At 64.4% G+C, this 910,070-nt stretch carries 811 protein-coding genes, 13 tRNA genes, 1 other RNA gene, 1 pseudogene and 2 riboswitches (2 of these 828 running past the window's edge); of the genes and pseudogenes, 376 read left to right on the plus strand and 450 right to left on the minus strand.

Annotated features, from left to right (window positions below; all coding sequences use genetic code 11):
* The 6 genes from CLU87_RS07465 to CLU87_RS07490 form a co-directional block, all read left to right on the plus strand.
* Positions 1–826: the 3' portion of an acyl-CoA dehydrogenase family protein gene (locus CLU87_RS07465; RefSeq protein WP_099730027.1), read on the plus strand. The gene continues 323 nt to the left of window position 1, outside the view; 826 of the gene's 1,149 nt are visible here — the last part of the coding sequence; the start codon falls outside the window, past its left edge; the stop codon is at positions 824–826.
* A 21-nt stretch (positions 827–847) separates the two neighbouring features.
* The gene (locus tag CLU87_RS07470; protein WP_099730028.1) at positions 848–1,849 is read left to right on the plus strand and encodes an NAD(P)-dependent oxidoreductase; all 1,002 of its coding nucleotides are present in this window, start codon (positions 848–850) and stop codon (positions 1,847–1,849) included.
* 145 nt (positions 1,850–1,994) lie between these two features.
* Complete coding sequence (locus CLU87_RS07475; RefSeq protein ID WP_099730029.1) at positions 1,995–2,954, plus strand: ABC transporter substrate-binding protein; 960 nt, start codon at positions 1,995–1,997, stop codon at positions 2,952–2,954.
* A gap of 209 nt (positions 2,955–3,163) precedes the next feature.
* Positions 3,164–4,372 carry an MFS transporter gene (locus CLU87_RS07480; protein WP_233193734.1) on the plus strand — a complete coding sequence of 403 codons (1,209 nt, stop codon included), beginning with the start codon at positions 3,164–3,166 and terminating at the stop codon, positions 4,370–4,372.
* A 155-nt stretch (positions 4,373–4,527) separates the two neighbouring features.
* Positions 4,528–5,574: a methionine ABC transporter ATP-binding protein gene (locus CLU87_RS07485; RefSeq protein WP_056744393.1), complete on the plus strand. Its 1,047-nt coding sequence runs from the start codon at positions 4,528–4,530 to the stop codon at positions 5,572–5,574.
* 15 nt (positions 5,575–5,589) lie between these two features.
* Positions 5,590–6,255 carry a methionine ABC transporter permease gene (locus tag CLU87_RS07490; protein WP_056067588.1) on the plus strand — a complete coding sequence of 222 codons (666 nt, stop codon included), beginning with the start codon at positions 5,590–5,592 and terminating at the stop codon, positions 6,253–6,255.
* Between the two features lie 158 nt (positions 6,256–6,413).
* On the opposite strand, the gene CLU87_RS07495 is transcribed toward CLU87_RS07490, so the two are convergent.
* The 4 genes from CLU87_RS07495 to CLU87_RS07510 all read right to left on the minus strand — a co-directional run bounded on the left by CLU87_RS07495 (position 6,414) and on the right by CLU87_RS07510 (position 10,813).
* Entirely contained in the window at positions 6,414–7,193 is a 780-nt protein-coding gene (locus CLU87_RS07495; RefSeq protein ID WP_199170805.1) for an N-acetyltransferase, read from the minus strand.
* Between the two features lie 86 nt (positions 7,194–7,279).
* Complete coding sequence (locus tag CLU87_RS07500) at positions 7,280–8,314, minus strand: tripartite tricarboxylate transporter substrate binding protein (protein WP_099730031.1); 1,035 nt, start codon at positions 8,312–8,314, stop codon at positions 7,280–7,282.
* 64 nt (positions 8,315–8,378) lie between these two features.
* Complete coding sequence (locus tag CLU87_RS07505) at positions 8,379–9,683, minus strand: glycerate kinase (RefSeq protein ID WP_099730032.1); 1,305 nt, start codon at positions 9,681–9,683, stop codon at positions 8,379–8,381.
* A gap of 41 nt (positions 9,684–9,724) precedes the next feature.
* Positions 9,725–10,813, minus strand: coding sequence for a tartrate dehydrogenase (locus CLU87_RS07510; RefSeq protein ID WP_099730033.1), 1,089 nt, complete (start codon positions 10,811–10,813; stop codon positions 9,725–9,727).
* Between the two features lie 168 nt (positions 10,814–10,981).
* Between CLU87_RS07510 and CLU87_RS07515 the strand changes: the two genes are divergently transcribed.
* Complete coding sequence (locus tag CLU87_RS07515; RefSeq protein ID WP_099730034.1) at positions 10,982–11,956, plus strand: LysR substrate-binding domain-containing protein; 975 nt, start codon at positions 10,982–10,984, stop codon at positions 11,954–11,956.
* Between the two features lie 111 nt (positions 11,957–12,067).
* On the plus strand, positions 12,068–12,655 hold the full coding sequence (locus CLU87_RS07520) for a DUF1566 domain-containing protein (RefSeq protein ID WP_099730035.1): 588 nt from the start codon (positions 12,068–12,070) through the stop codon (positions 12,653–12,655).
* Between the two features lie 55 nt (positions 12,656–12,710).
* Here the strand turns inward: CLU87_RS07520 and CLU87_RS07525 are convergent, their stop codons facing one another.
* Positions 12,711–13,112, minus strand: a complete 402-nt coding sequence (locus CLU87_RS07525; RefSeq protein ID WP_099730036.1) for a carboxymuconolactone decarboxylase family protein — start codon at positions 13,110–13,112, stop codon at positions 12,711–12,713.
* Complete coding sequence (locus CLU87_RS07530) at positions 13,039–13,518, minus strand: MerR family transcriptional regulator (protein WP_099732086.1); 480 nt, start codon at positions 13,516–13,518, stop codon at positions 13,039–13,041. The genes CLU87_RS07525 and CLU87_RS07530 overlap by 74 nt, the downstream gene beginning before the upstream one ends.
* Positions 13,519–13,809: 291 nt before the next feature.
* On the opposite strand from CLU87_RS07530, the gene CLU87_RS07535 reads away from it, so the two are divergent.
* Positions 13,810–14,949: a zinc-binding dehydrogenase gene (locus CLU87_RS07535; protein WP_099730037.1), complete on the plus strand. Its 1,140-nt coding sequence runs from the start codon at positions 13,810–13,812 to the stop codon at positions 14,947–14,949.
* Positions 14,950–15,164: 215 nt separating this feature from the next.
* On the opposite strand, the gene CLU87_RS07540 is transcribed toward CLU87_RS07535, so the two are convergent.
* Positions 15,165–15,458 carry a DUF4148 domain-containing protein gene (locus tag CLU87_RS07540; RefSeq protein ID WP_056746958.1) on the minus strand — a complete coding sequence of 98 codons (294 nt, stop codon included), beginning with the start codon at positions 15,456–15,458 and terminating at the stop codon, positions 15,165–15,167.
* Between the two features lie 284 nt (positions 15,459–15,742).
* Between CLU87_RS07540 and CLU87_RS07545 the strand changes: the two genes are divergently transcribed.
* The 4 genes from CLU87_RS07545 to CLU87_RS07565 all read left to right on the plus strand — a co-directional run bounded on the left by CLU87_RS07545 (position 15,743) and on the right by CLU87_RS07565 (position 21,141).
* Complete coding sequence (locus tag CLU87_RS07545) at positions 15,743–16,051, plus strand: hypothetical protein (protein WP_056067613.1); 309 nt, start codon at positions 15,743–15,745, stop codon at positions 16,049–16,051.
* 337 nt (positions 16,052–16,388) lie between these two features.
* Positions 16,389–17,477 carry a DUF6817 domain-containing protein gene (locus CLU87_RS07550; RefSeq protein ID WP_099730038.1) on the plus strand — a complete coding sequence of 363 codons (1,089 nt, stop codon included), beginning with the start codon at positions 16,389–16,391 and terminating at the stop codon, positions 17,475–17,477.
* A 234-nt stretch (positions 17,478–17,711) separates the two neighbouring features.
* The gene (locus CLU87_RS07560; RefSeq protein WP_056067616.1) at positions 17,712–18,548 is read left to right on the plus strand and encodes a MetQ/NlpA family ABC transporter substrate-binding protein; all 837 of its coding nucleotides are present in this window, start codon (positions 17,712–17,714) and stop codon (positions 18,546–18,548) included.
* A gap of 286 nt (positions 18,549–18,834) precedes the next feature.
* The gene (locus tag CLU87_RS07565) at positions 18,835–21,141 is read left to right on the plus strand and encodes a bifunctional diguanylate cyclase/phosphodiesterase (RefSeq protein WP_099730039.1); all 2,307 of its coding nucleotides are present in this window, start codon (positions 18,835–18,837) and stop codon (positions 21,139–21,141) included.
* 189 nt (positions 21,142–21,330) lie between these two features.
* Here CLU87_RS07565 and CLU87_RS07570 read toward each other — a convergent pair whose 3' ends face one another.
* Positions 21,331–21,975 (minus strand): FMN-dependent NADH-azoreductase, encoded by a 645-nt coding sequence (locus tag CLU87_RS07570; RefSeq protein WP_099730040.1) that lies wholly within the window; start codon positions 21,973–21,975, stop codon positions 21,331–21,333.
* A gap of 132 nt (positions 21,976–22,107) precedes the next feature.
* On the opposite strand from CLU87_RS07570, the gene CLU87_RS07575 reads away from it, so the two are divergent.
* Together CLU87_RS07575 and CLU87_RS07580 are read left to right on the plus strand one after the other, a co-directional pair.
* A complete protein-coding gene (locus CLU87_RS07575; protein WP_056746686.1) occupies positions 22,108–23,055 on the plus strand; it encodes a LysR family transcriptional regulator in 948 nt (315 codons plus the stop codon).
* A 163-nt stretch (positions 23,056–23,218) separates the two neighbouring features.
* Positions 23,219–24,088, plus strand: a complete 870-nt coding sequence (locus tag CLU87_RS07580; RefSeq protein WP_056746683.1) for an HDOD domain-containing protein — start codon at positions 23,219–23,221, stop codon at positions 24,086–24,088.
* A gap of 103 nt (positions 24,089–24,191) precedes the next feature.
* Here CLU87_RS07580 and CLU87_RS07585 read toward each other — a convergent pair whose 3' ends face one another.
* The 4 genes from CLU87_RS07585 to CLU87_RS07600 all read right to left on the minus strand — a co-directional run bounded on the left by CLU87_RS07585 (position 24,192) and on the right by CLU87_RS07600 (position 28,622).
* Entirely contained in the window at positions 24,192–25,277 is a 1,086-nt protein-coding gene (locus CLU87_RS07585; protein WP_099730041.1) for an ankyrin repeat domain-containing protein, read from the minus strand.
* Positions 25,274–25,888 carry an RNA polymerase sigma factor gene (locus tag CLU87_RS07590; RefSeq protein WP_143227257.1) on the minus strand — a complete coding sequence of 205 codons (615 nt, stop codon included), beginning with the start codon at positions 25,886–25,888 and terminating at the stop codon, positions 25,274–25,276. The genes CLU87_RS07585 and CLU87_RS07590 overlap by 4 nt, the downstream gene beginning before the upstream one ends.
* 22 nt (positions 25,889–25,910) lie before the next feature.
* Positions 25,911–26,819: a hypothetical protein gene (locus CLU87_RS07595; protein WP_099730042.1), complete on the minus strand. Its 909-nt coding sequence runs from the start codon at positions 26,817–26,819 to the stop codon at positions 25,911–25,913.
* Between the two features lie 141 nt (positions 26,820–26,960).
* The gene (locus CLU87_RS07600; RefSeq protein WP_099730043.1) at positions 26,961–28,622 is read right to left on the minus strand and encodes a methyl-accepting chemotaxis protein; all 1,662 of its coding nucleotides are present in this window, start codon (positions 28,620–28,622) and stop codon (positions 26,961–26,963) included.
* A gap of 289 nt (positions 28,623–28,911) precedes the next feature.
* Here CLU87_RS07600 and CLU87_RS07605 point away from each other — a divergent pair, with 289 nt between their 5' ends.
* From CLU87_RS07605 to CLU87_RS07630, 6 genes are all read left to right on the plus strand, one after another.
* Entirely contained in the window at positions 28,912–29,496 is a 585-nt protein-coding gene (locus tag CLU87_RS07605) for an alpha/beta hydrolase (protein ID WP_099732088.1), read from the plus strand.
* A 231-nt stretch (positions 29,497–29,727) separates the two neighbouring features.
* Positions 29,728–30,732, plus strand: a complete 1,005-nt coding sequence (locus CLU87_RS07610; RefSeq protein ID WP_099732089.1) for a sulfate ABC transporter substrate-binding protein — start codon at positions 29,728–29,730, stop codon at positions 30,730–30,732.
* Between the two features lie 37 nt (positions 30,733–30,769).
* On the plus strand, positions 30,770–31,639 hold the full coding sequence (gene cysT / locus CLU87_RS07615; protein ID WP_056067629.1) for a sulfate ABC transporter permease subunit CysT: 870 nt from the start codon (positions 30,770–30,772) through the stop codon (positions 31,637–31,639).
* Positions 31,636–32,538: a sulfate ABC transporter permease subunit CysW gene (gene cysW / locus CLU87_RS07620; protein WP_056746212.1), complete on the plus strand. Its 903-nt coding sequence runs from the start codon at positions 31,636–31,638 to the stop codon at positions 32,536–32,538. The genes cysT and cysW overlap by 4 nt, the downstream gene beginning before the upstream one ends.
* Positions 32,539–32,551: 13 nt before the next feature.
* The gene (locus CLU87_RS07625) at positions 32,552–33,676 is read left to right on the plus strand and encodes a sulfate/molybdate ABC transporter ATP-binding protein (protein ID WP_099730044.1); all 1,125 of its coding nucleotides are present in this window, start codon (positions 32,552–32,554) and stop codon (positions 33,674–33,676) included.
* 56 nt (positions 33,677–33,732) lie between these two features.
* Entirely contained in the window at positions 33,733–34,269 is a 537-nt protein-coding gene (locus tag CLU87_RS07630; protein ID WP_099732090.1) for a disulfide bond formation protein B, read from the plus strand.
* A 134-nt stretch (positions 34,270–34,403) separates the two neighbouring features.
* On the opposite strand, the gene CLU87_RS07635 is transcribed toward CLU87_RS07630, so the two are convergent.
* The 3 genes from CLU87_RS07635 to CLU87_RS07645 form a co-directional block, all read right to left on the minus strand.
* Positions 34,404–34,622, minus strand: coding sequence for a hypothetical protein (locus CLU87_RS07635; RefSeq protein ID WP_099730045.1), 219 nt, complete (start codon positions 34,620–34,622; stop codon positions 34,404–34,406).
* A gap of 186 nt (positions 34,623–34,808) precedes the next feature.
* Positions 34,809–35,480, minus strand: a complete 672-nt coding sequence (locus CLU87_RS07640; protein ID WP_099730046.1) for a glutathione S-transferase — start codon at positions 35,478–35,480, stop codon at positions 34,809–34,811.
* Positions 35,477–36,478, minus strand: a complete 1,002-nt coding sequence (locus tag CLU87_RS07645; RefSeq protein WP_099730047.1) for a rhodanese-related sulfurtransferase — start codon at positions 36,476–36,478, stop codon at positions 35,477–35,479. The genes CLU87_RS07640 and CLU87_RS07645 overlap by 4 nt, the downstream gene beginning before the upstream one ends.
* A gap of 91 nt (positions 36,479–36,569) precedes the next feature.
* On the opposite strand from CLU87_RS07645, the gene CLU87_RS07650 reads away from it, so the two are divergent.
* Positions 36,570–38,210, plus strand: a complete 1,641-nt coding sequence (locus CLU87_RS07650) for an HD family phosphohydrolase (RefSeq protein ID WP_099730048.1) — start codon at positions 36,570–36,572, stop codon at positions 38,208–38,210.
* Positions 38,211–38,499: 289 nt separating this feature from the next.
* Here CLU87_RS07650 and CLU87_RS07655 read toward each other — a convergent pair whose 3' ends face one another.
* The 3 genes from CLU87_RS07655 to CLU87_RS07665 form a co-directional block, all read right to left on the minus strand.
* On the minus strand, positions 38,500–39,546 hold the full coding sequence (locus tag CLU87_RS07655) for a porin (protein ID WP_099730049.1): 1,047 nt from the start codon (positions 39,544–39,546) through the stop codon (positions 38,500–38,502).
* Positions 39,547–39,708: 162 nt separating this feature from the next.
* Positions 39,709–40,695 (minus strand): tripartite tricarboxylate transporter substrate binding protein, encoded by a 987-nt coding sequence (locus tag CLU87_RS07660; protein ID WP_099730050.1) that lies wholly within the window; start codon positions 40,693–40,695, stop codon positions 39,709–39,711.
* Between the two features lie 74 nt (positions 40,696–40,769).
* Positions 40,770–41,765, minus strand: a complete 996-nt coding sequence (locus CLU87_RS07665) for a tripartite tricarboxylate transporter substrate binding protein (RefSeq protein WP_099730051.1) — start codon at positions 41,763–41,765, stop codon at positions 40,770–40,772.
* Positions 41,766–41,876: 111 nt separating this feature from the next.
* Here CLU87_RS07665 and CLU87_RS07670 point away from each other — a divergent pair, with 111 nt between their 5' ends.
* The gene (locus tag CLU87_RS07670) at positions 41,877–42,653 is read left to right on the plus strand and encodes an IclR family transcriptional regulator (protein ID WP_099730052.1); all 777 of its coding nucleotides are present in this window, start codon (positions 41,877–41,879) and stop codon (positions 42,651–42,653) included.
* Between the two features lie 68 nt (positions 42,654–42,721).
* On the opposite strand, the gene CLU87_RS07675 is transcribed toward CLU87_RS07670, so the two are convergent.
* From CLU87_RS07675 to CLU87_RS07705, 7 genes are read right to left on the minus strand one after another with little or no spacing between them, the layout of a single operon-like run.
* A complete protein-coding gene (locus CLU87_RS07675; protein WP_099730053.1) occupies positions 42,722–43,951 on the minus strand; it encodes an acetyl-CoA acetyltransferase in 1,230 nt (409 codons plus the stop codon).
* 32 nt (positions 43,952–43,983) lie between these two features.
* Complete coding sequence (locus CLU87_RS07680; RefSeq protein ID WP_099730054.1) at positions 43,984–45,459, minus strand: carotenoid oxygenase family protein; 1,476 nt, start codon at positions 45,457–45,459, stop codon at positions 43,984–43,986.
* 21 nt (positions 45,460–45,480) lie between these two features.
* Positions 45,481–46,440, minus strand: coding sequence for a nitronate monooxygenase family protein (locus CLU87_RS07685; protein ID WP_099732091.1), 960 nt, complete (start codon positions 46,438–46,440; stop codon positions 45,481–45,483).
* A complete protein-coding gene (locus CLU87_RS07690; RefSeq protein WP_233193735.1) occupies positions 46,440–47,417 on the minus strand; it encodes a tripartite tricarboxylate transporter substrate binding protein in 978 nt (325 codons plus the stop codon). The genes CLU87_RS07685 and CLU87_RS07690 overlap by 1 nt, the downstream gene beginning before the upstream one ends.
* Positions 47,418–47,441: 24 nt before the next feature.
* Positions 47,442–48,143, minus strand: a complete 702-nt coding sequence (locus tag CLU87_RS07695) for an alpha/beta fold hydrolase (protein WP_099730055.1) — start codon at positions 48,141–48,143, stop codon at positions 47,442–47,444.
* Entirely contained in the window at positions 48,140–49,897 is a 1,758-nt protein-coding gene (locus CLU87_RS07700) for a class I adenylate-forming enzyme family protein (protein ID WP_099730056.1), read from the minus strand. The genes CLU87_RS07695 and CLU87_RS07700 overlap by 4 nt, the downstream gene beginning before the upstream one ends.
* 4 nt (positions 49,898–49,901) lie before the next feature.
* On the minus strand, positions 49,902–51,344 hold the full coding sequence (locus CLU87_RS07705) for a carotenoid oxygenase family protein (protein WP_099732093.1): 1,443 nt from the start codon (positions 51,342–51,344) through the stop codon (positions 49,902–49,904).
* A 106-nt stretch (positions 51,345–51,450) separates the two neighbouring features.
* Here CLU87_RS07705 and CLU87_RS07710 point away from each other — a divergent pair, with 106 nt between their 5' ends.
* The 3 genes from CLU87_RS07710 (at position 51,451) to CLU87_RS07720 (ending at position 54,134) form a co-directional block, all read left to right on the plus strand.
* The gene (locus tag CLU87_RS07710) at positions 51,451–52,251 is read left to right on the plus strand and encodes an IclR family transcriptional regulator (RefSeq protein WP_099730057.1); all 801 of its coding nucleotides are present in this window, start codon (positions 51,451–51,453) and stop codon (positions 52,249–52,251) included.
* A gap of 450 nt (positions 52,252–52,701) precedes the next feature.
* The gene (locus tag CLU87_RS07715; protein WP_099730058.1) at positions 52,702–53,112 is read left to right on the plus strand and encodes a limonene-1,2-epoxide hydrolase family protein; all 411 of its coding nucleotides are present in this window, start codon (positions 52,702–52,704) and stop codon (positions 53,110–53,112) included.
* A 71-nt stretch (positions 53,113–53,183) separates the two neighbouring features.
* On the plus strand, positions 53,184–54,134 hold the full coding sequence (locus CLU87_RS07720; protein WP_099730059.1) for an SDR family NAD(P)-dependent oxidoreductase: 951 nt from the start codon (positions 53,184–53,186) through the stop codon (positions 54,132–54,134).
* Positions 54,135–54,219: 85 nt separating this feature from the next.
* On the opposite strand, the gene CLU87_RS07725 is transcribed toward CLU87_RS07720, so the two are convergent.
* A complete protein-coding gene (locus tag CLU87_RS07725; RefSeq protein ID WP_099730060.1) occupies positions 54,220–55,107 on the minus strand; it encodes a LysR family transcriptional regulator in 888 nt (295 codons plus the stop codon).
* Positions 55,108–55,220: 113 nt separating this feature from the next.
* Between CLU87_RS07725 and bla the strand changes: the two genes are divergently transcribed.
* The gene (gene bla, locus CLU87_RS07730) at positions 55,221–56,135 is read left to right on the plus strand and encodes a class A beta-lactamase (RefSeq protein ID WP_099730061.1); all 915 of its coding nucleotides are present in this window, start codon (positions 55,221–55,223) and stop codon (positions 56,133–56,135) included.
* Here the strand turns inward: bla and argA are convergent.
* The 4 genes from argA to CLU87_RS07750 form a co-directional block, all read right to left on the minus strand.
* Positions 56,132–57,478: an amino-acid N-acetyltransferase gene (argA, locus tag CLU87_RS07735; protein ID WP_015014347.1), complete on the minus strand. Its 1,347-nt coding sequence runs from the start codon at positions 57,476–57,478 to the stop codon at positions 56,132–56,134. The genes bla and argA overlap by 4 nt on opposite strands.
* 86 nt (positions 57,479–57,564) lie before the next feature.
* Positions 57,565–58,062 (minus strand): hypothetical protein, encoded by a 498-nt coding sequence (locus CLU87_RS07740; protein WP_099730062.1) that lies wholly within the window; start codon positions 58,060–58,062, stop codon positions 57,565–57,567.
* Positions 58,063–58,090: 28 nt separating this feature from the next.
* The gene (locus tag CLU87_RS07745) at positions 58,091–60,103 is read right to left on the minus strand and encodes an AAA family ATPase (protein WP_099732094.1); all 2,013 of its coding nucleotides are present in this window, start codon (positions 60,101–60,103) and stop codon (positions 58,091–58,093) included.
* 100 nt (positions 60,104–60,203) lie between these two features.
* Positions 60,204–60,449 (minus strand): hypothetical protein, encoded by a 246-nt coding sequence (locus CLU87_RS07750; RefSeq protein ID WP_015014345.1) that lies wholly within the window; start codon positions 60,447–60,449, stop codon positions 60,204–60,206.
* 359 nt (positions 60,450–60,808) lie between these two features.
* Between CLU87_RS07750 and hrpA the strand changes: the two genes are divergently transcribed.
* A complete protein-coding gene (gene hrpA, locus CLU87_RS07755; protein ID WP_369804296.1) occupies positions 60,809–64,948 on the plus strand; it encodes an ATP-dependent RNA helicase HrpA in 4,140 nt (1,379 codons plus the stop codon).
* 153 nt (positions 64,949–65,101) lie between these two features.
* A complete protein-coding gene (locus tag CLU87_RS07760; protein ID WP_099730064.1) occupies positions 65,102–66,787 on the plus strand; it encodes a long-chain fatty acid--CoA ligase in 1,686 nt (561 codons plus the stop codon).
* Between the two features lie 85 nt (positions 66,788–66,872).
* Here CLU87_RS07760 and CLU87_RS07765 read toward each other — a convergent pair whose 3' ends face one another.
* Positions 66,873–67,247 carry a PilZ domain-containing protein gene (locus CLU87_RS07765; protein WP_056067655.1) on the minus strand — a complete coding sequence of 125 codons (375 nt, stop codon included), beginning with the start codon at positions 67,245–67,247 and terminating at the stop codon, positions 66,873–66,875.
* Positions 67,248–67,342: 95 nt separating this feature from the next.
* Between CLU87_RS07765 and CLU87_RS23615 the strand changes: the two genes are divergently transcribed.
* The 4 genes from CLU87_RS23615 to CLU87_RS07785 all read left to right on the plus strand — a co-directional run bounded on the left by CLU87_RS23615 (position 67,343) and on the right by CLU87_RS07785 (position 72,491).
* Positions 67,343–70,333: an EAL domain-containing protein gene (locus CLU87_RS23615; RefSeq protein WP_099730065.1), complete on the plus strand. Its 2,991-nt coding sequence runs from the start codon at positions 67,343–67,345 to the stop codon at positions 70,331–70,333.
* A gap of 203 nt (positions 70,334–70,536) precedes the next feature.
* On the plus strand, positions 70,537–71,028 hold the full coding sequence (locus tag CLU87_RS07775) for a hypothetical protein (RefSeq protein WP_056067657.1): 492 nt from the start codon (positions 70,537–70,539) through the stop codon (positions 71,026–71,028).
* Positions 71,029–71,150: 122 nt separating this feature from the next.
* Complete coding sequence (locus tag CLU87_RS07780; protein WP_099730066.1) at positions 71,151–71,930, plus strand: 2OG-Fe dioxygenase family protein; 780 nt, start codon at positions 71,151–71,153, stop codon at positions 71,928–71,930.
* A gap of 123 nt (positions 71,931–72,053) precedes the next feature.
* Positions 72,054–72,491 (plus strand): universal stress protein, encoded by a 438-nt coding sequence (locus CLU87_RS07785; protein ID WP_099730067.1) that lies wholly within the window; start codon positions 72,054–72,056, stop codon positions 72,489–72,491.
* A 191-nt stretch (positions 72,492–72,682) separates the two neighbouring features.
* Here CLU87_RS07785 and CLU87_RS07790 read toward each other — a convergent pair whose 3' ends face one another.
* From CLU87_RS07790 to CLU87_RS07805, 4 genes are all read right to left on the minus strand, one after another.
* On the minus strand, positions 72,683–73,666 hold the full coding sequence (locus CLU87_RS07790) for a tripartite tricarboxylate transporter substrate binding protein (protein WP_056746179.1): 984 nt from the start codon (positions 73,664–73,666) through the stop codon (positions 72,683–72,685).
* A gap of 188 nt (positions 73,667–73,854) precedes the next feature.
* Entirely contained in the window at positions 73,855–75,039 is a 1,185-nt protein-coding gene (gene bktB, locus CLU87_RS07795) for a beta-ketothiolase BktB (RefSeq protein ID WP_056746178.1), read from the minus strand.
* A gap of 91 nt (positions 75,040–75,130) precedes the next feature.
* Entirely contained in the window at positions 75,131–75,892 is a 762-nt protein-coding gene (locus CLU87_RS07800; protein WP_056746176.1) for an SDR family NAD(P)-dependent oxidoreductase, read from the minus strand.
* 39 nt (positions 75,893–75,931) lie between these two features.
* The gene (locus CLU87_RS07805) at positions 75,932–76,447 is read right to left on the minus strand and encodes a MarR family winged helix-turn-helix transcriptional regulator (RefSeq protein WP_099730068.1); all 516 of its coding nucleotides are present in this window, start codon (positions 76,445–76,447) and stop codon (positions 75,932–75,934) included.
* Between the two features lie 75 nt (positions 76,448–76,522).
* Here CLU87_RS07805 and CLU87_RS07810 point away from each other — a divergent pair, with 75 nt between their 5' ends.
* Positions 76,523–77,428 (plus strand): EamA family transporter, encoded by a 906-nt coding sequence (locus CLU87_RS07810; protein ID WP_099730069.1) that lies wholly within the window; start codon positions 76,523–76,525, stop codon positions 77,426–77,428.
* A 72-nt stretch (positions 77,429–77,500) separates the two neighbouring features.
* Here the strand turns inward: CLU87_RS07810 and CLU87_RS07815 are convergent, their stop codons facing one another.
* Both CLU87_RS07815 and CLU87_RS07820 read right to left on the minus strand, forming a co-directional pair.
* Positions 77,501–78,163: an RluA family pseudouridine synthase gene (locus tag CLU87_RS07815; protein ID WP_099730070.1), complete on the minus strand. Its 663-nt coding sequence runs from the start codon at positions 78,161–78,163 to the stop codon at positions 77,501–77,503.
* The gene (locus CLU87_RS07820) at positions 78,150–80,351 is read right to left on the minus strand and encodes an ATP-binding protein (RefSeq protein ID WP_099730071.1); all 2,202 of its coding nucleotides are present in this window, start codon (positions 80,349–80,351) and stop codon (positions 78,150–78,152) included. Before CLU87_RS07820 ends, CLU87_RS07815 begins: the two co-directional genes overlap by 14 nt.
* 249 nt (positions 80,352–80,600) lie before the next feature.
* Here CLU87_RS07820 and CLU87_RS07825 point away from each other — a divergent pair, with 249 nt between their 5' ends.
* The gene (locus CLU87_RS07825; protein WP_056067837.1) at positions 80,601–81,257 is read left to right on the plus strand and encodes an NAD(P)H-dependent oxidoreductase; all 657 of its coding nucleotides are present in this window, start codon (positions 80,601–80,603) and stop codon (positions 81,255–81,257) included.
* A gap of 63 nt (positions 81,258–81,320) precedes the next feature.
* Here CLU87_RS07825 and CLU87_RS07830 read toward each other — a convergent pair whose 3' ends face one another.
* The 10 genes from CLU87_RS07830 to CLU87_RS07875 form a co-directional block, all read right to left on the minus strand.
* Positions 81,321–82,691 carry an MFS transporter gene (locus tag CLU87_RS07830; RefSeq protein WP_255409859.1) on the minus strand — a complete coding sequence of 457 codons (1,371 nt, stop codon included), beginning with the start codon at positions 82,689–82,691 and terminating at the stop codon, positions 81,321–81,323.
* Entirely contained in the window at positions 82,681–83,961 is a 1,281-nt protein-coding gene (locus CLU87_RS07835) for an acyltransferase family protein (protein WP_099730072.1), read from the minus strand. Before CLU87_RS07835 ends, CLU87_RS07830 begins: the two co-directional genes overlap by 11 nt.
* 78 nt (positions 83,962–84,039) lie before the next feature.
* On the minus strand, positions 84,040–85,083 hold the full coding sequence (locus CLU87_RS07840; protein WP_099730073.1) for a MerR family transcriptional regulator: 1,044 nt from the start codon (positions 85,081–85,083) through the stop codon (positions 84,040–84,042).
* 4 nt (positions 85,084–85,087) lie between these two features.
* Positions 85,088–85,495 (minus strand): FKBP-type peptidyl-prolyl cis-trans isomerase, encoded by a 408-nt coding sequence (locus tag CLU87_RS07845; protein WP_056067685.1) that lies wholly within the window; start codon positions 85,493–85,495, stop codon positions 85,088–85,090.
* A gap of 169 nt (positions 85,496–85,664) precedes the next feature.
* Positions 85,665–88,553: an aminomethyl-transferring glycine dehydrogenase gene (gcvP, locus tag CLU87_RS07850; protein ID WP_099730074.1), complete on the minus strand. Its 2,889-nt coding sequence runs from the start codon at positions 88,551–88,553 to the stop codon at positions 85,665–85,667.
* A gap of 114 nt (positions 88,554–88,667) precedes the next feature.
* Entirely contained in the window at positions 88,668–89,042 is a 375-nt protein-coding gene (gcvH, locus tag CLU87_RS07855; RefSeq protein ID WP_099730075.1) for a glycine cleavage system protein GcvH, read from the minus strand.
* Positions 89,043–89,129: 87 nt separating this feature from the next.
* Positions 89,130–90,272 carry a glycine cleavage system aminomethyltransferase GcvT gene (gene gcvT / locus CLU87_RS07860; RefSeq protein WP_099730076.1) on the minus strand — a complete coding sequence of 381 codons (1,143 nt, stop codon included), beginning with the start codon at positions 90,270–90,272 and terminating at the stop codon, positions 89,130–89,132.
* A 49-nt stretch (positions 90,273–90,321) separates the two neighbouring features.
* Positions 90,322–90,448: riboswitch (glycine riboswitch) on the minus strand.
* A 13-nt stretch (positions 90,449–90,461) separates the two neighbouring features.
* Positions 90,462–90,567, minus strand: a riboswitch (glycine riboswitch).
* 5 nt (positions 90,568–90,572) lie between these two features.
* A complete protein-coding gene (locus CLU87_RS07865) occupies positions 90,573–91,850 on the minus strand; it encodes a TRAP transporter large permease (protein WP_056067693.1) in 1,278 nt (425 codons plus the stop codon).
* Positions 91,847–92,341, minus strand: coding sequence for a TRAP transporter small permease (locus CLU87_RS07870; RefSeq protein ID WP_099730077.1), 495 nt, complete (start codon positions 92,339–92,341; stop codon positions 91,847–91,849). Before CLU87_RS07870 ends, CLU87_RS07865 begins: the two co-directional genes overlap by 4 nt.
* 125 nt (positions 92,342–92,466) lie before the next feature.
* The gene (locus CLU87_RS07875) at positions 92,467–93,438 is read right to left on the minus strand and encodes a TRAP transporter substrate-binding protein (protein WP_056067699.1); all 972 of its coding nucleotides are present in this window, start codon (positions 93,436–93,438) and stop codon (positions 92,467–92,469) included.
* Between the two features lie 447 nt (positions 93,439–93,885).
* Here CLU87_RS07875 and CLU87_RS07880 point away from each other — a divergent pair, with 447 nt between their 5' ends.
* The 10 genes from CLU87_RS07880 (at position 93,886) to CLU87_RS07925 (ending at position 106,630) form a co-directional block, all read left to right on the plus strand.
* Positions 93,886–94,344, plus strand: a complete 459-nt coding sequence (locus CLU87_RS07880; protein ID WP_056067700.1) for an Lrp/AsnC family transcriptional regulator — start codon at positions 93,886–93,888, stop codon at positions 94,342–94,344.
* Between the two features lie 253 nt (positions 94,345–94,597).
* A complete protein-coding gene (locus CLU87_RS07885; protein WP_056067702.1) occupies positions 94,598–95,509 on the plus strand; it encodes a LysR family transcriptional regulator in 912 nt (303 codons plus the stop codon).
* Positions 95,510–95,814: 305 nt separating this feature from the next.
* A complete protein-coding gene (locus CLU87_RS07890; RefSeq protein ID WP_056746675.1) occupies positions 95,815–96,609 on the plus strand; it encodes a putative hydro-lyase in 795 nt (264 codons plus the stop codon).
* 25 nt (positions 96,610–96,634) lie between these two features.
* Positions 96,635–97,600, plus strand: coding sequence for a TRAP transporter substrate-binding protein (locus CLU87_RS07895; protein ID WP_099730078.1), 966 nt, complete (start codon positions 96,635–96,637; stop codon positions 97,598–97,600).
* 111 nt (positions 97,601–97,711) lie between these two features.
* On the plus strand, positions 97,712–98,221 hold the full coding sequence (locus CLU87_RS07900) for a TRAP transporter small permease (RefSeq protein WP_056746149.1): 510 nt from the start codon (positions 97,712–97,714) through the stop codon (positions 98,219–98,221).
* Between the two features lie 21 nt (positions 98,222–98,242).
* Positions 98,243–99,541 (plus strand): TRAP transporter large permease, encoded by a 1,299-nt coding sequence (locus CLU87_RS07905; protein ID WP_199170807.1) that lies wholly within the window; start codon positions 98,243–98,245, stop codon positions 99,539–99,541.
* Between the two features lie 42 nt (positions 99,542–99,583).
* Positions 99,584–100,549, plus strand: coding sequence for a TRAP transporter substrate-binding protein (locus tag CLU87_RS07910; RefSeq protein WP_099730080.1), 966 nt, complete (start codon positions 99,584–99,586; stop codon positions 100,547–100,549).
* A 31-nt stretch (positions 100,550–100,580) separates the two neighbouring features.
* Entirely contained in the window at positions 100,581–101,129 is a 549-nt protein-coding gene (locus tag CLU87_RS07915; protein ID WP_099730081.1) for a hypothetical protein, read from the plus strand.
* A 48-nt stretch (positions 101,130–101,177) separates the two neighbouring features.
* The gene (locus CLU87_RS07920) at positions 101,178–104,831 is read left to right on the plus strand and encodes a hydantoinase B/oxoprolinase family protein (protein WP_199170808.1); all 3,654 of its coding nucleotides are present in this window, start codon (positions 101,178–101,180) and stop codon (positions 104,829–104,831) included.
* Positions 104,832–104,956: 125 nt separating this feature from the next.
* Positions 104,957–106,630, plus strand: coding sequence for a methyl-accepting chemotaxis protein (locus tag CLU87_RS07925; RefSeq protein ID WP_099730082.1), 1,674 nt, complete (start codon positions 104,957–104,959; stop codon positions 106,628–106,630).
* Positions 106,631–106,723: 93 nt separating this feature from the next.
* On the opposite strand, the gene CLU87_RS07930 is transcribed toward CLU87_RS07925, so the two are convergent.
* The gene (locus tag CLU87_RS07930; RefSeq protein WP_099730083.1) at positions 106,724–108,424 is read right to left on the minus strand and encodes an electron transfer flavoprotein-ubiquinone oxidoreductase; all 1,701 of its coding nucleotides are present in this window, start codon (positions 108,422–108,424) and stop codon (positions 106,724–106,726) included.
* 139 nt (positions 108,425–108,563) lie between these two features.
* Between CLU87_RS07930 and CLU87_RS07935 the strand changes: the two genes are divergently transcribed.
* The 3 genes from CLU87_RS07935 (at position 108,564) to CLU87_RS07945 (ending at position 113,365) form a co-directional block, all read left to right on the plus strand.
* A complete protein-coding gene (locus CLU87_RS07935) occupies positions 108,564–109,346 on the plus strand; it encodes an SDR family oxidoreductase (RefSeq protein ID WP_099730084.1) in 783 nt (260 codons plus the stop codon).
* Positions 109,347–109,366: 20 nt separating this feature from the next.
* A complete protein-coding gene (locus tag CLU87_RS07940) occupies positions 109,367–109,792 on the plus strand; it encodes a thioesterase family protein (RefSeq protein ID WP_056067722.1) in 426 nt (141 codons plus the stop codon).
* A 411-nt stretch (positions 109,793–110,203) separates the two neighbouring features.
* Positions 110,204–113,365 carry an EAL domain-containing protein gene (locus CLU87_RS07945; RefSeq protein WP_099730085.1) on the plus strand — a complete coding sequence of 1,054 codons (3,162 nt, stop codon included), beginning with the start codon at positions 110,204–110,206 and terminating at the stop codon, positions 113,363–113,365.
* 71 nt (positions 113,366–113,436) lie between these two features.
* Here CLU87_RS07945 and CLU87_RS07950 read toward each other — a convergent pair whose 3' ends face one another.
* From CLU87_RS07950 to CLU87_RS07960, 3 genes are read right to left on the minus strand one after another with little or no spacing between them, the layout of a single operon-like run.
* Positions 113,437–114,150, minus strand: a complete 714-nt coding sequence (locus CLU87_RS07950; RefSeq protein WP_099730086.1) for a hypothetical protein — start codon at positions 114,148–114,150, stop codon at positions 113,437–113,439.
* Positions 114,151–114,158: 8 nt separating this feature from the next.
* The gene (locus CLU87_RS07955; RefSeq protein WP_015014330.1) at positions 114,159–114,740 is read right to left on the minus strand and encodes a peroxidase-related enzyme; all 582 of its coding nucleotides are present in this window, start codon (positions 114,738–114,740) and stop codon (positions 114,159–114,161) included.
* Positions 114,741–114,786: 46 nt separating this feature from the next.
* Positions 114,787–115,632: an IclR family transcriptional regulator gene (locus CLU87_RS07960; protein WP_099730087.1), complete on the minus strand. Its 846-nt coding sequence runs from the start codon at positions 115,630–115,632 to the stop codon at positions 114,787–114,789.
* Positions 115,633–115,766: 134 nt separating this feature from the next.
* Between CLU87_RS07960 and CLU87_RS07965 the strand changes: the two genes are divergently transcribed.
* The 11 genes from CLU87_RS07965 (at position 115,767) to pcaC (ending at position 127,471) form a co-directional block, all read left to right on the plus strand.
* Positions 115,767–116,774 carry a tripartite tricarboxylate transporter substrate binding protein gene (locus CLU87_RS07965; RefSeq protein ID WP_099730088.1) on the plus strand — a complete coding sequence of 336 codons (1,008 nt, stop codon included), beginning with the start codon at positions 115,767–115,769 and terminating at the stop codon, positions 116,772–116,774.
* Between the two features lie 40 nt (positions 116,775–116,814).
* Positions 116,815–117,735: an amidohydrolase gene (locus tag CLU87_RS07970; RefSeq protein ID WP_099730089.1), complete on the plus strand. Its 921-nt coding sequence runs from the start codon at positions 116,815–116,817 to the stop codon at positions 117,733–117,735.
* Between the two features lie 12 nt (positions 117,736–117,747).
* Entirely contained in the window at positions 117,748–118,767 is a 1,020-nt protein-coding gene (locus CLU87_RS07975) for a tripartite tricarboxylate transporter substrate binding protein (protein WP_099730090.1), read from the plus strand.
* A gap of 55 nt (positions 118,768–118,822) precedes the next feature.
* On the plus strand, positions 118,823–119,509 hold the full coding sequence (locus CLU87_RS07980; RefSeq protein WP_099730091.1) for a methyltransferase: 687 nt from the start codon (positions 118,823–118,825) through the stop codon (positions 119,507–119,509).
* Positions 119,506–120,456: an NAD(P)-dependent oxidoreductase gene (locus CLU87_RS07985; protein ID WP_199170809.1), complete on the plus strand. Its 951-nt coding sequence runs from the start codon at positions 119,506–119,508 to the stop codon at positions 120,454–120,456. The genes CLU87_RS07980 and CLU87_RS07985 overlap by 4 nt, the downstream gene beginning before the upstream one ends.
* Before the next feature lie 63 nt (positions 120,457–120,519).
* Positions 120,520–121,527, plus strand: coding sequence for a tripartite tricarboxylate transporter substrate binding protein (locus CLU87_RS07990; protein ID WP_099730092.1), 1,008 nt, complete (start codon positions 120,520–120,522; stop codon positions 121,525–121,527).
* Positions 121,528–121,715: 188 nt separating this feature from the next.
* Positions 121,716–122,672: a tripartite tricarboxylate transporter substrate binding protein gene (locus CLU87_RS07995; protein ID WP_099730093.1), complete on the plus strand. Its 957-nt coding sequence runs from the start codon at positions 121,716–121,718 to the stop codon at positions 122,670–122,672.
* A gap of 3 nt (positions 122,673–122,675) precedes the next feature.
* Positions 122,676–123,584, plus strand: a complete 909-nt coding sequence (locus CLU87_RS08000) for an amidohydrolase (protein WP_099730094.1) — start codon at positions 122,676–122,678, stop codon at positions 123,582–123,584.
* A gap of 21 nt (positions 123,585–123,605) precedes the next feature.
* Positions 123,606–124,523, plus strand: a complete 918-nt coding sequence (locus CLU87_RS08005) for an SMP-30/gluconolactonase/LRE family protein (RefSeq protein WP_099730095.1) — start codon at positions 123,606–123,608, stop codon at positions 124,521–124,523.
* 175 nt (positions 124,524–124,698) lie between these two features.
* Entirely contained in the window at positions 124,699–126,900 is a 2,202-nt protein-coding gene (gene katG, locus CLU87_RS08010) for a catalase/peroxidase HPI (protein ID WP_099730096.1), read from the plus strand.
* A 184-nt stretch (positions 126,901–127,084) separates the two neighbouring features.
* Positions 127,085–127,471, plus strand: coding sequence for a 4-carboxymuconolactone decarboxylase (gene pcaC / locus CLU87_RS08015; RefSeq protein WP_082522567.1), 387 nt, complete (start codon positions 127,085–127,087; stop codon positions 127,469–127,471).
* 38 nt (positions 127,472–127,509) lie between these two features.
* On the opposite strand, the gene CLU87_RS08020 is transcribed toward pcaC, so the two are convergent.
* On the minus strand, positions 127,510–128,055 hold the full coding sequence (locus CLU87_RS08020) for a PAS and helix-turn-helix domain-containing protein (RefSeq protein ID WP_056067748.1): 546 nt from the start codon (positions 128,053–128,055) through the stop codon (positions 127,510–127,512).
* A 75-nt stretch (positions 128,056–128,130) separates the two neighbouring features.
* On the opposite strand from CLU87_RS08020, the gene CLU87_RS08025 reads away from it, so the two are divergent.
* A complete protein-coding gene (locus CLU87_RS08025; RefSeq protein ID WP_056067750.1) occupies positions 128,131–128,838 on the plus strand; it encodes a CoA transferase subunit A in 708 nt (235 codons plus the stop codon).
* Positions 128,839–128,881: 43 nt separating this feature from the next.
* Positions 128,882–129,523, plus strand: coding sequence for a CoA transferase subunit B (locus CLU87_RS08030; protein ID WP_056746107.1), 642 nt, complete (start codon positions 128,882–128,884; stop codon positions 129,521–129,523).
* A 126-nt stretch (positions 129,524–129,649) separates the two neighbouring features.
* Here CLU87_RS08030 and CLU87_RS08035 read toward each other — a convergent pair whose 3' ends face one another.
* Complete coding sequence (locus CLU87_RS08035) at positions 129,650–129,946, minus strand: hypothetical protein (RefSeq protein WP_056062211.1); 297 nt, start codon at positions 129,944–129,946, stop codon at positions 129,650–129,652.
* 89 nt (positions 129,947–130,035) lie between these two features.
* Positions 130,036–130,323, minus strand: coding sequence for a hypothetical protein (locus CLU87_RS08040; protein WP_056746105.1), 288 nt, complete (start codon positions 130,321–130,323; stop codon positions 130,036–130,038).
* A gap of 530 nt (positions 130,324–130,853) precedes the next feature.
* Between CLU87_RS08040 and CLU87_RS08045 the strand changes: the two genes are divergently transcribed.
* From CLU87_RS08045 to CLU87_RS08060, 4 genes are all read left to right on the plus strand, one after another.
* Positions 130,854–132,164, plus strand: coding sequence for an HD-GYP domain-containing protein (locus CLU87_RS08045; RefSeq protein ID WP_099730097.1), 1,311 nt, complete (start codon positions 130,854–130,856; stop codon positions 132,162–132,164).
* 231 nt (positions 132,165–132,395) lie between these two features.
* Positions 132,396–133,334: a translesion DNA synthesis-associated protein ImuA gene (imuA, locus tag CLU87_RS08050; protein WP_099730098.1), complete on the plus strand. Its 939-nt coding sequence runs from the start codon at positions 132,396–132,398 to the stop codon at positions 133,332–133,334.
* Entirely contained in the window at positions 133,297–134,898 is a 1,602-nt protein-coding gene (locus tag CLU87_RS08055) for a hypothetical protein (RefSeq protein WP_099730099.1), read from the plus strand. The genes imuA and CLU87_RS08055 overlap by 38 nt, the downstream gene beginning before the upstream one ends.
* A gap of 19 nt (positions 134,899–134,917) precedes the next feature.
* On the plus strand, positions 134,918–138,181 hold the full coding sequence (locus CLU87_RS08060) for an error-prone DNA polymerase (RefSeq protein ID WP_099730100.1): 3,264 nt from the start codon (positions 134,918–134,920) through the stop codon (positions 138,179–138,181).
* 72 nt (positions 138,182–138,253) lie between these two features.
* Here the strand turns inward: CLU87_RS08060 and CLU87_RS08065 are convergent, their stop codons facing one another.
* Together CLU87_RS08065 and CLU87_RS08070 are read right to left on the minus strand one after the other, a co-directional pair.
* Positions 138,254–138,823 (minus strand): YdeI family protein, encoded by a 570-nt coding sequence (locus CLU87_RS08065; RefSeq protein ID WP_099730101.1) that lies wholly within the window; start codon positions 138,821–138,823, stop codon positions 138,254–138,256.
* A 157-nt stretch (positions 138,824–138,980) separates the two neighbouring features.
* Complete coding sequence (locus tag CLU87_RS08070; RefSeq protein ID WP_233193736.1) at positions 138,981–140,390, minus strand: lytic murein transglycosylase; 1,410 nt, start codon at positions 140,388–140,390, stop codon at positions 138,981–138,983.
* Positions 140,391–140,563: 173 nt separating this feature from the next.
* Here CLU87_RS08070 and sbcB point away from each other — a divergent pair, with 173 nt between their 5' ends.
* The 3 genes from sbcB to CLU87_RS08085 all read left to right on the plus strand — a co-directional run bounded on the left by sbcB (position 140,564) and on the right by CLU87_RS08085 (position 144,776).
* A complete protein-coding gene (gene sbcB, locus CLU87_RS08075; RefSeq protein ID WP_099730103.1) occupies positions 140,564–142,012 on the plus strand; it encodes an exodeoxyribonuclease I in 1,449 nt (482 codons plus the stop codon).
* A 149-nt stretch (positions 142,013–142,161) separates the two neighbouring features.
* On the plus strand, positions 142,162–143,409 hold the full coding sequence (locus CLU87_RS08080; protein ID WP_056746087.1) for a cystathionine gamma-synthase family protein: 1,248 nt from the start codon (positions 142,162–142,164) through the stop codon (positions 143,407–143,409).
* A 38-nt stretch (positions 143,410–143,447) separates the two neighbouring features.
* Positions 143,448–144,776 (plus strand): protein kinase, encoded by a 1,329-nt coding sequence (locus CLU87_RS08085; RefSeq protein ID WP_099730104.1) that lies wholly within the window; start codon positions 143,448–143,450, stop codon positions 144,774–144,776.
* A gap of 63 nt (positions 144,777–144,839) precedes the next feature.
* Here CLU87_RS08085 and CLU87_RS08090 read toward each other — a convergent pair whose 3' ends face one another.
* Positions 144,840–146,069, minus strand: a complete 1,230-nt coding sequence (locus tag CLU87_RS08090) for a nucleoside recognition domain-containing protein (RefSeq protein WP_099730105.1) — start codon at positions 146,067–146,069, stop codon at positions 144,840–144,842.
* A gap of 277 nt (positions 146,070–146,346) precedes the next feature.
* Here CLU87_RS08090 and CLU87_RS08095 point away from each other — a divergent pair, with 277 nt between their 5' ends.
* From CLU87_RS08095 to CLU87_RS08140, 10 genes are all read left to right on the plus strand, one after another.
* Complete coding sequence (locus tag CLU87_RS08095) at positions 146,347–147,060, plus strand: YebC/PmpR family DNA-binding transcriptional regulator (protein WP_056062254.1); 714 nt, start codon at positions 146,347–146,349, stop codon at positions 147,058–147,060.
* Between the two features lie 84 nt (positions 147,061–147,144).
* Positions 147,145–147,441: a DnaJ domain-containing protein gene (locus tag CLU87_RS08100; RefSeq protein ID WP_099730106.1), complete on the plus strand. Its 297-nt coding sequence runs from the start codon at positions 147,145–147,147 to the stop codon at positions 147,439–147,441.
* A complete protein-coding gene (locus CLU87_RS08105; RefSeq protein ID WP_056746082.1) occupies positions 147,438–148,013 on the plus strand; it encodes a hypothetical protein in 576 nt (191 codons plus the stop codon). Before CLU87_RS08100 ends, CLU87_RS08105 begins: the two co-directional genes overlap by 4 nt.
* Before the next feature lie 5 nt (positions 148,014–148,018).
* The gene (locus CLU87_RS08110; protein WP_099732098.1) at positions 148,019–148,780 is read left to right on the plus strand and encodes a hypothetical protein; all 762 of its coding nucleotides are present in this window, start codon (positions 148,019–148,021) and stop codon (positions 148,778–148,780) included.
* A gap of 166 nt (positions 148,781–148,946) precedes the next feature.
* Positions 148,947–150,239, plus strand: coding sequence for a hypothetical protein (locus CLU87_RS08115; RefSeq protein ID WP_099730107.1), 1,293 nt, complete (start codon positions 148,947–148,949; stop codon positions 150,237–150,239).
* A gap of 220 nt (positions 150,240–150,459) precedes the next feature.
* Positions 150,460–151,686 (plus strand): GGDEF domain-containing protein, encoded by a 1,227-nt coding sequence (locus CLU87_RS08120; RefSeq protein WP_233193737.1) that lies wholly within the window; start codon positions 150,460–150,462, stop codon positions 151,684–151,686.
* Positions 151,687–151,850: 164 nt separating this feature from the next.
* Complete coding sequence (locus CLU87_RS08125) at positions 151,851–152,489, plus strand: DUF1569 domain-containing protein (protein WP_225581306.1); 639 nt, start codon at positions 151,851–151,853, stop codon at positions 152,487–152,489.
* Positions 152,490–152,717: 228 nt separating this feature from the next.
* Positions 152,718–153,788: an HlyD family secretion protein gene (locus tag CLU87_RS08130; protein WP_099730110.1), complete on the plus strand. Its 1,071-nt coding sequence runs from the start codon at positions 152,718–152,720 to the stop codon at positions 153,786–153,788.
* Positions 153,752–156,556 carry a ribosome-associated ATPase/putative transporter RbbA gene (rbbA, locus tag CLU87_RS08135; RefSeq protein WP_099730111.1) on the plus strand — a complete coding sequence of 935 codons (2,805 nt, stop codon included), beginning with the start codon at positions 153,752–153,754 and terminating at the stop codon, positions 156,554–156,556. Before CLU87_RS08130 ends, rbbA begins: the two co-directional genes overlap by 37 nt.
* A 1-nt stretch (position 156,557) precedes the next feature.
* Positions 156,558–157,691, plus strand: a complete 1,134-nt coding sequence (locus tag CLU87_RS08140; protein WP_056746071.1) for an ABC transporter permease — start codon at positions 156,558–156,560, stop codon at positions 157,689–157,691.
* 65 nt (positions 157,692–157,756) lie between these two features.
* Here the strand turns inward: CLU87_RS08140 and CLU87_RS08145 are convergent, their stop codons facing one another.
* Complete coding sequence (locus CLU87_RS08145) at positions 157,757–159,031, minus strand: amidohydrolase family protein (RefSeq protein WP_099730112.1); 1,275 nt, start codon at positions 159,029–159,031, stop codon at positions 157,757–157,759.
* A 71-nt stretch (positions 159,032–159,102) separates the two neighbouring features.
* Between CLU87_RS08145 and CLU87_RS08150 the strand changes: the two genes are divergently transcribed.
* Complete coding sequence (locus CLU87_RS08150; RefSeq protein WP_056746067.1) at positions 159,103–159,462, plus strand: VOC family protein; 360 nt, start codon at positions 159,103–159,105, stop codon at positions 159,460–159,462.
* Between the two features lie 34 nt (positions 159,463–159,496).
* On the opposite strand, the gene CLU87_RS08155 is transcribed toward CLU87_RS08150, so the two are convergent.
* From CLU87_RS08155 to CLU87_RS08200, 10 genes are all read right to left on the minus strand, one after another.
* The gene (locus tag CLU87_RS08155) at positions 159,497–160,420 is read right to left on the minus strand and encodes an ABC transporter permease (protein WP_056746065.1); all 924 of its coding nucleotides are present in this window, start codon (positions 160,418–160,420) and stop codon (positions 159,497–159,499) included.
* 114 nt (positions 160,421–160,534) lie between these two features.
* Positions 160,535–161,596, minus strand: a complete 1,062-nt coding sequence (locus CLU87_RS08160) for an ABC transporter permease (RefSeq protein WP_056746064.1) — start codon at positions 161,594–161,596, stop codon at positions 160,535–160,537.
* A gap of 25 nt (positions 161,597–161,621) precedes the next feature.
* Positions 161,622–163,178: an ABC transporter ATP-binding protein gene (locus CLU87_RS08165; RefSeq protein WP_056746062.1), complete on the minus strand. Its 1,557-nt coding sequence runs from the start codon at positions 163,176–163,178 to the stop codon at positions 161,622–161,624.
* Positions 163,179–164,144 carry a 5'-methylthioadenosine/S-adenosylhomocysteine nucleosidase gene (locus CLU87_RS08170; protein ID WP_099730113.1) on the minus strand — a complete coding sequence of 322 codons (966 nt, stop codon included), beginning with the start codon at positions 164,142–164,144 and terminating at the stop codon, positions 163,179–163,181.
* A gap of 122 nt (positions 164,145–164,266) precedes the next feature.
* On the minus strand, positions 164,267–165,277 hold the full coding sequence (locus CLU87_RS08175) for a BMP family protein (RefSeq protein ID WP_056746059.1): 1,011 nt from the start codon (positions 165,275–165,277) through the stop codon (positions 164,267–164,269).
* 300 nt (positions 165,278–165,577) lie between these two features.
* Complete coding sequence (gene upp / locus CLU87_RS08180; protein ID WP_056062295.1) at positions 165,578–166,207, minus strand: uracil phosphoribosyltransferase; 630 nt, start codon at positions 166,205–166,207, stop codon at positions 165,578–165,580.
* Between the two features lie 83 nt (positions 166,208–166,290).
* Positions 166,291–167,265: a threo-3-hydroxy-L-aspartate ammonia-lyase gene (locus CLU87_RS08185; protein ID WP_099730114.1), complete on the minus strand. Its 975-nt coding sequence runs from the start codon at positions 167,263–167,265 to the stop codon at positions 166,291–166,293.
* A 196-nt stretch (positions 167,266–167,461) separates the two neighbouring features.
* Complete coding sequence (locus CLU87_RS08190; RefSeq protein ID WP_056746054.1) at positions 167,462–168,304, minus strand: enoyl-CoA hydratase-related protein; 843 nt, start codon at positions 168,302–168,304, stop codon at positions 167,462–167,464.
* Between the two features lie 170 nt (positions 168,305–168,474).
* A complete protein-coding gene (locus CLU87_RS08195; RefSeq protein WP_099730115.1) occupies positions 168,475–169,287 on the minus strand; it encodes a hypothetical protein in 813 nt (270 codons plus the stop codon).
* A gap of 183 nt (positions 169,288–169,470) precedes the next feature.
* On the minus strand, positions 169,471–171,009 hold the full coding sequence (locus CLU87_RS08200) for a helicase HerA-like domain-containing protein (protein WP_099730116.1): 1,539 nt from the start codon (positions 171,007–171,009) through the stop codon (positions 169,471–169,473).
* A 79-nt stretch (positions 171,010–171,088) separates the two neighbouring features.
* Between CLU87_RS08200 and CLU87_RS08205 the strand changes: the two genes are divergently transcribed.
* The 7 genes from CLU87_RS08205 to rng all read left to right on the plus strand — a co-directional run bounded on the left by CLU87_RS08205 (position 171,089) and on the right by rng (position 178,181).
* Positions 171,089–171,808 carry a YebC/PmpR family DNA-binding transcriptional regulator gene (locus CLU87_RS08205; protein ID WP_015014275.1) on the plus strand — a complete coding sequence of 240 codons (720 nt, stop codon included), beginning with the start codon at positions 171,089–171,091 and terminating at the stop codon, positions 171,806–171,808.
* Between the two features lie 114 nt (positions 171,809–171,922).
* Positions 171,923–173,203 carry a phosphoribosylamine--glycine ligase gene (gene purD, locus CLU87_RS08210; protein ID WP_099730117.1) on the plus strand — a complete coding sequence of 427 codons (1,281 nt, stop codon included), beginning with the start codon at positions 171,923–171,925 and terminating at the stop codon, positions 173,201–173,203.
* Positions 173,203–174,192, plus strand: a complete 990-nt coding sequence (gene hemF, locus CLU87_RS08215) for an oxygen-dependent coproporphyrinogen oxidase (RefSeq protein ID WP_099730118.1) — start codon at positions 173,203–173,205, stop codon at positions 174,190–174,192. The genes purD and hemF overlap by 1 nt, the downstream gene beginning before the upstream one ends.
* 184 nt (positions 174,193–174,376) lie before the next feature.
* The gene (gene rsfS / locus CLU87_RS08220) at positions 174,377–175,240 is read left to right on the plus strand and encodes a ribosome silencing factor (RefSeq protein WP_056746041.1); all 864 of its coding nucleotides are present in this window, start codon (positions 174,377–174,379) and stop codon (positions 175,238–175,240) included.
* A 73-nt stretch (positions 175,241–175,313) separates the two neighbouring features.
* Entirely contained in the window at positions 175,314–175,781 is a 468-nt protein-coding gene (gene rlmH / locus CLU87_RS08225) for a 23S rRNA (pseudouridine(1915)-N(3))-methyltransferase RlmH (RefSeq protein WP_007858784.1), read from the plus strand.
* Between the two features lie 264 nt (positions 175,782–176,045).
* Entirely contained in the window at positions 176,046–176,660 is a 615-nt protein-coding gene (locus CLU87_RS08230) for a nucleoside triphosphate pyrophosphatase (RefSeq protein ID WP_056746040.1), read from the plus strand.
* 30 nt (positions 176,661–176,690) lie between these two features.
* The gene (gene rng / locus CLU87_RS08235) at positions 176,691–178,181 is read left to right on the plus strand and encodes a ribonuclease G (RefSeq protein WP_056062322.1); all 1,491 of its coding nucleotides are present in this window, start codon (positions 176,691–176,693) and stop codon (positions 178,179–178,181) included.
* A gap of 186 nt (positions 178,182–178,367) precedes the next feature.
* Here the strand turns inward: rng and CLU87_RS08240 are convergent, their stop codons facing one another.
* Positions 178,368–178,976, minus strand: coding sequence for a glutathione S-transferase family protein (locus tag CLU87_RS08240; protein ID WP_099730119.1), 609 nt, complete (start codon positions 178,974–178,976; stop codon positions 178,368–178,370).
* A 94-nt stretch (positions 178,977–179,070) separates the two neighbouring features.
* On the opposite strand from CLU87_RS08240, the gene CLU87_RS08245 reads away from it, so the two are divergent.
* The gene (locus CLU87_RS08245) at positions 179,071–180,036 is read left to right on the plus strand and encodes a YafY family protein (RefSeq protein WP_099730120.1); all 966 of its coding nucleotides are present in this window, start codon (positions 179,071–179,073) and stop codon (positions 180,034–180,036) included.
* A gap of 7 nt (positions 180,037–180,043) precedes the next feature.
* On the opposite strand, the gene CLU87_RS08250 is transcribed toward CLU87_RS08245, so the two are convergent.
* The 6 genes from CLU87_RS08250 to kdpF form a co-directional block, all read right to left on the minus strand.
* A complete protein-coding gene (locus tag CLU87_RS08250) occupies positions 180,044–180,766 on the minus strand; it encodes a response regulator (RefSeq protein ID WP_099730121.1) in 723 nt (240 codons plus the stop codon).
* A 28-nt stretch (positions 180,767–180,794) separates the two neighbouring features.
* Positions 180,795–183,512: a DUF4118 domain-containing protein gene (locus tag CLU87_RS08255; RefSeq protein WP_099730122.1), complete on the minus strand. Its 2,718-nt coding sequence runs from the start codon at positions 183,510–183,512 to the stop codon at positions 180,795–180,797.
* 67 nt (positions 183,513–183,579) lie between these two features.
* The gene (kdpC, locus tag CLU87_RS08260; protein WP_099730123.1) at positions 183,580–184,197 is read right to left on the minus strand and encodes a potassium-transporting ATPase subunit KdpC; all 618 of its coding nucleotides are present in this window, start codon (positions 184,195–184,197) and stop codon (positions 183,580–183,582) included.
* Positions 184,198–184,249: 52 nt separating this feature from the next.
* Positions 184,250–186,316 (minus strand): potassium-transporting ATPase subunit KdpB, encoded by a 2,067-nt coding sequence (gene kdpB / locus CLU87_RS08265; protein ID WP_099730124.1) that lies wholly within the window; start codon positions 186,314–186,316, stop codon positions 184,250–184,252.
* A 20-nt stretch (positions 186,317–186,336) separates the two neighbouring features.
* On the minus strand, positions 186,337–188,130 hold the full coding sequence (kdpA, locus tag CLU87_RS08270; protein ID WP_099730125.1) for a potassium-transporting ATPase subunit KdpA: 1,794 nt from the start codon (positions 188,128–188,130) through the stop codon (positions 186,337–186,339).
* A complete protein-coding gene (kdpF, locus tag CLU87_RS08275; RefSeq protein ID WP_056062349.1) occupies positions 188,127–188,222 on the minus strand; it encodes a K(+)-transporting ATPase subunit F in 96 nt (31 codons plus the stop codon). Before kdpF ends, kdpA begins: the two co-directional genes overlap by 4 nt.
* A gap of 492 nt (positions 188,223–188,714) precedes the next feature.
* Here kdpF and CLU87_RS08280 point away from each other — a divergent pair, with 492 nt between their 5' ends.
* Positions 188,715–189,617, plus strand: a complete 903-nt coding sequence (locus CLU87_RS08280) for a DMT family transporter (protein ID WP_099730126.1) — start codon at positions 188,715–188,717, stop codon at positions 189,615–189,617.
* Positions 189,618–189,639: 22 nt separating this feature from the next.
* On the opposite strand, the gene CLU87_RS08285 is transcribed toward CLU87_RS08280, so the two are convergent.
* From CLU87_RS08285 to lptF, 5 genes are all read right to left on the minus strand, one after another.
* Entirely contained in the window at positions 189,640–190,806 is a 1,167-nt protein-coding gene (locus CLU87_RS08285; protein WP_099730127.1) for a pyridoxal phosphate-dependent aminotransferase, read from the minus strand.
* A 67-nt stretch (positions 190,807–190,873) separates the two neighbouring features.
* Positions 190,874–191,815 carry a CysB family HTH-type transcriptional regulator gene (locus CLU87_RS08290; protein ID WP_056062356.1) on the minus strand — a complete coding sequence of 314 codons (942 nt, stop codon included), beginning with the start codon at positions 191,813–191,815 and terminating at the stop codon, positions 190,874–190,876.
* Positions 191,816–191,887: 72 nt separating this feature from the next.
* Positions 191,888–192,259 (minus strand): sirohydrochlorin chelatase, encoded by a 372-nt coding sequence (locus CLU87_RS08295; RefSeq protein WP_099730128.1) that lies wholly within the window; start codon positions 192,257–192,259, stop codon positions 191,888–191,890.
* Between the two features lie 22 nt (positions 192,260–192,281).
* Positions 192,282–193,391 (minus strand): LPS export ABC transporter permease LptG, encoded by a 1,110-nt coding sequence (gene lptG / locus CLU87_RS08300; protein ID WP_099730129.1) that lies wholly within the window; start codon positions 193,389–193,391, stop codon positions 192,282–192,284.
* Positions 193,388–194,494, minus strand: coding sequence for an LPS export ABC transporter permease LptF (lptF, locus tag CLU87_RS08305; RefSeq protein ID WP_099732099.1), 1,107 nt, complete (start codon positions 194,492–194,494; stop codon positions 193,388–193,390). The genes lptG and lptF overlap by 4 nt, the downstream gene beginning before the upstream one ends.
* A 23-nt stretch (positions 194,495–194,517) precedes the next feature.
* Here lptF and CLU87_RS08310 point away from each other — a divergent pair, with 23 nt between their 5' ends.
* The 4 genes from CLU87_RS08310 (at position 194,518) to CLU87_RS08325 (ending at position 198,367) form a co-directional block, all read left to right on the plus strand.
* A complete protein-coding gene (locus CLU87_RS08310; RefSeq protein WP_099730130.1) occupies positions 194,518–196,074 on the plus strand; it encodes a leucyl aminopeptidase in 1,557 nt (518 codons plus the stop codon).
* A 6-nt stretch (positions 196,075–196,080) separates the two neighbouring features.
* Positions 196,081–196,515, plus strand: coding sequence for a DNA polymerase III subunit chi (locus CLU87_RS08315; RefSeq protein WP_099730131.1), 435 nt, complete (start codon positions 196,081–196,083; stop codon positions 196,513–196,515).
* A 392-nt stretch (positions 196,516–196,907) separates the two neighbouring features.
* Positions 196,908–197,108, plus strand: a complete 201-nt coding sequence (locus CLU87_RS23470; protein WP_056064963.1) for a hypothetical protein — start codon at positions 196,908–196,910, stop codon at positions 197,106–197,108.
* Between the two features lie 131 nt (positions 197,109–197,239).
* Positions 197,240–198,367, plus strand: coding sequence for a branched-chain amino acid ABC transporter substrate-binding protein (locus CLU87_RS08325; RefSeq protein ID WP_056062370.1), 1,128 nt, complete (start codon positions 197,240–197,242; stop codon positions 198,365–198,367).
* 129 nt (positions 198,368–198,496) lie between these two features.
* On the opposite strand, the gene CLU87_RS08330 is transcribed toward CLU87_RS08325, so the two are convergent.
* From CLU87_RS08330 to lexA, 3 genes are all read right to left on the minus strand, one after another.
* Positions 198,497–199,504, minus strand: a complete 1,008-nt coding sequence (locus CLU87_RS08330; protein ID WP_056746014.1) for a D-2-hydroxyacid dehydrogenase family protein — start codon at positions 199,502–199,504, stop codon at positions 198,497–198,499.
* 313 nt (positions 199,505–199,817) lie between these two features.
* Positions 199,818–200,003 (minus strand): hypothetical protein, encoded by a 186-nt coding sequence (locus tag CLU87_RS23475; RefSeq protein ID WP_056062375.1) that lies wholly within the window; start codon positions 200,001–200,003, stop codon positions 199,818–199,820.
* A 566-nt stretch (positions 200,004–200,569) separates the two neighbouring features.
* Positions 200,570–201,244, minus strand: coding sequence for a transcriptional repressor LexA (gene lexA / locus CLU87_RS08340; protein ID WP_056062380.1), 675 nt, complete (start codon positions 201,242–201,244; stop codon positions 200,570–200,572).
* An 83-nt stretch (positions 201,245–201,327) separates the two neighbouring features.
* Here lexA and CLU87_RS08345 point away from each other — a divergent pair, with 83 nt between their 5' ends.
* The 3 genes from CLU87_RS08345 to CLU87_RS08355 are packed head-to-tail and all read left to right on the plus strand — an operon-like array spanning position 201,328 to position 203,238.
* Positions 201,328–202,287 (plus strand): asparaginase, encoded by a 960-nt coding sequence (locus CLU87_RS08345; RefSeq protein WP_099730133.1) that lies wholly within the window; start codon positions 201,328–201,330, stop codon positions 202,285–202,287.
* 19 nt (positions 202,288–202,306) lie between these two features.
* Positions 202,307–202,726, plus strand: coding sequence for a hypothetical protein (locus tag CLU87_RS08350; protein ID WP_099730134.1), 420 nt, complete (start codon positions 202,307–202,309; stop codon positions 202,724–202,726).
* Positions 202,727–202,767: 41 nt separating this feature from the next.
* The gene (locus CLU87_RS08355; protein ID WP_099730135.1) at positions 202,768–203,238 is read left to right on the plus strand and encodes a DUF6152 family protein; all 471 of its coding nucleotides are present in this window, start codon (positions 202,768–202,770) and stop codon (positions 203,236–203,238) included.
* Positions 203,239–203,392: 154 nt separating this feature from the next.
* Here CLU87_RS08355 and adk read toward each other — a convergent pair whose 3' ends face one another.
* From adk to CLU87_RS08385, 6 genes are all read right to left on the minus strand, one after another.
* A complete protein-coding gene (gene adk / locus CLU87_RS08360) occupies positions 203,393–204,049 on the minus strand; it encodes an adenylate kinase (RefSeq protein WP_056062394.1) in 657 nt (218 codons plus the stop codon).
* A gap of 257 nt (positions 204,050–204,306) precedes the next feature.
* Positions 204,307–205,137 (minus strand): 3-deoxy-manno-octulosonate cytidylyltransferase, encoded by an 831-nt coding sequence (gene kdsB, locus CLU87_RS08365; RefSeq protein ID WP_099730136.1) that lies wholly within the window; start codon positions 205,135–205,137, stop codon positions 204,307–204,309.
* Positions 205,134–205,316 (minus strand): Trm112 family protein, encoded by a 183-nt coding sequence (locus CLU87_RS08370; protein WP_056062396.1) that lies wholly within the window; start codon positions 205,314–205,316, stop codon positions 205,134–205,136. The genes kdsB and CLU87_RS08370 overlap by 4 nt, the downstream gene beginning before the upstream one ends.
* 28 nt (positions 205,317–205,344) lie before the next feature.
* A complete protein-coding gene (gene lpxK / locus CLU87_RS08375; RefSeq protein WP_099730137.1) occupies positions 205,345–206,445 on the minus strand; it encodes a tetraacyldisaccharide 4'-kinase in 1,101 nt (366 codons plus the stop codon).
* 5 nt (positions 206,446–206,450) lie between these two features.
* Positions 206,451–206,885, minus strand: a complete 435-nt coding sequence (locus CLU87_RS08380; protein WP_056062402.1) for a biopolymer transporter ExbD — start codon at positions 206,883–206,885, stop codon at positions 206,451–206,453.
* 5 nt (positions 206,886–206,890) lie between these two features.
* Positions 206,891–207,538 (minus strand): MotA/TolQ/ExbB proton channel family protein, encoded by a 648-nt coding sequence (locus CLU87_RS08385; RefSeq protein ID WP_056062406.1) that lies wholly within the window; start codon positions 207,536–207,538, stop codon positions 206,891–206,893.
* Positions 207,539–207,890: 352 nt separating this feature from the next.
* Between CLU87_RS08385 and xseA the strand changes: the two genes are divergently transcribed.
* The gene (xseA, locus tag CLU87_RS08390; protein WP_099730138.1) at positions 207,891–209,216 is read left to right on the plus strand and encodes an exodeoxyribonuclease VII large subunit; all 1,326 of its coding nucleotides are present in this window, start codon (positions 207,891–207,893) and stop codon (positions 209,214–209,216) included.
* A 209-nt stretch (positions 209,217–209,425) separates the two neighbouring features.
* Complete coding sequence (locus CLU87_RS08395; protein WP_056062412.1) at positions 209,426–210,007, plus strand: superoxide dismutase; 582 nt, start codon at positions 209,426–209,428, stop codon at positions 210,005–210,007.
* 167 nt (positions 210,008–210,174) lie between these two features.
* On the opposite strand, the gene CLU87_RS08400 is transcribed toward CLU87_RS08395, so the two are convergent.
* Both CLU87_RS08400 and CLU87_RS08405 read right to left on the minus strand, forming a co-directional pair.
* Positions 210,175–210,714, minus strand: a complete 540-nt coding sequence (locus tag CLU87_RS08400) for a DUF192 domain-containing protein (protein ID WP_099730139.1) — start codon at positions 210,712–210,714, stop codon at positions 210,175–210,177.
* A gap of 194 nt (positions 210,715–210,908) precedes the next feature.
* Positions 210,909–211,112 carry a hypothetical protein gene (locus CLU87_RS08405; RefSeq protein WP_056644838.1) on the minus strand — a complete coding sequence of 68 codons (204 nt, stop codon included), beginning with the start codon at positions 211,110–211,112 and terminating at the stop codon, positions 210,909–210,911.
* Positions 211,113–211,337: 225 nt separating this feature from the next.
* On the opposite strand from CLU87_RS08405, the gene icd reads away from it, so the two are divergent.
* A complete protein-coding gene (gene icd, locus CLU87_RS08410) occupies positions 211,338–212,597 on the plus strand; it encodes an NADP-dependent isocitrate dehydrogenase (protein WP_015014237.1) in 1,260 nt (419 codons plus the stop codon).
* A gap of 92 nt (positions 212,598–212,689) precedes the next feature.
* Here the strand turns inward: icd and CLU87_RS08415 are convergent, their stop codons facing one another.
* Positions 212,690–213,601, minus strand: coding sequence for a LysR family transcriptional regulator (locus tag CLU87_RS08415; RefSeq protein WP_099730140.1), 912 nt, complete (start codon positions 213,599–213,601; stop codon positions 212,690–212,692).
* A 106-nt stretch (positions 213,602–213,707) separates the two neighbouring features.
* On the opposite strand from CLU87_RS08415, the gene gstA reads away from it, so the two are divergent.
* From gstA to CLU87_RS08460, 9 genes are all read left to right on the plus strand, one after another.
* Positions 213,708–214,328 (plus strand): glutathione transferase GstA, encoded by a 621-nt coding sequence (gene gstA, locus CLU87_RS08420; RefSeq protein ID WP_233193738.1) that lies wholly within the window; start codon positions 213,708–213,710, stop codon positions 214,326–214,328.
* An 11-nt stretch (positions 214,329–214,339) separates the two neighbouring features.
* Entirely contained in the window at positions 214,340–214,558 is a 219-nt protein-coding gene (locus tag CLU87_RS08425; RefSeq protein WP_056062421.1) for a 4-oxalocrotonate tautomerase family protein, read from the plus strand.
* The gene (locus tag CLU87_RS08430) at positions 214,555–214,935 is read left to right on the plus strand and encodes a nuclear transport factor 2 family protein (RefSeq protein ID WP_056062424.1); all 381 of its coding nucleotides are present in this window, start codon (positions 214,555–214,557) and stop codon (positions 214,933–214,935) included. The genes CLU87_RS08425 and CLU87_RS08430 overlap by 4 nt, the downstream gene beginning before the upstream one ends.
* A gap of 160 nt (positions 214,936–215,095) precedes the next feature.
* Positions 215,096–216,037, plus strand: a complete 942-nt coding sequence (locus CLU87_RS08435; RefSeq protein WP_099730141.1) for an MBL fold metallo-hydrolase — start codon at positions 215,096–215,098, stop codon at positions 216,035–216,037.
* A gap of 2 nt (positions 216,038–216,039) precedes the next feature.
* A complete protein-coding gene (locus CLU87_RS08440) occupies positions 216,040–217,026 on the plus strand; it encodes a catalase family peroxidase (RefSeq protein ID WP_099730142.1) in 987 nt (328 codons plus the stop codon).
* Positions 217,023–217,703: a DsbA family protein gene (locus tag CLU87_RS08445; protein ID WP_099730143.1), complete on the plus strand. Its 681-nt coding sequence runs from the start codon at positions 217,023–217,025 to the stop codon at positions 217,701–217,703. Before CLU87_RS08440 ends, CLU87_RS08445 begins: the two co-directional genes overlap by 4 nt.
* A 273-nt stretch (positions 217,704–217,976) precedes the next feature.
* The gene (locus CLU87_RS08450) at positions 217,977–219,827 is read left to right on the plus strand and encodes a PAS domain S-box protein (RefSeq protein ID WP_056062435.1); all 1,851 of its coding nucleotides are present in this window, start codon (positions 217,977–217,979) and stop codon (positions 219,825–219,827) included.
* Complete coding sequence (locus tag CLU87_RS08455; protein WP_056062437.1) at positions 219,824–220,234, plus strand: response regulator; 411 nt, start codon at positions 219,824–219,826, stop codon at positions 220,232–220,234. Before CLU87_RS08450 ends, CLU87_RS08455 begins: the two co-directional genes overlap by 4 nt.
* Before the next feature lie 18 nt (positions 220,235–220,252).
* Positions 220,253–223,885: an EAL domain-containing protein gene (locus CLU87_RS08460; RefSeq protein WP_099730144.1), complete on the plus strand. Its 3,633-nt coding sequence runs from the start codon at positions 220,253–220,255 to the stop codon at positions 223,883–223,885.
* Between the two features lie 58 nt (positions 223,886–223,943).
* Here CLU87_RS08460 and CLU87_RS08465 read toward each other — a convergent pair whose 3' ends face one another.
* The 6 genes from CLU87_RS08465 to CLU87_RS08490 form a co-directional block, all read right to left on the minus strand.
* Positions 223,944–225,362, minus strand: a complete 1,419-nt coding sequence (locus CLU87_RS08465) for an ABC transporter ATP-binding protein (protein WP_099730145.1) — start codon at positions 225,360–225,362, stop codon at positions 223,944–223,946.
* Positions 225,359–226,201 carry an ABC transporter permease gene (locus CLU87_RS08470; RefSeq protein WP_099730146.1) on the minus strand — a complete coding sequence of 281 codons (843 nt, stop codon included), beginning with the start codon at positions 226,199–226,201 and terminating at the stop codon, positions 225,359–225,361. Before CLU87_RS08470 ends, CLU87_RS08465 begins: the two co-directional genes overlap by 4 nt.
* Positions 226,198–227,166, minus strand: a complete 969-nt coding sequence (locus CLU87_RS08475) for an ABC transporter permease (RefSeq protein ID WP_099730147.1) — start codon at positions 227,164–227,166, stop codon at positions 226,198–226,200. The genes CLU87_RS08470 and CLU87_RS08475 overlap by 4 nt, the downstream gene beginning before the upstream one ends.
* A complete protein-coding gene (locus CLU87_RS08480; protein WP_369804299.1) occupies positions 227,163–228,776 on the minus strand; it encodes an ABC transporter substrate-binding protein in 1,614 nt (537 codons plus the stop codon). Before CLU87_RS08480 ends, CLU87_RS08475 begins: the two co-directional genes overlap by 4 nt.
* A gap of 18 nt (positions 228,777–228,794) precedes the next feature.
* Positions 228,795–230,906 carry a TonB-dependent siderophore receptor gene (locus CLU87_RS08485; protein ID WP_099730149.1) on the minus strand — a complete coding sequence of 704 codons (2,112 nt, stop codon included), beginning with the start codon at positions 230,904–230,906 and terminating at the stop codon, positions 228,795–228,797.
* Between the two features lie 248 nt (positions 230,907–231,154).
* On the minus strand, positions 231,155–231,544 hold the full coding sequence (locus tag CLU87_RS08490; RefSeq protein WP_099730150.1) for a hypothetical protein: 390 nt from the start codon (positions 231,542–231,544) through the stop codon (positions 231,155–231,157).
* A 339-nt stretch (positions 231,545–231,883) separates the two neighbouring features.
* Here CLU87_RS08490 and CLU87_RS08495 point away from each other — a divergent pair, with 339 nt between their 5' ends.
* The 3 genes from CLU87_RS08495 (at position 231,884) to CLU87_RS08500 (ending at position 233,104) form a co-directional block, all read left to right on the plus strand.
* Positions 231,884–232,108: a hypothetical protein gene (locus CLU87_RS08495; RefSeq protein WP_158236073.1), complete on the plus strand. Its 225-nt coding sequence runs from the start codon at positions 231,884–231,886 to the stop codon at positions 232,106–232,108.
* Between the two features lie 79 nt (positions 232,109–232,187).
* Positions 232,188–232,484 carry a hypothetical protein gene (locus CLU87_RS23135; protein WP_101390014.1) on the plus strand — a complete coding sequence of 99 codons (297 nt, stop codon included), beginning with the start codon at positions 232,188–232,190 and terminating at the stop codon, positions 232,482–232,484.
* Complete coding sequence (locus tag CLU87_RS08500) at positions 232,481–233,104, plus strand: Shedu immune nuclease family protein (protein WP_099730152.1); 624 nt, start codon at positions 232,481–232,483, stop codon at positions 233,102–233,104. Before CLU87_RS23135 ends, CLU87_RS08500 begins: the two co-directional genes overlap by 4 nt.
* A gap of 183 nt (positions 233,105–233,287) precedes the next feature.
* Here the strand turns inward: CLU87_RS08500 and mmsB are convergent, their stop codons facing one another.
* The 6 genes from mmsB to CLU87_RS08530 form a co-directional block, all read right to left on the minus strand.
* A complete protein-coding gene (mmsB, locus tag CLU87_RS08505; RefSeq protein WP_255409873.1) occupies positions 233,288–234,214 on the minus strand; it encodes a 3-hydroxyisobutyrate dehydrogenase in 927 nt (308 codons plus the stop codon).
* 76 nt (positions 234,215–234,290) lie between these two features.
* On the minus strand, positions 234,291–234,692 hold the full coding sequence (locus tag CLU87_RS08510; RefSeq protein WP_099730154.1) for a DUF488 domain-containing protein: 402 nt from the start codon (positions 234,690–234,692) through the stop codon (positions 234,291–234,293).
* A 63-nt stretch (positions 234,693–234,755) separates the two neighbouring features.
* The gene (locus CLU87_RS08515) at positions 234,756–235,220 is read right to left on the minus strand and encodes a TfoX/Sxy family protein (RefSeq protein ID WP_099730155.1); all 465 of its coding nucleotides are present in this window, start codon (positions 235,218–235,220) and stop codon (positions 234,756–234,758) included.
* Positions 235,221–235,292: 72 nt separating this feature from the next.
* Positions 235,293–236,459, minus strand: coding sequence for an acyl-CoA dehydrogenase family protein (locus tag CLU87_RS08520; protein WP_099730156.1), 1,167 nt, complete (start codon positions 236,457–236,459; stop codon positions 235,293–235,295).
* Positions 236,460–236,504: 45 nt separating this feature from the next.
* Positions 236,505–236,885 carry a lysozyme inhibitor LprI family protein gene (locus CLU87_RS08525; RefSeq protein WP_199170810.1) on the minus strand — a complete coding sequence of 127 codons (381 nt, stop codon included), beginning with the start codon at positions 236,883–236,885 and terminating at the stop codon, positions 236,505–236,507.
* A 198-nt stretch (positions 236,886–237,083) separates the two neighbouring features.
* Positions 237,084–238,607, minus strand: a complete 1,524-nt coding sequence (locus tag CLU87_RS08530; protein ID WP_099730158.1) for a CoA-acylating methylmalonate-semialdehyde dehydrogenase — start codon at positions 238,605–238,607, stop codon at positions 237,084–237,086.
* Between the two features lie 193 nt (positions 238,608–238,800).
* Between CLU87_RS08530 and CLU87_RS08535 the strand changes: the two genes are divergently transcribed.
* A complete protein-coding gene (locus tag CLU87_RS08535) occupies positions 238,801–239,703 on the plus strand; it encodes a LysR family transcriptional regulator (RefSeq protein WP_099730159.1) in 903 nt (300 codons plus the stop codon).
* A 168-nt stretch (positions 239,704–239,871) separates the two neighbouring features.
* Here CLU87_RS08535 and CLU87_RS08540 read toward each other — a convergent pair whose 3' ends face one another.
* From CLU87_RS08540 to CLU87_RS08555, 4 genes are all read right to left on the minus strand, one after another.
* Complete coding sequence (locus CLU87_RS08540) at positions 239,872–241,140, minus strand: SEL1-like repeat protein (RefSeq protein ID WP_099730160.1); 1,269 nt, start codon at positions 241,138–241,140, stop codon at positions 239,872–239,874.
* Between the two features lie 35 nt (positions 241,141–241,175).
* Positions 241,176–242,888, minus strand: a complete 1,713-nt coding sequence (locus CLU87_RS08545; protein WP_099730161.1) for a DUF4384 domain-containing protein — start codon at positions 242,886–242,888, stop codon at positions 241,176–241,178.
* Positions 242,889–243,003: 115 nt separating this feature from the next.
* Entirely contained in the window at positions 243,004–243,432 is a 429-nt protein-coding gene (locus CLU87_RS08550) for a hypothetical protein (protein WP_099730162.1), read from the minus strand.
* A gap of 151 nt (positions 243,433–243,583) precedes the next feature.
* The gene (locus tag CLU87_RS08555) at positions 243,584–244,057 is read right to left on the minus strand and encodes a hypothetical protein (RefSeq protein ID WP_056062488.1); all 474 of its coding nucleotides are present in this window, start codon (positions 244,055–244,057) and stop codon (positions 243,584–243,586) included.
* A gap of 474 nt (positions 244,058–244,531) precedes the next feature.
* Between CLU87_RS08555 and CLU87_RS08560 the strand changes: the two genes are divergently transcribed.
* The 3 genes from CLU87_RS08560 (at position 244,532) to CLU87_RS08570 (ending at position 247,048) form a co-directional block, all read left to right on the plus strand.
* Positions 244,532–245,350, plus strand: coding sequence for a response regulator transcription factor (locus tag CLU87_RS08560; RefSeq protein WP_099730163.1), 819 nt, complete (start codon positions 244,532–244,534; stop codon positions 245,348–245,350).
* A gap of 114 nt (positions 245,351–245,464) precedes the next feature.
* Complete coding sequence (locus tag CLU87_RS08565) at positions 245,465–246,280, plus strand: sensor histidine kinase (protein ID WP_143227260.1); 816 nt, start codon at positions 245,465–245,467, stop codon at positions 246,278–246,280.
* 186 nt (positions 246,281–246,466) lie between these two features.
* Positions 246,467–247,048 carry an EF-hand domain-containing protein gene (locus tag CLU87_RS08570; RefSeq protein WP_099730165.1) on the plus strand — a complete coding sequence of 194 codons (582 nt, stop codon included), beginning with the start codon at positions 246,467–246,469 and terminating at the stop codon, positions 247,046–247,048.
* A gap of 73 nt (positions 247,049–247,121) precedes the next feature.
* On the opposite strand, the gene CLU87_RS08575 is transcribed toward CLU87_RS08570, so the two are convergent.
* The 7 genes from CLU87_RS08575 to CLU87_RS08605 form a co-directional block, all read right to left on the minus strand.
* Positions 247,122–248,801: a cell wall metabolism sensor histidine kinase WalK gene (locus tag CLU87_RS08575; protein ID WP_099730166.1), complete on the minus strand. Its 1,680-nt coding sequence runs from the start codon at positions 248,799–248,801 to the stop codon at positions 247,122–247,124.
* Positions 248,802–249,062: 261 nt separating this feature from the next.
* The gene (locus CLU87_RS08580) at positions 249,063–249,221 is read right to left on the minus strand and encodes a DUF3309 family protein (RefSeq protein ID WP_007856361.1); all 159 of its coding nucleotides are present in this window, start codon (positions 249,219–249,221) and stop codon (positions 249,063–249,065) included.
* A gap of 214 nt (positions 249,222–249,435) precedes the next feature.
* Entirely contained in the window at positions 249,436–250,404 is a 969-nt protein-coding gene (locus CLU87_RS08585) for an IS1595 family transposase (protein WP_099729449.1), read from the minus strand.
* A 128-nt stretch (positions 250,405–250,532) separates the two neighbouring features.
* Positions 250,533–252,176: a DHA2 family efflux MFS transporter permease subunit gene (locus CLU87_RS08590; RefSeq protein ID WP_099730167.1), complete on the minus strand. Its 1,644-nt coding sequence runs from the start codon at positions 252,174–252,176 to the stop codon at positions 250,533–250,535.
* A 16-nt stretch (positions 252,177–252,192) separates the two neighbouring features.
* Complete coding sequence (locus tag CLU87_RS08595) at positions 252,193–253,518, minus strand: HlyD family efflux transporter periplasmic adaptor subunit (protein ID WP_099730168.1); 1,326 nt, start codon at positions 253,516–253,518, stop codon at positions 252,193–252,195.
* 83 nt (positions 253,519–253,601) lie between these two features.
* Positions 253,602–255,080 carry an efflux transporter outer membrane subunit gene (locus CLU87_RS08600; protein WP_099730169.1) on the minus strand — a complete coding sequence of 493 codons (1,479 nt, stop codon included), beginning with the start codon at positions 255,078–255,080 and terminating at the stop codon, positions 253,602–253,604.
* A 34-nt stretch (positions 255,081–255,114) separates the two neighbouring features.
* Positions 255,115–255,648, minus strand: a complete 534-nt coding sequence (locus CLU87_RS08605) for a MarR family winged helix-turn-helix transcriptional regulator (protein ID WP_099730170.1) — start codon at positions 255,646–255,648, stop codon at positions 255,115–255,117.
* A gap of 329 nt (positions 255,649–255,977) precedes the next feature.
* Between CLU87_RS08605 and CLU87_RS08610 the strand changes: the two genes are divergently transcribed.
* The gene (locus CLU87_RS08610) at positions 255,978–256,943 is read left to right on the plus strand and encodes a ketopantoate reductase family protein (RefSeq protein ID WP_099730171.1); all 966 of its coding nucleotides are present in this window, start codon (positions 255,978–255,980) and stop codon (positions 256,941–256,943) included.
* A 12-nt stretch (positions 256,944–256,955) separates the two neighbouring features.
* On the opposite strand, the gene metE is transcribed toward CLU87_RS08610, so the two are convergent.
* Entirely contained in the window at positions 256,956–259,334 is a 2,379-nt protein-coding gene (gene metE, locus CLU87_RS08615; RefSeq protein WP_099730172.1) for a 5-methyltetrahydropteroyltriglutamate--homocysteine S-methyltransferase, read from the minus strand.
* Positions 259,335–259,442: 108 nt separating this feature from the next.
* On the opposite strand from metE, the gene CLU87_RS08620 reads away from it, so the two are divergent.
* Positions 259,443–260,381, plus strand: coding sequence for a LysR family transcriptional regulator (locus CLU87_RS08620; RefSeq protein WP_099730173.1), 939 nt, complete (start codon positions 259,443–259,445; stop codon positions 260,379–260,381).
* A 1-nt stretch (position 260,382) separates the two neighbouring features.
* On the opposite strand, the gene CLU87_RS08625 is transcribed toward CLU87_RS08620, so the two are convergent.
* A complete protein-coding gene (locus tag CLU87_RS08625; RefSeq protein WP_099730174.1) occupies positions 260,383–260,790 on the minus strand; it encodes a nuclear transport factor 2 family protein in 408 nt (135 codons plus the stop codon).
* Positions 260,791–260,887: 97 nt separating this feature from the next.
* On the opposite strand from CLU87_RS08625, the gene CLU87_RS08630 reads away from it, so the two are divergent.
* Together CLU87_RS08630 and CLU87_RS08635 are read left to right on the plus strand one after the other, a co-directional pair.
* Positions 260,888–261,754 (plus strand): LysR family transcriptional regulator, encoded by an 867-nt coding sequence (locus CLU87_RS08630; protein ID WP_099730175.1) that lies wholly within the window; start codon positions 260,888–260,890, stop codon positions 261,752–261,754.
* A 110-nt stretch (positions 261,755–261,864) separates the two neighbouring features.
* A complete protein-coding gene (locus CLU87_RS08635; RefSeq protein WP_099730176.1) occupies positions 261,865–263,172 on the plus strand; it encodes a M20/M25/M40 family metallo-hydrolase in 1,308 nt (435 codons plus the stop codon).
* Positions 263,173–263,237: 65 nt separating this feature from the next.
* Here the strand turns inward: CLU87_RS08635 and CLU87_RS08640 are convergent, their stop codons facing one another.
* From CLU87_RS08640 to CLU87_RS08655, 4 genes are all read right to left on the minus strand, one after another.
* On the minus strand, positions 263,238–264,206 hold the full coding sequence (locus tag CLU87_RS08640) for a 2-hydroxyacid dehydrogenase (protein WP_099730177.1): 969 nt from the start codon (positions 264,204–264,206) through the stop codon (positions 263,238–263,240).
* 65 nt (positions 264,207–264,271) lie between these two features.
* Positions 264,272–264,736 (minus strand): nuclear transport factor 2 family protein, encoded by a 465-nt coding sequence (locus tag CLU87_RS08645; protein WP_056062526.1) that lies wholly within the window; start codon positions 264,734–264,736, stop codon positions 264,272–264,274.
* Positions 264,737–264,889: 153 nt separating this feature from the next.
* Complete coding sequence (kdgD, locus tag CLU87_RS08650) at positions 264,890–265,801, minus strand: 5-dehydro-4-deoxyglucarate dehydratase (protein WP_056745084.1); 912 nt, start codon at positions 265,799–265,801, stop codon at positions 264,890–264,892.
* A gap of 49 nt (positions 265,802–265,850) precedes the next feature.
* On the minus strand, positions 265,851–266,822 hold the full coding sequence (locus CLU87_RS08655) for a tripartite tricarboxylate transporter substrate binding protein (RefSeq protein WP_056062533.1): 972 nt from the start codon (positions 266,820–266,822) through the stop codon (positions 265,851–265,853).
* Positions 266,823–267,204: 382 nt separating this feature from the next.
* Between CLU87_RS08655 and CLU87_RS08660 the strand changes: the two genes are divergently transcribed.
* A complete protein-coding gene (locus CLU87_RS08660) occupies positions 267,205–268,302 on the plus strand; it encodes a beta-propeller fold lactonase family protein (protein WP_099730178.1) in 1,098 nt (365 codons plus the stop codon).
* Between the two features lie 101 nt (positions 268,303–268,403).
* Entirely contained in the window at positions 268,404–269,396 is a 993-nt protein-coding gene (locus CLU87_RS08665; RefSeq protein WP_056644750.1) for a tripartite tricarboxylate transporter substrate binding protein, read from the plus strand.
* A gap of 69 nt (positions 269,397–269,465) precedes the next feature.
* Here CLU87_RS08665 and CLU87_RS08670 read toward each other — a convergent pair whose 3' ends face one another.
* Entirely contained in the window at positions 269,466–269,789 is a 324-nt protein-coding gene (locus CLU87_RS08670) for a helix-turn-helix transcriptional regulator (protein WP_099730179.1), read from the minus strand.
* 229 nt (positions 269,790–270,018) lie between these two features.
* On the opposite strand from CLU87_RS08670, the gene CLU87_RS08675 reads away from it, so the two are divergent.
* Positions 270,019–272,055, plus strand: a complete 2,037-nt coding sequence (locus CLU87_RS08675) for a tetratricopeptide repeat protein (RefSeq protein ID WP_099730180.1) — start codon at positions 270,019–270,021, stop codon at positions 272,053–272,055.
* A 34-nt stretch (positions 272,056–272,089) separates the two neighbouring features.
* Here the strand turns inward: CLU87_RS08675 and CLU87_RS08680 are convergent, their stop codons facing one another.
* The 11 genes from CLU87_RS08680 to CLU87_RS08730 all read right to left on the minus strand — a co-directional run bounded on the left by CLU87_RS08680 (position 272,090) and on the right by CLU87_RS08730 (position 283,848).
* Positions 272,090–272,416, minus strand: coding sequence for an EthD family reductase (locus CLU87_RS08680; RefSeq protein ID WP_056745076.1), 327 nt, complete (start codon positions 272,414–272,416; stop codon positions 272,090–272,092).
* Between the two features lie 114 nt (positions 272,417–272,530).
* On the minus strand, positions 272,531–274,378 hold the full coding sequence (locus CLU87_RS08685) for an ABC transporter ATP-binding protein (RefSeq protein ID WP_056745074.1): 1,848 nt from the start codon (positions 274,376–274,378) through the stop codon (positions 272,531–272,533).
* A 77-nt stretch (positions 274,379–274,455) separates the two neighbouring features.
* On the minus strand, positions 274,456–274,923 hold the full coding sequence (locus CLU87_RS08690) for a CopD family protein (protein WP_099732100.1): 468 nt from the start codon (positions 274,921–274,923) through the stop codon (positions 274,456–274,458).
* 135 nt (positions 274,924–275,058) lie between these two features.
* Positions 275,059–275,298: a hypothetical protein gene (locus CLU87_RS08695; protein ID WP_233193740.1), complete on the minus strand. Its 240-nt coding sequence runs from the start codon at positions 275,296–275,298 to the stop codon at positions 275,059–275,061.
* Between the two features lie 102 nt (positions 275,299–275,400).
* Positions 275,401–276,768: a bifunctional diguanylate cyclase/phosphodiesterase gene (locus CLU87_RS08700; protein ID WP_099730181.1), complete on the minus strand. Its 1,368-nt coding sequence runs from the start codon at positions 276,766–276,768 to the stop codon at positions 275,401–275,403.
* 105 nt (positions 276,769–276,873) lie between these two features.
* Positions 276,874–277,740 (minus strand): oxaloacetate decarboxylase, encoded by an 867-nt coding sequence (locus tag CLU87_RS08705; RefSeq protein ID WP_099730182.1) that lies wholly within the window; start codon positions 277,738–277,740, stop codon positions 276,874–276,876.
* A gap of 80 nt (positions 277,741–277,820) precedes the next feature.
* A complete protein-coding gene (prpF, locus tag CLU87_RS08710; protein WP_099730183.1) occupies positions 277,821–279,008 on the minus strand; it encodes a 2-methylaconitate cis-trans isomerase PrpF in 1,188 nt (395 codons plus the stop codon).
* 52 nt (positions 279,009–279,060) lie between these two features.
* A complete protein-coding gene (locus tag CLU87_RS08715; RefSeq protein WP_099730184.1) occupies positions 279,061–279,615 on the minus strand; it encodes a hypothetical protein in 555 nt (184 codons plus the stop codon).
* On the minus strand, positions 279,596–282,265 hold the full coding sequence (gene acnD / locus CLU87_RS08720) for a Fe/S-dependent 2-methylisocitrate dehydratase AcnD (RefSeq protein WP_099730185.1): 2,670 nt from the start codon (positions 282,263–282,265) through the stop codon (positions 279,596–279,598). Before acnD ends, CLU87_RS08715 begins: the two co-directional genes overlap by 20 nt.
* A 33-nt stretch (positions 282,266–282,298) precedes the next feature.
* Positions 282,299–283,456, minus strand: a complete 1,158-nt coding sequence (gene prpC / locus CLU87_RS08725; RefSeq protein WP_099730186.1) for a 2-methylcitrate synthase — start codon at positions 283,454–283,456, stop codon at positions 282,299–282,301.
* Complete coding sequence (locus CLU87_RS08730; protein ID WP_099730187.1) at positions 283,453–283,848, minus strand: acyl-CoA thioesterase; 396 nt, start codon at positions 283,846–283,848, stop codon at positions 283,453–283,455. The genes prpC and CLU87_RS08730 overlap by 4 nt, the downstream gene beginning before the upstream one ends.
* Before the next feature lie 134 nt (positions 283,849–283,982).
* Between CLU87_RS08730 and CLU87_RS08735 the strand changes: the two genes are divergently transcribed.
* The 8 genes from CLU87_RS08735 to CLU87_RS08770 all read left to right on the plus strand — a co-directional run bounded on the left by CLU87_RS08735 (position 283,983) and on the right by CLU87_RS08770 (position 300,092).
* A complete protein-coding gene (locus tag CLU87_RS08735; RefSeq protein WP_099730188.1) occupies positions 283,983–285,434 on the plus strand; it encodes a short-chain fatty acyl-CoA regulator family protein in 1,452 nt (483 codons plus the stop codon).
* A 271-nt stretch (positions 285,435–285,705) separates the two neighbouring features.
* Complete coding sequence (locus tag CLU87_RS08740; RefSeq protein ID WP_099730189.1) at positions 285,706–288,801, plus strand: EAL domain-containing protein; 3,096 nt, start codon at positions 285,706–285,708, stop codon at positions 288,799–288,801.
* Between the two features lie 140 nt (positions 288,802–288,941).
* The gene (locus CLU87_RS08745; protein ID WP_099730190.1) at positions 288,942–290,006 is read left to right on the plus strand and encodes a diguanylate cyclase; all 1,065 of its coding nucleotides are present in this window, start codon (positions 288,942–288,944) and stop codon (positions 290,004–290,006) included.
* Positions 290,007–290,267: 261 nt separating this feature from the next.
* Complete coding sequence (gene smc, locus CLU87_RS08750) at positions 290,268–293,792, plus strand: chromosome segregation protein SMC (RefSeq protein WP_099730191.1); 3,525 nt, start codon at positions 290,268–290,270, stop codon at positions 293,790–293,792.
* A 16-nt stretch (positions 293,793–293,808) separates the two neighbouring features.
* On the plus strand, positions 293,809–294,924 hold the full coding sequence (locus CLU87_RS08755; protein WP_099730192.1) for a cell division protein FtsZ: 1,116 nt from the start codon (positions 293,809–293,811) through the stop codon (positions 294,922–294,924).
* Between the two features lie 14 nt (positions 294,925–294,938).
* Entirely contained in the window at positions 294,939–297,026 is a 2,088-nt protein-coding gene (gene ligA / locus CLU87_RS08760; protein ID WP_099730193.1) for an NAD-dependent DNA ligase LigA, read from the plus strand.
* A 118-nt stretch (positions 297,027–297,144) separates the two neighbouring features.
* On the plus strand, positions 297,145–299,439 hold the full coding sequence (locus tag CLU87_RS08765) for a penicillin-binding protein 1A (protein WP_099730194.1): 2,295 nt from the start codon (positions 297,145–297,147) through the stop codon (positions 299,437–299,439).
* Positions 299,440–299,684: 245 nt separating this feature from the next.
* Positions 299,685–300,092, plus strand: coding sequence for a hypothetical protein (locus tag CLU87_RS08770; protein WP_056062595.1), 408 nt, complete (start codon positions 299,685–299,687; stop codon positions 300,090–300,092).
* 55 nt (positions 300,093–300,147) lie between these two features.
* Here the strand turns inward: CLU87_RS08770 and CLU87_RS08775 are convergent, their stop codons facing one another.
* The 3 genes from CLU87_RS08775 to CLU87_RS08785 all read right to left on the minus strand — a co-directional run bounded on the left by CLU87_RS08775 (position 300,148) and on the right by CLU87_RS08785 (position 301,754).
* Positions 300,148–300,381 (minus strand): DUF1737 domain-containing protein, encoded by a 234-nt coding sequence (locus CLU87_RS08775; protein WP_099730195.1) that lies wholly within the window; start codon positions 300,379–300,381, stop codon positions 300,148–300,150.
* Between the two features lie 8 nt (positions 300,382–300,389).
* On the minus strand, positions 300,390–300,941 hold the full coding sequence (locus CLU87_RS08780) for an NUDIX hydrolase (protein WP_099730196.1): 552 nt from the start codon (positions 300,939–300,941) through the stop codon (positions 300,390–300,392).
* Positions 300,942–301,058: 117 nt separating this feature from the next.
* Positions 301,059–301,754, minus strand: coding sequence for a fumarylacetoacetate hydrolase family protein (locus CLU87_RS08785; RefSeq protein ID WP_099730197.1), 696 nt, complete (start codon positions 301,752–301,754; stop codon positions 301,059–301,061).
* A 122-nt stretch (positions 301,755–301,876) separates the two neighbouring features.
* Between CLU87_RS08785 and CLU87_RS08790 the strand changes: the two genes are divergently transcribed.
* The 3 genes from CLU87_RS08790 (at position 301,877) to CLU87_RS08800 (ending at position 304,014) form a co-directional block, all read left to right on the plus strand.
* A complete protein-coding gene (locus tag CLU87_RS08790) occupies positions 301,877–302,332 on the plus strand; it encodes a MarR family winged helix-turn-helix transcriptional regulator (RefSeq protein ID WP_043566498.1) in 456 nt (151 codons plus the stop codon).
* Positions 302,333–302,443: 111 nt separating this feature from the next.
* On the plus strand, positions 302,444–303,112 hold the full coding sequence (maiA, locus tag CLU87_RS08795) for a maleylacetoacetate isomerase (RefSeq protein WP_056062603.1): 669 nt from the start codon (positions 302,444–302,446) through the stop codon (positions 303,110–303,112).
* Entirely contained in the window at positions 303,109–304,014 is a 906-nt protein-coding gene (locus tag CLU87_RS08800; RefSeq protein WP_099730198.1) for a polyphenol oxidase family protein, read from the plus strand. The genes maiA and CLU87_RS08800 overlap by 4 nt, the downstream gene beginning before the upstream one ends.
* Here the strand turns inward: CLU87_RS08800 and CLU87_RS08805 are convergent.
* Positions 303,934–304,275 (minus strand): hypothetical protein, encoded by a 342-nt coding sequence (locus tag CLU87_RS08805; RefSeq protein WP_099732101.1) that lies wholly within the window; start codon positions 304,273–304,275, stop codon positions 303,934–303,936. The genes CLU87_RS08800 and CLU87_RS08805 overlap by 81 nt on opposite strands.
* Positions 304,276–304,398: 123 nt before the next feature.
* On the opposite strand from CLU87_RS08805, the gene CLU87_RS08810 reads away from it, so the two are divergent.
* The 5 genes from CLU87_RS08810 to phbB all read left to right on the plus strand — a co-directional run bounded on the left by CLU87_RS08810 (position 304,399) and on the right by phbB (position 310,815).
* Positions 304,399–306,099, plus strand: coding sequence for an alpha/beta hydrolase (locus CLU87_RS08810; RefSeq protein ID WP_099730199.1), 1,701 nt, complete (start codon positions 304,399–304,401; stop codon positions 306,097–306,099).
* 70 nt (positions 306,100–306,169) lie between these two features.
* On the plus strand, positions 306,170–307,348 hold the full coding sequence (locus CLU87_RS08815; RefSeq protein WP_099730200.1) for an acetyl-CoA C-acetyltransferase: 1,179 nt from the start codon (positions 306,170–306,172) through the stop codon (positions 307,346–307,348).
* Positions 307,349–307,666: 318 nt separating this feature from the next.
* Positions 307,667–308,965 (plus strand): methyl-accepting chemotaxis protein, encoded by a 1,299-nt coding sequence (locus CLU87_RS08820; RefSeq protein WP_304529009.1) that lies wholly within the window; start codon positions 307,667–307,669, stop codon positions 308,963–308,965.
* A gap of 81 nt (positions 308,966–309,046) precedes the next feature.
* The gene (locus tag CLU87_RS08825) at positions 309,047–309,829 is read left to right on the plus strand and encodes an EAL domain-containing protein (RefSeq protein ID WP_056062613.1); all 783 of its coding nucleotides are present in this window, start codon (positions 309,047–309,049) and stop codon (positions 309,827–309,829) included.
* Between the two features lie 248 nt (positions 309,830–310,077).
* Entirely contained in the window at positions 310,078–310,815 is a 738-nt protein-coding gene (gene phbB / locus CLU87_RS08830) for an acetoacetyl-CoA reductase (RefSeq protein WP_056062618.1), read from the plus strand.
* 476 nt (positions 310,816–311,291) lie between these two features.
* On the opposite strand, the gene CLU87_RS08835 is transcribed toward phbB, so the two are convergent.
* The 6 genes from CLU87_RS08835 to dapC all read right to left on the minus strand — a co-directional run bounded on the left by CLU87_RS08835 (position 311,292) and on the right by dapC (position 319,032).
* On the minus strand, positions 311,292–313,331 hold the full coding sequence (locus tag CLU87_RS08835; protein ID WP_099730202.1) for an ABC-F family ATP-binding cassette domain-containing protein: 2,040 nt from the start codon (positions 313,329–313,331) through the stop codon (positions 311,292–311,294).
* 115 nt (positions 313,332–313,446) lie between these two features.
* Entirely contained in the window at positions 313,447–314,388 is a 942-nt protein-coding gene (gene prmB / locus CLU87_RS08840) for a 50S ribosomal protein L3 N(5)-glutamine methyltransferase (protein WP_099730203.1), read from the minus strand.
* The gene (dapE, locus tag CLU87_RS08845) at positions 314,385–315,578 is read right to left on the minus strand and encodes a succinyl-diaminopimelate desuccinylase (protein ID WP_099730204.1); all 1,194 of its coding nucleotides are present in this window, start codon (positions 315,576–315,578) and stop codon (positions 314,385–314,387) included. The genes prmB and dapE overlap by 4 nt, the downstream gene beginning before the upstream one ends.
* 163 nt (positions 315,579–315,741) lie before the next feature.
* Positions 315,742–316,905 carry a PilT/PilU family type 4a pilus ATPase gene (locus CLU87_RS08850; RefSeq protein WP_056062628.1) on the minus strand — a complete coding sequence of 388 codons (1,164 nt, stop codon included), beginning with the start codon at positions 316,903–316,905 and terminating at the stop codon, positions 315,742–315,744.
* Between the two features lie 71 nt (positions 316,906–316,976).
* Positions 316,977–317,810, minus strand: a complete 834-nt coding sequence (dapD, locus tag CLU87_RS08855) for a 2,3,4,5-tetrahydropyridine-2,6-dicarboxylate N-succinyltransferase (RefSeq protein WP_056062639.1) — start codon at positions 317,808–317,810, stop codon at positions 316,977–316,979.
* Between the two features lie 16 nt (positions 317,811–317,826).
* The gene (dapC, locus tag CLU87_RS08860; RefSeq protein ID WP_056062643.1) at positions 317,827–319,032 is read right to left on the minus strand and encodes a succinyldiaminopimelate transaminase; all 1,206 of its coding nucleotides are present in this window, start codon (positions 319,030–319,032) and stop codon (positions 317,827–317,829) included.
* Positions 319,033–319,213: 181 nt separating this feature from the next.
* On the opposite strand from dapC, the gene CLU87_RS08865 reads away from it, so the two are divergent.
* A complete protein-coding gene (locus tag CLU87_RS08865; protein WP_099730205.1) occupies positions 319,214–320,701 on the plus strand; it encodes a methyl-accepting chemotaxis protein in 1,488 nt (495 codons plus the stop codon).
* 43 nt (positions 320,702–320,744) lie between these two features.
* Here CLU87_RS08865 and rsxB read toward each other — a convergent pair whose 3' ends face one another.
* The 3 genes from rsxB to CLU87_RS08880 form a co-directional block, all read right to left on the minus strand.
* On the minus strand, positions 320,745–321,452 hold the full coding sequence (gene rsxB, locus CLU87_RS08870) for an electron transport complex subunit RsxB (protein WP_099730206.1): 708 nt from the start codon (positions 321,450–321,452) through the stop codon (positions 320,745–320,747).
* Positions 321,449–323,062: a polyhydroxyalkanoate depolymerase gene (locus tag CLU87_RS08875; RefSeq protein ID WP_099730207.1), complete on the minus strand. Its 1,614-nt coding sequence runs from the start codon at positions 323,060–323,062 to the stop codon at positions 321,449–321,451. The genes rsxB and CLU87_RS08875 overlap by 4 nt, the downstream gene beginning before the upstream one ends.
* A gap of 205 nt (positions 323,063–323,267) precedes the next feature.
* On the minus strand, positions 323,268–324,356 hold the full coding sequence (locus CLU87_RS08880; RefSeq protein ID WP_099730208.1) for a GTP pyrophosphokinase family protein: 1,089 nt from the start codon (positions 324,354–324,356) through the stop codon (positions 323,268–323,270).
* 214 nt (positions 324,357–324,570) lie between these two features.
* Between CLU87_RS08880 and CLU87_RS23620 the strand changes: the two genes are divergently transcribed.
* Positions 324,571–327,405 (plus strand): EAL domain-containing protein, encoded by a 2,835-nt coding sequence (locus tag CLU87_RS23620; RefSeq protein ID WP_099730209.1) that lies wholly within the window; start codon positions 324,571–324,573, stop codon positions 327,403–327,405.
* Here the strand turns inward: CLU87_RS23620 and dusA are convergent.
* Both dusA and CLU87_RS08895 read right to left on the minus strand, forming a co-directional pair.
* The gene (gene dusA / locus CLU87_RS08890; protein ID WP_233193741.1) at positions 327,398–328,402 is read right to left on the minus strand and encodes a tRNA dihydrouridine(20/20a) synthase DusA; all 1,005 of its coding nucleotides are present in this window, start codon (positions 328,400–328,402) and stop codon (positions 327,398–327,400) included. The genes CLU87_RS23620 and dusA overlap by 8 nt on opposite strands.
* A gap of 284 nt (positions 328,403–328,686) precedes the next feature.
* A complete protein-coding gene (locus CLU87_RS08895; protein ID WP_099730211.1) occupies positions 328,687–329,856 on the minus strand; it encodes an alkane 1-monooxygenase in 1,170 nt (389 codons plus the stop codon).
* 322 nt (positions 329,857–330,178) lie between these two features.
* Here CLU87_RS08895 and CLU87_RS08900 point away from each other — a divergent pair, with 322 nt between their 5' ends.
* Positions 330,179–330,766 (plus strand): lysophospholipid acyltransferase family protein, encoded by a 588-nt coding sequence (locus tag CLU87_RS08900; RefSeq protein ID WP_099730212.1) that lies wholly within the window; start codon positions 330,179–330,181, stop codon positions 330,764–330,766.
* Between the two features lie 225 nt (positions 330,767–330,991).
* Here the strand turns inward: CLU87_RS08900 and CLU87_RS08905 are convergent, their stop codons facing one another.
* Positions 330,992–331,441: an Lrp/AsnC family transcriptional regulator gene (locus CLU87_RS08905; protein ID WP_099730213.1), complete on the minus strand. Its 450-nt coding sequence runs from the start codon at positions 331,439–331,441 to the stop codon at positions 330,992–330,994.
* 168 nt (positions 331,442–331,609) lie between these two features.
* Between CLU87_RS08905 and CLU87_RS08910 the strand changes: the two genes are divergently transcribed.
* Positions 331,610–332,731: a saccharopine dehydrogenase family protein gene (locus tag CLU87_RS08910; protein ID WP_099730214.1), complete on the plus strand. Its 1,122-nt coding sequence runs from the start codon at positions 331,610–331,612 to the stop codon at positions 332,729–332,731.
* Between the two features lie 15 nt (positions 332,732–332,746).
* Here CLU87_RS08910 and CLU87_RS08915 read toward each other — a convergent pair whose 3' ends face one another.
* The gene (locus CLU87_RS08915) at positions 332,747–334,594 is read right to left on the minus strand and encodes a long-chain fatty acid--CoA ligase (RefSeq protein ID WP_099732102.1); all 1,848 of its coding nucleotides are present in this window, start codon (positions 334,592–334,594) and stop codon (positions 332,747–332,749) included.
* A 411-nt stretch (positions 334,595–335,005) separates the two neighbouring features.
* Here CLU87_RS08915 and CLU87_RS08920 point away from each other — a divergent pair, with 411 nt between their 5' ends.
* Complete coding sequence (locus tag CLU87_RS08920; RefSeq protein WP_099730215.1) at positions 335,006–336,169, plus strand: diguanylate cyclase; 1,164 nt, start codon at positions 335,006–335,008, stop codon at positions 336,167–336,169.
* Between the two features lie 51 nt (positions 336,170–336,220).
* Here the strand turns inward: CLU87_RS08920 and CLU87_RS08925 are convergent, their stop codons facing one another.
* Complete coding sequence (locus CLU87_RS08925) at positions 336,221–336,856, minus strand: GntR family transcriptional regulator (RefSeq protein ID WP_099730216.1); 636 nt, start codon at positions 336,854–336,856, stop codon at positions 336,221–336,223.
* A 143-nt stretch (positions 336,857–336,999) separates the two neighbouring features.
* Between CLU87_RS08925 and scpA the strand changes: the two genes are divergently transcribed.
* The 8 genes from scpA to bioB all read left to right on the plus strand — a co-directional run bounded on the left by scpA (position 337,000) and on the right by bioB (position 346,692).
* Positions 337,000–339,168: a methylmalonyl-CoA mutase gene (gene scpA / locus CLU87_RS08930; protein WP_099730217.1), complete on the plus strand. Its 2,169-nt coding sequence runs from the start codon at positions 337,000–337,002 to the stop codon at positions 339,166–339,168.
* Positions 339,165–340,193: a methylmalonyl Co-A mutase-associated GTPase MeaB gene (gene meaB, locus CLU87_RS08935; RefSeq protein WP_099730218.1), complete on the plus strand. Its 1,029-nt coding sequence runs from the start codon at positions 339,165–339,167 to the stop codon at positions 340,191–340,193. Before scpA ends, meaB begins: the two co-directional genes overlap by 4 nt.
* A gap of 35 nt (positions 340,194–340,228) precedes the next feature.
* Positions 340,229–341,761, plus strand: a complete 1,533-nt coding sequence (locus CLU87_RS08940) for an acyl-CoA carboxylase subunit beta (protein WP_056062687.1) — start codon at positions 340,229–340,231, stop codon at positions 341,759–341,761.
* A 21-nt stretch (positions 341,762–341,782) separates the two neighbouring features.
* On the plus strand, positions 341,783–343,831 hold the full coding sequence (locus CLU87_RS08945) for an acetyl/propionyl/methylcrotonyl-CoA carboxylase subunit alpha (protein WP_099730219.1): 2,049 nt from the start codon (positions 341,783–341,785) through the stop codon (positions 343,829–343,831).
* Between the two features lie 110 nt (positions 343,832–343,941).
* On the plus strand, positions 343,942–344,412 hold the full coding sequence (locus CLU87_RS08950; protein WP_099730220.1) for a VOC family protein: 471 nt from the start codon (positions 343,942–343,944) through the stop codon (positions 344,410–344,412).
* Between the two features lie 33 nt (positions 344,413–344,445).
* Positions 344,446–344,814, plus strand: a complete 369-nt coding sequence (locus CLU87_RS08955; protein ID WP_099730221.1) for a hypothetical protein — start codon at positions 344,446–344,448, stop codon at positions 344,812–344,814.
* A gap of 90 nt (positions 344,815–344,904) precedes the next feature.
* Positions 344,905–345,294 carry a phosphopantetheine adenylyltransferase gene (locus tag CLU87_RS08960; protein ID WP_099730222.1) on the plus strand — a complete coding sequence of 130 codons (390 nt, stop codon included), beginning with the start codon at positions 344,905–344,907 and terminating at the stop codon, positions 345,292–345,294.
* Positions 345,295–345,648: 354 nt separating this feature from the next.
* The gene (gene bioB / locus CLU87_RS08965; protein WP_099730223.1) at positions 345,649–346,692 is read left to right on the plus strand and encodes a biotin synthase BioB; all 1,044 of its coding nucleotides are present in this window, start codon (positions 345,649–345,651) and stop codon (positions 346,690–346,692) included.
* Positions 346,693–346,793: 101 nt separating this feature from the next.
* Here the strand turns inward: bioB and CLU87_RS08970 are convergent, their stop codons facing one another.
* The 4 genes from CLU87_RS08970 to CLU87_RS08985 form a co-directional block, all read right to left on the minus strand.
* On the minus strand, positions 346,794–347,984 hold the full coding sequence (locus CLU87_RS08970; protein ID WP_056062707.1) for a two-component system response regulator: 1,191 nt from the start codon (positions 347,982–347,984) through the stop codon (positions 346,794–346,796).
* A complete protein-coding gene (locus tag CLU87_RS08975; RefSeq protein ID WP_099730224.1) occupies positions 347,977–351,063 on the minus strand; it encodes a response regulator in 3,087 nt (1,028 codons plus the stop codon). Before CLU87_RS08975 ends, CLU87_RS08970 begins: the two co-directional genes overlap by 8 nt.
* A gap of 27 nt (positions 351,064–351,090) precedes the next feature.
* Positions 351,091–351,627, minus strand: coding sequence for a molybdopterin-dependent oxidoreductase (locus CLU87_RS08980; RefSeq protein ID WP_099730225.1), 537 nt, complete (start codon positions 351,625–351,627; stop codon positions 351,091–351,093).
* 183 nt (positions 351,628–351,810) lie between these two features.
* Complete coding sequence (locus CLU87_RS08985) at positions 351,811–352,263, minus strand: HAD domain-containing protein (protein ID WP_099730226.1); 453 nt, start codon at positions 352,261–352,263, stop codon at positions 351,811–351,813.
* A gap of 113 nt (positions 352,264–352,376) precedes the next feature.
* Between CLU87_RS08985 and CLU87_RS08990 the strand changes: the two genes are divergently transcribed.
* Positions 352,377–352,679 carry a helix-turn-helix domain-containing protein gene (locus tag CLU87_RS08990; RefSeq protein WP_082836262.1) on the plus strand — a complete coding sequence of 101 codons (303 nt, stop codon included), beginning with the start codon at positions 352,377–352,379 and terminating at the stop codon, positions 352,677–352,679.
* Here CLU87_RS08990 and CLU87_RS08995 read toward each other — a convergent pair.
* Positions 352,676–353,116 carry a hypothetical protein gene (locus CLU87_RS08995; protein ID WP_063459123.1) on the minus strand — a complete coding sequence of 147 codons (441 nt, stop codon included), beginning with the start codon at positions 353,114–353,116 and terminating at the stop codon, positions 352,676–352,678. The genes CLU87_RS08990 and CLU87_RS08995 overlap by 4 nt on opposite strands.
* A 177-nt stretch (positions 353,117–353,293) precedes the next feature.
* Between CLU87_RS08995 and CLU87_RS09000 the strand changes: the two genes are divergently transcribed.
* The 7 genes from CLU87_RS09000 to CLU87_RS09025 all read left to right on the plus strand — a co-directional run bounded on the left by CLU87_RS09000 (position 353,294) and on the right by CLU87_RS09025 (position 356,729).
* Positions 353,294–353,731 carry a helix-turn-helix domain-containing protein gene (locus CLU87_RS09000; RefSeq protein WP_099730227.1) on the plus strand — a complete coding sequence of 146 codons (438 nt, stop codon included), beginning with the start codon at positions 353,294–353,296 and terminating at the stop codon, positions 353,729–353,731.
* Between the two features lie 188 nt (positions 353,732–353,919).
* On the plus strand, positions 353,920–354,081 hold the full coding sequence (locus tag CLU87_RS23495) for a hypothetical protein (protein WP_233193742.1): 162 nt from the start codon (positions 353,920–353,922) through the stop codon (positions 354,079–354,081).
* Positions 354,082–354,100: 19 nt separating this feature from the next.
* Positions 354,101–354,349 carry an MbcA/ParS/Xre antitoxin family protein gene (locus CLU87_RS09005; RefSeq protein WP_099730228.1) on the plus strand — a complete coding sequence of 83 codons (249 nt, stop codon included), beginning with the start codon at positions 354,101–354,103 and terminating at the stop codon, positions 354,347–354,349.
* 92 nt (positions 354,350–354,441) lie between these two features.
* The gene (locus CLU87_RS09010) at positions 354,442–355,032 is read left to right on the plus strand and encodes an HAD domain-containing protein (RefSeq protein ID WP_099730229.1); all 591 of its coding nucleotides are present in this window, start codon (positions 354,442–354,444) and stop codon (positions 355,030–355,032) included.
* 165 nt (positions 355,033–355,197) lie between these two features.
* Positions 355,198–355,650 (plus strand): PaaI family thioesterase, encoded by a 453-nt coding sequence (locus tag CLU87_RS09015; RefSeq protein WP_099730230.1) that lies wholly within the window; start codon positions 355,198–355,200, stop codon positions 355,648–355,650.
* Between the two features lie 233 nt (positions 355,651–355,883).
* A complete protein-coding gene (locus tag CLU87_RS23670) occupies positions 355,884–356,207 on the plus strand; it encodes a heavy-metal-associated domain-containing protein (protein ID WP_099730231.1) in 324 nt (107 codons plus the stop codon).
* Between the two features lie 18 nt (positions 356,208–356,225).
* Positions 356,226–356,729: a hypothetical protein gene (locus tag CLU87_RS09025; RefSeq protein ID WP_015012969.1), complete on the plus strand. Its 504-nt coding sequence runs from the start codon at positions 356,226–356,228 to the stop codon at positions 356,727–356,729.
* 75 nt (positions 356,730–356,804) lie between these two features.
* Here the strand turns inward: CLU87_RS09025 and CLU87_RS09030 are convergent, their stop codons facing one another.
* The 11 genes from CLU87_RS09030 to CLU87_RS23145 all read right to left on the minus strand — a co-directional run bounded on the left by CLU87_RS09030 (position 356,805) and on the right by CLU87_RS23145 (position 369,561).
* Positions 356,805–357,734, minus strand: a complete 930-nt coding sequence (locus tag CLU87_RS09030; protein ID WP_099730232.1) for a sensor domain-containing diguanylate cyclase — start codon at positions 357,732–357,734, stop codon at positions 356,805–356,807.
* Positions 357,735–357,755: 21 nt separating this feature from the next.
* Positions 357,756–358,700 (minus strand): alpha/beta fold hydrolase, encoded by a 945-nt coding sequence (locus CLU87_RS09035; RefSeq protein WP_233193743.1) that lies wholly within the window; start codon positions 358,698–358,700, stop codon positions 357,756–357,758.
* Positions 358,701–358,708: 8 nt separating this feature from the next.
* Positions 358,709–361,855 carry an efflux RND transporter permease subunit gene (locus tag CLU87_RS09040; protein ID WP_099730234.1) on the minus strand — a complete coding sequence of 1,049 codons (3,147 nt, stop codon included), beginning with the start codon at positions 361,853–361,855 and terminating at the stop codon, positions 358,709–358,711.
* Complete coding sequence (locus CLU87_RS09045; RefSeq protein WP_099730235.1) at positions 361,852–363,369, minus strand: efflux RND transporter periplasmic adaptor subunit; 1,518 nt, start codon at positions 363,367–363,369, stop codon at positions 361,852–361,854. The genes CLU87_RS09040 and CLU87_RS09045 overlap by 4 nt, the downstream gene beginning before the upstream one ends.
* A 12-nt stretch (positions 363,370–363,381) precedes the next feature.
* Entirely contained in the window at positions 363,382–364,707 is a 1,326-nt protein-coding gene (locus tag CLU87_RS09050; RefSeq protein ID WP_099730236.1) for a TolC family protein, read from the minus strand.
* Positions 364,708–364,782: 75 nt separating this feature from the next.
* Complete coding sequence (locus CLU87_RS09055; RefSeq protein ID WP_099732103.1) at positions 364,783–365,238, minus strand: hypothetical protein; 456 nt, start codon at positions 365,236–365,238, stop codon at positions 364,783–364,785.
* Between the two features lie 69 nt (positions 365,239–365,307).
* The gene (locus tag CLU87_RS09060) at positions 365,308–367,566 is read right to left on the minus strand and encodes a heavy metal translocating P-type ATPase (protein ID WP_233193744.1); all 2,259 of its coding nucleotides are present in this window, start codon (positions 367,564–367,566) and stop codon (positions 365,308–365,310) included.
* A 145-nt stretch (positions 367,567–367,711) separates the two neighbouring features.
* A complete protein-coding gene (locus tag CLU87_RS09065; RefSeq protein WP_055402945.1) occupies positions 367,712–367,903 on the minus strand; it encodes a DUF2933 domain-containing protein in 192 nt (63 codons plus the stop codon).
* Positions 367,904–368,167: 264 nt separating this feature from the next.
* Positions 368,168–368,584: a DUF305 domain-containing protein gene (locus tag CLU87_RS09070; RefSeq protein ID WP_063459418.1), complete on the minus strand. Its 417-nt coding sequence runs from the start codon at positions 368,582–368,584 to the stop codon at positions 368,168–368,170.
* Positions 368,585–368,604: 20 nt separating this feature from the next.
* Positions 368,605–368,946, minus strand: a complete 342-nt coding sequence (locus CLU87_RS23500; RefSeq protein ID WP_055401394.1) for a four-helix bundle copper-binding protein — start codon at positions 368,944–368,946, stop codon at positions 368,605–368,607.
* Positions 368,947–369,288: 342 nt separating this feature from the next.
* A complete protein-coding gene (locus CLU87_RS23145) occupies positions 369,289–369,561 on the minus strand; it encodes a hypothetical protein (protein ID WP_143227263.1) in 273 nt (90 codons plus the stop codon).
* A 371-nt stretch (positions 369,562–369,932) separates the two neighbouring features.
* Between CLU87_RS23145 and CLU87_RS09080 the strand changes: the two genes are divergently transcribed.
* Positions 369,933–370,304, plus strand: a complete 372-nt coding sequence (locus tag CLU87_RS09080; RefSeq protein ID WP_082836304.1) for a hypothetical protein — start codon at positions 369,933–369,935, stop codon at positions 370,302–370,304.
* 90 nt (positions 370,305–370,394) lie between these two features.
* Positions 370,395–370,922, plus strand: a complete 528-nt coding sequence (locus CLU87_RS09085) for a DUF4148 domain-containing protein (RefSeq protein WP_069103139.1) — start codon at positions 370,395–370,397, stop codon at positions 370,920–370,922.
* Positions 370,923–371,054: 132 nt separating this feature from the next.
* Here the strand turns inward: CLU87_RS09085 and CLU87_RS09090 are convergent, their stop codons facing one another.
* From CLU87_RS09090 to CLU87_RS09105, 4 genes are all read right to left on the minus strand, one after another.
* Positions 371,055–371,363 carry a flagellar hook-basal body complex protein FliE gene (locus CLU87_RS09090; RefSeq protein WP_015012981.1) on the minus strand — a complete coding sequence of 103 codons (309 nt, stop codon included), beginning with the start codon at positions 371,361–371,363 and terminating at the stop codon, positions 371,055–371,057.
* A 241-nt stretch (positions 371,364–371,604) separates the two neighbouring features.
* Complete coding sequence (locus CLU87_RS09095; protein WP_099730238.1) at positions 371,605–372,867, minus strand: type II restriction endonuclease; 1,263 nt, start codon at positions 372,865–372,867, stop codon at positions 371,605–371,607.
* The gene (locus CLU87_RS09100; RefSeq protein ID WP_099730239.1) at positions 372,860–374,266 is read right to left on the minus strand and encodes a heavy metal sensor histidine kinase; all 1,407 of its coding nucleotides are present in this window, start codon (positions 374,264–374,266) and stop codon (positions 372,860–372,862) included. Before CLU87_RS09100 ends, CLU87_RS09095 begins: the two co-directional genes overlap by 8 nt.
* Positions 374,263–374,949, minus strand: a complete 687-nt coding sequence (locus CLU87_RS09105) for a heavy metal response regulator transcription factor (RefSeq protein WP_099730240.1) — start codon at positions 374,947–374,949, stop codon at positions 374,263–374,265. The genes CLU87_RS09100 and CLU87_RS09105 overlap by 4 nt, the downstream gene beginning before the upstream one ends.
* A gap of 459 nt (positions 374,950–375,408) precedes the next feature.
* On the opposite strand from CLU87_RS09105, the gene CLU87_RS09115 reads away from it, so the two are divergent.
* The 5 genes from CLU87_RS09115 (at position 375,409) to CLU87_RS09135 (ending at position 379,561) form a co-directional block, all read left to right on the plus strand.
* Positions 375,409–376,842, plus strand: a complete 1,434-nt coding sequence (locus tag CLU87_RS09115) for a TolC family protein (RefSeq protein ID WP_099730241.1) — start codon at positions 375,409–375,411, stop codon at positions 376,840–376,842.
* Between the two features lie 18 nt (positions 376,843–376,860).
* On the plus strand, positions 376,861–378,273 hold the full coding sequence (locus CLU87_RS09120) for a multicopper oxidase family protein (protein ID WP_069103144.1): 1,413 nt from the start codon (positions 376,861–376,863) through the stop codon (positions 378,271–378,273).
* 35 nt (positions 378,274–378,308) lie between these two features.
* Positions 378,309–378,812 carry a plastocyanin/azurin family copper-binding protein gene (locus tag CLU87_RS09125; RefSeq protein ID WP_069103145.1) on the plus strand — a complete coding sequence of 168 codons (504 nt, stop codon included), beginning with the start codon at positions 378,309–378,311 and terminating at the stop codon, positions 378,810–378,812.
* Positions 378,813–378,850: 38 nt separating this feature from the next.
* Positions 378,851–379,192, plus strand: coding sequence for a copper-binding protein (locus CLU87_RS09130; RefSeq protein WP_099730242.1), 342 nt, complete (start codon positions 378,851–378,853; stop codon positions 379,190–379,192).
* A gap of 75 nt (positions 379,193–379,267) precedes the next feature.
* Positions 379,268–379,561 (plus strand): hypothetical protein, encoded by a 294-nt coding sequence (locus CLU87_RS09135; RefSeq protein ID WP_055396768.1) that lies wholly within the window; start codon positions 379,268–379,270, stop codon positions 379,559–379,561.
* Between the two features lie 595 nt (positions 379,562–380,156).
* Here CLU87_RS09135 and arsH read toward each other — a convergent pair.
* The 8 genes from arsH to CLU87_RS09175 all read right to left on the minus strand — a co-directional run bounded on the left by arsH (position 380,157) and on the right by CLU87_RS09175 (position 388,257).
* Positions 380,157–380,870, minus strand: a complete 714-nt coding sequence (gene arsH / locus CLU87_RS09140) for an arsenical resistance protein ArsH (protein WP_055396770.1) — start codon at positions 380,868–380,870, stop codon at positions 380,157–380,159.
* Positions 380,845–381,891: an ACR3 family arsenite efflux transporter gene (gene arsB, locus CLU87_RS09145; protein ID WP_197506379.1), complete on the minus strand. Its 1,047-nt coding sequence runs from the start codon at positions 381,889–381,891 to the stop codon at positions 380,845–380,847. The genes arsH and arsB overlap by 26 nt, the downstream gene beginning before the upstream one ends.
* A gap of 8 nt (positions 381,892–381,899) precedes the next feature.
* Positions 381,900–382,406 carry an arsenate reductase ArsC gene (locus CLU87_RS09150; RefSeq protein ID WP_063459417.1) on the minus strand — a complete coding sequence of 169 codons (507 nt, stop codon included), beginning with the start codon at positions 382,404–382,406 and terminating at the stop codon, positions 381,900–381,902.
* Between the two features lie 89 nt (positions 382,407–382,495).
* Positions 382,496–382,819 carry a helix-turn-helix transcriptional regulator gene (locus CLU87_RS09155; protein ID WP_063459325.1) on the minus strand — a complete coding sequence of 108 codons (324 nt, stop codon included), beginning with the start codon at positions 382,817–382,819 and terminating at the stop codon, positions 382,496–382,498.
* 224 nt (positions 382,820–383,043) lie between these two features.
* On the minus strand, positions 383,044–383,478 hold the full coding sequence (locus CLU87_RS09160) for a MarR family winged helix-turn-helix transcriptional regulator (protein ID WP_024815622.1): 435 nt from the start codon (positions 383,476–383,478) through the stop codon (positions 383,044–383,046).
* Between the two features lie 142 nt (positions 383,479–383,620).
* Positions 383,621–386,017, minus strand: coding sequence for a heavy metal translocating P-type ATPase (locus CLU87_RS09165; RefSeq protein WP_255409874.1), 2,397 nt, complete (start codon positions 386,015–386,017; stop codon positions 383,621–383,623).
* 219 nt (positions 386,018–386,236) lie between these two features.
* The gene (locus CLU87_RS09170; RefSeq protein ID WP_082836287.1) at positions 386,237–387,574 is read right to left on the minus strand and encodes a heavy metal sensor histidine kinase; all 1,338 of its coding nucleotides are present in this window, start codon (positions 387,572–387,574) and stop codon (positions 386,237–386,239) included.
* Positions 387,571–388,257 (minus strand): heavy metal response regulator transcription factor, encoded by a 687-nt coding sequence (locus CLU87_RS09175; RefSeq protein ID WP_069103148.1) that lies wholly within the window; start codon positions 388,255–388,257, stop codon positions 387,571–387,573. Before CLU87_RS09175 ends, CLU87_RS09170 begins: the two co-directional genes overlap by 4 nt.
* Before the next feature lie 156 nt (positions 388,258–388,413).
* Here CLU87_RS09175 and CLU87_RS09180 point away from each other — a divergent pair, with 156 nt between their 5' ends.
* The 8 genes from CLU87_RS09180 to CLU87_RS09215 all read left to right on the plus strand — a co-directional run bounded on the left by CLU87_RS09180 (position 388,414) and on the right by CLU87_RS09215 (position 396,998).
* On the plus strand, positions 388,414–388,752 hold the full coding sequence (locus CLU87_RS09180; protein ID WP_069103149.1) for a DUF4148 domain-containing protein: 339 nt from the start codon (positions 388,414–388,416) through the stop codon (positions 388,750–388,752).
* Between the two features lie 74 nt (positions 388,753–388,826).
* The gene (gene czcI, locus CLU87_RS23675) at positions 388,827–389,186 is read left to right on the plus strand and encodes a cation efflux protein, CzcI family (protein ID WP_099730243.1); all 360 of its coding nucleotides are present in this window, start codon (positions 388,827–388,829) and stop codon (positions 389,184–389,186) included.
* A 157-nt stretch (positions 389,187–389,343) separates the two neighbouring features.
* Complete coding sequence (locus CLU87_RS09190) at positions 389,344–390,699, plus strand: TolC family protein (RefSeq protein ID WP_099730244.1); 1,356 nt, start codon at positions 389,344–389,346, stop codon at positions 390,697–390,699.
* A gap of 2 nt (positions 390,700–390,701) precedes the next feature.
* Complete coding sequence (locus CLU87_RS09195) at positions 390,702–392,312, plus strand: efflux RND transporter periplasmic adaptor subunit (RefSeq protein ID WP_099730245.1); 1,611 nt, start codon at positions 390,702–390,704, stop codon at positions 392,310–392,312.
* 15 nt (positions 392,313–392,327) lie between these two features.
* Positions 392,328–395,516: a CusA/CzcA family heavy metal efflux RND transporter gene (locus tag CLU87_RS09200; RefSeq protein WP_099730246.1), complete on the plus strand. Its 3,189-nt coding sequence runs from the start codon at positions 392,328–392,330 to the stop codon at positions 395,514–395,516.
* 63 nt (positions 395,517–395,579) lie between these two features.
* Positions 395,580–395,960: a hypothetical protein gene (locus CLU87_RS09205; RefSeq protein ID WP_056744980.1), complete on the plus strand. Its 381-nt coding sequence runs from the start codon at positions 395,580–395,582 to the stop codon at positions 395,958–395,960.
* Positions 395,961–396,000: 40 nt separating this feature from the next.
* Entirely contained in the window at positions 396,001–396,441 is a 441-nt protein-coding gene (locus CLU87_RS23255) for a hypothetical protein (protein ID WP_158236074.1), read from the plus strand.
* A complete protein-coding gene (locus CLU87_RS09215; protein ID WP_055401673.1) occupies positions 396,438–396,998 on the plus strand; it encodes a hypothetical protein in 561 nt (186 codons plus the stop codon). The genes CLU87_RS23255 and CLU87_RS09215 overlap by 4 nt, the downstream gene beginning before the upstream one ends.
* Before the next feature lie 32 nt (positions 396,999–397,030).
* Here the strand turns inward: CLU87_RS09215 and CLU87_RS09220 are convergent, their stop codons facing one another.
* The gene (locus tag CLU87_RS09220; RefSeq protein WP_099730248.1) at positions 397,031–398,083 is read right to left on the minus strand and encodes a DMT family transporter; all 1,053 of its coding nucleotides are present in this window, start codon (positions 398,081–398,083) and stop codon (positions 397,031–397,033) included.
* A gap of 68 nt (positions 398,084–398,151) precedes the next feature.
* Between CLU87_RS09220 and CLU87_RS09225 the strand changes: the two genes are divergently transcribed.
* Complete coding sequence (locus CLU87_RS09225) at positions 398,152–399,603, plus strand: Shedu immune nuclease family protein (protein WP_099730249.1); 1,452 nt, start codon at positions 398,152–398,154, stop codon at positions 399,601–399,603.
* A 23-nt stretch (positions 399,604–399,626) separates the two neighbouring features.
* Here CLU87_RS09225 and CLU87_RS09230 read toward each other — a convergent pair whose 3' ends face one another.
* On the minus strand, positions 399,627–400,823 hold the full coding sequence (locus tag CLU87_RS09230) for a tyrosine-type recombinase/integrase (protein WP_099730250.1): 1,197 nt from the start codon (positions 400,821–400,823) through the stop codon (positions 399,627–399,629).
* Between the two features lie 90 nt (positions 400,824–400,913).
* On the opposite strand from CLU87_RS09230, the gene CLU87_RS09235 reads away from it, so the two are divergent.
* Entirely contained in the window at positions 400,914–401,912 is a 999-nt protein-coding gene (locus CLU87_RS09235) for a DNA-binding protein (RefSeq protein WP_099730251.1), read from the plus strand.
* A 72-nt stretch (positions 401,913–401,984) separates the two neighbouring features.
* Positions 401,985–403,532 carry a hypothetical protein gene (locus CLU87_RS09240; protein ID WP_143227265.1) on the plus strand — a complete coding sequence of 516 codons (1,548 nt, stop codon included), beginning with the start codon at positions 401,985–401,987 and terminating at the stop codon, positions 403,530–403,532.
* Between the two features lie 157 nt (positions 403,533–403,689).
* On the opposite strand, the gene CLU87_RS09245 is transcribed toward CLU87_RS09240, so the two are convergent.
* The 6 genes from CLU87_RS09245 to CLU87_RS09270 form a co-directional block, all read right to left on the minus strand.
* Positions 403,690–405,780, minus strand: a complete 2,091-nt coding sequence (locus CLU87_RS09245) for a S8/S53 family peptidase (RefSeq protein WP_158236075.1) — start codon at positions 405,778–405,780, stop codon at positions 403,690–403,692.
* A 595-nt stretch (positions 405,781–406,375) separates the two neighbouring features.
* Positions 406,376–409,333: a Tn3 family transposase gene (locus CLU87_RS09250; protein ID WP_099730254.1), complete on the minus strand. Its 2,958-nt coding sequence runs from the start codon at positions 409,331–409,333 to the stop codon at positions 406,376–406,378.
* Between the two features lie 203 nt (positions 409,334–409,536).
* Positions 409,537–409,902 (minus strand): carboxymuconolactone decarboxylase family protein, encoded by a 366-nt coding sequence (locus CLU87_RS09255; RefSeq protein ID WP_015014125.1) that lies wholly within the window; start codon positions 409,900–409,902, stop codon positions 409,537–409,539.
* Between the two features lie 65 nt (positions 409,903–409,967).
* A complete protein-coding gene (locus CLU87_RS09260; protein WP_015014124.1) occupies positions 409,968–410,159 on the minus strand; it encodes a DUF2892 domain-containing protein in 192 nt (63 codons plus the stop codon).
* 85 nt (positions 410,160–410,244) lie between these two features.
* Positions 410,245–410,625: a rhodanese-like domain-containing protein gene (locus CLU87_RS09265; protein ID WP_099730255.1), complete on the minus strand. Its 381-nt coding sequence runs from the start codon at positions 410,623–410,625 to the stop codon at positions 410,245–410,247.
* Between the two features lie 47 nt (positions 410,626–410,672).
* Positions 410,673–411,533, minus strand: coding sequence for an MBL fold metallo-hydrolase (locus CLU87_RS09270; protein WP_099730256.1), 861 nt, complete (start codon positions 411,531–411,533; stop codon positions 410,673–410,675).
* A gap of 100 nt (positions 411,534–411,633) precedes the next feature.
* On the opposite strand from CLU87_RS09270, the gene CLU87_RS09275 reads away from it, so the two are divergent.
* The 10 genes from CLU87_RS09275 (at position 411,634) to CLU87_RS09320 (ending at position 420,753) form a co-directional block, all read left to right on the plus strand.
* Positions 411,634–411,969: a helix-turn-helix transcriptional regulator gene (locus tag CLU87_RS09275; RefSeq protein WP_056062726.1), complete on the plus strand. Its 336-nt coding sequence runs from the start codon at positions 411,634–411,636 to the stop codon at positions 411,967–411,969.
* Complete coding sequence (locus tag CLU87_RS09280) at positions 411,963–412,394, plus strand: YeeE/YedE family protein (RefSeq protein WP_056644586.1); 432 nt, start codon at positions 411,963–411,965, stop codon at positions 412,392–412,394. Before CLU87_RS09275 ends, CLU87_RS09280 begins: the two co-directional genes overlap by 7 nt.
* 32 nt (positions 412,395–412,426) lie before the next feature.
* On the plus strand, positions 412,427–412,876 hold the full coding sequence (locus CLU87_RS09285; RefSeq protein WP_099730257.1) for a YeeE/YedE family protein: 450 nt from the start codon (positions 412,427–412,429) through the stop codon (positions 412,874–412,876).
* Position 412,877: 1 nt separating this feature from the next.
* The gene (locus tag CLU87_RS09290; protein WP_099730258.1) at positions 412,878–413,234 is read left to right on the plus strand and encodes a TIGR01244 family sulfur transferase; all 357 of its coding nucleotides are present in this window, start codon (positions 412,878–412,880) and stop codon (positions 413,232–413,234) included.
* Positions 413,235–413,250: 16 nt separating this feature from the next.
* Positions 413,251–414,987 carry a SulP family inorganic anion transporter gene (locus CLU87_RS09295; protein WP_099730259.1) on the plus strand — a complete coding sequence of 579 codons (1,737 nt, stop codon included), beginning with the start codon at positions 413,251–413,253 and terminating at the stop codon, positions 414,985–414,987.
* 364 nt (positions 414,988–415,351) lie between these two features.
* Entirely contained in the window at positions 415,352–416,683 is a 1,332-nt protein-coding gene (locus CLU87_RS09300) for a glycosyltransferase (protein ID WP_369804301.1), read from the plus strand.
* Positions 416,680–417,717 (plus strand): polymer-forming cytoskeletal protein, encoded by a 1,038-nt coding sequence (locus tag CLU87_RS09305; RefSeq protein ID WP_099730260.1) that lies wholly within the window; start codon positions 416,680–416,682, stop codon positions 417,715–417,717. Before CLU87_RS09300 ends, CLU87_RS09305 begins: the two co-directional genes overlap by 4 nt.
* A gap of 86 nt (positions 417,718–417,803) precedes the next feature.
* Complete coding sequence (locus tag CLU87_RS09310; protein ID WP_099730261.1) at positions 417,804–418,640, plus strand: hypothetical protein; 837 nt, start codon at positions 417,804–417,806, stop codon at positions 418,638–418,640.
* Between the two features lie 230 nt (positions 418,641–418,870).
* On the plus strand, positions 418,871–419,944 hold the full coding sequence (locus tag CLU87_RS09315) for a hypothetical protein (RefSeq protein ID WP_233193745.1): 1,074 nt from the start codon (positions 418,871–418,873) through the stop codon (positions 419,942–419,944).
* Positions 419,941–420,753, plus strand: a complete 813-nt coding sequence (locus CLU87_RS09320) for a Crp/Fnr family transcriptional regulator (RefSeq protein ID WP_233193746.1) — start codon at positions 419,941–419,943, stop codon at positions 420,751–420,753. Before CLU87_RS09315 ends, CLU87_RS09320 begins: the two co-directional genes overlap by 4 nt.
* Before the next feature lie 20 nt (positions 420,754–420,773).
* Here CLU87_RS09320 and CLU87_RS09325 read toward each other — a convergent pair whose 3' ends face one another.
* Both CLU87_RS09325 and CLU87_RS09330 read right to left on the minus strand, forming a co-directional pair.
* Positions 420,774–421,592, minus strand: coding sequence for a YaiO family outer membrane beta-barrel protein (locus tag CLU87_RS09325; RefSeq protein WP_099730262.1), 819 nt, complete (start codon positions 421,590–421,592; stop codon positions 420,774–420,776).
* Positions 421,589–422,608 (minus strand): hypothetical protein, encoded by a 1,020-nt coding sequence (locus tag CLU87_RS09330; protein WP_233193747.1) that lies wholly within the window; start codon positions 422,606–422,608, stop codon positions 421,589–421,591. Before CLU87_RS09330 ends, CLU87_RS09325 begins: the two co-directional genes overlap by 4 nt.
* A 219-nt stretch (positions 422,609–422,827) precedes the next feature.
* Between CLU87_RS09330 and glmM the strand changes: the two genes are divergently transcribed.
* On the plus strand, positions 422,828–424,213 hold the full coding sequence (gene glmM, locus CLU87_RS09335) for a phosphoglucosamine mutase (protein ID WP_233193748.1): 1,386 nt from the start codon (positions 422,828–422,830) through the stop codon (positions 424,211–424,213).
* A 51-nt stretch (positions 424,214–424,264) separates the two neighbouring features.
* Here the strand turns inward: glmM and wecB are convergent, their stop codons facing one another.
* Positions 424,265–425,434 carry a non-hydrolyzing UDP-N-acetylglucosamine 2-epimerase gene (wecB, locus tag CLU87_RS09340; RefSeq protein WP_099730264.1) on the minus strand — a complete coding sequence of 390 codons (1,170 nt, stop codon included), beginning with the start codon at positions 425,432–425,434 and terminating at the stop codon, positions 424,265–424,267.
* Positions 425,435–425,720: 286 nt separating this feature from the next.
* Between wecB and CLU87_RS09345 the strand changes: the two genes are divergently transcribed.
* Positions 425,721–426,518 carry an SDR family NAD(P)-dependent oxidoreductase gene (locus tag CLU87_RS09345; RefSeq protein ID WP_056062757.1) on the plus strand — a complete coding sequence of 266 codons (798 nt, stop codon included), beginning with the start codon at positions 425,721–425,723 and terminating at the stop codon, positions 426,516–426,518.
* A 75-nt stretch (positions 426,519–426,593) separates the two neighbouring features.
* Here the strand turns inward: CLU87_RS09345 and CLU87_RS09350 are convergent, their stop codons facing one another.
* Genes CLU87_RS09350 through CLU87_RS09365 form a run of 4 tightly spaced genes read right to left on the minus strand, consistent with a single transcriptional unit; the run spans position 426,594 to position 430,269 of the window.
* Complete coding sequence (locus tag CLU87_RS09350) at positions 426,594–427,970, minus strand: MATE family efflux transporter (protein ID WP_099732107.1); 1,377 nt, start codon at positions 427,968–427,970, stop codon at positions 426,594–426,596.
* A gap of 31 nt (positions 427,971–428,001) precedes the next feature.
* Positions 428,002–428,505: a MaoC family dehydratase gene (locus CLU87_RS09355; protein WP_099730265.1), complete on the minus strand. Its 504-nt coding sequence runs from the start codon at positions 428,503–428,505 to the stop codon at positions 428,002–428,004.
* A gap of 32 nt (positions 428,506–428,537) precedes the next feature.
* Positions 428,538–429,800, minus strand: a complete 1,263-nt coding sequence (locus CLU87_RS09360; protein ID WP_099730266.1) for an MFS transporter — start codon at positions 429,798–429,800, stop codon at positions 428,538–428,540.
* Positions 429,790–430,269 carry a MarR family winged helix-turn-helix transcriptional regulator gene (locus tag CLU87_RS09365; protein WP_099730267.1) on the minus strand — a complete coding sequence of 160 codons (480 nt, stop codon included), beginning with the start codon at positions 430,267–430,269 and terminating at the stop codon, positions 429,790–429,792. The genes CLU87_RS09360 and CLU87_RS09365 overlap by 11 nt, the downstream gene beginning before the upstream one ends.
* Before the next feature lie 73 nt (positions 430,270–430,342).
* On the opposite strand from CLU87_RS09365, the gene CLU87_RS09370 reads away from it, so the two are divergent.
* Both CLU87_RS09370 and gloA read left to right on the plus strand, forming a co-directional pair.
* Positions 430,343–430,894: a PaaI family thioesterase gene (locus CLU87_RS09370; protein ID WP_099730268.1), complete on the plus strand. Its 552-nt coding sequence runs from the start codon at positions 430,343–430,345 to the stop codon at positions 430,892–430,894.
* Complete coding sequence (gloA, locus tag CLU87_RS09375; RefSeq protein WP_056062770.1) at positions 430,891–431,304, plus strand: lactoylglutathione lyase; 414 nt, start codon at positions 430,891–430,893, stop codon at positions 431,302–431,304. The genes CLU87_RS09370 and gloA overlap by 4 nt, the downstream gene beginning before the upstream one ends.
* Before the next feature lie 111 nt (positions 431,305–431,415).
* On the opposite strand, the gene CLU87_RS09380 is transcribed toward gloA, so the two are convergent.
* A complete protein-coding gene (locus CLU87_RS09380; protein WP_099730269.1) occupies positions 431,416–431,940 on the minus strand; it encodes an OmpA family protein in 525 nt (174 codons plus the stop codon).
* A gap of 107 nt (positions 431,941–432,047) precedes the next feature.
* Here CLU87_RS09380 and CLU87_RS09385 point away from each other — a divergent pair, with 107 nt between their 5' ends.
* Positions 432,048–432,641: a gamma-glutamylcyclotransferase gene (locus CLU87_RS09385; RefSeq protein ID WP_099730270.1), complete on the plus strand. Its 594-nt coding sequence runs from the start codon at positions 432,048–432,050 to the stop codon at positions 432,639–432,641.
* A 99-nt stretch (positions 432,642–432,740) separates the two neighbouring features.
* Positions 432,741–433,265 (plus strand): superoxide dismutase family protein, encoded by a 525-nt coding sequence (locus tag CLU87_RS09390; RefSeq protein ID WP_056062780.1) that lies wholly within the window; start codon positions 432,741–432,743, stop codon positions 433,263–433,265.
* Between the two features lie 23 nt (positions 433,266–433,288).
* On the opposite strand, the gene CLU87_RS09395 is transcribed toward CLU87_RS09390, so the two are convergent.
* Together CLU87_RS09395 and CLU87_RS09400 are read right to left on the minus strand one after the other, a co-directional pair.
* A complete protein-coding gene (locus tag CLU87_RS09395; protein WP_099730271.1) occupies positions 433,289–433,852 on the minus strand; it encodes an NTP transferase domain-containing protein in 564 nt (187 codons plus the stop codon).
* An 87-nt stretch (positions 433,853–433,939) separates the two neighbouring features.
* Positions 433,940–434,839: a LysR family transcriptional regulator gene (locus CLU87_RS09400; protein WP_099730272.1), complete on the minus strand. Its 900-nt coding sequence runs from the start codon at positions 434,837–434,839 to the stop codon at positions 433,940–433,942.
* A gap of 119 nt (positions 434,840–434,958) precedes the next feature.
* Between CLU87_RS09400 and CLU87_RS09405 the strand changes: the two genes are divergently transcribed.
* The 5 genes from CLU87_RS09405 to CLU87_RS09425 all read left to right on the plus strand — a co-directional run bounded on the left by CLU87_RS09405 (position 434,959) and on the right by CLU87_RS09425 (position 438,945).
* The gene (locus CLU87_RS09405; RefSeq protein WP_099730273.1) at positions 434,959–436,194 is read left to right on the plus strand and encodes an alpha-hydroxy acid oxidase; all 1,236 of its coding nucleotides are present in this window, start codon (positions 434,959–434,961) and stop codon (positions 436,192–436,194) included.
* 449 nt (positions 436,195–436,643) lie between these two features.
* On the plus strand, positions 436,644–437,057 hold the full coding sequence (locus CLU87_RS09410) for a hypothetical protein (RefSeq protein ID WP_056062786.1): 414 nt from the start codon (positions 436,644–436,646) through the stop codon (positions 437,055–437,057).
* Between the two features lie 2 nt (positions 437,058–437,059).
* A complete protein-coding gene (locus tag CLU87_RS09415; protein ID WP_369804302.1) occupies positions 437,060–437,299 on the plus strand; it encodes a hypothetical protein in 240 nt (79 codons plus the stop codon).
* Between the two features lie 273 nt (positions 437,300–437,572).
* Complete coding sequence (locus CLU87_RS09420) at positions 437,573–437,881, plus strand: hypothetical protein (RefSeq protein WP_099730276.1); 309 nt, start codon at positions 437,573–437,575, stop codon at positions 437,879–437,881.
* 545 nt (positions 437,882–438,426) lie between these two features.
* Positions 438,427–438,945 carry a hypothetical protein gene (locus tag CLU87_RS09425; RefSeq protein ID WP_099730277.1) on the plus strand — a complete coding sequence of 173 codons (519 nt, stop codon included), beginning with the start codon at positions 438,427–438,429 and terminating at the stop codon, positions 438,943–438,945.
* A 373-nt stretch (positions 438,946–439,318) separates the two neighbouring features.
* Here the strand turns inward: CLU87_RS09425 and CLU87_RS09430 are convergent, their stop codons facing one another.
* The 3 genes from CLU87_RS09430 to CLU87_RS09440 all read right to left on the minus strand — a co-directional run bounded on the left by CLU87_RS09430 (position 439,319) and on the right by CLU87_RS09440 (position 442,797).
* On the minus strand, positions 439,319–441,511 hold the full coding sequence (locus CLU87_RS09430; protein ID WP_369804303.1) for a molybdopterin cofactor-binding domain-containing protein: 2,193 nt from the start codon (positions 441,509–441,511) through the stop codon (positions 439,319–439,321).
* Between the two features lie 105 nt (positions 441,512–441,616).
* Positions 441,617–442,078 carry a (2Fe-2S)-binding protein gene (locus tag CLU87_RS09435; RefSeq protein ID WP_056744839.1) on the minus strand — a complete coding sequence of 154 codons (462 nt, stop codon included), beginning with the start codon at positions 442,076–442,078 and terminating at the stop codon, positions 441,617–441,619.
* A gap of 146 nt (positions 442,079–442,224) precedes the next feature.
* On the minus strand, positions 442,225–442,797 hold the full coding sequence (locus CLU87_RS09440) for a TetR/AcrR family transcriptional regulator (protein WP_056744837.1): 573 nt from the start codon (positions 442,795–442,797) through the stop codon (positions 442,225–442,227).
* A gap of 103 nt (positions 442,798–442,900) precedes the next feature.
* Here CLU87_RS09440 and pdxH point away from each other — a divergent pair, with 103 nt between their 5' ends.
* Positions 442,901–443,542: a pyridoxamine 5'-phosphate oxidase gene (gene pdxH / locus CLU87_RS09445; RefSeq protein ID WP_056744835.1), complete on the plus strand. Its 642-nt coding sequence runs from the start codon at positions 442,901–442,903 to the stop codon at positions 443,540–443,542.
* A 27-nt stretch (positions 443,543–443,569) separates the two neighbouring features.
* Here the strand turns inward: pdxH and CLU87_RS09450 are convergent, their stop codons facing one another.
* The 5 genes from CLU87_RS09450 to CLU87_RS09470 form a co-directional block, all read right to left on the minus strand.
* Positions 443,570–444,526: an AEC family transporter gene (locus CLU87_RS09450; RefSeq protein WP_056744833.1), complete on the minus strand. Its 957-nt coding sequence runs from the start codon at positions 444,524–444,526 to the stop codon at positions 443,570–443,572.
* 149 nt (positions 444,527–444,675) lie between these two features.
* Complete coding sequence (locus CLU87_RS09455) at positions 444,676–445,383, minus strand: HAD family hydrolase (RefSeq protein WP_056744831.1); 708 nt, start codon at positions 445,381–445,383, stop codon at positions 444,676–444,678.
* A gap of 59 nt (positions 445,384–445,442) precedes the next feature.
* On the minus strand, positions 445,443–446,528 hold the full coding sequence (locus CLU87_RS09460) for an ABC transporter ATP-binding protein (protein ID WP_099730279.1): 1,086 nt from the start codon (positions 446,526–446,528) through the stop codon (positions 445,443–445,445).
* Between the two features lie 177 nt (positions 446,529–446,705).
* Entirely contained in the window at positions 446,706–448,103 is a 1,398-nt protein-coding gene (locus tag CLU87_RS09465) for an ATP-binding protein (protein WP_099730280.1), read from the minus strand.
* Positions 448,100–448,825, minus strand: coding sequence for a response regulator transcription factor (locus tag CLU87_RS09470; RefSeq protein ID WP_056744825.1), 726 nt, complete (start codon positions 448,823–448,825; stop codon positions 448,100–448,102). The genes CLU87_RS09465 and CLU87_RS09470 overlap by 4 nt, the downstream gene beginning before the upstream one ends.
* 200 nt (positions 448,826–449,025) lie before the next feature.
* Here CLU87_RS09470 and CLU87_RS09475 point away from each other — a divergent pair, with 200 nt between their 5' ends.
* Positions 449,026–449,361 (plus strand): DUF2845 domain-containing protein, encoded by a 336-nt coding sequence (locus tag CLU87_RS09475; RefSeq protein WP_233193749.1) that lies wholly within the window; start codon positions 449,026–449,028, stop codon positions 449,359–449,361.
* Between the two features lie 48 nt (positions 449,362–449,409).
* Here the strand turns inward: CLU87_RS09475 and CLU87_RS09480 are convergent, their stop codons facing one another.
* Positions 449,410–450,162 carry a TOBE domain-containing protein gene (locus CLU87_RS09480; protein WP_099730281.1) on the minus strand — a complete coding sequence of 251 codons (753 nt, stop codon included), beginning with the start codon at positions 450,160–450,162 and terminating at the stop codon, positions 449,410–449,412.
* A 95-nt stretch (positions 450,163–450,257) separates the two neighbouring features.
* On the opposite strand from CLU87_RS09480, the gene modA reads away from it, so the two are divergent.
* The 3 genes from modA to modC are packed head-to-tail and all read left to right on the plus strand — an operon-like array spanning position 450,258 to position 452,833.
* Entirely contained in the window at positions 450,258–451,025 is a 768-nt protein-coding gene (modA, locus tag CLU87_RS09485) for a molybdate ABC transporter substrate-binding protein (RefSeq protein WP_199170811.1), read from the plus strand.
* Positions 451,026–451,064: 39 nt separating this feature from the next.
* Positions 451,065–451,748, plus strand: a complete 684-nt coding sequence (modB, locus tag CLU87_RS09490; protein ID WP_099730282.1) for a molybdate ABC transporter permease subunit — start codon at positions 451,065–451,067, stop codon at positions 451,746–451,748.
* Positions 451,745–452,833 (plus strand): molybdenum ABC transporter ATP-binding protein, encoded by a 1,089-nt coding sequence (gene modC / locus CLU87_RS09495; protein ID WP_099730283.1) that lies wholly within the window; start codon positions 451,745–451,747, stop codon positions 452,831–452,833. The genes modB and modC overlap by 4 nt, the downstream gene beginning before the upstream one ends.
* Before the next feature lie 63 nt (positions 452,834–452,896).
* Here the strand turns inward: modC and CLU87_RS09500 are convergent, their stop codons facing one another.
* From CLU87_RS09500 to CLU87_RS09610, 23 genes are all read right to left on the minus strand, one after another.
* Positions 452,897–454,519: a sensor domain-containing diguanylate cyclase gene (locus tag CLU87_RS09500; protein WP_099730284.1), complete on the minus strand. Its 1,623-nt coding sequence runs from the start codon at positions 454,517–454,519 to the stop codon at positions 452,897–452,899.
* A 300-nt stretch (positions 454,520–454,819) separates the two neighbouring features.
* Positions 454,820–456,931: a TonB-dependent receptor domain-containing protein gene (locus CLU87_RS09505; protein WP_056065007.1), complete on the minus strand. Its 2,112-nt coding sequence runs from the start codon at positions 456,929–456,931 to the stop codon at positions 454,820–454,822.
* A 479-nt stretch (positions 456,932–457,410) separates the two neighbouring features.
* On the minus strand, positions 457,411–457,872 hold the full coding sequence (locus tag CLU87_RS09510) for a hypothetical protein (protein WP_233193750.1): 462 nt from the start codon (positions 457,870–457,872) through the stop codon (positions 457,411–457,413).
* 66 nt (positions 457,873–457,938) lie between these two features.
* Positions 457,939–458,568 (minus strand): DUF3299 domain-containing protein, encoded by a 630-nt coding sequence (locus CLU87_RS09515; protein ID WP_099730285.1) that lies wholly within the window; start codon positions 458,566–458,568, stop codon positions 457,939–457,941.
* Between the two features lie 41 nt (positions 458,569–458,609).
* The gene (locus CLU87_RS09520; protein ID WP_099730286.1) at positions 458,610–458,861 is read right to left on the minus strand and encodes a hypothetical protein; all 252 of its coding nucleotides are present in this window, start codon (positions 458,859–458,861) and stop codon (positions 458,610–458,612) included.
* Between the two features lie 60 nt (positions 458,862–458,921).
* The gene (locus CLU87_RS09525) at positions 458,922–460,160 is read right to left on the minus strand and encodes an FtsX-like permease family protein (protein WP_099730287.1); all 1,239 of its coding nucleotides are present in this window, start codon (positions 460,158–460,160) and stop codon (positions 458,922–458,924) included.
* Positions 460,157–460,840: an ABC transporter ATP-binding protein gene (locus CLU87_RS09530; protein WP_099730288.1), complete on the minus strand. Its 684-nt coding sequence runs from the start codon at positions 460,838–460,840 to the stop codon at positions 460,157–460,159. The genes CLU87_RS09525 and CLU87_RS09530 overlap by 4 nt, the downstream gene beginning before the upstream one ends.
* Entirely contained in the window at positions 460,837–461,262 is a 426-nt protein-coding gene (locus CLU87_RS09535; RefSeq protein ID WP_099730289.1) for a transcriptional repressor, read from the minus strand. The genes CLU87_RS09530 and CLU87_RS09535 overlap by 4 nt, the downstream gene beginning before the upstream one ends.
* Before the next feature lie 210 nt (positions 461,263–461,472).
* Positions 461,473–462,015, minus strand: coding sequence for a peptide-methionine (S)-S-oxide reductase MsrA (msrA, locus tag CLU87_RS09540; protein ID WP_099730290.1), 543 nt, complete (start codon positions 462,013–462,015; stop codon positions 461,473–461,475).
* A gap of 106 nt (positions 462,016–462,121) precedes the next feature.
* Entirely contained in the window at positions 462,122–462,985 is an 864-nt protein-coding gene (locus CLU87_RS09545) for an oxaloacetate decarboxylase (RefSeq protein WP_099730291.1), read from the minus strand.
* A gap of 4 nt (positions 462,986–462,989) precedes the next feature.
* Positions 462,990–464,402, minus strand: a complete 1,413-nt coding sequence (locus tag CLU87_RS09550; RefSeq protein WP_099730292.1) for an FAD-dependent oxidoreductase — start codon at positions 464,400–464,402, stop codon at positions 462,990–462,992.
* A gap of 8 nt (positions 464,403–464,410) precedes the next feature.
* Complete coding sequence (locus CLU87_RS09555; RefSeq protein WP_099730293.1) at positions 464,411–465,046, minus strand: cysteine hydrolase family protein; 636 nt, start codon at positions 465,044–465,046, stop codon at positions 464,411–464,413.
* Positions 465,043–467,127, minus strand: a complete 2,085-nt coding sequence (locus CLU87_RS09560) for a hydantoinase/oxoprolinase family protein (RefSeq protein WP_099730294.1) — start codon at positions 467,125–467,127, stop codon at positions 465,043–465,045. Before CLU87_RS09560 ends, CLU87_RS09555 begins: the two co-directional genes overlap by 4 nt.
* Positions 467,124–468,833 (minus strand): hydantoinase B/oxoprolinase family protein, encoded by a 1,710-nt coding sequence (locus CLU87_RS09565; RefSeq protein ID WP_199170812.1) that lies wholly within the window; start codon positions 468,831–468,833, stop codon positions 467,124–467,126. Before CLU87_RS09565 ends, CLU87_RS09560 begins: the two co-directional genes overlap by 4 nt.
* Positions 468,826–469,344: a 3-isopropylmalate dehydratase gene (locus tag CLU87_RS09570; RefSeq protein ID WP_099730295.1), complete on the minus strand. Its 519-nt coding sequence runs from the start codon at positions 469,342–469,344 to the stop codon at positions 468,826–468,828. Before CLU87_RS09570 ends, CLU87_RS09565 begins: the two co-directional genes overlap by 8 nt.
* 139 nt (positions 469,345–469,483) lie before the next feature.
* Entirely contained in the window at positions 469,484–470,773 is a 1,290-nt protein-coding gene (locus CLU87_RS09575; RefSeq protein WP_099730296.1) for a 3-isopropylmalate dehydratase large subunit, read from the minus strand.
* Positions 470,770–471,684, minus strand: coding sequence for a tripartite tricarboxylate transporter substrate binding protein (locus tag CLU87_RS09580; protein ID WP_099732111.1), 915 nt, complete (start codon positions 471,682–471,684; stop codon positions 470,770–470,772). The genes CLU87_RS09575 and CLU87_RS09580 overlap by 4 nt, the downstream gene beginning before the upstream one ends.
* Positions 471,685–471,816: 132 nt before the next feature.
* Positions 471,817–472,554: an ABC transporter ATP-binding protein gene (locus CLU87_RS09585; RefSeq protein WP_056744789.1), complete on the minus strand. Its 738-nt coding sequence runs from the start codon at positions 472,552–472,554 to the stop codon at positions 471,817–471,819.
* A complete protein-coding gene (locus CLU87_RS09590) occupies positions 472,551–473,312 on the minus strand; it encodes an ABC transporter ATP-binding protein (RefSeq protein ID WP_056744787.1) in 762 nt (253 codons plus the stop codon). The genes CLU87_RS09585 and CLU87_RS09590 overlap by 4 nt, the downstream gene beginning before the upstream one ends.
* The gene (locus tag CLU87_RS09595) at positions 473,302–474,273 is read right to left on the minus strand and encodes a branched-chain amino acid ABC transporter permease (protein ID WP_099730297.1); all 972 of its coding nucleotides are present in this window, start codon (positions 474,271–474,273) and stop codon (positions 473,302–473,304) included. Before CLU87_RS09595 ends, CLU87_RS09590 begins: the two co-directional genes overlap by 11 nt.
* Positions 474,270–475,142: a branched-chain amino acid ABC transporter permease gene (locus CLU87_RS09600; protein ID WP_056062878.1), complete on the minus strand. Its 873-nt coding sequence runs from the start codon at positions 475,140–475,142 to the stop codon at positions 474,270–474,272. Before CLU87_RS09600 ends, CLU87_RS09595 begins: the two co-directional genes overlap by 4 nt.
* Before the next feature lie 96 nt (positions 475,143–475,238).
* The gene (locus CLU87_RS09605; protein WP_099730298.1) at positions 475,239–476,441 is read right to left on the minus strand and encodes an ABC transporter substrate-binding protein; all 1,203 of its coding nucleotides are present in this window, start codon (positions 476,439–476,441) and stop codon (positions 475,239–475,241) included.
* Between the two features lie 47 nt (positions 476,442–476,488).
* Positions 476,489–477,301: a GntR family transcriptional regulator gene (locus CLU87_RS09610; RefSeq protein WP_199170813.1), complete on the minus strand. Its 813-nt coding sequence runs from the start codon at positions 477,299–477,301 to the stop codon at positions 476,489–476,491.
* Positions 477,302–477,542: 241 nt separating this feature from the next.
* Here CLU87_RS09610 and CLU87_RS09615 point away from each other — a divergent pair, with 241 nt between their 5' ends.
* The 6 genes from CLU87_RS09615 to CLU87_RS09640 all read left to right on the plus strand — a co-directional run bounded on the left by CLU87_RS09615 (position 477,543) and on the right by CLU87_RS09640 (position 485,253).
* The gene (locus CLU87_RS09615) at positions 477,543–478,289 is read left to right on the plus strand and encodes a TetR/AcrR family transcriptional regulator (protein WP_099730299.1); all 747 of its coding nucleotides are present in this window, start codon (positions 477,543–477,545) and stop codon (positions 478,287–478,289) included.
* 2 nt (positions 478,290–478,291) lie between these two features.
* Positions 478,292–479,461, plus strand: coding sequence for an efflux RND transporter periplasmic adaptor subunit (locus tag CLU87_RS09620; RefSeq protein WP_099730300.1), 1,170 nt, complete (start codon positions 478,292–478,294; stop codon positions 479,459–479,461).
* A gap of 14 nt (positions 479,462–479,475) precedes the next feature.
* Complete coding sequence (locus CLU87_RS09625; RefSeq protein WP_099730301.1) at positions 479,476–482,658, plus strand: efflux RND transporter permease subunit; 3,183 nt, start codon at positions 479,476–479,478, stop codon at positions 482,656–482,658.
* A gap of 41 nt (positions 482,659–482,699) precedes the next feature.
* The gene (locus tag CLU87_RS09630) at positions 482,700–483,413 is read left to right on the plus strand and encodes a protein-L-isoaspartate O-methyltransferase (protein WP_099730302.1); all 714 of its coding nucleotides are present in this window, start codon (positions 482,700–482,702) and stop codon (positions 483,411–483,413) included.
* Between the two features lie 33 nt (positions 483,414–483,446).
* Positions 483,447–483,800 (plus strand): rhodanese-like domain-containing protein, encoded by a 354-nt coding sequence (locus tag CLU87_RS09635; protein ID WP_055401749.1) that lies wholly within the window; start codon positions 483,447–483,449, stop codon positions 483,798–483,800.
* 118 nt (positions 483,801–483,918) lie between these two features.
* On the plus strand, positions 483,919–485,253 hold the full coding sequence (locus CLU87_RS09640; RefSeq protein WP_099730303.1) for a TolC family outer membrane protein: 1,335 nt from the start codon (positions 483,919–483,921) through the stop codon (positions 485,251–485,253).
* 52 nt (positions 485,254–485,305) lie between these two features.
* Here CLU87_RS09640 and CLU87_RS09645 read toward each other — a convergent pair whose 3' ends face one another.
* The 3 genes from CLU87_RS09645 to CLU87_RS09655 are packed head-to-tail and all read right to left on the minus strand — an operon-like array spanning position 485,306 to position 488,864.
* Complete coding sequence (locus tag CLU87_RS09645) at positions 485,306–486,679, minus strand: 3-deoxy-D-manno-octulosonic acid transferase (protein WP_099730304.1); 1,374 nt, start codon at positions 486,677–486,679, stop codon at positions 485,306–485,308.
* Positions 486,676–487,455: a carbon-nitrogen hydrolase family protein gene (locus tag CLU87_RS09650; RefSeq protein WP_099730305.1), complete on the minus strand. Its 780-nt coding sequence runs from the start codon at positions 487,453–487,455 to the stop codon at positions 486,676–486,678. Before CLU87_RS09650 ends, CLU87_RS09645 begins: the two co-directional genes overlap by 4 nt.
* Before the next feature lie 20 nt (positions 487,456–487,475).
* Entirely contained in the window at positions 487,476–488,864 is a 1,389-nt protein-coding gene (locus CLU87_RS09655) for a phosphomannomutase/phosphoglucomutase (RefSeq protein WP_099730306.1), read from the minus strand.
* Positions 488,865–489,027: 163 nt separating this feature from the next.
* Here CLU87_RS09655 and CLU87_RS09660 point away from each other — a divergent pair, with 163 nt between their 5' ends.
* From CLU87_RS09660 to CLU87_RS09680, 5 genes are all read left to right on the plus strand, one after another.
* Positions 489,028–490,629 (plus strand): DNA-3-methyladenine glycosylase 2 family protein, encoded by a 1,602-nt coding sequence (locus CLU87_RS09660; RefSeq protein ID WP_225581181.1) that lies wholly within the window; start codon positions 489,028–489,030, stop codon positions 490,627–490,629.
* An 80-nt stretch (positions 490,630–490,709) separates the two neighbouring features.
* Positions 490,710–491,261: a methylated-DNA--[protein]-cysteine S-methyltransferase gene (locus tag CLU87_RS09665; protein ID WP_099730308.1), complete on the plus strand. Its 552-nt coding sequence runs from the start codon at positions 490,710–490,712 to the stop codon at positions 491,259–491,261.
* Positions 491,258–492,184 carry a DMT family transporter gene (locus tag CLU87_RS09670; protein ID WP_099730309.1) on the plus strand — a complete coding sequence of 309 codons (927 nt, stop codon included), beginning with the start codon at positions 491,258–491,260 and terminating at the stop codon, positions 492,182–492,184. The genes CLU87_RS09665 and CLU87_RS09670 overlap by 4 nt, the downstream gene beginning before the upstream one ends.
* Positions 492,185–492,341: 157 nt before the next feature.
* Positions 492,342–496,163 carry an EAL domain-containing protein gene (locus CLU87_RS09675; RefSeq protein ID WP_099730310.1) on the plus strand — a complete coding sequence of 1,274 codons (3,822 nt, stop codon included), beginning with the start codon at positions 492,342–492,344 and terminating at the stop codon, positions 496,161–496,163.
* 93 nt (positions 496,164–496,256) lie between these two features.
* Positions 496,257–496,703, plus strand: a complete 447-nt coding sequence (locus tag CLU87_RS09680) for a GNAT family N-acetyltransferase (protein ID WP_099730311.1) — start codon at positions 496,257–496,259, stop codon at positions 496,701–496,703.
* A gap of 25 nt (positions 496,704–496,728) precedes the next feature.
* Here the strand turns inward: CLU87_RS09680 and CLU87_RS09685 are convergent, their stop codons facing one another.
* The gene (locus CLU87_RS09685; protein WP_099730312.1) at positions 496,729–498,630 is read right to left on the minus strand and encodes a propionate--CoA ligase; all 1,902 of its coding nucleotides are present in this window, start codon (positions 498,628–498,630) and stop codon (positions 496,729–496,731) included.
* Between the two features lie 186 nt (positions 498,631–498,816).
* Between CLU87_RS09685 and chrA the strand changes: the two genes are divergently transcribed.
* On the plus strand, positions 498,817–500,169 hold the full coding sequence (gene chrA, locus CLU87_RS09690) for a chromate efflux transporter (protein ID WP_099730313.1): 1,353 nt from the start codon (positions 498,817–498,819) through the stop codon (positions 500,167–500,169).
* Positions 500,170–500,254: 85 nt separating this feature from the next.
* On the opposite strand, the gene CLU87_RS09695 is transcribed toward chrA, so the two are convergent.
* The 4 genes from CLU87_RS09695 to CLU87_RS09710 form a co-directional block, all read right to left on the minus strand.
* Complete coding sequence (locus tag CLU87_RS09695; protein ID WP_099730314.1) at positions 500,255–500,857, minus strand: isochorismatase family protein; 603 nt, start codon at positions 500,855–500,857, stop codon at positions 500,255–500,257.
* Between the two features lie 88 nt (positions 500,858–500,945).
* A complete protein-coding gene (locus CLU87_RS09700) occupies positions 500,946–501,860 on the minus strand; it encodes a ribose-phosphate diphosphokinase (protein ID WP_099730315.1) in 915 nt (304 codons plus the stop codon).
* Positions 501,861–501,862: 2 nt separating this feature from the next.
* Positions 501,863–503,392, minus strand: coding sequence for a thymidine phosphorylase family protein (locus CLU87_RS09705; RefSeq protein ID WP_099732113.1), 1,530 nt, complete (start codon positions 503,390–503,392; stop codon positions 501,863–501,865).
* A gap of 222 nt (positions 503,393–503,614) precedes the next feature.
* Positions 503,615–504,787, minus strand: a complete 1,173-nt coding sequence (locus CLU87_RS09710) for a PQQ-dependent sugar dehydrogenase (protein WP_099732114.1) — start codon at positions 504,785–504,787, stop codon at positions 503,615–503,617.
* A 195-nt stretch (positions 504,788–504,982) separates the two neighbouring features.
* Between CLU87_RS09710 and CLU87_RS09715 the strand changes: the two genes are divergently transcribed.
* Complete coding sequence (locus CLU87_RS09715; protein ID WP_099730316.1) at positions 504,983–505,570, plus strand: C40 family peptidase; 588 nt, start codon at positions 504,983–504,985, stop codon at positions 505,568–505,570.
* A 44-nt stretch (positions 505,571–505,614) separates the two neighbouring features.
* Here CLU87_RS09715 and CLU87_RS09720 read toward each other — a convergent pair whose 3' ends face one another.
* The gene (locus tag CLU87_RS09720) at positions 505,615–506,055 is read right to left on the minus strand and encodes a hypothetical protein (RefSeq protein WP_233193751.1); all 441 of its coding nucleotides are present in this window, start codon (positions 506,053–506,055) and stop codon (positions 505,615–505,617) included.
* A 169-nt stretch (positions 506,056–506,224) separates the two neighbouring features.
* Between CLU87_RS09720 and CLU87_RS09725 the strand changes: the two genes are divergently transcribed.
* The 3 genes from CLU87_RS09725 (at position 506,225) to CLU87_RS09735 (ending at position 507,878) form a co-directional block, all read left to right on the plus strand.
* The gene (locus tag CLU87_RS09725) at positions 506,225–506,932 is read left to right on the plus strand and encodes an adenylate/guanylate cyclase domain-containing protein (RefSeq protein ID WP_099730317.1); all 708 of its coding nucleotides are present in this window, start codon (positions 506,225–506,227) and stop codon (positions 506,930–506,932) included.
* A gap of 83 nt (positions 506,933–507,015) precedes the next feature.
* Positions 507,016–507,267: a GlsB/YeaQ/YmgE family stress response membrane protein gene (locus CLU87_RS09730; RefSeq protein ID WP_056062936.1), complete on the plus strand. Its 252-nt coding sequence runs from the start codon at positions 507,016–507,018 to the stop codon at positions 507,265–507,267.
* Between the two features lie 95 nt (positions 507,268–507,362).
* Positions 507,363–507,878 (plus strand): hypothetical protein, encoded by a 516-nt coding sequence (locus tag CLU87_RS09735; protein WP_056065019.1) that lies wholly within the window; start codon positions 507,363–507,365, stop codon positions 507,876–507,878.
* Between the two features lie 80 nt (positions 507,879–507,958).
* Here the strand turns inward: CLU87_RS09735 and CLU87_RS09740 are convergent, their stop codons facing one another.
* The 3 genes from CLU87_RS09740 to CLU87_RS09750 all read right to left on the minus strand — a co-directional run bounded on the left by CLU87_RS09740 (position 507,959) and on the right by CLU87_RS09750 (position 511,413).
* Positions 507,959–509,638 carry a DUF6351 family protein gene (locus CLU87_RS09740; protein WP_099730318.1) on the minus strand — a complete coding sequence of 560 codons (1,680 nt, stop codon included), beginning with the start codon at positions 509,636–509,638 and terminating at the stop codon, positions 507,959–507,961.
* 189 nt (positions 509,639–509,827) lie between these two features.
* Positions 509,828–510,865: a tripartite tricarboxylate transporter substrate binding protein gene (locus CLU87_RS09745; protein ID WP_199170814.1), complete on the minus strand. Its 1,038-nt coding sequence runs from the start codon at positions 510,863–510,865 to the stop codon at positions 509,828–509,830.
* Between the two features lie 71 nt (positions 510,866–510,936).
* Positions 510,937–511,413 carry a DUF3237 domain-containing protein gene (locus tag CLU87_RS09750; protein ID WP_056744740.1) on the minus strand — a complete coding sequence of 159 codons (477 nt, stop codon included), beginning with the start codon at positions 511,411–511,413 and terminating at the stop codon, positions 510,937–510,939.
* 162 nt (positions 511,414–511,575) lie between these two features.
* Here CLU87_RS09750 and CLU87_RS09755 point away from each other — a divergent pair, with 162 nt between their 5' ends.
* The 5 genes from CLU87_RS09755 (at position 511,576) to alkB (ending at position 518,119) form a co-directional block, all read left to right on the plus strand.
* Positions 511,576–512,448, plus strand: coding sequence for a LuxR family transcriptional regulator (locus CLU87_RS09755; RefSeq protein WP_233193752.1), 873 nt, complete (start codon positions 511,576–511,578; stop codon positions 512,446–512,448).
* A 38-nt stretch (positions 512,449–512,486) separates the two neighbouring features.
* Positions 512,487–515,297, plus strand: coding sequence for a DEAD/DEAH box helicase (locus tag CLU87_RS09760; RefSeq protein WP_099730320.1), 2,811 nt, complete (start codon positions 512,487–512,489; stop codon positions 515,295–515,297).
* 227 nt (positions 515,298–515,524) lie between these two features.
* Entirely contained in the window at positions 515,525–516,658 is a 1,134-nt protein-coding gene (gene ada / locus CLU87_RS09765; RefSeq protein WP_199170815.1) for a bifunctional DNA-binding transcriptional regulator/O6-methylguanine-DNA methyltransferase Ada, read from the plus strand.
* Positions 516,655–517,410: a 2OG-Fe(II) oxygenase gene (locus CLU87_RS09770; RefSeq protein ID WP_099730322.1), complete on the plus strand. Its 756-nt coding sequence runs from the start codon at positions 516,655–516,657 to the stop codon at positions 517,408–517,410. The genes ada and CLU87_RS09770 overlap by 4 nt, the downstream gene beginning before the upstream one ends.
* A 55-nt stretch (positions 517,411–517,465) precedes the next feature.
* The gene (gene alkB, locus CLU87_RS09775; RefSeq protein WP_099732117.1) at positions 517,466–518,119 is read left to right on the plus strand and encodes a DNA oxidative demethylase AlkB; all 654 of its coding nucleotides are present in this window, start codon (positions 517,466–517,468) and stop codon (positions 518,117–518,119) included.
* Positions 518,120–518,144: 25 nt separating this feature from the next.
* Here the strand turns inward: alkB and CLU87_RS09780 are convergent, their stop codons facing one another.
* On the minus strand, positions 518,145–519,257 hold the full coding sequence (locus tag CLU87_RS09780) for a DUF3592 domain-containing protein (protein WP_099730324.1): 1,113 nt from the start codon (positions 519,255–519,257) through the stop codon (positions 518,145–518,147).
* 199 nt (positions 519,258–519,456) lie between these two features.
* Entirely contained in the window at positions 519,457–520,425 is a 969-nt protein-coding gene (locus CLU87_RS09785) for an IS1595 family transposase (protein WP_099729449.1), read from the minus strand.
* Positions 520,426–520,646: 221 nt separating this feature from the next.
* On the opposite strand from CLU87_RS09785, the gene CLU87_RS09790 reads away from it, so the two are divergent.
* Complete coding sequence (locus CLU87_RS09790) at positions 520,647–521,168, plus strand: EVE domain-containing protein (protein ID WP_099730325.1); 522 nt, start codon at positions 520,647–520,649, stop codon at positions 521,166–521,168.
* A 40-nt stretch (positions 521,169–521,208) separates the two neighbouring features.
* Here CLU87_RS09790 and CLU87_RS09795 read toward each other — a convergent pair whose 3' ends face one another.
* Positions 521,209–524,013, minus strand: a complete 2,805-nt coding sequence (locus CLU87_RS09795) for a PAS domain S-box protein (protein ID WP_099730326.1) — start codon at positions 524,011–524,013, stop codon at positions 521,209–521,211.
* 152 nt (positions 524,014–524,165) lie between these two features.
* On the opposite strand from CLU87_RS09795, the gene CLU87_RS09800 reads away from it, so the two are divergent.
* A complete protein-coding gene (locus tag CLU87_RS09800; protein WP_099730328.1) occupies positions 524,166–524,669 on the plus strand; it encodes a flavodoxin family protein in 504 nt (167 codons plus the stop codon).
* A 9-nt stretch (positions 524,670–524,678) separates the two neighbouring features.
* Here the strand turns inward: CLU87_RS09800 and CLU87_RS09805 are convergent, their stop codons facing one another.
* The 3 genes from CLU87_RS09805 to CLU87_RS23505 form a co-directional block, all read right to left on the minus strand.
* Positions 524,679–525,644 carry a class I SAM-dependent methyltransferase gene (locus CLU87_RS09805; protein ID WP_099730329.1) on the minus strand — a complete coding sequence of 322 codons (966 nt, stop codon included), beginning with the start codon at positions 525,642–525,644 and terminating at the stop codon, positions 524,679–524,681.
* 158 nt (positions 525,645–525,802) lie between these two features.
* Complete coding sequence (locus tag CLU87_RS09810; protein WP_233193753.1) at positions 525,803–526,615, minus strand: GlxA family transcriptional regulator; 813 nt, start codon at positions 526,613–526,615, stop codon at positions 525,803–525,805.
* A 21-nt stretch (positions 526,616–526,636) separates the two neighbouring features.
* On the minus strand, positions 526,637–526,900 hold the full coding sequence (locus CLU87_RS23505; RefSeq protein WP_233193754.1) for a hypothetical protein: 264 nt from the start codon (positions 526,898–526,900) through the stop codon (positions 526,637–526,639).
* A gap of 138 nt (positions 526,901–527,038) precedes the next feature.
* Here CLU87_RS23505 and CLU87_RS09815 point away from each other — a divergent pair, with 138 nt between their 5' ends.
* Positions 527,039–529,411, plus strand: coding sequence for a penicillin acylase family protein (locus CLU87_RS09815; RefSeq protein ID WP_099730330.1), 2,373 nt, complete (start codon positions 527,039–527,041; stop codon positions 529,409–529,411).
* A gap of 24 nt (positions 529,412–529,435) precedes the next feature.
* Here CLU87_RS09815 and CLU87_RS09820 read toward each other — a convergent pair whose 3' ends face one another.
* The gene (locus tag CLU87_RS09820; RefSeq protein WP_369804340.1) at positions 529,436–530,032 is read right to left on the minus strand and encodes an NUDIX domain-containing protein; all 597 of its coding nucleotides are present in this window, start codon (positions 530,030–530,032) and stop codon (positions 529,436–529,438) included.
* Positions 530,033–530,236: 204 nt separating this feature from the next.
* Here CLU87_RS09820 and CLU87_RS09825 point away from each other — a divergent pair, with 204 nt between their 5' ends.
* Positions 530,237–530,998 (plus strand): DeoR/GlpR family DNA-binding transcription regulator, encoded by a 762-nt coding sequence (locus tag CLU87_RS09825; RefSeq protein WP_099730331.1) that lies wholly within the window; start codon positions 530,237–530,239, stop codon positions 530,996–530,998.
* 8 nt (positions 530,999–531,006) lie between these two features.
* Here the strand turns inward: CLU87_RS09825 and CLU87_RS09830 are convergent, their stop codons facing one another.
* A complete protein-coding gene (locus tag CLU87_RS09830; RefSeq protein WP_099730333.1) occupies positions 531,007–531,912 on the minus strand; it encodes a LysR family transcriptional regulator in 906 nt (301 codons plus the stop codon).
* Positions 531,913–532,093: 181 nt separating this feature from the next.
* On the opposite strand from CLU87_RS09830, the gene CLU87_RS09835 reads away from it, so the two are divergent.
* Positions 532,094–533,059 carry a DMT family transporter gene (locus tag CLU87_RS09835; RefSeq protein WP_233193755.1) on the plus strand — a complete coding sequence of 322 codons (966 nt, stop codon included), beginning with the start codon at positions 532,094–532,096 and terminating at the stop codon, positions 533,057–533,059.
* 114 nt (positions 533,060–533,173) lie between these two features.
* Here CLU87_RS09835 and CLU87_RS09840 read toward each other — a convergent pair whose 3' ends face one another.
* The 5 genes from CLU87_RS09840 to aceE form a co-directional block, all read right to left on the minus strand.
* Positions 533,174–534,595: an aspartate kinase gene (locus CLU87_RS09840; RefSeq protein ID WP_099730334.1), complete on the minus strand. Its 1,422-nt coding sequence runs from the start codon at positions 534,593–534,595 to the stop codon at positions 533,174–533,176.
* Positions 534,596–534,855: 260 nt separating this feature from the next.
* The gene (locus CLU87_RS09845; RefSeq protein ID WP_099730336.1) at positions 534,856–536,274 is read right to left on the minus strand and encodes a hypothetical protein; all 1,419 of its coding nucleotides are present in this window, start codon (positions 536,272–536,274) and stop codon (positions 534,856–534,858) included.
* A 184-nt stretch (positions 536,275–536,458) separates the two neighbouring features.
* Positions 536,459–538,309, minus strand: coding sequence for a dihydrolipoyl dehydrogenase (gene lpdA, locus CLU87_RS09850; protein WP_099730338.1), 1,851 nt, complete (start codon positions 538,307–538,309; stop codon positions 536,459–536,461).
* A 19-nt stretch (positions 538,310–538,328) separates the two neighbouring features.
* Positions 538,329–540,014, minus strand: coding sequence for a dihydrolipoyllysine-residue acetyltransferase (aceF, locus tag CLU87_RS09855; protein WP_099730340.1), 1,686 nt, complete (start codon positions 540,012–540,014; stop codon positions 538,329–538,331).
* 19 nt (positions 540,015–540,033) lie between these two features.
* Positions 540,034–542,754, minus strand: coding sequence for a pyruvate dehydrogenase (acetyl-transferring), homodimeric type (aceE, locus tag CLU87_RS09860; protein WP_099730341.1), 2,721 nt, complete (start codon positions 542,752–542,754; stop codon positions 540,034–540,036).
* A gap of 167 nt (positions 542,755–542,921) precedes the next feature.
* Here aceE and CLU87_RS09865 point away from each other — a divergent pair, with 167 nt between their 5' ends.
* The 5 genes from CLU87_RS09865 to CLU87_RS09885 all read left to right on the plus strand — a co-directional run bounded on the left by CLU87_RS09865 (position 542,922) and on the right by CLU87_RS09885 (position 549,865).
* A complete protein-coding gene (locus CLU87_RS09865; protein WP_056062995.1) occupies positions 542,922–545,483 on the plus strand; it encodes a PAS domain S-box protein in 2,562 nt (853 codons plus the stop codon).
* Positions 545,480–546,106, plus strand: a complete 627-nt coding sequence (locus CLU87_RS09870; protein ID WP_007848524.1) for a response regulator transcription factor — start codon at positions 545,480–545,482, stop codon at positions 546,104–546,106. The genes CLU87_RS09865 and CLU87_RS09870 overlap by 4 nt, the downstream gene beginning before the upstream one ends.
* Before the next feature lie 73 nt (positions 546,107–546,179).
* Positions 546,180–547,034: a bifunctional methylenetetrahydrofolate dehydrogenase/methenyltetrahydrofolate cyclohydrolase FolD gene (folD, locus tag CLU87_RS09875; RefSeq protein WP_099730342.1), complete on the plus strand. Its 855-nt coding sequence runs from the start codon at positions 546,180–546,182 to the stop codon at positions 547,032–547,034.
* Positions 547,035–547,103: 69 nt separating this feature from the next.
* Positions 547,104–549,149, plus strand: a complete 2,046-nt coding sequence (locus CLU87_RS09880; protein WP_099730343.1) for a M3 family metallopeptidase — start codon at positions 547,104–547,106, stop codon at positions 549,147–549,149.
* A gap of 59 nt (positions 549,150–549,208) precedes the next feature.
* The gene (locus CLU87_RS09885) at positions 549,209–549,865 is read left to right on the plus strand and encodes a glutaredoxin family protein (RefSeq protein ID WP_099730344.1); all 657 of its coding nucleotides are present in this window, start codon (positions 549,209–549,211) and stop codon (positions 549,863–549,865) included.
* Positions 549,866–549,998: 133 nt separating this feature from the next.
* Here CLU87_RS09885 and rpiA read toward each other — a convergent pair whose 3' ends face one another.
* A complete protein-coding gene (gene rpiA, locus CLU87_RS09890) occupies positions 549,999–550,688 on the minus strand; it encodes a ribose-5-phosphate isomerase RpiA (protein WP_099730345.1) in 690 nt (229 codons plus the stop codon).
* Between the two features lie 36 nt (positions 550,689–550,724).
* Here rpiA and CLU87_RS09895 point away from each other — a divergent pair, with 36 nt between their 5' ends.
* Positions 550,725–551,777, plus strand: coding sequence for a quinone-dependent dihydroorotate dehydrogenase (locus tag CLU87_RS09895; RefSeq protein ID WP_099730346.1), 1,053 nt, complete (start codon positions 550,725–550,727; stop codon positions 551,775–551,777).
* Between the two features lie 129 nt (positions 551,778–551,906).
* Here the strand turns inward: CLU87_RS09895 and CLU87_RS09900 are convergent, their stop codons facing one another.
* From CLU87_RS09900 to uvrB, 16 genes are all read right to left on the minus strand, one after another.
* Positions 551,907–552,194, minus strand: a complete 288-nt coding sequence (locus CLU87_RS09900; protein WP_099732118.1) for a hypothetical protein — start codon at positions 552,192–552,194, stop codon at positions 551,907–551,909.
* A gap of 50 nt (positions 552,195–552,244) precedes the next feature.
* Positions 552,245–552,640, minus strand: coding sequence for a phage holin family protein (locus CLU87_RS09905; RefSeq protein ID WP_099730347.1), 396 nt, complete (start codon positions 552,638–552,640; stop codon positions 552,245–552,247).
* A 45-nt stretch (positions 552,641–552,685) separates the two neighbouring features.
* The gene (locus CLU87_RS09910) at positions 552,686–552,988 is read right to left on the minus strand and encodes a DUF883 family protein (RefSeq protein ID WP_008904788.1); all 303 of its coding nucleotides are present in this window, start codon (positions 552,986–552,988) and stop codon (positions 552,686–552,688) included.
* A 144-nt stretch (positions 552,989–553,132) separates the two neighbouring features.
* Positions 553,133–554,230, minus strand: coding sequence for an NAD(P)/FAD-dependent oxidoreductase (locus CLU87_RS09915; protein ID WP_099730348.1), 1,098 nt, complete (start codon positions 554,228–554,230; stop codon positions 553,133–553,135).
* A 35-nt stretch (positions 554,231–554,265) separates the two neighbouring features.
* Entirely contained in the window at positions 554,266–555,303 is a 1,038-nt protein-coding gene (locus CLU87_RS09920) for a histone deacetylase family protein (RefSeq protein WP_099730349.1), read from the minus strand.
* Between the two features lie 155 nt (positions 555,304–555,458).
* Positions 555,459–555,533 (minus strand) — tRNA-Val (locus CLU87_RS09925).
* 51 nt (positions 555,534–555,584) lie between these two features.
* Positions 555,585–555,659, minus strand: a tRNA-Val gene (locus tag CLU87_RS09930).
* A gap of 37 nt (positions 555,660–555,696) precedes the next feature.
* Entirely contained in the window at positions 555,697–556,410 is a 714-nt protein-coding gene (gene dnaQ / locus CLU87_RS09935; RefSeq protein WP_056063030.1) for a DNA polymerase III subunit epsilon, read from the minus strand.
* On the minus strand, positions 556,410–556,748 hold the full coding sequence (gene fdx / locus CLU87_RS09940; protein ID WP_056744679.1) for an ISC system 2Fe-2S type ferredoxin: 339 nt from the start codon (positions 556,746–556,748) through the stop codon (positions 556,410–556,412). Before fdx ends, dnaQ begins: the two co-directional genes overlap by 1 nt.
* Positions 556,749–556,790: 42 nt before the next feature.
* On the minus strand, positions 556,791–558,662 hold the full coding sequence (hscA, locus tag CLU87_RS09945) for a Fe-S protein assembly chaperone HscA (RefSeq protein WP_099730350.1): 1,872 nt from the start codon (positions 558,660–558,662) through the stop codon (positions 556,791–556,793).
* 80 nt (positions 558,663–558,742) lie between these two features.
* On the minus strand, positions 558,743–559,261 hold the full coding sequence (gene hscB, locus CLU87_RS09950) for a Fe-S protein assembly co-chaperone HscB (protein WP_099730351.1): 519 nt from the start codon (positions 559,259–559,261) through the stop codon (positions 558,743–558,745).
* An 85-nt stretch (positions 559,262–559,346) separates the two neighbouring features.
* Positions 559,347–559,670, minus strand: a complete 324-nt coding sequence (gene iscA / locus CLU87_RS09955) for an iron-sulfur cluster assembly protein IscA (RefSeq protein WP_056063043.1) — start codon at positions 559,668–559,670, stop codon at positions 559,347–559,349.
* 25 nt (positions 559,671–559,695) lie between these two features.
* Positions 559,696–560,097, minus strand: a complete 402-nt coding sequence (gene iscU, locus CLU87_RS09960; RefSeq protein WP_056063045.1) for a Fe-S cluster assembly scaffold IscU — start codon at positions 560,095–560,097, stop codon at positions 559,696–559,698.
* Positions 560,098–560,136: 39 nt separating this feature from the next.
* Positions 560,137–561,357, minus strand: coding sequence for an IscS subfamily cysteine desulfurase (locus CLU87_RS09965; RefSeq protein ID WP_056063047.1), 1,221 nt, complete (start codon positions 561,355–561,357; stop codon positions 560,137–560,139).
* A gap of 115 nt (positions 561,358–561,472) precedes the next feature.
* Positions 561,473–562,009: a Fe-S cluster assembly transcriptional regulator IscR gene (gene iscR / locus CLU87_RS09970; protein ID WP_015013980.1), complete on the minus strand. Its 537-nt coding sequence runs from the start codon at positions 562,007–562,009 to the stop codon at positions 561,473–561,475.
* A gap of 251 nt (positions 562,010–562,260) precedes the next feature.
* Positions 562,261–564,351 (minus strand): excinuclease ABC subunit UvrB, encoded by a 2,091-nt coding sequence (gene uvrB / locus CLU87_RS09975; RefSeq protein WP_099730352.1) that lies wholly within the window; start codon positions 564,349–564,351, stop codon positions 562,261–562,263.
* Between the two features lie 105 nt (positions 564,352–564,456).
* Between uvrB and CLU87_RS09980 the strand changes: the two genes are divergently transcribed.
* Positions 564,457–565,653: an amino acid aminotransferase gene (locus tag CLU87_RS09980; protein ID WP_056744665.1), complete on the plus strand. Its 1,197-nt coding sequence runs from the start codon at positions 564,457–564,459 to the stop codon at positions 565,651–565,653.
* Between the two features lie 34 nt (positions 565,654–565,687).
* A complete protein-coding gene (locus tag CLU87_RS09985) occupies positions 565,688–566,260 on the plus strand; it encodes a nucleotidyltransferase family protein (RefSeq protein WP_233193756.1) in 573 nt (190 codons plus the stop codon).
* A gap of 50 nt (positions 566,261–566,310) precedes the next feature.
* Here CLU87_RS09985 and CLU87_RS09990 read toward each other — a convergent pair whose 3' ends face one another.
* Together CLU87_RS09990 and ygiD are read right to left on the minus strand one after the other, a co-directional pair.
* Entirely contained in the window at positions 566,311–567,279 is a 969-nt protein-coding gene (locus CLU87_RS09990) for an IS1595 family transposase (RefSeq protein ID WP_099729449.1), read from the minus strand.
* A 179-nt stretch (positions 567,280–567,458) separates the two neighbouring features.
* Positions 567,459–568,364 carry a 4,5-DOPA dioxygenase extradiol gene (gene ygiD, locus CLU87_RS09995; protein ID WP_099730354.1) on the minus strand — a complete coding sequence of 302 codons (906 nt, stop codon included), beginning with the start codon at positions 568,362–568,364 and terminating at the stop codon, positions 567,459–567,461.
* Between the two features lie 139 nt (positions 568,365–568,503).
* Here ygiD and CLU87_RS10000 point away from each other — a divergent pair, with 139 nt between their 5' ends.
* The 4 genes from CLU87_RS10000 to CLU87_RS10015 all read left to right on the plus strand — a co-directional run bounded on the left by CLU87_RS10000 (position 568,504) and on the right by CLU87_RS10015 (position 573,531).
* A complete protein-coding gene (locus tag CLU87_RS10000) occupies positions 568,504–569,394 on the plus strand; it encodes a CoA transferase (protein WP_099730355.1) in 891 nt (296 codons plus the stop codon).
* 16 nt (positions 569,395–569,410) lie between these two features.
* On the plus strand, positions 569,411–570,115 hold the full coding sequence (locus CLU87_RS10005; protein ID WP_099730356.1) for a cold shock and DUF1294 domain-containing protein: 705 nt from the start codon (positions 569,411–569,413) through the stop codon (positions 570,113–570,115).
* A 200-nt stretch (positions 570,116–570,315) separates the two neighbouring features.
* Positions 570,316–570,777, plus strand: coding sequence for a hypothetical protein (locus CLU87_RS10010; RefSeq protein ID WP_056065035.1), 462 nt, complete (start codon positions 570,316–570,318; stop codon positions 570,775–570,777).
* 321 nt (positions 570,778–571,098) lie between these two features.
* Complete coding sequence (locus CLU87_RS10015) at positions 571,099–573,531, plus strand: EAL domain-containing protein (RefSeq protein ID WP_233193757.1); 2,433 nt, start codon at positions 571,099–571,101, stop codon at positions 573,529–573,531.
* Between the two features lie 188 nt (positions 573,532–573,719).
* On the opposite strand, the gene CLU87_RS10020 is transcribed toward CLU87_RS10015, so the two are convergent.
* Complete coding sequence (locus CLU87_RS10020) at positions 573,720–576,134, minus strand: YgiQ family radical SAM protein (RefSeq protein ID WP_099730358.1); 2,415 nt, start codon at positions 576,132–576,134, stop codon at positions 573,720–573,722.
* Positions 576,135–576,325: 191 nt separating this feature from the next.
* Here CLU87_RS10020 and CLU87_RS10025 point away from each other — a divergent pair, with 191 nt between their 5' ends.
* Together CLU87_RS10025 and CLU87_RS10030 are read left to right on the plus strand one after the other, a co-directional pair.
* The gene (locus CLU87_RS10025) at positions 576,326–577,288 is read left to right on the plus strand and encodes a bifunctional helix-turn-helix transcriptional regulator/GNAT family N-acetyltransferase (protein ID WP_099730359.1); all 963 of its coding nucleotides are present in this window, start codon (positions 576,326–576,328) and stop codon (positions 577,286–577,288) included.
* A gap of 63 nt (positions 577,289–577,351) precedes the next feature.
* Positions 577,352–577,897 (plus strand): GNAT family N-acetyltransferase, encoded by a 546-nt coding sequence (locus CLU87_RS10030; protein ID WP_099730360.1) that lies wholly within the window; start codon positions 577,352–577,354, stop codon positions 577,895–577,897.
* A gap of 41 nt (positions 577,898–577,938) precedes the next feature.
* On the opposite strand, the gene CLU87_RS10035 is transcribed toward CLU87_RS10030, so the two are convergent.
* The gene (locus CLU87_RS10035) at positions 577,939–578,139 is read right to left on the minus strand and encodes a hypothetical protein (protein ID WP_099730361.1); all 201 of its coding nucleotides are present in this window, start codon (positions 578,137–578,139) and stop codon (positions 577,939–577,941) included.
* Positions 578,140–578,366: 227 nt separating this feature from the next.
* Between CLU87_RS10035 and CLU87_RS10040 the strand changes: the two genes are divergently transcribed.
* The 3 genes from CLU87_RS10040 to CLU87_RS10050 all read left to right on the plus strand — a co-directional run bounded on the left by CLU87_RS10040 (position 578,367) and on the right by CLU87_RS10050 (position 580,846).
* Complete coding sequence (locus CLU87_RS10040; protein ID WP_099730362.1) at positions 578,367–578,960, plus strand: YigZ family protein; 594 nt, start codon at positions 578,367–578,369, stop codon at positions 578,958–578,960.
* Between the two features lie 154 nt (positions 578,961–579,114).
* Positions 579,115–580,530: a dihydrolipoyl dehydrogenase gene (locus tag CLU87_RS10045; protein WP_099730363.1), complete on the plus strand. Its 1,416-nt coding sequence runs from the start codon at positions 579,115–579,117 to the stop codon at positions 580,528–580,530.
* Positions 580,531–580,630: 100 nt separating this feature from the next.
* On the plus strand, positions 580,631–580,846 hold the full coding sequence (locus tag CLU87_RS10050; RefSeq protein ID WP_056744641.1) for a YjfB family protein: 216 nt from the start codon (positions 580,631–580,633) through the stop codon (positions 580,844–580,846).
* Positions 580,847–580,874: 28 nt separating this feature from the next.
* Here CLU87_RS10050 and CLU87_RS10055 read toward each other — a convergent pair whose 3' ends face one another.
* Genes CLU87_RS10055 through CLU87_RS10070 form a run of 4 tightly spaced genes read right to left on the minus strand, consistent with a single transcriptional unit; the run spans position 580,875 to position 586,040 of the window.
* Positions 580,875–582,020, minus strand: coding sequence for an FAD-binding oxidoreductase (locus CLU87_RS10055; RefSeq protein ID WP_099730364.1), 1,146 nt, complete (start codon positions 582,018–582,020; stop codon positions 580,875–580,877).
* 13 nt (positions 582,021–582,033) lie between these two features.
* Positions 582,034–583,596, minus strand: coding sequence for an amidase (locus CLU87_RS10060; RefSeq protein WP_099730365.1), 1,563 nt, complete (start codon positions 583,594–583,596; stop codon positions 582,034–582,036).
* Between the two features lie 34 nt (positions 583,597–583,630).
* Entirely contained in the window at positions 583,631–584,617 is a 987-nt protein-coding gene (locus CLU87_RS10065) for a tripartite tricarboxylate transporter substrate binding protein (RefSeq protein ID WP_099730366.1), read from the minus strand.
* A gap of 58 nt (positions 584,618–584,675) precedes the next feature.
* Positions 584,676–586,040 carry a D-serine ammonia-lyase gene (locus tag CLU87_RS10070; protein ID WP_099730367.1) on the minus strand — a complete coding sequence of 455 codons (1,365 nt, stop codon included), beginning with the start codon at positions 586,038–586,040 and terminating at the stop codon, positions 584,676–584,678.
* Positions 586,041–586,133: 93 nt separating this feature from the next.
* Here CLU87_RS10070 and CLU87_RS10075 point away from each other — a divergent pair, with 93 nt between their 5' ends.
* The 3 genes from CLU87_RS10075 (at position 586,134) to CLU87_RS10085 (ending at position 588,887) form a co-directional block, all read left to right on the plus strand.
* Positions 586,134–587,093, plus strand: a complete 960-nt coding sequence (locus CLU87_RS10075) for a LysR substrate-binding domain-containing protein (RefSeq protein WP_099730368.1) — start codon at positions 586,134–586,136, stop codon at positions 587,091–587,093.
* A 70-nt stretch (positions 587,094–587,163) separates the two neighbouring features.
* On the plus strand, positions 587,164–587,466 hold the full coding sequence (locus CLU87_RS10080) for a helix-turn-helix transcriptional regulator (RefSeq protein WP_099730369.1): 303 nt from the start codon (positions 587,164–587,166) through the stop codon (positions 587,464–587,466).
* 44 nt (positions 587,467–587,510) lie between these two features.
* Positions 587,511–588,887 (plus strand): type II toxin-antitoxin system HipA family toxin, encoded by a 1,377-nt coding sequence (locus CLU87_RS10085; protein ID WP_099730370.1) that lies wholly within the window; start codon positions 587,511–587,513, stop codon positions 588,885–588,887.
* 137 nt (positions 588,888–589,024) lie between these two features.
* Here CLU87_RS10085 and CLU87_RS10090 read toward each other — a convergent pair whose 3' ends face one another.
* Positions 589,025–589,732: a VIT family protein gene (locus tag CLU87_RS10090; protein WP_099730371.1), complete on the minus strand. Its 708-nt coding sequence runs from the start codon at positions 589,730–589,732 to the stop codon at positions 589,025–589,027.
* A gap of 237 nt (positions 589,733–589,969) precedes the next feature.
* On the opposite strand from CLU87_RS10090, the gene CLU87_RS10095 reads away from it, so the two are divergent.
* Entirely contained in the window at positions 589,970–590,254 is a 285-nt protein-coding gene (locus CLU87_RS10095; protein WP_099730372.1) for a DUF6150 family protein, read from the plus strand.
* Positions 590,255–590,330: 76 nt separating this feature from the next.
* Here CLU87_RS10095 and CLU87_RS10100 read toward each other — a convergent pair whose 3' ends face one another.
* Positions 590,331–591,176: a fumarylacetoacetate hydrolase family protein gene (locus CLU87_RS10100; RefSeq protein ID WP_056744619.1), complete on the minus strand. Its 846-nt coding sequence runs from the start codon at positions 591,174–591,176 to the stop codon at positions 590,331–590,333.
* A gap of 256 nt (positions 591,177–591,432) precedes the next feature.
* Here CLU87_RS10100 and CLU87_RS10105 point away from each other — a divergent pair, with 256 nt between their 5' ends.
* The 3 genes from CLU87_RS10105 (at position 591,433) to CLU87_RS10115 (ending at position 593,674) form a co-directional block, all read left to right on the plus strand.
* Positions 591,433–592,029 carry a chromate transporter gene (locus tag CLU87_RS10105; protein WP_099732119.1) on the plus strand — a complete coding sequence of 199 codons (597 nt, stop codon included), beginning with the start codon at positions 591,433–591,435 and terminating at the stop codon, positions 592,027–592,029.
* Complete coding sequence (locus CLU87_RS10110; RefSeq protein ID WP_199170816.1) at positions 592,026–592,640, plus strand: chromate transporter; 615 nt, start codon at positions 592,026–592,028, stop codon at positions 592,638–592,640. Before CLU87_RS10105 ends, CLU87_RS10110 begins: the two co-directional genes overlap by 4 nt.
* 77 nt (positions 592,641–592,717) lie before the next feature.
* Entirely contained in the window at positions 592,718–593,674 is a 957-nt protein-coding gene (locus tag CLU87_RS10115; protein WP_099730373.1) for an aldo/keto reductase, read from the plus strand.
* Positions 593,675–593,764: 90 nt separating this feature from the next.
* On the opposite strand, the gene CLU87_RS10120 is transcribed toward CLU87_RS10115, so the two are convergent.
* The 4 genes from CLU87_RS10120 to CLU87_RS10135 form a co-directional block, all read right to left on the minus strand.
* Entirely contained in the window at positions 593,765–594,931 is a 1,167-nt protein-coding gene (locus CLU87_RS10120; protein ID WP_056063128.1) for an ABC transporter substrate-binding protein, read from the minus strand.
* A 187-nt stretch (positions 594,932–595,118) separates the two neighbouring features.
* A complete protein-coding gene (locus CLU87_RS10125; protein ID WP_099730374.1) occupies positions 595,119–595,844 on the minus strand; it encodes an NAD-dependent deacylase in 726 nt (241 codons plus the stop codon).
* 34 nt (positions 595,845–595,878) lie between these two features.
* The gene (rlmB, locus tag CLU87_RS10130; protein ID WP_094290709.1) at positions 595,879–596,625 is read right to left on the minus strand and encodes a 23S rRNA (guanosine(2251)-2'-O)-methyltransferase RlmB; all 747 of its coding nucleotides are present in this window, start codon (positions 596,623–596,625) and stop codon (positions 595,879–595,881) included.
* 117 nt (positions 596,626–596,742) lie between these two features.
* Complete coding sequence (locus CLU87_RS10135; protein WP_099730375.1) at positions 596,743–597,444, minus strand: ABC transporter ATP-binding protein; 702 nt, start codon at positions 597,442–597,444, stop codon at positions 596,743–596,745.
* A gap of 15 nt (positions 597,445–597,459) precedes the next feature.
* On the opposite strand from CLU87_RS10135, the gene CLU87_RS10140 reads away from it, so the two are divergent.
* Positions 597,460–598,140 carry an arylesterase gene (locus CLU87_RS10140; RefSeq protein ID WP_099730376.1) on the plus strand — a complete coding sequence of 227 codons (681 nt, stop codon included), beginning with the start codon at positions 597,460–597,462 and terminating at the stop codon, positions 598,138–598,140.
* Between the two features lie 181 nt (positions 598,141–598,321).
* Here CLU87_RS10140 and CLU87_RS10145 read toward each other — a convergent pair whose 3' ends face one another.
* The 4 genes from CLU87_RS10145 to CLU87_RS10160 form a co-directional block, all read right to left on the minus strand.
* Entirely contained in the window at positions 598,322–598,501 is a 180-nt protein-coding gene (locus CLU87_RS10145; RefSeq protein ID WP_082564946.1) for a hypothetical protein, read from the minus strand.
* A 47-nt stretch (positions 598,502–598,548) separates the two neighbouring features.
* Positions 598,549–599,418 (minus strand): DUF2189 domain-containing protein, encoded by an 870-nt coding sequence (locus CLU87_RS10150; protein ID WP_233193758.1) that lies wholly within the window; start codon positions 599,416–599,418, stop codon positions 598,549–598,551.
* A gap of 104 nt (positions 599,419–599,522) precedes the next feature.
* Positions 599,523–600,761, minus strand: a complete 1,239-nt coding sequence (locus CLU87_RS10155; protein ID WP_099730377.1) for a PLP-dependent transferase — start codon at positions 600,759–600,761, stop codon at positions 599,523–599,525.
* Between the two features lie 100 nt (positions 600,762–600,861).
* Positions 600,862–601,353, minus strand: coding sequence for a BON domain-containing protein (locus CLU87_RS10160; protein WP_056063145.1), 492 nt, complete (start codon positions 601,351–601,353; stop codon positions 600,862–600,864).
* Between the two features lie 145 nt (positions 601,354–601,498).
* Here CLU87_RS10160 and CLU87_RS10165 point away from each other — a divergent pair, with 145 nt between their 5' ends.
* The 4 genes from CLU87_RS10165 to CLU87_RS10180 all read left to right on the plus strand — a co-directional run bounded on the left by CLU87_RS10165 (position 601,499) and on the right by CLU87_RS10180 (position 605,790).
* The gene (locus CLU87_RS10165) at positions 601,499–603,190 is read left to right on the plus strand and encodes a SulP family inorganic anion transporter (RefSeq protein WP_099730378.1); all 1,692 of its coding nucleotides are present in this window, start codon (positions 601,499–601,501) and stop codon (positions 603,188–603,190) included.
* A gap of 91 nt (positions 603,191–603,281) precedes the next feature.
* Positions 603,282–604,055, plus strand: coding sequence for a GGDEF domain-containing protein (locus tag CLU87_RS10170; RefSeq protein ID WP_043566426.1), 774 nt, complete (start codon positions 603,282–603,284; stop codon positions 604,053–604,055).
* A 10-nt stretch (positions 604,056–604,065) separates the two neighbouring features.
* Positions 604,066–604,920, plus strand: a complete 855-nt coding sequence (locus tag CLU87_RS10175; protein ID WP_056065043.1) for a MinD/ParA family protein — start codon at positions 604,066–604,068, stop codon at positions 604,918–604,920.
* Between the two features lie 87 nt (positions 604,921–605,007).
* On the plus strand, positions 605,008–605,790 hold the full coding sequence (locus CLU87_RS10180; RefSeq protein WP_099732121.1) for a sulfurtransferase: 783 nt from the start codon (positions 605,008–605,010) through the stop codon (positions 605,788–605,790).
* 63 nt (positions 605,791–605,853) lie between these two features.
* Here the strand turns inward: CLU87_RS10180 and CLU87_RS10185 are convergent, their stop codons facing one another.
* The 5 genes from CLU87_RS10185 to CLU87_RS10205 all read right to left on the minus strand — a co-directional run bounded on the left by CLU87_RS10185 (position 605,854) and on the right by CLU87_RS10205 (position 609,064).
* On the minus strand, positions 605,854–606,747 hold the full coding sequence (locus tag CLU87_RS10185; RefSeq protein ID WP_099730379.1) for a pirin family protein: 894 nt from the start codon (positions 606,745–606,747) through the stop codon (positions 605,854–605,856).
* Positions 606,744–607,151 (minus strand): OsmC family protein, encoded by a 408-nt coding sequence (locus CLU87_RS10190; RefSeq protein ID WP_099730380.1) that lies wholly within the window; start codon positions 607,149–607,151, stop codon positions 606,744–606,746. Before CLU87_RS10190 ends, CLU87_RS10185 begins: the two co-directional genes overlap by 4 nt.
* Before the next feature lie 59 nt (positions 607,152–607,210).
* Positions 607,211–607,765 (minus strand): flavodoxin family protein, encoded by a 555-nt coding sequence (locus CLU87_RS10195; protein ID WP_099730381.1) that lies wholly within the window; start codon positions 607,763–607,765, stop codon positions 607,211–607,213.
* 143 nt (positions 607,766–607,908) lie between these two features.
* On the minus strand, positions 607,909–608,322 hold the full coding sequence (locus CLU87_RS10200) for a DoxX family protein (protein WP_056744599.1): 414 nt from the start codon (positions 608,320–608,322) through the stop codon (positions 607,909–607,911).
* A 40-nt stretch (positions 608,323–608,362) separates the two neighbouring features.
* Positions 608,363–609,064 carry a pirin family protein gene (locus CLU87_RS10205; RefSeq protein WP_056744597.1) on the minus strand — a complete coding sequence of 234 codons (702 nt, stop codon included), beginning with the start codon at positions 609,062–609,064 and terminating at the stop codon, positions 608,363–608,365.
* Between the two features lie 104 nt (positions 609,065–609,168).
* On the opposite strand from CLU87_RS10205, the gene CLU87_RS10210 reads away from it, so the two are divergent.
* The 5 genes from CLU87_RS10210 to CLU87_RS10230 all read left to right on the plus strand — a co-directional run bounded on the left by CLU87_RS10210 (position 609,169) and on the right by CLU87_RS10230 (position 614,219).
* Entirely contained in the window at positions 609,169–610,107 is a 939-nt protein-coding gene (locus tag CLU87_RS10210) for a LysR family transcriptional regulator (protein ID WP_056063168.1), read from the plus strand.
* A 97-nt stretch (positions 610,108–610,204) separates the two neighbouring features.
* Entirely contained in the window at positions 610,205–611,347 is a 1,143-nt protein-coding gene (locus CLU87_RS10215) for an NAD(P)/FAD-dependent oxidoreductase (RefSeq protein WP_143227267.1), read from the plus strand.
* On the plus strand, positions 611,344–612,357 hold the full coding sequence (gluQRS, locus tag CLU87_RS10220) for a tRNA glutamyl-Q(34) synthetase GluQRS (RefSeq protein WP_233193759.1): 1,014 nt from the start codon (positions 611,344–611,346) through the stop codon (positions 612,355–612,357). The genes CLU87_RS10215 and gluQRS overlap by 4 nt, the downstream gene beginning before the upstream one ends.
* On the plus strand, positions 612,354–613,124 hold the full coding sequence (trmB, locus tag CLU87_RS10225; protein WP_099730383.1) for a tRNA (guanosine(46)-N7)-methyltransferase TrmB: 771 nt from the start codon (positions 612,354–612,356) through the stop codon (positions 613,122–613,124). The genes gluQRS and trmB overlap by 4 nt, the downstream gene beginning before the upstream one ends.
* Before the next feature lie 39 nt (positions 613,125–613,163).
* Entirely contained in the window at positions 613,164–614,219 is a 1,056-nt protein-coding gene (locus CLU87_RS10230; RefSeq protein ID WP_056063179.1) for a GGDEF domain-containing protein, read from the plus strand.
* 104 nt (positions 614,220–614,323) lie between these two features.
* On the opposite strand, the gene CLU87_RS10235 is transcribed toward CLU87_RS10230, so the two are convergent.
* Together CLU87_RS10235 and alaS are read right to left on the minus strand one after the other, a co-directional pair.
* Complete coding sequence (locus CLU87_RS10235) at positions 614,324–617,305, minus strand: HD domain-containing phosphohydrolase (RefSeq protein ID WP_099730384.1); 2,982 nt, start codon at positions 617,303–617,305, stop codon at positions 614,324–614,326.
* A gap of 100 nt (positions 617,306–617,405) precedes the next feature.
* A complete protein-coding gene (gene alaS / locus CLU87_RS10240) occupies positions 617,406–620,033 on the minus strand; it encodes an alanine--tRNA ligase (RefSeq protein ID WP_099730385.1) in 2,628 nt (875 codons plus the stop codon).
* Positions 620,034–620,288: 255 nt separating this feature from the next.
* Between alaS and CLU87_RS10245 the strand changes: the two genes are divergently transcribed.
* The 9 genes from CLU87_RS10245 (at position 620,289) to CLU87_RS10285 (ending at position 628,881) form a co-directional block, all read left to right on the plus strand.
* On the plus strand, positions 620,289–621,206 hold the full coding sequence (locus CLU87_RS10245; protein WP_055398099.1) for a dihydrodipicolinate synthase family protein: 918 nt from the start codon (positions 620,289–620,291) through the stop codon (positions 621,204–621,206).
* 37 nt (positions 621,207–621,243) lie between these two features.
* Positions 621,244–622,179 carry a 4-hydroxyproline epimerase gene (locus CLU87_RS10250; RefSeq protein WP_099730386.1) on the plus strand — a complete coding sequence of 312 codons (936 nt, stop codon included), beginning with the start codon at positions 621,244–621,246 and terminating at the stop codon, positions 622,177–622,179.
* A gap of 25 nt (positions 622,180–622,204) precedes the next feature.
* A complete protein-coding gene (locus tag CLU87_RS10255) occupies positions 622,205–623,320 on the plus strand; it encodes an FAD-binding oxidoreductase (protein ID WP_099730387.1) in 1,116 nt (371 codons plus the stop codon).
* Positions 623,321–623,343: 23 nt separating this feature from the next.
* Complete coding sequence (locus CLU87_RS10260; RefSeq protein WP_199170891.1) at positions 623,344–623,604, plus strand: 2Fe-2S iron-sulfur cluster-binding protein; 261 nt, start codon at positions 623,344–623,346, stop codon at positions 623,602–623,604.
* On the plus strand, positions 623,601–624,968 hold the full coding sequence (locus CLU87_RS10265; protein WP_233193761.1) for an FAD/NAD(P)-binding oxidoreductase: 1,368 nt from the start codon (positions 623,601–623,603) through the stop codon (positions 624,966–624,968). The genes CLU87_RS10260 and CLU87_RS10265 overlap by 4 nt, the downstream gene beginning before the upstream one ends.
* A 149-nt stretch (positions 624,969–625,117) precedes the next feature.
* Positions 625,118–625,753: a TRAP transporter small permease gene (locus tag CLU87_RS10270; protein ID WP_099730389.1), complete on the plus strand. Its 636-nt coding sequence runs from the start codon at positions 625,118–625,120 to the stop codon at positions 625,751–625,753.
* A 37-nt stretch (positions 625,754–625,790) separates the two neighbouring features.
* Positions 625,791–627,056 (plus strand): TRAP transporter large permease, encoded by a 1,266-nt coding sequence (locus tag CLU87_RS10275; protein ID WP_099730390.1) that lies wholly within the window; start codon positions 625,791–625,793, stop codon positions 627,054–627,056.
* A gap of 57 nt (positions 627,057–627,113) precedes the next feature.
* A complete protein-coding gene (locus tag CLU87_RS10280) occupies positions 627,114–628,139 on the plus strand; it encodes a TRAP transporter substrate-binding protein (protein ID WP_099730391.1) in 1,026 nt (341 codons plus the stop codon).
* Between the two features lie 67 nt (positions 628,140–628,206).
* On the plus strand, positions 628,207–628,881 hold the full coding sequence (locus CLU87_RS10285; RefSeq protein WP_099730392.1) for a GntR family transcriptional regulator: 675 nt from the start codon (positions 628,207–628,209) through the stop codon (positions 628,879–628,881).
* 274 nt (positions 628,882–629,155) lie between these two features.
* Here the strand turns inward: CLU87_RS10285 and CLU87_RS10290 are convergent, their stop codons facing one another.
* Positions 629,156–630,592, minus strand: a complete 1,437-nt coding sequence (locus CLU87_RS10290; RefSeq protein WP_099732124.1) for a PLP-dependent aminotransferase family protein — start codon at positions 630,590–630,592, stop codon at positions 629,156–629,158.
* A 202-nt stretch (positions 630,593–630,794) separates the two neighbouring features.
* Between CLU87_RS10290 and gabT the strand changes: the two genes are divergently transcribed.
* From gabT to CLU87_RS23600, 15 genes are all read left to right on the plus strand, one after another.
* Positions 630,795–632,087 (plus strand): 4-aminobutyrate--2-oxoglutarate transaminase, encoded by a 1,293-nt coding sequence (gene gabT / locus CLU87_RS10295; RefSeq protein WP_099730393.1) that lies wholly within the window; start codon positions 630,795–630,797, stop codon positions 632,085–632,087.
* 30 nt (positions 632,088–632,117) lie between these two features.
* Positions 632,118–633,218, plus strand: a complete 1,101-nt coding sequence (locus tag CLU87_RS10300) for an ABC transporter ATP-binding protein (RefSeq protein WP_099732125.1) — start codon at positions 632,118–632,120, stop codon at positions 633,216–633,218.
* Positions 633,219–633,338: 120 nt separating this feature from the next.
* Positions 633,339–634,373 carry an ABC transporter substrate-binding protein gene (locus CLU87_RS10305; protein WP_099730394.1) on the plus strand — a complete coding sequence of 345 codons (1,035 nt, stop codon included), beginning with the start codon at positions 633,339–633,341 and terminating at the stop codon, positions 634,371–634,373.
* A gap of 45 nt (positions 634,374–634,418) precedes the next feature.
* A complete protein-coding gene (locus CLU87_RS10310; protein ID WP_099730395.1) occupies positions 634,419–635,681 on the plus strand; it encodes an ABC transporter permease in 1,263 nt (420 codons plus the stop codon).
* Positions 635,682–635,712: 31 nt separating this feature from the next.
* Complete coding sequence (locus CLU87_RS10315) at positions 635,713–636,531, plus strand: ABC transporter permease (protein ID WP_099730396.1); 819 nt, start codon at positions 635,713–635,715, stop codon at positions 636,529–636,531.
* Positions 636,532–636,725: 194 nt separating this feature from the next.
* On the plus strand, positions 636,726–638,222 hold the full coding sequence (locus CLU87_RS10320; RefSeq protein WP_099730397.1) for an NAD-dependent succinate-semialdehyde dehydrogenase: 1,497 nt from the start codon (positions 636,726–636,728) through the stop codon (positions 638,220–638,222).
* A 113-nt stretch (positions 638,223–638,335) separates the two neighbouring features.
* Positions 638,336–638,409, plus strand: a tRNA-Gly gene (locus CLU87_RS10325).
* A gap of 240 nt (positions 638,410–638,649) precedes the next feature.
* Positions 638,650–639,684: an integrase arm-type DNA-binding domain-containing protein gene (locus tag CLU87_RS10330; RefSeq protein ID WP_233193762.1), complete on the plus strand. Its 1,035-nt coding sequence runs from the start codon at positions 638,650–638,652 to the stop codon at positions 639,682–639,684.
* A 260-nt stretch (positions 639,685–639,944) separates the two neighbouring features.
* Positions 639,945–642,332 (plus strand): spermidine synthase, encoded by a 2,388-nt coding sequence (locus CLU87_RS10335; protein ID WP_099730398.1) that lies wholly within the window; start codon positions 639,945–639,947, stop codon positions 642,330–642,332.
* 385 nt (positions 642,333–642,717) lie between these two features.
* On the plus strand, positions 642,718–643,089 hold the full coding sequence (locus CLU87_RS10340) for a hypothetical protein (protein ID WP_099730399.1): 372 nt from the start codon (positions 642,718–642,720) through the stop codon (positions 643,087–643,089).
* A 167-nt stretch (positions 643,090–643,256) separates the two neighbouring features.
* On the plus strand, positions 643,257–643,499 hold the full coding sequence (locus tag CLU87_RS10345) for an AlpA family transcriptional regulator (RefSeq protein WP_233193763.1): 243 nt from the start codon (positions 643,257–643,259) through the stop codon (positions 643,497–643,499).
* 9 nt (positions 643,500–643,508) lie between these two features.
* Entirely contained in the window at positions 643,509–643,787 is a 279-nt protein-coding gene (locus CLU87_RS10350; protein ID WP_143227268.1) for a hypothetical protein, read from the plus strand.
* A complete protein-coding gene (locus CLU87_RS23510) occupies positions 643,784–644,125 on the plus strand; it encodes a hypothetical protein (protein ID WP_233193764.1) in 342 nt (113 codons plus the stop codon). The genes CLU87_RS10350 and CLU87_RS23510 overlap by 4 nt, the downstream gene beginning before the upstream one ends.
* Before the next feature lie 244 nt (positions 644,126–644,369).
* Positions 644,370–645,119, plus strand: a complete 750-nt coding sequence (locus CLU87_RS23595) for a DUF3987 domain-containing protein (protein ID WP_233194289.1) — start codon at positions 644,370–644,372, stop codon at positions 645,117–645,119.
* Positions 645,029–645,766, plus strand: coding sequence for a DUF3987 domain-containing protein (locus CLU87_RS23600; RefSeq protein ID WP_233194302.1), 738 nt, complete (start codon positions 645,029–645,031; stop codon positions 645,764–645,766). The genes CLU87_RS23595 and CLU87_RS23600 overlap by 91 nt, the downstream gene beginning before the upstream one ends.
* Here the strand turns inward: CLU87_RS23600 and CLU87_RS23520 are convergent.
* The 3 genes and pseudogenes from CLU87_RS23520 to CLU87_RS10375 form a co-directional block, all read right to left on the minus strand.
* Positions 645,727–645,837 (minus strand): annotated as a pseudogene (locus CLU87_RS23520) (Cache 3/Cache 2 fusion domain-containing protein); the annotation flags it as partial. The gene CLU87_RS23600 and the pseudogene CLU87_RS23520 sit on opposite strands and share 40 nt — an antisense overlap.
* Before the next feature lie 10 nt (positions 645,838–645,847).
* Entirely contained in the window at positions 645,848–646,258 is a 411-nt protein-coding gene (locus tag CLU87_RS10370; RefSeq protein WP_233193765.1) for a Cache 3/Cache 2 fusion domain-containing protein, read from the minus strand.
* Between the two features lie 184 nt (positions 646,259–646,442).
* Positions 646,443–647,360, minus strand: coding sequence for a pseudouridine synthase (locus tag CLU87_RS10375; RefSeq protein ID WP_099730402.1), 918 nt, complete (start codon positions 647,358–647,360; stop codon positions 646,443–646,445).
* 196 nt (positions 647,361–647,556) lie between these two features.
* Between CLU87_RS10375 and CLU87_RS10380 the strand changes: the two genes are divergently transcribed.
* The gene (locus CLU87_RS10380; protein WP_099730403.1) at positions 647,557–649,725 is read left to right on the plus strand and encodes an AsmA family protein; all 2,169 of its coding nucleotides are present in this window, start codon (positions 647,557–647,559) and stop codon (positions 649,723–649,725) included.
* A gap of 110 nt (positions 649,726–649,835) precedes the next feature.
* Here the strand turns inward: CLU87_RS10380 and clpA are convergent, their stop codons facing one another.
* The 3 genes from clpA to dnaE form a co-directional block, all read right to left on the minus strand.
* Positions 649,836–652,184, minus strand: a complete 2,349-nt coding sequence (gene clpA / locus CLU87_RS10385) for an ATP-dependent Clp protease ATP-binding subunit ClpA (protein ID WP_099730404.1) — start codon at positions 652,182–652,184, stop codon at positions 649,836–649,838.
* 57 nt (positions 652,185–652,241) lie between these two features.
* A complete protein-coding gene (clpS, locus tag CLU87_RS10390) occupies positions 652,242–652,610 on the minus strand; it encodes an ATP-dependent Clp protease adapter ClpS (protein WP_015013909.1) in 369 nt (122 codons plus the stop codon).
* A 97-nt stretch (positions 652,611–652,707) separates the two neighbouring features.
* Positions 652,708–656,241, minus strand: a complete 3,534-nt coding sequence (gene dnaE, locus CLU87_RS10395) for a DNA polymerase III subunit alpha (RefSeq protein WP_099730405.1) — start codon at positions 656,239–656,241, stop codon at positions 652,708–652,710.
* Positions 656,242–656,449: 208 nt separating this feature from the next.
* Here dnaE and CLU87_RS10400 point away from each other — a divergent pair, with 208 nt between their 5' ends.
* A complete protein-coding gene (locus tag CLU87_RS10400; RefSeq protein ID WP_099730406.1) occupies positions 656,450–657,247 on the plus strand; it encodes an outer membrane protein assembly factor BamD in 798 nt (265 codons plus the stop codon).
* Here the strand turns inward: CLU87_RS10400 and CLU87_RS10405 are convergent.
* Both CLU87_RS10405 and CLU87_RS10410 read right to left on the minus strand, forming a co-directional pair.
* Positions 657,216–659,282, minus strand: coding sequence for an ATP-dependent DNA helicase (locus CLU87_RS10405; protein ID WP_099730407.1), 2,067 nt, complete (start codon positions 659,280–659,282; stop codon positions 657,216–657,218). The two genes, CLU87_RS10400 and CLU87_RS10405, sit on opposite strands and share 32 nt — an antisense overlap.
* On the minus strand, positions 659,282–659,485 hold the full coding sequence (locus CLU87_RS10410) for a YdcH family protein (protein ID WP_099730408.1): 204 nt from the start codon (positions 659,483–659,485) through the stop codon (positions 659,282–659,284). The genes CLU87_RS10405 and CLU87_RS10410 overlap by 1 nt, the downstream gene beginning before the upstream one ends.
* Before the next feature lie 107 nt (positions 659,486–659,592).
* Between CLU87_RS10410 and CLU87_RS10415 the strand changes: the two genes are divergently transcribed.
* Positions 659,593–660,399: a PP2C family serine/threonine-protein phosphatase gene (locus tag CLU87_RS10415; RefSeq protein ID WP_015013904.1), complete on the plus strand. Its 807-nt coding sequence runs from the start codon at positions 659,593–659,595 to the stop codon at positions 660,397–660,399.
* Between the two features lie 152 nt (positions 660,400–660,551).
* On the opposite strand, the gene CLU87_RS10420 is transcribed toward CLU87_RS10415, so the two are convergent.
* From CLU87_RS10420 to CLU87_RS10440, 5 genes are all read right to left on the minus strand, one after another.
* Entirely contained in the window at positions 660,552–661,250 is a 699-nt protein-coding gene (locus CLU87_RS10420) for a hypothetical protein (RefSeq protein ID WP_099730409.1), read from the minus strand.
* Complete coding sequence (gene zapE / locus CLU87_RS10425) at positions 661,247–662,344, minus strand: cell division protein ZapE (RefSeq protein ID WP_099730410.1); 1,098 nt, start codon at positions 662,342–662,344, stop codon at positions 661,247–661,249. The genes CLU87_RS10420 and zapE overlap by 4 nt, the downstream gene beginning before the upstream one ends.
* Before the next feature lie 81 nt (positions 662,345–662,425).
* Positions 662,426–663,853 carry a dihydrolipoyl dehydrogenase gene (gene lpdA, locus CLU87_RS10430; RefSeq protein WP_099730411.1) on the minus strand — a complete coding sequence of 476 codons (1,428 nt, stop codon included), beginning with the start codon at positions 663,851–663,853 and terminating at the stop codon, positions 662,426–662,428.
* 90 nt (positions 663,854–663,943) lie between these two features.
* Entirely contained in the window at positions 663,944–665,209 is a 1,266-nt protein-coding gene (odhB, locus tag CLU87_RS10435; protein WP_099730412.1) for a 2-oxoglutarate dehydrogenase complex dihydrolipoyllysine-residue succinyltransferase, read from the minus strand.
* Positions 665,210–665,260: 51 nt separating this feature from the next.
* Positions 665,261–668,140, minus strand: a complete 2,880-nt coding sequence (locus tag CLU87_RS10440) for a 2-oxoglutarate dehydrogenase E1 component (protein ID WP_056063390.1) — start codon at positions 668,138–668,140, stop codon at positions 665,261–665,263.
* Positions 668,141–668,383: 243 nt separating this feature from the next.
* On the opposite strand from CLU87_RS10440, the gene CLU87_RS10445 reads away from it, so the two are divergent.
* Both CLU87_RS10445 and CLU87_RS23150 read left to right on the plus strand, forming a co-directional pair.
* Positions 668,384–669,448, plus strand: a complete 1,065-nt coding sequence (locus CLU87_RS10445) for an AI-2E family transporter (RefSeq protein WP_099730413.1) — start codon at positions 668,384–668,386, stop codon at positions 669,446–669,448.
* Positions 669,449–669,825: 377 nt separating this feature from the next.
* On the plus strand, positions 669,826–670,596 hold the full coding sequence (locus tag CLU87_RS23150; protein ID WP_143227270.1) for a hypothetical protein: 771 nt from the start codon (positions 669,826–669,828) through the stop codon (positions 670,594–670,596).
* A 170-nt stretch (positions 670,597–670,766) separates the two neighbouring features.
* On the opposite strand, the gene CLU87_RS10455 is transcribed toward CLU87_RS23150, so the two are convergent.
* On the minus strand, positions 670,767–672,812 hold the full coding sequence (locus CLU87_RS10455) for a P-loop ATPase, Sll1717 family (RefSeq protein ID WP_099730415.1): 2,046 nt from the start codon (positions 672,810–672,812) through the stop codon (positions 670,767–670,769).
* Positions 672,813–673,031: 219 nt separating this feature from the next.
* On the opposite strand from CLU87_RS10455, the gene CLU87_RS10460 reads away from it, so the two are divergent.
* The 3 genes from CLU87_RS10460 (at position 673,032) to CLU87_RS10470 (ending at position 676,637) form a co-directional block, all read left to right on the plus strand.
* Positions 673,032–673,928 (plus strand): hypothetical protein, encoded by an 897-nt coding sequence (locus tag CLU87_RS10460; protein ID WP_099730416.1) that lies wholly within the window; start codon positions 673,032–673,034, stop codon positions 673,926–673,928.
* 104 nt (positions 673,929–674,032) lie between these two features.
* Positions 674,033–675,361, plus strand: a complete 1,329-nt coding sequence (locus CLU87_RS10465; protein ID WP_143227271.1) for a replication initiation factor — start codon at positions 674,033–674,035, stop codon at positions 675,359–675,361.
* Positions 675,362–675,575: 214 nt separating this feature from the next.
* The gene (locus tag CLU87_RS10470; RefSeq protein ID WP_099730418.1) at positions 675,576–676,637 is read left to right on the plus strand and encodes a site-specific integrase; all 1,062 of its coding nucleotides are present in this window, start codon (positions 675,576–675,578) and stop codon (positions 676,635–676,637) included.
* 27 nt (positions 676,638–676,664) lie between these two features.
* On the opposite strand, the gene CLU87_RS10475 is transcribed toward CLU87_RS10470, so the two are convergent.
* From CLU87_RS10475 to tolB, 5 genes are all read right to left on the minus strand, one after another.
* Positions 676,665–676,740, minus strand: a tRNA-Lys gene (locus tag CLU87_RS10475).
* A gap of 42 nt (positions 676,741–676,782) precedes the next feature.
* Positions 676,783–677,610: a ThiF family adenylyltransferase gene (locus CLU87_RS10480; protein WP_233194288.1), complete on the minus strand. Its 828-nt coding sequence runs from the start codon at positions 677,608–677,610 to the stop codon at positions 676,783–676,785.
* Complete coding sequence (ybgF, locus tag CLU87_RS10485) at positions 677,610–678,401, minus strand: tol-pal system protein YbgF (protein ID WP_099730419.1); 792 nt, start codon at positions 678,399–678,401, stop codon at positions 677,610–677,612. Before ybgF ends, CLU87_RS10480 begins: the two co-directional genes overlap by 1 nt.
* A complete protein-coding gene (pal, locus tag CLU87_RS10490; protein WP_099730420.1) occupies positions 678,401–678,943 on the minus strand; it encodes a peptidoglycan-associated lipoprotein Pal in 543 nt (180 codons plus the stop codon). Before pal ends, ybgF begins: the two co-directional genes overlap by 1 nt.
* 44 nt (positions 678,944–678,987) lie before the next feature.
* Positions 678,988–680,307, minus strand: coding sequence for a Tol-Pal system beta propeller repeat protein TolB (gene tolB / locus CLU87_RS10495; RefSeq protein ID WP_099730421.1), 1,320 nt, complete (start codon positions 680,305–680,307; stop codon positions 678,988–678,990).
* Between the two features lie 140 nt (positions 680,308–680,447).
* Here tolB and msbA point away from each other — a divergent pair, with 140 nt between their 5' ends.
* The gene (msbA, locus tag CLU87_RS10500; protein ID WP_099730422.1) at positions 680,448–682,250 is read left to right on the plus strand and encodes a lipid A export permease/ATP-binding protein MsbA; all 1,803 of its coding nucleotides are present in this window, start codon (positions 680,448–680,450) and stop codon (positions 682,248–682,250) included.
* Between the two features lie 91 nt (positions 682,251–682,341).
* Here the strand turns inward: msbA and CLU87_RS10505 are convergent, their stop codons facing one another.
* The 6 genes from CLU87_RS10505 to mltG form a co-directional block, all read right to left on the minus strand.
* A complete protein-coding gene (locus CLU87_RS10505; protein ID WP_099730423.1) occupies positions 682,342–683,016 on the minus strand; it encodes an ankyrin repeat domain-containing protein in 675 nt (224 codons plus the stop codon).
* Positions 683,013–683,819: a TatD family hydrolase gene (locus CLU87_RS10510; protein WP_056744435.1), complete on the minus strand. Its 807-nt coding sequence runs from the start codon at positions 683,817–683,819 to the stop codon at positions 683,013–683,015. The genes CLU87_RS10505 and CLU87_RS10510 overlap by 4 nt, the downstream gene beginning before the upstream one ends.
* A gap of 63 nt (positions 683,820–683,882) precedes the next feature.
* Positions 683,883–684,242, minus strand: a complete 360-nt coding sequence (locus tag CLU87_RS10515; protein ID WP_015013859.1) for a PilZ domain-containing protein — start codon at positions 684,240–684,242, stop codon at positions 683,883–683,885.
* Positions 684,243–684,257: 15 nt separating this feature from the next.
* Positions 684,258–685,265 (minus strand): DNA polymerase III subunit delta', encoded by a 1,008-nt coding sequence (locus tag CLU87_RS10520; RefSeq protein WP_099730424.1) that lies wholly within the window; start codon positions 685,263–685,265, stop codon positions 684,258–684,260.
* Positions 685,262–685,939: a dTMP kinase gene (tmk, locus tag CLU87_RS10525; RefSeq protein WP_099730425.1), complete on the minus strand. Its 678-nt coding sequence runs from the start codon at positions 685,937–685,939 to the stop codon at positions 685,262–685,264. Before tmk ends, CLU87_RS10520 begins: the two co-directional genes overlap by 4 nt.
* A 24-nt stretch (positions 685,940–685,963) precedes the next feature.
* Positions 685,964–686,950, minus strand: a complete 987-nt coding sequence (mltG, locus tag CLU87_RS10530) for an endolytic transglycosylase MltG (protein WP_304529003.1) — start codon at positions 686,948–686,950, stop codon at positions 685,964–685,966.
* Positions 686,951–686,995: 45 nt separating this feature from the next.
* Between mltG and CLU87_RS10535 the strand changes: the two genes are divergently transcribed.
* Complete coding sequence (locus CLU87_RS10535; RefSeq protein ID WP_056744427.1) at positions 686,996–687,913, plus strand: folate-binding protein YgfZ; 918 nt, start codon at positions 686,996–686,998, stop codon at positions 687,911–687,913.
* Positions 687,914–687,976: 63 nt separating this feature from the next.
* Here the strand turns inward: CLU87_RS10535 and CLU87_RS10540 are convergent, their stop codons facing one another.
* From CLU87_RS10540 to CLU87_RS10550, 3 genes are all read right to left on the minus strand, one after another.
* The gene (locus CLU87_RS10540; protein ID WP_056744425.1) at positions 687,977–688,834 is read right to left on the minus strand and encodes a YbgC/FadM family acyl-CoA thioesterase; all 858 of its coding nucleotides are present in this window, start codon (positions 688,832–688,834) and stop codon (positions 687,977–687,979) included.
* An 8-nt stretch (positions 688,835–688,842) separates the two neighbouring features.
* A complete protein-coding gene (locus CLU87_RS10545) occupies positions 688,843–689,763 on the minus strand; it encodes an alpha/beta hydrolase (protein ID WP_199737540.1) in 921 nt (306 codons plus the stop codon).
* 103 nt (positions 689,764–689,866) lie between these two features.
* Complete coding sequence (locus tag CLU87_RS10550; protein WP_099730427.1) at positions 689,867–690,739, minus strand: 2-keto-4-pentenoate hydratase; 873 nt, start codon at positions 690,737–690,739, stop codon at positions 689,867–689,869.
* A 96-nt stretch (positions 690,740–690,835) separates the two neighbouring features.
* On the opposite strand from CLU87_RS10550, the gene CLU87_RS10555 reads away from it, so the two are divergent.
* Positions 690,836–691,972 (plus strand): iron-containing alcohol dehydrogenase, encoded by a 1,137-nt coding sequence (locus CLU87_RS10555; protein ID WP_099730428.1) that lies wholly within the window; start codon positions 690,836–690,838, stop codon positions 691,970–691,972.
* A 267-nt stretch (positions 691,973–692,239) separates the two neighbouring features.
* Entirely contained in the window at positions 692,240–695,062 is a 2,823-nt protein-coding gene (locus tag CLU87_RS10560) for an EAL domain-containing protein (RefSeq protein WP_099730429.1), read from the plus strand.
* A gap of 331 nt (positions 695,063–695,393) precedes the next feature.
* On the opposite strand, the gene CLU87_RS10570 is transcribed toward CLU87_RS10560, so the two are convergent.
* The 3 genes from CLU87_RS10570 to CLU87_RS10580 form a co-directional block, all read right to left on the minus strand.
* Positions 695,394–696,566 carry a patatin-like phospholipase family protein gene (locus tag CLU87_RS10570; RefSeq protein ID WP_056745124.1) on the minus strand — a complete coding sequence of 391 codons (1,173 nt, stop codon included), beginning with the start codon at positions 696,564–696,566 and terminating at the stop codon, positions 695,394–695,396.
* Positions 696,567–696,665: 99 nt separating this feature from the next.
* On the minus strand, positions 696,666–697,496 hold the full coding sequence (locus tag CLU87_RS10575) for an HDOD domain-containing protein (RefSeq protein WP_056063447.1): 831 nt from the start codon (positions 697,494–697,496) through the stop codon (positions 696,666–696,668).
* Between the two features lie 87 nt (positions 697,497–697,583).
* Entirely contained in the window at positions 697,584–699,953 is a 2,370-nt protein-coding gene (locus CLU87_RS10580; RefSeq protein WP_099730430.1) for a Tex family protein, read from the minus strand.
* A 277-nt stretch (positions 699,954–700,230) separates the two neighbouring features.
* Here CLU87_RS10580 and CLU87_RS10585 point away from each other — a divergent pair, with 277 nt between their 5' ends.
* The 3 genes from CLU87_RS10585 (at position 700,231) to CLU87_RS10595 (ending at position 702,302) form a co-directional block, all read left to right on the plus strand.
* Entirely contained in the window at positions 700,231–700,524 is a 294-nt protein-coding gene (locus CLU87_RS10585) for a DUF4148 domain-containing protein (RefSeq protein WP_056746958.1), read from the plus strand.
* 241 nt (positions 700,525–700,765) lie between these two features.
* The gene (locus tag CLU87_RS10590; protein ID WP_056063453.1) at positions 700,766–701,170 is read left to right on the plus strand and encodes a hypothetical protein; all 405 of its coding nucleotides are present in this window, start codon (positions 700,766–700,768) and stop codon (positions 701,168–701,170) included.
* Positions 701,171–701,216: 46 nt separating this feature from the next.
* Positions 701,217–702,302, plus strand: coding sequence for a DUF72 domain-containing protein (locus CLU87_RS10595; protein WP_099730431.1), 1,086 nt, complete (start codon positions 701,217–701,219; stop codon positions 702,300–702,302).
* A gap of 18 nt (positions 702,303–702,320) precedes the next feature.
* On the opposite strand, the gene CLU87_RS10600 is transcribed toward CLU87_RS10595, so the two are convergent.
* Positions 702,321–703,346, minus strand: coding sequence for a diguanylate cyclase (locus CLU87_RS10600; protein ID WP_099730432.1), 1,026 nt, complete (start codon positions 703,344–703,346; stop codon positions 702,321–702,323).
* A gap of 317 nt (positions 703,347–703,663) precedes the next feature.
* Here CLU87_RS10600 and CLU87_RS10605 point away from each other — a divergent pair, with 317 nt between their 5' ends.
* On the plus strand, positions 703,664–704,575 hold the full coding sequence (locus CLU87_RS10605; RefSeq protein WP_233193766.1) for a sensor domain-containing diguanylate cyclase: 912 nt from the start codon (positions 703,664–703,666) through the stop codon (positions 704,573–704,575).
* Positions 704,576–704,727: 152 nt separating this feature from the next.
* On the plus strand, positions 704,728–705,402 hold the full coding sequence (locus CLU87_RS10610) for a BON domain-containing protein (RefSeq protein ID WP_099730434.1): 675 nt from the start codon (positions 704,728–704,730) through the stop codon (positions 705,400–705,402).
* 80 nt (positions 705,403–705,482) lie between these two features.
* On the opposite strand, the gene CLU87_RS10615 is transcribed toward CLU87_RS10610, so the two are convergent.
* From CLU87_RS10615 to CLU87_RS10640, 6 genes are all read right to left on the minus strand, one after another.
* Positions 705,483–706,187 carry a Crp/Fnr family transcriptional regulator gene (locus tag CLU87_RS10615; RefSeq protein ID WP_099730435.1) on the minus strand — a complete coding sequence of 235 codons (705 nt, stop codon included), beginning with the start codon at positions 706,185–706,187 and terminating at the stop codon, positions 705,483–705,485.
* A 212-nt stretch (positions 706,188–706,399) separates the two neighbouring features.
* Complete coding sequence (locus CLU87_RS10620; RefSeq protein ID WP_099732129.1) at positions 706,400–707,074, minus strand: Crp/Fnr family transcriptional regulator; 675 nt, start codon at positions 707,072–707,074, stop codon at positions 706,400–706,402.
* A gap of 226 nt (positions 707,075–707,300) precedes the next feature.
* On the minus strand, positions 707,301–715,916 hold the full coding sequence (locus CLU87_RS10625; RefSeq protein WP_099732130.1) for a GH36-type glycosyl hydrolase domain-containing protein: 8,616 nt from the start codon (positions 715,914–715,916) through the stop codon (positions 707,301–707,303).
* A 59-nt stretch (positions 715,917–715,975) separates the two neighbouring features.
* Entirely contained in the window at positions 715,976–716,218 is a 243-nt protein-coding gene (locus CLU87_RS10630) for a hypothetical protein (protein WP_056746242.1), read from the minus strand.
* Between the two features lie 384 nt (positions 716,219–716,602).
* The gene (locus tag CLU87_RS10635; RefSeq protein ID WP_056746244.1) at positions 716,603–717,052 is read right to left on the minus strand and encodes a type II 3-dehydroquinate dehydratase; all 450 of its coding nucleotides are present in this window, start codon (positions 717,050–717,052) and stop codon (positions 716,603–716,605) included.
* 129 nt (positions 717,053–717,181) lie between these two features.
* Positions 717,182–718,135 carry a TRAP transporter substrate-binding protein gene (locus CLU87_RS10640; RefSeq protein WP_099732131.1) on the minus strand — a complete coding sequence of 318 codons (954 nt, stop codon included), beginning with the start codon at positions 718,133–718,135 and terminating at the stop codon, positions 717,182–717,184.
* A gap of 243 nt (positions 718,136–718,378) precedes the next feature.
* Between CLU87_RS10640 and CLU87_RS10645 the strand changes: the two genes are divergently transcribed.
* Entirely contained in the window at positions 718,379–719,161 is a 783-nt protein-coding gene (locus CLU87_RS10645) for an IclR family transcriptional regulator (protein WP_099730436.1), read from the plus strand.
* Between the two features lie 6 nt (positions 719,162–719,167).
* Here the strand turns inward: CLU87_RS10645 and CLU87_RS10650 are convergent, their stop codons facing one another.
* The 19 genes from CLU87_RS10650 to CLU87_RS10740 form a co-directional block, all read right to left on the minus strand.
* A complete protein-coding gene (locus CLU87_RS10650; RefSeq protein WP_099730437.1) occupies positions 719,168–719,758 on the minus strand; it encodes a methylated-DNA--[protein]-cysteine S-methyltransferase in 591 nt (196 codons plus the stop codon).
* 50 nt (positions 719,759–719,808) lie between these two features.
* Positions 719,809–720,714 (minus strand): SDR family oxidoreductase, encoded by a 906-nt coding sequence (locus CLU87_RS10655; protein WP_099730438.1) that lies wholly within the window; start codon positions 720,712–720,714, stop codon positions 719,809–719,811.
* 148 nt (positions 720,715–720,862) lie between these two features.
* A complete protein-coding gene (locus tag CLU87_RS10660; protein ID WP_099730439.1) occupies positions 720,863–721,798 on the minus strand; it encodes a glutathione S-transferase family protein in 936 nt (311 codons plus the stop codon).
* 30 nt (positions 721,799–721,828) lie between these two features.
* Entirely contained in the window at positions 721,829–723,505 is a 1,677-nt protein-coding gene (locus CLU87_RS10665; RefSeq protein ID WP_199170817.1) for an isovaleryl-CoA dehydrogenase, read from the minus strand.
* A gap of 53 nt (positions 723,506–723,558) precedes the next feature.
* The gene (locus tag CLU87_RS10670; RefSeq protein WP_099730440.1) at positions 723,559–724,011 is read right to left on the minus strand and encodes a GNAT family N-acetyltransferase; all 453 of its coding nucleotides are present in this window, start codon (positions 724,009–724,011) and stop codon (positions 723,559–723,561) included.
* Positions 724,011–725,027 carry an NADP-dependent oxidoreductase gene (locus CLU87_RS10675; protein ID WP_099732133.1) on the minus strand — a complete coding sequence of 339 codons (1,017 nt, stop codon included), beginning with the start codon at positions 725,025–725,027 and terminating at the stop codon, positions 724,011–724,013. The genes CLU87_RS10670 and CLU87_RS10675 overlap by 1 nt, the downstream gene beginning before the upstream one ends.
* Positions 725,028–725,141: 114 nt before the next feature.
* A complete protein-coding gene (locus CLU87_RS10680; RefSeq protein ID WP_056063497.1) occupies positions 725,142–725,573 on the minus strand; it encodes a PaaI family thioesterase in 432 nt (143 codons plus the stop codon).
* 154 nt (positions 725,574–725,727) lie between these two features.
* On the minus strand, positions 725,728–726,519 hold the full coding sequence (locus CLU87_RS10685; protein ID WP_099730441.1) for an SDR family oxidoreductase: 792 nt from the start codon (positions 726,517–726,519) through the stop codon (positions 725,728–725,730).
* A gap of 183 nt (positions 726,520–726,702) precedes the next feature.
* Positions 726,703–726,912 (minus strand): hypothetical protein, encoded by a 210-nt coding sequence (locus tag CLU87_RS10690; RefSeq protein ID WP_099730442.1) that lies wholly within the window; start codon positions 726,910–726,912, stop codon positions 726,703–726,705.
* The gene (locus CLU87_RS10695; RefSeq protein WP_099730443.1) at positions 726,912–728,780 is read right to left on the minus strand and encodes an acyl-CoA dehydrogenase; all 1,869 of its coding nucleotides are present in this window, start codon (positions 728,778–728,780) and stop codon (positions 726,912–726,914) included. The genes CLU87_RS10690 and CLU87_RS10695 overlap by 1 nt, the downstream gene beginning before the upstream one ends.
* A gap of 115 nt (positions 728,781–728,895) precedes the next feature.
* A complete protein-coding gene (locus CLU87_RS10700) occupies positions 728,896–729,396 on the minus strand; it encodes a PaaI family thioesterase (RefSeq protein WP_225581328.1) in 501 nt (166 codons plus the stop codon).
* A 3-nt stretch (positions 729,397–729,399) separates the two neighbouring features.
* Positions 729,400–730,575: an acetyl-CoA C-acyltransferase gene (locus tag CLU87_RS10705; protein WP_056063507.1), complete on the minus strand. Its 1,176-nt coding sequence runs from the start codon at positions 730,573–730,575 to the stop codon at positions 729,400–729,402.
* 40 nt (positions 730,576–730,615) lie between these two features.
* Positions 730,616–732,715, minus strand: a complete 2,100-nt coding sequence (locus tag CLU87_RS10710; protein ID WP_055394024.1) for a 3-hydroxyacyl-CoA dehydrogenase NAD-binding domain-containing protein — start codon at positions 732,713–732,715, stop codon at positions 730,616–730,618.
* Positions 732,716–732,905: 190 nt separating this feature from the next.
* The gene (locus CLU87_RS10715) at positions 732,906–733,601 is read right to left on the minus strand and encodes an ABC transporter ATP-binding protein (RefSeq protein ID WP_056063513.1); all 696 of its coding nucleotides are present in this window, start codon (positions 733,599–733,601) and stop codon (positions 732,906–732,908) included.
* A gap of 1 nt (position 733,602) precedes the next feature.
* Positions 733,603–734,388 (minus strand): ABC transporter ATP-binding protein, encoded by a 786-nt coding sequence (locus tag CLU87_RS10720; protein WP_015014388.1) that lies wholly within the window; start codon positions 734,386–734,388, stop codon positions 733,603–733,605.
* 2 nt (positions 734,389–734,390) lie between these two features.
* Positions 734,391–735,713, minus strand: a complete 1,323-nt coding sequence (locus tag CLU87_RS10725; protein WP_056746259.1) for a branched-chain amino acid ABC transporter permease — start codon at positions 735,711–735,713, stop codon at positions 734,391–734,393.
* A 4-nt stretch (positions 735,714–735,717) separates the two neighbouring features.
* Positions 735,718–736,671, minus strand: coding sequence for a branched-chain amino acid ABC transporter permease (locus tag CLU87_RS10730; protein WP_056063520.1), 954 nt, complete (start codon positions 736,669–736,671; stop codon positions 735,718–735,720).
* Between the two features lie 84 nt (positions 736,672–736,755).
* On the minus strand, positions 736,756–737,988 hold the full coding sequence (locus tag CLU87_RS10735) for a branched-chain amino acid ABC transporter substrate-binding protein (RefSeq protein ID WP_056063523.1): 1,233 nt from the start codon (positions 737,986–737,988) through the stop codon (positions 736,756–736,758).
* A 187-nt stretch (positions 737,989–738,175) separates the two neighbouring features.
* Positions 738,176–739,819, minus strand: coding sequence for a 3-(methylthio)propionyl-CoA ligase (locus CLU87_RS10740; RefSeq protein ID WP_099730444.1), 1,644 nt, complete (start codon positions 739,817–739,819; stop codon positions 738,176–738,178).
* Between the two features lie 288 nt (positions 739,820–740,107).
* Here CLU87_RS10740 and CLU87_RS10745 point away from each other — a divergent pair, with 288 nt between their 5' ends.
* On the plus strand, positions 740,108–740,794 hold the full coding sequence (locus tag CLU87_RS10745; RefSeq protein ID WP_056063530.1) for a Crp/Fnr family transcriptional regulator: 687 nt from the start codon (positions 740,108–740,110) through the stop codon (positions 740,792–740,794).
* Positions 740,795–740,840: 46 nt separating this feature from the next.
* On the opposite strand, the gene CLU87_RS10750 is transcribed toward CLU87_RS10745, so the two are convergent.
* Positions 740,841–742,574 carry a carboxylesterase/lipase family protein gene (locus CLU87_RS10750; RefSeq protein ID WP_099730445.1) on the minus strand — a complete coding sequence of 578 codons (1,734 nt, stop codon included), beginning with the start codon at positions 742,572–742,574 and terminating at the stop codon, positions 740,841–740,843.
* A gap of 185 nt (positions 742,575–742,759) precedes the next feature.
* Here CLU87_RS10750 and CLU87_RS10755 point away from each other — a divergent pair, with 185 nt between their 5' ends.
* The 6 genes from CLU87_RS10755 (at position 742,760) to CLU87_RS10780 (ending at position 747,490) form a co-directional block, all read left to right on the plus strand.
* Positions 742,760–743,827, plus strand: a complete 1,068-nt coding sequence (locus tag CLU87_RS10755) for an AraC family transcriptional regulator (RefSeq protein WP_099730446.1) — start codon at positions 742,760–742,762, stop codon at positions 743,825–743,827.
* 79 nt (positions 743,828–743,906) lie between these two features.
* Positions 743,907–745,388, plus strand: coding sequence for a YdiU family protein (locus tag CLU87_RS10760; protein WP_099730447.1), 1,482 nt, complete (start codon positions 743,907–743,909; stop codon positions 745,386–745,388).
* On the plus strand, positions 745,385–745,798 hold the full coding sequence (msrB, locus tag CLU87_RS10765; protein ID WP_056063540.1) for a peptide-methionine (R)-S-oxide reductase MsrB: 414 nt from the start codon (positions 745,385–745,387) through the stop codon (positions 745,796–745,798). The genes CLU87_RS10760 and msrB overlap by 4 nt, the downstream gene beginning before the upstream one ends.
* A gap of 24 nt (positions 745,799–745,822) precedes the next feature.
* On the plus strand, positions 745,823–746,362 hold the full coding sequence (locus CLU87_RS10770; protein WP_056063543.1) for a septation protein A: 540 nt from the start codon (positions 745,823–745,825) through the stop codon (positions 746,360–746,362).
* A gap of 15 nt (positions 746,363–746,377) precedes the next feature.
* Positions 746,378–746,638 carry a BolA family transcriptional regulator gene (locus CLU87_RS10775; protein ID WP_056746271.1) on the plus strand — a complete coding sequence of 87 codons (261 nt, stop codon included), beginning with the start codon at positions 746,378–746,380 and terminating at the stop codon, positions 746,636–746,638.
* 66 nt (positions 746,639–746,704) lie between these two features.
* Positions 746,705–747,490 carry a peptidylprolyl isomerase gene (locus CLU87_RS10780; RefSeq protein WP_056063551.1) on the plus strand — a complete coding sequence of 262 codons (786 nt, stop codon included), beginning with the start codon at positions 746,705–746,707 and terminating at the stop codon, positions 747,488–747,490.
* A 93-nt stretch (positions 747,491–747,583) separates the two neighbouring features.
* Here the strand turns inward: CLU87_RS10780 and CLU87_RS10785 are convergent, their stop codons facing one another.
* The 4 genes from CLU87_RS10785 to CLU87_RS10800 form a co-directional block, all read right to left on the minus strand.
* On the minus strand, positions 747,584–748,603 hold the full coding sequence (locus CLU87_RS10785) for a DUF1624 domain-containing protein (RefSeq protein ID WP_099730448.1): 1,020 nt from the start codon (positions 748,601–748,603) through the stop codon (positions 747,584–747,586).
* 22 nt (positions 748,604–748,625) lie between these two features.
* Positions 748,626–748,702: transfer RNA gene (locus tag CLU87_RS10790), tRNA-Pro, on the minus strand.
* A gap of 188 nt (positions 748,703–748,890) precedes the next feature.
* Positions 748,891–749,142 (minus strand): translation initiation factor IF-1, encoded by a 252-nt coding sequence (gene infA, locus CLU87_RS10795; protein ID WP_015014402.1) that lies wholly within the window; start codon positions 749,140–749,142, stop codon positions 748,891–748,893.
* A gap of 302 nt (positions 749,143–749,444) precedes the next feature.
* Positions 749,445–750,617, minus strand: coding sequence for an HPP family protein (locus CLU87_RS10800; RefSeq protein ID WP_233193767.1), 1,173 nt, complete (start codon positions 750,615–750,617; stop codon positions 749,445–749,447).
* A gap of 543 nt (positions 750,618–751,160) precedes the next feature.
* On the opposite strand from CLU87_RS10800, the gene CLU87_RS10805 reads away from it, so the two are divergent.
* The 6 genes from CLU87_RS10805 (at position 751,161) to asd (ending at position 756,900) form a co-directional block, all read left to right on the plus strand.
* Positions 751,161–752,348, plus strand: a complete 1,188-nt coding sequence (locus CLU87_RS10805; RefSeq protein ID WP_099730449.1) for an ABC transporter substrate-binding protein — start codon at positions 751,161–751,163, stop codon at positions 752,346–752,348.
* 210 nt (positions 752,349–752,558) lie between these two features.
* Positions 752,559–753,422: a branched-chain amino acid ABC transporter permease gene (locus tag CLU87_RS10810; protein WP_099730450.1), complete on the plus strand. Its 864-nt coding sequence runs from the start codon at positions 752,559–752,561 to the stop codon at positions 753,420–753,422.
* 82 nt (positions 753,423–753,504) lie between these two features.
* On the plus strand, positions 753,505–754,503 hold the full coding sequence (locus CLU87_RS10815; RefSeq protein ID WP_056063564.1) for a branched-chain amino acid ABC transporter permease: 999 nt from the start codon (positions 753,505–753,507) through the stop codon (positions 754,501–754,503).
* Positions 754,496–755,269: an ABC transporter ATP-binding protein gene (locus CLU87_RS10820; RefSeq protein WP_056063566.1), complete on the plus strand. Its 774-nt coding sequence runs from the start codon at positions 754,496–754,498 to the stop codon at positions 755,267–755,269. Before CLU87_RS10815 ends, CLU87_RS10820 begins: the two co-directional genes overlap by 8 nt.
* Before the next feature lies 1 nt (position 755,270).
* Complete coding sequence (locus CLU87_RS10825) at positions 755,271–755,984, plus strand: ABC transporter ATP-binding protein (RefSeq protein WP_099730451.1); 714 nt, start codon at positions 755,271–755,273, stop codon at positions 755,982–755,984.
* Positions 755,985–756,048: 64 nt separating this feature from the next.
* Positions 756,049–756,900 carry an archaetidylserine decarboxylase gene (gene asd / locus CLU87_RS10830; protein ID WP_099730452.1) on the plus strand — a complete coding sequence of 284 codons (852 nt, stop codon included), beginning with the start codon at positions 756,049–756,051 and terminating at the stop codon, positions 756,898–756,900.
* Positions 756,901–756,937: 37 nt separating this feature from the next.
* Here the strand turns inward: asd and CLU87_RS10835 are convergent, their stop codons facing one another.
* The 20 genes from CLU87_RS10835 to CLU87_RS10930 all read right to left on the minus strand — a co-directional run bounded on the left by CLU87_RS10835 (position 756,938) and on the right by CLU87_RS10930 (position 775,687).
* Positions 756,938–757,147: a hypothetical protein gene (locus CLU87_RS10835; RefSeq protein WP_056063577.1), complete on the minus strand. Its 210-nt coding sequence runs from the start codon at positions 757,145–757,147 to the stop codon at positions 756,938–756,940.
* A gap of 118 nt (positions 757,148–757,265) precedes the next feature.
* Entirely contained in the window at positions 757,266–758,081 is an 816-nt protein-coding gene (gene hutG, locus CLU87_RS10840) for an N-formylglutamate deformylase (RefSeq protein WP_099730453.1), read from the minus strand.
* A gap of 34 nt (positions 758,082–758,115) precedes the next feature.
* A complete protein-coding gene (locus tag CLU87_RS10845; protein WP_099730454.1) occupies positions 758,116–759,498 on the minus strand; it encodes a formimidoylglutamate deiminase in 1,383 nt (460 codons plus the stop codon).
* A complete protein-coding gene (hutI, locus tag CLU87_RS10850; RefSeq protein WP_099730455.1) occupies positions 759,495–760,781 on the minus strand; it encodes an imidazolonepropionase in 1,287 nt (428 codons plus the stop codon). The genes CLU87_RS10845 and hutI overlap by 4 nt, the downstream gene beginning before the upstream one ends.
* A gap of 72 nt (positions 760,782–760,853) precedes the next feature.
* Complete coding sequence (locus CLU87_RS10855) at positions 760,854–761,483, minus strand: HutD family protein (RefSeq protein WP_099730456.1); 630 nt, start codon at positions 761,481–761,483, stop codon at positions 760,854–760,856.
* Positions 761,480–762,373: a phytanoyl-CoA dioxygenase family protein gene (locus tag CLU87_RS10860; protein WP_099730457.1), complete on the minus strand. Its 894-nt coding sequence runs from the start codon at positions 762,371–762,373 to the stop codon at positions 761,480–761,482. Before CLU87_RS10860 ends, CLU87_RS10855 begins: the two co-directional genes overlap by 4 nt.
* 56 nt (positions 762,374–762,429) lie before the next feature.
* Positions 762,430–763,224 carry an amino acid ABC transporter ATP-binding protein gene (locus tag CLU87_RS10865; protein WP_005794442.1) on the minus strand — a complete coding sequence of 265 codons (795 nt, stop codon included), beginning with the start codon at positions 763,222–763,224 and terminating at the stop codon, positions 762,430–762,432.
* Positions 763,221–763,889, minus strand: a complete 669-nt coding sequence (locus CLU87_RS10870) for an amino acid ABC transporter permease (protein WP_010465675.1) — start codon at positions 763,887–763,889, stop codon at positions 763,221–763,223. Before CLU87_RS10870 ends, CLU87_RS10865 begins: the two co-directional genes overlap by 4 nt.
* A gap of 29 nt (positions 763,890–763,918) precedes the next feature.
* Positions 763,919–764,668, minus strand: a complete 750-nt coding sequence (locus CLU87_RS10875) for a glutamine ABC transporter substrate-binding protein (RefSeq protein WP_010465677.1) — start codon at positions 764,666–764,668, stop codon at positions 763,919–763,921.
* Between the two features lie 31 nt (positions 764,669–764,699).
* Positions 764,700–765,446, minus strand: a complete 747-nt coding sequence (locus CLU87_RS10880; protein ID WP_233193768.1) for an IclR family transcriptional regulator — start codon at positions 765,444–765,446, stop codon at positions 764,700–764,702.
* 105 nt (positions 765,447–765,551) lie between these two features.
* Positions 765,552–767,276 carry a urocanate hydratase gene (hutU, locus tag CLU87_RS10885; RefSeq protein ID WP_056746312.1) on the minus strand — a complete coding sequence of 575 codons (1,725 nt, stop codon included), beginning with the start codon at positions 767,274–767,276 and terminating at the stop codon, positions 765,552–765,554.
* Between the two features lie 40 nt (positions 767,277–767,316).
* The gene (gene hutH / locus CLU87_RS10890) at positions 767,317–768,855 is read right to left on the minus strand and encodes a histidine ammonia-lyase (RefSeq protein ID WP_099730459.1); all 1,539 of its coding nucleotides are present in this window, start codon (positions 768,853–768,855) and stop codon (positions 767,317–767,319) included.
* A gap of 63 nt (positions 768,856–768,918) precedes the next feature.
* A complete protein-coding gene (hutC, locus tag CLU87_RS10895) occupies positions 768,919–769,731 on the minus strand; it encodes a histidine utilization repressor (RefSeq protein WP_056063609.1) in 813 nt (270 codons plus the stop codon).
* Between the two features lie 30 nt (positions 769,732–769,761).
* Positions 769,762–770,541 carry an ABC transporter ATP-binding protein gene (locus CLU87_RS10900; RefSeq protein ID WP_056063613.1) on the minus strand — a complete coding sequence of 260 codons (780 nt, stop codon included), beginning with the start codon at positions 770,539–770,541 and terminating at the stop codon, positions 769,762–769,764.
* Complete coding sequence (locus tag CLU87_RS10905) at positions 770,538–771,398, minus strand: ABC transporter permease (protein ID WP_056746321.1); 861 nt, start codon at positions 771,396–771,398, stop codon at positions 770,538–770,540. The genes CLU87_RS10900 and CLU87_RS10905 overlap by 4 nt, the downstream gene beginning before the upstream one ends.
* Positions 771,399–771,420: 22 nt before the next feature.
* Positions 771,421–772,386, minus strand: coding sequence for an ABC transporter substrate-binding protein (locus tag CLU87_RS10910; RefSeq protein WP_099732135.1), 966 nt, complete (start codon positions 772,384–772,386; stop codon positions 771,421–771,423).
* A 406-nt stretch (positions 772,387–772,792) separates the two neighbouring features.
* Positions 772,793–774,175, minus strand: coding sequence for a HAMP domain-containing sensor histidine kinase (locus tag CLU87_RS10915; RefSeq protein ID WP_099730460.1), 1,383 nt, complete (start codon positions 774,173–774,175; stop codon positions 772,793–772,795).
* A complete protein-coding gene (locus CLU87_RS10920; RefSeq protein ID WP_099730461.1) occupies positions 774,172–774,858 on the minus strand; it encodes a response regulator transcription factor in 687 nt (228 codons plus the stop codon). Before CLU87_RS10920 ends, CLU87_RS10915 begins: the two co-directional genes overlap by 4 nt.
* Before the next feature lie 17 nt (positions 774,859–774,875).
* Entirely contained in the window at positions 774,876–775,202 is a 327-nt protein-coding gene (locus CLU87_RS10925; RefSeq protein WP_056065068.1) for a hypothetical protein, read from the minus strand.
* 17 nt (positions 775,203–775,219) lie between these two features.
* Positions 775,220–775,687, minus strand: a complete 468-nt coding sequence (locus tag CLU87_RS10930) for a Spy/CpxP family protein refolding chaperone (protein ID WP_099730462.1) — start codon at positions 775,685–775,687, stop codon at positions 775,220–775,222.
* A 30-nt stretch (positions 775,688–775,717) separates the two neighbouring features.
* Between CLU87_RS10930 and CLU87_RS23155 the strand changes: the two genes are divergently transcribed.
* The gene (locus CLU87_RS23155) at positions 775,718–776,086 is read left to right on the plus strand and encodes a hypothetical protein (protein ID WP_143227272.1); all 369 of its coding nucleotides are present in this window, start codon (positions 775,718–775,720) and stop codon (positions 776,084–776,086) included.
* Between the two features lie 909 nt (positions 776,087–776,995).
* Here CLU87_RS23155 and CLU87_RS10935 read toward each other — a convergent pair.
* From CLU87_RS10935 to ompA, 6 genes are all read right to left on the minus strand, one after another.
* The gene (locus tag CLU87_RS10935) at positions 776,996–777,604 is read right to left on the minus strand and encodes a hypothetical protein (protein ID WP_099730463.1); all 609 of its coding nucleotides are present in this window, start codon (positions 777,602–777,604) and stop codon (positions 776,996–776,998) included.
* A 339-nt stretch (positions 777,605–777,943) separates the two neighbouring features.
* Complete coding sequence (locus tag CLU87_RS10940) at positions 777,944–779,188, minus strand: site-specific integrase (protein ID WP_099730464.1); 1,245 nt, start codon at positions 779,186–779,188, stop codon at positions 777,944–777,946.
* A 221-nt stretch (positions 779,189–779,409) separates the two neighbouring features.
* Positions 779,410–779,796: a transfer-messenger RNA gene (gene ssrA, locus CLU87_RS10945) on the minus strand.
* 13 nt (positions 779,797–779,809) lie between these two features.
* Positions 779,810–780,484, minus strand: coding sequence for an HAD family hydrolase (locus tag CLU87_RS10950; RefSeq protein WP_099730465.1), 675 nt, complete (start codon positions 780,482–780,484; stop codon positions 779,810–779,812).
* A gap of 1 nt (position 780,485) precedes the next feature.
* Positions 780,486–781,196 (minus strand): bifunctional 2-polyprenyl-6-hydroxyphenol methylase/3-demethylubiquinol 3-O-methyltransferase UbiG, encoded by a 711-nt coding sequence (gene ubiG / locus CLU87_RS10955; RefSeq protein WP_099730466.1) that lies wholly within the window; start codon positions 781,194–781,196, stop codon positions 780,486–780,488.
* A gap of 90 nt (positions 781,197–781,286) precedes the next feature.
* On the minus strand, positions 781,287–781,931 hold the full coding sequence (gene ompA, locus CLU87_RS10960) for an outer membrane protein OmpA (RefSeq protein ID WP_015014428.1): 645 nt from the start codon (positions 781,929–781,931) through the stop codon (positions 781,287–781,289).
* A gap of 223 nt (positions 781,932–782,154) precedes the next feature.
* On the opposite strand from ompA, the gene gyrA reads away from it, so the two are divergent.
* From gyrA to mnhG, 16 genes are all read left to right on the plus strand, one after another.
* On the plus strand, positions 782,155–784,818 hold the full coding sequence (gene gyrA / locus CLU87_RS10965; RefSeq protein WP_056063635.1) for a DNA gyrase subunit A: 2,664 nt from the start codon (positions 782,155–782,157) through the stop codon (positions 784,816–784,818).
* Positions 784,819–784,913: 95 nt separating this feature from the next.
* On the plus strand, positions 784,914–786,023 hold the full coding sequence (gene serC / locus CLU87_RS10970; protein ID WP_099730467.1) for a 3-phosphoserine/phosphohydroxythreonine transaminase: 1,110 nt from the start codon (positions 784,914–784,916) through the stop codon (positions 786,021–786,023).
* Positions 786,024–786,088: 65 nt separating this feature from the next.
* Positions 786,089–787,186 carry a prephenate dehydratase gene (gene pheA / locus CLU87_RS10975; RefSeq protein ID WP_056746355.1) on the plus strand — a complete coding sequence of 366 codons (1,098 nt, stop codon included), beginning with the start codon at positions 786,089–786,091 and terminating at the stop codon, positions 787,184–787,186.
* A 12-nt stretch (positions 787,187–787,198) separates the two neighbouring features.
* Entirely contained in the window at positions 787,199–788,071 is an 873-nt protein-coding gene (locus CLU87_RS10980; protein ID WP_099730468.1) for a prephenate dehydrogenase, read from the plus strand.
* A gap of 136 nt (positions 788,072–788,207) precedes the next feature.
* The gene (locus tag CLU87_RS10985; protein WP_099730469.1) at positions 788,208–790,238 is read left to right on the plus strand and encodes a bifunctional 3-phosphoshikimate 1-carboxyvinyltransferase/cytidylate kinase; all 2,031 of its coding nucleotides are present in this window, start codon (positions 788,208–788,210) and stop codon (positions 790,236–790,238) included.
* 196 nt (positions 790,239–790,434) lie between these two features.
* On the plus strand, positions 790,435–792,120 hold the full coding sequence (gene rpsA / locus CLU87_RS10990; protein ID WP_056063647.1) for a 30S ribosomal protein S1: 1,686 nt from the start codon (positions 790,435–790,437) through the stop codon (positions 792,118–792,120).
* A gap of 85 nt (positions 792,121–792,205) precedes the next feature.
* Positions 792,206–792,538 (plus strand): integration host factor subunit beta, encoded by a 333-nt coding sequence (locus CLU87_RS10995; RefSeq protein WP_056065071.1) that lies wholly within the window; start codon positions 792,206–792,208, stop codon positions 792,536–792,538.
* 132 nt (positions 792,539–792,670) lie between these two features.
* Positions 792,671–793,000, plus strand: coding sequence for a lipopolysaccharide assembly LapA domain-containing protein (locus CLU87_RS11000; protein ID WP_056063651.1), 330 nt, complete (start codon positions 792,671–792,673; stop codon positions 792,998–793,000).
* Positions 792,990–794,147, plus strand: coding sequence for a lipopolysaccharide assembly protein LapB (gene lapB, locus CLU87_RS11005; protein WP_099730470.1), 1,158 nt, complete (start codon positions 792,990–792,992; stop codon positions 794,145–794,147). The genes CLU87_RS11000 and lapB overlap by 11 nt, the downstream gene beginning before the upstream one ends.
* A gap of 37 nt (positions 794,148–794,184) precedes the next feature.
* Positions 794,185–794,640, plus strand: a complete 456-nt coding sequence (locus tag CLU87_RS11010) for a helix-hairpin-helix domain-containing protein (protein ID WP_099730471.1) — start codon at positions 794,185–794,187, stop codon at positions 794,638–794,640.
* Positions 794,641–794,982: 342 nt separating this feature from the next.
* Entirely contained in the window at positions 794,983–797,928 is a 2,946-nt protein-coding gene (locus tag CLU87_RS11015; protein WP_099730472.1) for a monovalent cation/H+ antiporter subunit A, read from the plus strand.
* Positions 797,919–798,284, plus strand: a complete 366-nt coding sequence (locus tag CLU87_RS11020; protein ID WP_015014440.1) for a Na+/H+ antiporter subunit C — start codon at positions 797,919–797,921, stop codon at positions 798,282–798,284. Before CLU87_RS11015 ends, CLU87_RS11020 begins: the two co-directional genes overlap by 10 nt.
* Complete coding sequence (locus tag CLU87_RS11025; RefSeq protein WP_099730473.1) at positions 798,281–800,014, plus strand: monovalent cation/H+ antiporter subunit D; 1,734 nt, start codon at positions 798,281–798,283, stop codon at positions 800,012–800,014. The genes CLU87_RS11020 and CLU87_RS11025 overlap by 4 nt, the downstream gene beginning before the upstream one ends.
* A 56-nt stretch (positions 800,015–800,070) precedes the next feature.
* On the plus strand, positions 800,071–800,562 hold the full coding sequence (locus CLU87_RS11030; protein ID WP_099732136.1) for a Na+/H+ antiporter subunit E: 492 nt from the start codon (positions 800,071–800,073) through the stop codon (positions 800,560–800,562).
* The gene (locus CLU87_RS11035; protein WP_099730474.1) at positions 800,559–800,837 is read left to right on the plus strand and encodes a K+/H+ antiporter subunit F; all 279 of its coding nucleotides are present in this window, start codon (positions 800,559–800,561) and stop codon (positions 800,835–800,837) included. Before CLU87_RS11030 ends, CLU87_RS11035 begins: the two co-directional genes overlap by 4 nt.
* The gene (gene mnhG / locus CLU87_RS11040) at positions 800,834–801,232 is read left to right on the plus strand and encodes a monovalent cation/H(+) antiporter subunit G (protein WP_099730475.1); all 399 of its coding nucleotides are present in this window, start codon (positions 800,834–800,836) and stop codon (positions 801,230–801,232) included. Before CLU87_RS11035 ends, mnhG begins: the two co-directional genes overlap by 4 nt.
* Positions 801,233–801,297: 65 nt before the next feature.
* Here the strand turns inward: mnhG and CLU87_RS11045 are convergent, their stop codons facing one another.
* On the minus strand, positions 801,298–804,948 hold the full coding sequence (locus CLU87_RS11045) for a hydantoinase B/oxoprolinase family protein (protein ID WP_099730476.1): 3,651 nt from the start codon (positions 804,946–804,948) through the stop codon (positions 801,298–801,300).
* A 92-nt stretch (positions 804,949–805,040) separates the two neighbouring features.
* Positions 805,041–805,577 carry a winged helix DNA-binding protein gene (locus tag CLU87_RS11050; RefSeq protein WP_099730477.1) on the minus strand — a complete coding sequence of 179 codons (537 nt, stop codon included), beginning with the start codon at positions 805,575–805,577 and terminating at the stop codon, positions 805,041–805,043.
* A gap of 187 nt (positions 805,578–805,764) precedes the next feature.
* Here CLU87_RS11050 and CLU87_RS11055 point away from each other — a divergent pair, with 187 nt between their 5' ends.
* From CLU87_RS11055 to CLU87_RS11075, 5 genes are all read left to right on the plus strand, one after another.
* The gene (locus CLU87_RS11055) at positions 805,765–806,748 is read left to right on the plus strand and encodes a TRAP transporter substrate-binding protein (protein WP_060986440.1); all 984 of its coding nucleotides are present in this window, start codon (positions 805,765–805,767) and stop codon (positions 806,746–806,748) included.
* Positions 806,749–806,766: 18 nt separating this feature from the next.
* On the plus strand, positions 806,767–807,276 hold the full coding sequence (locus CLU87_RS11060) for a TRAP transporter small permease (protein WP_056746372.1): 510 nt from the start codon (positions 806,767–806,769) through the stop codon (positions 807,274–807,276).
* A 20-nt stretch (positions 807,277–807,296) separates the two neighbouring features.
* Positions 807,297–808,601, plus strand: coding sequence for a TRAP transporter large permease (locus CLU87_RS11065; RefSeq protein ID WP_099730478.1), 1,305 nt, complete (start codon positions 807,297–807,299; stop codon positions 808,599–808,601).
* Positions 808,602–808,723: 122 nt separating this feature from the next.
* Positions 808,724–809,107 carry a fluoride efflux transporter CrcB gene (gene crcB / locus CLU87_RS11070; RefSeq protein WP_099730479.1) on the plus strand — a complete coding sequence of 128 codons (384 nt, stop codon included), beginning with the start codon at positions 808,724–808,726 and terminating at the stop codon, positions 809,105–809,107.
* Positions 809,108–809,226: 119 nt separating this feature from the next.
* Positions 809,227–810,090 carry a TIGR00730 family Rossman fold protein gene (locus CLU87_RS11075; RefSeq protein ID WP_099730480.1) on the plus strand — a complete coding sequence of 288 codons (864 nt, stop codon included), beginning with the start codon at positions 809,227–809,229 and terminating at the stop codon, positions 810,088–810,090.
* 57 nt (positions 810,091–810,147) lie between these two features.
* Here the strand turns inward: CLU87_RS11075 and CLU87_RS11080 are convergent, their stop codons facing one another.
* The 9 genes from CLU87_RS11080 to CLU87_RS11120 form a co-directional block, all read right to left on the minus strand.
* Positions 810,148–811,122, minus strand: a complete 975-nt coding sequence (locus CLU87_RS11080; RefSeq protein WP_099730481.1) for a FecR domain-containing protein — start codon at positions 811,120–811,122, stop codon at positions 810,148–810,150.
* Positions 811,123–811,169: 47 nt separating this feature from the next.
* Positions 811,170–812,507, minus strand: a complete 1,338-nt coding sequence (locus tag CLU87_RS11085) for a surface lipoprotein assembly modifier (RefSeq protein ID WP_099730482.1) — start codon at positions 812,505–812,507, stop codon at positions 811,170–811,172.
* Between the two features lie 68 nt (positions 812,508–812,575).
* The gene (locus CLU87_RS11090) at positions 812,576–813,748 is read right to left on the minus strand and encodes an MFS transporter (protein ID WP_099730483.1); all 1,173 of its coding nucleotides are present in this window, start codon (positions 813,746–813,748) and stop codon (positions 812,576–812,578) included.
* Complete coding sequence (gene rmuC / locus CLU87_RS11095; protein WP_099730484.1) at positions 813,745–815,292, minus strand: DNA recombination protein RmuC; 1,548 nt, start codon at positions 815,290–815,292, stop codon at positions 813,745–813,747. Before rmuC ends, CLU87_RS11090 begins: the two co-directional genes overlap by 4 nt.
* Positions 815,293–815,367: 75 nt before the next feature.
* Positions 815,368–816,351 (minus strand): D-glycerate dehydrogenase, encoded by a 984-nt coding sequence (locus CLU87_RS11100; RefSeq protein ID WP_099730485.1) that lies wholly within the window; start codon positions 816,349–816,351, stop codon positions 815,368–815,370.
* Between the two features lie 17 nt (positions 816,352–816,368).
* Positions 816,369–817,781, minus strand: a complete 1,413-nt coding sequence (locus tag CLU87_RS11105) for a sodium:proton antiporter (RefSeq protein WP_099730486.1) — start codon at positions 817,779–817,781, stop codon at positions 816,369–816,371.
* 66 nt (positions 817,782–817,847) lie between these two features.
* Positions 817,848–819,068: a nicotinate phosphoribosyltransferase gene (gene pncB, locus CLU87_RS11110; RefSeq protein ID WP_099730487.1), complete on the minus strand. Its 1,221-nt coding sequence runs from the start codon at positions 819,066–819,068 to the stop codon at positions 817,848–817,850.
* Positions 819,069–819,320: 252 nt separating this feature from the next.
* Positions 819,321–819,803 (minus strand): thioesterase family protein, encoded by a 483-nt coding sequence (locus CLU87_RS11115; protein WP_099730488.1) that lies wholly within the window; start codon positions 819,801–819,803, stop codon positions 819,321–819,323.
* Complete coding sequence (locus CLU87_RS11120; RefSeq protein WP_099730489.1) at positions 819,800–820,732, minus strand: histone deacetylase; 933 nt, start codon at positions 820,730–820,732, stop codon at positions 819,800–819,802. The genes CLU87_RS11115 and CLU87_RS11120 overlap by 4 nt, the downstream gene beginning before the upstream one ends.
* Before the next feature lie 199 nt (positions 820,733–820,931).
* Here CLU87_RS11120 and CLU87_RS11125 point away from each other — a divergent pair, with 199 nt between their 5' ends.
* From CLU87_RS11125 to CLU87_RS11135, 3 genes are all read left to right on the plus strand, one after another.
* Complete coding sequence (locus CLU87_RS11125; protein WP_056063715.1) at positions 820,932–821,480, plus strand: phasin family protein; 549 nt, start codon at positions 820,932–820,934, stop codon at positions 821,478–821,480.
* Between the two features lie 382 nt (positions 821,481–821,862).
* Positions 821,863–822,915: an extracellular solute-binding protein gene (locus CLU87_RS11130; protein WP_099730490.1), complete on the plus strand. Its 1,053-nt coding sequence runs from the start codon at positions 821,863–821,865 to the stop codon at positions 822,913–822,915.
* Positions 822,916–823,034: 119 nt separating this feature from the next.
* A complete protein-coding gene (locus CLU87_RS11135) occupies positions 823,035–823,793 on the plus strand; it encodes a 3-hydroxyacyl-CoA dehydrogenase (protein WP_015014461.1) in 759 nt (252 codons plus the stop codon).
* A 229-nt stretch (positions 823,794–824,022) separates the two neighbouring features.
* On the opposite strand, the gene CLU87_RS11140 is transcribed toward CLU87_RS11135, so the two are convergent.
* The 12 genes from CLU87_RS11140 to folC form a co-directional block, all read right to left on the minus strand.
* Positions 824,023–826,905 (minus strand): EAL domain-containing protein, encoded by a 2,883-nt coding sequence (locus CLU87_RS11140; protein ID WP_099730491.1) that lies wholly within the window; start codon positions 826,903–826,905, stop codon positions 824,023–824,025.
* Positions 826,906–827,115: 210 nt separating this feature from the next.
* Positions 827,116–827,192: transfer RNA gene (locus CLU87_RS11145), tRNA-Asp, on the minus strand.
* Between the two features lie 53 nt (positions 827,193–827,245).
* Positions 827,246–827,321: transfer RNA gene (locus CLU87_RS11150), tRNA-Glu, on the minus strand.
* 37 nt (positions 827,322–827,358) lie between these two features.
* Positions 827,359–827,434, minus strand: a tRNA-Ala gene (locus CLU87_RS11155).
* A 64-nt stretch (positions 827,435–827,498) separates the two neighbouring features.
* Positions 827,499–827,575 (minus strand) — tRNA-Asp (locus tag CLU87_RS11160).
* A gap of 53 nt (positions 827,576–827,628) precedes the next feature.
* Positions 827,629–827,704, minus strand: a tRNA-Glu gene (locus tag CLU87_RS11165).
* A gap of 32 nt (positions 827,705–827,736) precedes the next feature.
* Positions 827,737–827,812 (minus strand) — tRNA-Ala (locus tag CLU87_RS11170).
* A 65-nt stretch (positions 827,813–827,877) separates the two neighbouring features.
* Complete coding sequence (gltX, locus tag CLU87_RS11175) at positions 827,878–829,299, minus strand: glutamate--tRNA ligase (protein ID WP_099730492.1); 1,422 nt, start codon at positions 829,297–829,299, stop codon at positions 827,878–827,880.
* Positions 829,300–829,443: 144 nt separating this feature from the next.
* A complete protein-coding gene (purF, locus tag CLU87_RS11180; RefSeq protein ID WP_056746391.1) occupies positions 829,444–830,949 on the minus strand; it encodes an amidophosphoribosyltransferase in 1,506 nt (501 codons plus the stop codon).
* A 78-nt stretch (positions 830,950–831,027) separates the two neighbouring features.
* Positions 831,028–831,516 (minus strand): CvpA family protein, encoded by a 489-nt coding sequence (locus CLU87_RS11185; protein ID WP_056746393.1) that lies wholly within the window; start codon positions 831,514–831,516, stop codon positions 831,028–831,030.
* A gap of 25 nt (positions 831,517–831,541) precedes the next feature.
* Positions 831,542–832,372 carry an SPOR domain-containing protein gene (locus CLU87_RS11190; protein ID WP_099730493.1) on the minus strand — a complete coding sequence of 277 codons (831 nt, stop codon included), beginning with the start codon at positions 832,370–832,372 and terminating at the stop codon, positions 831,542–831,544.
* Positions 832,373–832,394: 22 nt separating this feature from the next.
* Positions 832,395–833,720: a bifunctional tetrahydrofolate synthase/dihydrofolate synthase gene (gene folC / locus CLU87_RS11195; RefSeq protein ID WP_099730494.1), complete on the minus strand. Its 1,326-nt coding sequence runs from the start codon at positions 833,718–833,720 to the stop codon at positions 832,395–832,397.
* 61 nt (positions 833,721–833,781) lie between these two features.
* Here folC and CLU87_RS11200 point away from each other — a divergent pair, with 61 nt between their 5' ends.
* The 4 genes from CLU87_RS11200 to argG all read left to right on the plus strand — a co-directional run bounded on the left by CLU87_RS11200 (position 833,782) and on the right by argG (position 836,866).
* Positions 833,782–834,159 carry an ArsC family reductase gene (locus CLU87_RS11200; protein WP_099732137.1) on the plus strand — a complete coding sequence of 126 codons (378 nt, stop codon included), beginning with the start codon at positions 833,782–833,784 and terminating at the stop codon, positions 834,157–834,159.
* A gap of 140 nt (positions 834,160–834,299) precedes the next feature.
* On the plus strand, positions 834,300–834,962 hold the full coding sequence (locus CLU87_RS11205) for a glycine zipper 2TM domain-containing protein (protein WP_056063736.1): 663 nt from the start codon (positions 834,300–834,302) through the stop codon (positions 834,960–834,962).
* A 163-nt stretch (positions 834,963–835,125) separates the two neighbouring features.
* The gene (locus CLU87_RS11210; RefSeq protein ID WP_015014470.1) at positions 835,126–835,443 is read left to right on the plus strand and encodes a pyrimidine/purine nucleoside phosphorylase; all 318 of its coding nucleotides are present in this window, start codon (positions 835,126–835,128) and stop codon (positions 835,441–835,443) included.
* Between the two features lie 85 nt (positions 835,444–835,528).
* Entirely contained in the window at positions 835,529–836,866 is a 1,338-nt protein-coding gene (argG, locus tag CLU87_RS11215; protein WP_056063739.1) for an argininosuccinate synthase, read from the plus strand.
* A gap of 220 nt (positions 836,867–837,086) precedes the next feature.
* Here argG and murB read toward each other — a convergent pair whose 3' ends face one another.
* Complete coding sequence (gene murB / locus CLU87_RS11220; RefSeq protein ID WP_099730495.1) at positions 837,087–838,160, minus strand: UDP-N-acetylmuramate dehydrogenase; 1,074 nt, start codon at positions 838,158–838,160, stop codon at positions 837,087–837,089.
* Positions 838,161–838,245: 85 nt separating this feature from the next.
* Here murB and CLU87_RS11225 point away from each other — a divergent pair, with 85 nt between their 5' ends.
* From CLU87_RS11225 to CLU87_RS11235, 3 genes are all read left to right on the plus strand, one after another.
* Complete coding sequence (locus tag CLU87_RS11225) at positions 838,246–838,731, plus strand: YajQ family cyclic di-GMP-binding protein (protein ID WP_056063745.1); 486 nt, start codon at positions 838,246–838,248, stop codon at positions 838,729–838,731.
* 97 nt (positions 838,732–838,828) lie between these two features.
* Positions 838,829–839,434, plus strand: coding sequence for a TIGR02281 family clan AA aspartic protease (locus CLU87_RS11230; protein WP_099730496.1), 606 nt, complete (start codon positions 838,829–838,831; stop codon positions 839,432–839,434).
* Positions 839,435–839,450: 16 nt separating this feature from the next.
* On the plus strand, positions 839,451–840,470 hold the full coding sequence (locus CLU87_RS11235) for an HD-GYP domain-containing protein (RefSeq protein ID WP_056063748.1): 1,020 nt from the start codon (positions 839,451–839,453) through the stop codon (positions 840,468–840,470).
* Between the two features lie 35 nt (positions 840,471–840,505).
* On the opposite strand, the gene plsY is transcribed toward CLU87_RS11235, so the two are convergent.
* The 3 genes from plsY to CLU87_RS11250 form a co-directional block, all read right to left on the minus strand.
* Positions 840,506–841,198 carry a glycerol-3-phosphate 1-O-acyltransferase PlsY gene (gene plsY, locus CLU87_RS11240; protein ID WP_099730497.1) on the minus strand — a complete coding sequence of 231 codons (693 nt, stop codon included), beginning with the start codon at positions 841,196–841,198 and terminating at the stop codon, positions 840,506–840,508.
* A 57-nt stretch (positions 841,199–841,255) separates the two neighbouring features.
* Positions 841,256–841,747 carry an aminoacyl-tRNA deacylase gene (locus tag CLU87_RS11245; protein WP_056063754.1) on the minus strand — a complete coding sequence of 164 codons (492 nt, stop codon included), beginning with the start codon at positions 841,745–841,747 and terminating at the stop codon, positions 841,256–841,258.
* A gap of 71 nt (positions 841,748–841,818) precedes the next feature.
* On the minus strand, positions 841,819–842,778 hold the full coding sequence (locus tag CLU87_RS11250) for a LysR family transcriptional regulator (RefSeq protein ID WP_099730498.1): 960 nt from the start codon (positions 842,776–842,778) through the stop codon (positions 841,819–841,821).
* 177 nt (positions 842,779–842,955) lie between these two features.
* Between CLU87_RS11250 and CLU87_RS11255 the strand changes: the two genes are divergently transcribed.
* Positions 842,956–843,954, plus strand: coding sequence for a tripartite tricarboxylate transporter substrate binding protein (locus tag CLU87_RS11255; protein WP_099730499.1), 999 nt, complete (start codon positions 842,956–842,958; stop codon positions 843,952–843,954).
* Between the two features lie 25 nt (positions 843,955–843,979).
* Positions 843,980–845,404, plus strand: coding sequence for a M20 family metallopeptidase (locus tag CLU87_RS11260; RefSeq protein WP_099730500.1), 1,425 nt, complete (start codon positions 843,980–843,982; stop codon positions 845,402–845,404).
* Positions 845,405–845,496: 92 nt separating this feature from the next.
* Here CLU87_RS11260 and CLU87_RS11265 read toward each other — a convergent pair whose 3' ends face one another.
* Positions 845,497–846,558, minus strand: a complete 1,062-nt coding sequence (locus tag CLU87_RS11265; protein ID WP_056063766.1) for an aldo/keto reductase — start codon at positions 846,556–846,558, stop codon at positions 845,497–845,499.
* A 157-nt stretch (positions 846,559–846,715) separates the two neighbouring features.
* Here CLU87_RS11265 and CLU87_RS11270 point away from each other — a divergent pair, with 157 nt between their 5' ends.
* From CLU87_RS11270 to CLU87_RS11300, 7 genes are all read left to right on the plus strand, one after another.
* Positions 846,716–847,624 carry an alpha/beta fold hydrolase gene (locus tag CLU87_RS11270; protein ID WP_099730501.1) on the plus strand — a complete coding sequence of 303 codons (909 nt, stop codon included), beginning with the start codon at positions 846,716–846,718 and terminating at the stop codon, positions 847,622–847,624.
* Between the two features lie 201 nt (positions 847,625–847,825).
* A protein-coding gene (gene prfB / locus CLU87_RS11275; RefSeq protein ID WP_099730502.1) for a peptide chain release factor 2 occupies positions 847,826–848,930 on the plus strand; the annotation gives its coding sequence in 2 pieces (ribosomal slippage) (positions 847,826–847,906 and positions 847,908–848,930; 1,104 coding nt in all).
* 9 nt (positions 848,931–848,939) lie between these two features.
* On the plus strand, positions 848,940–849,614 hold the full coding sequence (locus CLU87_RS11280) for an HAD family phosphatase (RefSeq protein WP_099730503.1): 675 nt from the start codon (positions 848,940–848,942) through the stop codon (positions 849,612–849,614).
* Entirely contained in the window at positions 849,598–852,354 is a 2,757-nt protein-coding gene (gene pepN, locus CLU87_RS11285; RefSeq protein ID WP_099730504.1) for an aminopeptidase N, read from the plus strand. The genes CLU87_RS11280 and pepN overlap by 17 nt, the downstream gene beginning before the upstream one ends.
* A gap of 23 nt (positions 852,355–852,377) precedes the next feature.
* Positions 852,378–853,385 carry a class 1 fructose-bisphosphatase gene (locus CLU87_RS11290; RefSeq protein WP_056063775.1) on the plus strand — a complete coding sequence of 336 codons (1,008 nt, stop codon included), beginning with the start codon at positions 852,378–852,380 and terminating at the stop codon, positions 853,383–853,385.
* An 11-nt stretch (positions 853,386–853,396) separates the two neighbouring features.
* A tRNA-Thr gene (locus tag CLU87_RS11295) sits at positions 853,397–853,472 on the plus strand.
* A 358-nt stretch (positions 853,473–853,830) separates the two neighbouring features.
* The gene (locus CLU87_RS11300) at positions 853,831–854,037 is read left to right on the plus strand and encodes a hypothetical protein (RefSeq protein ID WP_233193769.1); all 207 of its coding nucleotides are present in this window, start codon (positions 853,831–853,833) and stop codon (positions 854,035–854,037) included.
* Between the two features lie 81 nt (positions 854,038–854,118).
* On the opposite strand, the gene CLU87_RS11305 is transcribed toward CLU87_RS11300, so the two are convergent.
* From CLU87_RS11305 to CLU87_RS11360, 12 genes are all read right to left on the minus strand, one after another.
* Complete coding sequence (locus CLU87_RS11305) at positions 854,119–854,430, minus strand: single-stranded DNA-binding protein (protein ID WP_056065085.1); 312 nt, start codon at positions 854,428–854,430, stop codon at positions 854,119–854,121.
* A 236-nt stretch (positions 854,431–854,666) separates the two neighbouring features.
* A tRNA-Pro gene (locus tag CLU87_RS11310) sits at positions 854,667–854,743 on the minus strand.
* Between the two features lie 30 nt (positions 854,744–854,773).
* Positions 854,774–855,208 (minus strand): MerR family transcriptional regulator, encoded by a 435-nt coding sequence (locus tag CLU87_RS11315; RefSeq protein ID WP_099730505.1) that lies wholly within the window; start codon positions 855,206–855,208, stop codon positions 854,774–854,776.
* Positions 855,209–855,305: 97 nt separating this feature from the next.
* Positions 855,306–855,632, minus strand: a complete 327-nt coding sequence (locus CLU87_RS11320) for an integration host factor subunit alpha (RefSeq protein WP_056063789.1) — start codon at positions 855,630–855,632, stop codon at positions 855,306–855,308.
* Between the two features lie 25 nt (positions 855,633–855,657).
* Complete coding sequence (pheT, locus tag CLU87_RS11325; protein ID WP_099730506.1) at positions 855,658–858,105, minus strand: phenylalanine--tRNA ligase subunit beta; 2,448 nt, start codon at positions 858,103–858,105, stop codon at positions 855,658–855,660.
* A gap of 72 nt (positions 858,106–858,177) precedes the next feature.
* On the minus strand, positions 858,178–859,230 hold the full coding sequence (pheS, locus tag CLU87_RS11330; protein ID WP_056063795.1) for a phenylalanine--tRNA ligase subunit alpha: 1,053 nt from the start codon (positions 859,228–859,230) through the stop codon (positions 858,178–858,180).
* 101 nt (positions 859,231–859,331) lie between these two features.
* Positions 859,332–859,691, minus strand: a complete 360-nt coding sequence (gene rplT / locus CLU87_RS11335; protein WP_005795139.1) for a 50S ribosomal protein L20 — start codon at positions 859,689–859,691, stop codon at positions 859,332–859,334.
* 26 nt (positions 859,692–859,717) lie between these two features.
* Positions 859,718–859,921: a 50S ribosomal protein L35 gene (gene rpmI, locus CLU87_RS11340; RefSeq protein ID WP_008904041.1), complete on the minus strand. Its 204-nt coding sequence runs from the start codon at positions 859,919–859,921 to the stop codon at positions 859,718–859,720.
* A gap of 183 nt (positions 859,922–860,104) precedes the next feature.
* Positions 860,105–860,713 carry a translation initiation factor IF-3 gene (gene infC / locus CLU87_RS11345; protein WP_082522461.1) on the minus strand — a complete coding sequence of 203 codons (609 nt, stop codon included), beginning with the start codon at positions 860,711–860,713 and terminating at the stop codon, positions 860,105–860,107.
* A gap of 81 nt (positions 860,714–860,794) precedes the next feature.
* Positions 860,795–862,714 carry a threonine--tRNA ligase gene (thrS, locus tag CLU87_RS11350; RefSeq protein ID WP_099730507.1) on the minus strand — a complete coding sequence of 640 codons (1,920 nt, stop codon included), beginning with the start codon at positions 862,712–862,714 and terminating at the stop codon, positions 860,795–860,797.
* A gap of 316 nt (positions 862,715–863,030) precedes the next feature.
* Complete coding sequence (gene aceA, locus CLU87_RS11355; RefSeq protein ID WP_055402695.1) at positions 863,031–864,362, minus strand: isocitrate lyase; 1,332 nt, start codon at positions 864,360–864,362, stop codon at positions 863,031–863,033.
* 252 nt (positions 864,363–864,614) lie between these two features.
* Positions 864,615–865,037, minus strand: a complete 423-nt coding sequence (locus CLU87_RS11360; RefSeq protein WP_099730508.1) for a gamma-glutamylcyclotransferase — start codon at positions 865,035–865,037, stop codon at positions 864,615–864,617.
* Between the two features lie 39 nt (positions 865,038–865,076).
* Between CLU87_RS11360 and CLU87_RS11365 the strand changes: the two genes are divergently transcribed.
* On the plus strand, positions 865,077–866,042 hold the full coding sequence (locus CLU87_RS11365; protein ID WP_199170818.1) for a DMT family transporter: 966 nt from the start codon (positions 865,077–865,079) through the stop codon (positions 866,040–866,042).
* Between the two features lie 67 nt (positions 866,043–866,109).
* On the opposite strand, the gene rraA is transcribed toward CLU87_RS11365, so the two are convergent.
* Positions 866,110–866,631, minus strand: a complete 522-nt coding sequence (gene rraA / locus CLU87_RS11370) for a ribonuclease E activity regulator RraA (protein WP_056063808.1) — start codon at positions 866,629–866,631, stop codon at positions 866,110–866,112.
* A 434-nt stretch (positions 866,632–867,065) separates the two neighbouring features.
* On the opposite strand from rraA, the gene CLU87_RS11375 reads away from it, so the two are divergent.
* The 9 genes from CLU87_RS11375 to hemP all read left to right on the plus strand — a co-directional run bounded on the left by CLU87_RS11375 (position 867,066) and on the right by hemP (position 874,774).
* Positions 867,066–867,386, plus strand: a complete 321-nt coding sequence (locus tag CLU87_RS11375) for an SWIB/MDM2 domain-containing protein (protein ID WP_015014555.1) — start codon at positions 867,066–867,068, stop codon at positions 867,384–867,386.
* A 270-nt stretch (positions 867,387–867,656) separates the two neighbouring features.
* The gene (locus tag CLU87_RS11380; protein ID WP_099730509.1) at positions 867,657–869,879 is read left to right on the plus strand and encodes a TonB-dependent siderophore receptor; all 2,223 of its coding nucleotides are present in this window, start codon (positions 867,657–867,659) and stop codon (positions 869,877–869,879) included.
* A 66-nt stretch (positions 869,880–869,945) separates the two neighbouring features.
* Positions 869,946–870,638, plus strand: a complete 693-nt coding sequence (locus CLU87_RS11385; RefSeq protein ID WP_099730510.1) for a Fe2+-dependent dioxygenase — start codon at positions 869,946–869,948, stop codon at positions 870,636–870,638.
* Positions 870,639–870,753: 115 nt separating this feature from the next.
* Positions 870,754–871,896, plus strand: a complete 1,143-nt coding sequence (locus CLU87_RS11390) for an alpha-hydroxy acid oxidase (protein ID WP_099730511.1) — start codon at positions 870,754–870,756, stop codon at positions 871,894–871,896.
* A 136-nt stretch (positions 871,897–872,032) separates the two neighbouring features.
* Entirely contained in the window at positions 872,033–872,305 is a 273-nt protein-coding gene (locus CLU87_RS11395; RefSeq protein WP_056063825.1) for a bacterioferritin-associated ferredoxin, read from the plus strand.
* Between the two features lie 103 nt (positions 872,306–872,408).
* Positions 872,409–873,098, plus strand: a complete 690-nt coding sequence (locus tag CLU87_RS11400) for an energy transducer TonB (protein WP_056063828.1) — start codon at positions 872,409–872,411, stop codon at positions 873,096–873,098.
* A 25-nt stretch (positions 873,099–873,123) separates the two neighbouring features.
* Positions 873,124–873,840: a MotA/TolQ/ExbB proton channel family protein gene (locus tag CLU87_RS11405; protein ID WP_056063831.1), complete on the plus strand. Its 717-nt coding sequence runs from the start codon at positions 873,124–873,126 to the stop codon at positions 873,838–873,840.
* Positions 873,841–873,843: 3 nt separating this feature from the next.
* Positions 873,844–874,257 carry a biopolymer transporter ExbD gene (locus tag CLU87_RS11410; RefSeq protein ID WP_015014562.1) on the plus strand — a complete coding sequence of 138 codons (414 nt, stop codon included), beginning with the start codon at positions 873,844–873,846 and terminating at the stop codon, positions 874,255–874,257.
* 292 nt (positions 874,258–874,549) lie between these two features.
* Positions 874,550–874,774 (plus strand): hemin uptake protein HemP, encoded by a 225-nt coding sequence (gene hemP / locus CLU87_RS11415; RefSeq protein WP_056065088.1) that lies wholly within the window; start codon positions 874,550–874,552, stop codon positions 874,772–874,774.
* Between the two features lie 249 nt (positions 874,775–875,023).
* On the opposite strand, the gene CLU87_RS11420 is transcribed toward hemP, so the two are convergent.
* Complete coding sequence (locus CLU87_RS11420; protein ID WP_015014564.1) at positions 875,024–875,431, minus strand: heme-binding protein; 408 nt, start codon at positions 875,429–875,431, stop codon at positions 875,024–875,026.
* Between the two features lie 222 nt (positions 875,432–875,653).
* Here CLU87_RS11420 and CLU87_RS11425 point away from each other — a divergent pair, with 222 nt between their 5' ends.
* Positions 875,654–876,349 carry a Bax inhibitor-1/YccA family protein gene (locus CLU87_RS11425; protein ID WP_015014565.1) on the plus strand — a complete coding sequence of 232 codons (696 nt, stop codon included), beginning with the start codon at positions 875,654–875,656 and terminating at the stop codon, positions 876,347–876,349.
* Between the two features lie 113 nt (positions 876,350–876,462).
* Positions 876,463–876,837 (plus strand): hypothetical protein, encoded by a 375-nt coding sequence (locus tag CLU87_RS11430; RefSeq protein ID WP_056063836.1) that lies wholly within the window; start codon positions 876,463–876,465, stop codon positions 876,835–876,837.
* A gap of 78 nt (positions 876,838–876,915) precedes the next feature.
* Here the strand turns inward: CLU87_RS11430 and rlmD are convergent, their stop codons facing one another.
* From rlmD to CLU87_RS11445, 3 genes are all read right to left on the minus strand, one after another.
* On the minus strand, positions 876,916–878,379 hold the full coding sequence (gene rlmD / locus CLU87_RS11435) for a 23S rRNA (uracil(1939)-C(5))-methyltransferase RlmD (RefSeq protein ID WP_099730512.1): 1,464 nt from the start codon (positions 878,377–878,379) through the stop codon (positions 876,916–876,918).
* 58 nt (positions 878,380–878,437) lie between these two features.
* Entirely contained in the window at positions 878,438–878,734 is a 297-nt protein-coding gene (locus tag CLU87_RS11440) for a hypothetical protein (protein ID WP_099730513.1), read from the minus strand.
* A gap of 92 nt (positions 878,735–878,826) precedes the next feature.
* On the minus strand, positions 878,827–879,300 hold the full coding sequence (locus tag CLU87_RS11445) for an Lrp/AsnC ligand binding domain-containing protein (RefSeq protein ID WP_015014569.1): 474 nt from the start codon (positions 879,298–879,300) through the stop codon (positions 878,827–878,829).
* Between the two features lie 139 nt (positions 879,301–879,439).
* On the opposite strand from CLU87_RS11445, the gene putA reads away from it, so the two are divergent.
* Positions 879,440–883,186 carry a trifunctional transcriptional regulator/proline dehydrogenase/L-glutamate gamma-semialdehyde dehydrogenase gene (gene putA / locus CLU87_RS11450; RefSeq protein ID WP_099730514.1) on the plus strand — a complete coding sequence of 1,249 codons (3,747 nt, stop codon included), beginning with the start codon at positions 879,440–879,442 and terminating at the stop codon, positions 883,184–883,186.
* Between the two features lie 100 nt (positions 883,187–883,286).
* Here the strand turns inward: putA and CLU87_RS11455 are convergent, their stop codons facing one another.
* The 6 genes from CLU87_RS11455 to guaB all read right to left on the minus strand — a co-directional run bounded on the left by CLU87_RS11455 (position 883,287) and on the right by guaB (position 889,018).
* Positions 883,287–884,357, minus strand: coding sequence for a DUF6352 family protein (locus tag CLU87_RS11455; RefSeq protein ID WP_099730515.1), 1,071 nt, complete (start codon positions 884,355–884,357; stop codon positions 883,287–883,289).
* Between the two features lie 105 nt (positions 884,358–884,462).
* On the minus strand, positions 884,463–885,050 hold the full coding sequence (locus CLU87_RS11460) for a 2'-5' RNA ligase family protein (RefSeq protein ID WP_099730516.1): 588 nt from the start codon (positions 885,048–885,050) through the stop codon (positions 884,463–884,465).
* Positions 885,051–885,128: 78 nt separating this feature from the next.
* Positions 885,129–886,745, minus strand: a complete 1,617-nt coding sequence (guaA, locus tag CLU87_RS11465; RefSeq protein WP_099730517.1) for a glutamine-hydrolyzing GMP synthase — start codon at positions 886,743–886,745, stop codon at positions 885,129–885,131.
* A gap of 12 nt (positions 886,746–886,757) precedes the next feature.
* The gene (locus tag CLU87_RS11470) at positions 886,758–887,192 is read right to left on the minus strand and encodes a type II toxin-antitoxin system VapC family toxin (protein WP_099730518.1); all 435 of its coding nucleotides are present in this window, start codon (positions 887,190–887,192) and stop codon (positions 886,758–886,760) included.
* Complete coding sequence (locus CLU87_RS11475) at positions 887,189–887,446, minus strand: type II toxin-antitoxin system Phd/YefM family antitoxin (RefSeq protein WP_099730519.1); 258 nt, start codon at positions 887,444–887,446, stop codon at positions 887,189–887,191. The genes CLU87_RS11470 and CLU87_RS11475 overlap by 4 nt, the downstream gene beginning before the upstream one ends.
* A 96-nt stretch (positions 887,447–887,542) precedes the next feature.
* Positions 887,543–889,018, minus strand: a complete 1,476-nt coding sequence (guaB, locus tag CLU87_RS11480) for an IMP dehydrogenase (RefSeq protein WP_055398151.1) — start codon at positions 889,016–889,018, stop codon at positions 887,543–887,545.
* Between the two features lie 108 nt (positions 889,019–889,126).
* Between guaB and CLU87_RS11485 the strand changes: the two genes are divergently transcribed.
* A complete protein-coding gene (locus CLU87_RS11485; RefSeq protein ID WP_099730520.1) occupies positions 889,127–889,657 on the plus strand; it encodes a DUF4124 domain-containing protein in 531 nt (176 codons plus the stop codon).
* A gap of 42 nt (positions 889,658–889,699) precedes the next feature.
* Here the strand turns inward: CLU87_RS11485 and CLU87_RS11490 are convergent, their stop codons facing one another.
* Together CLU87_RS11490 and CLU87_RS11495 are read right to left on the minus strand one after the other, a co-directional pair.
* Complete coding sequence (locus CLU87_RS11490; protein WP_099730521.1) at positions 889,700–890,065, minus strand: RnfH family protein; 366 nt, start codon at positions 890,063–890,065, stop codon at positions 889,700–889,702.
* The gene (locus CLU87_RS11495; RefSeq protein ID WP_056746485.1) at positions 890,058–890,498 is read right to left on the minus strand and encodes a type II toxin-antitoxin system RatA family toxin; all 441 of its coding nucleotides are present in this window, start codon (positions 890,496–890,498) and stop codon (positions 890,058–890,060) included. Before CLU87_RS11495 ends, CLU87_RS11490 begins: the two co-directional genes overlap by 8 nt.
* A 130-nt stretch (positions 890,499–890,628) precedes the next feature.
* On the opposite strand from CLU87_RS11495, the gene smpB reads away from it, so the two are divergent.
* The 4 genes from smpB (at position 890,629) to CLU87_RS11515 (ending at position 893,218) form a co-directional block, all read left to right on the plus strand.
* Positions 890,629–891,102, plus strand: coding sequence for an SsrA-binding protein SmpB (gene smpB, locus CLU87_RS11500; RefSeq protein WP_056746487.1), 474 nt, complete (start codon positions 890,629–890,631; stop codon positions 891,100–891,102).
* Positions 891,103–891,322: 220 nt separating this feature from the next.
* Positions 891,323–891,694: a hypothetical protein gene (locus tag CLU87_RS11505; protein WP_099732139.1), complete on the plus strand. Its 372-nt coding sequence runs from the start codon at positions 891,323–891,325 to the stop codon at positions 891,692–891,694.
* 33 nt (positions 891,695–891,727) lie between these two features.
* A complete protein-coding gene (locus CLU87_RS11510) occupies positions 891,728–892,285 on the plus strand; it encodes an RNA polymerase sigma factor (RefSeq protein WP_099730522.1) in 558 nt (185 codons plus the stop codon).
* Between the two features lie 24 nt (positions 892,286–892,309).
* Positions 892,310–893,218, plus strand: coding sequence for an anti-sigma factor (locus CLU87_RS11515; RefSeq protein WP_099730523.1), 909 nt, complete (start codon positions 892,310–892,312; stop codon positions 893,216–893,218).
* Between the two features lie 55 nt (positions 893,219–893,273).
* Here CLU87_RS11515 and CLU87_RS11520 read toward each other — a convergent pair whose 3' ends face one another.
* The 12 genes from CLU87_RS11520 to CLU87_RS11575 form a co-directional block, all read right to left on the minus strand.
* Entirely contained in the window at positions 893,274–894,368 is a 1,095-nt protein-coding gene (locus CLU87_RS11520; protein WP_099730524.1) for an enoyl-CoA hydratase/isomerase family protein, read from the minus strand.
* On the minus strand, positions 894,365–895,240 hold the full coding sequence (locus CLU87_RS11525; protein WP_099730525.1) for a DMT family transporter: 876 nt from the start codon (positions 895,238–895,240) through the stop codon (positions 894,365–894,367). The genes CLU87_RS11520 and CLU87_RS11525 overlap by 4 nt, the downstream gene beginning before the upstream one ends.
* 70 nt (positions 895,241–895,310) lie before the next feature.
* A complete protein-coding gene (gene typA, locus CLU87_RS11530) occupies positions 895,311–897,134 on the minus strand; it encodes a translational GTPase TypA (protein ID WP_056063883.1) in 1,824 nt (607 codons plus the stop codon).
* A complete protein-coding gene (truB, locus tag CLU87_RS11535; RefSeq protein WP_099730526.1) occupies positions 897,131–898,132 on the minus strand; it encodes a tRNA pseudouridine(55) synthase TruB in 1,002 nt (333 codons plus the stop codon). The genes typA and truB overlap by 4 nt, the downstream gene beginning before the upstream one ends.
* A gap of 3 nt (positions 898,133–898,135) precedes the next feature.
* Positions 898,136–898,507, minus strand: coding sequence for a 30S ribosome-binding factor RbfA (rbfA, locus tag CLU87_RS11540; protein WP_008904004.1), 372 nt, complete (start codon positions 898,505–898,507; stop codon positions 898,136–898,138).
* 18 nt (positions 898,508–898,525) lie between these two features.
* Entirely contained in the window at positions 898,526–901,399 is a 2,874-nt protein-coding gene (infB, locus tag CLU87_RS11545; protein WP_099730527.1) for a translation initiation factor IF-2, read from the minus strand.
* A 24-nt stretch (positions 901,400–901,423) separates the two neighbouring features.
* Positions 901,424–902,908, minus strand: a complete 1,485-nt coding sequence (gene nusA / locus CLU87_RS11550; protein WP_056063891.1) for a transcription termination factor NusA — start codon at positions 902,906–902,908, stop codon at positions 901,424–901,426.
* Positions 902,909–902,988: 80 nt separating this feature from the next.
* Entirely contained in the window at positions 902,989–903,585 is a 597-nt protein-coding gene (rimP, locus tag CLU87_RS11555) for a ribosome maturation factor RimP (protein WP_056063893.1), read from the minus strand.
* A 376-nt stretch (positions 903,586–903,961) separates the two neighbouring features.
* Positions 903,962–907,390, minus strand: coding sequence for an SNF2-related protein (locus CLU87_RS11560; RefSeq protein ID WP_369804311.1), 3,429 nt, complete (start codon positions 907,388–907,390; stop codon positions 903,962–903,964).
* A 123-nt stretch (positions 907,391–907,513) separates the two neighbouring features.
* The gene (locus CLU87_RS11565) at positions 907,514–907,915 is read right to left on the minus strand and encodes a thioredoxin family protein (RefSeq protein ID WP_099730528.1); all 402 of its coding nucleotides are present in this window, start codon (positions 907,913–907,915) and stop codon (positions 907,514–907,516) included.
* Positions 907,916–907,974: 59 nt separating this feature from the next.
* Positions 907,975–909,255: a cytochrome c gene (locus CLU87_RS11570; protein WP_099730529.1), complete on the minus strand. Its 1,281-nt coding sequence runs from the start codon at positions 909,253–909,255 to the stop codon at positions 907,975–907,977.
* A gap of 14 nt (positions 909,256–909,269) precedes the next feature.
* Positions 909,270–910,070, minus strand: partial view of a c-type cytochrome gene (locus CLU87_RS11575; RefSeq protein ID WP_099730530.1) — the 3' portion only. Its footprint extends 12 nt past the window's final position; only the last 801 of its 813 coding nucleotides appear in the window; its start codon lies beyond the right edge, outside the window; it ends in the stop codon at positions 909,270–909,272.

Below are 910,070 nucleotides of genomic sequence, written 5' to 3' on the forward strand. Positions count from 1 at the left end.
CGAGTCGCACAACGAGGTGTCGCTCATCAATGCGTTGCGCGTGGAGCCCGAGCTGGGCTCGCCCGCACGCGGCGGCCTGCCTGCCACAGTGGCGCGGCACACGGTCGAGGGCTGGCGCATCAGCGGGCACAAGGTGTATTCGACCGGCGCGCCCATCCTGCGCTGGTATGTGGTGTGGGCCCGCACCGATGAAGAGGTGCCACGCGTGGGCTCGTTCCTGGTGCGGGCCGGTTCGCCCGGCATCCGCATCGACGCCACCTGGGACCACCTGGGCCTGCGCGCCAGTGGCAGCCACGATGTGATCCTGCAGGACGTGCTGACCCCCCACGACCACGCGCTCGATGTGCGCCTGCCGCAGGACTGGGCCCGTGGCGAGCCCGCCATGCTGGCCGAGATGACGGTGATGCTGGGCGCGCTGTACACCGGCGTGGCCCGCGCAGCGCGCGACTGGGTGGTGCGCTTTCTGCGCGAGCGCACGCCCGCCAACCTGGGTGCACCCCTGTCCAGCCTGCCGCGCGCCCAGGAGGCCGTGGGCCGCATCGAGGCCCTGCTGCTCACCAATGACCGGCTGATCGCCAGCGTGGCGCATGACCTGGACACCGGCACCCTGGTGCCTGCGGTGGACAGCGGCCTGGTGAAAACCATGGCCACGCAGAACGCCATCGACGTGGTGCAGGCGGCGCTGCAGCTGTCCAGCAACCACGGCCTGGCACGCAAAAACCCGCTGGAGCGCCACCTGCGCGATGTGCTGTGTGGCCGTGTGCACACCCCGCAGGAGGACAGCGCCCACATTGCCGCAGGCCGCCGCGCACTGGGCCTGGGCTGAGACGATGAGATCGGATACGCCATGAATGCCGTGCTGGCCCCCCGCCCCCTGGCGGTGTTGAACCAGACCGGTGCCGGGGCCGATGCCCTGGTGGCCGCAGCGGGCTTGCCCGTGGCCCTGGCCGACGATGCCGCTGTGCCTGCGTGGGAGCGCGCCGCTGATGCGGATGTGCTGTTCACCGGCCCGCGCAATGGCTGGCGCAATGCGCCCGCGGAGCCTCCGGCGGGCTGGCCGGGGCGCCTGCAGTGGGTGCATGTGGCGTCGGCGGGCATCGACTTCTTTCCGCCGTGGTTGCTGCAGGTGCCGCTGGTGACATGTTCACGCGGTGTGGCGGCTGTGCCCATTGCCGAATATGTGATCACTGCGCTGCTCGCGCACCAGCGCGACTGGGACACACTGCGCGTGCAAGGGGCCGACCCATGGCGTGAGACCTTTGCGCGGGTGGACCAGCACCTGCCCGGCACCCTGCAGGGCCGCACGCTGGGCATTGCGGGCTATGGCGCCATTGGCCGCGCGGTGGCCGTGCGTGCACAGGCGCTGGGCATGCAGGTGGTGGCGCTGCGGCGTGGGGGTGCGCCGGTGGATGGAGGGGGTGAAGGGGATGAAGGCGTGCAGGCGGTGGGCTCCATCGAGCAGCTGCTGGCGGCGTCTGACCACCTGGTGCTGGCCCTGCCCATCACCGCGCAGACCTACCACCTCATCAACGCGGCCACGCTGGCCCATGCGCGGCCGGGGCTGCACCTGGTGAACATTGCGCGCGGCGCCCTGGTGGACCAGCGGGCCCTGCTGCAGGCGCTGGATGCGGGCCGCCTGTCGGGCGCCACGCTGGATGTGACCGACCCCGAGCCTTTGCCCGACGGCCACCCTCTGTACCACCACCCGCGTGTGCGCATCACGCCACACGTGTCGTGGGCCGCACAAGGGGCTGCGGAGGTGACGGCGCGCAAGTTTGTGGACAACCTGCAGCGCTTTGTGGCCGGGCTGCCGCTGCACGACGTGGTGGACAGGGAGCGCGGTTACTGAGCGCCGCAGGCCAGCGGGCCACCCCACCCACACCCCGCGCGCGCATGCGAAAACCGCATATGGATGCTTGCAAGCCTTCGTTGGCGCCGCGTGGGGTGGGTGATGCAATGAATGCCGAATCAACCTTGCCTTCATTGACCACACCATGCTGCGCCGCCAATTCCACCATCTGCTGACCGCCTCGGTCGCTGCCAGTTCATTCCTGTCGCCCGTCCTCACCCATGCCCAAACCTCGTCGCGCGTGCTGCTGCGTGCGGGCGACCAGAAGGGTGGGCTGCAGGCGCTGCTGGACGCAGCGGGTGAGCTCAAGAACCTGCCCTACGACATCAAGTGGAGCGAGTTCCCGGCGGCTGCGCCACTGGCCGAGGCGCTCAACGCCAACGCGGTGGACTTTGGCCCCATTGGCGATGCGCCACTGCTTTTTACGCTGGCGGCGGGCAGCCGGGTCAAGGCGTTTGCGGCCAGCCGCTCAGATGCCTACGGCACGGCCGTGCTGGTGGCGCCCCACTCGCCGCTCAAGACGGCGGCCGACCTCAAGGGCAAGAGCATTGCCACCAACCGGGGCTCCATCGGCCATCTGGTCACCCTCAAGGCGCTGGAGTCGGCAGGCATCAAGGCCGACGATGTGCAGCTGCGCTTCATCCCGCCGCCAGACGCCAAGCTGGCGCTGACGCAGGGCTCGGTCGATGCCTGGGCCACCTGGGAGCCCTACACCGCGCTGGCCGAGACCAGCGGCCATGCGCGCGTGCTGGTCAGCGGCCGGGGCCTGTGGTCGGGCCTGAGCTTTCTGGCGGCCACCGATGCGGCCCTGGCAGAAAAGCGTGCTGCGCTGGCGGACTTCAAGGAGCGCGTGGCGCGTGCGCAGGTGTGGTCGTACCAGAACGCCAAGCCGTTTGGCCAGTCGCTGGCGCGCATCGTGGGCATTCCGGCCGATGCGGCGCAGCTGCAGTTTGAGCGCCGCGCCACCCGCTGGCAGGACATCGACGCCCAGGTGCTGGCCGACCAGCAGAAGACGGCTGACTTCTACCTGGCGGCAGGCCTCATCAAGCAGCGGCTGGATGTGCGGGGCACGTTCGACACCAGCTTCAATGTGGGCAAGGGCTGAGGACGGCTGCTCCCGACCGTTCGCCGTTCGCCGTTTGCAGCTCGTCCGTACCAGTGGGCGTTGGGCGGGTTGATGCGCTGGATGTGGTTCTGCAAGCTTCAACGGAACGCGCTGGTGTGTCCAACGCGCCCCTCCCTGACCTTGAGCCACCGGGGTGCATGCCGCCCCGCGCCAGCAACCTTGCGCTGGCCGCACCACAATCGGGTCATATGACCTCTTCTTCGACGATGCTGCGGGTGATCAGCCTGGCAGCCTTTTGCAGCATGGCTTCCATGCGTGTCTGCGACCCGATGCTGGTGTCCCTGGCACGCGAGTTTTCTGTCACCACGGGCGATGCGTCGGCCGTCATCGCGGCGTTTGCCGTGTCTTACGGCGTGCTGCAGTTGTTCTATGGCCCCCTGGGCGACCGGCTGGGCAAGGTGCGGGTGGTGATTGGCGCCACCTTTGCCTGTGCGCTCTTCAGCGGCGTGACGGCGCTGGCGCCCACGCTGCCGGTGCTGGTGGCGGCGCGGGCTGCCATGGGGGCGTCGGCGGCAGGCATCATCCCGCTGTCGATGGCATGGATTGGCGACAACGTGCCGTACGAGCAGCGGCAGGAGACCCTGGCGCAGCTGATGGTGGCCACGGTGTCGGGGATGATGGCCGGGCAGTGGTTTGGCGGCTTTGCGGTCGAGGCGCTGGGCTGGCGGGCTGCGTTTGTGGTGCTGTCGCTGCTGTTTTTGACCGCCGCGAGCCTGCTGTGGCGGCAAGCCCGCGCCATGGCGGCCAGCACCCCGGCACCTGCGGCTGGCGGTGCGGTGCCGCCCGCTTTTTCGCTGTCGGCTTATTTGGCCAACACGGCCGCGCTGCTGCGCATGTCCCGGGTGCGCTGGGTGCTGACCGTGGTGGCGGTGGAGGGCGCCCTGGCCTTTGGCACGCTGGCTTTTGTGCCCGCACGCATGGTGGACGGGTTTGGGCTGTCGGCCTCGGCGGCCGGCGGGGTGATGGTGCTGTATGGCGTGGGCGGGCTTATCTACAGCCTGCTGGCGCGCCGCTGGCTGGCGCTGCTGGGTGAGCGGGGCCTGGCGCTGATGGGCGCCTCGCTGATTGCTGCCGGGCTGTTGCTGCTGGCCTGGGGGCCGGTGGCGGCCTGGGGGGTGCTGGGCTGCTTCTTTGCCGGGGTGGGGTTTTACATGCTGCACAACACGCTGCAGGTGCAGGCCACGCAGATGGCGCCCGAGGCCCGGGGCACGGCGGTCACGCTGTTTGCGTGCCTGCTGTTCCTGGGGCAATCACTGGGTGTGCTGCTGGTGGCGGCCAGTGTCGACCGGGGCTGGATCGCGCCCGTGTTCTCGGTGGCGGCACTGGGGGTGCTGGTGCTGGGCGCGCTGGTGTCGCGCAAGGTGAATGGCCGGGTGGCGGTGCCCGCGGGAGCGTAGTCTGGAGTCGGCCAGCCCGTGCAAATAACTTTGATGTCTTATTACTTTATTTTTTGATAGTTTGATTCTTTATGGCGCAATAGTACATTCCCTGATCTTTGTGTCTTTTGGGGCCGAACCCGCGCCGCCCGGCGTGTGGCGGCCCTTTGTGTTTCATGATCGAACTACGGGGTATCACCCAAACCTACCAGGGCTCACAAGGCCCGGTCGAGGCGCTCAAGGGCATCGACCTCACCATCCAGCCGGGCGAAGTGTTCGGCATCATCGGCAAGAGCGGCGCGGGCAAAAGCTCGCTGGTGCGGGTGATCAACCTGCTCAACCGGCCCACCACGGGCCAGGTCATCGTGGGCGGGCAGGACCTGACCCAGCTGAACGACGCGCAGCTGCGCGAGGCGCGCCGCGAGATCGGCATGGTGTTCCAGCACTTCAACCTGCTGTCGTCGCGCACCGTGTTTGACAACGCCGCGCTGCCGCTGGAGCTGGCGGGCATGGACAAGGCCGCCATCCGCGAGCGTGTGAACCCGCTGCTGGAGCTGGTGGGCCTGTCGGCCCTGGCCGACCGCTATCCGGCGCAGATCAGCGGCGGGCAAAAGCAGCGTGTGGGCATTGCGCGTGCGCTGGCCAGCCGCCCCAAGGTGCTGCTGAGCGACGAAGCCACCTCGGCGCTGGACCCGGAGACCACGCGCTCCATCCTCGACCTGCTGCGCCAGGTGAACCGCGAGCTGGGCCTGACGGTGGTGCTGATCACCCACCAGATGCAGGTCATCAAGCAGGTGGCCGACCGCGTGGCCGTGATCGAGGCCGGCCGCATCGTGGAGCAGGGCCGGGTGCTGGACGTGTTCACCCGCCCGCAGCAGGCCATCACCAAGAGCCTGATCGACGAGATCCTGCCGCAAGAGCTGCCCGCCAGCGTGCTGGACCATGTGCGCAAGCTGGCAGGCCAGCTGAGCGCAGGACGAACCGGCCAGCTGCTGCGCCTGTCGTACGCCGGGGACAGCGCTTACCAGCCCATCCTGTCGCAGCTGATCCGCCAGTTTGGCGTGGACATGAGCATCCTGCACGGGCAAGTGGATGAGATCCAGGACGAGACCTTTGGCTCGCTGGCCGTGTACGCCAGTGGCGAGGCCGAGAGCGTGCGCGGCGCCGTGGCGCACCTGCGCGCGGGCGGGGTCGAGGTGGAAGAAGTGGCCGTGGCCGGTTAAGAGGGAGCACACATCATGTTCAACAACTTCACGCCAGCCATGCTGGATCTGTTTGCTTCGTCGCTGTGGGAGACGCTCATCATGGTCGGCATCTCCGGCCTGGTGGGCGGCTTGCTGGGGGTGCCTCTGGGCGTGTTCCTGCGCCTGACCGATGATGGCGGGGTGCTGGAGAACGGCCCCGTCAACAAGCTGGTGGGCTGGCTGGTCAACGCCGTGCGGTCCACGCCCTTCATCATCCTGCTGGTGGCCATCATCCCGTTCACGCGGCTCATCACCGGCTCGTCCATCGGCACGGCCGCCGCCGTGGTGCCACTGACCATTGCCGCTGCCCCGTTTGTGGCCCGCCTGGTCGAGGCCGCGCTGCGCGAGGTGGACCACGGCCTGGTCGAAGCCGCGCAGGCCATGGGCGCCACCACCAGCCAGATCGTGTGGAAGGTGCTGCTGCCCGAGGCGCTGCCCGGCATCGTGGCGGGCCTGACCATCACGTTTGTGAGCCTGACCGGCTACTCGGCCATGGCCGGTGCCATTGGCGGCGGCGGCCTGGGCGACCTGGGCATCCGCTACGGCTACCAGCGCTTTCTGCCCGAGATCATGCTGGCCGTGGTGCTGGTGCTGATTTTCTTTGTGCAAGCCGTGCAAAGCCTGGGCGACTGGGCGGTGCGCAAGCTCAGCCACCGTTGAGCGGTGAATGGTTTGCTATTGAATCAATAGCTGCTGGCGCATGATCCACTAGCGCTTGCGGCCTGTTTTGCTTCAAACCCACGCGTGGAGGCACTGCGTGGGCCTCTGCGTTGGTCCTGGCTCTCTCGCCTCCTGTGGGAGAGGTGCAGAAGCCAATCTCAGCCCGGCACCCGGTAGTGGTAGCCGTAGGCCGTCTTGAAGCCCATCGATTCATACAGCCGCAGCGCAGGCGTGTTCTGCGCCCGCACCTGCAGGTAGGCGCTGGTTGCACCGGCCTCCATGCCCCAGTGCAGCAGCGCCTGCACCAGCGCGCGCCCGCGTCCGCCGCCCCGGTGTTCAGGCGCCACGGCCAGGTCATACAGGCCCACCGCACCGCGCTCCAGCACCGCCAGGCCATAGCCCACGGCGTGGCCCTGGGCGTCGTGTTGCAGCGCATAGCCCACCGGGTGGGAGATGGCATCCAGGATGCCGCGGTGCAGGTTGCGGTGGTGCGGCGCCACGCCGTTGGCCGCCGCAAAACCTTCCAGCCACGCGGGCGATGGCGAGGTGCTGACCACGGTGCTGCCGTCGGGCCGGGGCACCGCGCCCAGCGCCAGCGGCCGGTGCAGGACCAGCGAGGGGTCAAAGTGCTGGTAGCCCGCGTCCGCCAGCTCCTGGTCGGCCTCGGCCGGGGCCAGGGGGGAGATGCGGAACACGGCGGGCAAACCATGCCGCGCATACAGCGCCACCGCCGCCTCGCGCACGCCGTCAAACGGCGCGCCGGGCACCAGCGCGTTGACCGAGTTGGCGCGCTTGGTGTAGCCGCCTGACAGCCGGAACACCCAGCCCCGGTGAAACACCGTCTGGTGCGCAGGCCAGGCGTTGAAGGCGCGCTCTTCCAGCGCGCGGACGAGGGCAGCGGGTGCGGTGTTGGCAATGGGGGCGGCGGTGTCGGTCATCGTTGGTTTATACCAACCCACCTTGACCATTCACCTCGCCAGCCACCCTGTGCGACAACTCTGTGCAACTGCTCTTGGCCACTCGGTCAGTCGGTGGTGATCTTGTTGTCGGCCACCAGCTTGGCAAAACGTGCGGTGTCGGCCGCAATCTGCTCGGCCATCTGCGCAGGGGTGTTGCCGATGGGTTCGGCGCCAATGTCCTGCATGCGCTTTTGAAAGTCCGGCGACTGGATGACCTTGACCATTTCGGTGTTCAGCCGCGCCACCACGTCGGCGGGCGTGCGGGCGGGGGCCAGCACACCAAACCAGGTGCCGATGTCAAAGCCCGCAAAGCCGCTTTCTTGCAGTGTGGGCACATCGGGCAGGGTGGACGAGCGCTTGGCCGTGGTCACCGCCAGGGCGCGCAGCTTGCCCGCCTTGATGTGCGGCAGCACGGGGGTGACGGTGTCGAACGACATCGACACCTGCCCGCCCAGCAGGTCGGTGGTGAGCGGGCCGCTGCCCTTGTAGGGCACATGCAGCAGGGGTTGGCCGATAGAGGTGGCGAACTGCGTGCCGATCAGGTGCTGCGCCGTGCCCGCGCCGTTAGATCCGTACGAGAACTTGTTGGGCGTGGCCTTGATCAGCGCCACCAGTTCCTTCACGTCCTTGGCGGGCGTGGTCGCACTCACAGCCAGCACGTTGGGCACCAGCGCCACGGTGGTGATGGGTGCAAAACTCTTTTGAAAGTCGTAGTTGAGCTTTTTGTACACGCTGGTGGCAATGGTGTGGTGCACCGCGCCCATCAGCAGCGTGTAGCCGTCGGCAGGGGCCTTGGCTACGTAGTCGGCCCCGATGGTGGCGCCTGCGCCGCCCCGGTTTTCCACGATCACAGGCTGGCCCAGGGCTGTGCTGAGCTTTTCGCCCAGCGCGCGTGCCAGCACATCAGTGGTGCCGCCGGCCGCAAAGGGCACAACGATGGTGACGGGCTTGGCGGGCCAGGCCTGTGCGTGCGCCGGTGCGCTGGGCAGGGCACAGGCAGCACTAGCCAGGGCGGCCAGCGCCAGCAGGTGGTGCCGGCGGGTGGAGGGCGTTGTGGGCGGCGTTGATGGTGGGTGGTGCGGGGTTGCAATGCGTGTCATGGTTGTCTCCGTTGGGTTGTGGTTCTTGTGGGGGCAGGGCCGGTGGGGACGCGGGTGCGTGGCGTCAGCCCGTGGCTGCGATCAGGATCGCGCGGAAGTCGTTGACGTTGGTGCCCGTGGGCCCGGTGACCACGGCGTCGCCCAGCGCGCCAAAAAAGGAGTGGGCGTCGTGTGCGTCAAGCGCGGCGGTGGCGTGTTGGCCCAGTGCTGAGGCGCGCTCCAGTGTGTCGGGCGTGGCAATGGCGCCAGCCACGGGCTCCAGGCCATCGATTCCATCGGTGTCTCCGGCCAATGCATACACGCCGGGCAAGCCCTTGAGCGACAGGGCCAGGGACAGCAGGCATTCCACATTGCGCCCGCCGCGCCCCGGGGTTGGCATGGCTTGCCCTGGTGCCGGTGCGCGCAAGGTGACAGTGCTTTCACCGCCACTCAGCAGCACGCGGTGCCGTGGTGACGGGGTCTTGGCGGCGTAGCGGGCGACACCGGCCAGCAAGGTGCCCATGTCGCGGGCTTCGCCCTCCAGCGCGTCGCCGAGCAGCGTGGGCTCGATGCCCGCCTGACGCGCCACCTGGGCGGCTGCCTGCAGGGCCAGGTCGGGTGTAGCAATGACGTGGGTGGTGATGGGGCCCAGCCGGGTGTCGCCGGGCTTGATGCTTTCGCTGGCGGCAGTGTCCAGTGCGGCCAGTACGGCGGGTGGCAGCGCAATGCGGTAGCGCTGCAAGATGGCCAGCGCCTGTGCGCGGGTGGTCGGGTCGGCCACGGTGGGGCCCGAGGCCACGTCCAGCGGGTCGTCGCCCGGCACGTCGGACATCACCAGATTGACCACGCGGGCGGAGCTGCAGGCCAGGGCCAGCCGCCCGCCCTTGATGGCCGAGAGGTGGCGCCGCACACAGTTCATCTCGCCAATGCTGGCGCCGCTGCGCAGCAGGGCCTGGTTGAGCGCCTGCTTGTCGGCCAGCGTGACCCCCGGCAATGGCAAGGGCAGCAGTGCCGAGCCGCCGCCCGACCACAGGCCAATCACCAGGTCGTCTGCTGTGAGGCCCGCCACTGCGGCCAGCATGTGCTGCGCGGCGGCCAGGCCTGCTGCATCGGGCACGGGGTGGGAAGCCTCCAGCACGCGGATGTGCTGGCAGGCGGCAGCATGCCCGTAGCGAGTGACCACCACGCCAGACAGCGGCGTGGGCCAGTGGGCCTCCAGCACCTGCGCCATCTGCGCCGATGCCTTGCCCGCGCCGATCACCACCGTGCGGCCCCGGGGTGGCGCAGGCAGGTGCGGTGGCAGACATATCGCGGGCTGCGCGGACGCGATGGCGGCATCGAACATGCTGCGCAGCCAGTGGCGGGCCTGGGTGTCGATGTGCGTGCTCATCGGGTCGTGGGGCAGGGCGCAGTGCGTTAGGGCCACGCAGCTCAGGCGGCCTTTTGCAAATGCGTGCTGCCGATCAGCGCGCACACGGCGTCGGTCACCTGCGCCGTGGTGGCCGTGCCGCCCAGGTCGCGGGTGTGCAGGGCGGCGTTGGCGGTGACCTGTTCGATGGCCTGCATCACGGCGCGGGCAGCGTCCACCTCGCCCAGGTGCTCCAGCAGCATCACCACCGACCAAAAGGTGCCGATGGGGTTGGCCAGGCCCTTGCCCATGATGTCGAATGCCGAGCCGTGGATGGGCTCGAACATGCTGGGGTATCGGCGCTCGGGGTCGATGTTGCCGGTGGGCGCAATGCCCAGGCTGCCCGCCAGCGCGGCTGCCAGGTCGCTGAGGATGTCGGCGTGCAGGTTGGTGGCCACGATGGTGTCGAGCGTGGCGGGGCGGTTGACCATGCGGGCCGTGGCAGCGTCCACCAGCTCCTTGTCCCATTTCACGTCGGGGAACTCGGTGGCCACCTGCGCGGCAATCTCGTCCCACATCACCATGGCATGGCGCTGGGCGTTGCTCTTGGTGATGACGGTGAGCAGCTTGCGGGGGCGGGATTGGGCCAGGCGGAAGGCGTAGCGCAGGATGCGTTCCACCCCCACGCGGGTCATGATGGACACGTCGGTCGCCGCCTCGATGGGATGGCCCTGGTGCACGCGGCCGCCCACGCCCGAGTATTCGCCCTCGGAGTTTTCGCGCACGATGACCCAGTCCAGGTCCTTGGGCGTGCAGCGCTTCAGGGGCGCATCAATGCCCGGGAGGATGCGCGTGGGCCGCACGTTGGCGTACTGGTCAAAGCCCTGGCAGATCTTCAGGCGCAGGCCCCACAACGTGATGTGGTCGGGGATGTCCGGGTCACCCGCCGAGCCGAACAGGATGGCGTCCTTGCCGCGCAGGGCATTCAATCCGTCGGCCGGCATCATCACACCATGGGCGCGGTACCAGTCGCCGCCCCAGCCGAAGTTTTCGAACTGGAACTGCAGGCCCGTGTGGCGGGCGGCCAGGGCTTCGAGCACGCGCTGGCCGGCGGGAATCACTTCCTTGCCGATGCCGTCTCCGGGGATGGTGGCGATTTGGTAGGTTTTCATGAAGGTCTTTGGTCTTGGTGTGTGAAAGCGTCGGGAAAGGCCTGTGGGGATGTCGTGCCGCGAAAAAGCGGGTGGAACAAAAACAGTGAGAGCGACTGTAGGCATCCGCTCGTTGTAAAAACGGCGCTCAAGTGAATCCATCGTTAACCTGCAGTTGATAATGCGGCGATGAGCTCTACCATCCAGCCCGCAGAACTGGGCTTCTTCTCGGCACTGGCGGCCAGCCCCAGCCTGAGCGCCGCCGGGCGCGAAATGGGTGTCTCCACCGCCGCCGTGAGCAAACACCTGGCGCAGATGGAAAAGCGCCTGGGTGTGGTGCTCATCAACCGCACCACCCGGCGCATGAGCCTTACGCCCGAGGGCGAGCTGCTGCTGGAGCACGCGCGCCGCATCCTGCGCGAGATCGATGCGCTGGACGAACTCATCGTGCAGTCCAAGGCCAGCCCCACGGGCCTGCTGCGCGTGAATGCCACGCTGGGTTTTGGCCGCATGCACATTGCGCCCGTGATCTCGGACTTTGTGCGCCAGTACCCCGAGGTGGATGTGCAGCTGCAGCTGTCGGTGCACCCGCCACCGATCACCGACGATGCCTACGACGTGTGCGTGCGTTTTGGCGAGCCGCCCGACGGCCGCGTGATTGCCCGCCGCATCGCACCCAACCGGCGCGTGCTCTGCGCCGCACCCGCCTACCTGGAGCAGCATGGCAGGCCCCGCGTGCCGCGCGACCTGATGGAGCACCAGTGCATCGGCATCCGCCAGGGCGACGAGGCCTACGGCCTGTGGCGCCTGACCACCGGGCGTGGCAGCAAGGCGCACACCGAGTCGATCAAGATCACCGGCAACCTCACCACCAACGACGGCGAAATCGCCGTGCTGTGGGCGCTGCAGGGCCACGGCATCGTGATGCGCGCCGAGTGGGACGTGAACCGCCATCTGGCCCAGGGCCTGCTGGAGCCCGTGCTGCCGCAGTACCACACGCCCGCGGCCGACATCTATGCGGTGTACCCCCAGCGGCACCAGTTCTCCACGCGGGTGCAGGCGTTTGTGGGGTTCCTGGCCGAGGCATTGGCCGCGTCAGGCACGCTGGCAGGAGTGGGCGTGGGTGGCCGCATGGACAAGCGGAGGGCCGTGCGGGTTTCTTGATCTGGTGGGTGGCGCGCAGGCCGTTGCCGGGTTAGGGTGTCGCCAAGGCATTCTGTGATGCCTCTATGCCCCCCGGACCCGTACCTGGCTTTCATTGCCCCTGCTTTGCCCATGAAAACATTGTTGCCGCTCATCCCCCCGCTGTTGGTTGCCCTGTTTGCCGGGCCCGCGCAGTCCGCCGATTCGCAGGTGCCCGCCGATTGGTCCCTGTCCGCCGATGGTGCTTATGTGTTGGACCAGCGTGCCGGCCTGGCCTGGCCACGCTGTGTGGAGGGCATGCAATGGACGGGCAAAACCTGCACGGGCCAGCCCCTGCTGCTGGACCGTGCTGAGGCCACGGCCCTGGCCTCTGACCGCTGGAAGGCCGAGGGTGTGGGCTGGCGCCTGCCCCGTGCGACAGAGCTGCAGCGGCTGGTGGACAAGGCGCTGTCGCCCCCGGGCCTCAACCCCCTGCTGTTCCCGGCGGCGCCGGGCCAGTGGCACTGGACGTCCACCGCCAACGTGAGCGCGCCCAGCGTCAACCAGTACACCTACGGCAACATCGCCCAAAGCCGGGCGGGTGATGGTGCGCGGCAGGCGGCCATGATCAACGGCTGGGCGGTGAACCTGTCCACCGGCGAGGCGCGCGGCGATGCGGCGCGGGCCAGCAAGCTGCCGGTGCGGCTGGTGCGGCCGATGCCGGTGGGGGCCGCCAAATAGGCGATCGCCCCGATGCAGCCGCATCCGGCAGGACAGGGCGGGGCGGCAGGGCGCTTCAAGCGGCCTGTGGTTGTGCGTCGGCCGCTGCAAACACCTCGCGTGCCGCGGCCAGTCCGTTGAGCGCGGCCGGAAAGCCTGCGTACACCGCCATTTGCATCAGCACCTCCACGACCTCTTCGCGGGTGACTCCCACATTCAGCGCCGCCTGCAAATGCACCTTGAGCTGTGGCGTGGCGTTGCCCAGCGCGGTCAGTGCGGCGATGACTGCAATCTCGCGGCTGCGCAGATCGAGTCCGGGGCGCGAATAGATGTCGCCAAACGGAAACTCGATCAGGTAGCGCGCAAAGTCGGGGGCGATGTCGGCCAGGCTGGCGACGACACGCTCACCCGCGTGGCCGTCGATTTCGCGCAGCTTGGCGAGGCCCTGGAGATAGCGGGGTTGGGTTTGGGGGGACATGGGAGCTTCCTTGGTGGGTGGACGACGGGGCGGACCGAAGGGAAGCTTCCAGGCCCTGGTAGTACGCGATCTTGGCTTGCAGCGCCTGTGCGGCTTGCTGCATCGTGGTGATCGTTGCCAGCACCCGCGCCAGGTGCTGTTCCAGCAACTGGCGCCGCTCGGGGGCAGTGGCGTTCCCTTCGCTGCGCAGCCGCGCAAAGGCCTGCATCTGCCCGATGGGCATCTGGGTCTCGCGCAGGCGCAGCAGGAATCCGATCCATTCCATGTCCGACGCCGCATAGCGGCGCTGGCCTCCGGGTGCACGGGTTACTGGCGCAATCAACCCGGCGCGCTCGTAGTAGCGCAGGGTGTGTGCGGTCAGGCCTGTGCGTTTGGCGACTTCGGCAATGGTGAGGAGGGATGCCATGGGAACGATTCTGAAAGTTGGAGTGCACTCTAAGTCAAGCGCCACGTGGATGACTGGGGACGGGGCGTGTGAGAGCATGGGGTAGCCCCGTGGCTGGAGCCTCTTTTTGGCATCGTTCTTCCCGGCGCATGGTGGCCTGCCGCCGTGAACCGAGGGGACAGCGTGGTGGCGCAGCTTGGTCAAGAATGCGAGTTGGTGGTGCTGCGGCGCCGTGGAGTGCAGCACCGTTTCACCACACTGCGCGGTCCAGCGCATAGGCCCTTTGTCCCATCTTTTACCTGCGAGTCCTCCATGAACCCCTCCATCCCTACCACCGCGCTGCAGTTGCGCTCGCTTGTGCAAGCCGATGGCACCTTGCAGATCAGCCTGGAGCCGACCCCCGTGCCCACACCAGGGCCCGACGAAGTGCTGATCCAGGTGCAGGCCACGCCCATCAATCCGTCGGACATCGGCCTGCTGCTGGGCCCCGCCGACTTGTCCACCGTGCAGGTCACCGGCACGGCCGAGCGGCCGGTGGCCACGGCCCGCATCCCTGAGCGCGCCATGCCGGGCATGGCGGCACGTCTGGGCCAGAGCATGCCGGTGGGCAACGAGGGCGCGGGCCTGGTGGTGGCGGCAGGCAGCTCGCCAGCAGCGCAGGCGCTGCTGGGCCGCACGGTGGCGGTGATTGGCGGCGCCATGTATTCGCAATACCGCGCCATGCCTGCGTCGCAGTGCCTGCCGCTGCCGCCAGGGACCACGGCGGCTGAGGGTGCATCGTGCTTCGTCAACCCGCTGACGGCGCTGAGCATGGTGGAGACCATGAAGCGCGAAGGTCACACCGCGCTGGTGCACACCGCGGCAGCCAGCAACCTGGGCCAGATGTTGCTCAAGATTTGCCAGAAAGACGGTGTCGGCCTGGTCAACATCGTGCGCAAGCCCGAGCAGGCGGCGCTGCTGCGCGAGCTGGGCGCCCAGTATGTGTGTGACAGCAGCGCGCCCAATTTCATGGCCGAGCTCACCGATGCGCTGGCCGCCACGGGCGCCACCATCGCGTTTGATGCCACGGGCGGCGGCACGCTGGCCGGGCAGATCCTGCAGTGCATGGAGGCCGCCATCAACCGCAAAGCTAAGGAATACAGCCGTTACGGCTCGGCAGTGCACAAGCAGGTGTACCTGTACGGCCACCTGGACACGCGCCCGACCGAAGTGCACCGCACCTTTGGCATGGCCTGGGGCATGGGTGGATGGCTGCTGTTTCCGTTTCTGCAGAAGATTGGCGAAGAGGCCACCCAGGCGTTGCGCCAGCGGGTGGCGGCTGAGCTAAAGACCACGTTCGCCAGCCACTACGCGCGCACCGTGTCGCTGGCGGGGGCGCTGAGCGCCGAGTCCATCGCGTTCTACGGCCCGCGCAACACCGGCGCCAAGGTGTTGATCGACCCGTCGCTGTAAGCGGCGTTGCGGGCGCGCGCCTGGTGCCCTTGGGGGGCGCGGCTACACGGCAGGCACCAACAAAAAGGGCTCCCAAAAGGAGCCCTTTTTGCCTGCCCGCCCCTGCGGTTCAGTTAACACTTCCCATGGCAGCAGCACCCGCACCGCGCGAAGTGCCACAACCCTGGGAAGTCCCGCAACTGCTTCAAACCAATCTCAGCAGTTGGTCTGCCAAATTACATGGCGCTGAATTCGCCCGAAGGGATCTGGCCGGTGCGCACGGCTTCGGCAGCCTGTGCGCGCACGGCAGCGCGGTCAGCGGTGGATTGGTAGGTCACCACACGCGAGCCTGCGGGTTCCATGTTGTGGGTCTTGGCTTCCACTACAGCTTCGGCTTGCACTTCAGCGCGGGTGCGGTTGGTGTCGAACTTCAGGGCAAATTGCGAGCCATCGGCTTCGTCTGCATGGGCGCCAAAAGCGGCGAAAGCGGCAACAGCGGCAACGGAGAGGAAACGGGCGGTCTTGTTCATGATGAAAATCCTTAAAAAACTTAAAAAAGCGTCTCAAAAAAGCCGGGTCAAAAACCATTCCTGAACCGGGTTCGGTGAGTCGCCTTGCGGGTTCGGCTCATCGATGGGATGAACTGTACGCCGATGGTGTTCAGGGAAAAACCACTCAGTCGCAAACTAACTGTTCCAGTATTGAGAACAATCTTTCCATCCTCCCGCGCTCCGTGTGGGATCTTTCGGCGCTCGAGTTTTGTTGGAAAAAACTGTATATTCATACAGTATCAAACCACAGGAGAAGCAGCGCCATGCAAGTCATCGAATCCACTTACGCCGTCACCCTGCGCGACTACCCCGAGGAACTCCCGGCCAAGGAGCGCATTGCCGCAGAAACCCGGTACGCCAGGGCCCTGGAAAAGCAGCTTGGCGGCCCCGAACAGGTGGCGGCTGCCCTGGACACCATGCAGAGCCTGGAGGAGTCGCCCCCTGAGGTGGTGTCTCCTGGCGATCTCACCCTGCTCAAGGCCTGGGGCAAGGCCAGCGTGGCAGCCCGGCAGGCCGGGTTCCGGGATCTGGGAGAAGGCGAGGGCGCGTACTTTGAGGTGCGGCTGGTCTGAGAGGCTGAGAGTCCTTTATCCATGCCCGCCTTGCACGCCGATACGCCCCGGCGCATCGTTGCCAATGCTCGCCATAGCCTGAGCTATGGCTGTGCTTTGCGCCTAGATCCGAGGCGTATTCGCGCGCCTTTCGGGCCCGGCTAAAAAACTTTCAGCCTCTGAGCCTGAAAGCCCGCAGCACGCAATCGGGCTGACCGAGCCGCCGTGCAGGCGCGTGTTGGGTGTGAGGGCAGGGTGTAAGGGCAGGGTCGCCGCGGTGCTTGCGCAACCGCCGTGTGGGCAGATACTGTGTGTACATTGCATTACCCGCACCCTCAACGCCGGAGACACAACCCCCATGACCCTGCCGCTTCACCCCCTGGACCCTGACCTGTTTGCCCGCGCGTTGCCGCTGCTGGACGACGAGTGGCTGACCCGTGACCCCGAACTGGCGCCCGTGTTGCCCACGGTGCTCGCGCGCAATGTGGGGCAGGACTGGCACAAGGCGGGCACGTTTCGCCACCACCTGGTGGGCGTGACGCGCACGCTGACGGTGTGGCAGCAGCCGCGTGACGTGCGCCTGCTGGGCCTGCTGCACAGTGTGTATGGCAATGCGTTTGTGGACCTGGTGAAGTTCGACCCTGCCAAGGAGCGTGCCCGGGTGCGCGAGATTGCGGGCGAGTCGGCCGAGCACCTGGTCTACCTGTTCTGCACCCAGTCGCGCACGCAGTTTGTGCAAAAGGTGCTGGCCCATGCGCTGGAAGCAGACGGCAGCCTGGTGCTGCAAAAAGACGGGCAGGACCATGTGCTCACGCCCTACGAGGTGGCGGCCTTCATCATCGTGAGCATGGCCGACACCATCGAGCAGTGGTTCAGCTGGCAGGACGACATCTTTTCGCGCTTTCCTGATGTGCAGCACCGCAGCCAGAAGGCGCACTGGGCTGCATCGCTCTGGCCCGGACCCATGCGGCCGTCGGGGCGCATGGTGCACCAGATCAATGGCCTGGCCAAGGCGCTGCAGCACCCGGGGCTGAAGGGCGTGCTGCCCATGCCACCCGTGTTTGCACACTGCTCGCAGCACCTGTCTGCCGCCAACGAGGCGGCGGCCACGTCGCTGTACTGGTCTGTCATCCAGCAAGACCAGCCGCTGGTGGACCTGGACGTGGCCACCGGCGTGCTGGAAAGCGCTGTGCGCCACAATCCCTGGGTGGGCGAGCCACAGATGGTGCTGGCCCAGCTGTATCTGTCCGCTGGCCGCAAGGACGACGCCAAGGCCGCTGCCGAGAGCGCTCTGCACCTGTTCAGCGCTTGGGGCAATGCGTGGGACAAGCGCGTGCAGTGGGACGCCTGGGTGGCCTGGACGCGCATCCTGCTGCAGGGCGCGACGGTGGAGGGCACCTGGCCCGAGCGGCTGGACAAGCTGAACAACGTGGCACTGCGTGGGTGACTTGGAACATCCCCCTGAGTGGCTGCGCCACTTCCCCCTTCTCTCGAATCGCTGCGCGATTCGGGAAGGGGGACGCAGCCCTCGCTGCGGGGCGGCCCTTGCTCGGCTGCCCTCGCCGGGCGCGCGCCAGTTTCATGAGGTGGGGGTGGGGGGCACGGGCCTTGTCTTCTTATTCGAATGGGTTGTAATGAAATGAAAACTTAGTTGTTCCAGTTTTATCGGGGAAACCCTAGGATGCGAACCATCTCTCAACGAAAGGTTTTCCCTGTGAACAACAACAAGCGCCTTCTCCTGCAATCCGCCCTGGCCCTGGCCGCTGCTGCCGCTTTCTCGTCCGGCGCCATGGCTCAGGACAAGCCCATCAAGGTGGGCGTGACCGGCGGTCCCCACGCCCAGATCTTCGAGCAGGTGAAGAAGGTTGCCGAGAAGGACGGCCTCAAGATCCAGATCGTCGAGTTCAGCGACTACGTGCAGCCCAACGCCGCGCTGGCTGCGGGCGACCTGGACGCCAACAGCTACCAGCACAAGCCTTACCTCGATGCGCAAGTGGCCGACCGTGGCTACAAGCTGGTGTCGGTGGGCTACACCGTCAACTTCCCCATCGGCCTGTATTCCAAGAAGGTCAAGAAACTGGAAGACCTGAAGGAAGGCGCCAAGTTCGGCATTCCCAACGACCCCACCAACGGCGGCCGCGTGCTGCTGGTGCTGCAGGACAAGGGCCTGATCAAGCTGCGTGACGGCGCGGGCCTCAAGGCCACGCCGCTGGACGTGGTGAGCAACCCCAAGAAGCTCAAGTTTGTTGAACTGGACGCCGCCCAGCTGCCCCGTTCGCTGGACGATCTGGACGCCTCGGCCATCAACACCAACTTTGCGCTGTCGGCCGGCCTGAACCCTGGCAAGGACGCCATTGCACAAGAAAACGCCAAGAGCCCCTACGTCAACCTGATCGCCGTGCGTGAAGCCGACAAGGACAAGCCCTGGGTGGCCAAGCTGGTGAAGGCTTACCACTCGGAAGAGGTCAAGAAGTTCATCCAGACCGAATTCAAGGGCTCGGTGCTGCCAGGCTTCTGAAGCTGATCGCAAATGCGCCCTGCGATGAAGGGCGCTGTGGCTCTGCGGACTGGTTGCCGCTTCGCCCTCTCTCTCGCAAGGGGAGAGGGGGCGGAAAGAGCGACTGCAACAGCAGTTAAAAATCCAAGTATTTCTGGCGTTATGCGCTTTCCCGTAAAGCGCAAATAGCTATCTAAATGATAGCGTTTCGCCAACACCATTCCCCTGCGTTGCGCTGGGAAAACTGTGGTGTCGCGCTTGCATACACAATGAGAGGGTAACGTCCAGTAACACCATCCCCTCCACCATGCCCTTCGCGGAACGAATCCTCACAGCGGTCTGGTTGAGTGCGACCACGCTGTTGTTCGTTGCGTCACTGTGGGCACCGGCACCGGGCGTGCGGCTGTTTCTGGACAACGCCTCCTGGACGCTGGCGTTTGGGCTCTCTGCCTTCTGGGCCTGGCGTGGCTGGCGGCTGGCGCCGCCCACCGACCGCGCGCTGCACACCGGCCTGCTGATCTTTGCGGTGCTGGTGGCTCTGGGGCAAATGGTGTGGAACGTGCAGGTGGCGCTGGGCTGGAACCCGTTCCCCGCGCCCGCCGACCTGCTGTTTCTGGCGGGTGGGCCGCTGTGGGCTGCCACCGTCATCCGCGCCACTTTTGCGCGCCTGTCGCGCGACCGGGCCTACCCTGCGGCCCTGGACTTTGGCGGCACGGTGCTGGCGCTGCTGGCGTTCACGCTGGTGATCTACCTGCCCTCGGGCGAGGTGGACTCGCTGGCCGTGGGCACGGTGCTGGTGCTGTACCCGGCTGGGTTTCTCGCTGCGGCGGGCGTCACGGCGCTGGCTGTTCCGACGGTGGGGGTGCGCATCGACCGTTCCCATGCGCTGGTGCTGCTGGGCCTGCTGGGCTTTGGCCTGAGCTGGATGCAGTGGAACCTCATGGTCATCAGCAACACGGTGCAGCCGGGCATCTGGTTCAACGCCAGCTTCAGTGTGTCGGCGCTGGTGCTGGGCTGGGGCGCACGCTGGCTGCGGTTTGAGATGTCGGCAGATGCGGCCTACCGCCGCCAGTGCGACCAGGTCATGAACTACGTGCCACTGCTGTCCATGACGCTGGCGGCCATCACCCTGGTGCTGCTGTTTGTGGCGCCCGATGGCAGGGCAGGCATGCAGGCGCTGATCCTGGTGTGCTGCCTGCTGGTGCTGCTGCTGGCTGCACTGCGCCAGACCATTGTGGTGAGCCTGCTCAACCGCCTGCGCACGGCCGAGGCCGCCGTGCTGCGCAACGAGGAGCAGCTGTACCGCGTGGCGCACTTTGATGCGCTCACCGGCCTGCCCAATCGACGCTACTTTGAAGACGCGCTGGAGCGTGCCGTGGCCGAGGCCGCCCGCGACACACACAGCACCAACCGCCGCGTGGCGCTGATGCTGATCGACCTGGATCACTTCAAGAGCGTGAACGAAACCTATGGCCACCGCGTGGGCGACGCGCTGCTGAGCGAGGTGGCGCAGCGAATCACCCAGCTGCTGGCGGGGCGGGGCCTGGTGTCGCGGCTGGCCAATGACCAGTTCACGGTGATGCTGCTGCGCCCGGCGTCGCGCACCGAGCTGGCGCAACTGGCGGCCTCGCTGGTGGAAGGGCTGGCGCGGCCGTGGGAGCTGTCGGAGGTGGGCGCGCAGTACATGGGGGCCAGCCTGGGCATCAGCCTGTACCCGGACGACTCGGCCAACAGCGTGGAGTTGGTGCGCCACGCGCATTCGGCCCTGCACGCCACCAAGAGTGCAGGCCGGGGCTCGTACCGCTTCTACATCGAGGAGTTCACGCAGATCACGCGCGGGCGACTGGAGCTGCGCCGGCGCCTGCACAACGCGCTGCAGGCGGGCGAGTTCTCGCTGGTCTACCAGCCCCAGCTCAATCAGCAGCGCCAGACCGTGGGTGCCGAGGCGCTGCTGCGCTGGTCGGTGGATGGCAAGGCGGTGCCGCCCGACGAGTTCATCCCGCTGGCCGAGGAGAGCGGGCTCATCGTGCCCATCGGGCTGTGGGTGTTCGAGACCGCCTGCCGCCAGATGGCACAGTGGCGTGCCGAGGGCTGGCAGGTGCCCGTGGTGTCGGTCAATGTCTCCACCATCCAGCTGCGTGAGCCGGGTTTTACCCAGACCCTGCTGGGCGTGACCCAGCGCGCCGGGGTGGCGCCCGCCGGCCTGGTGCTGGAGATCACCGAGTCGCAGTTGCTGGACGAGTCCCTGTACGCCATCGCGCTCGATCTGAAGAACGCGGGTTTTGCGCTGTCGATCGACGACTTTGGCACCGGCCACTCGTCGCTCATCAAGCTCAAGCGCCTGCCGGTGAGCGAGCTGAAGATCGACAAGGTGTTTGTGCGCGACATCGTGGTGGACGTGAACGACCGCGAGATCTGCGCCACCGTCAACGCCCTGGCCCGCACGCTGGGGCTGGAGGTGGTGGCCGAAGGCGTGGAGACCGAGGAACAGCTGCAGTTGTTGATCCGCATGGGCTGCGAGCGTTTTCAGGGCTGGCTGTTTGCCCCGGCCCTGGCGCCCGGGCCACTGGCCGAGCAATGGCTGCAGCGGCAGGCGCCGCCCGCTGCGCAGTGACTGCTGGCACGGTGTGGCGTGGGGGCGGCATGGTCCGTGTGTGGCATATCAAAAATGATAGCTGCTCAGGCATGTTCCACTAGCGCATCCGGCCGTTTTTCCCTGATAAAAGCCAAAACCCGGCACAGGGCCGGGTTTTGGGGGGGGCTTGCAGGGCTTGTGCCCTGCGCGCCGTTGTTGCCGCTGGGCTTAGGCGGCCTGCGACACGCGACCCTGGTTGGCGGCCACGCTGGTGTGTGTGGAAATTTCCACGTTGGCCGAGGCCAGTGCGGCCGCCTTGGCGTCTGGGCCCATGGCCACGCCTTCGGCACGCACAAAGCGCACGTCGGTGATGCCGAAGAAGCCAAACACCACCTTCAGGTAGCTCTCCTGGTGCTCCATGGCCTGACCGCCTTCGCTGGTCGAGTACACGCCGCCACGGGTGGAGGCCACGATCACCGTCTTGCCACCGGCCAGACCCACGGGGCCCTTCTCGGTGTACTTGAAGGTGCGGCCCGCTTGCGCCAGGCGGTCGATCCAGGCCTTGAGCTGGCTGGGGATGGAGAAGTTGTACAGCGGCGCGCCAATCACGATCACGTCGGAGGCCAGGAACTGGCTCACCAGGGCTTCGGACAGTGCGTTTTCAGCGCGCTCTGCCTCGGTGGCAGCGGCCTGGCCGGTGCGGAACCCCAGCGACTGGGCCGACAGGTGCGAAGGCGCTTGCTGGGCCAGGTCCAGGTATTGCACGGTGGTGCCAGGGTGGGCGGCTTGCCAGGCGGTCACGGTGCGGGCAGTCAGTTGGCGGGACACGGATTGATCACCGGTGATGGCAGAGTCGACGTGAAGCAGTTGCATGAGGGAACTCCTGGGGTTCTGTGGATCGGAGCCACAGCGTGTGGCCATGGGATGAATTGTGGGGATGGATCAATTTGTTGATAAGGTAGTGAACTTGCGATAGATTGTTCTATCCATAGGACGATGAAGCCCATGCAAGATCTCAACGACATGCTGTATTTCGCCGAAGTGGTGGAGCGCGGTGGCTTTGCCGCTGCGGGCCGCGCGCTCGGCATTCCCAAATCGCGCCTGTCGCGCCGGGTGTCCGACCTGGAAACGCAGCTGGGCGTGCGCCTGCTGCAGCGCACCACCCGCAAGCTCTCGCTGACCGAAGTGGGCGAAGCCTATTTGCGCCACTGTCAGGCCATGCGCGAATCGGCCCAGGCGGCGGCCGACACGGTGGCCCAGGTGCAGACCGTGCCGCGCGGCACCATCCGCGTGAGCTGCCCTGTCACGCTGGCGCAGACCGTGGTGGCCGAGCTGATCCCCCGGTTCCTGGCCAGTTGCCCCGAGGTGCGCATCGACATGCTGGTGAGCAACCGCGCGGTCAACCTGGTGGAAGAGGGCATCGACGTGGCGCTGCGCGTGCGTCCCTCGGTGGACGACAGCGGCAGCATGGTCGTCAAGCGGCTGGACCACACCACGCAGATCCTGGTGGCCAGCCCCGAGCTGCTGATCCGCCAGGGCACGCCCCAAACGCTGGACGACCTGGCCAAGCTCGACAGCATTGCCATGTCGGCCCCCGATGGCCGATCGACCTGGAACCTGATTGGACCGGGCGGCGTGCACCAGGTGGTGCAGCACACGCCGCGCTATGTGGCCGACGACCTGCTCACGCTCAAATACGCGGCCGTGGCCGGCACGGGGGTGTGCTGGATGCCCGACTACATGTGCCAGGAAGAAATGCGCGAGCGCAAGCTGGTGCGGGTGCTGCCCGACTGGGCGCCGGCGCCCGCCATCGTGCATGCCGTGTTCCCCTCCCGCCGGGGGCTGTCGCCCGCGGTGCGGCGTTTTCTGGACTACCTGGGCGAGGCCATGCCCGGCCGCAGCAGCCTGAGCACACGGCAGGCCCTGCAGGGGCTCGACGGGGCCAATATCTGAGAACCTTTTCAAAGCACAGGTTCTGAGGCGCTGGGCGCAAAGCCTGCGCTTGTGCACGGGTTCGGTGGCAAAGCGCTTTTTGGCGCCACAATGCAACGAATTGCAACTGTGCGGGCTGCGCCCGTCCGTGTGGTCGGCACACGCGGCGGCCCGGGGACTTTTTGTGACCGCTCCACACCCCATCGACCAAGACATCCGGCAAGCCCGCGTGCACCCTGCCGTGCGCGCCATCGTGATCCCGCCGTGCCCCGAATCGTTGCTGCGCCTGCAGCAGATCGTGGCGGCGCCCGAGCTGGACTCGACCGCGCTGGAGCAACTGGCGTCCTCCGACGTAGCCCTGGCCGCCGCCGTGATGCGGCTGGCCAACAGCCCGCTGTACGGCCTGGCCCAGCCGGTGCAGACCGTGGGCATGGCGCTGACGGTACTGGGGCTGCAGCCGGCCGTGGAGCTGCTGTCTGCCTTCATCACGCGCAACGCGCTGCAGGTGCGCTCGCCGCTGCTGGAGCATTTCTGGGAAAGCTCGCAGCGCCGCGCCATTGCGTGCGAGCACATCGGCCACCAGCTCTACAGCCTGGACCCAGGGCTGGGCTACAGCTTCGGGCTGTTCTGCCATGTGGGCATGCCGGTGCTGGTGAAGGCGGTGCGGGGCTACGCGGGCACCGTGACCGAGGCCCTGGCGCGCAAGGACCGCACCTTTACCCAGACCGAGAACGCGAGCCACCGCACCGACCATGCGGTGATGGGCGCCATCGTGGCGCGCACCTGGCACCTGCCGGGCGACGTGGCCCAGGCCATCTGGCTGCACCACGACTTTGCCTGCCTGAACGACGAGCAGTTTGATCCCACCGTGCGGCACCTGGTGGCGCTGGGGTTGCTGGCCGAGTTTCTGGTCAACCAGCACGACGGCCTGGCCCCCACGCGCGAGTGGACCCAACACGGCCAGGCCTGCATGGACCACCTGCATGTGACGCAGGACGAGCTGGACCACTGGATCGACGCGCTGCACCCCGCGTTTGAGGCAGTGCGGTTCTGATGATTCCGACGAGCAACTGACTCGCCCTTATCGCCGAGCGGGGCAGCTACGCCCGCCCCCTGCGGACATCACGCGGGCTCTGCGAGACCTGCCGGTGCGCTTTTCAGCGGGCCGCTTCCAGCAGCTCTGCCAGGCGCGTGTGCCCCCGCTGTGCCGCGAGCTGTGCCGCATTCAGACCTTCGCGGTCCACCAGCGCCGGGTTGGCGCGCAAGGCCAGCAGCCGCTGCACGGTGGCGGTGTGGCCGTTCATGGCCGCCAGCATCAGGGCGGTTTTTCCTCCGGGGTCGCGGGCATCCACTGGTGTGCCCTGTTGCACGAGGGCTTCGATCTGCTGGGGTTGGCCCGTGCGGGCGGCCTCCCAGATGGTGACGGGCAAGGCCGCGCCCAGATTTTTTGACATGGTAGGGGCTGCAGCCGCCGTCTGGTGGTCGCGCGCTGCAGAGTCCGCCAGCGGGGCGCGGGTGGCTGGTGCAGCTGCTGCGGCGGGGGCAGCCGGAGCGGTTTCTTGAAGGACTGGTGCAGGGGAGACTGATGCGCGTTCGCGCCTTTCGGCACCAGATTCGGCAGGGGAGGCTGCGGTCGAGGGCGGGGGGGGCGACGCTGGGAAACCGGAGAGGGCCCCGGCTGCGCGAGGTGCTGACAGGGCTTCCTGCTCAGTGGAAGGCGACACAGGAGCCGGCTTGGCTACGGGCTGGGCGGGTGCTGGTGTCTGCGCAGGCGCGGGGGGGGCTACCGTGGCGGGCTTGGGGGGCATGGTGTCGGCCGACGGGCCGGTGCTGTTCCGCGTACTTTTCTGCGTGCTTTCCGGCGCAGGCGGAGTGCTCGATGGGGGCTCTGCCGGTGGCGGGAGCGTCGGTGTGGCTGCAGGGGCAGGGACCGTGGGAGCCTGCGCAGGCGACTCGGTCCGGCGGTGGCTGAAAGCGGTGTCCCGCTCTTCGGGCGTGCCGCGCTCAAACTGCAGCATCAGCAAGCCAGTCAGCCCCACCACGGCCAAGGTGGCCAGGGCAGAAATCTTCCAGCGGGCCTGGTTGGCGGCAGGGGCTGCTACCGGGGTGGCCGATGCCGCAGCCGCTGCCACCATCTGTGCATGCGCACGCACGGCACCGCGCACATGCGCGCCGGGGCGGGCGCCCTCCTGTTCGCTGGCCTCGTGGTAGCGCCGGACCAGTTCGTCATCCTGCCGGGTCATACAAACTCCTTGAGGTGCTGGCGCAGGCTGGCCCGCGCGTAGCGCAGGCGGCTTTTGGCGGTTTCAAAGTTAACGCCGGTGGCCTTGGCAATCTCCTGCACGCTCAGGTCTCCTTCGGCTTGCAACAAAAAGGCCTCGCGCTGCTCTGGCGGCAACTGCTCTACGGCGGCGATGAGCGCGGCGGCCTGCTCGCGCGACTGCAATTGGCGCACGGGCCCGAAGCCCGAGTCCGCTACCAGGGTGTCTGCCAGGCTGCGCGCATCGTCGTCGCTGGCATCCAGGCTGGCGTGGTGTTTGGCGGTGCGCAGGTGGTCCACCAGCCGGTTATGCGCCAGGGTGAACAGCCAGGTGCGGAACTTGGCCTTCACCTCATAACGGGCGGCATTGCGCGCCACCGCAAACCACACGTCCTGCAGCAGGTCGTCGGCCACCGCCTGCACTTTCACGCTGCGAAACACAAACCGCCACACGGCCAGCTCGTGCCGGGCGTAGAGCCGGTCAAACGCGGCCATGTCGCCCTTGGCGTAGCGCAGCATCAGCGCTTCGTCGGCGTCGTGGGCATCGTCAAAGGGTGGGGCGGCAGGCACCCGGGCATTATGCGAAACCCTCATGCACTCACGGGCCGGCCCAGGCCTACCGTGGGTCGGGTACGTACGACAGGTTGTCCGACTGCGGAAACGCGCGCGGCACATGGGGCACGTGGGGGCGGGCGATGGGCTCGCGGATCACGCCGCTGGCGATCAGGTTCTCGCGGCTGTCGTAGCGGATGCTGATGATTTCATTGGGCTGCTCTTGCAGGCGCGTGAAGCTGGTGTGGGTGACAACCGAGGTCTCGCGCTGGCCGTGCGCCGTGCCTAGCTTGGCCGATGGCATGGGAACGGCCTTGGCCACACTGTCGGCAGATTGCGAGCGGGCAGAGGACTCTGCCTCGGCCGATGGGGCTGGGGCAGCAGGCGCACCGGCAGCCCCAGCGGCTGCGGGCGATGCGGGGTCCTCCCGCAGGCGCCCGAGGCCCAGGCCGTTGTCGCGGCGCTGGCTGTAGGGCTCGGGGGTGATGGCCGGGGCAGGCTGGGGCATCGGTGGCTGTTCGCGGAACAGGGCGACGCCAATCACGCCCACATGCGCAGGGCGACCCGTGCGGGCGGCGTACGAGTTGGCGATGTGCGAAAACTCGAAGGCCGCCACCTGGCTGTCGCTCTTGCGCCAGCCGGTGATCTGGTAACGCTCGTAGGGCGAGAACACATAGCCGCGCTGGTCCCACGCAGCGGTTTCGCCGCTGAGCACATTCACACCGTCCACCGACGGCACGGCCAGCACCCGCTCGCCCAGCCGGTTGCGCACCGTGATGGCATACCGCGCCCCGGGCCGCCCGGCCACCCAGTATTCGCCCCGGGCGTAGTGCACCGGGAGCGTGGCGCCGGTGTCGCGGTCCACGATGGTCACGTCGGCGAGGCGGCCAATGGCTTGGGCAGGCAGGTGGGCCAGGCCCAGCAGTGCTGTCAGGGCGGCGAGGGCGGGCAGGGTGAGTGAACGGGGTTTCATGGCAGCTCCATCAAAAAAAGTGGTGGTGCTGGGTGAAACGAACGGGGCGGGGCAATGGGGTTGAGGGGTACCGAAAAATTCAAGAATTTTTTCAGCACCTCATGGCACCCACCCTGGCGACCTGCTGTCCGCAATGCTGTCTCAGTGTGCGAGGCGTCGCACGCCGGGGACGGGCAGGGCATTGCCACGATGTACTGGCGTGGCACGCGGTGCATCGAGTCCCATGCCTGCTGAAGCACTGCCGCCGACCTGGAACACGGCCACCAGCTCCGCCAGCCGCTGGGCTTGCTGGCGCAGGTTTTCGGCGGCGGTGGTGCTTTCGCTCACCAAGGCGCCGTTTTGCTGGGTCATCTGGTCCAGCTGGGTCACGGCCACGTTGACCTGCGAGATGCCGTCGCTCTGCTCGGCGGCGGCGGTGCTGATCTCGCCGATGATGCCGTTCACGCGCTGCACGCCTTGCACGATCTCGTTCATGGTCTCGCCCGCGTTGGCCACGAGCTGGGTGCCCGAGTCCACCTTGTCGACGCTGGACTGTATCAACGCCTTGATCTCCTTGGCTGCCTCGGCACTGCGCTGGGCCAGGCTGCGCACCTCGGTGGCCACCACGGCAAAGCCACGCCCCTGTTCGCCCGCTCGGGCGGCCTCCACAGCGGCATTTAGCGCCAGGATGTTGGTCTGGAACGCAATGCCGTCGATCACGCCGATGATGTCGGCGATTTTCTGGCTGCTGTGGTGGATGTCCTGCATGGTGCTTACCACCTGCTGCATCACTTCGCCGCCCTTGGTGGCTGTGCTGGCAGCGGTGGTGGCCAGGGCGTTGGCCTGGCGGGCCGAGTCGGCACTTTGACGCACGGTGGCGGTCAGCTCTTCCATGCTGGCGGCGGTTTGCTCCAGACTGCTGGCGGCTTGTTCGGTGCGGTGGCCCAGGTTCTGGTTGCCGCTGCTGATGTCGTCGCTGGTGGTGCGCAGCTGCGCAATGTTGTCGCGCACGGCCGAGACCAGTTCATGAAAACGCTGCTGCATGTCGCGCACGGCCACCATCACGCTGCCGGTGTCGCCCGCCTTCACTTGCACTGGGGTGGTGAGGTTGCCCTGCTGGATGGCTTGCACCACCGCGCGCACGTCGCTGGGCTCGGCGCCCAGCTCGCGGCCAATGCTGCGTGATACCAGCACCGTCACCGCCACACTGATCAGCACCGCCAACAGCGTGATGGACAGCATCACGCCGGTGAACTGGCTCGCGTCCTGGTTGGCCGTCTGGCTGTTCTTGATGATGCGCGCCTCTTCGTAGTCGATGAGCTTGTTGGCCGCTGCCAGCCATTGCTCGTACTGGGGCTTGGCCTCGGTCCAGAGCATGGCTTCAGCGCCTGCGCGGTCGCCGGACTGCATCAGCGCGACCACCTTGCTGGTGGTGGCTACCGTACGCGCTTCAATGTCTTTGAGCGACTGCACCATAGGGGCCACTTCGGGCGGAATCTCCTTGGCGGTTTTCAGCACGCTGTCCAGCTGCGTGGCGGACTGGGCGTAGAAGTCCGCCAGCCGTGCGATGGATTCGACTTCCTTCTTGCGTGCGTCGTCGTTGGGGGCCAGCACCACGTCGCGCACCGCGATGGAGCGGTCGTGCGCCGAGCCCCGGAAGTTGATGGCAGCGCGCTGGATGACCGCGTTCTGCGTGGCATTGGCGGTCAGAGCGCCGTCGATGCCCCGTGCAATGAGCACGCTGTAGACCGACATGCCGAGCAGGGCCACGATGACCAAACCGAAGCCCGCCATCAGGCGCTGGCTGATTTTCCACGTGTGCATTGAAAGGTGCCTCTTGAAGTGAAGATGACTAAGGAAGAACCGACCTGGGACAAGCCGCCAATGCAAACCCAACCAGCGGCCGTCGTGCGGAACGGCGCCAGGTGACTTGTTTGCAATTCGTTACATTGTACGCGTCGGTTTGAAATTAAACCGGTTGGTTTAATTTATTCACTCAATAGTCGTTGCTTGAAAGAGGCAAGCAGAAGTCGCTTTTTTAGATGATTTGGAGATTAAATAACAAGAATTAAGTCGTTTGGGTTTTAAAGGCTGGCTCGCAGAATCCCTGCCTGTGACCACCACCACCTCCATCATCATCGTCCCCGGCTGGCGCGATTCGGGCCCCGGCCACTGGCAGAGCCTGTGGGCCGAGCGCCTCCCCCACGCGCGCCGCGTGGTGCAGGACGACTGGATCACGCCCACGCGTTCAGCCTGGGTGAGTCAGTTGGAGAAGACGGTACTGGCCGCAACGCACCCTGTAGTGATCGTGGCACACAGCCTGGGCTGTATTGCCACCACCCACATCGGGCCAGAGGCTGCAGCCAAGGTGTGCGGCGCCTTGCTGGTGGCTCCTGCCGACCCCGAGCGCCGCGCCATCCTGAGCGACTTTGCCCCCGTGCCTTACGCGGCGTTGCCTTACCGCAGCATCGTGGTGGCCAGCAGCAATGACCCGTTTTGTCCCATCCGCCTGGCGGGCGCCTATGCCAGGGCCTGGGGCAGCGAGTTTGTGCGCATGCAGAACGCGGGGCACATCAATATTGACTCGGGCCATGGCGAATGGCCGCTGGGCTGGGCGTTGCTGCAGTCTCTCGAGGGCGACCACAGCACCATCCAGCCAGCGGCAGGGTACTCGCAGGTTTCTCCGGCCGCCGCCTGATTGCTATCTAATTGATAGCTTTCTGAGCATGTGTTACTAGCGCTCGGTGCCTGCAGGACCCGAAATGTCAGGCCCGGGCAGCTAGTGTGCGGTTTGGGGCCATGGCACCGGCACGCCCTTCGAGATGCCTATATGCCAATTCTCGATTAATTAACAAGAATATATTCTTTTGAGTTTTAAGGGGTGGTCCGCACAATGCGGAATCTCCAGCATTTTTTGGGCGACTTCACCATGACTTCTTTGAAACTCAAGACCCTCCTGGCCTCTCTGGCCCTGGCCGCGAGCGGCCTGGCTGCCGCTCAGAATTCGCTGCTCAATGTGTCGTATGACGTGGCCCGCGAGTTCTACAAGGACTACAACGTGGCCTTCGCCGCGCACTACAAGAAGACCACCGGCCAGGACGTGAAGATCGACCAGTCGCACGCCGGCTCCAGCGCCCAGGCCCGTGCCGTGAACGACGGCCTGGCTGCTGACGTGGTCACCATGAACACCACCACCGACGTACAGTTTCTGGCGGACAACGGCGTGGTTGCCAAGGACTGGGCCAAGAAGTTCCCACACGACGCATCGCCCACCACCTCGACCATGCTGTTCCTGGTGCGCAACGGCAACCCCAAGAACATCAAAGACTGGGACGACCTCATCAAGCCCGGCGTGCAGGTGATCGTGGTCAACCCCAAGACCGGCGGCAACGGCCGCTATGCCTACCTGGCCGCCTGGGGCGCCGTGCGTGAAAAGGGTGGCACCGAGGCGCAGGCCGCCGAGTTTGTCGGCAAGCTGTACAAGAACGTGCCTATCCTGGCCAAGGGCGGCCGCGATGCCACGGCCACCTTCCTGCAGCGCAACCAGGGCGATGTGCTGATCACCTTTGAATCCGAGGTGGTCTCCATCGACCGCGAGTTCGGCGCGGGCAAGGTCGATGCCATCTACCCCTCGGTGAGCGTGGTGGCTGAAAACCCCGTGGCCGTGGTGGAACGCACCGTGGCCAAGAAGGGCACGGCCCAGCTGGCCAAGGCCTACCTGGACTACCTGTACTCGGAAGAAGCGCAAGAGATCGCAGCCAAGCACGCCATCCGCCCCCGTTCTGAGACCGTGCTCAAGAAGTACGCCGACACCTTCAAGCCGCTCAAGCAGTTCACGGTGGCCAAGTACTTCGGCTCGCTGACCGAAGCGCAGAAGGTGCACTTCAATGACGGTGGCCAGTTCGACAAGCTGTACACGCCCGGCGCCAAGTAAATAGGCCCAGCGCTTTTCCCGACTCACCACTGCATCTATGACCACTGCGACCGCTGTGGCCGCAGCCCCGGCCGGACGGCGCGCGCCCAAGCGCGTGCTGCCCGGCTTCGGGCTGTCACTGGGCTACACCCTTTTCTACTTGAGCATCATCGTGCTGATCCCGCTGTCGGCACTGATCTTCAAGACCTTCACGCTCACCTGGGACCAGTTCTGGGCGGCCATCAGTGCGCCGCGCGTGCTGGCGTCGTACCGGCTGACCTTTGGCGCATCGTTCATCGCGGCGCTGGTCAACCTGGTGTTTGGCCTGCTAATCGCCTGGGTGCTGGTGCGCTACAAGTTTCCGGGCAAGAAGATTGTGGATGCGCTGGTGGACCTGCCGTTTGCGCTGCCCACGGCCGTGGCAGGCATCTCGCTCACAGCCTTGCTGGCGGGCAATGGCTGGGTCGGCAGCATTCTGGAGCCTATGGGCATCCAGCTTGCGTTCAAGCCCGCAGGTATCGTGATTGCACTGATCTTTATTGGCCTGCCGTTTGTGGTGCGTACCGTACAACCAGTGCTGGAAGACGCCGAGAAGGAACTGGAAGAGGCCGCCACCTGTCTGGGCGCCACACGCCTGCAGACCTTCACCAAGGTCATCCTGCCCTCCATCACGCCCGCGCTGCTCACCGGCTTTGCCATGGCGTTTGCGCGGGCCGTGGGTGAATACGGCTCGGTGATCTTCATCGCGGGCAATATGCCCATGGTGTCCGAGATCACGCCGCTCATCATCATCGGCAAGTTGGAGCAGTACGACTACGCAGGCGCCACCGCCGTGGCCGTGGTGATGCTGGTCATCTCCTTCATCCTGCTGCTCATCATCAACGCGCTGCAAGCCTGGCAGCGCCGCCACGCGGGGGCACCAGCATGAGCGGCAACAACTCCCGAACCATTCGCCGCGCCCAGGCGGGCACGACAGAAGCGCCCTGGGTCCGCTACACGCTGATCGCCATCGCCTTGGCTTTCATGCTGCTGTTCCTGGTGTTGCCACTGGCCGCCGTGTTTGCAGAGGCGCTGCGCAAGGGCTTTGGCGCCTACCTGGAGGGCCTGCGCGAGCCCGATGCCTGGTCGGCCATCAAGCTCACGCTGATCACTGCGCTGATTGCCGTGCCGCTGAACCTCGTGTTCGGCGTGGCAGCCGCGTGGTGCATTGCCAAGTACGAGTTCAAGGGCAAGGCCTTCTTGACCACGCTGGTGGACCTGCCGTTCTCGGTGTCGCCCGTGGTGGCGGGCCTGATCTATGTGCTGATGTTTGGCGCGCAAGGCTGGTTTGGTCCGTGGCTGCAGGCGCATGACATCAAGATCATCTTTGCCGTGCCCGGCATCGTGCTGGCCACCGTGTTTGTGACCTTTCCGTTCATCGCCCGCGAGCTCATCCCACTGATGCAGGCACAGGGCAATGACGAGGAGCAGGCCGCCATCGTGCTGGGCGCGAGCGGCTGGCAGACCTTCTGGTACGTGACCTTGCCCAACATCAAGTGGGGCCTGCTGTACGGCGTGATCTTGTGCAACGCGCGGGCCATGGGCGAGTTTGGTGCCGTGTCGGTGGTGTCGGGCCACATCCGTGGGCAGACCAACACGATCCCGCTGCACGTCGAAATTCTCTATAACGAGTACCAGTCCGTGGCTGCGTTTGCTGCTGCATCGTTGCTGGCTTTGCTGGCGCTGGTCACCCTGGTCATCAAGACCATTGCCGAGCACCGCAACGAACAGGCCCTGAAGGCCGCCGCCGAATTGCCGCCCGAGCGCCCCGCGCCCGCTGGCGTGTGAAGGAAAACAGAACATGAGCATTGAAATCCGTAACGTCAGCAAGCAGTTCGGCGACTTCCAGGCGCTGCGCGATGTGAGCCTGGACATCCAGTCCGGCGAACTCATTGCGCTGCTCGGCCCCTCGGGCTGCGGCAAGACCACGCTGTTGCGCATCATTGCCGGGCTGGAGACGGCCGATGTGGGCACCATCCATTTCAGCGGCGAGGACACCACCGACGTGCATGTGCGCGAGCGCAACGTGGGCTTCGTGTTCCAGCACTACGCGCTGTTCCGCCACATGACGGTGTTCGAGAACGTGGCTTTTGGCCTGCGCGTGAAGCCCCGCAGCGAGCGCCCCAGCGAAGCACAGATCAAGAAAAAGGTCATGGACCTGCTCAAGCTGGTGCAGCTGGACTGGCTGGCCGAGCGCTACCCCTCGCAGCTGTCGGGCGGCCAGCGCCAACGCATTGCGCTGGCTCGTGCGCTGGCGGTGGAGCCCAAGGTGCTGCTGCTCGACGAACCCTTCGGCGCGCTGGACGCCAAGGTGCGCAAGGAGCTGCGTCGCTGGCTGCGCCGCCTGCACGACGAGTTGCACGTGACCAGCATCTTCGTGACCCACGACCAGGAAGAAGCCCTGGAAGTCGCGGACCGCGTGGTGGTGATCAACCAGGGCAAGATCGAGCAAAGCGGCTCGCCCCAGCAGGTGTGGGACCAGCCTGCCAGCCCGTTTGTGTACGGCTTTTTGGGCGACGTGAACCTGTTCCACGGCCGCGCCCATGAAGGCCTGGTGCACCTGGACGGCATGCAGCTCGACTCGCCCGAGCACCAGGCGGCGCAGAACGCCAAGGCCTTTGCCTATGTGCGTCCGCACGACCTAGACGTGGAGCGCTACTCCCCCGGCGCGGGCCTGGACGCCGAAGGCCGTCCCCGTGGCATCGTGGCCCAGCTGAGCCGCGCCATTGTGGTGGGCCCCATTGCGCGCCTGGAACTTATTCCGACCGACGATCACAAACCAGCGGACAATGCGTCCCCAGAATCCCTGATCGAAGCGCAGATCCCTGCGCAGCAGTTCAAGGACATGGGTTTCAAGGAGGGTGAGACGCTGGTGGTGACACCACGCCGCGCCCGCGTTTTTCTGGATCACGCCGCCGGTATCTGAGTTGCTTCTCCTTCGAGGCCTCTCTGGGTAACCTGCGGTTTCGAGGGACAAGAATGATGGTGTTGAACTGGATTGATCAGGCCCCGCGTCGCGTGCTGGCGCTGATCAGCGTGGCCTGTGTGGCGATGCTGGCGTTTGGCATGTACCTGCAGCATGTGGTGGGCCTGGAGCCTTGCCCCATGTGCATCGTGCAGCGCTACGCGCTGATTGGTGTTGCTGTATTCACGGCCCTGGCGAGTGCGCGAGGCAATCGGGGCTGGTGGATGAGCTGGGCGGTGCTGGCCGTGATCACTGCCGGGTTTGGCGCCTTTGTGGCGGCTCGCCAGAGCTGGCTGCAGTGGTACCCGCCGGAGATCGCTACCTGCGGCCGTGACTTCTACGGCATGATCGAAAACTACCCCATCAGCCGCGCCATCCCCATGATCTTCCGGGGCTCGGGCGATTGCACTGCGATCGACTGGACCTTCCTGGGTGGCTCGATCGCCAACTGGTCGTTCATCTGCTTCGTGGGGTTTGGCTTGGTGCTGCTGGCTGTGCTGTTGCGGGCGCTGAAGGGTGGCAACAAGCGAGGCTCTGGTTATTCGATGGCTTGATGCTTGTGAGGCATGGGCTTGCATGAAAAAGGCGCTCCAGGGAGCGCCTTTTTCGTTATGGGAAGGGCTGCCAGCGCCGGTGTTCCTGCTCCGAGCGCAGTCCCACCTGGTCGCATGAAAGCGCACAAGGTTGGCTATCTAAGCACCATGTCCCCTGCGTCCAGCGAAGGAGGACGCAAAAGGTCTTCGTTGATGCCCATGGTCTGACTGGCGCGTTCTACGGCCTGCCACAGTGGCGCAGGCATTTGCAATATCTCTTCCGGCGACGCGGAGCGCGCGATCCATGCACTGATTTGCAGGTGCTGCTCGTGGGTGAGCAGGTCCAGGTTCAACATTTCATCGATGATTTTCATGCAGGGGCTACAGGGTCGATGGGGTGGCTTGGAGGTGGCTCTGCGCGGTAAAGCCCTGAGGAGGCTGTGCTTTGCATGAAGCGAAGAGGGGTTGCTCCGTGACAACCTCTAGCGTCACGGAGCATGGTGTTTTGTAGAAGAGATGGTACCCAAAGCACCGATCTCAAGCGGTCCAGTGCGACAGCTTCAGCCTGGCATACCGGTGCCATGCGGGAACGGTACGCCTTGTGTACCGTCAACCCATGGGGGCAGTTTGGGCATCACCTGGCCAAACAGCGGACTGGCCTGCCATTGCGCCAGCCAGGCCTGCAGGCGGGGCCACGGCTGTGCGGTCCACCAGTCGGCATCAATGCCTGCAAACTGCCGCACAAAAGGCGCAATCGCCATGTCGGCCAGGGCCGCATGGGTGCCGAACAGGTAAGGCTGATGTGGTGAGAGACGGGCCTCCAGCGCACCCAACCAGGCCACGGCTTGGGCGTGTTCCGCGTCCATGTCAGCGTCCGGGTATCTGCTGGGGTACTTGCACCGGTCCAGCGCCTGCTTGAACGGGCCATCGCATTCGGCTATCAGCGCGAGCATGTCCTCCAGGCTGCCATGGCAGGGGGTGAGCCAGCCTTCAGGGTCGTGGTGTCGCAGCGCCCACAGCATGATGTCCAGGCTCTGCTCCAGCACCTGGCTGCTGGGCAACACCAGCACGGGCACCGTGCCCTTGGGCGATGCCTGCAGCAACCCCTGAGGCTTGCTTTTGAGCACCACCTCGCGCAGTTCGCAAACCTGGCCGCTCACGGCCAGGGCCAGGCGGGCGCGCATGGCATAGGGGCAGCGGCGGAACGAGTACAGGACGGGCAGCGCGGTCATGTTGTGCCATCCATGCCATCGTCCTCCGCGTGCTTGGCCACAGCGCGTGTGGGGCTGCAGGGTTGCTGCGCGCCGATGTGCTCTTGCCCACGCTGCCGGGCCAGCTGCATCTGCCGCTCGCGCTCGGCCAGGGCGCGTTCCTGCTCGGGTGTGCGGGTGCCGTGGCAATACGGGCAGCTCACACCGGGCACGTAGTGTGGCGACTGCAGTTCGGCTTCGCCCAGCGGCATGCGGCAGGATCGGCACAGCTGGTGGTGGCCCGGCGCGAGGCCATGGCCTACGGACACGCGTTCGTCGAACACAAAGCAGTCGCCGTGCCAGCGGCTGGATTCTTCGGGCACGGTTTCCAGGTACTTGAGGATGCCGCCTTCCAGGTGGTACACCTCGTCAAAGCCTTGCGACTTGAGGAACGCGGTGGACTTTTCGCAGCGGATGCCGCCCGTGCAGAACATGGCCACGCGGGGCTTGCCAGCCAATACGCCGCCAGGCTGCGATTGCTGTGCCACCCAGGCCGGAAACTCTGCAAAGGTCCGCGTGTGCGGGTTGATGGCGCGCTCAAACGTGCCAATGCCCACCTCGTAGTCATTGCGCGTGTCCACCACCACCACGCCCGGGTCGTCGATGAGGGCGTTCCAGTCTTCGGGCTTCACATAGGTGCCGGCGTTGCGCGCGGGGTTCAGGCCTGGCACGCCCAGGGTGACGATCTCGCGCTTGAGGCGCACGCGCATGCGGTAGAAGGGCATGCGCTCGGCCAGCGCCTCCTTGTGCTGCAGGGCGGCAAAGCGCGCATCGCTGCGCAGCCAGGCCAACACCGCATGCACGCCCTGTGGTTCGCCCGCAATGGTGCCGTTGACGCCCTCGGGCGCCAGCAACAGCATGCCGCGCACGCCGTTCGCGTCGCACAGGGACTGCAGGGGCTCGCGCAGGGCGGCAAAGTCTGGCAGGTCCACGAACTGATAAAGCGCGGCGGTGAGATAGCGGGGTGTGACCGAGTCCACGAAAAAGGCGTTTTTGAAACAGGAAGGGGGATGATAGCTGTCACCTTTCGTTACGATGCGGGGTTACCAACGCTGCTTGCAAGGTGGTCGCATGAGCAAGGAATCCACTCTCAATCTGTTCCGTCGGCTGGAGCAGCTCAATGGCATCGGCGCTGCGCTCTCGCGCGAGCGGGACATCGACCGGCTGCTGGAGAACATCCTGGAGGCCGCCAAGACCATCACCGGAGCCGACGGCGGCACGCTCTACAGCGTGACGGAAGACCAGTCGGCGCTCAAGTTCGAGATATTGCGCACCGACTCGCTGGGCATCAACCTGGGGGGCACCACGGGCAAACCCATCGACCTGCCGCTGTTACCGTTGCGCACGGCCGACGGCGGGCCCAATGATTCGCTGGTGGCGGCCCACGCGGCCATCCACGACCGCACGGTGAACATTGCCGACGCCTACAGCGCGGCAGGGTTTGATTTTTCGGGCACGCGCGCGTTTGACCAGCGCACGGGCTACCGGTCGCAGTCGTTCCTCACAGTGCCGATGAAGAACCACGACCTCGAACTTATCGGCGTGCTGCAGCTCATCAATGCGCGCGACCCGGACACGGGCGAGGTCATCACCTTCTCGCAAGCCGACCAGAGCCTCGCCGAGTCGCTGGCCTCGCAGGCGGCCATTGCGTTGACCAACCGGCTGCTCATCACGCAGCTCGAACGCCTGTTCGAGTCGTTCGTGAACCTCATCAACCTGGCCATCGACGAAAAATCGCCCTATACCGGCGGCCACTGCCAGCGCGTGCCCGCGCTCACCATGATGCTGGCCGAGGCCGTGGATGCCACGCGCGAAGGGCCGTTGGCCGCGTTCAAGATGAGCGACCGCGACCGCTACGAGCTCAAGATGGCGGGCCTGCTGCACGACTGCGGCAAGATCACCACGCCTGTGCACGTGGTGGACAAGGCCACCAAGCTGCAGACCATCTACGACCGTATCGGCCTGGTGGACACGCGGTTTGAAGTGCTCAAGCGCGATGCCGAACTGGCCGCGCTGCGCCGCCAGCTGGCGCTGCGTCCGGTGGTGGACGCGCGGGCTGAAGGCCAGGAGCTGCAGGCCCTGCAGCACGAGATCCATGCGCTGGAGGAAGACCGCGAGTTTCTGCGCCGCAGCAACACCGGCACCGAGGCCATGCGCCCCGAAGACCAGCAGCGCGTGCGCGACATCGCCGCCATGCGCCACTGGCGCAACCCGCAGGGTGTGCAAACGAGCTTTTTGACGGGGGAGGAGGTGGAGAACCTCACCATCCGGTCCGGAACGTTGAACCAGGCCGAGCGCGACACCATCAACTACCACATCGTTGCCACCATCAAGATGCTGGAGACGCTGCCCTGGCCGCGCCACCTCCAAAACGTGCCCGAATACGCTGGGGGCCACCACGAACGCATGGACGGCAAGGGCTATCCGCGTGGCCTCACGCGCCAGCAGATGTCGCTGCAGGCCCGCATGATGGGCATTGCCGACATCTTTGAGGCGTTGACGGCCGCAGACAGGCCCTACAAGAGTGGCATGACCCTGTCGCAGGCGCTGGCCATCATGTGCAGGATGCGAGACAACGGGCATATCGACCCCGACCTGTTCGAGGTGTTTGTGCGGGAGCGGGTTTACCTGCGATATGGCGAACAGTTTCTGGATGCGGGGCAGGTGGATATCGTGGATATCAAAGCATTTGGATTTGATGTTGCCACTTGAGGGCGTAAAACTAAGCTGGACTGGGTTGCAATGGGGCATGCTGGGCATTTCTTCAACTGCCTAGTGCGACAAAGGCACCAATCATCTTTAAGCGCTGGTAAGTTACCTGACGTCACATCGCCGCCATCGGAGCGCATCAGCTTCTGCAAAGAAAAAAGCCCCTGACGCGGACGCCGGGGCAAAACCTTGGAACCATGTTTGCATTCGCGCGCAAGACTTTCGGATGTCCGTGACCTCCACCACGGGTCACGGATGTTGCGGGCTCTGCTGTTGATGTGTTTGGCGTGAATCAGAAGCTGTGGCGAATTCCCAAGTCGTAACCCGTGGAACTGCGGTTGGCAGCGGTTGTCGCCCCATTCAATGCAATCGAGGCGCCATTTTTGTTGCTCACATGCGCAGCCGTTGCATACAGTGCGGTGCGTTTGGACAGGTTGTGCACGTAGCCGAGGGACAGCTTGTTACTCTTGGCGTCAGGCAGGCGAGCGGTGCCCTTGTAGGTGGAATAAGAAGCCCTGATTTCACCGACGCCCACAGGCGCACTCAGACCTGCCAATACACCCTTGCCGGTGGGGCCTGCCGAAACTTTGTCCTGGTCTACGATGCCAAAAAGCTTCACGACCTTGAGGTCGTAGCTTGCGCCTACATTGGTTGTCTTGATGTCACCGCTTGCCAGCTGGGTCACCGAGGTGGCCACCGCGATGTTCAGCGGCCCATTGGCGTACCCGACGCGTACGCTTGAGCCAGTCCCATCGCTGGAGGTAGCGGTACCACTGTTATTCTCACCACGGTAGTGCTGGAGTTGGCCATACCAACCGCCCAGGCCGGAAGGCAGGAAGTAGCTGATGCTGTTGGAGGCCCGCACATTGGTGCGCCCTCCAATGTTGTTGGCGATCTGACTTGCGCCCACGCCGTTGTAGGTGAAGGGGTCGAACCAGACATAGTTCCAGAAATGTGGTGTGTAGTCACGACCCAGACGGACCTCTCCGAAGGCTCCATTCAGACTGACGGTTGATCGTCGGTTGAATGTCAAGCCGCCAGCCGTTGTCAGCCCGCTGGTCTGGTTGTTGGTGTTGGTGGCTTGACCAAGTCCATCGTCGTTGCTGAAGCCCGCTTCCAGCCAAAAACCAGCGGCCAGACCTCCGCCAAGATCTTCCGTGCCGCGGAATCCCAGTCGGGTGGTGGTATTGCCCGAGTTTGTCAGTTGCTGCTTGTTGCTCACGGAGCCATGGCCTACCGCTAGCGTGGCGTCTACGACACCGAACAAGGTGACGGAGGACTGGGCGAACGCGCTGTAAGAAGCGGCGATGGCTGCCAAAGTGATCAAACTCTTTTTCATTTCATGGGTCTCCAGTTAAAAAAGTAAGCGAGGTGGAAAGATGGGCGTAGCCATGCCAACGGCGTACACCGTTCTTCTTTGAGAGCACAGGGGGAAAGCGAGAAAGCCTGTGGGCCAACGCTGTGGTCGGCTCACTTGGGGCGCGCAGAGGAACTGCGGTGCTCAGTCGAGCCGAGCACCCGCTCGACGAACCAGGCCGGTCCAAAGGGCATGGTCGCTCTGAACCTGGCTGGCGAATTCAGCGGTGGGCATGCCTCCCGGCTCATAGCCCATTTCACTCAATTTGGCAGACACGACCGGATCACGTACCGCTGCAGAGATGGCCATAGCGAGTTGCTGCACGGTTTGCGATGGGGTTTTGGCGGGGGCGAAGACACCGCCCCAGCCCACTGCTTCAAAACCGGTGTAGCCGAGTTCTGCCATCGTGGGAACTTGGGGGGTGAGGCGGGAGCGGCGTTGGCCTGTGACTGCAATGATCTTGACCTTGCCGGAGGCCAGATGCGGCTGCAGAGTGACGTAGTCCGAGAACATCATCGCGATCTCGCCAGTCATCAGCGCCAGCACAGCCGGGGCGCCACCTTTGTAGGGAACGTGAGTCAGATTGACTCCACTGGCTTCCGTCAGCCGGAACCCGTAGAGATGCGGTGTGGATCCATTGCCGAACGAAGCGAACTCCAGCGGTGTTGCGGCACGCTTGGCCTGATCAACGAATTCAGCAAGCGTGGTGCCAGGCACCCGTGCGGTACTCACAGCCAGCCAAAGGGGTGCACTGACCAGAGTGGTCACTGGCACAAGATCCCGCAGAGGGTCGTACGGCAATTTGGACAGCAGGGCACTGCTTTGCAGCAGCAAGGGGATATTGACCAGTAGCGTGTGGCCATCCGGTGCGGCCTTGGCCACCAAGTCGTTGCCGATCACGGTGCTGGCACCGGGCTTGTTGTCTACCACCATGGGCTGGCGCAAGCTTTCAGCCATCTTCGTCGTCACAAGACGTGTCACGGAGTCCGTGCCGCCGCCCGCAGGAAAGGGTACGACCCAGCGTATGCCGCGGGTTGGATAGTCTTGTGCCGAGGTTTGGGTAAAAGCCATCAGGCCCGCAGCCACTAAAAGAGCAGTGCGCACCCAGCGAGGGGAGAAAAGATGGGTCATTGTTTTGTCGTGTTGTGAAGTGCAGGGGCTAGAGGAAGGGCATACCCGTCGTAGGGGGTCCCACCCTCGGGTGTTCAGTCCAGCTTGACGCCCGCTTTGCGGATCATTTGCCCCCAGCGCGCCTGATCAGTACGTACCTGGGCTGCGAACTGGGCTTGCGGCTTGCCGCCAGGCACATAGCCCAGCTCGCGTGCCTTGGCCTGAAAGTCCGGCTGCAGCACGATCTTCTGGACTTCGCTTTCAAGGCGCTTGACCACTGCCGGCGGCGTTTTGCCCGGCAGAAACAGACCGCCCCAAACGTCGGCCTCGAATCCGGGATAGCCGAGTTCAGCCAGGGTTGGTACTTGGGGGGTCAGCGCGGACCGGGCTGAGCCTGTGACCGCCAGCAACCGGACTTTGCCGGACTCCAGTTGGGGTTTGAGCGTGACGTAGTCCAGAAACACGGCGGTGATTTCGCCGGCGAGCAAGGCAAGCATGGCTGGAGAGCTGCCCTTGTACGGGACATGCGTCATCGTCAGTCCGTTGGCTTCGCTCAGTGCGTGGCCCAAGAGGTGTCCTGATGAACCTGGGCCGATCGATGCATAGTTGTACTCACTGGGGCGGGCCTTGGCTGCGGCCACATATTCTTTCAGGCTGCGGGCTGGAGTACCGGTGGCATTCACGGCAAACCACAAGGGCGAAGTCACTAGGTCTGTTACTGGGATCAGATCGACTTGAGGGTCGTAAGGCAACTTGCTGTAGAGGCTGGGCGTTTGCACCAGCAGCGGCACGTTGAGCAGGATGGTGTAGCCGTCGGGAGCAGACTTTGCGACGAAGTCACTTGCAATGATGCTGCTGGCACCCGGCTTGTTTTCCACGATCACGGGCTGGGCGACAGAGTCCGCAAGTTTTTTAGCCAGCAGTCTTCCTAGCACATCACCCCCGCCGCCGGGTGAAAAAGGCACCACGATTTTGATTGTCCTGTTGGGGTAGTCGCCTGTCTGCGCCCCTGCATGGCCGGTCATTGCAAACAGCATTCCGCATCCTAGGGCGAGGGACGGTATCAATTTGCCCACATATTTTTTCAACATCTTTTGTCTCCAGTTGGTTCTGTGTTTCAGGGTCTGCGCCCTCTATCTCGATACCAATTAAAAGATATAAAATCTCACTACTCAATCAATATCATTAAATTTTCTCAATACATGAGAGTTGAATCCAAGATTGCCGGTGCGCAGAGCGCTTCCAAAGTGCTTTCTCTTCTGAGGCAGGTGGGGATCCACCACCCGCAGGGAATTCGTCTGACCCAGTTGATAGAGGCGACCGGGCAGGACCGCTCTACCGCGCATCGTCTTTTGGCCTGTTTGATCGAGGAGGGTTTTGTGGAGCGGGCCCACCCGACCAAGCTCTATCGCTTGGGACTGGAGGCCATGCAACTGGGGCTTGTGTCTGCGGGGATGGCACCGGTGGTAGAGCGTTTCCGGCCTGTGATGCAACGTGTGGCGCGGCAGACCGGTGACACGGTCTTTTTGATCGTGCGCAGCGGAGATCACTCGCTGTGCTTGCACCGCGAAGAAGGAACCTACCCCGTCAAGGCCTTTGTCATCGAGCCTGGCTCGCGCCGCCTGCTGGGTGTGAGCTCGGTAGGCTTGGGTATCCTCGCCCGATTGGACGATGCGGAGGTGGCAGACATCTACGGTCGGCATGCTAGCGAGTACCTTTCGTGGGGGGTGACGCTCGATAAGCTCGGGGGATTCCTTCGGGAAGCGCGCAAGACGGGATTTGTCGAGATGCGCGACCTGAAGACCGAGGAGACCGCCGGGGTGGGGTGCGCATTTCGCCTCTCCAGCAACAGCTTTGCAGGCATCAGCATCGCAGCCATCAACTCCCGCATGCCTGTGCAGAGGCGACGTGAGTTGGGGGCGCAGTTGAAGGAGGAGCTGCATCCCTTTGAATGGAGCTCTGCCAAAGCGCAGTCTTAACAAGCACAGCTGACATTCACACAGCACCAATCGCAGGTAGCGCGGTGCGGTGTGGCCCCCACAGGGGGCTAACGCTCCACGACGAAGCTCACCACGGTGCCGAATGAGCCGCCAATGTTGAGCGTTTGTATGCGTCGGGCGCCCTCAATCTGGCAGTCCTTCGCCTGCCCTGTGACCTGCCGCGCCGCGTCGAGCAGCATGCGGCTGCCAGTGGCGCCTACGGGGTGACCGCAACCGATCAATCCGCCGCTCATGTTGATGGGGCAGCTTCCACCCGGCGCTATGACTCCCTCTTCCACCGCCCGCCAGCTTTCACCCGGGGCGGTGAGACCGAAGTGATCTATTGCCACGTACTCGGTGGTCGTGAAGCAGTCATGGGTCTCAATACCATCCAGGGCGCCCACACCAGGTACGTTGGCGCGACGCCAGGCGTCTTCCAAAGTCTGTCGGAGGTGGGGGAATACGTAGGGCATTTCCTGGCTGCGTTGAAACTTGTCGAGCAATCGCAGGCCTGCGTTGCGGTGGCCCCAGCCACTGATGCGCGCAAGGCCGTCCAGCGTCTGTCCCGTGCGTTGCGCGTGGGCTTGTGCAAACCGGGGTGATGCCAGAACCACAGCGCAGGCCCCATCGGTGATCTGCCCACAATCCTGGCGGCGGGTGCCGGGTTCGATCAGGGGATTGGCCTGGTCGTCGTCGGTGAAGCTCAGTGCGTCAAATTGCCACTTGCGCGTTTGCGCCAGCGGATTACGCCGGGCGTTGCTGTAGTTGATTTCGGCGATGCGGTTGAGGTGGCGGCGATCCAGGCCGTAGCGGCGCTCGTACTCCTGCGCCACCCGTCCAAAGGCCGCTGGCCACATGAACGTGCATTCAATTCCCTCATGCCCTTGCCAGCCTGCGGCGTTCTGGTTGATGGAGGACGCGTTGCCCGGCAGATTTTTTTGCTCCTCGGCGCCCAGCACCAGCACGCAGTCGTAGCGGCCTGCTTCGATTTCGGCCATGGCCGCCAGGATGGCCAGGGATGATGAGGCGCAGGCTCCTTCGTGGCGCATGGCGGGTACACCCCACAGCTCAGGGACTACCTGCGCCACCATGGCGCCCAGATGGGCCTGCTGGCGCTGCAATTCACCAAACGCGTTGCCGACGTGGATGCTTTCAATCGCGCTGGCGTCGAGGCCCGCCGCGCTGATAGCACCCAGCGTGGCCTCGCGCATCATGTCCGAAATGTCCAGTCCCTGACGCGACCAAGCGGTGGCGAAGTCGGTCTGGTAGCCGCCGAGAATGTAGGTGGGTTGATTCATGGGTGTGTCTCCTTCAAGGGGCGCTTGGGCTGTCAGGCCAGGCCAGGCCAGTCGGTTTGGATCTCGCTGGCGTCTGCCCAGCATGAATGGGTGCCGCTGCTGATGCGATGCGGCAGCTTGATGCGGGCCACGGGGCCCGCCGCCAGATCGCGTGCGTCGAGCACAAGGCACTCCGACTGATCGGTATTCATGTCGCTCACGAACGTGACGACGTAGCCATCGTCCTCGCTTTGCGCGTCATGGCAAGGCGCCATTGGGGATTCGCTGCCAAAGCGGCCTTCGCCAAACAAGTACTGCTGCGATGCACCGGTGGTACGGTCGTAGCGCATGACCCCATCAAACAGGAAGGAGCCTGGGTGGGCGAGCATGTTGTAAGAGTAGCGGTACGGCTTGCCCCAGTACTGCGTGTTGATCATGCCGAACTCGAGGTAACGCTCATCAAGTCGCCGCTCAGATACCTTGCCTGTGCTCAGATTGAGTCGCCATTCGTAGAGGGTAGGGCCATAGCGTTCCGGACCCAGCGTATTGCCCGAGTTGTCATAGCCTGCCTTGGGCATGGGTGTTTTCTGGTGGAAGCCGTGCAGTACCAGCTCGTCACCTTCTTCCCAGGCATTGAGCCAGTGCAGTACATAGGTGGGGCTGGCCTCGAACCAACGCACGCCCGTCTGCGGCGCGTGGCGGCGCGGCAGCACCGCAAAGCGCGCTGGCTGGTCCTCGCGGTAGATGAGCTTGTGCTTGTTCTGTGCCAGCAAGGCTTCGTCCCAGTGCAACTGGAAATCGTTGAGGATGGCAAAGTTCTCGGTGAACACCATGTCATGCGGCAGGCGTGGGCCAGGCAGAGGCACTGGAACGTAGTGCACCAGGCGGTTGTTTTTATCCACCTCGCCGTAGTGCATGTAGGGCGCCTCTTTGCTGTAGTTGAAGAACAGCAAGTCACCCGTGCGGGGGCAGACCTTGGGGTGGGCTGAGATGCCGTTGTGCGGCATGACCTGAGCGGCCCACGCGTCCACGCCCAGGGGCTGCAGCGTACGCGCATCGAACCGGTAGGGTTCGCCGCATTGGTAGAACGTGGTGAGGGCGCTGCCCGCATGCACGATAACATCGGTGGCCGAGGTGTCCTTCAAGCCGCCGCGCGCGCCCCAGCCTGGACGCTGCGCCACCGAGGGCCGGTCGATCAGACCGGCGTACAGCGCCTGACCGGCTGCCTGCTCCTCCATGAAGCCCTTGGTGCGCAGAAAGCGGTTGCGGTACTCGCACCGCCCGTTCTGAAAGCTCAGCTGGTGCAGCATGCCGTCTCCATCGAAGACATGGTAGGTGCCCAGTGGCTGGTGCACTGGGTTCTGCGTGTTGCGCAGGTACACCCCGTTCAGGCGCTTGGGAATCTCTCCGATCACCTCAGGGTCGGTCACGGTGTACTCCGTGTAGTTGGGCTGGAAGGCCCCCGTCATGTAGGGATGGTTTCCCGGCACCAGAGTCGGTTTCACCTGGTCAAAAATTTCGGTATGCATATCGTCTCCGTTGTTGGTTGATCAGGCCGCGAGGGCGGCAAATCGTTGGCGTGCGGTTTGGTATTCCTGTGCGAGCCGGTGGACCACGTCCTCTACCCGCTCCACTGCCTTGACTGCGCCCAGGCCCTGGCCTGCGGCCCACACATCGACCCACTTGCGCGCTGCAATGGGCTTGCTGCTGTCATACTGGCGCGCGGGTGCGGCCGGCATGTTGTCGGGGTCGATGCCCAGCGCACGCAGCGACGGTTTGAGCCAGCTGGCCGGTGTCCCGGTGATGCCGGGGCTCACGATGAGGTCGTCGGCGTTGCTGTCCACCAGCATCTGCTTGTAGGCTGGGTCGGCCATGCTTTCTTCGGTGGGGATAAAGCGCGTTCCCATGTAGACCAGGTCGGCGCCGCTGGCGATGGCTCCCGCCACGCCCCAGCCATCGCTGATGCCGCCGCCCACGATCACAGTGCCATCAAAGAACTCGCGCACCGCGCTGACGAAAGCAAAGGGCGACAGGTGCCCCGTGTGGCCCCCGGCCCCCGCGCATACGCAGGCCAGACCGTCGGCGCCTGCGGCGACGGCCTTGCGCGCCAGTTGGAGGTTGATCACATCGGCCACCACCATGCCGCCGTAGCCGTGTACCACCTCCACCACGGGCTTGGGGCTGCCCAGCGCCGTCACCACGATGGGTGGCTGGTAGCGTGCAATCAGCTCCAGGTCTTCCGCCAGCCGTGTGTTGGAAGAGTGGGTGACCAGATTGGCGCACCAGGGGCCAATAGTCGACGCCGGCTGCTCGTCACGCAACCGTGCCAGACCCTCGGAGATCTGCTTCATCCAGTCATCGAGTTTCGCGATAGGCCGCGCGTTGGGCGTAGGAAAGGCGCCAACGATGCCCGCCTTGCAGGCGGCCAGCACCAACTCGGGGCCCGACACCAGAAACATGGGTGCGGCGACCACGGGCAGGCGCAGTGCCCTGGGCCATTCATGGGACATCATTCGCTGGCCTTGAAGCCGGAGATGCTGACCGCCTCGGACCAGCGCCGGGCGTCGGCCTGTACGAACTGGTTGAATTCGTCCGGTGTCATCGGCAACGATTCAAAGTCGAGCGCACGCCACTTTTCGCGCAGTTCGGCGCTACGTAAGACCTTGCCCAACTCGGCGTTCAAGCGCTGTATGGTCGCATCGGGCGTGCCAGCAGGGGCAGAGATGCCTGACCAGATGTAGATTTCCAGGTCTGGAAAACCTTGTTCCTTGAAAGTGGGAACGGTTGGCATCAGGGGGGAGCGCAGGGGGCTGGTCACCGCCAGCACTTTCACTTTGCCCGACTCCACATGGGGCTTGACGGCCAGCAGCGGCAAAAACGCCGCGTTGACTTGGCCTCCCACCAAGTTTTGCACCGCCGGTGGCGTTCCGTTGAAAGGAACGTGCACAAGTTGCAAACCGGTACGCTGGTTGAGGATCACCCCTGCGAAGTGTGACGAGTTGCCTGCCGTGAAAGACGCATAAGACACGGGGTCGGTTTGCCGCCTTGCCCAAGTCAGGAACTCCTTGACATTATTTGCTGGAACGTTGGCATGGACTGCCAAGACCATGGATGCCCCGACAAATCCCGTCACCGATTTGAAGCTGCGTTGCGCGTCATAGGGCAACTTGCTGAACGTGAAGGGGTTAATGGCTAGCATGCTGGTGTTGGTCAGCAGCAAGGTGTAGCCATCGGCCGGTGCATTCATCACGGTCTGGGCGGCAATGATTCCTGAGCCGCCAGGTTTGTTGTCTACCAGCATGGGCTGCCCGGTGTTCTTCTTGAACTCTTCGGCGACCTGGCGCAGTGCGCTGTCGAGTGTGTTGCCCGCCGCGAAGGGCACGACGACGCGCACAGGGCGCGAGGGAAAGGCCTGGGCCTGAACAGCAGGCACTAAGGCGCATGCGGCCAGGGCCAGTGGCCATTGCATGAAGCTGCGTTTTTTCACTTTTTGTCTCCTTGTTATAGGGGGTCAGTTCAGCCAGTCGCGCAGGGTTGCCACGACGGCGCCGGGCTGCTCGAGAGGCAGCATGTGGCCTGCGTTATTCACAAGGCGCATTTGGGCACCTGGCACGGTGGCAACCAGTGCTTCGGAAAGGGCTGGCGGGGTGATGCGGTCCTGGTTACCGCAGAGCACTCGCACGGGCAGTTGCAGCCCTCCCAGGGCGGCCCGGTGGTCGCTGCGGGCCATGATGGCGCGCGTCTGCCGTGTAGCGGCCTGGGGGCCTACGTCGCGCATCATCTGGCACAAGGATTCGTGCAGCGCGGGGGCGGCATTGGGCGCAAGACCACGGCGCGCAATGCCTTGCAACATGCCCTCAAAGTCCTGTGTGAACGCTGCGATGGCCTTCTCCCGCCCCGCAACACCCTCGGGGGATTCGGGCATGCAGGAGGTGGACAGCAACGCGGCGGCCCGCCAAGTGCGCCGGGGCTGTGCGAGCATTTCAATGGCGACATAGCCCCCGAGCGAAAAACCGGCCAGCACACACGGCACGCTGGCGGGCACATCGGCGAGCAGAGCCCAGGCGTCGTCGGCCATGTCGGCGATGTGGCTCTGGGTGCTCACATCGGCAATGCGCACGTCCGCCAGGGCGCACAGGTCTGAAGCCACCTCGGCCCAGAGGCGGGCGTCGTTGAGCATGCCAGGGATCAGCAGGAGAACGGGTGCCGTCATGCCGTGCGCCCCTGGGCAGCCGCCGCCTGGGTGTTGGCGATCAGCTGATCGCGCAGCACGCGTTTGAGGACCTTGCCTACGGGGTTGCGCGGCAGTACATCTAGTACCGCTATTCGCTCGGGCAGCTTGAAGGCGGCCACTTGCTCGACACGGCGCAGGTGCTCCACCAGTTCCGCCAGCTCGATGGTCTGGCCCGGCTGCTGCGGCACGACCACCGCGCACACGCGTTCACCCAGCACATCGTCGGGCCAGCCGATGACAGCGGCTTCGCGCACTTTGGAGAAGGACAGAAGAAGGCTCTCAACCTCCTCCGAGGAGATGTTCATGCCCCCGCGCACCACGATATCTTTGTGCCGACCTGCGAACAGATAAAACTCGTTGCGCTCGCCCGCGATCTCGAACAAGTCGCCCGTGCGATAGAAACCCTGCGCATCGAAAGCCCGGGTGGTGAGCTCGGGTGCGCGGTAGTAGCCGCTGAAGATGGTCGGGCCTTTGAAACGCAGTTCGCCCACCTGGCCGGGCTCGGTGATGTCGGTTTCGTCGTCGAGATTCACCAGGCGTGTCTGTATCTTGCGTGCGTTGGAGAGCGACCAGGAGTAGCCCGGCACGCCCACGCGTGGGAAGTAGCGCGCACGCTGGCGGCGATCAGGAACGTCCTGCGGGGTGGAGGACAGCGCCGCCCCTTCGTTGGAGCCGAAATAGTTGACGACCTCAATGCCGAACTGGGTGTGACATTGCTCCACCAGCCATTCCGCCAGGGGCCCGCCGCCCGAGCCCAGCCGGTGCAGTCGGCTGAGGTCGACCCCTTCGAGCTTCTCGGGAGACTTGAGCAACATGCTCAGAACGGCAGGCGCTGCCACGGTGTAGTCCATGGGATCGCGGCGCAACTGTTCTATGAAGACCTCGATGTCGAACGGGTGGTGGTGGTGCAGTGTTCCGCCCACCATGAGCCAAGCCACGAGGCTGGTGGAAACGCCGGCCATGTTGACAAACGGGAACGGGATCAGAAGCTGCGCCCCAGGCTGCAGTTGTCCGGCTTCAATGACTGACTGGCCGACGATCATCCATTCGTTGTGGTTGCGTGGCACGCCCTTGGGCTGGGCCTCCGTGCCGGATGTCCAGCAGATTGTCACCACATCATGTGCGCTGACGCTGATGGCCTGCATGTGGGCGTGCAGCTGCGCCGCGTCCCAGGCGGGTGTCGCCGCCAGTTCGGGCAACAGGGCCGAAATGTCATGAGTCTCTTCTGCGGCGGTCGCATCGCCCAGCGCCCACACTTGCTTCAGTGCAGGTCGCTGTGCGCGCAGCGAAGACCATTGCGCCGCCTGGGCGTAGTGCCCCACCCGGGCCGTGGTGATCGCCAGGCGAGCGCCGGTCATGTCCAGCACATGCAGCAGTTCGTGGGCGCGGTACTGCACCGGTACGGGGGAGACCACGATGCCACTGATCGCGCAGGCCAGATAGATGGCATGCATCTCCACGCAGTTGGGTAGCTGCATCACCAGCACGTCATCCTTGCGCAAACCCTGTCGGTGCAGGAAGGCAGCGTATTGGCCCACCTGCATTTGCAGTTGCCACCAGGTCCACCGCTGGGGTGGCTCGCCGGTGATGGCCTGTCGGTTGGGTGCATCGACCACGGCCAGCGCCTGCGGAATGCGCTGCACGGTGTCCAGGAACAGATCGCCGAGGGTGCGATCACCCCACCAGCCTTGGCGCACATATTCGTCTATGCGCTCTTTGGGAACTAGAATCATGGGGTCACTTCCAACGGTCAAGGGTTTGCTGACTGACAAAGGTGGCGTGAAAACCGTGCGGAACGCGGCGTGGCAGCAGGACACGGGCCACCGGCCCTTCGGCCATGCGTGCACCCTTGCAGTCAAACACCTGGATTTCCGACCGTTCGTCGATCGGATTCCATACATAGGTCACGAGATAGCCATCGTCTTCGCTCTGGGCGTTGTCACGCACTGCAAAGCCGGGTTCGTTGTAGAAGAACTGCGGCCCGGCGCTGAACGCAACGTAGCCCCCGGTGCGCAGGTCGTACTTCACCAACCCCGGGAAGCGCGGCTCCTCGCGACCGCCTTGTGGGAACAGCACGTGGTACGAGTAGGCGTTTTTGCGGCCCTGGTAGAGGCTGTTGATGACTGGGAACTCGGTGTTCAGTACGTCGTCGATCACGCGTTCGCTGGTTTGGCCTGTCGTGAGGTTGAAGCGCCATTCATACAGCCAGAAGTCACGCTGGCGCAAATGGATGGTCTGTTCCAAGCGTTGTGCATCGGGCTGGCCATCCGGGCCGGGGTGCAGGCGGTAGGGCGTGCCCAGCATCACCACCTCGTCGCCGTCTTCCCAGGCGTTGACTACATGCAGCATGTACGCTGGTTTGGCCGTGAACCAGCGGATCTCGCTGGTCTGGCCATAGCGGGGCACCACGGCGAACCGCGTGGGCTGGTCGGCGTGAAAGCGCAGCTTGTAGCGTCCTTTGGCCAAGGCCTCGGCATCGGGCTTGAGCGGGAAGTCGTGCAGGATGGTGTAGTGCTCGGTCACCGCCATGTCATGCGGTAGCGTGGGGCCGTGCAGGGGGATCTCGATCTTGTGCTTGAGCTGACGGTCAGGGCCGATGACGCCATAGGTCATGTAGGGCGGCTTCAGGTCGTAGTCGAAAAACATCAACTCGCCGGTATGCTCATCGGGGCGTGAATGTGCTGACAGGCGATTGATAGCTCCGCCATAGTCGGCCGTGCCCAGGGTTTCCAAGGTCTCTGCATCCAGCGCGTAAGGCATGCCGGAGCGGTACCACATGCTGATCAGGCGGCCCGCGTGGTATTTCACATCGGTGTTCGATGTGTTCTTTAGTGGCTCATCCTTGCGATCTGCCCGCCACGGCTCTTTGAGGCCTTTCCACAGCGTGTGGCCTGCGGCTTGCTCTTCGCTAAGTCCTGAGGTCTTTATCCACCGGTTGCGATAGCTCGCCTGGCCTTGCTGAAAGCGTACGGCGTGCAGCATGCCGTCGCCATCGTAGGCGTGGTAACGCCAGTCGGGGGCAAAGTAGGGATTGGGGCCGTTGCGCACATAAAGGCCGTTGAGGTCGTCGGGTAACTTGCCGATGACCTCCATGTTCTCGAATATGTCTTCCGATGGAATCGGCCCGTTGTTGCCACGGAGCGCAGGGATCTCGTGCTCCGGCAGATCGTGTAGCTGCATCGTCTTGTCTCCTGTGTTCATGAATCTCTTGAACATCGGAGAGGAACGTAAAAAGTTCTGATTTCCAGTGGTGCAGGTGTTTCGATATATTGATTAGCATTGCGATATGTCAAACACAAACGAGATCCAGCGGCGTACGCCCCACGACTTGGCTGAATATGAGGGCGACCGCCAGTTCGCCACCACCTTGGCGCGGGGCATGCAGTTGTTGCGTTGTTTCACACCCGAAGAGCCGGTGCAGGGCAATCGTGAGTTGTCACGCCGCCTGCAATTGCCAGCAGCCACAGTGTCGCGATTGACCTATACGTTGATGGCTTTGGGTTACCTAGCGCAGGATGAGCACAAGGGAAAATACCGGTTGGGATCTGCCGTCCTGTCCTTGGGCTACCCATTGCTTGAGCTGTTCACCATCCGTCGCCGCGCGCGCCCCTTGATGATGGAACTATCGCAGTCTGTAGGGGGCTCAGTCTCGATAGGAATTCGCGACCGGGTCAGCGTTGTGTATATCGAAGCCCTCAGTTCGCACAACAAGCGTATCTACCCTCTGGATGTCGGTACCAACCATTCTTTGGCTGGTACTGCTATCGGGCGCGCTTATCTGATGGCGTGCTCCCCAGTAGAAAGAGAGTCCGTGTTGAACCAGCTGCGACTCAAAGCTCCACAAGAGTGGGAGCGCCACTCTGTTGAGTTGCTGCGCAACATCAGCGAGTACCCACGGCTGGGTTGCTGTGTATCAGTGGGCGAGGTGCACTCTGATGTGCAGGCGGTGGCGGTTCCTCTGGGCCGCATTGACCGAGGCGAACCTGCCGCATTGAATTGTTCTTTCCAGGGGCGTGCACTCAACCGTGATTGGCTTGTTCGCGAGATCGCACCCCAACTGCAGACGCTGGCCCGCCAGCTCATGTAAGGCACATTTTCGAAAACCTGTGGCGCCAGGGCGTCAGCGCGCATGCATTTTTCAGCGAATGCTCTGAGGCGGTTGTTACCCAGTGAACATCACCCCAAGAACCTGTCGACGCCGCAGGCGTTGCAGTGGAATCTTTCAGGCGATCTTCGATTCGGCTTGTCTCGGTATGCGCCGTGGTAACTCACAGTCCAAGAATCGCCTCTTCAAAGGTTTTTGGGTCTCAAATTCCCATCCTGCAAGATAATTTGCAAATAATTCTTCATGGATGGGATTTAACTCGGTAGATTGGCATATCTACAGCGAGCTTGCAGCGCCTGCGATGGTGCTCAAGGTCGCATGGATCAAGCAACGAGTGCGACCCGTTGTGACTGCAGTCTTGCGCAGTGTGACTGCGCATCGGACAGTCATCGCGCAACACGTCGCACTCCGCCTTCAACCGAGGACCCCCCAATGAACGAAACGATAAGCGACGAACAAAAAATTTCCATCTTCAAGGAAATGGCACGTGCTTGGCACGATCAGGAATGGCGCACTTGTGCCGATCTGTTTGCGGTAGACGGCGTGCTGCACTCTGTCATGCTCGACCCGGTGGTGGGTCGCGAGACCATCTATAACCGCATCTCCAAACTGGGCGGCGCGCACAAGGAGGTGACATTGCACATTCACCGCATCGGTTCTATCGACGGTGCTCTGGTGGTGGAGCGCACCGATGAAATTGTGCTGAATGGGGTCAAGGGTGAGTGCCCTGTGGTGGGCGTTCTGGAATTCGCGGGTGACAAGATTGCGCTTTGGCGCGATTACTACGATCGCGCCCAACTGGAACGCGCTGCTGGCCATACCACGGCTCCCCGACATTCCTGAGCGCAGTTATTTGTCTTCCGCAGAGGCCGCACTGCTGCTGCCTTGTTCCCCCCATCACACTGGTCGACGCCATGGCTACCAACGCGAAAGTTCCCCTGAAAAAACTCATCGGCTTTTACTGCCGCTTTACTCCCAGCTACAGCCAGATCGGCTACTACGCCCGCAGCCTTTTTTGGCGCCGTTTGCAAGGTCAATTCACGGGCCAGACCTGGCTGGTTGTCGGCGGATCTGAAGGCATCGGCGGCTCGGCCGCACGTTCGGCTATCGCCGGAGGTGCCACCGTTATCAATGTGGCCCGCAATGCCAAGAAGCTTGCGGCATTTGCTGATTCCACGACCCATCCAAGCAAAGTGATACCGGAGGTTGCGGATTTTTCGTTGCGCCAAGATGTGTGGACTTTGCTGGACCGGCTGGAGGCGCGTGGCGTCAAGATCGATGTTCTGATCAATAACGTGGGCATTCAAAAGCGCGATCAGATAATTACCAGCGAGGGGTTGGAGACCTCGTTTGCGACCAACATCCTCAGTCACTACCTGTTCACCCGTGAGCTACTGAACCGTGGGATGCTCAGCGATGACGCCACGGTGATCGAGGTGTCCTCTGGTGGCATGTACAACCACATGCTGGTGACCAAAGACCTGAACATCACAGGCGAGGGCTACTTGGGGGTGCGTGCTTACGGGCTATCGAAAAGGGCCCAAGTGGTCATGACCCAGTATTGGCGCCAGAAATTCGCGCGTTCGAAGCGCCGGTTCTATGTTGTTCACCCAGGATGGGTAGACACCGCCGCCGTGGGGCGTTCGATGCCCCGCTTTCGCGCAACGCTCAAGTCGGTGCTGCGCAAAGATCACCAGGGTGCCGACACGATCGTATGGCTGGCAGAAATGCGCCCTCCACAGGGATCCGATGAGTCGATCTGGTTTGATCGCCGAGAGCGTACGGCGCATATCTTTGCGCATACACCCAAGACCACGGACACTCCAGAGACTCTGATCCGGTACCTGGAGTCCTATTGCACGTAGCCCCCGCTGGAGGGCACTCTCCCTGGGAGCCTGTCCGACTGGAGTGCAAACACATCTACTGAATCGATGCGCTGCGTGTTTTTAGTCATGGCCCGGCAAAGTCCGACAGGCTTCCAGCGCTGACCTGTGACATCAGCCAGTCCCGGAACGCTGCCATGGCCCCCGTGGTGGTGCGCGATTGCAAGCGGGTCAGCCAGTAGGCGCCCCGGTGCAGCTCTTGCGCAAAGGGCTGCGCCAGGCGGCCCTGCTGCAGTTCGCGCGCGAACATCTTCACTGGCAACAGCGCCATGCCCGCGCCCTGCGCCGCCGCCTCGGCCAGCGTTAGGGAAGAGTCGAACACCGCGCCGCGCACCACGGGGCAGGGCGCACCCGCAGCCTCGAACCAGGCCGTCCATTCGTCGGTGCGGTAGCTGCGCAGCAAGGGCTGGCGCGCCAGGTCGGCCACCGTGCGCAGGCCATGGGCCAAGCCGGGCGAGCACATCACGGACATTGGCGCATCCATGATGCGGTCGGCCTGCGTGCCGTGCCAGGCACCGTCGCCAAAGCGGATGGCGTAGTCCAGCCCTTCGCCTGCCATGTCCACCCGGTTGTTGTGCGTGAGCAGGCGCAGGTCCACAAAGGGGCAGGTCTGCTGAAAGTCGCGCAGCCGGGGCAGCAGCCAGCCCACCGCGAAGGTGCCCACGGCGCCCACGGTCAGCACCTCGCGCGGGCGGGTGTCGCCCAGCTTCTCCAGTGCGCGCTGCAGGTTGCCAAACGATTCCACCACCACCGGCAGCAGGGCCTGGCCTTCGTCCGTCAGCGCCAGGCCGCGTGGCAGGCGGCGAAACAGCGGTTTGCCCAGCCGGTCCTCCAGCTTGCGGATGTGCTGGCTCACGGCGGTCTGGGTCACGTGCAGCTCCTGGGCGGCGCGCGTGAGGTTCAGGTGGCGGGCCGAGGCCTCGAAGGCTCGCAGAGCATTGAGTGGCAGGTGCATGGCGCCAAAAGGTCAAAGTTTTTCTTGGGGCTTTTGGCAATTATTGTCGATGGTGCTGGGGGCTGAACCTCCGTATCGTTCGAGCCTTGTTCCCCACTACGCTTTCAATCGATATGCAAAGAAGACAGTTTTCCTTGGGTTTCATGGCCGCCACGGCCATGCCTTTATGGGGTTGTGCAGCTGCCAGCAACCCAGACCGCCGCGAGCAGACCGCCAGCGCATGGAACGATGCCCTCGCCAGCATCGAACGCGCCGCCCAGGGCCGTCTGGGGGTGGCCATGCTGGACACCGGGTCGGGCCTGGCGCTGGGCTGGCGGCAGGACGAGCGTTTTGCCATGGCCAGCACCTTCAAGCTGGTGTTGGCCGGCTGGATGCTGGCTCTGGTGGACCAGGGCAAGGAGCGGCTGGATGCGCGCGTGCATTACCCGGCCACCGACGTGGTGGCGTACTCGCCCGTCAGCGGCCCGCGCGCGGGCGATGGTGGCGGCCTGACGGTGGGTGAGCTGTGCTCTGCCACCGTCAGCCTGAGCGACAACACCGCTGCCAATGTGCTGCTGGCCCGCCATGGCGGGCCGGCCGGGTTCACCGCGTTCGTGCGTTCGCTGGGTGACGAGGTCACGCGGCTGGACCGCACCGAGCCCACGCTGAATGAGGCTGCCGTGGGCGACCCGCGTGACACCACCACGCCGCTGGCCATGCTGCAGACCATGCAGAAACTGGTGCTGGGCAACGCGCTCAGCCCCATGTCCCGGGCCTGGCTGCAGCGCTGGCTGGTGGAGACCAGCACGGGCGATAAGCGCCTGCGCGCCGGTGTGCCGGGCTGGAAGGTGGGCGACAAGACGGGCACGGCGGGCGACAGCGGCACGGCCAACGACATTGGCGTGTTGTGGCCGCAGGACGGCGGCGCGCCGGTGCTGGTGACCTGCTACCTCACGCGCTCCAAGGCGTCGCCGGAGCAGCGGGATGCGGCGATTGCGCAGGTGGCGCGCGCCGTGGCGGCCGCGCGCGAGACTTTCACCCGCTCTTAGAGCTTCTTGACCAGCACCTGGCTCTTGCGGTCCCAGTTGTACTTGCGCTTGCGGGCGTCGGGCAGCCAGTCCGGGTCCACGGGGGAGAAGCCGCGCTTGATGAACCAGTGCATGGTGCGGGTGGTCAGCACAAAGATGCTGTCCAGCCCCAGCAGGCGCGCGCGCTGCTCGATGCGCTTGAGCAGCTTTTCGCCGTCGCCCGTGCCCTGGCTTTGCGGCGATACCGTCACCGCAGCCATCTCGGCCGTCTTGGCTTCGGGGTAGGGGTAGAGCGCCGCGCAGCCAAAAATCACGCCGTCGTGTTCGATGATGGTGTAGGTGGCGATGTCGCGCTCGATCTCGGTGCGGTCGCGCTTGACCAGCGTGCCGTCCTTCTCGAAGGGCTCGATCAACTGCAGGATGCCGCCCACGTCGTCAATCGTGGCCTCGCGCAGCTCTTCGAGCTTTTCGTCGATGACCATGGTGCCGATGCCGTCGTGCACATAGACCTCCAGCAGCAGCGAGCCGTCCACCGCAAACGGCAGGATGTGGCTGCGCTCCACGCCGGCCTTGCAGGCCTTCACACAGTGCTGAAGGTAAAAGCCCGTGTCGGTGGGCTGCTGCGCCGGGGGCAACTGGGCCAGCAGCGCCTGCGCGGCGGCCAGCGGCAGCTCGGTGTCGATGGGGTTGTCGTCGCTCTCGGGCTCGGTGGGCGACATGCGGATGCCCTGCACCTCGGTCAAAAAGATGAGTTTGTCGGCCCGCAGCTCGATGGCCACGCTCGTGGCCACTTCTTCCATGCTCAGGTTGAAGGCCTCCCCCGTGGGCGAAAAGCCAAACGGCGACAGCAGCACCAGCGCGCCCATGTCCAGCGTGCGCTGGATGCCGGCCACGTCCACCTTGCGCACCAGGCCCGAGTGCTGAAAATCCACCCCATCCACAATGCCCACGGGCCGCGCCGTGAGAAAGTTGCCCGAGATCACCCGCACCGTGGCGCCCGCCATCGGCGTGTTGGGCAGGCCCTGGCTGAACGCTGCCTCGATCTCGTAGCGCAACTGCCCGGCGGCCTCCTGCGCGCAGTCGAGCGCCACAGAGTCAGTGATGCGGATGCCATGCGAATACTTGGCCGCATGCCCCTTGGCCGCCAGCTGCTCGTTCACCTGCGGGCGAAAACCGTGCACCAGCACGATCTTCACGCCCATGGCCTGGATCAGTGCCAGGTCTTGCGCAATGCTGTGCAGCTTGCCGGCCGCAATCGCCTCACCCGTCAGCCCGATCACAAACGTCTGGTTGCGGAACTTGTGGATGTAGGGCGCCACCGAGCGGAACCAGGGGACGAAGGTGAAATTGAAGACGGCGGACATGGAGAAAGGTGTTTGGGGCAGTGGTGGTAATGCGCGAGGAGCGAATGATAAGTGTCCTTAGCGACCGGGTGCTGGGATTTGCACGCTCAGCCAGGGTGACCGACGAACAGCGCTGCGATGCGGCTGCGCCAGCGTTCGGCATCTTCCCGCCGGTCAAACCCGCCCAGCTGCATGGGACGCTCGCCACGCACTGTCAGGCGCAGCACATGGTAGGGGCCGTCTTCTGAGGTGCGTTCCACCACCTCTGGTGGTGCAAAGCGATCAAACCCAATGTGCACGGTGCGGCCCACCAGAGGCCAGCGCGAGGTGCGCCGCACCTGGCGCCTGGCTGGGTCGAAATGTAGGGTCAGCACCCGCCCCAGAGCAATCGCCAGAAACAGCGCACCCATGGCGCAGGCCGCCACCACACACGCGGCGGCCAACAGCAGGTGCAGCCACGGGGTCCGGGCCGTGGCGTGCATCACAAAGGGAACAGGAATCAGGAACATGCCCAGCGCAATGGCGCCCACAAAGAGGCGCATCGGCACCGAGATGTGCTCGGCGTAGTGCAGCCCGTCACCGGACTCGGAAAACCCGCTGGCCATGTCGATCCTTGGTCCTTCGTGCCGGGTGTTACGCCAGCTGGGGTGCAGCGGACGCCGCCCCGCGCGCACGAAACGCGCTGAGTTTGGCACCAAAAGGCTCCAGCACCAGGCCTTCTTCGGGCAGGGTGCCTGCGGCATCTGAGGGGGGCGCCAGCGCAATGCGGCAGCCCTGGAGCAGCGCCACCATCTCCGCGGGGGCGATGGTGCCGTGTTCCAGCAAGGCGTCCACCGTGCGCCCCAGTGCCTCGTGGTGCGTGGTCAGCAGCGCCTGGGCGCGCTGGTATTGCTGCTGCATCAGCGCCTCGATGGCCTCGTTGCTCGGGCCGATGTCGGTGTTGACGTGGTTGTCCATCTCCACGGTGACATCGGTGCGGGCCAGCCGCACGCCAAAGCCATGGTGGCGGATGTATCGCGCCGCCTCGGCCGTCACCTGCTTGAAGTCCTGCTCGGCCCCGGTGGTGCAGGCCATTTCGCCAAACACCAGTTCCTCCGCCACGCGGCCTGCCAAGCCTACGCACATCATGTCCAGCGCGTTCTGGCGCGTGGTGGCCTTGAGGCTGGAGAAGCTGTTGTACCCGCCCTCGAACGAGGCGATGTTGATCTTCACCTCTTGGGGAGCATGCCCAAACAACACGCAGTAGGCCAATCCGTGGCCCGCCTCATGCACCGCCAGCAGGGCCCGAAAGTCTGCATTGGCCCGCTGCTTGAGCCGGTTCAGCTCCAGCGTCACCGCAAACGCAGCCTGCACCGTGCCCGCAGGCCCCTGGCCCGACACCAGCAGGTGGCGCTTGTCGGGCGCCAGGTGAATGGCGAACTCCTGGTCCGTTGAGAGCTGCTCCTGCACCACCCACAACGCGGCGTTGACCAGATTGGCGCTCAGGATCGCGTGCACTGAGGAGAACAATGGCCGCGTGCCCTGCGCAGGGAACACGGCGTTGGCATACAGCTCGCTCAGCACATCCTGCCCGATGGCAAATCGCACGCCACACTGCGCGGCAATATCGTCCACATAGCGTGTGCACAGGTTATGGATGAGGCGCTCATACGTTGCCTTGCTGAACGACGGGTAGACCACATGTTCATTGCCCAGCCGCGCGATCTGCTCGGGCTTGAAGCGCTCGCCCAGCGCCTTCTTCACATCGATGAGCGACAGCTTGCGGGTCAGGCGGTGAAAGATGTCGGCATCGGTGTCGCAGTCTTCCACGCGCTGTGCGGTCTCGTGGTACATCTCGTCGAGGTTGCCGCATACAAACACCAGCAGCTTGCTGTAGTCGGTCTCCCACGCATGGCTGGACTGCTGAAAGCTGGCAAACAGCGCCTGCACCTTGGCGGGCGGCCACTGCATGATGGCGGACAGCGGCTCCTGCAGCTTCAGCATGCGCTTGAGTTCTTGCGCATCCCAGGCGTCCAGCTGAAAGCGGTAGGGTTTCTTGCCTGCGCGATCGTCGTCGCCATCTTCGGCGCGCTCAGCCTCGTAGTGCGCATCGGCCAGCTTGCGCTCGATGTTGGACAGCGCGCTCAACGCGGGTGGCAGGCGCCCGTCGGACAGCAGCGTCCACACGTCCTGGTAGCGCTCCACCTTCACGTCGGCGCCCTTGGTGTCCACCGTGCGAAACCGCTGGAACTCGTCCAGCACCAGGATGCCCGGCGTGCCTTCGTGAATGCCCGAGTCGCCCAGCATGCCCGAGATGGACGAGCTGCGGTAGCTCGCGCCGTGGCTGAAGCCGTCCATCTGCACTTCCACAAACCGGTCGTAAAAACCCAGCAGCTGGGCCAGCCGCCGCGTGAGCTGCGTCTTGCCTGTGCCGGTCAGGCCCCACAGGCAGACGATGACCGGCCGGGTGATGAGCTGCGGCAGCACGTACCAGGCGCGGATGGCATTGATCACGCGGTCGATCACATCGTCGATGCCGAGCAGATCGGCTTTCAGTTGCAACGCCGCGTGGGCCAAAGCCTGCTGGCGCTGGGCCAGCTCTGCGCTGCTGGCAACCGGTGTGAGGGGCGCGGTGGCCTGGGCACGCACAGGGTGCGCTGAGTGCATCGGGGATGGATGCGCTGCCAGCGTTGGCGCGCCGGCCAGCGCCGGATGCGGAGTGGGATGCCGCTGGTGTGGCGGCAGTGGGTTGTTGAAGGGACTCATGTCAATCGTTCAAGAAAGGGTTCTGGATCGCCTTGCGCAGGGCGACGTTGTCCGCGCGGCGCTGGGCCCCACGGGTTCGGATGTGCTTGCCAGCCGCGCTGGACAGGCTGCGTTGGGCCAGCGCTGCGGCCACAGGGTTTCGGGGCGGGCCCGAGGCTTCGAGCTTCAGCACCAGGGGCTGCTTCATGCGACGCAGCTTCTTGATTTCACCCTGGGCGAAGGCCCGAGACAGTTTTTTGGCACTCATGGTGTGCGCGTACTCCACAAACAAAAAACCCCGGCGATGGAGCCAGGGCTTGCGGAGCGCGTGAAAGAGTGCGCGGGTGCATTTGCCATGGCTGAACTGCGTGTGCACAGTCCAGCCGGGGCGGTGGACTGTGGTCAGACGGGTGCGGCGTAAAGGGCAGACATGTCGGGGACCTCCAGGGGGTCGTTCGGGCCGTGCGCCGAGGGTGGCGCTGAACAGGGGCTTGCGAAGAATGGGCGCGATTTTGGCGGCGCTGGCGGGCTTTGGCAACGAAAAGCGCTGAAAACGCGGCGAAATGTCGTACCAAAAGCACAGATGCAGCGCAGGGGGCAGGGTGCTGCTATCGATAATGCGGGCCTATGTCCTCTTCTGATCCGCATTTGCCTGCGTTGTCCCGCGTTCCTGCTCCAGCACCCGTATCTGCACCCGCCGCGCCGCCAGCGCCGCTGCGCATCACGTTCCCCGAGTCGTTGCCGGTGTCGGGCAAGCGCGACGAGATCATGGAGGCCATCACCAAGCACCAGGTGATCATCGTGTGCGGTGAAACGGGGTCGGGCAAGACCACCCAGCTGCCAAAGATTGCGCTGGCGCTGGGCCGTGGCAAGTGCAATGCCAAGCCGGGACAGAAAGGGCAGCTGATTGGCCACACCCAGCCACGCCGCATTGCGGCCAGCAGCGTGGCCAAGCGCATTGCCGAAGAGCTGAACACGCCGCTGGGCGACGTGGTGGGCTTCAAGGTGCGCTTCCAGGACCGTCTCTCGCGCGATGCGTCCGTCAAGCTCATGACTGACGGCATCTTGCTGGCCGAGACGCAGACCGACCCGCTGCTCAAGGCCTACGACACCATCATCATCGACGAGGCGCACGAGCGCAGCCTCAACATCGACTTTCTGCTGGGCTACATCCGCCAGATCCTGCCGCGCCGGCCGGACCTGAAGGTCATCGTCACCTCGGCCACGATTGATGCGGACCGGTTTGCCAAACACTTTGAAAGCGCCAAGGGTCCGGCTCCGGTCATCATGGTGTCGGGCCGCACGTTTCCGGTGGAGCAGCGCTACCGCCCGTTTGAAGAGAGCCGCGACTACGGTCTGAACGAGGCCATTGCCGATGGCGTGGACGAGCTGTGGCAGGGGAATGCGGCGGGTGACATCCTGGTCTTTTTGCCCGGTGAACGCGAGATCCGCGAGGCTGCCGACCACCTGCGCAAGCACCTGTCGCACCAGCCCGTGATGCGCAATGCCGAGGTGCTGCCGCTGTTCGCGCGCCTCAGTCAGGCCGAGCAGGACCGCATCTTTGACGGCCACACGGGCCGCCGCATCGTGCTGGCGACCAACGTGGCCGAGACCTCGCTCACGGTGCCGGGTATCCGCTACGTGATCGACGCAGGCACAGCGCGCGTCAAGCGCTATTCATTCCGCAGCAAGGTGGAGCAGCTGCTGGTGGAGCCCATCAGCCAGGCCGCCGCCAACCAGCGCGCGGGCCGCTGCGGGCGCGTGGCCAACGGCATCTGCATCCGCCTGTACGACGAGGCGGACTTCAACAGCCGCCCGCGCTTTACCGACCCCGAAATTTTGCGCAGCTCGCTGGCGGGCGTCATCCTGCGCATGAAGTCGCTGCACCTGGGCGATGTCACGCAGTTCCCGTTCATCGAGGCGCCTTCGGGCCGCGCGATTGCCGACGGTTACCAGCTGCTGGCCGAACTGGGCGCGGTGGACGACGCCAACGAACTCACGCCCATGGGCGTGGAGCTGTCGCGTCTGCCGCTGGACCCGCGCGTGGGCCGCATGATCATCGAGGCGCGCGACCGCAAGGCGCTGGACGAGGTGCTCATCATCGCCAGCGCACTGAGCGTGCAGGACGTGCGCGACCGCCCCATGGAGGCACAACAGCAGGCCGACCAGGCGCACGCCAAGTTCGACGACGACAAGAGCGAGTTCAGCGGGTATCTGAAGCTGTGGAAGTGGATCAACGAGGCCCGGGGCGGGGCGCCCAGCCTGCCATCGGCCCGCGCGCAAAAGGCCATGGCCGCGCAGAAGGCGCCTTCGCAGGCGTATCTGCCGGTGGCGCAGCGCAGCGGCGGGGGCAGCCCAGCGGCAGCGCCTCCTGCACCTGCACCCGCAGGTGCCCCTGTGGCACCAGCTGCCACTCACAAGCTCAGCAACCGCCAGTACGAGCAGCTGCTGCGCCAGAACTTCATCAGCATCCGCCGCCTGCGCGAGTGGCGCGACATCCATACCCAGCTGCTCACGGTGGTGACCGAGCACAAGTGGCAGATCAACACGCAACCCGCCAGCTACGAGCAGCTGCACCTGTCCATGCTGGCCGGGCTGCTGGGCAACGTAGGCTGCAAGAGCGACGAGGAAGACTGGTACCTGGGCGCGCGTGGCATCAAGTTCTACAAGCACCCCGGCGCGCACCTGAACAAAAAGCCCGGCCGCTGGATCATCGCGTCGGAACTGGTCGAGACCACGCGCCTGTTTGGCCGGGGCATCGCCGCCATCGAGCCGCAGTGGCTGGAGCAGATTGGCGGCCATTTGCTCAAAAAGCAGCTGCTGGACCCGCACTGGGAGAAGAAGTCCGCCGAGGTGGTGGCGCTGGAGCGCGCCACGCTCTACGGCATCGTGGTCTACAACAACCGCCGCGTGAACTTTGGCAAGGTGGACCCGCACGCTGCGCGCGAGGTGTTCATCCGCGAAGCCCTGGTGGGTGGCAACTGGGAGACGCGCCTGCCCTTCCTGGCCGCCAACCAGAAGATGATCGCCAAGGTGGAAGAGCTGGAGCACAAATCCCGCCGGCAGGACGTGCTGGTGGACGACGAACTCATCTACGCCTTCTACGACCAGCAACTGCCGCCCGAGGTGTGCAGCGGCCATGGTTTTGAGGCCTGGTACCGCGAAGAAAGCAAAAAGCAACCCGACCTGCTCAAGCTCACCCGCGAGGAGCTGATGCGCCACGAGGCCGCCGGCATCACCACCAACGCCTTTCCCAAGACGGTGCGCCTGGGCGGTGTGGACTGCGCTGCAAGCTATCTGCACGAGCCCGGCGATGCGCGTGACGGCATCACCGTGACCATCCCGCTCTTTGTGCTCAACCAGGTGAGCGACGAGCGCTGCGAGTGGCTGGTGCCCGGCATGCTCAAGGACAAGATCCAGGCCCTGCTCAAAAGTCTGCCGCAGCGCCCGCGCAGCCGCTTTGTGCCGCTGCCCGACAGCGCCACGCGCCTGGCCGAGCTGCTGGGCGCACCCGAGCGCTTTGGCATCGGCGGCCTGACCGAGGTGCTGCTCAAGCAGGTGCGCGACGAAACCTCGCTCGACGTGAAGCGCGCCGACTTCAAGCTCGACATGCTCAGCCCCCATTTGTTCATGAACTTCCGCGTGGTGGACGAGCACGGCCGCCAGCTGGGGCATGGCCGCAACCTGGGCGCACTCAAGGCCGAGTGGGGCGCCAAGGCGCGGGGCGCGTTCCAGGCGCTGGCGGGGCTCAAATTGGGCAGTACAGCCGCCGATGCAGCGGATTTGAAGCAAAAAGCGCCGCAGGCGCTAGAGAATCATGCCCGGGGTGCTATCAAATCAGGAGTTAACGGGCCAGGCCCAGCGGCCAAGCCAGGCGGCACGACGCTTTCCGCACCCGCTGCACCATCGACCCCTGCAGGCCAGCGCTACACCACCTGGACATTCGGCGAGCTGCCCGAACTCATGGAGATCAGGAAGGCCGGCCAGACGCTGATCGGCTTTCCGGCCCTGATCGACGGTGGCGACGCCGTGACCATCGAAGTCTTCGACGAACCCGAGGTGGCCGCCGCCAAGCACCGCGCGGGCCTGCGCCGCCTGTTTGCGCTGCAGATCAAGGACGCCCTCAAGTACCTCGAAAAGAACATCCCCGATCTGCAGAAGATGGCTGTGGCCTATATGCCGCTCGGCACGCAGGAAGAGCTGCGCACCCAGATCATCGACGTGGCGCTGGACCGTGCCTTTTTGCTCGACCCGCTGCCCACCGACGAATACGCCTTCAAGCGCCGCGTGGAAGAGGGCCGGGGCCGCCTCACGCTGATCGCCAACGAGGTCGCCCGCCTGGCCGCCACCATCCTCACCGAATATGCAGCCGCCGCCCGCAAGATCAAAGACACGAAGAACGCGCCCGACGCGACAGCGGACGCCATGCAGCAGCTACAACGCCTGGTCCCCAAGAACTTCATTGCCGTGGCCCCCTGGGCGCAACTGGCGCACTACGCCCGCTACCTCAAGGCCATCACCCTGCGCCTGGACAAATACCGCGCCGACCCCGCCCGCGACGCCGCCAAGCTGGCCGAGCTGCGCCCGCAAGAGCAGCGCTACTGGCGCCTGGTCGCCGAGCGCAAGGGCGCGGTGGATGCCCGCATGCAAGAGCTGCGTTGGCTGCTGGAGGAACTGCGCGTGAGCTTCTTTGCGCAGGAGCTGCGCACGCCCCAGCCGGTCAGCGTGAAGCGGCTGGACAAGCTGTGGGCGCAGATTCAGAGCTGAGATGGGGAGGGGCATGCCTGCGTGAACAGCGCGCATGGAACCCGACCTTCGGCAGGGTGCCATGCGTCACATGGGTGACGATCATGGGGGCATTCCCCTTGCTTGGTAGAGGTGGGCCATCTAGGCTGCGGGAAACAAGGAGACTGTTTGCCCATGCGCCCTCACTACCAGTTCTGGCCCCGTCGTTTGCCAAAGTCCATCACGCTGCCTGCCACCTCGCTGTGGGACAACCTGGCCACCAATGCACGCCGCTACCCCGACAAGGCGGCGTTGGTGTTTTTTGGAAGCACGACGAGCTACCGCCAGTTGATGGAGAGCGCTGAGCGCCTGGCCGCCAGGCTGGCGCAACTGGGCGTGCAGCGGGGCGACCGCGTGGTGCTGTGCATGCAGAACTGCCCGCAGCTGGTAATGGCCCACTTTGCCATCCTGCGCGCTAATGCGGTGGTGGTGCCGGTCAACCCCATGAACCGGGCTGAGGAGCTCAAGCACTACATCACCGACCCCGACACCAAGGTGGCGATCACCACCGGTGACCTGGCCACCGAGATGGCCAAGGCCAGCAATGCGTTGGTTCCTGGTGAGCGCCTGGCGCACCTGGTGGTCACACAGTTTTCGGATGCGTTTGACGTGGCCGTGACCGGCATGGATGCGCCGCCCGAGACGTGGATGGACTGGCTGGGCACGCGCCACCCCTTGCCGGCGCTGGAGGGCGGGCAAGCCCACGCCTGGGTAGATGCCCTGGCTTGTACTGATGCGCCCCCCGCTTTGTTGGTAGGCCCAGCCGACCTGGCGCTGCTGCCCTACACCAGCGGCACCACAGGCCTTCCCAAAGGTTGCATGCACCTGCACAAAAGCATCATGCACAACACGGTGGCCGCCAGCCTGTGGGGCAATGGGTCTGCCGACAATGTGACGCTGGCGGTGGTCCCCATGTTCCATATCACCGGCATGGTGAGCGTGATGCACACGTCGATCTACTGCGGCGCCACGCTGGTCATCATGCCCCGCTGGGACCGCGACCTGGCCGGGCGCTTGATATCGCGCTACCAGGTCACCACCTGGACCAATATTCCCACCATGGTCATCGACCTGCTGGGCAGCCCGAACTTTGCTAGCTATGACCTCTCCAGCCTGGCCTATATCGGTGGTGGGGGGGCGGCCATGCCGCAGGCCGTGGCGCAGCGCCTTCTGGAGCAATATGGCCTGCGGTATGCCGAGGGCTATGGCCTGACCGAAACGGCGGCGCCGTCGCACGCTAACCCGCCGGACCACCCCAAGCAGCAGTGCCTGGGCATTCCGTTCATGAGCACCGATGCGCGGGTGATCGACCCCGACACGCTGCAGGAACTGCCAGTAGGCGAACAGGGCGAGATCATCATCCATGGCCCCGAGGTGTTCGAGGGTTACTGGAAGCGGCCCGATGCCACGGCGTCGGCCTTCATTGAGTTCGAGGGCAAGCGGTTCTTCCGTTCGGGCGACTTGGGGCGCATGGACGAGGACGGTTACTTCTTTTTGACCGACCGGCTCAAACGCATGATCAATGCCAGCGGCTTCAAGGTGTGGCCGGCCGAGGTCGAGGCGTTGATGTTCCGCCACCCTGCGATTCAGGAGGCCTGCATCATCGCGGCCAAGGACAGCTACCGGGGCGAGACAGTCAAGGCGGTGGTGGTGCTGCGCGCTACCCACAAGGACACGACCGAGCAGCAGATCATCGACTGGTGCCGCGAGAACATGGCCGTCTACAAAGTGCCGCGCATCGTGCAGTTTGTGCCGGCGTTGCCCAAGAGCGGCAGCGGCAAGGTGATGTGGCGCGCGCTGCAGGAGCAGGAAGCGCAGTGACGGGTCGGCACCCGCCGATTTGACAAACGCGCCAAGAAGAAAAGAGGTGCCCCTGCGGCGGCGGTGACGAGCCCTGCGGCGGCCGTCAGTGCGCCGCCCCAGCCATGGTCAGTTCGCCCAGGTCCCGCTCCAGCAGGGCAGGGTCGCCCAGTTGCAGCTCGATCAGACGGCGCAGGTGGGTGACGCTGTCCAGGTCAATGCCTTTGCACAGCAGCCCGGTGTGCAGGCCTTGCACGTGGGCCACCTCGGTGGACATGGCGATGTGGTTGCCCGTGTCGGCCAGGGGGATGGTCAGTTGGCACAACGTGCCTTGCCCCAGCGTGGCCTGCGCGGGCACCATGATCAACGCGCCTTTGAGCGACAAATCCAGCACATGCACGCTGAACGCATCGGTGGCTGTGGTCAGCAGGGCCGGTGCATCAAAACCAACGCGGACGAAGTGGCGGCGTTCATGGGGCATCGCTGTCTCCTGGGCGGGGCGGGGGGGTGGGCACATGCTACCCCAACCGGCACGCGGCAGTTAATTTTTGGAGGTTTTTGCAAGCATTCGTTAACATGGTTTCTCCATCACCTGGGGGGTCCGGTGTGAAACCTGGCGTGAACTGGCTGGTGCGGCGCTGTGCCGCGTGGCTCAAAGGCATTGTGTGGGCGGCCGTATTGACGGCCAGCGCCAGCATTGCTGCGGCGCCCCGCGAGCTGCGTGTGGGCGTGTACTCGAACGAACCCAAGGTGTTTGTGGATGCCGACGGCAAGGCCGCAGGCATTTTTGTGGATCTGCTGCAATTGGTGGCTGCGCGCGAGCAGTGGACCATCAAATATGTGCCCTGCAGCTGGCAGGACTGCCTGGATGCGCTGCGCGAGGGCCGGCTCGACCTGATGCCCGATGTGGCTCGCTCGCCCGAGCGCGAGATCCTGTACGACTTTCACCGCCTGCCAGTGCTGCACAGCTGGTCGCAGATCTACCGGACATCAGGCGCGCCCATCTACTCGTTGTTTGACCTGCAGGGCAAGCGGGTCGCGGTGCTCAAGGGCTCCGTGCAGCGGTCCACATTCCTGAATATGGTGGACAGCTTTGGCATCCAGGTGACTTTGGTGGATGCGCCCAGCCTGATAGATGCGTTTGCCATGGTGCAGCGGGGGGAGGCCGATGCGGTCATCTCCAACCATCTGTTCGGCAATTTCCATTCGGCCCGCTATGGCGTGGTGGACACGGGCATTGTGTTCCAGCCCGCTACGCTATTCTTTGCGACCGGCCCCGGCCGCAATGCAGATGTGTTGGCGGCCATTGACCGATCCGTCGAGAACTGGCGCAGTGGCGCCGACCCGGCCTATGCCCAGGTAATGCGCCACTGGGGCGGGCAAGACCCTGGCGTGCAGATTTCCCCCTGGGTGTGGCGGGGGCTTGCGGGCTTGGTGGCGTTCAGCTTGCTGGCTGCGTTGATGGTTGCGATCTTGCGTCGCCAGGTCCAAGAGCGTACGCGCCACTTGCGGGACAGCGAGCAAAAGCTCGCCACCATTTTGGACAGTGTTGGCGCGTTCATCTACATCAAGGGCAAGGACTACCGTTACCAGTACGCCAACCACCACACGCTGCATTACTTTGGCAGGCCGGCGTACGAGGTATTGGGCCATGACGATGCGGCGTTTTTCGACGCAGCCACGGCGCAACGGCTGAGGGCCAATGACCGCCGGGTGCTGGAGGACGGCGAGACGCTGGAGGCGGAGGAGGTGAACACGCCCGCCGCCACGGGCGAGACACGCGCGTTTTTGTCGATCAAGATTCCGCTGCGCCACGCGGATGGCAGCATTTATGCGCTGTGTGGCATCTCGACCGACATCACCGAGCGCAGCAAGGCCGAAGAATCGCTGCAGATTGCTGCCACGGTATTTGAGTCGTTCGAGGGCATGATCGTGACGGGGCCCGACCAGAGGATTCTCAAAGCCAACCAGGCCTACGCGCGGCTGACCGGCTACACGGTGGACGAGCTGGTGGGCCAGACGCCGCGCCTGCTGCACTCGGGCCGCCAGGACACGTCTTTTTATGCGGCCATGAAGAACACCTTGCACTCCAGCGGCATGTGGCAGGGCGAGGTATGGAACCGGCGCAAGGACGGCACCGAATATCCGGCCTGGATCACCATCACCACCGTGCGTTCGCCACGCGGCGAGATCACCCATTACGTGGGCACGCAGACGGACATCTCCAGCCGCAAGGCTGCTGAAGAAGAAATCCGCCTGCTGGCCTTCTACGACCCGCTCACGGGCCTGCCCAACCGTCGGTTGATGAATGACCGCCTGCAACACAGCCTGGCCGCCAGCGCACGCTCAGGCGCGGGCGGTGCGTTGCTGTTTGTGGATCTGGACAACTTCAAGGACCTGAACGACACCCAGGGCCACGAGCTGGGCGACCAGCTGTTGCGCCAGGTCGCCGCGCGTCTGGGGGGATGTGTGCGCATGGGCGATACCGTCGCGCGCCTGGGTGGAGACGAATTTGTGGTGCTGCTGGAGGGGCTCAGCGCGCAGGCGCACGAAGCGGCCGCCCAGGCCGAAACAGTGGGGCGCACGGTGCTGCAGGCTCTCAGCCAGAGCTACCAGCTCGACGGTCATTCACACCACAGTTCTTGCAGCATAGGCATTGCGCTGTATGTCGATGCACGTGGCTCGGTGGACGAATTGCTCAAGCACGGCGACATGGCCATGTACCAGGCCAAGGGCGCAGGCCGCAACACCTTGCGGTTCTTTGACCCGCGCACCCAGGCCAACGTGACCGCGCGCACGCTGCTGGAGGCGGGCTTGCGCGACGGGCTGCGCGAGGGGCAATTCTTGCTGCACTATCAGGCACAGATTCACCAGCAGCGAGGCATTGTGGGCGCCGAGGCGTTGGTGCGCTGGCAGCATCCGCAGCGCGGGCTGGTGTCGCCCGCCGAGTTCATTCCAGTGGCCGAAGCCTCGGGCCTCATCGTGCCGCTGGGCGTGTGGATTCTGCGCACGGCCTGCCTGCAACTGGTGGAGTGGGCACGCGACCCGCAGACTGCCCACTGGACCTTGGCCGTGAATGTGAGCGCACGGCAGTTCCGCCACAGCCACTTTGTGGACGAAGTGCTGGGCGTGCTGGAAGAAACCGGCGCCAACCCGCACCGGCTGAAGCTGGAGTTGACCGAGACCCTGCTGCTGGACGATGTGGAGGACACCATCCAGCGCATGGACACCCTGCGTGCGTCGGGCCTGGGCTTCTCGCTGGACGACTTTGGCACGGGTTATTCGAGCCTGAGCTACCTCAAGCGCTTGCCACTGGACCAGCTCAAGATCGACCAAAGCTTTGTGCGCGACCTGCTCACCGACGCCAATGACGCCAGCATTGCCCGCACCATCGTGACCCTGGCCCAGAGCCTGGACCTGGGGGTGATTGCCGAGGGGGTCGAAACCCAGGAGCAACGCGACATGCTGGCCGGGCTCGGCTGCCACACCTGGCAGGGCTACCTGTTCGGGCGCCCCGGGCCGGCGGAGGCACTGCAGCAGGCCGCTGCCAGTGCAACGGCGTCGTGATGCCGGTGGCGTATATCGGGCTTAGGCGCCGGCAGCCAAGGCCTCGCGGTACCTCATCTCGCGCCAACAACTGTCGCCATTGGCTGACATTTTGTAGCGTCCGAAAGGTGTAAGGTACAGGAAGCCTTGTGACTCACACAGGGTCGCCCTCCCTGTGCACACGCTGTTTGCGTGCACGGTGTGGCAGTCAGCAGGAGCTTTCCATGAAAAACACCATGTTTCCCACGATCCGTCTTCTTGTTTCGGGTGCGGCTGCGGCCGCGCTCCTGGGCCTGGCGGGCGGCGCGCATGCGCAGGCCTACGTCAATGCCACCGTGGGGGGCGAACTGGCACCCGGCGTGTATGGCCGCATCAACATTGGCAATGCACCGCCGCCACCGCTGATTTACGCAGAGCCTGTCATCATCCAGCGCCCTGCTGTGGTGGTGCCGCGTGCGCCCATTTACCTGTATGTGCCGCCCGGCCATGCCAAGAACTGGGGCAAACACTGCGCTCGCTACAACGCCTGCAGCCAGCCGGTGTACTTTGTGCAGGAGCCGCCCCCACGCCGTGGCAACCCGTACCAGGGTCCGCGCGGGCGCGATGACCATCGCTGGGATGACGACCGTGGACGCGGCGGCAAACACGACCGTGACCATGACCGCGGGCATGGCAAGGGTGAAGGCCGTGGCAAGGGCCATGGCAACCGGGACTGAGCGGCTTGCGACCACGGGGGCTGGCCGGTTGCGTGGATCCGGATGCGGCCCCCACACTGCACCCACCCTGTTTGCGCCATCGCAGAACCTGTGGTGGCGGCTGCGGTTAAGCTCGGGCCTCTATGGCCCAAGTCTCCTTTTCTCCCCCTTTCACTACACCGGCTGACGTCGCCAGCCAGCTGCAAAGCAGCGGCTTTGCTGTGCTCAGCCCTGAGGCCGTTGCTGAGTGGGTTGGCTGTGACCTGTCGGCGCTGCTGGCCCTCAACAGCGACTGGGCAGCCTTGCCGCCCGATGAATTCCTGAAGGACGGTGGCCGCTACCGCCGCCGTCGCCACGCCTGCTTTGTGCTGCAGGAGGGCCGGATGGAGCAGGTGCCGCACCGCGCCCACTGGCAGCCCGTGGAGTACAACGCCCTGCACGGCGGCATGGAGCGCTGGTTTGCCCCCATGGAGCCCGCGACCGTAGCGCAGCCCGTGTGGCAGCAATTGCTGGCCGCGCTGGCGGGCGTGTCGGACGCCGTGTTTGCCGGGCCGCAGGCACCGGTGCCCTGGTTTGTGGAGGCGCACCAGTTCCGCATCGACACCACCGACGGCATTGGCCGCCCCACACCTGAAGGTGCCCACCGCGATGGCGTGGATCTGGTTGCCGTGTTTCTGGTGGGGCGCGAAGGCGTCAAGGGCGGTGAGACGCGGGTGTTTGAGGCCAACGGCCCTGCCGGACAACGCTTTACGCTGACGCAGCCCTGGTCTTTGCTGCTGCTTGACGACGCGCGCATGATCCACGAGTCCACGCCCATCCAGCCGCTCAAGGAAGGAGGCTACCGCGACACCCTGGTGGTGACCTGCCGGCGGGGGAACTTCCAGGGCGCGGACGTGGTGGGACTGGCGCCGTCTGGGGTCTGAACACTGCGGCAGAAGTGCATCCGATTTGATGCGAATCAAGATGCGGGGTATGGTGGCGGTTCACACTGTCGCCCATGGTCAGGCCACAAGCCTGGTCCCACCCCTCATTCAAGGAGTAGCACCATGTTCAAACACATTCTGGTTCCTGTCGACGGTTCCAAGACCTCGATGCTGGCCGTGTCCAAGGCCGCAGGCCTGGCCAAGACCTTTGGCAGCGCCGTCACGGCGGTGTATGTGATCGACCCGTATCCTTTCACCGGCGTGGGCGCCGACTTTGCTTACGGCCAGGCGCAATACATCAGCGCCGCCACAGCCGAGGCCAATGCCGCGCTGGACGCCACCAAGAAGGCCATGGCCGATGCGGGTGTGCAGGTCACCACCGTGGTGGGCGAGGGGCATGCGGTGCACGACGGCATCCTGCGCGCGCTGGAGAGCACGGGCGCCGACCTCATCGTGATGGGCTCGCATGGCCGCCGTGGCCTGGAAAAGCTGGTGCTGGGCAGCGTCACGCAGCGTGTGCTGGGTGTGGTGCACATCCCCGTGCTGGTGGTGCGGGACTGAACACGCTCCCCCATGAAGAACGGCTCCGAAAGGAGCCGTTTTTTATTTCAGTTCTCGATGATGTCGCGCATCACCCGCTGTCCGTTGTTCGTGGACCAGGCGCTCTCCAGGCCAGTGCACCCGTGGGGCTGGCTCTGCCAGTCCACCGGGTGCGTCCCCCTCAGGGGGAAGGCGCAAAGTGCCTCAGGGGGTCACTCAATCTTCGCGCCCGAGGCTTCCACAATGCCCTTCCACTTGGCGTAGTCGGTCTTGAGCAGGGTGTTGAACTGAGCGGACGACATAGCCTCCGGCTCGGCACCCTGGGCGTGGATGGCGGCCTTCATCTCGGGGGTGGCCAGCAGCTTGTTGATTTCTGCGTTGACGACGTTCACCACGGTGGCCGGTGTGCCTGCGGGCGCAAACACGCCGTACCAGGTGCTCACGTCAAAGTCCTTGAAGCCCGACTCGGACACGGTGGGTACTTCGGGCATGGACGAGCTGCGCTTGGCCGATGTCACGGCCAGCGGGCGCAGCTTGCCCGACTTGATCTGGGCCATGGCCGATGGCACCGAGGACATGAGCAGGTCCACGTTGCCCGACAGCGCATCCATCAGCGCAGGGTTGGAGCCCTTGTAAGGGATGTGGCTGAGCTTGATGCCCGCAGCCTTTTCAAACAGGTCGCCTGCCAGATGGATCGAGGTGCCGTTGCCGGGCGACCCGTAGGTGATGGTGCCGGGTGCGGCCTTGGCGGCAGCCACCACGTCGGCCAGCGTCTTGAACTTGGAGTTCGCGCTGGTGGCAATGACCACGGGCGTGTAGGCCACATGGGCCACGGCGGTCAGGTCCTTGGTGGGGTCCCAGGGCAGGTTTTTGTACAGCCAGGGGCCGATCACCAGGTTGTCTTTCTGGCCCATGACCAGGTCATAGCCCGTGGGCGCAGCCTTGACGGCCTCGCCAATGCCGATGGTGCCGCCTGCGCCGGCGCGGTTGTCGGCCACCACGGTCCACTTGGCGCTTTCGGTGAGCTTGGTGGCCACCAGGCGCGACAGGATGTCGGTGCCGCCGCCGGGCGGGAAGGGCACGATCAGGCGGATGGGCTTGGCGGGGTATGCCGCAGCGGGCGCAGGCGCCTGGGCGTGGGCCGTGGTGCCCAGCGCGAAGGCGAGGGCGGTGAAGGAAAGCAGGGTGCGCATCATGGTGAGAGGTGTCTCCGTCGGTTCAGTGGTGTGCGGGTCGCCGCCAGGCCGCTGGGTGCGGCTGCGGTGGCCCGGCTGATCTGGGGCAGCGAGCGACAATGATCGCTGATCGACTGTGGCGCTCGCATTGCCAATAGCAGGTGGCAGCATCGCGGGTGGCGATGGCAGTGTGCGCACCCGCGTGCAGGTCAGAGGCGCTCAAAAATAGCCGCAATGCCCTGGCCGCCGCCAATGCACATCGTCACCAGCGCATAGCGGCCCTGGATGCGTTGCAGCTCATGGATGGCCTTGACGGTGATGAGCGCACCGGTGGCGCCGATGGGGTGACCCAGCGAGATGCCCGAGCCGTTGGGGTTGACCTTGGCCGGGTCCAGGCCCAGGTCCTTGGTCACGGCACAGGCCTGGGCGGCGAAGGCCTCGTTGGCTTCGATCACATCCAGATCGGCCACGGTGAGCCCGGCCTTCTTCAGCGCCAGCTGCGTGGCGGGCACGGGGCCGATGCCCATGTACTTGGGGTCCACGCCCGCGTGGGCGTAGGCCACCAGGCGGGCCAGGGGCTTGGCGCCACGGGCCTTGGCAGCACCGGCTTCCATCAGCACCACAGCGGCGGCGGCGTCGTTGATGCCCGAGGCGTTGCCAGCCGTCACCGTGCCGTTTTCCTTGATGAAAACGGGCTTGAGCTTGGCCAGGTCGTCCATCGTGGCGCCGGGGCGGAAGTGCTCGTCGGTGGCGTACAACACGTCGCCCTTCTTGCTCTTCAGGGTGACGGGCACGATTTGGTCCTTGAACACACCGGCCTGCGTGGCGCGCTCGGCGCGGTTGTGGCTCTCGACCGCTAGCTTGTCCTGATCTTCGCGGCTGATGCCCCACTTGGCGGCGATGTTTTCGGCCGTCACACCCATGTGGATGTTGTGGAAGGGGTCGTGCAGCGCGCCGATCATCATGTCCACCATCTTGGTGTCGCCCATGCGGGCGCCCCAGCGCATGTTCAGGCTGGCAAAGGGCACGCGGCTCATGTTCTCGGCACCGGCGCCGATGGCCACGTCGGTGTCCCCTAGCAGGATGGACTGGCTGGCGTTCACGATGGCCTGCAGGCCCGACCCGCACAGGCGGTTGACGTTGTAGGCGGGCGTGCCTTCGCCGCAGCCGCCGTGGATGGCTGCCACGCGTGACAGGTACATGTCCTTGGGCTCGGTGTTGACCACATGGCCGAACACCACGTGGCCCACGTCCTTGCCTTCCACGTTGGCGCGGGCAAGCGATTCGCGCACGACGAGTGCGCCCAGTTCGGTGGGGGGCACGTCCTTGAGGCTGCCACCAAAGGTGCCAATGGCGGTGCGCACTGCGCTGACGACGACGACTTCACGGGTCATGGGGAGGTCCTTTCAGAGAAATTCAGGTCAAAGCGGCTGCAAGCGCTAGTGAATCATGCGGTTGCAGCTATCAAAGTAGGAGTAAATGGGCTCACGCCTCGCGCACATCGGCCACCGGGTTGGTGCCGAAGTCTGCGCGCTCCAGCCAGGCGAGCACGCGGGTGGCGGCGTCGGCAGGCGATGTGAGCTGGCCACCCGTCTTGAGGTTGGCGAAATTCTGGCGGTCCGGGAAGGCGGCCGGGTCGGCGCCGCGCAGCTGGACCTGCATGTCGGTGTCGATCACACCGGGAGCCAGTGAGCATACCTTGGCCCCATGGGGCTTGATGGCCTCGTCCAGCGCCACGCAGCGGGTGAAATGGTCCATGCCCGCCTTGGCGGCGCAGTACGCGGCCTGCGAGGCCATGGCCCGGCGGCCGAGGCCCGAGGAGATGTTGAGCACCTTGCGTGGCACCGTCCAGGTGTCTGTCGCGCCCAGGAAAGCAGCAGTGAGCTGCATGGGCGCCTCCAGCCCCACGCGCAGGGCGGTGGCCAGGTCTTCCGCGTCGCTGGCCGACAGCGGGGCGATGCGCGGGATCATGCCCGCATTGTTGATGAGGGTAGCGCTGGCAAACGCCTGCGGGCCCTGGGCCTGCAGCCAGGCTTGCAGCTTGTGGGCCGCCTGCTCGCCCTGCGACAGGTCTTGCTGCCACTGTTCGATGGCGACGCCTGCGGCCCGGGCCTCGGCGGTCAGGTCATCGTTGGCGCTGCGGGCGATGCAGATCAGGGTATTGCCGCTGCGCAAGAGCTGCTGGGCCATGGCAAGGCCCATGCCGCGCGATGCGCCGGTAAGGATGTAGAGGTGGTTTTGAGGCATCCCGCCATGTTACTGCGCAGTACACAGCGCCGGGTGTCTTCACTGGCCTCTGCGTGACTCCAAAGCGGACAGCAGCATGGCCAGCCGTGCATCCAGCTCGGCCAGATCGGCCGCCTTGAGGTCGGAAAGGATGCGGTGTTCGTTGGCCACATGGGCTTCCACGGCGCGGTCGATCAGCTCCAGCCCCTGGGGCGTGAGCTGCACCAGCGAGCTGCGGGCATCGGCTGGGTTGGGCAGGCGCTCAATCCAGCCCTGGGCTTCGAGCTTGGCCATGCGGTGCGTCATGGTGCCCGATGTGACCATGAGCGTGGAGAACAGCGTGGTCGGCGCCAGGCAGTAGGGCGCGCCACTGCGGCGCAGCGTGGCCAGCATGTCGAACTCCCAGCGGCTCAGGCCGAATTCGGCAAAGGTTTCATCCAGCCGCCGCTCCAGCAGCGCGGCGCAGCGCTTGATGCGCCCGATGGGGCCCATGGGGCTAGCGTCCAGGTCGGGGCGCTCTCGCTTCCACTGGGCCAGGATGGCGTCGACGGCGTCGGGTTGGCGTGGGGTGGCCATGGGCTTGTGGTGGTTGATTTGTCTTGAATTCGAGATTGTATGGTAGAGTTTTTGTCTTGATTTGAAGATAAATATATGGCTGCTTCACGTGCTTCTGCAAGTTCCTCAACCTGGCTGGATGCGCTCACCACAGCGCTCGGACCGGTCATCTGGGGCTCGACCTACATCGTCACCACCGAGCTGCTGCCGCCCGACCGGCCCTTCACCGCTGCACTGCTGCGCACCTTGCCCGCGGGCTTGCTGCTGGTGCTGTGGTGCCGCCGCTGGCCAGCCTGGGGCGACTGGGTGGGGTGGCGGCGCCTGATGGTGCTGGCGGCGCTGAACATTGGCGTGTTCCAGGCGCTGCTGTTTGTGGCGGCCTACCGGTTGCCCGGTGGCGTGGCTGCGGTGGTGGGCGCCGTGGGCCCGCTGGTGGTGATGGGCCTGACCTGGGCGCTGGACCACCGGCGCCCGCCCGCACTGGCGCTGGCGGCCGGGGCGCTGGGTGTGCTGGGCATGGCGGCGCTGCTGCTGTCACCCGGTGCGCGCTGGGACATGGTGGGCGTGGCTGCCGCGCTGGTGGGCACGCTGTGCATGGCGGCAGGCACGTTCTGGTCGCGGCGCTGGCGGTCTGACTTGCCGGTGCTGGCGTTTACCGGCTGGCAGTTGTTGGCAGGCGGCGTGATGCTGGCGCCGGTGGCCTGGGCGGTGGACCCGCCTTTGCCTGCACTCACCCCCACCCACATCGCGGGCTATCTGTACCTCAGCCTGGCGGGCGCGCTGGTGGCCTATGCGCTGTGGTTCCGTGGCATTGCGCGCCTGCCGTCGGTGGCGGTGTCGTCGCTGGGGCTGCTGAGCCCGGTGACGGCGGTGCTGCTGGGCTGGGCGCTGCTGGGGCAGGCCATGACAGGGGTATCGCTGGTGGGCATGCTGGTGGTCTTGGCGAGCATCCTGGCCGTGCAGTGGGCCATGTCGCGCGCCATGCCGCCGGGCGGGCGCTGATCAGCAACTACTTTTTGCTATTGAATAGATAGCGGTTGGTGCATGTTCCACTAGCGCTGTCGGGCCATTTGGCTAGAAATCGGCCGCCCACTCCAGCGCTACCTGCTCACCGGTGGTGGGGTGCGCAAAGGCCAGGTGACTGGCATGCAGTAGCAGGCGCGGGGCTTGTGCCTGCGTGGCGGCATCGGCATACAGTCCGTCGCCCAGGATGGCGTGGCCGATGGCGGCCAGGTGCACGCGCAACTGGTGGGTGCGGCCGGTGATCGGCTCCAGCTCGATGCGCGTGGTCTGAGCCGTAGCGTCTTGCGCCAGTGCACGCCAGCGGGTCAGGCTGGGTTTGCCCACAGCGTGGTCGATGACGCGCAGCGGGCGGCGCTCCCAGTCGGCGGCAATGGGCAGGTCGATCTCGCTCCAGTCACCGCCCGCTGTGCCCAGCAGCCCTTGCACCACCGCTTGGTAGCGCTTGTGCACCTGGCGCTCGGCAAACGCGTGGCCCAGGCGCCGCTGTGCGTCGATGTGGCGCGCCATGAGCACCAGGCCCGAGGTCGCCTGGTCCAGCCGGTGCACGATGAGCGCGCCGGGCCAGCGCTGCTGCGCGCGGGCGCTCAGGCAGTCTTGCTTGTCGGGGCCCCGGCCGGGCACACACAGCAGCCCGGAGGGTTTGCACAGCACCAGCAGGTCGTCGTCTTCGTACAGCACCTGTACGCCATCTGCCACGGGTTCAGGCGGGGTCATGGCCCACGATCAGCCGCTGCACGGTGGCGCAAAGTTCTTCCACGTCATTGGGTTTGTGGATCAGGGCTTGCGCGCCTTCGGCGAGTGCGGCCTGTTCGATCTCGGCCGTGACGTAACCCGAGGCCAGGGCCACGGGCAGGTCGGGGCGGATGAGGCGGGCCTCGCGCACCAGGTCCACGCCACAGAAGCCGGGCATGTTGTAGTCGGTGACCAGCAGGTCATAGGCCTGCGGTGCTGCCCGCAGCGCAGCCGTGGCCTCGTGCGGGTCGGTATAGCCGCTCACCTCGTAGCCCCGGCGGCGCAGCAGGCGCTGCACCAGGAAGACCAGGGCCTGGTCGTCGTCCACGTACATCACATGGTGCTTCTTGCCAGGCGCACCGCCGGGTGGTTCGGTAGGCTCCGGTGCAGACGTTGCGGCGGCCAGTGGCACGGCCTGCGCGGCGGGGCTGGGCTGCGCACCAGCAGTCGCACCGGTGGCAACCGGAAAGTACAGCGTGAACCGGCTGCCCTGGCCCGGCGCGCTTTGCACATCCACGCCGCCTTCGTGTGTGCGCATAACGCCATGCACCACCGCGAGGCCCAGGCCCGTGCCCTGGCCCACGGGCTTGGTGGTGAAGAAGGGCTCGAAGATGCGCTCCAGCGTGGCAGCGTCCATGCCGGGGCCGGTGTCGCGCACTGTCAGGGCCACGTAGTCGATGGGCGCGAGGCCCAGGCGCTCGGTCAGGCGCTGGTCAGGCTGCACGGTGGCGGCCTCCACATGGATGCTGCCGCGCTCGGTACCAATGGCATGGACGGCGTTGGTGCACAGGTTGAGCAGGGCCTGCTCGACCTGCGTGGCATCGGCCAACACGGGCGGCAGGCCCGCCTGCAGTTGCATGTGCAGCTCGATGGCCGGAGGCAAGGTCACGCGCAGCAGGCGCTCGGTGTCGTGCACCACCTCGGCCAGCGAGACGGCCGAGCGCTGCGGGGGCTCGTTGCGGCTGAAGGTGAGGATCTGGCGCACCAGGTCGCGCGCGCGGCGGCCGGCCTTGTCGATCTCCAGCAGGCTCTCCAGCACGGGCGAGCCTGCTGCGCAGTCGGCCTTGGCCAGCTCCACATTGCCCAGAATGGCGCCCAGGATGTTGTTGAAGTCGTGCGCGATGCCCCCGGCCATGGTGCCCACGGCCTGCATCTTGTGCGACTCGCGCAGCTGGGCCTCCAGCTCGTTGCGGTGTGCCTCGGCCTTCTTGCGGCCGGTGAGGTCGCGGGCGAACACGGTGGTGGTTTCCCCGTCGGCATGGCGCTCGAACGACACGCTCACCTCCACGGCCAGCTCCTTGCCGCTGGCGGTGAGGGCCGTCATCTCGCCCAGCAGGGCCTGCGTGGTGAGCTGGGCAAATGCCAGCGCCTGCGCCGCGTCGGGCAAAAAACGGTCGAGCGTGCTGCCCAGCGCGTCGCTGGCACTGCACTGGAACAGCGCCGCCGCCGTGGGGTTGAAGACGGTGATGCGCTGGTGCTGGTCCACGCAGATGATGGCGTCCAGCGCGGAGTTGATGACGGCCTCCAGCCGCTTTTCGCTGGCGCGGATCTGCTCATTGCGCTGCTGCAGGGTCTCGGCACTGTGCTGCAAGGCCTGGCGCTCGGCCAGCAGCGGGCCCTGGTCGATCACCGCGCACAAAAACTGCGACAGCGGCGGGCCGCTGGTCTGCGGTGCATCGATGTGGGCAATGTGCAGGTCGCCGGTGATACGCGTGGCATTGCTGATGGTGAACACCACCTCCTTGACCTCGCTGTGCCCCAGGTCGTGCGCCTGGGCAAAGGCTTCGCGCACGCGCGCGGCGTCTTGCGGGCACACAAAAGGCATCAGCGCGGTCAGGGGCCGGTCGCGCTCGGTGGGCTGGAAAGAGCGGTGCGCCATGGAGTTGGCCTGCACCACCATGTCGTGGTCGTCCACCACCATGAGGGCCAGCGGCACGCTGGCAAACAGGGTCTCAAAGCGTTCGTACGCACTCTCGGCCACGGCCTGGCTGTAGCGCAGCACCTTGTTCTGGTTTTCCAGCTCGGCCTGGTAGGCGCGTAGCTCGGCCACCAGGCCCTCTGCCGAAGCGCCGGGCGTGCGGGAGTGGGGGACAGGCGGGCGAGGCATGTGCTCTGCGGCTGCTGGCTGGCGGCCTGCAGGGTCCAGAAAAGACAGGTCGGGTTCACTCATGAAGGGGCGCGGTCAGCCGGGTGCGTGCCCGGGCGCTCGCCCAGGCTTTCTCAAGTGTACGCCTGCCCATCTGGCACCACGCAATGGCGGCTGCACCATCAGAGCGCGGTTGCAAAGCGCTTGTGGGTTGATTGTTGATGAATTGCGAACAATCCGTTTCTTTGGCAGGGCTTACCGAACCACCGTGGGGTGCCTACAGTTCCACCATCGATACATCCCTTGATCCACAACTTCTTTCAGGACGCTGCCATGACCACAGACACCACTCTCGCCCAACCCCTGCTGAACAAGCTGCAATGGCGCTACGCCGCCAAGAAGATGAACCCCGCCAAGAAGGTGCCGCAAGAGAAGGTGGAGCGCATTCTTGAAGCCGCCCGCCTGGCGCCCACCTCCAGCGGCCTGCAGCCGTTCGAGATCATCGTGGTGACCGACCCCGCCGTGCGCGCCAAGATCCAGCCCATCGCCTGGAACCAGGCCCAGATCACCGATGGCTCGCACCTGCTGGTCTTTGCGGCCTGGGACAACTACACGGCCGACCGCATCAACATGATGTTCGACCTGACCAATGACCAGCGTGGCTTCAAGAACGAAGGCTGGGAAAACTACCGCCAGATGCTGCTCAGCAGCTACCCCCAGCGCGACGCCGAAGTGAACTTCCAGCACGCAGCCCGCCAGGCCTACATCGGCATGAGTGCAGCCCTGATCGCTGCGGCGTTTGAAGAAGTGGACTCGACGCCCATGGAAGGCTTCGACCCCAACGCGCTGGATGAAATCCTGGGCCTGCGTGCGCGCGGCCTGCGCAGCGTCGCCATCTTGCCGCTGGGCTACCGCGCCGACGAAGGCGACTGGCTGGTGAACCTGAAGAAGGTGCGCCGCCCCCGCGAGCAGTTCGTGACCGAAGTCTGAGGATATCCTCCTCAGGCACAAAAAAGGCTGGACAGTGGTCCAGCGTTTTTTGCGTGGGGAGCTTCAGCGTGTAGCGGGCGCTGCATCCGTCACGCGGCGCATGGGTGTGAGCACAAAAGCCAGTGCCGCCAGCACCACCAGCGTTCCGCCGCTGGCCGCGAACAGCTGGGTGAGCGTGATGCTCTTCATCACCCAGCCCGTCACGGCGGCAGAGATTGGCGCAAGGCCCATGAAGATGAACATGAACAGGCTCATCGCGCGGCCCAGCAGGGCGGGGGGGACCCGGTGCTGGATCCATGTGAACACGCTCACCTGCATGAAGCCGCCGAGCAGTCCGATAACCAGCATCAGCACCGCGCCTTGCCACACGGCGGTGATCAGGCCCAGTGGCATGAACAGCGCGCCAATGATGGCGTCGAACGCCAGGATGGTCATGCCCAGGCTGCCAAACCGCAGCCGGGGCACCATGCCCGACACCACCATGCCCAGCAGCGTTCCCGCGCCGTGGGCGCCCACGATGATGCCGAAGGCGGCGGCACCGAGCTGGGGGCTACTGCTAGCCAGCACCGGAATGGCGATATGGATGGGACCCATGATGAACAGTGCAATGGCGCTCCAGTACAAAAAGCAGGTGCGCAGCTCGCTGTCGCGCCAGAAGTGACCGAGGCCCTGCGCCACCGAAGCGAGCACCGCCTGTGGCGCGGCCGTGGGGGCAGAAAGGTCCGCAAGGCCCGCACGCGTCTGCACCTTGGACAGCGTCCAGGCCGACACGGCGAAGCTCAGCGCATCCAGCGCGAAGGCGATGCCGATGCCAGTGGCGTTGGCGTGTGCTGGCGCATCCGCGGCGGCTTGGGCTGCGCCACCGGCGCCAAACAGTGCAATCAACAGCCCCGCGAGCAAGGGCCCCAGGAACATCGTCAGCTGCCGCAGGCCCAGGCTGATGCCGTTGGCGGCCTGCAGCTGGGGGCGTGCCACCACCGACGGCATCATGGCCGTGCCCGCCGGAATGCTGAAGGCCGTGGCGAGCCCAATGCCCAGCGACAGCGCGTACACCATCCACAACGACAGCGTGCCCGCAAACACCAGCCCCGCCAGGGCCGCCAGCAGCACCAGGTTGACGTATTTGGTGATCATCAGCACCTGCTTGGGCGAATGGCGGTCTACCAGCGCGCCGCCGATGAGGATGAACAATGCGCGCGGCACGCTGATGAGGGCCAGCACGGTGCCCAGCACCAGCGTGTCGCCGGTCATCTGCAGCACCAGCCAGGGCAGTGCGATCAGCGTGAACTGGTCGCCCAGCATGGACAGGGCAGAGCCGCCAATCATCCATCGGAAGTTGGGGTCCTGCAGCAGCGCGGCGCGCGGGTCTGCGGGTGGGATTGCAGGGCCTGCGCCGGGTGGGTGGGCAGGACGGGGTGAGGTGTCAGGTCGCATGAACGAGGTCTCCCAAAGAATGACGGGTGTGCGTGCGCCCCGTGAGCAAGCGGCCCACAGCGGTAAAACGCACGCAAAGGTGGTAACTGGCCAGGCACAGGGCGGTCGTGGCCAGCACATTGATCAGCATCTTGGCCGGGGCTGGAACGGGCAGGCTGTACAGCAGCGCACCCAGGCCCATCGTGAGTGGCAGGTGCACCAGGTACACCCAGTACGAGCTGTCGGCCAGGTAGGCCAGCCAGGCGCGGGGCTGGCCGACGTGGCGCAGAAACAGCCCGATCAGCGCAAAGCTCCAGAGCCACGACGCGCTGTTGTAGGCCAGCGCCATCCAGAACTGCAGGTGGCGCGTGGCCGATACGGGCGCGGCCAGCAGATCGGTAAACGCCCCGGTGACCAGCACCAGCACAAAGGCCGATGCCTCGGGCTGAGCCAGCACTTCCGAGAGCAGTGCAGTGACCAGAAAACCCACCAGCCCCAAGCCGGCCAGCGCAGGCCAGTGCCGTTCGTAGCGCGCCATGAGCGCCTTGCGGTGCACGTGCAGGCACAGGCCAAAGCCGTAGAACAGCCCGTTGTGTATCCATTCCGCCAGCGGTGGCAGGAAGGACCCGCTGGGCGTCACGATGCCGTGGTCGTAGCCCGCGCCAATCCACGCCAGGGGCAGCGTGAGCATCAGCAGGCCCGCAGGTGTGCCGCCGAGCCAGAGGGCACCGCGTTGCAGGGCCTGCTGCAGCCCTGCGGGCAATGCGCGTACCGCCCTCCATGCCACGGGCGTCAGCAGCGCCAGCCACAGCAGCATCCACAAGAACCACAGGTGCATGGTGGCTGGGCCCTGGGGCACGTTGGGGCCTCGGGGCAGCAGGCTGCGGTCTACACCCCAGGTGCCATAGGCCATGCGGTGCAGGAACATCAGCCCGAGCAGCGCACAGGCCACGAACAGCGGCGGCCAGAACAGCGCAAAAGGCAGACCGAGACGGCGCAGGCGGTTGCGCACCATGCCAGCCAGCCCCTGGCGTTGGACCAGCGCCGCTACAAAGAACCCGGCGAGGATGAAAAACAAGGGCATGCGAAAGGCATGGATCACCGCCACCAGCAGGTCTGCCAGGGGGCTGGACCGGTCGTCGTGCCAGGGCAGAGGCGATGGCCGGCTCATGTAGAGCACCGAGACATGCAGCACGATGCCCAGCCACATCATGGTGGCGCGCAGGTTGTCCAGGGCGTGCAACCGCCGGGTGGGGGCGGCGGGGCTGGAAGAGGGTGTCGATCCATTCATGGGGACCGACTGTGGGGCCTCACGTGGCGTGAGGGTCAAGCACTTTCCAGTGGTTTTTTTGCAGACGGTGTGAGTGTCTCAGCGGCGCGCAGCGACTGTCGCAGCCAGGGCGGGAGAGGGTGTGGCCAGCGCGAGCGCCGCCTGCAGGTAGGCGCGCACGGGCGCGCTCAGCGGCGAGCCCGCCTGCAGCAGCGGCTCGTTGGCCGACGCTGTGAGCAGCTTTTGGCGCAATTGCGCATCGCCGCGGGTCAGCTGGTCGAACAGCGTGTTCCAGCGCAGGGCCGCGGCCCCTGCGTCGGTGTGGTTCGTGGGGATTTGGCGGTCCAGCAACTGTTGCACGTCACGTTCCAGTGCCGCCCACGCGATGTGCGGCACATGGCCCAGCGTGCGCAGGTCGTCGCGGGTCAGGTACTTCTCCAGCAGCGCCAGCCGCAGCTTGATGGCGGTTTCCACGTATTCGATCATGTCGCCGGGCGGCGCGTGGTTGCGCCCCTGCGCGCTGGGCTCGGTGCGAAACATGTGACCCCAGCGGTCCAGCAGGTCCAGGTCGCCCCCCATCCAGTGCAGCATCAGTGCCATCCAGCGGTAGGCCAGTGCCTGCACCTCGGGCGCATCGGGAGATAGCTGGCGGTCCATGGCGCTGCGCACCAGGTCTTTGACAACGAGCCAGTCGGCCTCGATCAGGCTCCAGTTGGTGAAGATCTGCTTGAGTTCGGTGGTGCTGAAGTATTTACCGTAGGTGGTCATCAGCGCCAGCGCCTCGAGCCAGTTGCCCATGTCGGGCTCAGCACCCGCCATGAGGCCGTCGCGCAGCATGGTCAGGCGCCCGCGCAGTTCTGTGGCTTGGGTGATCTGCTGGTCCAGCGCCCGGATCTGCTGGCCGATGATGCGCTGGGGTGCCACCCCTTCGCCCGCCAGCAGCTCGGCAATGTCGCTGAGCGCCAGGCCCATCTGGCGCATGGTCTGGATGCCATGCAGCCGCTGCACGTCGGCCTGGCTGTACAGGCGATACCCCGCGTCCGACCGGCCCGAGGGCTTGAGCAGCCCGACCTCGTCATAGTGGTGCAATGTGCGCACCGTGAGGCCGGTGCGCCGCGCGAGGTCACCGACCTTCAGCAGCATGGGGTCAGCGGCCCACGGAGATCAGCTCGATCTCGAAATTCAGCGTGGCGTTAGGGGGAATGACGCCACCCGCACCCCGGGCACCGTAGGCAATGCCGGGGGGGCAAGTCAGCTTGGCCTTGCCGCCCGGCTTCATGCGCTGCACGCCTTCGGTCCAGCAAGGGATCACGCCATTGAGTGGGAACGAGGTGGGTTCGCCGCGTTTGTAGGAGCTGTCGAACTCCTTGCCGTCGAGGAACGTGCCCTTGTAATGCACCTTGACCGTGTCGGTGGCCTTGGGCGATTCGCCCGTGCCGTCTTTGAGCGATTCATAGACCAGGCCGCTGGCCGTGGTGACGGGTTTGGAGGTCTGGGCCATGGCGGCGGGAGCCATCACGGCGGTGGCGAGCAGAAGGCACAAGAGGTTTCGCAAAGGAGGCTCCTAAAAGGGTGAATCACAACGCAGCCCGCGATCTTATGCGTGTTCCTGCACCTGCCTGTACGGGCCCCCAACGAAAAAAGCCCTGGGCGAGCGGGCTCCAGGGCTTGCAAGAGCAATGGCTGTGGCGGCAGACGATGCAGCCGTGGCCTTCGCTGCAGGGTCAGGCGTAGTCGCTCACCGGGATGCAGCTGCAGCTCAGGTTGCGGTCACCCCACACGTTGTCCACGCGGCCCACTGGCGACCAGTATTTGTTGCTGCGCAGCGCAGCCACGGGGTAGGCAGCTGCCTCGCGGGTGTAGGGGCGGTTCCAATCGCCGCTCAGCAGGCTTTCTGCGGTGTGCGGGGCGTTCTTGAGCGGGTTGTTGTCCTGCGGCAGCTTGCCTGCTTCGATCTCGCGGATCTCTTCGCGGATGGCGATCATCGCGTCGATGAAGCGGTCCAGCTCTGACAGGGTCTCGCTCTCGGTAGGTTCCACCATCAGCGTGTTGGGCACCGGGAAGCTCAGCGTGGGCGCGTGGAAGCCGTAGTCAATCAGGCGCTTGGCCACGTCTTCGGCCATCACGCCGCTGGTGTCCTTCAGGCTGCGCAGGTCCAGGATGCACTCGTGTGCCACATGGCCGTTCTCGCTCGCGTACAGCGTGGGGTAGTGATCCTTGAGGCGCGCGCTGATGTAGTTGGCGCTCAGGATGGCGGTCTCGGTAGCGGCCTGCAGGCCTTCGGCGCCCATCATGCGGATGTACATCCAGCTGATGGGCAGCACGGCTGCGTTGCCCAGCGGCGCGGCACTGACGGCACCCACGCCACCAGGCACGCCCGCCGTGGCATGGCCCGGCAGGAAGGGCACCAGGTCCTGCACCACGCACACGGGGCCCACGCCGGGGCCGCCACCGCCGTGGGGAATGCAGAAGGTCTTGTGCAGGTTCAGGTGGCTCACGTCACCGCCGAACTCGCCGGGGGCCGCAACGCCCACCAGGGCGTTCATGTTGGCACCGTCCACGTACACGCGGCCGCCGTGGCTGTGCACCAGGGCGCACAGCTCTTTGACGCTGGTCTCGAACACGCCGTGCGTGCTGGGGTAGGTGATCATCACAGCGGCCAGGTTGGCGCTGTGCTGTTCGCACTTGGCTTTCAGGTCCACCAGGTCCACGTTGCCGTTGGCATCGCAGGCGGTCACCACCACTTGCATGCCCACCATCTGGGCACTGGCGGGGTTGGTACCGTGGGCACTGCTGGGGATCAGGCAGATATTGCGGTGGCCTTCGCCACGCGATTCGTGGTAGCCCTTGATGGCCAGCAGGCCGGCGTATTCGCCTTGCGAGCCTGCGTTGGGTTGCAGGCTGATGCCTGCATAGCCCGTGGCCTGGCACAGCCAGGCGCGCAGTTGCTCGTCCAGCTGCTTGTAGCCCTGTTGCTGGTCAGCGGGGGCGAAGGGGTGCACGTTGGCAAACTCGGGCCAGGTGATGGGGATCATCTCGCTGGTGGCGTTGAGCTTCATGGTGCACGAGCCCAGCGGGATCATGCTGCGGTCCAGTGCCAGGTCCTTGTCGGACAGCTGGCGGATGTAGCGCAGCATGCCGGTTTCGGAATGGTGGGTGTTGAAGACGGGGTGTGCGAGGTAGCTGCTGGTGCGGCGCAGCTCGGTGGGGATCAGCGGCTCCACGCCCTTTTCAAACGCATCGAAGGTGGGCAGCGCCTGGCCGTCCTTGGCGAAGATCTTCCAAAGCAGCTCGATGTCGGCGCGCGTGGTGGTCTCGTCCAGCGAGATGCACAGGTACTCTTCAAAGTAAATCCGCAGGTTGGCGCCCAGGCTGATTGCCTTGGTTGCTATGGATTGTGTAGCGCCCTGGGTGTGCAGGCTCACGGTGTCGAACGTGGCCTGTGCACGCACAGGCGCACCCAGCTGCTGCAGCCCTTGCGTGAGGATGGCGGTGTAGCTGGCCACACGCTGTGCGATGCGCTTGAGTCCTTCGGGGCCGTGGTACACGGCATACATGCTGGCGATCACGGCGGGCAGCACCTGGGCCGTACAGATGTTGGATGTGGCCTTTTCGCGGCGGATGTGCTGTTCGCGGGTTTGCAACGCCAGCCGGTAGGCAGGTTTGCCATGCACGTCCACGCTCACACCCACCAGGCGGCCGGGAAGGCTGCGCTTGTATTCGTCGCGGCAGGCCATGTAGGCGGCGTGGGGGCCACCGGCGCCCATGGGCATGCCAAAACGCTGGGTGGTGCCCACCACGATGTCGGCACCTTGTTCACCGGGCGGGGTGATGAGCGTCAGCGCCAGCAGGTCGGCCGCCACGATGAAGGCGGCCTGCTTGGCATGCGTTTTTTCCACGTCAGCGCGCAGGTCGTCAATGCGGCCGCTGGTGGCGGGGTACTGGGCCAGCACGGCAAAGTAATCGCCGTCCAGCAGGGTGTTCCATTCCTCGGCCGAATTGGCCAGGCGCACTTCCAGGCCCAGGGGCTTGGCGCGGGTCTGGATGACTTCGATGGTTTGCGGGTGCGCGTCGCCTGCAACCACAAACACGTTGCTCTTGCTCTTGACCGAGCGCTTCGCCAGCGTCATGGCTTCGGCGGCGGCGGTGGCTTCGTCCAGCATGGATGCGTTGGCAATCGGCATGCCCGTCAGGTCGCACACCATGGTCTGGAAGTTGACCAGGGCCTCCATGCGGCCTTGGGAGATTTCGGCCTGGTAGGGCGTGTAGGCGGTGTACCAGGCGGGGTTCTCCAGAATGTTGCGCAGGATGACGCCGGGCGTGTGCGTGCCGTAGTAGCCCTGGCCGATGAAGCTCTTGAGCAGCTGGTTCTTGCCCGCGATGGCCTTGAGTTCTGCCAATGCGGCCGCTTCGGTGAGCGGCGCAGGCAGGTCCATGCCCCGGCTGCGTGCAATGGAGCGCGGCACGATGGATTCGATGAGTGCCCGGCGCGAGGCCTCGCCGATCACCGACAGCATGTGCGCTTCGTCGGCCGCGTCTATGCCGATGTGGCGGGGCAGGAATTCGGTGGCGTTTTCAAGCGCGCCAAGGGGGGTGGCGGATTGCATCAGCATGGGGCAGTCTCGTAGGTCGCAGCGGGTTGGGGGCGTTGCCGGGGAGAGGGCTCGCACCCAGCAGGGCGGCGTGCCGGGCATGGCCCGGCGCCATGCCCTGTCAGTCGGCAGGGATCAGGCGTTCTTGGCGAACTCGGTGTATGTGGCTTCGTCCAGCAAAGCGTCGAGCTGGCTCACGTCGGCCAGCTTGACCTTGAAGAACCAGCCAGCGCCCAGCGGGTCGCTGTTGGCCAGCGACGGGTCGGCGCGCAGGGCTTCGTTCACTTCCACCACTTCGCCGGTGACGGGCATGTACACATCGGCGGCGGCCTTCACGGATTCGACGACGCCGGCCACTTCGCCCTGGGCAAAGCTCTTGCCCACTTCGGGCAGGTCCACAAACACCACGTCGCCCAGCGCATCTTGCGCGTGGACGGTGATACCCACCACCGAGGCGTTGGCATCAGCGGCGTTGATCCACTCGTGGTCTTTGGAGAATTTGATCGTCATGGGAAGCTCCTCAAGCAAAGGAAAAAAGTAAAGGAATCTGCAATGTAAGCGGGTGCGGGCGCAGTCCGGTCGATGCGCCTGGCGAAATCAGCCGCGGTAGTAGTTGGCGGCAACAAACGGCATGGCGCGCACTTCCATGGGCACCACCTTGCCGCGCACGATGGCGTTGACGCGGGTGCCGATGGCTGCAAAGGCGGGCGTGACGTACCCCATCGCCACGGGTTCGTTCACGGTGGGCCCCAGCAGGCCGCTGGTGACCTCGCCAATCTTTTGGCCGTCCGTGCTTTGCAGTTCGGTGTGTTCGCGCACTGGCACACGCTCCAGCGCCACCAGGCCCACGCGCTTGGCGGAAAGGCTGGCAGGGTTGTCGATTTGCGCCAGCACCTTGTCGGCGCCCGGGAAGCCGCCCGCACGCGCGCCGCCGGTGCGGCGGACCTTCTGGATCGCCCAGTTCAGTGCGGCCTCGGATGGCGTGGTGCTGGTGTCGATGTCATTGCCATACAGGCACAAGCCAGCCTCCAGGCGCAGCGAGTTGCGAGCGCCCAGGCCGATGGGCTTGACCTCAGGCTGGGCCAGCAAGGCGCGGGCGAGTGTTTCGGCCTGCGCTGCGGGCACGGAGATTTCAAAACCGTCCTCGCCGGTGTAGCCGCTGCGGGTCACAAAGCAGTCGCAACCAGCAATGTTGAATGCTCCACCGGTCATGAACACCAGCTTCTCCACGCCGGGCGCGAGGCGGGTGAGGGCGACGGCGGCCTGTGGGCCCTGCAGCGCCAGCAGGGCGTGGTCGGGCATGGGCACCACCTTGCAGCGCTGGCCAATGCGGGTTTGGATATGGGCAATGTCGCCGACCTTGCAGGCGCCGTTGACGATGACAAACAGGGTGGGTTCGCCATCCACCACGCCCTGGTTGAAGAACATCAGGTCGTCGATGATGGTCCCCTCATCGGTGAGCAGCAGGCCGTAGCGCTGTTTGCCCACTGGTAGGTCGATCACGTCCACGGGCACCAGGGTTTCAAACGCCGCAGCAGCGTCGGCGCCGACAAGCTTGAGCTGGCCCATGTGCGACACGTCAAACAGGCCGGCTGCGGTGCGGGTGTGCACATGCTCGGCCATCAGGCCTGCGGGGTACTGCACGGGCATGGAGTAGCCGGCGAACGGCACCATGCGGGCGCCCAGCTCGATGTGCAGGGCGTTCAGGGGCGTGGTGAGCAGGGGGGCGGTGGCTGACATGGCGGAACTCCGGGGCAAATGAGGGCCGCAGCCACAAGGTGGCTACGGGATTTGCCCTGCTGTCCGCTTTACCTGAGAGATTCACCGCAGCGCCCTGGCTGGCCGTGCGGTTTGCTCCTTCGGTGGATGGCCTCAACACGCGGTGCGGTGGGCCATCTCTCTCCAGCAAGGGAACGCCCGCATCGCTGCGGGCGGTTGTCAGTCCTTTTGCCTGAGCGTTCGGCGGGTGCCTGCGCCTTCGGCGGTGCTGCGCGTCCTGAGGACAAGACGGAGCACTCTCTCCTGACCCGACGATTCTAACTACTTTGCGTAGACCAGATCCCGAAGTGCCAGCGAGATCGATGGCACATAGGTGATGATCATCAGGCACACCAGAATCACTCCGACAAAGGGAAGCAGGTGCTTGATGATCCGGTCCAGCGAGATTCTGGCCACCGTGCAGGCTGCGAACAGGTTCACTCCAAAAGGCGGCGTGATCATTCCAAGTGCCAGGTTCACCACCATGATGAGACCGAAGTGCACAGGATCAATACCGAAGTGCATGGCCACGGGCGCCAAGATGGGGGCCAGCACAATGATTGCCGCGCTGGTCTCGATAAACATGCCAATCACGAACAGCGCAGCGTTCACGCCCAGCAGGAAGAGGGCGGGGGACTGCAGCACCGCCTCTAGCCAGCGGCCAATCGCGTCTGGCACGCCAGCCCGCGTGATGAGGAACGCAAACAACCCCGCGTTGGCAATGATGAACATGATCACTGCCGATGAGATGGCCGACTTGCGCAGGATGGCGAACAGGTCCTTGAGCTTGATCTCGCGGTAGATGACGATGCCGACAACCAGTGCGTAGAACACGGCGACGGCAGATGCCTCGGTGGGGGTGAACACACCGCCATAAATGCCGCCGAGGATGATCACGGGCATCAGCAATGCCCAGCCCGCCTGCAGCGTAGCTTTGCCAAAGGGCATGCGCCCATCGCCGTCGTTTTTGCCCCAGCCCTTGTACTTGCAGTACAGCCAGACAAACAGCATCAGAGCACCGCTGATCAGCAGCCCGGGGCCGAAGCCCGCGATGAACAGCTCACCAATCGACACCTCGGCACTCACGCCGTACAGGATCATCGGGATGGAAGGCGGGATGATCACGCCCAGCTCGGCACTGGTGGCCTGTAGAGCAGCGGCGTAACTCGTGGGGTAGCCGTGCTTGATGAGCGCAGGAATCAGGATGGCGCCAATCGCAAACGTGGTGGCGACCGACGAGCCCGACACGGCCGCAAAGATCATGCAGGTCAGCACACAGGTCATGGGCAGGCCGCCCTGCACGCCGCCGACGATGCTCTTGGCAAACTCCACCAGACGGCGCGAGATGCCGCCAGTTTCCATCAGGTTGCCCGCGAGGATGAAGAAGGGGATGGCTGCCAAAGGAAACTTGTTGATGGCTCCGAACATCTCCTTGACGGAGATGAGCATGTTCGCATTGGAGGCCTGGATGCCCAGGATGGAAGCCAAACCGATGGACACAGCCACTGAGACGGTGAGTGCAAAGCACAGCACCATCGTTGAAATCATGACCAAACTCATTGAGCAGTCTCCAGTTCCATACGCAGGGGATCAATGAGGTTGCCGATGATGCCGACCACACAAAAAAGGCCACCCACAGGCATGGCGAGGTAAGCCCAGAACATGGACACGGATTCCAGCCCGGCCATGCTTTGCACGCCGCCCCGGCGTGCATAGTCCCAGCCGTACCAGATGATGATGCCGATGAGGACCAGGGCTGCCAGTGCGACCACCCAGTCCAGCATCCGTTTGATGCGCGGCGGACTCCAGCGGTACAGCACGTCCACACTCACCATCGCGCCCTGGCGAAACGCGGCCGGAATGGCCAGGAACACCATCCAGATCAGGCTGAAGCGGATGAGCACTTCGGTCCATTCAGCAGGCTGCTCCAGCACAAAGCGGGTCACGATCTGGAACATGCCCAGGGCCGAAGCCAGGGTCAGCATGGCGCAAGCGCCCAGCATGGCGATGAAGGTGGTCCATCGCTCAAAGGTAAGAAAAGCGTTTTTCATGGGGCGGTGCCAACCATGGGTAGGTGGGAGGTGATCAGAACCATCGATCGTTCAAGAATAAAAACGCCCGATAGCGCAATGGCTACGGGCGTTATCAGCTACAAAGGTAATAGCAATGAACAGGATTATTTGACGTCGCGGATCTTGTCGATGGCAGCCTTGCCGAACTGCTTTTCAAACTCGGCGTTGACGGGGGCCAGTGCCGCCACAAACTTGGCCTTGTCCACGTTGTCGATCACGGTCATGCCCTTGGCGCGGAGGTCGGCCACGCCCTTGGCGTCGTCTTCGTCCACGCGTGCACGGTTGGCCTTGGTGCCTTCTTTAGCGGCATCGATGAAGGCCTGCTTGTCGGCCGCCGAGAGCTTGTCGAAAGCTGCCTTGTTCATCACGAAGATGCAGGGCGAGTACACGTGGCCGGTGAGCGTCAGGTGCTTTTGCACCTGATCGAACTTGGCCGAGATGATGACGGACAGCGGGTTCTCCTGACCGTCCACCGTGCCTTGTTGCAGCGCCGTGAACACTTCAGGGAAGGCCATGGGCGTGGTGATGATGCCGAAGCCCTTATAGGCTGCGATGTGCACTGGGTTTTCCATCGTGCGCATCTTCAGGCCCTTCAGATCACCGGGCTCCTTCACGTCGCGCTTGCTGTTGGTCATGTGGCGGAAGCCGTTCTCTGCCCAGGCCAGCGCCTTGAAGCCCTTGGCATCGAACTTGGACAGCAGGTCTTGACCGATGGGGCCATCCAGCACGGCGCGGGCATGCGCCTTGTCGCGGAACAGGAAGGGCACATCCAGGATCTTGGTCTCAGGCACAAAGTTGGGCACTGGGCCTGTAGAACTGAACGCCAGCTCTTGTGTCCCCAGCTGCACCGCTTCAATCGACTCTCGCTCGCCACCCAGTGCACCGTTGTAGAAGGTCTGTACCTTGTAACGGCCCCCTGTGCGTTTTTCGACCTCTTTGGCAAACGTGTCGATGGCTACACCCTGGTGGGAGTTCTGGGCCGTCGAGATGCTGATGCGCATAGTGGTCTGCGCAGCAGCGGTGGCCACAAAGCCGAGCGCAAGGCTCAGTCCAACGACGAGTTTGGTCAATTGCATGGTGTCTCCTGTTGATGTTGTGGCAGGGGAACGGGGCACTTGGGCTCCTTGCAGAGCCACCCCTGGCCTCAGTCAAATTATGGCGGTGCAGCATGGCCGCAGGCATCCGGGTTTGTGCTGGTAAGCGTGCTTATCAACTGGTCAACCCCGCGTTTGCAGTTGCATTGGCGACACCTCTTTGGAATGGGGCGCCGAGGTTCGTACACAGGACGCATGCCGCCGACGGATGCAAGCGGCTATTCAATCTGGGGAGGCATCTGGAATGCCAAGGGCCCCGTGCTGGCGGTAACCAGCCGGGGCCTTGTCAATTTGTGCGCTCCGGTAAGAGCGCCTTGATGGAAGAAGTATGCGCCGGGTGTTGCAGATGAATTTGCTGAATTTGGTGCATTCTGCTGGATATGCAGAATAAATTTCTGTATTTCGTCGGTTTACTGAATAATAAGGTCGATGGATCGACTGGATAGAAAAATTCTCGCTGTCTTGCAGGCCAACGCTCGCGCCAGCCTGCAAGAGATAGGGCAGGCCGTGGGCTTGAGCCCGTCGCCCTGCTGGGGGCGCATCAAAAAGATGGAAGAGGCCGGTGTCATCCAGGGCTACACGGTGCGCATCAACCCCCAGTCGCTGGACCTGGCCGACACGGTGCTGGTGCAGGTCACGCTCGACAGCCACTCCGACAACACGCTCGAAAAGTTTGGCGAGACACTGGCCAGCATTCCCGAAGTGATCGAGGCGCACCTGGTCTCCGGTGACTACGACTACCTGCTGCGCATCGTCGTCAAGGACACCCGCGATTACGAGCGCCTGCTGCGCGAGAAGCTCTACAAGATCAAAGGCATACGGCACAGCCGCTCCAGCTTTGTGCTGCGGACGTTGAAGAAGGCTGACCTGCCCTTGTTCACCGGGTAGGCCGGTGGTGTGGCGTGGCAAGACGCCACAGGTTCCTTGCAGAAAACTGGCAACGCACTTTTAGCAAGCGCCCCAACTGCGAGCAGTTCTGCGTTGTGTCCTTGAAATGCGACGGCACAATGGCTTTTACAGCGCGGTGTTTGCCGGAAAAAGGCATGTGGATTCCGACACCGTGCACCATCACAGTGCGCCCGTCTGGGCAGTGCGCAAAGCCGTTGGTACACAGGCACACCCAGCCCTTCCGAAAAACACCATGAACCTGCGTTTTGTCGAAGCCTTTTACTGGGTGGCCTCTCTCAAGAGCGTGACACGCGCCGCCGAGAAGCTTTTCCTGACCCAGTCCGCGATGTCCAGCCGCATCTCCGCACTCGAAGAGGAGCTGGGCGTGCTGTTGCTGGACCGGCGTGACAAGCACTTCAAGCTCACGGTGGCCGGTGCCCGGTTCCTGGTGTACGCCAAGCGCATGCTGGAGCTACAGCGCCAGCTCAAGACCGAGATGGGATCAGGCGGCCCTTTGGAAGTATCGATTCGTCTGGGCGCCATCGAATCGGTACTGCACTCGTGGCTCATTCCGTGGGTGGAACAGCTGCGCAAGGACAACCCGTTGCTGGAGCTAGAGCTGACGGTCGAGACCACCCCCGTGTTGCTCGACCAGATCCGCCGCGGCACGCTGGATGCCGTTTTCGCAGCCCTGCCGGCGGCCGCGGATGGCATCCGCAGCCAGGCGGTGACGCCCATGGAGATGGTGTTTGTGGGCAACAGCAAAACGCACCGCAAGCGCCGCTATGCGCTGGAAGACTTTGCAGGCGCTGACATCCTGACGTTTCAGCGTGGCTCGCAGCCGCACGTGTCCCTTCTCGATACGCTGCGCCAGGCCCAGGTAGAGCCGCGTTGCGTGCACACCATCTCGTCGATTTCTGCGATGGTGCAGCTGGTGCAGGGCGGCTTTGGTGTGGCCACTTTGCCGCGCCTGGCAGTGCAGCGCCTGCTGGCGTTTCCAGACCTGCGTGCACTGGCTTGCGACACCGCACTGCGGCCGCTGCCCATCCATGTGAGCTACCGCGAAGACCCCTCGTCACCCGCCATGGAGGCCGTGGTGCGGTCGGCGCTGGACTTCATTGAGCAGCAACAGCCCGCGCCAGCCCGCCGCCCTCGCAAGGGCTGAGCCTTTCGTCAAAAAGCTTCGGTGCACCCTGTCGGGTGTGCGCAGCGCATGCCATTTTTTCCTGCAATCCAGGGATTCGTTGGCGCCAGGGTTTACCCGTAAATTTTCTCTCAGGGTTTTCCCTTGGCACCAAGATGGTTCGCCTCTCCCCAATGGAGTGCATGGAAAAAATCGATGACGTGATAGAAATTTTTTGAATTTGCCAGGGTCGTTCACCCCCCAACACAATCTGCCCAACGTCATGCAATTGACATTTCTCAATGCAAGGAAAAACGGTGGACTTCGTTCAAGAAAATTCGCTCGCGGTGTTTGGTTCCGAAGGTGCCAGCAACCCGATCCATGTCCGTGACACCATCCGCAAGGGCCTGTGGACATCGCATACCAGTGGTCTCGCGGATGGCCATGTCCAGGGCAACGTGGTCATCCTCCCCGAGGTGCTTGCCAGTGACTTCCTCCGGTTCTGTCAACGCAACCCCAAGCCTTGCCCTGTGCTGGCGGTCAGCGAGCCCGGACAGTTCACCTTGCCTTCATTGGGCAAAGATATCGACATCCGCAGCGATGTGCCGCTATATCGCATCTGGCGTCACGGTGAAATGTCGGAAGAGGTGGCGGACATCGCCAGCCTCTGGCGGCCAGACCTGGTCACTTTCATCCTTGGCTGCTCGTTCTCATTCGAATCCGCATTGATCGAGGCAGGCATCCGCCTGCGCCATGTCGAGGAAGGCAAGAACGTGGCGATGTTCCGCACCAATGTGCAAACCGAGCCCGCTGGCCCCTTCGGTGGCCCCATGGTGGTGACGATGCGTCCCATGCCTGCAGCAGATGTGATTCGGGCTGTGCAGGTCACCTCGCGGTTTCCCAATGTGCATGGCGCGCCTGTGCATATCGGTGACCCGGCACTCATCGGCATCGCCGATCTGGCCCATCCCGACTACGGGGATGCCGTGGCGCTGATGCCCGGTGAGATCCCTGTTTTCTGGGCCTGTGGCGTGACACCGCAATCGGCCATCCTCAATGCCCAGCCGGCCTTCTGCATCACCCACGCCCCGGGTTGCATGCTGGTCACCGATCTTCTTAACCACCAACTCGCCAGCTTCTAAGCGGCTTACCCCCAGGAGTCTCCCCATGAAAAAATTTGCACTGTGTATGACGGCTGTCCTCAGCGTGTGTGCGGCCCAGGCCCAGGTCAAGTGGGACCTGCCCACCGGCTACGGTGCTAACAGCTTCCAGACGCAAAACGTGCAGCAGTTCGCCGATGAAGTGGACAAGCTCACTGGCGGCAAGCTCAAGATCACCTTGCACCCCGGTGGTTCGCTGTACAAAGCCAACGAGATCAAGCGCGCGGTGCAGACCGGGCAGGTGCCTTCGGCAGAGTTCATCCTGTCGGGCGCCACCAACGAGAACCCGCTGTTTGGCGTGGACTCCATCCCCTTCCTGGCGACCACCTATGCAGAGTCCAAGCGCCTGTACCTGGCCGCCAAGCCCGCGCAAGAGAAGCTGCTCGCCGCCCAGGGCGTGAAGGTACTGTTCTCGGTGCCATGGCCCGGCCAGTCGCTGTATTCGCTCAAGCCGGTGAGCACGCCCGCAGACTTTGCGGGCACCAAGATGCGCGCCTACAACCCTGCCACCACGCGCATTGCCCAGCTGCTCAAGGCGCAGCCCGTGACGATCCAGCTGTCGGAGCTGGGCCAGGCCCTGGCGACCAACACGGTGCAGAACTTTCTGACATCGAGCGCCAGCGGAGTGGAGTCCAAGCTGTATGAGCAGGTCAAGTACTTCTACCCCGTCAGCGCATGGCTGCCGCGCAATGCCACGGTGGTGAACCAGAAGGCCTTTGACGCCCTCGACAAGCCCCTGCAGGATGCCGTGCTCAAAGCCGCAGCTGCCGCCGAAGAACGCGGCTGGGCCACCAGCGAGCGTGTGGATAAGGAATTCATCAAGGAACTGTCTGCCAAAGGCATGACAGTAGCCGAGCCGAGCGACAGCATCAAGAAGGAGCTGGCGAGCATCGGCGAATCCATGACCGCCGACTGGGTGAAGTCGGCCGGGGCAGAGGGGCAGGCCATCATCGACGCCTACCGCAAGAAGTAGTCACGTCTGAACGTGTCTGAGGGCCCCCACGGGGCCGGGTAGCGCACCGCGCGCTACCCCCGCAATCTCGTTACCGATCCCCCTCTTTTTCAAGCGTTACAGGAGTACGCCATGGACAAACTCGTCCGAAATTTCTACAGGCTGCTGATGCTGCTGTCCGGCCTGTCGATGCTGGCCGCGTTCGGCGCAGTCACGCTGGGCGTTTTTGCCCGCGAAGTCATCCATCTCAATATTGACGGACTCGACGCATACGCGGGCTACGCCATTGCCGCCGCCTTGTTCTTTGCGCTGCCCAGCACGCTGCAAAACGGCGATCACATCCGTGTGACGCTCATCCTGGACAGGCTGCCCTCCCGCTGGCGCAGTGCCTTCGAGTGGTTCTGCCTGGTCAGTGCGCTGGTGTTGTCCGTGTACATCGCCTGCTATGCCGTGCGATCGGTATGGATCTCCTACGTCACCCACGACATCTCGCCGGCAGCCGACGCGTCGCCGCTGTGGATTCCTCAGATCAGCATGGCCATGGGCTGTATTGGTTTTGCGCTGGCGTTTGCCCATGCGCTGGTGCTGCGCTTCCAGGGTGTGGCGTTCATGGCTGTGTCCGAAGCAGCCCGTTCCGAATAACCCGATCCAGGAGAACTCATCATGGACGTCATCATTGCTTTGGGTCTGATCGTGGTGCTGTTCGCAGTGCTCGGATCGGGCCTGTGGATCGGCCTGTCACTGCTGGCAGTGGCCTTGGTTGGCATGGAGTTTTTTACCAACCGCCCGGTGGGCGACAGCATGATGCTGACCATCTGGGGGTCTACCTCCAGCTGGACGCTGACGGCTCTGCCGCTGTTTTTGTGGATGGGCGAGATCCTTTTCCGCAGCAAGCTGTCGAGCAGCATGTTCAAGGGCCTGGCGCCCTGGCTGGAGCGCCTACCAGGCCGCCTTTTGCATGTGAATGTGGTGGGCTGCACCATCTTTGCCGCGATCTCGGGCTCATCGGCTGCTACCTGCGCCACCATCGGCAAGATCACGTTGCCTGAACTCAAGCAGCGCGGCTATCCCGAAGATATCTCCGTGGGCACGCTGGCTGGTGCGGGCACCCTGGGTCTGTTGATTCCGCCGTCGATCATCATGATCGTCTATGGCGTGGCGGCCAACGTTTCGATCTCCAAGCTGTTCCTGGCAGGGGTGATTCCGGGGCTGATGCTGGCTGCGCTGTTCATGGGCTACATCGTCGTGTGGGCTCTGTTCAACAAAGACAAGGTGCCTGCGCCTGACGCGCGCCTCAGCTTTGTGCAAAAGCTGTATGCCTCCCGCCACCTGATCCCTGTGGTGTCGCTCATCATCGTGGTGCTGGGCGCCATATACAGCGGTATCGCCACCGCCACCGAAGCTGCGGCGCTGGGTGTGGCCGGGTCGTTGATCCTGGCCAAGATCGAGGGGTCGTTGAATTGGGAGCGCTTCAAGGAAGGGCTGGTCGCCGCATGCCGCGTGTACTGCATGATCGGCCTCATCCTGGCGGGTGCCGCGTTCCTTACGCTGGCCATGGGCTTCATTGGCCTGCCGCGGCACCTGGCCGAGTTCATCGGCGCGCTGCACCTGTCGCCCTTTGCGCTGATGCTGCTGCTCATCGTGTTCTTCATTGTGCTGGGCTGCTTCCTGGACGGCATCTCCATGGTGGTGCTGACCATCGCTGTGTTGCTGCCCACGGTGGAGGCCGCAGGCTTTGACCTGGTGTGGTTCGGCATCTTCATCGTGCTGGTGGTCGAGATGGCGCAGATCACGCCGCCTGTGGGCTTCAACCTCTTCGTGTTGCAGGGCATGACGCGGCGCGAAGTGACCTGGATTGCACGCACGGCGCTGCCTCTGTTCGCTCTGATGATCGTGGCCGTCGTGATGACGTACTTCGTGCCCGATGTCGTGCTCTGGCTACCACGCCAGATGCAAGGCTGACCCCCAGCCCCCACGCCTGAAACGTCCGCGCAGGAGTTCTCCATGAAAACTTTGGTGTTGTTGGCCGCGCTCGCCGTGGCCCCGGTGCTGCACGCCCAGACCCAGTGGAAGCTGGCTACTGGCTACCGCGCGGAGTCGTTTCATACCCGCAACCTCATGCAGTTTGCGCAGGATGTAGAGCGTGCCTCGGCAGGTGCGCTGCGCATCGAGGTCCATGCCAACAACGCCTTGTTCAAGCTGAACGAGATCCCCCAGGCCGTGCAGGAGGGCAAGGCCCAGGCGGGAGAGACCATCATGACCAACCTGGTGCGGGACATCCCCATCGCCGGGGCGGATGCTGTGCCGTTCGTGGTGCGCAGTTATGCGGACGCGCGGCGCATGTGGGATGTACAGCGGCCGTTGATCGAGTCGCACATGGCCAGCAAGGGGCTCAAAGCGTTGTACGCCGTGCCCTGGCCGCCGCAGGGGCTGTTCTCGATCAACCCCGTGCGCTCGTCCGCCGACTTCAAGGGCACGCGCATGCGCACCTACAACCCCGGCACTGTGCGCATTGCCGAACTGCTGGGCGCCACGCCCGTGGATGTGCCCATGGTGGAAGTCAATCAGGCCCTGTCGGCCGGCAAGCTCGATTCCATGATCACCTCGGCCCTCACCGGGGTCGAGAACCAGGTCTGGGGACAGATCAAGCAGTACTACGGTATCAACGCCTGGTTTCCCAAGAACATCGTTTTTGTGAATCAGCAGGCTTTTGACGCACTGCCTGCACCCACACGCCAGGCGGTCACCAAGGCTGCCGCCGAGGCAGAGACGCGCGGCTGGGCCATGAGCGCTGCAGTGGCCGAAGAGTCGGTGGCCGAGCTGCAACGCAAGGGCATCAAGGTGGATCGTGCGCCGGCGGATTTTGATGCCGAGCTCAAACGCTTGGGCGAGCGGTTCTCCCGCGAATGGGTGCGCTCGGTGGGCAGTGAGGCCAACCAGATCTTCATCCCGTACTACACGCAGCGCTGACCTTTCCTGCACGCCTTTCAGGAGAAGCAACATGCACACGCCCTCGGACACCATCGAGATGTACCTGCGCGCCAAGGACCTCAATCGCCCGCACCTCATCGCGCAAGCCTTTGCCGGTGGCGCGCTGCTGCAGATGGAAATGCGCCAGGGCGACGGGCAGGCCCCGGCATGCACCCTGGGCCGCGAGGCCATTGCCGAGACCCTGGTGCGCAACTTTGGCCGTGCTTATGAAAACGCCTACACCTTTTGCCTGACCGATCCCCCGGCACCGGCCTGCACAGACTTTCACTGCCTGTGGCTGTCTGCCATGACGGCCAAGGACAACCGCGCCGTGTGTGTGGCAGGCGGCCAGTACCACTGGCGATTTGCTCCCGGCAACCGCCTGGCGCAAGAGCTGCGCATCGTGATCGACACCATGCAGACGCTGCCACCCGCCGACATCTTGCCCGTGATGGCCTGGGCTGCCGCGCTGGCGGGCCCCTGGTGCCCCGTGGAGCGGGTTCTGGCCACCGCACCCCCCATTCCTGCCGTGTGGCAGGTCATGCAAAGGCTGGCCCCCGCCAACCTTGCCATCGCCTAGCCACAAAGCCACCACCTCTTTCCATTTTTTATCTCGGAGCCACTACACATGACCACCATGACACCCCAATCGCACACCCCACGCTGGCAGTTCTGGATCGACCGGGGCGGCACTTTCACCGACATTGTGGCCAAGCGGCCCGACGGCTCGCTCACCACGCACAAGCTGCTGTCCGAAAACCCCGAGCAATACAAAGATGCCGCCGTGGCGGGCATTCGCCACCTGCTGGGTTTGAAGCCCGGCGAGCCCGTCACCCCCGCGCTGGTGGAATGCGTGAAGATGGGCACTACGGTGGCCACCAACGCATTGCTGGAGCGCAAGGGCGAGCCCACGCTGCTCGTCACCACACGCGGCTTTCGCGATGCGCTGCGCATTGCCTACCAGAACCGCCCACGCCTGTTTGACCGCCACATCCAGCTGCCCGAGCTGCTTTACACCGAAGTGATCGAGGCCCGCGAACGCATGGGTGCCCATGGCGACGTGTTGCAGAACCTTGACGAAGCCACCCTGCGGGGTGACCTGCTGGCGGCGTACGGGCGCGGGCTGCGCAGCGTGGCCATTGTGTTCATGCACGGCTACCGCTACACGCAGCACGAGCAGGCAGCAAAGCGTATTGCCAAGGAGGTGGGCTTCACGCAGATCAGCGCCTCGCACGAAACCAGCCCCATGATGAAGTTCGTGAGCCGGGGCGACACCACGGTGGTGGATGCCTACCTGTCTCCCATCCTGCGCCGCTACGTGGAGCAGGTGGCCAGCGAGATGCCGGGCGTCAAGCTGTTCTTCATGCAGTCCTCCGGTGGTCTTACCGATGCAGGCACCTTCCAGGGCAAGGACGCGATCCTCTCCGGCCCCGCAGGCGGCATTGTGGGCATGGCGCGCACGGCGGGCCTGGCCGGGCACGAGAAGGTCATTGGTTTTGACATGGGCGGAACGTCCACCGATGTGAGCCACTACGCCGGTGCGTTCGAGCGCGAGTTTGAGACCCACGTGGCCGGTGTGCGCATGCGCGCCCCCATGATGAGCATCCACACGGTGGCGGCTGGCGGTGGCTCGGTGCTGGCCTACGACGGTGCCCGTTTTCGCGTCGGCCCTGAGAGCGCAGGCGCCAATCCAGGCCCGGTGAGCTACCGCCGCGGCGGCCCGCTGGCTGTGACCGATGCCAATGTGATGGTCGGCAAGGTGCAGCCCCGTTACTTCCCCAGTGTGTTCGGCCCCGCAGCCAACGAAACGCTGGACGCCGATGCGGTGCGCGCGCGATTTGAAGAAATTGCTGCCCAGACCCAGCGCAGGCCCGAAGAAGTGGCCGAAGGCTTCATCCAGATTGCCGTGCAGCAGATGGCGAACGCCATCAAGAAGATCAGCGTGGCACGCGGCTACGACGTGACGCGCTACACCCTGCAGTGTTTTGGTGGCGCCGGTGGGCAGCATGCCTGCCTGGTGGCGGATGCGCTGGGCATGTCGCGCGTATTTGTACACCCGTTGGCTGGGGTGCTCAGCGCCTATGGCATGGGCCTGGCCGACCAGACCGTGATCCGCGAGCAGGCGGTGGAGATGCCGCTGGCGGCTGAATCCCTGCCACTGATCGCTGAGCGCCTGGATACGCTGGGTTCTGCCGCGCAGGCCGAGCTGGAGCGCCAACAGGTCAGTGCGAACCCGGCGCAGGTACGCCACAACGTGCATGTGCGCTACGAGGGCACCGACTCGGCCCTGGTGGTGCCTTTTGGCGACATGGCCAGCATCCAGACGGCCTTTGAGGCCGCTTACCGCCAGCGTTTTGCGTTCCTCATGGCGGGCAAGGGCCTGGTGGTGGAGGCTGTGTCGGTCGAAGCCATGATTGCAGGCGACGCTCCCGCCGAGCCGCGCCTGCCCGTGCACCCGCACCGTAAGCACCCGCAGCGCGAGATGGTGAAGATGTACTCGGGCGGCGCATGGCACGACGCTGCCTTGGTAGTGCGCGAGGACCTGCACCCCGGCGACGTGATCCCCGGCCCGGCCATCATTGCTGAGAAGAACACCACCACCGTGGTGGAGCCCGGCTGGTCTGCGCGCCTGACCGACCTGGACCACCTGGTGCTGGACCGCGTGACGGCCCGCAAGGTGCAGTACGCCGCGGGCACCACGGTGGACCCGGTGCTGCTGGAGGTGTTCAACAACCTGTTCATGAACATTGCCGAGCAGATGGGGCTGCAGCTGCAGAACACGGCGTATTCGGTCAACATCAAGGAGCGCCTGGACTTCAGCTGTGCGCTGTTCGATGCAGCCGGCAACCTGATTGCCAACGCGCCCCACATGCCCGTGCACCTGGGCAGCATGGGCGAGAGCATCAAGACTGTGATCCGCGAGAACGCGGGCAAGATGCACCCGGGCGATGTGTACATGCTCAACGACCCGTACCACGGTGGCACCCACTTGCCCGATGTGACAGTGATCACGCCGGTGTATGTGGCCGAGGGAAACGAGCCCACGTTTTATGTGGGAAGCCGGGGCCACCATGCGGACATTGGCGGCACCACTCCGGGGTCCATGCCACCGTTCTCCACGCGCATTGATGAAGAAGGTGTGCAGATCAACAATGTGAAGCTGGTGGACCGGGGCATCTTTCTGGAAGAGGAGGTGCGCACCCTGCTAGCCACGGGCGGCGGCACCACGCCATACCCCAGCCGCAACCCGCAGCAAAACCTGGCCGACCTGCGCGCACAGATCGCGGCGAACGAGAAGGGCGTGCAAGAGCTGTCGAAGATGGTGGACCAGTTTGGCCTGGATGTCGTGCAGGCCTACATGCGCCATGTGCAGGACAACGCCGAAGAATCCGTGCGCCGTGTGATCACGCAGCTCAAGGACGGCAGTTTCACCCTGCCGCTCGACAACGGCGCGCAGATCAGCGTGTCGGTCAAGGTCAATGTGGCCGAGCGCAGTGCGGTCATCGACTTTGCAGGCACCAGCCCGCAGCAGATGAACAACTTCAACGCCCCGCGTGCTGTGTGCATGGCGGCGGTGCTGTATGTGTTCCGCACGCTGGTGGATGATGACATTCCGCTCAATGCCGGGTGCCTCAAGCCCCTGCAGGTGATCATTCCGCAAGGCTCCATGCTCAACCCCAATCCGCCGGCCTCGGTGGTGGCGGGCAATGTGGAGACCTCCACCTGCATCACGAACGCGCTGTTTGGCGCATTGGGCGTGATGGCGGGCAGCCAGCCCACCATGAACAACTTCACCTTTGGCAATGCGCAGTACCAGTACTACGAAACCATTGCTGGCGGCAGCGGTGCTGGCGCGGTGCTGGACGCCTCGGGCCAGGTCGTGCGTGGCTTTGACGGCACCAGCGTGGTCCAGACCCACATGACCAACTCGCGCCTGACCGACCCCGAGGTGCTGGAGTTCCGCTTCCCGGTGGTCCTCGACAGCTATGAGATCCAGCGCGGGTCTGGCGGCGCGGGCCGCTGGGCGGGCGGCGATGGTGGCGTGCGGCGCGTGCGTTTTCTGGAGGCGATGACGGCCAGCATCCTGTCCAACGGGCGCTTGAACCCTGCGTTTGGCATGGCTGGCGGCCAGCCCGGCAGGCCTGGCGCCAACCGCGTTCTGCGCGTCAACGGCCAGGTGGAGGAACTGGGCCACATCGGTGCGGCGCTGATGGAGCCCGGCGATGTGTTTGAGATCGCAACCCCAGGCGGTGGCGGCTTTGGTGAATGCGTCACGTCATGACGCGATAGGCAACTGCCCCCTGTGGGGCATGTGCTGTGCGCATCGAACCTGCGGGGTCGCAATGGGCACAGCGCCTGCCGCTTCAGGCCCCCGCACGGTGTGGGAAACGAACCAGGAGAACGCTCATGAACTATTTGCCAGCCACTTCCGGGGCGCCTGGTGGCGCTGCTTTCCGTGCCGTACCTGCAGAGGCGGAGTGGAGCCGCGCCGCGTCAGATAAGGCCACCCAGGGCGCATCACCTGCGCGGCGCAGCCGCACGCTGAGCGTGGGGCAAAAGCTGGCGGCCAGCTTTGGCATCCTGGGCTTTGCGGTGGCGCTGCTGGGGGCCACCACCTGGCTGACAGGCCAGGACACGAGCCGCCAGGCCACATTGTTGACCACGGAGCAACTGCCCATCGAACGCACCGTGCGCGACTGGAAAACCCAGTCGGTCTATATCGGCCAGATTGCGTTGCGCGCCACGCTCTCGTCCGACGTGTTCCCCCTGGTGGCCGAAATGCGCAACCAGATCGCCGCCGAAGACGCAATGCGCAAGCGCATCGACGAGGCATTGGCGCAGGTGTCTTCCAGCGAGAGCGCCAGGCCCCTGTGGGCGCAGGCCCAGGCCGAACGCCAGAAATATGCAGTGCTGCGGGACGCGCTGGTGCAAAACGCCCTGGAAGCCAAGATCATCAGCCAGAAAGAGCTGCAGGAACACGCAGCCGCGTTGACCCAATACCTGCGGTCCATCGACCAGTTGCTCGCAGCTTCCGAGCAGTCATCCCTGAAGGCGGGCGACAGCATGATTGCCGATGCATCCCGTGCGCAATGGATCAGTGCCGTGGCGGTGCTGGTGGTGGTGGCGCTGTCGGCGCTGTTTGGCTGGTTGCTGCGACGCTCCATCGTGCTGCCGCTGCGCCAGGCGTCCGAGGCGGCCGCTGTGGTGGCGCGTGGCGACCTCACGGTGCGCATGCAAACCCAGCGCACCGACGAGATCGGCCAGTTGCTCACCGCGCTGGACAAGATGGTCGAGTCGCTGCACTACGTGGTGACCGAGGTGCGCGACTCGGGCGAATCCATCCATGTCGCCAGCTCCGAAGTGGCGGCGGGCAACACGGACTTGAGCATGCGCACAGAACATGCGGCCAGCAACCTGCAGCAGACCGCGGCCAGCATTGCCCAGCTGGCGCAGATGGTGGCGGCCAATGCCGACAGCACGCGTCAGGCCAATGCCCTGGCGCTCAATGCCACCGAGGTGGCCAGCAAGGGGGGCGAAGTGGTCCACCAGGTGGTCAAGACCATGGAGGAGATCAACGCCAGCAGCAAGAAGATCGCCGACATCGTGGGCATCATCGACGGCATTGCGTTCCAGACGAACATCCTGGCACTGAACGCCGCCGTGGAGGCGGCCCGTGCGGGCGAGCAGGGGCGCGGCTTTGCCGTGGTGGCCAGCGAGGTGCGCGGCCTCGCAGGGCGCAGTGCCAACGCGGCGCGCGAGATCAAGGCGCTGATCTCCACCAGCGTGGACAAGGTGAGTGACGGCGCCCGACTGGTGGTCACCGCAGGCTCCACGATGGGCGACATCGTGCAGAGCGTGGAGCGTGTGACCACGCTGATGGCCGAGATCAACGAGGCCAGCAGCGAGCAGAGCACACAGATCGGCCAGGTGAGCCAGGCAGTGGACCAGCTCGACCACATGACGCAGCAAAACGCCGCGTTGGTGGAGCAGGGCGCCGCAGCAGCCCAGAGCCTCAAGGACCAGGCCAACCGGCTGGCGGGTGCGATGGGACAGTTTCAGCTCATGCGCGCCGCCGCGTGACGGGCGTTGCGCTGTAGATCGGGCTGATCTCCATAAAAAAGGGCCTGCAGTGCAGGCCCTTCAAGCGCAAGGTGCTATGAATTTTGACGGTGCTTACATGCCCGCGTAGTTCGGGCCACCGCCGCCTTCCGGCGTGACCCACACGATGTTCTGCGTGGGGTCCTTGATGTCGCAGGTCTTGCAGTGCACGCAGTTCTGCGCATTGATCTGCAGGCGCTGGGCATCACCGCCCTTGGTCGTGTCGGGCACAAACTCGTACACGCCAGCCGGGCAATAGCGCGCCTCGGGGCCCGCGTACTTGGCCAGGTTGATGTTGACCGGCACGCTCGGGTCCTTGAGCGTGAGGTGGGCGGGCTGGTTCTCTTCGTGGTTCGTGTTGCTGATGAACACGCTGGAGAGGCGGTCGAAGGTCAGCTTGCCATCGGGCTTGGGGTAGACGATGGGCTTGCACTCGGCAGCGGGCTTCAGGTACGCGTGGTCGGGCTTGTCGCGGTGCAGCGTCCAGGGGATGTGGCCGCGCAGCACGAACTGCTCGAAACCGTTCATCAGCGTGGCCGTCGTCAGGCCGTACTTGAACCAGTTCTTGAAGTTGCGGTCCTTGTTCAGCTCGGTGTGCAGCCAGCTCTTTTCGAAGGCTTCGGGGTAGGCGGTCAGCTCGTCGTGCTGGCGGCCTGCCACCACGGCGTCGTAGGCGGCTTCGGCGGCCAGCATGCCGGTCTTGATGGCGGCGTGGCTGCCCTTGATGCGACCGACGTTCAGGTAGCCCGCATTGCAGCCCACCAGGGCGCCGCCTGGGAACACGGTCTTGGGCAGGGCGTTGATGCCGCTGGCGTTGATGGCACGTGCGCCGTAGGACAAGCGCTTGGCCGTGATCTCGCCCTTCTCGTTTTCGAAGTAGTAGCGGACGTTGGGGTGCGTCTTCCAGCGCTGGAACTCCTCGAACGGGCTCAGGTAGGGGTTGGCATAACCCAGCCCCGTGACGAAGCCCAGTGCCACCTTGTTGCCCTCCAGGTGGTACAGGAAGGCGCCGCCGTAGGTGTCGTTCTCCATGGGCCAGCCGGCGGTGTGCATCACAAAGCCGGGCTGGTGCTTCTTGGGGTCGATCTCCCACAGTTCCTTCACGCCAATACCGAAGCTCTGCGGGTCGCGGTCCTTGTCGAGGTGGAACTTGGCAATCAGCTGCTTGCCCAGGTGGCCGCGTGCGCCTTCGGCAAAAACGGTGTACTTGCCCAGCAGTTCCATGCCGAGTTGGAAGTTCTCGGTGGGCTCGCCATCCTTGCCAACGCCCATGTTGCCGGTGGCCACGCCCTTGACGGAGCCGTTGTCGTTGTAGAGCACTTCAGCCGCAGTGAAGCCGGGGAAGATCTCCACGCCCAGGGCTTCGGCCTGTTCGCCCAGCCATTTGGTCAGGTTGCCCAGGCTGATGATGTAGTTGCCGTGGTTGTGGGCAAACGGCGGCAGGAACATGTTGGGCACGCGAAAGCCCGACTTTTCGCTCAGGAAAATGTAAGCGTCGTCGGTGACGGGCTGGTTCAGGGGCGCGCCGCGCTTTTTCCAGTCGGGGATCAGCTCGGTGAGGGCCTTGGGGTCCATGATGGCACCCGACAGGATGTGCGCACCGGGTTCAGAGCCTTTTTCGAGCACCACCACCGAGACGTCCTGACCTTTTTCGGCCGCCAGTTGCTTCAGGCGGATCGCAGTGGCAAGGCCGCCAGGGCCGCCGCCAACGACCACCACGTCGTATTCCATGGATTCGCGGGGGCCGTATTGGGCGAGGATTTCTTCGTTGGTCATGGGCTTCTCGTCGGGCGTTTGATAATGGATTATTTTCTACAGAGCGCCGACCGCGCCCTGTCTGTCTGGCGACTGATTGTATTCACGGAATATAGACAATCGAACGACCGTTCTATTTTGATCAGTAGGGAGACTCTAAATGGCATACAGCATCGACTTGTCCGGCCGCGTGGCCTTCATCACGGGCGCCTCCAGCGGCCTGGGCGCGCAGTTTGCCCGCACCCTGGCCAGCGCTGGCGCAGGCGTCGTGCTGGCCAGCCGCCGGGTGGAAAAACTCAAGGAGCTGCGCGCGCGCATCGAAGGCGAGGGCGGTGACGCCCATGTGATCGAGCTGGACGTGACCGACCACGACTCCATCAAGTCCGCCGTGGCCCATGCCGAGACCGAAATGGGCTCCATCGACATCCTGGTGAACAACTCGGGCGTGAGCACCACCCAGCGCATCCAGGACGTGACGCCCGAGGACTATGACTTCATCTTCGATACCAACGTGAAGGGCGCCTTCTTTGTGGCGCAAGAGGTGGGCAAGCGCATGCTGGCCCGCTCCCGCGGTGCAGCGCCGGGCAGCTTCACCGGCGGTCGCATCATCAATATCGCGTCGATGGCGGGCCTCAAGGTGCTGCCGCAGATCGGCGCCTATTGCATGAGCAAGGCCGCCGTGGTGCAGATGACCCGGGCGATGGCACTGGAGTGGGGCCGGTTCGGCATCAACGTGAACGCCATTTGCCCCGGCTACATCGACACGGAAATCAACCACCACCACTGGCAGACCGAGCAGGGCAAAAAGCTCATGGACATGCTGCCGCGCAAGCGCGTGGGCCAGCCGCAGGACCTGGATGCGCTGCTGGTGATGCTGGCCAGCGACCAGAGCCATTTTGTGAATGGCGCGGTGATCGCAGCCGACGACGGCTTCGCGGTCTGATCCCTGGGGCACGAGCGGGTATGAAGATCGAAATCCCTGAGGTCAAGAAGCTGGTCTTTGAGATGCGGTTCCCGGTGCGCTGGGGCGACATGGATGCGATGGGCCATGTCAACAACACCGTGTACTTCCGGTACCTGGAAACCGCGCGCATTGAGTGGATGGTGTCGGTGGGCTGCAACCCCGACCCGCGCGGACAGGGGCCCGTCATCGTCAATGCGTTCTGCAATTTCTACAAGCAGCTCGAATACCCGGCCGACGTGTTGCTCAAGCTCTACGTGAGCGACCCGGGCCGCACCACGTTCGAGACCTGGGGCACGATGGAGCGCGTGGACCAGCCGGGCGTGATATGCGCAGCGGGCGGAGCTACGACGATCTGGGTGGACTTTCCGCAGCAGAAGGCGGCGCCGCTGCCCGACTGGATGCGGACGCTGGTGACGGCCAGCTGACCGTCCGTCCCGTCACTTGAGCCCTGTGGCGGGGGCTGGTGGCTCATTTTTTGGGCTATTCGGCCGGTAGCGCATGTGATACATGCCTTGATTGCTATTAAAAAGATAGTATTTGGGCGATTTGCACCAGTGGTTTGACGGCACGGTGGAAGGCAAGCCTCTGCCCGCACCCAGCACCCGTGCCACTTCTTCCATCTGCTGGTGGCCCTGCGGTAGCCCGTGAATACGGCCCCACCGGCGCCGAGGCGCGGAGCACTGTGCCCATACCGCCGACCCCATACCGCGCCTTCTCATTCAACCTCCGGTTCTTTTTGTTACCTGTTAGGATGACTTCGGCAACGATAGAAGAAAACGAATAGAGCCGGGGAGGGGATTTCCAACCGCACCGACGTGCTGCTTAGTGCTTTCTGAATGAATTCAACCATCCCAGCAAGCGCGGCTGCCAGCAGCATCAACAAGGTGACCAATCTGGTCATCGCGTCGGTTCTCTTCATGTTTGGCCTGTACGCCTTTGACGAATGGGGGCAGGTCAGGGACCGTGAAGAGGAGCACATGCAGTCCAACCTGGTGCTGCTCACGCGGACGCTGGACACCTTCTTTCTTTCCAAGCGCGCGGGCATGCTCAGCCTGGCTGAGACCATTGCGATCTCACCCGGGGGGATCGACAACCTGGCCCAGGTGCAGCAGTTGTTGGTGGATTACCTCAAATACCGCCCCGAAGTCAGCCAGACCTACGTGAGCGACATGAACGGCCAATTGCTGGCCTCGTCGCACACGCCCAGCCTGCAGGGCCTCCCCAGTCTGGCTGCTCAACCCAGCTTTCAGGACTTTGCGCGCGATGCCCGGGACCTGCGCGATATCTACCTGGGGCGGCCGCAGCGCGATGCGCTGGACAAGGACTGGGTTTTCACCCTGCGCTATGTGCTGCGGGATCAAAATGGCCAGGCGCAGGCCGTGTTGACCGATGTATTCCCTGTGGATTTTCTGGAGTCGCTCTGGAAAGACGCGCCGCTGGTGCAGCAGCTCACCGTGGGCGTGCTGCGTGACGATGGCTATCTGATGACCCGGTTTCCGGTGCCCGCCGCAGTCACCAAGGACGAGGTATACGGCACGCGCCGTGCCGGGGCGTTGATCCGGTATCTCACGCAACAACAGTTTCCGGTGCAAGGGCGGGTGGAAGGGCCCAACGCGCTGCTCAACGGCCAGAACTTCGTGAACCTGTTTCACCGGCTCGACAAGCTTCCGGTGACGGTGTTTGTGGGCCAGTCCGAGCGCCGGTTCTGGCAGGTATGGGCCCGCAGCATCGACACTCCACTGGCGCTGACGGCCCTGCTGCTGACGTTCATCAAGTTTGTGTCGCTGCGCCTGGCGCGCCGCGAGAGCGAAAGTGCGCAGCAAAGGCTGGTGGTGGAACAAGTGCTGCGCGACAGTGAAACCGAGCAGCGGTCGCTCATCGACAACCTGATGACGGGCCTGGTGATCCACGATGCGACGGGTGCGGTGGTGCGGTGCAACGCCGAGGCCAGCAACCTCCTGGGGCTGAGCTTTGAGCAGATGACCGGCAAGCAGCTGATTGACCCGGCCTGGTCCTTCCTGAACGAGGAAGGCCAGACCATGCCGGTGTCTGACTACCCCGCCTCGCGCGTGGTTGCCACCCGCGAACCAGTCAACGGCATCGTGGTGGGCATTGTTCGCTCCAAAGACGCCGACATCTGCTGGGTGCTGTGCCGTGCCGACCCCTGGTTCACGCCGGTGGGAGCGCTCGACAAGATCGTGGTCACCTTTGTCGATATCACCATGCGGCGCAAGCTGACGTCGCAGCTGCAGGACCGCGAACTCAAGTTCCAGGCGCTGTTTGACAACAGCATGGACGCCGTGTTGCTGACCTCACCCGACGGCACCGTGCTGGCCGTGAACCAGGCGGCTTGCCGACTGTTTGACCTGAGCGAGGCACAAATCATCGCCCGGGGGCGCACGGGGCTGGCCGACCCTGCCGACCCCCGGTTGCAGGAGCTGCTGGTACAGCGCCAGCAGAGGGGGCAGGCGGCCGGCCTGCTGACCATGGTCCGGGGCGATGGCAGCCACTTCACCGCCGAGATCAGCTCCAGCATCTATGGGGACAGTGAAGGGCGCCAATACAGCAGCATGATCGTTCGCGACATCACGGAGCGCCTGCGCAGCCAGGCCGAGCTGGAGGCTGCCAATGCGCAGATGCGCCGCATCAACGAGCAGCTGGCCGAGGTGGCGCACTTTGACATGCTGACGCACCTGCCCAACCGCGTTCTGCTCGCCGACCGGCTTCAGCAGGCCATGGCGCACTGTGTGCGTCGCAACAAGTCGCTGGCGGTGGCGTTTCTGGATCTGGATGGCTTCAAGGACATCAACGACCGGTATGGCCATGCGGCGGGCGACGAGTTTCTGGTGGCGATTGCCAAGCGTCTGCGGTCTGCGCTGCGCGATGGCGACACGCTGGCGCGCATTGGTGGGGACGAGTTTGTGGCCGTCATGACCGACCTGACAGCCGAGCAGGACTGCGAGCCCCTGCTGTTGCGGCTGTTGCAGGTAGCGGCCGAGCCGTTGCTGGTAAGCGGGCAATCCCTGCAGGTGTCTGCCAGCATTGGCGTCACCATCTACCCGCAGGATGGTTCCAGTTCGGAGCAGCTCATCCGCCATGCCGACCAGGCCATGTACCTGGCCAAGCAGGCGGGCAAGAATCGGTTCCACCTGTTTGATGTGGCCAGCGATGCAGCCATCCGGATCAAGCGCGAAAGCCTGGAGCAGATTGCCACCGCCATCGCGCAGCGGGAGCTGGTGCTGTACTACCAGCCCCAGGTCAACATGCAGACGGGTGAGGTGGTGGGGATGGAGGCGCTGGTCCGCTGGTTGCATCCGCAGCGGGGCCTGCTGGCCCCGAGCCAGTTCCTGCCGGTGATTGAAGACCACGACATGGCGATTGCGATTGGCGAGCGGGTGCTGGACATGGCCCTGTCGCAAATGGCGCAGTGGCTGGCGGTGGGGCTGCGCATGCCGGTCAGCGTCAACGTGTTCTCCAAGCAGCTCCAGCAAGAGGACTTTGTGCACAAGCTGCGCCTGGCACTGGCCGTGCATCCCTCGGTGCCTTCGTCGGCGCTGGAGCTGGAGATTGTGGAGACCAGCGCGTTGCAGGACATGGCCCAGGTGTCTGGCCTGATGCACGCATGCGCCGAACTGGGCGTGCGGTTTGCTCTGGACGATTTTGGGACCGGTTATTCGTCGCTGACCTACCTGAAAAAGCTGCCTGCAGAGCTGCTCAAGATCGACCAGAGCTTTGTGCGCGACATGCTCGAAGACCGCGACGACCTGGCCATTGTGCAGGGTGTGGTGGGCCTGTCCAAAGCGTTCAACCGCAAGGTGATTGCCGAAGGTGTGGAGACCGTGGACCACGGCCGCACGCTGCTGGCCATGGGCTGTGTGCTGGGCCAGGGCTATGGCATTGCGCGGCCCATGCCCGCGCAGCAGGTACCGGGCTGGCTGGACCAGTGGCGGGCGCAGCAGCCCTGGGTGCGCGAGACCGATGCAGACTTGCCGGACTGAGGTCCTGAGGTCCTGAGGTCCTGAGGAGCATCGCGCGGGTATCGGTCCGTTGAGTCGCAGTGGGACGACCTTTATCGTGGGGGCAGGGCAACACATTGCGCCAGAGGCATGCCCTGTGCCTCTGAGGCGCCCAGCAGCAAAAGGCGCTGCAGCTCTGGCAAATACCGGATGGCTGTCTGCGGTGCGCTGTAGCCGTTGCTGTTGTTCAGGCGTTCTTGCAGGCGCAGCACAAGACGGCTGGGCAGGTGTTCGATGCTGAGGGTGCGCACGCCCGTGTAGAAGGTGGTGTCTATGGTGCCTTCGGTGCCGAAAAAGCCGCCACCCACGCGCGCCGCGCGGCGCCGGCCCTCGAAGGTCGTGGTGATGCGCAGTTTGTCGTCACGGCTGGTACAGCTCCCCTCGAAGGCCGCAGCGCACTCCATGGGCAGCGGATTCTGTTGCACCAGCACTGCCTGCACGGATGGGGTGTGCAGCAGTGCGGGGGGCACGGGCTCCAGGCGTACGCAATCGGCGGTGGGTACGACCTGCCACGCCGTAGCGCCCGGCGAGTCAGGGATTTGCAGGCGCGAGCCTGCAACACCCGCACCGAGGTAGTAAGTGGGCGCCGCCCCCGTGCTGGACTCTTCGCGGAAGAGCGAGGCGGACCGCAACGGCGACAGCGCGCCAGCGGGCACGGTCACAGTCAAAGGGTGAAGGGGCAGCGTGCCCTCCGGTGGCCCAAACCCTGCGGCCTGTACCGCAGGGGCGGCCAGCACCCAAAGCCAGATCGTTCGTGCGGAGCGCATGGTTTGGATCAGGCCGCAGGCTTGGCCTTGGGCACACGGCCCATCAGATAGAACTCTGGGTTGGGCTGCATGCCCGCAAAGCTGGCCATGCGGTTGGACAGGCCAAAGAATGCCGTGATGGCGGCGATGTCCCAGATGTCCTCGTCATCGAAACCATGGGGGTGCAGGGCCTCGAAATCCGTGTCGTCGATCTCGTGGGCGTTCTGGCACACCTTCATGGCGAAGTCGAGCATGGCCCGCTCCCGGGGGCTGATGTCCGCCTTGCGGTAGTTCACCGCCACCTGGTCGGCGATGAGCGGCTTCTTTTCGTAGATGCGCAGGATCGCGCCATGCGCCACCACGCAATACAGGCACTGATTGGCCGCGCTGGTGGTGGTGACAATCATCTCGCGCTCGCCCTTGGTCAGGCTGCCTTCTTCCTTGAGCATGAGCGCGTCGTGGTACGCAAAGAATGCACGCCATTCCGCTGGTCGGCGGGCAAACGCGAGGAATACGTTGGGGATGAATCCCGCCTTCTCCTGCACTTCAAGAATCCGCGCGCGGATGTCCTCGGGCAGGGTGTTCAGGTCAGGGAAGGGGTAGCGGCTCACGGCAGTCTCCTCGGTTTTTGTGTGGGGTGGATAACGGATGCAAGTATCAGGGATGCCATTGCGTCGCCCGCACGGGGGCATGGGCCGGCGCGGCCGAACTCCCTGCCAGTGCGTAGGACAACTGTGTCGCTGCAGCGACCACGGTGTGTGCCAGCGCTTCGAGCTTTTCGGCGGGCAAACGCGAGGCCGGGCCTGAGATGCACACCGAGCCCATGAGCCGCCAGTGCATGCCAAACACCGGCGCCGACACGGTGGCCACGCCCTGTTCCCGTTCACCAATGGACCAGTGGTAGCCCTTCTTGCGGATCTCTTCATAGGCTTTGCCCGGCTCGCCTGAAAACGCCAGGATCACGCGGCCCGGTGAGCCCTTGTCCAGTGGCAGACCTTCGCCCATGCGGGCGTGGTGGCGCAGCGCCTGCGGGCCTTCCACGCGCACAAGGCAGGTGCGCACATTGCCTTCACGCACGTAAAACGCAGCGCTTTCGCCGGTGGCAAGGGTCAGTTCACGCAGTGCGGGCTCCAGCACGTTCTGCACGTCAAAGCCTGCCTGGTAGCGCGCACCCAGCCAGCCTGCTGCCGGACCCAGGCGCCAGTCGCCATCTTCGCGCTGCACCATGAACCCGGATTGCGCCAGCGTGCGGGCCAGGCGCAGCACGGTGGTCTTGTGAAGGCTGCAGCGGCGGCTCAGCTCTGCCAGAGACAGGCTGGATTCGCCCAGTGCAAAGGCCTCCAGCACCTGCAGTGCACGTGTCACAGCGATCACGCCGCCGCTGTCCTTGGCCGTCGCGTTGGCTTGCGCATCTGCGCTCTCATCGGCCACCGGGGTGGTGGCGACCGGTGTGGTGGCCTTGCGCGAGGCAGGGCGCACAGGCGAGGAGGGTGGGTTGCTCATGGCGCAATTCGTTTCATTGTGTGCAACTGCATTGTATGGGTTGAAACGCGTGCGTACATTCGCACACCACGGCGCCAGGCCCGAACAGGCCCATGCAGACCGGCGTGACGAACCACCATAACGGAGACAAATCCATGACCGCTTTTTCATCGCTTTCACGTTCCTTGAGTGCGCGCCTGTGCGCCGCTTTCCTGGGCCTTGCGGCCGTGGCCGTGCCCCACGGCGCTGTGCAGGCTCAGACGGCTTACCCCGCCAAGGCCATCCGCCTGATTGTTCCGTTCCCCCCCGGCGGTGGCACCGACATGATCGCCCGCGCCGTGGCGCAGAAGATGGCCGACCAGAACAAGTGGAGCGTGATCGTGGACAACCGCCCCGGCGCCGGTGGCAACCTGGGGGTGGATGCTGTGGCCAAGGCCGACCCGGACGGCTACACGCTGGTGATGGGGCAGACCAGCAACCTCGCCATTAACCCCACGCTGTACAAGAAGCTGCCCTACGACCCGCTCAAGGACCTGGCGCCGGTGGCGCTGGTGTCGTCCTCGCCCATCGTGATGGCGGTGCCGGTCAACTCGCGTTTCAAGACCTTTGCCGACGTGGTGGCTGCCTCCAAGGGCAAGCCTGATGCCCTGACGCTGGGCTATTCGGGCAACGGCACCGTGGCCCATCTGGCCGGGGAGCTGGCCGAGAACGCTGCCGGCATTCAGCTGCGCCATATTCCCTACAAGGGCGCGGCCCAGGCCATGACGGACCTGATGGGCGGGCAGATTGATCTGTACATGTCGTCCGTACCCACGCTGCTGGGCCATGTGCGCAATGGCAAGCTCAAGGTCATTGCCATCACCTCGGCCCAGCGCTCCGCGCAACTGCCCGATGTGCCCACGCTGGCGGAGTCCGGGTTCAAGGGCTTTGAGGCCGTGACCTGGTTCGGTGTGCTGGCCCCAGCCGGTACGCCGGCGGCCATCGTGGCGCAGCTCAACAAGGCCATCAACCAGGCCCTCAAGCAACCGGACGTGGCGGACAAGCTGCGCTCCGAAGGCGGCGACATCCTCGGGGGCACGTCCGAGCAGTTTGCGGCACTGCTGCGCACCGAAGTGCCCCGCTGGTCCAAGATCGTGAAGGACTCTGGCGCCAGCCTGGACTGATCGAGCCGCCACGTTCATCCCCCGCTGACTGCCCGTCGCCATGACCCGCGATCGCCTTGTCACGCCCGTACCGTTCTCGCTGGGAACGACGGCGCCCCGTACCGCACTGCCTGCGGCGGCGTGCGACTGCCACGTGCATGTGTACGACCAGCGCTTTCCTGCTGCGCCCGGCGCCAGGCTGTTGCCGCCCGATGCGTTGGCCAGCGACTACCGCGCGCTGCAGCGGCGCCTGGGCACCGAGCGCACCGTGCTGGTCACGCCATCCACCTACGGTTCGGACAACCGCTGCATGCTGCAGGGCCTGGCCGCGTTGGGTACGCAGGCCCGGGGCGTGGCCGTGATCGATGGCAGCGAGAGCGATGCCCAGCTGCAGGCCCTGCACGACGCGGGCGTGCGCGGCGTGCGGCTGAACCTGTCGCTGGGCGTCACCGGTTCTGTGGATGCCATCCTGCCGCTGGCCCGGCGCATTGCCCCCTGGGGCTGGCACCTGCAGCTGCTGATGGCGCCCGATGTGCTGGCTAGCTTGGGCGATGTATTGCGCAGTGTGTCCGTGCCCTTGGTGTTTGACCACCTGGGGCGCATCGCACCCGAGCAAGCCGGGAAGCACCCAGCCCACGCACTGCTGCTGCAGCTGATGGGCGAGGGCAGGGCCTGGGTCAAGCTCTCGGGCGGCTACATCGTCAGTGCCACCCATGCGGTGGACGACCCGGCGCTCGATGCACTGGCCGTCAGCTACCTGCGTGCCGCACCAGAGCGCGTGCTGTGGGGCAGCGACTGGCCCCACGCCACCGCCAGCGCTGGCCTGCACCCCGTGCCGGACGACGCATTGCAAATCGACACCCTGGCGCGCTGGTGCGATCAGGCCGGTGCGGATGCCCTGCGCCGCGTGCTGGTCACCAACCCTGCCGCGCTTTACGGCTTCCCGCCGGTCTCGACTTCTTCATCCCCCACCCCTGTCTGAGGGCCTTGCACCATGACCTCTTTGGTATCTCCCCTTTCCACGCACGGCGCGCAGCGCCGCCACCTGTTGACCACCCTGGCCCTTGCGGGCGCTGGTGTGGGGACGGGGCTGCCCGCCTGGGCGCAAAACGATTGGCCTGCGGGCAAGCTCATCACCTGGGTGGTGCCTTACCCCGCCGGTGGCAGCACCGATGTGCTGGGCCGCAACATTGCCCTCAAGCTGGGCGCGGCCCTGTCCACCAACGTCATCGTGGACAACAAGGCCGGGGCCACGGGCACCATTGGCGCGGCCTACGTGGCCAAGGCCGCGCCGGACGGGCTCACGCTGCTGGGCACCTCCATCGGCCCGCAGGCTATTGCACCACACCTGATGGCCAAGCTGCCCTACGACCACATCACGGCGTTCGAGCCCGTGATCACCGTGGGCACCATTCCGCACATCCTGGTGGTGGGCGCCAACCAGCCGTTCAAGACGGTGGCCGACCTGCTGGCCGCCGCCAAGGCCCAGCCCGGCAAGCTGGCGTTTGCCTCGGGCGGCAACGGCACCATTTTGCAAATGCAGGGCGAGCTACTGCAGCAGCAAACCGGCGCGCGCTTCATCCATGTGCCCTACAAGGGCGACACCCCCGCGCTGCAAGACACTTTGGCCGAGCAGGTGCAGTTCATGTTTGCCCCCGCAGCCGCCGCGCTGCCGCATGTGCAATCGGGCAAGTTGCGCGCCCTGGCCGTCACGTCTGCCCAGCGCCTCAAGGCCCTGCCTGCCGTGCCCACCATGGGCGAGGCGGGGCTCAAAGACTTTGTGGTGGAGCAGTGGCAGGCCGTGTTTGCGCCCGCCAAGACGCCCGCCGCCGTCGTGCAGCGCCTGAACCGCGAGATTGCCGCCACGCTGAAAGACCCCGCCCTCATTGCCCTGGCCGACAAGCTGGGCGTGACGCTGGTGGGCGGCACGCCCCAGCAGCTGGGCGACCTGCAGAAGGCCGACTCTGCCAAGTGGGCCAAGGTCATCAAAGAAGGCGGCATCAAAGCCGACTGACCACCGCAGTTCTCTTACTTCCTTTCTTCATTCCATCGTTCAACCGGACCATCCCATGAGCCAACTCCCTGAAATCATCCGCACCATTGACCGCGTGAGCGGCGACGTTGTTGCCCTGGCCGCTACCTACCAAGCCGCCATCCTGGCCGACGTGGCAGGCCGCCGCGGCACCATGCATGGCCGCGTGGCGCCCGTGCACCAGTCCATGAAGGTGGCAGGCCCTGCCTTCACCGTGGAAGTGCGCCCCGGCGACAACCTCATGATCCACGCCGCCATCGCCCTGGCCCAGCCGGGTGACGTGCTGGTGATTGATGGCAAGGGCGACCAGACGGCGGCGCTGATGGGCACGCTGATGCTCAGCGCCTGCAAGAAGCGCGGCCTGGCGGGTGTGATCGTGGACGCCGCCATCCGCGACAAGCTGGAAATTCTGGAGCTGGACTTCCCCGTGTTCAGCGCGGGCTTCAACCCAGCAGGGCCCACCAAGTACGTGCCCGGCCGCATCAACCACCCCATCAGCGCCGGTGGCGCGGTGGTGAACCCGGGTGACCTGGTGGTGGGCGACGCCGATGGCGTGGTCGTCATCGAGCGCGAAAAAGCCCCCGCCATGCTGGCCCTGGCCGACAAGAAGGTGGCCGACGAAGCCGCCCGCATCGAAGCCATCGCCCGTGGCGACACCGCATCGAAATGGCTGCCCGCCGCCCTGCGCGCCGCAGGCGTTTTGAAGGAAGGGGAATCGCTGTGAGCAACGCTACCCAACCCGTCATCATCGTGACCGGCGCCGACCTGGCGCAACAAGCCCTCGACCTGCTCACAGGCTACGAGATCGTCTACGCAGGCAAGACGCCGACGGAAGACGACATGGTGGCCCTGTGCGGTGCGCACAACCCCGTGGCCATCATCGTGCGCTACGGCAAGGTGGGCGCTTCGGTGATGGACGCGGCCCCCGCGCTCAAGGTCATCTCCAAGCACGGCAGCGGTACCGACACCATCGACAAGGTGGCCGCCAAGGCCCGTGGCATTGAGGTGGTGGCCGCCGTGGGCGCCAACGCCGCCGCCGTGGCCGAGCAGGCCCTGGCTCTGCTGATGGCCTGCGCCAAATCGGTGGTGCAACTCGATGCGCGCATGCACGCTGGCCACTGGGACAAGGCCACGCACAAGAGCCTGGAACTGGGTGGCCGCACGGTGGGCCTGGTGGGCCTGGGTGCCATCGGCCTGCGTTTTGCCAAGATGGCCGACGCCCTGGGCATGCGCGTGATCGGCTTCGATCCGTTTGCCAAGAACCTGCCCGCCTATGTGCAGGCGGTGGACCTGGAGACGATCTGGCGCGAATCCGATGCCGTGTCTTTGCACTGCCCGCTGACCGACGAAAACCGCAACCTGCTGAACGCCGCCACGCTGGCGCAATGCAAGCGCGGCGTGATCGTGGTGAACACGGCACGTGGTGGCCTGATCGACGAGGCTGCGCTGCTGGCCGCCGTGCGCTCGGGCCAGGTGATGGCGGCGGGGCTCGACAGCTTTGCGGTGGAGCCGATGACGGCGGGCCACCCCTTCCAGGGCGAGAAGCACTTCATCCTCAGCCCCCACATCGGTGGTGTGACGAGCGATGCCTACGTGAACATGGGCGTGGGCGCCGCCCAGAACCTGCTGGCCGTGCTGGCACGTGCACCGCATGCAGTAGCCGTCGCCTGAGCGCCGGCCTGCCCCAAGAACATGGCCGGGCAGGGTGCCCGGCCGCACAGGAGACAACAGACCATGGCACGCAATTTCAAGAAAAATAGGCCTCTTGCGCTAGTCAATCATGCGCTGGCAGCTATTGTTTTAGTAGCGTCTGGCGCCGCCTGCGCGCAAACGGGCGCAGCAGCCTATCCGACCAAGCCCGTGAAGCTGGTGGTGGGCTTTGCCGCCGGTGGCCCCACCGACGTGGTGGCGCGTGCGTTTGCCGACCACGCCAGCAAGGCGCTGGGCCAGCCCTTCATCATCGACAACAAGCCCGGCGCGGGCACCATCATTGCCGCCCAGGCCGTGGCCAGCGCCCCGGCCGATGGATACACGCTGCTGTTCGGTGCCACCAACCACACCATGATTCCGGCGCTGTACCAGGGCCGCGTCAAGTTTGATGCGGTGAAGTCCTTTCGCCCCCTGTGCACGGTGGCGGGCAGCCCCACGGTGCTGGTGGTTGCGTCCGGCCTGCCGGTGAAGACGCTTGCCGACTACCAGGCCAAGGCCCGCGCCGAGCCCGGCCGCGTGACGGCAGGCACGGCCGGGGTGGGCAGCTCAGGCCACTTCGCCACCGAGATGTTTGCCCGTGCCCAGGGCCTGCAGCTCAACCACGTGCCCTACAAGGGCGCCGCGCCCGTGGTGACGGACCTGATGGGCGGGCAACTCGACAGCTCCTTCGCCACCCTGGGCTCGGTGCTGCCGCAGATCAAGAGCGGCAAGCTGCGCGCGCTGGCGGTGGGCGCGCCCCAGCGCTCGGCCCTGGTGCCCGAGGTGCCCACGTTTGCCCAAGCGGGTGGTGGTAACTACGCTGCCGACGTGTGGTACGGCGTGCTGGCCCCTGTGGGCTTGCCCGAGCCCATCGCCCAGGCGCTGGAGCGCACGGCCGCCGACTTTGCCAAGAGCGAATCGGCCGCCGAAAAGCTGCGCGGCCTGGGGATGGATGCCGAATCGGTGTGTGGCAATGCCTTTGCGACCCGTGTGGCCCGCGAAGCTGCGACGTATAGCCAGATTGCCAAGGCGCTCGATCTCAAAGCAGATTGACTCGGACAACCCCCTGAGGCGCGTTGCGCCTTCCCCCTTCTCTCGCTTTGCGAAGCAAAGCGGGAAGGGGGACGCAGCCGGTGCTGCGGGGCGGCCCTAGCACGGCTGCCCGCGCATGCACCGTGCGACGTGAAACACCGCTACCGCCTTCCTTCTCTTGTTGATTAATGCTACCCAAGGAGACCCCCATGTTCCGCTTCCTCAAACCCCTGATCGCCGCCTGCGCCCTGGCCGCAGGTGTGGCCCACGCCGCCTTCCCCGAGCGGCCCATCACCATCGTCGTGCCCTACGCCCCCGGTGGCGCGGCCGATGCCGTGGCCCGTGTGGTGGCCACCCGCCTGGGCGCCAAGCTCGGCGGCAGCGTGATCGTGGACAACAAGGCCGGTGCCAGCGGCACCATTGGCGCCAGCTTTGTGGCCAAGGCCCCGGCAGACGGCTACACCATGCTGTACGACGCCACGCCGTACTCCATCAACCCGCATCTTTTCCCCAAGATGCCGTATGCCGCCAACGCACTGCAGCCGCTGTCGCTGGTGCTGCTGGCGCCCAACGTGCTCATCGTGAAGGCCGATGCACCCTACAAAAACGTGGGCGAGCTGATTGCCAAGGCCAAGGCCCAGCCAGGCAAGATCAACTTTGCCTCAGGCGGCAGCGGCACGGTGCAGCGCCTGGCGGCGGAGCTGATGGCCCAGAAGCTGGGCCTTGACATGGTGCATGTGCCCTACAAGAGCGGCGGCCCTGCCATCACCGACGTGATGGCCGGCCAGGTGGACTTCATGTTCGGCACCGTGGCCGCCACTTACCCGCATGTGGCGGGCGGCAAGCTGCGTGCGCTGGCCGTGTCGGCGCCTGAGCGTTCCAAGCGCCTGCCCGATGTGCCCACGGTGGCCGAGGCGGCCATCCCCGGCTATGAGGCCTATGAGTGGAACGGCGTGTTCCTGCCTGCGGGCGTGCCAGCCGAGGTGGCCACCAAACTGCAGCAGGCCCTGCAAGAGGTGCTGAAAGAAGACGAAGTGAAGCAGCGCCTCGCCGACCTGGGCGCCCAGCCCATCGGTTCGACGCCCGCAGACTTTGCCGCCTTCCTGAAGAAGGAAGACGCGAAGTGGGGCGAGGTCGTGAAGAAGGGCAATATCAAACTCGACTGACCCATGCCTTTGCCAGCGCTGACCACGCCCGCGCCGCATTCCGTGGGCCTGAACCGCCCGCAGCGCCAGCTGCCGCCCGGTGCGTGCGACAGCCACATGCACATCTTTGACCCGCGCTTTGCGCCGTCAGCCCATTGGCCGCGCACTCCGCCAGTGGCGCCCGTGGCGGTGTACCGGCAACTGCAGGCGCTCCTGGGCACCACGCGCACGGTGGTGGTCACGCCATCGACTTACGGCACCGACAACGCCTGCACGCTGGATGCGCTGGACCAGTTGGGCGACGCCGCACGCGGTGTGGCCGTGGTGGGCGACGGCTTGGGTGCCGACGAACTGGCCCATCTGGCCGCACGTCGCGTGCGCGGGCTGCGGGTCAATTTCGTCTCGCCCCAATCGTGGGGCACCACCACGCCCGCCATGCTGGCCACGCTGGCGCGCAAGGTGGCCGAGCACCCGGCGTGCGCGGGCTGGCACATCCAGATCTTTGCGCAGCCGGAGCAGCTCATCGCCCTAGCGCCGCAGTTGCACACCCTGCCTGTGCCCGTGGTCATCGACCACCTGGGCCGCATCGATCCCGCCGAAGGCCCGGCCGCCGAGGCCTACGGCGTGGTGCGCGGCCTGCTCGATGGTGGCAACACCTGGGTCAAGCTCTCGGGCGCCTACATGCGCTCGACCGTGCATGGCCCCAGCTACGCCGACACCCTGCCGCTGGGCCAGGCCCTGGTGCAGGCCGCGCCCGAGCGCCTCGTGTGGGGCAGCGACTGGCCACACACCACGGAGGCGGCTGGCACTGTGAACGATGCCGACTTGATGGATCTGCTGCAGGCCTGGGCTGGCAGCGACGCGGCCATGGACCGCATCCTGGTCGACAACCCGGCACGGCTGTATGGTTTCGATGCCGTTCCCGCCGCCTGAACGAATTGGAAAGACCCCACCATGTTTTTGCTTCAAGCCCCTGAAGTCCGAGACCTCGATGTCTTCACCGCCATGCCCGAGCCCTTTCGTCGCCGCGAGCGCAGCGACTGGGCCGACGCCAACCGGGGCGGCACCATCACCGATTCGTTTCTGGAGGGCCCGGTGTTCGACGACGCAGGCAACCTATACGTCAGCGACATCCCCTGGGGCCGGGTCTTTCGCATCAACCCGCAGGGCGACTGGGCGCTGGTGGCCGAGTACGACGGCGAGCCCAACGGTCTCAAGTTCTTGAAGCCCGGCATGCTGCTCATCACCGATTACAAGAACGGCCTGATGCAGCTCGACGTGACCACGGGTGCCGTCACACCGTACCTTCAGCGCCGCAACAGCGAGCGCTTCAAGGGCGTGAACGACCTGATCTTTGACGCCGAAGGCAACCTCTACTTCACCGACCAGGGTCAAAGCGGCCTGCACGACCCGAGTGGTCGCCTGTACCGCCTGCGGCCCAATGGCCAGCTCGACTTGCTGCTGCACAACGTGCCCAGCCCCAACGGCGTGGCCTTGTCGCCCGACGGCCGCGTGCTGTATCTGGCCGTGACGCGCGGCAACTGTGTGTGGCGCGTGCCGCTGCTGCCCGATGGCAGCGTGGCCAAGGTCAGCCAATTCTTCACCTCGTATGGCCCCAGCGGCCCCGACGGCCTGGCTGTTGACGCTGAAGGCCACCTGCTGGTGGCCAACCCGGGCCTGGGCTATGTGTGGGTGCTCAACCACCGGGCCGAGCCCGTGCAGGTGCTGCGCGGCGCACCGGGCAGCTCCACCACCAACCTGGCGTTTGGCGGGGCAGGGCGTACCACGGTGTATGTCACCGACTCTACCCATGGGCGCATCCTGAGGGCTGACATGGGGGCACCTGGACTGCCGCTGGCGCACTTACGTTAAAGCGGCCTCCTGTTTGATGAATCCATGGGGCGCAGTGAAATCAATGGAGTGAAGGTGTTTTATTGAAATTGGCTATTGATGAGATTCAATCGATTCAATTTACCTGTCATGGTTTGCTTCCTACCATCTGTCCTGTCGATACGTTTTGCCGACGCGCTTTCACAGGAGATGACCCATGACGACAGAAGCCAAGTGCCCCTTTGACCACACCAAGGCCGCGCCCACGGCCCCCCGCAATGCCGACTGGTGGCCCAACCAGCTCAATCTCCGCCCCCTGAACCAGAACTCGCCGCTCACCGACCCGATGGGTGACGGCTTCAACTACGCCGAGGAGTTCAAGAGTCTGGACCTGGCCGCCGTGAAGGCCGATTTGCGGGCCCTGATGACCGACTCGCAGGATTGGTGGCCTGCAGACTTTGGCCACTATGGGCCGCTGTTTGTGCGCATGGCGTGGCACAGCGCGGGCACCTATCGCCTGGCCGATGGCCGGGGTGGCGCAGGGGCAGGGCAGCAGCGTTTTGCACCCCTCAACAGCTGGCCCGACAACGCCAACCTGGACAAGGCGCGCCGCCTGCTGTGGCCCGTCAAGCAGAAATATGGCCGCAAGATCTCGTGGGCCGACCTGATGATCCTGACCGGCAATGTGGCACTCGAATCCATGGGCTTCAAGACCTTTGGCTTTGCCGGTGGCCGCCCTGACGTGTGGGAACCCGATGAAAACGTGTACTGGGGCGCTGAATCCACCTGGCTGGGCAGCGACAAGCGCTACAGCGGTGAGCGCGACCTGGCCAACCCGCTGGCTGCTGTGCAGATGGGCCTGATCTATGTGAACCCCGAAGGCCCGAACGGCAACCCCGACCCCATCGCCGCCGCGCGCGACATCCGCGACACCTTTGCGCGCATGGCGATGGATGACGAAGAGACCGTGGCATTGATTGCTGGCGGCCACACCTTTGGCAAGACCCACGGTGCTGGCGATGCCGCGCTGGTGGGCAAGGAGCCCGAAGGTGCAGGCATCGAGGACCAGGGCCTGGGCTGGAAGAGCGGCCATGGCTCTGGCAAAGGCGGTGACACCATCACCAGCGGCCTGGAAGTCACTTGGACCACCACGCCCACGCAGTGGAGCAACAACTTCTTCGAAAACCTGTTCGGCTACGAGTGGGAGCTGACCAAGAGCCCGGCAGGCGCCCACCAATGGACGGCCAAGGGGGCTGCAGCGACGATCCCGCACGCACACGACCCGTCGAAAAAGCTGGTGCCCACCATGCTCACCACCGACCTGTCGCTGCGCTTTGACCCGGTCTACGAAAAGATCTCGCGCCGCTTTTTGGCACACCCCGAGCAGTTTGCCGATGCATTTGCGCGTGCCTGGTTCAAGCTCACGCACCGTGACATGGGGCCGCGTGCCCGCTATCTGGGGCCGGAGGTGCCCGCCGAAGTGCTGGTGTGGCAAGACCCTGTGCCTGCCGTGGACCATGCGCTGGTGAACGCGCAGGACATCGCTGCGCTCAAGGCCAAGGCGTTGGCATCGGGCTTGTCGATTTCGGACCTGGTATCCACGGCCTGGGCCTCTGCCTCCACGTTCCGGGGCGGCGACAAGCGGGGCGGCGCCAACGGCGCGCGCATCCGTCTGGCTCCTCAGAAGGATTGGGAAGTGAACCAGCCTGTGCAACTGGCCAAGGTCCTGGGCCAGCTCGAAGCCATCCAGCGCGACTTCAATGCGGCGCAGACGGGCGGCAAGAAGATCTCGCTGGCGGACCTGATCGTGCTGGCCGGTGGCGCTGCCGTGGAGGCTGCCGCAAAGCAGGCAGGGCAGGACGTGACCGTTCCCTTCACGCCTGGCCGCACGGATGCCTCGCAAGAGCAGACCGATGTGCCGTCGTTCGAGGTGATGGAGCCTGTGGCCGATGGCTTTCGCAACTACGTGCGCCCTGGCCTGGAAGGCGCCGTGGCCGAGCTGCTGGTGGACCGCGCCAACCAGCTCACGCTGACGGCGCCCGAGATGACGGTGCTGGTGGGTGGACTGCGCGTGCTGGGTGCCAACGTGGGGCAGGCCACCCATGGTGTCTTCACGCAGCGCGTTGGTACCTTGAGCAATGACTTCTTCGTGAACCTGCTCGACATGCGCACCCAATGGCAGAAGTCGGCGGGTGCAGCGGGTGTGCTGGAAGGTGTGGACCGCAGCACAGGTGCCAGAAAATGGACCGGCACGGTGGCCGACCTGGTGTTTGGCTCCAACTCGGTGTTGCGTGCGCTGGCCGAGGTCTATGCCAGCAGCGATGCGCAGGCAGTGTTTGTGCAGGACTTCGTCAAGGCTTGGACCAAGGTGATGAACCTGGACCGGTTTGACCTGGCCGCAGGCGGTGCCAGCGCCTGACCATGAGGGTCTCTGCTCCGTGCCGTCGAAGGACGGCGTGGGGTGAGCCGAGCATGCTTTGACCCACCCCGGTGCGTGCACTGCACGCGCCGGGCTTTTTCTTCTGTGGTTTTCATGACGGCGACGCTGCGTGTGCTCGCTACCATCGGGCCTTGATGTTTCCAACCCTTCAAGGAGAGCCCGCGTGACACCAACCCCGACCAAAGACTACGAAAAAGGCCTGGCCACCCGCCGCGAGGTCATGGGTGACGATTTTGTGGACCGTGCGCTGGGCAACGCCACCTCTTTCACGCAGCCCATTCAGGAATACATCACGCGCAACGCGTGGGGCGATGTCTGGCAGCGGCCAGGGCTGGACCGCAAGACCCGCAGTCTCATCACGGTTTCCATGTTGATCGCGCTGGGCAAGCAGCATGAACTCAAGGGCCATGTGCGTGGCGCGCTGAACAATGGCGCTACTGCGGAGGAGTTGCAGGAGGTGCTGCTGCACGCCAGTGTCTACTGCGGCCTGCCGACGGCGGTAGAGGCGTTTCGCACCGCCGCTGAAGTCATCGACGGCCCGGCCAAGTAGGCAATAAAGGGCGGTAGTGCTGTCCTTCGAGGGCAGGTTCAGCCACCTGCCAGCAGCTTGTGCACCAGGTCGGCGGCGGTGGAGGCGTTGTACTTGCGCATGAGGCGCGCGCGGTAAATTTCTACCGTGCGGTGGCTGATCTCCAGTGCCCGACCGATCTCCTTGGAGGTCAGGCCTTCCAGCAGGCGGGCGGCTACCTCGCGCTCACGGCCCGTCAGCTCCGCCTTCACGGCGCGCTGCGAACTCAGATCTTCGAAGCTCCAGATGCCGGACTCATGCGGGGCATCGCGGTTGAGTGCGCGACCAGACACGTGGCACCAGAACACTTCGCCATTGGCGCGCTTCATGATGCGGTTGTCCGCATAGTGGCCCTTGGCGTTCAGGATGGGCTCCATGTGCGCCCCAAGCCGCTCATATTCGTCGGCGCTGGGATAGAGTATCTGGAACGACTGGCCGATCAGCACTTCGCGCGAGGCGCCGAACATTTCGCAGACATGGCGGTTGCAGTCCACCATGGTGCGGTTGCGCGAGAGCACCAGCCCCACAGGGGCCATGTCGAAAGCCAGTCGGTAATCAACGTCCATAGTGCTAATCTTTACGGAAAACTACTTATTTAAGTACGTAGTATCGTAGCGCATCCCATTCATAAGGAGATCGTGGTGAACAAGTTATTCCCCTCCGCAGCCGAGGCCCTGAAGGGCGTGGTTGCAGATGGCCAACTCATGGCTGTTGGCGGCTTTGGACTGTGTGGCATTCCTGAAGCCTTGATCGACGCGCTGCGCGATTCAGGCGTGAAGAACCTGACCGTGATCTCCAACAATGCGGGCGTGGACGGCTTTGGCCTGGGCAAGCTGCTCGAGACCCGGCAGATCAAGAAAATGATCTCGTCGTATGTGGGCGAGAACAAGGAGTTCGAGCGCCAGTACCTCGCTGGCGAGCTGGAGCTGGAGTTCACCCCCCAGGGCACCCTGGCCGAAAAGCTGCGTGCGGGCGGTGCGGGCATCCCGGCCTTTTTCACCAAGACCGGCGTGGGCACCATCGTGGCCGAGGGCAAGGAACTGCGCGAGTTCGATGGCGAAACCTATGTGATGGAGCGTTCGCTGGTGCCCGATGTGTCGCTGGTCAAGGCCTGGCGTGCCGACAAGTCGGGCAATCTGCAGTTCCGCCTCACGGCGCGCAACTTCAACCCCGCTGCGGCCACTGCCGGCAAGATCACCATTGTGGAGGTGGAAGAGGTGGTGGAAACCGGCGCCATTGCGCCCGACCAGATCCATCTGCCTGGCATCTATGTGCACCGCATCGTGCACAACGCCACGCCCGAGAAGCGCATTGAAAAGCGCACCATCACCGAAAAAGCGGGCGTCTGAGCCGCTGCCGCACAACCGTACAGAACAAGCTGGAGAAGTATCTATGTCGTGGAGTCAAGACCAAATGGCGGCCCGTGCCGCCCATGAACTCGAAGACGGCTTTTATGTGAACCTGGGCATTGGCATCCCTACGCTGGTGGCCAACTTTGTGCCTGCCGACAAAGAGGTGTGGCTGCAGTCCGAAAACGGCATGCTGGGCATCGGCCCGTTTCCCACCGAAGATGAAGTGGATGCCGACCTGATTAACGCCGGCAAGCAGACCGTGACCACCATCAAGGGCTCGTCCATCTTTGGCAGCGACCAGTCGTTTGCCATGATCCGTGGCGGCAAGATCAACCTGTCGATCTTGGGCGCCATGCAGGTCAGCGAAAAGGGCGACCTGGCCAACTGGATGATCCCCGGCAAGATGGTCAAGGGCATGGGTGGCGCGATGGACCTGGTGGCTGGCGTCAAGCGCGTGATCGTGCTCATGGAGCATGTGGCGCGCAAGAAGGATGGCACCGAAGACCTGAAGATCCTGCCCCAGTGCACTCTGCCCCTCACGGGCGTGGGTGTGGTGGATCGCATCATCACCGACCTGGCCGTCATGGACGTGACGCCCCAGGGCCTGAAGGTGGTGGAGCTGGCTCCCGGCGTGACTTTTGAGGCCCTGCAGGCCAAGACCGGCGTCAAGCTGATCCCATAAGCATTTGAGCCACCCCTGCAGTGGAGTGGCATCACAAAAAAGGCCGGGGCCCCTCACAGGGTCCCGGCCTTTTGCATTGGCACTTTTCACAAAGCCCTCATGCGGTCCGCATGGGGCCTTTGGCAATTACATCGCGTTGCCGATTTCGCCAGAAGAGATCTGGCCCGTGCGCAGGGCTTCAGCAGCCTGGGCACGCACAGCAGCACGGTCAGCCGTGGACTTGTAGGTCACCACACGCGAACCAGCGGGTTCGATGGAGCGGGTCTGGGCCACGGTAGCAGCTTCGGCAGCCACTTCAGCGCGGGTGCGGTTGGTTTCGAACTTGGTGGCGAACTGCGAAGCATCTGCCTCATCAGCGTGGGCACCAAAAGCGGCAAAAGCGGCGACAGCAGCAACGGACAGGAAACGGACAGACTTGTTCATGGTGAAACTCCGGAAAATTCTAAAAAGAGGACTTGGGTACTGAGAGATACGGCGCAACCAGGGCGGCAGATTCAGCCGCCCCTGGTGAATCAGCCGCGCTCACCCGAAGAAATCTGGCCGGTACGCACTGCTTCAGCAGCCTGGGCACGCACGGCAGCGCGGTCGGCCGTGGACTTGTAGGTCACCACACGCGAACCAGCGGGCTCGATCGAGCGGGTCTGGGCCACGGTAGCAGCTTCGGCAGCCACTTCAGCACGGGTGCGGTTGGTTTCAAACTTGGTGGCGAACTGCGAAGCATCGGCTTCGTCAGCCTGGGCACCAAAAGAAGCGAAAGCGGCGACAGCGGCGATAGACAGGAAACGTGCGGTGTTGTTCATGATGGAAATCCTTGAAGTTAAAGAAGCGGCTCAAAAAACCGGGACAAAGCGCCAAAAACAAAGAAAGCTGCCTGGGACCGGGTTCGGTGAGTCGCCTTGCGGGTTCGGCTCATCGATGGGATGAACTGTACGCCGGTGGGGTGCAGAGAAAAACCACCGGGTCGCGAACTAACTGTTCCAGTATTGTGAACAATCAACGCGGAACTTTTCAGGGTTTACCCAAGCCTGACTGTCCGGGATCACCAAAAAGCAGGCTATCGGCGACATTGTTGAATGAAAACCCTGACGCCTATTTGGGACAATGACATTGGGGTGACAGGGGCTTTGTCACCCCGGCGAGCCCGGGCGGGTCCAGGTCTTGGTCATGGGAATCCGGACGTGTGATCTCTGCCATGCGGCAAAAAACGAGCACGGGTAGCATCGCCTGCTGCTTGATGTGCATCAAGATTGCATGTCTGTATCGCGTCACGCGAGTCAGTGCCCCGCAAGAGAACCCCCTATAGTGCGAAGTAACGATTTGTGTTGCTTGCATGACCGATATTCTTCTTTCAGCGGATGCCGAGGACGCTGACAGTCCCCATTACTTGCGTGCGCTGACCGACATGGCCGACCGGCGTACGGTGGTCACAGATGCTGCTATCTACACCGACAACGGCATCAAGCTGGTGGAGAAGGGCGCGCGCATCGACAGCCGCCTGTACGACCGCCTGGTGCAGCACAAGCTGCGCGAACCCATTGACCGCCATCTGTCCATCGAAAACCCGGTGGACGTGCCATCACTGCTGGCCCTGGGCCAGACGCTGATCGAGCAGGAAACCCTGCCCGCCATGCTGGCCGAGGCCCTGGGCTCAGGTGCCCGGTTGCTGGCGCCCCTGCGGTCCCTGCCGTTGCCTTCTGCCATGGCCTGCAAGCTCACCGTGATGCGTGACCAGCGGCCCACGCTGTTCCAGCACAGTCTGGTGATGACCACCGTGGCGGTATTTCTGGCGCTCAAAAGCGGGCTGAGCGAACGCGATTGCAGCACGGTGGCGGCAGCTGCGCTGCTGCATGACCTGGGGGTGCTGCACATGGACCCGGCCTGGGACGACCCGGACCACAAGGTGGTGGGGGTAGGGCGCAAGCATCTGGTGGCCCATCCCATCTCGGCCATGCTCATGATCCGCGACACGCAGGCCTATCCACGTGCTGCCGAAGTGGCCGTGCTGGAGCACCATGAGCGCATGGACGGCAGCGGCTATCCGCGCGCCTTGCTGGGGGCGGACATCACACCCATGGGCCGCATCCTGCTACTGGCCGAAGTGGTGGCCGCCTTCTACGAGAAATACGACGACATGCCCGCGCAGCGGCTGTCGCTGGTGCTGCGGCTCAATCACCGCAAGTTTCCTTCGGCACTGGTGGCGTTCATCCTGCCGCTGCTGCAGGAGGAAGTGGCCCGTGAATCGGCCTTGATGCCCCTGGGTAACGATGCGCCCCGTCAGATCGAATTGCTGGCCGAAGCCTTTGCCTATTGGGACCAACTCAAGGCGGCCTTGCCTCCAGACACGGCGGCCAAGTCTCCTGCGGGCACTGCCTTTGCGTTTACCGATTCCCGCCTCATGGCGTTGCAAAAAGCCCTGATCGAAGCGGGCTCGCACCCCCAGCATCAGGGCGAGCTGCTGGCGCAATTGCAAGGCGACGCCATTGGCATGGCCGAGGTCGCCCTGGTGGGGCGCGAGGCCCTGTGGCAACTGCAAAGCATCCTGAACGCCAGTCACCGCCGCTGGCCCCAGCTCTCGGACCGTGCCACGCCCGCCGATGCGGCGGTGGCGGACTGGTGCGACTGGGCGATGCGGACGCTGTAAGCAGATTTTCGGATTGACCCCGCCAAGGCCCCGGCCTTGGCGTCGTCGCGCGCCTGGATTGGCGTGGCGGGGGAGGCCTTCGCATTGGCAAAAATAGTGTGAACAAGCCCTGGCCTGCGTCGGCCTCCTCATACCGATGTCCTTGGTGGGTCTTCGCTTCCAGGTTCACCCATTCGGCAAAATACTGGTTATATTTACAGTATTCGTGTTGCCTCAACTTCTCCCACCACCATGCCTGCGCCACGCCCCTCTTTGCGGGTTGCGTCCGATTTGCCCATCCCCGTGCCTGGGGTGTGGCATGCCGACGCGCTGGGGGCCAGCGCGCAGCGCGTATTGCCTTCGGGCCATGCCGCGCTGGATGCCCAGCTGCCGGGTGGCGGCTGGCCAGTGGGGGCCCTGAGCGAAGTGCTGCAGCCCCTGGCGGGCTTGCACGAATGGCAACTGGTGCTGCCCGCACTGGTGCAGGCCACGGCCCGGCAGAGCGGGGCCGTGGTGCTGGTGGCGCCGCCGTTCGAGCCTTTTGGCCCGGCCCTGCAGTCGCAGGGGTTGCGGGCAGAGCGGGTGTGTGTGGTGCATGCCGACTCCCCCATGGTCGCCTTGTGGGCGGCCGAGCAGGCGCTGCGCTGCCAGGGCGTGGTGGCCGTCATGGCCTGGCTGCCCCAGGCGCAGCCTGCCGCCTTGCGGCGGTTGCAATTGGCGGCGGCCCAGCAGCAACAATTGTTGTGGGTGTTTCGTCCGGTCGACGCCCCAGGGCCCGCATCACAGGTGTCTCAGGCGTCGCCGGCCCAATTGCGGCTGCAGGTGCAGGGGCTGGCTTTGCCAGGGGATGCCGCAGCAGCCCCCGGCATGCAGGTGCGGATCCTCAAGCGCCGAGGGCCTCCGCTGGCGCAGGCGCTCCAACTGCCGGGCTGCCACCCTCAACTGGCGCAGGTGCTGGTGGTACAGGCCGAGCGGCGCCGCGCTGCGCAAGAGGCTGCCATTGCCCAGGTGGCGGGGCGCCAGGCCGCGGCCGCCCGTGTGGCCGGGGTCTTGGCGGGTTCGCTGGCGCGCCATGTGTCCCCAGTCCAGCCCCCAGTCCAGCCCGTATGCGAGCCAGGAGGCCGACCCGGAGGCCGGCCAGAAGGGAGCAGGCATGCACTGGATCGCCCTGCCATTGCCCTGGTGCGATGAGGTCGCCGCCTTGGCGGGTACAGGCACGGATAGAAATACCGGAGTGCTGAGCGCCGCCGCCGGCTGGTGGGCCTTGCGCTTCACGCCGCGTGTGGCGCTGGCCGATGGCGAGGCGGTGTTGCTGGAGGTGTCCACCACCGAACGCCTGTGGGGCGGGCGCGATGCGCTGCAGGCACTGGTGCTGCAAGCCTGGGCTGATGCGTCGGCCCGATGCGAAGGGGAGTGCGTTGCCCTTCCACCCGTCCGCAGCGCTGAAGAGCCTGCCCATTCCTTTGGATCGACCACAGCCCCGGTGCCCCATGCACCGACTGTGTGGGGCACAGGCCCCACCGCCCTGGTCGCTCAGGCCAGACTGCGCATGGCATTGGCAGGGCGCATCTGCCCGCCGCAGGGCAGTGCAGAGAACCTGCCTTTGCACACGCTGACAGCACTGCGCCCCCATGTGGCCAGCCTGGAGCGCATGGGGTGCCGCACCTGGGGGGCGCTGCGGGCCTTGCCGCGTGCGGGCGTGGCGCGGCGTCTGGGGGCGGGCGTGCTGCAAGTGCTGGACCAGGCCCTGGGTGATGCCCCCGAGGCCCATGCCTGGCTGCAACTGCCCGAGCAGTTTGTGTTGACCACCGAGCTGCCCGCCTTGGCCGCGTCGGCCGACGCACTGTTGTGGAGCGCCAGCCGCAGCCTGACGGCCCTGCAGGCCTGGCTGCAGGCGCGCCAGCAGGGCGTGCTGGCGCTGGAGCTGGCCTGGCGCCACGACCTGCGGCGCCTGGATGGCGTGGCGCTGCCCCCCACCCAGGCGCTGCAGGTGCGCACCGCCCAGACCACCCACGACCTGGTGCACCTGCGGCGCCTGCTGGCCGAAAACCTGGCGCGCACCACGCTGGCCGCGCCGGTCAACCAGATCACGCTGCGGCTGCTCGAATCGGCACCGTTGCCGCACCGCAGTGCCAGCCTGCTGCCCCCGGGGGAGGTGGGCGGGCGTGACCCCACAAGCCATGGCAGCACCGACCCGGCCGGTACCCCCGGCGAGGCCCTGCACCAACTGCTGGAGCGCCTGTCGGCCCGCCTGGGGGCCGACCACGTGGTGGCCCCGGTGCTGCTGGCCGACCATCGGCCCGAACGCATGCAGCAATGGCGACCGGCTGCTGAAGTGCTGGGCATGCCCTCGGCTGCGACGCGCAATGCAGCCACGCGGACACCCACCGGTCCTGTGTCCGCGCGTGCGGACGGTGCTTCGCCGGGCATCGGCCCAGATGCCCCCTTGCTGCCCACCTGGCTGCTGAACCCGCCCCGGCAGCTGGCCGTGCAGGGCAACCGCCCCTGCCACCACGGCCTGTTGCGCTTGCTGGCCGGGCCCCACCGGTTGGAGGCGGGCTGGTGGTCTGCCACCGACGATGCGGTGGACCCAGCACGCCCCTGCGCAGACCTGGCCTTGCGCGACTACTTTGTGGCCCACAACGATGTGGCGGGACTGGTGTGGGTGTTTCGCGAGCGCCTGGCGCCTGCGCTGGACGGCACGCCAACGGTGGCTCGCCCACACCGCTGGTTCTTGCACGGAATCTTTGGGTGAGCGGGCAGGGTGGTTGTCCATGGGTTTGACGCACCGACATCCTCTACAGGCCACTGCGGTGCCAGGCCCCGCAGCGGGCGCGGGCGAGCTGCCGGGCTATGCCGAGCTGCATTGCCTGTCCAACTTCAGCTTTCAGCGGGGGGCATCGCACCCGCAAGAGCTGGTCACGCGCGCTGCCCAACTCGGCTACCAGGCGCTGGCGCTGACGGACGAATGCTCCGTGGCCGGCGTGGTGCGTGCCTGGGGAGCGGCCAAGGAATGTGGCCTGCACCTCATCGTGGGCAGCGAGTTTTTGTGGGGTGACCTGCGGCTGGTGGCACTGGCACGCGATGCCGAGGGCTGGGGCAACCTGTGCGAGTTCATCACCGCCGCCCGAGCTGCTGCGCCCAAGGGGCAATATCGCGTGGGTGCGGACAGCCCCTGGCACTTGCTGCAGGGGTGCGAGCTGCTGCTGGCACCATGCCGTCAGCGCTTTGATGCTTCTGATTTTGTAGCAATCAGCGCATGTATCACTAGCGCTACCAGCCAATTTGGCTCTCAAAAGGCTCCGCAGGTGTGGCTGGCGGTCGAATTGCACCAGGCCGCCGACGACAGCCTGTGGCTGGCCACGCTGCAGCGCCTGGGCGCTGCACTGCAGCTGCCGCTGGTGGCGGCGGGCGACGTGCACATGCACGCCCGCTCGCGCAAGCCGCTGCAGGATGTGATCACCGCCGTGAAGCGCGGCTGCACCGTGGCCGAGTGCGGCTTTGCGCTGCAGCCCAACGCCGAGCGCCACCTGCGCCAGCGCGTGCGGCTGGCGGGCATCTATCCGCCCGAGTTGCTGGCGGCCACGCTCACCGTGGCCGGGCGCTGCACTTTCAGCCTGAGTGAGATCCAGTACCGCTACCCGCTGGAGACCGTGCCCGAGGGCATGACACCTGCCCAGGCACTGGCCTGGCTGGTAGAGCTGGGGGTGCGAAGCCATTACCCGCTGGGCGCGCCCGAGGGCGTGCAGGCGCAGATCCGCAAAGAGCTCGATCTGATCGCGCACTGCGGGTATGAGATGTATTTCCTGACCGTGCATGACATCGTGCGGTTTGCGCGCAGCGTGGGCATCCTGTGCCAGGGCCGGGGCTCGGCGGCGAACTCGGTGGTCTGCTACGTGCTGGGCATCACGGCCGTGGCCCCCGAGCAGTCCCACCTGCTGTTCGAGCGCTTCATCAGCAAGGAGCGCAGCGAGCCGCCCGACATCGACGTGGACTTCGAACACGACCGGCGCGAAGAGGTCATCCAGTACATCTACGACAAATACGGCCGCGACCGCGCCGCCATCGCCGCCGTGGTCACCTGCTACCGCACGCGCAGCGCCCTGCGCGACGTAGGCAAGGCCCTGGGCGTGGCGCCCGCCCTGGTCGATGCGTTTGCCAAAGACCACCACTGGTTTGACGAAACCTTTGCCACCGACCGCCTGCAGGAGCTGGCCCAGGCGGTGGGCGTGTCGCTGCACCGGCATACCGCCCGGCTGTGGCTGGAGCTGGCTGCCGACCTGAAGGACTTTCCGCGCCACCTGAGCCAGCATGTGGGCGGCTTTGTGCTGACCCAGGGCAAGCTCACACGGCTGGTGCCGGTGGAGCCCGCCAGCATGAAGGACCGCTCCGTCATCCAGTGGGACAAGGACGACCTGGATGACATGGGCCTGCTCAAGGTCGATGTGCTGGCCCTGGGCATGCTCAGCGCGCTGCGCCGCTGCCTCAACCTGCGCGCAGCCCTGCGCGGCGAGCGCTGGGGCCTCAAAGACATCCCGCGCGAAGACCCTGCCACCTACGACATGATCTGCGCCGCCGACACCGTGGGCGTGTTCCAGATCGAAAGCCGCGCGCAGATGAGCATGCTGCCCCGCCTGCAGCCGCGCGAGTTCTACGACCTGGTGGTCGAGGTCGCCATCGTGCGCCCCGGCCCCATCCAGGGGGGCATGGTGCACCCCTACCTGCAGGCGCGCGAGCGCCGGCGCAAGGGCGAGCCTCTGCAACTCGAAAAGCCGGAGCTGGAGGACGCCCTGGCGCGCACGCTGGGCGTGCCCATCTTCCAGGAGCAGGTGATGCAGATCGCCATGATCGCGGCGGGCTTCACCCCCGGCATGGCCGACGACCTGCGCCGTTCCATGGCCGCCTGGAAGCGCAAGGGGGGCGTGCATCGCTTTGAAGAGCCTCTCAAACAAGGCATGAAAGACAGGGACTACCCCGCCGAATTTGCCGACCGCATCTTCCAGCAGATGCTGGGCTTTGGCGAATACGGCTTTCCTGAAAGCCACGCCCACAGCTTTGCGCTGCTGGCCTATGCCAGCAGCTGGCTCAAGTGCCACGAGCCCGCGTGCTTTTTGGCGGCGCTGCTCAACTCGTTGCCCATGGGCTTTTACAGCGCTTCGCAACTGGTGCAGGACGCCCGCCGCCACGGCGTGCGCGTGCTGCCCATCGACGTGACCGTGAGCGACATCGACTGCACGCTGGAGGGCAACCCCGAGCCGCTGCGCCCCGCACGCGGCCTGGGCGCACCGCCGCTGCCCCAGCCAGCCGTGCGCCTGGGCCTTCGAATGGTCAGCAGCCTGCACACAGACGCCGCCAAACGCCTGCTGCACGCCCGCGCCACAGGCCCCGCCTTTGCCACCACCGAAGACCTGGCCCTGCGTGCCCAACTGAGCCAGCAAGACCTGCAGGCCCTGGCAGCCGCCGATGCCCTGGCCAGCCTGTCGGGCCACCGGCGCCAGCAGATGTGGGACGCCGCCGCCCAGCACAGCGCGCCGCCCCTGTGGCGCGACGTGCCCGTGCACGAGGCCCCGCTGCAACTGCCCGAGGCGCCCGAGGGCGAAGAAATCCTGTTCGACTACGCCGCCACCGGCCTCACGTTACGTCGCCACCCCCTGGCCCTGCTGCGCCCCCGCCTGGCCCGCTGGCGCCTGCAAACCGCCCTGCAACTGCACAGCGCCGCCCACGGCCGCAAGGTGCGCGCCTGCGGCATCGTCACCGTGCGCCAGCGCCCTGGCACCGCCAAGGGCACCATGTTCGTCACGCTGGAAGACGAAACCGGCCCCGTCAACGTCATCGTCTGGCCCGCCCTGGTCGATGTGTGGCGCAATGCGCTGCTGCGGTCACAGCTGCTGGCGGTGGAAGGGGTGTGGCAATGCAGCGCCGGCCCACCCGGCAGCACTGCGGTGGTGCGCCACCTGGTGGCCCAGCGCTTCAAGGACCTGACGCCCCTACTGGGCCGCATGGGGCAGGCGCTGCAGGGGAGCCGGGATTTTCATTAAGCGCGTGCAGATGAGCTCCAGCCCGTTTCTCCGGGCGCCTGCTTGCCATTCCTGGGAGATGGCCAACGGCTCCTAGGGGTGGAGCCTTTCGCCATTGCTCAGCATCTGAACAAATTCAGCGATTTTTCGTGCGCGTGTCTCGGCCTTCTTGACGCTTTGAATGCGAAACAAGATGGCAAACCTGTTTTTGCTATTGAGCGTTGCAAAAAACGCCTGGGCTTGGGGGTTGGCATCCAGGGCCCGTTGCAAGTCGTCGGGGACTGTAGACGTGCGCGCTGACGCGTAAGCCGCATCCCATCGTCCGTCCTGCTGGGCCCGTTCGATGGCGGCCAGGCCAGCTGGCCGCATTTTGCGGGCACTGATGAGCGCCTCGGCTTTTTCCCTGTTGATCTTGGACCAGATGCTCTTGGGGGTTCTGGGGGTAAAGCGTTGAAGCCAATAGTGCTGGTCTTCCGACTGCTTTTGGCCGTCAATCCAACCGTGGCAAAGAGCACTCTCCAGTGCTTGTGAGTAGGTGACGGTGGGCTGCTCGGCAGACTTCTTGGCCACGCGCAGCCACACGCCGGGCGAGGTACTGCCATGGCCCTCCAGCCAGGCATCCCACTCCGATTGCGTCGCGAAGGTCAGTTTGGGATCAGTCATGGTGCGTTGACAAAAATCCTAACGGATGAAAAGCATTTCCCCATACCCAGTGGCTGCAGCGCATGGCACCCCTGGGCTACCTTGGTGAGGGCGACTCCTCATCAGCACACCCGCTTAGTGAACAGGGCAGCGCATCTGTGTTCCGGTCTGCCAGTCTTCAGGGCGCCTGCAGCTTTTGCAGCAGTTCCAGCGTCGGATAACCGTCGGCCACTGTGCCCAGGCTGCGCTGGTAGCCGCGCAGGCCTGCGCGGGTGGCGGGGCCCATCACGCCGTCGGGGGTGCCTGCGGCAAAGCCTTTGCGGTTCAGGGCTTCTTGTAGGGCTTGCAGTTGTGCGCGCGACAGCGGCTCGATGTCGCGGGGCCATGGGGCGGCCACCGGCCCCCCGCCGTCGATCCGCCGCGCCAGCAGCGCCACGCCCAGCGCGTAGTTGACCGAGTTGTTGTAGCGCAGGATGGTGCGAAAGTTGTTGCCCACCAGAAACGCCGGGCCCCGTGCACCCGCAGGGGTAACGATGGAGGCCCCGGCCATATCGGGCAGCGGCGCCCCGTCGATGGACCGCAGCCCTTCGGACTCCCACTGGGCCATTGTCTGGCGCACGGCGGGGTCGGCGCGGGCGTGGTCGAACGTGGGGGGCAACTGCACTTCGGCCCCCCAAGGCTCGCCAGATTTCCAACCCGACCGGGCAAGGAAATGTGCGGTGGAAGCCGTCACATCCGGCACGCTGCCCCAGATGTCGCGGTGCCCGTCGCCGTCGGCATCCACAGCGTAGGCCAGGAACACCGAGGGCAGGAACTGGGTGTGCCCCATGGCCCCGGCCCACGATCCGATCATGCGGTCGGCGGCGATGTCGCCCTGGTCGATGATGCGCAGCGCTGCCAGCAGCTCGGTCTGCGCCCAGGCGCGGCGGCGGCCTTCATACGCCAGGGTGGCCAGTGCATCCACCGTGCGGAAGGTGCCAAAGTTGCTGCCGTAGTTGCTCTCCATGCCCCAGATGGCGGTGATGACGCTGGCCGGCACGCCGTAGCGGGCGGCTGCCGCTTGAAGCGCGGCGCCATGCGCCGCCAATTGCGCTTGGCCCTGGGCGATGCGCTGGGGGGAGACGGCGCTGTCGAGGTACGCCCATGGGGTGCGGGTGAACTCGGGCTGGGCGCGGTCCAGCTCGACCACGCGGGGCTGCCACTGCGCCTTGCCCAGCACGTCGCGCACAGTGGCGGGGCGAATGCCGGCCTCCAGCGCCTGGGCCGAAAAGCTGCTCAGCCATTGGGCAAAGCCGGCCGTGTGGTCGGCATCGGGGCTGGCCTGTGGCGGTGTGGCGGCTGTGGTGGGTGAAGCTGTGGGCGGTGTGGCCGCAGCCACAGGTTTTGCTGCGGGTGTGGGGCTGGGGGCTGACGCGCAGCCCGCGAGGGCGAGGGCAGCTGCCAGGGCCACTCCGGCAACGCCTGTGGGGGCGTGGGAAGCGGCGACGGGCAGGGCGGGGGCGCGCCCCAGGGAGCAAGGGGAAGCAATGAAACTGGGCATGCGCCATTGTCCCGCGTGCCAGCCCGCGTACAGGGGGCGAATGTGCATCAGTCCGTACGGTGAATATATTTACTATGTTTTTGATAGCTGCTTGCGCATGTTCCACTAGCGCTTGCGGTCAAAAACACTGAAAAATGCGGTTACAGTGGCACCTTGATCGCCTTGCGCCCCGCCCGCCGTGCGCGAGCCACCGCCTGCAGCCCCCTGTTAGCCTACCGACCATGGCGCCCCACACCTTCCTCTGGCACGACTACGAAACCTTTGGCGCCAACACGCGCCGCGACCGGCCTGCGCAGTTCGCGGCCATCCGCACCGATGCCGAGCTGAATGAAATCGGCGAGCCGCTGATGCTGTATTGCCAGCCCGCCAACGACTATCTGCCCGACCCGGTGTCGTGCCTCATCACCGGCATCACGCCCCAGCAGTGCCTGGAGCAGGGTGTGCCCGAGCACCAGTTTGCCGCGCGCATCGAGTCCGAGTTTGCGCAGCCCGGCACGATTGGCGTGGGCTACAACACCGTCCGGTTTGACGACGAGATCACGCGCTTCATGTTCTGGCGCAACCTCATCGACCCCTATGCGCGCGAGTGGCAAAACCAGTGCGGCCGCTGGGACCTGCTGGACGTGGTGCGCATGACCTATGCGCTGCGGCCCGACGGCATCACCTGGCCCAAGAAGGAAGACGGCGTGACGCCCAGCTTCAAGCTGGAGCACTTGTCCAAGGCCAACGGCCTGCAGCACGATGCCGCGCACGATGCGCTGTCGGACGTACGCGCCACCATTGCACTGGCACGGCTGATTCGCCAGCACAACACCAAGCTGTTTGACTTTGCGCTGAGCCTGCACAAGAAGGACCGCGTGGCCGCCGAGCTGCGCCTGCCCGCCACCACGGCCACGGCGCGGGCTTTTTTGCATGTCTCGGGCATGTTCCCCACCGAGCGCGGCTGCCTGGCTGTGATGTGGCCGCTGGCCAGCCACCCCACCAACAAGAACGAGCTGATCGCCTGGGACCTGGCCCACGACCCACGCGAGCTGGCCACGCTGAATGTGGAGGACATCCGCCTGCGCATGTTCAGCAAGGCCGACGCGCTGCCCGAGGGCGTCACGCGCCTGCCCATCAAGACCATCCACCTGAACAAGTCTCCCATGGTGGTGGGTAATGTGAACACGCTCACGCCCGCGCTGGCGCAGCGCTGGGGCATCGACCTGGCCCAGGCCGCACAGCACGCCGAGGTGGCGCGCGCGCTGCCCGACATGAGCGGCATCTGGCCGGCGGTGTTTGCCCGCCCGCAAGAGCCGGCACCGGATGTGGACCAGGACCTGTACGGCGGTTTTGTGGGCAACAACGACCGGCGCCTGTTGAACGACCTGCGCACCCTGAGCGGCGACCGACTGGCCAAGGCGCGTGCGAACTTTGATGACCCGCGCCTGGCCGAACTGCTGTGGCGCTACCGGGCGCGCAACTTTCCGCAGACGCTGTCGCCCGAGGAGCAGGAACGCTGGGAGGCGCACCGCGCCGCCTGCCTGTTCGACGGGCAGGGCGGGGCGCGCACGGTAGAACAGTTGTTCACCGAAATCGACGAACTCTCGGAGACCGCCGACGACGAGCGGACGCAGGACATTCTGGGCGCCTTGTACGATTACGCTGAACACATCGCACCGGAGCGATGACTCCCCCTGAGGCGCTGCGCGCCTTCCCCCGGAGGGGGACGCACCCGGTGGCCTGGCAAAGCCAGTTCCACGGGTGCACTGGCATCAGGGCGCGCCAGTAGTGATCGCCCCGTCTTGTAAGTAGCCACGCAGAAACAGCGCAGATTTTTATGACGACACCGCAGAACCACAGTTTCACCACCCAGATCGTGCATGCCGATCGCCTGGGCGGCGCCGAGCACGGGGCCATCCACAAGCCCATCCACACCTCGGTGCAGTACGGCTACGAGAAGGTCGAGGACCTGATCGCCGTCTTCCAGGGCACCGCCAAGGGCGGCTTCAACTACGCGCGTCAGGGCACGCCCACCACGGCGGCGCTGGAGGCCAAGATCACGCAGATGGAGCGCGGGCACGGCTCCATCGTGTTCTCCACCGGCATGGCGGGCATCTGCGCGGTGTTCCTCACCCTGCTCAAGGCGGGCGACCATCTGGTGGCCAGTCAGTTCGTGTTTGGCAACACCAACAGCGTGTTCGGCACGTTGGCCGACCTGGGTATTGAAGTGACCACGGTGGACGTGACCGACGCGGCCAACGTGGCTGCCGCGCTGCGCCCCAACACCCGCATGGTGTTTGTCGAAACCATTGCCAACCCCGGCACGCAGATCCCCGACCTGGAAGGCATCGGCGCTCTGTGCAAGGCGCATGGCGCGCTCTACGTGGTGGACAACACGGTGGCATCGCCCTACCTGTTCCGCGCGGCCACGGTGGGCGCGGGGCTGGTGGTCAACTCGCTCACCAAGAGCATTGGCGGGCAGGGCGACGCGCTGGGCGGCGCCATCACCGACACGGGCCTGTACGACTGGTCGGGCTACCCCAACATCTTTGCGGCCTACCGCAAGGGCGACGCGAAGGGCTGGGGCCTGCAGCAGCTGCGCAAAAAAGGCCTGCGCGACATGGGCGGCACGCTGTCGTCCCACGCTGCCCACCAGCTGGCGCTGGGCGCGGAGACTTTGTCGCTGCGCATGGACCGCACCAGTGCCACCGCCCTGGCGCTGGCGCAGCGGCTGGAGGCGCACCCGGCCGTCTCGCGCGTGCTGTACCCCATGCTGCCCTCGCACCCGCAGCACGCCTTTGCGCGCAAGCACCTCAAGGCGGGCTCGTGGCTGCTGTCGTTCGAGCTGCGCAACCCCGACCAGTGCCTGGCCGTGTGCAACCGCCTGCAGCTGCCCATCAAGGCCACGGGGCTGGCCGACACGCGCACGCTGATCATCCCGGTGGCGCACACCATCTTCTGGGAGGCCGGCCCCGCCGTGCGCGCCACCATGGGCATTGCCGACAGCATGATCCGCCTGTCGGTGGGTCTGGAAGAGGCGGAAGACCTGCTGGCCGACTTTGAGCAGGCGCTGGCCGGAGCCTGACCCCACCTGAACTGCCCACCCTGACCGGGAGCCCCGCCATGGCCACTGCCACCTCTGCACCGCCCGCCAACATCGGCAAGTACCGCATCGAGCGTGAACTGGGGCGGGGCGCCAGTGGCATCGTGTACCTGGGGCTCGATGGCTTCCGGGGCCGCAAGGTGGCCATCAAGCAGACCCACGCGCACCTGCTGAAGGTGCCCGAGCAGGCGGAGCGCTACCGCAAGCTGCTGCGCAACGAGGCCGCGCTGTCGGGCCGCCTGCGCCACCCCAACATCGTGCGCCTGCTGGATGCGGACGAAGAAGCGCTGCCGCCCTATCTGGTGCTCGAATACGTGGACGGCCAGCCGCTGTCCGACTTCGCAACGCCCGACACCTTGCTGCCCGTGCCCCAGGTGCTGGACATTGCCTTCAAGTGCTGCAACGCGCTCGAATACGCCTACCGCGAGGGCCTGGTGCACCGCGACATCAAGCCCGCCAACCTGATGCTGGCGCGCGGCGGCGATGTGAAGCTGACCGACTTTGGCGCCGCCCTGTCGTTGCGCAGCGATGCCACGCAGCTGTCCGGCCTGGTGGGGTCGCCGTCGTACATGTCGCCCGAACAGGTGCGCGAGCAGGACCTCACCCACCACAGCGACATGTTTTCGCTGGCCGTGGTGGTGTACGAGCTGCTCACCGGCCGCCGCCCGTTTGATGGCGACACCGACTTCGCGACGCTCTACAAGATCAGCAACGAGACGCTCACCCGGCCCAGCCTGCTGCGGGCGTCGTTGCCTGCGCATGTGGACGAGGTGTTGCTGCGTGCGCTGGCCAAGCAGCCCGTCGACCGCTTTGCCACCTGGGCCGACTTTGCCCAAGCACTGCTGGCCGCGCACCGGGGCCTGCCCCGCCAGAAGTCGCAAGACACCGAGGCCGAGCGCTTTGCACGCCTGCGTGCGCTGCCGTTTTTTGCCGACTTTCACGACGTGGCGCTGTGGGAGCTGATGCGCCTGGGCAGCTGGCGCCGGCTGGAGCAGGGCACGGTGCTGATGCGCGAGAACACGCCCGGCGACTCGTTCTGCATCCTCATCGAAGGCCAGGTGGCCGTCAGTCGCCAGGGCTGGAACCTCAGCACCCTGGGCCCCGGCGTAACGTTGGGCGAGATGGCCTACCTGCGCCCCGACAACCGCATCCGCACCGCCACCGCCGTGGCCGAGACCGAGGTGCTGGTGCTCAAGGTTCGCAACCCTGCGCTGCGCGAGGCGTCGGAGGATTTGCAGTCGCGCTTTGACAAGGCCTTCATCAAGCTGCTGGTCGGGCGGCTGATTGCCACCAACGAGCAGCTGGCTGAGTGGGAACTGGTGGCTGCGCCAGGGCCCGCTGGCGGTTGATACCCTGATTGCTACTTAATTGATAGCTGCCATGGCATATTGCACTAGCGCTACCAGCAAAAACTATCCAAAAAACCGGTAGCACACCACAATGGCGGCCACCACGCCCGCCAGCTCGGCCAGCAAGGCGCAGCCCACGGCGTGCCGGGCGCGCTGAATGCCCACGGCTCCAAAGTACACGGCCAGCACGTAGAACGTGGTTTCGGTGCTGCCCTGGATGGTGGCGGCGGCCAGGGCGGCGAAGCTGTCTACGCCCTGGGTCTGCATGGTCTCGATGAGCATGGCGCGCGCCGCGCTGCCTGAGAACGGCTTGACCAGGGCGGTGGGCAGCGCGTCCACAAACCGGGCGTCGGCGCCCAGCGTGGTCACGCACCAGCGGATGCCATCCAGCACATAGCCCAGCGCGCCCGAGGCCCGGAACACGCCCACGGCGCACAGCATGGCCACCAGATAGGGCAGCAGACCCTTGGCCACGTCAAAGCCTTCGCGCGCCCCCTCGATGAAAGCCTCGTACACCGGCACCTTGCGCCACGCGCCCAGCGCCACAAACAGCACGACCAGCGCAAACAGCGTGAGGTTGCCCAGCAGCGACGACAGGGATGCCAGTGCGGCGGCACTCAGCGTGGTCAGCAGCGCCATGAACCCGCCCAGCACCAGCGCCACGGGCAGCAGGTAGGCCAGCACCACGGGGCTCCACAGCGGCAGGCGCTGCACCACGGCCACGCTCAGCAGCCCCACCAGGGTGGAGGCAGACGTGGCCAGCAGGATGGGCAGGAAGACCAGCGTCGGGTCGGGCGCACCCTGCTGCATGCGGTACATGAAGATGGTGACCGGCAGCAGCGTGAGCGAGGAGGCGTTGAGCACCAGGAACAGGATCTGCGCGTTGGTGGCGGTGTCGGGCTCGGGGTTCAGCTCCTGCAGGGCCTTCATGGCCTTCAGGCCCATGGGCGTGGCCGCGTTGTCCAGCCCGAGGGCGTTGGCGGCAAAGTTCAGCGTCATCAGGCCCAGGGCAGGGTGGCCCCGGGGCACACCCGGCATCAGGCGCAGGAACAGCGGGGCCAGCCACCGGGCCAGGGCATCGACCAGGCCCGCCCTCTCTGCAATCCGCAAAAAGCCCAGCCACAGCGTGAGGGTGCCAAACAGCAGCACCATCACCTCGACCGACAGTTTGGCCATGGCAAACAGCGCTTCGACCATGGCCGCAAAAATCTGGGCGTTGCCCCCCACCAGCCATTGGGCCAGGGCCGCGATGGCCGCCGTGAGGAAAAAGCCCAGCCAAAGGGTGTTGAGCATCAGTGCACCGGGCAGGGGTCAAAGGAAGGAGCTTTGCGCATGTCGCCGAGGTTAACTGCACCGCTGCGTGCGGCTGATAAAGAGCGTGGCGGAAGGGCAACGAAAGTGTCCATGGTGGTCAGTGGTACCCTATAGGGTTCGGTCTGAAGTTGCACTCCCATCCTCTGGGGGCTGTTCGGGAGGCGTTTTTTCTCCCGGCGGCTCCTGCATGGCTGCAGCAACTCCCACACACGGCGCCCCAGCGCGCCGCATTCACATCAAGGAAAAGAGATCCATCATGGGCGCGCAGTGGAAAGCAAAAGGCAAGGCACAGGTGGCCGACGCCAAGGGCAAGCTGTTTGGCAAGCTGGTCAAGGAAATCACCGTGGCTGCACGCGGCGGTGCCGACCCGGCCAGCAATGCCCGCCTGCGCCTGGTGGTGGAGCAGGCTCGCAAGGCCTCCATGCCCAAGGACACGCTGGAGCGTGCCATCAAGAAGGGCTCGGGCACCGGCGCGGACGCGGTGAACTACGAACGCGTGATCTACGAAGGTTTTGCCCCCCATCAGGTGGCCGTGATGGTTGAATGCCTGACCGACAACGTGAACCGCACGGCCCCCGAGATGCGCGTGCTGTTCCGCAAGGGCCAGCTGGGCACCTCGGGCTCGGTGGCCTGGGACTTCAACCATGTCGGCATGATCGAAGCCGAGCCCGCCACCCCCGACGCTGACCCCGAACTGGCCGCCATCGAGGCCGGTGCACAGGACTTTGAAGCGGGCGACGAAGAGGGCACCACCACCTTCTGGACCGACCCCACCGACCTTGACCTTGTCAGCCGCGCGCTGCCCGCCCACGGCTTCACGGTGCTGTCCGCCAAGTTGGGGTACAAGCCCAAGAACCCGGTGAACCCCGCCAACCTCACGGCTGAGCAGCTGGAGGAGGTTGAGAACTTCCTGGCGGCCATCGATTCGAACGACGACGTGCAAAACGTGTTTGTGAGCCTGGGTGGTTGATGTGCGCGCGCAGGCGCCGACACAGGTGCTGAAGAGGGTGCCCTGGATGGCGCCCCTGGCTTTGACGGACGGACTGACTGTTTCATGACTGCTGACCACTACGCAGCCCTTGGGCTGGCGGCCAACGCGTCGCTGGCGGACATCAAGAAGGCTTTTCGCCAGAAGGCCTCGTTCTACCACCCCGACCGCAACACGGCGCCTGACGCCGCACAGCGCTTTGCCGAGGTGCAAAAGGCCTATGAGGTGCTGTCTGACGACGACGCCCGCCAGGCCTATGACGACAACCGCCGCCGCAACCTGCTGGACGACCCGCTGCAGACCGCCCAGGAGATCTGGCAGGCCTACAGCGCACGCATTCTTTCTCATTCTTCCGCCCTGTGAAACTTTCTCCCTATTTTTATGACCTGCGCTCGGCCTACCAGGCCGAGCTGGACGACCTGGTGTCCGACTCCGAGGGCAACGACGTTCTGCGCAAGCGCCTGGCCGAAAAGCGCAACGAGATGGCGTTTTTGGTGCAGATGATGGAACTGGCCCCCGAAATGGTGGCCGTGGTCTTTCACCGGGGCTTTCGCTTTACCAAACCGGCTGCACTGGAGCATCTGTTGGGCTTGCCGGTGAACGAGCTGCCCGACTGGCACAGCCTGACCCATGCCGTAGCGTTGGAGCCCTGGGCAATGAGTCTGGCCCAGACCGTGTTGCGCGAACCCCAGGGCGCACGTTTTCTGACGGTAGCCGCCGGCCTGGAATACCTGCAACAGCACGCGCGCCTGGCTCCGGCCGCAGCGTCGCATGGCGACAGCGATGCCGAGGACGATGGTGAAGATGCCGCCGAACACGACGATGACTACAGCGCCCTGAGTGCCGACGACGCGGTGGACCCGCAAAACAGCCGTACGCGCGAAGAGTCCAGCGCCAACTGGCTGGCCGATGTGGGCTTTGAGCGCAAGGAATGACGACCATGAGCAGCAGCAACCAACACCTGGCCCTGATCACCAAGACCACCAGCCTCATCGCGGCCGGTGACATCGTGGGCGCCGAGTCGGCGCTGGCCGAACTGGCCGACAGCGATGGCGACGGCGCGCTGATGGTGGTGCTGGACCAGCTGGCGCCCAAGGACATCCTGGCCGTGATGCGCGAGTACGACGACTCCAAGGCGTCCGTGGTCAACATGCTGGTCACGCCCGAGCAGTTTGCGCGCGCGATGGTGCTGGAAAAGCAGTACAAGGACCTCACCCACACCCACCTGCGCAACATGGTCAACGCGGTGGTGTTCCGTGACGATGCCGACCCGGTGGAGTTCCTCACCGCGATTGGCGACCTGGAGGGTGGTGCCGAGGCCCTGGCCAACTACTTTGCCGAAAAGTGGGGCCGCATCGAGGCCTTTGCCCGTACCGGCACCTTTGACGCCACCGAAGACTACGGCGTCACACTGAGCGACGACGAGCTGCTGGCCTCGGGCTATGTGCAGCCGCGCATCGACCTCGATGAAGTGGCCGACCGCGACTGGATGCAGATGGCCTGGCTGCTGCGCTATGAGTGCCGAGACCTGTTCATCGAGATGCTGCTGGTGCTGCGTGCCAAGGCCCGCGCGTTTGACCAGGGACTGGAAGACGGCGAAGAGACGTCCGAAGAAGACGATGGCAAGTTCGAGACCAGCGAAACCGACCGCGGCAAGGCCACGCCTGCCGCACGTGCTTCCGACGAAGAGTCTGCAATTTAGTGAACAACCCCCTGAGGCGCTTTGCGCCTTCCCCCTTCTATCGGGCTGTGCCATTCGGGAAGGGGGACACCGCCAGCGCGGCGGGGCGGCCCTTGCGCGGCGGTCCTGGTATGGGCCGCGCCAGTTTCATAGCCCATGAGCAGCGCGAAGCGCGATAGATTCAGACATGACCGTGCCTACCACGCCTTCCTCAATTTCTGCACCAGTCGCTACTGCCAATGCCCTGCAACTGCACGACGCGCGCCCTTTCTTTGAAAAGGCGCTGGTCTACGGCGTGCAGCACGGCCTGATTGACGCGGACCGGCTGGCGGCCATCAATGCCGACGCGCCCAAAGGCATGGTGCAGATCGCGCGTTACTTTGGCAGCGAGTTTCTGCGCCCGGAGCTCGAGAAGGCGCGGGACCGCATGGTCAACCTGATCAGCCTGTACCTGCTGGAGACCACGGCCGGTGATCTGGCCAAGGCGGCGGTGTCGCTGCGCGACAACTCCTTTTTGTCGCGCTCCAAAGGCGGCTCGGACATGCTCAAGCGCCTGATCGCCATGCCGGAGAGCAGCAACTTCGGCATGGGCGGCTATGCGGATGCCGAAACCCCACTGCTGGCTGCCTGGTCGCTGCGCAGCCATGCCGACTACCGCGCGGAGCTGGCCCGCCGCAGCCACATCGCCCAGGCCATCGCCGCCGCCGAGTGGCTGGCCGCGCAGTACGACCTGGACGCCGACGAGCTGGAAACCGCCGGGGCCGACGCCGAGGCCGTGATCCGCACAGGGCTGCTGATGCAGGCGCTGAACCCCAAGGCCATGGCGGCGAGTGAGTGGCCCAGCGCCCCGGTGTTTGAAAAGCTGGTGACTGCACTGCGCAAAAAGAAGGCACCCCTGCCGACGGCGCTGCGCCTGCCCGCCGGCGTGCCGGCAGAGCTGCGTGACGTGCTGCAAGCCCAATGCGCCACCGTGCTGGCCGACCTGCCCAAGCTGCTGCAATCCGCTGCGCCGCTGCGCACCCTGCTGCGCCCCATGGGCGCCTTCAGGGCAAGCTACTTCCTGCTGGACGACCCTCTGGCCGAAGTGGACAGCTTTCACCGCAGCCTGGATGTGCTGGAGGACGACGATGAGCCTCCACAGCCTGCCAGCAAGACATGGACCAAGGCGACCGGGGGCAACGACGATGAGCACTCGCTGCTCACGCTGTTTCTGTGCCTGGCCGCCGGTGCGCCCAAGAAGACGCTGCTCACCGAAAAAACCGCCGCCAGCCTGGTGCGCAAGATCCGCAAGTCTGGCCTGCAGCCCGAGCTGGCGTCTGACTTCATCCGCAGCCACGCGGCTGCCGCCTTCCAGCAGGACTACCTGGCTCTCTGGTCTGGTTTTTTGCAAGACGCGCAGGCTACGCTGACCAGCGACCGCGACTACCAGATGCACGATGCGCTGGCGCTGCTGCGGCGCGAATGCCACGTGGTGGGTTGACAGGTGCTCCCAACCGCCACGCGAGGAGGTGCGGCCGGAGGGACCCCTGCAGCTGGCTCAAGGACTGCATTGCTGCCCGCAGACTGTCGCGTGGCGGTCAATGCTCTCGGTTACCATTGTTCACGTTGATGAGGGGCCCCATCTGCCTGGCTTGCCATAGCTGCCACGCATGCAAGATGAAGTTGCCTGGCCAGTCCCGATTGCTCCGTCCCTTCCCACAGTGCACAGTCCCACCCTCGTTATCGTAGCGGCCATCCTTGCAGCGCTGGTTACCACTGTGCTGTCTGCCGTGTGGTTCTTCAACAGGAACATCCCAGGGCTGCGCTTGTGGGCGCTAGCACTGTTTTGCACCACCGTGTTTTGCGCCAACCTGATGTTGCGCGACCATGTCCCGCAGTTGCCTTCGGTATTGCTGGCGCAGGGCTCTATTGCGTTGACGGCCTACCTGTGCCTGCTGGGTGCGCGTGAATACATGGGACGAGCGCCGCTGCGGCATGGCATGGCTGCGGTTGCCATGGTGCTGCTGCTGGTAACGGTGGCGTATTTCACCGTGGTGCAGCCCCATCTGGGGGTGCGTTTTGTGCTGTCGGGGCTGGTGCCGGGCACGTGCTTTCTGTTTGCTGCGCACACCATGGCCAAAGGTGGCTTTCGCAAGGTTCCGGCCCGGTATCTGTTTGCGGGCACGGTGGGTGTGCATGGCGTGTTTTTGCTGGTGCGGCCCTTGTTGTTCAAGCTGGCCGCACCGGCCGATGCGTCGCAACCCGAAACGGGCATGGTGGCTGCGCTGTCGCAGTTTGTGGTGCTGGAGTCCACCATGGCGCTGGTGCTGGTGGCGTTTGGCGCGTTGATGCTGACCAATGAGTTCATCACCAACGAACTGCGCCACCTCGCCGAGGTGGACCCGCTGACCAATGTGTTCAACCGCCGCGCGTTTCTGACCTTGTTGGACAAGGCCATCAGCAACGCCCAGCGCACGCAGACGACGTTGCCCGTGCTGGTGATGGACCTGGACCATTTCAAGAAGGTCAACGACAGCTGGGGCCACCGCGCGGGCGATGATGTGCTGCGCCATTTTGTGATGTTGGCCCAGCGCTGCCTGCGCAAGGAAGACGTGATGGGCCGCCTGGGGGGTGAGGAGTTCGCGATCTTCTTGCCCAATGCAGGGGCCGGTGGCGCCATTGCGGTGGCCGAGCGCCTGCGCGCCATGGTGGAGGCCCACCCTGTGGTGACCGAGCAGCGCAGCATTGCGCTCACGGTGAGTGTTGGTGTCACCCTGTGCGCGGGCAGCGAGTCGGCGGGTACGGCCTTGCAGCGTGCGGACGAGGCCATGTACCTGGCCAAGGAGCGGGGGCGCAACCGGGTGGAGATGACGGTGGCCCCAGCAGCGCCCTTGGTCCCCGTTACGGCAACCCCCGCGCCGGCCGCACCAACCACCCTGGCGGCCTAGGCGCAGCGGAGCGCCGGGAAGGCGCCCAGGCCTTGCAGCCCTGCGCCATGGCGGGCTGTGTCGGCTGCCCGACCCTGGCGATGGCCGCAGGGGGCACAAGGCAGGCGCTGCCCGGCACAATCAAAGCTTTCACACCACCCCCGGTGATGCGGGCAGACAACCCCATGGCAGTTCCACCCCCTTCTGGCGCACCCAAAGCCGCTACCCCCGCAGCCATCCACCCCTCGCCCCCTGCACCGCCTGCAGCGCCCGACCGGAGGGCGTTTCTGGCCATCGGCACGGGGGTGGCGCTCGCAGCGGCTGGTGCTGTCGGGTATTTTCTGCACCAGCCGGACAACGACAGGCAGCTGGTATTTGCCACCCTGCACGATGCGATGCGCGAGGCCGAGCGGCTGAACGCAGCTTCCGTCCACGCGCTGGAACCCGCCACGGCCTGGACCTGGGCACAGACGCTGGTGCATTGCGCACAGAGCATTGAATACTCGCTGCAGGGTTTTCCGTTGCCCAAATCTGCGCTGTTCCAGAACACCCTGGGGGCTGCAGCTTTCAAGGTGTTTACCCTGCGGGGACGCATGAGCCACAACCTGGCAGAGCCTATCCCGGGCGCCCCCGCGCTGGATGCGCAGGCCACGGATACATCGGCCGCTATGGCCCGCCTGCGCCAGGCGGTGCAGGACTTTGCCATCCACACGGGGGCGCTGCAGCCTCACTTTGCCTATGGTGCACTGAGCCGGTCGCAGTACGAGCAAGCGCATGCCATGCACCTGGCCAACCACCTGTCGGCCTTTGACGGGCGCGGGTAGGGCAGTCTCCGGCAACCGACGCACCGCCTCTCAGAACCCGCAGCGGCAAGCTTGTGTCGCAGGCGGAAGCCCCACGCAATTGCAGCCAAATTGATGCAAGTCAAGCGAGGCGGCTGGCCACAAGCAGCCCATGAAGGCGCTGCGCTTACGATGCATTTTGAGGTGAGGCGCCTTTGCTGACGTGACTGGAAATGCGCTCCTGCCTCCGCATCAAAAGGGATCAGAGCCATGGGCAGCAAGTGGAAAATTTATGCGGCCGCCGCAGCGCTGTTGTTGCTGGGCACCGTGCTGGTCGTGCGGTGGGCGCCCTGGCAGCCCAAGGGGCCCGGCCCTGGGTTTGTGAGTGGCAATGGCCGCATCGAGGCCACCGAGATTGCCGTGGCCACCAAGCTGGCGGGGCGTGTGCTCGATGTTTTGGTGGCCGAGGGCGATTTTGTGAAGGCGGGGCAGCCCCTGGCCCGCATGCAGATCGACGGCCTGCAGGCCCAGCGCGAAGAGGCCGTGGCCCGGCTGCAGCAGGCGCAACTGGCCATCAGCAGTGCCCAGGTGCAGGTGGCCCAGCGCGAGAGCGACTACCAGGCCGCCTTGGCCGTGGTGGCCCAGCGCGAGAGCGACCTCGACACCGCCCGCCGCCGCCTGCCGCGCTCTGAGCAGCTAGCGCGCGAAGGCTTTTTCTCCAGCCAGTTGCTCGACGATGATCGCGCCAAGGTGCGCAGCCAGCAGGCCGCTGTGACGGCTGCCAAGGCCCAGGCCAAGGCCGCACAGGCGGGCATTGGCGCGTCGCGCACCCAGGTGACCAGTGCCGAGGCCAATGTGCGTGCGCTGGAGGCCACGCTGGCGCGGATCGATGTGGAGCTGGCCGACAGTGAACTCAAGGCCCCGCGCGACGGCCGCGTGCAGTTTCGCGTGGTGCAGCCCGGCGAGGTGGTGGGCGCGGGCGCACGGGTGCTGCAGCTGGTGGACCTGAGCGACGCGTACATGACCTTCTTTTTGCCCGAGACCGTGGCGGGCCGGGTAGCACTGGGCAGCGAGGTGCGCATCGTGCTCGATGCTGCGCCGGGCTTTGTGATTCCTGCAGAAGTCTCGTTTGTCGCCAGCACCGCGCAGTTCACCCCCAAGACGGTGGAGACCGCCAGCGAGCGCCAGAAGCTCATGTTCCGCGTGCGCGCGCAGATTGACAAGGCGCTGCTGCTGCGCCACCAGGAGCAGGTCAAGACCGGTCTGCCTGGCGTGGCCTGGCTGCGGGTGGACCCCGCCGTGGAATGGCCCGCCAACCTCGCCATCAAGGCCGACCAGTGAATCTCCCCGGCGGCGTTGCACCCGTGGCGCGCCTGCGTGGCGTGGGCCAGCGCTACGGTCGTACGGTGGCGCTCGCAGACATCGATTTGGAAGTGGCCGGGGGTCGCATGGTGGGCCTGATCGGGCCGGATGGCGTGGGCAAGTCCAGCCTGCTCGCGCTGGTGGCGGGCGCTCGTGCAGTGCAGCAGGGCACGGTAGAAGTGTTGGGCGGCGACATGTCCCAAAGCCGCCACCGCAGCCGGGTGTGCCCCCGCATCGCCTACATGCCTCAAGGGCTGGGCAAGAACCTGTATCCCACGCTGTCGGTGGAAGAGAACCTGCAGTTCTTTGGCCGCCTGTTCGGGCACGACGCGGCCGAGCGTCGCCGGCGCATCGATGAACTCACGCGCAGCACCGGTCTGCATCCATTCCTGGCGCGGCCTGCGGGCAAGCTCTCGGGCGGCATGAAGCAAAAGCTGGCCCTGTGCTGCGCGCTCATCCACGACCCCGACCTGCTCATCCTGGACGAGCCCACCACCGGCGTTGACCCTTTGGCGCGCGCGCAGTTCTGGGATTTGATCGGCCGCATCCGCGCCGCGCGGCCAGGCATGAGCGTCATCGTGGCCACGGCCTACATGGAAGAGGCCCAGCGTTTTGAATGGCTGGTGGCGATGGACGAGGGGCGCATCCTGGCCACGGGTACGCCTGCCGAGCTGATGGCCCGCACCGGGCACGATGTGCTGGAGCAGGCCTTTGTGGCACTGCTGCCCGAGGCCAAGCGCCGGGGCCACCAGGCGGTGCAGATTCCGCCGCTGGACCGGTCGCAGGCCCATGATGCCGCCAATGTGGCCATCGAGGCGCGCGACCTGACCATGCGGTTTGGCGACTTTGTGGCGGTGGACCACGTGAGCTTTCGCATCCAGCGGGGCGAGATCTTTGGCTTTTTGGGCAGCAATGGCTGCGGCAAGTCCACCACCATGAAGATGCTTACCGGCCTGCTGCCCGCCAGCGACGGGCAGGCCTGGCTGTTTGGCCAACCGGTGGACCCCAAGGACATGGCCACGCGGCGGCGGGTGGGCTACATGTCGCAGGCGTTTTCGCTGTACAGCGAGCTGTCGGTGGAGCAGAACCTGGTGCTGCATGCCCGACTGTTCCACGTGCCCGAGGCCGAGGTGCCCACGCGCGTGACGGCCATGCTGGAGCGCTTTGACCTGCAGGCCGCTCGCAGCGCACTGCCCATGAAGCTGCCCCTGGGCATGCGCCAGCGCCTGTCGCTGGCCGTGGCCATGGTGCACCAGCCCGAGCTGCTGATCCTGGACGAGCCCACCTCGGGCGTGGACCCGATGGCACGCGACAACTTCTGGCGCCTGATGGTGGAGCTGGCGCGGCGCGACAAGGTCACCATTTTCATCTCCACCCACTTCATGAACGAGGCCGAGCGCTGCGACCGCATCTCGCTGATGCACGCAGGGCGCGTGCTGGAAAGCGCTGCGCCGCAGGACATCGTGGCCAAGCGCGGCGCCGCCACGCTGGAAGAAGCCTTCATCGGCTATCTGGAGGATGCTGCGGGCACGGCCCAGGCTCCTGTGTCCGCGGCGGCTTCGGGCCCCACTGCGCTATCGCCGGTGTCTGCGCCCAACACTCCCACCTGGCCCACCCGCCTGCGCCAAAGCCTGGCCCGCATCCACAGCACCCAGTGGCGCGAAGCGCTGGAGCTGCGCCGCGACCCGGTGCGTGGCGCCATGGCACTCCTGGGCTCGCTGATTTTGATGTTCGTGATGGGTTACGGCATCAGCATGGACGTGGAGAACCTGCGCTTTGCCGTGCTGGACCGCGACCAGACCGCGCTGAGCCGCGCCTACACGCTGAACCTGGCGGGCTCGCGCTACTTCACCGAGCAGCCGCCGATTGCCACCTACGCAGAGCTGGATGCACGCATGCGCTCCGCCGAGATATCGCTGGCGCTGGAGATCCCGCCCGGCTTTGCCCGCGACGTGGCACGCGGCCAGCCGGTTCAGATCGGCGCGTGGGTGGACGGCGCCATGCCCCAGCGCGCCGAAACCGTCATCGGCTACGCCCAGGGCCTGCACCAGCAGTGGCTGGTGGAGCAAAGCCGCAGCCACACTGGCTTGGTGCCCCGGGGCCTGCTGGAGGTGGAGCCGCGCTACCGCTACAACCCCGACGTACGCAGCCTGCCGTCCATGGTGCCCGCCGTGATTCCGCTGCTGTTGCTCATGCTGCCCGCCATGCTCACGGCCCTGGCGGTGGTGCGCGAGAAAGAGCTGGGCTCCATCATCAACCTGTATGTCACGCCCACCACGCGCACCGAATTCATGCTGGGCAAACAGCTGCCCTATGTGCTGCTGGCGCTGTTTAATTTTGGCCTGATGTGCCTGGCGGCGGTGATGGTGTTTGGGGTGCCCATCACCGGCAGCTTTGCCACGCTGACGCTGGGCGCAGTGCTGTTCAGCCTGTGCTCCACGGGCATGGGGTTGCTGGCCTCCACCGTTACGCGCAGCCAGATTGCAGCCATGTTCTTCGCCATGGTGGGCACGCTCATCCCGGCGGTGCAGTTCGCCGGGCTCATCAACCCCGTGTCGTCCATGACCGGCTTTGCGCGCTGGGTGGGCGAGGCCTACCCGGCCAGCCACATGTTCACCATCAGCCGGGGCGTGTTCAACAAGGCGCTGGGCCTGCAGGATCTGCAGGCCGAGTTCTGGCCCATGCTGGTGGCGGTGCCTGTCATCGTTGGCACCGCCATCCTGTTGCTACGCAAGCAGGAGACCTGACATGGCGCTGCGTGGCCGCTGGTCCAATATCTTTCGGTTAGGCATCAAGGAGCTGTGGAGCCTGTGGCGCGACCCGGCCATGCTGTTCCTCATCGTCTACACCACCACGCTTGCGGTGTATTCGGCGGGCATGGCGCAGCCTGAGACGCTGCGCCACGTGCCCATTGCCATCGTGGACGAGGACGACTCGGCCTTGTCCCAGCGCATCGCCACCGCGTTCTACGCGCCCCAGTTCACCCGCCCCGCCATGATCAGCATGCGCGAGGTGGACCCGGGCCTGGACGCCGGCCGCTTCACGCTGGTGCTGCACATCCCCGCGCATTTCCAGCGCGATGTGCTGGCGGGCCGGGTGCCGCAGGTGCAGCTCAACATCGACGCCACGCGCATGGGGCAGGCGTTTGCGGCCAATGGGGCGGTGCAGCAGATCGTGCAGCTGGAGGTGGCCGAGTTCGTGCAGCGCGACCGCACCGTGGCCGCGCAACCCATCGAACTGACGGTGCGCTCGCGCTTCAACCCGGCGCTGAACCCCGCGTGGTTCGGCTCGCTGATGGAGCTGATCAACATCGTGACCATGCTCTCCATCATCCTCACCGGCGCCGCGCTGATCCGCGAACGCGAGCATGGCACGGTGGAGCATTTGCTGGTGATGCCCGTCACTCCCGGCGAGATCATGCTGGCCAAGGTCTGGGCCATGGCGCTGGTGGTGCTGGTGGCTACCTGGGTGTCGCTCACGGCGGTGATCCGCTGGGCGATTGGTGTGCCCATCGAGGGCTCGGTACCGCTGTTTCTGCTGGGAGCCACGCTGCATCTGTTTGCCACCACGTCCATGGGCATCTTCATGGCCACGGTGGCGCGCAGCATGCCGCAGTTTGGGCTGCTGATGGTGCTGGTGATGATGCCGCTGCAGATGCTGTCGGGCGGCGTCACCCCGCGCGAGAGCATGCCGCTGTGGGTGCAGTACGGCATGGCGCTGGCGCCCACCACGCACTTCACCGAGCTGGCCCAGGCCATCCTCTACCGGGGTGCGGGCTGGGCGGTGGTGTGGCCGTCGCTGGTGTGGCTGCTGGGGATTGGGGCGGTGCTGTTCAGCCTGGCGCTGGCGCGGTTTCGCAGGACGATTGCGCGCATGGCCTGAATGTCAGGATGACTTTGTGCTATTGAATATATAGCTGCAAAGGCATGTTCCACTAGCGCTTGAGGCTAGTTGGACGCAAAATCAACGCTGCCGGGCCGCCCAGGAAGGTGCAGCTGCGCCACGGGCGCCGGGCTGCTGGCCACCCGCTGGCCACGCCGCCACACACCCAGGCGCGTGGCCCGCAGGCGGATGGCGTCCACCGGGTTGCGCGCATGCAGTAGCACCAAGTCGGCATGGCAGCCGGGGGCGATACCGTAGCCCTCCAGCCCCAGCAGCTTGGCGGGATTCACCGTCACCGCATCAAAACACTGCCGCATGGCGGCCTGGCTGGTCATCTGGCCCACATGAAGGCCCATGTGCGCGGCCTCCAGCATGTCGGCGCTGCCGCCGCTGTACCAGGGGTCGAGCACGCAGTCGTGGCCAAAAGCCACCGTCAGGCCCGCAGCCATCAGCTCGGGCACGCGGGTCATGCCACGGCGCTTGGGGTAGGTGTCGTGGCGGCCTTGCAGCGTGATGTTGATGAGCGGGTTGGCCACCACGCCCAGGTCGGCCTCGGCCATCAGCGCCATCAGCTTGCTCACGTAGTAGTTGTCCATGCTGTGCATGGAGGTGAGGTGCGAGCCCGTCACGCGGCCCTGCAGGCCCAGGCGCTGGGTTTCGTACGCCAAGGTTTCCACGTGGCGCGAATGCGGGTCATCGCTCTCGTCGCAGTGCATGTCCACGCGTTTGCCGCGTTCGGCCGCCAGTTCGCAAAGGATCTTCACGCTCTCGGCCCCTTGGGCCATGGTGCGCTCGAAGTGCGGAATGCCGCCCACCACGTCCACACCCATGTCCAGCGCGCGTTTCAGGTTGGCCAGCCCTCCGGGCGCGCGCAGCACGCCGTCTTGTGGGAAGGCCACCAGTTGCAAATCCAGGTACGGCGCCACGCGCTGCTTTACCTCCAGCAGCGCCTGCACCGGCAGCAGGCTGGGGTGGCTGGTGTCCACATGGCTGCGGATGGCCAGCAGCCCGCGCGCCACGGCCATGTCGCAGTACTGCAGCGCGCGCTGCACGATGGCGTCGTGGGTCAGCGTGGGCTTGAGTTCGCCCCACAGCGCAATGCCTTCGAGCAGGGTGCCGCTCTCGTTCACGCGCGGCTGGCCGTAGCTCAGGGTCGAATCCATGTGGAAATGCGCGTCCACAAACGGCGGGCTCACCAGCAGGCCACCCGCATCTACCGTTTCATGCGCAGGGGCTTGCAGGCTTTCGGTCACTTCGGTGATGCGGCCGCCTTGCACGGCGATGGACATGTTCTGGCGGCCGTCGGGCAGGCTGGCATGGGTGATGAGCAGGTCGAGCATGGTGGGGAAGTGTAGATATTCGTCGGGACGTGCAGGCACACTGCGGGGTCTCAAGAAGAAAGGGTCATCCGATGAACGCACATGAAAAGCTGAACTACGTCGAATTTGCCGCGCGCGATGTGCCCGCCACCAAGTCGTTCTTTGAAAAGGCCTTTGCATGGACCTTTGTGGACTATGGGCCGGAGTACACGGCCTTCTCGGGTCAGGGGTTGGACGGCGGCTTCTTCCGCGCCAGCCTGTGTTCCACCCCAGCCACTGGCGGCGCCTTGCTGGTGTTCTACAGCGCAGACCTCGAAGCTACCTTGGCCAAGGTGGAGGCGGCGGGTGGCCATGTGGTCAAGCCGGTGTTCGACTTTCCGGGAGGACGGCGCTTTCATTTCACAGAGCCCAGCGGCAACGAGTTTGCGGTGTGGTCCGACCAGAGGGTGTGAATGAATCGGGCGTGGTGGGCTCATTCGCATCTTCTCACCGCTCCCCCTTGCGGTAAGGCTTCATCAGCGCCTGTGGATACGCCGCCTTGCGTGCCACCAGCACCAGCGCCAGGATGGACAGCAGGTACGGCAGCATCAAATACACCTGGTAGGGCAGCCACGCATCGCCCGCCTGCTGCAGCCGCAGCTGCAGCGCGTCGAAGAACGCAAACAGCAGCGCACCCAGCAGCGCCTTGCCAGGCCGCCACGAGGCAAACACCACCAGCGCCACGCAGATCCAGCCGCGCCCGTTGATCATGTTGAAGAAAAACGCGTTGAACGCCGACAGGGTGAGGAAGCTGCCCGCCACGCCCATCAGCGCCGAACCGGCCACGATGGCGCCGGTGCGCATGGCCGCCACCGAGATGCCCTGGCCCTCGGCCGCCTGCGGGTTCTCTCCCACCATGCGCACCGCCAGGCCCAGGGGGGTGCGCATCAGCACCCAGGCCAAAAGCGGCACCAGCAGCAGGGCCAGCAGCGTGAGTGGGGTTTGTGCCGACAGGATGGGAATGCCCAGCCACTCCATCGGTGCAAAGGGCTCGATGGTGGGTGGCGTGTTCACCTTGGGGAAACTCACCCGGTAGCCGTAGTAGCTGAGCGCCGTGGCCAGCAGCGTGATGCCCAGCCCGGACACATGCTGCGACAGCGCCAGCCCCACGGTGAGCCATGCGTGCAGCAATCCAAACACTGCGCCGGTGAGCGCAGCCACCAGCACCCCGGCCCACAGTCCATGGCCCGTGTACACCGCGAGCCAGCCGGTGAAGGCGCCTGCGACCATGATCCCTTCAATGCCCAGGTTGAGCACCCCGGCGCGTTCGCACAGCAAAACCCCCAGCGTGCCCAGAATGAGCGGGGTGGCGACCCGCAGGGTGGCAATCCAGAACGCGGGGTTGGCGAGGATGTCGAGCAGTTCGGTCATGCGGCTGCTCCGTGGAAATTTGCTTTCATTTCGATAGCATTCGGCGCATGATTCACTAGCGCTTGAGGCCTATTGGGCTTGAAATTGTGGTGTGTTTGGGTTGTCATGGCTGCTTCACTTCCACCGCACGCGGTACTGCGTCAGCAGCCCGGCCACCAGCACCGCAATCAGCGAAGTCGCCACGATCACATCCGCAATGTAGGTGGGCACGCCCACCGCGCGGCTCATGCTGTCAGCCCCTACCAGCACGCCCGCCACAAAGGTGCCCGCCGCAATCACGCCCAGCGGGTGCAGTCCGGCCAGCATGGCGATCACGATGCCGCTGTAGCCGTAGCCGGGCGACATGTCGAGCGTCACATAGCCAGTGCGACCGGCCACTTCGATGGCGCCAGCCAGACCTGCGAGCCCGCCGGAGAGCAGGGCGACCAGCACCACCGTGCGGGTGATAGGCACGCCCGCAAAGGCAGCAGCGCGTGCATTGGCCCCCGCAGCACGAATGTCAAACCCCGGCACCGTGCGTGCCAGCAGCGCCCACAGCATCACGGCCAGCGACACGGCCCACAGCAGGCCCGTGTGCAGCCGCGTCTGAGGCACCAGCTTGGAGAGTTCCAGATCGCCCTGTAATGCCACGCTCTGCGGCCATCCCATGGAGAGCGGGTCTTTCATCGGCCCATCGAGCAGGGCAGAGACGAGCAGCAGCATGATGAAGTTGAGCAGCAGTGTGGTGACCACCTCATCCACGCCCAGCCGCGCCTTCATCAGCGCCGGGCCCAGCAGCAGCGCCGCGCCTGCCAGCGCGGCCGCCAGCATCATCAGCGGAAAGAGCACATAGGGCGACCACTCCAGCCCCGTGCCCCCATGCATGCCGCCCACGGCCACGGCGGCCAGCGCCCCGGCGTAAAGCTGCCCCTCGGCCCCAATGTTGAACAGCCGCGCGCGGAAGGCCACGGCCGCTGCCAGCCCGGTCAGGATCAGTGGCGTGGCGCGGGTGAGGGTTTCTGTCAGTGCAAACACCGAGCCGAACGCGCCCTGCAGCAGCAGCGCATAGGTCTGCCCCACGGGCGCACCAGCCCATAGCACCAGCAAAGCGCTGACGATCAGTGTGAACACCACGGCACCCACCGGTGCCAGCACGTAGGCGGCGGGGGAGGTGTGGTTGCGTTTTTCAAGTCTCATGCTGGGTTGTTCTTGTAGTTGTCGCTCAATGGGCAGCGCCCGCCATGGCCAGGCCGATGGCTTCGCGTGTCCAGTCTTCGGCGCGTCGCGCCTCGCTCAGTTGTCCGTCGTGCATGACGGCCACACGGTCACCCAGCGCCAGCACTTCGTCCAGATCGTCCGAGATCAGCAGCACGGCCGCTCCCGCATCGCGCGCGTTGATGAGTTGCTGCTGCACAAACATCACCGCACCAATGTCCAACCCCCAGGTGGGCTGGTGGGCCACGATGAGCTGGGGTGCAGGCGCGGTGTAGCCCGCTGCGTCCTTCGGCGGCATCAGCGCCCGGCCCAGGATGAGCTTTTGCATGTTGCCGCCCGACAGCGACCGGGCGGGGGTGTCCGGCCCGCCGCCGCGCACGTCAAAGGTCTCGGCCACGCGCTGTGCATGCTGGCGCGCAGCGCGGCGTTTGACCCAGAAGGCTCGGAACCACGGGTGCGCAAACCAGGGGCCGCGCAGGCGTTCGGCCACCGCGTTCTCCCACACGGGCAGGTCGCCCACCACGCCCACGGCGTGGCGGTCTTCGGGGATGCGGGCCACGCCCTGGCTTACTAGCCAGGCAGGCCGCGCTTGCAACGGTGCGCCGCGCAGCGTGACCTGGCCGGTGGAGGCGTTGCGCACGCCGCACAAGACATCGGCCAGCGCCACCTGGCCGTTGCCGCTCACGCCCGCAATCGCCACGATCTCGCCTGCGCGCAAGCTGAGGGACACACCGTTCAGCCGGTCGCGCCCCGTGGGGCCGGTGCTGACGTTGGTCAGGGTGCAGATGGGCTCGCCCACATTCTTGGCGGGGCGGCGCTCTGCCGCCTCAATCGCATGGCCCACCATCCATTGCGCGAGCAGCCCCTGGGTGGTGCCCTGCGCAGGCGCCTCGGCCACCAGCTTGCCCTGGCGCAGCACGGCCACGCGGTGCGATACGCGCAGCACCTCGCCCAGCTTGTGGCTGATGAAGATGATGGACAGGCCCTGCGCCACCATCTGCGCCAGGGTGTCGAACAGCGCCTCGCTCTCCTGCGGGGTGAGCACGGCGGTGGGCTCGTCCAGGATGAGGATGCGGGCGCCCCGGTACAGTGCCTTGAGGATTTCGACGCGCTGGCGCTCGCCCACCGAGAGGCTGCCGACCTTTGCATCGGGGTTCACTGGCAGGCCGAACTGCTGCGACACCGCCAGCAGCTTGGCGCGGGCATCGCTGCGGCGCGAGAAGGGCTGCCACAGCGGCTCGCTGCCCAGCAGCACGTTGTCCAGCACCGTGAGGTTGTCGGCCAGCGTGAAGTGCTGGTGCACCATGCCAATGCCCGCCGCCAGCGCTGCACGCGGCTGGCCGGGCGCCAGGGGCTGGCCAAAGACTTCGATGCTGCCTTCGTCGGCCACGTAGTGCCCGAACAGGATGGACATCAGCGTGGACTTGCCTGCGCCGTTTTCGCCCAGCAGCGCCAGCACTTCGCCGCGTGCCAGAGTCAGGTTGATGCTGTCGTTGGCGACGAGCTTGCCAAAACGCTTGGTGATGCCCGACAGTTTCAGGACGGGGGCGTTGGTGGAGGCCATCTACTTCCACGCCGCCAGAAACGCCCGCAACACCTTGGCCGAGTTGGCGGCCGCCAGGCCCATGAAGGTGCCCATTTCGTTCTCGCCATCACCACCACCGGCGAGATCGCTCAGCGACCGGAAGGCGATGTAGGGCACGCCGTTGCTGTGCGCGACCATGGCGGTGGCGGCGGTTTCCATGTCGAGCACGTTGGCCTCGAAGGTCTTGAAGGCGTATTCGCGGAAGGCCTTGTTGTCCACAAAGGCTTGGCCCGATACGCCGTTGCCGCCCACCACCAGTTGTGGGCGCTGCTTGAGGCAGGTGGCGGCCAGGCAGTGCTCCAGGCCCACGTTCTGCAGGCTGCGGGCGGTGGCCAGCATCTTGGGGTCGGCTTCGAACCAGAACTTCTTGCTGAGCTGGGGGTTTGCAGCCGATCGCACCTCCACCGGGCGCGGGTGCATCATGCCGAAGGCGGGCATCGTCAGCTCGCTTTTCATCCACGCGGGGGCGCTGTACTGGCCGGGCTGCTCTTCACGCGCCATCAGCCATTCCATGTACTGGCCCCACTGTGCGGGCACTGTCACGTCGCCAATGTGCAGGCTAGGGTTCACGCCGCCCGCAATGCCGCTGAAGACCACGTGGCTCACGTGGAAGCGGTCCAGCACCAGCTGGGTGTTCATGGCCGCGTTGGTCATGCTGATGCCCGACAGGAACACCACCACGGGTTTGCCCTCCAGCGTGCCGGTGGTGAACTCCACGCCGTTGATGCTGTGCTTGGCAGGCTGCTGCACCTGGGGCAGCAGCACGGTCAGCTCGGGCGCAAAGGCGGAGATGACGGCGATGCGGGGCGTGTCGTTCAGCCGCACGGCTGTTTTGCCAGGTGAGGTGGCGGCACAGCCCGCGACCACGGCGGCCAGAGCCAGGGCGCCCAGCAGGCGGGTGCACCGCGTTGTCAGAGTCGGCTTGGTGGTGTGGTGCGAAAACATGGTGGGTGAGCCTTGTCGGGGTGCAATAGCGATGAGCATCAAAACAAACAGGCCACCGCTTTGCTGGGGTGGCCTGTGCACAGAAGTTGAGGACGCAGGCACGGCGCCCGCTGCACCGGTGCTTACTTGGCCGTGGACTTGGGCTGGCTGTCGTCCACCTTCACGGTGAACTTGCCGGCCAGGATGTCGGCCTCCTTGGCCTTGACCTTGGCGACGATGTCGGCCTGCACCTTCTTCTCGAATGTGCCCAGGGGCGCGAGTTCGGAGCCCTTGTGTTTCATCATCGAGTACGGGCCGTAGTCCTCGGCGGTGAACTTGCCGTCCTTGACCAGTTTGAGCGCGCGCTCGATGCTGGGCTCCATGTGCCACAGGGCCGATGCCACCACGGTGTCGGGGTACTGCTCTTGTGTGTTGATCACGTTGCCGATGGCGAGCTTGCCTTTTTCCTTGGCCGCGTCGCTCACGCCAAAGCGCTCGGCGTAGAGCACGTCGGCGCCCTTGTCGATCATGGCGAAGGTGGCTTCCTTGGCCTTGGGTGGGTCAAACCAGCTGTTGATGAAGGTAATGGTGAACTCGACCTTGGGGTTGGTCTCCTTGGCGCCCGCCATGAAGGCGTGCATCAGGCGGTTGACTTCGGGGATGGGGAATCCGCCCACCATGCCGATCTTGTTGGTCTTGGTCATGCCGCCAGCCACCATGCCGCTGAGGTACGCGGGCTCCTGGATGTAGTTGTCGAACACGCTGAAGTTGGGCGCCTGCGGCTTGCCGGAGGAGCCGAGCAGGAACGAAGTCTTGGGGAAGTCCTTGGCCACCTTGCGGGCGGCGGCTTCTACCGCAAAGGCCTCGCCCACGATGAGCTGGTTGCCGCCGGTGGCGTACTCGCGCATCACGCGCTCGTAGTCGGCGTTGCTCACGTTTTCGCTGGCCTTGTATTCGATCTCGCCACGTGCCTCGGCGGCCTTGAGGGCCTTGTGGATGCGGCTGACCCATTGCTGTTCAAAAGGCACCGTGTAGATCGCCGCGACCTTGATCTTGGACTGTGCGAAGGCCAAAGAGGGCGCCATCGCCATGGCGGCCGAGAGGGCCATGGAGGTGCAGAGCAGGCGTCCGGTGAAGATGCGGCGAGTGGTCATGGTGGGGTTCCTTCAGACAAGCAAACAAGGAGGTTGGGGGTGCTGTTACCAAGCAAGGAGCGCGCCAGTCGGTGGCTGTGTAACTGCAAACCAGCGGCAAGTCTGCCAGAGGAAAGCCACCAGTTGGTAAAAAAATGGTGCATGCGTGCAGCGCATCCGGAAACCAGGCTGGGGCACCCCACCAGAGTAGGGCTCCCAATGGGCTGTTACGCAACGCAGGGAGGCCCGGTGATGAAAAAAAAGCCACCGCTGGGCGGCAGGCCCTGCGGTGGCTGGTGCACGGGCGCTGCCGTTGTGCGCTTATTTGGTGCCAAAAATGCGGTCACCCGCATCGCCCAGGCCCGGCAGGATATAGCCGTGGTCGTTCAGCTCGCGGTCGATGGCGGCGGTGAAGATGGGCACGTCGGGGTGGGCCTTCTGCAGCGTGGCCACACCTTCAGGGGCGGCCAGCAGGCAGACGAACTTGATGGAGCGGGGGTTGAGCTTCTTGAGGCGGTCCACACAGGCCGCGGCTGAGTTGCCGGTGGCAAGCATCGGGTCCACCACGATGATGTCGCGCTCGTCCATCTCGGACGGCATCTTGAAGTAGTACTCCACGGGCTGCAGCGTGGCTGGGTCGCGGTACAGGCCGATGTGGCCGACGCGGGCGCCGGGCACCACGTTGAGCATGCCGTCCAGAAAGCCGTTGCCCGCGCGCAGGATGGAGACCAGCACCAGCTTCTTGCCATCGATCATCTTGCCGGTCATGGTCTCCAGCGGGGTTTCGATCTGCACATCCTGCAGCGGCATGTCGCGGGTCACTTCGTACGCCATCAGCGTGGACAGCTCGCCCAGCAGGCGGCGAAAGCTGTTGGTGCTGGCGTCTTTCTTGCGCATCAGCGTGAGCTTGTGCTGGACGAGGGGGTGGGTGATGACGGTGACGTTGCTCATGGGGAACCTGAAAGGAGAAGGGCAGGGGCCTTTGCGCTGATGATCAGGCACGCTCTGCCGCGCGGTGAGTGAAAAAGTGGGGGCTAGTCTGCCAGAAACCGTGCCAGGCGCGACAAATCGACGTTGCCGCCGCTGATGAGAATGCCGACGCGCGCGCCGTGGATGTCCACGTTGCCATGCTGGGCCCCGGCGAATGCCAGGGCGCCCGTGGGTTCGACCACGATCTTCATGCGTTCGGCAAAAAAGCGCAGGGACTCGACCAGCTGCTCGTCGGTGGCGGTGACCATGTCGTCGGCCAGGCGCTGGATGATGGGGAAGGTGAGCTGGCCCAGCGCCTGGGTTTGTGCGCCGTCGGCAATGGTGTGGGGCGTGGGGATCTGCACCACATGCCCGGCCTTGACCGACTGCTGGCCGTCGTTGCCCGCTGCGGGCTCCACCCCTACCACCCGGCATTGCGGCGCCAGGGCCTCGGCGGCCAGCAGGCTGCCCGCGAGCAGGCCGCCACCACCGACGCAGACGAAGAGGTAGTCCAGGTCGGGCACTTCTTCAAAAAGCTCCTTGGCCGCCGTGCCCTGGCCCGCGATCACATGGGGGTGGTCGAACGGGGGGACCAGCGTCATGCCGCGCTCCAGCGCCAGGCGGCGGCTGATGGCCTCGCGGTCTTCGGTGTAGCGGTTGTAGGTGACGACCTGGGCGCCATAGTCGCGCGTGGCGGCCATCTTGGAGGCGGGGGCGTCCTCGGGCATGACGATGGCGGCAGGCATGTCCAGCAGCCGGGCCGACAGTGCAATGGCCTGCGCGTGGTTGCCCGCCGAGAAGGCGAGCACACCGCATTCGCGCTGCTCGTCGGTGAACTGGGCCAGGGTATTGAACGCGCCCCGGAACTTGAAGGCGCCGGTGCGCTGCAGGTTCTCGCACTTGAAGAACAGCTGCGCGCCCAGCCGCTCGTCGGCGGTGCTGGAGCGCAGCACGGGCGTGCGGTGCGCCATGCCCTTGAGCCGGTGCGCGGCAGCGGCCACATCGTCGTAGGTGGGTGGGGTCAGGCTGGGCAGCGTCATGGTGGCGGCATCCTTGTGGGCAGGGCTGGAAGACGGCCAAACCCCTTAAGGCCTGATGATAGCCCTTTGCCTCGCCATTTCAAGCAAAAGGGCTTGCAAGCGCTAGTGCTGCATGCCTGGGCAGCTATACATTTTGATGTGGCACATGCCCGTGCGCGCACCGCAATCCGGGCCGCATGGCGCGGCCCGGCGGCGCTCAGCCCAGCTCGCTGAACCGTTGCAATGGTGTGAGCGCCGGGAACTCGCCCGCGCGTTTTTGCTTCATGGCCGTGACCGATTCGCGCACATGCTGGTTGCTCCAGATGGCGCCCTGCAGCCAGCCCATCTGGCGCAGGCTGTCTTCCACGCTGTGGTCGCGCGCGTAGTTCACGGCCTGCTTGGTGCCCCAGATGGCCACCGGGGGTTTGGACGCGATCTCCTTGGCGCACTGCAGCGCGGCAGCCAGCATGGCCTCTTGCGTGTCGAACACCTCGTTGACCAGGCCATAGTCCAGGGCCTTGGCGGCGCTCAGGCGCCGGCCGGTGTAGGCCAGTTCTTTGACCACACCCAGCGGAATGAGCTTGGGCAGGCGCTGCAGCGTGCCCACGTCGGCCACCATGCCGATGTTGATCTCCTGGATGCAGAAGAACGCATCCTGCGTGGCGTAGCGGATGCAGCCTGCGGTGACCATGTCCACCGCGCCGCCGATGCAGCCGCCGTGGATGGCCATGATCACCGGGATGCGCAGGTTGTCGATGCGGGTGAAGGTGGCCTGCATGTCAGTCAGCAGGTCGAAGATGGCAGCCCGGCCCTCGGGGCTCTGGTCGTCCATCGTGATGGCGCCGCCAAAGGTCTCCAGCGCCATCCCGGCGCTGAAATGTTTGCCGGTGCTGCTGATGACCAGCGCCCGCGCCTCGCCCGCCTGGTGCAGCTGGGCCAGCACCGTGTCCAGCTCGCGCCAGAAGGTGGGATGCATGGTGTTCATGGCCTCGGGTTTGTTCAGAACCAGATGGGCGACGTGGTCAGTGATGCTGAGGGAAAAGCAGGTGAGGGTGTTCATGGGGTGCCACTGTAGACCGGTGGGCGCAGGCCTGGTCGTCGCCTGGGTGACTGGGAATGATTTCGGGCCATTTTGGCTGCATGCGCTAGTGCATCATGCCTGGGTAGCTATCAAAAAGAGAGTGATTGGGGCTGGCGTTGTGCCGCCAGTGGGGCCGGTGGACCAGGCGCTCAGTCCCCGCCACCACCACAACCGCCGCCGTCGCCCCCGCCATCCCCGCCGCCGTCACTGCCGGCATCCGAACTCTCGGCGCCGCCAAAGTCGCCCGAGCTGCCGCTGTAGCTGCCGTCCGAAAAACTGGTGCCGCAGTAGCTGTCGCCGCCGCTGCCGCCCGCATCGCTCTTGCGGGCAATGTCGGAGCAGTCGGGCACGTAGCTGAAGCCTCCGGTAATCGCGAACTTGGCGTCCAGTGCAAACAGCAGGGGCAGGCGACTGGGCGCCTTGGGGTCGATGGATTCTTCCTTGCACACCCAGTACCAGCAGCGGCGCAGGCCGTCGTTGTGGCGCGCCTTGTGGCCCAGCGCCTCGGCGGGTGTGTGGTGCAAAAAGAAACCCAGCGCGTTCTGGCACCACAGTTTGTACGCCTGCGTGTGCAGGATGAATTCGTGCCACAGCGCATCGACCGCCTTGGAGGGCATGGCCACAAACTGCTGGTTGCTGCGCAGGCAGGCCATGAAGAACTGGCGCAGGCCGCGTTCCACCAGTTCACAGTCGCGGGTGCTCAGGTGGGGGTAGGTTTCGCGCAGCTTGCGCTGCAGAAAGCGGGGCAGGGGAGCCTCGCGGATGTAGCGCTGGCGCACTGCGTTGGTCCACTGGATCACCAGCGCCGTGATGATGACGGTGGCAATGAAGTACAGGACCCAGGGCCAGCGCAGGCGCCAGGCGCCTGCAAAGATGCCGAGGATGGCTGCCACCCACACCCCAATGGCCAGCAGCATGACCTTGCCGCCCCAGCGCAGCAGAACGTTTTCAATGCGTGTCATCGTCCCTCCTTCTTTTTGTTGTTGTGTATGGCGATTTCACGGCGGCCATGTGACTGATTTGTGACGAATCGCGGGGTGTCGTCAAAAGGTCACAGGCGCCATGTTGTGCGCTTTCACAGGGAGGCGAGCCAATGGCGGGAGGGGCGCCGCTGGTCTATGACGCCGGGCGCCGTCCCAACGGCGTCAGCGGCGCTTGCTGCCGCCGCCAAAGATACCGCCGAGCACGCCCCGCAAAATCTCCTTGCCGATCGTGGTGCCCATGGTGCGCACGGCGGACTTGGCCATGGTCTGCGCCAGGCCGTCGCGTTTGCCGCCTCGCGGGCCGGTGCTGCCAAACAGCACATCGTTCAGCCCACCCAGCAGGCCGCCGCCTTCTTCGGTGGGCGTACCGGTGGCCACCTTGCCGTTGCCCCCGCCCGCTGCGTTGCCCGCCTGCCCGCCGGCTTCGGTGGCGCGGCCCTTGAGTTTTTCGTAGGCCGACTCGCGGTCCACCGCCTTTTCATACACACCCGCGACCAGAGAACTGGCCATCAGGGCCTGGCGCTGCTGCGGGGTGATGGGGCCCAACTGGCTGCCGGGAGGCAATACAAACACGCGCTCGGTCACACTGGGGCGGCCCTTGGCGTCCAGAAAGCTCACCAGCGCCTCGCCCACGGCCAGCTCGGTGATGGCGGTTTCAATGTCCAGCCCCGGCTTTTGCCGCATGGTGGTGGCCGTGGCCTTCACGGCTTTCTGGTCACGCGGGGTGAAGGCGCGCAGCGCGTGCTGCACGCGGTTGCCCAGCTGGGCCAGCACGCTGTCGGGTATGTCGAGCGGATTCTGGGTGACGAAATACACACCCACGCCCTTGGACCGCACCAGTCGCACCACCAGCTCGATGCGCTCGATGAGCACTTTGGGCGCCTCGTTGAACAGCAGGTGGGCCTCGTCGAAGAAGAACACCAGTTTGGGCTGCTCGGGGTCGCCGATCTCAGGCAGCTGCTCGAACAGCTCGGACAGCATCCACAAGAGGAAGGTGGCATACAGGCGCGGCGAGTTCATGAGCTTGTCGGCCGCCAGGATGTTCACCACGCCATGGCCGTCCACGGTCTGCATGAAGTCCTGGATGTTGAGCATGGGCTCGCCGAAGAACTGCGTGCCGCCTTGCTGCTCGATCTGCAGCAGGCCGCGCTGGATGGCGCCCACGCTGGCGGCACTCACGTTGCCGTACTCGGTGGTGAAGTCCTTGGCGTTGTCGCCCACATATTGCAGCATGGCGCGCAGGTCCTTCAGGTCCAGCAGCAGCATGCCGTTGTCGTCTGCGATCTTGAACACCAGGTTGAGTACGCCCAGCTGGGTCTCGTTCAGGTTGAGCATGCGGCCCAGCAGCAGCGGGCCCATGTCCGACACCGTGGCGCGCACCGGGTGGCCCTGTTCGCCAAACACATCCCACAGCGTGGTGGGGCAGGCCAGCGGCGTGGGCAGGTCCAGGCCCCGCTCCTTGAGTACGCCGGCCAGCTTGTCGCCAATCTTGCCGGGCTGGCTGGCGCCCGTGAGGTCGCCCTTCACGTCGGCCATGAATACTGGCACACCGATGCGGGAGAAGTTTTCCGCCAGGGTCTGCAGGGTGACGGTCTTGCCCGTGCCGGTGGCGCCGGTGATGAGCCCGTGGCGGTTGGCCAGGCCGGGAAGCAGGTGGCATTCAATCGTGTCGTGCTTGGCAATCAGCAGGGGTTCGGCCATTTCGGGTTTCCTCGGGGGTACGGGTTCGGCAAAAAGTAAAATCCACCGACTAGATTAAATCAATACAAAAGGACTTCTCGTGGCAGGACACAGTAAATGGGCGAATATCCAGCACCGCAAAGGGCGCCAGGATGAAAAACGCGGCAAGATCTGGACCCGCATCATTCGTGAAATCACTGTGGCCGCCCGCGCCGGTGGCGGTGACCTGTCAGCCAACCCCCGCCTGCGCCTGGCGGTGGACAAGGCCAAGGCGGCCAACATGCCCGCCGACCGCATCAAGTACAACATCGACAAGGCCACGGGCAACGCCGAAGGCCTGACCTACGAAGAAATCCGCTACGAAGGCTACGGCATTGGTGGCGCCGCCATCATGATCGACACCATGACCGACAACCGCGTGCGCACCGTTGCCGAAGTGCGCCACGCGTTCAGCAAACACGGTGGCAACATGGGCACCGAAGGCTCGGTGGTGTTCCAGTTCAAGCACTGCGGCCAGCTGATTTTTGCCCCCGGCACCAGCGAAGACAAGGTGATGGAAGTGGCGCTGGAGGCGGGCGCTGAAGACGTGGTGACCGACGAAGACGGCGCGGTGGAGGTGCTGACCGCCCCAGCCGACTTTGAAGCGGTGAAGAACGCGCTGGAGGCCGCAGGCCTGACGGCCGAAGTGGCGGGCGTGACCATGCGGCCTGAAAACACCATCGAACTGACCGGCGAAGACGCCGCCAAGATGCAGAAGCTGCTGGATGTGCTGGAAGACCTGGACGACACCCAGGAGGTCTATCACAACGCGGCGCTGTGACTCTGCGCCAGTGGGGCACCGCTTTTTTCTTGCCCTGACTTGTTTTCCGACTGATATTTCCCCGAGTCCCGCCCAACAGCGCAGCGCTGTGGGCAGGGTTCACCAAAGGTTCCTATGAAAGTACTTGTGATTGGTGGCGGCGGCCGTGAACACGCGATGGCGTGGAAACTGAGCCAGTCCCCCAAGGTGACCAAGGTGTTTGTGGCACCCGGCAACGGTGGCACGGCCCTGAACCCCAAGCTCGAAAACGTGGCGATCTCCGATGTGCGCGAACTGCGCGCGTGGGCCCAGGCCGAAAAGATCGCGCTGACGGTGGTGGGCCCCGAGGCTCCACTGGCCGCTGGTGTGGTCGATGAGTTCCGCGCCAACGGCCTGCGCATCTTCGGCCCCACCAAGGCGGCTGCCCAGCTCGAAAGCTCCAAGGCCTTCTCTAAGGCCTTCATGCGCCGCCATGGCATCCCCACGGCCGACTACGACACCTTTACCGACCCGGCAGCCGCCCACGCGTTTGTGGACCGGCTGGGTGCACCCATCGTCATCAAGGCCGACGGCCTGGCAGCGGGCAAGGGCGTGGTCGTGGCCATGACGCTGCAGGAGGCTCACGACGCCGTGGACTTCATGCTGGTGGACAACAAATACGGTGTGACGCACAACGAAGGCGGCGCGCGCGTGGTGATCGAGGAATTCCTCGAAGGCGAGGAAGCCAGTTTCATCGTGCTGTGCGACGGCAAGAACGTGTTGGCCCTGGCCACCAGCCAGGACCACAAGCGCCTCAAAGACGGCGACGAAGGCCCCAACACCGGCGGCATGGGTGCGTATTCGCCCGCCCCCGTGGTCACGGCCGACGTGCACGCCCGCGCCATGCGCGAGATCATCCTGCCCACCATCCGTGGCATGGAAAAGGACGGCATTCCTTACACCGGCTTTTTGTATGCGGGCCTGATGATCGACGCCAAGGGCCAGCCCAAGACGCTCGAATTCAACTGCCGCATGGGCGACCCCGAGACGCAGCCCATCCTGATGCGCCTGAAAAGCGATTTCAGCGACGTGATGGCCGCTGCCGCTGACGGCAAGCTCGACCAGATGGAACTGCAATGGGACCGCCGCACCGCACTGGGCGTGGTCATGGCCGCCCATGGCTACCCGGAGAACCCACGCAAGGGTGACCCCATCACCGGCTTGCCGGCCGAGGCGGACGATGCCGTGGTGTTCCACGCGGGCACGCAGCTCAAGGACGGCGTGGTCAGCGTGACGGGTGGCCGTGTGCTGTGCGTCACCGTGCTGGCCGACAGCGTCAAGCAGGCGCAGCAGCGTGCGTATGACGTGGCACGCGGCATCCAGTTTGATGGCGCGCAGTACCGCCGCGACATTGGCTTCCGTGCCCTGAAAAACTGATGGCAGACGCTCAGACCTTGAACTCCTCCGACACGGTGACCCGCGTGCGCGGCTACTTGGTGGGCCTTCAGGCCCGCATCACCGATGCGCTGGAAGCCGTGGAAGCCGCTGAAGGCGAGGGCGGCGCACGCTTTCTGGCCGATGCCTGGAGCAAGCCGCCCGGCGAGCCGCTGCAGGGTGACGGCATCACCAAGATCATGGAAGGCGGCCGCGTGTTCGAGCGCGCGGGTTGCGGCTTCAGCCACGTACGCGGCCCGCAGCTGCCACCTTCGGCCACGCAGCACCGGCCCGAGCTGGCGGGTGCGCCGTTCGAGGCCATGGGCGTGTCGCTGGTGTTCCACCCGCGCAACCCGTATGTGCCCACGGTGCACATGAACGTGCGCATGATCGCCGCCGGCCACCCCGGTCAGGCGCCCACCTGCTGGTTTGGCGGCGGCATGGACCTCACGCCTTACTACGGGTTTGAAGAGGATGCGGTGCACTTTCACCGCACCTGCCGCGATGCGCTCAGCGCCTTTGGCGACGACAAGTACCCCCGCTTCAAGCAATGGTGCGACGAGTACTTTTATCTCAAGCATCGCAGCGAGCAGCGCGGCGTGGGCGGCGTGTTCTATGACGATTTCTCGGAGCTGGGCTTTGAACAAAGCCTGGCGATGACGCAGTCGGTGGGCGATGCCTTTCTGGGCGCCTACCTGCCCATCGTCGAGAAACGTCGGGGCATGCCCTACGGCGAGCGCGAACGCGACTTCCAGCTGTATCGCCGGGGCCGCTATGTCGAGTTCAACCTGGTGTGGGATCGGGGTACACACTTTGGCCTGCAGTCGGGCGGGCGAACCGAGTCCATTTTGCTGTCCATGCCGCCGCTCGTGTCTTGGTCTTACCAGCGCTCTGACGCAGCCGATTCGGCCGAAGCCGACCTCACGCAGCGCTTTTTGGTGCGGCGCGACTGGCTGACTGAAGGCCTTGGCGCAGCGCAGTCAATGGCCTGAAAAACACAAAAGCTATAATTTCAATAGCTGCCAGCGCTTTTCACATGAGCGCAAGAGGTCAAAATCACCTCATATTGCTGCAGCGCCCCAGCACAACACCCGCGCAACACTCAAGGCCCAGCCCGCTGGCTGCGCGATGCGTTGCACGCTATATTGATTCCATTCCCTCTCTATTCACCGCCTGATGACCACCTCCACCAAATCGGAAACCGCTGCCAAAAAAGACGTCACCAAACTCCAGCGCGCCATTGTTGATGGCCTGGAAGACGTCAAGGCGCAAGACATCCAGGTCTTCAACACCGAGCATCTCTCGCCGCTGTTTGAACGGGTGATCGTGGCATCGGGCACCTCCAACCGCCAGACCAAGGCCCTGGCCGCCAGCGTACGCGACGCGGTCAAGGAAGCTGGGTTCTCCAAGCCCCGCATCGAAGGCGAAGACAACGGCGAATGGATCATCGTGGACTGCGGCGCGGCTGTGGCGCACATCATGCAACCGGCCATCCGCCAGTACTACCGCCTGGAAGAGCTGTGGGGCGACACCCCCGTGCGCCTGAAGCTCGGCGCAGCCAAGCCGGTGTCCAGCGCGGCCACGGAGTTGGCCGAGAAGAAGTCGGCCCAGAAGGCGGCCAAGTCTGACGCCAAGGCGGCAGGCAAGGCGCCCGCCAAGAAGGCGGCGGCCCCCACCGTAGCCGCCCGTTCGGGCAAGGCCACCGTCAAGGCGGTCGCCAAGACCGCTGCGAAGACTGCTGCCAAAACAGCCCCCAAGCCCGCTGCAAAAACTGCGGCCAAGGCTGCACCTGCCAAATCGGCTGCCAAGACAAGCACCGCCAAGCCAGCCAGCAAGACCACTGGCGCAGTTGCCACCAAGAAGCCCGCAGCCACCAAGACCCCTGTCAAGACGGTGGTGGTCAAGCCCGGTGGCGCCAAGAAGCCTGCGGCCAAGAAGTCGCCAGCTGCCAAGTCCCCTGCGCGCGCAGCTGCCAAGCCAGCCTCCGCATCGGGCTCCAAGCCCGCGGCCAAGAAGGCACCTGCTCGCAGCAAGGGCTGATCCGTTTCAGCTGCCGCGCGCTCCATCGCTTGCGCGCGGCAGCGGTGACTCCCTCACGCATCCAGGTTGATCCATGAAGCTGCTGATAGTGGCGGTCGGTCAGCGGGTGCCCGACTGGGCGCAGACCGCGTACGACGATTACGCCAAACGTTTTCCACCTGAACTCAAGGTCGAGCTCAAGGCCGTCAAGACCGAGCCGCGCGGCTCCAAGACGCTGGAGACGCTCTACGCCGCCGAGCGCGAGCGCATCGAAGCCGCCATTCCGCGTGGCACGCGCGTGGTGGCACTGGACGAGCGCGGTACCAACCTCACCACCAAGGCCCTGGCCGAACGGCTCAAGGGCTGGCAACTGGGCGGTGACGATGTGGCATTGGTGATCGGTGGCCCCGACGGGCTGGACCCGGCCTTTCGCCAGGCCGCGCACGAACGCATTCGCCTGTCCGACCTGACTTTGCCGCACGCCATGGTGCGGGTGTTGCTCATCGAGCAGCTGTACCGCGCCTGGTCGGTGAATGCCGGGCATCCTTACCATCGTGAATGAAGCAGACCCTTTGCGATGATGGTCTGTGCTACTCCTGTTTTCATAGCTGCTGGCGCTTGATGAATAAGCGTATGGGATGTCCTGCATCACTCCCCGCGGTCTGTGATAGCGCGGCCTCGGGCAGTCCGCTGCGTTGCTTTTCTTGCCAATAGCCCGGCTATTGGCTGCAAAAAGACGCCTTGCGGCCTATCCCGATCCGCACTACCACCGACTTGCGAGGGTGATGCAGGACATCCCTAGCCGATTTTTATTCACAATCCGTTCATGCCCGACTTCATCTACCTCGCCTCCCAGAGCCCGCGCCGCCGCCAGTTGCTGGAACAGTTGGGCGTGCGCCACGAACTGCTGCTGCCCAACGTGGATGGCGACGAGCCCGAGGATGCCGAGGCCATCGAGGTGGTGCTGCCTGGCGAAGCGCCCACAGCGTACGTGGAGCGCGTGACGGCGCTCAAGCTCGACGCGGCCGTGGCCCGGCGTGCACGGCGCCAGTTACCGGATGCGCCCATCCTGTGTTCCGATACCACCGTGGCCCTGGGCCGCACCATCTACGGCAAGCCAGACGATGCCGCCCATGCGACGCGCATGCTCACCGAGCTGGCAGGGCACGAGCACCGCGTGCTGACCGCCGTGGCTCTGCAGGTAGGTACCAAACGGCTGACGGCCCTGTCGGTATCGCGCGTCACTTTCGCGCCCATGGCACCTGCGCAGATCGAGGCGTATGTGGCTACGGGCGAGCCGCTGGGCAAGGCAGGCGCCTACGGCATCCAGGGCCGGGCGGCGGCTTATGTGGAGCACCTGGCGGGCAGCTATTCGGGCATCATGGGGCTGCCGATGTACGAGACCGCGCAGCTGCTGCGCGCAGCGGGTTTTGCGATCTGAGCGACGCCAACCAAAGACAACAACAACGCCATGCAACAAGACATCCTGATCAATTGGTCCCCCCAGGAAACCCGGGTGGCCGTGGTGGAGCACGGCGCCGTGCAGGAGCTGCACATCGAGCGCACGCTGGAGCGCGGTCTGGTCGGCAATGTCTATCTGGGCAAGGTCTCGCGCGTGCTACCAGGCATGCAGTCGGCCTTTATCGACATCGGGTTGGAGCGTGCCGCCTTCTTGCACGTGGCCGATGTGTGGCAGCGCCAGCCTGATGGCGAGCCGCCCGCATTTGCCCGCAAGAACGAGCCGCAGGTACCGATCGAAAAGCAGGTGTTCGAGGGGCAGGCGCTGATGGTGCAGGTCATCAAGGACCCGATTGGCACCAAGGGTGCGCGGTTGTCCACGCAGATCAGCATTGCCGGTCGCCTGCTGGTGTTTTTGCCGCAGGACGACCATGTGGGCGTGTCACAGAAGATCCCTCCCGCCGAGCGCGATGCGCTGCGCGCGCGGCTGCAGGCGCTGGTGGGCGACAAATCCACGGGCGGTGGCGGCGGCTTCATCCTGCGCACCAACGGCGAAGATTCCACCGATGCCGAGCTGGCCGAAGACATCGCCTACCTGCGCAAGACCTGGGCGCGCATCAAGGAGGCATCGCTCAAGCTGCCCGCCATGTCGCTGTTGCACCAGGATCTGGACCTGCTGCAGCGCGTGCTGCGCGATCTGGTGGGCGACCACACGCAGACCATCCGCCTGGATTCGATGGAGCAGTTCCAGCGCCTGCGCGCGTTCGGGCAGGAGTTCATGCCCGCGGCGGCCGGCAAGCTGCAGCACTACAAGGGCGAGCGGCCCATTTTTGACCTGTACTCCATCGATGAGGAAGTGGCCAAGGCGCTGGGCCGCCGCGTCGATTTGAAATCGGGCGGCTACCTCATCGTGGACCAGACCGAGGCGCTGACCACCATTGACGTGAACACCGGCGGCTACGTGGGTGCTCGCAATTTTGACGATACCATCTTCAAGACCAACCTGGAGGCCGCACAGGCCATTGCGCGTCAGCTGCGCCTGCGCAATCTGGGCGGCATCATCATCGTGGACTTCATCGACATGGTGCGGGACGACCACCAGCAGGCCGTGCTGTCGGAGTTCAAAAAGCAACTGGCCCGCGACAGGGTCAAGACCATGTCATCTGGCACCTTCTCGCAACTGGGTCTGGTGGAGATGACGCGCAAGCGCACCCGCGAATCACTGGCACACATGCTGTGCGAGCCCTGCGAGGTGTGTCAGGGCAAGGGCAGCGTCAAAACTGCGCGCAGCGTGTGCTACGACATCCTGCGCGAGATCCTGCGCGAAGCCCGCCAATTCAACCCGCGCGAGTTCCGCGTGGTGGCGTCCGCGCGGGTGGTGGAGCTGTTCCTGGACGAAGAAAGCCAGCACCTGGCCGGCCTCTCGGACTTCATCAAAAAACCCATCTCGCTGCAGGCCGAAAGCGCAATGGGGCAGGAGCAGTACGACATCGTGCTGCTGTAGCAGCAGCGTTGATCAACTGCGCGTTCAGAGGCTGAGAGTTTTTTAGCCGAGCCCGAAAGGCGCGCGAAAACGCCTCGGATCGAGGCGCAAAGCACAGCCATAGCTCGGGCTATGGCGAGCATTTGCAACGAAGAGCCGGGGCTTTTTGGCGTGCAAGACGGGCGTGGATAAAAGACTCTCAGGCTCTCAGGCCTCGAGTTGCATCGCAGGGCGCGCCTGCACCCGCGCCAGCCACGCCTGCACATGCGGGTGTGCATTGACGGGGGCACCCAGGTACACGCTGTAGCCCAGCACCGAGCCCACCACCAGATCCACCAGCGAATAGTCCGCGCCCAGCATCCAGGGCTGGGCGGCCAGGCGGGCATCCAGCAGGGTGAGCAGGTCGTTTAGCCCCGCTGTGGCTGCCTGTGCATGGGCAGGGCTGCGCAGCGCCTCTTCGCCCTGCGTGGCCAACTGCAGGCGCACCAGCACCGTGCCATAGGTCACGTACGCCCAGGTGCACCACGACAGCGCCTGCAGCGCCTCGGGCGTGCCGGCGGCAGGCCACAGGCCACGCTCGATGCCGTAGCGATGGCCCAGCCACAAGTGGATGGCCAGGGCCTCGAACATGGGCGCACCGTCCACCGTCAGCGTGGGGACCTTGCCGTTGGGGTTCAGGGCGAGATATTTGGGGCGGCGCTGCTCGCTGGTGCGGATGTCGATCTTCACGCGCTCGTGGGGTACGCACAGCTCGGTGAGTGCGCAGGCAATCGGGGTGGCGCTGGACATGGGGTGCCAGTAAAGGACGATGGACATGGAAAACTCCTTGGTCGTGGTGGAAGAAAGGGTGGAGTCACTGTAAGAACCATTGCGGACAATTTCAGTCCTCGATTCAACGTACAGTGGCGGCATGCTCACCTCGTCCACACGCCTGTTGCGCCTGCTGTCCCTGCTGCAAACCCGCAGCCACTGGATGGGCCCCGAGCTGGCCGAGCGGCTGGAAGTGCATCCGCGCACGCTGCGGCGCGACATCGATCGCCTGCGCCAGCTGGGCTACCCGGTGCAGGCCAGCAGTGGCGTGGCGGGCGGCTATGCCTTTCGCGCGGGGCAGGCATTGCCCCCGTTGCTGCTCGACGATGAAGAAGCCCTGGCCGTATCGATTGCGCTGCGCACCGCCACTGCGGGTGCCGTGGGCGGCATTGAAGAGCCCGCCTTGCGCGCCTTGGTGAAACTGGAGCAGGCCATGCCCCTGCGGCTGCGTGAGCAGGTGGACGCGTTGCGCTCCACCATCCTGCCGCTGGACCGTACCGGGCCGGTGGTGGAGGCCACGTTGCTGGCCACGCTGGCATCGGCCTGCCGCGACCAGTTGCGGCTTGGCTTCTCGTACGAAGACGGCAAGGGGCGCGCTACCCAGCGCTCGGTGGAGCCACAGGGCGTGGTGCACACTGGCATGCGCTGGTACCTGGTGGCCTGGGACTGCGACCGTGGCGACTGGCGCACCTTTCGCATCGACCGCATGGTGGCAAAGCCCGAAGTCGGCGCGCATTTTTCACCGCGCCCCGGGCCGGACGGCGGCGACCTCAAGGCGTATGTGTCCCGCTCCATCACCGCAGCGCCGCACCCCGACCAGGCGCGGGTGGTGCTGCATGCCCCTTATGCAGAAATGGCGCGGCGCATTCCGCAGTCGGCCGGTGTGGTCACGACGCTGGCCAACGGGCAGCAGTGCCAGCTGGAATGCGCGGCCAGCGATGCCCTGGTGTTCTGGCTCATGGCGCTGGACGTGGAGTTTGAGGTGCTGGCGCCCGCGTCGCTGCAGGAGCGGCTGCGCGTGGCGGGGGAGCGGGCGTTGCGTTGCACTGGTGCACGCAGTTCGTGAGTTGGCGTCAGGGTACGAACCGGTACCCGATACCCGCCTCAGTCCGCAAGTGCCGGGGCATGGAGGCGTTGTCCTCCACCTTCTTACGCAGGTTGGCCATGTGCACGCGCACGTAGTGCGTGTCCTCGGCATGGCCTGGGCCCCACACGGCTTTGAGCAGCTGGGCGTGGGTGATGACGCGGTCGGGCTGGGAGGCCAGGTAGGTGAGCAGCTTGTATTCGATGGGCGTGAGGTGCAGGGCCTCGCTGCCATCGCCTTCGCCATTGCTTTGCGTGCGGCGCTCTACCGTGCGGCGGGCCAGATCCACGGTGATGTTGCCGAACTGGATGACGGGTATCGCCTCTGGGCTGGAGGCCCGCTGGCTGCGCCGCAGCTGCGCGCGCACGCGTGCCATCAGCTCGCCGGAGCCAAAGGGCTTCACGAGGTAGTCGTCGGCCCCTGCGTCCAGCGCCGCGATCTTGCTGGCTTCGGCGCTGCGGGCCGAGAGCACGATGATGGGCATGGCCGACCAGGTGCGCAGGTCGCGGATCAAATCGACGCCATCCCCGTCGGGCAGCCCCAGGTCCAGCACCACCAGGTCGGGGCGGCGGGTGCCGGCTTCGATCAGGCCGCGCTGCAGGCTCGCGGCCTCGTGCACAGTGTGGCCTTCGGTCTCCAGCGTCAGGCGCACAAAGCGGCGGATATCGGCTTCGTCTTCAACAATGAGGATGTGCGTGGGCAGGTCGGTCATGGCATGGCATGGCATGGATGCAAGGGTGTCAGGCGTCGGTGTCATCGCCCAAGTCGGTGGGCGGTGTGCCGCGTGGCAGCAGCAGCGTAAAGCGCGCACCTGTAGGCTGGCCCTGTGCGTTGTGGATCGTATCGCCCCGGATGCTGCCGCCATGCCCCTGCACGATGGCGCGGCAAATCGCCAGCCCCAGGCCCACACCGGGCGTGGCGCTTTCGCGGGCGCCGCGCTCGAACTTTTCAAACAGCAACTCTTCGCGGCCTTTGGGCAGGCCCGGACCTTCGTCGGTGAGGGTCAGTGCCACCGCGTCGCTTTGGGGCTGCGCGCTGATGTGGATGGTGGTGTCTGCGGGTGTGTACTTGGCGGCGTTTTCCAGCAGGTTGACCAGCACGCGCTCCATCAGCACGGCATCGATCTGCAGCAGCGGCAGGTCGTCGGGCAGAGTCACTTCGACCCGGTGCGCAGCGATGGCCGGGGCGCTGGCGGCCAGGGCGCTGCCCACCACTTCTTCCAGCGGCTGCCAAGCCTTGTTGAGTTGCACGGCCCCAGCCTCCAGGCGGGCCATGTCCAGCAGGTTGTTGACCAGTGCGCTCATGCGCTGGGCCGATTGCTGGATCGCGCCGGTCAGCTCTTGTTGATGGGCAGGCAGGGGCGGCTGCACCATGGCCAGTGATTCGGCCAGGCCGACCAGTGAGGCCAGCGGAGTGCGCAGGTCGTGCGAGATGGCCGAGAGCAGCGAGTTGCGCAGCCGCTCGGACTCGATCTGCACCGTGCTCTTTTGTGCCACGTCGATGTAGTGGATGCGTTCCAGCGAGATGGCCAGCAACGAGGCGCAGGTCTGCAGCAGGCGGCGCGGTTCCACCCCAGGCACCTCTCCTTGGGGCATGGCCACCACCAGCACGCCACGGATGCGCATGGGCGCCTTGAGCGGCAGCACCAGCGTGGGGCTGGAGTGCAAGGTGTCGGTGCCCCGGCCTGCGGGCTCGCCGCGCTCGAATGCCCATTGCGCCACGGCCATGTCCACGGGGGCGGTGCCTCCGGGCAGCACCTGCAGGCGGTTGTCATCGTCGGCCACCACCAGCGTGCTGCCTGCGCTGAACTCGCCCGTGATAAAGCGTGCGCCAATCTCGGCCACCTGCTCGGGCAGCAGGGCTGCAGACAGGTCACGCGCCATGTCGTACAGGCTGCGCACGCGGTGTTCGCGGTCGGTGGCGGCCTCGGCCTGCACCTTGAGCCCGGCGGTGAGCTGGCCCACCACCAGGGCCACCACCAGCATCACCGCAAAGGTGACGACGTACTGCGCGTCGCTCACCGCAAAGTTGAAGCGGGGCGGCACAAAGAAGAAGTCAAAAAACCCCACGCCCAGGAAAGCCGCCATGATGGCCGGGCCGCGACCAAAGCGCAGCGCCACCCCCACCACCACCAGCAAAAACAGCATGACGATGTTGGTCAGCTCCAGCACGTTGGCCAGCGGTGTGGCAATGACGGCGGCAATGCAGCAGGCCAGGGCGGCGGCGATGTAGCCGGGCCAGAATGCAGCGCGGGGGGCTGCGGTGCTGGTGCGGGTAGTTTTGCGTTCGGTGGTGTCGGCGCTGCGGCTGGGCAGTGTGCCCACCTGCAGCAGGTCCAGGTCGCTGGCACTTTGTCCGATCTGCTCGGCCAGCGTGGCCTGCCACGGCCAGCGCCGGGTGCTGCGCCCCATGACCACACGCACCAGGTTGTGTTCGCGCGCATAGCGCACCAGGGCCTGGGCGGGCTGGGCTGCGGGCAGCACGGCGCAGGCGGCGGCGCCCAGTTGCTGCGCGATCTTCAGCGTGCGCTCCACCTGCGGGTGCAGGGTGGCCGACTGGCCTTGCTGCTCGGGCGTTTCCACATGCACGGCGTGCCACGGCAGGTCGAGCTGGGCGGCCAGGCGGGCGCAGCTGCGCACCACTTTTTCGGCGTTGTCGCCCGTGCCCACGCAGGCCAACAGGGCTTCGCGGTTGGGCCACACGGCCTCTGGCGTGGTGGTGCTGGCGCGGCGGTAGGCGCGCATTTCGTCGTCCACGCGGTCGGCGGTGCGGCGCAGGGCCAGCTCACGCAGGGCCAGCAAGTTGCCTTTGCGAAAGAAGTTGGCAGCGGCACGCTCTGCCTGCTGGGGCAAGTAGACCTTGCCGGCTTTCAGGCGCGCCAGCAGCTCGTCGGGCGGCAGGTCGACCACCACCACTTCGTCGGCAGCGTCAAAAAACTGGTCGGGCACCGTCTCCCACACGCGGATGCCGGTGATGCCGCTGACGATGTCGTTCAGGCTCTCCAGGTGCTGCACGTTCATGGTGGACCACACGTCGATGCCTGCGGCCAGCAGCTCTTCGGCGTCTTGCCAGCGCTTGGGGTGGCGCGATCCGGCCACATTGCTGTGGGCCAGCTCGTCCAGCAGCACCAGGCCCTCGGGGTTCGCAGCGCCCCAGGCCAGGGCGGCGTCCAGGTCAAACTCGGGCAGGGTGCGGTCTTTGTAGGGCAGGGCGCGCAGCGGCAGGCGCGGCAGGTGTGCGGTCAGCGCCTCGGTGTCGGTGCGGCCATGCGTTTCGACCACGCCGATGGTGACGGGCAGGCCCTGCGCCTGCGCTGCCCTGGCGGCAGAGAGCATGGCAAAAGTCTTGCCCACCCCCGCGCAGGCGCCAAAGAACACCTTGAGCCGCCCGCGCTGCTGCTGGGCCTGCTCTTGCTGGATGCGCTGCAGCAGCGCGTCGGGGTCGGGGCGATCCTGCATGGGCACAGTGTATCCACCAATTTGATGTCGAATAGGCCTCAAGCGCTAGTATCAATTGCGCTGATAGCTATTTATTTGATAGCGAATCGAGTGCCAGATTCAAGGCCAGAACGTTCACACGCGGCTCGCCCAGCAGGCCCAGCCAGGGGGTGTCGGTGTGCTGCTGCACCAAGGCTTGCACTTGTCCCACGGGCAGGCCCCTGGCACGGGCCACGCGTTCGCTCTGGTAGGCGGCGGCTGCCGGGCTGATGTGTGGGTCCAGCCCGCTGGCCGACGCGGTGACCAGGTCGACGGGCACGGGGCGGGTGTTGCCCGGGTCGGCGGCACGCAGGGCTTCAATGCGGGCTTTGACCGCTTCGGCTAGCGCCGGGTTGGTGGGGCCCAGATTGGAGCCACCCGAGGCCGATGCGTTGTAGGGCATGGGCGCTGTGGCCGATGGGCGGCCCCAGAAGTGGCCAGGCTCGGTGAACGACTGGCCGATCAGCTCGGAGCCCACCGCCTTGCCACCCTGGGTGATGAGGCTGCCGTTGGCCTGGTGCGGGAAGGCCGTTTGTGCGACACCGGTCACGGCCAGCGGGTAGAGCAGGCCGGTGACGATGGACAGCACGACGAACAGCGTGAGGGCAGGGCGCAGTAGGCCGCCTGGGCTGGCGGGCACGTCGTCGCGGGGGATACGGATAGGCATACGATTTTCCTTGTCAGTGATTCGGGGAGCTGCGTTTAGGAATGGGAAGAGCTCAGGTCAGACCTGCGGCCGCCAGCACCATGTCAATCAACTTGATGCCAATGAACGGCACCACCATGCCCCCCAACCCATAAATGGCCAGGTTGCGGCGCAGCAGCGCGGCGGCACCCACGGCGCGGTAAGCCACGCCCTTCAAGGCCAGCGGGATCAAAAAGATGATGATCAGCGCGTTGAACACCACGGCAGACAGGATGGCCGACGAAGGGCTGGCCAGGTGCATGAAGTTCAGCGCCGACAGCTGCGGGTAGGTGGTAACAAACGCCGCAGGGATGATGGCGAAGTACTTGGCGATGTCGTTGGCAATGCTGAAGGTGGTGAGCGAGCCGCGCGTCATCAGCATCTGCTTGCCGGTCTCCACGATCTCGATGAGCTTGGTGGGGTTGCTGTCCAGGTCTACCATGTTGCCCGCCTCCTTGGCGGCCTGGGTGCCGGTGTTCATGGCCACGGCCACGTCGGCCTGGGCCAGGGCGGGCGCATCGTTGGTGCCGTCGCCGGTCATGGCCACCAGCTGGCCATTGGCCTGATAGCTGCGGATGAGCTGCAGCTTGGCCTCGGGTGTGGCCTCGGCCAGGAAGTCGTCCACACCCGCTTCGGCGGCAATGGCGGCGGCCGTCAGGCGGTTGTCGCCGGTCACCATTACGGTCTTGATACCCATGCGGCGCAGCTCGGCAAAGCGCTCCTTGATGCCGCCCTTGACTACGTCTTTGAGCTCCACCACGCCCAGCACGTGGGCGCCGTCGGCCACAACCAGCGGGGTGCTGCCACGGCGCGATACATCGTCCACCGCCGTCTGCACGGCGGTAGGAAAGCGCCCGCCCAGTGCCTCCACATGTTTGCGGATGGCATCGGCCGCGCCCTTGCGCAGCAGGCGTGGGCCGGGCAGGTCCACACCGCTCATGCGGGTTTGCGCCGTGAAGGGCACAAACTGGGCCTGCAGGCTGGAGAGGTCACGCTCGCGCAGGTTGAACTTCTGCTTGGCCAGCACCACGATGCTGCGGCCTTCGGGGGTTTCGTCGGCCAGCGATGCGAGCTGGGCGGCATCGGCCAATGCGGCATCGGTCACCCCGGGCGCAGACACGAACTGGCTGGCTTGCCGGTTGCCCAGGGTGATGGTGCCGGTCTTGTCCAGCAGCAGCACGTCCACATCGCCCGCAGCCTCCACCGCGCGGCCCGAGGTGGCGATCACATTGGCCTGCATCATGCGGCTCATGCCCGCCACGCCAATGGCGCTGAGCAAGCCTGCAATGGTGGTGGGGATCAGGCACACCAGCAGGGCCACCAGCACCACCAGGCTCACAGGCTCGCCCGCGCCGCTGGCCTGCACGCTGAACAGCGAGAACGGCAGCAGCGTAACCACCACGCCCAGGAACACGATGGTGAGCGCCACCAGCAGGATGGTCAGCGCGATCTCGTTGGGTGTCTTGTGGCGCTTGGCGTTTTCGACCATGGCGATCATGCGGTCGACAAAGGTCTCGCCAGGGTTCACGGCCACGCGCACCACGATCCAGTCGGACAACACGCGGGTGCCGCCGGTCACTGCAGAGAAGTCGCCGCCCGATTCGCGGATCACCGGGGCCGATTCGCCCGTGATGGCGCTTTCGTCCACCGACGCCACCCCGTCGATCACCTCGCCGTCGGCGGGAATGGTGTCACCGGCTTCCACCAGCACGACGTCGCCCTTGCGCAGGTGGGCCGCCTCCAGCGGCAGCCAGGTCATCTCGGTGCGCGGGGTGGTGCGGTCAAACTGGCCGTCCAGCTTTTTGGCCCAGGTCTGCTTTTTGAGGCCGCGCAGTGAGGCTGCCTGGGCCTTGCTGCGGCCTTCGGCCATGGCCTCGGCAAAGTTGGCAAACAGCACAGTGAACCACAGCCACAGCGCCACGGCGGCGGTGAAGCCCTCGGGCTTGCTGGCGGCCAGCGCGGTGGTGAAGGCGCTGCCTACATACACCACAAACATCACCGGGTTGCGCCATTGCACACGCGGGTCCAGCTTCTTGAAAGCCTCCAGCAGCGCGGGGCGCACCAGGGCAGGGTCGAACAGGGTCAATGTTTTGCGGGTCATCACAATCTCCCAGCCATTTCTTAACGGGGTGTGAGCACGAGATGCTCTACCACCGGGCCCAGCGCGAGGGCGGGCACATAGTTCAGCAAGCCCACCAGCAGCACCACGCCCGCCAGCAGCGCCACAAACAGCGGGCCATGGGTGGGCAAGGTGCCATCGGTGGCGGTGGCGCGCTTCTTGGCGGCCAGCGACCCGGCCATGGCCAGCACCGGCACGATCACGCCAAAGCGGCCCAGCCACATGGCCACGGCCAGCAGCACGTTGTAGAAGGGGGTGTTGGCCGACAGGCCAGCGAAGGCGCTGCCGTTGTTGTTGGCGGCGGAAGACAGCGCATACAGCACCTGGCTGAAGCCGTGCGCGCCAGGGTTGGAGAGGCCTGCGCGGCCTGCCTCGCTCATCACCGCCACGGCCGTGCCCAGCAGCACCAGCAGGGGCGTGACCAGGATGGCGATGGAGACGAGCTTCATCTCATGCGTCTCGATTTTCTTGCCCAGGTACTCGGGCGTGCGGCCAATCATCAGTCCGGCGATGAACACCGCCATGATGGCGAACACCAGCATGCCGTACAGGCCCGAGCCGACACCGCCAAACACCACTTCTCCCATCTGCATCAGCACCATGGGCACCATGCCGCCCAGGGGCGTGAAGCTGTCGTGCATGGCAATCACCGCGCCGCAGCTGGCGGCTGTGGTGATCACTGCGAACAGGGCCGAGGTGGCGATGCCAAAGCGCGTTTCTTTGCCTTCCATGTTGCCGCCCGCCTGCAAGGCGCTGGCGGCCTGGTCCACACCCAGCGATGAAAGCAGCGGGTTGCCTTGCTGCTCGAACGCGGTGGCGGCTACCACTGCGACCACGAAGAGCAGGCTCATCGTGGCCAGAATCGTCCAACCCTGGCGCTCATCGCCCACCATGCGGCCAAACACCAGGCACAGCGCAGCGGGGATCAGGAAGATCGCCAGCATCTGCAACAGGTTGCTGGCGGCTGAGGGGTTTTCGAACGGGTGGGCCGAGTTGGCGTTGAAGAAGCCGCCACCGTTGGTGCCCAGCATCTTGATGGCGAGCTGTGAGGCCACGGGGCCCATGGCCAGCGTCTGCGTGGCTTGCGTGGCGGGTTCCGTCACCGGGGCGCCCTGGGCGTCCAGCACCGGCTGGCCCGCGCCATCGAGCTTGGGCGCGTCGTAGTGCACGGGCTCCAGTGTCTGTACCTCGGTGTAAGGCGACAGATTCTGGATCACGCCCTGGCCTGCAAACACTACGGCCAGCACCAGCGACAGGGGCAGCAGCACCCAGAGCGTGGCGCGGGTCAGGTCGGCCCACACGTTGCCAATGCTCTGCGCTGAATGTCGCGCAAACCCGCGCACCAGCGCAATGACGACGACCAGGCCCGTGGCGGCGGACAGAAAGTTCTGCACGGTCAGCGCCAGCATCTGCGTGAGGTAGCTCATGGTGCTCTCGCCGCCGTAGCCTTGCCAGTTGGTGTTGGTGACAAAACTGATGGCCGTGTTGAAGGCCGAATCGGGTGCCACCGCAGCCATGCCCTGCGGGTTGAGCGGCAGCACCGCTTGCCAGCGCTGCAGCGCATACACCGCCAGCAAGCCCAGGCCATTGAACACCAGCAGGCCCAGCGCGTAGCGCAGCCAGCCGGTTTCCTCATCGGGCCGCACGCCTGCCAGTCGGAACAGCGGGCCTTCCAGCCTCCGTCCCAGCGCAAAGCGGCCCGCCATCACGGTGTCGATGTAACGCGCCAGCGGCCAAGCCAGCGCCAGCAGCAGTGCCAAAAACACCGCCAATTGCAGCCAGGCACCGGTGCTCATGAAAAGTCCTCCGGCCGCAGCAGCACGGCGATCAGGTACACCAAAAGCGCAGCGGCGAGCACGGCCGCCAGAATCATCCAGCCGCTGGTCATGACCGCCCCCCTTGTGCTTGGCGTTGCAGCAGCGCGCAACCCTTGGCCAAGCCATAGACGGCCAGCCAGAGCAGGCCTCCCATCGCCATCAATATCCAGTCCATAGCGTCCTCCTTGAGACATGGACCGATGCTAGGAACGGCCGCATCAAGATGGGCGCAAGAGTGCAGTGTGGGGTATCAAGATCGCATCAAGATGCGCGGGCGCCAGGCCTGGCTGGCAGAAAGATGTATGGCAATTTGCTATTGAATTTATAGCTTTATGCGCATGATATTCAAGCGCTACAGACCATTTCTATTCATAGTTTTGCCCTGTAGCGCGGGTTTGCCGGTTCTCGCAATGGTTTCGGGCGTCAGCACGCTCGGCAGGTGTGGCGCACCTTGAGGTCTGTCCGTTCTTCCAACGGGTCATTAGAGAACGCTCACATTGGCCTGCAGCAAAAGCGCTCGCAAGCTGCGATCATCCCCACCCTGCATCACGCTTCTGTTCTCCATGACCCAGGCCACACCGCTCCGTCCCAGCGCTTCCAGTCCGCTCGATTCCCTCGTCCCTCTGCTGTTTGTGGCGCTCTGGAGCACCGGCTTTATCGGCGCCAAGCTGGGGCTGCCGTATGTGGAGCCGCTGACCTTTCTGGCGCTGCGGTTTGCCATCGTCATCGTGCTCATGCTCGCGGTGGTGGCCGTAGCCCGTGCACCCTGGCCGCCGTCGGGCAGGGCCTGGCTGCACATCGGGGTGTCGGGCCTGCTGGTGCACGGCGTGTACCTGGGCGGTGTGTTCATGGCCATCGGGCACGGGCTGCCGTCGGGCATCACAGCGCTGGTGGTGGGCTTGCAGCCGCTGCTGACAGCCCTGGTGGCCGGGGCTTTGCTGGGCGAGAAGGTGCGGCCTGCCCAATGGGCGGGCCTGGCCCTGGGCTTCACCGGCGTGGCGCTGGTGGTGGCCGGCAAGGTGGCTACCGTGCCGGCGGGTGCTTTGCTGGGCATGCTGCTGCCGGCGGTGGTCGCGCTGCTGGGCATCACGGCGGGCACGCTGTACCAGAAGCGGTTTTGCCCCTCGTTCGACTTGCGCACGGGCTCGGTGATCCAGTACCTGCCGTGTGCGGTGGCCATGGCTGCGGTCGCCTACGCCACCGAATCCATGGCCATATCGTGGACCGGCGAGTTTGTGTTTGCGCTGGGCTGGCTGGTGCTGGTGCTCTCACTGGGGGCCGTGAGCCTGTTGAACCTGCTCATCCGCCGGGGCGGCGCGGTCAATGTGGCCAGCCTGTTCTACCTGACCCCGCCCACCACAGCGCTGATCGCCTGGGCGATGTTTGGCGAGACGCTCAGCGGCTGGGCGCTGGCGGGGATGGCGCTGGCGGCTGCGGGTGTGTGGCTGGCGCGGCAGACGAAGTAAGAGCCCTGGAGGGCCCTGCGGATCAGAGCTTGCGCAGCCGCTCCAGCGCGGCGCGCAGCGTCTCGTCCTTCTTGGCGAAGCAGAACCGCACCACACGCTGGTCAAACCCGTCGCCATAAAACGCCGACAACGGAATCGCCGCGACGCCCACCTCGCGGGTGAGCCACTGGCAGAAATCGGCCTCGTTCAAATCACTGATCGCCGAGATGTCCACGCACTGGAAGTAGCTGCCCGTGCTGGGCAGCAGCTTGAAGCGCGAGCCTGCCAAGCCCTCGCGGAACAGGTCGCGCTTGGCCTGGTAGAACGCGGGCAGCTGCAGATAGGGCGTGGGGTCTTGCAGGTAGGCGGCCAGGCCGTGCTGCACCGGTGTGTTGACGGTGAACACGTTGAACTGGTGCACCTTGCGGAACTCGGCCGTCAGTGCTGCAGGGGCGGCCACGGTGCCGACCTTCCAGCCGGTGACATGGAAGGTCTTGCCAAAGCTCGACACGATGAAGGCACGCGCGGCGAGGCCGGCAAAGCGCGCGGCGCTCTGGTGCTCGACACCGTCGAACACCATGTGTTCGTACACCTCGTCGCTAATGAGCAGGATGTCGGTGGGGGCGAGCAGGTCTTCCAACTGGCGCATTTCCTCGGCCGTCCAGATGGTAGCGCTGGGGTTGTGCGGGCTGTTGACGAGGATGGCGCGGGTGCGGGGCGTGATGGCCGCGCTGATCTTGGCAAAGTCAGGGCGGAAGGTGCCGGGCGTGAGCGGTACGCGTACGGCCTTGCCACCGGCCAGCTCGATGTTCGGTACATAGCTGTCGTAGCAGGGGTCGAGCACGATCACCTCGTCGCCCGCGTGCACGATGGCCAGGATGGCGGTGATGATGGCCTGCGTGGCGCCAGCCGTGATGGTGATTTCGGTGTTGGGGTTGTAGGCGCGCCCGTGCAGCGCCTCGATCTTGCGGGCCACGGCTTCGCGCAGGGCGGGCACACCGGTCATGGGCGGGTACTGGTTGTGGCCGGCTTGCATGGCGGCGGTGACGGCGTTCACCAGCTCGGGCGCGCATTCAAAGTCAGGAAAGCCCTGGCCCAGGTTCACCGCCTTGTGTTCGGTGGCCAGCGCCGACATCACGGTGAAGATGGTGGTGCCGACGTTGGGCAGCTTGCTGGGGAAGGCGGGTGTGCGGGCGGTGGTGGAGGTCATGGCGCAGCAGCGTGGAAAACGAGGAAATTCTGGAAGGGTTCAGGGTGCTTCTGGGGCTGGACGGAGGTCACAGCTCGTAGTCGTTGACATGGCCCGTCATCGCGCGGGCAATCAGCTCGCGGCTCAGGCGGTCGCTGAGCAGCTCGGCAAACTTGTAGACAAAGTTGCGCAGGTAGGCGCCGCGCTTGAAGGCCACGCGGGCCACGCTCTGCCCGAACAGGTGGCCCACGGGGCGCACGGCCAGGTCGCCCACCGGGTCATCGCGCATGGCCATCTCGGCCACGATGCCGATGCCCAGGCCCAGGCGCACATAGGTCTTGATCACGTCAGAGTCGATGGCTTCGAGCACGATGCGGGGCGTGAGCTTGCGCGCTGCGAAGGCGTGGTCGATCTTGCCGCGCCCGGTGAATGAGGGGTGATAGGTGATCAGCGCTTCGTGCGCAAGGTCGTCCAGACCGATGCGTTCCTTTTGCGCCAGAGGGTGGTCGTTGGGCACCACCAGCACGTGCTGCCATTCGTAGCAGGGCAGGGTGACGAGTTCGGGGTAGTCAGCCAGGGATTCGGTGGCCATGCCGATCTCGGCCACCTCGTCGATGATCATGCGGGCCACTTCGTGCGGCGTGGCCTGGTGCAGGCTCACGTTGACCTTGGGGTAGGCCTCGCGCAGGCGGGCCACAGGCACCGGCAGCACATAGCGCGCCTGGGTGTGGGTGGTGGCGATGCTGAGGGTGCCGCTGTCTTGCGCGCTGAACTGCTCGCCAATGCGCTTCAGGTTACCCACCTCGCGCATGATGACTTCGATGCTTTTGAGCACATGCTGGCCGGGCTCGGTGATGCGCTTGAGGCGTTTGCCGTGCCGGGCGAAGATGTCCACGCCCAGTTCTTCTTCCAGCTCGATGATGGCTTTGGAGACGCCTGGCTGCGAGGTATGCAGGGCCTTGGCGGCCTCGGTCAGGTTGAGGTTGCGGCGCGCAGCCTCTTGAACGAAGCGGAATTGGTGCAGATTCATATCGAATATCGCCTAAAGGATTGCATCATTATGCTGCAATCGTCTAAGCGAATGAACCGCACCCCAGAAATTTCAGAGCGGCGGGCTTTCGCAGGCGATCTCTGCCATCAAGGCCGTCATGCGTGGATCCTCCCCGATGGCGGCCTGGACGTGGAATTGCACGGCGGGGTGGGTGGTGCGCAGCTCCTGCACCAGCAGGGGCAAATCCTCCCGGGCGTGTTTGCCGGTGCCCAGAAACATCGGAACCACCGTGACGGCGGTGGCCCCGTCGGCCTCCAGTTGCCGGACGGCGTCCGGCAGGGCGGGTTCACACAGTTCCAGATAGGCGCAGATGACTCGGCGGTCTGGACTTTGGGACGCAATGCGCGTTGCGACTGCCTCCATGGGGGCGCGCCACAGGGGGTCTCGGGACCCGTGGGCAAACAGGACAATGGCGTGGGTCATGGGGCGGGGCGAGGTCAGGGTGTCAGCGTCTCAGCACCAGCCAGCCAAAGGCCGCCAGCGAGAGCAGGGAGTAGATCAGGCCGGGCGCTGCCGCTGTCAGCCATGGCGACCAGTTTTGCAGGTTGCCTGCATAGCCAAAGACGTTGTTGAGCAGGAAGAAGCTGATACCCGCCATCACGCCGCCGAACACGTAGCCCGCGATGCCGCCCGAGCGGAAATGCAGGTATGCAAAAGGCAGCGCCAGCACCACCATCACCAGACAGCTCAAGGGGTAGAACACTTTGCGCCAGAACTCGATCTCGTACTTTTGGGCAGACTGGCCGTTGGCGTTCAGGTGCCGAATGAACTGAAAGAGGTCCAGCGTGGCCATGCGGTCGGGCTTGAGCAAAGAGGCTGCCACCATGTCGGCACTGATCTTGGTCGGCCACTGCAGGGAGGGGCTCTCCAGGTGCTCCACGCGGGCCTCGTTTTTGTCGCTTTGCTGTTCAAAATGACTACGCTGCACCTTCTCCAGGGTCCACGCTCCATCTGAGCCGAACTGCCCTGACGCGGCCCGCGTCTGCGACGCCAAGCGGCCCTTGTCGTCAAACTCGAAGATGCGCACGTCCAGCATGCCGCCATTGGGGGTGAGCGCGCGCACGTTGACGGCAAAGGAGTGGTCTTCCTGCCGCTCTTTGAGCCATGCGCCCGTGGCCCCAGCTGTCAGCCGCCCCAGGTAGCGCACCTTGATGAGCTGGGCGGTGCGGTCCGTCAGGGGGGCCAGGTAGTCACCGACAGCAAAGGTCAGCAGCACGAAGACGCCACCCAGCGTGAGCAGGGTGCGCAGCGCCCGCCAGGGGCCCATGCCGCTGGTGCGCATGATGGTGAACTCCGAGCTTTGGGCCAGGCGCGCCATCACGAAGATGGTGCCAATAAGTACCGTGATAGGGAGAAGTTCATACAGGTGACTGGGAATGCTGAGAACCACAAACAGCAGCGCGTGCGATATCTGGTAGCCATCCTCCCCGGTGCGGCCTACCCAGCGGAGCTCATCCACCAGGTCAAAGAAGAAGAAGAGGGCCAGAAAACCCACGGTGACGAAAGTGACGGCGCCCAGTGCCTCACGGTGGATCAGGCGACGGATGGTTTTCATGCGGAATGCCCTCCTACTCCAGCAGATCGCCACAGGCGCCGCATCGTCCATTGGTTGTGGCGCACCGCCAGCACCAGCAGCGAGACCGCCAGCATGCCGCCATGCAGCATCACCATGAAGCTGGTCAAGCCCAGTCGATTGGCACCCACCCAGCTCTGGCCCAGGGTCATGAGGTTGTAGTAGACGATGAAGGCGAACAGCGCAAATACCATGCTGGTACTGCGCGCCGCGCGCGGGTTGACACTGGCGACAGCCAGGCCCAGCAGCACAAAGTTGAGCGCAGCAAGTGCGAGGCCCAATCGCCAGCCCAGCTCGGCGCGGTAGGCCGGTAGCGGCTGCATCACGAGGTCGTAGGTGGTGCGTGTCTTCACCGCCTGCTCTTCGGCCGATCCCGGTGCAGCGCTACCGATGCGGGTGCCATAAAGGCTGAACTCGCTGATCTTTACGCCGGGCTTGTCCCGCGAGGTCTCCAGGCGCTGACCGTCGCTCAGCAGGGCCATGCGTTCACCGCCCTGGGTCTCCAGCCGGGCGCTGCGGGCGGAGGTGACGGATTCGCGTTTGCCGTCATTGGCGGCAATGAAGACGTTGTTGGCGGCCTGCGTGTCGGGAGTGTCCTTGTCGATGAAGAACACCCGGCTGCCGTTGGACGACTCCTGGAACTCGCCCGGTGCAATGCGGTCGATGTCGCTGCGCTGCTCGTAGCGGGTCTTGAGTTCCTGGATCTGTGAGTTGGCCCAGGGCCACACCAGCAGCGACAGTACGGCAATCACCACCATCACCGGCCACGCAAAGCGCAGCAGGGGTCGCACCAGACTGATGAGGCCGCGCCCGCTGGCGAACCAGATCACCATTTCGCTGTCGCGGTACATGCGCGATAGCGTGCCGACCACCGCAATGAACAGACTGAGGCTGAGAATGGTGGGCAATTGCCCTAAGACGGTAAAGCCCATGACGAGCATCACGTCGGATGGGCTGACGCTGCCCTTGGAGGCCTGGCCCAGCGTGCGGATGAGCATCATGGTCATGACCACGGTCACCAGCACCACAAGGGTTGCGCCGAAGCTGCGCGCCAGCTCCTTGCGGATGGATGAATCGAATAACATTGGCTGGAAGGAAAACACCAATTATGAACTTTGATCTCAAGACCCTTGAACTTGCTGCGGCAGCCTCGGAGAAATGTGACCTGCTGATCGTCCTGCTTCCCGAGGGCTTCAAGCCGGGCAAGGACGCGCTGTCTGCCCTGGCGGCCTTGGCACTCAAGAACGGAGATCTGACCACCAAGGCGGGCAAACACCTGCAGCTGTATCAAGTGCCTGCCGTTGCAGCCCGCCGCGTGGTGCTGGTGGGATTGGGCGATGGGTCGGCGCGCGCAACGCGCCAGGCGCTGCAGGCACTGGGTGGTGCCATCAAGGCGCCTCAGACCAAGCGCGTGGTGCTGTGTTTTGCCGGCGCAGCCCCGGCGGCGTCTGTCAGCGCTGCCGTGCAGGCGGTGGCAGACGTGAGCTATGTCTACACCACCACCAAGACCAAGGTGGAGGCACGCAGCCTGAGCCGCTGTGTGGTGGGTGTGCCGGATGCTGCCAGTGCGCGTGACGGGTTTGACAGCGGGGTCGCCCTGGTCGCTGGTGTGGAGTTTGCCAGGGAGTGGGGCAACCGCCCAGCCAACCACGCCACCCCCAGCCTGCTGGCGGATGCAGCCAAAACCCTGGCCAAGCTGCCACGCATCCAGTGCAAGGTCCATGGCCCGGCAGAGGTGGCGCGTCTGGGTATGGGCGCCTTCATGGCTGTGGCAAAGGGCTCTGAAGAGCCCCTGCGTTTCATCGAGCTGCGCTACAACGGCGCTGCCAAGGACCAGGCACCCATCGTGCTGGTGGGCAAGGGCATCACCTTTGACACCGGCGGCATCTCGATCAAGCCCGCGCCCGAGATGGACGAGATGAAATTCGACATGTGCGGCGCTGCCAGCGTGCTGGGAACCTTCCGTGCGCTGGGCGAACTGCAGCCTGCCGTCAATGTGGTGGGCCTGATCCCCGCATGCGAAAACATGCCGGACGGGCGTGCTGTCAAACCTGGCGATGTGGTCACCAGCATGAGCGGCCAGACCATCGAGATTTTGAACACCGACGCGGAGGGGCGCCTGGTGTTGTGTGATGCGTTGACCTATGCAGCGCGATTCAAGCCTGCCGCCGTGGTGGATATTGCGACGCTGACCGGCGCCTGCGTGATCGCTTTGGGGGGCGTACGCAGTGGTTTGTTTGCCAATAACGACGGTCTGGCGGAGTCCTTGCAGGCAGCTGGTGAGGCCGCGCAAGACCTCTGCTGGCGCATGCCGCTGGACGATGACTATGCAGATGGCTTGAAGAGCAACTTTGCCGATATGGGCAACGTGGCGGGCCGTGCGGGTGGCTCCATCACCGCTGCCAAGTTCTTGCAGAAGTTCGTCGGCGACATGCCCTGGGCTCACCTGGACATTGCGGGTACTGCCTGGAAGGGAGGCGCGACCAAGGGTTCCACAGGACGCCCGGTCGGCCTGCTGGTGCACTATGTGCTGGAGCAGTCCAGGTCGCAGGTCCGACAAGCCAAGGCACCCAAGTCCGCGTCACGCTCCGTGACCAGGACGGCCGCTGCTGGAGCTGTGGGCAAGCCAGCCGCCAAGCGGTCCTCCAGCACCAAGGCTGCGTGACGCGTCATGACCGAGGTAGCCTTTCACTTCAACGCACCCGACAAGCTGGCCTACGCATGCCGGTTTGCGCGCAAGGTGCAGCGCAGCGGGGCTCGTTTGGTCATTGCCGCGCCTGCGGATGCGCTTCAGGCGCTGGACCGCATGCTCTGGTTATTGGCCCCCCAGGACTTTGTGGCCCATTGCCACGCCGACTCGGACGAGGAGCTGGTTCAGGCCTCTCCGGTGTTGCTGGCGCAGGATGCACGCCTGGCACCGCATCACGAAGTGCTGTTGAACCTGAATGCGGAAGTCCCGGAAGGTTTTGGCCGGTTTGACCGCCTGGTCGAAGTGGTGAGCGCCCAGGACGAAACCGACCGTGCCCAGGCACGTGCGCGCTGGCGCCACTACGCGTCCCGGGGCTACGCCATTACCCGCCATGATCTGGTGTTGAAAGCGGGCTGATGGCGCTCCCACCCAAAACCCCTCCGCGGTTTGTACCCACGCTCACCGAAGTGGTGCAGGTGCCTGGCGTGGCGCCCCTCGCGCCGGGGGCTTCAAATCCGGCAGTCCGCACCACCGTCCTGTCGCCGTCGCAGTCTGTGGCGTTGGCCAGGCCTGCATTGCCCACTGCGCGACCGGCTAGTGCGGCGCAGGTCGCTGTGCCCCCTGCCACAGAGCGTCCTGTGGCCTCCCCGGTGGCTGCGCCAACCCCTGTGGCTGCTCCCCAGGCTTCACGTTCTCCGGTATCGCATGTCCAACCTCGCCCGGCGGTTCATGCTGCCACCCCTGCTGGCCCAAAGCCAGGGGCTGCGCCCGTTGCGGCCCGCGCCTTGCCAGATGGGATGGAGGAGTACATGGTGCACCGCGTCATGCAGCGCGTGGATGTAGTGCTGGACCAGCGCTTGCGCGAAGCAATCGCCACAGTGGTGCAGGAGCAGACGCGGTCAGTGCTTCCGCGTCTGCGCGAAGAGATCGAATCGGTGGTGCGGCATGCGGTGTACGAGGCGGTGGCGGACGAGCTGGCCAGTGGTGCGCCCCCTGTGGCCAAGGGATGACAGGGTATTCCCCTGTGGTTTCTCTTGCGTTTAATCGTGTTCCCTAATGATCTGGCCCGTAAATTGCGATATGTTCGCCTGCGTTGAGACACAAGAAGATTCTCAGCGTTTATCTTTACTGGAGATTTGATATGCAATTGAAGTTGAAACTGACCGTGGTTGCTGCTATCGCGGCTGTTGCTGGTGTGGCCTCTGCACAAGAGCAGGTGGTCAAGATCGGCCACGTGGCTCCGGTTTCCGGCGCCCAAGCCCACTACGGCAAGGACAACGAAAATGGCGCCCGCATGGCCATTGAAGAGCTGAACGCTCAAGGCGTCACCATCGGCGGCAAGAAGATCAAGTTCGAGCTGCAGGCTGAAGATGACGCTGCCGATCCAAAGCAGGGCACTGCTGCCGCACAAAAGCTGTGCGACTCCAAGGTCGCTGGCGTTGTCGGCCACCTCAACTCCGGTACGACGATCCCCGCCTCCAAGGTGTACAACGATTGCGGCATCCCCATGGTGACGGGCGCTGCGACCAACCCCAACCTGACCAAGCCTGGCTACAAGACCACGTTCCGTATCATCGCCAACGACAACGCCCTGGGCGCTGGTCTGGCTTTCTACGCTGTGGACACGCTGAAGCTCAAGACCGTTGCCATCATCGATGACCGTACTGCTTACGGCCAAGGTGTTGCCGACGTGTTCAAGAAGACCGCTACGGCCAAGGGCATGAAGGTGGTGGACGAGCAGTTCACGACCGACAAGGCCACGGACTTCATGGCCATCCTGACCGCCATCAAGGCCAAGAACCCTGATGCCGTGTTCTACGGTGGTATGGACCCTCAAGCCGGTCCCATGCTGCGCCAGATGGAACAGCTGGGCATGGCCAACGTCAAGTACTTCGGTGGTGACGGCGTCTGCACGTCCGAAATCGCCAAGCTGGCTGCCGGTGCCAAGACCCTGGCTAACGTGATCTGCGCGGAAGGCGGCTCCTCGCTGGCCAAGATGCCTGGCGGTACGGCCTGGAAGGCCAAGTACGACGCCAAGTACCCCAATCAGTTCCAGGTGTACAGCCCCTACACCTATGACGCCACGTTCCTGCTGGTGGACGCTATGAAGCGCGCCAACTCCGTGGACCCCAAGGTGTACGTGAACGAACTCGCCAAGTCCAACTTCAAGGGCGTGACCTCCACCATCGCCTTCGAACCCAACGGCGAAATGAAGAACCCAGCGATCACGCTGTACGTCTACAAGGACGGCAAGAAGACACCTCTGTAATTGGAGTGTTGCTTTCTGCTGCGGGGCATTTCGGTGCCTTGCAGCAATCGCAAAAAAGGCTTCCCTCGGGAAGCCTTTTTTAATTGCGCGGTGTGGGCAGCGTTGCCAACGCCGCAACGGATTGATCTGTTAGCGCCTGACTTGTAGCGAGCCAGGATTCACGATGTTGGTAGGCGTGCCTTTGATGAAATTCACCACATTGTCGAAAGCTGCACCAAAGTAGAGCTCGTAGCTGTCCTGCTCCACGTACCCGATGTGTGGCGTGCAGATGCAGTTTTCCAGGCGGAGCAGGGCGTGGCCTTGCAGGATGGGTTCGCTCTCAAACACGTCCACGGCCGCCAGGCCCGGGCGACCCCGGTTGAGTGCTGCGATGAGCGCGTCGGGTTCAATCAATTCTGCACGTGACGTGTTGACCAGCAGCGAGGTGGGCTTCATGCACGAGAGGTCTTCAAGCGAGATGATGCCGCGCGTTTCGTCGTTCAGGCGCAGGTGCAACGAGATCACGTCGCACTGCGAAAAAAACTCTTCGCGCGTGGCGGCGGCTTGGTACCCATCCGTCAGCGCCTGCGCGCGTGAGGCTTCACGCCCCCAGACGCGCACGTTCATGCCAAACGCCCGTCCATAGCCGGCCACCAGTTGTCCGATGCGGCCGTAGCCCCAGATACCCAGTGTTTTACCCCGCAGCACGCTGCCGACTCCGAAGTTGGGGGGCATGGACGCGGTCTTGAGACCGGACTGCTGCCAAGCGCCATGCTTGAGGTTGGAGATGTACTGGGGCAGGCGGCGCATGGAGGCCATCACCAGGGCCCAGGTCAGCTCGGCGGGAGCCACAGGGGAGCCGACCCCTTCTGCCACGGCGATCCCCCGCTCGGTACATGCCGCTACATCAATGTGGCTCCCAATCTTGCCAGTTTGGGCGATGAGCTTGAGCCGTGGGAGCTTTTCAACCAGTTGGCGTGTGATCTGGGTCCGTTCGCGGATCAGCACAATGATGTCGGCGTCTTTGAGTCGCACCGAAAGCTGCCCCAGCCCTTTGACCGTGTTGGTGTACACCTTGGCGGTGTATGCGTCGAGCCGAGAGGCGCAATGCAGCTTGCGCACTGCATCCTGGTAATCGTCGAGGATCACAATATTCATGCCGACATTGTGCCTTGACGGGCGCAGGGGAATGCCACAGTGGCCGTGCTGGGCATACCAAAGCCTGCGGTTTTTGGTGACTGAGTGCTGCATGAGCCCCGTGGACGTACTTCTTGTCCTGCGCGTGCACGGAAGTCCGGACTCAGAGAGTGCCATGCACCACGACTGCTGCAGCTCGGTGCAGAGTTTTGGTCCTGCCGGTGCCCCGGTGTTAGACGTTTCCGGATCGAGCACTGCCTGACATTGCCGCAGCCTTGGTGCGCGGGGCGTAGAAGATGGCTTGGCGCTCGTGCCGCCTGCTGCGCTCTGCGAATCAGGCCCGGAGCGCCTCGGATGCTGCCAGGCGGTCCAGCTCTGCGCACACATCGGCCATGCGGCCAGCAATTACCAGGCGGCAGGTGCCTGTGTCAGAGGCCCGGCGCAGCACCCGGGTGGATTGTGGTGGGCAGTGGTCTGCACCCACTGACGCCAAAAAGGCCTGTCGTTTGCTGCCGGCCATGTGTGTTGGCAGGAAGGAGCGGTGGGCGGCAGCGGATCTGGTCGGGCTTTCTGGCGTTCGAACTGGAGGTTTGGCGGTAAAGGGCCAATTTCCGCGCAATGGACGTTGTGCCTGGGGCTCTGTGGAGTTGCTGGGAACCAGGGCTTGGGCTTCATCGCTGCGGGAGGCCGATGCTGGGGCGTTGCCTGGCCTGGCACGTCTCATGCCGACTGGCAGTGCCTGCAGGTCCAGTCGGTCTTTGGGTGCACTGGCTGGGTTGGCAAGCAGCTTTTTAAGACTGCGAAGAGGGTTCTGCACAGCAGACAGGGTGAACAAAGCAATTCCCATGTGAAAACTCCGAAAGTCGGGGGTTGAACATAGGCAGGATTGCAAAGTGGTCGAACACCAGTGCAGACAGACGCAGTGCGAGTTGATCCCTCGACCGTGCAGACAGCTGCTCCGCCGATCCATCAAGCATTGCCTGAGAGGCCTTGGCATTCAACGGGACCTGCACCGCAGGGCTGGTGAATCGGTTGTATCCGTTCACCAAACGCCCGCCACCCACGGTGCGGCCCCTGGGGCACACGCTACATCAGCATGGTGTTGCGGATAAGTCCCACTGCCAGTCCTTCGATTTCGAAAGGCTCGCCGGGCTGCACCACGATCACGGGATAGTCGGGGTTTTCGGGCAGCAACTCGATGGCAGTGGCCGTGCGGCGAAGTCGCTTGACGGTGACATCATCGCCCAGGCGGGCCACGATGATCTGACCATTGCGAGCCTCACGGGTGGACTGCACGGCGAGCAAGTCACCGTCCATGATGCCGGCGTCGCGCATGGACATTCCCCGCACCTTGAGCAAGTAGTCGGGCTTGTGTTGGAAGAGGCTGTTTTCCACGCTGTAGGTCTGATCCACATGTTCCTGCGCGAGAATGGGCGACCCCGCAGCCACCCGACCTACCAGGGGCAAGACCAGCTGCGACAGACCCGGGATGGGCAGGCTGAATTGGTTGCCACGGGCTGCGTTGATGGAGCGCACTGTGTCTCCGCGCAAGCGGATGCCGCGCGAGGTGCCGCTGACCAGTTCGATCACCCCTTTGCGGGCCAGGGCCTGCAGGTGCTCTTCTGCCGCGTTGGCTGACTTGAAACCCAGCTCGGCCGCGATTTCTGCGCGGGTGGGAGGCGCGCCGGTGCGTGCGATGGCGGTCTGGATGAGATCCAGAATCTGCTGCTGGCGGGCGGTGAGTTTGGGGTTGTCGAGCATGGTGGTTTCCGGTTCAGGCGGTTACAGTGGCGAACAACTGTTTTTTAATCCAGTAACTGTATTTTTCATCAGTTTTTCGGAGTATGCAAGTGAGTGGGCAAAAAATTGTGGTTTTGGGCACCGGTGGCACGATCGCGGGGACCTCTGCACAGGCGGGGGACAACATCGGCTACACCGCTGCCCAGGTGGGGGTAGAGCAACTTCTGACGGCCGTGCCAGGCCTGCAGACACTGGCAGGGGGCGCCTTGGCTGCTGAGCAGGTGGCGCAGATCGACAGCAAGGACATGGATTGCGAGGTGTGGCGCACGCTGGCTCTGCGGTGCGCGCACCATTTGAGCGACCCGGAGGTGAGAGGTGTGGTCATCACCCATGGCACAGACACCCTGGAAGAGACCGCGTGGTTTTTGCACGAGGTGCTGGATGCGCGCAAGCCCGTGGTGCTGACCTGCGCCATGCGGCCCGCCACAGCCCTGACCCCCGATGGACCCCAGAACCTGCTGGATGCGGTGGCTTTGGTGTTGGCACCGGGTGCAACAGGTGTGCTGGCCGTTGCTGCGGGTGAAGTGCATGGCGCTCGGCATGTGCAAAAAGTGCATCCCTACCGCGTCAATGCTTTCAGCTCGGGCGAGGCCGGTCCTTTGGGCTGGGTGGAAGAGGGCGTGGTCCGTTGGGCCTGCAATAGCCCGGTAGCGCATGCCAATCATGCCGATAACGCTATAAATAATATAGTGAATGCTGTTGCCTGGCCCTGGGTGGAAATCGTCATGAACCACGCAGGCGCGTCGGGCAGGGCGGTTGATGCCCTGGTGCGAGAGGGGGTGCAGGGCCTCGTGGTGGCGTGCACCGGCAATGGCACGATCCACCACGATCTGGAGGCTGCTCTGGTGCGAGCGCAGAAAGCCGGGGTGCGGGTGGTGCGCTCCACCCGCTGCGCCGAGGGACAGGTGCTACCCAAGCCGGGTGATGCGCTGCCTGCCTCGCAAGGCCTGTCGCCAGTCAAGGCGCGGGTCGCTCTGATGCTTGATTTGCTGCGGGTGGATTGATCGAAAAGGACTGCCAGCCGTGTTCACCGCACTCAAGACACACGCCTGGGCTTATCCAGCGCTCGAAGTCGTCCACATTGTGGGCATTGCGCTGTTGCTGGGCAATCTGGTGTTGCTGGAGTTGCGGGTGTTTGGGCGCGGTGCGGCCTTGCCGATGAAAGACCTCGCCCGGCTGAGTCTGACTTTGGCCGTGTGTGGCTTTGGATTGGCGGCAGCATCGGGTCTGTTGATGTTTGCTACCCAGCCTGCGGAGTTGCTCAGCAACCGCGCCTTTACCTTGAAGATGCTGTTGTTAATGCTTGCGGGCTGTAATGCGGCGTGGTTCCATGCACGTAATTCCCTCACGCGCCTGGACGGGCTGGCCCGCCTTCAGATGCTGGCATCCACCATGGTGTGGCTGTCGGTGGTGGCCTGTGGCCGCTGGATTGCGTACCTTTGATATGGCCCCTTGAACCGGGTTTTATTCCTGCGGGAGTCTTTATGGGCTTGCAACGTCGCCATGTGCTTATCGCCGCCAGTGCCTTGCCTTTGGGGGTGCACGCCCACCACGGCTGGAGCAGTTTCGATGCAGACCGACCGCTGTATCTGGAGGGCACAGCGCGCAAAGTGCGCTGGCAAAACCCGCATGCAGAGCTGGAGCTGGAACTGCCCGCAGCGCTCCGGTTGCCAGCAGACCTTGCGCAACGCGCGATCCCCGCGCAGACAGCGCCCGTGGATGGCCGCGCGCTGCTGGCCAAAACGGTGCTGCCCACCCGCAAGGACCGCGTCTGGGAGATTGAGCTGGCGCCTCTGACCCGCATGCAGGCGTGGCAGGTGCCGGAGATCAAGCCAGGCACCGCCGTATCAGTCGTGGGTTTTGGCCTGCGGGACGAAAAGGGCGAGGCGGTACTGCGCGCCGAGTACCTGTTTGTGGACGGCAAAGCCTACGGCCTGCGGTCCAGTCCTGCCTGAGTCAACGCACACGACCGCAGCAGGCGGCTGTCGCGGCTGCCGTGCTTCAAAAGGCGGCCCATGAAAAAAGCGACGCCCTGGTGCGGCGCGTCGCTTGGTTGGGGCTTGACCGCCCAACGTGTGTCAGGCGGTTTCTTGTTCCTGGTTCAATGTATCAGCTGGCCAGCGCCTGCAGCGCGCGTGCGGTGATCTCGTCCACACTGCCGGTGCCGCTGATAGCGCGGTACTTGGGCGCCACAGCGGGTTCGTCCTTGGCCCAGTTGCTGTAGTAATCCACCAGGGGGCGCGTCTGGTCGCTGTAGACCTGCAGGCGCTTCTTGACGGTTTCTTCCTTGTCGTCTTCGCGCTGGATCAGTTCTTCGCCGGTCACGTCGTCCTTGCCTTCCACCTTGGGGGGGTTGAACTTGACGTGGTAGGTGCGGCCGCTGGCGGGGTGCGAGCGGCGGCCGCTCATGCGCTCGATGATGGCGTCAAAGGGCACATCGATTTCGAGCACATAGTCCAGCTTGACGCCTGCGGCCTTCATGGCGTCGGCCTGGGGAATGGTGCGGGGGAAACCGTCGAACAGGAAGCCGTTGGCACAGTCTGCCTGCGTGATGCGCTCTTTAACGAGACCGATGATGATGTCGTCACTGACCAGGGCGCCCGAATCCATCACTGCCTTGGCCTGCAGGCCCAGGGGGGTGCCGGCCTTGACCGCTGCGCGCAGCATGTCGCCGGTGGAGATCTGGGGGATGCCGTACTTCTGGCAGATGAACGTGGCTTGCGTGCCCTTTCCGGCGCCAGGCGCGCCCAACAGAATCAGTCTCATGGATGTCCTCGAAGGTTAGAAATCGGGTGGCGCCGCTGGCGGGGACGTTCGAAGGGCGCCTGAAGCCGTTCTGTGCGCCCGGGATGCGGTGCTCTCGTTACAGTTGAGGATAGCATGTGACCACCTTGCGCTGACTTACATGGGTGACCGTTTCTAGGTCGGCGCCTCCACGTGCCCACTACGGCGCCCCGCTGTACGTCCCCAGTGCGTTGAAAGTGGGCCCGCAGTGCACACCGCACGGCGGCGCCAGAGAGCTTTCAGCGAAACAGCGCGCGTACCCGCTCCAGGTCCTCCGGCGTATCCACGCCAGGGCCGGGCGCTGCGTCTGCCAGGTGCACTGCGATGTGGTGGCCATGCCAGAGTGCGCGCAGCTGCTCCAGGGCCTCCACCACCTCGGTCGGTGCTGGCGCCAGCTGCGGAAATTTCCGCAAGAACCCTGCGCGATAGCTGTAGATGCCCACGTGCCGCAGCGGCGCAAAGCCTTGCAGTGCCTTGACGCCGGGCTGGGCGGCCTGTGCCGCGCCCTCCCACCAGGCCGTGCCCGCGTGGTCGCGGCCAAAAGGGATGGGTGAACGGCTGAAGTAATGGGCCAGACCCCGCGCGTCCAGCACCACCTTCACTACATTGGGGTTGGTGTAGTCGGCCAGGGACGCAATGGCATGGGCAGCGGTACCCATGCTGGCTTCGGGGCGCTTTCCATCACGGTCTTGCAGCAGGCTTGCCACGGCATTGATGAGGCCGGGGTCTATCAGCGGCTCGTCACCCTGCACATTGACCACGATGTCGTCGTCGTCCAGCCCCAGCTGTGTGCAGGCCTCGGCCAGCCGGTCGCTGCCGCTGGCGTGGTCGGCGCGGGTCATGACGGCATCCACGCCATGCACTGCGCAGGCTTGCAGGATGCGGGCATCGTCGGCCGCCACCACGACGCGGGTTGCGGCGCTCTGCGCAGCACGCCGGGCCACGCGCACCACCATGGGCAGGCCCGCAATGTCGGCCAGAGGCTTGTCTGGCAAGCGGCTTGAAGCCATGCGTGCCGGGATCAGCACGGTGAAGGGAGTGTGGGCTACGGCGGGCACGGGTGCGCTCACTGCTCCAGTTCCTCATCGGTCAGGGTACGGGCTTCGTTTTCCAGCAACACCGGAATTCCGTCGCGCACCGGGTAGGCCAGCCGCGCGCTGCGCGACACGAGTTCCTGCGCCTCGCGGTCATAGGTCAGGGGGCCTTTGGTGACGGGGCAGACCAGCAGTTCAAGCAGTTTGGGGTCCATGGGGGAGGAGCTTTCCGGGAGGGTTCGTTCAGGCAGGGGCAGATGATAGCGGCGGCCTTTGGGCTCCTGGGCCGGTCGTAATTCGATGGAGCCAGGCATCGAGGGCGGTAAAAAATTGCGGGTCCATCTGCGCGACCAGGGGAACAGCCAGTGCGTCAGGATGGCGGGTCCAGAGCTTCACGGCGTCTTTTTCAGTGCAAACAAGCTGCATGCGCTGGTCAGATATGCGCTGCCAGCTATCAAAATCATAGTGATCTGGCAGGGCCTCGGTGCGCTCCAGCTCCAGGCCCTGGGTGCGCAGCATGGCAAAAAACTCGCTGGGTCTGGCCACGGCTGCCACCGCATGCAGCGGTTGCCCCTGCAATTGGGCCAGTGGCACCTGCTGGCCGTTCGACCGCAGGGCATAGGGCGCCAGGCTACGCTGCAGCTCAAATGCAGGCGCCTTGGTCCCGTGCGGCGGCGCACTGCCTGCGTGCAGCACGATGTCCACGGCGCGGGGCCAGGGCTCCCGCAGCGGGCCGGCAGGCAGCAGAAATCCGTTGCCGATGCCCTGGTCATTGAAGATGCAGATCTCCAAGTCCCGCTGCAGCGCCAGGTGCTGCAAGCCGTCATCGCAAATAAGAACGTCGGTGTCAGGGTGAGCGGCCAGCAGCGCGCGTGCGGCAGCGATGCGGCGCGGGGCCACAAACACAGGCACTGTGCCACCCGCCGCCACGCTGCGGGCAATCAGGGCGGGCTCGTCGCCCACCTCACTGGCCAGGCTGTCAGGCAGTACCGCACGGCAGTCGTGCGTGCTGCGGCCATAGCCGCGCGAAATCACGCCCACGCGCAGGCCGCGCGCCTGCAGGTGTTTGGCGAGTGCGATGACTACCGGGGTCTTGCCGGCGCCTCCGGCAATCACGTTGCCCACCACGACGACGGGGCGGCCCGGGTGTTCGGAGCGAAGCCAGCCCCTGCCATACAGCCAGCGGCGCAGCGCCACCAACGCGCCATACATCAGGGAGACGGGCCACAGTGCCCAAGCCGCTGGACCCCGGGACTGCCAGATGTTGTGAAGCCGTTGTTCGGCCGTGGGCGGAGAGACCTGCGGGGCCGAAGCCCGGGGCGGCTGCGGCCCGAAAGCGGCCATGCCCGTCAGCGGCTGGCCGCGCGTCCCGACGCGGACGACTGCGTGGCAAACGTGATCTGCGTGAGGCCTACGCGGCGCGCGGCTTCCATCACGGTGACCACGGACTGGTGTGGCGACATGGCGTCGGCGCTGATGATGACCACGCTGTCGCGGCCTGCGGTGGCGGCACTGCGCAGAGCCTGGGCGATGGCATCCACACTCTTGCCTTCCACGCCGGTCTTGTTGACGGCGTAGCGGCCGTCTGCGGCCACCGACACGATCACTTCCTTGGGATGGTCGCGCTGCTGCTCGGCATCGGCCACGGGCAGGGTGAGTTGCAGCTCCGTGAACTTGCTGTAGGTGGTGGTGAGCATCAGAAAGATGAGGATCACCAGCAGCACGTCGATGAACGGGATCAGGTTGATCTCGGGCTCATCCTTGGCGCGGGGACGAAAGTTCATGGCGCTTACTTGGCTTTGCGCAGGCGCAGGATGTGGCGAACGAATTGCTCCGACGCCAGCTCCAGCGTGAGCAGATACGCGTCCACGCGGGCCCGGAAGTAGCGCCAGAAGATCAGCGAGGGGATCGCCACGATCAGGCCAAACGCGGTGTTGTAGAGCGCGATGGAGATGCCATGCGCCAGCTGGGCCGGGTTGCCGCCACCCATGGCCTGGCCCACACCGCCGCCGCCAGCCTGCGAGCCAAAGATCTCAATCATGCCGATGACGGTGCCCAGCAGGCCCAGCAGTGGCGCGGCTGAAGCGATGGTGGCCAGGGCCGACAGGTACTTCTCCAGCCGATGCGCTACCGCGCGGCCGGTGCCTTCCATGGCGGCGCGCAGGTCGGTTTCGCTGCACTGGGGGTTGCTGTTGAGGGTGCGCAGGCCGCTGGCCAGCACTTCACCCAGGGCCGAGTTCTGGGCCAGCTGGTTCACCACGTCGGGGGTGGGCAAGGCCTTGGACGACACCGTGATGGCTTCGTCGAGGAGTTTGGGGGGGGCCACGCGGGCCGTTTTCAGGGCCAGAAAACGTTCAAAAATCAGTGCCAGTCCCAGGACGGAACACGCGATCAGGGGCCAGATGGGCCAGCCTGCGGCTTGTATGATGGACAGCAAATCTCTCTCCGCGCAGATGAAAGCAATCGGCGATTATGGCCTAGCTTGCGGCGGCCACCGCGTCACAAACCGTTACGTTATCGCGCACGCCACCCATCACCGCGCTCACCCACAAAAACTGTGGATAACTTTGTGGGCAACCCACATCCACAGCCTCGCAAAGTGGCTTCGCGCCGTGCTTGCAACAGATTGATGAAAAATTGTGCAGTGAAAAATGTATATAAATCAACAGCTTGCACGTGCTCTCGTGTTTTGCAGCCGATTGGGGTGCCCAGTTTGAAGGTAACTCCCGCTGGCTCGAAACTGTGGAGTACTCGCCGGGGGGGCGCGGCGCCAACGCGCGCCGTTTCTCATGTTTGATCGTTCAAGCCCAGCAGCGGCGCCCCGTATCTGGGAAGTTGGCGCGCTGTGCCGCGCCATTGCTGATGCCCTGGAGGCGCGCTTCAATCCTGTCGCGGTGCGCGGCGAGATTACGGGCTTCTCGCGCGCGTCCAGCGGTCATTGTTATTTTTCGATCAAGGACGCCAACGGGCAGTTGCGCTGCGCCATGTTCCGCCGCGCAGCCACGTTGCTTGACTTTTCGCCGCGCGATGGTGAATTGGTGGAAGTGCGCGGGCGTCTCGGTGTGTATGAGGCACGTGGCGACCTGCAGTTCATCGTGGAAAGTATGCAGCGCGCGGGGCAGGGCGCGTTGTTCGAGCAGTTCCTGCGGCTCAAGGCGCAGCTCGACGCCGAAGGCCTGTTCGACACGGCGCGCAAGCGCCCGCTGCCGCTGCAGCCCCGCGGCATTGGCCTGGTCACGTCAGCCGGCGCAGCCGCGCTGCACGATGTGGTCACGGCGTTGCGCCGGCGTGTGCCGCACATTCCGGTGGTGCTGGTGCCAGCGCAGGTCCAGGGTGTGGCAGCCCCGCCGTCGATCATTGCGGCGCTATCAAAACTGTATCTGCTCGCGCAAGCGGGGCAGGCGCCTGGGGCTGATTCGAACCGGCATCCGCCCATTGACGTGATTTTGCTGGTCCGTGGAGGCGGCTCCATCGAGGACCTGTGGGCGTTCAACGACGAGCAACTGGCCCGCACCATCGTGCAAAGCCCGGTGCCGCTGGTCAGCGGCGTGGGGCATGAGACCGATTTCACCATCGCTGACTTTTGCGCCGATCTGCGCGCTCCCACGCCCACCGCGGCGGCCGAGCTGGTGGCCCAGCCGCGCGAGGTCTGGCTGGGCGCGCTGGATTTGCTGGCAGGCCGGCTGAGCGATGGTGTGCAGCGCCAGCTGGATACCCGCCACCAGCGGCTGGACCAGGCCGCAGCCCGCCTCGGCCGTCCCTCGGGCCTGGTGGCGCGCCAGCAGCTGCAACTGGCGCGCCTTGCGCAGCGCATGCGCCATGGGGTGCTCCTGAAAATGCAGCGCCTGGCGCAACGCCAGCAAACACTGGAAACCCAATTGCCCCAGGCTTTGCAACGCAGTGCTGCGCAGCACGCCGAGCGGCTGGACCGTGCTGCCTTGCGGCTGGAGCTGCTGGACCCACGCTTGGTACTGCAGCGCGGTTATGCGCTGCTGACCGACACCAGCGGCCAGGCGGTGACCAGCGTGCGCCAAGCCCAGCCGGGCGACGCGCTGCGGGCCACGCTGGCCGACGGCGCCGTGGATGTGACGGTGTCGCAGCCACGGTTGCTGTGAGCGGATCGCGGAGGGCGAGGGCGGCAGGGCTTTTTTGTAGGACAGCGGCGGTTTGTGGCGTTGCGGGTGGGGAACCGGGAGCCCACATGCTGCACAGGTCACCTGATGTTCCTACAATGCCCCCTTCGCGCTGTGTCCGACTGCATTGCTCAGGAAAGCCCGCGTTGCAGACGGCATCCCAGAATTTCAAACCACGAGGAAACACCACCATGGAACACACCCTTCCCCCGCTGCCCTACGCCATCGACGCCCTGGCCCCGCACTACAGCCAGGAAACCCTGGAGTACCACCACGGCAAGCACCACAACGCCTACGTGGTGAACCTCAACAACCTCCAAAAGGGCACCGAGTTCGAATCCCTGACGCTGGAAGAGATCATCAAGAAGGCCAGCGGTGGCATCTACAACAACGCTGCGCAAATCTGGAACCACACTTTCTTCTGGAACTGCATGGCTCCCCAAGGTGGCGGTGAGCCATCGGGCGCACTGGCCGCAGCCATCAACGCCAAGTGGGGCAGCTACGCCGCTTTCAAGGAAGCCTTTGTGAAGTCCGCCGTGGGCAACTTCGGTTCGGGCTGGACCTGGCTCGTGAAGAAGGCTGACGGCAGCGTGGACATCGTCAACACCGGCGCCGCCGGCACGCCCCTGACCACCGCCGACAAGGCCCTGCTGACGGTGGACGTGTGGGAACACGCGTACTACATCGACTACCGCAACATGCGTCCCAAGTTTGTCGAGACCTTCCTCGACAAGCTGGTGAACTGGAAGTTTGCTGAAGCCAACTTCGCCTGATCGACCCGCGCAGTCGCGGTGTGGCGCTCACATCGCGCAGGCAACAAAAAACGGCCCGAGGGCCGTTTTTTGTTGCACGACAGAAAATTTGAAGTGTTTTCGACTGGATGCGCTAGTGAATCATGGTTCTATTGCTATTGAATGTGTAGCATCAGCAGCCCTTGGCGTCACTGCCGGGCAAACGGAGTCCCACTGAGTTTGGCCCCGGCCTTGATGCCCTTCTTGGCAAACCAGCCCTGGTTCATCTCCAGCACGTAGCGCACGGGCTTGGCCGAACAGTGTGAATCCAGTGTCTGGGGCTTCATGTCCTCCAGGTTCACGATGGTGCCGTCATCGGCAACGAAGGCCGCCGTGAGCGGCAGCAAGGTGTTCTTCATCCAGAAGCACTGCTGGGAGGGCTGCTCAAACACAAAGAGCATGCCTTCGTGCGCGGGCATTTCCTTGCGGTGCATCAGGCCGGTCTGGCGCTCCTGGGGGGTGAGGGCGACCTGGGCGTCGATGCGGTGCATGCCGGCCGTCAGTTCCACGCGCCGCAGGTTCATCTGCGGGCCTTCCTGCGCCTGAGCGACCCCAGCGGGCGCGGCCAGTGCACATGCCGCCAGCCAAACCCCCCAGGCTCCAACGGCGCGGCGGGCACGGCTGGGAACACCGGTCGCCCCGCGCAGTGCGGGAAGCGGGAAGGCTGGGAGGGCGCGTGAGGCGGTCATGGGCGGGACTTTCTGGCAAAAAAGGCGACACAGGGTGCGGCAGCTGCGTCAGGGACGGACTGCAGTGCTCGCAAAAAGTTCAGGTGGTGCGCAGAGTATGCGAAGCACCAAAGAAAACGCCCGCAGGAGCGGGCGGTTTTTGAATCAGCGAAGGCCTGAGGGCCCCGTGGCGGGTATGTCAGGCCTTGCGATGTTCAGGCGGCCTTGTGGGCGGTTTTCTTCTTGGCGACCTTTTTGGTGGTCTTTTTCTTGGCGACCTTCTTGGTGGCCGGTGCTGCTGCCTGGGCCGTCATGGGAGCGGCTGCGGGAGCGGTGGTGGCAGGGGCGGCTGCGGGTGCCTGTGCAAAAGCACCAGCAGTGAACAGACCGGCCACGAGGACAGCGAGGAGTTTTTTCATATATGCCGTTTCCAGTGTGAACGAAGGTTGAAGGGCCGGACGAATTCCGTACGGCTCCACTCGCAACGATAGCAGCGCGCGGCCCGTTGACAGGGTCTTGGACGAAATTTTTTGTCATTAGAATGGTTTGAAACCACACTGGCGCGCCTGCGGCGGTGCTTCTTTTCCTCGCTTTGCCCCTCATCGACCGAATCAGACTCGGCGCACACCGGAGACTCCCCACCCATGACCACCTACCAGCACATCGTGGTGCCTGCCGAAGGCCAGAAAATCACCGTCAACGCCGACATGTCCCTGAATGTGCCGGACGAGCCCATCATTCCCTTCATTGAGGGTGATGGCACGGGCCTCGACATCACGCCCGTCATGATCAAGGTGGTGGACGCAGCCGTGGCCAAGGCCTACGGCGGCAAAAAGAAAATCCACTGGATGGAGGTGTACGCGGGCGAAAAATCCACCAAGGTGTACGGTCCCGATGTGTGGCTGCCCGATGAAACCCTGCAGGTGCTGCGCGAGTACGTGGTGTCCATCAAGGGCCCGCTGACCACGCCCGTGGGCGGCGGTATCCGCTCGCTGAACGTGGCGCTGCGCCAGGAGCTGGACCTGTATGTGTGCCTGCGCCCTGTGCAGTATTTCAAGGGCGTGCCCTCGCCGCTGAAGGAGCCTGAAAAGACCAACATGGTCATCTTCCGCGAGAACTCGGAAGACATCTACGCCGGCATCGAGTTCGAGGCCGAGTCGGACAAGGCCAAGAAGCTCATCAAGTTCCTGCAGGACGAGATGGGGGTGAAGAAGATCCGCTTCCCCAACACCTCTGGCCTGGGCGTGAAGCCCGTGTCCATCGAGGGCACAGAGCGCCTGGTGCGCAAGGCCATCCAGTACGCGATCGACAACGACAAGCCCAGCGTGACCATCGTGCACAAGGGCAACATCATGAAGTACACCGAAGGGGGCTTTCGCGACTGGGCCTATGCCCTGGCACAGAAGGAATTCGGTGCTGAGCTCATCGACGGAGGCCCCTGGTGCCGCCTCAAGAACCCCAAGAACGGCAAGGAAATTACCATCAAGGACAGCATCGCCGATGCCTTCCTGCAGCAGATCCTGCTGCGCCCGGCCGAGTATTCGGTCGTGGCCACGCTGAACCTGAATGGTGACTACATCTCTGACGCGCTGGCGGCACAGGTGGGCGGCATCGGCATTGCCCCTGGCGCCAACATGTCCGACTCGGTGGCCTGCTTTGAAGCCACCCACGGCACGGCGCCCAAGTACGCGGGCAAGGATTACGTCAACCCCGGCTCCGAGATCCTGTCGGCCGAGATGATGCTGCGCCACATGGGCTGGACGGCGGCTGCCGACCTGATCATCAGCTCGCTGGAGAAGTCGATCGCATCCAAGAAGGTGACCTACGACTTTGCCCGCCTGATGGAAGGCGCCACGCAGGTCAGCTGCTCGGGGTTTGGGCAGGTCATGATTGACAACATGTAGTCGCATCCGCCTTGGCTTCGGGGCGGTTCAAAACGTCTCCATAAAAGAAGAACCCTGGTGCGTCATTCGGACCAGGGTTTTTTGTTTGCGCCTCAGCGTCCCAGCGCGCGTACCAGATAGTCGATGAGCACCCGCACCCGCAGGGGCATGTGCCGGTTGCCTGGGTAGATCAGCGAGAACGGGCGTGACGCGCCCGCATGCCCCGCCAGCACTTCGACCAACTGGCCGTTGCGCAGATCCTCCTCCACCAGAAAACGGTACGTTTGTACCAGGCCTGCTCCTGCGCGGGCCAGCGTGATCTGACCCAGGATGTCATCAGCACAGCGCAACTTGCCCTGGGTCGGCCATTCCATGGTCTGGCCCTCGTGCACCAGCAACCAGGGAACGACCTGCCCGCTGCTCGGCAGCACGAACTGCACGCATTCATGTCGTTCCAGCTCGTCTGGTGTAGCGGGTGCGCGGTGGCGTTTCAGGTAGGCCGGGGCTGCGACAACGATCAAGGCCGCGTCCTCCAACTTGCGAGCCACCAGGCTCGAATCTGGCGGTGTTCGGCCGCGGATGGCGAGGTCAAAACCTTCCTCGGTGAAGTCCACGTTACGGTTGGACAACTGCAGTTCTATCTCTATGTCGGGGTACTTCTTGCTGAACGCGGGCAAGAGAGGCAGTACGCGATGGTGGCCGTACGAAGTGGGCAGGCTCATCCGCACAAGGCCTGCTGGCTTGAGTTGCTGGCCCGACGCCTCACGCTCTGCCTCGCTGAGTTGCGTCAGCGCCTGTCGGCATTGGTCGTAATAGCGCTGCCCAACCTCCGTCAGGCGCACTTGGCGCGTAGTGCGCATGAGAAGGCGCACGCCCAGACGCTCCTCCAGCCGTGCCACTGAACGGCTCACGGCAGCCGCCGTGAGTCCTGTGGCCTTGGCTGCCGCAGTGAACCCCTGGTGCTGCGCCGTCAGGCAGAACAACTCAATGCTGCCCAGGCGAAGGTTGTCGAATTGCCGGTTCATTGTTGATTCTTATGTAATTAGTGATTTGAAATGAATCTAGTTTATTGTCAATTTCATCGCAAATACAGTTGCTGCATCACCAACCACGGACGTAAGGAGTCCCCAGATGCAGAACTCGATCAAGCTTTACTACTCTCCCGGCGCATGCTCGCTGGCGACGCACATTCTTCTGCGCGAAACAGGCACGCCATTCACGCTGGAGAAGGTGGATACCCACAAACACACCACCAGCACTGGCGGTGACTTCTATGCCATCAGCCCCAAAGGCCAGGTGCCTGTGATCGAACTTGCTGATGGGACGCGGATCACCGAAGGGCCGATAGTTGCTCAATATGTGGCGGACCGGGCGGGCGCACGCACCCTGATGCCCCCCGCAGGCAGTCTGGAGCGCTACCGGGTCATGGAGTGGCAGAACTACGTGACGGCGGAACTGCACAAGTCTTTCACCCCGCTGTTCCACAGCGATGTGGATGCCAATGCCAAGAAGGCGCTGGCTGCTGTGCTTTACAAGAAGCTGGTCTGGCTCGACGGACAACTGGCTGGCAAGAGCTACCTCACGGGCAGCGATTTCACTGCCGCCGATGCCTATCTGTTCGTGGTGCTGGGCTGGGCCAAGTTTGTTCAGATCGACCTGGGGGAACTGCAGCACATCGGCAGCTTCATGGCGCGTGTGGCAGCCCGCCCCGAGGTCCGTGCCGCGATGCAGACAGAAGGCCTCGTAGCCTGAGGAATACTCCCATGCCTTACATCAAGATCCAGATCACCCGCGAGGGTGCATCGCGCGAGCAAAAGGCCCAGCTGATTCGGGGCGCTACCGACCTTGTCGTGCAGGTGCTCGACAAGAACCCTGCCACTACTTTTGTTGTGATCGAAGAAGTGGATACCGACCACTGGGGCATCGCTGGCGAAACCGTGACCGTGCTGCGTGAGCGGGCGAAGAAAGGCGGTGCGCAATGAGTAGCGCCGCTGACTTTGCCGCCATCCATTCGGTGCTGGAGCTGTACCTCGACGGCCTTTACCACAGCGACACAACGCGCCTGGCCAAGGTGTTTCATCCGCAGGCCCTGTACGCCACGGCGGTGGGAGAGCAACCCATCTTCTGGCGCATGAACGAGTACTTCCCGGTGGTGGATGCTCGCCCAGCCCCTGCGGCGAGCGGCCAAGGGCGCACCGACCGCGTGCTCTCCATCGACCTGGTAGGCCCCGTCACGGCACTGGCCAAACTCCAGTGCTCCATTGCGCCCAAACATTTCATCGACCTGCTGACGCTGCTCTGGCTGGACGGACGCTGGCAGATCGTCTCCAAGGTCTTTCATTACGACATCAGAGATTGACATGAATATTCTTCGACCTTTCTACAAGCCGTTTCTCTCTTCAGTGGGCGGGCTGGCGCTGTATTGCGTCACTGCATTGCTGCTGGGTTTTTCTGCCAGCGCATCGGCTCACCAAGAGTGCGCGGCCCCAGGGTGTGCTGCTTCGGAGCCTTACCATGGAATGCCCGCGATTGCGACCATTGGAGCGCGCACCGGCAAGTACATGGAAATCCCCGAAGCTGCCAAGGGACCCACCATTGACCCCGCGAAGGGTTATCGAATCCAGGAACTGGGGCGCGGCCTGTACATGGTGACCGACAACGTCTACCAGGCGATGTTCGTGGTGCACAAAAAAGGCGTAGTGCTGGCTGACGCACCGCCCCCGCTGGCCGGATTTATCGCGAAAGCCATCCGTGAAGTCACGGGCAAGCCGATCACACACATCATTTACAGCCATGCCCATGTTGACCACATCGGTGCAGCAGGGGAGTTGCTAGCCACGCTGCCGCGCCGACCTGTGATCATTGCGCACGAAGAAACCCAAACCATCCTGGCGCGTGCACGTGATCCCAAACGCCCGCTGCCCGGCGTCACCTTCCGCGACAAGTACACCCTCAAAGTGGGCGGGCAGCGCCTGGACCTCTCGTACCACGGCAATGGTCATGAGCCGGGGAACATCTTCATCCTGGCACCTGAGCAACGTACGTTGATGGTGGTGGACGTCATCTTTCCCGGATGGATGCCGTGGAGACGCCTTGCGCTGGCGCAGGACATCCCGGGCTACTTCAAGCAGGTCGAGAAGATCAAGTCGATGGACTTCGACTGGCTGGTTTCTGGCCATGTTGCACGAGCCGGTACCAAGGCCGACGTCGCCATGCAACACGAGTTTTTGCAAGATCTCAAGGAGGCTGCCGGCAAGGCACTGCAGAACACTGCCTTGGTCGAGGGCATGGATGCCCGCGACCAATCCAACCCCTGGGCCGTCTTTGACAATTACATTGACCGCGTGGCGGCCCAATGTGTGAACGCGTTGACACCCAAGTGGGCTTCTCGCCTGGCGGCTTTTGATGTGTACATCTGGGACCAGTGCTTCACCATGGAGCAGAGCCTGCGGCTGGATTGAACATGGCACTCAGAAACTACATCTACCTTATGTTGCTTACGCTGGCCGTTGGGCAGCCGATGGCGGTAGTAGCCCAACCATTGACAGAGTCTGTGGACGCATTGGAGGCGTTGTTTGGCAAACACGCTGGCGTGCGTCGTACGCAGACGAAGGGGCTGTGTGCGAAGGGCTTCTTCATCGGAACTGCCGAGGCACGAGCACTGAGCAAAGCGACTGCATTTTCGGGAGCCCAAGTGCCAGCCCTCGCTCGGTTTTCGGTGGGTGGGGGCAATCCCGGCGCGTCGGACAAAAGCCGCTCAACACGTGGTCTGTCGCTCAAGCTGGACCTTCCCGATGGGGCAGTCTGGATGCAGGCCAACCTGTCTGCTCCGGTATATTTTGTGAAGGACCCGGCGGACTTCGCTCCGTTTGTCCGATCCCGCGTCCCGGACCCGGTGACCGGCAAACCATCTCCAGAACGCTTGGCAGCATTCAACCTGGCTCACCCCGAGTCGTTGCGCCAGGGGAAATATCTGGCCGAGCGTTCTGCGCCTGCGAGCTATGTCACGACTCCTTATTGGGGCGTGAACGCATTCATCTTCCGGGCTCCGGATGACCAACGCCGCTTTGTGCGTTGGCGTTTTGAGCCGGAGGCGGGAGAGCAGCGATTGAGTGAGGAGCAGAGCATGCAGCTACCCGACGATTTTCTCGCGGCAGAGCTGAAGGAGCGACTTGCCAGAGGACCCGCTTCCTTCCGGTTTTTGGTGCAGTTGGCTGAAGACGCCGACGATCCCAGCGACCCGACCGTCGCGTGGCCAGAACAGCGTCGGCAGGTCACTGCAGGGCGTCTGGTGATTGAGAGCTTGTCCGAGTCTTCGACCTGCGAGCCCGTCCTTTTCAATCCCCTGGCTCTGCCGGATGGCATCGAACCTTCTGCCGACCCGGTGCTGCTGGCGCGTCCAGCCGCATATGGAATTTCATTCGGGCGCCGAATGGCGGAGCGCCAATGAACGCCGCCGCCAGCGAGCGACACCGCTTGGTGTTTGTGGGAGACCCCATGTGTTCATGGTGCTACGGCTTCGGACAAGAACTGTCCGAGGCACTGGGCCAGCGGCCCGAAATGCGGCTCGACATCGTCACTGGTGGTCTGCGTGCAGGGGCTACTGAGGTATTGGACGATGCCGGCAAGCGCTTGAGGTTGTTTCACTGGGCGAAGGTGGAAGCAGAGACAGGCCTGAGCTTTGACCGAGAGGCCCTCCTGGCTCGGCGAGGCTTTGTATACGACACAGAGCCTGTCTGTCGCGCGGTGGTTGCCGCTCGGCTCAGTCAGCCGGGTGCAAACCTGTTGGCCATTTTTCGGGCGCTGCAAAAGGCTTTTTATGCCGACGGCTTGGACACGACCGATCCAGAAGTGCTGGTCGCCGTAGTGACTCAGGCTCTGTCGGTACAGGCGTTGGATGCCCAAGGGCTGCAGGAGTGCTTCGTGGCCGATGCCACCCTCCAGGTGACTCAGAGGGACTTTGCGCAAGCGCGTCGCTGGGGCATCACCAGCTTTCCCGCACTTCTGGGCAAACATGGCGAGCACCTGGTCCGCCTGGTGGATGGTTTTGCCAAAGCGCCCGTGTTGCTTGCGACCATAGATCGTTGGATGGATCAGACATCGATGACAGTCACACCCCGGGGCTAGCGGGGGAAAGTGTATGCAACGCCACAGATGGTGAGGCCCACTTTGTGCAGCAGCGCTATTGATCAGCCCCTGTTGCATGCTTTCCGATTCTTCCCACAGCCTGCATGATCGCGCTGGCAATTCAGAGTTGGCTTTTTGAATCTTTCCCTCCTAAGATGGCCTGACGCTTCGGCATTGCTGGCATAAGCCTGATGTGTGCTATGCCGAATATGGCGAGCGTTGAAGGTCCCTGGAGCAGCTGACTCTCCAGGAAGCAGAAAGCGAGAGGGCTGGATGGCGACTGACTTTTCTGCCGGGTACTGGGAGCAAAACCCCGATGCATTGCTGGTGCTATCACCCCAGGGCGTGGTGCTGGAGTGGAACCCGGCGGCCGAGCTGATCTTTGGCTATTCGCAGGCCGAAGTGCAGGGGCGCTCCATCCTCGACCTGATCGTGCCCCAGGGTCGCGCGCATGAAGAGGACCTTTTCCGTGCCGAGGCCCTGCGGCTGGGCACTTCGGTGCAGGAGGCTGTGCGCCGCCGCAAGGACGGCTCGCTGGTGCATGTCAATGTATCGACCAAGGCCGTGTGCGATGCGGCCGGGCAGGTGCTGTACTTTTTGTCGAGCAAGAAGGATGTCACCCAGCTCAAGGTGCAGCGCGATGCCAAGCTGCTGGAGGCGCGGTTTCGCGACCTGCTCGAATCCACCCCCGACGCAATCGTGATGGTCAACGTGACTGGGCGCATCGTGCTCGTCAACTCGCAGGCCGAGCGCGTGTTTGGCTACCCCCGCTCCGAGTTGTTGGGCCAGGCGGTGGAGGTGTTGTTACCCCACCGTTACCGGGGTGCCCACCTGGGCCATCGCAGTGGTTTTTTTGGCCAGCCGCGCACGCGCACAATGGGCGCAGGGCTGGAGCTGCATGGCCTGCGCAAGGACGGTGGCGAGTTCCCGGTCGAGATCAGCCTGAGCCCCATCGACACCGAAGAGGGCACCATGGTGATGAGCGCCATCCGCGACATCACCGACCGCAAGCGCGCAGACCAGAAGTTCAAGGACCTGCTGGAGGCCGCACCCGACGCCATGGTCATCGTCAACCGCGAAGGGCGCATCGTGCTGGTCAACTCCCAGGCGGTCAAACTGTTTGGCTGGAGCCGCGATGAGCTGCTGGGCCAGCCCATTGAGTTGCTGGTGCCCCAGCGCTTCAGCGCCCGCCACCCCGACCACCGGCGCAACTTTTTTGCCGAACCGCGTACCCGCTCCATGGGCGCAGGGCTGGAGCTGCACGGTTTGCGCAAGGACGGCAGCGAGTTTCCGGTCGAGATCAGCCTGAGCCCGCTGGAGACGGAGGAAGGCCTGTTTGTCTCCAGTGCCATCCGCGATGTAACGGAGCGCAAGCGCATCGAGCAGGTGCTGCGCGACAAGAACCTGGAGCTGGAGAACGCAGCGCTGGTGAAAGACCGTTTTTTGGCCAGCATGTCCCACGAGCTGCGCACCCCACTCAACGCCATCATTGGCTTTACCGGCACGCTGCTCATGAAGCTGCCCGGCCCGCTCAATGCTGAACAGGACAAGCAGTTGCGCATCGTGCAGACCGGCGCCAAGCACCTGCTGTCGCTCATCAACGACCTACTCGATGTGGCCAAGCTCAGCGCCAACAAGGTCACGCTGAACCTGGAGCCCGTGGACTGCAAGACCCTGATCGAAGAAGTGTCTGCGACACTGGAACTGGAGGCGCGACGCAAGGGCTTGGCCTTTGCCGTGCATGCGCCGCCGGTGGATGTCTTGTTGCTCACCGACCGGCGCGCGCTCAGTCAGATTCTCATCAACCTCGTGGGTAACGCCATCAAATTCACGCAACAGGGGAGGGTGGATGTGGTGCTGCAGGAGTTGCTGCTGCCCACCGGCCGCGCCGTTCAGCTGCGGGTGCAGGACACCGGGCCAGGCATACCGCTGCAGGAGCAGCCCCGGCTGTTCGAGGCGTTTTCGCGGGTCGAGAGTGCGGACCGCCGCCACCATGAGGGCACAGGCCTGGGCTTGCACCTGAGCCGCAAGCTGGCCGAAGCACTGGGAGGCACCCTGGGTTTTGACAGCACCGAAGGCCTGGGCAGCACCTTCACTCTGCAATTGCCGGAGCCCCAGGCATGACAACCACCATCCATCCCGCCACCATTCTGGTCATCGAGGACGATGACGCAAGCCGCCTGCTGGTCACCTACCTGCTGGAAGCCGCTGGCCACCGCGTGCTGGCAGCCGAAAACGGCGCCGTCGGGCTGGACCTGGCCCTGGCCGAGAGTCCAGACATTGTGTTGTGCGACCTGCAGATGCCGGTGATGAACGGCTACGAGGTGGCCCGCGGCCTGCGCGCCAGCCCACGCTGGCGGGTGGTGCCACTGGTGGCGGTGACAGCCTTCTCAATGCCGGGCGACCGCGAGAAGGCCCTCGAAGTCGGCTTTAATGAACACCTGTCCAAGCCCATCACGCCCGAGACCTTTGTGCAGCAGATCGAGGCGTTTTTGGCTGGTGCCCACCCGGCTCCGCCCCAATCAGGTTGAATATCCAGCACGTACAGCATGGCAAAGATCCTCGTTGTCGATGACCTCCCAGCCAACCGCGCCCTGGTGGTGACCCTCATCGGGCACAGCGGCCACCAGGCGCTGGAGGCGTCCGATGGCGCCGAGGCGTTGGCCGTGGTCCGTGCCGAACGCCCCGACCTGGTGATCTCCGACATCCTGATGCCGACCATGGACGGCTTTGAGTTTGTGCGGCAACTGCGCTCAGAACACGGCCTGGCGGCCACGCAGGTGATCTTTTGCAGCGCCCACTATCACGAGGAAGAAGCCCTGCGCCTTGCCAAGGCCTGCGGCGTGACCCAGGTGCTGTTCAAACCCTGCGAGCCGCAGGACATCCTGGCCGCCATCGAGCAGGCGCTCACGCAGATCCTCCACCAGCCCTCGGTGGCGTTGGAACACAGTTTTCAGACCCGCCACCTGCAACTAATGACCGACAAGCTCACCGGCAACATGGCCGAGCTGGAGGCCATGAACCGGCGCCTGTCCGCGCTGACCGATCTGAACCTGCAGCTGGCCTCCGAGCGCGATCCGCAGGTGCTGCTGGCCAATGTGTGCCGGGGTGCGCGCGAGCTGGTGGGTGCGCAGTACGCCGTGTTGTGCGTGGTGCGCAAGCACAGCGACGGTGCCATCACCTGCACCAGCGGCATGGACCCGGCCCTGCAGAACGGACCGCTCGATCTGCCTGTGGTGTCGCATGGACTGTTGGGGCAGCTGCGGGCCGAACGCCGCCCGCAGCGCCTGGTCAATGCCGGCGGCGACCCTGTGGCGCTCGGCTTGCCCGCAGGCTATCCCCCGGTGCACACGGCAGTGATCGCACCCATCGTGTCGTTGTCGTTCTCCTATGGCTGGCTGTGCCTGGCCAACAAGCTGGGGGCCGATGCCTTCAGCGCCGATGACGAAAAAGTCCTCGCCATCCTGGGCGCGCAGGTGGGCCGCATTTACGAGAACGGCAGCCTCTACCTGGAGATCCAGCAGCACGCAGACCAATTGCAGGTGCAGGTGCAAGAGCGCCAGCGGGCCGTGGATGCCCTGCGTGCCAACAAGGCCAGCCTGCGCCGGGCCCAGGCGCTGGCCAAGATATCCCACGTCATCAGCGGGCCCGATGGCGCCTTCGAGAGCTGGCTCGATACCTTGCCCGACATGCTGGGCCTGGACGAAAGCGCCATGCCCCGCTCGGCCCGCGACTGGCTGGCACTGGTGCACCCCGACGACCGCGACATGTTCCGCCGCCATGCGCTGCAGGCTGCCCACCTGGGCGCGCGCATGGATTTCACCTACCGTGTCCTGCGTGGCGACGGCCAGCCGCTGTACTTGCGCCAGGTGATGGAGCCGCTGGAGGACGAGGCGGGCCGCGGGGAGCAGGGCCGCTGGTTCAATACCATCCAGGACATCACCAAGGAAAAGCGCGCCGAAGAAGAACTGCACGAAAGCGACCGCCGCTTCAACGACATGCTCGACAAGGTCGAGATGATCTCGCTGATGCTTGACTGCGAAGGACGCATCACCTACTGCAACGACTACCTGCTGCGCCTGACGGGCTGGCAGCGCGACGAGGTGTTTGGCCGCAACTGGTTCGATCTGTTCGTTCCACCCGAGATGGGCGATGTGCGCAGTGTTTTTGCGGACGTGCTGGCCGATCGGCCGTCGGCGTGGCACTACGACAACGAGATACTGACCCGCTCTGGCGGGCGGCGCCTGGTGCACTGGAACAACACCGTGTTGCGCTCGGTGGGCGGGCAGGTGACCGGGGTGGCAGCCTTGGGAGAAGACATCACGGCGCGCCGGGATGCCGAGCGGCGCATCAAGCGCCTCAACCGCGTGTACGCCGTGCTCAGCGGCATCAACACCTTGATCGTGCGCGTGCGCCAGCGCGACGAGCTGTTCCGCGAGGCCTGCCGTGTTGCGGTGGAGCACGGCCAGTTCAAGATCGCCTGGATCGGCCGCGTGGACCATGCCCTGCAAGAGGTGGTGCCGGTGGCGCTCGCCGGGGCCGGGGCGGAGTTCCTCATGCATGTGCGGCGCCGGTTGTGGCTCAGCGAAACCCCCAGGGAGGGCGAAAGCCTGAGCGCCAGCGTGGTGCGCACCCAGCAGGCCGCGGTGTGTGAAGACATTCAGAGCGACCCGCGCATTCTGGTGCCGCAGGAGCTGGCTGCGCGCGGCGTGGCATCCATGGCCGTGTTGCCCCTGCTGGTGGCGCACGAGGTGGTGGGCGTGATCGCCCTCTTTGCAGACGAAGCCGGGTTCTTTGACGATGACGAGATGCACCTGCTGACCGAGCTGGCGGGGGACATCGGTTTTGCCATGGACCACCTCGACAAGGAAGAGCGGCTGAACTACCTGGCGTACTACGACGACATCACAGGTCTGCCCAACCGCACCCTGTTCCTGGAGCGCAGCGGCCAGCACCTGCGGCCGCGCGAAGGGGCCAAGGCGCTGCTCGGCATGGGGCTCATGGACATCAGCCGGTTTCGGTTCGTCAACGACACCCTGGGGCGCCAGGAGGGGGACGAACTGCTCAAGCAGGTGGCGCAGCGGCTGCAGCAAGCGGCGGGCGACGCGTACGACGTGGCGCGCATTGGCGTCAACAGCTTCGGCATCGCCGTGACCGATGCGCGGGATGCGGGCGCGGTGGCGCTGGCGCTGGACGGGTTGATGCGGGCCTGTTTTGGTACCCCCTTTGTGCTGGGCGGCACCGAGCTGCGCATGGCCGCCAAGGCCGGTGTCGCGCTGTACCCCATGGATGGTGCCGATGCAGAGACCCTGCTGCGCAACGCGGAGGCAGCCCTCAACAAGGCCAAGGCCTCGGCCGACAGCCTGTTGTTCTACACCTCGGAGATGAACACCCGCGTGGCGGAAGCCCTGAGCCTGGAGGGCCGCCTGCGCGACGCACTGGAGCAGGGCCAGTTTGTGCTGCACTACCAGCCCAAACAGCACCTGGCCACGGGTGCCATCGCCGGGGCCGAGGCCCTGATCCGCTGGAGCGATCCCCGCCGGGGGCTGGTGCCACCCGCGCAGTTCATCCCCATTCTGGAAGAAACCGGCCTGATCTACGACGTGGGCCGCTGGGCGCTGCGCCAGGCCCTGGCCGACAACCTGCGCTGGCGCCAGGCGGGGCTGGCGCCCCTGCGGGTCGCCGTCAATGTGTCGTTCTTGCAGCTGCGGCACCGGGGCTTCATTGCCGAGGTGCGCGACGCCGTGGCCCACGACGCAGGGGCGGCCGCCGGGTTGGAGCTGGAGATCACCGAAAGCATGGTCATGGACGATGTGCAGCACAGCACCGCCAGCCTGCATGCGCTGCGCGAGATGGGCATCACCATTGCCATCGACGACTTTGGCACGGGTTTCTCGTCACTGAGCTACCTGGCCAAACTGCCGGTGGACACGCTCAAGATCGACCGGTCCTTCATCCTGAACATGGCCTCAGGCCCGCAGGGCGTGGCGCTGGTGTCCACCATCGTCAACCTGGGGCACTCGCTGGGGCTGAAGGTGGTGGCCGAAGGGGTGGAGACCGAGGACCAGTCCCGGCATCTGGCGCTGCTGGGTTGCGACGAGATCCAGGGGTATCTGCTGAGCAAGCCGGTACCTGCCGAGGTGTTTGAGGCGCAGTTTCTTCAGTCAGCGGTGGCCGATTGACAGAGCATGTCTTCGGCGTGTTTGCGCTTTAGTCCACAACGGGCTGTCTGGTCATTTGTTAAGGCGATTCACGCATATGCAGCGTTTGCGTTGCAACGACATTTGCCAGCGCCTCATCATGGGTGACCAACACTAAAGCAGCCCCGGATTCGTGTACGGCATCTAGCAGTACCTGTATAGCCTCTTGCTGCGTGATCGGGTCCAGGCGCGAGGTCGGCTCATCGGCAAACAGCAGTGCTGGTTGCGCCACCAGCACGCGCGCCAGCGCAATGCGCTGCAGCTCGCCGCCCGACACCTGGTCGGGCTTGCGCGCCAGCAGGTCCTCGGGCACGCGCAGTTGGGCCAGGCGCTGCTGCACCGCCTTCCAGTCGCAGCGGTGCAGGCGGGCGGCATCGCGCAGCGACTGGGCCAGGCTGATGTGCGGAGCAAACGAACTGACCGGGTCCTGGAACAGCTTTTGGAACGCATACGGGCGCAGCCGGGAGCTGCGCTCCACACGGCCGATGTCGGGCGCCACCAGGCCCAGCAGCACATTGCCCAGCGTGCTTTTGCCGGTGCCGCTGGGGCCTTGCACGGCAATGCGTTCGCCGCTGTGCAGCGTCACGTCCAGTGGCGCAAACAGCTTCCGCGCACCATAGGCTTTGGAGATACCGCGCGCCTGCACGACGGGCTCGCCCAGCGTGGGCTCGGCAAACGGCAGCCAGTGGGCCGGGTCGGCCTGGAGCAGCTGGCGTGTAAAGGCGTGCTGCGGCGCTGCCGCCACGGTGTGGATGTCGCCTTGCTCCACCGCCTGCCCGTGGCGCAGCACGATGACCTGGCCGGCCAGCGCCTGCGCTACCTGCATGTCGTGCGTGATGGTGAGCAGGCAGCCGCCTGCCTTCAGCACGCCTTGGAACAACTCCACCATGCGGCCGCGCCAATGCGCGTCCAGCCCTTTGGTGGGCTCATCCACCATCAGCACCGGGGCGCCTCCGGCCAGGGTGATGGCGGCCACCGCGCGCTGGGCCATGCCGCCCGACAGTTGCCAGGGGTAGTGGCTGCCTGCACCGCCCAGGCCCGCAGCGCTCAGCACCTGTTCGGCCTGAGCGCTGGCGGCGCTGGGGGGCTGCTGGTGCAGCAGGCGGTACACCTCGGCCAGCTGCGGTGCCACGCGGGCCAGGGGGTTGAGTGCCAGCGAGGGCTCCTGCGGCAGCAGCGCCAGCTTGCGGCCCCACAAGGCGCGGCGAGCGGCGGCGTCCTGGGCGCGGGTGGTGGTGCCATCCAGCGTGATCTGGCCCGTGGCCTGCAGCGCCGGCGGCAGGTTGCCCATGATGGCCTGGGCCAGCAGCGACTTGCCCGCGCCGCTTTCGCCCACCAGCGTGAGCGCCTCGCCCGGCCGCAGGCTGAAGCTGATGTCGCGCAGCAGCCGCTTGCCGCCGACCTGGATGCCCAGGCCCTCCACGACCAGCAGGGCGTCGGATTTCAAAGGCGTGGTCATGCGGTCTCCCGGTCGGGGTTGAGCAGCATCATCGCGGCCACCAGCCACACCAGCAGGGCGGTGGGGGCAGCAATGAGCCACGGGGCTTCTTCGTAGTAAGGCATGGCCTCGGTCATCATCAGGCCCAGCTCGGGCGTGGGCGGCTGCATGCCCACACCCACAAAACCCAGCGCGGCCAGCGCCAGCACGGCTTGCGATGTGGTGAAGGCCAGCAGCGTGCCCAGCGTGGGCGCGAGCGCAGGCAGCAGGTGGCGGCGCAGCACGTATCCGCGCCCAAAACCCAGCAGGCGCGATGCCTGCACCGCATCACCTGCCAGCACGGGCCGGGCCACCGCGCGGCTCACGCGGAAGTATTCGACCCACAGCGCAGCCGACAGGCCCGCATACAGCGCCCACAGCGCTCCGGGCGCCAGGGCCGCGATCAGCAGCACCAGCAGCAGGCCGGGGATGGCGAGCACCGAGTCCGACAGCATGAGCAGCGCCCGCTCGGTGCGCCCGCCGCGCCACGCGGCGACGATGCCCAGCAGCGTGCCGGGCACGGCGGCGCTCACGGCCGCCAGCAGCGCCATGCCCAGCGACAGCTGCGCTGCATACGCCAGCCGCGCCAGCGCCGATCGGCCCAGCACATCGGTGCCCAGCCAGTGCTGGGCGCTGGGGAGCGCCAGGGTGTTGCGCAGGTCTTGCACCACCGGGCTGGCGCCCACCAGCCAGGGGCCGAGCAGGGCAAACAGCGCCAGCAGGCCGAGCATGGCTAGGCCCAATGTGGTGCGCAGCGGCCAGCGGGGCTGGGCTACTACGGCGCCTGTGGGCGATGAAAGGGTGGAAGGCACGGCACTCATGCAGCCACCTTTTGGGTATGTCGGGGGTCCAGCGCGAGGCACGCCGCATCCACCAGCAGGTTAAACACCACAAACAGCACGCCCATGCACAAGGCCGTGCCTTGCACCACAGGGATGTCGCGCCCAAACACGGCGTGCACCAGCGCATGGCCGATGCCGGGCCAGGCAAACAGCGTCTCCACCACCAGCGCACCCTCCACCAGAAACAGCGCCTGCACGCCCAGGTAGGCCGTCACCGGAACGGCGGCATTGCGCAGGCCATGGCGCACCAGCGCCTGCCAGTCGCTCAGGCCCTTGGTGCGCGCAAATTCAAAAAAGGGCGACACCACCACCTCCAGCATCGCAGCGCGGGTCACGCGCGCCAGCCCAGCGGCCAGGCCCAGCCCCAGCGTGAGCGCGGGCAGCACCAGGCTGGCCTGGCTCTCGTCACCGCCCGCAGGCAAAAAGCCCCACTGCACCGCCACGAGCAGGATGAGCAGCACCGACAGCAAAAACGGCGGCAGCGCGCGCAGCACCACGGCCATCAGCCAGCTGGCCTTGTCCACCCAGCCCTTAGGCCGCAGCCCGGCCCATACGCCCAGCGGCACACCCACGGCAAAGGCAATGGCCAGCGCGGCAGCCGACAGGCGCAGCGTGGCGCCCAGGTGGTGCGTGACCTCGTGCCACACCGATCGCTGCGACACCAGCGACTGCCCCAGGTTGAACGTGGCCATGTCGCGCCACCAGTGCAGCAGCGCCAGCCAGCCGGGGCGGTCCAGCCCCAGCTCTGCGCGCACCGCGTCGGCGGCAGCGTTGCTCACCAGGTCGTAGCCATAGCGGCCCGCCGCCACGCGCATGGCCAGGTCGCCCGGCAGGGCGCGCACCATCAAAAAGCACAGCGTGCCGATCAGCAGGGACACGGCGAGCACCTGCACCAGCCTGCGGCCGAGCAGGGCGGCCCAGGGTTTTGAAATCAAGGGGTTCATGGGTTGTTCCACTCCATGCCGGTCAGGCGGTAAGAACGCTCCAGCGGGTCCAGCGTGACGCCCGCCAGCCGGGGGGCCACGGCCACATGCTGGCGGTACCACGCCACGGGGATCACGGGCAGCTCCGTTTGCAGGGTGTGCGTGATGGATTGCCGCAGCGCGCGCGTGCGCTCGGGCGGCGTCTGGGTGCGCGTCAGCTCGTGCAGGGCCTGCACCACGGTGTCGCTGTGCCAGCCCATAGCACCCCAGTCGCCGCCCTGCGCCGCAAAGTCGGCCGCCAGCGTGCCTGTGGGGTCGGGCACGTTGGCGTAGTTGCGCGCAGCCAGCGCCAGTTGCAGGCTGCCGTCGCGGTGGCCCCGGGGCACGTCGCCCGAGTTGCCGATGCTCACCTTCACCGCCATGCCCGCCAGCCGCCACTGCTCCTGCAAGGCGGTGGCAATCAGCGGCAGCTCGGGCCGGTCCACAAAGGTGCGGATCACCAGGTGCAGCGGCTGGCCGTTTGTATCGCGCAGGCCGTCGCTGTGGCGCTGCCAGCCAGCGGCCCGCAGCAGGCTCGCGGCGGCTTCGGGGTCGTGCTGCAGCGGGGGCAGGTGCGGGTTGTGCCACGCGCCCAGCGTGGGCGGCAGCAGTTGCGTGGCGGCCAGCGCCTCGTCGCCCATCAGCGCCAGCGCAATGCCCGCGCGGTCGATGGCCAGGCTCAACGCCTGCCGCACGCGCACATCGCGCAACGCGGGCAGGCCCGCATTGAGCTTGACGATGACGGTGCGCGGCAGCGTGACCGAGGCAATCCGCACTGCGGTGCGGCGCGCCAGAGCAGGGTTTTGCGCATGGCGCTGCAGCCGCCGCAGGCTGGCCGGGTCCAGCCCATAGGCCAGGTCGGCCTGGCCGCTCTCGGCCATCAGCGCGCGGGTTTCTGCGCGGCTGGCGGCCAGGTAGCGCACGGCGGCAATGGCGGGGCGCGGGCCGTCGTAGGCGTCAAACACCACCGTTTCGACCTGCTGCGGCGGTACCAGCTGTGCAATGCGGTAGGGGCCGCTGCCAATGATTCTGTGCACCTTGCCGTCGGTCCCATAGCTGGCCGGGGCCAGCACCATGGTGCTGGAATGCGCCAGCAGCGCGGGCAGGGCGGTGTGGGGGCGCTGCAGGCGCATGAGCACCGTGCCCTCGTCGGGCGCGGTGATGGACTCAATGGGCGCCTGGCTCAGCAGTGCAGGCGCCACCTGCGCAGCCTGCAGGCTGCGCACCACGGCGACAGCCGTCACCGGCGTGCCGTCATGAAAACGCGCCCCGGGCCGCAGCTCAAACTGCCACACCAGCCCATCCGCCGACCGGCGCCAGAGCCGCGCCAGCGCGGGCCGTGGCTGGCCATCGTCTGCAGCGTCCAGCAGGGTTTCGGTGACCTGCAGGCGTGTGAACACATAGCCGCTGCTGGCGGGCGCCAGGCCGCTGATCTCCCACGGGCCGACGATTTGCAGCGGTGCGGGGGGGGAGGCAGGTGGTGTGCCCTGCGCCCAGGCAGCGGGCAGGGCGCCTGCCGCCAGCGCGGCCACGGGGGCCTGCAAGGCGCGGCGTCGCGTCAAGGGTTTTGTGACGGTTGAAAGTGTTGTCATGCAGGTCATCGGCACCACTCAGAACTTGGCCTGCAGGCCAAGGGTGACGGTACGCGCGGCCCCCGGCGCCACCCACACACGGCTGTACGAGCTGGTGTAGTGCACCTTGTCAAACACGTTGTCCACGTCCAGCGACAGGTTCAGCGTGGGGCTCAGGCGCCAGTACGCCATCAGCTTGGCCGTGGTGTAGCTGGGCAGCTCAAACGCGGCGGTGCCTGCATTGGCCTCGGACTGCGTGCGGGCCTGGCCCAGGCGCTTGCCCATGTGGGTCACGCCGCCGCCCACGCCATAGCGCTGGCCGTTGGCCAACTGGTTTTCGTACACCGCCAGCACGCTGCCGTTCACGCGCGGCACGTTCAGCAGGCGGCCGCCCACCTCCAGCGTGTTGTCGCGGGTCACCTCCACATCGTTGATCACCAGGCTGGCATTCACGCGCCAGTGGGTGCTCAGGCGGCCGGCCAGGTCCAGTTCCAGCCCCCGGCTGCGCACTTCGCCTGCAGCGGCCGAAAAGCCCGCGTTCAGCGGGTCGCTGGTCAGCACATTGCGCTTGGTGATGTCGAACAGCGCGGCAGTGGCGCCCAGGCGCTGGTCGGCGCTCTCCCACTTGGCGCCCAGCTCCAGCGCGCGGGACTTTTCGGGATCAAAGCCATTGCCCGCCACATTGCTGCCCGTATTGGGGCGGAACGAACTGCCCGCATTGGCATACACCGTCCACCCCGGCGTGGGCAGCCAGCTCACGCCCAGGCGCGGCGACACGGCCGAGGGGCTTTGCGCCGTGGTGCGGTTGGTGATGCGGTTTTGCAGGCTCTGGTCATAGTTGTCGGCCCGCAGCCCGGCCATCACGCGCCACTGCTCGCCCAGCTTCAGGGTGTCTTGCACATACAGCGCCGTGTTGCGCTGCTTCTCCAGCGTGTCGGTATTGCGCCCCGGCGTGGGCTGGGCCTGGCCGTACACGGGGTTGAAGATGTCGATGGCATAGGGCGCGGCAGCGCTGGGGTTCACGCGCAGCATCACCGAATCCATGCTGAACCGGTAGCTCTCCACCCCCACCAGCAGCTCATGCTCCAGCCCGCCCGTGCGCAGGTTGCCCTGCAGCTCAGCCTGCACGGCCACATCGTCCGACTGAAAGTCGCGATACCGCCGCTGGCGCGTGAGCGTGCGGCCATTGGCCTGCAGGGCCGTGGCTTCGGTCGAGAAGCCCTCCATCCCCGTCTCGCGGTACGACAGCCCCACGCGGCTGCGCCAGTCGGGGTTCCACTCGTGCGACAGCACCAGCTGGTGCGTCTGGTTGGTCACCGTCACATCGCCATCGGCGGGCTCGCCCAAAAAGCGGCTGGCAGGCACCGCGCCCAGGCGGTTGTTGACCGCCACCACGCCCCGGTCCAGCGGCGTGGCGTGGCGCAGAAATTCAGCCGTGTACTCCAGCACCGTGTCGGGCGAGAGCTTCCAGGTGAACGCGGGGGCCACCACCTGCCGCTGCGCGCTCACATGGTCGCGAAAGCTGCCCTTGTCTTCCACCGCCACATTCAGGCGGTAGGCCAGCCGGTCGTTGATGGGGCCGGTGGTGTCCAGCGCCGCACGGCCCAGGCCGTAGCTGCCCGCGTAGGCCTCCACCGAATGGGCGGCCTTCCACAGCGGCTTCTTGCTCACGATGTTGAGCGTGCCGCCGGGCTCGCTGCTGCCATACAGGGCGGCGGCCGGGCCCTTGAGGAACTCCACCCGCTCCACCCCCGCCAGGTCGCGCGGCGCATTGAAGCCCCGGTTGGACGAAAACCCGTTGAGCAGCGTCGCCATGCCCGTGTTCTCGTTGCCCGGCAGCCCCCGGATGGCGATGTTGTCCCACAGCCCGCCAAAGTTGTTCTGGCGCGAGACCCCGCCCACATAGTCCAGCACATCGTCCAGCCGCGTAGCGCCCAGGTCGTCCAGCGTCTGGCGCGACATCACGCGCACGGATTGCGGCAGCTCGCGCAGCGGCAGGCTGGTCTTGGCGCCCTCGGCCTCGTCGGCATAGTAGGTGCCCGAGGCACTGCGGCCCACCACGTCCACGGCAGACAGGGTGGGTGGGGTGATCACATCGCCGTCTGCGGCCCAGGCGGGGTGTATGGATGCCAGAAACGCGGCAGCCGCCATGGCTGTCAATGTGGGGCGCGGCAGGGCGGCTGGGCGTGAAGAAGAAACAGAAGAATAGGAAGAACGCATGGCAAACCAGTCCAAAAGCGGTGAATGCAAAAGCCAGGAGCAACGCAGCCCACATCCGCCTGGGAGTTGGCAGGCGCACATGGCCGCGTGCCCACACCCACCCCACGGGGGTGAATGCAAGGGCAAAAACGAAAAGGGGATGCGCTATAGAGCGCAGGCTGGCTGGGGCCCGACGCGTGTCAGGCCCGCTGGGCTGGCGGAGGATCGCGTGCAGCAAACGGCCAGCGCACCTGCTGGGCCGTGAAGGGGACTGCGCTGTGCAGCGCGATGGTGATGGGTTCTGCGGCGAATTGCAGCTGGTGAGCCGGTGCATGCGCCAGCCCCGCCTCCAGCGCGTGGGTCAGGCACCAGGCGCAGGGGGTATGAGTCTCTTCGTTGTGGTCGTCGCTGGCTGTGTTGTTTGCCGCGTAGGCATCCACATCCCCTGCGGTTGCCGAGGCCGTGGCGCTGCGCGCGATCTCCTGAATGTGCCGTGCCTCATGCAAGGGCGCACCCGCCAGCGCGTTGAACAACGCCACCAGCAGAAGCACGATGTGGAAAGGCAGGGCGGGGATGGTGCGGCGCAGCATGAAGGGATGCGAATCATACTCAAGTGCGTGTGCTGGCGGGAAGAAGCGCCGATGGGCCGGTTACGCACTTTCGCGAGCTATAGTCTGTCCGGTTAAAGCCGCCGGGTTTGACGGAATTTCTATACCTAGATTTTTGAACAGCTCTATGGCTGCAAACATAAGCCCAGAGCGACCTCCAAGAGGAATCAATGTTCAAAATATCTCGCACGGTCCAGTTTATTTCGTAATGTTTGCGGGATACATCACGTTAGAAGAAAGGTCTTTTTATGAAACAAATATATCGAGCGGTCTCGCATCCCGAGGGGTGGGGAGGTTTACCTGATTACGAAATTCGTAGCGATGGAAAAATTTATCGATCTGTCTCACACCCAAATGGGTGGGGTGGCCTCCCAGATTATGAGTTCAGAAACGACGGAAAAATCTACAGAACAATTTCTCATCCTGAGGGTTGGGGAGGGCTGGCCGATTACGAGATTCGCCCAGACGGCAAGATATACAGAACCGTTTCTCATCCTGCTGGCTGGGGCGGCCTTCCTGACTTTGAGTTTCGGTGAGTCGTTCTAACTCTGCAGTCAAGCGGACTGGCCTATGGCCAGCCGCTTACTTTGTTCGTTAGACCCCAGAGAGAATCATCGAGTAAAAAATGAACCTACTGCTTGAACGCAGGGCTGAGATTGCTTTACGGTCGCTGCGCGGCGCTGATCAGAAGCAGGTGCAACGTGCCCTCCTTGAACTGCAGGCACTCAGCCCAAACGAGGTCTTTCGTCATCACAAGATCCACAAGTTTGCAGCCCCGCTTAGTGAACCGCTGTATGTCTACGGCGGCATCGGTATTAGGCTTCGGCTCATACTAAAAATCAGCGAAGCAATTTGTCAGGTAGTGGATATTGTCGATCACGACCGTTTGGATCGCCTCCTCGAAGACAGGGGGCAGCGATGAAGAACCTGGTGGCTCATGCTTTTAATCCCGCGACAGGAAGAGCTCAGTGGAACGAGTTTTCGACATTGCTAACAACGAAAACGACGCTCTCCGAACAAAAGGACGTACTTCCTTTCTTTAAAAATCGAAAGGATCTATCACTTCTCATCTGCAACTACTTCCCTAATATCAAGAAGCCAGACCGTTTTGCACATGAATTTGAAATATATGGAGATTTTGTCGCCGATCTCATCGTTGGTGACTCGGCCACGAAACACTATTTGCTAATCGAGTTCGAGAACGGCGAGCCCAACAGCGTCTTCAAGACCAAGGGAAAGAAAGCCACTCCAGACTGGGCTCCAAGGTTTGAGAGCGCGCACTCCCAGTTGGCTGACTGGCTCTGGAAGCTTGAGGATATGCGTAGCACAGCGGATTTTCAGAACACTTTTGGTAGTCGCCGCGCGACCTTTCAAGCACTTATCGTTATTGGTAAGGGCATGAAACTTTCGGATCAAGAGGTCGACAGACTTAAATGGCGAACATCCCGGACAAAAATTGACTCCAATACCATTGAGTGCGTGTCGTTTGACGAGTTGTCTGTAGATTTGAATCATTGGCTTTCGACCTATCATGGGGTCTAACAGGTCAGTCAATGCTGACGGCCTCAAGCCACCGGTTACTTTGGTTCGTTGCAACGCTAGCACTCTGGAACTGAATCGCGATCGGAAGTGAAACTCACCGAGTTTTAAGGAGTTTTTTCACTACAGTTTGCCCAAGAAAAAAACGCCAGCAAACGCTGGCGTTCTTCTATGGCGGAAGATCGATTACCCCTTCTGCACCATCTTGATGATGCTGGAAAAATCCAGCCCCCCATGCCCCGCCAAGCTGTGCGCCGCATACAAATTGCGCGCCATCCCCCCCAGCGGCGTGGCAGCCTTCACCGCCATCGCGTTTTCCTGCGCCAGACCCAGGTCCTTGAGCATCAGGTCCGTGCCAAAGCCGCCTGCATAGCCCTTGCTGGCGGGCGCGGTTTCCATCACGCCGGGGAAGGGGTTGTACTTTTCCAGCGCCCAGTTGCCGCCCGAGCTGCGGCGCATGATTTCGCTCAGCACCTTGGGGTCCAGGCCGTTGGCCACGCCCAGGGCAATGGCTTCGCTGGTGCCGGCCATCAGGATGCCCAGCAGCATGTTGTTGCAGATCTTGGCTGTTTGGCCTGCGCCCACGCTGCCTGCGTGGAAGATGTTGGCGCCCATTTTTTCGAGCACGGGGCGGGCGCGTTCCAGGTCGGCGGCGTCGCCGCCCACCATGAAGGTGAGGGTGCCTGCAATGGCGCCGCCGGTGCCGCCCGACACGGGCGCGTCAATAAAGGCCACGCCCTTGGCTTTGGCGGCTTCGGCCACCTTGCGGGAGGTGGCGGCAGCGATGGTGGAGCAGTCAATGATCAGCGTGCCCGCAGGCAGCTGGGCCAGCAGCTCGCCCGCGCCGAGGAACAGGCCTTCGACATGCTGGCTGGCGGGCAGCATGCTGATGACGACTTCGGCGCCTGCGACTGCCGCCTTGGCATCAGTGGCGATGGGCACGCCGTCTGCGGCCAGCTTGTCGCGGGCGGGTTGCGAGAGGTCAAACGCGCGCACTTCGTGGCCTGCCTTGTGCAGGTTGTGTGCCATGGGGCCGCCCATGTTGCCGAGGCCGATGAATGCGATTTTCATGGTGTGTTGCTCCTGGATGTCGTTGTGATGGTGAAAGGGAATGGGTGCAGGTTCGTTATGAATTTGATAGCTATAAAGGCTTATCCATCGAGCGGGAGCGGCCTAAAAAGCTTGAAATCTAGGGGCTGATGTCGGCCCCACGGCTTGCCAGCTCGGCGCGCAGCACTGAGCGGTGGCAGCGGGCTTCGTCCTCGCAGTAGCAGCCCAGCGACATTGCGCTGTGGTGCGACAGCGCGGCCAGCAAGTCGAGCGTGCGGCTGGCTTCGGGCTGGGCCAGTTCTTTGCGGAACTGTTTGGCGAAGGCCTCCCACGCCTTGTCGCCTTCTTGGCCGCTGGGCACCTGCTGGCCCTGGGCCATGAGGTCGGCGCTGGGGGAGAGCAGGGGGTACCACACGTCGTAGTAGTCGCGGCTCGCAAACTCGGCCTTGGGCACACCACGCGGCGGGCGGCGCACGGTGCCGATGCGGGTGCCTTCCCCAGCGGCGCGCGGGGTGCCAAGGCGGACGATGCGAAGGGGCATGGTGGTGGGCTCCGGGGTGTGGGTTGGGCGGGCGGTGGGTGGCAGTGGTTCGATGCAGGCTGGTCAGTCGTCGGCTTCGAAGATGCTGTGCTTCTTCGCGGCGGCTTTTGTCTTCGGCTTGGTGCCGGTGCTAGCGGGTGCTTTCTTCGCTGCAGCCGGAGTGTTGGTTGTTTTCTTCTTGCGCGGAGAGGCCTTGGCCAGTGGGTTGTAGGCAAGGGCTTCTTCGACCCAGTAGTTCCACTGCGCGCGCGTGGCGTAGCCGTTGGGCTCCACCCAGAAGTAGCCCTGCATGCCGCCGCCGGGCGAGAGTTCGCGGGTGTTCTGCATCTCCTGCAATGCGCCGTGGCGCTCGGGCGGCAGGCGCACCAACAGCTCTTCGCCTTTGACGGCGATGCACATCTTGCCGTCCACAAAGAAGGCGTAGGTGCCGAACAGCGGGCGCTCTTCCACGTCGCTGCGGTGCGCGAGCGCCGTGCGGATGGCGTCGATCAGGTGCAGGGTTTCGTCGGAGAGGGGGCGGGCGGGCATGGTTTCTGATTCAAATAGGCTGCTACCGCCCGTTGGATAAGCGCTAGCAGCTATGAAAACAGGAGTAAGCGCTCAGCGAATCACCTCCGTCGCATCCCCATCCAGCATGCGCCGCGCAATGATGACGCGCATGATTTCGTTGGTGCCTTCCAGGATCTGGTGCACACGCGCGTCGCGCAGCAGGCGCTCCAGCGGGTATTCGCGGATGTAGCCGTAGCCACCGTGCAACTGCAGGGCGTCGTTGATGACGGTGAAGCCTGCGTCGGTGGCAAAACGTTTGGCCATGGCGCAGTAGGTGGATGCGTCGCGCGCACCGGCGTCGAGCTTGCTGGCGGCCAGGCGCACCATCTGCCGCGCGGCCACCAGTTCGGTCGCCATGTCGGCCAGCTTGAACTGCAGGGCCTGGAAGCTGGCGATGGGTTTGCCGAACTGCTTGCGGTCTTGCATGTACTGCTGGGCGGCGTTGAGCGCGCCTTGCGCCGCGCCCACCGAGCAGGTGGCGATGTTGATGCGGCCGCCGTCCAGGCCCTTCATGGCGATCTTGAAGCCTTCGCCCTCGCGGCCCAGCAGGTGGTCGGCGGGGATGCGCACGTTGTCGAAGCTGATGGTGCGCGTGGGCTGGCTGTTCCAGCCCATCTTCTGTTCCTTCTTGCCATAGCTGATGCCGGGCGCATCGGCGGGCACGGCGAAGGCGCTGATGCCGCTGGCGCCAGACTGCGCATCGCCGGTGCGGGCCATGAGCACCAGCACGTCGGTGCTGCCTGCGCCGCTGATGAAGGCCTTGCTGCCGTTGATGACGTATTCTTTGCCCACCAGCTCAGCGCGGGTCTTGAGCGATGCGGCATCGGAGCCCGCGCCGGGCTCGGTCAGGCAGTAGCTGGCGAGCTTTTCACCCGTGGTCAGCAGCGGGCCCCAGTGGTCGCGCACCGCAGGCGTGGCCCAGGTGCCCAGCATCCAAGTGGCCATGTTGTGGATGGTGATGAAGGCGGTGGTGCTGGGGTCCACGGCGGCCATCTCTTCAAACACCAGCGTGGCGTCCAGGCGGGGCAGTGCGAGGCCGCCGGCGGCTTCGGGTGCGTAGAGGCCACAAAAGCCCAGCTCGCCCGCCTTGGCGATGGCTTCTTTGGGGAAGATGCCTTCCTCGTCCCAGTGCGCGGCGTGGGGTGCGAACTCAGCTTGTGCAAAGTCGCGGGCCGTCTGGGCAAAGGCGCGTTGTTCTTCGGTGAGTTCAAAGTCCATGGTGTTCTGTCTCGTCGTCGGTTCTTGTTGTTCTGGGGGCCTTGCTCAGGGCTTGGCGGACGGGTGGTCCAGCGTCAGCCAGCGCATCAGGCCCTTGCGGCGCGCCTGAGTTTCGGCCGTCAGGCACTCGTGGTACAGGCGCGGCCATTGGGGTTGCGATTCGTTGCTGCGCTGGGCCTGCTTGCAGCGCGTGGTGCGCTCGCGCTGCCAGGCCGTGTGCTCCTGCCGCAGTTGGGGCCGTTCGTGGGCCGACAAGGCGCGCATCACGTCGCCATAGAGGATGGCGATTTCGGTGTCTGCCGCCTGGAAGGCTTGCACGGCGCAGGCGTTGGTTTCTTCCACCGTGCCACCGGGTTTGCAGGCGGCACCGGCCTGTGCGTGGGCATCGGCACCCACCAGCATCACGCACGCAGCACCGAAGACCATGGCCCATCTCCGCATCGTTGTCTGAAAAGTTTGCATGCCCCGCTTTTACCACCGCGCACAGCGGTTGAAACCGGCGCGGACAAAGGCGAGGTAGCCGCGCAAGGGCCGCCAGTCCCCGGTTCAGGCACTGGCTGCGTCCCCCTTCCGCATCGCAAAGCGATGCAGAGAAAGGGGGAAGCGGCGAAGCCGCTCAGGGGGTTACTTCAAACTAATCGTCGTGTTCACACCATGCGAGATGGTGCTGTCATCAAACCAGCGCGCCGTCACCGTCTTGGTCTGCGTGTAGAACAGCACGACCTGCTTGCCGTAGGGGCCCAGGTCGCCCAGCTTGGAAGCGCGCGAGCCCGAGAACGAGAACAGGGGCACGGGCACAGGGATTGGCACGTTGATGCCGACCTGGCCCACGTCGATCTCTTCCTGGAACTTGCGGGCTGCCGCACCCGACTGGGTGAAGATGGCAGTGCCGTTGCCGTTGGGGTTGTCGTTGATGAAGGCAATGGCTTCATCGATGTCTGCCGCAGCCGACAGGCACAACACAGGCCCAAAGATTTCCTGGTCGTAGATGCTCATGCCGGGCTTCACGCCGCTGAACACCGTGGGGCCCACAAAGTTGCCCTTTTCGTAGCCAGCCACCACGGGGTTGCGGCCGTCCAGCTCCAGCGTGGCGCCGTCGGCAATGCCGCGCTCGATCAGGCTCTGCACGCGGTCCTTGGCGGCGCAGGACACCACGGGGCCCACGTCCGTGCCTTTTTCCACACCGGCGCTCACCTTCAGGGTCTTGGCCTTGGCCACCAGTTCGGGGATCCACTTTTGCGCCTCGCCCACCAGCACCACCACCGACAGCGCCATGCAGCGCTGGCCAGCGGCGCCAAAGGCAGCACCGGCCAGGGCGTTCAGGGTCTGTTCCTTGTTGGCATCGGGCATCACGATGGCGTGGTTCTTGGCGCCCATCATGCATTGCACGCGCTTGCCGTTGAGGCTGGCGCGGTTGTAGACATGGGTGCCCACCTTGGTGGAGCCCACGAAGCTGATCGCCTTGATGTCCTTGTGGTCGCAGATTGCGTTCACAGCGGCTTCGCCACCGTGGATCACGTTGAGCACGCCCGGGGGGATGCCCGCTTCGAGCGCCAGCTCCACCAGGCGCATGGTCACCATGGGGTCTTGCTCGGAGGGTTTGAGCACGAAGGTGTTGCCCGTGGCAATGGCCATGGGGAACATCCACAGCGGGATCATGGCCGGGAAGTTGAAGGGCGTGATGCCCGCGCACACGCCCAGCGGCTGCAGCAGGGTGTAGGTGTCCACGCCGCCAGCCACGTTGTTGGCCAGCTCACCCAGTTGCAGGTTGCCAATGCTGGCAGCGTGCTCGACCACTTCCAGGCCACGGAACACATCACCTTCGGCGTCCGGCAGGGTCTTGCCTTGCTCTGCCGTGAGGATGGCGGCCAGCTCGGCCATGTTTTCGCGGATGAGCTGCTGGTACTTGAGGAAGATGCGGGCGCGGGTGCCGATGGGGGTCTTCTTCCAGGTTTTGAACGCTTCCTTGGCCGAGGCCACTGCGGCATTGATTTCATCGGCCGTGGCAAACGGCACGCGGGCCAGCACTTCTTGCGTGGCGGGGTTCACCACGTCACGCCACTCGGTGGACTTGGATTCGACGAATTTGCCGCCGATCAACAGTTTGACGGTGGGGGCCAGCACGGCCGTGGAAGTGGGTGCGTTCATGGGTTTGTCTCCTGGAAAAAACGGGCAAAAGTGCGGGCAGGGTGCCCGTAACTTCGCCATCCTAATTGTGCAGAATTGTCTGCACAATAGACAATGGTGCGCACGAGGTTTGCAAAAATGCACATCGCTGCTTTTACCTCCGACCTTTGCGCATCCTTGTTTGCGTAATGCTCATAGATTCAAGGACTACCCCATGGACTGGGACAACCTGCGCTACTTTCTGGAGCTGGCCCGCGCCGGCACGCTGGTGGGGGCCGCGCGCCGCCTGGCCGTAGACCACACCACGGTGGCGCGACGTCTGCAGGCGCTCGAAAAGCAGGTGGGATCCGCCCTGTTTGCGCGCGAGGCGGGCGGCCACCGGCTGACCGAGGCCGGACGCGCACTGCTGCCCCAGGTCGAGGCCATGGAAGCCGCCTTTCTGGCGGTGGAAAACGCCGCCCCCGGCGTGCGCCAAGGTCTGCATGGCTTGGTGCGCATTGGAACCACCGAGGGCTTTGGCAACCTGATCCTGGCGCCTCAGCTGGCCAGGTTTGCGCTGGATCACCCCGGCCTGGTGGTGGACCTTCTGGCCCTGCCGCGCCTGGTGCACCTGTCGCGCCGCGAGGCCGATATCGTCATCTCGCTGGAGCGACCGGCCCGCGGCGCGGTGGTGGTCGTGAAGCTGACCGACTATGTGCTGCAACTGTATGGAGCACGCAGCTACCTGCAGCGCCGTGCCCCCATCCACACGCCAGACGACCTGCGGGGCCACACCTTCATCAGCTACGTGGACGACCTGCTGTTCAGCAAGGAACTGCAGATCCTGGACGAACTGCACCGCCCCGCGCATTTCGCGCTGCGCAGCACGAGCATCCTGGCCCAGTACGAAGCCGCCCGCGTGGGGGCGGGGCTGGCTGTGCTGCCCGCCTTTGTGGCAGCGCAAGACCCATCGCTGGTGCCTGTGCTGCCGGGTGTGGCACGGTTTCAGCGCACCTTCTGGATGTCCATGCCGGGCGACAACAAGCACGTGGCCCGCATGCAGGCCACGTGGGCGTTTTTGCGGGAGGCGGTGGCGGCTCAGCAGGGGTTGTTGTTGCCTGCGGTGATTGCTACTTAATTGATAGCTGATAAGTCAATTTCGACTAGCACTACAAGCCCGTTGGATTCCATTTCCTGATTTTTGGGGGCGCTACCTGTGCGGCTGGAGTCCATGGCTCAGGACACGTTTCGAGGGCGCTCGTGTCGGGGCGGGTATTGGGTGTTTGTCCCCAGCTTTTGGGCCGACCTATCGACGCAACACTTGCCCCGGCATCCGCCACTGCAGCGGTACCAGGTCATACAGCGGGCTTGGCTCGCGCTGCCAGCCGCTGGTGGGTGCTGCGGTGGTCGTGCCGGTGGACAAGCCGTTGGTGCCGATGTGAAGACCGGCGAGCTGCTGCATCCACGCGACGTCGATGGCGCCGCCTTGCAAGGGTCTGGAGAAGATCAGCTCCAGCATCTTGCGGCCCTGTGGGTCGCCGCTGCTGGCTGCTACCTGGTACAGGCGCACGGCCTCGGTGTAGTTGGCAGGTACGCCGTCGCCGCGGTGGTAGCGCTGGGCCTCCGCGTACCAATCTGCAGCGCTGTAGCGGGCTGATCGGGTGCGGGCGTTGGGACCGCTCTGGATGCGGCGGGCCAGAAGGCGGGCGTTGGCGGCGGCGGCCTCGGATTTTGCAGACGCTGATTGAAACTGGACCATCGCCTGTTCGAGATCGCCGCTGGCGATGAACTCCAGCCCCAGTTCGTTGCCGGCCTGCGCGTTGCCGGCGCGCACGGCTTGCGTCAACAGTTTTTGAAGCGATGGGCTGGTCGTCACTGGGACCACCGAGCCGGGATATCGGTCTGGCGAGGACGAGCGGGGCTCGGCCAATGGGGCCAATGCCTTGGCCGCATGCCATTCGAGGTATTTGGCAAGCCCCGGATCGGCACGGCCCACCAGCGCAATCCAGTGCATGGCGGTTGAAGGGTTGGGTGCTGCCACGCAGCCGCTGAGCTGGCACCACGCAAGGCCCGCAGGAGCCAGGGGGTGGCTGAGCATTTGCGCTCGTTCAAACCAGTGCTGGGCCTGCGCCGGGTCAGCGGGCATGGCCAGGCCATGCAGCGCCAGCAGCCCCAACAGCCACGCCGCATCGGCAGGCGTCAGGTCGCCCGATGATCGCGTTGTAGGGGCAGGGGGGGCGCGCAGCTTGCGCGTCGGCACCCCATCGCGTTGCGCGGCGCTGCGAAGTTTTTCCAACATCTTCTCCTGCATGGGGTCGTCAGACCCGGGCACTTGGGGGGACGCGGCGTTCAGGCTGGCGCGATCGATGACGGTGATTTCCGCGGGCGTGGGAAGCGCCCGCACCGATGCCAGCGCAGGTGCTGCAGTCACCACCGCCAAGACCAGGCACGCTGCACCCCAGGCCTGCGCCACTGCGCCATGGATTGCGCGCTGCATGCCCTGCGGTGCATGCAGCCCACCCATGGTGGAATGCGTGGTCGCCGTGGTCGCCGTGGTCGCTGGGGTGGTGGTCATCGCGTTCGCCTGCGCAGTGCTTTTCCGACGGTGTTTCACTTGCGCGGGGCGGGTTGTGCAGGCGCACTGGCGGCGGCGGGCAGGGCCCGGCGTGGAATGACTTGCCAGTACACGGCATTGCCGGTGTAGCCATCGGTACCCCAGGCGGTGGCGAAGGCTTCGTTCAAGCGCTCCAGCGCCCGGTAGTTCGGGATGGGCTTGAGCGGCGGTCCGCGCAGCGCCTCGGGCAAACGGGGCGTGCTGTCCTCGTCGGTGGCAAAGCAGGCCACACCTTCGGTGCCGGGGCTGGCTGCGTCCATGATGAAGCCGGGGTTGGGGCTCATCCAGTCGGGGATGCGTATGGCCTGGTTGGCAGACACCCAGCCGGTGGTGTTGGCCTGGTTGGGCAGCAGGCGGATGACTGTGCCGGTGGCATCGGCCAGAAAACACTGCAGGTAGGAGGCGCGCGACACGGTGGCCGACAGGAAGACCTGTTCCCCCACCTCGAATGCGGTGCGCTCCAGCAACACGTTCTCAATCTGCAGATCGATGCTGCGCGCAGGCGGTGGGTCTCCGTACTTGGCCGCCCCCGGATTGCTGCTCACCACATGGATTGCCGTATTGGGAGTGGCAGGACTGGCGGCGATGTGCGGCACAGGCTCTGCGTGTGTGCTAGCCCAGCCAATGCGGGCCAGGGTGCCGTCTGCGGACAGCCCGACAAAGTGGCGCAGCGCCCGTTCGTAGGTCGCAAAGTCCACCACGCCCGTCACCACCATGCCGTTGTCCGCCTGGAAGCGCGCCAGGGCCTTGCGCAGCGCTGGGTCGTTGTCCGGCAGAGGTTGCGCGACGGGGGCGAGGTAGCCCCGGCTGATCAGCGAGCGTGTGATGAGCTGGGTGCGCACGGCGGGCGAGCCTTCGTCAAACCAGTCGCGCAGCTGCCGCTGAAAGTCCGGGTGGTTTTGCTCCAGCGTCAGGCATTGCCAGTAAGGCACCCGGGCCCATTTGCCAATGAGTTCGATGGTGGCCAGGTCCACCAGTGTGCGCACCGCACTGCCAGAGCCCTGGGTGTAGTCGCGCCCCACGTTGAACTGAACGCCATAAGTGCCGATGCGCCCGGCCAGGTCCACGCCCTGTCCGCCGTTGCCAATGATGACTTCGTTGGCGGAGTCCAGGCCGGGAATCAGCGTGCGGGTGCGAAAGTCGCCCAGGTGCATCTCCAGGCCGATGATGGTGGCGTTGCGGCTCTGGCTGTAGCCCATGTCGATGCGGGGGCCGGAGAGCCCGGTGTCGAACCGGTTGTTGATCACGTTCTGATCCACGAACGAGATGGCACCCGACAGGTACAGCGCGGGTCGCTGCAACTGCATCTGGTTGTTGTTGAGCAGTATGGTGGTGAGGTTCTGCACCGTGTCCTGGCGCGCGATATCCACCTCGTAGTCCACAAAACGGAAGGCATTGCTCAGGCGCGACATCTGGGACAGGGCCGTGATCACCATGTCCTTGGTGGCCACGGTGACGCGGGTGGAGTAGTCGGGAATCTGCTTGCTCGTGATCAGTGTGGTGGGCAGCTGTGCATCGCGCAGCATGTGGTCCATGCACATCAGCGAGTCGGAGAAGCTGGAGATGGAGCGTGTGGGTCGCACCACGGGGCGGTCGGTGATGGAAGCCAGGCTCTGAAAGGCCTGGTCCTTGCGCGGGTCCCTGGGCGTGGCACAGCCAGCCAGTCCCAGCCCGACGACTAGCCAAAGCGCTCCATGGATCGCGCGCATCACAGGGTGTGGGGAGCGTGGGCGCTGGGGGCGAGAGCATGCAGGCATGGCGGGGCTCGGCGAGGTGGGCGGCATGTTCTCTCTCCTGGCGGCCGGGCGCATGGCGCCTGGCCTGTTATTTGCAGATATTGACGAGATCGCCGCGCAGCACCACCACCTGCGGCGCCTGGTTGGGACCGTACTTGGCCGATCCCGTGGTGTTGGCAGACACGGTGTTGCTGCCCACCTCCTGGACGCAGGTCTTTTGCATGCCCTGTGCATTGGCAGTGGTGACCACGTCGTTGTTGGTCAGCACGCCAGTGGTGTCGTCTGAGAAAGCCTTGGCTTCGTAGCGGGCGATGCGGGCGCGTAGCCACGATGGCATGGTGTTGCTGCCGTCCAGTCCCGTCGAGGCCGCCACTGGCCCTGTGGGCTGCATCTGGACCGAGAGCTTCTTGGTCAGGATGACCGGGTCTTCCCCGGGGGCCTGCGCCCACGCGGGGCCTGGCAGCAGGCCGCAGACCGTGAGCAAAGCTGCGCATGGCGCCAGAAAACTTGTGTTCATGGAACACCTCCTATGGTGAGAATGAGGGGCCCACCCGCGCTGCTGTTTGCAGCCTTGCCGGTGTGCCCCTGGCACGAACTCATCCGGGCACTGATGTGTTGCCGGAATCAGACCCTCGCAGGTCTATTCACCAGCCGAGCTGGTGCCGATCTCAGTAGGGCCAGCCGGCGGGCTTGGTGGGCTGGCAGGTGAAGCAGGCGTTGTTGGAGGCGATGTTTTGCACCGCCTTGCTGTTGCTGCCGCTGGAGAGGTTGTTGACCGACGAGTTGATCATCGAGGTGAATTGGCTGGAGTTGCCAATGATGGTGACTTCGCCCACGTTGGATGACAGGTTCTGGCTGGCGTAGGCTTCGCTGCCGCTGGCGGTGTTGGTCAGATTGCCGCCAAAGCCCGTTACCGTCTGGGTCGAATTGCCACTGATGGTGACGTTGCCGGTGTTGGAGGCCAGGTTCTGGAAGGCTTCGCTCTTCGAGCCCGTCGAGTTGTTGTTGACGGACACCGACGTCAGGGATACCGACTGCGTGGAATTGCCGGTGATGGTGATGTCCGGAGTGGAAGGGACCGGACCGGTGGCCATGGCGGCGGAGGCGATGACGCTGAGCGTGATGAAAGCAAGGGTTTTCATGACAGATCCTTCAAGGATGACTTCTACACTGGCTGCAACCGCAGCGAACCTGCGGTGCAGAGGGGGGTGGACGGCGCTTTCAGGCCTGGTTTTTTGAGAACCGGTGGCCGTTAGGCGCTGTCGGAGTTCAGTGTGCGAGCCGATGCGATTCGTGCGAATACGCCGGGCGGGCTACCTCATACAGCGGAGCGGTTCAACCCTTGGACCCGCGCAAAGCCTTTGCCAGCGCGGCTTGGCCGCCCGCACCACATCAGATCGGCCGAAGAAAGTCAGGTAGTAACCAATTGCTACTTGGGCAACATTGCCAAATATATTTGGACCCTGCAATTTATTTGGCGCACTGTGTGCGCTGCCGTACAGAGGGGCATGAGTGCGTTGGAGAACATGCATGTGAACGCAAGAGTTGCATGCAGATGCGTCAACCGAAAGAACCAGGCCATCGGGGCCCACCACCACGTCCGCAGGAGTTCACCCATGAGCAGCAGTTGGCAGGTCGATACACCATCGCAAACGTTGACGTCTTCAGCGTTGCTTTCAAAGCAGAGTGCGCGCGACCTTGCATCGCTTCCGTCGGGCCAGTTTGAAACCTATTCCAATCCGCCATCGGTCTGGCCCGCCTTCCTCACTGGGCAGGAGGCCAATCCGGTGCGGGTCTTGCTGGTGGACGACGATCCGCACATCCGCCTGGTGATTGCACAGGAGCTCATGGCCGATGCCCGCACGTTGCTGGTGGCGCAGGCGGGCAGTGTCCGCGAGGGGCGCAAGGCCATCAAGAACCACGATTTTGATGTGCTCCTGGTGGACCTGAACCTGGGCGACGGTGACGCCTTTGACCTGTTGCACTACGTGAAGCCTGTGCGCCCATCAGCCCAAACGGTCGTGATCTCGGTCATGGAAAACGACGAGCAGGTCCTGCGGGCCTTTGAACTGGGGGCCACGGGGTATGTGGGCAAGAACTCGTGGTTCGGCAACTATTCGCAAGCCGTGTTGCAGGTGGCCAATGGTGGCGCCTCCATCACACCCAACCTGGCGCGGCGGTTGCTGCAGCGGTTTGACCGCACCCATTCGGCCGAAAACAAGCGACGGCAGCCCGATGAGGCAGATCGGCTGTCCACACGGGAAAAGGAAATCCTGCGCATGGTGGCCAGCGGCTACACCAGCGCCGAGGTGGGGGCGCGCCTGCTCATCAGCAGCATGACGGTCAACACCCACTTGCGCAATATCTACCGCAAGTTGCAGGTGCGCACCCGTGCCCAGGCGGTGCGCTTCGCCTCGCTGCGGGGGCTCTTTTGACGGAGGATGCAGGTGGCTGCCGCGTGTGTGGGTTGTGTTGTCACCAGGTGTGCTCTCGGTTGCCCACGCCACCCAGAAAGCCAGGATTGAGCGGTGTTTCGCACACGTCCCCCGTTGTTCGCCATCGCTTGCATGTGCATGTGGCTGCTGCAATGGGCGCTCCTTGCGATGGCGTTTTATGGCTATGACGAGGAGAGGCCGTCGGATCGGCAATGGTGGGAGCTGGCCGCCCTGGTGATCTCGGTGGGCCTGGGGGCCCTGCTGCTGGTGCAACTGCCGCGGGCCCTGCAGTGGCGCCCCCGGCTGCGGCTGCGCGCCAGTGCCGAGGTGACGGCAGAGCGGCGGCGCATTGCGCAGGACTTGCATGACAACCTGGGCGCACAACTGGTCTTTGCCATGGCGCTGCTGGAGACCGAGCCGCCCGCAGTGCGTGAACTCCGTTCGCTGCTCGACAAGTGCATGCTGGACCTGCGACTCGTGGTGGACTCCATGGATGCGGCGGACGAGCCATTTGCTGACCGGCTGGCCCGGCTCCGGCACCGCATCCAGCCCGTGCTCGATCGGCGTGGCATTCGCATGGTGTGGGATGTGCAAATTCCGCCGTTGTCCAGTTTTCCGTATGCCGACAGTGCCATGCACCTGGTTGCCATTGTTCAGGAGGCCTTGAGCAACGTGTTGCAGCATTCGGGCGCCACCGAGGTCTCGGTGGGTGTGCGTTACCGTGCGGGTGCCGAGTCCTGGTGTGCCGAGGTCACCGACAACGGGCGCGGCATGCTGCTTCACGCTGGCGAAGGCAGCCCACTGGGAGGCCATGGGGTGGCAGGCATGAACCACCGTGCGCAGATGGCGGGCGGTGACTTGCTGGTGCTGCAGCGTCCGGGTGGGGGCACCTGCATTCGGGTGGTGATGCCGGGCAGAGGGAGTGCCTAGGATCGCATGGGCTGCTGGGCGCGCAGCCTCCAGCCCGCGATCCATTCGCAAAACTGGCGTGAAAACTGTTGGTTTATTCGCCCACCGTACGGGCTGCTGCCCGCTACCCTTGGTGCATCTGGGCGATGCGGTGACTTGCGGACAGGTCAAAGGTACCGGGCTGTCGCCACACAGGAGTTCATGGCGATGTCCCCTCTCATTTCCGGCCTCGCATCGGTGGCGTCGATGATTTTCAATGCGGCCTCCAGTGGCGCGGGCAAGGCGTCCGCGCGGCGTGGGGGTGAGGCGGCGGCGCCCGAGCCCTCGGCCGTGGTCACCCTCAGCCCCGAGGCGCAGACGCTGGCGGGGATGGCCGGGCAGGGCGCTCTGGCCACCCAGGGCCAGCCTTCTGGCGCGGGGATGACCGTGGGGCGTTCGTCCGGTCAGGCCACTGCGGCATTGCCCGATGGCCGTGCGGCAGGGGCCGTGTCCAAGGACGATTTCCAGGCGTTGCTGACCCGGTTTGGTGCCACCGAGGATCAGAAGCAGCAGCTCACGGCGGGCTTTGACGCGGACAAGGATGGTGTCATCACCCACGATGAATTCCTCAAGGGGCTGGCCCGCACCAAAGGCCAGCAGGCGGGCAGCGATCCGTTTGCGCAAGCCGTGCTGCAGGTGATGGACCGTGCGGGTAACGCCGATGGCACCGTGGCCAAGGACGAGTTTGCAGCGCTGACTTCGGCTTTCGCTCTGGCAGAGCGGCGTGCGCCCTCGACACGGACTGCCTGAACAGCCTGAACCGTGAGGGTGCACCGGTTACATGCCACCTGCGCTGTGAGCACGTGTTGGTGCTGGAGCCGTATCAGGTGACCTTGGGCAGCGGCAGCGACACCCAAAAGCTGCTGCCCTTGCCCGGTTCGCTCTCCACCCCCAGGCTGCCCCCCATGCCCTCGACGAGGCGTTTGCACAGCGCCAACCCCAGTCCCGCACCCTCAAAGCTGCGCGTGGATGACCCGTCGACCTGTTCGAACAACGTGAAGATGCGGTGCTGGTCACCGGCCGCAATGCCAATACCCTCGTCCGTCACGCGCAGCCGCCACACCGTCGCATCAGGGGTGTCCTGCTCGGTCTCCAGGGTCAGCTGGATGTGACCCGAGAGGCTGAATTTCACGGCGTTGTCCAGCAGGTGGACCAGCACTTGCTGAATACGGTCTGCGTCCCCCACGTGGCTGGCGTCGGTGCCCACGCCATCGAGGGCCAGGAAGATCTGCAAGCCTTTTTGGCGCGCCTGCGGCTCCAGCAGTTGCACCGCATCTGCCGCCAGCTCTGGCACCGATAGCGGCGCAAACTGGAACGCTACCTGGCGTGTTTCCAGCGCAGCCAGATCGATCAGGTCGTTGAGCATGCGCATGAGGCCTTTGGCCGCATCCATCACATTGTTCAGTACGGGCTTCAGGCGCTCATCCTGCGAGCGGTTGCGCACCAGTTCGGTCATCCCCAGGATCAGCGTCATGGGGGTACGCAACTCGTGCCCAATGTTGGCGAGAAAGATGCTCTTGGTGCGCAGGGCAGCCTCTGCGGCTTCCTTGGCGAGAGACAGCGCCGCCGTTCGTTCCTTGACCCGAGCCTCCAGATGCTCGCGCTCGGCATGCAATGCCTGCTCCAGCTCCCGCCGGGCGGTCACGTCGCGGCCGATGCTGTGGTAGCCGGCGGGCTGGCCCGAGGCGTCGCGGTACAGGCGGCTGGACATCTCGAACCAGCGGACGCTGCCATTGGCACAGCGCATGGGCAGCGTTAGCAGTTGCCGCCGCTCGCGCACTGCCTGTCTCAGTGCCTCGGCACCCTCGGGCGTCAGGGCCTTGAAGATGGATCTTCCGATGACGTCGCGGGCGGGCACGCCGCGCGCCCGTTCGTCGGCGGGGCTCACGTACGCCACCGTCATGTCGGGGTTGATCCGCCAGATGACCTCTTCGGCGCCCTCGGTCAGCAAGGTGTACTGCTGGTCCCGCTCGGACAGGTGCCGGTACAGGCGGAGGGCTTCACCGACGAACAGGTAAAAACACAAACTGCTCAGCGACAGCGCCAGTGTGAAGATGATGAGCGCATGCAGCGAATACGGCGCGCTCTGCATGCCGTTGCTACCCACTACCAGCGCCAGTGTCAGGACGGTATAGCAGACGCCCGCGGCCCGCCCCAGCAGCAGGTAGGCTGCCCCCACCCCAATCAGGAACCACACGGCGCGCAGCTCGTGCCCCAGGGGTTGCCACAGGGCATAGGTAAAAAGTGCCATCCCGATCAGGGTCTGGATGAGTGCCACCGGAACATAGACCCGCGGCCAGCAGCGCAAGGCCCACCACAGCGCCATCATGACCGCGGTGCCAGTTCCCAGGGCAAGGTTCCACGACCCTGGGGAGGGAACTAGCCCGGTAGCGCCCACCGCCAGCAACAGCAACTCAAAAGCCACATTGGCTGACAGGATGCCCTGCAGCAGACGGATCTGAACCTGCCGCATGTTGCCAACGGGGTAGGGGGATGAGGGCATGGTCTGGGCGGTATGGCGATGTTTTGTATTTATCTTTTATATCAAATAAATGATTAAAATGCCAATGTTATCAATTTGATTGTATTTTTGCTGCGAATTGATCATTTGCGTGTTTCTGGCCGAGTCCGGGTGGCCGCCATGCCGCGCCACCCTCCTACAAAGCGCCAAAGACAAAGGGCCCTCGGAAGGGCCCTATGTGTGCATTTGAAAACTTCCCCTCGGCAGACGCTGTGTGGACTGCAACGGAAGTTCAGCTACCGGTCATATCCGGCCCATCAGCAGCAGGATCACCAGGATCAGCACCACCAGGCCAATCCCGCCGCTGGGCCCGTAGCCCCATGAGCGGCTGTGGCCCCAGGTGGGCAGGGCGCCGACCAGGATGAGGATCAGAACGATCAGAAGAATCAGCGAGAGTGACATGGCAGTTCCTTGTTGGAGTGGTTTGCGGTGAGTGCATTGTTGGGTGCACCCCGCGAACTGCCCGCAGGTGCCGCGCCCGCCACTGGGTCAGGGATTTCCGACACCCACTGTGGGATGTGCGGGTTGTGCCCGGACGAGACCCCGCAGATTCATATCAAAAATGATAGCTGCAGGCGCATGTTTGACTAGCGCTTGCAGCTGTTTTTTGGCTCTTCTAGCGAATGCTAGTGACGCCTTGACTCCCCATAGCCGCCTCCAGCACCAGTGCGGGCTGCGGCCCCATGGGGCCTGATCGGTCCAACATCCTGAACCAGCCCAGGTACGAATCAAGGTATTTCGTTGCAACGCCCTTGAAGCGCTGCATCCACCCGCGCAGCCTGCTGACATAGGCATTGACGTTTTGAACATGCCAGGGGCCTCTCACACGCCTACCCCGGCTCACGTTCACCGCCTGGTGCTGCACGCCCAGGGCCCGCGCAGCGCTGGCCAGTGTGACGCTGCCGTCGGTGCATAGGATGGTGTCTGGTGGCAGCAAGGGTTTGAGTGCAGTTTGCACACTCACCGCTTGGTTCGTCTGCAGGATGAGGTTGGCCGTTGCTCCGGCCCGGTCTCGCGCCATCAGCACCGGGGTGTATTCCAAGCCCTTGCAGCCAGCCAGCGCCTTACCGCCGCGTCGGCGAGGACGACGCAGCAAGCCTCTGTGTCCCTTGCAGGAGGCCAGGAAGTAAGACTCATCGGCCTCGGCGATGCCCACAAGCTGGCGTGCCTGCACGCTCTTGGGGCAGGCCAGGAAGCGGTGGCGCCAGCGAAAGGCGGTGCTTTGCGCCACACCCAGGCGCAGGGCCACCTGGTTGAGTGAGAGTCCTTCGCTCAAGACCTGCGCCTGGCCCATCCACTTATCCCGCAGATGCAGGCGTGCCAGCGGTGTTCCAGTCAAGGCGTTGAAGGTGCGCGCGCACTGGCGGCACTTGAAGCGTTGCAGCCCGTTGGCCGAGCCATTCTTGACAAGCTGCGGGCTGCCGCAGTGCGGACAGGTTCGGTGGGCGCTGCCATGTGCTTCTACAACGGCGATGGCTTGACTGTGATCGAGCAGCGCCTGCAGGCAGCTTGCCAGTTGCTGGCGCTGGTGGTGCGTCAGCTGGGGCAGGCTGTGGATCAAGCGCGTCATCTGTTGCTGTCGCATGGCCTTCTCCTGGGGCAGACGCAAGCGCGTCATGCTGGGGAGATGGGGGCGTAGCGCTACGGTTAAAGACTCATCACTAGCATTCGCTAGAAGAGCCTGTTTTTTCTCCAAACCTGTGCCGAAGCCTCTCAGTGGGCCCCCGCTGCGTCTGCCGCGCCCGCGCCGCCGGTGCGTGCTGGGCGCTTGGTCAGCCAGATCAGCCCGATCAACAGCAGGAACAAGCCGGCCGAGCCCAAAAAGATGTCGTTGGCCGCGCGGGTGAACGCCTGCTGGTCGATCAGCCGGTTGATCTGCGCCAGCGCCTGCATCTGCGTGAGGCCCGATGCCACTAGGCCGTCCAGCGTCTGCGCGAACACCCCCTGGCCTTGCACCAGCCCTTCGGTCAGGTGCGCGTGGTGCATGGCGGCGCGGCTCTCCCACAGCGTGGTGGCAATCGACGTACCCATGGCACCGGCGGTGATGCGCACAAAGTTCGACAAGCCTGCTGCCGCCGGGATGCGGTCTGGCGACACACCCGCCAGCGTCAGCGTGGTCAGCGGGATGAAGAAGAACGCCATGGCCGCGCCCTGCAACAGCGTGGGGATCAGGATGTGGATGAAGTCCGTCTGCACCGTGAACTGCGAACGCATCCACAGCACCGTGCTGAACACGATGAACGCACCCGTGGCCATGCGGCGCGGGTCCCACTGGCCGACCTTTTTGCCCACCAGCGGCGTGAGCAGGATGGCGAACACGCCCACCGGCGCCAGCGCCATGCCGGCCGAGGTGGCCGTGTAGCCCATCCACTGCTGCAGCCACAGCGGCAGCAGCACCACGTTGCCGAAGAACAGCGCATAGGCCACCGACAGCGCCAGCGCGCCGAACGTGAAGTTGCGGCCCTTGAAGAGTTTCAGGTCCACCACCGGGTGCTTTTCGGTCAGCTCCCACACCAGGAAGACAGCAAACGCCACCACCGCGACCACGGCCATGGTGATGATCTCGCCCGAGGCAAACCAGTCCAGCTCCTTGCCCTTGTCGAGCATCAGCTGCAGCGCGCCCACCCACAACACCAGCAGGCTGAGGCCCACGGTGTCAATCGGCAGCTTGCGGATGGGGGTCTCGCGCTTGCGGTAGATGCCCCAGGTCAGCACCCCGGCCAGCAGGCCCACGGGCACGTTGATGTAGAAGATCCACGGCCACGAGATGTTGTCGGTGATCCACCCGCCCAGGAGCGGCCCGACCACCGGCGCGACCAGCGTGGTCACGCCCCACAGCGCCAGCGCCGTGCCGGCCAAGGCACGCGGGTAGCTCGCCAGCAGCAGCGTTTGCGACAGCGGAATCATCGGCCCGGCCACCAGGCCCTGCAGCACGCGGAAGAAGACCAGCATCTCCAGCGACGACGCAAAGCCGCACAGCCAGGAGGTCAGCACGAACAGCAGCACGCTCATGGTGAACAGGCGCACCGCGCCAAAGCGCTGCGTGAGCCAGCCGGTGAGCGGCACCGAGATCGCATTGGCCACACCAAAGCTGGTGATGACCCAGGTGCCCTGGCCGGGGCTCACGCCCAGGTCGCCGGCAATGGCCGGGATGGAAACGTTGGCAATGGACGAGTCCAGCACGTTCATGAACGTGGCCAGCGACAGCGACAGTGTGCCCAGCAACAGGGCGGTGCCCTGCAGCGGCGGATAGGCAGCAGGCGGCCCGGGGGGGACCGCTGGTGGCGACACCGCAGCAGGCGCCGCCGGAGCGGGGGCCTGGCCTGCGGTGTCTGCAGTGGGGTTGGCGGCAGTCATGCTCGGTCAACCCCGCTTACTGCACCACCGGGGATTGCACGGCGGGCTGCGCCGGGGCCGATGCATGCTTTTGCGCCTGCACTGCGGGCTGGCTGCTCACCTTGGGCGACGCCACGGCCACGGCGGCCTTGCCATTGCGGCCCAGGTTGGCGGCGATGATGTGCGCCACTTCGTCGTCGGCCGCCTTGAATTGCTCGTCGAACACAGCGGTGGCGGCCACGGGCGTAGTGCGCTGCGTGTCGGCCAGCGTCTTGCCGCTCTGGTCGGCGGTGTCCACCTTGACTTCCATCGACAGGCCCACGCGCAGAGGGTGCTCTGCCACTTCCTTGGGGTCGAGCGCAATGCGCACTGGCACGCGCTGCACCACCTTGATCCAGTTGCCCGTGGCGTTCTGTGCGGGCAGCAGCGCAAAGGCAGCACCAGTACCTGCGCCCAGCCCGGTCACCGTGCCGTGGTACGTGACCTTGGTGCCGTACACGTCGGCTTCCAGTTCGGCGGTCTGGCCGATGCGCAGGGTCTTGAGCTGGCTTTCCTTGAAGTTCGCGTCCACCCACAGGTCGTTCAGCGGCACCAGCGTCATCAGCGGGGCGCCGGCCTGCACACGCTGGCCCACTTGCACGCCGCGCTTGGCGATGTGGCCGTCCAGCGGCGCCACGAGCTGGGCGCGTTGCACGGCCAGGTAGGCCTCGCGCACGCGGGCCGAGGCGCGCTGCACATTGGGGTGCTGTTCGACCGAGGTGCCTTCGGTCTGCGTCTGGCTGGCGGCCAGTTGTTCTTGTGCGGCCAGCACGGCCGACTGGGCGGCGACCACGGTGCTCTTGGCGGCGGCCAGCTGCGCGGTGGCGTGCTGGAACTCTTCCTTGCCCACGGCACCGCTGGCCATCAGCGGGGTGCGGCGGTTCACGTCGTCCTGGGCGCGGGCAGCATCGGCCTGGGCACGGGCCAGGTCGGCGCTGCGCAGGCTGACCTGGGCCTTGAGCGTGGAGTTGTTGGCATACAGGGTGCGCACTTCGCGCACCGTCTGGGCGAGCTGGGCCTCGGCCTGCTCCAGCGCCACGCGGGCGTCAGCGGGGTCGAGCTTGACCAGCAACTGGCCTGCCTTCACATAGTCGGTGTCGTCAGCGCCGATGGACACCACGGTGCCGCCGATCTGCGGCGTGATCTGCACCACGTTGCCGGCCACATAGGCGTTGTCGGTGGTCTCGACATGGCGGCCATTGGCCCAGTGCCAGCCGCCCCAGCCGATGGCCACCAGCGCGACGGCTGCGGCGATGAGGGTGAGGCCGCGGCGGCGGGCGGTGTTGGCTTCGTTGGCGGTGAGGGGTTCGCTGTTGGCGGTCATGGCTGTGGTCTTTCAGGAATGTGTTGTTATGTGTTTTTGAATGAGTGCGGTCCGGTCCGGTCCGGTCCGGTGCGGTGGGCCGGTCAGTGCGCGGCGGCGGTGTGCAGCACGGCCGTGTCGTCCGTCCAGCCGCCACCCAGGGCCTTCATCAGCACCAGACGGGTGTCGAGCTGGCGGGCGCGCAGGTCCACGGCCAGGCGGCGCTGGGCCAGTACCTGGCTTTCGGTGGAGAGCACCACAAGGTAGTTGCCCAGGCCTGCGCGGTAGCGCTCCTGCGCAAAGCGGTAGGCTTTTTCGGCACTGGCCACGGCCTCGTCCTGCAAGGTCTGCTGGCGGGTGAGCGACTGGATGGAGGCCACGGCATCGCCGGCTTCCTTCACCGCATCGAGCACGGCGCCGTTGTACTGGGCGATGGCCACGTCCAGCTCGGCGGCGCGGCCGCCCAGCTGGGCGCGCAGGCGGCCCCCGTCAAAGATTGGCAGGCGCAGCGCGGGCGTCACGCCCATCTGGCGCGAGCTACCGTTGAACAAACGGTCCAGCCCCAGCGAGTTCAGGCCAATGAACGCGCCGATGTTGATGTTGGGATAGAACTCGCTGCGCGCGCTGTTCACACCTTGCGTTGCCGCTTCCACGCGCCAGCGCGCGGCCACCACATCGGGGCGGCGGCCCAGCAGGTCGGCACCCAGCACCTCGGGCACGGCAGTGGGCTGCAGGGCGGCAAGGCGGGGCGTGAGCTGGGGCAGGGCGTCGGGCGCCTGGCCGGTCAGCACGGCCAGTTGGCGGCGGCCCAGGGTGATCTGCTCTTCGAGCGCTTCGATTTGTGTGCGGGCATCGGGCACAGCGGCCTGGGCCTGGGTCAGCTCGACCTGGCTGTCAAGGCCGGCAGAGGTGCGCTCTTGCGTGAGCTTGCGCTGTTCTTCCCGTTGCTCCAGCGCGCGCGTGGCCACATCGCGCTGGGCCACCAGCCGGGCCAGCGCCACATAGCTGCGCCCCACCTGGGCGGCCAGGGTGTTGGCGGCGGCGGCTGCGTCGGCCTGGGCGGCGCGGGCCTGGCCCAGCGCAGCCTGCAGCTCGGCAGCGTGCTGGCCAAAGAAGTCGGGCGACCAGCTCAGCGTGGCCTGCACGGTGCCGCTGTTGTATGTGTTGCCAGCCACCGGGGCAGGCACCAGCCCGTTGGCGGTGTAGCGCTGGCGGGTGGCGTCCACGCCCAGCGTGGCTTGGGGGCCGTTGGCGGCCTCACGCACCTGGCTCAGGGCCACGGCTTGCTCCAGGCGGGCGCGGCTCACGGCCAGGCTGGGGTTGCCTTGCAAGGCGGTGTCGATCAGGGTGTTGAGCTGCTCGTCGCCCAGCGCTTTCCACCACTGGCTGGGGGCCACCACGTCGGTGGTGGTTGCGGTCAGGCCAGCGGCGGCCGGGGTGGTTTGCGCCAGCGGTGTGTGGGCCGGGCCGGGGTTGGCGCAGCCCACCAGCAGCAGCGCGGCGGCCAGGGCAACGGCCGATACCGCCAGATGGGCGGCGAGGGCAGAGCGGGTGGACAGGGAGGTGGGGGCAGTGACGGTCACGGAAATCTCCAGGGGGCAGGGCAACAGGGCGGGGTCAACCGGCTGCGGGTTCGGTGGGTGAGGGGGTCTGCTGGCGCAGCGCTTCGCCGTTGGCCAGCATGCGGCGCAGCATGGACAGCAAAAGCTGCCACTCGTCATGGCTGAAGTCGCTGAGGTGGCCGTTGAGCACGTCGGCCAGCACGGGGGGCACCAGGGCTGCAATGCGCTGACCCTCGGCCGTGAGCCTGAGCTGCACGACGCGGCGGTCCACGGTGGAACGCTCCCGCACCACCAGACCCTTGGCCTCCATGCGGTCGAGCGACCGGGTCATGGAGGCGGGGTCGGTCTCCAGGTCACGCGCCAGGCTGGCCACGGTGGCGGTCTCGCACAGGGACAACTTGAACAGTGGCAGCCACTGGGCGTAGGTGAGTTCGTGCAAAGACAGCTGGGCATCGGCCTGCGTGCGGATGGACGACATCACCTTGCGCATCAGGTAGCCGACGCTGTTTTCGGGCACCAGCTTGCTGGGGTCGTAGTGCTCGGCGTTATAGAACGCGGGGGCTTGGCTGGGTTCGGGAGGGGCTGACATGGGTGGGAAATTTAATTGACTAGACAATTATTGTCTTTGCATTGATTAAATTCCTGACACTGGAGAGGGGCCTTTGAGCGGGGTGGGAGCCCAAGAACGGCACGTAACGGATGAGGGTTCGCGGTGCTGGAAATGGCGCGAGCGAAGGGAGTGCGCCCCCGCAAGCAGCCTTGCAGAAGGTCAATTTGCTACGTATTTGATAGCTGATAAGGCATGTTCGACTAGCGCATCAGCCCAAAAACCCTTGATTTTTGGTGCGCAGGCTGCCGCCGATATAGTGGGGCGCCTTGTGACCGCCCCTTCCGTGACTTGCCCACCGGGACACCGCCATGACCGCTGCTGCTGATTCCTCTGTCTCCCTGCCCACTGCATCGGACGTTTCTCCGCCGCTGCGTTTCGCCGTTATGGGCGCGGGTGCCGTGGGCTGTTACTTTGGTGCTCTGCTGGCCCGCGCGGGCCATGCCGTCACGCTCATCGGGCGGCCCGCCCACGTGCTGGCCGTGCGCGACAACGGGTTGCGGCTGCAGACGGCGGCGATGGATGTGCAGGTGCCCCTGGCGGCCAGCACCGAGGCCAGCGCGGCGCATGGCGCGGACGTGGTGCTGTTCTGCGTGAAGTCGTCCGACTCGGAAGACGCCGCGCAGCAGATCCGCCCTCATTTGGCCCCTGGCGCGCTGGTGCTGACCTTGCAGAACGGTGTGGACAACGACGAGCGCGTGCGCGCTGTGCTCGATGCCAACACCCCGGTGGCGGCCGCCGTGGTCTACGTGGCCACCGCCATGGGCGGCCCGGGACATGTGGTGCACCATGGCCGGGGAGAGTTGGTGATCGCACCTTCGCCGCGCAGCGACGAGGTGGCCCGCCAGCTCACGGCGGCGGGCATTCCCACCCAGGTGTCAGACAACGTGCGTGGCGCGCTCTGGGCCAAGCTGGTACTCAACAGCGCCTACAACGCGCTGTCGGCCTTGTCGCAGCAGCCCTACGGCCCGCTGGTGCAGGTGCCCGGCGTGACGCAGGTGATTGCCGACATCGTGGCCGAATGCCTGGCCGTGGCGGCGGCCGATGGGGTGACGATTCCGGGCGATGTGCAGGCCGCGGTGCGCGGCATTGCCAGCACCATGCCCGGGCAGTATTCGTCCACCGCGCAGGATCTGGCGCGTGGCAAACCCACCGAGATCGACCACCTGAATGGCTACGTGGTCAAGCGCGGCGCCGCCTTGGGCGTGCCGACGCCGCTGAACCACGCGCTGCAGGTGCTGGTGAAGCTGGCCGAGATGAAGCGCGCTGCGGGCTGAACCGGGGGGCCGTCAGGCCAAGGCCGCCTCTTCCAGCAACCGCTCGCGCACTTCCTGCGCGGCCTGCACCATGTGGCGCAGGGCGGCTTCGGTCTCGGGCCAGCCCCGGGTCTTGAGGCCGCAGTCGGGGTTCACCCAGAGGTGCTCCACGGGCACGACCTCGGCGGCTTTTTCGAGCAGCGCGGCCATCTCCTGCACGCCAGGCACGCGGGGCGAGTGGATGTCGTACACGCCGGGGCCGATCTCGTTCGGATATTTGAAGTCGCCAAAGCCCTGCAACAACTCCATGTCCGACCGGCTCGTCTCAATCGTGATCACATCGGCATCCATGGCCGCGATAGCGGGCAGGATGTCGTTGAACTCGCTGTAGCACATGTGGGTGTGGATCTGCGTGTCGTTGCGCACGCCGCTGGCACTGATGCGGAAGGCGCGGGTGGCGCGCTCCAGGTAGCTCTTCCACCCCGCGCGGCGCAGCGGCAAGCCCTCGCGGATGGCGGGCTCGTCGATCTGGATGATGGCGATGCCGGCGGCTTCGAGGTCGCACACCTCGTCTCGGATGGCCCAGGCGATCTGGTCGGCCGTGGTGGCGCGGGGCTGGTCGTCGCGCACAAAGCTCCATTGCAGGATGGTGATGGGGCCGGTGAGCATGCCTTTCATGGGCTTGGCGGTGAGGCTCTGCGCGTACTGCGTCCAGGCCACCGTCATGGGCGTGGGGCGGGCCACATCGCCGTAGATGATGGGCGGCTTCACGCAGCGCGAGCCATAGCTTTGCACCCAGCCGTTGGCGGTGAAGGCAAAGCCGTCGAGCTGCTCGCCAAAGTATTCGACCATGTCGTTGCGCTCGGCCTCGCCGTGCACCAGCACGTCAATGCCCAGCGCTTCCTGCTTGCGCACGGCCAGGGCAATTTCGGCTTCCATCTTCTGTTGGTAGTGGGCGGCATCGATTGCCCCGCGCTTGAAGGCGGCGCGTGCGGCGCGGATCTCCGCCGTCTGCGGGAACGAGCCAATGGTGGTCGTGGGCAACAGCGGAAGCTTCAGCCGTGCGCGCTGGGCCTTTTGCCGGCCAGGGAAGGCGCTGGCGCGCTGGTCGGCCCCTGGCGCGGCCGCGGCAATACGGGCCGCCACGGTGGTGCGGTGCACACGCGGGCTGGCGCGGCGCGCGGCCAGGGCGGTGCGGGCGGCGTGCAGTTCGTCGTCTGCCGCCGCTTCGCCTTGCGACAAGGCGGTGGCAAGCACGCGCAGCTCATCGAGCTTTTCTACCGCAAACGCGAGCCAGGACTTCACCTCGCCATCCAGCTGCGTCTCGGCCTGCAGGCTGAACGGCACATGCAGCAGCGAGCACGACGGTGCCAGCCACAGCTCGCCCTGGTGCTTGTCGGCCACGGGGCGCAGCTTTTGCAGCGCCGCATCCAGGTCAGTGCGCCAGATGTTGCGGCCGTCCACGATGCCCACCGACAGCACTTTGTGCGAGGGCAACCAGTCGGCCACGCCCACCAACTCGTCGGGGGCGCGCACGGCGTCCACATGCAGGCCGGCCACGGGCAGCTGGCAGGCCAGGCGCAGGTTTTCGGCCAGCGGCGAGAAGTAGGTGGCCAGCAGCAGCTTGGGCGCGCTGCGGGCGAGTTGCCAGTAGCTGGGCTCAAAGGCATGGCGCCACGCATCGGGCAGGTCCAGGCCCAGGATGGGCTCGTCGATCTGCACCCATTCCGCACCCTGGGCCTTCAGGCGCGCCAGCACGGCTTCGTACACGGGCAGCAGGGATTCCAGCAGGCTGAAGCGGTCAAAGCCCGCCGCCTTGGATTTGCCCAGCCACAAAAAGCTCAGCGGCCCCAGCAGCACGGCCTTGACGCGGTGGCCCAGCGCCTGGGCCTCGGCCACTTCGGCAAACAGGCGCTCGCTGGCCAGGTGGAACTGGGTGTGGGCGCTGAACTCGGGTACGAGGTAGTGGTAGTTGGTGTCGAACCACTTGGTCATCTCCAGTGCGGGCTGGCCGGTGGTGTGGTGCTGGGCTGTGCAACCGGTGCTGCAGCCTTGGTGGTTTTCAGCTTGGGCCGACACGCCCCGGGCCATAGCAAAGTAGCGCGCCAGCTCGGGCGCTTGGGCGTCAAAGTCAAAACGCGCAGGCTCGCAGCCCAGCAGCTGGATGTGGTTGGCCACATGGTCGTACAGCGCAAAGTCGCCCACGGTCACAAAGCCCAGGCCTGCGTCGGCCTGCGCCTGCCAGTGTTGCTGGCGCAGCTGGGCGGCGGTGGCTTGCAGCTCGGCCTCGGTGCTGTCGCCCCGCCAGAAGGATTCGAGCGCGAATTTCAGCGCGCGCTGCGCCCCCATGCGCGGAAACCCCAGGGTGTGCGTGAGCACGGGGCGGCGGGTGGTTGGAGCGGCGAGCGACATGGTGATTTCCTTCTTCTGAATGGAGCAATGCAATGAAGGCACCGATGGTCGCGTGGGCTCGTTTATTATTCAAACGAAAGTTTTAGTTGATCAACTTGAAAATTAATAATGAACCAGTCGATCCTGGAAGTGCGCCACCTGCGCACGCTGGTGGCCCTGCGTGACAGCGGCAGCCTGGTGCGGGCCGCGCAGTTGCTCAACCTCACGCAGTCGGCGCTGTCGCACCAGATCAAGCTGCTGGAAGACCGCTACGGCCAGCCGCTGTTTGAGCGCAAATCGGTGCCGCCGCAGTTCACCGCCGTGGGTGAACGCCTGCTGGCCCTGGCCGATGCCATGCTGCCCCAGGTGGAAGGCGCCGAGCGCGACATCGCCCGCCTGGTGCTGGGGCAGGGTGGGCAGATGCGCATTGCGGTGGAATGCCACACCTGCTTTGACTGGCTGATGCCCGCGATGGACGCCTTTCGCACCCGCTGGCCCGAGGTGGAGCTGGACATCGTGAGCGGCTTTCACGCCGACCCGGTGGGCCTGTTGCACCAGGGCCGGGCCGATGTGGCCATCGTGTCCGAGGTGGATGTCGACGAGGCGGGCGTGGACTACCACGCGCTGTTTGCCTTTGAGATCCGCGCGCTGCTGGCCAACACGCACCCGCTGGTGGCCAAGCCGCACCTGGTGGCGCAGGACTTTGCCGACCAGACCATCATCACTTACCCCGTGCCCGACGAAATGCTCGATTTGATCCGCCAGGTGCTGGAGCCCGCCGGCGTGCGCCCCCCGCGCCGCACCACCGAGCTGACGGTGGCCATGCTGCAGTTGGTGGCCAGCGGGCGCGGCGTGGCGGCGCTGCCGCTGTGGGCGGTGCAGAGCTACCTGGACCGGGGCTATGTGACGGCGCGGCCCATTGCGGCAGGAACTGGCGAAAAAGGTCTGCGCGGCGAGCTGCACGCCGCCTGCCTGCCCAGCCTGTCGGCCAAGCCGTACCTGCAGGACTTTGTGCAGGTCACGCGCGAGACGAGTTTTGTGACGCTCAAGGGCGTAGAACTTTTGTAGCCTAGTCAGGCGCGTACTTGTCGCCAACTTCTTCGCGCAGCGGGTGGGTGTCGTAGACGATGTTCATGTGGCGGATGAGGGTGCTGCCCGCGTCGAACGTGAACACATCCACGCAGGTGAACGTCACCTCGCGCCCATCGTTCAAAGTCCAGTCATAGCGGAAATAGGCGGCGACCCGCACGGCGCCGCCGTTGTCTGGTTGCGCGGAGACGAACAGATCCAGCACGGTGATCACGCTGCCGCTGGAAGCCTGGGCGAGCTTTTGGAAAAAGTCGCTCGCGCGCATGGTGCCCAGAAAGGGCGAATGCACCACGCCATCGTCTTCAAAGCAGGCAATCAGCCCGTCGGTGTGGCTGGCGTGCAGGTGGGCAAGGTAGGTGCGGACATTGTCGATGGGGGTGTGGCTCATACGTGGCGATGCAAAGGGCGTGGAGTGGAGTGCGTAGCGTGGCCAACTCCGCGCCGCACGACAAGAGACAATGGTGGCTTATACATAAAAGGTGTTTATGTATCTGCGCTACCTGCAATACCTCCATGCGGTCATCGAACAAGGCTCGTTCGCCTTGGCGGCCAAGGCCTGCGGCGTGTCGCAGCCTGCGATCAGCCATGGCATGAAGGCGCTGCAAGCCCACTTCGCGCAGCCCTTGCTGGTGCGGGAGGGGCGCCGCCATGTGCCCACCGACCTGGCCCGGGCCGTGGCTGCGCAGGCCCTGCCCCTGGCACAAGGGGTGGAGGCGCTGCCCCGCGCGCCAGTGGTTGCGGCAGACCGATACCTGCTGCGGGTGGGGCTCACGTCTTCAGCGGCGCTGGTCTGTGGACCGCTGCTGTATGCCAGCTGGTGTCTGCCCAACACCCGGCGCTCGCTGGAGATGGCGACGGCCGATGAAGGCAGTCTGCTGGACGGCCTGCTACAGCGGCGTTTTGATGCGGTCATTGCCCCCAAACCGCGCAAGTTTGCGCATCCCGATGTGGCGGAGCGCCCCCTGTACGAGTTGCATCCCCAGGTCTATGCGCGCAAGGGCCACCCATGGGTCCGGGCCCAGTCGCTGGCGCAACTGCAGGGCGCTGCGTGGGCCTGTGTGGGGCCCAGTGTCAGCGGACCGGTGGATGTGTTGACGGAAGCGCACCGTGTGCGCCGCATGCCCGCGCCCAAGATGTCCGTGCGCTGCCCCGACTTTGCCAGCCTGTTGCACCTGGTGGCGCAGTCCGACCTGCTGGCTGTTGTGCCGCACCCTGCGTTGCTGGGCGGCGCGTCCACGCTGGTGGCGCCCCTGCGGCTGGCGGAATCTCTGCCGCTGTATGGCATGTGGCTGTTTGAACCCAGGGGCCACAAGTCACGGCTGGGCCCCGAGGTGTTTGCGCCCGTGGGCTGAGTCTGGCGCGTAGCTGCTGACCGAAACATTGCAAAGAAGATCAGTGTTTGAAATTGGTGTTGCAAGACTCCATAATCGCTTTCCTCATCCCTTCACCGAGCCTTTGCACCATGCACCATCCGCAGCGCCGCCCACACTCAGCCCCTTCGTTTGTCCGCCCCCTGATGGCCTCGCTGGCGCTGGCGCTGGCGTTTGCCGTCGCCGTGGCCCACGCTGCGCCGGTGGCTGATGTCCATGCGCTGGCCCAGAAGGAGCAGCAGCCGCTGCTCGACACCCTGCGTGACCTGGTGCATATCGAGTCCGGCAGCAAGGACATCGAAGGCCTGAACCAGATCGCCGAGCGCATTGCCAGCCAGCTCAAGCAACTGGGCGGCACGGTGGATGTGCTGCAAACCAGCGACATCTACCGCCTCGACGACACCCCCGAGAAGGTGGGCCCTGCCGTGCAGGCTGTGTTCAAGGGCACGGGCAGCAAGAAGATCATGCTCATCGCGCACATGGACACGGTGTACCTGAAAGGCATGCTCAAAGGCCAGCCGTTCCGCATCGATGGCGACAAGGCCTATGGCCTGGGCATCTCGGACGACAAGCAGGGCATCGCGCTCATCATCCACACCGTGGCCTTGCTGCAAAAGCTCAACTTCAAGGACTACGGCACGCTCACCGTGCTGATCAACGGCGACGAAGAAATCAGCTCGCCCGGCTGGCGCAGCACCATCACCCGTGTGGCGTCTGAGCAGGACGTGGTGTTGTCGTTCGAAGGCGGCGGCACCGACGGCACGCTGCGCCTGGCCACCAGCGGCATTGGGGCGGCCTACCTCACGGTGCAGGGCAAGGCGTCGCACGCCGGGGCCAAGCCCGAGGATGGCGTGAACGCGCTGTATGAGCTGTCGCACCAGCTGCTTCAAATGAAGGACTTGTCCAAGACCGACGAGGGCCTCAAGCTGAACTGGACGGTGTCCAAGGCGGGCACCAACCGCAACGTGATTCCGGCCGAAGCCACGGCCCAGGCCGATGCGCGCGCGCTGCGTGTGGCCGATTTCGACGGGCTGGAGAAAGGCCTGCAAGAGAAGGTCAAGAGCAAGCTGCTGCCCGCATCCAAGGTGGATGTGAAGTTTGAAGTGCGCCGCCCGCCGCTGGAGGCCAGCGACGCATCCCGCCGCGTGGCGGGTTACGGCAAGGTCATCTACCAGGAGCTGGGCATGTCGCTCAATGTGGTGGAGAAAGCCACCGGCGGCGGCACCGACGCAGCTTTTGCGGCGCTCAAGACCAAGGGCGCGGTGGTGGAGGGCATGGGCCTGTCGGGCTACGGCGCGCACTCCAACGATGCGGAGTACGTGCAGATCAACACCATCGTGCCGCGCCTGTACCTGGCCACGCGCATGATCATGGACATCTCGCGCGACCGCGTGAAGTGACGCGCTGAACTGCCCCACACCCTCCCTGTGAGGGCAGCTGCGTTACACAGGGCGCCGTGGCGGGCTCAAGCGCCCGGCGTGCCTGGCACCGGCGTGCGCACGGTGCCCGTCGCAAAGAAGGATGCCAGGTTCTCCAGCACCAGGTCTGCCATGGCGCGGCGGGTTTCGTGGGTGGCGCTGGCGGTGTGCGGGGTCAGCACCACGTTGTCCAGCGCCATCAGCGCGGCGGGCACGCTGGGTTCGTTCTCAAACACGTCCAGCCCGGCGCCGGCAATGCGGCGCTCGGTCAGCGCATCGATCAGTGCCGCCTCGTCCACCACAGTGCCACGCGCCACATTGATGAGAAATCCGTTGGGGCCCAAGGCCTCCAGCACATCGCGGTTGACGAGGTGGCGCGTTGCAGCGCCGCCTGCAACGGTGAGCACGAGGTAGTCGGCCCACTGCGCCAGCGCGGTCACCGACTCGAAGTAGGGCAGTGCGCATTCCTGCGCCGGGCGGCGGTTGTGGTACCCCACCTCCATGCGAAAGCCGCTCGCACGCTCGGCCACGGCCTGCCCGATGCGGCCCATGCCCACGATGCCCAGCCGCTTGCCGGACACGCGGGTGCCCAGTGCGTATCTGGCCTTCGGCCATTCACCACGGCGCACAAAACGGTCGCTGGCGGCCACGTGGCGTGACACATCCAGCATCAGCGCGAACGCCATGTCGGCCACACAGTCGTTGAGCACGCCGGGTGTGTAGCCCACCTGTACGCCGCGTGCCTTGGCGGCATCGATGTCCAGTGCGTCAAAGCCCACGCCAAAGCTGCTGATGACCTGAAGGTTGGGTAGGGCCGCGATGACTTCGCCTTTGAGGCCAATGGCCGCAGTGGTTACCACTCCGGTGAACTCCGCACCGCGCGCCACCAGAAAGGCCGCCGGATCGGGCTGGTCTGCCAGACAGGTGACGTCATACCGGGCCGCCAGTTCGGCCTCCAGTGCGGGTAGGGGCAGGCGGCCGATTTGCAGGATGCGGTGGCGGGTGGCTGTGGTCATGGTTTTGTGGGGCGGCGGTGTCAGAAATACGAAGGGCGGCACACGGCCGCCCCAATGCGTTTACATCAAGCCGCGACGCGCACAGCCTGGCGGGCCAGCAGCTTCCACTGGCCGCCTTGCTGTTGCCACACGCCCAGGATCTTGATCTGCACCTTGCCGGGCTTGCCCGAGTCGTTGGTGTCGGCCGTGAGGGTGTGGCGCACGATGGCGGTGTTGCCCACCACCTTGATGGTCTGGTCGGTGATGGCGATTGTCACGAAGTCGGACTTGCCAGCGATCAGGTCGCCGATGAAGCTGTCCTTTGTGTCCACGCGGCCGCCCGAATGGCCGTAGCTCAGGTCGTCGGCGACGAGGGCGGTCAGTGCAGCGGGCGTGGGGTCAATCATGGCCACGCGCAGCTTTTCTGCGGCGGCAGCCACTGCCTGTTCGGTCGATGCCGAGGAGGCTGTAGCTGCCGCACCCGTGGCGCAACCTGCGAGCGCGGCAATGGTCACGGCAGCGGCCGCGGCGAGAACGATTTGCTTGAACATTTTGTCTGTCTCCGTTGTTGTGTTGGGGTTTTGGGAATGGGCGTGCCACGACTGCCTCCGGACCTGTGCACGGCCGGGCCCGGGGTGTAGGGGTGTCTGCAATGGGAGCAAAAAACGAGGGCCTGGTGAACCAGGCCCTGCGCCAGACCGCGCTTACTGCGGCCCGAGCTTGTCAATCAGCGCCTTGAGCTCTTGCATCTCATGGGGCTTGAGGTCCGTCAGCGGCGCCCGCACCGGCCCGCCGTCATGGCCCACGATGCGTGCACCCGCCTTGATGATCGACACGCCATAGCCCTCCACCCGGTTGCGGATGGCCAGGTACGGCATGAAGAACGACTTGAGCAGCCGGTGCTGCGTGGCCGTGTCATCGCTGGCCACCGCCTTGTAGAACTCCATCGCCGTCTTGGGGATGAAGTTGAACACCGCCGACGAATACACCGGCGTGCCCAGCGCCTTGTAGGCAGCGGCATACACCTCCGCCGTGGGCAGACCGCCCAGGTACGAAAAGCGGTCCCCCATCTTCATGTAGATGGAAGACATGGTCTCGATGTTGCCCACACCGTCCTTGAACCCCACCAGGTTCGGACAACGCTCGGCCAGGATGGCCAGGGACTCGGCCGTGAGCTTGGTGCGGTCGCGGTTGTAGACGATCACACCGAACTTCACGCTCTTGCAGACCTGCTCCACATGGGCGATCAGGCCTTCCTGGCCGGCTTCGGTCAGGTAATGCGGCAGCAGCAGGATGCCATGGGCGCCCAGACGCTCGGCCTCCTGGGCATGGGCAATGGCCGTGCGGGTGGGGCCACCGGCACCGGCAATGATCGGCACCTTGCCGCGGCAGGTATCCACGGCCGTCTTGATGACCTCGCTGTATTCGGGTCCCGAGAGCGAGAAATACTCACCCGTGCCACCGGCGGCAAACAGGGCGCTGGCGCCATAGGGGGCGAGCCACTCCAGGCGCTCGATGTAGGTCTTGGGGCGGAAGTTGCCCTGCTCGTCGAAGTCGGTGATGGGGAACGAGAGCAGGCCGGAGCCCATGATGGTTTTGAGTTCTTGCGGGGTCATGGTCATTGCAGCGGGAGAGGATGGTGAATGAAACGGGTGTCTGTGGCGCTCAGTCGAGCTTGATGTTGGCGGCCTTCACCACGCTGGCCCAGCGCGCGCGTTCCTTGGCGAAGAACTGGTCCTGTTCGGTGGAGGTCATGGTCACCACTTCGGCGCCCTGGCCGGCCAGGCGCGAGCGGATCTCGGGTGCGCGGATGGCAGTGATGAGCGCCTTGTTGAGCTTTTGCACGACCGCATCGGGTGTGCCGCGTGGCAGCAGCACGCCTTGCCAGGTGCCCGACTCGTAGCCGGCCACACCCTGCTCGGCAATCGTGGGCACGTCACCGATCAGCGGCATGCGGGTGGACTTGGAAACGCCCAGCACCTTGAGCTTGCCGTTTTGTACCTGGGGCAGGGTGGCCAGCATGCCGTTCATCAGCACCTGGGTCTGACCCGCCACAGTGTCCTGAATTGCGGTGACGCCGCCCTTGTAGGGGATGTACTGCCAGCGTGCGCCGCTGGCGCGCTCCAGCGCCACGCCGGCAAGGTGGGGAGCGCTGCCGGTGGCCGTCACGGCAAAGTTCAGCTCGTTCTTCTTGGAGTAGGCGATCAGCTCCTTGAGGTTGTTGACCGGCACAGAGGGGTGCACCACCAGCAGGTGGGGCGAGTAGGCCAGCATGGTCACGCCACGCAGGTCTTTGGAGGGGTCGAAAGACAGCTTGGTGTAGACCGAGGGGCTGATCGCCAGCGCGCCCACATCACACAGCAGCATGGTGTAGCCATCGGGCTCGGCTTTGGCCACAAAGTCGGCACCCAGGTTGCCATTGGCGCCGGGCTTGTTCTCGACGATCACGCTCTGCTTGAGCGATTCGGACAGCGCCTGGCTGATCGAGCGCGCAATGATGTCCGAGCTGCCGCCTGGTGGGTAGGGCACCACGATGCGCAGTGTCTTGGCAGGCCATTCAGCGGTCTGGGCCGTGGCAGAAGCTGCCGCCAGAGCGGCAGTGCAGGCCAGAAGAATTGCGCGACGTTGCAGGCTCATGGAATGTCTCCGTGTATTTGTGTTGTTAGTCATCGTACAACTGGATCGAAAAATATGCAATCCATACCGGTGTCATTCAGTGCATGTTTATGGGGATTTCAGGGTTTGTACTGAGATTTCTGGCCCAAAAAAATCCAGAGATTGTTGACTGGCGGGTGTTTCGAGGTTGTACGTGACCTCGGGTAATCCCTTTCTCTGTCAGCGCTGAAGATGGGTAAGAATGCATTCCTTGTTGTATGACGACATATCACAATCACCAGATGCTGCAGCAATGAATCGCCTTGCGAATGGCGTCTCCGGGCGCAGCAGAACCACCACAACCTCACTGGCGGGCGCGCTTCAGAGTCGCAGTCCAGCCGAAGGCACCACCAGGGGACCGAGCATGACCATCCCATTTCGTATCCATCACCGCGTCGCGCCCGTGATGCTGGCCGCTGCAACCGCGCTGGGCGTACAGGCTGTGCAGGCAGCCACCTGGGTGTACGTGGCCAATGCAGACAGCCAGGATGTGTCGGTATTGGAGCTGGACCGCGCCGCCGGGACGCTCAAGACCGTGGACACCACGGCACTGGGCGGCGCTGCCATGCCCATGGCCGTCAGCCCGGACAAGCGCGTGCTCTACGTGGCATTGCGCTCACAGCCGTTTCGGGTGGTCAGCCTGGCCATTGACCCGGTGAGCGGCAAGCTGCGCAAGCTGGGCGAGGCGCCGTTGGCCGACAGCATGGCCAATATCGACACCGACGCCACCGGGCGCTGGCTGTTCGCAGCCTCCTACCCCGGACACAAGATCACGGTCAACAGCATTGGCAAGGACGGTGTCGTGGGAGCGGTGCAGCAGCTCATCCCCACCGCGCCCAACGCGCACGCCATCCACGCGGACGCAGCCAACCGCTATGTCTTTGCTACCAGCCTGGGTGGCGACCACCTCTCGGCCTGGAAGTTTGATGCAGAGACCGGCAAGCTCACCGCCCACGAGCCCGCGCTGACCCCCGTGGCGCCCGAAAAGTCCGGCCCCCGCCACTTTGTCTGGAGCGGCGACCAGCGCCACCTGTATCTGCTGGACGAACTGGATGCAGCCGTGCATGTGATGGCCTACGACAAGGAGCGTGGCACGCTGCGCCCGCTGCAGCGCACCACGGCGTTGCCCGCAGGTTTTGCGGGCAAGCCCTGGGCCGCCGACATTCACCTATCGCCCGATGGCCGCACGCTGTATGCGTCGGAGCGCACGTCCAGCACGCTGAGCGCATTTCGCGTCGATGTCGCCACCGGGCAGCTGCAGCCCCTGGGGCATGTGCCCACCGAAAAGACGCCGCGCGGTTTTGCAGTGGCCGCGTCTGGCCGCTTCCTGATCGCTGCGGGACAGGAGTCGCACCACGTCGCACTGCACCCCATTGACCCCGCGACAGGCCTTCCCGGTGCGCCCACCCGCGTTCCGGTGGGCAAGAACCCCAACTGGATCGAGATCGTCGATATGCCCTGAGCGAGTAAGGGCGTGCGTTCACAGGCTGCACCGACAACACGGCCTCCCCAGGCGCCCTCGCTCGTTGCCCCCTTTTTTCATTGCCCCTAGGAGACAAACACATGCAACGCAGAACCCTGGTCCAATCCGCAGCGCTGGCAGCTGCAGGCGCGCTGATGGCGCTGCCCGCCATGGCCCAGACCACCTGGCCCACCGGCAAAGCCATCAGCTACGTGGTGCCCTTTGCCGCCGGTGGCACCACCGACACCCTGGCCCGTCTGATCGGCCAGCAACTCGGCACAGCCCTGGGCACGACGGTGGTGGTGGAGAACAAGGGCGGTGCGGCTGGAAGCATCGGCTCGGAGGCCGCCGCGCGCTCGGCCCCGGATGGCTTCACTCTGCTGGGTGGCACGGTCAGCTCGCATGCCATCAACATCAGCCTGTACCCCAAGCTGGGTTACGACCCCATCAAGTCGTTCAGCCCCGTCACGCTGATCGGCACCAACCCGGTGGTGCTGGTGGTGTCGGCCAACAGCCCTTATAAAACCCTGAAGGACGTGCTGACGGCCGCCAAGGGCAAGCAGGGTGGCCTGTCGTCTGCGTCCGCCGGCACGGGCAGCTCGCAGCATCTGGCGGTGGAACTGCTGGCCTACAAGTCGGGCGTGAAGTTCACGCACATTCCCTACAAGGGCAGCGGCCCCGCCATCCAGGACGTGATCAGCGGCCAGGTGGACATGATGTTCGATACCACCGTGGTCGCTGCCCCCCACATCCAGAGCGGCAAGCTGCGCGCCATTGCCGTCACGTCGCCCAAGCGCCTGGCCTCCATGCCCGACGTGCCCACGGTGGCGGAGTCCGGCGTGGCCGAACTCAAGGACTTTGAGGTGCAGTCCTGGCAGGCGATTTTTGTGCCGGCGGGCACGCCCACCCCGGTGGTGAGCCGCCTGCACGACGAGATCCGCAAGATCCTCGCCCAGCCCGACATGCAGACCCGCCTTAAAGGGTTTGGCATGGAGCCTGCCGACATGAGCGTGGCCCAGATCGCCACGTTCCAGAAGGCTGAAGTGGACAAATGGGCGCAGGTCATCAAGGCGGCCAATATCAAGGTGGACTGATCGCCCGGCCGATCCTGTTTTCTTCCTGTAGAGACTTGGCGGAACTGCCTTTGGGCCGTTCCGCCTTTTTTATTGCGGGTAGGGCGCTGGCGCGCTCGCGGGGGCGTCCGTCGATGGCGAGCGATGTGCGAGCACGAGATCGGGATGCTGTCCGGTGAGCAACAGAAACATCGCGAACACGGGTCCCTGCATGTTGCGCTCGTCGGTCATGCTCTCCAGCGCCTGCCAGGTGCGCGACTGCACACCGCCCCGGCTGCCGGTCTGCAGTGGGTAACCCATGAGTTCGGCAGCTTGCGCCTGGCTGAGCCCGGCTGCAACGCGCGCGGCCTTAAGCTGCTCGCCGGTGGGCACAGGCATCGCAAGGGCCATGGCGGAAACGGGTGGTGTGGACATGATTTGCTATAAAAAGAAGAGCTAATTGGGCATGAAGTACCGGCGCTACAGCCCATTTTTACCCAAAAATCGGGAGCGTTATCCGGGTGTGGTGCTGGCACATCACTGGACAAAACAGAGAGGTGCCGCGATGCAGGCTGGCGGAGGGCGCTTCTAGAATTTGCTCGCACTTGACGAGCGTCAACACAAACAACAAGCCGCATTCCGAGCGGCATCCGAGGAGGGAGCCATGAGTTACACCATTCAGATCTGGGAGAAGCCCGCTGATTGGCCCTGGCCCGCCACCAAGGCCGAGGCGGACGCGCAGTACGAGCGCGTGGAGGCCGGCCCCCAGGTGCCGATGAACCCCCAATTCACTGCCTGGGCCCGGGCCGCCGAACAGCGCTTTGCCGGGTTCTGGGACATTCACCTCGGTGGTCCTGACATCACCGACCCGACCTTTGGCGTCGGCATCAACACCCGCTTTCCGGATTGGGGTCCGCCGTTTGACGATGGCTGGGAGCAGGCGGCCCGCCTGGGCCTGAATCTGTATGACCCACAAAGTGGCGTGCACTACCTGGCCAATGGCGACGCCCCTGAGGAGCCCGACTTGCAGGTGCGCCATGCGGTACGTGCGCGCCAGGCGGGCGATGACGCCAAAGCCTGGGCCGAGTACCGGCGCTGGGCCGCGCGGGGCAACCCACATGCGCTGTATGCGCTGGGTCGGGCCCTGCGTTTTGGCACCATGGGCCAGCGCAGGCACTTTGACCTGGCGGCTGCACTGCAGCTCATGGGCGCGCACGATGCGGAGACCCGCAAGGACGCCCAAGCCTTCTACGAGCGCTTTCCGGACAAGGCGAAGGCCCGCGTTCAGGCTCTGATGGCACGGCTGATGGACGCCCCGGGCGAGACACTGCTGCGGATCGCGGACGAAGAGCGCAAGGCAGTCGATGACGCTGTGGCCCGCAGCGAGCAACTGGCCTTGTACTCGCGCAAGCGCATTGAAGCGGCAGACGCCCTGGAGCCCGCAGCGGACCAGGGCCACGAGGTGGCAGCCTTTCTGCAGGCGCTGGAGACCGTGATCGGCTGGGAGCAGCCCAACTACGAGAACGCGCGCTCCTGGTGCCAGCGCGCGGCAGACTGGGACCATGAACCCGCCAAACGCCTGTTGGCCGTGATGTTCGAGCGCGGCTGGGGCGGGCCGGCGGACGCGCAGCAGGCCGCCAAGTGGAACGCCGCCGCGCAAACGCAGCGGCAGCGGGCGCAGCAAAAGCAGCAGGCCCAGCAAGCGTCAGAATCGCCCGGCGGCCTCAGCCTGGCGCCCATGGCCGCGGATTCGTCCGCACCAGGTGCTGCAGCACCCCTGGTGTGGACTGGCAACCCTCTGCGCGACCTGCCGGGCTGGTACGCCCGCGAGGGCGATCCGCACGCCGCGTTCCACCTGGGCACCAGCGACGAGCATGGCCGCTATGGCGGCCCCGTGAACCTGGCCCAGGCCCGCGCCTGGTATGCCCAGGCGGCCGAGGCAGGCCACGCCGACGCCACCTACAACCTGGGCACCTTCATCGAAAGCGGCAAGGGCGGCCCCAAAGATGCCATGGTGGCCAAGGCGTTGTTCATGCTGGCCAATACGCGGGGCACCACCATGCAGGTAGCCGACCTGCGCATCAAGCCGCAAGAGCAGGGGCCCGTGCGGGCGCTGGTGATGGCACTGCGCGAGCCGGGGCGGCTGCGTGCCGTGCTGCAAGAGCGGGGACTCGCACCGAATCCTCAGGCTGCTGGTGGGGCCGCCGCGCGGGTGGTGGGCGCAGCGGCAGCGGCGGGTCTGTCCGCAGGTGAATGGGGGCGGGGTGATGGCGCCCCGCCGTCGCCAGGTACAGCCGGGCCGCCAGAGCCACAGACTCCGCGTTCGCAGGCGCCCAGCCCATCGCGCAGCCGCACAGGCCCGACGCATCGCAGCGAAGAGGACGACGAGGGCGATGCCCATGAAGATGCCCGCTATGGACGCTCCACCTCCACGTTTGCATGGCACCTGGGCCATGCCGCGCTGGGCATCGGTGTGGCCAACGGGGCATTGCTCATGGCCTTTTTCAAGCCCGGGGCCAGCTTTCGCGTGGGCATGGTGGTGCTGGGCCTGATCGCGGCGCTGGGCGTCTGGCGCACAGCGCGCGACTTTGACTGGTCGCCCCTGGCGCGCGCGGTGGTCGCCGCGCTGGCCGCCATCCCTTTGCTGGGCATGGGCGTGTGCCTGGGCCTGCTCTTCAAGGCCTTGCGCGAACGCGGGTAGTGGCGGACCCAACCACCGCATCCCCCCGAGGCAGTCAGGCGGTCACAGGGTGCTCCAGCATCTGCGCAAAGTACGACTCGGGCTGGATGTTGGTGTAGTTGGGAATGTCTGCCGACAGCTCAGCCATCGTCGCCTTGGCGGCCGTTTGGGCCTGCTTCAGGTCGCTGAAAAATGCGTTGGTCAGCGCCACGATCTGGCCTGGGCGCGGCTCGCCAGGGTAGAGAACACGGTCGCTTTCCAGCCGCACCAGGCCCAGCGGCTGCAATGCTGCGCGGGCGATGCGCATGTGCTCGGAGTGGTAGTAGTCGTGGTTGAAGGTGGCGCCTTCACGCCAGCGGTAAACGGCGGTGACTTTGATCATCGGTGCGATTCCATCCGGTGGTTGAAACCCGCCACCGTAGGGACAACACACCCGCCGCACAGCCGCGTGCGCGACAGCGTGTCGCCCAGGCGGCTCGTGTCCGTCCTCGCCGACTCAGTCTTCTTCCGATTCGCCCAGGAACCCACCGCTCTGGTGGCCCCACAGCCGGGCATACACGCCGCCCTGGCCCAGCAGCTGGGCGTGTGTGCCTTCTTCCACAATGCGGCCCGCGTCCATCACGATGAGGCGGTCCATGGCGGCAATGGTGGACAGGCGGTGGGCAATGGCGATCACCGTCTTGCCCTGCATCAAGCCGTCCAGGCTTTGCTGGATGGCCGCTTCCACCTCGGAGTCGAGCGCGCTGGTGGCTTCGTCCAGCAGCAGGATGGGCGCGTCTTTCAGCATCACGCGTGCAATGGCCACACGCTGGCGCTGGCCACCCGAGAGCTTGACGCCGCGTTCGCCCACATGGGCGTCATAGCCGGTGCGGCCCTGCAGGTCGGTGAGTGTGGCGATGAAGTCTGCGGCCTCTGCACGCGCGGCCGCCTGGTGCAGGTCGGCCTCGCTGGCATCGGGGCGGCCGTACAGGATGTTGTCGCGCATGGACCGGTGCAGCAACGAGGTGTCCTGCGTGACCATGCCGATGTGGCGGCGCAGGCTGTCCTGGGTCACGTGGGCAATGTCCTGTCCGTCGATGAGGATGCGGCCGGACTGCACATCGTGAAAGCGCAGCAGCAGGTTGACCAGCGTGGACTTGCCCGCGCCCGAGCGGCCAATCAGGCCGATCTTCTCGCCGGGGCGGATGGTGAGGTTGAGGCGGTCGATGACCGGACGGGCATCGGGGCCGCTGCCGTAGGCAAAGCTCATGTCCTCAAAGCGCACCTCGCCCTGGGTCACGACCAGGGGCTTGGCATCGGGGGCATCAACCACGGCGCGCGGTCGGGTCAGCGTGTTGATGCCGTCCTGGATGGTGCCCACGCTTTCAAACAGGGTGGTCATCTCCCACATCACCCAGTGCGCGTGGCCTGATACGCGCAGCGTCATCGCGGTGACGGCGGCCACGGCACCCGCACCCACCTCGCCGGCCGACCATAGCCACAGGGCCGTGCCGCACGCGCCGAGAATCATGGCCACCACCAGCAGCTGGTTGACGATCTCGAACAGGCTCACCAGGCGCATCTGCGCATAGCCGGTCAGCTTGAACGCGTCCATGGCGGCACGCGCGAATTCGGATTCGCGCCGCGTGTGCGAGAACAGCTTGACGGTAGCAATGTTGGTGTATGCGTCGGTGATGCGCCCGGTCATCACCGAGCGCGCGTCGGCCTGCGCCTTGCCCACCTGGCCCAGGCGCGGCACAAAGTACCAGCAGGCCAGGCCATAGGCCACCATCCACGCGGCAAACGGCAGCAGCAGCCGCGCGTCAAACCCGGCCAGCAGCACAAGGATGGTCACCAGGTAGATGCCCATGCCAATCACCACGTCGGTGGTTGTGAAGATCATGTCGCGCACGGCCAGCGCGGTCTGCATGATCTTGGTGGTGATGCGGCCCGCAAACTCGTCGGCGTAGAACGCCATGCTCTGGCCCAGCATCAGCCGGTGAAAGTTCCAGCGCAGCCGCAGCGGAAAGTTGATGGCCAGCACCTGGTGCTTGATGCTGGTCTGCAAGGCGACCAGCACCACCGATACCAGCAGCAGCGCAGTGATGCCGATCAGCGCCGCTTTGCGTTCGGCCCATAGCGTGCCCGGAGACGCGGACGTGGAGATCCAGTCCACCACCACGCCCAACACGGCAAACAGCAGGGCTTCGTAAATGGCAATGGCTGCGGACAAACCTGCCATGGCGGCCACGTAGCCACGCAGGCCACGGGTGCCGTCCCACACAAAGGCCAAAAAGGCCTTGGGAGGCAAGTGCGGCTCTGCAGCGGGGTAGGGGGGAAGCCGGCTTTCGAAGAAACGGAACAACGTCAAAACTCCTGGGGCCACGCGATGCGTGCTGCCGCGCGGGGCAGCAGCCTGCGGGCCCATCCAATCAATAGACCCTAGACCAGCAGCGTGACCACGACGATCACCACACCCAGCGCCAGGTTCACGCCCACCCAGCTGCGGATGCTGCCCAGGGCCTTGGCGCCGCTGGGCCAGTCCGACGCTGCCACGGCACGCTGCAGGCGCCGGAACAACGCAAAGCGGATATGGCCGAAGATGACCATCATCACCAGGCCCAGCGTGGCCATGATGGTCCAGTCCAGTGGCATGGAGAACACACCGCCCGTCTGAACGGCCTGCTTGGCCGCGCGGCCGATCATCCACAGGCCGCTGCCCAGCACCAGCACCACGGCGGCAGTGACTGCCGCAAAAAAACGCTGCAGCACGTCATGCATCAGCCGCACGCGCTGCGGGGGCTCCAGCGACTGCGCGGCAGGCCGCAGAAAAAAATGGGCGAACACCATGCCCCCCACCCACACGATGGTGGACAGGACATGGACAAGCTTCAAGGCGTTGTAGAGCATGGGTGCGTGGCGCTGGGCGCCGAGTGTGGTGAAGTGCCCCAGGGATGGGCCAGAGCATCCGGCCGGGGGGTTGCGAATGCCAGGCCGCATTGTGCGGTGATATGCCTGCGGCGGTGAACCTCGACCCAAGAACCCCTATGTGTCTGCGTGGCCATGTGGCTTGCGCAAGAGTGCCTTGGCCAGGCGCCACATTGGGGGCAGCAGGAGGGCCGTGACCATGGGCACCCACACGGCCAGATAGCACCAGCTGGCCGGCCCGCTGTGGCCCACGCTTTCGATGCCTGTCGTGCGCTCCACCCATGACCACACCGGATAGAGCATCAGCGTGACGGCAAGGGCCACCGGCAAGGCCGCCACAGCCAGACCCAACCGCACCGCGCACTGCAGTACAAGCGGCTTGGTCCCGTTGTATGCCCCCACCGAAGTCGCCTCAGAGCCAGGGACGGACGTGTGCAAGACGGGCTGGGACCACGGACATCAGGAATGCAGGGGCGCCAGCGCCACCCGCACCTGGTTGCCGCCGTTGCGCTTGGACAGGTACATGGCTTCGTCGGCGTGGCCCAGCAGGCGGTGCTCTTCCCCACCATGCTCGGGGTAGATGGCCACGCCAATGCTGGGCTGGATGTACAGACGCTGGCCTTCGAGGTCGAAGTCCTGACCAAAGGCCGCGAGTATCTTGTCGGCCACCGCACAGGCGTGCTCGCGGGCTTGGCCGCCTTCAAGCAGCACCACAAATTCATCACCGCCCAGCCGCGCCACCGTGTCGGATGCGCGCACGCATTCGAGCAGCCGCTGCGCCACCCGCTGCAGCAGCAGATCGCCCATGGCATGGCCCAGGGTGTCGTTCACTTCCTTGAACCGGTCGAGGTCAATGAACAGCAGCGACAGCAGCGTCTGGTCGCGCCGCGCGCGGGCCAGGGCGGTCTTGAGCCGGTCCAGAAACAGCTGGCGGTTGGGCAGGTGCGTGAGCTGGTCGTACTGCGCCATATGTTCAAGGCGCTCATACATCTGCTTGCGTTCAATGGCGGCCGCTACCTGGGTGGAGACGAACTGCAGCAGCTCCTTGTCCTTGTCGGTGTAGCGGCCTTGTTCGGTGTAGCTTTGCAGCACCAGTGCTCCCAGGGGGCCACGCTGCGTCTGCAAGGGCACACCCAGCCAATACAGCGGCGCCTGCGTGGCATGCGCTGCAGCGCGCCAGTGCGTGGCCTTTGCTACCGACGAGTCCGGCGTGAGCAGCAAGGTGGCACCGCCACGGATCACCTCCGCATAGCGCGGGTCCTCGGCCAGCGCCATGGGTTCGGGCGCGGGCAGGTGCTCGTTGACGTGGTACGGAAAACTCAGCTGGTCATCGTGCGGGTTGTACAGGGCCACCGCAAAATTGGTGGCGGGCAACAGGCCGCCCACGATCTGGTGAATGTGCTGGAACAGGGACTGCAGGTTGTGTGTCGTGTGCGCGGCTTCGGAGATGGCGTAGATCACCGCCTGCATCGACTCGGTGGCCTTGCGCGCGGTGATATCGTGGGCCACGGCCAGCCGCACCTGCTTGTCGGGCAGCCAGCGGGCCGTCCAGCGGATGTGGGCGATGGAGCCATCCTTGCGCACGTAGCGGTTTTCAAACTGCAGCTGCAGCTCGCCCTGCGTCACGTTGTGGGCCTGCCGTTGGGTGGCGGGCAGGTCGTCGGGGTGCACCATGTCCAGCATGCGCTTGCCGACCACTTCGTCGGGGGTGTACCCAAAGATGCGCTCGAACGCTGAACTGACAAACACAATCGAGCTGTCTCCCCGCACGATGCAGACGGCGTCGAGCAACAGGTCCACCAGGTTCAACGAAGAAATGCTTTGCATGGTGCAGCGCGCACGGTGTACTGGAAAGACCCATTGTGCCCGGCACCGGAGGCTTGTGCGGCCTTGAAGGCAAAAACGCGACGGGTTCTTGCCCCGGGGGGGACACTAAGGCTTGGCGTACTTCGCTTCCAGCGTATCCCAGTCGGCTTTGCGCACCAGCCGCTGGCGCTCTGCAAACGGTGCGACCAGTGCGGGGTCTTCGTCAATGCGCTGCGCGTCGCGCAGCACGGTCAAGGCCTTTTGCATGCCAGCCACCGCGCCCTGCAGCGCTGCGTTGGCGTACAGCACCAGGCCATAGCCCAAGCCGGCGAGTTCTTCGGCGCTGGTGATGGGGGTCTTGCCTCCGATCACCATGTTCATCAACTGTGGCGCCGCCAGCCGCTGGGGCAGGGCGCGGATCTCTTCCAGCGTGGTGACGGCCTCCACAAACAGGATGTCCGCGCCCGCCTCCTGAAAGCGCTGGGCGCGCTCCACGGCGGCCTCGAAGCCCTGGGTGGCGCAAGCGTCGGTGCGGGCCAGGATGAGGGTGTCCGCATCGCGGCGCGCATCCACGGCGGCTTTGATCTTGCCCAGCATCTCGTCGGTACTGATCACGTCCTTGCCGTTGAAATGACCGCAGCGCTTGGGGCTGACCTGGTCTTCGAGCTGGATGCAGTCGGCCCCCGCGCGCTCCAGCACACGCACCGCATGGTAGGTGTTGAGGGCGTTGCCAAAACCCGTGTCGGCATCGACGATGAGCGGCAGCTCCACCGCGTCGCGGATGCGTGCGGTGTGGTCGGCAATGTCGGTCAGGCCCATGAAGGCCTGGTCGGGCAGGCCGAACCACATGTTGGTCACGCCAGCGCCGGTGACGTAGAGGGCTTCAAAGCCCAGGTCGGCCACCACGCGGGCGGAGAGGGCGTTGAAAGCGCCGGGCACGATGACGCCCCGGCGAGCCTGGGCCAGGGCTTTGAGTTGTTGTCTGGTGTTCATGGTTGGGGTGGTGAGCTGGGTTGCTATATGTTTGATAGCTGTTGGCGCATGATTCACTAGCGCATCAAGCCATTTATGCTTTAAAAAATGTCGCCCGGCACCCGCACCCAGCCTTCCATCAGGATGCGGGCGCTGCGGCTCATCAGGGCCTTGGTCACCTTCCACTGGCCGTTGACCTGCGCTGCTTCAGCCCCCACACGCAGGGTGCCCGAGGGATGGCCAAACCGCACGCTGCTGCGCACGCCCCCGCCCGCTGCCAGGTTGACCAGCGTGCCGGGGATGGCTGCGGCCGTGCCAATGGCCACCGCTGCCGTGCCCATCATGGCGTGGTGCAGCTGGCCCATGGAGAGCGCGCGCACCAGCAGGTCGATGTCCTTGGCGTCAATGGCTTTGCCGCTGGAGGCCGTGTAGCTGGCGGGCGGCGCGACGAAGGCGATCTTGGGGGTGTGCTGGCGCATGGTGGCCTCGCCCAGGTCACGGATCAGCCCCATTCGCAAGGCGCCGTGGGCGCGGATGGCCTCGAAGCGTGCCAGCGCCGCCGCATCGCCATTGATGGCACCTTGTAGCTCGGTGCCGGTGTAACCAAGCTCTTGCGCATTGAGAAAAATGGTGGGGATGCCCGCGTTGATCAGCGTGGCGGCAAAGCTGCCGACGCCTGGTACTTCGAGCGTGTCCACGACATTGCCGGTGGGGAACATGGCGCTGCCTTCTTCCCCATCGTCCGCCGGGTCCATGAACTCCAGCGCCACCTCGGCGGCGGCAAAGGTCACACCGTCCAGCTCAAAGTCGCCCGTCTCCTGCACCTGCCCGTGGGCCATGGGCACATGCGCCACGATGGTCTTGCCGATGTTGGCCTGCCAGATGCGGACGGGGAAGGTGCCGTCTTGCGGAAGGCGCGCCGCATCGATCAGCCTCATGTGTATGGCGCAGGGCCCCACCGCTGCCGAGAGGTTGCCGCAGTTGCCGCTCCAGTCCACGAAGGGCTGGTCGATGGACACCTGACCAAACAGGTAGTCCACGTCGTGCTCCGGCCGCGTGCTGCGCGACAGGATCACCGCTTTGCTGGTGCTTGACGACGCATTGCCCATGCCGTCGATCTGCTTGCCATACGGATCGGGGCTGCCCAGCACGCGCAGCAGCAGCGCGTTGCGCGCCGGGCCGGGTTGTTGGGCGGGGGCGGGCAGTTCGTCAAGGCAGAAGAACACGCCTTTGCTGGTGCCGCCGCGCAGGTAGGTAGCCGGGATTCGGATTTGAGAGGCAGTGAGCATGGTTAGAAATACGTAGGCAGGCCGTCGTCGCCGGATGGTGGGTGCGGTTGGGTCAAAAGAGCGGCAGTTGTGTGCTGGACGGGTCGGGCGGCGCGGGCTGCAACGGCCAACGGCCGATGGTTTCGTAGCTGTAGCTGCCGCTCTCGTCGTTGCGGCTCACCCCCAGCAGGATTTCGTCGATGGTCCAGGCAATCTGGTTCATCTGTGTAGGGCCCAGGCGTGTTGGCGCCCAGTAGCTGATGGTGGTGTGTGGCGTGTGGCCTGTTTTCGTCGCCAGCCCTTCTGTACTCAGCGCGTGCCGGACTGCCGCTAGCAAGGCATCGAAGCAGTGCGGCCTTCCACGGGCCCGGAAGGACCATTGGATGGTGGTTTGGCCCTGATCTCTGTACACCCCGTCGCGAATGCGGTTGAGCACCAACGTGCATGCGCGCGCCTTCACACCGGCGCCTGCGCGCAACATTTTCTGGCGTATTTCCGGGGTGTCCCCATAGCGGTCCGACAGGGTCTGGTGCCAGTTGTCCATGGGAGACAAGGTACTTTGCTCCAGCCCATTGCGTGCAATGGCGATCCACATCGCTGCAGCCACCTCAGGCGGTGGCTTGGCCATGAAAATCAGCCGGGGGCCTCTCATGGCCGCTGCCTCGCTCCACGTTGCTGGCGGCCAGGAAGTCCTGCGCAAAGCGCTGCAGGACTCCCCCGGCTTCGTAGATGGAAACCTCCTCGGCCGTGTCCAGGCGGCAAGTCACGGGTACTTTGGCGCATGCACCATTTTGACGGCGGATGAGCAGCGTGAGGCGGGCGCCTGGCGCGCGGTGGCCCTCCACGCCATACACCTCCGTCCCATCTAGCCCCAGCGTGATGCGGTTGACCCCCGCCTCAAACTCCAGCGGCAACACCCCCATGCCAATCAGATTGGTGCGGTGGATGCGCTCAAAGCCCTCGGCCACCACCACCTCCACCCCCGCAAGCCGCACGCCCTTGGCGGCCCAGTCGCGGCTGGACCCCTGGCCGTAGTCGGCACCGGCAATGATGATGAGCGGCTGGCGGCGGTTCAGATAGGTTTCCATGGCTTCCCACATGCGCATGACCTGGCCTTCGGGCTCGACGCGGGCGAGCGAGCCTTTTTTCACCTGGCCATCCACCACAGCCATTTCGTTGACGAGCTGCGGATTGGCAAACGTGGCGCGCATGGCGGTGAGGTGGTCACCCCGGTGCGTGGCGTAGGAGTTGAAGTCCTCCTCGGGCACGCCCATGCGCGCCAGATATTCACCCGCAGCGCTGTCCCGCAGGATGGCGTTTGAGGGTGACAGGTGGTCGGTGGTGATGTTGTCAGGCAGGAGGGCCAGCGGGCGCATGCTCGTCAAAGTGCGCGGGTGGGCGGCCAGTGCGCCGATGCCCTCGGTGTCCCAGTAGGGCGGGCGGCGGATGTAGGTGGACTGCGGGCGCCACTCGTACTGCGGCGACACGCGCTGGCCATCGTCGTGTCGGATGGCGAACATGGGTTCGTACACGGCGCGGTATTGCGCGGGCTTCACGGCAGTTTTCACCACGGCGTCGATTTCTTCGTCACTGGGCCACAGGTCCTTGAGGCGAATCGCCTGGCCGTCCACCACCGCCAGCACGTCCTTTTCGATGTCAAAACGCACCGTGCCCGCCATCGCATAGGCCACGACCAGCGGGGGCGAGGCCAGGAAGGCCTGCTTGGCATAGGGGTGGATGCGCCCGTCGAAATTGCGGTTGCCCGAGAGCACGGCGGTGGCGTACAGGTCGCGGTCAATGATCTCCTGCTGAATGGCAGGGTCCAGCGCGCCACTCATGCCATTGCAGGTGGTGCAGGCAAAGGCCACGATGCCAAAGCCGAGCTTTTCCAGTTCGGCCAGCAAACCCGATTCCTTCAAATACAGCTCCACCGCCTTGGAGCCGGGCGCCAGCGAGGTCTTGACCCAGGGCTTGCGCGTGAGGCCCAGCCGGTTGGCGTTGCGCGCCAGCAGCGCGGCGGCGATCACGTTGCGCGGGTTGGAGGTGTTAGTGCAGCTGGTGATGGCGGCAATGACCACAGCGCCATCGGGCATCGTGCCGTCCTGTGGTGCGGGCATGGCCCAGGGGCCCGCGATGCCTTGGGCCGTCAGGTCGGACGTGGCCACGCGCGCGTGGGGGTTGGAGGGGCCGGCCAGGTTGCGCACCACGCTCGACAGGTCGAACACCAGGTTGCGCGCATAGACAGCGTCCTGAAGGGTGTCGGACCACAATCCCGCTGCCTTGGCATAGGCCTCGACCAGCTTCACTTGTTCCGCCTCGCGGCCCGTCAGCGTCAGATACTCCAGCGTCTGTTCGTCGATGCTGAACAAGGCCGCCGTGGCACCATATTCGGGCGCCATGTTCGAGATGGTGGCGCGGTCGCCAATCGTGAGCTTGGCGGCGCCTTCGCCAAAGAACTCTAGGTACGCCCCCACCACCTTGGCCTTGCGCAAAAACTCGGTGAGCGCCAGCACCACGTCAGTGGCGGTGATGCCGTCCTGGCGGTGGCCGGTCAGCTCCACGCCCACGATCTCGGGCAGCCGCATCATCGATGCGCGGCCCAGCATCACGTTCTCGGCCTCCAGTCCGCCCACGCCGATGGCGATCACGCCCAGGGCGTCCACATGCGGTGTGTGGCTGTCGGTGCCCACACAGGTGTCGGGGTAGGCCACGCCGTTGTCCGCATGGATCACGGGCGACATCTTCTCCAGGTTGATCTGGTGCATGATGCCGTTGCCCGCGGGGATGACCTGGACGTTGGAAAACGCTTTTTTCGTCCACTCGATGAAGTGGAACCGGTCCTCGTTGCGGCGGTCCTCGATGGCGCGGTTCTTTTCGAATGCATGGGGGTCGAAGCCGCCGCACTCCACGGCCAGCGAGTGGTCCACGATGAGCTGCACGGGCACCACGGGGTTCACCTGGGCCGGGTCGCCGCCCTGGGCCGCGATGGCGTCGCGCAGGCCCGCCAGATCCACCAGCGCGGTCTGGCCCAGAATGTCGTGGCACACCACGCGTGCCGGGTACCAGGCGAAGTCGCGGTCGCTGCGCCGCTCGACGAGCTGGCGCAGGCAGTCGTTGATGGTGGCCGGATCGGCGCGGCGCACGATGTTTTCGGCGTGGACCCGGGCGGTGTAGGGCAGGGTGGCCCAGGCGCCCGGTTGCAGAGATTCGACAGCCTCTCGGGCATCAAAGTAGTCAAGCTGCGTGCCGGGCAGTTGCTTGCGGTACAGAGTGTTCATGAGCGTGGGGCAGAGGGCTTCGGCCGTTTGTTTTTACTTGCGGTCCTGGATTGGTACGAACGTCAGGTCTTCCGGCCCGGTGTAGTTCGCACTCGGCCGGATGATCTTGTTGTCCTGCCGCTGCTCGATGATGTGCGCCGCCCAGCCGCTGGTGCGGGCAATCACAAACAGCGGCGTGAACATGGCGGTGGGCACACCCATCATGTGGTAGCTCACGGCGCTGAACCAGTCGAGGTTGGGGAACATCTTTTTGACCTCCCACATCACCGATTCCAGCCGTTCGGCAATGTCGAACATCTTGGTGCTACCGGCCTCTTCCGACAAACCGCGCGCCACGCCCTTGATGACGACATTGCGCGGGTCGCTCACGGTGTAGACCGGGTGACCAAAACCAATGACCACCTCCTTGGCCTCCACGCGGCGGCGGATGTCGGCCTCAGCCTCATCCGGGCTGTCGTAGCGTTTCTGGATCTCGAAAGCCACCTCGTTCGCGCCGCCATGCTTGGGGCCCCGCAGCGCGCCGATGGCGCCGGTGATGGCCGAATACATGTCGCTGCCCGTGCCGGCCACCACGCGGGCGGTGAAGGTGCTGGCGTTGAACTCGTGCTCGGCATACAGGTTGAGTGAGGTGTGCATGGCACGCTCCCAGGCTGCGCTGGGTTTGGAGCCATGCAGCAGGTGCAAGAAGTGCGCACCGATGGAGTCGTCATCCGTCTCCACCTCGATGCGACGGCCCGAACTGGCCCAGTGGTACCAGTAGAGCAGCATCGAACCGAGTGATGCCATCAACCGATCGGCAATGTCGCGCGCACCCGGCAGGTTGTGGTCGTCCTTTTCAGGCAGCGCACAGCCCAGGGCCGAGACGCCCGTGCGCATCACGTCCATGGGGTGGCTGGCGGCGGGCAACTGTTCCAGCGCCTGCTTCACACTCATCGGCAGGCCGCGCAGGGCTTTGAGCTTGGACTTGTAGGCGCGCAGTTCGGCGCGCGTGGGCAGCTTGCCGTGTACCAGCAGGTGGGCGATTTCTTCAAACTCGCAGACCTCGGCAATGTCGAGGATGTCGTAGCCCCGGTAGTGCAGATCGTTGCCCGTGCGGCCTACGGTGCACAGGGCGGTGTTGCCCGCCGTCACGCCCGAGAGCGCGACGGACTTCTTGGGCTTGAAGCCCGGGGTTTCAACGGTGGTAGTCATGCGGTCTCCTGGTTTACATATGTGTTGGTGATGGCAGCGGGGCGGCCTTTGCCATCCACCGCCACCATTTCAAAAATCCCCTTCAGCACTTCGTCCTGGGGCGAGCCCAGCGTGGCGGCCAGACCGGTCACGCACACGGTGAGCGAGCTGCGCCCGATGCGGCTGACCCAGGCGCGCAGCGTGAGCACATGGCCCACGGGCACGGGGGCCAGAAAACGCACGTCGGTCACGCCCGCCATCACCACATCGCGCTGTGCGGCGCCGCGCGCTGCCAGAAACGCCGCCTTGGCCATGAGCTGCAGGGCGTTGCCGCCAAACAGCGTGCCGTAGTGGTTGGCTTCGGCGGGGAACACGATTTCCGTCAGTTCGACGGTGCCAGTGGGGGTTGTCATGCTTCGCAATTTACGCACAATGGCATCCCGCTGTAAGCCCTGAATTGGCGAATGATTGCAAATGAAAATTCGTCAATTTGCGAATATTGCGAATGACGATCAGGGTCCGACCAAAGAGCAGCGAGAAAGATGGAATGAAAAAAACCTTCATGGGCGTGCGCCTGCGCCGCCTGCGCGAAGAGCGCGGCATGACCCAGATTGCGCTGGCGCGGGCGCTGGACCTGTCGGCCAGTTACCTGAACCAGCTGGAGCAAAACCAGCGCCCGCTCACCGTGCCTGTGCTGCTCAAGATCAACGCGGTGTTCGGCGTGGACGTGCAGCGCTTCTCAGACGACGATGAAGCGCGCCTCATCACCGGCCTGCGCGAGGTGTTGGCCGACTTGCCTGCCGGGGTGGGCGGGGAGGGCGCGGGCGATGCCGTGTCTCTGGCAGAGATCCGCGAGCTGGCCGCAGGCATGCCCGCTGTGGCGCGCACGCTGCTGGCGTTGCACCAGCGGCACCGTCAGGCGCTGGAGCGCCTGGCCGCCCTGGGCAATGACCGGGGCGGCGAAGGCACCGTGGCCCACCATCCGCCCATGGCTTATGAAGAAGTGCGCGACTTCTTTTTTGCACGCCAGAACCACATTGCCGAGCTGGACGATGCTGCCGAACGTTGTGCCGCCGACTGGGGCCTGCTGCCCGGCCGGGCCGATGAGGCGCTGGCCCAACGCCTGCTCGTGGCCCACGGGGTGCGCGTGGTGGATGTGGCCGACCTGCCTGGCCAGGCGCAGCGCGTGTTCCAGGCCGATGCCGGCGTGTTGCAGCTGGCGGCGGGCCTGGAGCGGGGGCAGCGGGCGTTTCAGATGGCGACGCAGCTGGCGTTTCTGGAGCAGGGCGCCGAGCTGCAACGTTTGGCCGCTGGCGCCGGGCTGTCGAGCGACCAGGCCCGGGCGCTGGCGCGCATCGGTCTGGCCAACTACTTTGCGGGGGCGCTGGTGCTGCCCTACACGGCCTTTTTGCAGGCGGCCGAAGCGGCGCACTACGACATCGACCGGCTGGGCCAGCAGTTTGGTGTGGGCTTCGAGACCGTGTGCCACCGCCTGTCCACCTTGCAACGCCCCAGCGCGCGCGGCGTGCCGTTCTTCTTCATCCGCGTGGACCGGGCGGGCAACATCAGCAAGCGGCAGTCGGCCACACACTTTCACTTCAGCAAGATCGGCGGCACCTGCCCGCTGTGGAATGTGTACGAGGCCTTCGCACAGCCGGGCCGCATCGTGCCGCAGGTGGCACGCATGCCCGATGGTCGCGCCTACCTGTGGGTGGCGCGTGTGGTGTCGCGCAGCGGCGGCGGCTGGGGTGTGCCCGGCAAGGAGTTCTCCGTAGCTCTGGGTTGTGACATCCGCCACGCGCCGCAACTGGTGTATTCACGCGGGCTGGACCTGGCCAACCCCGAGGCCGCCGTGCCGATTGGCATGGGCTGCAAGGTGTGTGAGCGCGATGCCTGTCCGCAACGCGCGTTTCCGCCCATCGGGCGGGCGTTGGATGTGAATGAAAACCGCAGCCGTTTCGCGCCGTACCCCGTGGCGCCAGGGGCGGTTGTCGGGTAAACCCGTGGGCGTTCTGGTGGCGAAATATGCTCATCATTTCATAGCTTGTGAGGTAAGTCGCTGTGGCGCTAGAGGCACTTTTTTCTTAAATTTTTCGCCGTAACCAAATGTTGGCTCCACAGTGGCTGGATTGCCGCTATCCTGCGCAATTTGCATGGTGTCTGGTCGGCTCCCCGGCCAGCAAAGCAAAGGCACGTCTCTGACTTCTTCCACTTCTTCCCCGCTGGCTGCCCTGGCACCCCCAAGCCGCTATCGGCATTGGGTGGCGGGCATGGGTGTGGCCGTTCTGGGGTTGGTGGTGAGCCTGTGGCTGGCGCAACACCAGGCCGCGTCGATGGCGCAGATCGAAGAAGCGCGCTTCACCCAGGAGACGCGGGCGTTTGCCGAGGCGCTGAGCCAGCGCATTGCCGGTCACACCGAGGTGGTCAACGGCCTGCGGGGCCTGTTCACGGCCAACCCCCGCTTGTCGCGCCTGGACTTTGAACGGGCCGCCAGCGAGATGGAGGTGGGCCAGCGCTACCCTGGTGTTCGCAACCTGTCTTTCACGCGCTGGGTGCCTGGGCGTGAGCGCGAGGCCTACGAGGCCAGGGTGAGGGCGGACACCTCGTTGTCACCCGACGGTTTGCCCCAGTTCAAGATCCACCCACCCGGCGAGCGTGCCGAGTACTTCGTGGCCGAGTATCTCTGGCCCATGTTCGGCAATGAAGGGGTGCTGGGCCTGGATATCAGTGCCCAGCCCGCCAACCTGGCCGCCATGCGCTACAGCCGCGACAGCGGGCAGACCGTGGTGTCGGCTCCATTCGATCTGCTGCAGGAGACAACACATCGCGCAGGCATCGTCATCCGCGTGCCGGTGTTCGACCCCACCGCCGGCACGGCCGAGCAGCGTTTTGTGGGCGCGGTGGCGTCCACCCTGCGGGTCTATGACCTGGTGCAGGGGCTGGGCAGCCAGGGGTTTCTGAACGGCATCGCTGTGGCCATGGCGGACCTGGGGCCGGTGCGCCCGGATTCGGGCGATGCCATGGTGCGCCCCCTGCTGGAGCAGACGGCCCCGGGCCTGCCCGGTGTGCGGCCCCTGGTGCGTGAGCTGGGGGTGCATGACCGGCGCTGGCAGCTGACCTTCTACCCGACCCGGTCGTTCCTGACGGCGTCGGAAACGCGCTTGCCGTGGCTGGCCGGGCTGGCGGCCGCGGTGGTGTCGTTGTTGCTGGCTTCCGTCGTGGCCCTGCTGGTGCGCCAGCGCACCCTGGCGCTGGTGCGCGCCCAGCTGTCCGACGATGCCCGGCGCGAGAGTGAGGAGCGGTTCCGTGCGCTCTTCAACCAGGCCACCGTGGGTGTCGCCCAGGTGGACTCGGCCACGGGCCAGTTTGTGCGCGTCAACCACCGCTACGCCGACATTCTGGGGTACAGCCCTGAGGAAATGGTGGGCATGACCTTTCAGAGCCTCACCCACCCCGATGACCTGGCAGCGGACCTGGCGCAAGTGAGGCGGCTACAGAGCGGCAATGTGCCCGAGTACCGGCTGGAAAAACGCTACATCCACAAGGACGGGCACGAGGTCTGGGGCGACCTGACCGTGTCGTCGATGTGGGCGTCAGGCTCCGCGCCCGGCCACCACATTGCCGTGGTGCAGGACATCACTGCGCGCAAGCGCATGGAAGAAAACCTCCGGGCCAATGAACAACGCCTGCGCAGCATTCTGGAGCGCCTGCCCATGGGCCTGTGCCTGGTGCAGGACGATGGGCTCATCAGCTTTCGCAACCAGCGGTATGTCCAGATCTGCGGCTACACGCAGGAGGAGGTGCCCGACACCGACACCTGGTGGCAGCGCGCCTACCCTGACGCTGCGGAGCGCGACGCGATCCGCCAAAGGCTGCTCGACACCAGGCACCTGGGCGTGATCCCGCTGGCCGAGTACACGATCCGCTGTGCGGATGGCAAGTACAAGCCGGTGGAGATTTCCGGCATTTTTGTCGAGGGGGGTCGCCTGATCACCATGCAGGACCTGAGCGAGCGCAAAGCCGCCGAGGAAGAGATCAACCAGCTGGCCTACTACGACCCACTCACCCGCCTGCCCAACCGCCGTTTGTTAATGGACCGGCTGCAGCAGGCGCTGGCCACCAGCGCGCGCCACCAGCGCAGTGGTGCACTGCTGATGCTGGACCTCGACAACTTCAAGACGGTGAACGAAACCCGGGGCCACGACCGGGGCGATGCCTTGCTGTTGCAGGTGGCGCACCGTTTGCGCGGCTGTGTGCACGAAGACGACACCGTGGCCCGACAGGGCGGCGACGAATTTGTGGTGGTGCTGGAAGACCTGGGCGACAGCCCCGAGGAGGCCGCAGCGCGCGCCGAGGACGTTGGGCAGCGCATCCTGGGTGTGCTGCGCGAGCCCTACCAGATCGATGGCGCTGCGCACCACAGCTCGCTGAGCATGGGTGTCACCATCTACAGTGGCACGCGCGAGACCGTGGATGAGCTGCTCAAGCGTGCCGACCTGGCGCTGTACCAGGCTAAGAACGCGGGGCGTGACACCTTGCGCTTTTATGACCCCCAGATGCAGGCTGCGGTCAGCGCCCGCGCCACGCTGGAGCTGGACATGCGGGTGGGCCTGGCCCAGGGCCAGTTCGAGCTGTATTACCAACCCCAGATCGACCACGGCCGCATTACCGGGGCCGAGGCGCTGCTGCGCTGGCGGCACCCGCGTGATGGATTCGTCTCGCCCGCGCATTTCATCCCGCTGGCCGAAGAAACCGGCCTGATCCTGCCGTTGGGCGAGTGGGTGCTGCAGGCAGCCTGTCGGCGGCTGGCCGCATGGGCCCAGCAGCCCGACCTTGCCTTGCTGAGCCTGGCTGTGAACGTGAGCCCACGGCAGTTCCACCAAAGCGGTTTTGTTGCCCAGGTGCTCGCGGCGCTGGCGGGTGCGGGGGCCGACGGCCACCAGCTCAAGCTGGAGATGACCGAAGGCCTGCTGCTGCAAGACGTGGAAGACACCATCGACAAAATGGGCCAGCTCAAGGGCTACGGCGTGGGCTTTTCGCTGGACGACTTTGGCACGGGCTATTCGTCGCTGAGCTACCTCAAGCGCCTGCCGCTGGACCAGCTCAAGATCGACCAGAGCTTTGTGCGCGACGTGCTGACCGACCCCAACGACGCGGCCATTGCGCGCACGGTGGTGGCGCTGGGCACCAGCCTGGGGCTGCGCGTGATTGCGGAGGGCGTGGAGACCGAGGCGCAGCGCGAGTTTCTGGAGCGCCACCACTGCCACGCCTGGCAGGGCTACCTGCTCAGCCCCCCCGTGGCAGTGGCTGAGTTTGAGGCGCTGGTGCGCCGAACCAATGGCGCCCTGGACGGGCGCCATGGATGACGCGGGGCGTGCGGCGTGCGGCGGGCGCAGGGTGGCGTGCGTTGCGCGGAGTGCAGGTGGCAAACCGCAGCGTGAAACCCTTTGCAACCGCAGTCTGGCTGCGCCACCTATGATGCAGGCGCTCCACCGCTGCCGCCTTCATGTTCTTCAAAAAGCCTTCGCCGCCCGCACCCTCGCCATTGACGCAGGGCTTTGACGCGCAGCGCGAACGCTCGGTGATTGCCGAGATGCTGCTCAAGCGCTCGGCCAAGCTGATCCTGGGGCGCAGCGAGCTGGAGATCATTCGCGGGGTATGCCAGGCCATTGTGGATGTCTCCAGCCACATCCGCCTGGCCTGGACCTGGTTCGGTCCGACCGACACGCACACCATCCGCCCGCAGGTGTTTGCAGGCCCGGCGGCGGCCTATGCCGAATCGCTGAACATTGAACGCAACCTGCTCACCCGCATTGGCCCTGCCTTCACCACGCTGGACGGCAAGTCTGCGGGCCCTTTCACGGTGTCGCAGCTTTCGCCGTTTGGGCCCTGGCGCGACGCAGCCCGCCACCACGACATCCACCACGTGCTGGCCTTGCCCATCGCCTCCACCTTCAACGGCTACAGCGGGATCTTTGTGCTGTATGCCGACCGTGATGGCTACTTTGATGAAGTCGGTGTCAGCCTGTTTGCAGGGCTGGCCGAGCTGTTCGGCTCCCTCATGACCGTGGCCGCCGAACGCCAGGAGTTGCAGCGCGCCGCCTACCACGATGCGCTCACCGGGCTGCTCAACCGCCATGCGGTGGACCTGATCGACCGGCGCGTGTACCGCGCCTCGCTGTTTGAGCCCGTCTCGTCCATCCTGTTGATGGACCTGGACCGGTTCAAGAGCATCAATGACCGTTTTGGCCACGACGCGGGCGACAAGGCCCTGCAGGCGGTGGCCCGGGTGCTGACTGACACCTTGCGGCGTGGCGACGAGATCATTCGCTGGGGTGGCGAGGAGTTTCTGGTCTGCCTGCCGCAGACCGCGCTGCCCGACGCACTGAAGGTGGCCGAGAAACTGCGCCGCGCGGTGGAGAGCATCACCGATCCCGAGCAGCTCACCGTGTCGATTGGCGCGTGCGAAATCTCTGCACTGCAGCACCTGCCCCAGGCGGTGGCCCGCGCAGACGAAGCACTGTTCCAGGCCAAGTCGGGTGGGCGTAACCAGGTGTGTGTGCTGCATTGACGTTGCCCGCTTTTGGCTATCAAATTTGATAGCAAACAAGGCATATCACACTAGCGCATCAGGCCGTTTTTGCCGATTTTTCGCCTGCGCAGTGCCCCCAGGCGCCACCCACGGCCCCAAAGGCCGGGGGGCGGGCAGGCGGCGCGGTATCATTCCTGCCTTGCCCACACCCGGCCCTGCCGGTGTGTTTTACGCCGGGACTGCGCACCGGCGCCCTGGTTGACCCCCGCGTCCCTCCTGCATTTATCCGCCTTCTGATCCGTGCGTCTTACCTCGATCAAGCTCTCTGGCTTCAAGTCGTTCGCTGAACCCACCAACTTCATGCTGCCCGGGCAACTGGTGGGCGTGGTGGGCCCGAACGGTTGCGGCAAGTCCAACATCATGGACGCGGTGCGCTGGGTGCTGGGCGAGAGCAAGGCCAGCGAGCTGCGCGGCGAGAGCATGCAGGACGTGATCTTCAGCGGCACCACCACCCGCAAGCAGGCCAGCCGCGCCAGCGTGGAGCTGGTGTTTGACAACTCCGACCACCGCGCAGGCGGCCAGTGGGGCCAGTACGGCGAGGTGGCCGTGCGCCGCGTGCTCACGCGTGACGGCACCAGCAGTTACTTTCTGAACAACCAGCCCGTGCGTCGGCGCGACGTGCAGGACGTGTTTCTGGGCACGGGCCTGGGGCCCCGCGCCTACGCCATTATCGGCCAGGGCACCATCAGCCGCATCATCGAAAGCCGCCCTGAGGAACTGCGCCTGTTCCTCGAAGAAGCCGCCGGAGTCTCCAAATACAAGGAGCGCCGCCGCGAGACCGAAAACCGCCTGTCGGACACGCGCGAGAACCTCACGCGGGTCGAAGACATCCTGCGCGAGCTGAATGCCAACCTCGAAAAGCTCGAAAAGCAGGCCGAGGTGGCCGCCAAATACAACACGTTGCACGCCGATGCGACGCTCAAGCAGCACCAGCTGTGGTTCCTGAAGCGGGCCGAGGCCGAGGAGCAGCAGAACAAGGTGCGCCTGGACGGCCTGCAGGCCGTGAACGACCTGGAATCGCGCATGGCCGACCTGCGCGCGGTCGAGTCGGACCTCGAAACCATCCGCCAGGCCCACTACGCCGCGGGCGACCAGGTCAACCAGGCCCAGGGCAAGCTCTACGAAGCTACGGCCGAGGTCGGCAAGCTCGAAGCCGAGATCCGCTACGTGGTGGAAGGCCGCCAGCGCGTGGAGCAGCGCCTGGTGCAACTGGCCGAGCAGATCGCGCAATGGCAGACCCGCAAGGAAGAGGCCGACATCGAGCTGGAGAACCTGGCCGGTGCGGGTGTGGACGCCGAAGAACGCGCCGAGCTGCTGGCCGCCCAGGTCGAAGAACAAGCCATGCAGATGCCCGACCTGGAAGAGGCACTGCGCCAGGCGCAAAGCCGCACGGCCGAGCAACGGACTGCCGTGGTGCAGGTGCAGCAGCAGATTGGCGTGCTCGCTGCCGAGCAGCGCAGCTTTGACGAGCAAAGCCGCCAGCTGGACGCCCGCTTCGAGCGCCTGCGCACCGACCGCAATGCGCTGGCCGCGCCCGATGAGGCCCGCCTGACCAACTTGCGCGAGCAGCTCGAAGAGGCGCAAGAGATCGCTGAAACCACCGCAGCCCGCCTGCACGAGCTGCAGGAGTCCGTGCCCCAGCTGGACGACGACCGCCGCGCCCGCCAGCAGGCAGTTAACAGCGAGAGCGCACGCCAGGCTGAGCTGTCGGCCCGCATGGAGGCACTCAAGGCGCTGCAGGAAAAGGTCAAGACCGACGGCAAGCTGCGCCCCTGGCTCGCCAAGCACGGCCTCGATGGCCTGCAGGGCCTGTGGAGCCGTATCCACATCGAACCCGGCTGGGAAAACGCGCTGGAAGCTGCATTGCGCGAGCGACTGGCCGCGCTGGAAGTAGGGCGCCTGGACATGGTGCGTGGCTTCCTCGGCTCCGGCGGCAACGACGCGCCCCCGGCTCGGCTGGCCTTCTACAGCGCCCCCGCAGCAGGCCACCCCGAGCCATCGTCACCCCACGCCCGCTTGTCCGACCTGCTGCGCCTGAACGATGCCGGCCTACGTGCCGTGATGGTGGACTGGCTGCAAGGCTGCTACACCGCCCCCACGCTGGACGACGCCCTGGCCCGCCGCAGCACGCTGCAACCCGGGGAGGTGGTGTTTGTTCCTACCGGCCATGCCGTCAGTGCGCACAGCGTGAGCTTTTACGCGCAGGACTCCGAGCAGTCCGGCATGCTGGCCCGCGCCCAGGAGATCGAGCACCTCGAAAAGGAATTGCGCGCACAGGCACTGATCGCCGAAGAATCACGCACCGCGTTGGTCCGTGCGGAAGCGGCCTATGCCGATGCCTCGCAGCGCCTCGTGGCCGCACGCCGCGAAGCCACCGAAACACAAAGCCGCGCCCACGAGCTGCAGGTCGAAACCCTGCGCCTGACCCAGCTGGCCGAGCAGACCCGCGCCCGCAGCGCACAGATCGACGGCGACCTGGCCGAGGTCGAAGCCCAGCTGGCCGACCTGCAGGAACGCCGCGTGGCCGCCGAGGCCCGCTTTGAAGAGCTGGACATGCAGCTGGCCGACAGCCAGGAGCGCGAGGCCCAGCTGGGCGACAAGGTCATCGAGGCCGAACGCAAGCTCACCGCCTGCCGTGAACAGCAGCGCACGCTAGAGCGCCAGGCGCAGGAGGCCACGTTCTCGCAGCGCAGCCTGGAGGCGCGCCGGGGCGAACTCAACCGCTCCATCGAAACCGCCACACAACAGGCCAAGGCCCTGGCCGACGAAGAGCAGCGTGCGCGCGATGAACTCGCCCGTCTCTCTGACGCTGCCGCCCAAGGCGGCCTGCAGGCCGCGCTGGAAGTGAAGATGGAGCGCGAAAAGGCACTGGCCGCCCAGCGCAGCGAATACGACGACCTGACCACCAAGCTGCGCGCCAGCGACGAGCGCCGCATGCAGCTGGAGCGCGCGCTCGACCCGCTGCGCCAGCGCATCACTGAGTTCCAGCTCAAGGAACAGGCCGCGCGCCTGGGCCTGGAGCAGTACACCACCTTGCTGCAAGACGCTCAGGCCGATCTGGAAGCCGTGGCCCGCTCCATCGAGGAAGGCAATGTGCGCATGGGCGGCCTGCAGAGCGAAATCGACCGCTTGCACCGCGAGATTGCGGCACTGGGCGCGGTCAACCTGGCCGCGCTGGATGAATTGAAGCTGGCCAGCGAGCGCAAGGTGTTCCTCGATGCGCAGACCGCCGACCTGACCGAGGCCATGAACACGCTGGAAGACGCGATCCGCAAGATCGACGGCGAAACGCGCCAGCTGCTCTCGGGCACGTTCGACACCGTGAACGCGCACTTTGGCCGCATGTTCCCCGAGCTGTTCGGGGGCGGCCAGGCCAAGCTCATCATCACGGGCGACGAAATTCTCGACTCCGGCGTGCAGGTGATGGCCCAGCCACCCGGCAAGAAGAACCAGACCATTCACCTGCTGTCGGGGGGCGAAAAGGCCCTCACGGCCATCGCGCTGGTGTTTGCCATCTTCCAGCTCAACCCCGCGCCGTTCTGCCTGCTGGACGAGGTGGACGCGCCCCTGGACGACGCCAACACCGAACGTTATGCCAAGCTGGTGTCCAGCATGAGCAAGGGCACACAGTTCCTGTTCATCAGCCACAACAAGATCGCGATGGAAATGGCCGAGCAACTGATCGGCGTGACCATGCAGGAGCAGGGCGTGTCGCGCATCGTGGCCGTCGACATGGAGTCGGCCCTCTCGATGGTGGACGCTTGAACCCATTGATTCAAACATGAGCACATTGCAACTGAGTCTCGCCATCATCGGTGGCCTGGTGCTGGCCCTGATCGTGGCCTACAACACCTGGACCTCGCGCCGCAACGCGCCCAAGCGCGCCTTGCCCACGGAGCATGACCCAGCGGCAGAGCCCGCGCAGCGCCTGGAGCCCGGTTTTGATGCCGCTGCGGCGGGGGCAATGCCGCCCAGCGAGTTCCATGGCCTGGACCGGGGGCCGGAGCCGTCTGAACACACCGTGGATGCGGGCGACGCCCTGCAACTGCCCGTGCCGCCGTTTTCACCCGAGCGCCGCCCCGGGCTGGACCCGCTCATCGATGTGATCGCCTCGCTGCAGCCCGAGCATGTGGTGTCGGGCGATGCGGCGCTGGCCGCGCTGCCGCCCACCCGCCGCGCAGGCAGCAAGCCCTTTGCCATCGAAGGCCTGAACGAAGCCACCCAGCAGTGGGAAACCCCGACCCCTGGCCAGCGCTACCAGTCCTTCCAGGCGGGGGTGCAGCTGGCCAACCGCATGGGCGCGCTCAACGAGATCGAGTTCTCCGAGTTCGTGGTCAAGGCGCAGGCCTTTGCTGACGCCATCAACGCCGCTCCCGACTTCCCCGACATGCTGCAAGAAGTGGCCCGCGCCCGCGAACTGGACCAGTTCGCCAGCGACCACGACGCCCAGCTCATGTTCATGCTGCGCGCCCGCCAGGCCGCCTGGAGCCCTGGCTACGTGCAGCAGAACGCTGCCCGCCTGGGCTTCGTGCCCGGCGCCATGCCCGGCCGCCTGGTGCTGCCCGCCAGCACCCAGGGCCTGCCGCCATTGCTCACCCTGGGGTACGACACCCAGGCCGCGCTGGCCGAAGACCCGGACCAGTCCGCGATTCGCGACATCACCCTGAGCCTGGATGTCGCCCAGGTGCACCGCACCGAGCAGCCCTTTGCCCGCCTGCGCGACGTGGCCGCCGCCCTGTGCCAGGCCATGGATGGCGTGCTGTGCGACCAGAACGGCACGCCGCTGCCCGTCATGGCCATGGACCCGATCGCTGCGGACCTGGAGCTGCTGTATGACCAGCTCGATGGACGCGATCTGTCGGCAGGGTCGGTGTTGGCGCGGCGCCTTTTCAGCTGAGCGCCGGTGCGGCCATGACCGACAATCTGGATCTTTTTTCGGCTCCAGCGCTAGTGGATCAAGCGCAGCCTGCTATCAAAATCAAAGCACTGCGCGACCAGCTCAACCAGTGGGCGCACCAGTACTACGTGCTGGACGAGCCCACCGTGCCTGACGCCGAATACGACCGCGTGTTCCGCGAGCTGCAGGCGCTGGAGGCTGCGCACCCCAACCTCGTCACCCCCGACTCGCCCACGCAGCGCGTGATTGGCGCGGTGATGGAGGGCCTGGCCCCCGTGCGCCATACGGTGCCCATGCTCAGCATCCACACCGAAACCGACACCGAGGCCACGGGCGCCCAGGCGTTTGATGCCCGCGTGCGGCGCGAGCTGGGACTGGCTGACGCTGACCCTGCCATCGAATACGTGGCCGAACCCAAGTTTGACGGCCTGGCCATGAGCCTGCGCTACGAAAACGGCCGCCTGGTACAGGCCGCCACGCGCGGTGATGGCGAGGTGGGCGAGGACGTGACGCACAACATCCGCACCATCCGCCAGATTCCGCTGACCCTGCCCGACGGCGTGCCTTCTTTGCTCGAAGTGCGCGGGGAGGTCTACATGCGCCGCGCAGACTTCGACGCGCTGAACGAGCGCCAGCGGGAGCAGGGCGGCAAGACCTTTGTGAACCCACGCAATGCGGCTGCGGGTGCGGTGCGCCAGCTGGACTCCAACATCACCGCCCAGCGGCCCTTGAGCTTTTTTGCCTATGGCCTGGGTTCCATCACGCCGCCTGCCGAGGGTGGGCCCGTACTCCGCACGCATTTCGAGATGCTGCAGACGTTGAAATCCTGGGGTTTTCCGGTCGCAGCGCAGGTAAAAATTGCGGTGGGCGCTACTGAATTGGTAGCATTTCACCAGCAGGTGGGTGCCAGCCGCGATGCGCTGCCGTACGACATTGACGGCGTCGTCTACAAGGTCAACTCGCTGCAGCTGCAGCGCGACCTGGGCTTCAAGACGCGCGAGCCGCGCTGGGCCGTGGCGCACAAATATCCCGCGCAGGAGATGGCCACCAAGATCGAAGGCATCGACGTGCAGGTGGGGCGCACCGGCAAGATCACGCCGGTCGCACGCCTGACGCCTGTGTTTGTGGGCGGCGTCACCGTCACCAACGCCACGCTGCACAACCTGTTCGAGATCCGCAAGAAGGGCGTGCGCGTGGGCGACACCGTCGTCGTGCGCCGTGCGGGCGATGTGATCCCCGAAGTGGTAGGCGTGATGCCGGGCAACCGCACAGGCTATGTACCCAATTTTCAGATGCCCAAGGCCTGCCCCGTGTGTGGCAGCGCCGTGGTGCGCGAAAAGGGCGAGGCCAACCACCGCTGCACAGGCGGCCTATTCTGCGCCGCGCAGCGCAAGGAGGCCATCCTGCACTTTGCCGCGCGCCGTGCCATGGACATCGAGGGCCTGGGCGACAAGCTGGTGGACCAGCTGGTGGATGCTAACGTGATCCGCACGCTGCCCGACCTGTACCGGCTGGGCCTCACATCGCTGATTGCGCTGGAGCGCATGGCCGAAAAATCGGCGCAGAACGTGCTGGCTGCGCTCGAAAAATCCAAGCAGACCACCTTGCCACGCTTTTTGTTCGGCCTGGGGCTGCGCCATGTGGGGGAGGCCACGGCCAAGGACCTGGCACGCCACTTCGGCACGCTGGACGCCATCATGGACGCCAGCGTGGAGCAGTTGCTAGAGGTGAACGACGTGGGCCCCGTGGTGGCGCAGAGCCTGCACACTTTCTTCCAGCAACCGCACAACCGCGAGGTGGTGGAGCAACTGCGCGCCTGCGGCGTGACCTGGACCGAGGGGCCGGTGGCCGAGCGCGCTCCGCAGATCCTGGCGGGCAAGACGGTGGTGCTGACCGGTACCTTGCCAACGCTGAGCCGCGACGCCGCCAAAGACCTGCTGGAGGCCGCTGGTGCCAAGGTGGCGGGCTCCGTCAGCAAAAAGACCAGCTATGTGGTGGCGGGCGAAGAAGCCGGCAGCAAGCTGGCCAAGGCCCAGGAACTGGGTGTGCCCGTGCTCGACGAAGCCGGCATGCTGGAACTGTTGTCAGGCCAGGGTGTCTGACGGAGCACGGTGCACCATGCCCGACTCTCTTTTCGCGTTCTCATTCCCCTTTCTCCTTCCTGACCGGCCCCTGGTGGGGCGGTCCTGAAGCGACCCCCAATCTCCCGGCGATTCATTGATGCACAACTGGCTGCTTTCTTTCCGGGCCCGCATGGCGGGCCTGTTGGCCTGGGTTCCCCGGCCCGTGCGGCGCCTGCTGCTGTGGACGGTGGTGGCGGTGCCCGCTGCGCTGCTGGTGTTCACGCTGGCGCTGGTGCCTTTTACTCCCGGCATCAGCGACATCCGCAAGGCCAAGAGCGAGCTGCCGGCGCAGCTTATGTCGGCCGACGGCAAGCTGCTGGCCGAATACCGCTGGGCCAACCGCGAATGGGTGGAGCTGAGCCAGATTTCGCCCAACGTGGTGGACGCGCTGATAGCGACCGAGGACCACCGTTTCTACAAGCACTTCGGGCTGGACTGGCGGCGCACGGCGTCGTCGGTGGTGCTGACGCTGCGTGGGGACCCGCAGGGCGGCTCCACCATCACCCAGCAGCTGGCGCGCAACCTGTTCCCGGAGGAAATCGGGCGCTCGCGCACGCTCACGCGCAAGCTCAAGGAGGCGATCACCGCGCTCAAGATCGAGGCGTCTTATTCCAAGGACGAAATCCTGGAGACCTACCTCAACACCGTGCCGTTTCTGTACAACGCCTACGGCATCGAGATGGCCGCGCGCACCTATTTCGACAAGTCGGCCGACAAGCTCAATGTGCTGGAAAGCGCCACGCTGATTGGCATGCTCAAGGGCACGGCCTACTACAACCCGGTGCTCAACCCCGAGCGCGCGCAAGCCCGCCGCAACACGGTGCTGTCGCAGATGGTCAAGCGGGGCAAGCTCGATGCCAAGCAGTTCGAGACCCTGCAAAAACGCCCGCTGCGCATCAACTTCGAACGCCAGACGGAGGTGATGGGCCCGGCGCCGCACTTTGCGATCCAGCTGCGCAAGCAGCTCATCGACTGGGCCGACAGCAAGGGCTACAGCCTGTATTCGGACGGTCTGGTGATTCGCACCACCATCGATTCGCGCCTGCAGGCCTATGCCAATCAGGCGGTGGCACGGCAGGGCCGGCAATTGCAAGGCGTGGCAGACACCGCCTGGTCGCAGCGCAACGGCTGGGGCCCCAAGAACGAGCTGGTGCAGACCCTGGTGCGCGAGAGCGCCGAATATCGCGCAGCCGTGGACAAAGGAGACACCCCTGACGAAGCCCTGAAGGCGCTGATGGATGACGCCTCCTTCATGGCCAAGCTGCGCGCCGAAAAGACGCGTGTGCAGGCGGGCTTTCTGGCGCAAGACCCGGTCACCGGCCATGTGCTGGCCTGGGTGGGCAGCCGCGACTTTGCGCAAGACCCGTTTGACCATGTGCAGGCTGCGCGCCGCCAGCCGGGCTCGACCTTCAAGCCGTTTGTGTATGGCGCTGCGTTTGCCAACGGCGCCACGCCCGAAGACACGCTGATGGATACCGCCGTCGAAATCCCGCTGGGCGGTGGCCGCGTCTGGCGCCCCACCGATGGCGGCCCGCCCAGCGACCAGCCCATGACGCTGGCCGATGGCCTCGCGCTGTCCAAGAACACCATCACCGCGCAGGTGATGCAGCAAGTGGGCCCGGCCCGCGTGGCCGAAGTGGCACGCGCCCTGGGCGTGCGGCAGTCCAAGCTGGAGGAGGTTCCGTCCCTCGCGCTGGGCACCAGCCCGGTCACGCTCAAGGAGATGATCTCGGCCTACAGCAGCATCGTGAACCTGGGTCGCTATGTGGAGCCCGTGCTCATCACCAGCATCGAAGACCGCCACGGCAAGGTGCTGGAGACCTTTGCCAAGCCCGTGCCGGAAGAGGTCTTCCAGCCCCGGGCTGCCCAGACCCTGCGCAACACCATGCGCGGTGCCGTGGACCGGGGCACGGCCACGGCCATCCGCACGCGGTATGGCATCCAGGCCGACGTGGCGGGCAAGACCGGCACCACGCAAGACAACACCGATGGCTGGTTCATCCTGATGCACACCCGCGTGGTGGCAGGCGCATGGGCCGGCTTCAACGACGGGCGCATCACGCTGCGCAGCGACTACTGGGGGCAGGGCGCGCGCAGTGCGTTGCCCATGGTGGGCGAGTTCATGCAGCAGGCCATCCGCAACAAGGTGATCGACAGCAACGACCGGTTTGTGGACGAGTTTGACACCAGCCCGCCGCCACCGCCCGACAGCTCGCTCAGCACCATGCGCGACTGGATCCGGGGGCTGTTCCGTACCGACCCTCAGCAACCCCCGGTGCCTGGCATGCCGCCAAGGCCTGCGGGTGTGGGTGGTTTGCCGCCGGTCACCATCGATCCACCGGGTTCTGTCTCGCCGCCTGTGCCTGCGGAAGACCGGGTGGGGGGCGAATAGGCCGTTGCGTCTTCTGGGCTTCTGTGACACCAGCGCCTTCGGCGCGATGGGGTGGGTGTTGCCTTGGGGCCTTAAAGCAATGCCGCCTGAATAGGGGCTTTGCGAGGTGTAGGACGTTGTCGCCAAAGTCTGCGTCCAGCGTTTGTCGCCCGCACTAAGCGCGCAAGCGAACAGACCCTGCCAGAGGTGCCCCGCACAGTGGCGCATGCAGTCGTTGGACTGCATGCAACGCCAAAGGACTCACCATGAAAACAATCACCACCACCTTGCTGGTACTGGCCACCCTGACGTTGGGCGCCTGCACCGGCCCCATGGGCCCTCCGGGCGCGCAAGGCAATACCGGCAACACGGGCTACACCGGCAAGACTGGCGATACCGGCTACACCGGCGCGACGGGAGCCACGGGCAACCAGGGCAATACGGGCTACACCGGGGCCACTGGCAGCATGGGCTCGACGGGGGCCACCGGAGGACAGGGCAGCACCGGGGCCACCGGCATGCAGGGGGCCACCGGCTACCAGGGTGACACGGGGGCGACGGGCGCAAAGGGAAATACGGGCAACACCGGCAGCAAGGGCAACACCGGAAACACCGGCAGTGCCGGTAGCTCGGGCGACGGCAATACCGTCATCGTGATTCCTGCCAAGCCTTGATGCGCTGCGCGCGGCAGGTGCGATAAGACCAAGGCCTGATGGGTTGGCCGCGCAGTCAGGCCACAGTACCGGGCCACACGATGGCCTGCGCCACGATCACGGTCTGCCCATTGAAGGTGGCCGCAGGAGAGCCATACAGCCGATAGCCCAGCGCCAGCGCGTCGCTCACGCGGCGGCAGAAGCTGACGTCGTCGGGGCCGGTGAGCAGGCGGTAGGCGGGCAGGCCATCAGGCGGCACGCTGGCCTGTGGGGTTGACACGGGTGATGCTGCGGAGGTGGCAACTGTCATGGCAGGGCCTACTCAATGTCGATGAAGTGCATGCCCATGGTGCCCGCCTTGCGGTCGGCAAAGTAGCACTCCAGTGTTTCTTTCACGGTGCGGAAGGCCAGCTCGTCCCAAGGCACCTCGTCTTCGGCAAACAGCCGCGCCTCGATGGTCTCGTAGCCCGGGTTGAACTGGTCGCTGAGCAGCGTGGCCCGGTAGAACAGGTGCACCTGGCCCACGCGGCGCACGTTCAGCAGGCTGAACAGGGGGCCGATCTCGATCTGCGCACCGGCTTCCTCATCGGTCTCGCGCACCGCACCCTGTGCCGTGGTTTCGTCCAGCTCCATGAAGCCTGCGGGCAGCGTCCATTTGCCCCAGCGGGGTTCGATGTTGCGTTTGCACAGCAGGATGCGGCCATCGGGCAGCGCGGGCACCGTGCCCACCACATTGAGCGGGTTCTCGTAGTGCACCGTGTTGCAGGCGGGGCAGACCGCACGCTGTTTGGTGTCGCCGTCGTCCGGCAGGCGGTACACCACGGCGGTGCCACAGGCGCGGCAATGTTTGATGGGGCTGCGGTAGGTCATGCAGGGGTTTGAGGGTCAGAGTTGCTGATAGCGCTAGTGAAACATGCGCTACCAGCTATGAAAATCGTAGCGTTTTCGGCGTTTGCCTGGCCGGGCAGCAGGGCTGCCCGGTGGTCTTCAGACTACGGTCAGACGCAAGGGCGTGAGGCCGCTCACGCCGCCTTCGAGCGTATCGCCACGCACCACGGCGCCCACGCCTTCGGGGGTGCCGGTGTAGATCAGGTCGCCAGGCTGCAACTCCCACGCGGCCGACAGGTGCTCGATGGTCTCGGCAATGTTCCAGATCAACTGGGTCACGGTGCTGCGCTGGCGGTCCGCTCCGTTGACCTGCAGCCAGATGGGCGCGTTGGCCACATCACCTGCCTGGGCTGCCGGCGTGATGGGACCGATGGGTGCGCTGGCGTCAAAGCCCTTGCCAATGCACCAGGGGCGGCCCTGTTTCTTCATGTCGTTTTGCAGGTCGCGGCGGGTCATGTCCAGGCCCACGGCGTAGCCATATATGTGGCTGAAAGCGTCGGCAGCCTGGATGTTCTTGCCACCCTTGCCGATGGCCACCACCAGCTCGATCTCGTGGTGCAGGTTGGCGGTCAGGCTGGGGTAGGGCAGTTGCCCGGTTTCGCCCGCGTTGACGACCACGATGGCATCCGCAGGCTTGAGGAAGAAGAACGGTGGCTCGCGGCCGGTGAAACCCATCTCCTTGGCGTGTTCTTCGTAGTTGCGGCCCACGCAGTAGATGCGGTGCACCGGAAACCGTTCGCCGCTGCCCACCACGGGCACGCTGACCACGGGGGCTGGAGGAAACACGTAGCTCATGTCTGCCTTTCAATGGTTCTGGGAATGCTGTCAAAAAACCCGGGCGCAGTACCGTGTGCGCCGCAGTGTGGCAGTGTGCCATGGGCGCAGACCCTCTGCTGGGGGGCGCTACACTCGCGCCCATGGCAAAGAGCTTCGATTTCCACAATACGCCGGGCCACCTGGTGCGCCGCGCCCACCAGCGGACCGTGGCACTTTTCATGGAAGAGACGGCCGGATTTGACGTGACGCCGGTGCAGTTCGCCATCCTGCACGAGCTGCTGGCCCAGCCGGGAGAAGACCAGGTCACCCTGGCGGCCCGCGTGGCGTTCGATGCAGCCACTTCCGGCTCGGTGATCGGGCGCCTGGAAAAGCGCGGCTGGATCCGCCGCGAGCCCGACACCCGCGACCGCCGCCGCAAGCTGCTGTGGATCACCCCTGAAGGCGAAGTGGCCGCCCTGCAGATGCGCGACGCCGCCCAGCGAGTGCAGGAACGCCTGACCGCACCGCTCACCGCCCAGGAAAGCGCCGACCTGATGGTGCTGCTCTCCAAAGTCGTATACAACCACCAGGACCCGGCAGGCACTTCGGGCGCCTGACCGGCACGTCCCGCGCTCTCAGGCCCCAGAGGCTTGCCATCTGCGGCGTGCTGGCACCACGGTGCGCCGGTTCCGTATCCCCACAGACCCCATCACAGGCACCGTTCTTCCATGCAGCTGTACAACTACTTCCGCTCCTCTGCCTCGTTCCGCGTGCGCATCGCGCTGCAGATCAAGGGCCTGGACTATGACTACCTGCCCGTGCACCTCGTCAAGGGCGAACACAAGGACCCCGAGTACCTGCGCCGCATTGGCGACGCACTGGTGCCCACGCTGGTGACCGACGGGGGGACGGCGCTGTCCCAGTCCATGGCCATCATCGAATACCTGGACGAAACCCACCCGACGCCCGCCCTGCTGCCCGCCACGCCGCTGGCCCGGGCCCGGGTGCGGGCGCTGGCGCAGATGGTGGCGTGCGAGATCCATCCGCTCAACAACCTGCGCGTGCTCAAGTACCTGGTGCGTGACCTGAAGGTGGATGAGGATGCCAAGAACGCCTGGTACCACCACTGGGTGCGTGGCGGTCTGGAGGCGTTTGAGCGGCAACTGGAGCTGCTGGCGCAAGAACGCGCAGCACAGGGCATGGCGCCCTCGGTGCTGTGCTGGGGCGATACGCCCACGCTGGCCGACTGCTGCCTGGTGCCACAGATCTTCAACGCGCAGCGCTTCAAGGTCAGTCTGGACGGCCTGCCACTCACCATGGGGGTGTTTGACGCCTGCATGGCACTGCCTGCATTCCAGCAGGCGCAGCCCTCGGCCTGCCCGGACAACGAAGCGTGACGCCTGTGTCATCGTCGGTCCCAAGCCGGCACGCAGACTGGCTGGTGCCCGACTGGCCCGCACCGCCCGGTGTGCATGCGCTGTGCACCACGCGCACGGGCGGCGTGAGCCGCGCACCGTACGACCAGTTCAACCTGGGCACCCATGTGGGCGACGATCCGCTGGCAGTGGCTGCCAACCGGCAGACCTTGCAGTCCGCCTTGCAATCCACCACCCCGGACGCCCGCGCAGTGTTCCTGAACCAGGTGCACGGCGATGGCGTGGTGTTGCTCAATGCGAGTACGCCCGATGGCACAGAGGCCGACGCCTGCGTAGCCAGCGCACCCGGCGCCGTCTGCACCATCATGGTGGCCGACTGCCTGCCCGTGCTGCTGGCCCACCGCTCAGGCCAGGTGGTGGCTGCGGCCCATGCCGGCTGGCGCGGGCTGGCCGGGCACGCAGGGCAGGGCGTGCTGGAATCGGTTTTCAAGCATTTTTGCCATGAAGCGCTAGTGCATCATGCCTCAGCAGCTATCAAAAACGGAGCGTCGGCGCCAGACTCTCCGGCCGCTTCAGAGCTTGCTGCCCACACGCTGGCCTGGTTGGGCCCCTGCATCGGCCCCACAGCTTTCGAGGTAGGGGCTGAGGTGCGTGCAGCGTTCTGCGACGCGCCGGGCGCATTGAGCACTGCGGCTGCTCCATGTTTTGTGGCCCGTCCCGACGCACCGGGCAAGTACCTGTGCGATCTCGCAGGGCTGGCCCGGCTGCGGCTGCGTGCCATGGGCATCACGCACATTTACGGCAACGACAGCACCCCGCTGTGGTGCACTGTCACGCAGGCCTCAAGGTTCTTTTCGCACCGCCGCGACAGCGCCGCCCTCGGCGGCAGCGGGCGCTTTGCCGCCTGCATCTGGCGCGGCTGACGCTGCCGACTCGGCTCCCGCATCGGCCACGCGGGCCGCAGCCTGCTCCGCGTCATACGCAGCCTGTTCGGCCGCCTCCCGTTCCTTGATCTTGCGCTTGCGCGAAGGCGTGCCCAGGATGTACACCAGGATGCCCATGGGCAGCAGGCCATACAGCGCAAACGTGATGATGGCGCCCAGCACGGTGCCCTGCGGACTGGTGGCCTCGGCCACCGCCATCATGAGTGTGACGTAGGTCCAGGCGATGACGATGAGGTACATTGGTTTGTGTGCACTGAAAGCGTTGAATTCGTTGCCATGCACCATGGCGGTGGGCAACAATGAACCCGCGAAACAAAAATCAGGCCCCAGCCGCTGCGAGCGACCAACCATCGAGGAATGAGCATGACTTCTGAATCACCCTGGGCCGAGAGCGCCCAGCAGTTCCAGCAGATTTTCGGGCAAAGCTGGTCGCAGGCGCTGCAATCGTTCCAGAAACTGGACCTGGGGGCGCAAGTACCTGCCGCCGCACCCCTGAAGCTGTCGCAAACCAAGCTGCAGGCATTGCAGCAGCAATACCTCAAAGAAGCGCAGGACCTCTGGGCTCAGGGCCTGCAGGGCACCCCCGAGGTCAAGGACAAGCGTTTTGCCGGTGAGGGCTGGGCCAGCAACCCTGTGGCAGCGTTTTCAGCCGCCGCCTACCTGCTCAATGCCCGCACCCTGATGGGGCTGGCCGAGGCGGTCGAGGCCGACGAAAAGACCAAGGCCCGCATCCGATTTGGCGTGGAGCAGTGGATGGCAGCCATGGCGCCCAGCAACTTCCTCGCCTTCAATGCCGAAGCGCAGAAGAAAGCGATCGAGACCAAGGGCGAGAGCATTGCCAAGGGCATGCAGAACCTGCTGCACGACATCACGCAGGGCCACGTGTCGATGACCGACGAGAGCCTGTTCGAGGTGGGCCGCAATGTGGCCACCACCGAAGGCGCTGTGGTGTTCGAGAACGAGCTGTTCCAGCTGCTTGAATACAAGCCCCTCACGGCCAAGGTGTACGAACGCCCGTTCCTGCTGGTGCCCCCCTGCATCAACAAGTTCTATATCCTCGACCTGCAGCCCGAGAACTCGCTGATCCGCTACGCGGTGGAACAAGGCCACCGCACCTTCGTGGTGAGCTGGCGCAACCCTGATGACAGCCTGGCCCACAAGACCTGGGACGACTACGTGGAAGATGGCGCCATGGCCGCCATCGACGTAGTGCAGAACATCACCGGTGTCGAGCAGATCAACGCGCTGGGTTTTTGCGTGGGCGGCACCATCCTGTCCAATGCGCTGGCCGTGCTGGCAGCGCGCGGCGACGAGCCCGTGGCCAGCGCCACCTTCCTCACCACACTGATTGATTTCTCTGACACCGGCATCCTCGATGTGTTCATCGACGAGGCGTTCGTGAAGTTCCGCGAGATGCAGATGGGCCATGGCGGGCTGATGAAGGGGCAGGACCTAGCGTCCACCTTCAGCTTCTTGCGACCCAACGATCTGGTCTGGAACTACGTGGTGGGCAACTACCTCAAGGGCGAAACGCCGCCGCCGTTTGACCTGCTGTACTGGAACAGCGACAGCACCAACCTGCCCGGCCCGTTCTACGCCTGGTACCTGCGCAATTTCTACCTCGAAAACAACCTGGTCAAGCCGGGCAAGCTCACCGTGTGCGGCGAAAAGCTGGACCTGGGCAGCCTCGACCTGCCTGTCTATATCTACGGCTCGCGCGAAGACCACATCGTGCCCGCCACGGCCGCTTATGCGTCCACCCAGGTGCTGCCGGGCAAGAAGCGTTTTGTGATGGGCGCCTCAGGCCACATCGCGGGCGTGATCAACCCACCCGCCAAGGGCAAGCGCAGCCACTGGACCCGCGCCGACGGCAAGTTCCCAGGCACGCTGGACCAATGGCTGGAAGGCGCTACCGAGCACCCCGGCAGCTGGTGGACCGACTGGTCAGGCTGGCTCAAGAGCCATGCGGGCAAACAGATTGCTGCGCCCAAGGCCTACGGCAAAGGCACCAAGTTCAAGGCCATCGAGCCCGCGCCTGGCCGCTATGTCAAGCAGAAAGCCTGATACGCAAAAGTCCTGACTTTTGGCGCTGCGAGAATCACTGAACCACCACTCACCACTACAAGGACATTCCATGGAAGACATCGTCATCGTTTCTGCCGCTCGCACTGCTGTGGGCAAGTTTGGTGGCTCGCTGGCCAAGACGCCTGCGACCGAACTCGGCGCTATCGTGATCCGTGAAGCCATCGCGCGCGCAGGTCTCTCGTCCGACCAGATCGGCGAAGTCATCATGGGCCAGGTGCTGGCAGCTGGCGTGGGCCAGAACCCCGCGCGTCAGGCCTCCATGAAGGCGGGCGTGGCCAAGGAAACCCCTGCACTCACCATCAACGCAGTGTGCGGCTCCGGTTTGAAGGCGGTCATGCTGGCTGCCCAGGCTGTGGCCTGGGGCGACAGCGAGATCGTCGTGGCCGGCGGCCAGGAGAGCATGAGTCTGGCGCCGCACGTGCTGCCCAACTCGCGCGACGGCCAGCGCATGGGCGACTGGAAGCTGATCGACACCATGATCGTGGACGGCTTGTGGGACGTGTACAACCAGTACCACATGGGCATCACGGCTGAAAACGTGGCCAAGCAGTACGGCATCACCCGCGACATGCAGGACGCACTGGCCCTGGCCAGCCAGCAAAAGGCAGCTGCTGCACAAGATGCTGGCAAGTTCGCCGATGAAATCGTCGGCGTGAGCCTGGCGCAGAAGAAGGGTGACCCCATCCTGTTCAACACCGACGAGTACCTCAACCGCAAGACCAACGCCGAAGCGCTGGCCGGCCTGCGCCCCGCCTTTGACAAGGCGGGCAGCGTGACCGCTGGCAACGCATCGGGCCTGAATGATGGCGCCGCCGCCGTAGTGGTGATGAGCGCCAAGAAGGCAGCGGCCCTGGGCCTCAAGCCCCTGGCTCGCATCGCTGCGTTTGGCACCAGCGGTCTGGACCCCGCCACCATGGGCATGGGACCCGTGCCCGCCTCGCGCAAGGCCCTGCAGCGCGCAGGCTGGAACGCCGCCGACGTGGACCTGTTCGAGCTGAACGAAGCCTTCGCCGCACAGGCCTGCGCTGTGAACAAGGAACTGGCCATTGACCCCGCCAAGGTCAACGTGAACGGAGGCGCCATCGCCATCGGCCACCCCATCGGCGCATCGGGCTGCCGCATTCTGGTCACGCTCTTGCACGAAATGCAGCGCCGTGACGCGAAGAAGGGCCTGGCCGCGCTGTGTATCGGTGGTGGCATGGGCGTGTCGCTGGCTGTGGAGCGTTAACCTCAAAGCCTCGGCCAGGACTGCCCTGGCTGGTTGTTGATTGACGAGGCAGCAGGCGACAGAAAAAGGGCCGCATTGACATGCGGCCCTTTTTTGTTCAGTCGAATATTGAAATGTATAGTCACAAAATTACCAAATAGTTTACAATTCATACATAACGGTTAATTTTTGATCTCTATGTCCATTTTTTCTGCGCCGCCCGCGGATCCCTCAGAACGTGCAGGTGGTCCTGTCCAAGGCGCCTTGCTCGGTGACCGGGTCATCTTGGCAGCTATTGGACTGAGTTCGCTGGCAGCCATTGCGCTGGGCTTGCAGTTTGTGGATTCGATGCTGGCGTTGACGGCAGTTTTGCTGTTGGGTGCGGTTGCCGCTGTGGCCTATGTTTTGGCTCCGGGCACGCTGGCATCGCGTCTTGTGTTGTCGTTTGTGCAGGTTAGCTTGGTTGCACTGCATATCCAGTTGGCTCGAGGCATGCTGGAGTTCCATTTCGGTGTCTTCGTGACGCTGGCGCTGCTGCTGGTGTATCTGGACTGGCGGCCTATTGTTTGGGCTGCGGCATTGTTCGCCGTACACCATGTTGTGTTTGATCGGCTTCAGGCGGCAGGGGTTGGCCTGTACTGCATTACCGCTCCTGACCTGGGCCAGGTGATGTTGCATGCGCTGTACGTGGTGATCCAGACGGTGTTGGAGGTCATCCTGGCCGTGAAGATGGGCCGGACGGCTCAAGAATCCTCCGAGCTGCGACGTCTGACGGCGTCGCTGGCGCACGGTGACCGCATCATGCTGGACATGTCACGCTTGTCAGTTCACACGCCAGGCGGGCGAGCGCTGAAGGAAGCCCTGGACCGGATGCATCAGACCGTAGCTACCGTGCAGCAGGCCGCAGCCGGCATGGCAGTGGCGTGCGAAGAAATCGCAAGCGGAGCGCAAGACCTGTCTGTACGCACCGAACATGCTGCCGGTAGTTTGCAAGCCACGTCTGCCAGCATGGAACAGTTGACAGGCACCGTGGGGCAGACTGCCGCTGCGTCCGCCGAGGCCAACACGCTGGCGGTGTCGGCCGCAGGGGTAGCCCGGCGCGGTGGGGACGTGGTGGGCGAAGTGGTGCGGACCATGCGTGATATCAACGAAGGCTCAGCCCGCATTGCTGACATCACAGGCGTGATTGACTCCATCGCATTTCAGACCAACATCCTTGCCCTCAATGCGGCTGTGGAGGCTGCGCGTGCCGGTGAGCAGGGGCGCGGATTTGCAGTAGTCGCCACCGAAGTGCGGGGGCTGGCGCAGCGCTCGGCACAAGCAGCCCGCGAGATCTCTGGCTTGATCGGCGCATCGGTGCAAAAGGCGTCACAGGGAGGGCAATTGGCTGATGATGCCGGCCGTACTATGGCCGAAATTGTGGGGTCGGTCCAGCGTGTGAGCGCGATGATGGGTGAGATTCATACTGCAGCCAGAGACCAGTCCTCGGGCATAGCGCAGGTCAATCAGTCGGTGGGCCAGCTTGATCAGATGACGCAGCAAAATGCCGCTCTTGTGGAGGAATCGGCTGCAGCCGCCGCGACCCTCAAAGGCCAGGCCGACCGGCTGGCCGAGGCGGTGGCGGTCTTCGTGCTTTAGTCGCTGGGGCCGCGTTGGGGCTATGGTCTACGTAGCAACACGAGGCTGCAGCTTTGTAATGATGCGTTACCATGGTTCTCCATGACAGTGACCATTTTTGCCCAACCCTTCGAACCTGTGGGCTGCCAATCCTGTCGTGACAAGACGCAGCTTCCGTTCGACTTCACGATGGCGTTCCAGCCCATCATGGATCTGGAGTTGGATCGTCCGTTCGCCTACGAAGCGCTGGTACGCGGTGTGGATGGCGAGTCGGCTGGTACGGTGCTGTCGTGGGTGGATGACACCAACCGCTACCGGTTTGACCAGGCGTGCCGCGTCAAGGCCATTGAACTAGCGTCGCGCCTGGGGCTCGCCAGCCTGCCAGACTGCCGACTGAGCATCAACTTCCTGCCCAATGCGGTGTATCGGCCCGAGACCTGCATCCGCGCCACCATGGAGGCGGCTGAAGAGTTCGATTTTCCGCACAACCGGATCATGTTCGAGGTGACGGAGGGCGAGCAGGTCAGCAATGGTGCACATCTGAAGTCCATCTTCAATGAATACCGGCGCCAGGGCCTCATTACGGCCATCGACGACTTTGGTGCGGGCTACGCGGGGCTGAACATGCTGGTGCAATTTCAGCCCCATGTGCTCAAGATCGACATGGAGCTGATTCGCAACATCGATCAGGATCCCGTGCGACAGGCGATCGTGTGCGGCATTGCGCTGGTCTGCCAACGGCTGTCCATCGACATTGTGGCGGAGGGCATTGAAACCTCCGCTGAGTCCGCCTACCTGAGTTCGGTGGGCGTTCGCTACCAGCAAGGTTATCTGTTCGCCAAGCCGGGATGGGAGTCCTTGCCGCTGGCGCCACGGCACGTCTAGCGCAACACAGCGCCTGCATTTCAAGCCAGTCCTTGCGGGCTGCCGGAGTCCACAGCAGCCAATCCGCTTCCATTTGGTGCATCTGCAGGCGCTACGCCGGTGACGCTTCGCTAAGCGTGCCTCGCGTCAGCTGTGTGACGCATGTGGATATGTCAAAAAGGAAAGGGCTTCAGTGTTTTCCTTCACGGCGGTGCCCAATTTCTTCGGTAGAGTGGGTCCTGAGCCAATCACTAACAAGGAGAAATCACATGAGCCAGAAAGTCGCGTATGTCACCGGTGGCATGGGAGGCATCGGTACCGCCATTTGCCAGCGCCTGCACAAGGAAGGTTTCAAAGTCATCGCTGGTTGCGGCCCGACACGGGACCACGCCAAATGGCTGGCAGAGCAAAAGGCCCTGGGCTACACGTTTTATGCGTCGGTCGGTAACGTGGGTGATTGGGATTCCACCGTGGAAGCCTTTGGCAAGACCAAGGCAGAGCATGGCACCATTGACGTGCTGGTGAACAACGCTGGCATCACACGCGACCGCATGTTCCTCAAGATGTCGCGCGAAGACTGGGACGCCGTGATCGAAACCAACCTCAACAGCATGTTCAATGTCACCAAACAGGTGGTGTCTGACATGGTGGAAAAGGGCTGGGGCCGCATCATCAACATCAGCTCCGTCAACGGCGAAAAAGGTCAGGCGGGGCAAACCAACTATTCCGCCGCCAAGGCAGGCATGCATGGCTTCTCGATGGCGCTGGCGCAGGAACTGGCCACCAAGGGCGTCACCGTCAATACGGTAAGCCCAGGCTACATCGGCACTGACATGGTCAAGGCGATCCGTCCGGATGTTCTGGAAAAGATTGTCGCCACGGTGCCTGTCAAACGCCTGGGCGAGCCCAGCGAGATTGCATCGATCATCGCCTGGCTGGCCTCGGAAGAGGGCGGATACGCCACCGGTGCAGACTTTTCGGTCAATGGCGGCCTGCACATGGGCTAAAGGCTGTTCCGTCCTTTTGGACCAACAAAAAACCCCGCAGATGCGGGGTTTTTTGTTGGGACTTGCAAGAATCGTGGAGGTTAACTCCGACCTTGCTAGGGTCCACCTGAGAAATATGGAGCTAATGTGGCCACATTTCTCATGCCTTGGTATGGTTTATGCTTGATGTGCACTGTGTGACTACACAACAGAGGCAAGGCCGCAGCGCTTTAGAAGGGGGCTGGTGCGCGCTTGCGGTCGCGTTCGTCTTCGGGCCAAGCGGACAAGATTGCGGTGGTATTCATGGTGGAAAACTCCTGTGATGTACCAACAACGCGGGCGGTCCACAGTCCGTTGACAACCTTTCGCAAAAAAATGCAACCGCAATAGCCTGTAGATTTACACTAAAAATAGCTACACATTTGATAGCATAAAAGCGATATGGATCAAAGGAAAGTCCGGAAAATTCTGGAAATAATTTACAGGACTTTACATCTCTAGCCCACCGATGCTGCTGAAATTTCTTCGAGTTCGGAAGAAATTTCCAGCCACCGCTCTTCCAGTTTTTCCGTTTCATCATTTCCGGCTTTCAATCGCCGGCCGCACTCGGCGATCTCTGCAGGAGGCAAGGCTTCCGTCAGTTTTTGCTCCAATTGGGTGCGTTCTGCGCTCAGGGCCGTCAAGCGTTTATCGATCTGTTCGAGCTCTTTTTTGAGTGGCCGGGTCTTTTCGGCCAGTTGCTGGCGCGTTTGAGCGTCAAGCTTGCGCTGCTCGCGCCCATCACGCGAAGGGGACGGAGCGGGAGCCGGTGCTGGCGCGGCAACGGAGGCCAGAGCGACCACGGGTGCTGGTGTTGCGGTCGGGGCTGCTGCAGGAGCTTGTGAGGCCTGCGCCTGCTCGGCAAGGCGTGCTTCTTCGCGCAGGCGCTTGGACTCTTCGAGCAGGTAACGTTGATAGTCGTCCAGGTCGCCATCGAACGGGCCGACCACACCCCGGCCCACCATCCAGAAGTCCTCGCAGACCGAGCGCAGCAGCGCGCGGTCGTGGCTGACCAGCATCACAGTGCCATCGAAGTCGTTGAGCGCCATCGCCAGGGCCTCGCGGGTGGCCAGGTCCAGGTGGTTGGTAGGCTCGTCCAGCAGCAGCAGGTTGGGGCGCTGCCATACGATCATGGCCAGCACCAGGCGCGCTTTTTCACCGCCGCTCATGGTGCCCACGGCCTGTTTGACCATGTCCCCGGTGAAGTTGAAGCTGCCCAGGTAGCTGCGCAGATCCTGCTCCCGGCTGGGTTGCTTGGCATCAGGCCCCAGCTCTTTGGCCAAGCGGATCATGTGCTCCAGCGGGTGTTCGCTGGGGCGCAGCACGTCGAGTTCCTGCTGGGCAAAGTAGCCAATGTTCAGGCCCTTGCCCTCGGTGATGCTGCCGCCCAGTGCTTTCATGGTGCGCGCAATGGTCTTGACCAGCGTGGACTTGCCCTGCCCGTTGGCGCCCAGGATGCCGATGCGCTGCCCCGCCAGCACCGAACGGTTGACGCCCGTAAGAATGGTGGTGGGCGTACCCTCGTCGTCCACATAGCCGAACGAGGCGTCGCTGATGGCCAGCATTGGGTTGGGCAAGTTGGCCGGTTCCTTGAACTCGAAAGTGAAGTCCGCCTCGGCGAGCACAGGCCCGATTTTCTCCATGCGTTCGAGTTGCTTGACCCGGCTTTGCGCCTGCTTGGCCTTGCTGGCCTTGGCCTTGAAGCGGTCGATGAATTTCTGCAGGTGGGCCATCTTCTCCTGCTGCTTGGCAAAGCTGGCCTGTTGCAGTTCGAGCTGCTGGGCGCGCAGTTCTTCAAACTTGCTGTAGTTGCCACCGTAGCGGTTCAACTCGCCTTGCTGGATTTGCAGCGTGACGTTGGTGATGGCGTCCAGAAACTCGCGGTCGTGGCTGATCACGATCATGGTACCCGCGTAGCGCTTGAGCCAGGCTTCGAGCCAGACCAGGGCGTCCAAATCCAAGTGATTGGTGGGCTCGTCCAGCAGCAGGAGGTCGCTGGGACACATCAGCGCGCGAGCCAGTTGCAGTCGCATGCGCCAGCCACCGGAGAAGCTGTTGACGGGCTGGTCGAGTTCGCTCACGCGAAAACCCAGGCCCAGGATCAGCGCCTGGGCACGCGCCACTGCATCGTGCGCGCCAGCGTCATGCAGGTCCGAATAGGCATGGGCAATGGCCATCCCATCGTCGCTGGCCTCGGCTTCGGCCAACTGGCGTTGTACCTCGGCCAGACGCGTGTCGCCTTCGAGCACAAAATCGGTGGCCGACTGGTCGGTCTCGGGCATGTTCTGCGCGACCTCGGCCATCCGCCAGCTCGACGGGATGTGAAAATCCCCGCCATCTTCATGGAGCTTGCCGCTGAGCAGCGCAAACAGGCTGGACTTGCCCGCGCCATTGCGGCCCACAAGCCCGACGCTTTCGCCGGGGTTGATGGTGGTGGACACGCTGTCGAGCACGACTTTCGTGCCTCGGCGCAGGGTAACGTTCTTGAGGGTGATCATCCGGGAATCAGAAAAAAGCGCACCCGCACGAGGCGGGTGGCATGCAAAACTCTGGGGGCCAGCGCAACTGCCAACGGCACAGCCGCTGCTGCTGCCAAAGGTGGCGTAAAGGGCTCTATTGTGCCGTGAGCCGGGTTTGGGCAGCCAGCGCCTGCCGGGTGACCAGCAAAACCTGGTCTTCTCCTGCACTGGTATCGAGCCAGAAAACCGGCAATTGCGGAAAGGCCGCCTCGAAATAGGCGCGCTCGTTGCCGATCTCCAGAATGATCACGGCGTCTTTGCTCATGCAAGCGGGCGCGGCGGCAAACAGCTGGCGCACAAAGTCCATGCCGTCCTTGCCACCGGCGAGGGCCAGTTCGGGCTCTGCGCGGTATTCGCTAGGTAGCACGGCCATGCTGTCGGCGTTGACGTAGGGCGGGTTGCACAGGATCAGGTCCCAGGGGCCGGGCAGGGCACTCAGTCCATCGGACAACTGCAAGGTGATACGGTCCTGCAGCCCATGTGTGTCCACATTGATGCGTGCCACGGCCAAGGCGTCGGGCGAAATATCGGCACCGGTCACTTCGACTTCGGGCCAGGCCATCGCCGCCAGCACAGCCAGGCTGCCGTTGCCCGTGCAAAGGTCCAGCACCCGATGGGTGCGGTCGCTCAGGAAATCGTCCACGCTGCCGTCCACCAGCAGCTCTGCAATGAAGCTGCGCGGCACGATGGCGCGCTCGTCCACATAGAACGGCACGCCCTGGAGCCAGGCCTCGCGCGTGAGGTAGGCGGCTGGCTTGCGACTGGCAATGCGTTCTTCAAAAAGTGTAGCAACCAAGGCTTTTTCAGCGGGCGCTACCGGCTTGTTTTTGATGGACTCTGGTGCATCGGAGAGGTCGCTATCCAGCGGCAGGCCCAGGCGCCACAACACGAGCCATGCAGCTTCGTCGTGCGCATTGGTGGTGCCATGGCCGAACGAGACGCCGGCCGACTCCAGCAGCTGAGAGCCCCATTCGATCAGGGCGCCAACGGTGTCACCTGCAACTGCCGGTGGGTGGTGGCTGGGTGCCTTGCTCATGCGGCCACCGCCTGGGCCGTCAGGGCCTGTGCATGCAGGTTCTCCAGCGTGCGGCGGTAGATGTTCTTGAGCGGCTCGATATCGGCCACCACCACATGCTCGTCGATCTTGTGGATCGTTGCGTTGGACGGGCCCAGTTCGATCACCTGGGGGCAGATCTGCGCAATGAAACGCCCGTCGCTGGTACCACCGGTGGTGGAGAGTTCGGTGGTGATACCCGTCTCGGAGGCGATGGCCTGCTGCACAGCGCCCACCAGTTCACCGGGCGTTGTGAGGAAGGGCTGGCCGCCCAGCGTCCAGCGCAGGTCATATTCGAGGCCGTGGCGGTCAAGCACGGCGTGCACGCGCTGCTGCAGCCCCTCTGCCGTCGATTCGGTCGAGAAGCGGAAGTTGAAGTCGATCACCACCTCACCCGGAATCACGTTGGTGGCGCCGGTGCCGCCATGGATGTTGCTGATCTGCCAGCTGGTGGGCGGAAAGAAGGCATTGCCGTTGTCCCACATGGTGGAGGCCAGTTCTGCCAGGGCGGGCAGGGCCTGGTGGATGGGGTTGCGGGCCAGTTGTGGGTAGGCGATGTGGCCTTGGACACCGCGGACGCTGAGCTTGCCACTCAAGGTGCCACGCCGTCCATTCTTGATCATGTCACCGGTTTTCTCGACCGAGGTCGGTTCGCCCACGATGCAGTAATCAAGCTTTTCGCCACGCGCCTGGAGCTGCTCGACCACGACCTTGGTGCCGTCAACGGAAGGACCTTCCTCGTCACTGGTCAGCAAAAAGGCCAGCTCGATCAGCGGTGCGGGCGTGGCGGCCAGGAACTCTTCCACCGCGACCACAAAGGCTGCGATGGAGGTCTTCATGTCGCTCGCACCCCGGCCATAGAGCTTGCCGTCCTTGTGGGTGGGCACGAACGGGTCGCTGCTCCACTGGGCCAGAGGCCCGGTGGGGACGACATCGGTATGGCCTGCGAATACTACTGTTTTGATAGCGGATGAGGCATGATTCACTAGCGCTACCGGTCGCTTTGCCCACAAATTGCTGACACGGAAGTCTGTGGGGCCACTGTCCAGTCGTTCGCACACAAACCCGAGCGGAGCGAGCCGTGTGGCCAGCAGATCCAGGCAGCCAGCGTCCTCCGGCGTGATGGAGGGCAGGGAGATGAGCTGTTCAGCCAGGTGCAGGGTACGGGACATGGGATGGGGTCAGGGAATGGAGACCGGCAGCCGGGCTGCGATCATGGATACAGGCATTGGCGCTGCGTGGCCCAGCCCAGAGCCGCCAAGCAGGGGATGCCAGGCACCGAGCGCGTCGTCCTCCTTGAGGGAGGGCTCCGCAGGCCGCTCAAGGCGCGTCACATCACGCCGCCGGCTTGACGTCCAGCACGATCTCGGTGAACGACGGTGCATCGTCGGGTGCATCGCGTGCTTCTTTCTGGGCCTTGGCGGCGTTGGCGGCCAGGGAAAAGTCGTTTTGCAGGCGCCACATCAGGTTGGTGGGCGAATCGGCGTAGGCCATGCCTTCCTTGCGGTCGATCTGCGCATCCATGATGAGGCGGGCCAGCGCTTCTTCAAAGGTCTGCGATCCTTCGGCCATGGATTTTTCCATGGCCTCGCGGACGCCCGAGAAGTCGCCTTTTTCGATGAGATCGGACACCAGCTTGGTGTTGAGCATGACTTCAACTGCCGGCACCCGGCCGCCGTCGGTCTTGCGCACCAGACGCTGGGAAACCACGGCTTTGAGTGCCGATGCCAGGTCGCCCAGCATGGTGGGTCGTACTTCGACGGGGTAGAACGACAAGATGCGGTTGAGCGCGTGGTAGCTGTTGTTGCCGTGCAGCGTGGCCAGGCACAGGTGACCCGACTGCGCATAGGCAATGGCGGCCGACATGGTTTCACGGTCGCGGATTTCACCGATCAGGATCACGTCGGGTGCCTGGCGCAGCGCGTTTTTCAGGGCCGTCTGCAGGGACTGGGTGTCGCTGCCGATCTCGCGCTGGTTGACGATGGATTTCTTGTTCTTGAACTGGTATTCGACCGGGTCCTCGATGGTGAGGATGTGGCCTGTGAGCGCCTCGTTGCGGGTGTCGATCATCGACGCCAGCGAAGTGCTCTTGCCGGAACCCGTGGCACCCACCATCAGGATCAGTCCGCGTTTTTCCAAGATGAGTTCGCGCATCACCGGGGGCAGGCCCAAGGAATCGAACTCGGGAATCTGTTGCGAGATGAAGCGGATCACCACCGCATAGCTGCCACGCTGGCGCATGGCGCTGACCCGGAAGCGGCCCACGCCGCTGAGTGGCACACCCATATTGAGTTCGCCGGTTTCTTCCAGCTCTTCGATACGGTCCGGGGGGACCACTTCGGACAGCAGGTTGCGCGGCGCATCGGGCGGCAGGATCTGGTTGTTGATGGGCACGCACTCGCCGTTGATCTTGATCAGCGCGGGCGCGTTGGCCGACAGATAGACGTCGGAGGCCTTTTTCTCTGCCATCAGGCGAAGAATTCGTTCCATCGTGCTCATGGTGTTTCCCTCTTGTTGTCAGTCTCTGTCGGTGGGGCGAACGGCCCGGGCCGTCCGCAGGTCCCCGTCAATCAGTCGCGCAGCAGGTCGTTGATGCTGGTCTTGGAGCGCGTTTGCGCATCGACCTGCTTGACGATGATGGCGGCGTACATGCTGTAGGGCGTGCCGTTGGCGGCCGTCTTGGGCAGGTTGCCGCTCACCACCACCGAGCCCGAGGGCACGCGGCCGTAGCTGATTTCGCCGGTGGCGCGGTTGAAGATCGGGGTGCTCTGGCCCAGGTACACGCCCATGCCCAGCACGGAATTCTCTTCCACCACCACGCCTTCGACCACCTCGGAGCGGGCGCCGATGAAGCAGTTGTCTTCAATGATGGTGGGGCCGGCCTGCAGAGGCTCCAGCACACCGCCAATGCCCACGCCACCCGACAGGTGCACGTTGGAGCCAATCTGTGCGCACGAACCCACGGTGGCCCAGGTGTCGACCATGGTGCCTTCGCCCACGTAGGCGCCGATGTTCACGTACGACGGCATCAGGATCGCGCCCTTGGCGATGAAGCTGCCACGGCGGGCGACAGCCGGCGGCACCACGCGCACGCCGGTGGCTTTCATTTCTTCTTCGGACAGGTGGGCAAACTTGGTTTGCACCTTGTCGTAAAAGCCCAGGTCGCCAGCCTTGACGACTTCGTTGTCCTTCAGGCGGAACGACAGCAGCACGGCCTTCTTGATCCACTGGTGCACGGTCCACTGGCCCACGCCTTCGCGGGTGGCCACGCGCAGCTTGCCGTTGTTCAGCTCGGCAATCACGTGCTCGACGGCGTCCTGGATCTCCTTGGGGGCGGCGGCGGGCGAGAGGCTGGCGCGGTTGTCCCAGGCGTTGTCGATGAGGGTTTGGAGTTGTTGGGTCATGTTGTTGTCGATCAGATCAGGCAGTACGGGATTGGATGAATTGCACGATGCGCAGCGCAGCTTCCACGCATTCTTCGGCTTCGGCCACCAGGGCCATACGCACGCGCTGGGCGCCGGGGTTGCTCCCCTGGGCCTCGCGGGCCAGGTAGCTGCCGGGCAGCACCGTGACATTGTATTGAGCCAGCAGGGCGCGCGCGAACTCGGCATCGTCCATCCCCAGGGCTTCCGGTACTTTGGCCCACAGGTAAAAACCGGCATCCGGCAGGGCGACTTCCATCACGCCAGCCAGCAGCGGTGTGACCTGGGCAAACTTCTTGCGGTACAGCGCCCGGTTGTCCACCACGTGCTTTTCATCCCCCCAGGCAGCGATGCTGGCGGCCTGCACGATGGGGCTCATGGCGCTGCCGTGGTAGGTGCGGTAGAGCAAGAACGACTTGATCAGCGCTGCGTCGCCAGCCACGAAGCCGCTGCGCATGCCGGGCACATTGCTGCGTTTGGACAGACTGGTGAAGGAGATCAGGTTCTTGAAGTCGCCGCGCCCCAGCTGCGCCGCAGCCTGCAGGCCGCCCAGGGGCGGCTCGTCGCGGAAATAGATCTCGCTGTAGCACTCGTCCGAGGCAATCACAAAACCGTAGCGGTCGCTCAGCTCAAACAGCTTCTTCCACTCGCTGAGCGGCATCACGGCGCCCGTGGGGTTGCCAGGGGAGCAGACGAAGAGCAGCTGGGTGCGTTGCCACACAGCTTCGGGCACTGCGTCCCAGTTCACCGCAAAGTTGCGGCCGGGGTCGCTGGCCGCGTAGTACGGCTGGGCTCCCGCCAGCAAGGCGGCACCTTCATAGATTTGATAAAACGGATTGGGGCAGACGACCAGCGGCTGGCCTTGCGAGGGATCGATGATGGTCTGCGCAAATGCAAACAGTGCCTCACGCGAGCCGTTGACGGGCAGCACCTGGGTGCCCGGGTCCAGGGTCAGCGCATAGCGCTGTTGTATCCACTGGGTAAAGGCCTCGCGCAGCTTGGGTTCGCCTGCGGTGGCAGGGTAACTGGCCAGTCCGCCCAGGTTGTTACTGAGTGCATCTTTGATGAACTGCGGTGTAGGATGGCGCGGCTCACCCATGCCCAGGCTGATGGGGCTGTAAGCCGCCGGGAGTGTGACTCCCGCAAAGAGTTGCCGCAGCCGCTCGAAGGGGTAAGGCTGGAGTTGGGAGAGCAGGGGATTCATGGAGCGACATTATGGGCGAAGGGCATACGCCCACGGCACGGTGCAGGGTGTCGCGCCGTCCATGGCGAGGGGCGGGGCCAGGTGCGCAGTCAAGCACTGTTTACCCCATGCCGAGTTGTCAATCCGACGTAAGAGCGGGCACATAGCATGGCCCACATTCAAAAACGATAACGGAGACAAGATGTCTGGATTCCTACCGCTGCGCCCCGGGCTCTGGTGGATGCGCAGGTGGCACCTGCCGGGCAAACTGGTGACACTGGGCGTGGTTATGGGTGGCGCCCTGGCGATGGCCGCCGTGGATGCTCCGTGGTGGGCGGTGGCATTGGCAGCCGCCGTGGTTCTGTATGCACTGTGCGCGTTGTATGCGGGTCTGGCATCCGACCTGCAAGGCTTGGCGCATGCGATGGAGCAGACCACACGCGGTGATTTGTGTGCCAGGGCGGGTGTTTATGGGCGGGACGAGGTCGGGTCCATGGCCCAGTCGCTGGACCGCATGGTGCTCGCACTGTCGGCCATGGTGGCCGATATCCGCAGCAATGCTGCGTTGGTGGCCCATGCGGGACAGAGCCTGGCGCAAGGTAACCGGTCGCTGGCCGATCGCACCGAACAGCAGGCGGCCAACCTGGAGCAGACGGCTGCCAGCGTGGAGCAGCTGTCGTCGGCCGTGCAGAACAACGCACAGACCGCGCGCAGCGCCGATGCCCGCGCCGCAGAAGTACGCAAGGCAGCCGACACAGGAGCCGAGGCCATGGCCCGCGCCGTGCAGTCGGTGGAGGCCATCCAGCAAAGCGCGCGCCGCATGACCGAGATCATTGGTGTCATCGACAGCATTGCGTTTCAGACCAACATCCTGGCCCTGAACGCTGCGGTGGAGGCCGCCCGTGCGGGCGAGCAGGGCCGGGGCTTTGCCGTGGTGGCGGGCGAGGTGCGCACGCTGGCCAAGCGCTCGGGTGATGCGGCGCGGGAGATCCGCGAGCTGATCGGCGCCTCGGTCAGCCAGGTGGAGGCCAGCGCCGGGTTGATCCGATCGGCGGGCGAGGGCATTGCCAACATGGCCAGCGGTATCCGCAGCGTGGCGGCGAGCATGACCGAGATCTCCGGCTCCAGCGCCGAGCAAAGCACGGGACTGAGCGAAGTCAGCTCCGCCGTGCAGCAGCTCGATCAGATCACGCAGCACAACGCCCAGATGGTGGGCCACGCGGTCTCCCAGGCCGAGGCGCTGGAGCACCGCGCGTCCACCCTGTCGCAAGCGGTGGCGGCGTTTCGCCTGCAGCAGGGCACAGCCGATGAGGCAGTGGCTCTGGTGAACAAGGCGGTGGCGCTGCACAAGACCAGTTCGCGCGATCAATTCCTGCGCAGCATCACCGACAAGACCCAGCCCTACCATGACCGTGACATGTATGTGTTTGTGCTGGATGCCGGGGGTACCTATCTGGCCTTTGGTGGCAACCCGGCCAAGGTGGGCACGCGGGTGCAAGACATCCCCGGCATTGCAGGCGACCGGCTGGTGAGCGACATCGTGACCCAGGCCGACCGCGCCCCGGGGTGGGTTGAGTACGACATCAACAACCCGGCCACCGGCGCGGTGCAAACCAAGATGTCCTACGTGAGCCGGGTGGGGGACTGGTACGTGGGCTGCGGCGTGTACAAATCGCTGGCCGCGCGATAACCGCAGACAGGCGGTTGCTGGTCCAGCGGACCAGGTGCCGCTCTCAGCGCGCTCCCTTTTCACGCAGTTGCCGTGCGCGCTCCATGGCGGCGGCAATGGCCGCCTTGCGTGCCTCCATGCCCTCGGCGGCCACCGCAGCGGCGGCTGGGCTGTGGGTGGCGGCCGATGTCGAATCGGCCTGCGCTCCGGAGCCTTCGTCCTCTACATCCTCCAGCGGCACCCGCTGACGGTGTTGCTGATACCGCTGTTTGGCTTGGACCGCGAGCGCATCAGACCACGCAGCCCATCCGGTGGCCATGCCGCTGGCGTTGTCGAGCTGGATGCAATCTACCGGGCAGACCGGGATGCACAGCTCGCACCCTGTGCAGTAAGGCTCGATGACGGTGTGCATTTTCTTGTTGGAGCCCACGATGGCGTCGGTGGGGCAGGCCTTGATGCACAAGGTGCAGCCAATGCACCACGTCTCGTCGATGAAGGCCACGCGGCGCGGTGCCTCCACCCCATGGTCGGCGCTCAAGGGCGCCACCGCATGGCCCGTGATGGCGGCCAAGCGGGCCACGCCCTCGGCACCGCCCGGAGGGCACTGGGTGATGGCCGCCTCCCCCTGGGCGATGGCCTGCGCATAGCTGGCGCAGTCGGGATACCCGCAGCGCGTGCACTGCGTCTGGGGCAGGGCGGCATCAATCCGCGCTGCCAAGTCGGTGAGGGCAGCGTGGGATGGGGTCGTGCTGGCAGAGGCGGGGTGGCTCAAGCCTTGCGCGCCTTGCTCTTGCTGCCGCTGCGGGTGGACGGCGCTGCAGTGGCGCTGGTCTGGGCCGTGGCCAGATCAGCGGTGGGCGCCTGCGCTGCACCTGTGGGCGCCGCGGCGGGCTGCACCCAGCGGGTGGCCACAGCGGTGGCCGCCACGGGCTTGGCCGCAGCGCGGACTGGAGCAGGCTTGGCTGCTGCCGTAGGCGCCTTGGTCGCCTTGATCACCTTGGTGGCGGCGGGTTTGGCTGCCGGTGCGGGCTTGCTGGCAACCTTGGCAGGGGCCGGTGCAGGGCTGGCGAGCCTGGGGGCCGGTGTGGACGTTGCGGCCACAGTGGCGGGCTTGGCAGGCAACTCGTGTTCCAGGATGAATGCGCGCACCTTGGGGTACACGATGTCGCGCCAGCGGCGGCCACTGAAGATACCGTAGTGGCCTGCGCCCTTGGCTTCCAGGTGGCGTTGCTCCTTGCGCACGATGCCGCTGCACAGGTCGTGGGCCGCTTCGGTCTGGCCCGAGCCAGAGATGTCGTCCAGCTCGCCTTCCACCGTGAAGAGGGCTGTGGTCTTGATGTCTTGCGGACGCACGCGCTCCAGCTTGCCGGCGGGTGAGCGCACATCCCAGGTGCCGTTCACCAGCTTGTAATCCTGGAACACGGTCTGGATGGTTTCGAGGTAGTAGTCCGCATCCATGTCCAGCACGGCGTTGTACTCGTCGTAGAACTTGCGGTGCGCCTCGGCACTTGCGTCGTCGCCCTTGATCAGGTCCTTGAAATAATCGTAGTGGCTGGTCGCATGGCGGTCCGGGTTCATGGCCACAAAACCGGTGTACTGCAAAAACCCCGGGTACACGCGGCGGCCCGCGCCGGGGAATTTCTCCGGCACGCGGTAGATCACGTTGTTCTCAAACCACTCGTAGCTGCGGTTGGTCGCCAGATTGTTCACTGCCGTGGGCGACTTGCGAGCGTCGATCGGGCCACCCATCATGGTCATCGTCAGGGGCGTTTTCTCGCCGCGGCTGGCCATCAGCGACACGGCTGCCAATACGGGCACCGTCGGTTGGCACACACTGATCACGTGGCAGTTGCCGTAGATGCCTTGCAGATGGCGGATGAAGTCCTGCACGTAGTTGACGTAGTCGTCGAGGTGGAATTCCCCCTCCGACAGCGGCACCAGGCGGGCGTTCTTCCAGTCGGTGATGTAGACCTTGTGGTCCTTGAGCATGGTGCGTACGGTGTCGCGCAGAAGCGTGGCGTAATGACCCGAGAGCGGTGCCACGATCAGCACCACGGGCTGGCCCTTGAGCTTGGTCAGCGTGGCAGGGTCGTCCGAAAAGCGCTTGAAGCGGCGCAGCTCGCAAAACGGCTTGTCGACCTCAATGCGTTCATGGATAGCGACACCGATACCGTCCACGTCGACCGTGTGGATGTCGAAGGCGGGCTTTTCGTAGTCCTTGCCCAGGCGGTAGAGCAGGTCGTAACCGGCAGCCATGCGCTGTGCCGCCGAGGTCTGGCTCAGCGGCGAGACGGGGTTGCTGAACAACTTGGAAGCCGCCTGCGCAAAATCTGTGAAGGGCTCCATCAAGGAGCGCTGGGTTTCGTAGAGGTGGTACAGCATGGGGCGAAACTCCGTTTTGTTGCAGTGCAATATAGCAGCACTTGGTAACAAGCGCATGGAGTAAAACCACCAATGTCCAGTCGCCTATGCGACAAATTGACGCGGCCCCAGGGGTGGAGCGCCGGTTCGTCGATGAAGGCTGCGAAGCTATTAAAAATGATAGCGACTCAGGCAATTAGCACTAGCGCTTGCGCCGATTTTCGCCTCAACCCTGCACTTTGGGCTCTGCGTTGTCGCTCAGCCAGGCCTCGAACGACTCGCGGGCCGAGTTGCGCAATGCGGGGCGGAACGCCGTCTTGTTACTCAGATACAGGCAATGCCGGATCACGGTGTACGGGTTGAAGCTGCCTTGCGGGTTTTGCTCTTCAAAGTGCTGCTTGTAGCGCTTGACCACTCCGATCGTCTCGCGCATCAAACTGTTAAAGCGCGCACGTGTCATGCCGGCTGACCAGGCCTGGATGTCGTCCACAAACCCATCGACCTTGGACGGCTCGAATTCGAAGTCCTTGAAAAAATGCGTGGCGATCTTCAAGAACGTGAACGCGTTCAGTTCGCTACTGGTGGCGGCTGCGCGGGTGGGAGCCTGCAAATCGGCGGCGACATCGGTTGCGGGTTCGGCGGTTTCATCGGGGGCCTGCAGCAGCTCGGCCGCCGTGGCATCGCGGATCTGGCGGAACTCGCGGTCGGCCAGCTCGAACAGGGCGGACAGCACGTTGATGCGCCGCTTGAGCTGGCCCGGGATGGATTTTTTGTACTTAATCTTGTGGTCCAGCACGCTCCACGAGTCCTGGATGATGGTGCGCACCTGCAGCTCGAAGGGCCACTCGGCATAGGCCGCGTGCTCCGGCAGGTCGCGTTCGGCCACGCTCAGCCGCAGGTCCAGGTGCAGCCCTTTGTAGCCGAAGGACGCCTCGGTGCTTTCCACCGCCGAGACCTTGTCGGTCACGTCGATCACAGCGAAATGGGCGCGCACGATCTGGGCAATCTTCTCCAGCTCGTCTTCATACAGGCACACCACCCGCACGCCAATCAGGTCGGTGATGTAAGTCTCTATGTCGTAGGGGGTGTTGCTCTCTTCCAGCGCCGGACGGTATTTGCGCACGAACTTGCGCACGCATTCGTCCACATCCTTCACGCGGCCCTCCACCTTGGTGATGTCCACGCCGCCCGCCTGGGTTACCACCGCCGCCACCCGCGCGGTCAGCGCTGCACAGGCGTCTTCCAGCGCAACCGCCTGCGCGGTGTACCAGCTGCGAAATTGGGATTCCTCCAGGTCGAAATCGAGCGATGCCATGCCAGGCCTTTGTGGTGGGTATTGCCAGGGTTGATACGGGAAGTGGGTGCGGGCGCATAGCCCTTGGCCCAGCGGGTGCGAGCATAAACGGCATGCAGGGACCCGGCCTGTGCAGTTTGCGCGCAAATGCCCCTTTTCGGCGCAGGACAGATGCTCATAATGGGGCAGCACCGCCGGTGCACGATGCCGGTGCATCGAAGTCACACCATCCACCATGACACCTCACCCAGCCCCCGACAACGATGACCTCGCCGCGCCAGGGCAGGCGGCATGGGGGTCTGAAGGGGTTGCGGGCACCAGCAACCACCGCTGGTTGCCCGTGGTGCTGCCCCCACTGATCGCGCTGCTGACCCTGGGGCTGACCTTCCTGTACTGGCAGAGCGAAGAAAAGAACACAAGGACCAAGCGCGAGCAGAACTTTGAGGTGGCGGCCGACCAGATTGCCTACAACCTCAAGGACCGCATGGCGACCTACGAGGTGGTGTTGCGCGGCGTCAAGGGCTACTTTGAGGGCTCGGAGCGCATCGATCGCGAGGAGTTTCAGGCCTATGTGAGCGCGCTGCAGCTGCAGGCAACCCGTCCTGGGCTGCAGGGGGTGTCGCTGATTCTGCAGTTTCCTGGCAAGGCGCTCGCTGCCCATCTGGAGGACATGCGCCAGCGCGGTTTTGACCAATATGCAGTGCGACCGCCCGGCGAGCGCGAGTGGCTGGCACCCATCACCCACATCGAGCCGCTGGAGGGCCCCAACCTCAAGGCGCTGGGACTGGATGTGTTGACCATTCCCCCCGCCAAGGAGGCGCTGGACCGGGCCCGTGACACCGGAGCGCTGGCGTTGTCCGGGCGACTGACCCTGATGCAAAACGCTGCCCCTGGGCTGGTCATGTACATGCCCCTGTACCGCGCCGACGCTGACAACAGCAAGGTGGAAGGGCGTCGGCAGGGACTGGCGGGCTGGGTGTCCGCTCCGTTTCGCATGGAGGACGTGATCCATGGCATGTCCCGGGAGTTTGACGCGGACATCGGCCTGCAGATCACCGACAGCACCCCGGACGCGGGTGCGGCATCCCCCGGCACCGGACCAGGAGATGCCGGTGCCGGAGCGGGCGCGCTGCTGTTCAGCAACCTGAAGACACCGGCCCAAGGCGCTGGCGCCCCGGCGTTGCAAGCGCGGCGCGAGCTGGAGCTGGGCGGGCGCCGCTGGACCTTGCACATGGCCCCACTACCGGGCTTTGCGCAGCGCTTTCAGGACGATGGACACCACCCGGTGGCGCTTTTGGGCACGGTGCTGAGCCTGATCCTTGCGTGGTTCACCTGGCTGCTGGCCACGGGGCGCGAGCGTGCGGTGGCACTGGCGCGCGACATGACGGCCGAACTGCGCGCCACCCGGGATGACCTGGAGAGCACGCTCAGCGCCATTCCTGATCTGTTGTTCGAACTGGGGCTGGACGGCTGCATCCACCACTACCGGTCGGCACGATCGGGAGAGCTGGCTGTGCCGCCAGAGATGTTTCTGGGCCGCCTGCTGCGCGATGTGGTCCCCCCCGAAGCCGCCGCCGGCTGCCATGCGGCGCTGCAAGCGGCCCACCAGACCGGGTACTCGTCAGGCCACCAGTTCCGGCTGGAGCTGGGCGGGGTGACCCACTGGTTTGAGTTGTCGATTGCGCGCAAGGAGAGCGCCGCCCCGGGCGACGAACCTCGGTTCATCGCGCTGTCGCGCGACATCACCGAACGCAAGCAGGCCGAGGCGCGGTCACACCAGCTGGCGTACTTTGACGCGCTCACCGGCCTGCCCAACCGGCGCATGCTGCTGGACCGCATGGAACACGCACTGGCCAATGCCCGGAAGGCCGCCCAGGTGGGGGCGGTGCTCTACATCGACCTGGACAACTTCAAGCAGATCAACGATGCACGGGGCCACACGGTGGGCGACATGCTGCTCATGCAGGTGGCCCAGCGGCTCACGCAGCTGCAACGCCCGGGCGACACCGTGGCGCGCCTGGGTGGGGACGAGTTTGTGGTGCTGGTGCACAACGTGGCGTCGGACATGGAGTCCGCCGGGCGCGCTGCGCTGCTGGTGGCCGAGGAGATGCGCGCCGCACTGGAAGCGCCTTACACCATCGACACCCACCTCTACAGCACCACCGGCAGCATCGGCATCACGCTCTTCCCCAAGCGGGGCGAGGGTGTGGAAGACCTTCTGCGGGAGGCCGACACGGCCATGTACCGCGCCAAGGACCTGGGTCGCAACCGCATCCGCTTTTACGAAGCCGCGATGCAGGCCGACGTGCAGGAGCGCCTGGCGCTGGAGCAGGACCTGAAAAAAGCGCAAACCCTGGGCCAGTTGGCCGCCTTTGTGCAAAACCAGGTGGACGCCGCGGGCAACGTCGTGGGCGGCGAGCTGCTGATGCGCTGGGACCACCCCGTGCGCGGCAATGTCCCGCCCAGCCGCTTCATCCCCATCGCCGAGGCCTCGGGCCTCATCCTGCGCATGGGCGACTGGATGATCCAGCAGGCCTGTGAGACCCTGGCACGCTTGCAGGTGGCAGGGCACGCGCTGTCGCTGTCCGTCAACGTGAGCGAGCGGCAGTTCCGCCAGGACGACTTTGTGGAGCGCGTGCGCCACATCCTGGCCCACACCGGCGCCAACCCGGCCCACCTGATCTTGGAGGTGACCGAAAGCCTGCTCATCGAAGACCTGGACGACACCATCGCCCGCATGACCGAGATCGTCCAGCTGGGCGTGCGTTTCTCCATCGACGACTTTGGCACCGGCTATTCGAGCCTGGCCTACCTCAAGCGGCTCCCGCTCTACGAGCTCAAGATCGACAAGAGCTTTGTGGACGACACGCCCGACGACCCCAATGACACGGCCATCGTGCAGTCCATCATCTCGGTGGCCCGCCATCTCAACCTGCGCGTGGTGGCCGAGGGGGTGGAGACCCGCGCCCAGGCCGACTTTCTGGTCGAAAGCCAGTGCGAGTGCCTGCAGGGCTACCTCTTCGGGCGGCCCGAGCCGCTGGCGGCCTGGGTGGGGCGGCTGACTAAGTAGTCACGGAGTCCAGTGTTGCGGGCTCAGCGCTGGGCTCCGACGCTCCACTGGCATAGGCCTGCATTGCCAGCGCATGCACTTCCCGCGCGGGGCGGTCCTTGAGCAGATGGTTGCTCCACACCTGGCGCCAGATGCGGGCGCCGGGCAGGCTGTGGCGCAGGCCCAGCATGTGGCGGGCGATGTGGGGCCAGGGGGTGCCGTGCTGTGCGGCCTCACGCTCCATGTATTCCACCATCGCCAGCTCCACTTCCTCTCGGGTCAGGGGGCAGGGGGCGCCGCCGTAGTAGAGCTGGTCCCAGCGCGCCAGCCACCAGGGGTTGTGGTACGCCTCGCGGCCGATCATCACGCCGTCCAGGTGTTGCAGCTGTTCCTGCACCACCGCGTCGGCGGTGATACCGCCGTTGATGGCGATGGTGAACTGCGGAAACTCGGCCTTGAGGCGGTGGACCACCTCGTAGCGCAGCGGCGGGATGTCGCGGTTTTCCTTGGGGGAGAGGCCCTGCAGCCACGCGTTGCGCGCATGCACGATGAACACGGTGCACCCGGCCTCGGCCACAGTGCCGACGAAGTCGCGCACAAAGCCGTAGTCCTCCACCTTGTCGATGCCGATGCGGTGCTTGACGGTGACGGGCACGCTGACCACGTCCTTCATGGCCTTGACGCCGTCGGCCACCAGCTGGGGGGCCTTCATCAGGCTGGCGCCAAAGGCACCGCGCTGTACGCGGTCGCTGGGGCAACCGCAATTGAGGTTGATTTCGTCGTAGCCCCATTCCTCACCCAGTCTGGCGGCCTGGGCGAGCTTGTCGGGCTCGTTGCCGCCCAGCTGCAGGGCTACGGGGTGCTCTTCGGCGTTGAAGCGCAGGTGGCGCTCGGTGCCGCCATACAGGATGCCGCCCGCGTTCACCATCTCGGTGTACAGCAGCGTCTGGCGCGTAAGCAGCCGGTGAAAGTAACGGCAGTGGCGGTCAGTCCAGTCCATCATGGGGGCGACGGACATGCGCCAGGGGCTCAGGGTGGTTTCCACGGGCAAACAGCGAAGGCGGGGAGGGGAATGTTCTGCAGCAGAACGCCCCTCTGGTCGGGGGCGCTGCGGGGCTGCAGGTGCGAAACCTGCATTATCCCACTGGCTGCGTGATGGGCGCCAGCGGAGGGTTTTGGGTCAGAACGGGCGCAGGTGCTAGTGCCGATTGTTCCGGGTGCTATCAATAGAGGAGTGCTGGAGGTGGCGGTTGTCGGCCCGCAGGGTGCCTGTGCCCAGTCGCCAGCGCATTCTCACTCGTTCTATCCCAGGTCCTGCAACCCGTATTTCCGCACGATCGCGGCCCGCTGGCGCGGGTCGATGTTGATGTGGGCGGCGTTGCGCCCCACCTGGGCCAGCAGGCGCGGGTCCATCACGCGGCGCCACAGGGGCGGCACATAGGCCAGCGTGAACATGCCGAAGTAGCCGAGGGGCAGCTGCGGCACATCGTCAAAGTGCCGCAGAGACTGGTAGCGGCGCAGCGGGTGCGCGTGGTGGTCGGAGTGCCGCTGCAGATGGAACAGGGCCCAGTTGGAGAACACGTGGTTGCTGTTCCACGAATGCTGGGGGCGGCAGGGTTCGTAGCGGCCGCTGGCGTCCTTTTGCCGCAGCAGCCCGTAGTGCTCGACATAGTTGGCCGAGGTGAGCTGAAAGTTGGCCCAGAACGATGCCAGCAGCAAAAACGGCAGGATGACCACGCCCAGCCACAGCGCCAGCCCTGTCCACAGCAGCACCGTGATGAGCGCTGGCTGCAGGATCTCGTTGTGCCACGACAGCAGCGGCAGGTGCTGGCGGGCCAGGCGGTCTTTTTCCAGCGCCCAGGCGCGGCGTGCGGCGCCGGGCATCTCGCGCAGCACAAAGCGGTAGATGGACTCGCCCATGCGCGACGAGGCTGGGTCGGCCGGGGTGGCCACATCGCGGTGGTGGCCCCGGTTGTGTTCGATGAAGAAGTGCCCATACGCCGTGGGCGCCAGCACCAGCTTGGCCAGCCAGCGCTCCAGCGGCGTGTTCTTGTGGCCCAGCTCGTGCCCCAGATTGATGCAGAACCCGCCCACCGTGCCCGTGGTCAGCACCATCGCCAGCACGCCATGCCAGGGCAGGGGCTGCGTGGCCACCCACCAGGCGCTGAAGATGAAGGCCGCCCATAGCACCGGCACCAGCAGGAAGGTGATGCGGCGGTAGTAGCGGTCGTTTTCCAGTGCAGGCACGGCGGATTCGGGCGGGTTGCTCTGGTCCACGCCCAGCATCCCGTCGAGCAACGGGGCGACGAGGTAGAAAAACGCCACCGGCGCCCACAGCACCAGCGGTTCGCCGGTCCATGCCATCAGTGCCGGGCCTACGCCCACGGTGCAGGGCACCACCAGGGACAGCAGCCATGCGTACCGCTTGCGGTCGCGGTAGGGCGGGGTGGTGGGCAATAGGGTTGGCAGCATGGGGCGGCAGCGACAACGCGGACCTGCTGGTGGTGCATTCTGGACCGGTGGAGATCCAACGCCAGTTTTATTTGGCGTGGCGCCTTTACTCCGGCACTTGGAGCAAAAATGGCTGGTAGCGCTAGTGTTGATTGTCCTGATTGCTATGAAATTGGGAGTAATCTGCAGGGGCGCATGCAAGCGGCGGCGGCTCCACTTTGCCTTGCGTCAAGGCGGGACATTGGCACCATCAGCGATACTCGCGGCGCTCTCGATGCCTGTGGAGCCAAGCACCCACTGCCTGTGTCAGCGCCCCGGGCTCCGTTCTGTCACCCGTTTTCCCATGCACCACACCATTTTTGACACGCCGGTTGTCAACACGCTCCTGCGCGCTTTTTCCCGCTTCACCCTGCGCATCACCGGCTGGAAGGTCGAGGGCGCCTTGCCAGCCCATGCCGCCAAAAGCGTGCTGATCGCCGCACCCCACACCAGCAACTGGGACTTGCCGTACACGCTGATGCTGGCGTTCTCGCTGCGCCTGCGCGTGTACTGGATGGGCAAGCACAGCCTGTTCAAGGCGCCGTTTGGCGGGGTGATGCGCTGGCTGGGGGGCATCCCGGTGGACCGCAGCCAGGCCAACAACCTGGTCGCCAACTCGGCCCAGGCCATGCGCGATGCCGACGGACCCATGCAGCTCATCGTGCCGCCCGAGGGCACGCGGGGCAAGACGCGGCACTGGAAGACGGGCTTTTACTTCATCGCCCAGCAGGCGGGCGTGCCCATCGTGCTCGCGTTTGTGGACTATGGCCGCAAGGTCGGCGGCCTGGGCCCGGTGTTTGAGCCCACGGGCGATGTGGATCGTGACATGGCGCGCATCAAGGCGTTTTATGCGCCGATCCGGGGCAAGAATCCGACGCAGTTCGAGGCCTGATTCACTGGTTGTAAAAATAGCCACTATCGCTTGATAAATAAGCGCTGGTAGCTTCAGTATCCATAGCATTCAGCGTTTGATTTTGAGCGCGCTGGTGGCTTTTGGCGCAGCGTACGCCAGGGCTGCCGAGCAAGGGCCCCCCCGCCGCGCTGGCAGCGTCCCCCGTCCCGAATCGCGCAGCGAGCCGAGAAAAGGGGGAAGCGGCGTAAGCCGCTCAGGGGGATGTCACCCTACCTGTCGTCGGTCGATCTTGCGGCTGAGCACGATGCTGGTCTGCGTCTGGTGCACGCCCTCCAACTGGCCGACCTTGTCTAGCAGGGTGTCGAGCTGCTCGTGGCTGGCGCAGCGTAAGAACACCAGGTAGTCAAACGGTCCGCTCACGGCCGACACCTCTTCAACCTCGGGCATGGCCTCCAGCGCGCGCAGCACGGCGGGTGCTGCCTTGGGCAGCAGGCTGATGCTGCACCAGGCCCGCACGGTGGTGGCGTCAAGCCGTGTACCCAGCCGCACCCCGTAGCCAGCCACCACACCCGAACGTTCCAGCCGCGCGATCCGCGCCACCACGGTGGTGCGGGCCAGGCCAAGCTTGCGCGCCAGCGTGGCCGTGCCTTCGCGCGCATTGGCCTGCAGCAGGCTGAGCAGTTGCCGGTCGGTGTCATCCAGGGCCTGGGTCATGCGCATTTCCTCAATAAGTCATAACGCCCATCATATTCGCCGTTATGGCAAATCAAAGAGCAGCTTTCGACGTTTTGAGCACTACACATTGACAGCGCTGTTGCCTAGCATCAAGGCATCCACAACACCTCTCCTCCATGTGCGGAGAGCACTACCGGGAGCACTGCCATGACCACCTTCGACATTTCCTCGCACTCCACCTCACGCCGCCCCATCACCATCCTGGGGGCGGGCCACATCGGCTTTGCCATGGCGCTCTTGCTGCAGCGGTCGGGCGACTACGACATCCTGGTGGTGGACCGCGACCCGGTGCGGCTGGCCGAGGTGGCAACTCTGGGTATTTCCACCCGATTGGCCACAGACGACGCGAGCCTGCAGGCCGCCATTGACGGCCGTTTTGCCGTGCTGAACGCATTGCCGTTCCATCGCGCCGTGCCCGTGGCCACGTCGTGTGCACGCGCAGGTGTGCATTACTTTGACCTGACCGAGGACGTGGCCAGCACCCAGGCCATCCGCGCCCTGGCCGCCAAGGCCCGCCGCGTGCTCATGCCGCAATGTGGCCTCGCCCCGGGCTTCATCGGCATCGTGGGCAATGACCTGGCCCGGCGTTTTGACGCGCTGCACACGCTGCGCATGCGCGTGGGGGCGCTGCCCCGCTACCCACAGGGTGCCCTGCGCTACAACCTGACCTGGAGTACCGAGGGGCTCATCAACGAGTACTGCAACCCCTGCGAAGCCATTGTGGACGGCGTGCGCACCACGGTGCCCGCGCTGGAGGGGCTGGAAACCTTTGCGCTGGACGGCGTGGAGTACGAGGCCTTCAACACCTCGGGCGGGCTGGGCACGCTGACAGAAACCTTGGCGGGCAAGGCGCGGCAGGTGGACTACCAGTCCATCCGCTACCCGGGCCACAACGCCATCCTCAAGCTGTTGCTCAATGACCTGCGCCTGCGGGACCGGCGCGATCTGCTCAAGGACATTCTGGAAACCGCCATCCCCACCACGGACCAGGATGTGATCGTGGTGTTTGCCACCGCATCAGGCCTCAAGGGCAGGCGGCTGGTGCAGGACTCGTACTCGGCCCGTATCGTGGGCACGCAAGTGGCTGGGCACACGCTGAGCGCCATCCAGCTCACCACGGCCGCAGGCATCTGCACGGCGCTGGACCTGGTGGCGCAAGGCAAGTTGCCGCCGCAGGGCTTTGTCGGGCAGGAGTCCGTGGCGCTTGCGGACTTTCTGGCCAACCGCTTTGGTTCCGCCTACGCCCGGGAGGGCGAGCTGGTGTTGTAAGGAGCAAGCCGGGGCTCAGCGCCCCGGCTTCTGGTACATGCCCTCAATGGCTTCGGCAAAGTGCGCCATAAGGTTGTTGCGCTTGAGCTTGAGCGTGGGCGTCATGAAGGTGTTTTCAATCGTCCAAGGCGTGAGCGTCAGGTGCACCGTGCGCGGCACGGCATAGCGGGCAAAGCTGGCGGTGTTCTTTTCGATGCGCGCCAGCACAGCACGGTGCACGCTGGGGTGGTTCAGGCTGTCAGCGGCCTGGGGGTTCAGACCCAGGTCAGCGGCCAGCCGCTGCCACTCGCCCGGGTTCAGCACGGCCACACAGGCGATGAAGGGGCGGTTTTCGCCCACCACAAAGGCCTGCTCCAGCAGCGGGTCGGCCAGCAGGGCCAGCTCCAGGTCGCCCGGCGGGATCTTTTCGCCGGTGGATGTGACGATGATTTCCTTGATGCGGCCCTTGATGTAGATGCGGCCGTTCACGATGTCGGCCTGGTCGCCGGTGCCCAGCCAGCCGTCGGTGCTCAGGATGCGTGCGGTGTCTTCGGGGCGCTTCCAGTAGCCCTTCATCACGATGGGGCCGCGCACCTGCAGCTCGTGGTTGTCGCCGATACGCACTTCCACACCGGGCAGGGCCTTGCCCACACAGGCGGGGTCGTTGTCGTCCAGTGCGTTGACCGACACCACCGGTGCGGTCTCGGTCATGCCGTAGCCCTGCACCAGCGGCAGGCCCAGGCCCAAGAAGCATTTGGCAATGGTGGGCGACAGCGGTGCGCCGCCGCTCACCGCCACGCGCACGCGGCCACCAAACTGGGCCAGCAGCGGCTTGGCGACCAGCGCCTGCAGCAGGGGCCAGGGCAGGGCGGCCATCCAGCCTGCGGCCTGGCCTTCGCTGGCTGCCGGGGCGGGCAGGCTTTGCACGGCACAGAAGCGGGCCCAGCCCTTGTTCTGCGCGGCTTCGTACAGCTGCATCTTCCAGGGCGTGGGCGAGAGTTTTTCGAGCAGCTTGGCGTGGATGCGTTCGTAGATGCGCGGCACCGACACCAGCACGGTGGGTCGCACGGTCTTCAGGTCCTCGGCCAGTTGCGCCACCGAGCGTGCATAGGCCACGCAGCTGCCCGCCGCAATCGGCAGGTAGTAGCCGCCTGTGCGCTCGAAGGTGTGCGACAGCGGAAGGAATGACAGGAACACGTCGTCCACTGTGGGTGCAATGCGGTCGAGCACCGCCTTCACATCGCTGACCACGTTGCGGTGGGTCAGCATCACGCCCTTGGGTTTGCCGGTGGTGCCGGAGGTGTAGACGATGGCCGCCAGGTCGTCTGCACCGGGTGGTGTGGGCGCTGGGGCTGCACCGGCCCCCGCCAGCCACTGCGTTAGCGAGCCCACGGCGGGGCCATCGACCGAAGCGGCGGTGGGCGCGAAGGTTGAAGTGTCGTCGTCGGTGATCACCACCGCCCGCAGGGCCGGGAACGGCGTGCCCACGGCGCGGATCTTTTCCCACTGCTCGGCCTGGCCCACGATGAGCATCGAGGCTTCGCAGTCGGCCAGAATGTAGGCAATGCTGCCGGGGTTGTCGATGGCGTGCAGGGGCACGGGCGCGCAGCCCGTGGCCAGCGTGGCCTGGTCGGCGCACATGGCGTGCAGGCCATTGGGCAGCAGGATGGCCACGCGGGCGGCAGGGGGCAGTTGCAGCGCAACCAGGGCTTGCGTCCAGGTTGCGATGCGCCCTGCGGCTTGCTCCCAGGTCAGGCTCATCCAGGATTGGGTGGTGGGGTCGAAGGCGCGGTACGCCTCGGCATTTGGGGTGCGGGCAGCGCGGTAGGCGAGGAGCTGGGGCAGCGTTTGCACGCTGGCGATATCGGAGGGGATGGGAGACATGGAACCTGCGGTGAAGGCTGTGCGCGCCAAAGGCGCAAAGCCTCAGTGAAAACCCGCAGAATCATACCGATCGAACCTGCTGGAAACCCACGCGCCGAGACCTCTTATGTTGCAAATGGTGCGTTCCGATTTTCGGAATGCTCCGCGCCTGTGCTTTGGCGCAGCCCTCTGCCAGAGCCCGTACATTGGCGCGCTGCGGGGCGGGTCGCTGTGCTTTCTCCGCAGTGCGTTGGGTGACGCCAAGGGGTTCGGGCGCACCCCGGAGCCGGGCTGCCGAAGAGCATTCGCACGATGCGCGGGCTGATTGCAAGCCGGGTCGGCCACAATGTCCCACCTTCCGCCGATATGAAAAGGGGAGGCCACCTCGTCGTTCACCACCCCGCCGCAAACCGCCATTTCGCCCCCGCCGCCATGGATCCCGTCACCATCTTCATTGTTGCCACGCTGATGATGCTGGCCAACGGGTGGGTGCTGGGCCTGATGCGCAAGAGCTTCCCTGTGGCCTTGCGCAACTGCACCGAAACCTGGCGCATCGCTACGCTGCTGCTGGCCGGCAGTGCCGTGATGTACGCGTCGCGCGACCAGATGCCTCTGGGGCTGGCGTCGCCGCTGGCCAACGGGCTGGTGCTGCTGGGGTGCACGGGTTACTGGCGTGCGCTAAGGCAGTTTTATGGCTTGCCGGATCTGCGCTGGATGTTGGCCCCGGCTGCGGTGGGCATCCTGGGAATACTCTGGTTCGCGGTGCTCCGGCCGGACACGCGCATGCGTGTGTTCATTCTTTCGACCTGCTGCGTGTTCTTGCTGCTGGCAAGCTTTGTGTTGCTGGTGTCGCAGAAATCACCCGATGGTGCGCACAGCCGCCGTGTGATGGCAAGCCTGTTTGCCTTTGTGGTGGGGTTCACAGTGTTTCGGGCGGCTTATTTTTTGGGGCGTGGCATCAGTCCGTCCTTTGACATCACGGGCGATGGGGCCTGGATCAACATGGCCAGCCCCATGATCACCGCATTGCTGCCGGTGGTGGGGACGACGGCCTTTTTGCTCATGTGCTCCGAACGCATTGGCCGCCAGTGGGAGCTGGCAGCCTCCACCGACTACCTCACGGGCCTTCCCAACCGCCGCACGCTGGTCACGGTGGGGGAGCGGCGATTTGCCGAGAGGCCGCAGCAGGCAAGCGGTCTGGCCCTGGCTGTGATCGATATCGATCACTTCAAGGCCATCAACGACTGCCATGGACATGAAGTGGGGGATGTGGCGCTGCGGCATGTGGCCGTGCACCTGCGCACAGCATGCCGAGGCAGCGATCTGGCGGCACGCCATGGTGGCGAGGAGTTTGTGGTGCTATGGGAGGGGCTGGACACTACAGCCGCCCTGATGGCCGGTGAGCGCCTGCGTGCACTGGTGGCCGGGGAGCCTCTGAATGCGGGCGGGGTGTTCATCCCCATGACCATTTCCATGGGGGTGGCCGCGGCAAACGCAGGGGACCGGAGTTTTCACGACCTGCTGCGCCGGGCCGACGAGGCGCTCTATGCCGCCAAGGCCGGTGGGCGCAACCGCGTGGAGCAGGCCAAGAACTGAGCCGACACAGCTTAAGCCCGCGACAAGCGGGCTTGTGCTGGCGGCTTCCAATCAGGTCGCCGCTTCCAGCCCCTGCGCAAAATGCGCCTGCATGGCCTTCACCGTGCCCTTGGCATCGCGCCCCACCATCGCAGCCAGGATGGCGCGGTGTTCGCCCAGCGAATCCTCGATGCGCCCCTGCTTGAACAACGAGTTGTGCCGGTTGAGCTTCATAACCTTGCGCAGATCGGCCACCATCTGGCTGCGCCAGCGGTTGTCGGCCATCTCCAGCAAGCACATGTGAAAGCGTTCGTTGACGGCGAAGAATTTTTCGCGATCAGCCACGGCGGCTTCCAGCTCGGCGTGCAGGTCCTGCAGCGTTTTCAACTGCGCCTCGGTGGCGTGTTCGGCCACCACACCGGCGGCGTCGCTCTCGAGCAGGCTGAGCAGGTGGTACACGTCGCGCAGGTCTTTTTCGCTCATCTCCGTCACATAGGCGCCACGGCGCACTTTCATCGTGACCAAGCCTTCAGCGGCCAGCACCTTCAGCGCCTCGCGCAGGGGGGTGCGGCTGATGCCGAATTCCTCGGCAATCTTGAGTTCGTCAATCCAGCTGCCCGGCTCCAGTTCGCGCCGGAAGATGCGCTGGCGCAATTGCTCGGCCACTTCTTCGTAGAGCGCACGGGGAGTGAGGGTGAGGGCAGACATGGAGTGGATTGTAAGCTGGGCGGAATATTTTGAATCAATAATTATGAATGATGTAAACTCGCCACCACACCAGTGCACCTGTGCGGTCACCGCCTGTGCGCTGTGTTGGACGCCCCAACGCCATCTTCGGAGTAGCTTTTGCCATGAGTGACAACCCCACCAACAACGCCCCAGAGTTCGCCGCGTCTTCGCTGGAAGCCTGGGCCAAGGCCGCAGCCAAGTCGGCGCCGGGGGGCGATGTCAGCGCCCTCAACTGGGTCACGCCCGATGGCATCACCGTCAAGCCGCTGTACACCGCCGAAGACACGGCCAGCCTGCCGTACGCCAACACGCTGCCGGGTTTTGAACCCTACCTGCGCGGCCCCCAGGCCACCATGTATGCCGTGCGGCCCTGGACGATCCGCCAGTACGCTGGTTTTTCGACCGCTGAAGAATCCAATGCGTTCTACCGGAAGGCCCTGGCTGCAGGCGGGCAGGGCGTGAGTGTGGCGTTCGACCTGGCCACCCACCGGGGTTACGACAGCGACCACCCCCGCGTGACGGGCGATGTGGGCAAGGCCGGGGTGGCAATCGACTCGGTCGAGGACATGAAGATCCTGTTCGACCAGATCCCGCTGGACAAGGTCAGCGTATCGATGACCATGAACGGCGCGGTGTTGCCCGTGCTGGCGGGCTATGTGGTGGCGGCAGAAGAGCAGGGCGTCTCGCAAGACAAGCTCTCCGGAACCATTCAGAACGACATTCTGAAAGAGTTCATGGTGCGCAACACCTACATCTACCCGCCCAAGCCGTCGATGAAGATCATTGGCGACATCATCGAGTACACGGCCAAGAACATGCCGAAGTTCAACTCGATCTCGATCAGCGGCTACCACATGCAGGAAGCCGGGGCCAACCAGGCACTGGAGCTGGCCTTCACACTGGCCGATGGCAAGGAGTATGTGAAGACTGCCATCGCCAAGGGCATGGACGTGGACGAGTTCGCCGGGCGCCTGTCGTTCTTCTGGGCGATTGGCATGAACTTCTATCTCGAAGTCGCCAAGATGCGCGCCGCGCGCCTGCTGTGGTGCCGCATCATGAAGGCCACGGGCGCCAAGAACCCCAAGAGCCTCATGCTGCGCACGCACTGCCAGACCTCGGGCTGGAGCCTCACCGAGCAGGACCCCTACAACAACGTGGTGCGCACCACCATCGAGGCCATGGCGGCCGTGTTTGGCGGCACGCAGAGCCTGCACACCAACAGCTTTGACGAAGCCATTGCGCTGCCCACCGAGTTCAGCGCCCGCATTGCGCGCAACACGCAGCTCATCATCCAGGAAGAGACCCACATCACCAACGTGATCGACCCCTGGGCTGGCAGCTACATGATGGAAAAGCTGACCCAGGACATGGCCGACGCGGCCTGGAAGATCATCGAAGAGGTCGAGGCGATGGGTGGCATGACCCAGGCCGTGGACAGCGGCTGGGCCAAGCTCAAGATCGAAGCTGCTGCCGCCGAGAAGCAGGCGCGCATCGACAGTGGCAAGGACGTGATCGTGGGCGTCAACAAGTACAAGCTGGCGAAGGAAGACCCGGTCGACATCCTGCAGATCGACAACATGAAGGTGCGCGACGGCCAGATCGCTCGCCTGCAAAAAATCCGTGCAACGCGCGATGCCGCCAAGGTGCAGGCAGCGCTGGATGCGTTGACCGCCGCTGCAGAGAGTGGCGAGGGCAACCTGCTCGATTTGTCCATCCAGGCTGTGCGTCTGCGTGCCACCGTGGGCGAGATCAGCGATGCGCTGGAGAACGTTTTTGGGCGCCACCGCGCCGATACACAAAAGGTGACCGGTGTGTACGCAGCTGCCTATGACTCGGCCGAAGGCTGGGACAAACTCAAGACCGAAATCAACGCCTTTGCCGAAGAACAAGGCCGCCGCCCCCGCGTGATGATCGCCAAACTGGGTCAGGACGGCCACGACCGGGGCGCCAAGGTGGTGGCCACCGCGTTTGCTGACCTGGGCTTTGACGTGGACATGGGCCCGCTATTCCAGACCCCCGAGGAATGCGCTCGCCAGGCCATCGAAAACGACGTGCACGCCGTGGGCGTGAGCACGCTGGCTGCAGGCCACAAGACGCTGGTGCCCGCCATCATTCAGTCGCTCAAGGACCAGGGTGCGGACGACATCATCGTGTTCGTGGGCGGGGTGATCCCGGCGCAGGACTACGACTTCTTGTACGAGTCGGGCGTCAAGGGCGTGTACGGCCCCGGCACGCCGATTCCAGCCAGCGCCAAGGATGTGCTGGAGCAGATTCGCAAGGCGGTGGCGTGACACCTGCGGCGCTTCTTGACGGAGTGGTGCAGGGCACGGCGGCGGTGCAACGCCGCGCCATGTCCAAAGCCATCACGCTGCTCGAATCAACGCGGGTGGACCACCGCGCCCAGGCCGACGAGCTGCTGACCCAGCTGCTCCCGCACACCGGCAAGGCCTTCCGCCTGGGCATCAGCGGCGTGCCCGGCGTGGGCAAGTCCACCTTCATCGAAGCCCTGGGCCTTTACCTGATCGGTCAGGGTCACCGCGTGGCCGTGCTCACCATCGACCCCTCCAGCACCGTCTCGGGCGGCTCCATCCTGGGCGACAAGACGCGCATGGAACACCTGTCGGTGCACGAAAAGGCCTACATCCGCCCCAGCCCGTCGAGCGGCACGCTGGGCGGAGTCGCAGAGAAGACCCGCGAGGCCATGCTGGTCTGCGAGGCCGCAGGCTACGACGTGGTGATCGTCGAAACCGTGGGCGTGGGCCAGAGCGAGATCGCGGTGGCGGGCATGACAGACATGTTTGTGCTGATGCAGCTGCCCAACGCGGGCGACGACCTGCAGGCCATCAAGAAGGGCGTGATGGAGATTGCCGACCTGGTGGTCATCAACAAGGCCGACATCGACAAGAACGCCGCCACGCGCGCCGAGGCGCAGATCACCTCCAGCCTGCGCCTGCTCAGCCAACACGGCAACCCCGAGAACGCTCACCACGACGAAACGCTGTGGCACCCGAAAGTAGTGCAAATCAGCGCGCTGCTGGGCCAGGGCGTAGACAGCTTCTGGGCCGCCGTCACGCAGTTCCGCCAGCTGCAATCCGCCAACGGCCGCCTGGCCACGCGGCGCGAGAAGCAGGCGCTGTCCTGGATGTGGGAGCGCATCGACGCGGGCCTCAAGCTCGCGTTTCGCCAGCACCCGCAGGTGCGCGAGCTGCTGCCCCAGATGCAGGCCGATGTGGCCGCGGGGCGCATTGCAGCATCCACTGCAGCACGAAATCTGCTGCTAGCGCAATCCCATCAAGCGCAAGCAGCTATCAAATAAATAGTAGACACCAACCCATTCACCAAAGGACGACCATGCAAGACATCCTGGATCAACTGGAGAAAAAGCGTGCGCTGGCACGCCTGGGCGGCGGGCAAAAGCGCATTGATGCGCAGCACGCCAAGGGCAAGCTCACGGCGCGCGAGCGCATCGAGCTGCTGCTGGACGACGGCACGTTCGAGGAATGGGACATGTTCGTCGAGCACCGCTGCACCGACTTTGGCATGGAGGACAACAAGATCCCCGGCGACGGTGTGGTGACGGGCTACGGCATGATCAACGGCCGCCTGGTGTTTGTTTTCAGCCAGGACTTCACCGTGTTCGGCGGCGCACTCAGCGAGACGCACGCCGAGAAGATCTGCAAGGTGATGGACCAGGCCATGAAGGTCGGCGCGCCTGTCATCGGCCTCAATGACTCGGGCGGTGCCCGCATCCAGGAAGGTGTGGCGTCCCTCGGCGGCTATGCCGACGTGTTCCAGAAGAACGTGCTGGCCAGCGGCGTGATTCCGCAGATCAGCATGATCATGGGCCCCAGCGCCGGTGGCGCCGTGTACTCGCCCGCCATGACGGACTTCATCTTCATGGTCAAGGATTCGAGCTACATGTTCGTCACCGGCCCCGAAGTGGTGAAGACCGTGACGCACGAAGAAGTGACGGCCGAAGAGCTGGGCGGCGCCGTGACGCACACCACCAAGAGCGGTGTGGCCGACATGGCGTTTGAGAACGACGTGGAGGCGCTGATGATGCTGCGCCGCCTGTACAACTACCTGCCGCTCAACAACCGCGAAAAAGCCCCGGTGCGCCCCAGCAACGACCCGGCTGACCGCATGGACCTGAGCCTGGACACCCTGGTGCCCGAGAACCCCAACAAGCCCTACGACATGAAGGAGCTGATCCTCAAGACGGTGGACGATGGGGACTTCTTCGAGCTGCAGCCCGAGTACGCCAAGAACATCCTCATCGGCTTTGCCCGCATGGAAGGCCAGACCGTGGGCATCGTGGCCAACCAGCCGCTGGTGCTGGCGGGCTGCCTGGACATCAAGTCGAGCATCAAGGCCGCGCGTTTTGTGCGCTTTTGCGATGCGTTCAACATCCCCGTGGTCACGTTTGTGGACGTTCCCGGCTTCATGCCCGGCACCAGCCAGGAGTACGGCGGCATCATCAAGCACGGCGCCAAGCTGCTGTACGCGTATGCCGAGTGCACCGTGCCCAAGATCACCGTCATCACCCGAAAGGCCTACGGCGGTGCGTACGACGTGATGAGCTCCAAGCACCTGCGCGGCGACGTGAACCTGGCCTGGCCCAACGCTGAAATTGCGGTGATGGGCGCCAAGGGCGCGGTGGAGATCATCTTCCGCGAGGACAAGAACGACCCCGTGAAGCTGGCTGCGCGCGAGGCCGAATACAAGCAGCGTTTTGCCAACCCGTTTGTGGCCGGTGCTCGCGGCTTTATCGACGACGTGATCCTGCCGCACGAGACACGCAAGCGCATCTGCCGCTCATTGGTGATGCTGCGCGACAAAAAGCTCGAAAACCCGTGGCGCAAGCACGGCAACATCCCACTGTGAGCGGACAAGGAGCATAAGAACATGTTTACGAAAATCCTGATCGCCAACCGTGGCGAAATCGCCTGCCGCGTCATCGCTACTGCCCACAAGATGGGCATCAAGACCGTCGCCGTCTACTCCGACGCCGACAAGGAAGCCCGCCACGTCAAGCTGGCCGACGAGGCCGTGCACATTGGCGCCGCGCCCAGCCGCGATTCCTACCTGCTGGCCGACAAGATCATTGCGGCCTGCAAGCAGACCGGCGCGCAAGCGGTGCACCCCGGCTACGGTTTCCTCTCTGAAAACGAAGCCTTCGCCAAGCGCTGCGAGGACGAGGGCATTGCGTTCATCGGCCCCAAGGCGCATTCCATTGCGGCCATGGGCGACAAGATCGCGTCCAAGAAGCTGGCCAACGAGGCCAAGGTCAACACGATTCCTGGCTACAACGACGCCATCTCGGGTCCCGAGCAGGCGGTGGAGATCGCCAAGGGCATTGGCTACCCCGTGATGATCAAGGCCTCGGCCGGTGGCGGCGGCAAGGGCCTGCGCGTGGCGTTCAACGACAAGGAAGCGTTTGAGGGCTTTGCCAGTTGCCAGAACGAAGCCCGCAACAGCTTTGGCGACGACCGCATCTTCATCGAGAAGTTTGTGCAGGAGCCGCGCCACATCGAGATCCAGGTGCTGGGCGACAGCCATGGCAACGTGATCTACCTGAACGAGCGCGAGTGCTCCATCCAGCGCCGCCACCAGAAGGTGATTGAAGAGGCGCCATCGCCTTTCATCAGCGACGCCACCCGCAAGGCCATGGGCGAGCAGGCGGTGCAACTGGCCAAGGCCGTCAAGTACCAAAGCGCGGGCACGGTGGAGTTCGTGGTCGGCAAGGACCAGGACTTCTACTTCCTGGAGATGAACACCCGCCTGCAGGTGGAGCACCCGGTGACGGAGTGCATCACCGGCCTGGACTTGGTGGAGCTGATGATCCGCGTGGCGGCGGGTGAGAAGCTGCCCCTCACGCAAGCCGATGTGAAGCGCGACGGCTGGGCCATTGAGTGCCGCATCAACGCCGAAGACCCGTTCCGCAACTTCCTGCCGTCCACCGGCCGCCTGGTGCGCTTTCAGCCGCCGGAGGAGTCGATGTTCCAGTCCGATACGACCAAAAAATTGGGCGTGCGGGTGGACACGGGCGTGTACGAGGGTGGCGAGATCCCCATGTACTACGACTCGATGATCGCTAAGCTCATCGTGCACGGCACGGACCGCAACGATGCGATTGCCAAGATGCGCGCGGCGCTGAACGGCTTTGTGATTCGCGGTATCAGCAGCAACATCCCGTTCCAGGCCGCGTTGCTGGCGCATCCCAAGTTCGTGACGGGCGACTTCAACACCGGCTTCATCGCCGAGAACTACGGCAAGGGCTTCCACGCCGAAGACGTGCCGCACAGCGACCCGCTGTTCCTGGTGGCGCTGGCCGCGTTCATGAACCGCCGCTACCGTGCACGCGCCTCCGGCATCAGCGGCCAACTGGCCGGCCACGAGGTGAAGGTGGGGGAGCAGTTTGTGGTGGTCACGCTGGGCGCCGAAGGGCAGAACCAGCACCACGAGGTGACGGTATCCGACTTTGAAGACAAATCGGGCTCCAGCGCAATCAGCGTGGGCGGTAATAGCTATCAGATCAGTAGCACCGCCACGCTGGGCCAGATCCGCGTGCAAGGCGCATGCAACGGCCAGGGCTTCACGGCCCAGGTGGAACGCGGCGTGGGCAAGAACCCGCTGGCGCTGCGCCTTGCGCACAACGGCACGCAGATCGATGCGCTGGTGCTGTCGCCGCTGGGCGCGCGGCTGCACAAGCTGATGCCCTTCAAGGCGCCGCCAGATCTGTCCAAGTTCCTGCTCTCGCCCATGCCTGGCCTGCTGGTCGATGTGGCGGTGCAGCCGGGCCAGAAGGTGCAGGCTGGTGAAAAGCTGGCGGTGATCGAGGCCATGAAGATGGAGAACATCCTCTTTGCCGCGCAAGATGGCGTGGTGGGCAAGATCACGGCGGGCAAGGGTGAGTCTCTGGCGGTGGACCAGGTGATCCTGGAATTCCAGTGATCCCAAGGGTCCCACAACCCATCCAGAGGGGCCTTGCGCCCCTTTTTTAGTCTTTTTGGCCACTAGCGCCAGAAGAATATGCGCTGGCAGCTATCAAATCAGGAGTAATCATGAGCACAACCCCACGCCCCTTCAAGGTCCTGGGCATCCAGCAGGTGGCCATTGGCGGCACCGACAAGCAGCGGATGAAGACGCTGTGGGTGGACATGCTGGGCCTCGAACAGACCGGCACTTTCCAGAGCGAGCGCGAGAATGTCGATGAAGACATCCTGGCCATGGGCAAAGGCGCCTTCAGGGTGGAGGTGGACATCATGCAGCCGCTGGACATCGACAAGAAGCCCGCCGTGCACACCACGCCGCTCAACCACATCGGCCTGTGGATCGATGACTTGCCCAAGGCGGTGGAATGGCTCACGGCCAAAGGCGTGCGCTTTGCGCCCGGCGGCATCCGCAAGGGGGCGGCGGGCTACGACATCACGTTTTTGCACCCTAAGAGCAATGACGAGTTTCCAATTGCGGGCGAAGGCGTGTTGATCGAACTGGTGCAGGCGCCGGCGGACGTGATTGCCGCGCTGGGCTGAACCCCACCACCACCACAGCCCGCTGTTGTCCCCATGGTTTCGCTCCCGCGTACGTTGCTGGCCGGCGCCAAGGTGAGCGCCCTGCTGGTCCTCGCACTGGCAGGGCAGGGCGGTGGGGCTGCAGGTGGCACGGGCGCCTATCCGCTCGACTGGGGCCGGCCGGGGGAAACCCTGCAGTACCGGTCCTGCGGCTGCGCGGACCGCTGCTGGGTGGCGGAAGTGAAACACCAGCAGTCCCGCAAGATGCTGGCCTCCCTGCGATGTGACTGCGAGCGCCTGCTCGGTCGCGTCGGCAGTCGCGGCGCTGAGGTGGAGCACAGTCCGAGCTGCTCTGCCATCGACGACGCAGACAACAAGCCCCGCGCCATCCGCGAGGCGCTGGAGCAGATGCTGGGGCGCTGAACAGCGCGGCGTCCATGACCTGGGGCGTCATGGTCACCGGGCCCGGCGGGGGCTACAACGGCGGCACCTTGTCTTTGGTGTCGCCTGCCCATGCAAAAAATCGCTTCTCTGGCCTTGCTGCTCGCGGGTGCCATCCACCTGATTCCCTTGATCGGCGTGCTGGGCTCAGAGCACTTGGCCAGACTCTACGGCGTGGCCCCTTCCGATCCGAACACGCTCATCCTGCTGCGGCACCGTGCCGTGCTGTTCGGCATCGTGGGTGGGCTCTGCCTGATGGCGGCGTTCAAGCCCGGCTACCAGTGGTTGGGCTTGCTTGTTGGCGCGGTCAGCACCCTTTCTTTCCTGCTGCTTGCATGGGTCACCGGTGGCTTCAATGCGCATTTGCAGCGCGTGGTGGTGGCGGATGGCCTGGCCCTGGTGTGCCTGGTGGCGGGCGCTGGGGCCTTGAGCTGGTCTGGCCGGGGTGCAACGAGCGGCTAACTTTCATGAACGTCGGAGCCTGCGAGGTGGCACGGGCTGAAAGATAGAAGCCAAAGCCGCCGGTTGTCAGCGCGTTGCGTAGGCGGTTTTGGTGGCGGTTTCAACATGCTCTCTAAAGTGGTCAACAGTCGGCTTTTTTGCCGTTCTCGCACAGCGAGATGCCGGCCGTTGAGCGCCGGAAAATAGTGGCACCTTTTGTGACCATGTTGAGAGCAGTTGTGCCGAAATCTCCTTCAAAATCATGGTGATAGCGATGCAGGGCGGTGCTCCGGAAGACTCTGGAGTGGCGCCTTGTGTGATCACTGACGCAATGCCTGGTGCTTGCAGCAGCAGGCTCTTGAAAGGACCCCACCCATGGCCAACGCAACCCTCTCCGCCCCGCAGCCCATCCAGGTCCATCGCCCCGTCCCTGCGCCGGTTGTGCAGGGAGAATGGTCGGTGGAGGCCATCCAGGCGCTGCTCGACAAGCCCCTGATGGACTTGCTGTTCGAGGCACAAACCGTGCACCGCCAGCATTGGCCTGCGGGCGACATCGAGCTGGCCACGCTGCTGTCAGTCAAGACCGGCGGCTGCCCAGAAAACTGCGGCTATTGCCCGCAGGCGGCCGAGTTCGACACCGGGGTAAAGGCCGACAAGCTCATGGAGGTGGATGAGGTGGTGCGCGCCGCCCAGGCCGCCAAGGACGCGGGCGCCACGCGCTTTTGCATGGGGGCCGCCTGGCGTGCGCCCAAAGACCGCGACATTGAAAAAGTCAGCGCCCTGATTGGCGCGGTGAAGGGCCTGGGCCTGCAGACCTGCGCCACGCTGGGCATGCTCGAATCGCACCAGGCGCAGGCGCTGAAAGACGCCGGGCTGGACTACTACAACCACAACCTGGACACCGCCCCCGAGTACTACACCGATGTGGTCAGCACCCGCGCCTACCAGGACCGGCTGGACACGCTGCGGCATGTGCGCAGCGCAGGCATCAGCGTGTGCTGCGGCGGCATCGTGGGCATGGGCGAAGCGCCCGTGCACCGCGCAGGCCTGATTGCGCAGCTGGCCAACCTGCAGCCGTACCCTGAGTCGGTGCCCATCAACAGCCTGGTGCGCGTGCCTGGAACGCCTTTGGCCGACAGCGAGCCCATCGACCCGTTCGACTTTGTGCGCGTGATTGCCGTGGCCCGTATCACCATGCCCAAGGCGCGCGTGCGCCTGTCGGCGGGGCGCCAGCAACTGGGTGAAGCCGTGCAGGCGCTGTGCTTCATGGCCGGGGCCAATTCCATCTTTTATGGCGACAAGCTGCTGGTGACGGGTAACCCCGATGTGGAGGCCGATGTGCAACTGCTGGCCAAGCTGGGGCTGAACGGCCACCGCACAACGACCACCACCCTCGACGGGCACGGCCACAGCGCTTGATACCCCCCGACGCGGCGGCGTGCTTCTGCAGGAGCCCGCTGCGGCGCCACCGAATGCCGTGCCTCAGTGCTGCGCTACGGTAAGGCGCGGGACACAGCCATTCAGAGCGGCTCTTCGCGCGAGGTCAGTTCGATGCGCTCCATGGGCAGATCGGCGGCCAGGCGGTCCACCTGGGCCAGCCGTGCAGGCTCGGCATCGGCAAACTGCTGGGCAATGCGCCGGAACTCCTCGGACAGGGTCAGGAAGGCATCGACCATGTCGGGGTCGAAGTGGCTCCCCCGGCCGTCGCGAATGATCTCTACCGCCTGCTCGTGGGAGTACGCGGGCTTGTAGACGCGTTCGGAAATCAGTGCGTCGTACACGTCGGCCACGGCCATGAGCCGTGCTGACAGCGGGATGGTGTTGCCCACCAGGCCTTCGGGGTAGCCCGAGCCGTCCCATTTCTCCTGGTGGCTGTAGGCGATCTCCTTGGCATACCGGAAAAACGGGTTGTCCTGTGTGGTCCCGGTCTCGGCCGCGATGATGGCGTCGCGGCCCAGCGTGGTGTGCGTCTTCATGATCTCGAACTCTTCCGGCGTGAGCTTGCCGGGCTTGAGCAGGATGCGGTCGGGGATGCCCACCTTGCCGATGTCGTGCAGCGGGGCGGACTTGAAGATGGTCTCGATGGCGGCGTCGGTCAGCTCGTCCTTGAAGCGCGGGTGGTTTTGCAGGTGGCGGGCCAGCGCTTCCATGTAGTGCTGCGTGCGCCGGATGTGGTTGCCCGTTTCGTTGTCGCGCGTTTCGGCCAGCGAGGCCATGGCGCGGATCGTGGCGTCCTGCAGCTCGGCCATCGCCCGGGTGCGGTTGGCGACCTCCTGCTCCAGAAAGTGGTTGTGCTGGGCCAGGAAGTCGCGCGCGCGCTTGAGCTGCAGGTGGTTGCGCACCCGGGCCATCACGATGGCCGGGTTGATGGGTTTGGTGATGTAGTCCACCGCACCCAACTCCAGGCCAATGCTTTCGTCATCGGCCGCGCTCATGGCGGTGAGGAAGATGACTGGGATGTCTTCGGTGTCGGGGTTGAACTGCAGGCGGCGCAGCACCTCGTAGCCATCCATGTCCGGCATCATGATGTCCAGCAGGATCAGGTCGGGCTTGCTGTCGCCCGCCACGATCTGCAGGGCGCGCTCGCCACTGGGCGCAAGCTTGACCTTGTAGTCGGTGCGCAGGAGGTCGCTCATCAGCGAGAGGTTGTCGGGCGTGTCGTCTACGACCAGCACCGTGCATTTGCCGCTGGGTGCGAATGGGCTATTCATGGACCGGGTCCTCCTTGTTGTCATTGTGCGCTTCGGGGGCCTGGCGCAGTATGGCCAGTGCCTCCACAAAGTCGTAGCTGTCCAGCGACCGCTTCATCTGGCCATACGCCGGCCCCAGAAGGGCCTGCAGGGTGGGCGTGGATTGCCTGAAGATTTCGATGGCGTCGGAATCGTCGTCGGACAGCAGTGCGTCGAGCTGCGCCACCAGCGCACGCGCAGCAGAGGCGTCGATCTGCAGGCCAGGCGCAGCGTCCGCGCCCGCAACCTCCTCTGCGGGCAGGGCCTGCTGCAGCGCAGTGACCAGCGCCTGGCAAGCCGCTTCCACGGGCTCCAGTAGTGGCTCTGCCAGCTCGGGCGAGGCCTTCTGGGCGATGGCTTCTTCCGCACGCTGCGCCAGGGCTGCCAGTGCGGTGGCGCCAATGGTGCCGGCCGTGCCTTTGAGCGTGTGCATTGCGCGCTGGGCCTCGTCGTGCAGCCCGGCAGCCAGGGCAGTACGGGTGGCTTGGACCGCCTGCGCTTGCCCCGCCACAAACTTGCGCAGCAGGCCTTCGTAGGCAGGCCGTTTGTCCAGCACACGCCGCAGGCCGGCGGTCACGTCGAGCCCTGGGATGCGGCGCAGTGCGTCATCGGTGGGAAGCGCAGCTGTGGAGTGGGGCGCTGTGTCGGAGTTGGAAGGGGCGCTAGCTGGCTGCCCCTGAAGGTCTCCGCCTTCGCGGTCAGCCTCGTCCGCACCGGTGGATCGGGGTGCAATCCATTGCAGCAGGGCAGCAAACAGTTCGTCCGGGTCGATGGGTTTGGCCAGGTGACCGTTCATGCCCGCTTCCAGGCACAGGTCACGGTCGCGGCTCATGGCGTTGGCCGTCATGGCCAGCACGGGCAGCTGGGCCCAGGACGGGTTCTGGCGCAGGTGCCTGGTGGCGGTCAGGCCGTCCATCACGGGCATTTGCATGTCCATCAGTACCAGGTCGTAGGGGGCTTGGGCGAGCATGTCCAGCGCCACCTGTCCGTTCTGGGCCACATCCACCACCAGGCCAGCGCCGCTCAGCAGCTCGGCGCCCACCTGCTGGTTCAGGTCGTTGTCATCCACCAGCAGCACCCGTGCGCCAGCAATGGCGGAAAGGTGCGCAGCGCGCCGGGGTGTTTGTGTGCCACGCCCGTCGGACGACCGGACCTGCCCGCCCAGCGCCTGCATGGCGGCATCAAAAAGTTGCGAGGGGCTGACGGGTTTGGACAGCATCAGCTGCAGCCCGGCGCGTTCCAGTTCGCTTTGCACATCGTCGCGGCCTGCTGCGGTCACGATGACCGTGAGTGGCGGGTGCTGCAGGCGGGCAAGTGCGCGGTGGGTGTCAAACCCGTCCATGCCGGGCATCTTCCAGTCCACGAATGCGATCTCGCAGGGGCGACCGGCCTGTTCGGCGGCGCGGGCCCGGGTTACCGCCTCCTCGCCGGAAGAGGCCGTGGTGACGGCAAAGCTCATGCGGGCCAGCATCTCGCCCAGGATATGCCGGGCCTGCTCGCTGTCGTCCACCACCAAGACATGCCGCCCGCGCAGGTCGGGGGTGGGCAGCAGGGGGGCATGACTGGGGTTGCCCAGCCCGAGACGGGCGGTAAACCAGAAGGTGCTGCCCACCCCCGGCTGGCTTTGTACTCCCACTTCGCCGCCCATCAAGCCGGCCAGCTTCTTGGAAATGGCCAGCCCCAGCCCGGTGCCACCGTATTTGCGCGTAGTAGATGTGTCGGCCTGTTCGAACGAGCGAAACAGCCGCAACTGCTGCTCAGAGGTCAGGCCGATGCCGGTGTCTTGCACCTCAAAACGCAGCAGGACTCCGGTGTCGTCGCGCGACGTTTCGGTGACGCGCACGATGATTTCGCCCTTGTCGGTGAACTTGACGGCGTTGTTGGCGTAGTTGACCAGGATCTGCCCCAGGCGCAACGGGTCGCCGCGCAGGTCGTCGGGCAGGGCCGGGTCCACATCGAACAGCAGCTCCAGACCCTTGTGCGCGCATTTGTCGCTGACCAGGTTGGCCACGTTGTCCAGCACGCCGCGCAGGTCAAAGTCCACCACCTCCACTTCGAGCTTGCCCGCTTCGATCTTGCTGAAGTCCAGGATGTCGTTGATCAGGCCAAGCAGATGCTGGCCGGAGCGCTGGATCTTTTCGACATAGTCGCGCTGGCGCGGTGTGAGGTCGGTGCCCAGGGCCAGGTGGCTCATGCCGATCACCGCGTTCATGGGGGTGCGGATCTCGTGGCTCATGTTGGCCAGGAAGTCCGACTTCATCTGCGAGGCGTCCTCCGCACGGGCGCGGGCAATCTCCAGCTCGTCCTCATGTTCGCGCAGGGCTGCGTTGACTTTTTGCAGCTCCACGGTGCGCTCGGCCACGCGCGCTTCCAGCACCTCCTCGTTGCGCTTGAGGGCATCGACCAGCTCGTTCTGCGCCGCCATGGCCTGGGCCGTGGCCTTTTCGCGCTGAAGGAACTGCCGCGCCATCGCAAAAGCGAGCAAAAAGGTGAGCAGGGCCTGGAATGCAGTGAGCCCGGTGGTCAGCAAAGTCTGGTGTTTGACCTCGGCGTTGCGCGAGTCGCCCAGCAGGGCCGACACGCGCGACGCACTGAGCGACAGCTCTTGCACCGTTTCACGCAGGCCGTCCAGCTCGGTGCGCAGGCGCCGCATGTTGGTCTGGCTGGAGAGGGCATCCACACTGGCGCCAAAGTAGCTGTCGCCCGCCGCCACAAACCGCTGCAGGGCGGCCAGCGCATTGCTGTAGATGGGCTCGTCCTGCATCAGCGTGCGCGAGGTGCCGCTTTCCAAGGCGCTGAATCGGCTCAGGAACAGGTCATACCGCAGCTCCAGCCGGTCCATGGTGATGCTGGTGGGGTCCAGCTCGAACTGGTGCAGCGCATGGTCCAGCTTTTCATATTCCACATTGAGCTGCAAGAACGACCACAGCGCATTCACATCGCCGCGCCGCATGACGGCCTCCACACTGCGGTACTGGCTGTACTGCACCGCCGCAATAGCGACATAGGCCAACACCAGCCCGGCAATGATGAGCCGCAGGATGTGTTGGCTGCGCAGCATAGATGGGGCGGGAAGCGGGGAGGGCGGCTACCGGATGTGCAGTGCGTTGAGCTGCCAGGCCGCCCGGTTGTAGTACAGCTCGCTGCGCAGCTCGGCCTTGGTATCAAACGGGTACACGATGAACAGCGGGCCTTTTTCGCGGATGGGCATGGGCCGGTTGTTCATCAGGCGCGCCACGATCACGTCATGCCGCGTGGCGTCGTCTGCCGGAATCTCGGTCTTGTAGTCATTCAGGGCCACGGCAGTGATCTTGGTGCCCTTGGCTCCCACCGCCGCCAGCACATCGCGCAGCAGGGGGCCAGTGAACGTGACAGCGCTGGGGTACCAGGGTGTCTGGGTGGAGAAGCTGTGCTGCGGCAGCTTCTCCAGCATCTTCATGTCGAACTGCGCCTGCGGGCCCCGGTTGGTCTGCGTGATGGCGCCGTGGATGGTGAGGATGACAGGGCCGGTGGGTGGCTCCAGCGCCTGCACGTTGCTCGCGGCCAGCAAGGCCGCGCCAATGACCCCTGCGGCCCATGCCTTGGACAACACCCGTTCCAACCCATGACGACGATGAGATTGCATGGACACCCCCTCCTGTTTTGGTAACAGTCTCGCGGATAGATGCCCAAAATGTAAACCGATTTATCGCCGCCAGTCTGACGGGGGTGATCTCACTTTCGGTGCAGATTACCCGGTTAGGATGCTCGGGTTAACCCTAGATTTGTGTTTTCTGAGGCTAGGTGGTCTGCCCTCCTGGCAGTCTTTTCAAAGTGTGGTTTGAAGACGAGCTGTCAGTTGTGAACCGGTGGCCTGCGTGAGTCCCGTTCGCCCATCGACCAAAAACAACGACTTGCAGAACGGCCGATAGAGCCACGATCGATCATCCACCGCCACCCATCTGCGATGTGGCATTTCGTTGGCCCAAAGCCAGGCGTGGCACTCCGCCTCCCGCTCGTACCCCACCAGCGTATTCGGGACGTTCGTTAGATCGCAATATCTGGGGGTAACGCCTTCGATCATGGCGGCAATGTCCGGAGAGAACCTTTCCAATAGATCCTCATAGGCCTGTTCCAGGCGCCAGGTGCTGGTGATCACGATCTGGCACTCGGGCACCTGTCGTAACGCATCTTCCAAGATCGATAGGCAACAGAAGTGCTTCGACTCATGGCAATGCTCTGGGTGTAGGACCCCATCAAAATCTAGAAAGAGTATGGGCACAGTGCTACTTCAGAAACAGATTTCCAATAGGGCTGAATATTTTTTCGAGTTAGCGAGCCTATGAGACTATTTGGTCGTGGTCTTTTTAGTCTCATTGGACGGAAATCGGGTGGATGTCTTCCCGAAAGCGTGTTCCACCCCAAGCCGACTTTGGTCGGGCGCTGCAGCAATTGCGCGCGGCACGCGGCTTGGTTCAGGAAGACATGTTGCTGGCAACGAGCCGCCGACACATCAGTCGCATCGAGCAGGGACATCAAGTGCCCAGTATCCGCACCATCGAGGTATTGGCCGAGCAGATGCAGATCCACCCTTTGACCTTGATTGCTACCGCGTACTGCCCAGACCTGGACACGAACTTGGTCAATGAACTCCTCAGGACCGTCAAAGCGGACTTCAAGGGCATCATTTCAGACTAGGCTTGGCATTCCGATTCGGCCTGTTCCTTGGCATACTGAACCAGCATTTGAAGCCCTTGTATCAGACCGGTGCCAATGGGTGTGGCATCTTGGCGGTGCAGCATCCGATTGACGATCTCCCGATCCACGGCAGTGCTGAGCAAGCAGAGGGCTTCTTGCAGAGTTTCCAGACCCACTTCCAAGCTGTCGCCTGAACGTTTGGCTCCCGCCTTGGTCAGAAGCAACAGGGCGAGCGGTAAGGCTGCACTAGCGGGATCGTGATCCCCGCTCCAATCCGAGCCAGACAGAAGGTCTCGGAGCTGGTCTGACATCAACAAAAGGTGGTTGTCATCCAGTGCATCCGGCAGGATGGCTTCCCAACCCCGTGACGTGATCAGGCGCAACATGTCCTGTGCTCCAAATTTTCCGAGGGTCGCTTTTTCCAAACGCAGCATCATTCTTCATTCAAGTTAATATGAGACTAATTGGTCCGGTTTGGGACCGTGGCGTGCGAAGATAGCTGAATGGAATGCCATTTTTGTTTTCCAAGTGTGCCCGTCTCCCAATGGAAATAAACCGGTTGCCCAGATCTGCTTAAAGAGGCAACCAGTCTGTTGCCTCATGCGTTTGCCCCCTTGAAAAACCGCCTGGATCTCACCCGCTTGGCCGAACTTGATCGGCAGTTTTGCGATTTCGCGAAGCTGCAGCGGAATGCCACGCCCAGGTGTGGCTGGGCAAAGACGGTGAGATTGGCCTTGGGCATGAGTTCCAAAGCGCTAGGTGAGCGTTTGGGCATGACGGCACAGGGAGTCCGCAAACTGGAGCAGGCCGAGGCCAACGGCACTATCACGCTGAATACGCTTGCACGTTTGGCTCATGGCCTGGACTGTGAAGTGCACTACATGTTTGTTCCCCGAACCAGTTTGGTGGAGCAGGTGCTCAACCGTACTGAAGAGATCGCTGGAATTTCTTTGCCGTCCACGTTGAAGGGGGCGGAGGTGCTGACAGATGTAGAGACGCTGATGGCCCTTACCAGTGCGCTGGTAAAAGTGAGCAAGCGTGGCCTTTGGTGAGCCAGCGCTGGTTTTCCTCCCGATACAACCCCGCGATGAGTTTGAACATCGTTGCTATCATCAGCGCAAAGCAAGCCCCCGGTGCGACCTCTGCGAAAGCATGCCCCCGGGGGCGACGTTTTTCTGAGGGGTACTTTGATGAAATCTCTCTTCGAAGCTCGCGACAGCTCTTGAGAGATCCTCTCGCCATGGAATTGCGCCGCACGGGTCAGGCTGCCCGCAAGGCGAAGCCCGTCATCGCAATCACGGTGAAGCACGCTCCTCCTGTCGTCACCGCAAGGGAATGGGCGCGCCTGGGCGATGCCGCCAAAAATCCGACGCGTCAGGCGACGCCGCTACGCCATTGTTAGCGGGACTGATTGGTAAATCATGGCCGCAGATTCTGCCCTCATCGCCCTTGAAGACCACATCGCTATTCTCACTATGCTTGTGCAGCGCATGGTTGACGAGTGTGGCGACCCAACTGGTTTCGACGCAAAGGACTGGCTTTATCACTGGCTCGTGGGGGTGGTCCCGGCATTGGGCGATCGAAGGCCTCTCGATGTGCTCAAAGAGCCCGGCGGCCTTGAGGTGGTGCGGAGCTTGCTCATGCGTGTCCAGTCTGGTGCGTTCTCGTAGGAATACGCACGTGGCTGGCAAGTTCTGAGTCCGCTCTGGCCCCGCCGTCCTCCTTGACTATATCCCCACCAAGCACAGTCCAGTCCCAACATATGACTCTGTCCTCTGGCCAAATTTCCCCATATCTCCCTGCGTCCACTCCACGCAGCGCGGACGTCGTCCTGTACCTCGATCTCGATGGCGTTGTTCACCATGAAAAAGTGCTCTGGCATCCCCGCAAGGGTATCTACATGAGCCCGTATGAGGCTGCAGGACATTCGCTGTTCGAATGGGTTCCAATCCTGGAGTCAGTGCTCCAACCCCACCCGGCAGTCGCCCTGGTACTGAGTAGCACTTGGTGCATTCGCCCCGGATACAGCGCAACTCTTAAACGCCTTCCTGCCACATTGAGTGCCCGGTTCATTGGCGGGACGTACCACAAGCGTGTCCATGGCGTGGATCCCTGGAACCTGTCCATGTTCCGCACCACACCCCGGGGCGTGCAAGTTCAAGAAGACGCTCAGCGCAGAAGACCCCAACAGTGGATAGCGCTCGATGACGATCTGGAAGATTGGCCTGACTCCTGTCGACAAAACCTGGTCGCATGCGAGGGAACTACGGGCTTGTCCAACCCCGAGGTACAACACGAACTGAGGGAAAAATTGCGCAGCTGTCATGTGGCTTTGTCGGCCAGAACCCCATAGCAGCTCGCGGTGTACGGTGGACTTAACAACGGTCCAACTATCGAATCTTCATTCGAGAAAACCCCCGCCGCAGGTGTCTTGGATGCAAGGTTAGACGCATCCTGAATGTACATTTTGACGAGCCCTCAATGTACATTTAGACGGTAAACGCACCACTGCTTTCCCATGCATAGTCCGACCATCCCGTTTCGCCTAGTCTCCACTCAGCGCGAAGAGCAATTGGCTCAATTCAACGCCAGGAAAGAAATTGCTTGGTTTGGGTTTAGGGGGGCGTTCAAAGAGCCAGGCTTGGCGATCATCAATTTCACCAAAATCGAATCTGGCCTTCAGGGAGGTGGAGGAACCTCCGCAATCAATGGCGGCGTTATCGCCGCAGGTTTTGATGCAGCCTTCGTGCTTGCAGGTTTGGGCCACTACGATTCCAAGGTCGTCATCACCCTGGAGTTGTCGGTCAAATTTTTGTCCCTTGCACTTGTCAACGAGTCGCTTGCATTCCAAGCGCATGTGGTTCGATCTGCTAAAAACTTCTCGTTCGCCGAGGGCTTTCTCTCTCAGGCAGGTACAGGGCCTGCCCAGCATTTGGCAATTGCCACCGCTATGGTGGCGCCTGCGCGCTAGGCACGCGGCGGGAAGGCGCAAGGCGCCAAAGGTGTCCTTCCCCTCGGCTGAGATGGAGATTTTCGACAGTCGTTCACCCAAGGCGCGAGCGTTCTAGCTCGTAGAGACACCACCAGCACTGGGTTCGTTTACTGCTTTCCGGTCTTCTATGCCGATTGAATTCCGTGAGACCTTGACCTTACCACCGTGGCAAGGTTCATAGTCAAAACGTGAATCAACCAAAGGAGGCTCACATGGTCCATTTCAATGTTCCTGATATGACGTGCGGCGGTTGTGCTCAGCGTATTCGTCGAGCAATAGCTCAGGCCCAACTGCCAGCAAGCGTCGAAGTAGAAATCGATGTGGCCACGCGGCAGGTCCGCGTTCCTGGGCAAGTCGAAGACGACACTGTGGAGCTTGTCCGCTCCGCAATTGAGCGTGCTGGATACAAAGCAGACGCGGCGGTGAGTCCTGCATCTCGCCGAACAACCGGTGGCTGCTGCTGTGCGTCTCGGCCCGTAACCCCTGTTGATGTGGATCAAGACGGTGCAAGGCAGACGTCGTCATGCTGCAGTTGAACTACCAAGGAGACCATCATGCGTCTGAACATCGTCGCTGGGCTGTTGACAACCCTATTCGTGGCAGGCTGTGCCGTCGCGCAATCGCCAAAACCTGAGGACGAACACGCAGGCCACCACCCCGGAGATGCACAGAGCGGCGGCGTCACAACCCAGTCTGCCCCGGCAGCCACTGCCGCGTCTGCACCGGACGCCTTTGATCGTCAGATGAAGGCGATGCAGGAAATGCACAAAAAAATGCAGGCGGCCAAGACTCCCGCCGAACGCTCAGCGCTGATGGAGGAGCACATGAAGCTCATGCAGTCAGGCATGGCCACGATGGGCGCGGGTAGTTCTGGTGGCATGGGGATGGGAATGATGCAGCAAGGGGCGCAGACCAAACCTGCCATGCCTGCAGCCTCCGGAAACTCGGGTATGGGAGGCATGATGGGCATGCACGCTCAAATGGAGCGCCGTATGGCCATGATGGAGCAGATGATGCAAATGATGGTGGACCGCCAAGCAGCCATGCCATCCAAGTAGTCTCACCGCGAACGTTCTTTGCGGGGGAAGCTATCACTATTCCAAACGCTGGTGAGCTGCGCGAGGCTTGGTGACTCAGTCACTAACCACTGTGCAGTTGCGCCCGAGCGCCTTTGCCCTGTAAACAGCTTCATCAGAGCGTTTTAGCAGCCGGGCGAGGAAATCCGCTCCGGTTTGGTGTACTGCACATGCCAGCCCGACACTGACCGTTACTGGCCCCGCCAATGAGCGAACCCGTCTGGCGCATTTGTGCACCCGCTCCGCGATTCGGGCAGCGGCTTCTGCGTCCGCATCAGGTAACCAGAGGACGAATTCTTCCCCGCCGTATCGCGCCACCAGGTCCGAACCACGGGCGCCTGCCTGTAACTGGCGAGCAAAGTTCACCAGCACCCGGTCGCCCTCGGGATGGCCATGCGCATCGTTGATCCGTTTGAAGTAGTCCACGTCCACCATCAACAACGACACGGAACTCTGTCGAGAGGCCGTCCGTTGCCACTCTTGCACGGTCAATTCCAGCGCACGGCGGTTTTTAAGACCTGTAAGCGGATCAGAGAGACTCAGTTCCGAAAGCTGGCGATTCTGCAATTCAACCTGTTCATTGCTGGCGGCCAAGCGCTGGGCAAGACCCTGGGCCTCTGCACGGGCCTTGATCAACTCGCCTTCGAAACGGCTGCGTTCGCGGGCCACAAAAAAGGCCCATACGGTGTGGTCGCCCGTCTCCAGGCGCTTGCTGACCGCATTGACCATGACAGGAACAGTCTCGCCGCCAACACCGCGCAGGTGGAGGAATACTTCGCGCGCACTCTTGGCGTGATGCAGCGTGGGAAACAGGTGGGTCTGGCTGAAAATTCGAGAAGCTGGTGTTAACAGTTCATCCATGGAGTGGCCGAGCCAAAACGCCTCCGTGCCCCCGATCAGGACAAGGAACTCCCTGTTCATCCGCACGATGTGCCCCACCGGGTCCGTGATCATCATCGCGCAAGGGATGTCATCAACCGCCAGCATGTTCCGCCCTCTCGGTTTCGCTCACGCTAAGGAGAGATATCGCTGCATGGCGGCCGTCACCAGGTGCGGATGACTCATGTGAGCGCAGTGTCCGGTCACGTCCAGCACTTCCAACGTGCTGCCCCTGAGCTTCTTGTGCATGTACTCCCCGACAGAAAGGGGCGCCAGTGCATCTTTGCCATGCTGCAGGATCAGACTTGGCCGGGTCACGCGCGACAGCTCCTCTCTGGTATCCGCAAAGAAGGTTGCCTGCGCAAAGACACGAGCCATCGTAGGATCGGTTGAGCAGAAACTCTCAGACAACTCCCCGCCCAAACTGTCCGCCTGCGGCGCTCCCGCCACAATGGGTGCGAGGTAACTGGACCAGCCCATGAAGTTCTGGTCCATGAGGTCCAATAGGCCATCCAAATCCTGGCGCTCGAACCCTCCAAGGTAGTCCGGAGCGTGATTGATGTAGCAAGGCGACGGGCCGACCAGAATCAGGCGATCAAAAAGCAGAGGTCGCTCGATGGAGGCCAGCAGGCCGATGCTGGCGCTGACCGAATGTCCAACAAAATGCACTCCGCGCTCGATGCCCAATGCGTCGCATACATCCAGCAGATCTTGCACGTAGCCTTTCAGACTTGCGTACTTCACGGGGTCAAAGGCGGCCAAGTCTGATTGGCCGCAGCCGACGTAGTCGAACAAGACCTGGCGGCACTTACCTTCAAAGGCCGGAGTGATGTGTCGCCACATATGCTGGCTACACCCAAAGCCGTGCGCATAGACGAGCACGGGGACGTCCGGGCGAATTGCATCGATCACATGCACGTTGTTGCGCTTACGAATTTCCACTGTTGTTCTTTCCGGGCGGTCAGTCCGCAGATTTTGCACGCCTGACGCTTGCACCGTGCGCAAAATAGCATGCAAGCGTGCGCGATTGGGAGTGAGAAACAACTGGTTTATCGCTAGCACCAGCTTGCGCAACGCAGCGTTCAGCCTCCAGATGCCTCTGTTTTCACTCTCCTTGGCTTTCGCATCAGCACATAGGCTGCAGGAATCACGAACAAAGAAAGCAGCGGTGCGGTCACCATACCGCCCAGCATGGGAGCCGCGATGCGGCTCATGACCTCCGAGCCTGTCCCGCTGCTCCACACGATGGGCACCAGGCCCGCCAGAATGACTGCCACGGTCATGGCCTTGGGTCGCACGCGCAGCACGGCACCTTCCCGAATCGCGTCCAGCAGCTCTTCCAGTGTGGGCTGCCTGCCGTCTGGACATCTCTCTGCGAGTGCCTGCTTGAGGTAGATGAGCATGACCACCCCGAACTCAGCCGCGACCCCCGCCAGGGCGATGAAGCCCACACCGGTGGCGATCGAAAGGTTGTAGTTCATGAGGTACAGGAACCAGATGCCCCCAGTGAGCGCAAATGGCAGCGTTGCCATGATCAGTCCCGCCTCGCCCATGCGCGAGAAGGTCAAGTACAACAGCACGAAGATGATCAGCAAGGTGGCAGGCACCACTACTTTCAGGCGGGCATTAGCCCGCTCCAGGTACTCGAACTGGCCTGAGTACGTGATGCTGACCCCGGGCTCCAGCTTGATCTGTCGGCTCACGGCATCGCGCAGCTCATTGGCCACGGAAGCCAGATCGCGCCCCCGCACATCGACATATACCCAGCCCGATGGGCGGGCGTTCTCGCTTTTGAGCATGGGTGGCCCATCGGTGATGGCGATGCTGGCCACCGTACCCAGCGTGATCTGCTGCCCCATGGGGGTGGAGATGGGCAATTGGGCCAAGCGTTCGGGCGAGTCTCTCCACTCACGCGGGTAGCGCAGGTTGATGGGGAAGCGCGCCAGGCCCTCGACCGTTTCCGAGACGTTTTCTCCACCGATGGCCCCGGAGACCACGGCCTGGATATCGGACACATTCAGCCCGTAGCGCCCCGCGGCCGTGCGATCGATGCGGACATCGACGTAGCGGCCCCCTGTCAGGCGCTCGGCCAGTGACGAGGCCACTCCCGGAATGCCTTTGGCGACCTGCTCGACCTGTGCCGCGATCCCATCGATCACCTGCAGGTCGTTGCCCGTCACCTTGACACCGATGGGGCTCTTGATGCCGGTTGCCAGCATGTCGATTCGGTTGCGAATGGGTGGAATCCAGATGTTGGACAGGCCGGGGATCTTGACGGCCTTGTCCAACTCTTCGATCAGGCCCTCGGGCGTCATTCCTGGACGCCATTGGTCTCTGGGCTTGAGCTTCACCGTGGTCTCGAACATTTCCAGCGGCGCCGGATCGGTGGCGGTCTCTGCTCGGCCCGCCTTGCCGAAGACGCGCTCGACCTCGGGCACCGTCTTGATCATCCGGTTGCTCAATTGCAGAAGCTCCGTGGCTCGCTGTGCCGACAGGCCCGGCAGGGCTGACGGCATGTACAGCAGATCGCCTTCATCCAGCCTGGGCAGGAACTCGCCCCCCAACCGCGACAGGGGCCAGATCGTGGTCGTCAGCGCCAGCACGGCGATGACCAGGGTGGATTTGGGACGATGCAAGACCCACTCAAGGCAAGGTCGGTACACGGCAATCAGCGCGCGGGTGATGGGGTTTTTCTGCTCGTCAGGGATACGCCCCCGGATCCAGTAGCCCATGAGGACCGGGATCAGCGTGACCGAGAGTGCCGCAGCTGCGGCCATCGCGTAGGTCTTCGTGAACGCCAGCGGTCCAAACAAGCGGCCTTCCTGTGCTTCCAGCGTAAAAACGGGCACAAAGGACAACGTGATGATAAGCAGCGAGAAGAACAGCGCGGGGCCCACCTCCTCGGCAGCTTCGGTGATCACTTTCCAGCGTTCTTCCCCCACCAGTTGGCGGTCGGGATGCTTGTGCTGCCAGGCCTCCAGCTTCTTGTGGGCGTTCTCGATCATCACCACAGCTGCATCGACCATGGCGCCCACGGCGATTGCAATCCCGCCCAGGGACATGATGTTGGCGTTGATGCCCTGGTAGCGCATCACCAGAAACGCCGCCATGATCCCCAGCGGCAGAGAAATGATGGCGACCAGCGCAGAACGCAGGTGCCAGAGGAACAAGACACAGACCACCGCCACCACAATGAACTCCTCTACGAGTTTGGTGCTGAGGTTCTGGATCGCCCGCTCGATGAGTGCGCTGCGGTCGTAGGTGGTGACGATCTCCACGCCCTGGGGCAGGCTGCTTTGCAGCTCGCTGAGTTTGGCCTTTACGGCCTGGATCGTTTCCTGGGCGTTCTTGCCAGATCGCAGCACGACCACGCCTCCAGCCACTTCCCCCTCGCCGTCGAGTTCAGCGATGCCGCGCCGCATCTCCGGCCCGATCTGAAGCGTTGCGACATCGCCCAGACGCACGGGAATCCCGGCGCGCGATACCAACGGGATGGCCCGAAAGTCGTCCAGCGTCTTGAGGTAGCCGCTGGCGCGCACCATGTACTCGGCCCCGGACAACTCCAGCACCGATCCCCCAGTTTCCTGGTTGGCGCCCATGATGGCCTCACGCACCTGCCCCTGGGTCAGCCCTTGGGCTGCGAGTTTGATCGGATCAAGCACCACCTGGTACTGCTTGACCATGCCCCCCACCGACGCCACTTCCGCGACATTGGGCAGGCTCTTGAGTTCGAACTTCAGAAACCAGTCCTGCAGGGCCCGCAGTTGGGCCAGATCGTTCTTTCCAGTGCGGTCCACCAGCGCGTATTGGTAGATCCAGCCGACCCCGGTGGCGTCGGGGCCGAGTGACGATTTGGCGGTGGCGGGTAGCCGTCCCTGCACTTGGTTCATGTACTCCAGCACGCGAGAACGCGCCCAGTACAGGTCCGTGCCATCCTCGAACAGGATGTAGACGAAGGAGTCGCCAAAGAACGAGAAGCCGCGCACCGTCTTGGCACCCGGGACGGACAGCATGGTGGTGGACAGCGGGTATGTGACCTGGTTCTCCACTATCTGCGGTGCTTGGCCGGGATAGGAAGTGCGAATGATGACCTGGACATCCGACAAATCGGGAAGAGCGTCCACGGGGGTGCTGCGCACACCCCACACGCCCCAGGCCGTAAGCATCACGGTCGCCAGCAGAACCAGGAGTCGGTTCGCCACCGACCAGCGGATCAGACGCGCGATCATGGCTTGATCCTTTCCACGGCAGTGATCACGAAGTCCTTGCCTTGCTGCTGGAAGGTGAACTTCACCTGCTGCTCGGGTTTCAGTGCTTTTGCCAGTTCTGGGTTTGCCAACTTGAATGGCATGGTCATGCCGGGCCACTTCAGTTCAGGCACGGCCTCGTGGGTAAGGGTCAGCTCGGTGGGCGTGACCTCATCGACCACCCCTCGCACCGTAAAGCTCTTGGACGCCGGAGCCGCAGAGGCCGAGGAACCCTGTTCAGCGATGGGTTGCGCGCTGCTGCCTGGAGGCAGTGCGGGCATGATGCCTCGCAGGCTGGCTTCCGAGTCGATCAGGAACTGTGCCGAGGCGACCACCTGTTGTCCTGCGGTCAGTCCGCCTTGAACGACGAGGCGGTCATCGATTTCCGCGCCAAGTTGTACCTGGACGGGGTGGTACTTGCCGGGGCCGTCCACCACGTAGACCAGTGCCCGCTTGCCGGTACGGATCACCGCTTCGCTAGGCACCAGCAGCGCTGGTTGTGTGCGTCCGGCCAGGACGATCTGCCCGGACATGCCCGCCTTCAGGCGCTGGGTGGGGTTGGGAAGCTCCAGCCGCACGCGCACCGTGCGGGTGTCCCGGTTGGCCTCTGGGAGGATGCTCACGACCCGGGCGTTGAGGGTTTCGCCCGGAAACGCGGCCAATCGGACCTGGGCGTCCTGCCCCAGTTGCAAGGGACCGCTTTGCGCTTCAGGAACGGCCGCTTCGATCCAGACGCTGGCCAGGCCGTTTACGCGCACCAGACTGCCCCCCGAAGAGACCGTCATGCCCTGGCGCACCATCAATTCGGCCACCATCCCCGCCTGTGGAAAGGTCACCGTGTAGCGGCCCTGAGGTTCGCCCGTGCGCTCCACCTGGGCCACGAGCGAGGCAGGCATGCCCAGCAGCGACAGCCGCTGGCGCGCTGCTGTCGTCAGCGACTCGTCCTTGAGCGCCCGGACCGCGAGAAACTCGCGCTGCGCAGCCACCCACTCTGGCAGCAGTAGATCGGCCAATGGCGCGCCTGCGGCCACCACGTCGCCCGGGGCCCGGGCATAGACGCGTTCCACGAAGCCGCCCGAGCGGGCCTGGACGATGCTCACATCCCGGTCATTGAGCTGGACCGTGCCCAGCACGTCCACATCGGACCCAATGTCTCGCTGCTCTACCAGGGCGGTGCGCAGGCCGAGGGCTTGCACGGCCTGGGCGGAGACGCTCAGGCCGGAGCTTTCCGGAGTGTCCTCATCCGCATACTTGGGTACCAAGGCCATGTCCATGTAGGGGGACTTGCCTGGCTTATCGAACTTCTGCGTCGGCGACATCGGGTCGTACCAGTACAGCACCTTGCGGTCGGCTTTTGCTGCTTCTGTCGATGCGGGACTGGCTCCCAGTGCGTGGTTGTTCGCGGTGCGCCATTGGGAGACGGTCCAGCCGAGGGCGATGCCTGCAGCCACCAGTGCTACGGCCACAGCGGTCTTCTTGAAAACGTTATTGGTCATGTGGTTCTCCCTTCAGTCGGCGATCAGGCTGTTCAAGCGGGCAATCACGGTGTCCCGCTGTGCCTGCAGATCAATGAGCCGCCAGTGCGTCTCCCGCACTTGGGCCCGAGCCGCCAGCACGGCGCTCAAGTCGCCTTTGGCGGACTGGTAGTTGGCCAGCGCGAGTTCGGCACGCCCCTGTGCCAAGCCCATGCCAGCCGATTGCAGCCGTTCGATCTGACTGTTCAGTGCCGCCAGCTCTGAGGCGCTGTCCTCCAGCTCCTGCAGGTGCCTGCGGGTCACGTCTTCCTGCTCGGCTTCCAGGCGCTGCAGCTCCAGCTGCTTGGCCTTGATCTGGGGTCCCTGGCGCCGCTCCTGTTGCCAGGGAAGGTCAAAGGTCACCTGGAAGGACACCATGTCGCCCCAGCGTCGGTCGCGGCGGCTGTAGGCGACTTCCCAGGACCAATCACCCTTGGTTTCTGCCTGGGCTTCGCGCGTTTCCGCCAAGGCCATGGCCTGCATGGCGGGGTACTGCGCCAGTTCGGCATGGCGGTGTACCTCTGCGCGCAACTGGTCCAGGGGGCGGCTCAGCGGCCCAGGAGTTCCCTGAAGCGCCTCGTCGGCGCGAGCGCCAACCCAGCGCCGCAACATCGCCCTGGCCTTGGACCGGTCCCGCTGCAGATCGTCCCTGCGGTCCGACAGCGCAAGCGCCTCCTGCCTGGCCATCAGGAGATCGCCCGCTTGGGCCGTCCCCCCCGCGATGCGGGCAGTCAGGCTGTCCTGCAGGCGCTGGTTCTCACTCAGTAGACCGGTGAGTACCTGATCACGTTGCTCGATAGCCTGGGCCATGATCCACGCTTGGCTCAGCTCCTGGCGGATCTGCAGGCGCTGGACGCCCAGGGCGGCGCGTTCGCGTTCCACCTTGGCCTCGGCGCCGGCAATCTGGGCATCTCGTTTGGCGCGGTTGGGCACCTCCTGCATCAGCGCCAGGCGCTGCATGGTCATGGATTCGCGCGTGAGGCTGAAGCGGTCCATGCCGCTGACGGGAAAGTTCTCGATCCCGACCGAGAGCTTGGGATCCGGCAGAGTTCCCGCCGACTTCTGGGTACTGCTGGCTGCGTCAATCTGCAGCCGCTGGGCCGTGATACGAGGGCTGTGCTGCTCCGCCAGATCCAAGGCTTCGGCAAACCCCAGGGCGTGGGCCTGGTTGCCTGCAAGGCCGATGCCGGCCAGTAGGAATCCGAGAGCGCAAAGGCGCAGATGGTTGAGGTTGCGCACACGGATGCGCGGCGAGAGAGGATGAATGCGCAGTTGCGCAGGCAGGCGCTCGCAGGGAGCGCCGAAGGAGATGTTGGGCATGATGGTCCTCGAAATGAAGGGGCACGAAGTCAGACCTGCGCGCACGCTGCAAGGCAGCGCACACGCCGTGCACGTTCAATTCCGAAAGACCTGATGGGTTAAGTAGATGGGGGGAGAGCCCGCTCGACTGTCCAGCTCTGCGTAGACAGCCCGAGGGTCAATATGGCGTTCTGAGTCCAGGATCACGGGCAGCACATAAGCAACCCAGATGGCGTGAGCCGCGAGCGCCTGCAGATCGAGACCTTGTAGCGAGGGGGAGGACAAGCTGTCGCCATCACAATGGGCTCGACACAGCTGAGGATCTTGCTCATCCATGGTTCCCGCCATAGCGTGGCAATCGGGCATGGAGGGCATGCCGACTGAGTCTTCCATGGCCATGCCCGCTTTTTGCATCGATGCCGCATGGGCTGCGGAGTCCAGCTTGGGACAGGCATAGGCCGCCAACGCGAACTGCATCAGAAGCAACGCCGCGACCAGGAAGCTGGTTATCCAGCGTCCTTGGCGCGATACGGTGCTTCTGGCGAAGATCATGGTGCGAATGGTATCCCCAGCGGCGGCCACAGACTTAACCTAGATCAAATCCGAGCCTGCCGAGCCAACTCAGCCCTTGCGAAGCCGCAGGGCGTTGGCGATCACGGACGCCGAACTCAGGCTCATCGCCAAGGCCGCGATCATCGGCGACAGCAGCCAGCCGGTGAAGGGATACAGCAGCCCTGCGGCAATCGGTATGCCCAGCGCGTTGTAGAGGAAGGCGAACATCAGGTTCTGCTTCATGTTGCCCACCGTTGCGTCCGACAGCTCCCGCGCTGTGGAAATCCCCCGCAGATCGCCCTTGACCAGGGTAACCTGGGCGCTGTTCATCGCCACATCGGTTCCGGTACCCATCGCGATCCCCACGTCTGCCTTGGCAAGGGCGGGCGCGTCGTTGATCCCGTCCCCAGCCATGGCAACAACACGGCCTTCGTCCTGCAACCGCGACACCAGCGCCAGCTTGTCCGCAGGCTTGACCTCCCCATGGACCTCATCAATCCCCAGCTTTGCACCTACCGCCTTGGCGGTGGTCATGCCGTCGCCCGTGGCCATGACGATGCGCAGTCCCGCCGCGTGCAACGTTGCCAAGGCTTCCGGCGTGCTGGCCTTGATGGCGTCCGAAACTGCCAGCAGCCCTTGAAGCTGGCCATCAGCTGCCAGGTACATCACGCTCGCCCCTGTGGCGCGCAAGGCCTCTGCCTGCGCAAGCAGCGGGTTCGCTGAAACCCCGACCTGCTCCATGAGGACTGTGTTGCCCAGGGCGAGCTGGCGCCCGGCGACCCGTCCGCGTACGCCGATGCCAGACCCGGACTCGAAGTCCTCGGGCTTGTCCAGGGCCAGCCCCTTGGCGCGGGCCGCCTGGACAATGGCATCGGCCAGCGGATGCTCGCTGCCTTGGTCCAGACTGGCCGCCAGGCGCAGCACTTCGTCCTCGGACAGACCGGGCATGGCCACCACACGTTCGAAGGAGGGCTTGCCTTCGGTGAGCGTACCGGTTTTGTCCACGATCAGCGTATCCACCTTGCGCAGGTTCTCGATGGCTGCTGCGTCCCTGAACAGAACCCCGCTGGTCGCCCCCCGGCCGGTAGCCACCATGATCGACATGGGTGTTGCCAGGCCCAACGCACAAGGGCACGCGATGATCAGCACCGCAACTGCATTGACCAGGCCGTAGACCCAGCGTGGCTCCGGTCCGAACAGGCCCCACGCGAAGAGTGTGAGCAACGCGATACCCACCACAGCCATCACGAAGTAGCCCGCCACCTGGTCCGCCATGCGCTGCATGGGGGCCCGTGAGCGCTGTGCTTGCGCAACCATCTGAACGATCTGCGACAGCATGGTGGCCGAACCCACCCGCTCGGACCGGATCACCAGAGCGCCGTTGGTATTGAGGGTGGCACCGATGACGGCATCGCCAGGCCCCTTGACGATGGGCACCGGCTCGCCAGTGAGCATGGCTTCGTCCACCGCGCTGCTCCCCTCGACCACTAGGCCATCCACCGGCACCTTCTCGCCAGGCCGCACGCGCAGGAGGTCGCCCACATGGACGTGGGACAACGGGACATCGCTCTCCTGGCCGCTGGCATCGATGCGCCGCGCAGTCTTGGGCGCCAGGCCCAGCAGCGATTTGATGGCGGCTGAGGTCTGGGAGCGTGCTTTCAGCTCCAGCATCTGGCCTAGCAGCGTGAGCGAGATGATGACGGCTGCTGCTTCGAAGTACACCGCCACGCGGCCCATGGCCTGGAACGAGGCAGGAAACACCCCGGGCGCAACGGTGGCGACCACGCTGTAGACAAATGCGGCGCCCGTGCCCAGGCCGATCAACGTCCACATGTTGGGACTGCGGTTCGCAATGGACTGGGCACCACGCACAAAAAAGGGCCAGCCAGCCCACAGCACGATGGGGACTGTCAGCACGAGCTCAATCCAGCTCTGGGTGCCCATCTCGAACCACTGCAGCCGGTGTCCCACCATGGCCAGGATGGTGACTACTACGGTAAGTGGCAGCGTCCACCAGAAGCGATGCCGGAAATCCACAAGTTCGGCGTTTTCTCCCTCATCCAGCGTGGGCAGCATGGGCTCCAGTGTCATGCCGCACTTGGGGCAATTTCCAGGATGGTCCTGTTGCACCTCAGGGTGCATGGGGCAGGTATAGGTTGTGCCCGGTTGCGCCGCTTCGGGCTCAGGCTGAGGCGCGCGCTCGCTGATGGGAGTCGAGAGAAACTTTTGCGGCGCTTCCATGAAGCGTGCTTTGCATTTGGCGCTGCAAAAGTAGTAAGGACGCCCTTCGTGCTCTGTCGAGTGATGCGATTGTTCCGTCACATCCATACCGCAGACAGGATCCTTTAGTCCCGTCGTGGGCAACGACACATGCGTGTGATGCCCTTCATGATGCTGGTGGTCATGATGGACGTGTTCGTGCGGTTGCGCATTCGACATGGATAGCCTCCCTGGGTGTTTTGGCCGTGCAAGATTACTTCTTGCTCGAATCGACGTTGTGGGAGCCGTGCCCCCCGTGTCCGTGGAAAAGGTGCATCAGGGGGCAAGCCAGCAAGAGCAGATACGGCCAGTAGCCCGCGACATGCGACCAGTGCTCTTTGAGAAGAAAAAACATGCCAATGAAAGCGAGCATGACGACTGCGCCAATCAGTCTCTTTCTACCCATTGAAGCGCTGGCCTTATCCGATTGTCCTGTACTGTGATCGTGGTTCATGGTTTTCTCCATATGAGGTCGTCGAGGCAGTGACGAGCCGTATGGAAACAATAAGGCTTAACACGGTGGCAATGTCAAACTGATGACAAGTCCTCTTGACGTGGATCATGTGCCTGCTCAGCCCCCATGCGCACTGCAAACGGCGTCTGAGTAACGCTGCCCTGATTCCCCGACAGCGGTCCAAGGGTCAGGGCAGCGATCGCTGAGTACAGAGAACTATTTCGTGGGTGCTGTGGGTTGCTTGCCATTGCGAACGAGAAACGCATCCAGCACAGCGATTTCCTTTTTTTGCGCGGAAATAATGTCCTGGGCCATGCTGAGTAGTTGGGGATCTTTTCCATCGCGCAATTGGCTCTGCGCCATGTCGATGGCACCTTGATGGTGGATGCGCATCATTTGCGCGAAATCCACATCGGGATTGCCTGACGTCTTCACGGACGCCATCTTGTCGTTGTTCTCTTTCATCATGGACTTCATGTCCATCTTGCCTGCAGGCATCGTCTGATCCATGGCAGCGCCTTTCATGCCAGCGTGTGGGGCAGACTGGGCGTGCAACGACAAGGGAACCACCAACGCGCATGCAAGAAAGGCGGTTGCCGAGACGGTTTTCGAGGGTGGGTGCAGAAATCTCATGGTGGGCTCCTTGAACAGCGTCAATCTGCGTGGGCCATGGCGGCACATTCTTGAGCGCATTTGTGGCAAGCGGCGGCACATGCCTTGCAATGCTCGGCTTCGTGCCTAGCGCACTCATCGCCGCAGGCCTTGCAGATCTGCGCGCACAGCGCACAAATCGCCTCGGCGTATTCGCTTCGGCGCGCCATCACATCGGCAGCTAAGCTGCAAGCGGCCGCACAGTCCGCGTCCAGCGCAATGCAGCGGGCCATCATCTTGACGTCCTCCTCCTTGAGGCACTCTGCGAAACACTGATGGCAAGCCGTCGCGCACGACCGGCAAGCATTGATGCAAGACATGTAGGGGTTCGGGGTGTGATTCATCTGGATCTCCTGATAGGTTTGGATGGCTCAAAAAGTTGAACTTGATCCTACGCAGCGGGCTGCAAGGAGCATCCATCTTCCGCCGCGAGAAGCATTCGGTTCTGTAGGCTCGCGCCGACGATTGACTCAGCCTTCGAGCAATTTGCCGCAATTTCGGTGCAAGATGACGAAGAGGTTTCAGGGTCGTAATCTAGATGTCATATTCGACCAAGTAGTCTTCGCCAAGGCTGTTTGTTACGCCTATTCGCACGGCTGCCGTCCAATCACAGCCCTTCAAAGCTGACGTAACCACCATGCAGTGCACTACGGGCCCAGCTGTGGTACCTCTTACGCCACAAGGCGTCAGCGCACACGCGACGATCGGATGCCAGAAAGAACGCCAGATGGTTCGGCTTCCCCAGTGTTTGATCGCGCAGCGAGCATGCGGCCTGCGGCATCGACTTTGATCATGCCCAATCTTGGATGGCTCCAGTAGCGCGTTTTTCCATCCTCCGTCGCAACTCTGGTGGCCGACGCTTCAACGCGCACCTCGTTGTCGGCAGGTGCGGCAAACGTGGTCGCAGACGCCAGCGACGCTGCTGCGACCAACATAGACACAATCATCTTTTTGTACATGGTCTTACTTTCCTCATCAGTCATTAAAACGTCAGCTGGGCCGACGGCTACACGCGGATACAAGACATCAATGGGCGGCGTGTGGAAGAGGATTTTGGGCTACGGGGACGAACGAGAAGCTGTAGTGCGGATGACGTTTTCGAAATATACGGAACATGCAATGTTCATCGGGTGCTTCATCCCGGTGAGGAGACATAGACCGTATCTCGAACCAAATCCCTCTGCACTTTTCACCTCGCCCCAAACCTGTCAAAAGCGTAATCGGGAGGTCACCGCTTCGTAGGGGTGCGGGTTCTAGACTTCTCTCCGTGGCGCAGAAAAACGCCACCTGGATGGACCATATCGGGCATCCGGCGCCACAGGAGACCATCATGAAAATTCGTACTGCCATCCTCGTCGCCAGTCTCGCTGCATTCGCTACAGCGTCCTTCGCTACTTCGGTCTACCACGCAAGCCCAAGTCAGGAAGAAGGCGTGAGTCTGGCCCCCGACCACCTGGGCAACGCAGTCAGCCGTCAAGCTGTCGAAAGCACCGTACTGGCCGCGCAAAAGGACGGTTCTCTGTACTGGATCAGCCGTGGTTACCCGGCTACTTATCCGCTCGTCCCTGGCCCCAAGCTGACAAAGACCCGCCAGCAAGTCTTGGATGAGTTGCAGGCCGCCAAGCGCAATCCCGTGACCAGCGATGGCATGCGCGATCTCGGAGGCGAGGCAGGTTGGGTCAACGCCAGCCAACTGCCCTGAACCCCGAACCATCCCCACTCCCGCGAATCTCCAAGACCGGCCTGCGGCTGCACTCAAACCATCTCCATTTATCAAGAAGGAAATCCCATCATGAAACTCAAGTCCACCCTCATCGTCCTCTCTCTTATCGCAGCCCCTGCATTTGCTTCGGACCAAGTGGTCAGTAAGACGCGCGAGCAAGTCCGTGCTGAATTGGCGCAGGCTCAGCAGAGCGGCGACATGCTCGCCTTTGGCGAATCGGGTCTTACGCTCAAGCAGATCAATCCTGGCGCCTATCCCGTGGCTACTTCGACTCAGGTCGGCAAATCCCGAGAGCAAGTGCGGGACGAGCTGGAGCAGGCTATCCGTACAGGCGACATCATGGTGGCCGGTGAATTCGGCGTCAAACGCAATGAACTGATGTCAGGCCGCTATCCCATCGTGACAGGCAAATCGCTGAAGACACGTGACCAGGTAAAGAGCGAGCTGGCACGCGCCATCCGCGAAGGCGAAGTCGTCGCTGTGGGCGAAGACGGCCGCAAGCTCAACGAAATCTATCCGGACCGCTATCACGCAGCGCAGCATGCGGCCATGGCCACCACCTCGGACGAATCCTCCAAGGCGCCACGGTTTCAGTGAGTTTTCCCAGGGGGTCAGCGGCTGAGCTGGAGGAGCCTTGCCAAAAAAGGGCCGCCTCCAGCTTGAATGCAAAGCATGCCCACGGCCCCGACAGCAGGTGCGCACGACCGTTGTCTTACAACTCGCTCAGGATCAGACCTGCATGTTCATCACATCGGTGTAGGCCTGGACAATTCGATTGCGGCTTTGCAAGGTCGCCTGGAACGCAATATTCGACTTGACTCCAGCGAGCATGGTCCCTTCCAAGCTGACCGTGGGGTTGCCAAGTGTGACCTCTCGACTCAGCCGACCCGATTCACCTTGCAATTGGCTTGTGATTGTCAGCGCCTGCTTCATGGCGTCTAGAAAACCGCCCCCTTGGATGCTCGGTGCTGTGGACACAGAGTTTCCCAACAAACCGACTGGCGACAGACCATCCAATGGCTTGGTAGTGACGTTCATGTCGAGGACCTCATGGTTGGACGAAGAATTTGCGAAGTGCCGCCTTAGAGATCTCTACCAAGGTGATGGTCCATAGTAGTTACTGGCGCCAGACCCGGATCGTTTTTGGGCGCAGGGTTTCAGCCGCTAGTCCCTCCGTTCGGGATAACAGGAAATTCATCTTGCCGACATCGCCGAGAATCGAACCCGAGGCTCAAGGAGCGAAACCCAGGCGAACCGCACCATGCAAAAAAACCGGGTCTCACAGCCGCTGCGAAATCTCCAGCAGCGGCTTGATACTGGAACCAAAACGGCTCATCAAAGCGTGGTTCTGCTCCAGTTGGCTATACGGCAGGTACCGGATTCCCAACTCCGAAACGCGGGAGAATGCAGGCCTTTGAAGTTGTTCAGCGACCTTGTCTCTGCGATTGTCTGGAGCCACAAGAAACAATGCACAGTTGCCTGCAACCGACGTGCCCAAGGCCAGGTCGAGCATTCGCACGATCCCCGAATAGATGGACGTGGTGTGCTCGACTTCAAATGCGGCCGCGACCAGCGATGTCTGAGTATCAATCCATACGACATCAATTAGTCGAATCGACTCCAGTCCCCCGTCCACGCTGGCAGGCAACTGCGCCAGACATCCGTCTCCCAAAAGGCCGCTGCCGTAGGAGCGACCCCGGTCGTTGGACGCTATCCAGACATCAAACCCGAGAGACTTGCCCAGATCGCGCAACGAAGCCTGAATACCCGTGTGGGTCGCATCGCTTTCGGTCGCCTGGGACAGCTCCCGTTGCAATGCGGTGGATTCCTGCCGCACACGCTCAAGGTCTTCTTGCCAGAGTGTCGCCGTCGCCGCATCCATTGCTTGTGGCGGCGCTGCATATCGGCCACTGCCAATGTCAAACATGAGTCCCGCAATCGCACCGAGATCATTCGATAGTTTCAGCCGGTACTGCGCGTTCAAGCGCAGCAAGCCCTCCCGCATAGAAAGATAGTGGTCCCAACGTCCGAGCTTCACGCGCCCGCCAGTCACTGCGTTGAAACCATTGACAATGGCAGTGTTAAAGGGAGAGAGCAGCGTTGGGTGGATGAAATACAGCAAGTTGGCGACTGCTGGGCCCAAGCCTTTGATGCCGATTGCATCGATGCGCTGTATGGCGGCAACGACGTCTTCTGCGCAATCGCAGTGATCGCAGGTGTGAAGGAGATCTGCGAAGGCGAGCTGGTTACTCGTGTTCTCGTAGATGTCCGGAATCCTCAGCTTGGGTTTCCAGAGGAACGCGTGGTCCGCACCTTTGAAAATTTGGCGCTGCTCTGCCACGGAACCCACGATCGTCTCCAGCGAGGAGCCTCGGTAGGCGTTGCCAAACGTTCCTCCCCGGACGTCCTCCACCACCTGTGCAATGCCTCTGCGTATGGAGCGGAAGTTCTTGATCCTCTGATCCCACAGGAACCAGCTGTTGTAGGTGCTGCTCGGATCCGCCTTCCAGCAGTCAATAAGGGTTGCCAAGGGGTCATGCATTTGTCGTGAAGTGCTTGCCAATGGTCTGCGCACTGGGGAAATACATCGAAAAACAGGTCCTGCCATCGGCCGAACTCACTGAGATGCGGCCCCGGTGTGCATGAACAATCGCCTGGGTGATGGACAAGCCCAAGCCTGCACCATCGGAATCCAGTTGCTTGCGCGACTTGTCTGCCCGAAAGAAACGGTCAAACAGGCGGGGGATCATCTGCGCATCGATAGAAGGTCCAGTGTTGACTACATCCACGGTGGTTCCGTGAACGTCCCCTTGAATGTCAACGACCACCTGTTCCCCAGGGGGGGTGTAGCGAACGGCGTTGGACAGGAGATTGCTCAGCGCCCGGCGAAGCATCAACCGGTCGCCAGTGATCTCCGCCGTTCCGATCAGTTGCAGCCGGACCCGCTTTTCTTCGGCAAGGGCCTCGTAGAAATCAAACAAGGCCTGTGCTTCATCATGAACCGCGATTCTCTCCGTGCTGGGAAGAATAAGCCCGTGGTCAGCCTTGGCCAGGAACAACATGTCAGCCACCATGCGGGCCAAACGCTGGTACTCCTCGGCGTTGGAGGCCAGTATGTCCTGGTACTCCTCGGAGGAGCGAGCTTGGCTAAGCGTGACCTGGGTCTGCGTCATCAGATTGTTGATGGGCGTTCGCAGCTCGTGAGCCAGGTCCGAAGAAAACTCGGACAGCCGGTCGAACTCCTCCTTGAGCCGCCGGAGCATCTCGTTGAGAGTGGTCGCCAAGTCTGCCATTTCCACTGGAAACTCCTGGGTTGGCATCCGCTCGTCCAGTCGCTGTGCCGTGATGGCCATGGCGCGAGATCTCATGGCCCGAAGGGGGGCCAAGCCATTCTTTGCGGCCCACCAGCCCAGGACCCCGGCCACTAGAGTGGCCAACGCCACATAGCCCACAAGCACCCAAATCAATTCGTACATGAAGTGCTTGTGGTGGGCAATGTCTACAGCTACCCAGACCTGCAGCGGCGGCTCGGCGGAACCCGGCAACGTCACGAGTGCCGACATCCCTCGGTATTCCCGCCCCTCCGTTTTCCAGGAGGCAACCCCCAGGCGGGCCCTCTGGGCCAGGGCATGGAGATCATCTGGAAACTGGAAATCCGTGGTCGCGTAAAGCGTGGCCCTGTCACGGAAAACGCTGACAAAAAGGCCCTCATGGCTGTGCAAGACGTCGTCCAGACGCATTTTGAGGTCTTCAGGTGACGTGGATTTTCCTATCACCTCACGTGTGAGGTGGATCTTGTCGCGCAGGGCATCGCGATCCAGTTCCACAAAATGGCGATCGATAGAAATGGCGACGATGGTCCCCAAGCCAACGAGCACAAGCCCAGAAGCCAGCGTAAAAAAGGCCGTCAGCCGTGTCGTCAGCGAGTGCCGGGCTTTCACGGAATCTCCTGTGGCGCTTCAAGCACATACCCCATGCCTCGCACCGTCTGGATCAGTTTGGCGTCATAGGCATCGTCAATTTTGGCCCGAAGCCTACGCATTGCCACCTCGACCACGTTGGAGTCGCTGTCGAAATTCATATCCCACACCTGCGACGCGATCAGAGAGCGAGGCAAAACCTCTCCTTGGCGACGCATCAGCAGTTCCAGCAGACCGAATTCCTTGGGCGTGAGGTCGATGCGTTTGCCGGACCTGCTGACTCTCCGCCGCAGAAGATCCAGTTCAAGATCGGCCACCTGCAGAATGGTCACCTCGGCGCCACTACGGCCGCGCCGCAGTATGGTCCGGGCCCTTGCCAGCAATTCGGCAAAAGAAAACGGCTTGACCAGATAGTCGTCTGCGCCTAATTCCAGCCCCTTGATCCGGTCTTGCACCTGATCCTTGGCCGTGAGAAATAGCACGGGCATCTCAAGGCCACGGCGACGCATATTGGTGAGGACCTGCCAGCCGTCCATCCGAGGAAGCATCACATCCAGGATTACCAGATCGTAGTCTTCCTCTTGAACCATACGCAGACCATCGACACCGTTGTGGACTAGATCAGCGTTGAATCCCGCTTCCCGCAAGCCTTGGCGCAGGTACTCCCCGGTTTTGATTTCGTCCTCAACGATCAGTATCTTCACGAGACCTCCTTGGCGCTGCGAGTGGCCGCCAGTGTGCCCGCAGATTTGCGCCTTTCTTGAACATGACAAAGATGTAATTGAGGCGTTATCTATTTGGAAGCCATTGACTCACACAATGCGTTGCATCAAAACGCATGGTGAATCTATGAGAAATTCCTGGCTTTCACGACTTAACTCAATCCCCTGGCTGGCCGCTGCACTGCTGGCGCCTTCGCTAGCCTTTGCTCAGATGCCAGACGGTGCACCCCCGAAAGTGGACTACCAACTTTCGTACCGATCAGCTCTGACAGGCTATGAGGTCTACAAAGAGCAATCCGTCCAGCCCTGGAAGGCTGCCAACGACAAGGTAGGCGAAATTGGAGGATGGCGCGCCTATGCCAAGGAAATGCGCCAGCCCGCACCCGCAGCGGACCAGGGCCAACCAGCCCAAGGCCATGACGCACACCACGGGGGCAAACAATGATCCGTACCCTTCGCATGCCCCGCGCCAAACTAGTGATCGCTGTTGCCGCAGTGGCGGTCTTGTCTGGCTGCGCCAGCGTGAATCTGGAGCAAAACCTCTCCAGCGCCAACGCGGCGACAAGCGGTTTCACGGACGGCGGACTTACTCTGGCCCGGGACCGGAATGAGCAAGATGCCTTGCGCCAACGCGCCTCGGACTTGTTGGCCAAACCGCTCAGTCAACAAGATGCCGTTCAACTCGCTCTGGTCAATAGCCCGTCCCTGCAAGCCATCGTGGCTCAAAACTGGGCGGACGCTTCCACGGCGGCCCAGTCCGGCCGCATCGCCAACCCTATTCTGAGCCTGGAGCGCGTTCGGCTAGGCAGCGAGACGGAGATCGGACGCCTCCTTTCCTTCGGTCTGCTTGACCTGCTGACCTTGCCCATGCGCAAAGGTATCGCCGAGCAGCGTGTCAAACAGACTCAGCTGCGCCTCAGCAGCGATGTAGTGGACCAGGTGACCCAAGTGCGCCAAGCCTGGGTCCGCGCTGTTGCCGCGCAACAGACGTTGACTTACACCCAACAGGTTGTCGCAAGCGCCCAAGCCAGCGCCGAGTTGGCCAAGCGCATGCAGGCAGTCGGTAATTTCAACAAGCTTGACCGTGCACGCCAGCAAGCGTTCTATGCCGACACAGCGACCCAGCTGGCCACCGCCCAGCACGGGGTCACAGCGGCCCGTGAAGAGCTGGTGCGGATGCTGGGCCTTGATGACAACCAAGCCCAGCAGCTCAAGTTGCCTGAGCGCCTGCCGACGCTGCCCAAGGAGCCGCTGTCCCCAGCAGATGCTGGCCGTCAGGCGTCCAAGGGGCGGCTGGATCTTCAGATCGCGAAGGCCGACTATGACGCAGCCGCACGCGCGCAAGGCTGGAACACGATCACGACCTTCACGGACATTGAACTGGGTGTACGGCGCGACTCTGTCTTCGATGCAGCCGAGAACACCCACTCGACGCGGCGCGGCTTCGAGATCAGTCTGCAGCTGCCGATCTTCGATTGGGGGGGCATGCGACGCGATTCCATGAACGCGCAAACCCTGGCCGCTGCCAACCGCCTGGAGGCCACAGCCCGCGCGGCGGGCTCGAACTTGCGCGAGAGCTATTCCGCGTACCGCACGGCGTATGACATCGCGCGCCACCACCGCGACGAGGTGATCCCTCTGCGAAAAACCATTTCTGAAGAAAACCAGCTTCGCTACAACGGGATGCTGATCAGCGTCTTTGAATTGCTTGCGGACTCCCGCGACCAGGTGAACTCGGTGATGGCGGCCCTGAACGCCGAACAGCAGTTCTGGCAGGCCGATGCCGCCCTTCAGGCCTCTCTCATCGGCAAGCCCACCAGCGCAGGTGTCTCGGGCGGTGGCGCAGCCGCAGCCGAAGCTGGTGCAGGTCACTGATCCCTCAAGGAAACCAACATGAATTCAAGAAGAGATTTTTTCCGATTTGCTGGCATTGCTGGGGGGGCTGTGGCCGCAGCGAGTGTGAGCCGGGTGGCGATGGCCGCTCTGCCAGAGCCAGTGTTCCAGACGAGTGCAGACACCATGGCGCCGCTGGTGCCCAATTCGGGGCGCCCCTACAACCCCGTGGTCACGCTCAACGGCTGGACGCTGCCGTGGCGCATGAACCAGGGGGTCAAAGAGTTCCACTTGGTGGCAGAACCCGTGGTGCGCGAAATGGCGCCCGGTTTCAAGGCCCACCTGTGGGGATACAACGGCCAGAGCCCAGGTCCCACCATCGAGGTGGTGGAAGGCGACCGCGTCCGCATTTTTGTTACCAACAAACTGCCCGAGCACACCAGTATCCACTGGCACGGGCAGCGTTTGCCTAATGGCATGGACGGCGTGGCGGGCTTGAATCAGCCAGCGATCCAGTCCGGCAAAACCTTCGTCTACGAGTTCGTTGCGCGCCGTCCGGGGACATTCATGTACCACCCCCATGCCGACGAAATGACCCAGATGGCCATGGGCATGATGGGTTTTTGGATCACGCATCCCAAGACCAAACATCCGCTGATCGACGAAGTGAACCGGGACTTCTGTTTCCTCCTGAGCGCCTACGACATCGAGCCCGGCGCCGCGACGCCCAAGGTCGCGGAAATGCTGAACTTCAATTTGTGGACCTGGAACAGCCGCATCTTTCCTGGCATCGATTCCTTGAACGTCCGGCTCAATGACAAGGTGCGGATTCGCATCGGTAATCTCACCATGACCAACCACCCGATGCATTTGCACGGACACGAGTTTCTGGTAACGGGCACGGACGGCGGTCCCACGCCCAAGAGCACCCGTCTCTATGAAGTGACAACCGACGTGGCCGTGGGCCAGATGCGCCAGATTGAGTTCCTCGCGGACGAAGAAGGCGACTGGGCGTTCCACTGCCACAAGAGCCACCACACCATGAATGCAATGGGTCACGACATTCCCACCATGATTGGCGTGGACCACCGCGGCGTTGCCAAGAAGATCAACAACCTGATCCCCGACTACATGGTCATGGGCGAGCGCGGCATGGCAGACATGACGGAAATGGAAATGCCCATTCCGGACAACACCATCCCGATGATGACCGGAGAAGGCCCGTTCGGCTCGGTCGAAATGGGCGGAATGTTCAGCGTCCTCAAAGTACGCCGCGACCAGAAGCCGGGCGACTACAAAAACCCGGGTTGGTACAAAAACCCGGAGGGCACGGTGGCCTACGAGTACACCGGTCCGATGGCGGAGCCTGCCCGCTTCAAGGCGGAAGGCGGCCAATCCATGCCCCGCAAAGAGAAGTCCAGTTCGGACACCGTCGTCAAGGTCAAAAAGCCGTCCTCGCACGGCGGCCACTGATCGCCTGCTTTCCCCATCAACAACCCAAGGTAAATATGAAACGCACCCTTTCCCTGATCGCTGCCTCAACCCTGGTGGCTCTGTCTTTCAACAGCTTTGCGGGTGGCAACCACGGTGGTGGTCACGACGGCGGCGGCGCCCACGGCCATGGCAGCGCTGAATCAGCTATTGGCCAGCCCGGCAAAGCTGCCAAGGTGACCCGTACGATCAACGTGGACATGGCGGACACCATGCGCTTCACGCCTGCAGCGATTTCCGTCAAGCAGGGCGAAACGGTCAAGTTCGTGATCAAGAACAGTGGCCAGGTCAAACACGAGTTCAGCTTGGGCACCGATGCCGAACTCAAGGAACACTACGAGACGATGAAGAAGTTCCCGGATATGGAGCATGACGAACCCAGCAAAGTGTCGCTGGCCCCAGGCAAGCAAGGCGAAATCATCTGGCAGTTCACAAAGGCTGGTGAAGTCAAGTTTGCCTGCCTTTACCCAGGCCATTACGACGCGGGCATGAAGGGCCAGGTCACGGTGGTGAAGAAGTAAGCGGAAAAGCCTTCTACGCGATTGAACAAGGAGTTCCTATGAAAAACGCAAACAGTCTTTTGATCGGCGCGATGTTGTCGCTGGCCGCCCTCATGCCGCTGTCGGCCACGGCGCAGGCCACGGGCGACGCTGGCAAGCCAGCTGCCATGGCTGCGGCCTCCATGACAGATGGAGAAGTGCGAAAGATCGACAAGGACGCTGGAAAAATCACCATCAAGCATGGCGACATCAAACATCTAGAGATGCCGGGGATGACCATGGTGTTCACAGCCAAGGACAAGGCCCTGCTCGACAAGACTCAGGTTGGCGACAAGATCCGCTTCATGGTGATCAACGAGGGTGGAAAGATGGTCGTCACTGCCATCGAACCTGCCAAGTAGGGATAGAAGTGTTTCACGGCGCCCCCAAGAAGGGGGTGCGCTTTCGCTCATACCTCAAACTACCAAGCAAAATTCATGAAAACGCTCCTTATTGCTCTGACTCTGACGGCCGCATCGTCCGCATTCGCCGCTGGCGACACCCAGGAAGCCACGCCCTATACCAACTCCAAGGCGCAAGCGCATGGCGAAGACCACAAGAAAGCCCGTCCTGCAACCGGTGTGAAGCGGACCAAGGATGGCGGTACAGCGCGGGGTGAAGGCTCTGGCCTTGCGGACACCAGCAAGGCCGAAGCCCGTGGTCAGGAAAAGGCCAATGCGCGTGAAGCCATGCCGCACAAGGAAGCCACTCCGGGCTCCACGCCTAAGTAATGCAAACAGGTGGGCCACAAGCGTGGCCCGCCCAAGTACGGGCTGGCCGCAATCGTGGTGCAAGGTGATGGCTCTGCAAGCCACCTCACGGCCTAGTTCAATGCCCGCTCCGATGCACGTGTACGCCACGCATCCATGTCATGAGATCCAAATGACTGGTTGTCGGCTTGTTGGTTACCCCAGAGTGAGCGGGGGCGGCCTTGGCACCGCGACGCTTCGGTTTGACAAAGCTAGCACTGTGATTGGGGGCCGAGGGACTGTCTGCGGCGAGGTTTTCCAGAATCGCGCAATGGGCATGTTCGTCACCTGCGCACACAGAAACCAACTGCTCTAACGCCGATTTCATCTCGACAATTTCCCGTAGCTTCCGCCAAATGGCGCTCGGCTATCGCTTTTAACTGCCGACGGCGTGTGTCACCCCATTGCATTGGCCGATCCACTCCTTGATCTGGGGCCTGGAGTGTTAAGGTTGTTCGATTTGCCGATACCGTCTGGGTCAGGAAAACGCTGCCCAGCAATATCAAGCAAATGACAAGGATTCTTCGCACGGAGGAGCTGTACTCCAGCTGCCTGCCGGCGCCCTGAGCACTGCCAGTCAAATGCTGCGCTGATTCACCCGCTTTGACAGCGCGTCTGCACTCTCGCGTCGCTCACTATACCGATCCACCAGATAGTCTGCACTATCGCGGGTCAGCAGCGTGAACTTCACCAGCTCTTCCATTACATCCACCACACGCTCGTAGTAGCTTGATGGCTTCATGCGGCCACTTTCGTCGAACTCCAAAAAGGCTTTTGCGACCGACGACTGGTTGGGGATGGTGATCATGCGCATCCACCGACCCAGTACCCGCATCTGATTGACGGCATTGAACGACTGCGAGCCACCCGAGACTTCCATCACCGCCAGGGTCTTGCCCTGGGTCGGCCGCACGGCCCCCACGGACAGAGGTATCCAGTCGATCTGCATCTTCAGGATGCCGGTCATCGCGCCATGGCGCTCCGGTGAGGTCCAGACCATGCCCTCCGCCCATTGGGCCAGCTCTCGCAACTCCACCACCTTCGGATGGCTGTCGGGCTCTGCGTCCGGCAGTGGCAGCCCTCGCGGATCGTAGATGCGGGTTTCAGCACCGAGGGCGCGCAGCAGTCGCGCAGCCTCTTCGGTCAGCAATCGGCTATAGGAGCGCTCTCTCACAGAGCCGTAGAGCAGCAGGATGCGGGGTGCATGGGTAGAACGCTGTGCGGGCACCAGTCGCTCAAGATCGGCCTGCTCGAAGAGCGTGGCATCAACGTTGGGAAGATCCGGATTCATACCAGTCCTTTGAAGAGTTCACGACCTTGACCACCAGCAGCATGACCGGCACCTCGATGAGCACCCCCACCACCGTGGCCAGGGCCGCACCCGAATGAAAACCGAACAGGCTGATGGCTGTCGCCACGGCCAGCTCGAAGAAGTTGGAAGCACCGATCAATGCTGATGGGCAGGCAATGGCATGCTTTTCTCCCGCTGCGCGATTGAGCCAATACGCCAGTGCCGAGTTGAAGAACACCTGGATCAGGATGGGTACGGCCAGCAATGCGATGACCAGGGGCTGCTGCAGGATGGCCTCGCCCTGGAACGCGAACAGCAGCACCAGGGTGAGCAGTAGCGCAGCAATGGACCAGGGACCAATGCGATGCAGCGCAGCGTCGAACACGGCTTGACCTCGGGCCAGCAGTGCCCGGCGCAACCATTGGGCCAGCACAACGGGAATCAAGATGTACAGGACGACAGAGGTGAGCAACGTGTCCCACGGCACCGTGATTGCCGACAGGCCCAGCAGGAAAGCCACGAGCGGCGCGAACGCGACGATCATGATGCTGTCGTTCAGCGCGACCTGGGACAGCGTGAACAGCGGGTCGCCCCCCGTGAGACGGCTCCACACGAACACCATGGCGGTGCACGGGGCGGCGGCCAGCAGGATCAAGCCAGCGATGTAGCTGTCGATCTGGTCAGCTGGCAGGTATGGGGCAAACCACTGACGTATGAACAGCCAGCCCAGAAAAGCCATGGAGAATGGCTTGACCAGCCAGTTCACGAATAAGGTGACCCCGATGCCGCGCATGTGGTTGCGCACTTCGCCCAGGGCGGCGAAGTCCACCTTGAGCAGCATCGGAATGATCATCACCCAGATGAGCAGGCCCACCGGAATGTTCACGCGGGCGACTTCCCACGCACCAATCGCGCGTGCTGTTCCAGGAAACACCTGGCCCAACCCGATCCCCACCACGATGCACAGCACCACCCACACGGTGAGGTAGCGCTCGAACACGCTCATGCTGGATTTCTGCATCCCGTTTCTCAGTTTGTGACCAGTTGGCGAGCGGTGGTCTGAAGCACCGCCTTGGCCAGCTTGTCTTCGGGAAGGCTAACCAGCAGTTCGAGCCGACGCTTCATGGCGTGCAGCGTCTGGCGGAAGGCTTCAAGTTGCTGCTCGTCCGTGCCGTCGCCCTCGCTGGGGTCTGCATAGCCCCAGTGCGCTGTGGCGGGGTGGCCTAGCCAGATGGGGCAGACCTCGCCCGCCGCGTTGTCGCACACCGTGATGATCAGGTCCATCTGGGGCGCGTCGGGCGTGGCGAACTCATCCCAGCTCTTGCTGCGCAGGCCTTCGGTGGAAATGCCTGCTTTTTGCAGCACCTGCAGTCCGAGGGGGTTGGGCTGCTGGTTGTCGCGTGGGCTGCTCCCAGCGGAGTAGGCCTTGAACCGACCGGCACCCATGTCATTGAGCAGCGCTTCGGCCAGGATGCTGCGCGCCGAGTTGTGTGTGCAAAGAAAGAGAACTTTCAAGGGTTGTGGGGTTGCGCTCATGGTGAACTCCAGGGTCAATGGTGGTGAGATAGGTGAATCTGGGCTGAGCGCACAGGCGCTTGGGGCATGGATTGCCCTACAGGGAACCCTCAGCAGTTGCAGGAGGCGGCCTCTTCAGTGAGGCATAGCGCACCCTGGCAACAGTTTTCTGTCAGGTAGGCCAGCAGACCGTTCATGGTCTGGTACGAGGCGCGATACACCAGGTTGCGCCCGTGGCGCTCCTGGCTCACCAGGCCAGCATGGGCCAACTCTTTGAGGTGAAACGACAGGGTGTTGGAGGCTACTCCCAGCTGCTCGGAGATTGCGCCAGGGGTGAGACCATCCTTGCCTGCCACGACGAGTGCGCGGAAGACACGGAGGCGTACCTCTTGAGCAAGCGCTGCAAGCGAGCGGACAACTTCAGGCTCATTCATTTCTCAATAATACACCAATTATTGAAATATAAGCCGGCTAAATCCACTCCTATTTGCATGGCGAGTGGCGGCTCGGGAAATGCGATTCGCCCCAATGGCCGTGATGAGTGGCACGCTCCAAAATCACACACCCTGGCTCGACCATCGAGGTACGCAGTCCAAAAGGCGCCAGCATCGGTCAGGGGTGGCGGCTTGCATCCGAAATCCTTGATTGAAGGAATCAGTCAGTAGACTGATTGGTCTTCTCTCAGGGCCGTCAACAACAACAGAAGGGATTTCTCGACTGCGGCACGATCCCGCTCACTCAGGCAGGCAAGCAATTGCACTGCGTGGTCATCCAGGGCAGCATTCCAATGATTGACTGACTGAAACCCTTCGTCGGTGAGCGTGACCAACCATTTCCGGGAATCGGCGGGATTGGGCTCCTTGACGACCAGACCACGGGTCGCCAGTGCGTCAACAGAACGCGACACCCAACTTTTTTCGCGTCCAACCCGCCTGCCCAGTTCAGTCATCGCAAGCGTCCCGGAGCGCTCCAGTTCGGCGAGCAGATTGCATTGGCTGTTCATCTTGCTGTTGCGTTCCACTGACCTACTTTGCGATTGTGTGAACAAACGGGCGACCTCCCGCAACAGACTTCCCGAAATGGCCGTTGTCATTTTGGTGCGTATTGCAGTGGATAGTATGAAGTCTTGGTTTTTTTGTGTGGCCAACGCTTCCGCTCAAGAGCCAAGGCGGTCGGCTCATAGCGCCGAAACTAGCTCGTGGAAGTGAGCATGTTCAGCCAACTATGCGGTCTGGCTACCCTCGTACCCTTCGAAGAAGGCGCAGGCCATTGCCCACCACCAGCAAGCTCGCTCCCATATCCGCGAAGACCGCCATCCACATGGTGGCCGTGCCAACGACCGCCATCACCAGGAAGACGCTCTTGATGCCCAATGCCAAGGTGATGTTCTGCCAGAGAATGGCGTGGGTGCGCTTGGATAGACGCACCGTCTCGGCGACGCGCTGCAGGTCATCGTTCATGATGACCACATCGGCTGCTTCCATGGCCGTGTCGGTTCCCGCCGCACCCATGGCAAAACCGATGTCGGCCTGCGCCAGCGCCGGCGCATCGTTGATGCCGTCGCCGGTCATGCCGGTGGCGCCATAGCGCTTTTGCATTTCCTTGATGGCGTCGAGTTTGGCTTCGGGCAGCAGATCTCCACGGGCGTCATCAATGCCGGCCTGCGCCGCGATGGCTTTTGCGGTGGCCGTGTTGTCGCCGGTCAGCATCACCGAGGTCACACCCAGTGCCTTGAGATCGACGATGGCCTGTTTCGATGTCTCACGGATGGTGTCCGCTACCGCGAACAGCGCCAGGACGCCTGAATCGTCAGCCAGGAGGGTTACCGTGCGGCCTTGTTTTTCATGGGTGGCCAGCTCCGCCTCCAGCTCCGGACCGCACAGTCCTAGCTCATGGATCAGTCGGTGATTGCCCAGCATCAAGCGCACACCATTCACCATGCCTTCGACGCCGCGCCCAGGCAAGGCCTTGAAGCTTTCTGCTTCTGGACCCTTTACATCCAAGCCCTGGACAATCGCCTTGGAAACCGGGTGGTCGGAACGAGCCGCCAGGCTGGCAGCCATCTGCTGGACTGCTGCCTCGTCACCGGCACCCCACACCTGCCACTTCACCAGCTTGGGTTTGCCTTCGGTGATGGTGCCGGTCTTGTCCAGCGCCACCGCCTTCAGAAGCCGGGCATCTTCCAAGTAGGTTCCGCCCTTGATCAAGATCCCACGGCGCGCTCCCGCGGCCAATCCGCTGACCACCGTGACCGGCGTGGAAATGACCAGAGCGCATGGGCAGGCGATCACCAGCAGGACCAGGGCCTTGTAGAGCGCCTCCAGCCAGGTAAGTCCCATCAGGAAAGGAGTGAGGACCGCCACCGCCACGGCAATGGCGAAGACTGCGGGGGTGTAGATGGAGGCGAACCGATCCACAAAGCGCTGCGTCGGAGCGCGCGTGCCCTGCGCCTGCTCAACGGCTTGGATGATCCTGGCCAGGGTGGTGTTGCTCGACAAGGCTGTGACCTCGAACTCCAGCTCACCAGTCTCGTTGATCGTGCCGGCGAACACCTGGTCGCCAGGTGCCTTGTCCACGGGGATGCTCTCGCCAGTCACGGGGGCCTGGTTGATGGCGCCATTGCCCTTGGTCACCTTACCGTCCAGCGGCACGCGTTCGCCCGGCTTGATGCGCACGGTCGCTCCGATGGCCACCGAAGCCACCGGTGTAGCGGTCCATGCTCCGTTGGTGCCCAGTACCAAAGCCTCTTCGGGCGCCAGTTCCAGCAAGCCCTTGATAGCGTTTCGGGCCCGGTCCACTGCCTTGGCTTCGATGAGCTCCGCAATCGCGTACAAAGCCATCACCATCGCGGCTTCTGGCCACTGACCAATGAGGAATGCGCCGGTGACGGCCACCGACATCAGCGCATTGATGTTCAGCTTGCCGCGCAGCAGCGCCGCAATGCCTTTTTTGTAGGTGTCGATGCCGGCCAGCCAGATAGCCAGAGCGGCAATCGCCATGCCGGCCACTTTCCAGGCCATCTGGTCGGGAGCAAAGAACGAGAGGACCTCAGCCCCCGTGGCGAACACCAGCGCGGCTACCAGCCGGGAGATGCCGCCTGCAAAACCATGTCCATGGTCGTCGCCTTCGGCTGGTTCGCCCGCCTGTCCGCCCTCGGAGCCATTGGCGCCTGGAACTGGCTGCGGATCGAAGCCCGCTTTGCGGATGGCATCGAGTGCCAACGGGTAGGTGCCTTCCTCTGCATCGATCTTCAGCGTCCGCGCGCCCAGCTGAAAACCCAGAGAACGAATCCCATCCAGAGGCTCCAGCGCCCGACGAATCTCCGCCTCCTCGGCGCTACAGTCCATGGTCGCAATGCGAAACACCCGGCCTTGGCTACCCTGGGTGTTTGCCGCAGTGACCACGGGCTGTGGATCGAAACCCGCCTTGCGGATGGCATCGAGCGCAAGGGGCAAGGCGCGATCCTCCGCATCGATCTTCAGCGTGCGCGCGCCGAGCTGGAAACCCAACGAGCGGATTCCCTCAAGCGGCTCCAGCGCCCGACGAATCTCCGACTCTTCGGCACTGCAGTCCATGGTGGCGATTCGGAACAGCTTGCCCTGGCCCGGGCTGCTTGTGGCTGCAGGGACCACTGCTGCGGTACTGGAACAGCCCGAGGAGCAGCAGGTGTCAACAGTGGTGGGAGGTGTGCTTGTTTCTGATTTCATAGCCCAATTGGAAACCTTCAAGTAGCTTTAAAGTCAAGCAGCAAAAAGAACATGGCTGCTTTGTCCTGGGTAAATCGGATTTCTTAACGGTCCGTACTCAGTCGCAGGGGCACAGGATCGACCCCACCCCGTCGAAAAACAACATCAATTCGGGGGGATTTCGATTCCCACATTCGTTACCCCGTTTTCTGACGATGCAAAGGGCTTTCCCTGGTGCATGCGTGCAATAGCTCCTACTATGGCCAACCCAAGGCCATGGTTACTCTGCCCATGACTACGAGCCGGATCTGCACGGAAGAATCGGTCAAACAGCTGCGGGAGTAGCTCGGGATCGATAGTGCTGCCGTAGTTGGTGACACTGATCAACACACGGCCCTCATCGATAGTTCTGAGGTTGACTTGGACGATTGAGCCAGGGTTCGCGTATCGGGTGGCGTTGCCGAGCAAGTTCGACAGGGCCCGGCGCAACAACGGCACGTCGAAAGCGCCATGCGCATCGCCGACCACCTTAGCGGTGAGACCAGCCTCGGCCAGTGCCGCTTCGTGGTAATCCAGTACGTCAGCAGCCACTGATGCAAGAGTCGCAACGGGGGCCCGACGTGCTCCCACACCCCGATCCGCCTGGGACAGGAACAGCATGTCATTGACGATGCCCGTCAGGCGGTGCAGCTCCTCCAAATTGGACGCCAGCACCTCGCGAATATCCGCCTGCTCAGGGCGCAGCAAAGCCAGTTCATTGTTGGCAATGAGCGTGGCCAAAGGCGTGCACAACTCATGCGCCACGTCCGCATTGAAGCCTTCCATCTGGGAATAGGCCTTCTCAATGCGAGCAAGGAGCGCGTTGAACTGGTCGATCAAAGGCACGAGCTCAAGGGGCTGCTCGGCGCTGTCGAGACGTTGATGCAGATTGTCAGCCGACACTGCGCGCGTCTGACTGGCCAGTCTTCGGACGGGCGCCAGGCCCAAGTTGACCAGGGAGAATCCGCCTAGCGATACAACGACGGCCCCACCGATGGCTGCGACCAGCAAGGTAAGAGCAAGTCGGTGCAACAACTGGTTGTCGGTTTGGATATCCAGCGACAGCTGAACGCGCAAGTTCTTTGAGGGAGTCTGGTCCGTAGTCTGTGCTACTTCGAACTGCCGTTGGCGCCATACCGTCTTCGCATTCTGGTTGCGGGTGTGGGCGTAGAGAACAATCCCGTCCGCCCGCGCGACTTCGAGCGACAGATCTCCGTGCCCAACAAGGAAGTCATCGAGTTTGTGCGCAAGGTCTTCCGAATCCCCATGCTCCTTGCCATCCACTAGCAAGTGCCGAATGACGTTTTCCTTTTGCGCCAGCGTTTCCTCTTGCCGATCACGAAAGTTGAACTCGGTCACCAGATACACCGCCAGACAGACCACCCCGAGTCCGGCAAAGCTCTGCAGCGCCAGCCACCAAGACAACCGCTGGCGCAATGAGCGATGTTGGGCCAGCTCCTTCATCCGTTGCGGTCCTCCATCACGTATCCCATGCCGCGAATGGTGTGGAGCAGCGCAGTGTCAAACGGAACATCGATCTTGGTACGGAGGCGCCGGATCGCGACTTCCACTACGCTGGTATCGCTGTCGAAATTCATGTCCCACACCTGCTCAGCGATCTCAGTGCGAGAAAGCACTTCGCCTTTTCTTCTCAGAAACAGAGTCAGCAGCAGAAACTCCTTCGCAGTCAACTCCAAGCGCTGGCCACACCGGGACGCTTTGCGCCGTACCAGGTCTAATTCCAGGTCGCCCAACCGCAGTTGCGTGGGCTCTGCGGCATCCCGCGCGCCATGGGTCCGCCGCAGCAGCACCTGGATGCGGGCGCTCAGTTCGGAAAACGCAAAGGGCTTGACCAGATAGTCGTCGGCACCCGTCTTGAGTCCCAATACCCGATCCTCGACGCTGACCCTTGCTGTCAACATCAAGACCGGAGTCTGCTTGGTCTTGCGAAAGGCCGTTAGAAGGCTGAAGCCGTCGATCCCTGGGAGCATCGCGTCCAAGACCAGCAGATCGTGCACGCCTTCCAGAGCCATGTGAAGGCCATCCACCCCATTGTGTGCAACGTCCACCACGTAGCCGACCTCTCCCAGGCCCTTGCGCAGGTACTCGGCCAGCTTGACTTCGTCTTCGATGAGCAAAATTTTCATGCTGCCATTCTCGAAGAATCCGGCCTGTTCGTAGTTTACGAATTTGTTATCTGGCTGTTGGCGCCGTGTCGCGCGCGGATTTTTACAGTGTCTCCGTGTCGAAAGGCATAGTCCCGGCAGATCGCCGAGGGCTAACTGATATCAAGGGACAACACCATGACTGTTCGCAAACCCCTCGCCCTCACTCTGATCGCCTTCACAATTGCGGCTCCAGGATTTTCATCTGCCTCGTCGCTGTACCATCCTGCTGGTGGCGAAGTGGGCATGACCACACATCCCGACCACATGCAAAGCGCAATGTCCCGTGGCGATGTGCTTCAGGCTGTCGAAGTAGCGCGCAAGGATGGCACGCTGGCAGTCCTTTCGCGCGGGGGTGCGCTGCCAGTCAAAGCAACAGGCTCAACAAAGACGCGTGAGCAGGTCCAACAGGAATTTCTCAACATGTCGGCAGCTGAAAAGAAGGCGCTTCTGGACATGAACGGCGGCGCTCGCTGATTTCCCAACCCAGTGCCCTTCAGCGGCCATCCAAGCCTCAGTACGCCCTTCATGACGCATGCTAGACTTCAAAAATGCGCCGCTTGATCGCCGTTCTTATGCTTGCATTGCTTCCGTTCCAGTTCAGCTGGTCTGCGGTGGCTGCTTATTGCATGCATGAGAGCTCAACCTCGCAGTCGCAGCATTTGGGGCATCACGAACACCAGCATGAAGCCAAAGGCGGGAATGGTCAGGCCGAAAAGTCCAGCCAGGGTGCAGGTGCATTTGATGTTGACTGTTCAGTTTGCCATGGCGCGGGTATCGGGGCCTTGAGCTGGTCAGATGCAAAGCCAGCCTTTTCCCATGACAGCCGTGTGGAGTCTTCCCCAGGCCAGCGCCTGCTGGCTGTAGCGCCCACGCCCCCTGACCGCCCTCAGTGGTCCGTCCTCGCCTGATCGGCGGGGGCATCTCACTTTTCTTTTTCAGTCTTGTCCGCCATCGCGGCCGAAGCAGTTGCGTGTGTTGCAGCTGGAGTGACTGACGAGTTGCCAGGCAGCTGCACGGTTGCCAGTCCGCCGATTCCCTCGTGTTTTGAAATCACTGGAGAATCGGATGTTCAAGGGTACTTACCTTCAAGAGATGCCGCACGCATGGCGCGGCGGTAGAAAGATCAAGCTCGCGGCAGGCGCCGCAGCTATATGGCTGAGCGCCTCGGGCGGTGCCTTTTCCCAGGGCCTGCCACCAGGGCCAGCCGTTGGCGAACGAGCACCTCAGTCTGCTGCAGCGGCCGCAGCTGAGCCTTTGTCGCTGGCCAAGGCCATCGAACTGGCCCTGGAGGGAAATCCGGAGGTGGCTGCGGCAAAGCGCCAATGGGAGGCAACCGAAGGACAGGTTCTTCAAGGACGCTCGCGCCCCAATCCAGAGCTCGCGTACTCGCTGGAAGACACACGCTCCAAAACACGTACGCAAAGCTGGCAACTCAATCTTCCCTTGGAATTGGGCGGAAAGCGTGCAGCACGCACCAAGGCGGCCGAAAAAACGCGCGAGCAAGCACAGGCCCAACTCGCCGAGCTGCAAGCCACCGTGCGGGCCAATGTCGCTGCCGCTTACTTTGATGTTCTGACTGCGCAGGAACGATTGGTACTAGCCAGAGACAGCGCAGCGCTGGCCAAATCTTCAACGGATACCGTCTCAAAGCGTGTAGCCGCTGGCAAAGTGTCCCCAGTGGAAGAGTCCAAGGCCCGGGTTGCCGAAGCCGGCGTTCGCGTCGAACTCGCCCAGGCCGCAAGCGAACAACGCAATGCACTGTCTCGCCTTTTCGCGCTGTTGGGACGGATCGATGCGCCTTACACCGTCCTGGAGGGCAAGGCCGAGAACCTGCCCTCGGTCCCGAGCCTCGTCGATCTCCAGCCCCTGATTGCTTCTTCGCCAGGCGTGGTACTTGCGCGAATCGAGGTGGATCGGCGCAAGGCCTTGACCGACCTGGAACAAAGCAAACGCGTCCCCGATGTCACCGTCAGCGTCGGCATGCAGCGCAGCAACGAGACGCAGCGCAACGTCCTTCTTTTCGGGGTCTCTGTGCCTCTTCCCGTCTTCGACCGCAACCAAGGCAACCTCCTGGAGGCGCTGAAACTTGAGGACAAGGCCCGCGATGAGCTGCAAGCAGCCACTGTGCGCCTGCACAGCGAAGTGGCGCAGGCACGAGAGCGCCTTTCCACGATCACCGCAGAGGTTCAGTCACTGCAGCAGGAAGTTCTGCCTGGTGCGAAGTCGGCCTATGACGCCGCCACCATTGGTTTCGAGAACGGTAAGTTCAATTTCCTGGAAGTGCTCGATGCCCAACGCACTTACTTCACAGCCAAATCCCAGTACCTCAAAGCCCTTGGCGAAGCACACCGTGCAGCGGCTGATATCGACCGCCTGCTCGGGGCCAGCATGGTTACCGGCCTGATCGCAACGCAACACTGAGCATGACCATGAACTCCAGCAAATCCACCATCAGTAAAAAACACCTGATCGCCATTGCAGTAGTCCTCGCAATAGGGGTCGGCGCGGGAACCTTCATCTTGCAAGGTGGCGGCAAGCCCAAAGCCGCAGCCACCGAGGACGATGGCCACGGGCACGGCGGCCATACCGAGGCCAAGGGACACGGCGACGGCGAGCACCATGGCAAGGGTAGCGAAAAGGGCCACGACGATGACAAGGGGCATGCCGATGGTGAACACCATGAAAAGAGCGAAGCCAAGGGACCACATGGCGGTACCGTGTTCAAGGAAGGCGACTTCAGCTTGGAAGCATTGTTGTCTGAAGACGGTGGCGAGCCTCGACTGCGAATCTGGCTGTCCGACAAAGATAAACCGCGGCCCCTGAATGCTGCAACGGTCACGGCAACTGTGACCCGCCCGACAGATGAAAAGCAGAAACTGACGTTTGCCGCTGAAAAAGACAGTCTTGTCAGCCGAGAGATCGTTGCTGAACCCCATGCGTTCGACATCGAGATCATTGCGCAGACTGCCACAGAGCCTTTCATGTTCGTGATGAGCAAGGAAGAAGGAAAGATCGAACTGACCGATGCCCAGATAAAGGCTGCATCCATCAGCCTGGACGCTGCGGTGAAAGCCAACATCAAGACGGCGTTGCTCCTTCCCGGGGAGATACGCTTGAACGAAGACCGCACGTCTCACGTTGTTCCCCGGCTTGCGGGAGTCGTGGAAAGCGTCAATGCCAGCTTGGGCCAAGTGGTCAAGAAAGGGCAAGTTTTGGCGGTGATCGCGAGCCCGACTGCTTCCGAGCAACGCAGCGAGCTGCAGACGGCCCAAAAGCGCTTAACGCTGGCAAAGACCACCTACGAGCGAGAAAAAAAGCTGTGGGAGCAGAAGGTCTCTGCCGAGCAGGACTACCTGCAGGCCAAGCAGGCCTTGAGCGAAGCAGAGGTCGCAGTAGCCAACGCCAATCAGAAACTGAGCGCGATGGGCCTGTCCGCCTCGTCGGTAGCAGGACTGAACCGTATCGAGTTGCGAGCGCCCTTTGATGGCATTGTCATCGAGAAGCACCTTAGTCTCGGCGAAGCCGTGAAGGAAGATGCTGCGGTTTTCACCATCTCGGACCTTTCCCAAGTGTGGGCTGAGATCAATGTTCCTGCGAAAGATCTGCCATCGGTTCGTGTGGGCGAAAAGGTCACGATCAAGGCCACCGCCTTTGACGCCTCCGCTACAGGCACTGTCGCTTTTGTAGGAGCGCTCATTGGCGAGCAAACCCGCACGGCAAAAGCCCGCGTGGTTCTTGACAACCCCAAGGGCGCTTGGCGTCCCGGCCTGTTTGTCAATGTTGAGGTGGTGTCCGAAGAAACGGCAGCGCCTGTAACCATCTCGGCCGACGCCGTCCAAAACGTCGGGGAAAAGCCGGTGGTCTTCCTCAAGGTTGATGGAGGCTTTATCGCTCAACCCGTGAAGCTGGGCCGAAGCGATGGCAAGCGGGTCGAAGTCCTCTCGGGTCTCAAAGCCGGTATGCCCTACGCCTCGACCGGCAGCTTCGTCGTGAAGTCTGAACTCGGCAAGGGATCTGCCGAACACACGCACTGATCGCGGAGCGCATACATGTTTGAAAAACTCATTCGATTCTCGATCGAACAGCGATGGTTGGTGCTTCTAGCGGCCCTGGGCATGGCGGCGCTTGGCGTCTTCAGCTACCAAAAGCTGCCTATCGATGCGGTCCCTGACATCACGAACGTCCAGGTTCAGATCAACACCCAGGCCGCAGGCTACTCGCCTTTGGAGACTGAGCAGCGGGTTACATACCCCATTGAGACGGTCATGGCTGGCCTGCCAAACCTGGAGCAGACCAGGTCGCTTTCGCGGTACGGTCTGTCGCAGGTGACCGTCATTTTTAAAGACGGAACCGACATCTATTTTGCTCGCCAGCTCGTCAACGAGCGCATCCAGGAGGCGCGCGACAAGCTGCCTGCCGGCATCACGCCAGCGCTGGGGCCCATCTCGACCGGCCTGGGCGAAATCTATCTCTGGACTGTCGAAACCAAGGACGGGGCGAAGAAGCCCGACGGCTCGCCCTATACCGCGACAGACCTGCGCGAGATTCAGGACTGGATCATCAAGCCACAGCTGCGAAATGTTCCTGGCGTGACCGAGATCAATTCCATTGGCGGCTTTGCCAAGGAATACCAGATCGCGCCCATCCCTGAACGCCTGGCTTCTCTCGGCGTGACACTGCAGGATGTGGTCACTGCGCTGGACCGCAACAACGGCAATGTGGGCGCGGGCTATATCGAAAAGCGTGGCGAGCAGTATCTGATTCGTGCACCTGGTCAGGTGAAGTCGCTGGAAGACATCGGTAACGTGATCCTCAGCAGCGCCAACGGTGTTCCTGTGCGCGTTCGCGACGTGGCAGAAGTTGGCCTTGGCCGGGAACTGCGCACAGGTGCTGCAACAGACAACGGACGCGAAGTGGTCCTCGGCACGGTGTTCATGCTGATCGGCGAGAACAGCCGGACTGTCTCGCAGGCGGTGGACAAGAAGATGTTGGAAGTCAACAAGAGCCTCCCAGAGGGGGTGCACGCGGTGACTGTCTACGACCGTACCGTGCTTGTTGACAAAGCCATCAGTACGGTGAAGAAGAACCTGCTGGAAGGCGCGGTTCTGGTGATCGTGATCCTGTTCCTCTTTCTGGGCAACATCCGTGCCGCCATCATCACGGCAATGGTCATCCCCTTGTCGATGCTTTTTACCTTCACGGGTATGGTTCAGTACAAGGTGAGCGCCAACCTGATGAGCCTGGGAGCGTTGGACTTCGGCATCATCATCGACGGAGCGGTGGTGATCGTTGAGAACTGCGTACGGAGACTTGCCCATGCACAAGCGCACCACGGTCGGCCACTGACGCGGGCTGAGCGCTTCCATGAGGTGTTTTTGGCATCCCAGGAGTCAAGGCGTCCATTGCTGTTCGGACAGCTCATCATCATGGTGGTGTACCTGCCCATCTTCGCGCTGACAGGCGTTGAAGGGAAGATGTTCCACCCCATGGCATTCACGGTGGTCGCGGCACTGCTGGGCGCCATGGTTCTGTCGGTGACATTCATCCCCGCAGCGGTGGCCCTGTTCATCGGCAATCGGGTCAGCGAGAAGGAAAACTTCCTGCTGGGCCATGCCAAGCGCTTGTATGGTCCACTGCTCGACCGTGTCATGGCCGCCAAGGCGGTCGTACTGACCGCAGCTGCAGTTGCGGTGATCTTGTGCGGGTTGATCGCCACGCGTATGGGCAGCGAGTTTGTACCCAATCTCAATGAAGGCGACTTTGCGATCCAGGCGCTGCGCATCCCAGGCACCAGCCTTTCCCAGTCAGTCCAAATGCAGCAGCAAATTGAAAGGACCTTGAAAGAGAAATTCCCCGAGATCGAGCGCATCTTCGCCAGAACCGGTACTGCGGAGATTGCCTCGGACCCCATGCCGCCGAACATTTCGGACGGGTACATCATGCTCAAGCCAATGGCCGAATGGCCCGAACCTCGAAAAACCCGCGACGAATTACTCGCGGCGATTCAGGAAGTCATCGGGAAAATCCCGGGCAACAACTATGAGTTCTCCCAGCCCATTCAGCTGCGCTTTAACGAGCTGATCTCCGGGGTGCGCAGTGACGTAGCCGTGAAGATCTTCGGTGACGACATGGATGTCCTGAACAAGTCCGCAGAAGAAGTCTCCGCAATGCTGCAGAAGATTCAGGGCTCCTCTGAGGTGAAGGTTGAGCAGACGACGGGGCTTCCGATGCTCACCGTGAACATCGACCGCCAGAAGGCTGCTCGCTATGGTCTGAACGTTGCCGACATTCAAGACACCGTGGCCACCGCTATCGGTGGACGCGAGGCCGGCACTATGTTCGAGGGCGACCGCAGATTCGACATCCTGGTTCGTCTGCCTGAATCCCTGCGCAACGATCTCGAAGGGATGAAGCGCCTTCCTATCCCGCTGCCGCGTTCTGCCAATGGGACAGAGGCCAAAACGAACTTCATCCCGCTGGGCGAGGTAGCAACATTCGAGCTTGCTCCTGGCCCCAACCAGGTGAGCCGAGAAAACGGCAAGCGCCGCATCGTCGTGAGCACCAACGTGCGCGGGCGCGATGTGGGCTCTTTCGTCGCAGAGGCTGAGAAAGGCCTGGCCCAGATCAAGATTCCTACCGGCTATTGGACGAGCTGGGGCGGAACCTTCGAGAACTTGCAGTCGGCCACGCAGCGCCTGCAGATCGTCGTGCCGGTGTCCCTGCTGCTGGTTTTCGTGCTGCTGTTCGCTATGTTCGGCAACGTCAAGGATGGTCTGCTGGTCTTCACTGGCATCCCATTCGCTTTGACGGGGGGCATCCTGGCGCTTTGGCTTCGCGACATTCCGATGTCTATCTCTGCGGCTGTCGGCTTCATCGCGCTTTCTGGGGTGGCCGTGCTCAATGGTCTGGTGATGATTTCGTACATCCGCAGCTTGAGGGAAGGCGGTGTTGGTCTTGACGAAGCAATCCGTGACGGCGCGCTCACCCGGCTACGGCCGGTTCTGATGACTGCCCTGGTGGCCTCGCTGGGCTTCATTCCAATGGCCATTGCGACAGGCACCGGCGCTGAAGTCCAGCGTCCCCTGGCCACCGTGGTGATCGGCGGAATTCTCTCGTCCACGCTGCTCACGCTTCTCGTGCTGCCGATTCTTTACCGTCTGGCCCACCGGCCCGATGAGGAAGATGAGGACGTGTCCGCTGAGCCCTCGCATCCCCCAGACGTGTCCGCGTCCGCGTAGTTGAAACGGTCCCGCTCGCTGATCGTGGGGCCGTCCCTTTTCTCCACCCCCAAAGGAACTGTCATGAAACTCTCCCAACTCATTCTCGCAGTGGCGGTGTCGGCCTGCGGCACGGCGTTCGCTGCTGACAACCATGGTCACGACATCAAACCGATGCACGGTGGTGCTGTCGCCGAAGCCAAGGAGGTCGAGTACGAACTCGTCGCCAGCGCCGACAAGCTGCAGCTCTATATGCGCGACCATGGAAAGCCAGTTGCCGTGGCGGGAATGACCGCCAAGGTCACGCTGCTGGCAGGCAGCGAGAAACAGGATGTCCAGCTCCAAGCCGGTGACGGCAAGCTGGAAGCCGCGGGCAGCTTCAAAGTCCCCGCCGGTACCAAAGCCGTCGTCGCTGTCTCGAAGGCCGGCAAGTCGGTTGCCTCTGTTCGTTTCACGCTGAAGTAATACGAAGCCTGGCTGGGGGGATCGCCCTCGCGACGCCCCAGTGTTGATCCACTTTCAGCAGTCCGTTCACGTCAAAGAAACTGACTACATAGTTGCGAGTTCGGTCAGCCCATCGGCAATATGCCTTTGCTGGATGCAAAAAGGAGCGATCCATGTCAATGCAGGCGGCACAGGTCGCGCCTTTTGCCAAACTGTTCTGGATTTGGATCGGCTTGTTGACCTCCGTGTTTGTGTTTTGGAGGCTGCGGCGTATCTGGCTCAAACGCCACCCGCCAATGGCGGTGAGAGTCAAGTACAGCCGACGCTTGGCCAAGAGACTGAGGGATCGACAGGCAATGCGTTTGAAATACCGAAATACACCGAAATCGCGGCACCGCCAGATGCAATCCAAGGAGGCAGACCGTGGGTAAAAGTGCCGGAGTCGCTGACAAACCTGCAGTCGCTGATCAACAACCTCCACAGCAAAGAATCAGATCCATGACAAAAATTCCTCCACATTCAGGCACCCGCCGCCTCTGCGTGATCCTGACTTCTGCGCTGGTTGCTAGCTTGCTGGCGGGTTGTGCCACCCCTACTGGGGCCGATCCTTCCGCAGAAGCGCCATACTGTTACAAAGCCAGGAAGGGCCGAGTAATCGCATGCACTCGGGTGCCCGCCCCCAGCCTGAATGCCGACGCTCAGGCGAAGCGCTTTACTCCCGATCCGAATGCGCTCACCGTCTACGTCGTACGGCGCAACTGGGGAGATGGCGGGCGGTTTGTGAAGATCAGCGCGGATAACGAAATCGCCGCCGAGACTCTCCCCAACACGATGGTGCGCTTCAAGTTGAAGCCAGGAACGCATACGTTCACCTTGGATTTCGAAGGAGAGCGTCAAGTCGCAACCGTGGATGGCAAAGCTGGTGACCTACGATTTCTTCGGATCGATGGAACGGTTTGGGCATGGAAGAGCACGTTTGTATGGGCGACTGACGGCGAGGATGCTATTCGGGAAAGGGCTTACAAGGCTCGCCTGGTCGCCGACCTGACGGTCAAGTGACCTCGGGGGAGCAGACAAAAAATCCCTGGGGTTCAGTGAACGTGTTGATGGTGCACGTCAGGAGCATGGGGATGAGCGTGGGTCATAGGTTCATGGGTGTGCTTGTGACTGTGGCTGCCCTTTGGCATCACAAAGTGCACATGTGAATGGTGCCCATCGTCGTGCCGGTGGGCATGCTCATGCTCAAGCACTTCGTGTGTGTGCTCGTGACCATGGCTTTCCGCCAAGTGCAGTACCACTCCCGCCAGCATCAATACCCCGCCCAGCAGCATCAACCATCCCGCAGAGCGGTCCCCGAAACCGAAGGCCACGGCAGCACCGATGAAGGGCGCGAAAGCAAACACCGAGCCTGTGCGCGCCGCGCCAAACGCCCGCTGGGCAAGAAGGTAAAAGCGCAGACTCAGGCCGTAGCCAGTGGCTCCCACGGCGAGAAGTCCTAGTGCTGCGGATAACGAAGGCCAAGGCTCCCCAGTCGAAACCGCCAATGCAGCCGTCACTGCGGCTCCCAAGGTAGCCTTGGCCATCACCACCTGGCTGGGGTCGCGCTCAGCCAGTCCACGGGACAAGGTGTTGTCCACCCCCCAGGCGACGGTGGCCAGCAACACGGCAAGCAACCCCATCAGCTGAACTCCTCCCTGTAGGCCCTGGTCCAGAACGAGCGCCATTCCTCCTGCGAGCAGCAAGAGCATGGCGGCCCACACGCGGCGGTCCATGGTTTCACTGTACAGCCACCATGCCAGCGTCGCGGTGAACAACGCCTCCAACGTGAGCATGAGCGATGCGCTGGCCCCGCTCGTATGCTGCAGCCCCCAGGCCAGGGCCACCGGCCCCAGCGCCGCGCCAAAGCCAGCCATCGCCAGAAGGCTCGGAATGTCGGACCTCTGCACCCGCGCTTCGTGCGCAGCAGTCCGCAGCGACAGGGCCCCGATCAGCGCTGCTCCGGCATACAGCAGCGCTGCTGTCGTGAAGGCACCCAAGCCAGCGCCCAACTTTTGCACCAAAGGCGTACTGATGCCGAACAAAGCTGCTGCCACCAGTGCAAACAGGCCGCCGCACAGGGCTGGATGGTGCGAAGAGTCGATCATAGTGCGAGTGATTTCACCATGAAGTCCATGGCCTACCATTGGGTAGCGATTCATGGAGGGGCACAACTATGGAAACCGAGGTGGGAGCGATAGCCGAGGGGCAGCAGATTCTCAGTGGCGATGACGTGAAGGAGGCGCAGTTCAAGTTGCAAGAAGCAACCGAGAACGGCGAGCCCGCGCAGAAGCTGTATTTGAAGACGTTCCAACCCATCGACCGGGACATGCAGATATGGCAAGCAAGACCCGAATCGGAGTGGCCCTTGCTAGCGACCATCCTGGCAAACAGGATCATCATGTATCCAATACATGCGAATCCACACACAAAGCGCTATCTGAAGCCAAAACATGGTCGCTTCACGACCGTTATTTACGAAGATGGCGCCCGTAGCGATTTGCCAAGCGACCCGCAGGACGCGGCAGCTCACGTCGCATTAAGACTGGCATCGAGCATTTTTGATCTGCCTGGTGACGGGCTTGGCCTTATCAAAGATCTCGACACAGTTTGGCGGGTCCTGTCGCTGGTACAGCAAGCAGACATTCTTACCATTGGGAAAAAAACAGAAATGCGCCTGGATGGGCGCACGGTGTTTATCGACCAGAGTGAACTGGACAGCCTGCGCCGCGCCTTCAACCGGACCAAGACCCGTGGGCGAAGCCTGATCCAAAGGATCCAGCAGGGCCTCGTTTATGACGACGTGCTCACGAGAATCAATCCCGAGAAGTTCCAACGGATCGAGCGGGTTGCTCCACCTTTGGTGCGGGTACGACGCGAAAGCGCCGCGCAGACCTCCAGTCGCGAGCGCGCGGAGCGTCGAGCCAATGTTCAGACAGTGCGAAAGCAGGTCGATGAGTTGGCGGCCGAGGCACCTACTGAGCTCTTGAAACTACACGCGGAAATCGAGCGAGCCACGCTTACAGCGATGATCGGCAAGTACCGAGATATGCTGGAGAAGAAGCTCGGTGAACACCTCTGGCAACGTTTCTTTGAACAGCATAAATTCGTCTTGAGTTTGGCTTTTGCTCGACCTGTCGAACTGTCTCACACGCAGTTTCATGCTCAAGGATCAGGCCTGACAGGGTCGGGCGCGCAGATTGGGGACTTCCTCTTCAAGGAGCAAGGTCAAGCGCTTGCCATTGTGGAAATCAAAACCCCAGATGCACCCTTGATGCTTGTCACGCCGTACAGGAAACCGCATGTTTTCGGCCCTCATTCAGAACTTAGTGGCGCTATCACCCAGGTGCTGCATCAACAAAGTGAGTTGCGCACTCGGTGGCAGACACATGTTTTCGATAACCCATCTCTGCGCCCCTCCCGGGCGGATGTGGTCAGATGCGTTGTGCTTGCTGGACGACGCCCTATTGAAGAGCATGAACTGCGTTGTTTTGAGGTTTTCCGCAACGCCTGCAAGGACGTGGAGGTGATTACCTTTGACGAACTGTTGGCGAAACTCGAATATCTGCAGCAGCACCTGCAACCAGTTCCCGATGAGGTACCTTTTTATGGCATGTCACGCAACTGAACGACAGGATCAACTTCTCGCGATCAAACCGACCACCCCAGCTTGTGCGCTTTTGTGGTCTGGTCATGGCGCACATCGTCTTCCGTGTGCACATAGATGCTGGTGGTAGAAATATTTGCGTGCCCCAGGTTGTCGCGCACAGCCTTGAGATCCATGTTGTCGCTCTGGTGAGTGCCCGCCGTATGTCTCATCCAGTGGGCTGAGGCCTGCTCTACATGAGAGGCAGCGGCCTCATGGTCAGGACCTAGCGCGCGCAGGCGGGCTGCGGTTTCACGGAAGATGGTCTTGACCAACTCGTGCACCGCACTGCGTCCCATAGGTTTAGACCCACCAATCAACGGCAGGAGCAGTGGGGAGGAATCGCCCTCATGAGGTAGAGGTCCCAGGTCATTCGACTTTCGGTAGCGCATCAGCTCTGAGACCAACTCGTCTGTCGCGGGGATCACTCTGGTTTTTTCTCCCTTGCCACGAATTTCCAGCCACCAGCGCTCCCGTCCGTCGGCTCCCCGTCGCCAGTAAAAGTCGCCCATCGAGTTGTTACAGACCTCCGAAATCCGCAGCCCACCGATGTAGAGGAGTGAGAAGAGCCACCGATATCGGGCCGCTTGGAGAGCGAGGCGAGGCGTGCTCGTGGGAAGGGACTCAATCGTTGCGCGTACTTGCGCCCAGTGTTCGTGCGGCAAGAACCTGCTGGTCTTGGCGGGGCGAGCCACTGATTTGCGGCGGCGCAGAGCCAAGGGGTTGCCTGCCAGATACCCGGCTTGAACCAACCAATTGAAGAGGCTGTTGAGGATCGACAGGGCCTGGCGCTGGCTCTGCCGGTCCAGCGGCTTTGCGAACGGACGCCAGTGGGGCGAGGACCTAGGAGCCTTCTGCGCGACCTGCATGACCCATCGATCAACCGGTTGGGGATCTTCCAGAAAGGACTCGTAGACCAGGAAATCCTCATGGGTCAGATCGGACAGGGCCTTTCCGTGCTGGTGCACACACCAAAGCAGCAGTCTTTCCGCCTCCTTGCGATAGCTGGCCAGCGTGGCCGGTGAATCCTTGTAGCGCGCCAGCCAAGCCAAAACTGCAGAGCGGTCGTCATTGGCCGCTACCTGGGGTAGGCCCTGGGCCCGATTTCGGCCACGCTCTCCGGACAGGTGAAGGGGCAGCACCAAGCCCTCCAAAGGCTCAAGATGCGCCAAAACGGCCGGTGCGATGGTCAAACTGCTCATGGGCCAAATTCTATGGACATTAGAGTAATTATGTCCAGAGATTGGGAAATAAATCATTGATTCATACGTTGTACGTTGTATTATTTAAAAATGAGCGAAGAATCAGAAATCCAAGCCGAAGTTGAGGCCCTGCGGGAGCGTTTCAGCGACACGAAAGCGTTGTACCGCGAGGTTTGCGCGTTGCTGTTCTTCCGATACGGCATCACGCCCACAGCCAGCAAGCTCTATCAGCATGTGCGCAAGGGCTCCATGAGCGCCCCGGCCGAAGCGCTGGCCAAGTTCTGGGAGGATCTGCGCGGCAAGGCTCGGGTGGAGATCGATCACCCCGATCTACCGGAGGCGCTTAAAGAGGCCGCAGGCCAGGCGGTCAGCGTGCTGTGGACCCAGGCAACGGAGTTGGCACGCGAGGAGCTAGCGGTCCTGCGCGTCGAGGTACACGCAGAGGCCCAGAGTGCACAGGCAGACCTGCAGGAGGCTCTGCAGCGAAGCGCCGTCCTGGAGACACAGATACAGACCGCACAGACCAAAGTCACCGAACTGGAGACCCGAGCTCAGGCCCTTGCTGCAGAGCTTGAGCAAGAACGGCGTGCGCACGCTGCGAGCACAGCGCGAGGTGAGGCGCTGTCCAGGCAGGTGGATGAGCTGAAGCTGGAGCAATCGAAGAGCAGGCAGCATTTCAGTGCTGAACTTGACAAGGGGCGTGCGGCCATCGATGAGGCGGCCTCCCGTGCGGCCGAGGCCGAGCGTCGCGCGCTTCGTGAAATTGATCGGGAGCGCACTGCTCGAACGCAGGTAGACAAGCAACTGGAGCAGCTGCGGGGCAAGCTCGCAGAAGTGGAGCGTGATCACCATGCCAAGGTCCTGGAGGCCAACGCAGTCCAGACACGATTGGCCGCAGACCTGGAGAGCGCACGGGCTTCGCTGGCCGAGAGCGCCCGCGTGAACCAACTGCAAGGCGTTGAGCTACAGCAGGCACTGCAGGCAGTGGCGCAGCACAAAGCGGAGGCTGACACCCTGCGCGGATTGGTGGCGCAGTTTCAACCGCCGCCCAGGCCCGCTCGCAAGAAAAAACCGATGGACGGCCATTGATTGCTTGCACGTCGGCCGCCAGTCGGCGAAAAAGCTCCACACAGTATCTGCATACAACCTAGCGACGATCCAATGGCACGCGACGACTTCACGAAACCGACCAAGAATCAGGCTTACCAGCGGGTGGCGGGTCGTTGCTCCAATCCCGATTGCCGCGCCACCACCTCCGCGCCAGTGGGCGAAATTGACTTCTCCAATGTGGGGGTCGGCGCGCATATTCATGCGGCATCGCCTGGGGGGCCGCGTTATCTCGCTGCAATGACCGCAGAGGACCGGCGCGGCTTTGGCAACATCATCTGGCTATGCCAGACATGCTCGACGATCATCGACCGAGATCCGGACTCGTACCCTGCAGAAACGCTCAAAGCATGGAAAACATCGGCTGAGGCAAGGGCTCTGATGGAGCAAGGCAAGCGGCTTCCCGATGAAAAGGATATCTATCGCATGGCGGCCATGGCCATGGGCACCCGAACGCCTGGGTTTTATCCAGAAGCCATAGGCAACGTGCACAAAGCCTTGGTCGATCAATTGGAAGCGGTGGATCCAAGGTTCACTGTTTCAACGGCGTACTCGGGTGGCAACACAACGATTACCGTGGGCGCGAAAGAGACCGTGTCTTTCTCCATCAAGATTGGACAGGAATCGGCTGATGTCTGGCGCAAGGGCCTTCAGGCGTCCATTGACGAGGGCCGTGAAGCGACGCTGCCACTCGATGGGGTCGTGTTTGAAGGATCAAGAATCTTCGACGTGCTGCACAAAGATGCCGACCTAGCATCGATAACGATCATGCCGATGGCACGTCCAGCCGTGTTGAAGATACTTGCGCCCCAGATCGAACCGGCAATTTTTGAAACCATTGGTGGTCAACTAACAGCTGGGCGCAAGCAAATCCGATTTGCAGGCGCTGGATGTGGCGGTCTTCTGGACGTGGAATTAGCTTTCACCCCAACGAATCGCAATGATGTTCACTCGGTATCGACTCTGACTACCAACTTAAAAGCGTGGCAAGGAAAAGAGGCTGCCAACCCTCCCTACTTGGACGTCTTTATCAACCTGCTTGAAGCAATTCTTGATCCATCCGCGTCTGTTTCGTTCGTCTTGGAAGTCGATGGAAATCAAGCTGCAGCGGGGAAGTTTCATATACCAAAGCATATAGAGGCGATGAACGAGACCCTCGCATTTGCTCACTACGCCAGACGAGCCAGAAATGTGCTTAGATACCTCAGGAAAAGTGCGCCGATCGATATTTTCGAGAGCATTTCCACAGACGATCATCGGGCCCTGGCGCGAGTCAGCGATATCGTTGAGGGCAAGCTCTCCTACCAGCGCTCTCAGATCACCGGTTCACCGACGATGACTGTCGCGTGTACTGACGGGGGTAAGTCACTGATGGAGGTCGTGCGCAACGGAGAGTTTTCAGTTCTGCAGCAGAAAGAACCCGCATCCATGGTCACCATCTATGGGAAGGAATACGAAGTCCCTCCGACCACAAGCTATTACTCGCCTGTGAAACTGCATATCCTGAGCACGAAGAAAAAGAAGGAGAGCATTGACTTTCGTCTGCGAATCGAAATGGCGGACAACTTCACAAGCCAAACTTTCTTCGAAGAACAGCAGTGATACGCCAGAAGCCTAGGCAGTAGGGCCCCTGGTAAGGCGATTGGTGGCGCGCCATTCAAATAAGCGAGACGGGATAGAAAGCGGTTCATTAATAACCAAAGGCTTATGAGCCTAAACTGGCCGTCTCCCGGTTTGCCCTCTAAAAACCAGTGAACTTTCACGGGAATGCAATTCTGCGCCAAGTTTGTACACCGCTGGCAATTGTGCTGCTGACAGGGACACTGCCGGTCGAATTGACCCAAGCGATGAACTGATCGACGCTATGAGTGGGATTCGTACTTTTGTAGACAGCTGCAAAACCAGAGATATGAGCTGCAGCGAGAGATGTTCCCCAGCCTGCAAGCAAATCGGTATCCGAAACGCGTCCTGCCCCATTGACACCAATAGCATTTTCGTCTCCACCAGGCGCCAAAAAAATTGGATACGTATACTGACTTAAAGCCGCGATATTTGACTTTGTCGCGAGCGTATATCCAATTTCATCGTTCAGCACAGAAGCAGCTTTTATTGAGTATTCACTACAAGCAGGATGCGAAAGCGCAGTTTGAATCTGGTAATTTCCTGTTGATGCAATAACAGGGACGCCTGCGGTCCTAAGTTGTCGAATAAGATTTCTGATGGCGATGCTGACATTGGCATCACAGTCGGACGGGTAACTGGCAACGGTGCCGATACTCAGATTGACAACCAGTGCTGCAGGCGAGGTGGGCGTAGCCCCACCGGCCCTCAGAAGTACCGACGAGAGCCCTTTTTCCAAGTCGTTCAAATAATATGTTTTTTTATTATTAATGCGATCATATGAGAAAATATTTATCGAAATGAGTTGGGCGTCTGGTGCAACCCCTTGCAATATTCCGCTGGCCACGTTTGGTGATGCGCGACCCGCAGCAACCGAAGCCATTAGCGTACCATGCCCGCACCGCTGCTGATCAATCAGCTGGCATCCGATGAGATCACTGTTTGGCTCACCCGCATTTGGCGTCCCCGCTGGGCTATCACCGAACAAATCCTTGTTTGGACATATAGACTTAAATCCTCCGGAGTTTGATCCAAAACAATCTTCGCCGACTACTTTCGTAGTGCCGTTAAAGAGAAACATCTCGTGAGTTTTTCGAATGCCGTCATCTAAAACGGCAATCGCTACACCACTCCCCTTACTTCCAGAAGCCCATGCAACAGGCATGTTAATAGTCGGCATGCTCCTTTGTAGTTGCGACACACCCAATGGGCGGTTTTCACGCAACTCCAAAATTCGCGGATCATTTTTTGCGCGGAGTCTAGACAGCTGGTCCTTGGTAAGAATCATCTGAAACGACCCAATCGAATCCCCGACAGGATCGCTTTGTGGCATTTTTATATTGGCATCAGCAAGAATTTTTGTCATGGCTTCTCGATTTGCCATTGCCTGATTTTTTCCTCCACGGGAATTCCAATTTAAGTCAGGAGAGAAAAGTACCCCGCCGCGCAACGAAATGCTTACCTCTACCTGTCCTTCTTTTTCGGCCATATCGGATGCTCCTGCAGACCAGTAGGTGGTCCGAGGATCTTGATAGCCGATAGGCCGAATTCCTCGTACATCAGGATGATTTTGCAGGAGGAGCAGCTTTTTCTTGTCAATAGAGGTCGTTATTTTTATTGGTAGCGCATTGTCCAATGCCAGGGTAGATTCGGATCGGCCTGATTTTTGCAAATTTTCCCGAATTTTCTCAATCAGGGAATTGGCCTCAATGATCACTTCGCCGACATTTGTTATACGTGTCGAGCCATCTTGCAATAATTGATACTTCGCACTCTGAGTGCCAAGAATTATTTCGGCATCTACCTCTGATCTAGTGCGCAAAACTTTCCGGAGGGCTGTAAGGCTGCCATCCAGGTCCATAGCAGTAATGCGCGATTTGTCAGTGGGATCTATTGTAAAGGCTAGTGCATTCTGACTATTTTGAAGGATGCTAATTCCTGCTGCTTTTATATACACCCCGATCTGCCCACTCTCGCTCTCCCAACTACCTTCGGTAAATGCTGCGTTTCCTAATTCCGCCTTTAATGCGCGTATGGCATCTGCATCTTTTTTAAAGTTATCATTTTTTTGCTCTTGCGATAATTTTTCAAGTTTCTGATGGCGTAGGGTGATCATCACTCGTACCTCGCCTTCCTCATTCACCGCATCTCTCATCCGCTTCAGGCTATCAGGGTCAACAGTCGCCGCTTGCAACATTCCCATGCCAAAAGTTAGTGCAATGGCTGACATCACAGATAGCAGGTGTCGCATCTATCGCTCCAGAGAAGTTTGTGGTCTACGAAAATCGTAGCTGCCAATCCTGGGATGGCAAGTTTTAAATGAGCGAGTTCACGAGGCTACTTCGCAGGTGTTCCTTGTTCGCACCCTGCGCGTAAGTGCCAGCGCCCGATCAGGATTGAGTGGACTTGAGGCCAAGGCCGTGGCTTGGGCAGATCCGTGCAAAGGCGTTCTACGTCGCGGCCATCCGCCACACCGGTTGAGGCTATGGTCGAAGTCACGTGTTCGCGACAACACTCAGGGGATCACTGAGCAGTCTCTTCGCTGGGTGAAAAGTCCCGTTACCGAGCGGAACTGCTAACCCGGTAAATCGCACGGAAAAAGAGGCGCCTATTTTTTAAGCAAAACTCTAAGTTGTTGATTTTATTGATGTTTGCAAGCTGCTAACCCGGTAAATCGCACGCAAAAAGAGCTGACATTTGAAAACTTGCGCGCGTCCAGGAGTGCGTCTTGGAGCACGGGCGAGGGCTCACGGTGGGGGGCGCAAGGACTTCGACACTGGTCTTGACTCCGGCTGGTTCGCTCGGTAGTGGCTCAAATTACCGATTCACTGCAAACGTGCCACACGCTGCTTGGCTGGGCGCTCAATGAGCGCATCGATGTAAGGATCCATGTCGAACGCAATCGTCCCCCGAAAATTCACGTGCTCGAAGTGCACGGGTCCGATGCGGCGCAGCCAGCTTTCATCTATGGGGTGTTTGGCCACCTTCCAGCGATCCACGACATCTTGCATCTTCATGGTGTTCCAGCTGATCACGACGTTGGTCAGCAGGGTGTGCGCTGTTGAGATAGCCCGCAGCTCATCAGCCCTGCGCCCGCGTGAGACTCCTACACGTCCGTGGTACACGGCGCGCTGCAACTGGTGTACAGATTCACCCCGGTTGAGCAAGGCATGCATCTCGCGGCGAAACTCGGGAATGGTGAAGTAGTCGCACAAAAAGATCGTACGAAGCAACTTGCCCAACTCGTCTGCGGCAGCGTGCACGGGATCGCCCCGCGCCGCGCTGCCAAGGCGGGCGATGGCTTCTCCAGCTGTCAAGCGTCCTTGTCGGATAGAGGCAACCAGGTGCAGTAGGTCCATCCATCCGGCTCGAATCTTCCCAAGCGAGACTTTCCCAACGGTTAGGCGCTCCAAAGCTTCCGGCACAGTGTCCCCCCTGGCCAAGAACATCTTACGTTCCGACAATTGGCGCAAACGGACGCACAGATCGAAGCCCAGCAACTTGGCGATGGCCATCGCTGCGTTGGTGTAGCCATGGGTGTCCACAGCGAGTAGGGACAGTCGGATCTGGTCCTCGCGGCGGGAACAGTTGTGCGCCTCGACACCGTCCACCGCTGGCGCTGCTTGCCGGTCGTTGATCACGATGGGCTGGTCGTGGAACAGTGCCCAGGTATCAAGCATGTGCACATAGATGCCAACGCCATGCTGCTTGCGGCGGTACTCCATGCGCGCTGAGTGCAGGTACCGTGACGTGTCGAGCGTCATCGAATCAGAGGATGCTTTGTCGCCCAGGCCCCAGAGTTTGGCAATAGGCATGCTTTGCTGGAACTCAATGACCCGTGAGTTGGCTTCCCGCAAACGGCCACTGGCCTCCGTTGCACGCATGGCCATAGTGACCTGAGACACCTGCAGGCCTGGGATCATCGCGCATACGCCTTTGGCAGTGTTCTCTGTTCCGTGTGTGTATAGGGCGCCGTAGACGGCCTTCAGTTCAGCCATGTCTTTGGCCCTGCGGCCTAGCAGAGCCTGGCTAAAGCCGCTTTTTGCGTCGATCTCGACCAGCATGTTGCCAAACTGGGCATCGCCGATCATGTTGAACATGCTCTCGCGTGTCTTGGTGACCTGAGGTTCGACTTCAAGCGCCTGAATCGGTGCAATGTGAATATGCCCCTGGCTGTCTATGGTCAAAGCCCCGTCCTCGACGGCCTGCACCAGCTGGCCGATGCCCGCTTTGACCCGTCCCAGCACGCGCTCCAGGAACTTATCGGGATTGTCGGTCAAGCTCAAAGCACGGATCAGCGACTTGTGCTTCTCGGCCCACTGCGTTTCGGGTATCAGCTGATCGGCACGGTTGCGATGGCGGCTGCTGTGTTCCAGCCACAGCTTTCCGCCTTTGATCGCTTTCTTCAAAGAAGTCGCTGCGCTTGCTTTGAGAGCTGCAAGAGCAACCTTGCGATCAGGGCCTTCCAGCAGCGAGTGCCAGCTTGGGTCCGCAACCGACACATCAAACCCCTCGGGAAGGCTGCTGATGCCGCGTTTGGACAAATCGCGCAGCGTCTTGAGCTGCTTGAGCGCCTTGTCCGTTTCCTCGCCTTTGATCTCAAGGACTCCGAGGGCATTGAGCAGGGCCGACATACGCGGCGCTTGTTCTTTCACCAGTGTTTCCCGGACGAATTGAGCCCGCGTACCGGCAAAGTTTTCTCCATTCTTGGGCACCAGATCGCGCATCGCCGCGACGATCTGAGCATCGGTCAACTGCGTGTCGTAGAGTATGTCCTTGAGCCTGACACGCTCAGCACGCAGATCCACAGCACTTTCGGCTTGCTTCTTGAGGACCTTGCCAGAGGCCTTGCGATAGAGATCCGTGAGACATCGCGCACCGATGTCTGCGGCGAGATCGGTCTGATCCAAGAGGGTGACATGCAGGAAAGAGACGATGCGCAGATCGCGCTGATCCTCGGAGAGAAACTTCGTCGCGGAGGGTGGACGATTGATCACCTCCTGGCTGTACGCCCTGAGACGATTCAATGGAATCGCCGACAGCTTCCACTTGTGAACTTGCAGTGATTTGAGGCACTCGATTTTCTTGGTGACCTCGCTCAACGTGAGCTGCCCGTGCTTTCCTGGGGGTGTGCGCAGCCACTCCAGTACGGTGTGCCCCCCGGGCCCTGATCGCTTTGAGAATGCGTGCGAGAGCGCCGCCTGAACCTGTTTGGGTGGCGCACAGGCGCGGATCGCTGCGATTGCGGCATTCTCCTGCTCAGCAAATGCCATGCGCGCCATGTCGCGCAGTGTCCGGTCACCCGGCAGGACGAGCCGTCGATCAAAAAGCCAGTGTTCTGACTGTTGGATAAGGTCATCGACCGATACCGCTGAGGCGGAAAGCTCCGCCAGGGCATCTGCCAGGAGCGGTTTTGTGGTGTCGTCGTCTACTACCGCGAAGCCGACACGTTCCCGTGCCCAGAGCTGGTGCTCATACCGCGTGTCCTTGTCCTTGTACAGCGAGGTCACCGAGGCGATGTCCGTCGCGTTCATGCCAAGCGCTGAAGTCAGGTACCGCAGCAGGACGGAGGGGAGACCTGAAAAGGCATCGGGGTGCCGCCCCGTAGCGCGCAGCATGACCAGTTGAACTGCAGCGCCAAGGCGTGCAGTCCCTCTGAACCTGGGCGGGCGCAGCTCCTGGATGTCTTCAATGCTCAGCCCAAAGCACTCTTCGACCTCCCGCTTAGATAGCGATTTGGGCAGGGTATCGGCGCCAACGAAACGTAGGTAGTAGCTAGACAAGCTGGTCCTCCCATGGCTGGCGCGGTCGCAAGCCTGCTGCAGTCTACGTATTCGCTACTGATAATTCCAGACAATAAAAAGGTGCGGGTTAACCCGTAGCTCTTAACCGGGTTTTCTGCACGGAAAGTGAGATCACCCCTGACGGACGGTACGCCGGGGTGTCGAGCGCGCGACGGCGGCGGACGGATGGCAGGGTTGCTGCGTCAGGCTGCGGCGGGTGCGCTGGCGGCGGCCATGGTGTCCCAGGCCTTCAGGGCCTCGGCCGTGTACATGAGTGCCGGGCCGCCGCCCATGTAAACGCACACGGCCAGCATCTCTTCCAGCTCTGCGCGGGTGGCGCCGAGCTTTTGCAGTGCCTTGACATGAAAACCGATGCACCCGGAGCAGCGCTGGGTGACGCCAATGGCCAGGGCAATCAGCTCCTTGTGCTTGCTGGTCAACGCACCTTCCGCCATCGAGGCCTGCGCAAGCTGCGCAAAGCCCCGCATGGCGTCAGGCTGGGCCTTTCGGAAGGTAGCCAGGCTTTCGTTGATGCCCTGGATCAGGCTGGTGTGGTCGAACGTACTCATGGAATGGTTCCTTGCTGGGGCCTTGAGGGCACCGGACTCTGCGTGTGTCGGCGCCTGTCGGCGGCTTATTTCTTCATGGGACAGGTGTTGATGCCAAGCAGCGTGTAAGCCGGGCAGAAGCGGAACAGGCCGGTGGCCAGTGGCACCACGCCCAGCCATCCCCACCAGCCCACCGTCCCGGTGGCAGCCAGTGCGATCAGGACCAGGCCTGCCAAGACGCGCAGCACACGGTCCACGGTTCCTACGTTGATGTTCATGATGATTTCCTTGCTCTGAGGTTGTGGCCCGGGATGGGCCTGGCTTGCACAAGCGCAGCGAGCGCGTAATGCGCTCGCTGCCCGGTCAGTCGAATGAGGGAGACGCAGGCGCTGCCACGGGCTTGCCCGCCGCCACCCAGGCGTCAAAGCCGCCGGCGATGGACTGCACCTGCAGATAGCCCATGTCGTGCATGGCGCGCGCGGCCAGTGCGGCACGGCCGCTGGTCTTGCAGTACAGCACCACCTTGAGGTCGCGTGCGCTGAGTTCGGGCGTGCTGCTGAGCCGGAACTCCAGCACTCCGCGCGAGGCGTGAATTGCGCCGGGGATATGTCCGGCCTGGTACTCGTCGGCCTCCCGCACATCGATCAGCACGTCGGCGGTTCGGATGGCTTCGTCGGCCTGGTTCGGTGGTACCTCTTGCACCAGGGCCTTGGCAGCGGTGACGAGGTCGTGGGCTGTTTTCATGTGTGCGTTCCTGCGGTGGGTGTGGCGGTACGGATGTGGCAGTTGTGTCACAGCGCGTTGACGGGAATCTTGAGATAGGTCACGCCATTGGCTTCCGCTGGCGGCATTTCCCCTGCGCGGATGTTGACCTGCACCGAGGGCAGGATGAGCACGGGCATCTCCAGCGTCGCGTCGCGCTGGGTGCGCAGCGCCACAAAGGCGTCTTCGGTCACCCCGTCATGCACATGGATGTTCTTGGCACGCTGGTCGGCGACGGTGGTTTGCCAGGCCACGGCGCGCCCTGCGGGTGGGTAGTCGTGGCACATGAACAGGCGGGTTTCATCCGGCAGGCTCAGCAGTTTGCGCACCGACTGGTATAGCGTGTGGGCATTGCCCCCGGGAAAGTCGCAGCGCGCTGTGCCCACGTCGGGCATGAACAGGGTGTCGCCCACAAACACAGCGTCACCGACCTGGTAGGCCATGCAAGCGGGGGTGTGACCAGGCACTGCCAGCGCCTGGGCCTCCAGCTGGCCGATGTGGAAGACCTCGTTGTCGTGCAGCAGCTGGTCGAACTGGCTGCCATCGGGGTGGAATCCGGGCTCCAGATGAAACACCTTCTTGAATACGTCCTGCACCTGGGTGATGGACGCACCAATGGCGATTTTTCCACCCAACTTGTCGCGAAGGTAGTGCGCGGCCGACAGGTGGTCCGCATGGGCGTGGGTTTCCAGAATCCATTGCACCGTCAACCCCTGACTCTGTACGAACGCCACGATCTTGTCGGCTGACCGCGTGCGGGTGCGGCCCGACTTCGGATCGTAGTCGAGCACTGAATCGACCACCGCGCAGTGGCCGCCAGGTTGATCGAACACCACATAGGTCACCGTCCAGGTGGCGTCGTCGAAGAAGGCTTCTATCTGGGGTTTCATCGAAGGGCTCCGTTTTTAATTTCGATGCAGATAGTTTATTGACAAATAGATTGTTAGTCAATAGAATATCAACATCGAATTTGAAAAGGAGCGCGCGACCATGCACGCAGAAGCACAAATGGACCTGGAAACCTTGCGCAGGTCCGCCGACAGCGCTTGTCGCTTGATGAAGGTGTTGTCCAACCCCGACCGCCTGCTGCTGCTATGCCAGCTGACGCAGGGTGAAAAGCGTGTGGGTGAACTGGAAGAGTTGGTGGGCATCTCCCAGCCCACCTTGTCGCAGCAGCTGGGCGTATTGCGCGAGGAGGGCCTCGTCAACACGCGCCGTGACGGCAAAAACATCTATTACGAGATCGCCAGCCCCCAGGCCCTGGCGGTGATGAACGTGCTGTTTGAACAATTTTGTGGCCCCGCCCAGGAGAGCAAGCCATGCTGATCGACTGGACCCATTTCACCCCCTGGGCTGCGCTCGCTGGCGGTGTTTTGCTGGGCCTTGCCTCAGCGCTTTTTGTGCTTCTCAACGGGCGCATCCTGGGCATCAGCGGCATTGTGGGAGGGCTGCTGCGCCCCCGCGCGGGTGACATGGGCTGGCGCCTGGCTTTTGTGCTGGGCATGTTGGTGGCGCCTGGCCTTTACTGGCTGGTGGTCGGCCCCACGCAGCCGCGCATTGATGCGAACTGGGGCATGGTGGTGATCGCCGGCCTGCTGGTGGGTGTCGGCACCCGCTACGGATCGGGCTGCACCAGCGGCCACGGCGTGTGCGGACTCTCGCGCATGTCGCCTCGGTCCTTGGTAGCGACGCTGGCCTTCATGGGGGCAGGGTTCGTCACCGTCTTCCTAATCCGGCACGCGCTGGCCTGACCGCACCCCCATTCATCGGAGCATTGATCGCTATGAAAAATCGTATCTCGGAGTTTGTGGTGGGTCTGATCTTCGGGCTGGGCCTGATCGTCTCGGGCATGACCGACCCGGGCAAGGTGCTGGGTTTTCTGGACCTGGCTGGCTTGTGGGACCCATCGCTGGCGTTTGTGATGGGCGGAGCCATTGCGGTGGGCGTCTTTGCCTTCGCCGTAGCCAAGAAGCGGACCACCAGCTTCCTGGGTGGCGCCATGCACCTGCCCACGTCGCATGATATTGACCGCCGTCTGGTGGTTGGAAGCCTCATCTTTGGTGCGGGCTGGGGCATTGCAGGCTTTTGCCCGGGGCCAGCCATCGTTTCGGCGGGTGCAGGCCAGCCCAAAGCCATCGTGTTTGTGATCGCGATGCTGGCGGGCATGTGGCTGTTTGAACTGGCCGAACGCATGTCCCACCGCGCCCCACCTACCCAGACCGGAGCCCGCTGACATGCCGCTGCAGATCATTGCCCTGACCCCCGACTTTGCTGTGTCGCCGCAGCTGGCCACTACGGACTTTGCTGCTTTGGCCCAGCAGGGCTTCAAGACCATCATCAACAACCGGCCCGACGGGGAGGGCGGTGGCGCACAACCCACCAGCCCTGAAATGGAGCGCGCTGCCACAGTGGCCGGGCTGCACTATGTGTATCTGCCCGTGGTCAGTGGCTCCATCACGCCGGAACAGGTGCAGGCCATGCACAAGGTCCTGATCTCGGCCCCCAAGCCCATGTTGGCGTTTTGCCGTTCAGGCGCCCGGTCTGCACAGTTGTTCGGGCTGGCGCAGGACTTGGACGCCGAAGCGTCCTGAACACCCTGGAACCATAATGAACTTCATCCCCGGCTGGGTTCGCAACTACCAGAAGTCCTGGCTCTCCGGCGACATGGTCGCCGGCGTGATCGTGACGGTGATGCTGATCCCGCAGAGTCTGGCCTACGCACTGTTGGCGGGCTTGCCACCCGAGGTGGGCTTGTACGCCAGCATCCTGCCCATCATTGCCTACGCCATGCTGGGCTCCAGCATGACGCTGGCTGTGGGGCCCGTGGCGGTGGCCTCACTCATGACGGCGAGCGCCCTGCAGCCGCTAGCGGCGGCTGGCTCGCCCGACTACGTGGCGCTGGCCATGCTGCTGTCACTCCTGTCAGGAGGCATGTTGCTGCTATTTGGCGCATTGCGGCTGGGCTTCCTGGCCCATTTTCTGAGCCATCCGGTCATCAGCGGGTTTATCTCCGGCTCGGCAGTGCTCATCGCCGTGGGGCAGGTCAAGCACCTGCTGGGGGTAAGGGCCGGCGGTACCAACGTCTTTGACACCGTGGTGCAGCTCGCGCACGCGGCGCCCGCAACCAACCTGGTCACGTTGGGCATTGGTGCGGGCAGCGTGTTGTTTCTCGTGCTGGCGCGCAAGTCTTTGTCCCCTTGGCTGGTCCGCCTGGGCGCCAGCCCTCGGTTGGCAGACGTCGCATCCAAACTGGCGCCGATGCTGGCGGTGATGGTGTCCACCGCCTTGGTGGCCGCCATGCGCTGGGACCAGACGGCGGGGGTCAGCGTTGTCGGCACGGTGCCAGAGGGCTTGCCACAGCTGGGGTTACCTGCAGTTTCGATGGAGTCTGTGGGCTCGCTGTGGCTGCCTGCGCTGCTGATCTCGCTGGTGGGCTTTGTGGAAAGTGTGTCGGTAGCGCAATCGCTGGCGCTCAAGCGGCAGCAGCGCATTCAGCCCAACCGGGAGCTGCTGGGCTTGGGAGCGGCCAATGTCGCCAGTGCGCTGTCGGGCGGTTTCCCCGTCACGGGCGGCTTTGCGCGCTCGGTCGTCAATTTTGCCGCCGGAGCCAACACGCCCCTGGCAGGTGTCATTTCTGCCGTGCTGATGGGGGTGGTAATTGCCGCGCTGACCGGGCTGTTTCACTATCTGCCCCATGCCGTACTGGCGGCCACCATCATCGTGGCGGTGGTGTCCCTGATTGACGTAGAGACACTGCGCGAGGCTTGGCATTACGACAAGGCGGATGCCATGGCCCTGCTGGCCACCGCAGGGGGCGTGACCGCTTTGGGCGTGGAAGTCGGCATCCTGATGGGAGTGGCGTTGTCGCTGGGCACTTTGGTGTGGCGCAGCAGCCATCCGCACATTGCGGTCGTGGGGCGCGTGCCAGGCACGGAGCATTTCCGCAACGTCGCCCGCCATGCAGTCACTACCGAACCCGGCCTGATTGCCGTGCGGGTCGACGAAAGCCTGTATTTCGCCAATTCGGACGCGTTACTCGATAAGGTGGAGTCTCTGGTGGCGGCACAGCCTGACACGCACTATGTGCTGTTGGTGTGCTCGGCCATCAACCAGATCGACACCACAGCCTTGGGTGTGCTCACCGACCTAGAGCGCAGCCTGGCCCAGCGCGGCATGGCATTGCTGCTGGCAGAGGTCAAAGGGCCTGTGCTGGACCGCCTGCAGACCACGCCGCTGGGGCTGCGTTTGGAGGGCAGGGTGTTTCTGAGCACCCATGCAGCGTTCCAATTTGCAAACCGCGAGGCGACTGTCTCGCCCAACCCATCGCCATCGCTGGCCCGATAGCGTGCAGCGGGTGGACGGCGACTGACGGCACGGGTGCATTGAGCCCCATCCACGGCCCTTTTGCGCTTGGACTTTGCCTGTGTTCGCCATCGAACAGACCGTGTCCCGCCTGCTGCTTACATTCCGTCTCACATCCCTGCAGGGTGTGACGTAACGGGGTCGCAAGACGCCGCCACTCCACGTCCTGCGCGCAGGGTCCAGCAGTGGTCGGAACAAAAGGCGTTCTATGCACGTGAATCGAGAGAGGCGGCAGCTTGGTCCTGCCGAGCGCAGCGCTGCACCCCAAATTCCCCCGGCGCGGTGGCCGTGGTTTGCGACGGCATTTGCCACCCTGTTGGGCAGCGCCAGTACGTGGGCGGCCCCGATGACGCAGCCTCTTGAATCCATCGAAGCGCTGAGTCAGCGGTGGGTGCCTGGCCCTGTGGCATATGCGGTGCTGTCCACCATGGCGGCGCTGCTGGCCATGATCATTGTGGTGATGATGGTGTATGCCACCCGGCATGGAGTGCTCACACTGAACCGCCTGCTAGGGCACCAGCGCCATCCGTACCTGGACATCGATCAGGCAGACTGGCCGCTGATCACAGTGTTCATCGCTGCCCACAACGAAGAGCAGGTGATCGCCGGATGCTTGCAGGCCCTGCTGGACACCAATTACCCGCTCGACCGGCTGAAGGTGGTGCCGGTCAACGACCGGTCTACCGATGGCACGCGCGCCATCATCGATGACTGGGTAGGCCGTTACCCGGGGCGAATCGTGCCGTTTCACCGCACCAAGGGCAAGCCAGGCAAGGCCGCAGCGCTCAAGGATGCCCTGCAGCATGCGCAGGGCGACATTGTGATCATCTTCGATGCCGACTATGTGCCCGGCCGTGGGCTGCTCAAGCAGCTAGTGGCGCCATTTTTCGACCCCGAGGTGGGGGCAGTGATGGGCCGTGTGGTGCCGGTCAATACGGGGGTGAACCTGCTCACACGCATGCTGGATCTGGAGCGAAGCGGCGGCTACCAGGTGGACCAGCAGGCTCGTATGAACCTTCGCCTGGTGCCCCAGTACGGCGGCACCGTGGGGGGCGTGCGCTGCTCTGCTGTGGCCGCGGTGGGCGGCTGGCACGACGATACGCTGGCCGAAGACACGGACATTACCTATCGGCTTTTGCTCAACGGCTGGAAGACTGTCTACACCAATAGGTCCGAGTGCTATGAGGAGGTGCCTCAGGACTGGCAGGTGCGCATCAAGCAGATCAGGCGCTGGGCCAAGGGGCACAACCAAGTGATGGTGCGCTATGGCTTGCGCTTTGCATTCAGTCCCTACTTGAGCTGGCGAGAACGCCTGGACGGGCTGCTGCTTTTGTGTGTTTTTGTGCTGCCGCCGTTGCTGCTGGTGGGTTGGCTGCTGGCGCTGGGCCTGTATTTTTTCAATGCCGGGGACATGCTGACGGGGCTGATCTCCTTGTTTGCGCTCATGGCCTATGGCACGCTGGGTAACTTCGCCGCGTTTTTTGAGATCGCCGTTGCGGTGCTGCTGGACGGCAAACGCAGGCGGTTGCGGCTGCTGCCGCTCAGCTTGCTGGGCTTCGTGATCAGCCTGTTTGCCATATCGTCATCGGTGTGGGGGCAGTTGATGGACAAGCTGCTGCGCCGCGACATGGTGTGGGACAAGACCGTGCGCTACCGGCAACCGAGCGTCGAACAATGAACACCGCCTTGTTCTACCTGGCCTTTGTATTGATCAGCTCGGGATTGATGGTGATTGCCTTTGGTCCCACCTGGCGCGAGTGGCGGTACCCCACCGATACCGAGGCATTGCAGGTGTTGCCGCACTACACCACCGACATCGATCATTTCGCTGACCGGTTCCGCGCGCTGGTGCAGGCCCACCAGGCGCAAGTGCCGGGTCCTTATGCCAACGAGTTTGATTTTGCGCCGGTGCCACTGGAGGGCGTGAACTGGGCCGGCATGCTGCGACCCCTGGTTTGCCTCGGCTCGGTCAAGCCGCAGACAGCGATCCAATGTGCTGCACCGCTGTTCGTGCATGGTGACTTCGAAGCACCGGCCCGCAGCCGCTTTGTGGGCCTGCTGGCGCAGGGCCGTATCCGGCTGGGTGCGGGTAGCGATGTGGGGCAGTGGGCACATGCCGACGCGTCCCTGCATCTGGCCCAGGGCTGTTCGGGGCTGCGGCGCCTGTCTTCATCGACCGCTGTGGAGCTGGAGGCCGATTGCTGTTTTGAGCGGATCCAGGCGCCACACATCCGCTTTGGTGGTGATGCGGCCCTGCAACCTGAACGCGAGCATGCGCCTTTGATCGAGGCCAGCTTTGATCGGCTGGAGGGTGCGCTTCGCCAGAGCGAGCAGGTGACGCTCGTGCGCGGCGACTGTAAGCTGCCACGCATGCACCGGTATCACGGCTCGCTGGTGGTCACGGGGCGTTTGCTCATTGGGGCTGGCACCGTGATTGAAGGCGACGTGAAAGCCCGTGGAGGCATCGTCATGGGCGACCACGCGCGGGTGCAGGGCTCGCTATGCAGTGAAAAGCAGATCCAGCTCCTGGACCATGCCCAGGTGGCCGGACCCGTGGTGTCCGAATCGGGCATCCTGCTCGGCGCTGGGGTACAGGTGGGCTCGCCGCAGGCCCTCACCACTGTCAGCGCAGAAACCATCATGGCGGAGGCGGGCGCCCGGGCGCATGGCACCGTGTGGGCCCGCCAACTGGGCATTGTGTGGTCGGCGTGAACGCGGCGCACCCGCATTGCATGGCTGGTCGGTGGCCTGCACCCTCGCATTGTTCCATCCGCTGAACCGCCACAGAGGGCTTCCCCTTGCCACATACCACCGTTACTCCCCACAGCCGCCAAGACCGCGAGCTGGCTTTCAATGCTGCGCGCGGCCTGTTGGCGCAGGCCCAACAAACCCACAAGCACCAGTTGCCCCATCGCGCTCTCAGCCGCATCCGGCTCAACCCATGGCTGCTTTTGCAAATGGTGGGGCTGCCGGTGGTGTGGTTGTCTCTGATCTACGCTTTGCGGGAGCCTCTGTACGGTTTTTGGCGCAGCTACCTGCTCACCTGGGCGCGGTGGCTGCATATGCCGCTGCATCCAGCGGCAGTGTCATCACGCCAGGACCTGTTGGGGATGAGCTGGTTGCCAGGCGCGGGTGACCTGGGGCTGTCCATCACCACTGGTGCTGCCCTGGCTGCCGTGCTGACTGTGGTGGCCTGGGGGCTGGCACTGCGCCTGCGAGGGCGATGGCTTCCCGCGCAGTATCTGGTGCGGGTGCTGTGCGTGGTGCAGGCGCTGGCGCTGCTGTACTTCTGGTTTGCTCCGATGCCGTTCCCGCACTTGGTGCTGAACCATGTCATGGACCTGCTGGATGCTGGCTATTTGCTCATTCTGGCCATACCGGTGCTGATGGCGCTCGGCTACTACCCACTGCGAATCAGCTGGCAGGCCAAGGTCGTGCATACCTTGCTTATCTTGTTGTTCTTTGGGGTCATGGTGCCGCAGCAAGCCATGGTGCACCTGCTGGTTCTGCAGCACTTTTCGGTGGTATTCATGCCCGTGCTGTACCTGTGTTTGGGGGCGCTTTTCGACATGATGGTGTTTGTGGCTCTGTATGCATGGGCGGCCAGCACGGCCCCCTTGTCCGCTACACATTAGGGCGCTCATTCCCCTGTCGGGTCTGTTCAGCCGTACCCTCTGCGGCGCTGCCAGGTTCACCTGTCTGTACGCCTGCGTACGCAGTGAAGAAATCGGAGGCATCTTCTGCAAAATAAGTACGCCACCCTTTACCCGGGGGTGTCGGCCTTCCTGGCAGTGCGCTTCTTTTTGCGCTGTTGCTCTCCAGATGTTGAAAGCGGTGTCCGGGCTTGCGTTCGGAGATCGTGCACATGCGGCGTCGTTCATTGCTAGAAAAGGTGCCAGCCTTGGGGGCTGGGTTGCTTTTGTGTTCGGCCAGCTGGGCGTCAGAAGCTCGCGCGCCCATCGATGCTGTAGCGGAGATCAAGGCGTTGCGCATCCTGTCGGGTCCCTATGCCGGTGGCTACGAGCTGGCGCCCAATGGACGCCTGAACTGGTACTTCGCCAACCTGGGATTGTTGCCCTTGGTGCCCATGCTCAGTGCGCCGGATCTGGAAACATACGTCCTCCCGTATCTGAATCTGTACCTGGTCAGCACCGATCCTGCCACCAGCACCATTTCGGATATTGAGTTCCCCTATGGCCGGGCCAATACCTCGGTGGTCAAGAAGGTGCTGGCTGACTCGGACGACGCCTATGCATCCACCTTTCTGTCCCTGGCGTCGCGCTATGTGGCGGCCAGTGGCAATTGGGCCTGGTGGGAGGCGCGCAAAGCGGCCCTCAAAAATATCGCTTACCGCAACCTGGCATTGACTGCCAAGCCTTCGGGGCTGACTGCAGTGTTTCAGGCGCCGCGCAGCCAGACCAACGCCAGCGGCTACCTCATGGACAACTGCGAAGGTTACCGAGGTCTGCGCGACTTTGCGGCGGTGCTGCGGTCGCGCAGCGAACTGTCTGAAGCCAACTACTATGACCTGCTGGCGACCAATACCGCAGAAGGCATTGCGCGCCAGCTCTACAAGGCCCCAGAGCAGTCATTTTTGGCCAGCGACGCCGCGCTGGCACCCAGCGCAGAGTTTTACCCTGGCACCACTTGTCAGGTGTACCCGCAGGCCTTTGGATTGCGCGAGCTGACCGGGCTGTTTGCAGCAGGGTGGAACTGTCTCAACACGCGCTCACCAGGCTGGGAAACCGGGCGCTATGACCCTTTCCCGTGGGCCATCCTCGGGTACGTTGCCGCGCTTCGAGGGCAGGGCAGTCAGGCGCGTACTCAACTGGCGGCCATGGAAAAAACCTTTGCGGCCAACCGCAGCCTGGTCACCATCAACGAATTGGGTTTCTATCTGCGCACCAAAGCCGTGTTGGGCGGGAGCACGGCGGCATGAGGGCGGGCTTGCGTAAGCTCCATGTGCGCCAGCAGACAGACAGAGACGGTGTGCCCTCCGAGAATTCAAAACGATCCCGTCCTGCTGTCAAGAAGCCGCACATCGACCAATCCCTCGCGAACCGACTGCTGGCCCTTTTGCGGCCTACAGAGCGGTCGCGCCTGCTGTCCGTTGCCGAGTGGGTCGAACTGGAAAGCCAGCAAGTATTGGGGCGAGCGGGTGAACGACTCAGCCATGTGTACTTTCCCACCAACAGCATGATCTCTTTGCTCTCCAACCTGGAGGGCGCGCGGCACTTCGAGGCCGGACAGATCGGCTTTGAGGGCATGTTGGGTGCCAGCGCAGGGCTGGGGGTGACGGCCTCGGCCTTTGATGCGGTGGTTTCGGGGGCAGGCCAGGCATGGCGAATCCAGCTGGATGCGTGGCGCAGCCATTGTTTGGCCAGCCGGACGCTGAGCCTGCTGACCACCCGCTATCTGTATGTCGAGCTATCGCAAATGGGCACGATGGTGGCCTGCGGGCACTTTCATTCGCTGGAGCAGCGTCTGGCGCGGTTTCTGCTGATGAGCGAAACGCGGCTGCGCACCCCCGACATTCAGATGACCCACGAGACGCTGGCGCACCTGCTGGGGGTACGCCGGGCCGGTGTGACGCTGGCGGCTGGCAAGCTGCAAGAGAGCGGCGTAATCCAGTACACGCGCGGGCATATCCTTGTGCTGGACCGGGAGGCATTGCTGGCGCAAAGCTGTGGGTGCTTTGACCAGGATCTGGAGACCTATGAACGGGTCATGTCAGGCGCGGTCGCTTAGACGCTGCAGGCTCGGACAACCTAGGGAAGCTCCCAAAACAGCGACAGCTTGGCGCCGTTGCGTGAATAGTAGGGGTTGCGGTAGCGCTCTAAGCCCGCAGTAATGCCCCACTGTGGGCCCAGCCACTGCCGCAGTGTGAGCTGTGACTGGCGACTGTCAAAGTTGACCAGAGATACCCCATTGCCAATGGCCTGGTAGCCCTCGGCACCCCAGCCGTGGCGGGCAATGATCTGCGTGTGGTGCGCGCGCCCCCAGGTGGCTGCCACAAACTGCTGATGGGTACGCACGCCACCGGGGGAGCTGTTGTTGAAGCGTATTTCTGCCTGTACCACCCACGGCAGATCGAAATAGTAAGTAGACCCGAGGCTGATGTTGCGGTCGATGTGGCCGTCTGGCGCTCGGTAGTAACCTGCCCCCAGGGTGGCCACCCATTGGCGTGTGGGCAGCAACTTGCGGTTGATGAACCCGTCCACACGGTAGCGCGGCAGGTAAGCAGCACCATCGCCTGCGCCCACCGACAGCATGGAGAACCAGTCTTCGTTCCAGGTCATGGTGTCGGACAGCCCGATGAACCGGCCCGGCTCTCCAAACCGCCGCATGGTGGCGATTTCCATGCCGAATAACTGGTTGTTCACACCCCATTGGCCGCGCACGCCAGCTTCATGCCAGTTGCCATACCCGTTGGTGAGGGTGTGGCGGCTGGTGTAGGCCTCAATGCCCCGGACCGGGGCCGGCAGGTCTGCAACGTCTTGCGCATGGGCTGCGGGTAAGGCATTGGCCAGCAACCCCAGTGCCAGAACAAGGGACGGGGCAGGGCGGTGGATGTAGTGGGTGTTCATGGTGACCGTGCGGGGGGGTGACGAGGACTGGTGCAGTTAGTTGTGTCCACGGCGGCAGTGATGGCCTTGGACTGCAGGATTTGCGCGGCGACTTCGTCCGTCACCGTCCAGTGGGCGCCGTGCCGATGGGGCAGGGCGGTACGAAGCCAACAGCGGGCAGAGGGGATGTCGCCTTGCTGCACTGCCACCACAGCCACCAGACCCCAGGCAAAGTCGTCCTTCACCTGGGCCAGCCATTCGTTGCGGTGCTCAGCCATCCAGCGGCGGTAATGCGCGGGCGCCCCACCAGGGATCAGAGGAAAACGCACCAACAGCGGAAAGATCTGCGCCACGGCGTCGGGGTAGAAGGCATGTGCGGTCTCACGCTGTCCGGGCTGGGTGGAAACCAGGTAGCGCTTGCGCTGATCGTCCCAGAACACGGTCGCCAGAGTTTTGGTGAAGTTGGGGTGGCGCGCGTTTTGTGCCGCCTTGTGGGTGAGCGGGTAGGCCCACAGCTCCAGGTTGTCCATAAGCAGCCCATGTTGGTACACCGGTGAGACCAGGTAAATGCCCTGGTTGGGGTCTACCAACTTGGCCAGCGCCGCACTGGTAGCCATGCGGCTGCGCACCCAACTGGCCTGGCTGCGTTGTGAGGCAGGCATGCTGTCCATGAACGCCAGCCACAGGCCGAGTACAGAGTCATCGGCATCGGCAGTTTTACATGGGGCCCACACAGGGCCGTTGCGGCAAAAACGGTCAAAGGTCGCGTCGGGCTTTTGCCGCTGTACCAGCCAGGCGCCCCAGGCCTTGGCAGGAGTGGAAATATCCAGCCCATGGCTGTGAGCCAGCAGCAGTGCCTGCAAGGCAAAGTAGGGATCTACCGTGTCGCCCTGGTGCTGCACCGAGATGGCGCCCGAGGTATCGGCATACCCCTCCAGATCGAGAACAGCCGCCGAAGTACAAAGTGGTGCTGCAAGTACGAAGCACGCCAGAGCGTTGCCTATCCAGCGCTTCAGGCCAGAGTGGGTCTGTGACAAATGAAGGCACTGGGGAGCTTGAGAGTCTGGTGTCAATGGGTGATCCGTGGCATGGAAAGCCATGGTCAGCGTGTAGGCACAGAGCTGTCTGTTCGGTACCGTACATAAGGCGTCGGGTTCGATAGCGCACAGACCGTCTCGGTCCAAGGCCCCACCGTCGGTGTTCGCCTTGGCCTGGGGTGCGGGTTATCTGGCGAATCTCATTCAACAGGACTACCCATGACTACGCAAAAAATGTTCGGAACCGACGGCGTGCGCGCCCCTGTGGGTATGGAGCCCATGACCCCCCAGACCATCATGCGGCTGGCACACGCCTGCGGCCAGCTGCTCAGCCGTCAGCACACGGGACTGAACCCGCGACCTGTAGTAGCAGTGGGCACCGACACGCGCGGGTCGGCCCCCATGTTTGAGGCGGCCTTGCAGGCGGGGTTTTCTGCGGCCGGTGTTGACACGGTGATGTGCGGCGAGTTGCCCACACCCGGCGTGGCCTACCTGACGCGCTTGCGCGGCTACCAGGCGGGTGTGGTGGTCAGTGCATCGCACAACCCTTGTGAGGACAACGGGGTAAAGTTCTTTTCGGCCACAGGTGACAAGCTGCCCGACGGCATGGAGGCCGAGATCGAACGCACCATGGCCCAGCCCATGGTCTGTTTGCCATCGTCTCGGTTGGGCCGCGTGTCCCTGCTGCCGGAGGCCTCCGATCTATACATCCAGTTTTGCCGGCAGGCATTGCCGGCAGGTCTGCACCTGCAGGGTATGAAGATCGTCATTGACGCCGCCCATGGCGCCTGCCACCGCATCGCCCCCGAGGTGTTCCGACAGTTGGGCGCGGAGGTGGTTGCGGTGGGTGCCTCGCCTGATGGGCAGAACATCAACGACAACGTGGGCGCCACGTCGCCCAAGCACCTGAGCGAGGCCGTGCTGGCTCACCAGGCAGATGTCGGCGTGGCGCTGGACGGCGATGGAGACCGGTTGGTGATGGTGGACAGCGAGGGCCGCATCTATGCGGGTGACGAGCTACTGTACGTGCTGGCCGTGGATGCCCAGACCAACGATGGCTTGCAGGGTGGGGTGGTGGGCACGGTGATGAGCAACCAGGGGCTGGAGCAAGCGCTGCTGCGCCGTGGGCTGGACTTTGCAAGGTCTGCCGTGGGTGACCGGCATGTGCTGGAGCTGCTCAAGCAGCGGGGTTGGCGCTTGGGCGGCGAGGGCTCGGGCCACCTGATCGGGCTGGACTGGCACAGCACCGGAGACGGCGTGATGTCAGCCTTGCGGGTGGTGGCAGCCATGAAGCGCTCGCAGCGCAGCTTGTCGCAGCTGTGCAGCGATCTGCGCATGAACGCTCAGTGCCTGGTCAATGTGCCCGTGACCCGTGGTGCGGGGATGGCCGACAACACCTGGATGCCCCACTTCCAGCTGCGGGCCGAAAAGTTGCTGGGCGACGATGGGCGGGTGCTGCTGCGTGCCTCGGGCACCGAGCCTGTTGTGCGGGTGCTGGTGGAGTGCCGTACTGCACTCAGGGCGCAGCGGATGGCCAGCCGGTTTGCCAAAGAGGTGAGCCAACTGCTGACCGCACCCGCGGCGCTGGATACAGTTACCGCCTGACCGGCCGTCGTCCCCGCACCATCCTGGATGGCGGTGGGGCCGCAAGCGCTGTCAGTCCACCGTGCAGAGCCGGTCTGCAATGTGCTGCGCGGTGTGGCCATCGCCAAACGGGCTGCTTTCCAGCTGCATGCTGCGGTACGCCCCATCGTCGCGCAGCAGGCGTGCCGCCTCAGTCACCATGCGGCGGATGTCTGTGCCAACCAGTACCGCACCACCAGCTTCCACCAGCTCCTGCCGCTCGGTGCTGTCGCGCGCAATCAGCACTGGCCGCCTCAGCGCAGAGGCTTCTTCCTGAATGCCGCCCGAGTCCGTCAGCGTGAAGTAACAGCGTTGCAGCAGGCTGATGAGGGCAGGGTAGTCCATGGGTTCGGTCAGACACACCCGTTGGCGCAGGTCGTCCGGCAATGTGTCGATCACCGGCCTCACCGCCTGACTGACGGCTGGGTTGGGGTGAAGCGGCCAGACCACAACCAGATCGCCATGGGCCGCCAGCAACTGCCCGATGGCAGTGGCGATATTGCGTATGGGGTCGCCCCAGTTCTCTCGGCGGTGGGCGGTCACCAACAGAAGCCGCTGGTTAATTTGCTGATCTAGAAACTCTGCGACCATGGCTGGTACCACTGAAGACAAACCGGACGACAAGACAGAAGGCGCGGACGATGCATTGGTCTGCAGGCGCTCCTGCGTCCAGCGCGCCGCGTCAATCACCGTATTGCCGACGACGGAGATACAGGCGTCTGCGATGCCTTCGCGCAAAAGGTTGTCCCGGGTCCGCGCCGTCGGTGCGAAGTGCCAGTGGGCGAGCCGTGCAATCAGCTCCCGGTTTTTTTCCTCCGGAAACGGCTCGCGTGTGCCTGTGCGCAAACCCGCCTCGATGTGGGCGACCGGCTTGTCGTTGTAGTAGCCACTCAGCGCTCCGACCAGCGCAGACGTCGTGTCGCCCTGCACCAGCACCACATCGGGCTGGGTTTCGTCCACCAGCCTGTCCACTCCCTCCAGCAACAGCGCCGTGAGGTCGCCCAACCTCGGTGTGCGCCGCTCCAGTGCCAAGCGCAGGTCTGGCACCATGTCAAAAAATCGGTAAAGCACCTCGGCCACCTCGGCGTGCTGCCCGGTGTGGAGCACCACCACGCGGTGGCCACGCAGCTTTAGCTCGCGATGCAACGGTGCCATCTTGATGATCTCAGGGCGGGTGCCTAAACACGCAAGGTAAGTGGTCATGGGTTCTTTCAACGCAGCGGCGCTCGCGTTTTGGTGGGAGGCGTTGGAACCAGTCCAGACGGACTTTTCGGAAGGAAGACTTGGGAGAACGCCGCCACAGCAGGTGCCCCCAAGGCCGACGCATGGTGCGGTTGGGGGTCGTGGAGTGTCTGTTCGACACCGCACAGAGTGTGTATTTGATAGTTAACATAATATACATCGTATCTAGCATTAACGATGTCATCCCAACGAAGCTCCAATGCGCCGTCGGCCCTGCATCCTGCTCAAGCCGCTACCATCAACGCCCATGAACCTTCCCACCCAAGCACCTTCTACATCGTCCATCCACTTCGGTCATCAGGGCCGCGTCTGCATCGTCACGGGTGGCGCCCAAGGCATTGGCGAGGCCTGTGTCCGCCGCTTTGCGGCCGAAGGCGCCAAGCCGGTGATCGTCGATGTGGACGATGCGCGTGGCCAGGCGCTGGCGCAGGAGCTGGGCGCGCTGTATGTGCGCTGCGATGTGGGCGATAAATCGCAGGTGGATGCACTGGTGGCCCAGACTCTGGCGGCCCATGGGCGCATCGACGTGTTGGTGAACAACGCCGGCATCTTCCGCGCGGCGGATTTTCTGGAGGTGACCGAGGCCGACTTTGACGCGGTGCTGCGGGTCAACCTCAAGGGCTCGTTCCTGGTCGGCCAGGCGGTGGCGCGGGCCATGGTGGTATCGGGAGGCGGTTCGATCGTGAACATGAGCTCGGTCAACGGTGTGCTGACCATTCCCAATATCTCCAGCTACAACGTGAGCAAAGGCGGCGTGAACCAGCTCACGCGGGTGATGGCGCTGGCATTGGCCGACAAGAACATCCGCGTGAACGCGGTGGCGCCGGGCACCATCGCCACCGAGCTGGCCGCCAAGGCCGTGCTGACCAGCGATGAGGCCAAGAACAAGATCATGAGCCGCACGCCCATGAAGCGGCTGGGCGAGCCGTCCGAGATTGCGGATGTGGTGGCCTGGCTGGCCAGCGATGCGGCCAGCTATGTGACCGGCGAGATCGTGACTGTGGACGGTGGGCGCATGACACTCAACTACACCGTGCCGGTCTGACGCACTTAGGGCCACTCCTTTTTTGATAGCTGCCAGTGCATTATTCACTAGCGCTAGCAGCTGTTTTCATCACTTTCAGACCTGTGGCATGCGCTGCAGCAGCCGGGTGGTACTGCGCGGCCAGCCCACCGGACCGAACCAGGCGCCGCCAGCAATCGCCCAGGCGTTGACCAAGCCGTAAAGCACCAGCGCCGCCCCTTGTGCCGCAAACACGGCAGCCAGTCCACCGCCCCAGCGCAGCGCCAGCCAGCCGCCGGTGACGGCCACCGCCAGGCGAACGATGTTGCCGATCACCGGCCAGAGCAGGCGCCCTGCCCCTTGCGAGGCAAAGTACAGCACCAGGCCCAGGCCGAAGAAACCGTACACGGGGCCGACGGTGCGCAGATACAGCGCACCCGCTTCCAGCATGGCGGGGTTGCTGTTGAACAGGGACAGCCACGCGTTGGGAAAGGCTGCCGCCCACAGGCCAATCGCCTCGGCCATCACAAACGCCATGGCCGCGCCGATCCAGGTGGCGCGCAAGGCGCGCTCGCGCTGGCCAGCGCCGATGCACGTGCCGACCATGGCCACCAGCGGCGCGCCCAGGCCAAACACCAACGGAACCAGCAGGTATTCCAGCCGCGATGCGGTGCCGTAGCCCGCGATGGCCGCTGTGCCAAAACCACCCACCAATGCGGTCGTGACGCCAATCGCCAGATTGGTGGCGACGGTAGACACCGTGCCCACCAGACCCACCCGCAGGATGTCTTTGAACAGCACCCAACGAAACCGGATGTGCGCCAGCGACGGCCGCAGCAGGCTGCGCGGCGACCACAGGTATGCGGCCAGCACTGCGCTGCCGATCAGGTAATACGCCATCAGCGCAATGGCGCCACCGGCAATGCCCAGGCCCGGCATGGGGCCCCAGCCAAAGATGAACAGTGGCGAAAGCGGCACCAGTACAAACGCGCCCAGCACCGTGACGTAGGCTGGCACGGCCATGTTGCCCGTGCCCCGGATCACGGCCGACAGCGTGTTGAACAGCCAGACCAGAAACGCGCCCGCAAACACCCAGTTGGAATAGATCAGTGCCGCATTCAGCGCGCCGCCCGTGCCACCCATGCGGGTGTAGAGCCAGCGCCCTCCTCCCACCACGCCCACGGTAAAGAGCAGCGAAAACACCGCCGCAATGGCCAGCGCATGCAGTACCAGCGCGTCGGCATCGTCCCGCCGCCTTGCGCCCAGGGCGCGTGCAATGGCCGAAGCAATGCCACCGCCCATGGCGCCCGCCGAGGTCATCTGCATCAGCATGACGACCGGAAACACCAGCGCCATGCCGGCCAGCGCATCGGTGCCCAGCTGGCCGACAAAGTAGGTCTCGATCAACCCGACGCCCGCCTGCGCCAGCATCACCAGCACGTTGGGCGCGGCCAGCCGCAGCAAGGTGGGCGCAATGGGCGCCTCCAGCAGCATGCGGGTGCGCGGGTTCAGGGCCTCAGTCACATCAGGCCCCTGCCGCACCGGCTGCAGGCCGGCGTGGCACCACGATGCGCACGGTAGACAGCTGCAGCACATCGCCGTGCTGGTTGCGGGTTTCGCTGCGCACCGTGACCATGCCCCGGTCGGGCTTGGACTTGGAGGGCTGGATCTGCACCACCTCGCTCACCACATGCAGCACATCGGTGGCGCGTGTGGGCCGGGGCCAGGTCAACTCGCCCCCTGCGCCGATGATGCCGCCTGCAATCGGCAGCCCACTGGTCACTTGCAGACGCATGGTCACGGCCGCCGTGTGCCAGCCGCTGGCGGCCAGACCGCCAAACAGCGTCTCGCGCGCAGCGGAGTCGTCCAGGTGAAAGGGCTGCGGGTCGAACTGCGCGGCAAAGGTGGTGATCTGCGCTTCGTCCATTGCGTGTTCGCCGCTTTGGAACTGGTCGCCGACAGACAGGTCGTCCAGGTAAATCGGGGACGTGGGGGCTGTCGAAACGTTGCTGGCGGGGGTCTGCGTCATGTCGATGGCTTTCGTGGAGAGAAGGTGGTTGGTCAGGCCGCCGTGGCGGCGGGGCGCGCCACGCGCGCTTCTCGGATCGGCAGGTTGACCAGCGCTGCGCCTACGGCCAGCACGATGTCGATGTACCAGACCCAGTCATAGCTGCCGGTGGCCTGGAACACGCTGCCGCCCAGGTAGGCACCCAGGAATCCGCCAATCTGGTGCGACAGCATCACGATGCCGAACAGCATTGCCATGTTGGCCGTGCCAAACATCTTGGCGACCAGACCGGCCGTGGGTGGTACAGTGGACAAGAAGGTGATGCCCATGACGGCGGCAAAGACCAGCACCACGGCCGGCGTCTTGGGAGCAAACAGGAAAATCAGCACCGCCAGACCTCGCGTGGCGTACAGCAGCGACAGCAGCGACTTCATGCGCCAGCGCCCTACCGCCCAGCCCATGGCCAGGCTGCCCACAATGTTGAACAGCCCGATCACCGCCAGCGACCAGCCCCCTACTTCGGGCGCCAACCCGCACGCTGCGATCACGCCGGGCAAGTGCGTGGCCAGGAACGCCACGTGAAAGCCGCACACCAGAAAGCCTGCCGCCAGATACCGGTAGCTCGGTGTGGCCAGGGCCTGGGCAATGGCCTCGCGCGCGGTCAATGCCTTCTGGCCGGATACCGCTGCAGCCTGTGCCGCCAGGGCGTTGGAGTTGCCCTTGAGCACCCACACCGCCGGCAGCGCTAGCAGCACCAGCATGCCCAGCCACTGCATCGCACTGGCCCAGCCCACGGCGGCGGTCAGGCTGATGGCGACGGGCGCCATCAAAAACTGCCCGAACGAGCCGCCCGCGTTGACGATGCCGCTGGCCAGCCCGCGCTTTTGCACAGGCACCAGCCGGGCAGTGGCCGCCATCAGCACAGACGGCCCAGCCATGCCTGCGCCGCCTGCGGCCAACACGCCAATCGCAAAAATCAACCCGGCCGTGGTGGTCATATACGGCGTGATGAAGGTGCCCAGCGCCACCAGCGCCACACCGATCAGGATCACACGACCCGTGCCGATGCGGTCGGCCACAGCCCCGGCAAATGGCTGGGTCAGCCCCCACCACAGTTGGCCAAACGCAAACGCCAGGCTGATGCTGCCGATGCCCAGGCCCGTGGAGGTGTTGAGTGCGGACAGGAACAGGCCCATGGTCTGGCGCGTGCCCATGGTCAGCGCAAAGGCGCCTGCGGCCGCTAGCAGCACCAGCCACAGGGCCAGCGGTGCGACGGGCTTGGTTGCAGTCGCCTGCGGGGTGTGGTTATTCGTCATGCGCAGTCTCCTGCACTGGCAGTGCAGCCAGCAGATCGAGCGAGTCGTCCACCAACGCGTGCAAGGCCATCACGCGTTCCACGCCCAGTGCCTCGTTCAACGCCAGTTGTGCGGCCTTCCAGTGGCGTTGCGCTTCCGCGCGCTTGTCGCGGCCTGCGTCGGTGATGTGCACCAGGCGGCTGCGTGCGTCCGTGCCCGCCCTCAGCGTCACCCAGCCCGCATCCACCAACGGGCGCAGGTTGCGTGTCAGCGTGGACGCATCCATCTTCATCTCCGTGGCCAGATCACCGGGGCGAATCGGGCCCAGCTTGAGCACATGCGATAGCAGCGAATACTGCGTGGTCTTGAGTCCACATTTCGCCATTTCGGCGTCGTAGTGGTTGGCCACGCGGCGCATCAGCTGGCGCAGCTTGAAGTTGGTGCAGCCCTGCGGCAGCACAGGGGCCAGGGTGGATGGGTTGGCTTGCATGGATTTGATTGTATCTGCAATAATTGCATATGCAACTCATGCACTTCAACCCCGCTACCAACCAGGACACCCCATGACACAGCACAACCACCTTGAACACTGGCTGGCACAGGAGCGCGACATCCTGGCCACGCTGGATGCAGGCCCCGGCCCGGGCGTGGCCCGCCGAGAGCAGATCGCCCACCTGAACGGCCTGCAGCAGATGCAGGCCATGCTGCGCGGCGAGCTGCCCTACGCTGCCATTGCCAAGACGCTGGACTTCCTGATCGTCGAAGTGGGAGAAGGTACGGCCATCTTCCAGGGCACACCCCGCGCAGAGCACCTGAACCCCATGGGCACGGTGCATGGCGGCTGGTTTGCCACCTTGCTCGACTCCGCCCTGGGCTGCTCCATCCACACGCGCATGGAACCTGGGCGCGGCTACACCACGGCCGAGCTGGGCATCAACCTGGTCAAGGCCATCACGCCCAAGGTACAGCGCGTGCGCGCCGAGGGCCGGGTAATCCACAGCGGGCGCCAGCTGGCCACGGCCGAGGCGCGCCTGGTGGGGCCGGACGGCACGCTGTATGCCCACGCCACCACCACCTGCCTGGTTTTTGACTTGCCTGCACAATCGAAAGGATGAAATTCCTCCACACGATGCTGCGCGTTGGCAACCTTCAACGCTCGATTGATTTCTACACCCAGGTGCTGGGTATGCAACTGCTGCGCCAGTCCGAGAACCCCGAGTACAAATACTCGCTGGCCTTTCTGGGCTTCGAGGGCGGCAACCCCGGCCAGGCCGAGATCGAGTTGACCTACAACTGGGGCGTGGAAAGCTACGACATGGGCACGGCCTACGGCCACATCGCGCTGGGCGTGCCCGATGCGTATGCCGCGTGCGAAAAGATCAAGGCCTCGGGCGGCAACGTGACGCGCGAAGCAGGTCCGGTCAAGGGCGGCACCACGGTGATCGCGTTTGTGACCGACCCCGATGGCTACAAGATCGAGTTGATCCAGCGCGCCGAAGGCGCAGGCGGCCAGGGTCTGCGGTGATATTTACTATCAAATAGATAGCTGCTGGCGCATATTCCACTAGCGCATGCAGCCATTTAGCCCAAAAAAACCCGGCAGCGCCGGGTTTTTTGTTGGAGAAGCAGGCGGCGCTTACAGGACACCCAGCGTCACTTCCACACGGCGGGCTTCGGCGTTGCTGCCGGTCGCGGTGGTTTCTTCGGGCTTCTTCAGCTCCACCTTGGCTTCGGCCACGCCCAGGGCCTTGAGCGCTTCGGCCACGGCCACCGCGCGCTGCTTGGCCAGTTCTGCATTCAGTGCGGCGTCGCCCGTGGCATCGTGGAAGCCGGAAATGACGGCCTTCTTGCCCTCAGCCACACCCTTGACCACGTCGGCCAGGGCTTCGTTGGCACCTGCGGCCAGTTCGGCCTTGGCGGTGGCAAAGTAGAACTTCACCACGCCGTTTTCCACGCGCACGCTGGCAATATCTTCTTCCACGGCTACGGCGGGTGCTGCGGGCGTGTTGCTGGCTGCAACGGCGGCAGGCCGGACCGGTGCTTTGGCGCCCAGACGCTTGACCACCACGGTGCCCACCACTACGGAGATCACCAACGCAATCAGTGCAAACAGAAAACCGAGGGCAAAACGTTGTTGGCTATCGTCGTCAGAGCTGGACATGGAAGATCCCTGTAGTGATGAATAAAGTGGTTGGGCGGCCAATGCAGGCGTTGCGAAAACAAGGCCCCGGCCGCTTGCAGCAAAGCTTTCGATTGTAGAGTGAAGGCATGACGAATCTGCCCGCCCCACTGCGAGACCCGGCGCCGATGCTGGAGCGTGCCCTCCAGGAATGGGGTGGCCATCAGGACCTGTGGATTTTTGGCTATGGGTCGCTCATCTGGCGGCCGGATTTTGACTACGCCGAGCGCCGCCCGGCCAAGGTCCACGGCTGGCACCGGGCGCTCAAGATGTGGAGCCGTATCAACCGTGGCACGCCCGAGTGCCCGGGACTGGTGTTCGGCATGCTGTCGGGCGGAAGCTGCCGGGGCATGGTGTTCCGCGTGGACAAGGTGCATGCGCGGCAGGTGATGATCAACCTGTGGCAACGCGAGATGGTCACCGCTGTCTACGACCCGCGCTGGCTGGTGTGCCACACGCCCCATGGCCCGGTGCGGGCGCTGGCCTTTACCCTGTCGCGCAAAAGTCCCAACCACACGGGCGAGCTGCCAGACCACGAATACTGCCGCATTTTCGAGCAGGCCTGTGGACGCTACGGCACCACCCGCGACTACGCCCAGGCCACCTATGACGAGTTGCGCAAGCACGGCATCCACGACAGGGCTTTGGCTCGGTTGATCGCGTTGGCCCAAAAAGAGGCATAGTGCACATTTTTCTGGACTCTCGCGTGGTGGCTTGCGAGACTGCGCCTTTGTATCGGGTTCAATCCCGCGTTCATTCATTCGCACCGAGGAGTTTGAGTCATGAAGATTCGTTTTGCTTTTGCCCTGTCTTCCCTGGCTGTTGTGGCGCTGGCGGGCTGTGCCTCCCACCTGTCTGGCAACCGCGCTACCGCCAAGCTGGAGCCCACCCGGGGCAACACAGCCACTGGTACTGTGACGTTTGTACAGACCGGCGATGGTGTGCAGGTGTCGGGTGAAATTCGTGGACTCAAACCTGACGCAGAACACGGCTTTCATGTGCATGAAAAGGGCGACTGCTCGAGCGGCGACGGCATGAGCACCGGCGGACATTTCAACCCCACGGCCAAACCGCACGGATCCCACGGCGCGGGAGAACACCACACCGGTGATCTGCCCAGCCTCAAGGCCGACAAATACGGCGTCGCCGCATTCAGCTTTGTGTCGCGGTCCATCAGCGTGGGCGGCCCCACCACCGACATCGTCGGCAAGGGCCTGATAGTTCACCGCGACCCCGACGACTACAAGACCCAACCCACCGGCAACGCAGGACCACGCCTGGCTTGCGCGGTGATTGCTTCCAAATAAAGCGGAAGCGGCCCTCGCCGCCGTTACCCACGCGCCGCCAGCAACTGCGCGGCGCGCTCCAGGTCTTGCACGGTGTCAATGTCGGTCACCGTGCCTTCGTCATCCACCTCCACCTGCCGTACCCTGCCCTGCTGCGCCTGCGCGCGCACCACGCTGGCGGCGCCCTGCTCGCCGGTCAGCGCCAACAGGCTGGACAAGCATGCGGCCGAAAACCCCACAGGGTGACCGCGCTCGCCCTGGTACACCGGCATGACCACGGCGCAGTCCGGGTCCGCCAGCGCAGCGGCGATGGTGCGCAAGGTGTCGGGACGGATCAGCGGCAAATCCCCCGGCAACACCAGCCAACCGGGCGCCTGTGCCGTGGCGCGCACGGCTGCGGCGATCGAATCCCCCATGCCTGGGTGGCCTGCATCTTCCAGGTGCCAGGGCAGGCCGCTGGCGCGCACGGCATCGAGGGTGTGTTCCAGCACGGTCTTTGCCCCCAGGGGCGCGCGCAGCTTGTGCACCGCACCGCCGGATGCGGCAAAACGCTCTCCCCGGCCCGAGGCCAGCACCAAAACGACGGGGAGCAAAGGCGATAGGAGCATGGGGTTCCACTTGAACAGGTTGCTGGGCCATCAACTGTGGCGTGCAGCGGGCGCGATTCTAGTGCTGCGATGACGGCCCAGCAGTCTTCAGAACGCGCCACTCGCCACCGTGAAATCCGCATGCTGCGCCGCCAGTCCGTGCAGCATGCTCACCAGCGGCCGCAGGTCATCACGCCGACTGTGCAACGCATAGCCGAGCGACCCCAGCGGCACAGAGCTGGGCAACACCTGCAACACATCCCTGGCGTGCAGGGCTTGCGCCCAGCCCTCGGGCAGCAGGCCAATGCCGCTGCCCTGTGCCAGCAAGCCCACGATGGCGCCCCAGTGGTTGCACACCAATCTGTGCGCGGGGCGTGCATAGGCCTGCCGAAGCCAGTCGTCGATGAGGTGGGTCACCCCCGAGCCTTGCGGCAGCGTTACCAGCGGTTGCGACTGCATCGCATCGGCATCCATCTGGCGCAGGCCGTGCGCCACGCCAGGGCCAGCGCACCAGGCAAAGCGCGCATGCGCCAGCGGCACCGAGGTCAGCGCGCTGCGGCTGGCAGGGCCGGCGATCACGGCCACATCCAGCTCGCCTTTGTCCAACCGCTCTGCCAGGGCTGCGCCCACATCCACGTGCACCGACACCTCCAGTGCCGGGTGCGCCGCCGCCAGGGCTTCCACCAGGCGCGGCAGCCAGGTGATCGCCGTCAGCTCGCCCACCCCCAGGCGGCAGGGGCCGCGCAGGCCGGTGGTACTGCCCATCTCCTGCTGCAAACGGTCTGCCTGTTGCAGCAATCCACCCGCCAGCGGCAGCAACCGTGTGCCCGCCTCCGTCAACGCCGCGCGGTGGCCGGCGCGGTCAAACAGCACCTGGCCCAGCGATGCCTCCAGTTCGGCGATCCGCTTGGACAGGGAGGACACCGACAGATGCACCCGCTCAGCCGCCATGGCAAAACTGCTGCAGGTGGCTGCCCAGTAGAAGGCTTCGAGCTGCTTGAGGGTCATGTCGTGAATATATTTTCAATTTGGCGAACAAATAATTAGCAATAAATTCGCTTTCTTGATTATTGCGGTTTCAGGACACTGCTTTCCAGCCCCCCTTTACCGTTGTCTGGAACCACGCCATGTCCACCCCCTCCACTGCGCCCCAACAGCCCGCAACCAATGCCTGGAGCGCCTTCAACGGAACGCATCGCAGTGGCCGCACGGCCCATCTGCTGTCGCTGGACGACTTTGAAGCCGCTGCCCGCCGCGTGCTACCCCGCCCTATCTTTGGCTACGTGGCCGGGGCGGCGGAAGACAACCTGGCCCTGGACGACAACCGCCAGGCGTTCCGCGAGATCGCCCTCGTGCCCCGCGTGCTGCGCAACGTGGCCCAACGCGACCAGGGCGTGACCCTGTTCGGCCAGCGCTATGCCAGCCCCTTTGGCATCGCGCCCATGGGTATCGCGGCGCTATCGGCCTACCGGGGCGACATCGTGCTCGCCCGTGCGGCGGCAGCGGCGGGCATCCCGGCTGTGCAAAGCGGCAGCTCCCTCATCCGGCTGGAAGAAGTGATGGCCGCCGCCCCCGGCACCTGGTTCCAGGCCTACCTGCCCGGCACCCCCGAACGCATCGATGCCTTGCTGTGGCGCGTGATCGCGGCCGGTGTGCAGACCCTCGTAGTGACGGTGGACATCCCCGTGGCGGGCAACCGCGAGAACAACATCCGCGCGGGCTTCTCCACCCCGCTGCGCCCCAGCCTTCGCCTGGCGTGGGACGGCATGGTGCGCCCGCGCTGGCTGGCAGGCACACTGCTGCGCACGCTGGCACACCACGGCATGCCGCATTTTGAAAACTCGTTTGCCGAGCGCGGCGCGCCCATCCTGTCCTCACGTGTACAGCGCGACTTTGCCGCGCGTGACCACTTTGACTGGAGCCACATCGCTCACATCCGCCGCCAGTGGCGCGGCCCTCTGGTCGTCAAGGGCATCCTCAGCCCGCAGGATGCCGCCCTCGCCCGCCAGCACGGGGTGGACGGGATCATCGTCAGCAACCACGGCGGTCGCCAGCTCGATGGCGCCGTGGCCCCGCTGCGCGTGCTGCCCGCCATTGCCGAGCAGGCTGGCAGCGGCATGACAGTGATGCTGGACGGCGGCATCCGCCGGGGCACCGACGTGATCAAGGCCCTGGCGCTGGGCGCGCAGGCAGTGTTTGTAGGGCGGCCCTTCAACTACGCCGCCGCAGTGGACGGCGAGGCAGGCGTTTCAGCGGCCATCGATCTATTGCGCGCCGAGGTGGACCGCAACTTGGCCATGCTGGGCACCACCACCTGCGCAGCGCTGGGGCCAGAGCATCTTATGGACCGGCGGACACGCTGAGGGACGGCGGCGCACGCTTCTCGGAGCGTGCCTGATCAAACTGGGGAGCAAAGTGCAATCAGCGCGGTTTGAAATGAAGTGATGGCAGCGCCGCCAACAATCCCCTGTTGATCACTTCGATATTGATAGCTGTTGGCGGTTATCTGCAAAGCACTAGCAGCACTTTTCATTCAATAGGGTTGGTCTGCAGCGCCACGGACGGCCTCAGGCTGATTTCGAACTTTCACTCGACCACCATTGGCAGGCAGTTTTTGACCCGAACCGTCCCGTTTGCCGCGCACTATGGAACTGCCATGGGTGGCCCTTCAGTTAAAGTCCTCGCCCCGCGGGTGATTTTTGGCCGCTTCGTGCACCCCAGTGACTGGGGTTGAAAACAAAATCTGCGACTTTGGGTGGCACGCCGGCTGATGTGGCCGTGCAAACCGCAACTCGCGGAAATAGAAAAAAATATGCTGCTAACCGATATAGCCGTCGAGCACACTTTGGTGTCTAAAAAGGATGGCGTTCGTCAGACTTTCTTGCTGCATCCTTTTACTGATACACAGCGCGATTCACTGGGCAAATTCGAGCTCGTTCGCGACGTCAGCCAGCCCGGACTCAAAGACGTGAAACGCTCCACTTTCGTATCGTTTCACCAATTGGCGGAGCTGTATGCAAAAGGCCTGCTCGAAGAATTCGGGTTTTCCGTTCGCATGTGTCCGGGTAAAGGCACCTACCCTGCCAAGCTTCCAGCCAAAGAGATACTGCCCACCAGCATCAAGCCAGGCTCTTCGTTCGATCTGGCGGTGCAAAAGGTGGATATTTCCAAACCGGCCACGCGCGAATTGAGAACCGCCTTGCTTCGCGCCAACGTCCAAATTTAAGCGTGACGGCGCTGATTGATACAGGAGCCGATGTGAATCCAACCATTGCGCATGCTGAACTGATTGCCACATTCAAGCGGGCCGAGGCAGATGCCGCCCACAAGTTCGGACTGATCCAAGCAGCTGCGAATAAGGGCCCCAAGGCAATACAAGCCGCCACCGAAACAGCGGCAAAGGCGGCAAAACGCAGGGACTCTTTTGCGAAAAAGCTGGGCGATCTGGGGGTGGACCTAAAGTATTGAACGCCACCAAGCCCATGGCGCAACACCCACCATTGGCGACCGCGCACAACAGGCGATGATTGTCAAAACAATCTCCGCAATCTAAAAGCAGAATTGGCCACGGGTCCTGCCTCGATTTGCATGCTTTCCAAGCACGGCAATTGAAGCGTCTTCATTTTCCGGATTACAAAGGTGTTGAGAGAGATGGGAAACCGCTATGGCTGTGTTGCAGTCATTCAGTGACGGTAAACGAATGAGTACTATCGGCCAGAAGCAGCCTCTCGAAGGATCTGAATGCACGCATCCGAATTTGTGGGGAACTGGTATTCCCTCAAAGGCGAATTGGTAGCAGCCTTTACCAAAGCCGATAGCGAGACATCAAGGAAGATAGCTGCCTTGAATTTGACGCCTAGCCAGTACAAGCAGATCGAAAGCATCGTTGATGACGTTATACGTGACACGATGTACACGTTGCTGCTGGGATTGGATGGCGCTGCCAGGATTGGGAAAGATCAACAGCACTTCACAATTGCGTGCGAGGATGGTCAACCGATTGAAAATCTAGCGGACGAGGCTTGGACGCGCTTCCAAGGCAATCGGTAGCCAAGGGCTTCGGTCTGCTAAGGGCCCGCTAGCGTCCCTCACCGTGGGGCAGAATCCGGCCAGAAGCAGACATTCACGGGCGAGTGTCTACCGTCACGAACAAATGCACTTTTCTCTATAGTTTCCTCGCGTAGACATCGGGTAATCCTTGTCGGGGCCAACTTGCCCAATGAACGGAGCGCACTGCGCCTTGCACTCTGCCTCTGCGTCTTTTGGTGGCGGGAGCAACCACGCAATTGCTGAAATCCCCGCGATGAACAGCGCAAAAACAAGAAACGCAATCTGACCTAGCGAAAGTCTCTTGATGGCATTGCGAAATGGCAGCCTCATAGGCTTTCGCACCACCTCTTTTTTCAATGCCTTAACTGCTCTAACCTTACGAAATCTGCCCGGCATCTTGCCCTCCACCACAAGTTCTTTTAACGGCCTCTGAGGCAGCTTATTCGACAATGGGTGCTCTGAGCCTGAGCTTTGACCAGTCATGGCCAGCAAGCGTCCTTCGCTGTGAGACAGAATCCGGCCAGGCGCAGGCACTGGATCATCCAATGATTGACCAACCACGCGCATCATTTCTCGCAAGCCAAGCCTTCGATTTTTGGCAGTCCGGTCGAGCCGAAGATGCGGTTCCTCTTTATGAGGAGGCGCTCACATTCGCGGACCCTTGTCACTACGGACTGCCTGACTACCACGGTGAATTCGCGAGCCTGTTATCGGGGCTCGGTCGATTCGTGGAAGCGCGGGAGCAGTTTGAACTAGCTTTGAAGGCCTGCCTAAACCAAGGTGCAAGCGAGGGAAGCAATGGGGTAGTCGTAGCGCGTTACTTCTTAGCGGAGCATTTGCTGAGCCACAAGGAACCCCAATTGGCGCTGGATACGCTTCAGCCCTCCATGCTGAACGGAATTGAGATGGAATGGTTACTGCACTATTCCAAGGCATTTGCACTTCAAGCACTTAAGCGCGAGGAAGAGGCTCGCGCAGAAGCTATGCTAGCGCTCGAAACAGTAAGGTCCGACGAGAAAAGAAAAGAGCTCGCCGAATTGTTTGCAAAGGGCCAAGTGTTGTAGCTGCAGTGACCGGTTTCGGAAAAATTGACCGTCGGCTCAGGGCCCAAAGCTGAAGCTCAATCCTCGCCGAAGGCGCGCGTACAAGTAGTTCTCAACCACACGTCATCGTGGCGGACCATTGAAGCCAACTACTGCATCAACGCCGCATCGGAGGCAGATGGCCGTTTGATTCTGGTTGTCTCCAACGCCCCATTCAATGATGGTATTGGGTGCATTGCAGTCATTTCTCTGCCGCTTGAGCTAGGCCGAAAACTGCGCGCCAAAACACAGCCAGAGCAATGCTATGTCGGACCCCGAACTGAAGCAGATGGATGGGTCATAAAAAAAGCGCCGGGCTCTCCCAAACCCGGCGCTCTCATTCCAACAAGCTTTATCAAGCCAGCTTGAACGGCAGCTCGCGCGGCGTCTTGCCTGTGATCTGCGCAATGGCATTGGCAAACGCCGGTGCCAGCGGTGGCAGGCCCGGTTCGCCCATGCCCTTTGGCGGATCGGCGCTGGGCACGATGTGCACGGTCACCTGCGGCATGTCGGTGATGCGGGGCACGGCGTAGTCACCGAAATTGCTCTGCTCCACCACACCGTCCTTGAGCGTGATTGCTGCGCCGGGCAGGCAGGTGCCCAGGCCCATCAGCGCGGCGCCTTGCACCTGGGCTTCCACGCTCTTGGGGTTGACCACCAGGTTGCAATGCACGCCGGCCGTGATGCTGTGCAGCTTGGGCGTGCCGTCTTTGACGGAGGCCTCGACCACATAGGCCACCACCGACTCGAACGACTCGTGCACCGCCACGCCCCAGGCGCGGCCGGCGGCCAGTTTCTTCTTGCCGTAGCCCGACTGGGCGACGGCCAGCTGCAGCGCCGCCTTGTGGCGCGGGTGCTTGTCGCCCATCAGGGCCAGGCGGTACGCCACAGGGTCCTGCTTGGTGGTACGGGCCACTTCGTCGATCAGAGTCTCCATGGCGTAGGCCGTGTGGGTAGAACCCACGCTACGCCACCACAGCACCGGCACGTTCACGTCCGGGTGGTGCACCGACAGCTTCATGGGCACGTCGTAGGGCTCTTTCATGCCTTCGATGGCCGTGGCGTCAATGCCGTTCTTGATCATGAAGGCCTCGAACGGCGAGCCCTTGGTGATGGACTGGCCGACGATGGTGTGGTCCCACGCCAGGATCTTGCCCTTGGCGTCAAAGCCGATCTCGGCGCGGTGCACGTGCATGGGGCGGTAGTAGCCGCCCTTGATGTCGTCTTCGCGGCTCCACAGCGTGCGCACGGGCGCGGTGATACCGACGGTGTGGGCCGCCTTGGCCACGCCGCAGGCCTCCACCACGTAGTCGCTGGTGGGGATGGCGCGGCGGCCAAAGCCGCCACCGGCCATCTGCGTGTTGACCTTCACGTTCTGCGGCTGCAGGCCCAGTGTCTTGGCGGCGGCCATCGCGTCCAGGCCGGGCATCTGGGTGCCCATCCACAGTTCGGCCTTGTCGCCGTCCAGCTTCACGGTGCAGTTGAGCGGCTCCATGGGCGCGTGCGCCAGGTACGGGAAGACGAACTCGGCACTGATCTTGTGGGGTGCGCCCGCCAGCGGCGCCATGTCGGCCTGCATGGCCACATTGCCTGGCTTGGCGGCCAGTTCGCGGTACTGCGCCAGCAGCGCGGCGGTGTCGGGCTTGGTGACCGCGCTGGTGTCCCACTCCACCTTGAGGGCGTCGCGCCCCTGCTTGGCGGGCCAGTAGCCGTCGGCCACGATGGCAACGCCCTCGCCGCCCCGGTCGGTGGGCACGCGAAGTACGGCCTTCACGCCCTTGATGGCTTTGGCGGCGCTGTCGTCCAGGGACTTCACCTTGGCGCCAAACACGGGCGGGCGGGCCACCACGGCCGTCAACATGCCGGGCAGGCGCACGTCAATGCCGTAGTCCTGCTGGCCGCTCGACTTGGCCTTGGCATCCAGGCGCCCGGTGGGCTTGCCGATCAGGCGGAATTGCTTGGGGTCCTTGAGTGCGACCTTTTCAGGCACGGGCTGCTTCATGGCGGCTTCGGCCAGTGCACCGTAGCCCAGCTTCTTGCCACCGGGGCCGACCACAAAGCCGTTGCTGGTGCGCAGGGCCGACGCGTCCACGCCCCACTGGGCGGCCGCCGCCGAAACCAGCATGGCCCGGGTGCGCGCGCCCAGCTCGCGGTACTGGGTATACGAGTTCTTGATGGAGTTGGAGCCACCGGTGAGGTGCATTCCAAATGCGGGGTCGGCGTAGGCCGGGTTGGCGTCGCCGTGCACGCTGCGCACCTTGCTCCAGTCGGCATCCAGCTCCTCGGCCAGGATCATGGGCAGGCCGGTTTGCACGCCCTGGCCAAAGTCCAGGCGATTGATGGTGACGGTGACGGTGCCATCGGCATCGATGCGCACAAAGGCAGAGGGCTGTTCGTGCGGCTTGAGGCCAGCGGGGGCCGCAGAGGCTGCGCCCTGAGCAGCAGACACCAGGGGAAACGCGCCCAGCGCAAAGCCCGAGGCAGCCGACACCTTGAGGAAGGTGCGGCGAGCCACACCTTCCGACGCATCAAAAGCTCCTGAATTCATAGCGCCCTGCGCTTTATCCACTATCGCTTGGAGGTGTTTTGGCATGAAATGTTGTGCCTGGCCCTGCAGGGCATGGGGTTCGAAGTGCATGGAGGTCTCCTTCAATCAGGCCAGGGTCTTGGCAGCGTCGTGGATGGCGGCGCGGATGCGCACGTAGGTGCCGCAGCGGCACACGTTGCCGGCCATGGCAGCGTCGATGTCGGCGTCGGAGGGCTTCTTCTTGCCCTTGAGCAGCGCGGTGGCGCTCATGATCTGGCCGCTCTGGCAGTAGCCGCACTGGGCCACGTCGTGCTTGACCCAGGCGGCGTGCACGGCCTTGCCCACCTTGTCGTCGGCGGCAATGGCTTCAATGGTGGTGATCTTCTGGCCTGCCGCCGCCGAGATGGGCGTGATGCAGGACCGCACCGGCGCGCCGTTCAGGTGCACGGTGCACGCACCGCACAGCGCCTGGCCGCAGCCAAACTTGGTGCCGGTCATGCCCAGCGTGTCGCGCAGGGCCCAGAGGATGGGGGTGGATTCGTCGGCATCCACGGCCGTGTCTTTGCCGTTGATATTGAGGGTGGGCATCGTGGGACTCCTTGGGATGAAGGTCAGCGCTCAAAAGCACAGCGCAATCGGTAGGGCGGCGCGGGCAGACATCAAGCCGCTTTGTTGTTTTAAGAGAATAACTATTCGATTAAACCGCAAAATTCGAGTTTCTGCAGCGGCACGATTTACGCCTTGATGGCGTCCCAGCACAGGCCAAACGCCATTTGGTGCACAGCCTCGTCATCGGGCAGCACCTGGGTGCGGATCAGGTTGCCGGTCTCGCGCACCGAGCCCACCAGGCTGGCCGTGAGCAGCGGAATGGGCACGGCCTTGAGGATCTCCTGCTGCTGGCCTTCTTCCATCAGCGCAAAAAAGCCCGCCATCAGCCGGGTCGAAAATTCGCGGTTGCCCTGGGTGAACCAGGGCGAGTTGTAGTACTGCTCCTGGAACACCACCTCGGCGTATTGGTCCAGCCGATGGCGCAGCAGATTACCCCAGGCGCGGCGCACCCGTGCGCGGTAGGGCATGCCAGGTTCTATCCCACTCATGATGCGCGCGGCCGTCACGGTCTTGGCATCCTGGTACAGCTGGCTGATCAGTTCGTCCTTGGACGGGTAGTACACGTACAGCGTGCTCGTGGCCACACCCGCTGCCCGGGCAATGTCGGCCAGGGTCAGGCCGCTCAGGCCCCGCTGGGCCACCAGTTCAAAGGTGGCCTGGGCAATGGCGCGCTGTTTCTCGTCATCTTTGGGTTTCATCGGAACCAGGAATATAAACGAACACAAATTCGACCACTATCAAAACCCACTGCACATGTCCTGGCGCAAAGCGACATCGTACGGGGGATGCACAATCGTGGCCATGACCACGAACTCCATCGCCGACCTCCGCAAGAGCTACGAGCGCGCTGAACTCAACGAAGACGCCTCGCACGCCGCCCCCCTGCAGCAGTTTGACCAGTGGCTCAAAGAAGCCATCAGCGCCCAGGTGCCCGAGCCCAACGCCATGACCCTGGCCACCGTGGGCAGCGACCTGCGACCCAGCACACGCATCGTGCTCATCAAGGGTTATGACGAGCGCGGCATTGTCTGGTTTACCAACTACGACAGCCGCAAGGGCCGCCAGATTGCGGGCAACCCGTTTGCAGCGCTGCAGTTTCACTGGGTGGAGCTGGAGCGTGTGGTGCGTATCGAAGGCGTGGTGGAGAAGGTCAGCGACGAGGAAAGCGACGAATACTTCAGCAGCCGCCCCCTGGATTCGCGCATCGGCGCCTGGGCCAGCCCCCAAAGCCAGGTCATTGCAGGCCGCAGCGTGCTGGTGGCCAACGCGGCCAAATACGGGGCGCAATTCATGCTGAAACCGCCCCGCCCTCCACACTGGGGCGGCTACCGCCTCAAGCCCGACCAGTGGGAGTTCTGGCAGGGGCGCAAGAGCCGCCTGCATGACCGGCTGCGCTACCGGCTGGACGCGGGCGAATGGGTGCGGGAGCGGCTGGCGCCCTGACCTGAACTAGGGTCCTGGGCCGTTAGCTCAGCCCGCCACCCAGCGCGTCACAGCCACAATCACCACTGGCATCGTCACCAGCCCCAGCGCGGTAGACACCGCCACGCTGGCGGTCACCTCTTCTTCTGCCACGCGGTAGCGCTGGGAGAACAAGAAAACGTTGGCTCCCACGGGCAGCGATGCTGCCACGATCATCACGGCCAGCGGCATGCCCGACAGGCCCAGCGCCCAGCCCATGCTGGCCAGCACCAGCGGGTGCACCACACATTTCACCAGCGCAATGCGCAGCGCAGCCTTGAACTGGTGGCCAACCTTGGTGAACGCCAGCGTCACCCCCACCAGCAGCAGCGCAATCGGCCCCAGCGCCTGGCCCAGCAGCTGCAGGGGCTTGCCCACCACCTCGGGCACCACCAGTCCCGTTTGTGCAAACAGCAGACCCGCAATGATGGGCAGCGGCACGGGGTGCACGATGCCGTTGCGGATGGCCTGCAGCACGGTGCGCCACATGGGCTGCTGCACGCCGCCCGGGCGCCCGGCGTGTTCGCGCGCGGCCGCCAGTTCGAACACCACCGTGGCCGCAGTCAGCAGGATGAGCGAATGCACCGAGATCAGGGTGAACAGCGTGACCAGCCCCGCATCGCCAAACACCAGGCCCACCAGCGGCACGCCGATCATCAGCGTGTTGCTGAAGGTGTTGGCCAGCGCCCGGGCGGCGCCCAGCGTGTTGAAGCCCTGCACCGCCAGCGTGGCGGCGTAGACCACGCCAAACGCCACAAAGTAGATGCCCACGGGGCCGAAGTTGAGGTCTTCGATGTGCACCGTGCTCATGGTGCGAAACAGCAGCGCGGGCGTGAGCACCATGAACACCAGGTTGGCCAGGTCCTTGACGGACTCGGCACGAATCCAGCCACGCCGCCCCACATAAAAGCCGATGGCGATGAACAGGATGACGGGGATCAGCGAGGTGAAGACAGGAGAGTTCACGGAGAAAAGCGCGCCAGGTCGGCAAAGGTGGGCGCCGATTGTCTCCCATGATCCCTGCCGACTCGGCGTGCTGCGCCCACCGCACTCCCAATTCTTGCTACATATTCAATAGCTATTAGCGCATATTTCACTAGCGCTTGACGCCGATTTCATTCAATTCCCCGGCCTGGGCCCGCTGGGGGCGTATCTGCCGCGGCGCGGGGCGCATCCTCCGACAGCAGGGCCAACAGCCCTTGCAGCCCCTCCACCCGGTGGTCGGCCAGAGGCCAGGGTTCGACCCCCGGCCGCACCGTCTGGACGGTGGTGGCCCCCAGGGCGCGCCCGGCCGACAGTTCGGACAAGGGGTTGTCGCCCACCACCAGCATCTGGCGGGGCGCGCAGCCCTCGCGGGCCAGGATCTGCTCAAAAATGGCCTGCTTGCCATGCGCGGCGTCGGTGGGTGGTGCGTCAATCGCGTCGATGAGCACCTGTTCGAACCACGGGCGGATTCCCAGCGCATCGATCTTGCTGTCCTGCAGGCGCCGAAAGCCGCTGGTGACCAGGTAGCGCCGCAGCGGGATGCGGGGCAGCAGTTCGATGTCGGCGTAGCCTCGCAACGGCGCCTTCGCCTCCATCTGGCTGAACTGCTGCCACCCCGCCGCGCGCATCGCGGGCGTGAAATGGTGGCGCTCAGCCACCAGGTCGAACGCGGTGAACCAGCAGGCCTGCAGCGCTTGCTCAAGGGCGTCCGGGCTCAACGCGCCCTGGTTGGCTTGCCGCACAGCCTCGAAAGCGGGCTCGAACAAGGGCCCCACCGCCCGGGCATCCATCAGGCAGTTGTCCAGATCAAAAACAGCAACGGTGTAGTCCAAGGGCATCGCTCATCAAAAAAGTATCAGTGAACGGCGTGGCGCGTGACGGGCAAACGTCGCCCGCCTCATCCGGCCACGACGGACACCCCGTGGTCTGCCAGCGTCAGGCTGACCGGGGCCCCCACATCCAGCGGCAACTCCACCAGGGGCGACACCACAAAAATGGCGCCCAGGGCGCTGGCAAAGGTGTATTCCATGACGCTGCCCAGATAGGTGCAGCGGGTGACCCGCGCGGCCAGGCCCGCCGATGTGGCCGGGCCGATCACCCAGGCCTCAGGCCGCACGGCGATCTTGACCGGGCCTGCGGACAGTGCGGCGGGTGACGGCACACGCAGCGGGCCCAGCTGCGCATACCCGGTGGCTGCATTGCTGCCCGGGCTGGGCGCGTGGTTCTGGGCCGCGAACAGCATGGCCTCGCCCATGAAGCCGGCCACAAACTCGGAGGTCGGTTGCTCGTACAGCGCGCTGGGCACGCCGCTTTGGGCGATGGCGCCCCGGTCCATCACCACGATCTGGTCGCTGACGGCCAGGGCCTCGGACTGGTCGTGGGTGACATAGGCCACGGTGAGCTTCAGGCGCTGTTGCAGGGCCCGGATTTCCTCGCGCATGGAACGGCGCAGGCGGGCGTCCAGGTTGGACAGGGGTTCGTCAAACAGCAGCACGGCAGGCTCCAGCGCCAGCGCGCGGGCCAGGGCCACGCGCTGCTGCTGCCCGCCCGACAACTCGTGCGGCCTGCGCTGGTCCAGACCGTGCAGGCCCACGGTGTCGAGCATGGCACGCGCCTTGTCGCGCACCTGCTGTTTGCCCAGGCCCGACAAATGCAGGCCGTAGACCACGTTGTCGATGACATTCATGTGCGGAAACAGCGCGTAGTTCTGGAACACCAGGCTCACGTTGCGCTGCGCCGGGCCGAGGGGGGTCACGTCATGCCCGTCGATGAAGATGCGGCCCGATGTGGGAGATTCGAGCCCGGCAATCAGGCGCAGCGTGGTCGTCTTGCCGCAGCCCGACGGCCCAAGGATGGTGGTGAGCGTGCCGCGCGGCACGCTGAAGCTGATGTGGTCCACCACCAGCGGGGCGCCGGGCGATGCTCCATACCGCTTGCACACATCCCTGAATTCAATGCCGTGATGGCCCGCAGAGTTCGTCATGGTGCGTACGTTTTGGCGACTGCCATGTCTAAGGCCGATGGGAAGCTCAATGAACGACAACGGGCCCCATGAAACCGGCGCGCCCTGCGCCAGAGCAGCCGAGCAAGGGCCGCCCCGCAGCGAGGGCTGCGTCCCCCAGGGGGGAAGGCGCCGCAGGCGACACAGAGGGGCTTCATATCAACTTTCCCAGGCCACCACGGCATCCACGCCGATGACATGCCCCGCGTCCATGCGGTTGAACAGCGTGACCTGGGCGCCCATCGCCTCGGCAATCTGCCGGCAGATGGACAACCCCAGCCCCACCCCGCCCTTCCCCGCCGAAAACGGCTGGAACAGTCGCTGCCGCACGGCGTCGTCGATGCCGGGGCCCTCGTCCCACACCAGCACCTCGCGCCGCCCGGTGCTGTCGCGCAGCAGCACACCCAGCCGCCCATGGGTGGGCGTGTGGTGGATGGCGTTGGCCAGCAGGTTGCGCATCAGCTCGCCCAGCAGCGCTGCGTCGCCGGGTGCCCACAGCGTGTCAGGGCCCTCCAGCGCAAAGTCGAGCCGTTTGGCCGCAATCAGCGGTGCCAGCTCCATCACGGCCTCGCGGGCAATCGCGTTCAGGTCCACGATGGGCAGCTCGCCCATGCGCTTGAGCTGCTCCACCTTGCTCAGGCTAAGCAACTGGTTGGCCAGGCCCGAGGCGCGGTCCACGGTATGCAGCATCTGCTGCAGCGCATCGCCCACCAGCATGTCACCCGCCATGGCGGCCTGCAGCTGGGTGCGCAGCACGGCCATGGGGGTGCGCAGCTGGTGGGTGGCATCCGCCAGAAAGCGCCGCTGCTCCTCGATCCAGCGGCTCTGACTGTGTTGGAGCTCGGCAAAATGCTGCACGGCCGGAGCGAGTTCCGACGGGCCTTCGTAGATGCGGCCTGCGGTGCCCACAACGTCGCCGCTGGGCGGCCGCATCAGCGACACATCCGCATGCCGCAACCAGCCCGATGCCGCCCGCGCCAGCAGCACCGCCACGGTGGTCATCGCCAGTGCCAGCAGGACCACCCACCACAGGCCCGAGCCACCGCCCAGCAGGCGGCGCGCACCCGGCAGGCGCTCGCCCAGCGGGCGCGCCGCCTGGCGCACCACGGGCGCAGCCACGGCTTGCCCCTCCTTCACCCCGGTGGGCTGGTACAGGGTCACTGCCACCCGCACCAGTTGGTCCCCGACCTGCGCCAGGTAGAAGTGCACGGCACCGGGGTCACGCACCACCTCGGTGGGAGGCACGCGCGGCAGATCGGCGCTGCCAGCCAGGCGTTCGCCGTCCAGATTGCTCTCGCGGTACCAGACACCGGGCACGGGTTGGGCACGCAGGGAGGCGGCGGGCTCTGCTGATAGATCTGCAGGCCAGTGCGCCAGCGCCTGGCGCAAGGCCTCATCTTGTGCGGTGGCGTCATGCTGCACCTGATAGGTCCATTGCACCACGCAGATCACGGCCACCAGCCCCCACAGCGGCACCAGCCAGCCCACCAGCAGCACCCGCTGCAATGAGCCGCCCCGCGGCCGCCAGGGCCGCCGCTGCCACCACCGCAGCGTCACCGGGCCACCCCGCCCTTATCGGACTTGTCGGCTTTGTCCGTCTTGTGGGCGGCCATGCTGTCGGCATCGCACAGCAGGTAACCCACGCCGCGCAAGGTCACGATCTCGGCGTTGGTGCCCACCAGCTTCTTGCGCAGCCGGTGCACCACCACTTCCACCGCGTCGGCTTGCACCTGCTCGTCCGTGTTGGCAAACACCTGGGTGCGCAGCTCTTCCTTGCTGACCACCCGGTCCACGCGCGACATCAGCAGCCGCAGCAGCTCGGACTCCCGCTGCGACAGCTCCAGCGGCAAGGCATCGTTGTAGAACACGCCACTGCCCGGCTCGCGGTATAGCGCCCCGCAGCGCAACTGCCCGTCGCGCCCCACGCGGCGCGTCAGGGCCCGCAGCCGCGCCACCAGCTCATCCAGGTCAAAGGGCTTGGCCAGGTAGTCATCGGCCCCGGCCTCCAGTCCTGCCACCCGGTCCGTGACGGCAGCGCGGGCCGTCAACGCCAGTACCGGTGTGGTGCTGCCGCCATCGCGCAGGCGCCGCAGCACCTCCAGCCCGTCCAGGCCCGGCAGCGACAGGTCGAGCGTGATCACGTCAAACGCGGTGCGCCGCGCAGCCGCCAGGGCCTCCTTGCCATCGGCGCAGCACAACACCTCAAACCCACGGGCCACCAGACTGCGGCTCAGGGCCCCGGCCAGATCAAAATCGTCTTCGACCAACAGCAGTTTCATCCCCCGATCATGCCGCCTGTGGCGGGCTGGGGCCACTGTGCTTCTACGGACAGGCGATGAAAGCGAAGCGAAAGGCGGTGCGCACCCCTCCACGGCTGTGCCGCTGTACAGTAATGCGCAGTATTTTCGAAACCGCCTCCATGAGATACCTCCGGAACCAGACAGCGCTGCCAGGCCTTCATCAAAGGACCTTGCAGCTGGTGGCAACCGCACTGGCCTTGTGCACGGTGCTGCCGGCCCAGGCCTCGCAGTCCCTGCGCTGCAATGGATCACTGGTGGGCAAAGGCGACTCTCCCGTGACGCTGCTGCAAAAATGTGGTGACCCCATCTACCGCCAGGGCGTGTGCGTTTCCATGCTGCAGCTGGGCTGGGTGGTGACGCCCTACCGCCCGGGCAGTCCCGCAGCGGTGCTGGCCAACCAGTGTGTGCCCATGGAAGAGTGGACGTACGACCGGGGGCCAGGCACCTTCCTGGGGGTGGTTCGCATCTACAACGGCACGATCGAATCCGTGCGCGACGGCGATCGCAGCAGGTAGCGGGGCGTGCTGGCCCGCCTGTCCAATGCGCTGGAAGGCCCTCAACCCTCAGGAAGCCGCGGCGATGACGATGCTGGATTCGTCAAAAACCGCCGTGGCTTGCTGGCCCGCTCGAACCTTGGCTCCTTCAGCGGCAAAGCCCACCAGCTGGATGCCGCTGGGCAGCTGTAGCACCACCTCGGGGGCGGCGCCGCGAGCGACGCTCCGCACCACCCCGGCCATGGCATTGCCTGCGGGACTGCCAGGGGCCGGGGCCACCTGAACCGCCGTCGCCTTGCACAGCGCCAGCACACCAACCCCTGCCTTCAAACCCAGCAACTGGGCGCTGACCCGCGTGATGGACGCATGCAGCGCCTGCCCATCCGCCAGCAGCAGCTGCACACGCACCTGCCCTCCCACGGCCCGCACCTTGCCCACGGTGCAAGGAAACTGGTTGCGCATGCTGGTGCGCAGCGCCAGTGCGGCGCGGCCGGTCGCTGCGTCGTCGTCGCTCTTCAATCGGCCCAGTACCTGCTGGCGTGCATCCGCCAGCGCATGGGCCGCCTGCAGTACCCGCTGGCCGGCTGGGGTGAGCGCGGCCCCGCCGCCGCCGCTGCCGCCCACCACCTTCTCCACCAGCGGCACCCCGGCCAGGTTGGTCAGCGTCTCCAGTGCCTGCCAGGCGGCCTTGTAGCTCACGCCCGCGCCCCGCGCCGCCTCGGAAATGGAGCCCACCTCGCCAATGCGGCGCAGGATGTCGATGCGCTTGTCCGTGGCCTCGTGGCCCAGCACCTCGGCCAGTGGCAGTGAAGAATTGCTCATGCGGGCATGTTAACTGGGTGGTACAGACGCTTGAGGCATCGCTGTTCATCAATGGAATAGCGCAGTAGCTGACATGCTACAGTCCCGCTATTCCAATGAAGAATAGCGAGATTGTCGTGAAGCGTTTCCTGTTGTCCCTGGCCGCCTCGTTGGCGGTGGCGGTTTCGGCCCAAGCGGGTGAGGTGTCGGTGGCCGTGGCCGCCAACTTCACAGCCCCGATGCAAAAGATGGCCCGCCTGTTCGAGCAGGACACCGGCCACAAAGCCACGCTGGCTTTTGGCTCCACCGGGCGGTTCTATGCGCAGATCAAGAACGGTGCGCCGTTTGACCTGCTGCTGTCCGCCGATGATGAAACCCCGGCCAGGCTCGCCAAGGAAGGCCTGGCGGTCGATGCCAGCCGTTTCACCTATGCCATTGGCAAGCTGGCCCTGTGGAGCAAGCAGCCCGGCCTGGTAGATGCCCAAGGCCAGGTGCTCAAATCCGGCACCTTCGACAAGATCGCGGTGGCCGACCCCAAGCTCGCCCCTTACGGAGCCGCCGCCGTGGAAGTGATGACCCAGCTGGGCGTGCTGAACGCTCTGCGGCCCAAGTTTGTGCAGGGTGAGAACATTGCCCAGACCCACCAGTTCGTTGCGACCCAGAATGCCCAGCTCGGTTTTGTCGCCCTGTCGCAGGTGATGGCCGATGGCCGCCTGGTGGAGGGCTCGGTGTGGGCCATCCCTGCAGCGCTCTACACACCGCTCCGCCAGGACGCCGTGCTGCTGAACAAAGGCCAGGGCAACGCCGCGGCGGCAGCATTGCTGCAATACCTTAAGGGCGACAAGGCGCGTGCGGTCATCCGCGGCTTTGGCTACGAGCACTGAGATACTCACACCCCATCCACGCCACCGCCCTTTTCTTTTATGCCTCTGGGCCCTGAAGCACTGCAAGCCATCTGGCTGACCCTGCAGCTTGCCACCCTCACCACCCTCGTGCTGCTGTTGATCGCCACGCCACTGGCCTGGTGGCTGTCGCAAACCGAGTCGTGGTGGAAAGGGCCCGTGGGCGCCTTTGTGACCCTGCCGTTGGTGCTGCCGCCCTCGGTGCTCGGCTTTTACCTGCTGGTGGCCATGGGGCCTGCCGGGCCGCTGGGGCAGTTCACGCAGGCCATGGGCTGGGGCCTGCTGTCGTTCACCTTCACGGGCTTGGTGATTGGGTCGGTGGTGTTCTCCATGCCGTTTGCAGTGCAGCCGCTGCAGCATGCCTTCGAGTCGATGGGCCGCCGCCCGATGGAAGTGGCCGCCACCCTGCGGGCCAGCCCGGTGGATGCGTTTTTCACGGTGGCCTTGCCGCAGGCCCGCACCGGTCTGCTCACCGCAGCCATCCTGAGTTTTGCCCACACCGTGGGCGAGTTTGGCGTGGTGCTGATGATTGGCGGCAACATCCCGGGCAAGACACGGGTGGTCTCCACCCAGATCTACGGCCATGTGGAAGCCATGGAATACGCCCAGGCGCACTGGCTGGCGGGCGGCATGGTGCTGTTCTCGTTCGTGGTGCTGCTGTGCCTGGCGCTGCTCAAGAACCGTGGCTCGCGGGTGCTGCCATGAGTGCGCCCGGCGACCTGCGCATCCGGCTTGCGCTGCCGCGTGCCGACTTTGAACTGGCCGTGGACCTGCGCTTGCCCGGCAGCGGCATCACGGTGCTGTTTGGCGCCTCGGGCTCAGGCAAGACCAGCGTGCTGCGCTGCGTGGCGGGGCTGGAGCGCGCGCACCCCGGCCTGGTGGTGGTGGCTGGCGAGGTGTGGCAGGACGATGCCACCCAGGTGTTTCTGCCCACCCACCAGCGGGCGCTGGGCTACGTGTTCCAGGAGGCCAGCCTGTTCGAGCACCTGGACGTGCTGGGCAACCTGCGGTATGGCCTGAAGCGCGCCCGGTCTGCGCAGGCCGAGGCCACGCTGCAGACGGCCATCGAATTGCTGGGCATCGGCCGTCTGTTGCAGCGCCGGCCCGGCCAGCTCTCGGGCGGCGAGCGCCAGCGGGTGGCCATTGCCCGTGCCTTGGCAACTTCCCCCCGCCTGCTGCTGCTGGACGAGCCCATGGCCGCACTCGACCTGGCGCGGCGCCAGGAGATCATGCCCTGGCTGGAGCGCCTGCGCGATGAGCTGCACATCCCCATGCTGTATGTCACGCACTCTGCCGACGAACTGGCACGGCTGGCCGACCACCTGGTGGTGCTGGAGGGCGGTCAGGTCAAGGCCGCCGGGCCGGTGGACCAGGTGCTGTCGTCGGTGCACCTGCCCATGGTGCTGGGCGACGACGCGGGCGCGCTGCTGCGCGGCCAGGTGTTGGAGCGGGACACGGCCTGGCACCTGGCGCGCGTGGGTTTTGCCGGTGGCGCCATGTGGCTGCGCGACAGCGGCCTGCCGGTGGGCCAGGCGGTGCGGCTGCGGGTGCTGGCCCGCGACGTGAGCCTGACGGTGCAGGAGCCCATGCAGACCAGCATCCAGAACCACCTGCCCTGCGTGATCGACTCGGTCGCGCCCGACGCCCACCCCTCGCAGGCGCTCGTGCGGCTGCGCTGTGGGGAGTCTTTTCTGCTCGCGCGGGTCACCCACCGGTCCCTGCATGCGCTGGGGGTGGTGCCCGGCAGCGCGGTGTGGGCCCAGGTCAAATCGGTGGCGATTGTTCCTTGAGGTGCCCACCTGCGGCCCTCCAGCCTGGATCCGCACGCTCTCGCCGGGCGTGGCCGCGACGCCTTATGGGGCCACGCACACGCCCAATGACTGACTTTTGGCCTGGTACATGGCGGTGTCTGCCGCGCGCAGGTAGTCGTCGACCGTCGCCAGCCTGGATGCGCTGGTGGCCAAGCCAACACTCGCGCCACTGATCACGGTGTGTTCGCCGATCACATAGGGCGCGGCAAGGGCGGCGGCGATCTGCTCTGCCCGTTGGCTGGCTTCAGCGGGGTCAATGGACTCCAGCAGCACATTGAACTCGTCGCCACTCATGCGGGCGACCAGATCCACCGCCCGCACGCAGGATTCGAGCCGCCGCGCCACCTGTTGCAGTAGCTGGTCGCCCACATGGTGTCCGTAGCAGTCATTGACCGCCTTGAACCCGTTGAGGTCCAGCAGCAGCACGGCAAACATCGTGGCCCCACCGCGTGTTGGCTCGCCATCACCGTTCACCCCGTCGTTCTGGTGCAGTGCGATGAGTTGCGCGAGGCGATCGCGGAACAACGGCCGGCCGGGCAAGTTGGTCAGTGCGTCGTAGGAGCTGCCACGCTCGGCCAGATCGCTCAACGATCCCGCCATGCGCACGGGAACACCGTCTTCAAACTCGGCGAGCCCGCGCCAATTGACCCACACCAGCCGCCCAGCCCCGTGGAACGCACGGAAGTCCACCGAAAAGTTCGCGCTGTTTCCGGACAGATGTCTGCGGTAGGCCTCCTGCACGCGAGCGCGATCCTCGCGATCGATCAGTTGCTCGAGAAAGCGCCAGCCTCCGTCGTACACATGATCGCGGCTACCCAGCCCGACGATCTGGAGAAAGCGCCCGGACACATGCAGGGCGTCCGTTCGCAAGTCCCAATACCAGATGCCGTCATTGGATCCGCGGGTCGCCAGCGAATAGCGGTTTTCGGAGCGCAACAGATCGAGTTCGGTATTCTTCTGCTGGGTGACATCGATCATCAGGCCGATCATGCGGTTCGGGCGACCCGGTTCGACCACTGCGCGGCACAGGTCACGCACCCACACGACCTTGCCCGACTTGGCAATCAGCCGGTAGCTCATCTCGTAGGCATGGCTGTGCGTGGCGTTGTAGGCGGCATCGTCGATCACCAAGGCCTCCTCCAGATCATCGGGATGCACATGCGCCCTCCAGAAGCCCGGGTCAGCCCGCCACTCCTCGACGGAGTAGCCGAACAAGCGTTCGACCTGTGGGCTCAGAAAGGTATTGCCCACCCCGATTTCAGCCTCCCACACCACGCCATCAATGGTTTCCAGCAAGCGCAGAAAGCGCTGGCGAATTTCCACCAGCACCTGCTCGGTGACCTCGGTGATCTCGATCAGGACACCCTGGCGGCTGATCACCCGCTCTGCCGCATCCGTCTCCGGGTGGAACTGCAAACGCACCCAGCGGTAGTCCGCGTCGGCAAAGCGCAAGCGGAACACCGGCATGCCCGAGCGCATGGTGCCGATGTCGTCGGGATGCACGAACTCCAGCAAAGACCTGCCAAGCGCCGCTGTCACCGAGTGGCCGGTGAGCTTGTGCCACGCCGGGTTCAGGTACGTGATCTCCCACAGCGCATCGGTCTGTACCACCGCCTCAGGAAGCAGTTGCAACAGGTTTGCGGACGGCGTGGGAGTGGTGGGCATGCAGGGCTATTGCAAATGGGTCAGATTCATGCAGGGCCGCGCCAAACAAGTCCTTCGCGCGTCGCGCGACCCGGCGTTGGGCGGCCTGCTGCGGTGCCAATCCCATTTCCGAATCGGTTGCGCGCCATCACCGGGACTGAGACAGCGTCGCCTGGACGGATCGAAAAATCAACCACGTCAAAGCGAGTATGGCATGCATCCAAGTCACCTTTGGACTCGGTGGTTTGGGTCCGGGAGGTGTGCAAGCCAGCAACGCCCTCCCCCGCCGCTGGCTCGCTCACATCACGACGGCATCACCCGTCAGAACGCCACCTTCACCCCCACCGTCAGATTGCGCCCCATCAGCGGCGCTGCGTTCTTGATGAACGAGGTGTGCGCGTACGCCAGGCGGTCCGTCAGGTTGTTGGCCTTCAGGTACACCTGCCAGGGGGTGCCGCTGCTGAACTGGCCGTTGTAGCTCACGCCCAGGTTCAGCATGCCGTAGCCGGGCGTGGCGGTTTCAAAGTCGGCCACCCGGTTCTGGCGGGCCACCTGCACCCATTCCACCTGGCCTTCCCAGGCCTGCCAGTTGGCGTCCAGCCGCACACCGGCGCGGGTGGCCGGGATGCGCGGCAGCAATCCACCGCCATCCAGCCTGGCGCGCACGGTGTCGCCAAACAGGGTGATGCCCAGATTGCGTGTGAGGCGCTGGCGCACCTGGCCTTCGATGCCGGTGAAGGTGGCGTCGGCCTGGCTGTACTGCAGCAGTTGCAGGCCGTCCAGCGCGTCCAGAGTGCGGCCATAGATGTAGTTCTGGATGCGGTTGCGGAACACGCTCACGCCGAAGGTGGTGTCGCCGCTGGTCTTCTTCAGGCTCACATCGATGTTCTGCGAGATTTCGGAGCGCAGGTCGGCATTGCCCCGTTCGTACGTGCTGGTGGCCATGTGCAGGCCCTGGGCGTACAGCTCTTCGGCCGACGGCGCGCGGCTGGCGCGGGTGAACGAGGTGCCCACCTGGTAGCCCGGCGTGAACTTCCACACCGCGCCCAGCGACGCCGAGGTCCCGTTGTGGCTGCGCTCAATGCCGCTGGTCTGGGCCTCGGCCGTCTGGCGGTCATGGCGCAGGGCGGCTTCAAAGCGCCAGTCGTTCCAGCGGTACTCCTCCAGCACGAAAAGGCCCGTCTTGCGGGTCACAGTGGGCTGCACATAAGCCTCCTCGCCCTCGGCGCTGAACTTGCGCTGCGAGGTCTGCAGGCCGATCACGCCCTTGAAGCCGCCGATGGGCTCGTGCTGCAGCTCGACGCGCGTGTCGTAGGCCTTGTTCTTGAAGGTGGTGCTGATGGCGCCGTCTTCGACCTCGTCGTGTTTGTAGTCGGTGACACCCGCACGCAGCCGCAGTGCCGAGAAGCCCGCAAACGGGTTGCGCAGCTCGCCCCGCAAGTCAAAGCGCTCGCTGCGCAGGTCCACCACCGGCACATCGCCTGCTGCGGCGTCGTGGTCATGGCCGTCGGCTTCGTCGTCCGCGTGGGCGCCGCAGTGCAGGTGGTCGCCATGGGTGTGGCAGCCGTCAAAGCTGTGGTTGTGGCCGGGCAGACCGTACTTGGCGGTCTGGCGGGTGTAGGCCGCACCCAGGTAGCCCTGGTCGCCCACCCACGACAGGCCCACGCTGCCAGTGTCCGTGCGGTTGAAGCTGCCCAGCACCTTGCTGCCGCCCGACCAGCCCTTGCCCACGCGGTAGTCGCCCGCATCCCGCGCCACGCCTTCCACATGCACGGCCAGATTGCCCGCCCCACCCGTCAGCGAAAAGGCCCCGGCGCCCTCGCCTGCCCCCGAGTTGGCACGCAGCTCGGCACTGCCTTCGTAACCCTTTTGCGGGATGGCGGTGGGCACCTTGCCGTCCAGCACGTTGACCACGCCGCCCACGGCGCCGTTGCCGTAGACCAGGGCCGAGGGGCCACGCAGCACCTCGATCTGCGTGGCCAGCAGCGGCTCGGACACCACGGCGTGATCGGGGCTGATGGTGGAGGCGTCGTGCAGCTCGGCGCCGTCGCTCAGCACCTTGACGCGCGGGCCGTCCATGCCGCGGATGATCGGCCGGCTGGCGCCCGCACCAAAGTGGCTGCTGGTGATGCCGGGCTCGCTGTTCAGCGTTTCGCCCAGCGTGGCCTCGCGGCGGCGCACCAGTTCATCGCCTTCCAGCACGGTGGCGGGGGTGGTCATGTCGCTGGCGCCCAGTTGCAGGCCGCTGGCCGACACGGTGACTGCGGGCAGACTGGGTGCAGCGTCAGCCGCCGCAGCGGGCGCGGGTGCAGTCTGCGCCTGGGTGGCAACGCTGGTGCCAGACAGCGCCAGCAGGGTCGCCAGGGCCACAGGGTGGAGCGCCGGGCGTGCACGGCGGGAAGCAAAGCGGTGGGTAGAAAAGGTGTGGGTCATGGTGGTGGCCTGCAACAAGGCATGCGCGGCGCTGGCGGTGCCAACGCGCCTGCGCATGCCGACCCGCGCCCTGGGCGCGGGTTGATGAATAAAACCGCTGCAAGCGCTAGTGAAATATGCGCTAGCAGCTATGAAAACAGGAGTAATGATGGGCGGCGCGCCGTGGTACGGCCGCTGGCAGCCGCCAAATCGGCCTGCACACAGCGGCTTGCATACCGCGCCCTGCGCCAGCAAGCACAACACCGCCGCGTTGCCCTGCAAGGCACACAGCGGGGACGCCGGCTGAGAAGGTGGGGCTAGGGACCCTCTGCACAAATCAGCGCGCCGTGTGCATCAGCGGGCTCGGGCGGTCTGCCGCGTTGCAAATACTCGCAATAGCTACCGCTATTGCTGCGTTTTGCGCCTTGCAGCCCTTCCCGATCCGCTGCGCCCACTTGCCGCTTGATTCGTGCAGAGGGTCCCTAGAGGTGCGCTGCGCGTCAGGCGACCGGTGGGCCGCGCGCGTGGAATAGCGCAATGTAGGGTGTGCTCGCCCGCCCTGCCGCATGCAAGGCCGGCGGCAGCGGCGCATCGGCCGCAGGCAGCGCCAGCGGGGCGGCATGCAATGCGTCGCCCAGCGCCAGCTGGTCGAGCAACAGACAGTCCACCGGCGCGTGGTGGGCCAGCAGATAGGGCAGCCACAGACCGTGGCCGGGTGTGGCAGCGGGGCGCACAGTGGGGGCCAGGTCCCACGCCGGCTGCCCGGGCAACGAAGAGGGCGCGGCCAGCACCCCGGCATGCGCCTGGTCCAGCGCGCCGCCGTGCACCACCTGGTGCAGCCGACCCAGCGTGGGCACCACCACCAATGCCAGCAGCAGCCACGCCAACGCCATGCGCCGCACCGCTGCGCCGCGCAGGGCGGCGGACGGCAGGTACTGGGGGCGAAGAAGCGCGCGGGTCACGTCAGGAGCGAAAGGGAAAAGGATTGCGGCGGAGGCTGTAGCGCCTGCAGCGCCAAAAGCCGTGGATTATTTCACCGGCACCGCGTCCACCACGCGGTAGTACAGGCCGTAGGGGTCATTGGGGAGCACGGTGAACTTGCCCTCCACCACCACGGGCTCCAGCGAATAGCGCACGGGTGTCTTGGCCTTGACCTCGACCATGCTCTCGGGCCCGCCCGGTGTGCAGAACGAGCAGGTCAGCGGCACGGAGGTGAGGATGAAGTGCGTCTGCGTCGGCTTGGCATCCAGCGGCACCATGAAGCCCTGGATGCGCTGCGTGGTCTTGTCCATGCCCTTCTGGGCGTCGTTGAACACCGGCAGGATGCCGTCCTTGGTGGTCTTTTTGCTCAGGTCGGTCAGCACCGACCAGGGCACCACGTCGTTGCGCTGGGGCAGCGGGGCAATCGGGCTGTTGGGGCTGTGGTAGCCCGCACCCGACCCCGATGGCACGACAGTGCCAGCGCCCGCAGGCAGGGGCGACGACAGCACTGGCGCTGCGGCCGCGCCTTCCTTGGCACGCTCAAAAGCGCCCGGCGCGGGCTTGGTGGCGCCGCCTTGCTGCGCGTGCGCACCGGTTGCCAGAACCAGCGTGGCGGCCAGACAAGCCACGCGAGCCATCAGGCCGGGGATGGGCAAGGGTTTCAAGGTGCAGGACATGGCGGGGACTCCGGGCGAACGAGCATCAAAAAAACAGGCGCTCAGTGTGCGTGTTTCATGCCGCAGTATTTTCCAATGGCCAGGTTCTTGCACGCCGCCTGCAGGTCTTTCTGGCACTGGTCGTGGCCCTTGCCGGACTCCAGGCACTTGGCGGCGGCCTCGTGGGCGGCAGCCATGGCACGGTGGCGGGCGACGTCTTCCTGGGTGTCCTTGTCGTTGTGGGCTTGCGCGTGGGCCAGGGCACCGGCGAGCAGCATGGGCGCCAGGACGAGAGCAGCGAAAAGTTTTTTCATGGAAAGACTTTCAGGTGGAGTGGCTAGAGGGTTTATGGAGGTCAGAACTCGGGGGCCGCATCAGGGCTGGCTCAACAAGTCGGCAACATCGGTGCGGTAGGCCTGCATGGCGGGCAGCAGCGCCGCCAAGGCCGCCACGCCTGCGGCCAGCAGCGGCACCCCGGCTTCGGCGGGCAGCCAGATCCAGCCCGTCACCGGCAGCAAGCCCTGCGCCTGCAATGCCCAGCCCAAGGCCTGCGACAGGCCGTGGCCCAGCAGCAGCCCCAGGATGGACGCGAGCGCGGCCAGCCACAGCGCCTCCCACAGCACCAGCCCGGCCACACGGCCCGGCGGCGCGCCCAGCATGCGCAGCATGGCCAGGTCGGCGCGGCGCTCGCGCACGGCATTCCACAGCGCGATGAACACGCTGAGCGCGGCCACGGCCAGCAGCACGCCGCCAAAGGCGCGCAGCACATCGGCACCCACGCCTAGCAGGCGCAGCAGGCGCGTGACCTCGATGGCGGGCGCCGCCGCCTGCATCGAGGTGCCACCGTTGATCAGGCGTGGCAGCGTGATGGCCGCCATGGGCGTGCGGTAGCGCACCAGGGCTACGGTCACCTCACGCTCTTCCTTCATGATTTCCAGGTCCTCGGCATCGTTGGCCGTGGCGGTCTCGTGCACCATCCAGACGGATTCGGTGCTGGTCAGTATCAGCCGGTCCAGAACACAGCCGCAGGGCGCCAGCACCCCGCTCACACGGTAGGGGTGGTTGCCATGGGCGTGCCCTCCTCCACCCAGGCCGTGGCTGCCAATGAAGGTGGCCCCCACCAGCGGCGCGCCTCGGTGGCTGGCCTTGACAATGCCACGCGCCACGCTGGCGCCCAGCACCGCGTCCATGGGCTGCTGCCACAGCGCGCCTTCGGCAAATTGGGCCTCATAGTGCGCCACGTAGTCGGGCGTGGTGCCCACGATGCGAAAGCCCTGGTAGCTGTCGCCCAGGCTGAGCGGGATGACCTGCGCCACCAGCGGGTTCTTCTGCAGCTCCTGCACCTCTTGCAGCGGGATGTTGCCCGTGGGCACGTCGATGTGGAACACACCCGCCAGGATGAGCTGCAACGGGCTGCCCTTAGCGCCCACCACCAGGTCGATGCCACTCAGGTCGCGCTCAAACGCCTTGTCGAGCTGTGTGGCCACCAGCAGCACCAAAGTGATGGCGGCCAGGCCCAGCGTGAGCACCAGCAGGTTGAGCACGGCAGCCAGCGGCCGGGACCACAGGTAGCGCCAGGACAGGCGGGCGAGTTTGAATGCTCCTGAATTCATAGCTGCTCAGGCATATTCAACCGGCACTCCGTGCCGATTTCATTCAAATCAAGGGTCTGGACACCTGCCAGGGCGGACACCACACGCTGGTCATGCGTGGCAATCACCAGGCTGGCATCGCAGGCAGCGGCGCTGTGCTGCAGGAGGGCCAATGCGTCGGCCGCCGCCTCGTCGTCCAGACTGGCCGTGGGCTCGTCAGCCAGCAGCACCTGCGGCGCCAAAAGGACGGCCCGCGCCAGCGCCACGCGCTGCGCCTGCCCGCCGGAGAGCTGGTGCGGCTTGCGGGCGGCCAGCTCGGCCACCCCCACTTGGGTGAGTGCACGGTGAATGGCCGCATCGTCACGCGGCAGCCCGGCCGCAAAGTACGCCAGCGCCAGGTTGTCCGCCACGGTGAGTGCGCTGCTGAGGTACAGCTTTTGCGGCAAGAAGCCAATGGTGCGCGCGCGCCAGGCATCGATCTCGGCCCCGCGTTGCGTGCCCAGCTGGGTGCCCGCCACAAACAGGTCGCCCCCGCTGGCGCCGCGCAAGCCCGCCATCAGCGCCAGCCAGGTGGACTTGCCAGTGCCCGAGCGCCCGCGCAGCAGCAGCGTGCCGCCTTGGCGCAGGTCCACATCCGGAAAGCGCAGCGGCGCGGCGCCCCCCGTGGCATAGGTGTAGGAAAGCCCCCGGGTGCGGATCATGCGGCAGCGCCCTCGGCCGGGTGCGCACAGTCGGCACAGCGTCCGTGCACGGCAACGTCCACTGCCAGACTCTCATGCCCCGCAGTGGCCAGCGCCTGCAACACCTGCTGGAGCGCCTTTTGCACCTTGGCAGAACCCTGCGACAGGCGGAACTGGCGATGGCAGTCGTCGCATTCAAACCGCGGTGCCGCGCCCTCCTCCCCCTGTGGGGCCAACGCGTAGCGCGTCACGCGGCCGGCATCGATCTGTTTGTGCAGCAGCCCTGCGGCAGCAAAACGGTCAAGCATGCGGTAGACCGTAACCTTGTTGACCGCAACGCCCGCTGCAGCCAGGGCCGCCTCGACCTCGGGCTCTGACAGGGCCGCATCCGGCCGGGCTTCGTAAACTGCCGCCAACGCCCGTGTGGCGCGGGTGGCGCGCATTCCGGCTGGGAGGGACCAGGGCTGGATGCCGTGTGCGTGTGGAAGAGGCGGTGCAGACATAGGTGGTGCGGATGAACTGCGCATAACGCAATCGGGTTGCATTATGCCTGCCTGCAGCCTCGCTCTGAACGAATTTGCTCCCTCCAGGCATTGAACCCAAAGCGCAAGATCCGGACCCCGCCCCTTTTGGCAGCTGCTAGCGCGTCAGCGTCAGCCCTTCAAATACCGCGCAAACGTCTTGCGAAACTTCTCCACCTTCGGCCCCACCACAAACGCGCAGTACCCTGCATTGGGGTGGTTGGCAAAGTAGTCCTGGTGGTAGGCCTCGGCCGTGCTGTAGTTCGAGAGCGGCTTCACCTCGGTGGTGATGGGTGCGCCAAACAGCTTGTCTTGCGACATCTGGCGGATCATGGCGTTGGCGATCTCGCCGTGCTCGGGGTTGTCGTAGTAGATGCCGCTGCGGTACTGCGTGCCCACATCATTGCCCTGGCGGTTGAGCGTGGTCGGGTCGTGGGTGTGGAAGAAGATTTCCAGGATCTCCTCCAGGCTGATCTCGTCGGCATCGAACGTCAGTCGCACCACCTCGGCGTGGCCGGTGTCGCCCTGGCAGATCTGCTCATAGCTGGGGTTGATGGTGTGGCCGTTGGTGTAGCCGCTTTCCACATCGGTGATGCCGCGCACGCGGTCGAACACGGCTTCGGTGCACCAGAAGCAGCCGCCGCCCAGGGTGATGGTTTGTTGGTTGTGGGCCATGTGGGTCTCCATGCGGTGAAGTCAGACGAAAAGATCCACGGCATGGTACGCGGCATTGCCCGGCGCAGCCCGGGCAGGGGATTTACCGGGCACACGTCGGGTCAGGCTACTCGTACTGGCGACCCTGTGCCATCAGTTCGGGCGTGCCGATCAGCGCATTCAGGCCGTCAAAGTCCATCATCCGGTCCTTGAAGGGCGCTGTGGTCTGGTGCGTGTGCAGGCTGGCGTAGTAGCCCTGCAGCGTGTGCGCCACGGCGCGGGCGGTGCCGCCGGGGAAGATCACGATGCGAAAGCCGCGCTGCTGCAGCTCGGCCGCGCTCTGGATCGGTGTCTTGCCGCCTTCGACCATGTTGGCCAGCAGCGGGATGCGGTGGGCAAAGCGCTGGCAGGCAGCGTCCATCTGCTCGGGGGTGCGCAAGGCTTCGATGAAAAGCGCATCCACACCACATTCCAGGTACGCCTCGGCGCGGTCGAATGCGGCGTCGATGCCCTCCACGGCCAGCGCATCGGTGCGGGCCAGAATCAGGGTGTGGGCGCTGCGGCGTGCGTCCAGCGCGGCCTTGAGCTTGCCGCACATCTCGCCCACCGGCACCACCGTCTTGCCATCCAGATGCCCGCAGCGCTTGGGAAAGCCCTGGTCTTCGATCTGCACCATGGCCGCGCCCGCACGCTCAAAGCCGCGCACGGTGCGCTGGGTGTTGAGCGCGTTGCCAAAGCCGGTGTCGGCATCGACGATGACCGGCGTGCGCACGCGCTCGGTGATGCGTGCCAGGGTGTCTTCCACCTCGGTGTAGGTGGTCAGGCCCACGTCGGAGCGGCCCAGGCGGGTGTAGGCAATCGATGCGCCCGAGAGGTAGAGCGCCTCGAAGCCCGCCTGCTCGGCCACCAGGGCGCTCAGGGCGTCGTAGACGCCGGGGGCCAGGATGGCGCGGGGTTCATGGAGGCGTTCTTTGAACGATGAAGGGGTCATGTCTTCACACTTTCTGACGGTTCAGCCTGGCCGCCGTGTTCGCGGCGATGTAGCCACCGGCCACGGCGCTGAGCAGGCCGTTGCCGGAGAGATAACCCCACACCGCATCGCCCGACACGCCGCGGGCCGCGCCGCCTGCGGCCAAAAGATTGGGAAATGGCTGGCCGGTCTGCCCCAGCACACGGCACTGGGCGTCGATGTCCAGCCCGCCCTGGGTATGGAACAGCGCGCCGGTCACCTTGACCGCGCAGAACGGCGCCTGCAATGGGCGGGCAAACACACGTCGGTTGTCTTCGTTCTGGCCGCTAGCGCTAGTGGTACTTGCCAGGGTTGCTATCAATTTTGATTCTTCGCAGCCGATCAATGCCGCCAGCGCCTGCACGCTGTCACAGTGCTTTACCGCACCGGCTGCCTCGGCATCGACAAAGTCCGGAAAGCTGCGCGCCAATGCGAGGATGGGCGCATCGAACACATTCCACGCCACGCCGCCCGGCTGCGCCAGCACATGCACCGAGGCTTCGGAGTAGCCCTGCGTCTCGTCGTGAAAGCGCTCGCCCAGCGCATTGACCTGGATACCGCCTTCCATCATCAGCGCCCACGAAATCAGCGCGCCCTGCGGAATGGCCCAGGAGCCGTGGCCCTGGTAGCCGCCCAGGTCAGCCAGCCGTGCGCCCAGCGCCTGGCCCCAGGCGATGGCACTGCCATCGTTGCCGGTATGGCCGGCGAACAGGGCGTCGCGCATCTCGGGCAGCAGCTCGCGCACCATGGCCGGGTTGCCGCCAAAGCCGTTGCAGGCCAGGATGAATGCGTCGCAGGCCAGGTGCTCCAGGGTGCCATCAGGCCGCTCGTAGCCCACGCCGATCACGCGCTGCTGGGCATTGACCCACAGCTCGCGCACGGTGGCTTCGGTGATCAGCGGGATGTCGACCGCCGTCACCGCGTTGGCCAGACGGCCCATCAGGCCCACGCCGGTTTTCTCGGGCGTGGCGTGCATGCGGCGCACGCTGTGGCCGGGGTACAAAAATCCATCGAGCACCTGCCACTGCAGGCCATGGCGCACTTGCAGTGCATCGAGCGCCGGGCCGATGGCCTGGGCATAGGCCTGCACCAAATGGGGCGCCGCCCTGCCCTTGGCCTTGGCGCTGATGTCAGCGGCAAAACGCTCGGGGCTGTCGTCAATGCCGGCCGCGCGTTGGGCCTGCGTGCCCGGCGCAGGGATGAAGCCGGATGACAGAGCGGATGAGCCCAGAGGCGTGGCATCGCGCTCCAGCACCGCGCAGTCCACACCGGCGTCGTGCAGCATCAGCGCGGCCGTGAGGCCACAGGCGCCACCGCCCACGATGAGCACCGGCACATGTGCGTCCTGCGCCACGGTGCCGGGCAAGTGCTCGGCATGGCAGATGCGGGGGGTGCTCATGGGCGCATTCATGCGGAAGGGGCGGCCACCGCAGCAGCAAAGTCGGCGCAGGTCAGCACCTGGGCCACGTTGGCCATGTCGGCCACCGAGGTGTCGTGCACTGCCTGCTGGAAAGCCGCGCAGCCGTCGGACAGCACCAAGGTCTGGTAGTCGCGCATGTGCGCATCTCGCACCGTGCTGGCCACGCCCCCGTTCGTGACGATGCCACACACCGCCACGGTGGTGATGCCCGCGCGGCGCAGCACCCAGTCCAGCTGGGTGTTGAAGAAAGCCGAGTACGCCACCTTGCACACCGACACGTCCACCCACGGTGCGATCTCGGGCACATGGGCCTGGCCTGTGCTGCCGGGCGCAAAGTCGCCGCGCCGCAGAAATGGGCGCAAGGCCTTGAGGTGGGGCGACACCATGGGTTCGCCCTGCGCATCGGGCCACAGGGTGAACTGGCTGCCCACCACCATGCCGCCCGCCGCCTTGAGTGCCTTGGCCACCGCTGCCACCCGGGGCGGCAAGGCCTGGGCGGCAGAGCTCACCGCGCCACCGCGTGCATAGGCACCGTCCGGGGCCAAAAAGTCGTTTTGCAGGTCGATGATGACCAGCGCCGTGTGGCGCGGGTTGATGCTCAGGTTAGGTGCGCCGTGGCTCATGCTGCGCCCTCCCCGTCGGCCCGCACCAGCAGATTGCCCAGCGGGTCCACCGTGGCGCTGAAGCCAGGCTCCAGCCACACCGTGGTGTCGGGCTGCTCCAGGATGGCCGGGCCGTCGACGCGGGTGCCAACGGGCAGGTCCAGCCGTGCGTGGCGCACGGCGTCCCACCAGCGGCCAGCGTGGAACACACGCTGCACGCCCAGCGACGGGTTCACGGTAGTGGTCTGCGGTGCCAGCACCGTCAGGTCGAACTTGGGGCGCACGCCCACGCGGGCGTAGCGCAGGTTCATCACCCGCACGGCAATGCCGTCAAGCACACGGCCAAAAGCGGCGCGGTAGGCGGTTTCGAACGCGGCACGGATGCCATCGTGGCTCAGCGCGTCGGCTGCTACTGGCACCTGCACGGTGTGGGTCTGCCCGGCGTAGAGCATGTCGAGCGCAATGATTTCCTGCACTTCCACAAACTTCACGCCCGCTGAATCCAGGCGCTGCTGGCAGGTGGCTGCGAGTGTGGCCACGCGCTGGCGCAGGTCGGCCACGTCCAGGTCGACCAGGGGTTTGTTCAGCGTCTGCACCGCGTCGTGGCGCATGTCAGCCATCACACAGCCCAGGGCGGAGGTGACGCCGGGGTAGCGCGGCACGATGCCCGTGCCCACGCCCACCTCGCGCATCATGGCGCACACATGCAGTGCGCCGCCGCCGCCAAAGGGCATGTAGGCAAACTGGCGCGGGTCGTGCCCGCGCTCGATGGACACCACGCGCACAGCGCCCGCCATCTTGGCGTTGGCCACCGTGAGGATGGCTTCGGCGGCTGCCATCACATCCAGGCCCAGGGGTCGGGCCACATGGGTCTCGATGGCGTCGCGCGACTTTTGCGCGTCCATGGCGGCCAGCAGGCCACCGCCCAGGGGCCGGTCGGCGGCGATACGGCCCAGCAGCACGTTGGCATCGGTGACCGTGGGCCGGGTGTTGCCCCGGCCATAGCAGGCCGGGCCGGGGATGCTACCGGCCGACTCGGGGCCCACCTGCAGCATGCCGCTGGCGTCCACCGAGGCAATCGAGCCACCACCCGCGCCAATGGTCTCAATCTGGATCATGGGCGAGCGCACCACCATGCCAAATTCAATGGCCGTCTGTGCGGCCAACGCCGCCTCGCCCTTGGCCACCAGCGACACGTCGAACGAGGTGCCGCCCATGTCGCCCGTGATCACATCGGGGAAACCTGCCGCACGCGCAATCGCCGCGCAGGCAATCACGCCCGCCGCCGGGCCCGAGAGCGCGGTGCGCACGGGCACATCGCAAGCCGTCTGGCGCGACATCACGCCGCCGTTGCTTTGCACGATGAGCAGCTCGCCGCCAAAGCCCTGCGTGCGCAGGTCGCCCTCCAGCCGCTCCAGGTAGCTGCCCACCACGGGCTGGAGGGCAGCGTTGAGCGTGGCGGTGGAGCAGCGCTCGAACTCGCGGATTTCGGGCAGCACCTCGCTGGCGGCCGTCACATGTGGGTTGGGCCACACGCTGCGCACGGCGGCCACGGCGGCCTGCTCGTTGGTGGGGTTGGCGTAGGTGTTGATGAAGAACACGCAGACGGCCTCGCAGCCTGCCTCCAGCAGCGCGCGCGCCTGGGCCTTGACCTGTTCGATGTCCACGGGCGTGTGCACCGTGCCATCGGCCAACACACGCTCGTCCACCTCCAGGCGCAGGTTGCGCGGCACGATGGGCTCGAAGCTGCCGCGCAGGCCCCAGGTCTGCGGCCGGTCGCGGCGGCGCATCTCCAGCACATCCCGAAAGCCGCGGGTGGTGATGATGCCGGTGCGCGCCACTTTGCGCTCCAGCAGCGCATTGGTGCCCACGGTGGTGCCGTGCACGATGGTGGCGATCTGCGCGGCCGAGTCGGCCACGCGCGCCACGCCGTTCATGAAACCTCGCGCCTCCTCGCCCCGGGTGCTGGGCACCTTGACGATGCGGGCGCTGCCGTCGCGCTCATCGAGCACGAACAGGTCGGTGAAGGTGCCGCCCACGTCCACGCCCACCACATAGGACGGCTCGCTCAAAGCCTTGTCCGAAACCTTGCCGCTGCTCATGCCTTGCCTTTCGTTGCGGCGGGGGCGCTCACATAGCCCATCGCCAGATCTTTTTCACGCGCTGCTGCGGGCCGTGCGGCCGGTACTCCGTAGCCGCCTCCACCGGGGGTTTCCAGCCGCACGCGCTCGCCTTGCTTCAAGCGGATGCCGATCATCTTGGAACGCATGGGCGGCTGCTTCCATTCACTATCGTTTTCATAGCTGAAGACGTTCATGGAACCAGCGCCACCGCCCGAAATGCCTTGGGGGGCAGCCTTGCCGCGCTCGCCAAAGATGAACACCTCGGCGTCCTGCTCCAGCAGCTCGATTTCATAGATCGCACCCAGGCCGCCCCGGTGCTCGCCATCACCGCCCGAATCAGGGCGCAGTGCCCATTGCGTGAAGCGCACGGGGTACGCAGCCTCCAGAATTTCGAGCGGCGGGATGGTGGCGGTGGAGATGGGTGCATTGCCATGGCTCAGGCCATCGCCATCGCTGTGCCCGCCGTGGCCGCCGCCAAAAAAGCTGAACATGACCCAGCGCTGGCCCTTGCGCGCGGCGTCGGTGCGCAGCCCGGCGATGGACAGTGCGTTTATGGTGCCGTAGGCCTGGGCCATGGCGCGCTTGGGGTCGGCCTGCGCAGTGGCGCTGAAGATCACATCGATCATGCGCAGGATGGTCTCGGTGTAGCCACCCACCGGGCGTGGCCGTGCGGCGCTGATAACCAGCCCCTCGGGCAATACAAAGTCCACCGCGTCCAACACACCGGCATTGGCCGGCACATCGGGAAAGAGATGCTTGAGCGCCACGTAGCACGCCGCAATCGCCGTAGCACGCGAGATATTGACCGGCCCCGCGCACTGCGGCGAGGTGCGCGAAAAGTCGAGCGTGAGGCGCTCGCCCTGCACCGTCATGTCGAGCGCAATGGTCAGCGGTTCGTCCTTCACGCCGTCGTTGTCCAGGATGTCGCTGAAGCTATAGCGCCCGTCGGGCAGCGCCGCGATGTGCGATTGCATGAGCTTGACGGCGCGCGTGCGCAGCTCGCCCATGGCCTGCTGCACCAGGGCGTCACCGTATTGGTCCAGCAGGTCGTGCAGGCGGCGTTCGCCCAGGTCCAGCGCGGCCAGCTGACCGTTCAGGTCGCCCCACAGGCTGTCGGGCAGGCGGGTGTTGGCCTTGAGGATGGCGAGCACGTCGTCGTCGAATACGCCGCCGCGCACGATGCGCACGGGCGGGATCTGCACGGCCTCCTGCCAGCATTCGGTGGCGGCCGGGTTGTAGTTGCCGGGCACGTTGCCGCCCACATCGTGCCAGTGCGCGGCCGATGCCAGAAAGCAGTACAGCTTGCCACCGCGAAAGAAGGGCCGCACCAGCTTGAAGTCGTTGGCGTGCGTGCCACCCTCGTAGGGGTCGTTGAACAGCCAGGTATCGCCCGCCGTGATGCCACCTCGCTCGCCCGCTGCCCGCATGGCAGCGCGCACGGCGAAAGCCATCGCCCCCACAAACACGGGCAGGCCCGATTTGCCCTGCACCAGCGTGTCGCCACTGACGGCGTCGTACAGGCCGTGGCAGGCATCGTGCGCCTCGGCAATGATGGGGTTGAACGCGCTGCGGTACAGCGTGGCGTCCATCTCGTCGGCGATCTGCTCCAGGCGGCCGCGCAAGACGGCCAGGGTGACGGGGTCCATAGCGGGCGGTGCGGTGGTGGTGTTGTTGTGTTCAGCCATTGACGGCCTCCTTGCCAAAGCGGGTGCGCAGCTGGTTCAGCAGACCGCCAGCGCGCACCATGTCCATGAGAAACGGGGGAATCGGGCCGCAGGCCAGCGCACGGCCCTGGGGGGTGATGACGGCGGGCGCCTGCCAGTCGAGCGTGACGGCATCGCCGTCACCCAGCGCACCCAGTGCACCGGCCTCGGCGCAGGTCAGCAGCAGCAGGCCCAGGTTGAAGGCGTTGCGAAAGTAGAGACCGCTGAACGACGGCGCGATGACCGCGACGATGCCCAGCCGCACCAGCACGGCGGCCGCCTGCTCGCGCGAGGAGCCAATACCGAAGTTGGGCCCGGCCACGATCACGTCGCCCTTGCGCACGCCGCCCACGAAGTCGGGCCGCACCGATTCGAGGCAGTGGCGCGCCAGCACGTCCAGGCCGTGCTTCATGGCATGGCCGGGGGCGAGTACATCCGTGTCGATGTCAGCGCCAAGGCGCCATACCCTGTGAATATTCGTCATGTCGTTCATCCAACGCGCGGTGTATGAAACCGGCAAGGCCCAGACCGGTGCCACCGTGGAACTGGCTTTGCCAGGCCACCGGTGGCGTCCCCCTCCCGCGCAGCGAGAGAGGGGGAAGGCGCGAAGCGACTCAGGGGGTGAATCATGCTCATGCGAGTACCTCGCGGGGGTCGGTGATGCAACCGCGCACGGCCGATGCCGCCACGGTGTACGGCGACGCCAGATACACCTGCGCGGTGGCCGAGCCCATGCGGCCCTTGAAGTTGCGGGCGGTGCTGGAGATGACGGTGGTGTTATCGCCCACCGTGTCGCCATAGCCTGCGCAGGCACCGCAAGTGGTAGGGAACAGTTCGGCCCCCGCGTCCTGCAGCACCTGCAGAACGCCCTCTTCGCGCGCAGCGGCCTGGTCCTGCTGGCTGGCAGGGGCCACCATCAGGCGCACTCCACTGGCCACACGTTTGCCACGCAGCACCGAGGCGGCAGCGCGCAGGTCGTCCAGCTTGGCGCCCGTGCAGGCGCCGATGTAGGCCACGTCGATGCCCTGCCCTGCGTGCTGCGCCACGGGGGCGGCGTTGGCCGGGCTGTGGGGCGCGGCGACCTGCGGCGTGAGCGTGGTGGCGTCGAAGGTGTGGCGCGTGAGGGCTGCGCCTTCATCCGTGCGCCAGGCATCCAGCCCCTGAAGGTCTGCGTCGGGCACGCCCGCCGCCCGCAACCACTCGCGTGTGGTGGCGTCGGGGGCAATCAGACCGGCCTGGGCGCCCAGCTCGGCGCTCATGTTCGAGAGCGTCATGCGCTCCTGCATGCCCAGCGCCTGCACGGCGGGGCCGGCAAACTCCACGGCCTGGTACTGGCCGCCGTTCATGCCAAAGCGGCCAATCATGTGCAGCATCATGTCCTTGGCGGTCACACCGGGGGCCAGCTGTCCGCTCCAATGCATCTGCAAGGTGTGGGGCACGCGCAGCCAGATTTCGCCGGTCACCACCACGCCCAGCATTTCGGTGCTGCCGATGCCAAACATGTAGGCACCAAAGGCACCGCCTGTGGGCGAATGCGAGTCGCCGCCCACGCAGAACATGCCGGGCCGGATGTGGCCGTGCTGGGGCACCACCACATGGCAGATGCCCTGGCCGTCATACACATGGGGCAAAGCCTGCTCGCGCGCCCAGTCGCGGGCGATGCGCACGATGCGGCGGGATTCTTCGTCGCGCTCGGGCAGGTAGTGGTCCATGACAAGGACCACGCGCGATTTGTCCCAGATCTGCGCGCCCAGTTCGTCGAGCATGGGCTTGAGGCGCCGGGGGCCGGACGAGTCGTGGAACATGGCCAGATCCACCCGGCAGTTCACGATTTCACCGGGTGTGACGCTGGCGCGGCCGCTGGCGCGGGCCACCAGCTTCTGGGCCAGGGTGCTGGCCACAACATCAGGGGTGGCGGTCATTCGGGTTTGGCTCCGGCAAACTTCACCACCTTGGCCCAGCGCGGGATTTCGGCCTGCACAAAACGCGCAAACTCGTCCGGGCTGTTGCCCACGGGCACGGCGCCCTCCAGCTCCAGGCGCTTTTTCACGTCGGGGGTAGCAATGGCCTGGCGTGCGGCATCGCTCAGGCGCTTGGCCAGCTCGGGGTTCATCTGCCCCGGGCCAAACAGGCCAAACCAGGCGCTGGATTCGTAGCCCGGCAGCACCTCGGCAATCGCAGGCACATCCGGAAAGGCGGGCAGGCGCTTGGCACTGGTCACGCCCAACGCCTTGAGCTTGCCCGCGCGGATCTGCGCCTGTGCATTGCCGACGGCGGCGAACATCAGGTCGACCTGCCCGGCCAGCACATCCTGCAACGCGGGCGCAGTGCCCCGGTACGGAATGTTGACGATGTAGGCGCCCGACTGCATCTTGAAGGCATCGCCCGCCAGATGCAGCGATGAACCCACCGCGCCAATCGCAAAGTTGAGCTTGCCAGGCTTGGCCTTGGCCAGTGCGATCAGCTCACGCACATCTTTGGCAGGCAGCGAGGGGTGGGCCACCAGCACCGAGGGCGAGGTGGCCACACAGGTCAGCGGGGTGAAGTCCTTGACAGGGTCGAACGGCAGCGACGGGTAGAGGCTGGCGTTGATGGCATGGCTGGTGAAGCTCATGAGCAGCGTGTTGCCATCGGGTGCGGCTTTGGCCACCGCATCGGCCGCGATGTTGCCGCCCGCACCGGGCCGGTTCTCGACAATCACGGTGCGGCCCAGCAGGCGGCCCATTTCGATGGACAGGGTGCGCGCCAGGGTGTCGGTGGAGCCGCCGGCCGAGGCGCCGACCAGGATGCGGATGGGTGTGGACTGGGCAAAGGCCCGCACACCCATCAGCATGGCCGGCACAGGGGCAAAAGCTTGGAGGATTCTGCGGCGTTGGATCATGGTGTGGTGTCTCCTTCTACGGTCACAGCGCAGGCATCACCCTGCCTTGGTCAAACGGGATGGCATGGGCGAGGAGCATGGGATTCAAAGGCCCAGATAGGCGCGACGCAGGTCGTCGCTGCGCAGCAGTTCGTCGGGCGCGCCGGAAAAGCGGATGCTGCCGTTTTCCATCACGTAGGCACGGTCCGCAATCTCCAGCGACTGGCCCACGTTCTGCTCGACCAGTAACACCGCCAGCCCGGTGGCACGCAGCTGGCGAATCAGGCCGAACATCTCCTCGACCAGCAGGGGCGACAGGCCCAGCGAGGGCTCGTCCAGGATCAGCAGGCGGGGTTCGGCCATCAGGCCCCGGCCAATGGCCAGCATCTGCTGCTCGCCGCCGCTCATGGTGCCCGCGAGCTGGGTGGTGCGCTCCTTCAGGCGTGGAAAGGTGGCAAACACCTTGTCGATGTTGTCGGCCCGGCGCTCCCGTGCGCGGGTGAAGCTGCCCAGCGCGAGGTTTTCGAGCACGCTGAGGTTCGGGAAAATTTTGCGCCCTTCGGGTACCTGGATCAGCCCGGCCTTGACGACCTCGGTGTAGTGCGCGCCGCTCAGGTCCGCACCGCCAAAAGCGACAGTACCGTCCCAGGCCTTGTAAATGCCACACACGACGTTGTTGAAGGTGGATTTGCCCGCGCCGTTGCTGCCCAGCAGGGCCACGGTCTCGCCAGGCTGGACCTGCAGGTCCACGCCCCGCAGGACCTCGACGCGGCCGTAGCCGCCGCGCAAGCCCGCCACGCTGAGCAAGGGGCTGGATGCGGACGATGGGACGGCGCTGCTCATGCGGCCTCCTTCGCTGCAGCGGCACGCAGGCGCGCCGCCGTGCCGTGGCCCAGGTAGGCCTCGATCACGCGCTCGTCGGACGTCACCACGCCCGGGCTGCCCTCGGCAATCAACTGGCCCTGCGCCAGCACCCACACATGCTCGGCCAGGTTCATCACGGCCTGCATCACGTGCTCGATCATCAACACGGTCACGCCACCATCGGCAATGCCGCGCACCACGGGAATCATCTCGGCAATCTCCTGGGGGTTGAGGCCCGCCAGCACTTCATCGAGCAGCAGCAGGCGCGGTTGTGTCGCCAGCGCGCGCGCCAGCTCCAGCCGCTTGCGGCCCGCCACTGTGAGGTCGGCTGCAGGCTTGTCCAGCTGGGGCGAAAGGCCCACGCGGGCCGCTACGTCGCTGGCCAGCGCCAGCGCCGCGCGGCGGTTGGGCTCCTTCAGGTGAGCGCCCACGGCAATGTTTTCACGCACGGTTTGTGCCGCAAACGGCTGCACGATCTGGAAGGTGCGCGTCATGCCCAGCCGGGCATTGAGATGGGGCGCCTGGGCGGTGATGTCCTGGCCTGCGAAGCGCACCGTGCCTGCGTCGGGCCGTACAAAGCCCGACATCAGGGCAAACAGCGTGGTCTTGCCTGCGCCATTGGGGCCAATCAGCGCCGTTAACGAACCTTCTGGCACCGCCAGGCTCACGTTTTGCACGGCTTTCAGGCCGCCGAAGGATTTGCTCAGGCCACTGAGCTGCAACAGGTCATTGGCCATGGCGGCCTCCCGAACGTTTCCACACCGCCACCACCGACTGCCCAATGCCTGCGATACCACGCGGCAGGAACATCACGATGAGCACCAGCACCACGCCGTAGATCACCATGTTGATGCCCGGCAGCTGCCCGAACAGGTTGCGCGTGATGTCGGCCAGGATGTGCAGCACCAGGGCGCCCAGCACGGGCCCCCAAACGGTGCCGATGCCGCCCACGATGGCGGCCACCAGGGCCTCTACCGATGTGACGGAGCCGTAGGCAATGCCCGGGTCGATGTACTGGAACACCTGCACATAAAACGCACCGGCAGCGCCCATGAAACCGCCCGACAGTGCAATCGCGCCCATCTTCACGTTGAAAGGATTCACGCCAATGGCGCGCGCCGCGTCTTCGTTGTCGCGCACGGCCTGCAGCCAGGCTCCAAAGCGCGAGTTCTTGAGCCAGCAGCTCACCAGCAGCGCCAGCGTGACCAGCGCGAGGATCAGAAATACATAGCCCTTGCGCGAGCCGAACTGCATGTTGCCCAGCGACTCCTTGAGCGGCAGCATCAGGCCCACACCCGCCCCGGTGAACGGCACCGACAGCGCCAGGATGCGGAACACCTCGGCAAAGGCCAGCGTGACCAGCGCAAAGTACGAACCCTTGAGCCCGTAGCGGAACGACAGCCCGCCCACGAACAACCCCACCAGCGCACTGCCCGCCACGGCCATGGGCAAGGCCACCCAGGGGTTGATGCCGCCTTGCATCTGCGCAATAGCCTGTATGTAGGCGCCCGTGCCAAAGAACAGTGCATGGCCAAACGAGAACTGCCCGCCAAAGCCGCCCAGAATGTTCCAGGCCTGGGCCAGCAAGGCAGCGTAGAGCGCCATCATCACGAAGTTGAGCAGCACGCCGGAGTCCGACACGCCCGTCACGGCCGCCACGATGGCCGCGAACACTCCAATGGTCCAGAGTTGCTTCATGCCTTGGCTCCAAACAAGCCCTGCGGGCGGAACAGCAACACCGCGATGAAGATGGCAAAGATGCCGATCTGCCCCAGCGATTCGCCCAGATACAGGCCGCCCAGCGACTCCACCACCCCAATCAGCAGCCCTCCCACCAGCGCGCCACTAAAGCTGCCCATGCCGCCCAGCACCACGATGGTGAAAGCCACCAGCACAAAGCCGCTGCCGACCTGCGGGTTCACGTAGTAAGCCGGCAGCAGAAAGCACGCGGCCGCCCCCAGGCAAGCCAGGCCGATGCCAAAGCTCATCGCGTACACGTGGTCCACGTTGATGCCCATGAGCTTGGCGCCATGCTTTTCCTTGGCCACAGCACGGATGGCGCGGCCCAGGTCGGTCTTGCCGACGATCCAGAGCAAGACGCCCGACACCACCAGCGCCCCGGCGAAGGCCACCAGCTTCGGAAGCGCAATCATGGCCGGGCCTACAGCGACGGTGGTCAGCGTGTAGGCCGTTTCGATGGTGCGCGTGTCGGACTTGAAGAACAGCAGAGCGAGGTTCTCCATCACGATGGAGATGCCCAGCGTGACCAGCAGGATGTTCTCGTCCTTGCCGTGGCTGGCGCGGTTGATCACCAGGCGCTGCAGGCCATAGCCCAGGGCGAACATGCCAGGCACCAGGATGGGCAGCGCCAGGTAGGGGTCGAGCCCGAAGTGCTGCTTGAGCAGGTACACGGCATACAGCGCCAGCATCAGCGACGCGCCATGCGCGAAGTTGATGATGTGCAGCACGCCGTAGATCAGCGTGAGCCCGAGCGCGATCAGGGCATAGACCGCGCCCGTCGTCAGGCCGTTCAGGAGGGAGGGAAAGAGGATGCTGAGCTCGAACATGGGTGTGGAGTCCGGCGTTCAGGCAAAGGCGCGGCCTGTCGCTCCCCGTGGGAGCGCTCCGCAACCCCTGCATTCAGGGCCGAAAAGTGGTGGGTGTCAGGCCTTCAGCGGGAAGAGCGGGTCCGCTTCGCGGTAGTCACGCGGGATGATGACCTTGATGTCCTTGTTCAGCACCTGAGTCATGAGCGGCTGGGCACCCTGGTTCTGTCCATTGACGAATTTGGTCGGGCCGTACGGCATGATGTGATCGGCAAAGGTGCTCTTTTCCAGTGCGTCGATGAGGGCGGCACGGTCCATCGACTTGGCGCGCTCCAGCGCATCGGCCAGCAGCCACATCGAGGTGTAGGTCATGAACAGCTCGTAGCTGAAGAACAGGCCCTTGGCCTCGACCCGCTTCTTCAGGTCCTGCGCGCGCTTATCCTTGGGGTTGAACCAGTGGTTGCAGTCGATGATGCCGTTGGCAGCGTCCGGAAACTCCTTGACGAACTTGTAGCTCGACGCGGCGCCGCCCAGCACCGAGTAGATCGCCTTGGGCGTGACCTTTTGCTGCTGCATGGTGCGCACCAGCAATGCGTATTCGTTGTAATAGTTGGCGGGTATGACGATGTCGGGGTTGATCGCCTTCATGCGCAGCACGATGTTGTTGAAGTCGCGCGTGGGGTTGGCGTGCTTGACGACTTCCTTGACTTCGTAGCCGTAGCCGGGCAGCTCCCGCGCCAGCAGCTGCGCAGTGCCGGTGCCAAACAGCGATTCTTCATGGATGATCATCACTGTTTTGGCGGGCTTGCCTGCCGCCGTGTTCAGCACATGCAGGTTGGCCACGGCGGTCTCGGCGCACTTCTTGTAGCCGGGGCCAAAGCGGAAGGTGTTCTTGAGGCCGCGCTCCACAATCTGGTCGGCCACGCCCACATCCACGATGTGCGGCAGGTTGTACTTGGCGGCGGCCTGCGTAGTGGCCAGGCAGATGGCCGAGGCAAACGCCCCCACCACGGCGGACACGCCCGCTTCATTCATCTTCTCTACCTCGGCGGCACCGGCCTGAGGCTGTGACTGCGCATCGCCCAGCAGGGCTTCGAGCTTGGCGCCGCCCAGAGCCTTGATGCCACCAGCCTTGTTGATGTCTTCAATGGCCATCATCGCGCCTTCGCGGCATTGCTGGCCCGAATAGGCCAGTGCGCCGGTCACCGGGTGCAGCACCCCCACCTTGACGGACTTGGCCTGCGCCCCGCCCACCAGTGGGAAGGCCAGCGCCGACGCGGCGGCAGCCGACTGGGACATGAAATGGCGGCGAGTACTCATGGGCATTCTCCTGGCAGGTGGGTCGGATTGAGGTTGGGGGAACGGATTCAGTGGAACTGGGCCGACAGCTCTTTGCTGACCCAGACCTTGGCGTCGATGCTGCCCACACGGGACAGTTGCATTTCGTATTCGTAGCGGTCCGGCCGGTAGAGGCCGTGCAGCCACTGCACAGGGCGCTCCTGGTCGTCGTAGATGAGACGGCGCACAGCCAGCAGCGCTGAGCCCACCGACACATCCAGGTGGCGGGCCACGACAGCGTCAGCCAGCTTGGCCGAGATGGTCTGGTGCGCGCGGCCCACCTTGACGCCCGACTCTTCGAGCAGCACCAGGATGGGCTTGCGCGCCAGCTCGCGCCGTCCGAACTGGCGGGCAATGTCGGCGGGCACATAGGTGGTGATGTGCGACAGCGGCCCCTCTTTGGTGCTCCGCACCCGGACCGCCTTTTGCACGGCGTCGCCCACTGCAATATTCAGTGCACCGGCCACGGCACGCGATGCTGTGACTGTGTCCACATCCAGCACCTTGACCGAGGTGCGCAGGCCCATGCTGACCAGGTTCTCCAGCAGGCCGGTGAGATGCGCGCGGCTGCTCTCGCCCTCGCCGCCCGCGCCGTTGGCGGTGGCTGGGGCGGGTGGCACAGGGCGGGTGCCCCGGCCGGGCTCGCGGGAGATCATGCCCTCGCCTTCCAGCAGCTCCAGCGCGCGGCGCACCGTGACACGCGCCACCGCGAACTGCCGCATCAGCGCCAGTTCGCCCGGCAGACCATCGGCAAACCGCCCCTCTTGCAACTGCTCGCGCAGCACCAGATAGATCTGGTGGTACTTGGGGAGCGGCAGATTGTTGGACGGCATGGAGGTCATATTAGGAATAGTTCTAATGTCCTGTCAATAAGACATTTAGGAGCGAAATTTGTCTCGCTGCAGACATTTGCGGCACCGGTGCACTGCACCGAGCGCACGCAACCACCGTGCCAGCAAGGAGAGATGTGCACCGCAGCAATGCGAAACGGCGCGCTTTTTGGCGGCATGTGACAAGGCCGCATTGACGCGCCCACAGGCACTGGCTACATTACTAACCAGTCAGTCATTAAAAATAGCCGGTTTGACCACTCCCCCCCCACCCTCCTCTGCCACGACCAGCACCAAACGCGAGCGCCGCAAGGAAGCCCGCCCGGGAGAGCTGCTGGAGGCTGCCCTCGACCTGTTTGTCGAGAAGGGGTTTGCCGCCACACGGGTGGATGAGGTGGCGGCGCGCGCAGGGGTATCCAAGGGCACGCTGTTTCTGTACTTCCCCAGCAAGGAAGAGCTCTTCAAGGCGGTGGTGCGCGAAAACATCGCCGGCCGCTTTGCCGAGTGGAACAGCGAGCTGGAGACCTTTGTGGGAACCACCAGCGAGGTCCTGCGCTATTGCTACCAGGTCTGGTGGGAACGCATCGGGTGCACCAAGGCCTCAGGCATTACCAAGCTCATGCTCAGCGAGGCACAGAACTTCCCCGAGATTGCGCAGTTCTACCAGCACGAAGTCATCTTGCCCGGCCAGGCGCTGATTCGCCGCATCCTGGAGCGTGGCATTGCGCGGGGCGAATTCCGCCCCGTGAACCTCGACTACGCCGTGTACCTGGTGCTGGCCCCCATGATCTTCCTCATGATGTGGAAGCACTCAGTGGGCGCCTGCGTGCCTGATGCTCAGGAGCTGACGCCTGAGCAATACATCGAGACGCAGATCGACAACATCCTGCACGGCCTGTGTGTGCGCCCGGAGGCGCCTGCAGCTTCCGGCGCAGCAGGCACATTGCCGTCTGACAAGCCGTCCCCTCCCCCTTCTTTCTCGCGCTCGCGCACACCCTGACCATGAAACGCTGGATTCCCTGGATGGCTGCGGCCGTCGTTGTCGTGCTGCTCGGTGGCGGTGTCTGGCGTGCCATGGCGGCGCGGCAGGCGCAGCAGAAGGCTTTGGCCGAGGCGTCCACACAACGGGCCGAGGCACCGCTGCAGCTGGCGGCCGACGAAGTGATCAGCGTGCAATCGTCCCAACTATCGCTGGGGGTACCGGTATCAGGCTCGTTGCGTGCCGTGGACTCGGCCATGGTCAAGGCACGCGTGGCCGGCGAGCTGCAGGGCCTGACTTTGCGCGAGGGCGACAGCGTCAAGGCGGGACAGGAAGTGGCCCGCATCGACCCGACCGAAGCCCGTGCACGCCTGCGCCAGGCCCAGCAACAGGCCGATGCAGCCAAATCGCAGGTGGACATCAACCAGCGGCAGTACAACAACAACCGTGCACTGGTAGACCAGGGCTTTATCTCTGCCACGGCGCTGGTCACCTCGCAGGCCAGCCTGGAAGCGGCCCAATCCAGCTACCAGGCCGCCGTATCGGCCGCCGATGTCGCCCGCAAGGCGCTGGAAGACACCGTCCTCAAAAGCCCCATCAGCGGCCTGGTGGCGCAGCGGCTGGCCCAGCCGGGAGAGCGGGTGCCCATCGACGCCCGCATCATCGAAGTGGTGGACCTCTCCCGCCTGGAACTCGAAGCCCTGCTCACCCCGTCTGACTCCGTCGGCGTGCGTGTGGGTCAGAAGGCCCAGCTCACGGTCGAAGGCGCCTCGGCGCCGGTACAAGCCACCGTCGTGCGCATCAACCCCAGCGCCCAGGCGGGCAGCCGCACCGTGCCAGTCTATTTGCGGGTGGACCAGGCACCCCACAACGCCAGCCTGCGCCAGGGCCTGTTTGTGCAAGGCCTTCTGGCCACGGGCAGTGCGCAGGTACTGACCGTTCCATTGGATGCCGTGCGCACCGACAAACCGGCACCCTACCTCCAGGCGATCAAGGAGGGCCGCGTGGCCTATGCGCCGGTACAGACGGGAGCGCGCGCCGTGGTCAATGGGCAGACCCTGGTCGCGGTGGACGGCGTACCCGTGGGCACGACAGTCATTGCGGGCCGCATGGGTTCGCTGCGCGAGGGCACGCCCGTGGCGGCGGCAACTGCTGCGCCACAAGCCGCTCCCGCCTCGCGCACTGCGCCCTGACCAGCGGACGCGCCATGTGGTTCACCAAAGTCAGTCTTAAAAACCCCGTGTTCGCCACGATGGTGATGCTCGCCATCGTCGTGCTGGGCCTGTTCTCGTACCAGCGCCTCAAGGTCGATCAGTTTCCCAACATCGACTTCCCGGTGGTGGTGGTCACCGTGGACTACCCCGGCGCGTCGCCTGAAATCGTCGAGAGCGAGGTCACCAAGAAGATCGAGGAAGGTGTCAACTCGATTGCGGGCATCAACGCCCTCACCTCGCGCAGCTATGAGGGCACGGCGGTTGTCATCATCGAGTTCCAGCTCCACATCGACGGCCGCAAGGCCGCCGAGGATGTGCGCGAAAAGGTCGCCACCGTGCGTCCCTTGCTGCGCACCGAGGTCAAGGAGCCACGCGTGCTACGCTTTGACCCCGCCAGCCGCGCCGTATGGTCGCTGGCCGTGTTGCCCGACGAAAAATCGGGTCGCAGCGCGGTGGAACTGACCACCTGGGCCGAGCAGATCCTGAAGAAGCGCCTGGAAAACGTGCGCGGCGTGGGCGCGGTGAACCTGGTGGGAGCGACCAAGCGCGAAATCAACATCTACCTCAACCCGCAGGCCCTGGAAGCCTTTGGCGTGACACCCGACCAGGTGGCCAATGCCGTGCGCAACGAGAACCAGGACCTTCCCGTGGGTGCAATCCGCTCGCTGGCGCAGGAGCGCGTGGTGCAGATCGACGCGCGCATGGAGCGGCCCGAGGATTTCGGCAAGATCATCGTGGCCCGCAAGAACGGGGCGCCGGTGCGCCTGGACCAGGTGGCCCGCGTCAACGACGGCGCGCAGGAAGTGGAAAGCCTGGCGCTCTACAACGGCCAGCGCACGCTGCTGCTGTCGGTGCAAAAGTCGCAGGGCGAGAACACCATTGAGGTGGTCGATGGCCTGAACGCCGCCGTGGTGGAACTGAAGAACCAGCTGCCACCCGGGGTGCGGCTCGAAACCATTGGCGATAGCGCCCGCCCGATCCGCGTGGCGGTCAACAACGTGCGCCAGACGCTGATCGAGGGGGCCATCCTCACGGTGCTCATCGTCTTTCTGTTCCTGAACTCCTGGCGCTCCACCGTGATCACCGGGTTGACGCTGCCCATCGCGCTGATCGGCACGTTCCTGTTCATGAACATGTTTGGCTTCACCATCAATATGATCACGCTCATGGCGCTGAGCCTGTGCGTGGGGCTGCTGATCGACGACGCCATCGTGGTGCGCGAGAACATCGTGCGCCACGTGCAGATGGGCAAAGGCGCCTACGCGGCCGCCATGGACGGCACGCAGGAGATCGGCCTGGCGGTGCTGGCCACCACGCTGTCCATCGTGGCAGTGTTCATGCCCATCGGCTTCATGGGCGGGATCATCGGCAAGTTCTTCCACGAGTTCGGCATCACCATCGTCGCGGCGGTGATGATTTCGATGTTTGTGAGCTTCACGCTCGACCCGATGCTGTCGAGCATCTGGCACGACCCGAGCATTCATGCGCACGGCCAAAAGACGGCGCCCGTCACCTTCTATGACAAGACCATTGGCCGCGTCACCGGCTGGTTTGACTGCGCCACCGATGCGCTGGCAGAGGGCTATCAGCACATCCTGCGGTGGTCGCTGGTGCACAAACTGGCCACCATGGTCATCGCCCTGGCGGTGTTCGTGCTGAGCGTGGTCATGGTGCCGCTGCTGGGCACCGAGTTTGTGCCCAAGGCCGATTTTTCAGAGACCTCCCTCAATTTCTACACCCCCGTGGGTTCGTCGCTCGAGGCCACCGAGACCAAGGCCAGGCAGGTGGAAGGCATCCTGCGCGAGATGCCGGAAGTGCGCTACACACTGGCCACCATCAACACCGGCAACGCCCAGGGCAAGATGTACGCCAGCATCTACGTGCGGCTTGTAGACCGCAAGGACCGCAGCCGCAGCGTGGACCAGATGTCCGACGTGCTGCGCGAGCGCCTCAAGACCGTGCCCGGCATCACCGTGACCCATGTGGGCCTGCTGGACGCGGTGGGCGGCCAGAAGCAGGTGGAGTTCTCGCTGCAGGGGCCCGACCTGCGCGAACTGGAGCGCCTGACCAAAATCGTCACCGAGAAGATCCGCGACATTCCCGGCCTGGTGGACCTGGACACCAGCGCCAAGCCTGACAAGCCCGTGATTGCGCTGGATGTGAAGCGTGAAGTGGCGTCGGACCTGGGCCTGTCGGTGGCGCCCATGGCGGCCTCGCTGCGCACGCTGGTGGCAGGTACCACGGTGGGCAACTGGCGTGCGCCCGACGACCAGACCTATGACGTGAATGTGCGCCTGGCGCCCGAGGCGCGCACCACCCCGGCCGACCTGGAGCGCCTGCCCTTTGCCCTGGCCGCCACCGATGGTACGACCCGCATCGTGCGCCTGAACCAGGTCGCCAGCGTCACCGAATCCACCGGCGCCAACCAGATCAACCGCCGCGACCTGACCCGCGAAGTGGCGGTGAACGCCAACGTGTCCCAACGCTCGGCCGGTGAAGTGTCGAACGACATCAAGAAGGCGCTGGAGACCGTGACCTTCCCGCCGGGTTACCGCTACCAGTTTGGCGGCTCCACCAAGAACATGGCCGAATCGTTTGGCTATGCCATCTCGGCACTGGCCATGGCCATCATCTTCATCTACATGATCCTGGCGAGCCAGTTCAAGAGCTTCCTGCAGCCGCTGGCGCTCATGACCTCGCTGCCACTCACGCTGATCGGTGTGGTGCTGGCGCTGCTGATGTTCCGCTCCACGCTGTCGATGTTCTCCATCATCGGCGTGGTCATGCTGATGGGGCTGGTGACCAAGAACGCCATCCTGCTGGTGGACTTTGCGATCCGTGCCCGCGAGGAACACGTGAATGACCAGGGCCAGACCGTACCCGGCCTACCCCGCGCTGACGCGCTGCTGCTGGCCGCCCGGGTGCGGCTGCGCCCCATCCTCATGACCACGCTGGCCATGATTTTTGGCATGGTGCCATTGGCGTTCGCGTTGTCCGAAGGGTCCGAGCAGCGCGCGCCCATGGGCCAGGCCGTGATCGGCGGGGTCATTACCTCTTCTCTCTTGACCCTGGTGGTGGTGCCGGTGGTGTATTGCTACATGGACGACTTGGCCCAGTGGGCGCTTCGCAAGATGGGACGCGCCCCGGCAGCGCCTAAAATCGAAGGTTTGTCCTGATCGCCCTGATCGGCCTTGCATCTGCCCCACGGAGAAATCCCATGAACCTGCCCCTGAACACGTCCGCCAACATCAGCGATCCCATCGCCCAGGCCCGCTACAACATGATCGAGCAGCAGATCCGCCCCTGGAACGTGCTCGATGCCGACGTGCTGGACCTGCTGGCCGTGGTGCGCCGCGAAGACTTTGTGCCCCCGGCCTACCGCAGCATGGCCTTCATGGACATTGAAGTCCCGCTGCTGGGCAATGACGCTGAAGAAGCCGTGCGCAAAGGCCACAGCATGCTGCAGCCCCGCGTGGAAGCGCGCATCCTGCAAGACCTGCGCATTTTGCCCACCGACCGCGTGCTCGAAATCGGCGCCGGCTCGGGCTACATGGCCGCCCTGCTGGCCGCCCGTGCCGAACGTGTGGTGTCCCTCGAAATCCACCCCGAGCTGGCTGAAATGGCCCGCGAGAACCTGCGCGATGCGGGCGTGCAGAACGCCGACGTGCGCCAGGGCGACGGTGCCCGCGATGCCATCCCTGACGGCCCGTTCGACGTGATTGTGCTCAGCGGCTCCGTGGCCGAGGTGCCCAGCCACCTGCTGCCCCTGCTGCGCGATGGGGGCCGCCTGGGCGCCATCGTGGGTGGCGAGCCCGTGATGCGTTTCACCCTGACCCGCCGCACCGGCGACCGCTTTGAGACCACATCGCCCTGGGACACCATCGCGCCGCGCCTGGTGAACTTCCCCGAGCCCTCTGGCTTCACGTTCTGACCCCCTGCCCTTCGGTTGCCTTCGGAGTTTTGCATGATCGATCACGTCCGCCCCGCCCAGCTGTCTGCCTGGTTTGCCGCTGCACCTGAAGGCAGCCAGCCCCTGGTGCTGGACGTGCGTGAGCCCTGGGAGCTGCAGACCGCCAGCGTGCGCGCCGACGGGTTTGAGCTGGTGGCCATCCCCATGGGCGAGTTGCCCGCGCGGCTGGCCGAGCTGGAGCCCGCCCGCCAGGCGCAACGCCCTATTGCCTGCCTGTGCCACCACGGCGCCCGCAGCCTGCGCGTGGCCTCGTTCTTGCAGCACCACGGGTTCGAGCATCTGGCCAACATCACCGGCGGTATTGACGCCTGGTCGCACGAAAGCGATCCGGCGGTGCCGCGCTACTGACGCCCTTTGTGGTTGATGGACCGTTGTTGATGGACCGCACTTGCCGCACCCATGCCCCAGTGCTGCCCGCCGCTGCTCACCCCGATTCGATTCGCAGACTCTTCCGAAGGACCCCCCAATGACACCGTTTAGGCCCCTGTCCCTGTCCATCCTGCCCCTGGCGCTGGGCGCAGCGCTGTGTGCGCCAGCCCAGGCCCAAAGCCTGCTGCAACTGGTGGAATCGGCCCGCACCTATGACACGGCCTGGCAGTCGGCGCGTGCGCAACTGGACGCCGCAGCCCGCAAGGCCGACCAGGCCCGCGCCGGCCTGCTGCCTTCCGCCGCACTCACCGGTGGCCTCACCCGCTCCAACGTGGAGCTGAGCAAACCCAAGATCGAGAACACCGGCACGGCACAGACCGTGGGGGTCAATGCCTCCCAGCCGCTGTACCGGCCTGCCAATCGCATCACGCTGGAACAAGGCCAACGCGGCGTGGACGTGGCCCAGGCCCAGCTGGATGCCGCCACCCAAGACCTGCTGGTGCGGGTGAGCCAGGCCTACTTCGACGTGCTGGCTGCGCAAGACACCCTCACCTTTGTGCAGGCCCAGAAGGCCGCCGTGTCCGAGCAACTGGCCGCCGCCAAGCGCAATTTCGAGGTCGGCACCACCACGGTGACCGATTCGCGTGAAGCCCAGGCCCGCTACGACCTGGTGATTGCCCAGGAGATCGCCGCCGAGAACGATCTGCGCGTCAAGCGCCTGGCGCTGGACCAGCTGGTCGGCATCGCCGGCACCAAGCCGCAGCCCCTGGCACTGCCGGTGCAACTGCCCGGCGTAGTGCCGGACAACCTTGCCACCTGGGTGGACACCGCCCGCGACCAGCAGCCCGGCGTGCGCCAGGCCGCCATTGCGCTGGACATTGCGCGGCTGGAGACCAAAAAAGCCGAAACCGGTCACCTGCCCACGGTGGACCTGCAGGCGGGCTACAACGTCACGCGCAACCTGCACGGCACCATCACCTCGCCCGGCGTCACGGCCCGCAGCAATGCCGCCAGCGTGGGCGTGGCACTAAACCTCCCCCTGTTTGCAGGCTTTGCCGTGCAAAACCGCGTGAAGGAAACCCTGGCCCTCGAAACCAAGGCCGAGGCCGACCTCGAAACCGCGCGCCGCAACGTGGCCCAGGCCACGCGCGCCGCGTTCTATGGCGTGCAGTCTGGCCAAGGCCAGGTGCAGGCCCTGGAAGCGGCCGAAGCCTCCAGCCAGAGCGCGCTGGACGCCAACAAGCTGGGCTACCAAGTGGGTGTGCGCATCAACATCGACGTGCTCAACGCCCAAAGCCAGCTCTACCAGACCAAGCGTGACCTGGCCCAGGCCCGCTACAACGTGCTGCTGGGCGGGCTCAAGCTGCGCCAGGCGGCGGGCACGCTGTCGCAGCAGGACATCGAAGCGGTCAACGCACTGCTGGCCAAGTAATGGGGCCTTGCACCCCGCGCCGGGGTGCATCCCGTGCATGAATTGCTGAAGCCTAGTGCAGGCCGCCCTCGGGCTGCACCAGCGCCACAATCGCACGCGCCGTGGCCTGCGCAGCCCCTCGGTGCGTGGCCGCGAACCGGGTGGCCCGCTCGCTGGCCTGTTCATGGGCGCGGGCGTCCCCCGCCAGCGCTGCAGCCTGTGCCATTCCTTGTGCCAGGTCGGGCACCCGCTGTGCTGCCCCCGCCGCGCACGCCAGTTCGGCCGCCTCGGCAAAGTTGAAGGTGTGCGGGCCCAGCACCACGGGGCAACCGCAGGCAGCGGCCTCGATCAGGTTCTGGCCGCCCAGTGGGGCGAAACTCCCGCCCAGCAAAGCCACATCGGCCAGGCCGTAATACAACGCCATTTCGCCGATCGAGTCCCCCAGCCACACGTCAGCGGCCGCAGGTGCCGCCGCCCAGGTGCTGCGGCGCGACACCGACAGGCCGGCCCGCTGCAGCAGCTGGTGGACCTCGTCAAACCGCTGCGGGTGGCGCGGCACGATGAGCCATTGCACGGGGGGAAGATCGTCGCCAGATGCTTCACTATTGATAGCTGCCAAGGCATGATCCACTAGCGCTTGGGGCGATTTTTGCCATATTTTCTGGATCTGCTCCAGCCACATGGCCTCCTCGCCCTCGCGGCTGCTGGCCAGCAAGACCACCGGGCGGCCGGTGCGCGCGCGCCACTTGCGGCCCCGCTCCAGCAGCTGTGCGTCGGGCACCACGTCAAACTTGAGGTTGCCCAGCACACCACGCACCGGCGCGCCTATGGCCGCGAGCCGCGTGGCGTCTTCCTGCGTCTGGGCCCAGACTGCCGTCAGGCCGCCATACGCAGGACGTGCCAGGGCTGACAGGCGCTGCGCCTTGCGCAGCGATATCTCGTTGAAGCGCGCATTGGCCAGCACCAGCGGAATGCGCCGCTGCCGGCAGCCCGCGACCAGGTTGGGCCACACCTCGGTTTCCATCAGGATGCCGATGGCCGGGCGGAACTTGCGCAAAAACCGACCCACGGCGCCCGGCGTGTCCCAGGGCTGCCACACCTGCACGTCGCCGGGCAGCAGCAGCTTTTCGCCCTCGGCCCGCCCTGTGGCAGTGCCGTGGGTGAGCAACAGGCGCATGCCCGGCAGCTGTTCACGCAACTGGGCCAGCAAGATGGCGGCGGCCCGGGTTTCGCCCAGCGACACGGCATGCACCCACACAAACCGCCCCAGCGGGTCGGTGCTGCTATGGGGCATCAGGCTGTCGATGGGTGCCGGGTAGCGGCCAAAGCGCTCTCCCACCGCGTAGGCGTAGCCCGGCTCGGCCACTGCACGGCGGCGCAGCTTGCGGCGCAGCAGCGGCTGCGCGCTCCAGGTCAGCAGCGAATACAGGGCCCGCGCGGCGTTCATGCGGGCACAGACAGGCTCAGCACACCACCCGCCCAGCCGCTGTCGCTGCGCTGTGCCCAGACGATGGAGGGCGCGTCACCCGGCGCCGCCACCACACAGCGGCCACCGGGCGCCCAGAAGGCGCTGCGCCCCGCACTCACGTAGCCACCGGACGTGCCGCTGTAGTTGGCCGCGAGTACGGCCATGTCGTGGTCGCGCGCGTAGCCTTCCAGCATGGCCGATTCGGCCGCATAGGCCTTTTCGGAGATCAGCACGCCCGCCGCATACAGGGCCGCGCCCGCCCCACGGGCCGCCTGGGCATGCTCGGAATGGGTGATGTCGGCGCACACAGCCAGTGCCGTGGGCTCGCCGGCCACCAGTTGCACCTGCGCGTCGTCCGTGCCCGCGCTGGCAAATTGCTCTTCGCTGTCGTGCAGATGGCGCTTGCGGTACAGCGCCACGCTGCCGTCCGGCCCCAGCAGCCAGGCACCAATGGCGGGCAATGCGCCCTGCTCCACAGGCTCAGCCGGAGCACCCACCACCAGGGCCATGCCATGGCTTTGGGCGGCCTGGCGCAGGGCCAGCAGCACGGGGTGGTCGGCCGTCAGTACATGGTCTGCCATGAGCGCGGGCTCATAGCCCATGAGCGACAGCTCCGGGAACTGCAGCAGTTGCACGCCCTGGTGGGCGGCAGCCCGCACGCAGGCCAGGTGCGTTTGCAGATTGCGCTCCAAGTCGCCCGGCGCCGACGGCGTCTGGGCGGCAGCGACACACAAAGGGGTGGAGAGCGACAGCATCGGGCGTGCGGCAGGCAATATCAGTGGCTGGCTGCGCCCACATGGGCGTCGGGCTTGACCCGGTGCAGCAGCGCCAGCATGGCGGCCTCGATGCGGGCCAGGGCTTCGGGCGTGTGGCCCTCAAAGCGCAGCACCAGCACGGGGGTGGTGTTGCTGGCGCGGATCAAGCCAAAGCCATCGGGCCAGTCCACGCGCAAGCCATCGATGCTGCTGATGGCGGCGGGCGCGGCAAAGGTTTCTGCGGCCAGGGCCTGCAGCTCGGCCGTCAGGCGGTGCGGCTCGCCCTCGGCACAGGCCACGTTCAGCTCAGGGGTCGAGAAGCTGGTGGGCAGCGCGTTCAGCACGGCGCTCGGGTCGCTGCTGCGGCTCAGGATCTCCAGCAGGCGGCAGCCGGCATAGGTGCCGTCGTCAAAGCCGTACCAGCGTTCCTTGAAGAAGATGTGGCCGCTCATCTCGCCACCCAGGGGAGAGTTCGCCTCCTTCATGCGGGCCTTGATCAGCGAGTGGCCGGTCTTGAACATCACCGGCACGCCACCGGCCGCTGCAATGGCGGGCGCCAGGCGCTGGGTGCACTTCACGTCGAAGATGATGTCGCCGCCGGGCACGCGCGAAAGCACGTCTTGCGCAAACAGCATCATCTGGCGGTCGGGGAAGATGTTGGTGCCGTCCTTGGTCACAATGCCCAGGCGGTCGCCGTCGCCGTCAAAGGCCAGGCCCAGTTCGGCATCGCTGGCCTTCAGGGCATCGATCAGGTCACGCAAGTTTTCAGGTTTGCTCGGGTCGGGGTGGTGGTTGGGGAAGTTGCCGTCCACCTCCGAGAACAGCTCGATCACCTCGCAGCCCAGCGCACGGAAGATGGCCGGGGCCGACGCGCCGGCAATGCCGTTGCCGCAGTCCACCACGATCTTGAGCGGCCGGGCCAGCTTCACGTCACCCACAATGCGTTCGCGGTACGCGGGCAGCACATCCACGTGGCGGACCGAGCCACCGGCCACCAACTGCCAGCTTTCCTGCTCCATGGTGCGGCGCAGGCCCTGGATCTCATCACCATAGATGGCGCGGCCGTTCAGCACCATCTTGAAGCCGTTGTAGTCCTTGGGGTTGTGGCTGCCGGTGACCTGGATACCACTGGTGCACAGCGTGCTGGCCGCAAAGTAGAGCAGCGGCGTGGTGACCAGGCCCACGTCGATCACCTCGATGCCCGCCTCCACCAGCCCCCGGATCAGCGCCGCCGACATGGCGGGGCCGGACAGGCGCCCATCGCGCCCCACCGCCACGGTGGTCTGCCCTTCCGCACGTGCTGCGGTGCCAAAGGCCCGGCCCAGGCCCAGGGCCACGTCTTCGTTCAGGGCGGACGGCACGATGCCGCGGATGTCATAGGCTTTGAAGATGGCGGGGGTCGGTTGCACGCAGGGGGGCCTTTCGTGATGGGGTTGAAAAGTCCGCTGCATTGTAGGCGGCGGCCCTGGGGGTGTTTGTCAGTCGATGCCTCAGGCGTGCGCCCTGCCCTTGCCAAAGGCACAGGTCCGAAAACGGCTAGTGGTGCGAAGCCAGGCTCCTATGATCTGGCCCATGACCCCGACCGCCCCCCCCTCGTACACCGCCACGGATGTGGCATCCGACGAAGGCCGCTACCTGGCGCTGCAGGCGCGCGACGCGCGGTTTGACGGGCATTTTTTCACCGGAGTGACCTCCACCGGCATCTACTGCCGCCCCGTCTGCGCCGTGCGCACACCCCGGCGCGAGAACTGCCGGTTTTTTGCGCTGGCGGCGCAGGCCGAAAGCGCCGGGTTTCGCCCCTGCCTGCGCTGCCGGCCGGAGCTGGCCCCCCAGGCGATGGTGTGGTCGGTGCAGGACGCCAGCGGCATTCTGGTGCAGCAAGCCGTGCGCCTGCTGGACGCGCCCGACCTCTGGCCCACACCGGCCGCACCCGGCGAGGGCAGCGCCACCGTGGCCCGCCTGGCCGAGCGACTGGGCGTGAGCGACCGGCATCTGCGCCGCATTTTTGAGGCGGCCCTGGGCGTATCGCCGCTGCAATATCTGCAGACACGGCGGTTGCTCACGGCCAAGCAGCTGCTCACCGACACCGCCATGCCCGTGACGCAGGTCGCACTGGCCAGCGGGTTCGCCAGCGTGCGCCGCTTCAATGCCGCCTTTGTGGGGCATTACGGGCTCAACCCCACCCAGCTGCGGCGCAACGGGGGTGGCAGCGCCGCATCGGGCGCGGGGCGCACCAGCGCTGTGCGCCTGGCGTGGCGCCCGCCACTGGACGTGGCGGCGTTGCTGGCCTTTTTTGAAAAGCGGCAGTTCCATGGCGTGGAGTGCGTGGTGCATGGTGTGGACGGCCCCGGCCTGCGCCGCACCGTGCGGCTGGCCAGGACCTGCACCGGCCTGCCGCAGGAGACCACCGGCTGGCTGAGTGCCCGTTTTGACCTGGCGCGCCACCAGGTGCTGCTGCAGACCAGCGACAGCCTGTACCCCGTGCTGCCGCTCGTCATCCGCCGCGTGCGCGCCATGCTCGACCTGGACGCCGACCCCGCGGCCATCAACGCCGTGCTGCACCCGCGCTTTCCGGACGGTGATGGCCTGCGTGTGCCCGGAGCGTTTGACGGCTTTGAGCTGGCCGTGCGCGCCGTGCTGGGCCAGCAGATCACCGTGGCGGCCGCGCGCACGCTGGGCCAGCGGCTGGTGGAGCGGCTGGGTGAACCCATCGCCACGCCCTGGCCCGGGCTGCACCGGCTGTTTCCCACCGCAGCCACCCTGGCCTGCGCCGATGGCGACACGCTGGGCCAGCTGGGCATCGTGCGCCAGCGTCAAGCGGCGATCGTGGCGCTGGCCCGCGCGGTGGACAGCAGCGCCCTGCCCCTGCACGCGGGTGCCGACGTGCCGAGCACCACTGCCGCCCTGTGCGCCCTGCCCGGCATTGGTGACTGGACGGCGCAGTACATCGCCATGCGGGTGCTGCGCTGGCCCGACGCCTTCCCGGCGGGGGACGTGGCGCTGCACAAGGCGCTGGGGGTGCAGCAGCACAAGAACCCCGCACGCGCCGCGCAAGAGGCCTCGCAAGCCTGGCGCCCCTGGCGCAGCTACGCGGTGCTGCGCGCATGGGCTGCCGGTGGCAGCAGTGCCGGAGCGGCTCAGCCTACAGATGCTCAAACACTATCAAAACAGTAGCAAACCAGGCAATAAACACTAGCGCATGGTGCCAATTTCGCCCCAAAACGGCCTCTATCACTCTTTCAAGACCTCTCAGCATGCAGTTCCACGCTTTCACCGTGCAGGCACGGGCCGACACCCCGCTGGGGCCCGTGCGGCTGGCCGCTTCCCCCAACGGCTTGTCGGGCGTCTGGTTTGAAGGCCAGCGCCACGAGCCCAGCGCCTACTTGCACGGTTCCGAGGCCTGGGCGTTGGCCCCTGGCGACCATCCTGTGCTGCAAGAAGCCGCCCACCAGCTGCAGCAATACCTGGGCGGGCAGCGCCAGCATTTCGACCTGCCGCTGGACCTGTCGGGGGGCACGGCATTCCAGCAATCGGTGTGGCGCGCGCTGCTGCAGATTGGCCGGGGCCAGACCATCAGCTACGGCACGCTGGGCCGCCAGCTGGGCAACCCCAGCGCCGTGCGGGCCGTGGGTGCCGCCGTGGGTCGCAACCCACTGAGCGTGGTGGTGCCCTGCCACCGTGTGCTGGGTGCCGATGGCAGCCTGACGGGCTATGCAGGCGGCCTCGATCGCAAGAGGGCTTTGCTGACGCTGGAGAATGCACCCCTTTTGGCCGCCGCAGCCCATCCCATGAAAGCCACCGCATGAACAGCCCCGCCACCCGGCCCGTCTCCACCTGGATCGGCGAATTCATCCTGCTGGCCGCACTCTGGGGCGCGTCGTTCCTGTTCATGCGCCTGGGCGCGTCCGACTTTGGTCCCCTGCCCACCGCCGGCCTGCGGGTGGCGTTGGCCACGGTGTTCCTGTGGCCCATCATGCTGCGCCAGGGCCACTGGCCTGCGCTGCGCCAGCACTGGCGGCCCATCCTGTTTGCGGGGGTCATCAATTCGGCGATTCCGTTCTCGCTGTTTTCCTGGGCGGTGCTGCACATCGCCACGGGCCTGACCTCGATCCTCAACGCCACGGTGCCGCTCTTTGGTGCGCTGATCGCCTGGGTGTGGCTGGGCGACCGCATCAACCGCCTGCGCTGGGTGGGGCTGGCCCTGGGTTTTGTGGGCGTGGCCCTGCTGGCCTGGCGCGCACCCGCCGGCACCGGGTTCAAGACCGACCACGCCCACTGGGCGATTGCGGCCTGCCTGCTCGCGTCGGCGTTCTATGGCGTGTCGGCCAGTTTTGCGCGGCGCCACCTCACGGGGCTGCCGCCGCTGGCCACGGCCGCAGGCAGCCAGCTGGGTGCCGCGCTGGGCCTGGCCTTGCCCACGCTGTGGCTGTGGCCGGCGCAGATGCCCGGTGTACGCGCCTGGGCGGCCATCCTGGCCATTGCCGTGCTGTGCACCGGCATTGCCTACATCCTGTACTTTCGCCTGATCGAACACGCGGGCCCCAGCCGCGCGCTGGCCGTGACCTTCATCACCCCGGTGTTCGCCGTGCTGTATGGCACGCTGTTCCTGGGCGAGACCATCACGCCGTGGATGGTGGGCTGCGCGCTGGTGATCGTGTGCGGCACCTTGTTGTCAACCGGACTTATCAGGACGCTGCGGCCCGCCCGGCCCACCTCAGAACAGGCCTAAACTTGGCGGATGGTTTTTTTATCGGGTGCATGCCTTCTGAGCAAGGCCACATGCGGCACAGGTCGCGACATGCACCCGCTCCTTCTTTTGGCTTGTTCGCCACTTTTCAGACCCGCAGCCGCCCGCTTCAGCGACCAGACCACCCAAGGAAAACACCATGGGTAACAACACGCTGCTGGCGGGCACTGCCCTCATGCTGCTGCTGCTGGTGCCGGTCTGGCTGTCGCCGCAGGAGTCTCTGCACCCGTCCCGGCGCACCCTGATCCTGCTCGGTGTGGCTGGCGGGCTGGTCTCCATCGCAGCTTTCGAGGCGCTGCGATGGAATGCGCCGGAGCTCCATATCGTGGCCTACCCCACCGCCACGGCGTTCGTGGCGCTGTTTTTTGGCGTGCCGGCGGCGGCCATCACCGCCCTGCTGGCCTTGCAGGCCGCGCTCTGGACAGACACCTCGGCCGTCTGGCCCGCCACCACCGTTCTGGGCGGCGCGCTGGCTACCGGCTGGACGTGGCGCAGCCTGGGCCAGCGCTGGGCCTGGCCCGACTGGGCGCCACTGGCCGGACTGACCCTCACACTGCCGCTCGTGGTTTCGCTGGTCACAACGGCCACCAGCACGGCCCCTGAAGGCGCCAGCAACATGCACTGGCACCACGGCGCGGGCGTGCTGATGCTCGGGATTGGCTGGCTGGTGATTGCCAGCCGGGCCCGCGCCGAGCTGGCGCGCAACGAGATCCAGCAGACGCTGGGCCAGCAGGAGCACCAGCTGCGCCTGGCGCTGGACGCCCTGGGCGGCGGCCGCTGGGAATGGGATGTGGTCGAACGCCGGTTTTTCTGTGATGGCCGGTTTTACGAGGCCTACGGCATTACCAGTGCCGACTTGCAGTCGCCCGACCTCTGGCAGCGCTGGTACGCACGGCGCCACCCGCTGGACGCTGAACGCAATGCCGCCAAGCTAACCCGTGCCATGGACGGGCTGGAGGAAAGCTACGAGGCCGAGTTCCGCGTGATGGACACCCAGGGGCGGTGGCGCTGGCTGATGTCCCGTGGCACCGTCGCCCGGCGCGATGCCCAGGGCCGCCCGGCCAGCCTGATCGGCATGGACGTGGACATCACCGCCCACCGCGAGACCGAGGAGGCCCTGCTGTCCGCAGAGGCCAAATACACCACCTTCTACCAGACACTGCCCGACCCGGCAGGCATCACCCGCATAGCCGACGGGCGCTACATCGATGTGAACCCGGCGTTCTGCGAGCTGCTGGGCTTCACGCGCGAGGAGGTCCTGGGCCGCACCTCGTCGGAGCTGCACATCTGGGCCAACGAGCACGAGCGCAAGCGGCTGCTGGACACGTACCAGCGAGAAGGCAAGGTGGACCGGCTGCCCCTGGTTGCGAAAAGCAAGGGAGTGCAGGTGCCGGGCCTGATGTCGGCACGCTCTGTGCTTGTGAATGGCGAAAACTGCTTTGTTTTCGTTTTCCACGACATGACCGAAGCCCAACGCACCAGCGACGAACTTCGGGCGCTCTACAACCAGCTGCAGCAAGCCGGCCGACTGGCCCGGCTGGGCGCATGGGAGGACGAGCGAGGCCGTGGCCTGGTGTATTGGTCGGACATGTGTTTTGACATCCACGGCCTGTCACCCAACCAGCCGCCCCCCAGCGACTACATCGACCGCCATGTGGCCCCGCAGTACCGCGAGCCGCTGCGCGAAAAGTTCCGCCAGAGCATCCGTTCACGCGCTGAGTGGAGCATGGAGATGGAGGTCTATCACGCCGACGGCCATCTTTTTTGGGTGCGCGCCCGGGGCGAGCCGGTGATAGAGAACGGCCGCGTGGTCAGGGTGCGCGGCGTGATGCAGGACATCGACGAAGCCAAGCGTGCCGAGCAGCGCCTGCGCCAGTCCGAGGAGCGCTTCTCGCGCATCTTCCATCTCATGCCCTACCCCATGGGTCTGTCGCACCGCAGCGATGGCCGCTATGTGGACCTCAACCCTGCCTGGGTCGAGATGCTGGGCATTCCCCGCGAAGAGGCCATCGGCCGCACCGCCGTCGAGCTGGGCATCTTCACCGCTGAAGACCGCCAGCGCCTGATGGAGCAGGTCAGCCAGAACGGCCACCTCAGCGATTACGAAGTGACCTTGAACGTGCGCAATGGCCCCCGGCGCACGGTGCTGCAGTCCATGCGCGCCACCGAGTTCGATGGCGAGTCCTGCTGGTTGTTTTCGGTGCACGACATCACTGACCGCAAGCGCAACGAGGTGCAGGTGCGTGAACGCGAGGCCCTGCTGTCGCTCACCATCTCCGCCGCATCGCTGGGCCTGTGGGACTGGGACCTGCAGACCGGCCTGGTCACGGGCGACCGCCGCTGGCGTGCCATGCGCGGGCTGCCGGTGACCAGCGACACCTCGGCGGCCGTGCAATGGACCACGGCCATTGCACCGGACGACATCGACCGCATCACCACCGAGCTGTCGCGCCACACCGCCCACCTGGGCACCCCGTTTGACGCCACCTGGCGGCTGAACCAGCCCAACGAGCCAGTGCGCTGGGTGCGCAACCTGGGCAAGATCGTGGGCTTTGACGAGCAAGGCCGCCCGGCCCGCATGCTCGGTGTGGCCATCGACGTGACCCCCCAGCGCGAGCAGGAGGTCATGCTGCAGCGCCTGGCGCTGTACGACGCCCTCACCGGCCTGCCCAACCGGGTGTTGCTGGCGCGCAAGCTGCAGGAATGCATGGCCCAGGCCCGCGACACCGGCAAGCAGCTGGGTGTGGCCTACCTCGACCTGGACGGCTTCAAGCCCGTCAACGACCGCCTGGGCCACGGGGCTGGCGACCGCTTGCTGGTGGTGGTGGCCGGGCGGCTCACGCGGGCACTGCAACCGCTGGACACGGTGGCCCGGCTGGGTGGCGACGAGTTCGTGATCCTTATGCCTGGCCTCGGCTCGGTGAGCGACTGCGAACGCATGCTGGAACGCGTGATGGAAAGCGTTTCGGCCCCCTACACGCTGGACACCGAGCGCGTGGTCGTCACGGCCAGCATCGGCTACACCATCTTCCCGCAGGACGACGCCGACGCCGACACCCTGCTGCGCCATGCCGACCAGGCCATGTATGCCGCCAAGCAGGCGGGGCGCAACCGCTTCCACCAGTTTGACGCCGCCCAGGAGCGCGCCCTGCAGCTGCTGCGCGCGCAGGGGCACTACCTGCGCGAGGCACTGGCGCAAGCCCAGTTCATCCTGTACCTGCAGCCCAAGGTGGACATGCGCAGTGGCACCGTGGTGGGCGCCGAAGTGCTCTCACGTTGGCAGCACCCCGAGCGCGGCCTGGTGTCCCCCGGCGAATTCTTGCCGCTGCTGGAGGGCACCGATCTGGAGATCGGCTTTGGCGAATGGGTGGCCGAGGCCGCGCTCACGGTGCTGGAGCAGCTGCAGGACCGGGGCATGCCCATGCCGCTGAGCATCAACATTGCTGCCCAGCACCTGCAACAACCAGACTTTGCCGACTGGGTGGCCGGCTGTCTGGCGCGCCACCCCCGGGTGCCCGCGCACCTGGTCGAGATCGAGATCACCGAAAGCGCCGCCCTGTACGACCTGAGCGCCGTCGCCGACACCCTGAACGCCCTGCGCGCCATGGGCGTGACGGTGGCGCTGGACGACTTTGGCACCGGCTATTCGTCGCTGACCTACCTGCGCCGCCTGCCCATGGACACGCTCAAGATCGATCAGAGCTTTGTGCACGGCATGATGGGCGACCCGGGGGATCTGGCCATCGTGCAGGGTGTGATCGGCCTGGCACGCTCGTTCGGCTACCGGGTGATCGCCGAAGGGGTGGAAACCGTCGAACAGGGGCAGATGCTGCTGCAGCTGGGCTGCCTGCAGGCGCAGGGCTACTGCATTGCCCGGCCCATGCCGCTGGAGGATTTCATCGGCTGGACGCCCACCTGGCAGCCGCCTGCGGGGTGGCAGCGGAACCGGCCGGTTTTGTAGCATTAAAACCTTGCCAGGTGCTAGTATCGTATGCGTCAGCAGCTATGAGTTTGGTAGCAATCAAGCATATTCTTCGCCCCCTGGAGGCTGGCCTTGAACATCCGTGAACTCAGCGCCGAAGACCTGGCCCCCCTGCTGAGTCTGTACACCCACCTGCACGCGCAAGACGACCCGCTGCCCCCACTACCCGAGGTGCAGACCGTGTGGGCCGAGGCGCTCGCCAACCCACGCATTCGGTACTTTGGTGGGTGGGATGAGGGTGCGCTGGTCTCGTCCTGCACGCTGACCGTCATCCCCAACCTCACGCGTGCATGCCGTCCCTACGGCGTCATCGAGAACGTCGTGACGCACTCGTCCCATCGCGGCCAGGGCTGGGGGCATGCGCTGCTGCAGCACGCCCTGGCCCATGCCTGGCGAGAGCACTGCTACAAGGTCATGCTGATGACGGGCCGCAAGGACGAAAACACCCTGCGCTTTTACGAGCAGGCGGGGTTCGACCGGCAGGGTAAACAGGCATTTGTTGCCAGGCCACCGCAGTGACCCGCCGGCCCGGGCGGGCCTGAACTCAGCCCACCAGGTCCTTCACCTGCTGCAGCGCGGCCGGGTCTTCCATCGTTGTCAGGTCGCCCGGGTCGCGCCGCTCGGCCACGGCCTGCAGGGCGCGGCGCAGCAGCTTGCCGCTGCGGGTCTTGGGCAGCACGGTCACAAAGTACACACGCGACGGCCGCGCCACGGCGCCCAGCTGGTGGTCCACCTGCTTCATCACCTCGCCTTCGAGCTTCAGGCGTGCAGCGTCATCGGTAAGCCCTGACGCATCACGCGCCACGGCAAACGCCATCGCCACCTGGCCTTTCAGGCTGTCGGCCACGCCCACCACGGCCACTTCGGCAATGTTGGGGTGGGAGGCAATGCTCTCCTCGATCTCGCGCGTGCCCAGGCGGTGGCCGGCCACGTTGATCACATCGTCCGTGCGGCCCAGGATGAAGTGGTAGCCGTCGGCATCGCGGATGCCCCAGTCAAACGTGCTGTAGATGAGGCGGCCGGGGATGCTCTTCCAGTAGGTGTTCACAAAGCGGGCGTCGTCGCGCCAGACCGTCTGCATGCAGCCGGGGGGCAGCGGGCCTTCGATGGCGACCACACCCTTCTGGTTGGCACCGGTCAGTTCTTCGCCCGTGGCCTCGTCGATCAGCTTCACGCCATAGCCGTACATGGCTTTGCCGGGGCTGCCGAAGCGTGTGGTCTGCTGCTGCACGCCGTTGGCAAGGGTCAGGATGGGCCAGCCGGTTTCGGTCTGCCAGTAGTTGTCGATGATGGGCACGGCCAGCGCGTCGCTGATCCACTGGGCCGTGGGCTCGTCCAGCGGCTCGCCCGCCAGCCACAGGGCCTTGAGGCTTTTCACGTTGTACTTGGCCAGATAGGCCGGGTCCTGCTTCTTGAGCACCCGCACCGCCGTGGGGGCCGAGAACATGTGCGTGACCTGGTACTTCTCGACGATGCTCCACCACACGCCCGCATCGGGCCGCGTGGGCAGGCCTTCGTACATGATAGTGGTCATGCCCGCGATCAGCGGGCCGTAAACGATGTAGCTGTGGCCCACCACCCAGCCGATGTCGCTGGTCGCAAAGTACACATCGCCCGCCTTGGCGTCAAAGATGTGCTTCATGCTGGCCGCCAGCGCCACCGTGTAGCCGCCGGTGTCGCGCTGCACCCCCTTGGGCTTGCCGGTGGTGCCGCTGGTGTACAGCGTGTAGCTGGGGTGGGTGGACTCGACCCATTCGCAGGGCACCACGGTGTTCAGGTGCTGCTCTCGCAGCGGCGCCCATTCGTGGTCGCGGCCTGCCTGGAGGTGCATGGGGGCCAGGCCTCGGTTCACCATCAGCACGGCGCTGGGCTTGTGTTTGGACAACGCAATGGCTTCGTCCAGCAGCGGCTTGTACGGCACCACCTTGCCACCCCGCGACCCGGCATCGGCGCTGACCACGGCCACCGGCTCGGCATCTTCGATGCGCGAGGCCAGCGAGCCCGAGGCAAAGCCGCCAAACACCACCGAATGCACAGCGCCAATGCGCACGCAGGCCAGCATGGCAAACGCGGCCTCGGCAATCATGGGCATGTAGATGAGCACGCGGTCGCCCTTCTTCACGCCCAGGCCTTGCAGCACCGCCGCCATGCGCTGCACCTCGGCATGCAATTCGGCAAAGCTGTAGCTGCGTTCGGTGTCGGTTTCTGTAGATATCGCCACCAGCGCCGCCTGGCTGGCGCGCGTGGCCAGGTGCCGGTCTACCGCGTTGTGGCACAGATTGGTGGTGCCGCCCACAAACCATTTCGCAAACGGCGGGTTGCTGTAGTCGCACACCTGCTGCGGGGGCGTCTTCCAGTCGATCAGCTTCGCCTGCTCGCTCCAGAAGGTGTCTCGGTGGTCGATGGACTGGCGGTAGAAGTCGGCGTAGGTGCTGTGTGCGGTCATTGTGGGTGTCTCCTCGGCATCTCTCTCGCCCTGCCAGGACAGCAGGTTTTGAATTCATAATTATTCATGACGGGCTTGCGGCAAACTGACGCAGCCAACCCTCTGCCTCATCATCCATGGCTCCAGATGCAGCAGGCATATTGATATGTCGGCAAACGTCATACCGGCCTGTCACACTCCCGGACCATGCACCCAGCACCGTCCCCTGCCCCCACGTCCGTCCCGTTCCGCGACGCCTTTCTGTTCTGGCTGAAGCTCGGGCTCATCAGCTTCGGCGGGCCTGCAGGCCAGATCGCCATCATGCACGCCGAGTTGGTGGAACGCCGCCGCTGGATCAGCGAAAACCGCTTCTTGCACGCCCTCAACTACTGCATGCTGCTGCCTGGCCCCGAGGCGCAGCAGCTGGCCACCTACATCGGCTGGCTCATGCACCGCACCTGGGGCGGCATCGTGGCGGGGGCGCTGTTTGTGCTGCCCTCGCTGTTCATCCTGATCGGGCTGTCGTGGGTGTATCTGCGTTTTGGCGATGTGCCGGTGGTGGCGGGCATCTTCTACGGCATCAAGCCCGCCGTGACGGCACTGGTGCTGCATGCCGCGCACCGCATCGGCACCCGCGCGCTCAAGAACGGCTGGATGTGGGGCATCGCTGCCGCATCGTTTGTGGCGATCTTCGCGTTCGACACGCCCTTCCCCGCCATCGTGCTGGCGGCCGGGCTCATCGGCTACTTTGGCGCGCAACGCTGGCCCGCCGTGTTTGCGCTGGGGGGCGGCCATGCCAGCGCCCACAAGGGTTATGGCCCTGCGCTGATCGATGACGACACGCCAACGCCTGCCCATGCGCGCTTTTCTCGCGTCCACGTGGTCAAGGTATTGTTGGCAGGGCTGGTGCTGTGGCTGGCGGCCATGGGCCTGCTGGTGGCCACGCAGGGCTGGCACGGCACGCTCACGCAGATGGGCTGGTTCTTCACCAAGGCGGCCATGCTCACCTTTGGCGGCGCCTATGCCGTGCTGCCCTATGTGTACCAGGGCGCGGTAGAACACTACCAGTGGCTCAGCGCCCCGCAGATGATTGACGGCTTGGCCCTGGGCGAGACCACGCCCGGCCCACTGATCATGGTGGTGGCGTTTGTGGGTTTTGTGGGCGGCTGGCTGCAACAGGTGTGGGGCGCAGACGCGCTGTTTGCCGGCGCCGCAGCGGCAGCCGCCGTGGTGACGTTTGTGACCTTTTTGCCCTCATTCATCTTCATCCTGGCAGGCGGCCCGCTGGTGGAGGCCACGCACGGCAAGCTGGGATTTACCGCTCCACTGTCAGCCATCACGGCTGCTGTGGTGGGCGTGATCCTGAACCTGGCGCTGTTTTTTGCCTACCACCTGCTTTGGCCACAAGGATTTGGCGGCCACTTCGATGCCGTGTCGGCGGTGATCGCCGTGGGTGCGCTGGTGGCACTGTTCCGCTTCAAGCTGGGCGTCATGCCGCTGCTGGGCGGCTGTGCCCTGGTAGGCCTGGCAGTCAAGCTGGCAACGCCCTACTTCGCCTGACCGGAACCTGCATCAATCACTATTATTTTGATAGCTGCCAGGGCATGAAAATCGTGCACTAGCAGCCAATTTGGCTTGAAAAGCGCTATTTGATCAGCCCGAGCACGTCCTTGAACGCCGGGTGCTCACAGCTGCCCAGCCATTCAAACGCCACCATCTCGGTGGTCACCAGCTCGGCGCCTGCGCCGGCCAGGCGGTCAAAGGCGGCGTCGCGGTTGCGTTCGGTGCGCGAGCCGCAGGCGTCGGTCACCACCCACACTTCAAACTCGTCGTCGATCAGGTCCAGCGCGGTCTGCAGCAGGCAGACATGGGCTTCGCACCCGGCAATGACGATGGTGCCGCGCTCTGCCGCCAGCGGTGCGGGCTTTTGCAGGTGCTTGGGCAGGCTGCGTGCGTTGCCGCCCTGGGGCTTGGCGGGAGGGCGCAGCCATTCGCCCAGGCCTTCTTCAGCGGCGCTGAAGTGCATCTTGGCCAGGGTCTTCCGGCACAGGGCGCGCAGCCCGGCGTCGTTGGCGCCCAGTCGCGAGGGGTTTTGCTCGGTGCCCCACACGGGCACATCCAGCATGCGGGCGATCTCGGCCAGGCGGCGGGCGTTGGCCAACACGGCGGGGCCTTCGTGGATGGCGGGCATCAGGCGCTCCTGGTAATCGACCAGGACGAGTTGGGATTCGGTGGCGTCAAGCAGCATGGTGGGACCGTTTCTGTGTTCGTTGAATCGCTGTGCGGGCGCAGCGAGGAAGGCAATGGCGCATTGTCGCAGCCCGAGCCCGGGGTTTTCAGGTGCGAAGGACGGACTGCAGCGCCGTGGCCAACGGCCCGGCCATGGCCACGGCGTTGCTCGGGTGCGGGATGCAGTCCGTGCTCCACACCTCCTCCACCCCGGCTTCATGCAACACCTGCAGCGCATCGCCCGCAAACAGCGCATGCGTCACCGCCACATCCACCGAGGCGGCACCCGCCTGCAGCAGCAGCCGCGCGGCCAGCGCCAGCGTGCGGCCGGTGCTGGCCATGTCGTCCAGCAGCACCACCGCCCTCCCCTGGGCGTTGAGCGCGGGCAGTTCGATGGCCACATGGCGGTCACCATGGCGCACCTTGGTGCACACGGCATGGTCAAAGCCGTGGCGCGCGGCGGCCTGGGCAATCCACTGGGCGGATTCGCCATCGGGCCCCACCAGCAAAGCATTCGGGCGGCGCTGGGCAATCAGGTCGGCCAGCGGCTCGGCGCCGCTGAGCACCACCGCCTGCGGCACGGGGATGGCCTGCTCCAGCCGTTCGATGCGGTGCAGGTGCGGGTCCACGGTGACCGCCGCGTCGAACAGCCCGGCCAGAAACCCGCCCACCACCTGCTGGCTCACGGCCTCGCCGGGGTGGAAGGCGAAGTCCTGCCGCATATAGGCCAGGTACGGCGCCACCAGCGTGAGGTGGTGTACACCCAGGCTGCGGGCCGTGCGCGCGGCCAGCAGCAGCTCCACCAGCTTTTCATTGGGCTGGTGCAGGCTGCGCAGCAGCAGGGCGTGGCGTGGGAGGCGGCCAGTGGTCTCGTTCACCGGCAGGCGCAGCTTGAGTTCGCCATCGGGAAAACGGTGGCGTTCGATGGCCTGGGCGGTGACGCCTGCGGCCTGCGCCAGGCGCAGCGCAGGTGCGGCTTCATCGTCGAAATACAGCACGCACGCGGCTTCAGGTGCGGCCATGGTCAGAACTCCACAAACACGCGCGGCACCTCGTCGGCCGTGCCCAGGCGGTAGCCGCTGTCCCGCTCGCACGCATGGCGCGCAAACTCCAGGTCCGCCGGGTAGCTGGCGTGCACGCGGTACAGCAGGTCGCCCGCCGCCACGGTGTCGCCCAGCTTGTGCATCAGGTCCACCCCGGCGCCGGGCACCTTGGGGGCCCCTGCCAGTCGGGCCACGCGGGCGATCTGGTAGTTGTCGATGCCCGCCACCACGCCGCTGGCGGGTGCCACCACGTCAAGCGTGAGGGCTCCGAGCGCCGGGTGGTTGTGGTCAAACCCGGTACTGCCCTGGGCGGCGATGATGGCGTTCATGCGTGCCAGCGCCCGGCCAGAATCAAGAATGTCGCGCGCAATCGCATAGCCGTCGCCGCCGCGCACATCAGGGTCGCACTCGATCAGGCGCCCAGCCAAGCGCAGCGCCTTCTGCCGCAGGTCGTCAGGCGCGCGCGGGTCGTTCTGCAGCACGCGCATCACATCGCGCGCCTCCAGCACCGGGCCCACGCCGTTGCCCACGGGCTGGCGGCCATCGGTGATGACCACGTCCAGCGACAGGCCCATGCGCCGCGCCACATATTCAAACAGCCGCCGCAGACGCTGCGCCTCAGGCATGGACCGCACCTTGGCCGTGGGGCCGATGGGAATGTCGAGCACCAGGTGGGTGGCGCCGGCCGCCACCTTTTTGGACAGGATGGACGCCACCATCTGCCCGGCCGAGTCGATGGACAGCGGCCGCTCTACCGAGATCAGCACATCGTCGGCGGGCGACAGGTTGGCCGTGCCGCCCCAGGCCAGGCAGCCCCGGTAATCGCGCACGATATCGGCCAGTTGCTCCAGTGGCAGCTCCACCTTGGCCAGCACCTCCATGGTGTCGGCTGTGCCGGCAGGGGATGTGATGGCGCGCGATGACGTCTTGGGGCACAACATGCCGTGCGCTGCGACGATGGGCACGACCAGCATGGTGGTGCGGTTGCCCGGAATGCCGCCGATGCAGTGCTTGTCCACCACCAGCGGTTCGTGCCAGTCCAGCCGCCGGCCGCTGGCCACCATGGCATCGGTCAGGAAGAAGACCTCCTCCCGGTCCAGCTCGTTGCGGTGGCAGGCCACCACGAAGGCGGTGAGTTCGATCTTGGAATACCGGTGGTCGGCAATGTCACGCACGATGGCGCCGAAGTCCTCCCGCGTGAGGCGCTCGCTGGCGATCTTGCGGAACAGCGCGCCCATGGACTCGGGCGGCTCGGCCTGGGCCACCGACACGGTGTGGCCGTTGTCCACGCCCAGCTGGGCAAACGCGTCTTCTGACAGGCCCAGCTCGTGGCAGCCCACGATGGCGGGGTCGTCCACCACGTTCACCGTGGCCAGGATGCGGCGGCCGTTGGCGCGCACCTCGATCTTGGACAGCGCCTGGAAGCCCTCGGCCCGGTACACGGCGCAGTCGCGGTGCAGGTAGGCGACGTTTTCTCGCCAGGTGTCGATTGCCACACGGCGCAGGGCCAGCTGGGACCGGGCGGGCGTGCTCGCCAGATCGTCGGGCGCGGTGCCCGGATTGACCGAGGCCGCAGGAGGAGCGGAGGGCGTGGCAGGGGAAGAGGTGGTGGGCTCAGCATGCATCGCGCCAGCCTATACCGAAAACACGCGCCCAGCCTGCGGGATCACCCCGGGTCCGCCGGTTCGGTAACCCATCTCCAGGCTTGCTTGACCTGCATCAAGCAAAACCCGTCATGGGGCCGCAGCGGGCTGCAAGCGCAGCAACCGTCCCTGTGGGCTGTCGGTCAGCAGGTACAACAAGCCGTCTGGCCCCTGGCGTACGTCGCGGATGCGCTCGCCATTGCCTTGCAACAGCCGCTCCTCCTTTTGCACCTTGCCGCCAGACACTTCCAGCCGGTGCAGGGTGCCAAACTTGAGCGACCCGACGAACAAACTGCCCTGCCACGCCGTGCCGTAGCGCGTGCTGGTCAGAAACGCCATGCCCGAAGGGGCGATGGACGGTGTCCAGTGGTGCAGTGGCTGTTCCATGCCGGAGCGAGCCGTGCCCTCGCCCATCTTTCCGCCGCCGTAGTTCTCGCCGTAGGTGATGACGGGCCAGCCATAGTTGCGCCCGGGCTGGGGCAGATTGATTTCGTCGCCGCCCTGCGGGCCATGTTCGTGCATCCACAGCTTGCCGTCGGGGCCCATCGTGGCGCCCTGGGGGTTGCGGTGGCCGTAGCTCCAGATCTCGGGCAAGGCGCCGGGCTGCTTCACGTAAGGGTTGTCGGGCGGCACTGCTCCGTCGGGCGTGATGCGGATGACCTTGCCGTGGTGATTGTCGAGCTTTTGGGCGTCGTCCTTGCGGTGGTAGCGCTCGCCCAGCGCCACAAACAGGTTGCCGTCGCTGGCCTGGGCAATGCGGCAGCCAAAGTGCAGCGCGCTCTCCACCTTGGGCCGCTGGCTGAAGATGACGCGCACCTCCTGAAGGCTGCTGGCGTCGGCCGACAAGGTGGCGCGCGCCAACGCCGTGCTGTTGCCTGCCGCGCCGCCCGCTGCGGGCTCGGCAAAACAGAAGTAGATGCGGCGGTTACGGGCAAAGTCGTTGTCGGTCACCACGTCCAGCAGGCCGCCCTGCCCGCCTGCCGCCACTTGCGGCACTCCCGCCAGCGCAGGCCCCACCTGTCCGACCGCGCTGACCACGCGGAGGCGCCCCGGCCGCTCGGTCACCAAGAACTGACCGCCCGGCAAAAAGGCCACCGCCCAGGGGTGGACCAGGCCGGCGGCCACCGGCACCAGCGACACCGCCGGCGGCGGCACGGGGACGCCTTGGGCCTGGCTGCCTGCGTGCGCACTAGCTGCTATCAAACATATAGCTACCCGTGCTTTGTTCACTAGCACTACCTGCCGATTTAGAGTCCAACCCATGCTCTCAAGCTCCTTTTGGCCCATGGCCTTGCCACCGACCGCACCTGGGGCGGAGGCAAGCCGGTCTGGCGCGCATCTTGCAAGCGGCTTTTGCCTGTGAAAACACTGCGCCCATCGATTTATCTGAATCAAATCAACAGCTTGCAAAAATGCTTATTTTTGATAAATAACCATACCGTGTTACCCTTCGCCCCCATGTCCAGATGGTTTTGCATCCTCATCCTTGCCTGCGCCACCGCTGCGCATGCGGCGCCCCAGGGCACCAATTCTGACGATATGGACCGCTTGCTCGCGGACAAAGGGCTGTTTACCCGACTCGAAGACGTGAGCCACAAGGTGGCTGACAAGGCCCAAACCGTGGCAGGCCGCGCGGGTGACCTGGTGGTCAACGCCATGGGTTTTTTGGGCGTGCCCTACAAGCGTGGCGGCAACAGTGCCGAGACCGGCTTTGACTGCAGCGGCTTTGTGCGCGCTATCTACGAGCAGACGGTGGGGCTTTTGCTACCCCGCCGTGCTGATCAGCAGGCAGCCGCCACCCAGGTCATCGACAAGAAAGAGCTGCAACCCGGCGACCTGGTGTTCTTCAACACCATGCGCCGCAACTTCAGCCATGTGGGCATTTATGTGGGGGACGGCAAGTTCATCCACTCGCCCCGCAGCGGCTCGGAGATCCGGGTGGAAGACATGGGCGTCGCCTACTGGGCACGCCGCTTCAACGGCGCGCGCCGTGTGACGCCGAGCGAAGGTGTCGAGAGCGCCCAGGCACCCCAGGCGCAGAAGTAAATCGTAAAACGCTCCCGGCCTCCCTCATTGGCGGGCCGTGGTGATCAGGGCTTGACCACGTACACCGTCTCGGTGCTGCGGATCGGGCCGCCAGTCACATTGACCGGCCCGGCAGACGGATCGCCCCGCAGCAGCGCCTTGGCTGCTGCCATGTCAGCCTGATAACGCGCCCGGGCCTCGGACTCACACCGCTTGCGCTCCGCCGTCGGCATGGCCCGGCACTCTTCCAGGCTCACCTTGAGCCCGCCCCCCGCTTCACGAATGGCCGACTGGTAGCGCTGCTGCGGCGTGGTGTCAGGCACGGCACCGCGCGTCAGGGATGCCTCGTCGCTTTGCGCCTGGGCGGCAGTGGGAAACGACCACACACCGCCCAAGGCCATGGCGGCCACCAATACGGCGGCTGGGCGAGCCACCAACCGGCTCCATGACGAGCGCTGGGCCCCAGCCGGTGCAACGGAGTACGAAATGAATGGGGTGGGTGACATAGTGAACATGGTGGGTACACCTTTCTGTCTTGAGAGAAGTCTGCGGCAGTTGTGGGTACGACAAGCACCCCACCACCCTTTGCGAGCCTCACTGTAGCCCCGGGCGCAACCTGCGCGGCGCCAGCACCGGCCGCGCTACCATGTCGGACACCACCCACAGGGCGTTGCCATGCACCACACCCCCGCGCTGCCCCCCGATGCTGCGACTGCGCACGACAAGGGCTATCTCCGGCGCCTGCTGTCAGAGCGCAACCAGACCCCCACCAGCGGCACCGGGGCGATTGACGCCGCCATTGAGCAGGCGTTTGTGCGCAGTGTCGCCATCCTGGTGCTGGACATGTGCGGCTTCTCCCGCATCACCCAGCGCCACGGCATCATTCACTTCCTGGCGATGATCCACCAGATGGAGCAGGCAGCGCGCCCCGCCATCGAAGGTAACGGCGGTGAGGTCATCAAGCAGGAGGCCGATAACCTGTTTGCGGTGTTCGCCACGCCCGAGCAAGCCCTGGAGGCCGCGCTGGACACCCTGCGCGCCCTGGGCGCCATGAACACCGTGCTGCCGCCCGAGCGGACGCTGAACGTGAGCGCAGGCATTGGCTTTGGGCCCACCCTGGTGATTGCACGCGAGGACCTGTTTGGCCCCGAGATGAACTGCGCCTGCAAATTGGGCGAAGACATTGCCACGGCCAACGAGATCCTGCTCACCGAGGCGGCTTGGGCCAGCCTGCCGAACGGGCGCTACGTGTGCTCGCGCACCGACCACCAGATATCGGGCATGGACTTGCATGCGCACCGCTTTGAGCGCTGCCTTTTTGAACGCCCCCTGCATCCGTGGGACTCCACGTCCCACCGCGTCGCTTTGCCTGGGGGACGCTGACAGGGGGCATTGTCCGACAGCGCTTTGACTGCCCCATCTGTAAAGTGACTCTATCGTCTGAACCAACTATCAAGGGGAAAAACATGCTGTCACTTCTGGGGATGTTGCTGATTGGTTTGGTGGTGGGCTTGATTGCCCGTGCCGTCAAACCCGGGGACGACAAGCTTGGCTGGATCATGACGGCGCTGCTCGGTGTAGCCGGCTCGTTTCTGGCCAGCTACGTGGGCATGGCCATGGGCTGGTATGCGCAAGGCGACAGCGCTGGCTGGATCGCATCGGTGCTGGGCGCCGTCGCTCTGCTGGTGGTGTACGGCCTGGTCAAGGGCAAGTCCTGAGAGGTCCTGGATCTTGCCCCGCTCGCTGAGCTGCCCGCCATCTGCGCTTTGAATCACGCACTTTCGTCCTGTCACCCTCCATCACGTTGTCACCCATGCCCACCTCATTGCAAATGGCCGCTGGAGACCCTGAACTGGCCGCGGTTGTACGCCGCGCCCGCAAGCTGCTGCACCGCCGCGCCATGGTGGCGGCAGCGGCCAGCGTGGTCCCGGTGCCGGGGCTGGACTGGGCGGTCGATGCCGCCCTGCTTTCCCGCCTGATCCCACAGATCAATACCGAGTTCGGCCTGTCGGCCGAGCAGATCGACCAGCTGGATCCAAAAAAGCGAGAGCAGGTGCAAAAGGCGGTGGGCCTGGTGGGTTCGGTGCTGATCGGCAAGCTCATCACCCGCGAACTGGTCATCCGTGCCACCCAGACGGTGGGCTTGCGCCTGAGCACCAAGCAGGCAGCCAAGTACGTGCCCCTGGCGGGACAGGCCATCGCGGCCACCCTTGGCTACGCCACCCTGCGCTACCTGGGCGAGCAACATCTGCGCGACTGCATCCGCGTGGTGCAACAAGCCCAGCTGCGGTTGCCGCCCCCCGTGGAGTCCTCAACGGTCAAGCGCTGACCGCAGGAGCCGGGTGTACAGAGCCAAAAAAGGGCCCGAGGGCCCTTTCCGCTTTATTGCAGCGTCGCTCAGGCCGCGCGTCAGCTGGCCGAGCAGACAAAGCTGCTGGCGTCTTCCACACTGCCCGAGCCCTTGTACTTGGCAAACTGCGGGTAGGGGCACAGCGGACGCGTGCGGTTGGGGAAGTCGGCGTTGGTGGGCAGCGCCTTGGCCGCGATGCTTTGTGGGGCAATGCCCTTCTCTACCCAATCCACCATGGTCTGGATCGAGTCGAAGTTGTCGGTGGCCGGACCGCCCGAGCAGTGGTTCATGCCCGGCACCAGGAAGGTCCGCGCAAAGTTCTGCGTAGCCGCCATGCCGCCGTTGTTAGCGGCCAGACGTTCGTAGTAGTCCACCGTGTCAAACGCCGAGAAGATCGGGTCAGACATGCCGTGGATGAACAGCAGCTTGCCGCCGCGCTGCTTGTAGGCCGCCAGTTTGTCGTCGGCATAGGTGTCGTAGACGGCAGAGTACGCGGCCATGCGTGCGGGGTCGGTATCAAAGTTGAAGGCCAGCGGGTTGAACGAGAGATCCGGCGGTGTGAAGAACTCGTTGACCAGGGCATCCACCATCAGTGTGATGTAGCGTGCGTCGGGCGTGGCCATGATCGAGTTACCCAGCGTCCAGGACCGCCAGCCGGGAGCCGCCAGCCCGGCATCCCACGGTTGGCCGGTGTACAGCGCCTTGCCCACGGAGTTGCGGGGCCCGGCAAACACGCTCTTGAGCGCACCCACCTGGGCGGACGACAGGCAGCTGTCGGTCTTGCCGCCCGTGCATTGCAGCACGGCGGGGTCAAACGCCTTGCAGGCATTGACGTTTTGGGCCAGGCCGTCCACCACGCCGTCGGCCGCGTCGCAGGTGGCATTGACTGCAGTGGCCACCAGTTTGAGGTCGCTGTTGCTGAAGGCCTTGGAGAGGATGCGGTTGCCACTGGCGTCTTGGGGCGCAATGGCGTTGAACTGGATGGTGTTCCACATGGCGGCCACCGTGGCACCGCTGGACACGCGCATAGCGGGCGCTCCGGCGGTGATGCCGTCAAAGTAGTCCGGGAACCGCTGCGAGAACATCATGCCCTGGCGCCCGCCGCCGGAGCAGCCAGAGAAGTAAGAGTAGTCGGGCTTGCGGCCGTAGCGCGTGCTGATGAGCGACTTGGAGGCCACAGCCGTCTTGTCGTAAGAGTTGTAGGCATGGTCGGTGCGCGCCTGCGGGTCGGCGCCAAAGCTGGCGCTGGTGCCGGTATGGCCCGCATCGGTGGACACCACCGCAAAGCCCTGCCCCAGTGGCGATGGCGTGCCGCCCGAAATGCTGGAGCTGAGCGAGGTGTCGCGCAGGATGCCGTCGTTGCCGCCCCCGCCGATGAACAGAAAGCGTCCGTTCCAGCGGTCGGGCAGGCTCAACTGAAAACCGATTGCATAGTTCTTGCCATCCACACCCACACGCGGATTGATGGCACCCGTGACCACACAGTGCCCGGGCAAAAAGTCGCCCGTGGCAGCGCCGCCGGGGCGGCGCGTGCCCGGCGGCACATAGCTGGTGGACAAGTTGGTGTTGCTGAGCTGCGCGTTGGTGCTCAATGCGGCGCAAGCGGCGGCCGGGTTGGCGCTCTCGGTCACCAGCACAGCGTTGCCGCCGCCGCAGGCACTGAGCAATAACGGCAGCAGCACGGCGGCGGGCAGCGCAACGCGTTGCGCGATGGGGGTATCCAGCGAAAGGGACGGCATGGTGGTCTCCTCGGTTGATCGGTCTTGTGGGGTTGAACCTTTGGCGCAGCAACGCCCGGCGACGGCCGTCAGGGCGTCGCTGAGGAAGGTGCGCGGATTTTTTGGTAATCGGACGGCGTTGCCCCTATCGCCTGGCGCCGCCCTGCGAGCGGAATGCGTAGCGCCCGGCAATCACTGGGCAGTGCCGACTCAGTCGGCCTTGAAGCCCGTGGCGGCCACGGCCTTGCCCCAGGTCACCGTGTCGGCCGCGATGATGCGGGCGAACTCCTCGCGGTTGGTGCCCGTCACGCGGAAACCAGCCTCTTCCATCTTGGCCTTGCCCTCAGGCGACTGCACGGCCTTGATGATGTCGGCGCTCAGCTTGGCGACGATCTCGGGAGGCGTCTTGGCCGGGGCCACGATGCCAAACCAGGAGTTGAACTCCAGGCTGGGGTAGCCCTGCTCCTTGATGGTGGGCACATCGGGCAGTGCGTTGGACCGGGTGCCGCCTGTGGTGCCCAGCGCTACCAGCTTGCCAGCCTTCACGTTGGGCGCAGCCAGGCCCACGCTGGCAAACACGCCCTGCACATCACCGCTGAACAGGCCGCCCAGCGCGTCGGTGGTGTTCTTGTAGTGCACCGGTTCGGGCTTGAGCTTCACGGCCTCGCCAAACATGAAGGCGCCAAAGTGCCCCGGGGTACCCGCGCCAAAGGTGGCCAGGAACAGGCCCTTTTGCTGCTGGGTCCAGGCCACAAAGTCCTTCACATTGCGCGACGGCACCTTTTGTGGGTTGACGAGCAACGCGAAGTCGGCGGTGACCACCTGGCTCACGGGCGCGAAGTCCTTTTGCGGGTCGTAGGGCAGCTTGTTGTAGCTGCTGGGCGCAATGCTGAGCTGTCCGGTTTCGCCCAGCATCAGCGTGTAGCCATCAGGGGTGGCGCGTGCGGCCTCGGTCGCAGCGATCAGGCCCCCGGCGCCGGGCTTGTTGTCCACGATCACGCCCAGGTTGCCCCAGCCTTCCGACAGCTTCTGCGCCAGTAGCCGCGCCACGATGTCCGGCCCGGTGCCTGCGGGAAAGCCCACGATGATGCGCACCGGCTTGTTGGGGTAGCCCGCCGTCTGCGCCAGGGCGCCAGTGGCGGGGGCCAGGCCCGCCACCACCGTGGCTGCCAGGCAGACGCTGCGCAGGGCATGCCGACGGGAGAAGCTGCGGGACAGGGTGCGGGTGAGCGTCGAAAAAGAGGTCATGACAAGGTCTCCAGGGTGTTGTTGTGTGCTATCGGTCATCAAAAAAAGTGAAATGCGTGACTGCTGTGCGGCTACATCAGCTCCCAGAACCGCATGGCTACTGCATCGGGAAACCGCGCACCGGTGCCCGTGAACATGCGCTCCCCGATCCATCGCAGTGTGGGAGACGCTGTCTCGAACTGGGGGCTGCAGCGAAAGTAGATCTGCGCCGGGTCCACCACCTCGCCACGCACCAGGCGCGCCATCAGCTCGGGCGGCCCGGACCGCACGGCGCGGTTTTGCACATAGATCAAGTCGCCACCATCCGCCTCCAGCGTGTAGCGCGCGTCCAGCTCGGCCAGGGTGTCGCTCACGATGAGCTGAAAATCCGCCCCGCCGGGCATCACCCGGGCCTGCCAGCCATCGCCCTGGGCCTTACCGCCCAGGATGGGGATGAGCCGACGCAGGCCGTGTACGGTGCGGCCCACCTCCTGGGGCACGCCCACCTCCACGCGCAGGTCGGCAAAAAATCGCAAACGGGGTTCCACAAAGTGCACGGGTTCGGTCATGGGCTCCATCTTTCGGGTGTCTGGCAGGCAAGCGGCCAGGGGCGGCGTGCACCCAGCCTGCTTGCGGGGTTGCACCTAGCGTAAATCCCGTGGCGCTTGACCCCTGTCATCCCTGAAGATGACAGCAATGACAAAGCCCACCCGGCATACCCCGCGCAACCCATGAGGCACTGGCTCCCTGCAAGCACATCCGGCGGCGGCATCACGCCCCCGCCCAACCTCACGGGCTCGGCCCTGGGCGCCATGGTTCACCAGCTGGGCGACGACGGGTTCGCCTGCGGCATGCTGCAGGAGCTGGCACCCGTGCTGCCCGCAGCGTCGTGGTCGGTGTACCGCACCGGGCGCCATTGCAAACCCACCTTGTTCATGTCGGCCAGTTACGGCATTCCCGACACCACGCAGGACTGCTGGTGGGCGTACCTGTCAGGCCCCTACCGCACCGACCGCACCTGGGGCCGCTCGCTGGACGAAGCCGCACCGGCCGAAGCGCCCACCCAGTTGTGCCACCTGACGGCGCCCGAGGTGGACGCAGAACACCGCGCCCGCGTATACGAGGCCCATGGCGTGGCCGAGCGGGTGTCGGTGGTCGAACATGAGAGCGATGGCTCGGTCTTTGCCGTCAACTTCTACCGCCACCAGCACCAAAAGCCGTTCCAGGACCGGCAGATCAGCGACTTTGAGGGCATGGCCCCGGTGCTGCTGGCGCTGACCCGCAAGCACATCGCCCTGGCCCAGCGCCCCGGGGTGTTGCAACCCGCACTGCAGCCCCCGCCACAGGCCACGGCCCCCGCGCTGTCCCACAGCCTGCCCGCGCTGCGCGAACGCCTGCTGCGCGCCCACGCAGGGCTGACCGAGCGCGAGCTGGACGTGTGCGCCCGCCTGCTGCAAGGCATGACGCAGGAGGGCATTGCCTGCGACCTGGGCCTGAGCCTTCCCACTGTCAAAACCTACCGCAACCGCGCATTCAGCCGCCTGGGCATCCACTTTCGCAACGAGCTGTTTGCACTGGCGCTGGGCACCCAACGCAGCGTTTAGACGAAAGGGCACGCCACGCATGGGCACAATGCCAGCCCATGCCCAGCCTGCCGCAGTCACCCGTTCCACCCACGCCCCCTGCAGGTCGGGCCCATGTGGTCGCGCAATGGGCCCAGGCCCTGCGCAACCGGGCTGACAGTGCCGCCCTGCAGCAGCTGCCCCCGCTGACCGACGCCGAGGCCGCGCAGGTCATGGCGCAGCTGCGGGGCGATGGCAGCCCCCCCCCGGGCCACGGCCCGGTGCCCAACACACCCGATGGCGTCGTCCCCGGCCACTTTCGCCCGCGCATCACCCTCATGACGCTGGGTCGGGGCGATGGTCTGCTGGGCATGGCGCCCCAGGGCAAACTGGGCCCGCGTGGTGACAGCGTGACGCTGGTGCAGATTGACTGGACCTACCGCACCGACGATGGCGCCACCTGGCAGACGCCGGCCCCCACCTCCATCCTCAACGCGCGCCCGGCCCCGGTGCAAGACCTCTTCGACACCGGTGGCCCGGTGGTGCGCATGCAGCGCAACCTGGCGGCTGAAGCCGACGCCATGGACCGCGTGTGGGACCTGGGCCTGACCCCTGTAGACCCCAAAAGCCTGCAGTGGCGCCACCGCGCAGCCGCTACCACGCTGGGCCCTGTGTGGACGCTGGCGCAGGAGGCGCACTTTGGCGACTTCTGGGCCGACGTAGTTCCCCAGCTGCGCACCGAGGGCTGGAGCGTGGTGGTACACCCCGGATTTGCGCACGAAAGCGTGCCCGTGTCGCGCTGGAAGCTGGTCATCGCCCCCGACACTGGCGAGCTGCTTGCCAAGGAAGTCGATGGCCCGCTGGACACACGCCAGCGCCCCGTGCAAAAACTCATGCTGCCTGAGCGCGAAGGCGCCTGGCTGCTCAGCCTGGGCATCGAGATCGACGGTGAAACGCTGGATCTGGCCCCCATGCTGGCCGACCTGCTGCGCCGCGACGCCCGCTGGCTCAACGCGCGGCAGATGGCCGCCATCGATGACATCGCCATCATTTCGCTGCGTGCGCCCGGCGGCAAGCGCATCGAGGCGCCTGCCGGGCCACTCAAGGCCATCGTGGGCGCCATGGTGGACTTGCTGACCGACCCCACCCGCAAACAGCTGAAGGACGGCGACCCGCTGCGCCTGGGCGCCTGGGAGGCCCGCCGCATCGAGGCCCTGCGCGCCGGGCTCGTGCAGGTGCACCGCGTGGGCACGGTGAATGGCTGGAACAACGACTGGCAGCTGCAGGGCGACGTGGGCCTGGCGCAGCTCGCCAAGCGCCTGCGCTCTATCGGTGCGCCCCAGCCGTTGGCCGCACCGCAGGGCCTGCAGTTGCAGCTGCGCCCCTACCAGCTTGAAGGCCTGGCCTGGCTGCAGTACCTGCGCGCCCAGGGCCTGGGCGGCATCCTGGCCGACGACATGGGCCTGGGCAAAACCGCACAGGCGCTGGCCCATGTGCTGACCGAAAAGGAGGCAGGGCGGCTGAAGCGACCAGCGCTGGTGATGCTACCCACCTCGCTGCTCTTCAACTGGCAGGCCGAGGCCGCGCGCATGGCGCCCAGCCTGCGCGTGCTGGCCCTGCATGGCGCCGACCGTGGCAAACGTTACCTGCACATCGCTGACCACGACCTGGTGCTGACCACCTACCCACTGCTCTGGCGCGATGTGGATGCGCTGACCGCCGAGCCCTTTCACTTGCTGATCCTGGACGAGGCCCAGATGGTGAAAAACGCCGGCAGCCGCAGCGCCCGCGCCCTGCGCAAGCTGCAGGCGCCGCACCTGCTGTGCCTGACCGGCACGCCGCTGGAAAACCACCTGGGCGAGCTGTGGGCGCAGTTCGACTTTTTGATGCCTGGCTTTCTGGGCGATGTGCGCAGCTTCAACGCCCGCTGGCGCAAGCCCATCGAGGAAAACGGCGAAACCCTGCGCGCCCAGCTGCTGTCGCAGCGTGTGCGCCCCTTCATCCTGCGCCGCCGCAAGCAGGACGTGGCCACCGAACTGCCGCCGCGCACCGAAACCATCCTGCGCGTGCAATTGCAAGGCAAACAGCGTGAGCTGTACGAGGCCGTGCGCACCACCGCCGACAAACAGGTGCGCCGCGCACTGGAGCGGCAGGGTTTTGAAGGCTCGCAAATCGCCATCCTGGACGCGTTGCTCAAGCTGCGCCAAGTCTGCTGCGACCCACGATTGGTCAAAGGCACCACGAAAACGGCGCACTCGATGGAGCGCGCCAAGCTCGAACTGCTGGCCGACCTGCTGCCCGCCCTGGTCGATGAAGGCCGACGCGTGCTGGTGTTCTCGCAGTTCACCGAAATGCTGGGCCTGGCGGCCGAGCTGCTCGACACCCTGGCCCTGCCCCACCTCACCCTGACGGGCCAGACGCCGCCCCGCCAGCGCGGAGCGGTGGTGCGGCAGTTCCAGGCACAGGGCGACGCAAGCGCCGCCATCCTGCTGGTCAGCCTCAAGGCCGGTGGCCTGGGCCTGAACCTCACGGCCGCCGACACCGTGATCCACCTGGACCCCTGGTGGAACCCCGCCGTCGAAGAACAGGCCACCGCCCGCGCCCACCGCATCGGGCAAGACCAGCCGGTGTTCGTCTACAAGCTAGTGGTGGAAGGCAGCATTGAGGAGCGCATGCTGGAGCTGCAAGCCCGCAAGGCCGCGCTGGCCCAGGGCGTGCTGGGTCACGATGCCGAGGGCGCAGTCAAATTCAGCGAGGCCGACCTGCACGCCCTGCTGGCGCCCCTGACCGAACCGGCCAACAACCCGCTGGGCATCCCCGGCGAAGACGCGCTGCGCTGGGGCGGCACAGGCAAACGGCGACCCCGGCCACTGCAGCCACCGGAAACCTGATTTTTGGGCGTTTTTTCCTTGTAGCGCTGGTAAATCATGCGCTGGCAGCTATCAATAAATGAGCACACTCATCCGTGCGGTGAGCCTTGCGCAAAAGCGCAGAATTCAAAAGCAAGCTTCGGAGTGCGCCCCACAGCCTCCGTCCCTAGAGTGCATGGCATTGCAACCCACCTAGTGAGCCGTGCACCATGATGAACGTGTCCACCCTTCTGCCCCAAAGCGCCCCCATGCCCACACGCCACCGCCCCAACACCAAAGCCGCGCAGGCAGCCGCCACCCAGGCCGACCCGCGCTGGGCGGCGGTGGTAGAGCGCAGCACTGGGGCCGATGGAACGTTCTGGTACTCGGTGCAGACCACGGGCGTGTACTGCCGCCCCAGCTGCGCGTCGCGCACACCCCGGCCGGAGAACGTGCTGTTTCACACCAGCTGCGGTGAGGCGGAGCGCGCCGGGTTTCGCCCCTGCCAGCGCTGCAAGCCGCGCCAGGCCACCGCACTGTCGCACCACGCGGCGCTGGTGACGGAGGCCTGCCGCATCATCGAAAGCGCCGCGCCCGGTCAGGCACCCACCCTCGATGCACTGGCAGCACGTGTGGGCCTGAGTGCCTCGCACCTGCACCGCATCTTCAAGCAGGCCACGGGCCTCACGCCCAAGGCCTATGCGGTGGCCCAGCGCGCGCAGCGGCTGCGCAGTGCGCTCGACAGCCCGACCACGGACTCGGTGACGGACGCCATCTATGGCGCGGGCTACCAGTCCAGCAGCCGGTTTTACGAACAGTCTGCGCAGGTGCTGGGCATGCGGCCCAGCCACTACCGCGCGCGGGGCGCATCGCAAGACATCCGCTTTGCCATCGGCCAGTGCTCGCTGGGGGCGATTCTGGTGGCGCAGAGCGACCGGGGCATCTGCGCGATCTTGCTGGGCGACGACCCCGACGCGCTGCTGCGCGAGCTGCAGGACCGGTTTGCGCAGGCCCGACTGATTGGCGGCGACACCGCGTTTGAAGCCCTGGTGGCGCAGGTGGTGGCGTTTGTCGAGGCCCCGGGCCTGGGGCTGAACTTGCCGCTGGATGTGCGCGGCACCGCGTTCCAGCAGCGGGTGTGGCGGGTGCTGCAGGCCATCCCGGCCGGGCAGACGGCCAGCTATGCCGAGGTGGCCCAGGGCATCGGCGCGCCCACTGCCGTGCGGGCCGTGGCGCAGGCCTGTGCGGCCAATGCGCTGGCGGTGGCCATTCCCTGCCACCGGGTGGTGAAAAGCGATGGCGCGCTGTCGGGCTACCGCTGGGGCGTGGAGCGCAAACGCGCCCTGCTGGCGCGCGAGTCCGACGCAGAAGCGGCCCCGCTGCTGGCGGAGAAGGTGGCATGAGCGTGGCGGCTCTTTACGGCCCGGGCACGCTGGCGGATAGCGTGTGGCACCAACGCGCGGCCACCATCGACTGGCAAACCGCCAGCGAGGCCCTGCGCCAGCAAGGCAATGCCGTGCTGCCCCAGTTGCTGAATACTGCCGAGTGCGCCGCCCTGGCGCAGTTGTACGGCCACGCGCAAGAGGGCACCTTTCGCAGCCGCGTGGTGATGCAGCGCCACGGCTTTGGCCAGGGTGAATACCGGTACTTCAGCTACCCGCTGCCCGATCTGGTGGCGGGTCTGCGCGGGGCGCTGTATCCGCATCTGGCCCCCATCGCCAACCAATGGAACACCGCGATGGGCGTCGACGTGCGCTACCCCGCGCAGCATGCCGACTTCATCGCCCGTTGCCACGCCGCCGGCCAGATGCGCCCCACGCCACTGCTGCTGCAGTACGGGCCGGGCGACTACAACTGCCTGCACCAGGACCTGTACGGCGAACATGTGTTTCCGCTACAGGTGGCTATCCTGCTGTCGGAGCCGGGACGAGACTTCACCGGCGGCGAGTTCGTGCTGACCGAGCAGCGCCCGCGCATGCAGTCGCGTGCCGAGGTGGTGCCGCTCTCGCGCGGCGACGCCGTGGTGTTTGCCGTTCACCACCGCCCCGTGAAGGGCACGCGCGGGCCCTACCGCGTGCAGATGCGCCATGGCGTGAGCCGCTTGCGCAGCGGGCAGCGGCACACGCTGGGCATTATCTTTCATGATGCTGAATGAGGTTGTCACCGCCAAAGCCGTTGCAGGCAGCCCCTCGCCAAAGATGACAGATGCCATGACCGCCAGCCTGTTCGACGACCCACCCCAGCCTGCCAGGCCACCCGAGGTGCTGGAGCCCGGCGCCCTGGTGCTGCGCGGCTTTGCGCTGGCGCAGGCGGCGGACTTGCTGGCTGCGGTGCAGCAGATCACCGCCCAGGCGCCCTTCAGGCACCTCGTCACTCCCGGCGGCCTGACCATGTCGGTGGCCATGACCAACTGCGGCGCGCTGGGCTGGGTGAGTGACCGCAGCGGTTACCGCTATGACCCCACTGACCCACAGACCGGCCAGCCCTGGCCCGCCATGCCGCCGCTGTTTCGCCAGCTGGCGCTCGATGCAGCGCAGGCCGCAGGCTTTGCCCACTTTGCGCCCGACGCCTGCCTCATCAACCGCTATGCCCCCGGCACACGCCTGTCACTGCACCAGGACCGCGACGAAGGCAACTACGCCCACCCCATCGTGTCGGTGTCGCTGGGTGTTTCGGCGATGTTTCTGTGGGGTGGTGCGCAGCGGGCGGACAAGACCCGCCGTATTGCGCTGCTGCACGGCGACGTGGTGGTCTGGGGTGGGCCTGCGCGCTTGCGGTTTCATGGGGTGCTGCCCTTGCCCGAAGCACACCACCCGCTGACGGGTGCACACCGCATCAACCTCACCTTCAGAAAGGCCGGTTGAAGTCGCCCGAGCCACCCTGTTGAACTCAGCGCGCGGCGTAGCCGGTCCAGCCACCAATGGATGCCAGCAGCTTGTCGGCCTGGGCACGCCCCTTCAGGTCCTGGGCGATGGTGATCTGCCGCCCGCCCCGCAGCTCGGCCACGATGCGGAAATATACCTGGCGGTTGCCGTTGCTTTCGACCGTGTAGCTCTCCACCACCCGCAGCCGGGCAATGTCGTGCGGGGGCACCTGGTGCCAGCGCAGCATCAGGCCCAGCAGGCGCCGCTCGGTGCGCAGGCCGGTGTGGTCCAGCTGCACGCGCAGGCTGTTGGCGATGGCGTAGAAGCTGGCCAGCAGCACCACACCGCCCACACCACCAAACAGCAGGCGGAACAGCCACGGCGCCACATCGCCCGATGATTCCTGCTCCCAGGGCACCAGCGCCCCGACGGTCAAAAACACAGCCCCCACCAAGGCCAGCGCCAGCTTGAGGCCCCACCATCGGCCCGCCGGAAAGTACATGGCCACCCCGCCGGGCGTGCGCTCCACCCGCCCGGGCATGCCTGCCGCCAGCGACTGGGCGCTGCTGCCCGCACGGTCCTGCGCGGCCCGGGCTGGGCGCAGCACATGCACCAGCAGGCCCACGCCCACGCCGCCAAACACCACCACAAACACCATCTTCAGGGCCAGCAGGCCGGGCCGCAGGCTGCGGTCAATGACGGCGTCCGCAGGATCGGACGGACTGACCCAGGCCTGAACGGGCATGCCATCGCGCAGTGCCTGCTCCAGCCGCGCACCCAGCGCTTCCTGAAAATCGCCCACGTTGTCGCCACCACCGCTGATCGCCACGCGCTCGCCCTGGTACTCACGGCCCGCCACCTGATAGCGGTAGGTGGCCTTGACGGTGTAGGAGCTGGATTTGCTGCTGCGGCTGGTTTCCAGCCGCGCAGCCACCAACGTGGCCGGAACGGGTTGCCACCACTGCATGCGCGCCCAGTCGTACAGCGTGGGCAGCACACTGAGCAGCAGCATGCCCACACCCACGGCTGCAAATGGCAGGGCAAACAGGCCCAGCAGCCAGCCCCCAGCGCGCTTGCCGCCACGGGCAGCCGGGTCGCGTGCACCCTGCGCATGGGTTGAGGAAGAGCGTTTGGTCATGGACAAAGTTCAGGGCAAATAAGACAACAAACCGACGCGGTAATGGACCTGGTGAGTGCCGCCCCATGCGGCCTGGACCGGTGCGACCAGCCTTGCACGGTCAGATTCTGCGGTGCGTCCCCGGGCTGCGCAATCTGCCATGCGGACAGCAGGCCATTTCAACGCGTTGGCAGCCGATTTATGGTGTTTTTGGGCTCTTCTAGCGAATGCTAGTGACGCCTTGACTCCCCATAGCCGCCTCCAGCACCAGTGCGGGCTGCGGCCCCATGGGGCCTGATCGGTCCAACATCCTGAACCAGCCCAGGTACGAATCAAGGTATTTCGTTGCAACGCCCTTGAAGCGCTGCATCCACCCGCGCAGCCTGCTGACATAGGCATTGACGTTTTGAACATGCCAGGGGCCTCTCACACGCCTACCCCGGCTCACGTTCACCGCCTGGTGCTGCACGCCCAGGGCCCGCGCAGCGCTGGCCAGTGTGACGCTGCCGTCGGTGCATAGGATGGTGTCTGGTGGCAGCAAGGGTTTGAGTGCAGTTTGCACACTCACCGCTTGGTTCGTCTGCAGGATGAGGTTGGCCGTTGCTCCGGCCCGGTCTCGCGCCATCAGCACCGGGGTGTATTCCAAGCCCTTGCAGCCAGCCAGCGCCTTACCGCCGCGTCGGCGAGGACGACGCAGCAAGCCTCTGTGTCCCTTGCAGGAGGCCAGGAAGTAAGACTCATCGGCCTCGGCGATGCCCACAAGCTGGCGTGCCTGCACGCTCTTGGGGCAGGCCAGGAAGCGGTGGCGCCAGCGAAAGGCGGTGCTTTGCGCCACACCCAGGCGCAGGGCCACCTGGTTGAGTGAGAGTCCTTCGCTCAAGACCTGCGCCTGGCCCATCCACTTATCCCGCAGATGCAGGCGTGCCAGCGGTGTTCCAGTCAAGGCGTTGAAGGTGCGCGCGCACTGGCGGCACTTGAAGCGTTGCAGCCCGTTGGCCGAGCCATTCTTGACAAGCTGCGGGCTGCCGCAGTGCGGACAGGTTCGGTGGGCGCTGCCATGTGCTTCTACAACGGCGATGGCTTGACTGTGATCGAGCAGCGCCTGCAGGCAGCTTGCCAGTTGCTGGCGCTGGTGGTGCGTCAGCTGGGGCAGGCTGTGGATCAAGCGCGTCATCTGTTGCTGTCGCATGGCCTTCTCCTGGGGCAGACGCAAGCGCGTCATGCTGGGGAGATGGGGGCGTAGCGCTACGGTTAAAGACTCATCACTAGCATTCGCTAGAAGAGCCTGTTTTTGGCAACAAGCGCCAGTGGAACATGCCTGGATAGCTATCACATAGATAGCAGTTCACTGTCTGTGACTTGGGTTGCGGCGCCCGCCACCACCCGCGGCATCTTTGACAGAATGCGTCCATGGTCACCGCTCCCGCCCCTTCACACCCTTCGCACGCCGCCGCGGGCCGCCCGGCCCAGTTCTGGCTCATGAAGTCCGAGCCGGACGAGTGCTCCATCGACGACGCTCTGGCCGCGCCCAAAGCCACCGTCCCCTGGACCGGCGTGCGCAACTACCAGGCCCGCAACTTCATGCGCGATGCGATGCAGGTGGGCGACGGCGTGCTGTTCTACCACTCCAGCTGCCCCGAGCCCGGCATCGCCGGCCTCGCCCGCGTGGCCAGCGGCACCCGCCCCGACCCCACGCAGTTCGACCCCACATCGCCCTACCACGACCCCAAATCCCCGGCAGACAACCCCCGCTGGCTGCTGCTGGACGTGCAGGCGCTGCGCAAGACGCGGCTGATCAGCCTGGCCGAGCTGCGCGCCCACCCGGCGCTGGCGGAGATGCGGGTGTTGCAAAAAGGCAGCCGCCTGTCCATCACACCGGTAGAGGCGTCTGAGTGGGGCTACATCACCGAAGTGCTGATGCAGGGCGACTGATGGCCGTTGGTGCAGCTGGTGAGCGGCGGCCCAAGAACGGTCACAAGCTGCGCTCGGCCGACACATGCCCCTTGTCGGCGTACATGGCCTGGTCCGCCGCACGCAGCAGCTCGAACGTGGTGGTGCCATCACGGGGGTAAAGGGCGGTGCCGACGGCGGCCGACACGCTCACCACGCGGCCCTCACCCAGATCGATGGGCTGCTCGATGGCCGCCATCACCCGGCGCAGCGCCTGGTCCACCTCGGCCGGGTCCTTCACGGCGGTGAGCACCAGCACAAACTCGTCCCCACCGATGCGGGCCGCCGTGTCGTTGCCCCGCACCTGCTTCAGCAGGCGGCGGGCGGTGACCCTGAGCACCTCGTCGCCCATGTCGTGCCCGTAGCGGTCGTTGATGGGCTTGAAGCCGTTGAGATCGAGATAACACACTGCCGCCTGGGTCTGGGTGCGGTCGCTCAGGGCAAAAGCCTGGGCCATGCGGTCGGCCAGCAGCAGCCGGTTGGGCAGGTGCGTGAGCCCATCGTGGAAGGCGATGTGCTCCACCTGCTCCTGGTACTGCTTCATGGCGGTGATGTCCTGCATGAGCCAGAGCGACTCGCCCTGCCCCTCCAGCAGCACACCGTTGACGTCGATCCACACCATCTCGCCCGTCACCCGGCGCATGCGGCGCTGCTGCCGGTAGTGCTGACCCGAGGCCAGCACCGCGTAGGCGTCGCGGCCAAAGGCCAGAAAGTCCTCCTGGTCCACGTACATCTCTTCCGTCGTGCGCCCCTGTAGCGTGCCGGGCGCATAACCAAAGATGCGCTCCAGCGCGGGGTTGCGCCAGACGATGACACGGTCCTTGACCTTGGCGATGCCGATCAGGTCGTTGTCCAGCATCGCCTGCTGCTCCAGGTTCAGCGTGTGCAGCTGCTGGCGCGCGGCGTGCAGCTCGCTCACGTCGTACATGATGGAGCGGCTCATCACATAGTCGCCCTGCGCATCGAGGATGGCGGTGGACGACACGCTCACCCGCCGCTGGACGCCGCCACGGCCACACAGGTTGAACTCCAGCGGTCCGATCTTGCCGGTCTGCAAGAACACCGGAAAACACGCGGTGAACAGTGCCTTGCCTTCGTCATCAAAAAAGTCCGCGGGGCCCAGCTTGCCGATGACCTCCTCGCGCGGCAGGCCGAGCCACTGCAGGGTGAGCAGGTTCAGGTGCACATATTTGCCCTGGCCGTCCAGCGCGTAGTACCCGCAGGGCGCGTGGTCATACAGGTCCTGGAATTGTTCTGAGGCCTGTGCCAGCTCGGCCTCCAGTTGGCGGCGCTCGGTGATGTCGCGCCCCACAGACTGCCATTCCACCAGCTGCCCGGAATCGTCAAACAGCGCACGGTTGCTGAACTGGCACCAGCGGATGGAACCATCGCCCGACACCACGCGGTTTTCGATCACCACCAGCGGATTGCGAGGGTGGATGGCGGCGAGCTTCTGTGTGACCAAGGGCAAATCATCCGGGTACACGATGGGCGACCATACCCGCCCCAGCACATCCTCGCGGCGCAGATGAAAGAGCCTGCAGAACGCATCGTTCACAAACGTCATGCGGTTGTCGGCATCAAAGCGGCAAATGATCTCGGTCTGGTCTTCGAGAATCGACAGGTAGCGCTGCTCGCTTTGCTGCAGGGCCTGGGTGCGCTCGATCACGCGATGCTCCAGCTCGGCGTTGGCCTGCTCCAGCGCGGCCTTGCCATCTATCAGGCCCTGGGTCATGTTCTGCAGGGCGGAGCGCAGATGCTGGAACTCCACCGTGTCCATTTCAAAATCAAGCGCCGCCACCTGGCCCGAGGCCTGCACTTGGCGTGCTGCCTCGGCCAGCCGCTCCACGGGCTGGCTAAAGCGCCGCGCCGCCCAGTAGGCCAGAGCCACCAGCAGGGCCGCCATCAGCCCCAGCAGCAGCGCGAGCAGCGTGTGCAAGCGGTTGATGGGCGCAAGCGCCATCTCCAGCGGCTGCCGCGTGACCAGCATCCAGCCCAGGTCCGTGACCGTCTGTGCGCGTACCGGCACCACGGCAGTCAGGTAGGTCTCCTTGGGGTCATCGCCCCAGGACATGACCTGGAACGTACCCTGCGACGGAAGGATGGGCAGCGCCGCACGGGCCTGCTCGACCGCGCCTGCGGTGTTGATGACGCCATCCTTGTTCACCAGCAGAACCTCCAGCCCGCCTGTCATCGGGGACTGCGGTGTGGCGCGGCGAATGATGTCCTGCACCCAGGCCCAGTTCACATGGGCCGACACCACGCCTTTGAGTACCGAGTCCTGTCCCCGGACGGGCGACGCATAGTCCATGAACCGCAGAGGCACCGGGCTGCCGGGTGCGCGCAGCAGTTTATCCAGCAACACCGCATCGTGGGCATCGCCCACATAGGGTCCTTGCTGGCCCGCGCTGAACCAGGGGCGCTGCGACACGTTTTGTCCCCGCAGCAGGTTGCCGGTGGACACCTGCACCACGCCCTGCGCGTCGGTCACGCCAATCCATGAGTAAAACGGGTAGGACTGGCGGATTTGCTCCAGGTGCGCCTGCAGTTGGGGTGCGTAGCCGTCGTCACGGGTCAGCATGGGCAGGTAGCTGAGCAACGCGATCTCGCGCTCACGCTCTTGCATGCCCTGGGCCAGCGCCAGCGCGATGGGCTGGCTGGCACTGACCAGTGATTGGCCACTCAGCTCGGTCAGGTGCCGCGTCAGCACCTGGTCGGCCACCAAGCCAATCGCCAACCCCGCCAGGACGGCCGTACCGCCAAACAGCAAGGTCAGCCGCGAGCGTGTGGTCTGCAGCCATGAAGACACAGCAGGCATCAGGGTCATGAGGCAGCGGGCATTTCAGTGTTTGACAGCCGTCGATTCTGGCATCGAAAGCGCTGTGCAAGTCGCCGCCCGGCAACGCTGCAGGGTGGTAGAAACCCGTTCGGTGACGCGCCCTGCTTCGCTGCCAGTGCCGCTGCCTCTATGCTGCCCCCATGACCGCTGCCAAAACCCTGCTGATCGTCTACCACTCCCACACCGGCGGCACCCGGCAGATGGTGGACGCGGCCTGCGCAGGCGCAGCAGCGGCCGATAGCGGTGTGGCGGTGCGCTTGCTGCACGCGCCACAGGCCCAGGCCGCCGATGTGCTGGCGGCGGACGGCTATCTGTTTGCCACCCCAGAAAACCTTGCAGCTGTCAGCGGCCTGCTCAAGGATTTTTTTGACCGCACCTACTATGCGGCGCTCGACCAGATCAATGGCCGCCCCTACGCCACCCTGGTCTGCGCTGGCAGCGACGGAACCAATGCCGCCCGCCAGATCGCACGCATCGCCACGGGCTGGCGTCTGCGGCCCGTGGCGGACCCGCTGATTGTCTGCACCCACGCGCAAACGCCCGAAGCCATCCTGGCCCCCAAACAGATTGCATCGGCCGACCTGGAGCGCTGCCGGGCGCTGGGTGAGGCCATGGCGGCAGGGCTGGGGATGGGGGTGTTCTAGAACAGGCTCTCAGGCCGGCGCCACCAGCTCGGGCGCCTGGTACACCAGCACCTTCAGCGCCCGCTCCGGCTCCACATCGGCAAACACGAGTGGATTGGCCACGCGCTCCACAAACCGCAGATCGGGCGCCAGCTCCTGCATCTGGTCCTGCAAGAAGGCCAAGTCCAGCTCGGGCGCATTGAGGCACAACAGCGCGTGGCCGCCGGGGGCCAGCAGGTCGGGCAGCCGGCGCATCAGGCGGGCGTAGTCCTTGGTGGCGACAAAGCTGCCCTTCTGGTAGCTGGGCGGGTCCACGATGACCAGGCCGTAAGGGCCGCTGCGGTTGATCTTGCCCCAGCTGCTGAAGATGTCGTGCGGCAAGAAGGCGGCGCCCGTGGTGATGCCGTTGAGCTGGTGGTTCTGCTGCCCGATGCCGATGGCGCCGTGGCTCATGTCCACGTTGACCACCTGTTTGGCGCCCGCCTGCAGTGCCACCACCGAAAACGCGCAGGTGTAGGCAAACAGGTTCAGCACCTTGAGACCATAGCGGTCTGCACTGCGCGCTGCGGCGTAGTTGCGCACCCATTGGCGGCCTGCGGCCATGTCCAGAAACAGGCCGTGGTTCTGGCCGCGCAGCACATGCGCGCGGTAGCGCACGCCCGCTTCGGTGACCACATGGGGGTCGGGCACCGCACCTGCCATCAGGCGTGTTTCGCTGCGCCCCTCGATGCGCAGGGCCTCGCCCCGGTGCTGGAAGACCCAGTTCAGCGGCTGGCCTTCGGGCGCAATCTGGGACCAGCGTGCCTGCAGCGCCTCGCCGACGGTCGCCAGTTCAGCGTCGCTGGCCGGCGCAAAGCTCGTCAGCACGAACACTGGCGGATACGCATCCAGCACCCACTGCTCGCAGCCCGGAAACAGCCCACCCCGGCCGTGGAAGACGCGCTGGGCGTCGCTGGGCAGGGGCATGGAGGCAATGGCGTCGAGCAGGGCTTGCATGGAGAAAAGGGCTGGCAATAAACAATTTCAGAATCAAAACGGCATGATGCGCTAGTCCAGCATGCCTGGGCAGCTATTGATTCAATAGCAATGCAGCATTATCGCCGCCAGCGCTGGCGCAGACACCCACCAGCGACAGCGAATTGCCGTGGGCCCGGCTACACCGGCCCGTCGGTGCCAAGCAGCCCCTGCCGCCCCAGCCACTGCTTGCGCGATGTGCGCAGCTTGAAGCGCTGGCGGTACGCCCCTGGCGTCACCCCGGCCACGCGAGTGAACACCTTGCGAAAACTGCCCGTGTCGTTGTAGCCGCATTGCTGCGCCACATCGTCCACCGTGAGGTAGGTGGTCTGCAGCAGCGCCTGGGCCTGGGCAATGCGCAGCCGGTGAAGGTAGTCCTGCGGTGTTTCTCCATGCACCTGGGCAAACCAGCGCAGCAAGGTGCGTGGGCTGGTGGCCGCTGCGCGGGCCGTGGCCTGCAAGCTGTAGGGCTCGTTGCGGTGGTCCTGCAGCCAGCGCCGTGCCTGCTCCAGCGCGCCCGCAGCCAGCGGGTGGCCCGTAGGGGTCTCCATGGCGGTGGTGGCGGTCAGCTGGCGCTGCGGGTCAAACAGCAGCGCGTGCGATGCGGCCTGCGCCAGCTCGGCCGCCGGTGTCTGGGCCAGCAGGTCCAGCATGGCTGCCAGGGTGTCCTGCAGGGATGCGGTGGTCCACAGGGCACCGTCACGCTGCCAGGTTCGTTCCCGCTGCCAGGCCATCTCGGGCACATCGGCCGTCCTTGCCCCACTCTCGCTGGACTGCAGCACGATGGACGGCGCAAACACCCACGGCAGCGCCGCCTTGCGCCCAGCCAGCAAGCCACAGTGCGCCAGCACGCTGGACCCGTTGAACAGCGCAGCCACCAGCCCGCCCCGCTGCAGGTGGCCCTGCAGCATGGCGCCAAAGTGCTCGCTGTAGCGCCGACTGATCTCACGCAACTGCGGCCCGGTAGGGACCAGCTAGCCGGGGATGACGACCACATCCAGCGGCTCCGAGCCCAGTTCCGCGCCGGGCACTGGTGGTGGGGTGGCGTCGCGCTCGTGCGGCATCTGCAGCCACAACCAGCGCACCACGGGCTGCGCGCCCCCGGGGCGCATAGCCGCCAGCATGTTCATGGCGCGCAGGGCGTCCACCGCAGCGGCGGCGGTGCTGGCAATGCTGCCGTGCCCCCAGAGGATGCCCACGTTCAGGCAGGACGGCAGTGCAGTGTTGGCAGAGGGCATGGTGGCGATCTTGCCACCCTTTGTGGCCAAAGCGCCACCGCTTCGCGGTGTTACCGGGCAGTAGCATGACCGTGCGACGACAGCGCCCCGCAGCCATTGCCCTGCGCTGCGGGCCCACACAAACGGAGACACCCACCCATGCACGAACCCTCAACCCATCGCGGTCTCTCGATGGCCCTGACCACCCTGGCCGCGGCCTGCACCGCCCTCTTTCTGGCGGGCTGCGCCAGCCAGCCAGGCGCTGCACGCGCAGATCGCAGCGTGACCATTGAGCGCACCACCTACGGCATTCCGCACATCACCGCGAACGACCCCGAATCGCTGGCCTACGGCGTGGCCTATGCCTACGCGCAAGACAACGTCTGCATGACGGCCGACCAGCTCGTGACCGCGCGCGGCCAGCGCAGCAGCACCTTCGGCGCCCAGACCATCGGGCTGCTGGGCCGCCGCCACATCCCCAACGCGCAGATCGACCTGTTCGTGGCCGCCCACATGGACGACGCCATGCTGGAGCGCGCCTGGGCCAAGACCAGTGCCGAAACGCAGGCCCTGGCGCGTGGTTATGTGGCGGGCTACAACCGCTTCCTGGCCGACAACGCTGCCACCCTGCCCGATGCCTGCCGGGGCAAGCCCTGGGTGCAGCCCATGACCATGGCCCAATACCGCCGCATGGCCGAGGTGGTGGCCGTGCAGGCTGGTATTGCCGCGCTGGCCGATGGCATGCTGGGCGCCCAGCCGCCCGCCGCCAAGGCCGCGCAGGCGCCCGCCTCTGCAGTGAACCTGGCCGATGCCGCGCAGGCGCTGCGCGACGTGGGCCTGCTCGACTCGCCCCTGGGCTCCAACGCCTGGGCCTTTGGCAAGGATGTGACGGCCAGCGGCAGCGGCATGCTGCTGGGCAACCCGCACTTCCCGTGGAGCGGCCCCAACCGTTTCTATGAAATGCACCTGACCATACCCGGCCAGATGGACGTGATGGGCGTGGGCATTGGCACCTACCCCATGGTCTCCATCGGCTTCAACAAGGACGTGGCCTGGTCGCACACGGTGTCCACCGGCAAGCGTTTCACCTTCTACGAAGTGACGCTGGCCGAGGGCGACCCCACCACCTACCTGGTGGACGGCAAGCCCGAGAAGATGACCGCCCGCAAGGTCAGCGCCCAGATCCCCGGCCCGGACGGCAAGCTGCAGACGCAAGAGCACACGGTGTGGTCCACCCGCTGGGGCCCGCTGGTGGTGGTGCCCCGCGCGGGCCTGACCTGGAACGCCAAGACCGCCTACGCCCTGCGCGACGCCAACACTGGCAACACCCGCATGATGGACGCAGCCCTGGCTTTTGCCCGCGCCCGCTCGGTGCAGGACCTGCACAAGGCGCACGCCAACCTGGGCCTGCCCTGGGTGAACACGCTGGCCGCCGACCGCAGCGGCCAGGCCATGTATGCCGACGTGAGCGTGGTGCCCGATGTGGATGCCGCCCAGCTCGCCCGCTGCGCACCCAGCCAGCCCGCCGCCGCGCTGCGCGCCGCTGCCGGCCTGGTGGTGCTGAACGGATCACGCGCTGACTGCGACTGGCGCCGCGACAGCGCATCGCCCGTGCCGGGGCTCATCCCCATCGGCCGCATGCCCGTGGCCTTCCGCACGGACTGGGTGCACAACAGCAACGACAGCTTTGTCTACACCCACCCCGGCCAGAAGTTTGAGGGCATCTCGCCCCTGGTGGGCGATGCCAGCCTGACCCGGCCACGCACCCGCGCCGGTCTGGCCGAGATTCCTGAAATGCTCGGCCGGGGCAAGGTCACGCTGCAGGCCATTCAGGGCCAGTTGTTTGAGAACCGCAACTTCATGACCCAGGTGGTGGTACCCGACCTGCTGGCCGCGTGTGACAAGGCCCCCACGGCCGAATCCCGTGACGGCTGCGCGGCCCTCAAAGGCTGGGACCGCCGCAACAACGTCGAGGCACGCGGTGCCCATGTGTTCCGCGAGTTCTGGCGCACGGCGCGCAACATCCCCGGCGTGCACCGCGTGCCCTTCGACCCTGCGCAACCCGTGGCCACCCCGGCAGGCCTGAAGATGGATGACGCCGCCACCGCCGCCAAGGTGTGGGAGGCGCTGGACGGCGCCGTCAAGGCCATCCGCACCAGCGGCTACACGCTCGACGCCACGCTGGGCAGCGTGCAGCGCCCCGCCATCACCGAAGAAGCGATTGCGCTACACGGCGGCGAGGAGTTTGAAGGCGTGCTCAACAACCTGGGCCGCCAGGAGCCCGCGCCCATCAACAAGGCAGGCTTGCGCATCGACTACGGCACCAGCTATGTGCAGACCGTGGCCTTCGACGCCAAGGGCCCAGTGGCCCAGGCCATCCTGACCTATGGCCAGTCCACCAACCCCGCGTCGCCCCACGCCAACGACCAGATGCGCGAGTTCTCGGCCAAGCGCTGGCACACCCTGCCCTTCCACCGCGACGACGTGGTGAAGGCGCGCGTGGGCGAGCCGCTGCGGCTGGTGCGGCCTTGAGCGCCTGCGGGCACTGCGCCTTTTTTACAGGGCGGTGCATCGCAGGTGCAAGGCCACATGCTGCAGCAGCATGATGGTCTTGCCGTCCTGGATCGTGCCGTTGGCAATGCCGGCCAGGGCGTCGGCCAGCGGCATCTCGATCACCTCGATGTCCTCGCCCTCTCCCTCCAGGCCGCCGCCGCTGCGGATGCGGTCGCCGGGTTCGTACTCGGCCACGAAAAAGTGCAGCTTTTCCGTCACCGAGCCAGGGCTCATGTAGGCCTCGAACACCTTGCGCGGCTGGCGCACGCGGTAGCCGGTTTCTTCCTCGGCCTCGCGGCGGATGCAGGTTTCGGGGTCGTCGCCATCGAGCAGTCCCGCGCAGGTCTCGATCAGCAGGCCGTCAGCGCAACCGTTGAGAAAGGCGGGCAGCCGGAACTGGCGCGTCAGCACTACGGTGCTGCGACGCGGGTCGAACAACAGCAGTGCGGCGCCATTGCCCCGATCGTAGGCCTCGCGGCTCATCGTCTGCCATTGGCCGTCGCGCCGGCGCAGCGAGCAGGTGACCCTGCGCAGCACGTACCAGTTGTCGGAGAGCACCTGCACATCCAGCAGTTTCACATGCTCGGTGCGGGCGTTCAGCTCAGCGATGGGGACTTCAGGCACAGGGCGGCTCACGCAATGCCCCCCGCCGGCGGGCTTGGGTAGCGACGCACGGCAAGCGCCAGCGCGAATGCAGTGTGGTCAGGTGATGAATGCATGGTTTTGACAAGATTGATTTACGCAATATCATGCACAAACATGCACAAACATGCAAATTCGTGCAATCAATTCGTCTAACCCTTCATGCTGACCACCCAACGCAAACAGCTTCTGCTCGACCGCCTGCGGCGGGACGGCCAGATCGTGGCCAAGGCCTTCAGCGAGGAGCTGGGCATCTCGGAAGACACCGTGCGGCGCGACCTGCGCGAACTGGCTGCGGAGGGCCGCTTGCAGCGCGTGCACGGCGGCGCCCTGCCCGCTTCGGCCGCAGTGGGCAGCTTGCGGGTGCGTGAGCAACTGGCCCCCGAAGACAAACGCGCCCTGGGCCGCGCCGGGGCCGCGCTGGTGTTGCCCGGCCAGGTGGTGATCCTGGATGGGGGTACCACATCGTTGCAGGTGGTGCAGCACCTGCCGCTGGACTTGCGCGCCACTGTGGTCACGCACAGCCCCACCGTAGCGGTGGCGCTGGCTGGGCACACGCAGGTGGAGGTGCTGGTGCTGGGAGGGCGCTTGTTCCGCCACTCCATGGTGAATGTGGGGGCCAGCGTGGTCGAGGCCGCAGCCCAGTTGCGGGCCGACCTGTACCTGATGGGCGTGACCGGCGTGCATGCCGAGGCCGGTCTGACCACGGGAGATTTTGAAGAAGCCGCTGTCAAACGTGCCCTGCACCAGCGGGCGGCAGAAACGGTGGTGCTGGCTTCGCTTGACAAGCTGGACACGGCATCGCCGTTCAGCGTGGCCCCCTTGCACGAACTGGCCGCGCTGGTGGTGCCTGCCGCCACACCGCAGGCACTGCGCAAAAAGCTGCAGGCCGGTGGCGCCAAGGTGGAGATCGCAGCAGCCTGATCAGGCCATCAGACAGTAACGGCGCCAGCGCCCTGGCGCAGGTGCGCGACCAGCGCCGCAGCAAAGCCCGTCAGCACCGCCCCCTTGCGCACGCAGATCTGCAGGTCGCGCTGCGCCCAGGGCTCGCCCAGCTCGACCAGCACCGGCGGCTCGCTCAGGCCCGCCACCTGCAGGGCCGCTCCCCGGGGCACCAGGCCAATGCCCACGCCCGCCCCCACCATGCGGCACACGGCTTCAAAGCTGCGCACCTGAATGCGCACGTCCAGATGCCGCCCCAGCGCGGCAGCGGCGTTGGTCGTGAAGGTGTGGATGGCCGAGCCCGCGTGCAGCATCACAAAGGCCTGGTCCAGCACCTCGGCAAAACCCACGCGGCCACGCCCTGCCAACGCATGGCCTGCGGGCACGATGAGCACCAGGCGGTCCTGCCGGTAGGGTGACAACTCCACACCCGCGCCCGTGCCACTGTCGGCCAGCACACCCACCTCGATCTCGCCGCTGGCCACTGCGACCACGATCTCTGCGCTGGTGCGCTCCTCCAGGCTCACGCTGACCTGCGGGTGCTGCCTCAGGAAACCCGCCAGGTCGTCGGGCAGAAAGGTGTGCGTGGCATGGGTATTGGCCCACAGGCTCACATGGCCCCGGATGCCGCTGGCAAAGGGCGAGAGGTTGGCATGCATCTGCTCGACGCTGGCCAGCACCTGGCGCGCATTGCGCAGCAGGGCCTCGCCCGCCCGGGTCAGCGCCACGCCCCGGGTCTGGCGCTCGAACAGCGAGGTGTTCAGCGCCTCCTCCAGCCGCCGCAGCCGGTGGCTGGCCGACGACGGCGCAAGATAGGCGCGTGCAGCGCCGCGCGTGAGGTTGCGCTCTTCGGCAATGGCGACAAAAAGGCGCAGATCGATCAAGTCATAGGTCAATGGAGGCCCCTCTCGCGTTCGTTTTTGACGAACGCATGGTTGCGGCAATGCCAATTGTGCCTGCCGTGCGTACAAGGCACTATCGCTGCATCAGTTCATATTGTCACTGCCCCATGTGCACTGCGTTCGTTGTCTTCGCATGGTCTGGCAGTTTCTACCCCACCCCACCCACCATACCCCCATGCCCTGGAAACACTGGTCCGCCGAACGCCTTGGCCTCCTCCTTGCCATCCTGGCAGCGCTGGGCTTCTCGTTCAAAGCCATCTTCGTGAAACTGGCCTACGCGGTGCCCCAGGCTACGCCCGTGGACTCCGTCACCCTGCTGTGCCTGCGCATGGCGTTTTCCGTGCCGGTGTTTGCCTGGGTCGGCTGGCGCGCCAGCCGCGACCTGGCCCCGCTCACCCGGCGCGACTGGCTGCTCGTGATTGCGCTGGGCCTGCTGGGCTACTACGGCGCGAGCATCCTCGACTTCATCGGCCTGCAATACATCACCGCCAGCCTGGAGCGGCTGATCCTGTTCACCTACCCCACACTCACGATCCTGATCGGCGTGTTGTTCATGGGCAAGCGGGCATCCCGGCGTGAGATGGGGGCGCTGCTGCTGTCCTACGCGGGCATCGGCTTGGCCTTCGCGCACGACCTGCACATTGCGGGCGACACGCGCGCCGTGCTCATCGGCGCGGGCTTTGTGTTTGGCTCGGCGGTGTCCTATGCGTTCTACCAGGCAGGCAGCGAGCCCGCCATACGCCGCATGGGCGCGGCACGCTTTACGGCACTCGCGATGCTGGTCTCCACCGGCGCCACGCTGCTGCATTTTGTGGTGTCGCAACCTGCGGGTGCGCTGGTGCAGCCCGCGCCGGTCTACCTGCATGCGCTCGGCATGGCCGTGTTCTCCACCGTGTTGCCCGTGTTCATGACCTCGGCCGCGATCCGCCGCATTGGCGCATCCAAGACCGCGCTGATTGGCACGCTGGGGCCCATCATCACGATCTTTTTTGGCGTCTGGCTGCTGGATGAACCGTTGACCTGGTGGCAGATGGGTGGTGCGGCGCTGGTGCTCGCGGGTGTAATGCTAGTCAGCAAATTCAGCATACAGCCGGGCTTCATGCGCTGGATGGACAGGACTTTTCTGCTCTACAAAAAGTAGCACAGCACTCGTCTCCCACGATCTGCCGATCCACTGCGCTCCAGCGCCCGATGCCAGACGTGGACGCAAAAAAGCCCGCACGGAGCGGGCTTTGAGCGGAAGGCGAAAACCTGTTCAAGCACGCGGAATGGGCGCACCCGAGTTCACGCACAGCGCCATGTTCAGCGCCTTGATCGCAGTCTTGTAGTCCTCGCGTTCGATCACGAACTGCATGTTCACCTGGCGCAGTGTCTGGGACACACAGTTCACGTTGACGCGCGCATCGGCCAGCGCCTGCGCGGCCTTGGCCAGCACGCCAGGGATGCCGATGTTGGAGCCAATGGTGCACACGATCGCGCTGGGCTTGATCGTGACGACCTGGTAGTCCTTCTGCAGCTCGGCCACCAGCTCGGGTGTGACCTGGTTGTCCCACACCAGATGGGCGATGGAGTTGGCGTTGGTGGCCTTGAGGATGTAGCTCACATCGTGCTTGCAGAACACGTTCATTAGGCCCGCATCAAAGCCCACCGTGCCCACCATGCTGGGGTCGTGGATCTCGATCAGCGTGACCTTGTCGGTGCCCGTGACGATCTCCACACGCGCGCGCTCACCCACGAAGTCCTTGGTGATCAGCGTGCCGGGGTGGTCGGGCTCAAAGGTGTTCTTCAGGCGGATGGGGATGCCCGCCAGTTCCATGGGCTTGGCGGCCTTGGGGTGGATGGCTTCCATGCCCACGTCGGCCAGCTGGTCGGCCACGTCGTAGTTGGTGGCGCCCACCACGATGGCGTTTTCCAGGCCCACGAGGTTGGGGTCGGCAGAAGACAGGTGGAATTCCTTGTGGATCACGGCCTCTGCCGGGCGCACTTCCACGGCGATCTTGCTGAAAGTGACTTCGGAGTAGCCCCGGTCAAACTCGCGCATGATGCCTTCGGTGCCCTTGGTGTAGCCGGTGGCCACCACCACCTTGTCGCTCAGGTCCAGGCCCTTGAAGCTGTTGGCAATGCGCTCGTCAATGGTCCAGGCTTCGTTGTCGTCAAAACCGGCCAGATCCATCAGCATGGCGTTGACGCCGTTGACCTTGAGGATTTCGACCGAGTTGAACGCGCTGTGCGACTCGCCAATCGAGGCCAGCACTTCGCGCGCCGCGAGCAACACATCCTTGCGGCTGAGATAGCCGCTGGCCAGCACGTGCTGCATGGCGTTCAGATATTCGCGCGCCTGGCCAATGCGCTGGTCGATGAAGGCATCGGCCACATCCAGCGGCAATCCCAGGTCAGCGTAGCCGGCGTTCAGCTTTTTGAGGCTGACCGCCAGTTGGGTCAACGCATCTTGGTAACCCTTGCCTTCGGCAAACAGGGCATAGATGCCGCGCTCGCCCGTCTTCTTGTGCTCCAGCAGCTGGTTCGTCACACCCGAATAGGCGGACACCACGTAGATCCGGCCGTTAATGCGCTTGGGGTCGTGCAGCACGATGTGGCGCAGCACATCGCCAAAGGCGGTCATCGAAGTGCCGCCGATTTTTTCGACCGAGATCTTGGAGTTTTGAACGTCTTGCATGGACAGGCTCAGGGGAGCAAAAAAGTTGAAAAGCCGGACGGGTGTTCTGCCAAGGGGCTCAGCGGCAGGAAACCCTTTATTTTCCACGACTTTTGGCGGGGCCCTTCCGGGCGGTGCCAGGGGCATCCGTATGCGTTAGAACTGGCGCGTGTTCGGCCGAGACACTGGCACAGGGCCACAAGCGGAGTCACAAGTCTGCAGCCGCAGGAGTCTCGCGGGTTGTTGACAACGGCGTCGCATCCTGCGCGTTCGCCAAACAGCTATTGCGCCAGACGTTGCGCAAGGTATTGCCTCAAACGCGCTTCATTTCCGCTCAAGTCCTGGGTAGTCGATGGCAACATCCACGGAGCTTTTGCTTGAACATGGAGCAGCTGTTCCCTGGTCGGGTCTCCCACCCGTTCGTAAAGGCGCGCAAAGTCCCCAGAATTGGAATCAGCCGTGCCCAAGCCGAACCGGCGCCGCATCACCTCGATCACCAGGCCGTGGGGCGTACGGCTGCCTGCCTCGTCGCGCAGGCCAAGCTCGACGAGCCGCAGCAAAGTGGCATCTGATGCTCCTGACATGAAGTAATTCGGATTGGCACCAACAAAGTCCAGGCCCTGGCCGTTTTGCTGCAACAGGTCAATCTCCAGCCTCTCCAGGCGCTCAATCCGCTCTGTATCCAGATCGAAACCATGCTGAGGGTAGGCCACAGACCACCAGACGGGAATTTCATCACTGCCAGATGTCACCGCACACTGGATCGGCAGGCCTCGGTCAAGAAATGCGCGCAGGGCGATGTCCGGAAAGTCATTTTGGTAAATCGTACGAAGCAAGGCCTGCTGACGCTTGCTGCATCCTGTGGGTGCTGCAGATGGCTGCCGCGCTTCAAAGGCCAGTGTGGCCTGAAGAACCAGCGGTATGCGCTCAGCATAAAAACGCGAGGTATTGCTTCTGAGGCACTCACGCACCAGTGCATCCAGGGCGCCCTCACTCAAGGTGTTGCCGCTGTGCTCGAGCAGATCATTCGCTTTGCTCAGATTTCCCGAGCAAGTGGCACGCACCAACGGGTTTTGGCTGTCAGTGGCAAGGGCATCCGCCAAGCCGTCGCGCGAGCTTGCCAGCTGGCCTCGCGTCCAGGACTGCGCATGGCCAATGGCCAAAAGGGACATCGCCCAGAACAGTGCGACGCCGACCAGGCGCTTCCACGTTCCTTCGCGAGACGCCATCTTCTGCGGCAGCAGAATGAGCGGCACTAGCAGTACAACCGCCAGTACATAGGCTCCCTGCGCCAGCATTACCAACGCTGCCCAGTCCATATCAAGCCCAGCAGCCACTTGTTCGGCCAGCTTGCCTTGTGCGAACGCCCAAAAAACGATGCACGACGCTGCTAACGGAATGGCGGGGAAAGCCCAGCCCCATACCCGCGAACTGGAATGTCGGTACAACATGAAGCCCATGGCTACCAAACTTGCCGGGGCTCCAACGATGAGACCAATACCAATCCCAATGCCAGAGGGCGCAATCAGCAGACCGAAAGGGAAAAACAGCGCTACGGCACCGATCGACAGTTGAAAGACGTAAAACGCCCAGTAGGCCGGTGCAATCAGGGCGAACAACAGCAACGGCGATAACGCCAGCAGAGCCACTCGATTTCTACTTAGCAGGGCATTCTGAAAAAACCGGAGGATCAAAGACATGTGACTGAGCAGCTTGGCATTTGGGGCACGGGACCATGGCGGTATATGGCCGTTTCAGCGTCATTTCCGGCCGCTGCGAGTATTGCACTCCCTCGCCCTGCTTCTTGCCAATCCGCCCACATGCGAAAAAGCCCGAACTGTTGCCAGTTCGGGCTTGAGCTTGGAGAAATCGGGAAGTACTTTCCTACTTCTTCTGCGGCGGCACATCCGTGCACGAGCCGTGGGCAATCTCCGCCGCCATGCCGATGCTTTCGCCCAGCGTGGGGTGCGGGTGGATGGTCTTGCCGATGTCCACCGCGTCGGCTCCCATCTCGATAGCCAGAGCGATCTCGCCGATCATGTCACCCGCATGCGTGCCGACCATGCCGCCGCCCAGAATCTTGCCGTGGCCATGGGCTTCGGGCGAGTCGTCGAACAGCAGCTTGGTCACGCCCTCGTCGCGGCCGTTGGCGATGGCCCGGCCGGAGGCCGTCCAGGGGAACAGGCCCTTCTTGACCTTGATGCCCTGCGCCTTGGCCTGGTCTTCGGTCAGGCCCACCCAGGCCACTTCGGGGTCGGTGTAGGCAACGCTCGGGATCACGCGGGCGTTGAAGGCGGCAGCGGCCAGCTCCTTGTTGCCTTGCAGTTCACCGGCGATGACTTCAGCCGCCACGTGCGCTTCATGCACCGCCTTGTGCGCCAGCATGGGCTGGCCCACGATGTCGCCGATGGCGAAGATGTGCGGCACGTTGGTGCGCATCTGGATATCGACGTTGATGAAGCCACGGTCCGTCACGGCCACGCCGGCCTTTTCGGCAGCGATCTTCTTGCCGTTGGGGGTGCGGCCCACGGCCTGCAGCACCAGGTCGTAGACCTGCGGCTCGGGGGCGGTGCCGCCCTCTTCTGCCGGGGCGAACGTGACCTTGATGCCTTCGGGCGTGGCTTCGGCACCCACGGTTTTCGTCTTCAACATGATGTTGTCGAAGCGCTTGGCATTCATCTTCTGCCAGATCTTGACGAGATCGCGGTCGGCGCCCTGCATCAGGCCGTCCATCATTTCGACCACATCGAGGCGCGCGCCCAGCGTGCTGTACACGGTGCCCATTTCGAGGCCGATGATGCCGCCGCCCAGAATGAGCATGCGCTTAGGCACTTCCTTCAGCGCCAGGGCGCCGGTGGAGTCGACCACGCGTGGATCGTCGGGCATGAACGGCAGGCGCACTGCCTGGCTACCAGCGGCGATGATGGCCTTCTTGAAGGCGATGACCTTCTTGCTACCCGTCTTCTCTTGCGCGGTGCCGGTGGTTTCTTCCACTTCGAGGTGGTTGGCACCGACAAAGGCACCGTAGCCACGCACGGTGGTCACCTTGCGCATCTTGGCCATGGCGGCCAGGCCGCCAGTGAGCTTGCCGATGACTTTCTCTTTGTGGCCGCGCAGCTTGTCGATGTTGACGGTGGGCGCGCCAAAGTCCACGCCCAGGTCGGCCATGTGGCTGACTTCGTCCATGACGGCCGCAACGTGCAACAGCGCCTTGGAGGGGATGCAGCCCACGTTCAGGCACACGCCACCCAGGGTGGCGTAGCGTTCGACGATGACGACCTTGAGGCCCAGGTCGGCCGCGCGGAAAGCGGCACTGTAGCCGCCGGGGCCGCCGCCGAGCACGAGCACGTCGCAGTCCAGATCAGCGGAGCCAGCAAAGCTGGATAATACTGGATTGATAGCTGCCGGCACATTATTTACCTGCGCTACAGCCGGTTTCTGCTCTGAAACTGCAGGCGCTGGGGATGCGGCAGGCGCTGGAGCGGCTGCGCCTGCACCCTGCACTTCCAGCGTCAGCACCACCGAGCCTTCGGCGATCTTGTCGCCGAGCTTGACCTTGAGTTCCTTGACCACACCAGCGTGACTGGACGGGATCTCCATGGAGGCCTTGTCGGACTCCACGGTGATCAGGCTTTGCTCGGCCTTGATGGTGTCGCCGGGTTTGACCAGCACTTCGATGATGGCCACTTCGGCGAAGTCGCCGATGTCGGGCACCTTGATGTCGATGATTGCCATGGTGTGTCTCGCCCTTTCGTTACATCACGATGCGGCGGAAGTCCGCCAGCAGCGAGGCAAAGTACACGTTGAAGCGCGCAGCAGCGGCGCCGTCGATCACGCGGTGGTCCCAGCTCAGGCTCAGGGGCAGCATGAGGCGCGGTGCAAATTGCTTGCCGTCCCACTTGGGCTCCAGGCTGCTCTTGCACACGCCCATGATGGCGACTTCGGGAGCGTTGATGATGGGCGTGAAGTAACGCCCGCCAATGCCGCCCAGGGAGCTGATGGAGAAGCAGCCGCCGGTCATGTCGGCCGGGCCGAGCTTGCCGTCGCGCGCCTTCTTGGCCAGGTCGCCCATCTCTTGCGAGATCTGGACGATGCCCTTTTGGTCAGCATCGCGGATGACCGGCACAACGAGACCGTTGGGCGTGTCGGCCGCAAAGCCGATGTGGAAGTAGTTCTTCATCACCAGCTGATCACCGTCGAGCGAGCTGTTGAACTCAGGGAACTTCTTGAGTGCGGCCACAGCAGCCTTGATCATGAAGGCGAGCATGGTGACCTTGACGCCACTCTTCTCGTTCTCTTTGTTGAACTGCACGCGGAAGGCTTCGAGGTCGGTGATGTCCGCGTCGTCGTGGTTCGTGACGTGCGGGATGACGACCCAGTTGCGGTGCAGGTTGGCGCCGCTGATCTTCTTGATGCGCGAGAGGTCCTTGCGCTCCACCGGGCCGAACTTGGTGAAGTCCACCTTGGGCCAGGGCAGCAGGTCCAGGCCGACGCCGGAGCCGCCGGATGCCGCAGCGGGCGCCTTGGCGGCCTGGGCCTTGGTCTGCACCGCACCTGCCATCACCTGCTTGGTGAAGGCTGCCACGTCGTCCTGGGTGATGCGGCCCTTGGGGCCGGTGCCCTTGACTTCGTCGATGGGCACGCCCAGTTCGCGGGCAAACTTGCGCACCGAAGGCGATGCATGGGGCAGGCCTGCCGTGGGAGTGCCGGGCTGGTGGGCAGGGACAGCCACCGAGGCGGTGGCAGCGGCGGGTGCTGCGGCTGCCACCGCAGGAGCGGCCACAGCCACTGGGGCTGGTGCCGGCGCAGCGGCCGCAACGGGTGCTGCTACAGGCGCTGCAGCAGCTGCCGTACCTTCAAGCAGAGCCACCAGATCACCAATGTTGACGGTGTCGCCAATCTTGACCTTGAGTTCCTTGAGCACGCCAGCGGCAGGCGACGGGATCTCCATGGAGGCCTTGTCGGATTCGACGGTGAACAGGGACTGCTCGACCTTGATGGTGTCGCCGACCTTGACCAGCATCTCGATGACGGCCACGTCCTTGAAGTCGCCGATGTCGGGCACGCGCACTTCGACCGGGCCAGTGGCCGCAGAGGCTGCGGGGGCTGCAGCAGCAGGAGCTGGCGCAGGTGCCGCCACTGGGGCGGGAGCCGCCGCTGCAGGAGCCGGCGCAGCGGCCGGGGCTGCGGCAGCGCCCGCGTCAGCGGACTCCACCACGGCAATCACCGAGCCTTGTTTGACCTTGTCGCCCAATGCAATCTTGAGTTCCTTGACCACGCCTGCGTGGCTGGATGGGATCTCCATCGATGCCTTGTCCGATTCGACCGTGATGAGCGACTGCTCGGCCTTCACGGTGTCACCCACCTTGACGAGCAACTCGATCACGCCCACTTCGTCGAAGTCCCCGATGTCCGGGACTTGAATGTTGACCAATGCCATTGTTCTGTCTCCGTTCGTTTTATGCGTAGAGCGGGTTGATCTTGTCAGCATTGATGCCGTACTTGGCGATCGCCTCGGCCACCTTGGTGGCGGGCAGCACGCCGTCTTCGCTCAGCGCCTTGAGGGCGGCCACGACGATGTAGTGGCGGTTCACCTCGAAGTGCTCGCGCAGCTTGCTGCGGAAGTCGCTGCGACCAAAACCGTCGGTGCCCAGCACCTTGTAGTTGCGGCCACCCTTGGCCGAGCTCTGCACAAAGGGACGGATCTGCTCTGCATAGGCCTTCATGTAGTCGGTGGATGCGACCACGGGGCCGGTGCTGCTGCCCAGTTGCTGCGCCACAAACGGCACGCGCGGGGTTTCCAGCGGGTGCAGCAGGTTCCAGCGGTCCACGTCCTGGCCTTCACGGGTGAGTTCGTTGAAGCTCGGGCAGCTCCACACATCGGCCTGCACGCCCCAGTCGGCGGCCAGCAGGGTTTGGGCGGCCAGCGACTCGCGCAGGATGGTGCCCGAACCCAGCAGTTGCACGCGCTTGTCACCCTCGGCGCCGGGCTTGCACAGGTACATGCCCTTGATGATCTGCTCTTCCGTGCCTTCCACGAGGCCCGGCATCGGGTAGTTCTCGTTGAGCAGCGTGATGTAGTAGAAGACGTTTTCCTGCTGCTCGACCATGCGCTTGAGACCACGGTGCATGATCACCGCCACTTCGTGGGCAAAGGTGGGGTCGTAGCTCACGCAGTTGGGGATGGTGTTGGCCAGGATGTGGCTGTGACCATCTTCGTGCTGCAGGCCTTCACCGTTGAGCGTGGTACGGCCCGAGGTGCCGCCCAGCAAGAAGCCACGGGCCTGCATGTCTCCCGCAGCCCAGGCCAGGTCGCCAATGCGCTGGAAGCCGAACATCGAGTAGTACACGTAGAACGGCACCATGATGCGGTTGTTGGTGCTGTAGCTGGTGGCAGCAGCGATCCAGCTGGCCATGCCGCCGGCTTCGTTGATGCCTTCCTGCAGGATCTGGCCAGCCTTGTCTTCCTTGTAGTACATCACCTGGTCGCGATCGACCGGGGTGTACAGCTGGCCCTTGGGGTTGTAGATGCCGATCTGGCGGAACAGGCCTTCCATGCCGAAGGTGCGGGCCTCATCCACCAGGATGGGCACCACACGCGGCCCCAGGGCCTGATCGCGCAGCAGTTGCGTGATGAAGCGCACGTAGGCCTGGGTGGTGGAGATTTCGCGGCCTTCGGCCGTGGGCTCCAGGATCGCCTTGAAGGTCTCGATGGCGGGCACGGTGAAGTGTTCGTCCGCCTTGGGGCGACGCTTGGGGAGGTAGCCACCCAGGGCCTTGCGGCGCTCATGCAGGTACTGCATCTCCGGGGTGTCATCAGCCGGTTTGTAGTACGGAATGTCAGCCAGCTGGCTGTCCGGGATCGGGATGTTGAAGCGGTCGCGGATGTACTTGATGTCCTCGTCCGACAGCTTCTTGGTCTGGTGCACGGTGTTCTTGCCTTCACCGGCCTTGCCCATGCCATAACCCTTGACGGTCTTGACCAGCAGCACGGTGGGCTGGTTCTTGTGCTCATTGGCAGCGTGGAAGGCGGCATACACCTTGGCGGGCTCGTGGCCGCCACGGCGCAGTTCGAACACCTCTTCGTCGGTCATGTGCTCGACGAGCTTGAGCGTCTCGGGGTACTTGCCGAAGAAGTTCTTGCGGACAAATGCGCCGTCATTGGCCTTCATGGCCTGGTAGTCGCCGTCCAGCGTTTCCATCATCAGCTGCTTGAGCTTGCCGGTCTTGTCGCGAGCCAGCAAGGCATCCCAGCCATTGCCCCACAGCAGCTTGATCACGTTCCAGCCCGCGCCGCGGAACTCGCCTTCTAGTTCTTGCACGATCTTGCCGTTGCCCCGCACCGGGCCGTCCAGGCGCTGCAGATTGCAGTTGATCACGAAGACCAGGTTGTCGAGGTTTTCGCGCGCGGCCAGGCCGATGGCGCCCAGGGATTCGGGTTCGTCCATTTCACCGTCACCGCAGAACACCCACACCTTGCGGTTTTCGGTGTTGGCAATACCACGGGCGTGCAGGTACTTGAGGAAGCGGGCCTGGTAGATGGCCATCAATGGCCCCAGGCCCATGGACACCGTAGGGAACTGCCAGAACTCGGGCATCAGCTTGGGGTGCGGGTAGCTGGACAGGCCCTTGCCGTCCACTTCCTGGCGGAAGCTGTCGAGCTGCTCTTCGCTCAGGCGGCCCTCGAGGTAAGCGCGCGCATAGATGCCGGGGGCGCTGTGGCCCTGGATGTACAGCAGGTCACCGCCGTGGTCTTCGCTAGCGGCATGCCAGAAGTGGTTGAACCCCGCACCAAACATGCTGGCCACCGAGGCAAACGACCCAATGTGACCGCCCAGGTCGCCGCCGTCGGCAGGATTCAGGCGGTTGGCACGCACCACCATGGCCATGGCGTTCCAACGCATGTAGGCGCGCAGGCGCTTTTCGATGGCGATGTTGCCAGGGCAGTGCGCCTCTTTTTCCGGCTCGATGGTGTTGACGTAACCCGTGTTGGCAGAAAACGGCAGGTCGATGCTGCTCTGGCGGGCGTGTTCAAGAAGTTGTTCCAACAGGAAGTGGGCGCGCTCTGGGCCCTCCTTGTCGATCACGGCGGACAGCGCGTCCATCCATTCACGGGTTTCTTGCTGGTCGGTATCGGAACCGATGCCGAAACCGGCCTGAGGGTCGGGCTGAGCTGACATGCTTTGTCTCCTGTAGGTGTGGCAGCAATTTAGTACGTTGGCTCTAGTTTCGCATATTTTTTCGCAATTTCAAATGGTGCCTATTCATTTCATATTGCAATAATTTGCTGCAGGCGCACATGATGCGGAAGGCCTGAGCACTCCCGGGGCTCCTCTACACTCCTCACATGGATTCGATGCCCACCACCCCCTCCCCCACGGCCACGACCGTGGCAGCGCCGATACGCTGGTGGCGCAAGTGGTGGCGCGGCTTGTCGCCTACCCGGCAAGACCGTTTTGCCGCACTCGCCCCCCTCGCGGCAGTGCTGATGTTCCTGGCCGCCATCGTTGCGGCGTTCTGGTACCTGCGCGCCGAAGAAGCCGAACGCGAACAAGAAGCCCTACGGCGCGACGTGGAATACGCCCAGCAGCGCGTACGCCTGCGCCTGCTGGAGCGGCAAGAGCAACTCATGCGCATCGCACGCGATGTGTCCAACCAGGACCTGGGTAAGGCAGAGTTCATCAGCCGCGCGGAGGCACTGATCAGCCAGTACCCGGAGCTGCAGGCCATCACCTGGATTGACGACCGCCGACGCATCCGCGCAAGCCAGGCCGCCCCGACACTGGCCAGTGGTGAGCTGCGCATCGCAGGCGAAGTCCTCAAGCCCGGGGATACCGCCGACACCTTTGGCCTGGCGCGGGACCTGCAGCAACCGGTGTACGCGCAGCCGGCCGCCACGTCGGGCGATGCGACCCCACTGCTGCAGCTGCAGGTGCCGCTCAACAACCAGGGCAAGTTCAGCGGCGTGGTGCTGGGTGAATATTCCATCGACAGCCTGCTGCGCTACGGCACCCCCACCGAAGTGCTGGCGCGCTACGCGGTGACGCTGCTCGACAGCAAGAACCAGGTGCTGGCGGGCACGCCGCTGGGCCCGCGCAACAAGGCCACGCAGTTGCTCCCTTGGACGCCCAAGGCCAACGAGTACGAGGTACCGGTCTCCCCCGTTGGCAACGGTCTGGTGCTGCGCGCCCAGGCGTACCGCACGTCGCTTGGCGTGGTGGGCAGCGGGCTGTTCTGGCTGGTGGGCACGCTGAGCGCGATGACGGCCTGGATGCTGATCGCCACCTGGCGCCACACCCGTCGCCGCATGCAGGCGCAAGAGGCTCTGGTGGCCGAGACCAACTTTCGCCGGGCGATGGAAAACTCCATCCTCACCGGCATGCGCGCCCTGGATATGGAAGGCCGCATCAGCTATGTGAACGCCGCCTTTTGCCAGATGACGGGCTGGAGTGCCGAAGAGCTGGTGGGCCTGAAGGCCCCCTTCCCCTACTGGCCCGAGGCCGATCACGAAACCCTGCAGGCCAAGCTGCGCGACGAACTGCGCGGCAACACCATGGCAGGCGGCTTTCAGGTGCGCGTCAAGCGCAAGAGCGGGACGCTGTTCGACGCCCGGCTCTATGTGTCGCCACTGATCGACGCCCATGGCCAGCAGACAGGCTGGATGACGTCGATGACTGACATCACCGAGCCCAACCGCATTCGTGAACAGCTGTCGGCGTCGCACGAACGCTTCACCATCGTGCTGGAATCGCTGGACGCCTCGGTGTCGGTGGCACCCCTGGGCAGCGAAGAGCTGCTGTTTGCCAACAAGCTCTACCGTCAGTGGTTCGGGTCGCAAACCGGCGGGCACCTGCAACTGGTGGCGCAGGCAGGTGTGGTGCCGATTGCGGGCAAGGAGCAAAGTGGCATGGACGATGAGGACGGCCTGATGGGCCTGCCCACCGACACGCTGACCAGCGCCCGCAGTGAAAACGCCGAGATCTACCTGCCCGACCTGGGCAAGTGGCTGGAAGTGCGCTCGCGCTATCTGAACTGGGTGGACGGCCGCCTGGCCCAGATGGTGATTGCCACGGACATCACCCCCCGCCGCCTGGCTGAAGAGCAGGCCCAGCGGCAGGCCGAGCGCGCGCAGTCGGTCAGCCGCCTCATCACCATGGGCGAGATGGCATCCAGCGTGGCGCACGAACTCAACCAGCCGCTCACCGCCATCAACAACTACTGCAGCGGCATGGTTTCGCGCATCCAGAGCGGCCAGCTCACCGAAGAGGCCCTGCTCACCGCCCTGCAAAAGACAGCCCATCAGGCGCAGCGCGCAGGCCAGATCATCCAGCGGATCCGCTCGTTCGTGAAAAAGAGCGAGCCCAACCGCACGCTGGCCGATGTGCATTCGATGGTCAACGAAGCCGTCGAGCTGGCCGACATCGAACTGCGCCGACACAACGTGCGCCTGACGCACTACGTTGCCGCGCGCCTGCCGCAAGTGATGGCCGACACCATCCTGATCGAGCAGGTGCTCGTCAACCTGATGAAGAACGGCGCCGAGGCCATCCAGCACGCCGACCGCCCCGCCCCCAACCGCAGCGTGGAGCTGCGCGTGGTGCCCAAGCAGATCGATGACCGCCAGGTGGTCGAGTTCTCGGTGCAGGACACCGGCAAGGGGCTGGCCCCCGAAGTGCTGGAGCGCCTGTTCGAGGCCTTCTTCTCCACCAAGCAGGAAGGCATGGGCATGGGCCTCAATCTGTGCCGCAGCATCGTCGAGTCCCACCAGGGCCGGATGCAGGCGGAGAACCTCTACAATGGCTCGGAGGTTACAGGCTGCAGGTTCTCCTTCTGGCTGCCGCTTGCCAAGCCTGCTGATGCCACTACAAATTCTGTAGCAAACGAACAAAACCCAAGGACTGTTGCATGAGCTTGATTCCGAAAAAAGGCACTGTTTACGTTGTGGACGACGACGAAGCAGTTCGCGATTCCCTGCAGTGGCTGCTGGAAGGCAAGGACTACCGGGTGCGTTGCTTTGATTCGGCCGAGACGTTTCTCTCACGCTACGATCCACGCGAGGTGGCCTGCCTGATCGTTGACATCCGCATGGGCGGCATGACCGGGCTGGAGCTGCAGGACCGCCTCATCGAGCGCAAATCGCCGCTTCCCATCGTGTTCATCACCGGCCACGGCGACGTGCCCATGGCAGTGAACACCATGAAGAAAGGTGCACTGGACTTCATCCAGAAGCCTTTTGACGAAGAAGAGCTGGTGGGCCTGGTAGAGCGCATGCTGGACCACGCCCGCGAAGCCTTCGCGGGCTACCAGCAGGCCGCCAGCCGCGACGCCCTGCTATCCAAGCTCACCAGCCGCGAGGCGCAGGTGCTCGAACGCATTGTGGCCGGTCGCCTGAACAAGCAGATCGCTGACGACCTGGGCATCAGCATCAAGACGGTGGAGGCACACCGCGCCAACATCATGGAAAAGCTCAACGCCAACACGGTGGCCGATCTGCTCAAGATCGCTCTGGGGCAGAACGCGCCCAAGGGCTGATCGCTCCCATTTTGATAGCTACCAGCGCATATTGCACTAGCGCTACCAGCCATTTTGACTTGTATTTTCTGACATGACAGCCCAACTCATCGACGGCAACGCCCTTTCCCGCCAACTTCGCAGTGAGGTGGCGCAACGCGCTGCCGCCCTCACCGCCCGTGGCCACCAGCCTGGCCTGGCGGTGATTCTGGTGGGCGAAGACCCAGCCTCGGCCGTGTATGTGCGCAACAAGGTCAAGGCCTGCGAGGACAGCGGCGTGCGCTCCATCTTTGAAAAGTACGACGCCGATCTGAGCGAGGCTGCGCTCCTGGCACGCATCGAAGCCCTCAATGCCGACCCCACGGTGCACGGCATCCTGGTGCAGATGCCCCTGCCCAAGCACATTGACCCACACAAGGTCATCGAGGCCATTGCCACCTCCAAGGATGTGGATGGCTACTCGGTGCTGTCGGCTGGCGAACTCATGGCGGGGCTGGACGGTTTCCGCCCCTGCACGCCCTACGGCAGCATGAAGCTCATCGAGTCCACGGGCCAGTCGATCAAGGGCAAACATGCCGTGGTCATCGGGCGCAGCAATACCGTGGGCAAGCCCATGGCACTGCTGCTGCTGCAGGCCAATGCCACGGTCACTGCCACCCACAGCGGCACCCCCGACCTGGGCTACCACACCCGCCAGGCAGACATCGTGGTGGCTGCGGTCGGCCGCGCCAACACGCTCACCGCCGACATGGTCAAGCCCGGTGCCATCGTGATCGACGTGGGCATCAACCGCAAGGCCGACGGCAAACTGTGTGGCGATGTGGACTTTGAGGGCGTCAAAGAGGTGGCGGGCTGGATCACCCCCGTCCCTGGCGGGGTTGGACCCATGACCATTACCATGCTGCTGGTGAACACCATCGAAGCCGCCGAGCGGGCTGCCGCGCGCTGACCGCGCCCGGGGAAGACGCCAGCCGCTTTGCAACTTGAACCTGCGCCGCCTGGCGCCATCTAATCCCGCATGAGCAACGCCCTTCTCGACTTCTCCGACCTCCCCGCCTTTGACCGCATCACCCCACAGGACGTAGCCCCTGCGGTTGATGTGCTGCTGGAGCGTGCCAATCAGGCTCTGGAGACCGTCACGGCGCCCGACTTCCCTGCCCGCTGGGATGCCATCGCCAAGGTGCTGGATGTAGCCACCGAACAGCTCGGTCGCGCCTGGGGGGCTGTCAGCCACCTCAACAGCGTTGCCGACACACCGGAACTGCGCGCGGCCTACAACGCCGCCCTGCCCCGCGTCACGGAGTTCTGGACCCGCCTGGGCGCTGACGAACGCCTCTATGCCAAGTACAAAGCCATCGACCCCGCCACCCTGACGCCCGAGCAGCGCCAGGCCCACCGCAACGCAGTGCGCAACTTCGTGCTCAGCGGCGCTGAGCTGACCGGGGTGGCCAAAGAGCGCTTCGCCCAGATCCAGGAACGCCAGGCCGAGTTGAGCCAGAAGTTCAGCGAAAACGCATTGGACGCCACCGATGCCTTTGCCTACTACGCCACCGCTGAGGAACTGGACGGTGTACCGGCCGATGTGCAGCAAGCCGCTTTGGCGGCGGCACAGGCGGACGGGAAACCAGGCTACAAGCTCACCCTGAAGATGCCTTGCTACCTGCCGGTGATGCAGTTTGCCACCCGCAGCGACCTGCGCGCCAAGCTGTACCGCGCCTATGTCACCCGTGCCTCGGACCAGGCCGAAGGCGAAGGCCAGAAATTCGACAACACCGCGCTGATTGGCGAAATCCTGGCCTTGCGCCGAGAAGAAGCCCAGCTGCTGGGCTACGCCAACTTTGGTGAAGTCTCCGTGGTGCCCAAGATGGCCCAGTCGCCCGCCGAGGTTGTCCAGTTCTTGCGTGATCTCGCCCGCCGCGCCCGGCCCTATGCCGAACAGGACGTGGCCGACCTGCGCGCCTTTGCGGCCGAACACCTGGGCCTGACCGACCCGCAGCCCTGGGACTGGCCCTACATCTCTGAAAAGCTCAAGGAAGCCCGCTACGCCTTCAGCGAGCAGGAACTCAAGGCGTACTTCACGGCGCCCAAGGTATTGGCAGGCCTGTTCAAGATCATTGAGACGCTGTTTGAAGTGTCCATCCGCCGCGACACGGCACCGGTGTGGCACCCTGCGGTGGAGTTCTATCGCATCGAACGCAACGGCCAACTGGTGGGCCAGTTCTACCTCGATCAGCCCGCGCGCACCGGCAAGCGGGGCGGCGCCTGGATGGATGACGTGCGCACGCGCTGGCAGCGCCCCGACACCGGAGTGCTGCAAACGCCGATTGCCCACCTCGTCTGCAACTTCGCGGATGGCGTGGACGGTAAGCCGCCACTGTTGACCCACGACGACGTGATCACGCTGTTCCATGAATTTGGCCATGGACTGCATCACATGCTGACCCAGGTGAACGAACGCGATGTTTCCGGCATTGGCGGCGTCGAATGGGACGCCGTGGAGCTGCCCAGCCAGTTCATGGAAAACTTCTGCTGGGAATGGGATGTGCTCAAACACATGACGGCCCACGTGGACACCGGCGAGCCGCTGCCGCGCACGCTGTTTGACAAGATGATCGCCGCCAAGAACTTCCAGAGCGGCATGCAGACCCTGCGCCAGATCGAGTTTGCCTTGTTCGACATGCTGCTGCACACCGAACACGACCCGGCCCAGGACTTCATGCCCCTGCTGACCCAGGTGCGCCAGGAAGTGGCCGTGCTGCAGCCGCCCGCGTTCAGCCGCACGGCCCACACCTTCAGCCACATCTTTGCCGGCGGCTATGCAGCGGGGTACTACAGCTACAAATGGGCCGAGGTACTCAGCGCCGACGCCTACGCCGCCTTTGAAGAAACCGCCGGTACCGACGGCTTGCCCAGCACCGAAACCGGGAGACGCTACCGTGAGGCCATTCTGGAAGCGGGTGGCAGCCGCCCCGCCATGGAGTCCTTCAAGGCCTTCCGTGGCCGCGAGCCCAGTCTGGATGCCCTGCTGCGCCACCAAGGCATGGCGGAAGAACTGACCGCCTGAGTGCGGTCTGTCGCCTGGCCTCTAAAAACCACAGCCCCACAAGAATGAGGAGAACCCGCATGCCCCGTACAACGTTCGCTCCTGCCGCTGCCTCCTTGTTGATGGCCCTGGCCTCTGTGGGGGCCCAGGCGCAGAATGTCTATCGCATTGTCGGGCCCGACGGCAAGGTGACTTTCTCAGACCGCCCTCCGGCCGAAACCACTGCACCGCCCGCGCGCAGCCCTGCAGCCCCGGCTGCCGCGACCGCAAGCCCAGCAGCGGCCAATGGAGCGCTGCCTTACGAACTGCGCCAGGTGGCCAACCGGTACCCGGTGACCATCTACACCGGCAATGACTGCGCACCCTGCGGAAGCTTGCGCAACATGCTGACATCACGCGGTGTGCCGTACACCGAACGCACAGTGGCCAGTAATGAGGACATTGCCGCACTGCAACGCCTGAGTGGCAGCACCAGCCTGCCTTTTGGCACCATTGGCGGCCAGCAACTGGTGGGCTTTTCGGACGCGGAGTGGATCCAATACCTCGACGCAGCGGGTTACCCCAAACAATCCCAGTTGCCCAGCAACTACCGCCAGCCAGCGCCCACCCCCCTGGTAGCGGCCAAGCCGGTGGAGGCTGCACCCGCCGCTGAACCGAAAGCGCCGGCGCGGCCTGCGCTCCCTCCATCGGTCAATGACGGCCCAACACCAAGCAATCCCGCCGGTATCCGGTTCTGACACTGTGACGTAGCCGCCTCCAGACGGCTACGTCCTTCCATTCACCTCCACACAACAGAAAGGGGCCTCCAGAGGCCCCTTTTGTATTGGCGAACTACGGGGGTGGGCTTATCACCCACCCCACCACCATTCCTCAATAGGTGATGGTCTTCACGCCCTGCGCCGTACCCAGCAGGCACACGGATGCCTTCTGGTGGGCAAACGCACCCACGGTCACCACGCCAGGCCATTGGTTGATCTCTGACTCGAACGCCAGCGGGTCGGTGATGGACAAGCCCTTCACGTCCAGAATGTGCTGGCCGTTGTCAGTCACCAGTGGCTGTCCGTCCTTGAGTCGCAAGCTGGCCTGTCCACCCATGGCGGCAAAACGGCGCGCAATGTGATTGGCAGCCATCGGGATCACCTCCACCGGCAACGGAAACTGGCCCAGGGCCTTCACCAACTTGGATTCGTCGGCAATACACACGAAGCGCTCGGCCAATGCTGCCACGATCTTCTCGCGTGTCAGTGCAGCGCCGCCGCCCTTGACCATGTAACCTTGGCCGTCGATCTCGTCCGCGCCGTCAATATAGACGGAGAGCGATGGCACCTCATTGGCATCGAACACGGCGATGCCCAGTGCCTTCAGGCGATCGGTGCTGGCTACGGAACTGGATACAGCGCCCTTGATCTGGTCCTTCATGCCCGCCAGGGCGTCAATGAACTTGTTGACGGTGGAGCCGGTGCCCACCCCCACAATCTCGCCAGGCACCACGTATTGCAGCGCGGCTTGGCCTACCAGGGTCTTGAGTTCGTCTTGGGTCAGGGGAGTGGTGGTCGTCATGGGAGAAAATCGGGGGTAATCCTGAATTATCTCCCCATGTCCCTGATCCCCTACGCCCTCACCCGCCCCTTTCTCTTCGGCATGGACGCCGAGGCCGCCCACGAACTCACCATGGACATGCTGGCGCGCGGGCAGCGCACGCCGCTGCAATGGGCCTGGTGCAACGAAACTGTGAACGACCCCATCACCCTGGCGGGGCTGAAGTTTCCCAACCGCGTGGGCATGGCGGCGGGCCTGGACAAGAATGCGCGCTGCATTGACGCGCTGGGCGCCATGGGTTTCGGTTTTGTGGAGGTGGGCACCGTGACCCCCAAAGCGCAGCCGGGCAACCCCAAGCCGCGCATGTTTCGCCTGCCCGAGGCCCGCGCACTGATCAACCGCCTGGGCTTCAACAACGAAGGCCTGGACGCCTTCCTGCGCAATGTGCAGCAGGCGCAGTTTCGCAAGCAGAACCGTCAGCACCCCATGCTGCTTGGTCTCAACATCGGTAAGAACGCCACCACCCCCATCGAGAACGCCACCAGCGACTACCTGATCTGCCTGGAGGGCGTATACCCCCATGCCGACTATGTGACGGTCAACATCAGCTCACCCAATACCCAGAACCTGCGCGCATTGCAAAGCGATGCCGCACTGGATGCACTGCTTGGAGCGATTGCCGAGCGCCGTGAGGCGCTCGCCGCCCAGCACCAGCGGCGCGTACCGGTTTTTGTGAAGATTGCACCGGACCTGGATGAAGCCCAGGTGGCAGTGATCGCTGCCACGCTGCAGCGCCACGGCATGGACGGTGTGATTGCCACCAACACGACCATCAGCCGCGCTGCGGTGCAGGGCATGCGCCACGCGGAAGAGACGGGGGGGTTGAGTGGCACTCCGGTGCTGGAAGCCAGCAACCAGGTCATTCGGCAGCTGCGCGCAACCTTGGGCAGCGGATTCCCCATCATTGGTGTCGGCGGCATCATGAGCGCCGACGACGCAGTGAGCAAGATTCGTGCAGGGGCAGACGTGGTGCAGATCTACACCGGCCTGATTTATGAAGGCCCTGCGCTGGTCGTGAAGGCCGCCAAGGCCATCAAGGCCTTGCGCTAACCCCACGGGCCACAAACGCTCGGTCACATTGCCCCACAAGAAAACGGAGCCTCTGGCAACAGGGCTCCGTTTCAGTTTTCGGCGTGGTTTTGAGCAGCGGGACGCCGCCCTCCGCAACCCCGCCAGTGGTCAGCGCCGCAAGCGCATCAGCATCGGCAGGACAATGCCCGCCCACCGGATCAACCTGCGCGGGCCGGCCACCAGAGCGACACCGGCCATGGCCGCCACCGCCAGCGGGTGTTCGCGCGCGAACCCGGCGGCGCGCAGCGCCAGCGAGGCATCTCCACTGCCCGTGGCACCTCCGGCTTGCTCCGCGAGCGCGCGGGCCTGGGCCCGGGCCACGCGGCGGGCACGCAGCCGCTCGCGCTGCAGTTCAATTCGGTCAAGCACACGCTGCTGTTCCGGCGTAGCTACCAGCCTTACCGTGGGCGCAGTCTGCGGTGTACTAGTGGTTGGGAGGGGGGTGCTCACAAGCGCTCCTTGATGTCACGCCAGTCCTGGGCCAGCTCTCGCCGCGTCAGCGCAAAGCCGCTGCCCGCGCGCTGCGCCACAGACACCAACGACACCGTGGCGGCGGCCCAGCCTGCAGCCCATACGGCAGCCACCAGCCACGCCACCAGCGTGCGTTGCGGGGAGTCCCAAAAGTGCACCAGCACCGCCAGCGACACCATGATCAGGGCCACCACCGTGAGCCCAACGACCAGAATGGTAAGCACCAGCAGTTGTTGCAGCCGCTGCTTGAGGTCCGCCCATTCCAGGCGGGCCAGGTCCATCCGGTCTTCGGCGGCGATGGCGCCCTCGATCAGGTTGGCACGCCAGCGGGCGGCCAACCCTTCCAGACCCAGCAGCGAGAGCCAATTCATGTCTTGTTGCCTCTGTGGCGTGCCGTCATGGTGGGACAGCGACGATCAGCGGCGTGCAAGCAGAAAGCCAACCAACGCACCCACAGCCAATGCGGCACCCGCCACACGCCAAGGTTCGTCATGGGCGTAGCGGTCGGCTGCCAAAGCGGCTTCCTTCGCTTGGCGGGCGGCGTCCTGAGCGGCGCGCACAGCAGATTCACGCACGTTGTGCATGCCATCGTCCAGGCGCTGGCGCAACAGCTTGATTTCAGGCACTGCGTCCAGGTCCTTGTTGGCCAACAGCCCCCGCAGATCGGAAACCAGCTTTTCCAGTTCGCCCTGGGTGGTCGTGGTGTCAGAAGCAGTCATACAAGCCTTTCTGTGTAGTGCCAAAAGTGATGGGAAACCCCGCACGCGAACGTTGGGGCTGAAGTTCATCTTAGCCATCCGCGCAGAAACCCCTCGTAGGACGGGGGCGCAAGAGGTTACTGATTGCAAATGGCTTGCTGCAGATCAAACCAGCGCAGCCACATGCTCCGCAATGGCCAGGGCACTTGTCAAGCCGGGCGACTCGATGCCAAAGAGGTTGACCAGCCCCGCCACCCCATGGGCAGCAGGCCCTTGAATGACGAAGTCGGCAGCGGGTGCACTGGGCCCGTGGATCTTGGGACGCATGCCCGCGTAGCCCGCCGCCAGAGCGTCATCTGGCAAGCCCGGCCAATATTTGCGCACCTCGGCATAAAAGGCATCGCCGCGCGCGGGGTCCACCTGCAGATCGTCGGGCGAGTCCACCCATTGCACGTCCGGGCCAAACTTGGCCTGGCCGCCCAGGTCCAGCGTGAGGTGTACACCCAGTCCAGCCGCCTCGGGCACCGGGTAAATCAGTCGGCTGAACGGCGCCTTGCCCGTCAACGTGAAATAGTTGCCCTTGGCGTAGTAAGCGGTAGGCACATGCTGCGGGGCCAGCCCCGCAAACCTTGCAGCCAGCGCGGGGGCGTGCAACCCGGCGGCGTTTACCACGGTGCGTGCGTGGAGGCGTGTGCCATCCACCGCTTCCAAATCAATAGCATCAGAGCCAGTAGATGCTAGCGCTAGTGGCGAATTCAGCGCCACAACACCACCCGCATGCTCCAGATCGCCCTGCAGCGCCAGCATAAGCGCATGGCTATCGACGATGCCGGTGCTGGGTGAATGCAAGGCACCGAAGCAGGCCAGAGCTGGCTCCATCGCCAGGGCTTCTTCGCGGCTGAGGCGTTGCAGGTCCAGCACTCCATTGGCACGGGCCCGCACCTGGATGCCTTCCAGGCTGTCCAGCTGGGCGGCAGAGGTGGCCACCAGCAGCTTGCCGCAGCGGCGGTGGGGCACACCGCGCTCCGTGCAGTAGGCGTAAAGCAATTCCTTGCCCCGCACGCACAGCCTGGCCTTGAGCGAACCTGCGGGGTAATACAGCCCGGCATGAATCACCTCGCTGTTGCGCGAACTGGTGCCAGTGCCGATGGCCTCCGCTGCCTCCAGCACCATCACCTCCCGCCCCTGGAGCGCCAGTGCACGGGCCACCGCCAGACCCACCACGCCCGCGCCTACCACCACACAATCCACCGTATCGATCATCAGTGCGTCTCCTGCATCACCTGCCGGGTGCCGCGTCAGGCCTGCTCAAAACCATCGAGCACGTTGACGGCATTGGTGCCCAGCTCAGCCGCCGCATAGCCGCCTTCCAGCACGAACACCGTGGGCAACCCCAGCCGTGCCAGCCGCTCGCCCAGGCGGGTGAAATCTGACGAGGCCAGGGCAAACCGCGAGATGGGATCGCCCTCAAAGGCATCCAGCCCCAGAGAGATCACCAGCCCGTCGGCGCGGTAATCCGTGATGCGCAGGCACGCTTGCTCAAGTGCATTGAACCATGTTGCCGCGCTGGTGCCCGCAGGCAAGGGCAGGTTCAGGTTAAACCCAACACCAGCCCCCTCGCCCGTCTCGTCGGCGTGGCCCAGGTAGAAGGGGTACTCCGTGCGCGGGTCACCGTGCATGCTGATGAACAGCACATCGCTACGGTCGTAAAAGATGCTCTGCGTGCCGTTGCCATGGTGATAGTCCACGTCCAGCACCGCCACACGCTGGGCGCCCTGGTTGCGCAGGGTTTGCGCTGCCACGGCGGCGTTGTTCAAGAAGCAATAGCCCCCCATGAAGTCCGGGCCCGCATGATGCCCTGGCGGCCGTGTGCAGCAAAACGCGGCGCGCGTCCCCTGCGCAACGCGTGCCGCCGCGCTGGCAGCCGCATCGGCCCCCGCCTTGGCTGCGGCCCAGGTTCCTGCCGCCATGGGTGTACCGTTGTCCATGGAGTACAGCCCCAGCCGTGCGACAAAGTTATCGGGTTCCACATCACTGCGCAGCGTGCGCACCGGCCAGACAGACGGAAAAGGCTGCACTGACGCATTGGTTGGGTCCAGCGCCAGCCATTGTTGCCAGGCGGTCTGCAGAAAGGCCAGATAGCGCGGCGCATGCACCTGCGCCAGCACGGCATTGCAGTCCACATCGGGCAACACCATGGCGTGGCCGCGTGTGCGCAGGGCGTCTTCCACATAGTCCACACGTTCGGGTTTTTCAAAACAGGGCACGCGCTCGCCCCGGAAGAATTCGTGGGCCGGTGCATGCCCCTGGTGCAAGGGATTGTGGAAGGTGATCATGGATGCTGCGTTGCAGGTACGGGCGACAAATGTAGCGCGCAAGCCTGCGTTGTACGCCGCTTTGGCGAATGGTCGCTGCACTTTGCAGCTTGCAGACAGGCGGACGAGCCAAGAAAAAACCCCTGCAGGTCAGGAACCTGCAGGGGTTTTTGAATTGGTGGGTGATACATGGATCGAACATGTGACCCCTGCCGTGTGAAGGCAGTGCTCTACCGCTGAGCTAATCACCCGTCGCAAGCACCTTGGAGAAAGATACCGCTGCGAAAAGTCTGGCAGCAACATGGTGGGTGATACATGGATCGAACATGTGACCCCTGCCGTGTGAAGGCAGTGCTCTACCGCTGAGCTAATCACCCTTGTCGCTGCGACAGCCTTCTATTATGGCACAGCTTTTTAGGCCGACTGGAGAGTTCGCCAAATTGTTTTGCCACCGCTGGCCTTGTCGATCTGCGTGAGCACCTCGGCATGGGCCGCCTGCTCTTGTTCGCTCGCCCGCAGCACCGGCAGCGCAAGGCCACGCAAATCGATGGCTGCCACCTTCACGCCGTCAGCGCTGTCATGGCCATCGTCGGCGATCAGCAAGGCATCCTGCCCGCGCGTGAGATTGATGTAGACGTCGGCCAGCAGCTCGGCGTCGAGCAAGGCGCCGTGCAGCGTACGGCCCGAGTTGTCCACGCCCAGACGGTCGCACAGGGCGTCCAGCGAGTTGCGCTTGCCCGGGTACATCTCCTTGGCCATGGCCAGCGTGTCAGTCACGCTTTGCACATAGGTGCCAAACGCCGGGCGCCCCACCAGCTCCAGTTCCTTGTTGAGAAAGCCTACGTCGAACGCAGCGTTGTGGATGATGATCTCGGCGCCCTGCAGGTACTGCAGGATGTCGTCCACCACGTCGGCAAATTTGGGCTTGTCCTTCAGGAACTCGTTGCTAATGCCGTGCACCTTCAGCGCATCTTCATGGCTGTCACGGCCAGGGTTGAAGTACAGGTGCAGGTTGTTGCCGGTCAGCTTGCGGTTGAGCAGCTCCACACAACCCAGTTCAATGATGCGGTCACCACCTTCGGCCGAAAGGCCGGTGGTCTCAGTGTCCAGAACAATTTGCCGGGACATCAGTGGTTTTCCTTGGCGTGGTTGATCGTGTACTTCGGAATTTCGACGATCAGGTCGGTCTGCGCCAGGATGGCCTGGCACGACAGGCGCGACTGCGGTTCCAGGCCCCAGGCGCGGTCCAGCAGGTCTTCTTCCTCTTCTTCTGCCGCATTCAGCGAATTCAGCCCCTGGCGCACGATGACGTGGCAGGTGGTGCAGGCACAGCTCATGTCGCAGGCGTGCTCGATGTTGATGTGGTTGTCCAGCAGGGCTTCGCAGATCGAGGTGCCTGCGGGCGCCGTGATCTCAGTGCCAGCGGGGCAGTATTCGGGATGGGGAAGGATCTTGATGACAGGCATGGGGTGGTCTTTTTCTTGTTCAGAGGGATGCGCTGGCTCGTATCACAGGCTCGCGACGTTCTTGCCGGCCAGGGCCTGCTGGATACCGCGGTTCATGCGCTGGGCTGCAAACGCCTCGGTGCCCTTGGCCAGGGCTTCCGTGGCGGCCTCAATGGCCGCGGCATCGTCGGCGTCGCGCTGGTGGCGCAAGGCCACCATCAGAGCGTCGATGGCAGCCCGCTCCTTGGGGCTGAGCACGTCGCCATCCGCGTCAAGCGCGCTTTGCGTGGCAATCAGCATGCGGTCGGCGTCCACGCGGGCCTCGACCACGGCACGGGCTTTCATGTCCTGCGCGGCCGTGGCAAAGCCATCCTGCAGCATGCGCGCGATCTGGTCGTCCGTGAGGCCGTACGATGGTTTCACGTCAATGCGGGCCTCCACCCCACTGCCCTGCTCTTTCGCGGCCACGCTCAGCAGGCCATCGGCATCGACGGTGAAGGTCACACGGATGCGCGCAGCGCCTGCCGCCATCGGGGGAATACCGCGCAACTCAAAGCGCGCCAGGCTGCGGCAGTCCTGCACCAGGTCACGCTCGCCTTGGACCACATGGATGGCCAGCGCGGTCTGTCCATCCTTGTAGGTCGTGAAGTCCTGCGCCTTGGCGGTAGGTATGGTCTCGTTGCGCGCAACAATGCGCTCCACCAACCCGCCCATGGTTTCGATGCCCAGGGACAGCGGAATCACGTCCAGCAGCAGCAGGTCGCCTGCCGTGTTGTTACCGGCCAGCTGGTTGGCCTGGATGGCGGCACCCAGCGCGACCACTTCGTCGGGATTCAGGTTGGTCAGTGGCTCCTTGCCAAAGAACTCCGCCACGGCCCGCTGCACCTGCGGCATGCGGGTGGAGCCGCCCACCATGACCACACCCTGCACTTCATCGCGCGCCAGATGCGCATCGCGAAGGGCCCGGCGCACAGCCGCCATGGAGCGGGCTGTCAAATCGGCCGTCACCGCGTCAAAATCCAACCGTTTGACGTCAAATTGCACAGAAGCGCTAGATAGCTCTGCCTTGAATGCTACCAAATCAGTAGCAGTCAAGGCCTCCTTGCAGGCGCGTGCAGCCATGCGCACGGCCGACTTGTCGGCTGGTGTGACCGCCTGTTGCCCCACCTGCTGCAGAACCCAGTCCGCCAGCGCCGCGTCGTAGTCGTCGCCTCCGAGGGCAGAGTCGCCGCCCGTGGCAATCACCTCGAACACGCCCTGCGTCAGGCGCAGGACGGAAATATCAAACGTACCCCCACCCAGGTCATAGACGGCGTAGACGCCCTCGCTGGCGTTGTCCAGGCCATAGGCAATCGCCGCCGCAGTGGGCTCGTTAATCAGGCGCAGCAGGTTGATGCCAGCGAGCTTGGCCGCATCCTTGGTGGCCTGGCGCTGGGCGTCGTCGAAGTACGCAGGCACGGTGATCACTGCGCCATACAGATCATCATTGAAGGTGTCTTCGGCGCGGTAGCGCAGCGTGGCCAGAATCTCGGCACTGATCTCGACGGGCGACTTGTTGCCATCCACCGTGGACAGGCTGACCATACCGCCCTCGCCGCCATCAGCAGCAGCCACGAAGTCGTATGGCAGCTTGCCCGCTTCCGCCACGTCCTTGAGGCCACGCCCCATGAAGCGTTTGGCCGAGGCGATGGTGTTGCGTGCATCCTGGGCCTGCGCCGCCACGGCGTCATATCCGATCTGGCGACCGCCGTTGGCCAGGTAGCGCACCACCGAGGGCAGCAGCACCCTGCCCTGTGCATCGGGCAGGCATTCGGACACACCATTGCGCACAGCGGCAACCAGAGAATGGGTGGTGCCCAGGTCAATGCCCACCGCGATGCGCCGCTGGTGCGGGTCGGGGGACTGGCCGGGTTCGGAGATCTGCAAAAGCGCCATGAAATTTCGGGTCTCAACGTGGTGGGGGACGCCATCACCTCAGCAAGCGACAGGGGCCCCAGGGGGAAAGCAAAACCGCTCTATTGTCCCAGTTGCTCTCGGCGACGTTCTACGTCGTCCGCAAATCGCGCAATGAACATGAGGGCTCTGACCTGGCGGGCCGCGCCCGCATAGTCCTGCTGCTGGTCGATGAGTTGCTCGCACTGCGACAGAGCGGCACGCCGGGCTTGTTCCACCTCATCGTCCAGTGCGTCCAGCTCGCTGTCTGCGCGGGCATCTTCCAGTGCCTCGCGCCATTCCATCTGCTGCATCAAAAACACAGCGGGCATGGCGGTGTTGTCTTCGGCACGGATAGGCGCTCCGTGCAGTTCGCACAGATAGGCCGCCCGGCGCATGGGGTCCTTCAGGCGTTGGTAAGCCTCGTTGATGCGCACGGACCACTGCATCGCTACGCGCTGCGCCGCAGCGCCTTGCGCAGCAAACTTGTCGGGGTGGGCTTCGCGCTGCAGTTCCTTCCAGCGCGCGTCGATGGCGCTGCGTTCTTGTGCAAAGCGGCAAGCCAGGCCAAACAGTTCGAAGTCGTCAGATTGCAGATTCATGCGCAAGGGGGCGTGAAGAAAATCCAAGAAAAAACCGCCAGCACAGAGCGCGTTGGCGGTTTGGCGTTACATCAGCTGAAGACGTTCAGACGCGGAAGCTCTCTCCGCAACCGCAGCGATCACGCTCGTTGGGGTTGTTGAACTTGAAGCCTTCGTTCAGCCCCTCACGGACAAAGTCCAGCTCGGTGCCATCGATGTAGGCCAGGCTCTTGGGGTCAATCAGCACCTTGACGCCGTGGTTTTCAAACACGATGTCCTCGGGCTCGCTCGCGTCCACATACTCCAGCTTGTAGGCAAGCCCCGAGCAGCCGGTCGTCTTGACCCCCAGACGCACGCCCAGCCCCTTGCCACGGCGGGCAAGGTAACGGTTGACGTGCCGGGCTGCAGCTTCTGTCAGCGTAATGGCCATGTCTCTCGATCTATCTGTCAAACAATCAGGCGGCAGTGGCCGTGGTGGCGTGCTTGGTCTTGTAGTCCAACACAGCAGCCTTGATGGCATCTTCCGCCAGGATGGAGCAATGGATCTTGACGGGCGGCAAGGCCAGCTCTTCGGCGATCTCGCTGTTCTTGAGCGCGGCAGCTTCGTCCAGCGTCTTGCCCTTGACCCACTCGGTCACCAGCGACGAGGAGGCAATCGCCGAGCCACAGCCGTAGGTCTTGAAGCGAGCGTCTTCGATCACGCCGGTTTCAGGGTTCACCTTGATCTGCAGCTTCATCACGTCGCCGCAGGCAGGCGCGCCCACCATGCCGGTGCCCACCGAATCGTCACCCTTGTCGAAGGAACCCACGTTGCGGGGGTTTTCGTAATGGTCAACCACTTTGTCTGAATAAGCCATGATGTGTACCTCTTCAATACGTCCAGAATGTGTGCGGAATCAGTGAGCAGCCCACTGGATGGTGCTGATGTCGATGCCGTCCTTGTACATCTCCCACAGCGGGCTCAGCTCGCGCAGGCGGGCCACGTTCTCGCGGATGGTGGAGATGGCGTAGTCAATCTCTTCCTCGGTCGTGAAACGGCCGATGGTCATGCGCAGGCTGCTGTGGGCCAGCTCGTCGCTGCGGCCCAAAGCGCGCAGCACATAGCTGGGCTCCAGGCTGGCAGAGGTGCAGGCCGAGCCCGAAGACACCGCCAGGCCCTTGATACCCATGATGAGCGATTCGCCTTCGACGAAATTGAAGCTCATGTTCAGGTTCTGCGGCACACGGCGCTCCAGGCTGCCGTTGATGTAGACCTGCTCGATGTCCTTGAGGCCGTCGAGCAAGCGCTGCTGCAGCGCCTTGGCCTTGGCGTTGCTCTCGGCCATTTCTTCCTTGGCGATGCGGAAAGCCTCGCCCATGCCCACGATCTGGTGCGTGGGCAATGTGCCCGACCGCATGCCGCGTTCATGGCCGCCACCGTGCATCTGGGCTTCCAGCCGCACGCGGGGCTTGCGGCGCACGTACAGCGCACCGATGCCCTTGGGTCCGTAGGTCTTGTGGGCGGTCATGCTCATCAAGTCGATGGGCAGCACGTTCATGTCGATCTCGACACGGCCCGTCGCCTGGGCGGCATCCACATGCAGCAGGATGCCCTTCTCACGGCACAGGGCGCCAATGGCGGGGATGTCCTGGATCACACCGATTTCGTTGTTCACGAAGAGGATGCTGATCAGCACGGTGTCAGGACGGATGGCAGCCTTCAGGGCATCCATGTTGACCAAACCGTCTTCCTGCACGTCCAGATAGGTGGCTTCAAAGCCTTGGCGCTCCAGCTCGCGCATGGTGTCCAGCACGGCCTTGTGCTCGGTCTTGAGCGTGATGAGGTGTTTACCCTTGCCTTTGTAGAAATGCGCAGCGCCCTTCAAGGCCAGGTTGATGGACTCGGTCGCACCACTGGTCCAGACGATTTCGCGAGGGTCGGCACCAATCAGGTCGGCCACTTGCACACGCGCTTTTTCCACCGCCTCTTCGGCCTCCCAGCCCCATGCGTGGCTGCGCGACGCCGGGTTACCAAAGTGCTCACGCAACCAGGGAATCATGGCGTCCACCACGCGGGGGTCTACCGGGGTCGTGGCGCCATAGTCGAGGTAAATGGGGAAGTGCGGGGTCATGTCCATGGCTGGCTCAGTAAAAGGTTCTGGCTGGCAAACAGAAGAGGCAGAACAAACAAGAAAACGATTACAACGCGGTCAGGGCAGTGCTGACCCCAGGGCCAGCACGGCGCACCAAGCATCAGGATTTGGCGAAGACGTTACCCAGCGCAAACACCGAATTGGGGGCGTTCACGCGGATGGGCTTGACCACCGGCGTCGTGGAGATGGCGCGGCGAACCACGGGTTTGTCTTCGATCTGCACGCCCTTGGCGAGCTGCTCGTCCACCAGTTTTTGCAGGGTGACCGAGTCCAGAAACTCCACCATGCGCTGGTTCAGCGAGGCCCACAGTTCATGCGTCATGCAACGGCCGGCTTCACCCAGGCAGTTTTCCTTGCCACCACACTGCGTGGCGTCGATGGGCTCATCCACCGAAACGATGATGTCGGCCACCGTGATGTCGCCTGCCTTGCGGGCCAGCGTATAACCGCCGCCGGGGCCACGGGTGGATTCCACCAGTTCATGGCGGCGCAGCTTGCCAAAGAGTTGCTCCAGGTACGACAGCGAAATCTGCTGGCGCTGGCTGATGGCAGCCAGCGTGACGGGACCGTTGTTCTGGCGCAGGGCCAGGTCAATCATGGCGGTGACCGCAAAACGGCCTTTGGTTGTGAGACGCATCGCAAGCTCCTTGTGCTAAGGCTTGTTCGTTGAAGAAACCGCCTGCGCTGACTGTTTGCCAGCGAGGCACCGTCTCCGCCCCTTACTCCGCCCAGTCACCTGCTGCGGAGCCCTTCATCGTTGGGCTGTTTTGTTGAGTGTTTTATGCGAGTATAGCACAAATCCCTATTGATTCTGTCGGGTTAAAAAACCAAATAGTTATTAATCGACTCAATAGTATTTTCTCATCGCATTCCCAATCGCAATCCCTTTTACAAGGCCACGGAATCGCTGCCGTGCGCACCAAAGGCCTGGTCCTTGAGACGCGTGAGCTGGTCGCGCACCCGGGCCGCCTGCTCGAACTCCAGGTTGCGCGCATGTTCCAGCATGAGCTTTTCCAGGCGCTTGATCTCGCGTGCCACGTCTTTCTCGGACATGTCCTCCACCTGCGCCCGCTGCAATGCTTCCTGCTCCAGGCGTTCGGCGTCCTTGCCGGCTTTTTCGCTGTACACGCCGTCAATCAGGTCTCTTACCCGCTTGACAATGCTGCGCGGCGTGATCCCGTTGGCCTCGTTGTATGCGATCTGCTTGATGCGCCGGCGTTCCGTCTCACCCATGGCTTTTTTCATGGAGTCGGTGATGCGGTCGGCGTACAGGATGGCATGGCCGTTCAAGTTGCGCGCTGCACGGCCAATGGTCTGTATCAGGCTGCGCTCGGCGCGCAAGAAGCCCTCCTTGTCCGCATCGAGGATCGCCACGAGCGACACCTCAGGAATGTCCAGCCCCTCGCGCAGCAGGTTGATGCCCACCAGCACGTCGAAAGCCCCCAGGCGCAGGTCGCGGATGATCTCCACGCGCTCCACGGTGTCCACATCGCTGTGCAGGTAGCGCACCTTGACACCGTTGTCGGTGAGATAGTCGGTCAACTGCTCCGCCATGCGCTTGGTCAACGTGGTAATGAGTACGCGCTCATGCTTTTCTACACGAATGCGTATTTCTTGCAGCACGTCATCCACCTGATGGGTGGCTGGACGCACTTCCACCACCGGGTCCACCAAGCCCGTGGGGCGCACTACCTGATCCACCACCTGGCCTGCATGGGTCTTTTCGTAGTCTGCTGGCGTGGCCGATACAAAGATCACCTGCCGCATGCGTTGCTCAAACTCCTCGAACTTGAGCGGTCGGTTGTCCAGCGCCGAAGGCAGGCGAAAACCATATTCGACCAGCGTGGTCTTACGCGAGCGGTCGCCGCTGTACATCGCGTTGAGCTGGCCGATCATCTGGTGGCTTTCGTCCAGAAACATGATCGCGTCCTTGGGCATGTAGTCGGTCAGCGTGCTGGGCGGATCGCCCGGCGCCGCGCCCGACAGGTGGCGCGTGTAGTTCTCAATGCCTTTGCAGTGGCCCACTTCGCTCAGCATTTCCAGATCAAATCGCGTGCGCTGCTCCAGCCGCTGCGCTTCGACCAGCTTGCCGTCAGCCACCAGCTGCTGCAGGCGTTCGGCCAGTTCCAGCTTGATGGTCTCGACCGCCGCCAGCACCTTGTCGCGCGGCGTCACGTAGTGGCTGCTGGGGTACACGGTAAAACGCGGGATCTTCTGCTTGACGCGGCCCGTGAGCGGGTCGAACAGCTGCAGGCTCTCAATCTCGTCGTCAAACAGCTCAATGCGAATCGCCAACTCGGAGTGTTCGGCCGGGAACACATCGATGGTGTCGCCCCGCACACGGAACTTGCCTCGGCTGAAATCCGCCTCGTTGCGCTGGTACTGCATGCGGATCAACTGAGCGATCACGTCCCGCTGCCCCAGCTTGTCCCCAACCCGCAGCGTCATCACCATGCGGTGGTAGCTCTCGGGCTCGCCAATGCCGTAGATGGCCGACACAGTGGCCACGATCACCACATCGCGCCGCTCCATCAGGCTCTTGGTGCAAGACAGCCGCATCTGCTCGATGTGCTCGTTGATCGCGCTGTCCTTCTCGATGAACAGGTCGCGCTGCGGCACGTAGGCCTCTGGCTGGTAGTAGTCGTAGTAGCTGACGAAATATTCCACGGCGTTCTTGGGAAAGAACTCGCGGAACTCGCTGTACAGCTGCGCGGCCAGTGTCTTGTTGGGCGCAAAGATGATGGCCGGGCGTCCCATGCGTGCGATCACGTTGGCCATGGTGAAGGTCTTGCCCGATCCCGTCACACCCAGCAGCGTCTGGAAGGTTTCCCCATCATTCAGTCCCTCCACCAGCTTGTTGATGGCCTCGGGCTGGTCGCCTGCCGGTGGATACGGCTGGAACAGTTCAAACGGGGAATCGGGGAAGCGGACGAACTCGCCGTCTTGCTTTTCAGTTATGACTTCTGTGATATCCGGCATGGGGGCGGTCAACGGGTGGTGAAGGCGGGCCGTTAAAATCGGCCGAACCCGGCACAGTACACCACGCCCGGATTCTTCGCTACTGACAACCTTTCAAGGATTTTCATGTCTCTGTTCACCGCCGTCGAAATGGCCCCCCGCGACCCCATCCTGGGCCTCAACGAGCAATTCAACGCCGACACCAACCCCAACAAGGTCAACCTGGGCGTCGGCGTTTATTTCGACGACAACGGCAAGCTGCCCCTGCTGCAATGTGTGCAGGCCGCAGAAAAGACCATGATGTCCACCCCCACGGCCCGTGGCTACCTGCCCATCGACGGCATCGTGGCGTACGACAACGCCGTCAAGAGCCTGGTGTTCGGCGCTGAGAGCGAACCCGTGAAGTCTGGCCGCGTAGCCACCGTGCAGGCCATCGGCGGCACCGGCGGCCTCAAGATCGGTGCCGATTTCCTGAAGAAGGTCAGCCCCAACGCCAAGGTGCTGATCTCCGACCCCAGCTGGGAAAACCACCGCGCGCTGTTCACCAACGCCGGTTTTGAAGTCGATACCTACGCCTACTACGACGCTGAAAAGCGCGGCGTGAATTTCGAAGGTTTCCTGGCCAGCCTGAATGCAGCCGCCCCCGGCACTATCGTCGTGCTGCACGCCTGCTGCCACAACCCCACCGGCTACGACATCACCGCCGCGCAGTGGGACCAGGTCATCGCCGTCGTCAAGGCCAAGGGCCTGACGCCCTTCCTGGACATGGCCTACCAGGGCTTTGGCCACGGCATCGCCGAAGACGGCGCCGTGATCGGCAAGTTTGTGGCTGCCGGCCTGAACTTCTTTGTGTCCACATCTTTCAGCAAGAGCTTCAGCCTGTACGGCGAACGCGTGGGCGGCCTGTCGGTGCTGTGCGCCGACAAGGAAGAAGCCGGCCGCGTGCTGAGCCAACTGAAGATCGTGATTCGCACCAACTACTCCAACCCACCCATCCACGGTGGCGCAGTGGTGGCCGCCGTGCTGAACAACCCTGAGCTGCGCGCGATGTGGGAAAAAGAACTGGCCGAAATGCGCGTGCGCATCAAGGCCATGCGCCAAAAGCTGGTGGACGGCCTCAAGGCTGCGGGAGTGAAGCAGGACATGTCCTTCATCACCACCCAGATCGGCATGTTCAGCTACTCCGGCCTGTCCAAGGACCAGATGGTTCGCCTGCGCAACGAGTTCGGCGTGTACGGTACCGACACCGGCCGCATGTGCGTGGCCGCCCTGAACAGCAAGAACATCGACTACGTCTGCCAGGCCATTGCAAAGGTCGTCTGAGCACGATGAGGAAGCGGCGCTCGCGCGCCGCTTTGTGAGCGAAACGCTCCAGAACCCGCACAACGCGGCCCTTCTGGAGCGTTTGCCGTTTCTGGGCCTGCCCGACGCGTGGCTGGTGGCGGGCTGCCTGTTCCAGACGGTGTGGAACCTGCACTCTGGCCTGGAGCCCACCGCGAACATCAAGGACTACGACCTGTTCTACTTCGACGGCAACGACTTGTCCGAATCGGCGGAGCAGCAGGTGCAAGCCCGCGCCACCGCCCTCTTCGCCGACCTGCCCATCACCGTCGAAGCCAAGAACCAGGCCCGCGTGCACCTCTGGTACGAGCGCTGGTTTGGTTACCCGTATGCGCCGCTGCAGTCCGCCCGCAACGGGATCGAGCGTTTTCTGGTGCCCTGCACCTGCGTGGGCCTGCAACCTGCCATCACCCCCGGCGTTGCTCGGCCCACGCTGTACGCGCCGTACGGACTGGAAGAGCTGTACGCAGGACTTCTCAAACCCAACCCCGCCTGCCCGCACCTGCCGTTGTTTGAGGCCAAAGCGCAAAGCTACCGCGAACGCTGGCCGTGGCTGACGATCCAGGCCGCAGGTCACGCGACGGCCTGAAGACGCCCCAACCGCTGCGACGCGGCGATTTCAGGCATTTTTGGGCTCTTCTAGCGAATGCTAGTGACGCCTTGACTCCCCATAGCCGCCTCCAGCACCAGTGCGGGCTGCGGCCCCATGGGGCCTGATCGGTCCAACATCCTGAACCAGCCCAGGTACGAATCAAGGTATTTCGTTGCAACGCCCTTGAAGCGCTGCATCCACCCGCGCAGCCTGCTGACATAGGCATTGACGTTTTGAACATGCCAGGGGCCTCTCACACGCCTACCCCGGCTCACGTTCACCGCCTGGTGCTGCACGCCCAGGGCCCGCGCAGCGCTGGCCAGTGTGACGCTGCCGTCGGTGCATAGGATGGTGTCTGGTGGCAGCAAGGGTTTGAGTGCAGTTTGCACACTCACCGCTTGGTTCGTCTGCAGGATGAGGTTGGCCGTTGCTCCGGCCCGGTCTCGCGCCATCAGCACCGGGGTGTATTCCAAGCCCTTGCAGCCAGCCAGCGCCTTACCGCCGCGTCGGCGAGGACGACGCAGCAAGCCTCTGTGTCCCTTGCAGGAGGCCAGGAAGTAAGACTCATCGGCCTCGGCGATGCCCACAAGCTGGCGTGCCTGCACGCTCTTGGGGCAGGCCAGGAAGCGGTGGCGCCAGCGAAAGGCGGTGCTTTGCGCCACACCCAGGCGCAGGGCCACCTGGTTGAGTGAGAGTCCTTCGCTCAAGACCTGCGCCTGGCCCATCCACTTATCCCGCAGATGCAGGCGTGCCAGCGGTGTTCCAGTCAAGGCGTTGAAGGTGCGCGCGCACTGGCGGCACTTGAAGCGTTGCAGCCCGTTGGCCGAGCCATTCTTGACAAGCTGCGGGCTGCCGCAGTGCGGACAGGTTCGGTGGGCGCTGCCATGTGCTTCTACAACGGCGATGGCTTGACTGTGATCGAGCAGCGCCTGCAGGCAGCTTGCCAGTTGCTGGCGCTGGTGGTGCGTCAGCTGGGGCAGGCTGTGGATCAAGCGCGTCATCTGTTGCTGTCGCATGGCCTTCTCCTGGGGCAGACGCAAGCGCGTCATGCTGGGGAGATGGGGGCGTAGCGCTACGGTTAAAGACTCATCACTAGCATTCGCTAGAAGAGCCCATTTTTGGCCTCAAGCGCTAGATGTACATGCGCCAATAGCTATCAAAAAAGAAGCACTCAATCGGCTTCAGAAAGCATCCATCAGCCCCACAGCACCGACCGCATCGAGATCGATGCCGACTGATAGCCCGTGTTGAAAAAGCGGGGCATCTCGCTGGGCAGCACGGCCCCCGCTGCGTAAAGCAGCGGCAGGTAGTGCTCGTAAGTGGGGTGTGCCTGCTGGGCCACGGCGCCCAGCTTCTGGAAGTCCTGCAAGGCGCCCAGCTGGCCCTTCTTGATCTGCTCCTGCACCACGGTGTCGAACTCCGTGGCCCAGTCGTAGGCTTCGTTGGCAGCCGAGCCACGGCGGGATGCGCGCAGGTTGTGCACGATATTGCCGCTGCCCACAATGAGCACACCCCGCTCACGCAAGGCCTTGAGCTGCTGGCCCAGCGCATAGTGCTCGGCCGGGGCGCGGCTGTAGTCCATGCTGAGCTGCATCACCGGGATACGCGCCTGGGGAAACATGGGCTTGAGCACCGACCAGGTGCCGTGGTCCAGCCCCCACTCGCCCTCGTCCACACCGAGGGCGGCGCCCGTGGCAGGAGATTTCAGCTCCTTGGCCAGGCTGCGCGCCACGGCCGGTGCGCCCGGCACGGGGTACTGCTGGTCGAACAGCGCCTGGGGGAAGCCGCCAAAGTCGTGGATGGTTTTGGGGTTGGCCATGCCGGTGAGCTGCCAGCCACCACGCGTGAGCCAGTGGGCCGACACACACAGGATGAGCTGCGGCTGCACGGCGCGCGCCATCAGTTCCGAACCCATGGCCTGCCAGCTGCGGCGCCAGGCGTTGTCCTCGATGGCATTCATGGGGCTGCCGTGGCCCACAAACAGCACGGGCATGCGGGGCGAGGGCTTGAGCGCCTGCAATGCAGATGCCGTGGCGGCGCTGCTAAGGGACGTGGTCATGAAAGCTCCCGGAAAGGCGGCCAGGCCCGTGAGGGCGACCAAAGAGGTTCTGCGTTGCATGGGTCAGGGAGCGTAACAAATTATGTATAACGCAGGGAGTGAGCCCACGCGCCCCTTGAAGTTCCAGCGCCGCGCCTTCTCCTTCCGTTCAGAACCAAAATACCGAGACAACCCCACACCCATGACCACCGCCCTGCCCCAGCCCCTGCGCAACACCCGTGTCCTGAGCCTTGCGCTCAACCTGCCCGGCCCCGCCGCCCTGATGCGCTGTGCACGCATGGGCGCCGAGTGCACCAAGCTCGAACCGCCCCCGCCCCCCGGCTACCCCAGTGCCGACCCCATGGGCATCTACAGCCCTGCGGCCTATGCCACGCTGCACCAGGGCGTGCGCGTGGTGCATGCCCACCTCAAGACGACAGAAGGCCAGGCCACGCTGCATGCAGAGCTGGCAAGCACCGATGTGCTGATCACCTCGTTCCGTCCGTCGGCCCTGGCCAAGCTGGGCCTCTCCTGGGAAGCGCTTCAATCAAAATATCCACGCCTCTCGCTGGTACGGATCGTGGGCGCGGCGGCCGAGCGGGCCGAGGAGCCCGGCCATGACCTCACCTACCTGGCTGATGCGGGCCTAGTGACCGGCACCGAGATGCCACCCACCCTGTACGCCGACATGGGCGGCGCCTTGATGGCCAGCGAAGCCGTGCTGCAGGCCCTGCTGGAGCGCGCCCACACCGGCAACGGCGCGTGCATCGAAGTCGCTCTGGCCGACGCCGCTGCCTGGCTGGCCCAGCCGCGCGACTGGGGCCTGACCACCCCCGAGGGCGACGTGGGGGGCAACCACGCAGGCTACCGCATCTACCCCTGCGCCGACGGCCGCGTGGCCGTGGCCGCGTTGGAACCCCACTTCGCCGCCAGCCTGTGTGCTGCCGCAGGCTTACCCGCCACGGGCGACCCGCAGGTGCTGCGCGCCCCCGCCACCCACGCGGCCGTGGCGGCCTTCTTGCGCACACAGACCCGCGCGCAGCTTGATGCTTTGGCGGTGGCGCAAGACATTCCTTTGCACACCCTGGCCTGAAAGCACTTCCTGACCGATGCAGAAACAAGGCACCGTCGTCCGCTGGGACGCCAGCCGCGCCTTCGGCTTTATCCGCAGCCCTGACACGTCCGCCGATGTGTTCTTTCATGTGCGGGACTACCGGGGTACCACCCCGCCCCGCGAAGGGCTCGCCGTGGTGTACGAGGAGATTCATGTCGGCGGAAAAGGGCCCCGGGCCATGGCAGTGTTGCCCACTGCACACGCGGGTGGCGCGTTCCAGCCCCGCAGCACGGCACCGACGCAGCCGCCCCCTGCGCACCCCACGCGGCGCGCGCCGGTGCAACGGGCGGGGCAACCTCAAGCACCTAGGCGCAGGCGCCCTGTGACGGCCATCGAACCGACCACTCCCACCGGCTCGGCGCTGATACGGCTACTCATGCTCGGCTGGGCGGGGCTGCTGGCCTGGGGCCTCTGGGCAGGCCGGCTGCCGTGGTGGGTGCTGGGCGCGGCGGTCGCCGTCAATCTCCTGACCTTTCTGGTCTACGCCATCGACAAAAGCGCCGCGCAAAACGGCCGGTGGCGCACCAAGGAAAGCCACCTGCACCTGCTGAGCCTTGCGGGCGGCTGGCCCGGCGCATGGTGGGCCCAGCAGTGGCTGCGGCACAAATCCCGCAAGGCGGAGTTTCGCGCGGTGTATTGGGCGACGGTGGTGCTGCATTGCGCGGCGCTGGGGGCCTGGCTGGGCGGATGGCTGGGCTAGCAGATGCGGTCAAAAACTTACAAATTGATAGCAATCAACCCATGAAGCACTAGCGCATCAAGCGCTTTTGGCACATATTCTTGTGACCCAGCCCCCTGCAACGCAAAGCGGGCTGACGCACGGATGGCCCGCCGGCCTACACAGCGCGCCGGGAGGCCCGGTTTCAATCCCAAAGGTCTGAAACACCTCAGGAGATGCCCATGAAACCCCTCGTCCTTGATTCCACCATGACCACCATGGGCGGCGTTTTCTACCCCACCGGCCAGGTGTTTGCGCTGTTCCCCGACGAGGACTGCGCGCGCCAGGCCGCACTCGCATTGCAGGCAGCAGGCCATCAGGGCGATGTCGCCTATGCCAGCCCCGAAGTCATCCTGCAAGAAATTGTGCACACCCTGGGCACTGCAGATGCGCCGCTGCCATCTGTGGGCGCCGAAGGCGACATGGTGCGGCGCATTGCCGACCTGGCGGGCTCCGGCCACCACGGAATTCTGATTGCAGTGAACGACAAAGACGACACCGACACGCTGGTGGCAGCCATTGCCCCCGAAGGCGCGGTCACGGCGTTCTATTACCGCACCTTCATCATCGAAGACCTGATCTCGCAGCCCGCAGACGATGGCCCGCAGTCCGTGCTGGTGGGCACCCACGCTGCGGCGCCGTAAAACGCCGGCTTCTGCCAGGCCTGGCAACACCTGGGCGGAGCCAGCGATGGCCCGCCGCGCGCAGGTTCAGGTGCGGGTGCGCATCGGCATGGCGGCCATTCCCCGCAGGCACAAGGGGTTGCCAAACTTTGCATGCGCTGGCAAGTTGATCTCTATATAGTGGGCCGGAAGCACCGCACCGCCGAATCAGCCACCCGTTCCAGGACAACCCTGGACCGCAGGCATTGATGGAGCATGCGGACACACTGATGAGGGCGCGCCGGATGGGGCCACCAGGCATCACTGGCGCAAGCAGCTTGGCACGAGGCGAGGGAGCCATCCATGGATGTATTGCAGCCGGTCGAGCGAAGGCCTGTGCCGTTGACGTTGCGGGTGACCTGGCCTTTCATCACCATAGTGTTGCTGCTGGCAGTGTGCGCCACGGCCAGCCTGTATGTCTTGTCCACGGTGCGTGCCTTCGTCGCTGGCGAAAGCCTATGGACCAAAGGTCAGAAGGACGCCATCTATTTTCTCAACCAGTACGCCATCACCGGCTCCCCCCAGGCCTTTGAAGGGTTCACCCGCGCCATGGAGATCCCGCTGGGCGACCGGGCGGCCCGGCTGGCCCTGGAGCCAGGCCAGGTGCAGACGGATGTGGCGCGTGACGGCTTTCTGCGCGGTGGTAACCACCCCGATGACATTGACGGCCTGATCTGGCTGTTGCGCTACTTTGACGGCTTTGATCTGGTGAAGAAGCCGGTAGACCAATGGCTGGTGGGCGACGAGTACATCCGTGCGCTGCGCGAGCTGTCGCACGAGATCCACCAGCGCAACACCGCCGGCACGGCGGACGCCCCCACGCGCGAACGGTGGCAGAACACCATCCGCGAGATCAACGCGGGCGTGACCCCGGCGGCCCGGAACTTCAGCGAGGCCCTGGGCGAAAGCTCGCGCCACATCGTGCTCCTGCTGATGTGGACCAACATGGGCATGGCCCTGGTGCTGATTCTTCTGACCCTGTGGCACACGCACAAGTTGCTGGCCCAGCGCCAGAACGCGGAGCGCGCCCTGGAGGTCGAGCGGGAACAGGCGCGCACCACGCTGGCCGCCATTGGCGATGCCGTGTTGACGACCAACATCCACGGCGAGGTCACCTACATGAACCCTGCCGCAGAAACCTTGCTGGCCCGCTCGGCCGCCCAGGCCACCGGGCAACCTCTGGCGCAGTTGCTGGTCTTCGAAGGTGATGCACCACCCCTGTCGGCCGACGCCCTGGTGCAGACGCTGCTGCGCAGCGATGGTGCCGCCAAGGGCAACATCCACCGTACGCTGGTGCGACCGGACCAGAGCATCGTTCCAGTGAGGCTGGTGGGCTCTCCCATCCGGCACCGGGGTGTGCTGACCGGGGCGGTGCTGGCGCTGCACGACGTCACGCGCGAGCAGCACTATGTAGAGCAGCTTTCGTGGCAGGCCAGCCATGATGCGCTGACGGGCCTGGTGAACCGGCGCGAGTTCGAGCACCGGCTTGAAGCCCTGCTCAGCCACCCGCGCCAGCCGGGCCGTGAGGGCTCGCTGCTCTACGTGGACATGGACCAGTTCAAGCTCATCAACGACACCTGCGGCCACCAGGCCGGCGACGAGATGCTGCGGGAGGTCTGTCGCATGCTGCAAAGCCACCTGCGCGAAGGCGACACGCTGGCACGGCTGGGCGGCGACGAATTCGGCATCCTGCTCAAGGACTGCCCCGTTGGCCCCTCGGCGCGCATTGCAGAGCAATTGCGCCAGGCTGGCCAGGACCTGCGCCTGGCCTGGGAAGGCCAGCAGCTCAGCACGGGCCTCTCCATCGGCATGGTGCAGCTCATCCCAGCGCTCACCTCCATCCAGGAGGCCATGCGCGTGGCCGACATGGCCTGCTACCGCGCCAAGGAAGGCGGGCGCAACAGGGTGTTCATCTACCAGCCCGAAGACATCGAGATGACCCGGCGCGAAGGCGACATGGACTGGGTGCGGCGCCTGCGCCTGGCGCTGGAGCACAACCGTTTCCAGCTGTATGCGCAGACCATCCGCGCGCTGCAAGGCACCGGTGATGAAGGCCTGCACATGGAGGTGCTGCTGCGCCTGCGGGAGGAGGAAAACGGCCAGCTGGTGGCGCCCGGCACCTTCATCCCGGCCGCCGAGCACTACGGGATGATGCCGTCCATCGACCGCTGGGTGATCCGCCACACACTGCAGGCGCTGGCGCAGCACCAGCGCACCCCGGGCGCCCAGCCGCTACACACCTGCGCCATCAACCTCTCGGGCACCAGCCTGGGGGATGACAGCCTGCTCAAGTACATCCGTACCACGCTCACCGAATCCGGGCTGGACCCCGCGCTGCTGTGCTTCGAGATCACCGAGACCAGCGCGATATCGCACCTGCCCAACGCGGTGCGCCTGATGAAGGAGCTGCAGCAACTGGGCTGCAGGTTCGCGCTCGATGACTTCGGCGCGGGCATGTCGTCCTTCACCTACCTCAAGCACCTGCCGGTGAACTACCTCAAGATCGACGGCGCTTTCGTGAAGGACCTTCTGCAAGACCCCACCAACCGTGCCATGGTGGAAATGATCCACCGCATTGGCCACGTGATGGGCAAGCAGACGATTGCCGAGTTCGCCGAGTCCGAAGCCACCGTGGATGCGTTGCGACTCATCGGCGTGAACTACGCCCAAGGCTATGCGGTGGCAAAGCCCGTGCCGCTGTCGGAATGCCTGGCGAGGGACTACACGACCGCCTGACCACCGCGCGGGCCTGGCGCGCCTGAGTCCCGCCACCCCACCGATGCCGTTGGCGCGGCATGCCAGCCCCCCGTTTCAGCCTGCAGATGCAATGGGCAGATGGACGCCCTGCCCGCCCCGCCACGCGAGCAGGCAAGCAGGCAAGCAGGCAAGCAGGCAAGCAGGCAAGCAGGCAAGCAGGCAGCGGACTATCGCGCTTTCTTGAACGGTTTGCCGCCCGCAGCTGGCTTGGCCGCGCCCCCGGTTACGCGCGGTGGCAGGCCCGTGTGCTGGGTCAGGATGCGCCCCTTGGTGGGCTGCTGCACCGTGCGCGACGCAGGTGCCACGGCGGGCTTGGCCCCTGTCGGGGTCGAGTTCTTGCGCCGCGCGCTCTGGTAACCACCGTCGGTAAGCGGCTGGAAGGTCGGAATCAGGTGGTGCTTGCCGTTACCGATCAGGTCCGCCCGGCCCATGCCCTTGAGCGCCTCGCGCAGCAGCGGCCAGTTGTTCGGGTCGTGGTAGCGCAGGAAGGCCTTGTGCAGACGGCGGCGCTTTTCGCCGCGCACGATGTCCACAGACTCTTCATCCACATCGCGCATTTCGCGGCGCACGCGGGTCAGCGTGTTGCGGCCCGAGTGGTACATGGCCGTGGCCGTGGCCATGGGGCTGGGGTAGAAGGTCTGCACCTGGTCGGCGCGGAAGCCGTTCTTTTTCAGCCAGATGGCGAGGTTCATCATGTCCTCGTCACTGGTGCCCGGGTGCGCGGCGATGAAGTACGGGATCAGGAACTGCTTCTTGCCCGCCTCTTCGCTGAACTTCTCGAACATCTGCTTGAACTTGTCATAGCTGCCGATGCCCGGCTTCATCATCTTGGTGAGCGGGCCCTGCTCGGTGTGCTCGGGCGCGATCTTGAGGTAGCCCCCCACGTGGTGCTGTACCAGCTCCTTCACGTACTCGGGCGACTTAACCGCTAGGTCATAGCGCAGGCCCGATCCGATGAGGATCTTCTTGATGCCCTTGAGCGCGCGGCCACGGCGGTAGATCTTGATCAGCGGGCCGTGGTCGGTGGTGAGGTTCTGGCAGATGCCGGGGTACACGCAGCTGGGCTTGCGGCAGGCGGCCTCGATCTCGGGGCTGCGGCAGCCCAGACGGTACATGTTGGCCGTGGGGCCACCCAGGTCGCTGATGGTGCCTGTGAAGCCCTTGACCTTGTCGCGGATGTCCTCGATCTCCTGGATGATCGAATCCTCCGATCGGCTCTGGATGATGCGGCCCTCGTGCTCGGTGATGGAGCAAAAGGTGCAGCCGCCAAAGCAACCACGCATGATGTTGATGGAGAACCGGATCATCTCCCACGCGGGGATCTTGGTCGCGCCGTCATGGCTGCCGTTTTCGTCGGCGTAGCTGGGGTGCGGGCCACGCGCGTAAGGCAGGTCGAACACGTAGTCCATCTCGGCCGTGGTCAGCGGGATGGGGGGCGGGTTGATCCACACGTCACGCGCCGTCACACCCTCGCCATGGGCCTGCACCAGTGCACGCGCGTTGCCAGGGTTGGTCTCCAGGTGCAGCACGCGATTGGCGTGAGCGTAGAGCACGGGGTCGCTTTTGACCTGCTCGTAGCTGGGCAGGCGGATCACGCTCTTCTCGCGTGGGGGGACCTTGAGCTTGGCCTTGAGCGCCGGATTGGCAACGAACTGGATCGGCTGAATGGCAGGATTGGGGCTGTTTTGGCCGGTAGCGCTGGTGTTATTTGCGGTGCCCGCTACAGAATCAGTAGCACTTCCATCTTCTTTGCTGCAGGTGCTGCCTTGGGCCGCAGCCTGCTCGCTGGTGGTCATGTACGGGTTGATGTGCGCCTCTAGGCGGCCGGGCTCGTCCACCGTGGTGGAGTCGATCTCGAACCAACCCTTGCCGCTCTCGTCGTCCGGCCGGCGCACAAAGGCCGTGCCGCGCACATCGGTGATCTGCTCCACCGGTTCACGCGCTGCGATGCGGTGGGCCACCTCCACCAACGCACGCTCGGCGTTCCCGTACAGCAGCAGATCGCACTTGCTGTCCACCACGATGGAGCGGCGCACCTTGTCGCTCCAGTAGTCGTAATGCGCAATGCGACGCAGGCTGCCTTCAATGCCGCCCAGGATGATGGGCACGTCCTTGTAGGCCTCGCGGCAGCGCTGGCTGTAGACGATGGCCGCACGATCGGGTCGCTTGCCGCCCACGTCGCCGGGGGTGTAGGCGTCATCGCTGCGGATCTTCCGGTCGGCGGTGTACCGGTTGATCATCGAATCCATGTTGCCCGCCGTCACGCCCCAGAACAGGTTGGGCTTGCCCAGCGCTTTGAAGGGCTCGGCGCTCTGCCAATCGGGCTGGGCGATGATGCCCACGCGAAAGCCCTGCGCCTCCAGCGTGCGACCGATCACGGCCATGCCAAAGCTCGGGTGGTCCACATACGCGTCGCCCGTCACCAGGATGATGTCGCAGCTGTCCCAGCCCAGTTTCTCCATCTCGGCGCGGCTCATCGGCAGGAACGGTGCCGTGCCAAAGCGCTTGGCCCAGTACGGACGGTAGCTGGTCAAGGGCTTTGCGGCGCGCGCAAAAAAGGAGACGTCAACGGGGGCGTTCATGCAAAGGGGGTCGCGGCCGCCCCCGGTGCGATGGGGGCCTTCGTGGGGCGCGTCTGTGGTGGATAACCCGTGATTTTACGTTGGCGGACGGTTTTTGTCGCCTTGGCAGCCCTTGCCCCTCACTGTTACAGGCTTGATGGCCGTCAGGCATATACTTGCTTTTGTCAATTAATTAACTGACATGGGCATTCATGAGCAACAACACCTCTACCCTTCCCGAGTCCGTCCCGGTGCCTGCGAGTGCGGTGAAAGCCGTGCGCCGGTTCAACCGCTTCATCACCCGCCGCATTGGCGTGCTGGACCCGTACCTGGGCAGCAAGCTATCGCTGACCGACGTGCGCGTGCTCTACGAGCTGGCCCATCGCGAGGCCCCTGTGGCCAGCGAACTCGCGCGGGAACTGGGACTGGACGGCGGGTACATGAGCAGGATATTGCGGCGTTTTGAGCAGGCCGGGTGGATAGAACGGCATGCCAACGCCAAGGACGCGCGGCAAAGCTTGGTCACGCTCACCGCTGCTGGACGCGAGGCGTTCGAGCCGCTGCAGCAGCGTTCGCGCGACGAAGCTGCAGCACTGCTCGCGCCCTTGCCCCCGGCTCGGCGCCAGGAGGTCGTGGAGGCCATGGAACGGATCGAAACCCTGCTGTCCTCCCCCTCCAACGCTGCGGATGGCACCCGAATCGCCGTCCTGCGCGACCCTTTGCCCGGCGACATGGGCTGGGTAGTGCAGCAGCATGGCGAGATCTATTGGCGCGAGTACGGCTGGGACAACCGGTTTGAGGCCTTGGTAGCAGACATCGCGGCGCAGTTTCTGCGCAAGTTCCAGCCCGCGTGGGAGAAGGCCTGGATCGCCGAGCTGGACGGAGAGCGCGTGGGCTCGGTGTTTGTGGTGCGCAAATCTGCCACCACGGCGCAGCTGCGCATGCTCATCCTCAGCCCCAAAGCCAGGGGCCTCGGCCTGGGCGCCCGCCTCACCGACGAATGCATTGCCTTTGCGCGTGCAAAAGGTTACAAAAAGATGGTTCTATGGACCAACAGCTGCCTCACAGCTGCGCGTGGCATCTACGGTCAGCGCGGTTTTCGGCTGGTCAAGACCGAGCCCTACGAAGGCTTTGGTCAGCAATTGGTGGGAGAGACCTGGGAGCTAAAGCTTTGAAATGAGGCAACACGACCCGCTGACCGACCAGCGGCCTTCAACGCGAGGCCACGGAGTATCTCGATGACTTTGTCCGATTCGCTTTTGATTCGCCCGGTCACGGCCGACGATGACCTCGCACGCCTGACCACCCTCATCCACTGCGCCTATGCACCCCACGCGCTGCGGGGTCTGCGCTACTGGGGCACCCACCAGTCTGTGGAAGATACGGCGAAGCGGTTTGCTTCAGGCACGGGGTTGGTGATGCTGGACGGCGAAGACTATGTGGGCACTGTCACGCTGCGACCGCCGCAACCCGAATCCTCAGTGCCGCTGTACCGCGACCCTTCGGTGTGGTCTTTGTGCCAGTTCTGCATCACCCCTGACACCAAAGGCCAGGGTTACGGCAAACAGCTGCACGCCTATGCCCTGGACTATGCCCGCCGAGCGGGCGCCCGGGTGATGGCGCTGGACACTGCGCAACCGGCCACGGCCTTGATAGCGATGTATGAATCCTGGGGTTACCGGGTGGTCGGCGAGTGCGACTGGCGCCCTTTGACCAACTACACCAGCGTGGTCATGGCATGCGACCTGGGCGCAGCAGACGGTTGCATGGGCAACACCGGCTGAAGGGACGCTGCGTGGCTTGTCACGTCACGCAGCACGCCGTATCACCACTCACCGATTTCCCGCACGCGCTGCGCCAGGTCCGGCATCTCGTCGTCGTGCTCTTCCATTGCGTTTGGCATCGCGCCGGTCGATGCCACCGTGCTGGCACCCGATGCCTGGGAGACCGAGGGAGAGATGAAACGGCCAAACAGATGACCAGTGAGGGAGGTAGGCAAAGGTGCAGAGAGCGAAGTGGCAAACATGGCGGTTCCTTTTCTGATGGCCCGGGTGCTTTCAAATGCGTAGCAACAGCGTAGGCCACAGCAACAAGTCCGCAGTGTAGGAACGCACGCCCATGGCATGTGTGACAGAACGCACATTCCCAACGCGATTTGTGCCGATCCACACCCTTCAGGGTCCGGGCTGTGACTTCCGTCACACACGGCTCCCTGCTGGCACCCCAAAGCGCTCGCCGTACACTCGCTGCCCCATGCCCCAGACTCTGGCTGCCCCGGCGCACAGCGAACTCATCATCAAGAAAAGCCGCTTCATCGGCTGCGTGCAGCCCATGGCCGACCGGGCCAGCGCGCAGGCGGCAGTGGATGCGCTGTGGAAGCAGCACCCTGGCGCAGCCCATATCTGCTGGGCGCTACTGGCGGGCGGACAGTCGGCTGCGGTGGACGACGGAGAGCCCGGCGGCACCGCCGGCCGCCCTATGCTGGACGTTTTGCGCCACCAGGACCTGGAAGGCGTGCTGGCCACGGTGGTGCGCTACTTTGGCGGCGTCAAGCTGGGCGCGGGCGGCCTGGTGCGCGCCTACACCGACACAATTGCCCAGGCACTGCTGACGGCCCCCAAGGTCACGCTGCAGCGCATGGCCCTGCTGCAGTGCCAGGTGCCCTATGCCCTGGAAGGCCTGCTGCGCCGCGAAATTGAAGCTGCTGGCGCCGAATTGGTGGACGTGCAGCATGGCACGCTGGTCACCTTGCAGCTGCGCCTGCCCCAGACGCAAGCCGCCCCTTTTGTCCAACGCATCAACGACCACGGGCAAGGCCGAGTGGGCTGGACGGACCCCGAGGCCTGACCGGACGCCGAGACCCAGCCCCCAAAGGGCAACCAGCTCGGTTTTCACATGCGCGCAAGCGCCCTCATCGGCCTCACTGAAACGGCCTGTGCGCCTACAACGTTGCGGCGGCTCGCGCGTCACACTCCGGTTCTTCAGATTCCGAGAAAGTCCCATGGCCCAACCGCTCGACACCATCATCATTGGCGCAGGCACGGCGGGCCTGGCCGCCCTGCGTGAAGTGCGCAAGCGCACCGACCGCTACCTCATCGTCAATGAAGGCCCCTGGGGCACTACCTGCGCCCGCGTGGGCTGCATGCCGTCCAAAGCGCTGATCGAGGCGGCCAACGCTTTCCACCGTCGCCACACCTTTGAAGCATTTGGCCTTCGGGGCGCCAGTGCATTGACCGCGGACCTGCCTTCCGTGCTCCAGCGCGTGCGCGCACTGCGCGACGACTTCGTGGCGGGCGCCCTCAAAGCCACCAATGAACTGGGCAGCAACCAGGTGTCAGGGCGCACCACGCTGCTGGGGCCGCGTTCGGTGGACATTGATGGCACGGCTTACGCCACGCGCAGCATCATCATCGCCACGGGATCACGCCCCCGTCTGCCCGAAGCATGGCTGGCGTTTGGCGACCGCATGCTCACCACCGACACCTTGTTCGAACAACCAACCCTAGGCCCCCGCATCGCAGTGATCGGCATGGGCCCGATTGGAGTGGAGCTATCCCAAGCGCTCGCGCGGTTGGGCCTGCAGGTGGCTGCGTTCACCACTGGCCACACGCTGGCTGGCTTGAGCGACCCAACGCTGAATGCCGAGCTGGCGGCCCTGCTCAAGCAGGACATGGTGCTGCACATGGGCGCCGAGGCGCAGCTGCGCGAAGTGCCTGGAGGCATTGAAGTCGCCAGCGGCGCCAACCGCGTGGTAGTGGACCAGGTCATCGCTGCCATGGGCCGGGTGCCCAACATTGAGCACCTTGGCCTGGAGACACTGGGCGTACCGCTGGATGCGCGCGGCCTGCCCACCGTAGACCCACAAACCCAGCAAATTGGCAATTTGCCGGTGTTTCTGGCGGGTGACGCCAACACCCACACCCCGTTGTTGCACGAGGCGGCCGATGAAGGCCATATTGCAGGCCTGAACGCCCTGGCCCCCAATCCCACGCGCTTTCGACGCCGCACCTTGCTGTCCATCGTGTTCGCCGACCCCAACGTGGCCGTGGTGGGACCGCGCGTGGCCGACATGGACGCGCACAGTACCGTCACCGGCACCGCCAGCTACACAAACCAGGGCCGTGCCCGCACCGCCCAGCGCAACCATGGACGCCTGTGCGTCTATGCGGACCATGCCAGTGGTCGCCTGCTGGGCGCCGAGCTGTGCACCCCTGACGGCGAGCACCTGGCGCACCTGCTGGCCTTGGCCGTGCAGCAGCAACTGACAGTGCACGACCTCTTGGGCATGCCCTTCTATCACCCCACGCTGGAAGAAGGCCTGCGCACCGCCTTGCGCGACGCAGCCCGCCAGCTGCCACACACCCACGCCTCCGACCTGGCCGCCTGCCCAGCCCTTGGGGTACCCGCGCTGGACTAGGCGGAGCACTACAGGGCAGGTTCACGACCGCTGACCATGTAACAACGCTCAAGCCGCGTTCTGCCGCGCCGATAACCCACCATTACCCCGAGGAGTCACCATGGACGTCGCCCTGACCAACAGCATCGTCAACACCGCTACCAACCTGGCCAGCGCCAAGACGTCTGACGCCTTGAACATGGTGGTGCTGAAAAAGGCGCTGGACATGCAGGCCGTATCGGCCGCCACCATGATCGACGCCATGCAGCAGTCCATGCCCCAGCCCCAGCTGGCCACCAGCGGCACGCTGGGCACCAACGTCAACACCTTCGCCTGAGAGCCTGAGCCCCTCCCTTCTGGGCACCTCAGCGCAACCGCGCAGGCGACAGCCCTTCCACCCCCACGCCCTCGCGCACCAGCTCCTCGGCCAGCGGCTCGCCCCGCAACAGTTGCCGCGCCAGCAACGAGGCGCCCGCCGCGCTCTGAATCCCATATCCGCCCTGCCCGGCCAGCCAGAAGAAGCCGGGCACGTGGTTGTCCCAGCCGATCACCATGTCGCCATCCGACACGAAGGAGCGCAGCCCGGCCCAGGTGTGCGATGGGCGGCGGATCTGGAACCGGGTCATTTCCTCGATGTGATAGATCCCGGTGGCCACGTCGAGCTCCTCGGGCACCACATCGTGCGGGTGCGTGGGATCCGCGTTGGCCGGTGAGCCCAGCAGTTGCCCCGCGTCGGGCTTGAAGTAAAAGCTTTCGTCGATGCCGATCACCGCAGGCCAGTGGGTGGCGTCCATGCCCTCGGGCACCGGAAAGGTGAACGCCGTGCGGCGGCGTGGCTCCAGCCCGATGGGCGGCACACCCGCCAGGCCCGCCACCACATCGGCCCAGGCACCCGCTGCGTTGACGATGGTGGGGGTGGCAAACACCCGCCCATCGGCCAGCGTCACCTGCCACACAGTGCCTTCGCGGCGCACAACCATGACCTCGGCGTTCGTCAGCACCTGGCCGCCGCGCTGGCGCAGGCCACGTAGGTAGCCCTGGTGCAGGGCGTTCACATCAATGTCGGCCGCCTCGGGCTCGCTCATGCCGGCTGCCACAGCCTCGGGTTTGAGGCAGGGCAGCATCGCCAGCAGCTCAGCCTTGTCCACCCATTGCACATTGGGCGAGGTGGCGTGCGCTTCGTCGTAGGTCTGCTTGAGCAGGTCCAGCTGGTCCGGCCCGGCCACATAGACCACGCCCCGGGGTGAGAGGATGGGGTCAGCGCCAAACTCCGCCGGCGGCGCGTCGTAAAACGCGCGGCTCGCCCGCGTCAGCGCCTGGATGTTGGGCGTGCCATAGGTCGCCATGTACAGCGCGGCCGAGCGGCCGGTGGTGTGATAGCCGGGCTGCGATTCGCGCTCCAGCAGCAGCACGCTGGCGCCCTGCCCTGCGGCGCCGGGCTGCACCAGTTGCCAGGCCACGGAGGCCCCGGCAATGCCTGCGCCGATGACGATGGTGTCTACGGTTTGCATCTGCTCCTCCTGCTCAAACGGCCGACACCTGTGCGGCCGATGCCGCACGGTCGTCACGCGGCAGGCTGCGGGCGTCGCGGGGGTCGGGTGCCACGGTCACGATGGAGGTCAGCGCGGGTTCGGCATTGGTTTGCATCAGCTTGGCGATGTCGGGCCGGGGCCGTGCCAGCCCAGCAATGCCCTTGAACGCCTGCTCCAGCGCATGCCCCACGCCCAGCGTGTGGCGGTCGGCACGGAAGCGCCCCACGATCTGCAGGCCAAACGGCATCCCGACGTCGTCCAGCCCACACGGCAAGCTCAGCGCCGGGTGGGTGGTGAGCGTGGTCACATAAGTCAACGCCAGCCATCGGTAGTAGTTGGCCTGCGGCTCGCCGTTGATATGGCTGGCAAACAGCTCGGTCCACGCAAACGGCGACACCGGCGTGGTGGGCGCCAGGATCACGTCGAACTCTTCGTACAGCTTCTGGAACCGCGCCAGGATCCGCGTCTGCTCGGCCTGCGCCCAGGCGCTGTCAAGCAGCGTCATGGCGGCGCCCATTTCGTAGTTGGCGCGGGTGTTGGGGCCCAGGGTGGCGGGGTCGCGCTCGTAGGCCTCGCGCGTGCTGGCCACAAAGGCTTCAGCGCGCAGCACGTCAAAGCAGCGGTGCACATCGCCCAGGTCGATGTCGATGGCGTCGCAACGCGCAAACAGGTGCTTCATGGCCTGTACCTTGCGGCGGAACACGGCGCGGATACCGTTGTCCACAGCGCAGGCACCAAAGTCCTCGGTATAAGCCACGCGCAGGCGGCTCAGGTCCACGGTTTCGGGTAACAGAAAGCTCATCGGGTCCAGCGGGTAGCTCAGCGGGTCGCCCGCCGACATGCCGGCCGATGCCGCCAGCTGCAGGCAGGCATCTTCCACCGTGCGGCCCATGGGGCCGACCACCGAAATCGGCGTCCAGCCCAGCAGCTTTCGCGAGCTGGGCACCACGCCGGGCGAGGGTCGGAAGCCCACCACACCACAAATGGATGCCGGAATGCGCAACGACCCGCCCGTGTCCGAGCCCGTACACACCGGCAGCATGTCACACGCAAGCGCAGCGGCCGAGCCGCCCGACGAGCCCCCGGCATTCAGGTTGGGGTTGAACGGATTGCCCGTGGCGCCCCACACGGTGTTGCGCGAATTAGCGCCCGCCCCCATTTCGGGGATGTTGGTTTTGCCCGTGACGATGGCACCCGCCGCGCGCAGGCGCGCCACCAGCACGTTGTCCTCTGCCGGAATGTGTTCGCGGTAGATCTGCGAGCCATAGGTGGTCAGCAAGCCCGCCGTGGCCTCCAGGTCTTTCACGCCCATGGGCAGGCCGTGTAGCAGGCCCAGCGGTTCGCCGCGCAGCACGGCTTGCTCGGCCGCTTTGGCCTCGGTGCGGGCGCGGTCGTAGCAGGTGGCGGTGACGGCATTCACATGCGGGTTCACCGCCTCGATGCGGGCGATGCAGGCGTCGAGCAGCTCCACCGGCGAAATCTCACGCGTGCCGATGTGATGGAGCAGTTCGTTGGCGGTCAGCTCAACCAGGGCTTGGGCGCTTGTTGTGGTCATCTCGGGCTTGTCTCCTTGTTCTGGTCACACGGGTTCAGTCTGCGGTGATGGCTGCGCGCTGTGCAATGGCGCGCATCAGCGGCAGCTCCTTGTCGATCAGCTCGGCCAACACCTTGGACGAAGCATAGGACGGCTCGAACCCCACCGCGATCATCTTGTCACGCGTTTCGGGGTCCGACACCACCTGGGCCAGCGCCAGCTCCAGGCGGGACTTCACGGCCGGCGGCAGGCCACGGGGCGCCACCATGGCCAGCCAGGTGTCCATCTCCAGGCCGGGGTAGCCACTCTCCGCCAGCGTAGGCACCTTGGGCAGCAGGGCCGAGCGTTTGCCAGAGGTCACCGCAATGGCCTTGATCTTGCCGTCCTTGAGCTGCGGCAGCGCGGCCGACACGGTGTCCACCGTGAACGGGATCTGCCCGCCGAGCAGGTCGGTCATCGCAGGTGCACTGCCCTTGTAGGGCACATGCTGGATCTTCAGGCCCGCCGCGTGGAAGAACATCTCGCCTGCAAACTGCGAGGTGGTGCCCGTGCCGAACGAGCCATACGAATACCTGTCGGGCGCCGCCTTCACCAGGGCCACAAACTGCTTCAGGTCGTTGGCAGGCACATCCTTGTTGGCGAGCAGAATCAACCCCGTGCGGCCCGTGATGCCAATGGGCTCAAAGCTCTTGACCGGGTCGTACGGCAGCTTGGCGCGCACGGCGGGGTTGACGGTGAAGGTGGTGCCCGAACTCATGAGCAGCGTGTAGCCATCCGGCGCCGCCCGCGCCACCGACGTCGCACCGATCACCGTGCCCGCCCCTGCGCGGTTGTCGATCACCACGCTCTGGCCCAGCTTGTCACCCAGCTTCTTGCCAATCAGCCGCCCCAGCACATCGGTGGCGCCACCGGGCGGGAACGGAATCACCAGCGTGATCGGCTTGGTGGGGAACGCAGCGTCCTGTGCCATGGCCGGAGTCCACCCAGTGGCCCCCAGGGCGGCACAGAGGACGGCAGACAAAAGCAGTTGCTTGCGGTTCATGGCGTGGCTCCAGATAAAAAAGTGAAAAGAAAAAAAGAGGAAAGAAGGTGGCGGGCCATCAGGCCTGCGCAGCCAGCACGGCCCGCCCGCGCTGCACAAAGCCCTGGTACTGCGCATCGGGCACCAGCAGGCCGCCCGTGGTCCACACCAGGTGGGTGGCCTGGTGCAACACGGCCTCAATGCCCGTGCTGCGCAGCCAGGCCTGCCCTGCCGTGGTACCCGTCAACATCGCCGGGCCGCTGAAGCCTGCGGCAGCCGAGGGCTCGATGCGCTCGCCCAAGGCGTCCAGCACCCGCACTAAGTGTGCAAACAGGGTGTCGTCGGCCACAGTGAACACGCCCGACAGCAGCGGACGCATCAGTTCGGCCGCCAACAGCGACGCGCGCGGCACCGCCAGGCCATCGGCCTCGGTGCGGTTGGTCAGGCCCCAGTCGTAGACCGAAGGGTGCTGCCCCACACCTTGCGTTGCATCGGCCATCATTTGCACCATGAAGCACGGCGACTGCACCGGCTCGGCAAAAAAGCAGTGCACATGCGGCCCCAGCACCTGCCGCAGGCCAAAGGTGATGCCTGCAGGCGCACCGCCCACACCGCAGGGCAGGTACACGATGAGCGGGTGCTCGGCATCCACCGCCACGCCCTGCTCGGCCAGTTGCTTTTGCAGGTGCAGCGCCGCTGCGCTGTAGCCCAGCAGCAGCGAGAACGATTGCTCGTCGTCTACAAAGTGGCACTGCGGGTTGCTGGCCGCCTCGGCACGGCCTGCGGCCACGGCGCGTTCGTAGTCGCCCGCGTGTTCCACCACCTGCACGCCACGCTGGCGCAGGCGGTCTTTCTTCCATTCCTTGGCATCGGCCGACATGTGCACCGTGGCCTGAAAACCCAGGGCAGACGCCACCACACCAATGCTCATGCCCAGGTTGCCGGTAGAACCCACCGCCACTTGGTAACGACCCAGCAGCTCGCGCGCCTGCGGCGTCGCCAGCGCTCGGTAGTCGCCCCCGGGCTCTACCAAACCATGCTGCAGCGCCAGCCCCTCGGCAAACTCCAGCACCTCGTGCATGCCGCCGCGCGCCTTGATGGAGCCCGCCACGGGCAGGCTGTGGTCGGCCTTGATGAACAGGCGGCCTTGCGCGTCGGCCATGCCCAGTGCGGGCGCCAGCGCCGCAGCAGGCAGCAGGGGCGACTCCACGACGCCCCCGTTGGCGGCGAGCTCGGGGAACACCTGCGCCAGCAGCCCAGCAAAACGTGCCAGGCGGGCAGCCGCTGCGTGCGTATCATCCAGACTAATGGTCCTGCCCAGTGCATGCAGCGCGGCGGCGGGCTGTGCCTGCCGCGCCGGGTTGGTCCACAGGGCGGGCTCGGCGTTGCGCAGGCGAGTGGCCAGCAAGGCATCGATGGCAGGTTGGGGTTCGGCAATCGTCATGGCGCGTTCATCTCGAAAAGTCTTGCCCCCATTTTTCGCCGGTCACGCCTCCGTCACAAACCATTTATATTGAGCGCATCATTAGTATTAATAATGGATATTCGCCTCTCCCCCTCCCTGCTCGCCTGGCTGCGCAGTTTTGATGCAGCCGCCCGCCACGGCAGCTTTACCAAGGCGGCGGCCGAGCTGTGCATCACCCAGGGCGCCGTGAGCCAGCAGGTCAAGCAGCTCGAAGACTGGCTGCGCCGCCCGCTGTTCCTGCGCACGCCGCGCGCCTTGGTGCCCACACCCGAGGGCAAATGGCTGGCCGTGGTGCTGCGCGAGAGCTTTGACGCCATCGAAAGCACCCTGGCCCAGATGCGCCAGCCCGCAGAGGCCGCCACCGCCACGCTGAGCTGCTCGCCCTCGTTTGCCATGAGCTGGCTCACCCCCCGGCTGGGCGACTTCTTTCGCCAGCACCCCCACACCGGGCTGCGCGTGTTTGGCGAGTTCCACACGCTGGACCGCACCCGCATGGTGCGCGACGGCGTGGAAGCCGCCGTGCGCTTTGACCTGGGCGGCTACCGCGACCTGAACGCCACCGTGTTCCTCGACGAATGGCTCATCCCCGTGGCCAGCCCCGAGTTCCTGGCCCGCCACCCGCCCATCACCCAGCCGCAAGACCTGCACGGCGACTGGCTGCTGCACGACAGCAGCGCCTGGGACGGCGCAGACACTTACGAGGAGTGGCAGCACTGGTTTGCGCAGAGGGGCGCCACGCCACCGCCCTGGGCGGGCGGCCAGCAGTTCAACCTGTCGCAACTGGCCCTCGGCGCAGCGCTGGCCGGCCAGGGCATTGCCATGGGCCGCGCCGCGCTGGTGCTGCAGGATGTGAAGGCCGGGCGCCTTGTGCCGCTGCTGGGGCGCAGCGTGACATCGCGCGCGGCCTATTCGTTTGTGACCACCACACACCCTAGCCCGGCAATGGAGCTGGTGAAAGAGTGGCTGCTGGAGGAGGCGCAGCGGTTTTGCACAGAGCGCAGCGAGGTATTGCCTCCGTTGGCTTCGCTTTAAACCGAGCATGGCGGCGACATTTTGTATATTTATATACTCTTTACCCAAAAAAAAGAGTATAAATATCATCATGCCAAACGATCTCATCCCCACCCTCGCCGCCGCCCGCAAAGCCCACCAGATGACCCAGGCCCAGTTGGCCGAAAGTGCGGGTCTCTCCCGCATGACGGTGCAGCGCACCGAAGGCGGCGACCTGGACCCCCGCTATTCCACCCTGGCCGAAATGGCTCGGGTGCTGGGCATGGACATCATTGCCGTACCCAGCAGCCTGCGGCCCAGCCTGGAGGCATTCATTCAGGCCGGTGGCAAGTTTCTGGGCCAGCCCGAGGGGGTGGATGCGCCGCCCTCGGTGGTGGAGAGCCTGCGCCGCTGACCCTGACGACGCACCACCCTACCGCACTGCCCGGCCCAAGCCCCATGAGCACCTCCATCCGTTACCTGCGCCTGTACCTGCACCGCCCCCCGCAGGCGGATGGCAGCGCGGGCGAGCCAGGTACGACAGCAAGTCGTCGTGAGGCCATCGGCTACCTCTCGCAATACGGCGACATCCTGCGTGTGTCGTTTGACGAGAGCTACATCCGCAACCCGCAGCGCCCCACCCTGTCGCTCAGCTACCAGGGCGCGGACGAGGCCGCCACGCAGCAGATCCTGGCATCAGCACGCGATGCGCGGCTGGTGCGCACCGATGGACGCTGGCCCGTGTACTTCCAGAACCTGCTGCCCGAAGGCCACAACCGCGAGCGGCTGGCGCGCGAGCGCGGCTGCAGCCCCGACGACGAGTTCGAGCTGCTGGCCGCTGCAGGCCATGACCTGATGGGCGCGCTGGAGGTGGAGCCCGTGCCCGCGCAAGACGGCATCCCGGACGTGGTGCGCTACTGGCACACCACACAGGGGCTCGATGTGCTGGAGCCGGGGTTTGTGGAGTTCCCGGTGGAAGACGCAGCCTCGCTGCCCGGCGTGGTGACCAAGTTCAGCGCGGTGCAGGACGGCCGACGCTACACCGTGCACCGCCAGGGCGCGGCGGGCAGCGTGATTTTGAAGCTGCCCACCACCGCGCACCCGGACCTGGTGGCCAACGAGTACACCGGCTACCAGCTGTGCAAGGCGCTGGGCCTGCATTGCGCCGATGTGCAAGTCATCACCCGCGCCGAGGCCGACCTGCCCGACACCGTTCCCTTCAACGACATCCTGGCCGTGCAGCGCTTTGACCACCTGCCCGGCGGCGCCCGTGTGCACATGGAGGAGTTCAACCAGGTGCTGGGCTACACGCCCCGCCAAAAATACGGCAAGTCGCACGGCAAGGGGGTATTGCACGACTGGGCCACCATGCTGCGCGTGCTCAACCGCCTGAGCCGCCAACCCGTGCAGGACACGCGCGAGTTTCTGGCGCGCATGGTGGCCTTCATCCTGATGGGCAACACCGACGCCCACCTCAAAAACTGGGCCCTGATCTACCCCGATGGCCGCGTGCCCCAACTGGCCCCGCTGTATGACCCGGTGTGCGTGGCCGCGTTTTTTGATGGCGTGCCAGACCAGCATTACGCCGTGAACCGCGCCATCGACAAAACCCTGCGGGCGCTGACCTGGGATGACATGGAAGGCCTGATGAAATCGGCCGGGCTGCTGCGCGTGCCCCGGCACCTGGCGCTGCTGCGGGATGTGGTGAAACAGGCGCAGGCCGACTGGCCCACATTGCTGCGTGATGCACCACCGGCCGTGCAGGCCACCGTGCAGCAACGGCTGACGGGGGCGACGGTGCTGGGGCAGATCGCCAGCCGCAGCGCCATGAATTGACGTCAAAATGCTCTGCTTTTAATAGCATTTAGCGCATATTTCACTAGCACGACAGGCCGTTCAGATTCAAATTTTCGTCTCCAGCACCTCATAGGATGCACGCTCAGCCCGTGGTTTGGCGGGCGCGCTGGCAGTCTTCACACTGGCGCCCCAAACCACGCCCCCACCCCCGCCGTGATGGCCATGGCCAGGGCCCCCCAGAAGGTCACGCGCCAGGCCCCCACGGCCATGCTTGCGCCACCTGTGCGCGCTGCCACAGCCCCCAGCAGGGCCAAAAAGACCAGCGCCGAGCCCGCCACCGCATACAGCAGGCTGCTGGCGGGCGCCACTACGGCAACAGCCAGCGGCAGGGCTGCCCCTATCGCAAAGCTGGCGGCTGATGTAAGGGCCGCTTGCACCGGACGGGCGGCCAGCGCCGGGGACACATTCAACTCGTCCCGCGCGTGTGCGCCCAGCGCGTCGTGCGCCATCAGCTGCGCCGACACCTGCTGGGCCAGCTCGGGGGTCAGGCCCCGGCCGACGTAGATGGCGGTCAGTTCGCGCGCCTCGGCCGCGGGGTCTGTGGCCAGCTCCGCGCGCTCGCGGTCAAGGTCTGCCTTTTCGGTGTCGGCCTGCGAATGCACCGACACATATTCGCCCGCCGCCATCGACATGGCGCCCGCCACCAGCCCAGCGACCGCCGTCACCACGATGGTGGACTGGCTCGATTGCGCTGCCGCCACGCCCACCACCAGGCTGGCGGTGGAGACGATGCCGTCATTGGCTCCCAACACAGCGGCGCGTAGCCAGCCAATGCGGTCAGAGCGGTGGCCCTCGGTATGAGCACGGCGCGCGGTATGGGGCATGGGGGCTTCCAAAGTCAAAGGTACAAGCCAGCACCATACATGCACACTCCCGACAAGCCAAACCAACAGGTGGCCGCAGCGGGCTCTTACATCCTCTTGCACCGCCGCCAACACGATGCCAGCGGTTTTGGATTATCTTGGTGGGCCGCGCTGCCGCCCACCTCTCGGCTGAAACCTGCAAAGGGCTGCCGTTTGCAGGCTCCCAGCGCTAGCAGACCAACAACCCGAAGGACGCCTGTGGCCAAAATTCTGGAAGTGAAATACGAGAACCAGGCCGATGCACGCGTGTGCGAAGTGGCCTACGAGAGCCAGGCCGACCTGTGCTGGCACGAGGTCGCCTACGCCACACAGGCCACAGGCGATGCGTCGTGGTTCTTCGTGAACTACGAGAACCAGGCCAGCTTCAAAATTTTCAAGGTCAAGCGCGAGGGCCAGGCGGACCTCAAGGTCTTCAAGGTGGCCCATGCAGACCAAGCGGGCTGGCGCACCCAGGGGCATGCGCTCAAGGGCAAGCTGGCCTGACGAAGCCCGATGGGCCTGTCACAAAGCCCCTCGGGTGTGCGTGACCACACTACGCCCCTGCTGGTCTCAGCCTGCCTCACCCACCCACGTACTTCTGCAGCTGCTCGCCCAGCCCCGTGGCGCCCAGACGCACCACATCACCGGGCTTAAGGAACCACGGCGCGGGCTTTTGCCCCAGGCCCACGCCTGCAGGCGTGCCGGTCAGGATAAGGTCGCCCGGCTCCAGGGTCATGAACTGGCTGATGTACGACACCACGGTGGGCACGCCAAAAATGAAATTGCGAGTGCTGCCGTTTTGCACACGTTGGCCATTCACCTCCAGCCACAGGTCGATGGCGTGGGGGTCGGCCACCTCATCGGCCGTCACCAGCCAGGGGCCGATGGGCGCGAAGGTGTCGTAGCTCTTGCCCTTGTCCCACTGCCCGCCACGCTCCAACTGCCAGGCGCGCTCGGACACATCGTTGGCCAGCACATAACCGGCGACATGGGCCAGCGCGTCGGCCTCGGACACATGACGGGCGCGGGTGCCGATAACGATGCCCAGCTCCACCTCCCAGTCGGTCTTGGTGGCGCCAGGCGGTATCCGCACATCATCGTTGGGGCCGCTCAGCGCGGTCACGGCCTTCATGAACAGCACCGGCTCGGCGGGCGGCTGCATGCCTGCCTCCTTGGCGTGGTCGGCATAGTTGAGGCCCACGCACACGATCTTGCCCACACCGCCCACTGGACTGCCCAGGCGGGGCGAGCCATAGACGGCAGGCAGGCGGCGCGCGTCAATGGCTGCCAGCGCCGACAGGGCGCGCGGGCTGAGCTGCGCGGGGCCGATATCAGGCAACAGCATGGACAGGTCGCGCAGCGTGCCTTGGGCGTCCACCAGACCGGGGCGTTCTGCACCAGGCTGGCCGTATCGAATGAGTTTCATGGGGTGTCCTTGTCTCTATGGATGAATCCAGGGCCCGGGGGGCGTACCACCCGGCAGCATAGCGGCACACCGTCTTGCGCGCGTGCACCAATGGCCGCCCCGGGCTTGCCCGATGACGACGCCCCGACGCCAGCGCACCGCCTCATGCGCGCGTAACATCACGGGGGCCGCCGCATCACCGAACAGCTATCACAATGATAGCTATCAAGGCATGAATTACCGGCGCATCAGCCACTTTTCACTGAATCTTGCACCCATGGCACCCGCCACCGCCTCGCCCCCCCCCACCGAAACGCCTGCGCGCCCGCAGCCCCGCAACCCGACCGATCTGTTCTGGTCCTTCACCTGGCTGGCGCTGCAGGGTTTTGGCGGTGTTCTGGCGGTCGTGCAGCGCGAACTGGTGGAGAAAAAACGCTGGATGACGAACGAGGAGTTTGTCGAAGACTGGGCCGTGGCGCAGATCATGCCGGGCCCCAACGTGGTCAACCTCAGCATCATGATCGGGGACCGCTACTTTGGCCTGCGCGGCGCGTTTGCAGCGCTGGCGGGCATGCTGACGTTTCCGCTGATGCTGGTGCTGGCGCTGGCGGTGGTGTATGCGCAGTTCTCTGCCCAACCGGCCGTGGCAGGCGCGTTGCGTGGCATGGGGGCCGTGGCGGCAGGCCTGATTGCCGGGGTGGGTATCAAGCTGTTTGTCTCCATCCGCAACCATCCGCTCGGCCGCCCCCTGTGCCTGGCCATCACGGCGCTGACCATCGTGGCCATGGCCTGGCTGCGCTGGCCGCTGTTCTGGATCCTGCCGGTGATCGGCGGGGCCGCCTGCCTGCTGACCTGGAGAAAGCTCGCACCATGAGCAGCACCGCCCCCCTCACCGCGCCGCTGATGGCCCTGAGCATCGGCGACTGGTTCAACCTGTTCCTGTACTACCTGTCGCTGTCGCTGCTGGCGGTGGGTGGCGCCATTGCCACCGCGCCCGACATGCACCGCTTTCTGGTCGAACGCCAGGCGTGGCTGACCGACCCGCAGTTCAACGCCTCCATCGCCATCGCCCAGGCCGCACCGGGCCCCAATGTGCTGTTCATCGCCCTGCTGGGCTGGAACGTGGGCATCAACGCAGGCGGCCCCGGTGTGGCTGGCTGGCTGCTGGGCGCGCTGGGCATGGCGGTGTGCATGCTGGGCGTGATGCTGCCCAGCAGTCTGCTGACCTGGACGGCCACACGCTGGGGCCACCGCAACCGCGAGCGGCGCGGCGTGCGCGCCTTCAAGCAAGGCATGGCCCCGGTGGTGATCGGCCTGCTGGTCGCCACGTCCTGGGTACTGGCCCGCGCCCATGGCGAATGGACCACCGATTGGCCCCTGTGGCTGCTGACCGCCACAGCCACAGTGCTGGTCTGGCGCACCAAGCTGCACCTGCTGTGGATGCTGGGCGCCGGTGCACTGCTGGGTGCGCTGGGGCTGGTCTGACGGTTTGGGAGGTCGGGTTGCGCTGCGCAACCCCGGCAACTGGCACGATTTCTTTCTCTTTTTTGAAAGGCACATCCATGCAACTCCGTTTCCTCGGCCGCTCGGGCCTGCAGGTCTCGCCCTTGTGTTTTGGCGGCAATGTGTTTGGCTGGACGGCCGATGAAGCCACCTCGTTCGCACTGCTCGACGCGTGGGTGGACGCGGGCTTCAACTTCATCGACACCGCCGATGTGTACTCGCGCTGGGCACCGGGGCACACCGGGGGCGAATCCGAATCGGTGATCGGCCGCTGGCTCAAGCGCAGCGGCAAGCGCCATCGCATCGTGCTGGCAACCAAGGTGGGCAAGGACATGGGGGATGGCAAGGTGGGCCTGCGCCCCGCCTACATCCGCCAGGCGGTGGAGGCATCGCTCCAGCGCCTGCAGACCGACCACATCGACCTGTACCAGTCACACGACGACGACACCACCGTGCCGCTGGCCGACACGCTGGGCGCGTATGCCGACCTGATCCGGGCCGGCAAAGTGCGTGCCATCGGTGCCTCCAACTACAGCGCCGCGCGCTTGCAGGAGGCGCTGCAGACCAGCGAACGCCTGGGCTTGCCCCGCTACGAAAGCCTGCAGCCGCTGTTCAACCTGTACGACCGCGCCGTTTTTGAAGACGCGCTGCAGCCGCTGTGTGTGCAGCAGCAGGTCGGCGTGATCAACTTCTACGCGCTGGCCGCCGGGTTCCTCACCGGCAAATACCGCACGGCAGCCGACGCAGCCAAGAGCGCACGCGGCGCCAACACCACGGCCAAGTACCTCAACGACCGGGGGCTGCGCATTCTGGCGGCGCTGGACGCCGTCGCACAACGCTACAACGCCACGCCCGGCCAGGTGGCCGTGGCCTGGCAGATGGTGCAACCGGGCATCACCGCGCCCATTGCCAGCGCCACGTCGGTGGCCCAGCTTCATGAGCTGGTCAAGGCCACCCAGCTGCAACTGGACAGCGATGCACTGTCCCAGCTGGACGCTGCCAGCGCCCAAGGCTGAACCCAACAAAAAAGAACCCGCGCGTGCGCGGGCCCTAGGCGTATGGCTTGACGGGTTACGGGGTGAATGGAATGACGCCCCCTCAGCCCATCAGCTGATCCGGCGACCGTTCTCCGCGTAGATCGCCAGGTAGATGGCGTCCGAGCCGATGTAGGGCGCCTTGTTGCCAAAGCCCACGTTGAAGTCGCCAAACGATAGCGACCGGATGGCCATCAGCCCGGCGCGCAGGCGTTCGCGCGTGGGCTCCTTGCCTGCGTTCTTCAGGCCTTCGATCATGATCTGGGCGTTGAGCCAGCCTTCCAGCGCGCTGCCGCTGTTCAAGAACGCAGGATCACCTCCCGTGGCTTTCATGGTGCTCTGGAACTTGCGCACCACCACCGACTTTTGCGAATTGGCGTCCGGGAACACCTGCACCAGCGCCAGCCCGCGCGTGGAGGCGGCCAGCTTGGGCAGCTCCGACGAGATCACCGTGACAGACAGGCCGGCCAGGGGCACGCCCTGCGCCTTGGCACGGAAAGCCTGCACAAACGCGGTGTTGGCCGTGCCCGTGGTGGCCAGCAGCACGGCACCGGGGCGCTCAGCCGCCACCTTGTCGGCCAGCTCGGCGCCATTTTTGCCGTCCACGGCCAGCGCAAACTCGCCGCCGCGCTCGACCTTGATCTCGTCCAGCGCCGCGGACATGTCCTTGAGCACCTCTTTGCCAAACGGGTTGTCCAGGTACACCACGGCAATGCGCTTGAGGCCCATGTCCACGATCTGCTTGACCAGGCGCTGGGTTTCTTCGCGGTAGCTGGGACGCAAGAAGAACACATGCTTGTTGGCCGCCGCACGCAGCGACGTGGCACCGGTCACCGGGCCCACCGTAGGGATGCCCTTGGACTCGATCAACGGCAGGATAGACGCCGTATTGGCCGTACCCAGCGGCGAGATGAGCGCGAACACCGACTGCGCATCGACCATGTCGGTCACGTTCTTGAGCGTGCGCGCAGCCACGTAGCCGTCGTCCTTGACCTCCATGCGGATCTCGCGGCCCAACACGCCGCCAGCGGCATTCACCTCGGCAAACGCGGCCTTCATGCCCGCCACCTGCTCGATGCCTGCCTGGCCGAGCGGGCCCGTCAGGGCAATGGAACAGCCCAGGGTGATGGAGCGCGCAGTCAACGCCTCCTCGGCCGCCATCGCGGTGTGGGCCCATGCGGGCAGGCCAGTGGCGGCAACGGCCTGGGTGGCACGCAAAAGAAAGTGGCGACGGCTCATGGTGTGCAGGGCAGATAAAACAAAGGTGGAGCAGGCTACCGGCCAGAGCGCCTCCCCGCCTGTCAGCTGTGCGACAAAGGGTGGCAGGAGAACGTCAAATCAGGGTTTCTACCGGGATTCGACAGCGTGTGAGCCCCTGCAGCACCGCGCAAACCCAGGGCTGAGCGCCTGCGCCACGCTCACCCGCTCAATCGCCCAGCAACGGCGGCAGCACCGTCGCCGCCGTGCCGCGCAGCACCGCGTGCGCTACATCGTCCAACGCACTGGGCGCGGGGTTGAGCACCACCACCCTGGCACCGGCGGCCCGAGCCTGGTGGGCCAGACCCGCTGCGGGGTACACCGCACCGGCCGTGCCCACCACCAGCATCAGGTCGCACTGGTTGGCCGCCTGTTCGGCGGCCTCCAACGTCGCCAGCGGCAAAGGCTCGCCAAACCACACCACGCCCGGGCGCAGCAAGTTGCCGCAGCGGTCGCAGTACGGCGGGTGGCCGGCCACTGCGTGGTCGATGAAGCAGCAGTTGCGCGGGGTGTCGAGCCAGCGGTCCTGAAAAATGTCGCCGTGCAGGCACAGCACGCCGGTGCTGCCCGCGCGCTGGTGCAGCCCGTCCACGTTCTGGGTGATGAGGGTGATGCAGTCGGGGTGGCGGCGCTGAAAGTCGGCCAGCGCCAGATGCCCTGCGTTGGGCGACACACCGGTCAGCAGGTCGCGCCGGTACTGGTACCAGTCCCACACCCGCTGCGGGTGGGCGCGAAAGCCTGCCTCGGTCGCCATGTCTTCGGGGCGAAACTGCGCCCAGTAGCCCGTCTGCACATCGCGGAAGGTCGGCACGCCAGATTCGGCGCTGACCCCTGCGCCTGTCAGCACGGCGATGCGCTGGCTTTGCCGGACCCAGGCTTTCACGGTGTCCAGCATGGTGCCTTCCCCGGTGGAGCCAGCGGGCCGAGGATCAAGTCCTCTGGCGCAGCGCCTCGTACAGGCACACGCCGCTGGCCACGGATACGTTCAGGCTCTCGACCGCGCCCTTCATGGGGATGCTGACCAGCTCGTCGCAGGTCTTGCGCGTGAGCTGGCGCATGCCGTCGCCTTCGGCGCCCAGCACCAGGGCCACGGGGCCTTTCAGGTCCACCTGATAAATGGTCTTGGGCGCATCGTCGCTGGTGCCGATGCACCAGATGTTGCGCTCCTTGAGTTCGTTCAGGGTGCGCGAAAGGTTGGTGACCATGAAATACGGCATGGTCTCGGCCGCACCGCTGGCCACCTTGGCCACGGTGGCGTTGATGCCCACGGCGTGGTCCTTGGGGGCGATGACGGCATGGGCACCCGCGCCGTCGGCCACGCGCAGGCAGGCGCCCAGGTTGTGGGGGTCGGTCACGCCATCCAGCACCAGCAGCAGGGGCTGCTCGATGCCTGCGGCTTCCAGGTCTTCCAGCAGCTCGTCCAGCGAGGTGGCAACCTTCACGGGCTCCACCCGCGCGGCCACGCCCTGGTGGCCGTGGCTGCCTGCCAGCTTGGCGATGCGCACGCTGTCGGCTTCGATGAGGCGGGCACCGGCCTCGCGGGCACGGTCGAGAAACTGGCGCATGCGCGCATCGCGGCGCGTGGCTTCGTAGTAAATCTCGATGATGGATTGCGGCGCGGTCTTCAGACGTACGCCCACGGCGTGAAAGCCGAAGAGAACTTTGGGGCTGGACATGGGGGGATTATCCGCTGGGCGCAGCCCACTCCCTCAGACCACTATCAAATTCGTAGCTGCCTGCACATGTTTCACTAGCGCCTGCGGCCTAAAACACTCAAAAACCCCGCCCACCACTCACACCACGCGCCCTGCATCGATCGTGATGCGCCGCTCGCACTGCGCGGCGATCGCGCGGTCGTGGGTCACCAGCACCAGCGTTGTGCCCAACTCGCGGTTGAGCTCGAACATGAGCTTCATGATGGTTTCGCCGGTCGCAAAGTCCAGGCTGCCCGTGGGCTCGTCGGCCAGCAGCACGGCAGGCTGCACCACAAATGCCCGGGCCAGGGCCACGCGCTGCTGCTCGCCGCCTGACAGCACCTTGGGGTAGTGCGACAGGCGCTGCCCCAGCCCCACGCGCGCCAGCATCTCGGTGGCGGCCTTGCGTGCATCGCGGCGGTCGGCCAGCTCCAGCGGCAGCATGACGTTCTCCAGCGCTGTGAGGTTGCCCATGAGCTGGAAGCTCTGGAACACAAAACCCACCTTCTGGGCCCGCAATGCAGCCCGCGCATCTTCATCGATGGCAAACAGGTCGTGGCCGTCCAGCCGCACCGTTCCGCGCGTTGGGGTATCGAGCCCCGCGATGATGGACAGCAGCGTGCTCTTGCCCGAGCCCGAGGCGCCGACGATGGCCGCCGTTTCCCTGGCAGCCAGGCGGAAATCGATATCCCGCAGAATGTCGAGGGTTCCGGTGGAATCCGTCACCGACTTGAACACATGCTCCACGGCAATGATGGAGGTGGCGGGCGGTGTCTTGGGCAGCGGGGAAGGTTCGGACATGAAAGGCTCTTTACTTTGATTCGCAATCTGCAGCAACGGCGCCACTTTATCCTGAGCGCATCTATCGGCTTGGTGGTGGGGCTTTGTGCGCCCACGGCCTTTGCGCAGGCCGCCGCCAAGGTAGGGACTGCCGGACGCCCTTCGGTGATTCTGGTGCTGGGGGACTCGCTCAGCGCCGAATACGGCCTGGCGCGGGGCACGGGCTGGGTGGCACTGCTGGAAAAACAACTGGCGCAAGACAAGCTCGCAGCCACCGTGGTCAATGCCAGCGTGAGCGGCGAGACCACCTCGGGCGGCCGCTCGCGCCTGGCTGCACTGCTCGCGCAGCACAAGCCCAGCCATGTGGTGATTGAACTGGGGGGCAACGATGCCCTGCGCGGCCTGCCGCTCAAGAACACCGAAGAGAACCTGGCCTGGATGACCCAGGCGGCGCAAAAGGCCGGGGCCAAGGTCTTGCTGGTGGGTATGCAGGTGCCACCCAACTATGGCACCGACTACGCGAACAAGTTTGCGGGCCTGTTCACCACCGTGGCGCAGGCCCACAAGGCGGCTGTGGTGCCATTTTTCTTGAAGGGTGTGGCTGACGGACCGGACCCGACCCGCCTGTTCCAGCCCGACCGCATTCACCCTCGCGCCGAAGCGCATCCGCAAATGCTGGCCAACGTGTGGCCAGAGCTCAAAAAGCTGCTGCGTTAGGGATTCGCTGCACGCATCGAGCGATCATTGTGTGCTGCGGATCGGGAGGGGCTGCCAGGCGCAAAACGCAGCAATAGCCGCAGCTGTTGCAAGTATTTGCAACGCTGCAGACCGCCAGAGACCGCAGATGCACAGGGCGCGGCGATTGGTGCAGCGGACCCCTGTGACGCAGCCAGGTCACTCAGCCTGCAGGCTGCTCGGGATGGCCTGCAGCGCCCGCTGGCTGGTCATCAGCGGGCTGGTCATCCCCTTGCGGATCGTTCGGCCTGCGCTGTGTTTTGGCCCTCAGCTTCTCTTCCTTTTTTTGTTTTTTGGCGAGTTCGCGCTGGCGTTTTTCGTATCCGTAGTTGGGTGTTGCCAAGGTAGTTGCTTCCTGAAGTTGAGACTCACTGTAACAGGACGGGGTTTTCAGGCCCCTGCCGGGGTACGCTGCAGCGGAATGACGGCAGCTCGGTACGCATGCCAGCTGGCGAAGCCCAGCACAGGCCCCGCCAGCACCAGGCCCACCCCCCAGAACCACAGCGAGACGGCCACGATGAGGGTGATCAATGCCCCCCAAAGCAGCATCACCGCGGGGTTTTCAATCACTACACGCATGCTGGTGATGCCCGCAGTCAGCGCGTCGGTGTCGCGGTCCAGAATCATGGGGATGGACACCACGGAGGTGGAAAACACCAGCGCCGCAAACACACCGCCCACCACCGTGTACACCGCCACAAAGCTCCAGTTCTGCGGGTTGAACACCGCCTGCAGCACGCCGGTGGTCGAGGGCATGCCGGTGTTGAAGAACACGGCAAACACCACCAGCGAGGCCCTGCCCCAAAGCAGCTCCAGCACCACCAGCACCAGCACCAGCATGCCCATGCTGCCCATGTGGCTGTCCCAGCAGGTAAGGGATTCGCTCAGCTGCGGCTTCAGGCCCGCCTCGCGCCGACGGCTGGTGTCGTAAAGCCCCATGGCCAGAAAAGGCCCCACCAGCAGACAGCCACTGGCGAGCGACATGGTGTATTCAGGCCGCGTGCGGAACACCCAGCCCAGCACCCCCGCCATGACCCAGAAGCACACGCCATAGAACAAGGCAATGCCCGGCGCGGCGCGCACATCGTCCAGGCCGCGCCACAGCCACCGGAAGGGGTCAGCCACGCGCAACGGCTGCAGCTGCACGGGCTGCGCCGTCTGGGCCTTCACGCGGTCGGCAATGGCCTCAGCCTGCCGGGCCTCGGAGGTGTCTGGGGTGCCAAGGGTGTCCGGCGCAGGCTTGGAGGATGTCGCGTTCATGCCGCCACACTAAGCCCGCCCGTTCGGCTGCGCCACTGAGGAAAGCCCGTATCCCACACGAAATCCAGCGGCAGTGGGCCGCACCGGATCCTTACCGAGGCCGCTCAGCCCTGGGTGAAGGCGCGTTCCATCGCCTGTTGCAGGTCGCGCCGCAGATCCTCCACAGCCTCCAGGCCGATCGAAAACCGCACCAGCGTGCCCGGCTTCAAATGGGCGGGCGGCCGACTGCGCATGCTGGCAATGTTGTAAGGGACGACCAGGCTCATGGGGCCGCCCCAGCTGTAGCCCAGCTGGAACAAGCGCAAGTCGTCGCAGAAGGCATCCACCTGCTGTTGTGTGTACCGGGCGTCGATCATCACGCTGAACAGGCCAGCTGCCAGCCCCTGCCCGCCGTGCGCAGCACCGCACAGGCCCTTCCAGTGTGCATGGCCGGGCGCGCCTTCCAGCGCGGGGTGCAGCACTTGCGCAATGGCGGGTTGCTGCTGACACCACCGCGCCAGGTGGCGGGCAGCGTCATCGTGGGCGCGATAGCGCAGTCCGATGCTGGGCAGCGCACGCAGCACGGCCTCGGCGTCGTTGGCCCCCACGCCCAGTCCCAGCCGCATGTGCGTCAGCTTGATCTTCATGTGCAGGCCCGGGTCGCGCGTGATCACGCTGCCCATGAGCACGTCACCTCCACCGCTCGGATACTTGGTGAGCGCATGGGCCGAAATGTCCACCCCCAGGCTGCCGTCGCCGGTCAGGTCAAAGGGCGCAAACGCCAGGCCCGCGCCCCAGGTGTTGTCCAGCGCGCTTGTCACGCCCCTATCGCGGCAAATGCGCACCTGCTCGCACAGGTCCGGAAACTCCATGCTGACAGAGCCCGGCGCCTCCAGCCAGACCAGACGGGTGGCTGGCGTGATGCGGGCTGCCAGATCGGCCGGATCCAGCGGGTCGTAAAACACATGGGTGATCCCGAACCGGGCGAGTTCGCCATTGGCCAGATCCTTGCCGGGTCCGTAGGCGTTGTCGGGGATCAGCACCTCATCGCCGGGCTTGAGGAGCGCCAACCCCACGTTGGCAATGGCCGCCAAGCCACTGGGCACCAGCACACACTGCAGACCGCCCTCCAGCGCACACAGGCGCTCTTCGAGGATGAAGGTCGTGGGCGTGCCGTGCAGCCCGTAGGTGTAGCCGCTTTTGTCTTTCCACTCGCGCGAGCGCATGGCCGCAACGCTGGGAAAGATGACGGTGGAGGCCTTGAAAACCCCCGGTTGGGGAGCTACAAAACCGGCCGGAGGCTGGTAGTCGTGGTGGACGATATGGGTGGCAAGATCAATGTCGTGGTCTTTCATGCCAGCCATGGTAGCGCGCCGCCCGGAGTGACCCGGGCGGCGCTCAGATCGCTTGGCGATCACACCGCAGGGCTTGGGATGCATGCACCGCAAGCCCTGCAGGTTGGCATTAACCAGCCGTCACGACCAGCTGGTTGTTCACCGAGGTCACGCCACTCACGCCCTTGGCGATGGTCTCGGCGCGGTCACGGGCCACCGTGGAGGGTGCGGGCCCGTTCAGCGTGACCTTGCCGTTGACAGTGTCTACATTGATCTTGACGGCACTCAGGTCGGGGTCCTTGGCCAGGCCCGCGCTCACCTGGGCGGTGATGGTGGCATCGTCGATGACCCCCTTGGCGGAGTTGGCTGCCTGCTTGGCCGTGGCTTCCGCATTGGCCGCGCCCTGCTCCATCTTGGTCTCTGCGTTCTGCATCGCGCCCTCGGCCTTCACACGTGCGTCAGCTGCGGCTTGTTCGGTCTTTTCGACGGCAGAGTCCAGGCGCTGGCCCACGGTGGGCTCTTCGGTCTTGTTGCAGGCGGCCAGGCCCAAGGCCAGGGCACTCACGGCCAGAATGCTCGCAACGCGATGGGCGGGACGGTCGATCAGATTCTTGGGGTTCATGCAATGACTCCTTGCGGTTGAAACATGGCCTCACTGTAGGCAGCGGGCCGCGGCTTGCGGGTCGGACATCGCCGAAGTGCTTGTAGGACGGCAACGCCAGACGCGCATCGGCCGCACTCCCTGCTGAGCGGGTGACAATCGGGGCATGACCGTGTCTTCGCTCGCCCGTTGGCTTCCTTTTTTGAAATGGCCCCGCCCTGACCCACAACTGCTCAAAGGGGAGTTCTGGGCGGGCATGACGGTGGGGCTGATGCTGGTGCCGCAGGGTGTGGCCTATGCGGCGCTGGCGGGCATGCCGCTGGTCACGGGCATCTACGCATCGCTGATTCCGGCATTGGTCGCCGTGCTGTTCAGTTCATCCACGCGGCTGGGGGTGGGGCCCACAGCGCTCACCAGTTTGCTGATCGGCGCCTCGCTCACCGGCCTGGCCGAGCCAGGCAGTGCGCAGTGGGTGGCCCTGGCGGCATGGATGGCCCTGCTGTCGGGTCTGCTGCAGATGGTGATGGGCATGGCGCGCTTTGGCTGGTTGCTCAACCTCGTGACCTCACCCGTACTCAATGGTTTTACGCAGGCGGCGGCCCTGCTGATCCTGGGGTCTCAGTTGGGGGCACTGACCGGGTTGCGGGCTGCCGACTGGGGCGCCCTGCTGTCTACGCCATCACTGGGGCTGTTCGACCTGACTGCAGCGGGCTTCGGCCTGGGAAGCCTCGCTTCGCTGATGCTGGCGCGCCGCCTGTTGCCCCAGTTCCCGGCGGCCATCGTGGTGGTGGGTGCTGCGGGTGCTCTGAGCTGGGCCCTGGGTTATGCCGATGCAGGTGGCGCAGTGGTGGGCACCTTGCCATCCGGCTTGCCAGCGCCCTACTGGCCCGGCGCCCTGCCCTGGTCCAGCTTCAGTGCATTGGTCATGCCCGTGCTGGTGGTGACGCTGGTGAGCTTTCTGGAGACCGCATCGAGCGCCAAGGTGGAAAGCCAGCGCTCCAAGGAGCAGTGGAACGAAAACCAGGACCTGATTGGCCAGGGCCTGGCCAAGATCAGCAGTGGCCTGTGCGGCAGTTTTGCCACGAGTGCGTCATTTTCGCGCTCGGCCATCAACCTCTACGCCGGTGCCAAGACGGGCTGGGCCACACTGTTTGCGATCAGCCTGGTGCTGGTCGTGCTGCTGTGGTTGACGCCCGCGCTGTACCACGTGCCGCAGTCGGTGCTGGCGGCGGTCGTGGTCACTGCCGTCACCAGCCTCATCAAACCGGGCACCCTGATGAGGCTCTGGCGGGTGTCGCGGGTAGAGGCAGTGATCGGCGGCGTCACCTTTGCCCTGACCCTGGCCACCGCGCCGCGCATGTACTGGGGCGTGCTGGTGGGCTTGCTGATGAACCTGAGTCACTTTCTCTACCAGCGACTGCACCCGCGCATCATTGAAGTGGGCCTGCACCCTGACGGGAGCCTGCGCGACCGGCACCTGTGGCATTTGCCGCCGCTGGCACCCCGGCTGCTGGCGCTGCGCATGGACGCGGAGCTGGACTTTGCCTCTGCCAGCGCTCTGGAGCGGCGCGTGACCGAACACCTGGCCGCCCACCCCGAGGTGCTGCACCTGTGTCTGCTGGCGCAGCCCATCAACCGCATCGATGTGACCGGCGTGGAGACCTTCGCCCAGTTGCTGGCGCAAATGGAACTGCGGGGTGGGACATTGCATCTGAGCGGACTGAAGCTGCCGGCAGAGCAGGTCTTGCGGCAGGCGGGGTTGCTGAAGCTGGGCCCCGGGCTGGCCATGTACCGCACCGATGCCGAGGCGCTGGTGGCGCTGCAGCAGCTGCCCGAGTCCGTCGTGGCCCGTGCGTAGACCGGGTTTCACCTACGCCGCGCCGGCGTTGCGTTGGCCCTGTTCTTGCTGGCGCACTGGTACACTTGCCTAACTCTTTTTGTTCCAATTTGTGTCTGACTCTGCGGCCTCTCATCTGGTAGATCTGCGCGACCTTCGCCTGGATACTGCTCACGCTCTGGTGGCTCAGGCCGGCGGCAGCGAGGCAGCACTGCACCGCGAGGTGCCTTCCCTGTACCTGCAGGGTCTCATCGATGGCCTGTGCGAGCTGTCGCTCAAAGACCCGCTCACCGGCCTGGCCAACCGCAGACATTTCCGCGCGGTGCTCGAGCGCGAGATCGACCGCGTCACCCGCTCCGGCGAGGCAGCCCTGCTGCTGATGCTGGACATCGACCACTTCAAAAGGGTGAATGACACCCACGGCCATCTGGCTGGCGATGTGGTGCTCCAGTCGGTAGCTCGCACGCTCAGCGCCTGTGTGCGCCCCATGGACACCCTAGCCCGCTACGGCGGCGAAGAATTTGCAGTGGTGCTGCCCGCCTGCCAGGCCGCCTTTGGCCGGGTGGTGGCAGAACGCATCCGGCGCGCAGTGGCCAACACGCCGATCCGCATTTCCCCCACGGTGGAGCTGAACGTCACCGTGAGCATCGGCGGCGCGTTTGCCATGCAGTGGATCCGCTCCACCACCCTGCTGTGGACCGACCGGGCCGACCACCAGCTCTACCAGGCCAAGGCGTCGGGCCGCAACCGCGTCAGCATCGAGGAACAACCCGACAGCACCGTCAGTGCCGAAGAGAAAAGCCTGTTGTTTGGCCCGCTCTACACCCCTTCGGGTTGGGGCGACCTGCCTCCACTGGACCCCAACCCAACAGGCAGCGCCTACTGAAAGTTAGATGATGAGCGACGCGCTGTCCCCCCAACCCACAACGCCTGCAGCCCCTGCAGGCCCTGCCGCCCCCCTGGCCTCTGCCGCTCCTGGCGCCCGCATCATTGCGGTGACCAGCGGCAAAGGTGGTGTGGGCAAGACTTTCGTATCGGCCAACCTGGCCGCCGCCCTCACCCGCCGAGGCCAGCGCGTGCTGGTGCTCGACGCCGACCTGGGCCTGGCCAACCTGGACGTGGTGCTGAACCTGCACCCCAAGATCACCCTGCACGACGTGTTCACCGGCAAGGCCGCACTGGACGACGCCGTGATCGCCGCGCCCGGTGGCTTTGACGTGCTGCTGGCCGGTTCGGGCATGGTGGAGTATTCGCGCCTCACGCCCGAAGTGCGCAACCAGTTCCTGAACGTGATCCAGGCGCTCACGCCGCGCTACGACGTGGTGCTGCTCGATACCGGCGCCGGTATCTCCGACGTGGTGCTGTTCTCGGTGTCCCTGGCCTCCGAGGTGCTGATCGTGGCCACGCCCGAGCCTACTTCGCTCACCGACGCCTACGCTGCCATCAAGGTGCTGGCCATGCAGCAAAAACGCCAGCATGTGCGCATGGTCATCAACCAGGCGGCGCGTCCGGGCGACGGCCGCGCCATCACCAGCCAGCTGCAGCAGGTGCTCGACCGCTTTGTGAGCACCGAATCCGGTCGCCCCATGCGGCTGATCCACATGGGCGACATCCCGGCCGACCCCTCGGTGCGCGACGCCGTGATGCGCCGCCAGCTGCTGCTGTTGCAGACCCCCGGCTGCCCGGCGGCACTGGCCATTGCCCAGCTGGCCAACAAGATCGAGTCCACGCTGCTTTCGCCTGCGGCCTGACCCGAATACGCCGAGCGGCGCATGAGGCGCAGCCCGGCCACTGTGACCCACAGGCCCGCCAGCGGGCCTTTGTGCATTTTTACTGCCGTGAACACTACCGACACCGTCCTCAACATCTCCTGCTACAAGTTCGTGCCGCTGCCCGATGCCGCCGCGCTGCGCGATGTGCTGCATGAGCGTGCAGTGGCCGCCCATCTCAAGGGCACCATCCTGCTGGCCGAAGAGGGCATCAACTTCTTTCTGGCGGGCCCAGCCGAAGCCGTGCGGGGTTTTGTGGCTCAGCTGCGTACCGACGAACGCTTTGCCGACCTGGAGCCCAAGGAGAGCTGGTCGGCCACGGTGCCGTTTCGCAAGATGCTGGTCAAGGTCAAGCGCGAGATCATCCGCATGGACCACCCCACCATCCGCCCCGCCGCAGGCCGTGCGCCTTCTGTAGACCCGGCCACGCTGCGCCGCTGGCTGGACCAAGGCCATGACGACGACGGCCGCGAAGTGGTCACGCTCGACACCCGCAACGCCTTCGAGGTGGACGCAGGCACGTTCGACAACGCCATCGACTGGCGCATCGACAAGTTCACCGAGTTTCCCCCTGCGCTGCGCGCGCACAAAAGCGAACTGCAGGACAAGACGGTGGTGAGCTTCTGCACCGGCGGCATCCGCTGCGAAAAAGCCGCCATCCTCATGCGCGAGGAAGGCCTGCCCCATGTCTACCAGCTGGAGGGTGGCATCCTGAAATACTTTGAGCTGACAGACGGCGCGCACTACCACGGCGGGTGTTTTGTGTTTGACGAGCGCCGCGTGCTGGACACCGGGCTCGCCATCGACACGCCTACAGCGGCTGCAGCCGCTACAGAAGGCGCTATCAAATAATGAGCTGCCACCGCTTTATGTACTAGCGCTACAGCCCATTTTTATCCACATATCTCGCTTTGATCACGCCTTGAAGCGGTGTTCCGGCAGGGGTATCCACTCCACCTCGCCCGGCACCTGGCCCATGGCCTGGGCCTCCCAGTCGCTGGCGGCCTGCACGATGCGGTCCTTGCGGCTGGAGACAAAGTTCCACCACATGTGGCGTGGCGCATCCAGCGGCTCGCCGCCAATCACCATCAGGCGCACGGCGCTCTCGCCCGCCGTCAGGCGCAGGGGCTGGCCGGGTTCCGCCACGGCCAGGATGTGCGCAGGCACCTCATCGCCGTTCAGCGACACGGGTGCATCCACGGTGTACACCGCCAGCTCGGGCACCAGCGCCGGAATCTCTATCGTGGCGCCGGCAGACAACTGAATGTCCAGGTACAAGGTGCGCGAATACGTGGCCACCGGCGAGATCTGACCAAAGGCCTCGCCGATCAACACCCGCACGGTGGCGCCATCCACCAGCAGCTCCGGAATGGCCGCCGCAGGCGTGTGTACAAACGAGGGGTCGGCTTCCTCGTGGGCGGCCGGCAACGCAGCCCAAAGCTGGATGCCATGGTTCACATAAGCCTGGTTCGCAAGGCTCTCCGGGCGGCGCTCGGAGTGCACGATGCCGCGCCCCGCCGTCATCCAGTTGATGGCGCCGGGCTCGATCTGCTGCACGTAGCCCAGGCTGTCGCGGTGCATGATGGCGCCAGAGAACAAATAGGTCACCGTCGCCAGGCCAATGTGCGGATGGGGCCGCACATCGTGGCTGTCGCCTGGCGCCACCGTCACCGGACCGAAGTGGTCGAAAAACAGGAAGGGCCCCACGGCCTTGCGCTGCACAGCAGGCAGCAGGCGGCGCACGGTGAAACCGCCGCCCAGATCCTTGGCATGGCCCGTAAGGGGCAGAAAGCTGGGGGTATCGCTCATGATGCACGCTCCAACGAAGTGCTGATCTCGGTCGTCACCGTGGTCATCAGCTTGTGCACAGGGCATTTCTGCGCCACGGTTTCCAGCTCGGCGATCTGGGCATCGGTGAGGTCACCGCTGACCTGCAGCCGGGTCGCGAGGCGGTAGACCCCCGTGCGTTCGGCCGATGCGTCACGCTCGACCACGGTCTGCACATCTTCCACCGGCAGGCCCTTGCGGCGTGCGTACCACAACACCGTGAGCGCCTTGCAGGCCCCCAAGGCAGCGTCATACAGGTCGTGCGGGCTGGGGCCGCTGTCAGCGCCGCCCTCCTCCACACTGCCATCGGCCACGAGGTCGTGCGCGCGGATATGCACGGTCTGGGCCATGGGCGCGCCGGGGACGCGCCGCAATTCAACTGCCATGGGGTGTTCTCCTGGTTGTATTGGGGCGCGCCACTGTAGCGCCAAACGGGGGCTTCGCCTTAACGGGCGAGCCGACGGGCCACGTCAGCCACGCGCTGGCCGAACTGCTTGCCCGTTTCCAGGTCGCCAGGGAACATCTCGGCGGCCGAGGCGTCGGACGGCGATTGGGACATGGCGCCGCTGAACGAGCCGATCCAGTTCACATCATTGCGCGTGGCCGCCTTGGAGTTGGCGGGCATCATGCCGTTGCCCACCCAGATCCCACCGTGCTGCATGGCCAGGTGGAACATGTAGTCCAGCGTGATCTGCTTGTCGCCATTGGTGCTGGCGCTGTTGGTGAAGCCTGCAAACAGCTTGTCCTTCCAGGCCTGGCTGAACCAGGGCTTGGACGAGGCGTCGGCAAATTTCTTGAACTGCCAGCTGGGGCCCGCCATGTAGGTCGGCGAGCCAAAGATGATGGCGCTGGCAGCGGCCAGCGTTTCCCAGCCGCCTTCGGGCAGGTTGCCCTCCGCATCAATGGCGACCAGCTGGGCGCCTGCACCTTCCGCCACAGACTGCGCCAGGCGCTGCGTGTGACCATAACCCGAGTGGTAAACAACTGCGATGTGTGCCATGAGATAACTCCTGTTGAAACGATGAGGGAACGAGACCAGGGGAAAGAACCAAAAGAACTACCAACAGAACGACAACCAACGACGAGATTGAATGCCAGAACCTGCACCCCTGCGGGTTGCAGGCCCTTTCCATGCCAACCGGATCAGCGGTCCGAGCGGCGTGCGTCCAGGCTCCAGGCGCCGGCGCCAAACGCTGCCAGGGCCAGCAGGCCGCCGGTCACACCCACGTTCTTGAAGAACATGAGCTGCTGCATCATTTGCTTGTCTGCGGGCAGGTTCCAGTAGGCATGAAAGAAGAAGCTGGCCACCAGCGTGAAGAAGGCCAACGCCAGTGCGGCAAACCGGGTGCCCACGCCAAAGATCAGCGCCAGGCTGCCCAGCACTTCGACCGCCGCCGCAACCGCTGCCGCCACCGTGGGCATGGGCAGGCCCACCGAAGTGATGTAGCCCACGGTGCCGGCAAAGCCGGTCAGTTTGCTGATGCCCGCAGGCAGGAACAGGGCGGCCAGCAGCAGGCGCGATGCCAGGGCCAGAGGGTTTTGCAGGGATGTGAACATGGTGAAGAACTCCTGAGTGAAAGTGGTTACGAAGTAAAGATCAGGCGGCCAGGTCAAACACCAGCACCTCGGCGTCGTGGCCATCGGTCAACGACAAGGTGGTTTCCTTTTCCATCAGCAGCGCGTCGCCGCCCGACAGGGCCTGGCCGTTGGCGCTCAGCGCGCCACGCACCAGGTGCACATAGGTCTTGCGGGCGGGGTTCAGCGCCAGGGTGGCGGACTCGTCACCATCCAGCAAGCCCGCATACAAGGCTGCGTCAGCATGGATCTTCACCGAGCCCTGGGCGCCGTCGGGCGATGCCACCAGGCGCAGGGCGCCGCGCTTTTCCGACTCGGCAAAGGTCTTTTGCTCGTAGCTGGGCGGGATGCCGCGCACGTTCGGCTCGATCCAGATCTGCAGAAAATGCGTGGTCTGGCCAGCCGCGTGGTTGAACTCGCTGTGCTGCACGCCGGTGCCTGCGCTCATGCGCTGCACGTCACCGGGCGGGATGCCCTTGACGTTGCCCATGCTGTCCTTGTGGGCCAGTTCGCCCGACAGCACGTAGCTGATGATTTCCATGTCGCGGTGGCCATGGGTGCCAAACCCGGTGCCCGGCGCAATGCGGTCTTCGTTGATGACCCGCAGGTTGCCAAAGCCCATGTGGGCAGGGTCGTAGTACCCGGCAAACGAGAAGCTGTGGAAGGAATTGAGCCAGCCATGGTCGGCGTGGCCCCGGTCTTGCGATTTACGAACAGTCAGCATGTGAGTGCTCCTTTCAAGACTCGACTGTAGGACCGCAGCCACCTCTGCGGGCACAGACGGATTGATGGCACTGTTCAAATAATCTGAATTAACATGGCGCCACCATGCAAAACGCCCGCGATGTCCTCACCCCCGATGCGCTGACCATGCTGCAGGTGATTGCCGAGGCTGGCAGCTTTGCCGCCGCCGCACGGCAACTGGGCCTGGTGCCCAGCGCCCTCACCTACCGCGTGCGCCAGATCGAAGACGCACTGGACGTGCTGCTGTTCGACCGCAGCGCACGCCAAGCCCGCCCCACTGAGGCCGGGGTGGAGCTGCTGCGCGAAGGCGCGCGCCTGCTGCAAGACATCGACGCCGTGGCCCACCGCGTGCGCCGCGTGGCCACGGGCTGGGAGCCACAGCTCACGCTATCCATCGACGGCATCATTTCGCCCCACACCCTGCTGGAGCTGGTGGACGCGTTCTATGCCATGAAGCCCCCGACGCGGCTGAAGCTGCGCGACGGCATTATGACCGGCACGCTGGAGGCGCTGACCTCCGGCCGCGCAGACCTGGCCATTGGCGTCTCGGTGGCCAGCAACAACGTGGCCGGCCTGCAGCAAGGGCTGCTGGGTGACGTACTTTTCATCTACGTGGTAGCGCCCCATCACCCGCTGGCCACCGCGCCCGAGCCCATCTCCGACGCCACGCTGCTGGAGCACCGCGCCGTGGCCGTGGCCGATTCGGCCACCCGGGGCGGCGCCACCATGGGCCTGCTGGGTGGGCAGGACGTGCTGACGGTGGACACCATGCAGGCCAAGGTGCGCGTGCAGTTGCGCGGTCTGGGCGGAGGCTTTCTGCCCGAACCCATGGTGCGCCCCTACCTAGAAGCCGGGCGCCTGGTGGCGCGCCGCGTGGCCCGGCCCGAACGCAACGTGCGCGTGCACTACGCCTGGGGTGGTCCCGGCTTCACCGCACCCGGCCGCGCGCTGCAGTGGTGGCTGAACCAGCTGCAAAGTCCCGCCACACGCCGCGCTCTGCTGGAAAACCACCATCATTTGTGACCCTGATCAAGTGCGCACAGGCCGGCACCGCGTGTAGAGTGGTTCCTGTTGGTTCTGCATCGCATTTCTTTTGCCGACCGTCACCGAAAGGCCTCCCATGAGCAAACCTGATCCTCTCCTCGCCAAACGGCTCCGACGCACCAGCGCCCCTATCCCTGCGGCCTCCGCAGCGCCCGCCACCCCAGTCACCCCCTCCGGCAAACCGCAGCGCCACTTCGCCATCATCGGCGCAGGCATGGCGGGCATTGCCTGCGCCCGCACCCTGGTCCAGGCCGGCCACCGGGTGACAGTGTTCGAAAAATCCCACCAGGCCGGTGGCCGCACCGCCACCATCGACAGCCCCTTTGGCAACTTTGATGCCGGCGCCCAATATTTCACCGTGCGCGACCCGCGTTTTGCCCGCGCCATCGACACCGTGCCCGGCATCTGCAAGCGCTGGAGCGCCAACTCGGTCCAGGTGCTGGACGCTGCAGGCCGCGTAGCCGCCGTGGGCCTGCCCCACCGCGAGGCCCATTGGGTGGCCAGCCCGGGCATGCAGTCGCTGGTCACCACCTGGGCCGACCCCCTGGTTCAAGCAGGCCAGCTCATCACCCACACCCGCGTCACCCGCATCGAACCCGACGCCGTGAACGCACCAGGCTGGCAATTGCGCACCGAAGGCGCGGGCGGCGAGCAACATGTGTACGCAGGCTTCGATGCCGTGCTGCTGGCCCAGCCCTCCGTGCCTGCGCAGGCCCTGATTTCCGGCTCCGGACTCGACTCCCCACTGGCCGACGCCATGTCCAAGGTGGCCATTGCCCCCTGCTGGACCCTGATGCTGGCCTACCCCCAGGCCGTGCGCCCAGGCCTGACCACACTGGGCCCGCAATGGAACGCCGCGCGCAGCACCCACCACCGCATTGCCTGGCTGGCGCGCGAGTCGTCCAAGCCGGGGCGCAATGTGGTGGAGCGCTGGACGGTGCAGGCCAGCCCCGCCTGGTCGGCAGAACACCTCGAAGACGACGAAGCCCGCGTGCAGGCCAAGCTGCTCAAGGCATTTGCCGAGGTCACCGGCATCCGGGCCGAGCCCGCGCATGCCGACACCCGCCGCTGGCGCTATGCGCAGACCACCCACCCGCTGGGCAATAGCCACCTGTGGGACGCCAAGGCCGGCCTGGGTGCGTGCGGAGACTGGTGCCTGGGGCACCGGCTGGAAGATGCCTTTGTGTCGGGCCTGGAACTGGCACTTGCCGTGGCATGACGGGGGGCGCGGGCGCAACGCCGCACGACAAGGACAGCCCCGCAGTACGCGTTGAAGGGCGCTATGTGGGGCGGTTTGCCCCCTCTCCCACGGGCCCGCTGCATGCGGGCTCTCTGGTGGCAGCGCTGGCCAGCTGGCTGGACGCACGCGCACACAACGGCCGATGGCTGGTGCGCATGGAAGATGTGGACCAGCCCCGCTGCGTGCCGGGGGCTGACACCTTCATCCTGCAGCAGCTCGCCGCCTGTGGTCTGCACCCCGATGCCCCGCCCCAGTGGCAGTCTGCGCGCAGCGGGCTGTACCAGCATGCCCTGGGCCAGCTGGTGGCGCAGGGCGATGCTTATCCCTGCGCCTGTTCACGCAAGGACGTCGAAGACGCCCATGCCGCGCAGGGCCATGCGCGTGAACGCCATGCTGCACTGCCCTACCCCGGGACCTGCCGCCATGGGCTGCATGGCCGCACAGGGCGCTCCTGGCGCTTCAATGTGACAGACTTCAAGCCAAAACAGCCGATAGCGCTAGTGGATCATGCCTGGGGCGCTACATATTCAATAGCAGACGGGCTTCTGCGGTGGCACGACCGCCGCCTGGGCCGCCAGCAGCAACAGGTTGCGACCGCCGTGGGCGACTTTGTGCTGCGCCGCGCAGACGGGCTGTGGGCCTATCAGCTGGCCGTGGTGGTGGACGACGCCGACCAGGGCATCACCGATGTGGTCCGGGGCGAGGACCTGGCCGACAACACGCCGCGCCAGATCCTGCTGCAACAGGCCCTGGGGGTGCCCACACCGCGCTACCTGCACACCCCCCTGGTGTGTGGGGACAACGGCGAAAAACTCTCCAAACAAAACGGCGCGCAGGCGCTGGAACTGCAGAACCCGTTGGTGGCCCTGTCGCACGCTGCGCTGGCACTGGGCCTGCCCGCTGTGGCAAATCTGCACAACATTTGCATACCCGACGCACTGGCACAGTGGGTGGTGGCGTGGCGACGAAACTACAATGGCCCACCGTGACCGAATTGACCACAGCTTCCGCCCCCGCCAGTGCTGCGCCTGCCGCAGCCGCCCCCACAGCGCCCGCCGTACAGGGCTCTGCCCCCGCCGGTGTGACCCACCCCAAAACCATCAAGAGCTTTGTGCGCCGCGCCGGCCGCACCACCACGGGCCAGGCCAAGGCCTTTGAGGACTTCGGCCCGCGTTTTGTGCTGCCCTACACCCCCACCCCGCTGGACGCCACCGCCGCCTTCGGCCGCAGCGCCCCGCTGGTGCTGGAGATCGGCTTTGGCATGGGCGAGGCCACGGCCCATATCGCCCGCGTGCGGCCTGATGACAACTTCCTGTGCTGCGAGGTGCATGAGCCCGGCGTGGGTGCCCTGCTCAAGCGCATCGGCGAGCAAGAGCTGACCAACATCCGCATCCTGCAGCACGACGCTGTGGAGGTGATCGACCACATGCTGCCGCCCGGCGTTCTTGACGGTGTGCACATCTTCTTCCCCGACCCCTGGCACAAGAAAAAGCACAACAAGCGCCGCCTGATCCAGCCCCCGCTGGTGGCCAAGCTGGCTGCACGCCTCAAGCCCGGCGGCTACCTGCATTGCGCCACCGACTGGCAGCCCTACGCCGAGCAAATGCTGCAGGTACTGAGCGCCGAACCCCTACTGCAAAACACCGCAGACGGCTTTGCACCGCAACCCGACTACCGCCCGCTGACCAAATTCGAAAACCGCGGCCTGCGACTGGGCCATGGGGTGTGGGACGTGGTGTTTGTGCGCCGTAACTGACCCCACGACATGCCCCGATCGGCCCGCACCACACCGCCTATGAAACCCATCCTGCAAAACCTGGTGGAGATGACTGGCCACCGCGACCACTTGCGGCTGGAGGTATCGGTGCTGTCCACGCTGCAAAAGCTCAGCAGCATCATCGAGGTGCGGGCCCTGGAGCTGTTCACGGACGGTGGCGTGCCCCATGTGCGCCCCCGCACCTGGGTGGACAGCGGCCAGCTCGTGTCCACCGACTCCGAAGCCGCCGCCGACCCCCGCCGCGAGCCGCTGGACCAATACCCCGCGCTGCGGGACTGCGTGGACAGCCATGGCGAAAGCGCGCTGGCCTCGCCCCGCCGGGGTCGCCATGTGCTGTGGCTGCCGGTGTGGATGCACGACAAGGTCAGCACCTGCCTGGAGATCACGCAGTCGCGCCCGTTCTCGGCCCACAAGCTCGACGTGCTCATGGGCGTGTTTCAGGTGTACCAGAACTACCAGAGCCTGCTCGACTACAGCGAGCGTGATGCGCTCACCGGCCTGTTCAACCGCAAAACGTTTGACGAGCAGTTCTCCCGCTACACCATGAGCGGGCTGGCCAGCCGGACGGGCGCCGTTACCGAGTCTTTTGCGGCCGAGGAAACCGCAGTGGCCAGCGACAACGAACCCGTGCAGCAATGGCTGGCTGTGGTGGACATCGACCACTTCAAGCAGGTCAACGACCGGTTCGGCCACCTGTATGGCGACGAGGTGCTGATCCTGATCGCCAACATCCTGCGCAGCTCTTTCCGCAGCCATGACCGCATCTTCCGCTTCGGCGGCGAGGAGTTTGTGGTGCTGCTGCGCTCCACCACACTGAGCACCGCCCACAAGGTGTTCAACCGCTTCCGGCTGGCCGTGCAGGAGTACCACTTCCCGCAGGTGGGCCAGGTCACGGTGAGCCTGGGCTTTGTGAGCACCACGCGCGGCTCGCCCGTAGAGATTCTGGGCCAGGCCGACCAGGCGCTTTACTACGCCAAGGAACATGGCCGCAACCAGGTTTGCTTCTATGACGATCTGGTGGCCAGCGGTCAACTGGCAACCAAGGTCGCCAACGACGACGTCGAGCTGTTCTGACCGGGCCCGGCCCCATGGCCATATGGTCTGCTGTCCGCTGCAAAAAGGCTGGCCCGCGCAAGAACGCATTGCCCCATCGTCCACCGTAGGGCGCCTTTCCCCTCTCAGCCCAGCGACGCCAGAATGGCCTCCACATTGATCTCGTCGCGCTGCGCAGGCGTCAGAAAGCGCTCGGCGTAGTCGCGCCACACGCCGCTGGTCAGGAAGAAGCGGAACACCTCGGCATCGATGTGACGCTCGCGCACCATGTGGGTCATGATCTTGAGCGACTCGGACAAGGTCTTGGGTGGCTTGTAGGGCCGGTCGGCCGCAGTCAGCGCCTCAAAGATATCGGCCAGGGTCATCACCCGGTCGGCCAGCGTCAGCTCTGGCGCCTTCAGACGCCGGGGGTAGCCGGTGCCGTCCAGCTTTTCATGGTGGGACCCGGCAATCGACGGCACGCGCGCCAGGTGCGGCGGAAACGGCAGACCGCTGAGCATGATGATGGTCTGCACGATGTGGTCGTTGATCTTGAAGCGGTCTTCGGCGGTGAGCGTACCCCGCTGGATGGACAGGTTGTGCAGTTCGCCCAGGTGCGCCTCGTAGGGCGGCAACACCATGTCAAAGCCCCAGCGATTCGCGGGGTTGCCCGCCTCCACCGGCGGCTTGCGTGTGCCCCAGGGCACGATGTGCTCGGGCCGGTCGGCCAGCAGCGGCTCGTTGGCGGGCAAGGGGCGCACCGGCACGCTGGAAAGCCGCAGCATCTCGGCGGCCGACAGGCCCAGGCGGTCGTCAAAATGCCGTTGCCATATCTGGCGGCCAACGGCCTTGAGGCGGGCAATGTCCGCCTCGGCCATGAATTCGCCCCCCACATTGCAGCGGGCTACAAAGGCAAAGTCTTCCTGCAGTTGTTCGCGCCGCTGCAGCAACTCACGCTGCAGGCGCACCGGGTCCACGCCGGACACATGCTGCTTCCAGTAGTCCAGCTCAGCGTCCCGCCACAACACCTCAAAGCGCATGCGCACCTCGTGAATGCGGTTGTAGAGCGTTTCCAGCTTGGTGGCCTTGTCGATGATGTGCTCGGGGCTGGTGACCTTGCCGCAGTCATGCAACCAGGCCCCCAGGCGGAATTCGTAGCGCTCGGCATCGGTCATGGCCACCTGGGCAAACGGGCCGTCCTTGGCCGCACACATGCGGTCCATCAGCGCCTCGGCCAGCTCCGGCACGCGCTCGCAATGGCCACCGGTGTAGGGGCTCTTGGCGTCGATCGCGTCGGCCAGCAGGCGGATGACAGCATCGAGCAGCTTCTTCTGGCCTTCGATCAGGCTGCGCGTCTCGATGGCCACCGACAGCGTGCCCGACAACTTCTCGACAAACGCCCGGAAATGCGCGTCGTCCTGCGTCTGGTCCGCGATGTAGCGCAGCACCAGCAGACCCAGGGGCTGCCCGTCACGGGTGCGCAGCTGCACCCGCAGCACACGCGCGGGCTCGGTGTCGTCGTCGTCTTCGTGCTGGTCGCCCGGTTGGGGCTCGGTATGGTTGATGAAATGCACCATGGCCAGGTGCTCGGGGTAGCGCGACTGCTGCTCCGGGTCTTCGCAATGGCGGGCCGCGCGCAGCAAGCCGGTGCGTTGCGGGTCCACCAGGTACACCGCACCGCCGGTGCAACTGGTGGCGCGCACCAGCTCGTACAGCACACTCGACAGCATCAGGTCGGTGCGCGACTCGGCGCTGATGTGGTGGGTGATGTGCAAGAACTCCTGGATGGTGTCGGACATGCGGTCCATCACTTGCCCCAGGTCGCGCACCTCGCGCACCGGCGACACCCGCCGTTCGGGCCGCCGGAAATCAAACCGCGCCAGCGCCCGGGCCTGCAACGCCAGCCCGAACAGACTGCGCCCCACGCGCCGGCCGGCCAGCCAGCCCAACGGCAGCATCAGGCCGATGAGCGACACCGACAGCCACACCTGCTGGCGCAGGTTGTTGTTCACCTCGGCCAGCAGCTCCTTGGTAGGAATCGCCATCAGGATCTGCAGCCCCTGCCAGCGCATCGATGCCAGCGGCAGCGAACGGCCCAGCCATTCCTCGCCGTCGGCCTGCAGGCGGCGTGACTCGCCATCTTTCAGGCCCAGCGCCTGCAGCGCATGCAGGCTGGGCACACCCAGATCGTCCAGGGCACGCAGCCGCAGGCCCGGCGTGTTGCCATCACGCAGTAGCACGCGTGACATATCGGGATAGGCCAGCACGCGGCGGTCCTTGTCCACCACCGCGATCTCGGTGCGGGGCATCAGGCGCAGGCCACTGATCTCATGCCCCAGGTCGGTCAGGGCCACGTCCAGGCCAATCACCGCACGCCCGTCCTCGCTGGGCTGGCTCAGCGTGATGCCTACCTCCTGCGTGGTGAAGAACACATAGGGTGCCGTGAGGATCTGGGTGTTCTGCTCCAGCGCCTCGGCGTACCAGGGGCGGGTACGGGGGTCGTAACGGTATTCCGGGCGCACGGCCGAGTCGATCAGCCGCAAGTCTGCGTCGTAATAACTCCAGCGCCCCACCATGCCCGCCAGCCCACGCTCGCGCGCCATGGACTGCACCAGGTACGCCGTTTTGGGCGGTGCATCCAGCCGCACCCGCAAGGCCTCGTTTCGCACCGGCCGCACCAGCAAAAACTGCCCGTCCGGGTAACCGATGAACACCGCCGACAGCAGCGGGTTCTGCTCCAGCAGCCGCGCCAGTACAGGCAGGCGCCGCAGCCGCGCTGGCAGGGTGGACGCAGAGGCCACCGGGTCGAACGCCAGCAGGCGGATGGTGGCATCGGCCGGGTCCACGATGCGATGCACCCGTTCGGCAATGAGCTGGCTGATGCGCTGCGCACTCTCGTCCGATGCCGCAATGATGGCCTGGCGCGCGCTGGTGCTGACCTGGTACACCAGCAACGCTGTCAACAACAGCATGGCGGTGACCACCACGGTGGCGATCAGGACCTCAAAGGGGATGGTGATGCGGCGCCACCATGGCAGGTGGCCGCCTTGGCCCACCGAAGCAGCGCCCGTACCGCGAAGCACAGCGGACGGCGGCGGGTCTTGGGGGCTGTCGCGCAGGGTGTCCATGCGCTGCACTTTAGGGTGAAAGCTGGCGTTCCGTCACCCTCTTTTTGGCAGCCATGGCTGCCACACCACAGCGGCTGGTGCCGCTGTGGTGACAAGTACATCAGCCCAGTTGCTGCGTGACCCAGCCTGTCACCGAAGCCAGTGCTGCGGGCAGTTTGGACGCGTCCGTGCCGCCAGCCATGGCCATGTCGGGCTTGCCGCCGCCCTTGCCGCCGACTTGCTGGGCGACAAAGTTGACCAGTTCGCCCGCCTTGAGCTTGCCCACGCTGTCGGCGGTGACGCCCGCGGCGATCTGCACCTTGTCGCCATCCACGGCGGCCAGCACGATGGCAGCGGTCTTGAGCTTGTCCTTGAGCTTGTCCATGGTGTCGCGCAGGGTCTTGGCGTCGGCACCCGGCAGCGCCGCAGCCAGCACTTTGAGGCCCTTCACCTCCACCGCCTGGCTCACCAGTTCGTCACCCTGGCTCGAGGCCAGCTTACCCTTCAAGGCAGCCACTTCCTTTTCGAGCGCGCGGGCGTTGTCCAGCGCTTGGCTGATGCGGCCGTTGAGCTCGGCCACCGGCGCCTTGAGCGTGCTGGCGGCCTGGTTCACGGTGTCTTCCAGGTTCTGCAAGTACGCCAGTGCGTTGGCGCCGGTCACGGCCTCAATGCGGCGGATGCCAGCAGCCACGCCACCCTCGCCCACCACCTTGAACAGGCCGATGTCGCCCGTGCGCTGCACGTGTGTGCCGCCACACAGTTCGCGGCTGGTGCCGATGTCGAGCACGCGCACGGTTTCGCCGTACTTCTCGCCAAACAGCATCATGGCGCCGGTCTTCTGGGCCGACTCGATGTCCATCACGCGCGCTTGCGTGGGCTGGTTGGCCAGGATTTCTTCGTTCACACGGCGTTCGATCTCGCGGATTTCAGCCGCCGTCACGGCGCCGTTGTGTGTGAAGTCGAAGCGCGTGCGGTCGGCATTGACCAGGCTGCCCTTTTGCTGCACATGGCTGCCCAGCACTTCGCGCAAGGCCTTGTGCATGATGTGCGTGACCGAGTGGTTGCGCATGGTGGCAGCGCGCACGGCGGTGTTCACCTGGGCCTGCACCGTGTCACCCACGTTCAGTGTGCCCTCTTCGAGCATGCCATGGTGGCCAAACACATCGGCCTTGATCTTGAGCGTATCGCCCACCGCAAAACGGGCCGAGCCGCTGGTGATGACACCTTCGTCACCCACCTGGCCGCCGCTTTCGGCGTAGAACGGGGTCGTGTCCAGCACCACCACGCCGTTTTGGCCGGCTTTCAGTGCTGCAGCGCTAGTACCGTCTACATAGATTGCTACGATTTTTGCAGTCTCTGCGAGGTGTTCGTAGCCCGTGAACTGGTTGGCGTCACCGGTGTACTCCAGCGCCTTGTCCATCTTGAACTTGCCAGCAGCGCGGGCCTGGGCCTTCTGCTTTTCCATGGCGGTCTTGAAGCCTGCCTCGTCCACTTCCACGTCGCGTTCGCGGCACACGTCGTTGGTCAGGTCGAGCGGGAAGCCATAGGTATCGTGCAGCTTGAACGCGACGTCGCCAGGCAGCACCTTGGCGCCGCCGTCTAGGGCCGCGTCCAGAATTTCCATGCCGTTGGCCAGCGTTTCGAAGAAGCGCTCTTCTTCCACCTTGAGCACCTCGGTGATGCGCTGCTCCTGCGCGCGCAGGGAGGGGTAGGCGTCACCCATCAGGCGCACCAGATCGGCCACCAACTTGTGGAAGAACGGGGTCTTCTTGCCCAGCTTGTACCCGTGGCGGATGGCACGGCGCACGATGCGGCGCTGCACGTAGCCACGGCCTTCGTTGCTGGGGATCACACCATCGCTCACCAGGAAGGCGGTTGCGCGGATGTGGTCGGCAATCACACGCAGGCTCTTGTTGTTGAGGTCCGTCAAGCCGGTCTCGCGGCCGGCGGCCTTGATGAGCGCGTCGAACAGGTCGATCTCGTAGTTGCTGTGCACGTGCTGCAGGATGGCTGCAAGGCGCTCCAGGCCCATGCCGGTGTCTACGCAGGGTGCGGGCAGCGGGGTCACGGCACCCGTCTCGTCCATGTTGAACTGCATGAACACGTTGTTCCAGATCTCGATGAAGCGGTCGCCGTCTTCATCGGGGCTGCCGGGAGGGCCGCCTGCAATGTGCGGGCCGTGGTCATAGAAGATTTCGCTGCAGGGGCCGCAGGGGCCGGTGTCGGCCATCATCCAGAAGTTGTCGGACTTGTAGCGGCCGCCCTTGTTGTCGCCGATGCGGATCACGCGCTCGGGTGGCAAGCCGATTTCCTTGGTCCAGATGTCGTAGGCCTCGTCGTCTTCCTGGTAGACCGTGGCCAGCAGGCGCTCTGGCGGCAGCTTGTAGACCTCGGTCAGCAGCTCCCAGGCCCACTTGAGCGATTCCCGCTTGAAGTAGTCGCCAAACGACCAGTTGCCCAGCATTTCAAAGAAGGTGTGGTGGCGCGCGGTGTAGCCCACGTTTTCCAGGTCGTTGTGCTTGCCACCCGCACGCAGGCAGGCCTGAACCGACACCGCCCGGTTGTACGAGCGCTTATCGGTGCCCAGGAACACGTCCTTGAACTGCACCATGCCCGAGTTGGTGAACATCAGCGTGGGGTCGTTGCCAGGCACCAGAGGGCTCGACGGCACCACGGTGTGGCCCTTGGAGACGAAGAAGTCCAGGAAGGACTTGCGGATGTCAGCGACAGAAAAAGTGGGAGTGCTCATGGTGTTGTGGAGTGGTTGCACGCAGCAGGCAGGCCGCAGGACCCGCGCCTGCGCGCTGCCTGTCGCTGCCCCTATGGGGACCAACCTTTCATTATAGGTTTGCAGTCTGGCGGTCCGTGGCGGGAGGGCGACAGGGCGGGGACAGACGCCTCCGATCCATGCGCCAACGAATGCTGAAAAATTCGCTTGCGCGCTTTAAATATCTTGTTAATATATTAATAACTGCAACCCACCCACCGATCCAAGGAGCCCCTCGTGAACCCACAACCCCGCTGGCAAGGCATCTTCCCTGCCATCACCACCAAGTTCCACGCCGACGAGTCCATCGACGCCGAGGGCACAGCCCGCCACATCGACTTCCAGATCCGCAACGGCATCCACGGGCTGGTCACCTGCGGTTCTCTCGGCGAAGCCAGCACCCTCACACTGGAGGAAAAGCTCCAGGTTGCCAAGATCGCCCTCGAAGCCGCTGACGGCCGCGTACCAGTGCTCGCCAACGTGTCCGAAACCAGCACCCGCGAGGCACTGCGCTACATCGACGGCGGCAACAAGCTCGGTGTCGCCGGCTACATGGTCATGCCCTCGGTGATCTACGTGGCCGACGCCCGCGAGGCCATGGCCAATGTGCGCGCCATGGCGGGTGCCGCCCAGCGCCCCCTGATGGTCTACAACAACCCTGTGGCCTACCGCGTGGACCTGAAACCCGAGCACATGGTGGAGCTGGCCGACTGCGAGTGGATCGCCGCCATCAAGGAAAGCACCGGCGACATCCGCCGCATCACCGACCTGCGCAACACCGTGGGTGACCGATACCAGCTCTTCCTGGGCGTGGACGACCTGGCCTACGAAGGCCTGGCCCTGGGATGCGACGGCCTGCTGGCCGGCGTGGGCTGCGCCTTCCCGCGCGAAACCGTGGCGCTGTACGACCTGATGAAAGCAGGCAAATTTGCCGAGGCGCTGCCGCTCTACCAGTGGATGACGCCCATGCTGCACCTGGATGTGTCTAACAAGCTCGTGCAGAACCTCAAGCTCATCGATGCGCTGGTGGGTGTGGGCACCGAACACATGCGCCGCCCCCGCCTGCCCCTGGTGGGCGACGAACGCGCATTTGTCGAGAGTGTGGTGCGCAAGGCCCTGGCCACGCGCCCTACAAAATACCAGTCTGTCGCCTGAGACACTGAGCGCCGTACTTCACCACCACCAGAGCACCATGCAACGCATCCACGTGATCGACTCCCACACCGGTGGCGAGCCCACCCGGCTTGTCATCGACGGTTTTCCCGACCTGGGCACCGGCACCATGGCCGAGCGGCGTGCGCTGCTGGCTGAGCGCCACGATGCCTGGCGGGCCGCCACCGTGCTGGAGCCGCGTGGCAGCGACGTGGTGGTGGGGGCGCTGCTCTGCGCGCCGCAAGATCCCGCCAACGCAGCGGGCGTGATCTTCTTCAACAACAGCGGCTACCTGGGCATGTGTGGACACGGCACCATCGGGCTGATCGCGTCGCTCGCCTACCTGGGCCGCATCACCCCTGGCGAGCACCGCATCGAAACCCCGGTGGGCACCGTCACCACCACCCTGCACCCCGATGGCTCTGTCAGCGTGCGCAACGTGCCGGCCTACCGGCTGCATCATCAGCTGGCGGTGGACGTGCCCGGCCATGGCCGCGTGGTGGGCGATGTGGCCTGGGGCGGCAACTGGTTCTTCCTGATCTCCGACCACGGCCAGCGTGTAGCCAGCGACAACCTGGAGGCGTTGATGGCCTACAGCTGCGCCGTGCAGCAAGCCCTCAAAGACCAGGGCATTCGGGGCGACAACGGCGGCGAGATAGACCACATCGAGCTGTTTGCCGAAGACGACCAGGCCGACAGCCGTAACTATGTGCTGTGTCCCGGCAAGGCCTATGACCGCTCGCCCTGCGGCACGGGTACCAGCGCCAAGGTGGCCTGCCTGGCGGCTGACGGCAAGCTCGCACCGGGCGCACTCTGGCGCCAGGCCAGCATCATTGGCAGCCAGTTCGAGGCCAGCTACACGCTGCAGGACGATGGCACGGTCATCCCCACCTTGCGGGGCCGCGCGCACATTTGCGCCGACGCTACTTTGCTGATTGAAGACAAGGACCCCTTTGGCTGGGGCATCCGGCTTTAACCCGACCCTGCTGCACCCGCGCCACATGCAACACACCGATGTCCTTGTGATTGGCGCTGGCATCGTGGGCGCCGCCTGCGCCCATGCGCTGGTGTCGGCCGGGCTATCGGTACGTGTCATCGATGCGCGCCTCGGCGGTGCCACGGCGGCGGGCATGGGCCATCTGGTGGTGATGGATGACAACCCGGCAGAACTGGCGCTGAGCCAGACATCGCTGGACCTCTGGCACACCTGGGCACCCCACATGGATGCGGGCTGTGCGTTCACGCCCTGCGGCACGCTCTGGCTGGCCGCCAACGATGCAGAGCTGCAGGCGGCCCATGACAAACGCAGCACCCTGCAAGCACACGGAATCGCCTGCGACATGCTCGACGCGGCCGCCCTGTCCCGCGCAGAACCCGCACTGCGCCCCGGTCTGGCGGGTGCGCTCAAGGTGCAGGGGGACAGCGTGGTCTATGCCCCGCTCGCGGCCCAGTGGCTGCTGGACCAGGCCGCAGCCCACGGACGCCTTGTGTTGGAGCAGGCTGAAGCGATGCAGATCGACGGCCACACCGTCACCCTGCGCGACGGAAGCCAGCGCAGCGCAGGCGCCATTGTGCTGGCCAGCGGCATCCACGCCCCGCAGCTGTGCCCCGGCCTGCCGCTGCGCCCCAAAAAGGGCCACCTCGTCATCACCGACCGCTACCCGGGCACCGTGCACCACCAGCTGGTGGAGCTGGGCTACATCACCAGCGCGCACCACAGCGACGGTACCTCGGTGGCCTTCAATGTGCAGCCCCGGCCCACAGGGCAGTTGCTGATCGGCTCGTCGCGCGAGTTCGACACCACCGACCCCGCCGTCAACAACGCCGTGATGGCGCGCATGCTGCAACGGGCACTCGACTACCTGCCAGGCCTGGCCGAACTCAACGCCATCCGCACCTGGACCGGCTTTCGCGCCGCCACGCCAGACAGCCTGCCGCTGATTGGCGCGCACCCCGAACACCCGCACCTGTGGCTGGCCGTGGGCCATGAAGGGCTGGGGGTGACCACCGCCCCGGCCACCGCGCAGTTGCTGGCGGCCCAGATCGCAGGGGGCACCCCGGCGATCGACCCCACGCCCTTTGCACCTGCCCGCTTTGCGGGCCTGAGCACACCATGACCCCATCCAGAACACCCGCCCTGGTGCACATCGTGGTGAATGGCACCCCCCTTCAGGTGCCCCCGGGGACCAGCGTCGCCGCCGCGCTGGCGCAGCAAACACCCGGCACCACACGCACCTCGGTCACCGGCGCGGCGCGGGCACCGCTGTGTGGCATGGGGGTGTGCCACGAATGCAGAGTCCGCATCCACGGCCGCACCCGTCTGGCGTGCCAGACGGTCTGCACCGAGGGCATGTCGATTCACACCGATGTCGGCACAGCGCACGGGAGCGCCACGCCATGAACCGGCCCGTGACCCCACCCATGACCGAGCAACACTCGGCGCACGAGCGCTGCGACATCCTCATCATCGGCGCAGGCCCTGCAGGTTTGGCGGCTGCTCTCGCTGCCGCGCCCAGCGGGGCCGCGATCACCATCGTGGATGACAACCCGCAGCCCGGTGGGCAAATCTGGCGCGACGGCCCCCAGGTGGTCTTGCCCGCCCTGGCGCAACAGCACCGCGCGGCGCTGGCCCGGCACACCAACATCCGCCTGCTGCCCGGCGCCCGCGTGGTGGGCCTGGGTGACCCGCAACCCGGCGACAAGACCCCGGCCCTGCTGCTGGAAGACGCAGACCGGGGCTGGACGCAGCACAGCCACCGCATCGTGCTGTGCACCGGAGCCCGCGAGCTGTTGCTGCCCTTCCCGGGCTGGACGTTGCCCGGTGTGACGGGTGCAGGCGCCTTGCAGGCCCTCATCAAGGCAGGGCTCGACGTGCGCGGCCAGCGCATCGTCATTGCAGGCACAGGCCCTCTGCTGCTGGCCGCTGCCGCCACCGCCAACAAAGCGGGTGCCACCGTGGTGCGCGTGGCGGAGCAGGCGCCGTGGAGCGCGCTCGCTGGCTTTGCAGCGCAACTGCCGCGCTGGCCTGCCAAGGCGTTGCAAGCCCTCACGCTGCTTCACCCGCAGTTGCGCGCCAGCAGCCATGTGCTGGAAGTCCAAGGCACCACGCAGGTGCAAACAGTGAGGCTGCGCAAAGGCCAACACGCCGAAGAAACCATGGCCTGCGACCGCGTGGCCTGCGGGTTCGGGCTGGTGCCCAACACCCACCTGGGGCAGATGCTGGGCTGCACACTGGGCGGACCTTTCAGCGGTGGCCAGGGCCTGGCTGTCGATGCACAGATGCGCACCAGCGTGCCCGGTGTGTTCGCCGCGGGTGAAGCCACCGGCTTTGGCGGCAGCGAACGTGCACTGGTTCAGGGCGCCATGGCAGGACATGTGGCAGCGGGACAGGTGCAACAGGCCCAGGCGCTGCGCCCGCAACTGGCACGCTGGGAGCGCTTTGCGCAGGCGTTGCAGACTTCTTTTCCACTGAACGGAGCACTCAAAACCCTGGCGCAGCCCGGCACCCTGGTGTGCCGCTGCGAAGACGTGCCCTACGCTGCACTGGCCAATCGCGACGGCTGGATCGATGCCAAGCTCCACACCCGCTGCGGCATGGGCGCGTGCCAGGGCCGCATTTGCGGCGCTGCCGCACAGTACCTGTTTGGCTGGACGCCTGCACCCCCACGGCATCTGCTGGCGCCCACACGCATTGGCACGCTGGCCGCCTGCACGCCCGCGCCCACCACCAGCGCTCAGCGCGAGCCCGCAGCTCCCTCGGGCTGACGCGCGCGCAGCCGTTTTCCCCCGTCCTTCCTTTCAGGGCTTACCCGCACCCAGCAGGCATCCATCTTGCTTTTAAATATATTTGTTAGATATTAAAAAGCAGAAAGCTTTTTCTTTCATCGCCGCGCCCTCCTCCCCAGGAACCCATCATGCCCACGCCCAACAGTCCACCCGCCCCGCAATCTCCGGCGCCGCGCGCTCCCGTCCGCTGGGTGCTGGCGCTGTCCACGCAGGTTCTGCGCATGGAGCGGCATCTGCTCACCGCCCTCATGACGTTGCTGGTGCTGCTGATCCTGCTCAACGTGGTCACGCGCTACACCGGCATGCCCATCTACTGGGTGGACGAGGCGGCTGTCTACACGGTGGTCTGGCTGACCTTTGTGGGCGCCTCGGTCATGACGCGGCTGCGCATGGACTTTGCCGTGACCATGCTGACCGACCACCTCGGCGCGCGGGGCGCCAAGGCATTCAAGGTGGTGGCCACGTCCGGCGTGCTGCTGTTTGGCCTGGCCATGCTGGTGATGTGCTGGGTGTGGATGGACCCCATCGGCATTGCGCGCTACGGCTTTGACGCCAAGGAGTTTGCCGCCGAGAGCTTCAACTTCATCTACACCGAGCGCACCCAGACGCTGAACTGGCCCACTTGGGTGCTGCAACTCATCCTGCCGATCTTCTCGGCCACCTTCAGCGTGCATGCACTGGCCAACCTGCTCGAAGACATGGGCGCCGCAGAGCGTGTGCAGCACGCGGGCTTCGACGTAGTCAACGCCGACGCCGTGAACTGAGCGCCCCTGCGCCAGCAAAACCCACCAGAGCCCGACCATGATCACTACCCTGTTCTTCCTCGCCGCCTTGATGGTGGGTGTGCCCATCGGCGTGTGCCTGTGCCTGTCGGGCGCGGTGTACATCCTCAGCATCGGCAGCCCGGTGCTGTTCCAGTCCTTCCCCATGCAGATGTTTGGCGGGGTGGACAGCTATGGCCTCATCGCCATTCCGCTGTTCATCCTGATCGGCGAGATCATGAACAGCGGCGGCATCACGCGGCGGCTGGTGGACCTGTCCATGGCCTTCATCGGCTCCGTCAAAGGGGGGCTGGCCTACGTGAACATCCTGGCCAACATGTTGGTGTCATCCATCATCGGCTCGGCCACCGCGCAGGTGGCCATCATGTCGCAGGTCATGGTGCCCGAGATGGAAAAGCAGGGCTACGACAAGACCTTTGCGGCGGGCCTCACGGTGTACGGCGGCATGCTCGGGCCCATCATCCCGCCCTCGGTGATGTTTGTGGTCTACAGCGTGCTGGCCCAGGTGGCCGTGGGCGACATGCTGATTGCAGGCATCCTGCCCGGCGTGCTGCTCACCGTGCTGTTCTTTGTCGTGATCGCGCTCATGGGCTTTGTCTACAACTACCCGCGCAGCGAAAAGCGCACGCTGGCCCAGCGCGCGCGCACCGTGATGCAGGCCAGCCCCACGCTGCTGATCCCCATCATCATCGTGGGCTCCATCCTGAGTGGCCTGGCCAACCCCACCGAATCGGCCGCCGTGGGCGCGCTGGCCTCGGCCCTGGTGGGTCGCTATGTGACCAAGGAGTTCCGGTTCAGCGCCATGCCCGCGATCCTGCTGCGCTCGGCGATCTACTCGGCCATCGTACTGTTTCTGGTGGCGGCAGCGGCCGTGTTCTCGTGGCTGCTGATCTACGGCAAGGTGCCGCAGATGGTGGCCGCCTGGGTGCAGACCGTGGCGCACGACCCGGTCACCTTCCTGCTGCTCACCAACGCCATCCTGCTGGTCATCGGCACGGTGATCGACGGTATCCCCGGTCTCATCATGACCGCCCCCATCCTGCTGCCAATTGCCACCGAGGTTTATCACATCGACCCGCGCCATTTTGGTGTGGTGATCGTCGTCAACCTGGTGCTGGGGCTGATGACCCCACCCGTGGGCCTGAGCTTTTTTGTCGCGTCAGCCGTCACCGGGGCCAAGCCCGGAAAGATGTTCATCGTCACGCTGCCGTTTTTCATCATCAGCTGCGTGGCGCTGGTGATGTTGTCACTGTTCCCCAGCCTGTCGCTCGGTTTGCTCAAGTAGACCGCCGCCCAGCAAATCCCCCGTCCCCTCCCAAAGTTCTTTCACACGGAGTTCACCATGACGACCCAGCCCGCCCACACCCCCGCTGTCACCCGCCGCCATTTCATCCGGCGCCACGCCGTGGCCGCTGCCACCGTCACGGGGCTGGGCTTTCCGGCCCTGGTGCGTGCCGCCGACGCCAAGGAGTTTCGCCTGGGCCTGATCACGCCCGCAGGCCACTCGTGGAACCGTGCTGCCGTGCAATTTGGCGAGGCGCTGAAGAAGGAAACCGATGGCCGCCTGAGCGTCACGGTCTTCCACTCGGGCCAGCTGGGCAACGAGGCGGCGATGATGCAGCAGCTGCAGTCCGGCGCGCTCGACATGGGCTGGATCCAGGCCGCCGAGCTGGGCTCGCGCGTGGCCAGCATCGCGGCCATCAACGCGCCTTACCTCGTGCGATCCACCCCCGCAGTGGCCAAACTGGTCAAGCACCCCGCCGCCACCAAGCTGCTGGAGGCGCTGCCGCGCGAGACGGGCACCATTGGCCTGGGCTGGGGCATCACCGGCATGCGCGCGGTGTTTTCCACCAAGGACATCACCGTGCCCACCGACATCAAGGGCATGAAGCTGCGCATCAACCCCACGCCTGTGTACCGCGACTTCTACCAAATGCTCGGCGCCGCGCCCACGCCCATCCCCACGCCGCAAGTGTTCGACGCGATGAGCAACGGCCAGGTGGATGGGCTGGAGGCGGACATCGAGTTCTCCTGGAACCAGCGCTTCGACAAGGTGGCCAAGGCCCTGCTGCAGATGAACGCCTTGTTCATGCCATTCGCGCCGCTGGTCTCCGGCCGCATCTGGCAAGGGCTGGATGCCAAGGACAAGGACATCATCCGCAAGCTGGTGGCCCAGTCGCTGGATGCGCAGATCAATGACATCGTGACCACTGAGGCCGGGCTGATCGAGAAGTTCAAGGGCACGTCCATCGCCTTCAAGACGGCATCGTCGTTCAACCCCGACGGCATCATCCAGGAGTTCGACAAGCTGTGGCTGCCCAAGGCGCCGCAGATTGCCGAGCTGCGCAAGGCGGGTGCAAGCCTCTGACAGTCCGCAAGGGTCACCGGGGCCGCATCCCATAAGATGCGGCCTCCCGCAACGTCCTTCACGCCCGATGACACTCCGCCGCCCCTCCCCCCAGCAAGACCCCGCGCCCAAGCGGCGCGCGGCGGACGTGGCCTACGACGCCATCGAGACCATGATCTCCACGCTGCAGCTGCAGCCCGGCAGCCCCGTGGTGGAGGCCGAGATCGCCGAGAGCACGGGCCTGGGCCGCACGCCGGTGCGCGAGGCGCTGCTGCGCATGGTGTCCATCGGGCTCATCGTGCAGCAGCCCCGGCGCGGGCTGCTGGTGTCGCACATCGACCTGGCCGACCACCTGGACGTGATCCAGACCCGCCGCGTACTGGAGCGATTGTTGGCCTCCAACGCCGCACGCCGCGCCACCGCGCCGCAGCGCCAGGCCATCGTACGGTGTGCGGAAAACATGGTGCAGGCCGCGGCGCGCGGCCACCTCGACGGCTACATGCTGGCCGACCATGAGCTAGACCTCGTCACCCACCAGGCCAGCCAGAACCACTCGGCCGTCAAATGCGTGCAACCGCTCATCGTGCAGTGCCGCCGCTTCTGGTACGCCTACCAGCACGAAGGCGAGGTGTCAGAGGGTGCCCGCGCGCACATGCAACTGGCGCAGGGCATTGCCAGTGGCGACGAGGCCCAGGCCGTGGCGGGCGCGGAGCAGCTGATGGAGTACCTGGAGCGCTTCGCGCGGCGCATCATCGACCGCTAGGGACCCTCTGCACGAATCTCGCTGGCCAAGTGAGCGCAGCGGATCGGGAGGGGGTGCAAGGCGCAAAACGCAGCAATAGCCGTAGCTATTGCGAGTATTTGCAACGCAGCAGACCGCCCGAGCCCGCTGATGCACACGACGCGGTGATTCGTGCAGAGGGTCCCTATGGACCAGCCCCCGGGCCATGGGCAGTTGCGTCAATCACTATCTATTTGATAGCAATCCAGGCATATTGCACTAGCGCATCCGCCCCAAAACGCTTCAAACCGCGTACTCAGGCCAGGGAACTGCCCTGCTCCGCCACCTGCTGGCCCATCTCGATGCGCTGCTCCAGAAAGCGCCACATCCGCTCGTCCTGGCTGAACGCCACGTTAAACCGCAGCCAGCCCGTAGGCCGGGGCTCCACCAGAAACAGCTGACCCGGCCCGAGCATGATGCCCGCACCGGTGGCCTCTTTCGACAGCTCGGCACTGTCGGGCAGGTCGGGGTGCCGGGCCCACAGGTACATGCCCGCCTCGGGCTCGTGGAACAGCTCGAATCCCAGGTTCAGCAAGCGCCGCCCCACCGTGCGGTGCGCCTCGGCCAGGCGTTCGCGCAGCGACTTGAGGTGCTTGCGCCAGCGCCCATCCGTCACCACACCAAACGTGATGCGCTCGGTGATCTCTGACGAGGTCAGGCCCGAGATCATCTTGAGCTGCACCAGTTCGTCGAGCAGGTCATGCCGCGCCGCCAGAAAGCCGGTGCGCAGATTGGGCGAAATCGTCTTGGAGAAGCTGCCCAGGTAGATCACGCGGTTGAGCTGGTCCAGGCTGGCCAGCGAGGGACGCACACCGGGGTCCATGTCGGCGTAGATGTCGTTCTCCACCAGCATGAAGTTGTGCTGCTCGGCCAGTTGCAGTAGCCGGTGCAGGTGCGCTACCGATGCCACCGAGCAGGTGGGGCTTTGCAGGCGCGGCTGCGTGAAGAACACCGTGGGCTGGCGCTCGGCCAGCAGAGCCTCCAGTGCGGGCAGGTCGTAGCCGGTGGCGGTGCGCGGCACACCCACCACTTGCGCTCCCGCAAAGCGCAACATGAACAGCAGGTTGGGATAGCCGGGGTCGTCCACCAGCACCACATCGCCAGGCTTGACGAGACGACGCGCCACCAGGTCCAGCGCCTGGCTGGAGCCCTGCGTGAGCAGCACCTGGTCGGCGTCCACCGCCAGATGGTGTTCGGCCAGCGACTCGGCCACCACCATGCGCAGCGCCATGTGGCCGTGGGGCAGGCCATAGCCATCCAGCTCGGGCCCGTCGGACGACAGCTGGCGCATGCTGCGTTTGACCGCATCGCCAAACAGCCAGTCGTGCGGCAGCCAGCCGCAGCCCGGTTTCATGGGCAGGTTGCGGTTTTCAAAAATTTGTTTGAGGTACCAGCGCGCATCAAAACGGGGCACGGCCCGCTCGGGCGCACCAGTGCCGGGCGCAGCGCCCTCGTCGCCCCGCCGCTTCACAAAAAAGCCTGCATTGGCCCGCGACACCAGCCAGCCCTGCGCCACCAGGCGGTCGTAGGCCTCGACCACGGTGAACACGCTCACGCCGTGCGCAGCGGCAAAAGCGCGGATGGACGGGAGTTTGCTGCCGGGTTTGAGCACCTGCCCGGCGATGAGCCCCCGCAGACCATCGACGATCTGGCTGACCAGAGGTGTCTGGAGGTCGGGGCTGAGAGTGAGCATCAGGGGAGCAAAAAAGGGGGCGAATTGTGCACTGGGTTGGCGCACACCAAATCAGGGATTGCCTGTACAGGATTCTAGACCTGCACAGTGCGCGCAAAACAGCGCTGCGCTGTACATGGACGGGCCGTGGCGTGGATTCCAGAATTCGCCCCACTCCTGGTTTTCATTCCCTTTTTTGTCCTTCACAGCCACCGCCCACACCATGCAGCAAGACCGCCACTTCACCAACGCCGCCCTCCTCACCCGCCGCCACGCCGCCGTGGCCCGGGGCGTGGGCCAGGCCCATGAACTCTTCATCCACAAGGCCCGCAACGCCGAGCTGTGGGATGTGGAGGGCCGCCGCTTCATCGACTTTGCCGGTGGCATCGCGGTGCTCAACACCGGCCACCTGCACGCTGGCGTGATCGCCGCCGTCAAGGCCCAGCTGGACCTGTACACCCACACCTGCTTTCAGGTGGTGGCGTACGAACCGTACGTGGAAGTGTGCGAGCGCCTGAACACGCTGGCCCCCGGCGCGTTTGCCAAAAAGAGCCTGCTGCTCACCACCGGCGCCGAGGCCGTGGAAAACGCCATCAAGATCGCCCGCGCCTACACCAAGCGCCCTGGCGTGATCGCCTTCACGGGCGGCTACCACGGCCGCACCAACCTCACGCTGGGCCTCACCGGCAAGGTCGTTCCGTACAAGGTGGGTTTTGGTCCGTTCCCGGGTGAGACCTACCACGCGCTGTTCCCCAACGCACTGCATGGCGTGAGCGTGGAGCAGGCCCTGCATTCGGTGGAGCTGATCTTCAAGAACGACATCGAGCCCGAGCGCGTGGCCGCCTTCATCGTCGAGCCCGTGCAGGGCGAAGGCGGCTTCTATGTGGCCCCGCCCGAGTTCATCACCGGCCTCAAGGCCCTCGCAGACCGGTACGGCATCCTGCTGATTGCCGACGAAGTGCAGACCGGCGCGGGCCGCACGGGCACGTGGTTCGCCTGCGAACAATGGCCGGTGGCCCCCGACCTCATCACTACCGCTAAGTCGCTGGCGGGCGGCTTCCCCCTGTCGGGCGTGGTGGGCCGCGCTGACGTCATCGACGCGCCTGCAGCTGGAGGCCTGGGCGGCACCTATGCGGGCAGCCCGGTGGCCTGCGCGGCAGCCCTGGCGGTGATCGATGCGTTCGAGCAGGAAAACCTGCTGGCCCGCAGCCAGGAAATGGGCGCGCTGCTGGTCAGTGCCCTGAAAGCAATGGCCGCCAAAGTACCCGCCATCGGCGACGTGCGCGGCCTGGGTGCCATGGTGGCGATCGAGCTGTTTGAAAACGGCGATCTACACCGCCCCGACGCCGCACTGACCAAAAAGGTCGTGGCCGAAGCCGCGCGGCGCGGGCTCATCCTGCTGTCCTGCGGCACTTACGGCAACGTGATCCGCATCCTGGTGCCCCTGACTGCATCGGACGAACTGCTGCGCGAAGGCCTGGCCATCCTGGCCGACAGCTTCGCGGCTGTGGGCTGATTCCCTTCTCCCTTGATTGCCCCCACCACCATGAACCACGCAGAACCCCTGGTCCGCTTCAGCGGCGTGCAAAAAACCTACGACGGCGAACAGCTTGTGGTGCGTGCGCTGGACCTGGACATCCAGCGCGGCGAGTTCCTGAGCCTGCTGGGGCCTTCGGGCTCTGGCAAGACCACCACGCTGATGATGCTGGCCGGCTTCGAGTCGCCCACGGCGGGCGACATCCTGCTCGATGGCAAGCAGATCACGCGCACGCCGCCGCACAAGCGCAACTTTGGCATGGTGTTCCAGAACTACGCGCTGTTCCCCCACCTCACGGTGGGCGAGAACGTGGCTTACCCGCTTACGGTGCGCAAGGTGCCCAAGGCCGAGCGGGCCGAGCGCGTGAAAAAAGCGCTGGAGATGGTGCGCCTGACCGGCATGGCCGACCGCCTGCCTGCGCGCCTGTCGGGTGGGCAGCAGCAGCGTGTAGCCCTGGCGCGTGCGCTGGTGTTCAACCCCCAGCTGGTGCTGATGGACGAGCCGCTCGGCGCGCTGGACAAGCAACTGCGCGAGCACATGCAGATCGAGCTCAAGGAACTGCACCGTCAACTGGGGGTGACCTTTGTCTACGTCACGCACGATCAGGGCGAGGCCCTGACCATGAGTGACCGCGTGGCCGTGTTCAACGAAGGCGTGATCCAGCAACTGGCCGATGTGGAGACCTTGTACGAGGCGCCAAGCAACCGCTTTGTGGCTGGCTTCGTGGGCGACAGCACCGTGCTCACCGGCACGCTGCAAGGCGCGGGCGGGGACACGGCGATCCAGTTGCCCGGGGGCTTCCTGCTGCCGGGGGTGAACGTGAACCAGGCTACGCTGGGCGCCAGGGTCCAGGCCTGCGTGCGGCCCGAACGCATCGTGCTGCACCCGTCTTCCGACTACCCGCGGCCCAACGCCGTTCCGGCCACCGTGGCACGCAGCATCTATTACGGCGACCACCAACGCCTGATGTGCGACCTGGGCCATGGGCAGGAGCAAGCCACCGTCAAGCTGCCCCTGTCCCCGGCCGGTGCGCCCTGCCGCCATCCCCAGCCGGGAGAGCAGGTGCTGCTGGAGTTTCCTGCGGCAGCAACCCGCATCTACGCCGCCTGACGCGGGCTGACGCGGCCCGGCGCGCCCCGCTCGGGCCTGCCGCTCGCGCCTCGCCCCTGTTCCCTAGTTCAGTTCCCGCCCCCTGTTCCGTTCCGTTTCACCACAACCTGAGGAAAACCCATGAAAAAAATGAGCCTGATCGCTTGCGCTTCCCTGGCCGCGGGCCTGGCCCTGCCCAGCTTCGCGCAACAGCAACTCACCGTCGTGAATTTTGGCGGCGCCAATGCCAACGCACAAAAGAAGGCGTTCTACGAGCCCTATGAAAAGCAGGGCAACAAGATCGTGGCCGTCGAATACAACGGCGAGCAAGCCAAGGTGAAAGCCATGGTCGAAACCAGGAAGGTCACCTGGGATGTGGTGGAGGTCGAATCGCCCGATGCGGCCCGTGGGTGCGACGAAGGCCTGTATGAGAAGCTGGACTACAGCAAGATCGTGCCGAAGGCCGACCTGCTGCCCGCCGCCGTGAACGAGTGCGCCGTGGGCATCTTCGTGTGGTCCACCGTGATGGCCTACAACGGCGACAAGCTCAAGACCCCGCCCGCCAGTTGGGCCGACTTCTGGGACACCAAGAAGATCCCCGGCAAGCGCGGCATGCGCAAGGGCGCGCGCTACAACCTCGAGTTCGCCCTGCTGGCCGACGGCGTGAAGCCCGCCGACGTGTACAAGGTGCTCGCCACCAAGGAAGGCGCCGACCGCGCCTTCAAGAAGCTCACCGAACTCAAGCCCAACATCCAGTGGTGGGAAGCCGGCGCCCAGGCGCCGCAGTTCCTGGTGGCAGGTGACGTGGCCCTGACCACGGTGTTCAACGGGCGCATCGATGCCGCCAACCGCGAAGGCCGCAACCTCAAGATCTACTGGCCCGGCGGCATCTACGACCTGGACTACTGGGCAATCCCCAAGGGCACGCCCAACAAGGATGCTGCCGTGAAGTTCATCGCATTCACCATGCAGCCCCAACAACAGGCCGCCTATGCCCAGAACATCGCCTACGGCCCGGCCAACAGCAAGGCGCTGGCCTCGCTGGACAGGAAGGTGCTGGATGACCTGCCCACCTCGGCCGCCAATGCCAAGGAAGCGCTGCAGTTCAACGTGGGGTTCTGGGCTGACCAGGGCGAGACGCTGGAAAAGCGCTTCGCCGCCTGGGCTACCCAGTAAGGGTACGCCGATTCCACCGTGAAACGCTGACAGCAGGAACCCCTCATGCATGCCACCTTGGCCCATCCTCACGCCACCGACATCGGCGGCAATGCCCCCGGTGCGCTGCGCGCGTCACTGGCGCGCGCTGAATCCCGCCGCAAATGGCGGGCGTTTGCGCTGACCTTGCCTCTGCTGGTGTTCCTGCTGCTCACGTTGCTGATCCCCATCGCCGCTCTGCTGCAGCGCGCTGTGGAAAACCCGGAGGTCGCCAACGCGCTGCCCGCCACAGTGCGTGCGCTGGACGGCTGGGACCGCAAGGACGCCCCCGGCGCGCCCGCCTATGCCGCGCTGGTGCAAGACCTCGCTCGCCTGCCCGACAGCTCCGATGCCGGAGCCCTGGCACGCCGGCTCAATACCGAGGTGCCCGGCGCCCGCTCGCTCATCATGGGCGCCTACCGCGCCTTGCCCATGGAAGGCGCGCCCGAAGCCATCCGAGCCCAGCTCCTGGAAAAAGATGCGCGCTGGGCCGAAGCCCCGCTGTGGCAGGCCATCGCCAAGAACGGCGCGCGCTGGACGCCGGACTACCTGCTCGCCTCCGTGGACCTGCAGCGCGACGCCCAGGGCCACGTCGAACGCATGCCCGAAGAGCAGCGTGCCTTCGGCGGCATCCTTCTGCGCACGTTCCACATCAGCCTGGTGGTGACGCTGGTGTGCCTGCTGCTGGGCTACCCGCTGGCCTGGTGGCTGGCCGCTCTGCCCGCGCGCCAGGCCAATGTGCTGATGATCCTGGTGCTGGTGCCGTTCTGGACCTCCATCCTCGTGCGCGTGGCAGCGTGGATCGTGCTGCTGCAATCGGAAGGGCTGGTCAACCGCGGGTTGATGGGACTGGGCCTCATCGAACAGCCGCTGGCGCTGCTGTTCAACCGCACGGGGGTTGTGATCGCCATGGTGCACATCCTGCTGCCCTTCATGATCCTGCCGCTGTACAGCGTGATGAAAAGCGTGCCATCCAGCTACATGCGCGCGGCCGTGTCGCTGGGCAGCTCGCCCATTGCCGCGTTCTTTCGGGTGTATGTACCGCAGACCTACCCGGGCGTCGGCGCGGGTGCGCTGCTGGTGTTCATCCTGGCCATTGGCTACTACGTCACGCCCGCGCTGCTGGGCGGGGCCGATGACCAGATGCTGAGCTACTACATCGCCCGCTACACCAATGTGGAAGTGAACTGGGGCATGGCCTGCGCGCTGGGTGCCCTGCTGCTGGCAGCCACGCTGCTGCTGTATGGCGTGTACCGCCGCATTGGCAAAGCCGAATTGAGTCTGGGCTGATCACTCCCTCCAAAGCTGAAAGTCGCTGACCATGTTTCGCCTGCCCCAATTCCCCCGGTACGCCACGTTGGCCGACAAGCTCGGCTGGTGGGCCGTGCGCGCGCTGTGCGTGTCCGTGCTGGTGTTCCTGCTGGCCCCCATCCTGGTGATGGTGCCGCTGTCGTTCTCCGAAAGCTCGTTCCTCGCCTACCCCATCCACGGCTGGTCGCTCAAGTGGTACCGCAACCTGTTCGAGTCGGCCGAATGGGCCCGTGCCACGCGCAATAGCTTCATCGTGGCGCCCGCAGCCACGCTGATTGCCACTGTGCTGGGCACCCTGGCCGCCGTGGGCCTGTCGCGGGCGGACTTCCGGTTCAAGGGACTGCTCATGGCCATCCTGATTGCCCCCATGGTGGTGCCCATCATCGTGGTGGGCGTGGCCACCTACCTGTACTTTGCGCCACTGGGCCTGGCCGACAGCTACTTTGGTCTCATCGTGGTGCACGCCGCCCTGGGGGCCCCTTTTGTGCTGACCACCGTGCTGGCCACGCTGGCGGGCTTCAACCACAACCTGGTGCGCGCCTCCCTGAGCCTGGGCGAGACGCCGTTCAACACCTTCTTTCGCATCACGCTGCCGGTGATTGCGCCGGGCGTGATCTCCGGCGCGCTGTTTGCGTTTGCCACCTCCTTTGACGAAGTGGTGGTCACCCTCTTCCTGGCCGGGGCCGACCAGTCCACGCTGCCGCGCCAGATGTTCAATGGCATCCGCGAGAACATTTCGCCCACCATTGCCGCCGTGGCCACACTGCTCATCCTCTTCACCACCAGCCTCTTGCTGGCGCTGGAGTGGCTGCGGGGCCGGCGCGCATGACGGCGCAAGCCGTGTTCAACCATGCACGCATCCACACCCATGCCCCTGTTGCCCGTGCCACTTTGGCGACGCATGGCGCAGCCCCGCCCATGCTAGCCTTTGGCTAGATGTACGCGGGTCGTTGGCTACCCGCTCTGCTCCCCTTCTCTTTTCTGCTCGCCCTCTGTTTCGTCACCTCTCCCGGAAGTATTCCCATGGACATGAAGACATCTCCCCTCACACTGCTGAACGACCCCACGCTGCTCAAGACTGACGGCCTCATCAACGGCCAGTGGGTGGCGGGCAGCAGCCGCTTTGACGTGAACGACCCAGCCACGGGACTGAAGCTGGCCGACGTGGCCAATCTGGGCCCGCAGGATGCCGAGGCCGCCATTGCCGCCGCCAACGCCGCCTGGGGCCCTTGGAAGACCAAGACCGCCAAGGAGCGCAGCATCATCCTGCGCAAGTGGTTTGACCTGCTCATGGCCAATCAGGACGACCTGGGCCGCATCATGACCGCCGAACAGGGCAAGCCCCTGCCAGAAGCCAAGGGCGAGGTCGCCTACGGCGCGAGCTTTGTGGAATGGTTTGCCGAGGAGGCCAAGCGCATCAACGGCGAGACCCTGCCCCAATTTGACAACAACCGCCGCCTGCTGGTGCTCAAGCAACCCATCGGCGTGTGCGCGGCCATCACGCCATGGAACTTCCCGCTGGCCATGATCACCCGCAAGGTCGCACCTGCGCTTGCTGCGGGCTGCCCCGTGGTCATCAAGCCAGCCGAGCTGACACCACTCACCGCCCTGGCCGCCGCCGAGCTGGCCATCCGCGCGGGCATTCCGGCCGGTGTGTTCAACATCCTGCCCGCCGACAGCGACAACTCCATTGCCATCGGCAAGGTGCTGTGCGCAAGCGACGTGGTACGCCACATCAGCTTCACAGGCAGCACCGAAGTAGGCCGCATCCTGATGGCGCAATCGGCCCCCACGGTCAAGAAGATGTCGCTGGAGCTGGGCGGCAATGCGCCCTTCCTGGTGTTTGACGATGCCGACATCGACAGCGCCGTGGAAGGCGCCTTTGCCAGCAAGTACCGCAACGCGGGCCAGACCTGCGTATGCACCAACCGCTTTTACGTGCAGGAAGGCGTGTACGACGAGTTCGTGGCCAAGTTCGCCGCCAAGGTCAAGACGGCCAAGGTGGGCAATGGCTTTGAAGCCGGTGTGAACCAGGGCCCGCTGATCGAGGAAGCCGCACTGGCCAAGGTACAGCGCCACGTGGACGACGCGCTGGCCAAGGGCGGTCAGGTGGTGGCTGGCGGCCAGCGGCTCAAGAGTCTGGGCTCCGGACAGTTCTTCGAGCCCACGGTGGTGGCCAATGCGTCGGCCGACATGCTGTGTGCCCGCGAAGAAACCTTTGGCCCGTTTGCGCCCGTATTCAAGTTCAAGACCGAGCAGGAAGCCATCGACGCTGCCAACAACACCGAGTTCGGCCTGGCCAGCTACTTCTACAGCCGCGATGTGGGTCGCATCTTCCGCGTGACCGAGGCGCTGGAATACGGGATGGTCGGTGCCAATGTGGGCATTCTGGCCACAGAGCACGTACCCTTTGGCGGCGTCAAGCAGTCGGGCCTGGGCCGCGAGGGCTCGCACTACGGCATGGACGACTATGTGGAGATCAAGTACCTGTGCGTGGGGGACATCTTGAGTGGCAAGTGAACGCAGCTGCGGATAGCCTCTCGCTACAAACGTCATAAAAACGCTGGAGTGGCTCTCACTCAGTTGGGCGCACAAGCTACGGTCTACCGATGATGCCTATAATCCAAAGCCTCGCGGGTGTAGTTCAATGGTAGAACGGCAGCTTCCCAAGCTTCATACGAGGGTTCGATTCCCTTCACCCGCTCCACATGAGTAGCCAAAGGCCGTCAAGGATAAACACCTGGCGGCCTTTTCATTGGAGTATCAGCACCTTTCATTGCAGCAAGGTCCAGCGGCAGACGTTGACAGTCAAAAAAAGATCGGGGAACAATGCGGGGAACAAACGAAACCCTTCCCACCCAACCGGGGCACAGACCTAGAAAGTTGTTCCCCGATGCTCACCGATCCAGACTGCAGAAACGCTACTTGCCCCCCGCACAAAAAGCGTATGAGGCTGACCGACACGTCGGGCTTGTACTTGGAGGTTAGCCCGGGCGGGTCGAAACGATGGTTCCTGAAGCTGTACAAGCAAGGGAAGGAGACGCGCCTTGCACTGGGCAGCTATCCAGCCGTGACCTTGAAGGCGGCCCGGAATGCGCGGGATGCGGCAAAGCTGCAAAAAGCGGAGGGCCGTGACCCGATAGAGACGCGCAAACTTGAGAAGCTGACTAAGACCTCGACCGGGGCAATCACCTTTGAAGCAGTGGCCCGCGAGTTCCACGCCGTCAAGGCGTCGGGCTGGAGCGAGGGCCACGGCACCAAGTGGCTGCGGATGAACGAAATTTACTTGTTCCCTCACATTGGCAGTATGCCGGTGAGCAAGATCAAAGCCCCTTTACTGTTGGCGGCGCTGCGCAAGGCAGAGGCAAAGGGCATTCTCAGCACTGCGCAAGACCTGCAACAGATGGCCGGGCAAGTGTTCCGCTATGGCATCCAGACGGGGTACTGTGAAAGCAACCCGGCGGGCGACTTGAAGGGCGCACTCAAGCCACATGTGGCGAAGCACTTTTCAGCGGTGCTTGATCCGGAGGAGGCAGGGGGCTTGCTGCGGGCTATCGACGGCTACACCGGGCAACCGGCCACGCTGGCGGCGATGCAACTCTCCGCCCTGTTCTTTCAGCGTCCCGGCACCATCCGGGCAATGGAATGGGCATGGGTTGATCTGGAGGGGGCGATGCTGACCATTCCTCCGGCCGACATGAAGCGCAAGAAGCATGGAAAGGTCAACGGCAAGCGGCACCTGGTGCCCCTGTCCACCCAAGCGGTACGCATCCTCAAGATGCTTGAGCAGTTGACTGGCGGCGGGCGCTACGTGTTTCCCGGTGAGAGGGACCGCAACAAACCCATGAGCGACGGCACGATCAACGCGGCACTGCGTCGGCTGGATTTTGGCAACGATGAACATGTGGGCCAGGGGTTCCGAGCAATGGCCCGCACCATGATCGCAGAGCGAATCCCGGGCATTCCCGCCGACATGGTGTAGGCTCAACTTGGACAAGGAAAAAGCGGGCCGCTAGGCAACGCCTATGACCGCGCCGACTACCTTGGGCAGCGTCGGCAGATGATGCAGACGTGGGCCGACTACTTGGACATGTTGCGAGTTGGCTCTGAGGTTGCCGAGCTCAAATGCACTTAGAAAGGTCTCTGCGGCGAGGGGAGCCGGGACCTATTTGCAGAAGATGTCACCGATATACTCCGTTGCCCGCTTGGGCCCCATGACAAACTATGACTTGAGAACAAAACATGGCAGGTAACGTTAGCGAGAGTTCTTCGTCGGCCCCCTCTCGTGGAGAAATCAGTCCGCCTGACGTTCAGAGGGCCACGAAATTCCGATTTGCCATCGCTCTGGCGTTCTCCGGTTTTGCGGCCCTTGCCTATCAAGTTACGTGGCAGCGGGTGATGACGCAGATAATAGGATCTGATGCAGTCTCGATGGTGCTCGTAGTCACCATCTTCATGATTTGCCTAGGGATTGGATCTGAGTTAGCCAAGCTCCTTGTGGCCAGATCCCAATCAGGAGCAATTAGGCTGTACGCCATCATTGAGCTAATGGTTGCAATCTATGGTGTTTTATCCATCCCCCTACTGCGGACGGCTAATGCGAAAGTAGGGTGGCTGACCGGGGATTCGCTAACGGCAGATCTTCTTATTAACTTGGGTTTGCTATCACTCCCCATCATCGGGATGGGGCTCACCACCCCTCTCATCGTGCATGTGGCGAGAGAGCGTTTGTCCAACGTGGGTCGGACAGTGGGTATTCTGTATGGGTGGAATATCGCGGGAGCCGCGGTTGGATCATTGGTGACGGGGCTCGTACTCATAGAGCTGTTCGGCCTTAGTGGGACCACCTATTTCGCTGCCGCCGCGAACATTTTCGCCGCCTGCATTGCCGTACATGTGCTCCGCCAGACTAAGGCGACGAATTCTGATGAAAGTCTCGCCCCCCATAGAGTCGCACCTGCAACGATACCGCTAGCCTCAGCGGTGGCGGCAGTTCTCTTCGGCTTTGGCACTCTTTCTATTCAAGTTATTTTCTTTCGAGTGTTGTCGAACTACTTGACGCTGTCGACCGTCGTCTTCCCAGTGCTTCTGTGCGCGTACCTATGCCTCATGTCGCTGGGTCAGTGGGTAGGAGGCCAGTTAGCTGATCGATACAGCAATCGACTTCCGCAAGTCACCACGGGGCTCTTTGCCACCGGCGCGGTGCTGTTGTTGGCCGCGCTGCGATTCCCACCTGACTGGGCAGCGTCACTCGGAGCCCTTAGGTTCTCTAGCTTCAACGGACAACTAGTAAGCTCTGAATTCACCCACCTAGTGGGTGACCCTTCCCCTGTCACCGTATTCCTGTTCTCGCTGGGGATGATGCTCTCTGTAGTGGCATGGTCAGGACTGTTTCCAGTGATGTTCAGGCTCATCACTCAACGAATTGAAGACGCTGGCAATCGTTTCGCACGAAACTACACGCTTTACACCACAGGTAATGTAATCGGCGCTTTCACCTGCGGCATTCTTCTTCTTCCCTATTTTGGAACCGGTCAAAGCACGCTGTTGACAGTGTTTATCGTCGGGTGCGGCTCTGCATGTGTTATCTGGGGAAACAGGCCAATATTTGTGGGCTGGCGCGCATACGCGATGCTGGCGTGCGGTTTAGCGGCGGCGCTGATGATGCCGAACGACTACTACAAATCATTCCGGCTCGACAACTACCGAGTGACCGATGTTTTTGAGGGCCGTACAGGTGTTGCAACCGTCGTCCCGACGTCGCGCTTTTACACGATCATAGATGTCAATCGCACTGCGTCGGCATCGGCGCTCAATGCCGACCCCGGTCCTAATGATATCTATGAAGCATGGCGCTGGAACCATACGGATCTGATGGCGCTTGATCCAGCCTTCAGACCAAAGAACATTCTTGTTATCGGCATTGGTCACGCTTACCTCATTGATTCGATGCTCGATCTACCCTTCGTCGAAAAAATTACAGTAGTGGATCTGTCAGAAGAAGTTGTGAAGGCCGTCAAAAAGTACACAAAGACTTCCTCATCACGAATCTTCAGCGACCCGCGTGTAAATATCGTCATCGCAGATGGGCGGCGCTATGTGCAATCTGCCATAAAACGTGGACAGCACTTTGATCTGATTCAGAACAAGATAAATGAGCCATGGCACGCAGGTAGCGGGAACCTTTTCACAGAAGAGTTTTTCTTGGAGCAAAAGAAGCTACTGACAACTGGCGGATATTTGAGCACACGACCTTTGACTGGTCACCTAACGGATGGCCACAAAGTTTTTCGCAACGCATTGTGGACTGGCTATTACCACATGTATTTCAAGAACGGGCAAATCGATATACCCAATGAAGCAATTGTGGGTCGGGATATTAGAGATGCGTGGTTCACGGAACTGCCAGGGCGCGGGCCGGTAGCTAGCAGCACTAGGCAGAATCTGCAGGTCATAAATTTTTCGACAGTGCCTAATGAACTACGGACGGATGCAAATACGGATGATCGCCCGACATTCGAATACTATTGGTGGCGCCAACTTACGGGAGTTTGGGTATCGCCTAGGGTTCCGTTGTGGGACCTTGATTTGACGCCTCACTCTAGAGCAATGCCGGTAAAGGTTGAGTAGCAAAAACTGCATGGTGGTGAACTGGAGTCAATGACCCACTATAGACATAATCGAGTTCAAGCTGACCTATATTTTCTGCAAGCCCTAGGCTGATCCGCGAAAACCCGTTTCCCTGACGGGCTGGGCTTGCACCTAGTTTCAGGGGCGCGAAGGGCGCCATGGTCTACGATGTTGACCGCGAAAATATTTCGCTTGATGCCGAGCGATTTAAAGAAAACAAAAAACACATGCGCTCGCGCTTGTCGTGAGCGAGGAAGTCGAAGCACTGCGTCTCGCACGCGGTGAACGGGTGACGACCTATAAAAACAAACTCGCTTAGTTGCTTCGAGATCCTGACTCCTTGGGGGCGGCAAATCCTAATCCCTGGTACACGTTTGTCACGGACATGGACCTTCTCAACCGGTGTGCCTTTCGGTTGGGTTTGTCACGCACGCAAACCATAGAACGCATTTGCAAGGAGCTTTTGCCACCCAACTGGGAAACGCTCTTCTGGATGCACGCGTGCCTTGAAAATCTTGGAAAGAATGCAAAAGAGCTGGTCCTTCTTGAAAGGCGAATTCACGAGGCGGATAAGTTTGCGATTTCGGGCGCAGCGAAGAGGGCAGCCCAAGGCAGACACGCAAAGAATCACTGCGATAAGAAAAGCGTGTTTAAGTGGTGCGATGAACACATGCACAAGTTCAAGTCCATGGACGACGCCGCGTTAAATATCGCCGAAACGTTCATTCCCCAAAAATTTAGAACTGTGCGGGAATAGATGACCGAGTGAAAAAAGCTCCGCTCTGCCGGGAAGGCGTAAGTCGTGCGCGCAGGTAGTGCGGCGTGCCCGTACGTAGGCTTCAAATCTGGAGCGTGAATATTCAGACTGCCCCTATTGGCAAAGTGTGCCAATGTCATATAGGGGGTTAAATGTCAATCTTGAGAATGCCAGCCGTCAAGGCTGAAACGGGACACCGCTCCCACGCAAGCATTTACAACGCCATCAAGGCCGGTCTTTTCACTAAACCTGTGCAGATCGGGCAGAGGTCTGTTGGCTGGCCATCTGATGAAGTCAAGGCCATAAACGCGGCGCGTATAGGCGGGCAATCAGACGATGCGATCCGTGAGCTGGTGAGTCTGCTTCACGCCCAGCGTGCAAAGAAGCTGGCCGCATTGCTGGCCGCGTAAGGGGTGGACATGACGATCAACACCACCCCAAAAGAAATGCAAACCGGGGACCGCAATCTGACGGCAGGCAGCACGATCAACGGTTCAAATTTTCCCACTGCGGAGCGCGATGACAAAGCGTTTTCAAGCCTGCGGGCTGCGTTCGCGTTGAAGGGCTACGCATTGGACCGAACAGACTCGGCGGACGAAGCTGTGACCTATCGGGCCGACCGCTGGGGGCTCGTGCGCCATCTGCCCACCATCGATACGGCGCGGCGATTCCTGGAGCAGATCGGGGGGCGGCTGTGATTGCATGGTCTGACCCTTGCGAAAATTTCCGGGCCGCGATTGCGTCGGCTGGCCTGCCACCGCCGGAGGACATTGAGGCAGACGGCACGATCCACCGTTTCAGCACAAGCGGCAAACGGACTGACGATTCCGGCTGGTATTTGTTGCACCTGTACGGCATCCGGTTCGGTGCGTTTGGATGCTGGCGCGAGGGGCTGCACTCCATCTGGTCCGGCAAGGCCGACAACGAGATGACAACGGCGGAGCGCGATGCTGACCATACTGAGCGGCAGCGGCAGGCCGCAGAAGCGGCGGCGCTGATCTTGACCGAGGCCACAACAGCGACCGAGCGTGAGTAGCTCACACGCCAAGGCATCAAGCCCCACGGGGTCAAGTGCGACGGCCACCACTTGTTGATCCCGATGCGCGATACATCGGGGGCACTGCAAGCCTGCAAACCATCGCACCAGACGGCGGCAAACGTTGTCAACCGGGTACACGTGCGAAGGGCTGTTACTTCTCCATCGGCAAGCTTGACAGCGTACTGATCGTGTGTGCGGCTATGCGACCGGCGCGAGCATCCATGAGGCAACGGGGCACGCGGTGGCGGTGGCGTTCAATGCGGGCAACCTGGAGGCGGTGGCACAGGCGCTGCGCACGAAGTACCCCGCGCTGAAGATCACGATAGCCACAGACGATGACCACATTACCGAGGGCGACCCCGGACTGAGCAAGGCGACGGCAGCGGCGCAAGCCGTGAGCGGCCGTGTGGCTGTGCCAGTGTTCCCGGCGAGCAGGCCAGACAAGGCAACAGACTTCAATGACCTGCACCAGTTGGCTGGGCTAGGCGCGGTGCGCCAGTGCATTGAAGCGGCGAAGGCCATCACCATAGCGAGCGGCGCATGGCGGGACCCAACGCCCTTGCCCGATGCGCTACCACCTGTTCATGCCTTCGACGCGGAGCTGATGCCAGAAGCGTTGCGGGCCTGGGTGATGGACATTGCCCACCGGATGCAATGCCCACCTGACTTCCCCGCAGTGGCCGCACTGGTGGCGGCATCCAGCTTGATCGGTGCTCGTGCTGTGGTGCAGCCCAAGGCCCGAGATGATTGGCAGGTTGTGCCGAACCTGTGGGCGATGACAGTTGGCCGACCTGGGGTGAAGAAAAGCCCTGCGCTAGCCGATACGCTGCGACCGCTCAACCATTTGCAGGCGAATGAGTTTGAGCAATGGCAACTGGCGCACGATGCCTGGGCGCTCGATTGCAAGGTGGCCGAACTGGCTGGAGAGGCCAACAGCAAAAAGCCAAGGGGCTTGCATCAAAAGACCCAGCGGCGGCGCGTGCCTTGCTAGAGCCAATCGACGCACCCGCCGAACCCGTGGCTCGGCGCTACATTGTTAACGACGCGACGGTGGAGAAGCTGGGCGAGCTGCTTCAACAGAACCCTTGGGGCACCCTCTCCTATCGAGATGAACTGTATGGGCTTCTGACCAGCTTAGACAAGCAAGGGCAAGAGGGATCACGCGCCTTCTACCTGCAAGCCTATGACGGCAATCAGGGATACACCTTTGACCGCATCCAGCGGGGCACCGTACATGTGCCCCGAGTTTGTCTAGCTATGCTGGGCGGCATCCAGCCGGGCCGCATTCAGGAATACGTGCGCGGTACCGTTGCTGGTGGCAGTGCAGATGATGGGCTGTTGCAGCGGTTCGGTTTGACCGTGTGGCCTGACACCGCTGGCGATTTTGTCCACGTCGACCAGTGGCCTGACACCCCGGCAAAACAGGCGGCCTGGGCGGTGTTCGAGCGCCTGGCATCGTTGGCACCAGCAAGTGAGACAGACGCACATGTGTGGCGTTTCGATGCAGCTGCGCAGGGTTTGTTTGTAGAGTGGCTGGTGCCCTTTGAAACCGAGATGGGCTCGTACACAGTCATGTACTCACGGCCAAACAGGCTCGCGCGGCCGATGTATGTCTTGCCCTCATTCATCAGGGCATAGGCAGGGTGCTTGCGATCCAGCAAGGTCTTGTAGGCGCGCTCACCGTCCTGCTTCTTGAGCGATGTGGTCACGCGGATGAAGTCATCCCCCCGTGCGCGCAAAAATGGTCGCCACCGCGCCCATGCTGTCTTTGGAAAAGCGGTCAACCACCTCGAAATCGCCGTTAACGGACGCGCCTTGAAACGACAGCACAGCTTCGGGCTTTCCGTCCGCACCGGGCGCCTCGGCCACAGAGAACTGTCCCGGGAAATTCGCCTTGAACAGGGTGAAGTCCCGCTTGGCTTGCTCTTGTGCGGTGTCGTCAAAGGTCTGCACCAGCATGCGCACCTGGGCCGCGTACTGCTTGGCATCGTCCCGCGATAGGCGGCCGAAGTCTTTCCGCAGCAGGCCACTGACAATGCCCATGGTGGCCAGCAAGACCACCAACAGGCTGAACAAAGCGGTTGCCGAAAGTTTGAAAGCCACTGAGTGGCGACTGTTTGACGAAATCATCTGGTACTTTTCTGAAATTTATGCAATGGCATGCATATGAGAAAGACAAAGTACCCGATTCGCCCCGTAATGCAAACGGCGCAATCAGCAATGGCCCGTCGAAAACTAGGGAAAACCCTTGCAAATATCCCCAATGCTCGGCAGGAACACCCACGTCCTGCCAGCGCAAGTGCGTTCAGAGAGCCTAGCCACCCATGGGTAGCTGCAGAGACTGCCGGCTCTCGAACACACGCTGGGCCCCCGTGACCGGGTCCACAAACTCCAGTGACCTTGCCAGCAACTGCAGGGGGCGCGAATAGTCACCTTCGGGCGGGTCGTTGACCACGGGGTAGAACGGATCGTTGCGCAGCGGCAGTCCGAGCGCCGCCATGTGCACGCGCAACTGGTGCCGCTTGCCGGTGATGGGTGACAGGCGGTAGCGCGCCCAATCGCCGGCCACCTCCAGCACCTGCATCTGGGTGTGGCTGTTAGGCTCCCCGGGCACTTCGTGCATACGAAAGAACTGCGGGCTTTCTTCTAGGCGGCTGACATGGTCGCGTGGAAAGACTACGTCCGCGCGCCAGGGCGCAATCGCCTCATAGTGCTTGCTGATCTGCCGGTCCCGGAACAAGGCCTGGTAGGCACCACGGGTGCGCTGTTGCACCGACAACATCACCAACCCGGCTGTATCGCGATCGATGCGATGCAGTGGTGACAACGCGGGTAACCCCAGCCGACGCTTGAGCCGCACCAGCAAGGTGTTTTGCAGATAACAGCCCGAGGGTGTGACCGGCATGAAGTGCGGCTTGTCCGCCACCACCAGATGCTCGTCCTGGTACAGCACGGTTTCGCTGAAGGGCAACGCGGGCTCCGCCGGGAGGCTGCGGTAGTAGTAAACACGCACACCACCCTCAAAGGGCCGCTCGGGCTGAACAGCCTGCCCGTGCTCATCCACCACATCACCCGCCTTCATGCGGTCGTACCAGCCATCACGGGACACTGCGGGCAGTCGCTGCGCCAGGAAATCCAGCATGCTGCCCTGCCCGCGTGTGGGCAGTACCACACAGCTGGGGCTCACACCGTTGCGCACCGGGAGTACATGGGGATGACGGGGGTTGTGCATGGCGTGCGAATTCTAGGAGGGATCGACGTGCGTAAGAACACAGCAGCAGACCTCGCACGGGCCAGCGTGCCCCCGAGCCCCGCACGGCAAGAAGATCGTCCGCGCGTTCCCACTCTGTAGGACAAGCGCGCCAAAAGACCTGCGGCTCAGCGCGAGGGGCCCAAAGTCACGTTCTGCGGGCTAGCATGACCGTTCTATGACGAGCCCTCCCACCAACCTCGCTACCAACCCATCGCCCCGCCCCGTAGCTCAACCCGCATCCCCAAGGAGACAAGGCAGCCGCAGGGTAGGCATAGCCTGGGGTGTGGCGGCGGGCGTGATGGGGCTGCTTTTGATTGGCGTGGTGACTTTGACCCAGTGGGACTGGAACCGCGCCAAGCCCTGGCTCAACGAAGCCGTCAGCAACGCGAGCGGACGACCGTTTGCGGTGGAAGGCGATCTGTCCGCATCCTGGCACTGGCCGCAGCCGCTCGAAGAGGGCTGGCACCGCTGGGTACCCGGCGTCACCGTGCAGGGCACGCAGCTGGTTCTGCAAGACCCGCCAGGGTTCGCCCGCGGGAAGAGCGCAGAACCCCGCCCCACGGCCAGCGCAGAGGTGGCACGCGCGTCGCTCAAGCTCTGGCCGTTGCTGGCTCGGGAAGTGGTGATTGATACCTTGGAACTATCTGGCCCGAATATCTCGCTTGCTCGGTTGCGCGATGGCACCCACAACTGGACCTTCCCCCAAAAAGACCCCGCCGATACGAAGCCTCGCTGGAGGTTCAGCGTCCACCAGCTGGTGGTTCGTAAAGGCCGACTGGGGTATTCCGACGCCACACAGGACCTTGACCTGACGGGCCGTGTCGATACCTTGCCACAAGAGACGGGAATGGCGCCCCCGCACGCTGCAGCCTCGTCTGCGGCCAGCGCAGACGTTGCTTCTGGTTCCCCACGCTATGGTGTGCGATTCGATGTGATGGGTACGCTGGGCAAAGCACGCATCGAAGGCCGCGGCAAGGCCGGCTCCGTCCTCACACTGCGTGACAAGCAAGTGAACTATCCCCTGCAATTCACAGCCAAGGCGGGCAGTGTGGAAACAGCGGTTCAGGGCATTTTGGCCAACCCGGGCGCCCTGTCAGGCATGGATTTTCAGGTCATGCTCAAGGGCGCCAGCATGGCGGATCTGTACGCGCTCACGGGTCTGGTTCTGCCCAACACGCCTGCGTTTCAAACCCAGGGCCGACTGCAGGGTAGCCTGCAGCCAGGCCGCGCCGTGTGGAACTACCGTGACTTCACCGGAACGGTGGGCCAGAGCGACCTCCACGGCAATCTGCGCTTTGTATCAGGGGCGCCGCGCGGCAAGCTGTCGGGAGCCATCACATCCAACCAATTGCGGCTTGCAGACCTGGGGCCAGTGCTCGGGACAGCCACCACGGCGAAAGCCCCAGCGGGTCGGAATGGCAGGGTATTGCCCAACGCAGCCTTTGCCACCGATCGTTGGAGCAACATGGACATGGATCTGAAATTCTCGGGACAACGAGTGCTCCGCCCCGACAGCCTGCCACTGGAAGACCTCAGCGTGCACGCGGTGCTCGACGATGCAGTGCTGCGCCTGGAGCCTTTGCACTTTGGCGTAGCCAAAGGCCAGATTGAGTCAAAGCTGATGCTGGATAGTCGCAAACGACCGCTCACGGTACGCATGGACACCCGCGTGCAAAACCTGCGACTCGCTGCCTTGTTCCCCGAGGTGGAATTGACGCGTAAAAGTCTGGGCCGGCTGGATGGGGCCATCGCATTGAATGGTCAAGGCAACTCCGTGGCGCAATGGCTCGGCACAAGCAACGGTGAGGCGCGCCTATACGTGCGCGAAGGAACTCTGAGCCGCGAACTGCTGGACCGCGCTGCGCTCAACGTCGGCAGCATTGTGATTGGCAAACTGTTTGGCGACGACAAGGAGGTGCAGCTCCGTTGCGCAGTGGCAGACTTGGCAGTGCGCGAAGGGGTTGCCACAGTCCGCACTGCCAAGCTGAGCACCAACGAAGCGGTGGTGGATGTCACCGGCACCATCGACATGGCGGACGAACGCCTGAACCTGAGCGTGAAACCTGCATCCTTGGAGTGGAAGTTCTTTTCTTTGCGCACTCCGTTGTATGTACGTGGCACGCTGGGCAAGCCTGACGTGGGCGCGGAGCCCGGCGCATTGTTGCTGCGCGCAGGTGCAGCCATTGCCGCTGCCGTGGCCGCGCCTGCAGCGTTGGCGCTGATACCGGTCACAGTACCCGGCGCTGACGACGATGCGCAGTGTGCTCCCTTGCTTGCTCAGGCCACGCAACCGGTCAAGGCGGGGCGCGCTAGCGCTCCAGCCGCGCGCACCACAGCACGCTAGAAAACACCTATACATCGCCTATGGCGGTACACACCCTCAGCGACCATCGCCAATGAAAAAGCCCATGGTTGACGCCATGGGCCTTTCGTGGATTTGCGAGGAACGCAACGTCAGTCGGTCGTTGCCTCTTCCGGCTCTGCAGGTTCGGACTTCGCCGAGCGCTCCTTCTTGGGCAAAGGCTGGATGTCAAGAAGCACTTCGGGTGTTTCTACCCCCTTGTCGTCCTTCTTCAACTCGATGTCCACGGTCAGGCGTCCACCTTCGGTCAGGCGGCCAAACAGCAGCTCGTCGGCCAAGGCACGGCGGATCGTGTCCTGAATCAGGCGCTGCATCGGGCGCGCGCCCATCAGGGGGTCGAAGCCCTTCTTCGCCAGATGCTTGCGCAAGGCATCGGTGAAGGTGACCTCCACCTTCTTCTCGGCCAGCTGCGTCTCCAGCTGCAGCAGGAACTTGTCCACCACGCGCAGGATGATCTGCTCATCCAAGGCCTTGAAGTTGACGATGGCATCCAACCGGTTGCGGAACTCGGGCGTGAACAGGCGCTTGATGTCGCCCATCTCGTCGCCCGCCTGACGCGGGTTGGTGAAGCCAATAGTCGCCTTGTTCATGGTCTCGGCGCCGGCATTCGTGGTCATGATGATGAGCACGTTGCGGAAGTCGGCCTTGCGACCATTGTTGTCCGTCAGCGTGCCATGGTCCATGACCTGCAGCAGCACGTTGAAGATGTCCGGATGTGCTTTCTCGATCTCATCGAGCAGCAGCACCGCGTGCGGCTTCTTCGTGATGGCTTCCGTCAGCAGACCACCTTGGTCGAAACCGACATAACCTGGAGGCGCGCCAATCAGGCGGCTCACAGCATGGCGCTCCATGTACTCGGACATATCGAAGCGGATCAGCTCGATGCCCATGATGTAGGCGAGCTGTTTGGCCGCTTCGGTCTTGCCGACGCCCGTGGGACCACTGAACAGGAATGAGCCGATGGGTTTGTCACCCTTGCCCAGACCCGAACGCGCCATCTTGACAGCGCTGGCAAGTACCTCAAGCGCCTTGTCCTGACCGAATACCACGCTCTTGAGGTCGCGCTCCAGCGTCTGCAGCTTACCGCGGTCGTCGTTGCTGACATTGGCGGGCGGAATGCGCGCGATCTTGGCCACGATCTCTTCGATCTCGGCCTTGCCGATGGTCTTCTTGCGCTTGCTGGGCACCAGGATGCGCTGCGCGGCACCTGCCTCGTCGATCACGTCGATAGCCTTGTCAGGCAAATGGCGGTCGTTGATGTACTTGGCACTCAGTTCGGCCGCGGCCTGCAGGGCCGCAGCGGCGTACTTCACGCTGTGGTGCTCTTCAAAGCGGCTCTTGAGGCCCTTCAAGATGTCAATGGTCTCGGCCACGCTCGGTTCGACCACATCCACCTTCTGGAAGCGGCGGGACAAGGCCGCATCTTTTTCGAAGATGCCACGGTACTCCGTGAAGGTGGTTGCACCGATGCACTTGAGCTGGCCACTTGACAGCGCCGGCTTCAGCAAGTTGGACGCATCCAAGGTGCCGCCAGAGGCCGCGCCCGCACCGATCAGGGTGTGGATCTCGTCGATGAACAGGATGGCATTGGGCTTGTCCTTGAGCGACTTGAGCACGCCTTTGAGGCGCTGCTCGAAATCGCCACGGTACTTGGTGCCCGCCAGCAACGCGCCCATGTCGAGCGAGTACACCGTGGCCTCCGCCAGGATCTCTGGCACGTCGTTCTGCGTAATACGCCAGGCCAGACCCTCGGCAATCGCGGTCTTGCCCACACCGGCTTCGCCCACCAGCAGAGGGTTGTTCTTGCGGCGGCGGCACAGAATCTGGATCGTGCGCTCGACCTCGTAGTTGCGGCCGATCAGCGGGTCAATCTTGCCGTCCTTGGCCGCCTGGTTCAGGTTCTGGGTGAACTGTTCCAGCGGCGAGGCCTTTTCGTTGCGCTCGCCACCACCGCCCTCTTCGCCCTCGGCCTGATTCTCGGCCTTAGCGGGCTCGGGAGGCTCGCCCTTCTTGATGCCATGGGCAATGAAGTTGACCACGTCCAGGCGCGTGACGCCCTGCTGGTGCAGGTAGTACACAGCGTGCGAATCTTTCTCGCCGAAGATAGCCACGAGCACATTAGCGCCCGTCACCTCTTTCTTGCCGTTGCCCGTGGACTGCACGTGCATGATGGCGCGCTGGATCACCCGCTGGAAGCCCAGGGTGGGTTGAGTGTCCACCTCGTCGCTACCGGCAACCTGGGGCGTGTTGTCTTTGATGAAGTTCGACAGCGATGAACGCAGATCATCGATATTGGCCGAACATGCGCGCAGCACCTCCGCTGCGCTGGGGTTATCGAGCAATGCAAGCAACAGATGCTCCACGGTGATGAACTCGTGGCGCTGCTGACGGGCCTCAACAAAGGCCATGTGCAAGCTGACTTCCAGTTCCTGGGCAATCATGTGAACTCCTTTGTGCTTGCGTGGAAGGGATAACTGTAGATCGGGACAAAAGACCTGCTATTCAACAGGCTCACTGACACATTGCAGTGGGTGGCCCGCCTTGAGGGCGGCGTCAAGCACTTGCTCTACCTTGGTGGCAGCCACATCGCGCGAATAAACGCCGCAAACGCCTTTGCCATCAAGGTGGATCTTCAACATGATCTGAGTGGCCGTTTCGCGGTCCTTGCTGAAAAACTCCTGCAGCACCACGATGACGAACTCCATGGGCGTGTAGTCATCATTGAGCATGACCACCTGGTACATCTGGGGCGGCTGGGTCTTTTGGGTGCGCCTCTCGAGCACGACCGAACCGCCGTCATCCCGCGCTGGCCGAGTCACCGGCGGCGCGGTGGGGGGTGAAGGTGGTTTTGTTGCCATGAAAATCATTCTAGCGACCCGAACAGGGTGCCGCTGCAGGAGAAGCTGGTTGTTGACCAGGTATTTTTCAACCCACGGCTTACAGAAACTTCTGCAGGGAACTCAATCACTCGTACACCACACTGGTGGCACCGGCACCCACTTGGGCGGTCCATGCCGCCAACGCCGCATCGCTGGGGTAGAAACGCGCGTTTTCGCCCAGTTGCAACTCTGCCACTGCAGCAGCATCGTCCGACTGGCAGCGCACACCCATGCGCACGCGCAACCCGTGCACCAACTCCCCTTCGGCGACCTCCTCGCGCAACGGCGGAAACTCGCGTACCAAGCGCGGCACATCTGGCGCCTTATCACCCACGGTCACATGCAGGTATTTGCCAAACCGGCAACGCGCGCCCGCCAGGTCCCACACCTGCTGCACCTTGACGCGCAGACCGCCACTGAAGTGGTCCAGCTGCAGCCGGCCCATCATCACTACAAACTCATCTTCCTTGAGCTGATTGCGGTAGGTATTGAGCAACGCCTCATCGGCAGAAGCCTCAATCACAGCGGACTTGTCGTCCAGCTTGAAGAGTCCCAGCCTCCCGCGTTGCCCGTTGATGACCCGAAAGTCGCTGATGATGCCGGCAAGTACCTGGGGCTCACGGCTGTCAAGCAGCTCATCGATCTGGGTGCGGACAAAGCGGCGCACCTCGGTGGCCACTTCGTCAAAAAGATGGCCAGACAGGTAGAACCCGACGGCGGTTTTTTCCAGCGTAAGCCGTTCCTTGATACCCCAGGGCGTGGCGTCCACCAGATCGGGCTCCTGGGTGCTGGAGCCATGGGCATCATCACCCATCATGTCAAACAACCCGCCCTGGTTGACGTTGGCCAGCGTTGCGGCAGCAAAGTCAAAGGCCCGATCAATAGAGGCCACCAGGGCCGCCCGGTTGAGATGGATCGAATCAAAGGCACCCGCCTTGATCAGGGCCTCGACCGTGCGCTTGTTCATGCGGGCCTTGTCCACTCGCACGCAGAAGTCAAACAGACTTTTGAAGGGCCCTTTGGTCGAACCCTGGGGGCCTTCACCGCGCCCTTCACGGGCCGCGACGATCGCTTCGATCGCCTGCTGTCCAGTGCCTTTCACCGCCCCCAGACCGTAACGGATGATCTTGTCGGTGACTGGTTCAAACCGATAGAAGCCCCGATTCACGTCCGGCGGCTCGAACGACAGCCCCATCTTGTGTGCATCCTCGAACAGCACCTTGAGCTTGTCGGTGTCGTCCATTTCCACGGTCATGTTGGCGCAGAAAAACTCGGCCGTGTAGTGCACCTTGAGCCAGCCAGTGTGGTACGCCAGCAGGGAGTAAGCAGCCGCGTGTGACTTGTTGAAGCCATAGCCCGCGAACTTCTCCATCAGGTCGAACACCTCGTCGGCCTTCTCCTGGCTGATGCCTTTCTCCGCTGCACCCTTGCGGAAAATGGCGCGGTGTTCGGCCATTTCCTCGGCCTTCTTTTTCCCCATGGCACGCCGAAGCATGTCGGCGCCGCCCAAGCTATATCCGCCCAGCACCTGGGCGGTCTGCATCACCTGCTCCTGGTACACCATGATGCCGTAGGTCTCGGCCAGCACCGGCTCCACCAGCGGGTGGGGGTAGATGACCTCTTCCTTGCCATGCTTGCGGTTCACAAAGCTGGGAATCAGGTCCATAGGCCCCGGCCGGTACAACGCATTCAGGGCAATGAGGTCTTCCAGCCGACTGGGGCGCGCCTCTTTCAACATGCCCTGCATGCCGCGGCTTTCAAACTGGAACACTGCTTCGGTCTTACCCTCGGAGAACAGCCGATAAGTGGGTCCGTCGTCGAGGGGAATATTCTCGAACGCGAAATTCTCCTGGCCCTTGTGCCGCTTCATGATGAACTCGCGCGCAATTTCCAGAATGGTGAGCGTGGCAAGCCCCAAGAAGTCGAACTTCACCAAGCCGATGGCTTCCACATCGTCCTTGTCATACTGGCTCACGGCGGACTCGCTGCCCGGCTGCTGGTACAGCGGACAAAAATCGGTGAGTTTGCCAGGAGCGATCAGAACGCCACCGGCATGCATGCCGATGTTCCGCGTCATGCCCTCAAGCTTTTGTGCCATCTCGATGACGGTCTTGACGTCTTCTTCCTTGCGCACGCGCTCGTAGAGCATGGGCTCCAGTTCCAGCGCATAGTTGTTCTTGTCGCCTTCCTTTTTCACCTCAGGCGGATAGGCCAGGGTGTAGGACATGCCAGGCTTGCCGGGCACCAGCTTGGAGATGCCATCACAAAATGTGTAGCTCATGTCCATGACCCGGCCCACGTCGCGGATGGCCGCCTTTGCCGCCATCGTGCCGAAGGTAGCGATCTGGCTCACGGCGTTCTTGCCGTACTTGTCCTTGACGTAGTCAATCACACGGTCGCGGTTGGATTGGCAAAAGTCAATGTCGAAGTCGGGCATCGACACGCGCTCCGGGTTCAGGAATCGCTCGAACAGCAAGTTGTATTGCAGCGGGTCCAGGTCAGTGATCTTTAGCGCATAAGCGACCAGCGAACCGGCGCCGGAGCCACGGCCGGGCCCCACTGGGCAGCCGTTCTGCTTCGCCCACTGGATGAAATCACCCACGATCAGAAAGTAGCCCGGGAACCCCATCTTGAGGATGGTGCCCAGCTCGAACTCCAGGCGCTCGACATAGCGCGGGCGCTCCTTGACCCTCTCAGCTTCGTTAGGAAAAAGATGTTTCAGGCGCTCCTCCAGCCCTTCGAAAGACGCGTAGCGGAAATACTCGTCGATGGGCATGCCGTTGGGCGTCGGAAAATCCGGGAGCTGCGGCTTGCCCAGCACCAGGGTCAGGTTGCAGCGTTGTGCAATCTCGACCGTATTGGCGATGGCCGATGGCAGGTCGGCAAACAAGGCCTCCATCTCCGCCGAGGACTTGAAATACTGGTCGCGGGTGAATTTGCGGACACGACGCGGGTTTGCCAGGATTTCCCCCTCGGCGATACAGATGCGCGCCTCGTGGGCCTCGTAATCATCGGGCTCGGCAAACTGAACGGGGTGGGTCGCCACCACCGGCAGGTTCAACCGGGCAGCAAGCTGAGCGGCTGCCACCACATGGGCTTCATCGTCGTTTCGGCCGGCCCGTTGCAGCTCGATGTAAAACCGGTGCGGGAAAATGCCCGCTAAGCGCAACGCAACGTCGGCGGCACCTGACTCATCCCCCTTCATCAGCGCTTGCCCTACCGGGCCCGCCTGCGCGCCAGACAGGGCAATCAATCCCTCTGACAGCTCTTCCAGCCAAGTCCAAGTGCTCAGCGCCAGGTTCTTGACGATATTGCGCGTCCAGGCCCGGGCCAGCAGCTCCGACAGATTCAGATACCCCTGGCGACTCTGCACCAGGAGGATAAGGCGCGATGGGACACCTCCCGCCTCGCCTTCAAGAAAGATTTCTGCACCCAAGATGGGCTTGACACCTTTACCTCGCGCTTCCTTGTAGAACTTGATCGCCCCGAAGAGGTTATTGAGATCGGTGATGGCCAGAGCGGGCTGGCCGTCCTTGGCGGCCGCTTTGGCCACCTCGTCGATGCGATTGGTACCGTCAACGACGGAGAACTCGGTGTGCAGGCGCAAATGAACAAACATGCAGGCATTGTAGAAACCCCTGCGACTCTCCAACAGGACTTGCGTCGGCAGCGCCTTGGCGCTGCTGGCGCCACCAGTACAATGCTTTTTGTGACCGAAATGGCGCCGAAGGCTTCCGTGACGAGTACGCCAAGCGCACTCCCCTACAACTGAACCCTCGGGCCTTTCTTTGTGCACCTTTTTCCTTCTTTGCTGAAAGCTGCTTGCGATGCTGCGTGCCCCACTGCCCCTTGTTTCCGCCCTGCTGCTGGCTGGTTTGCTGGTTGGCTGCTCCAGCACCACAGTTGATAAAACGGCAGGCTGGAGTCCCAATCGCATCCACTCGGAAGCCCAGGACGAAATGAACAGCGGGGCGTATGACAAGGCCGTTCCTCTGCTGGAAAAGCTGGAAGGCCGCGCGGCAGGCACGCCACTGGCACAGCAGGCCCAGATTGACAAAGCCTATGCCCACTACAAGGCGGGCGAAAAGGCGCAAGCCGTCGCAACGCTGGACCGCTTCATGAAGCTGCACCCTGCCAGCCCTGCATTGGACTATGCGCTGTACCTGAAGGGCCTGGTCAACTTCAACGACAACTTGGGTCTGTTCTCATTTATCTCGCGCCAGGATCTATCAGAGCGTGACCAAAAGGCGGCCAAAGACTCCTTTGAAGCATTCAGCGAACTGGTCACACGCTTTCCTGAGTCCCGTTATGCGCAGGACTCGCGCCAGCGCATGACCTACATCGTCAACTCGCTGGCCCAATACGAAGTGCATGTGGCGCGGTACTACTTCCAGCGTGACGCCTATGTGGCTGCCATCAGTCGCGCGCAGGTCGCATTGGCAGACTACCAGGGCGTGCCCGCGCTGGAAGAGGCGTTGTACATCCTGATCCAGTCGTACGACGCGCTCGGAATGACCCAGCTGCGAGACGATGCACGCCGCGTGATGGACAAGTCCTACCCTCAAAGCGCCTATCTGAATGGCGGCTTCAAAGTCAAGTCGGATCCGTGGTGGAAGGTTTGGTAAGCGCCATCAGCGCAGACTGAAACTCGTCTGGCGATTCCAGCCTGCGCATGGGGGGCAAAGCCGCCAGCAAGCGCTTGCCATAGCCCATCGTGATGAGGCGCGTGTCGCCCACAACCAAAATACCCCGATCCGCTTCATGCCGGATCAAACGCCCGGCACCTTGCTTGAGTGCCACCGCCGCCTCTGGCAGAGCGTAGGCAGTGAACGCTTTGCCACCGGCCATTTCGATGTGTTGGGTGCGCGCCTCCACCAACGGATCCCCTGGAGGCGGAAAAGGCAGCTTGTCGATGACCACCAGTTGCAGAGCATCGCCCGGCACATCAAACCCTTCCCAGAACGAAGCCGAGGCCACCAGCACACAACCCGGTCGGCCGTGTGATGCGCCTTCGCGAAAACGCTCCATCAAGCGCCGCTTGGGCCACTCCCCCTGCACCAACACCTCCAACGCGCCAGAGGTCTGCCAACGTGCTTTGAGGGCATCGCCAATGGTGCGCAAGGCCTTGAGCGTGGTGGTCAGCACCAGCGTGCGCCCGCCCAGCGGCTCGGCGGCCAGCGCAACCCACTCCGCCACGCTGCGGCTGTGGGACGGATCCGCAGGCGATGGCAACTGGCGCGGCACATACAAAGCCGCCTGTCGGGCGTAGTCGAACGGACTGACCACGCGAAGGATGCGTGCATCCTTCAGTCCGGCTCGTTCGGTGAACCAGGTCAAGGCCTCGTCGGCACCCAGCGTCGCAGACGTGAAAATCCACGCCCTGCCCATATTTGCGGCCGGCTCTTCAGGCCAGGCTTCGCCCTCCGAGGTTTCTTCGGGCGACGTCAGAATCCGGGTGCGCATGGCATCTGCAATGTCCAGCGGAGACTCGATCAGGCGCAACTGGTTGCCCACATCGAGCCAACGTACCGCATCGGCCTGACAAGGTCCCGAAAACCTGGCCAGCCGTGCCAACAGGGAACTGCCACGTTCGTACAGGCGCTCCAGATCGGGCGATATTTCGCTCACTGTGTCCAGCGCCTCCAGCGACTGCGCACATGCCGATCCCAATGCGCGCAACGCGGCATGCCACGCAGCGCCCGATAGACCCTCGGGAGCCTCTTCCGTCCAGCGCACTCTGGCCCCTGCTGCAACGCCATTCGCCCCCTGGAAAATCGCGTTGCCAACGACCAGACGAAGGTCCCGCGCAGACAACTCCAGAAGCTGCGACAGCCCCGCCCAGTCCGCCAAGCCGCGTGCATGCTGCAATCCGGCGATCAGCAGGTCGCGGGCAAAGTCCATCCATTGCCCCGTGGACATCTGCGTCCCCAGAAACTGAACGCCTGTCTCATTGATCTGGTGGGCCTCATCAAAAACAACGACACGAACGGTCGGTAGCAGCTCGGCCATGCCCGACTCGCGCACCGCCACATCGGCAAAGAACAGGTGGTGATTGATGACCACAATATCCGCAGCCAGCGCCTCGCGCCGCGCGCGGTGGACATGGCATTCCCGAAAGCGAGGACACGAGGACCCCAGGCAGTTCTCACGCGTCGAAGTGACCAGCGGAATCACCGGCGAGCGCTCATCCAATCCGGTTAGCTCGATCAGATCGCCGGATACGGTCTGGCGCGACCAGTCCTCCACTTTGGCCAGCACGCGGGCGACGCCACGGTCCTGTGCCTGGATATCCAGGCGTGCCTGCTGCATGCGATGCAGACACAAATAACTGGCGCGCCCCTTCAGCAGGGCCATGCGAACGGGCAGCCCCAGGATCTGGGCCAGCCGAGGCAGGTCGCGCGCGAACAACTGGTCCTGCAGGGCCTTGGTCGCGGTAGACAACAGCACCCGCTCACCACTCAGCAAGGCTGGCACCAGATAGGCGTAGGTTTTGCCCACACCGGTACCCGCCTCCACCACCAGCGAGCCCCCTTCTGCGATGGTCTCAGCCACCGCAATGGCCATCTGAGTCTGGCCGTCACGCGGTTGAAAATGCCCATCTGCCCGCGCCAGCACACCGCCGGGGGCAAACACCTCGGGCACCATGGCCACCAACGACATCAGGCGGGCTCTTGGGGTTCGAGTTGCCGCTCCAGCCGCTCCATGGCGTCACGCAACACCAGTCTGCGCTTTTTGAGACGGCGCAAGGTGAGTTCGTCGGGCGCCGCATCGGGCGTACACCGATCGATGAGCGCATCGAGATCGGCATGTTCCATGCGCAGTTCGATCAACTGACGGTGGGGGGAGTGCAGACTGGGTTTCAAGGCAGAGGGCCACGGGCATGGCAAAAATGCCACAGGCGGGCGGATAATACGCGCTTGGCCCGCTTTCCACGACAGGCGTTCGCGTAGGCGCCCCCACAATCTGCAGCATGACCAAAGCGTTTCGCCTCATCGCCTCCACCGGCATCCACAAGGGTGACCGCGAATACCAGCAAGACCAGGTGGCACTGATCTCCCATGAGCGGCACAACGGCTGCGTGCTGGGTGTGGTCGCCGACGGGATGGGTGGCCGCAGCGGCGGGCGCAAGGCGTCGGACCAGGTCATGATGACGGCGCGCCAGTTGTTCGAGCGCTATTCGCCCGACACCGACGACCCGGTGGCAATGCTCAAGAATATGGTCGAAGAGGCGCACATCGTCATTCGGCTGACCGCCATCTCGGCAGAGCAAGAACCCCACAGCACCATCGCGGCGTTTCTCATCAACCCCCGGGGTGACTGTCACTGGGTCCACGCGGGCGACTCGCGCATTTATCACTTTCAGGGCTCCCGGCTGGCGTTTCGCACCAGCGACCACTCCTATGTGCAAGCGCTGGTCGACCGAGGTGAGCTGACGGAAGCCGAAGCCAACAACCATCCCCACTCCAACATCCTGGTGGGCTGCCTGGGCACCGAAAGTGACCCGCCCATCACGACCCATGTGATTCCGCAGCTTCAGCCGGGCGATGTCTTGCTGGCCTGTAGTGACGGGGTGTGGCACTACTTTTCTCCCACCGAGCTGGCATCGGTGGTTGATTCGCTGTCCCCCCGGGAGGCGACAGAGTTCCTGATTGAAAAAGCCCGCTCCCGCGCACGTGGAGGCGGCGACAACCTGTCGCTGGTGGTCGTCAAGATCGAGGCCCTGGCCGAAGAGAAAAAGATTGCGCGCCTGACGCCCCTGGACATGGGCCGACCCTGAGGGTTTCGCCTGCTCTATTAGCCGGGAGCAGGGATAGTGCGGGGATTTCATCGGGTAGTGGCGAGACTACCCCAGCCTGCCTCCTCGTCGACTGAGGTACCTGTGATCTCCCGCCCCTTCTGATCGCCTGTCCCCGTGCGGACTTTCCCAATTCAACGCGTCGGCTCGGACGCGGCGGGCGCCGGCAAGGGCGCAGCAGGTTTGCGGCCTTGGGCCAAGGCATCGGCTCTGGATTTTTCAACCCGCGCGCGACGCTCCTCCGCAGCCTGGAGCGCTTGTTCATGTTTGACACGCGACTGGGCTGCGCGATCCGCGTTGGCGGCTGCACGTGTGGCCTGCTCAGTCGCCTGAGCTTGAGCGCGGCTGTTTAGTTGCTGCGCGCGTTGGTGCGCTTCCGTGTCGCGCTGCACCTTGGCAGCGTCCGGGTCAGCCGCTGGCTTGCGAAGCTGTGCCTCGGCACGCTTGGCCGCAGGGGGGACGGCCGTTTGCTTGTCCTCGATGGCCCGCAGGCGCTCTGCCGCTTTCTCCCTGCGCTCGGCGTCGTTGAGTTCGATTTCCTGCGCGCGCAGCCGGTCGTGGGTCTCCCGCGCCTTGACGCGTACGCCGCGCAAGCAGTCCTCTACCGCAAAGCGCTGGTAGCACACCGCCTCTTCCTGCTGGCGCCGGGCTGTCAGCGCCTCGCGTTCGCGTGCGATACGGTCACGCTCCGCCTTTCGATGCGCAGCAGCCGACGAAGACGCAGAGTTTGCCTCCGCCTCCGTGGCAGCACGGGCGGGAGCAACCAGCACAGGTACCACCGAGCAAGCCAGCACCACCAACACCGCCAACAAACACCCACCGGTCTTGCTCATGTCAACCCCGTATCCACCGTGCGGCGCTCCAGCGCCAGAAACTCCTTGGATTGCATCTCGTTGAGCCGCGACACCGTGCGTGGAAACTCGTGCGCCAGTGGCCCCTCGGTATACAGCTGCTCAGGCGGCACGGCCGCCGACAGAATGAGTTTGACCCTGCGGTCGTACAACACGTCCACCAGCCAGGTAAACCGCCGCGCTGGCGATGCCATGCTCACGGGCATGTACGGAACATCGGACAGCAGCACGGTATGGAACTGCGTCGCAATCTCCAGATAGTCGTTCTGCGACCGGGGCCCGCCGCACAGGGTCTTGAAGTCAAACCACACCACGCCGCCGGCTTTGCGCCGGGCTCGAATTTCGCGCGCCTCGATGTGCAGCACGGGATCTTCGTCATGCACTTCGGCGAGCTGGTCGAACGCCTGGTTCATCTCTGCGTCCGCCTCGGGGCCCAACGGCGTGTGATACAGCTTCACATGCTCCAGCGTCCGGCGGCGGTAGTCGGTGCCGTTGTCCACGTTGACCACTTCGAGCCGCTCATTGAGCAGGTCAATCGCAGGCAGGATGCGGTCGCGATGCAAGCCACCGGGGTACAGGTCGTCAGGTTTGAAATTGGAAGTGGTCACAAAGCCCACACCGTTGTCGAACAAAGCCACCAGCAACCGGTGCAGGATCATCGCGTCCGTGATGTCCGCCACATGGAACTCATCAAAACAGATGAGCTTGTAGCGTTTGGCAATGCGCTCGCCCAACACATCCAGCGGATTGACCGTGCCCTGAAGGGCCGCCAGTTCACGATGCACCTCACGCATGAATTCGTGAAAGTGCAAGCGCACCTTTCGCTTCAGGGGTACAGCGTCAAAAAAGCACTCCATCAAAAAGCTCTTGCCGCGCCCCACCCCGCCATACATGTAGACACCGCGGGGAATCACCGGGCGGTTGATCAGCTTTTTGATCGCGTTGGAGCGCCGAGCCTTGTACTGGGCCCACTCGTCCGCACAGCGCTGCAGGGCTTCCACTGCTCGCAGCTGGGCGGGGTCGCTTTGATAGCCTTTGGCGGCCAGCTCGGCCAGGTAAGCCTGTTTGACGGTCACTTTGCGGTTGCTCTGATACTACAAAATTGATGGCTGCAAGCGCATATTAATCATGCGCTTGCAGCCGATTGAGACCCAATATCAGAAGTTCAGCGTGCGCTTGTCCACCGCCAGCGCTGCCTCCTTGGTGGCTTCACTCAAGCTGGGGTGCGCATGGCAAATGCGTGCGATGTCTTCGCTGCTGGCCTTGAATTCCATGGCCACAACGGCCTCGGAGATCAGCTCGCTGGCCTGTGGGCCCACGATGTGCACGCCCAGGATCTCGTCGGTCTCAGCATCCGCCAGCATCTTGACCATGCCGATGGTGTCGCCCAGCGCACGTGCGCGGCCATTGGCCAGGAACGGGAAGCTACCCGCCTTGTACTTGACCCCATCGGCCTTGAGCTGCTGCTCAGTGCGGCCCACCCAGGCGATTTCGGGGCTGGTGTAGATGACCCAGGGGATGGTGTTGAAGTTGACATGGCCATGCTGGCCGGCAATGCGCTCGGCCACCGCAACGCCCTCTTCCTCGGCCTTGTGGGCCAGCATAGGGCCGCGCACCACGTCGCCCACCGCCCAGACGCCGGGCAGATTGGTCTTGCAGTCAGCATCCACCACGATGGCGCCGCGCTCGTCGAGCTGCAGACCCACCGCTTCGGTGTTCAGGCCGATGGTGTTGGGCACGCGGCCGATGGAGACGATGAGTTTGTCCACATCCAGCGACTGGGCTTCGCCCTTGGCGTTGGTGTAGGCAATGCTCACACCCTTTTTGCCGGTCTTGATCTCGCCGACCTTCACGCCCAGCTCGATCTTCAGGCCCTGCTTGTCGAAGGCCTTCTTGGCTTCCTTGGCGATCTGCTCGTCCACCGCGCCCAGGAAGGTGGGCAGGCCTTCGAGGATGGTGACTTCGGCACCCAGGCGGCGCCACACCGAGCCCATTTCCAGGCCAATCACGCCCGAGCCGATGAGGCCGAGCTTCTTGGGCACCGCGCCGACGCGCAGCGCGCCGTCGTTGGACAGCACCAGTTCTTCGTCAAACGGCGTGCCGGGCAGCGCACGGGCGTTGGAGCCGGTGGCGATGATGATCTGTTTGCCAACGATGGTCTCTTCAGCGGCACCCGCCACCTTGATCTCGTAGCCCCCTTCGGCAGCCTTCACGAACGAGCCGCGGCCGTGGAAGAAGCTGACCTTGTTCTTCTTGAACAGGTACAGGATGCCGTCGTTGTTCTGCTTCACGACGGTGTCCTTGCGGGCAATCATCTTGGCCACATCTATCTTGACGCCAGTGGCCGTGATGCCGTGCTCGGCAAAGTGCTTGTTGGCATGCTCGAAATGCTCGGACGACTGCAGCAGCGCCTTGGAGGGGATGCAACCGACGTTGGTGCAGGTGCCACCGGGTGCGGGGCCGCCCTTGTCGTTCTTCCACTCGTCGATACAGGCGACGTTGAAGCCCAGCTGGGCGGCACGGATGGCGGCAATGTAGCCACCAGGGCCGCCACCGATGACGATCACATCAAATTGTTTGCTCATGGGAAATCTCGTTCAGTCAGTTGGAGAAAGACCCACCGGCGGGCAGGACCAGAGGCCGGGCCACGCGGGTGGGTCAATGCAGTCAGGGGATCAGATGTCGAACAGCAGGCGCGATGGGTCTTCCAGCGCGTCCTTCATTGCCACCAGGCCCAGCACGGCTTCGCGGCCGTCGATGATGCGGTGGTCATAGGACATGGCCAGGTAGTTCATCGGGCGGATCACGATCTGGCCGTTTTCCACGACAGCGCGGTCCTTGGTGGCGTGCACGCCCAGGATGGCCGACTGGGGCGGATTGATGATGGGGGTAGACAGCATGGAGCCGAACGTGCCGCCGTTAGAGATCGAGAACGTGCCGCCAGTCATTTCTTCAATGCCCAGCTTGCCTTCTGCGGCCTTCTTGCCGAACTCGGCGATCTTCTTCTCGATGTCGGCGAAGCTCATCTGGTCTGCATTGCGCAGAATGGGCACCACCAAGCCACGGGGCGAGCCCACGGCGATACCGATGTCGAAGTAACCGTGGTAGACGATGTCATTGCCGTCCACCGACGCGTTCAGCACGGGGTACTTCTTGAGGGCATGCACAGCAGCCTTCACGAAGAAGGACATGAAGCCCAGCTTGGTGCCGTGCTCCTTGGTGAAGCTGTCCTGGAATTTCTTGCGCAGGTCCATCACAGGAGCCATGTTCACTTCGTTGAACGTGGTCAGGATGGCGTTGGTCGATTGCGACTGCAGCAGACGCTCGGCCACTCGGGCACGCAGGCGGCTCATGGGCACGCGCTGCTCGGGGCGGCCGCTCAGGTCTTCCTTGCCAGCGGGCGCTGCCACCTGGGGCAGTGTCTTGGAGGGCACACCGGTGGGGATCACGCTGGGGGCTGCCACGGCAGCCTTGGCGCCACCGGCCACAGCGGCCAGCACATCACCCTTGGTCACACGGCCATCCTTGCCCGAACCGGCCACAGCCGACACAGACAGGTTGTTGTCGGCGAGCAGCTTGGCGGCGGCAGGCATGGCCACATCGCCCTTGGAGCCACCGGCAGCGGCAGGGGCAGCAACAGGCGCTACGGCGGCAACTGGAGCTGCTGCTGCCGGAGCAGGAGCCGCGGCACCAGCCTTGCCTTCGGTGTCGATCTTGGCGATGAGCTGGTCGGCCACCACCGTGGCGCCGTCGCCCTGGATGATTTCAGCCAGCACGCCAGCGGACGGTGCGGGCACTTCGAGCACAACCTTGTCGGTTTCGATCTCGATCAGGATCTCGTCCACCGCCACGGCCTCACCGGCCTTTTTCTTCCAGGTCAGCATGGTGGCTTCGGCCACGGATTCGGACAGCTGGGGGACTTTGACTTCTACGATAGCCATATCAATTCTTTCGGAATGGGGTTTTGTTCTGTTGTCGGGTCGCAGCTGGCCTTACTTGGTCAGGACAAAACCCTTGAGCTTGGCAAACGCGCCGTCCACCAGCGCCTTTTGTTGTTCCTGGTGCAGGTGCGAGTAACCCACGGCTGGAGATGCCGAAGCAGCGCGGCCGGAGTAGCCCAGCTTCTGGCCTTCGAGCATGTTCTCGTGGATGTAGTGCTGCACGAAGAACCAGGCACCCTGGTTTTGCGGCTCGTCCTGGCACCACACCACGTCGGTGGCGTTGGGGTACTTCTTCAGTTCAGCGGCAAACGCCTTGTGCGGGAAGGGGTACAACTGCTCGACGCGCAGGATAACCACATCGTCGGCCTCCTTCTCTGCGCGCTTCTTCACGAGGTCGTAGTAAACCTTGCCAGAGCATGCGATCACGCGCTTGACCTTGGCAGCCTTCTTGACGATGGCTTCATCCTGCTCGGGAATCACCGTCTGGAAGCTGCCCTTGGTGAACTCGGACAGCGGCGAGGTCGCATCCTTGTTACGCAGCAGCGACTTCGGCGTCATGATGATCAGCGGCTTGCGCAGATCACGCACCATCTGGCGACGCAGCACGTGGAAGATCTGGCTGGCCGTAGTGGGTTGCACGATCTGCATGTTGGCGTCGGCAGCCAATTGCATGAAGCGCTCCAGGCGGGCAGAGCTGTGCTCTGGGCCCTGGCCTTCGTAGCCGTGGGGCAGCATGAGGGTGATGCCGTTCACCCGGCCCCACTTCACTTCGCCGGAGGCGATGAACTGGTCGATCACCACTTGGGCGCCATTGGCGAAGTCGCCGAACTGCGCTTCCCAGATCACCAGTGTGTTGGGGTCGTTCGACGCATAGCCGTACTCGAAGCCCAGGACGGCCTCTTCGGACAGGATGGAGTCGATCACAACAAACGGGGCCTGGTTGTCGGCCACGTTCTGCAGCGGCACGTAGGTACCAATGTCCCACTTCTCGCGCTTTTGGTCATGGATCACGGCGTGGCGGTGCGTGAACGTGCCGCGGCCGCAGTCTTCACCGGACAAGCGCACGGGATAGCCGCTGGCCACCAGCGAGGCAAATGCCATGTGCTCACCCATGCCCCAATCCACAGGGATGTCACCACGGCCCATGGCCGCGCGGTCGTCATACACCTTCTTCACCAACTGATGCGGCGTCACGCTCTCGGGGATGGTGGTGATCTTCTCAGCCAGGCGCTTCCACTCGGCCAGAGGAATCGCCGTGTCTCCAGCATCGGTCCACTTTTTGCCCAGGAACGGGCTCCAGTCCACCGCGTACTTGCTCTTGAAGTTGGTCAGCACGGGATCGACCGTGTGCTTGCCCGCATCCATAGCAGCGCGGTAGGCCTTGACCATGTCGTCGCCCAGTGACTCGCCCAGACCCTGCGCCGCCAGCTTATCGGCGTACAGCTTGCGTGTGCCGGGGTGTGCGCCGATCTTCTTGTACATCAGCGGCTGCGTCAGAGCCGGGGTGTCCTGCTCATTGTGACCCAGCTTGCGGAAGCAGATGATGTCCACCACCACGTCTTTCTTGAACTCCATGCGGAACTCAAGCGCGAGCTGAGTGGCCAAGACCACGGCTTCCGGATCATCACCGTTCACGTGCAGTACGGGCGACTCGATCATCTTGACGATGTCGGTGCAGTACAGCGTGGAGCGGGTGTCACGTGGATCAGACGTGGTGAAGCCGATCTGGTTGTTGATGATGATGTGCACCGTACCACCCGTGTAGTAGCCACGGGTCTGGGCCAGCGCCAGAGTTTCCTGATTGACACCTTGGCCTGCAAAGGCTGCGTCACCGTGCACCAGCACTGGCAAAACCTGCTTGCCGTGTGGATCGGCACGGCGGTCCATGCGAGCACGCACAGAGCCTTCGACCACGGGGTTCACGATTTCCAGGTGCGAGGGGTTGAATGCCAGCGACAGGTGAACCGGACCGCCGGGGGTCGTCACATCCGAGCTGAAGCCCTGGTGGTACTTCACGTCACCCGCAGGCAGGTCTTCGGGAGCGGTGTGATCGAACTCAGCGAACAGGTCCTTGGGCATCTTGCCCAGCGAGTTGACCAGCACGTTCAGGCGGCCGCGGTGGGCCATGCCGATCACGATTTCTTGTACGCCCTTGGCGCCTGCAGATTGGATGAGTTCATCCATCGCAGCAATAAAGCTTTCGCCGCCTTCCAACGAAAAGCGCTTCTGCCCCACGTACTTGGTGTGCAGGAAGCGCTCCAGCCCTTCAGCAGCCGTCAGGCGGTCAAGGATTTGTTTTTTCTTGTCAGCACCAAAGCTGGGCTTGCTGCGGATCTTTTCCAGCTTCTCCTGCCACCAGCGCTTCTGGTTCTGGTCGGTGGCGTACATGTATTCAGCGCCGATGGAGCCACAGTAGGTCTCACGCAGCGCGTTGATGAGTTCACGCAACGTCATCGACTCTTTGCCGAAGAACGTGTTGCTGGTGTTGAACACCGTTTCCTGATCAGCGTCGCTGAAACCGTAGAACGAAGGCTCCAGTTCAGGAATTGCGGGACGCTCTGTGCGCTTGAGCGGATCCAGATCGGCCCAGCGCTGACCCACATTGCGGTAAGCGGCGATCAGCTGCTGAACGGCGGTACGCTTGCGGCCCAGTTCAGAGTCGGCGCCCGTCGCAACCACAACCTTGGTGCCGCCTTGCTTGGCACGCTCGGCAAAGGCATTGATGACAGGCAGATGGGGAACGTCTTTGGCGTTGCTGCCATCCACGGCGGGGACATGCTGCAGCGCGTCAAAGTACTCGCGCCACGTATCTGGCACGCTACCGGGATTGGCGAGATAGTTCTCGTACATCTCTTCGACATAGGGCGCATTGCCGCCGAAGAGGTAAGTGTTGCCTTGGTAGGCTTGATAGACGGATGTCGTATCGCTCATATTCCGCTGACCTCCGCTTTCCTTGGGAAAGCATTAGCTGGTTGAGAAACCTTCCGCGACACGGCTGAACCGGTTGGCGGATGCGACTGTGGCTGGGGAAGGGCCTTGGTACGGGCGCCATTGTGCCACCGAACCGAAGTCCACCCCCAAAAAGTGGATCCAAACCATCGCCGCACAGCGCAAGAAGCCGCGCTGATCGACGCCTCGCGTACATTCCGGGTATCTCATTGCAAACCCTACTCCATGCCGCATCAACACCTCCAGGACAAAGCCTTTTTGCTGCTGCTCACCCTCGTCACCGTCGCGTTCGGTGCGATCCTGTGGCAGTTTCACGGAGCCGTTTTCTGGGGCGTCATCCTCGCCATTCTTTTTGCCCCACTGCACCGCAAACTGCTGCGAAAAATGCCCAAGCGGCCCACGCTCGCGGCCTTATGCACACTCGGTTTGTGCCTTGTGGTGGTGATCCTGCCGATGACGGCCATCACGGTGTCGCTCATTCAGGAGGCCACCGCAATTTACGAACGGGTGCGCTCAGGTCAAATCAATTTTGGGCTGTACCTGCAGCAGGTCATTGCTGCACTGCCAGCTTGGGCTGTCGGCCTGCTTGACCGCCTCCAACTGACCAGCGTAGGCGAGCTGCAGCAAAAGCTCTCGTCCTTCGCGGTACAGGCCAGTCAATTCGTTGCGACACAGGCGCTCAGCATCGGTCAAAACACCCTGGAGTTCATTGTCAGCTTCGGCATCATGTTGTACCTGTTGTTCTTCCTGCTGCGAGACGGAGCCAGTCTGGCACAGCGTATCGGGCAGGCCACCCCCCTGGAAGAAGCGCACAAGCGCCAGTTGGTCGGTAAATTCACGACCGTGATCCGTGCCACGGTCAAAGGCAACATTGTGGTGGCGGCTTCTCAGGGCGCGCTGGGCGGCATGATTTTCTGGATCCTGGGCATCCAGGGACCAGTGCTGTGGGGGGTGCTCATGGCCTTCCTGTCCCTCTTACCAGCTGTGGGCGCCGGGCTGATCTGGGTGCCTGTGGCCATCTACTTTCTGGCAACAGGCGCTGTGTGGCAAGGCGTGGTGCTGACTGCATTCGGCATCTGCGTGATCGGACTCGTGGACAACATATTGCGCCCCATCCTGGTGGGCAAAGACACCAAGATGCCCGACTACATCGTGCTGATCTCTACACTGGGCGGCATGGCCTTGTTCGGACTCACGGGGTTTGTGATCGGTCCAGTGATAGCTGCACTGTTCATGGCCAGCTGGGACCTTTTTTCACCACCGCCGAAGACGGACGCACCCACCCGGTGATCCCCTCCAGCCTCGGCCACATTTACCAGTCAGGGGCATCGATGGCCTTTGACTGGCGCTTTAAATGGCCGCCAAAAACAAAAGCCTCCCAAGGGAGGCTTTTGGCTGAAAACACATTCAATGATGCGCTTTGAATCGGGTGGTAGGACGTACAAGATTCGAACTTGTGACCAACGGATTAAAAGGGGCCTAAAAAACCCTTATTTTTCAATAACTTAGCTCGCCTTCGCTCGCCAAGTACCGCAGCCGCGCGCCACTAATGTCACGCCACTGGTTTTTCGATCTAAGTTGGCAATCGGCAACATTCACACGGTCGAACAACGGGTCACATAACTCTGCGATGCTAAATAATCGAGCACCTTCTTACAGGATGCACGATGAACACCGCAGGACGCCTTCTATCTATTTTCAACCGCCTTGTAGGTACGGCACGTCCTACCGATGTCTCGATGGTGAAAGTGTGGGCAGAAGTTTTTGAACTTCCCAAGGATAGTCCGCATCTTGAAGATGACGTAGTGACATGCCTTCAATCGATGAGATCAGAAATGGCATTACTACGATCAAAGCTGCAAGCTCTTGGAGCACCCGAAAACCTCATGCATCCAGGCTTTGCCCGCCTTTACGATGTCTGTTCAACCGCCTACATAAACCAAGCGTGGAACGGATTGCGTGAACAGGCTTCCAAGCCTGAAAATCGGCTTTCGTTTGAATGGGCTAACTGGGCACTTCGGGATGACTCTGAAGAGGAGATGCCAGCCGAGGAACTAGCCGCACTGCGAAGCGAAATTGATTCATTAGAAGCGAGCTTGCACGAAACTGAAATGACGCCGTACTTGCGGGGCTTCATTCAACGACAGATTGACGCCATCCGCGCCGCTTTAAGGGTGTACCGCGTGCAAGGAGTGAAGCCCATTGAAGAGGCATTGCATCAAGTAGCCGGGGCGTACACCATAGAAAAATCCCGCGTGGAAGCCGAACACGCCCAGGCATCCGAGCCCGCGAAAACGATTTTCGCCCGCGCAGGGGCAGCTATTAAAAAGACCGCTGAGATCGCGGACAGCTTAGACAAGATCAGGAAGGCAGGTGAAGGCGCCTACACACTAGCGGCAACGGTTGGGCCGCTGCTGGTCACATGGGTGAAGTCGTGACAGCTTGGTCAAGTGACCTTGCCTGAGGGTTTCGCTGAATGGAAGCGAACAGGCACCAACGCCGCGCTTCAGGCTTCCCTTCAGCCCCACTTGCATCAGTATGAATCGACCGCGGTAATTGCCGCAATCCAGGGAGTATTCCCTCGGCCCAGATGCGCTGGGCTTTAAGACTAAGAAATCGCCCGGACGAGCTGGTCGAACTTGTCCTGAATGTGACTTTCCTTAAAAACTCCATTGATAGCCTGGCGCAAAAAAACTTCAAGATCGCGCTGCGTGAGCGGCAGTATTAATCCTGCCTGGTTCTTGTTTGCAACGTTCGATATGTGACTGAGATAAGAATCCTTAATCTCCGATCCTCTAAAAGCTATTAGACCGAATCGCCCAAAGGTCGCACTGAAATAATACTGAACTTGATGGAAGTCAGAGGCACTGAGATTCTCATAATTCTTACACTCCCAGACGATTTGACTGGCGCCGTACATGTTGCGAACAATCTCCCAAAAGCCTCCTGGAGCCCGGTTTGCTGCAATCCAATCCCGTATCTCACTGCCATCATGATTTCGCACCCGAGCTTGTATGTTAGTTAGAGATCTAAAGAAGCAAAGTTGAATAATTTTTCCAACGATTTCCTCGAACTGTTTGGCTCCGGCGTGCCCCAGTGGCAAAGTTTTCAAATCCTCCAGAGTGCGAGCTAGCTCCTCTTTATACTGATTAAATCGATAGTTCTCTGGAAGATCCTCCAGGATACCTTCGTCCTTAAGTGACGTATCGTCTGCTATTTTTTGAATCAGAATCGGTCTAAGGTTTAAAGCGGGCTGATAAGTTGGATGAATCACAAAGTGCGTGGATGTATCAATCGGCAACTTTGCATTAGTATCCTTACCAGCCTCTTTGAATACTATCTTTGCGCCCCGTTTGAGTCCGAAGAATCCAATGCCATAAAGTAGTTCAACAAATCTGGGAGCCGTCGTGTAGTCAAAAATCCAACTGGCACAGTGCTTCTTAACTTTGTCATTAACAAGTAATTTGGCAATGAAATCTTCTATGCCAATGAGAGAATATTCATTACCTAGCCCATAGAAAAGCTCCAACAAAACGCTAATGTTTGCGAAATTCTCTGCAAACTCGTCTCCCAAATCCTTCAATCTACTTGTGCTGTATCTTCTGGATGCATCGTCGACATCAACGCGTAAGATTTTCTCATGTCCACCACTGATAGCCGCTTCGATGCTATAGCTAACCAACATAAGCACGTCGCGCGGACGGTGCTGGCATAGTGACATCACAGCTGCATGGCTGCTCTCTGAATCAGTCTCTTCAAAGAAGCACTTCCACGCTTCACCGCCGAGTTTTGGCTTTGTCGAAAACGGTCTTACGAGACGTCGCTCCACCAACTCCATTAGCTTTTGTTCTGACCAGTCTAAGAACACAACCGAAGTCTCTAAACGTGAAAATTCATTGTCGATTAGACGAATACGATCATAAATATTCTCTCTTATGAAAATGTAAGGACGAACAGCGGTGGTAGACGCAGTTAGTCGAACCGCGGCATGCATTAACGCCATGAGACAAATTATGGCTGATTCCGAACCGTCCCAAGATTCATCGAGTCGATCAATTAGAATCAAGGTCTTTTTCGGGGACGTGTTTAAGAGTGCGTTTATTTCATTAGTGAGTTCTTTGCTACGGTTGATCTGGCGGAGCCATAGCTTATCCTGCGAGCGTGCGTAAGCATCAAATATTTCTTGAGACAAACTAAGAACCCGCTGATCAAAATCACAGTCTTCAATGAGGTTTCGCTCTTTTGAAATAGTGGGAGGGAGCTCGCGGGAATGGATCGCCTTTGTGCTCAACAGGTGGCGCAAGCACTCGTCGATAAGCGCTCTCTCAAATGTGTGAGTAAGCGATTTGAATGGTCGTTGCCGGGTATCTCGAAATTCTTCATGAGCCAGTGGCAGTTTGAGTAGATCGAAGATTTGTGGGACCACCGAGACCGCATCTTTAGACCGCCTCAGAAGTTCATAAGTGATAGCGGTCTTTCCCGCACCACGCCGCCCTACGAAAAAGCATTTTTGAGAATTTGGGTCTAGAGCCGCTAGTGCTGCCGGCGTTGAAACAAACAGATCCGGCTCAGCTCTAATTAAATCGTATTCCGCAAAGGTCTGTCCGATCTGAATGCGTTCCAGTGCTCGCTTCGGGAGAATTATCGAGGTCATTTAAATAGTCCCTTTTAATACCAGGCGAATCTTTATTCAGAAACGCACACTCGGCTGGTGTGCGGGTGAGCAGGTCGCTTCAGGGAGTCTAACCTTGCAGACAGAGCTCGCCCTATCAATGAGGAGCGGAGTAGGCGGGCGAGCTTGGGCGAAAAACGACAGCTGTTGGACGCGCACTCTGGCTTCTGATGGCGAACTGAGACATGAGCGATCATTCCAATGATGCAGCTTGTTGTTGACACCACCTCCTCCGCTCGGCTCATCCAATTGATGGCCCCTGACTGGCTCTGGCTTCTTAGATACATCGAATCAGAGGATGGCTACATACGCTTCCCTCCTGTCTTTACGCAGTGGATCAAAAACCTCAACATAGGTAACTATCCGGGACTGTACGAAGATGAACGCGCAATCGGCGCTGTCTTGCTTAGGGCCTTTTTGTCAATCGAGCAGATCGAAGAGCTCAACGCCGAGTTAGAGCTCTGTTCTCCCGACGAACGCGGGCAGTTATTGCTCGAGTACATCAGCAACCTTGGCGACGGAATAGACGCCATCGAGCTACCTAAGACGCCAGCCGCACAAAAGCGTGCCGAAGCACAGCTTATGGCGATGTGCGACGAAGACCGGCAGCAGGCCACGGAGTTTGCCCAGCGCTTTCTCATGGGTATGCTGGCGGGCTTTTATCAGTCGTTGTCGATCATGGTGCATGGAGAAAAGCTAACCGCCTTGGTGGCACAAGCCAAGGCGGGAGACGACAAAGCGTTTGCAAAGGCCGTCCAGATCGACAAACGTATCCTGCACGCCCTGCCCTACTTCAGCGATCGCTTTGCAGCGGCGAATTCGGAAGGCCAACGCGAATTTATCGAGCTTGTCATGGCACACATGTCCAGGCCTCCCTACAAGGGGAAAATTCGACACAAAGCTTTGTACCTGGCCTTCTCCCTGTTGGACCAGATTGGCGTGCTGGACAGGATGAAGCACAGTGAACTGTTGGACCTCTGCACCCAGGCCGGGCTAGATGCCCACGCTAACCGCATCGATGACGTGAAGAACATGTCCAAGCGTCTGGCGGAATATCGCGCCTTTCAACGTCGAGGTTTGGACTTGTCCACCCCCTAAAAACCTTTTTCACGGCGTCGCCTTGATGGCTCGTCGTGTATTCAATCCATAACCGTTCCAGGAAGCCAACGTGGCATGCCTGGCGCGGATAAAGGATTGAATCCATGTCGAAGCGAAACTCTGCTGGCAAGGCCACGAAGCGCCCACAAACCCAACACCCGGCCGCGTCGGATTCGATGGGGGCGCGCGGAGCGCGCACCGGCGAATCCGATGCGGAAGGTATTGCAGGTGCGGCGCCTAGTAACACAGCACCTGATAACAGCAAATTCATCTATCAACCCCTGCGATGGGGCGTGGATAGTTTGTACCTCTCTTACCCTGGCGTCCTCTCGCCGGATCGCGTTTCTCAACTGCGCCACCTCAAATCCATAGCCCAAGGGCCAGACCATGAAGCTGCCAAAGCCCAATTGCAGTTGGGCTCCCATGTCTTCGAGGTCAAAGACAAAAGCTCCGGCCTGTTCGCGTTCACCCTGGTGGATGGCTCGTACATGATCCGCCTGGGCGCTGGCAAGTCCAAGCAGTTGCCCATGGCCTACGTCCAGGTCTCCAGCCAACTCTTGAGCCACAAGGGACCGATGGAGATTGAATCGGAGTTACGGGACCTGCTGCGCCAGTTAGGAGAGGTCCACGCTCCAAAGGTCAGCCGAGTCGATCTGTACCTCGATTTCGCGTGCGATCTAAGCATGGAAGGGTGGAGCCGAGAAGCCTGGGTCACCCGGGCTTGTGCCGTCAACCAGTACGCGGAAGACAAGACTTTCACCGGCTGGACCATCGGCGCCGGTGGCGCTCTCATGGCGCGGCTGTATCACAAGCTCCTGGAGTGCAAGAAAAGCGGGAAGGAATACCTGCTCGACCTCTGGGCGCGAGCTGGATGGGATCAGGAAATGCCCGTATGGCGGCTTGAGTTCCAATTCAAGCGCGAGGTCCTGGTCCAACTGGACTTGGACACCCTGGGCTCTGTGATGGAAAACCGTGCAGGCCTTTGGAGCTATGCCACCACTGATTGGCTGCGTCTGTGCCTCCCCACAGAAGCGGACAACACCCGCAGCCGCTGGCCTATCCATCCCCTATGGATGGCTGTGTCGTCGGTAGATTGGGGCACGCAAGGTGGCCCGTTGCTACGCAGCTACCAGGCGCTGCGGGCCCCTTCCCTCGCATGGCTCGGTGCTCGCACGCTCTCCGCTTATGCCTCCATCGGTGCGATCACAGGGATCACAGACTTCGATGCGGCGGCGCTTGAGGCCAAGAAGCACGCTTACGACGTCCTAGGCAAGCAGAACGGCGGCGGCTTAAGTGGGGTTGGCGACGAACAGTTTTTTCGCGAGAAAGTCGAGGCCCTCACACGTCTTTACAACACGCGCATGAATCCAGCGTTGCCGCCTGCGCCTGAGCCCTACCAGCGCAACGAATACGAACGCCAGTCACGAGGCTGACCATGGAAGAAACCGGCCTGCCCTTGCCTGCGGCCCGCTGTCTGTCCAAAGAACAGGCCGCAGCCTATCTCGGTATTGGCGTCACGCTCCTGGCGCAACTGGACGTGCCTAGTTTGCATTTTGGACGGCGTTGCGTGTACGACAGGGTTGACCTCGATGCCTGGCTCGAAGACCATAAGGGCGAGCGAAGGCGGGCCGGAAAGGAGAAACAGATATGGCCCGTAATGAAGGTGTCTACAAGCGGCCAGACTCCGGCCACTGGTGGATCAATGCAACGCTCCCCAACGGCAAGCGCATACGCCAAAGCTCTGGGACTGCCGACCGAGCCGACGCGGAAGCGTATTTAGCCAAACTCAAGCTGGATGCGTACCGGGAAGCCCACTTTGGGATCAAACCGGAACGCACCTGGCAAGAGGCTGTGATTCGGTACCTTGAACTCAAAAGGACGCTGAAGAGTTTTTCGGATGTGCAACGGATTTGCCGCCACCTGGACCGCTACCTGGGCGATGCTTCACTCAGACAGATCAATGGTGATCTGATCTGGAGCATCGTTCAGGGCGAGCTCAAGAAGGGCAACAAACCCGCCACGGTGAACCGCTATCTCGCCACGGTACGCAGCCTTCTTCGGATGGCCCGCGACGAATGGCAGTGGATCGACACCATGCCGAAAATCCGCCTGCTGCCTGGAGAGGTCGAGCGGGATCGGTGGTTGACGCGGGAAGAAGCGGATCGGTTGATTCGTGCATGCCCGCCTCATCTGGCGGCCCTGGTGCGGTTTGCCCTGGCAACGGGGTGCCGAGCGTCCGAGATCAAAGGCCTTGAGTGGAATCGCGTGGACCTGAGCCGGGGTACTGCCTGGCTCAATCACACGAAGAACGGCACGCCACGGGGAGTGCCCTTGAATGAAGATGCGATAGAAGTCTTGGAAGAACTGCTGGGCCAGCATCCACGCTTTTGTTTTACCTACCAGGGCAAGGCGATTGCGTGGGAGTTGACGAACTCAGCATGGCATGCGGCGCTGGCGACTGCTGGCATTCAGGATTTTCGGTTCCATGACCTGCGGCACACGTGGGCCTCATGGCATCGGCAAGCGGGAACGTCTTGCGATGAGCTCAAGGACTTGGGCGGCTGGAAATCTCGGGTGATGGTGGACCGTTATGCGAAGTACGCCACGGAACATCTGGCGGTTGCAGCCAGTCGGATTCAGCGCCTGCGGGATGAGAACGTGGTGAACCTTGTCACGTTTTCGTCACGGCCCAAAGAGAAAAGGGCCTAGCCTCTTCGGCTAAGCCCTTGATATCTCTGGTAGGACGTACAAGATTCGAACTTGTGACCAACGGATTAAAAGTCCGCTGCTCTACCAACTGAGCTAACGTCCCGACGGATTGCAGCTATCGTGTCGATTGCTGCAAAGCCTTGAATTATAGCGTCTTTTTTCCAGCCGATTTGGAATTGGTTGCAAGTTTATCGAGCACCCAGCCTGCGGCACATTGGCCGAAGGTCGCGGTCACAGCGACCACCGAGCCGTAGCCGTGGCAGTTCAAAGAACCATCGCCATCGATATTGCAGGAAGCATCTGGCGGGGCTACGGCCTCACGGCTGAAAACGCAGGTAACCCCGATCTTCTTGCCCTCCCGCGGTGCGCCGTGGTGTTTGCGCAGCTGATAGCGCATTTGGGCCAACAGCGGGTCATGGGTGGTCAGTGCGAGATCATCCACATCCACCTTGTGCGCATGCCGCTTGCCCCCTGCTGCACCCACGGTGACGTGCAGCACCCCATGGGCCTGCGCCCATATGGACAGTGCAGTTTTGGCTTTGATCTGGTCACAGGCATCAATGAGAGCGTCTACGGGCGTTTGCAGCAAGGCCGGCCAGTTTCCAGGCTCCACAAACTCCTCCACGCAATGAACGATGCAGTCCGGGTGGATTTGTGCGATGCGATCACGCATTGCCAAAACCTTGGCCTGTCCCACCGTATCGGTGAGCGCATGGATCTGTCGGTTGATGTTGGATTCAGCCACATGGTCCAAGTCGATCAGGGTAATTTGCGCGACGCCGCTGCGCGCCAGGGCCTCTGCGGCCCACGACCCGACTCCACCAATACCAACCACGGCCACGTGCGCGGAGCGAATTCTGGCTGCGCCCTGCACTCCGTAGAGCCGCTGAAGCCCACCAAAGCGGCGCTCCGAAGCGTGCTCCGCACCACCATCTGGCGCAGCCTGCCAGGCAAAAGCCACATCACCCGCCATCACTTGAGCCGCGACAGGCGTTCTTTAGCGGCCACAGCGGCCTCAGACTGCGGATAAGCCCGGATGAGGTCTTCCAGTGTCTTGCGCGCGGTGCGTGTGTCTTTGAGCTCAATCTGGCAATTGGCGATGGACAGCGCTGCCTCGGGCGCACGGGCGTGCGTGGGGGCGTCGGTCAGCATTTGCTTGAAATTGCCGATGGCTTCCTTGTACTCACGCGTAGCGTACTGGGCATTTCCCAACCAGAAACGCGCAGAGGGCACGTAGCCGCTGCGCGGATACTGCCGCACAAAGCCAGCGAAAGCGACACTTGCATCAGGGAATTTGCCGGAGCGAAAGACAGCCAGAGCCGCCTCAAAATCCCGCTTTTCGGCAGGATCTGCCTGGAAATCGCGGCCATCCACATTGACCTTGATGGGCTCAAACTGCCGCAATCGCTCATCCACACCCTGCGCGATGTCTTTCTGCCGACGCTGCAGTTCACCGACATCGCGCAACAGCTGCTCGTTCTGGCCATTGAGTTTGGCCTGCTCGGCACGCAAGGTCTCGATCTGCGTCTGCAAATCCAGCAGACTGCGGCGAAGCTGAGCGTTTTCTTCGCCCAGCTTGCGCACCTCTTCGGCAGAACGCTGCTGAGACAACTGCAGACCATCAACGCGCTGTCGCATCTCCAGGATAGCCCGTCGCGCTTCGCCGTCTTCGAAGATGGCGGCATGGGCAGAAGACAGCGACACGGCGAGCAATGCCGCCGTGGCCAGCGCCCGCAACGAGAAAACCGGTGCAGCGGATGTCATTAACGGTACGACAGTTCAGCGCGGCGGTTCTGGGCGCGTGCATCTTCGGTAGCGCCTTGGGCTGCAGGCTTTTCCTTGCCAAAACTCACGGCCTCGACCTGGCTGTCAGGCACGCCCAGCAAGCCCAGCGAACGGCGCACTGCTTCTGCGCGCTTCTGGCCCAGTGCCAGGTTGTACTCGCGGCCACCACGGTCATCCGTGTGGCCTTCGATCATGACCTTGCGGTTGGGGGCCGCTTTGATGAAGCGGGAATGCGCTTCAATCAGCGACTGGAACTCGGGTTTGATCACGTAGCTGTCGTAATCAAAGTACACGACGCGCGCGACCCCCACGGGGCCAGCACCGTCGCGGCCGGACTGGCCGAGGTCCACGCCCGCCACGCCGCTCTGCGAGGTATTGCCGGAGTTGGCACCGTTGTTGGCTCCACCCATGGTGGAGGTGGCATTTTTGTCTTCGACCGGCACATCATCCAGCTTCACGCCAGAGCTGCAGCCCGCCACGAGAGCGGCAACGGTGAGGGCAAGGGTAATACGTTTCATCATCCAAATTTCTCCTGAAGGCTTGATAACTGAAAGTGCAGATAAGTTCATTGCTTTTGGAACGGGCCCCAGTCCGGCTCGCGAATGTCGCCCGCCTGACCGGCGAGACGCGCCTTGATCTTGCCGTCCAGGGTGGTGGTCATGAGGGCTTCACGGCCCTGCTGTTGGGTGGCGTAAACAATGAGCCGGCTGTTGGGTGCAAAGCTGGGATTTTCATCGGCCGTCGTGTCAGTCACTGCATTGACAGTGCCCGTGGACAGGTCCATCACGTGCAGCTTGAATGCACCACCCACGCGGGAGATGTAGGCCAGCCAGCGACCGTCGGGACTCACGCTGGGCGAGATGTTGTAAGTGCCGGTGAAGGTCACGCGCTCCGCATTGCCACCGGACGCACCCACCTTGTAGATTTGCGGGGCACCGCCCCGGTCGCTCACAAAGAAAATGCTGCGGCCGTCGCCCGAGAACACGGGTTCGGTATCGATGCCGGCGCTTTGCATCAGGCGGCGCGGCTCGCCGCCGTTGGCATCAATGGTGTACAGCTGCGAGCCGCCATCGCGGCTCAACGTGACTGCCAGCGTACGGCCATCCGGCGCCCAAGCTGGCGCACTGTTGGAGCCACGGAAGTTCGCGATCAGGCGCCTGCGACCTGTGGCCACATCGTGCACATAGACCACCGGCTTGCGCGACTCGAACGACACATAGGCCAGTTGCCCCCCGTTGGGCGACCATGCAGGCGAGATGATGGGCTCTGGGCTGGACAGTGCGGACTGGGCGTTCTCGCCGTCGGCATCCGCGACCCAAAGGCTGTAACGGGGGCCGGTTTTGGTCACATAGGCAATGCGCGTCGAGAAGATACCGCGCTCACCCGTGAGCTTTTCGTAAATGAAGTCGGCGATGCGGTGCGACACCAGGCGCAGGTCGCCCTGCGTGACCACAAAACTCTGTCCGCCCAGGTCTTGGCCCTTGACCACATCCCACAGACGAAACCGCACATCAAAACGCCCATCGGCCAAACGCGTGACGCTGCCAGTGGCCAGCGAATCCGCACTTTTCTGGCGCCACAGTGCGACGTCTGGCCGCGCGGTTTCGTCCAGCGCTGCGCCGGAGGCGTCAATGGCGCGGAACTGCCCGCTTCGCTCCAGGTCGGCCTGAACGATGGACGCAATTTTTTGGGGCGATTGCGCCTCGCCCCGGAACGGCGCAATGGCGATGGGCAATTGGGTCAGCCCAACGCCGGTGACCTCCACACGGAACTGAGCAAGCGCTGGAATGGATGGTGAGGCGATGAGTGCGGCCAGCAACTGGCGGCGCAGGGGAAGCAGCGGAGCTGCGGAAGATGGGAGTTGGGAGATTCGATCTGTGGTCATTGGCATCCAGCAGTGGCCGAACAAGTGCCGAAAGGGCAAACCCGAATGTTACACACAGCGGCGAGCCCCCTGTGACAAACTGTGCGCGACACACCGTGCCGGACAGGCTGCGCATGGCACAAACGTAGAATCCGGGCGACATGCAAGCCACCGACACGGGCACCAAGCCCGCCACAGCCCCTACTCCCCCCACAACCTTGATGGCGCGCCTGAGGCGGCTGTCGGTGTACTTTGGCGACCAGCGAATGGCCTGGAGTCTGGCCATTGTTGCAACCTTGGTGGGTGCAATCACCGAACCCCTGATCCCTGCCCTGCTGCAGCCGCTGCTGGACAAGGGCTTTACCCAAGGCACCTTGCAGCTGTGGATGGTGCCCCTGGCAATTCTGGGGGTTTTCTTCGTCCGCGGCGTAGCCCAGTTTGTGGGTCAATATGCACTGGCGCGCATCGCCAATGAAGGCATGCTGACACTGCGTCAGGCGCTGTTTGATCGTGTTCTGGCCGCAGAAATGGGATTGTTTGCGCGCCAGTCGGCCAGCGCCCTCTCCAACACCGTGGTCTATGAAGTGCAGACCGGTGCCACGTTGCTGGTGCAGGCACTGCTCGGCCTGTCGCGCGATGGCTTCACGCTGGTCGCGCTGCTGGTCTATTTGCTGTACCTCAACTGGCAGCTCACACTGATTGTTGCCGTCGTCGTTCCGGGGGTCGCCTGGATCATGAAGACCCTGTCGCGGCGGCTGTACCACCTGACCAAGAGCAGCCAGCAGGCCACGGATGAACTGGCCTATGTGGTCGAAGAAAACGTGCTGGCGCATCGTATGGTGCGCCTGCATGGCGCGCAAGGCGGGCAGGCGCAGCGTTTTGCCGACCTGAGCCGCAGCCTGCGCCGCCTGGCTATCAAGTCCACCATCGCCTCCGCAGCCATGACACCGCTGACCCAGTTGCTGGCCGCCGCTGCGCTGTCGGTGGTGATCTGCATTGCGCTCTGGCAGAGCCGGGGTGCGGTCGATACGAAGGACGTGACCGTGGGCGGGTTTGTGTCGTTCATTACGGCCATGCTGATGCTGATCGCGCCGATCCGGCGCCTGGCGGATGTAGCCAGCCCCGTGACCCGGGGTGTCGCCGCCTTGGAGCGCGGCCTGGGGCTGCTGGGCGACACCGGCGCGGAAACCGGCGGCACCTACCGCAAGGACCGCGTGCAAGGCGCGCTCACGCTGAGCAACGTCACCGTATCGTTTGGCGCCGACCACGCCCCCGCCTTGGATGGGGTCAGCCTGCAGGTGGCCCCGGGCGAGATCGTGGCACTGGTGGGGCCCTCTGGCGCCGGCAAGACCACGCTGGTCAACCTGCTCCCGCGTTTTGTCATGCCTTCGGCGGGCACCATCGCGGTCGACGGGCATGCCTTGCCGGACTGGGACCTGCCCTCCCTCCGGTCGCAATTTGCCATGGTGAGCCAAGACGTGGTGATGTTCAATGACACCATCGCCACCAATGTGGCGCTGGGCCAGGCCGTGAACGAAACCCGCGTGCTGGAATGCCTCGCTGCCGCCAATCTCGCTGAGCACGTGGCCGGTCTGCCACAGGGCATCCACACGGTGGTGGGGCACAACGCTACGCAGTTGTCCGGTGGGCAGCGTCAGCGGCTGGCCATTGCACGGGCCCTGTACAAGGACGCTCCCATCCTCATCCTGGACGAGGCGACGTCTGCCCTGGACACCGAATCGGAACGCCTGGTGCAAGAGGCCCTACAGCGCCTGATGCAGGGCCGCACGACCCTGGTCATTGCACACCGGCTGTCCACCATCGAGCATGCCGACCGCGTGGTGGTGATGGAGCGCGGGCGCATCGCCGAGCAAGGCACCCACAGCGAGCTGATGGCGCAGGGTGGGCTGTATGCGCGGCTGCAGACACGCGCCGCGTCGGGCACAGGGGCCATCGCCGAATAAGCACGCACGGCCCACCAGGGTGGCCGCCGATGGCTTCAATGCAGCCGCCGTGCTCCGCCTTGCACCAGCGTGCTGCCGTCGCCTGCTGTGGTTACCACTTGCCCCGGTTGGGCTGGCGGCGGCGGATGGCCACGGCGATTCTTTCTGCAGACTCGGTACGGCTCACACGCAAGGCGAAATCGGCGGCGGTCAAGCCCAGCTGGTTCTTGAGCGTGGGATCGGCACCTTCGTCCAGCAGCAGTTGCACCGCCTCGGTAGAGCCGTAATGCGCCGACATCATCAGCGGCGTGGTGCCGTTGGGCGATGCTGCATCGATGTAGGCGTGGTTTTCCAGCAGCAATGAAATGATCACGGCATGCTGCGGCGAACCTGCCGACGCGGCGTAGTGCAATGGTGTCCACCCCGTCTTGTTGACATCGGCATCGCGCGCGATGAGCGCCTTGACGGCCTCCACGTTGCCCTTGATGGCAGCCATCATCAACGGGCTTTCGTCCTTGGCATTGCGGGCCTCCACATTCAGCCGACGGGATGCCAGCAACGCAGCAACGGCCTTGTTCGCGCCGTTTTGCAGGGCAATCATGAGCCCCACCTGCCCCTTGGGATCACGGGTGTTCGGATCAAACCCCCGGCGCAGCAGCGCAGTGATTGCATCACCGTCATCGCGCAGGACGGCCACAAAAAAATCTTCATAGGCACCGGCCCAGGCCCGGACTGACACCAGGCCCAACGCCACGGCGGCCAAAGCAGAACGTCGTTGCAGGCTCATGCCATCACCTCAGGGAACAAGCGGTCGAAATTGCGGCTGGTGGCCTCCGCCACCACCTCCAGCGTGAGGCCCTTGGTCTCGGCCACCTGCCGGGCCACATGGGGCACATACGATGGATTGTTGGTCTTGCCACGGTAGGGCACCGGGGCCAGGTAGGGGCTGTCGGTCTCGATGAGCATGCGGTCCAGCGGCACAAAGGCCACCACGTCGCGCAGCTCCTGCGCGCTCTTGAAGGTGACGATGCCCGAGAACGAGATGTAGTAGCCCCGATCCAGCGCGGCCCGCGCAACCTGCATCGATTCGGTAAAGCAGTGGAAAACGCCGCCCGCCAGATTGCCTGCGCCATCCTCGCCCTCTTCCTGCAGGATGGCCAGCGTGTCGTCGGAGGCACTGCGCGTGTGGATGATGAGGGGCTTGCCACAGGCGCGCGCCGCGCGGATGTGGGTGCGGAAGCGGTCGCGCTGCCACTCCAGGTCGGCAATGCTGCGCCCGCCCTTGCGATCTTCCATGCCGTAGTAGTCCAGGCCGGTCTCGCCAATCGCCACCACGCGGGGCAGCGCCGCGCGGTCCAGCAGATCCTGCACGCTGGGCTCGGTCACGCCCTCGTTGTCGGGGTGCACGCCCACCGTGCTCCAAAAGTTGTCATGGGCCAGGGCCAGGGCGTGCACGCCCTCGAACTCTTCCATGGTGGTGCAAATGCACAGGGCCCGGGTGACCTGCGCCTCGGCCATGGCCTGGCGGATGGCGGGCAGCTGGCTGACCAGTTCCGGGAAGTTGAGGTGGCAGTGCGAATCAGTGAACATGTGATGAAAAACAAAAAAGCCGACCAGCCAGCGCGGGTCGGCACGGGGGCGGCGGTGGCGCGGTCAGATCGTCTGGGTAGGACGGTCGGAGCCCAGCGCAGTTCCCAGCAATTCCTCGATCTTGGCCTTGAGCTGGCGGGATTTTTCGTCCTTGGGGAACTGGATGCCCACGCCCTGGGTGCGGTTGCCTGCAGCACGGGCCGGTGTCACCCAGGCCACGCGGCCTGCCACGGGGTAGCGCTGCGTGTCGTCGGGCAGGGTCAGCAGCACATACACATCGTCGCCCAGCTTGTAGTCGCGCTGGGTGGGCACGAAGATGCCGCCTTCGGCAAAAAAAGGAATGTAGGCAGCGTAGAGAGCGGCCTTTTCCTTGATAGCCAGCTGCATGACGCTGGGACGGGGCGCGGTGGATGGACTGCTCATGGGTGGGTGTGCGGCTTAGTGTCTGGAGTGTAGGGTGTTTCGCGCCTGGGCGACAAGCGCCTCCAGCATGAGCCCGCCATTGAACGGGTGGTCTGCCGTGCGCGCCGCCTTGGACAGTGCGCGAGACCAGCGTGTGAGCGCACCCAGTGGCGGCGTCTTGGGCAGGTCGGCCTGCGCAAAGTAGCGCGGCGCGGCGCCCACGCTGGCGGCCAGCAGGTCGTGGCAGAGCTTTTGCAGCGCGTCGATCACCTGGGCCGGGGCCCAGTCGCCCAGCGCCGTCACATCGCCCCGTGCCACCGCCTGCGGCAAGGCAGACCAGGCTTGCGGGCTGCGGCCGGACTGGGCCAGCGCCAGGGCATCCTCGGGCCGCCCGCCTGCCGCGCGCAGAAACGACACTGCCGCATCCCGGGCCACGCCCTGGGCCTGCAACCAGGCCAGGCTGTCGGCCTCCACAGGCCAGACCATGGTGTGGCCCAGGCAGCGGCTGCGGATGGTGGGCAGCAGCTGGTGCGCAGCCTCGCTGGCCAGCACAAAACGCACGTCGCCCGGCGGTTCTTCCAGCGTCTTGAGCAGCGCGTTGGCCGTGACATGGTTCATCTGCTCGGCGGGGTAAACCAGCACGGCCTTGCCTTTGCCACGCGCCGAGGTGCGCTGCGAAAACTCCACCGCATCGCGCATGGCCTCCACGCGGATCTCGCGGCTGGGCTTGCGCTTTTTGTCGTCAATGTCGGCCTGGGCCTTTTCCGACAGAGGCCAGCCCAGCGCCATCATCTGCACCTCGGGCATCAGCACGCACAGGTCGGCATGGGTGCGCACGTCGATGGCGTGGCAGCTGCCGCAGTGGCCGCAGGCGCCCTGCTCTGTCGGCGCATCGCACAGCCACGCGCGCACCATTTCCAGCCCCAGGGTGTATTGCCCCAGACCCGACGGCCCCTGCAACAGCCACGCGTGGCCGCGCTGGGCCAGCAGGCTGGTGCGCTGCGCAGCGATCCAGGGCGCCAGGGCCACGGCGGTCTCGCTCATTGCGCCCCTCCCTGCGTAGCCACCATGATGGCAAGCCAGCCCTTGCGCACAAACACGCTGGTGAGCTGCTGCCACACGCGGTGGCGGTCCTGCGCCGCATCCAGACGCGCAAACCGCTGCGGTGCAGCGGCTGCGCGGTCTGCATAGCCCTGGGCGACGCGGCGGAAGAACTCGACCGGTTGGGCCTCGAAGCGGTCAGGCACACGCGCACCGGCCAGCCGCTCGGCCGCCACCTCGGGCGCCAGGTCAAACCACACCGTCAGGTCGGGTTCACGCATCAAACTGGTCTCAGGCGCTAGTCCCGTCTGCGCCAGGCGCTCTAAAGTTGATAGCACACCCAGATCGAAGCCCCGCCCCGCGCCCTGGTAGGCAAAGGTGGCGTCGGTGAACCGGTCGCACAGCACCACGTCGCCACGGGACAGCGCGGGCTCGATCACGTTGCGCAGATGGTCGCGGCGGGCCGCAAAGATCAGCAAGGACTCGGTGAGCGCATCCATCGGGTCGTTCAGGACCATCTCGCGCAGCTTTTCGGCCAGCGGCGTGCCACCGGGCTCGCGGCTCACGGTGACAGTACGGCCCTGGGTGCGGAAGGCCGCGGCCAGGCCTTCGATGTGCGAGGACTTGCCCGCACCGTCGATGCCTTCAAACGTGATGAACAGACCGGGTCGTGACATGGGCGCCTTGGTTCAAGAAACTGTTTACTGCTGCCCGCGTTGGTAGCGGTTGACGGCGCGGTTGTGCTCCTCCAGCGAGGCACTGAAATGGCTGGTGCCGTCGCCCTTGGCCACAAAGTAGAGCGCGCGCGTGGCCTGCGGCTGCACGGCGGCCAGCAGCGAAGCCTTGCCGGGCATGGCGATGGGAGTGGGCGGCAAGCCGGGGCGGGTGTAGGTGTTCCAGGGGGTGTCGGTCTGCAGGTCGCGCTTGCGCAGGTTGCCGTCAAACTTTTCGCCCAGGCCATAGATCACCGTGGGGTCGGTCTGCAGCAACATGCCCACCCGCAGGCGGTTGACGAACACGCCTGCAATCTGGCCCCGGTCGCTGGCCTTGCCAGTTTCCTTTTCGACAATGCTGGCCAGCGTCAGCGCCTCGTCCGCCGACTTGAGCGGGGTGTCGGCCGCGCGCTGAGCCCAGGCCGCCTCCAGATGGCGGTCCATGGCGTGCATAGCCCGGCGCAGCAAGGCGATGTCGCTGGAGCCTTTGGCGTAGGTGTAGGTGTCCGGGAAGAACCGCCCCTCGGGCGCCACGCCGGGGCGGCCCAGCTGGGCCATCAGCACCTCGTCGGTCAAGGCGGCAGCATCGTGTTTGATCTGCTCCTCCTTGGCCAGCGCCTGGCGCACCTGGCGCCAGTTCCAGCCTTCGACCAGGGTGAGTGCGCGCAAGGCCTCTTCGCCCCGGGCCAGCTTTTGCAGCAAGCTGATGGGCGTGGTGCCGGGCGGGATTTCGTAGTTGCCCGCCTTGATGGCGCGGTCTTGCCCCGAGACACGGAACCAGGCGTAGAGCAGGCGCGCGTCCGTCTTCACCCCGGCCGCCACCACATCGCGGGCCACGCCGCGCGGCGTGGTGCCGGGCTCGATGGCCAGCTCCAGCGGCTCGGGGCCCACGTCGAGCGGCTGGTGCAGCCACCAATACGCAGCGCCGCCCAGTGCGATCCCCACCAACACGATCAAAGCCAGTAAACGTCGCACAACCCTGCTACCAATATGTATGAATCAGGGCATCATAATTCAGCGATGACCTACCCCTTGAATGGCATAGCCCCCTTGTCCCACCTCGGCGTGATTCGCGTGGAAGGCGAAGACGCCGCCAAGTTTCTGCACGGCCAGCTCACCCAGGATTTCGCCCTGCTCGGCATGGACCAGGCCCGCCTCGCGGCCTTCTTGTCGGCCAAGGGCCGCATGCAGGCCAGCTTCATCGGCTTCAAGCGCAGCGCCAGCGAGGTGCTGCTGGTCTGCAGCCGCGACCTGCTGCCCGCCACGCTCAAACGCCTGTCGATGTTTGTGCTGCGCGCCAAGGCCAAGCTGACCGATGCCACCGCCGACATCGCCCTCTATGGCGTTGCCGGAGACGCTATCAACTCCGTAGCTGGCAGCGCCCAGCCCGCCTGGACCAAGGCCGATGTGGGTGCCGCCACCGTGGTGCACCTGTACCCCGCCGATGGCACCCCGCGCGCCCTCTGGTTAGCCCCCGCCACAGAGCCCGCGCCCGCAGGCCCTGCGCTGGATGCCACGCTGTGGCTCTGGAGCGAAGTCATCAGCGGTGTCGCCACGCTGACCACGCCGGTGGTCGAAGCCTTTGTGCCCCAGATGCTCAACTACGAATCGGTGGGCGGCGTGAACTTCAAGAAGGGCTGCTACCCCGGCCAGGAAGTGGTGGCGCGCAGCCAGTTCCGTGGCACGCTCAAGCGCCGCGCCTACATTGCCCATGCAGCAGCCGAGGTGGCGGTGGGCGCCGAGGTGTTCAGCACCAGCGACCTCGAACAACCCTGCGGCACCGTGGTGCAGGTGGCCGCTGCGCCGGGCGGCGGGTTTGACAGCATCGTGTCGCTACAGATCAGCGCCGCCCAAGAGGGCTCTCTGCAAGTGGGCGCAGAAGGCGGCGTGGCGCTGTCGCTGCTGCCCCTGCCCTACCCGCTGCTGGACGATATTTGAGCCAAATCGGGCACAGGCGCTAGTCCAACATGCCCGAGTAGCTCTCCTTTTAATAGCAAACCATCAAAGCTTGCGGGCCATGGCGATGTGCGCAATGCCTGCCTCTTCGTACGGCTCGCCCACCACCGTGAACCCCGCGCGGCGGTAAAAGCCCTCGGCGCTGCGCTGAGCGTGTAATTGCACTTCGGCATCGCCCCGGGCACGCGCCGCGTCCACCAGCGCATCCAGCAATTGGCGGCCCCACTGCGCACCGCGCACCGACCGGTCCACCGCCATGCGGCCGATGCGGCCCACGCCGGGTGCGTGCTGCAGCAGGCGGCCCGCAGCGACCGGCATGCCCAGCCGGTTGTACAGCACAGCGTGGCGCGCCGAAATGTCGTGCCTATCGGCCTCGACCTCGGCCGGAATGCCCTGCTCGTGCACAAACACATCGGTGCGCACGCGGCCGGCATCGCGGCCCAGGGTGTTCCAATCGCCGGTGCGCACCTCGGCCATCTCAGCGCCCGCTTCAAAACCTTCAAAGATCGCACGCAGTGCGGGCGGCACCGGACGCGAGGTCTGCGTGGCCGGGTCGGCAAACACATAGACCAGCTCGGCAGAGATCAGCAGGCGGTCACCACAGAAAATGCCCGCCGTGAACAGGCACGACGAATTGCCGATGCGCGCGCACTTCAGGCCCACGTCCAGCGTGTCGTCGAGCCGCGCAGAGGCGTGGTACTCCACCGTGGCCTTCTTCACATACATCTCGCCGCCCAGCGCCAGCATGCTCGCCTCGTACGGCAGCGCCAGCGCGCGCCAGTACTCGGACATGGCGGTATCCACGTACATGAGGTAGTGCGCGTTGAACACGATCTTTTGCATGTCCACCTCGGCCCAGCGCACGCGCAGGCGGTGGAAACAACGGAAATCACTGCTTTGCATGGGTTCGTTTACTCCAGATGAAAAGCCAGCCGCAGCGCGCGGGCTGCGTCGGCATGGGCCTTGCGCGCTTCGGGGATGGCGCGGCCCATCTTGATGAATTCGTGGGTCACGCCCCGGTAGATGTCCAGGTCCACCGGCACGCCCGCCAGGCGCAGCTTGTCGGCATAGTCAACGCCTTCGTCCACCAGCGGGTCGCATTCGGCCAGGCCGATCCACGCGGGCGCCACGCCCTCCACGTCCGGCGCCAGCAGCGGCGCAAAACGCCAGTCCTCGCGCTCCTCGCGTGTGGTCACGTAGTGGCCAAAGAACCAACTGATGGCGGGCTCCTCCAGCACCAGGCCACGTGCAAAGGTGGCGTGCGAAGGAGTGTCCTGGTGCGCCGCGCAGCCGGGGTAGATCAACAGCTGCAGCGCCAGCGGCAGGCCCGCATCGCGCGCCAGAATGGCGTTGACCGCGGCCAGCGTGCCCCCCGCGCTGTCGCCCCCCACGGCCAGGCGCTGCGGGTCGGCACCCAGGCGCTCGGCGTTGGCAGCCAGCCACTGCAGCGCATCCCACGCATCGTTGCTGGCCGTGGGAAAGCGGTGCTCCGGCGCCAGCCGGTAGTCCAGCGACACCACCATGCAACCGGCCAGACGCGCCAGCTCGCGGCACAGGATGTCGTGCGTGGCGATGTTGCCAATGGTGAAGCCGCCGCCGTGGGTGTACAGCAGCACGGGCAAGCCCTTGTCGGTGCTGGGCGCGTACAGCCGTGCGGGCAGCATGGCACCGTCGCGGGCGGGGATCTGCAGGTCTTCCACCCGCGCCAGCGCGGCCTTGGGCACCTCCAGCACGTCGGCGCCCGCCTGGTAGGCGATGCGTGCCTCCTGCGGCGTGCGTGTGTGCAGCGGCGGGTGCCCGGCGCGGGCCATGCGTTCGAGCACGCTGCGCATCTGGGGGGTCAGGCGGGTGTGATGGATGTGCAGGTCGATCAACGGTCGGGGTCTCGGCAGAAAAGACAACGGCCCGCAAGGCGGCGGGCCGATCAGGGGTGGGTTACTTGAAGCTCAGTCGCACGGGTGCCGCGCCGGGCAAGCCGTCGTAGGTGGCCGTCACCGACAAGCCAGCCTTGGGCGGCAGCAATGCGGAGAACGAGCCCAGGCTGATCAGGTCGCCCGGCTGCATGGCCAGGCCTTCCTGCGCGAGCGCACCGGCCAGCCACACCACCGCGTTGAGCGGGTGGTCCAGGATGTCGCTGCCTTTGCCGCCACCCAGGCGCGCACCCGCGCCATCGGTCAGCGACACGTTCATGTCGGCCAGGGCCTGGAGCATGGCAAAACGCTCGCCCCGGTACGCCGGCACGGCAATCGGGGCACCCGCCACACCCAGGCGCGCGCCCACGTTGATGGCGGTCACGCCCGCGCCGTTGAGCTTGGGCGGCGCCTGCACCATCAGGTCGGGCAGCTCGATGAAGGGGATGATCTGGTCCACGGCGTCCAGCACGTCCATGGGGGTCTTGGCCTGGTTGATGGCGGCGCTTTTCACGCGCACCAGCATGTCGGCCTCGTACAGGGGGCGGGCACCGAAGGCTGCATCCACCGTGGCGCCACTGGGCAGCACCATGCCCTCGTAGAGCTTGCCCCACACGGGCTTGTCGGTGTTGAAGCGCTTTTGCACGGCGGGGTTGGTCAGGCCCGCCTTGTAGCCAATCACCTTGCCCATGCGCTGGGCCAGCAAGGCGTTGACCTTGCCGCGTGTGCAGGCGCCGTCGGCGTCCGTCAGGTTCTCGGGGTTGGCTGCCGGGGTCTTGGCCACATAGTTGGCCACCAGGTCGGCGGCCTGCGCGTCCGTGAGGCACTGGGCCTGGGCGCTTGTTGTCACAGATGCGACGGCCACCAGGGCCGCCATCAGGGTTTGCTTCGTTTTCAAGGCTGTCTCCTCCTTATAAAGTGGGCTCAGAACCTTTTCAAAGGCTGGCGAGCTATCGTAATCGCTGGCACCCCCATTCACACACCTTGTTGCACCATGGCTTTCATCTACTACGTCACCCAGATCCAGTTTGAATTCGGCGCCGTCCAGCTGCTGAAGCAGGAATGCGACCGCGTGGGCATCACCCGCCCTCTGATCGTGACGGACCCCGGCGTGAAGGCCGCCGGCGTGCTGCAAAAGGCGCTGGACGCGCTGCCCGGCATGACGGTGGCCGTGTTTGATCAGACCCCCTCCAACCCCACGGAGGCCGCCGTGCGCGCCGCCGTGGACATGTACAAGGCCCAGGGCTGCGACGGGCTGATCGCCGTGGGCGGGGGCTCCGCCATCGACTGCGCCAAGGGCATCGCGATTGCGGCCACGCACGAGGGGCCGCTGACGTACTACGCCACCATCGAAGGCGGCTCGCCCCGCATCACCGACCGCGCCGCGCCGCTGATCGCCGTGCCCACCACCAGCGGCACGGGCAGCGAGGTGGCGCGCGGCGCGATCATCATCGTGGACGACCACCGCAAGCTCGGCTTCCACTCATGGAACCTGGTGCCCAAGACCGCCATCTGCGACCCCGAACTCACCCTCGGCCTGCCCCCCATGCTCACAGCAGCCACGGGCATGGACGCGATTGCGCACTGCATGGAAACCTTCATGTCCGCCGCGTTCAACCCGCCCGCTGACGGCATTGCGCTGGACGGCCTCACGCGCGGCTGGGCGAACATCGAGCAGGCCACCAAAAACGGCAGCGACCGCGATGCACGCCTGCACATGATGAGCGCCAGCATGCAGGGCGCCATGGCCTTCCAGAAGGGCCTGGGCGCCGTGCACTCGCTCAGCCACAGCCTGGGCGGCGTGAACCCGCGCCTGCACCACGGCACGCTCAACGCCATGTTCCTGCCCGCCGTGGTGCGCTTCAATGCGCAGGCGGAATCGGTGCAGAAGGAAAAGCGCCTGGAACGCATGGCCCACGCCATGGGCCTGGCCAGCGCAGGCGATATTCCCGAAGCCATCCGCGACATGAACGCCCGCCTGAGCCTGCCCACCGGCCTGGCCGCGATGGGCGTGAACGAGGCGATGTTCGACGACATCATCAAGGGCGCGATGGCCGACCACTGCCACAAGACCAACCCGCGCATCGCCACACCCGAGGAATACCGCGACATGCTGGCCCAGTCGCTCTGAACCCAGCCGCCTCACCCTTGGGCCAACTGCCGCGCACCTGGGCGCGGGGGCACATGGCGGGGAGCCAGCGCGTGCCCGGGCACTTGTCAGGCGCGCATTGCGCGTGCGGGCAGCTCCGCAGTTTTACAAAACGTCACACATCAGCAACACCGCGCCGGTAGCGCGATGCAAAACCACGCTCACAACTTCTCACAAGATAGACTCGCCGCTGTCAACAATTAATTAACCATTCATTACCACTGGGGTTGTGGGGGAGGACCACCGTCAATGCGCACCGGAAATCTCACCACCTGGCTTCTGCGGGGCACCTACCCCCGGCTGTATGTGCCCATCGTGGCGATCATCCTGCTGGTCACCGGGGTGCGTTACCACTACCTGCTGGCCGCGGAAACCGACGAAGCCCTGCAGCAAGGCTCTACCGAACTGCGGCGCGCCAGCGATCCTTTGCAGCTGCGCCTGGCCGCCGTGCCCGCGCCCGATGCCGACACCGTGACCCGTATCCTGACCGAGGGGTTGGCGCAGGCGGCGCCAGCGGTGGCGTCCATCAAATGGCAGGCCGCCGACCAGCCCGCCATTGAGGTCACCGCCCTTCCCTACCCCGCCAATGCTCCGAAATGGTTTACCGATTGGCTGGACCTCTCCGCCCCTGTGCAGCAGTCCGGCCTCGCGCTGGCAGACGGCACATCGGGCCGACTGACGGTGACGGCCCACCCGCAGCCCCTGGCGGACCAGGTGTGGGCCACGGTGCTGGTACAGGCGCGCATCTCGGCGCTCAACATCTTCACCATCTTCTTTCTGCTGACGCTGCTGCTGCGGGCCAATGCCCGCATGCTGCAGCGCCTGGCCCAGGCCACCGACGCGTTTCGCCAAGGCTATCTGAGCACCCGCATGGAAGTCACCGGCACGCTGGAGTCCCGCGCCATGGCCGAGACCTTCAACGACATGGCGGGCAAGGTGCAGTCCTTGGTGCTGTCCTTGCACGAAACGCAGCGCCAGCAAAGCGAGCAACTGCACTTCACCCGCCAGTTGATCGATGCCTTGCCCCTGCCCGTGTTTGTGCGCCATGCCGACGGCACCTACCTGGACGCCAACCGCGCATGGCAGCGCCTGTTCCAGTCGCAGCCAGGTGCTGACGGCGCTACAGGGGCCAGCCTGCCGGCCGAACTGGCCCCGGAACGGTCGGCCCGGATCGCCAGCGCGCACGACAACGAGATCCGCATCCGCCCGCCCCACCAGCCCCCGCTGGACATGGCCTATTTCGAAGCGCCCTTCACCAGCACCAACGGCGAACTGGCTGGCACCATCGGCACGCTGGTGGACGTGACCGAGCGCAAGCGCGCCCAGGAAGCCCTGCGCGCTGAAAAGGAACGTGCCGAGGTCACCCTCGCCTCCATCGGCGACGGGGTCATCACCACCGACCCGGGCGGGCGCATCGAGACCATCAACGAGGCCGCACAGCTCATGACCGGGTTCACGGCCGACCAGGCGCTGGGCCGGCAGCTGGACGACGTGTTCCGTCTTTACGAAGAGCCCGCCAGCCGCACCGCCAGCGCGGCCGCCGAACGCGACACCCAGCCGGGTGGGCTGCAGCAGGCCACCTACGAGGTGCTGATCCACCGCTCTGGCGAGCGCTATGCCATCGAGTACACGGCAGCCGCCATCCGCGAAGGAAGCGGCCACGCGGCGGGCTGCGTGCTGGTATTCCGCGACGTGACCGAAACACGCAACCTGCGCCACCAGATCTCGTGGCACGCCCGCCACGACGCGCTCACCGGTCTGTACAACCGTGCGGCCCTGGCCGAAAAGCTCACACACGCCCTGTTTGTGGCCCGCAACAAGCAGCTGCTGCTGGCGGTGTGCATGCTGGACCTGGACCACTTCCAGGCCGTGAACGACACCTTTGGCCAGCGCGTGGGCGACCGTCTGCTCAAGGAAGTGGCGCGGCGCCTGGGCGCATTCATCACGGCCCACGAAGCCGTGGCCCGCATGGGCGGCGACGAGTTTGTGCTGCTGCTGGGCGAACAGCCCGATGTGCCCGCCATCGAGGCGCGCCTGGCCGTGCTGATGCAGCAACTGGCCGCGCCCTATGCGATTGACGACCGCCTGGTGAACATCACCGTCAGCATTGGCGTGGCCGTGTTTCCGCAAGACGACGCCAACCCCGACACCCTGCTGCGCCATGCCGACCAGGCCATGTGCCAGGCCAAGAGCTTCGGGCGCAACCAGCTGCACGTGTTCGACGTGCAACACGACCACGCCGTGCAGACCCAGCACACCCGCCAGACCCGGGTGGCCCGCGCACTGCACGCGGGCGAGCTGGTGCTGCACTACCAGCCCAAGGTCAACCTGCGCACGGGCGAGATCATCGGGCTCGAAGCCCTGCTGCGCTGGCAACACCCGCAAGAGGGGCTGCTGGGCCCGCAGCATGTGCTGCCGCTGGTGGAGGACACGGACCTGCAGGTCGAGCTGGGCGAATGGGTGCTGCGCCAGGCCCTGGCGCAGATGCGGGTGTGGAGCGATGCGGGCATGGGATGGGAGGTCAGCGTCAACATCGCGGCGCCTCACTTCCACCGGCCCAACTTTGTACAGCGGCTCAAGGACATCCTGCACACCTGCCCCGAGGTGTCTCCCTCGCGGCTGGAGCTGGAGATCCTGGAATCCGCCGCGCTCGAAGACATGCAATACATGCGCCGCATGATGCAAAGCTGCCAGGCCCTGGGCGTGCGTTTTGCGCTGGACGACTTCGGCACCGGCTTTTCGTCCCTGTCCTACCTCAAGCGCCTGCCCGCCGAGACGATCAAGATCGACCAGTCCTTCGTGCGCGGCATTCTGGAGGACGGCGACGACCTTACCCTCGTCAAAGCCATCGTGGCGCTGGCGGCTGCGTTCCACCGCCATGTGGTGGCCGAAGGCGTCGAAACCGCCGAGCACTGCGCCAAGCTGCTAGAGCTGGGTTGCGAACGCGCACAAGGTTATGGCATTGCCCGACCCATGCCCGCGGCCGACGTGCTGCCTTGGGCCCGGGACCACGCTGCACGCCATGCTGCCCGGGCGGTGCAAGAGGCGGCACGTCGCCCTGCTTCGACCTAAGAACCTGTTCAAAGTCATTTTGGAGATTGCATTGAAGTGCAATCGGGATGAGTGGATGTCTCGGGTGCGCCGCATGGGCTCGTGCCCATGCAAGCAGCCGGGGCGTTCAATCGCCCGATTTCACTCCAACCCTGCGGGCAAGTGCCTTGCCGGGCGGTCTGCCGCGTTGCGGCGCTTGCCGATAGCACGGGCTATCGGCGGCGCACCGCGCCTTGCATCCCATCCCGGCAAGGTACTTGTGCAACTCTAAAAAGACTTTGAACAGGTTCTGAGAGCCTGCGGCCAGCGCAGGAGACCCAATGGGCCCCAGAGGCGCGTCCGCCCTGGCAACCTACAACGGCTGCACCGCGCCCATGTCCGGCCGCTCCAGCCATTCGCACCACTCATCCACCAGCTGCTGGCTGGCGCGCGTGGCCGTCAGCCACGCCTGGGCCCGGGCACGGCTGTCCGTGCCGTAGTGGGTGAAGTCGTTGCGGTCGGGCAGCTTGGCGTTGGGCAATCGGCGCACCCAGTCCGGGTCGGGCGACAGCACCACCATGTTGTCGAGCGCCGACGTGGCCTTGTGGCGCCACTTCAGCCCCTTGTCCAGCCAGCCCGGCACCACGCGGTGCTGGAAGTGGGGGTAGAGCACGAGGCCGCCAGCACCCGCGCGCAGCGGCTCGGCCGCAGTTTTTGAGCCTTTTTCGCTGGGAGCGCTAGTGCTTATTGCCTGAGCAGCTATCAATTCAGAAGCACCGACATTCGGCAAACCATAGGCAAGATGCAGGTGGTAGTCGGTGATGCCGCCGTCCCAGTAAGCGCCCCGCGGGGCGCCCGGGATGTTGTGCACGGCCTGCAAGACAAACGGGATCGAGCAGCTGGCCTGCAGCGCCTGCATGAAATTGTCTGAGTTCAGCCCCACCTGCCGGGTGCGGTAGTCGGTCGTGGCAAAAGGCAGTGCCGCACCCGATGAGGAAAACACCACCCGCTCCAGCCAGGCCCCCATCGCCTTGCGGTGCACGGTGTTGGTCACAAACGCCCCCAGATACCCCAGCGGCGTGCCCAGCGCATGCTCCCGCCCCAGCACATGGCGGCCCCGGGACGTGACGATGTGCAGGCGGTAGCGGGGGTGGCTGAGCACTTCCTGCACCCGCCCGCCGTAGAAGGCCTCCAGGTTCTGGCCGAACCGCTCGCTCACATGGGCGGCCGTGGGGCGCTTTTTGCCGGGTGGCAGCTCGTAGTCCTGGTGGATGTAGTCATGCTCCAGCCGCTCAAAAGCCGCCACCGATTGCTGCAGGCAGGCCGTGGCCATGCGCCAGGCGCCAATCGAGGCTCCCACCAGGTGCACGGGCTGATCGGAGCGCGGCAGCCACTCCCCAAAAATGAACCGGTCCATCGGCCCCAGGATCAGTCCCTTGGGACCGCCAGCCGCTGCCGGGATTACGCTCACGTCAGCGGGCCGCAGGCCCTGTTGTTCCAGGTGTTGGCGGGCGCGGGGGCCAGCATGGATGCGCAGTGCTTTCATGGCGCTGATTGTCGCAAAGCGGCTGGGGCAGCACCGTCAATCCGTAGACCTTACTCAACAGCGCCTTCCCCGGCAACCGCCTGACCCGCAACCGGGCAACTAGACGATGAAATCCGCCGCCGCATCCGGTCGGGCGGTCCAGTCGATGGGGTCTTGCTGCAGCACCATGTCGATGTCGAGCCCCAGGGCCAGCCCCACTTCGCCAGGGAAGGACACGGCCAGCTCTTTTTCGTTCAGCTCCGCCTCGCGGGCGCGGGCGCGCCAGGCAGCCAGGTGGATGACGCCCGCCAGGGGTTCGTAGACCTTGTTGTCAAACGGTGCGTGTTGGTGCTGCAGGGCGTCAATCACCACCTCGGGCAGTTGCCAGCGGCGCGCGCAGCCCGCAGTGACCTGGCCGTAGCTGTAGCCAAAGATGCGTTGCTCGATCTTGTCGCGGCGCAGGTCAAACGGGGCTACCAGGGTGTTGACCGACTGGGCCTTCTCGGGGTCCGCCAGATGGATCACCAGCTCGCCCAGGGCATGCAGCAAACCGGCGGTATAGGCCGCGATCTGGTTGTGGTGGACGATGCCAGCGAGCGACCGCGCGAGCTTGGCCGTGTTGAGGCTGTAGCGCCAGAACTGCTGCATGTTCACCCCGGGCACCGAGCGCGACGTGGTGCCCAGCGGCGCCGACGTGACCAACGTGCGCAGCTGTGCGGTGCCCAGCAGCGCCAGCGCCTCGGGGATGCCCGCGATCTGCCCGGGCAGCTGGAAGGTGGGGGAATTGGCCAGTTCCAGCAAACGCGCCGCAAGGGCCGGATCGGTGCCAAACAACTGGTTCAGGCGCCGCAAGCTGGGTTCGTTCTGGGCCAGCTCGCTCATCAGCAGCGCCACGGCGCGCGGAAGGCTGGGCAGTGCCACAGGTTGGGCCAGCAGTGCGTTCAACTCCATGGGGTACGGCGCCGGTGGTTGGTTCAGGTGCTGGCGATTATGGGCCCCTGCACGGCCAAAAAACCACCGGCGGCACAGCCGGCTGCGTCAGCGGCCTTTAGCCTGTTGCAACTTCGCAAATGCGGACGCCATGGCCGACTGCTGCACAGGCTCGGGCCCACGGCGCTGGGGTTGCGCGTAGCCACGGCCTGCGCCCTCAAAGCGGTTGTCACGGGGTGCGCCCCGGTCGCCGCCCTGGCGCGGTGGCGCGGCATCCAGCTTCATCGACAGGCCGATGCGCTTGCGCTCCACGTCCACCTCCATGACCTTGACCTTGACGATGTCGCCGGTCTTGACCACCTCGCGCGCATCGTTCACGAACTTGTGCGCCAGCTGGCTCACATGCACCAGGCCGTCCTGGTGCACGCCCAGGTCGATGAAGGCGCCAAACTGGGCCACGTTGCTCACCGTGCCCTCCAGGATCATGCCTTCCTTGAGGTCCTTGATGTCTTCCACGCCGTCGTTGAAGCGCGCCACCTTGAAGTCGGGGCGCGGGTCGCGGCCGGGCTTCTCCAGCTCGGCCAGGATGTCCTTGACAGTGATCACACCAAACTTCTCGTTGGCAAACAGCTCGGGCTTGAGGGTCTTGAGCATGTCGGCACGGCCCATGATCTCGGCCACCGGCTTGCCAGTCTTTTCCATGATCTGCTCGACCACCGGGTAGGTCTCGGGGTGAACACCCGTCATGTCCAGCGGGTTGTCACCACCGCGAATGCGCAAGAAGCCCGCGCTCTGCTCAAAGGTCTTGGCACCGAGCCCGGCCACATCCATGAGCTGCTTGCGGCTCTTGAACGCGCCATTGGCCTCGCGCCAGCGCACCACGGCCTTGGCCACACTGCCCGACAGGCCCGACACGCGGCTGAGCAGCGGCACGCTGGCCGTGTTCAGGTCTACACCCACCGAGTTCACACAGTCCTCCACCACCGTGCCCAAGGTGCGGGCCAGCTCGCTCTGGTTCACGTCGTGCTGGTACTGGCCCACGCCGATGCTCTTGGGGTCGATCTTCACCAGCTCGGCCAGCGGGTCTTGCAGGCGGCGGGCGATGGAGGCCGCACCGCGCAGGCTCACGTCCACATCGGGCATCTCTTGCGACGCATATTCGCTGGCGGAATACACCGAAGCCCCCGCCTCGCTCACCACCACCTTCTCGATGGCGCGTTCGGCCTTGGCGGCCATCTTGATGAGGTCAGCAGCCAGCTTGTCGGTCTCGCGGCTGGCTGTGCCGTTGCCAATGGCGATCAGGTTCACGCCGTGTTTTTCCACCAGCTTGGCCAGGGTGAACAACGAGCCATCCCAGTCACGCTTGGGCTCGTGCGGGTACACGGTGGCCGTCTCCACCAGCTTGCCCGTGGCGTCCACCACGGCCACCTTCACGCCGGTACGGATGCCTGGGTCCAGCCCCATCACCACGCGCGGGCCGGCCGGTGCGGCCAGCAGCAGGTCGCGCAGGTTGTCGGCAAACACCTTGATGGCGACCTTCTCGGCCTCGTCTCGCAGGCGGGCGAACAGGTCGCGCTCGGTCGAGAGGCTGAGCTTCACGCGCCAGGTCCAGGCCACGCACTTGCGGATCAGGTCATCGGCCTTGCGGCCCTGGTGGCTCCAGCCCAGGTGCAGGGCGATCTTGCCTTCGGCGATGCTGGGCTTGCCGGGTTCGGGCTCCACCGGCAATACCAGCTTGGCTTCCAGAATTTCGAGTCCGCGCCCGCGAAACACAGCCAGCGCGCGGTGCGAGGGCACGCGGCCGATGGGTTCGTCGTAGTCGAAGTAGTCGCGGAACTTGGAGACCTCGGGGTCGTTCTCGTTCTTGCTGTCCACCTTCTTGCTGCGCAGCAGGCCTTCGGCCCACAGCCACTCACGCAGGTTCTGCACCAGCGCCGGGTCTTCGGCCCAGCGCTCGCTGAGGATGTCGCGCACACCATCCAGCACAGCGGGCACGGTGGAGAAATCGGCACCGGGCTTGCCGTCATCCAGCACTTCGGGTGGCTTGGTGAACGCCGCAGCTTCGACGGCGGGGTCCAGTGTGGGGTCGGCAAATAGCTTGTCGGCCAGCGGTTCGATGCCGAACTCGCGCGCGATCTGGCCCTTGGTGCGGCGCTTTTGCTTGAACGGCAGGTAGATGTCTTCCAGCTCCTGCTTGGTCGGGGCGACCGCAATGGCGGCACGCAGTGCATCGGTGAGCTTGCCCTGCTCGTCAATCGCCTTGAGCACGGCCACGCGGCGGTCTTCCAGCTCGCGCAGATAGGACAGGCGCGCCTCCAGTTCGCGCAGCTGAATGTCGTCCAGCCCGCCCGTCACTTCCTTGCGATAGCGCGCAATGAAGGGCACCGTGGCACCGCCATCCAGCAGCTCCACCGCTGCGCGCACCTGTTGTTCACTGACTTTGATTTCTGCGGCCAACTGCCGAACGATCTGCTGCATGGGTGGGGCGGACTCTCTGAGACTCGGTCAAACAAAAAAGCGAAGCGCGCGAGTTTGCCACAGGCGGTTTTGGCAGCCCTCAGTCCGCTCGGCGGATTGTTCCCAATACTGGAACAGTTAGTTTGCGACTGGATAGTTTTTCCCTGAACACCATCGGCGTACAGTTCATCCCATCGATGAGCCGAACCCGCAAGGCGACTCACCGAACCCGGTTCAGGAATGGTTTTTGACCCGGCTTTTTTGAGACGCTTTTTAAGTTTTTTTAAGGATTTTCATCATGAACAAGACCGCCCGTTTCCTCTCCGTCGCCGCTGTTGCTGCTTTCGCCGCTTTTGGCGCCCATGCCGATGAAGCCGATGGCTCGCAATTTGCCCTGAAGTTCGACACGAACCGCACCCGCGCTGAAGTGCAAGCCGAAGCTGTAGTGGAAGCCAAGACCCACAACATGGAACCCGCAGGCTCGCGTGTGGTGACCTACCAATCCACCGCTGACCGCGCTGCCGTGCGTGCACAGGCTGCTGAAGCCGTGCGTACCGGCCAGATCCCTTCGGGCGAATTCAGCGCCATGTAATTTGGCAGACCAACTGCTGAGATTGGTTTGAAGCAGTTGCGGGACTTCCCATGGTGGTGGCACTTCGCGCGGTGCGGGCGCTGCTGCCATGGGGAGTGTTAACTGAACCGCAGGGGCGGGCAGGCAAAAAGGGCTCCCTCTGGGAGCCCTTTTTGTTGTTGGGCCGCATGGACTTGCGGGTGGCCACACGCTCGGCACGGTCAGCCCTTCATAGAATGAAGGACTGTTCGCACGCCGCTTCATGTCCCTCCCACCTTTCCCCATCCGTACCGAATGCCCCCCTGGCACCTGCGTGTGCGACCGGGAGGCGTTGCTGCAAGCACCGGGGGGAGATCTGCGCATCCTGATGCTCACGCGCAGCGAAGAAAAGAAGATGCTGGAGCGCCTGGAGAACCTGGGCAGTCTTGCCGACCTGCGCAGGATGCAGGAGCGCATGGAGCAGCAACTGGGCATCCGCCTGTCCATCACCCAAAGCCCGAACGAGGTGCGCAGCCTGCGGGGCATTGCGATCCTGGTGCACGAACAGCCGGGCCTGTGCCGTAAGACACGGCAGGCCATCCCGGCTGCCATCAAGAAAAGCATGGACACCCATCCCCAGATCACGTTTGACCTGCTGGACGAGAGCGGGCTGTTTGGCAGCTCGTAGCGCAACCTACCCCACCGTACCGCACCAAACCGCACCACCGCAGCGCATGCAAGACGATCTTTTTGGCGACACGCTGCCCAAGCCCCCGTCGGCAGACGTGCCGGCCAACGGGCCATCCGCTCCATCCCCCACGCAAGGCGCTGAGTCCACTGCACGGCGTACCCGGTCCAGCACAGTCGCTCCGATCGTTCCCGACGATGCGCTGACGGCCCTCGCCGCCGCCCTGCCCCGCCAGTTGCGCCTGGGCACTTCGTCATGGACCTACCCTGGCTGGAAAGGCCTGGTGTGGGAGGGCGAGCATTCCGACACGCAGCTGTCGAAACAGGGGCTGGCCGTGTACGCCCAGCACCCGCTGATGCGCACGGTGAGCATCGACCGCAGCTTCTACCGACCGCTCACGGTGAGCCAGTACGAGCGCTATGCGTCGCAAGTGCCCGACGACTTCCGGTTTGTGGTCAAGGCGCCCAGCGTGGTGACGGATGCACTGGTGCGCAGCGAAGACGGACGCGGCCGCCAGCCCAACCCGGCGTTCCTCAGCCCCGAGCTGGCCCGCAGCGAATGTGTGGAGCCAGCGCTCCAGGGCCTGGGTCACAAGCTGGGTGCGCTGGTATTCCAGCTCAGCCCCCTGCCGCTGGCGCAGCTGGATCGCATGCCCGCATTGCTGGATCGTCTGCGTGCCATGCTGCTGGCCCTGCCCCCGTTGGCCCCCCTGGCGCCTGACGGCGTGATTGCCGTGGAGGTGCGCGACCCCGAGTGGCTGACGCCCGACTTTGCTGCCGTGCTGCGCGAAGCGGGCGCCACCTATTGCCTGGGGCTGCATGCCAAGATGCCGCCGCTCCACGACCAACTGCCCATGCTGCGTGCTCTGTGGCCGGGCCCGCTGGTGTGCCGCTGGAACCTGAACCCTGTGCACGGCCCCTACGGCTATGAAGAGGCCGAGCGGATGTACGAACCCTACGACCGCCTGCACCACCCGGACCTGGACACCCGGGCGGCACTGGCCGCAGTGATCGCAGGCATCACAGGCCGTGGACAGAACGCCTTCGTGACCATCAGCAACCATGCCGAAGGCTGTGCGCCGCTCACGGTGCGGGGTGTGGCAGAAGAATTCGCTCGGCTGGCGGCCAGGTAAAACCCGACCCACCCCGTTTTATTGCTCCGGCGCCTGCTCGATGCGGTTGCGGCCGCCTTGCTTGGCACGGTACATCGCGCGGTCCGCGCGGCGTACCAGCTCTTCGGCCAACTGCTCGCGCTGTGGCGCCATGGTGGCCACGCCGAAGCTCACCGTCACGATGCCCCACGGCGCACCCTCGTGCGGCAAGGCCAGCGCCTGGATGGCTTGCTGGATGTTCTGGGCCATCTCCAGGGCGACCCGGGCATCGGCGCCGGGCAGCAGCACCACAAACTCCTCGCCGCCAAAGCGCGCTACCAGGTCGCCATCGCGCCGTCCCCCGGTCTGTGCCAGCGTCAGGGCCAGGGATTTCAGGCAGGCATCGCCCGCCAGATGGCCGTAGTGGTCATTGAAGTGCTTGAACACATCCACGTCCAGCATGATCAGCGACAGTGGTCCGTGGGCCCGTTGTGCGCGAGCCCATTCATGGGCCAAGGTCTGGTCAAAATGGCGGCGGTTGGCGATACCGGTCAGGCCGTCGGTGTTGCTGAGCAGCTGCAGCTGGTTGTTGGCCTGGGCCAGTGCCTGGGTGCGCTCATCCACCAACGTCTGCAGCTCCTGGTTGCGCTGCTGCAGGCGGCTGACGGGGTACACCTCGCCGTCTCGGGCCAGTCCATACGGGATGGAGATGCTGCTGTGCGCAATCTTCCAGTCATCGCCCTCCTGCCGGAAGACGAGCACCAAGCGGGCGGTCTCGCTGGCAAACAGCGGGTCGGGGTTGGGCAGGTGGATGTGGAAAAACGCGGTCACGGCCAGCACATCGGCGCCCAGTTCCTGCGGGAACAGGTCCAGCACCTCGATGCCGATGCGCCCGGGCACCTGCGCAAAGTCGGTCTGCGTGATGTCCACCCATTCGCTGCGGGTTTTGATGAGCTTGTCGCTGCTGCCCGCAAAGCCGCTGAAGTTCTCACTGAAGCGATCCACAAGCCGGGCATCGCGCCCGGCATACATCTCGATGTACTCGTCGAACAGCATTCGGATGAGCCGTTGGCGTTCTGGTGACATGGGACGGTTCCTTGGCGGGGACGGAAGGTGCTGGGCAACGGCCTGAAACGCTTTGCAAAGGCGCTGCGCCCGCGGCAGCTAACGCTTCGAACAAATGTAACACCTGCAACACTGGCCTTGCCAGCGCCGCTTACCACGTTTATGTGCGCTGCCAGACAGTACGCGTCCCTTGCAGCAAGCAGACTCTGCCACTGTCAAATCACTGTTCAGATGCCTTGGCGGGCCCGCCAACCGCTTGACCTGGTGAGGCAGGCACACCGGAGCGGCGTCGGTGTTGTGGCTCACACCGTCTTCGTGCCGCGAGGCGGACACACCTGATGAATCGTATGGACAGCAACCAAAGACCATGGGAGTGGGGCAAGGCCCTGGCGGCCACTTGGCCCACAGCAGAACAAGTCCAGCGCTGGAAGCTGTGGCTGCGTTCGCTGCAAGTGAAGTGGGCACAAGGCCCCGGCCCCCAGCGCGGCCGGCTGTGGATGGCGCCCCCATCGCATGCCAATCAACGCCCGGGCGAGCCCAGTGTGAGCACCTGTGTGGCAGCCATGCAGCAGATGCTGCAGGTAATGGCGCGTGAAGCCGCCGAACGCCACGCCCTGGAGCGCGCCATGGAAGACACTCAGGCGGCATTGACCCAGGCGCTGGCCGATTTGGACCGCGTGCGCAACGGTGAGCGCCTGGCGCGACACCAGGCGCTACACGACGAGTTGACCAACCTGCCCAACCGGCGCCATCTGCTACAGCGCCTGGAAGACTTGCTGGGCCAAAGGCGCTCCCTGCAACCCGGGCCGACGGTGCTGTTCATCGACCTCGACCACTTCAAGACCGTGAACGACACCCACGGTCACGGCGTGGGCGACGAGGTATTGCGCATCACAGCCGCCCGACTGAACGCCGCTGTGCGCCATGGCGACCTGGTGGTGCGCCTGGGTGGCGATGAGTTTGCCTGCCTGCTCCGAGGTGTGGCGGACGAAGCGCCGCTACACCAGTTGTGCGCCAAGCTGCTGCAGGCGGTGTGTTGCCCCATGAAGATTGGCCACTTGCAACTGCTCGTGCGCCCCAGCATCGGGGTGGCCATCTGCCCCCAGCATGGCACGCAGGCAGACGCCCTGCTGGCCTGTGCCGACGCAGCCATGTATGCCGCCAAGCGCGAGCGATGCGGCTACGCTTTCGGGACAACGAGCAAAACTCTCAGTACCAACAACGCAGATCGCTCACAGCCGCCAGCCTGATTTTTGGTGCTCTGGCCCGTCTCTGCGACTCGCAACAGCTGCTGACAGGCCGGTGGGTACGGTTACGAACAGACAGGTGCAACACGCCAGCGCACAGTGCAGATAACGGCTCCCCGCCTGGGCGGCCGGGCTTTTCAAGGGACTGTTTCACCATGCGCCACCTGCCATTCCAGCCAACCCACCACCCGCTGCTCAGCAGCCTTTGCGCGGTGCTGGTGGTACTGACGGTGCTCCCGCTGCAGGGCTGCAAGCGCAGCGACATGGTGACCCAGTGGGCGCCCGCCAGCCCATCGCCAGTGGCCTACCTGGAAGACGGTGTGATCACCTCACGCGTACGTGCCGCGCTCATCCTCTCGCCAGTGGTCAACAGCTACAACATCAGCGTTGAATCACACCAGGGCGTGGTGCTGCTCAGCGGCATGGCCGCAGACCCCACACAGATCGATCTGGCCGTGTTTGTGGCGCAAACGGTGCCTGGTGTGAGTTCAGTGGACAGCTTCATGTTCTCGACGGGCGCAGCGCCCGCGCAGGCAGTGCACCAGGGCCACACCCCGGATCTGGAGGCGCTGCGCGCCCGGCAACTGAGGAATGCAACACCCAGCTCGCAGTACCAGCAACGCCACGCCCCACCACCCGTTGCCGATGAGCCCACTGACCCCGCTAGCGAGGTGTATGCCGCCGCCAATTCAGCTCCATCTGCGCCGGAGCCCGCCCCCGCCACCGACACCTCGGCCACAGGCATGCCCTACCAGAGTCGATGGGTGCGCCTGGCCCACAGCGTACTGGGCATTCGCAGCATCCAGGACGAGCTACAGATCAAGCGCTGACCAACGCTTCAATACAGGCACAGCGTGGCTGGACAGAGCACTGAGCCCGCCCGAGGACAGAGCCCAACGCTCACCCGCTATCACCCCACGCGCGGCCGCAGCAGCCGCTGATAGATCGCCTTGTCAGCCGCATAACAACTGCAGGCCTCGGCCTCCAACGCTTTGCGGTTGAGCACCGTGAGTTCTCCCCGGTGGTAGGCGATAAGACCTGCATCCTGAAAATGCCCCGCCGCCTCGGTCACGCCCACGCGGCGCACGCCCAGCATCAGGGCCATGAATTCCTGGGTGACGTGAAAACACTCTGAATGCGATCGGTCCTGCATCATCAACAGCCAGCGCGCCAGGCGCGGCGCAATCTGGTGGTAGCGCTGGCATGCCGCCGCCAGCGTCTGCTGGTGCAGGCGCGCCAGCAGACAGGCCTGGAGCAAGGCCTCCAATTCGGGAATCGCGTTGATCTGCGTGCGCAACTGTTTGGCGCCAATGCGCCAGCTGGACCCGGCGCCCTGCACCAGGGCCCGCCACGGCGTGGCCGCCAGGCCCAGGATCAGTTCCGAGCCCAGCATGGTCTCTGCCCCCACCATGCCCACCTCCAGCGGAGGGTGGCTGTCCACATCAATGACCAGCGACAAAAAACCTTCGGTCGGGAAATGGGCATGCGCCAATGGTCGGCCGCGGGTGCTCAGTTCGGCTGACAGTACCAGCTCAAAGGGCTCGCAATGCTGCAGCAAACGCTCGCGCGCCGCAGTCGGCAGTTGTTGAAGAAGGGTGTTGTCTTTGCTTTGCATTGCGGGGCCTTGGGCTGCTGTCCGCACTGCACGGGAGTGCAGCGCCAGGACCCCTGCGCAATGCCTTGCCTTGCGCAAGGTGGAGCCCAGTGTGGGTGGCTTTGCGCGGTGCGACTGTCTGCCAGCGCACACAGGGTGCAGGCGCTGTTCGACGTCTTCATCCCGCAGGATCAGAGGGGGACCACTTCACACTGTCTACCAGGTCGGCGCCCCTAGCTCGCCACGACCAATGGCAGCAGTCGGTCGTATTCCTTTTTGACCACCTCATAACACTCGCAGGTGCGGCGCTCCAGCCCCGGGCGGTCCAGCACATTGATGTGCCCGCGCGCATAGCTGATGAGGCCCGACCGCTGCAGCTTGAGTGCGGCCTCGGTCACCCCTTCGCGCCGCACGCCCAGCATGTTGGCGATCAACTCTTGCGTCATGATCAACTGGGTGCTGGGCAAGCGGTCCAGACTCAGCAGCAGCCAGCGGCACAGTTGCTGGTCCAACGAGTGGTGGCGGTTGCACACGGCGGTTTGTGCCATCTGGGTGATGAGAGCCTGGGTATAGCGCAGCAATAGGTGCATGACCGGGCCTGCATGTTCAAACTCGGCCTTGATCACATCCGCACGCAACCGAAAACCCGTCCCCGCACTTTGCACCACTGCCCGGCTGGGCGTGGTCCCCCCGCCCATGAAGATCGATATGCCTACCAGCCCCTCAAAGCCCACCACTGCAATCTCCGCAGACGCGCCGTCCTCCAGCACATAGAGCAGCGACACGATGGCGCTGGTGGGGAAGTACACATGCGGCATGGCCACGCCCGACTCGTACAGCACCTGTCCCAACGCCAGCTCTACAGGTTCCAGCAATGGCAGCCAGCGCTGCAGATCGGGCTCAGGCAAGGCTGCCAGCAACTGGTTTTGAAGGGGGATATTGGAGCGTTTGATGGTGGCACCTTGGTGTATCGCGGTGCTGGGCCCCTGCGGCCCTGCCTACCGCCTGGGCATGCCGCAAGTTTGTGGCAGCGCGCCGAACAATGTCTGTACGGTATCGTACATACACACAATTACCAAATGGCTGATGTCAAGGTGTGCTGCGAGTCCACAAGAGAGGCACTCTGCGCATGCCCTACCCAGGCAACGGAATCACAAAACACTGGCCATCGGGCCCGTCACCCCAGCGTAGCCGCTCGCCCACCTGCAACCATCGGGCATCCGGTGGGACGTTCGACGGCAAGACCGCTGAGGCTCCTGCGGCAACGCGCACCAGCACAAACCGCAGCGTGCGTCCTGAACGCACCAGCGTCAGCTCTGAACCCGGCCAGTGTGACGGCAGACAAGGCGTGAAGAACAGCTCTTGCGCCCGCATCTGCAGCCCCACGATGGACTCCACCGCCGCCCGGTGCAGCCAGCCCGCCGCGCCGGTGTACCAGGTCCAGCCGCCGCACCCCACAAAGGGTGGTTGGCTGTAGATGTCAGCCGCCATCACGTAGGGCTCCACGGCATACACCGGTCCCCACACCGGGTGCTGGGCCCGGTGCGCCGGACTCAGGTAGGTGAAGTAGCGGTAAGGCATATCGAACGCACCGGGGTGCTCAGGCTCCTGCAGGGCCAGTTCTGCAGCGGCCATTAGCGCCCATACGCCGCCATGGGCATACTGCCCGCCGTTCTCGCGCACGCCGGGCGGGTAGGCCTGGATGTAGCCCGCGCTGGGTGATGCATGGCGCAGCGGGGGCGCCAGCAGCTGGATCAAGCCTGCTGCGGGGTTGACCAGATGCGCCTCGACCGCGTCCATGGCCTGGCGCTGCCGCGCAGGCTTTGCTGCGCCCGAGAGCACCGCCCAGGCCTGCGCGATGAGGTCAATGCGACCTTCGTCCCGCGTGTGGCTGCCCAGAGCCGTGCCGTCATCAAAAAAGGCACGCTGGTACCAGTCACCGTCCCACGCCTGGTTTTCCAGTGCCACGCGCCAGCCGGTCAGGGCAGCGTCCCAGCGCTGCACCCGATCCAGATCGCCCAGATCGCGGGCGATCGGAATCCAGTCGGTGACGATGGCGCACAGGAACCACGCCAGCCACACTGATTCGCCGCGCCCACCGTCGCCCACACGGTTCATGCCGTCGTTCCAGTCGCCGCCGCCCATCAGCGGCAGGCCATGTGCGCCGGTGCGCAGGCTGCGGTCGATGGTGCGGGCGGCATGCTCGTACACGCTGGCCATGGTGGCGCTGGCGCTGGGGGCCTCGTAGATGTCTTCCGCCCCTTCGGGAATCGCCGAGCCCTCAAGGAACGCCACCTGTTCCTCCAGCAGACTGTGGTCCGCAGTGCGTTCCAGATAGTGGGCGCAGGCAAAGGGCAGCCACAGCAGGTCGTCCGAGAAATGCGTGCGCACCCCCGCACCGCCCGGCGTGTGCCACCAATGCTGCACGTCGCCCGCTTCAAACTGGCGCGATGCGCACAGCACAATCTGCGCACGCAAGGCGCCCGGCTGCGCCCAGGCCAGCGCCATGGCATCCTGCAACTGGTCGCGGTAGCCGGTGGCACCACCCGCCTGGTAAAAGCCCGCTTTGGCAAACAGGCGTGAAGACACCGTCTGGTACAGCAGCCAGCGGTTGACCAGCACATCAAACAGTGGATCGGGCGTGGCCACCTGCGTCGCGCTCAGCAGTAGATTCCACTGGTCGAGGGTGGCCTTCTCTCGCGTGCGGGCCGCAACGGCCATTGCCTCGGCACCCAGCGTGCGTGCCGCAGCCTCGGTGGGGGCGTAGCCCATCAGGTACACGCGCTCAAACACCGCCCCGGCCCGCAAGGTCACCAAACGCGATAACGCTGCACAAGGGTCCAGCCCAAACCCGCTGCGCTGCCCCAGCTGCAGGGGCACCACCAGATCACCCTGCGCATCAAAGAACTCGCGGCGGTCGCAGGTCCAGTCCAGGCTGTCATTGGCACGGTCGTCCATGCCCGGCCCAGCCGAGGCCTCGCAGAAAAAGGCCGTGCCCTCGCCAAAGCCCGCAGCCGCCTCGGTCTGCGTGCACAACAGGCCCAGCAAACGGCCGTCGGGCAGCGGTGCAAAACACGGTGCGGTGGCCAGCGTGGCGCGGTCGCTGCGCTTTTCACCCATCATCCACTCCACCATGCCCACCAGGCGCAAGTGCTCGCGCCGGTTGCCCAGATTGCGCACCTGCACAAACACCTGTTTGATGGCCGTGATGGGGTCCACGCACCAGCGCACCTCCACCTCCAGCGCGCCTCTGCGGTGGCGGATGGTGGTGCTGCCCTGGGCGTGCTCCACGCCGTACACCACATCGGCAGCGCCCCAGGCCGAAGGCGTCAGGCTCCACACCTCGCGCGTGCGGCGGTCCTGCAACAGCAGCCATTCGGCGGGCGGGTCAGCCACCGGGTCGTTCGACCAGGCGGTGAGCTGGTTCAGGCGGCTGTTGAGCGCCCAGGTGTTGCCCGCGCCAGTTTCCGACACCATGGTCCCCAGCTGCGCATTGGCCAGCACATTGACCCAGGGTTTAGCAGGCCGCAGCGTTGCCGACACCTCAAACCCAAAGGTCCCTGTGACCGGAGCAAAGCCACCCACCGGCGCGGGCACCCACGTGCTGCCCTGGTGCGTGGGCACTTCGTCCGTGGCACCGCCACGCCAGGGGCTGGCCATGGACACGCCATGGGCGGCCACCCAGGCCTTTACCTGGTGCATGAGGGCATGGCCATCGGCATGGAGGGTGATGCGGGCCAGGCTCGCCAAGGTGCCCAGCTGTGCAGCCGACAGCTCATCGAGCCGCAGCACCCGCAGGCTGGTCACCGCCGGGCCGGTGTGTGTGGCGAGGTCGGCATCGTGGTGCTCGCGCAGCAGCGTCAGCTCGCGCTGCAAGGGCATGTGGTACGAGTGCGATTCACTGCTGAGCACCACCAGGTCGCAGGCCACGCCGCCATGCGCCCATTCGCGCAGCGCCTGGGCCAGCGTGCGCAGCAGGCCCATGCCCTGGGGCGATCCGGCCATCACTAGCACAATGGGCCGGTCACCCGACAGGCCCAGTTGCCACAGCGTGCGCCGGTCACACACGGGACGGGCGGCCTGGGCCTCGGTCAGCACACCCAGGTGGGTGCTGTGGACCTTGGGCAGCGTGAACACCAGCGCCGTGGTCAGTGCCTGCAGCGCGGGTAGGTAGTCGCGGTGCGGGCGGTGCGATGCCCACTGGATGCTGGCGAGCGTGGCCGACATGGCCGATGCCCGCTCCAGATAGCTGGGCTGGCGGTACTTGTCGATGATGGCCAGCAGCGTGGCCGGGTCTGGCGATGCCGCCGTGGCAAACGTGACACAGGCCTGCGCGCCAGGCGCAATGCGCAGCATCACGCCCAGGGCGGCTACGGGGTCTAGGCCCGTGTGCAGCGTGGCGGGCACCTCCGGCACACAGTCCAGCATCGCCAACGGCTGGCCTGGCGTGTGGTTGCGCCCCAGCCATAGCTGCCGGTCGGTCTGGCAACGCAGGCCCAGCACATGACCTTGGGTATCGGCCACAAAGTGTGCAGCCTGCAGCGTGGCCTCGGTCTGCAGGCGGGGGGTGCGCACAAACCGCAGGGCCTGCTGTGCAGGCAGCCAATCGGCGGCAATGAAAAGGTTGGAGAACGCCGGGTGCGCCTCGTCGGCCGTGTGGGTGGCCAGGGTGATGTCCAGGGCCGAGATCAGCTCCAGCTCGATCACCGCGTCGCCCAGGTTGCTCACCACCACCTTGCGCAGTTCGATGTCGTCTTCCGGGCTCACCCACACCGTGGTGTGCACGCGCAACCCCGGCCACAGTGCATCAAAACACACGCGGTCGGTGTGGAAGATGCTGCCGTACACCGCTCGCGCATCGGGAGCGGGGTGGCTGGTGACGGACACGGGCACGCTGGAGCCCATCTGCCGCACATACAGAAAGCTGCCATGTGCGTCCCGCAGCGCATCGTCGCGCCAACGGGTGATGCCCGTCTGGTGCCAGCGGCTCCACCCTGCCCCGTTGGCGCGCAGTGTGACGCTGTAGCGCCCGTTGCCCAGTAAGTGTGTGGGCTCCAGCGCGTGGGCGCCCGGGGTGACAGAGCGCACATGGTCCGGCGTTTTTTGCTGGCGCGCATGCAGCGGCAGACGCGGCGGTGTCGCCTGCAAGGTGGGCAGTTCGCGCGGGGCGCGCTCCTGCAGCAACGGCAGTACGGCCTCGATGCGGGCATGCGCCGTGCCCCAGCACTGGGCCACGCCGCTGAGCAGCACATTGGCCAGCGCCACGATGGTCATGCCCTGGTGGTGGGCCATGTAGGTGCTGACCAGGGTAAACCGCTCGCCGTGGGTCTGCCGTTCGGGCGTGAAGTCCAATGCCTCGTAGAAGCCGTAGCGCCCACGCGCCGACAGTGCTTCCAGGGTGCGGAAGTTGGCGCAGGCTGCGCGGGCATCCACCTGCGTGGCCAGCGCCGTGGCATAGGGCGCAATCACCATCTCGCCCACCGGCGTGCGGCGCAAGGCCAGGCGCGGCACACCCTGCGGCGCGTACTGGTACGCCAGGGTGTGGTCGCGCCCAGCATAGGCGCATTCAGAAATGCCCCAGGGCATATCTTTGCCCAACCCCTCCACCAGCGCCACCTGCTCGCGCAGGGCGGACCGCCCTGCCTCGCCCAAGGCGCTGTGATACGGCTCGTCCATGACCAGCGTGGGCATCAGGTACTCGAACATCGAGCCTGACCACGAGCGCAGCACCGCATGGTGGCCGCTGGCAAAGAACGGCCGCCCCAGGGCCGCCCAGTGCTTGACGGGCAAGTCGCCCTTGGCGACGGCCAGCAGGCTGGTGGTGCGCGACTCGGACGCGAGCAAGTCGTAGAACGAGGTGTCCAGCTGCTGCTCGTCCACCCGGTAGCCAATGTGCAGCAGGTGCCGCCGGGGGTGGTACAGAAACCGAAAGTCGGCCTGCCAGGCCAGGGCATCCAGCGCCTCGGCCAGCGCCATGAGGCGCTGCGTGGCCTCGGGTGCGCCACCACTGTGCGCGGCCTGCTGGTCGCGGTCCACCGACTGCAGTGTGGCAAGGTGGTCGGCCAGCAGCCACAGCAGCTCGTCATGTTCCGTGGGCGGGCTGTGCACGATGGCCGGGTGGCGTAGCTGGGCCATGCTGCGCAGCTCTTCCTGCGCCTGGGCCAGCAACGCGCGAAACGCCGTGGCTTCGGGCACGTGCGCGGGGTCGGGCGGGCGCAGGCCCAGCAGGCGGCTCAGCGCGGAGGGGTGCTGCACCCCGCGCATGCCGGGGTGGTGCATGCCCAGCCGGGGCTGAAGCCGTGCCAGCGAGGTACGGATGGCCTGCGCACCCGCCTGTGGTGACAGTGGCTGCGCCGCCAGCGCGCTGCAGGCCTGTGCCACGGCCACCAGGTGGGCGCAGAGGTTGCCGCTGTCCACCGTGGACACATAACGCGGGTGCAGGGGCTGCAGGGTTTCGGTGTCGTACCAGTTCAGGAAGTGGCCCCGGTGCCTCTCCATGGCTTGCAAGGTCACCAGGGTTGCTTCGAGCCGGTCGAGCAGCTCCAGCGTGCCGATCCAGCCGAACCGGCGCGCGCAACTGGCGCTCAGCAGGTACAGCCCGATGTTGGTGGGCGAGGTGCGGTGCGCCACCATCTCATACGGGGCAGTCTGCAGGTTGTCGGGCGGCAGGTGGTGGTTGTGGGCATCCACACAGCGCTCGAACAATCGCCAGGTGTCGCGCGCCACGCCGTGCAACAGGTCCTGGTCTTGTGCCGACAGTGTTGGGTTGCCCAGGCCAGACGGAACGCGGTTGGCCAGCCACACCAGCAGCGGCGACAGCGCCCACAGCGCCAGCAGCGGTCCCACCAAAGTCCAAGGTGCCAAGGTTCCACCGGCCCACAGCGCCACGCCACAGCCCAGCGCCAGCAACGGTGCCGCCTTGTGTCTGCGCAGCGTTGCCGCCAGGCCTGTGATCAAGGTGTTCTGCGCAGCCTCGGCCGTGGTCCACTCCAGCAGGTGCCAGCGGCTCACGGCCTGCCGGTGGACGGTGCGCACCACGGCATCGCCCAGCAGCAGCGCTTGCTGCGGCAGCAGGGCCAGGTGCCACACACCACTGGCCAAGGCGCGCAACAGGTCGCCCGATGCTTCGTGCACAAAGCGCATGCCGACCAGCCCAAAGCGGCTGGGCACCCAGCCCGCCAGCGCGCCCATCAAGGGCGCAGCGACATAGGCAGCCACCACCAGCGCCAGCGTGCTGGCCAAAGGCAGGCCCAGCCCCGCCAGGGCCAGCACCACCAGTACCAGCGATGCGGGCGCCACGAGCGAGCGGCGCAGGTTGTCCAGCAGCTTCCAGCGGTTGATGGGCGAAAGGCCCCAGCGCTGGGCCTGGGCCAGAAAGGGCCACAACTGCCAGTCGCCCCGCGTCCAGCGGTGCAGGCGGGCGGCGGCGGTGTCACTGTGTTCGGGCTCCGCCTCCACCAGCGTCACATCGCTCACCACGGCGCAGCGTGCCAGCGCACCTTCGAGCAGGTCGTGGCTCAGCACCTGGTCGGCTGGCAGGCGCCCGCCCAGCACGGCGTGCACGGTGGCCACATGCAGCAGGCCCTTGCCGGTGAAGCTGCCTTCGGCAAAAAAATCCTGGTACACGTCGGAGGTCATGGCGCTGTACGGGTCCAGCCCCTGCTGGCCCGCAAACAGCCACTGCCACAACGAGGTGGTGGCAAAAGTGGGCAGTGGCGCCAGCACCCGGGGCTGCAGGATGCCGTAGCCCTGCACCACGCGCTGGCCTGTGGCATCCAGCCGAGGCTGGTTCTCGGGGTGCTCGGCCACGCCCACCAGGCTGCGCAGGCGGCCCGGGGGCAGCTGCGTATCGCTGTCCAGCGTGAGCACATAGCGGGTCTGCGGTGCGAGGTGCGAGAGTTCGTCCAGGTCCAGGAAGGCGCCCTGCCCCCCGGTGGCGAGTGCGGCCACCAGCTGTTCGAGCTTGCCGCGCTTGCGCTCCCAGCCGATCCACTGCTGCTGCGTGGGGCTGTAGGTGCGCGCGCGGTGCAGCAGCACAAAACGCGGGGCACTGCCTGGAGTGACGGGGTGCTGCTGGTTCAGGGCCTGCATCTGGCTCTGGGCATGGGCCAGCAGCGGGCCGTCTTCGGGCAGGTCTTGCAGATCGGCATCCACACCGTCGGTCAGTAGCGCAAACTGCGCACAGGGCTCGGGGTTGGCCAGGTAATGCAGGTGCAGGCGGTGCACCAGCCGGTCGATGGTGCCGGTGCTGCTGAGCAGGGCCGGGATCGCCACCAGCACACGTGCCGATACCGGAATGCCCGCTGGCAGCAGGTAGCGGGGCATGTAGGTGGGACGGACGGATTCGCCAATGAGCCGGTTCACCACGGCCACCACGATCTCGGACACGGGCAGCAGCAACAAGACGGCGAGCAGCGCCAAGCCCGCAAGATGGGCTGCGCTGGCCGAGGGCCCTGGTGGCATGCCCCACAGGGGCGCGATCAGCCAGGCCATCAGGCCGAGCGAGCCCAGCAGCAAGGCGCCCAGGTACAACGGCACGCGCGACAGACCCACCGCGGAACGCCACAGGGACAACGCATCGGCGGTATGTCGGCGCACGCCCAGGGCATGCTCCAGCTGGTTGCGCCCGGCGCCTTGCAGCCAATAGCCTGCCAGCGCCTGTTCAGCCCCAGTCCCATCCTGAGGCTCACGGTCTGCGCCCGACATCTGCAACAGCAGCGTCCGCGCCACCGCGGCCTCGCCCTGCCCGCTGCGGGCTGACAGGCTTTCAATGCCGTGCAAGGTGGTGTTGCGGGTGGACTCGTCCTCGGCCGCAAACACGGGCGACTGCAGCATGGCGCGCAGCACCAGGCTGGTCTGGCTGATGATGTCGGACCAGTCGGCAGCGCCCACCCGCCGCAGTGCGGTAACGGCATTGCCCATGCTCAGCTGGTCGGCGGCCTGGTTGATCTGTTGCTGGGCCTGCAACGCCACCAGGTCGGGCACCGCGGACAACAACCACTGCTGCACGGGCGATGGCGTGCCTGCAGCGGCATGCCCGCCCACTACGCCGCGCCCCATCATCGACTGCGCCAGGTGGGCGAGAAACACCGGGGCCACGCCACGCCGCTCCATGGCGGCGCAGGCAGCATCCAGTGTCAGCCCGTTCAGGTCCTGGCTGCGCGCGGCGCACAGGCTGGCCAGCTCCTGCGCGGCCTTGTGGCTGGCCAGGCGCTCGGCCAGGCGGCGCAGGTTTTCGATGAGCACCACACGCAGCGTGGTGGGCAACGCCCACAGCTCGCCCTGGCTTAGCTCACGGGTCTCCTGGTAAGCGTTCAGGTACTGCACGAGCAGCGATTCATCGAACGCACTGTCGGTATGGGCCACAAACGACCAGGCCACACCGTACACACGCGGCAGGCCCACCAGCGGGGCGTCTTTGAGCACGGGCAGCGAGCGGTAGTAACGCGGCGGCAGCCCGGCCCGGATCTCCTTGAGCTGGCTTTCGATCAAATGGAAGTTGTCAAACAGCCATTCAGCGGCGGGGCTGATCGCGTGCTCGTCATGCGGTGCGTCAAACAGGTAGCGGTACGCGCCCCGCAGTGCGCGGATGTTGCTCTGCAGACGCGGGTAAAACGTGGTGCGGCCAAAGGGCGCCTTGCCTGCGTCGTGGGAGGAACCGAGGTGCCGGCCATGCTCTTCGAAGCGGGCCACGCCAAACACTTCGGCCCGCAGGGGTTCCAGCACCGGGCCTGCCCGGGCATCGAGCATGCGGTCCATCGCGGAGGGAACCCAGGGCCATGGTGTGCGTAAGCCCATGCGCGCGCGCCCTACCGCACCAGCGATACAGCCCCCACCAGCAACGTGACCAGCAGTGCAACCGTCACCACATGCTCTGCCACCTGGGCCTGCAGCCATGCAGCGCCACCGAGCAACCGGTCCAGCGGCCCCCGCAATGCGCCGCAATGCACCAGGTGTTCACCCAGATGGGAGAGTTCCAGCAGCGATATGTCTGCCGGCTGCCCCACGGAAGACGTGTCCCACGCAGAGGTAAGGTTGGATGGATGGGACATGGACGGCTCCTGGTACACAAGTGAATGGCGCAACCACATGGCGGGTGCGCTCCGATCCTCTTGTACAAGGGGCACATGCTGCGCGTCTGTGCGCTGTCGAACAGACCCCAGCCAGTCTGATTTTTGCCCATGCACCTCACCACCTGATGCCTGGCCTCGCTGGCAAAGCGACTGGCGAGGTGGGTAGCGTTGAAGTCAACTACAACGCTACTATTTGTATAGCGCACAGCGCAATAAATCAAAGCACTAGCGGTCGATTTGATCCAAAAATAACGAATCAAACACTGCTCGGTACCAGCACGGCAGAAGCCAGCGCCGGTCCATCACTGGACTACGACTTTTCAGAGGACACGTTGAACGCCCACCACCGTGCGCCCGCACCGCTCAGGCAACCTGGGCGGCCTCGCGCAGGCTGTCCACCAGCGCCCGCAGCCCGGCCAGGTAGGAGTGGGGACCGAAGCCCTGCACCGTGGCCTTGACGGCGGGCGAGATGATGGAGTGCGCGCGCCAGGCCTCGCGCGCGGCGATATTAGACATGTGCACTTCGATCACCGGGAAAGGCATGGCCTTGATGGCGTCGTGCAGCGGCACGCCGTGCTGTGTCAGCCCCGCAGGATTCACGAGTGCGCCCTGCGCTGCATCGATGTTCGCGTGCAGGAAGTCGATCAGCGCGCCCTCATGGTTGGACTGCACGATGTCGAGCTCCACACCCAGCTCTGTAGCGAGCTTGAGCAAACGATCGTTGATCTGGGCCAGCGTGGTGGTGCCGTAGATATGGGGTTCGCGGCGCCCGAACAGGTTGAGGTTGGGGCCGTGGAGGATGAGAATTTTCATGGGGTGTTCAGGGTTGGGAGCGGCTGACAAAGCTCAGCGAAGCGGTTCTGGCTAGGCGCTGCGTCGCAGGCAGTGCGAATAGCACGACAAGACGCAGTAACGACGCCAGAAGAGTTTTGCCAGGCGCTCTTACTTGCGGATGCGGGCGAGTTCGTCGTTGTAGAGCTTGACGATCGCCGGGTCATAGGTGGCCGCGAACTTCTCGATCACGGGCTTGGCGATCTGCTGCATGCGCGCCAGCTCGGCGGGCGTGATCTCGTTGTAGGCCATGCCTTTGGCCTGCAGGTCCCCCACCGAACGCTGCGCTGCAGCGCGGCTCACCTGGCGCTGGTAGCCACGCGACTCGTTGGCAGCGTCGTGCATCATCTTCTGCTCAGCGGGGGTGAGCTGGTCCCAGAACTTCTTGCTCACCAGCACGATGTTGGCGGCGTACACGTGGTTGGTGGCGCTCACGTACTTCTGCACCTCGAACATCTTGTTCGACAGGATCACGGCATAGGGGTTCTCCTGGCCGTCCACGGCCTTGGCTTCCAGCGCGCCGTACAGCTCGGCAAACGGCATGGGCACGGGGTTGGCCTTGAAGGCCTTGAAGGTCTCCAGGAACACCGGGTTGGGGATCACGCGCAGCTTGAGTCCATCAAAATCATCGGCCTTGGTGATGGGGCGCCTGCTGTTGGTCACGTTGCGAAAACCGAGGTCCCAGTAGCCCAGGGCCACCAGGCCCTTCTCGGGCAATCGGGCGATCAGCGCCTGGCCCAGCGGGCCGTCGAGCAGCGCATCGGCCTGCGCAAAGTTGGCCACCGAGAAGGGGAAGTCCACCAGCCCGAATTCCTTGACGATACCGGCCAGCGAGGTGGTGGCCGGGGCCGACATCTGCTGCACACCGCCCTGCAGCGCCGACTGCTGCTGCATCTCGTTGCCCAGCTGCGAGGCGGGGAACTCCATCACCTTCATCTTGCCGCCGCTCTTGGCCGCCAGCAGCTCGCCAAAACGCTTGACGCCAAAGCTCACGGGGTGGTCGGCATTGTTCAGGTGTCCGAAGCGGATCACGCGCTCCTGCTGCGCGGCGGCGGGCAGCGCCATCAAGAAGGACAGGCCAGCGGCCGCCAGAAGGCAAGCAGTTTTTTTCACAGGGACTTCTCCAACAAAAAGAGACCAGCAATGTGCACACCAGGCCCGGAGTGCATCGGGAACTGCATCGTATGAATAAAGTGGAAACTGTTTCCACAGTAGAAACCCTTTAACAATTTTTGATACATTGCGCCCGAAGAACCAGCGCCTGGGTATCCTGGAAAAACCGGTCCACGATCACGAAGAGCCCCCGCCATGAGCAGCATCCTTGAACGCAGTTTCAAAGTCCTGGAGCACCTTGCCCCGCACCCGGAAGGCAAGGCCCTGTCGAGCCTGGCCTCCGAACTGGACATGCCACTGAGCGCCACGCACCGCCTGCTGGCCGAGTTGATCCGTTGCGGCTACGTGCGGCAGGACCAGAGCCAGGGCAACTACATGCTCACCATCAAGCTGGTGTCGCTGGGCCTGGGCTATCTGAGCGCCACGGGCGTGGTGGACATTGCCCAGCCCCTGCTGGACCGGCTGGCCGCCGAATCTGGCGAGCTGGTGCGTCTGGCCGTGGTGGACGGTGATGCGCTGACCTTTGTGGCCAAGGCGCAAGGGGCCGTGCGCGGCCTGCGCTACGACCCGGACATGGGCCTGTCGGTCAACCTTTCGTGCAGCTCGGCCGGCCATGCCTGGCTGTCCACGATGAGCGACGAAGAGGCCCTGGCCCTGGTAGCACGCCAGGGCTTTGGCAAGCCCGAGGACTACGGCCCCAACGCCCCCACCACCGTGAAGGCCCTGCTGGCCTACCTGCGCACCGCGCGGCAGAAGGGCTTCAGCACCATCGTCGAGGTGTTTGCTCCGGCCATGGCGGCCATGGCCGCGCCCATCCGACGGGGCAACGGCACGGTGATCGGGGTGGTGACCATTGCGGGCCCGCTGGTGCGCCTGACGCCCGAGCGCATGCAGGCCCTGGGCCCTGCCCTGCTGAACACCACGCACGAGCTGGCCATGGCCAGCGCGGGGTCGCCCCTGCTCAAAAAGCGCGGCTGAACCCCTTCAGCCCCTGGGCGCAAACAGCGCCAGGGTCTCGTGCGCAAACGCGCCCTCGATCTCCAGCATGCGCATCTTGGTGGTAGCGCCGCCACCGGCCGAAAAACCGCCCGTCTTGCCGTTCGCAGCCAGGATACGGTGGCACGGCACCACAGGCGCAAACGGGTTGTGGCCCAACGCCTGACCCACGGCACGCGCAGCACCCGGCTCGCCCAATGCGGCAGCCATCTCGCCATAGGTCATGGTTTTGCCGGGTGGAATGCGGCGGGCCAGCTCGTACACGCGGGCGTGAAAGGGAGGCACGGCGTCGAGCGCCAGGGGCACATCACGCAGGTCGTCCTGCGCACCTTCAAGCAGGGCCACCACGCGTGCTGCCCAGGCTGCCACATCGGGTGGCATCGCACCTTCGGCGAGCTGCGGAAACCGGCGCTGCATGCGGGCACGCGTTGCCACCTCGCCCGCATCTTCCGGCAACTGCACCCCCACCAGCAGCGCCCCCCGCCATGCAATGCCGCAGTGGCCGATGGCCGTGGGGAACAGCGCATAGCCGCCTGTGGGGCGGTGCCCCGTGTCGTTGCCGTGCAGCTCTGTGGCCATTTGCTACTCTTTGAATAGCATTCAGGGCATGTAAATCAAGCGCCTCCGGCTCAATCAGCCCTCAGCGCTGCCCGTAACTGTGCACCCAGCTCGGGCTTGGCGGCAAACGGGTCGGTGGGGTTGCGGCCCATCATCACGTCTTCCATGCGCGTCTGCACCGAGGCCAGGGCCTTGGGGTGGCTGTAGATGTAGAACTGGCCCTGGGCGGCGGCGTCGAAGACCTTTTGCGCGACCTCGGAAGCAGTCACCTTGCCACTGCCCACGGCCTTGTCGCTCATGGCCTGACCGATGAGCTGGCTCTTGGTGGGCTTTTCGGCAGGCAGGTCGCCTGGGCGGTTGCGGTGGCTTTGGTTGATGCCGGTGGGCACAAAGAACGGGCACAACACGCTGGCGCCGATCTGGTCAGTGACCAGCGATAAATCCTGGTACAGCGTCTCCGACAGGCTGACCACTGCGTGCTTGCTCACGTTGTAGATGCCCATGTTGGGCGCCGCCAGCAGGCCCGCCATGCTGGCGGTGTTGATGATATGGCCGCGCCAAGTGGGGTCGGCCTTGGCGGCTGCCAGCATCATGGGGGTGAACAGACGCACGCCGTGCACCACACCCCACAGGTTCACGCCCAGCACCCACTCCCAGTCCTTGACCGAGTTTTCCCACACCAGGCCGCCCGCGCCCACGCCTGCGTTGTTGAACACCAGGTGCGGTGCGCCAAAGCGCTGCTGCACGTCGGCGGCGAGTTGCTCCATCTGGGCGGCGTTCGACACGTCCACCTTGCGCGCCAGCACCTGGGCGCCTGCGACCTGCATCTCGGCCGTGGCAGCGTCGAGCGCGTCCTGCTGCACATCGACCAGCACCAGGTTCATGCCCAGGCGGGCGCCAATGCGCGCGCATTCCAGGCCAAAGCCCGAGCCTGCACCGGTGAGGACGGCGGTTTTGCCGGCAAAGTTGTCGATCATGTTTTGTGTCTCCTAGTGGTTATCGATGGATGATGGGGTGCGGTCGTGAAACACGGGACGGCTTTTATGCCGACACACGGCTTCGACCAACGCCGCCCGAACACGCAGAGCGCATCGGGCGCAATGCGATCAAAAAGGCTGCCGTTGTTCAGGGCGCCACCGGCCGCAGCACGTAGCCGATGCGGGGGAAGTGAACGTGTACCGTGCCCGCACGCGGGTCGGTACGGCGCAAGGTGTAGCGGGTGCGGGTGGCGGCAATCAGCTCGCCTTCCGTGGGCTCTGTGCCAAAGCTCTCGGCGGCAATCGTGACCTGGGTACCCAGCGGGATGCCGTGCTCGTCCTGGAACACGTCGTCTGTCAGCGGCAGCGGCTCCATGCCCGCGGCCACGGTGATGGCGTCGGCGGCGCTGAACTTCTCCATGCGGCCGTGGCCCAGCGCAGCGATGCGGTCCATCCACTCCAGCACGGCGGGTGTGGCGGCAAAGATGTCGGCCATCACGGGCACACACTGGCGCGTGAACCACAGCGGGTGGTAGGCCGCAAAGTCGGCCAGGCAAGGCTCGGCGCCGAACAGGAAGTCGTGTTCCTCGGCCATGTGCGCAATACGCCGCAGGTACGAGCGGTAGGCGGCCGTGGCATCGGCCGGTCGCAGGCGCTGCATGCCCGCGCTCATCTCGCGGCGGTCTTCGCCAAACACTTGCGCGGCCGCCGGCGGCAGGTTGGCAAACAACACGGCGGCGCCCTTGGGCTGCAGGTTGTAGGCCATGGCCGCCCAGAACAGCGTGGAATCGGCCCATTGCGCAAACACGCGCGCCACGCCCTTCAGGTGCGGCGGGTACAGCACGGGCTCGGGCTGTTCGTGCTCCAGCACGTCGCAGATGAGGGCCGAGTCGCAATAGATGTCGGCGCCGATCTGCAAGAACGGCGTCTTGCGGTAGCCGCCCGTCAGCGCCACCACATCAGGCTTGGGCATGACGCTGGGGATGATGACGGACTTCCAGGCCAGCTGCTTGAAGCCGAGCACCGCACGGATCTTTTCGGAAAACGGGGACGAGGGGTAGTGGTGCAGGATGAGGTGGGACATGGGTTTCTCCGCAAAATTCTGTGGGATGGCTCAGGCCGGAAGTGCGCGGTCCAAGATGGCGTCAAGGTTGACACCCGCGCCCAGCGTGCCAAAGCTGTAGCCCCAGTCACCAGAGAGGCGCGAGTCGCAAAACGCTCGGAACACTGCGCCGGGCGCACTGCGCAACAACAGGGCCGCCTGCACTGCCAACGCTACATCCTGGGCGAGTCGCCGGGCCTCGGCCTCGGTGGTCATGGCGTCTACACGCAGGGGCAGTGCGCCGGCCAGACGATCCAGCGCCGGGTGGGCGCCGCGTGCAGGTACCAGTTCGGCGTCCAGCGCGGCAGCGGTGTCGGCGCGGCGCACGGCGCGCATCAAATCCAGCGCCATGATGTTGCCCGCGCCTTCCCAGATGGAGTTGAGCGGCATCTCGCGGTAGATGCGAGCCATCACGCCCTCGCCGCCCTCCTCCACATAGCCGTTGCCGCCCAGGCATTCCATGGCCTCCTGCGCAAACACGCTGCCGCGCTTGCACACCCAGAACTTGGCGACGGGCGTGAGCAGGCGAGCCATCACGGCTTCGTGCTCGCTTTTCTCTTTGCGATCAAAAGCACTTGCAAGCCTGATGGAGAGCGCAGTGGCTGCCTCACTTTCGAGCGCGAGGTCGGCCAGCACATTGCGCATCAGCGGCTGCTCGATGAGCTTCTTGCCAAAGGCCGAGCGCTGGCGCGTGTGGTGCAGCGCAATGCTGAGCGCCTGCCGCATGAGGCCGCTGGTGCCCAGGGCACAGTCCAGCCGCGTCATGGTGCCCATCTCCAGGATCTGCGCCACACCCCGGCCCTCTTCGCCCACGCGCCAGGCCATCGCGCCGATGAACTCGACCTCGGAGCTGGCATTGGCGTGGTTGCCCAGCTTGTCTTTCAGGCGCTGGATGCGAATGGTGTTGACCGCACCTTCTCCACCGTCAGGCAACACACGCGGCAGGAAGAAGCAGGTGAGCCCGCCGGGCGCCTGCGCCAGGATCAGGAAGGCATCGCACATGGGCGCCGAGAAAAACCATTTGTGGCCCGTGATGCGATAGCGCGCGCCCCAGGCATCGTCGCCGTCGTGGACAGCCTGTGTGGTGTTGGCACGCACGTCCGATCCGCCTTGCTTCTCGGTCATGCCCATGCCCATGGTGAGCGCGGATTTCTGCGAGAACAGCGCCAGGCGCGGGTCGTACTGCGTGCTCGCCAAACCCTTGCTCCAGTCCGCCCATACCGCTGAATTGCCTCGAAGTGCCGGGGTCACGGCGTAGCTCATCGACACGGGGCACAGCACCGAGGGCTCGGCCTCGGTGAACAGCATGAAGCCCGCCGCGCGCTCCACATGCGCGTGGCCCGTGTCCTGGCGCGACCAGGGCGTGGCATGCAGGCCGTGGCGCAGCGCGGCGCCCATCAAAGCGTGGTAGCTGGGGTGGAACTCCACCACATCCGTGCGGTGGCCAAAGCGGTCGTGCGTGCGCAGCTGGGGCTTGTGGGTGTTGGCCAGGCGCGCGTGGGTCATCATCTCGGCCGAGCCCATCTCGGCGCCCAGCGCGGTGAGGCCCTCCAAACGCAGGCCAGGTGCATGCAAGCTCAGCGCATCCTGCAGCGGCTGGTTGGTGGTGAACAGGTTCACATCCGCCCACGGCGTGCTCTGGTTGAAGACGTCATGGGTACGCGCCAGGGTGGCGGTGGGCAAGGTCATGTCGGCTCCTTCACGGGTGGGCTGTGTGAATGGTCGAAGGGGCTGCGGCTGTGTCAGCCCGCCTTTCGCAGCATTTCAATGTGCGGGATATCGTCTTCCAGGTATTCGTCGGAGACCGCTTCAAAACCCAGGCTGCCGTAAAAGCCCCGCAGGTGCGCCTGCGCACTGATGCGGATGCCCCGGTCCGGCCACGCCTGGTTGCAGCGGGCAATGCCCTCCTGCATCAGCGCCCGGCCTGTGCCGTTGCCGCGCGCCTCCTTGGCGGTGACCACGCGGCCGATGGAGGGCTCGGGGTAGTTCACGCCCGGGTCCACCACACGCAGACAGGCTTGCAGCGCACCCGCCTCGTCGTAGCCCAGCAGGTGGTAGGACTTTTTGTCCGCTTCGTCCGGGTCCTGGTAGGGGCCCTGCTCCAGGACGAACACCTTGCAGCGCAGGGCCAGGGCGTCATGCAGCGCATGCACGCCCAGGTCATCGAAGCGGGCCCAGGTCCACTTCAGCATCATCAGATCAGCTTGACCAGTTGCTTGCCAAAGTTCTTGCCCTTGAGCAGGCCCAGGAAGGCCTCGGGCGCGGCGGCAATGCCTTGGGCAATGGTTTCGCGCGGGCGCAGCTTGCCGGTGCCGACCAGCGTGCCCAGCTCCTTGAGAGCATCAGGCCAGACTTCCATGTGCTCGCTGACGATGAAACCTTCGACCTTCATGCGGTTGATGAGCATGAGCGCGGGGTTGGCCATGGGCAGCGGTGCGCCGTCGTAGCCGGCGATCATGCCGCACAGGGCGATGCGGCTGAAGGCGTTCATGCGCAGCATGACGGCGTCCATGATCCAGCCGCCCACGTTCTCGAAGTAGCCATCGATGCCGTTGGGGCACGCTTCCTTCAGGGCCTTGGACATGGCCTTCACGTCGCTGTGGGCACGATAGTCGATGCAGGCGTCAAAGCCCAGTTCTTCCACTGCGTACTTGCACTTGTCGGCACCGCCCGCAATGCCCACCGCGCGGCAGCCACGGGCCTTGGCGAGGGCCGCAAAAGCGCTGCCCACGGCGCCCGTGGCGGCGCTGACCACCACGGTGTCGCCTTCCTTGGGCGCAATGATCTTGACCAGGCCGTACCAGGCCGTGACACCCGGCATGCCCACGGCGCCCAGGTAGTGCGACAGCGGCACATGGGTCGTATCGACCTTGCGAAGCGCGCCGGGCTGGTCGGCATTGACCACGCTGTATTCCTGCCAGCCGCCCATGCCCACCACCTTGTCGCCCACGGCGTACTTGGGATGCTTGCTCTCAGCCACCTCGCCCACGGTGCCACCGATCATGACTTCGCCCAGCGCCTGCGATGCGGCGTAGCTCTTGCTCTCGTTCATGCGGCCGCGCATGTAGGGGTCCAGGCTCAGGTAGTGGTGGCGCACCAGCACCTGGCCGTCCTGCAGCGCGGGCGTGTCGGTCGCGACCAGCTTGAAGTTGCTGGCCACCGCTTCGCCCTGGGGACGGTTGTCGAGAACGATTTGTTGGTTGCGTGGCATGGAAAGCTCCTTCAGAAAATTCAACACTATGTTTTTGATAGCTGCCAGCGCATATATACATTGCGCTTGCAGGCAAAAAGGCTTTAAAACCTGCTGACGACCTCGATCACTGGCTCAGTCGGTGGAGATGACCTTGAGGTCATTCACATTGCGCCCGTCCACCGGCAGGCGCTTGACGTACTTGAACGTGCCGGTGGCGTGGCAGCACACCTTGCCTTGGGCGTCGTACACCGTGCCCTCGGTGAACGCCATGGTGGCCGTGCGGTGAATCAACCGCCCCTTGGCCACCAGCGGCCCGCGCGCGGGCTGCATGAAGCTGGTCTTCATCTCGATGGTGACCACACCCATGTCCGGCGTCACGCTGCGCGCGGCCGTCGCCATGGTCACGTCCAGCAGCGTCATAGACGCGCCACCGTGGGTCACGGCAAACGAGTTCAGGTGCTCAGGCTTGGCTTCGTAACGCAGCTCGGACTCGCCGTCCTCCATGCGGTGCAGCGTGAAGCCCAGGTGGCTGACAAAGGGGATTTCGACACCAAAACTGATCAAGGTTTGTTCCTTTGGAAATGTAGGTCGCAACTGGCGCGGCACAGGCGAGGGACGCAGAGCAAGGGCAGCCCCGCAGCGATTGCGTCGTCCCCCTTCCCGAATCGCTCAGCGATTCGAGAGAAGGGGGAAGCGGCGCAGCCGCTCAGGGGGATTTTCACCCTCCGGTCACAATGCTCACGCCGCCGTCCACCGCCAGCCATTGGCCGGTGATGTGCTTGCCCGCATCCGACGCATACAGCGCGCACAGGCCCTTCAGGTCTTCATCATCGCCCAGGCGGCCCAGAGGGGCGTGGGCAGCCAGCGCTTCTTCGCCCATGGCCTTCAGTGTGCCCACCGTCATCTTGCTCGGGAAGAAGCCCGGGCAGATCGCGTTGACGCGGATGTTGTAGGCCCCCCATTCGGCCGCCAGCGCCCGTGTGAAGTTGATCACCGCACCCTTGGAGGTGTTGTAAGCAATGGTGTTCATGCCCTTAGGGTTGCCGCCCAGGCCGGCGATGGACGCCACATTGATGATGCTGCCGCTGCGGCGGCCGATCATGCTGTGCTTGGCGATGTGCTGGCTCAGGATGAAGTACCCACGCACGTTGAGGTTCATCACCTTGTCCCAGGCCTCCACGGGGTGGTCTTCAGCCGGAGAGCCCCAGGCCGCGCCCGCGTTGTTGACCAGGATGTCCACATGGCCCAGGCGCTGCAAGGTCTCGTCGGCCAGGCGGCGGATGTCTTCTTCCTTGGCGCAGTCGGCAGCAATCCAGCGCGCGTCGATGCCTACGGCCTGCAGGTCGGCCGTGGCTTCTTCCAGGTCAGACGCCTTGCGCGAGCTGAGCACGATCTTGGCGCCCGCCTCGCCCAGCGCGTGGGCCAGTTGCAGGCCCAGGCCGCGCGAGCCGCCGGTCACCAGGGCGGTCTTGCCCGTCAGGTCAAACAGTTGTTGGATGGTGCGTGTCATGTGAATGTCTCCTTGGATTTTTGCCAGTCGATGGATGTTCTCGGACCACAGCCCGGCGCTGGAATGCGCCAGCCAGGGGGTGGAATACAGGCAGCCATTGTGCGGCGCCAGAAGGCTGCATTGTGTCGCCGCCGCGTCCGCTCCGCAGTGGGCCCGCCAGGTGGCTGCAGCGGTGCCGCAGCGTCAGCCCTGGGGGTCGTCCTTGAGCCGCGCCCGCACGGCGATCAGCACCACGCCCACGGCAGCCACCAAGCCCCCGCCCACCATCAGCACCCAGCCCGTGGCCGCATCGGTGCGGGCGGTGGCAATGCCCAGCACCAGCGTGAGCAGGCCGCCGTAGATCAGAGCCCAGATGATTTTGTGCAAGCGCTGCAGGGTGTGCGCGGCGGCCATCAGAACGCCTCTTCAGGAAAGCTGGCGCAGGTCGCGTCGCGTGCACTGACCACTTGCAGCCAGGCGCCGATCTTGGGCAGCTCGTAATGGAAGAAAAAGCGCATGGCGCCCATGCGGCCCACGCTGGCGGGCTGCGCCAGCGCGGCATCGGCCGCCAGCGTGGCCAGCGCCACGTCCAGCCACACCCAGGCCAGCACCGTGTGGCCAAAGGCCTGCATGTAGGGCACGGCGTTGGACAGCGCATCAGCGGGTTGGCCCGTGGCCCAGGCGGCCTTGGTGGCAGCGCCCACGTCCTGCAGCGCCTTGCCCAGCGCGTTGGCGTGGGCAGCCAGCGCGGGCACCTGGATGGCGCGCTCGATGGTGGCGTTGATGCGCCCGGCCAGCAGTTGCAGGCCACGACCGCCTTCCATCAGCACCTTGCGACCCAGCAGGTCCATGGCCTGGATGCCGTGGGTGCCTTCGTGGATCATGTTCAGGCGGTTGTCGCGCCAGTACTGCTCCACCGGGAAGTCGCGCGTGTAGCCGTAGCCGCCGTGGATCTGGATGGCCAGGCTGTTGGCCTCCAGGCACCATTCGCTGGGCCAGCTCTTGGCGATGGGGGTCAGCACTTCCAGCAGCAGGCGGGCTTCGTCGGCCGCAGCGGCATCGCCCGTGTGTTGCTCGTCCACCAGCCGCGCGCAGAACAGGTTGAGCGCCAAGGCGCCCTCGCCGTACGACTTTTGCGCCAGCAGCATGCGCTTGACGTCTGCGTGCTCCACGATGCGCACCTGGGGCTGGGCGGCGTCCTTGACCACGGCAGCCGCGCCGTCCTTGGGGCCCTGCACGGGCCGGCCCTGGGGTCGGTTCTTGGCGTAGTCCAGGCTGGCGTAGTAGCCGGCCAGGCCCAGCATGGTGGCGGCCATGCCGATGCCAATGCGCGCCTCGTTCATCATGTGGAACATGCAGTGCAGGCCCTTGCCGGGCTGGCCGACCAGGTAACCCACCGCGCCCGCCTGGCCATCCACGGGGTACTTGCCCTCGCCAAAGTTCAGCAGCGTGTTGGTGGTGCCGCGCCAGCCCAGCTTGTGGTTCAGGCCCGCCAGCGCCACGTCGTTGCGCACGCCGGTCAGCTGGCCGTTGGTGTCCACCAGCTTCTTGGGCACGATGAACAGCGAGATGCCCTTGGTGCCGGGCACCAGCTTGCCGTCTGGCCCCGGGATCTTGGCCAGCACCAGGTGCACGATGTTTTCGGTCAGCTCATGGTCGCCCGAGCTGATCCACATCTTGTTGCCCTTGAGGCGGTAGCGGGGACCGAGCGGGTCGCTCTCAAAGCCCTCGCCATCCGGCACGGCGCGTGTGGCCACGTCGGACAGGGACGAGCCCGCCTGTGGCTCCGACAGGCACATGGTGCCCGACCAGCGGCCGTTGAATTCATTGAGCGCAAACACCTGCTTTTGCAGATCGGTGCCATGCACCATGAGCAGGTTGGCGTTGCCCGAGGTCAGCAGGTTGGACCCAATGCTGATCGAGGCGGCCGCGAAAAAGCTGTTGGCCGCCGCCTCCACCGTGTAGGGCAACTGCATGCCGCCAATGTCGTAGTCCTGCGCGGCGCTCAGCAGGCCCGACTCGGCGTAGGCGCGCCGTGCTTCGTAGGTGGCCTGCGGCAGCACCACGCGCAGCGTGCCGTCGGGCTCGGTCTCGGTGCGGGGTTCTTCGGTGTCCACCACGCGGTTGAAGGGCGCGTACTTCTCGCGCGCGATGCGCTCGGAGGTGTCGAGCACGGCATCGAAGGTTTCGCGGGAGTGGTCTGCAAAGCGCTCGCGGGTTTGCAGCTTCTCGGCGTTCAGCCACTGGTAGAGCAGGAAATCGACGGTGGGACGTAGGCTCATGGCATTTCAGGGTTAAAACGGCTCCAGGCGCAGATAAATCATGCGCCAGCAGCTATCAAATAAGGAGGAAACGGCGCAGGAGTGAGGAGGAACATGCTCCCATCCCTTTCCACCATCAGGCGCCAGCGGGCGACGGTGCCGCGTCTTCGCGCGGTGGCAGCGCGGCAATGGTGCCTTGCGCCACGGCGCACAGCTTTTCGGTGCCTGCCTGCACCACCAACACATCGCAGCGGCACACCGCCTGCGCGCGGCCATGGTGCACCGCCTGCGCACGGGCGATGAGCAGTTCGCCCACCGCAGGGCGCAGGTAGTTGATCTTGAACTCGGAGGTCACCACGGGTACCCGCATCGCGGTGCCTCCTGCGTAGGTCAGGGCGTTGTCGGCCACATAGCTCAGCACGCCCCCGTGCACAAAACCGTGCTGTTGCAGCAACTGGGGCGTGATGGGCAGGTGCAGCTCGCAGTGCCCTGGGGACAAGGCATGCAGCCGCGCCCCCACCAGGATGCTGAACGGCTGCGATGCCAGTACCTCACGCCCCATGGCCAGGAAGACCTCGGGCGACACCACGACATCGGGGATGTCGGTGCGCGGTGGCGACGAGGCCTGCCCGGACATGGCTTACAGCACCTCGAAAATGCCCGCAGCGCCCATGCCGCCGCCGATGCACATCGTCACGCACACTTTCTTGGCGCCACGGCGCTTGCCTTCGATGAGGGCGTGGCCCGTGAGGCGCTGGCCCGACACACCGTAGGGGTGGCCCAGGGCGATGGCGCCGCCGTTCACGTTCAGACGGTCCGCCGGGATGCCCAGCTTGTCGCGGCAGTACAGCACCTGCACGGCGAAGGCTTCGTTCAGCTCCCACAGGTCGATGTCCTGCACCGTGAGGCCCAGCTTCTTCAGCACCTTGGGCACGGCAAACACAGGGCCGATGCCCATTTCGTCAGGCTCGCAACCGGCCACTGCAAAGCCGAGGAAACGGCCCAGGGGCTTGAGGCCCTTTTTGCTGGCGTACTCTTCGCTGGTGATCACGCAGGCACCGGCGCCATCAGAGAACTGGCTGGCATTGCCGGCCGAGATCAGGCCACCGGGCAGTGCCGACCGCAGGCCACTGATGGCCTCCACCGTCGTGCCTTCACGCGTGCCTTCGTCCTTGCTCACCGTCACTTGCTTGGTGATCAGGCCCAGCGTCTTGTCAGCCACACCGGCCGTCACGGTGATGGGGGCGATTTCTGCATCGAACAAGCCGTTGGCCTGAGCGGCACAGGCCTTTTGCTGGCTGCCTGCACCGTACTCGTCCATGGCTTCGCGGCCGATGTTGTAGCGCTTGGCCACTTGCTCGGCGGTCTGCAGCATGCTCCAGTAAATCTCGGGCTTTTGCTTGGCCAGAGCCAGGTCCTGGATCATGTGCAGGTTCATCTCCTGCTGCACGCAGGAGATGCTTTCAACACCACCGGCCACGAACACATCGGCTTCGCCAGCGATGATGCGCTGGGCGGCCATGGCAATGGTCTGCAGCCCCGAAGAGCAAAAGCGGTTGACCGTGACGCCGGAGGCGGTGATGGGCAGACCGGCCTTCAAGGCAATCTGGCGCGCGATGTTGCTGCCGGTGGCGCCTTCGGGCGTGGCGCAACCCATGATGACGTCGTCCACGTCAGCGCCATCAATGCCGGCGCGCAACACGGCGTGCTGCACGGCATGGCCGCCCAGGGTGGCGCCATGCGTCATGTTGAACGAACCCTTCCAGCTCTTGGCGAGCGGCGTGCGGGCGGTGGAAACAATCACTGCGGAGGTCATGTGAATTCCTTTGATTCTGTAGATGGGTGCACGCGGCTATTTACTGGAAGGCCTTGCCTTCGGCGGCCAGCTTGGCCAGCAGCGGAGCGGGCTTCCAGAACGCTGCGTCATCCAGCGGGTTCTTGGCAAAACGGTCCATGGCCTGCACCACGTTGAACAGACCCACTTCGCTGGCGTAGTGCATGGGGCCGCCACGGTGGATGGGGAAGCCGTAGCCGGTCAGGTACACCATGTCGATGTCGCCGGACTTGCTGGCAATGCCGTCTTCCAGGATGTGCGCGCCTTCGTTGACCAGTGCGAACACCAGGCGCTGCACGATTTCTTCGTCCGAAATCTTGCGCGGCGTGATGCCCAGCTCCTTGCGGTGGTCTTCGATCATCTTGTTGACCAGGTCGCTCGGGATCGCGTCGCGCTTGCCGGCCTGGTAGTCGTACCAGCCTGCGCCGGTCTTCTGGCCGAAGCGGCCCAGTTCACACAGCTTGTCGGCCGTGCGGCTGTACTTCATGTCGGCGCGCTCGACGGAGCGGCGCTTGCGGATGGCCCAGCCAATGTCGTTACCCGCCAGATCGCCCATGCGGAACGGGCCCATGGCAAAGCCAAACTTTTCGATGGCCTTGTCCACCTGCTGGGGAGTGCAGCCTTCGTCCAGCAGGAAGCCAGCCTGGCGGCTGTACTGCTCGATCATGCGGTTGCCGATGAAACCATCGCACACGCCCGAGACCACGGAAGTCTTCTTGATCTTCTTGCCGATGGCCATCACGGTGGCCAGCACATCCTTGGCGGTCTCCTTGCCACGCACCACTTCCAGCAGCTTCATCACGTTGGCAGGGCTGAAGAAGTGCATGCCCACCACGTCCTGCGGACGCTTGGTAAACGCTGCGATCTTGTCCACGTCAAGCGTGGAGGTGTTGGAGGCCAGGATGGCGCCGGGCTTGGCCACAGCGTCGAGTTGCTTGAACACGGCTTCCTTGACGCCCATCTCTTCGAACACGGCTTCGATGATGAGGTCGCAGTCCTTGAGATCGTCGTAGCTCAGCGTGGTGCTCAGCAGGGCCATGCGCTGCTCGTACTTGTCCTGCTTGAGCTTGCCCTTCTTGACCTGGGCTTCGTAGTTCTTCTTGATCGTGGCCACGCCACGGTCCAGGGCTTCCTGCTTCATCTCCAGGATCTTGACGGGGATGCCTGCGTTCAGGAAGTTCATGGAAATGCCGCCGCCCATGGTGCCCGCGCCAATCACGCCCACCAGCTTGATGTCGCGCTTGGGGGTGTCGGAGGCCACATCAGGGATCTTGCTCGCCGCACGCTCGGCCATGAACAGGTGGCGCAGTGCGCGCGACTCGGGCGTCCACATCAGGTTGATGAAGATCTCGCGCTCGACCAGCATGCCTTCGGCGAACTTCTTCTTGGTGGCGGCTTCAACAGCGTCCACGCACTTGGCGGGTGCGGGGAAGTTCTTGGCCATGCCCTTGACCATGTTGCGCGCGAACTGGAAGTACGCGTCGCCTTCGGGGTGCTTACAGGGGAAGTTGCGCACCAGGGGCAGCGGGCGGGCATCGGCCACGCTTTGCGCGAATGCCAGGGCTTCTGCCGCCAGCGACTCGGCCGACGCGGCCATCTTGTCAAACAGCTTCTGGCCGGGCACGGCGCCAATCATTTCACTCTTGACGGGCTCGCCGCTCACGATGAGGTTGAGCGCCGCTTCCACACCAATCACGCGGGGCAGGCGCTGCGTGCCACCTGCACCGGGGATCAGGCCCAGCTTGACTTCAGGCAGTGCAATCGAGCAGCCAGGCGCTGCAATGCGATAGTGGCAACCCAGGGCCAGCTCCAGCCCGCCGCCCATGGCGACGCTGTGCATGGCAGCCACAACGGGCTTGGCCGAGTTTTCAATGGCGGCAATCACCGACAGCAGGTTGGGTTCTTGCAGCGACTTGTCGGTGCCGAACTCCTTGATGTCGGCGCCGCCAGAGAACGCACCACCGGCACCGGTGATCACGATGGACGTGACCGCTGCATCGGCATTTGCACGGCCAAGGCCGTCCACGATGCCCTGGCGGGTCGCCAGACCGAGTCCGTTGACGGGAGGGTTGGCCATGGTGATCACGGCAACGGAGCCGTGGACTTTGTATTCAGCGGTCATGGTGCTGTTGTTCCTTGGAAAGTGAAAAAGAACGATCGTGCGTTTTTATTGTAGAGACTTCAAACCCATTTGGCGTGTCAATTTGTCCCGGGCGGGACAAGGGGGCTTGCAGTGCAACATTTGGTAGAGCAAAAAAAGAGGCGCCTTCAGCTATCGGGCGCCTCTTTTGGCCATGGTTTTTCAGAAATCGTCAGACTTCAAGCCATTCCTTGCGGATGTAGTTGTCGGCCCGCAGGCTGTCCGGTGTGCCCTGGAACACGATCGAGCCATGCCCCATGACCAGCGCGCGGTCCGAGATCTTCATGGCAATGGTCAGCTTCTGCTCGATCAACAGCACCGAGATGCCGCGCGACTTGATGGTCTGCAGGTACTGCCCCACCAGCTCGACGATCTTGGGTGCCAGACCCTCGGTGGGCTCGTCGATGATGATGAGGTCCGGGTCACCCATGAGCGTGCGGCACAGGGTCAACATCTGCTGCTCGCCGCCCGACATCACGCCCGCCTCGGTGTGCTGGCGCTCCTTGAGTCGGGGGAACATCTCGTACATATCGTCAAACGACCAGCGGCTGTTCTTGCCACTGCCCTTTTGGCCGAGCATCAGGTTCTGGTGCACGGTGAGGTTGGGGAACACATCGCGGCTTTCGGGCACATAACCCACCCCCAGGTGGGCGATCTCGTAGGCCTTCCTGCCATTGAGGTCCTGCCCCTTCCAGTTGAGTGTGCCCTCCCAGTCCACCAGACCCATGATGGCCTTGGCGGTGGTGGAGCGGCCCGAACCGTTGCGCCCCAGCAGGGCCACGATTTCACCGGGTTGCACATCAAAGGTCACGCCATGCAGCACATGGCTCTTGCCGTAATAGGCGTGGAGATTTTCGATTTTCAGCATGTCAGTGTCCCGCCCCTTGCTCGTCCGCAACGACCGAGCCCAGATAGGCCTCTTGCACGCGCTGGTTGGCGCGCACCTTGTCGGGCGTGTCAAAGGCAATCACCTCGCCATACACCACCACAGCGATCTTGTCGGCCAGGCCGAACACCACGCCCATGTCGTGCTCCACCGTCAGCAGCGTGCGGCCTTCGGTCACTTCCTTGATGAGGTGGATGAAGCGTGAGGTCTCGGTCTTGCTCATGCCGGCCGTCGGTTCGTCCAGCAGGATCACATTGGCACCGCCCGCGATGGTGATGCCAATCTCCAGCGCACGCTGCTCAGCGTAGGTCAGGTTCATCGCCAGCGTGTCGCGCTTCTTGTCGAGCTTGATCATTTCCATGAGCTGCTTGGCGCGCTCGTTGGCATCGTGCAGGTTCGACAGGAAGCGCAGGAAGGTGTACTTGTAGCCCATGCTCCACAGCACGCCGCACCGCAGGTTTTCGAACACCGACAGCTTGGGAAAGATGTTGGTGATCTGGAAGCTGCGCGAGAGCCCGCGCCGGTTGATCTCGTACGGTGCCATGCCGTTGATGCGCTGGCCATTCAGGATCACATCGCCGCTGGTGGGCGCAAAGCGCCCGCTGATCAGATTGAACAGCGTGGACTTGCCCGCGCCGTTGGGGCCGATGATGGCCACGCGCTCGCCAGGCGCCACCGCCAGGTTGGCGCCGCGGATGATCTCGGTCTTGCCAAAGCTCTTGCGCAGGTCGCGCAGTTCGAGCGCATAGGTTGCGTTGTCAGCCGCCATGGTTACAAAGCCTCCCCGCGCTTGATTTCATGTTCTATCTCTTCCTGGATCCTGCTCCACTGGCGCACAAATTGGCGGCGGCAGAGTTCAAACAGGGCAAAGCCCGTCACCATCACAAACACCGCGCCGAACCAGCTGGTAAAGCCCTTGGCGTTGAGCGTGGCGCCGAGGAAGGTCAACTCTGGCCCCAGCGCGGCATTGAGCTGCAAGTGGTAGGTCATCTCGATCATGCAGGCTGCGCCCATCACACCCACCAGGGCAGTACCGCCCAGCGCAAGGTAAGAGGTCCACAGCTGGCGCAGCTTGCCGAACTTGGCCAAGCGCAGGTTCATCATGATCAGGCTGGCCACGCCACCGGGCGCATACATCACCATGAACAGGAACACCAGGCCCAGATACAGCAGCCAGGCCTTGGACAGCTCGGACAGCAGCACAGACGCCAGCACCAGCAGCACGGCACCAATGATGGGGCCGAAGAAGAAGGTGGCACCGCCCAGGAAGGTGAACAGCAGGTAGCCACCCGAACGCACCACGTTCAGGCTGTCGGCACCCGTCACGATCTCGAAGTTGATGGTGGCCAGACCACCACCAATGCCGGCAAAAAAGCCCGCAATGATGAAGGCGAAGTAGCGCACCCGCTGCGTGTTGTAGCCAATGAACTCCACACGCTCGGGGTTGTCGCGCACTGCGTTCAGGATGCGGCCCAGCGGTGTGCCAGTGAAGGCAAACATCGCCGCAGTGCACACGAAGCAGTACACGGCGATCAGGTAGTACACCTGGATGGCAGGACCGAAGGTGATGCCGAAGAACGACTGGCCATACACGCGGTCGGTGGTGATGCCGCCTTCGCCCCCGAAGAACTCGGGGAACATCAGCGCCATCGAAGCCACCAGCTCGCCAATGCCCAGCGTGATCATGGCGAATGTGGTGCCCGACTTCTTGGTCGTGACGAAGCCCAGCAAGATGGCAAAGAAGGCCCCCGCCAGCCCGCCCACGATGGGGATCAGCACCAGCGGAATGCTGAAGCTGCCTTTGCTTGCCATGTTCATGGCGTGGATGGCTATGAACGAACCCAGACCGGTGTACACGGCATGGCCGAAGCTCAGCATGCCGCCCTGCCCCAACAACATGTTGTAGGACAGGCAGATGATGATGAGGTAGCCGATCTGCGAGAGCATGGTCAGCGCCAGACTGCTGCGAAACAGCATGGGCGCCACGATCAGTGCTGCGGCAAACAGCGTCCAGATCACGAAGCGCCCGACGTTCCAGGGCTTGAACCGGTAGTGCGACGTGGCACTGGAGACAGGATGAGTGGTTGAATTCATGGCATCAGTCCTCCCGCGTGCCCAAAAGGCCCTTGGGGCGGAAGATCAGGATCAGCACGAGGAACAGGTACGGCAGGATGGGCGCCACCTGGGAAATCGTGAGCTTGAGCAAGGGATAGCCAAAGGTCTGGTCGGTCACCGCCACACCCACGGCCTTGAAGACGTGGATCAGCGAGTAGTCCAGCGCCACGGCAAAGGTCTGCACCACGCCAATCAGCAGCGAAGCGATGAAAGCACCGGCCAACGAGCCCATGCCACCCACCACCACCACCACGAAGATGATGGAGCCGACAGACGCCGCCATCGCAGGCTCGGTCACATAGGTGTTGCCGCCGATCACGCCCGCCAGGCCCGCCAGCGCGGCGCCGCCACCAAACACCAGCATGAAGACACGCGGTACGTTGTGGCCCAGCGCTTCCACCATTTCGGGGTACTTGAGAGCCGCCTGGATCACCAGCCCGATGCGGGTGCGTGTGAGCAGCAGCCACACCGACAGCAGCATCAGCAGCGCCACCAGCATCACAAACGAACGCGACTTGGGAAACTGCGTGCCGTACAGCGAGAACAGCGGGCCCTGCAATTGCTCTGGCAGGCCGTAAGGCACCGTGGAGCGACCCCAGACCAGCTGCACGACCTCCAGAATCAGGTACGACAGCCCGAACGTGACCAGCAGCTCGGGCACATGGCCAAATTTGTGCACCCGGCGCAGCGCGTAGCGCTCGAACGCAGCCCCCAGCACAAACACCACAAGCGGTGCCAGCACCAGCGCCGGCCAAAAGCCCACCACCCCGGAGATGGTGAACGCGAAATAGGCACCCAGCATGTAGAAGCTGGTGTGTGCGAAGTTGAGCACGCCCATCATGCTGAAGATCAGCGTGAGGCCGGAACTCAGCATGAACAGCAGGAGCCCATAGCTCACGCCGTTCAGCAAAGAGATCACGAAAAACTCAGGATTCATTGGAATTTTTCATCACGGAGGGACAAAAAAAGGCCCGAGTACGTCGGGCCTCGAAGTTCTGGCGCCGAAACGCCAGCGCCGGATTTAGGGGCGCTTCATCTGGCACGACGTGGGCGTGCTGGCCACGTAGGGCTCGTAGTACTTCAGCGGCACGAAGGTGTAGCCGGTGTTTTCCGAGTCGATGGGGTACTTGCCGCCGGCTTTTTCCCACTTGGAAATGAACAGGCCCTGTTGCAGCTGGTGGTCGGTCTTGCGCATTTCGACTTCACCGTTGAAGCTCTTGAACTTCATGCCTTCAAACGCTGCAGCCACCTTGACGGGGTCGGTGGACTTGGCTTTCACGAAACCTTCGGACAGCATGGTGAAGGCGTGGTACACGGCGCCGGTGTACATGTCGTCGTTGAACTTCTTCTTGTAGTCGACCACGATCTTGTTGAGCTCGCCCGGCAGGTTCATGTGGGCGTAAGCCACCATGTACACGCGGCCTGCAGCGGCAGAGCCCATGGCGGTTGGGCTGCCAGTGACGGAGCCGTAGTAGGTGTAGAAGTTGACGTTGTTCAGGCCCGCGTCGTTAGCGGCCTTGATCAGCAGTGCCAGGTCAGAACCCCAGTTGCCGGTGATCACGCTGTCAGCGCCCGACGCCTTGATCTTGGCGATGTAGGGCGAGAAGTCGCGCACCTGGGCCAGGGGGTGCAGGTCGTCACCCACAAACTGCACGTCGGGGCGCTTGCGCTGCATCATCTCCTTGGCAAACTTGGAGACCTGGTGGCCGTGCGAGTAGTTCTGGTTGATCAGGTAGACCTTCTTGACCTCTGGCAGGTCCTTCATGTAGGTCGTAAGCGCTTCCATCTTCATGGAGGTGTCTGCATCCAGACGGAAGTGCCAGTAGCTGCACTTGCTGTTGGTGAGGTCTGGGTCCACGGCAGCGTAGTTCAGGAACAGGACTTCCTTGCCGGGATTGCGTGCGTTGTGCTTTTCGAGCGCGTCCATGATGGCCAGTGCGGGGCCAGAGCCGTTGCCCTGCACCACGTAGCGCGCACCCTGGTCCATGGCCGAGCGCAGGGCGCTGGTGGTTTCCTGAGGGCTGAGTTTGTTGTCGATGCCGATGATTTCAAATTTGACGCCGGCAGGGTTCTTCTTGTTGAACTCTTCAGCGATGAACTGGAAGCTCTTGAGCTGGTTCGTTCCCACGGCCGCCATCAGGCCAGACAGGGGGTCGAGCCAGGCGATTTTGACCGTCTCGCCCTTTTGAGCGAAGGCCCCGCCAGCGCTTGCCAAGATTACCGAGGCTGCTACAGCCTTAATAGCGAACTTCATGCTTTTGTCTCCTTGTAAATCGACACAACGCAGCGTACCGCGTTGCAACAAAGCGATGCTCAGGGATTGCCCCTACCAGCGTCGCACACGTGACTGGCGCTGCGCTCCCCCGAGCGCGCACCAGCCTGGGGCAGTGCAAAAAATGGCGCTCGCAAGCGATGCGCACACATGCATTGCCCCACCCTGATCACAGGCCGGGAAGCTTGTAATCCTTGAGCTGCTCACGCAGCTTGGTCTTGAGCATCTTGCCGGTGGCACCGAGCGGAATGGCATCGACAAACACCACGTCGTCAGGGATCTGCCACTTGGCCGTCTTGCCTTCATAGAAGGCCAGCAGCGCTTCGCGCGTCACCTCTGCGCCAGGCCGCTTGACCACGGCCACGATGGGGCGCTCGTCCCACTTGGGATGCGGCATACCCACACACGCTGCCATGGCAATGGCTGGGTGGGCCATCGCAATGTTCTCGATGTCGATGGAGCTGATCCATTCGCCACCGGACTTGATCACGTCCTTGCTGCGGTCGGTGATCTGCATGAAGCCGTCGGCGTCGATGGTGGCCACGTCACCCGTGGGGAACCAGCCCCTGCCCTGCGCGTCGCGCACCAGCGGGTCACCGCCCTCGCCCTTGAAGTAGCTGCCCACGATCCAGGGGCCCTTGACCAGCAGGTCGCCATAGGTCTTGCCGTCCCAGGGCAGCTCGTTGCCGTCGCCACCCACGATCTTCATGTCCACGCCATAGATCGCACGGCCCTGCTTTTGCAGGATCTTCATCTGCTCGTCCTTGGACATGACGAGGTGCTTGTTCTTGAGCGTGCACAGCGTGCCCAGCGGGCTCATCTCGGTCATGCCCCAGGCGTGCAGCACCTCCACACCGTAGTCTTCCTTGAAGGCGTGGATCATGGCGGGCGGGCAAGCCGATCCGCCGATCACCGTACGGCGCAGTGTGGAGAACTTGAGGCCCGCAGGCTTCATGTGGCCCAGCATCATCTGCCACACGGTGGGCACGCCCGCCGCATAGCTGACCTTCTCCGCTTCGATCAATTCGTAGATCGACTTACCATCCATCGCCGGGCCTGGAAACACCAGCTTGCAGCCAGTGAGCGCGGCCGAGTACGGAATGCCCCAGGCATTGACGTGGAACATGGGCACCACGGGCAGCACCGAGTCGCGGGCCGAGAGGCACATGACATCAGGCAGCGCCGCAGCATAGGCGTGCAGCGTGGTGGAGCGGTGGCTGTACAGCGCGGCCTTGGGGTTGCCTGTAGTGCCGCTGGTGTAGCACATGCTCGATGCAGAGTTCTCATCGAACTCAGGCCATGCGTAGTCCGAAGACTGCGCACCAATCCAGGCTTCGTAGCTGGTCAGGCCGGGGATGCCGGTGTCGGCCGGCAGCTTGTCGGCATCGCACAGGGCGACCCATTTCTTGACGGTGGGGCATTTGGCGTGCACCGCCTGCACCAGGGGCAGGAAGGTGGTGTCAAAGCACATCACCTGGTCTTCTGCGTGGTTGATGATCCAGGCGATCTGGTCGGGGTGCAGGCGTGGATTGACGGTGTGCAGCACGCGGCCCGATCCGCTCACGCCGAAATACATCTCCATGTGGCGGTAGCCGTTCCAGGCCAGCGTAGCCACCCGGTCGCTGAACTGGAGCTTCAGGTCATCCAGCGCGTTGGCCAGGCGGCGGGCACGTGCTGCGAGGTCGCGGTACGTGTAGCGATGGATGTCCCCCTCCACCCGTCGGGACACGATTTCGGCGTCGCCGTGGTGGCGCTCTGCGAATTCGATCAGCGACGAAATCAGCAACGGTTGACTCTGCATCAAGCCCAGCATGAATACTCCTTGGATGTTGTAGTGAATGGAACGGTCATCGTAGCGCGCGTATCGGCGTCCGGGTGTCGCCCGCGTCGTGCCCCCGCACGCCGCTGGGATGAACCCACACACGCCGCACCACCACACTGGCATGGCATCGGCGGCGGCATGGTTGCGCTGTCGCTGGCCTCCGTGAACCGCAGCGGAGTGTGCGCCCGGCGGGCATGGCTGCCAACACTTGTCGTCCCACTGACAAAGGGCAAGGGAATACCCTGAACCGCTGGCACCGCTGCAGCGACAATCGGGTCCATGCTTTGCGCTGCCCCTTCTGCCCAACGATTCATTGCCGCCCAGCCCTGGTTCGCGGGCCTGCCTGCTGCCATGCAGGAGCGGCTGCGCGAAGAGGTGTTTGCCGAGCAGGCCGACAAGGGCGCGGTGATGATGCCCGCCGGCAGCGCCGTGCGGGGCTGGCATGCCGTGCTGTCGGGTCTGGTGATGCTGCAGAGTCCCACCAGCAAGGGCCGGTCGTCCGCCTTCATCGGCGTGCCTGACGGTGAATGGTTTGGCGAGGGCTCGGCCATGAAGCCCGAGCCCCGCCGGTACCACGTGGTGGCACTGCGCCCCACCACCCTGCTGTGCCTGCCCCTGCCGCTGTTTGCCACGCTGCGCGAGACCAGCCTGGCGTTCAACCAGTTCCTGGTGCTGCATCTGAACATGCGGCTGGGCCAGGCCATGACCATCATCGAGGCCGGGCGCACCCAGTCCACCGAGCACCGCGTGGCGCTGTACCTCAGCCGCCTGTTCTGGCGCAGCACCCGGCGGCTCAACCTCACGCAGGAAGAGCTGGGCCAGCTGGTCGGCCTGTCGCGGCAGACCGTGAACAAGGTGCTGCAGTCGCTGGAGGGCATGGGCATTGTGTCGCTGGACTTCGGGCGCGTGGCCATCGTGGACGACGAGGCGCTGAACGCATACCTCGCCGCCACGGCCGCGCACTGAACACCCGCATTCGGCCGAGGTCTGTTCGACATCTGCAGCGTGAGAGTCATTGCACGCTCAGGCGCACCGCCTTCTGGTCTGCATCAAAGATGAACTTGCGGGGCCAGGGCTGCCAGGTCTGGCCCAGCGTGGCGTTGTTGGGATCGCCGGTGTGCACAAAGGCGCGCAGGCTGTCCATCATGGCCAGCGACAGGGCCAGGCGCCCCGGCTGGTTGGCGGTGCTGTTGGTCGCCTTCGCAAACACCGACGGACCGAAGTTGCCAAACACAAAGGGCAGGTCGAACGCATGGGCCGCGCCGTACACATCGTTCCATGGTGCGGGCTGCTGGGCCCAGTTGAACTGGTAGTTCCACACATTGCTCTGCTGGCTGCGCAGGGCGTTCAGCAGGTTGTCGCGGCTGGCGCCAATGAACACATTGCCCAGCATCTGGGTGCGTGCGTTGTAGCCCGTGCCCGGGGCTGTCACCGGCAGGTAGGACGCATCCAGAATGTCCGCCGCAGTGAGGGTGGTGGGGGCATCAGGGTCGAAGCGCTGCATCATCGCAAAGCGCTCGGCATCGCCGATCTTCATGCCGGGCTTGCCGCCCAGCAGCACCAGGAAAGGGGCAAACAGCTTGCCCTCCTCGGCCGTGTAGCCGGACAACACAGGCACTTTCTGATAGCGCCCCGCCCCGATCTCGGCGATGGGATCGGCCGGAACCACCACACCGTCCGGGATCGGGCCAGAACCAGTCAGCCCCTTTGCCAGCACCGTCTGCAAAACGACCCGCGCATCCTTGCCACGCAGGTAACTGGCCACCTGCGTGGGGGGCCAACTGGCCACCAGGGCCTGGGCTTCGGGCAGGCCAGGTGCCAGGCCATCGGCCACGGCCAGATGCGCCAGCAACTGGCTGGCCTGTGTGGCGTAGCGGGAGACCGGGTTGAGCGTGGGGATGGACCCGGCGGGCAGGTTCGACGCCAAGGAGATCCCGCCACTGATCGGTACCAATTTGTGGAACAGCCCGGTAGCCTGCGGCGCGGTCAGCAGCGCCAAGGCATTGATGGCCCCCGCCGACTGCCCCATCAACGTGACGTTGCCCGCATTGCCGCCAAACCGGGCGATGTTGCCCTGGACGAACCGCAGCGCCTGCACGACGTCCAGCAGCGCGTAGTTGCCGGTATAGGTGCTGCCGCCTGCGCTGCTTCCACTGCCGTTGTTGCCGGCATGCAGGGCGGGCAACTGCAGATACCCCAGCACATCCAGCCGGTAGTTGGCTGTGACCACGATGGCATTGGCCGACTTGGCCAGCGCGGCGCCGTCGTACACCGGGTCGGCGGTGTAGCCCGAGATGGCACTGCCACCGTGGATAAAGACCAGCACTGGCAGGTTGTCCTGCGCGGTGGCCGGACGCCAGATGTTGAGGGTCAGGCAGTCTTCGCTGCCCAGCGGGGTGTTCAGCGTCTGGCCAATCGTGTCGTCAAAGCGGTTGTTGGCCCCGGGTCCGTAAATGCGGCCCATCTGCAGGCACGCACTACCAAACCGGGTGGCGCTGCGCTCGCCCGTCCAGGCGGCGGGCTCTGCAGGCGGCTGCCAGCGCAGGGCACCCACGGGGGGTTGGGCGTAAGGAACACCCTTCCAGGCATAAGTGCCGCTGGTGGCGCTGTCATCCGTGCCGCGCACCATGCCATAGCGGGTTTCGCGCAGTTCGGGCGGCGTACCGCCAGAACCACCACACGCCGTGGTCATCACAGCGGCGAGGCACGCTGCGCCCCAGCGCAGGCTCTTTGCAAAATAGGCCATGTTGTTTGTCTCCTTCGGGGTTTTCAGGAATGGGGCGGGCCTGCAGAACGCATCACACTCGCGCCTGGAACCGACCTCGGCGCCGATTGTGGAAACGCCCGGCCCACAACCCACTATCGCAACCACACCAAAACAGTGACTTCAGAACACCACCCGCGCGTAAACCCTGAGACTGGGGCTTGCCCATGAACCCATTGCCGCAGCGCACCAGCTCTGCCGCCTGGGTGCGCGGCATTGCGGAGCTGTTTGCAGCCGAAGGACTGCCGGTGCAAGCCCTGTGCGCGCAGGCCGACATCGACCTGGAGAGCCTGCAGCACCCCCACACCCGCGTGGATGTGGACCGCGTCAGCCGCTTGTGGGAGGCCGCAGCCCAGCACTACGACCGCCCGGGGCTGGGCCTGGACCGCCAGCTGGCCGCGCGCTACGGCAAGCTGGATCTGGTCGGCCACGCACTGGCCTCGGGGCCCAACCTTCTCGAAGGCTTCAGGCACTTGGACCGGCACATGGCGCTGATCTCCGACGCCACCACGTTCTCGATGGAGCGAGACCCACGCGGTTACTGGATGGTGCTCAACCACATCGGCGCCTCGCGCCCCATACCGCGACAGCGGGTGGAGTTTGCGGTGCTGACCCTGCTGACGCTGTGCGATTGGCTCACCCGGCGCGACCTCACGCCCCTGGCCGTGGAGCTGGTCACCCCAGCGCCGGCCGACGACACGCGGCATCGCGCGGCATTCGGCGTGCCACCGCGCTTTGGCCAGCCAGTGAACCGCTTTCTGATGGCCGAAGCCGACCTGCTGCAACCCATTCCCACCTACAACCCGAACCTGTGGGCGCTGCACGAACAACTGGTGGAGGCCGAGCTGGGACAACTGGGCCCGTTGGGCCAATCGCTGGTCAGCGCCAAGGTGCGCACCGAGATATCGCGCATGCTGCACCTCGGTGAACCCCGGCGCGAAGACGTGGCTGCGCGCCTGCACCTCACCGATCGCACCTTGCAGCGCCGGCTACAGGCAGAGTCGGTGAGTTTTCAGCAACTGCTGGACGACACCCGCAGCGAGCTGGCACGCCAATACCTGGCCGACCCGCGCCGCAGCCTGGCCGAGGTGGCGGACCAGCTGGGTTTCAGCGACCAGAGCAACTTGTTTCGGGCCTGCAAGCGCTGGTTTGGCATGCCCCCAGGCCAATACCGCCAGCAGCTGCTGCAGCCTGCGTCAGGCCCGGCCTGCCTGACGGCGGCAGCGTTGTTGTAGCGGTCGCGGTGCAGGCTATCCCCGCCCTGCCATGGCCCTGTGGGCGCCGGGGCATCCGGCCTGCGAGACAATCCAGCCCATGACCCTGACTGCCGACAGCGACGCCCACACCGACCTCGGCCTCGCCTGGGACCACCGCTTTGCCGCGCTGGGCACCTACTTTTTCACCGAACTGCGCCCCACCCCTCTGCCCACGCCCCATTGGGTAGGCACCAGCCCCGCCGTGGCGCAACTGCTAGGGCTGGATGAAGCCGCCTTGCGCAGCGATGAGGCCCTGCAGGCCTTCACTGGCAACCGCCTGCTGGCAGGCTCGCAACCCCTGGCCAGCGTGTACAGCGGACACCAGTTTGGCGTCTGGGCCGGTCAGCTGGGCGATGGGCGCGCCATCATGCTCGGGGAGACGGCTACGGGGTGGGAGGTCCAGCTCAAGGGTGCTGGCCGCACGCCCTATTCGCGCATGGGCGATGGCCGTGCGGTGTTGCGCTCCAGCATCCGGGAGTTTTTGTGCAGCGAAGCCATGCACGGACTGGGTGTGCCGACATCGCGCGCGCTCTGCATCACCGGCTCGCCCGCGCACGTCCGCCGCGAAGAAATCGAGACCGCTGCCGTCGTCACCCGCGTGGCACGCAGCTTTGTGCGTTTTGGTCATTTCGAGCACTTTGCTGCCAACGGCCAGGAGGCCGCGCTGCAAACGCTGGCCGACTACGTCATTGACCGCTACTACCCCGAATGCCGGGACAGCACCGACCTGGCAGGCAACCCGTACGCCGCCCTGCTGCAGGCCGTGAGCGAGCGCACCGCACGCCTCATGGCGCAGTGGCAGGCGGTCGGCTTTTGCCATGGCGTGATGAACACTGACAACATGAGCATCCTGGGCCTGACGATTGACTACGGGCCGTTTCAGTTTCTCGACGCGTTTGTGCCCGGCCACGTGTGCAACCACAGCGACTCGCAAGGCCGTTACGCCTACAACCGCCAGCCCAATGTGGCGTACTGGAACCTGTTTTGCCTGGCACAGGCGCTGCTGCCCCTGATCGGCGACCAGGAACTGGCCAAGCAGGCCCTGGAGTCTTACAAGACGGTTTTCCCCGAGGCCTTCATGGCCCGCATGCGCGCCAAGCTGGGGCTGCGGGAGGCCAGCGACGGCGATGGCGCTCTCATCGACGGCATCTTGCTGCTGCTGGCCCAGAACCGGGTGGACTACCCCATCTTCTGGCGCCGCCTGTCGCAGGCCGTGGGCACCCAAGACATGGAGCCCGTGCGCGACCTGTTTGCGGACCGTGTTGGCCTGGACCAATGGTTGCTACTATATTCAGAGCACTCAAGGCATATGGATGTAGCGCATCAAGCCGATTTGATGCTCAAAACAAATCCCAAGTTCGTGCTGCGCAACCACCTGGGCGAACAGGCCATTCGTGCGGCGAAACTTGGCGACTTCGGTGAACTCCAAACCCTGCAGCGGCTGCTGGAGCGCCCGTTTGACGAGCACCCGGGGCATGACGCCTACGCCGCCTTCCCGCCCGACTGGGCGTCTTCCATCGAGATCAGCTGTTCATCATGACCCATCCCATCCAGAAGACTGACGCCGAATGGCAAGCCGTACTGCGCGAAAAAGGCGCAGAACCCGTGGCCTTCCAGGTCACGCGCCATGCCGCCACCGAGCGCCCCTTCACCGGCAAGTACGAAGCCCACTGGGCCGACGGCAGCTACCACTGCGTCTGCTGCGGCGCCAAGCTGTTTGACTCGGTCACCAAGTTTGACGCGGGCTGCGGCTGGCCCAGCTTTTCCGAAGCCATCCCCGGCGCCATCACCGAAATCGTGGACCGCAGCCATGGCATGGTCCGTACCGAAACGGTGTGTGCACAATGCGGGGCGCACCTGGGCCATGTGTTTGAAGATGGCCCAGCGCCCACCGGGCTGCGGTATTGCATGAACTCGGCTTCGCTGGACTTCGAGTCCGGCGACCGCTGAAGCCCGGGACTCCTTGCTGACTCCATGAAAATTCTGATCGACTTTTTTCCCATCCTGCTGTTCTTCGGAGCCTACAAGTTCTACGGCATCTACGTAGGCACCGCCGTGCTCATGGCGGCCACGGCCTTGCAGATGGCCATCATCTACGCCATCGACCGGCGCCTGCAGACCATGCACAAGGTCACCCTGGTGCTGATCCTGCTGTTTGGCACGCTCACGCTGGTGCTGCAGGACGACCGGTTCATCAAATGGAAACCCACAGTGCTCTATGGCGCTATGTCGGTGGCCCTGGCGGTAGCGCTCTGGGCGCTCAAGAAGAATTTCCTCAAGATGCTGCTGGGCAGCCAGCTGGACTTGCCCGACGCCGTATGGCAGCGGCTGAACGTGGCCTGGATCATCTACTGCGCCTTCATGTCTGCCATCAACGCGTACGTGGTGATGAACTTCAGCACCGAAGCCTGGGTGGACTTCAAGTTGTGGGGCTATGCGTTTCCGCTGGTCTTCCTGGTGGCCCAGGGTATCTACATTGCGCCCCACCTCAAGGGCGACGAGCCCACCACCTGAACGAGTGTGAAGCCCATGAACTCCATCGCAGATCAGATGCACCAGACACTGGCCGACCGCCTCACCCCCAGCCACCTGGAGGTGCTGGACGAAAGCGCCGCCCACGCAGGCCATGCGGGTGCCAACGGCACGGGATTCGGCACCCATTTTCGGGTGCGAATTTCGTCACCTTTCTTTACAGGACGCTCCCGCGTGGCCCAACACCGCCTTGTGTATGATGCGCTGCAAGAATTTATTGACCAAGGCGTTCACGCCCTCGCCATTGAAGTTCTCTGAGCCGGCCCCAAGTCAACATCTGCCGGATTTCAGTCGGCAAACAACCCCTCATTTTTTGGATTCCGCATGAAGAAACAGCTCCTGTCCGGCCTCGTCGCCGCTGCCGTGCTGGGCACGTTGGCCCTGCCCGTTTCCGCCCAGAATGTCGCCATTGTTAACGGCAAGGCAGTTCCCAAGGAGCGCGTCGAAGCGCTCAAGCAGCAGGTCGAACGCTCGGGCCGCCCCGTGACGCCCGACATCGAAGGCCAGATCAAGGAAGAAGTCATTGCCCGTGAAATCTTCATGCAGGAAGCTCAAAAGCGCGGCCTGGAAACCTCGGCAGACTACAAGGCCCAGCTGGACCTGGCACGCCAGGCCATCCTGATCCGCGAACTGTTCGCCGACTTCCAGAAGACGAACCCCGTCACCGACGCTGAAATCCAGGCCGAATACGACAAGTTCGTGGCAGCCAACAGCGGCAAGGAATACAAGGCCCGCCACATCCTGGTGGAAAAGGAAGCCGACGCCAAGGCCATCATCGCGTCCATCAAGAAGGGCGCCAAGTTTGAAGACATCGCCAAGAAGCAATCCAAGGACCCAGGCTCCGGCGCCAAGGGCGGCGACCTCGACTGGGCCAACCCCTCGAGCTACGTGAGCGAGTTCACCGAAGCGCTGGTCAAGCTCGAAAAGGGCAAGATGACCGAAACGCCCGTGAAGAGCCAGTTTGGCTGGCACATCATCCGCCTGGACGATGTGCGCCAGGCCGAGCTGCCCAAGCTCGAAGAAGTCAAGCCCCAAGTGGCGCAGCAACTGCAGCAGCAAAAGCTGGCCAAGTTCCAGGAAGACCTGCGCGCCAAGGCCAAGGTGGAATAAGCCACCCGCCCCCCAGCCGTCATGGCCACAAAAAAACGCGACCTCGGTCGCGTTTTTTTGTGGCTCGGCCTGTTTACGACAGATCGACGAGGCTCAGGTACGCCCCATCAGCCACGCCACAGCCATCAGCAGGCCGATCATCACCGGTTGGTGGAGCATGTAATAGCTCAGGCTCCATCGCCCCAGTGTCGCCAGAGGCCGCACCACCACGGGTAGCTGCCATTGCAACCAGCCCCTGCGCGCGCGCATGGCCCATTGACCTGCAGCAAGCCCCCACCAGAGCACGCCCAACCATGGCAACACGGGCACATAGTCTTCCGTGAACGGTTTGCGGGAAACCAACCCCAGCCAATTCAGGGCTCGCCCATTGAACCAGGGTGCGGCATCGGCCCATACCCCCGCCAGAAGCTGCTGCGCAGCCCACGGCAAGGCCACCGCCACCAGTCCGGCCAGCCACAGCCAGCGCCCCCACCCTGCCGTACAGCGCGCAATGAGCAACATCACCGCCATGCCATGCAGCACACCGAAATAGATGAAGCTGGCCGGAAACATCACAAACGACCCCGCGGACACCAGCAGCGCACACCCGGCGATCTGCACCCAGCGGCGCCCAAACCGGTGCCAGCCCTGCCCCTGATGCAACGCAATGGCCTGGCCCAGTCCCGCGCAGAACAGGAAAAGACTCACGATGAAGGTGCGCTGCGTGGTCCAGAACGGATCCACACGAAAGTTCTGTGACCATAAGCCGAAGTGGCTCAGATCAAAACAGAAATGGAACACCGTCATCCACACCATGGCGACTCCCCTCAGAGCATCGACCGCGTCGTATCGCTGCACTGCAGGCAGGGCAAGCGCTTCGGACTGGGGCAACGGTACGGCAGCGGCTTTAGAGAGCACAGAGAAGGTCATGGAGATACCAGCAAGCACCGTGCGCAGTAAACGGCAGGGGCGGTGCGAATGGGAGCCAACCGGCGATGGCCACAATGGTACGTAGATTCCGCGAGCCTGCTGGAAACGATGGCGGTGAATAGCCCATTTCCGCTCGCCCCCGAGACCCCGATCGCCTCTGCGTTGAAAGGCACCAGGCGGGCAAGAAAAAAGGCCTTGCAGCATTTGCTGCAAGGCCTTCAAACATTGGTCGGAGCGGCGGGATTCGAACTCGCGACCCTCTGCTCCCAAAGCAGATGCGCTACCAGGCTGCGCTACGCTCCGACAGCTCGTATTCTAACCCGCCAATTCCCCTGTTTTTGGCTCATCGCCTGCTTTTTTGACTTTTTTTAGAAAGTAGCAGAGCGAAGAGATCGCAGGGGGGGGCGGTCGCGCGAACGCGACGTGGCAAGAGACGAACCAGAAAAAACTATAAAACCGCCTCGGTCTGCCACGGACCGAAAACGGAAAGATCAGCGGCTGGAGGAAGGGCCAGGACCGCGACCGGCGAGGTGACGGAACGTGATGCGGCCCTTGGTCAGGTCGTAAGGCGACATCTCCAGGGACACTTTGTCACCAGCCAGGATACGGATGTGGTGCTTGCGCATCTTGCCGCCGGTGTAGGCAATCAGTTGGTGGCCGTTGTCCAGCGTGACGCGAAATCGCGAGTCGGGCAAGACTTCCGTGACGGAGCCCTGCATTTCAATGAGTTCTTCTTTGGCCATGTGTTTCTCTATCTCTTCAAAGCAAATGTTCTGTGGTCGGCGCCTGCGCGGTTTTATTGCATTCACCACGGCAGCTGCAGCGTTGTCGAAACTCGACACACGGTGCATGGCGGGCGGTGGGAGTCGCTGCACCCTGGGCGCAGATCAGGCAGAGGGCCGGGAGACGGCTTCAATGAACAGGCGTCAGCGCTGTGCAAAGCCTGTCAATTGTACCGCGACAAGCCGTGTTTTGCCTATGGGACACCCGGTCTGCCCTGTGGCGCGGGCGCAGCGCTCCCAGCCAGAACCTCGAAAACCATCCGCTATCGGCCTTGCACCGCCGAGGCCAGGGTGCGCACGAGGTCGGTCTGGGTGATGATGCCAACGAGGTGATCTACATCATCCACGATGGGAATGTGATGGTGTCCGCCCTGCGAAAAGAGCGGCACAAGGTCCATCGCATGCTGGGTCGAGCGCGCCACCTGGACCGGGTGGGACATGATCTCGCCCACTGCCTGGGGTTGCCCACCACGCCCCATGACCAGTGTGCGCAACCGCTGCCCAAGCCCTTCATGGGTGTCCAGGTTGGCTAGCCGCATGAAGTCGGCCACCGTCACGATACCGATCACCTGGCGCTGCGCATCCACCACCGGCAGCGCCTTGATTTGCTGCAAACGCATCAGCGCCCACGCCTCCTTCAGCGACACGCTGGCCTCCACAGCGTGAGGCGGACTGGACATGATGTCCGCGCAGCGCAACTCTCCCAGGGTTCTCTGGAAAGCTGCGCGGCCCGCCAGGTGCAACAACCCCTCTAAATCCGCCCGGCTCACATCGAGCACCTGGTTGTAATGGGCCAGCGCCGCATCGACATCCGAGGCAGTAAAAGCGCCCTGGCTTGTTGCCACCCGCGGCGTGACACGCTGAGGATGTGGGTAGCGACGGCCTGTCAAACCGTTGTAGACCACGGCGGCGATCAACAGGAGTACGACGTTGAACAACACCGGGAATGCCGCAAGGTGCCACCCATCGCCAGAAGTCAACACCACGTACAACGCCATGGCCCCACCCGGAGGATGCAGACAACGCAATGGGACCATGAGCGCGATGGCCAACCCCACTGCCACCGCCCCCGCCAGGGCCTTGTCCGGAATCAACGCACAGCAGACCGCCCCCACCAGCGCCGACAAGGTACTGCCACCCAACACAGGCCAGGGCTGCGCCAGCGGGCTGGAGGGCATGCCAAACACCAGTACGGCACTGGCGCCCAGAGAAGCCACCATCCACGGTCCAGTGCCATTCCCCTGGGCCCACCAGCGGCTGAGCCATGCCGTGAGCAGCACACCGATCACCGCGCCCACCACAAAGCGCAGGCGCTCTTTGCCATCAATACCCAGCGGGGCGGGCCAGAAATGCCGCAGCCATTCGGCCAGGCGCGCCGCCAATGGCGGCCGGGACGGCGCAGAAGGAGAAAGGTCGGAGGGGGAAGAAGGAGGCATACAGAATAAAAAAGCGGATGCAACCGCAAGCTGCATCAACTCGGCGCAGACTGAATGGTGGCGGGCGCCGTGCAGTCAACACGCTATCACCCCGGCAAGACGACCTTCCATATGCAGCGGGTCTGATGATCAGTCCGCGATTGTGCAGGCAGAGCCATGCTGCAGGAGCGCGGGAGGTCATTGGTTCGATGGAACACCTGGCACCGGTCGGTGCCGCTGCCGCCTCCCTGCTGGAAACTACCTACAACGCAGGCTCAAATCGGCCACCCGAATCCAAAAAACACGATCTATACTGCACAAAAATTCAATACATGCATTTTAATTCATGTTTCAAATTTACCCCTTGGCTGCGGTAGCCATCAACGTTCGCAGCCATGTCACGCGGATTCGTCAGGCCTCTAGCAACGAAGACAGAGAACCCACGGAAGCCACGACCCATGCACGTGGAACCGCACGCCAGCGCCGGTACGGGTAACCCATAGGTATTCACCACCGAACGCTTGCAGTAAATTACTTTAAGCCTAAACAAAGGAGACAAGCCCCATGACCACCCGCCGCCTCGTCATCAGCCGCAGTGCCGCCCTCGTTGGCGCAGCATCCACGGGCCTGCTGCTGCCCTCCATCGTGCGTGCTCAAAGTGGCAAGGTGCGCGTGGGGTTCATGTTGCCCTACACCGGCACCTTTGCCCAGCTGGGCGTGGCCATCGAAAACGGCGTGCGCCTGGCCATCGACCAGCAGGGAGGCAGGCTCGGCGGCCGCGAGATCGAATGGTTCAAGGTCGATGACGAGTCCGAGCCCAGCAAGGGCGTGGAAAACGCCAGCAAGCTGGTCCAGCGCGACAAGGTGGATGTGCTGATTGGCACCGTGCACTCGGGCGTGCAGATGGGCATCCAGAAGGTGGCGCGCGACACCGGTGTGCTCAACCTCATCCCCAATGCGGGCGTGCACGCCGCCACCCGCGCGCTGTGCGCGCCCAATGTATTCCGCACTTCATTCAGCAACTCCCAGCCCACGCTGGCACTGGGCAAGGCCATGGTCGAAAAGGGCCACAAAAAGGCCGTGTGGATCACCTGGAAGTACGCTGCTGGTGACGAGGCGTTTGAGGGCTTCAAGGAAAGCTACACCAAGGCCGGCGGCACCATCGTCAAGGAGCTGGGCCTGCCCTTCCCCAACGTCGAATTCCAGGCGCTGCTGACCGAGATTGCGGCCCTCAAGCCTGATGCCGTCGCCTGCTTCTTCGCCGGTGGCGGCGCGGCCAAGTTCATCAAGGACTATGCGGCGGCCGGCCTCAAGGACAAGATTCCGCTGTACGGATCGGGCTTCCTTACCGAGGGCGTGCTGGACGCTGCAGGCCCCGCGGCCGACGGCATCATCACCACCATGCACTACAGCGATTCGCTGGACACGCCGCGCAATAAGCAGTTCCGCTTGGAATACGCCAAGGCCTTTCGCAGCCAGCCCGACGTGTATGCCGTGCAAGGCTACGACACCGGCCTGCTGCTGGTGCAGGGCGCCAACGCGGTCAAGGGCGACCTTTCTGCCAAACCGGCCGTCATCAAGGCGATGGAAAGCGCAGTCATCGACAGCCCACGCGGCAAGTGGACGATGAGCAAGTCGCACAACCCCGTGCAGGACATCTACCTGCGCCGCGTCGAGAACAAGGAAAACAAGGTGATCGGCGTAGCCGCCAAGGCGCTGGCCGACAGCGGCGCTGGTTGCAGGATGGGATAACCCCCCTGAGGCGCGCGCGCCTTCCCCCCGTTCTCGCAGCGCTGCGCGCAGCGGGCAGGGGGATGCAGCCCTCGCTGCAGGACAACCCTTGCTCGGCTGCCTTCCATGGGGCCGGGCCAGTTACAAACTCCACGGGTACATCGCCCGCACAAAGCCCCTCTCGCCAGTGGCTACCAGCCACATCGGCAGGCCGCCAACATCACCACATTCATGGACTTCGCCACCTTCCTGATCCAGCTGCTCAACAGCGTTCAATACGGCCTGCTGCTGTTCATGCTGGCGGCCGGGCTCACGCTGATCTTCGGGATCATGGGCGTGGTGAACCTGGCGCACGGCAGCTTTTACATGCTGGGGGCTTACCTCGCGTATTCGCTCTCAGGGCATTTCGGCAGCCTGGCGTTGGCCATCGTGGGTGGCGCGCTGCTGTCGGTGGTCTTTGGGCTGGCGCTTGAATGGCTGCTCTTTCGCCACTTCTACCACCGCGACCACCTGGACCAGGTATTGCTGACCTTCGGGCTGATCTACATCTTTGAAGAACTGCGCTCCATCCTGTGGGGCGACGATGTGCACGGCGTGCCCATCCCCAAGGTGCTGGACTGGTCGATTCCGCTCACCGACACCCTCTCCTACCCGGTCTACCGGCTGTTCATCTCGGGGGTGTGCATCGCACTGGCGGTGGCGCTGTACCTGCTGATCTCCAAGACGCGTTTGGGCATGAAGATCCGCGCGGGCGCCTTCAACCGCGACATGGCCGAGTCGCTGGGCGTGAACATCAAGCTCATCCATGCCATCGTCTTCGCGCTGGGTGTAGGCTTGGCGGCCGTCGCGGGCATGGTGGCTGCACCGGTATCCAGCGTGTACCCGAACATGGGCTCGTCGGTCCTCATCATGTGCTTTGTGGTGGTGGTGATTGGTGGCATAGGCTCAGTGCGGGGAGCACTGATTGCGGCGCTGCTGGTGGGCCTGGTCGATACGTTTGGCAAGGTGCTGCTGCCGCAGGCAGCGGGCATGCTGGTCTATATGCTGATGGCGGCCGTGCTGCTGTGGAAACCCGAAGGCCTGTTTAAGCAATGATTACCCCCATGCTCATCACTTCGTGTATCTCGCTGCCCCCCCAGGGGGCCTTCGCTGCCTTGGGGCGGCCCGGCGGCCGCTCATGAGCACCCCGCGCGCCAATATCGAAGTGCTGCCGCGCAGCGTTCAGTTCGCCCTGGCACTGGGGCTGGCTGCGTTGCTGCTGTTCCCTGTGGTGGGCAGCGACTTTTACGTACAGATGGTCACCCGCATGATGATCATGGCCATCTTTGCCATGAGCCTGGATCTGCTGCAGGGCGTGACCGGACTGGTATCACTGGGCCATGCTGCGTACTTTGGCGTGGCGGGCTACGCCCTGGCCTTTCTCACCCCTGCAGACATGCCGGTCAGCCTGTGGTGGTCGCTGCCGCTGGCCGTGGCTGTGTCCGGCCTGGTGGCACTGGTGATCGGGTTCTTTGTGGTGCGCACCCACGGCATCTACTTCATCATGGTCACCATGGCTTTTGCGCAGATGGTCTTCTACCTGTTCTTCGACAACAAGGTGCTGGGTGGATCGGACGGGCTGTACATCAACTTCCGGCCCGATGCGTCGCTCTTCGGCTGGCTGCCGTTCGATCTGGAGGGACGCAAGACCTTCTACTACTTCACGCTGGCGCTGGTGGTGCTGGTGTACGTGCTGCTGCGCCGCCTGCTGTGGAGCCCGCTGGGCCGCGCGCTGGCGGGCATCCGCATCAACGAGCACCGCATGCGCGCCATGGGCTTTGGCACACGGGGCTACAAACTCACCGCCTTCACCATCGCCGGAGCGCTGGCAGGCCTGGCGGGTTACCTGTGGGGCGCGCAGACCGGCTATGTGAATCCGGAGCTCATGGGATTTCACATGAGCGCGCACGCCATCATGATGGTCATTCTGGGCGGCATGGGCAACTTTGCAGGCGCCATCGTGGGTGCGTTTGCCTTCGAGTACCTGCTGCACGTGTTCAAGGACATCAGCAAACACTGGCAGCTTCTGATGGGAGGCTTCATCGTGCTGGTGGTGGTGGCCGCGCCGCGCGGGCTGCTGGGCATGTTTGCGCAGCGGAGCGCAGCCAAGGCTTCGGAGGGATCGCACCATGGCTGAAGTCCTGTTGTCTGCACAGAAGGTCACCAAACGCTTCGGCGGCCTGGCTGCCGTCAATGGTGTTTCGGTGGACCTGTGGCGGGGCAAGATCCATGCGGTGATCGGCCCCAACGGCGCGGGCAAGTCCACGCTGACCAACCTCCTCTCGGGCGACCTGCCTCCCACCTCGGGCCAGGTGCTGCTGGGCGGCACCAATGTGACCGGCTGGGCACCCGAACGCATCTCGCGCCAGGGCCTGGGCCGCAGCTACCAGAAGACCAACATCTTCTTGCCGCTCACCGTGCACGAAAACGTGCGCCTGGCGGCCCAGTCGCGCGATGCACAGCAACCCTGGAACCCGTTGCGCTGGTGGCAGGACACCCGCTCGGACACTATCAAAAACAGAGCAACCAGCGCACGTCTTGAAAGCGCTATCGAGCTATCCGGTCTCAAAGACCGGCGCATGGCCATTGCGGGTGCCATGAGCCACGGCGAGCAGCGCCAGCTGGAAATTGCCATGACCCTGGCCACCGAGCCGCAGGTGCTGCTGCTCGACGAGCCTCTGGCCGGCATGGGGGTGGCCGAGGCCGAGCGCATGGTGGAGCTGCTGCAGCGACTCAAGCCTGCCCACGCCATGATGCTGGTCGAGCACGACATGGATGCCGTGTTTGCGCTGGCCGACCGCCTGACGGTGATGGTCAACGGCGAGGTGATTGCGCATGGCACACCGCCCGAGGTGCGCGCCGATGCCACCGTGCAGGCCGCCTACCTGGGGGAGGACCACTGAGATGACCACTCCATGGATCGATGCCAAGGGCATCCACACCTTCTACGGCAGCAGCCACATCCTGCACGGCATTGATTTCGCCGTGGGCCAGGGCGAGACCATTGGCCTCATGGGCCGCAACGGCATGGGCAAGAGCACCCTGCTCAAGTCGCTGATGGGCCTGGTCAAGCCCCGCTCGGGCAGCGTGGCCGTGGCGGGCCGCGACATGACCGGCAAGCCGCCCTACGAAGTGGCCCGGCTGGGCATTGCCTACGTGCCCGAGGGCCGGGGCATCTTCGGCAACCTGAGCGTGGTCGAGAACCTGCAGATGGCCGCCCGCGCCGGTACACGCGGCCAGCGCGACTGGACCTACGAGCGCGTGCTGGAGACCTTCCCGCGCCTGAAGGAGCGCCTGGGCCACGGCGGCCAGCAGCTCAGCGGTGGCGAGCAGCAGATGCTCACCATCGGCCGCGCGCTGATGACCAACCCCGACGTGCTCATCCTCGATGAAGCCACCGAGGGCCTGGCGCCGCTGATCGCACGCGAGATCTGGCGCATCTGCAGCCTCATCAAGGACAGCGGCATCAGCAGCGTGATCGTGGACAAGAACTGGAAGCACGTCACGCAGATCACCGACCGCAACATCATCCTGGTCAAGGGCCAGGTGGTGTTTGACGGCAGCTCGGACGCACTGCATGCGCAGCCCCTCCTGCTGGAGCAGTACCTCGGGGTATGACCCTGTGCGGGCGATGGCGACCCGCCGATAGAATCGTCCGCTTTCGTCTTTGAGGGGTTCGCCCGTGTCTGATCGCCTGGCAGTTCTGCCGCAATACCTCCTGCCCAAGCAGGCACTGACCACCCTGGCTGGCAAGTTCGCATCGGCCCGCCTTGGCGGCCTCACCACCTCGGTGATCCGCTGGTTTGTGGGCCGCTACAACGTCAACATGGCCGAGGCGGCCAACCCCGACATTGCTAGCTACACGTCGTTCAATGACTTCTTCACGCGGGCGCTGAAGCCCGGCGCCCGCCCGCTGGCCCAGGCCGATTTGATCTGCCCTGTGGACGGTGCGATCAGCCAGTTTGGCCCCATCGCCAAGGACCAGGTTTTCCAGGCCAAGGGGCACACCTACTCCACCACCGCCCTGGTGGGTGGCGATGCGGCCGCCGCAGCCCGTTTTGACAACGGCCACTTCGCCACGCTGTACCTGAGCCCGCGCGACTACCACCGCATCCACATGCCTTGCGCGGGCGAGCTCACGCGCATGGTGCATGTGCCGGGCGACCTGTTTTCGGTGAATCCCACCACGGCACGCGGCGTACCCGGCCTGTTCGCGCGCAATGAGCGCGTGGTGTGCTTTTTTGAATCGGCCCAGGGTCCGTTCGTGCTGGTACTCGTGGGCGCCACCATCGTGGGCAGCATGGCCACCGTGTGGCATGGGCAGGTGAACCCGCCGCGCACGGGCACGCTGCGGCAGTGGGACTACGCCAAGGGCCAGGTGAGCCTGCAGCAAGGTGAGGAAATGGGCCGCTTCTTGCTCGGCTCCACCGTGGTGATGCTGTTCCCACAGGGGCCGCTGCAGTTCAACCCGCAGTGGTCGCCCACGCGCCCCATCCAGCTGGGCGAGGCGATGGCGCAGTGCACTGGCGGCTGACCTTCAGCCCATCAGCCCTTCGGCCGGAGCGCCGCGCTCACAAACGGTCTGGCGCGCGCGTGAGCCGGAAGGCGGTGGGTGCCAGGTGCAGCGCTTCAGGGTGAACGGGGGATTCGTGCCCCACCAGATACACCATGAGAGAGTTGCGGCGCACCACCACATGGCTCACGGTTTCGCGCTGGTGGTTCCATTGCACAAACGCGCCGGGCTTGAACAGGGGCATGTAGTAGTAAGCGGTGGGGTCCATGGGGCGCGGCTCCTCCCGCTACAACGGGCCCTTGCGTGAATGCGGGCCCTGACGGCGGTCCATGGCGGACCGACCGGTTCATACTAGCACCGATCCCTCCCGCCGCGGGGCGCCCATTTCAAACTGATTGCGTTGCCGCAAAGGCCAGCGTGGCCTGCAGCATGCGGCGCAGGTGCGGCTGCACGCCTGCCGCCACATCGGGCAGATAGTCAAACGGCAAGGCTTCTTGCATGTAGCTGCACTGCGTCATCTCCAGCTGCACCGCGTGGATGTTCTGCGCGGGCTGCCCATAGTGGCGCGTGATGTGCCCGCCCTTGAAGCGACCGTTGAGCACTGCGGTGTAGCCCTGGGCCTCTTTGGCGATGGACAACAGCTCCTGCGCCAGCGCCGGATCGCAGCTTTCGCCGTTGGCAGTCCCCAGGTTCAGGTCGGTCAGCTTGCCTTCAAAGAAGCGCGGTAGCACCGAGCGGATGGAGTGTGCGTCCCACAGCACCGCCACACCATGCTGCGCGCGGATGCGGTCCAGCTCGGCACGCAGTTGCGCGTGGTACGGCGCCCAGACGGCATCGCGGCGCGCGGCCACCTCGGCATCATCGGGCACATCGCCCCGGGCATAGATGGGCGTGTCGTCAAACGTATCGACCGGGCACAGGCCGGTGACGCTTTGGCCAGGGTAGAGGCTGGTCCCATCGGGCGGGCGGTTCAGATCGACCACATAGCGCGAGTGCGTGGCCACGAGGATGGACGCGTCCAGGTCCTTGGCGAACGCATAGAGGCGCTCCATGTGCCAGTCGGTGTCGGGCACCTGGCGGGCCTCATCGGTGAAGCGCGCCGCCAGCGCTGGCGGCACGTAGGTGCCCGCATGGGGCATCGACACCAGCAGCGGCGAGGTGCCGGGGTAAAGGACAAAAGGAGGTGGAGAGGTATCTGTCATCACAAGCTCAGGGGTAGGAATTCAATCGGACGCGTCAATCGGGTGCAATGGTGGCCGAGCGCGCGGCCACGAACGCATGGGCCGCTGCGTCATGCAGCGTGTGCCGGCCGCTGGCGATGCGCCGCTGCCCCGCCACCCACACGCTGTCGATGGCCGAGGTGCGGTGGCTGCCAAACACATGGGCCGACAGCATGCTGTGCGCAGGCAAATCGCGCAGCGCCAGGTGCTGCGAATCCAGCGCCACCAGGTCGGCCTGCTGGCCCACGGCGAGGCCACCAATGGCCCGGCCCGCGGCCTGCGCACCGCCCTGCACGGCCTGCAAGGCCATGGCCGTGGCCACCTCGGGTTGCGCAGCGGTGGCCAGCACATTGCGCTGGCGCAGCGACAGGCGCTGGCCGTATTCGAGCATCAGCAATTCCTCTGCCGCATTCACGCAGGCATGGCTGTCCGAGCCCACGCCCCAGCGCCCGCCGTGCTGCAGCCACAGCGGCATGTCGAAGATGCCGTCGCCCAGGTTGGCCTCGGTGGTGGGGCAGATGCCCGCCACGGCGCCCGTGCGCGCTGCGTCCTGGTACTCCTGCGGGGTCATGTGCGTGGCGTGCACCAGACACCAGCGCTCGTCCACGGGGGCGTTCTCCAGCAGCCACTGCACCGGGCGCTGGCCGCTCCAGGCCACGCAGTCATCCACTTCCTGCGTCTGCTCGGCAATATGTATGTGAATGGGCGCCTGCGGGTTCAGGGTGGTGAGGCCCTGCACGGCTGCGCGCAGGCTGTCGGGCGGCACCGCGCGCAGCGAGTGAGGCGCCAGCCCCAAAACGGCCGCTTGCGCTCTTGCAGCGGGTGCAAGGCGCTCCAGCAATGAGAGCATGTTGTCCGTGCTGCGAATGAAGCGGGCCTGGTCCGCACGCGGTGGCTTGGCACCAAAACCACTCGTCTGGTACAGCACCGGCAACAGCGTGATGCCGATGCCCGCATTCTGCGCCGCACGCAGCAGGGCCAGCGAGAGCGTGGCGTCATCGGCATAGGGTGTGCCGTCCTGGTCGTGGTGCACGTAGTGGAACTCGCACACGCTGGTGTAGCCCGCCTCCAGCATCTCCACGTACAGCCAGGTCGCAATGGCCTCCAGCGACTCTGGGGTAATGCGTGCCGCAAAGCGGTACATCAGGTTGCGCCAGCTCCAGAAGCTGTCCTGGCTTTCGCCCCGGTATTCGGTCAGGCCCACAAACGCGCGCTGGAAGGCGTGCGAGTGCAGGTTGGGCATGCCGGGCAGCACGGGGCCCGAGGCCACAGAGGTGCCGTTTGGCTGGGCGTTGGGCGTGACGGCAGTGATGCGCCCTGCCCCATCCCATGTGATCAGCACGTTGCGCGCCCAGCCCGTGGGTAGCAGTGCATCGGCGGCGAACAGTTGTTGCGTCATGGCATGACTCCGTGAATGCGCCCTTGCCGCACGATGGTGCAGGCAGGCTTTTGGCCCAGCCAGTAGGCCAGTTCGGCCGCCTCGCCCACCGGCCACAGCACAAAGTGGGCGGGCCTGCCGGATGCGATGAGGCCGTGGGTGTCTTGCAGGCCGAGCGCGCGCGCGGCGTGGGTGGTGATGCCCGCCAGCGCCTCGGGCACTGTCAGACGGAAAAGCGTGCAGGCCATGTTGGCCATCAGCAGCAGGCTCAGCGCGGGCGAGGTACCCGGGTTGTGGTCGGTGGAGACAGCCATGGGCACACCCGCTGCGCGCAGTGCCGCGATGGGCGGCAGGTGCGTGTCGCGCAGCGTGTAGTAGGCGCCGGGCAGCAGCACGGCCACGGTGCCTGCGGCCTTCATGGCGGCGATGCCATCGGCGGACAGGTGTTCGATGTGATCGCACGACAGCGCGCCATAGCGCGCGGCCAGCGCCGCACCGCCCATGTCCGAGAGCTGCTCGGCATGCAGCTTGACGGGGATGCCCAGCTTTTGGGCGACCTGAAAGACCTGCTCGGTCTCGGCCAGCGTAAAGGCGATGCGTTCGCAGAACACATCCACGGCATCGACCAGGCCTTCGGCGGCCAGGGCGGGCAGCATCTCGTTGCAGACAAGGTCGGTGTAGTCCTGGCTGCGCCCGGCGTATTCGGGCGGCAGCGCATGCGCGCCGAGGAAGGTGGTGCGCACCGTGACGCCAAAGGCCTCGCCCAAGCGGCGGGCCACGCGCAGCTGCTTGCGTTCATGCGCAAGTGCCAGGCCGTAGCCAGACTTGATCTCGATGGCGCACACGCCCTCTTCCAGCAGCGCTTGCAGGCGCGGCGCGGCCAGGGCAAAGAGCTCGTCTTCGCTGGCCTCGCGCGTGGCGCGAACCGACGACACGATGCCCCCACCCGCCTTCGCCACCTCTTCATACGTGGCGCCCGCGAGCCGCATCGCGAACTCGTTGGCGCGCTGCCCGCCGTACACCAGGTGAGTATGGCAATCGACCAGGCCGGGGGTGGTGACGGCGCCCCTGCCGTCAATGCGAGGCAAGGCGGCATAGGCCGCAGGCACCTGGGCCTGGGGCCCTGCCCACTGCACCACGCCGCCCTGCACCACCACACACGCCAGCGCGCCATCGGGCACGGGTACATCCGTAGCCCACAACGCGGCCACGGGCCGCAGGTTGGTCCACACGCCATCGGCACTGGGTGCGGAAGATGCTGGCGGGACAACGCCCTGCTTGTTGCTAACTGCTGCTGTGTTCATGGATTGATTTGCTATTTTTTATATAGCTACTGGCGCATATTCCACTAGCGCTTGCAGCTCATTTGATTCAAATTATGGTGCAGAGCCCCTGCGCAAGGCCACCCAGGCCAGCACGGGTGCATCGTCGGCAGACCCACCGCTTTCGGCGCGGCGCACGGGGGTGATCGACGGCGCTGTTTCTCCCCCTTCGTTCACCCACCACAGGCCCTGCCCCGCTGCCAACATCCGCACTTGGTGGGTATCGCAGTCCTCGCATCGCCAGGCGCCCCGCAGCACCATGCACAGGCCCGCTGCAGCCCCCTCAGCGGGCGGCGGCACATCGCGCAGCACCTTCAGGTTCCCGGTCCACTCACCCCGGCGCAGCATCAGGTTGAAGTCGGTGGAAACACCGCCCAGCATGCGGCAGTCCACCGGCTCTTCACCGGAGAACGCAAACGGCTCCCAGCGGTGCGTCAGCGCGTGCTGCCAATGTACTTCTGCGCCTTGCAGATGTACGCCATCGCCATCCAGCAACATGATTTGCCGATCCACCCCCACAAAGGCCGAGAAAGGCCCGGGGCGTGCAATGGTGGCAACGCTCACGCGCCATGCAAAGCTGTCCATGCCCGCGCCGGGCGGCCAGCACGCCAGCTCGCGTGTGCTGCCGCCGCCGTTCTTCCAGGGCACCGGGGGCGTGGAGGCCAGGTCCAGAAACTGCTTCACGCGCCTTCACCCTGCGGCACACCGTTCCCGTCCACCAGCAGCGGGAACAGCGGGTGGTCCATGGCTGCCCCAGCGGGCAGCTGGTCCGCCAGCCCCGGGAACTCGGGCGAGGTCTTCCACGGCCTTGGCGCGTGGCGCGTGTCGTCGCCCAGAAAACGCACCGAGAACACGCGGCGCCGGTTGGGCCCCTCCACCCCGCCGGACGCATGCAGCGTGAGCATGTGAAAACACACCACGTCGCCCGGCTCGATCTCCCAGCCCACGATTGGGAAGGCATCGCGGTCGGCCTCGACGTTGGGCAGATCCTGCAGGCTGCCTTCAGGGAACCACTTGGCCTGGTTGTCCATGAAGGTGCGCGGCATGAGCCAGGGGCCCTTGTGCGATCCCGCCACAAACTCCAGCGTGGCCGCACGCGAGACCGGGTCCACTGGTATCCACATGCTCACGTTCTGCCTGCCTTCGATGTTGTAGTAAGGCTGGTCCTGGTGCCAGGGCGTCTTCTGGCGCGTGCCAGGCTCCTTCACCAGCACATGGTCGTGGTACAGCCGCACGGTGCGTGACTGCATCAGGCGCTGCGCGGCCAGGGCCAGCGGCGTGTCGCGCACAAAGCGGCCAAACTGCGGGATGTCCTGCCAGTTGCAGAAGTCCTCGAAGAAGCGGCCCGGGTCATCCGGCCTGCTGGCCACTTTGGCGCGCGGGCTGGGCGCGGCCAGATTGGCGTCGATGCCGTCGCGCAGCAGCGCTACCTCTTCGGGCGTGAGCAGCTGCTTGATGCAGATGGCGCCGTCGCGGTCAAACCGCGCGATGTCGTCGGCGGTCAGGCGCTCCTGCAAGCGCTGTTGAAAGTGCTGTTGTTGGCTCAGGTCACTGGCAGGTGAAACCGGGTGCATACGAGCTGTCTCCTTGTAGGCTATTGACCGTTGTCGTCCATCACGCACACCCAGCCTCAGGCGCGCGTGAGCACCGCCTGCAGAAAGGAGCGCGTGCGCTCCTGCGTGGGGTTGGTGAAGATGGTGGCAGGCTGGCCGGACTCAATGATCCCGCCGCCGTCCATCACCACTACCACGTCGCCCACCTCGCGCGCAAAGTCCATTTCGTGCGTCACGACCATCATGGTCATGCCTTCGCTGGCCAGCAGCTTCATGACCTGCAACACCTCGCCCACGAGTTCCGGGTCCAGCGCCGACGTGGGCTCGTCGAACAGCATCACGCGCGGCTCCATGGCCAGTGCGCGGGCAATGGCCACGCGCTGCTTTTGCCCGCCCGACAGGCTGGCAGGCATGGCCAAAGCCTTGTGCGCCAGGCCCACCTTGGTCAGCAGGGCCTGTGCGCGCTCCTCGGCCTCCTTGCGCGAGAGGCCGCGCAGCTTGCGCGGACCCAGCGTGACGTTGTCGAGCACCGACAGGTGCGGAAACAGGTTGAACGACTGAAACACCATGCCCACCTCTTCGCGCAGAGCGTTCAGGTCATGGTCAGGCAGCATGCGGCCGTCCTGCACCAGCGTGCGTCCGCAAATTTCCACGGTGCCGCCCTCGGGCTGCTCCAGCCCGTTGCAGCAGCGCAAAAAGGTGCTCTTGCCCGAGCCACTGGGCCCGATGACCACCACCACCTGCGACGGCAGCACGTCAAAGTCGATGCCGTTCAGCACCACGTGGCTGCCAAACGACTTGCGTAGTCCGCGAATGCGCACGATGGGCTCGGCGGATGGGCTTGCTCCGGTCATCACAGAATTTTTCTTCATTGCACCATCCCCCCGGCACGCAGGCGCAACTCCATGCGGCGCAGCACCAACGAAGTGACACCCGTGAGGATGAAATACACCACCGCAATCGCCAGGTACACCTCCAGCGAGCGGTACGACACGCTAATGATCTTCTGCCCTTCGTGCATCAGGTCGTGGATGGTGAGCAGCGACACCAGTGCCGAGTTCTTGATCAGCGCGATGAACTCATTGCCCAGTGGCGGAATCATGCGCACCACGGCCTGTGGCAGCACTACGGTGCGCATGGCCAGGCCCGACGACATGCCGATGGAACGCGCCGCCTCCATCTGTCCCTTGTCAATGGACTGGATGGCGCCGCGCACCACTTCGGACACATAGGCGCCCGAATAGATGCCCAGGCCGATCACGCCGCACACAAAAGCGGGCAGCAGGATGCCGAACTGCGGCAGGCCAAAGAACAGGATGAACAGTTGCACCAGCAGCGGCGTGCCACGGATGGCGGCCACGTAGGCGGTGCACAGGGCGTAGACCACGCGGCGCTTGGGGTTCAGGCGGCCAATGCCCACCAGCAGGCCCATGACGCAGCCCAGCAGCAGCGAGGCAGCCGTGATTTCCACAGTGACCAGCGCACCCGCCAGCAACTGGGGCAACCCGGCCCAGACAGGAGAAAAATCGAGTTCCATGGCTCAGTTCGGCAACGTGTGGCTGCGGTTTACTTGGCAGCGCTGTTGCTGAACCACTTCTTGACGATGGCCGCATAGGTGCCATCGGCCTTGAGCTTGGTGATGGCACCGTTGACGGCCTTCGTCAGCTCGGGCGTGTCCTTGCGCAGGGCCATGCCGTACTCTTCGGTGGTGAGCTGCTCGTCGAGCACGCGCAGGCCGGGACGGGTGCGCACATACTGGAACGCGGCGGGTTTGCCGGTCACGGCAGCATCAGCGCGGCCGATGTCCACCAGGTTGAACATCTCCTGGTTCTTTTCGACCTCGACACGCTGCACCTTGGGGAATTTCTCGGTCAGGTACGCCACCGACTTGGTGCCCACCTGCACGCTGACCTTCTTGCCGTCCAGGTCGGCCAGCTTGTTGATGGCCTTGTTGTCGGCCTTCACCATCACCACCAGGCCACCGGCATAGTAGGAGTCGGTGAAGTCCACCACCTTCTTGCGCTCGTCGGTGATGTAGATGGCCGAGACCGCCATGTCAAAACGCTTAGAAATCAGGCCGGGAATCAGGCCCTTGAAGTCGATGTCCACCCACTCGACCTGCTTGCCCATGGTCTTGGCAATGGCCTCCACCAGCTCGATGTCGAAGCCCGTGCGTTTGCCGTTCTCGACAAACTCCATGGGCGGGAACGTGGCATCGGTGCCCACACGCAGGACGTTGTCCTGGGCCTGTGCACCCGTGGTGCAGAAGGCTGCGGCGGCCAGGCTGGCCAGAAGAAGGTTGCGGCGAAGGTTCATGGGGAAAGCTCCTGAGGAGGGGTGAGGGAAATCAGGGAGAAGTGAGTTGGCGGGAAATGCGCGCTGCGGCGACGACGGCCATGCCGGTGAGTGCGGTCTCCTGCCCCTGGGCCCGCAAGATCGGGGCCATCAGGGTGATGGCTCCGGCGGCCTGCCGGGGAGAACCGAACACGGGCACGCTGACGCCCCAGACACCGGCATCCACTTCGCCGGAGCTGACGGCGTAACCCGCCTTGGCAATGCCTTCCAGCTCGGTCAGCGCCGCCTGGCGCTCAGCAGTGTCTGCGCCGTAGTGCAGGTCCAGAATGGCATTGCGCGTGGCGGGGGCCACATGGGCAAGCAGGCACTTGGCGGAGGCACCCGCGCGCAGCGGCACGCTGCGCCCTTTTTCAAACGAGCAGCGCAGGGCCTGCGTGCTGTCCACCATGTCCAGGCACACCACGCTGTCATTCACGGCCACCACCAGCCCCACGCTCTCGTGGGACTGCCGGGCCAGGGCCTGCATGTCCGGCCGCGCGTGGTGCACCAGGTGCGACGCCATGTCAAAGCCCAGCGCCAGTTGCAGACTCAGCGGCCCGGGCGCGTAGTGCCCGCTGCTCTCCAGCACAAAGCCCCACAGCTTGAGCCGCGCCAGCTGCCGGTACAGCGTGCTGCGCGCCAGGCCCGTGGCCTCCATCAGCTCGGCAGCCGACATGGGTTGCCCGTGCTGCGCCAGCACCGCCAGCACGTGCAGAACACGGTCGGCGGCGGCAACGGAGGTGGGTCCACGGGTGGGCATGGACTCAGTATCAAAGGATTGCAGCGGCATTCAAACCCAACATTCCCAACGAATGGGAATGCAGTTCCCTTTTTTCACATTCCTGTCATTCCCTCCCTCGCCCCTTCACTTCACCATGGGCAGCTTCAGGCCCTGCTTCTTGGCCGTCTCCACAGCCAGTTCGTAGCCAGCATCGGCATGGCGCATCACGCCGCTGCCGCAGTCGTTGACCAGCACATTGGCAAGGCGCTGGGCCGCGGCTTCAGTGCCGTCGGCCACGATGACCATGCCCGAGTGCTGGGAGTAACCCATGCCCACGCCCCCGCCGTGGTGCAGGCTGACCCAGGTGGCGCCACCCGAGGTGTTGAGCAGCGCGTTGAGCAGCGGCCAGTCGCTCACGGCGTCGGTGCCGTCCTTCATGCCTTCGGTCTCGCGGTTGGGGCTGGCCACGCTGCCGGTGTCCAGGTGGTCGCGGCCGATGACGATGGGGGCCTTGAGCTCACCGTTCTTCACCATCTCATTGAAGGCCAGGCCCGCAATGTGGCGCTCGCCCAGGCCCAGCCAGCAGATGCGCGCGGGCAGCCCCTGGAAGGCGATGCGCTCACCCGCCATGTCGAGCCAGCGGTGCACGTGCTTGTTCTCGGGGAACAGCTCCTTGATCTTGGCGTCGGTCTTGCGGATGTCTTCCGGGTCACCCGACAGGGCCACCCAGCGGAACGGGCCCTTGCCTTCGCAGAACAGGGGGCGGATATAGGCGGGCACAAAGCCGGGGAAGTCGAACGCGTTCTTCACGCCTTCGTCAAACGCCACCTGGCGAATGTTGTTGCCGTAGTCCACCACCGGGATGCCCATGTGCTGGAAGTCGAGCATGGCCTGCACATGCACGGCGCAGGACTTGGCAGCGGCCTTCTTCAGCACCTCGTGCTGTGTCACGTCCTGCTGCGCGGCACGCCACTGGGCCACCGTCCAACCTGCGGGCAAGTAGCCGTTGACGAGGTCGTGGGCCGAGGTTTGGTCTGTCACCAGGTCGGGCTTGAGGCCGCCGGCCTTGGCACGGCGCACCAGCTCGGGCAGGATTTCTGCGGCGTTGCCCAGCAGGGCGATCGACACCGCCTCCTTGGCCGCCGTGTGCTGCTGGATCAGCTCGAACGCGTGGTCAATGTCGCGCGCCTGCTTGTCCACGTAGCGTGTGCGCAGGCGGAAGTCGATGCTGCTTTGCTGGCATTCGATGTTGAGCGACACCGCGCCCGCAAAGGTAGCGGCCAGCGGCTGCGCGCCGCCCATGCCGCCCAGGCCAGCGGTCAAGATCCAGCGCCCTTCGAGCGAGCCGCCAAAGTGCTTGCGTCCCGCCTCGGCAAAGGTCTCGTACGTGCCTTGCACGATGCCTTGCGTGCCGATGTAGATCCAGCTGCCGGCGGTCATCTGGCCGTACATGAACAGGCCCTTCTGGTCCAGCTCGCTGAAGTGTTCCCAGTTGGCCCACTTGGGCACCAGGTTGCTGTTGGCCAGCAGCACGCGGGGCGCGTTGGCATGGGTCTTGAACACGCCCACGGGCTTGCCGGACTGAATGAGCAGGGTCTCGTCGTCGTTCAGGTCCTTGAGCGAGGCGAGGATCTGGTCAAAACACTCCCAGTTGCGCGCGGCACGGCCAATGCCGCCGTACACCACCAGGTCCTGCGGGCGCTCGGCCACCTCGGGGTCGAGGTTGTTTTGGATCATGCGGTAGGCGGCCTCGGTGAGCCAGCTCTTGCAGGTGAGCTGGCTGCCGCGCGGCGCGCGGATCACGCGGCTGGCGTCGTGGCGGGGGTCGGTGTTGGAGGCGGCGGCGATGATGGCGTCGTTGGCGTTCATGGTGGGCTCCTGTGAATCAATGGGGTATGCGTAGAGAAAATCAGGCGAAGCTGGGCAGGCACTGGGTGAGCGCTGCAGGCCAGGTGGACTGCTGGGCCCATGCGCGCATGGCTTCGATGTCGGGGGCGAGGTAACGGTCCTGCTCCAGGTAGGCCACGCGCTCGCGGATGGCGGCGAATTGCGCTTCGATGAGGGGCGAACTCTTGAGGGCACGGTCGAACTCCATTCCCTGCGCGGCCGCCATGGCCTCGATGCCGACCATCACCGCCGCATTGCGCACCATGTCGCCCAGGCGCCGCGCGCCGTAGGTGGCCATGGAGACATGGTCCTCCTGGTTGGCCGATGTCGGCAGGCTGGTCACGCTGCTGGGGTTGGCCAGGCACTGGTTCTCGGCCGCCAATGCGGCGGCGGTGACCTGGGCGATCATGAAGCCCGAGTTCACGCCGCTGTCGAGGATCAGGAAGGCGGGCAGGCCTGACAGGCCTGGGTCCAGCAGCAGCGACAGGCGACGTTCAGAAATCGCACCCATCTCGGCCACGGCCAGCGCAATGATGTCGGCTACAAAGGCCACGGGCTCGGCGTGGAAGTTGCCGCCAGAGATCACGTCGCCGTTGTCAAAGACCAGAGGGTTGTCGGACGCTGCATTGGCCTCAATGGTCAGCACGCGCGCGGCGTGGTGCAGGTTGTCCAGGCAAGCGCCCATCACCTGCGGCACGCAGCGGATGGAGTACGGGTCTTGCACGCGGCCGCAGTTCGGGTGCGAAGGGTCGATGGCGCTGCTGTCGAGCAGCGCACGCACGGCGGCCGCCACGGCGATCTGCCCGGCCTGGCCACGTGCCTCGTGAATGCGTGCATCAAAGGGTTTGACAGAGCCCTTGATGGCTTCGAGCGACAGGCAGCCCGCAACCAGCGCGGCGGCAAAGACGCTCTCGGCGCCAAACAGTCCGGCCAGTGCCAACGAGGTGGATACCTGCGTGCCGTTGAGCAGCGCGAGCCCTTCCTTGGGGCCCAGCACAAACGGCTGCAAACCGATGGAGCGCATGGCCTCTGCCCCCGGCACCACCTTGCCGTCCACCTTGGCCTGGCCTTCACCAATCAGCACACAAGCCATGTGTGCCAGCGGCGCCAGGTCGCCCGACGCGCCCACCGAGCCCTTGGCCGGAATCACGGGCAGCACATTGGCGTTGGCCAGGGCCAGCAACGCATCCACCAGCTCGGGGCGCACGCCCGAGTGGCCGCGCGCCAGGCTCACGGCCTTGGTCGCGAGGATGAGGCGCACCACGTCGTCCGGCAAAGGATCGCCTGTGCCCACGCTGTGCGACAGCACCAGATTGCGCTGCAGCTCGGCCAGGCGCTCGTGCGCAATCTTGGTGCTGGCGAGCTTGCCAAAGCCGGTGTTGATGCCATAGACGACCTGGTCTTCATCGACGATGCGCTGCACAGTGGCCAGGGACTTCTGCAAACCCGCGCGGGCCGACGCATCGAGCACCAGTTGCACAGGGCCCGCGTGGATGCGGCGCAGCTCGGCCAGCGTGACGCGGCCGGGGTGCAGGGTGAGGGATGAAGCGTTGTGTGTCATGGCATTGATCCTGTATATACAAGTAGGTACAAGCGAAAAAATCTGTGCTTTTGGCGAAAACTTTCAACCGGCGACGGGATTGCCGTCGGCGCGGAAGCGGCTGCCCAGGCGGTAACGGGTGGCGGGGTGCAGGCAGCGCACCACGGTAATGGGCACGCCGCGCGACCAGGTGCGGCGGGTGAGCAGCAGGCAGGGCTCCTGCGGAGACATCTCCAGCAGCGTGGCCTGCTCCGCGGTGGGCATGACGGCATCGACCACATGCTCGATCTGGTCGAAGGGCACGTTGCGCACCAGGTATTCGGAGGGCTGCAGTTGCGTGAAGTCCTGGGCGGCGAACTGAGGCACCTGGCGCGGGTTCACATGGCGGTCTTCGAGCTGCACAGGCAGGCCGTCTTCGCGATGGATGCACAGCGAGTGGAACACCGACTCGCCCGTGCGCAGGTCCAGCGCGGCGGCCACCTCCAGCGTGGCGGACGTGCGTTCCACCGTGAGCACGTCACAGCGGTAGTCGTGCCCGCGCTGGCGGATTTCGCTGGCCAAATTGGCAATCTGCAACAACGTGGACTGTGGCTTGTCCTCGGCCACAAAACTGCCCACGCCCGCCACACGCACGATGCGGCCCTGCTCCACCAGCTCGCGCAGCGCGCGGTTCACCGTCATGCGCGAGATGCCGAACTGGGTGACCAGCTCGTTCTCGGATGGCAGGCGGTCGCCCGCACGCCAGATGCCTTCCTGGATCTTGCGCGAGATGTGGTCCTTGACCTGCTCGTACAGCGCCATGGCTTGCGCGGGTGCAGCCACGGCGACCACCGCCTTGGCGGGCGTGGCGCTGCGCGGGGCAGTGGCTGCAGTGCGGCGGGAGGGACGGGCGCTCATGTGTGGATGCCGGGCTGGTGCAGGTTCAGATCAGTGCAGGTCCGCCGCCATGGATTCGGCGCGGATCTCTTCGGTGAGGCGCGCTTTGAGGTCCATGAACTCGGGGCTGGTCTTGATCGTGTAATGGCGCGGGTGCGGCAGGTCCACCGCCAGCTCGGTCTTGATGCGGCCGGGGCGGGCGCTGAACACGGCCACGCGGTTGGCCATGAAGATGGCTTCGTCGATGTCGTGGGTGACGAAGAGCACCGTCTTGCGCTCGGCCTCCCAGATGCCCAGCAGCAGCTCTTGCATCAGCACGCGGGTCTGGTTGTCGAGCGCGCCGAAGGGCTCGTCCATCAGCAAAATCTTGGGGTCGTTGGCCAGCGCGCGCGCAATGGCGGTTCGCTGCTGCATGCCGCCCGACAGCTGCTTGGGAAAGTGCTGCTCGAAGCCGCGCAGGCCGACCTTGGCGATGAAGTACGCGGCGCGTTCCTTTTGCTGTGCCTCGGGCATACCGCGTTCGCGCAGGCCAAAGCGGATGTTCTGCTCGATGGTGAGCCAGGGGAACAGCGTGTAGCTCTGGAACACCATGCCGCGGTCGGCGCCGGGGCCTTCGACGGGCACCCCATCCAGCAGCACGCGGCCGCTGGTGGCGTGGTCCAGCCCCGCCACGATGCGCAGCAGCGTGGACTTGCCGCAGCCCGAGGGGCCCAGGATGGTCACGAAGTCGTTGTCCTTCACCTCGAAATCGACCGGCTGCAGCGCCTGCGTGCGCTGGCCTTTGGCAGTCTCGAAGACACGCGAGACGGCTTGGATGGATACGCTGCTCATCGCACAAAACTCCAGGCAAACAGACGGTGGTTGAGCGCCTTGAAGGCGAAGTCGGACACCAGCCCGATGAGGCCGATGATGATGATGCCGAAGATGATCTGACCGGTGTTGAGCAGCGACTGGCTGTCGGTGATCATGTGACCGATGCCGCTGGACGAGCCGATCAGCTCGGCCACGATCACATAGGTCCACGCCCAGCCCAATACCAGGCGCAGGGTCTCGGCGATCTCGGGCGCCGCGCCAGGGATGAGCACGCGCGTGACGATACCCTTGTGGCCCGCGCCCAGGGTGTAAGCAGCTTCCACCAGGTCGCGCCGCGCACCACCCACGGTGACGGCCACCATCAGCGTGATCTGGAAGACCGAACCGATGAAGATGACCAGGATCTTCTGCGCCTCGCCAATCCCAGCCCACAGGATCAACAGCGGGATGAAGGCCGACGCAGGCAGGTAGCGGCAAAACGAGACGAAGGGCTCAAAGAACGCCTCGATGCCCTTGTACGCGCCCATCGCAATGCCCAACGGCACGGCAATGATGGCGGCCAGGATGAAGCCGCCGACCACACGCCAGATGGTCATGCCGATGTCTTTGATGAAGCCGTACTCGGTGAACAGCAGCCAGCCTTCCTTCACCATGGTGACGGGGCTGGCCAGGAAGGTGGGCGACACGAAGCCGCCCAATGTGAAGAACGCCCACACCGCCACGAACAGGGCGAAAAAAGCCAGCCCCAGCATCCAGCGGGATCGGCTGCTCACAGGCTCCAGCGGGGCCAGCGAGCGCCGGCGCGCGGGGGCATGTGGTCCGGCTTTTTGCTCGGGTTTTGGCTCGGTAACGGACAGGGGTTGCACGGCGGACATGGAGCGCTCTTCTTCCGTCTATTTACTTGATGAAGCTCGCGTCGAAGGTGACGGCCAGGTCTTCAGGCGCCTTGCGGATGATGCCGGCCTCCAGCAGGATGGCCGTGGCGTCCTTCATGAACGTGGTCAGCTCGCCCGCAAAGAACTTCTGGTTGGCGGCCTTGTCCTGCCAGCGCAGGAAGGACGACGACTTGGCGAACTGCTCGCCCGTCTGCTTGACGGCGGCGCCCATGATCTCGTTGGACTTGGTCGGGTCGGCCTTGATCATGTCCAGCGCCTGGAAGTACGAGTTGGCCAGTGCCTGCGCAGCCTTGCCGTTGGCCTTGAGCCAGGCGGGGTCGCAGCCCACGGTGTCCATCACCATGGGGTAGTCGAGCGTGGTGGCCAAAATCTTGCCGGCCGCAGGGTTGTCGCGCACGGTGGAGAGGTAGGGCTCGTACGTCATGGCGGCGTCGTTCTGGCCCGCCACGAAGGCCTGCGCGGCCGCCTGGGGCGACAGCGTGGTGGTCTTCACGTCCTTGAGGCTCATGCCGTTCTTGCTCAGCATCCAGGCCAGGCCGAAGTACGGGGCTGTGCCGGGCGCATCCACGCCGATGGTCTTGCCCTTGAGGTCGGCAAAGCCCTTGATGTCGCCGCGCACCGCAATGCCGTCGGCGCCGTAGGACTTGTCCATCTGGAAGATCTGCACGATGGGCACGCCGTTGGCGTTCCAGGCGACATGTGTTTCGACCGTGGTGGCGGCGCACTGGATGGACTTGGAGGCCAGGGCCAGGTGGCGGTCCTTCTGCGGAATCATCTTGATCTCCACATCCAGGCCGTTCTTCTTGAAAATGCCGGCCTTGTCGGCCAGCGTGAGCGGTGCAAAACCTGTCCAGCCGGACATGCCCAGCACAATCTTGGTGTCCTGCGCCTGGGCCGGTGCGGCCAGGGCCATCATGCATGCTGCTGCCGCTGCCAGCGACGTCCATTTCACAACCGATCGAGTCATCATCTGCTCCTGTTTGAAGAAAGTACCTTGGCCCTGCCCACCGGAACGCACCTACGTACCGGAAGCCATGATGACAGTTTCAGCATACCTGTATATACAGGGTAAACACTGAAAAATCCGACTCATGCGAGGGGGTGCCGATCTTCAGCAAGAACGGGGCCAGGGAGGATGGTGTGTTCTCTGGTGGTCCAAGGCACCAGGAATCACTCCTGATTTGATAGCTACCAGGGCAATAAACACCTGCGCCACAGCGCAAAAAAGCCATCAATTTGCGTTGAGAAGCCGGACATGGCCGCTGGCATGTCCACTTCCCCATTGCACCAGGCCTGTGCGCTGGCCTGGCCGCATCGGTGCGACGCCACCTGCCAGCGCAGAGGCCAACCTGTCTATGCCGCCGGCTCGCGGCCTATTCCACCACCGGCAAACGCACGGTGACCGACAGGCCGGGCTCTGCATTGCGCATGTGCAATTGCCCGTCGTGCGCCTGCGCCACCAGCCGGCACAGGTACAAACCCAGTCCGACGCCACCGGTGGCGCGCTGGCGTGCGGTGTCCGGGCGGTAGAACGCCTGGGCCAGGTGTGGCAGGTGCTCGGGGGGCACACCGCGCCCATGATCACGCACCTCCAATTCCAGCACCCTGCCCTCATCCGCCAGCCGCAAATGCAACTCAGGGGGAAAGGCACCCGACTCACTGTGGCGCAGGCTGTTGTCCAGCAGGTTGCGCAGCAAAAGCCGCAGGCGGGACCGGTCCAGCCGCACCGAGGGCAAGTCCGGCGCCACGTGCAAGGCAATATCAGCGGCCCCGGCATGGCGGGAGCACAGGTCGGCCACCACTTCGCGCGCTAGCTCGGTGACATCGGTGGGCTCGCGATGCAGCGCCGCATGGCGGCCCGCCAAGCGCTCGCTTTCCAGCAGGTCGGTGATGAGGCCCGCCATTTCACCCAGGTCGCGCATGAGCGCCAGGCGCTGCGGTTGCACATCGGTCGTTTCGGGCAGCAGCTCCGTGTTCAGGCGGGCACGCGTGAGCGGGCTGCGCAGCTCATGGCTCATCGCCAACAACAGGGCACGCTTGGCCTCCAGCATCTGGTGGATGTCATCCCCCATGGTGTTGATGGTCTCGGCCAGCTGGCCCAGCTCGTCCGGCCGGTGGGCATGCCGCACCGGTATGGGCTGGGCAAAGTTGCCGTTGCCAAAGCGCTGCGCGCCCTGGCGGATGTCGTCCAGCGGACGCAACAGATGCCGCACATATACATAGGCCAGCGCCGTGAGCAGCAGCAGCACGGTCAGCGTGCCCCACGCAATGCGCGGGCGCTTGTCCCAGGACAGCGCGTTCAGGCCGAACTCGATATGGTGCCCATCTGCCGTCGTGCGGCGCAGCAGGCTGTGCCCGTTCTCGTCCCCGGTCCAGCGGTCTTCCTGGCGGACCTTGTCGCTCACCCAGTCGGGGTTCTGCTGGTCGGGGTGCGATGCCCAGTGGATCTGCGGCCCGTCGATGCGCAAGGTCAGTGGCAGGCGATTGGCAATCGCCTGCGCGCGCTCAATGCTCGGCGGGCTGCCAATCTCGGCGGCAAGGCGGTCCACATAGTCCATCAGCAGCGGCCGCGCAGCCTCGCGCCAGCCTACGGACACGGCCTTTTGCACCCCGCCCATGAACGTGACAGCCACAGTCACGGCCAGTGCCATGAACACCAGCACCAACCGAATGCGCAGCGAATGCCCTACCGCGTGGCGCGCCCGGCGGTGCCAGGGGCAGTTCGGGTCGTGAATGGGAGAACAAATCTGCGTCATGGGGCAGCGCGGCGCAAAGCCAGGGAGTAGCCCACGTTGCGCAATGTCTTGATGCAGTCCAGCGGCTCCAGCTTCTTGCGCAACCGGCTCACTACGATGTCCACCGCGCGGGTGTACAGCTCGGCCTCATGACCACGCAGCTGGTTCAGGATGTCGTCGCGGCTGAAGACCTTGCCGGGCTCGCGCGCCAACAGGTGCAACAGGTCGAACTCCGTGCCAGTCAGCTCCACCACCACACCATGGCGCTGCACACTGCGGCGCGCTGCGTCGATGGACAGGCCCTCGAACTCCAGCGCGCCCACGGCAACGCCCTGCCCCGGCGCCCTGCGCCGGCGCAACACCGTCTGCAGGCGCGCCACCAGTTCACGTGGCTCAAAGGGCTTGGGCAGATAGTCGTCAGCCCCCAGCTCCAGCCCCACCACCCGGTCCATCACCTCGCCGCGCGCGGTCAGCATCACGATGGGCAGGTCGCCCTGCTTGCGGATGGTGCGGCACAGCTCAAACCCGTCCATTTCGGGCAGCATCACGTCGAGGATGGCAGCGTCAAACCCGCCGACCGTCAGCTGTGCCAAGCCATCGCTGGGCCGAAGTGCATGAACGAGTTCCAGTTCAAAACGCTGGAAGTAAGTGGCCAGGGGGGCGCCCAACTGCGCGTCGTCGTCAATCAACAATATGCGGTGCATGAGCAATTCTCACACCGTCAGGCGCGCTCCCCAAGGGCGGTATCGACAGAAGCGCCAGCCGCACACAATGCGCGGTGTCGCACGATGAGTCGCCGCAAACGGCCCTGCGCACCGGCATGGAGCGCATCAAAATGGTCGGCAGCCGCCAGCAGGGCAGGCAGCGTGTGGGCCGCCACCGAGGGCTGGCGGGCGACCAGGCCCATCGCATGCTCGCGGTCAAAGCGCGGCCCCCAGACCAGCGACATCAGCTCATCGTGAGGCTCTGGCATGCCCGACAGCAGCGCGGGCCCGTGCACACGAACGCCCTGGGCGAGGCGGTGGATAGGTTCCAGCGTGGGTGACATGCAATGCTCCCCGCCCATCACCCGCGGGCCATCCAGCCCTTGCGACGCTGCATCAGCTCGCGCACTTTTTGCTGCTGGTCAGGGTTCAGGCTGTCATAGAAGTCGGCCATCGCATTGACCACCGCGGGACTGTGGGCCCGCACCGCACGCGTCTTGTCTTCGAGCAGGGACTGCGCCCGCACCCGATCAAACTTGTCGCCCGCCACAATGGCCTGCACCTCGGCTCGGGGGTCTGCCGTCTTGCCGACGAACGCTGCGCGCTGGGCTTCCAGTTGATCGGCCAAGGCATTGAGCTTGGTCTTTTGTGCCTCGTTCAGATCCAGCTTGCTGCTCACCCGGTCCACCATCTTGCCGCGCACTTCCGCCATCTTTTCCGCAGTCATCGGGCCGCGCTGGTGGTGCCCGCTGGAGCAGGCCGTCAGCCCACCCACCGCGATGGACGCACCAAAAATGCCCATCAGCGTTTTCTTGATCCAGGGTTTCATGATGCTGTCCTTTCAAAGACGGTATGGAACATGACCCTGATGGTGCGCGCAGCGGCTTGGAACGTGGTCTCGAGCCAGTTTCGGTTTATTTCATTTTGTTTCTTGGGCTGTGTTGGCGAAGCACGTCGACAGGTGTTTGACTGCGCGGACGGCAGCGTATTAGCCGATTTTTTCAGGGGTTTACAACGCGAAGCCGGGCATATACAGCCACTGCGGATTGCCGTTGAGGGACATGGTTCAAAGACGTCACGCCTCAGAGCCAGGAGGTGCATCGAATCGTTCGGTAAGGGCGAACGGAAGCAACTATCCTTGCGCAGCAGTACAAAATCAGTGGGAAAAGAAAAACCCCCAACCGTTACCGGTTGGGGGTTTATGTTTGGGCTGGCGTCTACTGAATGAAGCCTTGAAACCCGCATGAATGCTGTGTTCCTCATTTTCATTTTGCAGTTTGTTCCCCCATCTGTTCCCCCGCTTTGCCTTCGCTAGGCCCTCCACTCCCACCATACAACCCCCCTCGCAAGTCTTCGCAGCAGTCCGGGGGCGCGGCTCGAATTACCCGCATGGCATCGCCGTGGGAGGACCCAACGCACCGGCCCAACATAGCCATGCTTACTTACCTCTCACCAGCGGTCGGGACTAGAAATTTTGTGGGGCTCGAATTACCCGTGTGCGAACCTCCCAGGAAGGACCCACGACCCCCCAGCTTGCCGCAACCCTTCGGGGGGTTACCCATTTTTTACCGGGGACACCGGGGACAAATGGTCAAACTGCACGTAACCCGTTGTCGCCATTTAAGAAAGTTGTCCCCGGTAGCACCGGGGACAAACGCAAATATGCCGGGGACACCGGGGACAAATGAATCCACAGACGTGCGCAATCGTCCATCGATGCAGCCATTGCCTTCACTTAACCCCCTATAGAGCACCGCAGAACAGCGCGAGGGTTCGGCTCGAATTACCCGCACTGGGGGGAGCCAGGGAGGACCCAAGGCCGGGGGCTGCATGTGTCCACCGTCCACCGTCCACCCTTTTCAAAAGCCATTCACTCGCGCACCAATGGGGCTCGAATTACCCTTGCCAGGACCACTCAGGAGGGACCCGCCCAAGCCAGAGGGCGACAGTGCAATGAGTGCCCAGGCTCTGGCCGGGCACAGCAGAAACAGCAGGGGCCGCGCCCTTCCCCTTGGCGCCAGATGCCGCAAACCCAGCATGGGCAGCGCGAAGGTAACTCCCGCCCCCGCCCCTCACGGGCGGCACGGCATGGCTGCAGCCGCAAGGCAAACACGCAAGGCCCTGGCAGGGCAACCGCTCACAGGTCCAGTTCGAAGATGGCAGGCGGTATCTGATAGCACCGCACCTTGCCAATGCCTGGCAGCTTGGTGCTGACGGTGTACCGGTCGGACTCCTTCACCGTCAGGCAGCCATGCGCAGCCAGCACACGGCATACCGCCACATGGTCGAAGCCCTGGCAGATTTCAGCCTTGAACGTTTCAGCCAACACGAAGTATTCAAAGCTGACGCCCTCGCCCAGCGTTGCGGGCATGCGCTCCCCATACTCCCGCTGATGGGCTGAGTCGTTTTTGATGGGCTCGCCATCGGCGTTCAGCATGCGGCGCACACCAGCGCGTTGCAGGGTCTTGGGGGCGTGGTCATCTGCTGCCCGGTGCCACATGGCAAAGCGGCCATCGCCGTGTGTCTCCAGGAACCGGCGCACGGCACGCAGCATGGCCACCACCTCACCATTGCCAGCCCCACCCCGCGCAGCCAGCCAGGCGTCAAAGCAGGCGCGGGCACCGCGTGCGCTCTCCCCCGCTGGCCAGCCCGTCAGCCCTGCCTCGGTGGCCAGCTCACCAGCCACGCCCACGCGCTCACTTCCACCGATGTGCACAAGCGTGCGCCACAGCCAGGCGCCGCGCATGCCACACCGCTGCGCTGTCGTGGCAGTGTTGCCCCATCAGAAGATGGGCAGAGCGGGCACCCTTTGAAGGGCTGGGGGCGGGGTTCAATGGGTATGAATGTATGAATGAATTCCACTATTCAATAAATATTCCCCTTGTCCCCGCTTTGTCCCCGGCCTGGCCCCGGTTTGTCCCCGGTAGCCATTTCCTGCAAACCCGCTTGGCTGCTGGGTTCTGGCAATTTGTCCCCGTGTCCCCGGCAATTTTGGCGTTCATGGTGCTGAAGGAAGTCCAAAGCGGCCGGATGCGCCCATGAAAAAAGGGCCTCGCGGCCCTTGTGTCTGGTAAGGGTGTAGGGCTCATGCGGCCCGCTGTGGCATCGGAATCACGTCTGCCCCCTGGCGCAGCTTGTCCAGGTAGTCCGCCCACTGCTGCATCATCCGTGCTCGGTGGGCTAGGTACTGGGTGCGGTTGTAGGCCCGGCCGTTGGCATCCTTCACGGCGTGGGCGAGCTGCGCCTCAATCACCAGCGGGTCACAGTCCAGGCGCTCGGCAAGCATGGTGCGGGCTGTGGCCCTGAAGCCGTGCCAGGTCTGCACCTCGGGCGTGTAGCCCATGGTGATAAGGGCTGTGCGCACTGAGTTTTCAGAGATTGGACGGGAGTGGTTGCGCTCGCCAGGGAACACCATGGCACTGTGCCCGGTCAGCGGGTGCAGATCGCGCAGCACCGCCACGGCTTGGGTGGACAGTGGCACCAAGTGGGGGTGGCCGTTTTCCTTGCCGTCCTTGCCGCGCTTCATGCGGGCGGCCGGGATGGTCCACAGCGCCGCATCGAGGTCGATTTCTGCCCAGGCTGCGCCCCGCAGCTCGCCCGGCCGCTGAAACAGCAGCGGCGCGAGCTTCAGGGCTGCCCGCACGATGGGGCCACCCCGGTAGGCATCAATAGCCCGCAGCAGCTCGCCCAGCTTCACAGGATCGGTGATGGCGGCGAAGTGCCGGCCTCGATATGGAGACAGCGCCCCTTTCAGGTCGGCCGTAATGTCGCGCCCCACCCTGCCGGTGGCCACGCCGTAGCGCCAGACCTGACGCGCCAGCATCAGCCCCCGGTCGGCCGTCTCCACAGCGCCGCGTTCCTCAACCTTGCGAAGGGTCGCCAGCAGCTCCACGGGCTCAATTTCAGCCAGGCGCCTTTCGCCCAGCCAGGGGAAGAGATCGCGCTCAAACTGGCGCAGCGAGCGCTCAGCGTGTGCATCGCTCCATTGGGACTTCTGTTTTCCGTACCACTCCAGGGCCACCACCTTGAAGGTGTCACCGGCCGGATTGATGGCCTTGCGCTTTTCGACCTTGCGGGCCTGCACTGGATCTACCCCACCCGCCTTCTGCAGCTTGGCCGCGTCCCGTGCCTTGCGTGCGGCCGTCAGCCCAACGGCTGGATAACTGCCCAGCGCCATACGGCCCTCTTTGCCGTCCATCCGGTATTTCCAGAACCACCGCTTTGAGCCGGTGGGACTCACCTCCAGATACAGCCCGCCCGAATCGGCCAGCCGCTCGCGTTTGGCGGTGGGGGAACAACTCGCGTTTTTGCAGTGGGCATCGGTCAACATGGGGGAACAGCTCCAGGGGTGGGGGAACGGCCTCCCCCATAGGGAAACGGGGGAACAACTGGGCGCAGTCTACGACTTTTCGGGTTTGTTCCCCCATCTGTTCCCCCGCTTTGCCTTGGCTCTCCCTGCACGTCTATGCACTGCAATGGAAGATAGATCGTTGATTTTCCAAAGAAAAAGGGCGTTCACTGCACTTCAGTGAACGCCCTTGGACGTATATATGGTGGAGCTGGCGGGAATTGAACCCGCGTCCGCAAGCCTTCGTCAGGCAGATCTACATGTTTAGCGGTCTGATTTGGATCTCGCTACCCATGTCGCGCAGTCGCACGCTACATGGGCCGCCAGCACCCTATTTTCTCGCCTCCACCCAAGGTACCCGGATGGAAGCCAGCCCATGTAATTATCCTTGCAGCCGGGAGGCACTGATTGCTCAGAACCCCCTTGCCCAGCCCATCGGCCAACTGTTGCAAGGCTCACTGGCAATTAAGCAGCGAGTGCGAAACGTTCGTCGTTTGCAGTTAGTTTGTTAAATCGAGATTTACGAGCGTGACTCAAGCTCGACATGCACCACACTGATCCCGAACCCACGTCGAAACCAGGACAGCCCCTAGGCTTCTTATTTTAGGCGTTCGCGAGCAATTGCAAGAGCTCGCTGGGAGATTTAATTGCAGCGTGCGCGCCCCACTCTGCAGGGTCGGTCTTGGCGCCCAAATAGCCGTAGATGGCGGCCACTGTACCCATGCCTGCCGCCAGACCTGCCACGATGTCACGCTCGTCATCACCCACGTAAATGCACTGCTCCGGCGGCACACACAACCGCGCAGCCGCTTCCAGCAGGGGCGCGGGATGGGGCTTGGCGTGTGGCGTGGTGTCGCCACTGACCACTGCCGAAGCGGTAGCAAACAGCGGAATGGCCTGGGTCAGGGGTTCGGTAAAGCGGGCAGCCTTGTTGGTGACCACACCCCACGTCATGTTACGTTCGAGAATCTGGCGCACCAATTCAGGCACACCTTCAAAAATGGTGGTCTGCTCGGTCATGCGAGTTTCATAGTTCACGAAAAACTCTTCGCGCATGACGGCAAAGTCTGGGTGATCTGGCCCCATGCCAAAGGCTTCTGCCAGCATGCCGCGGGCCCCTGCTCCCGCCATGGGGCGATATCGGGCCGGGGGCAGCGAAGGCAGACCTCGGTCGGTGCGCATTTTGTCTGCGGCCGCCCCCAAGTCTGGTGCGCTGTCGATCAGAGTCCCATCCAAATCAAAAAGGACTGCGCGAATGCCATGAAAAACGGTAGCCATATCAGCCCAGGCGACGCGCGGCAAACAAGTAATTGACGCTGGTGTTGGCGCTGAGCCAATAGCGACGCGTGAGGGGGTTGTATTCCAGGCCCTTGGTGTGCAGAACATCCAAGCCCGCACTGCGGCAATGCACTGCAAGCTCGCTGGGGCGGATCATCTTGGCGTATTCGTGGGTGCCGCGCGGCAGCATGTTAAGCACGTACTCCGCACCCACGATGGCCAACATGAAGGCTTTGGCATTGCGATTGATGGTGGAGAAGAACACCCAGCCGCCGGGTTTGACCAAGGTGGCGCAAGCGCGGACCACCGAGGCGGGATCCGGAACATGCTCGAGCATCTCCATGCAGGTCACCACATCAAAACCAGCGGGCTGTTCAGCGGCCATGGCTTCGGCGCTGATTTCACGGTATTGCACGTTTTGGGTGCCCGCTTCCAGAGCGTGCAGTTGCGCCACGCGCAGCGCTTTAGTTGCCAGATCGATACCCAGCACTTCCGCACCCTTGCGCGCCATGGAGTCGGCCAGAATGCCCCCGCCACAGCCCACATCCAGCACACGCTTGCCGGTCAAGGCACTCAGCCCATGAATCCAGTCAAGCCGCAGCGGGTTGATCTGATGCAATGGACGAAATTCACTGTCAGGGTCCCACCAACGATGGGCCAATTCTGAAAACTTGGCCAGTTCGGCCGGATCTGCATTGACGGTTTCGATCATGTCGCTGATTGTCCATGAAGGGAGAGTGCGAAAAGCCCCAGACGCAAAAAAGCCCCGCGAGCGGGGCTTTTTTGTGAAGCAATCCGAAGATTACTGAGCGGCGCGGGTGCCAACCACTTCGATTTCCACGCGACGGTTCTTCGCACGGCCTTCGGCGGTCTTGTTGTCAGCCACGGGTTGCTTTTCGCCCTTGCCTTCGGTGTACACGCGGTTCTTTTCGATGCCCTTGGACACCAAGTAAGCCTTCACGGCTTCAGAACGACGCACCGACAGCTTCTGGTTGTAAGCATCAGAGCCGACGGAGTCAGTGTGACCCACAGCAATGATCACTTCCAGATTGATGCCCTTGACCTTGGAAACCAGGTCGTCCAGCTTGGCCTTGCCTTCTGGCTTGAGCACCGACTTGTCGAAGTCGAAGAAGGCGTCAGCAGCGTAGGTCACCTTGGTGGCGACTGCAGGAGCTGGTGCGGGAGCAGGTGCAGGGGCGGCAGCGGGTGCTGGAGCAGCAGCAGGAGCTGGTGCAGCGGCAGGAGCGGGAGCAGCGATTGCGCCGTCGCAGCCAGGAGCTGCCGTAGCAGGCGTCCAGTTGGCATCGCGCCAGCAGTATTCGTTGGTACCGTTCTTCCAGACCAGTTGGCCAGAAGCATCGCGCCAGTTGTCAACGGTTTGTGCGCCAGCGGCGGTTGCGAGCGCTGCAGAGGCAAACAACATCGCCACTTTGTTCAGTTTCTTCATGGTTCTCCTCTTGGGGAAAAAGCCGCAGCCGCGCTGCGAATCAGGACGCCTGGGGTGACCACCACCCTAAGCGTTCAAACGATTGTGCCATACGTAACAGGGCAAAAGCTGCGCGCGCTGGTCGGGCCCCGTAGGACAAAACCTGAATTGCTTCGATATGTTGCGCCGTCGCTACACGGTCTTACGCCTAAAATGGCTCTCCTTTGCCGCCCCCGCCGTCCCAATGACCCAGTTTGCCAAAGAAACCCTGCCGATCAGCCTCGAAGAAGAGATGCGGCGCAGTTACCTCGATTACGCGATGAGCGTGATTGTGGGTCGTGCACTGCCCGACGCGCGTGACGGCTTGAAGCCTGTGCACCGCCGCGTTCTTTTCGCCATGCATGAGCTCAATAACGACTGGAACCGGCCATATAAAAAGTCGGCTCGTATCGTGGGCGACGTGATCGGTAAATACCACCCGCACGGGGACTCTGCGGTGTACGACACCATTGTGCGTATGGCGCAGGACTTCTCGTTGCGCCACATGCTGGTGGATGGACAAGGTAATTTCGGATCCGTGGACGGCGACAACGCTGCGGCCATGCGATACACCGAAATCCGCCTGGCCAAAATCGCCCATGAAATGCTGGGAGATATTGACAAGGAAACGGTCGATTTCGGCCCCAACTACGACGGCAGCGAGAAAGAACCGTTGGTATTGCCCAGCAAGCTGCCCAACTTGCTGGTGAATGGATCGGCAGGTATTGCGGTGGGTATGGCCACCAACATTCCGCCACATAACCTCAACGAAGTGGTCGATGCGTGCCTGCACATGCTGCGCAATCCCGAGACGACCATCGATGAGTTGATGGAAATCATCCCGGCCCCAGACTTCCCCACCGCCGGCATCATCTACGGCATCAACGGCGTGAAGGATGGCTACCGCACCGGACGCGGCAAGGTGGTGATGCGTGCCAAGTGCCACTTTGAGGACATCGACCGTGGCCAGCGCCAAGCGATCATCGTGGACGAGCTGCCCTACCAGGTCAACAAGAAAACGCTTCAGGAGCGTATGGCCGAGCTGGTGCACGAAAAGAAGATCGAAGGCATCAGCCACATCCAGGACGAGTCGGACAAATCCGGCATGCGCCTGGTGATCGAACTCAAGCGCGGTGAAGTGCCCGAGGTGGTGCTCAACAACCTGTACAAGCAGACGCAGCTGCAGGACACGTTCGGCATGAACATGGTGGCGCTGATTGACGGCCAGCCCCGCCTGTGCAACCTGAAGGATCTGATCAGCGTCTTCCTGCAGCACCGCCGCGAAGTGGTGACTCGCCGCACGGTGTTCGAGCTGCGCAAGGCACGCGACCGTGGCCATGTGCTGGAAGGCTTGGCCGTGGCCTTGGCCAACATCGACGACTTCATCGCCATCATTCGCAACGCGCCCACGCCGCCTGTGGCCAAGGCCGAGCTGATGGCCCGCCCCTGGGACAGCAAGCTGGTGCGCGAGATGCTCACACGCACGCGTGCTGACGGTGGTGTGATCAACGCCGACGACTATCGCCCCGACGGCCTGGAAAAGGAATTCGGCATGGGCCAGGACGGCCTGTACCGGTTGTCGGAAACGCAGGCCCAGGAAATCCTGCAGATGCGCCTGCAACGCCTCACGGGCCTGGAGCAGGACAAGATCGTCGCCGAGTACAAGGAAGTCATGGCGGTCATCGAGGATCTGCTGGACATCCTGGCCAAGCCTGAGCGCGTGTCGGTCATCATCGGCGACGAACTCACCTCCATCAAGCAGGAATTCGGCCAGCACAAGCTGGGCGCACGTCGCTCCATCGTTGAATACAGCGCACAGGATCTCTCCACCGAAGACCTGATCACACCCACCGACATGGTGGTGACGCTGTCCCACACCGGCTACATCAAGAGCCAGCCCCTGTCCGAATACCGTGCCCAAAAGCGTGGCGGACGCGGAAAGCAGGCGACCGCGACAAAGGAAGACGACTGGATCGACCAGCTCTTCATCGCCAACACACACGACTACATCCTGTGCTTCTCCAACCGTGGCCGCCTCTATTGGCTCAAGGTGTGGGAAGTGCCGGCAGGCTCGCGCGGCTCGCGTGGACGCCCCATCGTCAACATGTTCCCGCTGCAGGACGGCGAAAAGATCAACGTGGTACTGCCGCTCACCGGCGACATGCGCAGCTTCCCTGCGGACCGCTACGTGTTCATGGCCACCAGCATGGGCACCGTGAAGAAGACGGCACTGGACGAGTTCAGCAACCCGCGCAAGGGCGGCATCATTGCCGTGAACCTGGATGACGGCGACTACCTGATCGGTGCCGCCCTCACCGATGGCAAGCATGACGTGATGTTGTTCAGCGACGGTGGCAAGGCCGTGCGCTTCGACGAAAACGATGTGCGCCCACTGGGCCGTGCGGCGCGTGGCGTGCGCGGCATGATGCTGGAAGACGGTCAGAGCGTGATCGCCATGCTGGTCGCCGAAGACGAAACGCAGAGTGTGTTGACTGCTACAGAAAACGGCTATGGCAAGCGCACCAGCATCACTGAATACACCCGCCATGGCCGTGGCACCAAGGGCATGATCGCCATCCAGCAGAGCGAGCGCAACGGCAAGGTCGTTGCCGCCACGCTGGTGCACGCGGATGACGAGATCATGCTGATCACCGACAAGGGCGTGCTGGTACGCACCCGCGTGAGCGAGATCCGCGAACTGGGTCGTGCCACGCAGGGCGTGACGTTGATCGCACTGGACGAAGGCTCCAAGCTCAGTGGCTTGCAGCGCATTGTTGAGAACGACGCCAATGTGACGGATGCAGAAGCTGATGGGGATGCAAGCCCGGACGGTGGCACTTCCTCCGCACCTGAAGCCCCCGACGCCTGACCACCGCAGGGCGTGAAGTCGCCCTGCCAACGCTATCAAAAGCGAAGCATCAGGCGCTTATTGAATAAGCGCCTGATGCATTTTTAGCTCATCTCATGAAACGCCCTTACAACTTCTCCGCAGGCCCTGCCGCCATCCCCTCCGAAGTCCTGGAACAAGCCGCCGCCGAGATGCTGGACTGGCACGGCAGCGGCATGGGCGTGATGGAAATGAGCCACCGCGGCAAGGAGTTTCTATCCATCTACGAAAAGGCGGAAGCCGACCTGCGCGAGCTGCTGGCCGTGCCGTCGCATTTCAAGATCCTCTTCATGCAAGGTGGTGGCTTGGCCGAAAACGCCATCGTTCCGCTCAACCTGTCGCGTGCCGGCGTGGTCGATTTTGTGGTGACCGGCAGCTGGAGCCAGAAGTCGCAAAAGGAAGCACGCAAATATGCGTCCGAAGTCAACATCGTCGCCACGGGCGAAGAGACGGGCTATACCACCGTGCCGGACCCAGCTTCGTGGACGGTGAGTCGGGGCGCGAGCTACCTGCACCTGTGCAGCAACGAAACCATCCACGGTACCGAGTTCCACCAGCTGCCCGACCTCAAGGCGCTGGGCAGCGATGCGCCGCTGGTGATCGATTTCTCCTCGCACGTGGCCTCGCGGCCCGTGGACTGGAGCCGCGTGGGTCTTGCCTTTGGCGGAGCGCAAAAGAACCTGGGGCCCGCAGGCCTCACGTTGGTGATCGTGCGCGACGACCTGCTGGGCCATGCCCTGCCCGCCTGCCCCAGCGCCTTCGACTACAAAATCGTGGCCGACAACCAGTCCATGTACAACACGCCGCCCACCTGGGGCATCTACGTCGCCGGGCTGACCTTCCAGTGGCTCAAGCGCCAGACCGAAGGCAGCCTGACCGGAGTAGCCGCCATGGAGCAGCGCAACATTGCCAAGGCCACGCTGCTGTACAACGCCATCGACCAATCGCAGCTGTACGTCAACAAGGTGGCGGCCAACTGCCGCTCGCGCATGAACGTCCCGTTCTTCCTGCGTGACGAAAGCCGTAACGACGCCTTCCTGGCCGGTGCCAAGGAGCGCGGGCTGCTGCAGCTCAAAGGCCACAAGTCCGTGGGAGGCATGCGCGCCAGCATCTACAACGCCATGCCATTGGCGGGCGTGCAGGCGCTGGTGGACTACATGCGAGAATTTGAGCAAAAGCACGCCTGAGCGCGCACCCCACACGACAGCAACAGAAAACGGCTCCCAGAGCACGCACCGCTACCCCACCGTCCATGAACAATCCGCAAGCCTCACCCGACCTCGCCAGCCTGCGCGTGCAGATCGACAGCATCGACCAGCAACTGCTCACGCTGCTGAACCAGAGGGCGCTGGTGGCTGAACAGGTGGGTGAAGTCAAGAAACGTGAGGGCACGCCCTTCTTCCGCCCCGACCGTGTGGCGCAGGTCATCGACAAAATCACCAACGCCAACCCGGGCCCGCTCAAGGGTGCGCACGTGGCGGCGATCTGGCGCGAGATCATGTCTGCCTGCCTGGCCCTCGAATCACCCCAGCGTGTGGCCGTGCTGGGCCCCGAGGGCACGTTCTGCGAGCAGGCCGCGATTGAATTCTTCGGCGGTGCCGCCGACCTGATGTACTGCGCCAACTTCGACGAGGTGTTCCACGCCACGGCGGCAGGCAGTGCCCAATATGGCGTGGTGGGCGTAGAGAACTCCACCGAGGGCGTGGTCACCCGCTCTCTGGACCTGTTCCTGCACACCCCTACGCATGTGGTGGGCGAGGTCAGCCTGCTGGTGCGCCACAACCTGCTGCGCACCAGCAACTCGCTCGAAGGCATCGAGGTGGTGCTGGCCCATCCGCAGGCGCTGGCCCAATGCCAGGCCTGGTTGTCCAAGCACCTGCCGCACGCCGAGCGCCGCCCGGTGTCCAGCAATGCCGAAGGCGCGCGACTGGCCACCACCAACCCGGCCTGGGCGGCACTCTCCAGCGAGCGTGCGGCCACCCAATTTGGCTTGCACATCGTCTCCCACGCCATCCAGGACGACGCCTACAACCGTACCCGCTTCGCCATCATCTGCCTGCCCCACACGCTGCAGACGCCGCCTCCGTCGGGCAAGGATTGCACCAGCCTCGTGGTGTCGGTGCCCAACCGACCCGGCGCCGTGCACGACCTGCTGGTGCCGCTCAAGACGCACGGTGTGTCCATGACGCGCTTTGAGTCGCGCCCGGCCCGCACGGGCCAGTGGGAGTACTACTTCTACATCGATCTCGACGGCCACCCCGCCCAGCCCCATGTGGCACGGGCGCTGGAAGAACTGCGCAGCCTGTGTGCGTTCTACAAGGTCCTGGGCACTTACCCCGTGTCATCCTGAGGAGCAGCCGCCATGTTTGAACAATTGGGACTGATCGGCTGTGGGCTCATGGGAGGCTCATTCGCCCTGGCCATGAAGAAGGCCGGGTTGGTCAAACGCGTGGTGGGCTACAGCAAGTCGCCCTCCACCACCGACCGCGCCCGCCAGCTGGGCGTGATCGACGTCGAGGCGCCTTCCGCGCTACTGGCTGTGGCGGGCGCCGACATTGTGCTGGTGGCAGTCCCCGTGGCAGCCACCGAGGCCACCCTCAAGGCCATCAAGCACCTTGTCACCCCCCAGATGCTCATCATGGACGTGGGGTCGACCAAGTCCGATGTGGTGCAGGCCGCACAGCGTTCGCTGCGGGACCAGGTGGGCTCCTTTGTGCCCGCACACCCCATCACGGGGCGCGAAGTGTCGGGCGTGGAACACGCCGAAGCCGACCTGTACAGCGGGCGCCAGGTGATCCTGACTCCCACCGAGCGCACCCTGACGGCCCAGCTGCAGGACGCCGAAAAGATCTGGACTGCGCTGGGCTGCCGCGTGACCAGCATGTCGCCGGAGTCGCACGACGCGGCCTTTGCCGCCGTCAGCCACCTGCCCCATTTGCTGGCGTTTGCGATGATGAACAGCATCACCGGCCAGACGCACGGTGACGACTTTCTGTCCCTCGCAGGCCCCGGGTTCCGCGACTTCACCCGCATTGCCGCCAGCGATCCCAAAGTGTGGCGCGACATCCTGCTGTCCAACCGCGACGAGCTGATTGCCCAATCCAAGCTGTTCCAGCAGGCCCTGCGCAACATCGAGCAGGCCATGGAAAAAGGCAATGCCCAGGCGCTCGAAGACATGCTATCCTTGGCCAGCGAAACCCGGGCGCATTGGCGCATGGGCGCGAAGAGAAAGTAACCCCCTGAGCCGCCTGCGGCGCCTTCCCCCAAGGGGGACGCACCCGGTGGCCTGGCAAAGCCAGCTCCACGGGTGCACTGGGATGGGCCTGCGCCAGTAATGACGGGCGCTTGCACCCAATGGACGAAAGATACCGATGTACAGCACCGCATTCCTTGATCTGCCCCCTCTGCAAGCCGCTGCAGGCGAAGTCCACCTGCCGGGTTCCAAGAGCATCTCCAACCGCGTGCTGCTGCTGGCAGCGCTGAGCAACGGCACCACCACCGTGCACGACCTGCTGGCGTCCGACGACACGCGCGTGATGCTGGACGCCCTGCGCCAGATCGGGTGCACGGTGGATGAAGCGGGCAGCACGGTGCACATCACCGGCCTGGGTGGCAGCGTGCCCCAATCCCCCGCCAAGCTGTTCTTGGGCAATGCGGCCACGGCCATGCGCCCACTCACGGCGGCGCTGGCGCTGCTGGGCGGCGAGTTCGAGCTGTCTGGCGTGCCGCGCATGCACGAGCGCCCCATTGGCGATCTCATCGATGCGCTGCGCCAATTGGGCTGCCAGATCGACTACCTGGGCAACGACGGCTACCCGCCGCTCAAAATCGCCCATGGTCAGGGCGTGCCTGCGCTGGCACTGGCAGAGCCCATCCGCGTGCGCGGCGACGTGTCCAGCCAGTTCCTCACTGCGCTGCTCATGGCGCTGCCGCTGGCGGCGGGCACGCAGGCCATCGTGATCGAGGTGGTCGGTGAGCTGATCTCCAAGCCCTACATCGCCATCACCCTGCAACTGCTGGCACGCTTTGGCATTGTGGTCGAGCACCAGAACTGGCAGCGTTTCACCATCCCGGCAGGCAGCCGCTACCAGTCGCCCGGCAGCATCCATGTGGAGGCAGACGCCTCATCCGCTAGCTATTTCATAGCGCTTGGCGCAATTACTTCTAGCACTAGCGGCCAAAAAGGCATCAAGATTCAGGGTGTGGGCCTGGATTCGATCCAGGGCGACATCCGTTTTGTCGAAGCGGCCCGGGCCATGGGCGCGGTGGTCACGGGCGGCCCCAACTGGCTGCAGATCGAACGCGGTGCCTGGCCACTGAAGGCCATCGACCTGGACTGCAACCACATCCCCGACGCCGCCATGACGCTGGCAGTGATGGCGCTGTATGCCCAAGGCACCACCACGCTGACCAACATCGCCAGCTGGCGCGTGAAGGAAACCGACCGCATCGCCGCCATGGCCACCGAGCTGCCCAAGCTCGGCGCCACGGTGGAGGAAGGCGCGGACTATATCCGCGTCACGCCCCCAGCCCAGGTCACCGACTGGAAGGCTGCCAGCATCCACACCTACGACGACCACCGCGTGGCCATGTGCTTCTCGCTGGCCGCATTCAATCCGGCGGGTCTGCCGGTGCGCATCGAAGACCCCAAGTGCGTGGCAAAGACCTTCCCGGACTACTTCGAGGCCCTGTTCTCGGTCGCTCAGGTCGAGACCGCCCACATCCCGGTGATCTGCATCGACGGCCCCACGGCCTCGGGCAAGGGTACGGTGGCTGCGGCGGTGGCGCAGCGGCTGGGCTACCGCTTTTTGGACTCCGGCGCGATGTACCGCATCACCGCCCTGGCCGCGCTGCGGGCAGGTTTGGCCATAGACGCTGACCACGAAACCCGTATCGCCACCCTGGCCCAGACACTGCCGGTGCGGTTTGAGGGCGGCAAGGTGTGGCTGGGCAGCGACGACGTGACCGAAGCCATCCGCACCGAAGAAGCCGGCATGAACGCCTCGCGGGTGTCCGCCTTGCCCGCCGTGCGCACTGCGCTGGTCGATCTGCAGCACAGCTTTCAGCGCCTGCCGGGGCTGGTGGCCGACGGGCGCGACATGGGCACCGTGATCTTCCCCGAGGCCCCCTTGAAGGTGTATCTCACGGCCAGCGCCGCCTGCCGCGCAGAGCGCCGTTATAAGCAGTTGATTTCTAAGGGTTTTTCGGCTAGTATCGAAGACCTTCGCGTGGATCTGGAAGCGCGCGACGCCCGGGACAGTTCCCGCAGCGTTGCACCTCTCAAGCCCGCGCAGGACGCTCTGGTCCTGGACAACTCCGATTTGACGATTGAACAAGCCGTCGAACAGGTGTTGGCCTGGTGGCAGGAGCGTCAGCCCTTCGCAGCTTCTGCGCAGCGCTGACAACGTGGAGCCCTCGGGCTCCAGGCAGTGCCGAAAGGCCTTGTCACAGGCCCACGCAGCCCCTCTCGCGCGTCAGCGCACAGGTTGTGTGGATCGATAACCTAACCCGCGGCTCTGCCGCAAAAAAACCACCGCAAGCAGCTATAAAAACGGTAGCAATGGTGCTACCGGAATCCTGTTTGTGGCAAGGAAACACATGTCCGAATCTTTTGCCGCCCTTTTTGAAGAATCCTTGCAGCGCACGGAAATGCGCCCAGGCGAAGTCATCACCGCTGAAGTCGTGCGCGTCGAGCACAACTTCGTGGTCGTGAACGCTGGCCTCAAGTCCGAAGCCTACGTGCCGCTGGAAGAGTTCAAGAACGACAAGGGCGAAGTCGAAGTCCAAGTGGGTGACTTCGTCTCGGTGGCCATTGGCTCCATCGAAAACGGCTACGGCGACACCATCCTGTCGCGCGACACCGCCAAGCGTCTGGCTTCCTGGATGAGCCTGGAAAAGGCCCTGGAATCCGGCGAATTCGTCACCGGCACCACGTCCGGCAAGGTCAAGGGCGGCCTGACCGTTCTGGTCAACGGCATCCGCGCATTCCTGCCCGGTTCGCTGATCGATACCCGTCCGATCAAGGATCTGACGCCGTACGAAAACAAGACCATGGAATTCAAGGTCATCAAGCTGGACCGCAAGCGCAACAACGTGGTGCTGAGCCGCCGCGCTGTGGTGGAAGCTTCCATGGGCGAAGAACGCGCCAAACTGATGGAAACCCTGAAGGAAGGCTCCATCGTTCAAGGCGTGGTCAAGAACATCACCGAATACGGTGCATTCGTCGACCTGGGCGGCATCGACGGCCTGCTGCACATCACCGACATGGCATGGCGCCGCGTGCGTCACCCATCCGAAGTGGTGACCGCTGGCCAGGAAATCACGGCCAAGATCCTGAAGTTCGACACCGAAAAGAACCGCGTGTCCCTGGGTCTGAAGCAAATGGGCGACGACCCATGGATGGGCGTGAACCGCCGCTACCCCCAAGGCACCCGCCTGTTCGGCAAGATCACGAACATTGCCGACTACGGCGCGTTCGTCGAACTCGAACCCGGCATCGAAGGCCTGGTGCACGTGTCTGAAATGGACTGGACCAACAAGAACATCGCTCCCGCCAAGCTGGTTTCGCTGGGCGACGAAGTCGAAGTCATGGTTCTGGAAATCGACGAAGACAAGCGCCGTATCAGCCTGGGCATGAAGCAGTGCAAGGCCAACCCATGGCAAGAATTCGCTCAGGACACGAAGCGCGGCGACCGCGTCAAGGGTCCGATCAAGTCGATCACCGACTTCGGCGTGTTCGTGGGCCTGGCTGCCGGCATCGACGGCCTGGTGCACCTGTCTGACCTCTCGTGGAACGAACCCGGCGAAGCCGCTGTTCGCAACTACAAGAAGGGCCAGGAAGTGGAAGCGATCGTGCTGGCCGTGGACGTGGACCGCGAACGCATCTCGCTGGGCATCAAGCAGCTCGACGGCGACCCATTCACGACCTTCGTGACCGTGAACGACAAGGGCCAGACGGTGACCGGCAAGGTCAAGACCGTGGACGCCCGTGGCGCTGAAATCGACCTCGGCGAAGACATCGTGGGCTACCTGCGCGCTTCGGAAATCTCCCGCGACCGCGTGGAAGATGCCCGCAACGTGCTCAAGGAAGGCGACGAAGTCACGGCCGTGGTGGTGAACGTGGATCGCAAGACCCGCAACATCCAGCTGTCGATCAAGCAAAAGGACATGGCTGACGAACAAGGCGCCATGGCCAACCTGAGCCAGCAATCGAGCCGCGAAAGCGCCGGCACGACCAGCCTGGGCGCCCTGCTGCGCGCCAAGCTGGACAACTCGGAAAAGTAAAGCGCTGACCCGTTAAACGGTCAGACAGCGGGCGCCTCGGCGCCCGCTCTTTTTTCAGCCAAGACTGCCTATGTCCCAAGATTCCATGACCCGCTCAGACCTCGTCGAAGAACTGGCCGCCCGTTTCGGCCAGCTCACCCACCGCGATGCCGAATACGCCGTCAAGACCATTCTGGACGCCGTGGGCGAGGCCCTGGTGCGCGGGCACCGCATCGAGATCCGGGGCTTTGGCAGCTTCTCGGTCAACCACCGCCCTCCCCGCATGGGCCGCAATCCACGCAGCGGCGAGGCCGTGGCCATTCCCGAAAAGCGTGTGCCCCATTTCAAGCCGGGCAAGGCCCTGCGCGAAGCCGTCGACAAACGCACGGCCGAAATGGAAGAAAAGGCACCGCCCGCAACGGGCACCCTGGGCAACTGATATCAAATTGATAGCGGCAAGCGCATGATTCACTAGCGCCTGCTGCCGTTTTGGCTTGTATTGACCTGAGAGAAGGCATCCACAGCCCCCCTGCGCCAAGCTCTTAGAATCGCCCCACCACTGGGGAGACCGATGAAATACCTCCTGTGGCTGCTCAAGGCAGCCATTTTTTTTACGCTCTTCGCCTTCGCGCTGAACAACCAGCAGGATGCGACCGTGCATTTCTTCTTTGGCACGCAATGGCGCGCGCCGCTGGTGCTGGTGGTGCTGACCGCATTTGCCGCAGGTCTGGTCGTTGGGGCCTTGGGCATGGTGCCGCGCTGGTGGCGCCACCGCAACGCTGCACGCCGCGCCCAGGCAGCAGTCGTGGTGGCACCAACGCCCGTAACGGCCCCCGCCGCCAGCGCCACCCCGGCAGCGCCACCACCACCTCCTGACCTGCCTTCGATCCATGGAATTTGACCTGAGCTGGATACTGTTGGGCCTGCCCCTGGCGTTTGTGCTGGGCTGGCTGGCGTCGCGTTTTGACCTGCGCCAGCTGCGTGCCGAAAACCGCCGCGCCCCAAAGGCGTACTTCAAGGGTCTGAACTTCCTGCTCAACGAGCAGCAGGACCAGGCCATCGACGCCTTCATCGAGGCCGTGCAGAACGACCCCGACACCTCCGAGCTGCACTTCGCCCTGGGCAACCTGTTTCGCCGCCGGGGCGAGTACGACCGTGCCGTGCGTGTGCACGAGCACCTGCTGTCTCGCGGCGACCTGAGCCGTACTGACCGCGAACGCGCCCAGCATGCACTGGCGCTCGACTTCCTCAAGGCCGGGCTGCTCGACCGCGCCGAAGATGCGCTGCAGCGCCTGGAGGGCACCCCGTTCGAGGCCCAGGCCCGCCTGGCGCTGCTGGCCATCTACGAACGTTCGCGCGACTGGCCCCATGCCGCCACCATTGCCCGCAAGATGCACGATGCCGATCAGGGCGACTTCAGCACCCGGCAAGCCCACTACCTGTGCGAGCAGGCGCTGGCGCTGAGCGCGCAAGGCGACCTGCCGGGCGCTCAGGCCCTGCTGGACCAGGCAGTGGCCGCTGCTCCCGAGGCCGCGCGCGCGCGCATCGAACTGGCGCGCCTGCAACGCCTGATGGGTCAGCCGGCTGCCGTGCTGTCCACGCTCAAGGCGCTGGGCGATCGCAACCCCGCAGCGCTGCCCCTGGCCGCCCCGCTGATGGTCGAGGCTGCCACCGCTATCGGCCGCACCCAGGAAGTGCATGCCCTTTTGCAGGCGCACTATGCGCAAGCGCCTTCGCTGGACGTGCTGGAAAGCATCGTGGCCATGGAAGCCGCCGACGAGGCCACCCGCCCATCCGCCCGCCAGCGTTATGTGGAGCACCTGGACAAGGAGCGCTCCCTGGTCGCTGCTGCCAAATGGCTGGCCACCGAAAAGCTGGAACACGAAGAATTCCACCCCCAGGTTCAACGTGCCCTGGACCATGCCGTCAAGCCCCTGACCCGCTACCGATGCGCGGCCTGTGGCTTCGAGGCGCGCCAGCATTTCTGGCAATGCCCCGGCTGCCAGACCTGGGACAGCTACCCCGCACGCCGCGTCGAAGAACTCTGACCCAAGCCTTCATCCCCAACGCTGTAAGACCCTTGCCATGCTGAAGAAACTGCTGACCCTGCTGGTTGCCACGCTGCTCGCCACCGCCACCTGGGCCGCCGTGGACGTGAACACCGCCACCGAGGCCGAACTGGACGGAATCAAGGGCATCGGGCCCGGCCTGTCGGGCCGCATCCTCCAGGAGCGCCAGAGTGCCCCCTTCAAGGACTGGGCCGACTTCATCGGCCGTGTGGGCGGCGTGGGCAACAAGAGTGCCGTCCACTTCTCCAAAGAGGGCCTGACCGTCAACGGCAAGAAGTACAGCGCAGCAGCCGCCGCCAAGGCCGAAGCCAAATCCGGCAAAAAGCACAGCAGCTCCCAGGCAGCAGACCGCAAGGCCCGTGGCAGCGCTGACAAGGAGGCTGCAACGGCAACCACGCCAGCCACACCACCCGCCACGGCGACTGCGGCACCGGCCGCGCCAGCACCGGCAACCGGCGCTAGCAAAAACTAAGCACGCTTCACAAGCAGCAAGCCCGCTCCAGCGGGCTTGTTTTTTGCGGCAGGGCATGCGCGACAGCAAGGGGCGGGCAGGGTTTTTCGGCGCTGCCCCCCAGGGCGTGTCCCCCTTCAATTCCCCCACGCGAAAGCCATCCAGGCCGTGCAGTGCTAGGCGCCCTGAGCGCCGTGTAGCGTGGCTACACAAGCGAAGGGCAACGACGCAATGTGCGGCTTGGCTGGCTTTCCCTTCGGGCTGGCGGTGCAATGCGGCGTCTGCTTTGTCGGGCATCCATCCGCATTGCACCGCCAGCGCGTGGGGGAATTGAAGGGGGACACGCCCTAGAATCAATCGCGCATGCCCCTGATCACGCTCATCCTTCTCCCCTTCATCGGCAGCTTGCTGGCAGCGGTTCTGCCCTCCAACGCCCGCAATACCGAGTCCACCCTGGCGGGACTCATCGCCCTGTTCTGCACCGTGCAGGCGGCGCTCTACTTCCCGCAGATTGCAGACGGCGGCGTGATCCGGCAAGAGCTGGCCTGGCTGCCCGCGCTGGGCCTGAACCTCGTCATCCGCATGGACGGCTTTGCCTGGATGTTCTGCATGCTGGTGCTGGGCGTGGGCAGCCTGGTGGTGCTGTATGCGCGCTACTACATGTCTGCGGCCGACCCGGTGCCGCGCTTCTTCTCGTTTTTTCTGGCCTTCATGGGTGCGATGGCAGGCGTGGTGCTGTCGGGCAACATCATCCAGATTGCGTTTTTCTGGGAGCTGACCAGCCTGTTTTCCTTCCTGCTGATCGGCTACTGGCACCACCGCAAGGATGCGCGGCGCGGGGCGCGCATGGCGCTCACCGTCACCGGCACAGGGGGGCTGGCCATGCTGGCGGGCATGCTGGTGCTGGGGCACATCGTTGGCAGCTACGACCTCGATCATGTGCTCGCCGCCGGCCAGCTCATCCAGAACCACGCGCTGTACACCACCGCGCTCGTACTGATTCTGCTGGGCGCGCTCACCAAAAGCGCGCAGTTCCCCTTCCACTTCTGGCTGCCCCACGCCATGGCCGCGCCCACACCTGTGTCGGCCTACCTGCACTCGGCCACCATGGTCAAGGCGGGCGTGTTTCTGCTGGCGCGCCTGTGGCCCGCGCTGGCGGGCACCGAGCAGTGGTTCTGGCTGGTGGGCGGCGCGGGCCTGGCCACCTTGCTGGTGGGCGGCTACGCGGCCATGTTCCAGAACGACCTTAAGGGGCTGCTGGCGTACTCGACCATCTCGCACCTGGGCCTCATCACCCTGCTGCTGGGCCTGAACAGCCCGCTGGCCGCCGTGGCGGCCGTGTTCCACATCATGAACCACGCCACCTTCAAGGCCTCGCTGTTCATGGCCGTGGGCATCGTGGACCATGAAAGCGGCACGCGGGACATCCGGCGCCTGTCGGGCCTGCGCACCATGATGCCGATCACCGCCACCCTGGCCATGGTGGCCAGCGCGGCCATGGCGGGCGTGCCGCTGCTCAATGGCTTCCTGTCCAAGGAAATGTTCTTTGCCGAGACGGTGTACGTGAACACCACGCCATTGCTCGAATGGCTGCTGCCGGTGGCCGCCACGGTGGCCGGCATGTTCAGCGTGGCGTACTCGCTGCGCTTCACGGTGGATGTGTTCTTTGGCCCGCCCGCCACCGACCTGCCGCGCCCGCCCCATGAGCCGCCGCACTGGATGCGCGTTCCGGTCGAACTGCTGGTGCTGGCCTGCCTCGTGGTGGGCACGTTGCCCGCGTGGTCGGTGGGGGCCTACCTGGCCGCTGCCGCGCGGCCCGTGGTGGGAGGCGAGCTGCCCACGTACAGCTTGGCGGTCTGGCATGGGTTCAACACGCCCTTCGTGATGAGCCTGGTGGCTTTGGGCGGGGGCATCGCGCTCTACGCACTGCTGCGCTGGCAGCGCGAAAAGGGTGCCATCGATGCGCCACCCGTCATGCGCCGCATCAGCGGCCAGCGGGCCTTTGAGGCCACGCTGGCCTCGCTCAGCTTGGTGGGCCGCAATGGCCGCCGCCTGCTGGGCACTGGTCGCCTGCAGTGGCAGATGCTGTGGCTGGTGTGCGCCGCGCTGGTGGCGGGCACCCTGCCCCTGTGGGCGCGGGGCCTGCCCATTGGCGACCGGGTGCAGCTGCCGCTGTCCCCCGCCTTTGCGCTGCTGTGGTTGCTGGGTGCCGTGTGCGCCGTGGCGGCAGCCTGGCAGGCCAAATACCACCGGCTGGCGGCACTGACGCTGCTGGGTGGCTCCGGGCTGTGCGTGTGCCTCACGTTCCTTTGGTTCTCGGCGCCCGACCTGGCGCTCACACAGATCGTGGTGGAGGTGGTGACCACCATCCTCATCCTGCTGGGCCTGCGCTGGCTGCCGCGGCGCGACGAGAGCCTGCGCGTGCCCACGCTGGCCGAAGAGCGCCGCACCCAGCTGCGCCGCTACCGCGACATGGCGCTGACGTTGGCCGCAGGGGGTGGCATGGCCCTGCTGTCGTTCGCGATGATGAGCCGCCCCTTCCCCGACAGCACCTCCACCTTCTTCCTGGAGCGTGCGCTTACCGAAGGGGGCGGCACCAACGTGGTCAACGTCATGCTGGTGGACTTCCGGGGCTTTGACACCTTTGGCGAGATCGTGGTGCTCGGCATCGTGGCGCTCACGGTCTATGCGCTGCTGCGGCGCTTCCGCCCGGCGCGCGAGGTGATGGACCTGCCGCCCCAGCAGCGCGCACTGCCCGCCGATGTGGACACCGACCTCGCCAACCCGCGCCAGACCGCCGACACCGCCGTGGGCTATCTCATGGTGCCCGCTGTGCTGGTGCGGTTGATGCTGCCCTTTGCCACGCTGGTCGCGGTCTACCTGTTCATGCGCGGCCACAACGAGCCCGGCGGCGGCTTTGTGGCGGGGCTGGTGTTCTCGGTGGCCCTGCTGCTGCAGTACATCGTGTCGGGAACCTCGTGGGTCGAGGCCCACCTGCCGCTGTACCCGCGCCGCTGGATTGGCGTGGGCCTGCTCGCCGCACTGGCCACGGGCCTGGGCGCACTGGCCTGGGGCTATCCGTTTTTGACCAGCCATACGGCGCATTTTTCGCTGCCCGTGGTGGGTGAGATCCATGTGGCCAGCGCGCTGTTTTTTGACATCGGTGTGTTCACCCTGGTGGTGGGCTCCACCATGCTCATCCTCACCGGCATTGCCCACCAGTCGGTGCGCAGCCACCGCTACAACAACGCACGCGCGGCCGAAGAAGCCCAGGCCGCCGCCACACCGGGAGAAGGCCCATGGAACTGATACTGGCCCTGGCCATCGGCGTGCTCACCGGCTCAGGCGTATGGCTGCTGCTGCGGCCGCGCACCTTCCAGGTCATCATGGGCCTGTCGCTGCTGTCGTACGCCGTCAACCTGTTCATCTTCAGCATGGGCCGCCTGGGCCTCGCGATTGACAAGGAGCCCGTGCTGCAGCCCGGGGTGCCGCAAGACCTGGCCCACTATGCCGACCCCATGCCCCAGGCGCTCACCCTCACGGCCATCGTGATCGGCTTTGCCATGACCGCCCTCTTCCTCGTGGTGTTGCTGGCATCGCGCGGCATGGCCGGCACCGACCATGTGGACGGCACCAAGGGTAAAGACGTGCAGGAAATGCCATGACGGGAGGCACGAGCATCACCGCATCGATCACCGCGTGGCTGATGCCACACCTGATCCTCGCGCCGATTGCACTGCCCCTGCTCACGGCCGGGCTCATGCTGTTGCTGCGCGAAGAGCGCCAGCGCACCAAGGTCACGCTCAACATCACCTCAACCCTGATGGGCCTGGTGGTGGCCGTGCTGCTGCTGGTGCAGGCCAAGGAGCCCAGCGTGCAGACCAGCCTGGGCGTGTACCTGCCGGGCAACTGGCCGGCACCGTTCGGCATCGTGCTGGTCATCGACCGCCTGTCGGCCATGATGCTGGTGCTGACCAGCACGGTGGCACTGGCCACGGTGCTGTTCTCGGCCGCGCGCTGGCACCGGGCGGGCGTGCACTTTCACCCCCTGTTCCAGTTCCAGCTGATGGGTCTGGCCGGGGCCTTTCTCACGGCCGATCTGTTCAACCTGTTCGTGTTCTTCGAGATCATGCTGGCGGCGTCCTACGGGTTGCTGTTGCACGGCTCAGGCCGCCCGCGCGTGTCGGCGGGGCTGCACTACATCGCCATCAACCTCGCGGCGTCGTCGCTGTTCCTCATCGGGGTGTCGATGCTGTACGGCATCACCGGCACGCTCAACATGGCCGACCTGGCGCAGGGCATTGCGGGTGTGGCCGTGGCAGACCGGGGACTGCTGCACGCGGCCGCTGCCATTCTGGCGGTGGCCTTCCTCATCAAGGCCGCCGTGTGGCCGCTCAACTTCTGGCTGGTGCCCGCCTACAGCGCGGCCACTGCGCCCGTGGGTGCGCTGTTTGCGCTCATGACCAAGGTGGGCGTGTACAGCGTACTGCGGCTGTGGACGCTGCTGTTTGGCGCCGAGGCCGGTGAATCCGCGCTGTTTGGCACCCAGTGGCTCATTGGCGGCGGCATGCTGACCATGGCCTTTGGTGCCATTGGCATGCTGGGCTCGCAGCGGCTGGGGCACCTGGCAGGGTTCAGCGCCGTGCTGTCGTCGGGCACACTGCTGGCCGCTGTGGGCTTCGGGCAAAACCTGCTCACCAGCGGGCTGCTGTACTACCTGCTCAGCTCCACGCTGGCGGTGAGTGCGCTGTTCCTGCTCACCGATCTGATCGACCGCTGGCGCAATGACGGAGCCAACCTCGCGCCGTACGAGCAGACCGACGACGCGCCTTTTCTGTCGGCCGACCTGGTGCCCACCGAGGGCATGAACCTGGACGACAAGGAACAGGCGCTGATCGGCCAGGTCATCCCCGCTGCCGCGGCCTTTCTGGGCTTGGCGTTCATGGCCTGCACGCTCGTGATTGCGGGCCTGCCGCCCCTGCCCGGCTTTGTGGGCAAGTTCGCCATGGTCCATGCACTGCTCAACCCGCTGGGGCTGGGCGCGGCCCAGGGCTTCCGCCTGGGCGCTGCGGGCTGGACGCTGGTGGCGCTGCTGGTGGGCTCGGGGCTGCTGGCACTGCTGGCGCTCACGCGCGCAGGCATTCGCCATTTCTGGTCGGCCCAGGGCCGGGCTTCACCGCAACTGCTGGTGCTGGAGGGACTGCCCATTGCCCTGCTGCTGCTGGCCTGCGTGGCGCTGGTGTGGCAAGCCGGTGCAGTGATGCGCTACACCCAGGCTACGGCCGATGCCCTGCATGCGCCCGGCACCTACGTGCGTGCGGTGATGACCGCTGCGCCCGTTGCACCTTCGCCTGCGGCGGCGCCTGAAACCATGCCACCGGGGAGCAAGCCATGACCCAACCAGGCCTATCGACGGCATCCAACGCCCCAGCCGTTCCCCCGCGCCCCGGTCTGTTGCGGCGCCTGGTGCCTGCCCCGCTGCTCTCGCTGGCGCTGCTGGGCCTGTGGCTGCTGCTCAACCGCAGCCTGAGCGCAGGCCACCTCGTGCTGGGCACGGTGCTGGCACTGGCCATCCCGCTGCTCACCGCCGGGCTGCGCCCGCTGCCGGTCCGCATCCGCAAGCCAGGTGCCGTCTTGCGCCTGGCGCTTGCGGTGGTGGCAGACACCACCCGGTCCAACCTGGCGGTGGCACGCCTGCTGCTGGCACCCGGCCGCAGGCGCCATCCTGCGGGCTTTGTGCACATCCCGCTGGACGTGCGGGACCCCAACGCATTGGCTGTGCTGGCGATGATCGTGTGCATCACGCCGGGTACCGCGTGGGCTGAGATTTCTCTGGACCGCAGCATGTTGCTGCTGCACGTGCTGGAGCTGGACGACCCCGCCACGGTGATCACTGACGTGAAGCAGCGCTACGAGACGCCCCTGATGGAGATTTTTGAATGACCCCCGTGCTGGACTGGGCCCTGCCGGCCGCCCTGCTCATGCTTGCGCTGGCCATGGGCTGCGCGTTGATCCGACTGCTCAAGGGCCCTTCCGCGCAAGACCGCGTGCTGGCGCTGGACTGCATGTACTTGAGCGGCATGCTGGTGATGCTAGTGCTGGGTCTGCTCTACGGCAGCAAGAACTACTTTGAGGCCGCACTGCTGCTGGCGCTGCTCAGCTTTGTCGGCTCCATGGCCATGGCCAAGTTTTTGCTGCGCGGCGAGGTGATCGAATGACCGAAGCCGCCACCACCGCCACCGCTGTTCTTCCGCTGTGGCTGGAAATCATCGTGGCCGTGCTGGTGCTGGCTGGTGCCGCGCTGGCCCTGCTGGGCTCCATCGGCTTGCTGCGCCTGCCGACCTTTTTTGAACGGGTGCACGCGCCCTCCATCATTGCCACGCTGGGCTGCTGGCTGATCATGCACGGCACCGTGCTGTACTTCTCGGTGGCCGACCGCAGCCTGGCGCTGCATGCGCTGCTGATCGCCGTGTTCGTGGCGATCACGGTGCCGGTGATGTCGATCTTTCTCATGCGCGCGGCGCTGTTCCGCGCACGGCAGGCCGGGCGCGACGTGCCGCCCAGCCTGAGCCAACCCAAGGTGGGTGTGAACACGGAAGTCAAAGACGCCTGATCAAAAACTCCTGATTTGATAGCTGCAGGCGCATATAAAACATGCGCTTGCGGCATTTTTGGTTCTTACTTCGCCCCCGAAACACCAAACCCGCCGCCGCCGGGGGTGTGAATCTCGAACACATCGCCCGGCAGCATCTCTGCCTGGCCGATGTGGTCCAGCAGCTCCACCCGGCCATCGCTGCGCACCACCTTGTTGATACCCATGGCCCCCGGCTGACCACCCGCCATGCCAAACGCGCCATGGTGGCGGCCGTTCGACAAGATGCTGGCCGTCATCGGCTCCAGAAAGCGCACACGGCGCACGCCGCCGTCGCCACCTTTCCACTGCCCGGCGCCGCCCGAGCCCTTGCGGATCTCGTAGCCCTCCAGCCGCACCGGAAAGCGGAACTCCAGCACCTCGGGGTCCGTCAGGCGCGAGTTGGTCATGTGGCACTGCACGACGCTGGTGCCGTCAAAACCGCCCGCCAGTTGCCCGTTGGCATCCCACACACCGCCCGCGCCGCTGCCGCCCGAGATGGTCTCGTAGTACTGGTAGCGCGTGCTGCCAAACGTGAAGTTGTTCATCGTGCACTGTCCCGCCGCCATCAGGCCCAAGGCGCCATACAGCGCGTTGGTGATGCAGGTGGACGTTTCCACATTGCCCGCCACCACCGATGCGGGTGGGTTGGGGTTGAGCATGCTGCCGGGCGGGATGATGACGTTGAGCGGCTTGAGGCACCCCGCGTTCAGCGGAATGTCGTCATCCACCAGCGTGCGGAACACATACAGCACCGCCGCCATGCACACCGCCGTGGGCGCGTTGAAGTTGTTCGTCTGCTGCGGGCTGGTGCCGGTGAAGTCGATGGTGGCGCTGCGGCTCGCTGCATCCACCTTCACGGCCACGCTGATCTGCGCGCCGTTGTCCAGAGGCAGCGTGAACGCACCATCCTTGAGCCGTGTGATGACACGACGCACGGACTCTTCCGCGTTGTCCTGCACATGGCGCATATAGGCCTGCACCACGTCCAGCCCAAACTCGGCCACCATGCGGCGCAGCTCCTGCTGGCCTTTCTCGTTGGCGGCGATCTGCGCGCGCAGGTCGGCCATGTTCTGCTGGGGGTTGCGGGATGGATATTCGCCGCTTGAAAGCAGCGCAATCATCTCCGCCTCGCGCAGCACGCCGCGCTCCACCAGCTTCACATTGTTGATCTGTACACCCTCTTCTTCAATGCGCGTGGAGAACGGCGGCATGGAGCCCGGCGTGGTGCCGCCCACATCGGCGTGGTGGCCGCGGCTGCCCACATAGAACGTGGGCTCGGCCTCGTTGGCGATGTAGACCGGCGTAATGACCGTGATGTCCGGCAGGTGCGTGCCACCGTGGTACGGGTCGTTGAGCACGAACACATCGCCGGGCTGCATGCGGCCCGCGTTCTCGCGGATCACGGTCTTGATGCTCTCGCCCATGCTGCCCAGGTGCACGGGCATGTGGGGCGCGTTGGCGATCAGGTTACCTGCGGTGTCAAACAGCGCGCAGCTGAAGTCCAGCCGCTCCTTGATGTTGACCGAGTACGCCGTGTTCTGCAGCTGCAGCCCCATCTGTTCGGCAATGTTCATGAACAGGTTGTTGAACACTTCGAGCAGCACCGGGTCCACCGTGGTGCCCACGGCGTGCTGCACGGCACGGGCCACACGGCGGTTGAGCAGCAGGTGGTCCAGATCGGTCAGTGCTGCTTCCCAGCCGGGCTCCACGATGGTGGTGGCGTTCTTCTCGGCAATGATGGCCGGGCCGGGGATCACATCGCCGGGGCGCAGGTCCTCGCGCACCACCAGGGCGGCGTCGTGCCATGCAGGCACGCCATCGATGCCACCGGTGTACATGCGCACGGTGCTGCGGCGCGGCACCTCGCGCGCGGGCTGTAGCGTGTGGCGTGGCTCCACGGGCGCGTCGCCGGGCACCACGGCCTCGACCGACACAGCCTCCACCACCAGGCCCTTGCCCTGCATGAGGAATGCAAAACGCTGGCGGTAAGCGTTCTCGAACGCGGCGGTGATTTCGGTCAGCGAGCCAAACGGTACGATGAGTGCCGAGTCGCTGCCCTCGTAGCGCACATGCACGCGGCGGTGCACCACGGCAGTGCCCGCGCCCACCTGCTGGCGCTCCAGCTCGGTGCGCGCGGTGGTGGCGAGTTGGTCCAGCGTGGCCTCGATGCCTGCGAGCGCTTCGGGCGCGAGCTTGGTTTCCACCGCCTGTTCACGGATCACGTTCTGGTCCGCCAGGCCCATGCCGTAAGCACTGAGCACGCCCGCCAGCGGGTGCACAAACACGCGCGTCATGCCCAACGCATCGGCCACCAAACAGGCGTGCTGACCGCCCGCGCCGCCAAAGCACTGCAGCGTGTAGCGCGTCACGTCGTAGCCGCGCGCCACGCTGATCTTCTTGATCGCATTGGCCATTTGCTGCACGGCAATCTGAATGAAGCCGTGGGCCACATCCTCGGCCTTGCGTCCGGTCTGTGTGGCGAGGCCTTCAAACTTCTGTGCCACCGCATCGCCATCCAGCGCCTCGTTCGCAGCGTGGCCAAACACCTTGGGGAAGTGCGCGGGCTGGATCTTGCCCACCATCACGTTCGCATCGGTCACGGCCAGCGGGCCGCCCCGGCGGTAGCTGGCGGGGCCGGGGTTGGCGCCCGCGCTTTCGGGGCCGACGCGGAAGCGTGCGCCATCAAAGCCGAGGATGGAGCCGCCACCGGCCGCCACGGTGTGGATACTCATCATCGGGGCGCGCATGCGCACGCCCGCCACCTGGGTCTCGAATTCGCGCTCGAACTCGCCCGCGTAATGGCTCACGTCGGTGCTGGTGCCCCCCATGTCAAAGCCGATGACCTTGTCGTGGCCTGCCAAACCGGCGGTGCGGGCCATGCCGACGATGCCGCCTGCGGGGCCCGACAGGATCGCGTCCTTACCCTGGAACACCTGCGCATCCGTGAGGCCGCCCGACGACTGCATGAAGAACAACTTCACGCCCGGCATTTCGCTCGCCACCTGGTCCACATAGCGGCGCAGGATGGGCGACAGGTACGCATCCACCACCGTGGTGTCACCCCGGCTCACCAGCTTCATCATGGGGCTGGTGGCGTGCGAGGCGCTCACCTGCGTAAAGCCGATTTCGCGCGCGATGCGGGCGGCGGCTTCTTCGTGTGCGGTGTAGCGGTAGCCGTGCATGAACACGATGGCCGCGCTGCGCAGGCCCGCGTCGTAGGCCGCCCACAGGCGTTCCTTCAGGTGGGCTTCGTCCAGCGGCTCGATCACTTCGCCCTGTGCACCCATGCGCTCCTGCGCTTCGACGACTCGCTCATAGAGCAACTCGGGCAGCACGATGTGGCGGTCAAACAAACGGGGGCGGTTCTGGTACGCAATGCGCAGCGCGTCCTTGAAGCCCCTGGTGGTGATGAGCAGCGTGGGCTCGCCCTTGCGCTCCAAGAGCGCGTTGGTGGCCACGGTAGTGCCCATCTTCACGCACTCCACCAGCGCAGGAGTCACCGGCTCGCCGGGCTGCAGGCCCAGCAGGTGGCGGATGCCCGCCACGGCAGCGTCCTTGTACTGCTCCGGGTTCTCAGACAAAAGCTTGTGCGTGACCAACGTGCCGTCCGGGCGCTTGCCCACCACGTCGGTGAAGGTACCTCCACGGTCAATCCAGAATTGCCAGCGGGACAAAGGAGAAGCTTGTTGGGACATGGTAATGCTATCTAATCAATAGCTGCCAGCGCTTTCAATAAATGCGCTGCAGCCCAATTTCATTCAAAAACTCAAAAACCAGGGGCAGGTTGTCACAGCGACGCTGCGGAGCGCGCTGCCTGGTCGTACATGCCCGAGAGCACACGCAGCAAACGGGCCAGCTCGCCAATGTCGCGGTTGAGCGCGTCGTCGGCTTTGAGCGCATCGATCAGGCAGCTCTCGCGGATCTCGCGGTAGCGCTGCACATAGGCGCGGCCGGTGTCGGTGGCGGCGTAGGTGACTTCCTTGCCGTTTTTTTGCGAGGCGACCACGCCCAGGGTCTGCAGCTTTTTGAGCGAGTAGTTCACCAGGTGCGTGTCTTCCACGTTCATGATGAAGCAGATGTCGGCCAGGCGCTTGTCGCGCGCACGGTGCGTGACGTGGTGCAGCACCACCACGTCGAGCGGTGTCAGGTCCTTGAGACCCGCCGCCGCCATGCAGTGCACCACCCAGCGGTGGAACGCGTTGCCCGCCACGATGAGGCCGAACTCGAACTCGCTCATCTCTGCGCTCTGCGCCGACACCAGATGCGCAGAAGAAACAATGGGGCCGGAGTCGGTCTTGGCCTTGGACTTGGCTTCAGGTTTCATGGAAAATTCAGGCCTGTAGGTTCTGCCATTGGCACGGGATATGCATAGGCCATTGTAGGTAAGTCGATGGTAATTTGTTGGCAATTTGTCAGCGTTTAGGCAAAACACCTATCGCAATCGGATCGGCTTCCGATACAGTGATTTGTTACATCCAATCTTGTACATACAACCCTGCGGAGCAATATCCATGAAGCGTCGAATCTTCCCCGTGACCGCACTCGCCCTGACACTGGCTGCGGGCCTGTCTGCCACCTCGGCATTTGCCCAGACCAAGTGGGACCTGGCCGCCGCCTACCCCGCCACCAACTTCCACACCGAGAACATGGTGCAGCTGGCCAGCGATGTGGACAAGGCCACGGGCGGCAAGCTCAAGATCACGGTCCATGCCAACGCCGCGCTGTTCAAGGCCCCTGAAATCAAGCGCGCTGTGCAAGGCGGCCAGGCGCAGATGGGCGAGATCCTGCTGGCCAACTTCCAGAACGAATGGCAGCTGTTTGGCGTGGATGGCCTGCCCTTCCTGGCCGATAGCTACGACGCCTCCAAGAAGCTCTACGCCGCGCAAAAGCCCTTCCTGGAAAAGAAGCTGGCTGAGCAGGGAATGATGCTGCTGTACGCCGTGGCCTGGCCCCCACAAGGCATCTACACCAAGAAGCCGTTGGCCTCTGCCGCCGACCTCAAGGGCATCAAGTGGCGCGCCTACAGCCCTGCCACCGCGCGCATTGCCGAGCTGGTCGGCGCCCAGCCTGTGACGGTGCAGGCCGCAGAGTTCTCGCAGGCCCTGGCCACGGGCGTGGTCGAATCGACGATGACCTCGGGCGCCACCGGTGTGGACAGCAAGCTGTACGAACACCTCAAGTTCTACTACGACACCCAGGCCTGGCTGCCCAAGAACGCCGTGCTGGTGAACAAGAAGGCGTTTGACGCGCTGGACAAGCCTAGCCAGGACGCGCTGCTGAAGGCCGGTGCCGACGCCGAAGCACGCGGCTGGGCCAACAGTGCCAAAGTCAACACCGATACCGTCGCCAAGCTCAAGGCCAATGGCATGGATGTGGTGACTCCACCGGCCGCCCTGAAGGCCGACATGGCTAAGGTGGGTGACACCATGCTCAAGGAATGGCTGGACAAGGCCGGCCCCGAAGGCAAGGCGCTCATCGACGCCTACCGCAAGTAAGCCCAGGCGCCCACGCACATGCGTCGTCTGCTGGACTTTCTGTACGACAGCGCCGCCGCCCTGGCGGCGCTTTTCATGGTCGGCTTGTTGGGGATGGTGCTGCTGTCCATCGCCAGCCGCCAGTTCCACTTCCACGTGCCGGGCACGGATGCCTATGCGGGCTATCTGATGGCCGCATCGGGCTTCTTGGCGCTCGCCCACACCTTGAAGCGCGGCGAGCACATCCGCGTCACGCTGCTGCTCAACTTTCTGAAGGGCGGCGCCAAGAAGGCGTTCGAGATCTGGGCTTTGGCCATTGCCACCCTGCTGGCCGTGCTGTTCGCGGTGTACAGCTGCAAGCTGGCCTGGCAGTCGCACGAATTCCACGACATCTCCACCAGCAGCGACGCCACGCCTCTGTGGATTCCACAGATCGCCATGGCCTTGGGCACGGTGATTCTGGCGATCGCGTTCCTGGACGAGCTGGTGCTGGAGATGATGGGCAAGCGTGTGGATGCCTCCTCTGGCGAAGCATTGCGCAATGAATAACCCCTGCTGCACAACCTACCATGAGTGATCTCGCCATAACCGGCCTGCTCGTACTGTCACTGTTCCTGATCCTGGGCAGCGGCGTATGGATCGGGCTCACCCTCTCCGGCGTCGCCTGGATCGCCATGCAGCTGTTCTCCGCCCGCCCGGCGGGCGATGCGATGGCCGTGACCATCTGGGGCAGCGCCTCCAGCTGGACCCTCACCGCCCTGCCCCTGTTCATCTGGATGGGCGAAATCCTGTTCCGCACGCGGCTGTCGCAAGACATGTTCAAGGGCCTGGCCCCCTGGGTGCAGGCGCTGCCGGGCCGGCTGCTGCATACCAACGTGGTGGGCTGCACCATCTTTGCCGCAGTGTCGGGGTCGAGCGCCGCCACCTGCGCCACCATTGGCAAGATGACGCTGCCCGAGCTGACACGCCGCGGCTACCCCGAGCACATGGTGGTGGGCACGCTGGCCGGTGCCAGCACGCTGGGCCTGTTGATCCCGCCGTCCATCATCATGATCGTGTACGGCGTGTCGGCCGAGGTGTCGATCTCGCAGCTGTTCATTGCGGGCGTGCTGCCGGGCATCCTGCTGGCGGCGCTGTTCTCGGGCTACATCATGCTGTGGGCGCTGCGCCACCCCGAGCAGGTGCCCGCCGCCGATGTGCGCATGAGCTTCATGCAAAAGCTATCCGAATCGCGCAGCCTGATCCCCGTGGTGCTGCTGATCGCGGCCGTGCTGGGCTCCATCTACACCGGCTTTGCCACCGCCACCGAGGCCGCGGCCGTGGGCGTGGTCGGCTCGCTGGTGCTGTCGGCCGTGCAGGGCTCCATGACCTGGGGCACTTTCAAGGACTCGCTGATGGGCGCCACGCGCCTGTACTGCATGATCGCGCTGATCCTGGCTGGCGCCGCCTTCCTCACGCTGGCCATGGGCTACATCGGCTTGCCGCGCCACCTGGCGGAATGGATCGCGTCGCTGGGCTTGAACCAGGCGCAGCTCATCGTGGCGCTGGCGGTTTTCTACATCATCCTGGGCTGCTTTCTGGACGGCATTTCGATGGTGGTGCTGACCATGGGCGTACTCATGCCCACGGTGCAGGCCGCCGGCATCGACACCATCTGGTTCGGCATCTTCATCGTGCTGGTGGTGGAGATGGCGCAGATCACGCCGCCCGTGGGCTTCAACCTGTTTGTGCTGCAGGGCATGACAGGGCGCCAGCTGCCCTGGATCGCCAAGGTGGCCATGCCCATGTTCTTCCTGATGTGTGGCGCTGTGGCGTTGATCTATGTCTTCCCCGGCATCGTGACCTGGCTGCCGCAGCAGATGTCGGCACGCTGAACGCACCTGCCGCCAGCAGGCACAGCCAAGCGGGGCGCCCCCACCGGGGACGCCCCGCTTGGCGTTTTGAGGGATGGAGGGGAGCCAGTCCGACGCTCCAAAAATCCGGCGACAATGGCCCGATGTTGAACGTTATTGCCATCTGCATCGGCGCCTGTGTGGGCGCACTGGCGCGCTGGCGCCTGGGTCTGTGGCTCAGCCCCGGGGGGCTCATTCCCTGGGGCACGGTGGCCGCCAATCTGGTGGGTGGCTATCTCATCGGGGTGTGCGTCGCTGTGTTCCACGCCATGCCGCAACTCGACCCTGTGTGGCGACTGGCACTGGTCACAGGATTCCTGGGCGCACTCACCACGTTCTCCAGCTTCTCTGCCGAAGTCGTTGAGATGCTGATGGTGCAGCGCTACGCCATGGCGCTGGGCACCACTGCACTGCACCTGCTGGGCTCGCTGGGCCTCACGGTGCTTGGCATGCAAACTGCTTCGTATTTCATAGCATCTCGCGCTTGATGCTCCTGCACTAGCACGTCATTTCGTCATCCATTCACGCCACACTGCATGGGCCCTCACCCGCTGCTGCCGGTGCCGCCCCTTTCTTCTCTGTTCATCTACCGATACGCGAGCCCCTCATGGAATCCAACACCCAACTCAACGAACGCCGCCTGGCCGATGCCTGGGCCGAGCTGCACAACCACGCCCACAACGGCAACCCCCTGCAGGCCGATGCCAACCGCATGGCCTTTGCCGACCCCGAATTCATGTTTCGCCGCGAAACCCGGGGCATCCGCTTTCAGCTCGAAATGCTCAAGCCCGACCTGGGCCAGGCCGAACAAGGCATTGAAAGCACTGTGGTGGTGTATGGCAGCGCGCGCTTTGTCGCACCCGACGAAGCCGCAGCACAGCTAGGCGAGGCCGAAGCCAGTGGCGACGCCGAACGCGTGCGCCGCGCACGCCTGGCCGTGCGCAACGCAGGCTATTACGACCTGGCCCGCCAGTTCGCCAAGCTGGTGGCCGACTACAGCGAACGCCAGCGCCCTGCCGACCGCATCTACATCTGCACCGGCGGCGGCCCGGGCATCATGGAGGCCGCCAACCGGGGCGCCCATGATGCGGGTGCACTGAACGTGGGCCTGAACATCGCCCTGCCCCACGAGCAAAGCGGCAACCGCTTCATATCGCCCTCGCTGTCCTTCAAGTTCCACTACTTCGCGCTGCGCAAGATGCATTTCATGATGCGCGCCAAGGCGCTGGTGGCCTTTCCTGGCGGCTTTGGCACGCTGGACGAGCTGTTTGAAGTGCTGACCCTCGTCCAGACCAAAAAGGCCAAGCCTGTACCCATCGTGCTGTTCGGCACCGACTACTGGAAGCGCCTCATCAACTTCGACGTGCTGGTGGAAGAAGGCACGATCTCCGCGCAGGACCTCAACCTCTTTCACTACACCGATGACCCTCAGGAGGCCTGGGACTTGATCCGGGCGTTTTACAAGCTCTGAAAGTTAACCCCCCACCGACGTACGGACGTGTCGGTGGAGTGTTGACGCCTCTTTCTGCTACCTGATGACAGGCGGTGGCGGCGGAGGTGGCGGGCGCAGGATGATGGGCAGGACCGGGATGAACACGATGGGCGGCCGCACCGTCGGCGGCGGTGGCGCCGTCGTGGCTGGCGGCGGTGCGGTTGTCACCGGCGGTGCCGTAGGCCGCGTGGGTGGCGGTGGCGTAGTCGGTGTCGGGGCGGGCGGCGCTGGAGTACCCGGCTGTGGTGTACCCGTGGGAGGTGGTGGGGGCACGGGCACGGGCGCTGGGGGCGGCACGGTCTCTGGCGGCGGTGGAACGGGCACAGGGACCGGCGCCGGAACGATGTAGACAAAGGCGCGGCGCCCCTGCACATCCAGCTGGTCGCCCGCCAGTAAGGGTGTCTGAACCTGGGGCACCGGCAACAACGCACGGGTATGGGTATAGACAGGCAAGTCCTGGTCTGAGACCACCAGCACGGCCTCGCCCGCCGTCACACCCACACAACCCGCCTGGGTGCAGACCTCGATCTCGTCCTGCTCCCCTGAGACGAACACCTGGCCGTTGGCATCGATGGCGAGTAAGAAAGCGGAACCCCGGATGCCCACCACCGCCGTCGGTGTGACCACCTTGTAGTTGGCGGGATTGCGTTTGCCGATGAGCCCCGTGAGGGCGCGCATCCCCCCCCGCAGCAGGTTCACCACAAAGTGGTCTTCGCCCGCTCCTGCACCGTCGGCATATCGGGTGACGGTGAATTGCGAGTCTGGGTACAAGGCCACCAGCCCCCCGTCGGAGAACCGTATCTGTGCCCTTCCTTCGGTGCCGGTGAGCACCACATCTCCACCATCGAGTTCGGCACCTTTGGACAAGCGGGACAAGGTCTCGCCCCGCCGCAGCTGCACGTCTCCAGCCGCGAACTGCACCAGCCCCGCAGCGGCCAGCCCGGTCAGGGGCCAGGCCGCCACCATGCCCATCAGCAGCGCCAGCCGCGCGTATTTTTGGTCTGACGTCATAGACAACTCCCAGGTGCATCGGCACAGGACCAGCCATGTAACAGCATTCAGAACTCCCGGCGCACGGTGATGGAGAACACCCGGCGCTCATAGTCGGTGATGGGCAGCGTGGATGCGTTGCGCGTGAACGACCATTGCGGCGTGACCCGCCACCCAGGCGATGGAGTCCAGTTCAGCCCCAGAGCCACCTGGGCCTGCCGGTCGATACGGGTGACCGCGAAAAACGGGTCCTGCCCGCCGTAGCGCCGGTGTTCCCAGTCCGCACTGGCAAACACCGACCACTGAGGCGTCAGGGGCCACTGCCCTCCGGCACGCAGGCCCCACAACCGGTGGCCCAGCGCGTCAGCACCACTGGCCTGCGCGCGCTCCTGACCACCATACACGCCCCCATAGGCCGATGAGCCATTGCGAAACAGATGGGAGTACGAGGTGCCCACCACGCTGCGGCGCACATTGCGCAAGGCCTGGTCGGGGTAACGCACGTCGAGCACCTGCACAAAGCTGCCCCACTGGCGAAAACCGTCTATGCGGTAAATCCATTCACCCAGCACCCCGCCCATGGTGCGCAGCCGCGTGCCGTCCAGCGCGTAGTAAGACCCTTGGCCAGACGCAATCAGCTCATGGCGCTCGGCCCGCCATGCCAAGCCCAGGGTGCCATCCAGTGCTGTGTGGTCGAACCGGTCTGCGCTGCCCCCATAGTGCCGGGCAGCCCCCACGGCTGTGCCCACCACCGACCAGCGCGAATTGAGTACCGCCCGCCCCCGCAGCCCCGCTTGCGCCACCACATAGTTGCCCGAGGTCGCCAGGGCCTCGGGCAGCAGCGCCCACGCCGGCGTGCCAGGCACTGGAGACTGCAGTTCGCCCACCACGGGCGCTGCGTTGGCATTGGAGTCATGGCCGACGCCCAACTCCACGTAGCCCTTGAGCGAAGAGCGCCCTCCGGCATCCAGGCGATCGTAGGAATACAGAAACTGATCCAGCGTGTGCCCGGCATCCACCGGAATGAGTGCGGCCTGCACCGGCGCGGGCAAGGCCATCACGCCCCGGCGGTCGCCCACCGCCTGCAAGGATTGCCCGAGCGCTACCTGGGCCTCCGTGCTGCCAGGTTGAGCAGCCAGCCAGCGCTCTCGCGCCATGATGGCGCGCGTATATTGCCCGGCGGCATGCGCCGCATCGCCCATGGCGGCATCAAACACCGGGTCGCCAGCGCGCTGGGCCTCCTGCGCATCCAGCAAGCGGAACGCCTGAAGTGCCTGGCCCTGCTGAACCAGCGCCAACGCTTGCTGTACCAGGTCATCAGCCCGCGCCACGCATGACAGACTGCCTCCCCAGGCCAGAACCGCGCACCATGGCAACACGCGCCGTGACCAAATTCGCAGGTACATGAACGCCCCCTCTCGAAACCCGCTGCCGGGTGGGGGCAATTTACACCTGTTTACCCTTTTTGGGGGGACTATGCGGGGTGGTTTTCGCCCATGCGCCACGCCGTCCGTGCACCGGCCCCCACGGCGCAGCCCACCACCCAGAACAGCCCTCCCACCCCAATCACGGCTCCGGCGGAGCCGAACAGCATGGGCATGAGCACGCTGGATGCGTTGATGGCCATGAGCCGCAGGCCCAACGCCTCGCCATGGCGGGCCGGCGGCGTGATCTGGTGCAGCAGGCTCATCACCATGGGCTGCACCGAGCCCAGTGCAAACCCGAGCAGCACCGAACACGCGCCCATCGCCAGCGCGCTGTGCAGCAGCGGGTAGACGCCAAACAGCACGGCCGTAGCGACCATGGCGCCCGCCACCACCACCCGTTCGCGCAGGCGCTCTGCCACGATGGGCATGAGCACGCGGATGACGGCAGCGGCAATCGCAAACGCCCCCAGGATGGAGCCAATGACGGACGCCGACAGGCCCCGCTCGTGCCCCAGCAGCGGGACCACGAAGGTGTGCACGTCCCAGCACGAGGACAAGATCCAGTTGACCAGCAGCAAGCGGCGAAACGGAGGTTCGTTCATCAGGTCCCACGCGCGCTGCGGGGGGCCGCCCGCGGCGGCAATCACGGGCGGCAGCTCTACCGTGTCTCGCACCCAGAACCAAGTGAGCAGGGGCAACACCGCCATCAGGGCAAAGGCGGCGCGATAGCCCTCGGTGCTGCCCGCCGCACTGCCCGCGTTGTCGATCATGAGCCCCGCGCAGAAAGGCCCGATGAAGTTGGACACCGCAGGCCCGATGGCCAGCCAGCTGAACACCTGCTTGAGCTGCGTGGCGTCGTGCGCAGCGCGCCCCACATGGCGCTGCAGTGCAATGGTGGCGGCCCCGGTGGCGCCACCGGTCATCAACGCAGCCACACACAACACCAGAAAGACGGGGAACACCAGCGCCAGCGCAGCCCCTGCCGATGCAAGGGCCACCGCGTAGCCCACGGGGCGCTTCAAGCCGTGCCGGTCCGCATAGCGCCCTGCGGGCAAGGCCAGAAAAACCTGCGTGAGTGCGAACAATGCCAGCAACACCCCCACGGCTGCTGCACTGTGGCCCTCGCGCAGCGCCAGCAGTGGCGCCGCCAGTCGCATGCCCGCCATGCAGGCGTGCACGCAGATCTGCCCCGCAATCAGGCGCGCCAGGGCCCAGTTCACGGCAGGTCGTCCTCGGAATCCAAACCAGGCAATGCCGATGGACCGGCCCCTGCCAGCGGCACGGCCGTGTCGGGCGCAGGCAGGTCCTGCACATCCCGCAGCTTGCGCTGGATGGCGCGGGTGCGCACCCCCACCTCGTCAAACTTCTTGGCGGCGGCATCGATGGATTTTTTGGTGGCCTCGACCACATCGCCAAACTTGGCGAACTCGGTCTTGACCATGCCCAAGAGGCTCCACACCTCGGACGAGCGCTTTTCGATCGCCAGCGTCTTGAAGCCCATTTGCAGGCTGTTGAGCATGGCGGCCAGGTTGGCCGGGCCGGTGATCATCACGCGGCACTCGTTCTGCACGGATTCGACCAGGCCGGGGCGGCGCATCACCTCGGCAAACAGGCCCTCGGTGGGCAGGTAGAGCACGGCGAAGTCGGTGGTGTGTGGGGGCGACACATACTTGGCAAAGATCTTCTTGGCCTCCAGCTTGATCGACGTCTCGAACGCATTGCCTGCCGACTGAATGGCTGCCTTGTCGGCCGCGTCCTGCGCGTCCAGCAGGCGCTGGTACTGCTCCACGGGGTACTTGGAGTCGATGGGCAGCCACACCGGATGCTCGTCGCTCTTGCCGGGCAGGCGGATCGCAAACTCCACCAGCTCATCGCTGCCCGGCACGGTCTTGACGTTGCGCGCAAACTGGTCGGGCGTGAGCACGTTGTCGATGATGGCGCCCAGCTGCATTTCGCCCCAGGTGCCGCGCGACTTCACGTTGGTCATCACGCGCTTCAAGTCGCCCACGCTGCCCGCCAGGGTCTGCATTTCGCCCAGGCCCTTGTGCACTTGTTCGAGCCGGTCGCTCACCAGCTTGAACGACTCGCCCAGGCGCTGCTCCAGCGTGGCGTGCAGCTTTTCGTCCACCGTGCGGCGCATTTCTTCGAGCTTGGTGGCGTTGTCGGCCTGGATGGCGGCCAGGCGCTCGTTGAGGGCGGTGCGCAGCTGCTCGGCGTTGTGCTGGCTGCCCTGCACCAGCCCGGTGAGCTGCTGCGACACGGCGTCTTGCAGCACCGCAAACTGGTTCTTGATCTGAAAGCCGTTGGCTTCGAGCTGGTCCTTGAGCGCTTGCGACATCACTCCCAGCTGCGACTGGGTGTCGCTCTTGAGCGAATCGAGCGTGAGGCGCGTGGCCGCATCCAGGGCTGTGAGGCGCTGCTCCAGCCGCGCCTCGAATACGCCAAAGGCAGCCAACAGCTCGGCGCGGCCGTTGCGGGATTCGGCCACGGCCTGGGCCAGGCGTTCGTCCACGGCATGGCGCAGTGTCTCCAGCGTGGACTGCGTGGTCTGGGTAAAGCCACGCAGTTGCTGGCCCATGCCGTCCAGCGCGCCGTCATTCTTGGCCACCGCAATCTGCGTCGCCTGTGTGGTTTGCTCCAGCGACTGCAGGCGTGCCAGCCACTCGGGCGGCAGGTCCACACGGGGACGGCGCAGCAACAGCACCACCAGAAGGACCAGCGCCAGTGCCAGCGCCGCCAAGAGAACAAGTGTGTCAGTGGCCAAGGTTTACTATATTTTTGATAGCTATCAGCGCATGATTGACTAGCGCATCCGGTCGATTGGAATCGAAACCCCGCATCAACGCAGGGTGGAGGGCTGATTCACAGGCGTGAGCGGCCCTCGCCCGTCAAAGAAGGCAATCAGGTTATCCGCCGCCAGGTTGGCCATGGCGCGCCTGGTAGGCACCGTGGCGCTGGCAATGTGCGGCGTGAGCACCACGTTGGGCACGGTCAGCAGGTCGGGGTGCACGCTGGGTTCACCCTCAAACACATCCAGCCCCGCCGCCGCAATGCGACGCTCGCGCAGGGCCACAGCCAGGGCCGCATCGTCCACGATGCCGCCGCGCGCAATGTTGACGAGCGTGGCCGTGGGCTTCATCAGCGCCAGCTCGGCCGCGCCGATGGTGTGGTGCGACGCGGGCGTGTAGGGCACCACCAGCACCACATGGTCTGCGGTGCGCAGCAACTCGTCCTTGCCCACGTAGGTGGCCTTGCATTCGGCCTCCAGTTCGGCCGACAGGCGCGAACGGTTGTGGTAGACCACCTTCATGCCAAAACCATGCGCCCCGCGCTTGGCAATGCCCTGCCCGATGCGGCCCATGCCGATGATGCCCAGCGTGCTGCCGTGGATGTCGCTGCCCGCGAACATGTCGTAGCTCCACTTGGTCCACTTCCCGGCACGCAGGTAATGCTCGCTCTCGGTCATGCGGCGGGCCGTGGCCATCAGCAATGCAAAGCCGAAGTCGGCCGTGGTCTCGGTGAGCACATCGGGCGTGTTGGTGCCCAACACACCCGCGGCGGTCATGGCATCCACGTCAAAGTTGTTGTAGCCCACGGCCATGTTGGCGCAGACCTTGAGGCGCGGCGCAGCGGCCAGCAGTGCGGCATCGATGCGCTGGCTGCCGGTGGTCAGCACACCGTCCTTGTCGGCCAGGCGCGCAGCCAACTCTTGCGGGGTCCAGATCACGTCGTCAGGGTTGGCCTCCACGTCAAAGTGCTCGCGCAGGCGGTCCACGATGTCAGGAAAGATCGCGCGGGCGACCAGGATGCGGGGTTTGCTCATAGCGCTCAAAACTCCAATCAACGGAACCAGATAAACGTCATCACCACAAATAGCGGCACCAGAATGCTGCCGGACCACAGCATGTAACCAAAGAAACTGGGCATCTTCACGCCGCGGTCTTCGGCAATGGCCTTGACCATCATGTTGGGCGCATTGCCGATGTAGCTGTTGGCACCCATGAACACCGAGCCCGCCGAGATGGCGGCCAGCGTGGGGGCCAGGGTGGTCATCAGCACGGCCGGGTCGCCCCCGGCGGTGTTGAAGAAGACCAGGTAGGTCGGCGCGTTGTCGAGGAAGGAGCTGAGCAGCCCGGACGCCCAGAAGTACATGGCCGGGTCAGGTGTGCCGTCCGGCCGCGTGACGGCAGACACCACGGCACCAAAGGGGCCATTGACGCCCGCCTTGAGCATCGCGATCACCGGGATGATGGTGAGGAAGATGCCCGCAAACAGCTTGGCCACTTCCTGCATGGGGCCCCAGCTGAACTGGTTGTCTTCATGCACCTGCTTGGGCGTGATGCGCAGGGACACCAGCGCCACGATGATCAGGCCCACGTCCCGCACGATGCCGGGCAGCCCCACCTCGGCCCCGGCGATGGTGAACGCCACCTGCGACTTCCACAGGCCACTCAGCAGCACCAGCGCCACCACCACGCCCAGCAGTGCAAAGTTGGCCTTACCGTCAAAGCCGATGGCTTTGGTGTCGGGCGTGGGGTCGGCCCTGAGCATCTCTTCGCGCCGGTGGTAGTACCAGGAATCCATCACGAAAAAGATGGCCAGCAGCGAGCCCACCAAAAAGAGGGTCTCGGGGAAGATGTGGCTCACCGTCCAGAAGAAGTCCACCCCCTTCAGGAAGCCCAGGAACAGCGGCGGGTCACCCAAGGGTGTGAGCGAGCCCCCGGCGTTGGACACGATGAAGATGAAAAACACCACCACATGCGCCGTGTGCTTGCGGTTGTCATTGGCGCGGATCAACGGGCGGATGAGCAGCATCGACGCTCCCGTGGTGCCCATGACACTGGCGAGCACCGCGCCAATAGCGAGGATGGCCGTGTTGAGCGCCGGGCTGCCATGCAGGTTGCCCCGGATGTAGATGCCCCCTGCCACGGTAAACAGCGCGGTGAGCAGGATGACGAACGGAATGTATTCGGCCACCAGCGCATGCACAAAACTCGCGCCCGCCGCGCCCGGGCCAAACACCAGCGCAAACGGCACCAGAAAAGCCAGCGCCCAACCGGCTGCGACCTTACCAAAGTGGTGGTGCCAGAAGATGGGCGCCAACAGCGGCATCAAGGCAATCGACAGCAGAATGCCGGCAAAGGGCACGCCCCACAGCACTGACAACGCACTGCCATCAATATCGGCCGCCAGTGCCAGACCCGGCAACGCCGCCAGTAGGCCGGCCACTGCCAGCCCGCGCGAAAATTTCATGGTTCTTGTCTCCGTCTCATTGCTAAAAATCAGGGGACGCAGGGCCATGGCACCTGCGGGGCACGGTCACACCGGCGAAGGGATATCAAACACCTGGCGCAGGTAGGCCAGGTACTTCTCGTCGTCACACATGCCCTTACCCGGCGTGTCCGACAGCTTGGCCACAGGCTGGTCATTGCAGCGCGTCATCTTGATGACGACCTGCAAAGGCTCATGGGCAGGCGGGCTGCCGAGGTCGTTGGTCAGGTTGGTGCCAATGCCAAACGCCAGCTGGCAGCGGCCCCGGAACTGCTGGTACAGCTCGATGGTGCGCGGGATGGTGAGCGCATCGCTGAAGATCAGCGTCTTGGTCAGCGGGTCCACGCGGTTCTTGCGGTAGTGGTCCAGCAAGCGTTCGCCCCAAGCGAACGGGTCGCCGCTGTCATGGCGGGCACCGTCGAACAGTTTGCAGAAGTACAGGTCGAAGTCACGCAGGAAGGCGCTCATGCCGTACACGTCCGACAGCGCAATGCCCAGGTCACCCCGGTATTCCTTGGCCCACATCTCAAAGCCAAACACCTGGCTGTCGCGCAGCCGCGGGCCCAGCGCCTGGCAGGCCTGCAAATATTCGTGCGCCATGGTGCCCAGGGGGGTCACGCCCAGCTTCATCGCGTACAGCACGTTGCTGGTGCCTGCGAACTGCCCGGGGCCTGCGGGTGCACCTGGGCGGCGGTCCCCGGTACCGAGGCGTGCCACCAGCACGCGCAGCACTTCTTCGTGCCAAGCGCGCGAGAAGCGGCGGCGCGTGCCGTAGTCGGCAATCTTGAGGTCGGACAGGCCCTCGCCCTGCAGCAGCGCAATCTTTGCGTCGAGACGGCGGCGGCCTTCCGGAAAGTCGGGCACCTTCTGCGTGTTGCGAAAGTACACCTCGTTGATGATGGCCAACACCGGGATCTCGAACAGGATTGTGTGCAGCCAGGGCCCGCGGATGGTGATGTCGATTTCGCCGTTGTGCTGGGGCACCACGGTGATGTACTTCTCGTTGAGCTTGAACAGGCCCAGAAAGTCCACGAAGTCGCTCTTGATGAATCGCAGCGATCGCAGGTAGGCCAGCTCGGCATCCTGAAAATGCAGGCTGCACAGCGAACGGATCTCATCGCGGATCTCGTTGGCAAACGGTGCCAGCTGCACGCCGGGGTTGCGGCACTTGAACTTGTACTCGACCTGCGCCCCGGGAAACTGGTGCAGCACCACCTGCATCATGGTGAACTTGTACAGGTCGGTGTCGAGCAGGCTGGTGATGATCATGGACAGGGCACGCCTCAGAAACCGCGCACGCTGGGCACGCGATGCTCCGGCCGCAGACCGGACAATAAAGCCGCAAAGTGTAGGCCATCACGGCGCCCGGTGCGCGGCACTGCGGGCGGCGTCAGCCAGCGTTCAGCCGCTGCCGGAAATTCAGGCTGTTCAGGGCCCAAGTGCAAATTGCGCCAGCGCTTGGTGCTATCAAATCAGTGGCAACGGCATGCGGCCGCCGATCAGCCGCCCATCAACTACCCATTAGCCAGGCATGACCAGCGCCTGCAGCACATTGCGCAATGCATCTGGCACCGCCACCGGGCGACGGGTCTCGCGGTCCACATACACGTGGATGAAGTGTCCCGCCGCCGCCGTCAGCGGCTCGCCCTGCGCAAACAGGCCCACCTCGTAACGCACGCTGGAGCCACCCAGCCGCGCGACGCGGATGCCAGCCTCCACTGTCTGCGGGAACGCCAGCGGCGCGAAGTAATTGCATTGGGTCTCGATGACCAGGCCGATGGTCTGGCCCGCATGGATGTCCAGCACGCCCTGGTCGATCAGGTGGGCGTTCACCGCCGTGTCAAACCAGCTGTAGTACACGACGTTGTTCACATGGCCATACACATCGTTGTCGGCCCAGCGTGTGGTGATGGGGCGGAACACGCGGTAGGCGCTGCGCGGCTGCGGAGCCGGGCGGACCGACGCGGAAGAAGCGACAGGAGAGGAGCTGGCGGCAGAGGTCATGGCCGCACATTCTGCCAGCGCTGGTGGTACTGCCAGGCCACGCGCCAGGTGGTGAGCTGCGCCTGCAGCGTGTCTTCCAGGTCGTTACCATACCCGCCCGCCATCACGAACACCGTGGGAATGCGCCGCTGCCAGGCCCAGTCAAACACCCGCCGGTCGCGTGCCTCCAGCCCGTCGTGGGTGACGGCGAGACGCCCCAGTCGGTCGCCCACATGGGGGTCCGCCCCCGCGAGATAAAACACCAGATCCGGTTTGCAGCGATGGTCCAGCGCCTCCAGGGCCTGGTCCAGGGCGTGCAGGTAGTCGTCGTCAGCGCATCCGTCTGGCAGTTCCACGTCCAGGTCACTCGGCTCCTTGCGAAAAGGAAAGTTGCGTGCACCATGCAGCGACAGGGTGAACACGCTATCGTCGCCCTGAAAGATATGGGCCGTGCCATTGCCCTGGTGCACATCCAGGTCGATGACCGCCACCTGCAGCGGCCAGCCCGATCCATCGTTCAGGTGATCGGCCTGTGCCTGCCGGGCAGCCACCGCCACATCGTTGAACACACAAAAGCCACTGCCCTTGTCGGCATATGAGTGGTGGGTGCCGCCAGCCAGGTTGCCGGCCACACCCTCGCGCCAGGCGGCGCGGGTGGCCGCCAGAGTAGCGCCCACCGAGCGGCGAGCGCGCTCTGCCATGGCAGGACTCCAGGGAAACCCGATCTCCCGCTGCGCTGCGGGCGCCAGCGTGCCCTGGGCGACGGCGTCGATGTACTGCGGGCTGTGCACGCGCACCAGTGCCTCATCCGATGCTGGCAGGGCTTCTTTCAACAGCACGTCAGGCAGGTGCTGGGCGATCCGGTCGCGCAGCATGCGGTACTTGGCCATGGGGAAGCGGTGACCATCCGGCAAAGGCAACACGAAGTGGTCGGCGTAGTAGGCGTGCATGACGCAATTGTGGCAAGCCGGGGATTTCTGGGTGATCGTGTCTAATTTGCTGCAATGCAACAAAAAGCCCTTGCAATAGCGCTGCAAGTCCCTAAAATTCAACCCATGCTGCACTGCAACATGATCCAACAGGTCAAGGTCAGCGCAGATGTCTGTGAACCACCCGGCCCCCTGGGCCCTCATTTTTAGGAGATATGACATGTCGCTGACCGCAGAACAAATCCTGGCATCCCACAAGGCCAACATCGAAACCCTGTTTGGCTTGACCACCAAGGCTTTCGAAGGCGTGGAAAAGCTGGTCGAACTGAACGTGACCGCTTCGCGCGCTGCCCTGTCCGAAGCCGCCAACCACACGCAAGCCGTGCTGGGCGTGAAGGACGCACAAGAACTGCTGGCCCTGCAAGCTGGCCTGTTCCAGCCCCTGGCTGAAAAGACCGCTGCTTACAGCCGCCACCTGTACGACATCGCATCGGGCACGGGCGCTGAGTTCGGCAAGGCTTTCGAAGCCCAGGCCACCGACGCACAGAAGGCTTTCACCAACCTGGTGGACAGCGCCGCCAAGAACGCCCCCGCCGGTTCCGAAACCGCTGTGGCCGTGATGAAGAGCGCCGTGTCTGCCGCCAACAACGCGTTCGAGTCGGTACAAAAGGCTGTGAAGCAAGCGTCTGATGTGGCTGAAGCCAACTTCAACGCCGTGGCCAACACCGCTGCCAACGCTGCCAAGACGGCCGCTCCCCGCAAGCGTTAATCGCCCTACCTGCGGTCTGGAGTGCAACCTCTAGGCCGTGTTCAGGGAATACCCTGATAATTCAACCCATGCGCTGCTGACCTTGTCTACAGCGCCTCAGTTGTCTCCTTGGATCCTCTCGAAACCCCCGTTTCAAGGATCCTTTTAAAGCCCGGTTTTACGACCGGGCTTTTTTTTGGCCTGACCACCCACAGGCCGCAAGCGTGGGAACGGGCCCGCGCAGCGAACCGATCTTTTTACGGTGGTCCGGCATCCACGGCATTCGGCCCTTGCGCCACCTCAAACCCGGACCCGAAATCCGGCCTTTGCGCAAGACATTGATCAAGAATAATTCGCGTTTGCTTTATCATTGACGCAGTTTCAACCCCGAAAGACGCAACCCATGTCGAAGACTGTGAAAGCCTTGCTGAGCGCTTGTGCCCTGGCCGCCGCTGCAGGCGCCGTGCACGCCCAGGAACAAGTGGTCAACCTCTACTCGGCCCGCCACTACTCCACCGACGAAGCGCTGTACACCGGCTTTACCAAGGCCACGGGCATCAAGATCAACCGTGTGGACGCGGACGATGCCGGTATCCTGGCCCGGCTGAAGGCCGAAGGCGCCGCCTCGCCCGCCGACGTGATCCTGCTGGTGGACGCAGCCCGCCTGTACAAGGGCGAGGTCGATGGCCTGTTTCAGCCCATCCAGTCCAAGGTACTGAACGATGCCATCCCCGCTAATCTGCGCAGCCAGCCGGCAGCGGACGGCGGCATCTCGTGGTTTGGCCTGTCCACCCGCGCGCGCGTCATCGTCTACAACAAGGTCAAGATGCAGAAGGCCGATGTGGACACCTACGAAGAACTGGGTGACCCCAAGAACAAGGGCAAGCTGTGCATCCGCTCCGGCTCGCACCCCTACAACCTGAGCCTGTTCGGCGCTGTGACGGAACACATGGGCGAACAGAAGGCCGAAGCCTGGCTCAAGGGCATGGTGGCCAACCTGGCCCGCCCACCCAAGGGCGGCGACACCGACCAGATCAAGGCCGTGGCTGCGGGCGAGTGCGACATCGCCGTGACCAACACCTACTACCTGGCGCGCATGATGCGCTCCAACAAGCCCGAAGACGTGGCTGTGGTCAACAAGGTGGGCGTGGTGTTCCCCAACCAGGAATCCTGGGGCACGCACCTGAACATCGCCGGCGGCGCGGTGGCCAAGCACTCCAAGAACCAGGCCAACGCCATCAAGTTCCTCGAATATCTGGCCAGCCCCGAGGCACAGAACTATTTTGCAAACGGCAACAACGAGTGGCCTGCTGCCAAGGGCGTGGCACTGGACAACCCGGCACTCAAGGCCATGACCGGCGGCAAGCCTTTCAAGAGCGAGACCATCCCGATCAGCGCGGTGGGTGCCAACACCACCAAGGTGCAGCAGATGCTGGACCGCGTGGGCTTCCAGTAACCCGCCCTGCCCTCCCCCAACACAAGCCCGGCCTGGTCCGGGCTTTTTTTTGCGTTCAGCACGGTAGGGAGATGCGCCATAATTGACGTTTACGTTAACGTCACTTACTGGAGACAACCATGGACATCCAAGGCAAGGTATTCATCGTCACCGGCGGCGCATCGGGCCTGGGCGAAGGCACGGCACGCATGCTGGCCGCCCAGGGCGGCACCGTGGTCATTGCCGACATGCAGGCAGAAAAAGGCGAAGCCGTGGCCAAGGAAATCGGCGGCGCGTTCGTGAAATGCGATGTGAGCAACGAGGCAGACGGCCAGGCCGTGGTGGCCAAGGCCGTGTCGCTGGGCAAACTGGTGGGCCTGGTGAACTGCGCCGGCATCGCCCCCGCAGAGAAGACCGTGGGCAAGAACGGCGCGCATGCGCTGGCCCTGTTCAGTAAGACCATCACGGTCAACCTGATCGGCAGCTTCAACATGATCCGCCTGGCCGCCGAGGCCATGAGCAAGAACGAACCCGAATCCACCGGCGAGCGTGGCGTGCTGATCTCCACGGCCAGCGTGGCTGCCTATGACGGCCAGATCGGCCAGGCCGCTTATGCAGCGTCCAAGGGCGGCGTGGTGGGCATGACCCTGCCGATTGCCCGTGACCTGGCGCGCAACGGCATCCGCAACATGACCATTGCCCCCGGCATCTTCGGCACCCCCATGCTGTTTGGCATGCCGCAGGAAGTGCAGGACGCGCTGGCCGCGGGCGTGCCCTTCCCCAGCCGCCTGGGCACCCCCCAGGACTACGCCAAGCTGGTGCGCCACATCCTCGAAAACGACATGCTCAATGGCGAGGTGATCCGTCTGGACGGTGCCATTCGCCTGGCACCACGCTGAGCTGGGGATTGAGTTAAAGAGGCATGTCTGAATGCTACTCTTTCGATAGCACCTCAGGCATATTCCTCTAGCGCATGGTGCCTGTTTGGCACAAAAAGTCGTCCACAAGGGGCCCGGAAAGGCCGCAGGGCTACTGAGAGCCAAACACTTTGCTGATGCCCACCCGACCGCCGCGCTCACAACGCGGCGGTTTCGTTGTGGCGGTGGCTTACCTCGGTCTCCCACCTTCTCAACCCAAGACTGTGTGGCCTTGAGTGAGAAGCCCCTCCAAGTCGGCAGCTGGCACGGGGCGGCTGAAGTGGTAGCCCTGCCCGGTGTCGCAGCCCAGTCCCCAAAGCACATCACGCTGCGCAGCCGTCTCCACGCCCTCGGCAATGGTTTCCAGGCCCAGGCTTTGCGCCAGACCGATGATGGCGCGCACGATGTGGGGCGCGCTGGGGTCGTCGCCCAAATGCCGCACAAACGACTGGTCGATCTTGAGCTTGTGCACCTTGAGGCGCTGGATATAGCTGAACGATGAGTACCCGGTCCCAAAGTCGTCAATGGACAGCTGAACACCCAGGTCATACAGCTGCCGCACGATGGCAATCACCTGCTCTGGCGCATCCATGGCGATGCTCTCGGTCAGCTCCAGCTCCAACATTTGCGACGGCACCCCGCTGTCGGCCAGCGCCCGGCCCACCATGTCCACCAGACCCGGATGGCGAAACTGCACCATCGACAGGTTCACCGCCACCACCAGCTCGGTGTGGCCTGCATCACGCCATTGCCTGGCCTGGGCCAGCGCGGTGCGCAGCACCCATTCGCCAATGCCCAGAATCTGGCCACTGCTCTCGGCCACCGGGATGAATTCGGCCGGACTGACGGCACCCAGCTCGGGGTGCGTCCAGCGCAGTAAGGCCTCCACGCCCACCAGTCGCCGGTCTTTCAGCCGGATTTGTGGCTGGTAGTGCAGTGTCAGCTGGCCCAGCACCAAAGCACTGCGCAGGGCGTTCTCAATCTGCAGTACCCTGAGCGACCGGGCCTGCATGTCCGCCGAGAAAAACCGGTAGGTGTCACGCCCGGACTCTTTGGCACGGAACATGGCCGCATCGGCGCGCTGCGCCAGGGTCTCGAAGTCCCCCCCATCCTCGGGGTACATCGCAATACCGATGGAAGAAGTCACCACCAGCTCGTGGTGCTCCAGCTTGCAGATACGGCGCACCTGCGCCTGCAGCTCGTCGGCCACATGGGCCGCCTGCTGCGCATCGGTGAGCGGCAGCACGATCACGAACTCATCCCCGCCCTGCCGGGACACCGTGTCCTCATCGCGCACCACCGACTGCAATCGGTGCGCGATCTCGATTAGCAAGCCGTCCCCTACCTGGTGACCGAGCGAGTCGTTCACATTCTTGAAGTGATCCAGGTCCAGGTACAGCAGCGCGAGCTGATGGCCGCTGCGTTGCGTCAGTGCAAGGGCCTGGCTGAACCGGGACGCGAACATCGTGCGGTTGGGCAGGCCCGTCAGCGCATCGAAGTTGATCAGCTTGCGGATGCGCTCCTCATCACGCCGGCGCTCCGTCACGTCTTCCTGCACCGCCAGATAGTGGGTGATGCGGCCCTGCTCGTCGTGCAGTGGCGAGATGATGGCGGACTCGTTGTACTCGCCGCCGCCCTTGCGGCGGTTGACGAACTCGCCGCGCCACGGACGGCCGGATGTCAGATGCGCCCACAGGTCGGCATACACGCTGGCAGGCGTGGCCCCGGCGCTCAGCAGACGCGGGTTACGGCCAATCACCTCCTCGGGGCTGTAGCCTGTCGTGGCGGTGAACGCGGGGTTCACGTATTCGATGTTGCCGTCAGCGCCTGCAATGAAGATGGAGTTGGGCGCCTGCTCCACGGCATGCCGCAGCTTGCGCAAGGTATCCAGCATCTGTACCCGCTGCGTGATGTCGCGGGACAGCACCACGAAGTGATCATCCGTTTCATCGTCCATTCCCTTGCGCGCCACGGACAACTCAAACCAGTGCTGCCCATCGGGCAGGTCCAGTGCGTACTGGAAGTCGCGGGCCAGGCCCTGCTCCGCTGCGGCATTGATCGCAGCCTGCGCCACACCTGCCGCCGCAGGAGGCAGGATGTCGTGGATCGAACGCCCCACGACCTCGCTGGCGGGCATCAGCAGCAATTCAGGCTGGCGCGTATGGATCTGCACATAGCGACCGTCGCGGGTCACCTCGAACATCAGGTCAGGCACGGCGTCCAGCACGGCCCGCATGGCCTTGTCGGACTGCTTGAGTACCCGGTACGGCGCCTCGATGGTGCCCACAAAAATGGCCCGGTACAGGTAGTAGTACCCCACCACCTTGTACACATGGCCCAGCAGATTGAAGGGGTCGGTCGCGACGACGTAGAACGTGAAAAAAAACTCGCTCAGGGCCATCACCCACACGGCGGCGAACAACCTGGCCACATCAAAGGCGGCACGCTCCCGCGCCCAGTGCAGCAGCACGCCCAGCGACGCCGCGTACAAGGCCACCACGCCGTACTCGGAAGCAATCTTGAACCGTGTAAGCCCCTGGTCGTCGTAGGTCTGCGGGTACCACTGTGGAAACAAGAACACAACGGCGTGGATGACTGCAACAACGGCCAGTACCAGCGCCAGCACTAAAAATCTGCCAGGGCCAGGTGCTGCTGCATCGCCGGGCACGCGCCAATGCAACGCCACCGCGCTCAGGAGCGTCATCGCCCCCAGGTATCGCGCGGGCAACCAGAAATTGATGCCCTTGGCCACCGAGTTGGGCGTGATGTAGTCGGGCATGCCGGCGAATGACAGCATGTGCGAAAAATCGAGGATCGCCACGCCCAGAAAGCCGCAGGCCAGGATGAGCACGTTGCGCTGCGGATTGAGACTGTGCGCCTTCCAACCCACCGCAAACACCAGGGCAGACACTGCAATGGACAGCGTCTCCAGCACTTGGTGCAATGTGAGGTAATGCCCCACCCGCTGTGGGCTGGCCACCGAAAAATAGACCCACGCTGCGATCACCCCACCGGTTAACAGGGAAAGTACCGGCGCCACGGCTTTGAAGCTGGCCAGGTGCTGTGGGTGGATCTGCAGCCGAATAAGGTTCATGGGCGCTGGATGGATCTGTGAGGACCGCCTGAGCGGTATGGCGGCGTAGCCGGGTACCGACGATTCTTGCACAGGCCCCACCACTTGTAACAGGTCGAATCCCAGTAGCGGTCCCTGTCTCACGCTGCCTGCACGGCCTGCCAGTGCAGGAGGGATCAGAACAATGCATAAAAAAACCGCTGCAGCCTTGCGACTGCAGCGGTTGATATCTGGCGGAGTGGACGGGACTCGAACCCGCGACCCCCGGCGTGACAGGCCGGTATTCTAACCAACTGAACTACCACTCCTGGCAGGCAGCTTTTCGCTTGTATTTATCAACACAAGCCAAGTGCTACAAACTTGGCGACCCCACGGGGATTCGAACCCCGGTACTCACCGTGAAAGGGTGATGTCCTAGGCCTCTAGACGATGGGGTCAAAACCTTGGAACTAACCGAAATACCACTAACAAATTTGGTGGAGGTAAACGGGATCGAACCGATGACCTCTTGCATGCCATGCAAGCGCTCTCCCAGCTGAGCTATACCCCCAAACTTCTTTGGCTTATGCCAAAGAAAAACCAGTGCACCCAAAAGAGCTGCAAAGGCTTATGACTGGCGGAGTGGACGGGACTCGAACCCGCGACCCCCGGCGTGACAGGCCGGTATTCTAACCAACTGAACTACCACTCCTGGCAGGCAGCTTTTCGCTTGTATTTATCAACACAAGCCAAGTGCTACAAACTTGGCGACCCTACGGGGATTCGAACCCCGGTACTCACCGTGAAAGGGTGATGTCCTAGGCCTCTAGACGATAGGGTCAAAACCTTGGAACTAACCGTTATCAAGCGACGTGGTGGAGGTAAACGGGATCGAACCGATGACCTCTTGCATGCCATGCAAGCGCTCTCCCAGCTGAGCTATACCCCCACTGAATGACTTCAAACACTTTGTATTTGTTGTCATCACCTGAGCCTTGAATTATAGACAGATTTTTAGCGGTTTCGCAAACGCGCTATAACTTTTTCACGTCCGACCAGTTCCAGCACAGCATCGACCGATGGCGTGTGGGCGGTTCCGACCGTCAGGACACGCGCAGGCATCGCCAGCTGGGGCATCTTCAGACCCTGAGCCGTCAGCACCTGCTTGAATGCCGCGCTGATGGATGCCTTGTCCCACTCGCAGGCAGACAGTGCATCAGCCAGTGCGTCCAGAGCGGGCGCAACGGCGTCGGTGACATGCTGAGCGCGCTCTGCATCCACCGGAGTCACGTCGCCATAGAACACCTGCGCCCAGTTGGCAAGCACGACGGTGGTGTCGCACCGGTCTTTGAACAGCGCACAGATCCGGGGCAGACGCCCGTCGGCCAGCGCCTCAGCCGAAACACCACGCGCCTGCAATTGCGGAGCAATCAGCGCGGCCAAAGCGTCGTCAGCCATGGCTTTCAGGTGCTGGGCATTCACCCAGCGCAGCTTGGCTTCGTCAAACTGCGCAGCGCTGCGGCCCAGATGGTCGAGGTTGAACCACTGCAGAAACTGCTCGCGGCTGAAGATCTCATCGTCGCCGTGACTCCAGCCCAGACGCGCCAGATAGTTCACCATGGCATCGGGCAGATAACCTTCATCGCGGTATTGCGTCACCGGCTTGGCGCCGTTGCGCTTGCTCATCTTCTCGCCCTGCTCGTTCAGCACGGTGGGCAGGTGGGCATAGACCGGAGGTTCCTTGCCCAGGGCGCGGAAGATGTTGATCTGACGCGGCGTGTTGTTCACATGGTCATCGCCTCGGATCACGTGCGTGATCGCCATGTCGATATCGTCCACCACCACGCAGAAGTTGTAGGTGGGCGTGCCATCGGGCCGTGCAATGACCAGATCATCCAGCTCATCATTGCTGATCTCAATGCGGCCCTTGACCTTGTCGTCCCAGGCCACAACGCCGCCCTGTGGGTTCTTGAAGCGCAGCACCGGCTGCACGCCCTCAGGAATGGCTGGCAAGGTCTTGCCAGCTTCAGGACGCCATGTGCCGTCGTAGCGAGGCTTCTCCTTGGCAGCCATCTGCCGCTCGCGCAGGGCATCCAGCTCAGCCACGCTCATGTAGCAGGGATACACGTGACCGGCGGCCTGCAACTCTGCAAGGACCGCCTTGTAACGATCCATGCGCTGCATCTGATAGAACGGGCCTTCGTCGTGGTTCAGACCCAACCAGGCCATGCCCTCGATGATGACGTCCACCGCCGCCTGGCTGGAGCGCTCCAGGTCGGTGTCTTCGATGCGCAAAATGAAATCCCCCCCCGTGGCACGGGCAAACGCCCAGGGATACAGCGCCGAGCGGATATTGCCCAGGTGGATGAAGCCGGTGGGAGACGGTGCAAAACGGGTGCGTATGCGGCCCGTGCTGGTGGCAGTGGTTTCAGTCATAACAATCAATGCTGGCCCTCCATGGGGCCAGTTCAAACTAGGATCAATCCGTCGGGCGCAGCCCGACCCGGCTAGGGCATCACGCGCACAACCGGGGGCACAGCATCGCGTGCGATGGTCCGCGGTGGCTGCGCAAGCCCTTGGCTACGCTTCCTGCGCATTGGGCAAAGCAAGGCGCGAGGTATCTTCCTCGCCCTCCTCTGCACCTACACGCCCCTCATTCAGGCTGGCAATCCCTTCCGCAGTGATGTCACCCGTCACGTACACGCCGTCAAAACACGACGCATCGAACCCGACAATCGCACTGTTGAGCGCACCCACAGCCCTCTTCATGCCATCTACATCCTGATAGATGAGAGCGTCGCAGCCGATGGCCTGGCGAATCTCTTCGACCGTGCGACCGTGGGCCACCAGTTCGCTGCTGGTGGGCATGTCGATGCCATACACGTTGGGGTAGCGCACGGGCGGCGCCGCGCTGGCGAGGTACACCTTGCGGGCCCCCGCGTCGCGTGCCATCTGCACGATCTCGCGGCTGGTGGTGCCACGCACGATGGAGTCGTCCACCAGCAACACGTTGCGGCCTTTGAATTCGCTGCCAATCACATTGAGCTTCTGGCGCACCGACTTTTTGCGCACGCCCTGCCCCGGCATGATGAAGGTGCGGCCCACGTAGCGGTTCTTGACGAAACCTTCCCGGTACGGGACGCCGAGCAGATGTGCCAGCTGGGTAGCGCTGGGGCGGCTCGACTCGGGGATGGGGATGATCACATCGATCTCGTTGGGCGGCACGGTGGACACCACACGCTTGGCCAAGGCTTCACCCAGGTTCAGACGGGCCTGGTAGACCGAGATGCCGTCAAGCACCGAATCGGGCCGCGCGAGGTACACGAACTCGAAGATGCAAGGGTTGAGCTGCGGGTTCTCTGCGCACTGGCTGGCGTGAACCTGTCCGTCCAGCGTGATGAAAATCGCTTCGCCCGGATTGATGTTGCGCTCGAACACATGGGAGGTGCCCTCCAGCGCCACCGACTCACTGCCCACCATCACGGTGCCGTCCTGGCTGCGGCCCATGGCCAGCGGGCGGATGCCGTGCGGGTCGCGGAAGGCCAGCAGACCGTGGCCTGCGATCAGCGCGATCACAGCATAGGAACCCTTGATGCGCTTGTGCACCGCACGCACGGCGGTGAAAACGTCCTCGGGCTGCAGAGGCACGCCCCGCGTGGCGCGTTCGAGTTCGTGCGCAAACACGTTCAGAAGGACTTCCGAATCACTTTCCGTGTTGGTGTGGCGGTGGTCCGTCTGGAACAGCTCGGTCCGCAGTTCGCGGGCGTTCGTCAGATTACCGTTGTGCACCAACACGATGCCGAACGGGGCATTGACGTAAAACGGTTGCGCCTCTTCTTCGCTGTAGGCGTTGCCGGCGGTGGGGTAACGCACCTGGCCCAGCCCCACATTGCCCGGCAGAGCGCGCATGTTGCGCGTGCGAAAAACGTCGCGCACCATGCCCTTGGCCTTGTGCATGAAGAATTTGCGGCCCTGCTGGGTCACGATGCCAGCAGCATCCTGGCCACGATGCTGCAAAAGCAGCAAAGCGTCATAGATCAGCTGATTGACGGGCGCAGGACTGACGACGCCGACGATTCCACACATAGTTGTATTCCATCCGTTTGCGGGAACAGCCCCGCGGTCATCCAACGGCAGCAGCTTCTGGCCGCTGCCGCTTCGATCTCACGAAGGCAGATGCCTTCCAAATTCGTCCGGCAGCGCCGGTTTCAACCCCTTGAGCACCTCGGCCAAGACCGGCGCGCCCCGCGACTCCCGCCACCACTGTGCCTCGTGCACGGGGGTAATGCCAGCCACCACGGCCACAGCAAGCAACAAAACGAGGCCGCGCAACACACCAAACACAGCGCCGAGGGTGCGGTCCGCCGGGCGCAGCCCTACGGCTTCCACCAGCTTCTTGGCCAGCCATGCCAGAAAACCACAGGCAAAAACCGAAGCCACAAACACCACGACAAAACCGGCTGCATACCGCAGCGACTCGCCCGACCCACCCATGGGCAACAAGGCCGCTGCGTCGGCCGCAAACCATTGCGCCACAAAAAAAGACGCCACCCAGCCCAGTACCGACAGCACTTCAAACACCAGTCCGCGCCACGCACCCATCAGCATGGAGGCCAGCAACACGGCCACAAACACCCAATCCAACGCAGCCATGGACAAGCGGCAGCCTGATCAATGTTTACAGGGTGAGCACCGACGCCGACAGGTCCAGCGCCTTGATACGCGCCGCCGCCTTGTCTGCCTCTGCCCGGTTGGTGAACGGACCCACACGCACCCGGGTGCGCTTTCCGTCCTTGGTGTCCACCACCTGCATATAGGTCTTGAGACCCGCCCGTTCCACCTTCGTGCGTGCTTCGCGGGCCTTTTCGGCATCTGCAAAGGCCCCCACCTGCACAATGAAGCGCGCCTCCTCGGCACCGGCGGCGGCTGGCGCCTCGGTGCTGCGGCCTTCCAACAGTGCGCGGGCACGTGCCGAATCGTCAGCACGTGCAGGCTTGGGTTCAGGGACGGGAGAAGCGGGCGGCTTGGCCTCGTGTTTCACCTCGGGCTTTGGGGAGGCAACCGCTGGGGCTGGCGCAGGTTTGGCCGCTGCAGTACGAGCGCTAGGCACCAGCTCTTCACCATCCGCCAAGCCATTGGCTGCGGCAGTGCGCGAGGGCGCAGGCCGCTGCGCAGCAGCCGTCGGGGCTGGCTCTGGGGTGGAGGGCGCAGCAGGCTTGGCGGCGGTAGTTTCGGCCACTGGCGCAGGCACCACCAGGGGAGCCACCTTGTTGCGGTCTGGGATCTCGATGGGAATGTCCACAGGGATAGGCCGTGGCTGGGTATCAAACAGCAACGGAAACCCGATGACCCCCACCAGTACCAGCACTGCGGCGCCAATCAAACGGTGCCGGGCGCGGCGGCGCATCACTTCGATGCTCTCAGCCTGTGGTGTGCGCGAGCGCTTGGACGGCTTTTCGGCCTGTTGCTGCTCACCCTGACCGGGCCACCGGAACTTGAAAAATGCCATGGACTAAGGACTCGTGAGGCGCTCAGGCGCCCATATGTTTGGCGTGCAAGCGGGGTGTTCCATTGATCAACACCCCACCCACCGTGTAGAACGAGCCAAAGACTACGATTCTATCAGCGGGGTCTGCGGCGGCCACCGCCGCCTGCAGGGCCTGCAGTGGGTCGGCATGCACGCTGGATGCAACGTCCCGGCGACCGCCCGCCACCATATGCACGGCATTCCACTTCTGCTGCAACACGGCGGCCGACTCTGCGCGCGGAGTGGGCAGATCGGTGAAATACCAACGGTCCACCAGAGGCCCGACCTTGGCCAGCATGGGCGCCAGGTCCTTGTCCGCCATGGCGCCAAACACCGCGTGGGTGACGGGGAAGAACCCCATCGCATCCAGGTTGGCCGTGAGCGCTGCCACGGAGTGCGGGTTGTGCGCCACATCCAGCACCAGGGTCGGTTGCCCCGGCACAATCTGAAAACGTCCCGGCAACTCCACCATGGCCATGCCGTTGCGCACAGCCTGGGCGGTCACCGGCAGCCGATCACGCAATGCCTCAAAAGCGGCGAGCACGCCCGAGGCGTTCACCAGCTGGTTGGCCCCCCGCAACGATGGGTAGGCCAGCCCGGCATAGCGCCGCCCCCGGCCAGCCCAGCTCCACTGCTGCTTGTCGCCCGAGAAATTGAAATCGCGCCCAAAACTCCACAAATCGGCGCCGATCTCCCGCGCGTGATCCACCACGCTCTGCGGGGCCATGGGATCGCTCACGATGGCTGGGCGCCCCGTGCGCATGATGCCCGCCTTTTCGCGGCCAATGCTCTCGCGGTCCGGGCCCAGAAATTCTGTGTGGTCGATATCGATGCTGGTGATGATGGCGCAGTCGGTGTCGATCACGTTCGTGGCATCCAGGCGCCCTCCGAGGCCGACTTCGAGAATTGCCACATCCAGCAACGCATGGCTCATCAAGCGCAGGATGGCCAGGGTGGTGAACTCAAAGTAGGTGAGAGACACCTCGTTGCCGTTCTGGGTTCTGGCGCTCTCCACCGCCTCGAAATGGGGTACCAGGTCCGCCGCCGACACGATTTCGCCATGCACACGGCAGCGCTCCTCAAAGTGCACCAAATGCGGTGAGGTGTACACGCCGGTGCGATAACCCGCCTGCAGCGCCACCGCTTCGAGCATGGCGCAGGTCGATCCTTTTCCGTTGGTACCCGCCACCGTGATCACCGGGCACTCGAACCGCAGCGCCATGCGGCGGGCGACTTCGGCGACCCGATCCAGGCCCATATCAATGTTGCGGGGGTGCAGCTGCTCGCAATGGCGCAGCCAGCCTTCCAGGGTGTGGGGTTTGGTTTGCATACAGCCGGGGATTGTCGCCGAGCCAGCATTCACCCCCGCGATTTCGAGGATGATGCGCGGCATGAATACCGCCATCACCGTCTACGGCATCCCCAACTGCGATACCGTCAAAAAATCCCGCGCCTGGTTTGCAGAACAAGGGCTGGAAGTCCAGTTTCATGACTTCAAAAAGCAAGGCGTTCCCACCGAGCTGCTCTCTGGCTGGCTGAAGGCCGTGGGCTGGCAGAAGCTGGTCAATCGTCAAGGGACCACCTGGCGCAAGCTGGACTCAGCCACACAGGCATCGGTGCAGGACGACGCGAGCGCCAGTGCGCTGATGCAGCAACAACCCAGTGTGATCAAGCGCCCCGTGGTGCAGTGGCAGGACGCCCAAGGCCTGCATGTGACCGTCGGATTTGTGCCGGAGCAGTGGCCTGCCGGGCCGAATGGCGCATCCTAGGGCTGACTTGGGACGGGGAACGCGGAAAATCGCACAAATCTTTACGCAGATTTACGGCGTCCGGGCCCCGAATTGACCTTGCGGGCCTAAACTTTTCTGCAGTCTGGTGCGTTATGTACCGACCCGAAAGGAGTTTCTCCATGAAAAAGATCGTCATTTTTTCTGCCCTGGCAGCCGTCGCCGTCGTGGCCAGCGCTCAGGAACAAGGCCGTGTGCTGTCTGCCACGCCCATCATTCAGCAGGTCGGCGTTCCGCAGCAGGTGTGTGGCAACGAGACCGTCTACAACGGCAACCGCACGACGGGCGCCGGCGCTGTGATTGGCGCGATTGCCGGGGGCGCGGTGGGCAACACCATCGGCAAGGGCAGCGGTCGCGCAGCAGCCACCGCCATCGGGGTGCTGGGTGGCGCCGTAGTAGGCAACCAGATCGAGGGCAACGGCCAGCCGCAGTACCAGAACGTGCAGCGTTGCTCCACCGAGACGTACTACGAAAACCGTACCGTAGGCTACAACGTGGTGTATGAGTACGCAGGTCGCCAGTACACCACCCGCACCCAGAACGACCCAGGCCGTTGGATCCCGGTGAACGTGCAGCCCGCTGGCCAGACCTATTCCACACAACCCGACCCGTATGCGGCCCAGGGTGTTTACAGCCAACCGGGTGTGGTGACCTCCACCTACCCCGTGCAGCCGGTGTATCAGGCGCCCCCCACCTATGTGACGCCCCCGGTGACGGTGATTGAATACGGCTACGACAGCGGCCGCCCCTACTACCCGCACCACCGCAACCCTTACTGGCGTTGAAGGCTGGCAGCGTGGCCGCACAAGCCAGTGAACAAAGAGCCCTTTGGGGCTCTTTTTCTTGGTGCAAGCGGCGGCGGGCATGGGTTTCATTGGTCCGCACAGCCCAATGCGTCAGCACCCTGCCCTAAAATCGCGGGTTTCCTCCATTCCTACCCGCGCATCCATGACCACCGAAAAAATCGACGGCGTGTCCGTCACCACCCAGGCCAATGTGTACTTTGACGGCAAGTGCGTGAGCCACGGCATCACCTTCCCGGACGGCACGAAGAAGTCGGTGGGCGTGGTGCTGCCCGCAACGCTCACGTTCAACACCGGTGCCCCTGAAATCATGGAATGCGTGGCGGGCTCGTGCGAATACAAGCTGGCTGGTACAGACGCATGGGTGAAATCGTCCGCAGGCGAGAAGTTCAGCGTGCCCGGCAATTCCAAGTTCGACATCCGCGTGACCGAGGCCTACCACTACATCTGCCATTTCGGCTGAGATGTTCGGGCTGAAATTTGATTGATTTTGGCCTCTGGCGCTAGTCCACAATGCGCTGGCAGCTATCATTTTTGAAGAAGATTCCATGGCAACCATCCTCCAGAACCTCCCCCTCGGCCAAAAGGTCGGCATCGCCTTCTCCGGCGGCCTGGACACCAGCGCCGCACTGCACTGGATGAAGCTCAAGGGCGCCGTGCCCTACGCCTACACCGCCAACCTGGGCCAGCCCGACGAGCCCGACTACGACGCCATCCCGCGCAAGGCCATGGAATACGGCGCCGAGAAGGCCCGCCTGGTGGACTGCCGCACGCAACTGGCCCACGAAGGCATTGCTGCGCTACAGGCTGGCGCCTTCCACATCAGCACCGGCGGCCTCACCTACTTCAACACCACCCCCCTGGGCCGCGCCGTGACCGGCACCATGCTGGTGGCCGCGATGAAGGAAGACGACGTCAACATCTGGGGCGACGGATCGACCTTCAAGGGCAACGACATCGAGCGCTTCTACCGCTACGGCCTGCTGACCAACCCCTCGCTCAAGATCTACAAGCCGTGGCTGGACCAACTGTTCATCGACGAACTGGGCGGCCGCGCCGAAATGTCGGCGTTCATGACGCAGGCCGGCTTTGGCTACAAGATGAGCGCCGAGAAGGCCTACAGCACCGACAGCAACATGCTGGGCGCCACACACGAGGCCAAGGATCTGGAGTTCCTGTCCAGCGGCATCCGCATCGTCAACCCCATCATGGGCGTGGCGTTCTGGAAGCCCGAGGTCGAAGTGAAGGCCGAGGAAGTGTCCGTGACCTTCAACGAAGGCCAGCCCGTGGCGCTGAACGGCAAGGAGTTCAACGACCCCGTCGAGCTGATCCTTGAAGCCAACCGCATCGGTGGCCGCCACGGCCTGGGCATGAGCGACCAGATCGAAAACCGCATCATCGAAGCCAAGAGCCGCGGCATCTACGAAGCCCCCGGCCTCGCGCTGCTGCACATCGCCTACGAGCGCCTGGTGACTGGCATCCACAACGAAGACACCATCGAGCAGTACCGCATGAATGGCCTGAAGCTGGGCCGCCTGCTGTACCAGGGCCGCTGGTTCGACCCCCAGGCCATCATGCTGCGCGAAACCGCCCAGCGCTGGGTGGCCCGCGCCGTGACCGGCACCGTGACGCTGGAACTGCGCCGTGGCAACGACTATTCGCTGCTGAACACCGAGTCGCCCAACCTGACCTACGCACCCGAGCGGCTGTCGATGGAAAAGGTGGAAGACGCGCCTTTCAGCCCGCTGGACCGCATTGGCCAGCTGACCATGCGCAACCTGGACATCTCGGACACGCGCGGCAAGCTGGGCGTGTACTCGCGCGCGGGCCTGCTGTCGCTGGGAGGCAATGCAGCCCTGGCCCAGCTGGACAACGACCGCAAGTAAGGCAGTACTCGCCCCATGCGCCCCAAGCCTCTCGGGTTGCCACAGGGAGCAGCTTGGCGGCTCATATGGAGCAAAAATGGCTGGTAGCGGTAGTGCAATTTACCTCTCCAGCTATCAATAGATGAGTAAAAGCCACCCTTGGGGTGGCTTTTTCATTGGGGTCTCGTACCAGGCGCGACACCGGCCCTTTCGAGGCGCAGGGGTCGCCTCAGACTTCGCGCTACACCACCACCGGCTCGGGCTCCAGCCGGATGCCAAAGCGCTCGTACACACTCGTCTGGATGGCCTTGGCCAGGGTCATGACCTCGCCCCCTGTCACGCTGTCAGCGCCCTGCCCCCGGTTGACCAGCACGAGGGCCTGCTTCTCGTACACCCCGGCCTTGCCGATGGATTTGCCTTTCCAGCCGCAGGCATCGATCAGCCAGCCCGCCGCCAGCTTGATGCTGCCGTCGGGCATGGGGTAGTGCACGATCTTGGGCTCGCGGGCGATGATGTCGGCGCACTGGTCGGGCGACACGGTGGGGTTCTTGAAGAAGCTGCCCGCGTTGCCCATCACGGCAGGGTCGGGTAGTTTCGCGCGGCGAATGTCGCAGACCCAGTCAAAAATTTGCTGGGCACTGGGGTGTTCCACCCCCGCCTCGGCGCGGCGGCGCTCCAGGTCCAGGTAGCCCAGTACCGGCTTCCAGGGCTTGGGCAGTCGAAAGCGCACATGGGTGATCACCGCCCTGCCTGCCAGACCCATGCCGCGCGGCAGCCCGCTGCCATCCTGCGCTTCGGAAGGTGCATGCTTGAAAACGGAATCACGGTAGCCAAAACCGCATTGCGCAGCATCCAGGCTGAACGACTGGCCCGTAGCCAGATCGATGGCGTCGAGAGACTCAAAACGGTCCTGCAGCTCCACGCCATACGCGCCAATGTTCTGGACGGGCGATGCCCCCACCGTGCCCGGGATCAGGGCCAGGTTCTCCAACCCGGGATAGCCGTGCGCCAGCGTCCAGGCCACGGCGTCGTGCCAGACTTCGCCAGCACCCGCCTCCACGATCCAGGCCTTGGGCGTTTCATCCACCAGGCGCAGGCCCTTGATTTCCATCTTGAGCACGACGGACTTCACGTCACCGGTCAGGATGATGTTGCTGCCGCCGCCCAGCACAAATTTCGGTGTGGGCGCGAGCTGGGGGTCTGCCAGCACAGCCCGCAGGTCGTCCACCGAATGCACTCGCACCAGGGTTTGGGCGCGTGCGGCAATGCCGAAGGTGTTGCAGGGCTGTAAAGGGGCGTTTTTCTCGACTACCATTGGCCCGATTGTCGCACCCGGCCTTTTGGCTCCCTGCGATCCGCCCCCATATCTGCACCTGTTTTCCCCGAGATAGAGACCCACCATGCCATCTTTTGACACCGTCTGCGAAGCCAATCTGGTTGAAGTGAAAAACGCCGTCGAGAACACCGCCAAGGAAATCGCCACCCGGTTCGACTTCAAGGGCACCTCTGCCAGCATCGAGATCAAGGACAAGGACATCACGCTGATCGGCGATGCTGATTTCCAGCTCACCCAGATTGAAGATGTTCTGCGCAACAAGCTCACCAAACGCAGCGTGGATGTGCGTTTTCTGGACATGGGCGATGTGCAGAAAATGGGTGGCGACAAGGTCAAGCAGGTCATCAAAGTGCGCAACGGCATCGAGAGCGAGCTGGCCAAGAAGATCCAGAAGCTGCTCAAGGAAAGCAAGCTCAAGGTGCAAGGCGCTATTCAGGAAGACAAGGTGCGCGTGACTGGCGCCAAGCGCGACGACCTGCAGGCCGCCATGGCCCTGATCCGCAAGGATGTGACGGACGTGCCGCTGTCGTTCGACAACTTCCGCGACTGATATGAAGCCACATCCCCCTGAGGTCCTGCGGGCCTTCCCCCCGCTCCCACAGGGGCTGCGCCGGTATCAGCGCCTCCTCGCCCTGTGCATCGGGTTAATGCTGGGCCCCACCTGGGCGCATGCGCAGGCTGTGGCGCTGGCGGGTGTACTGGGCAGCAAGGCGCTGATCGTGGTGAATGCCAACCCGCCCAAGGCGGTGGGCGCGGGGGATGAGTTCCAGGGGGTGAAAGTCATCGCCGTCGCCAAGGACGAAGCCACCGTGGAGATCCAGGGCGCACGGCGCACACTGCGACTGGGCGAGGCGCCCGTGAGTGTGGGCGGACGCAGTGGCAGCGGCAAACGCATTTTGCTGGTGGCAGATGGCAGAGGCCATTTTGTGAACAGCGGCACCATCAACGGGCAGGTGATGCAGTACATGGTAGACACCGGGGCCTCCACCGTCGCCATCGGGCGGCCGGATGCAGAGCGTATGGGCCTCAACTACCAAAGCGGCCAGCCGGTGCGCGTGAACACGGCCAATGGCATCGCCCAGGGCTGGCGCATGAAGCTCGACTCCATCCGCATCGGTGACGTCGAGGTCTTTGGGGTAGAGGCCATCATCACCTCGCAGCCCATGCCCTATGTGCTGCTGGGCAACAGCTTCCTGAACGAGTTCCAGATGACCCGCACCAACGACCAGATGGTGCTCGAAAAGCGCCACTGACGCCTGTACACCCGCAATGTCCGCACACCCCTCCTCCACCCACGCGCACTCCGAAGGGGAGTACGAAGACCTGCTCAGCCTCTGGTCCGACCTGGAGTCGGCCCTGTCGGTGCTGCTGAGCCGGCCGCTGCAAGTGCAGGACTTTCCAGGCAAGGTACGGCAGTTTGATGCCTGGCTGCAGGACCTGGTGGCGCACGACATCGACGCGGCGCTGTACCTGATGTTCCAGCATGCATCCACATCCACCGTGGGCTACAGCGCATCGCACGCGCTGGTGTGCGGCACGCTGTGCCACATCATGGCGCTGGAGCTCAAGCTGCCGCAGCGTGAGCGCGACAGCCTGGTGCGAGCGGCACTCACCATGAACATCGGCATGACGACCCTGCAGGACGAACTGGCCGTGCAGCGCGAGCGCCCCACGGCGGAGCAGCAGGAGGCCATCAAGAGCCACCCCGAAGACAGCATGCTGCTGCTGGAACGCCTGTTCATCAACGATCCGCTATGGCTGGACGTGGTGGGGCAACACCATGCCAGCATTGCCGAACGCGTGCCTTTGGCCAACCAGGAGCCGATAGACCGGCTCACCCGCATCCTCGGCACCATTGACCGGTATGCCGCCATGATCAGCCCGCGCAAATCCCGCGCCGGGCGCAGTGCCACCGACTCGGTGCGTGCCATTGTGGGACAAGAGGTGGACCAGCGCGACGAGGTCAGCTACACCCTGGTGCGCTCCATCGGCCTGTGCCCCCCAGGTACGTTTGTGAAACTGGACAACGGGGAAACCGCCATCGTGCTGCGCCGCAGCGACAAGGCCAATCACCCGCTGGTGGCCAGCCTGCTGGACAGCACCGGCAACCACCGCAGCCAGCCCAGCCTGTACCAGACCGCGAGCGGCAAGCCCCGCATCCAGTCTGCCCTGGCCCGATCCGCAGTGAGCCTTGAACTCAACCACCGCACCATGGTGCGGCTGGGGCTGTACGCCGCGCAGCACAGCGCGGGGCTGCGCGGGCTGGTGACGGCGCCCGGCGCGCTCTGACACAGGGCACGCGCCCAACCGGGCGCGTGGGTATATCAGTGTTTCGCCTTGACTTTTGCTGAGGGCTTCGCCTTGGCGCTCTCTTCACCCTCGGCAGGTTTCGCCTTCTTGCTGCCCAGGCGTGATTCCGTACCGGCAATCAGGCGCTGGATGTTCTCGCGGTGCCGCCAGGCCAGCAGCAGCGCCATCACCACGATCGAGGCGGCAATCGTGCCTTCGGCATACCAGACCACGCCATCCACCAGCAGGTAGTACACCGGAGCAAACGCGGCGGCCACCAGCGAGGCGAGCGACGAGTAGCGGAAGAAGAACGCAATGATGAGCCAGGTGGCCGCCGTGGCCAGACCCAGCCAACCGCTGATGCCCACCAGCACGCCCAGTGCCGTCGCCACGCCCTTGCCGCCTTCAAACCGGAAAAACACTGGCCACAGGTGCCCCAGGAAAGCGGCCAACCCCACCAGCGCCACGGTGCCGTCTTCGAGCCCGTAGGGGTGGCCAAACCACATCACCAGCGCCACGGGCAGCCAGCCCTTCATCGCATCGAGCAGCAGGGTCACGATGGCCGCCGCCTTGCTGCCCGAGCGCAGCACATTGGTGGCGCCGGGGTTCTTGCTGCCATAGGTGCGTGGATCGCTCAGGCCCATGACACGCGTCACGATGACGGCAAACGACAGCGAGCCCAGCAGGTAGGCGGCCACGGTGGCAAGAACGGGATAGACGGCGGTCAAAGCAACTCCTTGGAAATCAAATGGTCAGCCTTCTGACGGGCTGTATCGCGCGGCGGCCTATTCTGCCAGCGCGCACTGCACCGGTTTGGCGCCCAGCAACTGCACACACACCTGCGGGTCCAGCTGCACCAGAAAGCCCCGGCGCCCGCCGTTGATGGCAATGCGGGGCAACGCGAGGATGGTTTCTTCGATGTAAACCGGCATGGTGCGCCGCGTGCCAAACGGAGACGTCCCCCCCACCAGGTAGCCACTGTGCCGGTTGGCGACCTCGGGGGCACAGGGCTCGACCGACTTGGCGCCGATCTGGCGTGCGAGGTTCTTGGTGGAGACCTTGCGGTTGCCATGCATCAGCACCAGGAGCGGCTTGGCGTCCTGGTCCTGCATGACGAGGGTCTTGACCACGGTGAACGGGTCCAGACCCAGCACCTCGGCGCTGTGCATCGCGCCGCCGTGCTCCAGGTACTCATACGGGTGTTCGGTGAACGCCACCTTGTTCGCCTTGAGCAGCTGGGTGGCTTGGGTCTCGGAAACGTGTTCTTTCTTGGCCATGGTGTGGTGCGGATAGGGCACCGATGGTATCCGTATCCAAATGTGAGCGTGCTGGAATCTGCGGCAATGTGTCAGAACACCGAGGCAGGCGCTGGGGTAGCCTTGCGGCGCCGCCCGACCTTGCGCTTGCCGTATTCCTCGATGGCGATCACCAGCGCTTGCGTAAACTGCTGCACCAGGGCGGACTGGCTACGGCCCTCGGCTGCCAGCACCTGCAGGCGCCGTTGCTGCAGCTGGGTTTCGTCAAATGGCCGGGCAGCCAGCAGGCCCGCCTCCACCCAGCGCGCCGCCGTGAGGTAGCTGGCCAGCACCACGTCCTGCCCGCTCAGCAGCGGCAACAAGGCTGACGAAAAATTGCTCTCCACAGCAGGCACATAGCGCAGGCCCTGCACCGCACAGCTCAGGTCAAACAGCTGCCGCCCCGTGGTGTTGGCGGCCCCCAGCAGCAGTGGGTAGCGCACCACGTCAGCCACGCTCACACTGCGCTGGCGCGCCAGCGGGTGCTGTGCGGGCATGACGGCATAAATGGGTGCGATGGCCGAGTGCAGCACCTGCAGGCCCTTCTCGGGCGCCGTGCTGTACTTCAGCGCCAGATCGGCCTCGCCGCGCAGCACCAGGGCCGACACCTCCTGCGGCACGGCCACCTGCAACTGCAGCTGCACCTGCGGGTACGCCTGCCGAAACCCGCCCATGACCAGCGGCATGAAGGCTGCCGCAAACCCTTCGGTGCAGGCCAGCCGCACCCGCAGGGCACTTTGGGCCGACAGATCCTGCAATTGCTCGACCAGCTCCAGCGCCTGCGCATCGTGTGCACTGGCGTGGGCCAGCAGGCGGGTGCCCGCCTCGGTCAAGTTCATGCCGCGCGCCTGTCGCTCGAACAGCACCACACCCAGGCTGTCTTCCAGCTTGCCCAGCTGCCGGCTCACGGCCGAAGCGGCCACGTGCAGGCGCTGCGCGGCCTGGTTGACGGAGCCGGTGCGCGCCACCTCCAGAAAGTAGCGCAAGGGCAGGCTGAGCAGTGAAATGGCCATGGCTGTTTAAATCACAAAAAGGCAACGGTCAGTTGCCAAATCTCTATTCAAAGCAATGGTAAACCAGCATCCATCTTGCATGGCTTGAGGCTCCAATTCACCCATGCCCTTGCGCGGGCGTCACGTGGTCATTGCTCCCACGCCGCCCGCTGTCGGGGCCCTATCACCGGAGTCCGCATGAAACGCCTTGTTCGAGCCTCTTTCCTGTCTGCCACCCTGGCAGTTCTTGTCGGCCATGCCAGCCTGGCCTGCGCCCAGGCAGCAGCCCCTGCCGACGCCTGGCCCCAGCGCCCCGTGCGCATGGTGGTGCCCTTCCCGCCCGGTGGCGGCACCGACGTGGTGGCACGCGCGCTCGCACAGAAGCTGGCCAGCCGCCTGGGCACGCCGGTGGTGATCGACAACAAGCCGGGTGCCTCCACCATCATCGGCACCGAAGCCGTGGTGCGTGCCGACCCCGACGGCTACACGCTGCTGGTTTCGGGCTCCACCAGCTACACGGTCAACCCTGCCTTGCGCAGCAAGCTGCCCTACGACCCTGCCAAGGACCTCGTGCCCGTGGCCACCGTGGCCCGGGCCCCCCTGGTGCTGGTCGTCAGCGTCAGCGCGCCGTACAAGGACCTGAACGCACTGATCGCCGCAGCCAAGGCAAAGCCCAAGAGCATCCACTACGCCACCTTCGGCTCCGGCTCTGGCCCGCACCTGGCGGGCGCGCTGCTGGAGCAGGCCGCGGGCATCCAGCTGCAGGACGTGCCCTACCGCGGCAGCAGCCAGTCGCTGATCGCCCTCATGGGCGGCGAAATCCAGTTGGGCATCGACACCGTGGCCGCTGCGGCGCCGCAAGTGAAGGCCGGCAAGCTGCGCGCCCTGGCCATTGCGGGCAAGTCGCGCTCCAGCATGCTGCCGGGGGTGCCCACCGTGGAGGAACTCAAACTGCCGGACGCCGTGTTCGACGCCTGGTATGCCATCGCCGCCCCCGCCAAGACGCCACAGTCTGTCATCCGAAAGCTGGTGACCGAGGTGGAAGCAGTCACCCGCGACAGTGGTCTGCAGGAACAGATGCGCACCCAGGGCATGGAACCCGTGCACCTGGGCCCCGTGGCCACGCGCGCCATGATCGATGACGAGATCGGCCGCTACCGCGCGCTGGCCCATCGCGCCAAGATCGTGGTGGACTGACGAACACCCAACAAGGACCTGCACGATGAACCGCCAACAACTCATTCAAGACGTCCAGCGCTACTTTGACGATGGCCGCTTCGCCACCGACCTGCGCCGCCGCGTGGCCTGGCGCACCGAAAGCGACACTGGCAAGGTGCCGCCCGAACTGCACACCTACCTCACCGACGAAATGGTGCCCTGGCTCGCGCCCCTGGGTTTTGAATGCGAGGTGCTCGACAACCCGTCGCCACAAGGCGGCCCCTTCTTGGTGGCCCGCCGCGTGGAAGACCCTGCGCTCCCCACCATGCTCACCTACGGCCACGGCGATGTGGTCAACGGACAGGACGCGCAATGGCGCGAGGGCCTCTCGCCCTGGGAGCTCACCATCGAAGGCGAGCGCTGGTATGGCCGAGGCACGGCCGACAACAAAGGCCAGCACACCGTGAGCCTGGCCGCACTCGCCCACACCATCGAGGCCCGGGGCGGCCGCCTGGGCTACAACGTGACGCTGCTCATGGAGATGGGCGAAGAGGCGGGTTCGCCCGGCCTGGGCGCCTTCTGCGAGCAGCACAGTGAGGCGCTGAGGGCCGACCTTTTTCTGGCCAGCGACGGCCCCCGCGTGAACGCGGGCCACCCCACCCTCTTCCTGGGTTCACGCGGAGCCATCAACTTCTCACTCGCGGTGCGCAGCCGCGACAAGGCCTACCACTCCGGCAACTGGGGCGGCGTGCTGGCCAACCCGGCCACCGTGCTCACGCACGCCCTGGCCACGCTGGTGGACGCGAAGGGCCGCATCCTCGTCAAAGGCCTGCTGCCGCCTGCGGTGCCCGACAAGCTGCGCACTGCCCTCAAAGATGTGGTGATTGGCACCGGCGCCGATGACCCCGCGCTCACCCCCGGCTGGGGCGAGCCCGGCCTGACCCCCGCAGAGCAGCTGGTGGGCTGGAACACGCTGGAGGTGCTGGCGCTGGGCGCGGGCAACGCGCAGCGGCCCATCAACGCCATCCCCGCACAGGCTGTGGCGCACTGCCAGCTGCGCTTTGTGGTGGGCACCGATTGGCAGAACGTGCAGGCCACGCTGCGCGAACACCTGGATGCGCATGGCTTCAGCCAGGTCGAGATCACCATGGGCATGCACTGCGGCGCCACGCGGCTCGATCTGCACAACCCCTGGGTGGACTGGACGATGGCCTCGCTGCAGGCCAGCGCAGGCCAACCCGCCACGCTGCTGCCCAATCTGGCAGGCTCGCTGCCCAACGACATCTTTGCCGACCAGCTCGGTCTGCCCACGCTGTGGGTGCCGCACTCGTACCCCGCCTGCGCCCAGCATGCGCCCAACGAACATTTGCTGGCGCCCGTGGCACGAGAAGGTCTGGCGGTGATGGCCGGGCTGTTCTGGGACCTGGGTGAGCCCCAAGGGACGCCGTGGACTGAAGGGCGCACCACCCGGCGGGAGGCAACTGCCTGACAGCTGCGCGCACAAACTCGCAGAAAAACCAAGGGGCCTGCACGGCCCCTTTGTTTGATTTTGCCGATTCGCAGGGCCACGCCCTGCCCCGGTCACAGCGCAGGGTCGCGCAGCTCCCAGCGGATCGCATCGATGGCCTTCAGCACCTCGGGCGACAGCGTCGTGCCCCAGGCATTCAGGTCTTCCTCCAGCTGCGCCACCGACGTCACGCCAATGATGGTGCTGGCCACTTGCCACTTGGTGTAGCAGAACGCCAGCGCCATCTGGGTGGGTGTCATGCCGTTGGCACGCGCCAGTGCGTTGTAGCGGCGCGATGCCTCCAACGCCTCGGGGCGGCCCCAGCGTTGTTTGCGCACGGATTCATACGATGCAATGCGCGCACCCTGCGGGGCATTGGGGCCAGTAATGCCGCTTTCGTCGTACTTGCCCGTCAGCAGGCCAAAACCCAGCGGCGAATAGGCCAGCAGCGACACATCCAGGCGGTGGCAGGTTTCATCCAACCCGTTTTCCCAAGTGCGGTTGATCAGGCAGTACGGGTTCTGCACCGTGGCCACACGCGGCAGGCCGTGCTGCTCGGCCAAGCGCACGAACTCGTGCACACCATACGGGGTTTCGTTTGACAGGCCGATGTAGCGCACCTTGCCCGCCTTCACCAGCCCGGCCAGCGCTTCCAGTTGCTCACGAATGGGGGTTTGCGAGGTTTCCTTGGAAGGGTCGTAATACAGGTTGCCGAACGCTGGCACATGGCGCTCGGGCCAGTGTATCTGGTAGAGGTCGATCACATCGGTCTGCAGGCGGCGCAGGCTGGCCTCGCACGACGCCACGATGTCGGCCGGGGTCATGCCCTTGCCCTCGCGCACCCAGGGCATGCCGCGCGATGGGCCGGCCACCTTGGTCGCCACCACCAGCTTCTGGCGCGCGCCAGGGTTCTTGGCAAACCAGTTGCCGATGATGGTCTCGGTGGCACCAAAGGTCTCGGCCTTGGCGGGCACAGCGTACATCTCGGCCGTGTCGATGAAGTTCACGCCGCGCGCAAGCGACTGGCTCAGGATGGCATGCGAGTCGGCCTCATTGACCTGCTCGCCGAAGGTCATGGTGCCCAGGCAAATGGGGGTGACAAGCAGGTCACTCTGACCCAAGCGGACGGTGTTCATGCGGTGAAGGCTCCAGAAGGTGGGAAAGTAAGCAGGGCCTGCTGCGGCCCCGGCTGGCGATGGTACAAGCGATCGCCAAAACCTGCCGGACGCCGGACTCCTTGGTGACACCGCAGGGCGCCCCGCCAGCGTGGCGGCAACGTAACATTGGCACAGCATGTACCAAGTCCTCACCCCTTCGCGCAGCAGCACACTGGCGCTGCGGCACCTCAACTACCACGTCCGCCACTGGGGCCCCGAGCAAAGCGACCTGCCCACGCTGGTGCTTTTGCATGGCTGGATGGACGTCAGTGCCTCCTACCAGTTCACAGTGGACGCGCTGCGGCAACCACGCCGCATCATCGCGCCGGACTGGCGCGGTTTTGGCCTCACCACCGGTGCACCGGTAGACCACTATGTGTTTGCCGACTACCTGGCCGACCTGGACCTGCTGCTGGACCACTATGCCCCCGGCGAAGCCATCGACCTGGTGGGCCACAGCATGGGCGGCAACGTGGCCATGATGTACGGCGGTGTGCGGCCCGAGCGCGTGCGCAAGCTCGTCAACCTGGAAGGTTTTGGCCTGCCCGCCACACGCCCCGCGCAGGCGCCCACCCGCTACGCGCAATGGATCGACGAGATCAAGCAGCTGCACCAGGGCACCAAGGAGCTCAAGACCTATGACAGCGCCGACGGCGTCGCCCGCCGCCTGATGAAGACCAACCCCCGCCTGTCCGAAGACAAGGCCCAATGGCTCGCCCAGCACTGGGCGCGGCCCAACGCGCAAGGGCAGTGGGAAATCCTGGGGGACCCCGCCCACAAGATCACCAGTGCGCAGCTGTACCGCGCGGACGAAGCCCTGGCCATCTACGAGCGCATTACGGCACCCGTGCTGGCCATCGAGGCCAGTGGCGACAGCCTGGGCCAGTGGTGGAACGGCCGGTACACCCTGGACGAATACCACCAGCGCCTGGCCCATGTGCGCACCTGCAGCACGGCCGTCGTGCAAGACGCAGGCCACATGCTGCACCACGACCAGCCTGAGCAGGTGGCGCAGCTGATCGAAGCGTTTTTGGATGCTGCCTGAGGCAATTTGAAGTCCTGGCGCCCGCAAGCGCTAGTGGATATTGCCTGAGCAGCTATCATTTTTGATATGAATGCCACTCGGAGCCCACACGCCGGCCTGCGCAGATCCGGCGGCGGTCTGGCACAAAGGGCATTAGCAGGGCACCTGCCCGTCCCATGAGAAAATCGCGGGTTATTCCACAGAACACGCAGGACAAGAATCATGGACGCAGAACGCATCAACCTCATCGGCACCACCCTCAGCGACCTGGCTCTGCGCACGCAAGAGTTACGGAGGTATCTTTGACTTCGATGCCAAATTTGAACGCCTGCGCACGGTAAACGCATCGCTGGAAGATCCCTCCGTCTGGAACGACCCCAAGAAGGCCCAGGAGCTGGGCAAGGAACAAAAGTCGCTCTCCAGCGTGGTCGTCACGCTGGACAAGCTCACCCGCGATCTGGCCGACAACGCCGAGCTGTATGAGATGAGCAAAGAGGAAGGCGATGAAGCCGGCCTTTTGACCATCGAGTCGGAAGCCGCCACGATGCGCGCAGCGGTGGAAGAGCTGGAGTTCCGCCGCATGTTCCGCAACGAGGCGGATCCGCTCAACTGCTTTGTGGACATCCAGGCAGGCGCTGGCGGCACCGAGGCCTGCGACTGGGCCAGCATGCTGCTGCGCCAGTACCTCAAGTACGCCGAGCGCAAGGGCTTCAAGGCCACGGTCGAAGAAGAAACCCCGGGCGACGTGGCCGGCATCAAGAGCGCCACGATCAAGATCGAGGGTGAGTACGCCTTCGGCCTGCTGCGCACCGAAACCGGTGTGCACCGCCTGGTGCGCAAGAGCCCGTTCGACAGTTCGGGCGGCCGCCACACATCGTTCGCGTCGCTGTTCGTGTACCCCGAAATCGACGACTCCATCGAGATCAACATCAACCCCGCCGACGTGCGCACCGACACCTTCCGAGCCTCCGGCGCGGGCGGTCAGCACATCAACAAGACCGACTCGGCCGTGCGACTCACGCACATCCCCACCGGCATCGTGGTGCAGTGCCAGGACGGTCGCAGCCAGCACAGCAACCGCGACGTGGCATGGCAGCGCCTGCGCAGCCGCCTGTACGACTTCGAGATGCGCAAGCGCATGGAAGAGCAACAGAAACTGGAAGACACCAAGACCGACGTGGGCTGGGGCCACCAGATCCGCAGCTACGTGCTGGACAACAGCCGCATCAAGGACCTGCGCACCAACGTTGAAATCTCGGCCACGCAAAAGGTGCTGGACGGCGACCTGGACGCCTTCATCGAAGCTTCGTTGAAGCAAGGCGTCTAAGCGATGCGGATGCGCACCGACGCCATCATCTTCGACATGGACGGCACCATGATCGACTCCATGCCCTGGCACGCCCAGGCGTGGGTCGAGTTCGCTCGCCGCCGGGGCATGGACATCGACGTGCCCGACCTCATGGCCCGCACCACGGGCCGCAATGGCACCGAGTGCATCGTGGAACTGTTGGGACGCCCCGTGTCTCAGGATGAGGGCGACGCGCTCACGCACGAAAAAGAAACCATCTACCGCGAGCTGTTCGCCCCGCGTTTCTCCGAAGTGGCGGGCTTTCGCCAGTTTGCGGCCCAGGTGCGCGCGCGCGGCATCAAGGTGGCGGTGGGCACCGCGGGTGACATCGGCAACGTGGAATTCGCACTGGGCCACCTGGGACTGGAACCCGCGCCCCAGGCCATCGTGCGTGGCGATGAGGGTCTGCCCGGAAAGCCCCAGCCCGCGATCTTCCTGGAGGCGGCACGCCGCATCGCGGCAGCGCCCGAGCATTGCATCGTCTTTGAAGACGCGCCTTTCGGCATCGAGGCAGCACGCCGCGCGGGCATGCGTGCCGTGGCCATCTGCAGCACCCACACGCCCGAACAATTGGCCGGGCCCCATGTGCTGGCCGCCGTGCGCGACTACACCGAACTCATGAACACCGACTTTCTGGAGAGCATCCATGTTGCAACTGCATAAAGCCGACGGAAGCGGAGACGGCGCGGCCCCGGCCATCGCCATCCGCCGCGAGGACTACACCGCCCCCGCCTACTGGATCGACAGCGTCGAGCTGACCTTCGACCTGGACCCGAACAAGACGCGCGTGCTCAACCGCATGACGCTGCGCCGCAACCCCGACGTGGCGGCACAGCCGCTCAAGCTCGATGGCGATGACCTGAACCTGGCACGTGTGCTGGTCAACGGCCAGGGCACCTCGTTCAAGATGGAAGGCACCCGCCTGGTGCTGGAGAACCTGCCGGAAGGCTCCGAGCCCTTTGCGCTCGAAATCTTCACCACCTGCTGCCCCGCCAAGAACACGCAGCTCATGGGCCTGTACGTGAGCCAGGGCACCTTCTTCACGCAGTGCGAGGCCGAGGGCTTTCGCCGCATCACCTACTTCCTGGACCGCCCGGACGTGATGGCCAGCTACACCGTCACGCTGCGCGCCGACAAGGCCCAGTACCCGGTGCTGCTGTCCAACGGCAATCTGGTGGACAGCGGCGAGCTGGAAGACGGCCGCCACTTTGCCAAGTGGGTGGACCCGCACAAGAAGCCCTGCTACCTGTTCGCCCTGGTGGCGGGCAAGCTGGTGGCCCGCGAGCAGAAGATCAAGAGCCGCTCGGGCGCCGACCACCTGCTGCAGGTCTACGTGCGCCCCGGCGATCTGGGCAAGACCGAACACGCCATGAACTCGCTGATGTACAGCGTGGCCTGGGACGAAGCCCGCTTCGGCCTGCCGCTGGACCTGGAGCGCTTCATGATCGTCGCCACCAGCGACTTCAACATGGGCGCCATGGAGAACAAGGGCCTGAACATCTTCAACACGAAGTACGTTCTGGCGAGCGAATCCACGGCCACCGACACCGACTTCGCCAACATCGAAAGCGTGGTCGGCCACGAGTACTTCCACAACTGGACGGGCAACCGCGTGACCTGCCGCGACTGGTTCCAGCTCAGCCTGAAGGAAGGCCTCACGGTCTTCCGCGACCAGGAATTCAGCATGGACCTCGCGGGCAGCCCCTCGGCCCGCGCCGTCAAGCGCATCGAAGACGTGCGCGTGCTGCGCACCGCCCAGTTCCCCGAAGACGCGGGCCCCATGGCCCACCCGGTGCGGCCCGACAGCTACGTCGAGATCAACAACTTCTACACCGTCACCATCTACGAAAAGGGTGCGGAAGTGGTGCGCATGCAGCACAACCTGGTGGGCCGCGAAGGCTTTGCCAAGGGCATGAAGCTGTACTTCGAGCGCCACGACGGCCAGGCCGTGACCTGCGACGATTTTGTGCGATCAATAGCCGATGCCAACCCGGGCAGCCCGCTCACGCAGCACCTTGGGCAGTTCAAGCGCTGGTACAGCCAGGCCGGCACGCCCCGCGTGCGCGCCACGGGCCGCTACGACGCTGCCACGCGCTGCTATGCACTCACGCTGTCGCAAAGCTGCGCCCCTACGCCCGGCCAAAGCGAGAAGCAGCCGTTCGTCATCCCGGTGGAATTGGGCCTGATCGATGCCACCACCGGTGCCGCCCTGCCCTTGCACCTCGCAGGTGACGGCGCTGCAGAAGGCGCAGCCCACATCACCTCGCGCGTGGTCGTGCTCACCGAGGCATCGCAGACCCTGACCTTCACCAATCTGGATGCAGAGCCGGTGCCGTCGCTGCTGCGCGGGTTCAGTGCCCCCGTTGTGCTGGACATCGACTACACCGACGCGCAGTTGCTCACGCTGCTGGCGCACGACGCCGACGCTTTCAACCGCTGGGAAGCTGGGCAGCGCCTGGCACTGCGAATTGCTATCAATACAATAGCCAATGAAGCATATACAACCGGCGCTACCGGCCGATTTGAGCAAACCATTCTGTCGACGGCGTTTGTAGAGGCCATGCGCAGCGTGCTGCGCAACCCGGCCCTGGATGCGGCGTTCAAGGAGCTGGTGCTCACGCTGCCCTCCGAGACGTACATCGCCGAGCAGCTGGACGTGGTGGACCCGCAGCGCATCCACGCGGTACGCGAAGCCATGCGCGAAGAGCTGGCACTAGCGCTGCAGGCCGACTGGGAAACCGTCTGGGAACAGAACCAGGACACCGGCGGCTACCGCCCCGACCCCGTCTCCTCCGGCCGCCGCGCACTCAGTGGCCTTGCGCTGCACATGCTGTGCATTGCCGCGCAAAAGACAGGCGATGTGGTCTGGCCTGGCAAGGCGTACCAGCGCTTCAAGGTCGCCGGCAACATGACCGACCGGTTCAATGCCCTCACGGCCCTGGTGGCCAGCGGCAGCGAACTGGCCACACCGGCCCTCGCCCGCTTCCATGCGCTGTTCAAGGACGAGCCCCTGGTCATCGACAAGTGGTTTGCACTGCAAGCGGGTGCGCCCGACCGTTGCGGCAACGTCTTGCCCGCCGTGCGCCAGCTCATGCAGCACCCGGACTTCAGCCTGAAGAACCCCAACCGGGCGCGCAGCGTGATCTTCAGCTACTGCAGCGCCAACCCCGGTGCTTTCCACCGGTCGGACGCTGCGGGCTACGTGTTCTGGAGCGACCGTGTGATCGAGCTGGACGCCATCAACCCGCAGGTTGCGGCCCGCCTCGCGCGCGCGCTCGACCGCTGGAAGAAGCTGGCGGACCCCTGGCGCAGCGCCGCGCGCGAGGCCATTGCTCGTGTGGCCGCCAAGCCTGATCTGTCCAACGATGTGCGCGAGGTAGTGACCCGCGCACTCGCCGAATAAACCACGACCGAGAAGAGACTGACATGGCAAAAAGCATCAGCCTGACCCGCTACCTTGTTGAACAACAACGGGTGGACGGACTCATCCCCTCGCAACTGCGCCTGCTGCTGGAAGTGGTGGCCCGCGCCTGCAAAAGCATCAGCCACGCGGTGAACAAAGGTGCACTGGGCGGCGTGCTGGGCACGGCCAGCAGCGAAAACGTGCAGGGCGAGATCCAGAAAAAGCTAGACATCATCGCCAACGAAGTGCTGATCGAAGCCAACGAATGGGGCGGCCACCTGGCGGCCATGGCGTCCGAAGAAATGGACGGCATCTACCTGGTGCCCAACCGCTACCCGCAAGGTGAATACCTGCTGCTGTTCGATCCCCTCGACGGCTCCAGCAACATCGACGTGAACGTGAGCATCGGTACCATCTTCAGCGTGCTGAAAAAGCCCGATGGTGATCGCGGCGTGGAGGAAGGCGACTTCCTGCAGCCCGGCACCCAGCAAGTGGCCGCGGGCTACTGCATCTACGGCCCGCAGACCACCCTGGTGCTCACCGTGGGCGATGGCGTGGCCATGTTCACGCTCGACCGCGAACAGGGCTCCTTCGTGCTGACCGAGGAGAACGTGCGCATCCCCGAGGACACCAAGGAATTCGCGATCAACATGAGCAACATGCGCCACTGGGACGAGCCCGTGAAGCGCTACATCGACGAATGCCTGCAGGGCAAGGAAGGCCCGCGCGGCAAGGACTTCAATATGCGCTGGATCGCCAGCATGGTGGCCGACGTGCACCGCATACTGACCCGTGGTGGCGTCTTCATGTACCCGTGGGACAAACGCGAGCCCAACAAGCCTGGCAAGCTGCGCCTGATGTACGAGGCCAACCCCATGGGCTGGCTGGTAGAACAAGCCGGTGGCGCTGCCACCAATGGCAAGCAACGCATCCTCGACATCCAGCCCACGCAGCTCCATGAGCGCGTCAGCGTGATCCTCGGCTCAAAAAATGAGGTTGAGCGCGTGACCAGCTACCATTCCACGCTATAATCCAAGGCTAAGCCGGTGTAGCTCAGTCGGTAGAGCAGCTCATTCGTAATGAGAAGGTCGGGTGTTCGATTCATCTCTCCGGCACCAAATGAAAACCCCTGTATCGCAAGGTGCAGGGGTTTTTCATTGGTCGCTCCGGAGCAACAACCCAGCCCACCGCCGGACAACAAGAACTGGCGGTGCGACCAGTGGGTGGCGCAGATCAACCCACTGCCGGGACATGCGATACAGCGCTGCCAACAGGAGGGGCCGCCACTTGGTGCGCCCACCGCCATCGTCAACAATGGTGTCGCGCGTGTGTTGCATCCGCCAGATGGCAGCTTAGGTGTTTGCAAACATCGGCAACTGATGCAGACTGTGCGCTTCAGCTTACCACCACAGGTTGCTTGGTCAACTGGCAACAGACCGCACACCAAAGTCTCACACCTCCACTACCAGCACCATCATGAGTGTCGAACGCAGAGGCAGCATGGACCGCCGCACTGGCAAGGATCGCCGCCAGGAAGAAAAAGGTCCTCCCACCAATTTCGAGCGGCGCCGAGCCATCGAGGCGCGCCAGCCCGAATTGACAGAGCTACACATGAGCGAGGATGAGCTCAAGGCATTGGGCTTTGCGCCCACTCCCAAAGGCAACCCTCGCAAGACAGGCTAGGTACAGCGCCCGGTCCGGGTGCGCTTGTGGGCTCTCCCCGCTCCGCGTGTCATCCCATGACACAGCTTGCGCCGCTTATGCCTACTGCTCGATGCCAGAGACCGGCAGGCTGATCAACCGGTGTGCCACCATATCCAGCGCGGGCCTCGCGTTGCCTTGTTTGTCCGTCCAGACACGAGGATTCAAGCTGCCAGAAAGCGCCACTGAATCACCGTCGCGCAACTGGTGAAGTGACGCGCAGAGACCCTCATCAAACGCGATGACGTTGATGAAAAGCACTTCGCCCTCCGCCGTGCTGGCTCTCACCTTCGCCAAGGTGTAGGCCTTGCCCGCTTTGTCCGTGCGGCGCTCCGCCTCACCGTAAAGCCGTCCGGCTACCAAGCCATCAATCATGAAGGTCTCCATGCCCATCGTGGGCGCGTTGTTGCGCCCCTCCCAGGCCGCGGCCATCACTGCACTGCCGATGTCACCGGCAAGGGTGCCTGACGTCGCCGCACGCACGGCACGCAAGTACAGCATGTGCATGGAGCGATGCGCCACCACCGAACCGCAACGCTGCCGCCGCTAAAACCAGGGAGGAGAAAAGCAAAAAAGCCCAGAACCTTTCGGCTCTGGGCTTTTGCTATCAATGGTCGGCGTGGCGGGATTCGAACTCGCGACCCCTTGCACCCCATGCAAGTGCGCTACCAGGCTGCGCTACACGCCGACAAGACTTAGATTATATGCAGAAAAAAGCTCAGTTCAGAGAAAGTAGCGCACGAATTTCAAATAATTCTTGGCGCACTGCGTTGGAGTCCAGGGAGAAGCCCGCAGCAACGATGGAAAGGTCGCGCGCGCTGTCCACCAGCATGCTGGGTGGCTCTGCGTCCTGCGACAGAGAAGCCTCGTCCGACCCAACAACTTCTCGCGCAGCATGTGCAAGCTCTTGCAGGCGATTGCGCGCTCCACTGATGGTGAAGCCCTGGTCGTACAGCAGATCACGGATGCGGCGAATCATCAGCACCTCATGGTGCTGGTAATAACGCCGGTTGCCACGCCGCTTCATGGGCCGCAGCTGCGTGAACTCCTGCTCCCAGTAACGCAAAACATGCGGTTTGACGCCGCACAGCTCCGCAACCTCACCAATCGTGAAGTATCGCTTGGCGGGAATGGAAGGGAGGGTGGTGCCCATGAGATGCGTGTTCAAACGGGAAAGCTTTCAAGCGTACTGCAGACCAGCCTGCACCGCCAGCCACCAAGAACATCTTGGCAACAAAAACAGCACAAACTCACGCAACAGCGGCCGTCTGAATCTGCTCCTTGAGCTTGCTGCTGGCATGGAAAGTCACCACGCGACGCGCCTTGATGGGTATGGCCTCGCCCGTGCGGGGATTGCGCCCGGGACGGGGAGCCTTGGTCCGGATCTGAAAGTTACCAAACCCCGAAAGCTTCACGTCCTTGCCTTCGACAAGGCTTTGGGCAATCAAGTCGAAGAAGGCATCGATCATGTCCTTGGACTCGCGCTTGTTCAAGCCGATCTGATCGAACAACAGATCCGCCAACTGCGCCTTGGTCAGTGCCGGTGTTTCCAGGCTTTCAACTGCGAATTCGATCATGGCTCGTCACTCCCCTTGGACATCATCACACCCGCAGACGGGCGCCCGTGCGCTGCGTCAACTGAGTGATCACGGATTGCATCGCTGCGTCGATTTCTGCCTCAGTGAGCGTGGCTTCATCGCGCCCCAGAGTGAGGCGCACGGCCAGGCTCTTCTCGCCGGGGGCCAAGCCACCCGCAGGCGCCTCTTCGCCCGCCCGCAGCGCCTTGGGCCGATACACGTCAAACAGCACGGCAGAGCGGAGCATGCCACCCGGAACGGCCTGCTCTACCGCACCCATGATGTCGGCGTGCGTCACGCGCTCTGCCACCACCACGGCCAAATCGCGCTCGACAGCCTGGTGTTTGGTTACCGGCTTGAACTGAGGCACCACACGCCGCAGCACGGCGTCAAGCTCCAGTTCGAACATCACAGGCGCCTGAGGCAGGTCCCACGACTGGCGCCACTGTGGATGCAATTCGCCCACGAAGCCAATAGCACGCCCATCGACCAGCACGCGGGCGCAACGGCCAGGGTGCATGGCGGGGTGGGTGCCGCGCTCGAACGTTGCGCGCAGGGGGGCTAGAAGCGCCTCCACGTCCCCCTTCACATCAAAGAAGTCGATGGCCTGATCCTTGCGCCCCCACTGCAGCATGTCGTTCGGACCATACGCCAGGCCCGACACGCGCATGGGCTGGTGAAAGCCTTCGACCGTGGTGTCGGTGTTGCGCACGCCGCCGTCGCGCAGGAACACACGGCCCAGTTCGAAGACGCGCACCCGCTCGGCCTTGCGGTCCAGGTTGAACTTCAAAACTTGTAGCAGAGAACCCAATAAAGTCGAGCGCATCACGCTCATCTGACTTGCGATCGGATTGAGCAGTTTGATGGGTTGCGGGTTGGCGGCCAACTCGTGCTCCCAACGCTCTTCCACAAAGCTGAAATTGATCGTTTCCTGATACCCCAGGGCTGCCAGCGAACGGCGCACCGCAAACGGGCTGCGCGTGGCCTCGAGCGCTAGCTTGGGCGTGATGGGTGCCAGCGGTGGAGTGGTCGGAAGGTTGTTGTAGCCCACCATGCGGGCCACTTCTTCGATCAGGTCTTCCTCGATGGTGATATCGAAACGGAACGACGGCGGCGTGACCGTGAGCGCACCGTCGCCCTGCACCACCGGCAGGCCCAGGCGGGTCAGCGCGTCAGCGCATTGCACCTGCGTCAGCGGCATGCCGATGACCTTGGCAGCACGCGCCACGCGCAGCGTGACGGGCTGTGGCACAGGCAAGTTCACCACTTGGTCGTCCATAGGGCCGCATGCCGTATCGGCCGTACCGCAGATGTCAATAACGAGTTGGGTAATGCGCTCGATGTGCTCCACCGTCAGGCTCGGATCCACGCCGCGCTCAAAACGATGGCCGGCATCCGTCGAGAAGTTGAAGCGGCGCGAACGGCCTGCCATCGCCTTGGGCCACCAGAAAGCCGCCTCGATATAGATGTTCCGGGTGTCATCAGACACCGCCGTGGCGTCTCCGCCCATGATGCCCGCCAGCGATTCCACCTGGCTGTCATCGGCGATCACGCCCACCTTGTCATCCACTGTGATGGTGTTGCCATTGAGCAGCTTCAGCTGCTCACCCGGCTTTCCCCAGCGCACGTCCAGGCCACCATGGATCTTGTCCAGGTCAAAAATGTGCGAAGGACGCCCCAACTCAAACATCACATAGTTGGAAATGTCTACCAGCGGCGACACACCACGCTGGCCACAGCGTGCCAGGCGATCGAGCATCCACTGAGGCGTGGCAGCCCGCGTATTCACGTTGCGCACGATACGGCCGGAGAAACGGCCACACAGGTCAGGCGCGCTCACTTTGACGGGCAGTTTGTCCGTCAGCTTTGCGGCCACGGCAGGGAACGATGGATTTTTTAGCGGCGTACCCGTCAATGCGGACACTTCTCGCGCGATGCCATAGACGCTCAGGCAATGCGCAAGGTTGGGCGTGAGCTTGAGCGTGAACAGAGTGTCGTCCAGGTTCAGGTGTTCGCGGATGTCCTGGCCCACGGGGGCTGAGGCATCCAGCTCCAGCAGGCCTCCATGGTCCTCTGAAAGTTTGAGCTCACGGGCGGAGCACAACATGCCTTGGCTCTCCACACCGCGCAGTTTGCCCACCTTGATGAGGAAAGGTTTGCCATCGTCACCCGGCGGGAGCTCGGCACCCACCAGTGCGCAAGGCACCTTGATACCCACGCGGGCATTGGGCGCACCACAAACGATGTTCAGCAGGGCGTCCTGCCCCACGTCCACCTGGCACACACGCAGGCGGTCGGCGTCTGGGTGCTGTACCGCCTCCTTGATCTCACCCACCACGATCTTGGTGAAAGGCGGGGCCACGGGGCGCAGCTCCTCCACCTCGAGGCCGGCCATCGTCAGCGTTTCGGCCAGCTCGGCCGTCGTCAAAGGGGGGTTGCAGAACTCACGCAACCAGGATTCAGGAAATTGCATAGTCGGACACTCTTGTACGGAAGGTGCGCAGCACGGCCACAGGGCACGCGCACGGCGCGAAGTCGGCGGGCTTTACTGGAACTGCGACAGGAAGCGGATGTCGCCGTCAAAGAACAAGCGCAGGTCATTGACGCCATAGCGCAGCATGGTCAGGCGGTCGGGTCCCATGCCGAATGCAAAGCCGATGTACTTCTCAGGGTCAAGACCCATATTGCGCACCACGTTGGGGTGCACCTGGCCCGAGCCCGCCACTTCGAGCCAACGGCCTGCCAGCGGGCCCGTCTGGAACTGGATATCGATCTCGGCGCTGGGCTCTGTGAACGGGAAGAAACTGGGACGGAAGCGCAACACGAGATCGTCGCTCTCGAAGAACGTGCGGCAGAAATCCGTGAAGATGACTTTCAGGTCCTTGAAACTCACGTTCTCACCAATCCAGAGACCTTCGCACTGGTGAAACATGGGCGAGTGCGTAGCGTCGCTGTCCACGCGGTAGGTACGGCCGGGGGCAATGACGCGGATCTCGGGCATCGCCTGACCGGCATCGAGCGCAGCCCGGTGCTTTTTGACATGCTGGACTGCATGGCGGATCTGCATGGGGCTGGTGTGTGTGCGCAGCAGGTTGGGAGCGGTGGCAGTGCCGCCCTCCACATAAAACGTGTCATGCATGGACCGCGCAGGATGGTCTTCCGGCGTATTCAGTGCAGTGAAGTTGAACCAGTCGGTCTCGATCTCAGGGCCTTCGGCGACGTCAAAACCCATGGAACCGAAGATGCCCTGGATGCGTTCAAGCGTGAGCGACACCGGGTGCAAGCCACCCTGCCCGCGCTGGCGGCCTGGCAGGCTCACGTCCAGCGCTTCGGCCTTGAGCTGCAATTGAAGTTCGGCATCGGCCAGAGCTTGGCGGCGAGCGGTCAGTGCAGCCTCGATGGCCTGCTTGGCAACGTTGATGGCTGCGCCGCGGGATTTCTTTTCCTCGACGGACAGCTGCGCCATGCCCTTCATGAGCTCGGTCACGCGACCTGACTTGCCCAGAAACTGCGCCTTGGCGTTTTCGAGGTCAGCAGGGGTTGCGCTTTGGGCAAACAGTTGCGTCGCGCTCTCGACCAGGGAATCCAACTCGTTCATATCGACTCTTGAAAATGAACAAGGGCTAGTGCCTTTTCAAGCCCTAGCCCTTGCTGTTATTGCGCAAGCAGCTATCAGAACGATAGCCGCTCATCGTGAACTCAAGCAGCCAGCTTGGCCTTGACTTGCTCCACGATGCTGCCAAAGGCAGCCTTGTCGTGCACTGCGAGGTCGGCCAGCATCTTGCGGTCGATCTCGATGGATGCCTTCTTCAGGCCGTTGGCGAACTGGCTGTAGGTCAGGCCCAGTTCACGGGCAGCGGCGTTGATACGGGCGATCCACAACTGGCGGAACACGCGCTTCTTGGTGCGGCGGTCACGGTAGGCATATTGCCCAGCCTTCATTACCGCCTGTTTGGCGATACGGAAGACGTTACCGCGGCGACCACGGAAACCCTTGGCAAGGGCGAGAACTTTCTTGTGACGGGCACGGGCCGTTACACCACGTTTGACGCGAGGCATGTATGTACTCCTTGTTCGTCAGTAAATTAAACGCCCATGCCGGGCAGCATCTGTGAAATCGAGCCCATATTGGTCTCGTGCACAGCAACCGCACCACGCAGATGGCGCTTGTTCTTGGTGGTCTTCTTGGTCAAGATGTGACGCTTGAAGGCTTGACCGCGCTTGACGGTACCACCTGGACGAACGCGGAAACGTTTTTTCGCGCTGCTCTTGGTCTTCATTTTGGGCATGTGAATGCTCCTTTTTCATTGTGCTCGCGAGGCGTTTGCAAACCGATCTGCAAACTTGTTGGCCCCGAGCCACTTTTATCGAAAGGCTTTAACCTTCCGGTCGGCAGTGCTCGAAAGCCCTGCCTTTTTAAACGCCCCGCCCTTTCGGCCGCAGCGCTCAAAATCTGACACTGATTGACAGACCTATGCTGCCGCCCCCGTTGCCGGGGCCGCACCTTCAGCCGCTGGCTTGGCCGCGGGCTTCTTCTTGCCCGGGGCAATCATCATGATCATCTGACGACCTTCCAACTTAGGAAACTGCTCAATGATGATGCTGTCAGCCAACTCGTCACGAATCCGGTTCAGCAAAGCCAAGCCGAGTTCCTGGTGCGTGATTTCACGCCCGCGGAACCGCAGTGTGATCTTGCACTTGTCGCCATCCGCCAAAAAGCGGCGAATGTTGCGCATCTTGATGTTGTAGTCGCCATCGTCCGTTCCAGGGCGGAACTTGACTTCCTTGATCTCAATGACCGTCTGCTTGGCTTTGGCTTCTGCCGCACGCTTTTGCTCTTGGTACTTGAACTTACCGTAGTCCATGAGGCGGCAAACAGGCGGATTCGCCGTAGCGGCGATTTCCACCAGATCCACGTCCAGCTCACCGGCCATGCGCAAGGCCTCCATGAGGCTGACAACACCCAAAGGCTCGTTGTCTGGCCCGGAAAGGCGGACTTCCGGGGCCATGATTTCACGGTTCAGGCGGTGCTTACGCTCTTCCCGGTGGCGACGATCACGAAATTCAGTAGCGATGGCTATCTTCCTTGAATCAAAATGCTACAAATAAAGTAGCTACTTCCGCACAGTCCGCGAGCGGCAAAGCAGTTTTTGTGTTCAAAATCAGGCTTTGGTGGCGATGTCGTTAGCGATCAATTCAATGAACGCATCCACAGACATCACGCCGAGATCACGATTACCCCGGGCTCGCACTGCGACGGCGCCGGCTGCCTTTTCCTTGTCGCCTGCGACGAGGATGTAGGGCAGCTTTTGCATCGAATGCTCCCGTATTTTATACGTAATCTTCTCATTGCGCAGATCCAGGGCCACCCTAAGGCCTTGATTGGGCAGCGCTTTTTGCAGTTTTGCTGCGATTTCACGACAGTAATCGGACTGAGCGTCCGTGATGTTGAGCACCGAAACCTGCACGGGAGCGAGCCATGTAGGCAAGGCACCCGCGTGCTGCTCGATCAGAATGCCAATGAAGCGCTCCAAGCTACCAACGATGGCACGATGCAGCATGATGGGCCGATGACGGGCGCCATCTTCGCCCACAAACTCTGCGTCCAGGCGCTCGGGCATATTCGGATCCACCTGAATCGTGCCGCACTGCCAGGGGCGCCCCAGCGCGTCCTTGAGCGTGTACTCGATCTTGGGACCGTAAAAGGCACCCTCTCCGGGCAGGTATTCAAATTCGCAACCCGATGCCCTTAGACCCTCAGCCAAGGCGTTCTCGGCGCGGTCCCAGCTTTCCTCACTACCGATTCGCTTCTCAGGCCGTGTGGACAGCTTGTAGATGATGTCCGTGAACCCGAAGTCCTTGTAAACCTTCTGCAGCAACGTGGTGAACGCCACGACTTCAGACTGGATCTGGTCTTCGGTACAGAAGATGTGGCCGTCGTCCTGTGTGAAAGCACGCACGCGCATGATGCCGTGCAGCCCCCCGGTCGGCTCATTGCGGTGGCATTGGCCGAACTCGCCAAACCGCAAAGGCAGGTCGCGGTAGCTCTTGATACCTTGCTTGAAAATGATGATGTGCCCAGGGCAGTTCATCGGCTTGAGCGCGTAGTCGCGCTTTTCCGACTCCGTGACAAACATGTTCTCGCGGTATTTGTCCCAGTGCCCGGTTTTCTCCCACAGGCCCTGGTCCAGGATCTGCGGCCCCTTGACCTCCTGGTAGCCGTTGTCGCGGTACACGCGGCGCATGTACTGCTCCACCTCCTGCCACACCGTCCAGCCCTTGGGGTGCCAGAACACTGTGCCAGGCGAGTGTTCGTCGATGTGGAACAGATCCAGCTCGCGGCCGAGTTTGCGGTGGTCGCGCTTTTCGGCCTCCTCCAGCATCGTCAAATACTGCTGCAGCTCATCCTTGGTAGCCCAGGCCGTGCCATAGACCCGCTGCAGCATCTCATTACGATGATCGCCACGCCAGTAGGCGCCAGCCACCTTCATGAGCTTGAAGAACTTGAGCTTGCCGGTACTGGGCACGTGAGGGCCGCGGCACAGATCTTCGAAATTGCCTTCGCGGTACAGGCTCACGTCTTCGTTGCTGGGGATGCTGGCAATGATTTCGGCCTTGTAGTGCTCACCCAGGCCCTTGAAATACGCCACGGCCTCGTCACGTGGCAACACGCGACGCACCACGGGCTCGTCCTTGGCCGCCAGTTCTGCCATGCGCTTTTCAATCGCCACCAGGTCTTCCGGCGTGAAGGGACGCTTATAGGCAAAGTCGTAATAAAAGCCGTTTTCGATCACCGGGCCGATGGTGACCTGCGCGTCAGGGAACAGTTCCTTGACCGCGTAGGCCAGCAAGTGAGCGGTGGAGTGACGAATCACCTCCAGGCCATCCGCATCCTTGGCCGTCACGATGGACAGCGCGCTGTCAGCCGTGATCTGGTAGCTGGTGTCCACCACCTTGTCGCCGATCTTGCCCGCCAGGGCGGCTTTGGCCAGACCGGCGCCAATGGAGGCGGCCACCTCGGCCACCGTGACTGGGCCCGGAAATTCGCGCTGTGAACCGTCGGGAAGCGTGATGTGAATCATGGGAGTAACTCTTTCTTTTCAATCAGTGCAATGGGTGCGGGCACGCGCCAGGCCCAGGAAACAAAAAAGCGCGGAACAGGTCCGCGCTTTTTGGAGGTGTGTGCAATCTCGTGCAGGCGCGAACAGCCAGCCTCAACGGCCGGTCAACATCTCCGATGTAGTTCGCGGTGTCATAACCAGATTGCCTTTCTCGCTCTTGTGCAGTGAATTTCGCCAGATTTTAACCCTAGCACCCAGAAAAAAAGCCCGAAGCATCTGCTTCGGGCTTTTTCGAGTGCATTTGGCGCCACAACGAAGCGGCGCTGAGCCCCGCAGATCAGTGGAACTGCTCTTCTTCGGTCGAACCCGTGAGGGCCTTCACGGAGGACGAGCCGCCCTGGATCACCGTGGTCACGTCGTCGAAGTAGCCTGCGCCCACTTCCTGCTGGTGCGACACGAAGGTGTAGCCCTTTTCGCGTGCTGCGAATTCTGGCTCTTGCACCATTTCGGTGTAGTGCTTCATGCCTTCGCCTTGTGCGTATGCATGGGCGAACTGGAAGGTGTTGAACCAGTTGATGTGGATACCGGCCAGCGTGATGAACTGGTACTTGTAGCCCAGAGCCGACAGGTCTTCCTGGAACGACGCGATCTGCTTGTCGTTGAGGTTCTTCTTCCAGTTGAACGAAGGCGAGCAGTTGTACGACAGCAGCTTGCCAGGGCAGGCAGCGTGCACAGCTTGCGCAAATTCACGGGCGAAGCCGATGTCTGGCACGCCGGTTTCGCACCACACCAGGTCGGCATAGGGAGCGTAGGCCACGCCGCGGCTGATGGCTTGTTCCAGGCCGTTCTTCACGCGGTAGAAGCCTTCTTGCGTGCGCTCGCCGGTCAGGAAAGGCTTGTCGTTGGCGTCGTGGTCGGACGTGATCAGGTTGGCGGCTTCGGCGTCGGTGCGGGCCAGCACGATGGTGGACACGCCCATCACGTCAGCAGCAAAACGTGCGGAGATCAGCTTTTCGCAGGCTTCCTGCGTAGGCACCAGCACCTTGCCACCCATGTGGCCGCACTTCTTGACAGCGGCCAGCTGGTCTTCGAAGTGAACGCCTGCAGCGCCCGACTGGATCATGTTCTTCATGAGTTCGAAGGCGTTCAGAACGCCGCCGAAACCGGCTTCCGCGTCCGCCACGATGGGCAGGAAGTAGTCGATGAATTCCTTGTCGCCGGGGTTGATGCCACGGCCCCACTGGATTTCGTCGGCGCGCTTGAAGGTGTTGTTGATGCGGCGAACCATGGTGGGCACCGAGTCATACGCATACAGCGACTGGTCGGGGTACATGGTTTCGGATGTGTTGCCGTCAGCGGCGACTTGCCAGCCCGACAGGTACACGGCTTCGAGGCCGGCCTTGGCCTGCTGCATGGCTTGACCGGCAGAGATGGCGCCGAAAGCGTTGACATAGCCTTTTTTGGCACCGCCGTTGATCTTGTCCCAGAGCTTTTCAGCGCCACGCTTGGCCAGCGTGTGCTCGATGGGCAGCGAACCACGCAGACGCACCACGTCGGCAGCGGAGTAACCGCGCTTCACACCCTTCCAGCGGGGGTTGGTCGCCCAGTCTTTTTCCAGGGCGGCAATTTGCTGTTCGCGGCTCAGTTGTTCGTTGAGGGATTGGGGCATGAGATCACTCCAGGGGTTGGTTGAAAACGCCGGGCTGCTGTGTGCCGCCCTTGAAGACAACTTTAAGTCTTCTATAAGACTTGCGCAAGCTCTTATGTCTTATAGAAGAGATAAATTTTCTTCTTTCAAAACAACCACTTAACCACGTGATTTCTCAATACAGAAATTGATTTCTCATATCGAGAAAAATTGCGGCAATGCAACATCTATCGCATTCCACATCAAGAAATTTAACTTTCGTATTGTGATAATTCAAGCGGACGCAGTGCCAACTGCCCTGAGCCAGTCGCCATGTTCGATCCGGCGTGCGCCCTCTGTGTATCGGGGATGGATCTCGTACACCAGACAAGACAGCCGTTGGCCCTCAACTGTCACAACGATCTCGCGCTTGAGGTATTCGTCGGTGGGGTGATCTCCGGTCAACCCTTCAATGGCATCCAGAACCTCCTCCAGCGCAGGCTCGATGGCGTACACCTCGCCACGCACCGGCTGATCGCCACCCAGCGTCATGCCCGGATACGCCCCCAGGTGAAACAACACTCCCGGCACCTGCGCAAAACCCACCCAGTGTGGCGCAGGCAACAAGCGCGTGATGTCATTCGACCCACCGCGGCGCAAGGTGCCGTATACAAACACATGGCGTGGGGTGCCAGCAGGCAAAGAAGGCTCGGGCATGATGCGCAGTCTTTTTTGATTGAACAGCGCCCCAGTCTAGTGAATACGCCCGCTCCCAGCCGCCCTTTCGCCTATTTGTGCCTGGCTCTCAGCATGTCGCTGGTGGGCAGTTATGTGGCACTCTCCAAACCCCTGGCAGCCGTGCTGCCCGTGCTCTTGCTGGCCTGGATGCGCTTTGGCATCGGGGGCGTCGCTATGCTGCACTGGCTCAAAAAGCCCGCCAACGAGCCGCCACTGACGCCGCAGACCAAACGGCTGCTGTTCCTGGAGTCCTTTCTGGGCAACTTTCTATTCACCATTTGCATGATCTATGGCGTGAGCCTGACCGACGCTGTCTCAGCAGGGGTGACCATGGCAGCCATTCCTGCAGCCGTGGCATTGATGGGATGGGCATTTCTGGGTGAACGGGTGGCGCCTCGCACCTGGATGGCGGTGCTCTGTGCGGTGATTGGCATTGCCCTGTTCTCACTATCAAAACCAGAGCACGCAGCGCATATGGAACCTGCGCTTGGAGCCAAAAACACTGCAAACCATGCCTTGTGGGGCCAAATGCTGCTGCTGGGGGCAGTGATTTGCGAGGCCGCCTACACGGTGATCGGCAAGAAGCTCACCGGCAGCCTGGGGCCCAAGCGCATCACCTCGCTCATCAACCTGTGGGGCTTTGTGCTGACGACACCGTTTGGCCTGTACCTGGCGCTGGACTTCCCGTTTGCCTCGGTGGGATGGGGCACTTGGCTATTGCTGCTGTTTTATGCGCTGGCCGCCTGCATGTGGACGGTGTGGCTGTGGATGACCGGGCTCAAGGCCGTGCCCGCTGCGCAAGGCGGTGTCTTCTCGGTCATGCTGCCGGTGAGTGCTGCGCTGGTGGGCGTGCTGTTTTTGGGCGAGGTATTGACGGGCCTGCAACTGGTCGCCTTTGTCATTGCCCTGGCCAGCGTGTTGCTGGCCACCCTGCCCTCGCGCGCGGCGCTGCGCGTAGGGCGGCGGAGCGGCAGCGCCGACTGACCTGCCCTTCGGCAACCGTCTTCACCGTCCCGCCATGGAAGCTGGACGGGCCGCGAGCAGCCCCACCTCAGCCGTGCAAGGGCTGCGCACTGACCACGATGCCATCGGCATCGGCATACAGCCAGTCGCCGGGGCGCACGGGCACGCCCTGGATCGACACAGCCACATCGCGTTGCCCCTCGCCACGCCGCTCGGTGGGCAGCGGCATCAGCGCCAGCGCGCGGATGCCGACGGCTTCCGCATTCAGCTCTGCCACGTCACGCACACAGCCGTCCACCACGATGCCGGCCCAGCCATTGCGGGCGGCGGCTGCCGCCAGGTTGCCGCCCACCAGGGCCCGGCGCAGCGAACCGCCGCCATCCACCACCAGCACCCGGCCCTCGCCTGCTGACTCGACAGCCGCCTTGACCTGGGTGTTGTCCTCGTGGCACTTGACGGTGGTGACGGGGCCCGCGAACGCGGCAACGCCCCCAAAGCTCTGGAACACCGGGGGCAGCACGCGGAACGCGCCGCTGGTGTCGCCCTTGTGGACGTCACAAAAATCGCAGGTGGCAAACGGCGTGAGGGGAAGAGGCGAAGCTGCAGCCATTCCAAGATCCTTTCAGTCAATCAGACGGTTTCAACAATCAAACCCGCCCCAACGGCAGCGGCGAGCACAGACCCCACACCGAACGCCCCCCGCCGGGGTACAGGCCTGCGGGCGAGCCGCGTTCGTTGAGCGGCAAATCTGTTGTGCAAGATTGTGCTGCAGCAGCAGCCACCCCTGACGCGGTGCCCAACGCCGCACCCAGAAGATGCCCCCGGGGAACCGCACTTGAAACCCGCCCTCTGCCACGTGTTTGTCAAGCCTGGCGCGCCTTGGCGGCCTATTGCTGCGGGGTGCGCGGCGCCACCGCTACAAATCGAGGCAAAAAAAGCCGTTTCTCCCTTGGAAACGCGTTTTTTTCCCATTAGCATCAGCCTGCCAGTGGGAAAGCGTCGTTTTCGCTGGTAAAAATTTATTCCCAACAAGGACAACCCAACATGGCAACTGCAAAAAAAGCTCCGGCAACCACAGCCCCAGCAGCCAAGAAGGCCGCTGCACCCGCCAAGAAGCGGACCCCTAACGCCGCTTTCATGAAGGCGCTCACGCCCAGCCCCGCGCTGGCCGCTGTGGTGGGCTCGGCTCCTCTGCCGCGCACGGAGATCATCAGCAAGCTGTGGGTCTACATCAAGGCCAACAACCTGCAGGACGCCACCAACAAGCGCAACATCAACGCTGACGCCAAGCTCAAGGAGCTGTTCGGCAAACCCCAGGTCTCCATGTTTGAACTGGCTGGCCTGATCGGCAAGCACGTCAAGTAAGCCCTGGCGCTTTGCGACCCGCGTCGCACCCGTAAAAGAACCGGCTCTGCCGGTTTTTTTACGCCCATACCCTGTCGAAGTGTGGCGCGTCCGCATCAATGCAAATGAGAATGACCCGCATTTGATGTAACATAAAGCTGCACGACGACGCACAGCCATGTTGATCTAGCCACTGCCTCTCGCCTGCTCTTGGTGCCCCTGCGCGCCACCTGCACACCCCTATTGACGGAGGCCCTCTTGGCTAAATCTCGCGCCCAGCGCCGCAGCGGCATGCTGCGTTCTTCTCCCGCATTCGTTGCTTCTCCCGCCACCCTGTCGCCCCAGGCTTCGCAATCCGACAGGGCCTTGCTGCCACTGGGCGCGCTGATGCTGGCCGCCTCGATGGGCGCCATGGCGCAGACCGGCACGTCCGAGACCACCCTGTCCACCGTGACGGTGAAGGAAGCCGCTGAAGTCCAGGGCAAGGACACCCTGCTCATCAAGAAGACCACCGTGGGCAAGGGCAAGCAGGACATCAAGGACATCCCCCAGTCCGTGACGGTGTTCACCGAAAAGCTGATGAACGACCGCAACCAGGACGACTTCCGCGAAGTGCTGCGCACCACGGCGGGCGTGACCTTCCAGTCCGGCGAGACCGGTGAAGAAGACGTGCGCCTGCGCGGCTTCTCGCTGGGCCTGGCGGGCGACATCTACGTGGACGGCATGAAGGACGCCCCGCTGATCGAGCGCGACACCTTCAACAACGACCGCATCGAAGTGCTCAAGGGCTCGGCCTCCATGCTGTTCGGCAAGGGCTCGACCGGCGGCGTGGTCAACCAGGTCAACAAGTACCCGCTGCTGATCGACCAGCACGAAGCCGGCTACACACTGGGCACAGGCAAGTACCACCGCGCCACGGGCGACTTCAACTGGGTGACGGGCGAGAACTCGGCCTTCCGCCTGAACGCCATGGTGCAGGAGTACGACAACTACGGCGCCAAGCAGGACAAGCGCGGCATTGCACCCACGTTTGCCTGGGGCATCGGCACGCGCGACGAGTTCTCCGTCGGGCTGTACTACCTCGAATCCAAGGGCCGCCCGCTCTACAACCACCCCTGGCGCCTCTCGGCCGACGGCAAGATCAACATGCCGCTGGAAGCCGGCAAGTACTACGGCCTGGCCAGCGACCACAACGACACCACATCGCAGTACGTCACGCTGGGCCACATCCACCGCTTTGACGACAGCGGCGAGCTGACCACGCGCCTGCGCTACGGCAAGTACGAGCGCGACCTGCTGGCCAGCACCATCGGCTTCCAGAACAGCGCCATCACGCTGGACCAGATCAACAGCAACACCGTGCTGACCCGTGGCTCCAAGGGCCGCGTGGGCGAGAGCAATGTGCTGCAGGTGCAAAGCGACTACAGCAACACCTACAACTGGGGTGGCAAGAAGCACGCGGTGTTGACCGGCGTGGACTACTACGACGACGACGCCAAGCGCAACCAGAACTACGCCAACACCACCACCCGCCCCACCACCACGGTGGGCACGCCCAACGACGGCGCGTGGGTGGCCGACGGCCGTGCGCCGGTGCAGTGGAACACGTTCACATCGCGCAACCTGGGCCTGTACTTCCAGGACACGGTCTCGCTGAGCGACACGCTCAAGCTGGTCGGCGGCGTGCGCTACGACAACTTCCGCGCCGCGTACCACAACGCCGCAGGCAGCCTGAGCAACTCGCGCTCCGACAGCCTGTTCAGCCCCCGCGTGGGCATGATCTTCCAGCCTGACGAGCTGACCTCGTACTACCTGTCGTACGGCACTTCGTACAACACCTCGGGCGACACCTACCAGTTTGGCAACCCCGGCACCACCACGGCGCGCACCGCCAACACCGACCCAGAAAAGAGCCGCAACATCGAAGTCGGCGGCAAGTTCGAGCTGTTCGAGCGCCGCGCCCTGCTGGGTGTGGCCGCCTTCTACAGTCAGAAGTACAACGAGCGCAACACCGACCCCGACACCGCTGCCGCGCAAGAACTGCTCTCGGGCAAGCGCCACGCCACCGGCATGGAGTTCAACCTGGCGGGCCGCCTCACGCCCCAATGGGAACTGTTCTTCAACCACACCTGGATCCCGTCGGCCAAGATCGACAAGAGCAACGTGGTGCTGGCCGCCAACGGCGGTGGAGCGCAGGTGCAGGGTGACCGACCCGGCCTCACGCCCAAGCACAGCGGCAGCGTGTGGAGCACCTACGCCGTCACCTCCAAGCTGCGTGTGGGTGCTGGCCTGACATACCGCGCCAAGCAGAACCCCGAAGGTTCGCGCGCCGTGTACGCCAGCGGCTTTGCCGTGGTGGACGCCATGGCCGAGTACGCGTTTGACGACAAGACCTCGCTGAAGCTGAACGTGAGCAACCTGTTCGACCGCACGTATGCCGAAGGCCTGTACCGCGGCTTCTACACGCCCGGCGCCCCGCGCGCTGTGCAGCTGACGCTGAAGACACGCTTCTGACGCACCTCTGAAGTCCCTCGCATGAACCGGCCCCGGCACTGCCCGGGGCCGGTTCACAATGGCTCCATGTTCCTGCACATCCAAGACGTTCTCACCGCCGACGAGGTCGCGTTCTTCCGGCAAAAGCTCTGGGCGGCCGACGCCCCCTGGGTGGACGGCGCCCGCAGCGCGGGCGGCCAGGCGGTGCACCAGAAAAACAACCTGCAGCTCGCACAAGCCAGCGAGCTGTCCGCCCAGCTCCAGGGCCTGGTCAAGGCCGCGTTGAATCGCAACGCCCTCTTCTTTTCGGCCGCGCTGCCGCGCCGCATCTACAACCCGCTGTTCAACAAGTATGGCGATGGCGCCAACTACTATGGCAACCATGTGGACAGCGCCGTCATGCACTCCCGCGCCGACAGCTGCTGGGTGCGCAGTGACCTGTCGTGCACGCTGTTCCTCACGCCGCCCGACGACTATGACGGTGGCGAGCTGGTGATTGCCGAAGCCCTGGGCGAGAAGCGCATCAAGCTGCCTGCGGGCGACATGATCCTGTACCCCAGCAGCACCGTGCACCAGGTCGCGCCGGTCACGCGCGGGCACCGCGTGAGCAGCTTCTTCTGGGTGGAGAGCATGGTGCGCGGGCTGGAGCAGCGCCAGTTGCTGTTCGACATGGACATGGCCCTGCTCAAGCTGCGCCAGACCCACGGCGAAACCGACCCGTCGGCCATCGCGCTGTCGGGCACCTACCACAACCTGCTGCGCATGTGGGCCGATGTGTGAACCGCAGGCCCCTACCCCACGGCTGCGACCGGGGGTATGAGACACCCCGCAAGAACTATTATTTTGATAGCACCCAGCGCATGATCCACTAGCGCTTGGTGCTATTTTTGTTTGTATGACCCAATTTCCTGCACGCCACACCATCCCCCCGGGCCTGGTCACCCTGGCCGACCACGAGCAACACGCACGCACGCAGCTGGACGACAACGCCTGGGCGTACTTCAGCGGCGGCGCGGCCGACGAGATCAGCCTGCACGCCAACCGCAGCGCCTGGGACGCCCTGCCCCTGTGGCCCCGCGTGCTGCGGCCGCTGGCGGGTGGGCACACCCGCGTGCCCCTGCTGGGGCGCACGCTGGCGCACCCCGTCCTGCTCGCACCTGTGGCCTTCCAGCGCCTGGCGCACCCCGACGGCGAACTGGCCATGGCCTATGCCGCAGCGGCGCTGGGCGCGGGCGTGGTGCTCAGCACCCAGGCCAGCGTGTCGCTGGAGAGCGTGGCCCAAGCCGTCCTGCCCGACCCGGGGCGCGGCCTGCTGTGGTTTCAGCTGTACCTGCAACCTGACCGTGGCTTCACCCAGTCTCTGGTGCAGCGTGCCGAAGCGGCCGGCTACGAGGCCCTGGTGCTCACGGTGGATGCCCCCACCAGCGGCGTGCGCGACCGGGAGCGGCGTGCGGGCTTTCGGCTGCCGCCCGGCGTGGGCCCCGTCAACCTGGCAGGCCTGCAGGCACCTGCCTCCTCCCCGTTGAGCCCCGGCCAGAGCGCCTTATTCGACGGCCTGCTCCACCATGCGCCCACGTGGGACGACATCGCGTGGCTGCAGTCCATCACCCGGCTCCCGGTGCTGCTCAAGGGCGTGCTGCACCCCGCCGACGCGCGCCAGGCCGTGTCGCTGGGCGCTGCGGGCCTCATCGTGTCCAACCACGGCGGGCGCACGCTGGACACGGCCCCTGCCACCGCCACCGCGCTGCCCCGTGTGGTGCAGGCTGTGCAGGGCAAGGTGCCGGTGCTGGTGGACGGCGGCATCCGGCGCGGCACCGATGTGCTCAAGGCCATGGCGCTGGGCGCCTCCGCCGTGCTGGTGGGCCGCCCTGCCGTGTGGGGCCTGGCCAATGCAGGTGCTGCGGGCGTGGCCCATGTGCTGCGCCTGCTGCGCGACGAATTGGAGGTCGCCATGGCCTTGACCGGCTGCGCCACCCTTGCCGAAGCGACTTCCGCGCTGTTGGACGGCCACGACGAGCCCGCAGCGGGCGCGATCTGAGGCCCGGGGTATCGGCAGCTCCACACGGGCAGGTGCGCCTTCCCCCTGTCGGCAGGAATGATTTATTGCAAATGCGATAGATTCGTATTTATAATCTCAACCATCCTTTCAACAGCCAGCCACACTGCCTGCCGCCATGATCGTCTGTGTTTGCCGCCGGGTTTCGGACCGTGAGATTGCCCGCCATGCCCGTGCCGGCATGAGCTTCGATGAGATCCAGTTCGAACTGGGCGTGGCCACCCAATGCGGATGCTGCGAAAGCTGCGCCCGCGACGTGGTGGCGCAGTGCAGTGTCTCGAACCCGGTAGCCGCCTTGCGCAACGATGCGGCGCCGCAGACGATCCAGCTTGCCAGCTCCATCCTGGAAAGCAAGTCATGGAACTCCTCTCTACCCTCGCAGGCAGCCTGATCCTGGTCGCAGGTTCGGCCTGGTGGATCTTTCGCAAATAATCCGGGTTTACCCGGCAACGTCCGCCCTATGCTAGGGGCGGCGCTGCCCTTCCTTTCTTTTTATGTCTCACCCTGATCGTTTCGCCCCCCCTGGCGGTGTGAGCCGCAATGCCGTGATCGTCGGCTCCGTGGTGGCGCTGCATGTGGCGGGCATCTGGGCCCTGCAGTCCGGCCTGGTGCGCAAGGCGGCCGAGGTGATCGTGCCGGCCGAACTGCTCAGCGAATTCATCGCGCCGCCCGCCCCGCCCAAGGTCACCCCGCCGCCACCGGCACCACCGCCCCCTCCCAAGCCAGCGCCCAAGGCCGCGCCGCGCCCGGCACCGATGCCCGTCGCCATTGCCGACCCCACGCCAGCGCCCAATGCCCCCACCGGCATCACCACGCCCCAGCCGCCCGCCCCGCCCATCGAGGCCCCTGTGGCGCCCCCGGCCCCCGCGCCTGCGCCACCGGCGCCACCCGCACCACCCAAGATCGAGCTGCCGTCCAGCGACGCGGCCTATCTCAACAACCCCAAGCCCAGCTACCCCGCCATCAGCAAACGCATGGGCGAGCAAGGCAAGGTGGTGCTGCGGGTGCTCATCGGCACCGATGGCGTGCCGCAAAAGGTCGAGGTCAACAAGTCCAGCGGCTTTGACCGGCTGGACCGCCAGGCCCAGGACGCAGTGATGCGCTGGCGCTTTGTGCCCGGCAAACGCAACGGCGTGCCCGAGGCCATGTGGAACCTCGTCCCCGTCAACTTTGTTCTCGAATAAACCAATCACCGCTCAGGGAGTTTTCATGGAATCGCAATTCGGCATCGCCAACGTCTGGATCCAGGGTGACTTTGTCACCCGCGCCGTCGCCATCCTGCTGCTGGCCATGTCGCTGGCCTCGTGGATCGTCATCCTCATCAAGGCACTGGACATCATCAAGTTCAAAAAACACGCCCGCGCCGCCCAGGACTTCTGGCACAGCGAGGACTTTGCCGCGGGCCTGACCAAGCTGGGCGCCGACCCGACCAACCCCTTCCGCCACCTGGCGCTGGAAGGCCGCGAAGCCACTGCCCACCACCGCAACACCAAGGCCCACCTGCACGACAGCCTGGACGTGAGTGACTGGGTGACCCGCTGCCTGCGCAACTGCATCGACGAGTTCACCGCCCGCCTGTCCTCGGGCCTGGCCATCCTGGCGTCGGTGGGCTCCACCGCCCCGTTTATCGGCCTGTTCGGCACCGTGTGGGGCATCTACCATGCGCTGCTGGCCATCGGCACCTCGGGTCAGTCCACCATCGACAAGGTGGCCGGCCCCATCGGCGAGGCGCTGATCATGACCGCGCTGGGCCTGGCCGTGGCCATCCCGGCGGTGCTGGGCTACAACGCGCTGGTGCGCGGCAACAAGTCCATCCTGAATGGCCTGAACAGCTTTGCCCATGACCTGCACGCCTACTTTGTGACCGGCGCCCGCGTGAACGCTGGCGAGCCCGGCAAGGTGCTGCCCATGAAGAAAGGCGGCTAAACCATGGCCTTTGGAACCCAAGACGACACCGATGACGTGATGAACGAGATCAACATGACGCCCCTGGTGGACGTCATGCTGGTGCTGCTCATCATCTTCATCATCACCGTGCCGGTGATGAAACACGCGGTGAACGTGGACCTGCCCCGCGCCACCAACCAGCCCGAGAACGTCAAGCCCGAGACCGTGCGCCTGTCGGTGTCGGCCGATGGCAAGTTCTTCTGGAACGAGTCCCAGGTGTCGGAAGAAGAACTCTTCCCCCGCCTGCAGGCCGAGGCCGCCAAGGAGCCCCAGCCGGACCTCCACATCCGTGGCGACAAGAACGTGCGCTACGAATTCGTGGCCCAGGCCATGGCGGCCGCGCAACGCGCTGGCGTGCGCAAGATCGGGTTTGTGACCGACCCGCAGGGCCAGTAAAGACACGGCGAAAGTCACCGGCCCGGCCCCTGCGCATCTTGGCCAGCCCACCCGTCTTGGGCGCGCTGGCCGGGCGCCAGGGAACGCAGGGCCCGTGCAGCGGCTCGCCGCCCCCTGCACTGCGCCCAGGGCGCACGAACCATGCCCCGCGCCCAGGGCGCTGCTCAACGCCTCGCCCTTGCACCTGATGCAGGGCGGAACCAAGAACAAAAAGAAACACACCGTTCGCTTGACTTGTAATTGCGAATCGTTATCATTAACAAAACGCACTGCAATGACCCAGGAAAACTCCATGCAAGCCTCCCTGACCTCCGCCCCGCTCCGCCGCGCCGTGCCGGCTGACTCCGCAGACGCATCGGCATCTGGCGAGGCCCCGTCGTCCGGCGCGCATTGCGCCACTGCTGCGCTGGACAGCAGCGTGCTGCTGCAAGGGCACAAGACCGTCGCCATCAGCCACAACGGCTCGGTGTACCGCCTGCAGGCCACCAAGCTGGGCAAGCTCATCCTGACCAAATAGTTTCATCGTGGGGCGACTCCCGGGCTTGCAACAAGCTCGCAAGGGTCGTTTTTGCCAGCCAACGGGTTTGCTCCCGCGTAGCCAGGCTTTTTTTGCTGCCCCCGACCCTGCCAACAAAAAACCGGCCCACAGGCCGGTTTTTTCATGCTCACAGAGGGTTTTGAAGCGTTTTCAGCCCCATGCGCTGGTGGAACATGCGCTCGAAGCTATCAAAATAATAGCAACCACTCCCTGCCAGGAGCCCCCGAATCAGAGGCCCAGGGCTGCAATGCCCGCGCGGGCGATCTGTGCATCTTCGGTGGACTTCACGCCGCTCACGCCCACGGCACCCAGGCATTGGCCGTCCTTCATGATCGGCACGCCGCCTTCGAGCAGGCCGTCAATGGTGGGCGCGCTCAGGAACGAGGTACGGCCGCCGTTGATCACATCCTCGTAGACCTTGCTTTCGCGGCGGCCCAGAGCGGCCGTGCGGGCCTTGGAAGGGGCGATGTGCGATGACACGGCTGCGGCTCCGTCCAGGCGCTGCAGCCACAGCAGGTGGCCGCCATCGTCCACGATGGCGATGGTCACGGCCCAGTTGTTCTTGAGGGCCTCGGCTTCAGCGGCGGCGGCCACGGCCTTGACGTCGGCCAGTTCGAGTTCGTGCTTGGTTTTCATGAAAGGATCCGAAAGTGGGAGAGGAAACCGGGCCGCACAGGCCGCCCCGGCACGCAAAGAAAACCGAGCATACCGGCATCCCCGGCGCCGTTGCCCCCAGCCAGGGTGAAAGTATCCTTACCAAAAGTAGGTGACCGGGTGCGGTCATTGCAAAGCAAAAAAGCATCACCACCTAGAATTTGTGATGTCTGCGCCGTGCAGGCCAACAAGGAGAGACACAAGATGAATGACCAAGTCACCACCCTGGGCCACTCTGCGGGCTATGGCATCTCGCAGGAAGAGCGCCACAAGGTGCTTCGCAATACGTACTGGCTGCTGGCCCTGAGCATGATCCCCACGGTGCTGGGCGCCTGGATCGGCGTGGCCACCGGCATCACCCGCTCGCTGACCGGCGGTCTGGGCCTGATCGTGTTCCTGGGCGGCGCGTTCGGCTTCATGTTCGCCATCGAAAAGACCAAGCGCTCGGCCGCAGGCGTGCCGGTGCTGCTGGCCTTCACGTTCTTCATGGGCCTGATGCTGTCGCGCATGATCGGCATGGTGCTGGGCTTCAAGAACGGCACCGACCTCATCATGACGGCCTTTGCCGGCACGGCCGGTGTGTTCTTCGTGATGGCCAGCTTGGCCAGCGTCATCAAGCGCGACCTCTCGGGCATGGGCAAGTGGCTGATGGTGGGCGCGCTGGTGCTCATGGTCGGCGGCATCATCAACGTGTTCGTCGGCTCCGGCGTGGGCATGATGGTGATCTCGATGCTGGCCATCGGCATCTTCAGCGCCTACATGCTGTATGACCTGAAGCAGATCCTGGACGGCGGCGAAACCAACTACATCAGCGCCACGCTGGCCCTGTACCTGGACATCTTCAACGTGTTCCAGAGCCTGCTGGCCCTGCTGGGCATCATGGGCGGCGAGCGCGACTGAGCCCTGCCAGTCCCTTGACCTCCATCAAAAGGCTCCCTCGGGAGCCTTTTTTGTGGGTCGCCCCCCAGGATCAAGCCTCAATAGCGCGGCCAGTGTGCCGATAATGCAAGTACATGTATCCACAAAGCCCTTCCACCGCATTGCGCCTGATGGTTCTGGCGGGCCTGTTGCTGCTTGCAGGCTGCGACAAGATCCCGGGCCTGGGCCCCGACCCGCGCGTGGCCCAACGCGATGCCGAGGCCAAGGCCATCGGCGGTGCCTGCCGACACGCACTGCGGGGGCTGGAAGACTGCTACACCCTCAACCCCAAGGCCTCCAAGGCCTCGGTGTTTGCAGGCTGGAAGGACATGGACGCCTACATGCGTGAGAACAAGATCGAGGGCACGCCCTCGGTGCTGGGCAAGGTGGAAAAGCCCGAACGCAGCGAACGCGCACCCGACATCGAAACCGAACCCCGCGACCCCGCAGCCAGCCGCAACCGCAGCTGATATTGCGCGGCGGAGCTAAGGCCGCGGGACGGAGGGCTGCGCCCACCCCTTCCTGAAGCCTCTCTCTGGCAACCGGACTCAGGCCCGCTCGAACACCGCCATGCTCTCCACATGGGCCGTGTGCGGGAACATGTTGATCATGCCCGCCGCAGTGCACCGGTAGCCGGCCAAATGCACCAGCAGCCCGGCATCGCGCGCCAGGGTGGCTGGGTTGCAGCTCACGTACACAATGCGCTTCGGGGGCGTCCAGCCTTCGGCCCCTGCAGGCAAGGGGCCAGCGCCCTCGGCGCCAATGCGGGCCTGTTCAATGTCCGCCAGCGCCTTGGCCAGCGCAAACGCCCCTTCGCGTGGCGGGTCCACCAGCCACTTGTCGGCAGCGCCGTCGGCCACCAGCATCTCGGGCGTCATCTCGAACAGGTTGCGCGCTACAAAATCCGTAGCTGCCAGCGCTTTGTGGTCCGGCGCCTGGGCCTGATTCAATGCATAGTTCTCACGCGAGCGGGCCACCAGGGCCTCGCTGCCCTCGATGCCCAGCACCTCGCGCGCCTGCGTGGCCAGGGGCAGCGTGAAGTTGCCCAGGCCACAGAACCAGTCGATCACGCGTTCGTGGGGCTGCACGTCCAGCAGGCGCAGCGCGCGGCTCACCAACACGCGGTTGATGTGCGGGTTCACCTGGGTGAAGTCCGTGGGCTTGAAAGGCATGGTGATGCCGAAGTCCGGCAGTGCGTACGACAGCTGCTCGCCGCCTTCGTCCAGCAGCTTCACCGTGTCCGGGCCCTTGGGCTGCAGCCACCATTGCACATGGTGCTCCACCGCAAAGGCGCGCAGCCGGGCGATGTCATCGGTGCTCAGCGGCTCCAGGTGGCGCAGCACCAGCGCGGTCACGGTGTCGCCGCAGGCCAGCTCGATCTGTGGGCAGGTGTCGCGGGCATCCAGGCTGGCAATCAGTGCGCGCAGGGGCATCAGCATGGCATCGACATGCGGGGGCAAGATCTTGCAGGTCTGCATGTCGGCGATGTAGCGGCTCTTGCGCTCATGAAAGCCCACCAGGACCTGGCCCTTCTTGATCACGTGGCGCACCGCCAGGCGGGCGCGGTAACGGTAGCCCCAGGCGGGCCCCTCGATGGGACGCAGCATGGTCTCGGCCTTGACCTTGCCCAGGTGCCAGAGGTTGTCTTCCAGCACCCGCTGCTTGACGGCCACCTGGGCGCCCACGTGCAAGTGCTGCATCTTGCAGCCGCCACAGGCGCCTGCGTGCAGGCCAAAGTGGGGGCAATCCGGCCGCACGCGCTGGGACGACTCGCGGTGGATCGCTACCAGGCTGGCCTGCTCCCAGTTGTTCTTCTTGCGGTGGGTGTTGGCCGTGACCAGCTCGAATGGCAGGGCACCATCGATAAAGACCACCTTGCCATCGGGCTTGCGGGCAACGCCCTGGGCGTCCAGGTCCATGGACTGCACGTGCAGCCAGCCTTCGGGCAGGTCGCTTTGGGAATTCTGCTCGGTGGGTTCAAACGAGGGGGATAGTTCTTTCGGTTCGCTCATCCCCCGATTGTCTCAGGCGCGGCACGCCCACTGGCCGCAACCCTGCGAACTGTCCGTTTCAGCCCCGGTCAGCGCGCGCAGGCCGCATGCCCCCGGGCGCGGACACGGCCGTGAGTGGCAGCTTGTTGATGGTGAGTTCGCAGCCAAAGTTGTCGGGCGAAAACACGAGGGTCGAGCCCGGGGCCACCAGGGGCAGGGTTTCGTGGATCTGCCGTGACATGTCCACCGGCGGCACCGGAGCGCGGTACACGATGTCCTTGTCAGGGCCATAGACGACGTAGCAGGATGCAGCGGCCGTCTGGCTGAACAGGGCAGCCACCAGGGCTGCGGCGGCATAGGGGAAAGCGGTCGTCATGGTATGGCTCCTCATGCAAGCAGATCTGCAGAGAATTATGCGGGCTTCTGCCAGCACCGCCAATCGGGTAGGTGTACGCACATGGTGTGGAGTCAGCGCAGGTACAGGTGGTTGGTGTGCTTGACCTCTTCCATCACCGCATAGGTCCGCGTCTCGCGCACGCCGGGCAGCTGCCACAGCACGTTGCCCGCAAACACGCGGTAGGCATTCATGTCGGCGGATCGCGTCTTGAGCAGGTAGTCAAACCCGCCCGCCACCATGTGGCATTCCATGATCTCGGGGTGCACCTGTACGGCGGCCTTGAACTGGTCGAACACGTTGGGCGTGGTGCGGTCCAGCAGCACCTCCACGAACACCAGCATGCCCGCACCCAGTTTCAGGGGGTTCAGACGCGCCTCGTAGCCCAGGATGAAGCCATCGCGCGTGAGGCGTTGCACCCGCGCCAGCACGGCCGTGGGCGACAGGGCCACCGCCTCGGCCAGCTTGAGATTGGCAATGCGGCCGTCCTCCTGCAGGATTGACAGTATCTTGCGGTCAATCCGGTCCAGATCGGGTTCTGTTTGCATGTCGATTAGAGTTTTATTCGGCTTGAGTGCCAATTTTCGACCATTTATTCATCACCAACCCAAGGATCATCGCCAATAACGCGCACAACCAACACTTCCCACCGTGTTGGGCCCCGCCAAATCCCTGAAAGACACCGCCATGACGCAGCCCTCCGCCCCGTTTGCAGACTTCGCGCCCCGCACACCGCTGAACAACCCGCTGCGCGCCGCCATCACCGCCGCCACCCGCCGCCCCGAGCCCGAGGCCCTGGCCCCGCTGCTGGCCCAGGCCCGACTTCCTGCCGATCAAGCGGCGTCCGCCGAGCAACTGGCCCTGCGCATTGCCAAGGCGCTGCGCGAACGCAAGGCCAGCGCCGGGCGCGCGGGCATCGTGCAGGGGCTGCTGCAGGAGTTTTCGCTGTCGTCGCAAGAAGGCGTGGCGCTGATGTGCCTCGCCGAGGCGCTGCTGCGCATCCCCGACAAGGCCACACGCGATGCGCTCATCCGCGACAAAATCAGCCACGGCCAGTGGGATGCCCACCTGGGCAAGAGCCCGTCGCTCTTCGTCAACGCCGCCACCTGGGGCCTGCTCATCACCGGCAAGCTGGTGGTCACGCACAGCGAAGGCAGCCTGGGCAACTCGCTCAGCCGCCTGATCGGCAAGGGCGGCGAGCCGCTGATCCGCAAGGGCGTGGACATGGCCATGCGCATGATGGGCGAGCAGTTTGTGACCGGCGAGACCATCGACGAAGCGCTGCGCAACGCCCGCACGATGGAGGCCGAGGGCTTTCGCTATTCGTACGACATGCTGGGTGAGGCCGCGCTGACCAGCGAAGACGCCAAGCACTACTACGCCTCTTACGAGCAGGCCATCCACGCGATTGGCAAGGCCTCTGCCGGGCGCGGCATCTATGAAGGGCCGGGCATCTCCATCAAGCTCTCGGCCCTGCACCCGCGCTACAGCCGCGCACAGTTTGGCCGTGTGATGGATGAGCTGTACCCGCTGGTGTTGCGCCTGACCGCGCTGGCCAAGCAGTACGACATTGGCCTGAACATCGACGCCGAAGAAACCGACCGCCTGGAGCTGTCGCTGGACCTGCTGGAGCGCCTGTGCCACGAGCCCACGCTGGCGGGCTGGAACGGCATTGGCTTCGTCATCCAGGCCTACCAAAAGCGCTGCCCCTTCGTCATCGACTATGTGGTTCAACTCGCCCGCAGCACCCAGCGCCGGCTGATGGTGCGCCTGGTGAAGGGCGCGTACTGGGACAGCGAAATCAAGCGCGCCCAGGTTGATGGGCTGGAGGACTACCCCGTCTACACCCGCAAGGTACACACCGACATTTCGTACATCGCCTGCGCACGCAAGCTGCTGGCCGCGCCCGAAGCCGTGTACCCCCAGTTCGCCACGCACAACGCCGAGACGGTGGCCACCATCTACCAACTGGCGGGCAGCAACTACTACGCCGGGCAATACGAGTTCCAGTGCCTGCACGGCATGGGCGAGCCGCTGTATGAGCAGGTGGTGGGTGCCATCACTGCGGGCAAGCTGGGCCGCCCCTGCCGCATCTACGCCCCCGTGGGCACGCACGAAACCCTGTTGGCCTACCTGGTGCGCCGCCTGCTGGAAAACGGCGCCAATACCTCGTTCGTGAACCGCATTGCCGACGAAACCATTGCGCTGGATGAGCTGGTAAAGAGCCCCGTGTTGGTGGTGGACCAGCAAGCTGCCGTGGAAGGCGCCGCTGGCCTGCCTCACCCCCGCATTGCCACACCCCAAGGCCTGTATGGTGCGCACCGCGCCAACTCGCGCGGGCTGGACCTGTCGAACGAGAACACGCTGACCGAACTGGCCGCCGCCCTGCAAGCCACTGCGGCCCATGCCTGGAAGGCGACTCCCTTGCTGGGCACGGATACCCCTGCAGGCCCCAACCAGCCCGTGCGCAACCCCGCCGACCACAGCGACGTAGTGGGTAACGTGCAAGAGGCCACCACTGCCGACGTGGACCAGGCCCTGGCCCACGCCCAGGCCGCAGCAGCCCCCTGGGCCGCCACGTCACCCGCTGAGCGCGCCGCGACCCTGCTGCGCACCGCCGACCTGCTGGAAGCGCGCATGCAGCCGCTGCTAGGCCTGTTGATGCGCGAAGCCGGCAAAAGCGCCAGCAACGCCGTGGCCGAAGTGCGCGAAGCGGTGGACTTCTTGCGCTACTACGCGGCCCAGGTGCAAAGCACCTTTGACAACGCCACCCACATCCCGCTGGGCCCAGTGGCCTGCATCAGCCCCTGGAACTTCCCGCTTGCCATCTTCATAGGCCAGGTGGCGGCAGCGCTGGCCGCAGGCAACCCCGTGCTGGCCAAGCCGGCAGAGCAAACCCCGCTGATCGCCGCCGAGGCCGTGCGCCTGCTGTGGCAGGCTGGTGTGCCCCGTGCGGCGGTGCAACTGCTACCCGGCCAGGGCGAGACCGTGGGCGCGCGCCTGATCGGTGACGCCCGCGTGATGGGCGTGATGTTCACTGGCTCCACCGAAGTCGCGCGCATCCTGCAGCGCACCGTGGCCGGGCGGCTGGATGCTGCAGGCCGCCCCATCCCGCTGATCGCTGAGACGGGCGGGCAGAACGCGATGATCGTGGACTCGTCCGCGCTGGTGGAACAGGTGGTGGGCGATGCCGTGTCGTCCGCCTTTGACAGCGCAGGCCAGCGCTGCTCCGCCCTGCGCGTGTTGTGCGTGCAGGAAGAAGCCGCCGACCGCGTGGTGGAGATGCTGCAAGGCGCCATGGGCGAACTGCGCGTAGGCAACCCCGCCGAGTTGCGCGTGGACGTGGGCCCGGTGATCGACGCCGAAGCGCAAGCAGGCATCGCCCAGCACATCGAGAAATTCAAGGCCCAAGGCCACCGCGTGTTCCAGCACCCGAATCATGTTGCTGCAGTCAGCGCACAGGGCACTTTTGTGCCCCCCACGCTGATCGAGCTGAATCACATCGACGAGCTGCAGCGCGAAGTCTTCGGCCCCGTGCTGCACCTGGTGCGCTATGCGCGCAGCGATCTCGACCAGTTGCTCGACCAGATCAACGCCACCGGCTACGGCCTGACGCAAGGTGTGCACACCCGCATCGACGAAACCATCGCCCGCGTGGTCAACCGCGCCCATGCTGGCAACGTGTACGTCAACCGCAACATGGTGGGCGCCGTGGTGGGCGTGCAGCCGTTTGGCGGCGAGGGCCTGTCGGGCACGGGGCCCAAGGCAGGCGGGCCGCTGTACCTGCTGCGCCTGGTGTCGCAGCGCCCGGCCGATGCGCTGGCGCGCACCTTTGCCGACGCCGACCGCACTACGCCGCCCGAGGAGGCAGTGCGCGAGCGCCTGCTGGCGCCTCTGGCCACCTTGCAGCAATGGGCGCAGCTCCAGGGCAATGCAGCCCTGGCCAACACCTGCCAACAGTTTGCCCAGCAAACCCAAAGCGGCACAGCCCGCACCCTGCCCGGCCCCACGGGCGAGCGCAATGTTTACACCCTGGCCCCACGTGGCCGCGTGCTGTGCCTGGCGCGAAGTGTGGATGACCTGCTGGTACAGACTGCGGCCGTGCTCGCCAGCGGTGGCACGGCTCTGTGGCCCACCGCACAGGCCAACCTGCGCACGCCATTGCCCACGCTGGTGCAGGCGCAGATCCAGCTGCAGGACAACACACTGAACGACGGCACGCTGGAGCTGGATGCCGTGCTGCACCATGGCGACGCCCCTTCACTGCAGACCGCGTGCACCGCCCTCGCCCGCCGCACCGGACCCATCGTGGGCGTGACTGCGCTCCAGCCCGGCGCGACGGACATCCCGCTGGACCGCCTGCTCATCGAACGCGCGTTGAGCGTGAACACGGCGGCGGCAGGGGGCAATGCGAGCCTGATGACCATTGGATGAGCGCACGGCACTTGGTCCTCATCCGTCAGGGAGAAATTTGAATCAAATTGGCCGCTAGCGCATACTTTTCATGCGCCAGCAGCTATTGATTCAATAGCACTCAAGATGGCGATGCCAGCGGCAGATTGAGCAAGAGGTTCTGCGGCTTGATGCGCACCACACCCTCGGCGTTGGTCGCCAAACCCAGATACACCGGCTTGCCCGCCACGTCGGCGCGCATCTCGGCCGGGTTGGCAAAGGTCAGCGTGAACAGGCTCACCAGCCGCGCCATGCGCTCAGACTCCACGGGCCGGTCCTGGTACAGGTCGTTGAGGATGGCGGTGGACTCCACATCCAGCCCCACATGCCAGCGCCAGGCGCTGTCGGTGACCTCGTGCACAGGCTCGATCAACACTTGCACGCCCAGCAGGTGCGCCACCCAGCGCTCCAGCACCCGGGCCAGTGCCTTCAGGCCGGATCGGGCGCGGGTCATCTTGAAGGTCAGGCCATGGCTCAGGTCCTGTGTCAGCTCATGGGTCAGGTCGAGCAGAAAGTGGTGGCGGTCACTCTCCCGCCAATATTGCGCCGCGTTGTCGGCCGACAGCACCTTGACCTGCGCCGTGGGCTGCAGCGCACCGCTTTGCAACAGCAAGCGTCCCACCTCGCCCAGGCCCGCAGTTTCGTTGAGCATGTCGAGCGTCGCCCGGTCGCCTGCCAGCATTTGCCCGTCTTGCAAGGTAATACGTTGCGGGCGAAACAGCATCTCGGCGGCGCGGGCTTCAAAGGAGTCGTTGCAGTCGTCCAGCACGTTGCGCAGCAGGGCCTGCACCACGGCGTCGATGAACACGGCGGGCACATTCACCGCCCCACTGCGCATGAGCTGCAGGTAATAAGCCTCCAGCGTGCCGGCGGCCAGCAGGCCATCGCGGAAGCGCAGGAACACGTTGTAGTTCTCGCGCGCGTCTTCGTCCTGCAATGCAGCCAGCTCCGCAGAGGTGACCGCCCGCGCGGGTGACACCTTGAGCGATTCATGCAGTGCGATCTCTGCAGCGCACGACTCCGGCACCAGCGCCAGCTCTGGTCGGGCCAGCAGCCAACGCAGGTACCCGTCGGTGGGGGGCAGCCAGCCACGGGCATCGCGATCCAGCGTTTGGAAACCACAACCGGGCCAGAAATCGTGAAGTGTCGTCATGAAGAAATGAGAGAGCCAATGACCTCAGAGGATGGTAGCCGCGGAAGCTTCCGCACCACAACGCAGCACAGCGAGTACGCATTGGTATCCGCTTGCTTCGCAACATCACCAGTCAAGAAAGACCTGTTGCCGTGCCTTCAAGGTCCAGTGCGCGAGCACATCATGCCTGCTCAGGCCGTAGAGGCTGTCTACCAAGGCAAACTGCGTCACGGTCCACGCCACGGGAGCAACCACCATTGGGTCAATGCGTGCGTGCTTGTAGTGCAAAGTCATGTGCGGGTGGAAATGGCTGCGGATCTGAGTTTCTGCAAACCCCATGCGGCGCATCGTGTTGCCAAGCGCATGTTGAAATCCTCGCAATTCACGCGCAGCGCCCGCTTGTGGCGCCAGCTCGACGGTGCCGAAAGTCCCCTTTTCAACGCCGCCCCGGGACTGCAGCACGTCGAGGCGGACCCCAAACGGTTCGTAGTCCATGGCGCTACCCGCCGCCAGCGCCAAGTCGATTACCTCTCGGGGGATGCTGTTCAGGAAGCGCCCCAGGTAATGGAGCGTGATGTGCAGCCGATCCACGGGCATGGGCTCGCCTCTGCCCGCCCCACAGGGTCCTTGGAGGCGCTGCAGTAACCTCTTGGCCATCTCGGCGGCAAGCGGCGTAGGGGAAAGAAAATAGTAGAGGTCGTGAAGCTGGGACATGGCACACAAAGCTCCGGAAGATCCGTCGCATTGTGCGCCAATACTGTTTAAATAACCAGTATTTTGATTTACCCCCACTCACTCCCACTCAATCGTCGCTGGTGGCTTGCTGCTCACGTCGTACGTCACGCGGTTGATGCCACGCACTTCGTTGATGATGCGGCCTGACACCTTCTTGAGCAGCGCGTAGGGCAGTTCGGCCCAGTCGGCGGTCATGAAGTCGCTGGTCTGCACGGCGCGCAGTGCCACAACGTAGTCATAGGTGCGGCCGTCGCCCATCACGCCCACGCTCTTGACGGGCAGGAACACGGTAAAGGCCTGGCTGGTGAGGTCGTACCAGGTCTTGCCAGTGGCATCGTCCACAAAGTTGCGCAGCTCTTCGATGAAGATCGCATCCGCACGGCGCAGCAGGTCGGCGTATTCCTTCTTCACCTCGCCCAGAATGCGCACGCCCAGGCCCGGGCCGGGGAACGGATGGCGGTAGACCATGTCGGGCGGCAGGCCCAGGGCTACGCCCAGTTCGCGCACTTCGTCCTTGAACAGGTCACGCAGGGGTTCCAGCAGCTTCAGGCCGAGCTGCTCTGGCAGGCCACCCACGTTGTGGTGGCTCTTGATGGTGACGGCCTTCTTGCTCTTGGCGCCGCCGGATTCGATCACGTCGGGGTAGATCGTGCCCTGGGCCAGGAAGGTGGCGCCCTTGTGGCCACCGGTGCCTGCCTTGAGCTTGGCGGCCTCGGCCTTGAACACGTCCACAAACAGGCCGCCGATGATCTTGCGCTTTTGCTCGGGCTCGCTCACCCCAGCCAGCTTGCCCAGGAACAAGTCGCTGGCGTCCACGCGGATGACCTTGGCGTGCAGCTTGCCCTCGAACATGTCCATGACCATGTCGCCTTCGTTCAGGCGCAGCAGGCCGTGGTCCACAAACACGCAGGTGAGCTGGTCACCAATGGCGCGGTGGATCAGCGCGGCAGCCACGGACGAATCCACGCCGCCCGACAGGCCGAGGATCACCTCCTCATCGCCCACCTGCTCGCGAATCTTTTGCACAGCCTCTTCGATGTAGTCGCCCATGACCCAGTCGGCACGGGTGCCGCAGATGCCCAGCACAAAACGCTCCAGCAAAGCGCGGCCCTGCACGGTGTGTGTGACTTCAGGGTGGAACTGCACGGCGTAGTAGTGGCGGCTTTCGTCGGCCATGCCAGCGATGGGGCATGAGGGTGTGGAGCACATCACCTTGAAGCCCGGGGGCAAGGCAGTGACCTTGTCGCCGTGGCTCATCCACACCTTGAGCATGCCATGGCCTTCGGGCGTGGCGAAGTCTTCGATGCCCTTGAGCAGTTCGGTGTGGCCATGGGCGCGCACTTCGGCGTAGCCAAATTCGCGGGTGTTGGAACCCTCGACCTTGCCGCCCAACTGCTGGGCCATGGTCTGCATGCCGTAGCAGATGCCCAGCACGGGGATGCCGAGTTCAAACACCGCATCCGGCGCCTTGTCATCCACCTCGTACACGCTGGCGTGGCTGCCCGACAGGATCACGCCCTTGAGCGAGCCGTCCTTGGCATAGTCGCGGATCCACTCGTCGGTCACGTCGCAGGGGTGCACCTCGCAGTACACATGGGCCTCGCGCACGCGGCGGGCGATGAGCTGGGTGACTTGCGAGCCGAAATCGAGGATGAGGATTTTCTGGTGTTGCATGGTGGTGGTCCGTCAGAGGCTGGAGAGATCAAGAAGCGGGACGCCGCTGCGCCGGGCGGCAGCGATCTGGTGAGAATCAAAGGTGGCCAGAGGCAGGCGCAGCGAGCGCGCCAGCCACAGGTAAGCAGCATCAAAGGTGGGCAGGCCGGTTTCCAATGCCACGTCGAGCACGGCTTTGTGCTGGGCAGGGGCCAGTTCGTGCAATTCGACGCGGTGACGAATGGCTTCGAGCACGCCCCACAGGCCTTCGACGGAAGCGGCTGGAATGCGCCCGCTGTTCACACCGGTGGCCAGTATGTTGTGGCACTCCCAGTGCCAGAGGTTGGGCGCCTGCGGCTCGACCTCATCGCGGCGGATCAGGGCGTACAGGCGGCGGGTGTGTTCGCTGGCCGCGTCCGGCAACAACCAGGCGGCAGTGACCGAGGCATCAAGCACGAAAGCGGTCATGCAGTGCTCCGCCCTGCACGGCGCAAGCCATCCACTGTTGTTGACCCAGCGGGTTGAATGCTGGCATGCAACACGTCCATCTGGCCCAGTTCGCGCGCAATCTGTTCGTCAGAAATCACTGGGCGGCGGCGCACCGGCAGCATGCGCACCACCTCTTTGCCATGGCGGGTGATGCGCACTTCCTCGCCCTGCTCGACCAGTTCAATCAAGGCAGAGAACCTGCTTTTCGCTTCGTAGATGCCAACGGACTGCATAAATAAAAAAGTCTGGCCTGAATGGTGAATTCAGACCAGACTATATCAGTCTGACCAGATTTTTTCAATCAGGCCAGATCGGTTTGCAACTAACTATTAGTCAGCGCGGTAGTTCGGCGCTTCCTTGGTGATCTGCACATCGTGCACGTGGCTTTCGCGGATACCAGCAGTGGTGATCTCGACGAACTCGGCCTTGTTGTTCATCTCTTCGATCGTGGCGCAACCGCAGTAGCCCATGGAGGCACGCACGCCGCCAGCCATCTGGTAGACGATGCTGACCATGGAGCCCTTGTAGGGCACACGGCCTTCGATGCCTTCAGGCACCAGCTTGTCGGCATTGGGATTGCCGGTGCTCGATTCCTGGAAGTAGCGGTCGGCACTGCCCTGCTGCATGGCGCCAATGGAGCCCATGCCGCGGTAGCTCTTGTAGCTGCGGCCCTGGAACAGGATGACTTCGCCCGGCGCTTCTTCAGTGCCCGCAAACATACCACCCATCATCACCGTCCCAGCGCCAGCGGCCAGGGCCTTGGCGATGTCGCCGCTGTAGCGGATGCCGCCGTCCGCGATCAGTGGCACGCCGGTGCCCTTGAGGGCCGTGGCCACGTTGTCGATGGCCATGATCTGGGGCACGCCCACACCCGCCACGATGCGGGTGGTGCAGATGGAACCGGGGCCGATACCGACCTTGACCGCATCCGCACCGGCCTCAACCAGTGCCAGGGCTGCAGCGCCGGTCGCGATGTTGCCGCCGATCACGTCGATCTGCGGGTAGTTCTGCTTGACCCAGCGCACGCGGTCGATCACGCCCTTGCTGTGGCCGTGGGCCGTGTCCACCACGATGGCGTCCACACCGGCCTTGACCAGCGCTTCAACGCGTTCTTCGGTGCCTTCACCCACACCCACCGCCGCGCCTACGCGCAGGCGGCCTGCGGCATCGCGGGCAGCGTTGGGAAAGCTGGTCTGCTTGGTGATGTCCTTCACCGTGATCAGGCCCTTGAGCTCAAAGGCGTCGTTCACGACCAGGATGCGTTCGAGTTTGTGCTTGTTGAGCAGCGCCTTGGCTTCGGCCGGCGTGGTGCCCTCTTTTTCATTGACCGTGATGAGTTTCTCGCGCGGGGTCATGATCTGGTGGACCTTGACGTCGTAACGGGTCTCGAAGCGCAGGTCGCGGCCGGTAACGATACCCACCACCTTGCCGCCGTCGCACACGGGAAACCCAGAGATGCCCAGTTGTTCGGACAGCTGGAGCACCTGCAGCACGGTGTGCTCGGGGGTGATGACCACGGGATCACGCAGCACGCCAGACTCGTAGCGCTTGACCTTGGCCACATGAGCAGCCTGCTCTTGCGCCGTGAGGTTCTTGTGCACGATGCCGATGCCGCCCTCCTGGGCAATAGCAATGGCCAGACGCGCCTCGGTCACGGTGTCCATGGCGGCGGACACGAGCGGCAGGTTCAGTTGGATATTGCGGGAGAGTTTCGTCGCGAGGGACGTGTCCTTGGGCAGGACCTGGGAGTACGCTGGCACCAGCAACACATCGTCGAAGGTGAGCGCTTTTCCAAGAAGGCGCATGAGAAAGCTCCAAAAAACGGATTGTACCCGCGCCGCGTGTGGTGAAAACGCGCCCACCCGTCTGCAACGCACTGGCGGGGGGGGAATCACATGGATAAACTTGTCCGCATGAAAATGCACAAGCTTCTCCTGCTGGCCGTGGCCTGCACCTGGGCCATGGGCGCGGCGGCGCAATGGCAGTGGACAGACAAAGACGGGCGCAAAGTCTTCAGCGATCGTCCGCCACCACCCGATATCCCCGAAAAGAGCATCCTGAAACAGCCTGGGGGCAACCGCCCGGCACGGACTGCCGTCCCGGCCGCGCCCGCAGCCTCTGACGCGGCGCCCGCAGCAGCAGCAGCAGCAGCGCCCAAGACCGCTGCCAGCGCCCCTGGTGCTGGCAAGGACAAGGAGCTGGAAGAGAAGAAAGCCCAGGCCGAGGCCGCAGAAGCCGCCAAGAAAAAGGCCGAGGACGAAAAGATCGCCAAGGCCAAGGCTGAAAACTGCACCCGCGCACGCGCAGCCAAAGCAGCGTTCGATGCTGGCAAGCCCATCACACAAGCGAACGCCCAGGGTGAAAAAATCTTCCTGGATGGCCCCGCCCGCGCGGCCGAAGCCAAGCGCATCGACGAGATTGTCGCGGCCGACTGCGTACGCTGAGCTGCATGCTGCTCCGCTACCGCGCGGATCAACTCAGCAGTATCAGTAGCCTGACTTGCCCCCTGGTCGGCGGCGCGCAAAGAGTCCTGTAGTGCGCGCCCCCTGTCGGGCAAAGCGCTCCCGCCGTGCTACCTTGGGGTCCACCTTCAAAGGTCGGTAGATTTCTACGCGGTCCTTGGGCTGCAACCCCACATCCAGATTAGTAGCACGGCCCCAGATACCGACGCACGGTGCGCCCCCCTCCTCCAGCGCGGACAGCGTGGCCATACCGCAGCTGGCGTGCAGGGCATCCGCTACCGTGGCGCCCACCGGCAAATCCAGAGTCCACTCACGCACCTCGCGCGGAGCCAGGCAGACGACGACGGTGATAGCGATGGTCGCCGGGGCACCTCCACCCACCTCAGCCATAGACCTGTTCCGCTCGCTTGACGAAGGCATCGACCATGCTCCCTGCGATGCGGTCAAACACCGGCCCCACCAGCGTGGCCAACGCAGCACTGTCAAACCCATAGTTCAGCATCAACTCCACCTTGCACGCACGCTGCGTGCCGTCCCCCACGGGATGAAAGTGCCAATCCCCGTCCAGCCGTGAGAACGGTCCTTTCACCAGATGCATCTGCACACGCCTGCCCACTTCGTGCGTGTTGCGTGTGACAAAGGTCTGGCGAATGCCGCTGAATGCAATGCCCACCTCGGCGGTCATGCCCTCTTCGGTCTGCTCCAGCACTGCGGCGCGGTCGCACCAGGGCAGGAACTGCGGGTAGTGCTCCACCCCGGTGACCAGGGCAAACATCTCTTCGGGGCTGTACCAAATGAGGACGGACTTGTGGACGGTTTTCATGCAGGCAACTGGCGCGGGGCTTTCGAAGGGGAAAGGCGGGCCGGGGAAACTAGAATCACGGGTCTCTGAACGGCCACAATTGTATGTAGGGAGACCTTTTATCTTCCGCAGGGCGCCGCATCTGATCTACATGGCCAAAAAACCCGATCCCACCTCCCGCATTGCCGACAACAAGAAAGCGGCCTACAACTACTTCTTCGAGGAGCGCCACGAGGCGGGCATGGTGCTGCACGGCTGGGAAGTCAAGGCGCTGCGCGAAGGCAAGGTGCAGCTGACCGATGGCTACGTGCTGATCCGCGATGGCGAGCTGTATCTGCTCGGCTGCCTGATCATGCCGCTCAAGACAGCGTCCACCCATGTCAACCCCGAATCGGCACGCACCAAGAAGCTGCTGCTCAAGAAGGACGACATCAAGCGCCTGATTGGCAAGGTCGAGCAAAAGGGCTACACGCTGGTACCCATCAACCTGCACTGGAAGAACGGCTTCGTGAAGTGCGAAATCGCCCTGGCCAAAGGCAAGGCCGAGCACGACAAGCGCGACACCATCAAGGACCGCGAAGGCAAGCGCGAGGTGGAGCGCGCCATGAAGAGCAGGAACAAATAGTCCCCAAAGTCGCTGAGCGATGTCCCCCAAGAGGACCGCATACGGGGAGGCGGAGCAGCCTTGAACGTGTGCGCTGGCCCGGGCCGTGCCAGTTTCGAAGGCCCTGCGCGCTGCTGGTCACTATTTTTTCAGTTGTGATGGAATAAATCACCATGTCCGGGTGTTCATCCCGGTGCAAGGCAGCATTCGCCTCCGCCTGCACCACCCTCTGGAGAAACCCATGAAGAAACTGATCTCGATGGCCGCATTCGTCGCAGCAGCTGCTCTGGCTGGCTGCGCCACCATGGACGACTCGCCCGTGAAGACCATGGACGGCGTACTGGTCGGCGCGGGCGGCATGACGCTCTATACGTTTGACCGCGATGCTGCAGGCAGTGGCAAGTCAGTGTGCAACGGCCCCTGCGCCACCAACTGGCCGCCGCTGATGGCCAGCAAGGCCCCTGGCGGCGACTACAGCGTCGTCACCCGCGACGATGGCAAGACCCAGCTGGCCTACAAGGGCAAGCCGCTGTACTACTGGATCAAGGACACCAAGCCCGGAGACAAGACGGGCGAAGGCGTGAACCAGTTGTGGCGCACCGCACGGCCGTAAGAGCCCACGCAGCGCAACACAGCCCCGCACGGCATGAATCGCTCCCAGGTCATCGAACAGCTGCCGGGCCTGCGCCGCTACGCGCGGGTGCTGACGGGCGATGCCTGGGCAGCTGATGACCTCGTGCAGGACACGCTGGAGCGGGCCTGCAGCAAATGGATGCTGTGGCGCACCGGCAGCGACCTGCGCGCATGGTTGTTCACCCTGATGCACAACCTGTATCTCAACCAACGCCGCGCGTTGCCCGCGCTGCCCCCTCTGGACATCGATGAGGTTCAAGACCAGCTGCAAGGCGCCCGTGCGCCCTCGGATGACGCCCTGGACCTGGAGCGCTGCCTGCAGCGGCTGCCCGCCGACCAGAGGGCCGTGCTGCTGCTGGTGGCGATGGAGGACATGAGCTACGAAGACACCGCACGCATCCTGAGCATTCCGGTGGGTACTGTCATGTCACGCCTGTCGCGGGCCCGCATGCGCCTGCGCGTGCTGATGGACCGCGAGCCAGCACAAGGCTCCGCGCCGGCCTCATCGACCGCCCAGGCAGGCTCAGCCGCAGCCGCAGGCCCAACGCCAGCACTGCGCCGCCTCAAATAGTCACCCTGACCCCAATCCTCCTCCATGGACCCGACACACTCTGCCCACCCACCACGCGCTGACGAGAGCAGCGCCTGGCATGCCCTTGTGGATGGCCAGTTGCCGGCCGCACAGGCACAGGCGCTGCGCGAGCAACTGCGGGACGATGAGGAGGCTCAGGCCACACTGGCCCAATGGCAGGCACAGCGGCAGCGGCTGCAAACCCTCCATCAGGACCTTCTCCAAGCCCCCGTTCCCGATGCCTTGCTGGCCGCTGCGTTGCGTGCCACAGACCGCCGGGACCAACAGGCGCAGTGGTGGCGTTGGGGTGGCATGGCCGCCTCGGTGCTGCTGGCCTTTGTGCTCGGCTGGACGGGCCGCAGCCAGTGGCCCGCAGGGTTACCCGGTAAAACACTGGCGACCGGCCAAGGAGCCACGCTGGTGGCAGCCGAACCGGCGCAGCGCTTCGCACAGCAGGCCTCGGTGGCGCACGCTGTGTACCAACCCGAAGTGCGTCACCCCGTGGAGGTCACGGCTGCCCAGCAAGACCACCTGGTGCAATGGCTGTCCAAACGGCTGGACCGACCGCTGAAAGTCCCTGTGCTGGGCGCCCAGGGCTATGAACTGGTGGGAGGCCGGTTGTTGCCCGGCGATACCGGCGTGCGCGCGCAGTTCATGTACCAGAACAGTGCAGGCCAGCGGATCACGCTGTACCTGGGTGCTCTAGCACCCACCATGCCCCGCCCCGCCAGCGACAACAGGGGCGAAGACACCAGGGCGCGCGTGGAAGCAATTGCGGCAGCGCCCACCACCGCGTTCCAGTTCACCCACGAAGGCCCGGTGCCTGGCTTTTACTGGACGGATGCAGGCTTTGGTTACGCTCTGAGCGGGCAGTTGTCACGCCCCGAGTTGTTGAGCCTGGCCACAGCGGTGTACCAGCAGCTGAACCCCTGACGCGCCATCAGGGGGCCGTCGTACCGGCGTGCCCGACAACTACGACCTTCGCCGGTCAGGACAAATGGGCCAGCGGATGGGCGTGTGCGGGCCAGGGGCTGGCAAAGAACGGTGCCACCATCTCCGGCGTCACATCTTCAATGCGGCCCGGATTCCACTGAGGCGCATGGTCCTTGTCCACGGCCAGGGCACGGATGCCTTCCACGGTCTCACTCTGTCCTGGGCGCAGGAAAAAGCAGTGGCGCACCATATCGCGCTCCATGCGCAGGTCGTCGGCCAGGCCCATCGCACGGGCGCGGCGAATCTGCTCCAGCACCACATGCAGCATCAGTGGCGAACGCTTGCGCAGCGTAGCGGCCGTGGTGCGTGCCCAGTCGCTGTCGGCGGCCTCGAGTGCCCGCACGATCTCGCCAACGGTCGGCAGCGCAAAATATTGATCAATATCGGCCAGAGCGCCAGTACCGCTTGCCTGAGATGCTACAAATTGAGAAACAACATAGGCCTTGATGGCCGCGCCATCTGCAAAGCTTTGGGTGGCCAGCGCATCCCACACCTCGGCCTGCCGGTCTGACGGCAGGCAGCCATCGGCCAGCTGGTAGGCGATGGCATCTCCCGCGCCGATGGTGTCGCCGGTCAGTGCCAGCCACTCGCCCACGCGGCCCGGGCAGCGGCTCAAGAAGTAACCCCCGCCCACGTCCGGGAATAGGCCAATCGCCGTCTCGGGCATGGCCATCTTGGTGCGCTCGGTCACTACGCGCAGGGCGGCGCCCTGGCTGATGCCCATGCCGCCCCCCATCACGATGCCATCCATGAAGGCGACGTAGGGCTTGGCGTAGTTGTGGATCAGGTGGTTGAGCGCGTATTCCTCGGTGAAGAAGTCCTCGATCAGCGGGTTGCCCTGGCTACCCGCCTGGTGCAGAAAGCGGATATCGCCCCCTGCGCAGAAAGCACCAAACGGGCCTTCCTTGTTGCTGCCACGGATGGCCACGGCCAGCACCCGCGCATCGTTCTGCCATGCCAGCAGGATGCCCATCAGGTCACGCACCATACCCAGCGACAAGGCATTGAGCGCACGCGGGCGGTTCAGGGTAATGAAGCCCACCTGGCCACGCACTTCGCTCCACACTTCAGACACGACCGTCTCCGTCATTTTTGTTCCTTCCAACCCAACAGTTCATTGAAAACCAGCGCACCAATCACCAGTGCGCCCCCCGTCAGCACCGCCGTGCCAGGCTTTTCGCCCGCGCCCAGCCATGCCAGCAAGATGCCAAAGATCACTTCAAGCAGCCCGAGCAGCGCCATCTCGGGCGCCTTGAGCACGCGCCCGCAGCGCACGGCCAGCACACAAGGGATGGCCAATTGCACCACGCCCAGCAAGGCCAGCAGGCCCAGGTCGTGGGCCGACGCCTGAAAAGGCAGCGCCAGTGGCAGCGTGGCCACCACCGAAATCACTGCGCCGACCAATACCGCAGGCACCAGGTCCACCGCATGGCCATGGTGCTGCGAATGTTGTACCACCGTCCAGTTGATGGCGGCGGCCACAGGCACACACAGCGCCACCAGCGTGCCCGCCAGAGGGAGGCCCGCCATCTGCGAACCATACATCCACGCAATACCCAGCCCCGCCACGGCAATCGCAGCCCAGGTGCGCGGGGCGATGTGATGGCCGATGAACACCCTTGCAAACAGCGCTGTGAGCAGCGGCCCCACGGCCATCGTGACCAGCACATTGGCCACCGGCATGAGAACCAGCGCCACCATGAACGCCGTGAACATCACGCTCCAGCACACGCCAGAGATCCACAACGCACGGCCACTGTGGCGCATGGAGGCAAACACCGCCCTGCCCTGCAGCGCGGGCAAGATGACCAGCAGCGACAGCAACGTGAAAAAGCTGCGCCAGAAGGTCACTTCAAAACTTGCCGCATGCTCCAGGTGGCGCGTGACCACGCCGGCGATGGACCACATCAGGGTCACCGCCACCATCAGCAGCACCGCCCGGGTATGGGTGAGTTTCAACATGGTTTGTTCAGGGTTCAGACAGAAAAAAGGCCACTGCGTGGCAGTGGCCCTTTCGGAAACGCTGAGCTTATCAAGAACGGGAGGCGCGCTTGCGCTCGTTTTCGGTCAGATAACGCTTGCGCAGGCGCACGGACTTGGGCGTGATTTCGACCAGTTCGTCGTCCTCGATGAACTCCACGCCGTATTCGAGCGTGAGGTCGATCGGAGGCGTGATCTTGATCGCGTCTTCCTTGCCGGACACGCGGAAGTTGGTCAGCTGCTTGGTACGTGTGGCGTTCACCACCAGGTCGTTATCACGGCTGTGGATGCCGACGATCATGCCTTCATACACAGGGTCGTTGGCCTTCACGAACATGCGACCACGGTCGTCCAGCTTGCCCAGCGCGTAGGTGAAGATTTCACCGTCGTCCATGGAGATCAGCACGCCGTTCTTGCGGCCGCCGATGTCGCCCTTGTGTGGCTCGTAGCTGTCGAAGATGTTGCTGATGAGGCCGGAGCCGCGCGTCAGGTTCAGGAATTCGTTGGTGAAACCGATCAGGCCACGGGCCGGGATGCGGTACTCCAGGCGAACGCGGCCACGGCCGTCGGACTCCATGTTCACCAGCTCGCCCTTGCGCTCGCCCAGGGCCTGCATCACGCCGCCCTGGTGGCCTTCTTCGATGTCGGCCGTCACCAGCTCGATAGGCTCGTGCTTGACACCGTCGATGTCCTTGAACACCACGCGGGGCTTGGACACGGCCAGCTCGTAACCTTCGCGGCGCATGTTTTCCAAGAGGATGGTCAGGTGCAGTTCACCACGGCCCATCACTTCGAAGATGCCTTCTTCGTCGGTTTCGTTCACGCGCAGGGCCACGTTGTGCTGCAGTTCCTTTTGCAGGCGGTCCCAGATCTGGCGGCTGGTCACGAACTTGCCTTCGCGGCCGGCCAGCGGGCTGGTGTTCACGCAGAAGTTCATGGTCAGCGTGGGCTCATCCACCTTCAGCATGGGCAGCGGCGCGGGGTTGGCGGGGTCGGTCACGGTCACGCCGATACCAATGTCTTCAATGCCGTTGATCAGCACGATGTCGCCAGGGCCTGCCAAGGGGGTCTGCATGCGATCGAGGCCCTGGAATGTCAGCACCTGGTTCACACGGCCCTTCACGGCCTTGCCATCAGGGCCTTCCATGACGATCACGTCCTGCATGGGCTTCAGGGTACCCTGGCTGATGCGACCCACGCCGATGCGGCCCACGAAGCTGGAGAAGTCCAGCGCCGAAATCTGCAGCTGCAGCGGCGCATTGGCATCGCCCGTGTTGGGCGGAACGTGCGAGAGGATGGTGTCGAACAGGGCCGACATGTCGGGGCCCCACTGCTCACCGGGCGCGCCTTCTTCCAGCGACGACCAGCCGTTGATGCCCGAGGCGTACACCACGGGGAAGTCGAGCTGTTCATCGGTAGCACCGAGCTTGTCGAACAGGTCGAACGCGGCGTTCACCACCTTGTCGGGGTTGGCACCGGGCTTGTCCACCTTGTTCACCACCAGGATGGGGCGCAGGCCCAGCGCCAGGGCCTTCTTGGTCACGAAACGCGTCTGGGGCATGGGGCCTTCTTGCGCATCGATCAGCAGCACCACGCTGTCCACCATGGACAGCGCACGTTCCACTTCGCCACCGAAGTCCGCGTGGCCGGGGGTGTCCACGATGTTGATGTGCGTGCCCTTCCAGCTCACGGCGCAGTTCTTGGCCAGGATGGTGATGCCGCGTTCCTTTTCGATCGCGTTGTTGTCCATCACGGTATCGACGACCTTTTCGTGGTCGGCGAAGGTGCCGGACTGGCGCAGCAGCTGGTCCACCATGGTGGTTTTGCCATGGTCAACGTGGGCAATGATGGCGATATTGCGGATTTGTTTAGTCATAGTTTTTCCAATATGCCGCTGTGCGCCATGGACGCGGAATGCGGCGTGCTTTCCAAAATTTGTTGAATTTCCAGCGGACTCAGGAGCCTGTCCGGCACCAGCTCCCCGCCCACGATGTGGCCCACCCCAAGCAGCGCCGGGGGATTCTCGCCAAACACCGCCACGGCACTGGCATCGGGCCAGTTGCCACGGCGACGCACGCCCGACAGGAATCGGGCTGCATTCTCACCGTCCAGCGTGACACGCATGTGTTGTGCCAGCAGTGACTCGGGCGCTTCCAGACTGGCCAGGCGTTCTGCCTCGGGCATGGCCTCCAGCTGGGCCAGCGTGACACAGCGCTCCACACCAATGCCCCCAGTGTCGATGCGGCGCAAGAAGGTCAGGTGAGCCCCGCAGCCCACCGCCGCACCAATGTCTTCACCCAACGTACGGATGTAGGTGCCCTTGCTGCAGGTCACTATCATTTTAATAGCTATCTGCGCTTGATCTGTCTGCACCAGCGTCAGCTTGAGGGCATGGATGATCACGTCCCGTGCTTCGCGCTCCACCGTGACACCGGCGCGTGCATATTCGTACAGCGCCTTGCCGTCCTTCTTGAGCGCGCTGTGCATCGGCGGCACCTGGCGGATGGGACCCGTGAACTGTTGCTGCACAGCCGCCAGGCGCTCTGGCGTGAGTTGGGCAGCATCTACGTCGCAGCGTTGCACCACGTCCCCCTCGGCATCGCCGGTGGTCGTGGTGGCGCCGAGCAGCGCAATCGCCTCGTAGGTCTTTGCGGCATCCAGCTGCAGCTGGCTGAACTTGGTGGCGGCGCCGAAACACAGAGGCAACACGCCCGTGGCAAGCGGATCCAGCGTGCCCGTATGGCCCGCTTTCTCGGCGCGCAGCAGCCATTTCGCCTTTTGCAAGGCGTCATTGCTCGAAAGGCCGAGCGGTTTGTCGAGCAGCAACACCCCATGCACAGGGCGCCGCTGCACCCTGGTGCGTGGCGCGTGCATGGACTAATCCTCTTTGGCGCGCGAAGACACCGCCTTGGCGATCAAGGCGTTCATGTCGGCTGCACGCTCGGAGGTGCGGTCGAACACGAAGTGCAGCGTAGGCACGGTGTGGATGTGCAGGCGCTTGAACAAGCCATTGCGCAGGAATCCAGCCGCCTGGTTGAGCGCCGCCTGCGTTTCCACAGGGTCGCCCGTCAACAGGCTGAAGAACACCTTGGCATGGGCGTAGTCGGGAGTCACCTCCACGCCCTGCAGCGTCACCATGCCCACGCGCGGGTCTTTCAACTCGCGCGCGATCAGCTCCGTCAGATCACGCTGGATCTGGTCGGCCACCTTGAAGGCGCGGTTGGGGGTGGAAGATTTCTTCGCAGCCATATCGTCGTCACCGAGGCTTTACAGCGTCCGGGCGATTTCCTTGATGTCAAAGAACTCGAGTTGATCGCCTTCCTTGATGTCGTTGTAGTTCTTGAGCTTGATACCGCACTCAAAGCCTTCCTTGACATCCTTGACATCGTCCTTGAGGCGCTTGATCGAGTCGACTTCGCCGGTGTAGACCACCACGTTGTCGCGCAGCAGACGGAACTTGGCGTTGCGATGGACCATGCCGGACGTGATGTACGAACCCGCCACAGTACCGATCTTGGAGGCCACGAACACGGTGCGGATCTCGGCCGTACCAATGACTTCTTCGCGCTGCTCGGGAGCCAGCATGCCGGACATCGCCACACGCAACTCGTCCACAGCGTCGTAAATGATGCTGTAGTAATGCAGGTCCACGCCATTGCCTTCGGCCAGCTTGCGCGCACCGGCATCGGCACGCACGTTGAAGCCGATCACGATGGCCTTGGAGGCGATCGCCAGGTTGATGTCGGACTCGCTGATGGCGCCCACAGCGGCGTACACCAGTTGCACCTTGACCTCGTCAGTCGAGAGCTTGAGCAACGACTGGGCCAGCGCTTCCTGCGAGCCTTGCACGTCGGCCTTGACGATGATGGGCAGGGTCTTGACCTCACCGGCCGTCATGTCGGCGAACATGTTTTCCAGCTTGGCGGCTTGCTGCTTGGCCAGCTTGGTGTTGCGGAACTTGCCTGCACGGTACGTCGCGATCTCACGGGCACGGCGCTCGTCCGTCAACACCATGAATTCGTCACCCGCCTGCGGCACTTCCGTCAGACCCTGGATTTCGACAGGAATCGATGGGCCAGCCGTCTTGGCGACCTTGCCGTTTTCGTCCAGCATGGCGCGCACGCGGCCATAGGTCTGGCCAGCCAGCACCACATCGCCCACCTTCAGCGTACCGGACTGCACCAGCACCGTGGCCACAGGGCCGCGGCCCTTGTCCAGCTGGGCTTCGATCACGAGACCCTTGGCCAGCGAATCCACCGGCGCCTTGAGTTCCAGCACTTCGGCCTGCAGCAGCACTTGCTCCAGCAGGGTGTCGATGCCCATGCCGGTCTTGGAGGACACGGGCACAAACGGCGAATCGCCACCGTATTCTTCAGGCACCACCTCTTCGACCACCAGCTCCTGCTTGACGCGGTCGGGGTTGGCATCAGGCTTGTCAGCCTTGGTGATGGCCACCACGATCGGAACACCCGCCGCCTTGGCGTGCTTGATGGCTTCCTTGGTCTGGGGCATGACGCCGTCGTCGGCGGCCACCACCAGAATCACGATGTCGGTGGCCTGGGCACCACGGGCACGCATGGCCGTGAAAGCCTCGTGGCCCGGGGTGTCGAGGAACGACACCATGCCGCGTGGCGTTTCCACATGGTAGGCGCCAATGTGCTGGGTAATGCCACCGGCTTCACCCGCAGCCACCTTGGCGCGGCGGATGTAATCCAGCAGCGAGGTCTTGCCATGGTCCACGTGACCCATCACGGTCACGACCGGAGCGCGCGGCAACAGTTCTGCGTTTTGCTGGCCTGCATCTTCGTGGGTGAAGGCTTCCGGGTCGTCCAGCGCAGCCACGACGGCCTTGTGGCCCAGCTCTTCCACCACGATCATGGCCGTGTCCTGGTCCAGCGGCTGGTTGATGGTGACCATCTGGCCCATCTTCATCAGCGCCTTGATGACCTCGTTGGCCTTGATGGACATCTTGTGCGCCAGTTCAGCCACGGTAATGGTCTCGGGCACATGCACTTCGATGATGCGTGCTTCGACCGGTGTGGCCTGCTGGTGATCATCACGGTGGTCGCGGTTGTCGCCACGGCGGCCACGCGGGCCACCACGCCAGTTGTTGCGACCGACACCGCCGCTGCTGTCGCCGCGGGTCTTGATTTCTTTTTTCTTGGCCGTGTCATTGGCCCAGCTGGAGGACAGCTTGGCTGACTTCACTTCCTTGCCAGCGCCAGGCGCACCCGCGCCCGCTCCAGCAGCAGCGGGAGCACCGGCGCGCGCCACGCCAGTACCGACTGCCGGCTTGTGCAGCGTGCCCTTCTTGGCGTCGCCCACGGCAGCAGGCTTGGCCACTGGCTTGGGTTCCTCGGGCTTCTTGGCGACCATGACCGCCTTCTTGGGCGTAGCCATCATGGAGCGAATGGCGGCAGCTTCTGCCTCGGCCTTGCGGCGACGTGCATCCAGGTCGGCCGCACGGGCGGCTTCTTCGTCAGAGCGGGCCTTGGATTCGGCAGCAGCCTTTTCGCGGGCTTCGTTCTGTGCTGCCGTGCGCGCAGCGGCTTCGGCAGCCTGCTCGCGGGTGGCTTCCTGCTTGACGGCAGAAGCCTGGGCCTTCTTCTCAGCTTCCTGAGCAGCGTAAGCGGCAGCACGCTCTTCGGCTTCGCGCTCGCGCTTTTCGCGGGCTTCGCGCTCGGCGCGCTTTTCGGCCAATTCCGCCTCCTGGCGGCGGATCAGCTCGGCCTGGCGGCGGGCTTCTTCCTCGCGGCGGGACAGCTCAAGGTCTTCACTCGACACAGCGGGTTCTTCCACCGCCGCGGGTGCGTGCGACTCTGCAGCAGCCTCCGCACCTTCGTCGCGCTGAATGAACGTGCGCTTCTTGCGCACTTCCACCTGGATGGTACGGGCCTTGCCCGTAGCGTCCGCCTGCTTGATTTCGCTGGTGGACTTCTTGACCAGCGTGATCTTCTTGCGATCGGCCGAGGCCGTGCCGTGGCTGGCCTGCAGGTAAGCAAGCAGCTTTTGCTTGTCCGACTCGGTCAACGCGTCAGAGGGAGCAGCCTTGCCCACGCCGGCAGCCTTGAGCTGGTCGAGCAGGGTTTCAGGCGATTTTTTGAGTTCGGTAGCGAACTCGGCGACAGTGTTACTGGACATATGTGGTTCGTGCCTCCCTGACCTTTACTCTTGCCCCGCGAACCAGTGTTCGCGCGCCTTCATGATCAAGGCTTTGGCTTCCTCTTCAGACTGTCCGGTCAGGTCGGTCAGTTCATCAATGGCCAGATCGGCCAGGTCGTCACGTGTGTGCACACCGCCTTCGGCCAATTTGGCAATCAGCTCAGGGGTGAGGCCTTCGAGGTCGCGCAGGTCCTGGGAGACCTCTTCCACGCTTTCCTCACGGGCAATTTCCATGGTGAGCAGCGCGTCCTTGGCACGGGCCCGCAGCTCGTTGACGGTGTCTTCATCGAAGCTTTCGATCTCCAGCATTTCCTGCAGGGGAACGTAGGCCACTTCTTCGAGGCTGTTGAAGCCTTCGGAGATCAGGATGTCGGCGATTTCCTCGTCCACATCGAGCTTTTCCATGAACAGCTTGCGGGCCGTATCGGTCTCGTTGGCCTGCTTTTGCGCGCTTTCAGCGGCGTCCATGATGTTGATCTTCCAGCCGGTCAGGTCGGACGCCAGGCGCACGTTCTGACCACCACGGCCGATGGCGATGGCGAGGTTTTCCTCGTCCACGACCACATCCATGGCGTGCTTTTCTTCATCGACCACGATGGAGGACACGTTGGCCGGAGCCAGTGCGCCAATCACGAACTGTGCGGGGTCTTCGGACCACAGCACGATGTCCACGCGCTCGCCAGCAAGCTCGTTGGTCACCGCGTTCACACGGGTGCCACGCACGCCGACGCAGGTGCCGATGGGGTCCACGCGCTTGTCATGGGACAGCACGGCGATCTTGGCACGCGAGCCGGGGTCACGGGCGCAGGATTTAATCTCCAGCAGGCCTTGCTCGATCTCGGGCACTTCCTGGCGGAAGAGTTCGATCATGAACTCAGGCGCCGAACGCGACAGGATGATGGGAGCGCCACGCAGCGTCAGGTCCACTTCCATGATCATGGCCCGCACGCGGTCGCCGCTGCGCAGGTTTTCCTTGGGGATCATTTCGCTGCGGCGCAGACGGCCTTCCACGCGGCCGGACTCGACAATGATGTCGCCCTTGTCCATGCGCTTGACGGTGCCGGTGAAGATCTTCTCGCCGCGCGACATGAAGTCGTTGAGCAACATTTCGCGCTCAGCGTCGCGGATCTTCTGCAGGATGACCTGCTTGGCAGCCATGGCGCCGATGCGACCGATGGGCACCGACTCGACACCCTCTTCGATGTACTCGCCGACTTCGATGTCTGGGATGCGATCCTTCGCATCCATCAGCAGCTCTTCGGCTTCGGGGTTTTGCAGGCCCGCATCGTCGGGCACCACCAGCCAGCGACGGAAAGTCTCGTAGTTGCCGCTGTCGCGATCCACGGACACGCGAATGTCCACCTCGCCCTGGTACAGCTTCTTGGTAGCCTGGGCCAGGGCCGACTCCACGGCGCCCAAGACCACATCACGCTCCACGTTCTTTTCGCGCGAAATGGCCTCAACCAACATCAACAATTCGCGATTCATGCGACGACTCTCCTGTTTTCAATCACCCGAGGGCAAGGCAACGCACTGCAGCCACCCACCCCACAATTTTCAGCAGCAAATCAGGCTGGTGCAGCCCCGGCCTTGCCCGCGCGCCCCTTGAAGTCCACGATGGGCGCAAGGCGCACATCCCGGCATTCGTCCAAGGTGAAGCCCATCGCCTGCAACGGGGCGGGCACGCGTTTCTTGCTGACTCTTTGTCCTGGCTTGACCGGCGGCTCGTCGCTCCAGACGATCTGCCAGCCTCCGGCCTCGGCCCGCTCCAGCGTGCCGCGAAATTTCTTGCGGGTGGCGTTGACCTGGCCTCCCGCTGCTGCGGCGCCGATGGGCGCCTTCAGGGTGATGTCGATGACAGAGCCTTCAAAGCGCACGAAGTCTTGCTCGTGGCGCAAGGGCCGGTCGATACCAGGGGATGACACTTCGAGGCGCTTGTACTCGACGCCATCGACCTCCAGCGCAAACTGCAGCTGGCGGGTGACCTTCTCGCAATCCTCGACCGTCACGAACTGCTCAATCACGGGCTGGGGTGCGTCAGCGGCCGGCTGCACCCAAGGCAAGTCGATGGTGACGCGCAACAGGCCGCCGGCAGAGCGCTCGATCTCCACCAGGTCATATCCCAGTCCCGTCACAATTTGTTCAACGACTTGCTGCAATGCCACGTGTTCAGTTCAATCCCGGATAAACCACACAACTTGCGCCAATCAGGACCAGGCCACCAGCCTGCCCACCGGGAGCACTGTTTGTGCCCCCTCATTTGCGCAAATCCAAAACAAAAAACCCGATAACCCCCGGAGACTCTTCCCCGACAGCTTCGAGCTCCAAAAGCGTTCGACCAAAAAAAACGGGCGGTTGGTACCCGCCCGTTTGGTCGTGAGATTCGTATTGTAGCGTGCAAAGTGTTGATTTGCAAAGGCGCAGACAGGGAAAACTGTTGTCAACACGCTCAGGCAGGACGCCCAAGCCAGTGTCCATGCGGCCTTCCGGGCGGTGTCATACCTCAATGGCACCACACGCTTGTCCAACCTGCGCTAGCAGCTATGACAGTGATAGCGGCTGCAGCAGTTCTGCCAGATCGCTTTCGGTGAATAGCGGCTCCTTGCGGGCGGCCGCACCACTGTAGAGGCTACTTGCCAGCTGGGCCTTGCGCTCCTGCAGCGCCAGAATCTTCTCTTCAATCGTGCCCTGGGCCACCAGCTTGATCACCCACACGCTTTGCATCTGGCCAATGCGGTGGGCCCGGTCGGTGGCCTGGTTCTCTACTGCCGGGTTCCACCAAGGGTCGAAATGGATCACCGTATCGGCCTGCGGCAGGTTCAGCCCCACCCCGCCCGCCTTGAGGCTGATGAGAAACAAAGGCACCTGCCCGCTGGTGAACTGCTCGATGATCGCGTCGCGCTTTTGGCTCTGCCCCGTGAGCTTGACCCAGGGCAGTTCGCGCTTTTTCAGCTCGGTCTCAATCAGCCTGAGCATGCTGGTGAACTGCGAGAACAGCAAAATGCGCCGCCCCTCGGCCAACATTTCGGGCAGCAGCGTCATCAAATGGTCCAGCTTGGCCGATGTCTCCACGGCCTTGGCTGCGTCCAGCGGCACCAGCTGCGGGTGGCAGCACACCTGCCGCAGCTTGAGCAGCGCATCCAGGATGGTGATCTGCGATGGCGCCAGCCCCTTGGACTGCAGTGCTTCGCGCACGGTCTTCTCCATGCCCAGGCGGATGGTTTCGTACAGGTCCGCCTGCGCGCCGGTCAGCTCCACAGGCATGACCGATTCGACCTTGGGCGGCAGCTCCCCTGCCACCAGCGCCTTGGTCCGCCGCAGCATGAAGGGGGTGATGCGGGCGCGCAACTGGGCCATGCGCGCACCGTCGCCCTGCTTTTCGATGGGCGTACGAAACACCTCCTTGAAGCGCGTTTGACTGCCCAAAAAGCCCGGCATCAAGAAGTGGAACAGGCTCCAGACCTCGCCCAGGTGGTTTTCCATGGGCGTACCCGACAAGCACAGCCGGTGGCGCGCCTGCAGTTCGCTGACCACCTGTGCGGCCTGGCTGCTGGCGTTCTTGATGTTCTGGGCCTCGTCCAGCACCACCAGGTGCCACTGGTGCCCCAGCCAGCGGTCTCGGTCGCGTTGCAGCAGCGAATACGGCGCGATGACTAGGTCGTGCTCGGTGACTTCATCGGCCACTTCATGGCGATCCGCGCCATGCAGCACCAGGCACCGCAGGCCCGGGCAAAAGCGAGCGGCCTCGCGCTGCCAATTGCCCATCAGGCTCACGGGCGCAATGACCAGCGCAGGGCACGTCAGCCGCCCAGCGTGTTTTTCGACCTGGATGTGCGCCAGGGTCTGCAGGGTCTTGCCCAGGCCCATGTCGTCGGCCAGCACACCGGCCAGGCCGTGGGCCCGCAAAAACTGCAGCCAGTTCAGACCTTGCTGCTGATAGGGCCGCAGCGTGGCACGCACGCTGGCGGGCAGCGGCACCTCGGGCAAGGCGCTGGCGCCCCGCAGCTGGGCCAGCATGTCGCGCAAGGCACCGGCGCCCTGCCACACCGCGCCCTCGCCCAGCGCAGCACTGGTGCGCAGGGCGTCCAGGCGCGAGAGCTTCAGGCGGTCGGCGTTGAAGTCACGCGCGCGGTCGCCCGCGAGATCGAGCAGCGCTGCCATCCAGGGCCGCAGGGTATCTGTCGGCAGGCGCACAAACCCGGCACCGGTCAACGACGGCATGTAGACATGTTCCGGCAGCTGGGGCAAGCCCGTCGCAGGGTCCAGCGGCTGCGCCGCCGCGGCGGCAATCAGATCGGGCAGCCAGGGCAGGACGTTGTGGCGCACGCCATCGATCTCCATGCCCAGCGACAGCGCAAACCAGGGCGATGTGGTCGCGTCATCCCCCTCAGGCTGCAGCACCACATCCAGTCGGTCGGCGTGTTGCACCCAGCCATGCAGCGCCGCGTCCAGCGTGACATCAAAACCCGCGTCGCGCAGCCCTGCAAAGCCGTTGTCTGCCCAATGCATCCAGTCATCCTGCGCACGCTCGCCAGGGATGCCGAACAGGCCGTCGTCGGTGGCCAGGAGACCCAGACCTTCCAGACGCTCGACGGCATGGCGCTCAGCCACCGCATCGCGCTGCAGCAGCACCTGGCCGCCGTCGGCACCGGGCACCAGTACCGCCAGCTCCTGCCCTGCCCACCAGCCCACATGGCCCTGGTAGTCAAAACGCAAGTGCGCGGTGATAAGCCCCATTTCAGCCACTTGGTTCGGAGATGACGGAGCCAGATGCAGGCGCGCCGCGGGCTTGACCCCCCGCACCTGTGTGAGCGGACCCAGCGCCGGTGGCAACGGCAAAACCCCGCCAATGCGGAGCACCACCTCAGCATGGTGTTTTTGCAGCGCCGCTGCACTGAGCGCGGGGGCTTTGAGCAGCATGGCCACCTGGGCCGGGCTCAGGCCCTCGGCGTGCACCGGTCCGCAAACGCCCTGGACGGCGTCCAGGTACAAGGGCGGTTGGTTGTCGCACAGCATGGCGGTGTCGCCCGGCAGACTGGCCCGCAGCCCCCAGACGGCCTCGCCGCCTTGCGCGGGCGTGGACGCCTGCCATGCCCACGCGATGGGCAACGGGTCGCCCCATCGCAAAGGCGCGCCCACGGTGGACCCGCCCGCATCCACAAACAGACGGCCCGTGGCCGCTGCCTGTTCCAGCGCCAGCAAGCCCACCGCCCCTTCCAGCACCCCGATGGGCGCCACGCTGTAGGCCGAGTAGTACCCCACGCTGCGGGGCATGGCGCGCAGCAGCTGCAGCACCTGGCGGTCGGCATCGCTGGCGCGGTCGTACACCGCCTGGCCAGGCGCGGGCTGGGTGCGGATCTGTTGCGGCTTCGCCCATCCCCCCGTGAGCTTGGGGTAAGACACCACGGCCTCCAGCTGCAACTGCGGCACGCTGGTGCGCGCCCGCCCTACGGTAGAGACAAGATAGAGATAACACTCGGGCCGCCCCGGCCGTGCGACTGGCTCCTGCGGCACAGCACCCCCCAGAGCGCGGTCCCACTCGTGCAGCCAGTGCACCAGCCGCGCCTCGGCCTCGGCGCGCGCCAGGGCCTCTTTGCGCTCCTGCATGGCCTTGAGCGCATCGGCGGCCCGCGTGGACGACGGGCCCTGCGCCGGGTCGCGGTGCGCGGCCTCCAGGGTCAGGGCCACGGCGTGCTTGCAATCTGACCCCACGGGGCAACTGCAATCGCCCGACCATTGCTTGACCTGGCCATTGGGCGCAAGCACCAGTTGCACAGACACTTCGTACGGGTCGGGCGAGCTGCCCTGCACTTCACCCGCCAAGGCCCAGCGGCCCTCGGCCTGTTGCTGGAGCCCCACGCGCACCACATCCGCCTGGCGGTACAGCTCCATGCCCCGCTCCCAGGTGCCCTTGTCGCACTGGGCCTGCAGCGAGTTGAGCGGGAACCACGGTGGAGGGGGTGTGGACACAGATTTAGAGCAAAAAGTGGCTGTAGCGCTAGTGGATCATGCGCTGCCAGCTATCAAAAAAAGAGCGTTCAAGATGCGGACGATGGTGCGGTAGCCACCGCTGCCAGCCCGCAAGACCGCCCGCTAGGCGCGGCGTGCTGCGCGCACCCGCTCGAAAACGCTCTGGGCCTCGCCCCCCGCCCCGGCACTGCCGGGCGCTGCCGCCTGCAAGCTGGTCAACAACCGCGTGAGCACTGGCGCCTGCGGCAACAACGGGCCCAGGAACAGGGCCCGCTCGCCGTCGGCAATCAGCAGGGTGGGAAAGGTTTCCACATCCAGGTCCCCGACCAGATCGGATTCGTCTTCGATGTCCACCCATTCAAACCGCACGTCCGGGTGTACACGGGCCAATTCGTCGAACAAGGGGCGATAAATACCGCAGGTGCCGCACCACGCTGCACACAGGCACACGGCCCACCAGCCGCCAGGCGTGGCGGCACCAGGGCTCGTGGGGGTGGGTTCGGGCACTGCGGCGGGACTGGACATCAAAAGGGCTCCTGGAGGGCCGCGCTGCGGAGCGGCTGGCGCAGGCCCCGGGCCTTGCGCTACATGCCGCGGCGCTCGCGCGCGCGATAGACCTCGATGGTACCCACACCTGGCGCCTGGTTGCCCCAGCTGTTGCGCACAAACGTGGTCACCGCCGCCACCTCCTCGTCCGACAAGGTCTGCTGAAACGGCGGCATGCCGTGCGGACGCGGGTTGCCTGCGGTGGCGGGCAGGTAGCCGCCCTGCAGCACCACGCGCACCAGGTTGGTGGGGTCGGCCAGCGTGATGGCGCGGTTGCCCGCCAGTGCCGGAAACGCGCCGGGTTCGCCCTGCCCCCGGTCGCCGTGGCACTGCGCGCACTGCTGCTCGTACACCTTGCCGCCCCGCGCCATCGCGCTGGCCGGGGGGGCTGCCACGGTGGCAGGCGCCTTGCGATCCTGCTGCGGCAGGCCCTGCAGGTACACGGCCATGGCGCGCGCATCGGCGTCGCTCAGATACTGCGTGCTGCGAAACACCACCTCGGCCATGGGGCCCAGCACCGAGCCCTGCGGGGCCACGCCGGTCTTGAGCAGTGCCACCACGTCGTCGGTGCGCCACTCCTTCACGCCCGCCTCGTGCGCCGCATTGAGTGCGGGGGCATACCAGTTCTGCACCGGGATCAACCCGCCGGTGAAGGCCTTGGCGTCCGTCGTGGCGCCCAGTGCATTGCGGGGCGTGTGGCAGGCGGTGCAGTGGCCCAGGCCGTTGACCAGATAGGCGCCCCGGTTGTATTCAGCCGTCTGCGTGGGTTCGGCGCTGGGCGCTCCGGGTGCGAAGAACAGCGCACGCCACACGGCCAATGCCGCCTGCGTGTTGTACGGAAAACGCAGCGCATGGGCGCGGTTGGCGTTGGGCGCAGCGGGCACGCTTTGCAGATAGGCAAAGATGGCGTCCGAATCCTCGCGCGTCACCTGCGTGTAGTTGGGGTATGGGAAGGCCGGGTACAGCAGCCGCCCGTCCTTGCTGCGGCCATGGTGCATGGCGCGCCAGAACTCGGCCGAGGTCCAGCTGCCAATGCCTTGCACCCTGTCGGGCGTGAGGTTGGAGCTGTGCACCACGCCAAACGGCGTCTCGATGCCACGCCCGCCTGCAAACGGCGCGCCGCCCTGGGTGGTGTGGCAGGCCATGCAGTTGCCGACGCGAGCCAGGTATTCGCCGCGCTGCACCAGCACGGGCGTGGATTGCAGCGTCTCGGCGGCGGGCAGCGGCTCTTCGCCACGCAGGTTCAGGGTGATCAGCACGGCGGCGGCAATGCCGAGCGCCGCCAGCACGGAAGAGAGGGTCCAGAGGATGCGTTTCATCGGTGCATCCCTTCTCAGCGTGCCGCTGCAGCAGCGACGGGAACCTCAGCCACACCGCCGCAGCGGGCCGGCATGGCGGCGGGCAGCGTGCGGGCTGGCTTGCCACCCGCCGCCACGGGCTGGGCTGCCAGCCAGGCCGAGACAGCGCTCACGTCATCGGGCGTGAGCTGGCGGGCAATATCGGCCATGCAGTCGGGCACGTGCGCGCGGCGCTGGCCGGTCTTCCAGGCGCCCAGCTGGCTGTTGAGGTAGTCACGCGGCAGGCCCAGCAGGCCGGGGATGGACGGTGCCACGCCCGTCATGGCCGCACCGTGGCAGGCCACACAGGCGGGAATGCGGCGCGCCGCGTCGCCCTGCTGCACCAGCTGGCGGCCCTGCTCCAGCGCGGTGGCAGGCGCTTGTGGTGCAGGCGGCGGTGGGTACGGCAAGTCGAGCGCGGCAAAGTGCTCGGCCATCTCGCGCAGGTAATCGTCCGTCAGGTGCTCGATGAGGTAGCCCATCTGCGGGTAGCTGCGCCGCCCGTCCCGAAAGTTGAGCAGCTGGTTGGCCAGATAGCCCGCCGGCTTGCCCGCAATGCGCGGAAAGTAGCCGTCGGGCGTGGCACGGCCTTCCTTGCCGTGGCAGGCGGTGCAGGCCAGCACGCGTGAAGACATGGAAGACGCGGGCACTGTGGCCACAGTGGATGCAGCGGCCACCGGGGTTGCAGGGTTGGCGCTGGCAGGCACCGTCTGGGCCACAGCGCCAGCGCTCAAGGCCAACGCCAACAGGGCAGTGGCCGCAGGCAGGCTGAGAACAGGGCGCAGCAAGCTGCGCAG

The organism is Acidovorax sp. 59, from assembly GCF_002754175.1.
Taxonomy (GTDB): domain Bacteria; phylum Pseudomonadota; class Gammaproteobacteria; order Burkholderiales; family Burkholderiaceae_C; genus Acidovorax; species Acidovorax delafieldii.

What these genes read in the sequence shown, in the direction of transcription:
- CLU87_RS07470 (WP_099730028.1), top strand. Translation starts at nt 848, where the DNA reads ATGAATGCCGTGCTGGCCCCCCGCCCCCTGGCGGTGTTGAACCAGACC.
- CLU87_RS07475 (WP_099730029.1), top strand. Translation starts at nt 1,995, where the DNA reads ATGCTGCGCCGCCAATTCCACCATCTGCTGACCGCCTCGGTCGCTGCC.
- CLU87_RS07480 (WP_233193734.1), top strand. Translation starts at nt 3,164, where the DNA reads ATGACCTCTTCTTCGACGATGCTGCGGGTGATCAGCCTGGCAGCCTTT.
- CLU87_RS07485 (WP_056744393.1), top strand. Translation starts at nt 4,528, where the DNA reads ATGATCGAACTACGGGGTATCACCCAAACCTACCAGGGCTCACAAGGC.
- CLU87_RS07490 (WP_056067588.1), top strand. Translation starts at nt 5,590, where the DNA reads ATGTTCAACAACTTCACGCCAGCCATGCTGGATCTGTTTGCTTCGTCG.
- CLU87_RS07495 (WP_199170805.1), bottom strand. Translation starts at nt 7,193, where the DNA reads ATGACCGACACCGCCGCCCCCATTGCCAACACCGCACCCGCTGCCCTC.
- CLU87_RS07500 (WP_099730031.1), bottom strand. Translation starts at nt 8,314, where the DNA reads ATGACACGCATTGCAACCCCGCACCACCCACCATCAACGCCGCCCACA.
- CLU87_RS07505 (WP_099730032.1), bottom strand. Translation starts at nt 9,683, where the DNA reads ATGAGCACGCACATCGACACCCAGGCCCGCCACTGGCTGCGCAGCATG.
- CLU87_RS07510 (WP_099730033.1), bottom strand. Translation starts at nt 10,813, where the DNA reads ATGAAAACCTACCAAATCGCCACCATCCCCGGAGACGGCATCGGCAAG.
- CLU87_RS07515 (WP_099730034.1), top strand. Translation starts at nt 10,982, where the DNA reads ATGAGCTCTACCATCCAGCCCGCAGAACTGGGCTTCTTCTCGGCACTG.
- CLU87_RS07520 (WP_099730035.1), top strand. Translation starts at nt 12,068, where the DNA reads ATGAAAACATTGTTGCCGCTCATCCCCCCGCTGTTGGTTGCCCTGTTT.
- CLU87_RS07525 (WP_099730036.1), bottom strand. Translation starts at nt 13,112, where the DNA reads ATGTCCCCCCAAACCCAACCCCGCTATCTCCAGGGCCTCGCCAAGCTG.
- CLU87_RS07530 (WP_099732086.1), bottom strand. Translation starts at nt 13,518, where the DNA reads ATGGCATCCCTCCTCACCATTGCCGAAGTCGCCAAACGCACAGGCCTG.
- CLU87_RS07535 (WP_099730037.1), top strand. Translation starts at nt 13,810, where the DNA reads ATGAACCCCTCCATCCCTACCACCGCGCTGCAGTTGCGCTCGCTTGTG.
- CLU87_RS07540 (WP_056746958.1), bottom strand. Translation starts at nt 15,458, where the DNA reads ATGAACAAGACCGCCCGTTTCCTCTCCGTTGCCGCTGTTGCCGCTTTC.
- CLU87_RS07545 (WP_056067613.1), top strand. Translation starts at nt 15,743, where the DNA reads ATGCAAGTCATCGAATCCACTTACGCCGTCACCCTGCGCGACTACCCC.
- CLU87_RS07550 (WP_099730038.1), top strand. Translation starts at nt 16,389, where the DNA reads ATGACCCTGCCGCTTCACCCCCTGGACCCTGACCTGTTTGCCCGCGCG.
- CLU87_RS07560 (WP_056067616.1), top strand. Translation starts at nt 17,712, where the DNA reads ATGCGAACCATCTCTCAACGAAAGGTTTTCCCTGTGAACAACAACAAG.
- CLU87_RS07565 (WP_099730039.1), top strand. Translation starts at nt 18,835, where the DNA reads ATGCCCTTCGCGGAACGAATCCTCACAGCGGTCTGGTTGAGTGCGACC.
- CLU87_RS07570 (WP_099730040.1), bottom strand. Translation starts at nt 21,975, where the DNA reads ATGCAACTGCTTCACGTCGACTCTGCCATCACCGGTGATCAATCCGTG.
- CLU87_RS07575 (WP_056746686.1), top strand. Translation starts at nt 22,108, where the DNA reads ATGCAAGATCTCAACGACATGCTGTATTTCGCCGAAGTGGTGGAGCGC.
- CLU87_RS07585 (WP_099730041.1), bottom strand. Translation starts at nt 25,277, where the DNA reads ATGACCCGGCAGGATGACGAACTGGTCCGGCGCTACCACGAGGCCAGC.
- CLU87_RS07590 (WP_143227257.1), bottom strand. Translation starts at nt 25,888, where the DNA reads ATGAGGGTTTCGCATAATGCCCGGGTGCCTGCCGCCCCACCCTTTGAC.
- CLU87_RS07595 (WP_099730042.1), bottom strand. Translation starts at nt 26,819, where the DNA reads ATGAAACCCCGTTCACTCACCCTGCCCGCCCTCGCCGCCCTGACAGCA.
- CLU87_RS07600 (WP_099730043.1), bottom strand. Translation starts at nt 28,622, where the DNA reads ATGCACACGTGGAAAATCAGCCAGCGCCTGATGGCGGGCTTCGGTTTG.
- CLU87_RS07610 (WP_099732089.1), top strand. Translation starts at nt 29,728, where the DNA reads ATGACTTCTTTGAAACTCAAGACCCTCCTGGCCTCTCTGGCCCTGGCC.
- cysT (WP_056067629.1), top strand. Translation starts at nt 30,770, where the DNA reads ATGACCACTGCGACCGCTGTGGCCGCAGCCCCGGCCGGACGGCGCGCG.
- cysW (WP_056746212.1), top strand. Translation starts at nt 31,636, where the DNA reads ATGAGCGGCAACAACTCCCGAACCATTCGCCGCGCCCAGGCGGGCACG.
- CLU87_RS07625 (WP_099730044.1), top strand. Translation starts at nt 32,552, where the DNA reads ATGAGCATTGAAATCCGTAACGTCAGCAAGCAGTTCGGCGACTTCCAG.
- CLU87_RS07630 (WP_099732090.1), top strand. Translation starts at nt 33,733, where the DNA reads ATGGTGTTGAACTGGATTGATCAGGCCCCGCGTCGCGTGCTGGCGCTG.
- CLU87_RS07635 (WP_099730045.1), bottom strand. Translation starts at nt 34,622, where the DNA reads ATGAAAATCATCGATGAAATGTTGAACCTGGACCTGCTCACCCACGAG.
- CLU87_RS07640 (WP_099730046.1), bottom strand. Translation starts at nt 35,480, where the DNA reads ATGACCGCGCTGCCCGTCCTGTACTCGTTCCGCCGCTGCCCCTATGCC.
- CLU87_RS07650 (WP_099730048.1), top strand. Translation starts at nt 36,570, where the DNA reads ATGAGCAAGGAATCCACTCTCAATCTGTTCCGTCGGCTGGAGCAGCTC.
- CLU87_RS07655 (WP_099730049.1), bottom strand. Translation starts at nt 39,546, where the DNA reads ATGAAAAAGAGTTTGATCACTTTGGCAGCCATCGCCGCTTCTTACAGC.
- CLU87_RS07660 (WP_099730050.1), bottom strand. Translation starts at nt 40,695, where the DNA reads ATGACCCATCTTTTCTCCCCTCGCTGGGTGCGCACTGCTCTTTTAGTG.
- CLU87_RS07665 (WP_099730051.1), bottom strand. Translation starts at nt 41,765, where the DNA reads ATGTTGAAAAAATATGTGGGCAAATTGATACCGTCCCTCGCCCTAGGA.
- CLU87_RS07670 (WP_099730052.1), top strand. Translation starts at nt 41,877, where the DNA reads ATGAGAGTTGAATCCAAGATTGCCGGTGCGCAGAGCGCTTCCAAAGTG.
- CLU87_RS07675 (WP_099730053.1), bottom strand. Translation starts at nt 43,951, where the DNA reads ATGAATCAACCCACCTACATTCTCGGCGGCTACCAGACCGACTTCGCC.
- CLU87_RS07680 (WP_099730054.1), bottom strand. Translation starts at nt 45,459, where the DNA reads ATGCATACCGAAATTTTTGACCAGGTGAAACCGACTCTGGTGCCGGGA.
- CLU87_RS07685 (WP_099732091.1), bottom strand. Translation starts at nt 46,440, where the DNA reads ATGTCCCATGAATGGCCCAGGGCACTGCGCCTGCCCGTGGTCGCCGCA.
- CLU87_RS07695 (WP_099730055.1), bottom strand. Translation starts at nt 48,143, where the DNA reads ATGACGGCACCCGTTCTCCTGCTGATCCCTGGCATGCTCAACGACGCC.
- CLU87_RS07700 (WP_099730056.1), bottom strand. Translation starts at nt 49,897, where the DNA reads ATGATTCTAGTTCCCAAAGAGCGCATAGACGAATATGTGCGCCAAGGC.
- CLU87_RS07705 (WP_099732093.1), bottom strand. Translation starts at nt 51,344, where the DNA reads ATGCAGCTACACGATCTGCCGGAGCACGAGATCCCTGCGCTCCGTGGC.
- CLU87_RS07710 (WP_099730057.1), top strand. Translation starts at nt 51,451, where the DNA reads ATGTCAAACACAAACGAGATCCAGCGGCGTACGCCCCACGACTTGGCT.
- CLU87_RS07715 (WP_099730058.1), top strand. Translation starts at nt 52,702, where the DNA reads ATGAACGAAACGATAAGCGACGAACAAAAAATTTCCATCTTCAAGGAA.
- CLU87_RS07720 (WP_099730059.1), top strand. Translation starts at nt 53,184, where the DNA reads ATGGCTACCAACGCGAAAGTTCCCCTGAAAAAACTCATCGGCTTTTAC.
- CLU87_RS07725 (WP_099730060.1), bottom strand. Translation starts at nt 55,107, where the DNA reads ATGCACCTGCCACTCAATGCTCTGCGAGCCTTCGAGGCCTCGGCCCGC.
- bla (WP_099730061.1), top strand. Translation starts at nt 55,221, where the DNA reads ATGCAAAGAAGACAGTTTTCCTTGGGTTTCATGGCCGCCACGGCCATG.
- argA (WP_015014347.1), bottom strand. Translation starts at nt 57,478, where the DNA reads ATGTCCGCCGTCTTCAATTTCACCTTCGTCCCCTGGTTCCGCTCGGTG.
- CLU87_RS07740 (WP_099730062.1), bottom strand. Translation starts at nt 58,062, where the DNA reads ATGGCCAGCGGGTTTTCCGAGTCCGGTGACGGGCTGCACTACGCCGAG.
- CLU87_RS07745 (WP_099732094.1), bottom strand. Translation starts at nt 60,103, where the DNA reads ATGCACTCAGCGCACCCTGTGCGTGCCCAGGCCACCGCGCCCCTCACA.
- CLU87_RS07750 (WP_015014345.1), bottom strand. Translation starts at nt 60,449, where the DNA reads ATGAGTGCCAAAAAACTGTCTCGGGCCTTCGCCCAGGGTGAAATCAAG.
- hrpA (WP_369804296.1), top strand. Translation starts at nt 60,809, where the DNA reads ATGTCCTCTTCTGATCCGCATTTGCCTGCGTTGTCCCGCGTTCCTGCT.
- CLU87_RS07760 (WP_099730064.1), top strand. Translation starts at nt 65,102, where the DNA reads ATGCGCCCTCACTACCAGTTCTGGCCCCGTCGTTTGCCAAAGTCCATC.
- CLU87_RS07765 (WP_056067655.1), bottom strand. Translation starts at nt 67,247, where the DNA reads ATGCCCCATGAACGCCGCCACTTCGTCCGCGTTGGTTTTGATGCACCG.
- CLU87_RS23615 (WP_099730065.1), top strand. Translation starts at nt 67,343, where the DNA reads ATGGTTTCTCCATCACCTGGGGGGTCCGGTGTGAAACCTGGCGTGAAC.
- CLU87_RS07775 (WP_056067657.1), top strand. Translation starts at nt 70,537, where the DNA reads ATGAAAAACACCATGTTTCCCACGATCCGTCTTCTTGTTTCGGGTGCG.
- CLU87_RS07780 (WP_099730066.1), top strand. Translation starts at nt 71,151, where the DNA reads ATGGCCCAAGTCTCCTTTTCTCCCCCTTTCACTACACCGGCTGACGTC.
- CLU87_RS07785 (WP_099730067.1), top strand. Translation starts at nt 72,054, where the DNA reads ATGTTCAAACACATTCTGGTTCCTGTCGACGGTTCCAAGACCTCGATG.
- CLU87_RS07790 (WP_056746179.1), bottom strand. Translation starts at nt 73,666, where the DNA reads ATGATGCGCACCCTGCTTTCCTTCACCGCCCTCGCCTTCGCGCTGGGC.
- bktB (WP_056746178.1), bottom strand. Translation starts at nt 75,039, where the DNA reads ATGACCCGTGAAGTCGTCGTCGTCAGCGCAGTGCGCACCGCCATTGGC.
- CLU87_RS07800 (WP_056746176.1), bottom strand. Translation starts at nt 75,892, where the DNA reads ATGCCTCAAAACCACCTCTACATCCTTACCGGCGCATCGCGCGGCATG.
- CLU87_RS07805 (WP_099730068.1), bottom strand. Translation starts at nt 76,447, where the DNA reads ATGGCCACCCCACGCCAACCCGACGCCGTCGACGCCATCCTGGCCCAG.
- CLU87_RS07810 (WP_099730069.1), top strand. Translation starts at nt 76,523, where the DNA reads ATGGCTGCTTCACGTGCTTCTGCAAGTTCCTCAACCTGGCTGGATGCG.
- CLU87_RS07815 (WP_099730070.1), bottom strand. Translation starts at nt 78,163, where the DNA reads ATGACCCCGCCTGAACCCGTGGCAGATGGCGTACAGGTGCTGTACGAA.
- CLU87_RS07820 (WP_099730071.1), bottom strand. Translation starts at nt 80,351, where the DNA reads ATGAGTGAACCCGACCTGTCTTTTCTGGACCCTGCAGGCCGCCAGCCA.
- CLU87_RS07825 (WP_056067837.1), top strand. Translation starts at nt 80,601, where the DNA reads ATGACCACAGACACCACTCTCGCCCAACCCCTGCTGAACAAGCTGCAA.
- CLU87_RS07830 (WP_255409859.1), bottom strand. Translation starts at nt 82,691, where the DNA reads ATGCGACCTGACACCTCACCCCGTCCTGCCCACCCACCCGGCGCAGGC.
- CLU87_RS07835 (WP_099730072.1), bottom strand. Translation starts at nt 83,961, where the DNA reads ATGAATGGATCGACACCCTCTTCCAGCCCCGCCGCCCCCACCCGGCGG.
- CLU87_RS07840 (WP_099730073.1), bottom strand. Translation starts at nt 85,083, where the DNA reads ATGCTGCTGAAGGTCGGTGACCTCGCGCGGCGCACCGGCCTCACGGTG.
- gcvP (WP_099730074.1), bottom strand. Translation starts at nt 88,553, where the DNA reads ATGCTGATGCAATCCGCCACCCCCCTTGGCGCGCTTGAAAACGCCACC.
- gcvH (WP_099730075.1), bottom strand. Translation starts at nt 89,042, where the DNA reads ATGACGATCAAATTCTCCAAAGACCACGAGTGGATCAACGCCGCTGAT.
- gcvT (WP_099730076.1), bottom strand. Translation starts at nt 90,272, where the DNA reads ATGTCAGCCACCGCCCCCCTGCTCACCACGCCCCTGAACGCCCTGCAC.
- CLU87_RS07865 (WP_056067693.1), bottom strand. Translation starts at nt 91,850, where the DNA reads ATGAGTTTGGTCATGATTTCAACGATGGTGCTGTGCTTTGCACTCACC.
- CLU87_RS07870 (WP_099730077.1), bottom strand. Translation starts at nt 92,341, where the DNA reads ATGAAAAACGCTTTTCTTACCTTTGAGCGATGGACCACCTTCATCGCC.
- CLU87_RS07875 (WP_056067699.1), bottom strand. Translation starts at nt 93,438, where the DNA reads ATGCAATTGACCAAACTCGTCGTTGGACTGAGCCTTGCGCTCGGCTTT.
- CLU87_RS07880 (WP_056067700.1), top strand. Translation starts at nt 93,886, where the DNA reads ATGGATCGACTGGATAGAAAAATTCTCGCTGTCTTGCAGGCCAACGCT.
- CLU87_RS07885 (WP_056067702.1), top strand. Translation starts at nt 94,598, where the DNA reads ATGAACCTGCGTTTTGTCGAAGCCTTTTACTGGGTGGCCTCTCTCAAG.
- CLU87_RS07895 (WP_099730078.1), top strand. Translation starts at nt 96,635, where the DNA reads ATGAAAAAATTTGCACTGTGTATGACGGCTGTCCTCAGCGTGTGTGCG.
- CLU87_RS07900 (WP_056746149.1), top strand. Translation starts at nt 97,712, where the DNA reads ATGGACAAACTCGTCCGAAATTTCTACAGGCTGCTGATGCTGCTGTCC.
- CLU87_RS07905 (WP_199170807.1), top strand. Translation starts at nt 98,243, where the DNA reads ATGGACGTCATCATTGCTTTGGGTCTGATCGTGGTGCTGTTCGCAGTG.
- CLU87_RS07910 (WP_099730080.1), top strand. Translation starts at nt 99,584, where the DNA reads ATGAAAACTTTGGTGTTGTTGGCCGCGCTCGCCGTGGCCCCGGTGCTG.
- CLU87_RS07915 (WP_099730081.1), top strand. Translation starts at nt 100,581, where the DNA reads ATGCACACGCCCTCGGACACCATCGAGATGTACCTGCGCGCCAAGGAC.
- CLU87_RS07920 (WP_199170808.1), top strand. Translation starts at nt 101,178, where the DNA reads ATGACCACCATGACACCCCAATCGCACACCCCACGCTGGCAGTTCTGG.
- CLU87_RS07925 (WP_099730082.1), top strand. Translation starts at nt 104,957, where the DNA reads ATGAACTATTTGCCAGCCACTTCCGGGGCGCCTGGTGGCGCTGCTTTC.
- CLU87_RS07930 (WP_099730083.1), bottom strand. Translation starts at nt 108,424, where the DNA reads ATGACCAACGAAGAAATCCTCGCCCAATACGGCCCCCGCGAATCCATG.
- CLU87_RS07935 (WP_099730084.1), top strand. Translation starts at nt 108,564, where the DNA reads ATGGCATACAGCATCGACTTGTCCGGCCGCGTGGCCTTCATCACGGGC.
- CLU87_RS07940 (WP_056067722.1), top strand. Translation starts at nt 109,367, where the DNA reads ATGAAGATCGAAATCCCTGAGGTCAAGAAGCTGGTCTTTGAGATGCGG.
- CLU87_RS07945 (WP_099730085.1), top strand. Translation starts at nt 110,204, where the DNA reads ATGAATTCAACCATCCCAGCAAGCGCGGCTGCCAGCAGCATCAACAAG.
- CLU87_RS07950 (WP_099730086.1), bottom strand. Translation starts at nt 114,150, where the DNA reads ATGCGCTCCGCACGAACGATCTGGCTTTGGGTGCTGGCCGCCCCTGCG.
- CLU87_RS07960 (WP_099730087.1), bottom strand. Translation starts at nt 115,632, where the DNA reads ATGAGCAACCCACCCTCCTCGCCTGTGCGCCCTGCCTCGCGCAAGGCC.
- CLU87_RS07965 (WP_099730088.1), top strand. Translation starts at nt 115,767, where the DNA reads ATGACCGCTTTTTCATCGCTTTCACGTTCCTTGAGTGCGCGCCTGTGC.
- CLU87_RS07970 (WP_099730089.1), top strand. Translation starts at nt 116,815, where the DNA reads ATGACCCGCGATCGCCTTGTCACGCCCGTACCGTTCTCGCTGGGAACG.
- CLU87_RS07975 (WP_099730090.1), top strand. Translation starts at nt 117,748, where the DNA reads ATGACCTCTTTGGTATCTCCCCTTTCCACGCACGGCGCGCAGCGCCGC.
- CLU87_RS07980 (WP_099730091.1), top strand. Translation starts at nt 118,823, where the DNA reads ATGAGCCAACTCCCTGAAATCATCCGCACCATTGACCGCGTGAGCGGC.
- CLU87_RS07990 (WP_099730092.1), top strand. Translation starts at nt 120,520, where the DNA reads ATGGCACGCAATTTCAAGAAAAATAGGCCTCTTGCGCTAGTCAATCAT.
- CLU87_RS07995 (WP_099730093.1), top strand. Translation starts at nt 121,716, where the DNA reads ATGTTCCGCTTCCTCAAACCCCTGATCGCCGCCTGCGCCCTGGCCGCA.
- CLU87_RS08000 (WP_099730094.1), top strand. Translation starts at nt 122,676, where the DNA reads ATGCCTTTGCCAGCGCTGACCACGCCCGCGCCGCATTCCGTGGGCCTG.
- CLU87_RS08005 (WP_099730095.1), top strand. Translation starts at nt 123,606, where the DNA reads ATGTTTTTGCTTCAAGCCCCTGAAGTCCGAGACCTCGATGTCTTCACC.
- katG (WP_099730096.1), top strand. Translation starts at nt 124,699, where the DNA reads ATGACGACAGAAGCCAAGTGCCCCTTTGACCACACCAAGGCCGCGCCC.
- CLU87_RS08020 (WP_056067748.1), bottom strand. Translation starts at nt 128,055, where the DNA reads ATGGACGTTGATTACCGACTGGCTTTCGACATGGCCCCTGTGGGGCTG.
- CLU87_RS08030 (WP_056746107.1), top strand. Translation starts at nt 128,882, where the DNA reads ATGTCGTGGAGTCAAGACCAAATGGCGGCCCGTGCCGCCCATGAACTC.
- CLU87_RS08035 (WP_056062211.1), bottom strand. Translation starts at nt 129,946, where the DNA reads ATGAACAAGTCTGTCCGTTTCCTGTCCGTTGCTGCTGTCGCCGCTTTT.
- CLU87_RS08040 (WP_056746105.1), bottom strand. Translation starts at nt 130,323, where the DNA reads ATGAACAACACCGCACGTTTCCTGTCTATCGCCGCTGTCGCCGCTTTC.
- CLU87_RS08045 (WP_099730097.1), top strand. Translation starts at nt 130,854, where the DNA reads ATGACCGATATTCTTCTTTCAGCGGATGCCGAGGACGCTGACAGTCCC.
- imuA (WP_099730098.1), top strand. Translation starts at nt 132,396, where the DNA reads ATGCCTGCGCCACGCCCCTCTTTGCGGGTTGCGTCCGATTTGCCCATC.
- CLU87_RS08055 (WP_099730099.1), top strand. Translation starts at nt 133,297, where the DNA reads ATGCACTGGATCGCCCTGCCATTGCCCTGGTGCGATGAGGTCGCCGCC.
- CLU87_RS08060 (WP_099730100.1), top strand. Translation starts at nt 134,918, where the DNA reads ATGGGTTTGACGCACCGACATCCTCTACAGGCCACTGCGGTGCCAGGC.
- CLU87_RS08065 (WP_099730101.1), bottom strand. Translation starts at nt 138,823, where the DNA reads ATGACTGATCCCAAACTGACCTTCGCGACGCAATCGGAGTGGGATGCC.
- CLU87_RS08070 (WP_233193736.1), bottom strand. Translation starts at nt 140,390, where the DNA reads ATGCACATTCGCCCCCTGTACGCGGGCTGGCACGCGGGACAATGGCGC.
- sbcB (WP_099730103.1), top strand. Translation starts at nt 140,564, where the DNA reads ATGGCGCCCCACACCTTCCTCTGGCACGACTACGAAACCTTTGGCGCC.
- CLU87_RS08080 (WP_056746087.1), top strand. Translation starts at nt 142,162, where the DNA reads ATGACGACACCGCAGAACCACAGTTTCACCACCCAGATCGTGCATGCC.
- CLU87_RS08085 (WP_099730104.1), top strand. Translation starts at nt 143,448, where the DNA reads ATGGCCACTGCCACCTCTGCACCGCCCGCCAACATCGGCAAGTACCGC.
- CLU87_RS08090 (WP_099730105.1), bottom strand. Translation starts at nt 146,069, where the DNA reads ATGCTCAACACCCTTTGGCTGGGCTTTTTCCTCACGGCGGCCATCGCG.
- CLU87_RS08095 (WP_056062254.1), top strand. Translation starts at nt 146,347, where the DNA reads ATGGGCGCGCAGTGGAAAGCAAAAGGCAAGGCACAGGTGGCCGACGCC.
- CLU87_RS08100 (WP_099730106.1), top strand. Translation starts at nt 147,145, where the DNA reads ATGACTGCTGACCACTACGCAGCCCTTGGGCTGGCGGCCAACGCGTCG.
- CLU87_RS08110 (WP_099732098.1), top strand. Translation starts at nt 148,019, where the DNA reads ATGAGCAGCAGCAACCAACACCTGGCCCTGATCACCAAGACCACCAGC.
- CLU87_RS08115 (WP_099730107.1), top strand. Translation starts at nt 148,947, where the DNA reads ATGACCGTGCCTACCACGCCTTCCTCAATTTCTGCACCAGTCGCTACT.
- CLU87_RS08125 (WP_225581306.1), top strand. Translation starts at nt 151,851, where the DNA reads ATGGCAGTTCCACCCCCTTCTGGCGCACCCAAAGCCGCTACCCCCGCA.
- CLU87_RS08130 (WP_099730110.1), top strand. Translation starts at nt 152,718, where the DNA reads ATGGGCAGCAAGTGGAAAATTTATGCGGCCGCCGCAGCGCTGTTGTTG.
- rbbA (WP_099730111.1), top strand. Translation starts at nt 153,752, where the DNA reads ATGGCCCGCCAACCTCGCCATCAAGGCCGACCAGTGAATCTCCCCGGC.
- CLU87_RS08140 (WP_056746071.1), top strand. Translation starts at nt 156,558, where the DNA reads ATGGCGCTGCGTGGCCGCTGGTCCAATATCTTTCGGTTAGGCATCAAG.
- CLU87_RS08145 (WP_099730112.1), bottom strand. Translation starts at nt 159,031, where the DNA reads ATGCTCGACCTGCTCATCACCCATGCCAGCCTGCCCGACGGCCGCCAG.
- CLU87_RS08150 (WP_056746067.1), top strand. Translation starts at nt 159,103, where the DNA reads ATGAACGCACATGAAAAGCTGAACTACGTCGAATTTGCCGCGCGCGAT.
- CLU87_RS08155 (WP_056746065.1), bottom strand. Translation starts at nt 160,420, where the DNA reads ATGACCGAACTGCTCGACATCCTCGCCAACCCCGCGTTCTGGATTGCC.
- CLU87_RS08160 (WP_056746064.1), bottom strand. Translation starts at nt 161,596, where the DNA reads ATGAGACTTGAAAAACGCAACCACACCTCCCCCGCCGCCTACGTGCTG.
- CLU87_RS08165 (WP_056746062.1), bottom strand. Translation starts at nt 163,178, where the DNA reads ATGGCCTCCACCAACGCCCCCGTCCTGAAACTGTCGGGCATCACCAAG.
- CLU87_RS08170 (WP_099730113.1), bottom strand. Translation starts at nt 164,144, where the DNA reads ATGTTTTCGCACCACACCACCAAGCCGACTCTGACAACGCGGTGCACC.
- CLU87_RS08175 (WP_056746059.1), bottom strand. Translation starts at nt 165,277, where the DNA reads ATGACCACTCGCCGCATCTTCACCGGACGCCTGCTCTGCACCTCCATG.
- upp (WP_056062295.1), bottom strand. Translation starts at nt 166,207, where the DNA reads ATGAGCAACGTCACCGTCATCACCCACCCCCTCGTCCAGCACAAGCTC.
- CLU87_RS08185 (WP_099730114.1), bottom strand. Translation starts at nt 167,265, where the DNA reads ATGACGCTGCCCAGCCTGACCCCACCCACCTACGACGATGTGGCCGCT.
- CLU87_RS08190 (WP_056746054.1), bottom strand. Translation starts at nt 168,304, where the DNA reads ATGAACACCCTCACCTGCTTTTCCCTCAGCATCACTGACCACGTCGCC.
- CLU87_RS08195 (WP_099730115.1), bottom strand. Translation starts at nt 169,287, where the DNA reads ATGACACGCATTGAAAACGTTCTGCTGCGCTGGGGCGGCAAGGTCATG.
- CLU87_RS08200 (WP_099730116.1), bottom strand. Translation starts at nt 171,009, where the DNA reads ATGGCCGAACCCCTGCTGATTGCCAAGCACGACACGATTGAATGCCAC.
- purD (WP_099730117.1), top strand. Translation starts at nt 171,923, where the DNA reads ATGAAAGTACTTGTGATTGGTGGCGGCGGCCGTGAACACGCGATGGCG.
- hemF (WP_099730118.1), top strand. Translation starts at nt 173,203, where the DNA reads ATGGCAGACGCTCAGACCTTGAACTCCTCCGACACGGTGACCCGCGTG.
- rsfS (WP_056746041.1), top strand. Translation starts at nt 174,377, where the DNA reads ATGACCACCTCCACCAAATCGGAAACCGCTGCCAAAAAAGACGTCACC.
- rlmH (WP_007858784.1), top strand. Translation starts at nt 175,314, where the DNA reads ATGAAGCTGCTGATAGTGGCGGTCGGTCAGCGGGTGCCCGACTGGGCG.
- CLU87_RS08230 (WP_056746040.1), top strand. Translation starts at nt 176,046, where the DNA reads ATGCCCGACTTCATCTACCTCGCCTCCCAGAGCCCGCGCCGCCGCCAG.
- rng (WP_056062322.1), top strand. Translation starts at nt 176,691, where the DNA reads ATGCAACAAGACATCCTGATCAATTGGTCCCCCCAGGAAACCCGGGTG.
- CLU87_RS08240 (WP_099730119.1), bottom strand. Translation starts at nt 178,976, where the DNA reads ATGTCCATCGTCCTTTACTGGCACCCCATGTCCAGCGCCACCCCGATT.
- CLU87_RS08245 (WP_099730120.1), top strand. Translation starts at nt 179,071, where the DNA reads ATGCTCACCTCGTCCACACGCCTGTTGCGCCTGCTGTCCCTGCTGCAA.
- CLU87_RS08250 (WP_099730121.1), bottom strand. Translation starts at nt 180,766, where the DNA reads ATGACCGACCTGCCCACGCACATCCTCATTGTTGAAGACGAAGCCGAT.
- CLU87_RS08255 (WP_099730122.1), bottom strand. Translation starts at nt 183,512, where the DNA reads ATGCAGGATCGCCCCGACCCCGACGCGCTGCTGCAGCGCATCCAGCAA.
- kdpC (WP_099730123.1), bottom strand. Translation starts at nt 184,197, where the DNA reads ATGCCTATCCGTATCCCCCGCGACGACGTGCCCGCCAGCCCAGGCGGC.
- kdpB (WP_099730124.1), bottom strand. Translation starts at nt 186,316, where the DNA reads ATGACCCGCAAAACATTGACCCTGTTCGACCCTGCCCTGGTGCGCCCC.
- kdpA (WP_099730125.1), bottom strand. Translation starts at nt 188,130, where the DNA reads ATGAGCACCGGTGCCTGGCTGCAATTGGCGGTGTTTTTGGCACTGCTG.
- kdpF (WP_056062349.1), bottom strand. Translation starts at nt 188,222, where the DNA reads ATGACCAGCGGCTGGATGATTCTGGCGGCCGTGCTCGCCGCTGCGCTT.
- CLU87_RS08280 (WP_099730126.1), top strand. Translation starts at nt 188,715, where the DNA reads ATGACCCAGGCCACACCGCTCCGTCCCAGCGCTTCCAGTCCGCTCGAT.
- CLU87_RS08285 (WP_099730127.1), bottom strand. Translation starts at nt 190,806, where the DNA reads ATGACCTCCACCACCGCCCGCACACCCGCCTTCCCCAGCAAGCTGCCC.
- CLU87_RS08290 (WP_056062356.1), bottom strand. Translation starts at nt 191,815, where the DNA reads ATGAATCTGCACCAATTCCGCTTCGTTCAAGAGGCTGCGCGCCGCAAC.
- CLU87_RS08295 (WP_099730128.1), bottom strand. Translation starts at nt 192,259, where the DNA reads ATGACCCACGCCATTGTCCTGTTTGCCCACGGGTCCCGAGACCCCCTG.
- lptG (WP_099730129.1), bottom strand. Translation starts at nt 193,391, where the DNA reads ATGAAAACCATCCGTCGCCTGATCCACCGTGAGGCACTGGGCGCCGTC.
- lptF (WP_099732099.1), bottom strand. Translation starts at nt 194,494, where the DNA reads ATGTTATTCGATTCATCCATCCGCAAGGAGCTGGCGCGCAGCTTCGGC.
- CLU87_RS08310 (WP_099730130.1), top strand. Translation starts at nt 194,518, where the DNA reads ATGAACTTTGATCTCAAGACCCTTGAACTTGCTGCGGCAGCCTCGGAG.
- CLU87_RS08315 (WP_099730131.1), top strand. Translation starts at nt 196,081, where the DNA reads ATGACCGAGGTAGCCTTTCACTTCAACGCACCCGACAAGCTGGCCTAC.
- CLU87_RS23470 (WP_056064963.1), top strand. Translation starts at nt 196,908, where the DNA reads ATGGTGCACCGCGTCATGCAGCGCGTGGATGTAGTGCTGGACCAGCGC.
- CLU87_RS08325 (WP_056062370.1), top strand. Translation starts at nt 197,240, where the DNA reads ATGCAATTGAAGTTGAAACTGACCGTGGTTGCTGCTATCGCGGCTGTT.
- CLU87_RS08330 (WP_056746014.1), bottom strand. Translation starts at nt 199,504, where the DNA reads ATGAATATTGTGATCCTCGACGATTACCAGGATGCAGTGCGCAAGCTG.
- CLU87_RS23475 (WP_056062375.1), bottom strand. Translation starts at nt 200,003, where the DNA reads ATGGCCGGCAGCAAACGACAGGCCTTTTTGGCGTCAGTGGGTGCAGAC.
- lexA (WP_056062380.1), bottom strand. Translation starts at nt 201,244, where the DNA reads ATGCTCGACAACCCCAAACTCACCGCCCGCCAGCAGCAGATTCTGGAT.
- CLU87_RS08345 (WP_099730133.1), top strand. Translation starts at nt 201,328, where the DNA reads ATGCAAGTGAGTGGGCAAAAAATTGTGGTTTTGGGCACCGGTGGCACG.
- CLU87_RS08355 (WP_099730135.1), top strand. Translation starts at nt 202,768, where the DNA reads ATGGGCTTGCAACGTCGCCATGTGCTTATCGCCGCCAGTGCCTTGCCT.
- adk (WP_056062394.1), bottom strand. Translation starts at nt 204,049, where the DNA reads ATGAGACTGATTCTGTTGGGCGCGCCTGGCGCCGGAAAGGGCACGCAA.
- CLU87_RS08370 (WP_056062396.1), bottom strand. Translation starts at nt 205,316, where the DNA reads ATGGACCCCAAACTGCTTGAACTGCTGGTCTGCCCCGTCACCAAAGGC.
- lpxK (WP_099730137.1), bottom strand. Translation starts at nt 206,445, where the DNA reads ATGGCCGCTTTCGGGCCGCAGCCGCCCCGGGCTTCGGCCCCGCAGGTC.
- CLU87_RS08380 (WP_056062402.1), bottom strand. Translation starts at nt 206,885, where the DNA reads ATGAACTTTCGTCCCCGCGCCAAGGATGAGCCCGAGATCAACCTGATC.
- xseA (WP_099730138.1), top strand. Translation starts at nt 207,891, where the DNA reads ATGTTTGATCGTTCAAGCCCAGCAGCGGCGCCCCGTATCTGGGAAGTT.
- CLU87_RS08395 (WP_056062412.1), top strand. Translation starts at nt 209,426, where the DNA reads ATGGAACACACCCTTCCCCCGCTGCCCTACGCCATCGACGCCCTGGCC.
- CLU87_RS08400 (WP_099730139.1), bottom strand. Translation starts at nt 210,714, where the DNA reads ATGACCGCCTCACGCGCCCTCCCAGCCTTCCCGCTTCCCGCACTGCGC.
- CLU87_RS08405 (WP_056644838.1), bottom strand. Translation starts at nt 211,112, where the DNA reads ATGAAAAAACTCCTCGCTGTCCTCGTGGCCGGTCTGTTCACTGCTGGT.
- icd (WP_015014237.1), top strand. Translation starts at nt 211,338, where the DNA reads ATGACCACCTACCAGCACATCGTGGTGCCTGCCGAAGGCCAGAAAATC.
- CLU87_RS08415 (WP_099730140.1), bottom strand. Translation starts at nt 213,601, where the DNA reads ATGAACCGGCAATTCGACAACCTTCGCCTGGGCAGCATTGAGTTGTTC.
- gstA (WP_233193738.1), top strand. Translation starts at nt 213,708, where the DNA reads ATGCAGAACTCGATCAAGCTTTACTACTCTCCCGGCGCATGCTCGCTG.
- CLU87_RS08425 (WP_056062421.1), top strand. Translation starts at nt 214,340, where the DNA reads ATGCCTTACATCAAGATCCAGATCACCCGCGAGGGTGCATCGCGCGAG.
- CLU87_RS08430 (WP_056062424.1), top strand. Translation starts at nt 214,555, where the DNA reads ATGAGTAGCGCCGCTGACTTTGCCGCCATCCATTCGGTGCTGGAGCTG.
- CLU87_RS08435 (WP_099730141.1), top strand. Translation starts at nt 215,096, where the DNA reads ATGCCCGCGATTGCGACCATTGGAGCGCGCACCGGCAAGTACATGGAA.
- CLU87_RS08440 (WP_099730142.1), top strand. Translation starts at nt 216,040, where the DNA reads ATGGCACTCAGAAACTACATCTACCTTATGTTGCTTACGCTGGCCGTT.
- CLU87_RS08445 (WP_099730143.1), top strand. Translation starts at nt 217,023, where the DNA reads ATGAACGCCGCCGCCAGCGAGCGACACCGCTTGGTGTTTGTGGGAGAC.
- CLU87_RS08450 (WP_056062435.1), top strand. Translation starts at nt 217,977, where the DNA reads ATGGCGACTGACTTTTCTGCCGGGTACTGGGAGCAAAACCCCGATGCA.
- CLU87_RS08455 (WP_056062437.1), top strand. Translation starts at nt 219,824, where the DNA reads ATGACAACCACCATCCATCCCGCCACCATTCTGGTCATCGAGGACGAT.
- CLU87_RS08460 (WP_099730144.1), top strand. Translation starts at nt 220,253, where the DNA reads ATGGCAAAGATCCTCGTTGTCGATGACCTCCCAGCCAACCGCGCCCTG.
- CLU87_RS08465 (WP_099730145.1), bottom strand. Translation starts at nt 225,362, where the DNA reads ATGACCACGCCTTTGAAATCCGACGCCCTGCTGGTCGTGGAGGGCCTG.
- CLU87_RS08470 (WP_099730146.1), bottom strand. Translation starts at nt 226,201, where the DNA reads ATGAGTGCCGTGCCTTCCACCCTTTCATCGCCCACAGGCGCCGTAGTA.
- CLU87_RS08475 (WP_099730147.1), bottom strand. Translation starts at nt 227,166, where the DNA reads ATGAACCCCTTGATTTCAAAACCCTGGGCCGCCCTGCTCGGCCGCAGG.
- CLU87_RS08480 (WP_369804299.1), bottom strand. Translation starts at nt 228,776, where the DNA reads ATGACAACACTTTCAACCGTCACAAAACCCTTGACGCGACGCCGCGCC.
- CLU87_RS08485 (WP_099730149.1), bottom strand. Translation starts at nt 230,906, where the DNA reads ATGGCGGCTGCCGCGTTTCTGGCATCCATACACCCCGCCTGGGCCGCA.
- CLU87_RS08490 (WP_099730150.1), bottom strand. Translation starts at nt 231,544, where the DNA reads ATGCTGCGCCGCACCATCCCCGCCCTGCCTTTCCACATCGTGCTTCTG.
- CLU87_RS08495 (WP_158236073.1), top strand. Translation starts at nt 231,884, where the DNA reads ATGGAAAAATTTATCGATCTGTCTCACACCCAAATGGGTGGGGTGGCC.
- CLU87_RS23135 (WP_101390014.1), top strand. Translation starts at nt 232,188, where the DNA reads ATGAACCTACTGCTTGAACGCAGGGCTGAGATTGCTTTACGGTCGCTG.
- CLU87_RS08500 (WP_099730152.1), top strand. Translation starts at nt 232,481, where the DNA reads ATGAAGAACCTGGTGGCTCATGCTTTTAATCCCGCGACAGGAAGAGCT.
- CLU87_RS08510 (WP_099730154.1), bottom strand. Translation starts at nt 234,692, where the DNA reads ATGCCCCTTCGCATCGTCCGCCTTGGCACCCCGCGCGCCGCTGGGGAA.
- CLU87_RS08515 (WP_099730155.1), bottom strand. Translation starts at nt 235,220, where the DNA reads ATGCCCGCCCGCCCCCTCTCCGACGAAACCCTGCACCTGATCGACGCC.
- CLU87_RS08520 (WP_099730156.1), bottom strand. Translation starts at nt 236,459, where the DNA reads ATGGACTTTGAACTCACCGAAGAACAACGCGCCTTTGCCCAGACGGCC.
- CLU87_RS08525 (WP_199170810.1), bottom strand. Translation starts at nt 236,885, where the DNA reads ATGGTCTTCGGTGCTGCGTGCGTGATGCTGGTGGGTGCCGATGCCCAC.
- CLU87_RS08530 (WP_099730158.1), bottom strand. Translation starts at nt 238,607, where the DNA reads ATGAACGCACCCACTTCCACGGCCGTGCTGGCCCCCACCGTCAAACTG.
- CLU87_RS08535 (WP_099730159.1), top strand. Translation starts at nt 238,801, where the DNA reads ATGGACTGGGACAACCTGCGCTACTTTCTGGAGCTGGCCCGCGCCGGC.
- CLU87_RS08540 (WP_099730160.1), bottom strand. Translation starts at nt 241,140, where the DNA reads ATGACCACCACCCCAGCGACCACGGCGACCACGGCGACCACGCATTCC.
- CLU87_RS08545 (WP_099730161.1), bottom strand. Translation starts at nt 242,888, where the DNA reads ATGCGCGCGATCCATGGAGCGCTTTGGCTAGTCGTCGGGCTGGGACTG.
- CLU87_RS08550 (WP_099730162.1), bottom strand. Translation starts at nt 243,432, where the DNA reads ATGAACACAAGTTTTCTGGCGCCATGCGCAGCTTTGCTCACGGTCTGC.
- CLU87_RS08555 (WP_056062488.1), bottom strand. Translation starts at nt 244,057, where the DNA reads ATGAAAACCCTTGCTTTCATCACGCTCAGCGTCATCGCCTCCGCCGCC.
- CLU87_RS08560 (WP_099730163.1), top strand. Translation starts at nt 244,532, where the DNA reads ATGAGCAGCAGTTGGCAGGTCGATACACCATCGCAAACGTTGACGTCT.
- CLU87_RS08570 (WP_099730165.1), top strand. Translation starts at nt 246,467, where the DNA reads ATGTCCCCTCTCATTTCCGGCCTCGCATCGGTGGCGTCGATGATTTTC.
- CLU87_RS08575 (WP_099730166.1), bottom strand. Translation starts at nt 248,801, where the DNA reads ATGCCCTCATCCCCCTACCCCGTTGGCAACATGCGGCAGGTTCAGATC.
- CLU87_RS08580 (WP_007856361.1), bottom strand. Translation starts at nt 249,221, where the DNA reads ATGTCACTCTCGCTGATTCTTCTGATCGTTCTGATCCTCATCCTGGTC.
- CLU87_RS08585 (WP_099729449.1), bottom strand. Translation starts at nt 250,404, where the DNA reads ATGCGACAGCAACAGATGACGCGCTTGATCCACAGCCTGCCCCAGCTG.
- CLU87_RS08590 (WP_099730167.1), bottom strand. Translation starts at nt 252,176, where the DNA reads ATGACTGCCGCCAACCCCACTGCAGACACCGCAGGCCAGGCCCCCGCT.
- CLU87_RS08595 (WP_099730168.1), bottom strand. Translation starts at nt 253,518, where the DNA reads ATGACCGCCAACAGCGAACCCCTCACCGCCAACGAAGCCAACACCGCC.
- CLU87_RS08605 (WP_099730170.1), bottom strand. Translation starts at nt 255,648, where the DNA reads ATGTCAGCCCCTCCCGAACCCAGCCAAGCCCCCGCGTTCTATAACGCC.
- CLU87_RS08610 (WP_099730171.1), top strand. Translation starts at nt 255,978, where the DNA reads ATGACCGCTGCTGCTGATTCCTCTGTCTCCCTGCCCACTGCATCGGAC.
- metE (WP_099730172.1), bottom strand. Translation starts at nt 259,334, where the DNA reads ATGTCGCTCGCCGCTCCAACCACCCGCCGCCCCGTGCTCACGCACACC.
- CLU87_RS08620 (WP_099730173.1), top strand. Translation starts at nt 259,443, where the DNA reads ATGAACCAGTCGATCCTGGAAGTGCGCCACCTGCGCACGCTGGTGGCC.
- CLU87_RS08625 (WP_099730174.1), bottom strand. Translation starts at nt 260,790, where the DNA reads ATGAGCCACACCCCCATCGACAATGTCCGCACCTACCTTGCCCACCTG.
- CLU87_RS08630 (WP_099730175.1), top strand. Translation starts at nt 260,888, where the DNA reads ATGTATCTGCGCTACCTGCAATACCTCCATGCGGTCATCGAACAAGGC.
- CLU87_RS08635 (WP_099730176.1), top strand. Translation starts at nt 261,865, where the DNA reads ATGCACCATCCGCAGCGCCGCCCACACTCAGCCCCTTCGTTTGTCCGC.
- CLU87_RS08640 (WP_099730177.1), bottom strand. Translation starts at nt 264,206, where the DNA reads ATGACCACAGCCACCCGCCACCGCATCCTGCAAATCGGCCGCCTGCCC.
- CLU87_RS08645 (WP_056062526.1), bottom strand. Translation starts at nt 264,736, where the DNA reads ATGTTCAAGCAAATCGTTCTCGCCGCGGCCGCTGCCGTGACCATTGCC.
- kdgD (WP_056745084.1), bottom strand. Translation starts at nt 265,801, where the DNA reads ATGACCCCGCAAGAACTCAAAACCATCATGGGCTCCGGCCTGCTCTCG.
- CLU87_RS08655 (WP_056062533.1), bottom strand. Translation starts at nt 266,822, where the DNA reads ATGAGCCTGCAACGTCGCGCAATTCTTCTGGCCTGCACTGCCGCTCTG.
- CLU87_RS08660 (WP_099730178.1), top strand. Translation starts at nt 267,205, where the DNA reads ATGACCATCCCATTTCGTATCCATCACCGCGTCGCGCCCGTGATGCTG.
- CLU87_RS08665 (WP_056644750.1), top strand. Translation starts at nt 268,404, where the DNA reads ATGCAACGCAGAACCCTGGTCCAATCCGCAGCGCTGGCAGCTGCAGGC.
- CLU87_RS08670 (WP_099730179.1), bottom strand. Translation starts at nt 269,789, where the DNA reads ATGTCCACACCACCCGTTTCCGCCATGGCCCTTGCGATGCCTGTGCCC.
- CLU87_RS08675 (WP_099730180.1), top strand. Translation starts at nt 270,019, where the DNA reads ATGAGTTACACCATTCAGATCTGGGAGAAGCCCGCTGATTGGCCCTGG.
- CLU87_RS08680 (WP_056745076.1), bottom strand. Translation starts at nt 272,416, where the DNA reads ATGATCAAAGTCACCGCCGTTTACCGCTGGCGTGAAGGCGCCACCTTC.
- CLU87_RS08690 (WP_099732100.1), bottom strand. Translation starts at nt 274,923, where the DNA reads ATGCTCTACAACGCCTTGAAGCTTGTCCATGTCCTGTCCACCATCGTG.
- CLU87_RS08700 (WP_099730181.1), bottom strand. Translation starts at nt 276,768, where the DNA reads ATGCAAAGCATTTCTTCGTTGAACCTGGTGGACCTGTTGCTCGACGCC.
- CLU87_RS08705 (WP_099730182.1), bottom strand. Translation starts at nt 277,740, where the DNA reads ATGAACACCAGACAACAACTCAAAGCCCTGGCCCAGGCTCGCCGGGGC.
- prpF (WP_099730183.1), bottom strand. Translation starts at nt 279,008, where the DNA reads ATGCTCACTGCCTCTCAAATCCGAATCCCGGCTACCTACCTGCGCGGC.
- CLU87_RS08715 (WP_099730184.1), bottom strand. Translation starts at nt 279,615, where the DNA reads ATGGCCAAGCCACCGCCTGAGGTGGCTGCAGCGATGTGGATCGCCATT.
- acnD (WP_099730185.1), bottom strand. Translation starts at nt 282,265, where the DNA reads ATGAACACTCTGTACCGCAAGCAACTGCCCGGCACGCAGCTTGACTAC.
- prpC (WP_099730186.1), bottom strand. Translation starts at nt 283,456, where the DNA reads ATGACTACCACCGTTGAAACCCCGGGCTTCAAGCCCAAGAAGTCCGTC.
- CLU87_RS08730 (WP_099730187.1), bottom strand. Translation starts at nt 283,848, where the DNA reads ATGACAACCCCCACTGGCACCGTCGAACTGACGGAAATCGTGTTCCCC.
- CLU87_RS08735 (WP_099730188.1), top strand. Translation starts at nt 283,983, where the DNA reads ATGAAAAAAACCTTCATGGGCGTGCGCCTGCGCCGCCTGCGCGAAGAG.
- CLU87_RS08740 (WP_099730189.1), top strand. Translation starts at nt 285,706, where the DNA reads ATGGGTGTGGCCGTTCTGGGGTTGGTGGTGAGCCTGTGGCTGGCGCAA.
- CLU87_RS08745 (WP_099730190.1), top strand. Translation starts at nt 288,942, where the DNA reads ATGTTCTTCAAAAAGCCTTCGCCGCCCGCACCCTCGCCATTGACGCAG.
- CLU87_RS08755 (WP_099730192.1), top strand. Translation starts at nt 293,809, where the DNA reads ATGAGCACATTGCAACTGAGTCTCGCCATCATCGGTGGCCTGGTGCTG.
- ligA (WP_099730193.1), top strand. Translation starts at nt 294,939, where the DNA reads ATGACCGACAATCTGGATCTTTTTTCGGCTCCAGCGCTAGTGGATCAA.
- CLU87_RS08765 (WP_099730194.1), top strand. Translation starts at nt 297,145, where the DNA reads ATGCACAACTGGCTGCTTTCTTTCCGGGCCCGCATGGCGGGCCTGTTG.
- CLU87_RS08770 (WP_056062595.1), top strand. Translation starts at nt 299,685, where the DNA reads ATGAAAACAATCACCACCACCTTGCTGGTACTGGCCACCCTGACGTTG.
- CLU87_RS08775 (WP_099730195.1), bottom strand. Translation starts at nt 300,381, where the DNA reads ATGACAGTTGCCACCTCCGCAGCATCACCCGTGTCAACCCCACAGGCC.
- CLU87_RS08780 (WP_099730196.1), bottom strand. Translation starts at nt 300,941, where the DNA reads ATGACCTACCGCAGCCCCATCAAACATTGCCGCGCCTGTGGCACCGCC.
- CLU87_RS08785 (WP_099730197.1), bottom strand. Translation starts at nt 301,754, where the DNA reads ATGAGCTACGTGTTTCCTCCAGCCCCCGTGGTCAGCGTGCCCGTGGTG.
- CLU87_RS08790 (WP_043566498.1), top strand. Translation starts at nt 301,877, where the DNA reads ATGGCAAAGAGCTTCGATTTCCACAATACGCCGGGCCACCTGGTGCGC.
- maiA (WP_056062603.1), top strand. Translation starts at nt 302,444, where the DNA reads ATGCAGCTGTACAACTACTTCCGCTCCTCTGCCTCGTTCCGCGTGCGC.
- CLU87_RS08805 (WP_099732101.1), bottom strand. Translation starts at nt 304,275, where the DNA reads ATGTACCTCATCGTCATCGCCTGGACCTACGTCACACTCATGATGGCG.
- CLU87_RS08810 (WP_099730199.1), top strand. Translation starts at nt 304,399, where the DNA reads ATGACTTCTGAATCACCCTGGGCCGAGAGCGCCCAGCAGTTCCAGCAG.
- CLU87_RS08815 (WP_099730200.1), top strand. Translation starts at nt 306,170, where the DNA reads ATGGAAGACATCGTCATCGTTTCTGCCGCTCGCACTGCTGTGGGCAAG.
- CLU87_RS08825 (WP_056062613.1), top strand. Translation starts at nt 309,047, where the DNA reads ATGACAGTGACCATTTTTGCCCAACCCTTCGAACCTGTGGGCTGCCAA.
- phbB (WP_056062618.1), top strand. Translation starts at nt 310,078, where the DNA reads ATGAGCCAGAAAGTCGCGTATGTCACCGGTGGCATGGGAGGCATCGGT.
- CLU87_RS08835 (WP_099730202.1), bottom strand. Translation starts at nt 313,331, where the DNA reads ATGATCACCCTCAAGAACGTTACCCTGCGCCGAGGCACGAAAGTCGTG.
- prmB (WP_099730203.1), bottom strand. Translation starts at nt 314,388, where the DNA reads ATGAGCAAGGCACCCAGCCACCACCCACCGGCAGTTGCAGGTGACACC.
- dapE (WP_099730204.1), bottom strand. Translation starts at nt 315,578, where the DNA reads ATGTCCCGTACCCTGCACCTGGCTGAACAGCTCATCTCCCTGCCCTCC.
- CLU87_RS08850 (WP_056062628.1), bottom strand. Translation starts at nt 316,905, where the DNA reads ATGAGCACGATGGAACGAATTCTTCGCCTGATGGCAGAGAAAAAGGCC.
- dapD (WP_056062639.1), bottom strand. Translation starts at nt 317,810, where the DNA reads ATGACCCAACAACTCCAAACCCTCATCGACAACGCCTGGGACAACCGC.
- dapC (WP_056062643.1), bottom strand. Translation starts at nt 319,032, where the DNA reads ATGAATCCCCTGCTCTCCCAACTCCAGCCTTACCCCTTCGAGCGGCTG.
- CLU87_RS08865 (WP_099730205.1), top strand. Translation starts at nt 319,214, where the DNA reads ATGTCTGGATTCCTACCGCTGCGCCCCGGGCTCTGGTGGATGCGCAGG.
- CLU87_RS08875 (WP_099730207.1), bottom strand. Translation starts at nt 323,062, where the DNA reads ATGCTGTACCACCTCTACGAAACCCAGCGCTCCTTGATGGAGCCCTTC.
- CLU87_RS08880 (WP_099730208.1), bottom strand. Translation starts at nt 324,356, where the DNA reads ATGGCATCGCTCGATTTCGACCTGGAGGAATCCCAATTTCGCAGCTGG.
- CLU87_RS23620 (WP_099730209.1), top strand. Translation starts at nt 324,571, where the DNA reads ATGACACCTCACCCAGCCCCCGACAACGATGACCTCGCCGCGCCAGGG.
- dusA (WP_233193741.1), bottom strand. Translation starts at nt 328,402, where the DNA reads ATGTCCGTCGCCCCCATGATGGACTGGACTGACCGCCACTGCCGTTAC.
- CLU87_RS08895 (WP_099730211.1), bottom strand. Translation starts at nt 329,856, where the DNA reads ATGCTGCCAACCCTATTGCCCACCACCCCGCCCTACCGCGACCGCAAG.
- CLU87_RS08900 (WP_099730212.1), top strand. Translation starts at nt 330,179, where the DNA reads ATGCACCACACCATTTTTGACACGCCGGTTGTCAACACGCTCCTGCGC.
- CLU87_RS08905 (WP_099730213.1), bottom strand. Translation starts at nt 331,441, where the DNA reads ATGACCCAGGCCCTGGATGACACCGACCGGCAACTGCTCAGCCTGCTG.
- CLU87_RS08910 (WP_099730214.1), top strand. Translation starts at nt 331,610, where the DNA reads ATGACCACCTTCGACATTTCCTCGCACTCCACCTCACGCCGCCCCATC.
- CLU87_RS08915 (WP_099732102.1), bottom strand. Translation starts at nt 334,594, where the DNA reads ATGTCTCCCATCCCCTCCGATATCGCCAGCGTGCAAACGCTGCCCCAG.
- CLU87_RS08920 (WP_099730215.1), top strand. Translation starts at nt 335,006, where the DNA reads ATGGATCCCGTCACCATCTTCATTGTTGCCACGCTGATGATGCTGGCC.
- CLU87_RS08925 (WP_099730216.1), bottom strand. Translation starts at nt 336,856, where the DNA reads ATGTCTGCCCTCACCCTCACTCCCCGTGCGCTCTACGAAGAAGTGGCC.
- scpA (WP_099730217.1), top strand. Translation starts at nt 337,000, where the DNA reads ATGAGTGACAACCCCACCAACAACGCCCCAGAGTTCGCCGCGTCTTCG.
- CLU87_RS08940 (WP_056062687.1), top strand. Translation starts at nt 340,229, where the DNA reads ATGCAAGACATCCTGGATCAACTGGAGAAAAAGCGTGCGCTGGCACGC.
- CLU87_RS08945 (WP_099730219.1), top strand. Translation starts at nt 341,783, where the DNA reads ATGTTTACGAAAATCCTGATCGCCAACCGTGGCGAAATCGCCTGCCGC.
- CLU87_RS08950 (WP_099730220.1), top strand. Translation starts at nt 343,942, where the DNA reads ATGAGCACAACCCCACGCCCCTTCAAGGTCCTGGGCATCCAGCAGGTG.
- CLU87_RS08955 (WP_099730221.1), top strand. Translation starts at nt 344,446, where the DNA reads ATGGTTTCGCTCCCGCGTACGTTGCTGGCCGGCGCCAAGGTGAGCGCC.
- CLU87_RS08960 (WP_099730222.1), top strand. Translation starts at nt 344,905, where the DNA reads ATGCAAAAAATCGCTTCTCTGGCCTTGCTGCTCGCGGGTGCCATCCAC.
- bioB (WP_099730223.1), top strand. Translation starts at nt 345,649, where the DNA reads ATGGCCAACGCAACCCTCTCCGCCCCGCAGCCCATCCAGGTCCATCGC.
- CLU87_RS08970 (WP_056062707.1), bottom strand. Translation starts at nt 347,984, where the DNA reads ATGAATAGCCCATTCGCACCCAGCGGCAAATGCACGGTGCTGGTCGTA.
- CLU87_RS08975 (WP_099730224.1), bottom strand. Translation starts at nt 351,063, where the DNA reads ATGCTGCGCAGCCAACACATCCTGCGGCTCATCATTGCCGGGCTGGTG.
- CLU87_RS08980 (WP_099730225.1), bottom strand. Translation starts at nt 351,627, where the DNA reads ATGCAATCTCATCGTCGTCATGGGTTGGAACGGGTGTTGTCCAAGGCA.
- CLU87_RS08990 (WP_082836262.1), top strand. Translation starts at nt 352,377, where the DNA reads ATGTCTTCCCGAAAGCGTGTTCCACCCCAAGCCGACTTTGGTCGGGCG.
- CLU87_RS08995 (WP_063459123.1), bottom strand. Translation starts at nt 353,116, where the DNA reads ATGATGCTGCGTTTGGAAAAAGCGACCCTCGGAAAATTTGGAGCACAG.
- CLU87_RS23495 (WP_233193742.1), top strand. Translation starts at nt 353,920, where the DNA reads ATGGAATTGCGCCGCACGGGTCAGGCTGCCCGCAAGGCGAAGCCCGTC.
- CLU87_RS09005 (WP_099730228.1), top strand. Translation starts at nt 354,101, where the DNA reads ATGGCCGCAGATTCTGCCCTCATCGCCCTTGAAGACCACATCGCTATT.
- CLU87_RS09010 (WP_099730229.1), top strand. Translation starts at nt 354,442, where the DNA reads ATGACTCTGTCCTCTGGCCAAATTTCCCCATATCTCCCTGCGTCCACT.
- CLU87_RS09015 (WP_099730230.1), top strand. Translation starts at nt 355,198, where the DNA reads ATGCATAGTCCGACCATCCCGTTTCGCCTAGTCTCCACTCAGCGCGAA.
- CLU87_RS23670 (WP_099730231.1), top strand. Translation starts at nt 355,884, where the DNA reads ATGGTCCATTTCAATGTTCCTGATATGACGTGCGGCGGTTGTGCTCAG.
- CLU87_RS09025 (WP_015012969.1), top strand. Translation starts at nt 356,226, where the DNA reads ATGCGTCTGAACATCGTCGCTGGGCTGTTGACAACCCTATTCGTGGCA.
- CLU87_RS09030 (WP_099730232.1), bottom strand. Translation starts at nt 357,734, where the DNA reads ATGCTGGCGGTTGATGACATCCCTTGCGCGATGATGATCACGGACCCG.
- CLU87_RS09040 (WP_099730234.1), bottom strand. Translation starts at nt 361,855, where the DNA reads ATGATCGCGCGTCTGATCCGCTGGTCGGTGGCGAACCGACTCCTGGTT.
- CLU87_RS09045 (WP_099730235.1), bottom strand. Translation starts at nt 363,369, where the DNA reads ATGACCAATAACGTTTTCAAGAAGACCGCTGTGGCCGTAGCACTGGTG.
- CLU87_RS09050 (WP_099730236.1), bottom strand. Translation starts at nt 364,707, where the DNA reads ATGCCCAACATCTCCTTCGGCGCTCCCTGCGAGCGCCTGCCTGCGCAA.
- CLU87_RS09055 (WP_099732103.1), bottom strand. Translation starts at nt 365,238, where the DNA reads ATGATCTTCGCCAGAAGCACCGTATCGCGCCAAGGACGCTGGATAACC.
- CLU87_RS09060 (WP_233193744.1), bottom strand. Translation starts at nt 367,566, where the DNA reads ATGGATGTGACGGAACAATCGCATCACTCGACAGAGCACGAAGGGCGT.
- CLU87_RS09065 (WP_055402945.1), bottom strand. Translation starts at nt 367,903, where the DNA reads ATGGGTAGAAAGAGACTGATTGGCGCAGTCGTCATGCTCGCTTTCATT.
- CLU87_RS09070 (WP_063459418.1), bottom strand. Translation starts at nt 368,584, where the DNA reads ATGAGATTTCTGCACCCACCCTCGAAAACCGTCTCGGCAACCGCCTTT.
- CLU87_RS23500 (WP_055401394.1), bottom strand. Translation starts at nt 368,946, where the DNA reads ATGAATCACACCCCGAACCCCTACATGTCTTGCATCAATGCTTGCCGG.
- CLU87_RS23145 (WP_143227263.1), bottom strand. Translation starts at nt 369,561, where the DNA reads ATGTACAAAAAGATGATTGTGTCTATGTTGGTCGCAGCAGCGTCGCTG.
- CLU87_RS09080 (WP_082836304.1), top strand. Translation starts at nt 369,933, where the DNA reads ATGAAAATTCGTACTGCCATCCTCGTCGCCAGTCTCGCTGCATTCGCT.
- CLU87_RS09085 (WP_069103139.1), top strand. Translation starts at nt 370,395, where the DNA reads ATGAAACTCAAGTCCACCCTCATCGTCCTCTCTCTTATCGCAGCCCCT.
- CLU87_RS09090 (WP_015012981.1), bottom strand. Translation starts at nt 371,363, where the DNA reads ATGAACGTCACTACCAAGCCATTGGATGGTCTGTCGCCAGTCGGTTTG.
- CLU87_RS09095 (WP_099730238.1), bottom strand. Translation starts at nt 372,867, where the DNA reads ATGCATGACCCCTTGGCAACCCTTATTGACTGCTGGAAGGCGGATCCG.
- CLU87_RS09115 (WP_099730241.1), top strand. Translation starts at nt 375,409, where the DNA reads ATGATCCGTACCCTTCGCATGCCCCGCGCCAAACTAGTGATCGCTGTT.
- CLU87_RS09120 (WP_069103144.1), top strand. Translation starts at nt 376,861, where the DNA reads ATGAATTCAAGAAGAGATTTTTTCCGATTTGCTGGCATTGCTGGGGGG.
- CLU87_RS09125 (WP_069103145.1), top strand. Translation starts at nt 378,309, where the DNA reads ATGAAACGCACCCTTTCCCTGATCGCTGCCTCAACCCTGGTGGCTCTG.
- CLU87_RS09130 (WP_099730242.1), top strand. Translation starts at nt 378,851, where the DNA reads ATGAAAAACGCAAACAGTCTTTTGATCGGCGCGATGTTGTCGCTGGCC.
- CLU87_RS09135 (WP_055396768.1), top strand. Translation starts at nt 379,268, where the DNA reads ATGAAAACGCTCCTTATTGCTCTGACTCTGACGGCCGCATCGTCCGCA.
- arsH (WP_055396770.1), bottom strand. Translation starts at nt 380,870, where the DNA reads ATGAATCCGGATCTTCCCAACGTTGATGCCACGCTCTTCGAGCAGGCC.
- arsB (WP_197506379.1), bottom strand. Translation starts at nt 381,891, where the DNA reads ATGCAGAAATCCAGCATGAGCGTGTTCGAGCGCTACCTCACCGTGTGG.
- CLU87_RS09150 (WP_063459417.1), bottom strand. Translation starts at nt 382,406, where the DNA reads ATGAGCGCAACCCCACAACCCTTGAAAGTTCTCTTTCTTTGCACACAC.
- CLU87_RS09155 (WP_063459325.1), bottom strand. Translation starts at nt 382,819, where the DNA reads ATGAATGAGCCTGAAGTTGTCCGCTCGCTTGCAGCGCTTGCTCAAGAG.
- CLU87_RS09160 (WP_024815622.1), bottom strand. Translation starts at nt 383,478, where the DNA reads ATGACAACGGCCATTTCGGGAAGTCTGTTGCGGGAGGTCGCCCGTTTG.
- CLU87_RS09170 (WP_082836287.1), bottom strand. Translation starts at nt 387,574, where the DNA reads ATGAAGGAGCTGGCCCAACATCGCTCATTGCGCCAGCGGTTGTCTTGG.
- CLU87_RS09175 (WP_069103148.1), bottom strand. Translation starts at nt 388,257, where the DNA reads ATGAAAATTTTGCTCATCGAAGACGAAGTCAAGCTGGCCGAGTACCTG.
- CLU87_RS09180 (WP_069103149.1), top strand. Translation starts at nt 388,414, where the DNA reads ATGACTGTTCGCAAACCCCTCGCCCTCACTCTGATCGCCTTCACAATT.
- czcI (WP_099730243.1), top strand. Translation starts at nt 388,827, where the DNA reads ATGCGCCGCTTGATCGCCGTTCTTATGCTTGCATTGCTTCCGTTCCAG.
- CLU87_RS09190 (WP_099730244.1), top strand. Translation starts at nt 389,344, where the DNA reads ATGTTCAAGGGTACTTACCTTCAAGAGATGCCGCACGCATGGCGCGGC.
- CLU87_RS09195 (WP_099730245.1), top strand. Translation starts at nt 390,702, where the DNA reads ATGACCATGAACTCCAGCAAATCCACCATCAGTAAAAAACACCTGATC.
- CLU87_RS09200 (WP_099730246.1), top strand. Translation starts at nt 392,328, where the DNA reads ATGTTTGAAAAACTCATTCGATTCTCGATCGAACAGCGATGGTTGGTG.
- CLU87_RS09205 (WP_056744980.1), top strand. Translation starts at nt 395,580, where the DNA reads ATGAAACTCTCCCAACTCATTCTCGCAGTGGCGGTGTCGGCCTGCGGC.
- CLU87_RS09215 (WP_055401673.1), top strand. Translation starts at nt 396,438, where the DNA reads ATGACAAAAATTCCTCCACATTCAGGCACCCGCCGCCTCTGCGTGATC.
- CLU87_RS09220 (WP_099730248.1), bottom strand. Translation starts at nt 398,083, where the DNA reads ATGATCGACTCTTCGCACCATCCAGCCCTGTGCGGCGGCCTGTTTGCA.
- CLU87_RS09225 (WP_099730249.1), top strand. Translation starts at nt 398,152, where the DNA reads ATGGAAACCGAGGTGGGAGCGATAGCCGAGGGGCAGCAGATTCTCAGT.
- CLU87_RS09230 (WP_099730250.1), bottom strand. Translation starts at nt 400,823, where the DNA reads ATGAGCAGTTTGACCATCGCACCGGCCGTTTTGGCGCATCTTGAGCCT.
- CLU87_RS09235 (WP_099730251.1), top strand. Translation starts at nt 400,914, where the DNA reads ATGAGCGAAGAATCAGAAATCCAAGCCGAAGTTGAGGCCCTGCGGGAG.
- CLU87_RS09240 (WP_143227265.1), top strand. Translation starts at nt 401,985, where the DNA reads ATGGCACGCGACGACTTCACGAAACCGACCAAGAATCAGGCTTACCAG.
- CLU87_RS09245 (WP_158236075.1), bottom strand. Translation starts at nt 405,780, where the DNA reads ATGTCAGCCATTGCACTAACTTTTGGCATGGGAATGTTGCAAGCGGCG.
- CLU87_RS09255 (WP_015014125.1), bottom strand. Translation starts at nt 409,902, where the DNA reads ATGAGTACGTTCGACCACACCAGCCTGATCCAGGGCATCAACGAAAGC.
- CLU87_RS09260 (WP_015014124.1), bottom strand. Translation starts at nt 410,159, where the DNA reads ATGAACATCAACGTAGGAACCGTGGACCGTGTGCTGCGCGTCTTGGCA.
- CLU87_RS09265 (WP_099730255.1), bottom strand. Translation starts at nt 410,625, where the DNA reads ATGAAAACAGCCCACGACCTCGTCACCGCTGCCAAGGCCCTGGTGCAA.
- CLU87_RS09270 (WP_099730256.1), bottom strand. Translation starts at nt 411,533, where the DNA reads ATGAAACCCCAGATAGAAGCCTTCTTCGACGACGCCACCTGGACGGTG.
- CLU87_RS09275 (WP_056062726.1), top strand. Translation starts at nt 411,634, where the DNA reads ATGCACGCAGAAGCACAAATGGACCTGGAAACCTTGCGCAGGTCCGCC.
- CLU87_RS09280 (WP_056644586.1), top strand. Translation starts at nt 411,963, where the DNA reads ATGCTGATCGACTGGACCCATTTCACCCCCTGGGCTGCGCTCGCTGGC.
- CLU87_RS09285 (WP_099730257.1), top strand. Translation starts at nt 412,427, where the DNA reads ATGAAAAATCGTATCTCGGAGTTTGTGGTGGGTCTGATCTTCGGGCTG.
- CLU87_RS09290 (WP_099730258.1), top strand. Translation starts at nt 412,878, where the DNA reads ATGCCGCTGCAGATCATTGCCCTGACCCCCGACTTTGCTGTGTCGCCG.
- CLU87_RS09295 (WP_099730259.1), top strand. Translation starts at nt 413,251, where the DNA reads ATGAACTTCATCCCCGGCTGGGTTCGCAACTACCAGAAGTCCTGGCTC.
- CLU87_RS09300 (WP_369804301.1), top strand. Translation starts at nt 415,352, where the DNA reads ATGACGCAGCCTCTTGAATCCATCGAAGCGCTGAGTCAGCGGTGGGTG.
- CLU87_RS09305 (WP_099730260.1), top strand. Translation starts at nt 416,680, where the DNA reads ATGAACACCGCCTTGTTCTACCTGGCCTTTGTATTGATCAGCTCGGGA.
- CLU87_RS09315 (WP_233193745.1), top strand. Translation starts at nt 418,871, where the DNA reads ATGCGGCGTCGTTCATTGCTAGAAAAGGTGCCAGCCTTGGGGGCTGGG.
- CLU87_RS09320 (WP_233193746.1), top strand. Translation starts at nt 419,941, where the DNA reads ATGAGGGCGGGCTTGCGTAAGCTCCATGTGCGCCAGCAGACAGACAGA.
- CLU87_RS09325 (WP_099730262.1), bottom strand. Translation starts at nt 421,592, where the DNA reads ATGAACACCCACTACATCCACCGCCCTGCCCCGTCCCTTGTTCTGGCA.
- glmM (WP_233193748.1), top strand. Translation starts at nt 422,828, where the DNA reads ATGACTACGCAAAAAATGTTCGGAACCGACGGCGTGCGCGCCCCTGTG.
- wecB (WP_099730264.1), bottom strand. Translation starts at nt 425,434, where the DNA reads ATGACCACTTACCTTGCGTGTTTAGGCACCCGCCCTGAGATCATCAAG.
- CLU87_RS09345 (WP_056062757.1), top strand. Translation starts at nt 425,721, where the DNA reads ATGAACCTTCCCACCCAAGCACCTTCTACATCGTCCATCCACTTCGGT.
- CLU87_RS09350 (WP_099732107.1), bottom strand. Translation starts at nt 427,970, where the DNA reads ATGCTGCTGGAGGCGCCCATTGCGCCCACCTTGCTGCGGCTGGCCGCG.
- CLU87_RS09355 (WP_099730265.1), bottom strand. Translation starts at nt 428,505, where the DNA reads ATGACGCAGACCCCCGCCAGCAACGTTTCGACAGCCCCCACGTCCCCG.
- CLU87_RS09360 (WP_099730266.1), bottom strand. Translation starts at nt 429,800, where the DNA reads ATGACGAATAACCACACCCCGCAGGCGACTGCAACCAAGCCCGTCGCA.
- CLU87_RS09365 (WP_099730267.1), bottom strand. Translation starts at nt 430,269, where the DNA reads ATGCAAGCCAACCCATCCACCCTGGCCCCTGTGCTGCCGCAGGGCTGC.
- CLU87_RS09370 (WP_099730268.1), top strand. Translation starts at nt 430,343, where the DNA reads ATGACACAGCACAACCACCTTGAACACTGGCTGGCACAGGAGCGCGAC.
- gloA (WP_056062770.1), top strand. Translation starts at nt 430,891, where the DNA reads ATGAAATTCCTCCACACGATGCTGCGCGTTGGCAACCTTCAACGCTCG.
- CLU87_RS09380 (WP_099730269.1), bottom strand. Translation starts at nt 431,940, where the DNA reads ATGTCCAGCTCTGACGACGATAGCCAACAACGTTTTGCCCTCGGTTTT.
- CLU87_RS09385 (WP_099730270.1), top strand. Translation starts at nt 432,048, where the DNA reads ATGACGAATCTGCCCGCCCCACTGCGAGACCCGGCGCCGATGCTGGAG.
- CLU87_RS09390 (WP_056062780.1), top strand. Translation starts at nt 432,741, where the DNA reads ATGAAGATTCGTTTTGCTTTTGCCCTGTCTTCCCTGGCTGTTGTGGCG.
- CLU87_RS09395 (WP_099730271.1), bottom strand. Translation starts at nt 433,852, where the DNA reads ATGCTCCTATCGCCTTTGCTCCCCGTCGTTTTGGTGCTGGCCTCGGGC.
- CLU87_RS09400 (WP_099730272.1), bottom strand. Translation starts at nt 434,839, where the DNA reads ATGACCCTCAAGCAGCTCGAAGCCTTCTACTGGGCAGCCACCTGCAGC.
- CLU87_RS09405 (WP_099730273.1), top strand. Translation starts at nt 434,959, where the DNA reads ATGTCCACCCCCTCCACTGCGCCCCAACAGCCCGCAACCAATGCCTGG.
- CLU87_RS09410 (WP_056062786.1), top strand. Translation starts at nt 436,644, where the DNA reads ATGCTGCTAACCGATATAGCCGTCGAGCACACTTTGGTGTCTAAAAAG.
- CLU87_RS09420 (WP_099730276.1), top strand. Translation starts at nt 437,573, where the DNA reads ATGCACGCATCCGAATTTGTGGGGAACTGGTATTCCCTCAAAGGCGAA.
- CLU87_RS09425 (WP_099730277.1), top strand. Translation starts at nt 438,427, where the DNA reads ATGATTGACCAACCACGCGCATCATTTCTCGCAAGCCAAGCCTTCGAT.
- CLU87_RS09430 (WP_369804303.1), bottom strand. Translation starts at nt 441,511, where the DNA reads ATGAATTCAGGAGCTTTTGATGCGTCGGAAGGTGTGGCTCGCCGCACC.
- CLU87_RS09435 (WP_056744839.1), bottom strand. Translation starts at nt 442,078, where the DNA reads ATGCCCACCCTCAATATCAACGGCAAAGACACGGCCGTGGATGCCGAC.
- CLU87_RS09440 (WP_056744837.1), bottom strand. Translation starts at nt 442,797, where the DNA reads ATGAAACCCAAAGATGACGAGAAACAGCGCGCCATTGCCCAGGCCACC.
- pdxH (WP_056744835.1), top strand. Translation starts at nt 442,901, where the DNA reads ATGACCACGAACTCCATCGCCGACCTCCGCAAGAGCTACGAGCGCGCT.
- CLU87_RS09455 (WP_056744831.1), bottom strand. Translation starts at nt 445,383, where the DNA reads ATGCCCTTGGACTACACCGTTGCTGTTTTTGATCTGGACAACTGCCTG.
- CLU87_RS09460 (WP_099730279.1), bottom strand. Translation starts at nt 446,528, where the DNA reads ATGACGAACTCTGCGGGCCATCACGGCATTGAATTCAGGGATGTGTGC.
- CLU87_RS09470 (WP_056744825.1), bottom strand. Translation starts at nt 448,825, where the DNA reads ATGAAACTGCTGTTGGTCGAAGACGATTTTGATCTGGCCGGGGCCCTG.
- CLU87_RS09480 (WP_099730281.1), bottom strand. Translation starts at nt 450,162, where the DNA reads ATGAGCAATTCTTCACTGCCACTGGCCGAGGTGCTGGGCCACGAGGCC.
- modA (WP_199170811.1), top strand. Translation starts at nt 450,258, where the DNA reads ATGAAGAATAGCGAGATTGTCGTGAAGCGTTTCCTGTTGTCCCTGGCC.
- modB (WP_099730282.1), top strand. Translation starts at nt 451,065, where the DNA reads ATGCCTCTGGGCCCTGAAGCACTGCAAGCCATCTGGCTGACCCTGCAG.
- modC (WP_099730283.1), top strand. Translation starts at nt 451,745, where the DNA reads ATGAGTGCGCCCGGCGACCTGCGCATCCGGCTTGCGCTGCCGCGTGCC.
- CLU87_RS09500 (WP_099730284.1), bottom strand. Translation starts at nt 454,519, where the DNA reads ATGCCCACCACTCCCACGCCGTCCGCAAACCTGTTGCAACTGCTTCCT.
- CLU87_RS09505 (WP_056065007.1), bottom strand. Translation starts at nt 456,931, where the DNA reads ATGACCCACACCTTTTCTACCCACCGCTTTGCTTCCCGCCGTGCACGC.
- CLU87_RS09515 (WP_099730285.1), bottom strand. Translation starts at nt 458,568, where the DNA reads ATGTCCTGCACCTTGAAACCCTTGCCCATCCCCGGCCTGATGGCTCGC.
- CLU87_RS09520 (WP_099730286.1), bottom strand. Translation starts at nt 458,861, where the DNA reads ATGAAAAAACTTTTCGCTGCTCTCGTCCTGGCGCCCATGCTGCTCGCC.
- CLU87_RS09525 (WP_099730287.1), bottom strand. Translation starts at nt 460,160, where the DNA reads ATGAATTCAGGAGCATTCAAACTCGCCCGCCTGTCCTGGCGCTACCTG.
- CLU87_RS09530 (WP_099730288.1), bottom strand. Translation starts at nt 460,840, where the DNA reads ATGATCCGCACCCGGGGGCTTTCCTACACCTATGCCACGGGGGGCGCC.
- CLU87_RS09535 (WP_099730289.1), bottom strand. Translation starts at nt 461,262, where the DNA reads ATGCGCGCCACCCGCGCCACACGGGCGTTGGCGGCAGTTTACGAAGCC.
- msrA (WP_099730290.1), bottom strand. Translation starts at nt 462,015, where the DNA reads ATGGCCCACAACCAACAAACCATCACCCTGGGCGGCGGCTGCTTCTGG.
- CLU87_RS09545 (WP_099730291.1), bottom strand. Translation starts at nt 462,985, where the DNA reads ATGACCCCTTCATCGTTCAAAGAACGCCTCCATGAACCCCGCGCCATC.
- CLU87_RS09550 (WP_099730292.1), bottom strand. Translation starts at nt 464,402, where the DNA reads ATGAGCACCCCCCGCATCTGCCATGCCGAGCACTTGCCCGGCACCGTG.
- CLU87_RS09555 (WP_099730293.1), bottom strand. Translation starts at nt 465,046, where the DNA reads ATGAGCCACGGCGCACCTAACCTGAGCATCAACCCGCGCCACACGGCG.
- CLU87_RS09560 (WP_099730294.1), bottom strand. Translation starts at nt 467,127, where the DNA reads ATGAGCAGCGGCAAGGTTTCGGACAAGGCTTTGAGCGAGCCGTCCTAT.
- CLU87_RS09565 (WP_199170812.1), bottom strand. Translation starts at nt 468,833, where the DNA reads ATGGCTGAACACAACAACACCACCACCGCACCGCCCGCTATGGACCCC.
- CLU87_RS09570 (WP_099730295.1), bottom strand. Translation starts at nt 469,344, where the DNA reads ATGAACGACATGACGAATATTCACAGGGTATGGCGCCTTGGCGCTGAC.
- CLU87_RS09575 (WP_099730296.1), bottom strand. Translation starts at nt 470,773, where the DNA reads ATGACCGCCACCCCTGATGTTGTGGCCAGCACCCTGGCCCAGAAGCTG.
- CLU87_RS09580 (WP_099732111.1), bottom strand. Translation starts at nt 471,684, where the DNA reads ATGCTGATGGGTGTGCGGGCCTTTGCCCAGTCCACACCCATCCGCATC.
- CLU87_RS09585 (WP_056744789.1), bottom strand. Translation starts at nt 472,554, where the DNA reads ATGAGCAGCGCCGTCCCATCGTCCGCATCCAGCCCCTTGCTCAGCGTG.
- CLU87_RS09590 (WP_056744787.1), bottom strand. Translation starts at nt 473,312, where the DNA reads ATGGCCAATGACCTGTTGCAGCTCAGTGGCCTGAGCAAATCCTTCGGC.
- CLU87_RS09595 (WP_099730297.1), bottom strand. Translation starts at nt 474,273, where the DNA reads ATGAAGCAACTCTGGACCATTGGAGTGTTCGCGGCCATCGTGGCGGCC.
- CLU87_RS09600 (WP_056062878.1), bottom strand. Translation starts at nt 475,142, where the DNA reads ATGTTCGAGCTCAGCATCCTCTTTCCCTCCCTCCTGAACGGCCTGACG.
- CLU87_RS09605 (WP_099730298.1), bottom strand. Translation starts at nt 476,441, where the DNA reads ATGAGTACTCGCCGCCATTTCATGTCCCAGTCGGCTGCCGCCGCGTCG.
- CLU87_RS09610 (WP_199170813.1), bottom strand. Translation starts at nt 477,301, where the DNA reads ATGACCTCCATGCCGTCCAACAATCTGCCGCTCCCCAAGTACCACCAG.
- CLU87_RS09620 (WP_099730300.1), top strand. Translation starts at nt 478,292, where the DNA reads ATGAAACGCTGGATTCCCTGGATGGCTGCGGCCGTCGTTGTCGTGCTG.
- CLU87_RS09625 (WP_099730301.1), top strand. Translation starts at nt 479,476, where the DNA reads ATGTGGTTCACCAAAGTCAGTCTTAAAAACCCCGTGTTCGCCACGATG.
- CLU87_RS09630 (WP_099730302.1), top strand. Translation starts at nt 482,700, where the DNA reads ATGAACCTGCCCCTGAACACGTCCGCCAACATCAGCGATCCCATCGCC.
- CLU87_RS09635 (WP_055401749.1), top strand. Translation starts at nt 483,447, where the DNA reads ATGATCGATCACGTCCGCCCCGCCCAGCTGTCTGCCTGGTTTGCCGCT.
- CLU87_RS09640 (WP_099730303.1), top strand. Translation starts at nt 483,919, where the DNA reads ATGACACCGTTTAGGCCCCTGTCCCTGTCCATCCTGCCCCTGGCGCTG.
- CLU87_RS09645 (WP_099730304.1), bottom strand. Translation starts at nt 486,679, where the DNA reads ATGAACGCCGCGCGGGCCCTGTATTCGCTGCTGACCTGGAGCGCGCAG.
- CLU87_RS09650 (WP_099730305.1), bottom strand. Translation starts at nt 487,455, where the DNA reads ATGCTGTCGCTCTCCACCCCTTTGTGTGTCGCTGCCGCCCAGACGCCG.
- CLU87_RS09660 (WP_225581181.1), top strand. Translation starts at nt 489,028, where the DNA reads ATGACCCCGACCGCCCCCCCCTCGTACACCGCCACGGATGTGGCATCC.
- CLU87_RS09665 (WP_099730308.1), top strand. Translation starts at nt 490,710, where the DNA reads ATGCAGTTCCACGCTTTCACCGTGCAGGCACGGGCCGACACCCCGCTG.
- CLU87_RS09670 (WP_099730309.1), top strand. Translation starts at nt 491,258, where the DNA reads ATGAACAGCCCCGCCACCCGGCCCGTCTCCACCTGGATCGGCGAATTC.
- CLU87_RS09675 (WP_099730310.1), top strand. Translation starts at nt 492,342, where the DNA reads ATGGGTAACAACACGCTGCTGGCGGGCACTGCCCTCATGCTGCTGCTG.
- CLU87_RS09685 (WP_099730312.1), bottom strand. Translation starts at nt 498,630, where the DNA reads ATGACCGCACACAGCACCTACGCCGACTTCTACCGCCAGTCCATCGAC.
- chrA (WP_099730313.1), top strand. Translation starts at nt 498,817, where the DNA reads ATGCACCCAGCACCGTCCCCTGCCCCCACGTCCGTCCCGTTCCGCGAC.
- CLU87_RS09695 (WP_099730314.1), bottom strand. Translation starts at nt 500,857, where the DNA reads ATGCTGCTTGACGCCACCGAATCCCAACTCGTCCTGGTCGATTACCAG.
- CLU87_RS09700 (WP_099730315.1), bottom strand. Translation starts at nt 501,860, where the DNA reads ATGGCCGCACCTGAAGCCGCGTGCGTGCTGTATTTCGACGATGAAGCC.
- CLU87_RS09710 (WP_099732114.1), bottom strand. Translation starts at nt 504,787, where the DNA reads ATGGGTTGGACTCTAAATCGGCAGGTAGTGCTAGTGAACAAAGCACGG.
- CLU87_RS09715 (WP_099730316.1), top strand. Translation starts at nt 504,983, where the DNA reads ATGTCCAGATGGTTTTGCATCCTCATCCTTGCCTGCGCCACCGCTGCG.
- CLU87_RS09720 (WP_233193751.1), bottom strand. Translation starts at nt 506,055, where the DNA reads ATGTCACCCACCCCATTCATTTCGTACTCCGTTGCACCGGCTGGGGCC.
- CLU87_RS09725 (WP_099730317.1), top strand. Translation starts at nt 506,225, where the DNA reads ATGCACCACACCCCCGCGCTGCCCCCCGATGCTGCGACTGCGCACGAC.
- CLU87_RS09730 (WP_056062936.1), top strand. Translation starts at nt 507,016, where the DNA reads ATGCTGTCACTTCTGGGGATGTTGCTGATTGGTTTGGTGGTGGGCTTG.
- CLU87_RS09735 (WP_056065019.1), top strand. Translation starts at nt 507,363, where the DNA reads ATGCCCACCTCATTGCAAATGGCCGCTGGAGACCCTGAACTGGCCGCG.
- CLU87_RS09740 (WP_099730318.1), bottom strand. Translation starts at nt 509,638, where the DNA reads ATGCCGTCCCTTTCGCTGGATACCCCCATCGCGCAACGCGTTGCGCTG.
- CLU87_RS09745 (WP_199170814.1), bottom strand. Translation starts at nt 510,865, where the DNA reads ATGACCTCTTTTTCGACGCTCACCCGCACCCTGTCCCGCAGCTTCTCC.
- CLU87_RS09750 (WP_056744740.1), bottom strand. Translation starts at nt 511,413, where the DNA reads ATGACCGAACCCGTGCACTTTGTGGAACCCCGTTTGCGATTTTTTGCC.
- CLU87_RS09755 (WP_233193752.1), top strand. Translation starts at nt 511,576, where the DNA reads ATGAGGCACTGGCTCCCTGCAAGCACATCCGGCGGCGGCATCACGCCC.
- CLU87_RS09760 (WP_099730320.1), top strand. Translation starts at nt 512,487, where the DNA reads ATGCCCAGCCTGCCGCAGTCACCCGTTCCACCCACGCCCCCTGCAGGT.
- ada (WP_199170815.1), top strand. Translation starts at nt 515,525, where the DNA reads ATGCCCACACGCCACCGCCCCAACACCAAAGCCGCGCAGGCAGCCGCC.
- CLU87_RS09770 (WP_099730322.1), top strand. Translation starts at nt 516,655, where the DNA reads ATGAGCGTGGCGGCTCTTTACGGCCCGGGCACGCTGGCGGATAGCGTG.
- alkB (WP_099732117.1), top strand. Translation starts at nt 517,466, where the DNA reads ATGACCGCCAGCCTGTTCGACGACCCACCCCAGCCTGCCAGGCCACCC.
- CLU87_RS09780 (WP_099730324.1), bottom strand. Translation starts at nt 519,257, where the DNA reads ATGACCAAACGCTCTTCCTCAACCCATGCGCAGGGTGCACGCGACCCG.
- CLU87_RS09785 (WP_099729449.1), bottom strand. Translation starts at nt 520,425, where the DNA reads ATGCGACAGCAACAGATGACGCGCTTGATCCACAGCCTGCCCCAGCTG.
- CLU87_RS09790 (WP_099730325.1), top strand. Translation starts at nt 520,647, where the DNA reads ATGGTCACCGCTCCCGCCCCTTCACACCCTTCGCACGCCGCCGCGGGC.
- CLU87_RS09795 (WP_099730326.1), bottom strand. Translation starts at nt 524,013, where the DNA reads ATGACCCTGATGCCTGCTGTGTCTTCATGGCTGCAGACCACACGCTCG.
- CLU87_RS09800 (WP_099730328.1), top strand. Translation starts at nt 524,166, where the DNA reads ATGACCGCTGCCAAAACCCTGCTGATCGTCTACCACTCCCACACCGGC.
- CLU87_RS09805 (WP_099730329.1), bottom strand. Translation starts at nt 525,644, where the DNA reads ATGCAAGCCCTGCTCGACGCCATTGCCTCCATGCCCCTGCCCAGCGAC.
- CLU87_RS23505 (WP_233193754.1), bottom strand. Translation starts at nt 526,900, where the DNA reads ATGCCCTCTGCCAACACTGCACTGCCGTCCTGCCTGAACGTGGGCATC.
- CLU87_RS09815 (WP_099730330.1), top strand. Translation starts at nt 527,039, where the DNA reads ATGCACGAACCCTCAACCCATCGCGGTCTCTCGATGGCCCTGACCACC.
- CLU87_RS09825 (WP_099730331.1), top strand. Translation starts at nt 530,237, where the DNA reads ATGCTGACCACCCAACGCAAACAGCTTCTGCTCGACCGCCTGCGGCGG.
- CLU87_RS09835 (WP_233193755.1), top strand. Translation starts at nt 532,094, where the DNA reads ATGCCCTGGAAACACTGGTCCGCCGAACGCCTTGGCCTCCTCCTTGCC.
- CLU87_RS09840 (WP_099730334.1), bottom strand. Translation starts at nt 534,595, where the DNA reads ATGCAAGACGTTCAAAACTCCAAGATCTCGGTCGAAAAAATCGGCGGC.
- CLU87_RS09845 (WP_099730336.1), bottom strand. Translation starts at nt 536,274, where the DNA reads ATGTCTTTGATCCTCCGGTTTTTTCAGAATGCCCTGCTAAGTAGAAAT.
- lpdA (WP_099730338.1), bottom strand. Translation starts at nt 538,309, where the DNA reads ATGGCAATCATCGACATCAAGGTGCCCGACATCGGCGACTTCGCCGAA.
- aceF (WP_099730340.1), bottom strand. Translation starts at nt 540,014, where the DNA reads ATGGCATTGGTCAACATTCAAGTCCCGGACATCGGGGACTTCGACGAA.
- aceE (WP_099730341.1), bottom strand. Translation starts at nt 542,754, where the DNA reads ATGTCAGCTCAGCCCGACCCTCAGGCCGGTTTCGGCATCGGTTCCGAT.
- CLU87_RS09865 (WP_056062995.1), top strand. Translation starts at nt 542,922, where the DNA reads ATGGATTCGATGCCCACCACCCCCTCCCCCACGGCCACGACCGTGGCA.
- CLU87_RS09870 (WP_007848524.1), top strand. Translation starts at nt 545,480, where the DNA reads ATGAGCTTGATTCCGAAAAAAGGCACTGTTTACGTTGTGGACGACGAC.
- folD (WP_099730342.1), top strand. Translation starts at nt 546,180, where the DNA reads ATGACAGCCCAACTCATCGACGGCAACGCCCTTTCCCGCCAACTTCGC.
- CLU87_RS09880 (WP_099730343.1), top strand. Translation starts at nt 547,104, where the DNA reads ATGAGCAACGCCCTTCTCGACTTCTCCGACCTCCCCGCCTTTGACCGC.
- CLU87_RS09885 (WP_099730344.1), top strand. Translation starts at nt 549,209, where the DNA reads ATGCCCCGTACAACGTTCGCTCCTGCCGCTGCCTCCTTGTTGATGGCC.
- rpiA (WP_099730345.1), bottom strand. Translation starts at nt 550,688, where the DNA reads ATGACGACCACCACTCCCCTGACCCAAGACGAACTCAAGACCCTGGTA.
- CLU87_RS09895 (WP_099730346.1), top strand. Translation starts at nt 550,725, where the DNA reads ATGTCCCTGATCCCCTACGCCCTCACCCGCCCCTTTCTCTTCGGCATG.
- CLU87_RS09905 (WP_099730347.1), bottom strand. Translation starts at nt 552,640, where the DNA reads ATGAATTGGCTCTCGCTGCTGGGTCTGGAAGGGTTGGCCGCCCGCTGG.
- CLU87_RS09910 (WP_008904788.1), bottom strand. Translation starts at nt 552,988, where the DNA reads ATGACTGCTTCTGACACCACGACCACCCAGGGCGAACTGGAAAAGCTG.
- CLU87_RS09915 (WP_099730348.1), bottom strand. Translation starts at nt 554,230, where the DNA reads ATGATCGATACGGTGGATTGTGTGGTGGTAGGCGCGGGCGTGGTGGGT.
- CLU87_RS09920 (WP_099730349.1), bottom strand. Translation starts at nt 555,303, where the DNA reads ATGATCACCTTCCACAATCCCTTGCACCAGGGGCATGCACCGGCCCAC.
- dnaQ (WP_056063030.1), bottom strand. Translation starts at nt 556,410, where the DNA reads ATGTCCCGGCAAATTGTTCTGGACACTGAGACCACCGGCCTTTCGGCC.
- fdx (WP_056744679.1), bottom strand. Translation starts at nt 556,748, where the DNA reads ATGCCTGTCATCAAGATCCTTCCCCATCCCGAATACTGCCCCGCTGGC.
- hscA (WP_099730350.1), bottom strand. Translation starts at nt 558,662, where the DNA reads ATGGCGCTTTTGCAGATCTCCGAACCCGGCCAGTCCCCCGACCCGCAC.
- hscB (WP_099730351.1), bottom strand. Translation starts at nt 559,261, where the DNA reads ATGAATCTGCAATCTGACGACTTCGAACTGTTTGGCCTGGCTTGCCGC.
- iscA (WP_056063043.1), bottom strand. Translation starts at nt 559,670, where the DNA reads ATGGCCATTACGCTGACAGAAGCTGCAGCCCGGCACGTCAACCGTTAC.
- iscU (WP_056063045.1), bottom strand. Translation starts at nt 560,097, where the DNA reads ATGGCTTATTCAGACAAAGTGGTTGACCATTACGAAAACCCCCGCAAC.
- CLU87_RS09965 (WP_056063047.1), bottom strand. Translation starts at nt 561,357, where the DNA reads ATGGACATGACCCCGCACTTCCCCATTTACCTCGACTATGGCGCCACG.
- iscR (WP_015013980.1), bottom strand. Translation starts at nt 562,009, where the DNA reads ATGCGTCTCACAACCAAAGGCCGTTTTGCGGTCACCGCCATGATTGAC.
- uvrB (WP_099730352.1), bottom strand. Translation starts at nt 564,351, where the DNA reads ATGCCGGATATCACAGAAGTCATAACTGAAAAGCAAGACGGCGAGTTC.
- CLU87_RS09980 (WP_056744665.1), top strand. Translation starts at nt 564,457, where the DNA reads ATGTCTCTGTTCACCGCCGTCGAAATGGCCCCCCGCGACCCCATCCTG.
- CLU87_RS09990 (WP_099729449.1), bottom strand. Translation starts at nt 567,279, where the DNA reads ATGCGACAGCAACAGATGACGCGCTTGATCCACAGCCTGCCCCAGCTG.
- CLU87_RS10000 (WP_099730355.1), top strand. Translation starts at nt 568,504, where the DNA reads ATGACCACCGCCCTGCCCCAGCCCCTGCGCAACACCCGTGTCCTGAGC.
- CLU87_RS10005 (WP_099730356.1), top strand. Translation starts at nt 569,411, where the DNA reads ATGCAGAAACAAGGCACCGTCGTCCGCTGGGACGCCAGCCGCGCCTTC.
- CLU87_RS10010 (WP_056065035.1), top strand. Translation starts at nt 570,316, where the DNA reads ATGAAACCCCTCGTCCTTGATTCCACCATGACCACCATGGGCGGCGTT.
- CLU87_RS10015 (WP_233193757.1), top strand. Translation starts at nt 571,099, where the DNA reads ATGGATGTATTGCAGCCGGTCGAGCGAAGGCCTGTGCCGTTGACGTTG.
- CLU87_RS10020 (WP_099730358.1), bottom strand. Translation starts at nt 576,134, where the DNA reads ATGAACGCCCCCGTTGACGTCTCCTTTTTTGCGCGCGCCGCAAAGCCC.
- CLU87_RS10025 (WP_099730359.1), top strand. Translation starts at nt 576,326, where the DNA reads ATGAGCAACAACACCTCTACCCTTCCCGAGTCCGTCCCGGTGCCTGCG.
- CLU87_RS10030 (WP_099730360.1), top strand. Translation starts at nt 577,352, where the DNA reads ATGACTTTGTCCGATTCGCTTTTGATTCGCCCGGTCACGGCCGACGAT.
- CLU87_RS10035 (WP_099730361.1), bottom strand. Translation starts at nt 578,139, where the DNA reads ATGTTTGCCACTTCGCTCTCTGCACCTTTGCCTACCTCCCTCACTGGT.
- CLU87_RS10040 (WP_099730362.1), top strand. Translation starts at nt 578,367, where the DNA reads ATGCCCCAGACTCTGGCTGCCCCGGCGCACAGCGAACTCATCATCAAG.
- CLU87_RS10045 (WP_099730363.1), top strand. Translation starts at nt 579,115, where the DNA reads ATGGCCCAACCGCTCGACACCATCATCATTGGCGCAGGCACGGCGGGC.
- CLU87_RS10050 (WP_056744641.1), top strand. Translation starts at nt 580,631, where the DNA reads ATGGACGTCGCCCTGACCAACAGCATCGTCAACACCGCTACCAACCTG.
- CLU87_RS10055 (WP_099730364.1), bottom strand. Translation starts at nt 582,020, where the DNA reads ATGCAAACCGTAGACACCATCGTCATCGGCGCAGGCATTGCCGGGGCC.
- CLU87_RS10060 (WP_099730365.1), bottom strand. Translation starts at nt 583,596, where the DNA reads ATGACCACAACAAGCGCCCAAGCCCTGGTTGAGCTGACCGCCAACGAA.
- CLU87_RS10065 (WP_099730366.1), bottom strand. Translation starts at nt 584,617, where the DNA reads ATGAACCGCAAGCAACTGCTTTTGTCTGCCGTCCTCTGTGCCGCCCTG.
- CLU87_RS10070 (WP_099730367.1), bottom strand. Translation starts at nt 586,040, where the DNA reads ATGACGATTGCCGAACCCCAACCTGCCATCGATGCCTTGCTGGCCACT.
- CLU87_RS10075 (WP_099730368.1), top strand. Translation starts at nt 586,134, where the DNA reads ATGGATATTCGCCTCTCCCCCTCCCTGCTCGCCTGGCTGCGCAGTTTT.
- CLU87_RS10080 (WP_099730369.1), top strand. Translation starts at nt 587,164, where the DNA reads ATGCCAAACGATCTCATCCCCACCCTCGCCGCCGCCCGCAAAGCCCAC.
- CLU87_RS10085 (WP_099730370.1), top strand. Translation starts at nt 587,511, where the DNA reads ATGAGCACCTCCATCCGTTACCTGCGCCTGTACCTGCACCGCCCCCCG.
- CLU87_RS10090 (WP_099730371.1), bottom strand. Translation starts at nt 589,732, where the DNA reads ATGCCCCATACCGCGCGCCGTGCTCATACCGAGGGCCACCGCTCTGAC.
- CLU87_RS10100 (WP_056744619.1), bottom strand. Translation starts at nt 591,176, where the DNA reads ATGAAACTCATTCGATACGGCCAGCCTGGTGCAGAACGCCCCGGTCTG.
- CLU87_RS10105 (WP_099732119.1), top strand. Translation starts at nt 591,433, where the DNA reads ATGGCACCCGCCACCGCCTCGCCCCCCCCCACCGAAACGCCTGCGCGC.
- CLU87_RS10110 (WP_199170816.1), top strand. Translation starts at nt 592,026, where the DNA reads ATGAGCAGCACCGCCCCCCTCACCGCGCCGCTGATGGCCCTGAGCATC.
- CLU87_RS10115 (WP_099730373.1), top strand. Translation starts at nt 592,718, where the DNA reads ATGCAACTCCGTTTCCTCGGCCGCTCGGGCCTGCAGGTCTCGCCCTTG.
- CLU87_RS10120 (WP_056063128.1), bottom strand. Translation starts at nt 594,931, where the DNA reads ATGAGCCGTCGCCACTTTCTTTTGCGTGCCACCCAGGCCGTTGCCGCC.
- CLU87_RS10125 (WP_099730374.1), bottom strand. Translation starts at nt 595,844, where the DNA reads ATGCTGGACACCGTGAAAGCCTGGGTCCGGCAAAGCCAGCGCATCGCC.
- rlmB (WP_094290709.1), bottom strand. Translation starts at nt 596,625, where the DNA reads ATGTCCAGCCCCAAAGTTCTCTTCGGCTTTCACGCCGTGGGCGTACGT.
- CLU87_RS10135 (WP_099730375.1), bottom strand. Translation starts at nt 597,444, where the DNA reads ATGTCCGAACCTTCCCCGCTGCCCAAGACACCGCCCGCCACCTCCATC.
- CLU87_RS10150 (WP_233193758.1), bottom strand. Translation starts at nt 599,418, where the DNA reads ATGAACGCGACATCCTCCAAGCCTGCGCCGGACACCCTTGGCACCCCA.
- CLU87_RS10155 (WP_099730377.1), bottom strand. Translation starts at nt 600,761, where the DNA reads ATGGCTGGCATGAAAGACCACGACATTGATCTTGCCACCCATATCGTC.
- CLU87_RS10160 (WP_056063145.1), bottom strand. Translation starts at nt 601,353, where the DNA reads ATGAACCCCAAGAATCTGATCGACCGTCCCGCCCATCGCGTTGCGAGC.
- CLU87_RS10165 (WP_099730378.1), top strand. Translation starts at nt 601,499, where the DNA reads ATGACCGTGTCTTCGCTCGCCCGTTGGCTTCCTTTTTTGAAATGGCCC.
- CLU87_RS10175 (WP_056065043.1), top strand. Translation starts at nt 604,066, where the DNA reads ATGAGCGACGCGCTGTCCCCCCAACCCACAACGCCTGCAGCCCCTGCA.
- CLU87_RS10185 (WP_099730379.1), bottom strand. Translation starts at nt 606,747, where the DNA reads ATGAGCGATACCCCCAGCTTTCTGCCCCTTACGGGCCATGCCAAGGAT.
- CLU87_RS10190 (WP_099730380.1), bottom strand. Translation starts at nt 607,151, where the DNA reads ATGGCAGTTGAATTGCGGCGCGTCCCCGGCGCGCCCATGGCCCAGACC.
- CLU87_RS10195 (WP_099730381.1), bottom strand. Translation starts at nt 607,765, where the DNA reads ATGGCACACATCGCAGTTGTTTACCACTCGGGTTATGGTCACACGCAG.
- CLU87_RS10200 (WP_056744599.1), bottom strand. Translation starts at nt 608,322, where the DNA reads ATGTTCACATCCCTGCAAAACCCTCTGGCCCTGGCATCGCGCCTGCTG.
- CLU87_RS10205 (WP_056744597.1), bottom strand. Translation starts at nt 609,064, where the DNA reads ATGCTGACTGTTCGTAAATCGCAAGACCGGGGCCACGCCGACCATGGC.
- CLU87_RS10210 (WP_056063168.1), top strand. Translation starts at nt 609,169, where the DNA reads ATGCAAAACGCCCGCGATGTCCTCACCCCCGATGCGCTGACCATGCTG.
- CLU87_RS10215 (WP_143227267.1), top strand. Translation starts at nt 610,205, where the DNA reads ATGAGCAAACCTGATCCTCTCCTCGCCAAACGGCTCCGACGCACCAGC.
- gluQRS (WP_233193759.1), top strand. Translation starts at nt 611,344, where the DNA reads ATGACGGGGGGCGCGGGCGCAACGCCGCACGACAAGGACAGCCCCGCA.
- CLU87_RS10230 (WP_056063179.1), top strand. Translation starts at nt 613,164, where the DNA reads ATGAAACCCATCCTGCAAAACCTGGTGGAGATGACTGGCCACCGCGAC.
- CLU87_RS10235 (WP_099730384.1), bottom strand. Translation starts at nt 617,305, where the DNA reads ATGGACACCCTGCGCGACAGCCCCCAAGACCCGCCGCCGTCCGCTGTG.
- alaS (WP_099730385.1), bottom strand. Translation starts at nt 620,033, where the DNA reads ATGAGCACTCCCACTTTTTCTGTCGCTGACATCCGCAAGTCCTTCCTG.
- CLU87_RS10250 (WP_099730386.1), top strand. Translation starts at nt 621,244, where the DNA reads ATGCAACGCATCCACGTGATCGACTCCCACACCGGTGGCGAGCCCACC.
- CLU87_RS10255 (WP_099730387.1), top strand. Translation starts at nt 622,205, where the DNA reads ATGCAACACACCGATGTCCTTGTGATTGGCGCTGGCATCGTGGGCGCC.
- CLU87_RS10265 (WP_233193761.1), top strand. Translation starts at nt 623,601, where the DNA reads ATGAACCGGCCCGTGACCCCACCCATGACCGAGCAACACTCGGCGCAC.
- CLU87_RS10270 (WP_099730389.1), top strand. Translation starts at nt 625,118, where the DNA reads ATGCCCACGCCCAACAGTCCACCCGCCCCGCAATCTCCGGCGCCGCGC.
- CLU87_RS10275 (WP_099730390.1), top strand. Translation starts at nt 625,791, where the DNA reads ATGATCACTACCCTGTTCTTCCTCGCCGCCTTGATGGTGGGTGTGCCC.
- CLU87_RS10280 (WP_099730391.1), top strand. Translation starts at nt 627,114, where the DNA reads ATGACGACCCAGCCCGCCCACACCCCCGCTGTCACCCGCCGCCATTTC.
- CLU87_RS10285 (WP_099730392.1), top strand. Translation starts at nt 628,207, where the DNA reads ATGACACTCCGCCGCCCCTCCCCCCAGCAAGACCCCGCGCCCAAGCGG.
- CLU87_RS10290 (WP_099732124.1), bottom strand. Translation starts at nt 630,592, where the DNA reads ATGCTCACTCTCAGCCCCGACCTCCAGACACCTCTGGTCAGCCAGATC.
- gabT (WP_099730393.1), top strand. Translation starts at nt 630,795, where the DNA reads ATGCAGCAAGACCGCCACTTCACCAACGCCGCCCTCCTCACCCGCCGC.
- CLU87_RS10300 (WP_099732125.1), top strand. Translation starts at nt 632,118, where the DNA reads ATGAACCACGCAGAACCCCTGGTCCGCTTCAGCGGCGTGCAAAAAACC.
- CLU87_RS10305 (WP_099730394.1), top strand. Translation starts at nt 633,339, where the DNA reads ATGAAAAAAATGAGCCTGATCGCTTGCGCTTCCCTGGCCGCGGGCCTG.
- CLU87_RS10310 (WP_099730395.1), top strand. Translation starts at nt 634,419, where the DNA reads ATGCATGCCACCTTGGCCCATCCTCACGCCACCGACATCGGCGGCAAT.
- CLU87_RS10315 (WP_099730396.1), top strand. Translation starts at nt 635,713, where the DNA reads ATGTTTCGCCTGCCCCAATTCCCCCGGTACGCCACGTTGGCCGACAAG.
- CLU87_RS10320 (WP_099730397.1), top strand. Translation starts at nt 636,726, where the DNA reads ATGGACATGAAGACATCTCCCCTCACACTGCTGAACGACCCCACGCTG.
- CLU87_RS10330 (WP_233193762.1), top strand. Translation starts at nt 638,650, where the DNA reads ATGAGGCTGACCGACACGTCGGGCTTGTACTTGGAGGTTAGCCCGGGC.
- CLU87_RS10335 (WP_099730398.1), top strand. Translation starts at nt 639,945, where the DNA reads ATGGCAGGTAACGTTAGCGAGAGTTCTTCGTCGGCCCCCTCTCGTGGA.
- CLU87_RS10340 (WP_099730399.1), top strand. Translation starts at nt 642,718, where the DNA reads ATGGACCTTCTCAACCGGTGTGCCTTTCGGTTGGGTTTGTCACGCACG.
- CLU87_RS10345 (WP_233193763.1), top strand. Translation starts at nt 643,257, where the DNA reads ATGCCAGCCGTCAAGGCTGAAACGGGACACCGCTCCCACGCAAGCATT.
- CLU87_RS10350 (WP_143227268.1), top strand. Translation starts at nt 643,509, where the DNA reads ATGACGATCAACACCACCCCAAAAGAAATGCAAACCGGGGACCGCAAT.
- CLU87_RS10370 (WP_233193765.1), bottom strand. Translation starts at nt 646,258, where the DNA reads ATGATTTCGTCAAACAGTCGCCACTCAGTGGCTTTCAAACTTTCGGCA.
- CLU87_RS10375 (WP_099730402.1), bottom strand. Translation starts at nt 647,360, where the DNA reads ATGCACAACCCCCGTCATCCCCATGTACTCCCGGTGCGCAACGGTGTG.
- CLU87_RS10380 (WP_099730403.1), top strand. Translation starts at nt 647,557, where the DNA reads ATGACGAGCCCTCCCACCAACCTCGCTACCAACCCATCGCCCCGCCCC.
- clpA (WP_099730404.1), bottom strand. Translation starts at nt 652,184, where the DNA reads ATGATTGCCCAGGAACTGGAAGTCAGCTTGCACATGGCCTTTGTTGAG.
- clpS (WP_015013909.1), bottom strand. Translation starts at nt 652,610, where the DNA reads ATGATTTTCATGGCAACAAAACCACCTTCACCCCCCACCGCGCCGCCG.
- dnaE (WP_099730405.1), bottom strand. Translation starts at nt 656,241, where the DNA reads ATGTTTGTTCATTTGCGCCTGCACACCGAGTTCTCCGTCGTTGACGGT.
- CLU87_RS10400 (WP_099730406.1), top strand. Translation starts at nt 656,450, where the DNA reads ATGCTGCGTGCCCCACTGCCCCTTGTTTCCGCCCTGCTGCTGGCTGGT.
- CLU87_RS10405 (WP_099730407.1), bottom strand. Translation starts at nt 659,282, where the DNA reads ATGTCGTTGGTGGCCATGGTGCCCGAGGTGTTTGCCCCCGGCGGTGTG.
- CLU87_RS10415 (WP_015013904.1), top strand. Translation starts at nt 659,593, where the DNA reads ATGACCAAAGCGTTTCGCCTCATCGCCTCCACCGGCATCCACAAGGGT.
- CLU87_RS10420 (WP_099730409.1), bottom strand. Translation starts at nt 661,250, where the DNA reads ATGAGCAAGACCGGTGGGTGTTTGTTGGCGGTGTTGGTGGTGCTGGCT.
- lpdA (WP_099730411.1), bottom strand. Translation starts at nt 663,853, where the DNA reads ATGAGCAAACAATTTGATGTGATCGTCATCGGTGGCGGCCCTGGTGGC.
- odhB (WP_099730412.1), bottom strand. Translation starts at nt 665,209, where the DNA reads ATGGCTATCGTAGAAGTCAAAGTCCCCCAGCTGTCCGAATCCGTGGCC.
- CLU87_RS10440 (WP_056063390.1), bottom strand. Translation starts at nt 668,140, where the DNA reads ATGAGCGATACGACATCCGTCTATCAAGCCTACCAAGGCAACACTTAC.
- CLU87_RS10445 (WP_099730413.1), top strand. Translation starts at nt 668,384, where the DNA reads ATGCCGCATCAACACCTCCAGGACAAAGCCTTTTTGCTGCTGCTCACC.
- CLU87_RS23150 (WP_143227270.1), top strand. Translation starts at nt 669,826, where the DNA reads ATGAACACCGCAGGACGCCTTCTATCTATTTTCAACCGCCTTGTAGGT.
- CLU87_RS10455 (WP_099730415.1), bottom strand. Translation starts at nt 672,812, where the DNA reads ATGACCTCGATAATTCTCCCGAAGCGAGCACTGGAACGCATTCAGATC.
- CLU87_RS10460 (WP_099730416.1), top strand. Translation starts at nt 673,032, where the DNA reads ATGATGCAGCTTGTTGTTGACACCACCTCCTCCGCTCGGCTCATCCAA.
- CLU87_RS10465 (WP_143227271.1), top strand. Translation starts at nt 674,033, where the DNA reads ATGTCGAAGCGAAACTCTGCTGGCAAGGCCACGAAGCGCCCACAAACC.
- CLU87_RS10470 (WP_099730418.1), top strand. Translation starts at nt 675,576, where the DNA reads ATGGCCCGTAATGAAGGTGTCTACAAGCGGCCAGACTCCGGCCACTGG.
- CLU87_RS10480 (WP_233194288.1), bottom strand. Translation starts at nt 677,610, where the DNA reads ATGGCGGGTGATGTGGCTTTTGCCTGGCAGGCTGCGCCAGATGGTGGT.
- ybgF (WP_099730419.1), bottom strand. Translation starts at nt 678,401, where the DNA reads ATGACATCCGCTGCACCGGTTTTCTCGTTGCGGGCGCTGGCCACGGCG.
- pal (WP_099730420.1), bottom strand. Translation starts at nt 678,943, where the DNA reads ATGATGAAACGTATTACCCTTGCCCTCACCGTTGCCGCTCTCGTGGCG.
- tolB (WP_099730421.1), bottom strand. Translation starts at nt 680,307, where the DNA reads ATGACCACAGATCGAATCTCCCAACTCCCATCTTCCGCAGCTCCGCTG.
- msbA (WP_099730422.1), top strand. Translation starts at nt 680,448, where the DNA reads ATGCAAGCCACCGACACGGGCACCAAGCCCGCCACAGCCCCTACTCCC.
- CLU87_RS10505 (WP_099730423.1), bottom strand. Translation starts at nt 683,016, where the DNA reads ATGAGCCTGCAACGACGTTCTGCTTTGGCCGCCGTGGCGTTGGGCCTG.
- CLU87_RS10510 (WP_056744435.1), bottom strand. Translation starts at nt 683,819, where the DNA reads ATGTTCACTGATTCGCACTGCCACCTCAACTTCCCGGAACTGGTCAGC.
- CLU87_RS10515 (WP_015013859.1), bottom strand. Translation starts at nt 684,242, where the DNA reads ATGAGCAGTCCATCCACCGCGCCCCGTCCCAGCGTCATGCAGCTGGCT.
- CLU87_RS10520 (WP_099730424.1), bottom strand. Translation starts at nt 685,265, where the DNA reads ATGAGCGAGACCGCCGTGGCCCTGGCGCCCTGGATCGCTGCGCAGCGC.
- tmk (WP_099730425.1), bottom strand. Translation starts at nt 685,939, where the DNA reads ATGTCACGACCCGGTCTGTTCATCACGTTTGAAGGCATCGACGGTGCG.
- CLU87_RS10535 (WP_056744427.1), top strand. Translation starts at nt 686,996, where the DNA reads ATGACCTACCCCTTGAATGGCATAGCCCCCTTGTCCCACCTCGGCGTG.
- CLU87_RS10540 (WP_056744425.1), bottom strand. Translation starts at nt 688,834, where the DNA reads ATGCAAAGCAGTGATTTCCGTTGTTTCCACCGCCTGCGCGTGCGCTGG.
- CLU87_RS10545 (WP_199737540.1), bottom strand. Translation starts at nt 689,763, where the DNA reads ATGCGCAGCGTGCTCGAACGCATGGCCCGCGCCGGGCACCCGCCGCTG.
- CLU87_RS10555 (WP_099730428.1), top strand. Translation starts at nt 690,836, where the DNA reads ATGGCTTTCATCTACTACGTCACCCAGATCCAGTTTGAATTCGGCGCC.
- CLU87_RS10560 (WP_099730429.1), top strand. Translation starts at nt 692,240, where the DNA reads ATGCGCACCGGAAATCTCACCACCTGGCTTCTGCGGGGCACCTACCCC.
- CLU87_RS10570 (WP_056745124.1), bottom strand. Translation starts at nt 696,566, where the DNA reads ATGAAAGCACTGCGCATCCATGCTGGCCCCCGCGCCCGCCAACACCTG.
- CLU87_RS10575 (WP_056063447.1), bottom strand. Translation starts at nt 697,496, where the DNA reads ATGGAGTTGAACGCACTGCTGGCCCAACCTGTGGCACTGCCCAGCCTT.
- CLU87_RS10580 (WP_099730430.1), bottom strand. Translation starts at nt 699,953, where the DNA reads ATGCAGCAGATCGTTCGGCAGTTGGCCGCAGAAATCAAAGTCAGTGAA.
- CLU87_RS10585 (WP_056746958.1), top strand. Translation starts at nt 700,231, where the DNA reads ATGAACAAGACCGCCCGTTTCCTCTCCGTCGCCGCTGTTGCTGCTTTC.
- CLU87_RS10590 (WP_056063453.1), top strand. Translation starts at nt 700,766, where the DNA reads ATGTCCCTCCCACCTTTCCCCATCCGTACCGAATGCCCCCCTGGCACC.
- CLU87_RS10595 (WP_099730431.1), top strand. Translation starts at nt 701,217, where the DNA reads ATGCAAGACGATCTTTTTGGCGACACGCTGCCCAAGCCCCCGTCGGCA.
- CLU87_RS10600 (WP_099730432.1), bottom strand. Translation starts at nt 703,346, where the DNA reads ATGTCACCAGAACGCCAACGGCTCATCCGAATGCTGTTCGACGAGTAC.
- CLU87_RS10605 (WP_233193766.1), top strand. Translation starts at nt 703,664, where the DNA reads ATGAATCGTATGGACAGCAACCAAAGACCATGGGAGTGGGGCAAGGCC.
- CLU87_RS10610 (WP_099730434.1), top strand. Translation starts at nt 704,728, where the DNA reads ATGCGCCACCTGCCATTCCAGCCAACCCACCACCCGCTGCTCAGCAGC.
- CLU87_RS10615 (WP_099730435.1), bottom strand. Translation starts at nt 706,187, where the DNA reads ATGCAAAGCAAAGACAACACCCTTCTTCAACAACTGCCGACTGCGGCG.
- CLU87_RS10625 (WP_099732130.1), bottom strand. Translation starts at nt 715,916, where the DNA reads ATGCTCGATGCCCGGGCAGGCCCGGTGCTGGAACCCCTGCGGGCCGAA.
- CLU87_RS10630 (WP_056746242.1), bottom strand. Translation starts at nt 716,218, where the DNA reads ATGTCCCATCCATCCAACCTTACCTCTGCGTGGGACACGTCTTCCGTG.
- CLU87_RS10635 (WP_056746244.1), bottom strand. Translation starts at nt 717,052, where the DNA reads ATGAAAATTCTCATCCTCCACGGCCCCAACCTCAACCTGTTCGGGCGC.
- CLU87_RS10640 (WP_099732131.1), bottom strand. Translation starts at nt 718,135, where the DNA reads ATGGCGCTGCCCGCCGCCGCGCAGCAGGAGCGCGTGATCCGCTTCGGA.
- CLU87_RS10645 (WP_099730436.1), top strand. Translation starts at nt 718,379, where the DNA reads ATGAGCAGCATCCTTGAACGCAGTTTCAAAGTCCTGGAGCACCTTGCC.
- CLU87_RS10650 (WP_099730437.1), bottom strand. Translation starts at nt 719,758, where the DNA reads ATGGCCACAGAGCTGCACGGCAACGACACGGGGCACCGCCCCACAGGC.
- CLU87_RS10655 (WP_099730438.1), bottom strand. Translation starts at nt 720,714, where the DNA reads ATGATCGACAACTTTGCCGGCAAAACCGCCGTCCTCACCGGTGCAGGC.
- CLU87_RS10660 (WP_099730439.1), bottom strand. Translation starts at nt 721,798, where the DNA reads ATGTCCCACCTCATCCTGCACCACTACCCCTCGTCCCCGTTTTCCGAA.
- CLU87_RS10665 (WP_199170817.1), bottom strand. Translation starts at nt 723,505, where the DNA reads ATGACCTTGCCCACCGCCACCCTGGCGCGTACCCATGACGTCTTCAAC.
- CLU87_RS10670 (WP_099730440.1), bottom strand. Translation starts at nt 724,011, where the DNA reads ATGATGCTGAAGTGGACCTGGGCCCGCTTCGATGACCTGGGCGTGCAT.
- CLU87_RS10675 (WP_099732133.1), bottom strand. Translation starts at nt 725,027, where the DNA reads ATGCCACGCAACCAACAAATCGTTCTCGACAACCGTCCCCAGGGCGAA.
- CLU87_RS10685 (WP_099730441.1), bottom strand. Translation starts at nt 726,519, where the DNA reads ATGACACGCACCATCCAACAACTGTTTGACCTGACGGGCAAGACCGCC.
- CLU87_RS10690 (WP_099730442.1), bottom strand. Translation starts at nt 726,912, where the DNA reads ATGGCCGCCGCGCACACCCTGCAGCGCTTGCACAAAATCATCTGGGCT.
- CLU87_RS10695 (WP_099730443.1), bottom strand. Translation starts at nt 728,780, where the DNA reads ATGAGCCTACGTCCCACCGTCGATTTCCTGCTCTACCAGTGGCTGAAC.
- CLU87_RS10700 (WP_225581328.1), bottom strand. Translation starts at nt 729,396, where the DNA reads ATGTCCGGGCAGGCCTCGTCGCCACCGCGCACCGACATCCCCGATGTC.
- CLU87_RS10705 (WP_056063507.1), bottom strand. Translation starts at nt 730,575, where the DNA reads ATGACCTCCGCAGTGATTGTTTCCACCGCCCGCACGCCGCTCGCCAAG.
- CLU87_RS10710 (WP_055394024.1), bottom strand. Translation starts at nt 732,715, where the DNA reads ATGACCGCTGAATACAAAGTCCACGGCTCCGTTGCCGTGATCACCATG.
- CLU87_RS10715 (WP_056063513.1), bottom strand. Translation starts at nt 733,601, where the DNA reads ATGCTGAAAATCGAAAATCTCCACGCCTATTACGGCAAGAGCCATGTG.
- CLU87_RS10720 (WP_015014388.1), bottom strand. Translation starts at nt 734,388, where the DNA reads ATGGCGGCTGACAACGCAACCTATGCGCTCGAACTGCGCGACCTGCGC.
- CLU87_RS10725 (WP_056746259.1), bottom strand. Translation starts at nt 735,713, where the DNA reads ATGAATTCAACCACTCATCCTGTCTCCAGTGCCACGTCGCACTACCGG.
- CLU87_RS10730 (WP_056063520.1), bottom strand. Translation starts at nt 736,671, where the DNA reads ATGAATCCTGAGTTTTTCGTGATCTCTTTGCTGAACGGCGTGAGCTAT.
- CLU87_RS10735 (WP_056063523.1), bottom strand. Translation starts at nt 737,988, where the DNA reads ATGAAGTTCGCTATTAAGGCTGTAGCAGCCTCGGTAATCTTGGCAAGC.
- CLU87_RS10740 (WP_099730444.1), bottom strand. Translation starts at nt 739,819, where the DNA reads ATGCTGGGCTTGATGCAGAGTCAACCGTTGCTGATTTCGTCGCTGATC.
- CLU87_RS10745 (WP_056063530.1), top strand. Translation starts at nt 740,108, where the DNA reads ATGCTTTGCGCTGCCCCTTCTGCCCAACGATTCATTGCCGCCCAGCCC.
- CLU87_RS10750 (WP_099730445.1), bottom strand. Translation starts at nt 742,574, where the DNA reads ATGGCCTATTTTGCAAAGAGCCTGCGCTGGGGCGCAGCGTGCCTCGCC.
- CLU87_RS10755 (WP_099730446.1), top strand. Translation starts at nt 742,760, where the DNA reads ATGAACCCATTGCCGCAGCGCACCAGCTCTGCCGCCTGGGTGCGCGGC.
- CLU87_RS10760 (WP_099730447.1), top strand. Translation starts at nt 743,907, where the DNA reads ATGACCCTGACTGCCGACAGCGACGCCCACACCGACCTCGGCCTCGCC.
- msrB (WP_056063540.1), top strand. Translation starts at nt 745,385, where the DNA reads ATGACCCATCCCATCCAGAAGACTGACGCCGAATGGCAAGCCGTACTG.
- CLU87_RS10770 (WP_056063543.1), top strand. Translation starts at nt 745,823, where the DNA reads ATGAAAATTCTGATCGACTTTTTTCCCATCCTGCTGTTCTTCGGAGCC.
- CLU87_RS10775 (WP_056746271.1), top strand. Translation starts at nt 746,378, where the DNA reads ATGAACTCCATCGCAGATCAGATGCACCAGACACTGGCCGACCGCCTC.
- CLU87_RS10780 (WP_056063551.1), top strand. Translation starts at nt 746,705, where the DNA reads ATGAAGAAACAGCTCCTGTCCGGCCTCGTCGCCGCTGCCGTGCTGGGC.
- CLU87_RS10785 (WP_099730448.1), bottom strand. Translation starts at nt 748,603, where the DNA reads ATGCTGCAAGGCCTTTTTTCTTGCCCGCCTGGTGCCTTTCAACGCAGA.
- infA (WP_015014402.1), bottom strand. Translation starts at nt 749,142, where the DNA reads ATGGCCAAAGAAGAACTCATTGAAATGCAGGGCTCCGTCACGGAAGTC.
- CLU87_RS10800 (WP_233193767.1), bottom strand. Translation starts at nt 750,617, where the DNA reads ATGCCTCCTTCTTCCCCCTCCGACCTTTCTCCTTCTGCGCCGTCCCGG.
- CLU87_RS10805 (WP_099730449.1), top strand. Translation starts at nt 751,161, where the DNA reads ATGACCACCCGCCGCCTCGTCATCAGCCGCAGTGCCGCCCTCGTTGGC.
- CLU87_RS10810 (WP_099730450.1), top strand. Translation starts at nt 752,559, where the DNA reads ATGGACTTCGCCACCTTCCTGATCCAGCTGCTCAACAGCGTTCAATAC.
- CLU87_RS10815 (WP_056063564.1), top strand. Translation starts at nt 753,505, where the DNA reads ATGAGCACCCCGCGCGCCAATATCGAAGTGCTGCCGCGCAGCGTTCAG.
- CLU87_RS10820 (WP_056063566.1), top strand. Translation starts at nt 754,496, where the DNA reads ATGGCTGAAGTCCTGTTGTCTGCACAGAAGGTCACCAAACGCTTCGGC.
- CLU87_RS10825 (WP_099730451.1), top strand. Translation starts at nt 755,271, where the DNA reads ATGACCACTCCATGGATCGATGCCAAGGGCATCCACACCTTCTACGGC.
- CLU87_RS10835 (WP_056063577.1), bottom strand. Translation starts at nt 757,147, where the DNA reads ATGGACCCCACCGCTTACTACTACATGCCCCTGTTCAAGCCCGGCGCG.
- hutG (WP_099730453.1), bottom strand. Translation starts at nt 758,081, where the DNA reads ATGACAGATACCTCTCCACCTCCTTTTGTCCTTTACCCCGGCACCTCG.
- CLU87_RS10845 (WP_099730454.1), bottom strand. Translation starts at nt 759,498, where the DNA reads ATGACGCAACAACTGTTCGCCGCCGATGCACTGCTACCCACGGGCTGG.
- hutI (WP_099730455.1), bottom strand. Translation starts at nt 760,781, where the DNA reads ATGAACACAGCAGCAGTTAGCAACAAGCAGGGCGTTGTCCCGCCAGCA.
- CLU87_RS10860 (WP_099730457.1), bottom strand. Translation starts at nt 762,373, where the DNA reads ATGCACCCGGTTTCACCTGCCAGTGACCTGAGCCAACAACAGCACTTT.
- CLU87_RS10865 (WP_005794442.1), bottom strand. Translation starts at nt 763,224, where the DNA reads ATGAAGAAAAATTCTGTGATGACCGGAGCAAGCCCATCCGCCGAGCCC.
- CLU87_RS10870 (WP_010465675.1), bottom strand. Translation starts at nt 763,889, where the DNA reads ATGGAACTCGATTTTTCTCCTGTCTGGGCCGGGTTGCCCCAGTTGCTG.
- CLU87_RS10875 (WP_010465677.1), bottom strand. Translation starts at nt 764,668, where the DNA reads ATGAACCTTCGCCGCAACCTTCTTCTGGCCAGCCTGGCCGCCGCAGCC.
- CLU87_RS10880 (WP_233193768.1), bottom strand. Translation starts at nt 765,446, where the DNA reads ATGCCCACCCGTGGACCCACCTCCGTTGCCGCCGCCGACCGTGTTCTG.
- hutU (WP_056746312.1), bottom strand. Translation starts at nt 767,276, where the DNA reads ATGAACGCCAACGACGCCATCATCGCCGCCGCCTCCAACACCGACCCC.
- hutH (WP_099730459.1), bottom strand. Translation starts at nt 768,855, where the DNA reads ATGACACACAACGCTTCATCCCTCACCCTGCACCCCGGCCGCGTCACG.
- hutC (WP_056063609.1), bottom strand. Translation starts at nt 769,731, where the DNA reads ATGAGCGCCCGTCCCTCCCGCCGCACTGCAGCCACTGCCCCGCGCAGC.
- CLU87_RS10900 (WP_056063613.1), bottom strand. Translation starts at nt 770,541, where the DNA reads ATGAGCAGCGTATCCATCCAAGCCGTCTCGCGTGTCTTCGAGACTGCC.
- CLU87_RS10905 (WP_056746321.1), bottom strand. Translation starts at nt 771,398, where the DNA reads ATGTCCGCCGTGCAACCCCTGTCCGTTACCGAGCCAAAACCCGAGCAA.
- CLU87_RS10910 (WP_099732135.1), bottom strand. Translation starts at nt 772,386, where the DNA reads ATGACTCGATCGGTTGTGAAATGGACGTCGCTGGCAGCGGCAGCAGCA.
- CLU87_RS10915 (WP_099730460.1), bottom strand. Translation starts at nt 774,175, where the DNA reads ATGACGCAGATTTGTTCTCCCATTCACGACCCGAACTGCCCCTGGCAC.
- CLU87_RS10920 (WP_099730461.1), bottom strand. Translation starts at nt 774,858, where the DNA reads ATGCACCGCATATTGTTGATTGACGACGACGCGCAGTTGGGCGCCCCC.
- CLU87_RS10925 (WP_056065068.1), bottom strand. Translation starts at nt 775,202, where the DNA reads ATGTCACCCACGCTGGAACCTATCCACCGCCTCGCCCAGGGCGTTCGT.
- CLU87_RS10930 (WP_099730462.1), bottom strand. Translation starts at nt 775,687, where the DNA reads ATGAAACCCTGGATCAAGAAAACGCTGATGGGCATTTTTGGTGCGTCC.
- CLU87_RS23155 (WP_143227272.1), top strand. Translation starts at nt 775,718, where the DNA reads ATGACCCTGATGGTGCGCGCAGCGGCTTGGAACGTGGTCTCGAGCCAG.
- CLU87_RS10935 (WP_099730463.1), bottom strand. Translation starts at nt 777,604, where the DNA reads ATGCGCGGCGCCTGGCTGTGGCGCACGCTTGTGCACATCGGTGGAAGT.
- CLU87_RS10940 (WP_099730464.1), bottom strand. Translation starts at nt 779,188, where the DNA reads ATGTTGACCGATGCCCACTGCAAAAACGCGAGTTGTTCCCCCACCGCC.
- CLU87_RS10950 (WP_099730465.1), bottom strand. Translation starts at nt 780,484, where the DNA reads ATGGCTACCGTTTTTCATGGCATTCGCGCAGTCCTTTTTGATTTGGAT.
- ubiG (WP_099730466.1), bottom strand. Translation starts at nt 781,196, where the DNA reads ATGATCGAAACCGTCAATGCAGATCCGGCCGAACTGGCCAAGTTTTCA.
- ompA (WP_015014428.1), bottom strand. Translation starts at nt 781,931, where the DNA reads ATGAAGAAACTGAACAAAGTGGCGATGTTGTTTGCCTCTGCAGCGCTC.
- gyrA (WP_056063635.1), top strand. Translation starts at nt 782,155, where the DNA reads ATGACCCAGTTTGCCAAAGAAACCCTGCCGATCAGCCTCGAAGAAGAG.
- serC (WP_099730467.1), top strand. Translation starts at nt 784,914, where the DNA reads ATGAAACGCCCTTACAACTTCTCCGCAGGCCCTGCCGCCATCCCCTCC.
- pheA (WP_056746355.1), top strand. Translation starts at nt 786,089, where the DNA reads ATGAACAATCCGCAAGCCTCACCCGACCTCGCCAGCCTGCGCGTGCAG.
- CLU87_RS10980 (WP_099730468.1), top strand. Translation starts at nt 787,199, where the DNA reads ATGTTTGAACAATTGGGACTGATCGGCTGTGGGCTCATGGGAGGCTCA.
- CLU87_RS10985 (WP_099730469.1), top strand. Translation starts at nt 788,208, where the DNA reads ATGTACAGCACCGCATTCCTTGATCTGCCCCCTCTGCAAGCCGCTGCA.
- rpsA (WP_056063647.1), top strand. Translation starts at nt 790,435, where the DNA reads ATGTCCGAATCTTTTGCCGCCCTTTTTGAAGAATCCTTGCAGCGCACG.
- CLU87_RS10995 (WP_056065071.1), top strand. Translation starts at nt 792,206, where the DNA reads ATGACCCGCTCAGACCTCGTCGAAGAACTGGCCGCCCGTTTCGGCCAG.
- CLU87_RS11000 (WP_056063651.1), top strand. Translation starts at nt 792,671, where the DNA reads ATGAAATACCTCCTGTGGCTGCTCAAGGCAGCCATTTTTTTTACGCTC.
- lapB (WP_099730470.1), top strand. Translation starts at nt 792,990, where the DNA reads ATGGAATTTGACCTGAGCTGGATACTGTTGGGCCTGCCCCTGGCGTTT.
- CLU87_RS11010 (WP_099730471.1), top strand. Translation starts at nt 794,185, where the DNA reads ATGCTGAAGAAACTGCTGACCCTGCTGGTTGCCACGCTGCTCGCCACC.
- CLU87_RS11015 (WP_099730472.1), top strand. Translation starts at nt 794,983, where the DNA reads ATGCCCCTGATCACGCTCATCCTTCTCCCCTTCATCGGCAGCTTGCTG.
- CLU87_RS11020 (WP_015014440.1), top strand. Translation starts at nt 797,919, where the DNA reads ATGGAACTGATACTGGCCCTGGCCATCGGCGTGCTCACCGGCTCAGGC.
- CLU87_RS11025 (WP_099730473.1), top strand. Translation starts at nt 798,281, where the DNA reads ATGACGGGAGGCACGAGCATCACCGCATCGATCACCGCGTGGCTGATG.
- CLU87_RS11035 (WP_099730474.1), top strand. Translation starts at nt 800,559, where the DNA reads ATGACCCCCGTGCTGGACTGGGCCCTGCCGGCCGCCCTGCTCATGCTT.
- mnhG (WP_099730475.1), top strand. Translation starts at nt 800,834, where the DNA reads ATGACCGAAGCCGCCACCACCGCCACCGCTGTTCTTCCGCTGTGGCTG.
- CLU87_RS11045 (WP_099730476.1), bottom strand. Translation starts at nt 804,948, where the DNA reads ATGTCCCAACAAGCTTCTCCTTTGTCCCGCTGGCAATTCTGGATTGAC.
- CLU87_RS11050 (WP_099730477.1), bottom strand. Translation starts at nt 805,577, where the DNA reads ATGAAACCTGAAGCCAAGTCCAAGGCCAAGACCGACTCCGGCCCCATT.
- CLU87_RS11055 (WP_060986440.1), top strand. Translation starts at nt 805,765, where the DNA reads ATGAAGCGTCGAATCTTCCCCGTGACCGCACTCGCCCTGACACTGGCT.
- CLU87_RS11060 (WP_056746372.1), top strand. Translation starts at nt 806,767, where the DNA reads ATGCGTCGTCTGCTGGACTTTCTGTACGACAGCGCCGCCGCCCTGGCG.
- CLU87_RS11065 (WP_099730478.1), top strand. Translation starts at nt 807,297, where the DNA reads ATGAGTGATCTCGCCATAACCGGCCTGCTCGTACTGTCACTGTTCCTG.
- crcB (WP_099730479.1), top strand. Translation starts at nt 808,724, where the DNA reads ATGTTGAACGTTATTGCCATCTGCATCGGCGCCTGTGTGGGCGCACTG.
- CLU87_RS11075 (WP_099730480.1), top strand. Translation starts at nt 809,227, where the DNA reads ATGGAATCCAACACCCAACTCAACGAACGCCGCCTGGCCGATGCCTGG.
- CLU87_RS11080 (WP_099730481.1), bottom strand. Translation starts at nt 811,122, where the DNA reads ATGACGTCAGACCAAAAATACGCGCGGCTGGCGCTGCTGATGGGCATG.
- CLU87_RS11085 (WP_099730482.1), bottom strand. Translation starts at nt 812,507, where the DNA reads ATGTACCTGCGAATTTGGTCACGGCGCGTGTTGCCATGGTGCGCGGTT.
- CLU87_RS11100 (WP_099730485.1), bottom strand. Translation starts at nt 816,351, where the DNA reads ATGAGCAAACCCCGCATCCTGGTCGCCCGCGCGATCTTTCCTGACATC.
- CLU87_RS11105 (WP_099730486.1), bottom strand. Translation starts at nt 817,781, where the DNA reads ATGAAATTTTCGCGCGGGCTGGCAGTGGCCGGCCTACTGGCGGCGTTG.
- pncB (WP_099730487.1), bottom strand. Translation starts at nt 819,068, where the DNA reads ATGATCATCACCAGCCTGCTCGACACCGACCTGTACAAGTTCACCATG.
- CLU87_RS11115 (WP_099730488.1), bottom strand. Translation starts at nt 819,803, where the DNA reads ATGACCTCTGCCGCCAGCTCCTCTCCTGTCGCTTCTTCCGCGTCGGTC.
- CLU87_RS11120 (WP_099730489.1), bottom strand. Translation starts at nt 820,732, where the DNA reads ATGCACGCCTACTACGCCGACCACTTCGTGTTGCCTTTGCCGGATGGT.
- CLU87_RS11125 (WP_056063715.1), top strand. Translation starts at nt 820,932, where the DNA reads ATGTCGCTGACCGCAGAACAAATCCTGGCATCCCACAAGGCCAACATC.
- CLU87_RS11130 (WP_099730490.1), top strand. Translation starts at nt 821,863, where the DNA reads ATGTCGAAGACTGTGAAAGCCTTGCTGAGCGCTTGTGCCCTGGCCGCC.
- CLU87_RS11135 (WP_015014461.1), top strand. Translation starts at nt 823,035, where the DNA reads ATGGACATCCAAGGCAAGGTATTCATCGTCACCGGCGGCGCATCGGGC.
- CLU87_RS11140 (WP_099730491.1), bottom strand. Translation starts at nt 826,905, where the DNA reads ATGAACCTTATTCGGCTGCAGATCCACCCACAGCACCTGGCCAGCTTC.
- gltX (WP_099730492.1), bottom strand. Translation starts at nt 829,299, where the DNA reads ATGACTGAAACCACTGCCACCAGCACGGGCCGCATACGCACCCGTTTT.
- purF (WP_056746391.1), bottom strand. Translation starts at nt 830,949, where the DNA reads ATGTGTGGAATCGTCGGCGTCGTCAGTCCTGCGCCCGTCAATCAGCTG.
- CLU87_RS11185 (WP_056746393.1), bottom strand. Translation starts at nt 831,516, where the DNA reads ATGGCTGCGTTGGATTGGGTGTTTGTGGCCGTGTTGCTGGCCTCCATG.
- CLU87_RS11190 (WP_099730493.1), bottom strand. Translation starts at nt 832,372, where the DNA reads ATGGCATTTTTCAAGTTCCGGTGGCCCGGTCAGGGTGAGCAGCAACAG.
- folC (WP_099730494.1), bottom strand. Translation starts at nt 833,720, where the DNA reads ATGCAAACCAAACCCCACACCCTGGAAGGCTGGCTGCGCCATTGCGAG.
- CLU87_RS11200 (WP_099732137.1), top strand. Translation starts at nt 833,782, where the DNA reads ATGAATACCGCCATCACCGTCTACGGCATCCCCAACTGCGATACCGTC.
- CLU87_RS11205 (WP_056063736.1), top strand. Translation starts at nt 834,300, where the DNA reads ATGAAAAAGATCGTCATTTTTTCTGCCCTGGCAGCCGTCGCCGTCGTG.
- CLU87_RS11210 (WP_015014470.1), top strand. Translation starts at nt 835,126, where the DNA reads ATGACCACCGAAAAAATCGACGGCGTGTCCGTCACCACCCAGGCCAAT.
- argG (WP_056063739.1), top strand. Translation starts at nt 835,529, where the DNA reads ATGGCAACCATCCTCCAGAACCTCCCCCTCGGCCAAAAGGTCGGCATC.
- murB (WP_099730495.1), bottom strand. Translation starts at nt 838,160, where the DNA reads ATGGTAGTCGAGAAAAACGCCCCTTTACAGCCCTGCAACACCTTCGGC.
- CLU87_RS11225 (WP_056063745.1), top strand. Translation starts at nt 838,246, where the DNA reads ATGCCATCTTTTGACACCGTCTGCGAAGCCAATCTGGTTGAAGTGAAA.
- CLU87_RS11230 (WP_099730496.1), top strand. Translation starts at nt 838,829, where the DNA reads ATGCTGGGCCCCACCTGGGCGCATGCGCAGGCTGTGGCGCTGGCGGGT.
- CLU87_RS11235 (WP_056063748.1), top strand. Translation starts at nt 839,451, where the DNA reads ATGTCCGCACACCCCTCCTCCACCCACGCGCACTCCGAAGGGGAGTAC.
- CLU87_RS11245 (WP_056063754.1), bottom strand. Translation starts at nt 841,747, where the DNA reads ATGGCCAAGAAAGAACACGTTTCCGAGACCCAAGCCACCCAGCTGCTC.
- CLU87_RS11250 (WP_099730498.1), bottom strand. Translation starts at nt 842,778, where the DNA reads ATGGCCATTTCACTGCTCAGCCTGCCCTTGCGCTACTTTCTGGAGGTG.
- CLU87_RS11255 (WP_099730499.1), top strand. Translation starts at nt 842,956, where the DNA reads ATGAAACGCCTTGTTCGAGCCTCTTTCCTGTCTGCCACCCTGGCAGTT.
- CLU87_RS11260 (WP_099730500.1), top strand. Translation starts at nt 843,980, where the DNA reads ATGAACCGCCAACAACTCATTCAAGACGTCCAGCGCTACTTTGACGAT.
- CLU87_RS11265 (WP_056063766.1), bottom strand. Translation starts at nt 846,558, where the DNA reads ATGAACACCGTCCGCTTGGGTCAGAGTGACCTGCTTGTCACCCCCATT.
- CLU87_RS11270 (WP_099730501.1), top strand. Translation starts at nt 846,716, where the DNA reads ATGTACCAAGTCCTCACCCCTTCGCGCAGCAGCACACTGGCGCTGCGG.
- CLU87_RS11280 (WP_099730503.1), top strand. Translation starts at nt 848,940, where the DNA reads ATGCGCACCGACGCCATCATCTTCGACATGGACGGCACCATGATCGAC.
- pepN (WP_099730504.1), top strand. Translation starts at nt 849,598, where the DNA reads ATGTTGCAACTGCATAAAGCCGACGGAAGCGGAGACGGCGCGGCCCCG.
- CLU87_RS11290 (WP_056063775.1), top strand. Translation starts at nt 852,378, where the DNA reads ATGGCAAAAAGCATCAGCCTGACCCGCTACCTTGTTGAACAACAACGG.
- CLU87_RS11300 (WP_233193769.1), top strand. Translation starts at nt 853,831, where the DNA reads ATGAGTGTCGAACGCAGAGGCAGCATGGACCGCCGCACTGGCAAGGAT.
- CLU87_RS11305 (WP_056065085.1), bottom strand. Translation starts at nt 854,430, where the DNA reads ATGATTGATGGCTTGGTAGCCGGACGGCTTTACGGTGAGGCGGAGCGC.
- CLU87_RS11315 (WP_099730505.1), bottom strand. Translation starts at nt 855,208, where the DNA reads ATGGGCACCACCCTCCCTTCCATTCCCGCCAAGCGATACTTCACGATT.
- CLU87_RS11320 (WP_056063789.1), bottom strand. Translation starts at nt 855,632, where the DNA reads ATGATCGAATTCGCAGTTGAAAGCCTGGAAACACCGGCACTGACCAAG.
- pheT (WP_099730506.1), bottom strand. Translation starts at nt 858,105, where the DNA reads ATGCAATTTCCTGAATCCTGGTTGCGTGAGTTCTGCAACCCCCCTTTG.
- pheS (WP_056063795.1), bottom strand. Translation starts at nt 859,230, where the DNA reads ATGAACGAGTTGGATTCCCTGGTCGAGAGCGCGACGCAACTGTTTGCC.
- rplT (WP_005795139.1), bottom strand. Translation starts at nt 859,691, where the DNA reads ATGCCTCGCGTCAAACGTGGTGTAACGGCCCGTGCCCGTCACAAGAAA.
- rpmI (WP_008904041.1), bottom strand. Translation starts at nt 859,921, where the DNA reads ATGCCCAAAATGAAGACCAAGAGCAGCGCGAAAAAACGTTTCCGCGTT.
- thrS (WP_099730507.1), bottom strand. Translation starts at nt 862,714, where the DNA reads ATGATTCACATCACGCTTCCCGACGGTTCACAGCGCGAATTTCCGGGC.
- aceA (WP_055402695.1), bottom strand. Translation starts at nt 864,362, where the DNA reads ATGCCCCAATCCCTCAACGAACAACTGAGCCGCGAACAGCAAATTGCC.
- CLU87_RS11360 (WP_099730508.1), bottom strand. Translation starts at nt 865,037, where the DNA reads ATGCCCGAGCCTTCTTTGCCTGCTGGCACCCCACGCCATGTGTTTGTA.
- rraA (WP_056063808.1), bottom strand. Translation starts at nt 866,631, where the DNA reads ATGGCTGCAGCTTCGCCTCTTCCCCTCACGCCGTTTGCCACCTGCGAT.
- CLU87_RS11375 (WP_015014555.1), top strand. Translation starts at nt 867,066, where the DNA reads ATGGCAACTGCAAAAAAAGCTCCGGCAACCACAGCCCCAGCAGCCAAG.
- CLU87_RS11380 (WP_099730509.1), top strand. Translation starts at nt 867,657, where the DNA reads ATGCTGCGTTCTTCTCCCGCATTCGTTGCTTCTCCCGCCACCCTGTCG.
- CLU87_RS11385 (WP_099730510.1), top strand. Translation starts at nt 869,946, where the DNA reads ATGTTCCTGCACATCCAAGACGTTCTCACCGCCGACGAGGTCGCGTTC.
- CLU87_RS11390 (WP_099730511.1), top strand. Translation starts at nt 870,754, where the DNA reads ATGACCCAATTTCCTGCACGCCACACCATCCCCCCGGGCCTGGTCACC.
- CLU87_RS11395 (WP_056063825.1), top strand. Translation starts at nt 872,033, where the DNA reads ATGATCGTCTGTGTTTGCCGCCGGGTTTCGGACCGTGAGATTGCCCGC.
- CLU87_RS11400 (WP_056063828.1), top strand. Translation starts at nt 872,409, where the DNA reads ATGTCTCACCCTGATCGTTTCGCCCCCCCTGGCGGTGTGAGCCGCAAT.
- CLU87_RS11405 (WP_056063831.1), top strand. Translation starts at nt 873,124, where the DNA reads ATGGAATCGCAATTCGGCATCGCCAACGTCTGGATCCAGGGTGACTTT.
- CLU87_RS11410 (WP_015014562.1), top strand. Translation starts at nt 873,844, where the DNA reads ATGGCCTTTGGAACCCAAGACGACACCGATGACGTGATGAACGAGATC.
- hemP (WP_056065088.1), top strand. Translation starts at nt 874,550, where the DNA reads ATGCAAGCCTCCCTGACCTCCGCCCCGCTCCGCCGCGCCGTGCCGGCT.
- CLU87_RS11420 (WP_015014564.1), bottom strand. Translation starts at nt 875,431, where the DNA reads ATGAAAACCAAGCACGAACTCGAACTGGCCGACGTCAAGGCCGTGGCC.
- CLU87_RS11425 (WP_015014565.1), top strand. Translation starts at nt 875,654, where the DNA reads ATGAATGACCAAGTCACCACCCTGGGCCACTCTGCGGGCTATGGCATC.
- CLU87_RS11430 (WP_056063836.1), top strand. Translation starts at nt 876,463, where the DNA reads ATGTATCCACAAAGCCCTTCCACCGCATTGCGCCTGATGGTTCTGGCG.
- rlmD (WP_099730512.1), bottom strand. Translation starts at nt 878,379, where the DNA reads ATGAGCGAACCGAAAGAACTATCCCCCTCGTTTGAACCCACCGAGCAG.
- CLU87_RS11440 (WP_099730513.1), bottom strand. Translation starts at nt 878,734, where the DNA reads ATGACGACCGCTTTCCCCTATGCCGCCGCAGCCCTGGTGGCTGCCCTG.
- CLU87_RS11445 (WP_015014569.1), bottom strand. Translation starts at nt 879,300, where the DNA reads ATGCAAACAGAACCCGATCTGGACCGGATTGACCGCAAGATACTGTCA.
- putA (WP_099730514.1), top strand. Translation starts at nt 879,440, where the DNA reads ATGACGCAGCCCTCCGCCCCGTTTGCAGACTTCGCGCCCCGCACACCG.
- CLU87_RS11455 (WP_099730515.1), bottom strand. Translation starts at nt 884,357, where the DNA reads ATGACGACACTTCACGATTTCTGGCCCGGTTGTGGTTTCCAAACGCTG.
- CLU87_RS11460 (WP_099730516.1), bottom strand. Translation starts at nt 885,050, where the DNA reads ATGTCCCAGCTTCACGACCTCTACTATTTTCTTTCCCCTACGCCGCTT.
- guaA (WP_099730517.1), bottom strand. Translation starts at nt 886,745, where the DNA reads ATGCAACACCAGAAAATCCTCATCCTCGATTTCGGCTCGCAAGTCACC.
- CLU87_RS11470 (WP_099730518.1), bottom strand. Translation starts at nt 887,192, where the DNA reads ATGACCGCTTTCGTGCTTGATGCCTCGGTCACTGCCGCCTGGTTGTTG.
- CLU87_RS11475 (WP_099730519.1), bottom strand. Translation starts at nt 887,446, where the DNA reads ATGCAGTCCGTTGGCATCTACGAAGCGAAAAGCAGGTTCTCTGCCTTG.
- guaB (WP_055398151.1), bottom strand. Translation starts at nt 889,018, where the DNA reads ATGCGCCTTCTTGGAAAAGCGCTCACCTTCGACGATGTGTTGCTGGTG.
- CLU87_RS11485 (WP_099730520.1), top strand. Translation starts at nt 889,127, where the DNA reads ATGAAAATGCACAAGCTTCTCCTGCTGGCCGTGGCCTGCACCTGGGCC.
- CLU87_RS11490 (WP_099730521.1), bottom strand. Translation starts at nt 890,065, where the DNA reads ATGGCTGAGGTGGGTGGAGGTGCCCCGGCGACCATCGCTATCACCGTC.
- CLU87_RS11495 (WP_056746485.1), bottom strand. Translation starts at nt 890,498, where the DNA reads ATGAAAACCGTCCACAAGTCCGTCCTCATTTGGTACAGCCCCGAAGAG.
- smpB (WP_056746487.1), top strand. Translation starts at nt 890,629, where the DNA reads ATGGCCAAAAAACCCGATCCCACCTCCCGCATTGCCGACAACAAGAAA.
- CLU87_RS11505 (WP_099732139.1), top strand. Translation starts at nt 891,323, where the DNA reads ATGAAGAAACTGATCTCGATGGCCGCATTCGTCGCAGCAGCTGCTCTG.
- CLU87_RS11510 (WP_099730522.1), top strand. Translation starts at nt 891,728, where the DNA reads ATGAATCGCTCCCAGGTCATCGAACAGCTGCCGGGCCTGCGCCGCTAC.
- CLU87_RS11515 (WP_099730523.1), top strand. Translation starts at nt 892,310, where the DNA reads ATGGACCCGACACACTCTGCCCACCCACCACGCGCTGACGAGAGCAGC.
- CLU87_RS11520 (WP_099730524.1), bottom strand. Translation starts at nt 894,368, where the DNA reads ATGACGGAGACGGTCGTGTCTGAAGTGTGGAGCGAAGTGCGTGGCCAG.
- CLU87_RS11525 (WP_099730525.1), bottom strand. Translation starts at nt 895,240, where the DNA reads ATGTTGAAACTCACCCATACCCGGGCGGTGCTGCTGATGGTGGCGGTG.
- typA (WP_056063883.1), bottom strand. Translation starts at nt 897,134, where the DNA reads ATGACTAAACAAATCCGCAATATCGCCATCATTGCCCACGTTGACCAT.
- truB (WP_099730526.1), bottom strand. Translation starts at nt 898,132, where the DNA reads ATGCACGCGCCACGCACCAGGGTGCAGCGGCGCCCTGTGCATGGGGTG.
- rbfA (WP_008904004.1), bottom strand. Translation starts at nt 898,507, where the DNA reads ATGGCTGCGAAGAAATCTTCCACCCCCAACCGCGCCTTCAAGGTGGCC.
- infB (WP_099730527.1), bottom strand. Translation starts at nt 901,399, where the DNA reads ATGTCCAGTAACACTGTCGCCGAGTTCGCTACCGAACTCAAAAAATCG.
- nusA (WP_056063891.1), bottom strand. Translation starts at nt 902,908, where the DNA reads ATGAATCGCGAATTGTTGATGTTGGTTGAGGCCATTTCGCGCGAAAAG.
- CLU87_RS11565 (WP_099730528.1), bottom strand. Translation starts at nt 907,915, where the DNA reads ATGTCCAGTCCCGCCGCAGTGCCCGAACCCACCCCCACGAGCCCTGGT.
- CLU87_RS11570 (WP_099730529.1), bottom strand. Translation starts at nt 909,255, where the DNA reads ATGAAACGCATCCTCTGGACCCTCTCTTCCGTGCTGGCGGCGCTCGGC.